General features: G+C 69.5%; 679 protein-coding genes, 3 pseudogenes and 1 riboswitch. Of the genes and pseudogenes, 387 read left to right on the top strand and 295 right to left on the bottom strand.

What is annotated here, in order from left to right; all coding sequences use genetic code 11:
* From icmF to ED92_RS27825, 3 genes are all read left to right on the top strand, one after another.
* Nucleotides 1–2,849 (top strand): fused isobutyryl-CoA mutase/GTPase IcmF (icmF, locus tag ED92_RS27815; protein ID WP_037343524.1); only part of this gene is annotated, 2,849 nt, incomplete at its 5' end.
* 43 nt (nucleotides 2,850–2,892) lie between these two features.
* Nucleotides 2,893–3,738, top strand: coding sequence for an LLM class F420-dependent oxidoreductase (locus tag ED92_RS27820; RefSeq protein WP_037343527.1), 846 nt, complete (start codon nucleotides 2,893–2,895; stop codon nucleotides 3,736–3,738).
* Nucleotides 3,735–4,724, top strand: coding sequence for a TIGR03557 family F420-dependent LLM class oxidoreductase (locus ED92_RS27825; protein ID WP_034322416.1), 990 nt, complete (start codon nucleotides 3,735–3,737; stop codon nucleotides 4,722–4,724). The genes ED92_RS27820 and ED92_RS27825 overlap by 4 nt, the downstream gene beginning before the upstream one ends.
* Nucleotides 4,725–4,784: 60 nt before the next feature.
* Here the strand turns inward: ED92_RS27825 and kstR are convergent, their stop codons facing one another.
* Nucleotides 4,785–5,432, bottom strand: a complete 648-nt coding sequence (kstR, locus tag ED92_RS27830; protein ID WP_037344473.1) for a cholesterol catabolism transcriptional regulator KstR — start codon at nucleotides 5,430–5,432, stop codon at nucleotides 4,785–4,787.
* Between the two features lie 145 nt (nucleotides 5,433–5,577).
* Between kstR and ED92_RS27835 the strand changes: the two genes are divergently transcribed.
* The 3 genes from ED92_RS27835 to ED92_RS27845 all read left to right on the top strand — a co-directional run bounded on the left by ED92_RS27835 (nucleotide 5,578) and on the right by ED92_RS27845 (nucleotide 11,718).
* Nucleotides 5,578–7,653, top strand: a complete 2,076-nt coding sequence (locus ED92_RS27835; RefSeq protein WP_037343530.1) for an acyl-CoA dehydrogenase — start codon at nucleotides 5,578–5,580, stop codon at nucleotides 7,651–7,653.
* A gap of 94 nt (nucleotides 7,654–7,747) precedes the next feature.
* A complete protein-coding gene (locus tag ED92_RS27840) occupies nucleotides 7,748–10,534 on the top strand; it encodes a DEAD/DEAH box helicase (RefSeq protein WP_369797435.1) in 2,787 nt (928 codons plus the stop codon).
* Nucleotides 10,534–11,718 (top strand): SWIM zinc finger family protein, encoded by a 1,185-nt coding sequence (locus ED92_RS27845; RefSeq protein ID WP_037343534.1) that lies wholly within the window; start codon nucleotides 10,534–10,536, stop codon nucleotides 11,716–11,718. The genes ED92_RS27840 and ED92_RS27845 overlap by 1 nt, the downstream gene beginning before the upstream one ends.
* A 372-nt stretch (nucleotides 11,719–12,090) precedes the next feature.
* Here ED92_RS27845 and ED92_RS27850 read toward each other — a convergent pair whose 3' ends face one another.
* Nucleotides 12,091–13,332, bottom strand: coding sequence for an alpha/beta hydrolase (locus ED92_RS27850; RefSeq protein WP_037343537.1), 1,242 nt, complete (start codon nucleotides 13,330–13,332; stop codon nucleotides 12,091–12,093).
* A 66-nt stretch (nucleotides 13,333–13,398) separates the two neighbouring features.
* Here ED92_RS27850 and ED92_RS27855 point away from each other — a divergent pair, with 66 nt between their 5' ends.
* The 7 genes from ED92_RS27855 (at nucleotide 13,399) to ED92_RS27885 (ending at nucleotide 20,234) form a co-directional block, all read left to right on the top strand.
* Entirely contained in the window at nucleotides 13,399–14,790 is a 1,392-nt protein-coding gene (locus tag ED92_RS27855) for a wax ester/triacylglycerol synthase family O-acyltransferase (protein ID WP_037343539.1), read from the top strand.
* Between the two features lie 87 nt (nucleotides 14,791–14,877).
* Nucleotides 14,878–15,942 (top strand): acyl-CoA dehydrogenase family protein, encoded by a 1,065-nt coding sequence (locus tag ED92_RS27860; RefSeq protein WP_037343540.1) that lies wholly within the window; start codon nucleotides 14,878–14,880, stop codon nucleotides 15,940–15,942.
* A 4-nt stretch (nucleotides 15,943–15,946) separates the two neighbouring features.
* Nucleotides 15,947–17,119, top strand: coding sequence for an acyl-CoA dehydrogenase family protein (locus ED92_RS27865; RefSeq protein WP_037343542.1), 1,173 nt, complete (start codon nucleotides 15,947–15,949; stop codon nucleotides 17,117–17,119).
* A complete protein-coding gene (locus ED92_RS27870) occupies nucleotides 17,116–18,030 on the top strand; it encodes a bifunctional MaoC family dehydratase N-terminal/OB-fold nucleic acid binding domain-containing protein (RefSeq protein ID WP_037343545.1) in 915 nt (304 codons plus the stop codon). Before ED92_RS27865 ends, ED92_RS27870 begins: the two co-directional genes overlap by 4 nt.
* Nucleotides 18,027–18,422: a MaoC family dehydratase gene (locus ED92_RS27875; RefSeq protein ID WP_037343547.1), complete on the top strand. Its 396-nt coding sequence runs from the start codon at nucleotides 18,027–18,029 to the stop codon at nucleotides 18,420–18,422. The genes ED92_RS27870 and ED92_RS27875 overlap by 4 nt, the downstream gene beginning before the upstream one ends.
* Entirely contained in the window at nucleotides 18,422–19,591 is a 1,170-nt protein-coding gene (locus tag ED92_RS27880; protein ID WP_037343549.1) for a lipid-transfer protein, read from the top strand. The genes ED92_RS27875 and ED92_RS27880 overlap by 1 nt, the downstream gene beginning before the upstream one ends.
* Before the next feature lie 73 nt (nucleotides 19,592–19,664).
* Nucleotides 19,665–20,234: a DUF5134 domain-containing protein gene (locus ED92_RS27885; RefSeq protein ID WP_037343551.1), complete on the top strand. Its 570-nt coding sequence runs from the start codon at nucleotides 19,665–19,667 to the stop codon at nucleotides 20,232–20,234.
* Here ED92_RS27885 and ED92_RS27890 read toward each other — a convergent pair.
* The 7 genes from ED92_RS27890 to kstD (ED92_RS27920) all read right to left on the bottom strand — a co-directional run bounded on the left by ED92_RS27890 (nucleotide 20,231) and on the right by kstD (ED92_RS27920) (nucleotide 26,552).
* On the bottom strand, nucleotides 20,231–20,692 hold the full coding sequence (locus tag ED92_RS27890; protein ID WP_037343555.1) for a riboflavin kinase: 462 nt from the start codon (nucleotides 20,690–20,692) through the stop codon (nucleotides 20,231–20,233). The genes ED92_RS27885 and ED92_RS27890 overlap by 4 nt on opposite strands.
* A 100-nt stretch (nucleotides 20,693–20,792) precedes the next feature.
* A complete protein-coding gene (locus ED92_RS27895; RefSeq protein ID WP_037343557.1) occupies nucleotides 20,793–21,542 on the bottom strand; it encodes a class I SAM-dependent methyltransferase in 750 nt (249 codons plus the stop codon).
* 52 nt (nucleotides 21,543–21,594) lie between these two features.
* Nucleotides 21,595–22,458, bottom strand: a complete 864-nt coding sequence (locus tag ED92_RS27900; protein WP_037343561.1) for a MaoC/PaaZ C-terminal domain-containing protein — start codon at nucleotides 22,456–22,458, stop codon at nucleotides 21,595–21,597.
* A gap of 8 nt (nucleotides 22,459–22,466) precedes the next feature.
* Nucleotides 22,467–23,492, bottom strand: a complete 1,026-nt coding sequence (locus ED92_RS27905) for a ferredoxin--NADP reductase (protein ID WP_037343563.1) — start codon at nucleotides 23,490–23,492, stop codon at nucleotides 22,467–22,469.
* A complete protein-coding gene (locus tag ED92_RS27910) occupies nucleotides 23,489–23,749 on the bottom strand; it encodes a hypothetical protein (protein WP_037343565.1) in 261 nt (86 codons plus the stop codon). The genes ED92_RS27905 and ED92_RS27910 overlap by 4 nt, the downstream gene beginning before the upstream one ends.
* Nucleotides 23,746–24,885, bottom strand: a complete 1,140-nt coding sequence (locus ED92_RS27915) for a Rieske 2Fe-2S domain-containing protein (RefSeq protein ID WP_037343567.1) — start codon at nucleotides 24,883–24,885, stop codon at nucleotides 23,746–23,748. The genes ED92_RS27910 and ED92_RS27915 overlap by 4 nt, the downstream gene beginning before the upstream one ends.
* Nucleotides 24,882–26,552: a 3-oxosteroid 1-dehydrogenase gene (kstD, locus tag ED92_RS27920; protein WP_037343569.1), complete on the bottom strand. Its 1,671-nt coding sequence runs from the start codon at nucleotides 26,550–26,552 to the stop codon at nucleotides 24,882–24,884. Before kstD (ED92_RS27920) ends, ED92_RS27915 begins: the two co-directional genes overlap by 4 nt.
* 99 nt (nucleotides 26,553–26,651) lie before the next feature.
* On the opposite strand from kstD (ED92_RS27920), the gene ED92_RS27925 reads away from it, so the two are divergent.
* From ED92_RS27925 to ED92_RS27950, 6 genes are all read left to right on the top strand, one after another.
* On the top strand, nucleotides 26,652–28,250 hold the full coding sequence (locus tag ED92_RS27925) for an FAD-binding protein (protein WP_037343571.1): 1,599 nt from the start codon (nucleotides 26,652–26,654) through the stop codon (nucleotides 28,248–28,250).
* A gap of 43 nt (nucleotides 28,251–28,293) precedes the next feature.
* Nucleotides 28,294–29,469 carry a 3-hydroxy-9,10-secoandrosta-1,3,5(10)-triene-9,17-dione monooxygenase oxygenase subunit gene (hsaA, locus tag ED92_RS27930; protein ID WP_037343573.1) on the top strand — a complete coding sequence of 392 codons (1,176 nt, stop codon included), beginning with the start codon at nucleotides 28,294–28,296 and terminating at the stop codon, nucleotides 29,467–29,469.
* Nucleotides 29,469–30,317 (top strand): 4,5:9,10-diseco-3-hydroxy-5,9,17-trioxoandrosta-1(10),2-diene-4-oate hydrolase, encoded by an 849-nt coding sequence (hsaD, locus tag ED92_RS27935; protein WP_037343575.1) that lies wholly within the window; start codon nucleotides 29,469–29,471, stop codon nucleotides 30,315–30,317. Before hsaA ends, hsaD begins: the two co-directional genes overlap by 1 nt.
* A complete protein-coding gene (gene hsaC / locus ED92_RS27940) occupies nucleotides 30,317–31,231 on the top strand; it encodes an iron-dependent extradiol dioxygenase HsaC (protein ID WP_037343577.1) in 915 nt (304 codons plus the stop codon). The genes hsaD and hsaC overlap by 1 nt, the downstream gene beginning before the upstream one ends.
* Entirely contained in the window at nucleotides 31,228–31,782 is a 555-nt protein-coding gene (gene hsaB / locus ED92_RS27945; RefSeq protein ID WP_037343579.1) for a 3-hydroxy-9,10-secoandrosta-1,3,5(10)-triene-9,17-dione monooxygenase reductase subunit, read from the top strand. Before hsaC ends, hsaB begins: the two co-directional genes overlap by 4 nt.
* 122 nt (nucleotides 31,783–31,904) lie before the next feature.
* Nucleotides 31,905–33,038, top strand: a complete 1,134-nt coding sequence (locus ED92_RS27950) for a S8 family peptidase (RefSeq protein WP_037343581.1) — start codon at nucleotides 31,905–31,907, stop codon at nucleotides 33,036–33,038.
* Here the strand turns inward: ED92_RS27950 and ED92_RS27955 are convergent.
* Complete coding sequence (locus ED92_RS27955) at nucleotides 33,026–33,376, bottom strand: hypothetical protein (RefSeq protein ID WP_037343583.1); 351 nt, start codon at nucleotides 33,374–33,376, stop codon at nucleotides 33,026–33,028. The genes ED92_RS27950 and ED92_RS27955 overlap by 13 nt on opposite strands.
* A gap of 31 nt (nucleotides 33,377–33,407) precedes the next feature.
* Nucleotides 33,408–34,454, bottom strand: coding sequence for an acyl-CoA desaturase (locus ED92_RS27960; RefSeq protein WP_037343585.1), 1,047 nt, complete (start codon nucleotides 34,452–34,454; stop codon nucleotides 33,408–33,410).
* 218 nt (nucleotides 34,455–34,672) lie between these two features.
* Between ED92_RS27960 and ED92_RS42090 the strand changes: the two genes are divergently transcribed.
* Nucleotides 34,673–35,620 (top strand): endonuclease domain-containing protein, encoded by a 948-nt coding sequence (locus tag ED92_RS42090; protein ID WP_235213377.1) that lies wholly within the window; start codon nucleotides 34,673–34,675, stop codon nucleotides 35,618–35,620.
* Nucleotides 35,621–35,623: 3 nt separating this feature from the next.
* On the opposite strand, the gene ED92_RS27970 is transcribed toward ED92_RS42090, so the two are convergent.
* A complete protein-coding gene (locus ED92_RS27970) occupies nucleotides 35,624–35,992 on the bottom strand; it encodes a nuclear transport factor 2 family protein (RefSeq protein ID WP_037343589.1) in 369 nt (122 codons plus the stop codon).
* A 63-nt stretch (nucleotides 35,993–36,055) separates the two neighbouring features.
* On the opposite strand from ED92_RS27970, the gene ED92_RS27975 reads away from it, so the two are divergent.
* The gene (locus ED92_RS27975) at nucleotides 36,056–36,973 is read left to right on the top strand and encodes an RNA polymerase subunit sigma-70 (RefSeq protein WP_037343591.1); all 918 of its coding nucleotides are present in this window, start codon (nucleotides 36,056–36,058) and stop codon (nucleotides 36,971–36,973) included.
* Here the strand turns inward: ED92_RS27975 and ED92_RS27980 are convergent.
* The 5 genes from ED92_RS27980 to ED92_RS28000 are packed head-to-tail and all read right to left on the bottom strand — an operon-like array spanning nucleotide 36,948 to nucleotide 42,307.
* Nucleotides 36,948–37,931, bottom strand: a complete 984-nt coding sequence (locus ED92_RS27980) for an acyl-CoA dehydrogenase family protein (protein WP_037343592.1) — start codon at nucleotides 37,929–37,931, stop codon at nucleotides 36,948–36,950. The two genes, ED92_RS27975 and ED92_RS27980, sit on opposite strands and share 26 nt — an antisense overlap.
* Entirely contained in the window at nucleotides 37,928–38,857 is a 930-nt protein-coding gene (locus tag ED92_RS27985; RefSeq protein ID WP_037343594.1) for an acyl-CoA dehydrogenase family protein, read from the bottom strand. Before ED92_RS27985 ends, ED92_RS27980 begins: the two co-directional genes overlap by 4 nt.
* Nucleotides 38,854–39,987 carry an acyl-CoA dehydrogenase family protein gene (locus ED92_RS27990; protein WP_037343595.1) on the bottom strand — a complete coding sequence of 378 codons (1,134 nt, stop codon included), beginning with the start codon at nucleotides 39,985–39,987 and terminating at the stop codon, nucleotides 38,854–38,856. The genes ED92_RS27985 and ED92_RS27990 overlap by 4 nt, the downstream gene beginning before the upstream one ends.
* Entirely contained in the window at nucleotides 39,987–40,820 is an 834-nt protein-coding gene (locus ED92_RS27995) for an enoyl-CoA hydratase (RefSeq protein ID WP_037343597.1), read from the bottom strand. Before ED92_RS27995 ends, ED92_RS27990 begins: the two co-directional genes overlap by 1 nt.
* Nucleotides 40,817–42,307: a FadD3 family acyl-CoA ligase gene (locus ED92_RS28000; protein ID WP_037343598.1), complete on the bottom strand. Its 1,491-nt coding sequence runs from the start codon at nucleotides 42,305–42,307 to the stop codon at nucleotides 40,817–40,819. Before ED92_RS28000 ends, ED92_RS27995 begins: the two co-directional genes overlap by 4 nt.
* Before the next feature lie 72 nt (nucleotides 42,308–42,379).
* On the opposite strand from ED92_RS28000, the gene ED92_RS28005 reads away from it, so the two are divergent.
* The 4 genes from ED92_RS28005 to ED92_RS28020 are packed head-to-tail and all read left to right on the top strand — an operon-like array spanning nucleotide 42,380 to nucleotide 46,016.
* Complete coding sequence (locus ED92_RS28005; RefSeq protein ID WP_037343600.1) at nucleotides 42,380–43,498, top strand: acyl-CoA dehydrogenase family protein; 1,119 nt, start codon at nucleotides 42,380–42,382, stop codon at nucleotides 43,496–43,498.
* Nucleotides 43,495–44,262 carry an SDR family oxidoreductase gene (locus ED92_RS28010; protein ID WP_037343601.1) on the top strand — a complete coding sequence of 256 codons (768 nt, stop codon included), beginning with the start codon at nucleotides 43,495–43,497 and terminating at the stop codon, nucleotides 44,260–44,262. The genes ED92_RS28005 and ED92_RS28010 overlap by 4 nt, the downstream gene beginning before the upstream one ends.
* A gap of 7 nt (nucleotides 44,263–44,269) precedes the next feature.
* Nucleotides 44,270–44,872 (top strand): TetR/AcrR family transcriptional regulator, encoded by a 603-nt coding sequence (locus ED92_RS28015; RefSeq protein ID WP_016332873.1) that lies wholly within the window; start codon nucleotides 44,270–44,272, stop codon nucleotides 44,870–44,872.
* Nucleotides 44,865–46,016: an acetyl-CoA C-acetyltransferase gene (locus tag ED92_RS28020; protein ID WP_037343602.1), complete on the top strand. Its 1,152-nt coding sequence runs from the start codon at nucleotides 44,865–44,867 to the stop codon at nucleotides 46,014–46,016. The genes ED92_RS28015 and ED92_RS28020 overlap by 8 nt, the downstream gene beginning before the upstream one ends.
* On the opposite strand, the gene ED92_RS28025 is transcribed toward ED92_RS28020, so the two are convergent.
* On the bottom strand, nucleotides 46,000–47,142 hold the full coding sequence (locus ED92_RS28025; protein WP_037343604.1) for an MFS transporter: 1,143 nt from the start codon (nucleotides 47,140–47,142) through the stop codon (nucleotides 46,000–46,002). The two genes, ED92_RS28020 and ED92_RS28025, sit on opposite strands and share 17 nt — an antisense overlap.
* Before the next feature lie 67 nt (nucleotides 47,143–47,209).
* Here ED92_RS28025 and ED92_RS28030 point away from each other — a divergent pair, with 67 nt between their 5' ends.
* Nucleotides 47,210–47,659 carry a helix-turn-helix domain-containing protein gene (locus tag ED92_RS28030; RefSeq protein WP_037343605.1) on the top strand — a complete coding sequence of 150 codons (450 nt, stop codon included), beginning with the start codon at nucleotides 47,210–47,212 and terminating at the stop codon, nucleotides 47,657–47,659.
* Between the two features lie 299 nt (nucleotides 47,660–47,958).
* On the opposite strand, the gene ED92_RS28035 is transcribed toward ED92_RS28030, so the two are convergent.
* Genes ED92_RS28035 through ED92_RS28055 form a run of 5 tightly spaced genes read right to left on the bottom strand, consistent with a single transcriptional unit; the run spans nucleotide 47,959 to nucleotide 51,436 of the window.
* Complete coding sequence (locus tag ED92_RS28035; protein WP_037343606.1) at nucleotides 47,959–49,278, bottom strand: NAD(P)/FAD-dependent oxidoreductase; 1,320 nt, start codon at nucleotides 49,276–49,278, stop codon at nucleotides 47,959–47,961.
* The gene (locus ED92_RS28040) at nucleotides 49,271–49,507 is read right to left on the bottom strand and encodes a ferredoxin (RefSeq protein WP_007033644.1); all 237 of its coding nucleotides are present in this window, start codon (nucleotides 49,505–49,507) and stop codon (nucleotides 49,271–49,273) included. The genes ED92_RS28035 and ED92_RS28040 overlap by 8 nt, the downstream gene beginning before the upstream one ends.
* Before the next feature lie 19 nt (nucleotides 49,508–49,526).
* The gene (locus ED92_RS28045; protein ID WP_037343607.1) at nucleotides 49,527–50,132 is read right to left on the bottom strand and encodes a ferric reductase-like transmembrane domain-containing protein; all 606 of its coding nucleotides are present in this window, start codon (nucleotides 50,130–50,132) and stop codon (nucleotides 49,527–49,529) included.
* Complete coding sequence (locus tag ED92_RS28050; RefSeq protein ID WP_037343608.1) at nucleotides 50,125–50,892, bottom strand: DUF4142 domain-containing protein; 768 nt, start codon at nucleotides 50,890–50,892, stop codon at nucleotides 50,125–50,127. Before ED92_RS28050 ends, ED92_RS28045 begins: the two co-directional genes overlap by 8 nt.
* Nucleotides 50,876–51,436 (bottom strand): hypothetical protein, encoded by a 561-nt coding sequence (locus ED92_RS28055; RefSeq protein WP_037343610.1) that lies wholly within the window; start codon nucleotides 51,434–51,436, stop codon nucleotides 50,876–50,878. Before ED92_RS28055 ends, ED92_RS28050 begins: the two co-directional genes overlap by 17 nt.
* 270 nt (nucleotides 51,437–51,706) lie before the next feature.
* Between ED92_RS28055 and ED92_RS28060 the strand changes: the two genes are divergently transcribed.
* From ED92_RS28060 to ED92_RS28075, 4 genes are all read left to right on the top strand, one after another.
* The gene (locus tag ED92_RS28060) at nucleotides 51,707–52,258 is read left to right on the top strand and encodes a sigma-70 family RNA polymerase sigma factor (protein ID WP_034317190.1); all 552 of its coding nucleotides are present in this window, start codon (nucleotides 51,707–51,709) and stop codon (nucleotides 52,256–52,258) included.
* Nucleotides 52,255–53,010: an anti-sigma factor gene (locus tag ED92_RS28065; protein ID WP_037343611.1), complete on the top strand. Its 756-nt coding sequence runs from the start codon at nucleotides 52,255–52,257 to the stop codon at nucleotides 53,008–53,010. The genes ED92_RS28060 and ED92_RS28065 overlap by 4 nt, the downstream gene beginning before the upstream one ends.
* Before the next feature lie 204 nt (nucleotides 53,011–53,214).
* The gene (locus tag ED92_RS28070) at nucleotides 53,215–54,282 is read left to right on the top strand and encodes a DUF1996 domain-containing protein (protein ID WP_037343612.1); all 1,068 of its coding nucleotides are present in this window, start codon (nucleotides 53,215–53,217) and stop codon (nucleotides 54,280–54,282) included.
* 208 nt (nucleotides 54,283–54,490) lie between these two features.
* Nucleotides 54,491–55,048, top strand: coding sequence for a sugar O-acetyltransferase (locus ED92_RS28075; RefSeq protein ID WP_037343613.1), 558 nt, complete (start codon nucleotides 54,491–54,493; stop codon nucleotides 55,046–55,048).
* Here ED92_RS28075 and ED92_RS28080 read toward each other — a convergent pair.
* Nucleotides 55,045–55,512: an Lrp/AsnC family transcriptional regulator gene (locus tag ED92_RS28080; protein ID WP_037343615.1), complete on the bottom strand. Its 468-nt coding sequence runs from the start codon at nucleotides 55,510–55,512 to the stop codon at nucleotides 55,045–55,047. The two genes, ED92_RS28075 and ED92_RS28080, sit on opposite strands and share 4 nt — an antisense overlap.
* Nucleotides 55,513–55,615: 103 nt before the next feature.
* On the opposite strand from ED92_RS28080, the gene ED92_RS28085 reads away from it, so the two are divergent.
* Nucleotides 55,616–56,092 carry a DUF2000 domain-containing protein gene (locus ED92_RS28085; RefSeq protein ID WP_037343617.1) on the top strand — a complete coding sequence of 159 codons (477 nt, stop codon included), beginning with the start codon at nucleotides 55,616–55,618 and terminating at the stop codon, nucleotides 56,090–56,092.
* Nucleotide 56,093: 1 nt separating this feature from the next.
* On the opposite strand, the gene ED92_RS28090 is transcribed toward ED92_RS28085, so the two are convergent.
* Genes ED92_RS28090 through ED92_RS28110 form a run of 5 tightly spaced genes read right to left on the bottom strand, consistent with a single transcriptional unit; the run spans nucleotide 56,094 to nucleotide 60,291 of the window.
* A complete protein-coding gene (locus ED92_RS28090) occupies nucleotides 56,094–56,885 on the bottom strand; it encodes an alpha/beta fold hydrolase (protein ID WP_037343618.1) in 792 nt (263 codons plus the stop codon).
* Nucleotides 56,886–56,916: 31 nt separating this feature from the next.
* Entirely contained in the window at nucleotides 56,917–57,963 is a 1,047-nt protein-coding gene (locus ED92_RS28095; RefSeq protein ID WP_037343619.1) for a nitronate monooxygenase family protein, read from the bottom strand.
* The gene (locus tag ED92_RS28100) at nucleotides 57,960–58,685 is read right to left on the bottom strand and encodes a CoA-transferase subunit beta (protein ID WP_037343621.1); all 726 of its coding nucleotides are present in this window, start codon (nucleotides 58,683–58,685) and stop codon (nucleotides 57,960–57,962) included. Before ED92_RS28100 ends, ED92_RS28095 begins: the two co-directional genes overlap by 4 nt.
* Nucleotides 58,682–59,542 (bottom strand): CoA transferase subunit A, encoded by an 861-nt coding sequence (locus ED92_RS28105; RefSeq protein WP_037343623.1) that lies wholly within the window; start codon nucleotides 59,540–59,542, stop codon nucleotides 58,682–58,684. The genes ED92_RS28100 and ED92_RS28105 overlap by 4 nt, the downstream gene beginning before the upstream one ends.
* Entirely contained in the window at nucleotides 59,542–60,291 is a 750-nt protein-coding gene (locus tag ED92_RS28110; protein WP_037343624.1) for an enoyl-CoA hydratase family protein, read from the bottom strand. Before ED92_RS28110 ends, ED92_RS28105 begins: the two co-directional genes overlap by 1 nt.
* Nucleotides 60,292–60,382: 91 nt before the next feature.
* Between ED92_RS28110 and ED92_RS28115 the strand changes: the two genes are divergently transcribed.
* Complete coding sequence (locus ED92_RS28115; RefSeq protein ID WP_037343626.1) at nucleotides 60,383–61,180, top strand: SDR family oxidoreductase; 798 nt, start codon at nucleotides 60,383–60,385, stop codon at nucleotides 61,178–61,180.
* On the top strand, nucleotides 61,177–62,082 hold the full coding sequence (locus ED92_RS28120) for an SDR family oxidoreductase (RefSeq protein ID WP_037343627.1): 906 nt from the start codon (nucleotides 61,177–61,179) through the stop codon (nucleotides 62,080–62,082). The genes ED92_RS28115 and ED92_RS28120 overlap by 4 nt, the downstream gene beginning before the upstream one ends.
* Before the next feature lie 408 nt (nucleotides 62,083–62,490).
* On the opposite strand, the gene ED92_RS28125 is transcribed toward ED92_RS28120, so the two are convergent.
* The gene (locus ED92_RS28125) at nucleotides 62,491–63,366 is read right to left on the bottom strand and encodes an N-acetyltransferase (protein WP_152611036.1); all 876 of its coding nucleotides are present in this window, start codon (nucleotides 63,364–63,366) and stop codon (nucleotides 62,491–62,493) included.
* A 63-nt stretch (nucleotides 63,367–63,429) separates the two neighbouring features.
* Between ED92_RS28125 and ED92_RS28130 the strand changes: the two genes are divergently transcribed.
* Together ED92_RS28130 and ED92_RS28135 are read left to right on the top strand one after the other, a co-directional pair.
* A complete protein-coding gene (locus tag ED92_RS28130; RefSeq protein ID WP_037343630.1) occupies nucleotides 63,430–64,275 on the top strand; it encodes a hypothetical protein in 846 nt (281 codons plus the stop codon).
* A 41-nt stretch (nucleotides 64,276–64,316) separates the two neighbouring features.
* The gene (locus tag ED92_RS28135; RefSeq protein ID WP_037343631.1) at nucleotides 64,317–64,808 is read left to right on the top strand and encodes a pyridoxamine 5'-phosphate oxidase family protein; all 492 of its coding nucleotides are present in this window, start codon (nucleotides 64,317–64,319) and stop codon (nucleotides 64,806–64,808) included.
* Here the strand turns inward: ED92_RS28135 and ED92_RS28140 are convergent.
* On the bottom strand, nucleotides 64,805–65,968 hold the full coding sequence (locus ED92_RS28140) for a steroid 3-ketoacyl-CoA thiolase (RefSeq protein ID WP_037343633.1): 1,164 nt from the start codon (nucleotides 65,966–65,968) through the stop codon (nucleotides 64,805–64,807). The genes ED92_RS28135 and ED92_RS28140 overlap by 4 nt on opposite strands.
* A gap of 243 nt (nucleotides 65,969–66,211) precedes the next feature.
* Between ED92_RS28140 and ED92_RS28145 the strand changes: the two genes are divergently transcribed.
* From ED92_RS28145 to ED92_RS28155, 3 genes are read left to right on the top strand one after another with little or no spacing between them, the layout of a single operon-like run.
* Entirely contained in the window at nucleotides 66,212–67,438 is a 1,227-nt protein-coding gene (locus tag ED92_RS28145) for a cytochrome P450 (RefSeq protein WP_037343634.1), read from the top strand.
* 36 nt (nucleotides 67,439–67,474) lie between these two features.
* Nucleotides 67,475–68,263: a transglutaminase family protein gene (locus ED92_RS28150; RefSeq protein ID WP_037343635.1), complete on the top strand. Its 789-nt coding sequence runs from the start codon at nucleotides 67,475–67,477 to the stop codon at nucleotides 68,261–68,263.
* Nucleotides 68,264–68,311: 48 nt separating this feature from the next.
* The gene (locus tag ED92_RS28155) at nucleotides 68,312–69,334 is read left to right on the top strand and encodes a YhjD/YihY/BrkB family envelope integrity protein (RefSeq protein ID WP_037343636.1); all 1,023 of its coding nucleotides are present in this window, start codon (nucleotides 68,312–68,314) and stop codon (nucleotides 69,332–69,334) included.
* Between the two features lie 125 nt (nucleotides 69,335–69,459).
* Here the strand turns inward: ED92_RS28155 and ED92_RS28160 are convergent, their stop codons facing one another.
* The 3 genes from ED92_RS28160 to ED92_RS28170 are packed head-to-tail and all read right to left on the bottom strand — an operon-like array spanning nucleotide 69,460 to nucleotide 72,712.
* A complete protein-coding gene (locus tag ED92_RS28160) occupies nucleotides 69,460–70,623 on the bottom strand; it encodes a thiolase domain-containing protein (protein ID WP_037343639.1) in 1,164 nt (387 codons plus the stop codon).
* Nucleotides 70,620–71,675 carry a thiolase domain-containing protein gene (locus tag ED92_RS28165; RefSeq protein ID WP_037344475.1) on the bottom strand — a complete coding sequence of 352 codons (1,056 nt, stop codon included), beginning with the start codon at nucleotides 71,673–71,675 and terminating at the stop codon, nucleotides 70,620–70,622. The genes ED92_RS28160 and ED92_RS28165 overlap by 4 nt, the downstream gene beginning before the upstream one ends.
* A gap of 8 nt (nucleotides 71,676–71,683) precedes the next feature.
* The gene (locus tag ED92_RS28170) at nucleotides 71,684–72,712 is read right to left on the bottom strand and encodes an OB-fold nucleic acid binding domain-containing protein (RefSeq protein ID WP_052120905.1); all 1,029 of its coding nucleotides are present in this window, start codon (nucleotides 72,710–72,712) and stop codon (nucleotides 71,684–71,686) included.
* A gap of 53 nt (nucleotides 72,713–72,765) precedes the next feature.
* On the opposite strand from ED92_RS28170, the gene ED92_RS28175 reads away from it, so the two are divergent.
* Nucleotides 72,766–74,325 carry an acyl-CoA synthetase gene (locus tag ED92_RS28175; RefSeq protein ID WP_037343642.1) on the top strand — a complete coding sequence of 520 codons (1,560 nt, stop codon included), beginning with the start codon at nucleotides 72,766–72,768 and terminating at the stop codon, nucleotides 74,323–74,325.
* Between the two features lie 68 nt (nucleotides 74,326–74,393).
* Here the strand turns inward: ED92_RS28175 and ED92_RS28180 are convergent, their stop codons facing one another.
* Nucleotides 74,394–75,182, bottom strand: coding sequence for a crotonase/enoyl-CoA hydratase family protein (locus tag ED92_RS28180; RefSeq protein WP_037343643.1), 789 nt, complete (start codon nucleotides 75,180–75,182; stop codon nucleotides 74,394–74,396).
* Nucleotides 75,183–75,255: 73 nt separating this feature from the next.
* On the opposite strand from ED92_RS28180, the gene ED92_RS28185 reads away from it, so the two are divergent.
* A complete protein-coding gene (locus tag ED92_RS28185) occupies nucleotides 75,256–76,872 on the top strand; it encodes an acyl-CoA synthetase (protein ID WP_199755162.1) in 1,617 nt (538 codons plus the stop codon).
* A gap of 8 nt (nucleotides 76,873–76,880) precedes the next feature.
* A complete protein-coding gene (locus ED92_RS28190; protein ID WP_037343648.1) occupies nucleotides 76,881–77,987 on the top strand; it encodes a nitronate monooxygenase family protein in 1,107 nt (368 codons plus the stop codon).
* A gap of 83 nt (nucleotides 77,988–78,070) precedes the next feature.
* Here the strand turns inward: ED92_RS28190 and ED92_RS28195 are convergent, their stop codons facing one another.
* Nucleotides 78,071–78,877, bottom strand: coding sequence for a trypsin-like serine protease (locus ED92_RS28195; RefSeq protein WP_081975939.1), 807 nt, complete (start codon nucleotides 78,875–78,877; stop codon nucleotides 78,071–78,073).
* Nucleotides 78,878–79,204: 327 nt separating this feature from the next.
* Here ED92_RS28195 and ED92_RS28200 point away from each other — a divergent pair, with 327 nt between their 5' ends.
* From ED92_RS28200 to ED92_RS28240, 9 genes are all read left to right on the top strand, one after another.
* Nucleotides 79,205–79,981, top strand: a complete 777-nt coding sequence (locus tag ED92_RS28200; protein WP_016332909.1) for a GntR family transcriptional regulator — start codon at nucleotides 79,205–79,207, stop codon at nucleotides 79,979–79,981.
* A gap of 182 nt (nucleotides 79,982–80,163) precedes the next feature.
* Nucleotides 80,164–81,276, top strand: coding sequence for a TIGR03364 family FAD-dependent oxidoreductase (locus ED92_RS28205; protein ID WP_037343650.1), 1,113 nt, complete (start codon nucleotides 80,164–80,166; stop codon nucleotides 81,274–81,276).
* A complete protein-coding gene (locus ED92_RS28210) occupies nucleotides 81,270–81,944 on the top strand; it encodes a phosphonatase-like hydrolase (protein WP_037344479.1) in 675 nt (224 codons plus the stop codon). Before ED92_RS28205 ends, ED92_RS28210 begins: the two co-directional genes overlap by 7 nt.
* A gap of 16 nt (nucleotides 81,945–81,960) precedes the next feature.
* Nucleotides 81,961–82,980 (top strand): 2-aminoethylphosphonate ABC transporter substrate-binding protein, encoded by a 1,020-nt coding sequence (locus tag ED92_RS28215; protein ID WP_037343652.1) that lies wholly within the window; start codon nucleotides 81,961–81,963, stop codon nucleotides 82,978–82,980.
* Nucleotides 82,977–84,038: an ABC transporter ATP-binding protein gene (locus tag ED92_RS28220; RefSeq protein WP_037343653.1), complete on the top strand. Its 1,062-nt coding sequence runs from the start codon at nucleotides 82,977–82,979 to the stop codon at nucleotides 84,036–84,038. The genes ED92_RS28215 and ED92_RS28220 overlap by 4 nt, the downstream gene beginning before the upstream one ends.
* Nucleotides 84,035–84,889: a 2-aminoethylphosphonate ABC transporter permease subunit gene (locus ED92_RS28225; protein ID WP_037343655.1), complete on the top strand. Its 855-nt coding sequence runs from the start codon at nucleotides 84,035–84,037 to the stop codon at nucleotides 84,887–84,889. Before ED92_RS28220 ends, ED92_RS28225 begins: the two co-directional genes overlap by 4 nt.
* Nucleotides 84,867–85,664, top strand: coding sequence for an ABC transporter permease (locus tag ED92_RS28230; protein ID WP_037343656.1), 798 nt, complete (start codon nucleotides 84,867–84,869; stop codon nucleotides 85,662–85,664). The genes ED92_RS28225 and ED92_RS28230 overlap by 23 nt, the downstream gene beginning before the upstream one ends.
* A gap of 36 nt (nucleotides 85,665–85,700) precedes the next feature.
* Nucleotides 85,701–86,171: a hypothetical protein gene (locus ED92_RS28235; RefSeq protein ID WP_037343658.1), complete on the top strand. Its 471-nt coding sequence runs from the start codon at nucleotides 85,701–85,703 to the stop codon at nucleotides 86,169–86,171.
* 168 nt (nucleotides 86,172–86,339) lie between these two features.
* Complete coding sequence (locus tag ED92_RS28240) at nucleotides 86,340–86,747, top strand: hypothetical protein (protein WP_037343662.1); 408 nt, start codon at nucleotides 86,340–86,342, stop codon at nucleotides 86,745–86,747.
* Between the two features lie 90 nt (nucleotides 86,748–86,837).
* Here the strand turns inward: ED92_RS28240 and ED92_RS28245 are convergent, their stop codons facing one another.
* The 4 genes from ED92_RS28245 to ED92_RS28260 all read right to left on the bottom strand — a co-directional run bounded on the left by ED92_RS28245 (nucleotide 86,838) and on the right by ED92_RS28260 (nucleotide 92,003).
* Entirely contained in the window at nucleotides 86,838–88,496 is a 1,659-nt protein-coding gene (locus ED92_RS28245; RefSeq protein WP_037343664.1) for a fumarate hydratase, read from the bottom strand.
* A gap of 306 nt (nucleotides 88,497–88,802) precedes the next feature.
* Nucleotides 88,803–89,834, bottom strand: a complete 1,032-nt coding sequence (locus tag ED92_RS28250) for a sigma-70 family RNA polymerase sigma factor (RefSeq protein ID WP_037343667.1) — start codon at nucleotides 89,832–89,834, stop codon at nucleotides 88,803–88,805.
* 247 nt (nucleotides 89,835–90,081) lie between these two features.
* The gene (gene dtd, locus ED92_RS28255; RefSeq protein WP_037343669.1) at nucleotides 90,082–90,507 is read right to left on the bottom strand and encodes a D-aminoacyl-tRNA deacylase; all 426 of its coding nucleotides are present in this window, start codon (nucleotides 90,505–90,507) and stop codon (nucleotides 90,082–90,084) included.
* Complete coding sequence (locus ED92_RS28260; RefSeq protein ID WP_037343671.1) at nucleotides 90,507–92,003, bottom strand: methyltransferase; 1,497 nt, start codon at nucleotides 92,001–92,003, stop codon at nucleotides 90,507–90,509. Before ED92_RS28260 ends, dtd begins: the two co-directional genes overlap by 1 nt.
* 27 nt (nucleotides 92,004–92,030) lie before the next feature.
* Here ED92_RS28260 and ED92_RS28265 point away from each other — a divergent pair, with 27 nt between their 5' ends.
* Both ED92_RS28265 and ED92_RS28270 read left to right on the top strand, forming a co-directional pair.
* Nucleotides 92,031–93,296: an amidohydrolase gene (locus ED92_RS28265; protein WP_037343673.1), complete on the top strand. Its 1,266-nt coding sequence runs from the start codon at nucleotides 92,031–92,033 to the stop codon at nucleotides 93,294–93,296.
* Between the two features lie 17 nt (nucleotides 93,297–93,313).
* Nucleotides 93,314–93,667, top strand: coding sequence for a DUF3099 domain-containing protein (locus ED92_RS28270; protein WP_037343675.1), 354 nt, complete (start codon nucleotides 93,314–93,316; stop codon nucleotides 93,665–93,667).
* A 79-nt stretch (nucleotides 93,668–93,746) separates the two neighbouring features.
* Here ED92_RS28270 and ED92_RS28275 read toward each other — a convergent pair whose 3' ends face one another.
* From ED92_RS28275 to ED92_RS28290, 4 genes are read right to left on the bottom strand one after another with little or no spacing between them, the layout of a single operon-like run.
* Nucleotides 93,747–94,619 carry a carbohydrate kinase family protein gene (locus ED92_RS28275; RefSeq protein ID WP_037343677.1) on the bottom strand — a complete coding sequence of 291 codons (873 nt, stop codon included), beginning with the start codon at nucleotides 94,617–94,619 and terminating at the stop codon, nucleotides 93,747–93,749.
* Nucleotides 94,616–95,533 carry a pseudouridine-5'-phosphate glycosidase gene (locus ED92_RS28280; protein ID WP_037343679.1) on the bottom strand — a complete coding sequence of 306 codons (918 nt, stop codon included), beginning with the start codon at nucleotides 95,531–95,533 and terminating at the stop codon, nucleotides 94,616–94,618. Before ED92_RS28280 ends, ED92_RS28275 begins: the two co-directional genes overlap by 4 nt.
* 9 nt (nucleotides 95,534–95,542) lie before the next feature.
* Nucleotides 95,543–96,187: a hypothetical protein gene (locus ED92_RS28285; protein ID WP_037343682.1), complete on the bottom strand. Its 645-nt coding sequence runs from the start codon at nucleotides 96,185–96,187 to the stop codon at nucleotides 95,543–95,545.
* Nucleotides 96,187–96,993, bottom strand: a complete 807-nt coding sequence (locus ED92_RS28290; protein ID WP_037343685.1) for a sporulation protein — start codon at nucleotides 96,991–96,993, stop codon at nucleotides 96,187–96,189. The genes ED92_RS28285 and ED92_RS28290 overlap by 1 nt, the downstream gene beginning before the upstream one ends.
* 58 nt (nucleotides 96,994–97,051) lie before the next feature.
* On the opposite strand from ED92_RS28290, the gene ED92_RS28295 reads away from it, so the two are divergent.
* Nucleotides 97,052–97,294, top strand: coding sequence for a DUF3039 domain-containing protein (locus ED92_RS28295; protein ID WP_007033595.1), 243 nt, complete (start codon nucleotides 97,052–97,054; stop codon nucleotides 97,292–97,294).
* 120 nt (nucleotides 97,295–97,414) lie between these two features.
* Nucleotides 97,415–98,251, top strand: a complete 837-nt coding sequence (locus ED92_RS28300; RefSeq protein WP_037343687.1) for a hypothetical protein — start codon at nucleotides 97,415–97,417, stop codon at nucleotides 98,249–98,251.
* 87 nt (nucleotides 98,252–98,338) lie between these two features.
* Here ED92_RS28300 and ED92_RS28305 read toward each other — a convergent pair whose 3' ends face one another.
* Nucleotides 98,339–101,473, bottom strand: coding sequence for an efflux RND transporter permease subunit (locus tag ED92_RS28305; RefSeq protein WP_037343689.1), 3,135 nt, complete (start codon nucleotides 101,471–101,473; stop codon nucleotides 98,339–98,341).
* A gap of 134 nt (nucleotides 101,474–101,607) precedes the next feature.
* Nucleotides 101,608–102,711: a YihY/virulence factor BrkB family protein gene (locus tag ED92_RS28310; RefSeq protein WP_037343692.1), complete on the bottom strand. Its 1,104-nt coding sequence runs from the start codon at nucleotides 102,709–102,711 to the stop codon at nucleotides 101,608–101,610.
* Nucleotides 102,712–102,975: 264 nt separating this feature from the next.
* On the opposite strand from ED92_RS28310, the gene ED92_RS28315 reads away from it, so the two are divergent.
* The 5 genes from ED92_RS28315 (at nucleotide 102,976) to ED92_RS28335 (ending at nucleotide 109,927) form a co-directional block, all read left to right on the top strand.
* On the top strand, nucleotides 102,976–104,730 hold the full coding sequence (locus ED92_RS28315) for a DEAD/DEAH box helicase (protein ID WP_037343694.1): 1,755 nt from the start codon (nucleotides 102,976–102,978) through the stop codon (nucleotides 104,728–104,730).
* 533 nt (nucleotides 104,731–105,263) lie between these two features.
* On the top strand, nucleotides 105,264–106,397 hold the full coding sequence (locus ED92_RS28320; RefSeq protein ID WP_016332932.1) for a sugar ABC transporter substrate-binding protein: 1,134 nt from the start codon (nucleotides 105,264–105,266) through the stop codon (nucleotides 106,395–106,397).
* A 79-nt stretch (nucleotides 106,398–106,476) separates the two neighbouring features.
* Nucleotides 106,477–107,250 carry an ATP-binding cassette domain-containing protein gene (locus ED92_RS28325; RefSeq protein ID WP_037343697.1) on the top strand — a complete coding sequence of 258 codons (774 nt, stop codon included), beginning with the start codon at nucleotides 106,477–106,479 and terminating at the stop codon, nucleotides 107,248–107,250.
* Between the two features lie 23 nt (nucleotides 107,251–107,273).
* Nucleotides 107,274–108,734 (top strand): sugar ABC transporter permease, encoded by a 1,461-nt coding sequence (locus ED92_RS28330; RefSeq protein ID WP_037343699.1) that lies wholly within the window; start codon nucleotides 107,274–107,276, stop codon nucleotides 108,732–108,734.
* An 11-nt stretch (nucleotides 108,735–108,745) separates the two neighbouring features.
* Nucleotides 108,746–109,927, top strand: a complete 1,182-nt coding sequence (locus ED92_RS28335; protein WP_052120908.1) for an ROK family transcriptional regulator — start codon at nucleotides 108,746–108,748, stop codon at nucleotides 109,925–109,927.
* A gap of 57 nt (nucleotides 109,928–109,984) precedes the next feature.
* On the opposite strand, the gene ED92_RS28340 is transcribed toward ED92_RS28335, so the two are convergent.
* The 3 genes from ED92_RS28340 to ED92_RS43445 all read right to left on the bottom strand — a co-directional run bounded on the left by ED92_RS28340 (nucleotide 109,985) and on the right by ED92_RS43445 (nucleotide 111,720).
* A complete protein-coding gene (locus ED92_RS28340; RefSeq protein WP_037343703.1) occupies nucleotides 109,985–110,590 on the bottom strand; it encodes a TetR/AcrR family transcriptional regulator in 606 nt (201 codons plus the stop codon).
* Nucleotides 110,571–111,434, bottom strand: coding sequence for an alpha/beta fold hydrolase (locus ED92_RS28345; RefSeq protein WP_037343705.1), 864 nt, complete (start codon nucleotides 111,432–111,434; stop codon nucleotides 110,571–110,573). The genes ED92_RS28340 and ED92_RS28345 overlap by 20 nt, the downstream gene beginning before the upstream one ends.
* A gap of 106 nt (nucleotides 111,435–111,540) precedes the next feature.
* Nucleotides 111,541–111,720, bottom strand: a complete 180-nt coding sequence (locus tag ED92_RS43445; RefSeq protein ID WP_016332937.1) for a hypothetical protein — start codon at nucleotides 111,718–111,720, stop codon at nucleotides 111,541–111,543.
* Nucleotides 111,721–112,059: 339 nt separating this feature from the next.
* On the opposite strand from ED92_RS43445, the gene ED92_RS28355 reads away from it, so the two are divergent.
* The 3 genes from ED92_RS28355 to ED92_RS28365 are packed head-to-tail and all read left to right on the top strand — an operon-like array spanning nucleotide 112,060 to nucleotide 113,985.
* A complete protein-coding gene (locus ED92_RS28355; protein ID WP_037344482.1) occupies nucleotides 112,060–112,854 on the top strand; it encodes a DMT family transporter in 795 nt (264 codons plus the stop codon).
* A 46-nt stretch (nucleotides 112,855–112,900) separates the two neighbouring features.
* Nucleotides 112,901–113,317, top strand: coding sequence for a GNAT family N-acetyltransferase (locus ED92_RS28360; protein WP_037343707.1), 417 nt, complete (start codon nucleotides 112,901–112,903; stop codon nucleotides 113,315–113,317).
* Nucleotides 113,317–113,985 (top strand): hypothetical protein, encoded by a 669-nt coding sequence (locus ED92_RS28365; protein WP_037343709.1) that lies wholly within the window; start codon nucleotides 113,317–113,319, stop codon nucleotides 113,983–113,985. Before ED92_RS28360 ends, ED92_RS28365 begins: the two co-directional genes overlap by 1 nt.
* Here ED92_RS28365 and ED92_RS28370 read toward each other — a convergent pair.
* The 3 genes from ED92_RS28370 to ED92_RS28380 form a co-directional block, all read right to left on the bottom strand.
* On the bottom strand, nucleotides 113,960–115,399 hold the full coding sequence (locus tag ED92_RS28370) for an APC family permease (RefSeq protein WP_037343711.1): 1,440 nt from the start codon (nucleotides 115,397–115,399) through the stop codon (nucleotides 113,960–113,962). The genes ED92_RS28365 and ED92_RS28370 overlap by 26 nt on opposite strands.
* 67 nt (nucleotides 115,400–115,466) lie before the next feature.
* Nucleotides 115,467–116,129 carry a response regulator transcription factor gene (locus ED92_RS28375; RefSeq protein WP_037343712.1) on the bottom strand — a complete coding sequence of 221 codons (663 nt, stop codon included), beginning with the start codon at nucleotides 116,127–116,129 and terminating at the stop codon, nucleotides 115,467–115,469.
* Nucleotides 116,126–117,304, bottom strand: a complete 1,179-nt coding sequence (locus tag ED92_RS28380) for a sensor histidine kinase (RefSeq protein ID WP_037343714.1) — start codon at nucleotides 117,302–117,304, stop codon at nucleotides 116,126–116,128. Before ED92_RS28380 ends, ED92_RS28375 begins: the two co-directional genes overlap by 4 nt.
* A gap of 110 nt (nucleotides 117,305–117,414) precedes the next feature.
* On the opposite strand from ED92_RS28380, the gene ED92_RS28385 reads away from it, so the two are divergent.
* Both ED92_RS28385 and ED92_RS28390 read left to right on the top strand, forming a co-directional pair.
* Nucleotides 117,415–117,999 carry a hypothetical protein gene (locus ED92_RS28385; RefSeq protein WP_081975963.1) on the top strand — a complete coding sequence of 195 codons (585 nt, stop codon included), beginning with the start codon at nucleotides 117,415–117,417 and terminating at the stop codon, nucleotides 117,997–117,999.
* On the top strand, nucleotides 117,996–118,202 hold the full coding sequence (locus tag ED92_RS28390; protein WP_037343718.1) for a hypothetical protein: 207 nt from the start codon (nucleotides 117,996–117,998) through the stop codon (nucleotides 118,200–118,202). The genes ED92_RS28385 and ED92_RS28390 overlap by 4 nt, the downstream gene beginning before the upstream one ends.
* On the opposite strand, the gene ED92_RS28395 is transcribed toward ED92_RS28390, so the two are convergent.
* Together ED92_RS28395 and ED92_RS28400 are read right to left on the bottom strand one after the other, a co-directional pair.
* Nucleotides 118,194–119,384, bottom strand: a complete 1,191-nt coding sequence (locus ED92_RS28395) for a hypothetical protein (protein ID WP_037343721.1) — start codon at nucleotides 119,382–119,384, stop codon at nucleotides 118,194–118,196. The genes ED92_RS28390 and ED92_RS28395 overlap by 9 nt on opposite strands.
* Entirely contained in the window at nucleotides 119,381–120,172 is a 792-nt protein-coding gene (locus tag ED92_RS28400; RefSeq protein ID WP_037343723.1) for a bifunctional 2-polyprenyl-6-hydroxyphenol methylase/3-demethylubiquinol 3-O-methyltransferase UbiG, read from the bottom strand. The genes ED92_RS28395 and ED92_RS28400 overlap by 4 nt, the downstream gene beginning before the upstream one ends.
* A gap of 62 nt (nucleotides 120,173–120,234) precedes the next feature.
* Here ED92_RS28400 and ED92_RS28405 point away from each other — a divergent pair, with 62 nt between their 5' ends.
* Both ED92_RS28405 and ED92_RS28410 read left to right on the top strand, forming a co-directional pair.
* Nucleotides 120,235–120,612 (top strand): hypothetical protein, encoded by a 378-nt coding sequence (locus ED92_RS28405; RefSeq protein ID WP_037343724.1) that lies wholly within the window; start codon nucleotides 120,235–120,237, stop codon nucleotides 120,610–120,612.
* Nucleotides 120,613–120,659: 47 nt separating this feature from the next.
* The gene (locus ED92_RS28410; RefSeq protein ID WP_235213378.1) at nucleotides 120,660–121,859 is read left to right on the top strand and encodes a hypothetical protein; all 1,200 of its coding nucleotides are present in this window, start codon (nucleotides 120,660–120,662) and stop codon (nucleotides 121,857–121,859) included.
* A 9-nt stretch (nucleotides 121,860–121,868) separates the two neighbouring features.
* Here ED92_RS28410 and ED92_RS28415 read toward each other — a convergent pair whose 3' ends face one another.
* The 3 genes from ED92_RS28415 to ppgK form a co-directional block, all read right to left on the bottom strand.
* Nucleotides 121,869–122,387, bottom strand: a complete 519-nt coding sequence (locus ED92_RS28415) for a pyridoxamine 5'-phosphate oxidase family protein (RefSeq protein WP_037343728.1) — start codon at nucleotides 122,385–122,387, stop codon at nucleotides 121,869–121,871.
* A gap of 93 nt (nucleotides 122,388–122,480) precedes the next feature.
* Nucleotides 122,481–123,881: an RNA polymerase sigma factor gene (locus ED92_RS28420; RefSeq protein WP_016332951.1), complete on the bottom strand. Its 1,401-nt coding sequence runs from the start codon at nucleotides 123,879–123,881 to the stop codon at nucleotides 122,481–122,483.
* Between the two features lie 246 nt (nucleotides 123,882–124,127).
* Complete coding sequence (gene ppgK, locus ED92_RS28425) at nucleotides 124,128–124,889, bottom strand: polyphosphate--glucose phosphotransferase (protein WP_037344485.1); 762 nt, start codon at nucleotides 124,887–124,889, stop codon at nucleotides 124,128–124,130.
* Nucleotides 124,890–124,956: 67 nt separating this feature from the next.
* On the opposite strand from ppgK, the gene ED92_RS28430 reads away from it, so the two are divergent.
* A complete protein-coding gene (locus ED92_RS28430) occupies nucleotides 124,957–125,775 on the top strand; it encodes an inositol monophosphatase family protein (RefSeq protein ID WP_037343730.1) in 819 nt (272 codons plus the stop codon).
* Between the two features lie 86 nt (nucleotides 125,776–125,861).
* Here ED92_RS28430 and cei read toward each other — a convergent pair whose 3' ends face one another.
* Nucleotides 125,862–126,545 (bottom strand): envelope integrity protein Cei, encoded by a 684-nt coding sequence (cei, locus tag ED92_RS28435; RefSeq protein WP_037343732.1) that lies wholly within the window; start codon nucleotides 126,543–126,545, stop codon nucleotides 125,862–125,864.
* 454 nt (nucleotides 126,546–126,999) lie between these two features.
* Here cei and ED92_RS28440 point away from each other — a divergent pair, with 454 nt between their 5' ends.
* Entirely contained in the window at nucleotides 127,000–127,308 is a 309-nt protein-coding gene (locus ED92_RS28440; RefSeq protein WP_005164528.1) for a DUF4193 domain-containing protein, read from the top strand.
* A gap of 86 nt (nucleotides 127,309–127,394) precedes the next feature.
* Here the strand turns inward: ED92_RS28440 and ED92_RS28445 are convergent, their stop codons facing one another.
* A complete protein-coding gene (locus tag ED92_RS28445) occupies nucleotides 127,395–127,895 on the bottom strand; it encodes a DUF3093 domain-containing protein (RefSeq protein ID WP_052120910.1) in 501 nt (166 codons plus the stop codon).
* Nucleotides 127,896–127,919: 24 nt separating this feature from the next.
* Here ED92_RS28445 and dut point away from each other — a divergent pair, with 24 nt between their 5' ends.
* Entirely contained in the window at nucleotides 127,920–128,402 is a 483-nt protein-coding gene (gene dut, locus ED92_RS28450; RefSeq protein ID WP_007033571.1) for a dUTP diphosphatase, read from the top strand.
* The gene (locus ED92_RS28455; RefSeq protein WP_037343736.1) at nucleotides 128,402–129,055 is read left to right on the top strand and encodes a DUF3710 domain-containing protein; all 654 of its coding nucleotides are present in this window, start codon (nucleotides 128,402–128,404) and stop codon (nucleotides 129,053–129,055) included. Before dut ends, ED92_RS28455 begins: the two co-directional genes overlap by 1 nt.
* On the opposite strand, the gene ED92_RS28460 is transcribed toward ED92_RS28455, so the two are convergent.
* Nucleotides 129,052–129,759, bottom strand: coding sequence for an alpha/beta fold hydrolase (locus ED92_RS28460; protein ID WP_200882754.1), 708 nt, complete (start codon nucleotides 129,757–129,759; stop codon nucleotides 129,052–129,054). The genes ED92_RS28455 and ED92_RS28460 overlap by 4 nt on opposite strands.
* 103 nt (nucleotides 129,760–129,862) lie before the next feature.
* On the opposite strand from ED92_RS28460, the gene ED92_RS28465 reads away from it, so the two are divergent.
* Both ED92_RS28465 and ED92_RS28470 read left to right on the top strand, forming a co-directional pair.
* Entirely contained in the window at nucleotides 129,863–130,243 is a 381-nt protein-coding gene (locus tag ED92_RS28465) for an OB-fold nucleic acid binding domain-containing protein (RefSeq protein ID WP_034316985.1), read from the top strand.
* Nucleotides 130,244–130,252: 9 nt separating this feature from the next.
* Nucleotides 130,253–130,981, top strand: a complete 729-nt coding sequence (locus ED92_RS28470; protein WP_037343737.1) for a DUF3159 domain-containing protein — start codon at nucleotides 130,253–130,255, stop codon at nucleotides 130,979–130,981.
* Here ED92_RS28470 and ED92_RS28475 read toward each other — a convergent pair.
* Nucleotides 130,978–131,634 carry a TrkA family potassium uptake protein gene (locus ED92_RS28475; RefSeq protein ID WP_016332961.1) on the bottom strand — a complete coding sequence of 219 codons (657 nt, stop codon included), beginning with the start codon at nucleotides 131,632–131,634 and terminating at the stop codon, nucleotides 130,978–130,980. The two genes, ED92_RS28470 and ED92_RS28475, sit on opposite strands and share 4 nt — an antisense overlap.
* On the bottom strand, nucleotides 131,634–132,299 hold the full coding sequence (locus tag ED92_RS28480; protein ID WP_016332962.1) for a TrkA family potassium uptake protein: 666 nt from the start codon (nucleotides 132,297–132,299) through the stop codon (nucleotides 131,634–131,636). The genes ED92_RS28475 and ED92_RS28480 overlap by 1 nt, the downstream gene beginning before the upstream one ends.
* Before the next feature lie 97 nt (nucleotides 132,300–132,396).
* Between ED92_RS28480 and ED92_RS28485 the strand changes: the two genes are divergently transcribed.
* The 3 genes from ED92_RS28485 (at nucleotide 132,397) to ED92_RS28495 (ending at nucleotide 136,162) form a co-directional block, all read left to right on the top strand.
* Nucleotides 132,397–134,424 carry an APC family permease gene (locus ED92_RS28485; RefSeq protein WP_037343739.1) on the top strand — a complete coding sequence of 676 codons (2,028 nt, stop codon included), beginning with the start codon at nucleotides 132,397–132,399 and terminating at the stop codon, nucleotides 134,422–134,424.
* Entirely contained in the window at nucleotides 134,421–135,626 is a 1,206-nt protein-coding gene (locus ED92_RS28490) for a class I SAM-dependent RNA methyltransferase (protein ID WP_037343740.1), read from the top strand. The genes ED92_RS28485 and ED92_RS28490 overlap by 4 nt, the downstream gene beginning before the upstream one ends.
* A gap of 191 nt (nucleotides 135,627–135,817) precedes the next feature.
* Nucleotides 135,818–136,162 (top strand): hypothetical protein, encoded by a 345-nt coding sequence (locus ED92_RS28495; RefSeq protein WP_235213379.1) that lies wholly within the window; start codon nucleotides 135,818–135,820, stop codon nucleotides 136,160–136,162.
* Nucleotides 136,163–136,397: 235 nt separating this feature from the next.
* On the opposite strand, the pseudogene ED92_RS28500 reads toward ED92_RS28495, so the two are convergent.
* The 5 genes and pseudogenes from ED92_RS28500 to ED92_RS28520 all read right to left on the bottom strand — a co-directional run bounded on the left by ED92_RS28500 (nucleotide 136,398) and on the right by ED92_RS28520 (nucleotide 143,420).
* Nucleotides 136,398–137,659 (bottom strand): annotated as a pseudogene (locus ED92_RS28500) (DUF222 domain-containing protein).
* 424 nt (nucleotides 137,660–138,083) lie between these two features.
* A complete protein-coding gene (locus tag ED92_RS28505) occupies nucleotides 138,084–138,626 on the bottom strand; it encodes a DUF1062 domain-containing protein (protein WP_037343744.1) in 543 nt (180 codons plus the stop codon).
* A gap of 231 nt (nucleotides 138,627–138,857) precedes the next feature.
* On the bottom strand, nucleotides 138,858–140,411 hold the full coding sequence (locus tag ED92_RS28510; protein WP_037343745.1) for a GMC family oxidoreductase: 1,554 nt from the start codon (nucleotides 140,409–140,411) through the stop codon (nucleotides 138,858–138,860).
* A complete protein-coding gene (locus ED92_RS28515; RefSeq protein WP_037343746.1) occupies nucleotides 140,408–141,919 on the bottom strand; it encodes an APC family permease in 1,512 nt (503 codons plus the stop codon). The genes ED92_RS28510 and ED92_RS28515 overlap by 4 nt, the downstream gene beginning before the upstream one ends.
* Nucleotides 141,920–141,935: 16 nt before the next feature.
* On the bottom strand, nucleotides 141,936–143,420 hold the full coding sequence (locus tag ED92_RS28520; RefSeq protein ID WP_037343747.1) for an aldehyde dehydrogenase family protein: 1,485 nt from the start codon (nucleotides 143,418–143,420) through the stop codon (nucleotides 141,936–141,938).
* A 216-nt stretch (nucleotides 143,421–143,636) separates the two neighbouring features.
* Here ED92_RS28520 and dxs point away from each other — a divergent pair, with 216 nt between their 5' ends.
* Nucleotides 143,637–145,541 carry a 1-deoxy-D-xylulose-5-phosphate synthase gene (gene dxs / locus ED92_RS28525; protein WP_037343748.1) on the top strand — a complete coding sequence of 635 codons (1,905 nt, stop codon included), beginning with the start codon at nucleotides 143,637–143,639 and terminating at the stop codon, nucleotides 145,539–145,541.
* A gap of 187 nt (nucleotides 145,542–145,728) precedes the next feature.
* On the opposite strand, the gene ED92_RS28530 is transcribed toward dxs, so the two are convergent.
* The gene (locus ED92_RS28530; RefSeq protein WP_037343749.1) at nucleotides 145,729–146,256 is read right to left on the bottom strand and encodes a TetR/AcrR family transcriptional regulator; all 528 of its coding nucleotides are present in this window, start codon (nucleotides 146,254–146,256) and stop codon (nucleotides 145,729–145,731) included.
* Nucleotides 146,257–146,347: 91 nt separating this feature from the next.
* On the opposite strand from ED92_RS28530, the gene ED92_RS28535 reads away from it, so the two are divergent.
* A complete protein-coding gene (locus tag ED92_RS28535) occupies nucleotides 146,348–147,163 on the top strand; it encodes an oxidoreductase (protein WP_037343751.1) in 816 nt (271 codons plus the stop codon).
* Here the strand turns inward: ED92_RS28535 and ED92_RS28540 are convergent.
* The 5 genes from ED92_RS28540 to ED92_RS28560 all read right to left on the bottom strand — a co-directional run bounded on the left by ED92_RS28540 (nucleotide 147,160) and on the right by ED92_RS28560 (nucleotide 154,157).
* Nucleotides 147,160–148,602: a cytosine permease gene (locus ED92_RS28540; RefSeq protein ID WP_037343752.1), complete on the bottom strand. Its 1,443-nt coding sequence runs from the start codon at nucleotides 148,600–148,602 to the stop codon at nucleotides 147,160–147,162. The genes ED92_RS28535 and ED92_RS28540 overlap by 4 nt on opposite strands.
* Before the next feature lie 80 nt (nucleotides 148,603–148,682).
* Nucleotides 148,683–150,089 (bottom strand): aminobutyraldehyde dehydrogenase, encoded by a 1,407-nt coding sequence (locus tag ED92_RS28545; protein WP_037343754.1) that lies wholly within the window; start codon nucleotides 150,087–150,089, stop codon nucleotides 148,683–148,685.
* Nucleotides 150,086–151,735: a thiamine pyrophosphate-binding protein gene (locus ED92_RS28550; RefSeq protein WP_037343756.1), complete on the bottom strand. Its 1,650-nt coding sequence runs from the start codon at nucleotides 151,733–151,735 to the stop codon at nucleotides 150,086–150,088. The genes ED92_RS28545 and ED92_RS28550 overlap by 4 nt, the downstream gene beginning before the upstream one ends.
* Complete coding sequence (gene speB / locus ED92_RS28555) at nucleotides 151,732–152,685, bottom strand: agmatinase (RefSeq protein ID WP_037343759.1); 954 nt, start codon at nucleotides 152,683–152,685, stop codon at nucleotides 151,732–151,734. The genes ED92_RS28550 and speB overlap by 4 nt, the downstream gene beginning before the upstream one ends.
* Before the next feature lie 20 nt (nucleotides 152,686–152,705).
* Nucleotides 152,706–154,157 (bottom strand): sodium:solute symporter, encoded by a 1,452-nt coding sequence (locus tag ED92_RS28560; RefSeq protein WP_037343761.1) that lies wholly within the window; start codon nucleotides 154,155–154,157, stop codon nucleotides 152,706–152,708.
* A 111-nt stretch (nucleotides 154,158–154,268) separates the two neighbouring features.
* Between ED92_RS28560 and ED92_RS28565 the strand changes: the two genes are divergently transcribed.
* The 4 genes from ED92_RS28565 to ED92_RS28580 all read left to right on the top strand — a co-directional run bounded on the left by ED92_RS28565 (nucleotide 154,269) and on the right by ED92_RS28580 (nucleotide 158,634).
* Nucleotides 154,269–155,750 (top strand): PucR family transcriptional regulator, encoded by a 1,482-nt coding sequence (locus ED92_RS28565; protein WP_152611038.1) that lies wholly within the window; start codon nucleotides 154,269–154,271, stop codon nucleotides 155,748–155,750.
* 231 nt (nucleotides 155,751–155,981) lie between these two features.
* Nucleotides 155,982–156,659: a response regulator transcription factor gene (locus ED92_RS28570; RefSeq protein ID WP_007033550.1), complete on the top strand. Its 678-nt coding sequence runs from the start codon at nucleotides 155,982–155,984 to the stop codon at nucleotides 156,657–156,659.
* A complete protein-coding gene (locus tag ED92_RS28575; protein ID WP_037343763.1) occupies nucleotides 156,656–157,783 on the top strand; it encodes a cell wall metabolism sensor histidine kinase WalK in 1,128 nt (375 codons plus the stop codon). Before ED92_RS28570 ends, ED92_RS28575 begins: the two co-directional genes overlap by 4 nt.
* A 26-nt stretch (nucleotides 157,784–157,809) precedes the next feature.
* Nucleotides 157,810–158,634, top strand: a complete 825-nt coding sequence (locus tag ED92_RS28580) for an aldo/keto reductase (protein WP_037343766.1) — start codon at nucleotides 157,810–157,812, stop codon at nucleotides 158,632–158,634.
* 78 nt (nucleotides 158,635–158,712) lie between these two features.
* Here ED92_RS28580 and ED92_RS28585 read toward each other — a convergent pair whose 3' ends face one another.
* The 3 genes from ED92_RS28585 to ED92_RS28595 all read right to left on the bottom strand — a co-directional run bounded on the left by ED92_RS28585 (nucleotide 158,713) and on the right by ED92_RS28595 (nucleotide 163,883).
* Complete coding sequence (locus tag ED92_RS28585; RefSeq protein ID WP_037343768.1) at nucleotides 158,713–160,314, bottom strand: PHP domain-containing protein; 1,602 nt, start codon at nucleotides 160,312–160,314, stop codon at nucleotides 158,713–158,715.
* 223 nt (nucleotides 160,315–160,537) lie between these two features.
* Nucleotides 160,538–162,649 (bottom strand): 3-hydroxyacyl-CoA dehydrogenase NAD-binding domain-containing protein, encoded by a 2,112-nt coding sequence (locus ED92_RS28590; protein ID WP_037343771.1) that lies wholly within the window; start codon nucleotides 162,647–162,649, stop codon nucleotides 160,538–160,540.
* Between the two features lies 1 nt (nucleotide 162,650).
* Nucleotides 162,651–163,883: a thiolase family protein gene (locus ED92_RS28595; protein ID WP_005156956.1), complete on the bottom strand. Its 1,233-nt coding sequence runs from the start codon at nucleotides 163,881–163,883 to the stop codon at nucleotides 162,651–162,653.
* Nucleotides 163,884–164,068: 185 nt separating this feature from the next.
* Between ED92_RS28595 and bla the strand changes: the two genes are divergently transcribed.
* Nucleotides 164,069–164,980, top strand: a complete 912-nt coding sequence (gene bla, locus ED92_RS28600; protein ID WP_037343773.1) for a class A beta-lactamase — start codon at nucleotides 164,069–164,071, stop codon at nucleotides 164,978–164,980.
* Nucleotides 164,981–164,987: 7 nt separating this feature from the next.
* Here bla and ED92_RS28605 read toward each other — a convergent pair whose 3' ends face one another.
* From ED92_RS28605 to ED92_RS28630, 6 genes are all read right to left on the bottom strand, one after another.
* Nucleotides 164,988–165,575, bottom strand: coding sequence for a D-alanyl-D-alanine carboxypeptidase family protein (locus ED92_RS28605; RefSeq protein WP_037343774.1), 588 nt, complete (start codon nucleotides 165,573–165,575; stop codon nucleotides 164,988–164,990).
* Nucleotides 165,576–166,150: 575 nt separating this feature from the next.
* Entirely contained in the window at nucleotides 166,151–167,764 is a 1,614-nt protein-coding gene (atzF, locus tag ED92_RS28610; RefSeq protein WP_037343776.1) for an allophanate hydrolase, read from the bottom strand.
* On the bottom strand, nucleotides 167,761–171,327 hold the full coding sequence (gene uca, locus ED92_RS28615) for an urea carboxylase (RefSeq protein WP_037343778.1): 3,567 nt from the start codon (nucleotides 171,325–171,327) through the stop codon (nucleotides 167,761–167,763). Before uca ends, atzF begins: the two co-directional genes overlap by 4 nt.
* Nucleotides 171,324–171,938 carry an urea amidolyase associated protein UAAP2 gene (locus ED92_RS28620; protein WP_037343779.1) on the bottom strand — a complete coding sequence of 205 codons (615 nt, stop codon included), beginning with the start codon at nucleotides 171,936–171,938 and terminating at the stop codon, nucleotides 171,324–171,326. The genes uca and ED92_RS28620 overlap by 4 nt, the downstream gene beginning before the upstream one ends.
* Nucleotides 171,935–172,717: a DUF1989 domain-containing protein gene (locus tag ED92_RS28625; RefSeq protein WP_037343781.1), complete on the bottom strand. Its 783-nt coding sequence runs from the start codon at nucleotides 172,715–172,717 to the stop codon at nucleotides 171,935–171,937. The genes ED92_RS28620 and ED92_RS28625 overlap by 4 nt, the downstream gene beginning before the upstream one ends.
* A gap of 11 nt (nucleotides 172,718–172,728) precedes the next feature.
* Entirely contained in the window at nucleotides 172,729–174,195 is a 1,467-nt protein-coding gene (locus ED92_RS28630; RefSeq protein WP_037343782.1) for an amino acid permease, read from the bottom strand.
* Nucleotides 174,196–174,372: 177 nt separating this feature from the next.
* Here ED92_RS28630 and ED92_RS28635 point away from each other — a divergent pair, with 177 nt between their 5' ends.
* A complete protein-coding gene (locus ED92_RS28635; RefSeq protein ID WP_037343783.1) occupies nucleotides 174,373–175,029 on the top strand; it encodes a TetR/AcrR family transcriptional regulator in 657 nt (218 codons plus the stop codon).
* A 7-nt stretch (nucleotides 175,030–175,036) separates the two neighbouring features.
* Here ED92_RS28635 and ED92_RS28640 read toward each other — a convergent pair whose 3' ends face one another.
* The 3 genes from ED92_RS28640 to ED92_RS28650 form a co-directional block, all read right to left on the bottom strand.
* Nucleotides 175,037–176,302 (bottom strand): ribonuclease D, encoded by a 1,266-nt coding sequence (locus tag ED92_RS28640; protein WP_037343784.1) that lies wholly within the window; start codon nucleotides 176,300–176,302, stop codon nucleotides 175,037–175,039.
* A gap of 68 nt (nucleotides 176,303–176,370) precedes the next feature.
* Nucleotides 176,371–177,087, bottom strand: coding sequence for a response regulator transcription factor (locus ED92_RS28645; RefSeq protein ID WP_034318331.1), 717 nt, complete (start codon nucleotides 177,085–177,087; stop codon nucleotides 176,371–176,373).
* Nucleotides 177,088–177,990: 903 nt separating this feature from the next.
* The gene (locus ED92_RS28650) at nucleotides 177,991–178,554 is read right to left on the bottom strand and encodes a DUF3000 domain-containing protein (RefSeq protein WP_037343785.1); all 564 of its coding nucleotides are present in this window, start codon (nucleotides 178,552–178,554) and stop codon (nucleotides 177,991–177,993) included.
* A gap of 88 nt (nucleotides 178,555–178,642) precedes the next feature.
* Between ED92_RS28650 and hemE the strand changes: the two genes are divergently transcribed.
* Genes hemE through ED92_RS28670 form a run of 4 tightly spaced genes read left to right on the top strand, consistent with a single transcriptional unit; the run spans nucleotide 178,643 to nucleotide 183,156 of the window.
* Nucleotides 178,643–179,716 (top strand): uroporphyrinogen decarboxylase, encoded by a 1,074-nt coding sequence (gene hemE / locus ED92_RS28655; RefSeq protein ID WP_037343787.1) that lies wholly within the window; start codon nucleotides 178,643–178,645, stop codon nucleotides 179,714–179,716.
* Nucleotides 179,713–181,092, top strand: coding sequence for a protoporphyrinogen oxidase (gene hemG, locus ED92_RS28660; RefSeq protein ID WP_037343788.1), 1,380 nt, complete (start codon nucleotides 179,713–179,715; stop codon nucleotides 181,090–181,092). Before hemE ends, hemG begins: the two co-directional genes overlap by 4 nt.
* 25 nt (nucleotides 181,093–181,117) lie before the next feature.
* The gene (hemQ, locus tag ED92_RS28665; RefSeq protein ID WP_037343790.1) at nucleotides 181,118–181,810 is read left to right on the top strand and encodes a hydrogen peroxide-dependent heme synthase; all 693 of its coding nucleotides are present in this window, start codon (nucleotides 181,118–181,120) and stop codon (nucleotides 181,808–181,810) included.
* A complete protein-coding gene (locus ED92_RS28670; protein WP_037343791.1) occupies nucleotides 181,810–183,156 on the top strand; it encodes a CoA transferase in 1,347 nt (448 codons plus the stop codon). The genes hemQ and ED92_RS28670 overlap by 1 nt, the downstream gene beginning before the upstream one ends.
* A gap of 17 nt (nucleotides 183,157–183,173) precedes the next feature.
* On the opposite strand, the gene ED92_RS28675 is transcribed toward ED92_RS28670, so the two are convergent.
* The 8 genes from ED92_RS28675 to ED92_RS28710 form a co-directional block, all read right to left on the bottom strand.
* The gene (locus ED92_RS28675) at nucleotides 183,174–183,518 is read right to left on the bottom strand and encodes a hypothetical protein (protein ID WP_037343793.1); all 345 of its coding nucleotides are present in this window, start codon (nucleotides 183,516–183,518) and stop codon (nucleotides 183,174–183,176) included.
* Nucleotides 183,515–184,330 (bottom strand): DUF692 domain-containing protein, encoded by an 816-nt coding sequence (locus ED92_RS28680; protein ID WP_037344498.1) that lies wholly within the window; start codon nucleotides 184,328–184,330, stop codon nucleotides 183,515–183,517. Before ED92_RS28680 ends, ED92_RS28675 begins: the two co-directional genes overlap by 4 nt.
* Complete coding sequence (locus ED92_RS28685) at nucleotides 184,320–185,243, bottom strand: TIGR04222 domain-containing membrane protein (RefSeq protein ID WP_037343794.1); 924 nt, start codon at nucleotides 185,241–185,243, stop codon at nucleotides 184,320–184,322. The genes ED92_RS28680 and ED92_RS28685 overlap by 11 nt, the downstream gene beginning before the upstream one ends.
* 113 nt (nucleotides 185,244–185,356) lie before the next feature.
* Complete coding sequence (locus ED92_RS28690; protein WP_037343796.1) at nucleotides 185,357–186,238, bottom strand: TIGR04222 domain-containing membrane protein; 882 nt, start codon at nucleotides 186,236–186,238, stop codon at nucleotides 185,357–185,359.
* Nucleotides 186,239–186,313: 75 nt separating this feature from the next.
* Nucleotides 186,314–186,736 carry a peptide-methionine (R)-S-oxide reductase MsrB gene (gene msrB, locus ED92_RS28695; protein ID WP_034318341.1) on the bottom strand — a complete coding sequence of 141 codons (423 nt, stop codon included), beginning with the start codon at nucleotides 186,734–186,736 and terminating at the stop codon, nucleotides 186,314–186,316.
* 19 nt (nucleotides 186,737–186,755) lie between these two features.
* Entirely contained in the window at nucleotides 186,756–187,061 is a 306-nt protein-coding gene (locus tag ED92_RS28700; protein WP_037343798.1) for a hypothetical protein, read from the bottom strand.
* 73 nt (nucleotides 187,062–187,134) lie between these two features.
* Complete coding sequence (locus tag ED92_RS28705) at nucleotides 187,135–188,736, bottom strand: serine/threonine-protein kinase (RefSeq protein WP_037343800.1); 1,602 nt, start codon at nucleotides 188,734–188,736, stop codon at nucleotides 187,135–187,137.
* A 166-nt stretch (nucleotides 188,737–188,902) separates the two neighbouring features.
* Complete coding sequence (locus tag ED92_RS28710) at nucleotides 188,903–189,589, bottom strand: TVP38/TMEM64 family protein (RefSeq protein WP_037344502.1); 687 nt, start codon at nucleotides 189,587–189,589, stop codon at nucleotides 188,903–188,905.
* A gap of 24 nt (nucleotides 189,590–189,613) precedes the next feature.
* On the opposite strand from ED92_RS28710, the gene ED92_RS28715 reads away from it, so the two are divergent.
* Nucleotides 189,614–190,171, top strand: a complete 558-nt coding sequence (locus tag ED92_RS28715; RefSeq protein WP_081975964.1) for a GNAT family N-acetyltransferase — start codon at nucleotides 189,614–189,616, stop codon at nucleotides 190,169–190,171.
* Between the two features lie 19 nt (nucleotides 190,172–190,190).
* Entirely contained in the window at nucleotides 190,191–191,210 is a 1,020-nt protein-coding gene (locus ED92_RS28720; RefSeq protein WP_037343804.1) for a DNA polymerase domain-containing protein, read from the top strand.
* On the opposite strand, the gene ED92_RS28725 is transcribed toward ED92_RS28720, so the two are convergent.
* The gene (locus tag ED92_RS28725; protein ID WP_037343806.1) at nucleotides 191,207–191,629 is read right to left on the bottom strand and encodes a hypothetical protein; all 423 of its coding nucleotides are present in this window, start codon (nucleotides 191,627–191,629) and stop codon (nucleotides 191,207–191,209) included. The two genes, ED92_RS28720 and ED92_RS28725, sit on opposite strands and share 4 nt — an antisense overlap.
* Before the next feature lie 242 nt (nucleotides 191,630–191,871).
* Here ED92_RS28725 and ED92_RS28730 point away from each other — a divergent pair, with 242 nt between their 5' ends.
* From ED92_RS28730 to ED92_RS28740, 3 genes are all read left to right on the top strand, one after another.
* Entirely contained in the window at nucleotides 191,872–192,264 is a 393-nt protein-coding gene (locus ED92_RS28730) for a DUF6221 family protein (protein ID WP_037343808.1), read from the top strand.
* Nucleotides 192,265–192,271: 7 nt separating this feature from the next.
* Nucleotides 192,272–193,312 (top strand): LLM class flavin-dependent oxidoreductase, encoded by a 1,041-nt coding sequence (locus ED92_RS28735; RefSeq protein ID WP_052120911.1) that lies wholly within the window; start codon nucleotides 192,272–192,274, stop codon nucleotides 193,310–193,312.
* Nucleotides 193,313–193,464: 152 nt separating this feature from the next.
* Nucleotides 193,465–193,701: a S1 RNA-binding domain-containing protein gene (locus ED92_RS28740; RefSeq protein WP_037343811.1), complete on the top strand. Its 237-nt coding sequence runs from the start codon at nucleotides 193,465–193,467 to the stop codon at nucleotides 193,699–193,701.
* A gap of 83 nt (nucleotides 193,702–193,784) precedes the next feature.
* On the opposite strand, the gene ED92_RS28745 is transcribed toward ED92_RS28740, so the two are convergent.
* Nucleotides 193,785–195,299 (bottom strand): CdaR family transcriptional regulator, encoded by a 1,515-nt coding sequence (locus ED92_RS28745; protein WP_037343813.1) that lies wholly within the window; start codon nucleotides 195,297–195,299, stop codon nucleotides 193,785–193,787.
* Between the two features lie 206 nt (nucleotides 195,300–195,505).
* On the opposite strand from ED92_RS28745, the gene pruA reads away from it, so the two are divergent.
* Together pruA and ED92_RS28755 are read left to right on the top strand one after the other, a co-directional pair.
* Entirely contained in the window at nucleotides 195,506–197,134 is a 1,629-nt protein-coding gene (pruA, locus tag ED92_RS28750; RefSeq protein WP_037343816.1) for an L-glutamate gamma-semialdehyde dehydrogenase, read from the top strand.
* Between the two features lie 16 nt (nucleotides 197,135–197,150).
* The gene (locus tag ED92_RS28755) at nucleotides 197,151–198,080 is read left to right on the top strand and encodes a proline dehydrogenase family protein (RefSeq protein ID WP_037343817.1); all 930 of its coding nucleotides are present in this window, start codon (nucleotides 197,151–197,153) and stop codon (nucleotides 198,078–198,080) included.
* An 87-nt stretch (nucleotides 198,081–198,167) separates the two neighbouring features.
* On the opposite strand, the gene ED92_RS28760 is transcribed toward ED92_RS28755, so the two are convergent.
* Nucleotides 198,168–198,524, bottom strand: a complete 357-nt coding sequence (locus ED92_RS28760) for a co-chaperone YbbN (protein WP_037343821.1) — start codon at nucleotides 198,522–198,524, stop codon at nucleotides 198,168–198,170.
* Between the two features lie 90 nt (nucleotides 198,525–198,614).
* Between ED92_RS28760 and ED92_RS28765 the strand changes: the two genes are divergently transcribed.
* Complete coding sequence (locus ED92_RS28765) at nucleotides 198,615–198,857, top strand: DUF2630 family protein (protein ID WP_037343824.1); 243 nt, start codon at nucleotides 198,615–198,617, stop codon at nucleotides 198,855–198,857.
* 279 nt (nucleotides 198,858–199,136) lie between these two features.
* Here the strand turns inward: ED92_RS28765 and ED92_RS28770 are convergent, their stop codons facing one another.
* The 10 genes from ED92_RS28770 to ED92_RS28815 all read right to left on the bottom strand — a co-directional run bounded on the left by ED92_RS28770 (nucleotide 199,137) and on the right by ED92_RS28815 (nucleotide 205,844).
* Nucleotides 199,137–200,693: an alpha/beta hydrolase gene (locus ED92_RS28770; RefSeq protein WP_037343825.1), complete on the bottom strand. Its 1,557-nt coding sequence runs from the start codon at nucleotides 200,691–200,693 to the stop codon at nucleotides 199,137–199,139.
* A 72-nt stretch (nucleotides 200,694–200,765) separates the two neighbouring features.
* A complete protein-coding gene (locus tag ED92_RS28775; RefSeq protein ID WP_037344505.1) occupies nucleotides 200,766–201,845 on the bottom strand; it encodes an ATP-dependent DNA ligase in 1,080 nt (359 codons plus the stop codon).
* A gap of 28 nt (nucleotides 201,846–201,873) precedes the next feature.
* Nucleotides 201,874–202,461 carry a hypothetical protein gene (locus ED92_RS28780; RefSeq protein WP_037343828.1) on the bottom strand — a complete coding sequence of 196 codons (588 nt, stop codon included), beginning with the start codon at nucleotides 202,459–202,461 and terminating at the stop codon, nucleotides 201,874–201,876.
* A complete protein-coding gene (locus tag ED92_RS28785) occupies nucleotides 202,458–202,994 on the bottom strand; it encodes a DUF6286 domain-containing protein (RefSeq protein ID WP_037343831.1) in 537 nt (178 codons plus the stop codon). Before ED92_RS28785 ends, ED92_RS28780 begins: the two co-directional genes overlap by 4 nt.
* Nucleotides 202,995–203,007: 13 nt before the next feature.
* Nucleotides 203,008–203,364, bottom strand: coding sequence for an Asp23/Gls24 family envelope stress response protein (locus tag ED92_RS28790; RefSeq protein WP_037343833.1), 357 nt, complete (start codon nucleotides 203,362–203,364; stop codon nucleotides 203,008–203,010).
* Nucleotides 203,361–203,537 carry a hypothetical protein gene (locus tag ED92_RS43050; RefSeq protein ID WP_005157087.1) on the bottom strand — a complete coding sequence of 59 codons (177 nt, stop codon included), beginning with the start codon at nucleotides 203,535–203,537 and terminating at the stop codon, nucleotides 203,361–203,363. Before ED92_RS43050 ends, ED92_RS28790 begins: the two co-directional genes overlap by 4 nt.
* Nucleotides 203,537–203,986 (bottom strand): Asp23/Gls24 family envelope stress response protein, encoded by a 450-nt coding sequence (locus ED92_RS28800; protein ID WP_037343835.1) that lies wholly within the window; start codon nucleotides 203,984–203,986, stop codon nucleotides 203,537–203,539. The genes ED92_RS43050 and ED92_RS28800 overlap by 1 nt, the downstream gene beginning before the upstream one ends.
* A 132-nt stretch (nucleotides 203,987–204,118) precedes the next feature.
* On the bottom strand, nucleotides 204,119–204,544 hold the full coding sequence (locus tag ED92_RS28805) for a hypothetical protein (RefSeq protein WP_037343837.1): 426 nt from the start codon (nucleotides 204,542–204,544) through the stop codon (nucleotides 204,119–204,121).
* A complete protein-coding gene (locus ED92_RS28810) occupies nucleotides 204,544–205,101 on the bottom strand; it encodes an RNA polymerase sigma factor (RefSeq protein ID WP_037343839.1) in 558 nt (185 codons plus the stop codon). The genes ED92_RS28805 and ED92_RS28810 overlap by 1 nt, the downstream gene beginning before the upstream one ends.
* Complete coding sequence (locus ED92_RS28815; RefSeq protein WP_037343840.1) at nucleotides 205,098–205,844, bottom strand: pyrimidine reductase family protein; 747 nt, start codon at nucleotides 205,842–205,844, stop codon at nucleotides 205,098–205,100. Before ED92_RS28815 ends, ED92_RS28810 begins: the two co-directional genes overlap by 4 nt.
* A gap of 98 nt (nucleotides 205,845–205,942) precedes the next feature.
* On the opposite strand from ED92_RS28815, the gene zapE reads away from it, so the two are divergent.
* Entirely contained in the window at nucleotides 205,943–206,977 is a 1,035-nt protein-coding gene (gene zapE / locus ED92_RS28820) for a cell division protein ZapE (protein WP_037343841.1), read from the top strand.
* Here zapE and ED92_RS28825 read toward each other — a convergent pair.
* Nucleotides 206,931–207,539: a phosphatase PAP2 family protein gene (locus ED92_RS28825; RefSeq protein ID WP_037343842.1), complete on the bottom strand. Its 609-nt coding sequence runs from the start codon at nucleotides 207,537–207,539 to the stop codon at nucleotides 206,931–206,933. The two genes, zapE and ED92_RS28825, sit on opposite strands and share 47 nt — an antisense overlap.
* Before the next feature lie 70 nt (nucleotides 207,540–207,609).
* Between ED92_RS28825 and ED92_RS28830 the strand changes: the two genes are divergently transcribed.
* The gene (locus ED92_RS28830) at nucleotides 207,610–208,485 is read left to right on the top strand and encodes an FAD-dependent oxidoreductase (protein ID WP_037343843.1); all 876 of its coding nucleotides are present in this window, start codon (nucleotides 207,610–207,612) and stop codon (nucleotides 208,483–208,485) included.
* Between the two features lie 404 nt (nucleotides 208,486–208,889).
* Here ED92_RS28830 and ED92_RS28835 read toward each other — a convergent pair whose 3' ends face one another.
* Both ED92_RS28835 and rocD read right to left on the bottom strand, forming a co-directional pair.
* Complete coding sequence (locus tag ED92_RS28835) at nucleotides 208,890–210,251, bottom strand: DUF2252 domain-containing protein (protein WP_037343844.1); 1,362 nt, start codon at nucleotides 210,249–210,251, stop codon at nucleotides 208,890–208,892.
* 31 nt (nucleotides 210,252–210,282) lie between these two features.
* A complete protein-coding gene (gene rocD / locus ED92_RS28840; protein ID WP_037343845.1) occupies nucleotides 210,283–211,485 on the bottom strand; it encodes an ornithine--oxo-acid transaminase in 1,203 nt (400 codons plus the stop codon).
* Between the two features lie 156 nt (nucleotides 211,486–211,641).
* Between rocD and ED92_RS28845 the strand changes: the two genes are divergently transcribed.
* From ED92_RS28845 to ED92_RS28855, 3 genes are read left to right on the top strand one after another with little or no spacing between them, the layout of a single operon-like run.
* A complete protein-coding gene (locus ED92_RS28845; RefSeq protein WP_037343847.1) occupies nucleotides 211,642–212,496 on the top strand; it encodes a phosphate--nucleotide phosphotransferase in 855 nt (284 codons plus the stop codon).
* 20 nt (nucleotides 212,497–212,516) lie between these two features.
* Complete coding sequence (locus ED92_RS28850) at nucleotides 212,517–214,631, top strand: prolyl oligopeptidase family serine peptidase (protein ID WP_037343849.1); 2,115 nt, start codon at nucleotides 212,517–212,519, stop codon at nucleotides 214,629–214,631.
* Entirely contained in the window at nucleotides 214,628–215,578 is a 951-nt protein-coding gene (locus ED92_RS28855) for an LLM class F420-dependent oxidoreductase (protein WP_037343851.1), read from the top strand. The genes ED92_RS28850 and ED92_RS28855 overlap by 4 nt, the downstream gene beginning before the upstream one ends.
* Before the next feature lie 72 nt (nucleotides 215,579–215,650).
* Here ED92_RS28855 and ED92_RS28860 read toward each other — a convergent pair whose 3' ends face one another.
* Nucleotides 215,651–216,727: an NAD(P)/FAD-dependent oxidoreductase gene (locus ED92_RS28860; protein ID WP_037343852.1), complete on the bottom strand. Its 1,077-nt coding sequence runs from the start codon at nucleotides 216,725–216,727 to the stop codon at nucleotides 215,651–215,653.
* An 86-nt stretch (nucleotides 216,728–216,813) separates the two neighbouring features.
* Between ED92_RS28860 and ED92_RS28865 the strand changes: the two genes are divergently transcribed.
* Entirely contained in the window at nucleotides 216,814–217,239 is a 426-nt protein-coding gene (locus ED92_RS28865; RefSeq protein ID WP_037343853.1) for a MarR family winged helix-turn-helix transcriptional regulator, read from the top strand.
* A gap of 1 nt (nucleotide 217,240) precedes the next feature.
* On the opposite strand, the gene crcB (ED92_RS28870) is transcribed toward ED92_RS28865, so the two are convergent.
* Nucleotides 217,241–217,615 (bottom strand): fluoride efflux transporter CrcB, encoded by a 375-nt coding sequence (gene crcB / locus ED92_RS28870; protein ID WP_037343854.1) that lies wholly within the window; start codon nucleotides 217,613–217,615, stop codon nucleotides 217,241–217,243.
* Nucleotides 217,612–218,022, bottom strand: coding sequence for a fluoride efflux transporter CrcB (gene crcB / locus ED92_RS28875; protein WP_037343855.1), 411 nt, complete (start codon nucleotides 218,020–218,022; stop codon nucleotides 217,612–217,614). The genes crcB (ED92_RS28870) and crcB (ED92_RS28875) overlap by 4 nt, the downstream gene beginning before the upstream one ends.
* Nucleotides 218,023–218,194: 172 nt before the next feature.
* Between crcB (ED92_RS28875) and ED92_RS43685 the strand changes: the two genes are divergently transcribed.
* The 10 genes from ED92_RS43685 (at nucleotide 218,195) to ED92_RS28920 (ending at nucleotide 229,711) form a co-directional block, all read left to right on the top strand.
* On the top strand, nucleotides 218,195–218,326 hold the full coding sequence (locus ED92_RS43685; RefSeq protein WP_005157133.1) for a hypothetical protein: 132 nt from the start codon (nucleotides 218,195–218,197) through the stop codon (nucleotides 218,324–218,326).
* Nucleotides 218,327–219,508 carry a cupin domain-containing protein gene (locus ED92_RS28880; protein WP_037343856.1) on the top strand — a complete coding sequence of 394 codons (1,182 nt, stop codon included), beginning with the start codon at nucleotides 218,327–218,329 and terminating at the stop codon, nucleotides 219,506–219,508. It begins immediately after the preceding gene.
* An 85-nt stretch (nucleotides 219,509–219,593) separates the two neighbouring features.
* Nucleotides 219,594–220,541: a sucrase ferredoxin gene (locus ED92_RS28885; protein ID WP_037343857.1), complete on the top strand. Its 948-nt coding sequence runs from the start codon at nucleotides 219,594–219,596 to the stop codon at nucleotides 220,539–220,541.
* A 131-nt stretch (nucleotides 220,542–220,672) separates the two neighbouring features.
* Nucleotides 220,673–222,580, top strand: coding sequence for an intein-containing Rv2578c family radical SAM protein (locus ED92_RS28890; RefSeq protein WP_200882755.1), 1,908 nt, complete (start codon nucleotides 220,673–220,675; stop codon nucleotides 222,578–222,580).
* A gap of 124 nt (nucleotides 222,581–222,704) precedes the next feature.
* Nucleotides 222,705–223,280 carry an organomercurial lyase gene (gene merB / locus ED92_RS28895; protein WP_037343859.1) on the top strand — a complete coding sequence of 192 codons (576 nt, stop codon included), beginning with the start codon at nucleotides 222,705–222,707 and terminating at the stop codon, nucleotides 223,278–223,280.
* A 115-nt stretch (nucleotides 223,281–223,395) separates the two neighbouring features.
* Complete coding sequence (gene aspS / locus ED92_RS28900; protein ID WP_037343862.1) at nucleotides 223,396–225,168, top strand: aspartate--tRNA ligase; 1,773 nt, start codon at nucleotides 223,396–223,398, stop codon at nucleotides 225,166–225,168.
* The gene (locus ED92_RS28905) at nucleotides 225,168–226,109 is read left to right on the top strand and encodes a DUF389 domain-containing protein (protein WP_037343863.1); all 942 of its coding nucleotides are present in this window, start codon (nucleotides 225,168–225,170) and stop codon (nucleotides 226,107–226,109) included. The genes aspS and ED92_RS28905 overlap by 1 nt, the downstream gene beginning before the upstream one ends.
* 79 nt (nucleotides 226,110–226,188) lie before the next feature.
* Nucleotides 226,189–227,376 carry a phosphotransferase gene (locus ED92_RS28910; RefSeq protein ID WP_037343865.1) on the top strand — a complete coding sequence of 396 codons (1,188 nt, stop codon included), beginning with the start codon at nucleotides 226,189–226,191 and terminating at the stop codon, nucleotides 227,374–227,376.
* Between the two features lie 75 nt (nucleotides 227,377–227,451).
* The gene (locus ED92_RS28915) at nucleotides 227,452–228,300 is read left to right on the top strand and encodes an SGNH/GDSL hydrolase family protein (protein ID WP_037343867.1); all 849 of its coding nucleotides are present in this window, start codon (nucleotides 227,452–227,454) and stop codon (nucleotides 228,298–228,300) included.
* A 43-nt stretch (nucleotides 228,301–228,343) separates the two neighbouring features.
* Nucleotides 228,344–229,711 (top strand): replication-associated recombination protein A, encoded by a 1,368-nt coding sequence (locus tag ED92_RS28920; protein WP_037344510.1) that lies wholly within the window; start codon nucleotides 228,344–228,346, stop codon nucleotides 229,709–229,711.
* A 294-nt stretch (nucleotides 229,712–230,005) separates the two neighbouring features.
* Here ED92_RS28920 and ED92_RS28925 read toward each other — a convergent pair whose 3' ends face one another.
* Nucleotides 230,006–231,259: an HNH endonuclease signature motif containing protein gene (locus ED92_RS28925; RefSeq protein WP_037344513.1), complete on the bottom strand. Its 1,254-nt coding sequence runs from the start codon at nucleotides 231,257–231,259 to the stop codon at nucleotides 230,006–230,008.
* 284 nt (nucleotides 231,260–231,543) lie between these two features.
* Here ED92_RS28925 and ED92_RS28930 point away from each other — a divergent pair, with 284 nt between their 5' ends.
* The 11 genes from ED92_RS28930 to ED92_RS28980 all read left to right on the top strand — a co-directional run bounded on the left by ED92_RS28930 (nucleotide 231,544) and on the right by ED92_RS28980 (nucleotide 242,350).
* The gene (locus ED92_RS28930; RefSeq protein ID WP_037344515.1) at nucleotides 231,544–233,112 is read left to right on the top strand and encodes a metallophosphoesterase family protein; all 1,569 of its coding nucleotides are present in this window, start codon (nucleotides 231,544–231,546) and stop codon (nucleotides 233,110–233,112) included.
* 68 nt (nucleotides 233,113–233,180) lie between these two features.
* Entirely contained in the window at nucleotides 233,181–234,218 is a 1,038-nt protein-coding gene (locus tag ED92_RS28935; RefSeq protein ID WP_051972589.1) for a BMP family ABC transporter substrate-binding protein, read from the top strand.
* Entirely contained in the window at nucleotides 234,199–235,716 is a 1,518-nt protein-coding gene (locus ED92_RS28940; RefSeq protein ID WP_235213381.1) for an ABC transporter ATP-binding protein, read from the top strand. Before ED92_RS28935 ends, ED92_RS28940 begins: the two co-directional genes overlap by 20 nt.
* Complete coding sequence (locus ED92_RS28945) at nucleotides 235,713–236,717, top strand: ABC transporter permease (RefSeq protein WP_037343873.1); 1,005 nt, start codon at nucleotides 235,713–235,715, stop codon at nucleotides 236,715–236,717. The genes ED92_RS28940 and ED92_RS28945 overlap by 4 nt, the downstream gene beginning before the upstream one ends.
* Complete coding sequence (locus ED92_RS28950) at nucleotides 236,714–237,571, top strand: ABC transporter permease (RefSeq protein ID WP_037343875.1); 858 nt, start codon at nucleotides 236,714–236,716, stop codon at nucleotides 237,569–237,571. The genes ED92_RS28945 and ED92_RS28950 overlap by 4 nt, the downstream gene beginning before the upstream one ends.
* Nucleotides 237,568–238,296 (top strand): nucleoside phosphorylase, encoded by a 729-nt coding sequence (locus ED92_RS28955; protein ID WP_037343877.1) that lies wholly within the window; start codon nucleotides 237,568–237,570, stop codon nucleotides 238,294–238,296. The genes ED92_RS28950 and ED92_RS28955 overlap by 4 nt, the downstream gene beginning before the upstream one ends.
* Complete coding sequence (locus ED92_RS28960; RefSeq protein ID WP_037343879.1) at nucleotides 238,293–239,423, top strand: acyl-CoA dehydrogenase family protein; 1,131 nt, start codon at nucleotides 238,293–238,295, stop codon at nucleotides 239,421–239,423. Before ED92_RS28955 ends, ED92_RS28960 begins: the two co-directional genes overlap by 4 nt.
* The gene (locus tag ED92_RS28965; RefSeq protein ID WP_037343880.1) at nucleotides 239,423–240,433 is read left to right on the top strand and encodes a methylthioribose-1-phosphate isomerase; all 1,011 of its coding nucleotides are present in this window, start codon (nucleotides 239,423–239,425) and stop codon (nucleotides 240,431–240,433) included. Before ED92_RS28960 ends, ED92_RS28965 begins: the two co-directional genes overlap by 1 nt.
* Nucleotides 240,430–241,146, top strand: a complete 717-nt coding sequence (gene mtnC / locus ED92_RS28970) for an acireductone synthase (protein WP_037343882.1) — start codon at nucleotides 240,430–240,432, stop codon at nucleotides 241,144–241,146. Before ED92_RS28965 ends, mtnC begins: the two co-directional genes overlap by 4 nt.
* Nucleotides 241,143–241,775: a methylthioribulose 1-phosphate dehydratase gene (mtnB, locus tag ED92_RS28975; protein WP_037343883.1), complete on the top strand. Its 633-nt coding sequence runs from the start codon at nucleotides 241,143–241,145 to the stop codon at nucleotides 241,773–241,775. The genes mtnC and mtnB overlap by 4 nt, the downstream gene beginning before the upstream one ends.
* On the top strand, nucleotides 241,772–242,350 hold the full coding sequence (locus ED92_RS28980) for an acireductone dioxygenase (RefSeq protein ID WP_037343885.1): 579 nt from the start codon (nucleotides 241,772–241,774) through the stop codon (nucleotides 242,348–242,350). The genes mtnB and ED92_RS28980 overlap by 4 nt, the downstream gene beginning before the upstream one ends.
* Before the next feature lie 145 nt (nucleotides 242,351–242,495).
* Here the strand turns inward: ED92_RS28980 and ED92_RS28985 are convergent, their stop codons facing one another.
* The 3 genes from ED92_RS28985 to ED92_RS28995 all read right to left on the bottom strand — a co-directional run bounded on the left by ED92_RS28985 (nucleotide 242,496) and on the right by ED92_RS28995 (nucleotide 247,911).
* Complete coding sequence (locus ED92_RS28985; RefSeq protein WP_037343887.1) at nucleotides 242,496–244,880, bottom strand: glycosyl hydrolase family 18 protein; 2,385 nt, start codon at nucleotides 244,878–244,880, stop codon at nucleotides 242,496–242,498.
* Between the two features lie 178 nt (nucleotides 244,881–245,058).
* Nucleotides 245,059–245,730, bottom strand: coding sequence for a VOC family protein (locus tag ED92_RS28990; RefSeq protein ID WP_037343890.1), 672 nt, complete (start codon nucleotides 245,728–245,730; stop codon nucleotides 245,059–245,061).
* A 102-nt stretch (nucleotides 245,731–245,832) separates the two neighbouring features.
* Entirely contained in the window at nucleotides 245,833–247,911 is a 2,079-nt protein-coding gene (locus ED92_RS28995) for a phosphocholine-specific phospholipase C (protein WP_037344518.1), read from the bottom strand.
* A gap of 154 nt (nucleotides 247,912–248,065) precedes the next feature.
* Between ED92_RS28995 and ED92_RS41460 the strand changes: the two genes are divergently transcribed.
* The 9 genes from ED92_RS41460 (at nucleotide 248,066) to ED92_RS29040 (ending at nucleotide 259,080) form a co-directional block, all read left to right on the top strand.
* The gene (locus ED92_RS41460; protein WP_235213382.1) at nucleotides 248,066–248,554 is read left to right on the top strand and encodes a hypothetical protein; all 489 of its coding nucleotides are present in this window, start codon (nucleotides 248,066–248,068) and stop codon (nucleotides 248,552–248,554) included.
* A 34-nt stretch (nucleotides 248,555–248,588) separates the two neighbouring features.
* Nucleotides 248,589–250,688 (top strand): bifunctional polysaccharide deacetylase/glycosyltransferase family 2 protein, encoded by a 2,100-nt coding sequence (locus ED92_RS29005; RefSeq protein WP_235213383.1) that lies wholly within the window; start codon nucleotides 248,589–248,591, stop codon nucleotides 250,686–250,688.
* 84 nt (nucleotides 250,689–250,772) lie between these two features.
* On the top strand, nucleotides 250,773–251,171 hold the full coding sequence (locus ED92_RS29010; protein ID WP_037343892.1) for a DUF948 domain-containing protein: 399 nt from the start codon (nucleotides 250,773–250,775) through the stop codon (nucleotides 251,169–251,171).
* Nucleotides 251,168–251,476, top strand: a complete 309-nt coding sequence (locus ED92_RS29015) for a hypothetical protein (protein WP_037343894.1) — start codon at nucleotides 251,168–251,170, stop codon at nucleotides 251,474–251,476. The genes ED92_RS29010 and ED92_RS29015 overlap by 4 nt, the downstream gene beginning before the upstream one ends.
* A 100-nt stretch (nucleotides 251,477–251,576) precedes the next feature.
* On the top strand, nucleotides 251,577–254,240 hold the full coding sequence (gene alaS / locus ED92_RS29020) for an alanine--tRNA ligase (protein WP_037343896.1): 2,664 nt from the start codon (nucleotides 251,577–251,579) through the stop codon (nucleotides 254,238–254,240).
* 67 nt (nucleotides 254,241–254,307) lie between these two features.
* The gene (gene ruvX / locus ED92_RS29025) at nucleotides 254,308–254,736 is read left to right on the top strand and encodes a Holliday junction resolvase RuvX (RefSeq protein ID WP_016333065.1); all 429 of its coding nucleotides are present in this window, start codon (nucleotides 254,308–254,310) and stop codon (nucleotides 254,734–254,736) included.
* Nucleotides 254,737–255,083: 347 nt separating this feature from the next.
* A complete protein-coding gene (gene mltG, locus ED92_RS29030) occupies nucleotides 255,084–256,529 on the top strand; it encodes an endolytic transglycosylase MltG (protein ID WP_037343901.1) in 1,446 nt (481 codons plus the stop codon).
* Between the two features lie 13 nt (nucleotides 256,530–256,542).
* Complete coding sequence (locus ED92_RS29035; RefSeq protein WP_037344520.1) at nucleotides 256,543–257,373, top strand: shikimate dehydrogenase; 831 nt, start codon at nucleotides 256,543–256,545, stop codon at nucleotides 257,371–257,373.
* A gap of 453 nt (nucleotides 257,374–257,826) precedes the next feature.
* Nucleotides 257,827–259,080, top strand: a complete 1,254-nt coding sequence (locus ED92_RS29040; RefSeq protein ID WP_037343904.1) for a GrpB family protein — start codon at nucleotides 257,827–257,829, stop codon at nucleotides 259,078–259,080.
* A 66-nt stretch (nucleotides 259,081–259,146) separates the two neighbouring features.
* Here ED92_RS29040 and ED92_RS29045 read toward each other — a convergent pair whose 3' ends face one another.
* Entirely contained in the window at nucleotides 259,147–259,815 is a 669-nt protein-coding gene (locus ED92_RS29045; RefSeq protein WP_037344521.1) for a TetR/AcrR family transcriptional regulator, read from the bottom strand.
* Nucleotides 259,816–259,832: 17 nt separating this feature from the next.
* On the bottom strand, nucleotides 259,833–260,255 hold the full coding sequence (locus ED92_RS29050; RefSeq protein ID WP_037343907.1) for a hypothetical protein: 423 nt from the start codon (nucleotides 260,253–260,255) through the stop codon (nucleotides 259,833–259,835).
* Nucleotides 260,256–260,395: 140 nt separating this feature from the next.
* On the opposite strand from ED92_RS29050, the gene ED92_RS29055 reads away from it, so the two are divergent.
* Nucleotides 260,396–261,595 carry an endonuclease/exonuclease/phosphatase family protein gene (locus tag ED92_RS29055; protein ID WP_037343910.1) on the top strand — a complete coding sequence of 400 codons (1,200 nt, stop codon included), beginning with the start codon at nucleotides 260,396–260,398 and terminating at the stop codon, nucleotides 261,593–261,595.
* A 3-nt stretch (nucleotides 261,596–261,598) separates the two neighbouring features.
* On the opposite strand, the gene ED92_RS29060 is transcribed toward ED92_RS29055, so the two are convergent.
* Nucleotides 261,599–262,228, bottom strand: a complete 630-nt coding sequence (locus tag ED92_RS29060) for a maleylpyruvate isomerase family mycothiol-dependent enzyme (RefSeq protein ID WP_037343913.1) — start codon at nucleotides 262,226–262,228, stop codon at nucleotides 261,599–261,601.
* Nucleotides 262,229–262,240: 12 nt separating this feature from the next.
* Nucleotides 262,241–262,576 carry an NIPSNAP family protein gene (locus ED92_RS29065; RefSeq protein WP_037343915.1) on the bottom strand — a complete coding sequence of 112 codons (336 nt, stop codon included), beginning with the start codon at nucleotides 262,574–262,576 and terminating at the stop codon, nucleotides 262,241–262,243.
* Nucleotides 262,577–262,624: 48 nt separating this feature from the next.
* Between ED92_RS29065 and ED92_RS29070 the strand changes: the two genes are divergently transcribed.
* Nucleotides 262,625–263,566 (top strand): D-2-hydroxyacid dehydrogenase family protein, encoded by a 942-nt coding sequence (locus tag ED92_RS29070; protein WP_037343917.1) that lies wholly within the window; start codon nucleotides 262,625–262,627, stop codon nucleotides 263,564–263,566.
* On the opposite strand, the gene ED92_RS29075 is transcribed toward ED92_RS29070, so the two are convergent.
* From ED92_RS29075 to ED92_RS29090, 4 genes are read right to left on the bottom strand one after another with little or no spacing between them, the layout of a single operon-like run.
* The gene (locus ED92_RS29075) at nucleotides 263,556–264,380 is read right to left on the bottom strand and encodes a serine hydrolase (RefSeq protein WP_037343919.1); all 825 of its coding nucleotides are present in this window, start codon (nucleotides 264,378–264,380) and stop codon (nucleotides 263,556–263,558) included. The two genes, ED92_RS29070 and ED92_RS29075, sit on opposite strands and share 11 nt — an antisense overlap.
* Before the next feature lie 59 nt (nucleotides 264,381–264,439).
* Nucleotides 264,440–264,706 carry an HPr family phosphocarrier protein gene (locus tag ED92_RS29080; RefSeq protein ID WP_007031200.1) on the bottom strand — a complete coding sequence of 89 codons (267 nt, stop codon included), beginning with the start codon at nucleotides 264,704–264,706 and terminating at the stop codon, nucleotides 264,440–264,442.
* 40 nt (nucleotides 264,707–264,746) lie between these two features.
* Nucleotides 264,747–266,003 (bottom strand): PTS transporter subunit EIIC, encoded by a 1,257-nt coding sequence (locus ED92_RS29085; RefSeq protein WP_037343920.1) that lies wholly within the window; start codon nucleotides 266,001–266,003, stop codon nucleotides 264,747–264,749.
* A complete protein-coding gene (locus ED92_RS29090; RefSeq protein WP_037344522.1) occupies nucleotides 266,000–266,788 on the bottom strand; it encodes a GntR family transcriptional regulator in 789 nt (262 codons plus the stop codon). The genes ED92_RS29085 and ED92_RS29090 overlap by 4 nt, the downstream gene beginning before the upstream one ends.
* A gap of 225 nt (nucleotides 266,789–267,013) precedes the next feature.
* Here ED92_RS29090 and ED92_RS29095 point away from each other — a divergent pair.
* Together ED92_RS29095 and ED92_RS29100 are read left to right on the top strand one after the other, a co-directional pair.
* Nucleotides 267,014–267,259, top strand: a pseudogene (locus ED92_RS29095) (glucose PTS transporter subunit EIIB); the annotation flags it as partial.
* Nucleotides 267,256–267,711 (top strand): PTS glucose transporter subunit IIA, encoded by a 456-nt coding sequence (locus tag ED92_RS29100; RefSeq protein ID WP_016333082.1) that lies wholly within the window; start codon nucleotides 267,256–267,258, stop codon nucleotides 267,709–267,711. The pseudogene ED92_RS29095 and the gene ED92_RS29100, both read left to right, overlap by 4 nt.
* A 62-nt stretch (nucleotides 267,712–267,773) precedes the next feature.
* Here the strand turns inward: ED92_RS29100 and ED92_RS29105 are convergent, their stop codons facing one another.
* Nucleotides 267,774–268,214 (bottom strand): ubiquinol-cytochrome c reductase iron-sulfur subunit, encoded by a 441-nt coding sequence (locus ED92_RS29105; RefSeq protein ID WP_037344523.1) that lies wholly within the window; start codon nucleotides 268,212–268,214, stop codon nucleotides 267,774–267,776.
* A 132-nt stretch (nucleotides 268,215–268,346) separates the two neighbouring features.
* On the opposite strand from ED92_RS29105, the gene ED92_RS29110 reads away from it, so the two are divergent.
* From ED92_RS29110 to ED92_RS29160, 11 genes are all read left to right on the top strand, one after another.
* Nucleotides 268,347–268,715 (top strand): hypothetical protein, encoded by a 369-nt coding sequence (locus ED92_RS29110; RefSeq protein WP_037343924.1) that lies wholly within the window; start codon nucleotides 268,347–268,349, stop codon nucleotides 268,713–268,715.
* Nucleotides 268,712–269,224 carry a sigma-70 family RNA polymerase sigma factor gene (locus ED92_RS29115; protein WP_073846967.1) on the top strand — a complete coding sequence of 171 codons (513 nt, stop codon included), beginning with the start codon at nucleotides 268,712–268,714 and terminating at the stop codon, nucleotides 269,222–269,224. The genes ED92_RS29110 and ED92_RS29115 overlap by 4 nt, the downstream gene beginning before the upstream one ends.
* Complete coding sequence (locus ED92_RS29120) at nucleotides 269,221–269,850, top strand: anti-sigma factor (RefSeq protein WP_037343925.1); 630 nt, start codon at nucleotides 269,221–269,223, stop codon at nucleotides 269,848–269,850. The genes ED92_RS29115 and ED92_RS29120 overlap by 4 nt, the downstream gene beginning before the upstream one ends.
* Before the next feature lie 251 nt (nucleotides 269,851–270,101).
* Nucleotides 270,102–270,713, top strand: coding sequence for an A24 family peptidase (locus tag ED92_RS29125; RefSeq protein WP_037343927.1), 612 nt, complete (start codon nucleotides 270,102–270,104; stop codon nucleotides 270,711–270,713).
* A 48-nt stretch (nucleotides 270,714–270,761) separates the two neighbouring features.
* Nucleotides 270,762–271,949 carry a chorismate synthase gene (aroC, locus tag ED92_RS29130; RefSeq protein WP_037343929.1) on the top strand — a complete coding sequence of 396 codons (1,188 nt, stop codon included), beginning with the start codon at nucleotides 270,762–270,764 and terminating at the stop codon, nucleotides 271,947–271,949.
* Nucleotides 271,946–272,470: a shikimate kinase gene (locus ED92_RS29135; protein WP_081975945.1), complete on the top strand. Its 525-nt coding sequence runs from the start codon at nucleotides 271,946–271,948 to the stop codon at nucleotides 272,468–272,470. The genes aroC and ED92_RS29135 overlap by 4 nt, the downstream gene beginning before the upstream one ends.
* A complete protein-coding gene (locus tag ED92_RS29140; protein ID WP_037343931.1) occupies nucleotides 272,467–272,874 on the top strand; it encodes a hypothetical protein in 408 nt (135 codons plus the stop codon). The genes ED92_RS29135 and ED92_RS29140 overlap by 4 nt, the downstream gene beginning before the upstream one ends.
* 8 nt (nucleotides 272,875–272,882) lie before the next feature.
* Nucleotides 272,883–273,992 carry a 3-dehydroquinate synthase gene (aroB, locus tag ED92_RS29145; RefSeq protein ID WP_037343933.1) on the top strand — a complete coding sequence of 370 codons (1,110 nt, stop codon included), beginning with the start codon at nucleotides 272,883–272,885 and terminating at the stop codon, nucleotides 273,990–273,992.
* Nucleotides 273,989–274,420, top strand: coding sequence for a type II 3-dehydroquinate dehydratase (gene aroQ, locus ED92_RS29150; protein WP_037343934.1), 432 nt, complete (start codon nucleotides 273,989–273,991; stop codon nucleotides 274,418–274,420). The genes aroB and aroQ overlap by 4 nt, the downstream gene beginning before the upstream one ends.
* Nucleotides 274,417–275,343 carry a GNAT family N-acetyltransferase gene (locus tag ED92_RS29155; protein WP_037343936.1) on the top strand — a complete coding sequence of 309 codons (927 nt, stop codon included), beginning with the start codon at nucleotides 274,417–274,419 and terminating at the stop codon, nucleotides 275,341–275,343. The genes aroQ and ED92_RS29155 overlap by 4 nt, the downstream gene beginning before the upstream one ends.
* Before the next feature lie 60 nt (nucleotides 275,344–275,403).
* Nucleotides 275,404–276,888, top strand: a complete 1,485-nt coding sequence (locus ED92_RS29160) for a beta-xylosidase (RefSeq protein ID WP_037343938.1) — start codon at nucleotides 275,404–275,406, stop codon at nucleotides 276,886–276,888.
* Here ED92_RS29160 and ED92_RS29165 read toward each other — a convergent pair.
* Nucleotides 276,843–277,262, bottom strand: coding sequence for a B-4DMT family transporter (locus ED92_RS29165; RefSeq protein WP_037343941.1), 420 nt, complete (start codon nucleotides 277,260–277,262; stop codon nucleotides 276,843–276,845). The genes ED92_RS29160 and ED92_RS29165 overlap by 46 nt on opposite strands.
* A gap of 327 nt (nucleotides 277,263–277,589) precedes the next feature.
* Here ED92_RS29165 and ED92_RS29170 point away from each other — a divergent pair, with 327 nt between their 5' ends.
* The 3 genes from ED92_RS29170 to nusB are packed head-to-tail and all read left to right on the top strand — an operon-like array spanning nucleotide 277,590 to nucleotide 279,747.
* A complete protein-coding gene (locus tag ED92_RS29170; protein ID WP_037343944.1) occupies nucleotides 277,590–278,681 on the top strand; it encodes a Xaa-Pro peptidase family protein in 1,092 nt (363 codons plus the stop codon).
* A 38-nt stretch (nucleotides 278,682–278,719) separates the two neighbouring features.
* Nucleotides 278,720–279,283 carry an elongation factor P gene (efp, locus tag ED92_RS29175; protein ID WP_034311660.1) on the top strand — a complete coding sequence of 188 codons (564 nt, stop codon included), beginning with the start codon at nucleotides 278,720–278,722 and terminating at the stop codon, nucleotides 279,281–279,283.
* Nucleotides 279,283–279,747 carry a transcription antitermination factor NusB gene (gene nusB / locus ED92_RS29180; protein ID WP_037343947.1) on the top strand — a complete coding sequence of 155 codons (465 nt, stop codon included), beginning with the start codon at nucleotides 279,283–279,285 and terminating at the stop codon, nucleotides 279,745–279,747. Before efp ends, nusB begins: the two co-directional genes overlap by 1 nt.
* A gap of 109 nt (nucleotides 279,748–279,856) precedes the next feature.
* Here the strand turns inward: nusB and ED92_RS29185 are convergent, their stop codons facing one another.
* A complete protein-coding gene (locus ED92_RS29185) occupies nucleotides 279,857–280,345 on the bottom strand; it encodes a transcriptional regulator (protein WP_003096372.1) in 489 nt (162 codons plus the stop codon).
* 260 nt (nucleotides 280,346–280,605) lie between these two features.
* Here ED92_RS29185 and pyrR point away from each other — a divergent pair, with 260 nt between their 5' ends.
* The 13 genes from pyrR to ED92_RS29250 all read left to right on the top strand — a co-directional run bounded on the left by pyrR (nucleotide 280,606) and on the right by ED92_RS29250 (nucleotide 295,565).
* Nucleotides 280,606–281,217 carry a bifunctional pyr operon transcriptional regulator/uracil phosphoribosyltransferase PyrR gene (gene pyrR, locus ED92_RS29190; protein WP_037343950.1) on the top strand — a complete coding sequence of 204 codons (612 nt, stop codon included), beginning with the start codon at nucleotides 280,606–280,608 and terminating at the stop codon, nucleotides 281,215–281,217.
* Nucleotides 281,214–282,146: an aspartate carbamoyltransferase catalytic subunit gene (locus ED92_RS29195; RefSeq protein ID WP_016333100.1), complete on the top strand. Its 933-nt coding sequence runs from the start codon at nucleotides 281,214–281,216 to the stop codon at nucleotides 282,144–282,146. The genes pyrR and ED92_RS29195 overlap by 4 nt, the downstream gene beginning before the upstream one ends.
* The gene (locus ED92_RS29200; RefSeq protein WP_037343951.1) at nucleotides 282,143–283,435 is read left to right on the top strand and encodes a dihydroorotase; all 1,293 of its coding nucleotides are present in this window, start codon (nucleotides 282,143–282,145) and stop codon (nucleotides 283,433–283,435) included. Before ED92_RS29195 ends, ED92_RS29200 begins: the two co-directional genes overlap by 4 nt.
* Nucleotides 283,432–283,941 carry a hypothetical protein gene (locus tag ED92_RS29205; RefSeq protein WP_037343953.1) on the top strand — a complete coding sequence of 170 codons (510 nt, stop codon included), beginning with the start codon at nucleotides 283,432–283,434 and terminating at the stop codon, nucleotides 283,939–283,941. Before ED92_RS29200 ends, ED92_RS29205 begins: the two co-directional genes overlap by 4 nt.
* The gene (gene carA, locus ED92_RS29210; protein ID WP_037343955.1) at nucleotides 283,941–285,074 is read left to right on the top strand and encodes a glutamine-hydrolyzing carbamoyl-phosphate synthase small subunit; all 1,134 of its coding nucleotides are present in this window, start codon (nucleotides 283,941–283,943) and stop codon (nucleotides 285,072–285,074) included. The genes ED92_RS29205 and carA overlap by 1 nt, the downstream gene beginning before the upstream one ends.
* On the top strand, nucleotides 285,074–288,388 hold the full coding sequence (carB, locus tag ED92_RS29215; protein WP_037343957.1) for a carbamoyl-phosphate synthase large subunit: 3,315 nt from the start codon (nucleotides 285,074–285,076) through the stop codon (nucleotides 288,386–288,388). The genes carA and carB overlap by 1 nt, the downstream gene beginning before the upstream one ends.
* On the top strand, nucleotides 288,385–289,224 hold the full coding sequence (gene pyrF, locus ED92_RS29220) for an orotidine-5'-phosphate decarboxylase (protein ID WP_037343958.1): 840 nt from the start codon (nucleotides 288,385–288,387) through the stop codon (nucleotides 289,222–289,224). The genes carB and pyrF overlap by 4 nt, the downstream gene beginning before the upstream one ends.
* Nucleotides 289,225–289,331: 107 nt before the next feature.
* The gene (gene mihF, locus ED92_RS29225) at nucleotides 289,332–289,649 is read left to right on the top strand and encodes an integration host factor, actinobacterial type (protein WP_003096398.1); all 318 of its coding nucleotides are present in this window, start codon (nucleotides 289,332–289,334) and stop codon (nucleotides 289,647–289,649) included.
* Complete coding sequence (gene gmk / locus ED92_RS29230; protein ID WP_081975946.1) at nucleotides 289,646–290,275, top strand: guanylate kinase; 630 nt, start codon at nucleotides 289,646–289,648, stop codon at nucleotides 290,273–290,275. The genes mihF and gmk overlap by 4 nt, the downstream gene beginning before the upstream one ends.
* A 24-nt stretch (nucleotides 290,276–290,299) precedes the next feature.
* Nucleotides 290,300–290,569 carry a DNA-directed RNA polymerase subunit omega gene (gene rpoZ, locus ED92_RS29235; RefSeq protein WP_005152353.1) on the top strand — a complete coding sequence of 90 codons (270 nt, stop codon included), beginning with the start codon at nucleotides 290,300–290,302 and terminating at the stop codon, nucleotides 290,567–290,569.
* Between the two features lie 163 nt (nucleotides 290,570–290,732).
* Nucleotides 290,733–291,953: a bifunctional phosphopantothenoylcysteine decarboxylase/phosphopantothenate--cysteine ligase CoaBC gene (gene coaBC / locus ED92_RS29240; RefSeq protein ID WP_081975947.1), complete on the top strand. Its 1,221-nt coding sequence runs from the start codon at nucleotides 290,733–290,735 to the stop codon at nucleotides 291,951–291,953.
* Nucleotides 291,954–292,049: 96 nt separating this feature from the next.
* Nucleotides 292,050–293,252 carry a methionine adenosyltransferase gene (metK, locus tag ED92_RS29245; protein ID WP_037344531.1) on the top strand — a complete coding sequence of 401 codons (1,203 nt, stop codon included), beginning with the start codon at nucleotides 292,050–292,052 and terminating at the stop codon, nucleotides 293,250–293,252.
* A 222-nt stretch (nucleotides 293,253–293,474) separates the two neighbouring features.
* Nucleotides 293,475–295,565 carry a primosomal protein N' gene (locus ED92_RS29250; RefSeq protein WP_037343962.1) on the top strand — a complete coding sequence of 697 codons (2,091 nt, stop codon included), beginning with the start codon at nucleotides 293,475–293,477 and terminating at the stop codon, nucleotides 295,563–295,565.
* Here ED92_RS29250 and ED92_RS29255 read toward each other — a convergent pair.
* Nucleotides 295,562–297,019, bottom strand: a complete 1,458-nt coding sequence (locus ED92_RS29255; protein WP_235213384.1) for a hypothetical protein — start codon at nucleotides 297,017–297,019, stop codon at nucleotides 295,562–295,564. The two genes, ED92_RS29250 and ED92_RS29255, sit on opposite strands and share 4 nt — an antisense overlap.
* 97 nt (nucleotides 297,020–297,116) lie before the next feature.
* On the opposite strand from ED92_RS29255, the gene ggt reads away from it, so the two are divergent.
* From ggt to ED92_RS29275, 4 genes are all read left to right on the top strand, one after another.
* Nucleotides 297,117–298,928 carry a gamma-glutamyltransferase gene (ggt, locus tag ED92_RS29260; protein ID WP_037343963.1) on the top strand — a complete coding sequence of 604 codons (1,812 nt, stop codon included), beginning with the start codon at nucleotides 297,117–297,119 and terminating at the stop codon, nucleotides 298,926–298,928.
* 207 nt (nucleotides 298,929–299,135) lie between these two features.
* Nucleotides 299,136–300,062, top strand: coding sequence for a methionyl-tRNA formyltransferase (fmt, locus tag ED92_RS29265; RefSeq protein WP_037343964.1), 927 nt, complete (start codon nucleotides 299,136–299,138; stop codon nucleotides 300,060–300,062).
* Entirely contained in the window at nucleotides 300,059–301,495 is a 1,437-nt protein-coding gene (locus ED92_RS29270; protein ID WP_152611039.1) for an RsmB/NOP family class I SAM-dependent RNA methyltransferase, read from the top strand. The genes fmt and ED92_RS29270 overlap by 4 nt, the downstream gene beginning before the upstream one ends.
* Nucleotides 301,492–301,998, top strand: a complete 507-nt coding sequence (locus tag ED92_RS29275; protein WP_037343965.1) for a flavoprotein — start codon at nucleotides 301,492–301,494, stop codon at nucleotides 301,996–301,998. Before ED92_RS29270 ends, ED92_RS29275 begins: the two co-directional genes overlap by 4 nt.
* Here ED92_RS29275 and ED92_RS29280 read toward each other — a convergent pair.
* The 3 genes from ED92_RS29280 to ED92_RS29290 all read right to left on the bottom strand — a co-directional run bounded on the left by ED92_RS29280 (nucleotide 301,995) and on the right by ED92_RS29290 (nucleotide 305,084).
* A complete protein-coding gene (locus ED92_RS29280) occupies nucleotides 301,995–303,110 on the bottom strand; it encodes a serine hydrolase (protein ID WP_037343966.1) in 1,116 nt (371 codons plus the stop codon). The genes ED92_RS29275 and ED92_RS29280 overlap by 4 nt on opposite strands.
* Before the next feature lie 82 nt (nucleotides 303,111–303,192).
* On the bottom strand, nucleotides 303,193–303,852 hold the full coding sequence (locus tag ED92_RS29285) for a response regulator transcription factor (protein ID WP_037343968.1): 660 nt from the start codon (nucleotides 303,850–303,852) through the stop codon (nucleotides 303,193–303,195).
* Nucleotides 303,849–305,084 (bottom strand): sensor histidine kinase, encoded by a 1,236-nt coding sequence (locus ED92_RS29290; RefSeq protein ID WP_037343969.1) that lies wholly within the window; start codon nucleotides 305,082–305,084, stop codon nucleotides 303,849–303,851. Before ED92_RS29290 ends, ED92_RS29285 begins: the two co-directional genes overlap by 4 nt.
* Nucleotides 305,085–305,229: 145 nt before the next feature.
* Here ED92_RS29290 and rpe point away from each other — a divergent pair, with 145 nt between their 5' ends.
* The 5 genes from rpe (at nucleotide 305,230) to ED92_RS29315 (ending at nucleotide 308,929) form a co-directional block, all read left to right on the top strand.
* Nucleotides 305,230–305,898, top strand: coding sequence for a ribulose-phosphate 3-epimerase (rpe, locus tag ED92_RS29295; protein WP_007029650.1), 669 nt, complete (start codon nucleotides 305,230–305,232; stop codon nucleotides 305,896–305,898).
* A gap of 112 nt (nucleotides 305,899–306,010) precedes the next feature.
* Nucleotides 306,011–306,634, top strand: coding sequence for a riboflavin synthase (locus ED92_RS29300; protein WP_037343970.1), 624 nt, complete (start codon nucleotides 306,011–306,013; stop codon nucleotides 306,632–306,634).
* A gap of 56 nt (nucleotides 306,635–306,690) precedes the next feature.
* Entirely contained in the window at nucleotides 306,691–307,965 is a 1,275-nt protein-coding gene (locus ED92_RS29305; RefSeq protein WP_199755168.1) for a bifunctional 3,4-dihydroxy-2-butanone-4-phosphate synthase/GTP cyclohydrolase II, read from the top strand.
* Complete coding sequence (ribH, locus tag ED92_RS29310) at nucleotides 307,962–308,468, top strand: 6,7-dimethyl-8-ribityllumazine synthase (RefSeq protein ID WP_037343973.1); 507 nt, start codon at nucleotides 307,962–307,964, stop codon at nucleotides 308,466–308,468. The genes ED92_RS29305 and ribH overlap by 4 nt, the downstream gene beginning before the upstream one ends.
* A 17-nt stretch (nucleotides 308,469–308,485) precedes the next feature.
* Nucleotides 308,486–308,929, top strand: coding sequence for a PH domain-containing protein (locus ED92_RS29315; RefSeq protein ID WP_037344534.1), 444 nt, complete (start codon nucleotides 308,486–308,488; stop codon nucleotides 308,927–308,929).
* A 488-nt stretch (nucleotides 308,930–309,417) separates the two neighbouring features.
* Here ED92_RS29315 and ED92_RS29320 read toward each other — a convergent pair whose 3' ends face one another.
* Nucleotides 309,418–310,197: an exodeoxyribonuclease III gene (locus ED92_RS29320; RefSeq protein WP_037343974.1), complete on the bottom strand. Its 780-nt coding sequence runs from the start codon at nucleotides 310,195–310,197 to the stop codon at nucleotides 309,418–309,420.
* Nucleotides 310,198–310,294: 97 nt separating this feature from the next.
* Nucleotides 310,295–311,032 carry a trypsin-like serine protease gene (locus tag ED92_RS29325; RefSeq protein ID WP_037343975.1) on the bottom strand — a complete coding sequence of 246 codons (738 nt, stop codon included), beginning with the start codon at nucleotides 311,030–311,032 and terminating at the stop codon, nucleotides 310,295–310,297.
* Between the two features lie 249 nt (nucleotides 311,033–311,281).
* On the opposite strand from ED92_RS29325, the gene uvrC reads away from it, so the two are divergent.
* Genes uvrC through whiA form a run of 4 tightly spaced genes read left to right on the top strand, consistent with a single transcriptional unit; the run spans nucleotide 311,282 to nucleotide 316,110 of the window.
* On the top strand, nucleotides 311,282–313,231 hold the full coding sequence (uvrC, locus tag ED92_RS29330; RefSeq protein ID WP_081975948.1) for an excinuclease ABC subunit UvrC: 1,950 nt from the start codon (nucleotides 311,282–311,284) through the stop codon (nucleotides 313,229–313,231).
* A gap of 50 nt (nucleotides 313,232–313,281) precedes the next feature.
* The gene (gene rapZ, locus ED92_RS29335) at nucleotides 313,282–314,139 is read left to right on the top strand and encodes an RNase adapter RapZ (RefSeq protein ID WP_034311885.1); all 858 of its coding nucleotides are present in this window, start codon (nucleotides 313,282–313,284) and stop codon (nucleotides 314,137–314,139) included.
* Entirely contained in the window at nucleotides 314,126–315,130 is a 1,005-nt protein-coding gene (gene yvcK, locus ED92_RS29340) for a uridine diphosphate-N-acetylglucosamine-binding protein YvcK (protein WP_051972587.1), read from the top strand. The genes rapZ and yvcK overlap by 14 nt, the downstream gene beginning before the upstream one ends.
* Entirely contained in the window at nucleotides 315,121–316,110 is a 990-nt protein-coding gene (gene whiA, locus ED92_RS29345) for a DNA-binding protein WhiA (protein ID WP_005152315.1), read from the top strand. The genes yvcK and whiA overlap by 10 nt, the downstream gene beginning before the upstream one ends.
* Before the next feature lie 61 nt (nucleotides 316,111–316,171).
* On the opposite strand, the gene ED92_RS29350 is transcribed toward whiA, so the two are convergent.
* The 4 genes from ED92_RS29350 to ED92_RS29365 are packed head-to-tail and all read right to left on the bottom strand — an operon-like array spanning nucleotide 316,172 to nucleotide 321,968.
* Nucleotides 316,172–317,125 (bottom strand): prenyltransferase/squalene oxidase repeat-containing protein, encoded by a 954-nt coding sequence (locus tag ED92_RS29350; RefSeq protein ID WP_037343980.1) that lies wholly within the window; start codon nucleotides 317,123–317,125, stop codon nucleotides 316,172–316,174.
* Nucleotides 317,122–317,829 carry a class I SAM-dependent methyltransferase gene (locus ED92_RS29355; RefSeq protein WP_037343981.1) on the bottom strand — a complete coding sequence of 236 codons (708 nt, stop codon included), beginning with the start codon at nucleotides 317,827–317,829 and terminating at the stop codon, nucleotides 317,122–317,124. Before ED92_RS29355 ends, ED92_RS29350 begins: the two co-directional genes overlap by 4 nt.
* Nucleotides 317,823–319,037, bottom strand: coding sequence for a glycosyltransferase family 4 protein (locus tag ED92_RS29360; protein WP_052120915.1), 1,215 nt, complete (start codon nucleotides 319,035–319,037; stop codon nucleotides 317,823–317,825). The genes ED92_RS29355 and ED92_RS29360 overlap by 7 nt, the downstream gene beginning before the upstream one ends.
* A gap of 3 nt (nucleotides 319,038–319,040) precedes the next feature.
* Nucleotides 319,041–321,968: an FHA domain-containing protein gene (locus tag ED92_RS29365; protein ID WP_235213385.1), complete on the bottom strand. Its 2,928-nt coding sequence runs from the start codon at nucleotides 321,966–321,968 to the stop codon at nucleotides 319,041–319,043.
* Nucleotides 321,969–322,028: 60 nt separating this feature from the next.
* Between ED92_RS29365 and ED92_RS29370 the strand changes: the two genes are divergently transcribed.
* Together ED92_RS29370 and ED92_RS29375 are read left to right on the top strand one after the other, a co-directional pair.
* Nucleotides 322,029–322,952, top strand: coding sequence for a hypothetical protein (locus tag ED92_RS29370; protein ID WP_037343982.1), 924 nt, complete (start codon nucleotides 322,029–322,031; stop codon nucleotides 322,950–322,952).
* 85 nt (nucleotides 322,953–323,037) lie between these two features.
* Nucleotides 323,038–324,042 carry a glucosyl-3-phosphoglycerate synthase gene (locus tag ED92_RS29375; RefSeq protein WP_037343984.1) on the top strand — a complete coding sequence of 335 codons (1,005 nt, stop codon included), beginning with the start codon at nucleotides 323,038–323,040 and terminating at the stop codon, nucleotides 324,040–324,042.
* On the opposite strand, the gene ED92_RS29380 is transcribed toward ED92_RS29375, so the two are convergent.
* Complete coding sequence (locus ED92_RS29380) at nucleotides 324,016–324,894, bottom strand: sterol desaturase family protein (protein WP_037343986.1); 879 nt, start codon at nucleotides 324,892–324,894, stop codon at nucleotides 324,016–324,018. The genes ED92_RS29375 and ED92_RS29380 overlap by 27 nt on opposite strands.
* 85 nt (nucleotides 324,895–324,979) lie before the next feature.
* Here ED92_RS29380 and ED92_RS29385 point away from each other — a divergent pair, with 85 nt between their 5' ends.
* Nucleotides 324,980–325,591: a TetR/AcrR family transcriptional regulator gene (locus ED92_RS29385; protein WP_235213386.1), complete on the top strand. Its 612-nt coding sequence runs from the start codon at nucleotides 324,980–324,982 to the stop codon at nucleotides 325,589–325,591.
* On the opposite strand, the gene ED92_RS29390 is transcribed toward ED92_RS29385, so the two are convergent.
* The 6 genes from ED92_RS29390 to ED92_RS29415 all read right to left on the bottom strand — a co-directional run bounded on the left by ED92_RS29390 (nucleotide 325,566) and on the right by ED92_RS29415 (nucleotide 331,676).
* Complete coding sequence (locus ED92_RS29390; protein WP_037344539.1) at nucleotides 325,566–326,075, bottom strand: NUDIX domain-containing protein; 510 nt, start codon at nucleotides 326,073–326,075, stop codon at nucleotides 325,566–325,568. The two genes, ED92_RS29385 and ED92_RS29390, sit on opposite strands and share 26 nt — an antisense overlap.
* A gap of 43 nt (nucleotides 326,076–326,118) precedes the next feature.
* A complete protein-coding gene (locus ED92_RS29395; protein WP_037343989.1) occupies nucleotides 326,119–327,108 on the bottom strand; it encodes a hypothetical protein in 990 nt (329 codons plus the stop codon).
* Nucleotides 327,109–327,110: 2 nt separating this feature from the next.
* Entirely contained in the window at nucleotides 327,111–327,713 is a 603-nt protein-coding gene (locus tag ED92_RS29400; protein WP_037343991.1) for an RICIN domain-containing protein, read from the bottom strand.
* A gap of 213 nt (nucleotides 327,714–327,926) precedes the next feature.
* Nucleotides 327,927–330,431 (bottom strand): PQQ-dependent sugar dehydrogenase, encoded by a 2,505-nt coding sequence (locus tag ED92_RS29405; RefSeq protein ID WP_152611052.1) that lies wholly within the window; start codon nucleotides 330,429–330,431, stop codon nucleotides 327,927–327,929.
* Nucleotides 330,432–330,741: 310 nt separating this feature from the next.
* Nucleotides 330,742–331,179, bottom strand: coding sequence for a PPOX class F420-dependent oxidoreductase (locus tag ED92_RS29410; RefSeq protein WP_037343995.1), 438 nt, complete (start codon nucleotides 331,177–331,179; stop codon nucleotides 330,742–330,744).
* A gap of 98 nt (nucleotides 331,180–331,277) precedes the next feature.
* Nucleotides 331,278–331,676 carry a hypothetical protein gene (locus ED92_RS29415; RefSeq protein ID WP_037343997.1) on the bottom strand — a complete coding sequence of 133 codons (399 nt, stop codon included), beginning with the start codon at nucleotides 331,674–331,676 and terminating at the stop codon, nucleotides 331,278–331,280.
* Nucleotides 331,677–331,825: 149 nt separating this feature from the next.
* On the opposite strand from ED92_RS29415, the gene ED92_RS29420 reads away from it, so the two are divergent.
* From ED92_RS29420 to ED92_RS29445, 6 genes are all read left to right on the top strand, one after another.
* Nucleotides 331,826–332,455: a peptidase inhibitor family I36 protein gene (locus ED92_RS29420; RefSeq protein ID WP_037343999.1), complete on the top strand. Its 630-nt coding sequence runs from the start codon at nucleotides 331,826–331,828 to the stop codon at nucleotides 332,453–332,455.
* Between the two features lie 79 nt (nucleotides 332,456–332,534).
* On the top strand, nucleotides 332,535–333,989 hold the full coding sequence (locus ED92_RS29425) for a hypothetical protein (protein WP_037344001.1): 1,455 nt from the start codon (nucleotides 332,535–332,537) through the stop codon (nucleotides 333,987–333,989).
* Nucleotides 333,990–334,036: 47 nt separating this feature from the next.
* On the top strand, nucleotides 334,037–334,777 hold the full coding sequence (locus tag ED92_RS29430; protein WP_052120950.1) for a hypothetical protein: 741 nt from the start codon (nucleotides 334,037–334,039) through the stop codon (nucleotides 334,775–334,777).
* Between the two features lie 13 nt (nucleotides 334,778–334,790).
* Nucleotides 334,791–339,257, top strand: coding sequence for a hypothetical protein (locus ED92_RS29435; RefSeq protein ID WP_037344004.1), 4,467 nt, complete (start codon nucleotides 334,791–334,793; stop codon nucleotides 339,255–339,257).
* 43 nt (nucleotides 339,258–339,300) lie between these two features.
* Nucleotides 339,301–339,567, top strand: a complete 267-nt coding sequence (locus tag ED92_RS29440) for a type II toxin-antitoxin system Phd/YefM family antitoxin (protein WP_037344006.1) — start codon at nucleotides 339,301–339,303, stop codon at nucleotides 339,565–339,567.
* The gene (locus ED92_RS29445) at nucleotides 339,557–339,970 is read left to right on the top strand and encodes a type II toxin-antitoxin system VapC family toxin (RefSeq protein WP_037344008.1); all 414 of its coding nucleotides are present in this window, start codon (nucleotides 339,557–339,559) and stop codon (nucleotides 339,968–339,970) included. The genes ED92_RS29440 and ED92_RS29445 overlap by 11 nt, the downstream gene beginning before the upstream one ends.
* Here ED92_RS29445 and ED92_RS29450 read toward each other — a convergent pair.
* Nucleotides 339,954–340,892, bottom strand: a complete 939-nt coding sequence (locus ED92_RS29450) for an AraC family transcriptional regulator (RefSeq protein WP_037344010.1) — start codon at nucleotides 340,890–340,892, stop codon at nucleotides 339,954–339,956. The genes ED92_RS29445 and ED92_RS29450 overlap by 17 nt on opposite strands.
* Before the next feature lie 87 nt (nucleotides 340,893–340,979).
* On the opposite strand from ED92_RS29450, the gene ED92_RS29455 reads away from it, so the two are divergent.
* From ED92_RS29455 to ED92_RS29485, 7 genes are all read left to right on the top strand, one after another.
* Nucleotides 340,980–341,411: a nitroreductase family deazaflavin-dependent oxidoreductase gene (locus tag ED92_RS29455; RefSeq protein WP_037344012.1), complete on the top strand. Its 432-nt coding sequence runs from the start codon at nucleotides 340,980–340,982 to the stop codon at nucleotides 341,409–341,411.
* 57 nt (nucleotides 341,412–341,468) lie between these two features.
* The gene (locus ED92_RS29460; RefSeq protein ID WP_037344014.1) at nucleotides 341,469–342,650 is read left to right on the top strand and encodes a winged helix DNA-binding domain-containing protein; all 1,182 of its coding nucleotides are present in this window, start codon (nucleotides 341,469–341,471) and stop codon (nucleotides 342,648–342,650) included.
* Between the two features lie 184 nt (nucleotides 342,651–342,834).
* Nucleotides 342,835–343,839 carry a type I glyceraldehyde-3-phosphate dehydrogenase gene (gene gap / locus ED92_RS29465; RefSeq protein WP_016333141.1) on the top strand — a complete coding sequence of 335 codons (1,005 nt, stop codon included), beginning with the start codon at nucleotides 342,835–342,837 and terminating at the stop codon, nucleotides 343,837–343,839.
* Nucleotides 343,840–343,848: 9 nt separating this feature from the next.
* Complete coding sequence (gene pgk / locus ED92_RS29470) at nucleotides 343,849–345,057, top strand: phosphoglycerate kinase (RefSeq protein ID WP_304413655.1); 1,209 nt, start codon at nucleotides 343,849–343,851, stop codon at nucleotides 345,055–345,057.
* Complete coding sequence (gene tpiA / locus ED92_RS29475) at nucleotides 345,057–345,842, top strand: triose-phosphate isomerase (protein WP_037344017.1); 786 nt, start codon at nucleotides 345,057–345,059, stop codon at nucleotides 345,840–345,842. The genes pgk and tpiA overlap by 1 nt, the downstream gene beginning before the upstream one ends.
* 140 nt (nucleotides 345,843–345,982) lie before the next feature.
* The gene (gene secG / locus ED92_RS29480) at nucleotides 345,983–346,213 is read left to right on the top strand and encodes a preprotein translocase subunit SecG (RefSeq protein ID WP_016333144.1); all 231 of its coding nucleotides are present in this window, start codon (nucleotides 345,983–345,985) and stop codon (nucleotides 346,211–346,213) included.
* A gap of 65 nt (nucleotides 346,214–346,278) precedes the next feature.
* Entirely contained in the window at nucleotides 346,279–346,620 is a 342-nt protein-coding gene (locus ED92_RS29485) for an RNA polymerase-binding protein RbpA (protein WP_034311760.1), read from the top strand.
* Nucleotides 346,621–346,627: 7 nt separating this feature from the next.
* On the opposite strand, the gene ED92_RS29490 is transcribed toward ED92_RS29485, so the two are convergent.
* The 7 genes from ED92_RS29490 to tkt all read right to left on the bottom strand — a co-directional run bounded on the left by ED92_RS29490 (nucleotide 346,628) and on the right by tkt (nucleotide 356,593).
* Entirely contained in the window at nucleotides 346,628–347,830 is a 1,203-nt protein-coding gene (locus tag ED92_RS29490; protein WP_162836902.1) for a sensor histidine kinase, read from the bottom strand.
* A 623-nt stretch (nucleotides 347,831–348,453) separates the two neighbouring features.
* Nucleotides 348,454–349,209, bottom strand: coding sequence for a 6-phosphogluconolactonase (gene pgl / locus ED92_RS29495; protein WP_016333147.1), 756 nt, complete (start codon nucleotides 349,207–349,209; stop codon nucleotides 348,454–348,456).
* Nucleotides 349,206–350,210 (bottom strand): glucose-6-phosphate dehydrogenase assembly protein OpcA, encoded by a 1,005-nt coding sequence (opcA, locus tag ED92_RS29500; protein ID WP_037344020.1) that lies wholly within the window; start codon nucleotides 350,208–350,210, stop codon nucleotides 349,206–349,208. Before opcA ends, pgl begins: the two co-directional genes overlap by 4 nt.
* Complete coding sequence (gene zwf, locus ED92_RS29505; RefSeq protein WP_016333149.1) at nucleotides 350,207–351,736, bottom strand: glucose-6-phosphate dehydrogenase; 1,530 nt, start codon at nucleotides 351,734–351,736, stop codon at nucleotides 350,207–350,209. Before zwf ends, opcA begins: the two co-directional genes overlap by 4 nt.
* Nucleotides 351,733–353,352: a glucose-6-phosphate isomerase gene (locus ED92_RS29510; RefSeq protein ID WP_037344022.1), complete on the bottom strand. Its 1,620-nt coding sequence runs from the start codon at nucleotides 353,350–353,352 to the stop codon at nucleotides 351,733–351,735. The genes zwf and ED92_RS29510 overlap by 4 nt, the downstream gene beginning before the upstream one ends.
* A gap of 8 nt (nucleotides 353,353–353,360) precedes the next feature.
* Complete coding sequence (gene tal, locus ED92_RS29515) at nucleotides 353,361–354,473, bottom strand: transaldolase (protein WP_037344543.1); 1,113 nt, start codon at nucleotides 354,471–354,473, stop codon at nucleotides 353,361–353,363.
* Between the two features lie 17 nt (nucleotides 354,474–354,490).
* The gene (gene tkt, locus ED92_RS29520) at nucleotides 354,491–356,593 is read right to left on the bottom strand and encodes a transketolase (protein WP_037344024.1); all 2,103 of its coding nucleotides are present in this window, start codon (nucleotides 356,591–356,593) and stop codon (nucleotides 354,491–354,493) included.
* 300 nt (nucleotides 356,594–356,893) lie between these two features.
* Here tkt and ED92_RS29525 point away from each other — a divergent pair, with 300 nt between their 5' ends.
* The 4 genes from ED92_RS29525 to ED92_RS29540 all read left to right on the top strand — a co-directional run bounded on the left by ED92_RS29525 (nucleotide 356,894) and on the right by ED92_RS29540 (nucleotide 362,099).
* On the top strand, nucleotides 356,894–357,874 hold the full coding sequence (locus ED92_RS29525; RefSeq protein WP_037344026.1) for a heme o synthase: 981 nt from the start codon (nucleotides 356,894–356,896) through the stop codon (nucleotides 357,872–357,874).
* A 134-nt stretch (nucleotides 357,875–358,008) separates the two neighbouring features.
* Nucleotides 358,009–359,190, top strand: coding sequence for an MFS transporter (locus ED92_RS29530; RefSeq protein ID WP_235213387.1), 1,182 nt, complete (start codon nucleotides 358,009–358,011; stop codon nucleotides 359,188–359,190).
* Nucleotides 359,191–359,260: 70 nt separating this feature from the next.
* Entirely contained in the window at nucleotides 359,261–361,516 is a 2,256-nt protein-coding gene (locus ED92_RS29535; protein ID WP_152611053.1) for a UvrD-helicase domain-containing protein, read from the top strand.
* Nucleotides 361,517–361,526: 10 nt separating this feature from the next.
* Nucleotides 361,527–362,099 (top strand): FKBP-type peptidyl-prolyl cis-trans isomerase, encoded by a 573-nt coding sequence (locus ED92_RS29540; RefSeq protein WP_037344028.1) that lies wholly within the window; start codon nucleotides 361,527–361,529, stop codon nucleotides 362,097–362,099.
* Nucleotides 362,100–362,183: 84 nt separating this feature from the next.
* On the opposite strand, the gene ED92_RS29545 is transcribed toward ED92_RS29540, so the two are convergent.
* On the bottom strand, nucleotides 362,184–362,711 hold the full coding sequence (locus tag ED92_RS29545) for a GNAT family N-acetyltransferase (RefSeq protein WP_037344031.1): 528 nt from the start codon (nucleotides 362,709–362,711) through the stop codon (nucleotides 362,184–362,186).
* Nucleotides 362,708–363,679, bottom strand: a complete 972-nt coding sequence (locus tag ED92_RS29550; RefSeq protein WP_037344033.1) for a quinone oxidoreductase — start codon at nucleotides 363,677–363,679, stop codon at nucleotides 362,708–362,710. The genes ED92_RS29545 and ED92_RS29550 overlap by 4 nt, the downstream gene beginning before the upstream one ends.
* 95 nt (nucleotides 363,680–363,774) lie before the next feature.
* On the opposite strand from ED92_RS29550, the gene ED92_RS29555 reads away from it, so the two are divergent.
* Together ED92_RS29555 and ED92_RS29560 are read left to right on the top strand one after the other, a co-directional pair.
* Nucleotides 363,775–364,083 (top strand): hypothetical protein, encoded by a 309-nt coding sequence (locus ED92_RS29555; protein WP_037344035.1) that lies wholly within the window; start codon nucleotides 363,775–363,777, stop codon nucleotides 364,081–364,083.
* Nucleotides 364,080–364,946, top strand: a complete 867-nt coding sequence (locus ED92_RS29560; RefSeq protein ID WP_037344036.1) for a RimK family alpha-L-glutamate ligase — start codon at nucleotides 364,080–364,082, stop codon at nucleotides 364,944–364,946. The genes ED92_RS29555 and ED92_RS29560 overlap by 4 nt, the downstream gene beginning before the upstream one ends.
* A 79-nt stretch (nucleotides 364,947–365,025) precedes the next feature.
* Here the strand turns inward: ED92_RS29560 and ED92_RS29565 are convergent, their stop codons facing one another.
* The 5 genes from ED92_RS29565 to mptB all read right to left on the bottom strand — a co-directional run bounded on the left by ED92_RS29565 (nucleotide 365,026) and on the right by mptB (nucleotide 370,451).
* Nucleotides 365,026–365,973, bottom strand: coding sequence for an acyl-CoA desaturase (locus tag ED92_RS29565; protein WP_037344038.1), 948 nt, complete (start codon nucleotides 365,971–365,973; stop codon nucleotides 365,026–365,028).
* 114 nt (nucleotides 365,974–366,087) lie between these two features.
* A complete protein-coding gene (locus tag ED92_RS29570; RefSeq protein ID WP_037344039.1) occupies nucleotides 366,088–367,056 on the bottom strand; it encodes a heme A synthase in 969 nt (322 codons plus the stop codon).
* A gap of 65 nt (nucleotides 367,057–367,121) precedes the next feature.
* On the bottom strand, nucleotides 367,122–367,922 hold the full coding sequence (locus ED92_RS29575) for an ABC transporter permease (protein ID WP_037344041.1): 801 nt from the start codon (nucleotides 367,920–367,922) through the stop codon (nucleotides 367,122–367,124).
* Nucleotides 367,919–368,845, bottom strand: a complete 927-nt coding sequence (locus tag ED92_RS29580) for an ABC transporter ATP-binding protein (RefSeq protein ID WP_037344043.1) — start codon at nucleotides 368,843–368,845, stop codon at nucleotides 367,919–367,921. The genes ED92_RS29575 and ED92_RS29580 overlap by 4 nt, the downstream gene beginning before the upstream one ends.
* A gap of 19 nt (nucleotides 368,846–368,864) precedes the next feature.
* Nucleotides 368,865–370,451, bottom strand: coding sequence for a polyprenol phosphomannose-dependent alpha 1,6 mannosyltransferase MptB (mptB, locus tag ED92_RS29585; RefSeq protein WP_037344551.1), 1,587 nt, complete (start codon nucleotides 370,449–370,451; stop codon nucleotides 368,865–368,867).
* Nucleotides 370,452–370,650: 199 nt separating this feature from the next.
* Here mptB and ED92_RS29590 point away from each other — a divergent pair, with 199 nt between their 5' ends.
* The 9 genes from ED92_RS29590 (at nucleotide 370,651) to lepB (ending at nucleotide 378,498) form a co-directional block, all read left to right on the top strand.
* On the top strand, nucleotides 370,651–371,451 hold the full coding sequence (locus tag ED92_RS29590; RefSeq protein ID WP_016333166.1) for a metalloregulator ArsR/SmtB family transcription factor: 801 nt from the start codon (nucleotides 370,651–370,653) through the stop codon (nucleotides 371,449–371,451).
* On the top strand, nucleotides 371,448–372,896 hold the full coding sequence (gene sufB, locus ED92_RS29595) for a Fe-S cluster assembly protein SufB (protein WP_007029701.1): 1,449 nt from the start codon (nucleotides 371,448–371,450) through the stop codon (nucleotides 372,894–372,896). The genes ED92_RS29590 and sufB overlap by 4 nt, the downstream gene beginning before the upstream one ends.
* 2 nt (nucleotides 372,897–372,898) lie before the next feature.
* The gene (gene sufD / locus ED92_RS29600) at nucleotides 372,899–374,071 is read left to right on the top strand and encodes a Fe-S cluster assembly protein SufD (RefSeq protein ID WP_037344045.1); all 1,173 of its coding nucleotides are present in this window, start codon (nucleotides 372,899–372,901) and stop codon (nucleotides 374,069–374,071) included.
* A 36-nt stretch (nucleotides 374,072–374,107) separates the two neighbouring features.
* The gene (sufC, locus tag ED92_RS29605) at nucleotides 374,108–374,878 is read left to right on the top strand and encodes a Fe-S cluster assembly ATPase SufC (RefSeq protein WP_007029703.1); all 771 of its coding nucleotides are present in this window, start codon (nucleotides 374,108–374,110) and stop codon (nucleotides 374,876–374,878) included.
* Between the two features lie 39 nt (nucleotides 374,879–374,917).
* Nucleotides 374,918–376,204: a cysteine desulfurase gene (locus tag ED92_RS29610; protein WP_037344047.1), complete on the top strand. Its 1,287-nt coding sequence runs from the start codon at nucleotides 374,918–374,920 to the stop codon at nucleotides 376,202–376,204.
* Nucleotides 376,204–376,653 (top strand): Fe-S cluster assembly sulfur transfer protein SufU, encoded by a 450-nt coding sequence (gene sufU, locus ED92_RS29615; protein WP_007029705.1) that lies wholly within the window; start codon nucleotides 376,204–376,206, stop codon nucleotides 376,651–376,653. The genes ED92_RS29610 and sufU overlap by 1 nt, the downstream gene beginning before the upstream one ends.
* The gene (locus ED92_RS29620; RefSeq protein ID WP_016333171.1) at nucleotides 376,650–377,057 is read left to right on the top strand and encodes a metal-sulfur cluster assembly factor; all 408 of its coding nucleotides are present in this window, start codon (nucleotides 376,650–376,652) and stop codon (nucleotides 377,055–377,057) included. Before sufU ends, ED92_RS29620 begins: the two co-directional genes overlap by 4 nt.
* 292 nt (nucleotides 377,058–377,349) lie before the next feature.
* Nucleotides 377,350–377,679 (top strand): YnfA family protein, encoded by a 330-nt coding sequence (locus ED92_RS29625; protein ID WP_037344048.1) that lies wholly within the window; start codon nucleotides 377,350–377,352, stop codon nucleotides 377,677–377,679.
* Between the two features lie 18 nt (nucleotides 377,680–377,697).
* Complete coding sequence (gene lepB, locus ED92_RS29630; RefSeq protein ID WP_152611040.1) at nucleotides 377,698–378,498, top strand: signal peptidase I; 801 nt, start codon at nucleotides 377,698–377,700, stop codon at nucleotides 378,496–378,498.
* On the opposite strand, the gene ED92_RS29635 is transcribed toward lepB, so the two are convergent.
* Both ED92_RS29635 and ED92_RS29640 read right to left on the bottom strand, forming a co-directional pair.
* The gene (locus tag ED92_RS29635; protein WP_037344050.1) at nucleotides 378,422–380,386 is read right to left on the bottom strand and encodes an AarF/ABC1/UbiB kinase family protein; all 1,965 of its coding nucleotides are present in this window, start codon (nucleotides 380,384–380,386) and stop codon (nucleotides 378,422–378,424) included. The genes lepB and ED92_RS29635 overlap by 77 nt on opposite strands.
* A gap of 13 nt (nucleotides 380,387–380,399) precedes the next feature.
* On the bottom strand, nucleotides 380,400–381,617 hold the full coding sequence (locus ED92_RS29640) for an MFS transporter (RefSeq protein WP_037344051.1): 1,218 nt from the start codon (nucleotides 381,615–381,617) through the stop codon (nucleotides 380,400–380,402).
* An 89-nt stretch (nucleotides 381,618–381,706) separates the two neighbouring features.
* Here ED92_RS29640 and ED92_RS29645 point away from each other — a divergent pair, with 89 nt between their 5' ends.
* The 3 genes from ED92_RS29645 to ED92_RS29655 are packed head-to-tail and all read left to right on the top strand — an operon-like array spanning nucleotide 381,707 to nucleotide 384,165.
* On the top strand, nucleotides 381,707–382,276 hold the full coding sequence (locus ED92_RS29645) for a TetR/AcrR family transcriptional regulator (RefSeq protein WP_037344052.1): 570 nt from the start codon (nucleotides 381,707–381,709) through the stop codon (nucleotides 382,274–382,276).
* A 9-nt stretch (nucleotides 382,277–382,285) separates the two neighbouring features.
* Entirely contained in the window at nucleotides 382,286–383,515 is a 1,230-nt protein-coding gene (locus ED92_RS29650; RefSeq protein ID WP_037344053.1) for a sensor histidine kinase, read from the top strand.
* The gene (locus ED92_RS29655) at nucleotides 383,512–384,165 is read left to right on the top strand and encodes a response regulator transcription factor (RefSeq protein ID WP_037344054.1); all 654 of its coding nucleotides are present in this window, start codon (nucleotides 383,512–383,514) and stop codon (nucleotides 384,163–384,165) included. Before ED92_RS29650 ends, ED92_RS29655 begins: the two co-directional genes overlap by 4 nt.
* An 8-nt stretch (nucleotides 384,166–384,173) precedes the next feature.
* Here the strand turns inward: ED92_RS29655 and cysC are convergent, their stop codons facing one another.
* Entirely contained in the window at nucleotides 384,174–386,000 is a 1,827-nt protein-coding gene (gene cysC / locus ED92_RS29660) for an adenylyl-sulfate kinase (RefSeq protein ID WP_037344055.1), read from the bottom strand.
* Nucleotides 386,000–386,908: a sulfate adenylyltransferase subunit CysD gene (gene cysD / locus ED92_RS29665; RefSeq protein ID WP_037344056.1), complete on the bottom strand. Its 909-nt coding sequence runs from the start codon at nucleotides 386,906–386,908 to the stop codon at nucleotides 386,000–386,002. Before cysD ends, cysC begins: the two co-directional genes overlap by 1 nt.
* Before the next feature lie 77 nt (nucleotides 386,909–386,985).
* On the opposite strand from cysD, the gene ED92_RS29670 reads away from it, so the two are divergent.
* Nucleotides 386,986–387,453, top strand: coding sequence for a nuclear transport factor 2 family protein (locus ED92_RS29670; RefSeq protein ID WP_037344057.1), 468 nt, complete (start codon nucleotides 386,986–386,988; stop codon nucleotides 387,451–387,453).
* A 255-nt stretch (nucleotides 387,454–387,708) separates the two neighbouring features.
* Here ED92_RS29670 and ED92_RS29675 read toward each other — a convergent pair whose 3' ends face one another.
* Nucleotides 387,709–388,590: a helix-turn-helix domain-containing protein gene (locus tag ED92_RS29675; RefSeq protein ID WP_037344058.1), complete on the bottom strand. Its 882-nt coding sequence runs from the start codon at nucleotides 388,588–388,590 to the stop codon at nucleotides 387,709–387,711.
* Between the two features lie 87 nt (nucleotides 388,591–388,677).
* Between ED92_RS29675 and ED92_RS29680 the strand changes: the two genes are divergently transcribed.
* The 3 genes from ED92_RS29680 to ED92_RS29690 are packed head-to-tail and all read left to right on the top strand — an operon-like array spanning nucleotide 388,678 to nucleotide 391,797.
* A complete protein-coding gene (locus ED92_RS29680) occupies nucleotides 388,678–389,847 on the top strand; it encodes a DUF1214 domain-containing protein (protein WP_037344059.1) in 1,170 nt (389 codons plus the stop codon).
* Nucleotides 389,844–390,626, top strand: coding sequence for an SDR family oxidoreductase (locus ED92_RS29685; RefSeq protein WP_037344060.1), 783 nt, complete (start codon nucleotides 389,844–389,846; stop codon nucleotides 390,624–390,626). The genes ED92_RS29680 and ED92_RS29685 overlap by 4 nt, the downstream gene beginning before the upstream one ends.
* Before the next feature lie 10 nt (nucleotides 390,627–390,636).
* The gene (locus ED92_RS29690; RefSeq protein ID WP_037344062.1) at nucleotides 390,637–391,797 is read left to right on the top strand and encodes a sulfotransferase; all 1,161 of its coding nucleotides are present in this window, start codon (nucleotides 390,637–390,639) and stop codon (nucleotides 391,795–391,797) included.
* Between the two features lie 76 nt (nucleotides 391,798–391,873).
* Here ED92_RS29690 and ED92_RS29695 read toward each other — a convergent pair whose 3' ends face one another.
* On the bottom strand, nucleotides 391,874–393,556 hold the full coding sequence (locus tag ED92_RS29695) for a GGDEF domain-containing protein (RefSeq protein WP_037344064.1): 1,683 nt from the start codon (nucleotides 393,554–393,556) through the stop codon (nucleotides 391,874–391,876).
* Between the two features lie 72 nt (nucleotides 393,557–393,628).
* Nucleotides 393,629–394,756 carry a lycopene cyclase family protein gene (locus ED92_RS29700; protein WP_037344066.1) on the bottom strand — a complete coding sequence of 376 codons (1,128 nt, stop codon included), beginning with the start codon at nucleotides 394,754–394,756 and terminating at the stop codon, nucleotides 393,629–393,631.
* A gap of 72 nt (nucleotides 394,757–394,828) precedes the next feature.
* Here ED92_RS29700 and ED92_RS29705 point away from each other — a divergent pair, with 72 nt between their 5' ends.
* The 6 genes from ED92_RS29705 (at nucleotide 394,829) to ED92_RS29730 (ending at nucleotide 403,636) form a co-directional block, all read left to right on the top strand.
* The gene (locus ED92_RS29705) at nucleotides 394,829–395,953 is read left to right on the top strand and encodes an SMI1/KNR4 family protein (RefSeq protein ID WP_052120917.1); all 1,125 of its coding nucleotides are present in this window, start codon (nucleotides 394,829–394,831) and stop codon (nucleotides 395,951–395,953) included.
* A gap of 118 nt (nucleotides 395,954–396,071) precedes the next feature.
* Complete coding sequence (locus tag ED92_RS29710; RefSeq protein ID WP_037344069.1) at nucleotides 396,072–397,634, top strand: deoxyguanosinetriphosphate triphosphohydrolase family protein; 1,563 nt, start codon at nucleotides 396,072–396,074, stop codon at nucleotides 397,632–397,634.
* 213 nt (nucleotides 397,635–397,847) lie between these two features.
* Complete coding sequence (locus ED92_RS29715; protein WP_037344556.1) at nucleotides 397,848–400,718, top strand: S8 family serine peptidase; 2,871 nt, start codon at nucleotides 397,848–397,850, stop codon at nucleotides 400,716–400,718.
* Between the two features lie 90 nt (nucleotides 400,719–400,808).
* Entirely contained in the window at nucleotides 400,809–401,477 is a 669-nt protein-coding gene (locus ED92_RS29720; protein WP_037344070.1) for an acVLRF1 family peptidyl-tRNA hydrolase, read from the top strand.
* 142 nt (nucleotides 401,478–401,619) lie between these two features.
* Nucleotides 401,620–403,248 carry an ABC-F family ATP-binding cassette domain-containing protein gene (locus ED92_RS29725; RefSeq protein ID WP_037344071.1) on the top strand — a complete coding sequence of 543 codons (1,629 nt, stop codon included), beginning with the start codon at nucleotides 401,620–401,622 and terminating at the stop codon, nucleotides 403,246–403,248.
* Nucleotides 403,249–403,426: 178 nt separating this feature from the next.
* Nucleotides 403,427–403,636 carry a helix-turn-helix domain-containing protein gene (locus tag ED92_RS29730; protein ID WP_003071237.1) on the top strand — a complete coding sequence of 70 codons (210 nt, stop codon included), beginning with the start codon at nucleotides 403,427–403,429 and terminating at the stop codon, nucleotides 403,634–403,636.
* On the opposite strand, the gene ED92_RS29735 is transcribed toward ED92_RS29730, so the two are convergent.
* Nucleotides 403,637–404,938, bottom strand: a complete 1,302-nt coding sequence (locus ED92_RS29735) for a glycosyltransferase family 87 protein (RefSeq protein WP_037344072.1) — start codon at nucleotides 404,936–404,938, stop codon at nucleotides 403,637–403,639.
* Between the two features lie 146 nt (nucleotides 404,939–405,084).
* Between ED92_RS29735 and ED92_RS29740 the strand changes: the two genes are divergently transcribed.
* On the top strand, nucleotides 405,085–406,950 hold the full coding sequence (locus tag ED92_RS29740; RefSeq protein WP_037344073.1) for an ABC transporter ATP-binding protein: 1,866 nt from the start codon (nucleotides 405,085–405,087) through the stop codon (nucleotides 406,948–406,950).
* Between the two features lie 84 nt (nucleotides 406,951–407,034).
* Here ED92_RS29740 and ED92_RS29745 read toward each other — a convergent pair whose 3' ends face one another.
* Both ED92_RS29745 and ED92_RS29750 read right to left on the bottom strand, forming a co-directional pair.
* A complete protein-coding gene (locus tag ED92_RS29745; protein WP_037344075.1) occupies nucleotides 407,035–408,183 on the bottom strand; it encodes an EstA family serine hydrolase in 1,149 nt (382 codons plus the stop codon).
* A gap of 91 nt (nucleotides 408,184–408,274) precedes the next feature.
* Nucleotides 408,275–409,003 (bottom strand): SIS domain-containing protein, encoded by a 729-nt coding sequence (locus tag ED92_RS29750; protein WP_037344077.1) that lies wholly within the window; start codon nucleotides 409,001–409,003, stop codon nucleotides 408,275–408,277.
* A gap of 131 nt (nucleotides 409,004–409,134) precedes the next feature.
* Here ED92_RS29750 and ED92_RS29755 point away from each other — a divergent pair, with 131 nt between their 5' ends.
* From ED92_RS29755 to ED92_RS29770, 4 genes are all read left to right on the top strand, one after another.
* Nucleotides 409,135–409,830, top strand: coding sequence for an alpha/beta hydrolase (locus ED92_RS29755; RefSeq protein ID WP_037344078.1), 696 nt, complete (start codon nucleotides 409,135–409,137; stop codon nucleotides 409,828–409,830).
* Nucleotides 409,831–409,851: 21 nt separating this feature from the next.
* The gene (locus ED92_RS29760; protein ID WP_037344079.1) at nucleotides 409,852–411,114 is read left to right on the top strand and encodes a cyclopropane-fatty-acyl-phospholipid synthase family protein; all 1,263 of its coding nucleotides are present in this window, start codon (nucleotides 409,852–409,854) and stop codon (nucleotides 411,112–411,114) included.
* Nucleotides 411,115–411,208: 94 nt separating this feature from the next.
* Nucleotides 411,209–412,417, top strand: a complete 1,209-nt coding sequence (locus ED92_RS29765) for an LCP family protein (protein ID WP_037344081.1) — start codon at nucleotides 411,209–411,211, stop codon at nucleotides 412,415–412,417.
* Nucleotides 412,418–412,550: 133 nt separating this feature from the next.
* Nucleotides 412,551–413,081, top strand: a complete 531-nt coding sequence (locus ED92_RS29770) for a GNAT family N-acetyltransferase (protein WP_037344083.1) — start codon at nucleotides 412,551–412,553, stop codon at nucleotides 413,079–413,081.
* Here ED92_RS29770 and ED92_RS29775 read toward each other — a convergent pair.
* The 9 genes from ED92_RS29775 to ED92_RS29815 all read right to left on the bottom strand — a co-directional run bounded on the left by ED92_RS29775 (nucleotide 413,068) and on the right by ED92_RS29815 (nucleotide 426,295).
* Nucleotides 413,068–413,532, bottom strand: coding sequence for a peroxiredoxin (locus tag ED92_RS29775; RefSeq protein WP_037344085.1), 465 nt, complete (start codon nucleotides 413,530–413,532; stop codon nucleotides 413,068–413,070). The two genes, ED92_RS29770 and ED92_RS29775, sit on opposite strands and share 14 nt — an antisense overlap.
* Before the next feature lie 17 nt (nucleotides 413,533–413,549).
* Entirely contained in the window at nucleotides 413,550–415,361 is a 1,812-nt protein-coding gene (locus ED92_RS29780; RefSeq protein WP_037344559.1) for a bifunctional diguanylate cyclase/phosphodiesterase, read from the bottom strand.
* Nucleotides 415,362–415,595: 234 nt separating this feature from the next.
* On the bottom strand, nucleotides 415,596–417,041 hold the full coding sequence (locus ED92_RS29785) for a cytochrome P450 (RefSeq protein ID WP_200882758.1): 1,446 nt from the start codon (nucleotides 417,039–417,041) through the stop codon (nucleotides 415,596–415,598).
* Nucleotides 417,042–417,179: 138 nt separating this feature from the next.
* Nucleotides 417,180–419,453 (bottom strand): 5-methyltetrahydropteroyltriglutamate--homocysteine S-methyltransferase, encoded by a 2,274-nt coding sequence (gene metE / locus ED92_RS29790; protein ID WP_037344088.1) that lies wholly within the window; start codon nucleotides 419,451–419,453, stop codon nucleotides 417,180–417,182.
* Between the two features lie 98 nt (nucleotides 419,454–419,551).
* Nucleotides 419,552–419,775: riboswitch (cobalamin riboswitch) on the bottom strand.
* Nucleotides 419,776–419,976: 201 nt separating this feature from the next.
* The gene (locus ED92_RS29795) at nucleotides 419,977–421,053 is read right to left on the bottom strand and encodes a ribonucleotide-diphosphate reductase subunit beta (RefSeq protein ID WP_037344090.1); all 1,077 of its coding nucleotides are present in this window, start codon (nucleotides 421,051–421,053) and stop codon (nucleotides 419,977–419,979) included.
* 76 nt (nucleotides 421,054–421,129) lie between these two features.
* Entirely contained in the window at nucleotides 421,130–424,135 is a 3,006-nt protein-coding gene (locus tag ED92_RS29800; protein ID WP_037344092.1) for a ribonucleoside-diphosphate reductase subunit alpha, read from the bottom strand.
* Nucleotides 424,136–424,357: 222 nt separating this feature from the next.
* Nucleotides 424,358–424,966, bottom strand: coding sequence for an acetoacetate decarboxylase family protein (locus ED92_RS29805; protein WP_037344094.1), 609 nt, complete (start codon nucleotides 424,964–424,966; stop codon nucleotides 424,358–424,360).
* Nucleotides 424,963–425,802 (bottom strand): enoyl-CoA hydratase-related protein, encoded by an 840-nt coding sequence (locus ED92_RS29810; protein ID WP_037344096.1) that lies wholly within the window; start codon nucleotides 425,800–425,802, stop codon nucleotides 424,963–424,965. Before ED92_RS29810 ends, ED92_RS29805 begins: the two co-directional genes overlap by 4 nt.
* Nucleotides 425,803–425,902: 100 nt before the next feature.
* Nucleotides 425,903–426,295: a MerR family transcriptional regulator gene (locus tag ED92_RS29815; protein ID WP_037344098.1), complete on the bottom strand. Its 393-nt coding sequence runs from the start codon at nucleotides 426,293–426,295 to the stop codon at nucleotides 425,903–425,905.
* A gap of 50 nt (nucleotides 426,296–426,345) precedes the next feature.
* On the opposite strand from ED92_RS29815, the gene ED92_RS29820 reads away from it, so the two are divergent.
* The 13 genes from ED92_RS29820 (at nucleotide 426,346) to ED92_RS29880 (ending at nucleotide 442,275) form a co-directional block, all read left to right on the top strand.
* Nucleotides 426,346–427,200 (top strand): NAD(P)-dependent oxidoreductase, encoded by an 855-nt coding sequence (locus ED92_RS29820; RefSeq protein WP_037344100.1) that lies wholly within the window; start codon nucleotides 426,346–426,348, stop codon nucleotides 427,198–427,200.
* A 424-nt stretch (nucleotides 427,201–427,624) separates the two neighbouring features.
* Entirely contained in the window at nucleotides 427,625–428,419 is a 795-nt protein-coding gene (locus tag ED92_RS29825) for a TIGR03084 family metal-binding protein (RefSeq protein WP_037344102.1), read from the top strand.
* Nucleotides 428,416–430,107 carry an acyclic terpene utilization AtuA family protein gene (locus ED92_RS29830; protein WP_037344104.1) on the top strand — a complete coding sequence of 564 codons (1,692 nt, stop codon included), beginning with the start codon at nucleotides 428,416–428,418 and terminating at the stop codon, nucleotides 430,105–430,107. The genes ED92_RS29825 and ED92_RS29830 overlap by 4 nt, the downstream gene beginning before the upstream one ends.
* A complete protein-coding gene (locus tag ED92_RS29835; protein ID WP_037344106.1) occupies nucleotides 430,104–431,252 on the top strand; it encodes an acyl-CoA dehydrogenase family protein in 1,149 nt (382 codons plus the stop codon). The genes ED92_RS29830 and ED92_RS29835 overlap by 4 nt, the downstream gene beginning before the upstream one ends.
* Nucleotides 431,249–432,847, top strand: a complete 1,599-nt coding sequence (locus tag ED92_RS29840) for an acyl-CoA carboxylase subunit beta (RefSeq protein ID WP_046199778.1) — start codon at nucleotides 431,249–431,251, stop codon at nucleotides 432,845–432,847. The genes ED92_RS29835 and ED92_RS29840 overlap by 4 nt, the downstream gene beginning before the upstream one ends.
* Nucleotides 432,848–432,852: 5 nt before the next feature.
* The gene (locus ED92_RS29845; protein WP_037344108.1) at nucleotides 432,853–434,805 is read left to right on the top strand and encodes a biotin carboxylase N-terminal domain-containing protein; all 1,953 of its coding nucleotides are present in this window, start codon (nucleotides 432,853–432,855) and stop codon (nucleotides 434,803–434,805) included.
* A complete protein-coding gene (locus ED92_RS29850) occupies nucleotides 434,802–435,968 on the top strand; it encodes an acyl-CoA dehydrogenase family protein (RefSeq protein ID WP_081975951.1) in 1,167 nt (388 codons plus the stop codon). The genes ED92_RS29845 and ED92_RS29850 overlap by 4 nt, the downstream gene beginning before the upstream one ends.
* Before the next feature lie 9 nt (nucleotides 435,969–435,977).
* Nucleotides 435,978–436,829 (top strand): NAD(P)-dependent oxidoreductase, encoded by an 852-nt coding sequence (locus tag ED92_RS29855; RefSeq protein ID WP_037344109.1) that lies wholly within the window; start codon nucleotides 435,978–435,980, stop codon nucleotides 436,827–436,829.
* Nucleotides 436,826–437,428 carry a TetR/AcrR family transcriptional regulator gene (locus ED92_RS29860; protein ID WP_037344111.1) on the top strand — a complete coding sequence of 201 codons (603 nt, stop codon included), beginning with the start codon at nucleotides 436,826–436,828 and terminating at the stop codon, nucleotides 437,426–437,428. Before ED92_RS29855 ends, ED92_RS29860 begins: the two co-directional genes overlap by 4 nt.
* Before the next feature lie 117 nt (nucleotides 437,429–437,545).
* Nucleotides 437,546–437,815, top strand: coding sequence for a hypothetical protein (locus ED92_RS29865; RefSeq protein WP_037344114.1), 270 nt, complete (start codon nucleotides 437,546–437,548; stop codon nucleotides 437,813–437,815).
* Between the two features lie 216 nt (nucleotides 437,816–438,031).
* Nucleotides 438,032–438,481, top strand: coding sequence for a hypothetical protein (locus ED92_RS29870; RefSeq protein ID WP_037344115.1), 450 nt, complete (start codon nucleotides 438,032–438,034; stop codon nucleotides 438,479–438,481).
* 202 nt (nucleotides 438,482–438,683) lie between these two features.
* Nucleotides 438,684–440,687, top strand: coding sequence for a hypothetical protein (locus tag ED92_RS29875; RefSeq protein WP_235213388.1), 2,004 nt, complete (start codon nucleotides 438,684–438,686; stop codon nucleotides 440,685–440,687).
* Nucleotides 440,688–440,706: 19 nt separating this feature from the next.
* Complete coding sequence (locus ED92_RS29880; RefSeq protein WP_235213389.1) at nucleotides 440,707–442,275, top strand: ABC transporter substrate-binding protein; 1,569 nt, start codon at nucleotides 440,707–440,709, stop codon at nucleotides 442,273–442,275.
* A gap of 102 nt (nucleotides 442,276–442,377) precedes the next feature.
* Here ED92_RS29880 and ED92_RS29885 read toward each other — a convergent pair whose 3' ends face one another.
* The gene (locus tag ED92_RS29885) at nucleotides 442,378–443,328 is read right to left on the bottom strand and encodes a chitinase (RefSeq protein ID WP_037344118.1); all 951 of its coding nucleotides are present in this window, start codon (nucleotides 443,326–443,328) and stop codon (nucleotides 442,378–442,380) included.
* Nucleotides 443,329–443,551: 223 nt separating this feature from the next.
* Between ED92_RS29885 and ED92_RS29890 the strand changes: the two genes are divergently transcribed.
* On the top strand, nucleotides 443,552–444,811 hold the full coding sequence (locus ED92_RS29890) for a GGDEF domain-containing protein (protein ID WP_052120918.1): 1,260 nt from the start codon (nucleotides 443,552–443,554) through the stop codon (nucleotides 444,809–444,811).
* Here the strand turns inward: ED92_RS29890 and ED92_RS29895 are convergent.
* A complete protein-coding gene (locus tag ED92_RS29895; protein ID WP_052120920.1) occupies nucleotides 444,808–445,296 on the bottom strand; it encodes a nucleoside deaminase in 489 nt (162 codons plus the stop codon). The two genes, ED92_RS29890 and ED92_RS29895, sit on opposite strands and share 4 nt — an antisense overlap.
* Nucleotides 445,297–445,390: 94 nt before the next feature.
* On the opposite strand from ED92_RS29895, the gene ED92_RS29900 reads away from it, so the two are divergent.
* Entirely contained in the window at nucleotides 445,391–446,350 is a 960-nt protein-coding gene (locus ED92_RS29900) for a YafY family protein (RefSeq protein WP_037344119.1), read from the top strand.
* On the opposite strand, the gene ED92_RS29905 is transcribed toward ED92_RS29900, so the two are convergent.
* Together ED92_RS29905 and ED92_RS29910 are read right to left on the bottom strand one after the other, a co-directional pair.
* Nucleotides 446,309–447,682, bottom strand: coding sequence for an MFS transporter (locus tag ED92_RS29905; RefSeq protein ID WP_037344120.1), 1,374 nt, complete (start codon nucleotides 447,680–447,682; stop codon nucleotides 446,309–446,311). The genes ED92_RS29900 and ED92_RS29905 overlap by 42 nt on opposite strands.
* Nucleotides 447,683–447,840: 158 nt before the next feature.
* Entirely contained in the window at nucleotides 447,841–448,455 is a 615-nt protein-coding gene (locus ED92_RS29910) for a TetR/AcrR family transcriptional regulator (protein ID WP_037344121.1), read from the bottom strand.
* Nucleotides 448,456–448,564: 109 nt separating this feature from the next.
* Here ED92_RS29910 and ED92_RS29915 point away from each other — a divergent pair, with 109 nt between their 5' ends.
* Together ED92_RS29915 and ED92_RS29920 are read left to right on the top strand one after the other, a co-directional pair.
* Complete coding sequence (locus ED92_RS29915; protein ID WP_037344122.1) at nucleotides 448,565–449,320, top strand: SDR family oxidoreductase; 756 nt, start codon at nucleotides 448,565–448,567, stop codon at nucleotides 449,318–449,320.
* Nucleotides 449,321–449,341: 21 nt separating this feature from the next.
* The gene (locus ED92_RS29920) at nucleotides 449,342–450,244 is read left to right on the top strand and encodes an SDR family oxidoreductase (RefSeq protein WP_255355379.1); all 903 of its coding nucleotides are present in this window, start codon (nucleotides 449,342–449,344) and stop codon (nucleotides 450,242–450,244) included.
* A gap of 45 nt (nucleotides 450,245–450,289) precedes the next feature.
* On the opposite strand, the gene ED92_RS29925 is transcribed toward ED92_RS29920, so the two are convergent.
* The gene (locus ED92_RS29925) at nucleotides 450,290–450,778 is read right to left on the bottom strand and encodes a carbonic anhydrase (protein WP_037344123.1); all 489 of its coding nucleotides are present in this window, start codon (nucleotides 450,776–450,778) and stop codon (nucleotides 450,290–450,292) included.
* A 188-nt stretch (nucleotides 450,779–450,966) separates the two neighbouring features.
* On the opposite strand from ED92_RS29925, the gene ED92_RS29930 reads away from it, so the two are divergent.
* The gene (locus ED92_RS29930; RefSeq protein ID WP_037344124.1) at nucleotides 450,967–451,302 is read left to right on the top strand and encodes a hypothetical protein; all 336 of its coding nucleotides are present in this window, start codon (nucleotides 450,967–450,969) and stop codon (nucleotides 451,300–451,302) included.
* A gap of 37 nt (nucleotides 451,303–451,339) precedes the next feature.
* Here ED92_RS29930 and ED92_RS29935 read toward each other — a convergent pair whose 3' ends face one another.
* Nucleotides 451,340–452,161, bottom strand: coding sequence for an enoyl-CoA hydratase-related protein (locus ED92_RS29935; protein ID WP_063777631.1), 822 nt, complete (start codon nucleotides 452,159–452,161; stop codon nucleotides 451,340–451,342).
* 76 nt (nucleotides 452,162–452,237) lie between these two features.
* Between ED92_RS29935 and ED92_RS29940 the strand changes: the two genes are divergently transcribed.
* From ED92_RS29940 to ED92_RS29950, 3 genes are all read left to right on the top strand, one after another.
* Nucleotides 452,238–453,893 (top strand): AMP-binding protein, encoded by a 1,656-nt coding sequence (locus ED92_RS29940; protein WP_037344125.1) that lies wholly within the window; start codon nucleotides 452,238–452,240, stop codon nucleotides 453,891–453,893.
* A gap of 5 nt (nucleotides 453,894–453,898) precedes the next feature.
* Nucleotides 453,899–454,882, top strand: coding sequence for a phosphotriesterase (locus ED92_RS29945; protein WP_037344127.1), 984 nt, complete (start codon nucleotides 453,899–453,901; stop codon nucleotides 454,880–454,882).
* A gap of 265 nt (nucleotides 454,883–455,147) precedes the next feature.
* A complete protein-coding gene (locus tag ED92_RS29950) occupies nucleotides 455,148–455,765 on the top strand; it encodes a TetR/AcrR family transcriptional regulator (protein WP_016333237.1) in 618 nt (205 codons plus the stop codon).
* A gap of 54 nt (nucleotides 455,766–455,819) precedes the next feature.
* Here the strand turns inward: ED92_RS29950 and ED92_RS29955 are convergent, their stop codons facing one another.
* The 11 genes from ED92_RS29955 to ED92_RS30005 form a co-directional block, all read right to left on the bottom strand.
* Nucleotides 455,820–456,935, bottom strand: coding sequence for an acyl-CoA dehydrogenase family protein (locus ED92_RS29955; RefSeq protein WP_037344128.1), 1,116 nt, complete (start codon nucleotides 456,933–456,935; stop codon nucleotides 455,820–455,822).
* Nucleotides 456,932–458,113, bottom strand: a complete 1,182-nt coding sequence (locus tag ED92_RS29960) for an acyl-CoA dehydrogenase family protein (RefSeq protein WP_037344129.1) — start codon at nucleotides 458,111–458,113, stop codon at nucleotides 456,932–456,934. The genes ED92_RS29955 and ED92_RS29960 overlap by 4 nt, the downstream gene beginning before the upstream one ends.
* Nucleotides 458,110–459,333 (bottom strand): acyl-CoA dehydrogenase family protein, encoded by a 1,224-nt coding sequence (locus tag ED92_RS29965; protein WP_037344131.1) that lies wholly within the window; start codon nucleotides 459,331–459,333, stop codon nucleotides 458,110–458,112. Before ED92_RS29965 ends, ED92_RS29960 begins: the two co-directional genes overlap by 4 nt.
* A 2-nt stretch (nucleotides 459,334–459,335) precedes the next feature.
* Complete coding sequence (locus ED92_RS29970) at nucleotides 459,336–460,361, bottom strand: phosphotransferase family protein (RefSeq protein ID WP_037344132.1); 1,026 nt, start codon at nucleotides 460,359–460,361, stop codon at nucleotides 459,336–459,338.
* Nucleotides 460,362–460,452: 91 nt separating this feature from the next.
* Nucleotides 460,453–460,905: a MaoC family dehydratase gene (locus tag ED92_RS29975; RefSeq protein WP_037344134.1), complete on the bottom strand. Its 453-nt coding sequence runs from the start codon at nucleotides 460,903–460,905 to the stop codon at nucleotides 460,453–460,455.
* Between the two features lie 3 nt (nucleotides 460,906–460,908).
* Complete coding sequence (gene fabG, locus ED92_RS29980; RefSeq protein WP_037344135.1) at nucleotides 460,909–461,670, bottom strand: 3-oxoacyl-ACP reductase FabG; 762 nt, start codon at nucleotides 461,668–461,670, stop codon at nucleotides 460,909–460,911.
* Between the two features lie 497 nt (nucleotides 461,671–462,167).
* Nucleotides 462,168–462,353, bottom strand: a complete 186-nt coding sequence (locus ED92_RS29985) for a hypothetical protein (protein WP_037344137.1) — start codon at nucleotides 462,351–462,353, stop codon at nucleotides 462,168–462,170.
* On the bottom strand, nucleotides 462,338–463,387 hold the full coding sequence (locus ED92_RS29990) for a hypothetical protein (protein ID WP_037344138.1): 1,050 nt from the start codon (nucleotides 463,385–463,387) through the stop codon (nucleotides 462,338–462,340). The genes ED92_RS29985 and ED92_RS29990 overlap by 16 nt, the downstream gene beginning before the upstream one ends.
* Before the next feature lie 81 nt (nucleotides 463,388–463,468).
* On the bottom strand, nucleotides 463,469–464,122 hold the full coding sequence (gene dcd / locus ED92_RS29995; protein ID WP_037344140.1) for a dCTP deaminase: 654 nt from the start codon (nucleotides 464,120–464,122) through the stop codon (nucleotides 463,469–463,471).
* Nucleotides 464,119–464,874, bottom strand: coding sequence for a hypothetical protein (locus ED92_RS30000; protein WP_037344141.1), 756 nt, complete (start codon nucleotides 464,872–464,874; stop codon nucleotides 464,119–464,121). Before ED92_RS30000 ends, dcd begins: the two co-directional genes overlap by 4 nt.
* Nucleotides 464,871–466,169: a helix-turn-helix transcriptional regulator gene (locus tag ED92_RS30005; protein ID WP_052120921.1), complete on the bottom strand. Its 1,299-nt coding sequence runs from the start codon at nucleotides 466,167–466,169 to the stop codon at nucleotides 464,871–464,873. Before ED92_RS30005 ends, ED92_RS30000 begins: the two co-directional genes overlap by 4 nt.
* Nucleotides 466,170–466,861: 692 nt before the next feature.
* On the opposite strand from ED92_RS30005, the gene ED92_RS30010 reads away from it, so the two are divergent.
* Nucleotides 466,862–467,506 carry a hypothetical protein gene (locus tag ED92_RS30010; protein WP_037344143.1) on the top strand — a complete coding sequence of 215 codons (645 nt, stop codon included), beginning with the start codon at nucleotides 466,862–466,864 and terminating at the stop codon, nucleotides 467,504–467,506.
* Here the strand turns inward: ED92_RS30010 and ED92_RS43840 are convergent.
* Entirely contained in the window at nucleotides 467,412–468,041 is a 630-nt protein-coding gene (locus ED92_RS43840) for a class I SAM-dependent methyltransferase (protein ID WP_200882764.1), read from the bottom strand. The two genes, ED92_RS30010 and ED92_RS43840, sit on opposite strands and share 95 nt — an antisense overlap.
* A 126-nt stretch (nucleotides 468,042–468,167) precedes the next feature.
* Nucleotides 468,168–468,857, bottom strand: a complete 690-nt coding sequence (locus tag ED92_RS30015) for a DUF998 domain-containing protein (protein WP_037344145.1) — start codon at nucleotides 468,855–468,857, stop codon at nucleotides 468,168–468,170.
* A gap of 235 nt (nucleotides 468,858–469,092) precedes the next feature.
* Here ED92_RS30015 and ED92_RS30020 point away from each other — a divergent pair, with 235 nt between their 5' ends.
* Nucleotides 469,093–471,591, top strand: a complete 2,499-nt coding sequence (locus ED92_RS30020; protein ID WP_052120923.1) for a M14 family zinc carboxypeptidase — start codon at nucleotides 469,093–469,095, stop codon at nucleotides 471,589–471,591.
* A gap of 98 nt (nucleotides 471,592–471,689) precedes the next feature.
* Here the strand turns inward: ED92_RS30020 and ED92_RS30025 are convergent, their stop codons facing one another.
* Complete coding sequence (locus tag ED92_RS30025) at nucleotides 471,690–472,769, bottom strand: DnaJ domain-containing protein (RefSeq protein ID WP_037344146.1); 1,080 nt, start codon at nucleotides 472,767–472,769, stop codon at nucleotides 471,690–471,692.
* Between the two features lie 184 nt (nucleotides 472,770–472,953).
* On the opposite strand from ED92_RS30025, the gene ED92_RS30030 reads away from it, so the two are divergent.
* The gene (locus ED92_RS30030; protein ID WP_235213390.1) at nucleotides 472,954–473,787 is read left to right on the top strand and encodes a S9 family peptidase; all 834 of its coding nucleotides are present in this window, start codon (nucleotides 472,954–472,956) and stop codon (nucleotides 473,785–473,787) included.
* A gap of 6 nt (nucleotides 473,788–473,793) precedes the next feature.
* Here the strand turns inward: ED92_RS30030 and ED92_RS30035 are convergent, their stop codons facing one another.
* A complete protein-coding gene (locus tag ED92_RS30035; RefSeq protein ID WP_037344150.1) occupies nucleotides 473,794–474,717 on the bottom strand; it encodes a hypothetical protein in 924 nt (307 codons plus the stop codon).
* Nucleotides 474,714–475,211 carry a hypothetical protein gene (locus ED92_RS30040; protein WP_037344152.1) on the bottom strand — a complete coding sequence of 166 codons (498 nt, stop codon included), beginning with the start codon at nucleotides 475,209–475,211 and terminating at the stop codon, nucleotides 474,714–474,716. Before ED92_RS30040 ends, ED92_RS30035 begins: the two co-directional genes overlap by 4 nt.
* A gap of 217 nt (nucleotides 475,212–475,428) precedes the next feature.
* Here ED92_RS30040 and ED92_RS30045 point away from each other — a divergent pair, with 217 nt between their 5' ends.
* The 5 genes from ED92_RS30045 (at nucleotide 475,429) to ED92_RS30065 (ending at nucleotide 480,242) form a co-directional block, all read left to right on the top strand.
* Entirely contained in the window at nucleotides 475,429–476,838 is a 1,410-nt protein-coding gene (locus tag ED92_RS30045) for an APC family permease (protein WP_037344154.1), read from the top strand.
* Nucleotides 476,835–477,734 (top strand): ROK family protein, encoded by a 900-nt coding sequence (locus ED92_RS30050; protein WP_037344156.1) that lies wholly within the window; start codon nucleotides 476,835–476,837, stop codon nucleotides 477,732–477,734. Before ED92_RS30045 ends, ED92_RS30050 begins: the two co-directional genes overlap by 4 nt.
* Before the next feature lie 101 nt (nucleotides 477,735–477,835).
* On the top strand, nucleotides 477,836–478,390 hold the full coding sequence (locus ED92_RS30055; RefSeq protein ID WP_037344158.1) for an NADPH-dependent FMN reductase: 555 nt from the start codon (nucleotides 477,836–477,838) through the stop codon (nucleotides 478,388–478,390).
* Nucleotides 478,391–478,413: 23 nt separating this feature from the next.
* Entirely contained in the window at nucleotides 478,414–479,394 is a 981-nt protein-coding gene (locus ED92_RS30060) for a daunorubicin resistance protein DrrA family ABC transporter ATP-binding protein (protein WP_037344160.1), read from the top strand.
* On the top strand, nucleotides 479,391–480,242 hold the full coding sequence (locus ED92_RS30065) for an ABC transporter permease (RefSeq protein ID WP_037344162.1): 852 nt from the start codon (nucleotides 479,391–479,393) through the stop codon (nucleotides 480,240–480,242). Before ED92_RS30060 ends, ED92_RS30065 begins: the two co-directional genes overlap by 4 nt.
* Before the next feature lie 24 nt (nucleotides 480,243–480,266).
* On the opposite strand, the gene ED92_RS30070 is transcribed toward ED92_RS30065, so the two are convergent.
* On the bottom strand, nucleotides 480,267–483,392 hold the full coding sequence (locus ED92_RS30070; RefSeq protein ID WP_052120926.1) for an AAA family ATPase: 3,126 nt from the start codon (nucleotides 483,390–483,392) through the stop codon (nucleotides 480,267–480,269).
* Between the two features lie 256 nt (nucleotides 483,393–483,648).
* Between ED92_RS30070 and ED92_RS30075 the strand changes: the two genes are divergently transcribed.
* Nucleotides 483,649–484,923, top strand: a complete 1,275-nt coding sequence (locus ED92_RS30075; protein ID WP_037344163.1) for a cytochrome P450 — start codon at nucleotides 483,649–483,651, stop codon at nucleotides 484,921–484,923.
* 4 nt (nucleotides 484,924–484,927) lie between these two features.
* Here ED92_RS30075 and ED92_RS30080 read toward each other — a convergent pair whose 3' ends face one another.
* Complete coding sequence (locus ED92_RS30080; protein WP_037344165.1) at nucleotides 484,928–485,554, bottom strand: alpha-ketoglutarate-dependent dioxygenase AlkB; 627 nt, start codon at nucleotides 485,552–485,554, stop codon at nucleotides 484,928–484,930.
* A gap of 100 nt (nucleotides 485,555–485,654) precedes the next feature.
* On the opposite strand from ED92_RS30080, the gene ED92_RS30085 reads away from it, so the two are divergent.
* Nucleotides 485,655–486,434 carry an alpha/beta fold hydrolase gene (locus ED92_RS30085; RefSeq protein WP_037344166.1) on the top strand — a complete coding sequence of 260 codons (780 nt, stop codon included), beginning with the start codon at nucleotides 485,655–485,657 and terminating at the stop codon, nucleotides 486,432–486,434.
* On the opposite strand, the gene ED92_RS30090 is transcribed toward ED92_RS30085, so the two are convergent.
* Entirely contained in the window at nucleotides 486,406–487,089 is a 684-nt protein-coding gene (locus ED92_RS30090) for a hypothetical protein (protein ID WP_235213391.1), read from the bottom strand. The genes ED92_RS30085 and ED92_RS30090 overlap by 29 nt on opposite strands.
* 30 nt (nucleotides 487,090–487,119) lie before the next feature.
* Here ED92_RS30090 and ED92_RS30095 point away from each other — a divergent pair, with 30 nt between their 5' ends.
* Nucleotides 487,120–487,725 (top strand): hypothetical protein, encoded by a 606-nt coding sequence (locus tag ED92_RS30095; RefSeq protein ID WP_037344168.1) that lies wholly within the window; start codon nucleotides 487,120–487,122, stop codon nucleotides 487,723–487,725.
* Between the two features lie 87 nt (nucleotides 487,726–487,812).
* On the opposite strand, the gene ED92_RS30100 is transcribed toward ED92_RS30095, so the two are convergent.
* Complete coding sequence (locus tag ED92_RS30100; RefSeq protein ID WP_037344170.1) at nucleotides 487,813–488,769, bottom strand: pseudouridine synthase; 957 nt, start codon at nucleotides 488,767–488,769, stop codon at nucleotides 487,813–487,815.
* A gap of 38 nt (nucleotides 488,770–488,807) precedes the next feature.
* Nucleotides 488,808–489,206, bottom strand: a complete 399-nt coding sequence (locus ED92_RS30105) for a DUF5313 domain-containing protein (RefSeq protein WP_037344172.1) — start codon at nucleotides 489,204–489,206, stop codon at nucleotides 488,808–488,810.
* A 104-nt stretch (nucleotides 489,207–489,310) separates the two neighbouring features.
* On the opposite strand from ED92_RS30105, the gene ED92_RS30110 reads away from it, so the two are divergent.
* Nucleotides 489,311–489,754: a MarR family winged helix-turn-helix transcriptional regulator gene (locus ED92_RS30110; RefSeq protein WP_037344580.1), complete on the top strand. Its 444-nt coding sequence runs from the start codon at nucleotides 489,311–489,313 to the stop codon at nucleotides 489,752–489,754.
* Between the two features lie 100 nt (nucleotides 489,755–489,854).
* On the top strand, nucleotides 489,855–490,286 hold the full coding sequence (locus ED92_RS30115; RefSeq protein ID WP_037344174.1) for a DUF6292 family protein: 432 nt from the start codon (nucleotides 489,855–489,857) through the stop codon (nucleotides 490,284–490,286).
* Here ED92_RS30115 and ED92_RS30120 read toward each other — a convergent pair whose 3' ends face one another.
* Together ED92_RS30120 and ED92_RS43175 are read right to left on the bottom strand one after the other, a co-directional pair.
* Nucleotides 490,287–490,796: a YceI family protein gene (locus ED92_RS30120; RefSeq protein ID WP_037344176.1), complete on the bottom strand. Its 510-nt coding sequence runs from the start codon at nucleotides 490,794–490,796 to the stop codon at nucleotides 490,287–490,289.
* Nucleotides 490,793–491,389, bottom strand: coding sequence for a hypothetical protein (locus ED92_RS43175; RefSeq protein WP_037344177.1), 597 nt, complete (start codon nucleotides 491,387–491,389; stop codon nucleotides 490,793–490,795). The genes ED92_RS30120 and ED92_RS43175 overlap by 4 nt, the downstream gene beginning before the upstream one ends.
* Before the next feature lie 112 nt (nucleotides 491,390–491,501).
* Between ED92_RS43175 and ED92_RS30130 the strand changes: the two genes are divergently transcribed.
* Nucleotides 491,502–494,213 carry an AAA family ATPase gene (locus ED92_RS30130; RefSeq protein ID WP_037344178.1) on the top strand — a complete coding sequence of 904 codons (2,712 nt, stop codon included), beginning with the start codon at nucleotides 491,502–491,504 and terminating at the stop codon, nucleotides 494,211–494,213.
* On the opposite strand, the gene ED92_RS30135 is transcribed toward ED92_RS30130, so the two are convergent.
* Entirely contained in the window at nucleotides 494,203–494,949 is a 747-nt protein-coding gene (locus ED92_RS30135; protein ID WP_200882760.1) for a thioesterase II family protein, read from the bottom strand. The genes ED92_RS30130 and ED92_RS30135 overlap by 11 nt on opposite strands.
* Before the next feature lie 139 nt (nucleotides 494,950–495,088).
* Between ED92_RS30135 and ED92_RS30140 the strand changes: the two genes are divergently transcribed.
* Nucleotides 495,089–495,979: a TIGR03854 family LLM class F420-dependent oxidoreductase gene (locus tag ED92_RS30140; RefSeq protein ID WP_081975953.1), complete on the top strand. Its 891-nt coding sequence runs from the start codon at nucleotides 495,089–495,091 to the stop codon at nucleotides 495,977–495,979.
* Between the two features lie 75 nt (nucleotides 495,980–496,054).
* On the opposite strand, the gene ED92_RS30145 is transcribed toward ED92_RS30140, so the two are convergent.
* Entirely contained in the window at nucleotides 496,055–497,575 is a 1,521-nt protein-coding gene (locus ED92_RS30145; RefSeq protein WP_037344181.1) for an MDR family MFS transporter, read from the bottom strand.
* Nucleotides 497,576–497,686: 111 nt separating this feature from the next.
* On the opposite strand from ED92_RS30145, the gene ED92_RS30150 reads away from it, so the two are divergent.
* The 3 genes from ED92_RS30150 to ligD are packed head-to-tail and all read left to right on the top strand — an operon-like array spanning nucleotide 497,687 to nucleotide 500,961.
* Nucleotides 497,687–498,838 carry a DUF1015 family protein gene (locus tag ED92_RS30150; protein ID WP_081975954.1) on the top strand — a complete coding sequence of 384 codons (1,152 nt, stop codon included), beginning with the start codon at nucleotides 497,687–497,689 and terminating at the stop codon, nucleotides 498,836–498,838.
* A 39-nt stretch (nucleotides 498,839–498,877) separates the two neighbouring features.
* Nucleotides 498,878–499,957: an ATP-dependent DNA ligase gene (locus ED92_RS30155; protein WP_200882761.1), complete on the top strand. Its 1,080-nt coding sequence runs from the start codon at nucleotides 498,878–498,880 to the stop codon at nucleotides 499,955–499,957.
* Complete coding sequence (ligD, locus tag ED92_RS30160; RefSeq protein WP_037344183.1) at nucleotides 499,954–500,961, top strand: non-homologous end-joining DNA ligase; 1,008 nt, start codon at nucleotides 499,954–499,956, stop codon at nucleotides 500,959–500,961. Before ED92_RS30155 ends, ligD begins: the two co-directional genes overlap by 4 nt.
* Nucleotides 500,962–501,018: 57 nt before the next feature.
* On the opposite strand, the gene ED92_RS30165 is transcribed toward ligD, so the two are convergent.
* Complete coding sequence (locus tag ED92_RS30165; protein WP_037344584.1) at nucleotides 501,019–501,285, bottom strand: hypothetical protein; 267 nt, start codon at nucleotides 501,283–501,285, stop codon at nucleotides 501,019–501,021.
* A gap of 112 nt (nucleotides 501,286–501,397) precedes the next feature.
* Nucleotides 501,398–502,414, bottom strand: a complete 1,017-nt coding sequence (locus ED92_RS30170) for a GTP-binding protein (protein ID WP_037344184.1) — start codon at nucleotides 502,412–502,414, stop codon at nucleotides 501,398–501,400.
* 378 nt (nucleotides 502,415–502,792) lie between these two features.
* Here ED92_RS30170 and ED92_RS30175 point away from each other — a divergent pair, with 378 nt between their 5' ends.
* From ED92_RS30175 to ED92_RS30195, 5 genes are all read left to right on the top strand, one after another.
* Nucleotides 502,793–504,001: a nitric oxide synthase oxygenase gene (locus tag ED92_RS30175; RefSeq protein ID WP_037344185.1), complete on the top strand. Its 1,209-nt coding sequence runs from the start codon at nucleotides 502,793–502,795 to the stop codon at nucleotides 503,999–504,001.
* Nucleotides 504,002–504,089: 88 nt separating this feature from the next.
* Nucleotides 504,090–504,596 (top strand): flavodoxin domain-containing protein, encoded by a 507-nt coding sequence (locus ED92_RS30180; RefSeq protein WP_037344186.1) that lies wholly within the window; start codon nucleotides 504,090–504,092, stop codon nucleotides 504,594–504,596.
* Between the two features lie 39 nt (nucleotides 504,597–504,635).
* Nucleotides 504,636–504,908, top strand: coding sequence for a DUF1905 domain-containing protein (locus ED92_RS30185; RefSeq protein ID WP_016335596.1), 273 nt, complete (start codon nucleotides 504,636–504,638; stop codon nucleotides 504,906–504,908).
* A gap of 1 nt (nucleotide 504,909) precedes the next feature.
* Entirely contained in the window at nucleotides 504,910–505,377 is a 468-nt protein-coding gene (locus ED92_RS30190) for a hypothetical protein (RefSeq protein WP_037344187.1), read from the top strand.
* A gap of 89 nt (nucleotides 505,378–505,466) precedes the next feature.
* Nucleotides 505,467–506,876 carry a DHA2 family efflux MFS transporter permease subunit gene (locus ED92_RS30195; RefSeq protein WP_052120929.1) on the top strand — a complete coding sequence of 470 codons (1,410 nt, stop codon included), beginning with the start codon at nucleotides 505,467–505,469 and terminating at the stop codon, nucleotides 506,874–506,876.
* A 56-nt stretch (nucleotides 506,877–506,932) separates the two neighbouring features.
* Here the strand turns inward: ED92_RS30195 and ED92_RS30200 are convergent, their stop codons facing one another.
* Nucleotides 506,933–508,429, bottom strand: a complete 1,497-nt coding sequence (locus tag ED92_RS30200; protein ID WP_037344189.1) for an exo-alpha-sialidase — start codon at nucleotides 508,427–508,429, stop codon at nucleotides 506,933–506,935.
* A 173-nt stretch (nucleotides 508,430–508,602) separates the two neighbouring features.
* Here ED92_RS30200 and ED92_RS30205 point away from each other — a divergent pair, with 173 nt between their 5' ends.
* A complete protein-coding gene (locus tag ED92_RS30205; RefSeq protein WP_037344191.1) occupies nucleotides 508,603–509,199 on the top strand; it encodes a hypothetical protein in 597 nt (198 codons plus the stop codon).
* A gap of 18 nt (nucleotides 509,200–509,217) precedes the next feature.
* Here the strand turns inward: ED92_RS30205 and ED92_RS30210 are convergent, their stop codons facing one another.
* Complete coding sequence (locus ED92_RS30210; protein ID WP_052120931.1) at nucleotides 509,218–509,916, bottom strand: Crp/Fnr family transcriptional regulator; 699 nt, start codon at nucleotides 509,914–509,916, stop codon at nucleotides 509,218–509,220.
* A gap of 37 nt (nucleotides 509,917–509,953) precedes the next feature.
* On the bottom strand, nucleotides 509,954–511,378 hold the full coding sequence (locus ED92_RS30215; RefSeq protein WP_037344192.1) for a PLP-dependent aminotransferase family protein: 1,425 nt from the start codon (nucleotides 511,376–511,378) through the stop codon (nucleotides 509,954–509,956).
* Here ED92_RS30215 and ED92_RS30220 point away from each other — a divergent pair.
* Both ED92_RS30220 and ED92_RS30225 read left to right on the top strand, forming a co-directional pair.
* Complete coding sequence (locus ED92_RS30220) at nucleotides 511,377–512,273, top strand: DMT family transporter (RefSeq protein ID WP_037344194.1); 897 nt, start codon at nucleotides 511,377–511,379, stop codon at nucleotides 512,271–512,273. The genes ED92_RS30215 and ED92_RS30220 overlap by 2 nt on opposite strands.
* A gap of 220 nt (nucleotides 512,274–512,493) precedes the next feature.
* A complete protein-coding gene (locus ED92_RS30225) occupies nucleotides 512,494–513,669 on the top strand; it encodes an MFS transporter (protein WP_081975955.1) in 1,176 nt (391 codons plus the stop codon).
* Here ED92_RS30225 and ED92_RS30230 read toward each other — a convergent pair.
* Complete coding sequence (locus tag ED92_RS30230; protein ID WP_037344195.1) at nucleotides 513,647–514,636, bottom strand: YeiH family protein; 990 nt, start codon at nucleotides 514,634–514,636, stop codon at nucleotides 513,647–513,649. The two genes, ED92_RS30225 and ED92_RS30230, sit on opposite strands and share 23 nt — an antisense overlap.
* A 71-nt stretch (nucleotides 514,637–514,707) precedes the next feature.
* Here ED92_RS30230 and ED92_RS30235 point away from each other — a divergent pair, with 71 nt between their 5' ends.
* From ED92_RS30235 to ED92_RS30260, 6 genes are all read left to right on the top strand, one after another.
* Nucleotides 514,708–515,613 (top strand): LysR family transcriptional regulator, encoded by a 906-nt coding sequence (locus ED92_RS30235; RefSeq protein ID WP_037344197.1) that lies wholly within the window; start codon nucleotides 514,708–514,710, stop codon nucleotides 515,611–515,613.
* Between the two features lie 476 nt (nucleotides 515,614–516,089).
* A complete protein-coding gene (locus ED92_RS30240) occupies nucleotides 516,090–522,482 on the top strand; it encodes a type I polyketide synthase (protein ID WP_052120959.1) in 6,393 nt (2,130 codons plus the stop codon).
* 36 nt (nucleotides 522,483–522,518) lie between these two features.
* Nucleotides 522,519–526,754, top strand: coding sequence for a type I polyketide synthase (locus tag ED92_RS30245; protein WP_037344591.1), 4,236 nt, complete (start codon nucleotides 522,519–522,521; stop codon nucleotides 526,752–526,754).
* Nucleotides 526,751–527,050, top strand: a complete 300-nt coding sequence (locus ED92_RS30250) for an acyl carrier protein (RefSeq protein WP_037344201.1) — start codon at nucleotides 526,751–526,753, stop codon at nucleotides 527,048–527,050. Before ED92_RS30245 ends, ED92_RS30250 begins: the two co-directional genes overlap by 4 nt.
* A gap of 2 nt (nucleotides 527,051–527,052) precedes the next feature.
* Nucleotides 527,053–527,844 (top strand): alpha/beta fold hydrolase, encoded by a 792-nt coding sequence (locus ED92_RS30255; protein WP_037344202.1) that lies wholly within the window; start codon nucleotides 527,053–527,055, stop codon nucleotides 527,842–527,844.
* Complete coding sequence (locus ED92_RS30260) at nucleotides 527,845–528,987, top strand: glycosyltransferase (protein WP_037344204.1); 1,143 nt, start codon at nucleotides 527,845–527,847, stop codon at nucleotides 528,985–528,987.
* Here the strand turns inward: ED92_RS30260 and ED92_RS30265 are convergent.
* The gene (locus ED92_RS30265) at nucleotides 528,984–529,991 is read right to left on the bottom strand and encodes a serine hydrolase (protein WP_235213392.1); all 1,008 of its coding nucleotides are present in this window, start codon (nucleotides 529,989–529,991) and stop codon (nucleotides 528,984–528,986) included. The two genes, ED92_RS30260 and ED92_RS30265, sit on opposite strands and share 4 nt — an antisense overlap.
* Before the next feature lie 127 nt (nucleotides 529,992–530,118).
* On the opposite strand from ED92_RS30265, the gene ctaD reads away from it, so the two are divergent.
* Nucleotides 530,119–531,876, top strand: coding sequence for a cytochrome c oxidase subunit I (gene ctaD, locus ED92_RS30270; protein ID WP_081975957.1), 1,758 nt, complete (start codon nucleotides 530,119–530,121; stop codon nucleotides 531,874–531,876).
* A 23-nt stretch (nucleotides 531,877–531,899) separates the two neighbouring features.
* Nucleotides 531,900–532,433 (top strand): bifunctional nuclease family protein, encoded by a 534-nt coding sequence (locus ED92_RS30275; RefSeq protein WP_037344207.1) that lies wholly within the window; start codon nucleotides 531,900–531,902, stop codon nucleotides 532,431–532,433.
* 85 nt (nucleotides 532,434–532,518) lie between these two features.
* Here ED92_RS30275 and ED92_RS30280 read toward each other — a convergent pair whose 3' ends face one another.
* The 4 genes from ED92_RS30280 to ED92_RS30295 form a co-directional block, all read right to left on the bottom strand.
* Nucleotides 532,519–538,008: a carboxyl transferase domain-containing protein gene (locus ED92_RS30280; RefSeq protein ID WP_037344595.1), complete on the bottom strand. Its 5,490-nt coding sequence runs from the start codon at nucleotides 538,006–538,008 to the stop codon at nucleotides 532,519–532,521.
* 649 nt (nucleotides 538,009–538,657) lie between these two features.
* The gene (locus tag ED92_RS30285; protein WP_235213393.1) at nucleotides 538,658–539,893 is read right to left on the bottom strand and encodes an HNH endonuclease signature motif containing protein; all 1,236 of its coding nucleotides are present in this window, start codon (nucleotides 539,891–539,893) and stop codon (nucleotides 538,658–538,660) included.
* Nucleotides 539,894–540,043: 150 nt separating this feature from the next.
* A complete protein-coding gene (locus ED92_RS30290) occupies nucleotides 540,044–541,342 on the bottom strand; it encodes a diguanylate cyclase (RefSeq protein WP_369797436.1) in 1,299 nt (432 codons plus the stop codon).
* Between the two features lie 339 nt (nucleotides 541,343–541,681).
* A complete protein-coding gene (locus tag ED92_RS30295) occupies nucleotides 541,682–542,941 on the bottom strand; it encodes an MFS transporter (RefSeq protein ID WP_037344208.1) in 1,260 nt (419 codons plus the stop codon).
* 117 nt (nucleotides 542,942–543,058) lie between these two features.
* Between ED92_RS30295 and ED92_RS30300 the strand changes: the two genes are divergently transcribed.
* Nucleotides 543,059–543,349: a hypothetical protein gene (locus ED92_RS30300; RefSeq protein WP_037344210.1), complete on the top strand. Its 291-nt coding sequence runs from the start codon at nucleotides 543,059–543,061 to the stop codon at nucleotides 543,347–543,349.
* On the opposite strand, the gene ED92_RS30305 is transcribed toward ED92_RS30300, so the two are convergent.
* On the bottom strand, nucleotides 543,346–544,284 hold the full coding sequence (locus tag ED92_RS30305; RefSeq protein WP_037344212.1) for a GlxA family transcriptional regulator: 939 nt from the start codon (nucleotides 544,282–544,284) through the stop codon (nucleotides 543,346–543,348). The two genes, ED92_RS30300 and ED92_RS30305, sit on opposite strands and share 4 nt — an antisense overlap.
* Before the next feature lie 93 nt (nucleotides 544,285–544,377).
* On the opposite strand from ED92_RS30305, the gene ED92_RS30310 reads away from it, so the two are divergent.
* The 6 genes from ED92_RS30310 to rnhA all read left to right on the top strand — a co-directional run bounded on the left by ED92_RS30310 (nucleotide 544,378) and on the right by rnhA (nucleotide 548,568).
* Entirely contained in the window at nucleotides 544,378–544,797 is a 420-nt protein-coding gene (locus ED92_RS30310; RefSeq protein ID WP_037344213.1) for a DUF6010 family protein, read from the top strand.
* Between the two features lie 25 nt (nucleotides 544,798–544,822).
* Complete coding sequence (locus ED92_RS30315; RefSeq protein WP_037344215.1) at nucleotides 544,823–545,116, top strand: putative quinol monooxygenase; 294 nt, start codon at nucleotides 544,823–544,825, stop codon at nucleotides 545,114–545,116.
* 62 nt (nucleotides 545,117–545,178) lie between these two features.
* Nucleotides 545,179–545,838 carry a HEAT repeat domain-containing protein gene (locus ED92_RS30320; protein WP_037344217.1) on the top strand — a complete coding sequence of 220 codons (660 nt, stop codon included), beginning with the start codon at nucleotides 545,179–545,181 and terminating at the stop codon, nucleotides 545,836–545,838.
* Nucleotides 545,838–546,830 (top strand): HEAT repeat domain-containing protein, encoded by a 993-nt coding sequence (locus ED92_RS30325; protein ID WP_037344219.1) that lies wholly within the window; start codon nucleotides 545,838–545,840, stop codon nucleotides 546,828–546,830. The genes ED92_RS30320 and ED92_RS30325 overlap by 1 nt, the downstream gene beginning before the upstream one ends.
* A 42-nt stretch (nucleotides 546,831–546,872) precedes the next feature.
* A complete protein-coding gene (gene dinB, locus ED92_RS30330; protein WP_037344221.1) occupies nucleotides 546,873–548,063 on the top strand; it encodes a DNA polymerase IV in 1,191 nt (396 codons plus the stop codon).
* A gap of 22 nt (nucleotides 548,064–548,085) precedes the next feature.
* Nucleotides 548,086–548,568 (top strand): ribonuclease HI, encoded by a 483-nt coding sequence (rnhA, locus tag ED92_RS30335; RefSeq protein ID WP_037344223.1) that lies wholly within the window; start codon nucleotides 548,086–548,088, stop codon nucleotides 548,566–548,568.
* Nucleotides 548,569–548,577: 9 nt separating this feature from the next.
* On the opposite strand, the gene ED92_RS30340 is transcribed toward rnhA, so the two are convergent.
* From ED92_RS30340 to ED92_RS30355, 4 genes are all read right to left on the bottom strand, one after another.
* Nucleotides 548,578–549,249 carry a hypothetical protein gene (locus tag ED92_RS30340; protein WP_037344225.1) on the bottom strand — a complete coding sequence of 224 codons (672 nt, stop codon included), beginning with the start codon at nucleotides 549,247–549,249 and terminating at the stop codon, nucleotides 548,578–548,580.
* Nucleotides 549,250–549,445: 196 nt separating this feature from the next.
* On the bottom strand, nucleotides 549,446–549,943 hold the full coding sequence (locus tag ED92_RS30345; protein ID WP_037344226.1) for a hypothetical protein: 498 nt from the start codon (nucleotides 549,941–549,943) through the stop codon (nucleotides 549,446–549,448).
* Nucleotides 549,940–551,352, bottom strand: a complete 1,413-nt coding sequence (locus tag ED92_RS30350) for a HAMP domain-containing sensor histidine kinase (RefSeq protein WP_037344228.1) — start codon at nucleotides 551,350–551,352, stop codon at nucleotides 549,940–549,942. Before ED92_RS30350 ends, ED92_RS30345 begins: the two co-directional genes overlap by 4 nt.
* On the bottom strand, nucleotides 551,349–552,038 hold the full coding sequence (locus ED92_RS30355) for a response regulator transcription factor (protein ID WP_037344230.1): 690 nt from the start codon (nucleotides 552,036–552,038) through the stop codon (nucleotides 551,349–551,351). Before ED92_RS30355 ends, ED92_RS30350 begins: the two co-directional genes overlap by 4 nt.
* 110 nt (nucleotides 552,039–552,148) lie before the next feature.
* On the opposite strand from ED92_RS30355, the gene ED92_RS30360 reads away from it, so the two are divergent.
* A complete protein-coding gene (locus ED92_RS30360) occupies nucleotides 552,149–553,096 on the top strand; it encodes a phosphatase PAP2 family protein (protein ID WP_037344232.1) in 948 nt (315 codons plus the stop codon).
* A 34-nt stretch (nucleotides 553,097–553,130) separates the two neighbouring features.
* Here ED92_RS30360 and ED92_RS30365 read toward each other — a convergent pair whose 3' ends face one another.
* The gene (locus tag ED92_RS30365; RefSeq protein WP_235213394.1) at nucleotides 553,131–554,651 is read right to left on the bottom strand and encodes a GGDEF domain-containing protein; all 1,521 of its coding nucleotides are present in this window, start codon (nucleotides 554,649–554,651) and stop codon (nucleotides 553,131–553,133) included.
* A 130-nt stretch (nucleotides 554,652–554,781) separates the two neighbouring features.
* On the opposite strand from ED92_RS30365, the gene ED92_RS30370 reads away from it, so the two are divergent.
* Nucleotides 554,782–556,002: a cytochrome P450 gene (locus ED92_RS30370; RefSeq protein ID WP_037344235.1), complete on the top strand. Its 1,221-nt coding sequence runs from the start codon at nucleotides 554,782–554,784 to the stop codon at nucleotides 556,000–556,002.
* Here the strand turns inward: ED92_RS30370 and ED92_RS30375 are convergent.
* Complete coding sequence (locus ED92_RS30375) at nucleotides 555,999–558,281, bottom strand: tetratricopeptide repeat protein (RefSeq protein WP_235213395.1); 2,283 nt, start codon at nucleotides 558,279–558,281, stop codon at nucleotides 555,999–556,001. The genes ED92_RS30370 and ED92_RS30375 overlap by 4 nt on opposite strands.
* 390 nt (nucleotides 558,282–558,671) lie before the next feature.
* Here ED92_RS30375 and ED92_RS30380 point away from each other — a divergent pair, with 390 nt between their 5' ends.
* The gene (locus tag ED92_RS30380) at nucleotides 558,672–559,607 is read left to right on the top strand and encodes a DMT family transporter (RefSeq protein ID WP_037344239.1); all 936 of its coding nucleotides are present in this window, start codon (nucleotides 558,672–558,674) and stop codon (nucleotides 559,605–559,607) included.
* On the opposite strand, the gene ED92_RS30385 is transcribed toward ED92_RS30380, so the two are convergent.
* A complete protein-coding gene (locus ED92_RS30385; RefSeq protein ID WP_369797439.1) occupies nucleotides 559,532–560,038 on the bottom strand; it encodes a GNAT family N-acetyltransferase in 507 nt (168 codons plus the stop codon). The genes ED92_RS30380 and ED92_RS30385 overlap by 76 nt on opposite strands.
* 133 nt (nucleotides 560,039–560,171) lie before the next feature.
* Between ED92_RS30385 and ED92_RS30390 the strand changes: the two genes are divergently transcribed.
* Complete coding sequence (locus ED92_RS30390) at nucleotides 560,172–560,375, top strand: hypothetical protein (protein ID WP_037344241.1); 204 nt, start codon at nucleotides 560,172–560,174, stop codon at nucleotides 560,373–560,375.
* A gap of 174 nt (nucleotides 560,376–560,549) precedes the next feature.
* Here the strand turns inward: ED92_RS30390 and ED92_RS30395 are convergent, their stop codons facing one another.
* A complete protein-coding gene (locus ED92_RS30395; RefSeq protein ID WP_037344243.1) occupies nucleotides 560,550–560,909 on the bottom strand; it encodes a VOC family protein in 360 nt (119 codons plus the stop codon).
* Between the two features lie 89 nt (nucleotides 560,910–560,998).
* Between ED92_RS30395 and ED92_RS30400 the strand changes: the two genes are divergently transcribed.
* From ED92_RS30400 to fgd, 5 genes are read left to right on the top strand one after another with little or no spacing between them, the layout of a single operon-like run.
* Nucleotides 560,999–562,192 (top strand): zinc-dependent alcohol dehydrogenase, encoded by a 1,194-nt coding sequence (locus ED92_RS30400; RefSeq protein ID WP_037344244.1) that lies wholly within the window; start codon nucleotides 560,999–561,001, stop codon nucleotides 562,190–562,192.
* A gap of 59 nt (nucleotides 562,193–562,251) precedes the next feature.
* Nucleotides 562,252–562,668: a CBS domain-containing protein gene (locus tag ED92_RS30405; protein WP_037344245.1), complete on the top strand. Its 417-nt coding sequence runs from the start codon at nucleotides 562,252–562,254 to the stop codon at nucleotides 562,666–562,668.
* 15 nt (nucleotides 562,669–562,683) lie between these two features.
* The gene (locus tag ED92_RS30410) at nucleotides 562,684–563,211 is read left to right on the top strand and encodes a hypothetical protein (RefSeq protein WP_037344246.1); all 528 of its coding nucleotides are present in this window, start codon (nucleotides 562,684–562,686) and stop codon (nucleotides 563,209–563,211) included.
* Between the two features lie 42 nt (nucleotides 563,212–563,253).
* Nucleotides 563,254–563,505 carry a hypothetical protein gene (locus ED92_RS43845; RefSeq protein ID WP_369797440.1) on the top strand — a complete coding sequence of 84 codons (252 nt, stop codon included), beginning with the start codon at nucleotides 563,254–563,256 and terminating at the stop codon, nucleotides 563,503–563,505.
* Nucleotides 563,506–563,563: 58 nt separating this feature from the next.
* Entirely contained in the window at nucleotides 563,564–564,568 is a 1,005-nt protein-coding gene (gene fgd, locus ED92_RS30415) for a glucose-6-phosphate dehydrogenase (coenzyme-F420) (RefSeq protein WP_037344247.1), read from the top strand.
* 48 nt (nucleotides 564,569–564,616) lie between these two features.
* On the opposite strand, the gene ED92_RS30420 is transcribed toward fgd, so the two are convergent.
* Complete coding sequence (locus tag ED92_RS30420) at nucleotides 564,617–565,030, bottom strand: SsgA family sporulation/cell division regulator (protein WP_037344248.1); 414 nt, start codon at nucleotides 565,028–565,030, stop codon at nucleotides 564,617–564,619.
* Between the two features lie 364 nt (nucleotides 565,031–565,394).
* On the opposite strand from ED92_RS30420, the gene ED92_RS42815 reads away from it, so the two are divergent.
* From ED92_RS42815 to kstD (ED92_RS30445), 6 genes are all read left to right on the top strand, one after another.
* Nucleotides 565,395–565,556 carry a hypothetical protein gene (locus tag ED92_RS42815; protein ID WP_161791125.1) on the top strand — a complete coding sequence of 54 codons (162 nt, stop codon included), beginning with the start codon at nucleotides 565,395–565,397 and terminating at the stop codon, nucleotides 565,554–565,556.
* A gap of 10 nt (nucleotides 565,557–565,566) precedes the next feature.
* Complete coding sequence (locus ED92_RS30425) at nucleotides 565,567–566,490, top strand: XRE family transcriptional regulator (protein ID WP_052120933.1); 924 nt, start codon at nucleotides 565,567–565,569, stop codon at nucleotides 566,488–566,490.
* 60 nt (nucleotides 566,491–566,550) lie between these two features.
* Nucleotides 566,551–567,057, top strand: coding sequence for a helix-turn-helix domain-containing protein (locus tag ED92_RS30430; protein WP_037344250.1), 507 nt, complete (start codon nucleotides 566,551–566,553; stop codon nucleotides 567,055–567,057).
* A gap of 56 nt (nucleotides 567,058–567,113) precedes the next feature.
* Nucleotides 567,114–567,632 (top strand): SRPBCC family protein, encoded by a 519-nt coding sequence (locus tag ED92_RS30435; RefSeq protein WP_037344252.1) that lies wholly within the window; start codon nucleotides 567,114–567,116, stop codon nucleotides 567,630–567,632.
* Nucleotides 567,632–568,669, top strand: a complete 1,038-nt coding sequence (locus tag ED92_RS30440) for an LLM class flavin-dependent oxidoreductase (RefSeq protein WP_037344253.1) — start codon at nucleotides 567,632–567,634, stop codon at nucleotides 568,667–568,669. Before ED92_RS30435 ends, ED92_RS30440 begins: the two co-directional genes overlap by 1 nt.
* Nucleotides 568,670–568,800: 131 nt before the next feature.
* Nucleotides 568,801–570,549, top strand: coding sequence for a 3-oxosteroid 1-dehydrogenase (gene kstD / locus ED92_RS30445; RefSeq protein WP_037344255.1), 1,749 nt, complete (start codon nucleotides 568,801–568,803; stop codon nucleotides 570,547–570,549).
* A gap of 4 nt (nucleotides 570,550–570,553) precedes the next feature.
* On the opposite strand, the gene ED92_RS30450 is transcribed toward kstD (ED92_RS30445), so the two are convergent.
* The gene (locus tag ED92_RS30450; RefSeq protein ID WP_235213396.1) at nucleotides 570,554–571,849 is read right to left on the bottom strand and encodes a pentapeptide repeat-containing protein; all 1,296 of its coding nucleotides are present in this window, start codon (nucleotides 571,847–571,849) and stop codon (nucleotides 570,554–570,556) included.
* An 81-nt stretch (nucleotides 571,850–571,930) separates the two neighbouring features.
* Nucleotides 571,931–572,422 (bottom strand): DUF1772 domain-containing protein, encoded by a 492-nt coding sequence (locus ED92_RS30455; protein ID WP_037344258.1) that lies wholly within the window; start codon nucleotides 572,420–572,422, stop codon nucleotides 571,931–571,933.
* Between the two features lie 528 nt (nucleotides 572,423–572,950).
* Between ED92_RS30455 and ED92_RS30460 the strand changes: the two genes are divergently transcribed.
* A complete protein-coding gene (locus ED92_RS30460; protein WP_037344259.1) occupies nucleotides 572,951–573,490 on the top strand; it encodes a TetR/AcrR family transcriptional regulator in 540 nt (179 codons plus the stop codon).
* A gap of 61 nt (nucleotides 573,491–573,551) precedes the next feature.
* Here the strand turns inward: ED92_RS30460 and ED92_RS30465 are convergent, their stop codons facing one another.
* Together ED92_RS30465 and ED92_RS30470 are read right to left on the bottom strand one after the other, a co-directional pair.
* Entirely contained in the window at nucleotides 573,552–575,114 is a 1,563-nt protein-coding gene (locus ED92_RS30465) for an amidase (RefSeq protein ID WP_052120961.1), read from the bottom strand.
* Nucleotides 575,115–575,463: 349 nt separating this feature from the next.
* Nucleotides 575,464–576,156 (bottom strand): IclR family transcriptional regulator, encoded by a 693-nt coding sequence (locus ED92_RS30470; protein WP_037344262.1) that lies wholly within the window; start codon nucleotides 576,154–576,156, stop codon nucleotides 575,464–575,466.
* Between the two features lie 229 nt (nucleotides 576,157–576,385).
* On the opposite strand from ED92_RS30470, the gene ED92_RS30475 reads away from it, so the two are divergent.
* Nucleotides 576,386–577,789, top strand: coding sequence for a serine/threonine-protein kinase (locus ED92_RS30475; protein WP_081975959.1), 1,404 nt, complete (start codon nucleotides 576,386–576,388; stop codon nucleotides 577,787–577,789).
* On the opposite strand, the gene ED92_RS30480 is transcribed toward ED92_RS30475, so the two are convergent.
* The gene (locus ED92_RS30480; RefSeq protein ID WP_037344265.1) at nucleotides 577,764–578,621 is read right to left on the bottom strand and encodes an LLM class F420-dependent oxidoreductase; all 858 of its coding nucleotides are present in this window, start codon (nucleotides 578,619–578,621) and stop codon (nucleotides 577,764–577,766) included. The genes ED92_RS30475 and ED92_RS30480 overlap by 26 nt on opposite strands.
* A gap of 26 nt (nucleotides 578,622–578,647) precedes the next feature.
* The gene (locus tag ED92_RS30485; RefSeq protein WP_037344266.1) at nucleotides 578,648–579,838 is read right to left on the bottom strand and encodes a cytochrome P450; all 1,191 of its coding nucleotides are present in this window, start codon (nucleotides 579,836–579,838) and stop codon (nucleotides 578,648–578,650) included.
* Between the two features lie 107 nt (nucleotides 579,839–579,945).
* Here ED92_RS30485 and ED92_RS30490 point away from each other — a divergent pair, with 107 nt between their 5' ends.
* The gene (locus tag ED92_RS30490) at nucleotides 579,946–581,022 is read left to right on the top strand and encodes a TetR/AcrR family transcriptional regulator (RefSeq protein WP_037344268.1); all 1,077 of its coding nucleotides are present in this window, start codon (nucleotides 579,946–579,948) and stop codon (nucleotides 581,020–581,022) included.
* Here ED92_RS30490 and ED92_RS30495 read toward each other — a convergent pair.
* Entirely contained in the window at nucleotides 581,019–581,543 is a 525-nt protein-coding gene (locus ED92_RS30495; protein ID WP_037344270.1) for a GNAT family N-acetyltransferase, read from the bottom strand. The genes ED92_RS30490 and ED92_RS30495 overlap by 4 nt on opposite strands.
* 78 nt (nucleotides 581,544–581,621) lie before the next feature.
* On the opposite strand from ED92_RS30495, the gene ED92_RS30500 reads away from it, so the two are divergent.
* The 3 genes from ED92_RS30500 to ED92_RS30510 all read left to right on the top strand — a co-directional run bounded on the left by ED92_RS30500 (nucleotide 581,622) and on the right by ED92_RS30510 (nucleotide 583,728).
* Nucleotides 581,622–581,990 carry a helix-turn-helix domain-containing protein gene (locus tag ED92_RS30500; RefSeq protein WP_037344271.1) on the top strand — a complete coding sequence of 123 codons (369 nt, stop codon included), beginning with the start codon at nucleotides 581,622–581,624 and terminating at the stop codon, nucleotides 581,988–581,990.
* Nucleotides 581,991–582,334: 344 nt separating this feature from the next.
* A complete protein-coding gene (locus ED92_RS30505) occupies nucleotides 582,335–582,931 on the top strand; it encodes a TetR/AcrR family transcriptional regulator (RefSeq protein WP_037344273.1) in 597 nt (198 codons plus the stop codon).
* A gap of 35 nt (nucleotides 582,932–582,966) precedes the next feature.
* Complete coding sequence (locus tag ED92_RS30510; protein ID WP_037344275.1) at nucleotides 582,967–583,728, top strand: glucose 1-dehydrogenase; 762 nt, start codon at nucleotides 582,967–582,969, stop codon at nucleotides 583,726–583,728.
* A 3-nt stretch (nucleotides 583,729–583,731) separates the two neighbouring features.
* Here ED92_RS30510 and ED92_RS30515 read toward each other — a convergent pair whose 3' ends face one another.
* Genes ED92_RS30515 through ED92_RS30540 form a run of 6 tightly spaced genes read right to left on the bottom strand, consistent with a single transcriptional unit; the run spans nucleotide 583,732 to nucleotide 588,345 of the window.
* Entirely contained in the window at nucleotides 583,732–585,522 is a 1,791-nt protein-coding gene (locus ED92_RS30515) for a thiamine pyrophosphate-requiring protein (protein WP_037344277.1), read from the bottom strand.
* A gap of 29 nt (nucleotides 585,523–585,551) precedes the next feature.
* Complete coding sequence (locus ED92_RS30520; protein WP_037344279.1) at nucleotides 585,552–586,055, bottom strand: hypothetical protein; 504 nt, start codon at nucleotides 586,053–586,055, stop codon at nucleotides 585,552–585,554.
* 13 nt (nucleotides 586,056–586,068) lie between these two features.
* Nucleotides 586,069–587,364, bottom strand: coding sequence for an NAD(P)/FAD-dependent oxidoreductase (locus ED92_RS30525; protein ID WP_037344280.1), 1,296 nt, complete (start codon nucleotides 587,362–587,364; stop codon nucleotides 586,069–586,071).
* A gap of 2 nt (nucleotides 587,365–587,366) precedes the next feature.
* The gene (locus ED92_RS30530) at nucleotides 587,367–587,633 is read right to left on the bottom strand and encodes a DUF4235 domain-containing protein (RefSeq protein WP_007030245.1); all 267 of its coding nucleotides are present in this window, start codon (nucleotides 587,631–587,633) and stop codon (nucleotides 587,367–587,369) included.
* Nucleotides 587,630–587,935, bottom strand: a complete 306-nt coding sequence (locus ED92_RS30535) for a DUF3618 domain-containing protein (protein ID WP_037344281.1) — start codon at nucleotides 587,933–587,935, stop codon at nucleotides 587,630–587,632. Before ED92_RS30535 ends, ED92_RS30530 begins: the two co-directional genes overlap by 4 nt.
* The gene (locus ED92_RS30540; RefSeq protein ID WP_037344282.1) at nucleotides 587,932–588,345 is read right to left on the bottom strand and encodes a phage holin family protein; all 414 of its coding nucleotides are present in this window, start codon (nucleotides 588,343–588,345) and stop codon (nucleotides 587,932–587,934) included. The genes ED92_RS30535 and ED92_RS30540 overlap by 4 nt, the downstream gene beginning before the upstream one ends.
* A 136-nt stretch (nucleotides 588,346–588,481) precedes the next feature.
* Here ED92_RS30540 and ED92_RS30545 point away from each other — a divergent pair, with 136 nt between their 5' ends.
* The 3 genes from ED92_RS30545 to ED92_RS30555 all read left to right on the top strand — a co-directional run bounded on the left by ED92_RS30545 (nucleotide 588,482) and on the right by ED92_RS30555 (nucleotide 589,863).
* Nucleotides 588,482–588,943 (top strand): SRPBCC family protein, encoded by a 462-nt coding sequence (locus ED92_RS30545; RefSeq protein WP_037344283.1) that lies wholly within the window; start codon nucleotides 588,482–588,484, stop codon nucleotides 588,941–588,943.
* A gap of 97 nt (nucleotides 588,944–589,040) precedes the next feature.
* Nucleotides 589,041–589,505, top strand: coding sequence for a hypothetical protein (locus ED92_RS30550; RefSeq protein WP_037344284.1), 465 nt, complete (start codon nucleotides 589,041–589,043; stop codon nucleotides 589,503–589,505).
* 28 nt (nucleotides 589,506–589,533) lie between these two features.
* Entirely contained in the window at nucleotides 589,534–589,863 is a 330-nt protein-coding gene (locus ED92_RS30555) for a DUF3140 domain-containing protein (protein ID WP_037344285.1), read from the top strand.
* 533 nt (nucleotides 589,864–590,396) lie between these two features.
* Here ED92_RS30555 and ED92_RS30560 read toward each other — a convergent pair.
* From ED92_RS30560 to ED92_RS30570, 3 genes are all read right to left on the bottom strand, one after another.
* On the bottom strand, nucleotides 590,397–591,185 hold the full coding sequence (locus ED92_RS30560; protein WP_037344286.1) for a SigB/SigF/SigG family RNA polymerase sigma factor: 789 nt from the start codon (nucleotides 591,183–591,185) through the stop codon (nucleotides 590,397–590,399).
* The gene (locus ED92_RS30565) at nucleotides 591,182–591,634 is read right to left on the bottom strand and encodes an anti-sigma factor (RefSeq protein ID WP_052120935.1); all 453 of its coding nucleotides are present in this window, start codon (nucleotides 591,632–591,634) and stop codon (nucleotides 591,182–591,184) included. Before ED92_RS30565 ends, ED92_RS30560 begins: the two co-directional genes overlap by 4 nt.
* A gap of 64 nt (nucleotides 591,635–591,698) precedes the next feature.
* Nucleotides 591,699–592,031, bottom strand: coding sequence for a hypothetical protein (locus ED92_RS30570; RefSeq protein ID WP_037344287.1), 333 nt, complete (start codon nucleotides 592,029–592,031; stop codon nucleotides 591,699–591,701).
* A gap of 111 nt (nucleotides 592,032–592,142) precedes the next feature.
* Here ED92_RS30570 and ED92_RS30575 point away from each other — a divergent pair, with 111 nt between their 5' ends.
* Entirely contained in the window at nucleotides 592,143–593,105 is a 963-nt protein-coding gene (locus tag ED92_RS30575) for a TIGR03557 family F420-dependent LLM class oxidoreductase (protein WP_037344604.1), read from the top strand.
* Nucleotides 593,106–593,224: 119 nt separating this feature from the next.
* Entirely contained in the window at nucleotides 593,225–593,416 is a 192-nt protein-coding gene (locus tag ED92_RS30580; protein ID WP_037344288.1) for a hypothetical protein, read from the top strand.
* A 1-nt stretch (nucleotide 593,417) separates the two neighbouring features.
* On the opposite strand, the gene ED92_RS30585 is transcribed toward ED92_RS30580, so the two are convergent.
* The gene (locus tag ED92_RS30585) at nucleotides 593,418–594,038 is read right to left on the bottom strand and encodes a UdgX family uracil-DNA binding protein (protein WP_037344605.1); all 621 of its coding nucleotides are present in this window, start codon (nucleotides 594,036–594,038) and stop codon (nucleotides 593,418–593,420) included.
* 71 nt (nucleotides 594,039–594,109) lie between these two features.
* On the opposite strand from ED92_RS30585, the gene ED92_RS30590 reads away from it, so the two are divergent.
* Nucleotides 594,110–595,423 carry a cytochrome P450 gene (locus ED92_RS30590; RefSeq protein WP_037344289.1) on the top strand — a complete coding sequence of 438 codons (1,314 nt, stop codon included), beginning with the start codon at nucleotides 594,110–594,112 and terminating at the stop codon, nucleotides 595,421–595,423.
* Here ED92_RS30590 and ED92_RS30595 read toward each other — a convergent pair.
* The 3 genes from ED92_RS30595 to ED92_RS30605 form a co-directional block, all read right to left on the bottom strand.
* Nucleotides 595,420–595,632 (bottom strand): helix-turn-helix transcriptional regulator, encoded by a 213-nt coding sequence (locus tag ED92_RS30595; RefSeq protein WP_016333493.1) that lies wholly within the window; start codon nucleotides 595,630–595,632, stop codon nucleotides 595,420–595,422. The two genes, ED92_RS30590 and ED92_RS30595, sit on opposite strands and share 4 nt — an antisense overlap.
* Complete coding sequence (locus tag ED92_RS30600) at nucleotides 595,632–596,111, bottom strand: DUF2975 domain-containing protein (protein ID WP_037344290.1); 480 nt, start codon at nucleotides 596,109–596,111, stop codon at nucleotides 595,632–595,634. Before ED92_RS30600 ends, ED92_RS30595 begins: the two co-directional genes overlap by 1 nt.
* A gap of 147 nt (nucleotides 596,112–596,258) precedes the next feature.
* Nucleotides 596,259–596,843, bottom strand: a complete 585-nt coding sequence (locus tag ED92_RS30605) for a GNAT family N-acetyltransferase (RefSeq protein WP_037344291.1) — start codon at nucleotides 596,841–596,843, stop codon at nucleotides 596,259–596,261.
* 159 nt (nucleotides 596,844–597,002) lie between these two features.
* On the opposite strand from ED92_RS30605, the gene ED92_RS30610 reads away from it, so the two are divergent.
* Together ED92_RS30610 and ED92_RS30615 are read left to right on the top strand one after the other, a co-directional pair.
* Complete coding sequence (locus ED92_RS30610; protein ID WP_037344292.1) at nucleotides 597,003–597,410, top strand: VOC family protein; 408 nt, start codon at nucleotides 597,003–597,005, stop codon at nucleotides 597,408–597,410.
* Nucleotides 597,411–597,554: 144 nt separating this feature from the next.
* A complete protein-coding gene (locus ED92_RS30615; RefSeq protein ID WP_235213397.1) occupies nucleotides 597,555–597,905 on the top strand; it encodes a hypothetical protein in 351 nt (116 codons plus the stop codon).
* On the opposite strand, the gene ED92_RS30620 is transcribed toward ED92_RS30615, so the two are convergent.
* Nucleotides 597,902–598,450 (bottom strand): dihydrofolate reductase family protein, encoded by a 549-nt coding sequence (locus ED92_RS30620; RefSeq protein ID WP_037344293.1) that lies wholly within the window; start codon nucleotides 598,448–598,450, stop codon nucleotides 597,902–597,904. The two genes, ED92_RS30615 and ED92_RS30620, sit on opposite strands and share 4 nt — an antisense overlap.
* Before the next feature lie 92 nt (nucleotides 598,451–598,542).
* Here ED92_RS30620 and ED92_RS30625 point away from each other — a divergent pair, with 92 nt between their 5' ends.
* The 13 genes from ED92_RS30625 to ED92_RS30685 all read left to right on the top strand — a co-directional run bounded on the left by ED92_RS30625 (nucleotide 598,543) and on the right by ED92_RS30685 (nucleotide 612,464).
* Nucleotides 598,543–599,046: a helix-turn-helix domain-containing protein gene (locus ED92_RS30625; RefSeq protein WP_037344294.1), complete on the top strand. Its 504-nt coding sequence runs from the start codon at nucleotides 598,543–598,545 to the stop codon at nucleotides 599,044–599,046.
* Between the two features lie 117 nt (nucleotides 599,047–599,163).
* Entirely contained in the window at nucleotides 599,164–600,420 is a 1,257-nt protein-coding gene (locus tag ED92_RS30630) for an ATP-grasp domain-containing protein (RefSeq protein WP_037344295.1), read from the top strand.
* A 59-nt stretch (nucleotides 600,421–600,479) separates the two neighbouring features.
* Nucleotides 600,480–601,793: a lysine N(6)-hydroxylase/L-ornithine N(5)-oxygenase family protein gene (locus ED92_RS30635; protein ID WP_037344296.1), complete on the top strand. Its 1,314-nt coding sequence runs from the start codon at nucleotides 600,480–600,482 to the stop codon at nucleotides 601,791–601,793.
* Nucleotides 601,794–601,814: 21 nt separating this feature from the next.
* Nucleotides 601,815–602,180 carry a cupin domain-containing protein gene (locus tag ED92_RS30640; protein ID WP_037344297.1) on the top strand — a complete coding sequence of 122 codons (366 nt, stop codon included), beginning with the start codon at nucleotides 601,815–601,817 and terminating at the stop codon, nucleotides 602,178–602,180.
* Nucleotides 602,181–602,182: 2 nt separating this feature from the next.
* Entirely contained in the window at nucleotides 602,183–603,802 is a 1,620-nt protein-coding gene (locus ED92_RS30645; RefSeq protein WP_037344298.1) for a class I tRNA ligase family protein, read from the top strand.
* Between the two features lie 6 nt (nucleotides 603,803–603,808).
* Nucleotides 603,809–605,068: an MFS transporter gene (locus ED92_RS30650; protein WP_037344300.1), complete on the top strand. Its 1,260-nt coding sequence runs from the start codon at nucleotides 603,809–603,811 to the stop codon at nucleotides 605,066–605,068.
* A gap of 31 nt (nucleotides 605,069–605,099) precedes the next feature.
* Nucleotides 605,100–606,851 carry an ABC transporter substrate-binding protein gene (locus ED92_RS30655; protein WP_037344302.1) on the top strand — a complete coding sequence of 584 codons (1,752 nt, stop codon included), beginning with the start codon at nucleotides 605,100–605,102 and terminating at the stop codon, nucleotides 606,849–606,851.
* Entirely contained in the window at nucleotides 606,848–608,128 is a 1,281-nt protein-coding gene (locus tag ED92_RS30660; protein ID WP_037344303.1) for an ATP-grasp domain-containing protein, read from the top strand. Before ED92_RS30655 ends, ED92_RS30660 begins: the two co-directional genes overlap by 4 nt.
* A complete protein-coding gene (locus ED92_RS30665) occupies nucleotides 608,125–608,589 on the top strand; it encodes a cobalamin B12-binding domain-containing protein (protein ID WP_037344305.1) in 465 nt (154 codons plus the stop codon). The genes ED92_RS30660 and ED92_RS30665 overlap by 4 nt, the downstream gene beginning before the upstream one ends.
* Nucleotides 608,586–609,896, top strand: coding sequence for a methylaspartate mutase (locus ED92_RS30670; protein ID WP_037344307.1), 1,311 nt, complete (start codon nucleotides 608,586–608,588; stop codon nucleotides 609,894–609,896). Before ED92_RS30665 ends, ED92_RS30670 begins: the two co-directional genes overlap by 4 nt.
* Entirely contained in the window at nucleotides 609,893–610,888 is a 996-nt protein-coding gene (locus ED92_RS30675; RefSeq protein ID WP_037344309.1) for an asparagine synthetase A, read from the top strand. The genes ED92_RS30670 and ED92_RS30675 overlap by 4 nt, the downstream gene beginning before the upstream one ends.
* Nucleotides 610,885–612,138, top strand: coding sequence for a glutamate synthase-related protein (locus ED92_RS30680; RefSeq protein ID WP_037344311.1), 1,254 nt, complete (start codon nucleotides 610,885–610,887; stop codon nucleotides 612,136–612,138). The genes ED92_RS30675 and ED92_RS30680 overlap by 4 nt, the downstream gene beginning before the upstream one ends.
* Entirely contained in the window at nucleotides 612,135–612,464 is a 330-nt protein-coding gene (locus tag ED92_RS30685; protein WP_037344313.1) for a hypothetical protein, read from the top strand. Before ED92_RS30680 ends, ED92_RS30685 begins: the two co-directional genes overlap by 4 nt.
* 256 nt (nucleotides 612,465–612,720) lie before the next feature.
* Here the strand turns inward: ED92_RS30685 and ED92_RS30690 are convergent, their stop codons facing one another.
* A complete protein-coding gene (locus tag ED92_RS30690) occupies nucleotides 612,721–613,071 on the bottom strand; it encodes an MmcQ/YjbR family DNA-binding protein (RefSeq protein WP_037344315.1) in 351 nt (116 codons plus the stop codon).
* A complete protein-coding gene (locus tag ED92_RS30695; protein WP_037344317.1) occupies nucleotides 613,055–613,747 on the bottom strand; it encodes a hypothetical protein in 693 nt (230 codons plus the stop codon). The genes ED92_RS30690 and ED92_RS30695 overlap by 17 nt, the downstream gene beginning before the upstream one ends.
* Before the next feature lie 187 nt (nucleotides 613,748–613,934).
* On the opposite strand from ED92_RS30695, the gene ED92_RS30700 reads away from it, so the two are divergent.
* The 8 genes from ED92_RS30700 (at nucleotide 613,935) to ED92_RS30735 (ending at nucleotide 624,226) form a co-directional block, all read left to right on the top strand.
* The gene (locus ED92_RS30700; protein ID WP_037344319.1) at nucleotides 613,935–615,401 is read left to right on the top strand and encodes an NB-ARC domain-containing protein; all 1,467 of its coding nucleotides are present in this window, start codon (nucleotides 613,935–613,937) and stop codon (nucleotides 615,399–615,401) included.
* An 87-nt stretch (nucleotides 615,402–615,488) separates the two neighbouring features.
* A complete protein-coding gene (locus ED92_RS30705) occupies nucleotides 615,489–617,057 on the top strand; it encodes a carbamoyltransferase C-terminal domain-containing protein (protein WP_037344321.1) in 1,569 nt (522 codons plus the stop codon).
* Nucleotides 617,058–617,148: 91 nt separating this feature from the next.
* A complete protein-coding gene (locus ED92_RS30710; protein ID WP_037344323.1) occupies nucleotides 617,149–618,306 on the top strand; it encodes an FAD-binding oxidoreductase in 1,158 nt (385 codons plus the stop codon).
* A complete protein-coding gene (locus ED92_RS30715; protein WP_037344324.1) occupies nucleotides 618,303–619,556 on the top strand; it encodes an ATP-grasp domain-containing protein in 1,254 nt (417 codons plus the stop codon). The genes ED92_RS30710 and ED92_RS30715 overlap by 4 nt, the downstream gene beginning before the upstream one ends.
* A 79-nt stretch (nucleotides 619,557–619,635) precedes the next feature.
* Nucleotides 619,636–620,457 (top strand): dimethylargininase, encoded by an 822-nt coding sequence (gene ddaH / locus ED92_RS30720; protein WP_037344325.1) that lies wholly within the window; start codon nucleotides 619,636–619,638, stop codon nucleotides 620,455–620,457.
* Nucleotides 620,458–621,867: a cation:proton antiporter gene (locus ED92_RS30725; protein WP_152611044.1), complete on the top strand. Its 1,410-nt coding sequence runs from the start codon at nucleotides 620,458–620,460 to the stop codon at nucleotides 621,865–621,867.
* Nucleotides 621,864–622,874 (top strand): TauD/TfdA family dioxygenase, encoded by a 1,011-nt coding sequence (locus ED92_RS30730; protein WP_037344326.1) that lies wholly within the window; start codon nucleotides 621,864–621,866, stop codon nucleotides 622,872–622,874. The genes ED92_RS30725 and ED92_RS30730 overlap by 4 nt, the downstream gene beginning before the upstream one ends.
* Nucleotides 622,875–623,371: 497 nt before the next feature.
* On the top strand, nucleotides 623,372–624,226 hold the full coding sequence (locus ED92_RS30735) for an SDR family oxidoreductase (RefSeq protein WP_037344327.1): 855 nt from the start codon (nucleotides 623,372–623,374) through the stop codon (nucleotides 624,224–624,226).
* Here ED92_RS30735 and ED92_RS30740 read toward each other — a convergent pair.
* The 3 genes from ED92_RS30740 to ED92_RS30750 are packed head-to-tail and all read right to left on the bottom strand — an operon-like array spanning nucleotide 624,189 to nucleotide 628,838.
* Nucleotides 624,189–625,214 carry a glycosyltransferase family 9 protein gene (locus tag ED92_RS30740; RefSeq protein ID WP_037344328.1) on the bottom strand — a complete coding sequence of 342 codons (1,026 nt, stop codon included), beginning with the start codon at nucleotides 625,212–625,214 and terminating at the stop codon, nucleotides 624,189–624,191. The genes ED92_RS30735 and ED92_RS30740 overlap by 38 nt on opposite strands.
* A complete protein-coding gene (locus ED92_RS30745; RefSeq protein WP_037344329.1) occupies nucleotides 625,211–626,698 on the bottom strand; it encodes an HAD-IIIA family hydrolase in 1,488 nt (495 codons plus the stop codon). The genes ED92_RS30740 and ED92_RS30745 overlap by 4 nt, the downstream gene beginning before the upstream one ends.
* Nucleotides 626,699–626,732: 34 nt before the next feature.
* Entirely contained in the window at nucleotides 626,733–628,838 is a 2,106-nt protein-coding gene (locus ED92_RS30750) for a catalase (protein WP_037344330.1), read from the bottom strand.
* A 106-nt stretch (nucleotides 628,839–628,944) separates the two neighbouring features.
* Between ED92_RS30750 and ED92_RS30755 the strand changes: the two genes are divergently transcribed.
* Genes ED92_RS30755 through ED92_RS30780 form a run of 6 tightly spaced genes read left to right on the top strand, consistent with a single transcriptional unit; the run spans nucleotide 628,945 to nucleotide 634,629 of the window.
* Complete coding sequence (locus ED92_RS30755; RefSeq protein ID WP_037344331.1) at nucleotides 628,945–630,309, top strand: aldehyde dehydrogenase; 1,365 nt, start codon at nucleotides 628,945–628,947, stop codon at nucleotides 630,307–630,309.
* On the top strand, nucleotides 630,309–631,343 hold the full coding sequence (locus tag ED92_RS30760) for an aromatic acid exporter family protein (protein ID WP_037344332.1): 1,035 nt from the start codon (nucleotides 630,309–630,311) through the stop codon (nucleotides 631,341–631,343). The genes ED92_RS30755 and ED92_RS30760 overlap by 1 nt, the downstream gene beginning before the upstream one ends.
* A 28-nt stretch (nucleotides 631,344–631,371) precedes the next feature.
* On the top strand, nucleotides 631,372–632,421 hold the full coding sequence (locus ED92_RS30765; protein WP_037344333.1) for an NAD-dependent epimerase/dehydratase family protein: 1,050 nt from the start codon (nucleotides 631,372–631,374) through the stop codon (nucleotides 632,419–632,421).
* The gene (locus ED92_RS30770) at nucleotides 632,418–633,227 is read left to right on the top strand and encodes a nucleotidyltransferase (protein WP_037344334.1); all 810 of its coding nucleotides are present in this window, start codon (nucleotides 632,418–632,420) and stop codon (nucleotides 633,225–633,227) included. The genes ED92_RS30765 and ED92_RS30770 overlap by 4 nt, the downstream gene beginning before the upstream one ends.
* Nucleotides 633,224–633,961, top strand: a complete 738-nt coding sequence (locus ED92_RS30775; protein WP_125737715.1) for a metallophosphoesterase — start codon at nucleotides 633,224–633,226, stop codon at nucleotides 633,959–633,961. The genes ED92_RS30770 and ED92_RS30775 overlap by 4 nt, the downstream gene beginning before the upstream one ends.
* Nucleotides 633,958–634,629: a PhoU domain-containing protein gene (locus ED92_RS30780; protein WP_037344335.1), complete on the top strand. Its 672-nt coding sequence runs from the start codon at nucleotides 633,958–633,960 to the stop codon at nucleotides 634,627–634,629. Before ED92_RS30775 ends, ED92_RS30780 begins: the two co-directional genes overlap by 4 nt.
* A 99-nt stretch (nucleotides 634,630–634,728) precedes the next feature.
* Here ED92_RS30780 and ED92_RS30785 read toward each other — a convergent pair whose 3' ends face one another.
* The 11 genes from ED92_RS30785 to ED92_RS30835 form a co-directional block, all read right to left on the bottom strand.
* Nucleotides 634,729–635,292, bottom strand: coding sequence for a hemerythrin domain-containing protein (locus ED92_RS30785; RefSeq protein ID WP_037344337.1), 564 nt, complete (start codon nucleotides 635,290–635,292; stop codon nucleotides 634,729–634,731).
* A 62-nt stretch (nucleotides 635,293–635,354) separates the two neighbouring features.
* The gene (locus tag ED92_RS30790) at nucleotides 635,355–636,029 is read right to left on the bottom strand and encodes a DUF6766 family protein (protein WP_037344612.1); all 675 of its coding nucleotides are present in this window, start codon (nucleotides 636,027–636,029) and stop codon (nucleotides 635,355–635,357) included.
* 98 nt (nucleotides 636,030–636,127) lie between these two features.
* A complete protein-coding gene (locus tag ED92_RS30795) occupies nucleotides 636,128–636,508 on the bottom strand; it encodes a hypothetical protein (protein ID WP_037344338.1) in 381 nt (126 codons plus the stop codon).
* Between the two features lie 42 nt (nucleotides 636,509–636,550).
* Nucleotides 636,551–637,162 (bottom strand): flavodoxin family protein, encoded by a 612-nt coding sequence (locus ED92_RS30800; protein WP_037344339.1) that lies wholly within the window; start codon nucleotides 637,160–637,162, stop codon nucleotides 636,551–636,553.
* The gene (locus ED92_RS30805) at nucleotides 637,159–638,466 is read right to left on the bottom strand and encodes a UDP-glucose/GDP-mannose dehydrogenase family protein (protein WP_037344341.1); all 1,308 of its coding nucleotides are present in this window, start codon (nucleotides 638,464–638,466) and stop codon (nucleotides 637,159–637,161) included. Before ED92_RS30805 ends, ED92_RS30800 begins: the two co-directional genes overlap by 4 nt.
* Nucleotides 638,459–639,397, bottom strand: coding sequence for a glycosyltransferase family 9 protein (locus tag ED92_RS30810; protein WP_369797437.1), 939 nt, complete (start codon nucleotides 639,395–639,397; stop codon nucleotides 638,459–638,461). The genes ED92_RS30805 and ED92_RS30810 overlap by 8 nt, the downstream gene beginning before the upstream one ends.
* Nucleotides 639,394–640,080 carry an SDR family oxidoreductase gene (locus tag ED92_RS30815; RefSeq protein ID WP_037344343.1) on the bottom strand — a complete coding sequence of 229 codons (687 nt, stop codon included), beginning with the start codon at nucleotides 640,078–640,080 and terminating at the stop codon, nucleotides 639,394–639,396. Before ED92_RS30815 ends, ED92_RS30810 begins: the two co-directional genes overlap by 4 nt.
* Nucleotides 640,080–641,438, bottom strand: a complete 1,359-nt coding sequence (locus ED92_RS30820) for a PfkB family carbohydrate kinase (protein ID WP_037344345.1) — start codon at nucleotides 641,436–641,438, stop codon at nucleotides 640,080–640,082. Before ED92_RS30820 ends, ED92_RS30815 begins: the two co-directional genes overlap by 1 nt.
* Complete coding sequence (locus ED92_RS30825; RefSeq protein WP_037344347.1) at nucleotides 641,435–641,998, bottom strand: SIS domain-containing protein; 564 nt, start codon at nucleotides 641,996–641,998, stop codon at nucleotides 641,435–641,437. Before ED92_RS30825 ends, ED92_RS30820 begins: the two co-directional genes overlap by 4 nt.
* A gap of 16 nt (nucleotides 641,999–642,014) precedes the next feature.
* Nucleotides 642,015–643,637 (bottom strand): carbamoyltransferase C-terminal domain-containing protein, encoded by a 1,623-nt coding sequence (locus tag ED92_RS30830; RefSeq protein ID WP_037344349.1) that lies wholly within the window; start codon nucleotides 643,635–643,637, stop codon nucleotides 642,015–642,017.
* Between the two features lie 274 nt (nucleotides 643,638–643,911).
* A complete protein-coding gene (locus ED92_RS30835; RefSeq protein WP_037344351.1) occupies nucleotides 643,912–644,871 on the bottom strand; it encodes an NAD-dependent epimerase/dehydratase family protein in 960 nt (319 codons plus the stop codon).
* Between the two features lie 70 nt (nucleotides 644,872–644,941).
* Here ED92_RS30835 and ED92_RS30840 point away from each other — a divergent pair, with 70 nt between their 5' ends.
* From ED92_RS30840 to ED92_RS30850, 3 genes are read left to right on the top strand one after another with little or no spacing between them, the layout of a single operon-like run.
* Nucleotides 644,942–645,829 carry a polysaccharide pyruvyl transferase family protein gene (locus ED92_RS30840; RefSeq protein ID WP_037344352.1) on the top strand — a complete coding sequence of 296 codons (888 nt, stop codon included), beginning with the start codon at nucleotides 644,942–644,944 and terminating at the stop codon, nucleotides 645,827–645,829.
* Nucleotides 645,826–646,698, top strand: a complete 873-nt coding sequence (locus ED92_RS30845) for a glycosyltransferase family 2 protein (protein ID WP_037344354.1) — start codon at nucleotides 645,826–645,828, stop codon at nucleotides 646,696–646,698. The genes ED92_RS30840 and ED92_RS30845 overlap by 4 nt, the downstream gene beginning before the upstream one ends.
* Nucleotides 646,688–647,593 carry a glycosyltransferase family 2 protein gene (locus tag ED92_RS30850; RefSeq protein ID WP_037344357.1) on the top strand — a complete coding sequence of 302 codons (906 nt, stop codon included), beginning with the start codon at nucleotides 646,688–646,690 and terminating at the stop codon, nucleotides 647,591–647,593. The genes ED92_RS30845 and ED92_RS30850 overlap by 11 nt, the downstream gene beginning before the upstream one ends.
* 19 nt (nucleotides 647,594–647,612) lie before the next feature.
* Here ED92_RS30850 and ED92_RS30855 read toward each other — a convergent pair whose 3' ends face one another.
* The 4 genes from ED92_RS30855 to ED92_RS43055 all read right to left on the bottom strand — a co-directional run bounded on the left by ED92_RS30855 (nucleotide 647,613) and on the right by ED92_RS43055 (nucleotide 650,499).
* A complete protein-coding gene (locus ED92_RS30855; RefSeq protein WP_037344360.1) occupies nucleotides 647,613–648,830 on the bottom strand; it encodes a glycosyltransferase in 1,218 nt (405 codons plus the stop codon).
* 29 nt (nucleotides 648,831–648,859) lie between these two features.
* A complete protein-coding gene (locus ED92_RS30860; RefSeq protein WP_037344361.1) occupies nucleotides 648,860–649,825 on the bottom strand; it encodes a glycosyltransferase in 966 nt (321 codons plus the stop codon).
* Nucleotides 649,826–649,853: 28 nt separating this feature from the next.
* Nucleotides 649,854–650,285 (bottom strand): DUF4383 domain-containing protein, encoded by a 432-nt coding sequence (locus ED92_RS30865; protein ID WP_037344364.1) that lies wholly within the window; start codon nucleotides 650,283–650,285, stop codon nucleotides 649,854–649,856.
* 76 nt (nucleotides 650,286–650,361) lie between these two features.
* Nucleotides 650,362–650,499, bottom strand: coding sequence for a hypothetical protein (locus ED92_RS43055; protein ID WP_162836903.1), 138 nt, complete (start codon nucleotides 650,497–650,499; stop codon nucleotides 650,362–650,364).
* A 323-nt stretch (nucleotides 650,500–650,822) separates the two neighbouring features.
* On the opposite strand from ED92_RS43055, the gene ED92_RS30870 reads away from it, so the two are divergent.
* Complete coding sequence (locus ED92_RS30870; RefSeq protein ID WP_037344367.1) at nucleotides 650,823–651,515, top strand: methyltransferase; 693 nt, start codon at nucleotides 650,823–650,825, stop codon at nucleotides 651,513–651,515.
* Nucleotides 651,499–651,714, top strand: a complete 216-nt coding sequence (locus ED92_RS30875) for a CDGSH iron-sulfur domain-containing protein (protein ID WP_037344370.1) — start codon at nucleotides 651,499–651,501, stop codon at nucleotides 651,712–651,714. The genes ED92_RS30870 and ED92_RS30875 overlap by 17 nt, the downstream gene beginning before the upstream one ends.
* Here the strand turns inward: ED92_RS30875 and ED92_RS30880 are convergent.
* The 3 genes from ED92_RS30880 to ED92_RS30890 are packed head-to-tail and all read right to left on the bottom strand — an operon-like array spanning nucleotide 651,682 to nucleotide 655,322.
* Complete coding sequence (locus tag ED92_RS30880; RefSeq protein ID WP_037344371.1) at nucleotides 651,682–652,692, bottom strand: iron-containing redox enzyme family protein; 1,011 nt, start codon at nucleotides 652,690–652,692, stop codon at nucleotides 651,682–651,684. The genes ED92_RS30875 and ED92_RS30880 overlap by 33 nt on opposite strands.
* A gap of 18 nt (nucleotides 652,693–652,710) precedes the next feature.
* Nucleotides 652,711–653,808 (bottom strand): glutamate--cysteine ligase, encoded by a 1,098-nt coding sequence (locus ED92_RS30885; RefSeq protein WP_037344374.1) that lies wholly within the window; start codon nucleotides 653,806–653,808, stop codon nucleotides 652,711–652,713.
* Nucleotides 653,808–655,322, bottom strand: a complete 1,515-nt coding sequence (locus ED92_RS30890) for an FAD-dependent oxidoreductase (protein ID WP_037344376.1) — start codon at nucleotides 655,320–655,322, stop codon at nucleotides 653,808–653,810. Before ED92_RS30890 ends, ED92_RS30885 begins: the two co-directional genes overlap by 1 nt.
* 74 nt (nucleotides 655,323–655,396) lie before the next feature.
* Here ED92_RS30890 and ED92_RS30895 point away from each other — a divergent pair, with 74 nt between their 5' ends.
* The 5 genes from ED92_RS30895 (at nucleotide 655,397) to ED92_RS30915 (ending at nucleotide 660,730) form a co-directional block, all read left to right on the top strand.
* Entirely contained in the window at nucleotides 655,397–656,695 is a 1,299-nt protein-coding gene (locus ED92_RS30895) for an acetyl-CoA carboxylase biotin carboxylase subunit family protein (protein ID WP_037344379.1), read from the top strand.
* A 3-nt stretch (nucleotides 656,696–656,698) separates the two neighbouring features.
* Entirely contained in the window at nucleotides 656,699–658,723 is a 2,025-nt protein-coding gene (locus tag ED92_RS30900; protein ID WP_037344382.1) for a CocE/NonD family hydrolase, read from the top strand.
* On the top strand, nucleotides 658,710–659,633 hold the full coding sequence (locus tag ED92_RS30905) for an alpha/beta hydrolase (RefSeq protein ID WP_037344384.1): 924 nt from the start codon (nucleotides 658,710–658,712) through the stop codon (nucleotides 659,631–659,633). The genes ED92_RS30900 and ED92_RS30905 overlap by 14 nt, the downstream gene beginning before the upstream one ends.
* Nucleotides 659,634–659,783: 150 nt before the next feature.
* Complete coding sequence (locus ED92_RS30910) at nucleotides 659,784–660,239, top strand: DUF6098 family protein (protein WP_037344387.1); 456 nt, start codon at nucleotides 659,784–659,786, stop codon at nucleotides 660,237–660,239.
* Nucleotides 660,240–660,388: 149 nt separating this feature from the next.
* Nucleotides 660,389–660,730 carry a hypothetical protein gene (locus ED92_RS30915; protein WP_235213398.1) on the top strand — a complete coding sequence of 114 codons (342 nt, stop codon included), beginning with the start codon at nucleotides 660,389–660,391 and terminating at the stop codon, nucleotides 660,728–660,730.
* A 6-nt stretch (nucleotides 660,731–660,736) separates the two neighbouring features.
* On the opposite strand, the gene ED92_RS30920 is transcribed toward ED92_RS30915, so the two are convergent.
* Nucleotides 660,737–661,819 (bottom strand): glutamate--cysteine ligase, encoded by a 1,083-nt coding sequence (locus tag ED92_RS30920; protein WP_037344390.1) that lies wholly within the window; start codon nucleotides 661,817–661,819, stop codon nucleotides 660,737–660,739.
* 72 nt (nucleotides 661,820–661,891) lie between these two features.
* Between ED92_RS30920 and ED92_RS30925 the strand changes: the two genes are divergently transcribed.
* Nucleotides 661,892–662,251 carry a hypothetical protein gene (locus tag ED92_RS30925; protein WP_037344392.1) on the top strand — a complete coding sequence of 120 codons (360 nt, stop codon included), beginning with the start codon at nucleotides 661,892–661,894 and terminating at the stop codon, nucleotides 662,249–662,251.
* A gap of 10 nt (nucleotides 662,252–662,261) precedes the next feature.
* On the opposite strand, the gene ED92_RS30930 is transcribed toward ED92_RS30925, so the two are convergent.
* Nucleotides 662,262–663,200 carry a universal stress protein gene (locus ED92_RS30930; RefSeq protein WP_037344393.1) on the bottom strand — a complete coding sequence of 313 codons (939 nt, stop codon included), beginning with the start codon at nucleotides 663,198–663,200 and terminating at the stop codon, nucleotides 662,262–662,264.
* A gap of 147 nt (nucleotides 663,201–663,347) precedes the next feature.
* Here ED92_RS30930 and ED92_RS30935 point away from each other — a divergent pair, with 147 nt between their 5' ends.
* Entirely contained in the window at nucleotides 663,348–663,695 is a 348-nt protein-coding gene (locus ED92_RS30935; protein WP_235213399.1) for an STAS domain-containing protein, read from the top strand.
* Nucleotides 663,696–663,699: 4 nt separating this feature from the next.
* Here the strand turns inward: ED92_RS30935 and ED92_RS30940 are convergent, their stop codons facing one another.
* From ED92_RS30940 to ED92_RS42820, 4 genes are all read right to left on the bottom strand, one after another.
* Nucleotides 663,700–664,950: a CdaR family transcriptional regulator gene (locus ED92_RS30940; protein WP_037344394.1), complete on the bottom strand. Its 1,251-nt coding sequence runs from the start codon at nucleotides 664,948–664,950 to the stop codon at nucleotides 663,700–663,702.
* A gap of 22 nt (nucleotides 664,951–664,972) precedes the next feature.
* The gene (locus ED92_RS30945) at nucleotides 664,973–665,320 is read right to left on the bottom strand and encodes an STAS domain-containing protein (protein ID WP_063777632.1); all 348 of its coding nucleotides are present in this window, start codon (nucleotides 665,318–665,320) and stop codon (nucleotides 664,973–664,975) included.
* A 191-nt stretch (nucleotides 665,321–665,511) separates the two neighbouring features.
* Nucleotides 665,512–667,689 (bottom strand): tetratricopeptide repeat protein, encoded by a 2,178-nt coding sequence (locus ED92_RS30950; RefSeq protein ID WP_052120965.1) that lies wholly within the window; start codon nucleotides 667,687–667,689, stop codon nucleotides 665,512–665,514.
* Between the two features lie 182 nt (nucleotides 667,690–667,871).
* Nucleotides 667,872–668,030 carry a hypothetical protein gene (locus ED92_RS42820; protein ID WP_158634322.1) on the bottom strand — a complete coding sequence of 53 codons (159 nt, stop codon included), beginning with the start codon at nucleotides 668,028–668,030 and terminating at the stop codon, nucleotides 667,872–667,874.
* A 262-nt stretch (nucleotides 668,031–668,292) separates the two neighbouring features.
* Here ED92_RS42820 and ED92_RS30955 point away from each other — a divergent pair, with 262 nt between their 5' ends.
* Nucleotides 668,293–669,261 carry a hypothetical protein gene (locus ED92_RS30955; RefSeq protein ID WP_233629988.1) on the top strand — a complete coding sequence of 323 codons (969 nt, stop codon included), beginning with the start codon at nucleotides 668,293–668,295 and terminating at the stop codon, nucleotides 669,259–669,261.
* Here the strand turns inward: ED92_RS30955 and ED92_RS30960 are convergent.
* The gene (locus ED92_RS30960) at nucleotides 669,228–671,702 is read right to left on the bottom strand and encodes a hypothetical protein (RefSeq protein WP_037344396.1); all 2,475 of its coding nucleotides are present in this window, start codon (nucleotides 671,700–671,702) and stop codon (nucleotides 669,228–669,230) included. The two genes, ED92_RS30955 and ED92_RS30960, sit on opposite strands and share 34 nt — an antisense overlap.
* A 220-nt stretch (nucleotides 671,703–671,922) precedes the next feature.
* On the opposite strand from ED92_RS30960, the gene ED92_RS30965 reads away from it, so the two are divergent.
* Both ED92_RS30965 and shbA read left to right on the top strand, forming a co-directional pair.
* Nucleotides 671,923–672,357, top strand: coding sequence for a hypothetical protein (locus ED92_RS30965; RefSeq protein ID WP_037344397.1), 435 nt, complete (start codon nucleotides 671,923–671,925; stop codon nucleotides 672,355–672,357).
* A gap of 4 nt (nucleotides 672,358–672,361) precedes the next feature.
* On the top strand, nucleotides 672,362–673,012 hold the full coding sequence (gene shbA, locus ED92_RS30970; RefSeq protein ID WP_037344398.1) for an RNA polymerase sigma factor ShbA: 651 nt from the start codon (nucleotides 672,362–672,364) through the stop codon (nucleotides 673,010–673,012).
* A gap of 365 nt (nucleotides 673,013–673,377) precedes the next feature.
* Here the strand turns inward: shbA and ED92_RS41465 are convergent, their stop codons facing one another.
* Entirely contained in the window at nucleotides 673,378–674,313 is a 936-nt protein-coding gene (locus ED92_RS41465) for an SEFIR domain-containing protein (protein ID WP_052120938.1), read from the bottom strand.
* Between the two features lie 222 nt (nucleotides 674,314–674,535).
* Here ED92_RS41465 and ED92_RS30980 point away from each other — a divergent pair, with 222 nt between their 5' ends.
* Genes ED92_RS30980 through ED92_RS31005 form a run of 6 tightly spaced genes read left to right on the top strand, consistent with a single transcriptional unit; the run spans nucleotide 674,536 to nucleotide 684,647 of the window.
* Nucleotides 674,536–675,129, top strand: a complete 594-nt coding sequence (locus ED92_RS30980) for a TIR domain-containing protein (RefSeq protein ID WP_235213400.1) — start codon at nucleotides 674,536–674,538, stop codon at nucleotides 675,127–675,129.
* A gap of 3 nt (nucleotides 675,130–675,132) precedes the next feature.
* Entirely contained in the window at nucleotides 675,133–676,767 is a 1,635-nt protein-coding gene (locus ED92_RS30985) for a CATRA system-associated protein (protein WP_052120940.1), read from the top strand.
* A 21-nt stretch (nucleotides 676,768–676,788) separates the two neighbouring features.
* Nucleotides 676,789–677,415 carry a hypothetical protein gene (locus ED92_RS30990; protein WP_037344399.1) on the top strand — a complete coding sequence of 209 codons (627 nt, stop codon included), beginning with the start codon at nucleotides 676,789–676,791 and terminating at the stop codon, nucleotides 677,413–677,415.
* Nucleotides 677,415–680,492: an ATP-binding protein gene (locus tag ED92_RS30995; protein WP_037344401.1), complete on the top strand. Its 3,078-nt coding sequence runs from the start codon at nucleotides 677,415–677,417 to the stop codon at nucleotides 680,490–680,492. The genes ED92_RS30990 and ED92_RS30995 overlap by 1 nt, the downstream gene beginning before the upstream one ends.
* Nucleotides 680,493–680,545: 53 nt before the next feature.
* Nucleotides 680,546–683,914, top strand: coding sequence for a hypothetical protein (locus tag ED92_RS31000; protein ID WP_037344402.1), 3,369 nt, complete (start codon nucleotides 680,546–680,548; stop codon nucleotides 683,912–683,914).
* Nucleotides 683,915–683,969: 55 nt separating this feature from the next.
* Entirely contained in the window at nucleotides 683,970–684,647 is a 678-nt protein-coding gene (locus ED92_RS31005) for a DNA alkylation repair protein (RefSeq protein ID WP_037344405.1), read from the top strand.
* A gap of 213 nt (nucleotides 684,648–684,860) precedes the next feature.
* Here the strand turns inward: ED92_RS31005 and ED92_RS31010 are convergent, their stop codons facing one another.
* Nucleotides 684,861–685,244, bottom strand: coding sequence for a nuclear transport factor 2 family protein (locus ED92_RS31010; protein ID WP_037344407.1), 384 nt, complete (start codon nucleotides 685,242–685,244; stop codon nucleotides 684,861–684,863).
* Between the two features lie 124 nt (nucleotides 685,245–685,368).
* On the opposite strand from ED92_RS31010, the gene ED92_RS31015 reads away from it, so the two are divergent.
* Together ED92_RS31015 and ED92_RS31020 are read left to right on the top strand one after the other, a co-directional pair.
* Nucleotides 685,369–685,917 carry a PadR family transcriptional regulator gene (locus ED92_RS31015; RefSeq protein ID WP_037344409.1) on the top strand — a complete coding sequence of 183 codons (549 nt, stop codon included), beginning with the start codon at nucleotides 685,369–685,371 and terminating at the stop codon, nucleotides 685,915–685,917.
* Between the two features lie 5 nt (nucleotides 685,918–685,922).
* Nucleotides 685,923–686,345 carry a VOC family protein gene (locus ED92_RS31020; RefSeq protein WP_037344634.1) on the top strand — a complete coding sequence of 141 codons (423 nt, stop codon included), beginning with the start codon at nucleotides 685,923–685,925 and terminating at the stop codon, nucleotides 686,343–686,345.
* Nucleotides 686,346–686,351: 6 nt separating this feature from the next.
* Here ED92_RS31020 and ED92_RS31025 read toward each other — a convergent pair whose 3' ends face one another.
* Nucleotides 686,352–688,178 (bottom strand): glycoside hydrolase family 5 protein, encoded by a 1,827-nt coding sequence (locus ED92_RS31025; RefSeq protein ID WP_369797441.1) that lies wholly within the window; start codon nucleotides 688,176–688,178, stop codon nucleotides 686,352–686,354.
* Between the two features lie 76 nt (nucleotides 688,179–688,254).
* Between ED92_RS31025 and ED92_RS31030 the strand changes: the two genes are divergently transcribed.
* The 3 genes from ED92_RS31030 to ED92_RS31040 all read left to right on the top strand — a co-directional run bounded on the left by ED92_RS31030 (nucleotide 688,255) and on the right by ED92_RS31040 (nucleotide 690,287).
* Complete coding sequence (locus ED92_RS31030; protein ID WP_037344412.1) at nucleotides 688,255–688,803, top strand: cysteine hydrolase family protein; 549 nt, start codon at nucleotides 688,255–688,257, stop codon at nucleotides 688,801–688,803.
* 63 nt (nucleotides 688,804–688,866) lie between these two features.
* Nucleotides 688,867–689,853: an aldo/keto reductase gene (locus ED92_RS31035; protein WP_037344414.1), complete on the top strand. Its 987-nt coding sequence runs from the start codon at nucleotides 688,867–688,869 to the stop codon at nucleotides 689,851–689,853.
* The gene (locus tag ED92_RS31040) at nucleotides 689,853–690,287 is read left to right on the top strand and encodes a VOC family protein (RefSeq protein WP_037344416.1); all 435 of its coding nucleotides are present in this window, start codon (nucleotides 689,853–689,855) and stop codon (nucleotides 690,285–690,287) included. The genes ED92_RS31035 and ED92_RS31040 overlap by 1 nt, the downstream gene beginning before the upstream one ends.
* 2 nt (nucleotides 690,288–690,289) lie before the next feature.
* Here the strand turns inward: ED92_RS31040 and ED92_RS31045 are convergent, their stop codons facing one another.
* The 6 genes from ED92_RS31045 to ED92_RS31065 all read right to left on the bottom strand — a co-directional run bounded on the left by ED92_RS31045 (nucleotide 690,290) and on the right by ED92_RS31065 (nucleotide 695,199).
* A complete protein-coding gene (locus tag ED92_RS31045; protein WP_037344417.1) occupies nucleotides 690,290–690,871 on the bottom strand; it encodes a hypothetical protein in 582 nt (193 codons plus the stop codon).
* Between the two features lie 204 nt (nucleotides 690,872–691,075).
* Complete coding sequence (locus ED92_RS31050; protein WP_200882762.1) at nucleotides 691,076–693,385, bottom strand: PQQ-dependent sugar dehydrogenase; 2,310 nt, start codon at nucleotides 693,383–693,385, stop codon at nucleotides 691,076–691,078.
* A gap of 114 nt (nucleotides 693,386–693,499) precedes the next feature.
* Nucleotides 693,500–693,922, bottom strand: a complete 423-nt coding sequence (locus ED92_RS31055; RefSeq protein WP_037344423.1) for a YkvA family protein — start codon at nucleotides 693,920–693,922, stop codon at nucleotides 693,500–693,502.
* Entirely contained in the window at nucleotides 693,919–694,041 is a 123-nt protein-coding gene (locus ED92_RS43690) for a hypothetical protein (RefSeq protein WP_255355383.1), read from the bottom strand. Before ED92_RS43690 ends, ED92_RS31055 begins: the two co-directional genes overlap by 4 nt.
* A 221-nt stretch (nucleotides 694,042–694,262) precedes the next feature.
* Entirely contained in the window at nucleotides 694,263–694,700 is a 438-nt protein-coding gene (locus ED92_RS31060; RefSeq protein WP_235213401.1) for a hypothetical protein, read from the bottom strand.
* Nucleotides 694,701–694,767: 67 nt separating this feature from the next.
* Nucleotides 694,768–695,199: a PPOX class F420-dependent oxidoreductase gene (locus tag ED92_RS31065; protein WP_037344426.1), complete on the bottom strand. Its 432-nt coding sequence runs from the start codon at nucleotides 695,197–695,199 to the stop codon at nucleotides 694,768–694,770.
* 179 nt (nucleotides 695,200–695,378) lie between these two features.
* On the opposite strand from ED92_RS31065, the gene ED92_RS31070 reads away from it, so the two are divergent.
* Complete coding sequence (locus ED92_RS31070; RefSeq protein WP_037344429.1) at nucleotides 695,379–696,158, top strand: endonuclease I family protein; 780 nt, start codon at nucleotides 695,379–695,381, stop codon at nucleotides 696,156–696,158.
* On the opposite strand, the pseudogene ED92_RS31075 reads toward ED92_RS31070, so the two are convergent.
* Nucleotides 696,155–696,661 (bottom strand): annotated as a pseudogene (locus ED92_RS31075) (N-acetyltransferase family protein); the annotation flags it as partial. The gene ED92_RS31070 and the pseudogene ED92_RS31075 overlap by 4 nt on opposite strands.
* 19 nt (nucleotides 696,662–696,680) lie before the next feature.
* Entirely contained in the window at nucleotides 696,681–697,421 is a 741-nt protein-coding gene (locus ED92_RS31080) for a dienelactone hydrolase family protein (protein ID WP_235213402.1), read from the bottom strand.
* A gap of 135 nt (nucleotides 697,422–697,556) precedes the next feature.
* On the opposite strand from ED92_RS31080, the gene ED92_RS31085 reads away from it, so the two are divergent.
* Nucleotides 697,557–698,528 carry a GlxA family transcriptional regulator gene (locus tag ED92_RS31085; RefSeq protein WP_037344435.1) on the top strand — a complete coding sequence of 324 codons (972 nt, stop codon included), beginning with the start codon at nucleotides 697,557–697,559 and terminating at the stop codon, nucleotides 698,526–698,528.
* 139 nt (nucleotides 698,529–698,667) lie between these two features.
* Here ED92_RS31085 and ED92_RS31090 read toward each other — a convergent pair whose 3' ends face one another.
* Both ED92_RS31090 and ED92_RS31095 read right to left on the bottom strand, forming a co-directional pair.
* Entirely contained in the window at nucleotides 698,668–698,964 is a 297-nt protein-coding gene (locus ED92_RS31090) for a DUF1330 domain-containing protein (RefSeq protein ID WP_037344437.1), read from the bottom strand.
* Between the two features lie 32 nt (nucleotides 698,965–698,996).
* A complete protein-coding gene (locus tag ED92_RS31095) occupies nucleotides 698,997–699,548 on the bottom strand; it encodes a hypothetical protein (protein ID WP_037344439.1) in 552 nt (183 codons plus the stop codon).
* A gap of 136 nt (nucleotides 699,549–699,684) precedes the next feature.
* Between ED92_RS31095 and ED92_RS31100 the strand changes: the two genes are divergently transcribed.
* The 3 genes from ED92_RS31100 to ED92_RS31110 all read left to right on the top strand — a co-directional run bounded on the left by ED92_RS31100 (nucleotide 699,685) and on the right by ED92_RS31110 (nucleotide 703,179).
* Nucleotides 699,685–700,344, top strand: a complete 660-nt coding sequence (locus tag ED92_RS31100) for a DUF4255 domain-containing protein (protein WP_037344442.1) — start codon at nucleotides 699,685–699,687, stop codon at nucleotides 700,342–700,344.
* Nucleotides 700,341–702,329 (top strand): ATP-binding protein, encoded by a 1,989-nt coding sequence (locus ED92_RS31105; RefSeq protein ID WP_037344445.1) that lies wholly within the window; start codon nucleotides 700,341–700,343, stop codon nucleotides 702,327–702,329. Before ED92_RS31100 ends, ED92_RS31105 begins: the two co-directional genes overlap by 4 nt.
* Nucleotides 702,330–702,441: 112 nt before the next feature.
* Nucleotides 702,442–703,179 (top strand): DUF4157 domain-containing protein, encoded by a 738-nt coding sequence (locus ED92_RS31110; RefSeq protein ID WP_037344448.1) that lies wholly within the window; start codon nucleotides 702,442–702,444, stop codon nucleotides 703,177–703,179.
* A 33-nt stretch (nucleotides 703,180–703,212) separates the two neighbouring features.
* On the opposite strand, the gene ED92_RS31115 is transcribed toward ED92_RS31110, so the two are convergent.
* A complete protein-coding gene (locus ED92_RS31115; protein WP_235213403.1) occupies nucleotides 703,213–706,608 on the bottom strand; it encodes a hypothetical protein in 3,396 nt (1,131 codons plus the stop codon).
* Nucleotides 706,609–706,797: 189 nt separating this feature from the next.
* On the opposite strand from ED92_RS31115, the gene ED92_RS31120 reads away from it, so the two are divergent.
* From ED92_RS31120 to ED92_RS31185, 14 genes are read left to right on the top strand one after another with little or no spacing between them, the layout of a single operon-like run.
* Nucleotides 706,798–708,339, top strand: coding sequence for a phage tail sheath family protein (locus tag ED92_RS31120; protein WP_037344449.1), 1,542 nt, complete (start codon nucleotides 706,798–706,800; stop codon nucleotides 708,337–708,339).
* A 15-nt stretch (nucleotides 708,340–708,354) separates the two neighbouring features.
* Nucleotides 708,355–708,798: a phage tail protein gene (locus ED92_RS31125; RefSeq protein WP_037344451.1), complete on the top strand. Its 444-nt coding sequence runs from the start codon at nucleotides 708,355–708,357 to the stop codon at nucleotides 708,796–708,798.
* Nucleotides 708,799–708,802: 4 nt separating this feature from the next.
* Nucleotides 708,803–709,243, top strand: coding sequence for a hypothetical protein (locus ED92_RS31130; protein ID WP_037344453.1), 441 nt, complete (start codon nucleotides 708,803–708,805; stop codon nucleotides 709,241–709,243).
* Nucleotides 709,240–709,398 (top strand): DUF6760 family protein, encoded by a 159-nt coding sequence (locus ED92_RS43060; protein ID WP_016333592.1) that lies wholly within the window; start codon nucleotides 709,240–709,242, stop codon nucleotides 709,396–709,398. Before ED92_RS31130 ends, ED92_RS43060 begins: the two co-directional genes overlap by 4 nt.
* Nucleotides 709,399–709,405: 7 nt before the next feature.
* Complete coding sequence (locus ED92_RS42580; RefSeq protein WP_152611046.1) at nucleotides 709,406–711,829, top strand: hypothetical protein; 2,424 nt, start codon at nucleotides 709,406–709,408, stop codon at nucleotides 711,827–711,829.
* Between the two features lie 11 nt (nucleotides 711,830–711,840).
* Nucleotides 711,841–712,287 (top strand): phage tail protein, encoded by a 447-nt coding sequence (locus ED92_RS31145; RefSeq protein ID WP_037344457.1) that lies wholly within the window; start codon nucleotides 711,841–711,843, stop codon nucleotides 712,285–712,287.
* A gap of 2 nt (nucleotides 712,288–712,289) precedes the next feature.
* Nucleotides 712,290–713,054 carry a LysM peptidoglycan-binding domain-containing protein gene (locus tag ED92_RS31150; RefSeq protein ID WP_037344459.1) on the top strand — a complete coding sequence of 255 codons (765 nt, stop codon included), beginning with the start codon at nucleotides 712,290–712,292 and terminating at the stop codon, nucleotides 713,052–713,054.
* Entirely contained in the window at nucleotides 713,047–714,867 is a 1,821-nt protein-coding gene (locus tag ED92_RS31155) for a VgrG-related protein (RefSeq protein ID WP_037344461.1), read from the top strand. Before ED92_RS31150 ends, ED92_RS31155 begins: the two co-directional genes overlap by 8 nt.
* Nucleotides 714,868–714,878: 11 nt before the next feature.
* Entirely contained in the window at nucleotides 714,879–715,160 is a 282-nt protein-coding gene (locus ED92_RS31160) for a PAAR domain-containing protein (protein WP_037344462.1), read from the top strand.
* Nucleotide 715,161: 1 nt separating this feature from the next.
* Nucleotides 715,162–715,572: a GPW/gp25 family protein gene (locus tag ED92_RS31165; protein WP_037344464.1), complete on the top strand. Its 411-nt coding sequence runs from the start codon at nucleotides 715,162–715,164 to the stop codon at nucleotides 715,570–715,572.
* Nucleotides 715,572–717,533, top strand: coding sequence for a putative baseplate assembly protein (locus tag ED92_RS31170; protein ID WP_037344467.1), 1,962 nt, complete (start codon nucleotides 715,572–715,574; stop codon nucleotides 717,531–717,533). The genes ED92_RS31165 and ED92_RS31170 overlap by 1 nt, the downstream gene beginning before the upstream one ends.
* A complete protein-coding gene (locus ED92_RS31175) occupies nucleotides 717,530–718,069 on the top strand; it encodes a phage tail protein (RefSeq protein ID WP_037344469.1) in 540 nt (179 codons plus the stop codon). The genes ED92_RS31170 and ED92_RS31175 overlap by 4 nt, the downstream gene beginning before the upstream one ends.
* 3 nt (nucleotides 718,070–718,072) lie before the next feature.
* Complete coding sequence (locus ED92_RS31180; RefSeq protein WP_037344471.1) at nucleotides 718,073–719,062, top strand: zinc ribbon domain-containing protein; 990 nt, start codon at nucleotides 718,073–718,075, stop codon at nucleotides 719,060–719,062.
* Nucleotides 719,059–723,069, top strand: coding sequence for a DPP IV N-terminal domain-containing protein (locus tag ED92_RS31185; RefSeq protein ID WP_152611047.1), 4,011 nt, complete (start codon nucleotides 719,059–719,061; stop codon nucleotides 723,067–723,069). Before ED92_RS31180 ends, ED92_RS31185 begins: the two co-directional genes overlap by 4 nt.
* The last annotated feature ends 201 nt before the right edge of the window (nucleotides 723,070–723,270 follow it).

The raw sequence follows: 723,270 nt of genomic DNA on the forward strand, positions 1-723,270 counted from the left end.
GCCTGCCGGGCATGATCAACCTGATGATCAAGGCCTGCGACACCGATCTCGCGGCGCAATCGCCCGGCTCGCTGGACAAACTGCTCTCGGGTGACATCCCGGCGCTGTCGCGGGTCATCACGCAGCTTCAACGCGAGGCGCTGCCGCAGGACGTGCTCGACAAGATCACGGAGGCCGCCAAGTCGCGGACCGTGCCGGTCCTCGGCATCACCGGGACGGGTGGTTCCGGCAAGTCGTCGCTCACCGACGAGCTGATCCGCCGGTTCCGGCTGGACCAGGAGGACAAGCTCCGCATCGCCGTGCTCGCCGTCGACCCGTCGCGCCGCAAGGGCGGGGGAGCGCTGCTCGGCGACCGCATCCGGATGAACTGCCTCGACGGCAGCCCGGTCTACTTCCGGTCCCTCGCCACGCGGACCACCAGCGGCGAGATCCCCACCGGGCTTTCCGAGTCCATCCTCGCCTGCAAGGCGGCGGGTTTCGATCTGGTGATCGTCGAGACGCCCGGCATCGGCCAGGGCGACGCCGGCATCGTCGACTACGTGGACCAGTCGCTGTACGTCATGACGCCGGAGTTCGGCGCGGCGTCGCAGCTGGAGAAGATCGACATGCTCGACTTCGCCGACGCGGTGGCGATCAACAAGTTCGAGCGCCGCGGCGCCGAAGACGCCCGTCGCGACGTCGCGCGCCAGCTGGTGCGCAACCGCGAGGCGTTCAGCTCTTCGCCCGAGGACATGCCGGTCTACGGCACCAGCGCCGCGAAGTTCAACGACGACGGCGTCACCGCGCTCTACCAGCACCTGCGCGACACCCTCGCCGAACGCGGGCTGACCGTGTCGGCCGGTGTGCTCCCGCACGTCGAAGGCAAGGTCTCCACCGACGCCAGCACGATCATCCCGGCCAACCGGACGCGCTATCTCGCGGAGATCTCCGAGACCGTCCGCGGTTACCACGCCAAGACCGAGCAGCAGGTCGCCGCGCTGCGCAAACGCGAGCACCTCGCCGCCGCCAAGGAGGCGCTGGCCGCCGTCGACGCGAGCACCGACGCGCTCGACGGCCTGCTCGCCGCCGCCGAGTCCGATGTGGACGGTGAATCGACGAATCTCCTGGCGCGCTTCCAGGAGCTGGCCGAGTCCTACCGTGCCGACGAGCTGGTCGTGAAGATCCGCGACAAGGAGCTGCACACCCAGCTCTGGCGCGACACGCTGTCCGGCAACCGGATCCCGCGCGTGGCGCTGCCGCGCTACACCGAATCCGGCGAGCTGCTGTCGTTCCTGCGCCGCGAGCACCTGCCCGGATACTTCCCTTACACCGCGGGCGTCTTCCCGTTCAAGCGCGAGGGTGAGGACCCGGCGCGCATGTTCGCGGGCGAGGGCGACCCGTTCCGGACCAACAAGCGGTTCAAGCTCCTCTCGGCCGATTCCGACGCGAAGCGCCTTTCGACCGCCTTCGACTCGGTGACGCTGTACGGGCACGACCCGCACACCCGCCCCGACATCTACGGCAAGGTCGGCACCTCGGGCGTCTCCATCGCGACGCTGGAGGACATGGAGGTGCTCTACGACGGCTTCGACCTGACCTCGCCGAGCACGTCGGTGTCGATGACGATCAACGGCCCGGCGCCGACGATCCTCGCGTTCTTCCTCAACACCGCGATCGACCAGCGGATGGCGGCGTTCAAGGCCGAGCACGGCCGCGAGCCGTCCGAAACTGAGGCCGCCGAACTGCGCGAGTGGGCGCTGCGCAACGTCCGCGGCACCGTGCAGGCGGACATCCTCAAGGAGGACCAGGGGCAGAACACCTGCATCTTCTCCACCGAGTTCAGCCTGCGCATGATGGCCGACATCCAGGAATGGTTCATCGAGCACGGCGTCCGGAACTTCTACTCGGTGTCGATCTCCGGCTATCACATCGCCGAGGCCGGGGCGAACCCGATCTCGCAGCTGGCGTTCACCCTGTCGAACGGTTTCACCTACGTCGAGAGCTACCTCGCGCGCGGGATGGACATCGACGACTTCGCGCCGAACCTGTCGTTCTTCTTCTCCAACGGCATGGACGCCGAGTACTCGGTGCTGGGCCGGGTCGCGCGCCGGATCTGGGCGGTCGCGATGCGGGAGCGCTACGGCGCCAACGAGCGCTCGCAGAAGCTCAAGTACCACGTGCAGACCTCCGGCCGGTCGCTGCACGCGCAGGAGATGAGCTTCAACGACATCCGTACCACGCTGCAGGCGCTGTGCGCGCTCTACGACAACGCGAACTCGTTGCACACCAACGCTTTCGACGAGGCGATCACCACGCCGTCGGAGAGCTCGGTGCGGCGCGCGATGGCCATCCAGATGATCATCAACAAGGAGTGGGGCCTGTCGAAGAACGAGAACCCGCTGCAGGGCTCGTTCATCATCGACGAGCTGACCGACCTGGTCGAAGAGGCCGTACTGCTGGAATTCGACCGGATCTCCGAGCGCGGTGGGGTGCTGGGCGCGATGGAGACCGGCTACCAGCGCGGCAAGATCCAGGACGAGTCGATCCTGTACGAACGCCAGAAGCACGACGGCACGCTGCCGATCATCGGCGTCAACACCTTCCGCAACCCGAACGGCGGCGAGAACGACGTCGAGGTGGAACTCGCGCGGGCGACCGAGGACGAGAAGCGTTCGCAGCTGGAGCGGCTCGAGGACTTCCAGCGCCGCCACCACGCCGAGGCGCAGGTCGCGCTCAAGACGCTGCGCGAGGCCGCGACCCGCGGCGGCAACCTGTTCGGTGTCCTGATGGACGCGGCGCGGGTGTGCTCGCTGGGCCAGATCACCGAGGCGTTCTTCGAAGTGGGCGGGCAGTACCGGCGCAACGTCTAGCGGCACGGGAATATCGCGGCGCGTGTCCGGGTAGTTGCTGGACATGGAGATCGGAATCGCCACCTTCATCACCGATGAAGGCATCAGGCCGGACGTCCTCGCCGCGGCAGCCGAAGAGCGCGGCTTCAGCTCGCTCCACATCGCGGAGCATTCGCATATCCCGGTCAGCCGGGAAACGCCGTACCCGGGCGGCGGCGAACTGCCGCGCGTGTACTACCGGACCCTGGACCCGTTCGTCGCGCTGACGGCGGCGGCCGGGGCCACGTCGACCCTGAAGCTGGGGACGGGCGTCGCGTTGCTGCAGCAGCGCGACGTCATCCACACGGCGAAGGAGGTCGCTTCGCTGGATCTGGTCTCGCGGGGCCGGTTCGTCTTCGGCGTCGGCGTCGGCTGGAACCGGGAGGAAATGCGCAATCACGGCACGGATCCGCGCACCCGCGGCGCGCTCGTCGACGAGCAACTCGCCGCGCTGAAGGAGATCTGGACGAAGGACGAGGCCGAATTCCACGGCGAGCACATCGACTTCGACCCGATCTTCGCGTGGCCGAAGCCGGTGCAGAAACCGCATCCGCCCATCTACATCGGCGGCGCGGGGCAGAAGGCGATGGAGCGGATCGCCAAGTTCGGCGACGGCTGGCTGCCGCACGCGCACACCCCGCCGGAGGAGCTCCGCCGGGCACGTCAGTGGCTGGCCGACCAGGGACGCGAGGACATCAGGTTCTCGGCCTTCGGTGCCACGCCGGAAGAGGACGCGCTGGGCAGGCTCGTCGAGGGCGGCGTCGACGAGGCGACGCTCTTCCTGCCGACCGAGCCCGAAGCGGCGACACTGGACCGACTCGACCAGTTCGCGAAGGTCGCCGAGAGCTTTCGAAAGGGGCAGCAGGCGTGACTGAGGTTCAAATCGGCTTGGCCGCGGCGTTGGAGCAGTTCTCCCCGCGCGAGTCGATCCGGCTGGCCGCGCTGGCCGAACAGCACGGGTTCTCCGGCCAGATGGCGGCCGACCACTTCCAGCCGTGGGTCCCTCAACAGGGTGAAGCGTCGTTCGTGTGGAGCGTGCTCGCGTCGTTGGCGGAGAACACCACGGGCGACCTCGGGCCGGGCGTGACGTGCCCGTCGTTCCGGCTGCACCCGTCGATGGTCGCGCAGGCCGCGGCGACGCTGGAGGCGACCTATCCGGGCCGGACGTGGCTCGGTATCGGGTCCGGCGAAGCGCTCAACGAGCACATCATCGGCGGCTACTGGCCCGAAGCGCCCGAGCGGGTCCGGCGGATGTTCGAGGCGCTGGAGGTCATCCGGAAGCTGTTCACCGGCAAGGACGTCAAGCACAGCGGCGAGTTCTTCAAACTGCACACCACCCGGCTGTGGACGCTGCCGGACGAGCCGCCGCCGATCTACATCGCGTCGGCCGGGCCGTACACCTCGCGCAAGACCGGTGAGCTCGCGGACGGGCTGATCACGCCGGGCGCGTCGATCGAGAAGCTGGCGGGGATCCTCGACAACTTCGGCACCGGCGCGCGCAAGGCGGGCAAGGATCCGGACTCGATGCCGAAGCTGCTGCAGGTGCACCTGTCGTGGGCCGAGGACGACGAGACGGCGTGGGCCAACGCGCTCGACCAGTGGCCCAACGGCGGCATGAAGTTCCCGAAGGCCGACATCCGCTCGCCGTTCGACTTCGCGCAGATGGCGAAACTGGTGCGGCGTGAGGACTTCGAGGGGCGCATGGTCGTGTCGTCCGATCCGGACGTGCACCGCGCGGCGCTGCAGAAGTACGTCGACGCCGGCTTCAACCGGATCTACATCCACAACGTGGGGCGGAACCAGGATCAGTTCATCGAGACCTTCGGGCGGGACGTGCTGCCCAAGCTGACCGCCTGACGCGCGCTATGAACGGGACGTTCCTTGCAAATTTCGCAAGGAACGTCCCGTTCATGGCGTTCAGACGTTCTTGTCCAGCAGCAGGTGCACCGACAGCTCCAGCCGGTTCGCGACGTCGGCCGCCGACGCGCGCCGGGTCACCCAGGCGACCAGGTTCGCCATCCAGACGTCGGCGATGACGTGGAAGATGTCGCGATCGGCCTCGGTCGGGTCCTCGATGCCCATGGCCTTGGCGAACATGTTCTCCATCAGCCGCCCGACCTGTTCGACCTCGGCGGCCGCGGTCGTGTCGGCGAACATGAACGCGCGGACCATCGCCTCGGTCAGATGCGGATCCCGCTGCATCAGCCGCGTGTTGCGGCCGAGGACGAACATCAGCCGCTCGCTCGAGGTGTCGCCAGGGATGGCGGCGCGGTCGAGTTTCTCCTGCGCGCGCTCGAATTCCCTGGCCAGCCCGGAAACCAGCAGGTGGATCTTGGAGGGGAAGTAGCGGTACAGCGTGCCGAGCGCGACGTCCGCCTTCTCGGCGACCGCCCGCATCTGGACCGCGTCGTACCCGCCCTTCGCGGCGAGCGTCAGGGTCGCGTCGATGATGCGGCGCCGCCGGTCGCGTTGGGCCGCGGAGCCGAGTTCCTCGCCGCCCAGTGCGGAGAGACCGTTGCCGCTTCGCGCCTTCGCGCTCGTGGGTGCCTTGGCCTTCCCTGGCATCGCCACGTCCCCCTTCGTCGGAACTTGTTCCACTTTCCTCACGTAGCGTACCTAAGCGGACGAACTGTTCAAGACGTGACCCACTGGGCAAGAAACTGTAACACGTTCTACACTCGCGGGTAGGTCCGGCGAGGAGGTCTCACCCGTGTCGATCGCGCTCACCGAAGAACAGGCGGCCCTGGCCGCGTCGATCCGCGCCTGGGCGACGTCCGCTCGTCCCGTCGACGCCGTCCGAAGTGGCCGGATCGCCGAGCCGCCGCCAGGACTGGCGGAGCTCGGGCTGTTCGGCGTGGCGATTCCCGAAGACGTCGGCGGCGCCGGCGGCACGCTCGCCGATCTGGCCGCCGGGCTCGCCGAAGCAGCCGAAGCACTCGTACCCGGCCCTGTCCTCGGGACGGCGTTGGGTGGGGCGTTGCTCGCGACGGTTCCCCAGACCGCCAAGGAGATCCTGCCCGGTCTCGCCGACGGGACCGAACGGCTGGCGGTGGTGCTGGGCGGCGGTTTCCGTGTCGCGGACGAGGTGGTCGACGGCGAATCGGGACCGGCTCTCGATGTTCACCCGTCGGCGTGGACGCTGGTCTCCGACGGCACGGTGTCCGCGCTCATCCCGCCCGGAGCGTCCGGAATGGACATCCGGCAGGGCGAGCCGTTCGACCTCTCGCGGCCGGTCGGCCGCGTCCGATGCGAGAAGGTGCGGCCCGAAGCGGTTTTCGAGGCGTTGCCGGTGGATGCCTACGCCGCCACGCTCGGTGCCGCCGAAGCCGCGGGAATCGCTCGATGGTGTCTCCGGACGGCCGTCGAGTACGCGAAGGTGCGAGAGCAGTTCGGCCGTCCTATCGGGTCGTTCCAAGCGATCAAACATCTGTGCGCGGAAATGCTGTGCCGGGCCGAAGCCACCGACGCGCTCGCGTGGGACGCGGCGAGGGCGGCTGAAGATCCCGCGCAGCACTCCCTCGCGGCCGCGACGGCCGCGGCCTACGCGCTCGACGCGGCCGTGGCCAACGCGAAGGACTGCATCCAGGTCCTCGGCGGCATCGGATTCACCTGGGAGCATGACGCGCACTTCTACCTACGCCGCGCCGTCGCCCTGCGGCAATGGCTCGGCGGTTCCGCCCGCTGGCGCCGTCGCGCGGCCGAACTCGCGCTGCGCGGTGACCGCCGGACCTTGAGCGTCGACGTCGGTGAAGACGCCGAACTCCGTGACGTGGTCAGCGAAATCGCCGCTCTTCCCGAGCCGGAACGGCGGGTCGCACTGGCCGATTCGGGACTGCTGGCCCCGCATTGGCCCGCGCCGTACGGCAGGGGCGCCACGGCCGCCGAGCAACTGCGGATCGACGCCGCGCTCGACGACGCGGGGGTCCGCCGTCCGGATCTGGTCATCGGCGGCTGGGCCGTGCCGACGTTGCTGGAACACGGTTCCCCGGCGCAGCGCGAACGGTTCGCCGCACCGACTTTGCGCGGCGAGATCACCTGGTGCCAGCTGTTCAGCGAGCCCGGGGCGGGTTCGGATCTCGCGTCGCTGCGCACGACGGCCCGCCGTGCCGACGGCGGATGGCTGCTCAACGGCCAGAAGGTGTGGACTTCGCTCGCGCGCGAAGCCGACTGGGCGATCTGCCTCGCGCGCACCGACCCGGACGCGCCGAAACACCAGGGGATCACCTACTTCCTGGTCGACATGACCGCCGACGGGATCAGTACGCGGCCCCTGCGCGAGATCACCGGCGACGCCGTCTTCAACGAGGTGTTCCTCGACGACGTGTTCGTCCCCGACGAGATGGTGGTCGGCGAGATCGACGGCGGCTGGCGGCTCGCGCGGACGACGCTGGCGAACGAACGGGTCGCCCTCGGGAGCGGTTCGGCGGTGGGGGAGGGCGTCGAAAACCTGCTCGCCACCCTGGGCGACGACGCCGACCTGGAGGAACTCGGCGCGCTGATCGCCGACGGGAGCGCGTGTTCGGTGCTGGACCTGCGGGCGACGTTGCGGCGGCTCGACGGGCAAGACCCGGGCGCCGAATCGAGTGTGCGCAAACTGCTGGGCGTGCGGCATCGGCAGGCGGTGGCGGAGTTCGCGCTGGAGTCGCTCGGTGAGCGCGCCCTGGTGGACGGTGACCCGGCGCAGCACGAGTTCCTGCTGACCCGGTGCCTCAGCATCGCGGGCGGGACGACCCAGGTGCTGCTGTCGCTGACGGCCGAGCGGTTGCTGGGGCTGCCGCGGTCCTGAAAGTCCCTGTCACGCCGGTTCCGAGTGTCATGAAAGGGCCGTTCAGGACGTTTCGTGTCCTGAACGGCCCTTTCATGACACCGCCGCCCGGGAGATGTCGGTCCGGTGCTCTAGCGTGCGGGGCGTGGAGTTCGGCACAGGAACCCAGGCCACCTTCGTCCCCTCGGATCCCCCGCGGGACGGAGTGCTGGCGCTCTGGGGAGACGGCGTAGCGGGTGACACCGCGATCGAACTCGTGCTGCCGGTGGGGAAGGTCTTCCGGCGCACGAAGGTCGACGCGGCACTCGTCCCGTTGTCACGCGCGATTCCGCGGCTGCTCACCGCGGAGGGTGAGCTGAGCCCGGCCATCGCCGCGTGGTCGGCCGTCGCCGAGGCCGGCGTGAACCTCATCGCCCGCGGCAGGTTGCTGCCCGCGGCCTCACCCGGCGGGGTGGATTCGTGGCGGGTCGGCCCGCTCGACGTCGCCGACGAGGAGATGCTGCGCGGGCTCGCCGCCGCGCTGCCTCCCGAGGCGCACGCGCTGCCGTTGTCCGGACTGAAACGGATCCGGCTGCATTCGCCGGAGTCGTTGATCCGCGCGCTCTGGGACGCGACGGCGGACGTGCTGGTCCGCACGCCCGCCGCGAGTGTGGCGGCGGGCGGTCCGGCGTTCGCGGCCGCGGAGCCGACATTGGTCGGGCCGGACGGCGCCGCGTGGTTGGCGGAACTGAGTGCCCGGCAGGCCCAGGGCGCGCATCTCGTCCTGCGCATGGAGGTGCACGAACCCGAAAACCCCGAAGACGAGCCCACGTTCGAGGCCGTCCTCGCCGTGCGGAGCGCCGCCGACCCGAGCCTGATCGTCGAGGCGGCGACACTGTGGGACGCGCCGGAGGCGGTGCTGGAACGCATGGGCGAGCAGGTCGAGACGCAGCTGCTGCTCGGCCTGCGCCGGGGCGCCAGGGCGTGGGCGCCGCTCGGCCGCATGCTCCAGACCGCCGCGCCGACCGGGCTGGCGCTGGACTACGACGAGGTCGTCGACCTGCTGACCCACGGCGACGCGGCGCTGGGCGGTGCCGGCATCGAGGTGCAGTGGCCGAAAGACCTCTTCGCGGGCGAGCTCAAGGCGAAGGCGAGCGCGACGCAGGCCCCGGGCAGCGTCACCGGGCCCGAGTTCACGCTCAAGAGCCTGCTGCGGTTCCGCTGGCGGATGAGCCTCGGCGACGAAGACCTCACCGACGCCGAGGTCACCGCGCTCGCGGAGGCGAAGCGGCCGCTGGTGCGGCTGCGGGGCAAATGGGTCAAGGTCGACGCGCGTCTGATCGCCAAGGTGCGCGCCCACCGGGCGAAGAAGCTGTCCGGGGCCGAGGCGCTGGCCGCGGCGCTCACCGGCGAACTGGAGCTGGACGGCGAAAAGGTCGAGTTCACCGCCCCGTCGGCGTTGACGGGGCTACTCCAGCGGATCCGCGACAGCGCGGCGGAACCGATCGAGCAGCCCGCCGAACTGAAGGCCACCCTGCGGCCGTACCAGAAGGCCGGGCTCGCCTGGCTGGCGACGATGACCGGGCTCGGTCTCGGCGCCTGCCTCGCCGACGACATGGGGCTCGGCAAGACGATCCAGCTCATCTCCCTGCACCTGCACCGCCGCCCGCGCGGCGATGGGCCGACGCTCGTCCTGTGCCCGACGTCGTTGCTGGGCAACTGGGAACGCGAATTCGCCCGGTTCGCGCCGGACATCCCGGTGCGCCGGTTCCACGGTGGCGGGCGGCATCTCGACGAGGTCGCGCCGGACGAGGTCGTGCTCGCCACGTACGGGGTGCTCCGCCGCGATCGCGAAGCACTGTCCGAAGTGGACTGGGGGATGATCGCCGCCGACGAGGCGCAGCACGTGAAGAACCCGCTTTCGGTCACCGCTAAGGAATTGCGGAAGATCCCGGCCGCCGCGAAGGTCGCGCTGACCGGGACACCGATGGAGAACCGGCTCACCGAATTGTGGTCCATCATCGACTGGACGACGCCGGGGCTGCTCGGTTCGCTCGACGGGTTCCGCCGCAAGGTCGCCCGCCCGATCGAGCGGGACCGGGACACCGCGGCGACCGAACGGCTCGCCGCGACCGTCCGTCCGTTCCTGTTGCGCCGCAAGAAGACCGACCCGGACATCGCTCCCGAACTCCCGCGCAAGACCGAGACCGACCGGTTCGTCCCGCTCACCGCCGAGCAGACGACGCTGTACGAGGCCGTGGTCCGGGAGAATCTCGCGATGATCCGCGAGCTGGACGGGGTGGCCCGGCGTGGGCAGGTGCTCAAACTGCTCACCGAGCTCAAACAGATCTGCAACCACCCGGCGCAGTACCTCAAGGAACCTGGCGTATTGCACGGCCGGTCCGGCAAGCTCGCCGCGTTCGAAGAGCTGCTCGACGTCATCCTCGACGAGGGCGACAGCGTGCTCGTGTTCAGCCAGTACGTCCAGCTGTGCCGTCTGCTGGAGAAACGCCTGGCCGAACGCGGTCTGCCGACGATGTTGCTGTCCGGATCGAGCACGCCCAAGGTCCGGGAGGACATGGTCGCCCGGTTCCAGGCCGGTGAGGTCCCGGTCTTCCTGCTCTCGCTCAAGGCGGGCGGGGTCGGGCTCAACCTGACCAAGGCCACCCACGTGATCCACTACGACCGCTGGTGGAACCCGGCCGTCGAGGACCAGGCCACCGACCGCGCGTACCGGATCGGGCAGGACCGGCCGGTCCAGGTGCACCGGCTGATCGCCGAAGGCACGCTCGAGGAGCGCATCGCCAAGGTCCTGGAGACCAAACGCGGGCTGGCCGACGCGGTCATCGGCGCCGGCGAGGACTGGATCACCGAGCTGTCCGACGACGAATTGGCCGATCTGGTCCGGCTCGGGGAGCCGTGATGCCCGGCGCGACAGGGCGGAAACGGCGCACCTTCGGCAACACGTGGTGGGGCAAGGCGTGGGTCGAGGCGCTGGAGGAACGCGCCAAACTCGACCCGAACCGCCTGCCGCGAGGCCGGACGTACGCGCGCAAAGGCACCGTCAGCAAGCTCGCGGTCGGCGCGGGGGAGGTGACGGCCTGGGTGCAGGGCAGCCGGGCGGTGCCGTACCGGGTGACCATCCACATGCGGGCGTTCACCGAGCCGCAGTGGGAGAGCCTGCTCGGCATGGTCGGCTCGCGGCTCGGGCACGTCGCCGCCCTCCTCGACGGCGAACTGCCCGCCGAGCTGGCCGAGGACGCGCGCAGCGCCGGCGCGGATCTGCTGCCCGGCCCCGGCGATCTGCGGCCGAAGTGCTCCTGTCCGGACAGCGCGAACCCGTGCAAACACGTGGCCGCGGTGTACTACCTGGTCGCGGACGAGGTCGACGCCGACCCGTTCGTGCTGTTCCTGCTGCGCGGCAGGCCGAGGGAGGCCGTGCTCGCGGAACTGCGGTCCCGCCGCGCGCCCGCGGGCGCGCCGGGCAAGCGGGTGCGCGCCCCCGCCGCGCCCGGGGTGGATCCGAAGCGGGCCTACACCCGGCGGATCGCCGCGCTGCCGCCGCGATTGGCCGTCCCGGGCACGGTCGGCCCGCCCGCGGTCCTCGACGTCGACCCGCCGCATCGCACCGGCTGGAGCGGGGAGATGTTCGTCGAGCTGGCCGCCGATGCCGCCGCGAGGGCCTGGGAACTGCTGGTCATGGGGCCCGAGCGTGAAGCGGAGCTGTCGTTCGAGGAAGACCTCGCGCGCCGCGCGGCGGCGAGCGAGCCGCACCTGATCGCCGAACTCGCCGAAGCGGCCGGGGTGGCGGTGCGGGATCTGGCCCTGTGGGCGCAGGCCTGGCGTGAGGCGGGCCGGGGCGGGATGGCGGTGGTCCGGGAGACGTGGCCGCCGGGGCAGGCGCCGCTCGCCCAGGCCAAGGCGGACCTCGCCGAGTCGGGATTGCCGGGAGAGCCCAAGATCTGGCGGAACCGCATCACCCAGGGCGATCTGCAACTGCGCTACGGCCGCGACGAACGGTGGTACCGCTTCGTGCGCGACGGCGAGGGCTGGCGGGTCGACGGCCCGTCCTCCGCCCGGCCGACCGATGTGATCTACCCGCCCTGACCTCGCCGCGAGTCGTCCGTCCAGACACGCGTGTCGTCCGTCTGATCACGCGAGTCGTCCGGCCAGTCACGAAAGACCGCCAGTAGGTGTCCAGGACACGGTTGGTTCTAACGGTCCTTGCCGTTCACGAGACCCGCCCCACCGCGCCGCTGGCCCGCTCGCTCGCCCCTCAAGTACATGAAGGCCCCCTTCCTTGCGCTAGACGCAAGGAAGGGGGCCTTCATGTACTTGAGGAAGGTGTGGAGGGTCCTTCACACGCGGCCGTTGTGACTGCTGGTGCCACTGAGGCTGCGGTGGCGATCGCGTAGTCCGTGAAGGCCTCCTTCACTACCTTGAGGGTAGGCAAGGAGGCCTTCACGGACGGGGCCGCGGTCAGCCGGAGCGGCGCCGCCAGGTGCGGTAGCTCCACTCCAGGAACCGTTCCACCCCGCGCACCACATGGGCGCTGCGGATCGAGGGGAAGACGTCGAAGGCGTGCTGCGCGCCGGAGATCTCCGCGTACGCGACCTCACGCTGGGACTTGTCCCGCAGGCGCCGCACGAATTCGCGCGCCTCACCCACCGGCACCAGCGAGTCGTGGACGCCGTGGATGACGAAGAACGGCGGCGCGTCCTCGGTGATGCGGTCGAGCGGGGACGCCGCGATGTAGTCGTCGAGGAAGTTCACCGGATCCCGGTCCGCCTCGAAGACGTGCCGGGCGATGAGCGTCTTCAGCCGGGTCTGGCTGGAGCGCCGTCCGCTGGTCGCGGCGAAGTCGTACACACCGTAGTGCGGGGCGCACGCCTGGATGCTCGTGTCGGCTTCGGTGAAGCCGGGCTGCAGCGCCGGGTCGTTGGCGGTCAGTGCCAGCAGCGCGGCGAGATGCCCGCCCGCGGATCCGCCGGTGACGGCGATGAAGGACGGGTCGCCGCCGTAGGTCACCGCGTTGTCCCGGATCCAGGCCAGCGCGCGTTTCGCGGCGACGATATGCGCGGGCCAGCGGGCGGCGGGGGAGAGCGGGTAGTTGATCGCGACGCAGATCCAGCCGCGTTTGGCCATGTGCAGCATCAGCGGCAGGCCCTGCTGGTCCTTGTTGCCGATCACCCAGGCGCCGCCGTGCACCTGCAGCAGGATCGGCGCGCCGGTGACCGGTTCACGCGGGGCGTAGATGTCGAGCAGGAACCGCTTCCCGCCGGGCGCGTAGGCGACGTTGCGTGTCCGCCGGACCTCGGGGTCGCGCATGCGGAACGGCATGGCCAGCTGGCCCCACGGCGTCGCGAGGTCGGTCGGGCTCGGCGGGTGTTCGAGTTCGTCGGCGTACGCCTCGCCGATGCCTTCGGTCAGCGCGGTCTCGATCTCGTCGCGCGCCCGCTGGGACTGGGCGATCAGCGTGCCGAGCCCGGCCGCCGACGCCGCCGCGAGGGCGAGCCCCGTTTTGCTCGACGCGCCGCGGTGCCGGGCGACGTGCGCCGCCGCGTCGGCCGCGGTGAGCGCGAGCAGATGCGGGGCGAGCTCCCCGGTGAGCCAGCCCGCGAAGAACGCCGGGACCGCCGTCCGCGCGCCTCTCGGCGGCTTCAGCGCGTTCGCGGTGAGCGCGAGCTGGAGTGCCTGGCGGACGACGAAACTCGGCTGCATGGCCACCGATCCTACCGCTGGGTGACCGCCTAGAACGGGTTGCAAAGTTCACTTAAGGTGATTCTCATGCAGAGATTGAGTGGTCTGGACGCGAGTTTTCTGTACCTGGAGACGCCTGCCCAGGTACTGCACGTGTGCGGGCTGCTCACCTTGGACGGTTCGACCATGCCCGGCGGCTACGATTTCGAGCGCTTCAAGGAGAAACTGGCCGAACGGGTCGAGCTGATCCCGGCGTTCCGGCGCAAGCTGCACAATCCACTCTGGAATCTGGCGCATCCGGTCTGGGTGGAGGACGAGGACTTCGACCTCGAAGCCCACGTTCACCGCATCGGCGTACCGGCGCCCGGCGACCGGCGGGAACTGGCCGAGCTCTGCGCCCACATCGCGGGACAACGCCTGGACCGCGCGCAGCCGCTCTGGCAGCTGCACGTCATCGAAGGCCTGGCCGACGGCGGGATCGCGGTCCTGCTGAAGATGCACCACGCCAGCGTTGACGGGGTCGGCGGCGCCAGCTTGATCGCCTCCCTCGCCGGGCTCGAACCGGACGCCCCGCCGCCGGAGACCACCCAGGACGAACGCCGCAACGCGGGCGTTCCCGGCAGGCGAGCGCTGTTCGGCGCGGGGCTGACGTCGTTCGCGAAACGTCCGGTCGAGGTGGCGAAACTGCTGCCCGGCCTGCTCGAACTCGTGCCGAGATGGCTGGGCAAAGCGTTGCAGGGCAAGGGAATGCCGGTCCCGTTCACGGCGCCGCGGACGTCGTTCAACGGGACGATCACCGCGCACCGCAGCGTCGCCTACGCCTCTCTCGACCTCGACGACGTCAAACGGGTCAAGAACGCCTTCGGGGTGACCGTCAACGACGTCGTCCTCGCCGTGGTCGCCGGCGCCCTGCGGCAGTTCCTGCGGGATCGGGGCGAACTGCCGGAGGATCCGCTGGTGGCGACCGTTCCGGTCTCGGTGCACGGACGCACCGAGCGCGAGCACGGGATCAACAAGGTCTCGGCGTTCTTCGCGTCGCTGCCCACCCATCTGGAGGATCCCGCCGCGCGCGTGTTCATGCTGGCGGAGTCGAACCGGCTGTCCAAGGACCATCACCACGATATCGACGCGGACATGCTCCAGGACTGGGCGCAGTTCTCGGCGGCGACCATGTTCGGGCTCGCGGTCCGCGCGTATTCCGCGCTGCGCCTGGCCGAACGGCATCCGGTGGTGCACAACCTGGTGGTCTCCAACGTGCCCGGTCCGCCGATGCCGCTGTACCTGCTGGGCTGCCGGATCACCGGGCTCCACCCGCTCGGCCCGGTGTTCCACGGCGCCGGGCTCAACATCACCGTGCTGTCCAACGCGGGCAGGGTCGACGTCGGCCTGCTCGGCGCCCGTGAACTCACCGGTGACCTGTGGCCGCTCGCCGACCATTTCGCCGACGCGCTCGCGGAACTGATCGAGGCCACCTCCTAGATCCTCCCCCTTGCCGTCGCGGCTCCTTCCGGATAAGACTAGAACAGGTTTCAATATTGTGCCCGTTCGCCCCGGTGAGGAGCCAGTGTGGACTTCCAGTTCGACGAGACGCAGACCGAGGTCACCGCGCTGGCCGCGCGTGTGCTCGGCAAGGAGCGTGAGCCCGCGGACACGTGGCGCGCGCTGGCCGACGCCGGTTTGCTCGCCCTGGCGCTGCCCGCCGAACTCGGCGGCGACGGCCTCGGTGTCGCCGAAGTCGCCTTGGTGCTGACCGAACTCGGCCGGGTCGCCTCGCCGTCGCCCGCGCTGGCGTCGCTGGCCTTCGGTGTCCTGCCGGTCACCGCGCTCGGCGGACCGGATCAGCGCTCGGCGCTGCTCCCGCCGGTCGCCGCGGGCGACTCCGTGCTCACCGCCGCGCTGAACGAACCTTCCGCGCCGTTCACCACCCGGCCCGCGACCGTCGCGGAATCGGCGGGGGACTGGCGCCTGAGCGGGGTCAAGGTCGGCGTGCCGTTCGCGGCGGAGGCGACCCGGATCCTGACGCCCGCCTCGCTGCCCGGCGGCACCGGCGTCTTCCTCGTCGATCCGCGCGCGGACGGCGTGATCCTGACGCCGACGAGAACCTCTTCCGGCACACCGGACTACACGATGACGCTGGATTCGGTGACCGTCACCGACGCCGATCTCCTCAACGGGCACGGCCCCGGCGAGTCGATCGCGACGCTGCACCGGTTCGCGCTCGCGGGTGCGGTGGCGTTCGGCGACGGACTCCTCGCCGGCGCGCTCGCACTGACCACGAAACATGTCGGCGAACGGGAGCAGTTCGGGCGCCCGCTGGCGGCGTTCCAGGCGGTGGCGCAACAGATCGCGGACGTCTACGTCGCTTCGAGGACGGTCCAGCTGGCCGCGCGGTCGGCGGTCTGGCGGCTCGCGGCGGGGCTCGACGCCGACACGGAACTCGATATCGCGGCCTATTGGCTGGCGGAGGAGGCGCCCGCGGCGCTGGCCGTCTGCCATCACCTGCACGGCGGGATCGGCGTGGACGAAACGTATCCGCTGCACCGGTTCTCGTCGGCGGTCAAGGATCTGGGACGAACGCTCGGCGGCGCCTCGTATCGGCTGGCCGGTCTGGGCGAACTGGTGGCGGGGTGAACCGATGCTGATCGAATTGACCGCGGCGCAACACGAGTTGCGCTCCGAACTGCGAAAGTACTTCGCCGGGCTGGTGAGCCCGGACGAGCGGCGCGCGATGCTGCGGGAGCGGCACGGGCCGGTGTACCGGGAGATCGTGCGCCGGATGGGCCGCGACGGCTGGCTCGGGGTCGGCTGGCCGGAACAGTACGGCGGCCGGGGTTTCGGCGAGATCGAGCAGCACATCTTCGTCGACGAGGCCGCCCGTGCCGACGTCCAGCTGCCGTCGGTGACCCTGCAGACCGTCGGTCCCACGTTGCAGGCGTTCGGCACCGAGGAGCAGAAATCCCTGTTCCTGCCCAAGATCCTCGCGGGCGAGGTGCATTTCGCCATCGGGTACACCGAACCCGAGGCGGGAACGGACCTGGCGGCATTGCGCACGACAGCGGTGCGCGAAGGGGACGAGTACGTCGTCAACGGCCAGAAGATCTTCACCACCGGCGGGCACGACGCCGACTACATCTGGCTGGCCGTGCGGACCGATCCCGAAGCGCCCAGGCACAAGGGGATCTCGATCCTCATCATGGACACCCGCGACCCTGGCTACTCGTGGACGCCGATCATCACCTGCGACGGCGCCCACCACGTGAACGCCACCTACTACTCGGACGTCCGGGTGCCCGCGAACATGCTGGTGGGCAAGGAGAACGAGGGCTGGCGGCTGATCACCACGCAGCTGAACCACGAACGCGTCATGCTCGGCCCCGCCGGGCGGATCGGCGGTCTTTACGACCGGGTCCGCGAGTGGGCGGCGTCGAGGAAGACCCCGGACGGGACGCCGCTGCTCCAGCTGCCCGACGTCCGGGCCGTCCTCGCGGAAACCCTGGCGACCGCCCGGATCAACGAACTGCTGAACTGGCAGGTCGCCGCGTCGTCCGCGACCGGGCCCGTGGCGGTGGCCGACGCGTCGGCCACCAAGATCGTCGGCTCCGAGCGGATCCAGGGGCTGACCAGGAAACTGGAGGAGATCGTGGCGCGACACGGCGATCAGGCCGACGCCGGAACCGCGGAACTGGCGCAGTGGCTGGACGTGGTGGCCAAACGCAATCTGGTGCTGACCTTCGGCGGCGGCGTCAGCGAGATCCAGCGCGAGCTGATCGCCACCGCCGGGCTCGGCCTGCCGAGGGTGCCGCGATGAGCATCCAGGAAGCGGCCGAACGCATCGCCGCGCGCGGGGAATCCGCGCCGAGGGCCGCACGCGACGCGGTCAACCAGGCGATGGTGAACAATTGGGTCGAAGCCATCGGCGACCGCAATCCCGTGTACGTCGACGAGGAGTTCGCCGCCGCGAGTGTCCACAAGGGACTCGTCGCGCCGCCCGCGATGGCGCAGGTGTGGACGATGGGCGGGCTGCACTGGACCAGGGCGTCGGACGATCCGCTCGGCGCGATGATGGAGGTGCTCGACGAGGCCGGGTTCACCTCGGTCGTCGCGACGAACTCCGAGCAGAACTACTTCCGGTATCTGCGCCACGGCGAACGCGTCGCCGCGACCGCGAAACTCGAAAGCGTCGTCGGGCCCAAACGCACCGCGCTGGGCGAAGGCTGGTTCGTGACGACGAAGACCACCTGGTACGTCGGCGACGAGGCCGTCGCGGACATGGTGTTCCGGGTGCTGAAGTTCCGTCCGCCGGGCGCTGAGCCCGCCAAGACCGCCGCGCCCGTGCTGCGGCCGGTGATCAGTAAGGACACCGAGTTCTTCTGGGCCGGTCTGCGGGAAGGGGAACTGCGGATCCAGCGCTGGGGCGAGACCCTGCGGCATCCGCCCGGACCCATGCCGCCGGACGGGGACTTCGCCGCCAAACCGGACTACGTCGTCGCGTGCGGACGCGGAACGGTCTACAGCTACGTGGTGCACCATCATCCGAAGGTTCCCGGCAAGGAGCTGCCGTTCGTGGTCGCGCTCGTCGAACTGGAGGAGGGCGTCCGGGTGATGGGCGAGCTGCTCGACGCCGATCCCGAGACCGTCCACATCGGGCTGCCGGTGGAAGCGGCCTTCGTGAAGATCGACGAGGAACTGACGTTGCCCGCTTGGAGGGTCGCGCGATGAAGGACTGTTCGGTCGGCACCGAGCTGCCGCCGCTGACGATCGAGGCCACCCCGACCTTCGTGGTGAGCACCGCGCTGGCGACGCGCGACTTCCAGGACGTCCACCACGATCGCGACGCCGCCGTCCAGCGCGGCTCGAAGGACATCTTCCTCAACATCCTCACCGACACCGGCCTCGTGCAACGGTTCGTGACCGACTGGGCGGGCCCTGAGGCGTTCGTGCGGTCGATCAAGATCCGGCTCGGCGTACCTTGCTACGCCTACGACACGCTGACCTTCACCGGCCGGGTCACGGAACGGGACGGCGACGACGTCGTGATCGCGGTGTCCGGTGTGGACAGTCTCGGCGAACATGTGGTGGGCACCGTGGCGATCACGTTGGGAGGCGAGTGATGACCCTCTCCGGACGGGCGGCCATCGCCGGGATCGGCGCGACGGAGTTCTCGAAGGATTCCGGTCGCAGTGAGCTGCGGCTGGCGGCGGAAGCGGTTTCGAGCGCGCTGAAGGACGCCGGGCTCACTCCGTCCGATGTGGACGGACTGGTGTCGTTCACCATGGACGGCAACAGCGAGATCGCCGTCGCGCGGGAACTCGGCATCCCGGAGCTCAAGTTCTTCAGCCGGATCCATTACGGCGGCGGGGCCGCGGCCGCGACGGTGCAGCAGGCCGCGATGGCCGTCGCGACCGGGGTCGCGGACGTCGTCGTCGCGTACCGGGCGTTCAACGAACGGTCCGGGATGCGGTTCGGGCAGGTGTCCTCGGCCGCGGCGGGGCAGGTGAACTCGTCCGGCGTCGACAACGCGTTCCACTACCCGATGGGCATCGCGACACCGGCCGCGACCGTCGCCATGCTCGCCCGGCGCTACATGCACGAGTACGGCGCGACCAGCGAGGATTTCGGCCGGGTGGCCGTCGTCGACCGCGCCCGCGCGGCGACCAACCCCCGGGCCTGGTTCTACGGCAAGCCGATCACGCTCGAAGAGCATCAGGCCTCCCGCTGGGTCGCCGAACCGTTGCATCTGCTGGACTGCTGCCAGGAGAGCGACGGCGGGGTCGCCCTGGTGATCGTCAGCGCCGAGCGGGCGCGCGACCTGCCGCACCGGCCCGCCGTGATCGCGGCGGCGGCGCAGGGGAGCGGGCCGGACCAGTACGTGATGACCAGCTACTACCGCGACGATCTCCCGGCGCTGCCCGAGATGGGGGTCGTGGGGCGGCAGTTGTGGGAGCAGTCCGGGCTGGGCCCCGGCGACATGGACCTCGCCGTGCTGTACGACCACTTCACCCCTTATGTCCTGATGCAGCTGGAAGAACTCGGCTTCTGCGGGAAGGGCGAGGCCAAGGACTTCATCGGCGGCGGCACCCTGGAACTCGACGGGAAGCTCCCGCTCAACCCGCACGGCGGGCAGTTGGGGGAGGCCTACATCCACGGGATGAACGGGATCGCCGAAGGGGTCCGGCAGCTCCGGGGCGACGCCGTGAACCAGGTGGACGGGGCCGCGCGGGTGCTGGTGACCGCCGGCACCGGCGTGCCCACGAGCGGACTGGTCCTGACCGCGGGCTGAGATCACCTCAATGCCCGATGGTGTACTAGAGCGCCACCTGCCACGGTGAAGGGGTTACCGGCCGGGAGGTGCCATGTCTGGACCAATCGTCGTCGCGTGGACCCTGACCGCGGTGTTCGCGGCGCTCGTCCTGCCCTGCGTGCTGAGACTCGTCCGGCTGGACTACGGCAGGCAGGGCGCGGCGGTCCGCAACGGCGACCTGGCCGAACTGCTGCTCGTCGTCGCCATGGTCGCGATGCTGTCGCCGGTGGGCGGCCCGATCCCGGCGGCGGGCTGGCAGGCGGTGCTGGCGCTGACCGCGGGGTGGTTCGCCGTCTCGTGGTGGAAGGGCAGGCGCTCCGGGCACACGTCGTGCGGGCATCACGCCGTGTCCGCCGTCGCGATGCTGTTCATGGTGACGTTCATGCCGCACAGCGAGGTGTCCCACGGGCCGTGGCTGGTGATGTCCGGCCCCGGCGGCACTTCCGCGCTGTGGCTTTCGCTGCTGTTCGGCGCCGTGGCCGCGTATTTCGCGGCGGACGCCGTGCGCGCCGGGGTGCTGGCGTCGCGGGGCGCCACGGCCTCCGGTCAGACGTCGCGGCGGGTGTGCCGGGTGATCATGGGGCTCGGCATGGGCTACATGCTGCTGGGTGCGGCGGTCTAGGAACCGAGCGGCACGCGCCGCACGACACCGGCCTCCGCGGCACCCGCGTCCGGCAAACCGCCGGCCGGGTTCTCCGCGGCCCATTTGCGGGCGTCCGCGATGTCCTTGTTGAGCGCGACGATCAGCGCCTCCGACGACGGGTACGCCTCCTGCTCGCGCAGGTGGTGGCCCAGCCATACGGTCAGCACCTCGCCGTAGAGGTCGCCGCTGAAGTCCAGCAGATGCGCCTCGACGAGCCGGTAACCGTCCGCGCCGTAGTAGGTCGGCCGCCTGCCGACCGAGACCGCGGCCGCGATCCGGGTGCCGTCGGCGCGTTCGGCCCAGCCCGCCCACACTCCGTCGCCGACCTGGCCGTCCTGGTCGCGCAGCGCGATGTTGGCGGTCGGGAAACCCAGTTCCCTGCCCCGCTGATCGCCCTTCTCCACCTGGCCACGGACCACGAAGTACTCCGTCGTCATGCCGCTCCCGTCCCTGCCGTCACGAGAGCCATGAATACCATGCCTCGCGGCCGGGGTCGACCGCCGTTCACGCCGCGAGAAGTGTCCACTGTGTACTCGGTCACGTCGTGACGACGCGATACCCGAGGTCGAGTTCCGTCCGGCCGAGCAGCCCGACGTGGTGCCGGTGCCAGTGCCCGTCCGCGAGATCGGCGCGCAGCCGCTCGACGGCCGTCGCGACGACGTTCTGGTCCAGCAGGGCCACCCCGGACATGCCCGCGCGCACGCGCTCGGACAGGTACGCCTCCGGCCTGCGCCAATACGCGCCGAGGAACCCGTCGACGCAGTCCGACGGCACGGGCAGCGGAGCCACCGCGGGTGCCTGGCCCGCCTCGGTCAGTTCTGCGACGATCCGGTCGAGACAGGCCAGCCTGCTCTCGTGTTCGGCGATCTCCGGCAGGTAGTCCCGCACCAGCCAGAACCGCGCGAACACCGCCTGGTCCCAGGTCACGATCACCTGGCGGCGGGAGACGCGCCGCAACTCGGCCAGCCCGGCGGTCACGTCCGTCCAGTGGTGCACGGTGAGCACGGCCAGGGCGACGTCGAAGGCGCCGTCGGCGAAGGGCAGGCCTTCCGCGCACGCCTGGACGGCGGGCGCCGCCGTGGCGGGACGCTGCGCGATCATCCGCCGTGACGGCTCGACGGCCACCACGTCGCGGTCTTCCGGCTCGTAGGAACCGGCTCCCGCCCCGACGTTGACCACCGAGCGCGCGTCGCCGAGGGCCGCGGTGATGGCGGCGGCGACACGGGGATCCGGCCGTCTCGATCGCGCGTAGTCCCGGCCGAGTTCGGCATACGGGTCCGAGATCAAGGGGCGCACCCGGCCGAGTCTAGCCAGGTGCGCTACCTGCGGGAACGATGATTCAGTCTGTCGTGGTCAAGAAAGTGTCGGAAAGGACGGGCGCGTCGTCCCGGTCCGGCGCCGTGGTCGCGATCAGCAGCCCGGCGGGCTCGCGCCAGACCCGGGTCCGCAGCGGCTCGCCGGGGAAGACGACGCCGGCGAACTTGGCCGAGAACGACGCGACGCGGGCGGTGTCGCCGTCGAGGAAGGCGTCGGTGACCGCCTTCGCGACGACGCCGTAGGTGCACAGGCCGTGCAGGATCGGCCTGTCGAACCCGGCCGCCGCGGCGAACGCGGGGTCGGCGTGCAGGGGGTTGCGGTCCCCGCAGAGCCGGTAGAGCAGCGCCTGTTGCGGCAGCGTCGGGGTGTCGATGACGGCGTCCGGCTCCCGCGACGGGGGTTCGGCCCGGTCGGACGGGCCGCGTTCGCCGCCGAAACCTCCTTCACCACGGGCGAAGATACTCGACCGCAGTGTCCACAGTGGAGCGCCGTCCGAGTCGGTGGCGATCGTCTCGTTCACGATCACGGCCGCCTTGCCCTTGTCGAAGACGTCGACGATCCGCGTCCGCGCCACGGCCTTCCCCGAGACCGGGATGGGCCGGTGCGCGATCACCTCCTGCTTGCCGTGCAGCACTTTCCCGAGGTCGACCTCGACGCCGGGGAACGAGACCGCGGGCGGCTCGAACACGCGCAGGTTCGCCGCCACGGTGGCGAACGTCGGCAGCACCTGGAGGCCGTCTTCGTAGGTGTAGCGCAGTTCGCGCGGGCTCATCGGGTCCGCGCCGGCGCCCAGCGCCAGGTGGTAGAGCTGCACGTCGGAGGCGGTCCAGGCGAAACTCACCTCGCCGAGGTCGGCGCCGATCGCGACCGAAGGATCGATGGGCACGGGGACTCCTACTCGTAGGTGACGGTGACCTCGTCGGTCAGCGGCAGGGACTGGCACGCCAGCACGATGCCTTCGGCGATGTCGTCGCCGTCGAGGACCTCGTTGTTCAGCATCTTCACCTCGCCGGAGACGATCCGGCAGGCGCACGCGCTGCACTGGCCCTCGCGGCACGAGTACGGCGCGTCGAAGCCCTTTTCCAGCAACAGGTCCAGCAGTTTCGTCCGGCGCGGCCAGGCGAGGTTCCTGGTCTCGCCGTCGAGGGTGACCTCGACCGACGCCGGGGTCTCGGCCTCTTCGACGGCGACGGGCTCGGCCACCTCGAACGGGTTCCCGCCCAGCGACAGGAACCGCTCCAGGTGGATCCGCTTGCGTGGCAGTCCGAGGTCCTTGAGCACCGCGCGCGCCGCGTCCATGAACGGCCCGGGTCCGCAGATGAACGCCTCGTGCGCGGTGTACGGCGCCACCAGCGCGCGCAGGTGCGCTTCCGTCGGCAGCCCCTGCAGGCTCTCCAGCCAGTGCACGACGGCCAGCCGGTCCGGGTACCGGGCGGCGAGGTCCGCCAGCTCCCGCGCGAAGATCACCGACTTCTCGTCGCGGTTCGCGTACAGGAGCACCACCTTGCCGGTGCCGTGTTCCAGCGCGGATTTGAGGATCGACATCACCGGCGTGATGCCGCTGCCGCCCGCGAGCAGCAGGAAGTCCTCGTCGAGCGACGCGGGGCTGAACACCCCGGCCGGCGGGAGCACCTGGACCTCTTGCCCTGCTTGGAGGTTGTCGCACAGCCAGTTGGACCCGTAGCCGTCGGCGGTGCGTTTGACGGTGACCTGCACCCGGCCCTCGTGCGGCGCGCTGGAGAGCGAGTAACAGCGGGCCACCGAACCGGTCCGGTCGCTCGGCACGCGCAACGTGAGGAACTGTCCTGGGGCGTAAGCGAAAGCGGAGACGTGCTCGGCCGGGATGTCGAACACGATCGACCGCGCGTCGGCCGTCTCGGTGATCACCTCGGCCACGGTCACGGTGACGGGACCGCTCATTCGGGCACCTCCAGCAGGCCGTCTTTCAAGGCGATCTCGATGCTCTCAGTGAGATTGCCGCAGGTGTCGAGCAACGCCGTCTGCGCCCCGGACGCCTTCTGTTCGGCGAACACCGGGCAGCTCCGGGACGCGTCACTCGTCCACTGGATGCTGGTGTGCTGCATGCTGTTCTTCTTGACCAGCACGCACGTCCCGCACGAGCGGCAGGTCAGCGGCCGCAGCCCGGCGGTGAGGAATTCGACGGTCTCGGGCTTCACACCCCGGCCTCTTCCGCCTGCTGCCGTGCCAGGTTCTCGGCCACCTCCGCCGCCCAGACCTCGTTGGCGCGGCTGGTGTCCACTTCGAACTCGAACCGCCGCGTCATGTCCTCGGTGACGTCGGCCGCGTCCACATAGAACTGGTCGTACCAGCGGCGCAGCTGATACACCGGCCCGTCTTCCTCGCACAGCAACGGATTGTCGATACGGGTCTTGTTGCGCCAGATCTCGACGTCCTGCAGGAAGCCGACGCCGATCCCCTTGGCGAACTTCCCGGCGATCTTGTCCGCGTGCTCGTCCGAGACACCCTCGAACTTCTTCACGCTCACGCCCCACTGCAGGACGAACGAGTTCTCGGTGACCGGGTAGTGGCAGTTGATCAGCACGTTCTCGATCTCGAAACCCTGGTACGTGTTGAGCAACTTGTTGATCATGTACGACGGGCCGAAGTACGACGCCTCGGACCGCAGCAGGTTCTCCTCGCCGCCGTAGTTCGACGCCATGCCCTTGTCCGGGCGGCCCTTCGTGTTCAGGTACTGCGTGGCGATATGGCCCTCGAACACGTTCTTGAAGTAGGTCGGGAAGGCGTAGTGGATGTAGAAGAAATGCGCCATGTCGACCATGTTGTCGATGATCTCGCGGCAGTTGGAGCCCTCGATGAGCACCGAATCCCAGGTCCAGTTGCTCCACTCGCCGCTGAAGATGCCCTCGATGCGCGGGATGACGACGTCGTCCGGCGGCGGGTTCCCCTCCGGGTCGTGCCAGACGAACAGCTGCTTGTTCTCCTCCAGCACCTGCCACGACTTCGTGCGCGCCCGCAGCGGAACCCGTTTGGCGTAGGGGATCGACACGCATTTGCCGTTGCCGTTCCAGCGCCAGTCGTGGAACGGGCAGGCGATCTCGTCGCCCTTGACCTCGCCCTGGGTGAGGTCGCCGCCCATGTGGCGGCAGTACCCGTCGAGCACGTTCAGCTTGCCGGACGAATCGGCGAAGACCACCAGTTTCGTCCCGAACGCGGTGATGGCGTGCGGTTTCCCGTCGCGGAACGTCTCGGCGAGGCCGAGGCAGTGCCACCCGCGCGCGAACCGTGCGGGGGGTGCGCCCGCGTCGATCTGCCGTACGGATTCCGTCGTCATCGGCTGCCTCCCGGTTGACCGTGATCTTGCTGCGCGAGGTGCTCGGCCGCAAGGTAGCCGAACACCATCGCCGGGCCGATCGTCGCGCCGGGGCCGGCGTAGGTGCGGCCCATCACCGCCGCGCTCGTGTTGCCCGCCGCGTAAAGCCCTTCGATGACCGACCCGTCCTCGCGCAGGACGCGGGCGTGTGGGTCGATCCTCAATCCGCCCTTGGTGCCCAGGTCGCCGGGCACGATCTTCACCGCGTAGTACGGCGCGACGTCCAGCGGGCCCAGGCTCGGGTTGGGTTTGTTCCGCGGGTCGCCGTAGTAGTGGTCGTACGCGCTGCGCCCGCGGTGGAAGTCCTCGTCCACGCCGCTTTTCGCGAAACCGTTGAACCGGCGCACGGTGTTCTCCAGCGCGTCGGCCGGGACCTCGATCCGCTCGGCGAGTTTCGCGATGGTGCTCGCTTTGACCGCGATGCCCGCTTTGAACCAGCGGCCGGGCAGCGGCTGGCGGGGCCCGAGGCCGGTGAACATGTACCGGTTGCGGTTGCGCTGGTCGAACACCAGCCAGGTCGGGAAGTTCTCGCCGGGGCCGTCCCCGTCGCCGTACATCGCGTGCACGGCCTCGACGTAGGGCGCCGACTCGTTGACGAAACGCTCGCCCCGCCCGTTGACCATCAGGCAGCCCGGCCGCGACCGCTCGGCGAGCGCGAACCACGGGCCGCCGGTGAGCGGGATGGACGGACCCCACCAGGCGTCGTCCATCAGGTCGACGGCCGCGCCCAGTTTGAGCCCGGCGTCGATGGCGTCGCCGGTGTTGGCCTCCGCGCCGACGGTCCACTCCGTACCGATGGGCGCCCGCTGGTACTTGACCCGCATCTCCTCGTTGCGCTCGAACCCGCCCGCGCCGAGGACGACACCGAGCCGCGCGCGGATCGTCTTGTCCTCACCCTCGTGGCGGACGACGACGCCGGTCACCCGGTCGCCTTCGATCTCCAGATCCACCAGGGGCGTGTTCAGCCAGACGGGGACTTCCGCCCGCCGGAGCCCTTCACGCAGCCCTGCCGCAAGCGCTTGCCCCATGGACAGCAGCCGCTGACGGCGGATCCGCCCCGCGAGCCAGCGGCCGCCGAGGCTCAGCACGCGGAGGATGCCGCGAGGGTGCCGGGCGAGCAGGCTCAGCCACCGGTAGTCCGCCTGGGTGATCGGCGCGCCCAGCGGGGGAGCGCTGTACGGCGGCTCCAGATTCGCCAATTCCGGGCCGAGCAGGTTGCCGTCGAGCGCGACCGGTTCGACCGAGCGTCCGCCGGCGCGCCCACCGGGAGCCTCCGGGTGGTAGTCCGAGTAACCGCGGACCCAGCGGAAGCGCAACGGCGTGTGGTCGCAGACGAAGGACAGCACCTCGGGGCCGCGGTCGAGGAAGGCCGACCGGAGTTCGGCGGGGACCACGTCACCGACGATCGCTTCGAGGTATTCGCGCGCCCGCTCCGGGGGTTCGGAGATCCCGGCCGCCCGCAGCGCGTGGTTGCCGGGGATCCAGACGCCGCCGCCGGAGCGCGCGGTGGAGCCGCCGAAGTGGGCGGCCTTCTCCACGACCAGGACCTCGAGTCCCCGGTGGGCTGCGGACAGTGCGGCGGTCATCCCGGCGGCACCGGTGCCCGCCACGATCACGTCGTACTCCATACGCCCCTCACCTGAAACACGTTGTAGGAAGCAACGAGCAGCATCCGCGCTGCTCCAGTCACCATAGACGAGAACGTGTTCTAGTTCTAGGGTGGGGCCATGGACTCCCTCGTCGCGGATGTGGTGATCGTGGGTTTCGGTGCGGCGGGCGCCTGCGCGGCGATCGAAGCGGCCGACGCCGGTGCCCGGGTGCTCGTACTGGACCGGTTCTCCGGTGGTGGCGCGAGCGCGGTCAGCGGCGGTGTCGTCTACGCCGGTGGCGGGACGGCGCAGCAGCGGGACGCGGGCGTCGACGACAGTGTCGACGCGATGTACGACTACCTGCGGCTCGAGGTCGGCGACGTCGTCTCCGAAGAGACCCTGCGGCGGTTCTGCGTGGGTAGTACGGAGATGATCTCCTGGCTGGAAGGCAACGGCGTCCCCTTCGAGGGCAGTCTGTGCCCGTACAAGACGTCTTATCCGAGCGACAAGCACTACCTGTATTACTCGGGTAGCGAGGCGGCCGGTGGTTTCCGTGAGGCGGCCAAGCCCGCGCCACGCGGACATCGCGTCAAGGGTCCCGGCACTTCCGGGAAACTGCTGATGAAACGCCTGGCCGAGGCGGTCCGGAGCCGCGGGATCCAGGTGCTGCCGCAGACGGCGGCGCGGAACCTGATCGTGGACGACGACGGCACCGTCACCGGCGTCGTGGTGTCCACTCTGCGGGACGCTCCCGCTCGCGTGCGGGCCGCGCACCGGAGGCTGTCCGCGTATGCCGCGAAACCCGGGATCTACGTGCCCTCGCTGCGGAAGTCGTTGCACCGGCGGGCGGAGCGGATCGAACGCCGATACGGCCGTGAGCTGCGGATTTCCGCCACGCGCGGGGTCGTTCTCGCGGCGGGCGGGTTCATCGCGAACCGTGAGATGGTGCGCGAGCACGCGCCCGCGTACCGGGGCGGGCTGGCGCTCGGGACCTCGGCCGACGACGGATCCGGTATCCGGATGGGTGTCGAGGCGGGCGGGGCCACCGCCGAACTCGGGCGGATCTCCGCCTGGCGGTTCATCACCCCGCCGTCGGCGTTCCTCGGCGGCCTGCTCGTGGACGAGACGGGCGGCCGGATCATCGACGAATCCCGCTACGGCGCCGCCGTCGGCGAACGCATGATCACCGGGCACGGCGGACGCGGCTGGCTGCTGGTCGACGACGCCATCGTCGGGGAGGTCAAACGGGACGCGCGCGGGCAAAGCCAATGGTTCCAAGGGCTTCAGGTGCGGTATCTCCTGCGGCAGCGGGTCGTCGCCGGGTCGCTGGACGAGGTCGCGCGTAAGGCGGGCGTCGATCCGGGCGGGCTGGCCGCCACGGTCGAGGCCGCGCGTTCCGGCGCGGATCCGACGGGCAAGCCCGCGGAATTCGCGCGGCCGCTGGATCGGGCGCCGTATTCGCTGATCGACGTCTCGATCAAGCCGAACCTCGGCTATCCGTGCCCGATGCTGACCCTGGGTGGTCTGGTGGTCGACGAGGAGACCGGTGCCGTGCGTTCCGGGGCCGGTGTCCCCATTCGCGGTCTGTACGCGGCGGGCCGGACCGCGGTGGGAATCTGTTCTAGGTCCTATGTGAGCGGTCTGTCGCTGGCCGACTGCGTGTTTTCCGGTCGGCGTGCCGGACTGCACAGTGCGCTCGACCGGGGGTCGGTCGACAAAAACGAGAACGTGTTCTAGTCTTGGATCCGGTTCACGGAGTATGGCGAGAGAGGGAACGCATATGAGCGAGCACGCCGCGCAGGACGTGATCGCGGGGATCCGGGAGCTGCTGCCGGTCCTGCGGGAACGGGCGCAGGAGGCGGAGGACGCCAGGCGCGTTCCCGAGGAGTCCGTCAAATCCCTGCAGGAGACCGGGTTCTTCAAAATGCTGCAGCCGAAGACCTTCGGTGGCATCGAAGCCGACCCGGTGAGCTTCTACACCGCGGTCAAACTCGTCGCGAGCGCGTGCGGGTCCACCGGCTGGGTCGCCTCCATCCTCGGCGTCCACCCGTGGCACCTCGGGCTGTTCGAGGCGCAGGCGCAGCAGGACGTCTGGGGTGACGACACCGACGTCCGGATCTCGTCGTCGTACGCGCCGATGGGCAAGGCGGACGTCGTCGAGGGCGGCTACCGGCTCAGCGGGCGCTGGAGTTTCTCCTCGGGCTGCGACCACGCGACCTGGGTGCTGCTGGGCGGGCCGACGTTCAAGGACGGGAAACCCGTCGACTTCTGCACCTATCTGGTGCCGATCTCCGACTACACGATCGAAGACGTCTGGGACACCGTGGGCCTGCGTGGCACCGGGTCCAACGACATCATCGTGAACGACGTGTTCGTCCCGAAGCACCGCGCGCTGAGCTTCATCGCGACGTCGAAGTGCAAGACGCCGGGGCAGGAGATCAACCCCGGGCCGCTGTACAAACTGCCGTACGGTTCGGTGCATCCGAGCACGATCACCGCGCCGATCATCGGGATGGCGCAGGGCGCGTACGACGCGCACGTCGAGTACCAGGGCAAGCGGGTCCGCGCGGCGTACGCGGGCGAACAGTCCAAAGAGGACCCGTTCGCGAAGGTGCGCATCGCCGAGGCGGCCAGCGAGATCGACGCGGCCTGGCTCCAGCTGACGCACAACATCGACGAGCTGTACCAGCTGGCGTGCCAGGGGGAGAAGCTCCCGTTCCCCACGCGGCTGCGGGTCCGCCGTGACCAGGTCCGCGGCACGGAACGCGCGATCTTCGCCATCGACCGGCTTTTCGAGAACTCCGGCGGCCGTGCGCTACAGGCCGGAACCCCGATCCAGCGGTTCTGGCGCGACGCGCACGCCGGCCGGGTGCACGCGGCGAACGACGCCGAGCGCGCGTACGTCATGTTCGGAACCGGCGCCTTCGGGCTGCCCGTCGAGAATGCGATGGTCTGATGACCGAAGGCAAGTACGTCACCGTCCAAGGTGGACTCAAGCTGCATTACCACGAGGCGGGCGCGGAACATCCCGAGACGGTGATCCTGCTGCACGGCGGTGGGCCCGGCGCGTCGGCGTGGAGCAACTTCGGCCGCAACCTCCCGGTGTTCGGCAAGAACTACCGGACGCTGGCCATCGACCAGCCCGGGTTCGGCCGGTCGGACAAACCGACCGAGCATCCGCAGTACTTCCGGCACAGCGCGGACGCCGTGGTCGGGCTGATGGACGAACTCGGGATCGAGCGGGCGCATTTCGTCGGGAACTCGCTCGGCGGCGGGGCTTCCGTGCGGCTCGCGCTCAACCATCCGAAGCGCGCCGGGCGGCTGGTCCTGATGGGGCCGGGCGGTCTGAGCGTGAACCTGTTCGCGCCCGATCCCACCGAAGGCATCAAGAACCTCGGCCGGTTCAGTGCCCCGCCGGGGCCGAGCCGGGAGAAGCTCGAAGCCTTCCTACGAATCATGGTGCACGACCAGTCTTTGATCACCGACGAGCTGATCGACGAGCGGTTCGCCGCCGCGAGCGCGCCGGAGTCGCTGGCCGCGATGAAGGCGATGGGCAAGTCGTTCGCCCAGCCCGACACCTACGAAGAGGGCATGCTGTGGCGTGAGGCGCATCGCCTGCGCCAGCGCGTGCTCCTCATCTGGGGCCGCGAAGACCGGGTGAACCCGCTCGACGGCGCGCTGCTCGCGCTCAAGACGATCCCGCGTGCGCAGCTGCACGTGTTCGGCGGCTGCGGGCACTGGGCGCAGCTGGAGAAGTTCGACGAGTTCAACCGGCTGGCACTCGACTTCCTGGGAGCCTCCTGATGGGTATCCGTTCGCTCGCCTACCTGCGTATCGAAGCCACCGACATGGCCGCGTGGCGCGAATACGGGCTGAAGGTCCTCGGCATGGTCGAGGGCTCCGGCACGAATCCGGAAGCGCTTTACCTGCGCATGGACGATTTCCCGGCGCGGCTGGTGGTCTTCCCCGGCGAGCGCGACAGGCTCGCCGTCGCGGGCTGGGAGGTCGCCAACGCCGGCGAACTCGACGAGATCCGGGCATCGCTCGACGCGCACTCGGTGCCGTACAAGGAAGGCACACCGGATCAGCTGGCCGATCGCCGGGTCGACGGCCTCGTGTCCTTTGAGGACCCCTCGGGCAACACGCTCGAAGTGTTCCACGGCGTCGCGCTGCAACATCGGCGCGTGGTGAGCCCGTACGGGCACAAGTTCGTGACTGGTGAGCAAGGGCTCGGGCACGTCGTCCTGTCCACACACGACGATGAGGCTTCCTTGCGCTTCTACCGTGATGTGCTCGGATTCCGGCTGCGGGACTCGATGAAACTGCCACCGCAAATGGTCGGCCGGCCCGCCGACGGCGCGCCGGCGTGGCTGCGGTTCTTCGGCTGCAACCCGCGTCACCACAGCCTCGCGTTCCTGCCGATGCCGACACCGAGCGGCATCGTGCACCTCATGGTCGAAGTGGAGAACACCGACGACGTCGGTCTCTGTCTCGACCGGGCCATCCGCCGGAAGGTGCCGATGTCGGCGACCCTCGGGCGGCACGTCAACGATCTGATGCTCTCGTTCTACATGAAGACCCCCGGCGGCTTCGATGTCGAATACGGCTGCGAGGGGCGTCAAGTGGACGACGAAAGCTGGATCGCCCGAGAGAGTACGGCGGTTTCCTTGTGGGGACACGACTTTTCAGTCGGCACCAGGCCGCCGGGGCAGTCGTGACCCCGGTGACGGACCTCGGCGCGGACATCGATCCGGCACGGTTCCGCATGGTGCTCGGGCATTTCTGCACGGGCGTGGCGGTCGTGACCGGACACGACGGCGAGGCTCCGGTGGGCTTCGCGTGCCAGTCGTTCGCGGCACTTTCGCTGGACCCGCCGCTGGTGCTTTTCTGTCCTGCCAAGACTTCCCGGACGTGGGCGGTACTCGCCGAGTCCGGCCGGTTCGCCGTCAACGTGCTGGCCGAAGACCAGCAAGACGTCAGCGCGGTGTTCGGCGCACGGGGCGCGGACAAGTTCGCGTCGGTCGACTGGACCCCGGCGCCGTCCGGATCTCCTTTGCTGACCGGGGCTTTGACGTGGATCGACTGCACGCTCGAAGCGGTGCACGAGGCGGGGGACCATTACGTCGTCGTCGGCCGGGTCACCGCGCTCGGGGAACCGTCCGACGATCGGCCGCTGCTGTTCCACCGCGGGCGGTACACGGTGACCGAACCGGTGACGGACGCGCTCGCCGCGCTCATGCCGTGGCCGCGTCCCGATGATTGGCTTTAATCCGTATAAACGAAAAAATGTAAAGCTGTCCTTTCTCGCGGATTCCGCTTAGCGTTTTCGGCGGAAGCTCACCAAGGAATGGGGACAGCAACGTGAATTCTCGCAGACTGACCGGAATCGGGTTGGCCGCCGCCGTCGTCACGGTTTTGGCAGGCGTGACGCCGGCGCAGGCGGCCGAGGGCGCGATCGTCGGCGCCGGTGCGGAAGGCGCCGTCGCCGACAGCTACATCGTCGTGCTCAAGGACGGCTCGACCGCCGACAAGCCTTCGCTGGCAAGCAAGTTCGGCGGTGCCATCGGGCGGCAGTACACGCAGGGGATCAGCGGTTTCTCGGTGGCGCTGAAGGAGCGGCAGGCCAAACGGCTCGCGGCCGACCCGGCGGTCGCCTTCGTGGAACAGAACAAGGTGCTGCGCGCCGAGGCGACGCAGACGAATCCGCCGTCGTGGGGGCTCGACCGCATCGATCAGCGCGATCTTCCGCTCGACAGCAAGTACAACTACTCGACTACCGCTTCGAATGTGAACGTCTACGTTCTCGACACCGGAATCCGTGCCACGCACACCGATTTCGGCGGGCGGGTGAAGCAGGGTTACGACTTCGTCGACAATGACACCAACGCGGACGACGGTTACGGTCACGGCACCCATGTCGCGGCCACGATCGCCGGGGCGAAATACGGTGTCGCCAAGGGTGCTTCGCTGTACCCGGTGCGCGTTCTCGGCTCCGACGGAAGCGGCACGACCGCCGGGGTGATCTCGGGCGTCGACTGGATCACCAAGAACGCCAAGAAGCCCGCCGTGGCCAACGCCAGCCTCGGTGGTGGCGCGTCGACCGCGCTGGACACCGCGGTGCGGAACTCCATCAAGTCGGGGGTCACCTGGACGATCGCCGCCGGCAATTCCAACGTGAACGCCGCGAACACCTCGCCCGCGCGGGTCACCGAGGCCCTCACGGTCGCCGCGGCGGACCGCACCGACCGCCGCGCTTCCTTCTCCAACTACGGTTCCGTGGTCGACCTGTTCGCGCCGGGCGTCTCGATCACCTCGGCCTGGAAGGACAACGACACCGCGACCTACACCGGTAACGGCACCTCGTTCGCCGCGCCGCACGTGGCGGGTGCCGCGGCGCTGTACCTCTCGACGCACACCGGTGCCACCGCGGCGCAGGTCGCTCAGGCGCTGATCAGCGCTTCGACTCCGGGGAAGGTCACCAACCCCGGTAGCGGCAGCCCGAACCGCACGCTCTACGTCGGATAGGTTTCCTCGGGGGTGGCTCGGTCCCGGCGCTGTGCCGGGACCGAGCTCTTTCGTCCGCGGGGCCGGGGCGGGCCGAGCAAGGAACGCAAGGCCAACGGCGGCAACGACAACAGTTGTTCGAGTTCGGCGAGCGCCCGGAGCGATTCCGGGCGTTCCGGTCTCCGTCTGCCGGACTGCCAATGGCTCAGCGTCGGCACACTGATGGAGACGCCGCGGAGTTCGAGGCGATGGCGGATGCGGTCGAGCGGGAGCCCGCTGGCCGTGATCGCCGCGCGCAGGGCCCGCGGGAACGGTTCTGGATGCAGGGTGGCGCCGGGGAAGATCTTCGGGGGCGACATGCACTGAACGTAAGAAGCCGTATCTGGAGTGTCAACGGCGTCCGGCGGGCGTCTCAGCCGGTGAACCCGACGAAAGTCGGATCGGCTCACCCGCTTCGTGCAGGCTCCGCAACGCGAGCGAGTACGACTCGAGAAGTCCCGTCTCGTGATACGGGACGCCGATTTCCGCGCAGTATTCTTGGACGATGGGCCGGGCGCGGCGAAGATGCGGCGACGGCATACTCGGGAACAAGTGGTGCTCGATCTGGTAGTTGAGCCCGCCGAGCGCGACATCGACGACGCGGCCGCCGCGGACGTTGCGTGAGGTGAGCACCTGCTTGCGCAGGAAGTCGAGTTCGGTGTCGCCGGACAGGATCGGCATCCCCTTGTGGTTCGGCGCGAAGATCGATCCCATGTAGACACCCCACAGTGCTTTGTGGACGATGAAGAAGACGAGCGCCTTGCCGGGCGAGAGGACCACGAGCAGCGCGCTGAAGTAGAGCGCGAAATGCGTCAGCAGCAAGGCCGCTTCGAGCCCGCGTCGTCGCAGACCCGGCTTCCACACCGCGCGGATCCCGGAGAAGTGCAGGTTCAGGCCTTCGAGGGTGAGCAACGGGAAGAACAGGAACGCCTGGTAGCGGCCGATGAACCGCGGAAGTCCCTTGCTGGCCCGCGCCTGCTCCTTCGACCAGACGAGGATGTCCGGGTCGACGTCGGGATCGAGGTCCTCGTGGTTCGGGTTCGCGTGGTGGCGGGTGTGCTTGTCCATCCACCAGCCGTAACTCATGCCGACACCGAGATTGCCCGCGATCCGGCCGGCGATCTCGCTCGGGCGGCGGGTCCGGAACACCTGGCGGTGCGCGAGATCGTGCGACAGCAAGGCGATCTGGCCGAACATCACCGCCTGGAACACGGCGATCCCCAGCTGCCACCAGGAATCCCCGATCGCGAAGAAGGCGATCCAGCCGCCGGCGAAGAGGGTGGCGACCAGGCCGATGCGGAAGACGTAGTAGCCGGGACGGCGGTCGAGGAGGCCCGCTTCGCTGATGCGGCGGGAAAGGCGGGCGAAATCGCTGCCTGTGCGGAGGTTTGCGGTCACCGCTGTGAGTCTGGTTCGGGGCGGGGGTCGGGTGAATGCGGTGCGCCGGTGGGTTGGTGCGGGGGTTGGCCCTACCTTCTTGGTGAGCGGCCCGTTCATGAAGGATTTGGGACACTCAATGTCCCAAATCCTTCATGAACGAGATCTTTTGGGCGTGACCGGACCTCTCGTGCAGCTTGGAGGCTGATCTTGTCGGTGGTCTGGCGGATGGTGGCCGGGTGCGAAGAGGAACTTGGGCGACTCACCCCCTGCTCACCGCTCCGGGCCACCCGGAGGTGGTCCGCGCGGCCGACCTCGAAGAGATCGGTGTCCCGCGACGGACCATCTCCCGGCGATGCGGCGCGGGCGGGCCATGGCAGTCGCTGCTGCCCGGAATCGTGCTGACCAACAATGGAGAGCCCTCCGACGAGCATCGTGGTCGTGCCGCGCTGCTCCACGGCCGTGCGGGTGCGGTGCTCACCGGAACGTACGCGCTTCGTTGCCATGGTTTGGACCGGCTTCCCGGGAAGGACGTCGTGCATGTCCTCATTCCCGCGAGCCGTGACGTGGCCGACGTCGGCTTCGTCCGTGTGGAGCGCACCAATCGCCTGCCACGACCTCATCTGAAAGCAGGTCTGCCGATGGCCCCCGTTCCCCGTGCCGTCGCCGACACCGTGCGACGGCTCACCAACGTGGATGAGGCCCAGGCGGTGATGGCCGAAGCCGTCCAGCGCCGCTTCTGCACCCCGGAGATGCTCGCCGACGAGCTCGACCGAGGTCGTACCGCGGGAACCGCGATGCCGAGACGAGCGCTTGCCCCACTGTTGGCGGGAGCGAGATCGGTCGCGGAAGCCGACGCGTGGCGTCTCTGGCGAAGATCCGGTCTCCCGCCGGGCCGGTGGAACGTCCCGATCCACGACGCCCAGGGCGGCTACATCGCCACCCCGGATTTCTGGTGCGACGAAATCGCCTTGGCCTGGGAGATCGACTCTTTCCTGCACCACACGAGCCTCGACGACCACCGTGCCACCGTCGCCCGCAACGCCCGCTACGTCGCCGCGGGAATCGTCGTGCTTCAAACGCTGCCGTCCCGGCTGCGCACCGAACCCGACAAGGTGGTCGCCGAGCTGCGGGCTGCGTGCCGCACCGCGCAAGCCCGCCCTCGTCCGCATGTCCTGGCCGCTTAGCTGCTAAGCCCCGGCAGCAGCCGCCCGAGCCGCATCGAAGGGAGCCCGGTCGAAAACGATCCGCAACTCCACGATCCGTCCCTCCCGCACCGTCAGCAGCTCGGCCCCCGGGGCGCTCGCCACCGGCAGGGTCGCGGTGTCGTACATCAGCAACGCCGTCGTCTCGTCCCCGAACGCCGAAAGGAGGGTCGACCCGGTCAGGATCTCGGTGAACGGGCCCATGAACCCGCGGAACGCCTCCGCGCCGGAGAGCGGTCCACCGGGTGTGTGGCAGACGATGTCGTCGGCGACGTACGTCATCGCCTTCTCGAAGTCCTTGCCGGTCCACGCGCGGTGGTAGGAGAGCGCGACAGCCAAGGCGGGACTGGTCATGATGGTTCCTTTCGTCGGTCTTCACCCGGTCAGACACCACCCACGCCGCGAAAGGAACGGTCTGTGAGCACCAGGGCAACGGACGAGCAGTCGTTTCGCGAGCTCGCCGAGACGTATCGGCACGAGCTCCACCTGCACTGTTACCGGATCCTCGGCTCCCTCACCGACGCAGAGGACGCCGTCCAGGAGACGCTCTTGGCAGCATGGCGGGGTCTCGACGGCTTCGAGGGGCGCTCGTCGCTCCGCACCTGGCTGTACCGCATCGCCACCAACCGCTGCCTCAACGCCCTGCGGGACGCGGGCCGCCGTCGCCCACCGGAGCCGGTGCCGCCGTTCGACCCGCCGGAACCGAGCCGACGTGGCGAGATGACCTGGTTGCAGCCGTACCCGGACGAGCTCCTCGAGCGCGTCGCCGACAGCGACCCCGGTCCCGAAGCGCGCTACGGCACCAGGGAGTCGATCGAGCTCGCCTTCATCACCGGTCTCCAGCTCCTCCCACCGAGACAAGCCGCCACGCTCGTCCTGCGCGACGTCCTGTGCTTCCCCGCGGGCGAGGTCGCGAGCATGCTCGGCACCACCGAGACGGCGGTCAAAGGCATCCTTCAGCGCGCCCGCGCCTCGCTCGACAAACATCGCGAAAGCGCCGGGCACCGGCCGTCACCTCAGGAACGCGAGCTGACCAGGCGCTTCGCCGACGCCTTCACCGCGGGCGACCTCGACGGCGTCCTCGGCCTGCTCACCGACGACGCCTGGCTCGCCATGCCGCCGGCGCCGCACGAGTACCACGGTCTCGAAGCGATCGCGGGTTTCCTCCGCGTCACCATGGCCGTTCCCGTCGAGCGTTTCGCCATGACGCCGACGCGGGCGAACAACCAGCCCGCCTTCCGCTGCCGCCACGGCGAGACACCGGCCGGACTGATGGTCCTCACGCTCGACGGGGATCGGATCCGCGCGATCACCCGGTTCCTGGATCAGAAGTAGGCCGCACCCGCCCGAGATGCTCCCCAGGCGAGCCGAACAGCCGCGCCGCGCCATGCGCCCGTTTGAAATACCGATGCGCCGGATGCTCCCAGGTGATCGCGATCCCGCCGTGCAGCTGGATCATCTCGCCCGCCACCGTCGCCAGCGCCTCCGAACAATGCACCTTCGCCACCGCCGCCAGCCTGCTCGACTCCGGAGCCGCGTAAGCCGCCGAACGCGCGGTCTCCACCAGCACGTGGAGGTCCGCCATCCGGTGCTTCAACGCCTGGAAACCGCCGATCGGCCTGCCGAACTGGTGCCGCTGCTTGCTGTACTCCACCGTCAGCTCGAACGCCCGTGCAGCGGCTCCGGCCTGTTCGGCGGCCAGGACGGCACACGCGACGTCACGCAAGGCGCCGAGGTCGACGGGGCCGAGCAGCCGGGCAGGAGCGTTCTCGAAAACCACGCGAGCCAGCCGCCGGGTTTCGTCCATCGCCGGAGTCCGCACACGGCGGGCATCGGAGACCTCGTACAGCGAGCCGTCGGCCACGACCAGGAGGATCTCGGCCTCGTCGCCGTGGAGGACATAGTGCGCCTCACCCTCCACGGCGGAGTCGACGACACGGCAGGCAGGCGTGTCCCAACGGCCATCGGCGTCGGTCCACGCCACCGCGCCGACGGTGCCTTCGGCGAGGCGGGGGAGCAGACGCTCGCAAGCCTCGTCGTTGCCCGTGGCCAGCACGGCGTGCACGGCGAGCACTGCCGAGCCGAGGAACGGGACGTCGGCGAGCACCCGGCCCAGTTCTTCGGCGACCACCTGCAGTTCCGCCGTCCCCGCGCCGAGTCCGCCGAACCGCTCGGGCACGGCCAGCGCCGCCACGCCGATCTGTTCGCACAGCTCCGGCCAGGGATCCGCTTCCCGGTCCAGCAGCTTCCGGACGCTGTCCCGCAGCGCGTCCTGTTCGGCGGTGAACGTCATGACAGCACCCGCTCCCGGTGGAATCGCGGCGTACCCCAGGCACCGACCAGCGCGCGGACCCTGGTCAGGCGCAGGCCGAGCGCGTGCTCCGCGGTGTAGCCGATCGCGCCGTGCACCTGCAGCCCCGTCCGGGCGGCGAGATGCGCGGCATCGCCACACGCCACCTTGGCCGCGGAGACATCGCGCCGGTCCAGCGTGACGGCCGCGCCGAACAGCAGCGGCTCGGCCAGCGTGAGCGCGGTCGCCACATCGGCGAGCAGATGTTTGACCGCCTGGTAACCGCCGATCTCGCGGCCGTACTGCTTGCGTTGCGCGGCATAGGCGACTGACGTGTCGAGCAGCCACCGTCCCGCGCCGAGGAGTTGCGCGGCGGTGGCGAGGCAACCCAGTTCGAACGCGCGATCCGCGTCGAGCGCCGTGCCGAGATCGTCGCCGTTCACCGGTGGGAACAGCCGCCGTGAACTGTCCACAGAGGACAAAGGCGTTCCGGGGGTGAACGCGCGCAGTCTGCCGTTCTCGACCGCCAGGCGAGCGTCCGCGACGTCGGCATCCAAGGCGTACGGCACGTGTGGCGCGTACGCGACCGAAGCCAGCGTCTCGCCGGACGCGACCGACGTCAGCAGCTCATCGTCCAATAAGGACGGAAGCACGGCCACGGTGTCGGTCCACGGCCCGGGAGCGCAGTGGTAACCGAGCCATTCGAAGCCGACGGCCAGATCCACCGGTGTGGCGCCGAGCCCGTCGTACTTCTCGGGCACTGCCAGCGCGGTCACGCCGAGTTCCGCCAAACGCCGCCAGATCTTGAGCCCGGGGCCCGGATCACTCGCCGCCCAGGCGCGGTTGGCCGAGTCTGTGTCCACACCGGACAGAAGATCGTTCAGGCTGCGGGAGAACTGCTCCTGCTCGCCGGAGAGTGCGAATCTCATCGAGCCCCCTTCGGCAGGCCGAGCAACCGTTCGGCGACGATGGACCGCTGGATCTGGTCGGTCCCGCCGTAGATCGGTCCCGCCAGGGAGAACAGCCAGCCATCGCTCCAGGCGCCCCGCAGTTCGGCGTCCGGGCCGAGGATGTCGAGCGCGGTCTCGTGGAGCGCGACGTCGAGATGCGACCAGAACAGCTTGTTGACACTCGATTCCGGCCCGAGCTCGGCGCCGTCGGCGAGCCGGGTGACCGTGCCCAGGGTGTACAGCTGGTAGGCCCGCGCGCCGATCCACGCGTCGGCGACCCGGTCCGCGGTGTGCGCGGGACGCCCCGCCTCCTGCCAGAGCGAGACCAGCCGGTCGGCCGCGGCGAGGAACCGGCCGGGGCTGCGCAACGACAGGCCGCGTTCGTTGTTCGCCGTGGTCATCGCGACCCGCCAGCCCTCGCCCGGCGTTCCGATCACGTCCTCGTCGGGGACGAAGACGTCGTCGAAGAAGATCTCGGCGAACCCCGGTTCACCGTCCAGCTGGGGGATCGGCCGCACGGTGACCCCTTCGGCCCGCAGATCCACCATCAGATAGGTGAGTCCCTTGTGCCGCACCGACTCCGGGTCGCTGCGGAACAGGCCGAACGCGCGATCGGCGAACGTCGCCCGCGAGCTCCACGTCTTCTGCCCGCTGACCCGCCAGCCGCCGTCGCAGCGGGTCGCGGTGCTCCGGAGTGCGGCGATGTCGCTGCCTGCCTCGGGTTCCGACCACGCCTGCGCCCAGACCTCCGCCGAACGCGCCATCTTCGGCAGGATCCTGGCCCGCTGTTCTTCCGTGCCATGGGAGAACAGCGTGGGCGCGAGCATGAAGATGCCGTTCTGGTTGACCCGCAGCGGCGCTCCGGCCGCGTAGTACTCCTCCTCGAACAGCACCCACTCCAGGAGGCTCGCGTCCCGGCCGCCGAACTCACGCGGCCACGAGACGACCGACCAGCGGGCGTCCGCCAGTCGGGCTTCCCACTCGCGGTGCTGAGCGAATCCTTCGGCGGTGTCGAACGACTTCAGCGGCTCGGCGGGAACGTTCGCGGCGAGCCAGGCACGTGCTTCGTCGCGGAAGGCGAGTGTCCGCTCGTCCAGATCGAGGTTCATCACGAACTCGCGTCCCGCATCGAGCGCGCGTCCTGCCCGCCCAGCGAGTCGCCGCCGGAGACCTCGGCGTTGTGCGCGTGCGCGAAGTGGTGCAGCCCGAACACGGAGTCCATTCCGGACCGGAGACCCATCAGATCCTCGGCCTGGTTGACGGCCTTCTTGGCGAGCGCGAGCCCCATCCGCGGCATCACCGCGATCTTCTCCGCCAGCGCCATCGTCTCGGTTTCCAGGTCGGCGCGGGGGACGACGCGGTTCAGCATGCCCCATTCCTTGGCCTGCTGCGCCGTGAAGCGCTCACCGGTGAACAGCACCTCCTTGGCCGCGCGAGGACCGAGGACCCAGGGATGTGCGAAGTACTCGACGCCGGGAATTCCCATCCGCACCACGGGATCGGCGAAGAACGCGTCTTCGGAGGCGACGATCATGTCGCACACCCACGCCAGCATCAGCGCCCCCGCGATGCACGCGCCCTGCACGCTCGCGATGGTCGGTTTCGGGATCTCACGCCACCGGCGGCACATGCCGAGGTAGACCTCGGACTCGCGGGCGAATCGCTGATCACCGCCCTCGGCGCCGACGTGGTCCCACCACAGCACCGCCTTGCGCTCGAACGAGACGTCCACGTCGCGTTCCGGTGTCCCGATGTCGTGCCCGGCGGAGAAATGCTTGCCCGCCCCGGCCAGCACGATCACCTTGACCTCGGGATCGTCGACGGCGCGGGTGAACGCGGCGTCGAGCGCGTAGGTCATCGCCGAGTTCTGCGCGTTCCGGTACTCCGGCCGGTTCATCGTGACGACGGCCACCGGCCCGCGCCGCTCGTACTCGACGGTCATCCGTTCTCCTCCCGCAACACGCGTTTCAGGACCTTCCCCGACAGGTTTCGCGGAAGCTCCGCCACGAAGTCGACAAATCGAGGAGTCTTGTAGTTGGCCAACCGGCCTTCGCAATGGGTCAATACGTCCTCTTTGGACAGTGAAGCCTCCGGGCTGAGCCGGATGAACGCCTTGCCGACCTCGCCGAGCCGTTCGTCCGGCACACCGACGACGGCGGCTTCGGCGACGCCGGCCAGGCGGCTCAGCACCTGCTCGACCTCGGCCGGGTAGACGTTGAAGCCGCCGCAGACGTACATGTCCTTGATCCGGTCGACGATCTTCAGATACCCGCGTCCGTTCAGTACGCCGACGTCGCCGGTGTGCAGCCAGCCGTCGGCGTCGACGGCCTTCGCGGTGGCGTCCGGATCGTCGAGATAGCCGAGCATCACGTTGGGCCCGCGCAGCAGGACTTCGTCGTGCTCGCCGAGTTTCACCTCGAAGCCGGCCGTCGCGCGGCCGGAGAAGTTCGCCACCAGTTCGACGTCGTCCTCGGGGCGGGACATCGTGGCCACCACCGCTTCGGTGAGGCCGTACGCGGTGAGCACCGTGTCGATGTCCAGGTCCGTCCGCATCCGCTCGACCAGCGTGACCGGCACGGTCGCGGCACCGGTGACCGCGAGCCGGAGGCTGGAGAGGTCGTGGTTCCCACGTTCGGGCGCCTCCAGGAGCACCTGGTAGATCGTGGGCGCGCCGGGCAGCACGGTGATCCGCTCGGATTCGATGAGCCGCAGGGTCTCGCGGACGTCGAAGGTGCGCTGCGGCACCAGGGTCGCGCCCCGCAGCACGGCGGCGAGGATGCCCGCCTTGTACCCGAAGCTGTGGAAGAACGGGTTGATCACGAGGTACCGGTCTTCTTCGGTCAGCCCGCCGCACTCGGCCCAGGCTTCGGCGACGCTCAGTGCCTGCCGGTGGCTGCTCATCGCGCCTTTGCTGCGGCCGGTGGTCCCGGAGGTGAACAGGATGTCGCTGACGTCGCCGGGTTGTGCGGGACTGACGAAATCGCTGTCGAGACCGGAGAGTGCGTCCCATTCCGTGACGCCGTCGACGGGCTCCTCGGGGCCTTCGACGGGGATGCGCACCACGGTGCCGGGGCGGGCGGAACCGAGGTCCGCCAGCCGGTCCGTGCCGAGGAACGTGCCGGTGATCGCCAGCGCGGAAACCTTCGCGCGTTCGAGGATGTCGACGGTTTCGCGCGCGGTGAAGCGGGTGTTGACCGGGATCAGTGTGGCGCCGGCGTACAGCGCGCCGAGCCCGGCGACGACCCAATGCCAGGTGTTGGGGGAGCAGATCGCGACCCGTTCGTGGCCCTCGAAGAACCGCGCGGCCTGCCGCACCCGGCGGGCGAGTTCGGCATAGGTGAGCCGGACTTCGCCGTCGACCAGCGCTTCCCGGCCGGCGAAGCGCTCCGCGGCCCTGTCGAGCGCCGCCGGGATGGTTCCTTCAGTCATCGAAGTCTCCCTAGCAAGTGCTTGGTAGGGTAGCCTACGCAGCAGGCTCTGGTTTGGCTAGAGGAGGCAGGCGTGGCTCAGGACGGTTTCCGTGACCGTGTGCGCACCTGGCTGGCGGAGAACCTGCCGCCGGAACTGCGCGGTTTGGGCGGTCCTGGGCGGGAGCACGAGGCCTTCGACGAACGCGTGGCGTGGGAGCGGCGGCTCGCGGCGGCGGGCTGGACCTGCGTCGGCTGGCCGGTCGAGCACGGCGGACAGGGCGCGACGCTCGACCAGCAGGTCGTCTTCCACGAGGAGTACGCGCGAGCGAACGCCCCGGCGAGGGTCAGTCATCTCGCGCAAGAGCTCATCGGCCCAACCTTGATCGCGTTCGGCACCCCGGAACAGCAGAAGCGGTTCCTCCCGCCGATCGTGGCCGTCGAAGAACTGTGGTGCCAAGGGTATTCCGAACCCGGCGCGGGTTCCGATCTCGCCGCCGTGGCCACCACGGCGACCCTCGAAGGCGACGAGTGGGTGCTGAACGGCCAGAAGGTGTGGACGTCGCTAGCGCACGTCGCCGACTGGTGTTTCGTGCTCGCTCGCACCGAGCCCGGCTCGAAACGCCACAAAGGACTGTCCTATTTGCTCGTGCCGATGAACCAGCCCGGCGTCGAGGTCCGGCCGATCCAGCAGCTCACCGGGACCTCCGAATTCAACGAGGTCTTCTTCGACGGCGCCCGCACGGCGAAAGACCTCGTGGTCGGCGAACCCGGCGACGGCTGGCGTGTGGCGATGGGCACCCTCGCCTTCGAGCGTGGCGTCGCGACGCTCGGGCAGCAGGTCGGCTTCCGCCGGGAACTCGAAGAACTCACCAGGATCGCACCGGACGACCCGGCGATCGCCGAACGGATCGACCGCGCCTGGGTGGGCCTGGAGGTCATGCGGGCGCAGGCGATCCGCACCCTGGGCGACTCGTCGCCGGGTGTGGCGGAAGTGTCCAAACTGGTCTGGGCGAACTGGCATCGCGACCTCGGGGAGCTCGCGATGCTCGTCCGCGGCGCGCGGGGAATGGTCGCGGAAGACGGGCTCGACGCCTGGCAACGGCTCTTCCTCTTCACCCGCGCCGACACGATCTACGGCGGCTCCAACGAGATCCAGCGCAACGTCATCGCCGAGCGGGTGCTCGGCCTGCCAAGGGAGGTACGTCCGTGATCCCGGTGCCGAAGTACCCCGAGGGGGCGAATCTCCTGCGGGACAAGGTGGTCGTGGTGACGGCGGCGGCCGGCACCGGGATCGGTTCCGCGGTGGCGAAACGCGCGATGGAAGAGGGCGCCCGCGTCGTGATCAGCGACTGGCACGAGCGGCGGCTGGGCGAGAAGGCCGCCGAACTCGGTGACGTCCACGCGATCCCTTGCGACGTCACACAGGAAGATCAGGTACAGGCGCTCATCGACGGCGCCGCCGCGCATTACGGCCGGATCGACGTGCTCATCAACAACGCCGGTCTCGGCGGCACCAAGTCCATTGTGGACATGACGGACGACGAATGGGCGCGAGTCATCGACGTGACCCTCAACGGCACGTTCCGCGCGACCAGGGCCGCGGTGAAGCGGTTCATCGCCCAAGGTGACGGCGGGGTGATCGTCAACAACGCGTCGGTGATCGGCTGGCGCGCGCAGGCCGGGCAGGCCCATTACGCGGCCGCGAAGGCGGGTGTCATGGCGCTCACCCGGTGTTCGGCCGTCGACGTCGCCGAACACGGCATCCGGGTCAACGCGGTCGCGCCGAGCCTGGCGATGCATCCGTTCCTGGCCAAGGTGACCAGCGACGAACTGCTCACCGAACTCACCGCGCGCGAGGTCTCGGGGAGGGCGGCGGAACCCTGGGAAGTGGCGAATGTGATGGTGTTCCTCGCCAGTGAGTACTCCTCGTACCTCACCGGCGAGGTCGTGTCCGTGAGTTCCCAGCATGCGTGAGGTAGCGATGAAAGCCAGCCCAGGGTCCCGCCGCGCCGAACTGCTCGCCCTGGCGGCGAAGCTGTTCGCCGAGCGCGGGTACGTCTCCACCACCGTGCGGGACATCGCGGACGCGGCGGGCATCCTTTCGGGCAGCCTCTACCACCATTTCGACTCGAAGGAGTCGATGGCCGACGAGATCCTCACCGGATTCCTCGACGAACTCTTCGGTGCCTACGCCGAGATCGTCGCGGAAGGGAAAGGCCCGCGGGAAACCCTCGAAGCCGTCGTCGTGGCGTCGTTCGAATCCATTCACCGGCGGCCGGCCGAGGTGGCGATCTACCAATCCGAGGCGAAGCATCTCATGCAGTTGCCGCGGTTCGGCTACCTCAACGACCGCAACACCGAATTCCGCAAACTGTGGAACGGGATCCTCACCGACGGCATCGCGGCCGGCGTGTTCCGCGAGGACCTCGACGTCGAACTGACCTACCGGTTCATCCGCGACACCGTCTGGGTGGCGGTGCGCTGGTACAACCCCGGCGGCACGCTGAGCGCGGACGACGTCGCGCAGCAGTACCTCGGGATCCTGCTGGACGGCATCGCGACGAAGAGGAGGCGGCGTGGCTGAAGCGTATGTCCTGGACGCGGTCCGGACCCCGGTCGGCAAACGCGGGGGAGCGCTCAGCGGTGTCCATCCCGCCGACCTCGGCGCCCACGTCATCCAGGCCGTCGTCGAGCGAACGGGGGTCGAGGCCGACCTGGTCGACGACGTCATCCTCGGCTGTTGCGACACGCTGGGGCCGCAGTCCGGGAACATCGCGCGCACGGCCTGGCTCGCCGCGGGTTTCGGGCACCACGTGCCGGGTGTGACGATCGACCGGCAGTGCGGTTCGAGCCAGCAGGCCGTGCACTTCGCCGCGCAGGCCGTGCTGTCCGGGACGATGGACCTCGTCCTCGCCGGCGGCGTGCAGAACATGAGCGCCATCCCGATCAGCGCGGCGATGCTGGCCGGGCGCGAGTACGGCTTCGAAGACCCGTTCTCCGGCTCGAAGGGCTGGCAGGAGCGGTACGGCAGCGTCGAGGTCTCGCAGTTCCGCAGTGCCGACATGATCGCCGAGCACTGGGATCTCACCCGTGAGGCGATGGAGGAGTTCGCCTTCCGCAGCCATCGGCGCGCGATCGCCGCCATCGACGAAGGCCGCTTCGCCGCCGAGATCGCCCCGTTCGCCGGTGCCGCCCTGGACGAGGGGCCCAGGCGCGACACCAGCTTGGAACGGATGGCCGGGCTCAAACCGCTGAGCGAGGGTTCGCGGATCACCGCGGCCGTGGCCAGTCAGATCTCGGACGGCGCCAGCGCGGCCCTCATCGCGTCGGAGAAGTTCGTCGAGGAGCACGGGCTCACCCCGCGCGCCAGGATCCACCACCTTTCCGTGCGGGCGGCCGATCCGGTCTGGATGCTGACCGGGCCCATCCCGGCGACCGCGCACGCGCTGCGGAAGACCGGGCTGGGCATCGACGACATCGACCTGTTCGAGGTCAACGAGGCGTTCGCGAGTGTCGTCCTGGCGTGGATCGAGGAGACGGGCGCCGATCCGGGCCGCGTCAACGTCAACGGCGGCGGGATCGCGCTCGGCCATCCCATCGGGGCGACCGGGACGAAACTGTTCGCGACCCTGCTGCACGAACTCGAACGGCGGGGCGGCCGCTACGGGTTGCAGACGATGTGCGAGGGCGGCGGCACGGCGAACGTCACCATCATCGAACGTTTCTGACACCCCACACTACGAGCGCGAGAGCGCTGAAGGCCGCGCCGAGCAGGCAGACGCCCGTCCAGCCGGCGACGGCGTAGACGGCGGTCGAGCCGATGGCGCCCAGGCCGCTGCCGACGGAGTAGAAGATCATGTACCCGCCGATCAGCCTGCTTCCGGCGTCCGGCCGGAGCGGGTAGATCAGGGTCTGGCTCGTGACGTGCACGGCCTGGACGGCGAGATCGAGCAGGATCGCGCCGACCACCAGCGCCCACAGTGACGTGCGGGTGAAACCCAGCGGTAGCCAGGAAAGCAGAAGCAGGCCGAGCGCGAGCCCGGTCGTCCACCGCGCCCGGCCGCGATCGGCGAGCCGTCCCGCGGGGGCCGCCGCCAGCGCGCCCGCGGCCCCGGCCAGCCCGAACGCGCCGATGGCGGTGTGCGACAGGCCGTCTTCGCTGAGCGGCAAGGCGACCGAGCTCCACAACGTGCCGAACGCGGCGAAGATCAGCAGCGCGAGCGTTCCGCGTGTCCGGAAGACGGGCTCCTCGGCGAAGAGGGACAACGTGGACCGCAGCAACCGCCCGTAGTTCATGGTCTTTCCCGGAGCCGTGGCGGGAAGGATGCGATACAGCACGATCGCGATCACCACCGTCACCGCGGCGGACACGACGTACACCGCGCGCCAGCCGGCGAGGTCGGCCAGCGTGCCGGACACCGTGCGCGCGAGCAGGATCCCGAGGACGACGCCGGTCGTCACGAGACCGACCACGCGTCCGCGTTCGGCGGGCACGGCCAGCGACGCCGCGAACGCGACCAGGAGCTGCGTGACCACCGCGAGCACGCCGATCGCCGCCATCCCGGCGAACAGCGTCAAACCGTTCACGGCGGTCGCGGCGACCAGTTCGGCGATCGCCAGCAGCGTCAGCAGACCGGCGACGAGCCGCCGCCGGTCGAGCAGGTCGCCGAGCGGGACCAGCAGGAACAGGCCGAGGCCGTACCCGAGCTGGGTGAGCGTGACGATGCCGCCGACGGTCGAGGAGGCGATGCCGAGCTCGGCGCCCATGGTGACGAGCAACGGCTGGGCGAAGTAGATCGTGGCGACGGCCGTCCCAGCGGCCACGGCGAACAACAGGACGACACCGCGATGCACTGATCCTCCAGATGGTTTCAACTTGCTACCACCTGACGGTAGGGCACTGCGGTTGTAAGATGCAACCATGGTCAAGCGGACGACGTTCGACGAAGCCTCCTGCCCGGTGGCGCGCTCGGTCGACACGATCGGCGACTGGTGGTCGCTCCTGATCGTGCGCGACGCCTTCGACGGTGTGCGCCGCTTCGGGGAGTTCCAGCGCAGCCTGGGCGTCGCGAAGAACATCCTGTCCGCGCGGCTACGGGCGCTCGTCGGGCACGGGGTGCTCGAAGTGGTCCCGGCTTCGGACGGGAGCACGTACGGCGAGTACGTCCTGACGCCGAAGGGACGGGACCTGTTCCCGGTGATCGTCGCGCTGCGGCAATGGGGCGAGGCGCATTTCTTCGCCGACGGGGAGGCGCGGTCGGAACTGGTGGACCGCGAGGGCGGGCTTCCGTTGCGAGGCCTGGAGATCCGGGCCGCGGATGGGCGTGTGGTCGGGCCGGACGACACCGTGGTCCTGAAGCCGTCCTCGTGAGCTGAAGGGGACTTTCCCCGCATGCCATGCGGGGAAAGCGCCGTTCGCCGCGTGTAATGAGGGAAAGTCCCCTTCGGCCGCCGTAGATCGGGGCCCTCCCAGGTGAGTCAAGCCTGGAAGGGCCCCGACCGGATACGGGGAGCCCGGAGGGCGGTACCCGACGGAGCCCGAATCACCGTCGGTCCGGTACCTCCCGGCGTCCCCAGGGGGTGGCGGTGGGTGCGGAGGCCCAGCTGCCCACCGCCACCTGAGGGGACCGCGGCCGCCGCGCGCGGCCCCGGTCCGTTCGCGCTCCCGGGTCACCCGGCGGGAACGCGAGCCCAGGGCATCCTTTCCGGCGCCGGAACGGCCTCGGTCGGGGTCTCGGACAGGAAGTCCCGCTCGAACGGGGCGAGGATGTCCTCCCCGATCGGCGTGTCCGCCGTCGAAGGAGCGGGCGCGGGGAACACCGGCTCGGGCACCGGCAGCCGCCGGTCGAGTTCGGCGGTCCAGTGGATCATCGCCTTCGGCCGGTCCCAGCCCGCCGCGCCGATCAACCTGCCGTCGCGGACGAAACCGGTGACCCCGTCGGAAAGTTCGATCGTGTCCTTGCCCAGCGACGGCATCCCGACGGTCTGCAGCCGCGCGTCGTAGAGGGACGACCAGGCACGGGGGAGCGGCGTGTACGGCCGCGCGTTGCCGCGGCCCAGCATCAGGCTTTCCGCCGCCGCGCGCCCGGATTCGACACCGTTCATCCAATGCTCCACCCGCCGCGGGGTCTCGTCGATCCGCAGGTTCGGCCATTTCGCGACGTCACCGGCGACCACGACGTCCTCCGCCCCGGTGGCGAACAGGGTCGCTTCGCACAGCACGCCGTCGTCGATGGTCAGCTCCGAGCCGCGCAACCAGTCCACGGCCGGCACGCTGCCGATCGAAAGCACCACGCAGCTGGCCACCAGGAACTGGTTGTTGGTCAGGTGCAGGCCCACCGTCTCCTTGGTGCTGATCCAGTTCCGCACCTCGGTGTTCATCGCCAGCTTCGCGCGATGGTGCTGATGCTCCTTGGTGAGCGCCGACGCGATCCGCTCCCCGAAGCGGTGCAAGGGCGCCTTCGCGTGGCCGATGAGCGTGACGTCCCGGCCCATGTACCGCATCGACGCGGCGAACTCGTTCCCGATCAGGCCGCTGCCGATCACCACGACGGATTTGTTGCTGTTGCCCAAAGCCCGCCGGACGGCCAGTGAATCCTCCACGGTGCGCAGCACCCGGACCCGGGGGTCGTGACGCGGCGAGCCGGGGAGATGGCGGGGATACACGCCGGTCGCGATGATCAACCCGTCGTACCACAGGGATTCCCCGCCCGGCAGGTGCACCGTGCGCTCCTTGCTGTCCAGCCAGGTCGCGCGGGTGCCGAGCCGCCAGTGGACGTCCAGGTCGACATAGGGCTCCAGGCTCGCGGCCACCGGTTTCACCCCGCCGGTGATGAGCTCCTTCGACACCATCGGCCGGTGGTACGGCTTGCGCGGCTCGTCGCCGACCAGCACGATCTCGCCGTCGAAACCGAGCTCCCGCAACCGTTCCGCGGAGCGGAGCCCGGCGACGCCCGCGCCGACGATGACGATCCGATCTCCGTCACTCATCGTCGTACGCTCCTTCTCCCTTGACTCTGATGGCTTGTTTCGGGCAGAGCCGCGCGGCGGAGATGGCCTGGTCCAGCCCGTCCCGGTCGACCATCCGGCGGATGCGGAGCTTGCCGTCCGGCCCGATCTTGAACGTCGACGGCGCCTCCATCTCGCAGAAGCCGAAGATCTCGCACCGCTCGTTGTCGACGCTGACGCGGGTGCCACGCCGTATGCTTCCGAAGATCATCTTTCGTCTCTCCAAGTCTTCAGACCAGCTCTTCGACCAGGCCCAGGCGTTCCAGGTACCGGGTCGGCGTGAACCGCAGCGCGGTCAGCAGCACCACGGGGACCAGCAGGGTGATCCCGCCGAACCACAGCAGGCCGAGATGTCCGTTGGCCATGGCGCCGAAGAACGAATGCAGCGCGGTGATCCCGACCGCCGGATAGGCGAGGCGGTGGATCCACAGGAAGCGCCGATAGGAACTGAACCGGCTGATCCCGCCGGTCAGCGCGACGGCGATCATGACCTCGAGCCCGACGACGCCGAGTTCGTGCCGCGCCAAGGTGCCGGGCAGGAGCGGGATCGAGATCTGCGCCAGGGTGAAACCGTCGGGCAGGAACAGGAACGACATCGCGTGCACGACACCGAACGACAGCGTCAGGATGCCGAGCACCATATGCGAGTTGCGCAGTGCCTTCCGCCCGGTCAGCGACTTGATCCAGCCGGTCGCGGTGAACACGCCCCAGCACAGGGTGAGGCACATGAAGCCGTACGAGATCCGGGCGGAGGTCTGCGCCATGCCCTTGATGCCGGGGTCGGTGTCCGATTTCTGGGTCAGCACGATCACCACCTCGGACCACTGGTCATACATTGATCTCTCCTGGGGCGCTGGGAACCGGATCCGGTTCGGGGACGGCCGCGCGGTTGCGGGTCCGGGTGTTCTTGGCGCGCAGGGCCCGCAAGGCGAGGAACAGCCCGCCGCCGAGCGCCACCGCGAGCAGGAGGCCGAGCGCGAAGTCGCCGAAACCGACGTCCATCGCGGCGTTGGCCGAATTCGACTGCGGCACCGGCGCTTCCGGCATCAGCGACTGGTCGACGACACCGGTGCTCTCCAGCAGCGTCATATGCCGCAGCACCGCCTGGTTGGCCGTGGTGGCGTAATCGCGGACGACGTCGTTGCGGGTACCGGCCCTGACCTGCGCGATGATGGGGAACAGCACGCCGTGCGCGTACCGGAGCCGGTTGGCGAAGATCCGGTCGAACTCGGTGTCGTCGCGGGCGGCCTTCATCTCGCCGAGCCAGGCGGACTGCTGATCCGACGGCTCGGCAGGCAGCGCGATGCCGAACCGGTCGGCGATGGCGTGCGTCGCGGTGTCGAGCCTGCCGTGGTCGATCATCAACGTCCGGCCGACTTCGCGGGTGCGCTTGCTCTTCCCGCGTTCCTGCGCCCACATCCCGGCGGGCATTTCCCACAGCCCGGCCAGTTTGACGTTGACGATCAGGTTCTTGTCCGCCGCGGAGAGTTCTTGGGCGTGCGCGTCGCCGACTGGGCCGAAAAGGCTCACCGCGGCCGCGATCAGCAGGACGAGCAGCGGGCGGACGGGTCTGGGGAGATCAGATGCCGAGGTCATCGGCCTGCCAGGTCTCGGCGGTGAGCAGCACCTTCGTCCCGTCCGGCTTGGCGGGGAACCACGCGTCGTCGACGCCCTGCCCGCCGGTGTTGCCGGGCATCGCGTCCTTGGCGTTGCGGTAGAGCGGCCAGCCCGCGAGCGTGACCTGCTCGGTGCCGTCGTCCCTGGTCACGGTGCCGACCAGGGCGCGATCGATCCCGGTCACCACGAGGTCGGGGCCTGCCTTGGCGGGAATCCAGGTCCGCGCGCAGGTTTCGGCGCAATTCGATTTGGGCGGATTCACCGTGTCCTTGTCGTAGCGGTAGAGCGTGTAGCCGTTGGTGTCGGTGACGATCGGCCCGAGGTCGAACAGGATCGCCGCCGTGACACCGGGGGCGGGTTCGGCCGCGGGGTCGGGCATTCCCGGGATCTGTGCTGTTCCCGCGGTCGAGGCCGCGCCGGGAGAGCCGTTCGGTCCCGCGGTCCCGGTGGTGCAGGCGGCGGTCAGCGCGACCGCGGCCAGGACGAGGGGCAGAGGTATGACCGAGCGTGACACGGGGTTCACGGAAATCCTCCTGTCGGGGCAGAGGAGAACGCCATCACCGCGGGGAGATGGTGTGCAGGCAGGTTCAATTCCACTGTGGACATTCAAGAGGGACAGTCATGATCCACAGTGGATTCGGCGATGCGGGGGACAGCGCCGGGTCGGGGGTCTTCGGTAGGGGATACGGTCACGGGGAGGGAACGGTTCAAAAAACTTTCCCCCGTGCGATGAACCGGCCGGAACGGTTTTGGTACTGGACTTATCGCCCCTGATCCCACAAAGATGTGCCGCGTGGGACGCCACTCTCGGATACTGCAGCCAATTGTCGATCATGAACCCGCGTCGAACGGGCATGACGACCTCATCAGGGCGTTGTACCAGGAGTTCGGCTCGAGCCTGATGGCGTTCGTGCTGAAGCTGACCGGCCACGATCGCCAGTGGGCCGAGGACGTGGTCCAGGAGACGCTCATCAAGGCGTGGCGCAACGCCGGCAAACTCGACCGGCAGCCGGAAATGCTGCGCGCGTGGCTGTTCACCGTGGCCAGGCGCATCGTCATCGACGGCTGGCGGAGCCGGAGCGCCCGCCCTCAAGAGGTGGAGGAACTGGAGTCGGATTCGATCGGAGTGCCGGACGAATCGGAGAAGACGCTCGCGGCCATGATCGTTTACGAGGCCCTGCGCAATCTTTCCCCGGAACAACGTGAAGCCGTCCAGCAGACCTACCTGCGTGACCGCACCGTGAACGAGGTCGCGGCGACGCTCGGGGTCCCGCCGGGTACGGTGAAATCGCGGATCCACCACGCTGTGCGCGCGCTGCGCAGGGCGCTGCAGGAGCGGGGGTGAGCGAGGTGTCCGGAACCGTCCACACGGATATCGCCGCCTACGTGCTGGGCGTCCTCGGCGAGGAGGATCACGCCAGGTTCGAGGCGCATCTGCTGGAGTGCCCCGAATGCCAGGTCGAGCTGGTGGAGATGTACCACCTGCCCGACATTTTGGACATGGTCAAGAAGAGCTGGCCGGATCCGCCCGTGAAGGGCCCGGGCCCCCGGGTGCTGCGGATGCTGCTCGCGGACGCCGCCAAGGCGGGCCGACGGCGCAAGGTCATCCGGCTGGCGACGGCGGCCGCCGTGCTCGTACTCGTCGTCGGCGGACCGCTCACGGTTCTTTCGCTCACCGATCGTGAGCCGGTCGTCACGCAGGCCGCGCCTTCCGTCGTGACGTCGGTGGTGCCGTCCCCGTTGTCGTCACGGGAACGCGAGACGGGCCCGGACGGCGGCGCCGCCCCGTTCGGCTGGTCCGAGGCGGGCAACGCCGTCGCGGCCGAGGTCACGGTGCAGGAGAAGGAGTGGGGCAGCGCGGTCGAGCTCGAACTGCGCGGCCTCATCGGGCCGATGACGTGCCAGCTTTTCGCCTACTCCCACGGCGGAGAGGCGTACGTCGTCAACAACTGGAGCGTGCCGTCCAAGGGGTACGGCGTGCCGGGTTCCCCGGATCCCCTCGTCATCACCGGTGCGACGGCGTTGCAGAAGGCCGACATCGAACGGTTCGAGGTGCACAAGCGGGACGGCACCGTGCTGGCCGTCGTGCGCCGGTAAGTCATATAACGGAAAGATAACGGCCGGATCGCGTTTTGAACCGGATCCACACGGGAGCCGTATCTCCAGATAGCCGGATCTGAATCGGCGGGCGAACAGAAGGGTTCGCCGCGAATGCGGCTATTTCCCGTGTTCGACGAATGCGTGGCTCATGACCGGGCGCGAGTGATCGGCGTGCCCGGAAACGAATGAGGTGAGCAGCCAATGGCACGAAATCAAGGGCGCCATCGTATCGCCCGCAGGACCAAGATCGCGACCGCGTTGCTGGGCCTGTCGATCGCGGTCGGCGGGCTGGTGGTGTCCACCACGGCCGGTGACCCCGAGCGCGCCTCCGCGGACGAGGTGGACAAGTCGCAGTTCGTGGACATCACGAAGGTGCGGCCGAACGTCGACGAGCCGCGGCCGGGCCGGAACGCGTCCACGGGTTCGTTCACCGTCGACTGCGGCAGGAACGAGAACGGGCATTTCAATCCCGACAACTTCATCGCGCAGCCGGGTATCCGCAACGGCGCCCAGCATCTGCACGATTACGTCGGAAACCTGTCCACGAACGCGGATTCGGACAACTACAGTCTGCTGGGCGCCGGTACCACCTGCGCGAACGGCGACGAATCGGCGTATTTCTGGCCGGTGGTGCGGATCGACACCGGGGAGGAAGCCGGGAAGCAGCGGAACCGGAACGACGAGCAGGAGCAAGCTCGGCTCGAAGAACCGAACGCGGACAACGAACTCGCCGGCAACGACGGTGAGATCCAGCGTCCCGTGGTCGTCGACATCACCTTCAAGGGCAACGCCCGCGAGAAGGTGAAGGAGATGCCGAAGTTCCTCCGGATCCTTTACGGTGACGCGAAAGTCACCACGAACGGCCCCGCCAACGCGCGGGAGAGCTGGACGTGCACCGGCTTCGAGAACAGGCTCGTCAAGCAGTACCCGATCTGTCCCGAGGGCAGCGACGTCAAACGGGTGCACACCTTCCCGAGCTGTCTGGACGGGAACAACATCGACAGCGAAAACCATCGGGACCACATCAAGTACCCGGACGAGAACGGCGAATGTGCCGACGGCCTGACCGCCGTCCCGGAACTCACCATCTCGCTGACCTACGAGATCCCGCGGCAGATCCAGGTCGACGGACAGTACAAAGTGGACTCGTTCCCCGAGGAGGATCACAACCCGTTCTCCGACCACGACGATTTCGCGAACGTGATGCCGGGCCGGGTCATGGACCGCCTCGTCGACTGCGTCAACGAAGGCCGCAAGTGCCGCGAATGACGCCCTGAAGCGGAAGCAGGAACCTGCGAAGAGAAAGGAAGAAACTCCGGCCCGGCGGGTCCCCCCTACACCTCACCCACCCGCCGGGCCGGCCCTACCCGGAAACCGATCGACACAACTGAAGAACGCTCCGCAAGCATGCACCCCGCTCTGCCGGCGGCTTCCCGAGGGAAGCTCGCCGGCAGGGCTTTTTCGGTAGGTTGGCCGCATGGGTGAACAGAAGGACCGCATGCTGCGCGGCGAGCTGTACCGGGACAACGACCCCGAACTGGTCGCGGATCGCAGGCGCGCGCAGGCACTCGTCGACCGGTTCAACGGCACCGGCGCCGAGGAGACCGGTGAGCGGGACACGATTCTGCGTGAGCTGCTGGGAAAGCTCGGCGAGGGTTCCTGGATCATGCCGCGGTTCCAGTGCGACTACGGCTACCTGATCGAGATCGGCGCCAACAGTTTCCTCAACTACGACGCCATCCTGCTCGACTGCGCGCCGATCAAGATCGGCTCGGACTGCTCGATCGGGCCGCGCTGCCAGCTGCTGACCGCGCTGCACCCCATCGAAGACCACGAACTGCGGCGGCAGCGCTGGGAATCGGCCGCACCGATCACCATCGGGAACAACGTCTGGTTCGGCGGCGGGGTCATCGTCTGCGCCGGGGTCACCATCGGGGACGACGTGGTGGTGGGCGCGGGCAGTGTCGTCACGCGTGACCTGCCGTCGAAGGTGTTCGCCGCGGGCAACCCGGCCCGCGTCATCCGGGAGCTCTAACGGTCGACCGGCGTGATCTTGGTGCGCCGGCTGTGCTCGAACACCATCGAGGTGCGCACGTCGGCCACCTCGGGACGTTCGGTCAGCTTGTCGATCACGAAGGCGTAGAGGGCGTCGTTGTCGGGCACCGCGACATGCAGGATGAAGTCCTCGGTCCCGGTGGTCACGTAGAGCCCGACGAGGTCGGGCAGCGCGTTGACCCAGTTCCGGAAGCCCTCGATGTTCCGCCGCGAGGGCGGGCGCACCCGCACCGCGATGAGCGCCTGCACCCCGCGGCCGATCGAGGGCAGGTCCACGTCCAGCAGCGCGCCGCGGATCACGCCGCGTTCCCGCAGCCCGCGCGTGCGGTCCAGCGCCGTCGTCGGCGAAACGCCCACCGCGGCGGCGACCTCACGGTTGGTCTTCCGTGCGTCCGACTGCAGTTGCGCCAGGATCGCCTTATCAAGTTCGTCCAACTGCGCCATCGCGGCCCTCTCGCCGTATTAAGTACGAACACGGTGGACTGTACTCGTACGTCCTCCTAGCTTGGCCTTGTTCATCCGTCGAAGTGAGCAGGAGACCAGCTGAATGTCCGAGTACGGTACGGCCATCGGATTCGCCCCCGAGGAGATCGACTTCACCGCGTCCACCCGGTCGGCCCGGCTGAAGTGGGTGATCGTGGTCAACAGCGAGCTGCCGCCGGGCCGCGCGGTCAACGCGGCGGTCTGCACCGCCGCTGCGACCGCGCGGGGCGTCACCGGACTCCTCGGCGACGAAGCGGTCGACGCCGGCGGCGAGCACTACACGGGGTTGCCCTGGATCGGCTGCTCGATCCTGTCGGCCGACGCCGGGAAGCTGCGGGCCATCCGCGCCAAGGCCGCGGCCTCGCCGGGCTGCCACGTCGCCGACATGCCCGCCGTCGCCCAGCAAATCCGGGTCTACACCGACTTCCTCGCGACGATGAAGGAGATCCCGACCGAGGAGATGGACTACTGCGCGATCGGTATCGTCGGCCCGCGCAACCGGGTCGACAAACTGGTCGGGAAGCTGCCGCTGATGCCGTGACTCAGCCTTCGAGCAAACCCCGCAGCGCTTCGGTGAATTGGGCGGGGTTCCGCTGCGGCGCGAGATGCGCGCCGGGTACCTCCGTGAACGGCAACCCCAGCTCCAGCGCGAGAACCTTCGCGGGCTGGTAGTGGTAATGCCCGCGGCTGCCGACGCCCGCGACGGGGACGATCTCGGTCCTGCTCCGGCGCAGGGCCCGCAGATCGGGAAGGTAGTCGAGGATCTCGGCCAGTTCGCGGCCGAACAGCCGCTTCCAATCCTCCTCGTTCGGCAGCCGGATCGCGCGCAGTTCGGGCAGTGCGGCACCGGCGATCCCGTCGGTGAACCGCTTGAACGCCCCCATCAGGTCGCCCGCCTGGGCGAGCCGGACCTGCGCGTTGGCCTCGTCGAGCCAGCCGAGCGCGTCGGGCAGCAGCTGGATGGCGGGCGGTTCGTGCGCGATCAGCATCGTCGCCGCATCCGGGTAGCGGGCGACGAGGTCGAGGCCGATCATGGCGCCCGCGCTGGTCCCGAACACGCTCGCGGGGCCGCCGCCGACGTGCTGGAGCACCGCGTGGGCGTCGTCGGCCTGCTTCGGCACGCTGACCGGGCCGGTGCTGGTGTCCGTGCTGCGGAAATGGCCGCGCCGGTCGTAGGTGACGACGGTGTAGTCGTCCGCGAGCAGTTTCGTCATCGCCCGGAAGGTGTCCGCCGAGCCCAGACCGCCCGCGATCAGGAGCAGAAGCGGCCCTTCGCCGGTGCTGCGGACGTACAGCTCACCGTCCTCGACCGGACAACGACTCTCCGAGATCATGGCCGAAGTCAAGCACAGCGCGTCTGGCCGCTCACTCCGAGGCCAGCCGCCGCAGGATGCCGGTCGCGTCGGCGACGATCGTCTCGATGAGGTCGCCGACCGCGGGCAGGTCGTCGAGCAGGCCGACGACCTGCCCGGACGCCAGCACCCCGGCGCTCCGGTCGCCCTCGACCAGGCCGGCGCGCAGCAACATCGGCGTGTTGGCGGCCATCAGGATCTGCGACCACGTCCGGTCGCCGCCGCGTTTCATCCGCAGCCCTTCGGTGGCCAGCGAACGCCACGACAGCCCGGTCAGTTTCCGGAACTTCGCGGCGTTGCGGGCGGAACGGGCGAGCCCGCGCACCGGACCGGCGGATTCGAGCGCGTCGACCAGTTCCGTCCGGAGCACGCGATGCGGCATACCGTCCACCTTGCGGGTGACGACGGTGCCGTTGAGGTCACGGGCGAGGTACGCCTGCTTGATCTCGTCGGGGACGGTGCTTTCCCTCGTCAGGAGGAACCGGGTGCCCATGGCGACCCCGGCCGCCCCGTAGGCGAGCGCGGCGGCCAGCCCCCGCCCGTCGAAGAAACCGCCCGCCGCGACCACCGGGATGTCGACCGCGTCCAGCACCGAGGGCAGCAGGAGGGTCGTCGCGACCCCGCCGGTGTGCCCGCCGCCCTCGCCGCCCTGCACGATGACGGCGTCGGCACCCCAGCCCGCGACCTTCTCCGCGTGCCTGGCCGCGCCGACCGAGGGGACGACGAGGACGCCGTTGTCCTTGAGCCGCGCGATCATGTCCTTCTTCGGCGCGAGCGCGAAGGACGCGACGCGGACTTCCTCGGTGATGAGCAGCTCGACCCGGCGCGCGGCGTCTTCGGCGTCCGCGCGGAGGTTGACCCCGAACGGCTTCGACGTGCGGCTCTTGACCTCCTTGATCGCCGCCGCCAGCTCGTCGTAGGTCATCGTCGCGGACGCGAGGATGCCGAGGCCGCCCGCTTCCGCCGTCGCGGACACCAGCCGCGGCCCGGCGACCCAGCCCATCCCGGTCTGCACGATCGGGTGCCGGATGCCCGCCAGCTCGGTCAGCGCCGTTTTCATGACGGAACTTCCTTGTCCCGCAAGGACTTCGGATCCAGACTGGTGCGGATCAGGAGCAGCTCGGTCTCGGTCGGCAGCCGGGTCTCGGTGACACCGTCGGTGCTCAGCGGGAACGACGTCGCCTCGATGACCTCGTCCACGGAAACCCCTGGGTGTACGGAAAGCAGCCGCGGCGCGTGGTCTTCGCCGCCGAAGTCCAGGACTCCGAGGTTGGTGACGATCCGATGGACGTCGTGGTGCCGCAAGCCGGCTTCGCGCGCCCTGGCGTAGCCGACACCGGACACGACGTCGACCTGATCGACGAAAACCCGCTTGCCGTGCCTGGGAACCCAGTAGCTCGTGCGGTGGTTGGCCGTGTTGCCCGGACCGCCGCGTACACCGAGAAGTTGTTTCTTGGGCTGGGAATGCGCGCCGATCGCCGAGATGTTCTGGTTGCCCTCGCCGTCGATCTGGTTGGCGCCCATCACCACGTGCCGCTTTCCGCGTGGCACCACGGTGTCGAGGACCTTGCGGAACGGCTGCCAGCCTTCGACGACGGCGTCCGGCGTCATCAGGTACGCCTCGCCGTCGGACAGCAGGATGTCCGGCTCGAACGTCAGCCTGGCCAGCCGCGCGCCCAGCGACGGGATGAACCCCATGGGGCTCACCACGATTTCGCCGTCACCGCGGAACAATTCGGCACAGGCCACGACGGCCACTTCGGCACGGCTGATGTCACTCACGCGGACTCCCCGAACTCGGCGACGGCCTTCTGATAGTGCGCTTCGTCCCCGGACAGGAACCTGTCGACGAATTCCGGCCACGCGTCGAGGTCCTTGGCCGATGCGGCGTAGTGGCGCTGGAAACGTTCGTCGCGGCCGTAGTCCGGGACGGCGGTGGTGAAATGCGCGCCGTTCGGCGTTTCGGCCACCCCGGTGACGAGCATCCGGCTCAGCAGCAGGCTCTGCACCGGGCCCGCTTCGGTGAGTTCGGCCGTCTCGACGATCTTTTCCGTGGACACGTAACACTTGTCGGCGGCGAGGGCGAACAGTTCGTCGAAGTACGGATCCGGTCCGAGGTACTGCGCGTTGCCCCTGGCGTCGGCGCGGTTGAGGTGGACGAACGCCGCGTCGAGTTTGAGCGCGGGCACGGCCAGCAACTCCTCGGCGTCGTCGTACGGCGAGCGGACGGTGCGCAGCGACGGGTTCAGGTCCATGACGCCGGAGCCGAGGCCCGCGCGCGTCGGCAGGAACGGAAGTCGTTGCGCGGCAGCGGAAAGACCGGTGCCGAACACGCCTTCGTCGTATTCGGTGACGGTGATCGACCCGGATTCCCGCGCCCGCGAGAACCACGGGTCGTAGGGGATCGTGTCGAGGGTGACGAAGCCGAAGACGAGATGCTTGAGCTTGCCCGCCGACGCCAGCAGTCCGACGTCGGGGCCGCCGTAGGAGACCACGGTGAGATCCTTGACCGGCGAGCGCAGGATCGCGCGCACCAGCGCCATCGGCTTGCGCCGCGAGCCCCAGCCGCCGATCCCGATCGTCATGCCGTCCTCGAGTTCGGCGACGATCTCGTCCGGCGTCATCCGCTTGTCGGCCATCACTTCCCCTTACCGTCCAAGAATTCCTGGCGCGCGCCGTCCGAAACGCCCGCCAGGTTGAGTTCGAAGGTGAATCCCTGCTCGAAGCGGTAGCTGCGGTGCACGGGCTGGACGTCGATGCCGTTGATGGCCTGTTTCGCGGCACGGATCACGCGGGTGTCCTTCGCCGCGATCTGCCGGGCGACGCCGAGCGCGGTTTCGTCGAGTTCCCCCCGCGGGACGACGGCGTACACCGAACCGTGGTGGTGCAACTGGGCCGCGGTGATCGTGGAAGCCGTGTAGTACAAGGCCCGCATCAGATGCTGGGGGACCAGGCGCGCGAGATGGGTCGCCGCGCCCAGCGCGCCGCGATCGACCTCGGGCAACCCGAAAGTGGCGTCCTCGCTCGCGACCACCACGTCCGCGTTGCCGACCAGGCCGACCCCGCCGCCGAGGCAGAAACCCTGTACCGCGGCGATCACCGGGACCGCGCAGTCGTACACCGCGGAGAACGCCGCCGCGCAGCCCTCGTTGGCGCCGATCAGCGCGCCGTAGCCCGGATCGCGCTGGATCTCCTTGATGTCGACCCCGGCGTTGAACCCGCGGCCCTCCGCGCGCAGCACCACCACGTGGGTCGCGGGGTCGCGCCCGGCGTCGGTGACGGCGGACGCGAGGGCGAACCATCCCTTCACGCTCAGCGCGTTCACCGGGGGCGCGTCGACCGTGACCACGGCGATGCCGGGCTCCGGTGAGTGGGTGGAAACGGTCATCGGGCACCCTTCTCCGCTACCAAACCTAGCACTTGCTTGGTACGTTAGCAGGACGTCCGGCCCGGGTACAGCGACGTGAAGGAGGCCCGGCATGGCACTCGAACTCCGGCTCGACGGCGCCGTGGTGCTGGTGACCGGCGGGGTCCGCGGCGTCGGCGCCGGTGTCACCAGGACTTTCCTGCGTGCCGGCGCCGAAGTCGTCACCTGCGCCCGCACCGAACCCGAGCGACCGGTCTGCGCCGGGGAGAAGGCGTCGACCTTCATCTCCTGCGACGTACGGGACGCGGGCGAGGTCGACGCGCTCGTCGAGGAGATCGTCCGGCGCCACGGCAGGATCGACGTGGTGGTCAACAACGCGGGCGGCGCGCCGTACGCCGAGGCGGCGCACGCCTCGCCGCGGTTCCACGAGAAGATCGTCGCGCTGAACCTCCTGGCGCCGCTGGCCGTCGCGCGTGCGGCGAACGCCGTCATGCAGGAACAGGAAAGCGGCGGTGTCATCGTGAACATCAGCAGCGTCAGCGCGACGAGACCGTCGCCGGGGACGGCGTCCTACGGCGCGGCGAAAGCGGGCCTGGACAACCTGACCGCGTCGCTCGCCGTCGAGTGGGCGCCGAAGGTGAGGGTCAACGGGCTCGACGTCGGCATGGTGCGGACGGAGCACTCGCATCTGCACTACGGCGACGAGGCGGGAATCGAGGCCGTGGGCGCGACCGTCCCGTTAGGACGGTTGGCGGATCCGGACGAGATCGGTTCCTGCGCGGTGTTCCTGGCGTCCCCGCTGGCCTCCTATGTCAGCGGAGCCTGCCTGACCGTCCACGGCGGGGGAGAGGTGCCTGCCTTCCTCGCCGCGTCCAATTCCCTGGTGAAAGAACGAAAGGAGCCGGTGTGAGCGGGATCGCCGACGGCCGGATCGTGGTGGTGACCGGAGCCGGTCGCGGTATCGGACGGGCGCACGCGCTCGCGTTCGCCGCCGAGGGCGCGCGGGTGGTGGTGAACGATCTCGGCGCCGGGATCGACGGCAGCGGCGGATCGGCCGGGCCCGCGCAGGACGTCGTCGACGAGATCGAGGCGCTCGGCGGCAAAGCGGTGGCGAACACCGACGACATCGCCTCCTGGGACGGCGCCGCGGCACTGGTGCGGACGGCCGTCGAAACCTTCGGCGGGCTGGACGTCCTGGTCAACAACGCGGGTTTCCTGCGCGACCGGATGCTGGTCAACCTCGGCGAGGACGAATGGGACGCCGTCATCCGCGTCCACCTGAAGGGGCATTTCGCGCCGACGCGGCACGCCGCCGAATATTGGCGGGCCGAGGCGAAAGCGGGCCGGACGCGGGCGGCGCGGGTGATCAACACCAGCTCCGGGGCCGGCCTGCTCGGCAGCGTCGGACAGGGGAACTACGCGGCCGCGAAGTCCGGCATCCTGGGTCTCACACTGGTCGCGGCGACCGAATTCGCGCGCTACGGCGTCACCGTGAACGCGATCGCCCCGGCCGCCCGCACCCGGATGACCGAAGTCGCCTTCGCCGACGACATGGCCGCGCCGGACGACGGTTTCGACGCCATGGCACCGGAAAACGTGTCGCCGCTGGTGGTGTGGCTCGGCAGCGAGGAATCGTCCGGGGTGACCGGCCGGGTGTTCGAGGTCGACGGCGGACGCGTCTCGATCGCGCAGGGCTGGCGGCACGGCGCGGTGCGGGACAAGGGTTCCCGGTGGTCGCCGGGTGAGCTTGGTCCCGTCGTGGCGGAACTGCTGGCGGAGGCGCCGGTCCCTGAACCCGTTTACGGCGCTTAGGTCTTCGGTGCCGTTGGTCGTGAGTGGCGTTTCGGGTTCTAATGAGGGGTAAGTCAAAGGTAGCGTGATGGAGTCGGCGGTGCGAGCGGGCTCGCCACCGAGGCCTGGCATGCTTGTCAGACTGTCTAAAAAGGACACTCTCCGAGAGCAAAGCGTCTGATTTGGGCACTTTGCGCAGTATCGCCCGGGGGGGTCGTGAGTGGCGAGGGTCGTTCTAACCCTCTTTACCACTCACGACCCACGCGGGAAACGGACATAATGACATCAATCGGGCGCACAGTTCGCGCAAGGTGTCCGTTGTGGACACATCGCGCCGGGGTCATCCCACGAGTCATTCCGGAATCCCGCGTGGCAGGGGTTCGATCACGCCATGTTCGGCTTGCCTCTCAATAGAACCCGAAACGCCACTCACGACGCGTCCCGCGTCAGGTCCCGCGTCTCGGGCCACGGCCGGAACCCGCCCGACTTGTAGGTCGTCACGGCGCCGACGTTGGAACTGGGCGTGTTCACGGCCGCGCTCGACGAGCCGAGCTCCTGGAGCGCGGCAGCCGCGGCGACGGTGATCGCCCGGCCGTATCCGTGACCGCGCTGGTCCCGGTGCACGCCCATCGGTTCGAGCAAGCCTGGCTTGCCGGGACCGGCCGACCACACGGCCACCGCCGCGACGGCGTCACCTCGGTCGTCGAAGCCGAGCAGACACCGGGCATCGGCGTACGGCGCCGCGGCCGCCATCGTCCGCCACGTTTCGGCGGTGAACGTCGATCCGCCGAACGCCGCCCCGATCACGTCGGCCCACGCGGCCGCCAGGTCGGGTCCGACCGTCTCGATCCGCAGGTCCGGGGCCTTCACCGGCTCGGTGAGGTCGAGGCTCAACGGCGTCCATGGCTCTTCCTCGTCGGCGTGCCAGCCGTGTCCGGGCAGCACGTCCTGGAGCAGGGCGTCCATCGGCGCCTCGACGGAAACCTGTCCGGCGGGCAGGACACCACGCTCGGGCGCGGCCACGTCCTCGGCCACCCGCCGTGCCAGTTCCTCGTCCCGGCGGACGTCCGGCGCGGTCGTGAGCCGCAGGAGGTCGGCCCCGTCCAGGAATCCGACGGCGAGGATCCGGCCGTCCCGGCGCCAGATCCGGACCGCCTCGGCCGTCGCGGCCGCGCCTTTACGCCAGTACCAGCCGAGGTCACCGGGATGCAATTGCCAAGCCACGCCTTCGGATTGCCACTCCCGCAGCGCTTCGACGGCCTCGGTCAGTCCGTCGGGTCCCGGCTTCTCCAAGCTGATCACCATCTCGTGATCACACACCATGCCGAGAGCGGCCGCATCCGGTTTTCGGCCAGGCAAGATGGGGGAGTGAAGTCACTTCAGCGCCGTCTCTGGGAAGCGGTCGAGCCGCTGCACGCCGTCGTCTACTTCGCCCCGGAGACCGCGGCCGCGGCGAAGGCGGCAGGACTACCGGGCTGGTGGATGGGCTACTTCGCCGGCCGGGTCGCGCCGCTCGGGCCGCTGCCGGAACCACCCGCGACCGCGATGCTCTTCGGGTTCGCGCCGAGGATGGTCGCGCGATCCCTGCCCGACGCGTGGAAATACGCCGAACCGGCGGTCGTCCTCCAGAGCCGGATGGAGGCCGTCGAGGAAGCCTTGAACCGGATCCTTCCCGCCGACGCGCCTCTCGGGGAACTCGCCGATCTGCTCGAACAGGCCGTCACCGGCTGCGATTACGCGGCCAGGCCGCTCGCCGCCGCCTGGTCCTCGGTCGCCAGGCCCGCGACGACGGCGGGCCGGGTCTGGCTCGCGGCGACGGTGCTGCGCGAGCATCGCGGGGACGGCCACGTGCTTTCCGCCGTCACCGCCGGGCTGCGCGGGCTCGACACGACACTGACCCACATCGGCAGCGGGGCGGTGACCCGCGAGGTCATCCAGATCAACCGCGGCTGGTCCGACGACGAGTGGGACGCGAGTGTCGCGCGGCTGTCCGAGCGGGGAATCCTCGACGGCGATCTCAGGCTCACCGGCGCGGGAATCGAGCTGCGCCAACGGATCGAGGACGAGACCGATCGCCTCGCCGCCGGCCCGCTCGACGCCTTGGGGGAGGACGGGGCAGCCGAGGTCGTGCGGATCGCCGTCCCGCTGGGCCGCCGGATCTTCGACACCGGCGCGATCCCCCTGCCGAACCCGATGGGGGCGCCGCGGCCCTGACCGCTCGAAAACTGTCGGACCCCGGTGGGACGCTGGTGCGCATGGCGACGTGGCAGCAGTTCAGTGAAGAGGCACCCGCGCTGGCGGAGAAGATCAAGGAACGGTTCACCGCGGCGAAGTCGCATGTGCTGGCGACGGTCCGGCGGGACGGTTCGCCCCGGGTCAGTGGCAGTGAGGTCGATTTCCGTGAGCAGGATCTGCTGATCGGTTCGATGATCGGCGCGATGAAGGCGAAGGATCTCCAGCACGACGGCAGGTTCGCGATCCACGCCGCCTCGGCGATCGACGAGGGCGGCGCGGACGCGAAGGTGTCGGGAAAGGCCGTCGAGATCACCGATCCGGCCGAGGTCGCCCGCCTGCAGGGCGACGACGGGGAGGCGCACGTCTTCCGGCTCGACCTCACCGAGGCGGTGCTGACCTGGGTCGAGGGCAACACCATCTATTTCGACTTCTGGAAGGAGGGTCAGGGGCTCAAAAGGCTCGCGAGGCCGGACAACGGTCCGGTGGTCGAGGTCGCCCGGGACCAGGGCTAGATCCGTTCGATGATCGTGCCGGTGGAAAGCGCGCCGCCGGCGCACATCGTCACCAGCGCGGTGCTCGCGTCGCGGCGTTCCAGTTCGTGCAACGCCGTGGTCAGCAGGCGGGCGCCGGTGCTGCCGACGGGATGCCCGAGCGCGATCGCGCCACCGTTCACGTTGACCTTGGCCTCGTCGGGCCGGTGCACCCGTTGCCACGACAACACGACCGAAGCGAACGCCTCGTTGACTTCGAAGAGGTCGAGGTCGCCGATCGTCATCCCCGCCTTGGCGAGGACGCGTTCGGTCGCCTGCACGGGGCCGTCGAGGTGGTAGTACGGCTCCGCGCCGACCAACGCCTGCGAGACGATCCGCGCTCGCGGCTTGAGGCCCAGTGCCTTGGCCCGGTCCGAGTCCATCAGGAGGAGCGCGGCCGCGCCGTCGGAGATCTGCGACGACGTCCCGGCCGTGTGCACGCCGCCTTCGAGGACGGGCTTGAGCTTGGAGAGGCCTTCGACGGTCGTGTCGCGAAGTCCTTGGTCGCGCGCCACTAGCCGGGTCTCGCCGGTCGGCGTGCCGTCCTCGCCGAGCACGGGTGCCTTCACGGCGACGACCTCGCGGTCGAAGTGGCCCGCAGCCCACGCGGCGGCGGCCTTGGCCTGCGACTCGGTCCCGAACCGGTCGACGTCGAGGCGGGTGATCCCGCGGCGTTCCGCGATCCGCTCGGCCGCGCCGTACTGGTTCGGCATGTCGATCGACCACGACTGGGGCCTCGGCGTGCCGATGCCCTCGCCGCGGTTCGCGCCCAGCGGGACCCGGCTCATCGCCTCGACGCCGCACGAGACGCCGGCGTCGATCGCGCCCACCGCGATGAGCCCGGCGATCAGATGCGTCGCCTGCTGCGCCGAGCCGCACTGGGCGTCGATGGTGGTCGCACCCGTGGTCTCCGGGAGCCCGGCGTGCAGCCACGCGGTGCGCGTGACGTTGCCCGCCTGCTCGCCCGCCTGGGTCACGGCCCCGCCGATCGCCTGCTCGACCAGCGCGGGATCCAGTCCCGCGCGTTCGAGCAGGGCGCGCTGCGCCGCGCCGAGGATCTCGGCGGCGTGCAGCCCCGCCAGGTGTCCCCTGCGCTTGCCGATAGGGGTGCGGACCGCCTCGACGATCACCGGACTACCCACGTTCGCCTCCTGGGAAACACTGTTCACTACCGAGAAAAGTAGAACACGTTCTTGATTTGGGCAAGTCGCCCCAGAGTCGGCCGGATTTTGATCACTGGTCGCCGTTCCCGCTTTTTGCAGGGAACGCAAGATCCGCGCGAGCCGAGTAAACGGGTTTCACTGAAACTCTTCACTTGGTAAACGCCGTATGCTTCAATCGGGTCTAGAACGTGTTTCATTGGCGAACCGCGTAGGAGGTAGCCCGTGGCCGCTCCCCTGATCCCCGCCGGTTTCGATTTCACCGATCCGGATCTGTACGCCACCAGACTGCCTCTGGAGGAGTTCGCCGAACTCCGCCGCACGGCACCGGTCTGGTGGAACCCTCAGCCGCACAACACCGCGGGCTTCCGCGATGACGGCTACTGGGTGGTCAGCCGGCTCGATGACGTCAAGGCGGTGTCGAGGGACAGCGAGCTGTTCTCCTCGCGGGAGAAGACCGCGATCATCCGGTTCGACGAGAACATGACCGACGACAGCCTCGAAGCCAACCGTCTGGTCCTGCTCAACATGGACGCCCCGCAGCACACGAAGCTGCGCCGGATCGTGTCGAAGGGCTTCACACCGAGGTCGATCGCGAAGCTCGAGGACACCCTGCGCGATCGCGCGGAGCGGATCGTCAGCGAGGCCAAGAAGAAGGGCTCCGGCGATTTCGTCGTCGACGTCGCGTGCGAACTTCCCTTGCAGGCCATCGCCGAACTGATCGGCATCCCGCAGGAAGACCGCCTGAAGATCTTCGACTGGTCGAACCAGATGGTCTCCTACGACGACCCCGAGTACGAGGTCGAACCGCTCGCCGCGTCGGCGGAGATCGTCGGCTACGCCTGGAACATGGCCGAAGAACGCCGTAAATGCCCGATGGACGACATCGTCACGAAGCTGGTGCAGGCCGACGTCGACGGCGAATCGCTGGCGTCGGACGAGTTCGGCTTCTTCGTCATCCTCCTCGCCGTCGCCGGCAACGAGACCACGCGCAACGCGATCACCCACGGGATGAAGGCGTTCCTCGATCACCCCGATCAGTGGGAGCTGTACAAGAAGGAGCGCCCGAAGACCGCGCCGGACGAAATCGTCCGCTGGGCCACCCCGGTGGTCGCCTTCCAGCGCACCGCGACCCGGGACACCGAACTCGGCGGGCAGCACATCCGCAAGGGCGACCGGGTCGGGATGTTCTACAGCTCCGCGAACTTCGACCCGGACCACTTCGACCAGCCCGAGAAATTCGACATCCTCCGCGAGGACAACCCGCACGTCGGTTTCGGCGGCACGGGTTCGCACTACTGCATCGGCGCCAACCTCGCACGGCTGGAGATCGACCTGATCTTCAACGCCATCGCCGACGTCATGCCGGACATCGCCGAGCTCGCCCCGCCCGACCGCCTCCGGTCGAGCTGGCTCAACGGGATCAAGCACTACCAGGTCCGCTACGCCTGACCGGCCGCGACCGCGCTCGTGGGGCACCATGGGGACATGGGTCCCCACGTACAGGTCGACGTCGAAATGTCCTTCCGGGTCACGAAACCCGGCCCCGCCGCGTTCGTGATCGCGCTCGCCGGTGGGGCCGGGCAAGAGGAGTTCGGCTATCCCGCGCCGCCGCGCCAGGTGGCGTTCGAACACGGGACCCGGGCCCAGGTCGTCGATCTGCCGCCCGGTGACCACGTCGTGCGGTACCGGGCCGAACGCACGCTCGACCCGGCCGACGCCGAGCCCGTCGGCCTGGACGACGTCATCCGCTACACCAGGCCCAGCCGGTACTGCCCGTCGGACCGGATGGGCGGGCTCGCGCTGTCCCGCTTCGGCGGCCTGCCCGACGCGCGCGCCCAGGTGGAGGCGATCGTCCGGCACGTGGGCGAACACCTGTCCTATGTGGTCGGTTCTGGTTCCCCGACTGATGACGCCGTCGACACCTACCTCGCCGGGGAAGGGGTCTGCCGCGATTACGCGCACGTCTGCATCTCGCTGTGCCGCGTGCTCGACATCCCCGCCCGGTTCGCCGCCGTCTACGCGCCCGGACTGTCCCCAATGGACTTCCACGCCGTGTTCGAAGCCGCGATCGACGGCCGCTGGTACGTGTTCGACGCCACCGGCCTCGCGCCGAGGCAGAGCCTCTGCCGGATCGCCACCGGACGCGACGCCGCCGATACCGCGTTCCTCTCCACCCTCGGCTGTGAGCTGGACTTTCTCGGTAACACCGTGCTGGCGACCGCGGGCCCGTCGCTGCCGGAAGACGACGGCTCGGGGCTGATCGCGCTCGCTTGATCGCGTGTTGCGCACGAGCCGTGACCTCGCTGAGGTAGACATTGCCGTGTGAGGGAGAAGCAAGCACCGACGAAATGGAAGCGGCTGCTCGCCCGCTACCGCTGGCTGGACCACGTGGCGCGGGCGGTGAACCGCTACATCGAGTACGGCGGTTACCACTACGTCGCGTCGATCACCTATTTCAGCCTGTTCTCGCTGGTGCCCATCCTCATGGTCGCGGTTTCGGTGGCGGGTTTCGTGCTGGCGAGCCAGCCGCAGCTGATCGAGTCGATGCTGAACGCGATCACCGGCACCCTGCCCGGCGGCCTCGGCGACAAGGCGGGGGAGCTGCTCACCGGATTCGTCGAGCAGCGCACCAGCGTCGGGATCATCGGTCTGATCATCGGCTTGTACTCCGGCTGGAACTGGATGAACTCGCTGCGGGACGCGCTCACCGCGCTGTGGGGCCAGAACCGGTCGGATCTCCCGCTGCTGCGCACGATCGCCGCGGACCTGCTCGCGCTGCTCGGCCTCGCGAGCGCGCTGCTGCTCTCGTTCGCCATCACCATCTCCGGCTCCGCACTCGGCCGGTACCTGCTGGGGCTGGCCGGGGTCGACGACACCGCCTGGGGCCACAACGTGCTGTCGGCGATCTCGATCCCGTTGGCGCTGCTGGCGAACTGGCTCGTGTTCCTTTGGGTGCTCACCCGGCTGCCGCGGAAACCGGTCGGGGTCCGCAGCGCGATGCGCGGCGCTGTCGCGCTGGCGCTGGGCTTCGAACTGCTGAAGCAGGCCGGTGGGATCTACCTGCGCCTGATCGGGAACTCGCCGACCGGGGTCGCGTTCGGTTCCATCATCGGTCTCATTTTCTTCATCTCGCTGGTGGCGCGGATGCTGGTGTTCGTGACGGCTTGGACGGCGACCGCGCGCGACGCCCCGCCGGACCCGGTCAAGCCGCCGCCTCCCGTGGTGGTCCGGCCGGTGGTCGCGGCCCCCGACCGGCATGGGCTCAAGCCGGCGCTGGTCGGCGCGGTGACCGGGGTGGTCGCGACCCTGGCCGCGCAACGCCTGCGCCCGCGCCGCCGCCCCTGAGCGCCGGGTTCGAAGAAGCCAAACGCGGCTGAGGGGTCGTCAGCGCGGCTTGCATGTCAGGAAAGGGCCGTTCAGGACGAAAAACGTCATGAACGGCCCTTTCCTGACATCGGACAGCCGGGGGTTCAGGAACCGGGTTTCGCCGACCCCACCACCCACATCGAGAAGAACTGCGAACCGCCGCCGTACGCGTGCCCGAGCGCGATCCGCGCGCCGTCGACCTGGTAGTCACCGGCTCGGCCCATCACCTGCTTGGCCGCCTCGGAGAACCGGAGCATCCCGGACGCGCCGATCGGGTTCGACGAGAGCACCCCGCCCGACGGGTTGATCGGCAGCCGTCCGCCGAGCGCGGTCTCGCCCGCCTCGGTGAGCTTCCAGCCTTGGCCCTCGTCGGTGAAGCCCAGGTTCTCCAGCCACATCGGCTCGAACCACGAGAACGGCACGTAGATCTCGGCGGCGTCCACTTCGGACAGTGGATCGGTGATCCCGGCGTCGCGCCACAACGCGGCCGCGGCGTCCCGGCCCGCCTGGGGGTTGACCTGGTCGCGTCCGGCGAACGTGGTCGGCTCGGTCCGCATCGCGGTCGCGTGGATCCATGCGGCGCCACCGGGTACGGCGTCGCCCGACGCCTCGTCCCCGATCACCATCGCGCACGCGCCGTCCGAGGACGGGCACGTCTCGTCGTAGCGGATCGGATCCCACAGCATCTGTGACGCCTGCACCGACTCCACGGTGATGTCGGCCTGCCGCAGATGCGCGTACGGATTCAGCGCGCCGTTGCGGCGGTCCTTGGCCGCGACGATCGCGCCGACATGGTCGGGCGCGCCGGATCGCCGGATGTAGGACCGCACGTGCGGCGCGAAATACCCGCCAGCCCCGGCGCCCACCGGCATCTGGAACGGCGGCAGGATCGACAGTCCCCACATCGCGTTCGACTCGGACTGCTTCTCGAACGCCACGGTCAGCACCCGCTGGTGCACACCCGCCTGCACCAACGACGCCGCCACGAGCGCGGTCGACCCGCCGACCGAACCCGCGGTGTGCACGCGCAGCAACGGTTTCCCCGTCGCGCCGAGCGAGTCGGCGAGGAACAGTTCGGGCATCATCACGCCCTCGAACAGATCCGGCGCCTTGCCGAGGACGACGGCATCGATGTCGTCCCAGTCGGTCCCCGCGTCGAGCATCGCCCGGTCGATGGCCTCCCGGAGCAGGCCCGGCATGGACACGTCGGTGCGTTTGGCCTTGTGGTGGGTCTGGCCGGTTCCCAGTACGGCCGCGAGGTGCTTCACGAGAGGACCTCCAAGGTCGCGACCAGGTTCTGCTGGAGGACGGGGCCGCTGGTCGCGTGGGCGAGGGTCTTGCGCGCGCTGCCGTCGAGGACGCGGTTCGCCGCCTCGCCGATCCGCGCCAGCCCCGCCGAGAACATCGGATTACCGGTCAGGACACCGCCGGAGGGGTTGATCCGCACCTGGTCGCCGAGGCCCAGTGCCTCGCGCAGGATCAATTCCTGATGCGTGAACGGCGCGTGCAGTTCGGCCACTTCGACGCCGTCGAGGTCGAGGGCCCGCCCGGCCGCCGCCGTCGACGGCGACTTGGTGAGGTCCCGGACGCCGAGCGCGGGGGAGTCGACCCGGTGCTCGATCCCGGTGATCACCGCCGGGCTGTCGACGAGGTCCGCCGCCCGTTCGGCCGACGCGAGCACGAGCACGGCGGCGCCGTCGGTGATGGGCGCGATGTCGTGGGCCCGCAACGGATCCGCGAAGTACGGGGCGTCGAGCAGCTCCGCGACTTCGACCGTTCCGGAGAGCTGCGCGGCGGGATTGCCGGCGGCGTCGGCGCGGCTGCGCGCGGCGACCTCGGCGAGATCTTTTTCCGACCACAGCCCGGATTCCAGCCCCAGCCGCGCCTGGATCCCGGCGATGCTCACCGAATCCGGCCACAACGGCGCGACGACGTAGGGATCCATCTGCAGGGCGAGCACCCGCCGCAACTGCCCGGCGGACGACTTGCCGAAGCCGTAGACCAGAGCGGTGTCGACCTCGCCCATCCGGATCTTCAGCCACGCCTCGTACAACGCCCACGCGGCGTCCATCTCGACATGCGACTCGTGGATCGGCGGGAAGGCACCGATGGCGTCGACCGCGGCGATGAACGAGAACGCGCGGCCGGCGAGGTAGTCCGAGGAACCCGAGCACCAGAACCCGATGTCCTCTTTGGACAGACCGGTGCGCTCGAAGACCTCGGCGAAGATCGGCACCAGCATTTCCACGCCGTTGGTGGTGCCCGGGGTGCTGCGGACGTTGGGGGCCTGCGCGAAGCCCACGACTGCTACATCTGGCACGGTGGTCCTCACAGATGGTGGGCGAAGGATTCGTACGGCGCGTCGGGTTCGCCGGTCGGTTCGAAATGGCCGATGTTCTCCAGCGACGTCCACCATTCGTCCCGCGGTTTCCAGGAGGCGCGCACCCGCATGCCCATCCGGACGTCGGCGGCGTCGCAGCCGAGGACGAGGTGCAGGAAAGCGATGTCCGCGCCGTCGAGCAGGATGTACGCGGCCACGTACGGCGGTTTGATCTTCTGGCCGAGGAACGGCACGTTCACGATGCAGAACGTGGTGACGATGCCGGTGTCGGGCAGTTCGACCTCGTCGGTGGTCGGTACGCCGTCGGTCGGGCACGCGCCGCGCGGCGGGATGTAGACCTTCTCGCACGACGGGCAGCGCTGGCCGATCAGCTTCCCCTCCGCGAGCCCGCGCAGGTACCGGCTTTCCTCGGGCGACGCGGAATGCTCGTAGCGCAGGTGGATCGGCGTGATCACCACGCTGACCGGCGCGCCTTCATCACGTTTCGCGACCGGGGGAGGCGCCTCGGTGGGTTCGGTGTCGGGCCCGTCGGCGGGGACGAAGTAGGCGATGTCCCGGATGTGGCCGACGGTCTCGTCGGCCCAGCGGATCCGCACGCGCTGTCCGGTGTGGACATTCGAAGGCGTGCCCGCGTCGACGGCGTGCAGGATCGAGGTGTCGGCGCCGTCGAGCCGGATCAGCGCCCACGCGAACGGCCGCGACAACGGCTGGCCGTCGACGGGTTCGGCGATCCAGGACCAGGAGACGATCTCGCCCTCGGAGGCCACCGGGACGAACTCGGACAGGGCTTCGGCGGTCACGGGGTCGTACTCCAAGGGGGGTACGTGGACGCGGCCGTCGCTGCCCCGGACGCCTTCGACGCGGCGTTCGCGCAGGGCGTCGACGAACCGGCCGAGTACCGGGCCGACCGAACGCGTGTAGTCGAAGCCCACGTTGAGCGGGGCCGACAGCGGGAGTTCAGGTGCGCTCACATCCTGAGTGAAACATGTTCTCGATTTATCGGCAAGATCGGCCATCTGGGCTCGGCTGACGGTTGCCCTTGAGTGGAACGCGTTCTAGATTCGCGGGTATGTCGACTGCCACCGGGACACTTGGGGTCTGGAACATCGCCGCACAGGAGCCGGAACGGGTCGCGCTCGTCGATCCGGACGGCCGCTCCATCGGCTACGGGGACCTCGCCGCGAAAGCGAACGCGTACGCCCGGGGCCTGCAGGCCCTCGGGCTGGAGGCCGGGGACGTGGTCGTCGTCCTGCAGCCCAACGGCGACGAACTCGTGGCGGCCTACTTCGCCGCCATCCAATCCGGTCTGTACATCGTGGTGGTCAACTGGCATCTCGTCGCGCCGGAGGTCGCCTACATCCTGTCCGACAGCGGCGCCAAGGCCTTCCTCGCGCACGAACGGTTCGCCGACGTCGCGATCGCCGCCGCCGACGAGGCCGGGATCCCGGAACGCGGCCGGTTCGCCGTCGGCGACGTCGACGGCTTCCGCCGGATCGAGGAACTCGGTTCCGGCGAGGGCGACGGCCGTCCGGAGCGGCGCACGGCGGGCTCGCCGATGCTCTACACGTCGGGCACCACGGGGCGGCCCAAGGGTGTCCGGCGGCCGCTGACCGGCGCCGACCCCGACTCCGTACCGGCCGCGTCGACGTGGTTCTTCGGGATCTTCGGGCTGGCGCCGCACGACGACCATGTGCATCTGTGCGGATCGCCGCTCTATCACACGGCTGTGCTCAACTTCGTCGCGATTTCCCTGCAGCTGGGCCATACCGCGGTGCTGATGGACCGCTGGGACGCCGAGGACATGCTGCGGCTGATCGAGCGGCACCGCGTCACGCACAGCCACATGGTCCCGACGCAGTTCCGCCGCCTGCTCGCCCTGCCGGACGACGTCCGCGCGGCCTACGACCTGAGTTCGCTGCGCGTGATGATCCACGGCGCGGCGCCGTGCCCGCTGGAGGTCAAACGCCGGATGCTCGACTGGTGGGGCCCGGTCGTCACCGAGTACTACGCGGCCACGGAAGGCGGCGGGACGGCGATCTCGGGCGAGGAATGGCTGAAGAAACCGGGGTCGGTCGGGCTGCCGTGGCCGGGTTCGACGATCAAGATCCTCGACGACGAGGGCACGGAACTGCCCGCCGGCGAGACCGGCACGGTGTACATGAAGATGGGCGACTCGAAGTTCGAGTACCACAAGGACCGGGCCAAGACGGACAAGGCGCGGGTCGGGGACCTGTTCACCCTCGGCGACGTCGGGCATCTCGACGAGGACGGCTACCTCTTCCTGCACGACCGCAAGGCGGATCTGATCATCTCGGGCGGGGTCAACATCTACCCGGCGGAGATCGAGGGCGAGCTGGTGATGCATCCGAAGATCGCCGACGTCGCGGTGTTCGGCGTCCCGCACGAGGACTGGGGCGAGGCGATCAAGGCCGTCGTCGAGCCCGCGGACGGGGTCGAACCGTCCGAGGAGCTGACCGCGGAGATCCTCGAGTACGCGGCGTCGCGACTCGCGAAGTTCAAGCTCCCGCGTTCCGTCGACTACTTGCCCGAACTCCCGCGCGACCCGAACGGGAAGCTCTACAAGCGCAAGCTCCGCGACCCGTACTGGGAGGGCCACCGCGTCCCCTGACGCATTTAGTCCTCTGGATGCGGTAGTTCACCGGCGAACTACCGCATCCAGAGGACGAAACGCGGGGGTCAGCGGCCCCGGAAGACGGGCTTGCGCTTCTCGGCGAAGGCGCGGGGGCCTTCCTTCGCGTCTTCGCTCGCGAAGACCTCGATGCCGTACTGGGCGTCGAGTTTGAAGGCCTCTTCCTCGTGCATGCCCTCGGTGTCGCGCATGGTCTTGAGGATCGCGCGGACCGCCAAGGGGCCGTTCGCGGAGATGAGGCTGGCGAGTTCGAGCGCCTTGTCCAATGCCCTGCCGTCCGGAACGACGTGGCCGATCAGGCCGATCTCCAGCGCCTCGGCCGCGGTGATGTGACGTCCGGTCAGCAGCAGGTCGGCGGCGACGGTGTACGGGATCTGGCGAGGGAGCCGCACGGCCGAACCGCCCATCGGGAACAGGCTCCACCGCGCCTCGGACACGCCGAACTTCGCGCTCTCGCCCGCGACGCGGATGTCGGTGCCTTGAAGGATCTCGGTCCCGCCCGCGATCGCCGGGCCCTCGACGGCGGCGATCAACGGCTTCGTCAGCCGCCGCCCTTTCAGCAGTCCCTCGATCTTGCTGGGGTCGAAAGTGCCCTTCTCGAACGAATCGGACGGCGAGTTCTTCGACATCGACTTCAGATCCGCGCCCGCGCAGAACGCGCCACCCGCTCCGGTGAGCACGCAGCACCGGACGTCGTCGTCCTCGTCGACCCGGTTCCACGCCTCGACCATGATCCCGAGCATCTCGCCGCTGAGCGCGTTGCGGGCCTCCGGTCGGTTCATCGTGACCACGAGGGTGTGTCCGGTCTTTTCCACCAGCGCGTGAGGTTCGTTCACTACATTTTTCAAAGTTTCAGCCTCCCGAAGAGCGGCCATTGCCCAGAACGATAACATGTTCTACTTTGAGGAAGTGGCACTCAACATCGCGGATCTACTCGAGCACGCCGTCGACGCCGTGCCGGAGCGCATCGCGGTCGTCTGCGGCGATCGGCGGGTCACCTTCGCCGAATTGGAAGAGCGCGCCAACCGGCTGGCGCACCACCTCGCCGCACACGGCGTGGGACCCGGATCCCACATCGGTGTCTATTCCCGGAACTCGATCGAGGCCCTGGAATCGATGATCGCCGCGTACAAGCTGCGCGCGATCGCGGTCAACGTCAATTACCGCTACGTCCACGGCGAACTGCGGTACCTGTTCGACAACGCCGACCTCGTGGCGCTGGTCCACGAACGCGGGTATTCGGACAAGGTGGCCGCCGTCCTGCCGGAAACGCCGAAACTGAAACACGTTGTCGTCGTCGACGACGGAAGCGACGGCGACTACTCGTCCTACGGCGGCGTGGACTACGAAGCCGCGCTCGCCGAAGGCTCGCCCGAGCGCGACTTCGCCGAACGCAGCGCCGACGACATCTACATCCTCTACACCGGCGGCACCACCGGCTATCCCAAGGGCGTCCTGTGGCGCCACGAGGACATCTGGCGGGCGCTGGGCGGCGGCATCAACTTCGTCACCGGCGAGTACGTCCCGGACGAGTGGACGCTCGCCGAACAGGGCAAGTCGGGCAGCCTGGTCCGGCTCCCGGCCGCGCCGCTGATCCACGGCGCCGCGCAATGGGCCGCGTTCGGCGCGCTGTTCACCGGCAGCCCGGTCGTGTTCGTCCCGCGGTTCGACGCGCACGACGTCTGGAAAGCCGTACAGGACAACAAGGTCCAGGTGCTCACCATCGTCGGCGACGCGATGGCGCGGCCGCTGATCGACGCCTATCGCGAGGGTGACTACGACGCGTCGTCGATCGTGGCGGTGTCGAGTCACGCCGCCCTGTTCTCCCAGTCGGTGAAGCAGGAATTCCTGTCGCTGCTCCCGCATGTGGTGATCACCGACGCGATCGGCTCGTCCGAAAGCGGGTTCACCGGTATCGGCATGGTCAGCAAGGACAGCGATCATTCCGCCGGTCCGCGGGTCAACTTCGGCAAGGACGCGATCCTCGTGGACGACGACGGCGCGCTGGTCGAGCCGAAACCGGGCGCGATCGGCCTGATCGCCCGGCGCGGGCACGTCCCGCTCGGGTACTACAAGGATCCCGCGAAGACCGAGAAGATCTTCGTCGAGATCGACGGCAAGCGGTACGTCGTCCCGGGTGACTACGCGCGCTACGAGGAAGACCTCACGGTGACCCTGCTCGGCCGGGGGTCGCAATGCGTGAACACCGGCGGCGAGAAGGTGTACCCGGAAGAGGTCGAGGGTGCGCTCAAATCGCATCCGGACGTTTTCGACGCACTCGTCATCGGTATCCCCGACGACCGGCTCGGCCAGCGGGTGGCCGCGGTGGTCCAGCCGCGTTCCGGCAAGGAGCTCGACGTCGCCGCGCTCGAAGCGCACGTACGGACCGAGATCGCCGGGTACAAGGTGCCGCGCAGTCTCTGGCTCGCGGAGGAGATCGGGCGTTCGCCCAGCGGGAAGCCGGACTATCCCTGGGCCCAGCGCTACGCCTCCGAGCACGAGCCCGTCACCATCCAACCGGCGTAAGGAGTTTCATGCGGACGTCTCTGTGCGACCGGCTCGGGATCGACCTGCCGATCGTCGGGTTCACCCCGTCCGAGCACGTGGCCGCGGCGATCAGCCGGGCGGGCGGGCTCGGCGTGCTGGGCTGCGTGCGGTTCAACGACGCGGCCGAACTCGACGCCGTCCTGTCCTGGATGGACGAGAACACCGGCGGGAAGCCGTACGGCGTCGACATCGTGATGCCGGCGAAGATCCCGGCCGAAGGGACGTCGATCGATCTCGCGAAGCACATCCCGCAGGAGCACCGCGACTTCGTGGAGCGGACGCTGCGCGACCTCGCGGTGCCGCCGCTTCCGGACGACACCGACGAACGCGCCGGTGTGCTGGGCTGGCTGCATTCGGTCGCCCGGTCCCATGTCGAGGTCGCGCTGAAACACCCGATCCGGTTGATCGCCAACGCCTTGGGCTCACCTCCGGTGGACGTCATCGAGCAGTGTCACGCGAAGGGCGTGCCGGTCGCGGCTTTGGCGGGCAAGGCCGAACACGCCGTCCGGCACGTCGACAACGGCGTCGACATCGTTGTGGCACAAGGCTATGAGGCGGGCGGGCACACCGGCGAGATCGCGTCGATGGTCCTGCTGCCCGAGGTGGTCGACGCCGTCGGCGACCGGGTCCCGGTGCTCGCCGCGGGCGGGATCGGCTCGGGCAGGCAGGTCGCGGCCGCGCTCGCGCTGGGCGCGTCCGGGGTCTGGATGGGCTCCTTCTGGCTCGCCACCGAGGAATACCTCCAGACCATGGGGGAGTCCGAGGCGATGCAGCGGGCGCTGGTCGCGGCGGGGTCGTCCGACACCGTCCGCACGCGGATCTACACCGGCAAACCGGCGCGGCTGCTCAAGACCCGGTGGACCGAGGCGTGGGCCGCGCCCGACGCGCCCGAGCCGCTGCCGATGCCGTTGCAGAACCTGTTGGTCTCCCACGCGCACAACCGGATCCACCACGCGGCGGATCCGAGTGTGGTCTCGATGCCGGTGGGGCAGATCGTCGGGCGGATGGACCGGGTGCGCCCGGTCGCCGACGTGATCGCGGAACTCGTTTCGGGGTACGAAGAGACACTGTCGCGTTTGGACAAGACCCGCTGAGATCCCCTCAGAACGCAATGAACGGTCCGTTACTTGCGGAATTCGCAAGTAACGGACCGTTCATGGCATGCCGTGCGGTGGAACTACAACCCGGCGGCCGCGTTCTTGATCGCGGTCGCGAAGGTGCTCACCTCGGTGTAGACGCCGGGAGCGTGCGCCCGCGCGCAGCCTTCGCCCCAGCTGACGATGCCGACCTGGATCCAGGCCCCGGCGCTGTCGCGACGGAACATCGGGCCGCCCGAGTCACCCTGGCAGGTGTCGACGCCGCCCGAGTTGATGTTGCCCGCGCAGATCTCGGCGCTGTCGATCAGGTCGGCGTAGCTGCCGCCCTGCGCCTTGCAGGTCGAGTCGGAGACGAACGGGACGGTGGCCTTGAGCAGGTACCGCTGCTGCGCGCCACCCTCGGTCGCGGCACCCCAGCCGGCGACGGTGAAGGTGCCGCTGTTGTAGGCGGTCGTGGTGGTGATCGGCAGCGTCGGGATGCCGCTGACCGGGCTGGCGAGCTTGATCAGCGCCCAGTCACCACCGGTGGAGGTGGGGTAGGTCGGCGACCGGTACACGTAGGTCGACTTGACCTTCTTGGCCGCCGTGCTCTGCAGGTCCACCACGCCGAGGGTGGCGGTGATACCCGTGTTGGCCCCGGTCCGCGACACACAGTGTGCGGCCGTCAGCACGATCTGCGGGGTGTAGAGCGCACCGCCGCAACCCATGGAAAGCCTGACCATCCAAGGGAATTCGCCCTGAGCGGCCCGGGTCCCACCGACCACGTCGGTGGACGGCGGCTGCGCGGCGGCGGCTTGCGGAGCCGTGGCGAGGCCCGCCAGGGTTCCGGCCGCCGCGACGGCGATCAGGGTCTTTTTGAGCAGGCTGAACCGACGCTTGATGTTCAAGGGTTCATTCCTTCCGGCTGTCCACAGTGGAGGCAGGGAGACTGACTGCGGCCAACTGACTACAGCAGGTGGGCACACACGGGGACAACCAACTTTCTTCGGATCTTTCGGCCGATGGTGGTGATTAACGGACGTCCGGTCCTGGTCGCCGACGAATGGCGTAGGCCGGAGCGCCCAACGCCTCTACTCCCAGGCCGGCGATCGCCGGAACCGCCGGAAGGCTGAACGACCTCGGAGAGGTGCCCTTTCGGCCACGAGTGTGAGCGTGGCATGAACACTTCGTTCGGGTCAGTACAGGCATGGGGAATCGGGCCTAGGATCTGGATCGTGAAAGCGCGTTCGCCTAGACTGCATCCCCCCGCCGACGGCCCGGTCCGGGACGGAATTCCCGAGCACGGCCGCATTCCCCGCTATTACGCGGTCAAAGTCGATCTGCTCGACGTGATCTCCGAATTAGGCCAAGGAGCGGTACTTCCCACCGAAAGGGAACTGTCCGAAAGGTTCGAGGTTTCCCGTGCGACGGTCCGCCAGGCCGTCGGCGAGCTCGTCCTGGAAGGGCGGCTGAGCAGGCGTCAGGGGAGCGGCACGTACGTCGCGGGCCCCAAGCTCGTCCAGCCGCTCGCCTTGGTGAGTTACACGGAAGGACTCAGGAGGCAGGGCATTCAGCCGGGCCGGAATTTGATCTCTTTGGAACGCCGCGAGGCGGGTCCGTCGCTGGCTTCGGAACTGGAAATCGATCCCGAAGACGACGTCATCCACATCGAACGGGTGTTGCTCGCCGACGACGAGCGGGTCGGGCTGGAATCGACCTATCTCACCGCCGCGCGATTCCCGACGCTGATGGATGTGTTCGATCCCACACAGTCGCTCTACGCCTGTTTGCGGGAACGGCTGGGGGTGGTCTTCGACGGCGCGGAGGAGCGGGTCGAGACCGTGCTCGCCACGCCGCGGGAGGCGCTGCTGATCGGGACGAACCCGGCGCTGCCGATGCTGTTGATGCACCGGACCTCGTGGGGCACCGACGGGGTCCCGTTCGAGCGTGTCCGTTCGCTGTTCCGCGGCGACCGGCTCTCCTTCGAGACCCGACTGGGCCGCGTGGAGTAGCCACTCGCCGCATTCAGTCCTCTGAACGCGATATTTGCGGATTCAACGACCGCATCCAGAGGACGAAACGCGGGGCAAAGTAACGCAAAGATAACAGGTCTGGTCCACATTTCGGAGGTACTTCACCTGGGGTTAGGGCGGGGGTCACGGAGCGTTGGTGCGCGCAGGCGAGCGTCTGCGGTGTGCGAATCCTCATCATCGGCGGCGGAGTGCTCGGCACCCAGCACGCCTGGCAGGCCGTCGAACGCGGCCACGACGTCGTCCAGATCGAACGGGAACCCGAGGCCAGGGGCGCGTCCGTGCGCAACTTCGGCCTGGTCTGGGTCGGCGGCCGCGCCGGCGGTCCCGAACTGGAGACAGCCGCCAGGGCGCGGGTGCTGTGGGAGCGCATCGGGGAACGCGTCGAAGGGATCGGCTTCCGGCCGAACGGCTCGCTCACCGTCGTCCGCACCGAGGCCGAACTCGCCGTCGCGCGGGCGGCCGCCGACACAGTCGAAGACCGCGGCTTCAAACTGCTCGACGCCGCCGAGACCCGCGAACTGAACCCGGCCCTGCGCGGCGAATTCCTCGGCGCGCTCTGGTGCGACCGCGACGCCGCCGTCGAACCGCGCGTCGCCCAGCCCGCCCTGCGCGCCGAACTCGCGAAGAGCGGCCGCTACACCTGGGTGCCCGGCCGCGAGATCCGCGACCTGACCGATCGCGGCGTCGTCGACGACACGGGCGAGACCCACGAGGGCGACGTCGTGGTGCTGTGCACCGGCGCCTGGACCGGCGGCCTGGTCAAGGAGCTCGCCGGGACGACGCCGGTCCGCCGCGTGCGGCTGCAGATGGCCCAGACCGAGCCGCTCGGGGAAACCCTCACCACCACGGTCGCCGACGCGGACAGCTTCCGCTACTACCCGGCGTACCGCGGCGAGGCGCTCGACGGCCTCAACGCGGGCCAGCCGCAGGGCGAGATCGCCGCGGCCGCCAAGATGCAGCTGCTCATGGTCCAGCGCCTCGACGGCTCGCTGACCATCGGCGACACCCACGAGTACGACGAGCCGTTCTCGTTCGACACCACCGAAGCGCCGTACGACCATCTCGCCGAGGTCGCCGGGGCACTGCTCGGCCGGCCGCTGCCGCGGATCATCCGCCGCTGGGCCGGGGTCTACGCCCAGACCACCGACACCGCCCGGATCGTGCACCGCGCCCGCGTCGCGGACAACGCGTGGCTCGTCACCGGGCCGGGCGGCCGCGGCATGACCTGTTCCCCCGCCATCGCCGAAGACACCGCAGAGGAGCTGTCCTGGTGAACACCGAACTCGTCGTCCTGGACATGGCGGGCACCACCGTCGCCGACGACGGCCTGGTGATCCGTGCCTTCACCGCCGCGATCGCCGCCGCCGGAGTGTCCGAAGAGGACAGCCGCTTCCCCGGCATGCTCGACTACGTCGTCGAAACGATGGGACAGTCCAAGATCGTCGTCTTCCGCGCCCTGCTCGACGGAGACGAAGAACGCGCCCAGCGCGCGAACACCGCCTTCCAGGACGCCTACGGGAAACTCGTCGCCGACGGCCACTGCGAGCCGATCCCCGGCGCCGAGCAGACGATCCAGGAACTGCGTGCCCACGGCGTGAAGGTCGCGCTCACCACCGGCTTCGCGCCGGACACGCAGAACGCGATCCTCGACGCGCTGGGCTGGCACGGCCTCGCCGACGCCGTGCTGGCGCCGGGCGACGGAGTACGTGGCCGCCCGTTCCCCGATCTCGTCCTCGCCGCCGCGCTGCGGCTCGAAGTCACCGATGTCCGCCGGATCGCCGTCGCCGGTGACACCCCGTCGGACGTCCAGACCGGCCTGCGGTCCGGCGCCTCGCTCGTCGCCGGTGTGCTCACCGGATCGGCGAAGAAGCCGGAACTCGAAGCCGCCGGCGCCACCCACGTCCTCGAATCCGTCCGCGACCTCCCCACCCTGCTGTCCTAAAAGGAGCTTTGACGACATGAAGAAACTCGCGGCCACCGCCCTCGCCGGTCTGCTCGCCCTCACCCTGGGCGCCTGCGGCGGGACCGCCGGTGGCGCGTCCGGCGACCAGACCGTCACGCTGTACACAGTGGACGGTCTGGAGGACTGGTACGCCCAGCGCATCGAGGAGTTCAAGGCCAAGACCGGGATCACCGTCCAGGCGGTCACCGCCGGATCCGGCGAGGTCGCCTCGCGGGTGGAGAAGGAGAAGGCCAACACCCAGGCCGACATCCTGGTCACGCTGCCGCCGTTCATCCAGCGGGCCGCGTCGCAGGGCCTGCTCGCCGCCACGGCGCCCGCCGGGATCGACCAGGTCCCCGCCGGGCAGAAGGACGGCCAGGGCCGCTACTTCGCCCTCATGAACAACTACCTCAGCTTCATCCGCAACCCGCAGGCCTCGCCCAAGACCTGGGACGACCTCCTGTCCCCGTCGCTCAAGGGCAAGCTCCAGTACTCGACCCCCGGCGAGGCGGGCGACGGCACCGCGGTCCTGCTGCAGCTGCAGCACGTCCTCGGTGATCAGGGCGCGCTCGACTACCTCGCCAAGCTCGAAGCCAACAACGTCGGCCCGTCGTCCTCCACCGGCAAGCTCCAGCCGAAGGTGGCCAAGGCCGAGATCCTGGTGGCCAACGGCGACGTCCAGATGAACCTCGCCGAGATCGAGAAGAGCGGCGGTTTCGAGGTCTTCTTCCCGGCCGACGCGCAGGGCAAGCGCTCCACCTTCGCCCTCCCGTACTACGCCGGTCTGGTGAACAACGCGCCGCACGCCGAGAACGCCAAGAAGTTCCTGGACTTCCTGCTCTCGCCCGAGGTGCAGGGCAAGGCCGTCGACGCCTTCGGTGCCCCGTCGCGGACCGACGTCACACCGTCCGGCCCGCGCGCGGACAAGGTGAAGGCCGCCCTCGCCGGAGTCGAGATCTGGCAGCCGGATTGGGACGCCGTCCTCGCGAAGCTCGACGCCGACCTCGCCGCGTACAAGAAGGCCGTCGGCCGATGACCCCGGCGGTCGAATTCCGCGGCGTGTCCGTCCGTTTCGGCCGGACGACCGCCCTCTCGCCGCTGGACCTCACCGTGGCGAGAGGGGAGACGTTGGCGATGCTCGGGCCGTCCGGCTCCGGCAAGTCGACGGCCCTGAAGGCCCTCGCGGGTTTCGTCGTGCCGAGCACCGGCCGGGTCCTGCTCGACGGCGAGGACGTCACCGATCTGCCGCCACACCGGCGCGGCCTCGGCGTGGTCGTGCAGAGTTACGCGCTGTTCCCGCATATGCGGGTCGAGGCCAACGTCGCTTTCGGCCTCAAGGCACGGAAAACGCCCCGCGCCGAGACGGCGGGGCGGGTCGCCGAGGCATTGGAGCTGGTCGGGATGGGCAAGTACGCCCGCCGGTACCCCCGTGAGCTTTCGGGCGGGCAGCAGCAGCGTGTCGCGCTCGCGCGTGCGTTGGCGATCCGGCCGCGGGTGCTGCTGCTCGACGAACCACTGTCCGCTTTGGACGCCGCCCTGCGCGAGGACATGGTCGCGGAACTGCTGCGGCTGCGGGCCGAACTGCCCGACACCACGCTGATCTACGTCACCCACGACCAGGGCGAGGCGCTGGCGCTGGCCGACCGGATCGCCGTCATGCGCGACTCGAAGCTCGTCGAACTCGGCCCGAGCCGCGAGCTGTACCAGCGGCCGTCGACGGAGTTCACCGCGAGCTTCCTCGGCGCGTCCAACCTCATCCCGGTCGAGCTGATCCAGGCCGACGGCACCAGGGTCCGCCTCGGCGACCGCGAACTGGCGGCCGATCCGTCCGGCACCTTCCGGGCGGGCCAGCCGGTCGCGCTCGGCGTCCGGCCGCATCGGGTCGGGATCACCGCGGCGGACACCCCGGGCGCGCTGCCCGCGGTCCTGCGCGGTGTCCAGTGGCGTGGCACGGGTTTCCGGCTCGACCTCGAATTCGCACACGACGGGAACGAGGTCCGCGCCGAGGTGCCGGATATCGACGGCCTTCCGAACGTGGGGCAGCGGGTCGGAGTGTCCATTCCGGACGGTTGCCCGCTGGTGGGCGTCGGATGACCGGCCTCGCGCTCACCGCCGTGGCGGCACCGGCGCGGCGGCGGGAGAAACAGCCCGGTCGCGGGTGGCTCCTGCTGCCGCCGGTGCTCGTCCTGCTCGGTTTCTTCGGCTACCCGCTGGTGCTGGTCGTCCTGCAGTCGCTGGAATCGAAGACCGGTGAGTTCGGGCTTTCGGTGTGGCTGGACGTCCTGGGCTCGGCGGAATTCCGGGACGCCGCCTGGAAAACCGTCGCGCTCGCGCTCGGCGCCACCGCGGGTTGCGTGGTGCTGGGGACGTTCCTAGCGCTGGTGATCGCATTCGTGCCGTTCCCCGGCGCGCGGACGCTCTCGCGGCTGGTGGACACCGTGCTCGCGTTCCCGTCGTTCCTCATCGCGCTCGCGTTCACGTTCCTCTACGGCAGCGCCGGCATCCTGGGCGCGGGCGGATTCCTGTACTCGCCGTTCGGGATCCTGCTGGCGGAGATCACCTTCTACACGCCGTTCGTGATGCGGCCCGCGCTCGCCGCGTTCGGCCAGGTCTCGTCGGCGCAGATGGAGGTCGCGGCCAGCCTCGGCGCGAAACCCGGCCGCGTGCTGCGCCAGGTGATCCTGCCGGAAGCCTTGCCGTCACTGGCTTCCGGAGCCTGCTTGACCATGCTGCTGGCGATGAACGAGTTCGGCATCGTGCTGTTCCTCGGCGCCAAGGACGTCACGACGCTGCCGATGCTGGTCTACGGCAAGGGGATCGTCACGTTCGACTTCCCGCAGGCCTGTGTCATCGCGGTGGTCAACGTCGTGTTCTCCCTGGCCCTGTACGGAACCTACCGGCGGCTGACGAAGGGAGGCGGCCGTGCTGCTGTGGACCAGGCGTAGCCGAGTCCTGCTGTGGGTGGTGTTCGCGGTGCTGTTCACCGCCATCGTGCTGGCGCCGCTGCTGATGATCGTGCTGGCGTCGGTCGCCGGCAGCTGGACGGGATTGCTGCCGGGCGCGCTCACCGGCTCGCATTTCGCGCAGGCGCTGTCCGGGGAGACGTTCGCGAGCCTCTCGGTGAGCATCCAGACGGGTGTCATCGCGTCGCTGGTGTCGGTACTGCTAGGCACGTGGGCCGCGCTCGCGTCGCGGTCGGCGCCGCCGAAGCTGCGCAAGGCCGTCGACACCCTGTTCCACCTGCCGATCGCGGTACCGTCGGTGGTGCTGGGGCTGGCGCTGCTCGTCGCGTTCAGCCGTCCGCCGCTCGCCTTCAACGGCACGCGCTGGATCGTGCTGCTGGGGCACGTGATGATCCTGCTGCCGTTCTCCTACAGCACGGTGTCCGCCGCGATCGCGCGGATGGATCCGCTGCTGGCACAGGCGGCGGCGAGCCTCGGCGCGTCCCCGGTCCGGGTGCTGCTGCGGGTGCGGCTTCCGGTGCTGCTGCCGTCGATCTCGGCGTCGGCGAGTCTCGCGCTGGCGATGTCGATGGGCGAACTGGGCGCGACGATGATGCTGTACCCGCCGGACTGGCGGACGCTGCCCGCGAGCATCTTCGCGCTCACCGACCGGGGCCAGGTGTTCCTCGCGTCGGCGAGCACCGTGCTGCTGCTGGCCGTCACGCTCGCCGGGGTGGTGGTCCTCGGGCTGGCGCGCGGCCGTGCGGCACAGCGATGATGCAACCATTCGTCCGCTTCGTTCCGTCTCGACACCATGATGAACGCAGCGAAGACGCTGGGTGCGGTGATCGTGCTCGCCGCGACGACGGCGGCCTGCGGCGCGGGCGGCCCCGGAGCTCCGGCGAACACGAGCACCCCTCCGGTCGTCACCACACCTTCGGATCTGCCCACCTCGCTCCCGGCGAGCCCGCCGGTCGCGAAACCGCCGATGTCCCGGCCGACCGTCGGCCCGCCGCCCTCGGACAAGATGCTGCCGCCGTCCCAGGTCGAGACCCAACTGCCCGTGCAGGTCAGCGCCGAGAACGACGGCCTGGCCGTGCATCTCGAACTGAGCGGCTGCGACGAGGCGAGGGCGAACCTCGCCGAAGAGAACGCGCAGCGGGTCGTGGTCACCGTGACCATCGACCACGCGAAGCCGGGGCAGATGTGCCCGCAGGTGATCCGCTACGCCGTCCTGCCGGTGAAACTCGCCCAGCCGCTCGGCACCCGGAAGGTCGTCGTTTGACCGGGTTCGGGATGCAACCCGATGGCGGCTTCGTTCCGTCCCAGTCACATGAGGTACTTAACGAATGCCATCGGCCTTGGCCTGATCGTCGTTGCGGTATCCGCCTGCGGGGCGCAGAACCAGGCGGCGGAACCCGCGGCTGGACCCGGGAGCGGCACCCTGAGTACCGTGCCGCCGTCCCCGACCGCGCCGCCTTCGTCGTCGGCTCCCGCGCCGACCAGCAAGCCGGGAAGCCAGCCGGGGGTGCCGGGCGCGCCGCGCCAGGAGGTGCCGGAAGGCAGCACCAAGCTGCCGGACAAGCAGCTCGACGCGTCGGCACTGCCCGCGGACTACCCGCGTGAGGTGTACACCAGCAACGGCGGGACGATCCTGAACATCCGCGGCCAGGAAGGCGGCTGCGGGCACGCGACGGCGGAGGCCGCGCAGCAGGACGGGACCAGGGTCACCGTCAACCTGACCGAACTGAAGGGCCAGACCGGCCAGATGTGCACGATGGACATCCGGCATCCGGTGATCTCGGTGGCGCTTTCGGCGCCGCTGGGGGAGCGGACCGTGGTCCTCAAGCAGATGCGATAACGCTCAAGGGGCGCATCCCCGGATGTCATGAAAGGGCCGTTCAGGACGAAAAACGTCCTGAACGGCCCTTTCATGACACTGGCCGGGCTGTCAGCGGAAGCTGATCTGCAGCACCGGTTCCGACGTGGCCTCGAAGAAGTCGTTGCCCTTGTCGTCGATGACGATGAACGCGGGGAAGTCCTCCACTTCGATCTTCCAGACCGCTTCCATCCCCAGCTCGGCGTACTCGAGCACGTCGACCTTCTTGATGCAGTCCTGCGCGAGCCGCGCGGCCGGGCCGCCGATCGAGCCGAGGTAGAACCCGCCGTGCTCGTTGCACGCGGCGGTCACCTTCTTGGACCGGTTGCCCTTCGCCAGCATCACCAGCGAACCGCCCGCGGCCTGGAACTGTTCGACGTAGGAGTCCATGCGGCCCGCGGTCGTCGGTCCGAAGGAGCCCGACGCGTAACCCTCGGGCGTCTTCGCCGGGCCCGCGTAGTACACGGGGTGGTCGCGAAGGTACTGAGGCATCTCTTCACCCGCGTCGAGCCGCTCGGCGATCTTCGCGTGCGCGATGTCGCGGGCGACGACGAGCGGGCCGGTCAGCGACAGGCGCGTCTTCACCGGCAGCTGCGAGAGCTGGGCGCGGATCTCGGCCATCGGCCGGTTCAGGTCGACGGTCACCACCTCGTCGGACAGGTCGTCCTCGGTGACGTCCGGCAGGAACTGCGCGGGGTCGCGCTCCAGCTGCTCCAGGAACACGCCGTCGGCGGTGATCTTCGCCTTCGCCTGGCGGTCGGCTGAGCACGACACGGCGACGCCGACCGGGCAGGACGCGCCGTGGCGCGGCAGGCGGATCACGCGGACGTCGTGGCAGAAGTACTTGCCGCCGAACTGCGCGCCGATGCCGAACTGGCGCGTCATCTCCAGCACCTGCTGTTCGAGGTCGACGTCGCGGAAACCGTGACCCAGCTCGGAACCCTCGGTGGGCAGGTCGTCGAGATAGCGGGCCGAGGCCAGCTTCGCGACCTTCAGGTTGAACTCCGCCGACGTGCCGCCGACGACGATCGCGAGGTGGTACGGCGGGCAGGCCGCGGTGCCGAGGCTGCGCAGCTTCTCGTCGAGGAACTTCGCGAGGCGCTTCGGGTTCAGGACGGCTTTCGTTTCCTGATAGAGGAACGTCTTGTTCGCGCTGCCGCCGCCCTTGGCCATGAACAGGAATTCATAGCTCGGGTCGCCTTGACCGTCTTTGTGATAGAGCTCGATCTGCGCGGGCAAGTTGGTGCCCGTATTGCGCTCATCCCAGAAATTCACCGGCGCCATCTGCGAATAGCGCAGATTCAACTCCTGATAGGCGTCGAAAATACCGCGCGAGAGCGCGCGCTCGTCGTCCGCGCCGGTGAGCACGCCTTCGCCGCGTTTGCCGATCACGATCGCGGTGCCGGTGTCCTGGCACATCGGCAGGACACCGCCGGCGGAGATCGCCGCGTTGCGCAGCAGGTCCATCGCGACGAACCGGTCGTTGCCGCTGGCCTCGGGATCGTCGACGATCGCGCGCAGCTGCGCCAGGTGTGACGAGCGCAACAGGTGCTGGATGTCGGTGATCGCGGTCTTGGCGAGCTTGGTCAGCGCCTCGGGCTCGACCTTGAGGAACTTCCGGCCCGCGGCTTCGACGACCTCGACACCTTCGGTGCCGATCAGCCGGTACTCGGTGCGGGTGTCCTTGGCGAGCGGAAGGACTTCGGTGTACTGGAACGTGGTGGGCGCCACTGCGCGGGCTCCTTTGCCGGCATCGGGAACCCGCTCACGGTACTAGGCGGGCCCCACGTGACCGGCGGCACGTCCGACGCGAAGGCGCGAGAATGCAATTTCCGCCCTGCATTTTGTCGCCGCGCCCCACGAATAGTTCGGGAGGCCGGGCCCACCCCGACGGACCCGACCTCCCGGGGAAAGCGATCCGGGCGCGAACACCCGACCGCGAAGACTTTTTACCTGCTCGACGGTCTCGTGACGCAGGTCATAAGTCAACGCTGCCGAACGGGTGTTGCTTTTTCCGCGCCGAAAGGCTCTGTGCCGCTACGAAGCGTAGGCGCGCAGGCGGTCCGCCCGCTCACCCTGACGCAGCTTCGACATGACCTCTCGCTCGATCTGCCGAACGCGCTCACGGGAGAGCCCGAAGTGCTTGCCGATCTGGTCGAGCGTGCGCGGCTGGCCGTCGTCGAGGCCGTAGCGCAGGCGGATCACCTGGGACTCGCGGTCGTCCAGCGTCGCGAGCACGCGGCGCAGGTCGTCCTGGAGCAGACCGGAGATCACGGCGCTCTCGGCGTCGGTCGCCTCGGAGTCCTCGATGAAGTCACCGAGCGGGGCGTCCTCCTCGGTGCCGACCGGCATGTCGAGGCTCACCGGGTCACGCGAGTGGTCGAGCAGGTCGGAGATCTTGTGCGCCGGGATACCCGATTCGGCGGCCAGCTCCTCGTGGGTGGCGTCCCGGCCGAGCTGCTGGTGCAGGTCGCGCTTGATCCGGGCCAGCTTGTTCACCTGTTCCACCAGGTGGACCGGCAGCCGGATGGTGCGTCCCTGGTCGGCCATCCCCCTGGTGATGGCCTGGCGGATCCACCAGGTGGCGTACGTCGAGAACTTGAACCCCTTGGAGTAGTCGAACTTCTCCACCGCGCGGATCAGACCCAGGTTCCCCTCCTGGATCAGGTCGAGCAGCGGCATCCCCCGGCCGGTGTAGCGCTTCGCGAGCGAGACCACGAGGCGGAGGTTGGCCTCCAGCAGGTGGTTCTTCGCGCTGTGGCCGTCACGCACGAGGGCGGCCATCTCCGAACGCCGTTTCGGCGTGAGACCCTCGGCGGTGTCCAGCATGTGCTGGGCGAACACACCGGCTTCGATGCGCTTGGCCAGCTCGACCTCGTCGGCGGCGGACAGCAGCGCCGTCTTGCCGATTCCGTTGAGGTACACGCGAACGAGGTCCGCGGCCGGGCTCTGGGCGTCGAGGTCGGCGTCGGTGAGCGCCCCCGTGCTCACCGGCTCCTGGGTGGATTGCGCCGGGATACGGCGCTCGCGAATCCCGCGCGCTTCGCGTTCGAGAGTCTGGACTGACATTCTGCCTCCCCGGTCACGGGCTGAACGTGCTGCGATGTGTCCGCCGGATCCGCCTCGGCGTAACAGGCCCTGTGGAAAACCCGCTACTCCTCGTCGGCCCAGCTTGGCTGGACACTTGGCTCAACGCCGGGAGGTCCGAAAACGTTCCCGGCCGCTACAGAGGAGACGGGCGGCTGACCTGGGGCGTTGCTCGACCAACCCTGAGCTTTTCCTGAGAATGCCCGTGCGGGGGAGAAAGAAACGTGGTCTAGACCTCTATGAGGAGGGTGAACGGACCGTCGTTCACGCTCCGGACCGCCATCATGGCCCCGAACCGGCCGGTTTCGACCCGGGCGCCGCGTTCGCGCAACGCGTCGACGACGGCCGTCACGAGCGGTTCGGCGGCCTCGGGCCGGGCGGCCGCGGTCCAGGAGGGACGGCGGCCTTTGCGGGTGTCGCCGTACAGGGTGAACTGGCTGACGACGAGAAGGGGTGCGCCGGTGGTGGCACACGACTCCTCGTCGCGAAGTATGCGAGCTTCGTGCAGTTTGCGGGCCATCGTCGGCACCTTGGACATGTCGTCGTCGACGTGGATTCCCAGCAGCACCAGCAAACCCGGCTCGTCGATGGCACCGGTCACCTCGTCGCCGACGGTCACGCTCGCTTCCGTGACCCTCGCCACCACCGCCCGCATCAGACGGCGGGCAGCAGCATGCCGTGCCGGACCAGTTCCCGGACGACCGGGAGCGCGGCCTCGGCCAGTTCCTCCGGTTCCAGGCCCTGAGCGGCCGCCAGGAGCACGATCAGATCCTCCAGGGGCAAAGCGCCCTGACAGCCGGCGAGCAGCCGTGTCGCGAGCTCGTCCACTTCGTGCGACCAACCGGGACCGTCGGTGCGGTGCAGTCGCTGGACGGTCGTGGCCCAGCCCTCTTCACCCGGCTCGGCGACGCTCTCCAGAAGGACGGTCTCCGGGACCCGGAACCGGACATCGAGGAGCGAATCCCCGTTGGTACGAAGCCATTCCACCCGGTCCAGCCAGTTCGCGGCCTCGGCGCCCAGCGGGTCGTCGTAGGCCTGGCGCAGGTCCTCGCACACGATCGTCGGGGTCGCGCCGTCCGCCCGGCGGAGGGTGACGAAGCCGAAACCGATGCCCTGGACGTCGTTCTCGGCGAACCAGTCGAGCCACGCACCCGATTTCGCGCGGCCTTCGGGCGAGCGGGGGTCGATGCCCGCGTCACGCAGCCACGTGCCGACGTAGAGGCCCGGATCGGCGATGTCCCGCTGGACGAACCACGCGTCGGTCTCGGCGGGCAGCCAGCGGGTCACCCGATCGCCCCAGTCCTCGCCCTTCACGTGCAGCCAGGACGCCAGGAGCTGGCCGGTGCCGCCGTCGTTGAGGAACCCGGGCAGCTGCCGCACCACGAGCGCGCTGGCGTCGTCACCGGCGAGACCGGAGTCGCGGTAGGTGTAGTCGACGCGCGGCGGGCCCACCACGAACGGCGGATTGCAGACGATCTGGTCGAACCGGCGCCGCGCGACCGGCGCGAACCATTCGCCCCGGACGAGCTCGACGTCCAGCTCGTTGAGCCGGAACGTGGCCGCGGCCAGCGCCAGCGCCCGGGCCGAGACGTCGGTCGCGGTGACCTTCTTCGCGTGCCGGGTGGCGTGCAGCGCCTGGACGCCGTTGCCCGTGCCGACGTCGAGCAGGCTGCCGACCTCGCGGCGGCTGGTGGCCCGGATCAGGCTGAGGGAGGCGTGCCCGACACCGAGTACGTGGTCTTCGGGGACCGTGCGGCCCAGGATGTCGGCGTCGAGGTCGGCGACGACCCACCACGAGCCTTCGTCGTCGCCGTGCGGGCGGACGTCGAGACCGGCGCGGTAGCCGTCGGCCACGGGCACGAGCAGGGTGGCGGCGACCGCGTCATCGAGGGAAAGCGGCGCGAAAGCGGCCTCGACGTCCTTCTCCGGTTCGGTCGACCCCAGAAGGAACAGCCGGATCAGCGTGCCGAGCTCACCAGAGTCGCGCGTCGCGCGGTAGGCGAGTTCGGGTTCGCCGCGCCCGAGGGCGCCGTGCGCGGAGCCGAGGGCGCCGACCACGCCGTCGGCGTCGTAACCCGTCCGGCGGAAGGCGTCACGGAGCCTCGCGCAAACGTCGTCGGACAGGTCGGGGAGGGCCGCTCGTGTGCTCACGATGAGTAATACTGCCAGGATGAGGTGGTGAGCCTCGAAAGTGTCCTGGCACCGCTGCAGGCGGCGCTGCCCGGACTGGAAGACCTGTACATCGACCTCCACCGGCATCCGGAGCTGTCGTTCGCCGAAACCCGCACCGCCGCCGAACTGGCGCGGCGCCTGGAGGCCGACGGTTACGAGGTGCACACCGGTATCGGGCGCACCGGCGTCCTGGGCGTGCTGCGCAACGGCCCCGGCCCCAAGGTGATGCTGCGCGCCGACATCGACGCGCTGCCGGTCGAGGAGAAGACCGGCCTGCCGTACGCGAGCACCGCGCGCGGGGTCGACGCCGACGGCCGCGACGTGCCGGTGATGCACGCCTGCGGTCACGACATGCACGCCACCTGGCTCTCCGGCGCCGCGTCGCTGCTCGCGGCCGGACGCGAGCACTGGTCGGGCACGCTGATGGTCGTCTTCCAGCCGGGGGAGGAGGCCGGGGACGGCGCCGCCGGCATGGTCCGCGACGGCGTCTTCGGTCCCGCCGGCAAGCCCGACGTGGTGCTCGGCCAGCATGTCGTGCCCGGTCCCGCGGGCTGGGTGCTGACCAGGCCGGGCGTGATCATGGCGGCCACCGACGCGCTCCGCATCACCCTGCACGGCCGGGGCGGGCACGGCTCGCGCCCCGAGACCACGGTGGATCCCGCCGTGCTCGCCGCGTCCGTGGTGCTCAAACTGCAGACCATCGTGTCGCGGGAGATCTCGGCGACCGAATCGGCGGTGGTGACCGTGGGATCGCTGCACGTCGGGACCGCGCACAACATCATCGCCGACCACGCCGTCCTCGAGGTCAACATCCGGTCGTTCGACCAGGCCGTGCGGGAGAAGGTCGTCGCGGCGGTCGAACGGATCGTCCAGGGCGAGGCGGCCACCGCGGGCGCGCCGAAACCGCCGGAGATCGAGCGGATCGGCGCGTTCCCGGTCACCGAGAACGACGACGCGGCCACCGAGGGGCTCACCGCTGCCTTCCGCGACCACTTCGGCGAGGGCCGCGTGATGCCCGCGCCGCTGGTCACCGGCAGCGAGGACTTCAGCGAATTCGGCCGCGCGGCCGGGGTGCCCTCGGTGTTCTGGCTGGTCGGCGGCCTGGACGAGGGCAAGGTGATCGCCGCGATGACCGCCGGGCGCTTCGAACAGGACATCCCGTCGAACCACTCGCCGCTCTTCGCGCCCATCCCGCATCCGACGCTTTCGGCCGGCGTCGAGACGCTCGTGGTCGCGGCTTTGCACCGGCTCACCCACCCGGGTGTCGGATGAGCCGGGGGAGTGGGAGCATGGAAGCCGGAGGTGGTGCTGTGAACGCGCCCGCCCACGGTCCCGAACCGAGGGAACCCGCTCCGGTGCTGATCACCGAAGCCGCCCCGTCCTACGAAGACCAGCTGGCCAAGCGGAAGCGGAAGTACATCATCATGATGTCGTTCCGCATCCCGTGCCTGATCCTCGCCGGGATCTTCTACCAGACCTGGTGGCTCGCGCTGGCGCTGATCGCGATCTCGATCCCGCTGCCGTGGATCGCCGTCCTGGTGGCCAACGACCGGCCGCCGCGCAAGAGCGAGAAGGTCAACCGGTACCAGGCCGAACCGACCCGCATCGAAAGCTCCGGTCACCGCGTCATCGACGGCGGCTGACTCGGTTCGCGCGTGCTATGAACGGTCCGTTCCTTGCGAAATTTGCCAGGAACGGACCGTTCATAGCGTTCGGTGAGGCTTAAGGCTGCGGCCCGACCTTCGCGACCGCCTGGGCACCCAGCCGCGTCCCGGCCCGAAGCACCTCCACCGTGGACTCGCCGCGCAGCCACGCCGCCAGCACACCGGCGTCGAAGGCGTCCCCGGCACCGGTCGAATCGACGCACTCCGCCGGCTGCGCGGGCACCGAGGTGATGGTGCCGCTCGCGTCCACCCAGCTGGCGCCGTCGAGACCGGCGGTGACCACGACCTCGCCGACGTAGTCCAGCAGTTCTTTCGCCGCCTCGGGATCACTCGACCCGGTCAGCGCGACCAGCTCGCTGGTGTTCGGCATCAGCAGGTCCACGCCGCGCACGTCGTCGAGGAAGGCCGCGGGATCGGTAATCAGCGTCGCCGCCTGCGGGTCGACCGACGTCGTCAGCCCGGCCTTCTTCGCCGCCGCCAGCGACGCGAGCGCCGCGGGCCGTGACGACGGGTACAGCAGGACGTAGCCCGAGAGATGCAGGTGACTCGCCCCGGCCAGGGCCGCCTCGGTGATGTCCTCCGGGCTGAACTTCGCGTTGGCCGCGCGGTCGGCGAGCATGCTCCGCTCACCCGCCCCGTCGACGAGCACGACGACGCAGAACGTCGGTTCCTCGGGGTCCACCGCGAACTCGCAGCGGACGCCCGCCGCCTCCAGTTCGCTCTTCACCATGCGGCCGCCGGAGTCGTCCCCGATTCGCGCCACCAGCGTGGTCTCCGTGTCCTCGGCCCGCAGCCACAGGGCGGTGTTCGCCCCCGCGCCGCCGCTGGTGAAGTGGACCTTCGCGCGGATGTCGCCACCGTGCGGGATGGGACCTTCGTGCCGCGCGACGACGTCGAGACCGACGTCGCCGACGACGACGATGCCGCTCATGCGGTCGTCCCGGCGAGCGCGACGGCGACCTCGGTCGCCAGTTCCGCGTTGGACAGCACCAGGGCCTCGTTCGCGTCGAGGCTCACGCCCTCGCTGGCGGTGTGGAAGTGCTCCAGCAGCACCGGCGTGACGTCCTTTCCGTGCACGCCACGGGTCTTGAGGAGTTCCAGTCCTTCGGCGAGCAGCCGGTCGTGCAGTTCCCGGTCCATTTCGGACGCTTCCGGGATCGGATTCGCCAGCAGGACACCGGAAGACGCGTGCGCCCGGTGCGCGGCGATGACCGCGGCGGCCCGCGCGGCGTCGTCGACCCGCCACGGCACCTCGAAACCGGACGAACGGAGGTAGAACGCCGGGAACTCGCCGGTGCGGTAACCCAGCACGGGGACCGAGTTGGTCTCCAGCACTTCGAGGGTCGCGGCGATGTCGAGGACCGACTTCACACCCGAGCAGACGACCGTGGTCGGCACCTTCGCGAGCACGCCCAGATCCGCCGACACGTCCCAGCTCTGCGCCGCGCCCTGGTGCACGCCGCCGAGCCCGCCGGTGGCGAACATCCCGATCCCGGCCGCGGCGGCGAGTGCCGCGGTGCTCGCGACGGTGGTCGCGCCGGAGCGGCCGAGGCCGACGGCCGGGCCGATGTCGCGCAGGGAGAGCTTGTCCAGGTCCGCGCCGGGCGCGCACACGCGTTCCAGCTGCTCGCCGGTGAGGCCGATCAGGGGGACGCCGTCGAGGACGGCGATGGTCGCGGGGACGGCGCCGCCGTCGCGCACGACCTTCTCCAGCCGCCGGGCGACGTCGAGGTTGCGGCCGGGCGGGAGACCGTGGGAGAGGATGGTGCTCTCCAGCGCGACGACGGGGTCACCGGCGGCGAGGGCGGAGGCGACCTCTTCGTGAAGGGACAGTTGCGGAGTCACGAACGAACATCATCGGTGATGTGGGTCCGCGTCACGCCATCGGGTCAGTTCGTTCGAGAGGTTCTCGCGCGCCTTGGCCTCCCAGCGTGCCCGCCCGATGTCGCTGCGGTACAGCCGCGGCCTGGCCAGCAGGTTTTCCAGCACGGCCGCGCGACCCGCCCGCCAGTCCTCGTCGGAGTAGATCGAGTACTCCTCCCGGACACCGTCCGCGTACTGCTCGTAGTCCTCCGGCGCGGCGCCGAGGATCGCCAGATCGGCGTCCAGCAGCGCGGTGGCGAGGAGGTCTTCGTCGGGGGCGGCGTGGTGGATCGTGCTGAGGATCAGCTCGCCGGCGCGTTCGACGTCGGCCGCGGGGACACCGGCGTTGGTGAGTTCATCGCGGGTCCAGGCGGCGCTGGCCTGCTCGTCCTCGCCGGGGCGGGCGTCGTAGACGACGTCGTGCGTCCACGCCGCGATGGCGACGAGGGCCCGCTCGCGGGCGCCGAGACCGAAGGCGACGGCGAGGGCTCCGCTGTCGCGGGCGACGGCAGTGACGTGCCCGAGATCGTGGTAGCGCCGGTGCGGCTCGGCGTAGCGGGCCTGGAGGTCGTTCCACGCGACGGCGGCGATCCGGTGATCGCCACCGAGCCGGGTGATCGCGGTCGGCCAGTCCATCAGTCGAAGATCCCGCGTGCCTTGGCCACCTCGTGCAGCCAGCCTTCGAGCTGCGGCTCCCACTTGACCCGCTCCAGTGCGGCGTGGTCGACCTTGAACAGGCCGAGGAACTCCTGGCCGCGTCCGCCGAAGCCGCCGCTCTTGGACACCCGGACCCGTTTGGTCACCTCCAGCACGACCTGCGTCTCCGACGGCGAGGACAGGAAGGTCACCGCCACCGAGGTGAAGACGGGCGCGAACCGCGGCGAGGGGGAGAAGCGGATCTCCTGGAAGAAGGGAAGCTGCTGGACCGCGCCGTCGACCCGGCCGCGTTCCAGCACGGCCTCGCGGAAGACGAAGCCGATCCGGCTGAAGGCGTCCAGTATCCGTTTCTGCGCGGGCAGCGGCTCGATCGCGGCGGTGTCGACGTCGACCGGGTCGGTGACGGAGTTCGCGATGTCGAGACTGGTCTGCAGGCCGACGGCCATCCCGTTCAGCGGTTTGCCGAAGACGCTGGAGATCGGCGTCTCCCAGGGCAGGGCGACCTCGAACGGGATGCGGACCTGCTGGCCGGGGCCGATGCGCTCGTTGCCCGCGAGCTGCTGGGTGCCGAACTCGAGGTCCTCGACGCCGGGGCGGCGTTCGTCCGGGAGCGTGACCCTGGCGAGCAGTTTGACCGAGAGACCGTTGATCTCTTGATCGACTTCGCCGCCGAGCAGCAGAACCTCGCCGCGCAACGGGCGGCCGGGGGAGACCGTGCGGTCGAGCAGCCGGGCGTCGATCTTCGCCCCGCCCGAGCCGAACGTCGCGAGCACCTTCTGGAACATGGGCGAGATCCTGCCAGGTCGCCGGTGTGCGCAGGAGGATTTGGGGCATTATGGAGGGGTGAGTACTCAGACCCTTCCGAAGCCGGATACCCGTCCCGAGGGCACCGACGGCACCGACGACGATTCGCCGAAGATGTTCCACTACGTGCGCAAGAACAAGATCGCCGAAAGCGCGGTCATGGGCACGCACGTGGTGGCGCTGTGCGGTGAGGTCTTCCCGGTGACGAAGTCGGCGAAGCCCGGTTCGCCGGTCTGCCCGGACTGCAAGAAGATCTACGACGGTCTCAAGCCGGGCGACTGAGTGTCCGTCCGGTGTCCGATACCGGACAAAATCTGAAAATCCTTCACATGGCGGCTGCCCGTCCCGGTTTTCGCTGGTAATCAGTACCCGCCAGCGAAACCCAGCCGGGACGGAGCCTTCATGCGTAGAACCGGGATCGTGCTCGCCATCGCCGCGTTGGTCGCGGTGTTCTCACCCGCCGCCGCCCAGGCCGTCACCGGCTGGACCACGGTCGGTTCGGACAACGCCCGCCCGCTCGACGAGGGCCAGGGCCTCGCCACCATCGAACGGCCGTCCGGGACGATCTACCGCTACACCGGGATCGCGACCGTCCCGATGAGCCTCTCCACCCAGGGCTGGAACCACGTCGGCGACCCGGGCTCCGCGCAGGGCTGGTACGTCGAGCCGTACCAGCGCGACGACCGGGGAGCGAAGCTCTTCCGCGTCGAGTCGCCCGACGGGAAGTGGGCGAACTACACGCATACGCTGGAATCGTGGGAGGCGAACAACAACTCGTTCGCCGCCGTGACCCCGGACGCGCGCTGGATGGTGGCGGGCGAGTGGGGCACGATGGACCGCCTCCTCGTGCACCCGATGCCCGGCGTCGCGCATACGAATCCCTCGGCGAACCTGCCGTACTCGTCCGCGATCCGGCTCGACAAACCCGTGCGGGACATCCAGGGCTGCGACTTCGTCACCGCGACCCGGCTGCTGTGCTCGTCCGACGACCCCGAGGGCTCGCTGTTCGGGACCACGAAGCCGCTGCTGCAGGTGGATCTTTCCGGCGCGCTGTCGGGTTCGGACGTGACCGGGCGTGTGACGTCGCTGGGGCAACTGCCCCTCAAGAGCACCTGCAGCGGGAACTTCGAGACCGAGGGCATCGACGTCGCCGCCGACGGGACCCTGCGGGTCGTCGTGCTCTCGCCTTCGTGGTGCGTGGCCTTCGACAGCAAGACGTGGCGGTTCCGCAAGGCGTGACACGCCCATGCAATTAGTCGGCTGAATGCGAAAGGCACGCCGGGCGCCCACCCGGCCCCGGCGTGCCTTCCTCCCCCGCCCCCAGGTCTACGCGCTCGGCTCCGGCGTCAGCGTCTCGGAGGACGGCGCCGCCGAAGGGGACCGGCGGGCCGCCTTCTTCGCGCGGCGCTTCTCCTTCCGCGTCTCGACCATCGTGTACAGCGTCGGCACCAGGATCAGCGTCAGCAGGGTCGAGCTGACCAGCCCGCCGATCACCACGATCGCCAGCGGCTGCCCGATGAACCCGCCCTGCCCGGTCAGCCCGAGCGCCATCGGGACCAGCGCGAAGATGGTCGCCGCCGCGGTCATCAGGATCGGCCGCAGCCGTCGCCTGCCGCCTTCGACGACGGCGTCGGCGACGCTCATCCCCGAAGCCCGGTACTGGTTGATCAGGTCGATCAGCACGATCGCGTTGGTCACCACGATGCCGACGAGCATCAGCATCCCGATCAGCGCGGGCAGGCCCAGCGCGGTCCCGGTGGCCAGCAGCAGCCCGATCGCGCCGGTCGCCGCGAACGGGATCGACACCAGCAGGATCAGCGGCTGGATCAGGCTGCGGAACGTCGCCACCATGATCAGGTACACGATCGCGACCGCGGCCAGCAGCGCGAGGAACAGGTTCCCGAACGCCTCCTGCTGATCCTCGCTGACCCCGCCGAGCTTGTACGCCGCGCCGCCGGTGAAGGTCAGTCCGTCCAGTTTGGACTGGATGGCCTTCGTGGTGGCGGCCAGGTCCGCGCCGGTGTTCTTGGCGGTGACCGTGGTGCTCAGCTCACCCGAGGTGCGGTGCACCGCGGCCGGGCCGTCCACTGTGGACACGGTGGCCACCGAGTCCAGCCGGACCACGCCGGTCGCGCTCGGGATCGGCAGCGCCTTGACCGCGTCGACCGACACCGGGGCCGTGCCCGCGCGCAGCACGATGTCCGTGCGCTGACCGTCGACCGGCAGCTGCGTCACCGTGCGGCCGGCGATGGCCTGGTTCGCGATCTGGCCGATCGTGGTCGCCGAAAGCCCGCTCGCGGCGGCCTTGGCGGCGTCGACCTCGACCTGCACACGCGGCGAGCCCTGCGCGAGGTCACTGGTCACCTCGGTGAGGTCCGGGACGCCGGACAGCGCCTGGCGGACCTGCTCGGCGGCGGGCTTCAGCGCCGCCTCGTCCGGCGCGGTGACGGTGATCGAGACCTGGTCGGAGTTGAATCCGCCGGCTTCCGCGCCGATCTTGACCTCGCCGAGCTCCGGCTTGTCCAGCTTGCCCCGCAAGCGATCCGACAGCGCGTCGAGGTCGGTGTCCTTGGCGACGGTGACCTGGATGCTGGTCGCCGTCCCGCCACCGCCGAAGAAGTTCCCTCCGCCGATGCTGACCTGATACGTCTCGACGGCCGGTTCGGCGGCGAGCGCCTGCTCCACCGCGCCCGCGGCCTTCTCCTTGGCCTCGGGACTCGTGCCGGGCGGCAGCTTCTGCGAAAGGCTCAGCGTCGTCGAGCCGGACTGGTCGAGGAAGTTCGTGTTCAGCTGCGAGGCCAGGCCCACCGTGCCGCCGAAGATGATCAGCGCCAGCAGCACGACGGTGACGCGGCGCCGGGTCGCGAACCGGATCACCGGCACGTATCCGCGCTGCAGCAGCCCGCGCCGTTCCTTGTCCTCGGCGGCCTGGCGCGTGAGCTCGGCCTCGCGTTCGTCGGCCGGGGCCTTGGGCGGCTTGAGGAACCAGTACGCCAGCACCGGGACGATCGTCAGCGAGACCAGCAACGACGCCAGCAGCGCCACGGTGACCGTGACCGCGAACGGTGAGAACAGCTCGCCGACGAACCCGCCCACGAAGGCGATCGGCAGGAACACCGCGACCGTGGTGAGGGTGGACGACGTCACCGCACCCGCGACCTCGCGCACGCCGTCGAGCACCGCGCGCTGCTTCTCCTCGCCGTAGGCCAGATGTCGTTTGATGTTCTCCAGCACCACGATCGAGTCGTCGACCACCCGCCCGATGGCGATGGTGAGCGCGCCGAGGGTGAGCAGGTTCAGCGAAAGATCGCCGGTCCACAACGCCAGCAGCGCCACGACCACCGAAAGCGGGATCGACACCGCCGTCACCAGCGTCGAGCGCACCGACATCAGGAACAGCAGGATCACCACGACCGCGAACGCCAGCCCCAGCAGGCCTTCGGTGGTCAGGCCGCTGATCGCGTCCTTGACCGGGGTGCCCTGGTCGAACACGACGCTCATCTCGGCGCCGATCTTCTTCGACAACTCGGGCAGCTTGTCCCGCACCGCTTCCGAGATCGCGACCGCGTTCCCGTTCTCCACCATGGTGATCGAAAGCCCGAGGCTCGGCTTGCCGTTGGTGCGCGTGATCGACGTCGGCGGCGCGAAGCCCGCCTGGACGTCCGCGACATCACCGAGCTTCACCGGCTTGCCCGCCGGCGCCCCGGGACGGGAAGGCTGCGAAGGGGTGAGATACAGGTTCTTGATCGTGTCCACTGTGGTCGGTCCGCCACCGACCTGGACGGTGAGCGTCTTGTCGCCTTCGGTGAGCGTCCCGGCCGGGACGGCGGCACCGGCGGTCTGCAGCGTGGTGGCGATCGACGACGGGTCGACCCCCGCGGCCGCCAGTTTCGCGTAATCCAGCGCGATGGTGACCCGCGGCTGCCGCACACCGGTCACGTCGACCTCGCGGACGCCGTCGATCTTGCGCAGTTCCGGCGCGACCTCCCCGGTCAGCGCGGGTGCGAGCGCCTGCGGGTCACCGGTGGTCCCGGCGGCGAGCAGCACGACCGGGAGATCGTCGGTGGACCCCGCGGAGACCGTCGGCTCGCTGTTCTGCGGCAGGCGGGCCTTGAGCCCGTCGATGACGCGCTGGATCTGCCCCACGGCCGCGTCGATGTCCGTGCCGAACTCGAACTGCGCGGTGATCCGCGACAGCCCCTCCGACGACGTCGAGCTCAGTTCTTCGAGCCCCTTCAAACCCTGCAACCCGCCTTCGAGCGGCTCGGTGACCTGACGGTCGACCGCGTCCGGCGACGCGCCCGCGTACGGCGTGATGACCTGCGCCTGCGGGAACTGCAGTGACGGGAACAGCTGCTGCTTCAGCTGCGGCAGGGCGAAGGCGCCGAAGCCGATCACCACCAGGGCGAGCAGCCCGATGAGACTTCGGTTGCGCAGGCTCAGTCTGGCCAGCGTGGACATGACGGGATCCCCCAGGAAGACAACTCGGGAACGTGCGGATTACCGCGAGCTTTTCATGGCGGCGGGTGGACTGGATTCACACCACGGGTGGAATCGGAGTACGACTTCGGGATGAGGTCCTGCTCAGACCGGCCTCAATTTTGCCGTTCGGTCACCTGATCGGTTTCGCTCTGCGTTTCTTCGTTCACCGATTGTTCTGATTCGGTCTCGTCGTTCTGGCGGGGTCGGCGGAGCGGGACGGTCGTCCGTTCCCACAGTTTGCGGCCCTCTTCGGCACGGATCCGTTCGCTGGCGCGTTCCATTTCCAGCCGCCGCCATTTCCGGCGCTGGCGTTTCGTCGCCTTGGCGGGCCACAGTTCCTGGATCGCGCTGTTGAAGTACGCGCCGCCCACCACCGCGAGCCCGATGAAGAACATGAGCAACAGGAACGCGATCGGCGCGGCGAGCGCGCCGTAGGTGTAGCCGGTCTTGGTGATCCAGTTCAGGTAGATCCGCAGCCCGATGCTGGAGAGCAGGAACACGACCATGGCGAGCATCGCGCCCGGCAGCCCGCGGTGCCACGGCAGCCTGCGCGGCAGGGACAGCTTGTACAGCGTCGTCAGCGCCAGCACGATCATCACGGCCAGCACCGGGTAGTACAGCGTGCCGACCCAGTACGACACCGTGTCGCGCCAGTCGGTGGGGAAGAACTGGGGGAGCAGGTCCGGCCCGATCGCCAGCAGCGGCAGCCCGACCACCAGGATGACCAGCCCGGCCAGGTACAGCAGCAGCGCGAAGATCCGCTGCCAGACGTCGTTGCGGACGCCGTACTGGTCGTGCGCGACGGTGATCGCGTCGACGAACGACGACATCGCCGACGAACCGGCCCACAGCGAGATCAGGAAGCCGACGGAGACGATCTCGCCCTTGCCGACGGTGAGGATGCTGTTGACCGTCGGCTCGATGATGTCGTGGACGGCGTTGTCACTGAAGATCGTCTTGCTGAAGGTGATGATCCGGTCGTGGACGGCGGTCACGACCTCCTGGCCGAACCAGTCGCCGACGAAACCGAGGCAACCGAGGAGACCGAGCAGCAGCGGCGGCAGCGACAACGTCTGCCAGAACGCGGCTTCGGCGGCCTCGGAGAAGATGTTGCCGTCCCAGGCCTTGCTGAGCGTGCGGCTGAGCAGGCGCAACGGCCCCCTGCGGCCCTTCGCGACCTCGGCGGCCGTGTCGGGACGGCCGTTCTCCTCGCTCATGCAGCTCCTCCGCCGGCGCCGAGCGCCCTTGACGGTGTCCAGCATGGTCCATGCCGCGCCATTCGGCTCGCCACCCCTGGGTTTTCGGGTGAGTAACCCGACAACGGGGGTGGCGCTTCCGGCGTTCCACGGGGCTGGAAGGTAGGCTTCCCGGAGTGCCCTCACCTCAGGCGCCGGCGTCGCGGCCGGATACCCAAGTGGGGGTTTTCGCTTGTGTCAGGGTGGATGACCAGGCATTTCGAGTGAGGGAGGAGGGGGACCTGCATGTCGGAAACCGTTGAACGCGATCGAGGCGAGCTGGGCGCGCCTCCCGCGGCGAAGGACAGCACGGCCCGCCCGCTGCGTGCCTGGCAGCGGCGGGCGCTGACGAAGTACCTCACGAAGAAACCGCAGGACTTCCTGGCCGTGGCGACGCCGGGCGCGGGCAAGACGGTGTTCGGTCTCCGGATCGCCGCCGAGCTGCTGAGCGACCGGACCGTCGAGCGGATCACCATCGTCGCGCCGACCGAGCACCTGAAGCACCAGTGGGCCGCCTCGGCCGCGGCCGCCGGTATCGCGATCGACTCGAACTTCCGCAACGGCACCGGTGTCACCTCGCGTGACTACCAAGGTGTCGCGGTCACCTACGCGCAGGTCGCCGCGCATCCGTCACTGCACCGCGTGCGCACCGAGAACCGCAAGACCCTGGTCATCCTGGACGAGATCCACCACGGCGGTGACGCGAAGTCGTGGGGCGACGCGATCCGCGAGGCGTTCACCCCCGCCGTCCGCCGTCTCGCGCTCACCGGGACGCCGTTCCGCAGTGACGACTCGCCGATCCCGTTCGTCACCTACGAGGCCGACGGCTCGGGTTTCCAGCGCAGCAAGGCCGACCATGCCTACGGTTATGCCGACGCGCTCGCCGACGGCGTGGTCCGGCCGGTCGTCTTCCTCGCCTACTCCGGCGAGGCATCCTGGCGCACCAGCGCGGGGGAGGAGTTCACCGCACGGCTCGGCGAGCCGCTGACCGCCGAGCAGAACGCGCGGGCCTGGCGTACGGCGCTCGATCCGGCGGGCGAGTGGATCCCGTCGGTGCTGCAGGCCGCGGACACGCGTCTCGCGCAGCTCCGCGCCAACGGCATCCCGGACGCGGGCGGTCTGGTGATCGCCACCGACCAGGACTCGGCGCGCGCCTACGCCAAGATCCTGCAGCGCATCTCCGGCCAGAACCCGACGGTCGTCCTCTCCGACGACCCCAAGGCGTCCGGGCGGATCAAGGAGTTCTCCGACTCGACCGACCGCTGGCTCGTCGCGGTCCGGATGGTGTCCGAAGGCGTCGACGTCCCGCGTCTCGCGGTCGGTGTGTACGCCACGAGCGCGTCGACCCCGCTGTTCTTCGCGCAGGCCATCGGCCGGTACGTGCGTTCGCGCAAACCCGGCGAGACGGCTTCGGTCTTCCTGCCGAGCGTGCCGGTGCTGCTGGAGCTGGCCAGCGAGCTGGAGGCGCAGCGCGACCACGTCCTCGGCAAGCCCCACCGCGAGAAGGAGGGCTGGGACGACGAACTCCTGGCCCAGGCCAACCGCACCGAGGACGAACCGGGCGAGGAGGAGAAGGCGTTCACCTCGCTGGGCGCCTCCGCGGAGCTCGACCAGGTCATCTACGACGGCAACTCGTTCGGCACCGCGGTGTTCTCCGGCTCCGACGAGGAGCAGGAGTACCTCGGCCTGCCGGGGCTGCTGGAGCCGGACCAGGTCCGCGCCCTGCTGCGGAAGCGGCAGGAGGAGCAGCTCTCCGACGAGAAGCGGCGCAAGCCCAAGGCCGAGGAGGCGGCGCCGGTCGCGCGGCCGCAGTCGGTCAGCGAGCGGCTCGGCGCGCTGCGCAAGGAGCTGAACGCGCTGGTGGGCGTGCACCACCACCGGACGCGGAAGCCGCACGGCGCGATCCACAACGAACTGCGCCGGGTCTGCGGCGGTCCGCCGACCGCGATGGCTTCGGTGGAGCAGTTGGAAGAGCGGATCGTCACCCTGCGTTCCTGGTGACCGCCCGTCTGCCTAAGCACGTGAAGGCCCCCTTTCCTCGGCTCAGCCGAGGAAAGGGGGCCTTCACGCGGACTGGGAGCGTTGTCGGTGAAGGATTTGGGACGTTCACTGTCCCAAATCCTTCATAAACGAAGGCAAGCGTGGAGGAGCCAGGACACGGGGTGTGTGGATATAGGGACGTTCAACGTCTCTATATCCACACACCTCTCACTCAGGGTTATCTCGCTTCCTCCTCAGCCATTTCATCCCTCGCCTGCCGATGATCTCCACCGGAATCCCCGGTCAACGGGCTGCGGTCACCCTGAGCGTCACGCTCAGTGAGTGGTGGCGGTCACACCGTCAGCACACCTAGACTTCGTACGTCTTGCTACGGCCACGTTGCCAAACCGTGTCCATTTGATGAGGCTTAATCGATTCAGCCGTCTTCCGCGAAACCCGTTCGGCGGCATATGTTGTCGCCCACAACATATGCGCGATGGTGCGACCGGTCCTTCAGGATCGCCGCCCGCGAGCAAGATCCGGAAGGAACGAGGATGCGCAGCAGAACCCTTACCCTCCTCGCCGCGACGGTGGGCGCCGGCCTGGTGCTTTCCGCCTGTGGCGCCAACACCGCCGACTCGGGCAGCGGCAACTCCTCGCAGTCCGCGCCCGCCCCGGGCGGCGCCGCCGCCGGTGGCAAGGTCGGCGTCATCCTGCCGGAGACCGCCACCTCCGCCCGCTGGGAGTCCTTCGACAAGCCCTTCCTGACCAAGGCGCTCAAGGACGCGGGCTTCGACGCCGACGTCCAGAACGCCCAGGGCGACGTCCAGAAGTTCACCACCCTGGCCGACGGCATGATCGCGCAGAACGTCAAGGTCCTGATCATCGCCGCGATCAACGGCGAGGTCGGCTCGGCCGTCGCCAAGAAGGCGCAGGCGGCGGGCATCCCGACGATCGACTACGACCGTCTCAACCTCGGCGGCAGCTCCGACTACTACGTCTCGTTCGACAACGAGAAGGTCGGCCAGCTCCAGGGCCAGGGTCTCGCCGACGCGCTGAAGGACAAGAAGGGCGCCGAGGTCGTCATGATCGAGGGTGCCCCGACCGACAACAACGCGACGCTGTTCGCCAACGGCCAGAAGTCCGTGCTGCAGCCGAAGTTCGCTAGCGGCGACCTGAAGCTCGTGCGCGAGCAGGCCATCGACAACTGGGACAACCAGAAGGGCGGCCAGACCTTCGAGCAGATCCTGACCGACAACAAGGGCAAGGTCGACGGCGTCGTCGCCGCGAACGACGGTCTCGCCGGCGCGGTCATCACCGTGCTGAAGAAGAACGGCCTCAACGGCAAGGTCCCGGTCACCGGCCAGGACGCCACCGCGGACGGCCTCATGGCGATCCTGCGCGGCGACCAGTACATGACCGTCTTCAAGCCCATCAAGGAAGAGGCCGAGGCCGCGGCGAAGCTCGCCGTCCTGCTGGCCAAGGGCGACAAGGCGGGCGCCGACGCGCTGGCCACCGGCAAGGCGAAGGACCCGAAGGGCAACCGCGAGGTCAAGTCCGTGCTCCTCGAGCCGAAGCTGACCACGAAGGACGGCGTCAAGGAGGTCGTGACGCAGGGCTACGTCAAGGCGGCCGAGATCTGCGGCGGCGACCTGGCCGCGGCGTGCACGCAGCTCGGTATCTCCTGACCCGTTAAATCCAGACGACCGGGCCGGTGCGTTCCCCCGACGGAGCGCACCGGCCCGGTACCCAGCCGGGAGAACCCCCATGAGTGAACCCATCCTCGAACTGAAGCAGCTGAACAAGAGCTTCGGGCCGGTCCACGTCCTCCACGACGTGGACTTCAACGTGCGCGCCGGCGAGGTCACCGCGCTGGTCGGCGACAACGGTGCCGGTAAGTCCACTTTGGTCAAGTCGATCGCCGGGATCCACGGCTACGACTCGGGAACGGTGACGTTCCAGGGCAAGCAGGTGAACATCCACGGCCCGCGCGACGCCGCGGATCTGGGCATCGAGGTCGTCTACCAGGACCTCGCGCTCGCCGAGAACCTCGACATCGTGCAGAACATGTTCCTCGGCCGGGAACGCGGCAGCAAATGGCTGCTCGACGAGGCCAGCATGGAGAAGGCCGCCCGCGAGACGCTCGCCTCGCTTTCGGTCCGCACCGTGAAATCCGTCCGCACGCCCGTTTCGGCCCTCTCGGGCGGGCAGCGGCAGACCGTCGCGATCGCGAAATCCGTGCTGTGGGACTCGAAGGTCGTCCTGCTCGACGAGCCGACCGCAGCGCTCGGTGTCGCGCAGACCCGTCAGGTGCTCGACCTCGTCCGCCGTCTCGCCGAAAAGGGCCTCGGTGTGGTGCTGATCAGCCACAACATGGCCGACGTCTTCGAGGTCGCCGACCGGATCGCGGTGCTCTACCTCGGCCGTCTCGTCGCCGAGGTGCACACCAAGGACGTCACCCACGGCCAGGTCGTGGAACTGATCACCGCCGGTCGCTCCGGCGACCTCGGCCTTGCCCGCCCCGAAGCCGCCGTCCTCTGAGCAGAGGCGAGAAAGAACCGGAAATGACTGAGACACCTGCAAAGCCCGCCTCGCCGGAGGGGGGCAAGTCGGCGGCCGCCGCGCTCAACCCGTCGGCGGCCATCACGGACTTCGGCATCGACACGACATCGATGTCGACGCGCGAAGCCGTCGGCGACTACTTCTCCCGGCTCAAGGCCGGACAGCTGGGGTCGCTCCCGGCGCTGCTCGGCCTGCTCGTGCTGGTGATCGTGTTCGCCTCGCTGTCGGACACCTTCCTGACGATGAACAACATCGCGAACCTGATGGCACAGGGCGCCGGCAAGGCGATCATCGCGATGGGCATCGTGTTCGTGCTGCTGCTCGGCGAGATCGACCTGTCCGCGGGTACCGCGTCCGGCGTCACCGCCGCGGTGCTGGCGATGCACTACGTGCGTAACGGAAACCTGTTGGGCGGCATGGGGAACGGCGTGTTCATCGCGTTCCTTGTCGTGCTCGCCATCGCCGCCCTGCTCGGCGTGATCCTGCGGATCTGGGCGGGTGTCGGGTTCGCCGTGCTCGCCATCGCGCTCGTGCTGTCGGGAACCGCGGCCAACGCGTGGATCGAGATGCTGCTCGCGATCTCCGTCGGTGGCGCGATCGGTGTCCTCACCGGTTTCCTCGTCTCGAAGATCGGCATGCCCTCGTTCGTCGTGACGCTGGCGCTCTTCCTCGCCTGGCAGGGTGTCATCCTCCAGTTCATCGGTGAGGGCGGCACGCTCGGCATCAGCACCTCCGACGTGCTGTTCAAGGTCGCCAACGGCAATCTGTCCACTGTGGGCAGCTGGGTCCTGTTCCTGATCGCCGCCGGTGGTTTCGCCGCGGTGACACTGGGCCAGCACTTCTCGCGGCTCAAGCGCGGCCTGGTCACCCAGCCGACGCCGATGGTGCTGTTCAAGGTCGGCGCGATCGCCGTGGTCGCCGCGATCGCGACCTACCTGCTCACGCTGAACCGCGCGCCGAACCCGAACATCGTCATCTCCGGCGTCCCGTACGTCGTGCCGATCGTGCTCGGCCTGCTGGTGCTCGGCACCTACGTGCTCAACCGCACGCAGTACGGCCGCCACATCTACGCCGTCGGCGGCAACCGCGAGGCGGCCCGCCGCGCCGGTATCAACGTCGAGAAGATCCGCGCCTCGGTGTTCGTCATCTGCTCGGCGGTGGCGGCGGTCGGCGCGATCGTCTACTCGTCGAAGGTCGGTTCGGTCGACCCGCAGGCCGGTGGCCTCAACACGCTGCTGTTCGCGGTCGGCGCAGCCGTCATCGGTGGTACGTCGCTGTTCGGCGGCAAGGGCCGGGTCGTCGACGCGGTGATCGGTGGTCTCGTGCTGGCGGTCGTCGAGAACGCGCTGGGCCTGCTGAAGCAGTCGGCGGCGGTGGTCAACATCGTCACCGGTCTGGTGCTGCTCCTCGCGGCCACGGTGGACGCGCTGTCCCGGCGCCGCGCGGCTGCGTCGCCGCGCTGAGTCCGCATGGAATGATGAAGTCCGTGACCAGCACACCCGTTGCACGACCAGACGAGGTGCGCAGGCACAACCGCACGACCTTGCTCCGGTTGCTGCACGTCAGCGGCCCGAGCACCAGGGCGACCCTCGCCACCGAGCTGGGGCTCAACCGCAGCACCATCAAGACCCTCGTCGACGGCCTCGCGGAAGCGGGGGTCGTCGAGGAGCGGGTCCCGAGGCCGGGACGAGGGGCGGGCCGCCCCTCGCTCCTGGTCCTGCCGCAGCCGCACGCGGCGGTGGTGCTCGCGGTCGATCTCCAGGTCGAACACGTGGCGATCGCGCTGGTCGGGTTCGGCGGCCAGATCCTCGGGCGCAACAGCTGGAACCTCCGCGGCCGGATGCGGGAGGCCGACGAGGTGATCACGCACGTGATCGAGTCGACCACCGTGCTGGCGGGCGACCTCGGCGTACAGCCGATCGCCGCGGGCGTGTCCGTGCCCGGCGTCGTCCGCCGGGCCGACGGGCACGTCCACGAGGCCCCCAACCTGCGCTGGACCGACGTGGCGCTCGGGGAACGGCTCGGCGGTGTGCTGCGCATCCCCATCCTGGTCGGCAACGACGCCGAACTAGGCGCCATCGCCGAACACCTGCGCGGCGCCGCGCGGGGCTCTTCCGACGCCGTGTACGTCTCCGCCGACGTCGGTGTCGGGGGCGGGATCATCGCGGACGGCTCGTCGCTGCGCGGCGGCGCGGGCTACGTCGGCGAGATCGGGCACATGGCGATCCGGCCGGGCGGCCGCCCCTGCTACTGCGGGTCCAGCGGCTGCTGGGAGACCGAGGTCGGCGAGGCGGCACTGTGCCGCGCCCTCGACCTGCCCGAGGACACCCCGCGCGGGGCGATCCTGTTCGAACTGCGCGAGCTGGGCCGGGATCCGCACGCCGCCGAGGAACGGCTCTCGGAGTTCGCGGAATGGCTGACGCTGGGCCTGGTGAACGTGGTCAACCTGCTCGGCCCCCAGCTGGTGGTGCTGGGCGACCTGCTCACCGTGCTGCCCGATTCGGTCGTGAAGTCGGTCGCGGCCGAGGTCCGGCGGCGGAGCCTGGTCAGCCGGGCCGTCGGCGGGACACAGATCGTGAGTTCGGCGCTCGGGGCGGACGTGAAACTGCTGGGGGCGGCTGAGGCGGCCTTCGAGATGATTTTGGACACCGTGTAGCTCGCATTTAGTCCTCTGGATGCGGTCCTTGCGTGTGCAACTACCGCATCCAGAGGACTAAATGCGTTCTGTCACGAGGCCGGACAGCAGGGCCACCAGGGCGGCCAGGGCTTTCTCCTTCGCGGCTTCGCGGTCTTCGGCGTGCGCGATCATCAGCGCGGCCTCCGCGCAGGCGCTCAGCACCAGTTGCGCCAGTTCCGGGATCGGTGCGTCGATCAGCAGCCCGTCCGCCGCGGCCGACTCCAGGATCTCCGTGATCATGCCCAGCCCGTACCGGTTCTCCAGTTCGCGCCATTCCTGCCAGCCGAGGACGGAGACGGCGTCGGTGAGCGCGATCCGCACCACCTCGGGCCGCAGGCACAGGTCCAGGAACCGGCTGAGCACCCCGAGCGCCCCCGTCCACGGGTCGCCCGCGGCACCCAGGACGGTCTTCAGCTCCTCGGTGATCTCCGTTTCGATCTGCTCGATCACGGCACGGAACAGCCCCTGCTTGTCCCCGAAGTGGTGATACAACGCGCCGCGGGTGACGCCCGCCGCCCGGACGATCTCGTCGGCGGGCACGGCGGCGTAACCCTGTTCGGCGAACAGCGTCCGCGCCGCCGTGATCAACGCGGCCTGCGTCGATTGCGAGCGTTCGGTCTGGCTACGTCGTGGCGTGGGCACGCAGGAATTCCACCATCATGCCGCTCAGCCGCTCCGGCTGGTCCTCCGGCACGAAGGTGTAGGAGTCCTCGATCGTCTTCAGTTCGGCGTTCGGCAGGACCCCGGCGAGCTTGCGGCCCACCCACAACGGGAAATGCCGGTCGTCCGGCGCCCAGACCAGCAGCACGGGCTTGGTGAACGCGGGCAGCCGCTCGGCGGCGGTGAGGGTGTAGCGGTTGTCGACGCTCGCCACGAACCGGCGCAGATCGTCGCGGATCTCCGCGCTCCGGCGGCTCGGCAGCAGGTACGCGTCGAGGATGTGGTCCGGGACCGGATGCTTGGCCAGCCAGAGGAAGTCCGTCGCCTTCAGCGGCCACCGCCAGCGCAGCGCCGCGGTCACCAGCCCGACGCCGCCGGGGATCCGCACCAGCGGGCTCAGCCCCGCGAACAACGGCGGCAGGAAGCGCTCGAAGGAGTCCGACGGCGTCAGCACGACCCGGCCCACCCGTTCCGGGTTCGTGGTCATGAGCAGTTGCGTCAGCGCGCCGCCGGTGTCGTTCGCGACCACGGTGACGTCGGTCAGGTCGAGCGCTTCGAGGAACCGCGCGATGAGCGCCGCGACCCCGGGCGGGCTCAGCTCGGCGTGGGGGACCGGGATCTCGTGCGAACCCAGCGGCCAGTCCGGGGTCAGGCAGCGGAACCCGGCGTCGGCGACGCCGGGGGCCACTTTGCGCCAGAGCAGGCCGTTGGTGAGGAGCCCGTGCACGAAGACCACGGGAGGCCCTTCGCCGCGGTCGCGATAGCGGATGCGGGCGTCGCCGAGATCCACCACATGTGCTTCACCGAGGAGGTCGCTGGTCGTCATGGCACTAACATACATTCTGTCTGTATGTTTTTGAAGGCGAAAAACGGGGCGGCCGGCTCTCTCCCCTGGGGGAGTAGCCGGCCGCCGGTGGTCGTGGACTGGTGGGCTACCGCTGAATGTCCGCGGACATTTCCTTGAGCTTCGTCTCGTGTGCGCGGGCGTGGTGACCACAGAAGAGCAACTCGCCACCGGTGCTGAGAATGGCTCGAACCTGGGCTGCAGCTCCACACCGGTCGCATCGGTCGGCAGCGGTCAGTTCGGGGCGGGTGAGCGTCGGTGAAGTCATTGGAGTCTCCCTCCGTCCCGGCACCGGTGGCCCGGTGCCATCGATCCAGCTACGACCACTTCGGCACTGATGCCGGCAACGTTCGTTCCCGGCCCCGCCGTGTTCGTGCTTCCACTCTTCCAGACGTTTGGCGGCCCGCAAGTGTTCCCGTGCGGGTGTCTCATTTGTCACTGGTAATTACCTCGTATGCCGTAGCGTAATCACGCAACGTGGGAGAAGACTCCCCGCCGAAGGACCTTTTCCCACGTCAGGCACCATGCGGGGGTGGGAATCGCAGTCGTCCGGAACCGTCTTCCGAGCGTGCCGTCGCCGATCTTGTTCGTTCTCAGCGGAATTTCGATGTACGCCGGTGCGGCCGTCGCCGTAGGTCTCTTTTCGGTCGCCTCCCCCGCGGGGGTGGCCTGGCTTCGCTGTCTCGGGGCGGCGGTCGTCCTTCTCGCGTGGCGCAGGCCACCCCGCTCGGCATGGACCGGCCGCACGTTCCTGCTCGCGGGCGCCTTCGGCGTCGTCACCGCCGGGATGAACGTGCTCTTCTACGAGGCGATCGCGCGGCTGCCGCTGGGCACCGCGGTCGCCCTCGAGTTCACCGGGCCCGTGGTGGTGGCCGCGTTCGGCTCGCGGACCCGCCGCGACGTCTTCGCGCTGCTGCTGGTGGTGGCCGGCGTGGTCGCCATCGCGGACGTCCGGCTCGAAGGCAGCCTGCTCGGCGTGCTGTTCGCCCTCGGCGCGGCGGCCGCCTGGGCGGGCTACATCCTGCTCGGGAAGCGGGTCGCGGTCGGCGGGAACGGGATCGACGGGCTGGCCGTCGGGTTCGCGGTCGGCACCGTGGTGCTGTCGCCGCTGGCGCTCGGCACCGGCGCGGTGTGGGGTTCGCCACGTTTGGTGCTGCTCGGCGTCGGGGTGGGGGTGCTCGCCACCGTCGTGCCGTACGGGCTCGACCAAGTGGTCCTGCGCAAGGCCGGGCAGGCGCGGTTCGCGCTGTTGCTCGCGTTGCTGCCGGTCACGGCGGGCGTCATCGGCTTCCTCTGGCTCCGTCAGGTCCCGGCGCTGCCCGAGGCCCTCGGGACGCTGGCCGTCGTCGCCGGGGTCGCGCTGCGTTCCCCGGGGAAACGTGATGACTCGGCGCCCCTCTGAGCGGGATACTGAGCGGTCTGTGGCGCTTTCAGCACCGGGAGGACACGTGGCCGAGATCCGGCGGGCCGTCACCGTCGAGGAGGTCGTCGCCGCCCAGCACCTGTTCGACGGCCCCGCGCACCGTGAGGCGTCCGAGAAGTTCCTCGCGGGGGAGGAGAACCACCTCCTCATCGCCTACGAGGACGGCGAGCCCGCGGGGATGATCACCGGCACCGAGGTGACGCATCCGGACAAGGGCACCGAGATGTTCCTCAACGAACTCGACGTCAGCCCGGACTACCAGCGGCGCGGGATCGGCCGCGACCTCGTCGACGCGCTGGCCGGGATCGCGCGGGAGCGCGGCTGCCGGGGGATGTGGGTCGGGGTCGAAACGGACAACGAGGCCGCGCTGGCGACCTACACCTCGGCCGGGGCGTCGAACGACGGGCCGTTCATCATGCAGTCGTGGACGTTCGAAGACTGATGTCGTCCGGAATCGACGGCGACCGGACGGGGCTGTCCGATCGCCGCTGGCTGCCAGGGGGCGAGCACCTCGTCGCCGTCGCGCGGGCCGAACTCCCGCAGCGGGACGGGCTCGCCGGACCCTTCACGGCGTTGGCCGCCCTCCGCGCGGCGGGTTTCGACGTCGCGGGCCAGGACGAGGTCGCGGCCCTGTCCGGCACCACCCACGAAGGTCTGGCGCGGGCGATCGGGACCCTGTCGGGCGGACGGCTCGTCGCCGTGCCCGCCACCGGGGACTGGGCGCCGCACTCGTTGTTCATGCTCCTCGCGGCGCTGTGGCGGCTGCCGAGGGTCGCGTTGATCGCGGAGGTCGACCCGGCCGAGTTCGGCGCGCACGACACCCCGGCACGAGCGCTGCTCGACTATCTCGACACCGGCATCCCGCCGCTGTGGTCGTCGCGCTGGCGCCCGCCCGGCGGGCATCACGTGCTGGCCGCCGGGATGCGGATCGGCGCCGAAGGCACCCTTGTGTCCATTATGGACGGCTATCCGTCCTTGGGGGACAACGGTTTGCACGACCAGCCGGTGGAATGGGTGGCCGCGGCGCTGAAGCGGATGCTGGTCGTGGTGGACGACGGCGACACCGAGGCCGCCGTCGCCGCGATCACGACGGCCGGTCTGTGGAGCTGAGCTCGTCTTTCGCGAAACGGGAATGCTTGCGCCCGTAGAAGACGTAGATCAGCAGACCGAGCAGCAGCCACGCGGCGAACCGCAGCCACGTCATCACGTCCAGGTTCAGCATCAGGTAGAAGCACGCCAGCGCCGCCACGATGGGCAGATACGGCGAGAACGGCACGGTGAACGGACGTTCCAGGTCCGGCCGCCGTTTGCGCAGCACCGGCACGGCCAGCGCGACGATGATCATCGCCGACAGGGCGCCGATGCTGACCATGTCGGCGAGTTCGGAGATCGGGACGAACGCCGCCAGCACCGCGATCAGCACCGCGCCGGCGATGGTCATCCGGTGCGGGGTGCCCCAGCGCGGATGCGCCGTGCCGAACTTCTTCGGCAGCAGGCCGTCGCGGCCCATCGCGAAACCGATCCGGCCGATCGTCACCAGTTCCACCATCATCACCGACGTCAGCCCGGTGACCGCGCCGAGCGAGATCAGGGCGCCCACCCAGTGCTGCCCGACGCGGTCGAAGGCGTCGGCGAGCGGGGCGCCCGCGTCGATCTCGGCGAACGGCACCATCCCGGTCAGCACCAGCGAGACCCCGATGTAGAGCAGCGCGCAGACGCCGAGTGCGCCGAGGATGCCGACCCGCAGATCGCGTTTCGGGTTCACGGTCTCCTCGCCGAGGTTGGCGAGCGCCTCGAAACCGGTGTAGGCGAAGAAGACGACGGCCGCGGCGGTCACCATCCCGGCGATGCCGTAGACGGACTGTTCGAGCCCGAGCGCGGCTTGCACGATCGGCTGGTGCAGGGTCCCGGCGGTTTCCGTCGGCGGCTGCGCGGCCGGGATGAACGGGGTGAGGTTCTCGCCGCGGATGTAGAACACGCCGACCGCGAGGATCAGCACGCACACCGCGACCTTGACCAGGACGAGCAGATTCGTCACCCGCGCCGACTCCTTGATCCCGAGGACGGCGATCACGGTCAGCACGGCGATGATCACGACCGCGCCTATGTTGACCTTCGCGTCTTCGCCGAACCAGTCGGGTGAGAGCCCCATCAGATTCGCGAGATAGCCGGACCAGCCGCGGGACACGACGGCCGCGCCGAGGGCGAACTCGAGCAGCAGGTCCCAGCCGATGATCCAGGCGAAGGTCTCGCCGAGGGTGGCGAACGCGTAGGTGTAGGCGCTTCCGGCCGTCGGCACGCTGGAGGCGAGTTCGGCGTAGCAGAGGGCGGCCATCCCGGCCACGACGGCGCCGAGCACGAACGACAGCGTGACCGACGGGCCCGCGTGGGTCTTCGCCTCGACCCCGGCGAGGGTGAAGATGCCGGTGCCGATGATGATGCCGACCCCGAACCCGATCAGGTCGCGCCCGTGCAGGCGGCGTTTCAGCTCACCGGAATCCTGCCGTTTCAGGACCTCGTCCACGTCCAGAGTTCGCCGCATGAAGGGTCACGCTAGAAGATCGCCGTCCACCTCGCAGATCGGTGGGAGTTCACCCCTCCAGGACGACGCCGTTCTCCTGCGCCAGGATCGCCGCCTGCACCCGTGACCGCAGCCCCAGTTTCGTCAGCACCCGGGAGACGTGCGTCTTCACCGTCGTCTCGCCGATGTGCAGCCGCGTGCCGATCTGCGCGTTGGACAGGCCACCGCCCAGGCACGCCAGCACTTCGCGTTCGCGTTCGGTCAGGTCTTCGAGCCCGGCGGGGACGACGGAAGGTTCACGGGTCCCCGCGGCGAAGGCGGCGATCAGCTTGCGCGTGACCTGCGGCGCGAGCACGCCTTCGCCCGCCGCCACCAGCTTCACCGCCTCGATCAGCCGCGACGCCTCCACCGACTTCAGCAGGAACCCGGCCGCGCCCGCCCGCAACGCGGCGTGGACGTACTCGTCGAGATCGAAGGTGGTGAGCACGAGGACCTCGCACAGCCCCTCCGCCGTCAGTTCCCGCGTGGCGGCAATGCCGTCGACCCCGGGCATCCGCACGTCCATCAGCACGACGTCCGGCTTCAGCGCCTTCGCCTGGCGGACGGCGATGGCGCCGTCCGCGGCCTCGCCGACCACCTCGATACCGTCGGCGTTGCCGAGGATCATCATCAACCCGGCACGGATCGCGCCGTGGTCGTCGGCGACCAGCACCCTGATGTTCCCGTCGCTCAAGACCCCTCCAGAGGCAGTTCGGCGCGGACCAGCCAGCGGCCGCCGGACGGCCCGGCGGTGAAGGTGCCGCCCACCGCGGCGGCGCGTTCCCGCATGTTCAGCAGGCCGAGGCCGGTCCCGCTGTCGCCGGGGTGGCCCGGCTGAAGATCATTGCGCACCTCGACGGTGAGTATGCCGCCGCTCGACCGGATGTCGAGGACGGCCCGCCCGCCGGGAGCGTGTTTCATCGCGTTGGTCAGCGCTTCCTGCGCGATCCGGTACGCGGTCAGGTCGACCGCGGCGGGCAGGTCGGCGGACCGGTCCGGTACGGCACCGAGTTCGACCGCCAGCCCGCTCGCCCGCGCCGATTCGACCAGTTTGGACAGTTCGGCCAGCCGGGCGGGCGCGGTCGGCTCGATCTCGGTGTCCGCGCGCAGCAGCCCGATCATCGCGCGCATCTCCTCCAGCGCGCTGACACTGTTCTCCCGCACCGATTCCAGCACCTTCCTGGACAGCTGCGGGTCGGCGGTCGCCATCGACAGCGCGGCTTCGGACTGGATCGCGATCGCCGAGAGATGCCCGGCGATGACGTCGTGCAGATCCCGTGCCATCTTCGACCGTTCGCCCGCCACGGCGGCCTTCCGGTCCAGTTCGCCGATCGTGGCCAGCTGGACCGCGTTCGCCCGCTCGTTGTGGGCGATGTCCCGCTGCTGACGGACGTTGGCCGCCCACCACACCGGGGTGACCAGGAACGGCAGGAACGCGAACGCGACGAGGATCGCCGTGCGCCACTGCGCGGAGAACAGGAGCGCCAGGCAGACCGCGGCGAGCGTCCCGACCGCGGCGACACCGATCATCACCCGGCTGACCCGTCGTGAGCCGTACAGGGTCGTCGCGTAAAGGAAGTCGGTGAAGATGACGAAGATCGGCAGCGAGGGACCGAACGCGATGTCCACGCCGAGGACGGCGAGCCCGCACAACAGTCCTAAAGGGACCTTGCGGCGCAGCACCTGCAGGAGGCACAACACGGTCAGTTCGGTCAGCCGGATCCACAGCGGCGTGTCGTCCTTGCCGTTGAGCAGCACGTGCATCCCGCTGAGATAGACCAGCACGCCCAGGACCCAGGTGCCGAAGGCGATGACGAGGTCCTGTTTCCATTCGGCGAGGTGGTTCAGGCGCGGGACGAACGTGGGCACCGTTCCATCCCAGCACACCGGCACCCGCCGCGGGGTCCTACGAACTGATGACGATGATCTCGTGCCGTTCGCCGACGCGGCCCCGCCCGCTCGCCAGACAGACTCGGCTCGTGAACGAGATCTGGGACTTCATCGAAAGAAACCCGATGGCGGCCGTGATCGCCGGCGGGGAGATCGGTTTCTGGGTCGCCATCCTCGCCGGCCTCGTGGCCCGCTATCCGCTCAAGCTCAAGCGCACCGGCGTCGCGTTGCTGCTCCTGACCCCGGTGATCGACATCGTCGTGCTGGTCGCGACGGTCATCGACCTGCGCAACGGGGCCACGGCGAACTTCGTGCACGGCCTCGCCGCGGTGTACCTGGGCTTCAGCGTGGTGTTCGGGCATTCGATGATCAAGTGGGCCGACGTGCGGTTCGCGCACCGGTTCGCGGGCGGGCCGCCACCGCCGCCCAAGCCGAGGGGACGGGACAAGCTGCGCGCCGAATGGCGTGACTGGTTCAAATGCGTGCTGGCCTGCGGGCTGGCCGCCGGGGTGCTGCTCCTGCTGATCGCCATGGTCGGCGGCACCGCACAGGTCGACCCGTTGTGGGGCTGGCTGCCACGGCTGGGGGTCGTGACCGCCATCTGGTTCGCCACCGGGCCGCTGTGGCAGGAGCTCTCACCGAAGGACCGGGTCGGGGAAGGGGCACGACGATGATCGAACTGCTGGGGATCCTGCTGCTGGTGCAGGGCGGTGGTGGACTGATCAACCGGTTGCTGGGGAGCACGAACCCGAGCTGGTTCGTCCAGCTCCACCTTCTCCCGCCGGGGATGCACGTGGTGGCGAGCGCGCTGATGGTGGCCGCGGGCGTGGTGGTGCTGTTCGCCGAACGCGCCCGCAAGGGGCGCCGGTCAGAGTGAGACGAGCACCTGCAGGACCCCGAGGACGATGGTGACGACCGTCAGCACGACGGTCACCACGGTGAGCCGCGTGACCCGCGCGCTCACCGTGTTCTCATAGGCGTACCTGGTCTCCTCGTCCATCGCCTCGGCCTGGCGGTCGAGCTGGGCGATGATCCGCTCCACGCCCATGCTGGTGACCAGCCGGCGCTCCAGGGAATCGATCTCCGGCGGCAGCACCGAATGCAGCATTTCGAGGATGTCGTCGAGCGAGCCGCGCAACAGCCGGGTGCGGCTCCCGGTCTGCTTCATCGACGCCAGCCACTGGTCGGCCAGCGCCATCCGGATGAGGACCCGTTCGAGGATGAAGAGCATCCCGTGGTCGAGCCCGCCGATCTCGCTGTCGATACCGAAGTACGGATCGGCGTCGCCGAACGGGCCGCGCATCAGCTCGGCCTGGTGCTCGACGTACTCGGAATCCTTGCTGTTGAGGCAGACGATCCCACCCGCCATCGTGTAGGCGGCGACGAAGGACCGCGTGCCCCACGACGGGCCGAGCGCGTCCCTGGCGACCTCGCGGGGCACGAACCGCCAGCCCTCGTCGCTGGTCGCCATCCCGTAGAACGGCCGGGGATCGGCGGCGACCCGCTGGGCGGGCGGATGCCCGTCGTGGGACCGCAGTTCGACGCACCAGCCCTTGCGGCCGAGCCCTTCGGTGAGGCCGCACCCCTTGGTCAAGTCCTCGAAGACGTGGGTGACGGCCTTGAGGAGCGAAGGGAAGGTCTTCTCGCCGTAGCGGCCGTGCAGCCCTTTCTCCTCGTTCGACGTCTCCCGGCCCTGAAGGCTTTGCAGGATCGCGATGGCGAGGTCGAACTCGGCGGCGGGCCCGTCCGCCGCCGCTCCGGTGATCTTGGTGGCGAGGACCAGCGTCATCGCGTGATAGGCGGGATGCCAGGTGACGACGAGTTCACACGGCAGGCCGGTCTCGCCGACGCGGATCGCGAGCGTGCGTTTGCGCAGCACCCGTCTTCGGGGCGGTGTCGTGTAACTGGCCAGGAAATTCTCCGCCGCCGTCCACTCGTCGCCGAGTTTGCCGTCGAGGTGGGCCAGCAGGCCGCGGTCCCGTCCGCCGTCCAGCACCTTCCCGGCCTCCCGCTCCGACAGCGGGACCGCCCACGCGAAGGTGAGGAGCACCGCGGTCATCGGCGGCGCAGCACCGTGATCAGGTCCCGGCCGAGATGGCGGCGCAGCGGGCCGGAGGCGTTGACGAGTTCGTCGCGGTCGATGTGCTCGTCGGCCGGGCCGAGATCGTCGAGGACGTGGTACGTCCACTCCCACTCGGTGCGCCAGCCCGCTTCGGCCGCGTCGGCGGCGATCTCCGCCGGGTCCAGATGGCGCACCGGGAGCGCCGGGCCGCCGTCGTGCAGTGCTTGGTCGAACTCTTCGCGCGATACCCGGCGCGAGCGGACTTCGTCGCCCGCTTCGACGCTGTCGAGGCTGAACGCGCCCTGCCCGATCGGTGACCGGCTGTACGCGAGCACCAGCACGCCGCCGGGCGCGGTGATCCCCGCCAGCCGCCGCAGGATCGGTCCGACGTCCGGCGTCGGCACGTGCTGGATGACGTGACTGCACAGCACGAGGTCGTACGGGCCGCCGTCCAAACCGGTGATCGGCGAGACGGCGAAGGAGAACTCGGTGTCCTCGACGACGGTCTCGCGTGCCTTGGCCAGCCGGTCCGGGTCGGGATCCGCGGCGGTGACGTCGGCGGAGAACCGGGCGAGCCAGGGGAGCAGGCGGCCTTCGCCGCACCCGGCGTCGAGCGCCTTGACCCGTTCGCGTGGGGCGAGGATCTCGGTGAGCCGTTCGGCGACCTTCCCGAGCGCGCGGTCCTCGCTGGCCGTCCAGTAGCCGTCGTAGGGCTCGTGCCGTCGGATGAACACACCGGTGACGTGGTCGCCGGTGTCCGGGTAGCGGTAGCCCTCGGTCAGCACAGTCGCGAATATAGCCCGGATTCGCGGATTCTCCGGCGCTCCGCGCGGGATTACCATGAGTCATGGCCATCGGGCCTGTCGCGCTGTACGCCGTGGTCGCCGTGGCGCCTTCGGTTCTTTTCTGGTGCGCGCTGAAAGTGCCGGCCGGGCTGCGGTGGTGGCGCGGCCGCCGCCGACCGGAACTCCCGGCCGGGCCGCCCATCGAGAAACTCGCCGCCGATCTCCGCCGGGTGCACCGGCTGCTCGCGGAGCTTCCGTCCGGCGCCTCCGCCGTCCGCCGGTACGGCACCAGGCAGGCGTACGACGCGCTGCTCGTCCAGGCCTGCCGGGAGGTCGAGGTGGAGCACCGGCTGGCCGAACTGCCGGAGGGTTTCGACCGGGAGATCGAACGGCTGCGCGTCGAGGAATCCCTGGCCGAGCGCGGGCTTTCCGTGTCCTGACGCGGGTTTGTATCGAAAGTATGCGCGCGGCCGGGAGGCTCGCGGGCATGAAGAGGCTGGGACTTCTCGCTTCACTCCTGCTGGTGTTCGCGTTCATCCCGGGCGTGGCCTCCGCCGCGGCCGCCTTCCCGAAGATGGACGCGGCCACGGTCGACGGTTTCCGCTGGACCTCCGGTTCGAGCTTCGGCACCTACGGCGCCCGGATCGCCGCGCTGGAGGACCACCTCCCGGCACGCGGGCTGCCGGAGATCCTGTCGTCGGCGAACCGGAAGGCGCGGCCGCTGTGCCACGCCACGTATCTCGCGGCGGCGCTGAACCCGGCGGGATTCTGCTGGGAAGACGCCAACGACGACAAGACCAACGACTGGATCCCGCAGGGACTGACCGGTTCCGGTGACGCGGACGCGGCGACCGGGAAGGTCGGCGGCAAACGGGTGGTGGCGACGTCGTGGCACACGCCCGGCGACACCATGGTGCGTCTGTCCTTTGTGGACGCCACCGGGCTGGGCTACCGGCACGTGCTGCTCGTCGAACCGACGTCGAACGACAACTTCGCCGTCGTGCAAGGACACGGTCACGGGATGACCTGGATCGGGAACCGGCTGTTCGTCGCGACCACCGGGGGTGTGGTGCGGGTCTTCGACACCACGCACTTCTGGAAGGTCGACGACAGCTCCGGCGTCGTCGGCAAGGGTCCGGACGGCAAGTACCACGCGGCGTTCTACGACTACGCGATGCCGCAGATCGGCGCCTACTGGTACCCCGGCGGCGGTGGCTGCACCAACGCGCCCGGGATCCGGCCGTGTCTCGCGACGATGTCGTTCGACCACGGTGACGGCTCGATCGTGACCGCGGAGCACATCCCGAACGCGGCGGGCGGCCGGGTGCTGCGGTGGCCGTTCGACCGCGCGACCGGGCTGCCCAAGGTGTCGGCCGACGGCACCGTGCACGCGAAGGAAGGCTTCGTGTCGCCGGTGTGGGGCATGCAGGGATCGGTGGCGCGCAACGGATATTTCGTGCTGACCGGTGTGTGCCCCGAGTACGCCGGGGTGGCGGGCGACCATCCTTCGTGCCTGCACGGCGGGGTCGGTGGCACCTCGACGTCGCGGCTGAGCGGGCGGGCGCCGGTGAACTCGCAGAACCTGTCGTACTGGCCGGCGACGGGGGAGCTGTGGCTGATGAACGAACAGCTCCGGGAGCGGGTGACCGTCCACGTCCCGTGGACCACCTTGACCGGTCGCCCCTGAGCCCGGACCTCACGGGGTGAAGTCCCAGCGCGTGGCGCCATGGGGTTCGGCGCCCGCCACGCCGATGGCCCGGCGCAGGGCCAGGCGGTACAGATGCCAGGGCGGGGCGCCCGCGCTGGGCGCGCTGAACGGCGCGGTGAGCGCGTCGCCCTCCACCGTCGCGGGCCAGCCGCCCGTCCGGTAGACCGCCGCGACCCGTTCCAGCGTCGCCGGATCGGTGACCCGGTGCGCCTCGCCCTCCATCGTGAGGTCGATTCCCCGCAGCCGCACCGAAACGGCGCACGCCGGGTTCGCGGCCAGGTTGCGGGACCGGCGGGTGCCCGGCCCGCCTTTGAAGTACAGGACGTCGTCCACCCAGACGGCGCCGACGCCCGCCGAATGCGGACGCCCGTCGGGACGCACGGTGGTCACGAAGAAGGTCAGGTCGGCGGTCGGGGTGTCCTCGGCGAGGACGTCCCGCGCGCGGCTCCAGGGGAGTTCCGCGGCTCCGTAGCGGTCGAGGTTCTTGGTGGCGTGAGGTTTCGTCATACCCACGCGTCGAACGGGCGGGCCGCGATTCGACACCGGACGCGAAAAACCCCGCCACCGAAACGGTGACGGGGTCTTCCGTGAACCCTGGGCTCAGTCCAGGTAGTCGCGCAGCACCTGCGAACGCGACGGGTGACGCAGCTTCGACATCGTCTTCGACTCGATCTGCCGGATGCGCTCACGGGTCACCCCGTACACCTGGCCGATCTCGTCGAGCGTGCGCGGCTGGCCGTCGGTGAGGCCGAACCGCAGCCGCACCACTCCCGCCTCACGTTCGGACAGCGTCTGCAGCACCGACTGGAGCTGGTCCTGCAGCAGCGTGAACGACACCGCGTCGACCGCGACGACGGCCTCGGAGTCTTCGATGAAGTCACCGAGCTGCGAGTCGCCCTCGTCGCCGATGGTCTGGTCGAGCGAGATCGGCTCGCGGGCGTACTGCTGGATCTCGAGGACCTTCTCCGGGGAGATGTCCATTTCCTTCGCGAGCTCTTCGGGGGTGGGCTCGCGACCGAGGTCCTGCAGCAGTTCACGCTGTATGCGGCCGAGCTTGTTGATGACCTCGACCATGTGCACCGGGATACGGATGGTGCGGGCCTGGTCGGCCATCGCGCGGGTGATCGCCTGACGGATCCACCAGGTGGCGTACGTGGAGAACTTGTAGCCCTTGGTGTAGTCGAACTTCTCGACCGCGCGGATCAGACCGAGGTTGCCCTCCTGGATCAGGTCCAGGAACGCCATGCCGCGGCCGGTGTAGCGCTTGGCCAGCGAGACCACGAGCCGGAGGTTCGCCTCCAGGAGGTGGTTCTTCGCCCGCTCACCGTCGCGCACGATCCACTTGAGGTCTCGCCGCATCTGGGTGACGAGCTTCTCGCCCTCCTCCTCGGCGTTGCGGACGCGCTCGGCGGCGTAGAGCCCGGCCTCGATGCGCTTGGCGAGCTCCACCTCCTCCTCGGCGTTCAGCAGGGCGACCTTGCCGATCTGCTTGAGGTACGCGCGGACCGAGTCGGCCGAAGCGGTGAGCTCGGCGTCCTTGCGGGCCTGGCGCAGCGCCTCGGACTCTTCCTCGTCCCAGACGAAGTCCGGGTTGTCGGAAGACTTGCCGGCGTTCTTGTCGGTCGACGTGCGGCGCCCGCGGGCGGGCGTCTCTTCGACGTCCTCCTCGGACTCCGCGTCCTCGTCCGTCTCCTCGGTGACGGAAGCGTCGACGACATCCACCTCGACCTCTTCGAGGTCGGACAGATCCGGGGTCTCGAGGTCGGCCTCGTCGAGGTCGCCGGGACCGTCTTCCGGGTCGCCGTCTTCGGTCTTCGCACTCTTGGTGCTGGGTTTCTTGGCCGGAGCCTTCTTCGCCGGGGCCTTCTTCGCGCCGGCCGCCTTGGCGGCGGTCTTGCGCGCCGCGGGCTTCGCCGCGTCGGTGGCTGCCTCGTCGGCCGGCTCGCCGGCTGCGGTCGCTGTCTTCGTCCCGCTTCGGGTTGCGGTTCTTGCGGCTGCCACTTACGCCCTTTCGCAGCGGTCGATCATGACGAGCCGAGGCGTGATGGTCTCGGCTGCCTCAAACTTCGGGGAACACCCCTCGGCCTGCGGTTTCCCTCGTTCTCGTGAGTGCCGCCGCCGGGGGCCGTGTTCCATTGTAACGACGATACGTGACAGCGTCGCGGCGCGGACCACCGACCGGCGGGCGCGACACGCCGTGCGACGCGCCGAAGTGACATCCGCGGGGTGGATGTCAGCGCGGTCGGGTCAGTGCTCGATGCCCTCCGCCGCGGCGGCCGCGGCGCCGACGATGCCCGCGTTGTTCTGCAACGACGCGACGATGACCGGCGTGCGGATGTCCAGCAGCGGGACCCATTTGTGCGACTTCTTGCTGACCCCGCCGCCGACGATGAACAGATCCGGCCAGATCAGGTTTTCCAGCACGGAGAGATACCTGTTCACCCGTTCCGCCCATTCGGGATACGACAGCTCCTCGTTGTCCTTCACCGACGCCGCGGCCTTCTTCTCCGCGTCGAAGCCGTCGACCTCGATGTGGCCGAACTCGGTGTTGGGCACGAGCTTGCCGTCCTGGAAGACCGCGCTGCCGATGCCGGTGCCGAAGGTCAGCAGCGCCGTCACGCCGCGCCGGGCCACGGGGTCGCCCCAGCGGATCTCGGCCATGCCGGCGGCGTCCGCGTCGTTGAGCATCGCGATGTCGTCCACGCCCCGGCCGAGCCGCTTGGCGAACAGGGCGTCGGCGTCGGTGCCGATCCACTTGCGGTCGATGTTGGCCGCGGTGTGCGCGACCCCCTTCTTGACCACCGCGGGCAGCGTGACCCCCACCGGGCCGTCCCAGCCCGCCTGGCCGGTGATCTCGGCGACGACGTCCGCCACCGCCTCCGGGGTCGACGGCTTCGGCGTGTCGATGCGGATCCGGTCGCCGATCAGCTGTCCCTGCGCCAAGTCCACCAGCGCGCCCTTGATCCCGCTGCCGCCGATGTCGATACCGAACCCTCGGGTCGCCTCCACCACGGACGTGGTCCCTTCTCGCACGATTCAGAAGCCTGCCTCGGAGACTTTAACCGGATGTGGTGACATGGCGGACGTGGGAGTTGACGAGACGTTGCTGAAGGGTGTCGCCGAGCGTGTCGCGGGCGAGGCCGCCGAACTGGTCCACGAGGCCTGGACCGGGATGAACGCGGGCCGCGAGGTGCGCGTGGACACCAAATCCGCCGACACCGACGTGGTGACCGCCGTGGACCACGAGTCGGAACGGCTGGTGCGCGCCCGGCTCGCCGAACTGCGCCCGGACGACGCCGTGCTCGGCGAGGAGGGCGGCGGTATCGCCGGTGACGGCGTGACGTGGGTGGTCGACCCGATCGACGGGACGGTGAACTTCCTCTACGGACTGCCCTGGTTCGCCGTGTCGGTGGCCGCGCAGGTCGGCGGGGTGTCGGTGGCGGGCGCCGTCGTCGAACCGGTCAGCGGGCGCCGCTGGACCGCCGCGCGCGGGCAGGGCGCGTTCCTCGACGGGCGGCCGCTGTCGGTCAACACCCCTTCCCGGCTGGACTTGACGCTCGTCGGCACCGGATTCGCCTACAAGGTGGAACGGCGGACGAAGCAGGCCCGGTTCGTCGCGGAACTGGCGACGCGGGTGCGGGACGTCCGGCGCAACGGGGCAGCCTCGCTCGACCTGTGCGCCGTCGCGGCGGGCTGGCTGGACGCCTACGTCGAACACGGCCTCGGACACTGGGACTGGGCCGCCGGCGCGCTCATCGCGGCCGAGGCGGGCGCTCGGGTGTCGTTGCCGGGGGAGGACACGGAACTGGGGCCGGACGCGACGTTCGCGGTGGCGCCGTCGATCGCGGCGCCGTTGCGTGAGGCGCTCATCGACTCGGGCGTGGGCACGATCTGAGGGGCCCGCCAAATGTCATGAACGGCCCTTTCCTGACGAAAAACGTCAGGAAAGGGCCGTTCATGACATTTGAGTGAGCGAGAGCGTCAGCAGGGGGCTTCGCGAGCGGCCTTCAGCAGTGCCTGGTCGATCACCGGGGCACCGCCGCCCGCGGACTGCTCACCGCCGCCGCTGCCCTGCTGCGCCTTCGACCATTTCGTGAGCTGGTCGAGGACCTGGCGCGCCTCCGCCTTCGGGCGGATGTCGCCGAGCAGGGTGCCGGTGGTGAGCGTGACGGAAGCGTCCTTGCGGTTGTCCTTGACCAGTTCGGCGCACGGGACCACCAGGCTCAGCGTGCGGGCCGCGGCGGCGCCGTTCTCACCGAAGCGGATCTGGCCGCGGCATTTGGCTTCCGCGTTCTTGTAGGCCGGGTCGACGTCCGGTTCGACGATCTGCGAGAAACCGAGTTCCCGGAGCGTGCTGGTGACGATGCCGCCCTGGCCGCGCACCTGGGATCCGTTGAGCACCTGGACGGCGACCTTGTCCGGCGGGACCGGCGCGCGGTCGTCGAGACCGTTGTGGGCCAGCGGCGTGTAGGTGACACCCTGCTGCGGCACGGGCGGCGGATCGCAGCGGACCCTGGCGTCGATGTCGGATTTGCTCGCGACGACGTTCACCCAGACGATCACCGCGCCGAGCGCCATCACCCCGATGACGATGAGCGCGGGCAGCGGATTGTGCTTGCGATACGGCCTCGCCCCGCGGTCCCCGATGCCGTTCCCCGACGCCACCTGCCAGTCCCTTCCCCAAAGCCCGGATCCCCGGACGGTGCTTCAACTCACCATCGTGTCCGATCAGCCTATGCGTTGCGGCGCGGGTGATCGGCGCGGGCCTCCGGATAGCACCACGCGATGGCCACTCCGGGCAAGCAGCCGGGCCCAAGGGGTGAGGTACCCGACGCGGGGGCAACCCATTCGGACGACAGGCGTCTTGACAGCAGGGTTCCCCCTGTTGGGTGACGTAATCGCAGCAATGTCTGACTCGTTGCAGAGCCGGTATCGACGTGAGCTACCCTTCGCGGGCTCAGGCGGCAGTAAGAGGCGCAAAAGAGAGACCTCGCTCACTGCCCAGCCGGGCACAAACAGGGGCGCTGGGACGTTAACCAGCGGCACGAAGGACTCACGAGCCGCGCGCTCGCGGGTCCGGGCCATCTGACATCGAAAGCATCGCAGGGGTGAGGGACTAATGGCGACCGACTACGACGCTCCGCGCCGCAGCGAAGCCGACGAGCTGGCCGAAGACTCGTTGGAAGAGCTGAAGGCAAGGCGTAACGAAAACCAGTCCGGCGTCGTGGACGTCGACGAGGACGCGACCGCCGAGAACTTCGAGCTGCCGGGCGCGGACCTCTCCGGACTTTCCGGGGAGGACCTGACCGTCAAGGTCGTGCCCAAGCAGGCCGACGAGTTCACCTGCTCCGTCTGCTTCCTGGTGCACCACCGCAGCAGGCTCGCGGAGGAGAGTGGCGGACGGCTCATCTGCCGCGACTGCGCCTGAGCCTACGGGCACAGGGGACGGCGCGACAGGGGCTTCGGGGACTGAAACAGGAACAAAGGGGGCCGGCCAGTGGCCGGCCCCCTTTCCTATGCCTGGGGCTTCGAGGCGGGCTGGCGCAGCAGCGCGGCCACCTTCTCCGGATGCCGGGTGCTGAACAGCCAGTACGGCGTCGGGTCGTCGGGGTCGGTGAGCCAGACCCGCACGACCGGGCCGACCCAGCCCCGGTGCAGCACGAACGCCGCCGGATCGGCGTCGCGGCCGAGTGCCTTGCGCTTGGCTTCCTTGTCGATGACGTCGACGTCTCCGACGAACTTGAGCGGCAGATGCGCGTCGCGCAGCCACAGCTCCGGCTCGGCGCCACCGGTCACCCGGACGCGGGACCGGCCGAGCGAGATCATCAGCGCGATCACCGCGGGGATCAGCACCACGTACGGCAGCCATCCGCGGAGCCCGGGATAGCCCATGTCGATCTCCGCCGCCAGCAGCCCGCCGCCCAGCAGCGGCAACGGCCAGCCCCACCACGGGACATAGAGCCGCTCTGAATGCTTGACGTCGCCGCCTTCGGCCGCGCTCACACTTTCAACCACCTCTTCAGGGTAGTCTCGCCGCCCGTGTCCACCGTTCAGGTACTGCTTTCCCGGATCGATCCTTCGGTCCCCCTCCCCGCCTACGCGCGCCCCGGCGACGCGGGCGCCGACCTCGTCACCACCTCGGATCTCGTGCTCGCGCCCGGTGAACGCGGCGTGGTCGGCACGGGCGTCGCGATCGCGCTGCCGCCCGGGTACGCGGGCTTCGTCCACCCCCGCTCGGGTCTCGCCGCCCGCGTCGGCCTCTCGGTCGTCAACACCCCCGGCACGATCGACTCCGGGTACCGCGGTGAGATCCGCGTCTGCCTGATCAACCATGATCTCTCCGAGAAGGTCGTGCTCACCCGCGGCGACCGGATCGCGCAGCTGGTCGTGCAACGGGTCGAACAGGCCGAGTTCGTCGAGGTCGCCGAGCTCGAGCCGTCCGAGCGCGGCGAGGGAGGGTATGGCTCCACGGGCGGACACGCCACACTGGGAGCCGGAGCCAGGGAAGGAACGGAGAACTAGTGGGGATTTTCGGACGCAAGCGCGCGAAGCCGACCGGACGGCACGCCGCGCCCGAGGTCGACGAGCGTCCAGTTGCCGACGACGCCGACGAAGAGATCGAGTCGCAGCTGTCGGAGACCTCCGACGGCCCCTTCGACCTCGCCGACGCGCCCGAGGACGGCATCCCGAGGATCGACCTCGGCTCGGTGAAGGTGCCGGTGCCCGACGGTTCCCAGGTCCAGGTCGAGATGGATCCGGAGAGCGGCGGAGTCCGCGCGGTGCACGTCGTCACCGAACAGGGCCAGATCACCGTCAGCGGCTACGCGGCACCGCGGTCCGGCGGCCTGTGGAAGGACGTCAGCACCGAGCTCACCGAGCAGCTGCGGGCCGACGGCGCCAAGGTCTCGGTCGGCATGGGGGAGTGGGGGCTGGAGCTGTCGGCGATCGTCGGCGACGTCGCGCTGCGGTTCGTCGGGGTCGACGGCCCGCGCTGGATGCTCCGCGGCGTCATCGCCGGTCCGCAGTCGCAGGCGTCCCAGGCGCCGGCCGTGCTGCGGGAGATCGTGCGGCACACCATCGTCGACCGCGGTGACGCGCCGATGCCGGTCCGCACCCCGCTGACCATCACCCTGCCCGACGCCGTCGCGCAGCACATCGCCGAACAGCAGGGCTAGCGGGCTTTCAACCAGGCCAGCACGGTCGCCCGGCCCAGTGACTCCCGGTCCGCGCCGAGGGCGGTGAGCGTCGACTCGCCGACCTCGGCGCGCGGCAGGGCGTCCGCCCAGGCGCGGGCGACCTCCGCCGGATGGATCGGATCGTCCACGCACGCGCCGATCCCCACGGGCACGTCGAGACCCTCGAGGTCTTCGAGTGACGGCGCGGGATGGGCCGCCGCCGTGCGCAGGCTCGCCGCCAGTCCGTCGCCGTGCCGCCGCCACGCGCGGCCGAGTTCCGCCGCGAGCCACTCCGGGACGCCGTCGGAGGATTTCGCCAGCGCGCCGTCGACCCCGTTTTCGGCCACCAGATCCGCTGACAGCCGAGCGGCGAGCGACGCGGGTGCTCGCCCGGCCGGGCCGTTCCAGGCCGGGAGCGCGGCCAGCAGGCCGGTGCAGCGGCCCGGATTCCGCGCCGCCCACTCCGCCGAGAGGTGCGCGCCGAACGAGATGCCGCCGACGAGCAGCGGACCGTGCTCGTCGGCGAGCCTGTCCAGCTCCTCGAGATAGCCCTCCGCGAGCCTCTCGCCAGGGGGCGGGGGAGGGGCGAGCAACCGGATGCCGAGTGCCCGCAGCGGACCGGCGAACACGGCGCGCACGAACACTTCGTCGGACCCGGTGCCGGGGAGTACTACTGCCGTCGTAGGCGGAATAGCGGAGGTCACGTTGCGATCTTCTCCCAAACCCGTTGTCCTGGTCCGAGCACAGTTACGCTGGATTACGCACGGGCCGTTCAAGTCGGGGGCCCCGGAGCACAGGAGCACCGTTATGTCCGCCAAAGACGGCGGCTACTTCAGCCGGCTGGTCCGCAAGCTGACCAGCGACGTCGAGGATCTCGACGCCGACGATCTGTCCGAAAAATCCGAGGCCGGCGGAGCGCAGCGCGCCTGCGACTGCCGGTCGGGTCAAGAGGTGACGGTGCTCGGCAGACTCCGCAGTGTGGAGCTCTGCCCGACCAACGAGGCGGCGACCCTGCAGGCCGAGCTGTTCGACGGCACACAGGGTGTGACGCTAATCTGGCTCGGACGCCGCCGGATCCCCGGGATCGAACCCGGGCGAACCATCAAGGTGCGCGGCCGGATGGCCGAACGTGATGGTCAGAAGGTGCTTTACAACCCCTATTACGAACTTCAGAGCCCTGTGAGTTGATCCCGCATCGTGACTGAACCCGTCGGCGGCGAAGAGAAGACCGAAGACAAGAAGCCCCAGCCCACCCTGCTGGAACAGATGGGCGGGCTGTCCGGACTGTTCTATTCCTCGCTGCCGGTCATCGTGTTCGTGATCGCGAACGCGATCTTCGGGCTCACGGTGGGGATCTGGGCCGCGGTGGGCAGCGCGGTGGCGATCACCGTGCTGCGCATCGTCCGCAAGGAGCCGTTGCAGCCCGCGATCTCCGGGTTCTTCGGCGTCGCGATCGCGGCGTTCATCGCCTACCGGACCGGTTCGGCCAAGGGCTTCTTCCTGTTCGGCATCTGGACGAGCCTGGTCTACTGCGGTGTCTTCGTGCTGTCGATCCTCGTCCGCTGGCCGCTCGCAGGCGTGGTGTGGAACGCGCTCAACGGCAGCGGCCACGCGTGGCGCAAGGACAAGAAGTCGCTGATCTCCTACTCGATCGCGACCGCCGCGATGGCGCTGATCTTCGGCGCCCGGTTCGTCGTGCAGCGCTGGCTCTACGACGAGGACTACACCGGCTGGCTGGCCTTCGCGAAGATCGCGATGGGCTACCCGCTGTACGCGCTCGGCCTGCTCACCGTCGTCTGGGCGGTGCGGCGGTCGGACAAGCACCTCAAGGCGCAGGCCGAAGAAGCCCCGCGAGAAGAGACCGACGAAGAGGTCGAGGCCCGCCTGCGCGCGAAGTACGCGCAGGCGCCCGCCGTCGACAACTAGTAACCCAGCGCGGTCCGGATCTCCGGTTCGACGTCCGACGTCGCCACGAAGAGCAGCTCGTCACCCGGCTCCAGCGGGTCCTCCGGCTGCGGCACGATCACCCGGTCGCCGCGCAGGATCGTCACCAGCGCCGCGTCCCGCGGCAGGTTGATCTCGCTGACCGCCTTGCCCGCGAGCGGCGTCTCCTCCGGGAGGGTGAGTTCGACGAGGTTCGCCTGGCTCTGCCGGAACGTCATCAGCCGCACCAGATCGCCGACGCTCACCGCCTCCTCGACCATCGCCGCGAGCATCCGCGGGGTCGAGACGGCGACGTCGACGCCCCAGGCGTCGTTGAACAGCCATTCGTTGGCCGGGTTGTTGACCCGCGCCACCACCCGGCGCACCGCGAACTCGGTCTTCGCCAGCAGCGACACCACGAGGTTCGCCTTGTCGTCGCCCGTCGCGGCGATCACGACGTCGCACTCCTCGATCCCGGACTCCTCGAGGATCGAGACCTCGCACGCGTCGCCCAGCACCCAGTCCGCCTGTTCGACGGTGTGCGGCTCGAACTGGTCGGCCTCGCGTTCGATGAGCATCACCTGGTGACGCCCGTCGATCAGCTCCGCGGCGATCGACCGGCCGACCGCGCCGGCCCCGGCAATCGCGACCCGCATCAGTTCTCCTCTTCCGGTTCGCGAGCGGCGACGCTGGTCACGTCGCTGACAGTGCCTGATTTCGCGGCGACGTACACGACGTCGTCCGCCTGGATCACGGCCTTGGTGTCGGGCAGGACGGCGGTGCCGAACCGCATGATGAACGCGACCCGCGCGCCGGTGGTGTCCTGCAGGTCGCGCACGCTGTGCCCGACCCAGCCCTCGTTGAGCGGCAGCTGCAGCAGCGCCACGCTGCCCGACGGGTCCCGCCATTCCGAGGCGACGCCGTCGGGGAGCAGGGTGCGCAGGAACCGGTCGGTCGTCCAGGGCACGGTCGCCACGGTCGGGATGCCGAGCCGTTCGTAGACCGCCGCGCGTTTGTGGTCGTAGATCCTGGCGACGACCTTGTCGATGCCGAAGTTCTCCCTGGCCACCCGCGCCGAGATGATGTTCGAGTTGTCGCCGCTGGACACCGCCGCGAAGGCCCCCGCGCGTTCGATCCCGGCCTCGATCAGCACCTGCCGGTCGAAACCGACGCCGACCACCTGCTGACCGTGGAAATCACTGCCGAGCCGCCGGAACGCCTGCTGGGTCTTGTCGATGATGGCGACTTCGTGCCCCAGCCGCTCCAGCGCCGCGGCCAGGGATGCGCCTACCCGGCCGCATCCCATGATCACCACGTGCACGCCCTGCCTCCTTCGTCGTCGGACGTTCACCCGTCCGCAGGTACCCAGACATACCAGCGCCGAACCTACCGTGAGCACCGCCCGTTACGCTTCTGCGGTGTCGAAGTTCCCGACCGTATTGAAGCGGCTCGTCCTCGGACGTCCATTCCGGAGTGACCGCCTCTCGCATACGCTGCTGCCGAAGCGCATCGCGCTGCCGATTTTCGCGTCCGACGCGTTGTCGAGCGTCGCCTACGCGCCTGAGGAAATCTTTCTGACCCTCAGCGTCGCCGGTTTGTCGGCGTACGCGTTCGCGCCGTGGATCGGCGTCGCCGTCGCGCTCGTCATGCTGGTCGTGGTGGCGTCCTATCGGCAGAACGTGCACGCCTATCCCAGCGGCGGTGGTGACTACGAAGTCGCGAACACCAACCTGGGCGGCAAATTCGGCCTCACCGTCGCCAGCGCGCTGCTCGTCGACTACGTGCTCACCGTCGCGGTGTCGACGTCGTCCGGCGTGGCGAACATCGGGTCGGCCATTCCGTGGGTGGCGCAGCACAAGGTGATCGCCGCGGTCATCATCGTGGTGGTGCTGACCGCACTGAATCTGCGCGGAGTGCGCGAATCGGGCAAAGCGTTCGCGATCCCGACCTACGGGTTCATCATCGGCATCCTCGGCATGGTGATCTGGGGCCTGATCGAAGCGGCCTCCGGCGCCGACATGCGCGCCGAGAGCGCGGACTTCCAGTTGCACGAAGAAGCCTCTTTGACCGGTTTCGCGTTCTTCTTCCTGTTGCTGCGCACGTTCTCCTCCGGTGCGGCGGCGCTGACCGGGGTCGAGGCGATCAGCAACGGGGTCCCGGCGTTCCAGAAGCCGAAATCGAAGAACGCCGCGACCACCCTGCTGATGATGGGCGTGCTCGCGGTGACGATGCTGGTCGGCATCATCACGCTGGCGATCATCACCGACGTCAAATTCGCCGAGCACCCGGAAACCCAGCTCACCGGCACTCCGGCCGGCTACGAGCAGAAGACGATCGTCGCGCAGATCGCGCAGGCGGTGTTCGCCGACTTCACCCCCGCGTTCTACTACATCTCCTTCGCCACCGGCATCATCCTGCTGCTGGCCGCGAACACCGCGTTCAACGGCTTCCCGGTGCTCGGTTCGATCCTCGCCCAGGACCGTTACCTGCCGCGTCAGCTGCACACCCGCGGCGACCGGCTGGCCTTCTCCAACGGCATCCTGTTCCTCGCCGCCTTCGCCCTGGTGCTGATCATCGCGTTCGACGCCGAGGTCACCAAGCTCATCCAGCTCTACATCGTGGGGGTGTTCGTCTCCTTCACGGTGAGCCAGGCGGGCATGATCCGGCACTGGAACCGGCTGCTGGCCAGGGAAACCGATCCCACGGTGCGGCGGCGGATGCGGCGTTCGCAGACGGTCAACGCGATCGGCCTCACCATGACCGGCACCGTGCTGATCATCGTGCTGGTGACGAAGTTCCTCCTCGGCGCCTGGATCGCGATCGCGGCCATGGTGGCGATCTACGTGCTGATGACCGCGATCCGGAAGCACTACGACCGGGTCGCCGAGGAATTGCGCGAGATGGACCGGAAACCGGCCGTATTGCCTTCGCGCAACCACGCGATCGTGCTGATTTCGAAACTGCACCTGCCGACCCTGCGCGCGGTCTCGTACGCCAAGGCGGTGCGGCCGGACGTCCTCGAAGCCGTGACCGTGAACGTCGATGACGTCGAGACCCGCAAACTCGTCCAGGAATGGGACGACCACAATTTCAAGGTGCCGCTGAAGGTGATCGAATCGCCGTACCGCGAGATCACGAAACCGGTGCTGGACTACGTGAAGCGCGTCCGCGGTGACAATCCGCGCAACGTGGTGACCGTGTTCATCCCCGAGTACGTGGTCGGGCACTGGTGGGAGCAGGTCCTGCACAACCAGAGCGCGCTGCGGCTGAAGGGACGTCTCCTGTTCCAACCCGGCGTCATGGTGACCAGCGTGCCGTGGCAGCTCGAATCGTCGGAGAAGGCGATCAAACGCGACCGGAAGGCGCGTCCGGCGGCAGGCGACGTGCGCCGAGGATTTTCCCCGGTCGTCAAGCAACCCGAGAAGAACAAGGAAAAAGCAGAATGAGTGTGGACGCGTCGACCGGCACCTGGCTCGGACGAACGATCGAGCTGGAGGTCGGCGCGGTCGCGCACGGCGGGCACTGCGTCGCCCGGACGGAGGGCCGGGTCGTGTTCGTCCGGCACGCGCTGCCCGGCGAGCGGGTCCTGGCCACGGTCACCGAGGACAAGGGCGGCTCGTTCTGCCGCGCCGACGCGATCGAGGTCCTCGAAGCATCCCCCGAACGCGTGGAGCCGCCGTGCCCGCTCGCGGCGCCGGGGGAGTGCGGCGGCTGCGATTGGCAGCACGCCACGCCCAAGCATCAGCGTGAACTCAAGGCCGCCGTGGTCATGGAGCAGCTGAAGCGGCTCGCCGGGATCGAACGCGACGTCGTCGTCGAAGCGCTCGACGGTGGCCCGTTGGACTGGCGCAGCCGCGTGCGGCTCGTGGCGGGAAAGGACGGCAAGGCGGGTTTCCGGGCGCACCACAGTCACCGCGTGATCGCGATCGACGACTGCCCGATCACCGTCCCCGGCGCGCTCGACGACGTCGTGTCGCGCAACTGGCGGCCCGGCAGCGAAATCGAGGTCACCAAGGACGGCGAGGGGCAAGTGCACCTTCGCGACCTGTCCACGGTCCACGGGAAGACCCGGGCGCGGCAGCTGGCGGGCGGCATCGCCGTACAGCACGCCGCCGGCCGGGACTGGCGCCTGGACGCCCACGGCTTCTGGCAGGTCCACCCGGCCGCCGCGGACACGCTCGCCGCCGTCGTCGCGGAATGGGCCGAGGCACCGCGCGACGGCGTGGCCTGGGACCTGTACGCCGGCGTCGGCCTCTTCGCGTCCGTGCTCGCTTCGCAGGTCGGCCCGCGCGGACGGGTCCTGGCCATCGAATCCGGACGGCGTGCCGTCGCCGACGGCGAGGAGAACCTGGCCGACCTCCCGCAGGTCCGCTGGCGCTCCGGCCGCGTCGAACACCTGGTGGCCGATGCCCCCAAACCGGTGGACGTGGTCGTCCTCGACCCGCCGCGCAAGGGCGCGGGCAAGGCGGTCGTGGAGTCCATTGTGGAGGGATCCCCGGACCGGATCGTCTACGTCGCGTGCGACCCGGCCGCCTTGGCGCGCGACATCGCGCTGTTCAAGGAACACGGATACGGGCTGGTGGATCTGCGCGCTTTCGACGCTTTCCCGATGACGCACCACGTCGAATGCGTTGCGTTGTTGCAATAATTCCGGATTTGTAATCCGTCGGAATGGAGTGGCTTCGTTCGGCTTGTCCGGGTGTCGTCGTGCTCGTTAACTTGCTCGCATTATGAACTATCTTACCTCGGTCTGCGGCGACTGTGATGGAAAAGGTTGTTCCGGCTGTGACGGGCACGGCACGATCACCATTGTGGAGGACTGATCGAATGGAGCCTTCAATGCTTCCTCCTGGTGTCACAGCCCAGGAGATCAGTTATCGCAGTGGCCGGAAGCAAGTGATCTACACGGCGCCGTACCCATCCGAAGGGCCGGTGCTCGCGCGTGATCTGCTGGGCAGGCAGGCGTGGATGTTCATGTACGCGCATTTCGTCTTCACCTGGGTGGAGGGCGCGGTCCAGGTGCAGGTCAGTCACGGAACCCTGAGCGGGCCGAAGATGCCGCTGTGGAAGGGGATCAGTATTCCCGCGTATTGGTCGGGCCCCGCGTTGGCCGAGTTCGGACGGGCATGGGCGCTGGACCAGATGACGGGGAATCGGGGAACACCGGCGGCCATTTACCTTTGAGGAGTCTGCGTGGCGTTTCGGGTTGGAATGGGTTGGTATTTCTTCCCGCTCGGCCCAGGGATGGTGAAGGCGTTGGTGAGACCCGCGGTCTGGCGCATGTCGCGAAAGCCACTTTCGCGACGCGTGATGTCCCGAAAGTGGCTTTCGCGACACGCAAACGTCTGGGGCTGAATATGGGCATGCCGAGGAGCCCGTCGCCGGTGCGGTCGGCGGGCTCCTCGGGATGGGGCGAAGGTCAGGTCACGACGCGATGGAGAGTGTTGCGCCGTGGCACCTGTAGCGGATCGAGGTACTGGGGCGGCACGAATTCCGGTATCCCCTCGGGCGCCATCCGGACTTGCCAATCACCGTGGTGGATGAGCCGGTGGTGGAAGGAGCAAAGCAGGACCAGGTTCCGGAGATCGGTCGGGCCGCCGTCGGCCCAGTGCCGAATATGGTGGGCGTGACAGTGTTTCGGCGCTCGATGGCAGCCAGGGAACGCGCAGCCGCCGTCGCGGATGTTCAGGGCCCGGCGTTGGCCGGGGGTGACGAAGCGTTTCATCCGTCCGACGTCGAGGGGTTCGCCGGCGGCGCCCAGCACCACCGGGATCATCAGGCAGTCGCAGGCGGCCAGCCGGGCTTCGCGGGCGGTGATCCGGCCGACGAAGTCGAGGCACGCGGTCCCGAGTCCGGTCTTCAGCGCATCGAGCCCGACGGTCACGTGCACCAGCGTGCGGTAGCCGGAGGTGCCCGGCTGGTCGGGACAGGCGATGGCGAGATCGAGGAGCTCGGCCCACGCGTCGCCTCTGCGCTGGGGCAGGGTGCGGTGGTCGGCCTGGCCGAACTCGTCGACCGGCCGTTTGGCCGCGTAGGCGTCCAGCGCGGCCGCGGTGCGGGCGCCGGTTTCGGGGTCGAGCAGGCCGGAGAGCTTCCAGAATCCGTCCTTGCGGCGCTCGACGAACACCTCGCGGCGCGGCGCGGCGGGGCGGGCTCGGGGTCTTTCGGCTCGTTCCCGTCGGGGTCGAGGTGTGCGAGCAGGTCGGCTCCGGCCTCGGCGATCTGTTTCGGCCCGGCGTCGCGGGCGAGGTCGGCGAGGATCTTCTCCGCCCCGGCCCGGTCCTCCACGGGCACCTCGGACGGGATCTTGCGCAGGATCTCCAGGATCAGGTCGATGTGCTGCTCCCCGAGCGCGCCGTCCTCGGCCGCGGCGGCGGTCGCGGGCGCGAACACGGTGACCTCGCCACCGACGCTCGGCGCGGGGTTCAAGGCCAGGGCCCGGTTCACCATGTCTTGCGCGTCGCCAAGGGAGATCCGGGCGACATCGGCGAGCCACGATGCCGCGCTCCCGTAGCCGAACAAGTCTTCCGTGCCCCGCGACTCGATCTCCGCCAGGAACTTCCCCACTCCGGCGGAGGCCACTCTCATGACCTGCAGCAGGTGCGTCACGCCGTGGGCAAGCTCCAGCTTGCCGGCGCGCCACAGCTCCTGCGGCAGTTCGGGAATGGTCGTCTCGGGCACATCTCCATATTACCGAAAAATGCAGTGGGAATCATTTGTAATTTTAAGCGACAACGGTAATTGCACATTTACCACTGATGGGTGATTTGATTTCTTTGCGTCGTGACTCTCGCGATTCGTGAAGGTGGCGGACGGGAGGTCAGTGTGTCGCGAAAGTCTCTTCGCAACGCTGAAGGTGCTAAGGCCGCCATCCTCTCCTGGTCTGAAGTCCGTGAAGGCCTCCTTGAGGGACTCTGGGTCCCTCAAGGAGGCCTTCACGGACTGGGCACACAGGGCTCGGCGTGATCAGCGGCGTTACTCGTGTGATCAGGGACGTGACTCGCGTGATTAGAGGCCGCACTCGGGTGTTCCGCTGCTGATCACGCGAGTTCCGCCTTCGATCACGCGAGTCATGCCGCTGATCACGTGAGTGCGAGACCCAAGATCAGCGCTTCAGCCTAAAAGTGAAGTCCCCGGAAACCTTCCCCCGCAACCGCACCGCCGAAACCACCCTCCCCTCCTCGATTAACCTCTCGACCTCACCCCGCGAAAGACCACACCCCTCGGCGATCAACCGCACAGGCCGAAGCGGAATCCGGGCCTCGAAGTGAACTGAGACATCGCGAAAGTCCCCATGACACAAGGAACCGGTATCGAGCCGCCAAGCGCCCTCCCAATCGAGGGCGACGTGGTTACGGCGGAGCACGGCCGGATCCTGGAGCAGCTCGGCGGCGAGGCCGAGGTCGTTCTCGTGCAGCCGATCCAGCAGTTCAGGCCGGACGGAGCGCACGTTCACGCGCTCCAGGATCGTGAGTTTCGCGGTGTCCCCGCAGCGAGTGCAGAGCACGAGGAGCCAGACGTCGATGAGTTTGTGGTTGGCGTTGACCCGGAATTTGCCGTTCGCCCGGAAGCGCCCGGATCCGCAGGCGTGGCAACGACGGAGGACGACCGGAAGGCAGGTGGGAACGACCACCCAGTTTTCGAGCATGGGAAGTACACCCGTTCAGTGAGAAATCCGCAGCAAAAGGCGGCGCGGCGCGAAAGACGCGACGCGCGACGAAATCAGCGCTCGGGAGGTCTCACAGGGTGTACAACGGCAGGCCCTCGGTTCGGCGACGTGGTCCGGCAGCACGGTAATGGCCAGCCGGCGGCCGCTCCACCGGTTTTCCGGGCAAGAAGAAGCCCCCTGGCCGAAGCCAGGGGGCCGGACGAGCGAGTCCTAGGAGCGCGCGTCCTCCTTCAGCATGTCCGCGCACTTCTCGCCGATCGCCATCGTCGTGATGCACGGGTTCACCGCGACCAGGAACGGCATCGCCGAGCCGTCGGCGACCCGCAGGCCTTCGACGCCGCGCACGCGCAGCCGGGCGTCCAGGACGGCCATCGGGTCGCCATCGCCGCCCATTTTCGCGGTGCACGAAGGGTGATAGACCGTGTTGTGCGTCTTGCGCAGGTAGTCCGCGATCTCGTCGTCGGTCTTCACGTCCTTGCCGGGAGCCAGTTCCGTGCCCGCCCACTCGTCCAGCGCGGGCTGCTCGGCGATCTTGCGCGCCAGTTTGATGCCGTAGGTCATCACGCGCATGTCGTGTTCGTCGGTGAAGTACCGCGGGTCCACCTTCGGCTTGTCCCGGTAGTCGCGGCTGCGCAGCCGCACGGTCCCGGTCGACCGCGACCGGGTGACGTTCGGGGTCAGGCAGAAGCCGTTCTCCGTGGTGGGATAGCCGTGCCGGAGGGTGTTCATGTCGAACGGCACCGAGCCGTAGTGGAACATCAGGTCCGGCCGGTCGAGGCCTTCCTCCGTGGTGGTGAAGATGCCGATTTCCCACCATTGGGTGGATTCGGTCGTCATCGGCTGCAGCGCGTCCCACTGGATGACGCCTTCGGGGTGGTCCTGCAGGTTCTCGCCGACGCCGGGGGAGTCCACCAGCACGTCCACGCCGACCTCGCGCAAATGGGAAGCGGGGCCGATCCCGGACAGCATCAGGAGTTTCGGGGTGTCGATCGCGCCCGAAGACAGGATCACCTCGCGCCGCGCGCGCAGCCGGACGCCGTGGATCAGGTCGTCGGCGAGGTATTCCGCGCCGGTGCAGCGTTTGCCGTCGAACAACAGCCGCCGGACGCGGGCGCCGGTGATGATCTCCAGATTCGGCCGCTTGCCGATGATCGGGTGCAGGTACGACACCGACGCCGACGACCGCGTGCCGTCCTCGCGCGCGTTGATCTGGAACCAGTTCGCCCCGTGCGTCACGGTCTTGCCCGAGTTGAACTCCGTCCTCGGGATCCCCGCCTGCTCGCAGGCCTGCAGCAGCGCGACACCGGTCGGGTCGTTCGGCGGCACCGAGCGGATGGTCACCGGACCCGAGCGGCCGTGGTGGTCGCCGGGGCCGTCGTTGGTCTCAAGACGTTGGTAGAGCGGGAAAATATCCTTCGCCGCCCAACCGGGCAGGCCGAGTGACGACCATTCGTCGAGGTCTTCGGCCGGCGCCCAGAACGCGATGCACGAGTTGTGCGACGAGCAGCCGCCGAGCACCCGCGCCCGGGCGTGGCGCAGGAACGAGTTGCCGGACTCCTGCGGCTCCACCAGGTAGTCCCAGTCGTAGCCGGATTCCAGCAGGGCCATCCACTTCGTCAGCTCCAGCACCGCCGGATCGTCCACATCGGATGGTCCGGCTTCCAGGAGTGCCACGGTGACGTCCGGATCTTCCGAGAGTCTCGCCGCGACCACCGAACCCGCCGTCCCGCCGCCGACGACGATGTAGTCGAACTCTCCGGTCACTGTGCTGCCTCCTCGGGATGTGCTTCCGCGGCGTGATCGGCCAGGACGCCGCTCTTGTGCCGCAGGACGAACCAGTAATACGCGAAACCGGCGACCGCCACCGCGCCGACGAACAGCACGGCCCCCCATTCGAGGTACCAGTGATACGGCTCGGTCGCGTTGTAGACCTCGCGCCGCGGCCAGGCCAGGTTCACCACGATCGCGCCGCCCCACAGCACGCCGAGGATGTTGACCGGCAGCCCCAGTTTGCCGAGCGAGAAGTACTTGGTGCCCGCCACCTTCGGCGGCGGCCACTGCCCGCGGAAGCGCTTGACCAGCATCGGAACGGTGACCAGCAGGTACGCCAGGTAGATCATGATGATGCCGATACTGGTGATCACCGTGAAGATCTGCGGCTGGCCGACGTTGACCACCAGGATCAGCACGGCGATCACGCCGGACACGATCGCGGGGACCACCGGCGTCTTCGTCTTCGGCGACACCCGGGCCAGATGCTTCCCGGCGGGCAGGTTGTTGTCGCGGCCCATCGCGAACATCATCCGGATCGCCGCCGACTGCACGGCCAGGTTGCAGACGGTGATGGCGATGACGACCGCCAGCAGGAAGATCGTGCCGATGGTGCTTCCGAGGACGTCGAGCACGATGAACTGCAGGCCGCCGGTCGCGATCTCCGGGTTGTTGATATCGCCCACGGCCATCAGCGCCAGCAGCAGGATCAGCCCGCCGATGACGAACGACGCGATCAGCGCGCGCAGGATCGCCTTGGGCGCGTTCTTGCGCGGGTCGTGCGACTCCTCGCCGAGCGAACTGGCGGTGTCGAAGCCGTACATGACGTAGGTCGACGCGAGCGAAGCGACCAGGAACGCCCCGAAGTAGCCCCACGGCTGGTCGGCGCCGGTGTTGTTCGTCTGCATGACGACTTCCGGGCCTCGCGTGATGTTCACCGCGAGCGCGACGATCAGCAGGACCGCGGCGATCAGTTCGATGAACACCCCGGCGCTGTTGATCCGCGCCATCAGCTTGACGCCCCACGCGTTCACCAGTGTCGTGAACACGATCAGCGCCGTGCCCAGGATGACCGCGTTCACCGCGCTGTCGCCGGAGAAGGAGAAGAACGACGAGATCTGGGGGAGCGTGATCTGGTACGCGAGCGCGACGGCGGCGATGCTGACGATCGACGCGGTGAGCATCATCCACCCGGCCAGCCAGGCGACGTGCGGGCTGCCGAGCCGTTTCGACCAGTTGTAGATCGACCCGGCGACCGGATAGTGCGCGGCCAGTTCGGCGAACGACAGCGCCACCATCAGCTGGCCGACGAACACCATCGGCCAAGACCACCAGTATGCGGGCCCGCCGAAGCTGAAGCCGAAGTAGAACAGCTGGAAGGTGCCCGTCAGGATCGAGATGTAGCTGATCCCGGCGGCGAAGGTGTGGAAATTGCCGAGCGTTCTTTCGAGTTCCTGTTTGTAGCCGAAACCGGCCAAGCCGTCGTCGGAAGGAGTGCTCATCGGCAATTTCCCCTCTTTAGTTGGACGCGGGCTCCCCGGAGAACCAGCGCTGTGGTGCGGGCCGGAGGTTCTGGTAGATGTGCTTCGCCTCCGTGTACTCGGCCAGTCCGGTCGGGCCGAGCTCGCGCCCGAAGCCGGACTGCTTGTAGCCGCCCCATTCCGCCTGCGGCAGGTACGGGTGGAAGTCGTTGATCCAGATCGTGCCGTGCCGCAGCCGGTTCGCGACCCGCTGCGCGCGGGAGGCGTCCGAGGTGAACACCGCGCCGGCGAGGCCGTAGTGGGTGTCGTTGGCGATGCGGACGGCGTCGTCCTCGTCGGTGAAGGTCTCGACGGTGAGCACCGGGCCGAACGATTCGTCGACGACGGCGCTGCTGCCCTGCTTCACGTTGTCGAGGATGGTCGGCAGGTAGTAATGCCCCTTCGCGAGTTCGCGATCATCGGGGCGTTTGCCGCCGGTGCGCAGGACAGCGCCCTCTTCGAGCGCCGCCGCGACGTAGCGTTCGATCTTTTCCAAATGGGCGGCCGAGATCAGCGGACCGGTTTCAGCCTTCGGGTCGAAAGGTCCACCCAGTCGGATCAGTTCGGCGCGGCGGACGAGTTCGTCGACGAACTTGTCGTGCCACTCCTCCTGGACGATCAGCCGCGCGCCCGCCGAGCAGACCTGCCCGGAGTGCAGGAACACCGCGGTCAGCGCGTAGTCGACGGCGGTGTCGAAATCCGAGTCCGCGAACACGACGTTCGGGTTCTTGCCGCCCAGTTCCAGCGCGACCTTCTTGACGGTGGCCGCGGCCGAGGCGGCGATGATCTTGCCGGTCGCGAGGCCGCCGGTGAACGACACGAGGTCGACGTCCGGATGCTCCGAGAGCGGTGCTCCGGCCTGCGCGCCGGCGCCGAGCACGAGGTTCGCGACGCCGCCGGGGAGGCCGGCCTCGGTCAGCAGCTTCATCAGCATGATCGAGGTGTGCGGGGTCAGTTCGCTGGGCTTGAGGACGAAGGTGTTGCCCGCCGCGAGCGCCGGGGCGACCTTCCAGATGGTCTGCAGGAGCGGGTAGTTCCACGGCGTGATCAAGCCGCAGACGCCGACCGGCTCGTGCACGATGCGGCTGAACGCGTCCGGGTTGCCGGTGTCGACCACGCGGCCCGCGTCGTTCGCGGCGAGCTTGCCGAAGTAGCGCAGGCACGCGGCGATGTCGGCCATGTCGTATTCGCTCTCGACCAGCCGTTTCCCGGTGTCGAGCGATTCGGCGCGGGCGAAGGCGGCGGCGTCGCGGTCCAGCAGGTCGGCGGCCTTCAGCAGCAGGTCGCCGCGCTGCGGGGCGGGCGTCTGCGGCCACGGACCGGTGTCGAACGCCTTCCGCGCGGCGGCGATGGCCGCTTCGGTGTCTTCACGGGTGCCCTCGGCGACCTCCGCGACCAGCGACCCGTCAGCGGGGCAGCGGATTTCCCGGCGACCACCGCCGACCGCGTCGACCCACTCGCCACCGATGAAAAAGTCCGCCATCAAGCCCTCCGAACCGGCTCCTGCTCAACCGTCGATCAGCGATTATCGCGGCCACCCGACGTGACCGCTACTTGGCAAAAGAGACCATGTTCACACCCTTGGGTGCCGAGTGGTGATTTTCTGACATGTGACCCGTGACGCGGCGGACGGAAGACTCTCAGGCGACCTCCGTAGACTGGTCGGAACGGCGGAAGAGGAACCAGGCGAGGTGGGAGAGTGACGTTGCTCGAGTCCGTGCACGGACCGGCCGACTTGAAGCGGATGAACCAGGACCAGCTCGGTGAGCTGGCCGCGGAGATCCGGGACTTCCTCGTCGAGAAGGTGCGGCTCGCCGGTGGTCACCTTGGCCCGAACCTGGGTGTGGTCGAACTGACCATGGCGCTGCACCGCGTCTTCGACTCGCCGGACGACGCGATCGTGTGGGACGTCGGCCACCAGGCGTACGTGCACAAGATCGTCACCGGCCGTCATGACGGCTTCGGCAAGCTGCGCCAGCTCGGCGGCCTCACCGGCTACCCGGCGCGCTGCGAGAGCGAGCACGACCTCGTCGAGAACAGCCACGCCTCGACCGCTTTGTCCTATGTGGACGGTCTGGCCAAGGCGTTCGAACTCGAAGGCGGCGGCAGGCACGCGATCGCCGTCGTCGGCGACGGCGCGCTGACCGGCGGCATGTGCTGGGAGGCGCTCAACAACATCGCCGCGAACCCGCGCCGTCCGGTCGTCATCGTCATCAACGACAACGGCCGCTCCTACTCGCCGACCATCGGCGGCGTCGCCGACCACCTCGCGTCGCTGCGGCTCAAGCCGGGCTACGAGCGCGTGCTGGACCGCGGCAAGGAACTGCTGCGGCACACCCCCGTCGTCGGCAAGCCGATCTACGCGGCGCTGCACGCGGCGAAGGCGGGTCTCAAAGACGCGCTGAGCCCGCAGATGATGTTCTCCGACCTCGGCCTCAAGTACCTCGGCCCGGTCGACGGGCACGACCTCGTCGCGCTGGAGAAGGCGTTCCAGAGCGCCCGTGACTTCGGCGGCGCGGTCATCGTGCACGTGGTCACCGAGAAGGGCCACGGCTACGAGCCGGCGGTCACCAATCAGGCCGACCAGATGCACCAGACCGACCCGATCGACCCGGAAACCGGCCTGCCGCCGGTCAAGGGCCCGAGCTGGACCGGCGTCTTCGCCGACGAAATGGTCAAGATCGGCGCCGACCGCGAGGACGTCGTCGCGATCACCGCGGCCATGCTGCGCTCGACCGGGCTGCACAAGTTCGCGGAGGCGTACCCGGACCGCTGGTACGACGTCGGGATCGCCGAGCAGCACGCGGTGACCTCGGCCGCCGGGCTCGCGATGGGTGGCAAGCACCCCGTCGTGGCCGTCTACTCGACCTTCCTGAACCGGGCGTTCGACCAGGTCCTGATGGACGTCGCGCTGCACCGCCAGCCGGTGACGCTGGTGCTGGACCGCGCGGGTATCACCGGTCCGGACGGTCCCAGCCACCACGGCATGTGGGACCTTTCGCTGCTGGGCATGGTGCCCGGGATGCGGGTCGCCGCTCCGCGTGACGCCGGCACGCTGCGCGAGGAGCTGCGGGAGGCCGTCGCGGTCGAGGACGGGCCGACGGCGCTGCGGTTCTCCAAGGGCGGCGTGATCGACTCGGTGCCCGCCGTGGAACGCGTCGGCACGGTGGACGTGCTGCGCAAACCTGGCGGCGACGCCGACGTCCTGCTCGTCGCGGTGGGCGCGTTCGCGATGCTCGGGCTCGCCGCCGCGGACCGGCTGGCCGACCAGGGCATCGGCGTGACCGTGGTGGACCCGCGCTGGGTCGTCCCGGCCCCGGCCGAACTGGTCGCGCTGGCCGAACAGCACAAGCTCGTCGTGACCGTCGAGGACAGCGGGCGGCACGGTGGCTTCGGCTCCGCGCTGGCCGCGCTGTTCCGCGACGCCGAATGCGACGTGCCGCTGCGGGATCTCGCGGTGCCGCAGGTGTTCCACGACCACGGTTCGCGCGAGGAGGTGCTGGCCCGCGTCGGACTCACCGCGCAGGACGTGGCACGGCGGGTGACCGAGTGGTCGGCGAAGCTGGCTAGCCGGACTCCGGCTCCGGAGGACACGCGCCGCTGAGCAAGTGCGCTATGAAAGGTCCTTTCCTTGCAAAATTTGCAAGGAAAGGACCTTTCATGGCACGCGCTACACGCTTCCCAAGTGTCATGAAAGGGCCGTTCAGGACGAAAAATGTCCTGAACGGCCCTTTCATGACACCCGGGAGAGTCCGACGCCGCATACCCAGCCGGTCGCGCGAAAGCCCGGCTCAGGTGCCCACGATCCGCCCAACCGCCCGCACCACGAGGTCTCGCGTCGCGGTGGGCGAGGAGAACCCCAGGATCGACAGGTGCACGACGAGGCTCAGCAGTTCCTCGGCGTCGAAGTGGTCCGGCACGGTGCCCGCCCGTTGCGCCGCCTGGATCGCGGCGACCTTGTCCGCGTGCGCCCGGACCTCGGCTTCGGGCGTCGCGTCGAAGCCGTTCTCCAGGCGCAGCCAGCCCATGAGCCGCAGGAGATGGGGATGTTCGAGGTAGCGGTCGAACAGCCTGCCCGCGTAGCCGGGCAGGTCCTCGGGCGTGATCGTGAGAGTCCGGATCGCGAGGTCCACCTGCTCCTCCACGACCTTCTCGAAAAGCTCTTCCTTACTGCAGAAGTAGGCGTAGATCAGCGCCTTGTTCGCGCCCGCGTTCTTCGCGATGCGGTCCACCCTGGCGCCGGCGATGCCGTACGTCGCGAACTCCGTCGTCGCCGCGTCCAGCAGTTTCCGCTTGGTCGCTTCCTTGTCCCTGACCATGTGATCCAGTCTAACTAACTGGTTGGTTGACATCCAGGCGGGCCGCGTGGCAGCCTGAATTGACAACCAACTGGTTAGTTAGGAGACGGTCATGAAGGTCGCACTGGTCACGGGAGCCTCGGCGGGGATCGGCGAAGCCACGGCGCTCGCGCTGAAGGACGCGGGTTACACGGTCTACGGCGCCGCGAGGCGCGTCGAGCGGATGGCGGGGCTCGCCGAGCGCGGGGTGAAGGTTCTCGCGATGGACGTCACCGACGACGCGTCGATGGTCGCGGGTATCGAGCGGATCATCGAGGAGTCTGGCCGCATCGACGTCCTGGTCAACAACGCGGGCTACGGCTCGTACGGCGCCTTCGAGGACGTGCCGCTTTCGGAGGGGAAGTACCAGTTCGAGGTCAACCTGTTCGGGCTCGCGCGGCTCGTCCAGCTGACCACGCCGCATATGCGTGCCCAGGGCTCCGGCAAGATCGTGAACATCTCGTCCATCGGCGGCAAGATCTACGAGCCGCTCGGCGGCTGGTACCACTCGACGAAGTTCGCGGTCGAAGGACTCAGCGACTCACTGCGGCTGGAGCTCAAGCCGTTCGGCATCGACGTCGTGGTGGTCGAACCCGGCGCCATCAAGACCGAATGGGGCGGTATCGCCGTCGAGAACCTGCTCAAGACCTCGGGTGACACCGCGTACGCGCCGCAGGCCAAGGCGCTGGCGAAGTTCTTCGACCAGGCCGCGCGCGGTTCCCACCCCAAGGTGATCGCCGACGTCATCGTGAGGGCCGTCCGGGCCCGGCGCCCGAAGACCCGCTACGCCGCCGGTTTCGGGGCGAAGCCGATCCTGTTCGTGCGCCGGGTGCTCCCGGACCGCGCCTTCGACGCGTTGTTCCTCGGGGCGCTGCGCCGCTTCGCCTAGACCGCGACGGCCGGTTCCGCGACGGGTTCCGCGTACGAGTAGACCTCCCGCGGCTCGGGGAAGAGCTTCACCAGCACGGGATACGCGATCGCCGCCGTGCACAGCGTCACCACCATGCTGATGTCGACGCCGCCCGCGATGTCCTTGAACGGCCCGGCGATCATCGGGGTGTTGGCCGTCAGCAGGCCCAGCGTCGTCGCCGGGATCCACGCGGCCATCGCGCGCCAGTTCACCCCGCGGGTGAACCAGTAGCGTCCGCCCTTGCGGCCCTGGTTGAACACCTGGAGGTCGTCCGGGTCGTAGAACCCGCGCCGCAGCACGAAGCCGATCATCATGATCACCATCCACGGCGAGGTGCACAGCACGATCAGCGTGGCGAAGGCGTTGATGCTGGACACCATGTCCAGCACGAAATTGCCGACGAAGATGAACACGACACTGAGGGAGCCGATCAGCAGCGTCGCCTGCACCCGGCTCAGCTTCGCGAAGATCGAGCTGAAGTCCAGGCCGGTCCCGTAGAGCGACGTCGTGCCGGTGGACAGCCCGCCGATCAGCGCGACGACGATCAGCGGGATCGCGTACCAGAGCGGGGAGATCGCGGTCAGGCCGGTGATGTAGTCGGCCGGATCCGTGACCAGGGTGGCGGTGGCGATGCCGAAGCCGAACGGCAGCAATGTCGCCACCTGCGCCAGGAACGGCGCGGCCAGCAGGGAACGGCGACTGTGCCGCGCGGGGATGTAGCGCGTCCAGTCGCCGAGGAAGGCGCCGAACGAGATCGGGTTCGCCATCGTGGTGAGCGCGGCCAGGATCCACGTCGGCCAGAAGTCGCCGAGCGCGTACGTGCCGGTGCCGGCGAACCCGGGGTCGAACGTGCCGCCGTAGGCCACGATCCCGAGCAGCATGATCGCCGTGCCCAGCACCACGGCGACCCGGTTCACCAGCAGCATGAACCGGTAGCCGTAGATGCACACCACCAGCGTGGCGATCGCGATGACGCCGTACGCGACGCCGCGGAGCACTTCGCCGCCGTCGAAGCCGAAAAGTCGTTGTGCCGCACCGGCGACGGCGTCGCCGCTCACCCAGACCGAGATGGCGAAGAAGGTGATCGCCGTCAGCAGGGAGAGGAAGGAGCCGACACAGCGGCCGACGACGCCGAAGTGCGCGCCGGAGGAGACCGCGTTGTTGGTGCGGGTGAGCGGGCCGAACAGCGACATCGGTGAGAGCACCAGCGCGCCGACGACCACGCCCGCGACGGTGGCCGCCACCGCCGCCCAGAAGCTCAGCCCGAAGGCGATCGGGAGGGTCCCGAGGATGATGGTGGCGAAGGTGTTGGCACCGCCGAACGCCATCCGGAACAGGTCGCGCGGACGCGAGGTCTGTTCTTCCGGCGGGATCGGTGCGATGCCGTGCTGCTCGACTTCGGTGACCTTGTCACCCATGGGGACCTCCAGCTATGCGTTTAGTCCTCTGAATGAGGTCCTTGCACACGCAAGTACCGCGTTCAGAGGACGAAACGCGATCAGGCGAAGCGGGTCATGACGTGCTTCACGCGGGTGTACTCGGCGAAGGAGTAGGACGAGAGGTCCTTTCCGTGGCCCGAGTGCCCGAAGCCGCCATGGGGCATTTCCGAGACCAGCGGCCCGTGGGTGTTGACCCAGACGCAGCCGAAGTCGAGTTCGCCCGAAACGCGGGTCGCGCGTGACAGGTCGTTGGTCCAGATCGACGACGCCAGCCCGTAGGGGACGCCGTTGGCCAGGCGCACCGCCTCGTCCTCGTCCACAAAGGACTGGACGGTGATCACCGGGCCGAAGATCTCCTCCTGCACGATCTCGTCGTCCTGCTTCAGGCCCGAGATCACGGTGGGGGAGAAGAAAAAACCGCGGTCGCCGGCGGGGGTGCCTCCGGTCTCCACGCGAGCGTGCGAGGGCAGCCGCTCGACGAGTCCGCGGACCCGCCCGAACTGCGCCTCGCTGTTGAGCGGGCCGAAGTCCTCGCCCGGCGTCTGCGCGGCGGCGGCCTTGGTCAGCTCCGCGACGAACTCGTCGTGGATCGCCGCGTCCACCAGCACCCGGCTGCCCGCGGTGCAGTCCTGCCCGGCGTTGTAGAACGCCGCGCCGACGATGCCCTCGGCCGCTTCGGCGAGGTTCACGTCGCCGAAGACCAGCAGGGGCGCGTTGCCGCCGAGTTCGAGGTGCGTGCGCTTGAGGTCGGCCGCCGCGACGGTGGCGACGTCGATCCCGGCGCGGGTCGACCCGGTGATCGACACCAGCTCGGTGATCGGGTGCTTCACCAGCGCGCGGCCGGTGTCGCGGTCGCCGCACAACACGTTGAAAGCGCCCTGCGGCAGGAACTCCGCCGCGACCTTGGCCAGCAGGACGGCCGTCGACGGCGTGGTCTCCGCGGGCTTGAGCACGACGGTGTTGCCCGCCGCCAAGGCCGGGGCGATCTTCCAGACACCCATCATCAGCGGGTAGTTCCACGGCGCGATCTGCGCGCAGACACCGACCGGCTCCCGGCGGATCGCCGACGTGTGCCCGGGCAGGTACTCCCCGGACGCGGTGCCTTCGAGCTGCCGCGCCGCACCGGCGAAGAACCGCAGCGCGCTGACGCACTCCGGGATCTCCTCGTCCAGCACGACGGCGCGGATCTTGCCGGTCTCCCGGATTTCGAGCTCGGCGAACTCCTCCGCGCGGGATTCCAGCGCGTCGGCGATCTTCAGCAGCGCGAGCTGACGCTGGGCGGGCGTGCTCTTGCGCCACACCTTGAACGCCCGTCCGGCCGCGGCCAGCGCCGCGTCCACATCGGACTGTTCCGAAAGGACGCTGGTGCCGAAGACCTCGCCGGTGGCGGGATTCACCAGGTCGAGCGTCCGCGAGCCCGACGCCGGTACCTCGGCGCCGTCGACGAAATTGAGGACCTGAGTCATTTCTTCTCCAGGTGGGTCGGCTCGAACATCTTGAGCAGGGCGGGCAGGACGACCACGGACGGGCCAGGTGTGGCCAACGCGTCGGCCAGGTCCTTCCCGACGGTGTCCAAAGAGGACACGGTCGCGCCGACGCCGAAGGACTTCGCCAGCGCGGCGAAATCGGGGCGGGCGAGTTCGGTGGCGGTGGACTGCCCGAACGCGCCGGTCAGGTACTCGCGCAGGATGCCGTAGCCGCCGTCGTCGACGATGAGCCAGGTGACGTCCAGTCCATGCTGGACCGCCGTGGCCAGTTCCGCGATGCCGTACATCGCGCCGCCGTCGCCGGAGACCGCGAGCGCCGGGCCGCCGGTCGCCGCGGCACCGCCGAGCGCGCCGGGCAGGCCGTAGCCGAGCCCGCCCGCACCCTGCGCGGTGTGGATCGGCGCGCCCTCGGGATTCCACGCCGACCAGGCCCAGTAGGCCGCGATCGTCATGTCCCAGAACGTCTGGGTGCCTTCGGGGATCGCCGCGCGGATGTCGTCGATGAGCTTGCGCTCGGCTTCGAGGGGCTGGCCGTCGAGGCGTTCGCGCACCTTGGCCAGCAGTTCCGTCACCGCCGCTTCGGCGGCGCCGTCTGACTGCCGGAACGGAACCTGCTCCAGAAGTCCTTGCAGGGCAAGGCGGACGTCGGCATGGATGCCCAAGGCCGGGTAGTTCGACTCCAGCTTCCCGAGATCGGCCTCGACCTGGATCACCCGGCCGCGCGGGGCGAACTCGCGGTAGTTGCTGGACAGTTCGCCGAGCCCGGAGCCCAGCACCAGCAGCACATCCGCGGCCGAGAGGAACTCGGTGCTGTGCCAGTCCTCCAGCCACGATTGTCCGGACAGCTCGTGATCCCAGCCGAAGACGCCCTTGCCGCCGAACGTCGACAGCACCGGGGCGCGCAAAGCCTCCGCGAGCGCCTTCAGTTCCGCGTGCGCACCCGAACGCAGCGCGCCGCCACCAGCGAGGATCACCGGATTCTCGGCCGCGCCAAGGAGTTTCGCCGCTTCGGTGACGAGCTCCGGCAACGGCACGAGCGGAGCGGGCCGTGCGGTCACGGACGTGATCCGCGGCAGATCCGTCGGAGCCAGCAGGATGTCCTGCGGGATCTCGACCCACACCGGGCCGTACGGCGCGGTCGCCGCCGATTCCCACGCCTCGCGCAGCGCCGTCGGGATCTGGCCGACGGTGCGCACCACGTGCACCGACTTCACCACGTCGCGGAAACTGGCCTGCTGATCGGGCAGTTCGTGCAGATAGCCGTGCCGCCCGCCGCCGAGCCCGGCGACCGGGATCTGGCTGGAGATCCCGAGCACCGGGACCGACGCCGCCCGCGATTCCTGCAGTGAGGCCAAAGTCAGCAGCGCGCCGGGACCGGTCGACACGATCATCGGTGTCACCGGGACCGGGCCTTCGGGATCCGCCGCGAGCCGGGCGCGGGCGTGCCCGTCGGCCGCGAACGCCAGATTGTTCTCCACCCGTGAACTGATGACGCGCAGGTCGTCCGTGCGCCGCAACGCTTCGAACAGACCGAGCGCGTGCTGGCCCGGCAGGCCGAACACGGTGTCCGCGCCGAGCGCGTGGAGGGTTTCGACGACGATGTCGCCGCCGATGCGTTGTGTCATGCGCTCTTCCCCAAACTGAGCAGGCTCACCAGGTCGTAGGCGACGTGGGAAGCCGCGATGGCGGTGATCTCGGCATGATCGTAGGCCGGGGCCAGCTCCACCACATCGGCTCCGACGAGGTTGCAGTCCCGCAGTCCGCGCAGGATCTCCAGCAGTTCGCGGCTGGTCATGCCGCCCGCTTCGGGAGTGCCGGTGCCGGGCGCGTGCGCCGGGTCGAGCACGTCGATGTCGACCGAGATGTAGAGCGGGCGGCCGCCGATGCGCTGGCGCAGCGCGTCGACGGTCTCGGCGACCCCGCGGCGCATGACGTCGCCCGAGGTGACGATGCCGAATCCGAGACGGCGGTCCTCCTCCAGATCCCGCTTGCCGTACAGCGGGCCGCGCGTGCCGACGTGGGACAGCGCTTCGGTGTCGAGGATGCCTTCCTCGGACGCCCGCCGGAACGGGGTGCCGTGGGTGTACGGCTCGCCGAAGTAGGTGTCCCAGGTGTCGAGGTGCGCGTCGAAGTGCAGCAGCGCCACCGGTCCGTGCTTCTTCGCCGCCGCCCGCAGCAGCGGCAGCGCGATCGTGTGGTCGCCGCCGACGGTCACCAGCCGTGTCCCGTTCGCGGTGAGCGCCTCGGCCTCGCTCTGCAGCGTTTCGATCGCCTCGCCGATGTTGAACGGGTTGAGCGCGATGTCGCCGGCGTCGACCACCTGTGTTTCGGCGAACGGGGAAACGTCGAGTTCCGGGTGGTACGGGCGAAGGAGCCGGCTGGCCTCACGGAGCGCGGAGGGGCCGAAGCGCGCGCCGGGGCGGTAGGACACCCCGGCGTCGAACGGCACCCCGACGACGGCGACGTCGGCGCGCTCGACCTGATCGATCCGCGGAAGCCTCGCGAAGGTCGCGAAACCGGCGAACCGGGGCACCCTCGAAGAGTCGACGGGTCCGATCGGGTTCTGCTCAGGCACTGTGTCTCCTTCTGGCTGTTTCAGGACTGCGAAGCGGCGAGTTTCGCCTCTTCTTCTTCGGCGGCCGCGCTGCCGTTCAGGCGGCGGGTCCACACGGTGAGGATTTCGTCGGAGGTACGCGGCGTCAGGAAGCTGACCAGCAGGTACACCGCGAGGCTGGAGCCGAGGCCCCAGTAGATCGGGCTGTTGGCCTCGACGCCGTCGACGAACATGAACGTGATGACCACGACGGTGCCGACCACCATCGACGCGAGCGCGCCCTGGCGGGTACCGCGTTTCCACGCCAGCCCGCCGATGATCGCGACCAGCAGACCGCCGACGAGGATGTCGTAAGCGATGGTCAGCGCGTTGACGACGTCGTCCACGATCATCGCGATGCCGATCGCGACGATGCCGAGAACCAGCGTGGTGACCCGGTTCCTCGTCACCTCGTTGACGGCCTTTTTGAGGCCCAGCTTGGAAAGCAGATCCGAGGTGCTGACCGTGGAGCAGGCGATGAGCGCGCCGCTCGCGGTCGACATCATCGCCGAGAGCGCCGCCGCGAGCACCAGCCCGCGGATCCCGGCGGGCAGTTGCTGCTCGACGATGGTCGCGAACGCGTCCTGCGCGCTGGCGAGGTTCGGGTACAGCGTCTTGGCCGCGGTGCCGATCAGCGCGCCGGCGAGACCGTAGACGAGGCAGTAGACGCCGGAGATGACGCCGCCGCCGGTCGCGATACCCGGCGTCCGCGCGGTGAACACGCGCTGCCAGATGTCCTGGCCGATCAGCAGGCCGAAGCTGTAGATGAGGAAGTACGTGAAGATCGTGTCGCCGCCGATGGCGGTCAGTTCGAAGTAGCTCTCGTCCAGCCGCGCGGCGATACCTTCGAAACCGCCCGCGGAGACGATCGAGACCGGCAGGAGGATCAGCAGGATGCCGATGGTCTTGATGACGAACTGGACGATGTCGGTCAGCGTGATCGACCACATGCCGCCGAGCACCGAGTAGAGCACCACGATCGAGCCGCCGATGGCGATACCCGCCCAGCTCGGCACGTTGAACAGGACCTTGAAGATGGTGGCGAACGCCAGCGTCGAGGTGACGGTCAGCATCAGCGTGTAGCCCCACATGACCACGCCGGAGATGGTGCTGGTGGAGCCGCCGTACCGCAGGTCGAGCATCTCGCCGACGGTGTAGACGCGCAGTTTCACCAGCCGCCGCGCGAACAGCGTGTGCAGGACCAGGATGCCGATCCCGATCGCGATCACGAGCCAGGCGCCGGAGACGCCGTAGGTGTAGCCGAGCTTCACCCCGCCGACCGTCGAAGCGCCGCCGAGGACGACCGCGGACATCGTGCCCGAGTACATGAACCAGCCGAGGCGGCGGCCCGCGACGAGGTAGTCGGATTTGGTCTTGGCGAGCCGCAGCCCGAACCAGCCGACCCCGATCATGCCCGCTATGTAGAGCGCGATCACCGCGTAGTCACCGGCCACGGTGTCCTCCTTGACTTGGGGCTGTTCGCTTCGTTCGGGTCACCGTAGGTTCGTTCGCACCTTGAACGACATGGGATGATCCATCCGAACTCATCGGAGATCGAGGATGAAATGGCCCAAAGTCGCGATCCGTTCGACTCGGATGTGAATGTCCCGTTACGCGCCGTGGTCGGCAACCCGGAACTCGCACTCGACCCGGTCGTGGAGACCTTGCGGCCGGGCGCGCTCGACGCCCCGGTGCGCTGGGCCCACGTCAGCGAGTTGCTGGACCCCGTGCCCTACCTGCTCGGGGCGGAGCTGCTGCTCACCGCCGGGGTGAACCTGCCGGTGGAACCGGCCGAGATCGACCGCTACGTGCGACGGCTGGCCGGCAGCGGGATCTCCGCGCTGGGGTTCGGCCTCACCCCGGGCGCCTACGAGACGTTGCCGCCGCCCCTGCTGACGGCGTGCGCCCGGCACGGTCTCCCGCTGCTGGTCGTCCAGCCGCGGACGCCGTTCCTCGCGATCAGCCGGGCGGTGTCGGTCGCGCTCGCCGAGGCGGGGCAGCGGGAACAGCGGCGGATCGCGGCCGCGCGCGAGGCGCTGACCAGGGCGGCGGGCGACGGGCTCGGCGAACTGGCGAGCGCGTTGGCCGGACGGCTCGGGGCGTGGGTGGCGCTGGTCGGCGCAGGCGACGTCCTGGCCGCGGACCACGGGGCGCCGTCGCCGCTGCCCGGCGAGGTCCGGGAACTGGTCGCCACGCTGCGGTCAGGCCGGGGGATCCGCAGCGCGACCACGGAACTGGCCGACGGCACGCACGTCGTCGCGCAACCGGTGTACCCGCAGGCGACGGCGTCGCATCTGGTCGTGGTCGGCCGGGTCGCGCGATTCGACGGCGCGGACCGCTCGATCCTGTCGGTCGGGGCGGCGCTGCTCGGGCTGGCGGGTCGCGCCGGTTCGGACGCGGCCGGGCTGGGCGCCACCGCCACGGGGCTGCTGCTGGGGGAGACCGAGGTGATCGGCGGGGACGAACGCCGTCTGGTCGCCGGGATCGCGTACCGGAAAGGGCCCAACGAGGTGGCCGTCCGCTACGACTGGCTGCGCGCCCGGCTCGACACCCCGCTCGTACGGCTGCGGCAGGGGCCGCGCTTCGACGCGATCGTCCGCGAGGCGCCGGAGGCCGGTGATCTCGACCGGCTCCGCGCCGATGGCTGGCTCGCGGTGGTGGGCTCGCCCGTCGCGCCCGGACGGCTTCCCGAAGCGGCGGGTGAGATCGAGCTACTGCTGACGCGGGCCGCCGCGCTGGGGCGGCCGGTGGTCGCGGAAGGCACGTCGGGGCTGGACGCGCTGATCGATCCGGACGCCGCGGCCGGGTTCGCCGCCCAGGTGCTGGCGCCGTTGCGCGAACTTGACCGGCAGGGTGATCGCGAACTGGTCGGCACGCTGCGGACGTGGCTCGCGCACCACGGCGGCTGGGACCGCACGGCCGCCGAACTCGGCGTGCACCGTAACAGCGTCCGGCACCGGATCGGGCAGATCGAACGGGCGCTGGGGGTGGATCTGGCGGATCCGGAGACCCGGATGCGGCTGTGGTTCGCCCTGCGCTGGGCGTGAACGGGATGCTCTGGCGGAAGCGAGTGCAGGGTCTCCCCAAGGGCGCTCCGCGCCCGACGGAGACTTCACCGTCGCGCGCCCTCTTTCGGGCCGAAGGCCCACGGAAACATTTTGCAGGGCGCCTCCTGTCCGTACGGGACGTTCGGTGTGGTCCGCGCCCTGCGGAATTTTTCCGTCAGCGCGCGACAGACCGATAAGGTCACTCTCAGGAATGTGTGGCAACGTAGGGTCGTGCGAATTCTGGTAGTCGAAGACGAAGAACCCCTCGCCGACGCGATCGCACGCGGCCTGCGGCGCGAGGGTATGGCGGTGGACATCGCGCTCACCGGTGACGACGGGCACGAGAAGGCCGCCGTCACCCGGTACGACGTCGTGCTGCTCGACCGCGACCTGCCCGGCATGTCCGGTGACGACCTGTGCCGCGAGATCGTCGCGTCCGGCGAGCTGACCCGCGTGCTGATGCTCACCGCGAGCAGTTCCGTTTCGGACCGCGTCGACGGCCTTTCCCTCGGCGCCGACGACTATCTCGCCAAACCGTTCGCCTTCCCCGAACTCGTCGCACGTGTGCGGGCGCTGGGCCGCCGCGCGACCCCGGCCGCGCCGCCGCTGCTGACTTCGGGCGACGTCGAACTGGACCCGGCGAGGCGGACCGTCCGCCGCGCGAGCGGTCCGGTGGAGCTGACCCGCAAGGAGTTCGGCGTGCTGGAGGTGCTGCTGTCGGCCGCCGGGTCGGTGGTCAGCAGCGAAGAACTGCTCGAACGCGTGTGGGACGAGAACGCCGACCCGTTCACCACCACCGTCCGGGTCACCGTGATGACCCTGCGGAAGAAGCTCGGCGAGCCGGGCATCATCGAAACCGTCGTCGGCTCCGGCTACCGGGTGCCGGAGCAGGGGACCGCACGAGGGTGAACCTGTCCGGTGCCCGCAGCCTGCGCGGGCGGGTCACGCTGCTCGCGACCGGGCTGGTGGCACTGGTCAGCGTCCTGTTGCTCTGGCTGACCTGGAACCTCGTCGGCGACGCGGTTTCCGCCGTGCCGCAGCTGCCGCCGGGCACCACGGTGCGCGTCGACGGCGTCGAGGTCGACGCGTCCGCCGTCACGGAGCATCTGCGGGTCTACGCCAGGAACCGGGTGCTGCTGTTCGGCGCGGTCGCGTTCTGTTTCGTCGTGCTGGCGGCGGGGATCCTCGCGTGGACGTTCACCGCGCGGGTCCTGCGGCCGCTGCGCGAGATCAGCGGTACCGCGCGCCGTCTCTCGATCGAGTCGATGGGAGAGCGGATCGGCGAGGTCCGCACGAAGGACGAACTCGCGGAACTGGCCGAGACGTTCGACGACATGCTGGACCGGTTGCAGGCCGCGTTCGACGCGCAGCGGCATTTCGTCGCGAACGCCAGCCACGAACTGCGGACGCCGCTCGCCGTCATCCGCACCGAACTCGACGTCACGCTGGCCGACGAGCACGCGGACGAAGCCGAATTACGCCGGATGGCGGGTGTCGTCCGTGACGCGACGGAGCGGGCCGAGCGGCTGGTCGGTTCGCTGCTGCTGCTCGCCCGTACGGACGGCGCGGGATTGGTGGCCAGGGAGCCGGTCGATCTCGCGGTGATCGTCGCGAGCGCGTGGCGCGCGGTGCGCGCCGAAGCCGAAAAACGCGGCATCCGCACCGAATTCGCGACCCAGGGCGCGGTGACGTTCGGCGATCCCGCGCTGCTGGAACGGATCGCGGGCAACCTGCTGGAGAACGCCGTGCGGCACAACGTCGACGGCGGCTGGCTGGACGTCGTCACGCAGGCCGGTCCACAGTGGTCGGTGCTGCGGGTGCGGTCTTCGGGCGGGCTGCTGGATCCGGCCGCGGTCCCCGAACTGTTCGAGCCGTTCCGCCGCGCCGGCGTCGCCAGGACGGCCCGGACCGGCGCCGGGCTGGGGCTCTCGATCGTGCGGGCCGCGGTGCAGGCACACGGCGGCACGGTGTCCGCGGAACCCGTTGTGGGCGGCGGCCTTTCGGTGACCGTCCACCTGCCCGCTCTGCCCTGACCCCCGGCGGGGGTTACGGTTCGAGTATGGTTCCCAGTATTCGGCTGAACAACGGAACATCCCTCCCGCAACTCGGGTTCGGGGTGTACAAGATCGGCGACGACGAGGTCACCGGCGCGATCCGCACCGCCATCGAGGCGGGATACCGCGCCATCGACACGGCGACCCTGTACGCCAACGAGCGCGGCGTCGGCGAAGCCGTCCGCACCAGCGGGCTGCCACGCGAGGAACTGTTCGTCACCACGAAACTGTGGAACACCGAACACGGCTACGACTCGGCGTTGCGCGCCTTCGACACGAGCCTGAGCGAGCTGGGGCTCGACTACGTCGACCTGTATCTGATCCACTGGCCGCTGCCGTCGCAGGACAAGTACGTGGAAACGTGGCGGGCGCTGGAAAAGATCGCCTCCGACGGCCGGGCGAAGGCGATCGGCGTCTCGAACTTCCAGATCCCGCATCTGGAACGGCTGATCGAGGAGACCGGGACCGTTCCCGCGGTGAACCAGATCGAATGCCACCCGTGGCTGCAGCAGCCGTTGCTGCGGGACTTCCACGAAAAGCACGAGATCGTCACCGAGGCGTGGGGCCCGCTGGCGCGCGGCGGAGACCTGCTCGCCGACGAGAAGATCACCACGATCGCGGAGAAACACGGCAAGACGCCGGCCCAGGTCGTGCTGCGCTGGCATGTCGAGATGGACCATCTGGTGATCCCGAAATCCGTCACGCCGGAACGGATCAAGGCGAACATCGACGTCTTCGACTTCGCGCTCGACGCGCACGACACCGCCGCGATCGCGACGTTGGAGCAGGGGAAGCGACTGGGGCCGGACCCGGACAAACTGGGCGTCTAGCGTTTCGGAAGTGTCATGAAAGGGCCGTTCAGGACGTTTTTCGTCCTGAACGGCCCTTTCATGACATCCGCGGGAGACTTACCGCACGTCGACGAAGATCGGGTTCCCGTACAACCACAGGTCTTCGAACGGGTTCGACTGCCCGATCACGTCGGCGCTCGGTTCGATCCCGCCAGGCGCGTGCTTCTTGCCGTCCGTTCCGCGTGTCCGCACGAAGAACGGCTCACGCACGTCGCGGAACGTGTGCCGGAAGGTGACCCGCCGCCCGGGCGCCCACCGCGGCTCGAACGACCGCACCACCCGGGTACCCGGGGCGGTCTGTGCGTCGCGGTCGGCGGCCGGGCCGGTCACCGGTCCCGAAACGAGGTCGAGCCGCGCGAGCCGCGGGATCGCGCCGCCGCCGTTCGGCCGGGCCGCCAGCTTCGCCGAGACGACCACCGTGACGTCGGATCCGCGCCGGACCCGCAGCCTGCCGCCCATCGTCGCCGAGCTCCAGCCGCTGTACGCGCCGAACTCGAGCTCCTGCGCGAGCCCGCCGTGCACCACCCAGACGCGGCCCGCGCGCAGACCTTCCAGCACACCTTCGTGGCTTCGGCGGGTCACGCCGACCATCGTCCGGCTGAACTCCGCGGGGGCGAAGTCCGCGTACGGCGGCAGGGTCTGCGGGACGCCGGTGTCGATCGGGTCCGGGTAGCCGCCGTGCTCGTCGTAGTAGCCGTCGGGGACGCTGGGCCGCACGTGGGTGTCGCCGCGGTTGTAGTGCGAGTCGGAGTTGCTGGTGATCCACCACGGCTTTCCTTCGGCCAGCAGCGAATCCCAGAGCCCGCCGACGGTCGCGGTGCTCCAGTCGAAGCCGCCGTAGGTGCGGTAGGCCGACGCCGGGAAGCCCGGCCACGAGTTCGAGCCGGGCGAGTTGCCGTACCCGCCACGCGCGCCCCCACCGCTCCCGAGCGGTTTGGGGAAACCGTCGGCCTGCGCTCCCGGCGCGCCTTCCATGCCGATGACGATGCCGGGCGCGGCGTCGCGCAGCGCGCGGATCTCGTGCGGGGCGATCCGGCCGTTGCGCAGCGGATGGTTGATCACCACCACCGGCGCGTGAATCCGGCGCGCCCGCTCTTCGGCCGCGAGCCAGCGGATCGCCTCGACGGCCAGCGCCTCGTTGTCCGGCGTGCCCGGTTCGGTCCCGGTCAGCCGCCAGTCGAAGGCGCGCTCGAACTCGCGCAGTTTCGCGGCCTGGGCCGCGCCCGCCTGGAAGAACAGCGTCGCGTGCTCGGCACCCGGCACGTTCCACTCCATGCCCTGCCACAGCAGGAGATCGGGATGTTCGCGCTGCGCCGCCCGGATCGCGGCGTTCGTGCGCTCCACCGACGACTTCTCGTGCGCGGCGTGGCCGTGATCGGTGATCACCGCCCAGTCCGCGCCGTGACGGCGCGCGTCGGTGGCGATTCCGTCCACTGTGTACATCGCGTCGTAGGAGTACTGCGTGTGGATGTGGTGATCGCCCGCCAGCCACCGATAGCGGTCCCGGCCGAAGAGCAGGCCGAGATCGAGGTCCAGATCCAGATCGAGGGCGTCCGCCGGTGCCGCGGCGGCGAGTGGCGCGCCGGCGGCCGCCGCGGACACGAGGCCCGCGCGCTTGAGGAATCCGCGGCGGTCGACGCCGGGTTTTTCGCTGTTCACCGGCCGGACGCTAAAGAGCGTCGTTGAACGGACGATGTCCGGACGGCCAACGCACGGCGTTCTGTGATGCCCGTCTCCCCGGGGGATGGCCGGGGAGACGAACGTTCCCGTACGAACCCCAGGCTTTCACGAAAACGTAGCCACCCGCCATCGAATCCACGAAAAACGCGAAAGGCCACCGTCCGCGATCAAGGGATCGCCGACGGTGGCCTTTCGCCGCGGCTCAGGAGAGCGGCACGCTCGCCACACCCGGGGCCAGGAACGGCTTGCCGTTGACCTTCTCGGACACGCCGGCCCGGTCGAGGTACGGCGTGATGCCGCCCAGCCAGAACGGCCAGCCCGCGCCGAGGATCAGGCACAGGTCGATGTCCTGCGCCTCCGCGACCACGCCCTCGTCGAGCATGATCCGGATCTCCTCGGCGATCGCCGCCAGCGCGCGGTCACGCACCTGCTCGGACGTCGACGGCGAGTCGCCCTGCTGCCAGAGCTCGGCCACCTCGGGATCGACGGTGGCGTTGCCCTTGTCGTCCCACTGCCAGACGCCCTTCTTGCCCGCCTTCACGAAGCGGTCGAGGTTCTCGCTGACGGTGAACCGGTCCGGGAACGCCCCGTGCAGGGTCTCCCCGACGTGCAGGGCGATCGCCGGGCCGACCAGCTGCATCAGCGTCAGCGGCGTCATCGGCAGGCCCAGCGGCTCGAGCGCCTTGTCGGCGACGTCGAACGGCGTGCCCTCGTCGACGGTCACCAGCACCTCGCCGAGGAACCGCAGCAACAGCCGGTTGACCACGAACGCGGACGCGTCCTTGACCAGCACGCTCGACTTCTTGAGCTGCTTGCCGAGCGCGAACGCAGTGGCCAGCGCGGCGTCGTCGGTCTTCTCCGCGCGGACGATCTCCAGCAGCGGCATCACCGCGACCGGGTTGAAGAAGTGGAACCCGACCACACGCTCGGGGTGCTTCAGCTGCGACGCCATCGCGGTGATCGACAGCGACGAGGTGTTCGTCGCCAGGATCGCCTCGGGCGAGACGTACTGCTCCAGGTCGGCGAAGACCTTCTGCTTGACGCCCAGCTCCTCGAACACCGCCTCGATCACGAAGTCGGCGTCGGCGAACGCCGACTTGTCGAGCGAGCCGGTGACGAGCGCCTTCAGCCGGTTCGCGCCGTCCGGCGAAACCCGCTTCTTGGCCAGCAGCTTGTCGATCTCACCGTGCACATAGGACACACCCTTGTCGACGCGTTCCTGGTCGACGTCGGTGAGCACCACCGGCACCTTGAGACGGCGGACGAACAGCAGCGCCATCTGGCTGGCCATCAGGCCCGCGCCGACGATGCCGACCTTGTTCACCTTGCGCGCCAGCGACTTGTCCGGCGCGCCGGCCGGCCTCTTGGCCCGCTTGTTGACCAGGTTGAACGAGTACAGCCCCGCGCGCAGGGTGTCGTCCATGAGCAGTTCGGCGAGCCCGTCGGTCTCGGCCGCGTAGCCGCGGTCGAGGTCGTTCTCGCGGGCCAGCTCCAGCAGCTCGACGGCCTTGGTCGCGCCGGGGGAGGCGCCCTTCGTGCGACCGTCCACAATGGCCTTGGCGCGGGCGATCGCGGCGTCCCAGCCCGCGCCGCGGTCGATCTCGCGGCGGGCGGGGGTGATCTCGCCGTTGACGACCTTCGCCAGCCACAGCAGGGACTGCTCGAGGTAGTCGGCCGAGCCGAAGACCTCGTCGACGATGCCGAGCTCCGCCGCCTGCGCGACCTTCAGCATCTTGTTCTGGGCCAGCGCGTTCTCGATGATCACAGTGACCGCGGCGTCCGGGCCGATGAGGTTCGGCAGCAGCTGGGTGCCGCCCCAGCCCGGGAACAGGCCGAGGAAGACCTCGGGGAACGCGATCGCGGCGGTGTTCTCCGAAAGCGTGCGGTAGTGGCAGGAGAGGGCGAGTTCGAGCCCGCCGCCCATCACCGCGCCGTTGATGAACCCGAAGGTCGGGATCTCGGTTTCGGTGAGGCGCCGGAACACGTCGTGCCCGGTCTGCGCGATCTCCCGCGCCAGCGCCGGATCCGCGACCGCTTCGACGCCGGAAAGGTCGGCGCCGACGGCGAAGATGAACGGCTTGCCGGTGACCGCGATCGCGGCGGGCTCGGCCGCGAAGGCGGCGTCGATCGCGGCGTTGAGGCTCACCAGGCCCTGCGGGCCGAAGGTGTTCGGCCGGGTGTGGTCGTGGCCGTTGTCGAGGGTGATGAGCGCGACGGGCTTGTCGAGCCCGGGCACCTTCACCAGGCGGGTGACCGCGTTCGTGACGACCTCGTCGGGGAAGGCGGCTTTCGCCTGCTCAGCGGTGAAAGTCATGTTACTTGGCCCCCTCGAAAGCCGGGTTCTCCCAGATGACCGTGCCGCCCATGCCGATGCCGATGCACATGGTGGTCAGGCCGTAGCGCACGTCGGGACGCTCGGCGAACTGACGCGAAAGCTGCGTCATCAGCCGCACCCCGGAGGACGCGAGCGGGTGACCGCAGGCGATCGCGCCACCCCACTGGTTGACGCGGGGGTCGTCGTCGGCGATGCCGAAGTGGTCGAGGAACGCGAGCACCTGCACCGCGAACGCCTCGTTGATCTCGAACAGGCCGATGTCGTCGATCGACAGGCCGGTGCGCGCGAACAGCTTCTCGGTGGCGGGCACCGGGCCGATGCCCATGACCTCCGGCTCGACACCGGCGAAGGAGTAGCCCACCAGGCGCATGCCGATCGGCAGGCCGAGTTCGCGGGCGGTGTCCTCGTCGGCGAGCAGCGCCGCGGTGGCGCCGTCGTTGAGCCCGGCCGCGTTGCCCGCGGTGATCCGGCCGTGCGGGCGGAACGGCGTCTTCAGCCCGGCGAGCTGCTCGACGGTGGTGCCGGGTCGCGGCGGCTCGTCCTCGGTCGCGAGACCCCAGCCGAGTTCCTTCGAGCGCGTGGCGACCGGGACCAGCTCGGGGCCGATCTTGCCGGTCTTCACGGCTTCGGCGTACTTCTCCTGGCTGCGCGCGGCGAAGGCGTCGGTGCGCTGCTTGGTGATCGCCGGGAACCGGTCGTGCAGGTTCTCCGCGGTCTGGCCCATCACGAGCGCCGTCGGGTCGACGAGTTTGTCGGCGATGATGCGCGGGTTCGGGTCCACGCCCTCGCCCATCGGGTGGCGGCCCATGTGCTCGACGCCGCCGGCGATGGCGATGTCGTAGGCGCCGAAGCCGATCCCGCTCGCGGTGGTGGTGACGGCGGTCATCGCGCCCGCGCACATGCGGTCCAGCGCGAAACCGGGCACCGACTTCGGCAGGCCCGCCAGCAGCGCGGCGGTGCGGCCGATGGTCAAGCCCTGGTCGCCGATCTGGGTGGTGGCGGCGATCGCCACCTCGTCGACGCGTTCGGGCGGCAGCTCGGGGTGCCGCCGCAGCAGTTCACGGATGGCGTTGACGACGAGATCGTCGGCACGGGTGCCGGCGTACATACCCTTTTCGCCTGCCTTGCCGAAGGGCGTCCGCACCCCTTCGACGAAGGCGACATTGCGTACCGACCGCGCGTTCGGCGCGAGCGGTGTTGCTCCTGCGGCCACGAATGCTCCTGAAGTAGAGGTTGTCCTGACCGCACCCTAGCCCCGGTTACCGGTCGGTAACCAGGATGGTGGCCCGGTCGAGTGGGGGAAGGCACACTCCCGGGGTCACCCGCCTCGGCCGCTTGGCCGATCCGGGAGCGGTGGGGAAATTGCTATGTTCGAAGTGATCAGGGGGAGGGATCACGATGAACTCGCCGGGGCCGGCCGTCACCCGTCGTGCGCTGCTGGGGATGGCGGTCCTCGCGTCACTGGCCGCCTGCACGCGGGCGAACCCGCCCGTGCCGTCGCCTCCGCCACCCCCGCCGTCCACCACCCGCCAGTTCCACGACCGGTTGATGGAGCTGGAGAACAAGTTCGACGCCAGGCTCGGCGTGTACGCGCTCGACACCGGAGGCGGCGGCACCGTCGAACACCGCGCCGACGAGCGGTTCGCGTTCTGCTCGACGTTCAAGGGGGTCGCGGCGGCCGCGGTCCTGCAGCGCAACCCGTTGTCGCATCTGGAAACCCGGGTCAGCTACTCGCGGGACGACCTGATGAAACACGCGCCGGTCACCGAGCGGCACGTGGCCACGGGCATGACGATCCGCCAGCTGTGCGACGCCGCCGTCCGGTTCAGCGACGGCACCGCGGGCAATCTGCTGCTGCGGGATCTCGGCGGCCCGGCCGCACTGACGGCGTTCACACGCGGTCTCGGCGACACGGTCACGCGGATGGACCGGGTCGAGCCTGCCATCACCGAGGCCACCCCGGGCGACCTTCGCGACACCACCACGCCGCGGGCGTTCGCGGCCGACTACCGGGAGATCGTGCTGGGGGACACGCTGACGGCCGAGAAACGCGACTTCCTGCGTGACCTGCTCCAGCGCACCGTCACCGGCGCCGGACGGATCCGCGCGGGCCTCCCGCCCGGCTGGACCATCGCCGGCAAGACCGGAACAGGCGAGTACGGCACGCTGAACGACATCGCCGTCCTGTGGCCGCCGGGTAAGGCACCGATCGTCCTGGCGGTCATGTCCAGCAAGTCGGCGAAGGACGCTCCCTACGACGAAGCGCTACTCGCCGAGGCCGCGAAGTACGTCGTCGAAAAGCTGGCGTAGTTCCGGGTCAGTTGCCGGTGGCGCTGGGGAGCAGGGCGGGGCAGCCGGCGGTCTTGTAGGCCGGGTCGTACTCGAAGTGCCACTTCTCGTTGTCGTAGCGACGGCACCAGCCGAGCGGGCCGCCGTTCTTGTCCACCCACGCCGCCGAGTTCAGCGGCTGGATGTCGACGGCGATTCCCTTGACGTGCATGGACGTCTCGGGCTGCAGTGCCCATTTCTTGGCCTGCTCCACGGAGCCGAACCGTTCGACGGCCTTGTCGAATTCGCGCTGTTGCTGACCCCGGCTGCGTTTGCCGTCGTTCACGCAGAGCGTGACGTTCTGGGCTTTGGCCTTGGCGCGCATGGCGTTCCACGCTTCGATCACGTCCGGGCGCATGCCGAAGGTGTCTTCGTCGACATAACGCTTGTCGACGGCGCAGGTCGGCCCGCTCTCGGGCCCGGGGACCTCTTCCAGGACCGCGAGCGCCTGTCCGTTCACCGGTTTGACGGCCAGACCGGTGGCGCCGAGCGTCACCATCGCGGCCACGACGAGGCCCAGCGCCGCGAACACGCTGATCACGGTCCTGCGGCTGGAGGTGGATATGGTCGGCACCACTCCGAAGCTACCCAGCCTGCGGCGGGTCGCCACGGTTTGTGAGCTTCTTCCCAGAACGCCCCGGGAAGCCAACCAAATCGGAAAACGCCTGGTCCGGGTGGTCGTGAGTGACGGGCTGGACGACACACGTGCTCCGACGGACGACACACGTGTCTGAACGGACGGCTCGCGGCGGAGACTTCACCACGGGCGTGTCGTCCAGCTGATCACGTGTGTCGTCCGTCGGATCACACGCGCCGTCCGGTCAAACACGCGAAACCGCTGGTTCGGTCCGGGTGGTCGTGAGTGGCGACTCGGGTTCTATTGAGGAGTAAGTCAAATGGGGCGCGTTGTGCTGCCCGAGGTCTTTGGTGTCCACAGTGGTCACTTTTCGGGCAGCATACGCCTGCTTTGTGCCTGTAAGTCCCGTTTCGCGGGGAGTCGTGAGTGGTAAAGAGGGTTAGAACGACCATTGCCACTCACGACCCCCGGGCAATACTGCGCAAAGTGCCCAAAGCGCACTCTCACCGCCGACTTCATCAGGTCACCTTTGACTTACCCCTCAGGAACTCGAATCGCCACTCACGAGACTCGACTCAACGACTCAAGTACCCGAGCCACCCGCCGTACTCAGTGATGTCCTGGGCGCCCTCCACCGCACCTGGCTCGCACACGAACCCCGACACCTCACTCCCGTCGGCCAGCCGCACCTTCCCGATGGCCAGCGGCGCGGGAATGCCCGCCACGAACTCGCCGAAACCGCTCAGCGGCAGGTCCCAGACCTCCGCCTCGATCGGCTCGCCGCCCGAAGCGACCCGGACGAGACCGGGTTTCGGCGGCACGGTGTCCAGCGCGTAGAACCGGTACTCGGCCGCCGTCCGCCCCGCGGAGACGAACCGGCCGCCCCGCGAGGTCAGTTCGTGGTTCAGCGGCTGCCCGCGCAGATGCGCGCCGACGACCGCGATCCGCGTCCGCCGCGGCACCGAGCGGGCGACGTCGGCGAGGATCCGGTCGGCGTACGCGGGGCCGACCAGCATCACCCCGAACGGCAGCCCGCCGACGGTCCCGCCGGGCACGGCGAGCGACGACAGGCCCAGCAGGTTCGTCGAGTTCGTGAACCGGCCCAGTCGCGCGTTCACGCCCAGCGGGTCGGCCTCGACTTCGGCGATCGTCGGGTGCTCCGTCGTCGTGGGCAGCAGAAGGCAGTCCACAGTGGACAAAACAGCCGAGGCTTCACGAGAAAGACCGTCGAGCGTGGCGAGGTCGGAGAACAACCGATGTGCCGGGATGTCCTTCGCCGCACCGATGATCCGCCGCACGGCCGGATCGACGGCGCCAGGATGCGCGTCGATGAATTCGCCGACCGCCGAGTACCGCTCGGCCACGAAGGCACCTTCGTACAACAGGCGCGCCGCGGCGAGGAACGGCGATATGTCGACAGGGACCAGTTCCGCGCCCGCGTCCCGATACGAGCGGGCCGCCGCGGCGAACGCTTCGGCCCACCCGTCCTGGAGCGGTCCCACCTCGGAAGGCACGCCGATCCGGAAAGGACGGTTCAGCACCGGAAGGTCCCGGGGCTCGCTCAGGCAGGCGAACGCGGACGTCGCCTCGTCGACCGTCCGCGCGAACACCGTGACGCAGTCGATGCTCGCGCACGCGGGCACGACCCCCGTCGTCGGCAGCAGCCCCCGCGTCGGCTTCAGCCCGACGATCCCGTTGAACGCCGCCGGAACCCGGCCGGATCCGGCGGTGTCCGTGCCGAGCGCGAGATCCACGATCCCGAGCGCCACCGCGACCGCCGATCCCGAACTCGACCCGCCCGAGACGTACGCCGGATCGATCGCGTTCCGCACCGCCCCGTGCGGGCTGCGCGTCCCGACCAGCCCGGTCGCGAACTGGTCCAGATTGGTGGTGCCCAGGATCAGCGCCCCGGCCGCGCGCAGCCGCGCCACCACCGGCGCGTCCTCGGCGGGCGAGTAGGCGTACTCGGGGCACGCCGCCGTCGTCGGCAGCCCGGCGACGTCGATGTTGCCCTTGACCGCGGCGAGTTTCCCGTACAGCGGCAAGGATTCCCCCGCCACGCGACGGGCTTCCAGCTTCTCCGCGTCGGCGAGCACGTCCTCCTCGGGACGCAGGTCGATCCAGATCTCGGGCCGGTCGACCCGGGCGATCCGGTGGTACGCGGCGCGCACCCGCTCCCGCACGCTCATCCCGCGCTCCTTCCCAGTACCACCAGCGGGGTGCCGGGGGCGACTTGATCACCGGGCGAGACGAGCACCTCGACGACCTTGCCGCCGGCGGGCGCGGGGATCCGCGCCTCGGTCTTCATCGCTTCGAGGATCACCAGCGTCTCCGCCGCGTCGACCGTCTTGCCGGGCTCGACGTCCACCCGCCACACGGTCGCCGCGAACGGCGCCTCGACGACGTACCCGCCGGGCGGGGCCTCGACCTTCGTGGTCGGGACCTTCGCGCCGACCGGCTCCGGCCGCGGGTCGAACTCGCCCGCCGCCGCCCACGCCTGCCGCTCCGCCTCGAACGCCGCGCTCTGCTTCGCCCGGAACGCGGCGATGTCGGCCGCGTTGTCGGCCAGGAAGCGTTCGTGGTCGGCCAGCGCGAACTCGCCGTCGGTGATGTCGAGTTCCAGTTCCCCGGCCGAACTCTGTGCCCGCAGATCCAGTAGTTCCTCCGCGGTCACCGGGTACCAGGAGATCCGGTCGAAGAACCGCAACAGCCACGGCGAACCCGGTTCGAACGATCCGCGTTGCCGCCAGCCGCTCCACACCTGCACCGTCCGCCCGACGAACTGGTAGCCGCCGGGACCCTCCATCCCGTAGATGCACAGGTACGAGCCGCCGATGCCGACCGAGTTCTCCGCGGTCCACGTACGGGCCGGGTTGTACTTCGTGGTCACCAGCCGGTGCCGCGGGTCCAGGGGAGTGGCCACCGGCGCGCCGAGGTAGACGTCGCCGAGGCCGAGCACCAGGTACTCCGCGTCGAACACCGTGCGGTAGACGTCGTCCACACTGGACAGACCATTCACCCGGCGAATGAACTCGATGTTCCACGGGCACCACGGCGCGTCGTCGCGCACGCCGGCCATGTACCGCTCGATCGCCTCGCGCGTCGCCGGATCGTCCCAGGACAACGGCATCCGCACGGTCCGGCTCGGTACCACGAGGTCGCCGGTACGCGGCAGATCGTGCTCCACCTCCTGCACGAGGCCGAGCAGTTTCGGCACCGGAAGCACGTCCGGATCGACGTGCACCTGCAGCGAGCGGATGCCGGGGGTCAGGTCCACGACGCCGTCGAGCCCTTCCGTGGCCAGCCGGTCGGCCAGCGCGTGGACCCGCATCCGCAGGGCCAGGTCGAGTTTCATCGGCCCGTACTCGATCAGCAGGTTGTCGTCGCCGCTGCGCCGGTAGGTGACCTCCGGGTTCTCGTCCGATGTGGACAGACGGCCGAGGATGCCACCGTCGTCGATCGGCTTCCGGCTCGCCTTGACCGCCTTGCTCGGCGAGACACGCAGAGAGCCCGCGTGCTCGGTGGTGATCGGCACGAACCGCACGGTGTCGCCCGGCCGCAGCTGGCCGAGTTTCCAGCGCTGCCCGGTCACCACGGTCGCCGGGCAGACGAATCCGCCGAGGCTCGGCCCGTCCGGGCCCAGCAGGATCGGCAGATCGCCGGTGTAGTCGACGGCGCCGATCGCGTACGGGGTGTCGTGGATGTTCGACGGGTGCAGGCCCGCCTCGCCGCCGTCCTCCCGTGCCCAGCGCGGCCGGGGCCCGACGAGCCGGACACCCGTCCGCGCGGAGTTGAAGTGCACCTCCCAGTCGGTGGCGTAGAACGTCTCGACGTCGTCCGGGGTGAAGAACTCCGGTGCCGCGTGCGGTCCCTCGGTCGCGCCGATCTCCCAGTGCGTGGCGAAAACCGGCCGTTCGGCCTCGGGAACGGGACCGCCGACGGGGTTCTCCGGCAGCGGCCCGGGGGAGAGGACGTCGCCGGTCGCCAGCGCGCGCCCGCCGTGCCCGCCGAAACCGCCGAGCGTGAACGTGGCCGCGCTGCCGAGGAAGTCCGGCACATCGATCCCCCCGCGCACGAGGACGTACGCGCGGAGCCCGGCGGTCCCGGTGCCGACGTCGAGCACCCCGCCCGCGGGGATCTCGACCGGTGTCCATTGTGGAACCGGGGAGCCGTCGACGGTCACCGGTGACGGCGATCCCGTGACGCAAACGATTGCGTCTTCGGTGAACCGGAGCGAGACACCGTCCACAGTGCACTCCAGGCCCGCCGCGCCTTCGGGATTGCCGAGGGCGCGGTTGCCCAGCCGCAGGGACAGCTCGTCCATCGGCCCGTTCGGCGGGACACCCACGTGCCAGAACCCCAGCCGCCCCGGCCAGTCCTGGACGGTGGTCATCGTGCCGCCCCGCAGCACCTCGATCCGCGGTTCGGGGTCGGTGATCGTGTCGAGCGTCGCGGTGTCGTGCGCGACCTCGCGCAGCCGCCGATCCGCGGCGACCGCGCGCAGCTGACCGAGATTCGTCCGGACCCCGTCCACCCGGCTCTCGCCGAGGGCCTCGCCCAACGCCGTCAGCGCCTCGGCCCGGTCCGCGCCGACGGTGATCACCTTGGCGAGCAGCGGGTCGTAATGTGTCGTCACGGTCGCCCCGGCCTCGACCCAGGTGTCGACCCGGACACCGGCGGGGAAATCGGCGCGGGTCAGCAGGCCCGCGCTCGGCCGGTGCCCGGCGGCCGGATCCTCCGCGTAGACGCGGGCTTCGATCGCGTGCCCGCGCGGGGACGGCGTGGTGGCGAACATCCCGGTGTCGCCGTCGGCGAGCCGGAGCATCCACGAGACCAGGTCGACGCCGTACACCGCCTCGGTGACCGGATGTTCGACCTGCAGCCTCGTGTTGACTTCGAGGAAGGCCGCCTCTTCGCGGACCGGGTCGTAGATGAACTCGACCGTCCCGGCCGACCGGTAGCGCACCGAAGCGCAGAGGTCGACGGCCGCCGAGACCAGTTTCTCCCGCGCCGCTTCGGAAAGTCCCGGCGCGGGGCACTCTTCGAGCACCTTCTGATTGCGTCGCTGCAGGGTGCAGTCCCGCGTGCCCAGCGCCAGCACCTCACCCGTACCGTCGCCGAACACCTGGACCTCGACGTGCCGCGCGTGCGTCACGAGCCGTTCGAGGAACACGCCAGAAGTCGAGAAGCTCTTGGCCGCGATGCTCTGCACCGCCTCCCAGGCGTCGCGGAGTTCCGCGGCGGACGCGCAGGCCCGCATGCCGATCCCGCCGCCTCCGCCGGTGGCCTTGAGCATCACGGGGTAGCCGATCCCGTCCGCCGCCGCTTCGGCGTCGGCCAGGGTGTCCAGCAGTCCGGTGCCCGGCAGCAGCGGGACACCGGCTTCGACGGCCTTCTCCCGCGCGGTGTGCTTGCTGCCGAAGACCTCGAGGTGGTCCACCGTGGGACCGGCGAACCGGAGCCCGGCCGCCTCCACCGCCCTGGCGAAGGCGGCGTCCTCGGACAGGAAACCGTAGCCGGGGTGGATCGTGTCCGCGCCGGTCTTCAGCGCGGCTTCGATGATGGCGTCGACGAGGAGATAGCTCTCCCTCGCCGGCGCCGGGCCGAGCCGGACGGCTTCGTCGGAAAGCCGTACGTGCGCGGCCGTACGGTCGGCGTCCGAATAGACGGCGACCGTCGGAATGCCCATCTCCCTTGCCGTCCGGATGATCCGGACCGCGATTTCCCCCCGGTTGGCGACGAGCAGCTTCACGCGCCACCGCCGGTGACGATCATCCGGACCGGCGTCGGGTCGAAGCCGTTGCACGGATTGTTGATCTGCGGGCAGTTCGACACCAGCACGAGCACGTCGGTCTCGGCGCGCAGCTTGACTTCGAGACCGGGTGCGGAGATGCCGTCGACGATGCCGAGCGTGCCGTCCTGTTCCACCGGCACGTTCATGTACCAGTTGACGTTGCTGACCAGATCCCGTTTGCCGAGGCCCCATTTCGCGCCCTCGGTCAGGAAATTCTCGACGCAGGCGTGCTGGTACCGCGTGTGCTGGCCGTAGCGGAGGCTGTTCGATTCCTTGCTGCAGGCGCCGCCGATCGTGTCGTGCCGCCCGCAGGTGTCCTCGACGACGGTCAGCAGCGGCGCGCCCTCCCCGGTGCGCAGCACGCTGCCGGTGGTGAGGAAGATGTTGTGTTGCGCGGCGATCGTGGCGGCCGCGCTGTACCTCTTCGCCGTGTCGGCGGCGTCGTAGCAGAGGAAGTCGACGGCCTGGTTGCCGCCGAGGTCGATGATCGCGAGCGTCTCGCCCTCGCGCAGCACGGTGGAGTACGGCGCCCGCGCGGCGACCTCGGTGTCGGAGATGATCGTCGTCATGCCAGGCCCCTAGCGGTGAGGTAGTCGGCGGTGTTCTCGAAGGCGCGCTGCGCTTCGGGTGACGCTGTCCATTCAGGACTGTCCGGTGTGGACGGCGCGCTCCGCTGGGCGAGGACGCGCAGCGGGGTGACCGTGTGGTCCGGACGTGGGTCGAGCGGGTGCGCGACGTTGGCGATCAGGACGATCACCGGGAGTTCGGTGCGCAGGACCACGGATTTGCCGGGGCCCGCCGAACCGGTGAACGTCAGCCCACCGTCGGTCTCCACGTGGACGCCCTGGAAGAAGGACAGGCTCGGCGGGATATCGCGTGGGGTGAGGCCGTGTTTGGCGGCGGCGAGGGTGAACAGCCTGAGTCCGTCCACAGTGGACGTACCGCAGAGGGCGTCGTGTTTCCCGCTCTCGTCGGTGACGACGGTCGCGAGCACCCGCGCCTGATCCGAAAGCAGCGCGATCGCCTCGCCGAGGTAGGCGTTCCACTGGACCTTCACCGTGTCCGCGACGTTCAGCCGTTCCCACGGCTGGTCGGCGTTGTACAGCAGCACATGCGCGCAGGCGTCACCTTCGACGTCGGTGAGCCGGAGTTCGGTGCCCCTCGCGAGGACCTTGTGGGTGTAGCCGCCGCCGGCGACGGTCTCGGCCCAGGTCAGCTTCGCCGGGTCGATCCCGGGCGGCGGGTCCGGCCAGGTGGACGCCGGGATGGCAGGCATCGCTTCGGTGACCGTGCCCGCTTGGGCGCGCGCGTGGTCGCGAGCGCCGTACGTGGTCGATGTCGTGCTCATGGAGCCTTCCTTCAGGTCGCGGGGACGGGAACCGTGGTGAGCGCGGAGCGGCGGCGCCAGCAGAGGTAGCCGGTGAGCAGCGCGGCGCCGACGAACTCGATCGGGAACAACAGGACCCAGACGGAACCGGTGCCCGCCAGGTCGTAGATTTCGGCTCGTGGCCAGGCGATGTTGACGATCATCATCGCGCCGTACCCTACTGCCGCGATGTTGACCGGAATAGCCCATCGCCCCAGGGAGAAATGGCCGGGTTCGGCGGTGAAACGGCCTTGACGGCGCCGGATCAGCAGCGGTCCGGTCACCAGCAGATAGGCCAGATAGACCACGACCACCGAAGTGCCGGTGATGGTGCTGAAGATCGTCGGATTCCCCAGATTCAGCAGAAGCAGCCCGATGGCGAGCGCCCCGGACAGCACCGCGGGCGCGATCGGCGTGCCGGTGCGGGCGTTCACCGCGGATAGGCGTTTGGCGCCGGGAAGCGCGCCGTCGCGGGCCATCGAGTAGATCAACCGGACCGTGCCGGTCTGGATGGTCAGGGTGCAGACGACGACCGCGATCGCGACGTCGGCGAGGAAGACCCGGCCGAGGGTGTCGCCGAAGACGGCCGTGATCACATACGGCAGGCCCTTTCCGGCGAGTTGCCCGTCGGTCAGGCTCGGCGCCGCCATCAGCGCGGTGAGGACGACGGCGAGCCCGCCGATCCCGGAGATCAGGAGGGCGCGGAGCACGGCACGCGGGGCGGTGCGGCGCGCGTCCTTCGTCTCCTCGGCGACGGAGGCGGCGGTGTCGAAGCCGTACAGCACATACGCGGCCATCAAGGCCGAGGCGAGGACACCGCCGGCTCCCGGGCTCTCACCCGCCGGCTGGAGCACGACCTGAGGACCGCGGACCGCGAACAACGCGAGCCCGGCGATCAGCACGAGGACGCCGACGAGTTCGGCCGCGACCCCGACGTCGTTGATCCGCGCCATCAGCCGCACGCCGCCCGCGTTGACGGCGGTGGTGAGGACGATCAGCAGGGTGCCGAGCAGGACCGCGTTGCTGGCGCCGGTCGGGGAGGTGATCGCCGGATCCCCGCCGACGAGCTGGAACCCGCTCCAGACCGACGGGAGGACGACCTGGAGCGCGATCGCGGCACCGGCGAGCGCCACGACGCAGCCCACCAGCATCATCCAGCCGGCGAGCCACCCCGCGAATCCGGGGGAGAGGTGTTTCGCCCACTGGTAAACCGATCCCGCCAGCGGGAATCGGGCCGCGAGTTCGGCGAAGTTGAGCGCGACGAGCAATTGCCCGGTGATCACCAGCGGCCATGTCCAGAAGAACAGCGTGTCGCCGAAGGAATAGCCGAAGGCGAACAGCTGGAACACCGTCGTGAGGATGGAAACGAAGGAGAAACCGGCGGCGAAGGCGGAGAAACCGCCCAGTGTCCGGCGAAGTTCTTGGCGGTACCCGAAGGCGGAAAGGTCTTCGGAAGGCATTGCGGAGGCTCCTGTCTCAAGGGCCGGATTTCGATCGGCTGACCGAAATTAAGCGCGTGCGGGATCCTTCCGATCTCCGCCGGGTAAGCGCGGTGTTAACAGATACCGGATTCGGTAACCTGGGCCGACCGCCGGACGTAACAAAGATCTTCGCGGAGAAATGGCAGGATCGGATAGATGACGAAAACGACCGGGGTGGGCAGACCGAGAGCCAGCGGCGCCGCGGCGAGCAAGCGCGAGGCGCGGCTCGCCGTTTTGGACGCTGCGGGGGAGCTGTTCACCGGCGCCGGCTACGCGGCGACGACCACGAGGGCCATCGCCGAACGCGCCGGACTGCGCCAGGCGTCGCTCTACTACCACTTTCCGTCCAAAGAGGACATTCTCGCGGCGCTGCTGGAGGACACCGTCCGGCCGTCACTGGATGTCGCGGGCGGGCTGTCGGCCAAGCTCGCGCCGGTCGGCACACGGCTGTGGGCGCTGGCCTACGCGGACATCCACCTGCTTGGCAGCGCGCGGCAGAACCTCGGCGCCCTGTACCTGCTGCCGGAGATCTCGTCGCCGCGGCTGGCGCGGTTCCGGGCCGAACGGGCGGAGCTCAAACGCGTCTACGGCTCGCTCGTCGCGGCGGCGGGGGTCACCCCCGCCCTCCAGGGGATCCGGACCGACCTCGTGTTCGGGCTCGTCGAGAGCATCGCGATCGTCCGGCGCGACCAGCCGGATCTGGACGTCGAGGCGCACGCCGTCGAAGGGGCCGACAGCGTGCTGAGGCTCGTCGGGCTCGGGGAGCCGGACGCGGGTCTGCGCGGCTCCGCGCGAGCGTTGCTGGAGGGCTGAACGCGGGTCAGGCGGCGGTCGAGTGGAGCGCCTTGCTCAGCACCGCGACCGTCAGCTCGACCTGCCACGGCCGCGCGCCGCCGTCACGCAGGACCTGGGCGACGGAATCCTCGCTCAGGTCCGACGGCGGACGCCAGCAGGTGCGGCGCACCAGTTCCGGCAGCAGCAGGTTCTCCACCGGCAGCCGCCGGTCCTCCGCGATGGCGGACAGCGCCGCGCGGGCGGCCGAAAGCCGGGCGGCGGCGTCGGGATCCTTGTCCGACCACCGGTTTACCGGCGGCGGTCCGTCGGTCTGCTGCGCGGGTGTGGGCAGTTCGTCGGCGGGGAGCGCGCGGGCGGCCTGCAGATGCCGCAGCCAGCTCGCGGTGTACTTGCGCTGCACCCGGCCGCTGAACACCGGCAGCGCCTGCAGCTGCTCGACGGTCTTCGGGTCGGCGGTGACGGCGTTGATGATCGCGCTGTCGGGCAGGATCCGGCTCGGCGCGCGGTCGCGTTTGCGGGCGAGCTCGTCGCGGGCCTGCCACAGTTCGCGGACGGCGGCGAGGCCGCGGGCGCTGCGGATCTTGTGCACCCCGGACGTCCGGCGCCACGGCTCGGCCCTCGGGGCGGGCGGCGGCGCCGTGCGGACGGCCTCGAATTCCTGCTGGGCCCATTCGAGCTTGCCCTGGGCGGCCAAGTCGGCTTCGAGCTTCTCGCGCAGCTCGATGAGCAGCTCGACGTCGAGGGCGGCGTAGTTCAGCCAGTCGACGGGAAGCGGGCGCTTCGACCAGTCGGCGGCACTGTGCCCCTTCTCCAGCTGGTAGCCGAGGAGGAGCTCGACGAGGGTGCCGAGGGCGACCCGCTCGTACCCGGCGAGCCGTCCGGCGAGTTCGGTGTCGAACAGGCTCTTCGGGTGCAGGTCGAGTTCGGCGAGGCACGGCAGGTCCTGAGAGGCCGCGTGCAGCACCCATTCGGCGTTGTTGAGCACTTCCGCGAGGGGTTCGAGCTGCCCTTCGAGCGGAATGGGGTCGATGAGGAAGGAGCCGGCACCTTCGCGGCGCAGCTGCACGAGATAGGCCTTGGGCCAGTATCGGTAGCCGGACGCGCGTTCGGTGTCCACGGCGATGGCCCCGCTGCCGCCCGCGATCTTCGCGCAGGCTTCGGCGAGGGCGGTCGCGTCGGCGATCACCGGTGGAGTGCCCTCGGCGGGCTCACGCAGCAGGACCGGTCCACCGGTGTCGTCGGTGCCGGTCTTCGGGTCCGTCTGCGGTTCTCCGGGTCGGTCGCCTTCCATAGGTGAAGACCCTACGGGACGAGCGGGCCGCGCCTGGTCCGCCCGCCCCGCAGGGCTGTTCGCCTTTGTCAGCGGATCACGCCGGCACGCATGGCCAGCGCCACCATCTGAGCCCGGTCACCCGTGCCGAGCTTGCGCCCGATGCGGGAGAGGTGAGACTTCACCGTGAGAGCGGAGAGGCTGAGTTCCTCGCCGATCTCCTTGTTGCTCTGGCCGTCGGCCACGAGCTGCAGCACCTCGACCTCGCGCGCGGAAAGCTCGCGCGGGGTGTTGTCGGTGCCAGCGACCCGGGTGCCGGTGGCCAAGACCGGTGCGACGCTCGGGTCCGCGTAGACGCCGCCCTCGAGCACCCTGCGGACGCCGTCGGTCACCACGACCGGCGAAGCCGACTTGAGCAGGTATGCCTGGGCGCCGGCCTGGAACGCCGACCTGACCGCGTACGGGTCGTCTGATGAAGCGAGCACCACTACCCGAGGCCAGCCGTGGCTACGGAGTTCCGTAACCAGCTCGATGCCGCTGCCATCGGGCAGTCCGAGATCGAGGATCGCCAGGTCACAAGGCCCGGTGGCCTGTGCTCGCGCCCTCGCCTCGGCCACCGTGGCGGCCTCGTGGACGGTGCCCGCACCCATCTGTGCGAGTCTTGCTGAGATTGCCTCCCTCAACAGCGGGTGGTCATCGACCACCAACACGGAAAAAAGCTCTTCCCGCGGGTGCGGAACCATGCTCGCCGGCAATGAACCGGCTGGCGTGGATCGGACGGCCTGAGAAATGCCGACGGTAGCCACGTCACTACCTCCCTGGAGTCGGTCGTGCCCCCCGACCGGCACCGGGACTTTCGGCCGTTTAGCCGCGCCAGCTTTAGACCGAAAGTGGTGTCGTCGATGGCACTGTAGCCGCCCTGAGGCCTTCGCGGGGGGATCGAATGGGTATCTATCTCAAACCAGTGGTCACTCAGGGAGTTCGTAGTAACACGATCGGGCTAGTACACAGCCGGTGGCTAACACATCGCCGAAAGAACACGATGCACTGGGGTTACCAGGGTCCAACCGACTGTGCAGATGAGCCGTGCACCTGCCGGTGCCTCTGCCCGGGACCTTCGCGGGGTCGCCGGAATGTGCCTCCGGCGTGGGGCTTGATCAACTTCGCGGAGAGTCATGATCGCTCCGCTCGGTGACCGTGATGGTAACGCTCCGGAAGCGTCGGGGCGTGTTCGGGAGCGGATTCGATCTTGTTGCGGACGGTGACAGCCGGGTTAGCACGAACGGGGTGGTCCAGACCTCTGAGCGACCGGCTTCGCGCAGGTGGGGGCTGGTCTAGTCCAGATGGCCCTGAAGCGACTTTCGGCGTCGTACGGACGCCCTGAGGGGCTCGCGAATGGGGTAAGCGAGGCGCTTCGGGGCCCTTCGCGGCTCGCGGCTGTCCGTGAAGGCCTCCTTGCCTACCTTGAGGGTAGCGAAGGAGGCCTTCACGGAGCCGCGGAGGGGAGCAAGGGACCTTTGCTACCGCGCTAGTTTTCCTAGCGGCGCTAAATGGCCGGTGTTCGCAATATAACCCGAATGCCATGTCTCGATTGATGGGAATCCGGCGTGTCGGGGCCGTGGCCGACTCCGTGGCCCAAGTCCGTGAAGGCCTCCTTGAGGGACCCAGAGTCCCTCAAGGAGGCCTTCACGGACTTGAGAAGAAGCGGCTCAGGAGGACTGGCGCTGCTCGAACAGCGTCACGCCGACCGGCGGTAGCCCCACGACGCTCGCCATCACCTGGCAGAACGCCTGCCCGTGCGACCGCAACGCGGCGTCCGTCGGCGTCCAAGACGCCCGAAGTTCCAGATCGTCGGTGCGCGCGGGCCCGGAGATGTCGCCGAAGCGGGCCGACGAGGTTTCGGTGACCGTGCCGCCCAGCGCCGTCCACTCCGCGCCGGAGGTCTCCAGCGCGTCGGTCAGCCACGACCAGCCCACGGCGGGCAGGAAGGGATCGGTCGCCAGTTCCCGGTCGAGTTCCGCGCGGACGTACATGACCAGCCGCAGGACGCCGTCCCAGCCTTCCTGGCCGTCGGGATCGTGTAGCAGCACCAGCCGCCCCGACGCCAGGACGTCCGCCGGCCCTTCCACCTCACAGCTCACCGCGTAGGACCACGGCGCCAGCCGCTGCGGCGGGCGCATCTTCTCCAGCCGCACTTCGGGACGGGGCCGGACCGATTGCAACGCCGCGACGGCTTCACGGAAGAGATCGGGTACTGACGTCATCGCGGTCACCAACCGACTGTAAGACGCGATCGTCCGGTTCGGGGCGCAGACGCGCCGAGAGTAAGGCCTCCGAGCGCACATGGCACCATGAACCGTGATGTCTCCTTCAGTTGCTTCTCCCGCGCAGACCGTCCCGGCGGCCCGTCGCGCCCTGCCCGGGGCGCCGTTCCTGGCCGCCGCGCGCGGCGAACGCCCGGCTCACACCCCCGTGTGGTTCATGCGCCAGGCGGGCCGGTCGCTGCCCGAGTACCGGGCCCTGCGCGAGGGCACCTCGATGTTCGAGGCGTGCTTCGACCCCGAGATGCTCGCCGAGATCACGCTCCAGCCGATCCGCCGTCACGGCGTCGACGCGGCCATTCTCTTCAGCGACATCGTCGTCCCGCTCAAGGCGGCGGGCCTCGACATCGACATCGTCGCGGGTACCGGGCCGGTCGTCGCCGAGCCGATCCGCGACGCCGCGGGCGTGCGCGCGCTGCCGGTGCTGGAGCCCGAGCAGGTGGAGCGGGTCGCCGAGGGTGTCCGGCTGCTGGTGGGCTCGCTGGGCGAGACGCCGCTGATCGGGTTCGCCGGCGCGCCGTTCACGCTGGCCTCGTACCTCATCGAGGGCGGGCCGAGCCGTAACCACGAGCACACCAAGGCGCTCATGCACTCCGAGCCCGGGCTGTGGCACGAGCTGGCCGGGCGCCTGGCGGACATGGCGATCACCTTCCTGTCCGCGCAGCTCGACGCCGGGGCCGACGCGATCCAGCTGTTCGACTCGTGGGCGGGCGCGCTCTCGGAGCGGGACTACCGCGAGTTCGTCCTGCCGCATTCGGCGAAGGTGCTGTCCGCGGTCGCGGGCTACGGCGTGCCGCGGATCCACTTCGGCGTCGGAACCGGCGAGCTGCTGGTGGCCATGCGCGACGCGGGAGCCGACGTGGTCGGCGTCGACTGGCGTATCCCGCTCGACGAAGCCGTGCGGCGGCTCGGCGGCGGTGTGGTCCAGGGCAACCTCGACCCGGCGCTGCTGCACGCGTCCTGGCCGGTCATCGAGGCCGAGGTGCGGCGCATCCTCGCCGAGGGCCGCGCGGCCGACGGCCACATCTTCAACCTCGGCCACGGCGTGCTGCCCGGTGTCGACCCGGACGTTCTGACGCGCGTGGTCGGGCTGGTGCACGAGCTTCAGCCGTGACCACGGTCGCCGTCGTCGGTGGCGGTATCTCGGGACTGACCGCGGCGTACCGGCTGCGGACCCTGCTCGGCGAGGACGCCAGGATCGTCGTCTTCGAGGCGACCGGGTCGCTCGGCGGGAAACTCCGCACGGTCGAACTCGCCGGTGAACACTACGACGTCGGCGCCGAGGCCTTCCTCGCCCGCCGTCCCGAAGCGCTCGCCCTGGTCCGCGAGATCGGGCTGGGCGAAAGCCTCGTCCATCCCACCAAGGCCCGCGCCAAGATCCACGCGGGCGGCTCCGTGCTCGGCCTGCCGCCGGGCACGGTCATGGGCGTTCCCGCCTCGGCCGACGCGGTCGCCGGGGTGCTGTCGGAGAAGGGCCGCGCCCTCGTCGAGGCCGAGGCGTCGCTGTCTCCGCTGGAACTGCCCGCCGGTGATGTGCCGCTAGGCCCGCTGCTGCGCGAGCGGTTCGGTGACGAACTGGTCGACCGGCTCGTCGATCCGCTGCTCGGCGGGGTGTACGCCGGGGGAGCGGACGGGCTCGGCCTGCGCGCGACCATGCCCGGGCTCGCCTCCGCGGTGGACCGCGGCGCGCGTTCGCTCACCGAAGGCGCGGCGTCGCTCATGCCCGCGTCGCCGAGTACGGCGCCGGTCTTCGGCACCCTGCTGGGCGGCCTCGGGACGCTGATCGCCCGGCTCGCGGAGCTGTCCCGCGCCGAGATCCGCACCGGGACCACGGTGACGGCGCTCGAGCGCACCGCCGACGGCTGGAAGGTCGACGACCTCGACGCCGACTCCGTTCTCCTGGCGGTCCCTGCGCCTTCGGCACGGCGGCTGCTCGACGGCGTCGCGGGCGTGGCGTCTTCGGCGTTCGCCGAGGTCGAACTCGCGTCGATGGCCGTCGTCGCGCTCGCGCTCCCGCCGGGCACCGCGCTGCCGGAGTCGTCCGGCGTGCTGATCGGTGCCGGGGAGCGGGACGCCGCCGGGAAACCGTTCGCCGCCAAGGCGTTCACCTTCTCGTCCCGCAAATGGGCGCAGTACGGCGAAGGGCCGGTTCTGGTGCGCGGCTCGGTCGGCCGCTTCGGCGAACCGGGCGCACTGCACGCCGACGACGACGAACTCGTGCGCGTGGTCCGCGAAGACCTCGCCCGGCTGAGCGGCGTCACCGCCGAGCCGATCGACACCCTGGTGACCCGATGGGGTGGCGGGCTCCCGCAGTACCGCACCGGGCACCTCGAACTCGTCGAGCGCATCGAGCGCGCCGTCGCCGGTGTGCCGGGGCTCGCCGTGGCGGGCGCGACACTGCACGGCGTCGGGCTCCCGGCCTGCATCGCCACCGCCGACGCCGCCGCCCGCCGCATCGCCGGGATCACATCGACCCACGAGGGCTCCTGAGCACCGGCAGTGCCAAGATGGCGGTATGGCGCGGCTGAACTACAACGAGCTCAATGACACCATCCGCTACACCGCCTGGTCGGTCTTCCGGGCCGAGCAGGGCAAGCTCGGCGGAGACCGGGCGAAGGCTACCGCGGAGACCACCGAGTACCTCGACGCGCTGGAGGCCAAGGGCGTCGTCGTCCGCGGTGTCTACGACCTCTCCGGGCTGCGCGCCGACGCCGACTACATGATCTGGTGGCACGCAGAGGAGATCGAGCAGGTCCAGGCGGCGTACAGCGGTTTCCGGCACACCCCGCTCGGCCGCGCGTCGGCGCCGGTGTGGAGCCAGGTCGCGCTGCACCGCCCGGCGGAGTTCAACAAGAGCCACATCCCGGCGTTCCTCGCCGGTGAAGAGGCCCGCAAGTTCATCTGCGTCTACCCGTTCGTGCGCTCCTACGAGTGGTACCTGTTGCCGGACGACGAGCGCCGCAAGATGCTCGCCGACCACGGCAAGGAGGCCCGCGACTACCCCGACGTCCGCGCCAACACGGTCGCGTCGTTCGCGCTGGGCGACTACGAGTGGATCCTGGCCTTCGAGGCCGACGAGCTGCACCGCATCGTCGACCTGATGCGTCACCTGCGCGGCACCGAGGCCCGCCTGCACGTGCGCGAGGAGATCCCGTTCTACACCGGGACGAAGGTGGCGCCCGCCGAGCTGATCGCCTTGCTGCCCTAGTGGACACCCGCGTCTGGACCACGCTCACCGGCGACACCCTCGCCGAAGACGCCGTCGAGATCACCGGTCCCGAGTCGGTGCTTCCCGGGATCTTCCGGGTCGAGGAGGCGGCCACGACGAGTATCGCCGCCGCGACGCTCGCGGCCGGGGAACTGTTGCGGCTGCGGGGAATCGAGCCGGGCAAGGTCTCGGTCGACACCCGGCACGCCGCCGCGTCGTTCCACAGCGAGCAGTACGTCCGCGTCGACGGCGAGCCGGTGCCGTTCAGCGCGCCGCTGTCCGGCGACTACCGCGCGAACGACGGCTGGGTGCGGCTGCACTGCAACTACCCGCGTCACGTGTCCGCCGTGTGCTGGGGTCTCGGCGTTCCCGCGACGCGGGCGGCGTTCGAGAAGGTCGTGGCGGCCAAGTCGAAGTACGAGGTCGAATCGGCCGTGGTGGGCGCGGGTGGTGCCGCGGCCGTGCTGCGCACCCGTGACGAGTGGCTGGCGCACAAGCAGGGGCAGGCGTCGAGCGCGTTGCCGGTCGCCGACATCCGACCGCTCGGGACATCGGAACCCGTGCGGCTCTTCGAATCCGACCGGCCGCTGGGCGGGGTGCGGATCCTGGACCTGACCCACGTCATCGCCGGGCCGGTCGCGGGCCGCGTGCTCGCCGCGCACGGGGCGACCGTCATGCACATCGGTTCGGCGCAGCTGCCGACCGTGCCGCCGCTGGCCGTCGACACCGGGATGGGGAAACTGTCGGCGTACGTCGACCTGGAGACCGAAGCCGGGCGCTCGCGGCTGCGCAAACTGATCGCCCGCGCCGACGTCGTGCTGCAGGGTTTCCGGCCGGGTTCGTTGACCGCCAAGGGTTTCTCCCCGGAAGCGATCGCCGAGCTGCGGCCGGGCATCGTCGTCGCGGACCTGTCCGCCTACGGCTGGGAAGGGCCGTGGGCACGCAGGCGCGGGTTCGACAGCCTGGTGCAGATGGCATCGGGGATCGCCGACGAGGGCGGCAAGGCGGCCGGACTCGACGGTCCGGGACCGCTTCCGGTACAGGCACTCGACCACGCGACCGGCTGGCTCACCGCGGCGGCGATCATGACCGCCGTCCGCCGGGCGGCCACCGAGGGCGGCAGCCAGCACGTCCGCACCTCGCTCGCCGGGACGGGGGAGTGGCTGAACTCCTTGGGGCGTAAGGAAGCCGGGCCCGCCGGGTTCGACGGCGGCGAGTGGCTCGAAGACGTCGACGGCCAGCTCGGCCGCGTCACCCGGGTCAAGATGGCGGGCACCCTGCCGGGCTCGAATCCACAGTGGACGGAAGCGACGCACATACCGGGGAGCGACCGCCCGGTTTGGTGACCGCCGCATTCAGAGGACTAAATGCGGCGGAGCCAGCGAGTGAACCGGCCTCGGGGCTTCGGGATCTCACCGCGCTCGACGAGCCACGTGCCGAAAGCGTCCGCATAGGCCCGCGCGCGGATCGCGTCGGTCTTCGGATGGCTCGTCGCGTACTCGCGGAAGAGCGCGGCGAACCGGTCACCGAGGGCTTCGGCGAGGTCCGGGCGGAGGTAGGCGGCCAGCCTGCTTTGCTTGTTCCGCAAGACGTCCGCCTCGATGCGGAGCCGGTCCGCGTCGAAGCCCGCCGGGGCGTCGCCTCCGGCGAGAAGCGCCTTGAGCAGCTCCGCCTGCTGTCCGGCGAGCCGCTCGCGGGGCGACGTCACGGCGAGACCGCTTCCCGCAACGCGGCCAGCTCCGCCGCCAGTTCGGTGTCGGACGGGTAGTCGTCGTCGCGTTCCAGCAGGACGCCGGGCGGTTCGGTACGCCGCCGCAGTTCGCGCAGCAGGTCCAGGACTTCCGGCACCACCGGATGGGCGTGCGTGTCGTGGTAGACGCCGTCGCGTTCGACACCGCCCGCCATATGGGTGTACGCCAGGCGCTCCCACGGGATCTCGTCGAGGAATCGCTCGGGATCGGTGCCGAGGTTGCGGGCGTTGGCGTACAGGTTGGCCACGTCGACGATCAGCAGGCAGCCGGTCCGGTCGGTGAGCTCCCGCAGGAACTCCGACTCGGTGAACTCCGCGTCCGGCCATTCCAGCACCGCCGCGATGTTCTCCAGCGCGAACGGGACCTCCACGATGGACTGCGTCAGTTTGACGTTGTCCACCAGGACGTCGAGCGCTTCGCGGGTGCGGGGGAGTGGCATCAGATGGCCCGAGTCGAGGCCGCCCGCACGCACGAAACACACGTGGTCGCTGGCCAGCGGCGCGCCGAGCTCGCGGGTGACCTCCGCGAGATGCTCGACGCGCGCGGTGTCCAGCGGTTCGGCCCCGCCCAGCGACAGCGAGACCGCGTGCGGAAGGACCGGCATTCCCTTGTCGCGCAAGGCGACCAAAGTTTCCGGCAGATGTCCGGCGTGCAGGTTCTCGGCGACGACCTCGACCCAGTCGACGCCCGGCAGCCGCGCGATCGACAGGTCGAGCTCGTGCCGCCAGCCGATGCCGATCCCGAGCTCGCCGGGTCCGTCAGCCGCCACAGCCGCCGCCTCCACCGCAGGAGCTGCCGCCGCTGCTGCACGAGCTTCCGCCACTGCTGCACGAGGAGCCGCCGCCGGACGAACCGCCGCCGAAACCGCTGGAGAGCTGCGGCGGGATCAGGGCCGCGCTCAGCTCCTCGTCGGGGTAGGAGGCGAGGCCGCCGAACGCGACCGCCGCCGCGGCGCCGCCCAGCACCGCGCCGCCGACGTAACCCGGTCCGTTCGGGATGCCGCGTTTGCGCTCCCGTCCGTGCGCGGACCTGGCCTTGTGGAGGACCCGGTTGCCTTCGGCGGTCGGACGAGGGCCAGGCTGCCTGTTCTTGAACGCACGGGCGATCAGGGTCGCGGCCCCGGCCGCGAGCAGCATCGGGATCAGAAAGCCGACCGGGCGGTCGCCGGCGATCCCGGCGATCAGGCGCACCACACCGAAGACCAGGACGGCGAGGTACAGGAAGTAGACGACCCGGCGGATCCGTGGCCCCTGATCGACGACGACCAGCCCTCGTGCCTCCAGATCCTTGGCGAGCGCCTGCATCGGACCCGACAGCCGCAGCCGGTCACGGATGCCGCGGGTCGTGGCGTTGTGCCCCGGCCGCGCGCTCTTGGCGACGGCCTTCTCGATCGGGTCGGCCGGCTCGGGGCCGGTGAGCTGGAGCTGCTTCGAGCTGCTGACCCGCAAGGTCCCGCGGTCGACCAGTGCCGCGATGGCCGTGTCGACCACCCGGTCCGAGCCGCCGGCGAGATAGGCGAACTCGTACACCGTCGGCTGCGGGCCGCTCACTTCGGCGCTCGGGGTTCTGGTGCCCAGCTTGGCCGCGATCGTCCACACGAGACCGGCGATCAGCGGGAACACCAGCAGGACGGCGTAGATCGCCAGGAACGTGGGTCCGGGGATGCCCCAGGTGTATTCCATCGCACGGGCCTTTCACGAGCAGGTGCACTTACCGTAGTCGGACGCCGCGCGGTCCGATCGTGGTTCCGTGATTCGAGCATCCGGCGCGGTGTCCGGCGACGGCAGTTGGGCCGTCAGCCGCCGCAGCCGCCTCCACCGCAGGAAGAACTCCCGCCGCCGCACGAGGAGCCTCCGCCGCCGCACGAGGGACCGGCGACATACGTGGCGCCTCCGCCACACGTGCCCGCCGTACCGGCGAACAGCCTGGCCTTGGTGTCGCCTGTCCTGATCAGCGTCACCGCGACGACCTTGTCCGGGAATGCCTGCCAGCCGTCGAGCGCCACCTGCCCGGCCGCGGTGCGGGCCAGGCCGCGATCCCAGTCGCCGTACCGGAGCGCCAGCGTGCCCGCGGCGGTCGCCCGGCCGGATCCGTCCGGCCATTGCCGCCACACGGCCAGGCCGATCGCGCCGATCACACCGACGATCAGGACCGCGAGGGCACCGACCGGCCGGTGCAGCGGTACGGCGTTCGCCAGCCGCACGATCCCCAAGGCCAAGACGGCCACGGACAAGGCGATCGCGTACTGCCAGCCCATCCGGCGGTGTTTCTCGGAGACCAGCAGGCCACGCTGTTCGAGATCGGCGCGCAGAGCCCGGACGGCCCCGTGCCGAGCCATCTTCGAACGCAGCTCGCGCAGGCCGATCCCGTTGCCGTGCACGAGCGAGACGACCGCGCGCTCGAAGGGATCGGCGGGGACCGGCCTGACCGGGTGCAGGACGCCGCGTCCGTCCGGCCGCAGGAAGTGCCTCGCGATCAGGCCGGCGACGGCGGTGTCGGTGACCCGCTCCGCGCCGTCCGCCAGCGCGGCCAGGTGGTAGAGACCGGGCACCGTCCTGGCACCGGTGTCACGGCGCAGCCACCACTCGTTCGCCACGGCGAGCGCGACCGGCAGTACGGCACAGACTCCGTACAGCCACGCGAAAGCCGGTCCGGAGATCCCCCAGGGTTCGTTCATACGACACCGCCCTCCCCGACGCTGTTCCTGTCATCCGGGAACGCGCCGGGAAGGGCGGTGGTTCGCTTCGTTCGGTTACGACTCGGGAACGAGCTTCAGCGAGATCGAGTTGATGCAGTACCGCTGATCCGTCGGCGTGGCGTAACCCTCGCCTTCGAAGACGTGCCCGAGGTGGCTGTGGCATGACTTGCACAGCACCTCGATCCGGCGCATCCCCATGGTGGTGTCCTCGCGGAGGAGGACGGCGTCGGTGTCGGCCGGGTCGTAGAACGACGGCCAGCCGCAGTGGCTCTCGAATTTCGTGTCGCTGCGGAACAGCTCGGCGCCACAGGCTCGGCACTGGTAGACACCGGTGGTCTTCTCATCGGTGTACTCACCGGTGAAGGGGCGCTCGGTGCCCGCCTGGCGAAGGACGGCGTACTCGTCGGGGCTGAGCTGCTCCCGCCATTCCTGCTCGGACTTGACCACGCGCGGCGTGGCTCCGACAACGGGTTTCATGCCTTTCACCGGTTCCACGTTACTCCGCGAGCCACGCGATGGCCCGGCCGATGATGTCCCATGCGGTGACCATCACGCCGAGCACGATGAGGACCACGACCAGTGCCGAAACCCACCAGCGCAGGCCGCCGAGACGGTTGCTGGAGTCGGCGAAATCGGAGACACCGTCGAGGCAGGCCTCCACGGTGAAGTTCGGGCCGCAGCGTTCGATGCGGTCCAGATGCTCGGCGAAGGCCCGGGCCTCGGGGTCGTGCGGGTCGAGGCCTACCAGGTCTTCCTGGAAGCGAGGATTCTGGCGAGGTCCGAAAGGTCCGCTATCGGCCATACCGGCAACAGTAAGCCACGATCGGCGATTGGCCTACCACCAGCGAGGCGGGTCTCACCCCCGCCACGCTGCGTCAGTTGCCGAGTACTCGCGTGTCGGCGTCGATGTAGTACTGGCCGCCGACCTGGACCACGCGCAGCGCCGGACGTGTTCCCTTGTTGAGCGTGATGTTCATGTCGATCGAGCCGTCGGGGTTTCCGCCGCCGCTGTCCGCCCGCGCGGTGTCGGCACCGGTGACCTTGTGCGCGGCCCAGTATTCGGCGAAAGCCTGCTCAGAGCCGTACACCGCTTTCGCGGCCTCCGTGAGCTTGTTCCAGCTCGCGGATGTCCCGATCTTGTCGGTGTCGAAGAAGTCCAGCAGGAAGTTGCCCACGCTGGAGTAGCTGGTGACCTTTTCGCTGGGGGTCTTTCCCAGGCCCGCGGGCGCGGGACGCGACGAGGACGGGGCGCTCGATTTGGGCGCCGAGGTGCCCGGCTGCGGGTTCGCCCCGGCGTTGTTCCCGCCCGGGGTGTTGCCCCCGTTGCTGGAGTTCAGGATCAGGAACACGATCACGGCGATCACCACGACCGCGGCACCGGCGCCCGCGAACAGGACGGCCTTGCGCTTCGCGTCGGTCGGCTTGGCGGGCGACGGGCGCATCGGGGCGGCCGCGGACGGCGGCGGGCTCATCGCGGCGACCGGACGCGGCGGGGTGTTCGGCGGCGCGGACGGCGAGCGCATCGGGATGAACGCGGCCGTCGGCGTGTGCGTCTTGGTGGGTTGCGGAGGAGCCGCGGTGGAGGCGGCCGGCTTGTCGGTCCGCTGCCACGGCGGGCGGTCTCCGCCGGGGATGCCGTGCCCGGGGGTCTCGGGCACGGCGGGCTGTCTACCGCCGCCCGCCCCGAAAAGCCGCGGCGAGGCGGCCGTGCCCGCGCCGGATTCGTTCGCCGCCAGCGCGGCGAGGCGCTCCCTGGCCTCGGCCATGGTCGGGCGCTCGGTCGGCTCGGTGCGCAGCAGGCTCATCAGCAGCGCCGTCGCGGCACCCGCCTGCTGCGGCGGGTTGATCTGGCCGTTCGCGGCCGCGTACAGCAGCGCGAGCTGGTTGGAGCTGTTCCCGTACGGGGTCTGGCCCTCGATCGCCTGGTAGAGCGTCGCGCCGAGCGCGAAGACGTCGGAGCTGGGTACCGGGTCCGAGCCGCGCGCCAGCTCGGGCGCGAGGTACGCCGGGGTGCCGCCGATCAGGCCGGTCTGGGTGAGCGTCATGTCGCCGGCCGCGCGGGAGATGCCGAAGTCGGTGATCTTCGCGGTGCCGGACTCGTCGATCAGGATGTTGCCCGGTTTGACGTCGCGGTGCACGATACCGGCGCGGTGCGCGGCGACCAGTGCCGACGCGACCTGCTCGCCGATCTTCGCGACGCGCCCCAGCGGCAACGTGCCTTCGTCGGAGATGATCGCCGAGAGGCTCGGGCCGTTCAGGTACTCCATCACCAGGCAGGGGTCGCCGCCGTGCTCGGCGATGTCGAACACCACGATCGCGTTCGGATGCTGGAACCGGGCCGCGTTCTTCGCCTCGCGCATGGCGCGCTGGCGCATGTTGTCGCGTTCGGCCTCGGAGACACCTGGCTGCGGGAGGATCTGCTTGACCGCCACCGAGCGCTCGAGGCGGACATCGATGGCACGCCAGACCACCCCCATGGCACCGCTACCAATTTGCTCGACCAGGCGATAGTGCCCAGCGATCAGCTGACCGGTGTCGATGGCGACTGCTCCTGACACATTCTCCGGGTGATGGTGGCGTTACGCGGCCTGACAGGTCCCGCGCACCCGATCGAGTGTAGCGGGCGGCGGTTTCGGCTCCCCGTCAGCTCGCCGGTGCGGAGGCGGGCAATTCTTCCTCGCCGCTCGGTTCGGGCGTCGGAGGGGCCTTGCGCCGGAAGACCTTGACCAGCCCGATGGCCCCCGCGGCGGCGAAGACGGCGTAACAGATCAGCAGGGCGGGAGGTGTTTCCCCGGTCAGCGCGTCGCCGAGGACGACGACGGCGACCGTACCCGGCAGGCTGCCGAGCGCGGTCCCGATCAGATACGGGGCGAAACGGACCGATGACACTCCGCACAGGTAACTGAACGGAGCGAACGGCACCATCGGGATCAGCCGTAAGGAGGTGATCGCCAGTACCCCGCCGTCCGAAAGCCGGTCGTTGACCGCGCGGACCTTCGCCCGGTGCAGGTGCCGGGTGACCAGATCGCGGCCGAGTGCCCGCGAAAGAGCGAACGAGAGCCCCGAGGCGACCGTGGTCGCCAGGATGCCGACGACGATCCCCGTCGTGGCACCGAGCAGCAGGCCGCCGGCCAGGTTGAACACGGTGCGCGGGATCGGTGCCACGGTCAGCACCGAATAGACCAGGAAGAACACCAGCGGGGTGGCCGGACCGGTCTCGGCGGCCCAGGCCCGCAGCCCGGCCGGACTCGGGATCGGCAGCAGCACCGCCGCCGCCACGAACAGGGCGAGTACGGCGAGCGCGAGGATTAATTTGGTACGCCCGGACACCGCGTCCACCGTACCGTGTCCGCCGTGATCGACACCGAGGCGCTGCGGGCACAGCCCGAACTCACCGGCGAGAACGTCGTGCTCACGCAGCTCGACGAGACCTACTTCGAACCCGCGTGGCAGGCGCTGCACGAACCGGAGGGCACCCGGTTCACCGGAACGCACGCGACGTTCACCGAGGAGCAGATCCGCAGCTGGCTCTCGTCCCGGCCGGGCCTCGACGACCGGGCGGACTACGCGATCCTGCGCAAGGACGACCGCGTCTATCTGGGCGACGTCGTGCTCAACGAGGTCGACGCGGACAACCGCTCGGCCTCGTTCCGGATCGCCCTGACCGGGCCCGACGTCTTCGGCAAGGGGTACGGCACCGAGGCGACGAAGCTCATCCTGGACTTCGCGTTCGACATCGTCGGCCTCCATCGCGTCTCGCTGGAGGTCTTCGACTTCAACCCCCGCGCGCAGCGGGTGTACGAGAAGTCCGGGTTCGTCCGCGAAGGTCTCCAACGCGACGCGCTGTGGTGGGACGGCGAATGGCACGACGCGATCAGCATGGCGATCCTGGAGACCGATCCCCGGCCCTGATCGGCGATACGGTGGGCGCATGCCCAAGAACGGTGAGCCGATCGAGGTCGAGGCAGGCGAGCGCAAGGTCCGGGTGTCCAGCCCGGACAAGGTGTACTTCCCGGCCCGGGGGATCACGAAGCGCCAGGTCGTGGAGCACTACGTCGCGGTCGGCGTGCCGTTGCTGCGCGCGATCGGGGAGCGGCCGACCACGCTGAAGCGCTACGTCGACGGCATCGAGGGCGAGTGGTTCTACGCCAAGCGCGTGCCGAAGGGCGCCCCGGACTGGGTGGAGACCGCGAAGATCACCTTCCCGTCGGGCCGGACGGCCGAGGAGGTCTGCCCGACCGAACCCGCCGTGTTCGCGTGGGCGGCGAACCTGGGCACCTTCGACTTCCACCCGTGGCCGGTGCGGCGGCCCGACGTCGACCATCCCGACGAACTCCGCATCGACGTGGATCCGCCGGACGAGGCCGGTTTCGCCGACGCGGTCGAGGTCGCGGGCGTGGTCCGCGAGGTCCTCGATTCGGCGGGCCTGACCGGCTACCCGAAGACCTCGGGCGGGCGCGGGGTGCACGTGCTGGTGCGGATCCGGCCGGACTGGGATTTCATCGACGTCCGGCACGCGGTGATCGCGCTGGGCCGCGAGGTCGAGCGCCGGATCCCGGAGAAGGCCACCATCGCGTGGTGGAAGGAAGAACGCGGCGGCCGGGTCTTCATCGACTACAACCAGGCGGCCCGTGATCGCACGGTGGCGTCGTCCTGGTCGGTCCGCGGCACCCCGCGGGCGACGGTGTCGACGCCGCTGACCTGGGATCTGCTGACCGAGGTCGACCCGGACGACTTCGACGTCCTCACCGCGGGCGCCTTCTACGCCGAGCGCGGCGACCTCCACGCGCCGATGGACGAGCAGGCGTTCGGCATCGAGACGCTGCTGGACTGGTACGCGCGCGACGAACGCGACCACGGCCTCGGCGAGATGCCGTATCCGCCGGACTATCCGAAGATGCCCGGTGAGCCGAAACGCGTCCAGCCGAGCAAGGCGCGCGACGATACTTAGGACCGGGTGAACTCACATCCGGCGACCTGGACGAACTCACCCTTGCGGGCGGTGAATCGCGCGGCGCCCGTGGTCAGCTGGTCGGCCACGATCTTCGACGCGCCTTCGGGCCGGAGCCGCGCCCAGTAGCAGTGCCCGTTTCCGCCCGGCGCCGGTCCGGGGGAGCGGTACGAGCCCGCTCGGATGTCCGTGCCGACCAGATAGGTCCCGTCGGCGAAGCGGTCCACTGAGGACGCGACCGCCGTGCGTCCCGAGGTGACCGGCGGTGCCGGGACGGTCACGGTCGGCGCGGGCGCGGCCTCCGCCGTGACGGTCACGGTCGCCGGAGTGGCCGGCGCGGCGACGGGCTCACCCGGCCGGGTGGCCGCCACCACACCGGCGCCGGCGCCCAAAGTGAGCGCGACGGCGAGCCCCGCCACGACGGGGAACGCATTTCGTGACGAGGTGTGCGGTATCGGTGACGAATTCGCGCCCGGCATCGGTCTCTTCTTCGTTTTGCTCGCGGAGTGATTGCGCTTTCGTGTCGATCTAGAAACCTGTTACCGCTTCGCCCGTGACCGATACGAGACTGTGTGACGCGTGGGACTCAGCCGTAACGCAGGGCTTCCTGCCAGCGACATTTCCCTCCGAACACTAGGCTGGGGGAGACGAAGGAGTACCCGTGGACGACCTGATCGCCTTCCTCGCCGCGCGTGTGGGGCAACGCCAGGCGTTGATCATGCAGGCGGTCAAGAAAACCGAGATCAACGAATCGCTCAATCGTGGTGAGACCAAGGTCGTCATCGAAAAGAAGATCCGCTCGCTCAACGACATCGAACTCGACGCGATCAATCAGATGATCAACGAGATCGAGGCGACCCGGCGGCTCCTGCAGGCGCATCGCACCACGGTTTCGGAGAAGGTCCCGGGATTCCCCTTGTACGGCAACGAGTACTGGTGCGAGACGTGCCATGTGCCCGCCGACGAGGCCGGCACGAACTGGTGCCTGACCCTGCGGCTGCTGGCCCTGCCGCACGCCGACCACCCGGACTACAGCGAGCGCTGGCGCCCCTGAGCGGGGAATGCCCGCCGGGCCCGGACGCGTTGACCCGAGGGTGATCACGCTTTCGGTACTGGACCGGTCCCCGACCCGCCGCGGCGGCGACGCGCCCCGCGCCTTGCGGGACACGGTCGCCTTCGCGCGGGACATCGAAGCCTTGGGGTATCACCGGTTCTGGGTGTCGGAACACCACAGCGTGCCCGGTGTCGCCGGTTCCGCGCCCACCGTCCTGGCCGCGGCGGTCGCCTCGGCGACCGGGCGGATCCGGGTCGGCACCGGCGGCGTGATGCTGCCCAACCACCGGCCGCTCGTGGTCGCGGAACAGTTCGGCGTGCTCGAATCGCTCTTCCCCGGCCGGATCGACATGGGGCTGGGGCGTTCGGTCGGCTTCACCGGCGGGGTGCGGCAGGCGCTCGGGCACGAGAAGGACGACGCCGATCGCTTCGGCGAGCAGGTCCGCGAACTGCTGGGCTTCCTCGCGGGCGATCAGACGACGTATCCGGGCGTGCACGCCATTCCGGCGGAAGGTCTGCGCGTGCCCGCGTTCCTGCTGGCCACCGGCGCGGGGGCGCGGCTGGCCGCGGAACTGGGGCTGCCGCTGGTGATCGCGCCGGTCCGGGGCGAGGGTCCGCTGCTCGAAGCGATCGAGGGGTATCGGTCCGGGTTCCGGCCTTCCTCTCAGGCTTCGCGGCCGTACGTCGTGGTGTCCACGGCCATCGCGGTCGCCGAGACGGCCGAACGCGCCCGGCGGTTGCTGATCCCCGAAGCGTGGTCGACCGTCTATTCGCGCACGCACGGCGTCTTCCCGCCGCTGTCGCCGGTGGAGGAGATCCTCGCCGGGCCGCTGTCGGACCGCGACCGGGACCGGCTGGACCGGGCGCTCGACGGTCAGCTCGCCGGCACCCCGGACGAGGTGGGCGACCGGCTCGCGGATCTCGTCGCCAAGACCGGCGCCGACGAGATCCTGGTGACCACCAGCACCTTCGACCAGGCGGAGCGGCTGGAGTCCTATCGCGCGCTGGCCGAGGTGGCCGAACTTCGCAGCCTGGTGGCCGTGTCGTGACCTTTGCTAGGGTCACGGCCATGACTGCCGGGTCGGCCTCGTGCCGTGAGCGGACGGGTTCCCCGGCCGCCGCTTGATCTCCGCGCGGGCCCGCAGCCCGCCTCCGCGTAGGTGTCCTCCTGTGGACCATGCGCGGAAAGGAGGTGAATCGCATGTCTCCCACCGAGAATTGGCGCGAGTTCGTCGTCGCGCACGCCGAGGGCGGCGTTCTGGACGGAGTCGTCACGCGGGTGCTCCCGTTCGGCGCGTTCGTCGAAGTGGCCCCCGGGATGGAGGGGCTGCTGCCGACCGTCGGCGGAACCGGCCCGTTCGCCGCCGGGGCGGCCGTCGCGGTGCGGCTGGACAAACTGGACGTCCAGAACCGCCGGTTCAGCCTGACCCTGGCCTGACCCCACGCGTTTCGTCCTCTGGATGCGGTACTTGCACACGCAAGGACCGCATCCAGAGGACTAATTGCGGGCAGGGGGAAACCCTAGAGGCGCAAGAGGAGCTGGGTGAGCATGCGCTGGGCGGGGTCGTCCAGGTCGATCCCGGACACCTCGCCGGCGCGGCGCACCCGGTACCGGACCGTGTTCGGATGGATGTTCAGCTCGCGCGCCGCGCGCCGGACGTCCCCGAACGCGTCGAGGTACGCGAGCACGGCGGGCACCAGGATCCCGCCGTGCTCCGCGTCGTGCGCGGCCAGTTCGGTCAGCCGCGGGTCGCGGATCCTCGGTTGCTCGCCGAGGAAGGCGAGCACCTCCGAGAGCAGGACTTCGGCGCGGACGTCGGCCAGCGAGGCGACGTCCGCGGTCTCGTGCCCGCGCGCCATCGTCGCCAGCACGCGGTCCGCGTCGCCGCGCGAGGCCGCCGCGTCCGAGAGCCGGGGCACGACACCGCCGAGCGCCGCGCGCACCCGGACGTCGAGATGCCGTTGCGCGGTACCGACGATTTCCTTGGCCAGCGCCAGGATCCGCGCTTCCGCGTGCTCGGGGAGGTCGGGAAGGAGCGCGTAGACCCGGCCGCCGATCACGCTCACCAGCGCGCTCCGCCGGTACGCGGCGGTGTGCACGGTGATCAGGTGCACCAGCTCGGCGCGCCGCAGCTGCCGGTCGGTGGCGGCCCGGTCGCGGGGGAGCGAGAACGCCAGCACCATGGCGGGTTTCGCGGGATCCGCGCCGATGTCGTCGGCGACGGACTCGGCGTCGACGCGGCCGTCGAGCAGGCCGGCTAGAAGATCCTCGCGCAGCCGGAGTTCGGGGCTGGGCAGCGTCCGGTGGCGGATCAGCTGCGGCGCCAGCGCCCGGCTCGCCCCGAGCAACGCGACCTCCGCGCTTTCGGTGAGCGGATGCGCGCCCTCCTGGACCCAGATCGTGCCCAGCGGCTGCGATCCGGCGTGGATCCCGGCCGCGATCCGGCGCCGGATGCCGAGATCGGGCCGCTCGTCGATGCGGACGATGCCTTCACCGGCGCGAAGCCGCTGGTAGACGCCCCATTCGCGCAACATCGCGAGATACCGTTCCGGGCCTTCGCGGCCGAGGATCGAAAGCCGGCGCAGTTCGTCCACCTCGTCGCCCGCCCGCGAATAGGCCAGCACGCGGCTCGCGGTGTCCTCGATGCTGACCAGGCCGCCGGTCAGCGTCGCGATGGTCTGCGCGAGCGAGAACAGATCGCCCAGCACCTCGCCGCTGTCCGCCTCACCACCCGCGCGCGCCGCGTCGACCACGCCCCTGGCCAGTGCTTCGACCTGCTCCCAGCGCGCCTCGTGGCCGACCTCGATCAGCGCGATCCCCGCGTCGGCCGCGACGTCGACGACGGCCGAGCCGGTCTTGACCGCGACGGCGGCCGCGCCGGACCGCCCCGCCGCCCGGATCGCTGCCGCGGCGGAGCGTCCGCGGGCGCCGATCACCAGGACGAGGTCACCCGGATGGGCGTCGGGCGGATCCTCCGGATCGTGGATGACCACGTCCTCCACTCCGACGCCGAGCCCGCCAGGGGCCGCGAGCACCCTGACCAGCGGTTCCCCGAGCGTGGCGAGGACATGCCGGAGCGAGGCGCCTGTGGTCGTATCCGTGGTCAGGTCATCACCGAATTAAGCCGATCGGACAAGATGGTCACCCCGATTCTAGCCAGTCGAACAAGCCGTGGCGACGCCGTCCGGTCTACCGTTCGGGGTGAGACCTCTATCCGGCGAAGTGAAGTCAGGAGCAGTCAGTGGACGCCGTGACCCAGACCCCCGCCCCGAAGAACGAGCCGGTGCTGAACTACGCGCCGGGCAGCGCTGAGCGCGCTGAACTCGAGGGCGCGCTCAAGTTGCTGGGCAACGCCGACCCCATCGACATCACCGCGACGATCGGTGGTGAGCAGCGCAAGGGCGGCGGCGAGAAGATCGAGGTCGTCCAGCCGCACAACCACAAGGCGGTGCTGGGCGTCATCCACAGCGCGACCGCGCAGGACACCCACGACGCGATCGCCGCCGCCAAGGCCGCCGCTCCCGGCTGGCGCGCGCTGTCCTTCGACGACCGCGCCGCCATCATCCTGCGCGCCGCCGACCTGCTCGCCGGCCCGTGGCGCGCCAAGCTGAACGCCGCCACCATGCTCGGCCAGTCGAAGACCGCCTTCCAGGCCGAGATCGACTCCGCCTGCGAGCTCATCGACTTCTGGCGCTTCAACGTCGCGTTCGGCCGTCAGATCCTCGCCGAGCAGCCGGTCAGCTCGCCCGGCATCTGGAACCGGATGGAGCACCGCCCGCTCGAGGGCTTCGTGTACGCCATCACCCCGTTCAACTTCACCGCGATCTCCGGCAACCTGCCGACCGCGCCCGCGCTGATGGGCAACGTCGTGCTGTGGAAGCCGTCGCCGACGCAGAGCTACGCCGCGCACATGCTGATGCGGCTGCTCGAAGAGGCAGGTATGCCGCCGGGCGTGATCAACCTGCTGCCGGGTGACGGCAAGGCCGTCTCCGAGGTCGCCCTGACCCACCGCGACCTGGCCGGGATCCACTTCACCGGTTCGACCGCGACCTTCCAGCACCTGTGGGCCACCGTCGGCGCCAACATCTCCGGCTACCGCACGTACCCGCGCCTGGTCGGCGAGACCGGCGGCAAGGACTTCGTGCTCGCGCACGCCTCCGCCGACGTCGACATCCTGCGCACCGCGCTGATCCGCGGCGCCTTCGAGTACCAGGGCCAGAAGTGCTCGGCCGCGTCCCGCGCCTACGTCCCGCGGTCGCTCTGGGCGAGCCTGAAGGACGAGCTGGTCTCCGAGACCGAGGCCATCACCTACGGCGACGTCAACGACCTGACCAACTTCGGTGGCGCCGTGATCGACCGCCGCGCCTTCGACAAGCACGCCGCCGTGCTGGCCAGCGCGGCCGAGGACCCCGAGATCGAGGTCATCGCCGGTGGCGCCGCCGACGACAGCGTCGGCTACTTCGTGCGCCCGACGATCCTGGTGTCGGACAACCCGGAGCACGAGATCTTCCGCACCGAGTACTTCGGCCCGATCCTCGCGCTCCACGTGTACGAGGACGAGGACTTCGACAAGGTGCTCAAGCTGGTCGACGAGACCGCCGACTACGCGCTGACCGGTGCGGTCATCGCGAACGACCGCACCGCTGTCGCGAAGGCGTCCGAGGCGCTGCGCTTCGCCGCCGGCAACTTCTACGTCAACGACAAGCCGACCGGCGCGGTCGTCGGCCAGCAGCCCTTCGGCGGCGGCCGCGCGTCCGGCACGAACGACAAGGCCGGTTCGGTGTTCAACCTGCTCCGCTGGACGAGCCCGCGCTCGGTCAAGGAGACCTTCGTCCCGCCCACCAGCGTCCGTTACCCCCACCAGGGCTGAGAACCAGGAGTTCGTGATGTTGCGTGCCCCGTTGCTCGCCGCCGCTCGATCCCAGCGGATGCGCAAGCTGGTCGAGGTCGTCCCCGCCACCCGATCGGTGGTCAGCCGGTTCGTCGCCGGCGCGAAGACGCCCGACGCCGCCCGGGTGGTCCGCGAACTGGCCGACGACGGCCTCCGGGTCACCCTCGACCACCTCGGCGAGGACACCACCGACGCCGAGCAGGCCGCGACGACCGTCCGCGCCTACGAGGAACTGCTGACCGCGCTGGCGGCCGACGGCCTCGCGTTCGGCGCGGACGTGTCGGTGAAGCTGTCCGCGGTGGGCCAGTTCCTGCCCGCCGACGGCGAGAAGGTCGCGCTGGAGAACGCCCGCAAGATCTGCGCGGCGGCCGAAGCGGTCGGTGCCACGGTGACCCTCGACATGGAGGACCACACCACCACCGACTCGACGCTGGGCATCCTCAAGGAACTGCGCACCGAGTACCCGTGGGTCGGCGCGGTGCTGCAGGCCTACCTGCGGCGCACCGAGCAGGACTGCCGGGACCTGGCGGTCGAAGGATCCCGTGTCCGGCTGTGCAAGGGCGCGTACGCCGAACCCGAGGAGGTCGCGTTCCAGGACAAGTCCGAAGTGGACAAGTCCTACGTTCGCTGCCTGAAGATCCTCATGCAGGGCAAGGGTTATCCGATGGTCGCCTCGCACGACCCGAGGATGATCGCGATCGCCGAGAAGCTCGCGGCGGACGCGGGCCGCGAGGCGGACGACCACGAATTCCAGATGCTGTACGGGATCCGTCCCGAAGAGCAGCGCCGGATCGCGGGCGACGGCAAGACGATGCGCGTCTACGTCCCCTACGGCGACGAATGGTACGGCTATTTCATGCGCAGGCTGGCGGAACGCCCGGCGAACCTGGCGTTCTTCCTGCGCGGACTCGCCACCAAGGGCTGACCCGGTCCCGGGTGGCACTGTTCCGCTGAAGTACAAAGGGGCCTTGCCCGGCGAAACCCGCCGGGCAAGGCCCCTTCTTCGTGCTCGTCAGGCCTCCTGGGCCTCTTCCTCGAGCTTGTCCATGTCGATGTCGCGCGCCTGCTGGATGAGGTCTTCGAGCGTCTTCTCCGGCAGCGCGCCCGGCTGGGCGTAGATCACCGTCTTGTCGCGGATGACCGCGAGGGTGGGGATCGAGCGCACGTCGAAGGCGGCGGCCAGCTGCTGCTCGGCCTCGGTGTCGACGCTCGCGAACACGATGTCGTCGTGGTTCTCCGACACCTTCTCGTAGGTCGGCGCGAACTGACGGCACGGCATGCACCAGCCCGCCCAGAAGTCGATGATGACGAAGTCGTTGTCGGACACGACCTGGTCGAAGTTGGCGGCGGTCAGCTCCACAGTGCTCATGCCCGGCGTAACGAATCGGGCGGGACGCGCATTCCCGTGATTGCGCGTAGCGTCTCGGATGGAGCAACCCACGTTTCGCGGGAGGTGCGTATGGCCGACGGGGACATCCTCAGCCGGATCGACGAACTGGTCAGCGAGGAGCACGAACTCCGTTCGCGGGCGATCGGCACCGGGCTCAGCTCGGACGACCGGTCCCGCCTCGCGAGCGTCGAGCAGCAGCTGGACCAGTGCTGGGACCTGCTGCGGCAGCGACGGGCGCGGGTCGAGTTCGACGAGGACCCGGATCAGGCTTCGGCGCGGCCGGTGTCCGAGGTGGAGTCGTACCGGCAGTAGCTGTTTCGGTCCCGGCGGATGCCATGAAAGGTCCTTTCCTTGCAAATTTTGCAAGGAAAGGACCTTTCATGGCGCGCGGGTGGGGAGTGTGGGGCGGGTGAGGTTGTGAAAGCCACTTTCGCAACCTTCAACGTTGCGAAAGTGGCTTTCGCAACGCGCCCTAGCTCCAGGGGCGCCACGCTGGTGTCGCACCAGAAGTGTCATGAAAGGGCCGTTCAGGACGAAAAACGTCCTGAACGGCCCTTTCATGACACTTCAGGCGGCGAGGCGGGTAGGGACTCAGGCCGGGCAGAGGGTCCCGTCGACGGGCACCTTCCCGTCGATCAGGAACACCCGCGTCGCGTCCGCCACGCATGGCGAGAGGCTCAGCGCGCCGTGCCCGGCACCCTGCCAGGTGATCGTGACCGCGCTCGGCATCTGGTCGGCGGCCCGGCCGGTGCCCTGTTCCGGGGTGACCGGGTCGGTCGCGGTGCCCGCGACGAGCATCGGCGGCGCACCCGGCGCTCCCGCGGGCGGGAGCGGCTCGCGGCGCACGGGCCACGGGCTGCACCAGGCCAGTTGCTGCGCGGCGAAGACGCCGAACTGCGAGTACTTGTCCCGCAGGGTCGTGGTCACACGTGTGAGTTCTTCGGCCGAGAGCCGGGTCGCGCTGTCGTTGCACCTGGTCGCGAGCGTGCCGTCCAGCCGCGAAGGCCGTGCCCGGGAGTCCTTCAGCACCGGTTCGGCGAACGCGGCCAGCGGGGTGACGTCGCCGGTCTGCGCGGTCTTGAGCGCCTCGGCGAGTTCCACCCAGCGCGAGCGCTGCGCGAGCCCGGAGTAGATGGCGTACAGCGCGATCCCCGGCGTGATCTCCGCGCCGTCGGTGGTCGTCGCGGAAGCCGAGCGGAGCCGGTCCGCGACGGCGGACACGGCCGAGCGGGCGTCGCCGATCGGGCAGCCCCTCGCGATGCAGTCGGCGCCGAAAGCGTCGAGGGTCGCTTGCGCGCTCGCGGCGACCGACTCCTGCACGGCCGCCGCGTCGGGGGCGGGGTCGGGCAGTCCGTCGAGCATCACCCTGCCGACCTGCGCCGGGAACCGCACGGCGTATTCGGCGAGGACCTTCGAACCGTCGCCGCGTCCGAGCGCGTGCAGCTTGTCCATGCCGAGTTGCTCACGGAGTTCTTCGAGGTCGCCCGCGGCCCGCCAGCTGTCCATCGCGACCTGCGAGTCGTCCAGTTCGATGGCGCACTGCTGACCCGCCTTGCGCGCCGCGTCGACGACGCTTTCGAGGTCGGCGGCCGCCGGATCGCCGCCCAGGAGATCGGTGCGGATCTCCGCCGGGATGCACTGCACCGGCGCGGACGCCCCGGTCCCGCGCCGGTCCACCCCGATCAGGGAGAACTTCTGCAGGAACTCGGGCGGCAGCGTCGCGGCCAGCCGCGCGGCGTACAGCGACCCCGGCTCGCCGTCGACGTCGTTGACCACGACGAGCGGGATGGGCCCGCCGCCGGTCTTGACCACCGACAGCCGCGAGAGCCCGCGACCGGGCAGATCCGGTGCGTCGAGCGTGGTGGGCACCCTGGCGCAGGAGAACTTCAGCGTATCCGGCACGGACGGCTGACCCAGCCGCTGCCGGGTCGCCTCGTCGCAGTCCTCCCATTTGATCGACGGCGACCGGGGTTCCGCGAGCGGCGGCAGCGGCACCTGCTGCGCCGTGGTCTGGCCGCCGGGAGCCGGCTTGCCGTCGTTGTCGATCACCGCGGGCCGGACCGACGGCCCGGCGGTGCAGCCCGCGAGCACGGCCGTCACCACGGTGGTCGTCAGGATCAGCCGTGGCGTGCGGCGGGCGGTGCTCACGGGCTGGTCCTCACTTCCAAGGCATGACAAAAGCTCGGAACAGAGCTTCGCAGGTCGGATGTCAGGACACGGTTAGCGGGTGCGTTTCACCTCGCCGCGGAAGACGGCGTCCAGGTCGTAGCGGGCGACCTCGTCGAGCTGGGCGTAGGTGCAGGAGTCCGGCTCGCGGTCGGGGCGCCAGCGTTTGAACTGCGCGGTGTGGCGGAACCGCGACGGATATCCGCCTTCCGTGTGTTCGTAGCCGACCTCGACCACCTTCTCCAGCTTCAGCGGCACCCACGGTGCCTCTTTGGCCTTCCATCGGGTGATCCCGCCGGGGATCCGCTGGTGTTCCCGCACGTTGTCGCCCAGCCAGGGGTGATCCGCCCCGTCGGTGATCAGCGGCGCCAGCTCCTCGGCCAGTTCACGCCGCCGGGTGACCGGGAACGAGCCGACGACACCGGGATGGTGCAGCACGCCGTTCTCGTCGTAGAGCCCGAGCAGGAACGAACCGACCAGCTCGCCCGGTTCGCCGTCGACGTGCCAGCGCAGCCCCGCGAGCACGCAGTCGGCGGTGCGCGAGTGCTTGTACTTCAGGAGCACGCGTTTACCGGGCGTGTACGGCTCGTCGAGCGGTTTGCCGATGACGCCGTCGAGCCCGGCGCCCTCGAACAGTTCGAACCAGTGCCGCGCGACCGCGGGATCCGCGGTGGCCGGGGTGAGATGGATGCCGTCGGAGGCCAGCTTCTCCAGTCGTTCCCGCCGTTTCGACGTCGGTTCGTCCAGAAAGGACTCGTCGCCGAGCGCCAGCAGGTCGAACGCGACGAACTCGGCCGGGGTCTGTTCCGCCAGCAGCTTGATGCGGCTCTCGGCGGGGTGGACGCGGTCGGTGAGCGCGTCGAAGTCGAGCTTCCCGCCCCGGGCGACCACCAGTTCGCCGTCCAGCACGATGCGTTCGGGCAGCGCAGCCTTCAACCGCTCGACGACCTCGGGGAAGTACCGGTTCAGCGGCTTCTCCGACCGTGACTGCAGCGTCAGCTCGTCGCCGTCGCGGAACACCAGGCAGCGGTAGCCGTCCCATTTGGGCTCGAACAGCAGCCCGCCGGAATCGGGGATCGCCTTCGCCGGTTTGGCGAGCATCGGTTTGACCGGCGGCGTCAAGGGAAGCGACATGACGGCCATTCTTGCCGCACCGGCGCGGTCAGCGCACCCGTTGCGGTGCCGTCGTGTCGAGTTCGATCCGGACGGCGGTCGGCAGGACGTCCACCCCGAGCGATTCCCGCGCGCGGGCCAGCACGGTGTGGTCGAGCTGCTCCCAGACCCGTTTCAGGTCGGTGCCCTCGACGAGCCAGAGCGTGATGCGCAGCGCCGGGTTCTCCTTGTCGCCGACCGCGCGGACCCGGGCGCGCCCGACCCCGTCGACCGTCTCGGCGTCGAGGCGGACGGCCTCGGAGATGGCCGAGGAGGTGACCACGAGGTCGTCGTCGAGTTCTAGGTCCGGGCGGCCTTCCGGGCGCAGCGACCGGAAGAACCACCACAGGCCCAGCCACAGCAGGAGGACGCCGAGCACGATCGCGCCGACGCGGCCGGCGAGCGCGTGCCCCGACAGCCAGTCGAGGGCGATCGGGTCCACGAGCGGCCGGTCGGCGCGGTACGTGCCGAGCCAGCCCGCCCCGACCACCAGCGCCGCGGCCCCGCCGAGCAGCGCGAGGAGTCCGATGAGGACGGTCAGCGTCCGTTCCGTGCCGGTGGACCGGCCGAGTGCCTTGGCGGAGACCGAACGGGTCATCGGCGGTCCTTCGGGGAGTCGACGACGACCGACACCTTCGGCCGTCGCACCAACGGGACGTCGTCGAGCAGACCGGAGACCGTCTCCAGCAGCCGCGGCCGCAGCGCACCTTCGGTTTCCAGCCTGCTCGTCGCGCGGACGCGGATCTTCTTGGCGGTGGCCGTGACCTTGGCGCCCACGACGTTGTCCTGCGCGCGCACCGTGACCCCGACCAGCCTCGCCAGCGAACGCGGCGACGTGGTCACGCTGACCTCGTTCGCCGGATCGGTCAGCTGGATGGCGCGCCGCCCGGCCGAGGCGGCCGCCAGGATCAGCAGCAGCCCGACGACCGCGACGGCGATCGCCAGGTACCGGACTTCGGCGGTGTTCCAGGACAGCTCCGCGAGCCTGTCGCGCCAGTCGTCCCAGGGGACGAACAGCGGCCCGCGTCCCGGCCGCCACCAGCCCCAGCCGACCTCCAGCGCCAGCAGGACCCCGGCGGCGGCCAGCGCCAGCCCGAGCAGGGCCGACAGCAGGCGGACGAACAAACGCATGCGGGTGCTCCTTCTAGCGGACGCGGGGCGCGATGTCGGGCAGGAGCGCGGAGACCGTCACCGAGATGTCCCGGACCTGGTACGAGGTGATCCGTTCGACCTCCTCGGTGACCCTGGAGCGCAGGTCGCCGACGATCCGCCGCACCGGCGCCGGGTAGTTCAGCGCGACGTCGAGCACGAGATCGACGTCGTTGCCCTCGCCGCCGACCTTCGCGCTCGCGCCGTGTGTCCCCAGCCCGAGCCCGGCGATCCGCCGCTCGGCGCGCGTGGTCCCGTCGACCTGGTCCGCGGCGTGCTGCGCGATCTTGCGGACCACGGACGGCGCGATGGTGAGGGTGCCGCGGTCCTCCGGTTCGGCCGGGAGGGTCATTTGTCGCGGCCCCGGCCGAACAGGTCGCCGAGGTCGAGTTCGCCGTCGAGCACGCGGCCGAGGACGAGGCCGATGACGCCGACGGCCAGCGTCACCAGGAACGCGGTGAAGCCCTGGGTCGCGGCGAGGCCGAGGATGAGGCCGGCGAGCAGGCCGGTCTGGGTCCCGTTCATCACTCCACCCGCGAGGTCTCGGTCTCGCCGCCGTTCTCGTCGGGCAGGTGGATGTCGTTGACCGCGATGTTGACCTCGATCACCTCGAGGCCGGTGATCTGCTCGACCTGGCCGATCACGTTGCGGCGCACCGCGCGCGCGACGTCGACGATGCGGGCGCCGTACTCGACGACCACGTCGAGGTCGATCGCGGCCTGCTTCTCGCCGACCTCGACCGAGACGCCGGACGTGGTGACGGTGCCGGAGCCGGGGATGCGCTCGCGGATCGCGCCGAAGGCCCGCGAGACGCCGCCGCCCAGGGCGTGGATCCCGGTCACCTCGCGGGTGGCGAGACCGGCCACCTTCTGCACCACCACCGACGAGATCGTGGTCTTGCCGGCGGCTCCTTCCTCGTTGAGCGACGACCCCGCGACCGGGGTGTCGGGCTTGCTCGCGCTCGGCTGCGCCATGAAGTTCGCTCCTTCTCGCACCGGTGCCGCGCGACCTGCGCGCGCGGCGATCCCTACGCTCTCACCGACCTGGACACACGCGCACGCCGAGCCGTCACGCGATGTCCCCCGGATGGGGTAATCAGTTGCGGTTCAGTCCGGGTGGACGTCGACGACGTGGATGTTGATCGTGGGCGGGGCCGAACCGAGCTGGCCGGACAGCGCCGCGCCGAGCCGGTGCCGCAACAGTTCCGCGACGCCGGCCTCGACGCCGAACCGGATCGTCACCAGCACCTGGAGCACGTCCTCTTCGAGCGCGACGGCCGAGACGTGGACCCCGCCGAGTTCGCGGCCGATCTCGGCGGCGAGGCTTCTGGTCATCAGCACCAGCGCCCGTTCCGACACCTGGGTCCTGCCGCCCGACGACGGCAGATCGAGCGGCGCGGTGGTGTGCCCGCCGCGGACGCCGCCGACCGAGCGGAGCACCCGTTCGACGAGTCCCGGCGGTGTCGGTACCGGACGGCTCGCGGCGGCGCGCACCTGCTGCCACCGGGGGTCGTCGCGCGGATCCTCGCTCATCACCGTTCCCCGGGTCGGAAGTTGTCGCCGAGTTTCGCCAGCAGCGCCACCCGCGCGCGGTGCAGGCGGGCGCGCAGAGCGGGCACGCTGACTTCCAGCACCTCGGCCACCTCGTCGTAGGTCAACCCTTCGAATTCTCGCAGAATCAGCGGGATCCGCTGGCCGACGTCGAGTTCGGCGATCGCGCGCAGCACCCTGCCGACCTGTTCGGCGCTCACCACGTACCCCTCCGGACCAGGCACGACGCCCGCGTCGCCCTCGTCGAGCGGCACCGTCGGTTTCCGTCGGCGGACCACGCCGAGCGCGCCGTTCGTCGTCACCCGGTAGAGCCAGGTCGACACCGCGGATTCGAACCGGAAGCCCGGCAAGGCGCGCCAGGCGGAGAGCCATGCCTCCTGGACGACGTCCTCGGCCTCCGACGAACTGCCGGTGATCCGCAGCGCCACCCGGTACATCCTGGCCGTGTGCCGCCGGACCAGGATGTCGAAGGCACCGTGGTCCCCGGCGGCGGCCCGGGCCGCCAGTTCCTCGTCCGGAACCGGCGCGGCCTCGCTCACCCGCTCTCCCGGCGGCGATAACGCAACATGGTGAAACCGTCTTCGAAGAGCACGGACGCGAGGTCCATCCGCCGTGGTTCCGGGGACGGGCGGCCGTCGGCGATCCGGCGTTCGCCCGCGCCCGCCAGCAGCGGGGCGACGGTCAGGCACAGCTGGTCGACGAGGTCGGCCGCGATCAGGTCGGCGAACAGCGCCGGCCCGCCCTCGCAGTCGATCCGGCGCAGCCCGCGGTCGTCCAGCAGCGCGAGCGCGCGGTGCAGGTCGACGTCTTCGGTCCCCGCGACGAGCACCTCGGCACCCGCGCGTTCCAGTGCGGCCCGGGGCGCCTTCTCGGTGGTGATGACGATCGGCGGGACCTTCGTGTCGGTGAACAACGGGCCTTCGGGGTCGAGCTCACCCGAACGGGTCACCACGGCGATCGGCGGCACCTCGGACAGCCCGAGCGCGACGCGGCGGGCGGCGCGTCCGGGAGTGCTCCGCGCGCCGCGGTAGCCCTCGGCGCGCGCGGTGCCGGCGCCGACCAGGATCACGTCGGAAAGCAGCCGTCCCATCAGGAAGATCCGCTTGTCGGCGGGGGAGGAGAGCCCCTCGGACAGCTCGTCGACCGCCACCGCGCCGTCCGCGGAGCTGACGAAGTTGACCTGGACCCAGGGACGGGCCAGGTCTTCCGGATACCCGTAGAGCCGTTCGAGGTCGCCGTCGGAGACGGGTTCCGCCGGTGTCGTTGGCCACAAAAGCTGCACACCGCCATCCCAACACGCGCCCTACGGCACCGCTGAGCGGGGGATACGCCCGGTCAGGGAGAGTGAACCCGCGACGACGGTGCCGTTACCCTCGGCGAATGCCCGCCCGCCTGATCGATCGCCGTCCGGAGCTGTCCGCCGACGAGCTGATCACCGCGCTCGTCCCGCCGCCGAGGTTCGACGCGGTCCGGTTCTCCACCTACGTGCCCAATCCGGACGAGCCGAGCCAGGCACAGGCCGTCGTCGACTGCGGCGCGTTCGCGAAGCGCGTGGCGGAGGCCTCGAACCGGAAGCCGAAGTCGAAGCTGCGCGCGTTGTTCGGCGGTGGGGACGAGGCGCCGTCCGGGCCGATGGGGCTCTACCTCGACGGCGGGTTCGGCGTCGGCAAGACGCACCTGCTCGCCTCGACGTGGCACGAGACGCCGTCGCCCAAGGCGTACGGGACGTTCGTGGAGCTGACCCACCTCGTCGGCGCGCTGGGGTTCGCCGAGGCGGTGCGGCGGCTGTCGGAGCACCGGTTCCTGGCGATCGACGAGTTCGAACTCGACGACCCCGGCGACACCATGCTCGTCACGCGGCTGCTGCAGGAACTGATCTCGGCCGGGGTGTTCGTCGCGGCGACCTCCAACACGCTGCCGGACAAACTCGGCGAGGGCCGGTTCGCCGCCGCGGACTTCCTGCGCGAGATCCAGTCGCTGTCCGCCCGGTTCGGCGTCTGCCGCGTGGACGGCCCCGACTACCGCCACCGCGGGCTCCCGGACGCGCCGCCGCCCGCGAGCGCCGAGGAGCTGGAAGCCTCCGCCGCCGCGCATCCCGAGTCCACAGTGGACGATTTCGACGCGCTGTGCGATCACCTGGGCAAGCTGCACCCTTCGCGCTACGGAAGGCTTCTCGACGGCGTGACCCGGGTGCACCTGCGCGACATCCACCCGGTGCCCGACCAGAACGTCGGACTGCGGCTGGTCGCCTTCGCCGACCGGCTCTACGACCGCGCGATCCCGCTGGTGGTCTCGGGCGAGCCGGTGCCGGAGCTGTTCACCGAGGAGATGGTGAACGGCGGCTACCGCAAGAAGTACCTGCGCGCCGTCAGCCGTCTGACGGCACTGGCGCGCGACGCCGTGCAGCCCAGGTGAGCAGGACCCACGTCGCGCACACGGTCGCGACGGCGAACAGCGTGCCGCCCACGACGTCGGTCAGGTAGTGGTAGCCGAGGCCGATCATGCCGATCGTCACGCCGCACAGCACCACCGCGCCCACCGTCGCGATGACCGCCCTGGCGACGCCGGGACGGGCGAGCAGGACGAGCACGGTCAGCACCGCGACCAGCGCGACGGTATGCCCGCTGGGATAGGCGAGATAGGTGTACTTCCAGCGGTCGAAAAGCGGTTTGAGCACCCAGGTGTTCGCGAGGATCGCGACGAGCGGGCCCACGATGGTCAGCACCGCTTCGAGCCTGCGCCCGCCGACCAGGCACAGGACGGCGGCGAGCACCTCGACCGGGATCAGCACGTAGGCCTCGGTCGGCAGCACCAGTAGCCGCAGCAGGTCGGTGTCGGGGCCGAAGGCGCGCTCCACCCAGCGCACGGCGAGTTCGTCCGGACCGGCGACACCTCCGCCGGAGACCAGCACCCCGAGCACGACCATGATCACGGCGCACGTCACCGCGACCAGCCCGTACGGCGCTCTTCCGCTCATCCGGCGAGATTACGTGACGGGCGATCAGTCACCATGCAAGGACGGCTCGCGAAGACGAAGGGGGCTTTCGATGCGGATCAGTGTGGTCGGCGGCGGGGTGATCGGGCTGAGCTGCGCGCACCGGCTGGCGGGGGCCGGGCACGACGTCACGGTGATCACCGACGCCGGTCCGGGGGAGACGACGTCGGCGGTCGCGGGTGGCGTGCTGTTCCCGCCGCTGGCGGCGAACTCCGACCGGGTCGACCGCTGGACCTCGACGAGCGTCGAGGAGTACCGCACCCTCGGTGCCCCTGGCGTCCGCATGCTCCGGGGGACGTACGTCGTCCCGCGTGAGGCGGCGCTGCCGTCGTGGGCGCTGTCGATGCCCGGCCTCGATCACGAACCCGGACGGCTCACCTTCACCACCGCGCTCGTCGACACCCCGGTGTACCTCGACTGGCTCGCCGGGGAGGTCGCCGCGCTGGGCGTGCGCACCGAATACCGCACCGTCTCGCGCCTGGACGACCTCGACGCGGATCTCGTGGTGAACGCCGCCGGGCTCGGCGGGGGACGGCTGGCGGGCGACGGCACGGTGGTGCCGGTCGGCGGCCAAGTCGTCCACCTCGCCGATCCGGGGCTGACCGAATGGATCGTCGACGGCTCGACGCCGGTGCTGCGGCACGTGATCCCGCACGGCCGCCACGTCGTCTGCGGTGGCACGCAGGAGCCCGGCCGCGATTCGGTCGAACCGGACCCCGGCGTGACCGCCGACATCGTGCGCCGGTGCCGGGAACTCGTGCCCGCGCTGGCCGACGCGCCCGTGCTGGGCGCGAAGGTCGGCTTGCGTCCGTTCCGGCCCGAGGTGCGGCTGGAGCGGGATGGTCGCGTCGTGCACTGCTACGGGCACGGCGGTGCGGGGATCACCGTCGCCTGGGGCTGCGCCGACGACGTCCTGGCCCTGGTCTGAACCCGCATTTAGTCCTCTGAATGCGGTGGACCCCGGCGCGATGTGTCCACAACGGACACCGTGCGTGGACTGCGCGCCCGATTGATGTCTTGATGCCCGGTTCCCGCGCGGGTCGTGAGTGGTAAAGAGGGTTAGAACGACACTCGCCACTCACGACCCCCGGGCGATACTGCGCAAGTGCCCAAATCAGACGCTCCGCTCTCGAACAGTGTGCTTTTTGGACAGTACGAGGAGCACGCCAGGCCTCGGTGGCGAGCCTGCTCGCACCGCCGACCCCATCACGCCACCTTTGACTTACGCCTCAATGGCCCCAAACGCCACTCACGACCACCGCGAGGGGCTGCGCAAAGGTGCCGGATCGGTTGCCCCCTGCCCGCATTTAGAGGACTAAATGCGGGCAGGGGTCAGAGGGCGCGGAAGGTCTCGAAGTCCGCTTCGGTCTGATCCGCGTACCGCATGGCGTAGGCACCGATGGCCTCATCGAGGTCTTCGTCGTCCTCGAAGTAGCCCGCCAGCATCCGTGGGTGGAGGGACCGCGCGTGCGCCCGCGCCAGCAACGCGCCGGCCAGGCGGCCGTAGTCGTCGAGGTGGTCCTTCTTCAGCTCCGCCGGGTCGATGTCGCCCTTGAGGTTCCGGAACTGCCGCACGATGTACGGCAGGCCGTCGATGGTCGTCCAGCCGAGCAGGATGTCCGTTTCGGCCTGCACGAGCCGCGCGCCTTCGACGATCCGGCGGCCCTCGTGCTCCGGGGCGGGCAGGCCGAGGAACGGCGCGAGCGCCGACGGGTTGGCCTGTTTCACCTGCAGCACAAGGTCTTCGCCGGAGTTCCCGTGCAGCAGCGCGACGTAGCTGCGCAACCCGACACTGCCGGTGCCGACCACCCGGAAGGCCACATCGGACACCCGGTACCGCGAGATCAGCGTCCGCCGCGACTCGCGCAGCGTGTCCACATAGGACACCAGGCCGGTCACGACGGCTTCGGCGGTCGCGTCGTCGACGTGCGTGAGCACCGGCGGGTCTTCGACGAAGCGGTGCCGCTCGAGCCCGGTCTCGTGGTCGTCGATCCGCCGAGTCCATTTCGCGGTGACCTTGGCGCTGGTGTTCTTCCGCGCCTTCTCGGCCGCTTCCTCGAAGTCGTCGATCAGATCGTGCGCGCGCACCTTGCTCAGCACCGACGCGTCCGGCAACGCGTTCCACGACCGCAGGAACGGCAGCTCCGCCAGGCCGCGGATGGTGCGCCGGTACGACTTCACCGCGTCTTCGGCGGCTTCACGACAGCCCGATTCGCCGATGCCGCCCTCGCGACCGGCCAGGACGAGACTCGCGGCGAGCCGTTTGAGATCCCACTCCCACGGACCCGGCACCGATTCGTCGAAGTCGTTGATGTCCATGACGATCTGGCCTTCGGGCGTGCCGTACAGCCCGAAGTTCGCGGCGTGCGCGTCGCCGCAGAGCTGCGCCGTCAGCCCGGACGTCGGCGAACCCGCCAGATCGGCGGCCATCAGCCCGGCCGCCCCGCGGTAGAAGGTGAACGGCGACGCGAGCATGCGCTCGCGCCGCAGTTCCACCAGCTCCGGCAGGCGGCCTTCGTTGCTCCGCGCGAAGAACTCCGCCACACTCGGCCGTCCTTCGCCCGCCGCCGCGTGATCGTGCGCGGACGTCGGCGCCTCGGCCCGCAGCGCCTTACCCCTCGCGGACCAGTCCTCCGGCGACACCGTCTCGGTGCCGACCAGCGGCCGCTCCACCCACTCCCGCTCTGCTCCCATGGACAGGCAACGTACAACCCGTCCGAAAGGTTCACCGCGTCTTGACGACCTCCGTGATCGCGTCGATACCGCGGTCGAGTTCCTCGCGGGAAATCACCAGCGGCGGCGCGATCCGCAGCGTGTGGTCGTGCGTCTCCTTGCACAGCACGCCGCGTTCGGCGAGCGCCGTCGACGCCTCGCGGCCGGTCGGCCCGCCGGGCGCGATGTCGATGCCCGCCCAGAGCCCGCGCCCGCGGACCTCGGCGAGCCCGTTCCCGACCAGTTCGCCGAGCCGCGAGTGCAGGTGGGCGCCCAGTTCCCGCGACCGCTCCTGGAACTCGCCGGTCTTCAGCAGACCGACCACGGCGCGGCCGATCGCGCACGCGACCGGGTTCCCGCCGAAGGTGGAGCCGTGCTCACCCGGCCGCAGCACGCCGAGCACGTCCTTGCTCCCGACGACGGCCGAGACCGGCATGATGCCGCCGCCGAGCGCCTTGCCCAGCGTGTAGACGTCGGCACGGACGCCCTCGTGGTCGAGCGCGAGGACGGTGCCGGTGCGGGCGAGACCGGACTGGATCTCGTCGGCGATCAGCAGGACGTTGTGTTCGTCGCACAGCCGCCGCGCCTCGGCGAAGTAGCCGGCGGGCGGCACGATCACGCCAGCCTCGCCCTGCACCGGCTCCAGCAGGACCGCGGCGGTGCGCTCGGTGATGGCGTCGCGGAGCGCTTCGGCGTCGCCGTACTTCACCGTGACGAAGCCCGGCGTGAACGGGCCGAAGTCGGCGCGCGCGGTCTCGTCGGTGGAGAAGGACACGATGGTCGTCGTGCGGCCGTGGAAGTTGGAACCCGCGACGACGATCTCCGCGGTCCCGTCGGGGACGCCCTTGACCCGGTACGCCCATTTCCGGGCGATCTTCACCGCGGATTCGACCGCTTCGGCGCCGGAGTTCATCGGCAGGGTCATCTCGGTGCCGGTCAGCTCGGCGAGCTCCCGGCAGAACAGCCCGAGCTGGTCGTGGTGGAAGGCGCGCGAGGTCAGCGTCACCCGGCCGAACTGCTCGACCGCGGCGGCGATGAGCCCGGGGTGGCGGTGCCCGAAGTTCAGCGCCGAGTAGCCGGAGAGGAAGTCGAGGTAGGTCTTGCCCTCGACGTCGGTGACCGAGGCGCCTTCGGCGGTGGCGATCACCACGGGCAGGGGGTGGTAGTTGTGCGTGCTCCACTGCTCGTCGAGCGCGATGAAGTCGGCGGTCGTCATGCGTTCAGGTTAGATGCCCATCCGGCTGCTTTCATCCGGGAAACGTTGCTTTGACCCGTTGTTCGTTGCGTATCGACTCCATCGAGTGGCGAAATCGTGCAGAGGCGTACTCGATCACCGGAGGCGCGGGACCCGGACCGCGGTTATCGTCGCCGGATGGCGAAAAAGGACACCGTCTCCGTCCGGGACACGCTGAGGATCGGCAAGGGCGGCGAGCGGCACCATCCGGGCTCGTTCCCGATCGGGCCGACCAAGAAGCCCAAGGGACTCAAAGATCTCGCCGAGGCGGGGGACCGGCTCGCCGAGCTGCAGGAGGCGTTGTACGCGGAGGGCGTCGGCGGCGGGCACCGCAGCCTCCTGCTGGTCCTGCAGGGGATGGACACCTCCGGCAAGGGCGGCACCGTCGGCCACGTCCTCGGCCTCGTCAACCCGATGGGCGTGCGGTACGCCGGGTTCAAGAAGCCGACCGCGGCCGAGGCCCGCCACCACTACCTGTGGCGGATCCGCAAGCAGCTCCCCGTGCCGGGGCAGGTCGGCGTCTTCGACCGTTCGCACTACGAGGACATCCTGGTGCCGCGCGTCCAGAAGCTCGTCCCCGCGGCGGAATGGCGCAAGCGCTACGCCGAGATCAACGCGTTCGAGAAGGAGCTGACCGAGGCGGGCACGACCATCGTCAAGGTCTTCCTCGACATCTCGCCGGAGGAGCAGCTGAAGCGGCTCAAGGCGAGGCTGGAGACCCCGGCGAAGTGGTGGAAGTACAACCCGGCCGATCTCGACGCGCGCGCCCAGTGGAACGACTACCAGAAGGCCTACTCCGACATCTTCGCCAAGACGTCCACGGCGGCCGCGCCCTGGTACGCCGTCCCGGCCGACCGCAAGTGGTACCGCAACTGGCTGGTCGCGCGGCTGCTGATCGAGACGATCGAGGAGATGGACCCGAAGTTCCCGCCCGCCGACTTCGATCCCGAGACGGAGCTGAAGAAGCTGGAAGGCGTTGGCGTCCCCGGTTGATCGTCTGAGAGAGTGCGGTCGTGACCGACAACAGCCTCGAAGATCTCCCGTTCCTCCGCCGTCAGGCCCGCACCCAGCGCTTCACCCTCGGCGCGCCCAAAGAGTTCAAGGTCTCCCCGGACGGCTCCCGCATCCTGTTCCTGCGGTCCGAGTCCGGGACCGACCCGCGGCACAGCCTGTGGTCGTTCGACGTCGCGTCGGGCGAGGAGACGAAGCTGGTCGACGCGGCCGAGCTGCTGCCCGGTGAAGAGGACCTGCCGCCGGAGGAGCGTGCCCGCCGCGAGCGCAGCCGGGAGACCGGCGGCGGCGTGGTCGGCTACGCGGTCGACGACGCCTTCACCGTCGCCGCGTTCTCGCTCTCGGGCAAGCTTCACACCCTCGACCTGACCACCGGCGAGGTCGCGGTGCTGGTCGACGGTTCGGTCGTCGACCCGCGGCCCAGCCCGGACGGCACGCACGTCGCCTACGTCCGCGACCGGCGCCTGCGGGTGATCGACCGGGCGACCGGCGAGGACCGCGTGCTCGTGGAGGAGGCGGGCGACGACATCGCCTGGGGGCTCGCGGAGTTCATCGCGGCCGAGGAGATGGGCCGCACCCGCGGCTACTGGTGGTCGCCGGACGGGAAGAGCCTGCTCGTCGAGCGGTCCGACCGGACGGCCGTGCCGCGCTGGACGATCGCCGACCCGGCCAACCCGCAGTCGGCCGCCAACGTCGTCGCGTATCCCGCCGCGGGCACCACGAACGCGGACGTGACGCTGGCGATCCTCGGCCTCGACGGCTCCCGCGTCGACGTCACGAAGACCGGCTGGGAGTACCTGGCCGCGGTGCACTGGTCCGCCGCGGGCAAGCCGCTGCTGTCGGTCCAGTCGCGTGACCAGCGGAAGCTGGAGATCCAGGCGGTCGACCCGGCGACCGGTGCGGTCGAGGTGCTGCACACCGAGACCGACGAGCACTGGGTCGAGCTCGCCGCGGGCGTCCCGGCGTGGACCGCCGACGGCCGTCTGGTGCGCGAGAGCGCCGCCGACGGCGACCACCGGCTGGTCGTCGACGGCGTGGCCGTCACCCCGCCGGGACTGCAGGTGCGCTCGATCCTGCACGTCGGCGACGAGGTGCTGTTCAGTGCCTCGGAGGCCGACCCGACGCAGATCCACGTCTTCCGCACCGAGGGTGGCGAGCTCCGTCGTCTGTCCACTGAGGACGGTGTGCACGTCGGCTCCGGCAACGCTTCGCTGACCGTGCTCTCGTCGTGGAGCCTGGAGCGCAGCGGCCCGGTGGTGACCGTCGTGTCCGGCGAGAAGACGGTGGCGCGCATCGGTTCCTTCACCGTCGACCCCGACGTCGTGCCGAACCTGACCTGGCTGACGCTGGGGGAGCGGGGCCTGCGCGCCGCGCTGGTGCTGCCGACCGGGTACGAGGAGAGCGAGGGCAAGCTCCCGGTGCTGCTCGACCCGTACGGCGGCCCGCACGCCCAGCGTGTCCTGCAGACCCGGAACGCCTTCTTGACCCCGCAGTGGCTGGCGGACCAGGGTTTCGCGGTGCTGGTCGCCGACGGGCGCGGGACACCCGGTAGGGGATCGGCCTGGGAGAAGGAGATCGCGGGCAAACTCGCCGATATCACCCTCGCCGACCAGGTCGACGCGCTGCACGCGGCGGCCGCGCTCCATCCGGAACTGGATCTGGAACGGGTCGCCATCCGCGGCTGGTCCTACGGCGGCTACCTGTCCGCGCTGGCCGTGCTGCGGCGTCCGGACGTCTTCCACGCCGGTGTCGCGGGTGCCCCGGTGACCGACTGGTCGCTGTACGACACGCACTACACCGAGCGCTATCTCGGGCTGCCGCAGGAAGAAACGGCTTCGTACGAGCACAACTCGCTGATCGCCGGCGCCGGTGACCTCTCGCGGGCGCTGCTGATCGTGCACGGACTGGCCGACGACAACGTTTTCGTCGCCCACTCGTTGCGCCTGTCGTCGGCCTTGCTGGCCAAGGGACGCGCGCACGTGTTCCTGCCGCTGGCCGGCGCGACGCATATGACGCCGCAGGCCGAAGAGGTCGCGGAGAACCTGATGCGCACGCAGGTGGACTGGATCGTGCGTGAGCTGTCCGGTGCCGCGGTCAAGAGCGAGGAGAACGCATGAAACGGTGGGGCATCACCATTCCGCTGACCGGGGTGCCGCTCGCGGCGCACGAGGAGATGGTGCGGGAACTGCCGGATCTCGGCTACACCGACGCGTGGTCGGCCGAGACGGCGGGCCACGACGCCTTCACGCCGCTGGTGCTGGCCTCGCAATGGGCGCCGCAATTGCGGCTGGGTACCGCGATCGTGCCGGTGTACACGCGCGGGCCCGGGCTGCTGGCGATGAGCGCGGCGACCGTCGCGGAACTGGCGCCCGGCCGGTTCGTGCTCGGCATCGGCGCGTCGTCGCCGGTGATCGTGAAGAACTGGAACGCCGCCGAGTTCGAGGCGCCGTTCGCGCGCTCGCGGGACACCCTGCGGTTCCTGCGTTCCGCGCTGGCGGGGGAGAAGGTCACCGAGCAGTACGAGTCGTTCTCCATCAGCAAGTTCCGGCTGGAGCGGCCCGCCGACCCGCCGCCGTCGATCATGCTCGCCGCGCTGCGGCCGGGCATGCTGCGGCTGGCGGCGAAGGAGGCCGACGGCGCCATCACCAACTGGCTCGCCGCCTCCGACGTGCCTAAGGTGCGCGCGGAGATCGGGCCGGACGTCGAACTGGCGGCGCGGATCTTCGTCTGCCCCACCGAGGACAAGAACGCCGCGCGCGGGCTCGGGCGCATGCTCATTTCGAGCTACCTGACCGTGCCGGTGTACGCGGCGTTCCACGAATGGCTCGGCCGCGGTGAGGCGCTCGCGCCGATGCACGAGGCGTGGGCGGCGGGTGACCGGCAGAAGGCGAACCAGGTCATCCCGGACGAGGTCGTCGACGACCTGATCGTCCACGGCAGCCTCGAATCCTGCCGCGAGCAGGTGCAGTCCTATGTGGACAACGGGCTGACGACGCCGATCATCGCGTTGTTGCCGACGGGTGAGGATCCGTTCGCGCACGTTCGGGGCCTCGCTCCCCGCTGACGCGTGTCATGAAAGGGCCGTTCAGGACATCTTTCGTCCTGAACGGCCCTTTCATGACATCCGGGGGGCGGCTCAGGCGACGTTGAACAGCTCGTCGTACCGCGACGCCATCATGTGCGATCCCTTGATCTCCGACGTCGTCGCCGCGTCCAGGACGCCGACCTCCTCGGCGTAGGTCGCGCCCCCGGAAGGCCCGAGCGGCAACGAGATCATCGGCCCGCCCGGCGTGTGCGTGCGCAGCTCGCCGCCTTCGATCAGCGCCCGGATGTTGGCCACGACGACCTCCGCGTGGTCACCGGCCACCTTTGCCAGCTTCCCCTCCGGCAACGCCGTGATGTCGCCGAGCGCGAACACGCGCGGCTGCCCCGGCAGACGCAGTTCGGGCGTCACCTCGACCTGCCCGTTCGCCTGCCGCGCGGCGGCCAGTTCGCCGTCGAGGTACGCGGTGTGCGGAGCGCCGCCGTAGCACTGGAACCACAGGTCGGCGGTCACCTCGCCGCCGCCGGTGAGCCCCGAGGTGAACGTCTTGGCCTGCCCCGGCTCCGACACGGGGGCCTCGGTCAGTGAAGTGCCGAGCAGGAGTTCGACGCCCAGGTCGTCGAGCTGACGGCGGATCTCGGCGCGGAACTCGTCCGGGAAACCGGCCAGGATCTCCTTCGCCGGGTCGACGATCGTCACGGTCTTCTCCGGCCACACCGCCTTGATCTCGCCCGCCAGTTCGAGGCCCACCGGGCCCGCGCCGAGCAGCAGCACCTTCTCCGCTCCCGTGAGTTCCTCCCGGGTGGCGCGGATCTTCGCCTTCGCCGAAGCGCTGTCGTGGAAATCGATCTTCGCCGGGAACGGGTACGCCGAACCGGTCGCCAGCACGACGTAGTCCGGCGCGAGCCGCTCACCCGACGCGAGCGTGACGCCGCCCTGGTCCACGCTCACCGCGCGGTCACGCAGCACCCGTCCCCGTTCGAGAAGCCCGGAGTACGGGTAGAAGAGCCGATCCGTCCACTCGGGATCGACGAGTCCGCGCAACGCGGCGACGTGGTGGACGAAGTCCTCGCGCGGCTCGACGAGCACGACGTCGGCGAACGAGTCCAGCTCCTTGGCGACGGTCGTGCCGCCGTATCCCCCGCCGATGACGGCCACGGTCGTGGTCATGAGATCCCCTAGTTCGTAGTGCGTAATGTTGGTACTACGAACTACAGTAGTTCGTACTCCGAACGATCGTCAAGTAGACTCCGGTCATGACCACGGCCGAAGACCTCGGATTCGCGACCGCGCTGGTGCGGCTTTCGCATCTCGTGCAGCGGGCTTTCATCGACGTCGGCCGGTCGTACGACCTCACGCCACAGCAGGCGCAGCTGCTCTGCGTACTGGCACAGGGGGAGACGGGTGTCGGGATGACCGACCTCGGCAAGATGCTGAACCTCGAGAAGTCCAGCGTCACCGGCCTGGTCGACCGCGTGCAGCGGCGCGCGCTCGTCGAGCGGGTCGCGGATTCCTGTGACCGCCGCGCGCTGAAGATCACGCTGACCGAAGAAGGGCTCCGGCTCGCGAACGCCGCCCACGAAGGCGTCGTCGAGAAGCTGGAGGAGATGGCGGCAGGCCTTCCGGCCGAGCAGCGCGAGGCGATCGCCGCGGCCGCGTGGCGGATGGCGCCCGAAGACTGAGTCAGCGCCAGATCGCGGACGCGATCAGGAGCCCGATCGCCGCGGCGCCGATCCCGGCGGCCATCGTGACGCCGACGTACAGCGCTGCGCGTGCTCGCCGCTTTCCGGTGAACAGCAGCAGGGTTTCGTACCCGAACGTCGAGAACGTCGTGAGCCCGCCGCAGAAACCGACGGCCAGCAGCGCGCGGACCGCGTCCGGCTGTCCGCCGTGCAGGGCCCAGCCGGTCAGCACGCCGAGGATCGCCGAGCCGACGACGTTCACCGTGAGCGTGCCCCACGGGAACGCGGATTTCCGCCAGGCCTGGACGCGCCGGTCGGTCAGGAATCGCAGGATCGCGCCGAGGCCGCCGCCGAGCGCGACGAACAGAACGGTCATTTCCGCACCGCGCGGGTGATCTCGTGCCCGGCGTAGACGGCTACCAGTGCGGCGGCCACCGTGGCGAACGCGTACGCCAACCCGGTGAACGGACGCCCCGCCGTCACAAGATCGAGTGTGTCCGTCGCATAGGTCGAAAACGTGGTGTAGCCGCCCAGGATCCCGACCCCGAGGAACGGCCGTAGCAGTCTGTGCGGTTTCCCCGCCGCGGTCAGCAGCGCCATCAGCACACCGATCAGCAGACAGCCGGAAACGTTGGTGGCAAAGGTGGAAAGCGGGAACCGGCCGGGGGAGTGGGGGATCGCGACGGAGAGACCGTAGCGGGCGAGACTGCCCAGCGCGCCACCCGCTCCGATGGCCGCGAACGCGTCCCATCGCGGGCGGGGGACGGATGCCGGTTCAGCCACGGATGGCAGCTTAGAACCGCTGTCCGGGTGAACCGGCGCCACGGTGTCGAAGATCGCTCACAAGGCCGTTTTTCCCTGCTGGGCAGTGAATTTTCTCGAAACGTGTCGTAGGCTTGGCGGCGCTCCAGGCCGATTTTCGGTCCGTCCGCTCGTCCGAGAAAAAGGTGGCAGGATGGCACAGGAACAGTCAGGTACGCAGGCTCCCGACAGCGGTTTGCTGCTGGAGGTCGAGAAGATCCCGACCGCGGTCGACCGCGGGAAGGCCAACGGCGCGGCCGCCGACAACGACGGCAACGACGGCTGAGTGCCCGAAACGCCGACGCTGGCTGACCTCGTGGCTCCGCTCGGGGTCAGCCAGTTCTTCCAAGACGTCCAGGGCGAGACCTACCGCCGTTTCGAAGGCCGCGCGGGCCGGTTCGCCGACCTGCTGCCGTGGCCGGCGCTGAACGCGATCCTCCGGCAGCACCGCCTGGAGTTCCCGCGGTTGCGCCTCGCGCTCGATGGCACCCCGGTGCCCATGGAGAGCTACACCGATCTCGTCCCCACCCGCCGCAGTGGCACCGTCCCCCGCCTTCAGGCCGCTCCGTTCACGGAGCATCTCCGCGGCGGCGCGACGATGGTGCTCGACGCCATCCAGGAACTCAGCGACCCGATCGGCGATCTGGCCAGGAGTCTCGAACACGACCTCCGCGAGAGCGTCCAGGTCAACCTGTACGCGGGCTGGGGTGTGACCCACGGTTTCGACGTGCACTGGGACGACCACGACGCGTTCATCATCCAGGTCGCCGGCCGCAAACGCTGGCGGATGCACGGCCCGACCAGGCCCGCCCCGCTGCATCGTGACGTCGAGCAGCCCGAGCGGCCGGGGGAGCCGATCGACGACTTCGTCCTCGAAGACGGCGACGTCCTCTACGTCCCGCGCGGGCACTGGCACGACGTCACCGCCGTGGGGGAGATGTCGCTGCATCTCACGCTCGGCTTCAGCCCGGCGACAGGGATCGACCTCGTCTCCTGGCTCGCGGACAAGCTGCGGGCGAGCACCGCGTTCCGGCAGGACCTCCCGCGGTTCGGGACGGCCGAGGAGCGCGCGGCCCGCGCCGCGGCCCTGCGCGCGGAGCTGGAAGCCACGTTGACCACCGACGTCGTCGACAGGTTCCTCGCCGAACGCGACGCGGCGGCCCCGGCGCATCCGCGCGTCGGCCTGCCCTGGGCGGCGACCCCCGGCCTGCTGCCGGACGGCGACGAGACCGAGGTCCGGTTCCTCGTCCCGAGGGCGGTGCTCGAAGAAGGTGACGGCCGGGTGACCCTGCTCGCGGACGGGAAACGGTTCGTCTTCGCGGGCGCCGCGACCCCGCTGCTGAAGGCGCTGCTCGACGGCTCGCCGCAGGCGGTCAAGCGACTCGCCGAGCTGTCCGAACTCGATCGAGGGACGGTGCGGGCCTTCCTCGGTGAGCTCACCACGCAGGGACTGCTCTCGATCGGTTGAAAGTCACAAGAGGCGAGAAGTGTGGAGGGAGCCCGGACGGGGTAAGCTAAGGCATGCCTAAGGTGAGGTCCGGAGGGGTCAGCCGATGACCGCTCAGCTCTCGGACACGCAAGCGCCGCCCGCCGCGTTGCCGGGCTGCGCCACCGTCGCGCGCATGCTCGGGGCGAGCCCCGCCGGCACCGCGGCGGACATGCGGTGCTGGCTGCTCATCGAACAGCCGGGCCCGTGGCCTGCGGACGCGCTGGAAAACGTCCTCGACGAGGCCTTCCCCGCCGAGCGACGCGAGCTGCTCGAGAATTTGAGACGGTCGCACGGGCTCCGTCCGCTGCTCATCCGCCGTCCCGGCAAACACCAGCGCGACCCGGATCGCCCTCGCTCCGTGTACGTGGGCGGCGGCGAGCCGGGCAACCGCTGGCTGGAACGCCTCGAAATCCACGACCTGGGCGAACTGGCCACGCTGGACCTCGAAGCCGTCGCGGAAGGCGCCGGTGGGCTCGGTACCCGCGTGGACGGGCCGCTGTTCCTGGTCTGCACCCACGGCACCAAGGACATGTGCTGCGCGGTGCTCGGCCGGCCGCTGGCCTCGGCGCTCAACACCAACCATCCCGGCCGGTCCTGGGAGGTCAGCCACGTCGGCGGCGATCGCTGGGCGGGCAATCTGCTGGTGGTCCCCGACGGTTTCCTGCACGGCCAGCTGAACCCGGCCGAAGCGGGGCTGGTCGCCAAGGCCGCGTTGCGCGGCCAGGTCGAGCCGGAGCAGCTTCGCGGCCGGACGTCCGCCCGGACGGCGTGGGCGCAGTTCGCGGAGATCGCGCTCCGGCGGCGGCTGGACCTCCCTGGCCTGGACGACGTGCTCGCCGTCCAGGAGGAGCCGCTGCTCGAATCCGACGCGCGGGTCGTCACCGTGCGCGGCGGCGAGGACTTCTACTCGGTGACGGTGCGGCGGCGTTCGGCGGCGCCGCGCGGGGAGAGCCGGTGCGCGGGGCTGATCCAGCCCGCCGGGTACGTGGCGGACGAGATCACGAAGCTCTAGCTCGCGTTTAGTCCTCTGGATGCGGTCCTTGCACGCGCAACTACCGCATCCAGAGGACTAAATGCTGCGAAGATCACCCTCGTTCGAACATACGTTTGACACCTGTCTAGAACATGTGTTCGACTGGCCGGGTGCGATGGGATCGACAGCGGGCGGACGGCGGCGAGCCGGTACTGCCCGGATTGGACGGGCTGCTGCGTTCGGTGCGCACGCCCGAGTTCGACGGCGTCACCTTTCACGAGGTGCACGCCAAATCCGTGCTGAACAAGGTGCCCGAGGGCTCGGGTGTCCCGTTCGGATGGACGGTGAACCCGTACCGCGGTTGTTCTCACGCGTGTACGTACTGCCTCGAGGGCGGCACGCCGGTCCTGATGGCCGACGGCCGGACGAAGCCGCTCGCGGAACTGGCGCCCGGCGACGCGATCTACGGGACGCGCGGGCGGGGCGCGGGGCGCCGTCTGGTGCCGACGAAGGTCCTCGCGCACTGGTCGACGCTGAAACCGGCGTACCGCCTGTCCCTCGACGACGGAACGTCCATCGTGGCCAGTGGCGATCACCGGTTCCTGACCGGTCGCGGCTGGAAACACGTCACCGGCACCCGGTTCGGCGCGGCCCAGCGGCCGCATCTGGTCGGCGGCACCGAACTCGTCGGCGTCGGGCGGCTCGCGCGCACCCCGGACGACACCCTCGGCTACCGCGCCGGATACCTGTGCGGGATGTTGCGCTCCGGCGGGTTTTCCGCCGAGAAGGACGCCGCGGACCGCGCGCTTCGCTACCTGCCGGATTTCGGTGCGTCGGTCGGTTTCGTGCAGGTGCCGCCATCGCCGGATTCCCATTGGCTGCGCGGATTCCTGGCCGGGTTGTTCGATCTCGCCGGGAGCTACCGGCACGGCGCGTTGCGCGTCACCCATGACGAACAGGACATCGTCTCGACCTTCTGTTCCGCGCTGGGGAACTTCGGCTTCCGTTACGTCAGAAGCGAAAACGCCAGATTCCGTCCGCTGTGGACGGTGCAGATCCTCGGCGGGCCCTCGGAGGAGGTCCGGTTCTTCCATCTCGCCGACCCCGCCGTCGGCAGGAAACGATCGCTCGACGGCCTGCCGATCGGCCGGACGAGACGGAAGGTGACGTCCATCGAGCCGCTGGGCATCGAGCTGCCGTTGTTCGACATCACCACCGGCACCGGCGACTTCATCGCCGACGGCATGGTCACGCACAACTGTTTCGCCAGGAACACCCACACGTACCTCGACTTCGACGCCGGACGCGATTTCGACACGCAGGTGATCGTGAAGGTCAACGCGCCCGAGGTGCTGGCCGCGCAGCTGCGGCGGCCGAGCTGGACACGCGAGCACGTCGCGATGGGCACGAACACCGATCCCTACCAACGCGCCGAAGGCCGGTACAAGCTGATGCCGCGCATCATCACCGCGCTGGCCGATTCGGGAACGCCGCTGTCGATCCTGACCAAGGGGACCGTGCTGGCGAGGGATCTCCCGTTGCTGGAATCGGTGTCGAAGGACGTGCCCGCCGGGCTGGCGATCTCGCTCGCGCTGCTGGACGAGGAGCTCCAGCACCGTCTGGAGCCGGGAACGCCGAGCCCGCGGGCGAGGCTCGACCTGATCCGCAAGGCACGCGACGCCGGGCTGCCGTGTTCGGTGCTGGTCGCCCCCGTGCTCCCGTACCTGACCGACTCGGTGGCCGCGCTCGACGCCCTGTTCTCGCGGCTGGCCGAGGCGGGCGCCACCCGGGTCACCGTCCTTCCGTTGCATCTGCGGCCGGGCGCGCGGGAATGGTTCGCGCGCTGGCTCGGCCGGGAACATCCGGAGCTGGTGCCGAAATACCGCGAGCTGTACTCGCGCGGCGCGTATCTCCCGAAGTCCTATCGGGAGCGGCTCGGCGCCAGGGTCGGCCCGTTGTTGCGCCGCCACGGTTTCGGTTCCCGTGCGGACGACGGGGAACGGATGCAGGTGACGATGCCCGTGCAGCGTTCCGGGGAGGCGGTGGTACCGGCGGCGGAGCAACTGAAACTGCTGTAGGCGCACTTTCGCCTCGGGCGGCCGAAAGTCTTACCGCACAACGGGTTCGGCCGTTCGGCGCAGTGGCTTGGCGGAAAACCCTTTCGTGCCTAATCTCAAGGGGACGAAGGCGAGGAGGTGCCTGTTGACCACCCGTACGGATCGCACCGCCGCTGTCCGCATCGCCTGGGCCGCGACCAAGCTGACCAGAGCGGGCAGACACCCCATCGCCATCGGAAGACTCGCCGCCACCGTCGGCATGGACCCGGCCGAAGCCCACCGTTTGATGGACCTGATGGGCTTCGTCATCCGCGACGGGCTGGTCGTGATGGACCGAGGCTCGCGCCCTACCGGACGGGCGGGCTCCGACCGGTACCGGGTCGACCTGTTCCTCCTGGCCGTCGCCACCGGTGAACCCGTGCACGCGGACGCGGTCTGCCCGGCGACCGGGGCGCGTGTCCGTGTCCACTTCACCCGCGAGAGGGTCTTGAGCGTCGACCCGCCGCACGCCGTCGTCGCCGCGTCACGACTGTCCGGGATCGACCTCGCCCTCGGCCAGGACTACGTCGATGCGCTGGTCTGCACGGAGTTCTTCGCGTCGAAGGAGGCGGCCTCGGGCTGGCTGCTGGAGAACATCGACGGCCGGGTCCTGTCCGTGCCGGACTATCTGGCGCACACGCGGCGGATGGTCGCCGCGCTGGAGGCCTGGCCGACGATCTGAGAACACCTGGTCGCGAGGCATCACGGGCGATTCGTTAGCCTTTGACGTCGGCGCGGAAGTCGAACCGCAGCGCCGTCGAATCGCAGAATCGTGATGCCGAAGGAGAGCACCCGCAGTGCTTCGCACCCACAAAGCCGGCACCTTGCGTGCCGAGCACGCCGGTCAGACGGTCACCCTCACCGGATGGGTGGCCCGGCGGCGCGATCACGGCGGCGTCATCTTCATCGATCTGCGCGACGCCAGCGGCGTGAGCCAGGTCGTCTTCCGCGAGGGCGAGATGGCCGAGCGCGCCCACCAGCTGCGCTCCGAGTACTGCGTCCGCATCGTCGGCGAGGTCTCGAAGCGCCCGGAGGGCAACGCCAACGCCGAGATCCCCACCGGCGAGATCGAGGTGCTGGTCACCGAGCTCGAGGTGCTGTCCGAGGCCGCCGTGCTGCCGTTCCCGATCGACGACCGCGTCGACGTCGGCGAAGAGGTGCGCCTCAAGCACCGCTACCTCGACCTGCGCCGCAGCGGCCCCGCGGCCGCGATGCGCCTGCGCAGCGAGGTCAACCGCGCCGCCCGCGAGGTGCTGCACGCCCAGGAGTTCGTCGAGGTCGAGACCCCGACCATGACCCGCTCCACCCCCGAGGGCGCCCGCGACTTCGTCGTCCCGGCCCGCCTCAAGCCCGGCTCCTGGTACGCGCTCCCGCAGTCGCCGCAGCTGTTCAAGCAGCTGCTCATGGTCGGCGGCCTCGAGCGGTACTACCAGATCGCGCGCTGCTACCGGGACGAGGACTTCCGCGCCGACCGGCAGCCGGAGTTCACCCAGCTCGACATCGAGATGAGCTTCGTCGAGCAGGACGACGTCATCGCGCTCGGCGAGGACATCGTGACGGCGCTGTGGAAGCTGATCGGCGCCGAGATCCCGAAGCCCTTCCGCCGCATCACCTACGCCGAGGCGATGGAGAAGTACGGCTCGGACAAGCCGGACCTGCGCTTCGACCTCGAACTCACCGACATGACGGCGTTCTTCGCCGACACCCCGTTCCGCGTGTTCCAGGCGCCCTACGTCGGCGCCGTCGTGATGGCGGGCGGGGCCGACCAGCCGCGCCGGACCCTCGACGCCTGGCAGGACTTCGCCAAGCAGCGCGGCCACCGCGGGCTCGCCTACATCCTGGTCAACGAGGACGGCACGCTCGGCGGGCCGGTCGCGAAGAACCTGTCGGAGAAGGAGCGCGAGACGGTCGCCGAGGCCGTCGGCGCCAAGCCCGGCGACTGCGTCTTCTTCGCCGCCGGCAAGCCCGCCGACGCGCGTGCGCTGCTGGGCGCCACCCGGCTGGAGATCGGCAGCCGTCTCGGCCTGATCGACGAGAACGCCTGGTCGTTCGTCTGGGTCGTGGACTTCCCGATGTTCATCTCGGCCGAGGAGTCCGACGACGTCGCCGTCGGCGGCGGCAAGTGGAAGGCCCTGCACCACGCCTTCACCTCGCCGACCCCGGAGTGGATCGGCAAACTCGCCGACGACCCCGGCAACGCGCTGGCCTACGCCTACGACATCGTCTGCAACGGCAACGAGATCGGCGGCGGCTCGATCCGTATCCACCAGCAGGAGTTGCAGAAGCAGGTCTTCGAGCTGATGGGCCTGTCCGAGGAGGAGGCGCAGGAGAAGTTCGGCTTCCTGCTCGACGCCTTCGCCTTCGGCCCGCCGCCGCACGGCGGGATCGCGTTCGGCTGGGACCGGATCGTCATGCTGCTGGCCAAGGCCGAGTCGCTGCGTGACGTGATCGCGTTCCCGAAGACCGGTGGCGGGTTCGACCCGCTGACCGCCGCTCCCGCGCCGATCACCGCGGAGCAGCGCAAGGAGGCGGGCATCGACGCCAAGCCCGCGCCGCCCGTCAAGAACTGATGCTCCATCTCAGGGCCGTGTGCCCGCCGGGCCGGACCGACGAAGCGATCCGGATCCTGCGGGCGCACACCGGGACCGCGCACCTCGTCGTGCATCGCGGGGTGGCGGTCGCGCCCGAGGGCGACCTGATCGAAGCGGACATCGCCCGTGAAGCGGCCGACGAGATCATCGAGTCGCTGTGCGGGCTCGACCTCGACCACACCGGCGGTATCACGTTGGAAGCGCTGGACACCGCGGTGTCCGACGCCGCCGACAAGGCCGAGGAGGCCGCGCCGGGCGAAGGCGCCGACGCGGTGGTGTGGCAGGAACTCGTCGGCCGCTCCGGCGAGGAGTCCCGGCTCACCTGGACATTTCAGGCATTCCTGACCATAGCGTGCCTGCTGGCGTCGGTCGGCGTCGTCACGAACTCGGCCGTCACCATCGTCGGCGCCATGGTCGTGGGACCGGAATTCGGGCCGCTGGCGGCCATCGCCGTCGGGCTGGTGCTCCGGCGGGGAGATCTCGTGAAGCAGGGCGGTGTCGCGCTGCTCGGCGGTTTCCCGATCGCCATGGTGATCACCCTCGGCGTGGTGCTGGCCGGCAACGCCACCGGGGTGCTCGAGGTCAGCAAGCTCGCGGACAACCACGAGGTCGATTTCGTTTACCAGGTGGGAATCGCGTCGCTGATCGTCGCGCTCCTCGCCGGCGCCGCGGGCATGCTTTCCATGACGTCGGCCAAATCCGCCGCACTCGTGGGCGTCTTCATCTCGGTGACGACGGTGCCCGCCGCCGGTTACGCGGTGGTCGCGGCCGTTGCCGGTCAGTGGGAACGGTGCCTCTATTCGGCGGGCCAGCTGCTGGTCAATCTCATCGGAATCGTTGCAGCTGCGGCCATTGTGCTGACATTGCGCCGTCGTGGGCAACGATCGAGGGTGACGGAACGTCCGCTTTCACGCGGATGAGTCCTCGATCGCGCCAGTGCGCGTGGTTGCCCGGATCTCAGTGGTCATGGTTGCTCAGTCACGAGTAGGGTCGGTGGCAATGACAGTCGATACCTCCTCTGCCGACGATTCGACCGTCGGAGCTGGAGCCGAAACCCTCGCCGTGGCGGCCGCGGTCGCCGCCGGCGAGTCGGTCCTCACGCGCCGATTCGGCAGCGCGATCACCCTCGTCGCCCCCGAAGACCTCGCCGGCAGTGGCCCGGCCACGGTCGTGCGGGCGCGGGTGGCGTCGTCGCCGTTCGCGCTGCCGCGCACGCTGGTCATCAAGCACTACCCCGATCCACCCGAACCGGGACGGCCCGATCCGTTCGCGCAGGAGGCGGTCAGCTACCAGCTGTTCACCGCGCTCGCGCCGGAGGACCGGATGTGCCCGGAACTGCTGGCGCACGACGGCCGGGACCGGGTCCTGGTGATCGAAGACCTCGGCGGTGTCCCGACGTTGCACGACAAGCTCCACGCCCGTGACGCCCGCGGTGCCGAACGCGCCTTGCTGTCCTGGGCGCGGTCGCTGGGCAGGCTGCACGCGACCACCGCGAGCCGTGAGCCCGATTTCAACGCGCTGCTGCGCCGTCTGGGCGGCCCGGTCAAGAACGAGGACGCGCCGTTGCCCGCGGTCTGCGCGCAACTGCCGGGCCTGCTGGAGGAACTGCTCGACGTCGAGACGCCGGAGCCGGTGCAACAGCGGGTCATGGAGGTCGCCGAGCGGGCGGGCGCGCCGTCGTACCGCGCGTTCAGCCCCGTCGATCTCAGCCCGGACAACAACCTCGTGACCAGCGGCGGAGTGCGGTTCCTCGACTTCGAGCGCGGCCGGGTGCGCAGCACCCTGATGGACGTGGCGTACCTGCGGCTCCCGTTCGCGTCGAGCGCGGACGCGCTGGCCCTGCCGCCGGGTATGAGCGAGGCGATGATCGCGGCCTGGCGGTCCGAGGTCGTCTCGGTCTGGCCCGGACTCGCGGACGAGGACGCGCTGGCCGAGCATCTGATGGACGGTCAGCTGCTCCTGCTGTGGGTCCTCACCTGGGAGATCCTCCCGGAACTGGACCTGGACCGGCACGCGACGCCGATCAGCCGGGAGGCCGCGCTGGTCACCTGGTGGCGGGAGCTGGCCAAACACTCGCTGCGCGCGCGGCTGACGCATATCTCCGAGCACGCCACCAGGGTCGCCGCGGCCCTCGGCGCCCGGCTCGGGCCGCACGCCGATCTCGCGTTCTATCCCGCGTTCCGGTGACCGCCGCACGGACTTTTCGCTCGACCGTCCTCGCCGCGTTACCCAGGCATCACCACGGGTGAGTCTGCGTGGCCGATGGTGGCTACCGTGACCGTGATCAGTGTCGAAGTCACTCCGAGTCCCGAACCCCTTCTTCCTCCCGCACCGGCGGTCCCGCGGTCCGCTCGCAGACTGGTCGTGCTCGGCGATTCGACGGCCGTGGGCCTGGGCGACCCGCTGCCGGGCCGAGGTGGCTGGCGCGGGGTCGGCCCGCTCGTCGCCGACGCGCTCGGCGTCGAGCCGGACGGCTACCTGAACCCGTCGTTCACCGGGGCGCGCATGGGCTGCGTGCTGACCAAGCAGCTGCCGGAGGCCGTCGCGCATCGGCCGGACGTCGCGCTGGTGGTGGCGGGTATGAACGACACGCTGCGCCCCGATTTCAGCGCCGAGAAGATCGCCGCGGACCTCACCGAGGTGATCCGTTCGCTGGCCGCCGTCGGCACCGTCGTGGTCCCGGTGCGCTACCACGACCACGGGAAGGTGTTCCGGCTCCCGCAGTCGCTGCGGCGCGCGTTGAGCGAGCGGGTGGCCGAGCTGAACGCCGCCATCGACGGGGTCGTCGAACGCGAGGGCGTGCCGTGTCTGGATCTCGAACTGCTGCCCGGCGCCTACGACCTCACCGCGTGGAGCGTCGACCGGCTGCACCCGTCGGAACTCGGGCACCGGATGCTGGCGGCCGGGTTCACCGAACGGCTCGCCGAGGCCGGGTTCGCGGTGCCGCGGCCGGTGAGCCTGACCTGCTCGGGAGGCGTGGAGCCGAGTACCGCCGGGCACGTCGGCTGGCTGGTGCTCAAGGGCATCCCGTGGGTGTGGCGGCGGGGGCGTGAGTTCGTGCCGTACGCGGCCGTGATCATGTGGCAGGCGTTCCGGGAGCGGCTGCGCTGACCTGTGGCCGGAACCGTCGGTGGGTACGGCTACCGTCGACACCGTGGCACAGGACGAACTCTTCACCGTGAACCCCGACCTCGGTCCGCCGCCGGAGCCGGCCGAGCCGAGGGAGATCACCGTACCCGCGGGCTCGCCGCTGGCGGTGCGGATGCGGCCGCGGTCGCTCGACGAGGTCGTCGGCCAGCAGCACCTGTTGCGTGAGGGAGCGCCGCTGCGGCGGCTCGTCGAAGGCGCGGCCCCCGCTTCCGTGCTGCTCTACGGCCCGCCGGGCACCGGCAAGACCACGCTGGCGAACCTCGTCTCCGCGGCGACCGGCCGCCGGTTCGTGGCGATGTCGGCGCTGTCGGCCGGGGTGAAGGAGGTGCGCGGGGTCATCGAGGAAGCGCGCCGCCGCCGGAACTACAACGCCGAGAACACGGTGCTGTTCATCGACGAGGTCCACCGGTTCTCCAAGACCCAGCAGGACGCCCTGCTCGGCGCGGTGGAGGACCGGACGGTGCTGCTGGTGGCCGCCACCACGGAGAACCCGTCGTTCTCGGTGGTCTCGCCGCTGCTGTCGCGGTCGCTGGTGCTGCAGCTGCGACCGCTGACCGACGCCGACATCGTCGCGCTGATCGAGCGCGCGCTCGCCGACGAACGCGGTCTCGGCGGCGAACTCACCCTGACCGAGGACGCGCGGGACCATCTGGTGCGGCTGGCCTCCGGCGACGCGCGGCGCGCGCTCACCGCGCTGGAAGCGGCCGCCGACGCGGCGAGCGCGACCGAGGCCAAGACGATCGATCTCGCCATCGTCGAGTCCACAGTGGACAAGGCGGCGGTACGTTACGACCGCGATGGCGACCAGCATTACGACGTCATCAGCGCGTTCATCAAATCGATCCGAGGTTCGGACGTGGACGCCGCGCTGCACTACCTGGCGCGGATGATCGAGGCGGGGGAGGACCCGCGGTTCCTGGCCCGGCGCCTGGTCGTGCACGCGAGCGAGGACATCGGCATGGCGGACCCGACGGCACTGCAATCGGCCGTCGCGGCGGCGCACGCCGTGCAGTTCATCGGCATGCCGGAAGGCCGTCTCGCGCTGGCGCAGGCGACCGTGCACCTGGCGACGGCGCCGAAATCGAACGCCGTCATCACCGGCATCGACGCCGCGCTGAGCGACGTCCGGTCCGGGCGGATCGGGACGGTGCCGCCGCATCTGCGCGACGGGCATTACGCGGGCGCGGAGAAACTCGGCAACGCGAAGGGCTACCGGTATCCGCACAACGTGCCGGAAGGTGTTCTGGCGCAACAGTATCCGCCGGACGAGCTGGTGGGGCGGGACTACTACGAGCCGACGCAGCGCGGGGCGGAGCGGACGTTGCACGAGCGGGTGCCGAAGCTGCGGAGGACCATTCGGGGGGAGCGTTAGCCCGCGTTCGGCGAGGTTGTCAGCGGGGAGTGCCGTGGGCCAGGGTATGCGCTGGGAGCGGTGGTGATCGGTCCGGTGACGATGGGCTGTGTGGATTTTGGGGCGTTGGATGACCCGAAATCCACACAGTCGTGCGTGATCGGACCGGTCACGATGGTCGTCCGCTAGGGAGTGCTTCGATCGCGATGGACTGTGTGGGTTTTGGGACGTCAGATGTCCCGAAATCCACACGGTCATCGGCGTTGGGCATGCCGAGGGGCCCGTCGCCGGTGTGGCCGACGGGCTCTTCGGGGTTCAGACGTGGTGCAGGGTGTTGCGTCTGGGTTTTCGGAGTGGGTCTCGGTATTGGGGTGGGATGAACTCCGGTAACCCATCGGCCGCCATCCGTACGTCCCAGTCACCGTGGTGAATCAGCCGATGATGGAAGCCACACAGGAGGACTAGGTTCCGAAGGTCGGTGGGTCCGCCGTCTGCCCAGTGGTGAATGTGGTGGGCGTGGCAGTTCTTGGGTTTCCGGTGGCAGCCGGGGAAGGCACAGCCCCCGTCGCGAATGTTCAGCGCTCGGCGTTGGCCTGGGGTGACGAACCGTCTTAGGCGTCCCATATCCAGCGGCTCACCCGAGGCACCCATCACGACCGGCAGCATCAGGCAGTCGCAGGCGGCTAGCCGGGCTTCGCGGGCGGTCATGGTTCCGACGTAGTCGAGGCAGGCGGTGCCGAGGCCGGATTTGAGTTCCTCGAGTCCGACAGTCACGTGGACGAGGGTCCGGTAGCCGCTGGTTCCGGGCTGGTCGGGGCAGGCGACCGCCAAGTCGAGCAGGTCGGCCCAGGCGTCTCCCAGGCGTTCGCATTTCATCCGCAGATCCGCTTGGCCGAACTCGTCGACCGGCCGTGGCTGGGCGTGTGCTTCCAGGGCGGCGGCGGTGCGGGCCCCGGTCTCGTCGTCGAGGAGGCCGGTGAGTTTCCAGAAGCCGTCTTTCCGGCGTTCCAGGGTGATTTCGCGGCGTGGTTCTTTGGGTTCGGGGTCTTTGGGTTCGTTGCCGTCGGGGTTGAGCCAGCCCTGCAGTTTCGCTTCAGCGCCGGCGAGCTGGCGGGGCCCGGCATTCGGGGCAAGGTCAGCGAGGATCTTCTCCGCGCTCTCCCGATCCTCAGCAGACGTGTCGGAAGGGAGCCGTTTCAAGATCTCCAGGATCTGATCGATCCGCTCATCCCCGACCAACCCCTGAGCGGCGACCGCAGCGGTAGCGGGAGCGACCGGCGGAACCTCGGTCCCGTCCAAGGCGTGGGTGGGGTTCAACGCGATGGCCCGCTTCATCACCGCGCCCGCTTCGCCGCGCGACAGCCCCGCAATCTCCGCGAACCAGCTGGCCGTGCTGCCGTGCCCGTACAAGTCTTTGACGCCGCGATCCTCGATCTCCGCCAGAAACCGCGCCAGAGAAGCGGTCGCGATCCGGATCACCTGCAACGACTGCTGCACACCATGGGCAAGCTCCAGCTTGCCAGCGCGCCACAGCTCCTGCGGCAACTCGGGGAGGAAGGTCTCGGACACGACTCCATAATACCCGAAGAAATCGAACACGTGTTCGTAATTTTAAGCAACCAACGAAACTACGCGAACAACACTGAAGGGTGAAACAGCCGTCAACGCCGAATCACCCTGAGCGACTCGCATTTAGTCGACTAAGTGCGAAGAACCCGCCGCGGTTAGTCGACTAAATGCGGGGCAAAGGTAAAGCCCGCTTGAAAACCCCTTGATCCCACCCTGGGCAGCTGGACCACTCCCGTTGGTCTCGACGTCGCGAGCCGAACATGTCCGTCGGCGAGTATCCGCGCATGGAAATCCCCAGGGTCGGTGTTCCCGACGCGCTGGCCTCGCGTCTCACGATGGCCGAACAGCACGAATTCCTCAGCCGCCGCACGATTCTGAAGGGCGCCGTCCTCGCGGCCGGTCCGCTTCTCCTGCAGGGCACCGCGTACGCCGACGGCGACAAGGTCGTCCCGGCGGGGCGGCATCTCGCGTTCGGCCGGAATCCACGGACGTCGATGCGGGTCGCGTGGCAGGTGCCGGCGCCGGTGCGCAAGCCGTTCCTGCGTATCGCCGACGGGCACGGCGGCTGGAGTCACCGCATCCCGGCCGAGGTCCGCGCGCTGCATTCGGAGGTCGCCGGGGTCATCGCGCCGTACGACCAGTATTACCTCCACGCCGAGGCCGACCATCTCTGGCCCGGCCACACTTACCGGTACGCCGTCGGGCACGAGGGGTTCGACCCGGCTTCGGGGGACGGCGGGCCCGCGGCGATCTCGACGTTCACCACCGCGCCCGCGCGGGGGATTCCGGCGGGCAAGTTCACCTTCACCGCGTTCGGTGACCAAGGCGTCTCGACGACGGCGCTCGCGCAGGACGGTGCCGTCGCGCGTCAGAATCCGCGTTTCCACCTGCTGGCGGGCGACATCGCGTATGCCGACCCGAGCGGCGCGGGCAAACCGCCCGGGTCGAAGCCCGACGCGGACCACGATCTCTTCGACCCCAAGGTCTGGGACGCCTATTACCGCCAGATCGAGGGCGTCGCGGCCTCGGTGCCGTGGATGGTCACCACCGGCAACCACGACATGGAGGCCCTCTACTCGCCCGACGGCTACGGCGGCCAGATCAAACGCTGGGACTTCCCCGGCACCGGCCCGCACGACTGCCCCAGCGTCTACTCCTTCATCTACGGCAACGTCGGCGTGATCTCGCTCGACGCCAACGACGTCTCCTACGAGATCCCCGCGAACCTCGGCTATTCGCACGGCTCCCAGACGGCGTGGCTCAAGCGCCGCCTCCGCTACCTGCGGTCGCAGCCGGACGTCGACTTCATCGTGGTCTTCTTCCACCATTGCGCCTATTCGACGACCAATCAGCACGCGTCGGAGGGCGGCGTCCGCGAGCAGTGGGTCCCGTTGTTCGACGAGTACCGGGTCGACCTCGTGATCAACGGGCACAACCACATCTACGAACGCACCGACGCCCTGCGCGGCGGCAAGGTGACCAGCGAGGTCGAGATCGGCGACACCGTCGAGCCGGATCGCGACGGAACCGTGTACGCGACCTGTGGTGGCGGTGGGAAGAGTCTCTACAGCTTCCCGGTGCCCGACACGTTCGCGGGCGAGTTCCCGTCGTATCACTGGGTCAAGGGCGGTGAGAAGGTGACCGAAACCGTCTCGTGGTCCCGTGTGCGCTACACCGGGTACTCGTTCCTCGCGATCGACGTCGAGCCCGCCTGGCCCGGCCGCCGGACGACGCTGACGGTGCGGACCCTCCGCAACGACGGCGCCGAGATCGACCGGTTCACCTTGCGTCGCACCGCCGGTCTCCATCGGTCGCGGCACGCCGTTCTCGGCGCTGATCCGGGAGATGCATAACGTCCTATACGGTTCCGCATGGTGGGACTCGGTGCCATATCGTGGACCGGAGACATACAGTCCGGGACATGTCGCCGAGAACCCTCCTGCGGGCCGTCATGGCCGTTTCCGCCGTCACGCTCCTCGCCGCGTGCAACGCCTCGGCCAAGGACCCGGCCGCGCAGAACGCCGCCGGACCCGCGCTGGTCCTGATCACGCCGAGCCCGGTCGGCGTCAACGACTTCCTCAAGCTCGCCGTCCAGGGCATCGAGGACTCGGCCAAGAAGCACAACGGGACGCAGAAGGTCTACCAGAGCACCGATCCGGCCTCGATCCAGCAGAACCTCGCGGCCGCGGTGCGGGAGAAGCCCGCCGTGATCGTCGCCGTCGGCTTCAACTTCGCCGACGCGATCGCCGCCGAGGCCGAACGCAATCCCGGGCAGAAGTTCCTGTTCGTGGACTCCTGCACGACCAAGCCGTTCCCGAACGTGACCTGCGCGGTGTTCCGCGAGCACGAGGGCAGCTACCTCGCCGGCGCCGAAGCCGGGCTGCTGAGCAAGAGCGGCAAGGTCGGCGCGGTCGTCGTCCTCGACGCGCCCCAGTTCCGCCGGTATTCGATCCCGTTCGGGCAGGGCGCCGAAAAGGCGAAACCCGGCACCACGCTCGCCCCGCTGTTCATCGGCGGCGCGAACCCGTTCAACGACCCGGCCCGCGCGAAGGCGCTGGCCACCACGCTCGCCGGTCAGGGCGTCGACCACGTCATGGGCGCGGCCTCCGCGGCGGGCAACCTCGGCGTGTTCGAGGCGGCCAAACAGGGCGGTTTCTTCGCGTTCGGCGTCGACGCCAACCAGTGCCCGGCCAGCCCCGGTCAGGTCGTGGACAACGTCATCAAACGCACCAACGTCGTCATCGGTGACGGTGTCGACGCGATCCTCGGCGGCAAGACCGGCGAGACGAAGTCCTACGGTGTCAAGGAGAAGGGCATCTCCCTGACCGGGCTGGAACCCGACGCCGCGACCTCGCAGTGCGTCGTCGCGACCCACCCCGACGTGCTGGCCAAGGTCGGCGAACTGCGGGACCAGATCATCTCGGGCGCGATCGTCGTCGATGACCCCGCCAAATCCTGACGCCGTCTCACTCCGGGGGATCGTCAAGCGGTTCCCCGGAGTGCTCGCGAACGACCACGTGGACCTCGACGTCGGCAGAGGCGAAATCCACGCCCTGATGGGCGAGAACGGTGCGGGCAAGTCGACGCTCATGTCCGTGCTCTACGGGCTGCACCGGCCCGACGAGGGCACGATCTCCTTGCACGGCAAGGAAGTGTCCTTCGGTTCGCCCGCGCAGGCCATCGACGCCGGTGTCGGCATGGTGCAGCAGGGATTCGCGTTGTTCGGCGAACTCACCGTCACCGAGAACGTCGTGTTCGGCAGCGAACCGACCCGCCGGGGCCTGCTGGATCGCAAGGCGGCGACGGCCCGCGTCACCGAACTGATCGAACGGCACGAACTGCGGCTGCGGCCCGGTGACCGGGTCCGTGACCTGCCGGTCGGGCTTCGTCAGCGCGTCGAGATCCTCAAGCTGCTGTACCGCGACGCCGGTGTGCTGATCCTCGACGAACCGACCGCCGTGCTGACCCCGCCCGAGACCGAGCGGCTCTTCGGCGTGTTGCGCGCCCTCGCCGCCGAGGATCGCACGATCCTGCTGGTGTCGCACAAACTCCAGGAGGTCCTCGCCGTCAGCGACCATGTCACGGTGCTACGCGACGGCCGGGTCAGCGCCCGCGGGCGCACGGCGGATCAGACCGCCGCCGGGCTCGCCGCGGCGATGACCGGACGCGAGGTCGACCTCGATCGCGTCCACCCGGCCGGGACACCCGGTGAGACCGTCCTCGAAGCCCGTTCCCTGACCGTTCCCGGCGTGGAAGGAAAACCGTTGCTGGACAACGTGTCCCTGACCGTGCGTGCCGGGGAGATCGTCGGCGTCGCCGGGGTCGCGGGCAACGGGCAGGCCGAGCTCTCCGGCGCCATCACCGGTCTCTTGAAGACCGGCGGCTCCATCGTCCTCAATGGACAGGAGCTCGATGGACTGTCAGTACGTGCGCGAAGGGATGTCGGCCTCGCCCACGTCCCGGAAGACCGCGCCGAGGTCGGCTCGGCGCCCACGGCGGGGCTCCGGGAGAACCTGGCTGTCGGCTTCCACCGCAAACGACCGTTGGTGCGCAAGGGATTCCTGCGCCGCAAGGCGATCGACGACCACGCGTCGGCGATCATCGGGGACTACGACGTCCGCGCGTCCGGCCCTTCCGCCGCGATGGGCACCTTGTCCGGCGGAAACCAGCAGAAGGCGATCTTCGGCCGCGAACTCACCCACGATGCGCCGTTCCTGCTGGTCGAACAGCCCACGCGCGGCGTCGACGTCGGCGCGATCGAGAACATCCACGCGAGGCTCGTCGCCCATCGCGACGCCGGGCACGCCGTCCTGCTGATCTCCGCCGAGCTCAGCGAGATCCTCGCGTTGTCGGACCGGGTGCTGGTGCTGTTCGAAGGCCGGATCGTCGCGGAGTTCACCAAGGACGAGGCCGATCAGCACACGGTGGGGCTCGCGATGGCAGGAGGCGCCGGATGAGCCGCGTCCGTCTCATCGCCGTCCCGGTCGCAGCGGCGCTCGTCCTCGGCGCGATCCTGTTGCTCGCCACCGGAACCGACCCGCTGGCGGCCTATGGCGCGATCGTCTCCGGCGCGTTCGGCCCTGACGGCGTAGGCGACACCCTCGCCTACGCCGTCCCCGTCGCGGGGATGGCCACGGCGCTCGCGATCCCGCTGCGCGCGGGCATGGTGAACCTCGGCGGGGAGGGCCAGCTGGTGCTCGGCGCGATCAGCGCGCTCGCCGTCGGCCTGTACGTACCCGGACCCGGACCGGTGAAGGTGATCCTCGCGCTGCTCGCGGGAGTGATCGCCGGAGCCGCGTACGCCGCGCTGGCCGCGGTCTGCGAGAACCGGCTCGGTGTCCCGTTGCTGATCAGCACGCTGCTGCTGAGCTATCCGGCGATGTCGCTCGCCGGGTACCTGGTGCGGTTCCCGTTGAAGGACGCCGGTTCCAGCCTGCCGCAGAGCCCGCAGCTGACCGAAGGCGCGCGGCTGCCCGAAATCGACGGCGTGACGACCGGGATCTTCCTGGTGGTGGCGGTGATCGCGGTCTACGCGGTGATCGACGCCCGCACTCCCGCCGGTTTCGAGACCAAGGTGACCGGCTGGGCACCTCGGTTCGCCGCCTACGCCGGGATCGACCGGCCGAAACTCACGCTGCGGCTGCTGGCCGCTTCGGGAGGGACGGCGGGATTGGTCGGCGCGATCGCCGTCCTCGGCTTCCCGTACCGGTTCATCGACGGCGCGCTGATCACACCGCAGTACACCTGGATCGGTCTGCTCGCGGCGCTGCTCGCCGGGGCCAGCCCACTCGGGACGCTGCTCGCGGCGGTCTTCTTCGCGGCGCTGACCAGCGGCGGGTTCGCGATGGAACGCGCCACCCAGGTCCCGCGCGAACTCACCGCGGTCCTGCAGGCGGTGCTGATCATCTTCCTGGCGGCGACGTCGGGCGTCTTCAAGCGGAAGGCGAAGCGCGCATGATCGACGCGAGCCTGTTCTCGTCCGCGCTCACCGCGTTGACGCCGATCCTGTTCGCCGCGCTCGCGGGCGCGTTGTGCCAGCGGGCCGGGGTCTTCAACATCTCCCTCGAAGGCTCGCTGCTGGTCGGCTGCTTCGGCGCGGTCGCGGGCAGCTGGTACACCGGCAGCGCGTGGATCGGCGTCGTCGTGGCGGTGCTCGCGGCGACGGCGTATTCGCTGATCCTCGCGATCGGCTCGATCACCTTCGACGGCGATCCGATCGTGCTGGGTGTCGCGAGCAACCTGTTGGCGGTCGGCCTGACGAGCTTCCTGATCCGCACCGTCTTCGGCACCGAAGGCTCCTTCAGCGACCCATCGCTGCGAGGGCTGGGCCAGTTCGGCCCGATTCCGGGACAGTCGCTGCTGGTCTACCTGTCCTGGCTGGCCGTGCCCGCACTCGCGGTGCTGCTCTACCGGCATCCGTGGGGGTTGCGGCTGCGCGGGGTCGGGGAGCGTCCGGAGGCCGCGTCCAGCCTCGGTGTCAACGTGACCAAATACCGCTACGGGGTGATCCTCGCCGGAGGAGCGCTATGTGGTCTGGGCGGCGCGCAACTGGCGCTGGGTTCGGTGACGCTCTTCGCCGAGAACATGACCGCCGGCCGCGGCTGGATCGCCGTCGTGGCGGTGATGCTGGGCCGCGCGCATCCGCTCGGCGTGCTGCTCGCGGCGCTGTTGTTCGGCCTGGCCGAGGCGTTCGGCTTCCGGCTCCAGGGCATCGGGTTGCCGCAGCAGGCCACCGACGCCGCCCCGTATGTCGTCACGCTCGTGGCGTTGTTCCTGTCCAACCTGAAACGCAAGAAGGGACAGCCCGCGTGAGCGACGTCCTGCCCATCACCAAGATCCCCCGGTACGGCCTGCCGCCACGCGCGCTGGTGGTCGGCGATCCCGACCGCGCGACCGCGGTGGCCGGGTCGTTGACGGACGCCGTCCTCGTCGGGCAGAACCGCGAGTACCGCAGCTACACCGGCACCTGGAAGGGCGTTCCGGTCGTCGTGTCGTCGCACGGCGTCGGCGGGCCCGGCGCGTTGTGCCAGTTCGGCGAGCTCGCCGAAGCGGGCGTCCGCACGTTCCTGCGGCTCGGCACCGCCGGTTCGCTGGCCGACGGCATCACCGACGGCGACCTCGTCATCGCCGAGGCGGCGGTCCGCGACGACGGCGTCACCCAGCAGCTCATCCATCCGGAGTACCCGGCGTTCGCCACCCCGGAGCTCGTCGTGGCGCTGAGCCGCGTGGCACCCGAGGCGCACCGGGGCGTGGTGTGGACGCGGGCCGCGTTCAGCCCGCTGGTGCTCACCCTCCCGATGGCCGAATACCTGGCCGCGCGGGTGATCGCCATTGAGATGGAACTCTCCACGTTGCTGGTGTTCGCGGCATTGCGCGGCCTGCGGGCCGGTGGTGTGCTCGTGATCGACGGCGACGCGCGGCCCGACCACCCCGACCCGTCGGCCTACGACCCGCATCGCGACGTCGTGGCCGAGGGAGTGGCGAGGGCTACGCGCGTGGCGCTCGACGCGCTCATCGATGTGGAAGGGGCGGAATGACCGAAGTGTGGCGCAAGGCGGCTCACGAGCTGGCGAGCACGCTGGCGGCGGACGCTGCCGAGCGTGATCTGGCCGGACAGCTCCCCGTCCACGAGGTCGGTCTGCTGCGCGAGTCCGGGCTGCTGTCCTTGCTCGACACCGCCGGCTGGGCGGCCGCGAACGAGGCCACCCGGATCGTCTCCGCCGCGGACGCGTCGGTCGGCCATCTGCTCGGCTACCACTACCTGCAGCTGTGGCGCACCGGCCTGTTCGGGCCTCGTGCGGCGAGCGAGCCCGGCTGGTTCTGGGCGGGCGTGAGCAATCCGCTCGACGCCGCCCTGCTCCTGACCCCGGCCGACGGCGGGTTCACCGTCGAGGGCACCAAGACCTTCGCGACCGGCGCGGCCGTCGCCGACCGCCTCGTGGTCAGCGCGACCAGGACCGACAACGGCGAGAAGCTGACCTTCGTCGTCGACGCGAGGGCCGAAGGGATCACCTTCCCCGGTGACTGGGACAACATCGGCCAGCGGCTCACCGCGAGCGGTGCGGTGCGATTCGAAGCCGTCCGCGTCGCGCACGACGACGTGCTCGGTGCCCAGCCGGAGGACCAGTCCGATCCGAAGGTGCCCCGGATCTCCCTGGCGGCGATCGGGTTCCAGCTCATGCTGGCGCAGGTGTACGTCGGCCTCGCGTTCGGCGCGCTCGACGCGGCGGCCGTCTACACGCGGGAGAGCGCCCGGCCGTGGACACTGTCCGATGTGGACAAAGCGACGCAGGATCCGTACACGCTGGCGGGCTACGGCGAGCTGGTCGCGACGGCGCGAGCGGCCGGATTCGCCGTCGACGCGGCGGTTTCCGCGCTCGGCGATGCCGACGAACGCGGCTTCGACCTGACCCCGGCGGAGCGGGCCGAAGCGGCGATCGCCATCTCGTCGGCGAAGGTCGTGGCGAGCCGGGTGGCCGTCGAAACCACGAGCAAGGTCTTCGAGTTCACCGGCGCCCGGGCCACGGCGACGAAGTACGGCTTCGACCGCTTCTGGCGCAACGCCCGCACGCTGACCCTGCACGATCCCGTGACGTACAAGGCACGCGAGGTCGGCGACCACTTCCTCAACGGGATTCCGCCGTGCCTTTCGGGGTACAGCTGATGACGCTGCCGATCCTCGCCGACAGCGTCCGCCTCGACGACGAAGGCGTGCACATCCTCGACCGCCGGGTGTTCCCGTTCGAGCGGGAATGGGTGCTCTGCCGGACCTCGGAAGAGGTCGCGGTCGCCATCGAAGACATGGTCACGCAGTCGTCCGGGCCGTATTTCGCCGCGCTGGGCGCGATGGTGCTCGCCGCGCGCGAGGCGTCCGGGCTCCCGGACCCCCGGGCGTACCTGCGGCGGGCGGGGGAGCGGATCGTCGCTACCCGCAAGACCAACAATCATCTGCGCAAGGCCGTGGCCGCCGTACTGTCCGAAGTGGACAAAGCGACGGGTGACCTCGTCGAGGCCGCGACAGCCGGGGCGCGGGCGGGGGACGAGTTGTATCGGTCGCGCAGCCGCGCGCTCGGCGAACACGCCGCCGCGTTGGTGCCGGACGGGGCGACCGTGCTGACCCATTGCTGGGCGGACCTGTACCTCGTCGAATTCGTGCTCGCCGCGCGACGGCAGAGCAAGGAGTTCTCCTTCTTCTGCACGGAAACCCGGCCGTACCTGCAGGGCGCGCGGCTGACCGCCGAGACGCTCGCCGAGATGGGCGCCGACACCCGGCTGATCACCGACAGCATGGGTGCCGCGGTGCTGGCGTCGGGCGAAGTCGGCGCGCTGGTGACCGCGGCCGACCGCGTCACGATGGACGGTCACGTCGTCAACAAGATCGGCACCCTGGGGCTCGCGGTGGCGGCGGAGGCGTTCGGCGTGCCGTTCCACGCGATGGTCCAAGCACCCGACCAGGCCGCGCCGACCGGCGCCGACGTGCCGATCGAATACCGCGACGGCGACGAGGTGCTGAGCGCGCTCGGCCACCGCGTCGCCGGTGAACGCGCCCGGGGGCACTATCCGGCTTTCGACGTGACACCACCACGTTTCGTGACCACGGTGGTGACCGACCGCGGGGCCTTCGAACCGGGACGGCTCCGCGAGTACTACGCAGAAGGGGAAGCGAACCAGTGACCGCAACGCTGACCGCCCGATGGGTGGTCCTCGACATCGAGGGCACGCTGACCGCCACCAGCTACGTGCACGTGACCCTCTACGACTACGCGCGGCCGCGGCTGGGCCCGTGGATCGACGAGCACCCGGAGGATCCGGAGGTCGTCGCCGCCGTCGCCGAGATCAAGGAACTCGGCGGGCTTCCGGCGGACGCGTCCACTGTGGACGTCGTGCGGGTGCTGCACGGCTGGATGGACGCGGATCGGAAGATCGCGCCGCTGAAGACGTTGCAGGGCCTCATCTGGCAGCGCGGGTACGCCGAGGGCGACCTCACGACGGAGTTCTTCGGCGACGTCGCCCCGGCCCTGCGGTCGTGGCACGAGTCCGGGCTGCGGCTCGCGGTGTTCTCGTCCGGTTCGGTCGCGGGGCAGATCGCGTCGTTCTCGCGGACCACCGACGGCGACGTCACCGGCCTGTTCGAGCAGCATTTCGACACCGTGAACGCCGGGCCGAAACGCGAGGCGCCGTCGTACCGCGCGATCGCCGCCGCGCTGGAAGCGGAGCCGGGCGACATCGTGTTCTTCTCCGACGTCCCGGCCGAACTCGACGGGGCCGCCGCCGACGGCTGGCAGACCGTCGGGCTCGCCCGCGAGGGTGAACCGTTCGGTGACGCGGATTTCGGGACACACCGGACGATCCGGACGTTCGACGAGATCAAGGTCGTCCCTCGATGAGCGTCCTCGAACTGGCCGGACGCGCGCTCGCGGAGGAGTCCGCCCGGTTCGCCGGGCTGGGCTGGATGCGGGGCACGTCCGGCAACCTCTCGGTGGTGCTCGGCCGTGACCCGCTGCGGGTCGCGGTCACCGTCAGCGGCCGGGACAAAGGCGAGCTGACCAGCGACGACGTCGTGGTGGTCGGCGAGGACGGGCTGGCCGTCGCGGACCAGCCGCATCCGGACAAGGTGCCCTCGGCCGAGGCGGGACTGCACGCCCGGATCGCGGCGGTGTCGGGCGCCGGCGCGGTGATCCACGTGCACGCGCTCGCGCCGGTGGTGGCCGCCGAGCACTGGCCGGACGGCGTCGAACTGCGCGACCTGGAGATGCTCAAGGGTTTCGGCCGCGCCGCGCACGACGATCTGGTGACCATCCCGGTGATCGCCAACGGCCAGGACATGCGTGTCCTCGGGGACGCGTTCGAGGCCGGGTTCCGGGCGGACACGCCGGCGGTGATCGTCGCGCGGCACGGGATCTACGTCTGGGGTGATGACCTGCGCCACGCGCGTCATCGCCTGGAATGTTTGGAGTGGTTGCTCCGGTTCCGGGTAGAGACAAGACTCGTGGGAGAGGAAAGGGGAGTGCGATGACCCTGCTGACCGTATGGCCGGACGACCGGCCCGGCGAGATCGCGCTCAGGACCGAGGATCCGGCCGTGATCACCGGGGAACTGGGGCGGCTCGGCGTCCGGTTCGAACGGTGGGACCTCGTCGAGGACCTGCCGCGCGAAGTGACGCCCGAGCAGGTGCTGGCCGCCTACGAGGAGCCGATCGCCAAGGTCTCGGCGGCCGAGGGCTACACGTTCGTGGACGCCGTCCGCATGACCCCGTCCGACGAACCCGGCTGGGCGGCCACGGCCGCCGAAGCCCGGCAGAAGTTCCTCGCCGAACACACCCACGGCGACGACGAAGACCGCTTCTTCGCGCGGGGGTCCGGCGTGTTCTATCTGCACGTCGGGGGCAAGGTGTACGCGGTGCTGTGCGAGGCGGGGGATCTGCTGAGCGTGCCCGCGAACACCACGCACTGGTTCGACATGGGGACGCGGCCCGACTACGTGTCCATCCGGTTCTTCCACGACGACGGCGGGTGGGTCGGCGACTTCACGGGCGCGACGCTGGCGGGGGACTTCCCGGGGTTCGACGAGCTGACCGCCGGGCGTTACTGAGGATCTCGGGTGTCATGAAAGGGCCGTTCAGGACGTTTCCTGTCCTGAACGGCCCTTTCATGACATATCCGGATGCCAGGAACGGTCCTTTCCTGGCAAATTTCGCAAGGAAAGGACCGTTCCTAGCGCGCGCTGCCGGGGTCGATCAGGCGGGTGCCCAGAGCGCGGGCACGTTCGGCGGCTCCCAGCCGGCCAGCGACCGGTGGCCCTGACGGCACACGTACGCCGTGCCGTTGTAGGTCACCCTGGCGCCGGTGGCGTAGTCGACACCGGGCTTCCAGGCATCAGACGGCACCGAGGTGGTCGTCGTCGGCGTGGTGGTGGTCGTCCGGGTCGTGGTGGTGGTCGTCGGGCTGGTGGTCGTGGTCGTGGTTCCCGTCGTCGGTGTGGTCGTGGTCGTCGGCGGGGTGCCGCCACCACGCGGGTTGTCCGACGCGATCGCGTACGTCGTCCCGCCGAAGGTGAAGGTGAAGTTCGACGGCGACGCGATCGGCATGTAGTAGTTCAGCCGGATCTCGATCGTGGCGCCCGGGGCGATGGTCTGCCAGCTGGGCACGGTCACCGCGACGTGCTGGAAGTCTCCCTTCATTCCGCCGACGTTGGGCCCGCTGTGGCCCTTGCTGGTGACCGTCAGGCCGAAGCCGGACTGGTCGGACATGCTGCCGGGCGCGCTCGTGCCGTAGTCGAACTCGATCTTCGTCCCACCGGGGATGGTGGTGGTCGAATTGTTGGTGATGCGCATCCGCGGGGTGATCGGGTAGTTCGCGTCGCCCAGCGCGAAACCGGTCAGGTTGATGTGCGCGTTCAGCACCGACGAAGGCGCGGGGCGCGGCGACTTGGCGTTGCCGTACGGAGCGGCGCCGCGCAGGCCGTCGTTGATCTTCGTGATCAGCGTGTCGCCCATGAAGTACTGACCCTTGGCGCTGTCGAAGGCGTAGTCGCCCGCCAGCTCCCAGATCATGATGCCGCCGATGCCCTTGTCGGCCACGTACTTGGCCTTCGTGGCGAGCGACTCTTCGTCCTCAGTGGACAGGAACACCTTCTTGTCGTTGTTCCACAGCCACGGCGTCACCATCGTGTTGTCGTAGAACCTGTTGTAGGAGCCGGAGAGCCGGTCCTTCGGGTTGTTCTTCGGGTCCAGCCCGTACTTCTCCAGGTAGTCCGGGGTGATCTCGTTCTCGAGGTTCTTCGCGTGCCACATGGGGTTCGCGCCCGCCGGTACCTCGGCGCCCGTCAGGCTCATGTCGTGCCAGAGGTTGTCGATGCCGATCGCGCCGTTGCCGCACGGCACCGTCGAGCCGACCTGGGATCCGGTCCCCGGTGGGCACTGCTTCTGGTCCGGCAGTGGAGCGGTGCCCCACAAACCGTTCGTCCCGCCCGAAACGCCTTGCCAGCCGCGGGTGTAGAACCCGACGCCGATGTTGATCCGGCCGGCCTGCATGGCGCCGCGGAAGTAGTGATACGCCCAGTCGGTGTTGAGATAGCCCTGCCCGTCGTACTGCGGGGTCGTGTACACCTGCCAGTGCGCGAGTTCCGCGTCCTTGCCGTTGTCGTAGAGCGCGGCGTTCGGCCCGGCGAACTGGTTCCACGCGCCGTGCAGGTCGTAGCTCATCATGTTGGCGTAGTCGAGATACTGCGTGACGCCGTAGACCTCCTGGCCGCGCAGCAGCCAGCCGGAAGCGGGCACGGCGGCGGTCAGCAGGTAGTGTTTGCCGTCGGCAGCGCCGGCCTGGTCGATCTTCTGGCGCAACGTGCGCATCAGGTTCTCGTAGCCCGCCCAGAGGGTGCCCCGGTTGGACTGCGCGATCCAGTAGTCGTCCGGGTTGCCGGCGTAGTTCGCCGATGTCGCGTACTCGTAGTCGATGTCCGCGCCGTTGAATCCGTAGTCGCGCAAGAATTTCACGACGGAATCCGCGAAGGTGTCGATGCTCGCCTGGCTTTGCGTCATCTTGTAGAACCCGCCCGACGCGTTACGCGTGCCGTCCGGGTTCAGGAAGCCGCCGGTCTCGGCCCAGCCGCCGATCGAAACGAGCGTTTTCACGTTCGGGTACTGCTTCTTGTACTTGTTCAGCAGATTGAAATGTCCCTTGTAGGGCAACGAGGGATCCATCTCGGCGCCGGGTACGCCCGGCCATTCCATGCCGATGGACTCGTTGTTCGGGCCCGGGGCGCCGACCGACACCTTGTTCTGCGCGTCGACATGCGCGAACGCGTAGTTGAGGTGGGTGACCTTGGTCCACGGGATGTTGTTCGCCAGATACGCGGGCGCGCCGTTCTTCCCGGTGCGCCAGCTGGTGAAGTAGCCGATCACGCGGCGGGAATGCCCTTCTCCCAGGGATTCCCGGCCGTTCGTGTCGTAGACGGTGCAGTAGGGGGTGTCGACGCCGGGTGTCCGGTACAGCCCGTCGGGACGGCAGTCCTCATGGCCTGCCGCGCTCGACGTGGACGGGGTGATGACGACGATCATGAGTCCGGCCAGCGTGATGAGCGACGCCAGCAGGGGGAGTAGTTTCCTGGTTCTCCTTGGCACGCCGAACCTCCGACAGTGGAAGATGGCCCTCGGTCACAGCAGCTTGAGCCGCCGACCTGGCGCGCGTCAATAGGTGTAGACCAATTTCCATCCTGTGCCGTACGGCGGAGCGTACCTGTGGTTCGTCAGGTCCGGCTTTGCCGAGACGGGTCATACTGCCGACTGCATCAGGATCGTGTTATGCCGCCGTTTTCCGTATCAGGAAGGAAAACTCGTTCCCATCGGGATCCGCCATCTCCACCTGCCCGTCGTCCCCGGTACCGAGGCGGGCAGCGCCGAGCGAAACCAGCCGCTCCACTTCGGAAAGCGGTCCGGTCAAAACGAAACGCAGCCGGTTCGGTCCGGTCTTCGGGGTGAACGGCGGACCGCCCCAGGTGATCTTCGGGCCACCGTGCGGCGAGCGGATCGCGGTCTCCTGATCCTGGTCCCACACCAGCGGCCAGCCGAGTGCCTTGCTCCAGAAGTACCCGACCTCCTGCGAACCGTCGCTCGCGATGGCGCCGACGAAGCCGCATTCGGCGAGAAAGTCGTTGCCCGGCTCGATGACGCAGAACTCGTTGCCCTCGGGGTCGGCGAGCACGACGTGCTCCTCTTCGGGAAGCTGGCCGACGTCGATGTGCCGTCCGCCGAGTTCGAGCGCCTTCGCGACCGTCCGGCGCTGGTCGTCCAGCGACTCGCTCGTCAGGTCGAAATGCATCTGGTTCTGGCGGGTCTTCGGTTCGTCGCTGCGTACGAAACTCAGCCGGAAACCGGTGTCCTCGATCGCCCGGCCGAGCAGTCCGGTCCAGAACCGTTCGAGGGCGTGCGGATCGTGCGCGGCGATCCGGAGCGCGTGCAGGGTGGCGGCCATAAGCGACGCTAAGAGCGACGACGACCGGCACGCAACCGATTTAGGTCCGTGAAGGCCTCCTTCCCTACCCTGAGAGTAGGGAAGGAGGCCTTCACGGAACGGTCAGCAGGAGACGCCGGGCCGCCCGTTCTCCACCCGCGCGGTCAGCGTCCGCAGGAACGACGGATCCCCGTCCGCCGTGACGCGAACGTCGTACCAGCCGCCGGAAACCGGCCAGTCCACCGTGACCGAACGCCCCGCCCCGACCCGCACGACCCGCGTGAAGCGCGAGGACGACAGCCGCAGCGTCAGCGCCGAAGTGCCCGAGTTGGACAGCTTGAACTCGACGCCCGAACGCCACGTCAGGAACCGCGTCCGGACATCGACGCCGGCGGCGGCGCCGGACCGGCTCCCGCGCAGTTCCCACCACGACCGGTTCGGTCCCTGGACGACGACGCGGTATTCGTCACCGGCCAGCTTCACGAGTTCCGGCGCCTCGCCGCGGACGTCGCGGTGCGCGGGCTCGGCGAACTCGCCCTTGTACGGGTACAGCGCGAAATGCGCCGATGACGAGCCGCTGTTCGCCAGCGAGAGCGCCAGATTCCCCGACTTGTCCACCGCGCCGGACACCGAGACCTGGTACGGCAGCGGACGGGACGGCCGGTTGCCGGGTTCGGCCACGGGCAGGCTCTGCTCCGCCGGGGCGGACGGCCGCCAGCGGCTGATCGGCGCGGGCACCGGGCCGGGCCGGTTCACCCGCGGCTGACGTCCGGCGCGCGAGAAGTCGAAGGCGCCGGTGAGGTCGCCCGCGACGGTCCGCCGCCACTTGCTGATGTTCGGCTCGGCGATCCCGGTCCAGCGCTCGAGGAACCGCAGCACCGAGGTGTGGTCGTACACGGTGGAATCGACGTGGCCGCCGATCGACCACGGCGAGACGACCGTCATCGGCACACGCGGGCCGAAGCCGAGCGGCTGGCCGTTGAAGTGGTCCGCGTCGTTCGCCGCGTTCCCGGGCGGCATCGGCGGCGGGACGTGGTCGAAATACCCGTCGTTCTCGTCGAAGTTGATCAGCAGCACCGTTTTCGACCATGTCTCGCGGTCGGACGCCAGCGCGTCGAGCACGCGGTAGATCAGGTTCGCGCTGCCGACCGGAGTGGACGCGCCGGGGTGTTCGGAGTCCTTCGCGGACGGCACCAGCCAGCTCACCGCGGGCAGGCGCCGCGCCTGGATGTCCGCCTTGAGCCGGGTCACCAGTGTCTCCGGCTCGCTGCGGTACATGGCCTTCTCGAACAGATTCCGCTCGGCGGGCGTCAGCTTGGCGACCCCGGCGTCGAACTGCGCCAGCAGTTTCGCGCGCTCCTCGGCGGTCTTCTTGGGCAAGGCGTCGTAGAACTCCTCGGTGGTGCGGAACTTCTCCTCGACCGACGCCAGGATCTTCGTGCCGACCTTCTTGAACGGCACGAAGTACTCGACGGCGTTGTCGGTGAAGTTGTCCCACTCCTGGTAGATCTGCCACGGCACCCCGGCCGCTTCGAGACGCTCCGGGTACGTCGTCCAGTCGTAGCCCTTGTGGTCGTAGGAGTACGCCGCGTTCGTGACCGCGCGGTTCGTCGTGCTGCCCGGTTCGAATCCCGTCGTGCCGGTCCACAGGAAGTTCCGGTTCGGGTTCGTGGAGCCGAAGATCGAGCAGTGGTAGGCGTCGCAGATGGTGAACGTGTCCGCGAGTTCGTACTGCAGCGCGATGTCGCGGCGCTCGTAGTAGGTCATGGTGGCGGGCGTCTTCGCCGCGATCCAGCCGTTGTTCCAGCCGCGCGCCCACGCCTTGCCGCTGCCGTTCCAGCTGTGGTCGAGGTCGCCGAGGTACTGGATGTCGTCCGCGTTCCGGCCGGCGAGCTCGGCCGCCTTGCGCACCGAGAACGGCAGCACCGTGCCACCGGCGGGATTCGGCTGCTCGAACACCGATCTCCCCGACGGCAGTTCGAGCGGGCGCGGGTCGGAGAAACCACGGACACCGCGCAGGCTGCCGTAGTAGTGATCGAACGACCGGTTCTCCTGCATGAGCACGATCACGTGCTCGATGGCGTCGAGTCCGCCCCGCCGCATGGGTTCGGCCATGGCGGCGTGCACGGACGGCGGGAGAAGCGTGGTGGCGGCCGCGGCGCCGGTGGCGCCCAGCAACGTACGGCGTGACAGTTCAGGCATGCCGGAACCTTGTCCCAGGAACATGAACGTCACAAGAACCGAACAGGTCGACTCGGCGTCGTAGCCGGGCGGTGACACCGCGTCGATCCGCCGTTCCGGGCTTGGTCCCTGGCCGCCACTGTGTTTAGAGTATGCCGCCCGTACGAACCCCTGGATGGCCGTGTTTCCTGATCATCACAACGAAAACGAGAGTGGGGGAGACCCCGCCAGACCGGTGTTCGTCGACCCCAGCGGCCGCCGCCGCACCGTCGTCCGGCGGATCGCGATCGGTGCCTGCGCGGTCGTCGTCGGTTATGGGATCCTTCTCACGGCGGCGCTTTTCGGGGCGCCGACCCTGCCTTCCGCGTTGATCCCCGCTCCGCCTCCCGCGCCCTCGGCGACCACTGGTGCGCCGTCCGAGACGACTTCGTCCGGCCCCAGGCCCACGTCTTCGCGGGCCGCCCCCGCGGATTCGCCCGCCACCGGGCGCGCGCCGGTGGACACGAGCGCCGGCCCGACCCCGCCGGTGAACCCGGCCCCGACCGGGGCGACGCCGCCGGGGCTCACGAGCACCTCCTCGCCGGGGATCGACCGCCGCAACAGCCGCGCGCCCGACGTCCCGCCGGGACAGACGAAGACCGCGCCTCCCGGCAACGGGCACTGACCCCGAGGAAACCCACTTGTCCCACCATCGGCGATTGCCGCCGCCCAAGGCGCATTGGGCGCTGCTGGCGACCCTGCTGTTCGCCGTCACCGTCCTGCTGGGATTGACCGCCCTGGTCGGCGGCGGATTCGCCGCCGACGGGACACCCAGGACCGTGGCCGCGACGCAGGTCCCGGCCGCGGTACGCGACGGCGGCCCGATCATCGACCCGCGCGGGGCCGAGCCCGTCACATCCCGGCTTCAGCCCAAGACCGTGGCGCTCACCTTCGACGACGGTCCCGATCCGGAATGGACGCCGCGGGTCCTCGACGTCCTCGCGCGGCACGGGATCCACGCCACGTTCTTCGTGACGGGCGGGCAGGTGACGCGTCATCCCGGGCTGACGGCGGACATCGTCCACCGTGGTCACGAACTCGGGAACCACACCGCCACCCACACCGACCTCGGCGCGGCGGGCGACGTCCGGGCGCAGATCGAACTCCGGGCCACCGACCTCGCCATCGCCGGTGCCGCCGGGACGGGGACCTCACTGGTCCGGCCGCCCTATTCCTCGACCGCCGACGCGGTGGACGACGCGGGCTGGCGCGCGGCGACCCGCCTCGGCGGCGAGGGCAGGCTCGTCGTGCTGTCCGAACTCGACTCCCAGGACTGGCGGCGGCCCGGCGTCGACGCCGTCTCCGCCGCGATCACCCCTCGGACGGACGACGGCGCCGTCGTCCTCCTGCACGACGCGGGCGGCGACCGTTCGGAGACCCTCGCCGCGCTCGACCGCGTGATCCCCGAGCTCAAGGCCAAGGGCTGGCGGTTCGACACCGTCAGCGGGGCCGCCGGGCTCACCGGGACCACGGCCGGAGTGGACGGGCTCACCCGCTTCGGCGGCTGGCTCCTGATCGCCGCCGTCCAGACGCGCGAAGCCCTTTCGACGGCGCTGGGCTGGCTGCTCGTCGCGGCGAGTGTGCTCGCCCTCCTGCGCACCGTCCTGGTCCTTCTCACCACGGCGATCCACGTCAGACGGGGCAGGGCCGGGCCCTCGCGCCCGCCGGTGCGGGAGCCGGTGACCGTGATCGTCCCCGCCTACAACGAGGAGGCCGGGATCGAGGCGACCATCCGCTCGATCCTCGCCTCCGACCACCATCCGACCTGGGTGATCGTGGTCGACGACGGGTCCACCGACGGCACCGCCGACGTCGTCGAGCGGCTCGCCCTGCGCCGCGTCACGCTGATCCGGCAACAAAACGCGGGCAAACCGGCCGCGCTCAACACCGGTCTCGCCGCCGCCCGCACCGAACTGGTGGTCATGGTCGACGGCGACACCGTGCTCGAACCCGGCACCGTGGGCGCGGTGATCCAGCCGTTCGCGGACCCTTCCGTCGGCGCGGTCTCCGGCAACGCCAAGGTCGCCAACCGCGGCGGTCTGCTGGGCCGCTGGCAGCACATCGAATACGTCATCGGCTTCAACCTCGACCGGCGGATGTACGACGTCGGCGAGTGCATGCCGACGGTGCCCGGCGCGGTCGGGGCCTTCCGCCGGTCGGCGGTGCTCGCGCTCGGCGGCGTCCCCGAGGACACCCTCGCCGAGGACACCGACCTCACGATGGCGCTGGAACGCGACGGCTGGCGCGTGGTCTACGAACAGGAGGCCCGCGCCTGGACCGAGGCGCCCGCGACGCTGGGGCAGCTGTGGAAACAGCGCTACCGCTGGTGCTACGGCACGCTGCAGGCGATCTGGAAGCACCGGGGCGCGGTCGTCGCCAAGGGCGCGGCGGGCAGGCTCGGCCGCCGTGGCATCCCGTATCTGCTGCTGTTCCAGGTGGCGCTACCCGTGCTCGCGCCGTTCGTCGACGTGGCCGCCCTTTTCGGCGTGCTGACCGGGGACTGGAAGACGGCCTTGCTGTACTGGTCGGTGTTCCTGCTGCTGCAACTCGTCCCGGGCGTGATCGCCTTCCGGCTCGACCGGGAATCGCTGCGCCCGCTGCTTTTCCTTCCGCTGCAACAGTTCGTCTACCGCCAGCTGATGTACCTCGTGGTCATCCAGTCGGTGATGACGGCGCTGGCGGGCGCCCGGCTGCCCTGGCACAAACTCGATCGCCTCGGCCAGAGCGCTCCACCGAGGTCACTTGTGGACGCTGAGTGACCGTCCGGCGGGGTGGCACCGCCGGAAGGCCGCCTGCGCGGTAACCTCACGAGCACCAAGACCGCAGACCCTTGAGGAGGGCCCGTGTCGGCAGGGCAGATCGCCGCGCTGATCGCCGCAGGAGCATTCGTCGTACTCGTCGTGCTGCTGGCGATCGTGCTGTTCAAGCTCGGCCGGACCCTGGACGAGGCCACGATCGCCATCCGCAAGGCGCACGAGAACACCGACCCGCTGCTGATCGGCGCGAACGAGACGATCACGCACGTCAACACGCAGCTGGAGCGGGTCGACGGCATCACGGCCAACGCGCAGGCCGTCTCCGGCAACGTGTCCGCGCTGTCGTCGGTGTTCACCGCGACGCTCGGCGGTCCGCTGGTGAAGACGGCCGCGCTGTCCTACGGCCTCAGCAAGGCCATCAAGGCCCGCCGGAAGAAGGCGGAAGCGAAAGCCTCCCGTCCGGCGAGGAAGCGGGGCCGCAAATGAAGCGCCTGTTCTGGCTCGGCGTCGGCGTGGTCGCCGGCGTCGCCCTGTCACGCAAAGCGACGGAAACCGCTCGCCAGGCCACGCCCGCGGGGTTAGCCTCGAACCTGGGCGACGCCGTGCGGGAACTCGCGGGCGCCGTCGGTTCGTTCGGCGCGGAGGTCCGTGCCGGGATGAGCGAGCGGGAACAGGAGTTGCACGACATGGTGTCCGAACGGACCGGCTTGAGCACGGCCCCCGTGACCGAGGGCAGGCACGCGGCGCAGTCGCGGCGCCCGGTCCGGCGAGCTCGCCGGGCGGAGGGCTGATCGGGTCGCGTCCGCGACCGGAAGATCCCCAGCCCTTCGCCGTTCCCGCCTGTCCGCATTCCCAGCGCCTTCGCGCGAGCCCGTATACAAGGACGATCCCGTGGAAACACACGAAATCACCAAGCGTTTTCTGAGCCATTTCGAGAACAAGGGACATACGCGCGTCCCGAGCGCGCCGCTGATCCTCGACGACCCGAACCTGCTGTTCGTCAACGCAGGCATGGTCCAGTTCAAGCCGTACTTCCTCGGCGAGGCCCCGCCGCCGTACCCGCGCGCGACCAGCGTCCAGAAATGCGTCCGCACGCCGGACATCGACGAGGTCGGCAAGACGACCCGGCACAACACCTTCTTCCAGATGGCCGGGAACTTCTCCTTCGGCGACTACTTCAAGGAAGGCGCCATCGAGGCGGCCTGGGAGCTGATCACCAAGCCCCAGAGCGAAGGCGGCTACGGTCTCGACCCGGCGCGCATCTGGGCGACCGTCTACGAGGACGACGCCGAGGCGGCGGGTCTGTGGAAGAAGCTCACCGGCCTGCCCGGCGAGCGCATCCAGTCCCGTGACGGCAAGGACAACTACTGGGACATGGGCGTGCCCGGTCCCGGCGGCCCGTGCTCGGAGATCTACTACGACCGCGGCCCCGACTACGGCCGCGAGGGCGGCCCGGTCGCCGACGAGGACCGCTACATCGAGATCTGGAACCTCGTCTTCATGCAGGACGTGCGGGGCGACAAGAGCCCGAAGCACGGCCACAAGCCGATCGGTGAGCTGCCGAAGAAGAACATCGACACCGGTATGGGCGTCGAGCGCGTGGCGACGATCCTCCAGGGCGTCGAGAACGTCTACGAGACCGACCTCGTCCGCCCGGTGATCGGCCGCGCCGAGGAGTTCTCCGGCCGCCGCTACGGCTCCGACCACACCGACGACGTCCGTTTCCGCGTCATCGCCGACCACGCGCGCACCGGTGTACTGCTCATCGGCGACGGCGTCACCCCGGGCAACGACGGCCGCGGCTACGTGCTGCGCCGCCTGCTGCGCCGCATCATCCGCTCCGCGCGCCTGCTGGGCGTGCACGAGCCGGTGCTGCCCGCCTTCGCCGCGGTCGTCCGCGACACGATGGGCCCGACGTACCCCGAGCTGGTGTCCGGTTTCGACCGCATCGAGGACGTCGTTCGCGTCGAGGAGGAGGCCTTCCTCTCCACGCTCACCAGCGGTTCGCGCATCTTCGACCTCGCGGCCGAGGAGACCAAGCGCTCCGGTGGCTCGCTGCTGGCCGGCGACAAGGCGTTCCAGCTGCACGACACCTACGGCTTCCCGATCGACCTGACCCTGGAGATGGCGTCCGAGCAGGGCCTGACCGTCGACGAAGAGGGCTTCCGCACGCTCATGAACGAGCAGCGGCAGCGCGCGAAGGCCGACGCGGCGTCGCGCAAGACCGGTCACGGCGACCTGTCCGAGTACCGCAAGGTGCTGGAGCAGCACGGCGAGACCGAATTCCTCGGCTACACCGACCTGCAGGCCGAGGCGAAGGTCGTCGCGCTGCTGGAAGACGGCGTGCCGGTCTCCCGCGTCGGCGCGGGCAAGAAGGCGGAGCTGGTCCTGGACCGCACGCCGTTCTACGCCGAGAGCGGTGGCCAGGTCGCCGACACCGGCGTGCTGCTCGGCGACGGCGTCGAGCTCAAGGTCCACGACGTGCAGAAGATCGTGCCGGGCCTGTTCGTGCACCGGGTCGAGGTGCTCGACGGCGAGGTCGGCATCGGCAGTGCGCTGACCGGTTCGGTCGACCAGCACCGCCGCCTGTCGATCGAGCGGTCGCACTCCGCGACGCACCTGGTACACGCCGCCGTGCGCGGCGCGTATGGCAAGCGCGCGGCGCAGGCCGGTTCGCTGAACTCGCCGGGCCGGATGCGCTTCGACTTCACCACCTCCGGCGGGGTGTCGGCCGACGTGCTCACCGAGGTCGAGGAGGAGGTCAACGACTACCTCCAGACCAACGTCGAGGTGAACACCTTCGTCACCACGAAGGACAAGGCCCTCGAACTGGGCGCGGTCGCGCTGTTCGGCGAGAAGTACGGCAACGACGTCCGCGTCGTCGACATGGGCGAGTACTCCCGTGAACTCTGCGGTGGCACCCACGTCGACCGCATCGGCCAGCTCGGCCTGGTGAAGCTCGTGGGCGACTCGTCCATCGGTTCCGGCGTGCACCGCGTCGAGGCGCTCGTCGGCACGGACGCGCTCAAGTACGTCCGCAAGGAGCAGCTGCTCGTCTCGCAGCTCGCGAACACCTTCAAGGTGCCCTCGGAGCAGCTGCCGTCGCGCATCGACGACGTGCTCACCCGGCTCAAGAACGCCGAGAAGGAGATCGAGCAGCTGCGCACCCAGCAGGTGCTCGGCTCGGCGGGCTCGCTCGCGGACAAGGCAGAGGACATCGGCGGGATCGCGGTCGTCGCGGAGAAGCTCGGCGAAGGCGTCGACTCGAACGGTCTGCGCGCGCTGGCTTCGGACATCCGCGGCAGGCTCGGCAACCGGCCCGGCGTCGTCGCGCTGTTCGCCCCGCAGGGCGAGAAGGTCGCCTTCGTCGTCGCCACCACGAAGGCGGCGCAGGAGAAGGGCGTCGCGGCGGGCAAGCTCGTCCCGTCGTTCGCCGAGGCGATCGGCGGCCGTGGCGGCGGCAAGCCGGACATGGCCCAAGGCGGGGGCACCAACCCGGCCGGGGCCGACCAGGCCATCGCCTCCCTGCGCGCGGCGGTCGCCCAAGTTGGCTGACGACGCCGCTGGGCGCCGCCCGGATCGGCCTGGGGAGTCCGATCCGGGGCGCGGCAGGCGGCTCGGGGTGGATGTCGGATCCGTCCGGGTCGGGATCGCGCTCAGCGATCCCGACCCCATCCTCGCGAGCCCGCTCGTTACCCTCACTCGCGACGCGGCGGGCGACAAGGACGTCGACCAGCTCGTCGAACTCGTCACGGAACACGACGTGGTCGAAGTCGTCGTCGGCTTGCCGAGGACGCTCAAGGACCGTCACGGCCCCGCGGCCGAAGCGGCACTCGACTACGCCGGGAAGCTCGCCGCCAGGATCGCCCCGGTACCGGTGCGACTGGCCGACGAGCGGTTGACCACGGTGACGGCATCCAGGATGCTGTCGCAGCGTGGGGTGAAGGGACGTAAGCAACGTGCCGTCGTCGATCAGGCGGCCGCGGTCGAGATCCTGCAGGCGTGGATCGACGCGGTAGCGGCACATCGCGCACGGAAGGGCGACACATGACCGAGCCCCACGGCCGGCCCGAACGCCGTCAGGGCGGAAGACGACGGTTGCGGGAGCCTGAAGAGGCCATCCAGCCACCGGCCCCGCCACGTCGACGGCCCGAGCCCCAGCCGACGGGACGACGGCACATCCGGGAGGAACCGCCCGTACGGCGTCCGTCGGAAGAACCGCCGAGGGCCCGCCGGTCACCGGAAGAGCCACCACCGCGGGCCCGGCGCGCCGCCGACGAGCCGCCGCCCCGGGCACCGCGTCCGGCCCCGGCCAGGCGGGCTCCGGAACAGGCGGTCCCTCCGCCGCCCCCCGTGCCGCAGCGGCGGTCCCCCCAGCCGGGTGACCGGGGTATCGGCATGCCCGCCTACGCCCAGGACGAGACCCCCCGTCCCGGCCGCCGCAGGCGCCGCGAGGACGACGGCCCGCTCCCGGACGAGCGGCCGACCGACGTCCTCCCCGCGATCCAGGAGGCGCCGCTGGCCCGGCGCCCCGGCGCGGCTCCTTCTTCGCCGCCTCAGGGCAGCGAAGAGGAATACAACGAGATCTTCGGCGACGACGCGTACGACGACTATGACGAGTACGACGACTACGAGGATTACGAGGACTACGACGACGAGGACCGGGCCGAACCGGAACGCATCGAGGACGAGCGCCCGGAACGTCAGGGGCCGCCGCCCAAGAAGCGCAAGAAGAAGCGCGCGCTGGGCTGGATCGCCGCGCTGACGGTGCTCGTCCTGCTCGCCGGCGGCGCCTACTACGGCTTCACTGAGATCTTCGGCTACGACGATTACGAGGGCACCGGCGAAAGCGACGTCCTCGTCCAGGTGGAGAAGGGCGACTCGACGTCGGCGATCGGCAACCGGCTGCAGGCGGCCGGGGTGGTCGCCAGCGGCAAGGCGTTCGTGAAGGCGGGCGAGGACAACACCGCCGTCTCGCGGCTCCAGCAGGGCTACTACGTCATGAAGACGAAGATGTCCGGGGCCAGCGCGGTCGAAAAGATGATCGCCCCCGCGTCGAAGGTCGGCCAGGTCGAAATCCGGCCCTACACCCAGTTCCACGACATCACCCAGCCCGACGGCAAGGTGACGCCCGGGGTGTACACGTTGCTGTCCAAGGCTTCCTGCGCCGACCTGAACGGCACGAGCACCTGTGTGCCGGTCGAGGAACTGCGCAAGACGATCGAGACCGCGGATCTGGCGAAACTGGGCGTCCCGGCGTGGGCCATCGAGCCCGCGACGAACGCCGAGCACAAGGACCGGCGCCTCGAAGGGCTGATCGCCCCGGGTATCTACAACATCAAACCCGGTTGGACGGCCGAAGAACTGCTCACCTACGCCGTGAAGACTTCGGCGGAGCGCATCCTCAACGCCGGGCTGAGCGAGCAGTCGAAGGGCGAGGGCAAAACGCCGTACGAGACGCTCGTCATCGCGTCGATCATCGAACGCGAGGCGGTGAAGGCCGACTTCGGGAAGATCTCGCGGGTCATCTACAACCGGATCGACGAGAAGATGCGGCTCGAGATGGACTCGACGATCAACTACGTCCTCGACCGGCCGACCCTGCTCACCAAACCCGAAGAACGGGAAAAAGCGGGCGCCTACAACACCTACAAGTCGGTCGGCCTGACCCCGACACCGATCGCGGTCCCGAGCGCGGAAGCGATCCAGGCCGCGCTGAAGCCGACGGCGGGGGAGTGGCTGTTCTTCGTCAAATGCGAGAAGAACGGGCTTTCCTGCTTCGCGGTGACCTTCGAGGACCACCGGAAGAACCGGGACGACGCGGTGAGGCGCGGTGTCATCTGACCGCAAGGCCGCGATCCTCGGGAAACCGGTCGAACACTCGCTCTCGCCCGTCCTGCACGGCGCGGCCTTCCGCGCGCTGGGCCTGGACGGCTGGACCTACGAGCGGGTCGAGATGGACGGTCCCGGGCTGCCCGCGTTCGTCGACGGCCTCGGTCCGGAGTGGACCGGGCTCTCGGTGACGATGCCCGGGAAACGGGCCGCGCTGGACTACGCCGACGAGGTCACGCCGCGCGCGGCGGCGGTCGGCGCGGCGAACACGCTGGTGCGCCGGGAATCCGGCTGGCTGGCGGACTGCACCGACGTCGACGGCGTCACCGAGGCGCTGCGGATCGCGGGGGAGTACACGCCCGGCCCGGACGACGCCGCGGTCGTCCTCGGTGCGGGCGGGACGGCCGCCGCGGCCGTCGTCGGGCTGGCCTCGCTCGGCGTGCGGACGGTCCGGCTCGTCGTGCGGGATCCGGCACGGGCGGCGGAAACGGTCGAGGCGGCCCAGCGGGCCGGGCTCGACGTCGAGGTCCTGCGCTGGGCCGAAGCCGACTTCGGGAAGCTCGCGGCCGATTCGGCGGTGCTGGTGAACACCGTGCCCCCGGACGCCGTGCGGCCGCATCTCGCGGAGCTGTCCGGGATCGGATGCGTCCTCGACGTCATCTACCACCCGTGGCCGACCGCGCTCGCCGAAGCCGTCGCCGAGCGGGGCGGGCGGCTCGCGACCGGGCTGGACATGTTGCTGCATCAGGCTTTCGGGCAGTCCGAGTACTTCACCGGGCGGCCGGCGCCGCGGGCGGAGATGCGGGACGCGCTGCGTGAGGCGACCGGCGGGATCCTTTCCCTGCCGATCGGCTGAGCGGACCACGGGAGGCCAGGTCACACGGCTCGGCGGGTAGTGAAGGCCTCCTTCACTACCTTCAGGGTAGGCAAGGAGGCCTTCACGGACTTGGCATGCGATCAAGCCGCACCCAGTAACCCAGTAGGTGCCTAGGAAGCCGTTGGCCCTAGCCCGAATCGCCACGCACAAACAAACGCCGATCCTCCTTCACGGACCGGTGAGCGGGAACCTTCTTCGGTGAAAGCGCCTGACAAGATCGCCTGAGTTCGATAATCTGGCCGACTGCCTCGAGAGGGGCGTCGCGGCAACCAGGTGACCACCGCGCGCGCCTCTGGCCGAACGGCCCCGCGATCTCGGCGGCAGGGCGCTCTTGATGGGGGACGGGACGTCTTGTTCCTACTCGCGCCCTGGCGACGTGATCGCGTCGCGCGCAGAACTCGCGAGGAGTGCTGAGGAAGGAACAAGGGGTCGATGCCTAAACCCGATCGAGACCACTACACCGAAGAAGACATCAACAACTCCTGGGTCGACGAGGCTCCGGTCATGAATTCCACCGTCACCCTGGCCGAGTACGACCCGGAGTGGCCTGAGCTGTTCGACCGGGAAGCCAAGCGCATCAGGGGGATCCTGGGGGAACGCGCGCTGGTCCTGGAGCATGTCGGCTCCACGTCGGTGCCGGGACTGTGCGCGAAACCGATCATCGACATCATGCTGATCGTCGCGGATTCGGACGACGAGGAAACCTACGTGCCGCAGCTGGAGGCCGAGGGCTACAAACTCGTCATCCGCGAGCCGGACTGGGAGAAGCATCGCTGCTTCAAAGGTCCGGACACGAACATCAACCTGCACGTCTACTCGCCGGACAACGGCCAGACCGAGCGCTACCGTCTCTTCCGAGACCGTCTCATCGCGCACGAGGACGAGCGGAAGCTCTACGAGGCCAAGAAACGCGAACTGGCGTCGCGCACCTGGAAGTACATCCAGCACTACGCCGACGCCAAGAACGACGTGGTCGACGAGATCATCGAGCGGGCGCGCGCGGCCCAGTACGACGGGTTCGCGCGGCTCTACGCGGCGCACGCCGAGACCAGCAGCACCAACGCCCACTACGACCGTCCCGCCATCGTGGAGCTGGCCGGGGACGTGGCGGGCAAACGGGTGCTGGACGTCGGCAGCGCGGCGGGACACCTGAGCGCCCTGCTCGCGGAGAAGGGCGCGGACGTCCTCGGTGTCGACGCCAGCTCGGGCATGGTCGCCGTCGCCAGGGAGAAGTTCGGGCACGTCGCGAAATTCGAGACGGCGGACGTGTCGCGGCCGATGCCTTTCGTGGAGGACGCTTCGATCGACGTCATCACGGCGTCGCTGGTGCTGCACTACCTGAAGGAGTGGGCGCCGGCGCTGGCGGAGTTCCGGCGGGTGCTCAAACCGGGTGGGCTCCTGGTGTTCTCGGTGCATCATCCGGGCGAGGACTGGCGGTGGTTCGAAAAGCGGAACTACTTCCAGCTCGAACTCCTGGAGGACGAGTTCCCGCCGGGGCAGCCGGTCCGTTTCTACCGGCGGCCGTTGAGCTGGACGTTCGGCGCGGTGCGGGACGCCGGGTTCGCCGTCGACAGGCTGGTCGAGCCGATGCCGGACGAGGCGATCGCCGAATCGGATCCGCGGTGGTACGCGAAACTGCGGACCGAACCTCGGTTCCTGTACTTCCGGACCGTCCGGGAGTCCTGACCCCACGCCGCGTTTAGTCCTCTGGATGCGGTTTTCCCCTATCGCATTCAGAGGACTAAATGCGTGTCAGGCGACGTCGTCCCGCTTCGACAGGTCCCGGATCAGCGAAACGATCTCCCGGCTGACCGGCCGCAGCACCCGCAACCGCGAAAGCCCCACCAGCCGCGCGATCAGCGGCACCGTCCGTTCCACCAGGATCCGGCTGCGCTTCTGCCCGGCGGACCGGTCGTGGACCCAGAACAGCACGACCCCCATCTGGTACAGCCACAGCAGATCGGGCAGGTCGTCGCGCAGATCCGGGTCGAGTTTGACGTCGGAGTCGGCGATGACGTCGCGCATCAGGCCGACGGAGGCGTCCCGCGCCGGCGAAGACTCCTCGCTGAACGGGCTCAGCGGCGAGTCCGGGTCGGCGGCGTTGACGAAGAACTGGGTGCCGAAGCGGTGGTACGGCTCGGCGACGTCGAGCCAGGTGAGCAGGACCGTCTTGAGCCGGGCGCTGAAGTCCCGCTCACCTTCGATCGCCTGGCGCGCGGCCGTCAGGTGCGCCTTGGCGATCTCGTCGTAGAAACCCTGGATCAGCTGGTCTTTCGAGGCGAAGTAGTAGTAGGCGTTCCCGACCGACACGCCCGCTTCGGCGGCGATGGCCCGCATGGTCGTGCGGTCGTAGCCGTTCTCCGCGAACAGCCGCAACGCGGTCGCCACGATCAGTGACCTGGTTTCCTCACTCTTCGCCACCACTGCACGTTATCCGGTCAGGGCGCCGGGTGCGGAGCGGGCGCCGGGTAGCCGGGGTAGGGCGGCGGCACCGGCGCGGGCCGTTCGGTCGCGTAGCTGAGGTGCTTGCGCCGGATCCCGTTGAACACCAGCACGTTCCCGACGTGCATCACGCCGAGCACGAGCGCCACGGTGCCGACCTTGACCGACAGCATCTCGAAGACGTCGCGCGCGTCGAGGACGGTGTCGTCGCTGGTCAGGAACAGGGTCACGAAACCCAGGCTGACCAGGTAGAACCCGACGACGAGCAGCTGGTTCACCGAATGCGCCAGCGCTTGTTTGTCCTGGAAGACGTCTTCCAGGAACGTCTTGCCGTGCCTGCTCAGCGTGCGCGCGACCAGCACGGTCAACGGCACGGTGATGACCAGGTAGAGCGCGTAGGCCATGACTACGGGTTGCATGGGGACCTCCTTTTGAACGTGTTCAAGAAGAACCGTAGCCCAGATTTTGAACGTGTTCAAGAGACGCTGTTCACCTGAACCTCACCCCACCGGTCACGACGGATGCGTAAGGTCGCCTCGAACTCTGGGAGGTAAGGAACGTGAAACGCATCGCCGCCGTGCTCACCTCGGGCGCCTTGCTCGCCGGGACGCTGCTGGCCGCCACACCGGCGCAAGCCGCCGCCGGGCAGAACGTCCGCTTCGCGACGTACAACGCTTCGCTCAACCGCGGGGCCGCCGGTCAGCTCGTGACCGACCTGTCGCAGCCGGGCAACGCGCAGGCGAACGAGGTCGCCGAGGTGATCCAGCGCAACCGGCCCGACGTGCTGCTGATCAACGAATTCGACTACGTGCCCGGCAACCGCGCCGCGGACCTGTTCCGCGAGAACTATCTGATGCGCGGCCAGAACGGCGCCGCCCCGATCGACTACCCGTACGCCTTCACCGCGCCCTCGAACACCGGCGTCGCGACCGGCTTCGACCTCGACCGCGACGGCAAGGTCGGCGGCGGCAACGACGCGCACGGCTTCGGTCTCTTCGAGGGCCAGTACGGCATGCTCGTGCTGTCGAAGTACCCGATCGACACTCACAGCGTGCGGACGTTCCAGAAGTTCCTCTGGAAGGACATGCCGGGCGCGCTGCTGCCCGACGACCCGGCCACGCCCGCGCCGAACGACTGGTACTCGCCGCAGGCGCTCGACGTGCTGCGCCTGTCGTCGAAGTCCCATTGGGACGTTCCGATCCGGGTCGGCCGTTCGACCGTGCACTTCCTGGCCGCGCATCCGACGCCGCCCACCTTCGACGGTCCCGAAGACCGCAACGGCACCCGCAACAACGACGAGATCCGCTTCTGGGCGGACTACGTGACCCCGGGCAAGGGCCGCTACATCCACGACGATCGCGGCCGCCGCGGCGGGCTGGGCGCGCACGAGAAGTTCGTGATCGCCGGCGACCACAACTCCGACCCGCTCGACGGCGACAGCGTCCCAGGCGCCATCTCACGCCTGCTGAACGCGCCGCGCGTCATCGAGACCCGGCCGGGGAGCGAAGGCGGCGTACGGGCGGCTCAGGACCAGGCGGGCGCCAACATCGGCCAGAAGGGCGACCCGTACTTCGACACCGGCGACTTCAACGACAAGGCGCCGGGGAACCTGCGGATCGACTACGTCCTGCCGTCGAAGGGCCTGTTCCCTTGGCGTGCCGAGGTCTTCTGGCCGCTGCCCGAGTCACCGCTGGCCCGGCTCAACGACGCCTCGGACCACCACCTGGTGCGCGTCGACGTGTTCGTCCCGCGCCGGTAGGGCTCAGCGGGCGCCGAGCAGCGCCGCGCCCGGGCCGGTCAAGGTGGCCAGCCCGGTGCTCCGGCCGCTCACGGACAGGAGCAGGTCGACGAGCGGGCCCCGGACTTCCTCGGGGCCCGTTCCGCCGGTCCAGTCGGCGTCCGTGGCGATCAGCCGGAGACCCTTGCAGCGTTTCTTCGCACCCCAGAACGGGCTGACGAGCAGGTGCTCCAGCGCCGCGATGGCGGGCTTCTCCGGCATCGGCCGCGCGATACCGAGCGGCCGGGCGACGTCCTGGCCGTGGATGAGCACGTCGGCGAGCGGGTCGATCGGTTTGGCGCCGGGCGAGCGGCGGGCCGATCCGGCGTCCTCGCGGATCTGGGCGACGAGTTCGGCGGGGGAGAACCGGGCGGCGTAGGCGATGGCCTGGCCGGTGTTCATCCGGTCCCAGTTCCCCTTGGCCTTCACGATGCCGGCGAGGGTGTCCTTGAGCCGGTTCCTCGTCGTCTGCGCCAGGTGGCCCGCCATCGCGTGGACCGTCCACTCCGGACACAACGTCTTCGCGGACCAGTCCTCGTCGTCGAGCCCCTCCAGCAGATCGGCGAAGCTCAGCCGCTCCGCTTCGGTCCAGGCCAGGATCCCGCCCTCGTGCATCCGTTCCTCCGGTCACCGTTGTCCGAGCGCCTTGACCGCCTCTTCGGAGGTCTCCATGACGATCGTGTGGTAGCTCTCGATCCGCGAGACGATCGCCTCGCGCGGGCCCGTCAGCCAGGCCTCACTGCCATAGAACTCGCGTTCCTGCCGTTCGTGTTCTTCGAGAGAGCCGAATGCGCGGATCAGGTAGGCCTCTTCGTGTCCGTCCTCGGCGACCAGCGATCGTCCGAAGTCGACGACCCGCAGCCCCGCGCGCTCCAGCAGGGGCACGGACTCTTCGCGCATCACGCGGAGGAATTCCTCGCTCGTCCCGGGCTGCAGCCGGTAGGTGCGGACTTCCAGGATCATGGTGGCCTCCCCAGGCATGGTTTCGGCGCCGACTCTAGCCTGGGGAGCATGAAGATCGCGATTCTCGACGACTACCAGGAAGTGGCGCTCGGTTTCGGGGACTGGGACTCCCTCGGCGCCGAGATCGAGGTGTTCACGAAGCCGTTCGCGGATCCCGCCGACGTGGTGGGCCGTCTGCGTGACTTCGAGGTCGTGGTGGCGATGCGCGAACGCACCCGCTTCCCCGTCGAAGTCCTCGACCGGCTGCCCGCGCTCAGGCTGCTGGTGAGCACCGGCCACCGCAACGCCGCGATCGACGTGGCCGCCGCCCGGCGCAACGGCGTGGTCGTCTCGTCCACCGGGTACATCGCGGCCCCCGCGGCGGAGCACACCTGGGCGCTGATCCTCGCCGCCGCGCGGAACGTGCCGGTGGAGTCGCGGAACATGCGTGAGGGCGGCTGGCAGACCACGGTCGGCACGATCCTGTCCGGCAAGACGCTCGGGCTGCTCGGGCTCGGCAGGCTCGGCGCCGGCGCGGCCAAGATCGGCCAGGCGTTCGGCATGGAGACCATCGCGTGGAGCCAGAACCTCACCCAGGAGAAGGCCGACCCGCACGGGGTGACCGCGGTGTCGAAGGACGAACTGTTCGCCCGCGCGGACGTCCTGTCGGTCCATCTGGTGCTCAGCGGCCGCAGCCGCGGGCTGGTCGGCGCGGCCGAACTCGCCGCGATGAAGCCGACGGCGATGCTGGTCAACACCTCGCGCGGACCGATCGTGGACGAGGCCGCACTGGTGGACGCCTTGCGCCGCAAGGAGATCGCGGTCGCCGCACTGGACGTCTACGACGTGGAGCCGTTGCCGTCGGAGCATCCGCTGCGGACGCTGGACAACGTCGTGCTCACCCCGCACATCGGCTACGTCACCCGGGAGGCCTACGAGATCTTCTACCGCGACGCGGTCGAGGACATCGCGGCCTTCCAGGCGGGTTCGCCGATCCGTGTCATGGAGTAGAGCCGCGCAGCTCCGCCAGTACGGCGTCGGTGTAGGGCGGCCAGACCTCGGCCGCCCACGGGCCGAAGGCGCGGTCGGTGAGGGCGACGCAGGCAGCACCGGCGTCGGGGTCGACCCAGAGGAAGGTGCCGGACTGCCCGAAGTGGCCGAAGGTCCGCGGCGAGCTCGACGCGCCGGTCCAATGTGGACTCTTGTGGTCGCGGATCTCGAAGCCGAGGCCCCAGTCGTTCGGCTTCTGGTGGCCGAAACCGGGCAGGACACCGGAAAGGCCGGGGAAGACCACGGAAGTCGCCTCGTGCACCGTTTCGGCGGCGATGAGCTTCGGGGCCTGCAGTTCGGCGGCGAACGCGACCAGGTCGTCCACAGTGGACTCCGCGCCCGAAGCGGGGGAGCCGGTCAGCTTGGTCGCCTTCATGCCCAGCGGCTGGAAGAGCGCCTCCGCCTGATAGTCGGCGAAGGGGATGCCGGAATGCTCGGTGAGCGCGTCGGCGAGCTGTTCGAAGCCGGCGTTGGAGTACAGGCGCCGGTTGCCGGGCGCGGCCATCGCCTTGTGCTCGTTGAAGGCCAGGCCCGAGGTGTGCGCGAGCAGATGCCGGATCGTGGAGCCCTCCGGCCCGGCGGGGGTGTCGAGTTCGACGACGCCCTCTTCGATGGCGATCAGCGCGGCGTAGGCCGTGAGCGGTTTGGTCACCGACGCCAGCCGGTACACCTTCGTCGGGTCGCCGTGCGTGCCCAGCACGTCACCGGCGGCGGTCACCACGGCCGTGGCGGCGTTGTCCACCGGCCACTGTTCGATCCTGCGCACGCTTTCCATGCCAACACCCTACGAAGCCCGGGCCGGTCGGGGCGGCCCGGGCTTCGCAGGGAGCGGGATCAGGCGTCGAGGTCGGTCGCCACCAGCTCGGCGATGGCGTCGACGGCCGCCTCGGCCCCCTCACCCTCGGCACTGATGATGACCTCGTCGCCGTAACCGGCGGCGAGCGTCATCAGGTTCAGCACGCTGCCGGCCGCGACCGGGTCACCGCCCGCCTTGGCGATGTGCACCGCGACGGGCTGCGCCGCGGCCGCCTTGGCGACCGTCGCCGCGGGCCTGGCGTGCAGGCCCACCTTGCTGGCCACGGTGACGCGTTTCTCCGGCATGTTCTTTCCCTTTCGTGCCTTTGGTTCTGCTGAGCTAAAACTACTTGACGGGCTTCGCCGCGGTGGCTTCGAGATCCGCCTCGATGGCGTCGTCCTCGCGGCCGGGGGTCCGCAGGTTCCACTTCTTGATCACGAACCGGAAGATCACGTAGTAGACGACCGCGTAGGCGAGACCGATCGGGATGAGCAGCCAGACGTTGCCGCTCGCCGCCGGGAGACCGCTGTTGAGCGCGAAGTCGATCGCACCGGCCGAGAAACCGAAGCCGAGGTGGATGTCGAGCGCGTTCACCAGTGCCAGCGACGTACCGGTCAGGACCGCGTGGATCAGGTACAGCGGCCACGCGACGAACATGAACGAGAACTCGATCGGCTCGGTGATACCGGTCAGGAACGAGGTCAGCGCACCGGCGATCATCACACCGCCGACGATCTTCTTCTGGCTGGGCTTGGCGCTCTGCCAGATCGCCAGCGCCGCGGCGGGGATGGCGAACATGAAGATCGGGAAGAACCCGGTCATGAAGGTGCCGCGGGTCGGGTCGCCCTCGAAGAACTTCGTGAGGTCACCGCCGTCGAAGATGAACCACACCGGCACGTTCAGCAGCTGGTGCAGACCGACCGGGATCAGCAGGCGGTTGAGCACACCGTAGATACCGCCACCGACCACCGGGGCGCCGGTGACCGCTTCACCCGCGGCCTGGATGCCGTCGTTGACCCAGTGGAAGACCAGGCCCAGCGGCACCGCGAGGACCATCAGGGTCACCGCGGTGATGATCGGCACGAACCGGCGGCCGCCGAAGAAGGCCAGGTACGGCGGCAGCTTGATGCGGTAGAACTTCTGCCACAGCAGGGCGGTGACCAGGCCGACGATCACACCGGCCAGCACGCTGTAGGGCCACTTCATCGGGTTGAGCATCAGGCCCGCGGGCTTCTCGGGGTTCCAGCCGGGCAGCTCGGAGAACGGCGCGAAGACCTGGAGGACGCTGGTGAACACGAAGAAGCCGACCACGGCGGCCAGCCCGGTCGCGCCGTCGCTCTTCCGGGCGAAGCCGACGGCGATACCCACCGCGAACAGGAGCGGCAGCCAGCTGAACAGCGAGTTGCCCGCCGCGCCGAGCACTTCGGCGACCTTGTCCCAGCCGAGGCCGTCCTTGCCGAGCAGGTCGGGTTGGCCGAACCTGTTGAGGAGCGCGGCGGCGGGCAGGGCGGCGATGGGGAGCATGAGGCTACGGCCGAAGCGCTGAAGCCCGGCCAGTCCCTTGCCTTTGCCCTTCGCCCCCTCCGCGGTGGTGGAGCTCATCGGGTACCTCCGTAGTGAGGATGGTGACCGGAATCCGGGGTGTTCCGGTCCAGCTGCATGGTGACCTGGTAGTGATCGCCCCGGTACCAGGAAGTCATGTCTTCGATCGGTTCCCCGTTGACGCTGGAGACCCGGCGGAAGACAAGAAGCGGACTGCCGGCGCGCATGCCGAGCAGGCGTGCCGTTTCGCGGTCCGCGGATTCGGCCCAGACCGTCTGCCACGCGTGATCCGGGCGCAGGTCGTACGACTGGGCGAGTTGGACGTACAACGATCGGGTGAGATCGAGGTCGAGCAGACCGGGCATCCGGCCCGCGTGATACCAGCCGCGTTCGACCGCCAGCGGCACCCCGTCGGCACGGCGGAGCCGGACCAGGTGGTGCGCCGGGGTCCCGGCGGCCAGGCCGAGGGCGTGCGCCGAGGGGGCGGGCGGGACCTCGGTGGCGGTCTTGACGACCTCCGTGGTCGGCGTCATCCCGCGACGGCGCATGTCCTCGGTGAAGGACATCAGGTAGAGCTGCAGTTCCATCCGCCTCGCGGCGGTGAACGTCCCCTTGCCGCGCACCCGCGACAAGAGCCCTTCTTCGACCAGCTTGCCGATCGCCGAGCGGACCGTGAGCCTCGACACCTGGTAGGTCTCGGCGAGGTCACGTTCCGAGGGGATCGGCGAGCCGGGGGGTAGCTCACGCTCCACCGTGCGGCGCAGAATCTCCCGCAGCTGGGCGTGCTTGGGCGTCGGTCCGTTGATCACACGGTCGGACGGCGGCAGCTGCGCCGAAGCGCTCATGACGGTCACCGTCCTTTCGGGCCGGTCTGTTCGGGGAACCCGTACTCGCATCTGGTCCGGAAGATTGGTACGTTCCGGTCTAGACCAATGATCCGATGGGGCAGGATGCTCCGTCGCACGAGCGGGTGTCAACCACCGTTACGCGTTCGTGGCCAGGGATCGGGTGCGAGTCGGCGAACGGCGTAGTACAGCTGGTTCGCATGTGGGAAACCGACAGGGAACAGGGAGACCGCGATGGCGGATGACAGGGCGGAAAAGATCCTCGCGGGCCTCGGCGGTGCCGAGAACGTCATCGAGGTCGAGGGGTGTATCACCCGGCTCCGTTGTGAGCTCGAAGACATAAGCCTGCTCGACGAGGCGGCGCTGAAGGCCGCCGGCGCGATGGGCGTCGTGCGCATGGGCGCCGGTGTCCAGGTCATCGTGGGCCCCGAGGCCGACAACATCGCCAGTGAGATCGAGGATCTGCTGTGAGTCTCGAGATCCTCAGCCCGGTGAGCGGCAAGACGACCGCTATGACCGAAGTGCCCGACCCGGTCTTCGCGCAGGCGATGGTCGGCCCCGGCATCGCGGTCCTGCCCTCGGGCGGGCGCCAGGACGCGGTCGCCCCGGTGGACGGGACGGTCGTCACACTGCACCCGCACGCGTTCGTGGTGGCCACCGAGGACGGTCGCGGCGTGCTGGTCCACCTGGGGATCGACACGGTGAAGCAGAAGGGCGAGGGGTTCACCCTCCACGTCGTCAAGGGCGAGGCCGTCCGTGCCGGGCAGCCGGTCGTCGGCTGGGACCCCGACGCGGTCAAGGCCGCGGGCTACTCGCCGATCGTGCCCGTGGTGGCGCTCGACGCGAAGGCGGAGGTCCTTTCCGGACTGCTCACCGGCGGCGACGTCGAGGCGGGCGACCCGATTTTCACCTGGGACAGCTGAAAGCTCGCGAAAGGGTCCCTTTAGGACGGTGAGAACGTCCTAAAGGGACCCTTTTCGTGTTTCTAGGCGGTGACGACCTGGCCGTTGGTGACCTTGACCGCGATCGAGGGCAGCGGCTGGTCCGCCGGTCCCTTTTTGACCGCGCCGGTCGCGGCGTCGAAGATCGAGTTGTGGCAGGGACATTTCAGCTCCGCGCCCTCGGGGACGACCGCGCACCCCTGATGGGTGCAGATCGCGCTGAACGCGGCCGCCGTGCCTTCGGCGGTCCTGGTGATGATGACGTCCTTGCCGTCGGCCGTCTTGGCGGCCTTCGCCTGGCCGACCTGGAGGTCGGAGAGCGCGGTCAGGGTCTCGCCCGGCGCCGCGGCGGGCGGCGCGGCGGTCGAACCGGACGGTTTGCTGTCGCTTCCGCAGGCCGTGAGGGCCACGGCCCCGGCGGCGGCACCGGCGACGGCGGCGCCGGTGGTCAGGACCTTGCGGCGGGAGTGGAGTTCGGCAGTCATGCCCATACACACGGTCCGGGCACCCATCCGGTTCAATTTCGCCGGCCATCGGGTGCCGGTTTGAACCGCGAGGCCCTCTTTTCCGTGTTCAAGGGCATAGGGGAACCGAACACGCGGGAAAGAGATACGGACATGATCCGGTGGCTGTTGCGGGCGGTGGTGGCGGCGGGCCTCCTCGGCTCGGCATGGGTGCATTACGTCGTATGGCAGGACTGGGCCTCGGAAACGGACGTGGTCGGCCCGCTCTTCCTGGTGAACGTCGTGGCGGGTGTGGTCATCGCGATCGCCGTCCTGGTCTGGCACCACTGGCTTCCCGCGCTCGCGGCGATCGGCTTCGGCCTGGCCACGCTGGGCGCGTACGTGCTCTCGCTGACCACAGGATTCTTCGGCGTCTCGGAACGCTTCACCACCCAGGCCGAGCTCTGGGGCCTGATCACCGAAGTGGCTTGTGTGGTCTTCGCCCTCCCGCTGCTCCTCAGCCGCGAAAGCACGGATCGGTGAAGGAATTCGCGGAGGACCGGCTGATGCGGGCTCTGCACGACGAGCACGCGGCGGCACTCTGGTCCTACGCGCTGCACCTCACCAGCGGCGACCGGGTCCGCGCGGAGGACGTCGTCCAGGAGACCCTGCTGCGGGCCTGGCGCAACGCCAAGGTGCTCGACCAGACCGAGGGCTCGGCGCGGGGCTGGCTGTTCACCGTGGCGAGACGGATCGCCATCGACGACTGGCGGGCCGCCGAGGCGCATCCGGAGGTGGTGACCGGTCAACCGCCCGAAACGGCGGTCACGGACGGCACGGAACGGGCGGTCCAGGGCTGGCTGGTCGCCGAAGCGCTCGGTGAGCTCTCGCCGAGGCATCGGGACGTCCTGGTCCTGTGCTATTTCCAGGGTTACTCCGTCGCCGACGCTGCGAAGCGGCTGGGTGTGGCCGAAGGGACGATCAAGTCGCGGACGCATTACGCGTTGCGGGCGCTGCGGCTGATATTGGAGGAAAGAGGGGTGACTCAATGACCGACCCCTTCGCCACCTACGACGCGGCCTACGTGCTCGGTGCGTTGTCCCCGGAAGACCGGTTCGCCTACGAGAAACACCTTCGCGTCTGTGACCGGTGCGCGGCGTCCGTGCGCGACCTGGCCGGGATCCCCGGACTGCTCGCCCAGGCGGGCGCTCCGGCCCTGCTGGAGGACGAACCGGCGCCCTCGCCGGATCTCCTGCCGGCCGTGCTCAAACGGGTCCGCCGGGGAAGGCGGATCCAACGGGCGATCACCACCACCGCGGCGGGGTTGGCCGTGGCCGCCGGCGTCGCGCTCGTCGTCGTCCTGACCGGGCCGATGGCGGCGGCGGGCGACCCGATGACCCCGCTCGGCGACTACCCGGTGACCGCCGAAGTCGCCATGTCCGCCACGGACACCGGCACGAAGGTCGACATGACGTGCAGCTACGGCGGCAACCGCACCGGGGACTACATCCTGGTCGCCGTCGGCGCCGACGGCGGCACCAGCGAACTCGCGTCCTGGCGCGCGATGCCCCAGGACACCGCGCATATCGTGGTCGGCACCGCGATGCGGACCGGGGACATCAAAGCGCTTGAGATCCGCACGCCGTCGGGTCTCCCGCTGCTGCGGATGAACCCCTGATCCCGGTGTCATGACAGGTCTTCGGGGCCAGGCGCGGGGTGGATTGGGTCCAGTTGGTCGTGAGTGGCGTTTCGGGTTCTAACCCGAAACGCCACTCACGACCAACCCGGCAACCATCTCGCCGCGCCCCTGCGTGAACGGTCCGTTCACGACTTCCGCACCCTCGCCCCACCTGCCGAAAGTGCGTGAAAGTCCCTGTCACGAAAAGAAAATCTTGCCGCCCGTGCATCACCGGACGCACTCTGGATCTCGTGTTCACGCCGATCGCCTTCGCGGTGGCGGGCGCCGGATCGGCGCTCGCCACGCGCTCCTGCCTGCGCCGGGCCGGAGCGCCGATCACGGCGTGGGCCCCCGCCCTCACCGCGGTGGCGCTCGTCGCGGTCTGCCTCAGGTACCAGTCGGGAGCCTGGCCCTCGTGGTGGCTCGCGGTCCCGGCCGTGCTGACCGTCTTCGCGGTCCCGCTCGCGCTCGCCGACCTCAAGTACCGCCGCCTGCCCGACATCCTCACCCTGCCCGCGTACCCGGCGCTGGCCGTCACGCTGGCGATCGCCGCGTACGGGGGAGGGGCCGCCATCGCGTGGCGGGCGGTGCTGGGCGCGCTGGTCTTCGGCGGGGCGCACGCGCTCGTGCACGCGGTGTCGCCGCGCTCGCTCGGCGCGGGGGACGTGAAGCTCGCCGGGAGTCTCGGCGCGGTCCTCGCCGCGACGGGCTGGCCGTCGATCGTGCTCGGCGCGGTCGCCGCCGCGTTACTGAGCGTGGCGCTCGCGGTGGGCGGGCCCCGGCATCCCACGGTGCCGCACGGGCCCGGTCTCCTGGTCGCGGCGTGGGCGCTCGCCGTCTTCGCCGGACCGGGTCCTGGATAGCCCGGCCTGTACCGGGACTTCAGAGGAGGTTGTGACAGGATCTGTCAGGTGTTGCGCTGGATAACCGCAGGGGAATCGCACGGACCCGCCCTCGCCGCCATCCTGGAAGGGATGCCCGCCGGGGTCGAGGTCACCACCGCCGAAGTGGGCGAGCAGCTCGCGCGCCGGAGGCTCGGCTTCGGCCGCAGCCCCCGGATGGGCTTCGAGACCGACCACATCGAGTTCACCGGCGGTGTCCGGCACGGGCTCACCCAGGGTGGCCCCGTCGCGGTCCAGATCGAGAACGCCGAGTGGCCCAAGTGGGAGAAGGTCATGTCGGCCGATCCCGTGCCCGCCGAGGAGCTGGAAGGCCTCGCCCGCAACGAGCCGCTGACGCGTCCCCGGCCCGGCCACGCCGACCTGCCCGGTATGCAGAAGTACGGCTTCCCCGAGGCCCGTCCGGTGCTGGAGCGCGCGAGCGCCCGCGAGACGGCGTCCCGCACGGCGCTCGGCACGGTGGCCCGCGCCTACCTGAAGCAGCTGCTCGGGGTCGAGATCCTCAGCCACGTCGTGTCCATCGGCGGCGCCTCGGCGCCCGAGGGGCCGCTGCCGGTGCCGTCGGACCTGCCCGCCATCGACGAGAGCCCGGTCCGCGCCTTCGGCCAGGAGGGGACCGACGCGATGGTCGCCGAGGTCGACGCCGTGCGGAAGGCGGGTGACACCGTCGGCGGCGTGATCGAGGTGATCGCCTACGGTCTGCCGCCGGGCCTCGGCTCGCACGTCCACTGGGACCGCAGGCTCGACGCCCGGCTCGCCGGCGCGCTCATGGGCGTCCAGGCGATGAAGGGCGTGGAGGTCGGCGACGGCTTCACCACGGCCAAGCGCTGGGGCAGCCAGGCACACGACGAGATCGACCGCGGCACCGGACCGGTCGGGGTGACCCGCCGGTCCAACCGCGCGGGCGGGCTCGAAGGCGGCATCACCAACGGCGAGCCGCTGCGTGTGCGGGTCGCCATGAAGCCGATCTCGACCGTCCCCAAAGCACTGTCCACTGTGGATGTCACCACCGGCGAACCCGCGGTGGCCATCCACCAGCGTTCCGACGTCTGCGCGGTACCCCGCGCCGGGGTCGTGCTGGAGTCGGTGGTCGCGCTCGTGCTCGCGGACGCCGCGCTGGAGAAGTTCGGCGGCGACTCGCTGATCGAGGGCAAGCGCAACGTCGAGGCGTACCTGAAGGCGCTCGAGGAGCGCTGGTGACCCCTCGCGCGGTGATCATCGGGCCGCCGGGCTCGGGCAAGAGCACGGTCGGCCCGGCGCTCGCCGCCCGGCTCGGTCTCGCCTTCCGCGACAGCGACGACGACATCGTCGCGAGCGCGGGCAAGCCCATCACCGACATCTTCGCCGAGGAGGGCGAGCCCGCCTTCCGCGCGCTGGAGGAGGAGATGGTCGCGAAGGCGCTGGCCGAACACGAAGGCGTCCTCTCCCTGGGCGGGGGCGCGCCGATCACGCCGGGCACCCGCGAACGGCTGGCCGGGCACACCGTGATCTTCCTGAACGTCGGGATGGCCGCGGGTGTCCAGCGCGCCGGGCTCTCGACCGCGCGCCCGCTGCTGGCCGGGGTGAACCCCCGCGCCACCTACAAGGCGCTCCTCGACGCGCGCCTGCCGGTGTACCGCGAGGTGGCCACGTTCGAGATCGAGACCGACCAGCTGACCGCCGACGAGGTCGTCGAGGCCGCCCTCATCGGGCTGACCGAGATCAGCAAGGAACGAGCATGAAACGCACCATCGCCGGCGTCCTGCTCGGCGTCGTGGCCTTGACCCTGACCGCGTGCGGCGAGGAGAAGCAGCCTCCCGGCGCGGACGTCGTCCAGACCGGCGCGGCCACCAGCCCCGCGCCGGAGGCGGATGTCGCCGCCGACGTCAAGGTCACCAAATGCGATAGCAACAGCTACACCCCGAAGATCACCATCGAGGTCGCCAACAGCACCGGTGAGGACGCGCGGTACGCCGTCACCATCGCGATCAAGGACGCCGAGGGCAAGGCCGCCGGCGAGGCGCTGTTCGCGAAGAACCGGATGACACCCGGCCAGAAGGTGACCGAAGAGATCCCGGGGGACACCCCGGTCAAGGGCAAGATCACCTGCGAGGTCGCGAGGGCCAAGCGGCTTCCGCCGAAGTGAGGGGAACGATGACCGAGCCGGTCCGCATCACCGTCAACACCGCCAAGCCCTACGACGTCGTCATCGGCCGCGGCCTGCTCGGCGAGCTCACCGAGCAGCTCACCGACGCCTCCAAGGTCGCGCTGATCCACCCGCCGACGCTGACGACCACCGCCGAGGCCATCCGCGACGAACTGGCCGAGGCCGGGATCGACGCGCACCGGGTCGAGATCCCCGACGCCGAGGACGGCAAGGCGCTCACCGTCGCCAGCTTCTGCTGGGAGGTCCTCGGCCGCATCGGTCTCGACCGCCAGGGCGTGGTCGTCGGGCTCGGCGGCGGCGCCGTGACCGACCTGGCCGGATTCGTCGCCGCCACCTGGATGCGCGGCGTCCGGCTGGTCAACGTGCCCACCACGCTGCTGGGCATGGTCGACGCCGCCCTCGGCGGGAAGACCGGCATCAACACCGAGGCGGGCAAGAACCTGGTCGGCGTCTTCCACGAGCCGAGCGCGGTCCTCGTCGACCTCGCGACGCTGGAAACGTTGCCTCCCAACGAACTTGTCGCCGGAATGGCCGAGGTGGTCAAGGCCGGGTTCATCGCCGACCCGCGGATCGTCGAACTCGTCGAGCAGGATCCCGCCGCGGCGCTGGACACCACCGGCGAGGTGCTCGGCGAGCTGGTCCGCCGCTCGATCCAGGTCAAGGCCGACGTCGTCGCCGCGGATCTGCGCGAATCGGATCTGCGCGAGATCCTCAACTACGGTCACACGCTCGCCCACGCCATCGAACGCCGTGAGCGGTACCGGTGGCGTCACGGCGCGGCGGTCAGTGTCGGCCTGGTGTTCGCCGCCGAGCTCGCGAGGCTGGCCGGCCGTCTCGACGACGCCACCGCCGAGCGGCACGCGAAGGTGCTCAAGCTGCTGGGTCTGCCGACCACTTACGACCCCGACGCGCTCCCGCAGCTGCTGGAGACGATGAAGGGCGACAAGAAGACCCGCTCGGGTGTGCTGCGTTTCGTCGTCCTCGACGGGCTCGCGAAGCCCGGCAGGCTGGAAGGCCCGGATCCGTCCCTGCTCGCCGCGGCGTACTCGGTGGTGGCGGGCGACGCGCCCAAACCCGGCGGGAGCGTGCTGCTGTGAAGGTGCTCGTGCTCAACGGCCCCAACCTCGGCAGGCTCGGGCTGCGCGAGCCCGGCATCTATGGTTCGGCGACGCACGCGGATCTGGCCGCCACCTGCGTCGAAACCGGCAAGGAGCTGGGGATCGACGTCGAGGTCCGGCAGACCGACCACGAGGGCGAGATGGTCGGCTGGCTGCACGAAGCCGCCGACGCGGGCTGGCCGGTGGTGCTCAACGCCGCCGCGTGGACGCACTACTCGATCGCCGTCCGCGACGCCGCCGCCCAGCTCAAGGCGCCGCTGATCGAACTGCACATCTCCAACGTGCACAAACGCGAGCAGTTCCGGCACCACAGCGTGCTGTCGGATATCGCCACCGCCGTGATCGCCGGGCTCGGGGTCGATGGATACCCCCTGGCCCTGCGCTGGATGGCCGCGAACGCGGCGTGAACAACCCTCCCGAGCTCAAGACCACGAGGCTGCGGCTGCGCGCGCTGACCGAAGCCGACACCGGCGCGATCGTCGGGCTTTTCGCCGACCCGGCGATGAGCGCGCATTTCGCTGTGCCGCTCACCGAACCGGACCACGTCCGTGAAATGGTCGGCCGCAGGCTGTCCTACGACGGCCCGGCGGGCATGGGGCACTGGGTGATCGAACGCGACGGCGAGGTGATCGGCCTCGCGCACCTGCGGCCGTCGCAAGAGCTTCCCGGCGACGTTCCGGAGCTGGGGTACTACCTGGCGCGGGCGCACGGCGGGCAAGGTCTGGCGACCGAGGCCGCCAAGGCGCTGCTGGAGCACGGACTCGTCGGGCTCGGCCTGTCGTCGGTGTGGGCGCTGGTCGGCGAGTCCAATGTGGCCAGTCAGAATCTGGTGCGGCGCTTGGGTTTCCTCGATGTCGGCGGCGGCGACCACTACGGCAGCGGGCCGCATCGCGTCTTCGTCGCGCTGCCTTCGGACCACGGCCGCGCGCACCACATCGAGCTGTGGGTGCCCGATCTCGGCCGCGCGGAGGAGAGCTGGGGCTGGCTGCTGGGCGAACTCGGCTGGCGGGAGTTCCAGCGCTGGCCCGCCGGAGTCAGCTGGAAGCACGGCGCGACCTACCTCGTCGTCGAGCGTTCTCCGGCGCTCAGCGGGGAAGAACACGACCGCACCGCGCCTGGCCTGAACCATCTCGCCCTGCACGTCGAGTCACGCGAGCGGGTGGACGAACTGGCTTCGAAGGCCGTCGAACACGGCTGGTCGCCCCTGTTCGCGGACCGCTATCCGAATGCGGGCGGTGACCATCACTACGCCGCCTACCTCGAAAACGCCGACGGCTTCGAAGTGGAATTGGTCGCCCTCCCGGGTACTGACGTCACCCGGCCGGGTTAAGCCTCGCTACACTCGGCCATCATGCGCCTTTTTCGAGGGGGTCGGCGACCCGCCCGTGCCGTGGTGGCCGTCTTCGCGGCGGGCGCGGTCCTCGTGGCGTGCAGCGACGGGAACGTGCAGTCCCAGGCCGACGGCAAGGGCGGCGGGATCGGCGGAGCCCAGCAGGCGCCCCAGGAGAAGCCGCGGCCGATGGACGTCGAGCTCGCGACGAGCGATCCACGGGCCAGTGGCGGCGTGGTCGCCGCGGGAGATCAGGACGCGGTCTACAACTACAGCCCGACCGTGATGCGGGACGGCGGCAAACTCAAGATGTGGTGGTGCAGCCAGTACGGCAGCGCCCAGCCGCCCGGTGACGACGTCCTCTACGCGCAGTCGCCCTCGCTCGACGGTCCCTTCACCGGCCCGTCCGGCGGTGGTCCGGCGGCGGTGTTCTCCGGCGCGCCCGGCGGTTTCGACGGGATGCACACCTGCGACCCGTCGGTGATCAAGGTCGGCTCGACCTACTACATGTATTACACCGGCGCCGCGGGCGATCACGCCCTCGGCAACTCGATCGGCCTCGCGACCAGCCCCGACGGGCTCACCTGGACGCGTGCCGCGGGCGGGCAGCCGATCATCGGACCGGCGCACGACGTCCACCGTGCCAACGTCTACGGCGCGGGCCAGCCCTCGGCGGTGTACCTCGACGGCTGGTTCTACGTGCTCTTCACCGACACCACGGCCAAGGCCGCCGGGTGGAACGGCGCCGGGCAGTTCCTGCTCCGCGCCAAGGACGCGGCGTTCACCCGGGGCGTGGAGACGCTGGGGGAGCAGGGCTTCGTCGCCAAGCCCACGACGATCTCGCCGCGTACCCGCTCGCTGGTCGACGGATTCAGCACCGACCTCATGTGGGTCGGCGCGCTCGACGCCTTCGTGATCGCGCACGAGACCGACGCCGGCACCACGCTCACCTTCTGGACCAGGGACTTCACCGCGCAGCCGTACCGGCCGGCGCTCATCCCCGGCGCCTGGAAGGAAGGCCCCGGCCTGGTCCGGCGGCCCGACGGGCACGCGCCGCTCACGTCGGGCGACGTCTGCGACCGGGTGCCCTTCGACGTCGTCCGCGCCACGATCGTCGGCGGCGCGGGGGCGCCGACCGACCTCAAACATTTCGGCCTGGACGTCCGCGGCTCGCGGGCATGCGACGGCGAGGCCCGGATCCGGACCTCGTTCGAAGGCGTCGCGATGCCGTCGCCGCAGCGGACCATCGACCTGGTCGCCGACGGCAAGCTGGTGCGGGTCGACCGGCGCTCAGTGGCGGCGGCGCTCGCGGGCGAGGTGCTGGACCAGCGGCTCAAGGTCGTCGACAAGTTCCCGCAGGCCGCGCGGCTGAGCGCCGGGGCGAAGACGGTGCACGCACCCGGTCGCGGATTCGGCGTGGTGCTCGACGGCAAGCTGTACGCGGTGCCGGACGCGGGGACTGCGGCGCTGAACGACTCGACCGTCGAGGAGATCGGCGATCAGGCCTGGGACGGCTTCCCGGCCGGTTTCTCGCTCGCGGGCTGATCCTCGTCGTCGCCGGTCTTGGTGATGCGGCCCCCGACGAACAGGCCGATCCCGGCCGGGATGAGCACCAGTAGGGCCGAGAAGGCGGCGCCGCCGGTGAGCGCGCCGCCGAGTTCCGAAGCGCCGGTCTGGTCGACGAACACCGCGCGGCCGATCACGTACAGCACGCCCGAGACCGGGCCGGCGATGAGCGCCGCGATGAACCAGTTCTTGCCGCGTTCGGGTTTGCCCTGCCAGGCGTCGACGGCGCCCCAGCCCGCCGCCGCGCCGACCAGGACGGCGAGGGCGAGGGAGGTGACGAGGGTCTTGTCGGTGGGGTTGAAGACCTCGTACTTGGCCAGCACGGTGACGGCCGCGCCGTGTAGCAGCGCCATCACGAGTCCACGAGTCAGCCACGGTGCCATTGGAGAAGCTTAACTCGCCAGTAGCGACCCATGCGCCCACGTGCCGGTGGTGGTCGGTCGCCCGGTCCGTGAAGGCCTCCTTGCCTACCCTGAAGGTAGTGAAGGAGGCCTTCACGGAATCGGTGACCGCCACATCCACCCCAGGTACACCAGTAGGCACGATGGAAGCGCGTGAAGGCCCCCTTCCCTCGGCTCAGCCGCGTGAAGGAGGCCTTCACGGACCACCGCGCCCCACAGTGAACGCAAGCAGTAGGCGAAACGCGTGCCACCGGCGGATCACCCCCTAAACTCCATGACGTGCGTGAATACTTCTCTCGCCGCCGCGCGGCGCTGCGTTCCCTGCTGGCCGACTCCGGAGTGGACGCGCTGCTGGTCACGGACCTGCTCAACATCAGGTACCTGACCGGCTTCACCGGGTCCAACGCCGCTCTCCTCGTCCACGGGAGCGGCGACGACAAGACGATCTTCTGCACCGACGGCCGCTACCAGGTCCAGTCGGCGACGGAGGTGCCCGATCTCGAGCGGGTGCTGGACCGCGCGAGCGCGGCGAAGCTGGCCGATCTGGCGGCCGAGAAGAAGCTCGGCAAGACCGGTTTCGAGAGCCAGCACGTGAGCGTCGAGCAGCACGAGGACCTCAAGGTCCGCTTCGACCGGGTCGAGCTGGTCCGGACGCCCGGGCTCGTCGAGCAGCTGCGGCTGGTCAAGGACGAGCAGGAGATCGAGGCGCTGCGCCAGGCGTGCGCGGCGGCCGACCGGGCGCTGGAGGATCTGGTGTCCGCCGGCGGGCTCCGCCCGGGCCGCACCGAGCTCGACGTCGCCCGCGACCTCGAGAATCGCATGCTCGGCCACGGGTCGACCGGGCCTTCGTTCGACACCATCGTCGCGGCGGGCGCGAACTCCGCGATCCCGCACCACCGGCCCACCTCGGCCGTGCTCGCGACCGGCGACTTCGTCAAGATCGACTTCGGGGCCACGGTCGACGGCTACCACTCCGACATGACGCGCACGTTCGTCCTCGGCAAGCCCGCGGCGTGGCAGGAGGAGATCTACGAGCTGGTCCAGCGCGCGCAGGCGGCGGGCTGCGACGCCGTACTGCCCGGCGCCGAAGTGTCCGAAGTGGACAAAGCGGCCCGTGGCGTGATCGTCGACGCGGGGCGCGGCGAGGAGTTCGGCCACGGCCTCGGTCACGGCGTCGGACTGCAGGTGCACGAGGCGCCCAGCCTGGCCACCACGGGCGTCGGTACACTGTCCGCCGGTATGGCCGTCACCGTCGAGCCTGGTGTGTATCTGCCCGGACGCGGAGGCGTGCGCATCGAGGACACGCTGGTCGTGCGGGAAGGTACGCCCGAACTCCTCACGCTGAGCACCAAGGAACTCGTGGTCGTCTGACGACGGCCCGGAAGATCGACACAGGAGACTGCACACTCGTGGCCACCACCAACGACCTGAAGAACGGGCTCGTCCTCAACCTCGACGGCCAGCTCTGGACCGTCACCGCGTTCCAGCACGTCAAGCCGGGCAAGGGCGGCGCGTTCGTCCGCACCACGCTCAAGCACGTGCTCACCGGCAAGGTCGTCGACAAGACCTTCAACGCGGGGACGAAGGTCGACACGGCCACCGTCGACCGCCGCAACATGACCTACCTGTACAAGGAGGGTCAGGACTTCGTGTTCATGGACGCGGAGACCTACGACCAGATCACCGTGCTGAACGAGACCGTCGGCGACAACGCGAACTACCTCCTCGAGAACACCGAGGTCCAGGTCGCGGTGCACGAGGGTGTCCCGCTGTACATCGAGCTGCCGACCTCGGTCGAGCTCGTCGTCCAGCACACCGACCCCGGCCTGCAGGGCGACCGCTCCACCGGTGGCACCAAGCCCGCCACCCTGGAGACCGGCGCCGAGATCCAGGTGCCGCTGTTCCTCACCACCGGCGAGAAGATCAAGGTCGACACCCGTGACGGCCGCTACCTGGGCCGCGTTTCCAGCTGATGGCCGACTCAGCCAAAGCGGGCAAGTCGCCGAACCGGGGCGGGCCGATCAGCCGTCGTCAGGCCCGCAAGCGCGCGGTCGAGATGATGTACGAGGCCGCCCAGCGCGGTGCCGACGCGGTGACACTGCTGGCGGACAGGGTCGGTTCGGTCGAGGTCGACCCGATCGCGGACTACACGATCTCGCTGGTCGAGGGCGTCACCGGCCGCAAGACCCAGATCGACGAGCTGCTCGCGGAGCACGCCCAGGGCTGGACGCTGGACCGGATGCCGCCGGTGGACCTGGCGGTGCTGCGGGTCGGCGTCTACGAGCTGCTGTGGGCCGAGGACGTGCCGGACCCGGTCGCCATCGACGAGGCCGTCGGGCTGGCGAAGGAGCTGTCGACCGACGATTCGCCGCGTTTCGTCAACGGCGTGCTCGGCCGGATCGGCACGATCGCCGACAGGCTCCGCGCGGTCCTCTAGAAGACGTACGACAACGGGCCGTGTCCTCTGCCGAGGGCACGGCCCGTTCTCGTGCTCGGTGGTGCCGGTTGGCGTTTCCGGTCCCCCCGGACCGAAAACGTCGCCATCTCTAGTCCTCTTTGGACGGTCGAGCCTCGGGCGGCAGCACACCCCAGTCGATCAGCTGCTCGGTGAGCTCACCGGGGGTCATGTCGTAGATGATCGCCAGCGAACGCAGGTCCTCGGTGCGGATGGAGAGCACCTTGCCGTTGTAGTCGCCGCGCTGGCTCTGGATGGTGGCGGCGTAGCGGGCGAGCGGCCCGACCTTCTCCGCCGGGAGCTGTTGGAGCCGCTCCAGGTTGATGACGATCTTCGTGGCGGGCTCGGCGCCCGACGGCACCCGGCCCTCCGGCAGGAGCTCGACCACCGGGACGCCGTAGAAATCGGCGAGCTCGGCGAGCTTCTGCACGGTGACGGCGCGGTCGCCGCGCTCGTACGAACCGACGACGACGGCCTTCCAGCGGCCTCCGGACTTCTGCTCGACCCCGTGCAGGGACAGGCCCTGCTGCTGGCGGATCCCGCGGAGCTTGGCCCCGAGCGCCTTGGCGTAATCGCCCATCTGGTGGTTCTCCGTTTCCTCACCCCCAACCGGTCGGGGTGACCGATCCAGGGGACTCCTAGAGTCGAATACTCAGAGTAATGGTTACGCATAGTTGTCACCAGGTCAAGCGGGTGCTTTCGAGAGGCCTTCGTCACCTGGGGCGCGCCACTCGTAAGAATGAGCCATCGCTCCTGCTAGTGTCGGGGGGATTTCCTCGCTACGCAGGAAGTCGACGTCCTTTAAGGACCCGTCCAGAGAGGCGGGGAAGGAGGTCCGCCTTGTCGTCACGCCCGCGTGGCGCGGCGGAACCGGCGGGAGAGCGCGAGCTGCTCTCGTCCGGCGATGTCGCGCGCACGATCGCCCGAATGGCCCACCAGGTCATCGAGAAGACCGCTCTCGGTGCCGGTGGCTCGACTCCGCCCGTGTTGCTGGGCATCCCCACCAGGGGAACGCCGCTCGCCCTGCGGCTCGCGGACAAGATCGCCGAGTTCTCCGGCATCCGTCCGCCGACCGGCGCGCTGGACATCACGCTCTACCGTGATGATCTCCGCCGCCGCCCGCCCCGCGCGCTCGAACATTCGCAGCTGCCGCCGACCGGTATCGACGACGCGGTGGTGATCCTGGTCGACGACGTGCTGTTCTCCGGCCGCACCGTCCGCGCCGCCCTCGACGCCCTGCGCGACCACGGCCGCCCGCGCGCGGTCCAGCTGGCCGTGCTGGTCGACCGCGGCCACCGCGAACTGCCGATCCGTGCCGACTACGTGGGCAAGAACGTGCCCACCTCGCGCGCCGAGGGGATCGAGGTCCTGCTGTCCGAAGTGGACGGACGGGACACGGTTCTGCTGCGGTCGTTGAACGAGAGCGCTTCACCAGAAGGAGATCGATCGTGAAGCACCTGCTCGCCACCGACGGGCTCGACCCGGCGCTCGCGACAGCCGTGCTGGACACCGCCGAAGAGCTCAAGCACACCTTGCTGGGCCGCGAGGTCCGCAAACTGCCGACGTTGCGCGGCCGCACCGTCATCACGCTGTTCTACGAGAACTCCACCCGCACCCGCGTCTCGTTCGAGATCGCGGGGAAGTGGATGAGCGCCGACGTGATCAACGTCTCCGCGTCCAGTTCCTCGGTCAACAAGGGTGAATCGCTGCGGGACACCGCGCTGACGCTGGCCGCGGCCGGCGCCGACTGCGTGATCATCCGGCACCCCGCCTCCGGTGCGGCGCAGCGGCTTTCGGGCTGGCTCGCCGAAGCGGGCACGGCGGTCGTCAACGCCGGGGACGGCACCCACGAACACCCGACGCAGGCGCTGCTCGACGCGGCCACGTTGCGGGAGCGCCTCGGTTCGTTCGAGGGCCGCCGCATAGGGATCGTCGGCGACGTCCTGCACAGCCGGGTCGCGCGGTCGAACATCCACCTGCTGTCGGCGCTGGGCGCGGAGGTGGTGCTCGTCGCGCCGCCGACGCTGCTGCCCGCCGGCGTCGAGAGCCTGCCGGTCACGGTGTCGCACGAACTCGACGCCGAACTGCCCGCGCTCGACGCGGTCATGATGCTGCGGGTCCAGGCCGAACGCATGCACGGGGGCTTTTTCCCGAGCGCGCGCGAGTACTCGATCGCCTACGGCCTCAACGAACGGCGGATGAAGCTCCTGCCCGAGCACGCCGTCGTCCTGCACCCCGGCCCGATGCTGCGCGGGATGGAGATCGCCTCGGCGGTCGCCGACTCCCCGGCCTCGGCCATCACCGAACAGGTCCGCAACGGCGTCCACGTGCGCATGGCGGTCCTTTACCACCTGCTCGCCAGCGAAGGAGCCGCCGCGTGACCACCGTCCTGATCAAGGGCGCCCGCCCCTACGGCGAGGGCGATCCGGTCGACGTGCTCGTCGAGGACGGGGTCATCACCGACATCGGTTCGCTCGACGCGCCAGAAGAAGCCGAAGTGATCGACGCGGGCGGCCAGGTGCTGCTCCCCGGTTTCGTCGACCTGCACACCCACCTGCGCGAACCCGGCCGCGAGGACACCGAGACGATCGCCACCGGTTCGGCCGCGGCCGCGCTCGGCGGCTACACCGCGGTGTTCGCCATGGCCAACACCGATCCGGTGGCCGACAACGCGGTGATCGTCGACCACGTGTGGCGCCGCGGCCAGGAGGCCGGGCTGGTCGACGTGCACCCGGTCGGCGCGGTCACCGTGGGTCTCAAGGGCGAGAAGCTCGCCGAACTCGGCACCATGGCGAAGTCCGAAGCGCGGGTGAAGGTCTTCTCCGACGACGGCCTCTGCGTCGCGGACCCGCTGCTCATGCGCCGCGCGCTGGAGTACTCGACGGCGCTGGGCGTGGTCATCGCGCAGCACGCCGAGGAGCCGCGGCTGACCGTCGGCGCGCAGGCGCACGAAGGCGAGCAAGCCGCGCGCCTGGGCTACACCGGCTGGCCCGCTTCGGCGGAGGAGTCGATCGTCGCCCGCGACTGCCTGCTCGCCGAGCACGCGAACGCGCGGCTGCACGTCTGCCACGTTTCGACCTCGGGCACCGCGGACATCCTGAAGTGGGCCAAGGATCGCGGCACCAAGGTCTCGGCCGAGGTCACCCCGCACCACCTGCTGCTGACCGACGAGCGGCTCGCGACCTACGACCCGGTCAACAAGGTCAACCCGCCGCTGCGCACGGAATCCGACGCCGAGAAGCTGCGCGCCGCGCTGGCCGAGGGCGTCATCGACTGCGTCGCCACCGACCACGCGCCGCACGCGGTCCAGGACAAGGACTGCGAGTGGAGTTCGGCCCGCCCCGGCATGCTCGGGCTGCAGACCGCGCTGTCGATCGTGGTCGAGACGATGGTCCGCACCGGCCTGCTGGACTGGCGGGGCGTCGCCAGGGTGATGAGCGAGCGGCCCGCCGAGATCGGGAACCTGACCGACCACGGCCGCCCGATCGAGGTCGGCGAACCCGCCAACCTGACGCTGGTGGACCCGGACACCGAATGGACCGTGCGAGGCGCCGAGTTCGCGAGTATCGCGGCCAACACCCCGTACGAAGGAATGCGGCTCCCCGGCGTGGTGACGGCGACGTTGCTGCGCGGGCGGATCACCGCGCGGGAAGGGAAGATCGCCTCATGAGCGACCGGATTCTGCTGACCCTGGCGGTTTTCGCCTTCTTCCTCTTCTGCGTGTTCCTGATGTGGCGCGGCTGGCGGCGGAAGTCCCGGGCGCAGAGCGTCCAGGTCCCGCCGTTCGCCGAGATCCCCGCCGAACCCGGCGAGGCGTCGCTCGAATCGACCGGTCTCTACGTCAGCACGACCACCGCCGGGCACTGGCAGGACCGCGTCGTCACGCGCGGCGCGGGCCTGCGCACCGGCGCGGTGTGGCGCCTGCACGAAGACGGCATCGCCATCGAACGCGGCGGCGCCCCGGACTTCTGGATCCCGCGCGCCTCGGTCACCGGCGTCCGCAAGGACAAGGGGATGGCCGGGAAGGTGATGGGCATCGACGCGCTGCTCGTCATCACCTGGCTGGCCGGCGACGTCGAGCTGGACACCGGATTCCGCGGCGACGACGTCGACGACTATCCACAGTGGATCGAAGCTTTGCAAGACACCCGCAACGACATCAAGGGAGGTGCCTGATGAGCACCGCGAACGGCACCCGCACACCCGCCGCGCTCGTCTTGGAAGACGGCAGGGTGTTCCGAGGATCCGCGTACGGCGCCCGCGGCCGCAGCCTGGGTGAGGCGGTGTTCTGCACCGGGATGACCGGCTACCAGGAGACGCTGACCGACCCCTCCTACCACCGGCAGATCGTGGTCCAGACCGCGCCGCAGATCGGCAACACCGGCTGGAACGACGAGGACGACGAGTCCTCGCGCATCTGGGTCTCGGGCTACGTCGTCCGCGACCCCGCGCGCACCCCGTCCAACTGGCGCTCGAAGCGCACGCTGGACGAGGAACTGGAGCGCCAGGGCGTCGTGGGGATCTCCGAAGTGGACACCCGCACGCTGACCCGGCACCTGCGCGAGCAGGGCGCCATGCGGTCCGGCGTCTTCTCGGGCGACGCGCTGGGCTCCGACGAGGAGATGCTCGCGCAGGTGCAGGCGAGCCCGCAGATGAAGGGCGCCGACCTCGCCGGCGAGGTCAGCACCAAGCAGGCGTACGTCGTCGAAGCGCAGGGCGAGCGGAAGTTCCGCGTCGCCGCGCTGGACCTGGGCATCAAGTCCAACACCCCGCGCCTGATGGCCGCGCGCGGCATCGAGGTGCACGTGCTGCCCTCGTCGTCCACTGTGGACGATCTGCTCGCGGTCGAGGCGGACGGCGTGTTCCTGTCCAACGGTCCCGGCGACCCGGCGACCACCGCGCACGCCACCGAGCTGACGAAATCGGTGCTGCAGCGGGAGATCCCGCTGTTCGGCATCTGCTTCGGCAACCAGATCCTCGGCCGCGCGCTGGGGCTGGGCACGTACAAAATGCGCTACGGCCACCGCGGGATCAACATCCCGGTGATCGACGTGGCCACCAAACGGGTCGCGATCACCGCGCAGAACCACGGTTTCGCCCTCGAAGGCGAGCCGGGCCAGCGGTTCGAGACGCCGTTCGGTGCCGCGCAGATCTCGCACTACTGCCCGAACGACGACACCGTCGAAGGTGTCCGCGCGTTCGACGTCCCCGCGTTCTCGGTGCAGTACCACCCCGAGGCCGCCGCCGGCCCGCACGACGCGGCCCCCCTGTTCGATGAGTTCGTGAGCTTGATGGAGAAGGCCAAGTAATGCCGAAGAGGACAGACATCCAGCACGTGCTGGTGATCGGCTCCGGGCCGATCGTGATCGGCCAGGCGGCGGAGTTCGACTACTCCGGCACCCAGGCCTGCCGCGTACTGCGCGAAGAGGGACTGCGCGTCTCGCTGGTGAACTCGAACCCGGCGACCATCATGACCGACCCCGAGTTCGCCGACTCGACCTACATCGAGCCGGTCACCCCGGAATTCGTCGAGAAGGTCATCGCCGAGGAGCGCCCCGACGCGATCCTCGCGACCCTCGGCGGGCAGACGGCGCTGAACTGCGCCGTCGCCCTGCACGACCGGGGTGTGCTGGAGAAGTACGGCGTCGAGCTGATCGGTGCCGACGTCGAGGCCATCCAGCGCGGCGAGGACCGGCAGAAGTTCAAGGACATCGTCCGCACGATCGGCGCCGAGGTGCCGCGTTCGCGGGTCTGTCACGACATGGACGAGGTCCGCGCGACCGTCGCCGAGGTCGGCCTCCCGGTGGTCATCCGGCCGTCGTTCACCATGGGCGGGCTCGGCTCGGGTATGGCGCACACCGACGAGGAGCTGGAGCGGCTCGCCTCCACCGGTCTCGACGAGTCGCCGGTCACCGAGGTGCTCATCGAGGAGAGCGTCCTCGGCTGGAAGGAGTTCGAACTCGAGCTCATGCGCGACCGGCACGACAACGTGGTGGTCGTCTGCTCGATCGAGAACATCGACGCGATGGGCGTGCACACGGGTGACTCGGTCACCGTCGCGCCCGCGATGACCCTGACCGACCGCGAGTACCAGCACATGCGCGACGTCGGCATCGCGGTGCTGCGCGAGGTCGGCGTCGACACCGGCGGCTGCAACATCCAGTTCGCGATCAACCCCGAGGACGGCCGCATGGTCGTCATCGAGATGAACCCGCGCGTGTCCCGCTCCAGCGCGCTGGCGTCGAAGGCGACCGGGTTCCCGATCGCCAAGATCGCCGCGAAGCTCGCCATCGGCTACACCCTCGACGAGATCCGCAACGACATCACCGGCGAGACCCCGGCGGCCTTCGAGCCGACGCTGGACTACGTCGTGGTGAAGGTGCCGCGGTTCGCCTTCGAGAAGTTCCCGGGCGCCGACCCGACGCTGACCACCACGATGAAGAGCGTCGGCGAGGCGATGTCGTTCGGCCGCAGCTTCCCCGAGGCGCTCGGCAAGGCGCTGCGGTCCATCGACACCAAGGCCACCGGCTTCTGGACCCGCCCCGACCCCGAGGGCGCGACGCTGGAATCCGTGCTGGAGGCCCTGCGCACCCCGCACGACGGACGGCTCTACGAGGTCGAGCGCGCGCTGCGGTTCGGCGCCACCGTCCAGCAGGTGCACGAGGCCTCGGGTATCGACCCCTGGTTCATCGACCAGATCGCCCTCATCGGCGAGGTCGGCGCCGAGGTCCGCGACGCCCAGGTGCTCGACGAGCCGCTGCTGCGCCGTGCCAAGCGGATCGGCCTTTCCGACCGTCAGATCGCCTCGCTGCGGCCGGAACTGGCCGGGGAGGACGGCGTCCGCGCGCTGCGCCGCCGGCTCGGGGTGCGGCCGGTGTACAAGACCGTCGACACCTGCGCGGCCGAGTTCGCGGCCAAGACGCCGTACCACTACTCGGCCTACGAGACCGACCCCGCGGCGCAGTCGGAGATCACCGCGCAGACCGAGAAGCCCAAGGTGCTGATCCTCGGCTCCGGGCCGAACCGCATCGGGCAGGGCATCGAGTTCGACTACTCGTGCGTGCACGCCGCGATCGCCTTGCGCGAGGCCGGTTTCGAGGCCGTCATGGTCAACTGCAACCCCGAGACCGTCTCCACCGACTACGACACCTCGGACCGGCTCTACTTCGAGCCGCTGTCGTTCGAGGACGTCCTCGAGGTCGTCAACGCCGAACAGGAGTCGGGCACCGTCGCCGGGGTCATCGTGCAGCTGGGCGGCCAGACCCCGCTCTCGCTCGCGAAGCGCCTCGCCGACGCCGGTGTGCCGGTGATCGGCACCTCCCCGGACGCGATCCACCTCGCCGAGGACCGCGGCGCGTTCGGCGAGGTCCTCACCGACGCCGGGCTGCCCGCGCCGAAGTACGGCACGGCGACCTCGTTCGAGGGCGCGAAGCGGATCGCCGACCAGATCGGCTACCCGGTCCTCGTGCGGCCGTCCTACGTGCTCGGCGGACGCGGCATGGAGATCGTCTACGACGAGGAGTCCCTCGCCGGCTACATCCACCGCGCCACCGAGGTCACCCCGGAACACCCGGTGCTGGTGGACCGGTTCCTCGACGACGCCATCGAGATCGACGTCGACGCGCTGTTCGACGGCGACGAGCTCTTCCTCGGCGGCGTCATGGAGCACATCGAGGAGGCCGGGATCCACTCCGGCGACTCCTCGTGCGCGCTGCCGCCGATCACGCTGGGCCGGACCGACATCGAGACGGTGCGCCGCTCGACCGAGGCCATCGCGCGCGGCGTCGGCGTCCGCGGGCTCCTGAACGTCCAGTACGCGCTCAAGGACGACGTCCTGTACGTCCTGGAGGCCAACCCGCGCGCCTCGCGAACGGTGCCGTTCGTGTCGAAGGCGACCGCGGTGCCGCTGGCGAAGGCCGCCGCGCTGATCATGACCGGCTCGTCGATCAAGGATCTGCGCGAGTCCGGCGTCCTCCCGGCCGAGGGTGACGGCGGCCACATGCCCGCCGATTCGCCGGTCGCGGTCAAGGAGGCGGTCCTGCCGTTCCACCGCTTCCGCACCCCGGAGGGTCACGGCGTCGACTCGCTGCTCGGCCCGGAGATGAAGTCCACCGGTGAGGTCATGGGCGTGGACGTCTCCTTCGGCAAGGCGTTCGCCAAATCGCAGGCCGGTGCCTACGGTTCGCTGCCGACTTCCGGCAAGGTGTTCGTCTCCGTCGCCAACCGCGACAAGCGTTCGCTGGTGTTCCCGGTGAAGCGCCTGGCGGATCTCGGGTTCGAGATCCTGGCCACCTCGGGTACCGCGGAAGTGTTGCGGCGCAACGGGATCGCCTGCACCGTCGTGCGCAAGCACTACGAAGGTTCGGCCGAGGGGGAGCAGAACGTCGTCGACGTCATCCTCAGCGGTGAGGTACAGATGGTGATCAACACCCCGTACGGCAACAGCGGTCCGCGGATCGACGGCTACGAGATCCGCACCGCCGCGGTGTCGCGCGACATCCCCTGCATCACCACGGTGCAGGGCGCGGCGGCGGCCGTGCACGGGATAGAGGCCGTCATCAAGGGCGACATCGGCGTGCGGTCGCTGCAGAGCCTGCAGGCGGCGCTGAAGGCCAAGGCATGAGCGAGCGGTTCGGGGCGAGGCTGGCGCGGGCGGTCGCGGAAAAGGGACCGCTCTGCGCCGGTATCGACCCCCATCCCGGGTTGCTCGAAGCGTGGGGTCTGACGGCGGACGCGGGCGGGCTGGAGAAGTTCGCCCTCACGGCCGCTGAGACGCTCGCGCCCGAGGTCGCGGTGATCAAGCCCCAGTCGGCCTTTTTCGAGGCCTACGGGCCTCCTGGGGTCGCCGTTCTGGCCAAGACGATGAAGGTGTGCCGGGAAGCGGGCGCGCTCGTCCTGCTGGACGTCAAACGCGGCGACATCGGCTCGACGATGGCGGCGTACACGGCGGCGTTCCTGCCCGGCGGCGCGGAACTCGAGGCCGACGCCATCACGGTGTCGCCGTACCTCGGATTCGGTTCGCTGGCGCCCGCGCTGGAGGTCGCGCAGGCGCAGGGCAAGGGTCTGTTCGTCCTCGCGCGCACCTCCAACCCGGAGGCGCAGGGATTGCAGAACGCCTTGCTGCCCAACGGAAAGACCGTCGCGCAGGACATCGTCGACACGGCGGCCGGGTACAACGCGGGCGTCGGCCCCCTGGGTGACATCGGTGTCGTCGTCGGCGCCACCATCGAGCCGGGACAGCTCGATCTGAGCGGGTTGAACGGTCCGGTCCTGGCGCCCGGTTTCGGGGCCCAGGGGGCCACTCCGGCCGATCTGCGGGCCGTTTTCGGGGCCGGGCTGCCGGGTGTGCTGCCCGCGTCGTCCCGTGACGTCCTCAAGCACGGGCCGGACCCCGAAGCTCTGCGTGCGGCCGTTCGGCGGACCCGGGATTCCCTCGGTCCCCTGGAAAAAGGCCAATAGCAGGCCCGGGAATCCGTCATGACCAGCCACCCCCGCATTGTGGGCCGAGGTAACGGGTGGGTACCGTCGCCACACCCACCCAGATTTGAGAACTACCGGAGGAAAACGTGGCACTTCCCCAGCTGACAGAGGAACAGCGCGCTGCGGCGCTGGAGAAGGCCGCCGCCGCCCGCCGCATCCGTGCTGAGCTGAAGGAGCGGCTGAAGCGGGGCGGTACCACTCTGGTCGACGTGTTGAAGCAGGCCGAGGAGAACGAAGTCCTCGGCAAGATGAAGGTCTCGGCTCTGCTCGAGGCTCTTCCGGGCGTCGGCAAGGTCCGTGCCCAGCAGACCATGGAACGACTGGAGATCGCACCCAGCCGTCGTCTTCGCGGCCTCGGCGACCGGCAGCGCAAGGCGCTGCTGGCCGAATTCAGCGGCGAGTGAGCGGCATCGGTCAGGACCACCCGGTGAACCCGGGCGCTGACCGCGGCGGTGAGCCGGTGGCGGGAGTCGAATCCCGGCACCGGCTCACGGTCGTCTCAGGGCCTTCGGGGGTCGGGAAGTCGAGCGTGGCCAAGGAGCTGCGCAAGCTGGATCCGGAGATCTATTTCAGCGTCTCGGTGACCACCAGGAAGCCGAGGCCGGGTGAGGTGGACGGCGAGCACTACCACTTCATCGACCGAGCCGAGTTCGACCGCATGGTCGCCGACGGCGCACTGCTCGAACACGCCGAGTTCGCGGGCAACTGCTACGGCACCCCGCGCGGGCCCGTGGAGCGGGTGCTGGCCGAGGGCCGCAACGCGATCCTGGAGATCGAACTCCAGGGCGCGCGGCAGGTCCGCAAGGCGATGCCGGAGGCCCGGCTGGTGATGCTGATGCCGCCGTCGTGGGACGAACTGGTCGGCAGGCTGACCGGCCGCGGCACCGAGAACGAAGCCGCCGTGAAGGCCAGGCTGGCCGAGGCCGAACGCGAACTCGCCGCCGCCGGGGAGTTCGACGAGCGCGTCGTCAACGCCGACGTGCGAGAGGCCGCCGAGCAGTTGCTAAACTTGATAACCGGCGACAACTAGACCCGAAGATTCGGAGCACCACGAGTGACGACTCAGGCCACGCTGCACGAAGAGCTCGAAGGCATCACCAACCCGCCCATCGACGACCTCCTCGAGAAGGTCAGCTCGAAGTACGCGCTGGTGATCTACTCGGCCAAGCGCGCTCGCCAGATCAACGACTACTACGCCCAGCTGGGCGAGGGTCTGCTGGAGTACGTCGGCCCGCTGGTCGAGCCGGGCCCGCGCGAGAAGCCGCTGTCCATCGCCCTGCGCGAGATCCACGGCGGTCTGCTCGAGCACACCGAGGGTGAGTAGGACCTCGATGGCCACGGCGGCTGTCAAGGTGACAGTAGGGCGCGGCCTGGCCGAAGGCCCCGCTATCGGGATGGCAGGGCGTTGATCAGCGTGAGCGAGGTCGTCGAAGTGACATGCCCTGGCAGCCCGATCGCGGTGCCGCGCGGAACCGCCGAGAACACCGTTGAGTAAACCCCGGATCGTTCTGGGCGTGGGTGGCGGGATCGCCGCCTACAAGGCCTGTGAGGTCCTGCGCGGACTGACCGAATCCGGTCACGACGTCCGCGTGGTCCCCACCGAAGCCGCGCTGAACTTCGTCGGCGCGGCCACCTTCGAGGCACTTTCCGGAAACCCGGTGCACACCGGTGTGTTCACCGAAGTGCCCGAGGTCCAGCACGTCCGCGTCGGCAAGGAAGCCGATCTGGTGATCGTCGTGCCCGCCACGGCGAACCTGCTCGCGAAGGCCGCGCACGGCATCGCGGACGATCTGCTGACGAACACCCTGCTCACCGCCCGGTGCCCGGTCGCCTTCTTCCCGGCGATGCACACCGAGATGTGGGAGCACCCGGCCACCCGCGACAACGTGGCGCTGCTGCGTTCGCGTGGCCTGGTCGTCGCCGAACCCGCCGCAGGCAGGTTGACCGGCAAGGACACCGGCAAGGGACGGCTCGCCGACCCGGCCGAGATCGTCGACCTCGCCCGGCTCTTGCTCGCCGTGCCGAAGGCTCTCACGCGTGACCTCGAAGGCGTGCGCGTGGCCATTTCGGCCGGCGGCACCCGTGAGCCGCTCGACCCGGTCCGGTATCTGGGCAACCGCTCGTCCGGCAAGCAGGGGTACGCGCTGGCCCGCGTCGCCGCCCAGCGCGGCGCCGAGGTCACCCTGGTCACCGCGCACACCGTCGCGCTGCCGGAGCCCGCGGGCGCGAAGGTCGTCCACGTGTCCACCGCCGAGGAGATGCGCCAGGCGATGCACGCCGAGGCCGCCTCCGCCGACGTCCTCGTGATGGCCGCCGCCGTCGCCGACTTCCGGCCCTCGAACCGGGCCGACCACAAGATCAAGAAGTCCGACGACGCACCGGATCCCGTCGTCGAGCTCGCCCGCAACGCGGACATCCTGGCCGAACTGGTGCGGAATCGGACCCCGGGCCAGGTGGTCGTCGGGTTCGCCGCCGAAACAGGGGACGATAAGGGTGGCGTCCTCGACCACGCCAGGGTCAAACTCAAGCGCAAGGGCGCGGATCTGCTGGTGGTGAACGCCGTCGGTGAAGGGAAGGCCTTCGGCACCGAGGACAACTCCGGCTGGCTGCTCGGGGCCGACGGCACCGAAATCCCGATCCCGCTCGGCGCCAAGGCCGAACTCGCGTCCACATTGTGGGACGCTGTTGTGACGTTGATGAAGCGTTGAGAGCCCCCAAAGCGATAGTCAGTAGGCTTGAGTTCAAGCTGAGGGGTGCCTAACTTTCTAGGCATCAGACGTCTAGGTGAGGGAGTGACGGGCACCGTGACCGCGTCCACGAGCAGACTGTTCACATCGGAATCGGTGACTGAAGGTCATCCCGACAAAATTTGCGATGCCATCAGCGACTCGATCCTGGACGGCCTGCTGGCCAAGGACCCGCGCAGCCGGGTGGCGGTCGAAACCCTTATCACCACCGGTCAGGTGCACGTCGCCGGCGAGGTGACCACCGAGGCCTACGCGGACATCCCGACCATCGTCCGCGACGTGATCTTGAAGATCGGCTACGACTCCTCGGCCAAGGGCTTCGACGGCAACTCGTGCGGCGTCAACGTCGCGATCGGCTCCCAGTCGCCGGACATCGCGCAGGGCGTCGACACCGCGTACGAGTCCCGCGTGGAATCCGACGAGGACGAGATCAACCGCCAGGGCGCCGGCGACCAGGGCCTGATGTTCGGCTACGCCTGCTCGGACACCCCCGAGCTGATGCCGCTGCCGATCGCGCTGGCGCACCGGCTCTCGCAGCGGCTGACCCGGGTCCGCAAGGAAGGCGTGCTGCCGTACCTGCGTCCGGACGGCAAGACCCAGGTCACCATCGAGTACGCCGGCGACCAGCCGGTGCGGCTCGACACGGTGGTCGTGTCCACCCAGCACGCGGACGGCATCGACCTGGAGCAGATGCTCGGCGTCGACGTCCGTGAGCACGTGGTCGCCCCGGAGATCGCCGAGCTCGGGCTCGACACCTCCGACGTCCGGCTGCTGGTCAACCCGACCGGCCGGTTCGTCATCGGCGGCCCGATGGGTGACGCGGGCCTGACCGGCCGCAAGATCATCGTCGACACCTATGGCGGCATGGCCCGTCACGGTGGCGGCGCGTTCTCGGGCAAGGACCCCTCCAAGGTGGACCGCTCGGCCGCGTACGCGATGCGCTGGGTGGCGAAGAACGTCGTCGCCGCCGGGCTCGCCGCCCGCGCCGAGGTCCAGGTCGCGTACGCGATCGGCAAGGCGGCCCCGGTGGGCCTCTTCGTCGAGACCTTCGGCACCGAGACGGTCGACCCGTCGAAGATCCAGGCCGCCATCACGGAGGTCTTCGACCTGCGTCCGGCCGCGATCATCCGCGACCTCGACCTGCTTCGCCCGATCTACGCGCCGACGGCCGCGTACGGCCACTTCGGCCGTCCCGAGCTGTCTCTCCCGTGGGAGAGCACGGCGCGGGCCGCGGACCTGAAGTCGGCCGCGGGCGCCTGATCCCTTTCCGTGAAGGCCTCCTTGCCTACCTTGAGGGTAGGGAAGGAGGCCTTCACGGCGTGATTCGCGTGATTGGAGCCGGAACTCGCGTGATCAGGGCCGTAACTCGGTGTGCGGCCTCCAAACACGCGAGTTCCGCCTGCAATCACGCGAGTTCCGGGTTCGGTCACCCTCGGCCACGCGGTACGGCCGGTGACGGCGGAGTCTGGTAGAGATCACCGGGTGAGCAGCAGTCCCGAACCGACCCCTCTGTGGGACCTTCCGGAGCCGAAGGCCGAGCCGGCGCGGAAGGCCAAGCCGTCGCGCGCGAAAACGGCCAGCCGCCGCGGGGCGCAGAACCCCGCGCCCGAGAACCCGGTCGCGCGGATCGTCGTGGACATCCCGCTCACGCATCTCGACCGCACCTTCGACTACCGGATCCCCGAGAAACTGCACGAAACCGCCGTCCCCGGGTGCCGGGTGCGGGTCCGGTTCGCGGGTCAGCTCGTCGACGGGTACCTCGTCGAGCGTGCCGACACCACGGAATTCACCGGGAAGCTCGCGTACATCGACAGGGTGATCTCCAGCGAGCCCGTGCTGTCCCCGGCGCTGCTCACGCTCTGCCGGTCCGTCGCGGACCGCTACGGCGGCACCCTCAGCGACGTCCTGCGGCTCGCGATCCCGTCCCGGCACGCGAAGGCCGAGGGCGAACCGCCCGCCGAACCCGCACCGACGCCGGAACCGCCCGGAACCACCGCCTGGGAGAAGTACCAGAGCGGTCCGGCGTTCCTGGAGGCCGTCGCGGAACGGCGTCCGGCCAACGCGGTCTGGCAGGCGCTGCCGGGGGAGGACTGGCCGCGCCGCCTCGCCGAAGCGGCCGCCGTCGCGGCTTCCGCCGGCCGGGGTGTGGTCATGGTCGTGCCCGACCATCGTGACCTGACCCGGCTGCACGACGCGTGCGTTTCCTTGCTGGGCACCGAATCCGTGGTCGCGCTGATCGCGGGGCTCGGCCCCGCCGAGCGGTATCGCCGCTGGCTCGCGGTGCTGCGCGGCGCGGTGCGCGTCGTCGTCGGCACGCGCGCGGCGATGTTCGCGCCGGTCGCCGATCCCGGCCTGTTCGTGGTGTGGGACGACGGCGACGACGTCCACCTCGACCAGCACGCACCGTATCCACACGTCCGTGACGTGCTGATGGATCGCGCGCACGCCGCGAAGGGCTCCATGCTCGTCGCCGGTTTCGCGCGCACCGCCGAAGCGCAGTTCCTGGTGGAATCGGGCTGGGCGCAGCCCCTCGTGGCCGCCCGGCCGGAACTGCGGGCGGCGGCGCCGAGGGTCACCCCGGTCGGGGAGGACTTCGACGTCGCCCGGGACGAGGCGGCCAAGGCCGCGCGGCTCCCGTCGGTTGCCTTCGAGGCGGCGCGGCAGTCGTTGGCGGGCGGATTCCCCGTGCTGGTCCAGGTTCCGCGTCGCGGGTACGTCCCGGGGCTCGCGTGCGGCAACTGCCGGACGTCGGCGCACTGCCGTCGGTGCGCCGGCCCGCTTTCCTTGCCGGGCGGGCTGATCGACGGCGCGCCGAGACCACCCGCCTGCCGGTGGTGTGGCGTCCCCGAGACGAACTTCCATTGCGCCGCATGCGGTTCGGTGCGGCTGCGGGCGGTCGTGGTCGGGTCGAAGCGCACCGCGGAGGAACTGGGCCGCGCGTTCTCCGGCTTCCCCGTGCGAACGTCGGGCGCGACGGAGGTTTTGGCTTCGGTGCCCGGAAAACCGGCGCTGGTCGTGTGCACGCCGGGCGCCGAGCCGGTCGCGGAAGGCGGCTACGGCGCGGCGCTGCTGCTGGACGGCTGGGCGCTGCTGGGGCGGCAGGACCTGCGCGCGGGGGAGGAGACCCTGCGGCGCTGGATGGCGGCGGCGGCCCTGGTGCGGCCGGGGACCGAAGGCGGTCGCGTGTTCGTCGGTGCGGAAGCGGGCCTTTCCGTGGTGCAGGCGCTGGTGCGCTGGGACCCGGGCTGGCACGCGAGCCTCGAACTGGCCGAGCGGCGCGAACTCGGTTTCCCGCCCGCGATGCGGATGGCGAGTATCGAAGGCACCCCGGACGCGGTCGCCGGACTGCTCGACGACCTCGCCCTCCCGGAGACCGGCGAGGTGCTGGGCCCGGTGCCGCTCGGCGAGGTCGACGAGGACGGCAACGCCGAACGGGAGCGGGCGCTGGTGCGCGTCGCGCGTCCGGACGGGAAGGCGCTCGCCGCCGCCGTCCACGCTGCGGCCGCCCGGCGGGACGCGCGCAAGGCGTCCGAGCCCATCCGGATCCAGCTGGACCCGCTGGAGCTCATCTAGCGCCCCCGCGTTTCGTCCTCTGAATGCGGTAGTTCGACAGCGAACCATCGCATCCAGAGGACGAAATGCGTGGGGTCAGAGGGTCGTGCCGGGGGTCGCGAGGACGTCGGCGCGAGCCGAAGCGCCCGGAGCGGGCGAAGCGGGCTTCGTGGCGGAGCCGCCCAGAGCGGCGGGAGCAGCGTGACGATTTGCGACGAGATCGCCGCCCGCCGCGCCTCGAAATCGGCGTCGGTCAGGGCCGAAGGATCGGTGGGTGTGCCGAGGACGGGCGTGTGCAGGTGCCCGCCCGCGATCCCGGTCAGGCCGAGGCCCGTCCGGAGCCGGTTGCTGCGATACATGGACTCATTGCTCAGGTAGTTGCCGCCGCCACCGGAAGCGGCGACTTCACCGGGCTTCGGCGCGTCCGTCCGGCAGACCGCGGTCCCCGTCCCCGGTTTCGTGCTGTCCGGCCAGACACAGAACGCCTCGTTGTACAGCACCTGATACGCCCCGGCGGGCGCGGCGAGCATCTTTTCGTACGGCAGCGTGGTTTCGATGAACTGGACGTCCGGCTGCGGCCAGCCGTCGGCGGGCGGGACCTGGCCGCGGACGGGCTCGTCGAGGTTGTCCGGGAAACCACCGCGCCAGGCACCCGCCCACCGCTCGATGTCGAAGCGGCCGGGACGCCCCTGACTGATCGTCATGATCAGCTCCGGACGGCGGAACCGGTCCTTGAACGCCTGGCCGTAAGCCGACTCGACGATTCCGGCGTCGAAGTAGCGCCACACCACCGGGAACGACACCGCCTGCACCAGCGCGGGCCCGGTCGGCGTCTGGATGGTCTTGCCGTCGAGATGCAGCGCCGCCGCGCCGGACGGGTTCGCGATGCGGACGCCCGCGCCGTTGAGGGTGAACGGATCGAACCCGCTCACCAGCACCCGGCGCAGCTTCGGGCCGGCGGGGAAGCGGGAATCGTCGAGGCCCCGCGCGCCGAAGTCGAACGTCTTCAGCAGCTCCGCCCGGGCGGGCGCGGACAGCGGGAAACGCGGCGTCCATTGCCGCAACGCCTTGCTCATCTGGAGGCGGGCCCAGTAGAGCGGCCGGTCGTCGGCCTTGTCGATGATGCCGAGGTCGGGACGGCGGCCCTGCGCGCGGTCGACCGCGGTGCGCCAGAGCCCGTCACCGGCGGTCTCGGCGAGCTTCTCGGCCCGCAAAGCGGTCTTCGTGGCGCAGAGGCGCCTCGTGAAGTCGGAGACGAGCTTGTCGAATCCGGCGAGCCGGACGAGTTCCGGGCCGACCGCCGGACCACCCGAAGGCATGGTCGCGGTGAGCCGCTTCTCCTCGACGGTGATCGCGGCGGAGTCGTCGAAGCAGGCGCTCGCGCCTTCTGCCTGCGCGACACCGGGGACAGCGAGGACGGGAAGTGCGATGAGCAGCGGGAGGAAGGCGCCCCACCGCCTGCCGGAAGTCTTCATGGCCCGCATTCTGCTCATCCCGCCACGGCCGCACCACCGACGAACGCAGGTCTGGACGGGTCTTGTCCGGGGTGGACAGGCGGGGCAGACTCGCGCCATGGCCGCGCACAGAAGAACTCCGGTACGCATCACCGCAGTCACCGCGATCGCCGTCCTGGTCGGCACCGCCGCGCCGGGGACGGCGGCGGCCGCGCCACCGACGGCCAAATCGCCCACCGCCGTCGGCTATCTGGGCGCGGTGTCGAGTATCGACGCGGACGCGACCGCGATCGGCACGAAGATCCTGCGCGAAGGCGGCAACGCCGTCGACGCCGCCGTCGCGACGGCCGCCGCGCTCGGCGTCACCGACCCGTTCTCCGCCGGATTCGGCGGTGGCGGCTTCTTCGTCTACTACGACGCGCGCTCGGGCAAGGTGCACACGCTCGACGGTCGCGAGACCGCCCCGTCGACCGCGAACGAGAACCTCTTCGTCGAGAACGGCAAGGCGATCCCGTTCGCCGAGGCCGTCACCAGCGGACTGGGCGTCGGCGTGCCCGGCACACCCGCCACCTGGCAGGAAGCCCTGCGCAAATGGGGGACCAAGTCGCTGGCGAAGGCGGTCAAACCCGCCGAAGAACTCGCCCGCAAGGGTTTCACCGTCGACCAGACCTTCAACACCCAGATCGCGAACAACGCCGCCCGGTTCTCGGCGTTCCCGTCCACCCGGTCGCTGTACCTGCCCGGCGGCGCGCCGCCCGCGGTCGGCTCGACGTTCAAGAACCCGGACCTCGCGGGCACGTACGCGCAGCTCGCCGCGAAGGGCACCGACGTGCTCTACCACGGCCCGATCGGCGCGGACGTCGTCGACACCGTGCGGAAGCCGCCGGTCGACCCCGCGTCGACGCTGAAGGTGCGCCCCGGTGACATGACCGCGGCCGACCTCGCGAAGTACCGCGTCGTCGAGCGGAAGCCGACGAAGACCCAGTACCGCGGTCTCGACGTCTACGGCATGCCCGCGCCGTCGTCCGGTGGGCTGACCGTCGGCGAGGCGCTGAACATCCTCGAGAACACGAAGCTCTCGAAGCTGGAGAAGGCCGACTACCTGCACTACTTCCTGGAATCGACCCGGTACGCCTTCGCCGACCGCAACCGGTGGATCGGCGACCCGGCCTTCGTCGACGTCCCGGCGAAGGAGCTGATCAGCCAGAAGTTCGCCGACAGCCGCGCGTGCCTGATCGACCCCGCGAAGGCCGGGACGAGCCCGGTCGCGCCGGCGGACCCGCGCAAGCCCACCCCGTGCGTGGCCGGGACGAACCCCGCGCCGACCCCGTACGAGGGCGAGAACACCACGCATCTCACGGTCGCCGACCGGTGGGGCAACGTCGTCGCCTACACGCTGACCATCGAGCAGGAGGGTGGGAGCGGCATCGTCGTGCCGGGCCGCGGCTTCCTGCTCAACAACGAACTGACCGACTTCTCCTTCACCCCGGTGACGCCGGGCGTGCCCGACCCGAACCTGCCGGGCCCGGCGAAGCGGCCGCGTTCGTCGATGGCGCCCACCATCGTGCTCGATCACGGCAAGCCGTTCCTCGCCGTCGGCTCGCCCGGTGGCGCGTCCATCATCACCACGGTGCTGCAGATCCTCACCGGCCGTATCGATCGCGGGCTGAAGCTGGTCGACGCGATCGCCGAACCGCGCGCCTCGCAGCGGAACTCCGCGGCCGCGCAGGTGGAGCAGGCGTTCCTTGACCAGACCGAGGTGCTCAAGGTGCTGAAGGCCAAGGGACAGGGCTTCTCGGCGACGCCCGCGGAGATCGGGGCGGCGACCGGCGTGGAGCGGCTGCGGGACGGCCGGTGGCTCGCCGCGGCCGAACCGACGCGCCGGGGAGGCGGCTCGGCGGCCGTCGTGCTGCCCTGGCCGCCGCGTTAAGGACGACTTCGCTCGCGAAGGCCTCTTCGGCCCTTTCGCGCGCTAGGAACGGTCCTTTCCTTGCAAAATTTGCAAGGAAAGGACCGTTCCTAGCAGCCGCCGCATCGCAGAGGGAGAGCGAGCGCGCCGGGGTGGTGAGCTCCTTCTAGACTGAGCGGCGATGTTCGCCCAGTCAGAGGTACCCGTCCCCCCGGCGGAGGTGCGTTGATGCGCCTCGTCTTCGCCGGCACCCCCGAACCCGCGGTCCCGTCGCTGCGCGCGCTGCTGGCGTCCGAGCAGCACGAGGTCGTCGCCGTCGTGACCCGTCCGGACGCCCAGGCCGGCCGCGGCCGCCGCGTCGTCCGATCGCCGATCGGCGCGCTGGCCGACGAGCACGGGATCGAGGTGCTGACCCCGCCGAAGGCGAGCGACCCCGCGTTCCTCGCCCGGCTCGCTGAGATCGCGCCCGACGCGTGCCCGGTGGTCGCGTACGGGGCGTTGCTGCCCCAGGCGGCGCTGGACATCCCGGCGCACGGCTGGGTCAACCTGCACTTCTCGCTGCTGCCCGCGTGGCGTGGCGCCGCGCCGGTCCAGGCCGCGATCCGCGCCGGGGACGAGATCACCGGCGCCTCGACGTTCCGCATCGTCAAGGAACTCGACGCGGGCCCGGTCTACGGCGTGGTCACCGAGCAGATCGCCGCCACCGACACCGCGGGCGAACTGCTCGGCAGGCTGGCGGAGTCCGGGGCGAAGCTGCTCGTGTCCACGATGGACGGAATCGCCGACGGTTCGCTGCGAGCGGTCGAGCAGACCGGTGACGGCGTGAGCTACGCGCCCAAGGTGACCGTCGAGGACGCGCGCGTGTCGTTCGCCGATCCGGCCGCCGCGGTCGACCGGCAGATCCGCGCGGTCACGCCGGAGCCGGGCGCGTGGGCGGAGTTCCGGGGCGAGCGGCTGAAACTCGGCCCGGTGACGGTCGTGGACGAGCCGGGGCCCCCGCCCGGCGAACTCGTCGTGGAGCGCAAGCGGGTGCTGGTCGGCACGGCGTCGAAGCCGGTGCGGCTGGGCGAGGTGCAGGCGCAGGGGAAGAAGCGGATGGCGGCCACCGACTGGGCGCGCGGTACGAGGATCGAACAAGGAGAGCGCCTGCAGTGAACGAGCGTAGGGAACGCCGGCCGTCGAGGCCGCAGCGAGGCCGCCCGGCCCCGCGCAAGGAGGGGCCCAGCCGCCCGCCGCAGATCGACCCGGCCCGGCAGGTCGCCTTCGACGTCCTGCGCGCGGTCCGCGAAGACGACGCGTACGCGAACCTGGTGCTGCCGCAACTGCTGCGCAACCGCCGGATCTCCGGCCGCGACGCGGCGCTGGCCACCGAACTGACCTACGGCACCTGCCGCGCGGTCGGCATGCTGGACGCCGTCATCGCGGCCTGCTTGGACCGTCCGCTGGAGAAGGTCGACGCCATCGTGCTGGACGGCCTCCGGCTCGGCGCGTACCAGCTGCTGCGCACCCGCATCCCCCAGCACGCCGCCGTCGGGTCCACTGTGGACCTCGTCCGCGCCGAAGTCGGTTCCTGGATCGCGGGTTTCGTGAACGCGGTGCTGCGTTCGGTGTCCGAAAAGGACGAAGAGACCTGGCTGAACGAACTGGCCCCCGACGAGGCCGCCGACCCGATCGGCGCCTACGCCCTGCGGACGGCGCATCCGCGCTGGGTCGCGCGGTCGTTCGCGGAAGCCTTGGGGGACAAGGGAGCGGAGCTGAAGGCGGCCCTGGAGGCCGACGACGACCGCCCCGACGTCCACCTGGTCGCCCGGCCCGGCGAGATCAGCGCCGAGGAACTGGCCGCCATCACCGGTGGCGACGTCGCGCCGTACTCGCCCTACGGCGTCCGGCTGCCCGCAGGCTCCGGTGACCCCGGCGATCTGGAGCCGATCAAGGAAAAGCTGGCCGCGGTCCAGGACGAGGGCAGCCAGCTGTGCGCCTACGCCGTCACGAGGGTCCCGGTCTCCGGCTCCGACGTGCGGTGGCTGGACCTGTGCGCCGGTCCGGGCGGCAAGGCGGCGCTGCTCGGCGCGCTGGCGGTGGCCGCGGGCGCGACCGTCGACGCCGTCGAGAAGGCGCCCCATCGCGCGAAGCTGATCGAGAAGGCCGTCCAGGACCTGCCGGTGACCGTGCACGTCGCCGACGGCCGCGAGACCGGTCTGGAACCGGGCTACGACCGCGTCCTCGTCGACGCGCCGTGCAGCGGTCTCGGCTCGCTGCGGCGCCGCCCCGAGGCACGCTGGCGCCGTCAGCCCAGCGACATCGCGGACCTGACGAAACTGCAGGGCCAGCTGATCACCGCGGCACTGGACCTGGTCCGGCCCGGCGGCATCGTCACCTACGTCGTCTGCTCGCCGCATCTGGCCGAGACCGAAGGCGTCGTGGGGGAGACCGCGCGCCGCGCCGGTGCCCAGATCGTCGACGCGCGGGAGTTCTTCCCCGGCGTCCCGCAGCTCGGCAACGGCCCGTACGTCCAGCTGTGGCCGCACCGCCACGGCACGGACGCGATGTTCTGCGCCGTCCTGCGGAAGCCGGACACCGCCGGGTGAGCAGGGTCCTCGGCCTGGTCGCGAGCTCGTGCGGCGGACTGGACACCCGGTTCGCCGCGCAGCTCGCGAAACCGGCCGCGGACCGCGGCTGGGAGCTCGCCATCACGCTGACCCCCACCGCGGCCCGCTGGCTGGAGAAGACCGGCGGGCTCGGTGACCTGGAGAAGTGCACCGGGCTGCCGGTCCGCAGCACCTCCCGGCTACCGGGCGAACCCCGCCCGCATCCGGACCCCGAGGTGTTCCTGTTCGCGCCAGCGTCCGCCAACTCCGTGGCGAAACTGGCGCTCGGCATCGCCGACAACCAGGCGCTGACCCTGCTCGGCGACGTCCTCGGCACGCCGGGCATCACGATCGTGCTGGGCTACCAGATCCAGGACACACGGGTGCACCATCCGGCGTGGCGGCGCCATCTCGACACGCTCGCGTCCGCCGGGGTCACCACCACGAGGCTCACCCCGGAAACCGCTTGGACCTCGGTGCTGGACCTGCTCCCAGCGGTCTAGCGGGCGCAGAACGCCGTGTCGACCGCGGCCGCCAGATGCGCCGACGCCCCGTCCGGCAGCGGGTCCTGGTTGACCACGACGTTCACCTTCTTCCCGTGCGGGACCGCCCCCGAGATGTTCGCGAAGCCGCGGAGGTTGCCGCCGTGGCCCCAGAACCTCCCGCCGCAGGACAGCGGCACCGACGCGATCCCGAGCCCGTATTCCGCTCCGGGGATGCCCAGGCCCGCCGGCACGGTCCGCTGCATCTCCGCCAGCTGTGCCCGGGGCAGGAGACGGCCGTCGACGAGCTCTCCGTAGAAGCGGTTCAGCTCCGCGCCGGTCGAAACGATCCCGCCGGAGGCCCCGGCGAGCGAGGGATCCAGTTCGGTGTAGTCGACGAGACCCGGCGCGTAGCCCCTGGCGTGCGGCTGCGGCAGGCGCTCGTCGCCGCGCAAGGGCAGGTAGGTGTGGCGCAGGCCGAGCGGCTCGGCGATCCTCTTCCGGATCTCGGTGGAGACCGAGCGGCCGGTGAGCTTCTCGATGAGCATGCCCGCGATGACGTAGTTCGTGTTGGAGTACCTCCAGTCCGTGCCCGGCGCGAAGTCCGGCGGATGCGCCAGACCGACAGCCAGCAGTTCTCCCGGTTCGGCGCCGCGATGCCGCCACTCGTCGATGTCGAGATCGCGGACGTAGTTGTACAGCCCGCTCGTGTGCTGCAGCAGCTGCCGGACGGTGATCTTGGTGCCGTCGTTGCCGTTCCCGCGGACGAGCCCGGGCAGGTAGCGGTCGATCGGCGCGTCCAGCCGCACCTTCCCCTCGGCGACGAGCTGCAGGACCACGACCGCGACGAAGGTCTTGGTGATACTGGCCGCCCGGAACTTCGAGTCGTGCGGGAACGGTGTCCCGGTCTCGGCGTTCCCGACGCCCTCACGCTCCGACCACGACCGCCCGGACGGGCTCGTCACGGTCGCCTGCGCGCCGGGGACGCCGTCCTGCACCAGTGTTTTCAGCGCTTTGTCGACTTCGTCCCGCGGGTGGGTCACGGCCAAAGCTGGAGTGGCGGTCGTCGCGGCGAGCAGCGCGACCAGTGAACCGACGGCGACGATCTTCTTGCCTGGCAAGGATTTTCGCATGGGTTCCACGCTAGGGAGGCTCGGACGCGGTGGCCATGGGGTGAACCCCCACGCCTTACTGAGGTTTGCCCCACCATGCCGCTCAGCGCAGGCTGTGCCCTGGCGCGACGACGCCGGTCTCGTAGGCGAACACCACGGCCTGGCTCCGGTTGGCCGCGCCCAGTTTCCCGAAGATGTTGCCCACATGGGTCTTGACGGTTTCGAGGCTGATGACCAGCTCGGCCGCGATGTCCACATTGGACTTCCCGGTGGCGATGAGGCGCAGCACCTCGGTCTCCCGTTTCGTCAGCGACGACGGGCGGGGAGCGAGGCCGGACGGCGCCGGGCGCGCGGTGACCATCCGGCGGATCGCGTCGGGGAACAGCAGTGTCTCCCCGGCGGCGATCGTCCGGATGGCGTGCGCGAACTCCTCTTTGCGCGCCCGCTTCAGCAGGAAGCCGCTCGCCCCGGCCAGCAGCGCGTCATAGACGTAATCGTCATTGTCGAACGTCGTGATCACGAGGACCTTGGGCGGGTCGGGGATCTCGGCCAGCACCCGCCGGGTCGCCTCGATCCCGTCCACCCCGGGCATGCGCACGTCCATCAGGACCACGTCGGGATGCGTCCGCCGCACCAGATCGACCACCTCGCCGCCGTCGTCCGCCTCGCCGACCACGGTCAGATCCGGCTGGTTGTCCAGCAGGGAACGCAAACCGGCTCGCAGCAAGGGTTCGTCGTCGACGATCAGGACGCGCAGTGTCATGAGCGCGACCGTAGCGGGATCGTGGTCACCAGCCGCCACAACGGTTCCCCGTCGACGGCGGGCCCCGCGACGAGCTCCCCGCGCAGGGCCTCGACGCGTTCGGTGAGCCCCGGCAGCCCGTTGCCGCCGCGGCCCGAGGAGGCCGCGTGCTCCATGAGCGGGTTCACGATCTCGATCCGCAGCGCGTCGGCGAGTACCGCGACCCGCACGCTCACCGGGCCGGGATGGGCGTGCCGCAACGCGTTCGTCAGTCCTTCTTGGACGATCCGGTACGCCTCCCGCGAAAGGGTCGCGGGCAGTTCGGCGGCGGGGCCGGTGAGCTCGTAGTCGATCTCCGCGCCGCCCGCGCGGGCCCGTTCGGCCAGCGTCCCGGCCTCGATGAGCCGCCGTTCGGGCTCGCGGGACGACCGGTCCTCCCGCAGCAGGCCGAGTACGTGGTCGAGGTCTTCGAGCGCCGCCCTCGAAGACTCCTCGATGGTGCCCAGCGCCCGGCGCACCAGCTGCGGTTCGGAATCGACCAGTTCGGCGGCCGCGGCGGCCTGGATGGTCGACGTCGTCAGCGTGTGCCCGATCGAGTCGTGCAGTTCGCGGGCCAGCCGGTTGCGCTGCTCGAAATGGTTCGCCCGGACTTCCGCCGCGGCGACGCGCTCGGCGGCGGACGGGCCGAGCAGGGCGACCGCGGCGTACTGGAACAGCTTGCTGAAACCGGCGAGGACGTACGCGATGACGACGAGCGTGACCAGCGCGATCGGCAGCGTCCACAGCCCGCCGGTGCCCGATTCGATCGTCACCCGTTCCCCGAAGAACTCGATGGGGCTGCCGCCGCCTCCCGCCCACACGATGGCGAACACGAAGCCGAGCATCAGGAAACAGCCGAGGCCGAACAGCACCCAGCCGAGCGCGGTGTGCACGAGCAGCCAGGCCGCCGAGCGCCAGCGCTCCGCCCAGGCGACCTTCGTGTGCTGCGGAGGCTGCGCGATCCGGGTGTCCAGCATCTGGTTGGAGAACCAGATACCGACCCGCCGCATCGGTCCGGGCAAACCGGCCAGCACGACCAGCACGCCCATGGCGAGCACGCCGTAGACCATCTTCGCCCACACGTCACCCGGGACGAGGACGGCGGGAATGAGCGCGATGGGGAACGGGATCGCCGTCATCGCCATGCCGAGGAGTCCGAACGGGACGCTGCGGTAGCTGCCGATCCGCACGAGGGGCTTGAGTGGGTTGACCATGAGGGGAACGCTATTCGGCGGCGTGTGCGCGCACCTCCCACTGCGGTGCCATTTCGCGTCATACTCCAGACCGGGTCGACGGTCACAGCCGGTTAGCGGGCGTTAGCGGCGTCCTCCTACACTCGGGCGCGTGGCTCACCGACCTTTGATCGCACCCAGCATCCTCTCCGCGGACTTCGCCCGGCTCGGCGACGAGATCCGTGCCGTCGCGGGGGAGGGGGACACCCGCGCGGACTGGGTCCACGTCGACGTCATGGACGCGCACTTCGTGCCGAACCTGACCCTGGGCCTGCCCGTGGTGCAGTCGCTGCTCAAGGCCACCGACGTCCCCATCGACTGCCACCTGATGATCGAGAACCCCGACAAGTGGGCCATCGGGTACGCCGAAGCGGGCGCTTACAACGTCACCGTGCACGTCGAGGCCGCGCACGACCCGATCGCGCTGGCGAAGAACCTGCGCGCCGCCGGGGCGAAGGCCGGCCTGTCGATCAAGCCGAACACGCCGATCGAGGACCACCTCGAGACCCTCAAGCACTACGACACGCTCCTGGTGATGTCGGTCGAGCCCGGTTTCGGCGGCCAGTCGTTCATCGAGGGCGTCCTCGACAAGGTCCGCACCGCGCGGCGCCTGGTCGACACCGGCCACCTCAAGCTCGTCGTCGAGATCGACGGCGGGATCAACGCCGACACCATCGAGCAGGCCGCCGAAGCCGGAGTGGACTGCTTCGTCGCCGGTTCCGCCGTCTACGGCGCCGAAGACCCAGGTAAGGCCGTCGCGGCGCTTCGCGAGCAGGCGGCCCGCGTCCGCGGCTGATCCCGCCTCGTGATCCGCCGTCGGGTCAGGAGAAGGAATCGGCCGCGATGGGTGTTGGATGAGGGGAGCACCGTTCCCAGCGGCGGTGCGAGCCAGGAGGAGGGCAGCAGGAGTGTTCACCGGCATTGTCGAGGAACTCGGCGAGGTCACCGCGGTCGAGCAGGTCCCGAACGCCGCGAGACTGACCGTTCGGGGGCCGCTGGTGACCAGCGACGCCGGGCACGGCGACTCCATCGCGGTGAGTGGCGTGTGCCTCACCGTGGTCGCGGTGGCGGGCGGTGAGTTTACCGTCGATGTCGTGCACGAGACCCTGCAGCGCTCCAGCCTCACGAAGGTGCAGGTCGGCGACGTCGTCAACCTCGAACGCGCGACGCCGGCCGGTGGCAGGCTCGGCGGGCACATCATGCAGGGCCATGTCGACGGCACCGGCGTCTTCCTCAACCGCGACGAGCAGGGACTCACCACGTTCGCGCTGCCGAAGAAGCTGTCCCGGTACGTCGTCGAGAAGGGGTCGATCGCGGTCGACGGTGTCTCCCTCACGGTCGCTTCGGTGACCGACGAGGAGTTCTCCGTCGCCCTGATCCCGACCACCCTCGAACTCACCACGCTCGGCCGGAACACCCCGGGTGACCTGGTGAATCTCGAGGTGGACGTGGTCGCCAAGTACGTCGAGAAGCTGGCCATGCCGCACCTGCGCGCGCAGGGGGACAATGGCGGTACGGAGGAGCGGGCGTGAGCGAGACGAGTGCGATTCCGGGGTCGGCCGATCTGACCCCCTGTGCGGGCGGGGTGGTGGCAGTGAACGCCGATGCCATCGAGGCGGCGATCGCCGACATCAAGGCGGGCCGTCCGGTCGTCGTGGTGGACGACGAGGACCGCGAGAACGAGGGCGACCTGATCTTCGCGGCGGAGAAGGCCACGCCGGAACTGATGGCGTTCATGGTGCGCTACACCTCGGGTTACGTCTGCGTGGCGCTGACCGAGGCCGAGGCGGACCGGCTCGACCTGCCGCCGATGTACCACACGAACCAGGACCAGCGCGGCACCGCGTACAGCGTCACGGTCGACGCCGCCGAGGGCATCACCACCGGCATCTCCGCGGCCGACCGGTCGCATACCGTCCGCCTGCTCGCCGACCCGGCGTCCAAGGCGTCGGACTTCCGGCGCCCCGGCCACGTGGTCCCGCTGCGCGCCAAGCAGGGCGGCGTCCTGCGGCGCCCGGGGCACACCGAAGCCTCCGTCGACCTGGCCCGGCTGGCCGGGCTTTCGCCGTCCGGGGTGCTCTGCGAGATCGTGTCGCAGAAGGACGAGGGCGACATGGCCCGCCGCGACGAACTCGAGGTCTTCGCCGCGGACCACGACCTCAAGATGATCACCATCGCCGACCTGATCGCGTACCGGCGGCGCACCGAGAAGCAGGTCGAGCGGGTCGCCGAGGCGCGGATCCCGCTGAACGCGGGCACGTTCCGCGCGGTCGGGTACGACAGCCTGCTCGACGGCATCGAGCACATCGCGTTCGTCTACGGCGAGATCGGCGACGGCGAGGACATCCTGGTCCGCGTGCACTCCGAGTGCCTGACCGGTGACGTCTTCGGCTCGCTGCGTTGCGACTGCGGCCCGCAGCTGGAGGCCGCGCTGGAAGCGGTGGCCAAGGAAGGCCGCGGCGTCGTGCTCTACATCCGCGGCCACGAGGGCCGCGGTATCGGGCTGCTGCACAAACTGCAGGCCTACCAGCTGCAGGACGCCGGCGCGGACACCGTCGACGCGAACCTGCAGCTCGGCGTCCCCGCCGACGCGCGGGACTACGGCACCGGCGCGCAGATCCTGTGCGACCTCGGCGTCCGCTCGATGCGGCTGCTGACGAACAACCCGGCCAAACGCGTCGGGCTGGAGGGCTATGGCCTGCGGGTCACCGGGCGGGTCGCGCTGCCGATCTCGCCGAACCCGGAGAACCTGCGCTACCTCAAGACCAAACGGGACCGGATGGGGCACGACCTGTCCCAGCTGGAGCATTTCGACCAGGTCGGCGCCGAGGTCGACCAGGGCAACGGAGGTGGCACGCGGTGAGCGGCGAAGGCCGTCCGGACGTCGAACTCGACCTGTCCGACTGTAAGAACATCCGGCTCGGGATCGTGGCCACGCGCTGGCACACGAAGATCACGAGCGCCCTGCTGGACCGCGCCCTCGAGGCGGCCAAGGCGGCCGACCTGGAGGAGGAGCCGACGGTCGTGCGTGTCGCGGGCGCCGTCGAACTGCCCGTCGCCGCGCAGGCGCTGGCCCGCACGCACGACGCGGTGGTCGCGCTGGGCGTGGTCATCCGGGGCGGGACGCCGCATTTCGAGTACGTCTGCGACGCGGTCACCGCGGGGCTGACCAGGGTCGCGCTCGACGAGAGCACCCCGGTCGGCAACGGCGTCCTCACCTGCGACACCGAGCAGCAGGCCCTCGACCGGTCGGGTCTGCCCGGCTCCGTCGAGGACAAGGGCTACGAAGCGACGGTCGCCGCGCTGGACGCCGCGCACGCGCTGCGGAACCTGCGCCAGCCGTGGACCGAGCGGGGATTCGTGTGAGCGTCGAGGCGGATGTGATGACGGAGTCCGAGGTCGTGGTGGTGCGGCCCCGCCGCGCCCTGGTGATGTGCTCCGTGCTGGCGGTGATCCTGCTGGCGACGTTCGTGGTCGTCGCGGTGCTGCTGCGCGGCTCGGACACCGGCGTGATCTTCCAGCCGTCCGACCAGGCGGCGATGATCGGCATCGGCGTCCTGCTCGCCGCGGGCACGATGCTGTTCGCGACCGCGCGCGTGAAGGCCGACGCGGACGGCATCGAGGTCCGGAACGTGCTGATGACCAAGAAGTTCGCGTGGAGCGAGGTGCTCTCGGTGAGCTTCCCGGACGGGGCTTCGTGGGCCCGGCTGGAGCTGCCGGAGGACGAGTACTACTCGGTCATGGCCGTGCAGGCCGTCGATCGGGAACGCGCGGTGGCGGCGGTGCGGGCGTTGCGGCGGCTGCACAAGGCGGCCTGGGAGGGCTGACGCTCGCCTTTTCCCGACCGGGCGCGTTTCGTCCTCTGAATGCGATCCTTGCGGTGTGCAAGTACGTGAAGGCCCCCTTCATTGCGTCTAGCGCAGTGAAGGGGGCCTTCACGTACTTGGGGAAGGTGTGAAGGTCGGGTTTCCTCGGCTGAGCCGAGGGAAGGGGCCCTTCACGCGCGGCCGCTGTGACCAGTGGTGCAGGTGGGGCGCTTGTGGCGGTCGTCCAGTCCGTGAAGGCCTCCTTGAGGGACCCAGAGTCCCTCAAGGAGGCCTTCACGGACTGGAGCCAAGGAGGCTGACGCCGCTCTCCGGCTCCTTCAAGTGCTAGGAACGGTCCTTTCCTTGCAAAATTTGCCAGGAAAGGACCGTTCCTAGCATCTGGGCAGGCGGCGTTCGCCGGGCTCACTCAAGTGTCATGAAAGGGCCGTTCAGGACGAAAAACGTCCTGAACGGCCCTTTCATGACATCCGGGACCACCCGCGGGCCCCTCAGAGCGAAAGATCCACCACGATCGGCGCGTGGTCCGAGGGCCCCTTCCCCTTCCGCGCCTCACGGTCCACATAGGAATCCGTCACCGCGCCGGCCACGACGGCGTCGGCGTACACGAGGTCGATCCGCATTCCCTTGTTGTTCGGGAAGTTCCCGGCCCGGTAGTCCCAGTAAGTGAACGGGTGGTCGTACTTCAGCGGCCGAGGGAACACGTCGGACAGCCCGAGGTCCCGCAGCGCGGCGAGCGCCTTCCGCTCCGGTTCGGTCACGTGCGTCGATTCGGCGAACACGCCGATGTCCCAGACGTCCGCGTCGGTCGGCGCGATGTTGAAGTCGCCGAGCACCGCGAACGGCAGTCCGCGCGCCTGCTCCTCCCGCACGGTCGCCTCCAGCGCGGAGAGCCAGGCGAGTTTGTAGCCGTAGTGCGGGTTCTCCAGGTCGCGCCCGTTGGGCACGTACACCGACCACAGCCGCAGCCCGCCGCAGGTGGCGCCGATGGCCCGCGCGTCGGTCTTGTCCTCGAAGGTGGGCTCACCGGTCAGTCCGCGTGTCACGTCCTCCAGCCCGACGCGTGACAGGATCGCGACGCCGTTCCAGCGCCCGATGCCGTAGGCGGCCGTCTCGTAGCCGAGTTCGCGCACCGCTTCGACGGGGAAGGCGTCGGTGCCGCTCTTGAGTTCCTGCAGGCACAGCACGTCCGGCTGAGCCGAACCGAGCCACTCCAGCACCCTCGGCAGCCGGGGCCCGATCGAGTTCACGTTCCAGGTCGCGATCCGCATGCCCGCGAGCGTCCCACACCCCACCGACACCCCGACGTGAAAGGGGCCCCTGCCGCGACGGGTCACGTCGCGGCAGGGGCCCCGGCCGGGGTGGAGGTCAGACCCCGGTGGTCGAGCGGATCCAGGAGCGGGCCGAAGCGACGCTGCCGTAGTTGTTGGTGCCGCGGATGTTCGAGCCGCTCTGGTTCTGCACGGTCGAAGCGACACCGACCTGGACGCCGTTGGAGACCTGGGGGCCGCCCGAGTCGCCCTTCCACGCCGAACCGTCGATGCCGACGCTCTGGATGGCCGGGCCACCGTAGGCGTCGGTCGAGCTGCCCGAGACGCGCACGTTGGCGACCTTCAGCGCCGAGGCGGGCGGGCCGGTCGGGGTCTCGCGGCCCCAGCCGTAGAGCTGGTTGGTGCTGCCGACCGACGGGTTCGAGCTCGCCAGGGTGATCGGCGTGACGCCGGCGTCGGAGGCCAGGTGCAGCAACGAGATGTCGGAGCCGGCCGGCGACGACACCTTGCGGTCGACGGCGATCTCACGGCCGCCCTGCAGCTGGTTGCTGCCGACGCGGACCCGCATGCCGGTGCCGTCGGAGTCGAGGCAGTGCTTGGCGGTCAGCACCCAGCGCTGGGCGATGACGCTGCCGGAGCAGTTGAACCCGTCCCACTGACGGCCCGGGGTGTTGACGTAGACCTGGGCGCCCCAGCTCACGGTGGGGGCGGTGCCGCCGCCCACGATGTTGGGCTGGACACCGGTCGGGGTGCCCGCGGAGGCGACGGCGCCCGCGGTCATGGTGAGGGCTGCGGCGGCGAGGGTGGCGGCGCCCAGCGTACGAAGACGGCTCACGGTGCAGGAGTCCTTTCGAGCGTCATCTGACGAAGAACCGAATGAAGTGGAACTGGGACGGAAAGTAATCAACCGATTCACCCGCTAGGAACCAACGAACGTCGGGTACGGCGGAAGACCCGACTTAGGTCGGTATGCGTGGTGAAAGACGGACCGGATGGTGGGAATGGCCACTCGAAGGGTTGACCGGACCGCGCGTAAGGACGGGGCCTCGTAAGACTGTCGGTGGTGCCCCATAGGCTTGTCGACGTGGCTGACCCGACCACCTACCGTCCCTCGCCGGGGAGCATCCCGGACGCCCCTGGCGTGTACAAATTTCGTGACGCCACGAAGAGGGTCATCTATGTCGGCAAGGCGAAAAGCCTTCGAAGCAGGCTGAACTCGTACTTCGCCGACATCACGGGCTTGCACCCGCGCACCCGCCAGATGGTGACGACGGCGGCGAGCGTCGAGTGGACCGTCGTGGGCACCGAGGTCGAGGCGCTCCAGCTCGAATACAACTGGATCAAGGAGTTCGACCCGCGGTTCAACGTCCGGTACCGCGACGACAAGAGCTACCCCGTCCTCGCCGTGACGATGAACGAGGAGTACCCGCGCCTGCACGTCTATCGCGGCGCGCGCAAGAAGGGCGTGCGGTACTTCGGGCCGTACGCGCACGCCTGGGCCATCCGCGAAACGCTCGACCTGCTGCTCCGCGTCTTCCCGGCGCGCACCTGCTCGGCGGGCGTCTTCAAACGGCACGGCCAGATCGGCAGGCCGTGCCTGCTCGGCTACATCGGGAAATGCTCCGCGCCATGCGTCGGCAAGGTCTCCGCCGACGAGCACCGCGAGATCGTCGAGGATTTCTGCGACTTCCTCGCCGGCCGCACCGACGCGCTGATCCGCCGTCTGGAACAGGAAATGGCGGCCGCGTCCGAAGAGCTGGAGTTCGAGCGAGCCGCGCGGCTGCGTGACGACCTCGGCGCGCTGCGGCGCGCGATGGAGAAGCAAGCGGTCGTGCTCGGCGACGGCACCGACGCGGACGTCGTCGCCTTCGCCCACGACGAGCTCGAAGCCGCCGTCCAGGTCTTCCACGTACGAGGCGGCCGGGTCCGCGGGCAGCGCGGCTGGGTGATCGACAAGGCCGAAGAGATGGACGTCAAGGATCTCGTCGACCACTTCATCACGCAGTTCTACGGCGAACAGGCCGAACGCGCGGACGATCCCGACGGCGGCTCGCCGGTGCCGCGCGAGGTGCTCGTCCCCGAGCTGCCCGCCGACGCGGAAGCCCTCGGCGAATGGCTGTCCGGGCTGCGCGGGTCGAGGGTGAGCCTGCGGGTGCCGCAGCGCGGCGACAAACGCGCGCTCGCCGAAACCGTGACACGTAACGCCGGAGAGGCGTTCACCCAGCACAAACTGCGCCGCGCGGGCGACCTCACCGCGCGCTCGGCCGCGCTGGCGGAACTGCAGGACTACCTGGCGCTGGAAACCGCGCCGCTGCGCATCGAATGCGTCGACATCAGCCATATCCAGGGCAGCGACGTGGTCGCTTCGCTCGTAGTGTTCGAGGACGGGATCCCGCGCAAGTCCGAGTACCGGCGTTTCGCCTTGCGTGAGGCCGCTGAAGAGGGCGACGTCGCGTCGATCGCCGAAGTCGTCCGCCGCCGGTTTTCCCGTTATCTCAAGGAAAACGCCGAAGGGGTCGATCCGGACCGGCCGGGTATCGACCCGGAGACCGGCAAACCGCGCAAGTTCGCCTACGCGCCGAACCTGCTCGTCGTGGACGGCGCTGGCCCGCAGGCCACCGCCGCCGCGGATGTGCTCTCCGAACTGGGCGTCACCGACATCGCCGTGGTCGGCCTGGCGAAGCGGCTGGAGGAGGTGTGGCTGCCGGGAGATCCCGATCCGGTGATCCTGCCGCGCACCTCCGACGCGTTGTATCTGTTGCAGCGGCTGCGCGACGAGGCGCACCGCTTCGCCATCCGGTACCACCGCGAGAAGCGGTCCAAGCGGATGCAGGTGTCCGCATTGGACGGTGTGCCGGGGCTGGGGCAGGCTCGTCGTACCGCGCTGATCAAGCATTTCGGCTCGGTGAAGAAACTCCGCGAAGCGCGGATAGAGGAGATCGAGGCGGTGCCCGGCTTCGGCAGGCGCACCGCCGAAGCGGTCGTCGCGGCGCTCGCAGGGGAGTCCGCGGCGGCGGGGGAGTCCAGTACGTGATCGGTGAAGGGACCATTGTGAGTGCGCAAGAAGAGGGCCGCGGTTCCGGGATGGAGGTCGCGGTCGTTTCCGGTCTGTCCGGCGCCGGCCGCAGCACCGCCGCGAAATGCCTGGAGGACCTGGGCTGGTTCGTGGTGGACAACCTGCCGCCCGAGCTGATCGCGACCATGGTCGAGCTCGGCGCGCAGGCGCGGGGCGCGATCACCAAGGTCGCCGTGGTGATGGACGTGCGTTCGCGCGCGTTCACCGACGACCTCGCTTCGGTCATCAAGGACCTCGACGCCCGCGGGTACAAGCCGCGCGTCCTGTTCCTGGAGGCCACCGACGCGGTGCTGGTGCGCCGGTTCGAGGCCGTCCGCCGCGGCCACCCGATGCAGGGCGACGGCAGGCTCGCCGACGGCATCACCGCCGAGCGCACGCTGCTGGAGCCGCTGCGGGAAGAGGCCGACCTCGTGCTCGACACGTCGTCGCTTTCGGTGCACGACCTGCGCGCCAAGATCGAGGACGCCTTCGGCTCGGAGGCGAGCACGCAGACCAGGGTCACCGTGCTGTCGTTCGGCTACAAGTACGGCCTGCCGATGGACGCCGACCTGGTGATGGACGTCCGCTTCCTGCCGAACCCGTTCTGGATCCCGGAACTGCGCGACCACACCGGTCTCGAGGGGGAGGTCCGCAACTACGTGCTCAGCCAGGAAGGCGCGGACGAGTTCCTCGACCGCTACCACCAGCTGCTGCGCCTGATCGGCGCGGGCTACAAACGCGAGGGCAAGCGGTACCTGACGCTGGCCGTCGGCTGCACCGGCGGAAAGCACCGCAGCGTCGCCATCTCCGAGGAGCTCGCCCAGCGTCTGTCCAATGAGGACGGTATGGCCGTGAAGGTGGTGCACCGCGACCTTGGCCGCGAGTAGCGCACCGCGCGCGGTGGCCCTGGGCGGCGGGCACGGCCTGCACGCCACCCTCACCGCCTTGCGCCGGGTGACCTCGCAGGTCACCGCCGTGGTCACCGTCGCGGACGACGGGGGCTCGTCCGGCAGGCTGCGCCGGGAACTGGGGCTGCTGCCGCCGGGCGACCTGCGGCAGGCCTTCGCCGCGTTCGCCGCCGAAGACGGCGGGACGTTGTGGGCGGAGGTGTTCCAGCACCGCTTCGGCGGCGACGGCGCGCTCGCCGGGCACGCGGTCGGGAACCTGTTGCTGGCCGGGTTGTTCGAGGTACTCGGCGACCCGGTCGCCGCGCTCGACGAGGCGAGCAGGCTCATGGGCATCTCCGGCCGGGTCCTGCCGATGTCACCCGAACCGCTGGAGATCCAAGGCGAGGTTTCGGGGCTGGACGCCGAGAATCCCGAGGCGCTGCGACGGATCCGCGGCCAGGTGGCGGTGGCGACGACGCCGGGGCAGGTGCACCGGATCAGTCTTCACCCGACCGGGCAGGCCGACCGGCCGCCGCGTGGCTGCGCCGAGGCGATCGAGGCTGTGCTCGACGCGGACGTGGTGTTCCTCGGTCCGGGTTCGTGGTTCACGAGTGTGCTGCCCCATCTGCTGGTGCCGGATCTGCACGACGCGTTGCTCCGAACGGACGCCACGAAGGTCGTGATCCTCAACCTGATCCCCCAACCGGGGGAGACGGCGGGATTCTCGCCGGAGAAGCATTTGGACGTACTCTTCGAGCACGCCCCGGAATTACGGGTGGACGCGGTCATCGCGGACCGGGACTCGGTGCCCTCACCAGCCCGGTTGCGGGACGCGGCCGGGAGACTGGGCGCGCGGGCGTTGCTGGGGGCGGTGGCTGACCCGGTCGTGACGGGGCGGCATGATCCTGATGCGCTCGCGGGCTGTATGCGAGACGCTCTCGGTCTCACCGGGGGAGGAGCTGAAGGTATGGAGGGGCAGCGATGGCGATGACCGCCGCCGTGAAGGACGAGCTGAGCCGGCTGGAGATCACCAAGATCGGCCCGCGCCGCGCGGAGGTCGCGTCGATGCTGCGATTCGCGGGCGGGCTGCACATCGTGGCCGGCCGCGTCGTGGTGGAGGCCGAACTCGACACCGGTTCGGTGGCGAGGCGGCTGCGCAAGGAGATCCACGAACTGTACGGACACCAGTCCGACGTGCACGTCATTTCCTCCAGCGGCTTGCGCAAGGGCACGCGGTACGTCGTCCGGGTGGTCAAGGACGGCGAGGGGCTCGCCCGGCAGACCGGCCTGATCGACCAGCGCGGCCGCCCGGTGCGCGGGCTGCCCGCCGCCGTCGTGTCCGGTGGCGTCGCCGACGCGGAAGCCGCCTGGCGTGGCGCGTTCCTTGCGCACGGTTCGCTCACCGAACCCGGTCGTTCGTCGTCGCTCGAGGTCACCTGCCCCGGCCCCGAGGCCGCGCTGGCGCTCGTCGGCGCCGCCCGGCGGATGGGCATCCAGGCCAAGTCGCGCGAGGTCCGCGGCGCGGACCGGGTCGTGGTGCGCGACGGTGACGCGATCGGTGCCCTGCTGACCCGGCTCGGCGCGCACACGAGCGTGCTCGCCTGGGAAGAGCGGCGGATGCGCCGCGAGGTGCGTGCCACCGCGAACCGGCTCGCGAACTTCGACGACGCGAACCTGCGGCGTTCGGCCCGCGCGGCCGTCGCGGCGGCGGCCAGGGTCGAGCGGGCGCTGGACATCCTCGGCGAATCCGCCCCGGAGCACCTGCTCGCCGCGGGCAAGCTGCGGCTGTCGAACCGGCAGGCCTCGCTGGAGGAACTGGGCCAGCTGTCCGATCCGCAGATGACCAAGGACGCCGTCGCCGGCCGGATCCGCCGCCTCCTGGCGATGGCCGACAAAAAGGCGAAGGAACAAGGCATTCCGGACACCGAATCGGCCGTCACCCCGGACATGCTGGAAGAAGACGAGGCCTGACCCTCCCGCATTTAGTCCTCTGGAGGCGGTACTTGCGTGTGCAAGGACCGCATCCAGAGGACTAAACGCGGTGTTCGCCGAAGACGTCGCACGTGGCCGGGTCGCCGTCGAGGGCGGCGGTCGCGAGGAGGACGGCGCCCGAGGTCCACGTGGTGCGCTCGTCCGGCCAGAATTCCTCGTCCGCGAACTGGTAGCCGGTCCAATACGAGCCGTCGTCGTGGCGTAGCCGGGCGAGGCACGCGAGGAGTTCACCCGCGCGGGCACGGTCGCCGCGAGTGGCGAGGGTGAGCGCCAGTTCGGCCGTCTCGCCGCCGGTCGCCCACGGCTCGTGGTGCACGCACCGCACCCCGAGCCCGGGTTCGACGAACCGGCCCCAGCCCGCCGCCAGCCGCTCCGTCGCGTCGGCGCCGGTGACGACGGAGCCCAGAACCGGGTAGTACCAATCCATCGAATGCGGTTTCGCGGCGAACAGCCCCGGCTCGCCGAGCAGGGCGGCACGCAGCCGGTGCGCCGCGACTCGCCATTGTGGACGGTCCAGCCCCCGCACGGAGGCGAGCGCGAGCGCCTGCGTCAGCGCGTGATGGATGCTGGCGCAGCCCGCGACCAGCCGGATCTCGGGATCGTCGCGCCACGAGATGGCACCCGACGGTTGCTGCCGCCGCAGGACGGCGTCGATGGCCTTGTCCACGACCGGCCACATCCGGTCCAGCCAGGCGTGATCCCTGGTCCGCAGGAAGTGGTGCCGGGCCCCGACCGCGACGTACGCGGTGAAGTTCGTGTCCATAGTGGACAAATCGACGCGGCCGTCGCGGTACCGGGCCGCCCAGGATCCGTCAGGGCGCTGGTTGCGGAGCAGCCACTCGTACGCGGCTTCGGCTTCCGCGTGCAGCCCGGCCACGTCGAGACCCATCGCGGCTTCGAGATGATTCCACGGATCGAGGTGCCCGCCGGGCTCCCAAGGGATTCCGCCGTCCCGCCACTGCACGGCCGCGATGGTGGCGGCGGTGGCCTTCACGGTTTGCGCGCGTAGACGACGAGGCTCTTGCCGAGCACCGGATTCAGCGCCCATTCGGCGAACCGCACCGGCCGGGGGCTCCGCATGATGTCCCAGACCAGGAACCGGTGGTACAGCGCGCAAAGCGGGTGCTCCTCGTCGGGGCCGACCGCGCATTTCAGCCACCAGTACGGCGAATGCAGGGCGTGCGCGTGATGGCCGCCGGTCGTCCGCAACCCGGCCTCGGTGAGCTTGCCGAGCAGTTCGCGCCGCCGGTAGATCCGGATGTGCCCGCCTTCGACCTCGTGATACGCGTCCGAGAGCAGCCAGCAGATCCGCTCCGGCCACCAGCGCGGCACGGTCGCCACCAACCGTCCGCCCGGCGCCAGCACACGGCTCGCCTCCGCGAGCACCGCGCGGTCGGCATGGATGTGTTCCAGGGTCTCGGCGACGATCACCCGGGTGAAGGAGCCGCTCGGGAACGGCAACCGGAGTGCGTCCGCGCGGACGGCCAGCGCCGAAGCCGTGCCGGGTGCCTCGCCCGCCTCTGCCAGGTTGGCGAACATGTCCCGCACGTGTTTGAGCGCGGTGTCGTCGAGGTCGGCGGCGACCACGTCCGCGCCGCGTTTGTAAGCCTCGTACGCGTGGCGGCCGTCCCCGCAGCCGAGGTCGAGCACCCGGTCGCCGGGGCCGACGGGGAACCGGTCGAAATCGACGGTCAGCACTCCGCACGCTCCCGGCCGAGGACGCGCCGGTAGTGCGCCGCGGTCTCCTCGGCGGTGCGCCGCCAGCTCAGCGTGCCCGCCGTCGCCAGCCCCCGGGCCGCGAGGTCGGCGCGCAGGTGTTCGTCGCCGAGGACCTTGGTGAGCGCTTCTGCGAGCGCCGGGACATCGCCCGGCGGCACCAGGATCCCCGCGTCACCCACGACTTCGGGCAGGGCGCCGCCGGTCGTCGCGACGACCGGTGTCCCGCAGGCCATGGCCTCGGCGGCCGGCAGCGAGAACCCCTCGAACAATGAAGGGATACAAGCGATTTCGGCCGAACACAGCAGCCGTGCGAGTTCTCCGTCGGTCAGCCCGCTGACGAAGCGGACGCCGGCGCCAGGGCCGAGCCGGGCGAGTGCCCGCGCAGCCGGGCCGTCCGGCTTCGGTTTGCCGACGATCACCAGTTCGCCTTCGATCCGGTCCCACGCCGCCAGCAGATGTTCGAGCCCCTTCAACGGTTCGTCCGCGCTGGCGGTGGCCACGACCCGGCCGGGGACGCGCGGGATCTCGGGTCGCGGCCGGAAGATCCGGGTGTCCGCGGCGAGCGGGACGACGTGGATCCGGTCCTCCGGAACGCCCATCTCCCGGCCGATGGCCGCACGGGAAGCCCGCGAAACGGTCAGCGCGGGCAGCCGCCGCGCGACGCGGTGCTGCATCTCCACGAAGCCGTACCACCGCGCGACCCGCGCCGCCTCCCGTCCGGTGACGGTCGCGAGCTTCAGTGCCCGGTCCACGGCGATGGGATGGTGGATCGTGGCGAGTGTCGGCAGTCCACAGTGGAGCATCCCGTAGCCGAGTCCCTGGTTGTCGTGGACGATGTCGAACTCGCCCCGGCGCTTCGCGAGATGGCGCGCGGCACGCAGGGAGAACGCGAGGGGTTCGGGGAAACCGCCGCGGCGCATGCCGAGGAATTCCACCCACGACGGCAGGTCGCGCAGCTCGCGCGGCCGCGGGGTCCGGAACGGGTTCGGCTCCGCGAACAGGTCGAGGCCCGGGATCTTCGTCAGCCGCACGCCCTCATCGACCTCCGGATAGGGAGGCCCGGACAGCACCTCGACGCGATGCCCCAGCGCGGCGAGTTCGCGGCTCAGATGCCGGACGTACACGCCCTGACCGCCGCTGCGCGGGTTTCCGCGGTAGGTCAGGAGCGCGATGCGCAGGGCGCTCACCGCTCACTCCCGCGCGCCCCAGTGATCGAGCTGCTCGCGGATCTTCCGGGTTTCGTCGTGCCGTTCGCCGCGGACCTCGACGGAATCGGCGAGCAGCAGGGTCCAGGTCGAAAGCGCCTCGGTGACCCTGCCCGCCTTGGCGAGGGTGAGCGCGAGCCCGAATCGGAGGTCGAGGACGTCGGGATGCCGCTCATTCAGCCGTCCCGTCGCTTCGGCGAGGAGCCGTCGATACTCCGAAACAACGGGGGGGGGGTGCTCGATTTCGGCGCTCCAGAACGCGATGTTGTGCCGCACGTGGCTGACGATCTCGTCGTCACCCAGCGCCTGTTTCGCCTGCGGCAGCAGCTCCCGGGAGAAGCGGAGGGACTCCTCCCCGTTTCCGGTCTTGCCCGTCGCCACCGCGAGTAGGTGCCGGGCGTGCAGCGTCTCGCGATGATCGGCTCCGAGAGCGTGGGTGGTGTCCCGGACCAGGGCTTCGAACGCCGCCCGGGACTCTTCGAAGCGGCCGAGATCCATGAGGAGGTAGCCGATGTTGTGGCGAATGCTCAAGACCTCTTCGTCGCCACTCGACAGGGCGGCCGTGGCGATCGGCAGCAGCTCCTCGAACCGGGCGAGCGCTCCGGCCGCGTCGCCCGCCTTGCCGGTCCAGGTCGCGTGCCGCGCCTTGCAGCGCAAGGTGATCCGGTCGGTGTCGCCGAGCTGCCGGGCCGCGCGGTTCGCCCAGGCCGCCCAGCGTTCCCGGTTCTCGACGGGGATATGGGACGCCCGCCGCTCCAATGCGGCGAAGGCGTCTTCGCGGAGCCCGGCGAGCCAGAAGTGCTCGGCCTCGTTGGCCGCCGCGTAGCTCTGTTCCAGCGTCGGCTCGTCGTCTCCGGCCACGAGCGGCACCTCCGAGGTCGCCGCCGCCAGCCGGGCGCGCAGCCGGGTCGCCGCGTCGGGGGAGAGAACGGGCGGCTCTCCGGTCCACAGGACGGTTTCGTCGTCGAGACCCGCCCGCGTCCGGCTGACCGAGTCGCCGAGTCCGGCCAGGAAATCGCGGACGCGCACCCGTCGGTCCGGGCCGCCCGCCGCTGCGCTCGCCGCGGTGAGGATCGAGATCGGGATGGGCCCGCGGGTGGCGGCGAGCCCCAGCAACTCCAGCAGGACGGCGTGACCGGGCCGCGGCGAGGCCACCGCGCCGGTGCTCTCTTCGATGTCGGCATCCTCTTGCGCCACGCTGATGAAGGTGACCGTCGAATCGCCGAGCCGGAGCACGTCACCGTGCGCCAACCGGGCACTCGGCACCCGCTGTCCGTTGACGAAGGTCCCGTTGGCGGAGTCGAGGTCCGTCAGCCACGCGTCCGTCCCGTCCCAGCGGATCTTGCAGTGGAGCCGGGACACCCGCGAGTCCCCGAGCCGGATCGCGGCGTTCCTGCTGCGGCCGAGCGTCGTGAGCCCGAAGGACAGTTCGTGGTGCGCGGGCGGCTGCCCGGGGACGTCGATGATCAGGGTGGCGGGGGTGATCCTCGGCGAGGTGGGCGACCCCGTGTCGTATCCGGGCTCGCTGCCCCAGTCCCCGCTGTCCTCCGGTTCCCGCACCACAGGAGCCGGGTCGAAACCGCCCGCCATCACCAGGCGGACCTCGACCGCGGGCGGCAGGCACGCCGGATCCCGCGTGGCCACGACCGTCTTGACCTGTGCCGGCTCCGGTGCCGTCGAGAGGCTCCGGAGAAGACCGCACAGCCGGGCCCGGACATCGGGATCGAGGTCGTCGAGCCCGTCGATCGCGATCCGCACGGGGGCTCCGGTCCATTGTGGAGCGAGACTCCGCAGCGGACCGAGCAGCGCCAGATCGAAAGCGCTCGCACCGCTCCGGCCGGCGTCGTCGAGACCGGCGCGGTGCGCCTGCTCGGCGTCGGCGAAACCGGGAACCGTGCGCCGCAACTGACGGGCGAGTTCGCTCGCGAGCCGCTCGGCCGTGTCGCCGCGGCTCGCGAACAGCACGGCGTGCAGGAAGTCGGGCGGCACATAGGATCCGGCCACCGAAGGACGGGCCAGCGCGGCGAGCATGGTCGACTTTCCCGCGCCGGCCTCGCCGGTGATCGCGACCAGCCGGGCGCCGGTGAGCAGATGCCCGACGGTCTCGCCGAGTTTCGGATCCGGCTGGTAGTGCGCGGTCAGCCGTTCGATGGTGGGCGCGGCCGGGTTGCCGGCCAGCGGCGAACGCCGCCAGGCGGGGGAGGAGTTCAGCGCGAGCCACAGCCCCTGGTCGGCCTCGGCGACCTCGCGGGTGCCGTCGAAACCCAGGTGGACGGCGGTCTGCGCCGGGCACAGACCGGTGATCACGCGTTTGAGATCCGCGCACCGGACGCGTTCGCCGAACTCCGCGTGCCCCGTCCGCAGGACCGAGACCAGCGACCGGCTGAAACACCCGTTCGCGGCGACACGGTCGTCCGAGGCGGTGAGCAGGTCGAACCGTTTGCCCGCCTCGCCGACGATCCGCAGCCAGCGCTGACCAGCCTGCCTCGCCCCGATACCGGCGTGGCAGGTGTCGAGCAGGATGACCAGCCCGTCGAGCATCGAGTAGCGGCCGAGGAGTTCTTTGATCCGCTGCGCGAACAGGAAGGAACGGCGGCTGTCCACCGGCAACCCGGTGTCCTTGGTGAGGAAGTAGAAGTCGTCGTCGGCGTATTCGCCGTGCCCGACGAGCGAGAGGAAGAGCGTCGCCTCGTCCTCCGACGCGCGCTCGAACGCCTCCACCAGCGCGTCGTCCAGCTCGACCATCGTCGGGTCGACGAGCAGACCGCGACCGTCTTCGAGGGCTGGGACGCAGCCGCCGACCTCGGGGTCGAGCAGGGCCGTCGAGACCTGATGGCCCGCGTCGGGGAGGAACGAGAGAAGGTTCAGTGAGTCGCATTGCGACGCGACCACCAACGACCTCCGCTCTCCCACGGAGATCACTTTGTCTCATCGGGCGGCCACCGGCAAGGGCGGCCCGCGATACTGTGCGCCATGGCTCGGATCGTTCTGGTGCACGGCATCGCCCAGGAACAGAAGTCCGCGGACACGCTCGAGGCGGAATGGCTGCCGAGCCTGGCGGGCGGGGTCCGGCTCGCCGGTGACGCCGCGCTGGCCGACACCCTGTGGCGCGACGCCCGGCCCGGTGACGCGCGGATGGCCTTCTACGGTGACCTTTTCCGGAAGGACGGCCAGCAGGGCGGCGCGGACGAACTCACCCCGGACGAGTGGGCGCTCGCCGAAACGCTGGCGGCGGAATGGCTCCGGAACGCGGCTTCTTCGGCGTCCCGCGAGGCGGACCGGAACCGGGCGAAGGCCGAACTGGACCTGCTCGGCGGTCCGGCGGGGGAGACCCAGGGCGTGCGCGCGGCCGCCCGCCCGGTGCTGAACGCGCTGGTGCGGCTGAAGCCGTTCGCGCGGCTCGGGGTGGCGTTCGCCGAACGAGTGGTGGTCAAGGCACTCAAGCAGGTGACGCTGTACCTCACCGACGAGACGATCCGGGAACGCGTGCAGGCCCGCGTCGCCGAGCACATCGGGCCGGAGACCGAGGCGATCATCGGGCATTCCCTAGGTTCCGTCGTCGCTTACGAGGCCGCCCATCTGCACGGTCGCCCGTTGCCGCTGCTGCTCACCCTCGGCTCCCCGCTGGGCCTGCGCACGGTCGTCTACGAACGGACCCGCCCGCAGCCGCCGTCCGTCCCGCCCGGCGTCGCGAGCTGGGTGAACCTGGCCGACCGGGACGACCTCGTCGCCGCCCGGCCCGACCTCAGCGGGCTGTTCCCCGGCGCCGACGGGGTCCTGGACAGCGGCTACACGGTCGACAACGGGGCGAAGCCGCACGAGGCGGCGTTCTATCTCGCCAAACGACGGACGGGTGAGGTGCTCTCCCGGGCGTTAACCTCCGGCGGGCAGGCGTAACGCGGCGGTTTCCGCGGCGACGACGGATGGAAACAGCCGCCCTCGAAGCTCACCGGTGAGGTGATCTTCGAGGGAAGGGGCAGCCATGCGGGTATCGGCGGAGGTCGGCACGTGGCTCGCGCGGCGCAGCAGCCGGGCGGGTGACTGGTGGGCGGCGGAGCTGGTCGCCGCCAAACGCGGGACGCGGGTTTCGGTGGTGATCCCGGCTCGCGACGAGGCGGAGACGGTGGGCGCGATCGTCGGCACCATCCGGCGCGAGCTCGTCGAACGGTTCCCCTTGGTGGACGAGATCCTGGTGGTGGACAGCCATTCCACGGACGCGACCGCCGAGGTCGCCGCCGCGGCCGGGGCGGACGTCGTCGCGCAGGACGCGGTGTTCCCGGAACTGGGAAGCCTGACGGGCAAGGGGGAAGCGCTCTGGAAGGGCGTCGCCGAAACCAGCGGGGACCTGGTCGCCTTCGTCGACGGCGACCTCCGTGACTTCACCGCGGACTACGTGACCGGACTGCTCGGGCCGCTGCTGACCGACCCGGCGATCGCCTACGTCAAAGGGTTCTACCACCGTCCGCTCGCCGGGGCGGCGGGCGTCGAACCCGACGGCGGCGGCCGGGTCACCGAACTCGTCGCCCGTCCGCTGCTCAACATGTACTGGCCGGAACTGGCCGGTTTCGTCCAGCCGCTGGCCGGCGAGTACGCGGGACGGCGCGAAGTGCTCGAAGGCATCCCGTTCGTCACGCATTACGGCGTCGAGGTCGGCCACCTGATCGACCTGCTCGAACTGCACGGGCTCGACGCGCTCGCGCAGGTCGACCTCGGCCATCGGACCCACCGACATCAGGGCACCCAGGCACTCGGCCGGATGGCCGCGCAGATCATGCTGACCCTGATGGACCGGCTGGAGCGCGGCGGCCGGGTGATCTCCGCGGCGCCGCCGTCGACGTCGCTCGCCCAGTTCCGGCGCGGCGCGGGGGAGACCGTCGAGCGGGAACTCGTGCTCACCGACGTGACCCTCACCCAGCGGCCGCCGCTGGAGAGCCTCCCGCCGGAGATCCGCCCGGAGAACTCACCCGCGCTGCGCAGGAGCGCTTAATGCTTCCTTGGGCTGCCAGCCCGGCGGGCCGAACACGTAACCGAGTTTGTCCCGCCACGAGCCGGCCGCGCGGACGTCGCGCAGGATCGAGCCGTATTCGTGGAAGCCGACCTTGAGCAGGTTGTAGGAGTCGACGTTCTTGGTCAGCCCGTAGGTCGGGCGTTTGCCCTCCGGCACGAAACTGCCGAACATCCGGTCCCAGATGATCAGGATGCCGCCGTAGTTCGCGTCCAGGTACTCCTGGTCGCTGCCGTGGTGCACCCGATGGTGTGAAGGCGTGTTGAACACGTACTCGAACCAGCGCGGCAGCTTCCGGATCTTCTCGGTGTGCACGAAGAACTGGTAGACGAGGTCGATCGACAGGCCGGTGAGGATCATCCACGGCGGGATGCCCGCGAGGGCGAGGATCGACCAGAACGGCAGCTGGAAGTACGGGGTCCACTTCTGCCGCAACGCCGTCGAGAAGTTGTAGTGCTCGCTCGAATGGTGCACCTGGTGGCCCGCCCACATGAGCCGGACGCGATGGCTCGCGCGGTGGTAGGCGTAGAAGACGATCTCCTGGCCCAGCAGCATCAGGACCCAGGTCCACCAGTCGTGCGGGCTGAACTTCACCGGCGCGAGTTCGTAGAGCGCGGCGAACACGAACAGCATGGCGATGCGGAAGACGCCGTTGATCACCACCGCCACCGCGCCCATGGACATGCTGGTGCGGGTGTCCTTGACGCTGTAGCCGATGACGTTGTCGTCGTGTCCCAGCACGTGCAGCGCGAGGATCTCGATCGCGACGAACAGCAGGAACACCGGCGTCGCCATCAGCACCGGGTCACTCAGATGGGCAAGAAAATCCGCCACCGCACCTCTCCCTGTCCCGCCCCCGGTTATCTGACCATCAGGTAACTTACCCTAGGGTCATTTACCTCAGGGTAAGATAACCGCCGTGACAGAAGCAAGGGCCGTCGGCACGAAGGGGGTGCCCCGCGAGGAGCGGGAGTCCCAGATCGTGCGCGCCGGGACGGAGGAGTTCGGCAAGAACGGGTACGCCGGGGCGTCGATGGTGGAGATCGCCCGCCGCGTCGGCGTCACGAAACCCTTGCTGTACCAGTACTTCGGCTCGAAGGACGGGCTGTACCTCGCCTGCCTGCACCGGGCGGGGGACAGGCTGACCGAAGGCGTCGCCGAGACGATGGCGGAGGAGGGTGAGCCGCCGGAACGGATGCCGCTCGCGGTGCTCTCGGCCATCTTCGAGACGTTCGACAACGACCGGTACGCCTGGAAGCTGCTACGCGACCCGACGGTGCCCTCGACCGGTGAGATCGCCGGTGTCGCGGTCGACTACCGCTACCGGCTCGACGGCTTCGCGCTGGTCGGCGCCGCTCAGCTGATGCACTCGCGCGGGCTGGACGACGACCGCGACATCGAGGCGATCGCCCAGGTCTGGACCGGCGTGGTCGACTCCCTGATCAGCTGGTGGATCGACCAGCCGGATCAGGACGCCGCGGCGATGACCGAGCGCTGCTCGCGGATCATGCGGAACCTGTTCGGCTGGTGAGCGAGGCGGCCGCGGCCTCGCAGTCGGCGAAGGCGAGCGGCGGTCGATCGGCCAGCGGGAACCAGGCGTACTCGGAATTCTCGTCCGACAGCACGATTTCCGCGTCCTCGGGGAGCTCGCAGACGAAGGCGAGGCCGATCGTCTTCAGGCCGGTGTCGCCGTAGACCGACGGATACGTCCCGGCGAAGCGGAGGTTCCGGAGTTCGCAGCCGATCTCCTCCAGCCCTTCGCGGACGAGGTTCTCCTCGGCGGTTTCGGCGCCGGAGAGGAAACCGCCGACGGTGTCCCAAGCGCCCTCGCGCGGCTCGTGTGCCCGGCGCAGCAACAGGATCCGGTCGCCGTCGAGGATGAGACCGACCGTGGTCGGCAAGGGGTTGTCGTATTTGGTGAAGCCGCAGGCGGGGCAGAGGACGTGCGTGTCCTCGCCGGCGCCGTCGAGTCTCGTCCGGTCCCCGCAGCGCGGGCAGAACGTCCAGTCCTTCACCGGCCGGAGCTTAGCGGCCGGTGAAGGACCGGACATCAGGAAATCACGAGCAACGCCAGTACGACGGCTCGGGCAAACCGGTCGGCGTGGCGATGATCGTGCCGTCCGCGGTCAGGGCGGCATCCGCACCGAAGGGATGTGGTTCGTCCGAGAAACCCGGCCTGGGGCCGGTGATCGTCGCCTCGTCCGCCCCGTTCCGCCACACGGTCGCCGAACCTTCCGCGTGCGTGCCGCGGAACCCGAGCACGAGCCCGCTCGAGTTGGCCGCCTTCGCCGTCGCGCCGGGGATGGTCGAGAGCACGTCGCCCGCGGAGTTCCACACCACGGCCGTGCGCCCGCCCGCCGAGTCGAAGCCGTGGCCGGCGACCACGCCTTCGTCGAACTGCGACGCGACGATCCCGGTGAGACCGGCGGGCGAACGGAGCCTGCCCTGACTGCCGTCGGCGTGGTAGATCTCGCCGGTCGAGGCCACCACCCGCCCCGTTTCGTCGATCCCGACCGGGAATCCGTCCCCGAGGATCCGGTACCCGGCCCCACCCGCGGGCCAGAAGACGATCCGGGTCTCGCCAGCGACCTCGACGAAACCGGTGATGTCGCCGCGATCGTTGAGGCGGGTGGCGTACGTGTGCCCGGTCTCCGGTGCCGGAAGCCAGCGGTAGAACCTCTGGTAGACGTACGGAGCGGACTCGCGCCCGTCACCGACCTTCGCCCCGACGACCACTCCGTTCCGGTTGATGTCCCGTGTGTGGTTCCACGCGCCGTCGGCGAAGCGCAGCATGATCCGGGGCTGACCGTTGTGCCAGATGATCCCCTCGCTGGGTTCGGAATGGTCGCTGCCGTTCCCGACGATCCACTCCGTCCCCGCGGATCCGTCGATGTAGGCGTAGTCGATCCTGGAGGGCATCTTCAGTTTGGTCTGCCGCCAAGAACAATCACCGGCTTCGTGCGCCGGTGCGGCCTGCGCCGCCCCGGCGCCGCACACGGTCATGACGAGGGCGGCGGCCAGCGCGGCACCCCTGCGGAGGACCGTCATGGTCAGAACCACCACTGGTTCTTGGCGCCCGCCACGAAGTCCCACAGCTGCACGACTCCGCCGTCACGGCCCGCGGTGCCGAGGTCGGCGTCGAGGTACCGGCCGCTGCGCACATTCTGCAGGCGCAGGTAGCCCTCGGGGTTCTCGGTGACCGTGAACCACTGGTTCGAACCACCCGCCATGTAGTCCCACAGCTGGATCTTGGTGCCGTTGCGGTTGATGGTGCCGAGATCGGCATCCAGGTACCGGCCGCTGTGGGCGTTCTGGAAGCGGTAGTGCCCCTCCGGGATCTGGGTCACGTACCAGGCCTGGTTGGCCGGGATGGTGTTGTCCGGGTTGACGATGCAGGTCCACAGCTGGACCTTGGTGCCGTTGCCGTTGATGGTGCCCAGATCCGCGTCCAGGCAACGGCTTTCGTCGGACGCCGGGCCGATCAGGTACACGTCCTGCTGGGCGGCGATGCCCACGCCGTGGATCTTGGCGGGACGAAGCTTCAGCTGACCGAGATCGACGCGCTCGTCCGCCTGGGCGGCGGGCGCGCCGAGCAGTGCCGAGAATCCGGCGAGAACGGCCACGGACACGACGAATCGCTTGAGATTACGCAATTTTCTCCCCAGTTCGCCGCAGGCGTCTTCACTGGGCCCCGACCAGGACGACCTGCTGACCATGATCCTGCCGGTTCGGCTCACATCCCGTCAACGTGGTTGTTCTTCACGAAAACGCCACCCCGCCGGGAAATCCCGGACGGGGTGGCGTTCCTCCAGTCACACTGGATACGGTCGGGGTGCCCGGCGCCGCTCCGGACACCCCGGCCGTGCTCAGGACGCGGCGCTGGATTTGCCGCGCAGCTTGACGTTGGCCGTCGAAGCGTTCTTGATGGCCGTTTCGATCTGCGCCATCGTCGAGGACGAGGACAAGCCCGGAACCGTCGCCGACTTCAGCGCGTAGAGCGTGAACGTGTAGGGATGGCTGGAGCCGCCGGGGCAGGGGCCGAAGTACTTCTGCGAGTTCGCCCCGCTGCCCATGGCCTTCTGCTTGGCGCCGTTCTGGTTCGGGACCGTGAAGCCCGAGCCCAGTCCTTCCGGCAGCGAAGCCGCGGAGGCCGGGATGTCCCAGATCGCCCAGTGCAGTTTGTTGCCGTTGTTGGCCACGTCGGCGAAGACGATCGCGTACCCCTTGGCGCCCGTCGTCCCGGCGCTCCACGCCAGCGGCGGCGAGGTGTCCTGTCCCGCGGTGCCGTCACCGGCGCAGGTGAACTTGTCCGGGATGGTCGCGTTGTCGGCGAACGCGGAACTGGTCAGCTTGAACGCTCCCGGCTGCGAGCCGCCGGGGAACTTCAGCCGCACCACCACGTTGTCGAGCACGCTCGGCGTGCCGCCGTTCTTGTCCGCGTTGGTCGAGGTGACCCACAGCCCGCCGTCCGGTGTCTTGGTGACCGAGCGGAGCCTGCCCCAGCGGCCGGAGAACAGCGACTGCACCGGACCGACGCCGTTGCCCGCCGCGTTGATCTGCGTGGCGAAGAGCTGCGCGCTGGTGACCGCCGCGACGTAGATCCAGTCGTTGACGATCTCGATCCCGCTCGGCCCGCCGGAACTGGTCGGCCACGTCTTCTTCGGCGCGACCGTGCCGCCGCAGGATCCTTCGGTGCCTTCGCACTGGGGCCAGCCGAAGTTGCCGCCCTTCTGGATCAGGTTGAGCTCGTCGAGCTTGCCGTCGCCGAATTCCGACGCCCACAGCTGACCGCGCGAATCCCAGGCCAGGCCCTGCGGGTTGCGGTGCCCGAAGCTCCAGACGTAGCGGGCGTTGCCACCGGTGGAGAAGAACGGATTGTCGCTCGGCGCCGAACCGTCGGGGTTGACCCGCAGGATCTTCCCGTTGAGCGAGCCCTTGTTCTGCGCGGTGTCCTTGTTCTGCCCGTCGCCGACGGTGGCGTAGAGCTTGCCGTCCGGACCGAACCGCAGCCGTCCGCCGTTGTGGTAACGGTTCTTGGCGATCCCGGTGAGCACCGGCGTCGACGACGAAGACAGCTTTCCGTTGTCGTAGGTCATCTTCACGATCCGGTTGTCGCCGGATGCGGTGTGGTACAGGTAGATCGCGTGATCGGTGGCGTAGTTCGGCGAGATCGCGATGCCGAGCAGGCCGCCCTCGCCGTTGGTGCCGACCGCGCCGGGGACCTTGCCGACCGTCGTCTTCTCGCCCGACGGCGTGATCCGCAGGATCTCGAACCGGTCCCGTTCGGTCGCCAGCGCCGTGCCGTCCGGCAGGAAGTCGACGGACCAGGCGAGATCCGCCTTCGTGATGTCCTTGTCGTACTCGGGAATCCCGCCGCCCGTGGCGCCGCTCGTCTTCGCGGTCAGCGCGTCGCTCGCGGCCGAAACGTTGCCGTCGAGGTCGCGGGCCTTCACCGTGAACGTGTACGACGTGTTCGCCGTCAGGCCGGTGACCGTGGCTTCGAGAGACGGTGTCGTCGCGACCTTCGTGGTGCCCTGGTACACGTCGTAACCGGCGATGGTGCCGCTGTCGTCCGTGGAAGCGTTCCACGCCAACGAGACGCTGTTCGCGGTCACCGACGTCGAGCGCAGGTTCCCCGGCACTGTCGGGGGTGTGGTGTCTCCGCTGGACGGCGTGGTGAACTGGACGACATTGCTTTGCTGCGAAGGGTTCCCGGCCGCGTCGAAGGCGCCGACCGAGATGTCGTAGGCCGTGTTCGGCTGCAGGTTGTCGACGGTCGTGGTGAGCGTGTTCCCGTCGACGGACTTGAGGACGTTGCCACCGCGCATCACGTCGTAGCGGACCACGCCGACGTTGTCGGTCGCGGCTTCCCAGGTGAACGTGGCGCTGCGGGCCTTGACGTCCTTGGCGGCCAGGTTCTTCGGCGGCGTCGGCGCCTCGGCGTCGGTCGCTCCGCTCGCGGTGAGCTTGTCCGCGTTGGGGCCGCCGTTCGCGGTGGTGGCGGTGGTGCGGATCTTGTTGGCCCCGGCGGCCAGCGCGACGTCCTTCGTGACCGTCTTCCAGGTGGTCCACGCGCCGGTGCCGGGGAACGACAGCGTCCCGGCCGCGGTGCCGTTGACGCTGAGGGAAACCGGCCGGTCGATCGTGGTTCCGTTGGCGTAGCGGAAGGTCAGCGTCTGGGTTCCGGCCTGCGCGGCGTTCACCGTGTACTCGACGTAGCTGCCGACGACGTTGTCGAAGTTCACGAACCCGGTGCCGGAGTAGCCCGCGTGGTTCTTTTCGACGGCGCCTTGGGAGATCGTGGCGGCTTCGGATTCGTGATCGGTCGGTGCCGCGCCGGCGGACGGAGCCGGCAGGACGGCGACGGTCATCGCCGTCGCGGCGGCACACGTGAGCAGCGCGCGCCACGGTGGTCGGGGTGCCACTGGAGCCTCCATACGTGAAGTTCGGGGGTCGGGAGGTACAACGGCGGACCGGGCGGGGCCCGGCGGGGAAGGCGGAGTTTTAGTTAGGAAACTTTCCTATCTATGGTTCAGATCACACACCAGTGGGTGCTTCGTGTCAATACTTGACCAACATCAACACGGAGGGTGACCCCCTTAAACGCATTTAGTCCTCTGGATGCGGTACTTGCACGCGCAAGGACCGCATCCAGAGGACTAAATGCGAGAGGGGAAGGGGTCAGCCGGCGATGTCGGCGCGGGCGATCACCTTCGTGATCCGCGCGCGTACCAAGGACTCCTCCGGTACGGCGTTGCGCTTGCCGTAGGCCTCGGCCTTGTCCTCACCCATGTACCGGCCACCGAGCCTGGTCGCCCATTCGAGCATCTCGCCGAGGTCGTGGTGCAACACGGCTTCGGCGGTGAACTGCACGTACGAGTACGGCGGCTTCTGGTCGTCGACGGCGAGGGAAAGCCGCGGGTCGCGCCGCAGCGCCTTGCCCTTGAGCGTGTCCGTGCCGGTGGTGAAGATCAGTTCGTCCCCGTCCGGCCCCTCGTTCAGCAGGAACCACACCGGCGTCACGATCGCCGCCCCGTTGGCGCGGACCAGACCGAGCATGCCCGTCCGCGTGCCTTCGCTCGCGAAGGCCCACCATTCGTCCCTGTTCATTTCACGCATGACCCGACGCTACTGGGACACCCCGGCGGTGAGCAGCCCCGGTCACCCGCGGGTGGTGCCGCCCGGACCCCCGGCCGCCGGGCGGCACCCCGCCCCGGCTAGCGGCAGGCGAGCCGGGTGATCTTGACGACCTCGTCGTCGTGGATGCGGTGCCAGGTGCCCGACGCGTACGCGGCGCCGCCGTCGTAGTCCTCGCCACCCCACCGGTTGACGATCGTGCGCAGATGCGCGGTGCAGCCGACCGGGATACGCACGCCGTCGATGTCCCGGTTCGGCCCGGTCCGCCCGCCGGCACTGAGCGGCAGGAGATCGGTGTAGTTCCGGCCGTCGAAGTTCCCGGCCACCGTGACGACGCGCGGAGTGTCGTTGAAGACCCCGCCGCACCAGTGCACGACCGGTGTGCAGTTGCCCTCTTCCGCCGCGGAAGCCGGTGTGCAGGCCACACCCGAGACGAGCAAGGCGGCGGCCGCGGCCACCGGAACGAGTGAACGTTTCATGGTGAATTCCTCCCTGATCGGTCGTCCGACACGTCCACGACAGCAGCATCGCGTGGCTCTGACCAGGGAAAACGATGTCGCGGTATGTCGCGGTTCGTCCCGCGACACCGTGACCGGGTGCGACACAATGGCGATGGGGAGGGGGGACCATGTCCACTGCGAAGGACTTCGGCGCGCAATTGCGCGAGGTGCGCGGAAGGCTCACTCAGGAATGCGTCGCCAAACGCTCTTTGCTCGGCCAGGACGCGCTGACCCGGCAACGGGTGTCCAACATCGAGAACGGTCTGCTGCCGACGGCGGGGCAGTTGCGCTGCTATCTGCACGGCTGCGGGAAGCCCGAACTGTTCGAGCGCTTCGACCGGATCCGGGGCGAGGTGAAAACGAGCCCGCCCGCCAGACCGTGGCGAAGACGCGTGCTCCGGGTGGGCTCGGCGGTGGCCGCCGGGCTCGCCGCCACCGCCGTGGTGCTCGTCCTGGCTTCGGATCATTCCGGCTCGGCTCCGGCGGCCACGGTCGTCCCGGACTGCGCGGAAGGTTTCCTTTGTTTCTGGCCCGAACCCGGCTACGGCGGGGCCAAGGTGCAGCTGCCGCCGGATTGGGCGAGTGACGGACGCCAGTGCACCGCGTTGCCGTTCCCGGCGAGGTCGATGGTGAACCGCAGCGCGGAGCGGCACTGGGGCTACGCCGGACGGGACTGCGCGGGCGGGGACCGGACGATTCTGCAGCATCGAGGCGGCGCCGAAACCTCGATCCTGATCCAGTCCTACGTCCACACCTGAGCTCCACCCGGTCACCCGTGCGGGGTGAAGGGGACGGCGACTAGCCTGGCCTGCTGTGCGAGACGACGAGCTGACCGGGATGGGGCTGGCCGACGAGGGGCTGACGCGCCGCCTCAAGGCGCTGGCCTGCACAGCGCCCTTGCACGACCTCGACGCGCGCAAGTCGAAGCTGGACTGGGCGGACGCCACGATCTACCAGATGGCGGAGATCGCCCTGCACACGATCGACCAGGTCACCGTGTCGATGGACTTCGACACCGGCGCCGACCACGATCAGGTGATCGCGCGCCTGCTGCCGTTCGTGGCGCTCCAGGCACCCGGCCGGACGCCGGACGAACACGCCAAGGTCGCCCGGTGGGTGCTCGACAACCTGATCAACGTCGGCACCACCGATCGCGGGTTCCGCCGCGTCTACGGCTCCATCGGCCCCGGTGGCGGGTATCAGCGCCGCCAGTTCGACTTCAAACTGCTCGTCGAGCTGGCCGCGCCCGACGGCGAGGTCTACCTGCGCGCCACCGACGAGGCGATCAACGTGCTCGTCGGCGCGCTGGACACCGACGTCGAGTCCGCGCAGATCGCGGCCGAGGTCAAACTGGAGAACCTGATCAACCGCGGCCGCCTCGCCGACGCGAAGCTCGCCGCCGAACAGGCCCGCTACCGGACGGTCCAGTACGGCGAGACGTTGCGCGCCAAACTCGACGCCACCCGCCGCGACGTGCGCGCGGTCGACTGGGAGCGCGAGGTCCCGGATCTGCTGGATCAGGCGCTGTCCCATATCGAGTCCCGGTTCCGCGCCGAGAACGCGATCCTCAAGAACATCACCGCGTCACGGGACGAGACCGAGGACCTCGACCGCAAACGCCGCGCCGCGGAACTCGTCGACATCGTCGGCGACTGCATCCGCCGCCACACGCGGCTCCAGTCCCGGCTCGCCGACGCGGGCGCGGTGTTCCGGGCCGAGCAGGACCGCCAGCAGTTCTCCGGGCCGCCGCAGCGCGCCACGATCGACCTGTTCGGCCAGCTCCTGATGCCGACGCTGGGCCTGCCGATCGCCCAGGCCGTCGCGCCTGCCGAGTCGTTCTTCCACGCCGGTGCCGGGATCTCGCCGCCGACCGTGCCGTCGCTGTCCTCGCTGGTGTCGCTGCTACTGCGGCCCGCCCCCGAACGCGATCAGCTCGTCGGCGAGATCCCCGAGCCCGAGCTGATGCCCGCCGACGTCACCGACAAGTTCGGCGACGAGCAGTGGCGCCTCGCCGACGACCTGCTCGACCTGCCCGAGGTGCCGCGACGGCTGTCCGGGCTGCTCGAAGAGGCACGCCGGATCGATCCCGCGTTGCCCGCCCTGGTCGCCCTGCGGGCGGTGCACGCCTACAGTCCCGAGGTCGGCGCGGCGCTCCGGCAGGGGGAGCGTCAGGTGCTGCTGGCCGTGGACGACGGCACGCTGCTCGAAGATCCCGAGTTCGGCGGAGCGGACCTGCTGCTCTCGTCGGCCACGGTCGATCGACACGAAGAAGAAGAGGAGGAGGTCGCGTGACGACCAACGGGGACGTCGAATCCGCGGCCCGGCTCGTCTCGTTCGGCATGCGCCCGAAGCAGCTGCCGTCGCGGGACGTCGTGTACGGCGACCTGGTCCGGCGCTACGGCGAGGACAGGGCGTTCAAACAGCTCACGCACGCGGTCGCGGCCGGGCTGGGGCTGATGGTGCTGGAGGTCAACCTCCAGGCCGGTGCGGTGCTGGCGGCGACCGACGAGTCCGTCTTCGAGATCAAGATGGACAGCTACGCGCGGCAGAGCAAGATCCGCGAACGCCGCGAGACCGAGAAGGTCCTGCACGGGCTCGTCCATCTGGCCACCGCCGCGCTCGGCTACCCGCGTCCGGACGACCTCGCCAACGACACCTACATCGGCCGCGTCAGTGTCGAGCAGGTGGACGCGATGGTGCGTGAGGCCTGCCGGATCCTCGACGAGCGCGCGGCGCAGGCCGAAGCGAACAACGACCCGCTGGCCGACGCGCCCGAACTCGAACAGGCGTGGCGCGCCTACGCCCGGCGTCCGGCGGCCGCAGCGACCAAGGACGGCAGGCTGTCGTCGGACACCACACGCGGCATGGTCGCGCGGGCCCTGCGGTTCCTCGCCGATCAAGGCTTTCTGGTCCAGGTCAGCGGAGAACAGGGCGGGACCTACCGGACGACACCGCGCTACCAGGTGCAGGTGCGGGAACTCGCCGCCGACGCGGCCTTCGACGATCTGCTCGAGCTGAACGTGGTGTCGGTGGCCAACGGCGGCGGAACGTTGCGCGCGGCCGCGTCGGACACGCTTTAACCAAGGGGAGTCGATGTACGAGCTTTCGCGGGTTCGCCTGCACTCGGTGGGCCCGGCGGGCGCGCGGTACCAGGACGTCGTGCTGGACTTCAGCGGCGTCGGCGCCGCCATCACCGCACCCAAACAGGACGCGTTGTTCAGCGCCGGGATCCACCTGGCAGGGGAGGGGCCGCCGCGGCGCCCGTCGCCGGCGAGCGTGCTGTTCCTGGAGAACGGCGGCGGTAAATCCGTCCTGATCAAGCTGATCTTCTCGGTCATGCTGCCCGGCCGCCGTCAGGTCGTCGGCACGACGAACACCAAGGTGCTGGAGAAGTTCGTCGCCGCCAAGGACGTTTCGCACGTCGTGCTGGAGTGGCTGCAGGTCGAGACCGGCCACCGGGTGATCACCGGCAAGGTCTCGGAATGGCGCGGGCACGTGGTGTCGGCCGACTCGGAGAACCTCGTCGATTCCTGGTACTGCTTCCGGCCGACGCCCTCGCTCGATCTGGACTCGCTGCCGCTGACGTCGGACGGCAGGCTGCTGACGATGTCCGGTTTCCACGACCAGCTCGACAAGGTGCACGGCGGCGAGCCGGAACTGGAGCTGTTCTGGACCCGGCGGCACCACGAATGGACGTCGCGGCTCGACGGTCTCGGCCTCGACACCGAGCTTTTCCGGTACCAGCGCGCGATGAACGCCGGTGAGGGCGAGGCGGCGGACGCCTTCGCCTTCAGCACCGACGAGGCTTTCGTCGAGTTCCTGTTGCGCGCGGTGCTTTCGGAGGAGGAGCCGAAGGATCTCGCCGAGGTCGTCGCGACCTACGCGCACAACCTCGCCCAGCGCGGGAATCTGTTGTCGGAGCGGGACTTCGTCGCGGGCGCGCTCGACCTGCTCACGCCGCTGGCGGAGGAGGAAGGCGTCGCCGCCGCGTCGCGGAAGCTCGCCGACGCGGCCCGCGCCGAGATGCGGACGCTGGCCGGTCAGGTCGCCGCCCGCGACAAGCTGGAGAACGAGCGGCTGAGCGGGCTCGAACAGCACGTCGACGAGGTGAAATCCGCGGAGAAGCTCGCTGAGGGCGACCACCGCCGTCTCACCGCCGGGGTCACCGAACTCCGCCGCCTGGTCGGGAAACTGCGGCTCGACGAGGCGCAGGAGAGCAAGAAGCGGATCGACGGCGAACTGGCCGAGGCCAAGACCGCGGCCGAGGCCTGGCGTGAATGCGCCACCGTGCTCAACCACCTCAACGCCGCCCGCAAGGCCCGCGATTTCCGGGAACTGGTGGGGAATCGCGAGCAGAAGGCGCAGCCGGCGCTGCAGGCGCGCAACGCCGCCGCGGGCGCGCTCGCCAGGGGACTGCTGGGGCTGGCCAAGAACGCCACCGAGCAGGCGGCGAAGGCCGAAGCCCATGTGGCCGCCCTGCGGGCCGAAGCGGAGAAGGCGCAGGCGGAACGCGACGAGTCGGCGAACCTCGCGGCGTCGCGCCGGGCGGAGGCTCGCGGGCTGGGGGCGCGGATCGCCGAAATCCGGGAGGAGATCGCGGAAGCCGTCCGCTCCGGCGTGCTCAAGGCCGGGGCGGACGTCGCCGAAGCGGCGCGCGCGGCCAGGGCCGAGGCCGAGACGGCCGCCGCGGAACTCGTCCGCCGGGAACAGGAACTCGAACGTGTCGCCGAAGACCTGCGTGCCGCGCAGGCCACGGTCAACGACGCGCACCGGCTCGCGGGGTCCACAAAGGACCGATTGGAACGCGCGGCCGAGGAACTCGACCGCGCCAACCGGCGCACCGACGCGCTCGCCGTCGAACCGCGGCTGAGCGAACTCCTCGGTGCGGACGACGTCGCGCTGGAGACGGATCTCCCGGTGCTGCTGGAACGTCTGCGCGAGGCGGGTTCGGCCGCGGAGAAGGAACAGACCGCGCTGCGGATGGAGGAATCCGTCGACGAGCGCGCGCTGAACGCGCTCGGGTCCGGCGGCCTCCTGCCCGCTCCCGAAGACGTCCAGGCCGCGCTCGGCGCGCTGGAGGCCGCCGGGATGAACGCGTGGTCCGGCTGGCGCTATCTGTCCACTTTGGACAAGAAGCGGCGGGCGGCCGTGCTGGCCCGCGCCCCCCAGCTGGTCTCGGGGATCCTGCTGAACGAACCGGAACAGGTGCGGCTCGCCGAAAAGGTCCTGGCGGAGCGGCGGCTGCTGCCCAGCACGATCATCCCCGTCGCCACGACCGAGGCCACCACGACCGACCGGCTGCCGGGTGAGGCCGGGATCGAGTTCCTCGTGCCGCCCAATCCGGCGATGTACGACGAGGAGGCCGCCGACGCCGAGCGTGAGGCCATCGCGCTCCGGCATGCGGAACGTCAGCGCCGGCTGGAGGCATTGGCGACGTCGCTGGCCGACGACAGCGCGCTGTCGTGGAAGCTCAAGACCTGGCGTGAGGACTACCCGCCCGGCAGCATCGCGACGCTCGCCGAGCAGCTCCAGAACGCGCGCACCGCGCACGAGACCGCTCGGACCGCCTTGGAGCAGGCCGAAAAGGAGTTCCAGCGGCTCGGTGAGAAGGCGGCCGGGCTGCGGGAGCGGATCCCCGAGCTGCGCTCGATCTCGGCCGAGGCGGGGGAGCGCGTTCGTGGGCTGGAAGCACTCGCCACGCGTGCCGCGAAGATCCCGGAGTGGACCGACGACGTCGAACGTGCCACCGAGATCGCCGAGCGGGCCGAGGCCACGGCGTCCGAAGCCGCGGTGAAGGCTTCCCGGCTGCGCGAGCAGGCGGGCGAGGAACAGCGCACCGCCGACGGGCACCGGCGCACGGCGACGACCGCGAAGGCGGAACTGGCCGAGGTGCCGGGATCGAGCGACGTCACCGAAGACGACTCCGTACCCGCCGAACCGGTGGACGCGTTGCGGCGTACCTTCGCGTCGGCCTCCGAGGCGTACGCGAAGGTGGAGGTCGGCAGCGATCTCCGTGCCGAGCTCGACCAGGCCGAGAGCGTCGAGGCGTCCGCGCGGGCGGCACTGGAGGCGTTGGACGACGCCGTCCGTGAGCGGGCTTCCGCGCTGCTGGAGACGCCGGACGGCTCTGACGCTTCGGCGCGGGCCGCGGCGCAGGCGCGGGCGAACCGGGCCGTCGCGGTGCTGGAGGAGGAGCGCACCGAGATCGTCGGGCTCGTCGCGACCCGCAAGGCGGAACTGGGCCAGCTGCCGGAACAGCCGTCTGCGCTCGCCCTCGACGCGCGGCCGAAGGACATCGAGCACGGCCTGGAGCTGATCGACGAAGCCGGGCTCGAAGTGTCCGCCGCCGCGCGGAAATGGGAGGAACTGCAGGAGCGCCGCGCCGCGGCCGAAGCGACACTGGAGTCCGCGAAGACGTCCGCGTCCGGCTTCGGTCTCCTGGCCGAATCGATGGCGCATCTGTTGTCCAAAGAGGACGAAGAAGCGCCGTTCGAAGGCGACGTCGAATCCGCGCGCGCCAAGCACTCCCGGCTCAACACGGCGCTCACCGAGGCGCAGGACGCGGCCGACGCGGGTGACCGCCGGGTGCGGGCGGCGGCCGACCAGCTGGCGCAGTACGCCACGGACAAGCGGTTCGAAAAGCTCAGCACACCGGTGCGGCAGCAGGTGATCTCGGTCCGCCGCGACCAGCTGCCCGCCCACGCCGCGGAATGGGCGGAGGCGCTGCGTCCCCGGTTGCGCACGCTCACCGACGATCTCGCGCAGATCGACCGGCACCGCGGCGGCATCATCACCCGCCTGCAGGGCATGGTCGACGGCGCGCTGCGCACACTCCGTGCGGCGCAACGGGTCTCACGGCTGCCCGACGGTCTCGGCGACTGGTCGGGTCAGGAGTTCCTGCGGATCCGCTTCACCGAACTCGAGGAGAACGTGCTCGCCGAGAAGCTGGGCGAGGTCGTCGACGAGGCCGCGGTGGGCAAGACCTCCGACGGCCGCGACGTCAAACGGGACGGGCTTTCGCTCGTGCTGCGCGGCGTGCAGGCCGCCGCTCCCAAGGGGTTCCGGGTCGACATGCTGAAGCCGGACTCGGTGCTGCGGACCGAACGGCAGCGGGTCTCCGAGATCCGGGACGTGTTCTCCGGCGGGCAGCAGCTGACCGCGGCGATCATCCTGTACTGCACTCTGGCGGCGCTGCGGGCGAACAACCGCGGCAAGGCCCGCAACCGGCATTCCGGCGTGCTGTTCCTCGACAACCCGATCGGCCGCGCGTCGGCGGGCTACCTGCTGGAACTGCAGCGCGCGGTCGCGGAGGCGCTGGGTGTCCAGCTGATCTACACCACCGGCCTGTTCGACGCCGGCGCGCTGAGCGAGTTCCCGCTGATCGTGCGGCTGCGCAACGACGCGGACCTGCGGGCGGGGCGCAAGTACCTGTCCGTCGACGCGACGATCCGGAACGCGACCGACGAACTCGGCGAGCCGGACGGCGTCGCGCGGCTGTCGGCGACGCGGCTGTTCACGCGGCCATCGGAGGAGCCTGAGCAGGAGGAAGAGACGGCGTGACCTGGATGTGGCACACCGTGCCACCCTGCGCTATCCTCGAGTCATGAGCGTTCAGCACGAGATCTCCCAACGTGATCTCCGGAACCGGTCCGGCGAGATCATGGACGCGGTCGAGCACGGGGAAACCTTCACCGTGACCCGTAGCGGTTCGCCCATCGCCCAGCTGGTTCCGCTGTGTCGTCGTCACGCCGTTTCCCGGGAACAGTTCGCCACCGGCTCGGCCAACGCTCCGCTCATCGACCCGGACAGGTTCCGCGCGGACCTCGACGACGCTTTCGAAGGGGAGGCGGAAGATCCCTATGGCCGCTGAGGTCCACGGCCTGCTCGACACGAACATCCTCATCCTCCGGCGGACGATCGACCACGCCCAGCTGCCGGACCTGATGTCGATCAGCACGATCACGCTCGCCGAACTGTCCGCGGGGCCGCATTACGCCACCGATCCGGCCGAGCGGGCCCGGCGTACGGATCTGCTGCAACGGGTGGAGTCCGAATTCGACCCGCTGCCCTTCGGCACCGAGGCGGCCAGGATCTTCGGCCGGGTGTCGGCGTCCGTGCTCGCGATGGGCAGGACACCCCGGCGCCGGGTGGCCGATCTGATGATCGCCAGCGTGGCCATCGCCCACCGGATGCCGCTCTACACGACGAATCCTCAGGATTTCGAAGGCCTGAAGGAACTTCTGGAGGTCGTTCCGGTCACCCGGCCGGCGTGAGGCGCTTCCGCGTCGACGTCCGGTACTGCCCCGGCGCTTGGTCGCGGGCACGCCGGAAAGCCCGGCTGAACGCATACACCGACGTGTAGCCGACCGAGCGCGCGATGGTGTCCACCGTGTCGTCGGTGTCGCGCAGCCGCACCGCGGCCAGGTCCATCCGCCACAGCGTCAGGTAGTCGCCGGGCGTCCGGCCGGTGGTTTCGCGGAACCGGCGGGTCAGCGTGCTGCGTGAGGTCGACAGTTCCGCCGCGAGCAGGTCGGTGGTCCAGGGTTTCGCCGGGTCCTCGTGGATCTTGGCCAGCGCCACGCCGATCAGCGGATCGCCCAGGATGCCGAGCCAGGTTCCCCGCGTCTCGGCGGGTTTCTCGGTCCGCCAAGCGCGGAGCAGCTGAACCAGGAGGATGTCGACGAGCCGGTTGAGGACGAAGTCGGTGGCGATCTGCGGGCTCGCCAGTTCCCGCGACAGCAGCCGCACGGTGTCGTCCAGCCCGTCGCGGCCGCGGTTCGCGCGGATGTGCACCACCTCCGGCAGGGTGGCGAGCACCTGGGTGGACACCGCCGGGTCGTAGTCGTAGGACGCGCCGAGGACATGCGTCTCGACCTCCCCGGAGCCGAGGCGCAGCACGCCGCCGCAGTCGCGCGCCTTCTCCGCCGCCGTGCACAGATTGGGAATGATCGCGACGTCCGGGGCGCTGCGCAGGGTGTGTTCCGGTCCGTTCGGCAGCAGGACGACGTCGCCGGGCATGAGCTGCCGCGGCGGGTGCCCGGCCAGTTCCAGCCAGGCCGTCCCGCAGGTGACCGCGTAGAAGGCGGCGCGGGTGATGCCGTGCCAGAGGATGCCCCACGGCCCGGACGCCTCGATGCGGGCGCCGGCGGTGCCCCGGACACCGCCCACGGCGAGCACTTCGGCCAAAAGGTCCATGACGGCGATGATAATGCGACAGATGGATATGTTCATGGCCATTCTGAGCATCGATGGGATCACTCGGTGCGCCATACGATCAAGGCCATGACAGACACCTTCGACTTCGACAAGATCAACCGAAGCGTGATCGCCGAGTTCCGTGAAACGGGCGGCAAGGCGGGCGGCATGTTCGAGGGCTACCCGCTCGTCCTCGTCCACCACACCGGCGCGAAGTCCGGGACCGAGCGGATCGCGCCGCTCGTCCCGCTCCTCGAGGACGACCGGATCTACATCTTCGCGAGCAAGGGCGGTGCCGACGACAACCCGGCGTGGTTCCACAACCTGGTGGCCAACCCGGACACCAAGGTCGAGCTCGGCACCGAGACCTTCCCGGTACGCGCACGCGTGCTCATCGGCGCCGAGCGCGACGAGGTCTACGCCAGGCAGTCGGCCCTCATGCCGCAGTTCGCCGAGTACCAGAGCAAGACCAGCCGGGTCATCCCGGTGTTCGAGCTGGAGCGCGTCCAGGGGAGCTGAAGCGCCCTTCAGCCGCTTGTGGCCGAAACTGTCGGGCCCCGGTGATAGAACCGATCCGTGACCTCCAAGATCGACATCGCGCAGCGCCGCGCCCGGCTCGCGACGCGTCATCGCCTCACCACGCCCGCCGAGTCGGTGCTCGCCGCCGCGGACGCGGTCGTCGCGCTGCACGCCACGGATCCGGCGTCCGTGCACCTGTCGGCCTGGGCGCGCGTGAAAGGCGACGGCGTCGCCGAAGTGGAGAGCGCGCTCTACGAAGAGCGCACGCTGATCCGGATGCTCGGCATGCGCCGCACGGTGTTCGTCCTCGGGCACGAGAACGCGGCCCTCGTGCAGGCCGCGTGTTCCGCCGACATCGCCAAGAAGCAGCGCCGCCTGCTCGAACAGCACCTCGGCACGCAGGGACATCCGGAGAACGTGCCGGATCCGGCACGCTGGCTGGCCGAGGTCGAGGACGCGACGGAGCGCGCGCTGAAGGCCCGCGGTTCCGCCACGGCGCAGGAGCTTTCCCAGGACGAGCCACGCCTGAAGCAGCGACTCCTGATGGCGAAGGGAAAGCCGTACGAGGCGATCGCCAACGTCACCAGCCGCGTCCTGTTCCAGCTCGCGGTCGACGGCCGCATCGTGCGCGGCCGCCCGCGCGGCAGCTGGATCAGCAGCCAGTACTACTGGGCCCCGATGGCGGACTGGCTGCCACAGGGCCTCGCCGGCTGGGACGCCGACGCGGCCAGGGTCGAGCTGGCCCGAAGGTGGCTCTACGCCTACGGCCCAGCCCCGATCGCGGACCTGCGCTGGTGGACGGGCTGGACGATCGGCCAGACGAAGAAGGCGCTCGCGGAGATTCAGCCGGTCGAGGTCGATCTCGACGGCGTCCCCGGCGTGGTGCTCGCCGACGATCTGGAGCCGGTCGCGGAGCCCGAACCCTGGGTCGCCCTGCTCCCGTCCCTCGACCCGACGGCGATGGGGTGGATCGAGCGCGACTGGTACCTCGGTCCGCACAAGGCGCCATTGTTCGACGGCACCGGCAACATCGGGCCCACCGTCTGGGCCGACGGCCGTATCGTCGGCGGCTGGGCGCAGCGGCCGGACGGCGAGGTCGTCCATCACCTCCTGGAGGACGTGGGCGCGGACGTCGAACGGGCCGTCGAGGCGGAGGCGAACCACCTGGCCGAGTGGTTCGGAGAGGTGCGAGTCACGCCACGGATGCGCACGCCGCTGGAGCGACGGCTAGCACAGTGAAGCTGAGAGTTTTCCCAAGACGTCCTGGTAGCGACGCACTTAATCGATTCTTGACCTGACCCACCGAGTGGTGGAAGTCTCGTCAGGGCAAAGAGGGTCGCCCGAGCACGCACGCTAGGGTTGCGCCCGAGTAAAGGACGTCTTACCGGGGCGATCCCGGACGAGTCTCAAGGGAGTGGCAGCAGTGACGGTTCGCGTAGGTGTCAACGGCTTCGGCCGCATCGGCCGCAACTTCTTCCGGGCCGTGCAGGCCGCCGGTCACGACATCGAGGTGGTCGCGTTCAACGACCTCGGCGACGTCGCCACCATGGCCCACCTGCTGAAGTACGACTCCATCCTCGGCCGCTTCCCGGGCGAGGTCAGCGTCAGCGACGAGGGCATCGTCGTCGACGGCAAGACGATCAAGGCCCTCGCCGAGCGCGACCCGGCCAACCTGCCCTGGGGCGACCTGGGCGTGGACGTCGTCGTCGAGTCGACCGGTTTCTTCACCAACGGCGACGCCGCCAAGGCGCACATCGCCGGTGGCGCCAAGAAGGTCATCATCTCCGCGCCCGCCAAGGGCGAGGACCTGACCGTGGTGCTGGGCGTCAACGACGACAAGTACGACGGTTCGCAGACCATCATCTCGAACGCGTCCTGCACCACCAACTGCCTCGGCCCGCTGGCCAAGGTCCTCAACGACGCCTTCGGCATCGAGCAGGGCCTGATGACCACGATCCACGCGTACACGCAGGACCAGAACCTGCAGGACGCGCCGCACAAGGACCTGCGCCGCGCCCGCGCCGCCGCGCTGTCCATGGTCCCGACCTCGACCGGTGCCGCCAAGGCCATCGGCCTGGTCCTGCCGGAGCTCAACGGCAAGCTCGACGGCTACGCGGTCCGCGTCCCGGTCCCGACCGGTTCGGCCACCGACCTCACCGTCACGCTCGCCAAGAGCGCGACCATCGAGGAGATCAACGCCGCGTACAAGGCCGCCGCCGAGGGCCCCCTGGCCGGCATCCTGCGCTACAGCGACGACCCGATCGTCTCGGCCGACATCGTCACCGACCCGGCCTCCTGCATCTACGACGCGCCGCTGACCAAGGTCATCGGCAACCAGGTCAAGGTCGTCGGCTGGTACGACAACGAGTGGGGCTACTCGAACCGCCTCGCCGACCTCGTCAAGCTCGTCGGCACCAAGCTCTCCTGAGCCATGGCGCTGAAGAACCTCGAAGACTTGCTGAGCGGGGACGTTTCGGGCCGGTACGTACTCGTGCGTTCCGACCTGAACGTCCCCCTCGACGGGGAGACCATCACCGACGACGGCCGTGTCCGCGCGGCCCTGCCGACCCTCAAGCGCCTCGCCGAGGCGGGCGCGAAGGTGGTCGTCACGGCGCACCTCGGCCGTCCCAAGGGCGAGCCGGACCCGAAGTTCTCGCTCGCGCCCGTCGCCGCGAAGCTCACCGAGCTGCTCGGCGTCGACGTCCCGCTGGCCGGTGACCTGGTCGGCGAGTCCGCCAAGGCCACCGTCGCCGGCCTGCACGACGGCCAGGTGGCCCTGCTGGAGAACGTGCGCTTCGACGCGCGCGAGACCAGCAAGGTCGAGGCCGAGCGGCAGGAGCTGGCCGCCGAGCTGGCCGCGCTCGTCCCCGGCGGCGCGTTCGTCTCCGACGGTTTCGGTGTCGTGCACCGCAAGCAGGCCTCGGTCTACGAGATCGCGCGGGCGCTTCCGGCGTACGCGGGCGGCCTCGTGCTGGCTGAGGTGGACGTCCTCAAGAAGCTGACCGAGGACCTCGCGCGGCCGTACGTCGTCGTCCTCGGCGGCGCGAAGGTGTCGGACAAGCTGGGCGTCATCGCCAACCTGCTCACCAAGGTCGACAGGCTCCTCATCGGCGGCGGCATGGCGTACACCTTCCTCAAGGCCCAGGGCCACGAGGTCGGCAACTCGCTGCTGCAGGAGGACCAGCTGGACCAGGTCCGCGGCTTCCTCGCCGAGGCGGAGAAACGCGGTGTCGAGCTGATCCTGCCGGTGGACGTCCTCGCCGCGACGGGCTTCGCGGCCGACGCGGAGTTCGACGTCGTCGACGCGACGGCCATCCCGGCCGGCCGCATGGGCCTCGACATCGGCCCGAAGTCGCGTGAGCTGTTCGCGGGCAAGCTGGCCGACGCGGCGACCGTGTTCTGGAACGGCCCGATGGGCGTGTTCGAGTTCGAGTCCTTCGCCGGCGGCACCCGTGCCGTGGCCGAAGCGCTGGTGAAGAGCGACGCCTTCACGGTGGTCGGCGGTGGCGACTCCGCCGCGGCCGTGCGGCAGCTCGGCCTGCCGGAGGACGGCTTCTCGCACATCTCGACCGGCGGCGGCGCGTCGCTGGAGTACCTGGAGGGCAAGGAACTGCCCGGAGTCGCTGTGCTGGGAGAGAACGACTAGTGGCGCGCAAACCGCTCATCGCCGGCAACTGGAAGATGAACCAGAACCACCTCGAAGCCATCGCGCTGGTTCAGAAGATCGCCTTCGCCCTGCCGGAGAAGTACTACGCGAAGGTCGACGTCGCGGTCCTGCCGCCGTTCACCGACATCCGCAGCGTCCAGACGCTGACCGACGGCGACAAGCTGTCGCTCACCTACGGCGCCCAGGACCTGTCGCCGCACGACTCCGGTGCCTACACCGGCGACGTGTCGGGCCCGATGCTGGCGAAGCTGGGCTGCAGCTTCGTCACCGTCGGGCACTCGGAGCGGCGTGAGTACCACGGCGAGTCCGACGAACTGGTGAACAAGAAGGTCAAGGCCGCGCTCAAGCACGGCATCAAGCCGATCCTGTGCGTGGGGGAGAAGCTCGAGGTCCGCGAGGCCGGGGAGCACATCGCCCACACCACGGCCCAGCTGGTCGAGGGCCTCAAGGGGCTCAAGGCCGAGCAGGTCAAGGACGTCGTCGTCGCCTACGAGCCGGTCTGGGCGATCGGGACCGGCAAGGTCGCGACCCCGCAGGACGCCGAGGAGGTGTGCGGAGCCATCCGCGCCACCCTCGCCGAGAAGTACGGCGCCGAGGTCGCGTCCTCGGTCCGCGTGCTCTACGGCGGCTCGGCCAAGGCCAACAACATCAGTGACCTCGTCGCCTGCGAGAACATCGATGGTGCGCTCGTCGGTGGTGCCAGCCTGGATGGTGACGAGTTCACCAAACTCTGCGCACTCGCCGCGGGCGGGCCCCTGCCCTGATCGGGGCACCTACCGGGTAACCTGGGTATCCGGTCCGTCACACAGCAGTGGACGAGTCCAGGAGTACGGTGTGTTCTGGCGGTCAAGAGCCGCTGGTGGCACACCGTTTTCCTGCATTCTCCAAGAGCGCAGAGGATGACATGAAGCTGTTCCTGCAAATCCTGTTGATCGCCTCCAGCGTGCTGCTGGTGGTCGCCGTGTTGCTGCACCGCGGCCGTGGTGGCGGTCTGTCTTCGCTGTTCGGTGGCGGTATGCAGTCGAGCCTCTCCGGCTCGAGCGTGGCCGAGAAGAACCTCGACCGGATCACGCTGCTGCTGGGCGCGGTGTGGCTGATCAGCATCATCGGCCTCGGGCTCCTGCTCAAGGTCTGATCGATCCAGGTGTTTCGGCGTGCCTATGGGGGGCGCGCCGCCGATCCCTATAGGTGTGAGGATTCATGGTTGGCGGTAACGCGATTCGGGGCACCCGTGTGGGTGCCGGGCCTTCGGGCGAATCGGAGCGGGGTGAGTCGGCGCCGCGGCGCCGTATTTCCTACTGGTGCGCCAACGGGCACGAGGCACAGCCCTCGTTCTCGATGGACGCCGAGATTCCCGACGAGTGGGACTGCCCGCGTTGCGGGCTCCCCGGTGGGCAGGACGAGAAGAACCCTCCTGCCGCGCCGCGGACCGAGCCTTACAAGACTCACCTCGCGTACGTGAAGGAACGGCGTTCCGACGCCGACGGCGAGGCCATCCTCGCCGAGGCGCTGGAGCGGTTGCGCCAGCGCCGGGAGATCTAGCAGTCGCTCACCGGTCGAGCGGGTACCGGGCACGCACCCGGAACCCGCCGTCCTCGGTGTCGGCGGTTTCGAAGCTCCCACCCAGCAGTCGAGCGCGTTCGGCCAGCCCGGTCAGCCCGTGCCCTCCCGAGGGCAGGGCCGCACCGGGGGTCCGAGCGCGCTCGTTGCGTATTTCGACCTTGAGCGAACCGTGCTCGCCCTGGATCCGGATGGTCGCGGTGGCGCCCGGTGCGTGTTTGTGCACGTTGGTCAGGCATTCCTGCACGGTCCGGTAGGCCGCCGCCGAAACCTGGCTGGGCAGCAGGTCGGGGATCCGCTCCACGGTCAGGTGCACCGGGACGTCCGAGCCGCGGATCAGCCGGTCGAGTTCGTTGATGCCCGGCCGGGGCCCGTCGTCTTCGGAGCCCGAGCGGAGCACGCTCACGAGTGAGCGCAGCTCTTCGAGGGTCTTGGTGCTCAGCTTCCGGATGACCTGCGCGGTTTCGAGCGACCGGGCGTCGGTGGTCTGCGCCTGCAGCGCGCCGGCCTGCATCGCGATCAGCGTGATCTGGTGCGAGACGACGTCGTGCATCTCCCGCGCGAGGCGGGCGCGCTCCTCCGCGCGGACGGCGTCGGCGTGGAAGCGGCGTTCGCGGTCGCGGCTGGCGGCGAGTTCGGACAGCTTCTGCGAGATCTCGGTCCGCGCTCCGATGAGCAGGCCGATGGCCACCGGCATCCCGGCGACGATGACGCCGTAGATGCCGTCCAGGACGTGTTCGCGCCAGCTGAGCTCGACGAAGTCGGCCAGCGGCCACTGCACGAACCGGCAGGTGAAGACGAGCGCGAAGCCGGCCCAGGTCTGCCAGTGCATCTGTTTGCGGGTGGCGAGGAAGCCGAGCGCGATCATCGCGGCCAGCTGCGACCACCCCGCCAGGAAGCCGGGGACGGTGACGATCACCGCGAGGAACGGCAGTTTGCGCCGGAAGGCGAGTCCGAGACACGCGGCGCCGGACAGGTAGATCGAGTACGGCTGGGCCTTCTCGGGGATCACCAGCCAGACGTCGAGCGCGGCGAGGAAGATCGCGAGCGTGTCGATGCCCAGCGCGACCAGCGCCGGACGTTTGAGCTTGGCGAACGACATGACCCCGGCGGCACGGCGCATCCGGTCGGCGGCGTCCGCTCCGGAGCCGCCCACCGAGATACCTGGCATCGAGAGACCCTCTGTGCTCATCGCTGGCGACCTCACTCGTCTTGTGGACTTGGATGGTGAGACGTGTTCTTCGCCCGATCGGGACGCGCAGGAACGAACAAATGTGCGGATGCTAACGGGTGGATGTACAAGGGCGGTAAGTTTCCCCCAGTCGGGCTAGCGACTGGGTGGTCACTGTCCGTTCTGCGGACAAGTGCATGAACGTTCGGTCGGTCGAATCCACACCGGACCACCCGGGCTCGGTGGTCCGCTGATCATTTCGACGCGCGAACAAGTCCTCTCTGATGCCGAAGTCCGGGGAAGTTGATCTATGTCACGTTTCGTGGTCGCGCGGTGACCCTGCCGCGCGAGTTCCGTGAAGGCCTCCTTCACTACCTTCAGGGTAGGGAAGGAGGCCTTCACGGACTTCCGCCATGAGGGTGTCACCGCCGCGGCCGCCTGGCGGGTCGTGATCAGACCCGTGACTCGCGTGATCCAAGACGTGACTCGCGTGTCTGGAGACGTAACTCGTGTGCGGCGCCTTCAATCACGCGAGTTACGCCTCTGATCACGCGAGTCACGCCTTGGGTCACGTTGCCCGGATGCGCGTGAAGGCCCCCTTCCCTCGGCTCAGCCGAGGGAAGGGGGCCTTCACGCGCGAAACGTCAGCCCGTAGGCGGCTGATAGACCTTCGTGAGTTTCGAGGCGGAGCCTCGGTCCAGCAGCCAGAGCGTGCGGCGCGAGCCGCGTGCCCCGGCGACCGGGATCTCGACCTCGCCCGCACCGGCCAGCGCCTGCGCGACGGCGTCCGCCTTGGCGTCGCCGCCGGTGACCAGCCAGATGTCCTGCGCGCGACGGATCGCGGGCAGGGTCAGCGAGATGCGGGTCGGCGGCGGCTTCGGGCAGTCGCGCACCGCGACGACCGAGCGTTCCTTCTCGTGCACCGCCGGGCTGTCCGGGAAGATCGAGGCGGTGTGCCCCTCCCCGCCGAGGCCCAGCAGCATGATGTCGAACGCCGGGACCTCAGGGGTCAAGATCTCCGCGTAGGCGGCGGCCGCCGCGTCCACGTCATCGCCGAACTCGCCGTCCGAAGGTGCCATGGCGTGCACCCGCTTCGGGTCGAGCGGCACGTGGTCGAGCAGTGCCTCACGGGCCTGCTTCTCGTTGCGCTCGTCCGAATCCGCCGGGACGAAGCGCTCGTCTCCCCAGTAGACGTCCAGCCGCGACCAGTCGATGGCGTCACGGGCACTGGAGTCACGCAGTTCCCGCAGGATCGCGATCCCGGTGCCACCGCCGGTGAGCACCACCGAAGCGGAGCCCTTGGCGGCCTGGACGTCCACGAGCCGGGTGACCAGCCTGGCCGCCGCGGCGGCGGCCAGGAGGTCCGGGTTCTCGTAGACGACGACCTCGGTCTTGCTCATGAGGCGCTCTTCGCGGTCTTGGCGGCCGGAGCCTTCTTCGCCGCCGGAGCCGCCTTCTTCGCCGGAGCGGGCTTGGCCGCGGTACCCGTCGAGATCTTGCCGAGCCCGTTCAGCGAAGCCTCGTAGACCTCGTCCGGGTCGAGCCGTCGCAGCTCCTCGATCAGGCAGTCCTTGTTGTCCCGCCGCTGCAGGGCGATCCGGCGCGTGGGCTGGCCCGGCTGGGTCAGCGTGCCGACCCGTCCGTCCGGCCGGTGCAGTTCCACCGGGCCCGAACGCCGGTCCAGCGTCACCGAGATGATGCCCGCCGCGCCGCTGCTCTTGACCCGCTTCACCGGCACCTTGAGGTACTCGGCCAGCCAGCCGGCGAGCAGTTCGGTCGACGGCGAATCGGCCTCGCCGGTCACCGTGGCGCCGGTGACCTTCTCGTACGGAGGAAGGTCCAAAGCGGACACCAGCTGTGCGCGCCACCGGGTCAGCCGGGTCCACGCCAGGTCGGTGTCACCCTCCACATAGGACTTCGCCCGCGTGGTGAGTGCCCTTATGGGCGCCTTCTCCGCCGCCGAGTCGGTGATCCGACGCTGCGCCAGCTCACCGAGCGGGTCCTTGGCCGGGGCCTTCGGACCGGTGCCGGGCCACCAGGTGACGATCGGCGCGTCCGGCAGCAGCAGCGGCACGACCGCGCTCTGCCCCTGCGAGGCCAGCGGACCGTAGAGCCGCAGGACGATGACCTCGCTCGCGCCGGCGTCGCCGCCGACCCGGATCTGGCCGTCGATCCGCGGCGCGGCGGTCCGCGCGCCCTTGGCCACCACGATCACCCGCGAGGGGTGTTCGCGGCTGGCCTCGTTGGCGGCCTCGATCGCCTCTTCGAGTTTGTCGTCGTCGTCGGCCACTATCACCAGCGTCAGCACGCGGCCGAGCGCGACCTGCCCGCCCTGTTCGCGGATCTCGACGAGTTTCTTGTTCAGCTGCGACGTCGTGGTCGACGGCAGGTCGATGATCACGGACGCCTCCAGTTCCGGCCGGTACGTTCCAGCATCTCGTCGGCGGACGGCGGTCCCCACGAACCGGGCGGGTACGCCTCGGGCGCGCCCTTCTTGGCCCAGTGGTCGAGGATCGGGTCCAGGATCTCCCAGGACAGCTCGACCTCTTCGTTCACCGGGAACAGCGACGGTTCGCCGAGCAGCACGTCCAGGATGAGCCGCTCGTAGGCCTCCGGGGACGACTCGGTGAAGGCGTGCCCGTAACCGAAGTCCATCGTGACGTCGCGGACCTCCATCGTGGTCCCCGGCACCTTCGACCCGAACCGCAGCGTGATGCCCTCGTCGGGCTGCACCCGGATCACCAGCGCGTTCTGGCCCAGCTCCTCGGTCGAGGTCGAGTCGAACGGCAGATGCGGCGCCCGCTTGAACACCACGGCGATCTCGGTGACCCGGCGGCCCAGCCGCTTGCCGGTGCGCAGGTAGAACGGCACGCCCGCCCAGCGGCGGTTCTGCACCTCCAGCGTCACCGCGGCGTAGGTCTCGGTGGTCGAGTCCTTCGCGAAACCGCCTTCCTGCAGCAGGCCCGGCACCTTCATGCCGCCCTGCCAGCCGCCCGCGTACTGCCCGCGCGCGGTGGTCTCGTCGAACGGCGCCAGTGGCTTGGTCGCCGAAAGCACCTTGACCTTCTCCGCGCGGAGAGCGCGCGGAGCGAACGAGACCGGCTCCTCCATCGCGGTCAGCGCGAGGAGCTGCAACAGGTGGTTCTGGATGACGTCGCGTGCGGCGCCGATGCCGTCGTAGTACCCCGCGCGGCCGCCGAGGCCGATGTCCTCGGCCATGGTGATCTGCACGTGGTCGACGTAGTTGGCGTTCCAGATCGGCTCGAACAGCTGGTTCGCGAACCGCAGCGCCAGCAGGTTCTGCACCGTCTCCTTGCCGAGGTAGTGGTCGATGCGGAACACCGACTCCTCGGGGAAGACGTCGTTCACGATCTCGTTGAGCTCCTTGGCGCTCTTGAGATCGCGGCCGAACGGCTTCTCGATGACGACGCGGCGCCAGGTGTCCTCGCTCGCGTCGGCGAGGCCGGAGCGGGCGAGCTGCTTGGTCACCACCGGGAACGCGCTCGGGGGGATCGACAGATAGAACGCGGTGTTGCCACCGGTGCCACGCTCGGCGTCGAGGTCCTTGACCGTCTGCGCGAGCTTGTCGAAGGCCTCGTCGTCGTCGAAGGTGCCCTGCACGAACCGGATGCCTTCGGCGAGCCGGTTCCACACCGACTCCTTGAACGGCGTCCGCGCGTGCTCCTTGACCGAGTCGTGCACGAGCTCGCCGAAGTCCTGGTGCTCCCAGTCCCGGCGGGCGAATCCGACGAGCGAGAACCCGGCGGGCAGCAGCCCGCGGTGGGCCAGGTCGTAGATCGCCGGCATCAGCTTCTTGCGGGCGAGGTCACCGGTCACGCCGAAGATCACCAGGCTGGACGGCCCGGCGATCCGCGGCAGCCGCTTGTCGCGCGGGTCGCGCAGCGGGTTGTTCCAGGCTCGTGTCACTCGCCGGCCTCCTGTACCGCGCGGACCAGTTCGGCCAGGCCGGCGGCCCGGTCGGTGAGGTGCAGGCGCAGCACCGGACGACCGTGCTCGGCGAGCACCTGACCGTCACCCAGCGCCTGCGCGTGCTGCAGGACGCCGAGCGTGTACGGCCGGTCCGGAACGTCGAGGTCGTCCTCGACGGCGCCGGTGATCTGCAGGAAGACACCGTTCTGGTGCCCGCCCTTGTGGTACTGCCCGGTCGAGTGCAGGAACCGCGGCCCCCACCCGAAGGTGGTCTGGCGGCCGGTCCGCTTGGCGATCTCGCCGCGCAGGACGGCCGTCGACGCGTCGTCGAGCCGGTCGAGGTACGCCTGCACCGCGATGTAGCCGGTTTCCGGCGCGGAATCGAAGAAAGCCCGCAGGATGTCCGCGAGCTTCCCGTCCGTGACGACGCCTTCCGAGCCGAACACCTCGACCGCGCCGTCCACAGTGGACGGCTCTTCGCCACCCTTGAGCTTGTCCGGGTTGTCGAGCAGCGAACGCGCGGCCTTCTTGGCGGCCTCGACGTCGGGCTGGTCGAACGGGTTGATCCCGAGCAGCCGTCCGGCGAGCGCGGTGGCGAACTCCCACAGCAGGAACTGCGCACCGAGCGAGCCGGTCACGGAGATCTTCGCCGCGCCTTCCGCCTGGCCGACGGCCACCGGGGTGGCGTCGCCCTTGGCGTCGGCGAAACCGGGGGAGTCCGGGCCCTCGACGGCGACCGGCAGGAGACCGGTGCCCTGCTTGCCGGTGGACTCGGCGATCAGCTGCTCCGCCCAGTCGGCGAAGCCCTTGATGCCCGATCCCGTGTCCGCGATGACGACCTTCTCGGCGCCCTTTTCGTGCGCCGCGCCCCACGCCGCCGCGAGTTTGACCGCGGGGTTGTCGACGGAGTCGGCGGCCAGCTCGTCGGCCACCGAAGCGGCCTGGTCGAGCAGGCGGGCGACGTCCGCTCCGGCGAGCCCGGCGGGGACGAGCCCGAACGCGGTCAGCGCCGAGTAGCGGCCACCGACGTTCGGGTCGGCGAGGAAGACCTTGCGGTAACCCTCCTTTTCGGACAGTTCCGCGAACGGCGAGCCGGGGTCGGTGACGACCACGATCCGCCGCGCCGCGTCGATGCCCGCGTCGGCGAAGGCCTTCGCGAAGATCCGCCGGTGGCTGTCGGTCTCGACGGTGCCGCCGGATTTCGACGACACGACGATGACCGTGCGCTCCAGGTCACCGGCGAGCGCGTCGGCGACCTGACCCGGGTCGGTGGTGTCGAGGACCGTCAGCGGGACGCCGTCGGTCGCGGTGATGACCTCGGGGGCCAGCGACGAACCGCCCATGCCCGCGAGGACGACGCGGTCGACGCCCTCGGAACGCAGGTCGGTCCGCAGTGCCTCGATCTCGCCGATCAACGGCCGCGAGGACTTGTGCAGCGTCGTCCACGAGAGACGGATCGACGCTTCGGACTCGGCTTCGGGACCCCACAATGTGGCGTCCTGGGACGCCAGTTTCGATGCGACCTGGTCGGCGACGAGCCGCTCCGCGAACGGAGCGGCTTCGCCGGCCAGGGCGGCGTCGACGATTTCGACGCCGGTCGTTTCCCCTGCCATGGTCCAGATCAGTCCTTCGCCTTTTCCAGCTGCCCGGTGACGGTCTCGAGAAGCTCGGTCCACGACTTCTCGAACTTCTCGACGCCTTCGTTCTCCAGCGTCAGGAACACGTCGTCGATGTCGATGCCGACCACACGCAGCTTGTCGAAGACGACCTGCGCGTCGGGGCCCTTGCCGGTCACCGTGTCACCGGTGATCTCGGCGTGGTCGCCCGCCGCGTCGAGGGTCTTCTCCGGCATCGTGTTGACCGTGTCCTTGACGACGAGCTGGTCCACGTAGCGGGTGTCGGAGTACTGCGGGTCCTTCACGCCGGTGGAGGCCCAAAGCGGACGCTGCGGATTCGCACCCGCCTCGGCGAGCGCCTTCCAGCGGTCCGAAGCGAAGAGCTCCTCGAACGCCGCGTACGCGAGCCGCGCGTTGGCGATGGCGGCCTCACCGCGCAGGGCGGTGGCCGCGTCGGTGCCGATCGCGTCGAGGCGCTTGTCGATCTCGGTGTCCACACGGGACACGAAGAACGACGCGACCGAGTGGATGCCCTTGAGGTCGTGGCCGTTGGCCTTCGCCTGCTCCAGTCCGGCGAAGTAGGCCTCGATGACCGCCCGGTACCGCTCGACCGAGAAGATCAGCGTGACGTTGACGCTGATGCCTTCGGCGAGGGTCTTGGTGATCGCCGGGAGACCCTCTTCGGTGGCCGGGATCTTGATCAGCACGTTCGGCCGGTCCACGGTCTTCCACAGGTCCTGCGCCTCGGCCACCGTCTTGTCGGAGTCCTTGGCCAGCCGCGGGTCCACCTCGATGGACACCCGGCCGTCGACCCCGTTCGTGGCGGTGTAGACGTCGCGGAACAAGTCCGCGGCGTTGCGCACGTCGGTGGTGGTCAGCTCCCGGATGGTGGCCTCGACGTCGGCGCCGCGGGCGGCGAGCTCCTTGGTCTGCTCGTCGTACGCCTCGCCCTTCGACATCGCGTTGGCGAAGATCGTCGGGTTGGTCGTCACGCCCACGACGTGCTTGTCGCGGATCAGGTCGGCGAGGTTGCCCGTGTTCAGGCGCTCACGGGACAGGTCGTCGAGCCAGATCGACACCCCGGCCTCGGACAGCTGCGCGAGCTTGTCGTTGCTCATCTGCTGTGTCATCCCCTTCAGTTCTTGGTGTTGGCGATCGAGCGACGGGCGGCCTCGACGACTGCCTCCGCGGTGAAACCGAACTCACGGAACAGTGTGGCGGCGTCGGCCGACGCACCGAAGTGCTCGATCGAAACGTTCACCCCGGCGTCACCGGTGAAGCGGTGCCACGACTGGGCGATACCGGCTTCGACGGAGACGCGTGCCTTGACCGACGGCGGGATGACCGAGTCCTTGTAGGACTGGTCCTGCGCGTCGAACCACTCGACACACGGCATCGAGACGACGCTCGCCGGGATGCCGTCGGCTTCGAGGGTCTTGCGGGCCTCGACGGCCAGCTGAACCTCGGAGCCGGTCGCGATCAGCACGACCTCGGGGCTGCCGTTGGACGCCTCGGCGAGGACGTAACCGCCCCGCTTGACGCCTTCGGCGCTGGTGCCCTCCAGCACCGGCACGTTCTGCCGGGTGAGCGCGAGACCCGACGGGTGGTGGACGTCCTCCAGGACGGCCTTCCACGCGTACGCGGTCTCGTTGGCGTCCGCCGGGCGGACGACGTTGAGGCCGGGGATCGCGCGCAGCGAGGAGAGCTGCTCGATCGGCTGGTGGGTGGGGCCGTCCTCGCCCAGGCCGATCGAGTCGTGCGTCCACACGTAGGTGACCGGCGCCTTCATCAGCGCGGCCAGCCGGACGGGCGGGCGCATGTAGTCGGAGAAGATCAGGAACGTCGCGCCGTAGGGGCGGGTGCCGCCGTGCAGCGCGATGCCGTTGAGGATCGAGCCCATCGCGTGCTCGCGGATGCCGAAGTGCAGCGTCCGGCCGTACGGGCTGGTCTTCCACATGTCGGTGGAAGCCTTCTCCGGGCCGAACGAGTCGGCCCCCTTCATGGTGGTGTTGTTGCTCTCCGCGAGGTCCGCGGAACCGCCCCACAGCTCGGGAAGCGGCTCGGCGAGCGCGTTGAGCACCTCACCGGAGGCCTTGCGGGTCGCGATGCCCTTGGCGTCCGGCTCCCACGTCGGCAGGTTGTCCGCGAAGCCCTCGGGCAGCGAACGGGTGGCCATCCGGTCCGCGATCGTCTTGCGCTCCGGGTTGGCGGCGCCCCACGCCTCGAACTTCTCCTGCCATTCGGCGCGGGCGGTCTTGCCGCGGTCGACGGCCTGGCGGGTGTGCGCGATGACCTCGTCGTCGACCTGGAAGGTCCGCTCCGGGTCGAAGCCGAGGATCTCCTTGACCGCGGCCACCTCTTCGGCGCCGAGCGCGGCGCCGTGGGCCTTGCCGGTGCCCATCTTCTTCGGCGCCGGGTACCCGATGACGGTCTTCAGCGCGATGAACGACGGGCGCTCGGTCTCGGCCTTCGCGGCCTTGATGGCCTCTTCGATCGCGACGACGTCCTCGCCACCCTCGACGACCTGGGTGTGCCACCCGTAGGCCTCGTAGCGCTTCACGACGTCCTCGGAGAGGGCGATCTTGGTGTCGTCCTCGATCGAGATCTCGTTGTCGTCCCAGAAGACGATCAGGTTGCCCAGCTCCTGGCGGCCGGCGATCGACGAGGCCTCGGCGGTGACGCCCTCTTCGATGTCACCGTCGGAGGCGATCACGTAGACGTAGTGATCGAAGATGCTCTCGCCCTGCGGGGCGTCCGGGTCCAGCAGACCGCGCTCGCGGCGGGCCGCCATCGCCATACCGACCGCGTTGGCCAGGCCCTGGCCGAGCGGGCCGGTGGTGGTCTCGACGCCCTTGGTGTGGCGGTACTCCGGGTGACCCGGGGTCTTCGAGTCCCACTTGCGCAGCTGCTTCAGGTCTTCCAGCTCCAGGCCGAACCCGGCGAGGTACAGCTGGATGTAGAGGGTGAGGCTCGAGTGACCGGCGGAGAGGATGAAGCGGTCACGAGCGGGCCACTCCGGGTCGGCCGGGTCATGACGCAGCGTCCGCTGGAAGAGCGTGTACGCGAGCGGCGCCAGGCTCATCGCGGTGCCGGGGTGACCGCTGCCGCAGTTCTCGACCGCGTCCGCGGCGAGCACCCGTACGGTGTCGACGGCCCGCGTGTCGTTCTCGGTCCAGTCGGCGGGCACGTTGCGCCGGAGGAGTGGGTTCTTCTCGCTGGTAGAGGCGGTTTCGGACACTGAACTCGAACTCCCCGTCATCAGGTTGTGGCTTCTCTTCCCTCGTGGATAACCCACGTGTACCGCTACTAATCTCAATCGATCCGGAAGGGACGATATTCCTGGTCCGGGCCGTTCGCAGGGGCACGCCGCGAGCTACCGCGGCCAGCCTAATGGTTCGGCCGGTCGAGGACCCGCGATCACCCTCTGGAAACAGCACGTCTAACATCGGGGGAGGGTTCAGAACACTCCGGATCCGGGGCCGCCACATCACCCGGAAGCCTGGTGGGCCCCGCCCCGAAAACTGACGCAGGGAGTGAAATGTCGTTGGTGAACGCTGCGCACGGACGCAGTGACAGCACCAGCGCCGTACATCCGACCGGTGAACGACCGCACGGTGGCCGGCGAACAATCCGCCAGGTCGTCGGCGCGTACGCCGCCCTCGCGAAGCCCAGGGTGATCGAGCTCCTCCTCGTCACCACGATTCCCGCGATGTTCCTGGCGGGCCGGGAAATCCCGTCCCCGTGGCTGGTCCTCGCGACGCTCGTGGGCGGCACCATGGCCGCCGGCAGTGCCAACGCCTTGAACTGCGTCATCGACGCGGACATCGACAAGGTGATGAACCGCACGAAGCGCCGGCCGCTGGTGAAGGAATCCGTCCCCCGGCGCGGCGCGCTGATCTTCGGTCTCGTGCTCGGCGTCCTGTCGTTCGTCGTGCTCTATTTCACGGTGAACCTGCTCTCGGCGATCCTCGCGATCGTGACGATCCTCTTCTACATCTTCGTCTACACGCTGGTGTTGAAGCGGCGTACGTCACAGAACGTGGTCTGGGGCGGCGCGGCGGGCTGCATGCCGGTCGTCATCGGCTGGGCCGCCGTCACCGGCACCGTCGAGTGGCCCGCGTTCGTGATGTTCGGTGTCATCTTCTTCTGGACCCCGCCGCACACCTGGGCGCTGGGCATGAAGTACCGCGACGACTACGAGCGCGCCGGCGTGCCGATGCTGCCGGTGGTCGCCACCCCGCAGCACGTGGCGCGGCAGATCGTCATCTACTCGTGGGTGATGGTCGCGTGGACGCTGCTGCTGGTCCCGGTGACGAGCTGGATCTACACGACGTTCGCGATCCTGGCCGGTGGCTGGTTCCTTTTCTACGCGCACAGCCTGAACGCGGCGGTGCGGCGCGGCGAGGAGACCAAGCCGATGTCGCTGTTCCACCGGTCGAACACGTACCTGATGATCGTGTTCGTCGCGCTGGCGGTGGACTCGGCGATCGGGCTCCCCGCCATCGGGCTGCCTTTCTGATCCCTTTGGCATTTAGTCCTCTGGTTGCGGTACTTGCACGCGCAAGTACCGCAACCAGAGGACTAAATGCATGGGCTTCCCAAGGTGTGGCATAGGGCGACGCGCCGGGTTACCCGTCGGTACCGTCCGGCGGGGTGACGAGCACGACCGAGCGCCCGGCCACCGTCCGGGCCGGCCGCGCGACCATGGCGGTCGCCTGCCTGATCGTCTTCACGGCCCAGATGGCGACGACGATCTACCTCCCGTCCCTCCCGATGATCGAGCGCGACTTCGCCGTGTCGCGCAGCTTCGCGGCGCTCTCGGTGTCGCTGTTCGTCGTCGGCGCGGCGGCTCCGGTGGTGCTGTGGGGTAGGGCGGCCGATCGGCTCGGGCGGCGGGCGGCGATGCTGGCGGCACTCGGTCTCTTCGTCGCGTCCAGCGCGGTCCTGATCGTGAACGCCTCCCCGGCGTGGCTGCTCGTTCTCCGTTCCCTGCAAGGGATCGGTGCCGGAGGCGCGGCCATCATCGCCCGTATCGTCGTACGCGACCTCGGCGACGGCGACGCGCTCGCCAAACGGCTTTCGGTGCTGTCCATCGCGTTCGTCACCGCACTCGGCGGCGGGCAGTTCGCAGGCGGGCTGATCGGCGGCTGGCAGGGCGGTTTCGTGGTGCTGACGGCGGCGGGTGTGCTGTGCGTCCTGGGCACGCTGACGATTCCGCTCGGCGAGAGCCGCGCGGAGAAGACCGGCATGGTCCGCATCTACCTCCGGATCCTGACCGTTCCGGCGTTCCTGCGGCCGACGATCGCGGCGGGGCTCGGGTTCGCGACGATCGTGCTGCTCCAGGAGGTCGCGCCATTCGTGTTCCAGCAGCACTTCGGGCTGAGCGCGGACCAGTACGGCGGCCTCGGCCTCCTGTTCGGGCTCGCGTACTTCGCCGGCGCGCTGCTGGTGAACCGGCTGGCCGGGCGCAAGGGGTCGCCGTGGCTGATGCGCGCGGGCGCGCTGATCATGACGGGCGCGGGCCTGCTGACGATCGTCTTGTGGCTCGTGCCCGCGATCCCGCTCACGGCCGCTTTCGTGACGTTCGTCGCGCTCTACTGCGGGACCACGTTCGGCCAGGCCGCGCTCTTCCCGAGCAGCATGGCCGTCGCGGTGAGCGAGGTGCCCGGACACGGCGCCTACGCCGTCGCGCTGTGCGGGTTCGTCGCGCAGTCGATCGCGGGGATCGCGGCCACGTTCGCCGTCCTGCTCCACGAGAACGTCGTGTGGGCGGGTGTGGCGACCGTCCTGTCCCTGTCGGCCTTCCTCCTGGTCCGGGTGAGCGTGCGGGAATGAGATGATGGAGGGCGCCGTTGTACTTCGTTCGGCCCCTGTCCCACCTCTCGAAAGCAGGCTGCTTTTGTCCGTGTCCCCGGACCGGGAACTCGACGCGCTCGAGCAGGACGTCGCGCTCGAGCAGCAGTACGTCACCACCCTCTACCGCAAGCTCGACACCGAACGCGTCGACGCGCAGCGCAGGCTCGACGAGACGCTGCGCCAGACCGGCGGCACCCCGCAGGCGCGCACCGAACGCGACGTCGCCACGACGCTCTACACCGACAGGCTGTCCCAGCTGAGCTCCGTCGAGCAGGGCCTGTGCTTCGGCCGCCTCGACTTCCTGCCGGACCACGCGGAGGAGACCACCTACATCGGGCGGCTCGGGCTGTTCGACGAGGACGACGACTACCGCCCGCTGCTCGTCGACTGGCGCGCGCCGGTCGCGCGGCCCTTCTACCTCGCCACCGCGGCCTCACCCGAAGGTGTCCGGCGGCGCCGTCACATCCGGTCGCTGAGCCGGAAGGTCGTCGGCGTCGACGACGAGATCCTCGACCTCTCCGCCGCCGACCAGGGCCAGGACCTCGGGCTCGCGGGCGAGGCGGCCCTGCTGGCCGCGCTGGAGCGCCGCCGCACCGGCGAGATGAGCGACATCGTCGCCACCATCCAGGCCGAGCAGGACCGCATCATCCGCGCGTCGCCGAACGGCGTCCTCGTGGTCCAGGGCGGGCCGGGCACCGGCAAGACCGCCGTCGCGCTGCACCGCGCGGCGTACTTGCTCTACACGCATCGCCAGCAGCTCACCACGCGCGGCGTGCTGGTGGTCGGGCCGAACAGCACGTTCCTCCGCTACATCGGGCAGGTGCTGCCGTCGCTGGGCGAGACCGGGGTGCTGCTTGCCACGATCGGCCAGCTGTACCCGGGGCTGGACGCCGCCGGGCCGGTCACGCGCGAAGCGGCCGAGATCAAGGGACGCCCGGTGATGGCCGACGTGCTCGCCAACGCGGTCCGCGATCGTCAGCGGGTGCCGGAGCCGGTGCTGGAGATCGAGTTCGAGCGCGAGATCCTCATGCTCGACCGCAAGACCTGCACCGAGGCGCGCACGCGGGCGCGGCGGTCGCGCCGTCCGCACAACCTCGCGCGGCGGATCTTCGTCTCGGACCTCCTCGACGCGCTGACCCGTCAGGCCGCCCGGAAACTGGGGGAGGACCTTCTCGACGCCCGCGACGTCCAGGACATCCGGGCCGAGGTCGCCGCGGACAAGAACGTGGCCGCCGCGATCAACGGGCTGTGGCCCAAACTCACCCCGGAGATCGTGCTCGACGAGCTGTTCGCCGACCGCGAACGGCTACGCAGCGCGGCGGGGAAAGCCTTGTCGGACACCGATCGTGAGCATCTCTACAGCCCGACGGACGCGAAGTGGAGCCCGTCGGACGTCCCGTTGCTCGACGAGCTCGCCGAGCTGCTCGGCGAGGACGACACCGAAGCCCGCGCCGAGGCCGCCCGCCGCGAGCGGGAAGACCGCGCCTACGCGGAAGGCGTGCTCGACATCCTCGAACAGGACGAGGAGATCGTCGACGAGGAACTGCTGCGGGTGGGCGACGTCCTCGACGCCGAACTGTTCGCCGAACGTCAGCAGCGCCGCAGCGAGATGACCGCGGCACAGCGGGCCGCCCAGGACCGGACCTGGACCTTCGGGCACGTGATCGTCGACGAGGCGCAGGAACTGACCGCGATGGACTGGCGGCTGCTGATGCGCCGGTCGCCGAACCGGTCGATGACGCTGGTCGGCGACGTCGCCCAGACCGGCGCGGCCGGCGGGGCGAAGTCGTGGGGAGAGGCGCTTTCGCCGTACGTCGCCGACCGCTGGCGGCTCGAAGAACTGACCGTGAACTACCGGACCCCGGCGGAGATCATGGCCGTCGCGTCGCGGGTGCTCGCCGACGTCAACCCGGAGCTGGAGGCGCCGGTTTCGGTGCGGGAGACGGGTTTCGAGCCGTGGTTGCGTGCGGTGGACCCGGCGGAGCTCACGGCGGAACTGCCCGGTCTCGTCGACGCCGAACTGTCCGCTGTGGACGGTGGGACGGTCGCGGTGCTGTGCCCGTCGTCCTTGGTCCCGGCCCTGTCGGAGACGCTCGGCGAGTCGGGGGACCGGTTGTCGGTGATGCCGGTCGAGCGGGCGAAGGGGCTGGAGTTCGATTCGGTCCTGCTGGTCGCCCCGGACGAGGTCGTCGCCGAGTCGCCGCGCGGGCTCAACGATCTTTATGTGGCCCTGACCAGGGCGACCCGTCGGATGGGCGTAGTGCAGACCGGTGACCTTGTTCCCGCGCTGGAGGGTCTTGGCTAAGGTCGGCCGCATGCGCACATTCGGCAAGATCGTGGTCATCGGCGCGGGCGTCCTCGCCCTGTCGGCCTGTGGCGAAAAGCAGAACACCGCGGGTTCCGTCCAGTCGTCCTCCGGCGCGGCACCCGCGTCGGCGTCGTCGTCGGCTCCGGCCGCCCCGAAGGGCAAGGAATGCACGGCCGAGGACGTGAAGACCACCGGGAAGTTCGGCGAGGCGCCGACCATCACCATCCCGGACGACTGCGATCCGCCGAAGAAGCTCATCACCAAGGACCTCGAGCCCGGCACCGGCGAGGGCGCCAAGGCCGGCGCGAACCTGAAGATGAACTATTCGCTGGTCACCTGGTCCAACAAGCAGAAGCTGGACAGCTCGTTCGACCGCGGGGAGCCGTTCGACCTGACGCTCGGCGCCGGTGACGTCATCAAGGGCTGGGACCAGGGCCTCGAAGGGATCAAGCAGGGCGCGCGGCGGCTGCTGATCATCCCGCCGGACCTCGGCTACGGCCAGGGCGGGAACGGTATCGAGCCGAACGAGACGCTGGTGTTCGTGACCGACGCGGTGAGCGTCCCGACCGACAAGGGCTGACGGGCGCCGAGGTCGAGCTGAAGTCCGTGAAGGCCTCCTTGAGGGACCCAGAGTCCCGCAAGGAGGCCTTCACGGACTTTCACCTCAGCCGGCGTACTCCCAGGTGAGCAGGCTGATCTCCAAGCCTTTTTCGACCTTCGCCTCCGGCGACAGGTCGGTCAGGGTGTAGCCGACGCGGCGGGCGACGGCCGCGCTGGCGGCGTTCTCGGCGTCGATCTTCAGCTGGAGCGGTCCCAGCCCGAGGTCCAGGGCGTGCGCGGTGAGCACCCGCAGCGACCGCGCCGCCAGATCCCGCCCGCGGTGGGCGGGGCCGACTGCGTATCCGAGCTCGGCCGCGTCGTCCTTCAGGAACAGCACCACTTCGCCGAGCGGCTCGCCGCCGTCGACCGTGATGGCCAGCCGCAGCCCCGTGCCCTCGGCGCGGCGGGTGAGGTACTTCGCGTAGTGCGCCTTCGCCGCCGCCTCGTCGAACGGGGAGGGCAGCGGCGTGAACCGCGCGACGGCCGGGTTGTCGAACAACCCGGGCATGAAGGCGACGTCGTCTTCGACCCAGTCCCGCAGGACGAGCCCTTCGCCGGTGAGCCGGACCTCGTCCGGCCAGAGCTTCGTCACGGGATCAGCAGGAGCTTGCCGGTGGTGCGGCGGCCCTGGAGGTCTTCGTGCGCCTGACGGGCGTCGGCCAGCGGGTAGCGGCCGCCGATCCGGATGTTCAGCGAACCGTCCTGCACGGCGGTGAACAGTTCGTTCACGCGCCACTCCAGTTCCTCGCGGGTGAGCACGTAGTGCGCGGAGGTCGGGCGGGTGAGGTACACCGAGCCGCTGCGGTTGAGCAGCTGCGGGTCGATCGGCGGCACCGGACCGCTGGCCGCGCCGTAGAGGGCGAGCAGGCCGCGGATCTTCAGGCTCGCCAGGCTGCCGTCCACAGTGGACTTGCCGACGCCGTCGTAGACGACCTCGACCCCCTTGCCGCCGGTGAGGTCACGGGTGGCCTTGGCGAAGTCGACCTGGTCGTAGCGGATGACGTCGTCCGCGCCCGCCTGCTTGGCGAGTTCGGCCTTCTCGTCGGTGGAGACGGTGCCGATGACCCGGGCGCCGCGGGCCTTGGCCAGCTGGACCAGCAGCAGGCCCATACCGCCCGCCGCGGCGTGGATCAGCACGTCGTCACCGGCCTTGACCTCGTAGGTCGAGGCGATCAGCGCGTGCGCGGTGATGCCCTGGAGCATCGTGGCGGCGGCGGTCTCCTCGGAAACGCCGTCCGGGATCTTCACCGCGATGGTGGCCGGGAGCAGACGGCGCTGGGCGTAACTGCCCAGCGAACCCTGCCAGGCGACCCGGTCGCCGACGGCGAAACCGGTCACGTCCGCGCCGACCGCGGCCACCGTGCCCGCACCTTCCATGCCCAGGACGAACGGGGTGTCGACCGGGTAGATGCCCTCGCGGTGATAGGTGTCGATGTAGTTGACGCCCGCCGCCGCGACGTCCACGAGCAGTTCACCGGAACCGGGTTCACCGACCTCGACTTGCGCCAGTTCAAGGACTTCGGGGCCACCGGTTCGCCGGATCTGCACTGCCGCGGGCATACATCCTCCTCGTTCAAGGTCGTTCCGACCGGCACAACTATGGCCGACGCCACGGTTATTCCGCGTCCCGGGCCTTTCGCGGTTAAGCTCGGCGGGTGGCTGAGACCGAAGAGAAGACCGAGACCGCCGCCCCCACGTCGCGCCAGGTCGCGGCCGCCCGCGACTTCGTGAAGCGGCACGGGAAGCCGTCGCGCGCGGTGGTGGAGAACATCGGCCGGATCGGCGCGCGGGTCGTGCTCGTGGGTGCCGACGGCGCGCTCGGCGACGTCGTCGTCGCCTCCGTGGAGGCAGGCGAGGCGCTGGTCGAGGCCGTCGAAGACCTCGAACCCGCCGAATGGGACAGCGAGACCGTGAAGGCCACCAAGATCGGCGCCGAGCACCGCCGCCGGATGGCGGGGAAGTGAGCGGGTCCGCGATCTTCGTCGCCTGCTCCACGCTGCCGGAAGGCGACGGCGACGAGCACGCGGTTCCCGAGGCGCTGGCCGACCTCGGCTTCAAGACCCGTTGGGCCGCCTGGGACGACACGACGGTCGACTTCGGCGCCGCGGACATCGTCGTGCTGCGGGCCACCTGGGATTACGCCGAGCGCCACGACGAGTTCCTGTCCTGGACCGAATCCGTGCCGGCACTGTCGAATTCGGCCGAAGTCGTGCGCTGGAACACCGACAAGTCCTATCTGGCCGAACTCGGCGACGCCGGGGTCGCGGTCGTGCCGACGACCCTGATCGCGCCGGACGACAAGGCCCCGAGCTGGCCCAAGGGCGAGTTCGTGCTGAAGCCCGCCATCGGCGCCGGTTCACGCGGTGCCGGCCGGTTCACCGCGGGCGACGCGGCCGCCGCGCATCTGTCCGGGTTGCAGGCGGACGGGAACACCGTGCTGCTCCAGCCGTATCAGTCCAGTGTGGACAGTGAGGGCGAGATCGCGCTGGTGTACTTCGGCGGCGTGTACTCGCACGCGTTCTCGAAGGCCGCGATGCTGGGCCGGGAACTCGACGAATCCGGGCTGTACGTGACGGAGAAACTCGCGCCGGTGCAGCCCGCCGCGGGATTTCGTGCGCTGGCCGAAGACGCTTTGGACGCGACGGCGGCGCTGCTGGGCATCCTGCGCGCGGAGCTGCTCTACGCCCGGGTGGACCTCGTCGCCGGGCCGGACGGCAGGCCGCTGCTGCTGGAACTGGAGCTCGTCGAGCCTTCGCTCGGGTTCCGGCAGACCGATGCCGCCGCGGCCTGGCGGTTCGCCTCCGCCGTCCGGCAGCAACTCGCCTGACACTCCCCGCGTTTCGTCCTCTGAATGCGATCCTTGCGTGTGCAACTACCGCATTCAGAGGACGAAACGCGTTCGGGGGTCAGGCGGGTTTGACGAGTTTCGCGGCCAGGCGTTCCGGCTTCGGCCACCGCACGTCCCGTGCCCAGCCGAACTTCTCGAACAGCCAGATCACGCGCGCCGAGACGTCGACCTGTCCGCGCAGGACACCGTGCCGCGCGCAGGTCGGGTCGGCGTGGTGGGAGTTGTGCCACGACTCGCCCATGGACAGGATCGCCAGCGGCCAGAAGTTCGCCGCCTTGTCCCGGCTGGCGAACGGGCGCTCGCCGACCAGGTGGCAGATCGAGTTCACCGACCAGGTGACGTGGTGCAGGAACGCGATCCGGACCAGCCCGGCCCAGAAGAACCCGGTCACTACGCCCCACCACGACCAGCTGATCAGCCCGCCGAGCACCGCGGGCAGCGCGAGGCTCAGCGTGATCCACAGCCAGAAGTAGCGGTTCACCACCCGGAGATCCTTGTCCGCCACCAGATCCGGCGCGAACCGGTCGTAGTTGGTCACCTCGCGGCTGAACATCCAGCCCATGTGCGCGTGCCAGAAGCCGCGCAGCAGCGCCCCGGGTGAGGTCCCGAACAGCCAGGGGGAGTGCGGGTCGCCTTCACGGTCGGCGAAGGCGTGGTGGCGACGGTGGCTGGCCACCCAGAAGATCACCGAACCCTGCACCGCGAAACTCCCGGCGATGGCGAGCGCGACCCGCAGCGGGCGCCCGGCCTTGAAGGCGCCGTGGGTGAAGTAGCGGTGGTAGCCGACGGTCACCCCGAGCGTCCCGAGGGTGTAGAACACCGCCGCCAGCACGAGGTCGACCCAGGTCATGCCCCAGCCCCACACGATCGGCACGGCGGCGAGCAGCGCGACGAACGGGACCAGCAGGAAGGTCTTGAGTATCAGCATCTCGCCGGAACCCCGGCGGTGGGAGATCAGGGGTTTGGACGGACTGGCCGGTGCGTCCGGCTCGGTGCTGGCGGTCATGCGACACCTCGTGCCTCGACTCGGTGGTGACCCCCGAGTGGGGCACCGAGCGCAGCGTAAGGGGGCAGTCTGGCGAGCACGCCGCCCGGGGGTTACGTCCGGTTTGCCGAGGGGTCAGTTCGAAGTGGCGAGTTCCCGGTCGGCGGCGGGCGAAACCGGCGCGGAGCCACGATCGCGCGAACCGCACCACAGCGCGGCCGTCGAGATGATCACCAGCGCGGAGCCGAGGACATGGAGCGAGACCAGCGCTTCCGGTACGCCGAGCGCGTACTGCACCGAGCCCAGGACGCCCTGGGAAAGCGCGACGACCCACACGATCGTGTAGCGCCGCCACACCGGCTTCGGCGTCTCGCCCCGCATCAGCTGGAGCCCGAAGACGGCCAGCACGATCAGGTAGACCACCAGCAGTCCGCCGTGGACCTGGGTGAGCGTCTCGATCGGGGCCTGGAGGCGGTGGGTGCCGGGGTCGCCGCCGTGCGGGCCCGCGCCGGTCACCACGGTGCCCGCGACGAGCACGGCCCACATGGCCGCGGCGAGCACGATCAACGTCTTGCGGCCCGCGTCCGGGATCAGCCAGCGCGCGGGCTCGTCACCCTCCTTGAACGCCCGCAGCAGCAGCACCGCGAGCCAGACCAGGGGAGTGGAGGCGAGGAAGTGGAGCGCGACGGTCCACCATTCGAGTTTCGCGAGCACGGTGATCCCGCCGACGACGGCCTGCAGCATCACGCCGGCGGGCATCGTCCAGGCCAGCTTCACCAGACGGCGGCGGCTCGGGTGCTCGATCTGCACACGCCACGCGGTGATCACGCACAGCGCGGCGACCAGGATGACCACTCCGGTCAGCATCCGGTTGCTGAATTCGATCCACTGGGTGAGCGCGTCGAATTCGGGGTGCGCGACCGGCACGATGCTGCCTTCGACGCATTGCGGCCAGGTCGGGCAGCCGAGACCCGAACCCGTGACCCGGACGACCGATCCGGTGACGCCGATTCCGGCCTGGGCGATCACCGCCGCTATCGCGACCGCTCGCTGGACCGCGAACGAGGGATACGGCAGACGCGCTACAAGGCTCTGGAACGGCACCGTCCGATGCTAGAACGCCCTTCCTGAGAGCCTTCCACCGGCCGCGCCGGGCTGTGTCGGCCGCCTCAGGTCAGGCGAGTGGTCTTGCTCGCCACCGCGCCCGCGACGACACCCCAGCCGACGAGCACCGCGAACGGGCCCCAGCCGAACGAACCGTCCAGCAGCACCGACCGCAGCCCTTCGGCGAGCGCGCCCGAAGGCAGCAGTTCGACGATCCACGCCACGCCGGACGGCATCGTCGACGGCGCCAGCAGGATGCCGCCCGCGAGCAGCAGCACGAACCAGACGATGTTCGCCAGCGCCAGCACGGCCTCCGCGCGCAGCGCCCCGCCGAGCAGCAGGCCGAGCGCGCCGAACGCGAGCGTGCCGACGATCAGGAACGGGATCGCGCCGAGGATCCCGCCGAGCGACGGCGACCAGCCCAGCAGCGCGGCGACGACACCGAGGATCACCGCCTGCAGCGCGACCACCACGAGCGCGGCGGCCACCCGTCCCGCGACGAGCAGCCAGCGGGGCAGCGCGGTCGCGGAAAGCCGTTTGAGGACGCCGTAACGACGGTCGAAGCCCAGCGCGATGGCCTGTCCGGTGAACGCGGACGACATCACCGCCAGCGCGAGGATCCTCGGCGTGATCCAGTCCACTTTGGACGAATCGCCGAGTTGTGACGACGGCAGGATGTCCAGCAGCGACAGGCCGATCAGCAGCGCGAGCGGGATGAGCAGGGTCAGCAGGATCTGCTCGCCGTGGCGCAGCGTCAGGCTCGCCTCGACCTTCGCGTGCGTGCGGAGCATCTTGCCGAGCGAACCGCGACCGGGCGCGGGCGTGAACGTGCCCGCGGTGAACCGCGGGGTGGGCGTCGTGGTCATGCGCGCAGTTCCCGTCCGGTCAGCTCCAGGAAGACCTCTTCCAGCGTGCGCCTGCCGACCTGCAGTTCCTCGGGCATGACACCCTGCTGCGCGCACCACGCCGTCACCGTCGACACGACCTGCGGATCGATCGCGCCCTCGACGAGATACGTGCCCGGCGCCGATTCGTGGACGAGGTGCCCCTCGGGCAGCGCCGCGGTCAGCAGCGCGGTGTCGAGCCGCGTGCGGGCCTTGAACCGCAACTGCGCCGTCTCGCCGGCTTCGACGGTCAGCGACTGCGGGGAACCTTCGACGACGACCTTGCCGTGGTCGACGATCACCACGGTGTCGGCCAGCGTTTCGGCCTCCTCCATCAGATGCGTGGTGAGCAGCACGCTGACCCCGTCGGCGCGCAGCGCTTCGAGCAGATCCCAGACCAGGCGGCGGGCCTGCGGGTCCATCCCCGCCGTCGGCTCGTCGAGGAAGAGCAGCTCCGGCCGTCCGACGAGCGCGCAGGCGAGGGAGAGCCGTTGCTGCTGGCCGCCGGAAAGCCGTTTGAACGGCGTCTTCCTCGCTCCCGAAAGACCGAGGACGTCCAGCAGCCAGGCCGGGTCGAGCGGATTCGCCGCGCACGCGGCGACCAGGCCGAGCATCTCGTCGGCGCGGACGCCGGGATACGCGCCACCGCCCTGGGGCATCACGCCGATCCGGGGCCGCAGCGCCGCGCCGTCGCGCGCCGGGTTCAGGCCCAGCACGCGGACTTCGCCGTCGTCAGGCCGCAGGAAGCCTTCGCAGATCTCGACGGTGGTGGTCTTGCCGGCCCCGTTCGGGCCGAGCAGAGCGAGCAGGGTGCCACGTTCCATCCGCAGGTCGAGTCCATCGACGGCGGTGGTGGATCCGTAGCGCTTCACCAGCCCGGTGATCTCGACGGCGGGGGCGTTCACGACAGGTCACGATACGGCCTCACGCCGGGACCGAATGCTCCGGGGACGGTCTGGACAGCAGCAGTGGTGAGAGGCGGTGGACGATGAACAGGCCCAGAAGCGTGACGACCCCGGCGGCGGCCCACGCGAACGGCAGGACGAAACCGCGGCCCTCGAAGGTGCTCCCCGTCGTCGGCAGGAGGAACGGCAGGACGGCGGTGACGATCGTCGCGGCGATGCGGAACCGCGAGGTCCCCGCCGCCGCGGCGAGCGGGATGATCGCCCACAGCAGATACCAGGGCTGCAGCGCGACGTGCAGCACCATCACCGCGCCGAGGGAGACACCGAGCCCGATGATCGGGCGGTAGCGCCATTTGAAGCTGTCCCAGAGGAACTTGACCGTCACCGCGCCCGCGACGAGATAGCCGAGCGAGCCCAGGATCGGCACCATCGCGTTGGTGTGGTTGCCGAGGCCGAGCGCGATGCCGAGGACACCGCCGAGCGCGGCGAGTTCCGACGTCGGCGAGATCCACGAGCGGACCAGCCCCGGCGTCCCGAGCGCGCCGACCCAGCCGAAGCCCAGGCCGGTGCCGTAACAGACCGCCACCAGGGTCACGCCGAACAGCAACGCCATCGGTACCGCGGCGGTGAGGAGGTCCTTGATCCGGCCGTGCCAGCGTCTGGCGACCATCACCGTGAAGAACGGCAGCGCCAGGATCGCGTTGATCTTCACCGCGACGCCGAGGGTGATGAGCACCACCCCGAGCCCGATGTACAGCAGTTCGCCCTTGGCCAGCGGTGGCGGTTCGTCGTTCTTGAATCGCACCGGCATCCGCTGGAGGCCGACCTCCAGCCCGGCCACCATGAGCCCGATGGCGAGCGCGTCGTTGTGGGCGCCGGCGACGAAGTGGAAGATCAGCAGCGGGTTCGCCGCGCCGAGCCACAGCGCGGTGGCGGGCTGCACGCCGAACCGGCGGGCCAGCCGGGGCAGCGCCCAGATGATCAGGATGACGCCGATCAGCGCGAGCCCGCGCTGCAGCAACACGCCGGTGACGATGTTGCCGCTGCTCAGCGGCGCGAGCCAGCCGCCGAGGCGCAGCAGCAGCGGGCCGTAGGGCGCCGGGGTCTCGCGCCACATGTTGGAGACGCCCGAGGTCAGCGGGTCGGAGACGCCGAGCGCTTCGGCCGGGCCGAGGGAGTACGGGTCCATCCCGCGCGCGACGATCTCGCTCTGCGCGAGATAGCTGTAGACGTCGCGGGAGAACAGCGGCGGGATGAACAGCAGTGGCGCGCACCAGAGCGCGATGGTGCGGGCGAGCTGGCCCTGGGTGGCGAGGCGGCGGCGCGCGGGCTGGGCGAACCGGCCGAGCAGCAGCCAGCTGAGCACGATGATCGCCATGCCCGCCAGGCCCATCGCGAGCGAGACCATCGGGATCCGGGTGAACAGCCGCAGGACCGGGATCTCCTGCACCGGGTTGATCACCGGGGCGGCACCCGCGCCGAGCGAGCCGAGGGCGAGGAACAGGGAGCCGACCGCGCCGAACCGGCGGACCACGTTCAGCCCGCGCAGTTCCTTGTCGTCCAGCGGTTCCGGATCGTGCGGGCGCCCGGGCACGAGCGTCGCCACCGACCCCGCCGCCCGGTCTTCGTCCTTGTCCCGCTGTGCCGGGTGATCGCCCACTACCACGCACGAAGGGTAGCGACCGGAGGGAACAGACCGGGCGGGTACGTGGTTACCCCTGTGCTCAGCCGCGCCGACGTGACCCACGCCACTCCGTGAGGCACCCCTCTTTGCCGTCTCCCCGGAAATACGTCACACTTGTGTTGTGAAAAAGACGGGGACGCAGGACGAGGCCGGTGGCGACATGCCCCGCGCCGAGGTCCAGCCTGTCCCCGTGCAGGTCGGTCCCGAGGGCCGGACCAGGCACGAAGTGGCCCGTTTGCTGCTGGAACAGGGTCCGATGACCGCCGTCGTGGTGGCCGAGCAGCTGGGTATCAGCGCCGCCGCCGTCCGCCGTCATCTCGACGCGCTGCTCGCCGACGGCGAGGCCGAAACCCGGGACGCGCCCCGCCGGGGCCCCCGCGGACGAGGCCGTCCCGCCAAGAACTTCCTCCTCACCGAAGCCGGCCGCGCCCGCTTCGGGCACGCCTACGACGACCTCGCGTCCTCGGCCATCCGGTTCCTCGCCGAACACGCCGGCGAAGACGCCGTGAAGGCCTTCGCGGAGGCTCGCGTCGCTTCGCTGGTCGGTCCGCACCAGGACGCGATCACCAAGCACACGGACCCGGCCGCCCGTGCCGAGGCTCTCGCTGCGGCGCTGACCAGGGAGGGCTACGCTGCGTCGACCCGTCAGGTCGGTGTCGGCGAACAGCTCTGCCAGCACCATTGCCCGGTCGCCCACGTCGCCGCCGAGTTCCCTCAGTTGTGTGAAGCCGAAACCGAGGCTTTCGCGGAACTGCTGGGTACTCACGTCCAGCGGCTGGCGACCATCGCACGCGGTGACAACGCGTGCACCACACACGTACCCGTCGTCTCGACGGGTCACCCGGCCACACCCGGGCCGGGAAGCACGGCGCCCTCCCCAGGGCGCACAGCACGGATCCCGAATGGAGGGAAACCCGCATGACTGCCGCTGCCGAGCAGCGCACTCCCACCACCGCGCCCATGAGCCAGGAAGAGACCATCGAGTCCCTTGGCAAGTACGCGTTCGGCTGGGCGGACTCCGACGAGGCGGGCGCCAGCGCCCGTCGCGGACTGAACGAGGACGTCGTCACCGACATCTCCTCGAAGAAGTCCGAGCCGGAGTGGATGCGCGAAGCGCGACTGAAGGCGCTCAAGCTCTTCGACTTGAAGCCGATGCCCAACTGGGGTGCGGACCTCTCCGGGATCGACTTCGACAACATCAAGTACTTCGTGCGGTCCACGGAGAAGCAGGCCACCTCCTGGGAAGACCTGCCCGAGGACATCAAGAACACGTACGACAAGCTGGGCATCCCCGAGGCGGAGAAGCAGCGCCTCGTCGCCGGTGTCGCCGCGCAGTACGAGTCCGAGGTCGTCTACCACCAGATCCGCGAGGACCTGGAGGCGCAGGGCGTCCTGTTCCTGGACACCGATACCGCGCTCAAGGAGCACCCGGAGATCTTCAAGGAGTACTTCGGCTCCGTGATCCCGGCCGGGGACAACAAGTTCTCCGCGCTCAACACCGCGGTGTGGTCCGGCGGTTCGTTCATCTACGTGCCCAAGGGCGTCAAGGTGGACATCCCGCTGCAGGCCTACTTCCGGATCAACACCGAGAACATGGGTCAGTTCGAGCGGACCCTGATCATCGTCGACGAAGACGCCTACGTGCACTACGTCGAGGGTTGCACCGCGCCGATCTACCAGTCCGACTCGCTGCACTCGGCGGTCGTGGAGATCATCGTGAAGAAGGGCGCCCGCTGCCGCTACACGACCATCCAGAACTGGTCGAACAACGTCTACAACCTGGTCACCAAGCGCGCCAAGTGCGAAGAGGGCGCGACCATGGAGTGGATCGACGGCAACATCGGCTCCAAGGTCACGATGAAGTACCCGTCCGTGTTCCTCATGGGCGAGCACGCCAAGGGCGAGGTCCTCTCGGTCGCGTTCGCGGGCGAGGGCCAGCACCAGGACGCCGGCGCGAAGATGGAGCACCTGGCGCCGCACACCTCCTCGACCATCGTGTCGAAGTCGGTGGCGCGCGGCGGTGGCCGCACCTCGTACCGCGGCCTGGTCAAGGTCGCCAAGCGGGCGCACCACTCGCGGTCCAGCGTCGTCTGTGACGCGCTGCTGGTCGACACGATCTCGCGGTCGGACACGTACCCGTACGTCGACATCCGCAACGACGAGGTCTCCATGGGCCACGAGGCGACCGTCTCGAAGGTCAGCGAAGACCAGATGTTCTACCTCATGTCGCGCGGTCTCGACGAGGCCGAGGCCATGGCGATGATCGTGCGCGGGTTCGTCGAGCCCATCGCGCGTGAGCTGCCGATGGAGTACGCGCTCGAGCTGAACCGCCTGATCGAGCTTCAGATGGAAGGGTCCGTCGGCTAGTCATGTCGGTTACCGAGAACAACGTTTCCGAAGCGATGCGCGAGGGCGTGGTCATCCCGGCCACGTCCCGCGCGGAGCGATTCACCTCCTACGACGTCGAGGCCTTCGAGGTCCCCGGCGGTCGTGAGGAGAACTGGCGCTTCACGCCGATGAAGCGGCTGCGCGGCCTGCACGACGGGTCCGCCGCCGCCTCGGGTTCGGCCACCGTGGACGCCGACGCCGCCCCCGAACTGAAGATCGAGACGGTCGGCCGGGACGACGAGCGCCTCGGCGCCGCGGGTGTCCCGAGCGACCGGATCGCCGCGCAGGCGTACTCCTCGTTCACCGAGGCCACCGTCATCACGGTGCCCAAGGAGACGAAGACGTCGAAGCCGTCGACGGTGAAGATCACCGGCCCCGGCGAGGGCAAGGTCGCCTACGGGCACGTGCAGGTGCGCGCCGAGCAGTTCTCCGAGGCCGTCATCGTCCTCGACCACGTCGGCTCCGGCACGTACGCCGACAACGTCGAGTTCGTCATCGGCGATTCGGCGAACGTCACCGTGGTCAGCGTCCAGGACTGGGCCGACGACGCGGTGCACGTCTCCGAGCAGCACCTGAAGCTCGGGCGCGACGCCAGCCTCAAGCACATCGTCATCACCCTGGGCGGTGACCTGGTCCGCGTCTCGCCGACGGCGACCTTCGCCGACAAGGGCGGCGACGTCGAGATGCTCGGCCTGTACTTCGCGGACTCGGGCCAGCACCAGGAGCACCGTCTCTTCGTCGACCACGCGGTGCCGAACTGCAAGTCGCGCGTGATGTACAAGGGCGCGCTGCAGGGCGACGACGCGCACACCGTGTGGGTCGGCGACGTGCTGATCCGGGCGGCCGCCGAGGCCACCGACACCTACGAGCTCAACCGCAACCTGGTGCTCACGCCGGGCGCGCGGGCCGACTCGATCCCGAACCTGGAGATCGAGACCGGCGAGATCGAAGGCGCGGGCCACGCGAGCGCGACGGGAAGGTTCGACGACGAGCAGTTGTTCTATCTCCAGTCGCGCGGAATCGGCGAAGACGCCGCGCGCCGCCTGGTCGTACGCGGGTTCTTCCACGAGATCCTGGTCAAGATCGGCGTTCCCGAGGTGCGCGAGCGTCTCGAGGCCGCGATCGAAGCCGAACTCGAAGCCGTGGGCGCCTGAGCCCTCGTCCGTCCACATCAGACTTTTAGGAAAGAAATGCCTACGCTGGAAATCAAGGATCTGCACGCCTCGGTCACGACCGAGGAGGGCCCCAAGGAGATCCTCAAGGGCGTCAACCTGACCATCAAGTCGGGCGAGACCCACGCGATCATGGGCCCCAACGGTTCGGGCAAGTCCACGCTGTCCTACGCCATCGCCGGCCACCCCAAGTACGAAGTCACCTCCGGGCAGGTCCTGCTCGACGGTGAGGACGTGCTGGAGATGAGCGTCGACGAGCGCGCCCGCGCGGGCCTGTTCCTCGCCATGCAGTACCCGGTCGAGGTGCCGGGCGTGTCCATGTCCAACTTCCTCCGCACCGCGGCCACCGCGGTCCGTGGCGAGGCCCCCAAGCTGCGTCACTGGGTCAAGGAGGTCAAGGAGGAGATGGGCAAGCTGGAGATCTCGTCCGAGTTCGCCGAGCGTTCGGTGAACGAGGGCTTCTCCGGCGGCGAGAAGAAGCGCCACGAGATCCTGCAGCTGGCGCTGCTCAAGCCGAAGATCGCCATCCTCGACGAGACCGACTCCGGCCTCGACGTCGACGCGCTGCGCGTCGTGTCCGAGGGCGTCAACGAGTTCAAGGCCAACAACGACGCCGGCGTCATGCTGATCACGCACTACACGCGGATCCTGCGGCACATCACGCCCGACTTCGTGCACGTCTTCGCCGGCGGCAAGATCGTCGAGTCCGGTGGCCGTGAACTCGCGGACGAGCTCGAGGAGAACGGGTACGTCAAGTACACCGGCTCCGCCGAGACCGCCGCCGTCTGATCACTGAACTTCACGACTACACCGAGAGGAGTTGGCCCGATGACCACCACCACGGCTAACTCTGTTCCGCTGGACGTAGCGGCCATCAGGGCCGACTTCCCGATCCTGACCCGCACGGTCCGGGACGGGAAACCCTTGGTGTATCTGGATTCCGGTGCGACGTCCCAGAAGCCGGCGCAGGTGCTCGAAGCCGAGCGCCGGTTCCTGGAGACCTCGAACGCCGCGGTGCACCGCGGCGCGCACCAGCTCGCCGAGGAGGCGACCGACGCCTACGAGTCCGCCCGCGTGCGGATCGCGGAGTTCGTCGGCGCCTCCCCGCACGAGCTGGTGTTCACCAAGAACGCCACCGAGGGCATCAACCTCGTCGCCTACGCGATGAGCAACGCCGCCACGGCCGGTCCCGAGGCCGAGCGGTTCAAGCTCGGTCCCGGCGACGAGATCGTCATCACCGAGATGGAACACCACGCGAACCTGGTTCCGTGGCAGCAGCTCAGCCAGCGCACCGGCGCGACGCTGAAGTGGTTCTCCGTCACCGCGGACGGCAGGCTCGATCTGTCCAATGTGGACGAGCTGATCACCGAGCGGACCAAGGTGCTGGCGTTCACGCACCAGTCCAACGTGCTCGGCACGATCAACCCGGTCGAGTTCCTGGTGAAGAAGGCCCGCAAGGTCGGCGCGCTGGTCGTGCTGGACGCCTGCCAGTCGGTGCCGCATTTCCCGGTGGACCTGCACGCGCTGGACGTCGACTTCGCCGCTTTCGCCGGGCACAAGATGGTCGGGCCGTACGGCATCGGTGTCCTTTACGGCCGCCGCGAGCTGCTCGAAGCGATGCCGCCGTTCCTGACCGGGGGCTCGATGATCGAGCTGGTCCGCATGGAGCAGACCACCTTCGCCGCGCCGCCGCAGCGGTTCGAGGCGGGCACCCCGATGACGTCGCAGGCCGTCGGCCTCGGCGCGGCCGCCGACTACCTGTCGGCGATCGGCATGGACCGCGTCGCCGCGCACGAGCACGTCCTCACCGAGGCGGCGCTGGCCGGGCTCGGCGAGATCCCGGGCGTGCGGATCGTCGGCCCCACTGACATGGTCGACCGCGGCGGGCTCGTCTCGTTCGTCATCGACGGCGTCCACCCGCACGACTCGGGGCAGGTGCTGGACAGCCTCGGTGTCGCCGTCCGCGTCGGGCACCACTGCGCGTGGCCGCTGCACCGGGCCTGCTCGGTGCCCGCGACCGTGCGCGCGTCGTTCTACGTCTACAACACCCTGTCCGAAGTGGACGCTTTGGTGAACGGTGTGCGTGAGGCGCAGAAGTTCTTCGGGGTGGCGTGATGAACCTGGAGAGCATGTACCAGGAGATCATCCTGGACCACTACAAGAACCCGCACGGCCGCGGTCTGCGCGAGCCGTTCGACGCCGAGTCGTTCCAGGTCAACCCGACCTGCGGCGACGAGGTGACGCTGCGGGTGAAGGTCGACGACGGGAAGGTCGCCGACGTCTCCTACGAGGGACAGGGCTGCTCGATCAGCCAGGCGTCCACGTCGGTCTTGACGGATCTCGTCGTCGGGCACACCGTGGAGGAGGCGTTCACCACCATGGACGCCTTCGTCGAGCTGATGCAGGGCAAGGGACAGATCGAGCCGGACGAGGACGTGCTGGAGGACGGCATCGCCTTCGCCGGCGTGGCCAAGTACCCGGCCCGCGTGAAATGCGCCCTGCTCGGATGGATGGCGTTCAAGGACGCCGTCGCCCGCACGACCAACGGAGTTGAGACGGCATGACCGAACAGCAGACCGAAACCCGCGAGGGCCGCACGGCCGCCGACCTCGACGCCGAGACCGCCGCCGCCCCGGACAGCGCCGACGTGGCGAAGGTCGAGGACGTCGAAGAGGCGATGCGCGACGTCGTCGACCCTGAGCTCGGCATCAACGTGGTCGACCTCGGGCTCGTTTACGACATCCGCGTCGAGGCGGACAACACCGCCACCATCGACATGACCCTGACGTCGGCGGCCTGCCCGCTGACCGACGTCATCGAGGACCAGACCGGTGCCGCGCTCGTCGGCGGGGGAACGGGGCTGGTCAAGGACTTCCGGATCAACTGGGTCTGGATGCCGCCGTGGGGTCCGGAGAAGATCACCGACGACGGCCGCGAACAGCTGCGGGCGCTCGGCTTCACCGTCTGATTCCCCGTTTTCGCGCGTGAAGGCCTCCTTCCCTCGGCTCAGCCGAGGGAAGGAGGCCTTCACGCGCTTCTGGGACTTGCGGTGGCGTATAACGGCCTATACTGCGCCGCTGACGCGAGTAGCGCCGGGCGCGTGTCGTCCATCCAGACACGCGTGTCGTCCGCTGGATCACGCGAGTCGTCCGTTCAAGCACGCGAAACCTCATGTCGTGAAGGCCCCCTTTGAGACGTTGAGCGTCTCAAAGGGGGCCTTCAGGACATAAGGTCGGACCACGCGGCAATAAGCTGCCGGGATGATCTTCCGGTCCATCGCGCTCTTCGCGCTCGCCGCCCTGCTGGAGATCGGCGGCGCCTGGCTGATCTGGCAAGGCGTCCGGGAGCACCGCGGCTACCTCTGGATCGGCGCCGGCGTCGTCGCGCTGGGCCTCTACGGCTTCGTCGCGACCTTGCAGCCCGACGCGAACTTCGGCCGCATCCTCGCCGCGTACGGCGGAGTGTTCGTCGCGGGTTCGCTGGCGTGGGGCATGGTCGCCGACGGCTACCGGCCGGACCGCTACGACGTGATCGGCGCGTTGATCTGCCTGGCCGGGGTCGGGGTCATCATGTACGCGCCCCGAGGTTGAGTGGCGCTACTCTGCGCTGTGACCGAAACGGACTTTCCCGCGCCGCCCGCCGACAGACCCGGGCCGAAGCGAAGATTCTCCCCGCTCCTGTTCGTGATGATCCTGCTGGCGGTCGTCGGCGTGGGCGCCGGCGGATACGGGTTCTGGACCCTGATGAGTTACCGGATGGCGAGCGTTCCCGGCGGCGGGATGGCGCCCACGATCCAGCCGGGGGCGGTCGTGCTGTACCGCTGGACCTCCTTGCCCGAGATCCCTCGCGGTGCGGTCGTCCTCATGGAGGTTTCCGCGTTCCCGGATTCGAGCCCCGCCGACGGCCGGATCGTCAAGCGGGTGATCGGTGTCGGCGGTGACCAGGTCGTCTGTTGCACGCAGGACAACCTGATCACCGTCAACGGGAAGCCCGTCAAGGAGCCCTACACCGAGGACGACAACGGATACGGGCGCAAGGAGTACCGGCCGTTCAGCGTCCAGGTGCCGCCGGGCGCGGTGTTCGTCGTCGGCGACCAGCGGAACAATTCCCGGGACTCACGGCTCTACGTCGGCATGCCGGGTGACGGCGCCGTGCCGCTGTCGAAGGTCGTCGGAGTCGTCGTCGGGCTCGGGAGTGTCCTCGCCGCCGACCCCTTCCCGCAGACCACCGCGTTCGTCGAGGCCGGGCTGCCCGGGGATCCGGTGGCCGACACCGGATTCCGCACTTCGCGCAACCTCGCGTTCGGCGGGGCGGGGCTGGTCGCCGTCGGGGTCATCGGGGCGATCGTGCTCGTTGTCCGCTCCGCCGGAAAACGACGAAGAGCAGCCGCAATCCCACCAATGCGCTGACCACCAGCAGGTTGTAGCCGAACATCTGGTGCAGCGTGACCCCGGCCAGCACCTCCGGGCCGGTCGCGCTGCCCAGAAGCAGCACGGCCATCAGCCCGGTGGCCACGCCGACGAACGCCAGCAGGATCTCGTGCACCAGACCGGTGACCACGTCGCGGTCGCGTTCGTCGGAGAACAGCCGGACGTTGACCGAAAGCCTGCCCTGCTCCAGCGCGTCGCCGATCCGGTCGACGCGGCGGGGCAGCCGTCGCAGCACCGGCAGGAGCGCCATCAGTTCGTTGGTGGCCGTGGACCGCAGCGATTCCGGGCGCAGGCCGGCGCCGACCTGCTCGGCGGCGTAGGCGCGGGATTCGACGACGATGTTGAATCCCGGCGCCAGCGCGGCCAGCGTTCCTTCCAAGGTGGCCAGGGCGCGGAACACCGCGGCGATCGGCGGGGGCACGCTGAGCTTGAAGTCGGCGATCACCCGGAACAGGTCGGTGAACATGTCGAGATCCGGGGCCTGGCCGTGGTTGAAATGCTTGGCCACCAAGGCGCCCAGCGCCCGTTCCAGCCGCCGTTCCTCGATCTCGTCCGGCCGGTCGACGATCTCCAGCAAGCCGTCGCGCAACGCGGCCGGGTCGCCGCGGTCCAGCGCGAGGATCAGGTTCTGCAGCCCGCCGCGCAGGCCCGAGTCGAGCCTGCCGACGGAGCCGAAGTCGAGCAGGCCCAGCCTGCCGTCGGCGAGCAGGAGGACGTTGCCGGGATGCGGGTCGGCGTGGAAGACGCCGCTGCCCATCACCTGGCCGAGCACGCACCGCAGCATCGACCGCGCGAGCTTCGCCCGTTCCGCGACCGGCACCTGCTCCTTGGCGGCGGCGAGCGGTTTGCCGTCGAGACGCCGCATCACCAGGACACGTTCGGTGGACAGTTCTTTGTGGACGGTCGGAAGGGCGACCTCGGTACCGGGGGAGGCGGCGGTGACCGCTTCGATGTTCCTGGCCTCGGTGCGGAAGTCGAGTTCCTCGACCAGCGCGTCGGCGAATCCTTCGGCGAGGTCGACGACGCCGAGCGAGCGTGCCCAGCCCGCGCGCACGTCCAGTGCGGCCGCCACCCGGCGGACGATGTCGAGGTCCCGCTCGACCAAGGCCTGCACGCCGGGCCGCTGCACCTTGACGACCACGTCCTGCCCGCCGCGCAGCTTCGCCCGGTAGACCTGCGCGATCGACGCGGCCGCGATCGGTTCCGGGTCGAATTCGGCGAAGATCTCGTCCGGGTCGCCGCCCAGTTCCTCCCGCAGCACCGTCGCGACCTCGTCGGCGTCGGCGAAGGCGACCTGGTCCTGGAGTTTGCTGAGTTCGTCGACGAAAACCGGCGGGAGCAGATCGGACCGGGTCGAGAGCAGCTGGCCGAGTTTCACGAACGTCACGCCGCCCTCCTCCAGCGCGCGCCGCAGCGAGCGCGCCAGTTTGGCGTGCCGGACCTGGGCGAGGCCGGGTTCGCGGCGGCCGGTGAGGTAGCGGCCGAGTCCGTGTTTGATCGCGATCCGGGTGATCTGCGAGTAGCGCCGGGTCCGGGCCGCGCGGCGGCGCATGGACCGGATCCTGCCGATCAGCCCGAGCCCCGAACCGGCGGGAAGCGCGAGTTCCGCGACGAACAGGAAGATCAGCGTGGCCAGGAAGGCGCTGCCCGCCACCGGGATGACCAGTCCGGCGAAGGCGTTTCCCGCGTACATCGCCTGCGGGAACGCGGCGAGGATGCCGCCCGCGACCAGCCAGCCGAATCCGGCGGCGCAGCCCGCGCGGATCAGGCCGATCCGCACCCCCAGCACGCGGCGGGCGCCGACCACGAGCGGCCACAGCATGAGCGCGTAGACGGGCAGGGTGAGCAGGCCGAGCAGCAGGTTCATGCCGAAGAGGACATCACGCGCAGCCCGCGCGCGATTCCCGCTGCGGCGGGACGGAGTTCACCCTTGCGAGGGAGCGGACCCCGAAGTTGTAGGTCGTGGTCGCTTCCTTGGGCGCGAACAAAACACCGAGAACGGCGATCGCCGCCGCCGCGAGGAAGCCGGCGCGAAGATCGAGGAGATCACCCAGGAGACCGATGAGCGGTGCTCCTGCGGCCTGTCCGAGTGCCAGCATCAGGAACGCCACGCCGACACCGAACGCGGGCGCCGTCGGGTAGGCCCTGGTACCCCAGAGGATCAGCACCCCGGTCAGTCCGATGTAGACGGCCCCGAAGAGCGCCGCCGCGACGACGAGCGCCGGGAGCGAGCGGGTGGCGAGGGCGAAGAGGGCCGTGGCGCCGGCGAACAGGAGCATTCCCGCCGACCACGCGCGGCGCAGTCCCGCGCGGGAGGTCAGTTCGGCGGTGAACGCGCCCGCCAGGCCGACCGCGCCGAGCACGATCCACACCACCGTCGAGGCGGTCTCGTCGAGTCCGCCGACGCTCACGGCGATGTCCCGGCCGAACGTCCAGATCGCCGCGCTGGCCAGGCCGAGGGTCGCGGCGGCCGGAAGCAGCCGCCCGGTGGCCGGTGGGAACAGCGGCGACGGCAGTCCCCGTGCGCGGTCGTCCTTCACCGGCGGCACGACACGGGCGATCCACAAGGTCACCAAAGCCGAGGCCGCGGCGAAGGCCCACCAAGCCATTCGCCAGTCGCCGACCGCGAGCAGGGAGACCGGGCCCGAGACGAGCACGCCGAGTCCGGTCCCGGCGTTCACCACGGACTGGGCACGGTCCCGGCGGGTCACGCGGACGACGCGGGAGACCGCGTCGGCGAGTGAGGGGGAAGCGAGGCCGGTGCTGGCTCCGGCGAGGACGACGCCGAGCGCGAGGACGCCCGCGTTCGGCGCGGCCGCGATCAGGGACGTTCCCGCGGTGGCCGTCGCCCCGGCGGCGAGCGCACCCGTCCGCGCGCCCCAACGGGTCGTCACGGCGGTCGAAGCGATGACAGCCAGGCAGTACGCGACGTAGCTTCCCGCCGCGATGGCGCCGAGCGTGCCGCCGTCGAGGCCGAACTCCGTACGGAGCGTCGGGGCGAAGAGGCCGTACGCGTACCTCGCGAGCCCGTACGAGACCGCGATCAGCGACAACCCGGCCGCGGTGAACGTCAGCTCGCGTTTGTACGAAGAAACCATCAGCTCTCCTCCAGAGGTATACCGATCGGTATACCTCTGAAGTGTTCCCGCATTTCGCGCTCTGGTCAACCGATCGGTATAGTCGAGGCATGCTGACACCGGCGGGCGAGCGTGTCCTGAGCGCCGCGAGCGAGCTCTTCTACCAGGAGGGTCTGAACGCCGTGGGCGTCGCGGCCATCGCCGAGGCGGCGGGCGTCACGAAGAAGACGTTGTACGCGTCCTTCGGATCGAAGACGGAGCTGACGATCGCGTACCTGCGACGCCGTCACGACGTTTGGTGGGCGTACCTCGAAGAGCGGCTGGCGGAGGCCGAAGTGCCCCGGGCGCTGACGGTCTTCGACGCCTACGTCGATCACCCCAAGCTGGGGAGCGACCAGGGGTGCGCGTTCCTCAACGCGGCCGCCGAACTGCCCGCCGGGCATCCCGGCCTCGACGTGATCCGCCGGCACAAGGCGGCGGTGCGCGCGAAGTTCGCCGAACTCCTCCGCGAGGACGCGCCGGGCGCCGCCGATCCCGAGCGGCTCGCGGAGCAGCTCTTCCTCCTGCTCGAAGGCGCCGTCGCGCATACCGGCATCGACGGGGACGCGCACCGGGTCACCCTCGCGAGGGAGATCGCGGAGATACTGATGAGGGATCCGCGCCAAACCGGCACACGCTAGAAAGACCCCATGCGACTTTTCGGCCCGCTCCTGGATCGGGCGACCTATCGTCGATGGGTCTACTTCATCCTCGGTGGCGCGCTGAGCGTGCCGTATGTGCTCTTCGCCGCCATCATGGTGCCGTCGCTGCTGCCCCTCGTCGTGACGTTGGAACGCGGGACCGTGATCGGGCTGATCACCGTCGTCGTGGTGATGATCGCGTCGTCGTTCATCCCCGCCGTCCGCGTGCTGGAAGGCGCGGCCGTGCGGGAACTGCTGGACGATCCCGTGCCGGGAGTCGTGTTCGGGCCCGCGGGGAGCTGGCCCGTCCGGCTGCGCTCGACCGCGATGTTCCTGCTGCACGTGAGCACCGGTTGCGTCATCAGCCTGGTGAGCCTCTTCGTCCCGGTCGCGTTCGGCTTCACGATCGCGGCCCCGTTCAGCGGCAAGATCGCCCTGACCGACGCGAGCGCGATCGAGGTGCCGAAAGGCTGGGCGAGCGCGTGGATCCCGGTGGCCTGCCTGCTCGGCGTCGTCGTGCTCGCCTACGTCGTATGGGGTGCGGGCGCGGTGCTGACCCGCTGCGCCAAGAGCCTGCTGGGGATCTCGGCCGCGGAGCGGATCGCCCAGCTGGAGAAGCGCACCGAACAGCTCGCCGAACGCAACCGGCTCGCGCGCGAACTGCACGACTCGGTCGGGCACGCGCTGAGCGTCGTGACCATCCAGGCCGGCGCGGCGCGGCGCACCCTGAGGTCCGATCCGGAGTTCACCGAGCAGGCGCTCACCGCGATCGAGGATTCGGCCCGCGCCGCGCTGGACGATCTCGACCACGTGCTCGGCCTGCTACGTGACGAGGCGTCGTCGAGGGCGCCGCAATCCGGGCTGGCGGAGCTGCCCGCGCTGGTCGAGGCCACGCGGCTGGCGGGCGCCGAGGTGTCGGCGGAGATGCGCGGTGATCCGTCCGCGGTGCCGCCGGTCGTCTCCCGTGAGGCGTACCGGATCTTGCAGGAATGCCTGACGAACGCGTTGCGGCACGCCGGTAAGGTGCCGGTGGCGGTCCTCGTCGACGCCGGGGCGGAGCTGTTGCGGGTGCGGGTGTCCAATCCGCTCGGCGACGCGCCGCCGTCACGGGACGGAGGTGGCCGGGGGCTGAGGGGAATGACGGAACGGGTGGAAGTGCTCGGGGGCACGATCACCGCGGGCCGCGCGGACGGATTCTGGAAGGTCGAGGTGGCGGTGCCATGGGGGGAACGGCGATGAGCATCGGGGTGCTGCTGGTCGACGACGAACAGCTCATCCGGGCGGGGCTGCGGGCGATCGTCGCCTCGGAGCCCGACCTGGAGGTCGTCGGCGAAGCGTCCGACGGTGCCGAGGTGCCCGGCCTGGTGTCGCGGTTCCGGCCCGACGTCGTGCTGATGGACGTCCGGATGCCTTCGGTCGACGGCATCCGCGCGACCACCCATCTGATGTCCACTATGGACAATCCGCCGAAGGTGATCGTCGTGACCACCTTCGAAAACGACGACTACGTCTACGACGCCTTGCTCGCCGGGGCGAGCGGCTTCCTGCTCAAGCGGGCCCGGCCCGAGGAGATCGTCGCGGCGATCCGCACCGTGGCGGCGGGGGAGTCGCTGCTGTTCCCGGCCGCGATCCGGCGGCTGGCCGCGCAGCAGGCGAACCGGGGGCCACTCGACGGCCTGTCCGGTGCCGGGCTCACCGAACGCGAGAGTGAGGTGCTGCGGCTGATGGCGGGCGGACTGTCCAATGTGGAGATCGCTGGCGAGCTGTACCTCGGCGTGCAGACGGTCAAGACGCATGTCGGGAACGTGCTCGCGAAACTCGGCGCGCGGGACCGGACGCAAGCGGTGATCAAGGCCTACGACACCGGATTCGTCACACCGGCGGGCTGAGGCTCAGGTCATTCGAGGGCGGCGAGGATCAGCGCGGCCATCGCGGCGGGATCGCCGTTTTCGGGGCGCAGCACCAGATCCGGGCTCTCGGGTTGCTCGTACGGAGCGTCCACCCCGGTGAACCCGCTGATCTCGCCCGCTCTCGCCTTCGCGTACATTCCCTTGGGGTCGCGGTCTTCGCAGACCTCCAGCGGAGTGTCGACGAAGATCTCGAGGAACGGCAGCCCGGCGGCCTCGTGCGTGGCGCGGGCGAGTTCGCGGTCGGCCCGGTACGGGCTGATCAAGGAGACCACCGACACCACACCGGCGTCGGCGAACAGCTTCGCGACCTCGGCGACGCGGCGGACGTTCTCGGCGCGATCGGCGGGGCTGAAACCGAGGTTCCCGTTCAGCCCGTGCCGCAGGTTGTCGCCGTCCAGCAGGTATGCGGGCCTGCCCGACGCCACCAGCCGCCGTTCCAGTTCCACGGCCACACTCGATTTCCCGGACGCGGAAAGCCCGGTGAGCCAGACGGTGAGCCCGCGTGTCGCGCGTTCCGCCCTGGTGACCGCGGCGGTGTGCCAGACGACGTTCGACGCGGTCACGCTCGGCCCGGTGATCATGCCCGCCGCGACCGTCGCGCCGGAATGCTCGTCGACGAGCAGGAAACCTCCGGTGGAGCGGTTGCGGCGGTAGGAATCGAACAGCAGCGGCTGCCGGGAACGCAGCCGGATCCGGCCGATTTCGTTGAGGGACAACGACTTCGCGGTCTCGTCGCGGTGCAGCGTGGTGACGTCGAGCCGGTAGTCCAGGTCGCGGATCTCGGCCTTGGTCTCCCGGGTGGTGTGCCGCACGAGATAGTTCGAGCCCGGGCTTAGGGCGCCTTGTTCGGAGAACCAGCACACCATCGCGTCGACGTCCCGGCTCGTGTGGGGACGGTTGCCGGGGCGGCAGATCAGGTCACCGCGGCCGAGGTCGAGGTCGTCTTCGAGTTCGATCGTGACGGCCTGCGAGGCGAAGGCCTCGGTGACCGTGGTGCCGCCCGGGCCCCAGATCGCGCGCACCGTGGTGGTGAAACCGGAAGGCAGGACGGCGACCTCGTCACCGGGTTTGAACACCCCGCCGGCAACGGTGCCCGCGTAGCCGCGGAAGTCGCGGCTGTGCTCCCGGATCACGTACTGCACGGGGAATCGCGCGTCGATGAGGTTGCGATCCGAGGCCACGTGCACCTGTTCGAGGTGATGCAGCAGAGAAGTCCCTTCGTACCAAGGCATACTGGCGCCTCGATGGACGACGTTGTCGCCGTGCAGTGCCGACATCGGCACGAAGGTGAGGTCGTGCACCTGAAGTTTCATGGCGAACCGGCGGAACTCCTCGCGGATCTCCTCGAAGCGTTCCTGCGACCAGCCGACCAGATCCATCTTGTTGACGCACAGCACCAGATGCGGGATTCCCAGCAGGCTGGCCAGGAACGCGTGCCGCCGCGACTGTTCGAGCACGCCTTTGCGGGCGTCGATCAGGATCAGCGCGAGATCCGCCGTGGACGCGCCGGTGACCATGTTGCGGGTGTACTGCACGTGTCCCGGCGTGTCGGCGATGATGAACTTCCGCCGTGGGGTGGCGAAATAGCGGTGGGCGACGTCGATCGTGATGCCCTGTTCGCGCTCGGCGCGGAGGCCGTCGGTCAGCAGCGCGAGGTTCGGGTACGCCTCGCCGCGGTCGCGGCTCGTGCGTTCGATGGCTTCGAGCTGGTCGGTGAACACCGTCTTCGAATCGAACAGCAGGCGGCCGATCAGCGTCGACTTCCCGTCGTCGACGCTGCCCGCCGTCGCGAGACGGACCAGTGAGGCGCCCATCAGAAGTAACCTTCCTTCTTCCGGTCTTCCATACCCGCCTCGGAGATCCGGTCGTCGGCGCGGGTGGCGCCGCGTTCGGTGAGTCTGCTGACCGCCACTTCGGCGACCACCTCGCCCGGCGACGTCGCCGTCGACTCGACGCAGCCGGTGCAGGTCGCGTCGCCGACGGTGCGGAAGCGAACCGTTGCCTCGTAAGGACTTTCGCCTTCGTTCAAGGTGAGGAAGCGGGTGTGCGCGAGCAGCATGCCGTCCCGCTGGACGACCGGACGCCGGTGCGAGTAGTAGATCGACGGCAGGTCGACGTCCTCCGCCTCGATGTACTGCCAGATGTCGAGCTCGGTCCAGTTCGACAGCGGGAAGACGCGGATGTGCTCGCCCTTGCGATGCCTGCCGTTGTACAGATCCCACAGCTCCGGCCGCTGATTGCGCGGATCCCACTGGCCGAACTCGTCGCGGAAGCTGAACACCCGTTCCTTCGCGCGGGCCTTCTCCTCGTCGCGCCGGGCGCCGCCGAAGACCGCGTCGAAGGAATGCTCGCGGATCCCCCGCAGGAGGGCGGCGGTCTGGAGCCGGTTGCGGCCGGCCTTCGGGTCTTCGACGACCCGGCCCGCGTCGATGTCGTCCTGGACGCTGGAGACGACGAGCCGGAGCCCGTACCTGCCGACCGTGCGATCGCGGAACTCGATGACCTCGTCGAAGTTGTGCCCGGTGTCGACGTGCATCACCGGGAACGGGGGCGGCGACGGCCAGAAGGCCTTGGCCGCCACATGAAGCATCACCATCGAGTCCTTGCCGCCGGAGAACAGCAGCACGGGCCGTTCGAAGGTCGCCGCGACCTCGCGGAAGATGTGCACGGCTTCGGCTTCGAGTGCTTCGAGATGGGTGAGCTCGTAGGCCGGGGACGCCATCGTGACCTCCGTCGTTCGAGATCAGAAAAGTAGAACAAGTTCTTGTGCTTGGTCAAGGGGAGGAGGACGCTGTCGGCATGGACCTGGTCGCGCTTGAAGAGATCCGCCGCCTGAAAGCCCGCTACCTCCGCTGCCTCGACCTCAAGCTGTGGGATGAGATGGCCGGGACCCTGACCGCCGACGTGCGCGCGCGGTACGGAACGCCGTCGTACGGCAAACCGCTTACGTTCGAAGGCCGCGAAGCGATCGTCGAGTTCTTTCGGAACGCCGTCGGCCCAGGTGTCACCACGGTGCATTTCGCCGGGCAGCCGGAGATCGATGTCGACGGCGACACCGCGACCGGGATCTGGCTGATGCGGGACAAGGTGATCGTGCCCGAGCACCGGGTGATCATCGAGGGCGCGGCGTTCTACGAGGACACCTACCGGCGGGTGGACGGCGTGTGGCTGACCGCGTCCACGCAGTACGACCGGCTGTACGAAACGATGATGTCGATGGACGACGTGCCGAGCCTGAAGCTCACCGCGAACCGGTGGTCCCCCTGACCCGCATTTAGTCCTCTAAATGCGGCAGGCCGAGGCTCGCTCGGTGCCCCCAATGCCACATTGGAGACGCTCAGTGTCCCCAACGCGGCATTGGGGACACCGGGTGCTGGAGGGGCTTCGTGGCTCGCATTTAGTCCTCTAAATGCGGCCGGGGGTTGGTCACGTGGGTCGCGAAGGGAACCTTTGGGACGTTGAACGTCTCGAAGGGGGCCTTCAGGGCACCGGGCGATGCGGGCAACTACCGCATTTAGAGGACTAAATGCGCGTGGGGTGGCGGCCCCCGGATTCGGCCGTGACGGCATCGGCGGCCGCGACCAGTGCGGCGCCCCGTCGTGCGATTTCGGCGCCGGTGACCGGCTCGCCGACCGAGAGCGTGAGCACCAGTTCCTGCCGTCCCGAAGCGTCGAACGTCGGGGCGGCCAGCAGGCTCACCGCGTGCTTGCGCCGCGGCTCCAGATCGGCGCCAAGGTAGACGCGCTCGCCGAGGCTCGAGACGAGTTCCCCCACCAGGCCCCGCACTTCCGGCGGCAGGTCCTCCGCGCCGACGCCCGCCATCAGCGCGTAGAGCCGCCGCCCCGCGGAAGTCAGGCTCTCCACCAGATAGCCGTGCTCCCGGCATTCGGCGACGACGCGGCGAAGGTGTGCTTCGTCCAGTCGCACCGGCACCGCCGGAGGTTTGGCGAGCCACGCGTCGAACGCCGCGTCGGAGTCCCACAGCACGTACATCAGGCCGACCGGCGGCGCGAACGGATACGTCTCGCCCAGTTTGACGCGGCCCGGCCCGGCGCTCTGGAGCATCAGGATCCGGTCGCCCACCACGGCCGACGCCGTGCACGTCGCGCCGTAGCGCCTGCTCAAGTCCTCCAGATGCCGTCGCGCGACCTCGCTCGCGCCGAAGCCCTCGCTCGCGACACGGCCGGCGGCGACCATCGCGGGCCCGAGCCGGTAGGTGACCGGCTGGGGGTCGCGGACCAGGTAGCCGCCCGCCGTCAGTTCGGTGACGATGCCGAGGCAGGTCGGTTTCGCCAGGTCGAGCTCGCGGGCGAGCTCCGAAAGCCCGAAGTGCCGGCCGGGGTGCGCGGTGAAGAAGTCGAGCAGCCTCACGACTCGCTCGGTGGGCGGGGAATGCCGGGCCATTGACCCATCCTTAGAACGCGTTCTAGTCTGACGATGCGAAGAACGTACCAAGTCGGTACATATTTGTACCAGTATGAGGAGTCGCCGGTGCTCACTCAACCGTTGGCGGACGCGATCGCCGAAGCCGAGAAGGTCATCGCGGAGGCGCCGCACATCCGCACCGAACAGGATCTGGTCGAGGGATACGACTACCTCGCCGGCAGCATCCGCGCCTCACTGCAGATGGCGTGGGCCTACGAACGCGACTACCCGTTCTTCACCCAGTCCACCGGGCCGTACACGAAGATGGGCCTGGACAACCCGGACACGCTGTACTTCAACGCGAACATCCGCGAGGACCGCGAGTACGTCGTCACCGGGACGCGGGGGAGCACGGCCGACGTCAGTTTCCAGGTCCTCAACGGCGACTACTCGCCCGTCGAGGTGCCGGACAGCCTCGCCGCCTTCGACGACCGCGAGATCGAGATCGCCGACGACGGCTCGTTCGAACTCCGCTTCGGCCCGGCGAAACCCGACCCCGGCCCCAACTATTTCGTCCTCGGCCCGGGTTCGTCGATGCTCGTGGTGCGCGAGGTCTACAGCGACTGGGCCACCGAACGCCGCGGCACGATCCAGATCCAGTGCGCCGACACCGCGGGTGGTGCGCCCGCGCCGCTCACCCGCGACGGGCTGGCCAAGCGGTACGGCGTCACCGGCAAGATCCTGCTGAGCAGGCTGCGTACGTTCCTCGCCTTCCCGAAGTGGTTCTACCTGAACCTGCCGGTGAACACGATGACCGAGCCGCGTCCCACACCGGGTGGGCTGACCACGCAGTACTCGTCGGCCGGGCACTACGAACTCGGCGACGAAGAGGTCATGATCGTGACGGTGCCGCGTTCGGACGCGCCCTATCAGGGCATCCAGCTCGGCAGCGTCTGGTACCTCTCGCTCGACTACATCAACCATCAGACGAGCCTCACCGCCGACCAGGCGCGGGTCGACCCGGACGGCAAGATCCGTTTCGTGATCAGCGAACGCGACCCGGGCCTGGCCAACTGGCTCGAACGCACCGGGCACGACCGCGGGTACGTCCAGATCCGCTGGCAGCGCCTCTCCCGTGCGCTGAGCGAAGCCGACGGTCCCGAGGTCGAGGTGGTGAAGTTCGGCGAATTGGCCGACCGGTTGCCGTTTTACGACGAAGCGCGGGTGACCCCGCGGGAATGGGCGGACCGGATCTCGGCCCGTCAGACCGCTGTCGCGGCGAGGATGCTGGGATGACGGATCTGTTGCGGGACAAGGTGGTCGTGGTCTCCGGCGTCGGGCCGGGACTCGGCCGGTCCATCGCCATCCGCTGTGCCGCGGCGGGCGCCGACGTCGTTCTCGCCGCCCGCACCGAATCAAGGCTTGCCGAGGTCGCGAAGGAGGTCGACGCGCTGGGCCGCCGCGCGGTCACCGTGCCCACCGACATCACCGACGACGCTTCGGCCGCGAATCTCTCCGAGTCCGCCTTGAAGGCCTTCGGCCGGGTGGATGCCTTGGTGAACAACGCTTTCGCCATCCCGCCGATCATGGATCTCGCCGACGTCGACCTGGCCGACGTGCGGGCGGGGTTCGAGACCAACGTGCTCGCCGCGCTGCGGCTCACGCGGCTGTTCACGCCTTCGCTCGCGGAGAGCGGCGGCTCGGTGGTGATGATCAATTCGGCCGTGCTGCGGCATTCCCGGCGGACGTTCGGTGCGTACAAGATGGCGAAGGCGAGCCTGCTCGCGCTCGCGCAAAGTCTCGCCTCGGAACTCGGACCGCGGGGGATCCGGGTCAATTCGGTCGCGCCCGGTTACATCTGGGCGGACTCGCTGAAATGGTATTTCGCTTACCTGGCCAAGGAACGCGGGGTGCCACCGGAGCAGGTGTACGCCGAGACGGCGGAGACGATCGATCTGCGCCGCCTGCCGGAGCCGGACGAGATCGCCGATACCGTCGTATTCCTCGCCTCGTCGCTCGCCCGGTGCGTCACCGGTCAGTGTCTCGACGTCAACGCTGGCGAATATCACCATTGAGAGGGAGAACATGCTGCCAGGGCGGGAAAACGTCGGCACCGTGGAAGATCTGCACGCGTCGGCGGCGAAGCTCACCGGGTTGGACGACTTCGGTGGCGAAGACCATCTCGAAGGTCTCCGCGTGCTGCTGGACTCGTACGCCCGCGAGGCGGGTTTGACCCCGTACGGCAACAAGATCCATCGTGCGTTCCTGCGCGGTGCCCTGGTGGCGAGGTCCCTGAGCGAGGCGTCTTGGAAGCAGAACCCGGAGTACGCCGAGGTTCCCATCGAACGGCCCATCTTCGTCACCGGCCTGCCACGCACCGGGACCACGGCGCTGCACCGGCTGCTCACCGAGGATCCGGCGCACCAAGGGCTGGAGGTTTGGCTGACCGAGGTGCCGCAACCGCGCCCGCCACGGGAGACGTGGGCGGAAAACCCGGTCTTCCAAGGGATCCAGGCGGGCTACGAGAAGCATCACGTCGAGCATCCCGAGTTCATGGGGCTGCACCACATGTCCGCCGACCAGGTCGAGGAATGCTGGCAGCTGCTGCGGCAGTCCCTGAAATCGGTGTCCTACGAATGCCTCGCGCACGTGCCGTCGTACTCGCGCTGGCTGGACGGGCAGAGCTGGACCGACGCCTATCGCAGGCACCGGCGCAACCTGCAGCTCATCGGCCTGCCCGACGCCGGGCGCCGCTGGGTGCTCAAGAACCCGAGCCATCTTTTCGCGCTCGACGCGCTGCTGGAGGTGTACCCGGACGCGCTGATCGTCCAGACCCATCGCGCGCCGAGCACCATCGTCGCGTCCGTGTGCAGCCTGAACGAGCAGGCTTCGGAGGGCTGGTCAGACGTCTTCCGCGGCGGCGTGATCGGCCGGAGCCAGCTGGATCTCTGGGCGCGGGGTGCGGAAAAGTCTTTGGAGGCGCGGAAACGGCATGATCCCGCGCAATTCTGCGATGTGCGGTACGAGGATTTCGTCGCCGACCCGATCGGCACGGTCGAGGGCGTCTACCGGCATTTCGGCCTCCCGCTGAGCGACGCCGCGCGGGACGCGATGACCGTCGTGCACGCCGAAAGTCGTTCCGGGGAAAGGAAACCCGTGCACCGGTACGACCTCGCGGACTTCGGGCTCACCGCCGGCGAGGTCGACGAACGCTTCTCGGCCTACCGCGCCGCCTACGACCTCTGACCTCCCGCATTTCGTCCTCTGAATGCGGTACTTGCACGCGCAAGGAACGCATTCAGAGGACGAAATGCGGAAGGGGTCAGAAGCCGGCGACGCGTTGCGAGGGCAGGCCGCGCGTCGTGATCCCGCGCAGCACTTCGACCCGGTCCGAACCCGGTCGCCCGAGCACCCAGCTCGACCCGGGCACCTCCTTGGCCTGCTTCTTCAACGGTGCCAGCAGCCGGGAAGCGTCCTTGTAGGACCGGATGGCGCCGTTCCCGCACACCAGGGTCGCCAGCGAGACCGTCACCGGGAGCCCGTCGGCCGACCACGGCGTGTCCAGCAGCGCGGTGGCGACCGTGCCGATCTCGTCGACGTCGCAGGCGATCAGGAAATCGTCCCCGCCCACGTGGCTGACGCGCATCCGGCGCAGCCGGGCCTCCAGATCGGTGAGCGTCCGGCCGAGCGTGCGGATCAGGTCGTCGCCCGCGGCGAATCCGGCGGTGTCGTTGACCGTCTTGAACGAATCGACGTCCAGCCAGGCCGCGACGAACGGCTCCCGCGCGTTGATCCGGCGGTCGACGTCCCTCGCGACCGCGTCGCTGCCGGGCAGACGGGTCAGCGGGCTCAGCGAGACCGCCTCCTCGACCTTCGCCTCCGCGACCCCGCGGACGACCTCGTTCACCAGCACCACACCGACGCACCGGCCGCGGTCGTCGACCACGACGACGTCGTCCCCGGTGCGACCCCAGTCCGCGTCGGTGACCAGTTCGAGGAATTCGAGCGCGCTCGCGTCGGCGTGGATCGTGTGCGGCCGGTCGGCCAGCCGCGACGCCGGCCGTTTGGCGTGCAGGGCGTGGCCGTACAACCCGGTGACCGCGACCAGGAACCGGGTCCGGTCGATCGACCACTGTGGACGGTGGCGGTCGTCGATGCCGACGATGCCGCTCGGGCCGTCGGCGGCGGCCAGCACCTCGCGTACGTCGTCGCAGGTCGCGTCTTCCGGCAGCGTGGTCGCGGGCCGGAGGAAGTCGCCGACGCGGCGGGCGCGGGCGGTGCCGGGGATGAACGGGCCCGGCGCGTCCGGCGCGGGCAGCGGCGCGTGGTCGCCGTCCGGCGGGGCGAGCAGATTGCCCTGCGCGATCCGCACGCCGAGCCGCCGGGCGGATTCCAGCTGCTCCGTGGTCTCCAGCCCGGTCGCGACCAGGCGGTTGTCGGTGCGCGACGCGAAGTGCAGCACCGCTTCGACCACCGCGACGGCGGCCGGGTCGTGCGGCAGCCCCCGCAGCACGCTGCGGTCCAGTTTCACCAGGTCGACGGGTGCCGAAGCGAGCAGCGTCAGCGGGAGGTCGCCGCGGCCGAGGCCGTCGAGCGCGAGCCGGAAACCGAGTTCGGTGAGCCGCCGCATACCGGTCAGCAGCAGGTCGGCGGGGATCTGCGTGAACGGTGGCCCGATCTCCAGCACCACGTCCCTGGTCCGGCGGCCCGCCAGGCTGAGCGCGTCGGTCAGCGGGTCGAACTGCGACGGCGGCGCCGCCACCGTGCGCGCGGACAGGTTCAGGTGCAGGGGGAGGGCGGCCTGCGGTTCGCGCAGCTGCCGGACGGCCTCGGCGGCCAGCCCGACGTCGACCTCGGCCAGCCTGCCGTTGCGCCGGGCATCGGCGAGCAACTCGTGGGCGGTCCCACGGCCCGGCCGCGCCAAGGCTTCGAACGCGACGACGCCACCGGTGTGCAGGCTGTACAACGGCTGGTAAGCGAAGCGGACAGCGATCTGCAACGTCACAAGCGCATGTTCGCGGGTGACGGCGCGAAACAAAACACGTGTCAACTGATGTTCATCGCGAAGGCACCTGGGTTACCTAGAACGGCGTAACGCACGCCACCCGATCAGGTGTTTTCTTACTTGCCACGGTGACAATCGGAAAAGTGCCGACATTGCTTCAGTCGTACCCGAAACATCTTCGCGACCGCTCGTGAAAGCGCGCTGGAGCTCCGTGGGCAACGTGAAGAACAGGTCGAAGAACACCGGGATCAGATCGGGCGGCATCCCGCACAACGCGCGCAGTCCATGCCGTCGCAATCCGTGCACGGTGCGTGCCGAGGACGGCCACAGCGCCCGATGCGCGGCCGACGCCACCGCGGCGGGACCTCGATCCCAAACCTGGACGACGGCGTCCGCGACCGGCTCCGCGAGCCGCATCGACGTCGCGACGCTGTACCCGGTCGCCGGATGCACCAGCGCTCCGGCGGCCCCGAACGGCACCGTCCGCCGACGCCGGGGCGCGGGCAGGTCGAGCACGATCCGCACGCGTTCCTCACGCCCGTGGGACCTCAGCCCGACGGCCCGGAGCCGGGCGCGCAACCGCGCCGCCAGGACATCCAGAGGCAGCCCTGGTTTGCGGGCGAGCGAGGTCTCCTCGACCAGGACGGTGCCGTCGCCGAGCGGCAGTACATAGAGGAATCCGGACTCCGTGTCCCGCCAGTCCATGAACACGGCGGTGTCCGGGCGGTCGACCAGGCGCAGCGCGTCCTCGGCGGGGAGGACGACGCCGAACGCCGTCTGTTCGTACCGGTTCCCGCCCGGCCGGGCGCCGGTGGCGTCCACGTACAGACCCGTCGCGAGGACCCGGCCGTCCTCCAGGCGCACCGAAGAGCCCAGCCGTCCGTGGTCCACGCCGGACACCGTCCCGGCGACGACGTCGTAGCCCTCGTCCAGCCACCGGCGCAGGCCGTCGTTGTCCACCACCAGGTAGCGGCGGTCGAGGACGTGCGGTCCGGTCCCGAAGGCGAGCGTGGCCGACGGCGCGCACGCGACGGCGCTGGTCGGCAGCGCGGGCAGCTCGTCGGCCCACAGCCCGTAGGTCGCCCGCCAGCGCCTGCCCGGCGCCGGGTCGATCAGGACCGTCGCCAGGCCGCGCCGGGCGCAGGCACGCGCGAGCGCCCGGCCCGCCGGGCCGCCACCCGCGATCACCACGTCCGCCACCTTGGCAGTGTCTCAAAGCGCCTTTTCGGATTTCCGTAGCCGGCTGCGGCATCGGCGCGAGAGGATCCGATCATGCAGATCTCTGGACAGCCGGTCCCGATCGACTGGGACGCTGTCCAATCGTGGCTTGGGTTGACTCTGCCCGCTGATTACAAAGCGTTGGCGGCCCATGGCCCGTTGGACATCGGCGAGTTCGTCTGGCTCCATGTGCCGTGCTCACAGCCTGATCGGTTCGACTACGGCGACTGGCTGTCCGACACCCATAGGTTCGCCCGGATCTCGTCGCGACATCAGGGAATCGAGGTGCCCCAGTTCCACCCTGCACCGGGCGGCCTGTTCGCGTGGGGGACGACCCGCGCGTCGCAAGACCTGTTCTGGGACACCTCTGTTTCGGCAGATCCCGACCTGTGGCCGGTCGTCGTGTTCGACCGTCGCAACCACACCGATCCGTGGGTCAACTGCGGGATGCCGCTGGCGGACCTGCTTGACGTCGTCGTCGGTGAGGGGTTGCGCCTGAACGGCGGTCGATCGCTGGGACCATTGCCGGCGACCGCGCGGCGAACCGCGCTCCTCTCCGATGCGGTCGCTTGGACGCCGCCTTCGCCGCCCCCGCCCGAGGACCCATTTCGCCGCGCGGCTGCCACCACCGGGACCGGCCTGGACGCACTGGTTCAGCTGGTGCCTCCGCCGGCCACGCCGTATCTGGGCAGTCGCAGGTGGGAGGAACTGTTCGTCGAACTCGGCACTCGGCTGCCGTCGGACTACGTGACACTCATGAGTCACTACGGTGCCGGATGCTGGGGCGAGTTCCTTCGGTTCTTCACACCGTTGGACCCCGCCAAGTACCCCGCACACGCGACCGACTACCTCGATGGCTACAGCCGGCTTCGGGTGAGCTTCCCGGAATTCCATTCATTCGCCGTCTGGCCAGAGCACGGCGGGTTTCTCCCCTTCGCCAATTCCATCGACGGGGACATCCTCGGCTGGTTGACGGCGGGCGACCCAGACGAGTGGCCGCTGGCCATCGTGCCACGGCACGACCGCGAAGGCCCACCCCTGCCGTACGGGCTGATAACTACATTGCTGGAGTGGTTACGCGGCAACTTCAGCAGCGCGGGCCTCTCCGGGTTGGACGAGGACGACGACGTGCTCCAGTTCGCCGTGTTCGAACCGTGGACCACCGAGTCCCACTGGTGAGTCACGGTCGCGCTTAGATTTGCGACAGGAGGTGGTGGCCGCCGAAGTGGCCGGCCGACGTCGGCTCCGGGCACCCTTGACATCTCATCACGCCGCCCCGACGGATACGGTGTTGCGCATGGAACAGACGGACCCGAGGACGTGGCGACGCGATCCGGCGAGCGAGAGCGCCGGGTTCACCGACCTCGCCACGAGCCCGTTCCGGATCGACCGGGACCGGATCGCCGCGTCGCCCTTCTTCGCGCGGCTCGGCGGCGTGACGCAGGTGGTCAGCGCCGGCGGTTCCGGTCTCCTGCACAACCGCCTCACCCACAGCCTCAAGGTCGCGCAGGTCGCCCGCGCGATCGCCGAGCGGATCAATTCCGCCAGCGATTCGGCCGAGCTCGCCGCGAAACTGGGCGGTTGTGACCCGGACGTCGCCGAGGCCGCCTCGCTCGCGCACGATCTGGGGCATCCGCCGTTCGGGCATCTCGGCGAGCAGACCCTGGACCGGATCGCCCGGCATCGGTTCGGCCTCGCCGACGGTTTCGAAGGCAACGCGCAGTCGTTCCGGATCATCACCACGACCGACGTGCGCGGCCCGTCCGCCTCCGGTCTGGACCTCACCACGGCGGTGCGCGCCGCGGTGCTGAAATACCCGTGGGCGCGGTTGCACGTACCCGATCCGCATCCGACGTCGATGGACGTCCAGCCACGCGGCGCCGCCGAACCGGCCGACGCCCCCGGCACCGGCGCGAGCAAGTTCTCCGCCTACAGCACCGAACTCGACGACTTCACCCAGGCGCGGGCCCCGTTCGCCGGCCGGATCGAGCCTTGGCAGCAGACCGTCGAAGCGTCCGTGATGGACACCGCCGACGACATCGCGTACGCCATCCACGATCTCCAGGACTTCCACCGGATCGGTGTCCTGCAGCACGCCCCGGTCGCCGCCGAGTTCACCGGCTGGGCCGACCACGCGGCGGAACTGGCCGCGCTGGACGACGCGACCCTGACCGCCGAACGGCGGCTGCCCGGCCGTTCGCTGGAACGGCTGCGCCGCCGGATGCACGCCAAGGACGGGTGGATCGTCGACGACGACGCCTTCACCAGCGCCGTCGCCCGTGTGCGCGACGAACTCGTCGACGGTTTGCTCGCCACCGGGTTCGACGGTTCCATCGAGGCCGAACAGGCCACCGCCGCCTTCTCCGCGAAATGGACCGCGCGACTCGTCGACGGCGTCCAGGTGGTGGCGTCGCCCTCCACCCGGACAGGGCATCTCACGCTGCGTCCCGCGCAGTGGCACGAGGTGCAGGTGCTGAAGTTCGTGCACCGGCGGTTCGTCCTGCTGCGCCCGGAACTCGCGCTGCACCAACGCGGACAGGCGAGCCTGGTGACCACCTTGGTCGACGCGCTCGACGCGTGGCTGCTCGACCGCGACGAGTTCTATCGCCTCCCGCGACGGCTGCACGATCTGGTGGAACTGGCGCAGTCCGAGTTCTCCGCGTTGGCGCGGACGTCGCCGGAACTGCTCATCGGAGCGACCGGGGAACCGGTCACCGGCGCGGACGCCGTCCGGGGCCTGGCGCGGGGGAGGGCGGTCGTCGACTTCGTGGCGTCGCTGACGGACAAACAGGCGGTGACCCTTTTGGACGGCTTGTCTGGCCGTGCTTCGCAGCCTTGGTCGGACTCGTTCGTCCTGTAACGACACGATTACCCTGAACGGCCCACGACCTGCGGCCGAATCCGGAAATTATCCATCCGACGTCACCCGAACGGCTCCTGCCGCCGGTGCGCGCCCGGTACTTAGCTTGATCCAGCCGGTGATCGCCGGCGTCGGTCAGCGTGAGTCGGGGCACGCGCCTAGGAATCGGAGGCGCACGTGCGTCCAACCCGTTCTAGTAGGAGAAGAAGAACGATCCTGACCGCGGGCACCGCGGCCCTCGTCACCGCGCTCGGCCTGGTGAGCCCGCCCGTCGCGATGGCGGAGACCACGCAGTCCCCGGACGCGTTCTCGGAGAACACCGTCCGGCAGATCGAGGCACTGCAGTCGATCAAGAAGAGCCAGAACGCCGGCGAGTCCAAAGTGGACAGCCGGCTGCTCGTCGAACAGAAACTCCGCGCGCAGCGGATGTCGGCCTCCGCGGTTCCCGCACTGGGGTCTGGGGCGAATGTCTCCGCGGCCGGCACCGTACTCGTGGACATCCGGGGCCAGGTTTCGGAAGAACTCCTCAAGGGACTGCGTGAATCCGGTGCGGGGATCCGCGCGGTCTCCGAGCGGTACGGCAGTGTCCGCGCCGAGGTTCCGCTGAACGCGGTGCCGTCGATCGCGGCCCGCGCCGACGTCAAGAAGGTCGAGACCGCCAACGAGGCGTTCACCGCCCGCCAGCTCGCCGAGCCCGCCACCGCGGGCAAGCGGGAAAGCAAGGAGGAGAAGGCCGCCCGGATCGCGGACGAGCTGAAGAAGGCCGTCGAGGCCAAGGGACAGGTCGGTATCGCGGCCGGGCCGACGAACAGTGAAGGCGACCGCGCGCACAACGCCGACACCGCCCGCCAGCAGTTCGGCGTCACCGGGGTCGGCACCAAGATCTGCGCGCTGTCCGACGGCATCGACTCGCTCGCGACCTCGCAGGCACGCGGCGAACTCCCGGCGGGCGTCGACGTGATCCCCGGCCAGGAAGGCGACGGTGACGAGGGCACCGCGATGCTCGAGATCATCCACGATCTCGCGCCGAACGCGGCACTCGGTTTCGCCAGCGCGTTCAACTCCGACGCCAGTTTCGCCGACAACATCCGCAAGCTGCGCTTCGACGCGCACTGCGACGTCATCGTCGACGATGTCCTGTATTTCAAGGAATCCCCGTTCCAGGACTGGATCATCGCCCAGGCCGTGAACGACGTGACCGCGAACGGCGCGCTGTACTTCTCCTCGGCCGGTAACGAGGGCAATGTCGCCGACGGCACTTCGGGCCACTGGGAAGGCGACTTCGTCGACTCCGGCAAGAGCATCGGCAAGTACGCCGGGACCGCGCACAACTTCGCCGGTGCGGCGGGCAACCAGATCTTCCAGCCGATCTCGAGCGCTTCGGGCCGGGTGCCGGTCACGTTGTTCTGGTCGGACCCGCTGGGCCGCTCGAACAACGACTACGACCTGTACCTGCTGAACGCGGCGGGCAACGTCGTCGACTTCAGCCAGGACGTCCAGACCGGCACCCAGGACGCCTACGAACGGGTGGACACCACGGGTGTCGCCGGGCTGCGGCTGGCCATCGTCAAGTTCTCCGGTGAGGGCCGCTACCTTTCGCTGTCCGCGCTGCGCGGCCGGTTCACCGATTCGGCCGACGGTCTCAAGGCCTACACCAAACCCGGCGTGACCGTGGGCCACTCGGCCGCGCGGGACGCGTTCAGTGTCGCGGCGGCCCCCGCCGCCAAGGCGTTCCCCCGTGCCCTCGAACCGGGCGACCCGGCCAACCCGGCGGGCCCGTTCCCGGCGGCGTTCGGCCCGGGCTCGAAGGTCGAACGGTTCACTTCGGACGGTCCGCGGCGGGTGTTCTACCAGGCCGACGGCACCCCGATCACTCCCGGCAACGTGTCCGGGACCGGTGGTGAGGTCCGCGCCAAGCCGGACATCACCGCGGCCGACGGCGTCTCCACCAGCGTCACCGGCTTCACCACGTTCTACGGCACGTCGGCCGCCGCGCCGCATGCCGCCGCGATCGCGGGCCTGGTGCTCTCGGGCAACCCGGGGCTGCCCCCGGCCGAGGTGCGTGAAGCGCTGATCAACACCGCCGTCGACATCCTGGCCCCCGGCCGCGACAACTCCAGCGGCGCGGGCGTCATCCTCGCCGACAAGGTGCTCGCCTACGCCGGTGCCAGCCCGCAGCCGCTCGCGTCCGCGGGCCAGCCGACGGTCACCCCGGCCGACGGTGGATCCGCGCTCGACCCGGGCGACACCGCCAAGGTGACCCTGCCGGTGACCAACCGCGGCGACGGCACCGCGACGTCCACCAGCGTCGTGCTCTCCAGCCCGACCCCCGGTGTCACGGTGGCGCCGCGGTCGAAGTCGTACGGCACGATCAGCCCCGGGCAGACCGGCGTGAACGACTTCACCATCACCGTTCCCGCCACGCAGGAACTCGGGGTGCCGGTGGTGCTGAACGCGCGCGTGACCTTCGCGGGTTCGTACTCGCCGACGACGTCCACGTTCTCGCTGCCGGTCGGCACCCCGTCGCCGGTGACGCAGAACTTCGCCTACGCCGGTGACGCGGTGGCGATCCCGGACAGCGATCCGACCGGCGTGACGGTGCCGATCACGGTGAGCGGTGTCGGGCGCGCGTCGAAGCTGACGTTCTCGGTGGACGGCGCGACCTGCAACACCGACCAGACCTCGGCGACCGTGGGCATCAACCACTCGTACGTCGGTGACCTGGTCGGCACGCTGACGTCGCCCGCGGGCGCGAAGGCGACCGTGTTCCAGCGCAGCGGCGGCTCGGGCAACAACCTGTGCCAGGTCGTCTTCGCCGACAACGCGGCCGCCGCGTTCAGCTCGGTGAGCGCGGCGAACGCGCCGTTCACCGGCACCTACAAGCCGGCGCAGGCGCTCGGCGGCCTGGTCGGTGCGGCGGCCGACGGCACGTGGAAGTTCACCGCGGTCGACGTCGCCGGTGGCGACACCGGTTCGATCCGCTCGATCTCCTTGCACATCAACGGTTTCGTGCAGCCCGGCGTGGCCGAGCGGCCCGCGGGTGTCGGGAAGTCGGTGGGGAAGGGGCCGGTGAAGCCGGTCTAGTCCTCCGGTCATGCGCGTGAAGGCCTCCTTCCCTCGGCTCAGCCGAGGGAAGGAGGCCTTCACGCGCGTTGGATACCGTACGTTGGACCCATGGCGAGGGAGCGGCAGGTGGCGGGCGGAGGCCGGGCGGTCGAGGTCGCCCCGGATCGGCTCGAAGGCTGGTACGCGCGCTTCGCCGTCCGCAACGAAGGCGTCCGCTCGACGGAACTGAAGCCGGACACCGTCACGGTCGTCGCGGAGAACGGCGTCGTCGCCGTCGCGACCGTCCCTTTCGGACCGTTGAAGGCGGAAGGAACGATGACGGGACTGGTCGTCGGCCCGCTCGTCGAGCACGCACTGATCTCGCGGAGGATCGCGCTTCTGCTGGTGCGCCGCGGCGGGCACAGTGTCGGGATCGCGCGCGGGGGAGTGGTCGTCCAGTCCAGGACGGACCGTCATCTCGTCCAGGGCCGGTCCGCGGCGGGCGGCTGGTCGCAGCAGCGGTTCGCGCGGCGTCGGGAAGGGCAAGTCCGCACAGCGCTGCGTTCCGCCGCGGAAGACGCCTTCGAGGTGCTCGTCCCTCAACTGTCCGAAGTGGACGCCGTCGTGCTCGGCGGTGACCGCCGCGCCTTGGAAACCCTGCGCGAGGACCGGCGGTTGGCGCCGTTGTTCGAGCGTGCCGAACCCCGCGTTCTCGACATCCCGGAACCACGCCGCACGGTGCTCGAGGACGCGGCGGAGCGGGCAGTAGCGGTCGAAATCACCCTCGCCGGGCCGTGACGTCGGGCACGGTCGGATAAAACCGTTCGACACCGGCCCGTACACTGATCGCGTGGACATCCTCTTGGAGTAGCTCCTCGCCGGCCCGTCGGCCGGCGAGTCGAAGCTGTCCGCTCATCCACCCCTTGTACCGGGAGTTCCCGTGATCACGGCCTCTGGCCTGCAGCTGCGCGCTGGTTCGCGCATCCTGCTCGACGACACCAACGTCCGCATCCAGCAGGGCGACCGCATCGGCCTGGTCGGCCGCAACGGCGCCGGCAAGACCACCTCGCTCAAGGTCCTGGCGGGGGAGGGCGAGCCGTACGCGGGCGAAGTCCGCCGCAGCGGCGAGCTCGGCTACCTCCCGCAAGACCCGCGTGAGGGCGACCTGTCCGTCACCGCGAAGGACCGCGTGCTCTCCGCTCGCGGCCTCGACTCCTTGCTGCGCAACATGGAAAAAGCGCAGAACGCGATGTCGGAGCTGGTGGACGAGAAGGAACGCGACAAGGCGGTCAACCGCTACAGCCGTCTCGAAGAGCGCTTCGCCTCTCTCGGTGGGTACGCCGCCGAGAGCGAGGCCGCGCGGATCTGTTCCAACCTCGGCCTCGCCGACCGGGTGCTCGCGCAGACGCTGCAGACGCTCTCGGGTGGTCAGCGCCGCCGCGTGGAGCTGGCCCGGATCCTGTTCGCCGCCGCCGAAGCGGGCGCGGGCGGCAAATCCGAGACGATCCTGCTGCTCGACGAGCCCACCAACCACCTCGACGCCGACTCCATCAACTGGCTTCGCGGCTTCCTGAAGCAGCACGACGGCGGTCTCGTGGTCATCAGCCACGACGTCGAACTGCTCGCGGACGTGGTCAACAAGGTCTGGTTCCTCGACGCGACCCGCGGCGAGCTCGACCTCTACAACATGGGCTGGCAGCGCTATCTCGACGCGCGCGCCACCGACGAGAAGCGCCGCCGCCGTGAGCGCACGAACGCCGAGAAGAAGGCGTCCGCGCTGCAGCAGCAGGCCGCCAAACTGGGTGCCAAGGCGACGAAGGCCGTGGCCGCCAAGAACATGGCCCGCCGCGCCGAGCAGATGCTGTCCGCGCTCGACGAGACCCGGCAGGCCGACAAGGTCGCCCGGATCAAGTTCCCCGAGCCCGCCCCGTGCGGCCGGACCCCGCTCACCGCGGAGGGGCTCTCGAAGTCCTACGGATCGCTCGAGATCTTCACCGGCGTCGACCTCGCCATCGACCGTGGGTCGAAGGTCGTCGTGCTCGGATTGAACGGTGCCGGAAAGACGACTCTGCTCCGCCTGCTCGGCGGAATGGAAACTCCGGATACCGGCGAGACCATTCCAGGTCACGGGTTGCGTTTGGGCTATTACGCACAGGAACACGAAACGCTCGACCACGATGCGTCCGTGTGGGAAAATATCCGTCACCTCGCGCCGGACACCGGCGCGCAGGAGTTGCGGAACCTTCTCGGCTCGTTCCTGTTCACCGGCGAGCAGCTCGATCAGCCCGCCGGCACGCTCTCCGGCGGTGAGAAGACGCGGCTCGCGCTCGCCGGTCTGGTGTCCAGCGCTGCCAACGTTTTGCTGCTCGACGAGCCGACGAACAACCTGGACCCGGCCAGCCGCGCCCAGGTCCTGGACGCTTTGCGCAGCTTCGCCGGAGCGGTGGTCCTGGTGACGCACGACCCGGGCGCGGTCGAGGCGCTGGAGCCGGAACGCGTGATCCTCCTGCCGGACGGAACCGAGGACCATTGGTCGGCGGATTATCTGGAACTTGTCCAGCTTGCGTGAGGCCTGCGTCCGTTCGGGTGCTTGATCGATGCCATCCGGCCACTGAAATGGCCCAATGTGATCGCGGTTTCAGCAGTTTTGCGCTCGTCGTCTGGCATTCCGGCGCTCAGTGTTCGATCATTGCGGCGACAGGGGCCGTTATGTGGCCCAGAACACTCTCGGCGGGAAGGCGATCGACGTGGCTGATCTCAAGAAAGGCGCGCGGATCACCGGCAACACGCGTGACAAGCTGGCCGCTGACCTGAAGAAGAAATACGAGAAGGGCTCGAGCATCCGCGCCCTCGCGGAGTCCACGGGTCGCTCGTACGGGTTCGTGCACCGGGTCCTCTCGGAGTCCGGCGTCCAGCTGCGCGGCCGTGGCGGTGCCACCAGGGTCAAGAAGAAGTAGTCACGAGGAAGTAGCGGACTGCTGCGCGGGGGGCGCAGTTCCCTTTCCAGGGACCGCTGTTTCACGGGTTTCCGCGGCGAGGAAGGCCAGCCTGGCACCGAGCAGGACCAGCGGATACACCAGGTAGCCGTACCGTGTCGCCGGAGTGAGCATGATCAGCGCGACCAGCCCGACGGCCATGCGCAGCAACGCGTCCGAACCGGTCGCGGGCGGGCGTCGCAGCAGCCAGACCAGGATCGCGACGGCCGCGATCCCGAGCAGGGCGAAGGAAACCGCCGTGCCCACCGGGCCGAGCGAGGCGATGAGGTGGCCGGGCAACGGGCTCGCCGCCGGTGACTTGATCACGCCGATTCCCATCGGGAACCGGAAGACGTGCTCGACGAACGCCTTGGGGTCCACCAGATAGACGGGTACGTGCAGGACGAGGGTCGTCACCACGAGTGCCGCGGCGAATCCGCCCAGTGCGCGAGGACCACGCCGCGTGATCAACAGGACACCGAGCACCACGATCGCCGGCGCGACGATGAGTTTCGCGCTGACCACCAGTGCCAGCACCAGACCCGACAGGACCGCGCGGCCCGTCGAGGCCAGCGCGAAGGACAGCACCAGCAGCCCCACGATGGCCAGATCCGGGCCGGCGACCGCCCAGGTCAGCGCGGTCAGCGGGCAGGCGAGGGCGAGTTGTGCCGCGCTGACCGGGATTTTCGGCCACTTCAGCAACCGCAGCGTCAGCAGTACACATGCGACGGCCGCCAGCGCGAACATCCAGCGGGCGTCGGTGAGGGCGTTCGCGACCGGTCCGCCGCCCAGCAGGGCGCGCGGCAGGCCGAAGACGGTCATCACGGGACCGTATGGCGTGTAATCGTTTACTTCCACCGCGCGACCGAACGCGGTGACGTCGACGTACGGGGTTCCGTTCTCCAGAAGGAGTTTCGCCGAGCGTTCGATGACCCAGACCTCGGGCTGCGCGGCCCACGAGTTGGGTGTGACGAGCCAGTCCACTCCGGTCAGACGGCGAATGACGAGCATTCCCAACGGAAGGATCATGGCGAACAACCCGATGGCGCCGATACCCACCCACCGCGAGCCGAGTGCGCCGGGCGGCGTCTTGCCGCGCCGCGCGGCGATCGTCAGCCAGCCGGTGTGGACCACGGCGAGGCCGTAACCCGCGACGGCGAAGTTCGCCCACACGCGATAGCCGTAGAATTCCGCGACCGCCGTGTTCGCGACGGCGAAGATCAGGCAGCCCGTGTAGAAGACCAGGTCGATGGTCAGTCGTCGCCGGTCGGGGTCCTTGGTCACCGGCTCAGGCTACCGACGTGGCCACCTGCGCCGGAAAGAGGACGCGGAAACCGGGAAGCATCCGGTGTGCTCCGGTGTTGGTCATGCTTATATCCGGGAAAACTCTCGACTAATATCGAGGTTTTGGGGGCGAAGAGAGGGTTCTCATGGACAACACGTGGACGCTGATGAACTCGGCGATGAAGTCGGCCGACGTTCCGAAGGGGCTGCACAAGGGCACGCTCCGCCGCGTCGCACGGTTCGCCAGGCCGCATTGGCGGAGGTTGCTGATATTCCTGGTGCTCACCGTCGTCTCGGCGGTGCTGGCGGTGAGCACGCCGGTACTGGCCGGGAAGGTGGTCGACGCGATCGTCGGCGGGCACGACGTCGCGCTGGTGGTGTGGCTCGCCGTGGTGATCGCGGCGCTGGCGCTGATCGACGCCGGGCTCGGGCTGGCCGAACGGGCGCAGTCGTCGAGGATCGGCGAGGGGATCATCCTCGACCTGCGGCTCGCGGTGTACCGCCACGTGCAGAAGATGCCGGTCGCGTTCTTCACGCGCACCCGCACCGGCGCGCTGGTGAGCAGGCTCAACAACGACGTCATCGGTGCGCAGCGCACGTTCACCGCCACGCTGTCGGGGTTGGTCACCAACGTGATCCAGCTGGCGCTGTCGCTGGTGGTCATGGTGACGCTGTCCTGGCAGGTCACCCTGCTGGCACTGGTGCTGCTGCCGGTGTTCATCCTGCCGACGCGGCGGCTCGGGCGGCGGATGGCCGGGCTGCAGCGGGAGGCAGGCGGGCTCAACGCGTCGATGACCACGCAGATGACCGAACGGTTCTCCGCGCCGGGCGCGACGCTGGTGAAGCTGTTCGGCGACCCGGAGCGCGAGGCGGGCGAGTTCGGCGCGCGGGCCGGACGGGTGCGCGACATCGGCGTCCGCACGGCGATGCTGACGCGCTGGTTCCTGACCAGCCTGACCACGGTCTCCGCGCTCGCGCAGGCGCTGGTCTACGGGCTGGGCGGCTACCTCGCGCTGACCGGAGCGCTCGCGCCGGGCACCGTCGTGGCCTTGGCGTTGCTGCTGACCAGGCTGTACTCGCCGCTGACCGCGCTGGCGAACGTCCGCGTGGACGTGATGACCGCGCTGGTGTCGTTCGAGCGGGTTTTCGAGGTACTCGACCTCAAGCCGATGATCGAGGAGAAGCCGGACCCGCGCCGCGTTCCCGAAGGCCCGGTTTCGGTGGAGTTCTCCGACGTCCGGTTCGGCTACCCGGCGGCGGACCGGTACTCGCTGGCTTCACTGGAGGACGTGTCCACTTTGGATCACCGGGGTGGTGAGGAGGTGTTGCACGGCATCAGCTTCCGCGCCGAACCCGGGCAGATGGTGGCACTGGTGGGATCGTCGGGCGCCGGCAAGTCGACGATCGCCTCGCTGCTGCCGCGGCTGTACGACGTCGACGCCGGTTCGGTCCGTTTGTCCGATGTGGACGTTCGTGAGCTGAGTTTCGCCTCGCTGCGGGAAACCGTCGGTGTGGTGACCCAGGACGGGCACCTCTTCCACGACACCATCCGCGCGAACCTCGAGTACGCGCGACCCGGGGTCACCGACGACGAGATCTGGTCGGCGCTGGAGAAGGCACGCCTCGCCGAGCTGATCCGGGAGCTGCCGGACGGGCTGGAGACCGTGGTGGGGGAGCGGGGTTACCGGCTTTCCGGTGGTGAACGGCAGCGGCTGACGATCGCCCGGCTCCTGCTGGCGCAGCCGAAGGTCGTCGTCCTCGACGAGGCGACCGCGCATCTGGACTCGCAGTCCGAAGCGGCCGTCGGCGAGGCGCTGACCGACGCGCTGGACGGGCGGACCGCGCTGGTCATCGCGCACCGGCTGTCGACGGTGCGGGCGGCGGACCAGATCCTGGTGATCGAGCACGGGGAGATCGTCGAGCGGGGGACGCACGAAGAGCTTCTCGCGCGCGAAGGTCGCTACGCGTCGCTGTACCTGACGCAGTTCTCGGAGGAGCCTGCGGCCGCGTGACCGGATGCTAGGAACGGTCCTTTCCTTGCAAATTTCGCAAGGAAAGGACCGTTCCTAGCACGCCCGGGTGGATGAGAAGCCCGGTCAGGCGAGGGCGGGCGAGGCGAAGGTCGCGTTCACCAGCGCCATCTTCCGCGGATCGTCCCGCATGAGCGGCCCCATCCGGTTCATCGTGTAGCCGAAGGCGATCCCGCTCTCGGGATCGGCGCCGCCGGACGAGCCGCCGAGCCCGTCGTGCCCGAAGGCGCGCGGGTTCGGGCCGAAGCCGCGTTCCTCGCTGCCGAGGTAGAACCCCAGCGCCCATTCGTTGCCCAGCCCGCCGACGACGTCGGCCTCCCGGCCCTGCCCTTCGCGGGCCGTCGCGAGCGCCTCGGCCGAGAGCAGCCGCCCGGAGGCGACCGCGCCGTAGACGGTCGCGATGGCCCGGGCGGTGCCGTGTCCGTTCAAAGCGGGCAGGATCGCGCGCCGCCAGGCGGGATCGTTGGCGTCGCGGCCTTGGACGCGCGGGTTCGCCAGCGCCGCGAGGGCGACCGGGCCGGCGTTGGTGAACGCCTGGGTCAGCGCGGTCTTCATCTCGTCGCTGAGCACGGGCTCGACGAGGGTGGAGCAGCGTGCCAGATCGGCGTCGGAGTCCAGGCCGATCCGGAAGTCCGCGTCCAGCGGACCGGCGATGTGTTCGGCGAAGTACGCGCGGACGTCCTGGCCGCTCACCCGGCGGATCACCTCGCCGACGAGGAAGCCGAACGACAGCGCGTGGTAGCCGCTGGCCGTGCCCGGTTCGAAGAGCGGCGGCTGCGCGGCGAGCAGTCCGGTGATGTGGCCCCAGTCGTAGAGTTCCTCGACCTTGACCGGCCGCTCGACGCCGATCCCGGTCACCCCGGAGCGGTGCGAGAGCAGCCATCGCACGGGGATGTCCTGTTTGCCCGCGGCCGCGAACTCCGGCCAGTACTTCGCGACGGGGGCGTCGATGTCGAGCGCGCCGGCGTCGGCGAGGTGGTGCGCGCAGAGCGCGGTCATGCCCTTGGTGGTCGACCAGACGTTGGTGAGCGTGTCCGCGCGCCACGGGATCGTCCGGTCCGGATCGGCCCAGCCCGCCCAGAGGTCGACCACGGTCTCGCCGTGCCGGGTCACCGAGAACGCGGCGCCGAGCTCACCGCGTCCGGCGAAGTTCTCCTCGAAGGCGGCCCGAACGGGTTCGAAGCCCGCCGCGCAGTCACCGTTGATCTCGGTCATGGCGCGGACCTCCCGTGGGGACACCGACCGGTCGGTATGTGACCGTAGAAGCGTCGCGGGGACGAGTCAAGAGGCCCGCCCCCGCGAATCGCTACCGCAGTGCCGGAACCCGCGCGCCGTACTTGGCCAGCAGCGCGGCGTTGGCCTCGTCGCCACCGTCCACGTTGGAGCTGCGCCACAGCGGGATGTCGACGCCCTGCGCCGCACCCAGGTCCACGACCTCGGCGAGCACGAGGTTCCAGAGGAACGCGTTGATCACTGTGGACAGTGGCGCGGTCCGCGGCGCCTCCGGCGGGTAGCTCGAGTCGCCGGGACGGACGTGCGAGTCGAGCACGATGTTCGCCTCTTCGATCAGCGTCGTGGCCGCGCGCTTGGGCGCCGCGGCCACGGAGGCGGCCGAACTCACCGCGATGACCGACGCCCCGCGTTTGCGCGCCCCGGCGGCCAGTTCGACCGGGTACGGGTTGACGCCCGACGTCGAGAACACCACCAGCAGATCGTCCGGACCGGGGGCGCGTTCGGCGAGCACCTCTTCGGCGAGCCCGGAGCGGCGCTCGGTCTTGGTGCTGTGCTGCGCGCCGTGCAGCGGCAGCAGTTCGGGGTGATAGACCGGGTAGACGCAGGCGAGCCCGCCGGCCCGGTAGAAGGTCTCGGCGACCGCGGCCAGCGAATGCCCCGCCCCGGCGGTGAACACCAGGGCGTCGGCCCGGATGACCCCCAGGATCAGCTCGGCCGACTTCCGGATCTGCTCCGCGTTACCCCGTTCGGCCTCCGCGAGCCGTTCGGCGACGTCTGCACAACGTTCGGTGGTGCTCACCACATCCGCCCTTCCGTCTGGAGATCAGCGACGAATGTATCGCGTGGACCAATCGCCGAAGTGGAATACATGGGGTCATGATCGAGGTTGACCCGATCACTGCGGCCGGGGTTTCGGAGACTGGAGGGTCCAGGGTGAGCGAGGCTGATCCCGCGGTGCGGACTTGGCGGGCACGCGGCCAGGTGAAAGCCGTGGTGCTGGTACTGCACGGCGGCGCGGAGCACAGTCATGCCCGCGTGGCGCCGTGGCGGCTGGCGTACCAGCGGATGGTGCCGCTGGCGAAGGACGTGCACCGGGCCGGCCGGGGGCACGGGGTCGAGGTGCGGCTGCTGCGCAACCGGATCTACGGCTGGAACGACCACGGCACCGACGCGCTCGCCGACGCGCGCTGGGCCTTGGCACGGATCCACGACGATCACCCTGGCGTGCCGGTGATCCTCGTCGGCCACTCGATGGGGGGACGGGTCGGTCTGCGCGTGGCCGACGATCCGGCCGTCGTCGGGGTCTGCGCGCTGGCACCGTGGACACCGCCGGGTGAACCCGTCGACGCCGTCCGCGGCCGCGCAGTGCTGATCGCGCACGGGACCAAGGACCGGATGACGGATCCGGTGGCGTCACACGCTTTCGCCGAACGCGCCGAAAAGGTGACATCGCGGTCGGCGCGGTTTGAAATCGGTGGCGAGGGGCACGCGATGCTGCGAAGGTCTCGGGTCTGGAACCGTCTGGTACGGGCATTCGCGCTCGAGCTGATCGAAGCCGGGGGCACTGACGAAACGCTGAGCGGAGCCTGGGATCGGCCGAGCTCGGAGCGGCTGCGGATCCCGGTCTAGACCGGGCGGGAGGGAGTACCCATGTCCACGTCGAGCGTCGATCGGATGGCAGGTTCGGCCGGCCTTCCCGGTCCCGACGAAACCCGGTGGCCGGGATTGGCCACCCCGCCGCATTCCCCGTTCCGGGCGCGGATCGCCGAACAGTTGTTCCGGCACGCGGTGCGCCCGCTGAACGTCCGCGTGCGCATGCCCGACGGCTCGCAGCTGGGCGCGGGCGGCCCGGACGCGCCCGAGATGCGGCTCAACCGTCCCGCCGCCTTCTTCCACCGCCTCGGCGTGGACGCGAAGATCGGCTTCGGCGAGGCGTACATGGTCGGCGACTGGACGAGCGACGCGCTCGCCGAGGTGCTGACCCCGTTCGCGGAGCGGATGGCGACGCTCATCCCGCCGTTGCTGCAGCGGTTCCGCCGGTTCGTCGACCGCGGTCACCCGGACGGCGAGGAGAACAGCGTCGAAGGCGCACGGTCGAACATCCATCGTCACTACGACCTGTCGAACGATCTGTTCGGCGCGTTCCTGGACCCGTCGATGATGTACTCGTCGGCGTTGTTCGGCCCGGACGACGACCTCACCGCCGCCCAGCACCGCAAGATCGACAGCGTCCTCGACTACGCCGGCGTCCGTGAAGGCAGCACGGTGCTCGAAATCGGCACCGGCTGGGGCGAACTCTCGATCCGGGCCGCCGCGCGCGGGGCGACGGTCACGTCACTGACCATCTCCGAGGAGCAGGCGAAGCTGGCGACCGAGCGCATCGCGGCGGCGGGTTTCGCCGACCGCGTCGACGTCCGGCTGTGCGACTACCGCGACTCCTCCGGCGAGTACGACGCCGTGGTGAGTGTCGAGATGATCGAAGCGGTCGGGGAGGCGTACTGGCCGACGTTCTTCGAGACCATCGGGAAGCGGCTGAAGCCGGGCGGCAGACTGGGGCTCCAGGCGATCACCATGGACCACGAGCGCATGCTCGCCGCGGCTCGTTCGTACACCTGGGTGCACAAGTACATCTTCCCCGGCGGGCTCATCCCGTCGACCACCTCCGTCGAACAGGGCCTGCTCGAGCACGCGCGGTTGAGGCTGGAAGGGGTGCGCGAGTTCGGCCACGACTACGCCCGCACGTTGCGGCTGTGGCGGGAGAGGTTCACCCAGCGGTGGGACGAGATCACCGAACTGGGCTTCGACGAGGTCTTCAAGCGGATGTGGGAGTTCTATCTGGCGTACTCCGAAGCGGGGTTCCGGTCGGGGTATCTCAAGGTCCACCAGTTCGGATTCGCCGAAACCGGACGGTGAGCACCACCCAACCGATGCGGGGTGCCGCACGTCCTTCACCTAGGGTCTGCGGTTGACTGGGCCCCACACGCGAGATCGGGACGGGTGATTCGGCATGACGTATGGAGGCGACGACCGAGGGCGACGGCTGCCGCCACAACGGCCGCCGTCCGGCCGCCCCCGGCGGCACCAGCCCGCGCAGATGATGCCGCTGCCGGGCCGGGGGAGCAGCCCGTACGACGAGCGGACGACGCCGATGGGGCATGGGGGCCAGGAACGCCCCGCCGGCCCGCCTCCGCGCCGTCCAGGCCCGCCGCAGCCCCCTCCTGGGCGTCCGATGGACGACGCGCGCCCCCCGCGGCGGCGCAAGCGCTGGGGTTTCGGCAAGGTGCTGCTCACGTTGCTGACCGTGTTCGTGGTGTTCCTCGCCGGAGTGTGGGTGTACCTGGAGTTCTCGATCAACCGCGTCGACGCGCTGGCCGACTACTCCGGCCGCCCCGTCGCGGCCGAGGGCACCAACTGGCTGATCGTGGGCTCCGACAGCCGGGACGGGCTCACGCCCGAAGAGCAGGAGAAGCTGGTCACCGGTGACTCCAAGGCCGCCGGTGGCGGCAAGCGGACCGACACCATCATGATCGCGCACGTCCCGTCCAACAGCGTCAAACCGACGTTGCTGAGCCTCCCGCGGGACTCGCAGGTGAGCATTCCGGGGCACGGCAAGAACAAGATCAACGCGGCGTTCTCGATCGGGGGCCCGACGCTGCTCGCGCAGACCGTCGAAGGCGCCACCGGCCTGCGCATCGACCACTACGCCGAGATCGGCTTCGGCGGCTTCGCGAAGATCGTCGACGCGATCGGCGGGGTGCACATGTGCGTCGAGAAGCCGATGGAGGACACCCTCACCAAGATCAAGATCCCCGCGGGCTGCCAGGACCTCCAGGGCCCGCAGGCGCTCGGGTTCGTCCGCATGCGGCACAGCGACGCGACCCCGCGTTCGGACCTCGACCGCGTCGCCAACCAGCGGAAGTTCATCGGCGCGCTGGTCAGCGAGATCGGCAGCCCCGGCACGCTGCTGAACCCGTTCTCGCTGTTCCCGCTGCTGTCGACCGCGCCGGACGCGCTGACCATGGATTCGGGCGACCACGTGCACAACCTGGTCGGGCTGGCGCTGGCGATGCGCGGGATCTCGTCGGGCGGCGTCGTCACCACGACGGTGCCGGTGACCAACGGCTCGGCGGAGAACTGGGACAAGACGAAGTCGAAGCTGCTGTTCGACGCGTTGAAGAACGACACGGAGATCCCGGACAGCGCGATCCTGACCTGATCTCCGGCCGGGTGTCATGAAAGGGCCGTTCAGGACGAAAGATGTCCTGAACGGCCCTTTCATGACACTTGCGAAACCCGTTCGGCGCCGAAAACCGGAGGCGCCCGGAGCCGAGGCGCGTCACCATGGGCGGATGGAAGCGCCCGCCGAGACCCTCGCCGACGAAGTCGTCACCCTGCGCCGCTGGAAGCCCGAGCAGCTCGAAACCCTCGCCGCCGTCGCGGGCGACTCCGCCGAACACCTCGGCGCCTGGATGATCTGGGCCACCTACGGCTACGGCCGCCGTGAAGCCGCCGACTTCCTGGAGCGGTCCGCGAAGAACTGGGCCGAAGGCAAGACCTACGACTTCGCGATCCTCGCGGGGGAGGACCTCGTCGGCGGCACCGGCATGATCACGCATCCGGACCGGGTCGAGATCGGCTACTGGCTCGGCAGGCACCACACCGGCCGCGGCTTCGCGACCAGGGCCGCGAAGCTGTTGGCCGACGAGGCTTTCCGGCTCGGCGCGCCGGAGGTCGAGATCCGGCACGACGAGAAGAACCTCGCGAGCGGTGCCGTACCCGCGCGGCTGGGGTTCACGATGATCGGCGAGGAGCCCGCCGAACCGCCGCACGCCCCCGCCTGTTCGGGTGTCAACCGGTCCTGGCGGCTCAAGCGTCCTTAGTCTTGCGCGCACGCAGGGCCGCGAGCGCCTTGTCGGCGTGCACGGTGAACTTCAGCTCGCTCTTGATCACTTCGAGCACCTTGCGGTCGGTGTCGATGACGAAGGTGTGCCGTTTGGCGTGCAGCGGGCTGAATTTGCGCCAGACGCCGAACTGTTTCGCCACCACACCGTCCACATCGGACAGCAGGGGATAGTCGAAGCCGTGTTTGGCCGAGAACTCCTGCTGTTTGGCGACGGCGTCCGGGCTGATGCCGACGCGGTGCGCGCCCACTTCGGCGAATTCCGCGGCCAGGTCGCGGAAATGGCAGCTTTCCGCGGTGCAGCCGCTGGTCATCGCGGCGGGGTAGAAGAACAGCACCACCGGACCGGACGAGAGGAAGTCCGACAGCCTGCGCTCTTCGCCCTTGTCGTCGGGCAGCGTGAAGTCCGGGGCGAGGTCACCTTGGTCCATGGAGCGATCCTGTCACGTCAGTGGGCGTGCCGTTCGATCAGCTCGTCGACCTCGTCCCCGGTCGCGGAATCCGCCACGAACGAACCCCGCGCCGCGAGGACGCCGTACCGCCGCAGCCGTTCGGCCTGTTCGTGACTCTGGACGCCTTCCGCGCCGATGCGCAGTTTCAGCTCCTTGGCCCTGGCGACCAGCTGGCACAGGTGACGGACGTCGGCCTCGTTCTCGCCGTGGGCCAGCGCGTCGACGACCGGGCCGGACAGGATCACGTGGCGGACGGGCAGCCCGTGCCGCGGGATCAGCTCCAGATCGTCCGAACCGGAGATGGTCAGCACCAGCTGTGCGCCCAGATCCGCCAGCACGGCGAAGGAGTCGAGCACCTCGCCGCTCGAGTCGAGCACGGAATCGCGGTCCGTGCACAGCCTCAGCGCCTGAGCGGGCAGGTTGTGCCGGTCGAGCTGTTCCTTGACCAGCAGGACCAGATCGGGCTCGATGGCCAGCCGGGTCGGCAGCCGCACGCAGACGTCGGGAGCGGCGTCGCCGAACCTGCTGCGCCATCGCGCGGTGGCGGCGAGCGATTCGGCCAGCAGCCACCGGCCGAGCGGGATGGTCATCCCGGTGATCTGGGCCAGCGGATAGAACTCGTCGGAGTCCAGTTCGCCCTTCTCCGGATGGCTCCAGCGCAGCCCGGCGTTGACGGCGGCCAGCTGGTCGGGATTCGCGAGCTTCACCGTCGGCTGGTAGATCAGCGAGAACTCGCCGTTCTCCAGCGCGCCCGCGATGACCGCGCCGAGCTGGTAGCGGCCACGGTCACGCGCGTCGAGCTCCGGGTCGAACAGCATCCACTGCGCCTTGCCCGCCTCCTTGGCGCGGTGCAGGGCGATTTCCGCGGCCCGCAACAGGTCTTCGGCGCCGCCGTCGGCGGCCGGGCGGACGACGATACCCGCGCTCGCGCTGACGCCGATCCCGTGCCCGCCGAGGTAGATCGGCTCGGCGAGTTCCTCCAGCGCCTGCTCGACCAGGGCGATCACCTGGGGCGGCGTGAAATCGCCGCGCAGCAGGACGGCGAATCCGTCGCCGGACAACCGGGCGACGGAACCCTCGTGCCTGCCGGCGAACACGGACCTGAGTTTCGTCGCGACGCCGCGCAGCACCTGGTCACCGATACCGGCGCCGAGCCCGTCGTTGATCACCTTGAAGCCGTCGATGTCGAGATAGACGAGGGCGACCTGCTCGCCGCCGGAACCGGCGAGCGCGGTTTCGAGGGCGTTGCCGAACGCGGTGGCGTTGGGCAGGCCGGTCAGCACGTCGTGCACGTTCTGGTGCCGCAGTTGTTCCTGCAGCAGGTGGATCTCGTTGGCGTCGGCGACCATCAGCACCGGATAGGTCGTACCGGGCCGGTCACCGGGGAGATCGGTCAGGGTCACGTCGCCCCAGAGCGGGCCTTCCTCGCTGTGGGCCAGCAGCAGGCGTTCCTGCTGGGTCGGCTGGCCGTGCGTCATGAGTTGCGCGAGCGCGTTCCGCAGGCGGGCGACGTCGTGTTCGGCGGAGCCGAGGTCGGGGATCTCCCGGCCGCGCAGCGAGGCGGGACGACAGCCGAGGAGACGGCCGAGCGCGGCGTTCGCCTCCACGATGGTGCCGTTGGCGTCGGCGAGGGCGATCCCGATGGGAGAGGCGGAGTAGAGCTTGGAGAAGCGCAGCAGCGCCGGCTGATGATCGGGCTCGGCACGGACGGCGTCCTCGGCGACGCCGAGCAGGAACTGTTCGAGTTGCTCCTTGGGAAGCGATACTCCTTTAGTGTCAGCGAGCGTCTCGGCCCATCTCCGGGCCACGTCCACCAACCCTGGCGCGGAACCAGGTTCGGGCACACTTCACCTCTTCATGCGCGGTTGATGGCCAGCTCAGACCGGGTGTCCGAGCCCACGGACCCACACTAGGTATGAGCCGACCGGGTGTAGTGCCACGGCACCATGCGCGATCCGGGGTGTCTACCGGCTGAAAGGGTGATCGCTGCTACACGAGTGGTGACCGGAAGTTACCAAGAGTGCTCGATCGTGGACATGGGTTCACCGAGGCGTCAGGTGGATCGGCAGGCCGTCCGCCGGCACGGGCAGCGACACGTAATCCCAACGCGCGGTGTAGCCCTCCGGGACCGACCAGCGATACGCCCGCAGCATCTCGTGCAGCAGCGCCTTCACCTCGAACGTCCCGAAATGCAGGCCGATGCATTTGTGCGCTCCACCGCCGAACGGCATCCACGCGTAGCGATGCGACTTGTCCTCGCGGCGGTCCTCGCCGAAGCGGTCCGGGTCGAACCGCATCGGATCCGTCCAGTGCTCCGGGGAGAAATGGTTGACGGTCGGGGAAATCCCGACGAGTGTCCCTTCGGGAATGAAATGCCCGAGAACCTCGGTGTCCTTCACGGTCTTCCTGGTCAGGGAAGGAACCGGGGCCACCAGGCGCAGGGCTTCCTTGATCACCAGGTCCAGCGTCGTCAGGGTCTCCAGCGCTTCGATGTCCGGCACGTCGTCGCCGAGCGCGAGCGACTCCCGGCGCGCGCGTTCCTGCCACTCCGGATGCTTGGCGAGGTGGTAGACGGCGGCGGCGCTGGTGATCGTCGACGTGTCGTGCGCGGCCATCATCAGGAAGATCATGTGGTTGACGACGTCGGCGTCGGTGAAGCGGTCGCCGTCCTCGGTGGTGGCGTGGCACAACGCGGTGAAGAGGTCGTCGCCGTCGCTCGCCCGTTTCGCCGGCAGGTTCGCCGAGAAGTAGCGTTCGAGGACCTTGCGGCCGTGCAGGCCCGCCGCCCAGCGGCCGCCGGGGACGGGGAACCGCACGATGGCCGTGCCCGCGCGCACGGAGTTCACGAACGCGCGGTTGATCGCGGCCGCGTCGTCGCCGGAACTCATCCCCATGAACACGCGGGTCGCGACGTCGAGCGTGAGTTGCTTGAGGGACCAGTAGATCCGCGGGTTCGGCCGGTCGGCCCACGCGGCGATGCCGTCGCGCAGGGCCGGGCCCATCTGGTCGACGTAACCGGTGAGCCGTTGCCGGGTGAAGGCCGCCTGCATGATCCGGCGGTGCAGATGGTGCTCGCCGAAGTCGAGCAGCATCAGGCCGCGGTCGAAGAACTGCTCGATGAAGAACTTCCAGCCCTCCTGGGAGAAGGCCTTGTCCTTGTTCACCAACGCGATCTGGGTGGCCTCCGGGCCGGTGAGCGCGACGATGCGGCGGCCGAACGCGCCCATCCACGACACCGGTCCGTAGGTCTCGTAGCGTTTGAGGCCGAATTCGATGCCGAAGCGCATGAAGTCCAGCGCGTGCCCGATCACCGGCGGCCCCTCGTCGCCGAGGACGGGTTTGAGGCCCGGCGGGGCGGGCGCGAGTTCGCGGACCGGCCAGGTCGCGCCGAGCCAGCGCTGGTCGACCGAACGCGGCAGGGGGATCGAGGTGAGCGGCGGAACCCGCTCGCGCAGCGCCCCGGTGACCTTTTCGACGGCGTTCGCCATGGTGACCATCTCCCCGCTGAGACCGGTTACCGCTCCACCATCGCACCCTTATTGACGCGTTGACAATACCTCGATGGAAGTTCCGTGAAGGCCTCCTTGAGGGACCCAGGGGCCCTCAAGGAGGCCTTCACGGACCGGTCAGGCCAGTTCGGAGCGGACCGTGTGCGCGGCCGTGACGAGGTTCCGCAGGGCCGGTTCGACCTCGGCGTAGCCGCGGGTCTTCAGGCCGCAGTCCGGGTTGACCCAGATCCGCTCCGCGGGCACGGCGCCGACGGCGGTCCGCAGCAGGCCGCTGACCTCGTCCACGCCGGGGACACGCGGCGAGTGGATGTCGTAGACACCCGGCCCGACGCCGCGGCCGAAGCCCGCCGCGCCGAGATCGGTGACGACCTCCATCTTCGACCGCGCGGCCTCGATGCTGGTGACGTCGGCGTCGAGCGCGTCGATCGCCTTGACCACCTCACCGAATTCCGAATAGCACATATGCGTGTGGATCTGAGTGGCGTCGTCGATCCCGGAAGTCGCCAGCCGGAACGACGAAACCGCCCACGCGAAGTACGCCTCGTGCGCCGCCGCGCGCAGGGGGAGCAGCTCCCGCAACGCCGGCTCGTCCACCTGGATGACGCGGATGCCCGCCTGCTGCAGGTCGTGCACCTCGTCGCGGATGGCCAGCGCCACCTGACGGGCGGTCTCGCCCAGCGGCTGATCGTCGCGGACGAACGACCACGCCAGGATCGTCACCGGTCCGGTCAGCATGCCCTTGACGGGTTTGCCGGTCAGCCCCTGCGCGTAGCGCGCCCACTCGACGGTCATCGGCTCCGGACGCGAGACGTCGCCGTACAGGATCGGCGGCCGGACGCACCGCGAACCGTAGGACTGCACCCAGCCGAAGTCGGTGGCCGCGAACCCGGCCAGCCGCTCGGCGAAGTACTGCACCATGTCGTTGCGTTCGGGCTCACCGTGCACCAGCACGTCGAGGCCGAGGTCCTCCTGCAGCCGGACGACGCGCTCGATCTCGGCCTTCATCGCGGCTTCGTAGCCCGCGTCGTCCAGCGAACCCGCCTTGTGCGCCGCCCGCGCCTTCCGGACTTCGGTGGTCTGCGGGAAGGAGCCGATCGTCGTACTCGGCAACGGCGGCAGCTTCAACGCGGCCTGCTGAGCGGCCGCGCGCCGGGCGTAGGGGGAGCGGACGGTGTCCTCCGGCCGCAGCGCCTCCAGCCGGGCACGGACCCCGCTGTCGGCCAGATCGGCCGCCGTCGCGCGATCCGCAGCGGCGGCGCGGGCGGCGGAGAGGTCGACACCCTCTTCCTTCAACGCGCGCCCGAGCAGGACGACCTCGTCGACCTTCTGCCTGGCGAAAGCGAGCCAGCCCTTCAGCCGCGGGTGAAGCCCGTCCTCCCGTTCGACGTCGTAGGGCACGTGCAGCAGCGAACAGGACGTCGACACGCTGACCGACTTCGCGGTGCCCAGCAACGTCGCCGCCCGGCTGAGCGCGCGGGTCGGATCCGTGCGCCAGACGTTGCGCCCGTCCACGACACCGGCCAGGACCTCCTTGTCCCGCAAGGCGGGCTCGGAGGCGACGGCGTCCACAAAGGACTCATCGGAGACGAGATCGACGGCGATGGCGTCGATCGGGGAGCGGGCGAGTACGCCGAGTCCGCGGCCGAGCCCGCCGAAGTACCCGGCGACCAGGATCTTCGGCCGCGCGGTCTCCTTCGCGAGCCGGTGGTAGGCGCGGATGAGCGCGTTGAGCTCCCGTTCGCTGCGGTCCGCGGCGAAGGCGGGCTCGTCGAACTGGACCCACTCGACGCCTTCGTCGTGCAGACGGCGAAGTAGTTCGACGTAGCCGTCGAGAAGGTTGTCGAGCAGCTCCAGCGGGCGGAAGCCCTCCGGAGCCGTCTCGGCCGGCTTCGCGAGCAGCAGGAACGTCACCGGGCCCACCAGCACCGGCCGGGTCTCGACGCCGATCGCGCGGGCTTCGCGGTACTCGTCGAGCGGTTTGGTGCCGGTGAGCGAGAACGTCGTTTCCGGGCCGAGTTCGGGGACGATGTAGTGGTAGTTCGTGTCGAACCACTTCGTCATCTCCATCGCCGGCGCGTCCTGCACCCCGCGCGCGGCGGCGAAGTAGGTGTCGAGCGGCGAGAGGCCGAGCGTGGTGAAGCGCTCCGGCAGCGCTCCGAACAGCTCCGTGGTGTCGAGCACCTGGTCGTAATGGGAGAACGTGTTGGAGGGGACGGAATCCAGTCCCGCGTCCTTGAGTTCCCGCCAGGCGCGGGTGCGCAGCGCGCGGCCGGTGCCGAGCAGTTCGGCTTCGCCGATCTTGCCCGCCCAGTAGCGTTCGAGCGAACGCTTGAGTTCCCGGTCCGGTCCGATCCGGGGGTAGCCCAGCACTGTCGTGCCGATTTCGGTCACAGCTCTCTCCTCGCGAGCTTGTCGTCGGAGCCCGGAGCGCGCAGGAGTGACCGCCGTTCGGTCGTGCCCATCCCACGAGGCCCGGACTCACGCACGCCGTCGGCGCGCGTACCACGGGCAGGTCTTCGGACTCGTGGGCGACTCGCTCGCTCCTACCGGCCGTCGCTTCCCGGGGCGCCATGTCCCAGTGCTTTACCGTGTCTCGCACGGTGACGGCTTTCGTTCCCACATACCGCTGCGGGGCAGTCCCGGATTCGCACCGGGTTCCCTGTTACCTCGACCGGCCTGGGAGGCCGGGCGAACCAGTAGCACTCCGGAGCGTACCGAATCCGCGTCTCGCGTGACTGGAGGCGTAACTCACGTGATCAGAGGGACGACTCGCGTGATTGAACGGCGAACTCGCGTGTCTGGAGACGGAACACGCCGGGCGGAGGCCGCCCGGCGTGTCGTCCGTCTGGTCACGCGACTTCGCCGTTCAATCACGCGAGTTACGTGTCTGATCACGCGAGTTACGAGTTCGGGATCAGTCCCAGTCGAGGGCTCCGCCCGACTGGTACTCGATGACGCGGGTCTCGAAGAAGTTCTTCTCCTTCTTGAGGTCCATCGCCTCCGACATCCACGGGAACGGGTTCTCGGTCTCGCCGAAGATCGGCGCGAGGCCGATCTGCTGCGCCCGCCGGTCGGTGATGAAGTGCATGTACTGCTCGATCAGCTCGGCCGAGAGCCCGAGCATGCCGCGCGGCATGGTGTCGCGGGCGTAGGCGACCTCGAGTTCGCACGCCTCGGTCAGCATCGTCCGGATCTCCGCCTGGAACTCCTCGGTCCACAGGTGCGGGTTCTCGATCTTGATCTGGTTGATGCAGTCGATGCCGAAGTTCAGGTGGATCGACTCGTCGCGCAGGATGTACTGGTACTGCTCGGCGATACCGATCATCTTGTTCCGGCGGCCGAGCGAGAGGATCTGCGCGAAACCGGTGTAGAACCACATGCCCTCGAAGATCACGTAGAACGCGACGAGGTCACGCAGGAAGTTCTGGTCGGCTTCCGGGGTGCCGGTCTCGAAGTCCGGGTTCTCCAGGTTCTGCGTGTACTTCAGCGCCCACGCGTCCTTGTCCGAAATGGACGGGACCTCGCGGTACATGTTGAACAGCTCGCCCTCGACCAGGCCGAGGCTTTCGCAGATGTACTGGAAGGTGTGCGTGTGCACGGCCTCTTCGAACGCCTGGCGCAGCAGGTACTGGCGGCATTCGGGGTTGGTGATCTGCCGGTACACCGCGAGCACGATGTTGTTGGCCACCAGCGATTCCGCGGTGGCGAAGAAGCCGAGGTTGCGCTTGAGCATGGTGCGCTCGTCCTCGGTGAGGCCGTCGGGCGACTTCCACAGCGCGATGTCGGCCTGCATGGCGACCTCGGTCGGCATCCAGTGGTTGTTGCAGCCGGCGAGGTACTTCTCCCACGCCCAGGTGTACTTCATCGGCAGCAGCTGGTTGACGTCGGCGCGGGCGTTGATCATCCGCTTGTCGTCGACGTTGATGCGGGCGGCGCCGACTTCGATCTCACCGAGGCCCGTGGCGTCGGCGGAGGCGTCAAAGGTGGTCATGGAGGCTCACTTCACGAGTCGGGGGTCGTGAGTGGCGATTCGGGTTAGAACCCGAATCGCCACTCACGACGATGTCTTACTGGCAGGCTTCGCAGTCGGGGTCGTCGATCCGGCAGGCGGCGCCTTCGGTGGCGACGAAGTCGACGTCCGAGACCTTCGGCATCTCCTTCGGCTCCGGCTTGGCGGCGGGAACCGCGGCCGGGACCGAGGCCGCCGGGACCGCGGCGGCCGGCGACGGCGACACCGCGGCGGAAGCCGACGGCGCGGGCGAAGCGGCGGGAGCCGGGGCGGCGGCGGGCTTCGGCGAAGCGGGTGCGGCGGGGGCCGGGGTGGCCGAAACCGCGTTCAGCTTGCCGTCGGTGCCGCGCAGGGTGCTCTTCTCCACGTGCGTCGCGGACCGGGCCCGCAGGTAGTACGTGGTCTTGAGGCCCTTGTGCCAGGCGTAGCGGTACAGCTCGTCGAGCTTGCGGCCGCTGGGCGCCGCGATGTACAGGTTCAGCGACTGGGCCTGGTCGATCCACTTCTGGCGCCGCGAACCGGCGTCCACCAGCCACTTGGACTCGATCTCGAACGCGGTCGCGTACAGCGCCTTCAGGTCGTCCGGCACGCGGTCGATCTGGCCGAGGCTGCCGTCGAAGTACTTCAGGTCCGACACCATGACCTCGTCCCACAGCCCGCGCTCCTTGAGCGAGCGGACCAGGTGCGGGTTCACCACGGTGAAGTCGCCGGACATGTTCGACTTGACGAACAGGTTCTGGAACAGCGGCTCGATCGACTGCCCGACGCCGCAGATGTTGGAGATCGTCGCGGTCGGCGCGATCGCCATCACGTTGGAGTTGCGCATGCCGACGGTCTTGACCCGCTCACGCAGCGGCGCCCAGTCCAAAGTGGACGAGGTGTCGACGTCGAGCGCGTCGCCCTGGCGCGCGTCGATCAAGAGCTGCATCGAGTCGATCGGCAGGATTCCCTTGCTCCACAAGGAACCCTCGAACGTCTGGTACTGGCCGCGCTCCTCCGCGAGGTCGGTCGACGCCGAGATCGCGTAGTAGCTGATGTGCTCCATGCTGGTGTCCGCGAACTGCACGGCCTCGTCCGAGGACAGCGGGACACCGATCTCGAACAGCGCGTCCTGGAAGCCCATCAGGCCCAGCCCGATCGGGCGGTGGCGCAGGTTGGAGCGGCGCGCCTCCGGGATCGTGTAGAAGTTGATGTCGATCACGTTGTCGAGCATGCGGACCGCGGTGCGCACGGTCTTCTCGAGGCGCTTGGTGTCCAGGCCCTCGGGGGTGACGTGCTTGAGCAGGTTCACCGAGCCGAGGTTGCAGACCGCGACCTCGTCGGTGGTGGTGTTCAGGGTGATCTCGGTGCACAGGTTGGACGAGTGCACGACACCCACGTGCTGCTGCGGCGAACGCAGGTTGCACGGGTCCTTGAAGGTGATCCACGGGTGGCCGGTCTCGAACAGCATGGTCAGCATGCGGCGCCACAGGTCGACCGCGCGGACCTTGCGGAACACCTTCAGCTCACCGCGTTCGGCGGCGGCCTCGTACTCGCGGTAGCGCTCGGCGAACGCGTTGCCGTAGAGGTCGTGCAGGTCCGGGGTCTCGTTCGGCGAGAACAGCGTCCACTGCGCGTCGGCCTCGACCCGGCGCAGGAACTCGTCCGGCACCCAGTTCGCGGTGTTCATGTCGTGCGTACGACGACGGTCGTCACCGGTGTTCTTGCGCAGGTCGAGGAATTCCTCGATGTCCACGTGCCAGGTCTCGAGGTACGCGCAGGCCGCGCCCTTGCGCTTGCCGCCCTGATTCACCGCGACCGCGGTGTCGTTGGCGATCTTGAGGAACGGCACGACACCCTGCGACTGGCCGTTGGTGCCCTTGATGTGCGCGCCGAGGCCGCGGACCGGGGTCCAGTCGTTGCCGAGACCGCCCGAGTACTTCGCCAGCAGCGCGTTGTTCTTGTACGCCTGGAAGATCGAGTCCAGGTCGTCGTCGACCGTGGTCAGGAAGCAGGACGACAGCTGCGGGCGCGTGGTGCCCGAGTTGAACAGCGTCGGGGTGGACGCCATGAAGTGGAACGTCGAGAGCAGCTCGTAGAACTCGATGGCACGAGCCTCACGGTCGTCCTCGCGGATCGCCAGGCCCATCGCGACGCGCATGAAGAACGCCTGCGGCAGCTCGAATCGAACCCCGTCGTGGTGCTGGAAGTACCGGTCGTACAGCGTCTGCAGGCCGAGGAAGCCGAAGTCGAGGTCGCGCTCGGCGCGGATGGCCGCCGTGATCTTGTCCAGGTCGAAGGCCTGCAGCTCGGGGTTGACCAGCTCAAGCTCGATGGCGCGCTTGAGGTAGTCCCGGAAGTACTGCGGGTACCGGGTGGTCATCTCGTCCTGGCTGGCCTGCTGCGGCACGCCCGCGAGGTAGCTGAGCGCTTCGCCGCGAAGCTTGTCCGCGAGCAGCCGGGCGCTGACGTAGGAGTAGTTCGGCTCCTGCTCGACGAGCACGCGCGCGGCCATGATCTGCGCGAGGGCGAGCTCGTCGGCGCTGATGCCGTCGTAGAGGTTGCGCTTGGCCTCGGCCAGCACCGGCTCCGCCGAGACGTCCTCGAGACCGGCGACGGCCTCGCCGACGACGTGCGAGACGCGGGCCCAGTCGAGCGGGCGGAGCGAGCCGTCGGCCGCCTTGACGCTGATGGCGACGTCGGACGACGCGGGCTTCTCGGCCTCGCGGGCCTTCGCGCGCTCCTCGCGGTACAGGACGTACGCGCGGGCGACCTTGTGGTGCTCGCCGCGCATGAGCGCGAGCTCGACGATGTCCTGGATCTGCTCGATGTGCAGCGCGGTCTCGGGACCGGCGTGGCGGAGCAGGGTGGTCTCGATCTGCTCGGTCAGTTCCTTGACCAGGTGGTGGATCCGCGACGAAGCGGCCGCGTCGCCGCCCTCGACGGCGAGGAAGGCCTTGGTCACCGCGACCGAGATCTTGTTCGCGTCGAAGGGGGACACGCTGCCGTCCCGCCGGATGACTCGCACGGTCGCGGGCGTGGTGTCCGAGGACGAGGGCGGCCGCTGACCGGTTTCCACTGACATGCATGTCTCCAAAAGGGCGCGTTGAAGCACCACAAGGCCTCACAAGGCCGTGCGCTGCACGTTCACAAAGCTGTCCGACCACCGCTCCCGAGCGGTCTCCCCGTCGCTGGGCGGTGCCGGTTCCCAGAGACTACATGTAGGGGTCGGAGGCTGCACGTGCCCCAATGGGTGGCGTGTCGTCGGCTCACCCTGGCGGGTTAGACGATCACGCTGAGCGGCTGGTCAACCGCCGAAGACGATCTTGAAATCGCGCAGGCAGGCGTTCAGGACGGGCCGCTGACCGGCCAGGAAGCCGAACGGCCCGGACTCGTTGATCCGCCAGTCCGCGGCCGCCGGACCAGGCCTCGCCTTCGCCCGGACGGGGCTCCTTTTGAGACGACCGTCCAGCATTTGGACGACGTCGAAGGCCGCCGGCATCCGCACCGGGAGGCTCGGGCAAGGCGTGAAGGCCGCCGTCGCGATCCAGTCGTCCTGGGTGGCCGCCGAGGCGGTGAAGGTCCGGCCGTGGGCGAAGTCGAGCGCGGCGAGATCCTTGGGGATGCCCCACAGCGCCCGCCCGCCGGCGAGCGAGACCTCGCTGTCGACCCAGATGTCGGTGATGGAGCTGGACAGGCGCTCGCCGCGGACCGCGACCGTCGCCAGCAGCTCGTGGTACTGGAGCTGTCCGGGTTCCTGGTAGTCGATCCAGGTGGTGAACACCTGGGCGCGGCCGCCGATCACGATCGGTTCGACGCCGCCGGGCAGTGCGGGCAGTTCGCTCACCGGGACACGCCAGATCGACAGGTACGCCTGGCCGGCCAGGTTCCAGGGTTCCGGGGGATAGGCGGTCACTTGTTCAGCCAAGGCAAGTAGGGAGGCTGGTCGGTGTCGACGCGCATGGAGAACTCCGGTGGTCGTTTCTGCAGGAAGGACACGACCCCCTCGACCGCGTCCGGGCTGGAGCCCAGGCCGCCGATCAGCCGGGAGTCGAGCTCGTGCACGGGGAACGGCGATTCCGCGCTCGCCATCCGGTACAGCAGCTGGCGGGTCACGGCGACCGAGACCGGCGACGTGGTCGCGGCGATCTCGCGAGCCAGTTCGCGGGCCTTGCCGAGCACTTCTTCGGGCTCGTGGACACTGTGGACCAGCCCGGCCGTTTTCGCTTCCTCGGCGCCGAAGACGCGGCCGCTGATCATCCAGTCGAGCGCCGTGCCCATCCCGACGAGCCGGGGGAGGAACCACGCGGACGCGCCTTCGGGGTAGATCCCGCGGCGGACGAACACGAAGCCGAACCGGGAGTCCGTGGACGCGAGGCGGTAGTCGCACGACAGCGTGATCGTGACGCCGCCGCCGACGGCCGCGCCCCGCAAGGCCGCGATCACCGGCTTGTTCATCGTGAAGATCCGCTTCGAGCAGCGTCCCGCCGGCTCCTGCCACGCCGCGTCCGGCCCGGTCTCCGGGTCGAAGTCGAAACCGCCCTGCGTGAGGTCGGCGCCCACCGAGAAATCCTTGCCGTTGCCGGTCAGGATCACCACCCGGACGTCCTCGTCGCGGTCGGCGCGGTCCATCGCGTCGCCGAGTTCGTCGGCCATGCGGATGGTGTAGCCGTTGCGGGCCTCGGGCCGGTTGAGCGTGACCGTCGCGATGCGGTCTTCGACCTCGTAGGTGATTTCGGCATACGCGCTCATGACGTGAAAGTAAGCCAGTGTTGACAAGGTGTCAACAAGGCTCATTCGACGTCGTTCAGATGGTCCGCCTCGCCGATGCCCTGCTCCCGGATCGCCTCGTTCACGCGGCGGTGCCGTCGAACGGCGGATAGGTCTCGGCGCCGAGCCGCTCGGCCACGACGATGTACTCGGCCAGCGCGTCACGCGATCGGTTCAGCTTGGCCAGCTGCTCGTCCAGGCGGCCGAGCCGCTCGCGCATCGCGGCCAGCAGTTCGGGGCAGCCGATCAGCTCGGGCTCCTCGCCGATCGCGCAGGGGAGCAGGTACGCGATGTCCTCGGACGACAGGCCGGCGGCGAGCAGATGGCGGATCTGCCGCACGCGCAGCAACGCCGTCTCGTCGTACTCGCGGTAGCCGTTCGTGCCGCGGCTGGCCTCCAAGAGGCCCTGCGCCTCGTAGTAGCGCAGCTGGTGGGCGTTGACGCCCGTCCGGTGACTCAGTTCACCGATCTTCATCGCTTTCCCCACTTGACCTTCATACCGGTATCAACGTTGACGATCGTGCCATGACAGACAAAACGAACACCCCGATTTCGGTCGTCGGCCTCGGCCTGATGGGCACCGCGCTCGCCCGCGCGTTCCTGAAGGCCGGGCATCCCACCACCGTCTGGAACCGGACGGCCGCCAAGGCGGACGCGCTCGTGGCCGAAGGCGTGCGGCTCGCGCCCACGATCGGTGACGCGCTCGGCGGCGTGACGATCGTGTGCCTCACCGACTATCCCGCCGTGCGCGAACTGCTCGGCGACGCCCGGCTCGAGGGCACGACACTGGTCAATCTCACCTCGGGCGACTCCGCGCAGGCGCGGGAAACCGCCACCTGGGCCGAAAAACACGGCGCCCGCTACCTGGACGGGGCGATCATGGCCATCCCGTCGTCGATCGGGACCGACGAGGCGGTGATCCTGCTGAGCGGACCGCGGCCGGACTTCGACCTCGGCGCGCTCGGCACGGTCAGCCATCTGGGCGAGGACCCCGGCCTCGCGTCCCTGTACGACGTCGCCGGTCTGACGATGATGTGGAGCGTCCTGAACGCGTGGCTCCAGGGCACCGCGATGCTCAAGACGGCCGGCGTCGACGCCGCGACGTACGCGCCCTTCGCGCGGCAGATCGCCGCCGGGGTGGCGGACTGGCTGCCCGGCTACGCGGAGCAGATCGACAAGGGTTCGTTCCCCGCCGAGGTGTCGGCGTTGGAGACCGACGCGCGCGCGATGGCGCACATGGTCGAGGAGAGCGAGGCGCTGGGCGTGAACGCCGAGCTGCCGAAGCTGATCAAGGCGATGACCGATCGCGCGATCGCCGCCGGGCACGGGGGTGAGCAGTATCCGGTGCTGATCCGGGAATTCGAGCGGCCGGGGAGCTGAGCTGTCCCCGGATGTCCGTGAAGGCCTCCTTGAGGGACCTCTGTTATTGAGGGGAAAGTCGAACATGGCGTGATCGAACCTGCGATGTGTCCACAACGGACCCCTTGCGCGGACTGTGCGCCCGATTGATGTCATGATGTCCGGTTCCGCGCGCGGGGTCGTGAGTGGCAAAGAGGGTTAGAACGACCATCGCCACTCACGACCCCTGACCCATACTGCGCAAAGTGCCCAAAACGGACACCTTGGCCTCGAATAGTGTCCTTTTTGGACATCCTGAGGGGACCCGCTGTCCGTGAAGGCCTCCTTGAGAGACCCAGAGTCCCTCAAGGAGGCCTTCACGGAACGTCGATCGAGGAAAACAATCAGGCGCGCTTGATTTTTCCGCCGCCTAGTGCCAGCCTGAGGAGGACGCGAGGAGGCGGGCATGGCTGACCTGGGCGTGATCCTTGGGGATCTCGCGGCGGAATCGCAGGCCATCGACGACGTGGTGGCGGATCTGCCCGCGTCGGACTGGGCGCGGCAGACCCCGGCCGAAGGCTGGACGATCGCCCATCAGATCGCCCACCTGGCCTGGACGGACAAGAAGGCGCTGATCGCGGCGCGCGGATCCGAGGCCGAGTGGCAGGCCGAGATCGAAGGGCTGCTCGCGACGGGCGAGTCCTACGTCGACGACGGCGCCGCCGAGGGGGCGAAGACGCCGCCCCGCGAACTGCTGGCGGAGTGGCGCGCCGGTCGCGCGGAGCTCGCCGAAGCGCTCGCCGCGGTGCCAGACGGGCAGAAGATCCCTTGGTACGGCCCGCCGATGAGCGCCGCGTCCATGGTGACGGCGCGCCTCATGGAGACCTGGGCGCACGGCCAGGACATCTTCGACGCGCTCGGGGTCGCGCGCGAGAACACCGCCCGAATCTGGCATATTGCCCGGTTCGGCACCCGCACGCGCGACTTCGCCTACAAGCTCAACTCGCTCGCGCCGCCCGCCGAGGAATTCCGCGTCGAGCTGGCCGCGCCCGACGGCACCACCTGGGCTTTCGGTCCCGAGGACGCCGGGCAGCGGCTCACCGGCAGCGCGGTCGACTTCTGCCTCGTGATCACCCAGCGCCGTCACCCCGCCGACACCGACCTGGTCGCCACCGGCAAGGACGTCGAGGAATGGCTCGGGATCGCGCAGGCCTTCGCCGGGCCTCCCGGAGCCGGCCGGAAGCCGGGGCAGTTCGCATGACCCCGATCCGCATCGGCAACGCGTCCGGGTTCTACGGTGACCGGTTCTCCGCGGTCCACGAGATGCTCACCGGCGGCCCGCTCGACGTGCTGACCGGCGACTACCTGGCCGAGCTGACCATGCTCATCCTCGGCCGTGACCGGATGAAGGACCCGAACCGCGGTTACGCCAAGACGTTCCTGCGCCAGATGGAGCAGAATCTCGCGCTGGCCAAGGAAAAAGGCGTCAAGATCGTCGCCAACGCGGGCGGGCTCAACCCCGCCGGGCTCGCGGACGCGCTCCGTGAACTGGCCGCGAAACTCGGCGTCGAGGTCGCGATCGCGCACGTCGAGGGCGACGACCTCATCCAGCGCGCGGAAGAGCTCGGCTTCGGCAAGACCTTGACCGCCAACGCCTATCTCGGCGCGTGGGGGATCGCGGAATGCCTGAACGCGGGCGCCGACATCGTGGTGACCGGCCGCGTCACCGACGCGTCGGTGATCGTCGGCCCCGCGGCCGCGCACTTCGGCTGGGCGCGCGACGACTACGACGCGTTGGCCGGCGCGGTCGCGGCCGGGCACGTGATCGAATGCGGGACGCAGGCCACCGGCGGCAACTACGCCTTCTTCACCGAGCACGAGATCGGCGTCCCGGGGTTCCCGATCGCCGAGATCTCCGCCGACGGCTCCAGCGTGATCACCAAACACCCCGGCACCGGCGGCGTGGTGAACGTCGGAACCGTTACGGCGCAACTGCTCTACGAGATCACCGGCGCCCGGTACGCCGGGCCGGACGTCACGACCCGGTTCGACACGCTGACCCTCACCGAGGACGGCCCGGACCGCGTCCGGATCAGCGGCGTCACGGGCGAGCCGCCGCCTCCGACGCTCAAGGTCTGCCTGAACGGGCTCGGCGGTTTCCGGAACGAGACGACGTTCGTCCTCACCGGACTCGACATCGAGGCGAAAGCCGCTCTGGTCAAGGAACAACTCGAAGGCGCGCTCAAGGCACGGCCACCCGCCGACGTCCGGTGGACCCTGGCCCGCACCGACCGGCCCGACGCCGGAACCGAGCAGCAGGCGAGCGCCCTGCTGCACGTCGCGGTGAAGGACGCTGATCCGGAGGTCGCGGGGCGCGCGTTCAGCGGCGCGGCGATCGAGCTCGCGCTCGCGAGCTACCCCGGGTTCCACGTCACCGCGCCACCCGCGGCCGCCTCGCCCTACGGCGTCTATCGTGCTGCTTTCGTTGATGCACAACAGGTGCCACACATCGCCGTCCTGCCGGACGGAACCCGTCGCGACATCGCGCCCGCCGTCGAGACCCTGCCTCTGTCCGAAGTGGACGAATCCGCCTTGCCCGCGCCGTTCACCCAGGCCGAAGTCCGCAGGGTGCCGCTCGGCAAGGTGGTCGGCGCGCGCAGCGGCGACAAGGGCGGCAACGCGAACGTCGGCGTCTGGGCACGTTCCGACGAGGCGTGGCGCTGGCTCGCGCACCGGCTGACCGTCACCGAGTTCAAACTGCTGCTCCCGGAGACCGCGGATCTCGAGGTCCGGCGGCATCTGCTGCCGAACCTGCGGGCAGTCAACTTCGTCGTCGAAGGCATCCTCGGCGAGGGCGTCGCGTCGCAGGCGCGGTTCGACCCGCAGGCGAAGGCGCTCGGGGAATGGCTGCGTTCCCGCGAGATCGACATCCCGGAGGCCCTCCTGTGACCGACCCCTTCGCCACGCCGGAACGCACCGAACTGCGCAAGACCGTCCGGCGGTTCGCCGAAACCGAGATCCTGCCGCACCTCGACGACTGGGAGCGCGAGGGCGAGCTGCCCCGCGATCTGCACCGCAAGGCCGGGGAACTCGGCTTGCTCGGCGTCGGCTTCCCCGAGGAGGTCGGCGGTGGGGGCGGTGACTATCTCGACGCCGTCGTCATCGCCGAGGAACTGCACTACGCGGGCGGATCCGGTGGCCTCTTCGCCTCGCTGTTCACCTGCGGTATCGCCGTCCCGCATATCGCGGCGGCCGGGGATCCGGTGCAGATCGAACGCTGGGTCCGGCCAACGCTCGAAGGCACCAAGATCGGCTCGCTCGCGGTCACCGAACCCGACGGCGGCTCCGATGTTGCCGGGATCCGCACGACGGCGGTACGCGAGGGTGACGAGTACGTCATCAACGGCGCGAAGACCTTCATCACCTCGGGCTGCCGCGCCGATTTCGTGACCACCGTGGTCCGCACCGGGGAAGCCGGCGCCCACGGGATCTCGCTCATCGTGGTCGAACGCGGCACTCCCGGCTTCACCGTCTCCCGCAAGCTGGAGAAGATGGGCTGGCTCTGCTCGGACACCGCCGAGCTGTCCTATGTGGACGTACGCGTACCGGCGGAGAACCTGATCGGCGCCGAGAACAGTGGCTTCGCGCAGGTCGCCACGCAGTTCGTCACCGAACGGGTCTCGCTGGCCGTGCAGGGCTATGCGCACGCGCAGCGGGCACTCGACCTGACCCTGGACTGGTGCCGCCTGCGCGAGACCTTCGGCCGTCCGCTGATCTCCCGTCAGCTGGTGCAGCACAAGCTCACCGAGATGGCCCGCAAGATCGACGTCGCCCGCACCTACACCCGTCAGGTGGCCCAGCGGCACGTCGCGGGCGAAGAGGTCATCGCCGAAGCCTGTTTCGCGAAGAACACCGCCGTCGAGACCGCCGAATGGGTGGTCAACGAGGCCGTGCAGCTGCACGGCGGACTCGGCTACATGCGGGAGTCCGAAGTGGAGCGTCACTACCGTGACGTGCGCATCCTCGGTATCGGCGGCGGGACCAACGAGATCCTCACCGGCTTGGCCGCGAAGCGATTGGGATACACCGCATGAGCACGATCAGGTCCACTGTGGACACGCGGAGCGAGGAGTTCGCGGAGAATCGCGAATCCATGCTCGGCAAACTCGCCGAGATCGACGGCGAGCACGCCAAGGCGATCGCGGGTGGCGGCGAGAAGTACGTCGCCCGGCATCGCAAACGCGGCAAGCTGCTGGCGCGCGAGCGGATCGAGCTGCTCCTCGACGAGGACTCGCCGTTCCTGGAGCTGTCGCCGCTGGCGGCCTGGGGTTCGGACTATCAGGTCGGCGCCAGCGTGATCACCGGCATCGGCGTCGTCGAAGGCGTGGAGTGCATGATCTCCGCCAGCGACCCGACGGTCAAAGGCGGGGCGAGCAACCCGTGGACGGCCAAGAAGAGCTACCGTGCCGCGGACATCGCCGCGCAGAACCGGCTGCCGGTGATCAACCTCGTCGAGTCCGGTGGGGCGGATCTGCCGACGCAGAAGGAGATCTTCATCCCCGGCGGCCGGATCTTCCGTGACCTCACGCGGTCCTCGGCGGCGAAGGTGCCCACGATCGCGCTGGTGTTCGGAAACTCGACCGCGGGCGGCGCGTACCTGCCCGGTATGTCGGACTACGTCGTGATGGTCAAGGAACGCGCGAAGGTGTTCCTCGGCGGTCCGCCGCTGGTCAAGATGGCGACCGGTGAGGAATCCGACGACGAATCGCTCGGCGGCGCCGAAATGCACGCCCGCACCTCGGGCCTCGCCGACTATCTCGCGGCGGACGAGGAGGACGCGATCCGCCTCGGCCGCAGCATCGTCAAACGGCTCAACTGGACCAAACAGGGCCCGACGCCGAAGCCGGACTACGCCGAGCCGCTGTACTCCGCCGAAGACCTGCTCGGCATCGTGCCCACCGATCTCAAGGTGCCGTTCGACCCGCGCGAGGTGATCGCCAGGGTCGCCGACGGTTCGGACTTCGACGAGTTCAAACCCTTGTACGGCAGCAGTCTCGCCACCGGCTGGGCGAGTATCCACGGCTACCCGGTCGGCATCCTCGCCAACGCCCAAGGCGTGCTGTTCGGCGAGGAGTCGCAGAAGGCCGCGCAGTTCATCCAGCTGGCCAACCAGATCGACACGCCGCTGGTCTTCCTGCACAACACCACCGGCTACATGGTCGGCAAGGAGTACGAGCAGAGCGGCATCATCAAACACGGCGCGATGATGATCAACGCCGTGTCGAACTCGAAGGTGCCGCATCTTTCGGTGCTCATGGGCGCTTCGTACGGCGCCGGGCATTACGGCATGTGCGGCCGGGCCTACGATCCCCGGTTCCTGTTCGCCTGGCCCAGCGCGAAATCCGCGGTCATGGGGCCGCAGCAGCTTGCCGGTGTGCTGTCCATCGTGGCTCGCGCCGCCGCCGCGTCGAGGGGGCAGGAGTACAACGAGGAGCACGACGCCGCCATGCGCGCCATGGTGGAGGGGCAGATCGAGGCCGAGTCGATGCCGATGTTCCTCTCCGGGATGCTCTACGACGACGGGATCATCGATCCTCGCGACACCCGCACGGTGCTCGGGCTCAGCCTGTCCGTGATCCACAATGGACCAGTGAAGGGCGCCGAAGGCTTCGGCGTCTTCAGGATGTGAGCGGCATGATCGAGAAACTTCTGGTCGCCAACCGCGGGGAGATCGCCCGCCGCGTGTTCCGCACCTGCCGCGACGCCGGGATCGGCACGGTCGCGGTGTTCTCCGACGCGGACGCCGACGCGCCGCACACCGCCGAGGCGGACGTCGCCGTCCGCCTGCCGGGCAACGCGCCCGCCGACACGTACCTGCGCGCCGAGCTGCTGATCAAGGCGGCCGTGGAGACCGGTGCCGACGCGATCCACCCCGGCTACGGGTTCCTCTCCGAGAACGCCGCCTTCGCCCGTGCCGTGCTCGACGCGGGACTCACCTGGGTCGGCCCGCCGCCGGAGGCCATCGAGAGCATGGGCTCCAAGGTCGAGTCCAAGCGGATGATGGCCGAGGCCGGTGTCCCGATCCTGTCCGAATTGGACCCGGCCGAGGTCACCGAAGCCGACCTTCCGTTGCTGGTCAAGGCTTCCGCCGGAGGTGGCGGACGCGGTATGCGTGTCGTGCGCACGCTCGGCGAACTCGCCGAGGCCGTCGAAGGCGCGAGCGCGGAGGCCGCGTCGGCGTTCGGCGACCCGACCGTGTTCTGCGAGCGGTACCTGGAGACCGGCCGGCATATCGAGGTCCAGGTGCTCGCCGACACCCACGGAACGGTGTGGGCGGTGGGGGAGCGCGAGTGCTCGATCCAGCGCCGCCACCAGAAGGTCGTCGAAGAGGCGCCGTCGCCGTTCGTCGACGAGGCCATGCGGGAGGCGCTGTTCGACGCCGCCCGCAAGGCCGCGCAGGCGATCGACTACGTCGGCGCCGGAACGGTGGAGTTCCTCGCAGGACCGGACGGGCGCTTCTACTTCCTGGAGATGAACACCCGGCTCCAGGTCGAGCATCCGGTCACCGAGGCCACGACCGGGCTCGACCTCGTCTCGCTGCAGTTGCGGATCGCGGAGGGCGAGCACCTCCCGATCGACGAGCCGGAAACGCGGGGTCACGCCATCGAGGTCCGGCTGTACGCCGAAGACCCCGCCGCGGGCTGGCAGCCGCAGAGCGGCACCTTGCACCGTTTCGAGCTTCCCGCGGCGCAGCGGGAATTCGAGGTCGGCCCGGGTGTCCGGCTCGACTCGGGTTTCGTCAGCGGACAGACCGTGGGTGTGCACTACGACCCGATGCTCGCCAAGGTCATCGCGTACGCCCCGGATCGCCGGAGCGCGGCGCGGGCGCTGGCCGGAGCCTTGGCGGGCGCGGAGATCCACGGGGTGGTGACCAACCGCGACCTGCTGGTGAACGTGTTGCGCCACGAGGCTTTCCTCGCGGGGGAAACCGACACGGCGTTCTTCGACCGGCACGGTCTCGAAACCCTGGCGGCCCCACTGGCCACTGTGGACACCGTACGGATTTCCGCGCTGGCCGCGGCTTTGGCCGGTGCGGCCGCGAATCGCTCGGAGGCCCGGGTTCAGCGCCGGTTGCCGAGCGGCTGGCGCAACGTCCGTTCCCAAGGGCAGCGCAAACGTTTTCGTCACGGTGACGATGAGATCGAGATCGGCTACGGCCTCGGCCGGGACGGACTGCGTGCCGACGGATTCGAAGGCGTCGAACTGGTTTCCGCCGAGAGCGGCGACGTGATCCTGGAGATTTCCGGGGTACGGCGGAAGTTCGCCGTCGCCCGGTACGGCGACACGGTGTACGTCGATTCGCCGGACGGCTCCGTCGAACTGGGCGTGGTGCCGCGGTACACCGATCCCGACGCGGCGCTCGCGGCCGGTTCGCTCGTGGCGCCGATGCCGGGCACGGTCGTCCGGCTCGCGGTCGAGGCGGGTGACACCGTCAAGACCGGCGATCCGTTGCTGTGGCTCGAAGCGATGAAGATGGAACACCGGATCGCGGCGCCCGCCGACGGCGTCGTGACCGAACTCCCGGTGGTGGTCGGACAACAGGTCGAAGTGGGCACGATCCTCGCGGTGGTAGGAGACGAAGAATGAACGCGATGAACTTCACCGAGCCCGAGGAGCGCGTCGCGCTGCGGGCCGCGGTCGCCGAACTCGGCAAGAAGTACGGGTACGAGTACTACGCCAAGCAGGCGCGCGCCGGGCTCAAGACCGAGGAACTGTGGGCTGAGGCCGGACGGCTGGGCTACCTCGGCGTGAACCTGCCCGAGGAGTACGGCGGTGGGGGAGCGGGGATCGCGGATCTCGCCGCGGTGCTCGAAGAACTCGCCGCGGCGGGCTCCCCGCTGCTGCTCATGGTCGTCTCGCCGGCGATCTGCGGCACGGTCATCTCGCGGTTCGGCACCGACGAACAGAAGAAGCGCTGGCTGCCCGGTATCGCCGACGGCAGCAGGCGGATGGTCTTCGCGATCACCGAACCGGACGCCGGGTCGAACTCGCACAAGATCACCACCACCGCGAAGCGGGACGCCGACGGTTGGGTCCTCAGTGGACGGAAGGTCTACATCTCCGGCGTCGACGAGGCGGACGCCGTCCTGGTCGTCGGCCGCACCGAGGACGCCAAGACCGGCAAGCTCAAGCCCGCGCTGTTCACCGTGCCGACCGACACGCCCGGTTTCGAGTACAAGCAGATCGACATGGACATCGTCTCGCCGGAGAAGCAGTTCGGCCTGTTCCTCGACGACGTCCACCTGCCCGCCGACGCGCTGGTCGGCGAGGAGGACGCGGCGATCGCACAGTTGTTCGCCGGGCTCAATCCCGAACGCATCATGGGCGCGTCGTTCTCGCTCGGCATCGCGCGGTACGCGCTGGGGAAGGCCGTCGCCTACGCCAACGAGCGCAAGGTGTGGGGCGCGCCGATCGGCACCCACCAGGGGCTCGCGCATCCGCTGGCCGAGATCAAGATCGAGCTGGAACTGGCCAAGCTCATGACGCAGAAGGCGGCGTCGCTCTACGACTCCGGTGACGACTTCGGCGCGGGCGAGTCGGCGAACATGGCGAAGTACGCCGCCGCCGAGGTCGCCATCCGCGCGGTCGACCAGGCCGTGCAGACCCACGGCGGCAACGGGCTGGCCAGCGAATACGGGCTGGGCACGCTGGTCACGGCCGTCCGCCTCGGCCGGATCGCGCCGGTGAGCCGTGAGATGGTGCTCAACTTCGTCGGCCAGCACAGCCTCGGCCTGCCCCGCTCCTACTGAGGAGGCGTCATGAGCACGCTCCACGGCAAGACGATCATCATCTCCGGCGGCAGCCGCGGGATCGGCGAGGCCATCGCGGTCCGCGCCGCCCGCGACGGGGCGAACATCGCCCTGCTGGCCAAGACCGCCGAGCCGCATCCGAAGCTGCCGGGCACGCTCTACACCGCGGCCAAGGCGATCGAGGACGCCGGCGGGCAGGCGCTGCCGATCGTCGGCGACGTCCGCGACGACACGTCGGTCGAGGCCGCGATCGCGCGGACCGCGGAGCAGTTCGGCGGGATCGACATCGTGGTCAACAACGCGAGCGCGATCGACCTGACCCCGACCGAATCGGTCAGCATGAAACGCTACGACCTGATGCAGGACATCAACGCGCGTGGGTCGTTCCTGCTGTCGAAGCTCGCCATCCCGTATCTGAAGCTCGCGGAGAACGCGCACATCCTCACGCTGTCGCCGCCGATCAGCCTGGACGAGAAGTGGTTCCAGGCCGGGCATCTCGCGTACAGCATCGCGAAGTATTCGATGAGCCTGGTGACCGTCGGGCTCGCCGCGGAGCTGCGGCAGTACGGCATCGCGGCGAACTCGCTGTGGCCGCGTACGACGATCGACACCGCGGCGATCCGCAACGTCGTCGGCGCGGAGCTGGCGGCCAAATCGCGGACGCCGGAGATCATGGCCGACGCCGCGCACGCGATCCTCACCAAACCGAGCACCGAGGCGACGGGGAATTTCTACCTCGACGACGAGGTGCTGGCCGCCGAGGGCGTCACCGACTTCGCGAAGTACCGCGTCGGCGGGACCGAGGAAGACCTGCAGCTCGATTTCTGGGTCGAAGGTCGTACCCCAGAATCAGGGCCATGATCCGCGAACCACAGCAGGAGCGCAGCCGCACCACCCGGAGGCGGCTGGTCGAGGCCGCCGTCGAGACGATCGGGGAGCTGGGCTGGCACGGGACCACCGTCGCGGTCATCGCCGAACGCGCCGGGGTCTCGCGCGGCGCCGCCCAGCACCACTTCCCGACCAGGGAGGACCTGGTCGCGGCCGCGGTCGAGCACGTCGGCGAGATCCAGATCGTGGAACTGCGGGCCCGCGCGGCGGAACTGCCGTCGGGCCGGTCGCGGATCGAGCGGGCCGTCGACATGGTGCTCAACCTCTACAGCGGGCCGCTGTTCCGTGCCGCGCTCCACCTGTGGGTCGCGGCATCGACCGACGACTCGCTGCGCGCGACGCTGGTGCCGCTGGAGGCCAGGGTCGGCCGGGAAGCACACCGGGTGACCGTCGAGCTGCTCGGTGTCGACGAGTCCCACCAAGGCGTTCGCGAGCTGGTCCAGGCCACTCTCGATCTCGCCCGCGGCCTGGGCCTGGCGAACCTGCTGACCGACGACACGAAGCGGCGCAAGCAGATCGTCGCGCAGTGGGCGCGGGTCCTGGAACCGACGTTGGCGTCGGCGAAGATCTGACGGAACCGAAAAGTCACCACCGACGTCTGAGATCTTGTTAACACTGATGGAGCAGCGGCCGATAACACGGTGTAAGTGCTGCTGATTCAGGTGGCTGATCGAGAGAGGTCCAGTCCGGTGTCCGGTTCAGAGGTCGAACTGTCCCATCGCGCGATGGCGATGCTGCGAGCGGTCGCGGCGCGCCGTGCCCAGATGTCGTGCAGCTGCGAGCCGGATCTCTTCATCGACGGGTTCGCCTGCTGCGATCAGATGACCGCGCACGCGCTGGCCCACGGCGGGTACATCCGCCCCGCCGAGACCTCCGGCCCCTCCGCGGTCACCGGCCGGGTGCCCGCCGAGCTGACCGAGGCCGGCGAAGCCGCGATCGCGGTCACCGCAGCCGCCTGACCATTCACCGCATCGTCTGTCCGCAGTGGACGACGACCGTTTACAAGCACCTCCCGCGTTCCTAGGATCCACCCCGGGATGAGGCCGTCGCCGGGCGACGGACCGGGTTGGGAGGTGCCGATGGCACGCACGGCTCGCCGCGATACCGGTGAGGACGCCCTGAACCCGCTGTGTCGAACTCGCCAGCGGGTTCATCAACGGACACTGAGCGAGTTGATGCGGGAAGCCGGCGCGGCACCCCGCCGCCGGGGACCGCGCGGGCCGAAGCACCGGGCTCCGGAAGCCGCTCCGGGCACCGGCAGGATCCGGCGGATCTCGGCGCTTTCGGCGGGTGGCGTGCTCGTCGGCGGGCTGCTGGCCGTCGTGCTCATTCCTGCCGACCCGGGCGGCGCCGTCCCGGGCACCCCGCTCCTGCCGCCGTCGTTGACCATCGCCCCGCAGGCGATCGACGTCCCGGTCTCCTCGCCCGTCCCGTCGGGACCCTCGGGCGGCAGTGTCGCACCCCCGCCGCCGATGACCGCGTCGATGCACGGTTCGGAGACGCCGTCCCCGACACCCACGCCGGAACCCGAAGAGCGGCCGGATCCGCGCGCCGGCCACCACGACTTCGACCAGTACTACGACTGGTATCACGGCGGCGGTCGCTGGCCGCAATGGGGCCGGTAGCGCCGATCGGGTGATCGGCGTCGTCGCTCACCGTCGATCGAGAATCACGATTCATCCCCGATTTCGTCCATTCGTGTCCGGTGTCATTTTTCCTGTGCCCCGCCCTCGGTCGGATACCTACGATGGTTCGCACTCTCCATTCCTCCCGGAGCACGGCTAGGGGCTGAACAGGAAAATGAGTGTGGACCGACATTCTCCCGCGGTGCAGTTCGCCCGGAGAATGCTGATCAACCGCGAGACGGGGAATCCGTCGCGCCCGCAGCCGGTGACGCTGCTGCTCGGACCGGTCGGTTCGGGGAAGACCACGGCCCTGGAAGCGATCCGACGCGACCTGGGCTGGGGTGTCGTCCACGCCGGATTCGATTTCGGGCAAGGCGGCAGGGCGGGCACGATCGACGTGCTCACGAAACTGGCCTATTCGTTTTCGAGAAAATGGCGAAATCGACCGAAACCGCAGTTCATTCGTTTCACGATCGCGCTGATCGCAGTCCAGGCGGAGCTTTCCGGTCGAAATCGCGACGACGACCTGGCGCAACTGAAGTCGCTGCTCGGCAGTCTCGACCGGATCATCTGGACACCGGCGATGGACAGCACGCTCGACACGCTGACCGAGACGGCGAAGGCGACCGGTCTCGTCGAGCCCCCGTACGCGGATCTGTTCCGCCAGACGTTCCCGCATCTGGTCCGGAACATCCGGCCCCGGCTCGGGAAGGCGCTGCGGTCGCTGGCGGACTTCCCCCACGCGGAGGGGAGATCCCCGTTCGACGCGCTACTCGAACTCAACCGGCTCGCGCACGGCAGCGCCCGTGACGCCAAGGCGGTCACCGAATGGCTGATGGCGGCGTTCCTCGGCGACGTCCGGGAGAACCACCCCCGGATGGCCAAACCGGAGGAGAAGAGCCCCTGTACCTGCGACATCTCGTTGCAGCGCAGGCACTGGCACAACTGGGTGGTGGTACTCGACGACGTCGACCACCCCGGCGGGACCGAATTCCTCGCCGATCTGATCGCGGCCCGGGAACGGCACGCCGTCCAGCATCCGAACGACCGCGAGGCCCACGACGCGCTGCTGGTGATCGCCACCAGTGGGCGGTGGCACGACGACTGGGGCACCGCCTGGCTCGCGCCGTGGAAACCCGCGTCCGGCGCCCCACCCGCCGTCCGGCCGATGGTGGACTGCGAGGAGGCTTCCTACGACGACTGGGCGAATCCGGCCAACGGCGCGCTCGACTCGGCCTACTACCCGGTCCGGATCTCGCCGCAGTCCATCGGGCGGATCGCGCGGATCCTCGATTCGGGGGCGCGGACGCCGAAGGTCACGCTCGCGCACCGGGCGACCGGCGGGCTGCCGTCGGCGGTCGAACAACTCGCCGGGCGGTTGCGGGCGAGCGACGCGCGCGAGGGCGATCGGGACCTGCTCACCACCGATCCGCGTGGCGAGCAGGATCCCTGCTACCGCAGGCTGACCGAGCTCGCCTTGACCGAACACCTCGACGACGTCCACGTCGACGACTTCGTGACCGCGGCCCCGTTCGCGACCGCGCCCTGGCTGATCCCGGACGCGGCGCAGAGCCGGATCGACCAGCCGCACGTCGGGCGGATCCTGACCGAACTGCGCACGTCGTTGTGGGTGACGGCGAAGAACTCGCCCGGTTCGACGACCGACCAGGCCGCCCTGCACCCGTGGATCGCGGCGAACCTGGTGTCCGCGCTGGCCCGCCGCGGTGACGGGGACGGGCCGACCTACACCGACCAGTTCAAGGCGCTGCGCGACGATCCGGACACCGCACAGGATCCGGTGCGCCTGGCCTACTGCAATCTCGCGCTGGGCGACATCGGGGAAGTGGTCACGTTCTTCGAGCGCGAGTTCAACCGGATCCCGCACGCGGAGTGGATCGCGAAGCTCGAACTGGTGCTGAACGCGCCGGACGATCTGCCGCCCGAGCGGGATCACGCGGAACTGTACGAAGAACTCGTCAATCTCGACAACGCGCGATGCCCGGCCGGCCGGTCCGAGATCCGGAACAACGTCGCCCGGCTCATCGCGGCGGGTTGGCTGACCGCCAACCCGTTCGCGGTCCGCGGGCAGGCTCAGCACCAGGTGATCGCGAACGCCTTCGCCGCGCTGGCCACCACTTCGCACCAGCCCGACGTCGGCGCGCTCGTGTCGGCCAAGGAAGCCGCCCGTCGCGGCGAATTCCCCTGACCCGGAACGGAACTCCGTCATGTCCTGGCTCGATTCGTTGAGAACACGTATGTCCGCGGCCCGTGAACGCGCGGCGACGGGACCACCGGTGCGGCCGCGCGGCTGGGCGCACCGCCATCGGGTGCTGCTGATCGCGATCGCCGTCGTGCTGCTGGGCGCCGCGCTGGTGTCGATCAGTCCGTGGGAGTCCTGCGGTCCCGGCCTGCGCGCGGTGGACGCGGACGAGGAGTCGATCGGCACGTCGTACGTCTGCGTCGGGCTGAACCTCGACTCGGGTCCGATGCGGGAGAACGATCCGCTCGACCCGCTGGAGAAGCTCATCAAGGGCCGCAACGAGATGGCGGGCGATAACTTCAAGACCATCGTGGTGCTGGAGAACCTCGCGCCCGATCCGAAGGTCGACAGCCAGCCGTTCCCGTTCGTCCGGCGGGAGATCCAGGGCGCGATCACCGCCGCGTGGCCGAAGAACGGGCCGCCGGGGATCAAGCTCCTGCTGGCCAACTACGGGAGCAACGCCGAGCACTGGCAGGTCGTCGCCGAGGAGATCGTCGCCGCGGCCGCCGCCCAGCGCATCGTGGCGGTCACCGACATCGGCATCAGCACGGAGAGCAGCCGGGCGCTGGTGGCCGAACTGTCCAAGCACGGGATCGCCACGATCGGCGCGACCGTCACCGCGGACAACATGAACATCGATCCGAAGGGCGTACGGATCGACAACTTCTTCCGCGTGGGCCCGACGAACACCGACGAGGCCCGCGCCGCGGCCGGATACATCGCCGCGCACGGTTTCAAGCGCGTGATGATGATCCAGGGCGTCAGCAAGGAGGACACCTACGCGACCACGCTCGCCGAAGCCTTCCAGAGTTCCTCGAAGGTCCCGGTGATCTTCACGAAGACCTACGACGTCAAACCGCTCACCGACACCTCGCGCGAGGCGTATCTGCGAGGGCTGTTCAGCAGGTGGCACAACGACATCTGCGGTGCGAGACCCGACCTGATCTACTTCGCGGGCCGTGGACTGGACCTCGGTGCCCTCGTGGCGTCGCTGGCGGGTGACGGCGCCTGTGAAGGGCTCGACACGGTGACCGTGATGACGGGCGACGACGCGAGCACGCTCGCCGGGAAACCCTTGCAGCTGAACAAGGACATCAGCGTCCGGCTCCGCTACACGGCGCTCGCGTATCCCGACCAGTGGGATATGTTCACCGCCGATCCGGCGCATCCGACGTACAAGAAGAATTACGACAACTTCGTCGCCGAATTCACCGGTACCCACGGTTTCCCCAAGACGGAACTGTGGGACGGTGCCGCGATGATCGAGCACGACGCCGTCGCGGCGGCCGTCGAAGCCGCGGTGCAGAACGTGTCGTCGGATCCCGTTTCGGTGCCGGACGTGTTGCGCAGTATCGACTGCAACTCCCCGGTACCCGGCGCGACCGGGTTCGTCGCGTTCGATCAGGCGACGGGGAACCAGCTAGACAAGGCGCTGCCGATCCTGTCGATCGATCCGGACGGTTCGGTGCATCCGGTCGATCTGGTGTGGTCACGGGGACGGCCGCTGAACACAAAGGCGGACTGCGGTCGCTGATGCGGGTCGTGAGTGGCGATTCGGGTTAGAACCCGAATCGCCACTCACGACCACCTGTACCGAGGGCTCACCCTGCGGACTGACACCGGTGGGGAACGGAAGTCAGCCGGTGTAACCCGCGACGATCTTGGTGTAGTCGTACTTGCCCTGCGAGATTCCCGCGCAGTTGTTGCAGTCGCGGTTCACCGCCCAGAACGACAGCCGGGCGAGATGTTTGCTCGCCGCGTAGTCGCGGATCGCGCGGAAGTCGGCGACGCTGACGGTTTCGCCCGCCACGTCGGTCTTCCCGTTCATCGACGAAAGCCCGCTGCGCCGGTAGGCCGCGTCGTCGCTCAGGCCGAAGGTGGATTTCACGACGTTCTTCAGCCCGTCCACGGCACTGCGGGTCTTGCCCGCCATGTCACCGCCGCTGGAGAAGTCGAACGGCATGACCGACCACGCGTCGACTCCCGCGCCGAGCGCCTTCGACTGGGTGATCAGCCGCTTGCCGTGCGAGTTGGGGCCGCCCACCTCGGTCGGGATGGTGATGACCACGCGCAGGCCGGGGTTCTTCTGCTTCGTGATCTTGACGGCGTTCAGGATCCGGTCCTGGACGGTGTAGTTCTCGAACTCGTCGGTGTTCTCGATGTCGAGGTCGATCGCCTTGAGCTTGTAGGCGTCGATGACCTTCTGATACGCGCCGGCGAGGGCCGAGGCGGTGCCGCATTTCGGGCCGAGCTTCGTCCCGGACCAGCCGCCGAACGACGGGATGACGTCGCCGCCCTTGGCCCGGATGTTGTTGATCAGCGTGGCGTCGGAGCCGGTGAGGGAACGGCTGCCGTCCCATTTCGGGTTGCAGCCGCCGTCGGAGAGGACGAACGCGAGGGTGAAGGCCTTGACGCCGGTGGCGTTCATCGCGGCGATCGGGTCCGTCTGTCCCGACCACTGGTACAGATAAGGCGAGGCGAGCACCGGATCCGGGGCTGCCGAGGCGACGGGGGCGAGGCCGACGGTCGTGGCGAGAGCGGCGCCCGCGGCGGTGGCCAGTGTCGCCCAGCGTCGTAGCGATTTCATAGGTCCTCCAACTGGTACGCGCGCGGCGAGGCGCGCAGGTGTGGAGCACCTCCGTCTTGACGCGGCGTATCAACCGGGAGGGTGCGCTCACTCACGGTGGACTAGACCATTGAGGACTGTCAAGAATTCACCGGGAATCCCGGCGGAAACGACCGACCTTAGTAGGGGGTGATGACCCGGAAAGCGGATCGACACCACCGCGATTACCGGCTAGTTTGCCGAAATGGTGGGGGACTCCCTGATGGCGACCGGAAGCCGCGGCCGGAGAGACCGGCTCGCCGCGCCGCGGCGGATACTGGGGTCCTGGAGCCTGTGGGAACTACCCAGGCGGGGCCTGATCGGGTACCTGCTCCTGGTCGACTTCGCCGCTTTCGCCGCCACCGCCTACCTCTTCGTGTTGCGGCCGCCCGCGCCGTCGTCCTTGCTCCCGTTTTCGGCTCTGCTGGCCGGAATGATCCTCAGCTCGGAGCTTTCGCGACCGGTTGAGCGGTCCCGTGCCGACACCCGGCTCGGCGCCGGACTGGACGCGGCCTGGATCTTCGCGGGCGCTTTGCTGCTGCCGCCCGCGTTGGCCGCGGTACTCGTCGCCGCTTCGGCGGGCTACCGCTGGTTCCGGATCCGGCGCGGGATTCCGCACCGTCAGACGTTCGCGGCCGCCGCCACGATGCTTTCGGCGCTCGGTGCCTCGATCATCCCGGTCCTGCTCGGCGCGCCGCCGTTCGCCGACGCGGCAAGGGATTTCGAGAGTTTCGCCCTGGTTTTCGCGACGGGACTGATCTTCCTGTCCGTCGACGCCGCTTTGGCCGCACCTGCCGCCGAATTCGGGGCGGAACCGTCGGGGTTCGCCTTCGACGCGGCGATGGTCGCGTTCGGCTTGCTGCTCGCGTGGTCGGCGGCGGAATGGCCGTATGCCACCGTGGTACTCGCCGGGGCGCTCGTGGTACTTCACCGGGCCGGGACGATGCGCGCCCTGCGCGGCCACGCGGGTACGGACTCCGGCACCGGGCTGCTCACCGCGTCGTCCTGGTTGGACGGTGCGCGCACCCAGTTCGATCTGCTTCGGGGCCGTGGCGCGGATCTTTCGCTGCTGATGCTCGACCTCGACCATTTCGCCCGGCTCAACGACCGGCACGGCAGGCACGTCGGGGACGACGTCCTCCGTGCCGTGGCGGACACTTTGCGCGCCGAGGTCCGCGCGGCGGACCTGGTCGGCCGGTTCGGTGGCGAGGAATTCGTCGTCCTGCTGCCCGGCACCAGCCGGTTCGACGCGCACGCGATCGCCGAACGCATCCGGCTGCGGATCTCCTCGACGTTCGTCTCACTGGATGGGACGTTCGCCGGGGTGACGGTCTCGATCGGAGTGTCGTCGCATCCCGCCGGCGGCGAGACGCTCGACCGGCTCGTCGGCGCGGCGGATCAGGCGATGCGCGCGGCGAAGGGGGCCGGGCGCAACCGGACCGTCGTCTTCGAGGCCGAAAACTAGTCCGCGGTGGGGACGCCGATGTCCTCGAACCACAACTCCGGGTGATCCCGGATGAACCCGGTCATCAACGCGGTGCAGGCCGGATCGTCGAGCAGGGTGATCTCGACGCCGTTCTCCTCGAGCCAGCCGTGCCCGCCCTCGAACGTGGTGGCCTCGCCGATGATCACCCGCCCGATGCCGAACTGGCGCACCAGCCCGCTGCAGTACCAGCAGGGGGAGAGGGTGGTGACCATGATCGTGTCCCGGTAGTGCGGCCGCCTGCCCGCGTTCCGGAACGCGGAGGTCTCGGCGTGCATCGACGGGTCGCCGTCCTGGACCCGCCGGTTGTGGCCGCGGCCGAGCAGGGCGCCGGTGGTGTCGAAGAGGGCGGCGCCGATCGGGACCCCGCCCTCGGCCTTGCCGAGTTCGGCCTCTTCGCGGGCGACGGACAGCAGCTGCGCGGGATCGATCACCTGACCAACCTTACGGTCCGTGAAGGCCTTCATGTACCTCAGCTGCCCAACCCGAGCCGCGAGCCCAATGCGGACCGGACCTGTCCTGAATGTCTGCCAGACTCCCTCCCATGAAGCGAGCGAACCGATGACCACGGGCACGTCGGCCCGGCTGCTGAGGCTCCTCTCCCTGCTGCAGGCGCGGCGCGACTGGCCGGGCGCCGATCTGGCCGACCGGCTGCAGGTGGACGTCCGCACGGTCCGGCGCGACGTCGAGCGGCTGCGGGAGCTGGGTTACCCGGTGCACGCCACGCCCGGCGTCGCGGGTGGCTACCGGCTCGGCGCGGGGGCCGCGCTGCCGCCCCTGCTGCTGGACGACGACGAAGCGGTCGCGGTCGCCGTCGGGCTCCGCACGGCCGCGAACGGGACGGTGTCGGGGATCGAGGAGACCTCGGTACGCGCGCTCACGAAACTGGAGCAGGTGCTGCCCGCCCGGCTCCGGCACCGGGTGACCGCGCTGAACGCCGCGATGATCCAGCTCGGCGGCGTCGTCCCGGTCATCGACGCGGCGGCGCTGACGGTCATCGCGTCCGCGTGCCGCGACCATCAGCGGCTCCGGTTCGGTTACCGCAGCCACAGCGGCGACGTCACCGAGCGCTACATCGAGCCGTTGCGCCTGGTGCACACCGGGCGCCGGTGGTACCTGGTCGCGTTCGATCTCGATCGGGACGACTGGCGGACCTTCCGCGTCGACCGGATCGACGGCGTCCCGGCGACCAGCTTCCGGTTCACGCCGAGGGAACCGCCCGCCGAGGACCTCGCGGCCTATGTCTCCCGCGGGATCACGTCTTCGCCGTATCCGCACCAAATGGTGCTGCGGGTCAACGCCTCGGCGGAGGCGCTCGCCGAGTACGTGTCACCGACCGCCGGGACGATCGAGGCCATCGACGAGCACACCTGCCGGGTCAGGGTCGGTTCCAACGACCTCTCCGTGATGCCCTACTACCTCGCCCACTGGGACGTGGACTTCGTCGTGGAGGAGGCGCCGGACGAGGTCAAGGAGCGGCTACGCCTGGTCGCCGACCGCTTCGCGCGCGCGGTCGTGTGAGTCCGAAGTGGACCGTGCGCGTTTGGCGAGCAGGCCGATGGAACCGAGCGAGATCAGGGCCAGCACGATGATGTAGAGCGAAACCGACATCGACGTCCCGGTGGATTCCAGCAGCAGCACCATGATGAACGGCGCGAGCCCGCCGCCGACGACCGCGCTGATCTGATAGCCGAGCGAGGCGCCGGTGTAGCGCATTTCGGCGGTGAACAGTTCGGCGAACAGCGCCGCCTGCGGGCCGTACATGATGCCGAGGAACAGTGACCCGACGAACGAGGCGATCACGAACAGCGGCAGCGACGCCGTGTCGATCAGCAGGAACATCGGGATCGCCCAGAGCGCGACCCCCGCCGCGCCGAAGGTGTAGATCTTGAGCCTGCCGATCCGGTCGGACAGTTTCGCCGACAGCGGGATGATCGCCAGCTGCAGCGTGCTGATCAGCAGGGTCGCCACGAGCACCGTGGTCCGCGACATGCCCAGATGACGGGTGGCGTAGTCGAGGACGCCGTTCAGCAGGATGTAGAAGGTGGCGGTGTTGACCATGAACGAGCCACCGGCCAGCAGCACCGTGCCCTTGTGGTGACGCAGGACGTCACGCAGCGGCGACTTGGCCCGGCCGCGTTCTTCGGCGGCGAGTTTTGCTTCCGCACGGCGGTATTCGGGCGTCTCGTCGATCTTGACGTGCATGTACCAGGCCAGTCCGAGCACGAGGACGCCGACCAGGAACGGGATCCGCCACGCCCACACGAGGAAGTCCGACGGTGGCGCCACCTGCGCGGCGACCAGGAACACCGTGTTCGCGAGCACCACCCCGATCGGAACGCCGAGCTGGACGAGGCTGCCGTAGAGGCCGCGTTTGCCGGGCGGCGCGTACTCGGTGGCGAGCAGCATCGCGCCACCCCACTGGGCGCCGACGGCGACCCCCTGCACGAGCCGGAGCAGCACCAGGAGGAGCGGGGCGGCGATCCCGATCGAGTCGTAGGTCGGCAGCAGGCCGATCAGCGTGGTCGCCGCGCCCATCAGCGCGATCGCCAGTACCAGCACGGGTTTCCGGCCGCGTTTGTCGCCGAGGCTGCCCGCGATGATCCCGCCGAGCGGCCTGGCGAGGAAGCCGACCGCGAAGGTGGCGAACGAGGCGAGGACGCCGGCCGCGGCGTTGGTGGTGGGGAAGAAGGTCTTCCCGAACACCAGGGCGGCGGCGATCCCGAAGACGAAGTAGTCGTACCACTCGACCGATGAGGCGAGTGCCGCCGCGGTCGCGGCCCTCCTGCGCTGGGAGACGGTGATCGTCGGTTCGGCGGCGGTTCCGGGGGCGTTCGGTGCGGTGTCGGCCATCTGGATGCCCTTCGCTCGGCGCTGCTGCGGCGATGCAGTCCGGGCAAGTTAACAACCGCTTAGTATGTGGTCAACGTCTCAACGGGTAATTCTAGATACCGACCAGTTGGTATGTCACTCTGGTGGCGGTATCGCCGCCAGAGGTCGATCAGTACTGGTCAGGAGAGTTTCGTGCCGAGCATGCGCAGCACCAGCTCGCTGTACTCCTGGCCCAGCTTCTTGGGGGTCTGGCGGGCCCGTTCGCTGTACCAGCGGGAGACGTCGACGCCGAGCGAGAGCACGGCGCGGGCCGCGGTGTGCGGGTCGCCGACGGTGAACACGCCAGCCCGGGCGCCTTCGGTGATGACCTCGCGCACGACCTGCTCGATGCGGCGGCGCAGTTTCGCGACGATCTCGAACTCCTCGTCGGGCAGCGCCTGCAGTTCGTACTGCACCACGCGGGCCACGGTGTGCCGCCGCGCGTGCCAGGTCACGAAGTCCTCCACCAGCAGCCGGATCCGCTCGACCGGGTCGGTCTCCCGCGCCACGACGCTCTCGACGAGGGAGAGTGTCTGCTCGTGGCCGTACTTCGAGATCGCGAACAGCAGCGCGGCCTTGGACGGGAAGTGGACGTACAGCGCCGCGGGGCTCATTCCCGCCGCCGAGGCGATGTCCCTGGTGGTGGTCGCGTGATAGCCGCGCCGCGCGAAGGATTCGACCCCGGCCAGCATCAGGCGCCGTGCCGTCTCCGGCTGGACGTCGGGCCACAGTTCGGCCGACAGCGACATGGTCATCCGCAGATCCTCCCAGACGCTCGAACCGGAGAGTGGGCTTGACAGCGCCTCCGGACCTTCCCATTGTAAGTGAGCGCTCGCTTAGTCAAGGAAAGAGGAGATCGACAGAGTGAACCACTCCTTCAAGGATCGCGTCGCGATCGTCACCGGGGCCAGCCGGGGTATCGGCCTCGGGATCGCCAAGGACCTCGTCGAGCGCGGCGCGAAGGTGTGCATCACCGCGCGCAAGCCGGAGCCGCTGGCCGAGGCGGTCGCCGAACTGGGCGGCGAGGCGGTCGCCATCGCCGTTCCCGGCAAGGCCGACGACGACGAACACCAGGCCGAGGCCGTCGCCAAGACCATCGAGACGTTCGGACGGCTCGACATGCTGGTCAACAACACCGGTATCAACCCGGTGTTCGGGCCGACGCTGGACGTCGACCCCGGCGCCGCCGCGAAGATCTTCGCCGTCAACGTGCTCGCCCCGCTTTCGTGGACCCGCCGGGCGCGGGACGCGTGGATGGGGGAGCACGGCGGCGCGGTGGTGAACGTCGCGTCCATCGCCGGGCTCGGCGCGTCGCCCGGGATCGGGATGTACGGCGTCAGCAAGGCCGCGCTGATCCGGCTCACCAAGGAACTCGGTTTCGAACTGGGCCCGAAGATCCGCGTCAACGCCGTCGCGCCGGCCGTGGTCAAGACCAAGTTCGCGACCGCGCTGTACGAAGGCCGCGAAGAAGAGGTCTCGGCGCCGTACCCGATGAAGCGCCTCGGTGTCCCGGCGGACATCGCGAGCGCCGTGTCGTTCCTGCTTTCGGAAGAGGCGGGCTGGATCACCGGGCAGACGATGGTCCTCGACGGCGGCGTGACGCTGGCCGGTGGCCTGTGACCCCGTCCTTCACCGGATCCGGTGTCGTCGTCACCGGCGGGGGCGGCGGGATCGGTGCCGTCCTCGCCCGCCGGTTCGCCGCCGAGGGCGCGCGCGTGGTCCTGGACGGGGGCGCCGCGGGCGGGGGCGCGGAGGGGGGCGGGGGGGGCGTCCCCGGCCGCGGTCGCGGCGGCCCCGGGCGGGGGCGGCGGGATCGGTGCCGTCCTCGCCCGCCGGTTCGCCGCCGAGGGCGCGCGCGTGGTCGTCGGCGACCTGAACGGGGACGCCGCGGCCGAGGTCGCGAAGGAGATCGGCGGGACCGCCGTCGCCGGTGACGCCGCGAGCGAAGCGGGTGTCGCGTCGCTGATCGAGGCGGCCCGCGAAACCCTCGGCGAGATCGACGTCTTCTGTGCCAACGCGGGGATCGCGCCGATGGGCGGCGTGGACGCGCCCGAGGAGGACTGGGCGCGGATCTGGGACGTCAACGTCATGGCGCACGTGCGCGCGGCACGGCTGCTCCTGCCGCCGTGGCTCGAACGCGGCCGTGGGCATTTCATCTCGACGGTGTCGGCCGCGGGATTGCTGACCAGCCTCGGTTCGGCGTCGTACTCGGTGACCAAACACGGCGCGCTCGCCTTCGCCGAATGGCTGTCGGCGACGTACCGGCACCGCGGGCTCACCGTGCAGGCCATCTGCCCGCAGGGTGTGCGGACGGCGATGCTGGAGAACACCGGCCCCGCGGGCGAACTGCTGATGGGCGCGTCGGCGATCCAGCCGGAACAGGTCGCGGACGCGTTGTTCGAGGCCATCGCCGCCGACCGGTTCCTGGTGCTGCCGCATCCCGAGGTCGCGGACTACTACGCCGCGCGGGCCACGCAGACCGACCGCTGGCTCGGCGGGATGAACAAGCTGCAGCGCAAGGTGGAGCAGGTCACCGGCGAATGACCCCCGGGGCCGCGCACGGTTTCGCCCTGCGCGGTCCCTTCTGTTTCAGACGACTTCGTTCAGCTTCCCCGTCGCGACGTCGAACACGAAACCGCGGAGGGAATCCTTCTTGGGAATGAACGGGCTGTTCTTGATCCGCGCGATCGACTGACGGACGTCCGCGTCGACGTCGCCGAACGACTCGGCGGCCCACGCCGGTTTGACGCCGACCTCCTCCTGAATGGATTTCTTGAAATCGTCGTCGGTGAAGGTGAGCATTCCGCAGTCGGTGTGGTGGATGAGGATGATCTCCTCGGTGCCGAGCAGGCGCTGGCTGATCGCGAGGGAACGGATCTCGTCCTCGGTGACGACGCCGCCCGCGTTGCGGATGACGTGCGCTTCACCTTCCTGAAGGCCGAGAACGCCGTAGACGTTGATGCGGGCGTCCATACAGGCGAGCACGGCCACGTGTTTGGCGGGCGGCAAGGGCAGTGGTCCGGAAAAGCGCGCGGCGTAACCGGCGTTGTTGGCCAGGAGTTCATCGGTGACCGACATGGTCGTCCCCTTCCGGGTGGAGTACGACCGAGTGGACCGCTCGGATGCACGCCTGCGCAACCGCGCCCATGACCTGGGATCGGCCCGGCTGAATCCGGCCACCACGGCGTGGATCCACCCGGCGGTTGATCTTCGCCGCGGAATCGGCCACTGTGGGGAGGGGGTCCTGCTCGCGGTGAGGAAACACGATGAACAAGCGTTTCGTGGTCCGTGGGTTCGTGCTTGCCGCGGCCGTGGCCGGGTCGATGCTGACCGCGGGATCGGCGATGGCGAGCACCGCGGAACCGTGCGCGGCCGGGGCGTCGGGAGACGTCGCGGCGGCTTCCTGCACGCCGTATCGCAAGGTGAGTGAGGGCTGGAGCAGCAAAACCGCCTGCAACCGCGCCGGCAACGAGGGCGCGCAGGCGGGACGCTGGACCGGCTGGAACTGCAACCAGGCGCTGCGCGGCTGGGAGCTGTGGGTGCGCACCTGCACCGCTTTGGCGGCGGAGAAGGACGCGGTGACCACGCGCGCAACCGTCTGATTCGCCTCTGTCGCCCCGGACGCGTGTCCGGGGCGACCTAATCTCCTTGGTACGGCGGGAAATCCGGCGGACGGCGTTCGTTCCAGCTCGCCAGGCCTTCGGGAAGTTCCGGGTGACCGAAGGATTCGAGCATCAGGGCGGTGGCTTCGCGGGCGGAATCCTCCAAGGAGAGCCCGGCTTCGCGAAGGACCTGCCGTTTGATGAGCGCCATGGAGCGCGGCGCGCTGTAGGTCGCGAGTTCGGTGGCGTAGGTCATCGCCCGCGCCGAAAGCTCTTCCGGCGGCACGACTTCCTGCACCAGGCCGTACTCGTAGGCATCTTCGGCCGTGAAGGTCCGGCCGGAGAGCAACAGATCGAGTGCCCGGCCGCGGCCGACGAGTTCGGGCAGCAGTCTCGCCACCCCGTATTCGGCGATGAGGCCCCGCCGCGCGAAGGCGGTGGTGAACTTCGCGCCCGTCGCGGCGAACCGGACGTCGGCGGCGCAGGCGATCACGAAGCCGAGCCCGGCGCAGCCGCCGTTGATCGCCGCGACCACCGGCACGTCGGCATACGCGGCGGCGAGGACGTCGCGGAACCCTTCTCGTTCCGGCGCGCCCGTGCCGCTGACGGAGATGTTCTCCAGCAGTCCCAGGTCCGCCCCGGGGCAGAAGGAGCGCCCGCTGCCGGTGACGACGACGGCGCGGACGCCGGGATCGGCCGACGCCTCGCCCAGCAGCCTGCCGTAGCGGATCTGCATCGGCTGGTCCATCGCGTTGCCGCGGCCGGGTTTGTCGAAGGTGATCGTGGCGACGGCGCCGTCCACGGCGTAGCGGACCGTCCCCGCAGTGTCCACTTCGGACGGTGAGAGCTGATCGGTCACGTCGACCTCCTTGCGTCATCGACATACTAAGCGGATGCTTACGGGATCGTCGAGACTTGTCAGGGAGGAAACCTGCATGAGCCGGTACGAAGCGAAGCCATGGCTGGCCGCCTACGAGGATCGGATGAAGGCGGCGGAGGCACCGAAAGCGACCACGGTCCTGGCGTCCTTCCGGCGGGCGGTCCAGCGCTCTCCGCTGGCCACGGCGATCGCCTACTTCGACGCCACGATGAGCTACCGTGAGGTCGACGAGCTCTCCGACGGCGTCGCGCGTCATCTGCTGGCCTCCGGTTTCGCGCCGGGCGACCGGCTCGCCCTGGTCCTGCAGAACATCCCGCAATTCGTGCTGGCGTTGCTCGGCGCGTGGAAGGCGGGCGGGATCGTCGTCCCGGTGAACCCGATGTACCGCGAGCGGGAACTCCAGCACGTCTTCGAGGACGCGGGGGTGCGTGCGGTCGTCTGCTCGCAGAGCGGATGGAACCGCCGCATCCGCCCGCTCGTGCCCGGCAGCGACGTGACGATCGCGCTGACCACCAGCGAACTCGACCTGCAGGGCCGCGATGACCCGCGCGTGTTCGGCGGGATCGTGCGGGAGCCGACCCCCGGTGCCGACGATCTGCTGACGGCGGTGCGGGCCGCGACCGGGGAGCCGCCCGCCGACCCCGGACTCGGCCCCGACGACGTCGCGCTGATCAGCTACACCTCGGGCACCAGCGGGACACCGAAGGGGGCGATGAACACCCACGGCAACCTCGGCGCGAACGCGGCCGTGCTCAGCACGTTCAGCGGTCTCGGCGAGGGTGCCACCCTGTTCGGTCTCGCCCCGCTGTTCCACATCACCGGCATGGTCTGCGAGATCGCCTCCGCGATCGACATCGGCGGCACGCTCGCGCTCGCGTACCGGTTCGAGCCCGGCGTGGTGCTCGACGCCTTCCTGGAGCACAAGCCCGTGTACACGGTTGGCCCGTCCACGGCGTACATGGCGTTGATGGCCCATCCCGGCGTGAGCCGCGAGCACTTCGACTCCTTCCAGCTGCTGTACTCCGGTGGTGCCGCGCTGCCGCCCGCCGTGGTCGGCACGTTCCGCGAACGGTTCGGCCACTACATCCACAACGGCTACGGGCTCACCGAGACGACCGCGGGCTGCATCGTCGTCCCGAGCAGCCTCGAAGCGCCCATCGACGAAGCGTCCGGCACGATCTCGATCGGCCTGCCCGTACCGGGGACCATCGTGCGCATCCTGGGTGAGAACGGCGAGGAACAGCCGTTCGGGACGGCGGGTGAGATCGCCGTCGAAGGTCCGATGGTGATCCCCGGCTACTGGAACCGGCCTGAGGCGACCGAGGCCGCGCTACCCGGCGGCAGGCTCCTGACCGGCGACATCGGCTTCATGGAGCCGAGCGGCTGGGTCTACGTCGTCGACCGCAAGAAGGACATGATCAACGCCTCCGGGTTCAAGGTCTGGCCGCGTGAGGTCGAGGACGTCCTGTACACGCATCCGGCGGTGCGTGAAGCGGCCGTCGTCGGCGTTCCGGACGCCTACCGCGGTGAAACCGTGAAGGCCTACGTCAGCCCGGCGCCGGGCACCACGCCCGATCCCCAGGACCTCGTCGCGTACTGCAAGGAACGCCTCGCCGCGTACAAATACCCGCGGGTGGTCGAGGTGCTCGACGAACTGCCGAAGACGGTGAGCGGCAAGATCCTCCGCCGCGAACTCCGGGAGAGGGGCTGAGCGGGATGGCGCAGGTCGAAACCGTCCGCGGGCCCGTCGACACCGGCGAGCTGGGCCGGGTGCTCATGCACGAGCACCTGTTCGTGCTCAGTCCCGAGTTCATGGCGAACCATCCCGAGCACGACGGATTCCGCGAAGACGAACACGTCGCCGACGCGATCCGCCGGCTCGACGAACTGAAGGCCGCCGGGATCGACACCATCGTCGACCCCACCGTGATCGGGCTCGGCCGCTACATCCCGCGCGTTCAGCGGGTCGCGGCCGAAACCGACCTCCGGATCATCGTCGCGACCGGGCTCTACACCTACAACGACGTCCCGCACTACCTGCACCATCGCGGACCGGGGCTCATCTTCGACGACGGCGAAGATCCGCTGGTCGGCCTCTTCACCGGCGACATCGTGGACGGGATTGCCGGCACCGGTGTGAAGGCGGCCCTGCTGAAATGCGCGACCGACGAACCCGGCGTCACCCCCGGCGTCGAACGTGTCCTGCGCGCGGTCGCGAAGGCGCACCGGGAGACCGGCGCGCCGATCATGACCCACACCCACGCGCCCACCCGGCGCGGCCTCGAACAGCAGGCCGTCTTCGCCTCCGAAGGCGTCGACTTGGACAGGGTCCTCATCGGCCACAGCGGCGACACCACCGACCTCGACTACCTCACCGAGATCGCCGACAAGGGATCGCTGCTGGGGATGGACCGGTTCGGGCTCGACCCGTTGCTGTCGTTCGACGAACGGGTCGCCACGGTCGCGGCGCTGTGCGAGCGCGGCTACGCCGGGAGCATGGTCCTCTCCCATGACGCCTCCTGCTTCATCGACTGGTTCGAGCAGGACAAGATGGCGGCCGTGGCGCCCAACTGGCATTTCCTCCACATCACCCGTGACGTGCTGCCCGCCTTGCGGGAGTCGGGGGTTTCCGAAAAGGACATAACGACGATGCTGGTCGACAATCCGCGTCGGTTCTTCGAGCATGCGGGCGGGTATTGACCGCGTTCGTGCTGGGGCCTGCGGTCAGCTTTCGGGCGGGGTGGTCGTGAGTGGCGATTCGGGTTCTAACCCGAATCGCCACTCACGAGACGCGGCACCGCACTCGCGTGATCGAAGCCGAAACTCGCGTGATCGGCGGCGGAACACCGAGTGCGGCATCCCATCACGCGAGTCACGTGCCTGATCACGCGATCTCGAGTCCCCTTTTCCCGTGCGTCGACAAACCGGCCGGTATGCTGAGTGTTCGCACGAGAAGGAGCCGGTCATGACACGAGCGACCACCCGGAAGGCCGAGGCAGGCGGCGAAGACCAGGCCGCCGTCCCGCGCCGTCTGCTGTCGCACGCCACGAAGCTCTTCGCCAAGAAGGGTTTCGACCGCACCTCCGTGCAGGAGATCGTCGAGGCGGCCGGCGTCACCAAGGGCGCGATGTACCACTACTTCGGCTCCAAGGACGACCTTCTCTACGAGATCTACGCCCGGGTGCTGCGCTCGCAGACCGAGCAGCTGGAAAAGGTGGCCTCGAGCGAGGCGCCGCTGCGGGAGCGGCTGCGTTCCGCCGCCTCGGACGTCATCGTCAGCACGATCGACAACCTCGACGACAACACGATCTTCATGCAGTCCATGCACCAGCTCAGCGTGGAGAAGCAGAAGGCCGTCCGCGCGGAACGCCGCAAGTACCACGAGCGGTTCCGCACGCTGATCGAGGAAGGCCAGGAGTCCGGCGAATTCCGCGGGGACAAACCGGCCGACGTGATCGTCGACTTCTTCTTCGGCTCGGTGCACCACCTCGGTTCGTGGTACCGGCGTGGCGGCGCGCTTTCGGCCCGCCAGATCGGCGACCACTTCGCCGATCTCCTGCTGGCCGCATTGCGGCCGGAGTAGCGCCCAGCCGCTCGGCGGGGTCCGACCCTTTCCGGGCGGACCCCGCCGGGTGGATCAGGCCGGCAAGTCGATCAGCGGCGCGAGAGCCGCGCGATGCCGTCCAGGAGTGCCCAAGGCGATCTCGTCGCTCTTCGCGCGCTTCAGGTACAGGTGCGCGGGGTGCTCCCAGGTCATGCCGATCCCGCCGTGCAGCTGGATCGCCTCTTCGGCCGCGTGGACGGCGATGGGGGAGTTGCGGGCCTGCGCCACTGCGACGGCGATCGCGATGTCGTCACCGGAGGCCAGGCAGTCGGCGGCGTACCGCGCGGTGGCCCTGGCGTTGACGAGATCCGTGTACAGGTTCGCCAGCCGGTGCTTCAGCGACTGGAAGGAGCCGACCTGACGGCCGAACTGGTAGCGCTCCTTGAGATAGCGCACCGTTTCGGTCAGCGCCCACTCGGCGATCCCCAGCTGTTCCGAGGCTAGCAATCCCGCCGCGGTGACGAGTGCCGTGTCGAGCGCGGACGTCGCCGTCGAGGCGTCGGCGACGCGTTTCGCGGCCGCGTTCTCCAAGGTCACGTCGGCGATGCGCCGGGTGAGGTCGAGGGAGATCGCCTCGGTGACCGTGACACCCGCCGACGCCACGTCGACCGTGTACAGGCCGGGGCCGTCGGGTCCCACCGCCGGGACGACGAGCAGTTCGGCCACCGAAGCGTCGACGACGCTGCGGACCCGGCCGCTGAGCGTGCCGTCGGCCGCCGCGGTGACCGCCGAGGGGAACTCGGCGCCGGGCGCGGTCGACAGCGGCACGGCCAGCGCGCCGATGAGCGTGCCCGCGGCCAGTTTCCCGAGCCGTTCGGTCACTTCCGCCTGTGCCGTGTCGGTCGCCAGCAGGGCCGACGTCGCCAGGACGGCGCTGCCGAGATAGGGGACCGGGGCGACACTGCGCCCGAGCTCCTCCATCACGACGGCGACTTCCCGCGCCGAAGCGCCGTGCCCGCCCAGTGCCTCCGGGACGGCGAGACCCGCCGCGCCGAGGTCGGCGGCGAGCGTGCGCCACAGCTTCAGGTCGTACGGTTCCGCCGTCTCGGTCCTGGTGATCAGGGCCGCCGGTTCCGCGCGGTCCTTGAACAGGTCGCGGACGCTGGCGCGAAGGTCCTCTTCGACCTCGGAGTACAGCAGGTCGCTCATCGGGGCAGGTCCTTCCAGGCGACGTCCTTGTCGATCCGCGGCTCGGACGGCAGCCCCAGCACACGCTCGGCGATGATGTTGCGCAGGACCTCCGAGGTGCCGCCCTCGATGGAGTTCCCCTTCGCGCGCAGATAGCGATAGCCGGCTTCGCGGCCGAGGAAGTTCACGCCGTCGGGGCGGCGCATCGTCCAGTCGTCGTAGCGCAGACCGTCTTCGCCGAGCAGCTCGATCTCCAGCCCGGACGCGGCCTGGTTCAGCTCGGAGAACGCGACCTTGACCGCGGAACCCTCCGGCCCCGGCGCGCCCGCGGCGAGCTGCTGCCGCAGCCGTGAGCTCACCAGGCGCAGGCTTTCGCCTTCCACCCACAGCTTCAGCAGCCTGTCGTGCAGTTCGGACGTGCGCAGCTCCGGGCGCTCCCGCCAGACTTCCGCGACGACGCCGACCATGCCGCCGTCACGCGGGAACTCGGTCCCGCCGATCGCGACCCGCTCGTTCATCAGCGTGGTCTGCGCGACCTTCCAGCCCTCACCGACCGCGCCGAGGCGGTGCGCGTCGGGAATGCGGACCTCGCTGAGGAAGACCTCGTTGAATTCGGCCTCCCCGGTGATCTGCCGCAGCGGCCGGACCTCGACGCCCGGCGCGGTCATGTCGCACAGGAAGTACGTCATGCCACGGTGTTTCGGCACATCGGGATCGGTGCGGGTGACCAGGATGGCCCACTGCGACTTGTGCGCGCCCGACGTCCAGACCTTCTGGCCGGTGACCACCCAGTCGTCGCCGTCGCGTACCGCGCGGGTGCCCAGCGCGGCCAGGTCGGAGCCGGCGCCGGGCTCGCTGAACAGCTGGCACCACACCTCGCGTTCGGTCCACAGTGGACGCAGGAAACGCTGGTGCTGTTCCGGCGTGCCGAAGGCGAGGATCGTCGGCGCGGCCATGCCGAGACCGATGCCGATCCGCCGTTTGTCGTTGTCCGGCGCGCCCGCCGCGGCGAGCTCTTTGTCGACAACGGACTGAAGGGAGCGGGGCGCGTTCAGCCCGCCAAGGCCTTCGGGGAAGTGGATCCACGCCAGCCCGGCGTCGAACCGCGCGTCGAGGAAGTCCTGGCGCGGCGTGCTTTCCGGCGGATACGCGGCCAGCAACTCGGCCACACGCCGTTTGAGATCGTCCACAGTGGTCACTTCGAAGCCTCCCCGCGGTACTTCTTCAGCTCACGGTGCGCCAGCGAGCGCTTGTGCACCTCGTCCGGGCCGTCGGCCAGGCGCAGTGTCCGCACCTGCGCCCACATCTCGGCGACCGGGAAGTCCTGGCTGACCCCGCCCGCGCCGAACAACTGCACGGCCTTGTCGAGGATCCACTCGACGGTGATCGGGGTGGAGATCTTGATCGCCTGGATCTCGGTGTGCGCGCCCTGGTTGCCGACGGTGTCCATCAGCCACGCGGTCTTCAGGACCAGCAGCCGCTGCTGCTCGATCTTGACCCGCGCCTCGGCGATCCAGTCCTGAACCACGCCCTGTTCGGCGATCGGCTTGCCGAAGGTCTCGCGCGAGAGCGCCCGGCGGCACATCAGTTCCAGCGCGCGCTCGGCCATCCCGATGGCGCGCATGCAGTGGTGGATCCGCCCGGGCCCGAGGCGCGCCTGCGCGATGGCGAACCCGTCGCCCTCGCCGGCGATGAGGTTCTCCGCCGGCACACGGACGTCCTCGAAGAGCACTTCGGCGTGGCCGCCGTGGTCCCCGTCGGTGTAGCCGAACACGTGCATACCGCGTTTCACGGTCATGCCGGGGGTGTCGCGGGGGACCAGGATCATGCTCTGCTGCTTGTGCGCGGGCGCGTCCGGATCGGTTTTGCCCATCACGATGAAGATCTTGCAGTTCGGGTTCATCGCCCCGGAGATGTACCACTTGCGGCCGTTGATGACGTATTCGTCGCCCTCACGCCGGATGCTGGTGGCGATGTTGCGCGCGTCGGAAGAGGCGACGTCGGGCTCGGTCATCGCGAACGCGGACCGGATCTCGCCGTCCAGCAACGGTTGCAGCCACTGCTTCTTCTGCTGGTCGGTGCCGAACATGGTGAGCACTTCCATGTTCCCGGTGTCCGGTGCCGCGCAGTTCACCGCGGTGGGCGCGAGCCGGAGACTGCGGCCGGTGATCTCGGCCAGCGGCGCGTACTGCAGGTTCGTCAGGCCCGCGCCGTGGTCACCGGGGAGGAAGAAGTTCCACAGCCCGCGTTTGCGGGCTTCGGCCTTGAGTTCCTCGACGATCGGCGGCTGCGACCACTCGCTGTCGCGCTCGGCCAGCTGCCGCTCGAAGACGGCCTCGGCCGGATAGATGTGCGAATCCATGAACTCGAGGAGTTTTCCCCGCAGTTCCTCGGTTTTCGCGTCGAAGGCGAAGTCCATCCCTATCCCTCTTCCTTGAGCGTTTCGATGCCGTGCGCGATCAGGGGAACGACGCCCGAGCCGATGCCGTCGAATCCGGCGCCGACGGTCTGTCCCTTGCTGTAGCGGAGGTGGATGCCTTCCAGGATCACCGCGAGCTTGAAGAACGCGAAGCTCACGTACCAGTCGAGCCGGGAGACATCGCGGCCGGAACGTTCGGCGTACCGCGCGATGACCTCGTCGTTGCGCGGGTAGCCCGGCGCCGAACTGGCGTTGGACACGAACTGCAGGGAGACCTTGTCGCGTTCGGCGTAGGCCACCAGCAGCGCGAGGTCGGTCAGCGGGTCGCCGAGGGTGGACATCTCCCAGTCCAGCACCGCGGTGATCCGGTCGTCGGCGTTCACCAGCACGTTGTCCAGCCGGTAGTCGCCGTGGACGATCGACGGTTCGCCCGATTCCGGCACCGACGAGGCGAGCCGGTCGTGCAGTTCGTCGACGCCCGGCAGGTCGCGGCTGCGATTGCCGTCGAGCTGCTTCTTCCAGCGCCGCAACTGGCGTTCGAGGAAGCCCTCGGGACGGCCGAAGTCGCCCAGGCCCACCGATTCCGGCTCGACGGCGTGCAGCGCGACCAGGGTGTCGACCAGCTCGTCCGCGATCGCCTTGGTGCGGGCGGGACCCAGCGCGGCCAGCTCGGTGTCCGAACGGAAGGGCGTGCCCTCCACGAACTCCATCACGTAGAAGCGCGAGCCGATGACGTCGGTGTCCTCGCACAGCAGCACCGTTTCCGGCACCGGGACGGCCGTGCCGTGCAGGCCGGAGATCACCCGGTACTCGCGGCCCATGTCGTGCGCCGTCGGCAGGACGTGGCCCAGCGGCGGGCGGCGGACCACCCAGCGGGACCGGCCGTCACCCACGATGTAGGTGAGATTCGACCGGCCCCCCTCCACGACCTGGCCGCTCAGGTCGCCCTGGACGAGACCCGGCCGGTGCTCGTCCAGATGGGCCTTGAGCCTGGCCAGGTCGAGGCCCGGCAGGTCGGACTGGTTCATGGTGCCTCCAGCGTCTCGCTTTCCGATAACAGTACCGACCAGTCGGTATGTCAGGTAGGGCTGGTCCGGCGAGGTGCCGGAGGTCACTCTCTCAGGCGATCAGGCGGACGACCATTTCCGCGACGCACGCCGGTTTGGGCTCGCCGTCGATTTCGATCGTCCACCGGACGACGGCCTGCTTGCCGCCGGCGACGTCGGTGACCTCGACCAGCTCGGCACCCGCCCGGATCTTCGCGCCGACCTTGACCGGCTGGGGGAACCGGACCTTGTTCAGGCCGTAGTTGATGCCCATCTTGAGCCCGTTGACCCGGTAAAGCTTGCCGACGAAGCCCGAAATGAGCGACAGCGTCAGGAAACCGTGGGCGATCGGCGCCCCGAACGGGCCTTCGGCGGCCTTCTCGACGTCGACGTGGATCCACTGGTGGTCGTCGGTGGCGTCGGCGAACAGATTCACCCGTTCCTGGGTGAGCGTCAGCCAGTCGCTGTAGCCGAAGTGCTCGCCGACGGCGTTCTCGAACTCCTGCAGGGAGGCGAATTCGCGCATGGCTCAGTCCTTCGGTCCGCCGGCGACGTAGATGACCTGACCGGAGATGAATCCGGCGCCGTCGCTCACCAGGAACGACGCGAGGTTGGCGATGTCGTCGGGGGTGCCGACGCGCTGCACCGGGATCTGCGACGCGGCCGCCGCCTTGAAGTCCTCGAACGACATGCCGAGCCGCTCGGCGGTCGCCGCGGTCATGTCGGTGGCGATGAACCCGGGGGCGATGGCGTTCGCGGTGACGTTGAACTTGCCCAGTTCGATCGCGAGGGTCTTGGTGAAGCCCTGCATGCCGGCCTTGGCGGCGGAGTAGTTGACCTGGCCGCGGTTGCCCAGCGCCGAGGTGCTGGACAGGTTGACGATACGGCCCCACTTCTCCTGCGTCTGGTACTTCTGCACCTCGCGGGTCATCAGGAACGAACCCTTGAGGTGCACGCCCAGCACCGAGTCCCAGTCCTGTTCGGTCATCTTGAACAGCAGGTTGTCGCGGGTGATGCCGGCGTTGTTGATCAGCACGGTCGGCGCGCCGAGTTCCTCGGCCACCCGGGTCACCGCGGCTTCGACCTGCGCGGCGTCGTTGACGTCCAGCGCGACACCGACGGCCTTGCCGCCCTCGGCGACGATCGCTTCCGCCCCTTGTTTGACACCGGCCTCGTCGAGGTCCAGCAGGCCGACGGCGAATCCGTCGGAAGCGAGCCGCTTGGCCACGGCCGCCCCGATGCCGCGGCCGGCGCCGGTGACGATCGCTACACGGGAGGGGTGTTCGGTCACGGGTGTTCTCCTCGTCGTCGAGTGGAAGTGCCGTCGAGTCTGCCGTACTAAGCAGTTGGTTTGTAGAGATGTCAGGCCAGGAGTCTCGCTGTGATCGTAATCACGGGTGCTCGAACGGCCACTCCCGGCGAGCTGATCGTCCCGACGTCGGGCGCGCCGACCTGTGCTTCCGCAAGCACACGGAGGTGTCACACTTGCGCCGAAGAGCCCATGTCCTGGCCGGTCTGACCGTGCCGCCGCACTTGGGGAAGGTGTGGAGGGCCCCTTTCCTCGGCTGAGCCGAGGAAAGGGGCCTTCCACGCTCCGCCGCTGTGGCTGCTGGGGCTGGTGGTGTTGCCGAGCCGTGGGTGACGATCGAGAAGTCCGTGAAGGCCTCCTTCCCTACCTTCAGGGTAGGGAAGGAGGCCTTCACGGACCTTCGGCCAACTGACACCCACATTCAGTAGGCAGCTGAGACAGCCTTCGGGTTCTAACAATCGCCACTCGCGAGGCGCGGGTCAGCTCGCCCGCTTGCCCAGCACCTCGGTGATCAGTCGCGGCAGTTCACCGCCGTGCGACGAACTGGGCGGGAACCACTCCGGCGCGATCCCTTCCCAAGACTCGCCGTCGTCCAGTTCAACGCCGCTAATGATCGACCGATGGGTACGGACAACTTCATGGCCGCCGATCATCGGTCCCGCCATTTTCGAACCAACTTTTTCATTCGTGGTATCCCTTCGACGAGCAAAGGGGCAACGATTCCACAGCTGATTCCGATGAGAATCTCCGACCAGTGCGGTATCGGCGCCGGGATGAATGCGCAAAGGAGAAAGGTGACGGCAAGCCAGGCTTTCCACTGTTTTCGGAGAGACCAGAGTAATCTGGCGGGCAGGGAAACGTGTGCGGAGTTCGACCACGCTTCTTCGAAGAGTCTGAGAAATATTCTGACAAAGTTCGGCAGCATCCCCTGTGGTGCTGCGACCTCGATCATGACGCCTTCGAGACTTCGTTGCCGGTAAGGGTCGTATATGTCGAATCTCACGATTTCGCCGTCCACGGAGAAGCAGGTGGCGAGTTCCATGTCCTCCGCAGTCCTGCTCAGGCGAATTTCAACCGTCGGGTGATTGCGGAACTCTCGTACCCATGCGGTGATCCGCTCCCTCGAAATGGATCGCATGGTTTCGCTTCTCCATTTCACCGCCAGTGTCGGCGCGGCGAGCAATATGCGTATTCTCACGCCGGCCTCGGCACGTTCGCGAAGCGCCCGCACGGTCTCTTCGTAGGGAGGCGTCACCAGCATCGGTAGGCAGATCTCGCTTCGCGCTGACCGGAGAAGGTCCAGATAAGAGTGAAATATCGAGGAGTTCTCCATGGGGCCGAGAACCTTGATATAGGGCTCGAGCGTTACGCGGATCGCCAGCAGTCTGTCGGCGACGCTCTGGTCTCCCAGATGGGTCGCGATCAGCTGTGCCAGATGTGAAACTCGTCCCGTAACGGCCACGCCGTGAATGACGGTTTGAGTGAGCCATTTTCGGTGTAGCAGGTCTTGAATCGCCAACCGTGCCTCGGCGACGGACTCAAGCCCGGGGTAATGGCGGACGATTTCCGCCAGATCTCGCTCCGGACGGTCGTATCCGCGTGTCGCCATCACGACGGCCAACATCGCCGCCGGACGGGTCATCCCGACCTGCTGAAGGTCTTGGGCTATGCGCAGTTCTGATCTGTCAAGAGTTCCCACGAGGCCTCCTCCTGGTGGGCGGACTCGCTACAGCATAGATGCGGCTATTTCGCCTGTCTGCCCGCCAGGAGGATGAACTGACTAGTTCCTGGAATTGTGTGTGCTTTCGATTCGCTCGGCAAGCCGGGAAGGCATGACGAAATGATCGTTCGAATAGTTGTGTGGAATCCGGTCATACGGTTCCTCGCTTCCAGTGGAAGCGAACAGCATCACGTTGCAGATTCTGGCACCTGGATGCAGCAGAACGGCATGCCGCAGGTGATTGACTATCTCCAGGGTCAGGACCGCGCCGTTGCTGCGGCCAAAGCCGGGGCTGACCTGACCGCACAGAACGACGCTGATCCCGAGGCGGGCGTAATCGCTGGTCCCATCGACAAGACCCGCCAGGCGGCCCGAGAGCCCGATGCGTTCCATCGTCGGAGCGAGAACGACTTCGCCGGGTTCCACTCGCAACCGGCCCTGGTCGTCCAAGTCCTTCGGCACGAGGTCGGGGTAGGTGGCGCGGTCGGCGATGTCGACCGCGCCGGTGGATACCAGGCTGAAGGCTTCCTTGCCCAGTCGCAGACTGATCGCCGCGGGCCGGATGAGCGAGTCGTCGAAGGGTGTGACGGAAAGATCGCCGTCCAGCAGCGCCCTTCTGATCTCTCTGTCGGTGAGAACGCCGCGGTCGAATCGCCGGTTTCCGAGGCGGAGCTTGGAGAGCCTGCTCGATGAGGCGGGCTGGACCGTGGTCATGAGGAGACTCGTTCGGCTAGGGCGGCGACGACGGATTTGACGAGAAGGCTGAATTCCTCTTCGCTCATCTCGCCATTGGGCTGGTCGTCTGTCTGGCCAGGCAGGCAGTAGACGACGGTTTTAGCCGACAGATGGGGTCCCTGAAAGACCAGTGTCGCGGTGAGGCCCGCGTCAATCGGCCGGACGGTGTGCACGACGTCGGTGTCGCAGGTGTAGACCTGCCCGCGTCGCACATGCGGGGTCCGCAGTTTCCTGAGGCGAGCCTGTCCGTCGCGTCGCAATGCCGCGGGGTCGGCGGGATCAGCGCCGTACCAGTACCTGGTGTGGACCTCGCCGCCTTCGTCGGCTTCGCCGTACTCGACCATGTGCATGCCTTCGCCGGTGACGACGGTCGAAGCGAATTCCCATCGATGACTGTGCGGATTGGATTCGCCGCGCGACGGTTCCGTGGCTTCCGGCCAGACGTGGAGCCGGATCCGGAAGTCGGCAGAGGAGAGCAGCACCATCTTGGCGAACCCGTTGGGGTGCCAGTAGGAGCGCTTGGCGGCTTCGCGAACGGCTTCTTCGTTGCGGAGAATCTCTTCCAGCCAGGCAAGGAATGTGCCGGGATCGTCCTGGACCCGGTGGGCCGCGCGGCGGAGCCAAGGCAGGCTCACGATGCCGGTGGCGGGCCGTGATTCCGTGACGGCCTGAACGAACGCGTGTGCTCCGGCCGAGTCGGCTGGACTGGACGACGGTGGATTGTCGGTCATGGAGTCGTACCTGAAGTTCCTGGAGGGCTGAGCGGGGGTGCGGCCACGGCGAGTGCTGCCGAGCGGAGGGCCGTGACGGCGTCCAGCGTCTGCCAAATCGGCAGGTCTCCGCTGCCCCAAGCCCACAGGCCCTGATCGGCGTCGTAACGCTCCCAGAGGGTTCCGAGCGCGCGGTTGAGCCGGGGGAGTGGCAGAAGAGGGGCGGTGGCCAGTGCTTGGACGACCCAGGCGGAGGTGAAGTGCCGGATGATGATCCGGGCCGTTCCGTCACCGTCGGGACGAGGCTTTTCGAGGTCTTCGGCCACGCCGTCATCCGGATGGGTGTGGTCGACGAGCCATTGTGTGGCTTCGTCGGCCGCTTCTTGGGCATCGTGGCGATCGGTGCGGTTCCGCAGCACGTCGCGTAGCACCACGATGGCCCGTGCGGTGTGCGCCACGGACGGCTCGGGTGCCACAAGCCCGGCTTCGTTCTTCTCCGGCCACAGCCGGATGCCGTTGAAAACGAGCCTGGTGGCCAGGAGATCGTCGATCAGCCGATCGGTCAGCCGGGCGTCGGGTCGTAGTCGCACCGCCGCCTGCAGGGTCGTGGCCAGCAGGTAGGGGCGGGTCGTGCTGAACGGGTCCAGTGAATGCTCCAGGAGCTCCAACCCGTCATCAGCGGAAAGCGTGGTGCCCATGCGGAAGAGCGCGTCCACAACCGCCGCCGTGGTCTCGGGCCACCTGCCTTCCGGCCGTCCTCGCCAGCCGAATTCGGAGCGTCGGCTGTGGAGTTTTTCGGCCAGGGGATGTAGGTCGAGGTAGGTGTCGCCTACCAACAACATCGTGCTGATCCCGTATGCGGTACTCAGCACTGTCGGCGGAGTCTTCTTCTGCAGGTTCTGTCGCCAGCCCAGCGGTTTCCCGTGCTCGTCGCGGATCAGGCGCTCGGCGAGTTTGGCGCCGACGGTGTGGAACACCTGCAGCAGCGACCGCGAAGTGTCGACCACGCCGGCGTCGGCGACAAGGGGCGGGGCGGTGTGTTCCTGCGGCGAACGGGCCGCCTCGACCAGGGTGAACAGCGCGTTCGCAGCGCGGAAGTGGTCGTCGAGCTGGCGGGCGTTATGGGTTGACGGCAGGTATTTGCCGGTCTCCCACTGGGTCAGGTTCGCCCTGGTCACCCCGATGATCCGGGCGGTTTCCGCCTGGGTTTCCCCGGCGGCCTTGCGCAGTCGCCGCAGCTCACGTCCGACTCCCGACGCGGTAACGGTTTCCGCATCGGGGCTTACCGGCCGCCGTCCGGCCGATGTAGGCTTCATGTAGGCACTAGACACAGGCTTACCTACCTTTAGTAGGCAAAGTAGGGCGGTGACTGAACGTGCACACAACGGGGAGAGTACAGCAAGCGAATCGGACCGCGCTGGCGCGTCGGTCAATGTCGTGTCACAACGTGCGAGTAGCCGAGTCCGGGCCTGTTCTTCCTGGTCCTGGGGTACGTGACCCGCCCGGCCGAGAGGGCCGGTCCGGACAGGGCACGACCGAAGAGCGGATGCTGTCAGCCATCTGATCGTAACGCTGTGCATCCGTTTCGGTTCGCGTCGCCTGCGGGCCACACGAATGCCGGAGTAGGCGTCGTGTGTGCCGACCCGCGTCAGTGCTTCGCCGCATCGGGGGTGAACCTCATGTCCCACCACGAGAACCACACGGCAGCGCCCCGATCTTGGTTCGATCGACTTCTCGAACGCTTCCACGAATGGCTTTTCGCGTCCGGCGAGGACTCGAGAGCGGCCGCTCGTGGCTGGCAGGTGACCCGGGTGCCGAACAGCAGGCGCCGCGTCTACCGCGACCCACGCTGGGACACCGTGCACGCGTGCGAACCGTGCGGAGGCACGGGGTGGTGGCCCTACGAGGACGCCGTTTGCCCGGACTGCGCCGGTGCCGGTGTCGTCCGCTCCATTCCCGCGGCGGCCGTGGCCGCCGAGCAAACCGCCGGACGGACAGGAGGAAGGTCATGAGCCGTTGGCAGGAACCCCAGGCGATCGCCGAGCTGGCCAGGGAAATCACGGTGGTCAGGAGGCCCAACCCGATCACCGCGCTTTACCACTGGCGGTACGAGATCGGCGCGCTCCTCGTCCTCCCGTACGCGCTGTTCTCGCTTTTCCAGGCGGCCGGCCCGATCTGGGGCGCGGTCGTGCTGTTCGGCGTCGCGAATTGGCTGTTCTACTGGAAATCGGCGCGGCGGTTCCTCCGCGACCGGCTGCGCTCGATCGTCGTGCAGCACCGGCTGCGGACCGGATTCGCCCGCGCCCGGGTGTGCACCCTGGATGGCAAGCTGCCGGTGATCCTGTGGACCAAACCGCGCGGCGACGAGGTCGAGGTCACCGTGTTCTGCCCGGCGGGGGTCGGCTACGAGCGTATCGAGCAGCGGCGGGCACTGCTGGCCGCGGCGTGCTTCGCCACCGACGTCCACGTGTACCGCCACCACAAACGTGCCAACGTGGTGCACCTTTCGGTGTGCACGGCGCGCTTGCGCAAGGACGCCGACGACGACGCCGTCGAGATCACGCCCGTGCCACGATATGCCGGGCAGACGGACGGTGCCGCCATTCCCCTTCCGGCGCCCTTCGCAGGAATTCCTCGCGCAGCACGGCGATGAACTCTTCACCGCGCGCGTCCGCGAGCGGCCGCATCGGCCCTGAACGGGTGTGCGCGGTGAAGAACGTGTCCGCGTCGGGGTGGACAATCGGGAACGACAGGACCTCGTCCCGTTCGAGCGTGGCGCCCTCCAACGCGGGGACGAGCCGTTCTTCCCAAGAGCGGTCACCGGCCGGGACGTGTTCCCGGAGCACCTCGGACAGCACCGTGAAGGCCCCGCCCGATTCGGTGCTGTGCGGCCAATAGACGACCGAGAGCACCCCGCCGGGGCGCAGGGCGCGGGTCCAGGACCGGAGAGCGGTGTCGGGTTCCGGGAGTTGCTGGAGGCCGAAGACCGAGACGATCGCGGCGGCCGAGCCCTGGTCGAGTTCCGAGGCGTCGCCCTCGACGACACGGACGAGCGGGTTGCCCGCGGCCCGGTTCCTGGCCCTCGCGGCTATCCCCGCGGACAGGTCGATGCCGACGATCTCGCGGCCGGGCAGCTGCCCGGTGCACGTCGAGCTCCGGGAAGGTCCCGCAGCAGGGAACGAGGACAGGGCCCTCTGGCAGCGCCTAGGGCAGGGCGTGCACCGCCGCCGAAACCCAGGGCGCGAACCGCGGGACGTAGTAGGCCTCGTAGCCGTCGGCGGCTTCGTCCCAGGCGCGGGCGAGGCGTTCGGCGGTCAGGACGCGATCTCCAGGGCTTCGGCCTGCTCGGTCACCGGTGCGGTGACCACGCGCGCGGGGATGAGCAGCGACGCCAGCGCGACCAGTCCGGTCAGCGCCATCGCGCGTTCGACCAGCCCGAGGGGGATCGCCCGCCACCAGGGCTCGCCGCCGTTCATCGAGACCACGATCGCCCCGAGGATCACGCCGAACCAGGCCAGGGCCGCCACCGCGAGCACCCGGGTCACGGCGCGCCGCGCGGGGGAGGAGGGGAAGACGGCTTTCGCCGCGAACCACACGGCCAGCGGCAGGCAGACGAAGGCGACGACGCTCGCGATCCGGTGCACCGTCCCGCCGGTGCTCGGCCCGATCGCCCAGTTGTTCTTGGGGAACGCCACGATCACCACCAGGCTCACCGTCCAGAGCGCGCAGAAGACCGATGCCGCGGACAGCGCCGGAAGGTGCTTGCGGCGGATCAGCGCGCCGAAGCCGATCGCCGAGCCGAACGCGACCAGCAGGACCGCGACGTCGAAGATCCACTTGTTCTCGCTGAGCGCGTACTCGCTGATGGTGCGGCGGACCGGGCTGATGTCGCTGGTGGCGGGAAGGACCTGCAGCAACAGGATCAGCAGCGCTCCGCCGGCGACGGAGACCACGGCGGCCAGCAGGGCCAGTGGTGACCTGGCGGTGACCTGGGACGTCGTCATGGTTGAAAGGTAACCACCCAACCTGAAGGTTTTCTTAGGCCGACCTGTCGGAATCGACAGGAAAGTCCCATTCTACGGTGCGCGTGCCGGTGATCGTTCCGGCACGGACGGTGAGATCGTTGGGCCGAAAGAGGTGTAGACGACTTGTGGCGGGTCCCTCCGGCGGGGTCGCGGGTCTAGGGTCTCGCTACCGGTGACCTCACCCGGTCACCGGACTGTCCAAGGAGGTCAGTCTGTGGGGTATTCACCAAACCGGCGAAGAGCGGGATGGAGCGCGGCGACCCTGGTACTCGCCGGGGCCTTCGTGGCACTTCCGTCGGCCACGACGGCGGGGGCCGCGGACAACGTGGTGCGGGCCGATCAGGCCGTGCCGCGTTCCTGTTTCGCCGCGCTGCAGAAGCCGGGTACGTCCGGCACCGATCGGCGCGAGTTCACGTCCACAGTAGACGGTCTGCTGCAGGCGCGCCTGGCGCCGCGCGGCGGCACCGAAGGCGACTGGGACCTCGCGGTCTTCGACAAGGCCACCGGCGCCGTGGTCGCCGCGTCCGCCGCGTTGCGCAGCCACGAGCTCGCCGAAGGCTTCGTGAAGAAGGACCAGAAACTGGTCGTGCAGACCTGCCGGTACGACGGCCGGACGCGCGACGCGGTTCTGGGGGTCGACTTCCTCGCGCTCACGCCGCAGGGGACCCCGACCGGCGCCGCGCCCGCGCCGCAGCGCGCCGAACTGGTCCGGGTCGAGACGCCCGCCAAGCAGGACAAGGACAAGCTCCTCCGGCTCGGCCTGGACGTCACGGAGAAGGCCGACGCCACCGGCGTCGAGGTCGTCCTCGCCAACGACGCCGACCGCAAGACACTGGCGGACAACGGCTTCAAGTCGAAGGTGGTCGACGGAGACCTTTCGGCGCGGTCGATCCAGAACGCCAAGACCGACCGCGAGTACGCCGCGAAGACGCCGGGCTCCACCCTGCCGTCCGGGCGCACGAGCTACCGGCACCTCTACGACTACCAGTTCGAGGTCAAGGAACTGGCCCGCAAGAACCCCAAGATCGCCACGGCGTTCACGCTGCCGCAGCCGACCTGGGAAGGCCGTGACGTCGTCGGTCTCGAGATCGCGACCGACGTCAAGAACATCGCCGACGGCAAACCCGTCAACTTCACCATGGGCGTGCACCACGCCCGTGAGTGGCCGGCGGGCGAGCACGCCATGGAATGGGCCCACGAACTGGTCAAGGGCTACACCGGCAACAACCCCGAGATCCGCGGTCTGGTCGGCCGGACGCGCAACATCATCGTGCCGATCGTCAACCCCGACGGCTTCGAAATCTCCCGTGAGGCCGAGCCCAAGGGCGACTTCTCGCGGTTCGACTACGAGATGAAGCGCAAGAACTGCAACGTCAACGACTCGCCCAAGGAGTTCGCGACCGGCGTCTGCAAGGCCAACCCCGGCGGCCGTGAACGCGGCACCGACCCGAACCGCAACTACGCGGGCTTCTGGGGCGGCGCCGGCGCGTCGACCCTGTGGCGCAGCGACACGTTCCGCGGCTCCGGCCCGTTCTCCGAGCCCGAGACGCAGAACATCCGCTCGATCGTGTCGAACCGCCAGGTGACCAACCTGATCACGCTGCACACCTTCTCGAACCTGGTGCTGCGTGTCCCGGGTGTCGCCGCCGTCCGCCCGCCGCTCGACGAGCCGGCGTACAAGGCGCTCGGCGACAAGATGGCCTCGCGCAACGGATACACCAGCCAGCCGTCGTGGGCGCTCTACGACACGACGGGCTCGACCGAGGACTGGTCGTACTGGGCCACCGGTGGCTGGGGCTTCACCTTCGAGATCGGCAACACGGAGTTCCACCCGCCGTTCGAGACCGGTGTCGTCGCCGAGTACACCGGCGTCGCCCCCGCGGCCGGTGCCGGCAAGGGCGGTAACCGTGCGGCCTTCATCGACATGATGGCCAACGCCGCCGACCCGGCGGCGCATTCGACGCTGATCGGAACGGCGCCGAAGGGCTACCAGCTGAAGCTGCACAAGACCTTCCAGACGCCGACCTCCCCGGTGGTGCAGCCGGACGGCTCGACGAAGCCGCCGATCTACGTGACCGACGACCTGAACTCGTCGCTGTCGTCGACCGGTGGCCGGTTCGCGTGGTCGATCAACCCGTCGACCCGTCCCTACGTCGCGGGCCGCTACGGTCGCGAACCGCAGGGGCCGGCGCAGGCGGCGATCCAGGTCGCCAACCCGCCCGGGGTCCCGGCGATCAACACGAACTACCCGACCGACCCGGCTTCGGAGAGCTTCACGTTCCACGTGGACGGGCTCCCCAAGGTCGACAACGGGAAGTTCAGCGTCGACGTGAAGTGGGCCAGCCAGGACACCGACTGGGACCTGTACGTCTTCGACGCCGCGGGCAACATGGTGTCGTCGTCGGCGAACGGCGGGACCACGGAAGAGCACGCGATCCTGTACGACCCGCCCGCCGGGGACTACCGGGCCGTGCTGGTCAACTACTCGCAGGCGAACCCGTCCACTGTGGACGATTGGACCGGCGGTGTGTCGTTCCAGTCGCCGATCCCGCCGACCTACGGTCCCAAGGAGGCGTACCAGCTGACCTGTACGTCGCCGAAGGGCAAGCTCGTCGGGCTGGCGGACGTCTACATCGACCGCGGCCAGACGGTCGACGTCGGTGAGGTCTGCACCCGGTCGGCGCGCGCCAAGAAGGAGCGCTCGGGCCGGTAGTTCCTCGTATCGCGCGTGAAGGCCTCCTTCCCTCGGCTCAGCCGAGGGAAGGAGGCCTTCACGCGCGTCCGCATTCAGAGGACGAAATGCGGAGGGGGCTAGACGGTGCCGACCACTCGGTCCCGTACGACTCGCATGGTCGCTGTGTCCACAGTGGACGGTTCCGCCGCCAGCCAGCCGCCGATCTCGTGCAGGAACTGCTCCGGCGTCATCGGCGGCGCGGGGGAGGGATCGTCGGGATCCGTGGTGATCTCACCGGTCCGGCTCGGGTACACGACCATCGCCCCGCGCAGCGTGACACCGGGCAGCACCCGCCGGAATTCGGCGAGGCTTTCGGTCAGTCTGCTCCCGCCGCCGCGGAAGGCGCGGCCGTTGCGCAGCAGGCGGTCGTCGTCATCGGTCTCGTAGTGACCCGGCAGCCACAGCTTCGATTCCACGAGCACGAGCCGCTTCCCGCACAGCACCGCGTGGTCGACGTCGGCGAACACCGAGTCCGGCCACGAGAGGCCGTGGAAGATCCGCGCGCCGGGCAACCGGGTCAGGTAGCGCTCGAGCATGTCGGCGGTGAGACGCTCGGCGAGTTCGTCGGTCTCGACGCCGGGGGTGCCGAACACGCGTTTCCCGCCGAATTCCGCGGCGAAGCGGTTCTTGGCGCGGGAGGCGGCCAGATAGCCGCGCGCGAGCCGTTGCACCAGCAGGGCGGTGCCGGCGGTCAGGATCAGCCAGACGATCAGCGTGGGGGCCGAGAAGCCGACGCCGGTCAGCACCGGCAGCAGGACCAGCACCATCCCGCCGACCGCCGCCACGACGGGAGTGTGCCCTGGGCCGCGACGGCGGCCGTGGCGCACGCGCTCGTCCTGTGCGGCGAATTCCCACCATTCGAGGTCGTCCGGATCGATCACGACCGGCTCGGGCTCGTAGCCCGGTTCCTCGCCGAAGCGGCGCCGCGGTCGCGGCCGGATCGGGGCGCGCACCGAGCGCCCGCCCGCGTCGTAGCCCGCACGCCGCATCGGATCGCTGAGCGTGTCGTAGGCCTCGCGGACCAGCTGGAACGTGAGGGCGGATCCGCCGGTGTCCGGGTGATGCGACTTCGCCAGCCGCCGGTACGCGGTCTTGATCTCGTTGACCGAGGCGGCCTTGCCCACGCCGAGCACCTCGTAATAGTCGACGTCGGGCACGGGCGGTTCACCTCCAAAGGGCCGGGCCGCAACACTATTCGGCCGCCGTCGCCGGGTCGCAACCACCTCCGCGGCGCGTCGGGGTGACGTCGCGGGCATACTGTTTCGCTTGTGGCGGAACGAGGTCCGCCTCCGCCGCGTCCTGGATATCGTGGAGATCGACAGCGTACGAGGAAGGATCGCGGTGGGAGAACCGGTCACGGGCACGGCCGCTGGGGTGCCGTTCACGGTCTTACCGCCATCTGCCGAGGTCAGCGGACCCGCGCCGGTGGTGGTCGCCTGGCACATGATCGACGCGCCCCGCTCCGACGCGGCGTTCGCGGCCGCGTTGCCGCTGGCCGGGGTGCCGGCGTGGCGGGTGTATCTCGGAATGCCGTTGTGCGGCGCGAGAATGGTCGACGGCGGCATGGACGCGGTGGTCGAACGGGCCCGGCGGGACGCGATGCTCGCCTACGTCGACCCGTTCGTCCGCCAGGCGGCGCTGGAATTCCCCGCCGCGCTGGCCGAACTGCGTGAACGCTTCGGCTTCGACACGTCCCGCACGGCGGTCGTCGGCGGGTCGCTCGGTGGTGCGGTGGCGCTGACGATCCTGGCCACGCGGGAGATCCCGGTGCGCGCGGCGGCCCTGATCAACCCCGCCGTGCGGGCGCGTTCGGTGGTCGGCTTGGTGGAAGGCCTGCTGGACCAGCCGTATCCGTGGAACGAGGAGGCAGACCAGGCCGCGGATCAGCTCGACTTCGTCGCACGATCGGGTGAAATATCGGCGCGGGAAACCCCAGTTCCGCTGCTGCTCGTCTCCGGCGAGGACGACTATCCGTCGTTGCGCACCGACGCCGACGATCTGGTCACCGCGCTGCGCGAGCGGTACGCCCGGCCGGACGACGTCCAGTTGGCCAGGGTGGCAGGTCTCGCCCATCCGCTGGCGGAAGAACCGGGCATCGAGCCCGCGCCGCAGCTGCCGATCGCGAAACTGGTGGACGACACGGTCGCCGAGTGGCTGGCGCGCCACCTGGGCTGACGCACGTCAGCAACCGGGTGGCGGGACCGAGCGGGGCGGGCCGAATTCGAGGCGCAGCTTGTCGGTTTTCGGGATCACGAACGCCACACCGGTCGAGGCCCGCCAGTTCGCCGGGAGGAAGACGTACTGGCCGCTGGACTGGAGCAGCAGCTTCAGCCCGGTGTACCGGTACTTGTAGGCCGATTCGGGGTCGGCGCATTTCACCTGCAGGACACCGTTCGCGGTGAGGTTGAGGCTTTCCGCGCTGTACAGGGTCGCGGCCGGTCTGGTCGCGATCACCCCGGAGGCTTCGAAGGCACGGCTCGTGCCGACGGCTCCCGAGTAGTCGCCGACCGCCCAGAAGAGGCCGATGCTCACCAGGACGTAGCCGGTCACCAGTTCCGCGACGCTCGACCGGGCGCTTCCCGTTCTGTGCGCGGTCCAGTGCCGCCAGGAGAACAGCACCATCAGGACCCCGATCGCGAAGCCGATCCCCGGCGCACCAGGCCAGTCGCGGAACGGTTCCGGGTCGAGGGCGATCGCGGTCGTGACGGCGAGCAGCGCGAGGCCGAGGACACCCGCGACGGGGGAGCAGATCCGCAGCAGCCGGGCCCAGGAACCCTCGCCTAGGCGGATCTTCAGGAACCGGGTCAGGACGAGGAACAGCAACGCGGCGCCCGCGGCGGCGGTCAGGGGCAGGAGCACCCCGTCGACACCGCGCCCGAAGATCTCGTCCGGTGTCTGGCCGAGCAGGGTGTAGTGCACGCGGAAGTAGATGAAGTACGTCTGCGTGTAGACGAGCCCGAAGTAGTAGAGCAACGCGGTGAGCAGGGTCGTGTTGGCCAGCATGGTGCCGACCAGCCTGAGCGCGTGCGACGGGCCCGCCGCGGGTTCGGGCTCCGGCGGCCTGGGGGCGCGCAGCCCCCGGCGTAGTGGCCGCCGGGTGCTCATCCGCCCGTGGTTTCGCTCGGCTGGGGGCTTTCCGACTTCGGCGGTGCCGAGCTTTCCTCCGTGGTCTCGGTTTCGCAGGCCCTGGCCCGGATCGTGATCGTCTTGCCGGGGTGGACCGGATTCGGGCCGATACTGCGGATGCAGTTCCCCTCGCCCACGACCACGACCGAGACCCCGCATCGCCGGGAGCTCTTGCAGAGGCGTTCGAGGTTCTGCTCGATGGCGTCCTTGGCGGTGGCGGGGTCGGTGCCGAGCAGGTCGCTGTTGTACCTGATCGGGCTTCCGGGCACGACGCCGGGCGGAGGCGAGTCCTTCGTCGGGCCCGGTCCCGTCGGCGGCGCGTCGGACGACGCCGTCGGGGCCGTCTCCGTGGTGATCCCGCTGTCGGTCGTCAGATCGCCCGGCGCCGTGTCGCGGGGCGCGGACGTCCCGCCGCAGGCCGTCGCGAACCCGAGTGCGGCGATCGCCATCGCCGCGCTGAACAGCCGTTTCATGGACCTCACCGTCCTCGGAAAAGACGTCCTTCTGGGTAAGGACGCGGAACGAGGAGCCCCTGATACGTCCCGCGCTGGTCCATTCGGGCGTATTACCCGGGATTCGGCCCTTTCGGGCAATCCCGGGTGGACCGGTGCGCGACAACTTCGCCGCGTGGCCTTCCGACACGCCCGAAATTATGTTAAGAAACTTTACTAACTAACAGGGAGGCGCGTTTTGAGTTCATCCCCGCGGCCGGGGCTCGAGCGGAAGATCGGGCCGCTCCAGGCGACCGCCATCAACATGACCCAGATGTGCGGCATCGGCCCGTTCGTCACCATCCCCGCGATGGTGGTGACCCTCGGCGGCCCGCAGGCCATGTTCGGCTGGCTCATCGGCGCGGTCATCGCGCTGGCCGACGGCCTCATCTGGGCGGAACTCGGCGCCGCCCTCCCCGGTGCCGGCGGCACCTACGTCTACCTGCGCGAGGCGTTCGGCGTCCGCACCGGCAGGCTCATGCCGTTCCTCTTCGCCTGGAGCGCGGTGCTGTTCATCCCGCTGATCATGTCCACCGGCATCATCGGCCTCGTCCAGTACCTCGGATACCTGATCCCCGGGGTCGCCGACGACGGCGGGACGACGACGCTCGGCAAGGTGATCGGTCTCGGGATCATCGCCCTGATCGTGCTGGCGCTGTTCCGCAAGATCGGCGAGATCGGGAAGCTGACCACCGTCCTGTTCGGGATCATGCTGTTCGCCGCGCTCTCGGTGATCGTCGCGGCCTTCACGCATTTCGACGGGGCGCAAGCGTTCGCCTTCACGCCGGGCGCGTTCTCGTTCGACGGCGGCGCGTTCTGGGCCGGGCTCGGCGCGGGCCTGATCATCGCCATCTACGACTACCTCGGCTACAACACCAGCGCCTACCTCGGCGGCGAGGTGCGCGATCCGGGCCGGACGCTGCCGCGCTCGATCATCCTGTCGATCCTCGGCATCATGAGCCTGTACTTCCTGCTGCAGCTCGGCGTCCTCGGCTCGGTCCCGCTGGAGGAGCTGAAGAACGCCACGTCGGTCGCCTCCACCGTGCTCGAACAGGCGTGGGGCACCGGCGCGGCCAAGGTCATCACCGTGTTCATCGTGATCGCCGCGATCGGTTCGGTGTTCGCGGGCCTGCTCGGCGGTTCGCGGGTCCCGTTCGAAGCCGCGCGCGACAAGGTGTTCCTGCCGGTGTTCGCCAAACTGCACCCGAAACTGAACCTGCCGACCGCCGGTGTGCTGACGATGGGTGCCATCGCCGCGATCGGCTCGCTGTTCACCCTGACCGCGGTGATCAACGCGGCGGTGACGGTGCTGGTGCTCATCCAGTCGCTCGCGCAGGTCGCGGCGATCGTGGTGCTGCGGCGGCGACGGCCGGAGCTGGAGCGACCGTACCGCCAATGGCTCTACCCGATCCCGACGATCATCGCGCTGCTCGGCTGGGTCTACATCTACTTCTCCGCCACCTGGCTGTCGATCGGGCTTTCGGTGGGCTGGATCGTGCTGGGCGTGGCGGCGTTCCTCGCCTACGCGAAGGCGGAGCGCGTGTGGCCGTTCGGGCCCAAGGGGATTCAGGAATCGTTCGCGGGGGCGGCAGAGGGGAACGGGAAGTGACGGGGGAAGAACTGATCCTGGGGATCGACTTCGGCGGGACGAAGGTCGCGATCGGGCTGGCGGACAGAGCCGGGAGCCTGCTGGTCACCCGGAGGCTCGACACCGACGCGCAGGCGGGCGCCGAACAGGTGGTGAGCCGCGCGCTCGCCGCGGCGCGGAAACTGCTCGCCGACGAAGGCGCCGCGGACCGGCTCGTCGCGGTCGGCGTGGTCAGCCCGGGCATCGTGCTGGAGGACCGCATCCTGCTCGCGCCGAACGTGCCGGGCTGGGAGGAACTGCGGCTGCGCGAACTCGTCGCGGCCGAGTTCGAAGGCGTCCCGATCGAGGTGGGCACCGACGCCAAGGCGGCGGCGCTCGCGGAATGGCGTTGGGGGGCACTGGCGGACACCGATCCGGCGGTGTTCCTCTCGCTGGGGACCGGGATCGCCGCGGCGGTCCTGGTCGGCGGCCGGCTGCTGGCCGGCGCCAACGGCGCTGCGGGAGAGATCGGGTACAACCTTCTCTCGCCGCAGGACACCGACGGTTTCGCCAGCGGAGCGGCGCCGCTGGAGGAGGCCGTCGGTGGGCGTGGGCTGGGCGGCCGGGCGAGTGTGCTGCTCGGCCGCCCGGTAACCGCGGGCGAACTGTTCGGCCTCGCCAGGGAGAACGCGCAGGCGAAGGAACTCGTCGGCGCCGCGCTCGACGAACTGTCGATGCACGTCGCGAACCTCGCGATCGCGCTCGACCCGCAGCGCATCGCCGTCGGCGGGGGACTGGTGCGTTCGGCCGACATCCTGCTGCCCGCGCTGCGTGAGCGGCTCGCACGGGCCGTGCCGTTCCCGCCGGAACTGGTGTCGGCGAAATTCGACCAGGACGCGTCGCTGCTGGGCGCGATCGCGATCGCGCTGGACGCGTAGCGAGATCACCGACCGAAGCCGCCGGGCTTCCGCTAGATCCGATCTAGCGGAAGCCCGGCGGCTTTCTCGCGCCTGAGGGGTGAGGCGAGAGGAGGTCGGTCATGGACGTCAGTCCGCTGCGGGTCGCGGTGATCGTCGGCAGCACCCGCGAAGGACGGGTGGGGGACACCGTCGGCAAATGGTTCACCGGCCGGGCGGAACACCGGGACGATCTCGTCATCGACGTGCTCGACCTGGTCGACTTCGACCTGCCCGCCGGGCTTCCGGAGCATCCGACGCCCGACATGAAGCGGTTCGCGCGGCTGGTCGACGAGGCGGAGGCGTTCGTCGTCGTCACCCCCGAGTACAACCGCAGTTTCCCCGCGTCGCTCAAACAGGCGATCGACTGCGCCTACGACGAGTGGCGCGCGAAACCGGTCGGCTTCGTCTCCTACGGCTACCGCTCGCAGGGCCTCTACGCCGTGGAGCAGCTGCGCACGATCTTCACCGAGCTGCACACGGTGACCATGCGCGACACGGTGGCCTTCAACCTCCTCGACGGCACGCTCTTCGACTCCGACGGGCAAGTACAGGCCGTGACCACCTTGCTCGACGCGCTCGCCTGGTGGGGCCTCGCCCTGCGCGACGCACGCGCCGCCCGCCCCTACGTCTGCTGAAAGCTTCTGAAAGGAAACGGAAAATGAGTGAACTGGCCATCGAAGCCTCGGGGCTGGTCAAGGTGTTCGGCGAGAACCGGGCGGTCGACGGGATCGACCTGAAGGTCCCGGCCGGCACCGTGTACGGCGTCCTCGGGCCGAACGGCGCCGGCAAGACCACCGCGGTGAAGATGCTCGCGACCCTGCTCCGCCCCGACGGCGGTGAAGCGCGCATCTTCGGCAAGGACGTCGTCCGCGACGCCGACGCGGTGCGGTCCATGGTGAGCCTGACCGGGCAGTACGCCTCGGTCGACGAAGACCTGACCGGCACCGAGAACCTGGTGCTGATCGGCAGGCTGACCGGGCACCGCAAACCGGCCGCCCGCGCACGGGCGGCGGAGCTGCTGGCGGCGTTCGGCCTCACCGAGGCCGCGGGACGGCAGGTGAAGAACTACTCCGGCGGGATGCGGCGGCGGATCGACATCGCCGCGAGCATCCTCAACACCCCGGACGTACTGTTCCTCGACGAGCCGACCACCGGGCTCGATCCCCGCAGCCGCAACCAGGTCTGGGACATCGTGCGCGCGATCGTGAAGCACGGCACCACCGTCCTGCTGACCACGCAGTACCTCGACGAAGCAGACCAGCTGGCCTCGCGGATCGCGGTCATCGACCACGGCAAGGTGATCGCCGAAGGCACCAAGGGGCAGCTGAAGGCGTCGGTCGGCGCGGGCGCCGTCCACGTCCGGCTGCGCGAGGCCGGCCAGCGGTCCGAGGCCGAGGCACTGCTCGTCCGCACCCTGGAGGCACAGGTTCTCCTGGAGGCGGACCCCGTCGCGCTGACCGCCCGGCTTTCGGGCGAGAGCACCGAACAGGGTGCCGCCGAGCACGCCGCGCGCGCACTGGCCGAACTCGCCCGCGCCGGCATCGTCGTCGACACCTTCTCCCTCGGCCAGCCGAGCCTCGACGAGGTCTTCCTGGCCCTCACCGACCGCACCGCCACCCCCGAGGAGAGTGCAGCTTGAGCACCACGGCAGTCAAAGACAACGAACCCGTTCTCGCGGCACCGAAGGCGGAGGATCTCGCCGCCGTCCTGATCGCGAAGAACCGCCCACAGCGCCCGAGCGCGCTCTCCACTTCGGTCACCTTCGGGTGGCGCGCGATGCTGAAGATCAAGCACGTGCCCGAGCAGTTGTTCGACGTCACGGCGTTCCCGATCATGATGACGCTGATGTTCACCTACCTGTTCGGCGGCGCGCTGTCCGGCTCGCCGACGCAGTATCTGCAGTTCGTGCTGCCGGGCATCATGGCGAGCAGCATCCTGATGATCACGATGTACACCGGGATTTCGGTCAACACCGACATCGAGAAGGGCGTCTTCGACCGGTTCCGCACGCTGCCGATCTGGCGTCCGTCGGCGATGGTGGGCTACCTGCTCGGCGACATGCTGCGCTACCTCATCGCCTCGCTGGTGATCCTCGGTGTCGGGCTGATCATGGGCTTCCGTCCCGCCGGGGGAGTCGGGGGCGTGGCCGCGGCGATCCTGCTGCTGCTGGCGTTCTCGTTCGCGTTCTCGTGGATCTGGACGATGTTCGGCCTGCTGCTGCGCAGCGAGAAGTCGGTGATGGGCGTCAGCATGATGGTGCTGTTCCCGCTGACCTTCCTCAGCAACATCTACGTCAATCCGGAGACGATGCCGGGCTGGCTGCAGGCCTTCGTCGACGTGAACCCGGTGACCCACGTGGTCGCGGCGGTGCGCTCGATGATGGACGGGAACTGGGACGGCGGCGAGATCAGCTGGGTGCTGATCGCCGGCGCGATCATCCTCGCGATTTTCGGCACCTTGACGATGCGGCTCTACAACCGCAAGTGAACCGGGGGTAGGTCCCCTGGCGGCTCACAACCGCCAGGGGACTTTTTCCTCGGGTGCGTAACGGCACGAAGAGCCGGTGGTGACCGACGCGCGCAGGTGCGCGGCCAGCGCCGGGTGCTGCTCGTCGAGTTTGCGCAGGGTGTCGCGGATCCGGGCGGTCACCGTCTTCCGGGCGCGTTCGGCCTCGTCGCCGAGCCGCCGGGTGCGGCCGCCGAGCCCGGCCGCGGACCGCAGTTCGGCGAGCAGCGCGTCCCGTTCGCGGTCCAGCGCGGCGGCGCGCGCGTCCTGGCCGAGCCCGGTCGCGGTGTCGATCAGTTCGTCGAGTTCGTCCAGCCGCGCGCGGTACCGGGCCTTCGCCTCGGCGTCGAGGACGGCGTCCCCGCCGAGACTCTTCGCGGCGACGACCACTTCGCCGCCTTCGGGATCGAGCAACCGCACCGCCGTCACCTCCGAGCCCGGCCTGCCGAGCAGGAAATGCAGATCCCGCAAGCCTTTCGAGTCCGGAAGGTGGGTGGTGACGCCGTCGAAGCGCAAGGTCCACACGGTTTCGTCGCGGCGGAACTCGGCCATCGGCGCCGTCGGGGTCCGCGCCTTCTGCCGCGCCCGTGTCACCCTGGCCGCGACCTGTCGCATACCGAGCGCGGTGGCTTCTTCGTCCACTTCGGACAGCAGGCTCATCGCGGCCGTCGCGTCGCCGTCGAGGTTGCGGCCGGAAAGGGCGATCGCCAGCCAGGACTTGGCTTCGGCCGCCCAGACCGTCGCCCTGAGACGATCCGCGGAGACCACGGCACCGCGCAGCCGGTCCACCGCTTCGTTCCACCGTTCCTGCGCGAGATCGAGCCTGCCGAGCCAGAGGTCGACCGGGCCGGAGATCTCGCAGCCGTACAGGGAAACCAGCCACTCCCCGCTGTACGGCAGGAGAAGCGCGCGGGCCGCTTCACAGCGTTCGGGATCGCGTGAGACCGCCGCCGTATGCGCCTGACAGCGCAACCACAACGCTTCCAGGTCCCGCGGATACGGCTTCGCGTCGGCCGCGAGATCGGTGAGCCGGACGGCTTCCCCGACGTCCTCGCGCTGGGCGGCGGTGATCGCCTCCAGCAACCGGCCGTAGGCGTACCCGGTGCGGGAGATTTCGCGGTGCAACCCGACGAGGTCGTCGAACCGTCCCTCCAGGCACCACCGGGCCCATCGCTGCAACTGGTTCAGGTCACCGAAATGGGGATGGTCGTCTCCTCCGTGACACGAGACCACTTGCTGGATGAACGCCTCTGCTTCGGAGAACCGGCCCTGGAGCGTGGCGATGATGCTCTGGTCGATCCGGGACGCCAGCTGTGAACTCGGTGCCCTGCCGGTGGCCGCCAGGGCGAGGAACTCCTGGTATTGCTCGAAATACCGGGGATCGCCCTGTTCGAGCAGCGCCACCCACTTGAACGAAGCCGCGTAGTGCTCCAATTCCGGGTTCGAGGTGCGGCGGCCGACGAGGACCAGTTCGTCGGTGAGCCGCTCGCGTTCCGCGGCGCTGCCCGGCCCCCAGATCGCGTCGTGCCGGGCCCACAGACCGAACAACAGGGCGGAATCGTCCTGGTCGTCGCGGGCGGTGATCATGATGTGCGCGGTCAGTTCCTGCGTCATCTCCTCGACGGTGACGTCCCGGCCGGGCTCGCGGCCGCACAGCCGTCCGTGCGCTTCGGTGAGCACCTTGACCGTCTCGTCGACCCGCAGGCCCTTGTGGTCTGCGCGGATCAGGGTCAACGCGAGCCGGGCGAGGAGATCGTCGTCGTCGAGATCGCGGATGAGCACGGAGACGTCGTCGAGGACTTGCCTGCCCTCCTCGGTTTCCTGGTGGCGGGTCAGATGCGCGCCCAGTTCGAGCGCGATGACCGCCTGCCGCCGCCGGTCTTCGACGATCTCCATCGCCCGCCGGTAGTGCGTGGTCGTCTCCTCGATCGCCATCCGGCCGGTGGCGTCGATCGCGGCGGCGAGCAGCAGATCGACAGCCTCGTCCGGATCGAGTTCCCGCCCCGCGAGCAGCGCGTGGCGGGCCATGTCCGCGGGGAAGAGCCGGTCCGAGGACGACGGCGTCTCGCGGGCCGCCGCGACGACCGCGGCGTGATGCTTGCGGCGGTCCGGTTCGGACAGGCCGGCGTACAGCGTCTCTCGGACGAGGTCGTGGGCGAAGGCGAACCGGCCCTGCCCGTGCACCACGACCAGCCGCGCCGCGACGGCCTGGTCGAGCAGCCGGTCCACCTGGGGCACGGGCGCCGACGCCACCCCCGCGAGCAGCCGCCGGTGGAATTCCCTGCCGAGCACGGACGCGGTGGTCAGCAGAGCGAGGACCGGCCGGGGGAGCAGGGAAAGCCGTCTCTGCAGGGCGTCGGCCACGCCAGGGGCGATGGTCTGGGCGGAACCGCCGCTGTGCCACAGCCGGGCCGTCTGCTCGACGAAGAACGGATTCCCGCCGGTGCGGCGGTGGACCTCGGCGACCAGCGCGTCGTCGGGCTCCGCGCCCGCCGTCCTGGCCATGAGCGTGCCGACCTCGTCCGGTTCGAGGCCGGTGAGAGTGACCGAAGTGGCCTTCGCGAGCAACGGCAGCATGAGCGAGCGAAGCGGATGATCGGTCGCTTCGACCTCGACATCCCGGTACGTGCCGACCAGCAGCAGCCGTTCGAACCAGGTGTGCTGGGCGGCGAACTCCAGCAGCCGCAGCGAGGCGGCGTCGGCCCAGTGCAGGTCGTCGAGCACCACGACGACCGGCTGGTCCTGGGAAGCGGCCACCAGCACACTCGTCACCGCGTCGTACAAGCGGAACCCGTCCGCCGCGCCGTCGCCACGCGCTTCGCCGAGCAGGACGTCCAACGCGCTGTCGGCCATCGCGGCCCAGCAGCGCTCGCCGACCGCGCGCCGCAGCCCGCGGACCACCTGTGTCCACGGCCAGTAGCCCGGGGCGCTCGCGGAGTCCCAGCAGGATCCGTTGAGCACGAGGGCGCCGAGACGCTTCGCCTCTTCGGCGGCGCCGGTGACGAGCGTGGTCTTGCCGATTCCGGCTTCCCCGGTGACCAGCACCAGCCCGCCGTGGCTTTCGGCGGCGCGGGCGATCTCCGCGCGGAGCACCCCCGCGGGATGGTCACGTCCGATGAGGGCGGCTGACATGTCCGAATCCTCCCAGTAGGGTCCGACAATCTCACGACGCGCGCCCGCTGTCAGGCGTTACCTCCGGTCCGTCGTGACCGACGGTGACCGACGTCTCCCGGTCGCCGGGAACCCCTGACGGGGGAAATCCGACTTTCTGGACGTGAGTAATCGAGTGGGACGGCGGGTGAACAGCCGTCGAAATTCCTGCCCCGGCGGGCGGAGGCGGCCTGTTGTGCCAGGTCAGCTGGTCGCGGGCTGGAGTAGGGTGCAAAGTATGGGGAGCATTCGCTCGCGCGTGCTGGCGTGGATCGGCCGCCGTTACCTCGCGCGTCAGCAGAAGAACGGTTTCGACCTGTCCAAGATGTCTGTCATCCCGGACAACGCGCTGCTGCCGCTCAAGCGCGACGGCCTCGACCCGGTGGCCGAGCTGGGCCGGATCCGCGCGGCGGAGCCGATCAGCAAACTCGACCTGCCGTTCGGGATGAACGGCTGGCTGGTCACCGGCTACGACGAGGCCAAGGCCGTGCTGGGCAAGGTCGGCGAGTTCAGCAGCGACTTCACGAACCTGGTCGGGAACGCCGGCGTGACCGAGGACCAGAACCCCGGCGGGCTCGGGTTCGCCGATCCGCCGGTGCACACCCGGCTGCGGCGGCTGCTCACGCCGGAGTTCACCATGCGGCGGCTGTCGCGCCTGACGCCGCGGATCGACGAGATCGTCGCGGAACAGCTCGACGCGATGGAGAAGGCGGACGGCCCCGTCGATCTGTGGGAGGCCTTCGCGCTGCCGATCCCGTCGCTGACGATCTGTGAGCTGCTGGGTGTCCCGTACGAGGATCGCGACGACTTCCAGCGGCTGAGCACCGCGCGGTTCGATCTCTTCGGCGGCGCGGGGGCGTCACTCGGTGCGATGACCGAGTCACTGTCCTATCTGGACGAGATCGTCAAGAAGCAGCGCGAGCAGCCGGGCGACGGTTTGCTCGGCATGCTCATCAAGGAGCACGGCGACGAGATCGACGACCGCGAGCTGGCGGGCCTCGCCGACGGTGTGCTCACCGGCGGGCTGGAGACCACGGCGAGCATGCTCGCGCTCGGCGCGCTCGTGTTGCTCAAGGATCGCGAGCTGTTCGACACCGTCCGCGGCGACGACGAGGCCGTCCACAAGTTCGTCGAGGAACTGCTGCGGTATCTGACCGTGGTGCAGATGGCCTTCCCGCGGTTCGCCAAGGAGGACATGGAGATCGCCGGGGTCCGGATCGCGAAGGGCGACATCGTGCTCGTGTCGCTCAGCGTCGCGAACCGCGACGGCGTCCTCGGCGAGGACATGGAGAAGTTCGACGCGACCCGCGAGCCGACGTCGCATCTCGCCTTCGGCTGGGGCATCCACCGCTGCATCGGGGCCGAACTGGCCAGGATGGAACTGCGCACCGCGTATCCCGCGCTGATCCGCCGGTTCCCGGAGATGCGGCTGGCGGTCGAACCGGAAGAGGTCGGCTTCCGGAAGGTCTCCATCGTCTACGGCGTCGACGCGTTGCCCGTGCTGCTGGACTGATCTTTCAGGCGACTCCTCTCGGACGGAACTGGATGCTGATCCTCGGGCCGACCGGTTTGGCGGTTTTGGGGACGGCGTGTTCCCAGGTGCGCTGGCAGCTGCCGCCCATGACGATCAGGTCGCCGTGGCCGAGGGCGTGCCGGACCGTCTCGCCGCCGCCACGCGGGCGCAGCGCCAGCTGCCGGGCGGCGCCGACCGAGACGATCGCGACCATGGTGTCCTCGGTGCGGGAGCGGCCGGTGTCGTCGCCGTGCCAGGCGACACTGTCGCGCCCGTCCCGGTAGAAGCACAGACCGGAGGTCACGAACGGCTCGCCGAGCTCTTCCGCGTAGTGCGCCGAGAGCGTCTCCCGCGCCTCCGTGAGGATCGGGTGGGGGAGCGGCATCCCTTCGCGGTAGTAGCTCAGTAGCCGGGGAACGGCGACGACGCGGTCGTACATCTGCCGTCGTTCGGCGTGCCACGGCACGTCTTCGGCGAGCCGGGTGAACAGCTCGTCGGCGCCGGAGAGCCAGCCGGGCAGCACGTCGATCCAGGCGCCACGGGTCAGCTCGGTGCGCCGGAGCCCGTCGAACGAGCCGAGCCCGAGCGCGGCGCACTCGTCGAACAGCGAGGCTTGAAGGGCGGGGGTCATGGCATCCGAACCTACCCCGGTTCCGACCATTTGTCGAACGGGTGTTCGAGCGGGCGTAAATGACCTGATTCTGTCGGTGGGGTCGGGCACGATGGTCCGCATGATCCACACAGCGAGGTCCGCGGACGGGACGCCGATCGCGTTCGAACGACGCGGCGAGGGGCAGGCTCTGGTCGTCGTCGCGGGCGCGGGCAACGACCGGCACGGTGACGAACCGCTGGTCGCGGAGCTGACGGCCGAGTTCTCCGTGGTGACCTACGACCGCCGGGGCCGGGGTGACAGCGGCGACAGCGCGCCGTACGCGGTCGAGCGGGAGATCGAGGACCTGGCCGCGGTGGTCGCCGCGCTCGGTGAGCCGGTGATCGTGCACGGCATCTCCTCCGGGGGCGCGCTGGCGCTGCTCGCGGCCGCGGCGGGAGTGCCGATGACGTGCCTGTCGGTCTTCGAGCCGCCGTATCGCGGCGAGACGGAAGAAGTTCCCGTGGGGTATGCCGACGAGATGCGCGAGCTGGTCGCGGCGGACCGGTGGGACGACGCCGTCGCGCTGTTCACGATGTCCGCGGTCGGCACCCCGGCGGAGGCCGTCACCGCGGCCAAGGCGACGCCGATGTGGGCGGAGCTGCGCTCGTTCGCGCCCACGCTCGTTTACGACGCCTTCGTGATGAGGGATTCCAAGGTGCCGGGCGAACTGGCGTCGATCGCGGCGCCCGTGCTCGTGGTGAACAGCAACGGCAGCACCGACTGGCTGAAGGCCGCCGCTCTCGCCGCGGCGAAGACGATCCCGGGGGCGCGTCGGGTCGAGCTGGACGGTGAGTTCCACAGTGTCGCGCCGGAGCGGCTCGCGCCTGAGCTCAGCGCGTTCTACCGGGATCCTCGATGAGGCGCAGGTAGGCCGCGCCGCGAGGGGAGATCCGGTAGCCGACCTCGAGGCTGAGCGTCAGGCCCAGGTTCTTCAGCTTGCGGATGTCGACTTTCAGCGGTTCCTTCTCGCGGCCGAGGAGTTCGGCGAGGTCCTGTGCGCGGCGGCCGGGATTTTCGGCGATGAGCCGCAGGGTCTCGTGCGTCCACGGGCGACGTCTGTCCATCTTGGACAAGCGTTTGCCGATGGCCTCGGCGTCCTTTTCGGACAGTTCGGCGTCCGCGCTGAGCGCGTGCCGGGTATCGGGGCCGAGGTGGCGCAGGTGGATCCGGTAGACCGGGGCGTCGGCGGGGCCGCGCAGTGTCCCGCGGACCGCGTTCGCGGACTCCGCGCCGGAACGGCGGGCGTCGGCCTCGGTGATGTCGTCGGGGTCGACGATCTCGACCGAGACGACCTCGATCACCCCGGCCTCCAGCCGCATGACGTCGCCGGGGCGGACGTTCTGTTTCGACCAGCGCCGGAAGGCCAGGTCGATCGTCCCGGCCGCCAGTCCTTCGAGGACCGTCAAGGAGAGGATCACCGTCGTTACCCAATCAGCGGGACGCCGGAGCGTCAACGTCTTGTCCGACGACGGTTCGTGCTCGTACAGTCGCAGCCTGGTCCTGGTCTGGACCATCACCGCCGCCCTGAGTGCGCAGGAGGCAGGATGCGGAGACGACTTCGGACCGCCGGGGTGGTCGCGACGGCCGTCCTCGGCCTGATCGCGTCGGCGATGCCGGCGAACGCCCAGGTCGGAACGGGTCCGTGGACGGCGGAGAATCCCTCGTTCAACGTGCAAGAGCGCGGATGCGGCCAGGTCGACGGGCTGGACTTCGAGCTGACCTGCTCCACCGGAAGCGGGGACCAACGGGCGGAACGACGCTACGTGACCTACACCGGCGGGACCCGGCAGTTCGAGGGGTCGTTCCGGATCACCAGCATGGCGGGCAGCCGGATCAGCCTGAAGCAGACCTTCCGCGACGCGCCGACCGCCGGCCCGTACTTCATGCTCGCGGTCGAACGCGGCGGGCGGCTCTACGCCGTGCACGGCGGGGACACCCTGGGAAGCGGCGCGACCGTCGGGACGTCGGTGCGGGTCAACACCGTGCACCAGGTCGGGAGCACGCACAAGGTGTACATCAACGGTTCGCTGAAGCAGACCGTGAGCAGCAGCAGCGGGAGCTATTACGACAAGTTCGGCGCCTACCGGACGGCCAGTGGGGCCGGGCCGGTCAAGGTGACTTGGAGCGGGATCAAGTTCTGGCGTAAGTGAGCCGCCTCGTTTGAAGCGCGTGAAGGCCTCCTTCCCTCGGCTCAGCCGAGGGAAGGAGGCCTTCACGCGCGGCCTCCGAAATCCGCCTCAGTCCTTGTCGCTCACGAGGCTCGGGCCGCGGCGCCACGCGTCGAGGTCCGTCCATGCCTGGAGCGTCCGCCTGCTCTCGAACCGGCGGTGTTCCCCGGTGACCGGATCGGTGAACTCGAGGACTTTCGCCAGCAGCTGCAAGGGTTCGGTGAAGTCGTCGAGCGGGGTTTCGGTCAGCTCCGGGTAGAAGTCGTCGCCGAGAATCGGCAACCCGAGGCCGCTCATGTGCAGCCTGAGCTGGTGGGTGCGGCCGGTCGCGGGGATCAGCCGGTAACGGCCGAGACCGTCGCGGTGCTCGATCAGCTCGACGCGGGTCTCGGCGTTGGGCGGCCCGTCGATCTCTTGTGCGGCGATCACCCCGCGTTCCTTGACGATGCGGCTGCTGATCTCACGCGGCATCGCGACGGCCGGATCGTGACGCGCGATCGCCTCGTATTCCTTGTGCACCAAGCGGTCTCGGAACATCGTCTGGTATTTGCCGCGGACTTCGGGGGTGATCACGAACAGGATGAGCCCCGCGGTGACCCGGTCGAGCCGGTGCGCTGGCGTGAGCCGCGGGAGATCGAGGTCGCGGCGCAGCCGGACCAGCGCGGTCTGCAGGATGTGCCGTCCACGCGGGATCGTCGCGAGGAAATGCGGTTTGTCGGCGATGAGGAAATGCTCGTCGCGGTGCAGTACGGAAACCTCGAACGGCACCTCGACCTCTTCGGGCAGGTCGCGATGGAACCAGATGAATGAGTCCGGCACGAACGGCGAATCGACGCCCAGCGGCCCGTCGAGTCCGACGATGCGCTCCTCGCGGAGCATCTCCTCGATCCGTTCGGGCGCGACGCGGGGAAGCCGCTCGACGAGGTGCTCCCGCAACGTCGTCCACGGCCCCTCGGCGGGCATCTTGAGCCTCGCGGGATCGAGCCCGTGGCGGGGCGGGAGCGGCGGGCGGAGCTTGCGTCTCATCACCGCGCACTCTAGCCGCGCTCCCTGGTCGAGAAGCGTCAGGAGTTCGGCTGGTCCCGGTACCGCGCGAGGTATCGCTCGGTCACCTCGGCTTCCGCGACCGCGGCGGCCTCCGCGCGGGTCTGGCGCCCGATGCCCGGCGGGAAGCCGTTCTTGGCGAGCCGGTGCTCGATGCTCTCCTCCATGTAGGCCATCGAGTAGAAGTACGCCACGAGCGCGGCCATCAGCACGATCGCCAGCCGCAGGGTGAGCGGGCCGGGCAAGAGCAGCCACACCGCGCAGAGCGGGGCGATCATCACCGTGCTGCGGGCGACGTGCCGCCAGCGCCAGCTTCCGGTGGTCGCGTCGTGGAGGATCCAGTCGTGGTAGCGCTCGGGCAGCCTGCCGCCGAGTGAGTACCACAGCCACCGGAACACGTCCGGGCGCTTGCGGGGCATCGGGCGACTCCTTCCTTCGATACCATCACAGTACACTAATCATTAGTACGCTAAATGTTAGCGTCGCCGCTAGGATCGGTGGCATGAACTCGGAGGGGCCGGAGATGAAGGCGATCGATCTGGGTGAGGATCCGCTCGCGCTGGAGCGTCAGGTGTGTTTCGCGCTGTCGGTCGCTTCACGCAGCGTCATCGCCATCTACCGGCCGCTGCTGGAACCCCATGGGCTCACCCATCCGCAGTACCTCGTCATGCTGGCGCTCTGGGAACGGGGCCCGCAGGCGGTCAAGGACCTGAGCGTCGCCCTGCGCGCCGAACCCGCGACGCTGTCACCGCTGCTCAAGCGGCTTGAGACGATCGGTTACGTCACTCGCCGGCGCAGCGCCGAGGACGAGCGGCTGCTCACCGTGGAGCTGACGGAATCCGGTCGCGCGTTGCGCGCGGAGGCGGAGAAGATCCCGTATCGCGTCGTGGAGAAGCTCGGAATGGAGGTCTCCGAGCTGGAGGCGCTGCACAAGGCGCTCACCCGCGTCATCGAAGCCACGGCTTGAGCGAACCGAAACCGGGGTGTGACGAAATGAGGGTGTGAAGCCGCTCCGGGGTGGGTAATTCCCGTCACGCCAGCACAAAGTGACAGGAAGATGAGGGACCGTGACCACCTCGACCCCCGCGCCCACGGAAGCAGGTCTGGAGCTCATGACCAGGCTGAACGCCTACTTGGAGGACGTGGCCGCGGCACTGGGGATACAGCGGGATTCGGGCACGGTCGACCTCACCGGTCCGGTCACCGCCCAGCTGAGGCTCAACTGGCGCCTTCCCGGCTTCCCCGAGCGCGACGTCGACCTGATGTGGCACGAGGAGCACGGCTGGTCGGCCGCCGTGGCGACGCATGCGGACGACGATCACCACGTCGTCGTCGCCTACCTCGGCGGCCGCACGGTGGCGTCGCATCCGCGACTGGTCGCCAGGTTCGCCCAGACCCTGCGGACCGGCGACCACCAGGACTGCTGGCCCGGTCCGCCGGCGTTGCGCACCGCCGCCGGACCTTCGTCGCTCGCCAAGGAGCTCGCCGCCTGGGCCTGATCACCCAGGTGGGGCGAGGGCCACGTCGAGCGCGATCGTGATCTCCCTGCCGATCAGGAATCTCGGCGCGCGGAGACCGATCGCCCGCCGGTCGAAGACGGCACCGGCGAGTACTCGCCAGGTGCCGTCGCCGTTGTCCACCGGTCCGGTCGCGGTCACCGTGAGGGGACAGGACTCGCCGCGCGCGCCCAGAGCGCCCTCGACCGTCCATCCGTCCGGGCTCTCGTCGGCCCGGTCGGCCGCGAAGGTCAGCACAGGCTGCGCGTCGATCGCCAGCAGTCCGGGCTTACGCAGGTCGGCGTCGCGTTTGGCGTTGCCGGTGTCGATCTTGTCGAGGTCCAGCGCCGCTTCGACGACGACGCCGTCGGCGGCGACCCGCACCGAGCCCAGGCTGACCGGGATCGAGCCGTGGACCACGCGGAAACCGAAGTTCCGGACGGTGAACGTGGCCGAGGTCCGATCGGCGAGCACGGTCCACGTGCCGACCCGCGCGGACGTCCCGGCGGTCATCGCGGCTCACCCACCAGGCCGAGCGAGGGCAGGGACGTGTGGAGCACGCGGTGGACGTCCACCCGGTCCGGGCCCGGCAACAGCGCGGGATCCTCGCCGGGCAGCAACTCCGTCGCCATGATCGTCTTCTGGACCGCCTCCATCGCCTCGATCGACTCGGTGAAGCCGAGAACGAGGCTGGAGCGGTCTTCGGCGGTCAGGACGTAGAAGCCGCCAACCCCGTCGAGTCCCCGCACGGCGGGCCGGATCCGCTCGCGCCCGCCGAACTCGGCGGCGTCGGCCTGTGCCTGCGTGAGCGGCCGGTCGAACCAGGTCGCCTGCGCGATCCTGGGCTCGGCCGCGCCGCCTTCGACGTCGCCTACCGCGTAGACACGGGCGTCGAAGACGTGGGCGATACGCCGGTCGGCGGCGGCGAGCGCGGACCCGCGGTCGCGCCACAACGCGACGACGAGCCCGGTCAGACCGCCGACCTGGGCGAGGGTGCAGGTGCCCGGCGACCCGGTGCCGGGATGGAGTTCGGCGGCGAGGGCGTGGCCCCAGCCCGCGGACTCGTCGGCGTGCGAACGGCGGAACTGGTGGACGGTGGCGTACATGGGCTTTCCTTTCCCGTCGGACGTGCCGACTCTGCGCTCCCGGCGGTAGCCGGACATCAGTGCCAGTACGCAGGGCGGTACGGAATCGGGCCCGGAGAGCGATACTCCTTGCGTGAACCGGGAACCGTTCGTGGGCCGGGAGGGCGAACTGGCGAGCCTGCGCGGCAGACTCGCCGACGCCGCCGCGGGCTCCGGCGGCCTCATGCTCGTCTCCGGTCCACCCGGGATCGGCAAGACCCGGCTGGTCGAAGAGGCGACGTCCAGCGCGTCCACCGTCGTCTGGGGCCGGTGCGCCGACGATCCGGGTGCGCCGCCGCTGTGGCCGTGGCGCCGCGTCGTCGAGGCGCTGCCGTCGGTCGATTCGGCCGTGAAGACCGCTTTCGCCGAGACCGAGGGCGCCGGCGACGTCCAGGCGGCGCGGTTCCGGCTGGTGGCCGCCGCGGCGGACGCGCTGGTGGCCGCGGCGGAACCGGCGGGCCTGGTGGTCGTCCTCGAAGACCTGCACTGGGCCGATGAGGCGTCGTTGCGGCTGTTGCGCCACCTGGCGGGGGAGTTGCGGCGCTCGAAGCTGGCCGTGGTCGCGACGCACCGGGACACCGGGCACACTCCCGCGCTGGACGCGGCCCTGCCTGATCTCCTCCGCCGTCCTGGCGCGCGGAGCATCTCGCTGCCGCCCTTGGCCGAGTCCGAAGCGCGGGCGCTGCTCACCGGGCTGACGGAAGAGGACGTACGCGAGGCCTATCGCCGCTCCGGTGGGAATCCGCTCTACCTCGGCGCGATCGCGCGTTCGGCCGGTGGAGCGGAACTCGGCCACCTCGTGCGGACCGCGGTGGCCGCCCTCGCGCCGGAAGTACGGCGGCTGCTCGCCATCGCGGCGGTGCTCGGCGAGGACGTCGACGCCGGCTTGCTCTCGGAGGTGTCCGGCCTGTCGGCAGGCGAGGTCGCCGACGGGCTCGATCAGGCCGAAAAGGCCGGGGTGCTGCGTTCCGGCCGGTTCGCCCACGCCGTCGTCCGCGACGGGATCTACGCGGATCTCCGCCAAGCCGAACGGGAAACGTCGCACGGTCGCGCCGCGGCCGCGCTCGAAGGACACGCCCGGCGTGAACCCTCGCTCGCCGGGACGGTCGCCGGGCATTGGCTGCGTTCGGCGACCGCGCCGGAGAAGACGGCGGAGTGGGCGGCGCTGGCGGCCGCGGAAGCGAACCGGGCACTGGCCTTCGACGAAGCGGCGCGTTTCCTCGCGATGGCGCTCGACGCCCGCGCGAAAGCCGGACTGTCCGAAGTGGACCGTGGCGGACTGCTGCTCGACCTCGCCGTCGCCGAATACCGGACGGGCCGGTTCGCGCGAAGTCTCGACCATGCCCGGCTCGCCGCCGACGCCGGGCTGATCGCCCGCGCGGCGCTGGTGGTGCGCGACGTCGCGGCGCCGGATCTCCTGCCGGGTATTCGCGACCTCGTCGTCCGCGCGCTCGCGGCCGAAGGGGTCGACCGGACGACGCGGGCACGTCTGCTGGCGCACAGCGCCTCGGTGGAAGCCGATTACGGCCGGTTCGCCGATGCGGAAAAGCTCGCCGACGAAGCCTTTGCACTCGCCGACGAATCGGGCGATCCCGAGGCGCTGGTCGACGCCGTCCGCGCCCGGATGAAGGTCGCTCCGGACAAGCTGCCACTGTCCGAACGGCTGCGGCTCGGCGCGCTGGCCGCCGAACTGGGCTCGCGTACCCGGCAGCCGCTGGTTTCCTTGTGGGGCCACAAATGGCGGATCGACGCGGCCTTGGCGGACGGGCGGATGGCGCTCGTCGACGACGAACTAGTCGCGGTGACCACGCTGGCACGGCTGACGAGGCTGCCCCTGGTCCGCTGGCACGACCTGCGGCTGCGCAGTTCGGTGCTGGCGTTGCGCGGAGATCTGGCCGAGGCACGCGAACTCGATCTCGCGGCGGAGGAACTGGCCGACACCGAACTCGCGGACGACTTCTCCGCGAAAGGGATGTCCTACGCGTTCCGCACCCAGCTCGTGCTGCTCACCGGTGACCCCGGGGATCTGCGGAAGGACTACGCGGGTTTGCTGGAGCGCGCGCCGCATCTGCCGGTCACCTTGGTCTCGCGGCCGCTGCTGAGCCTGCTCGCGGGCGACCTCGACGAGGCGAGGGTCCGGTACGAACAGCTGGTCCCGCTGGTGCGGAGCCCGGAGTTCGCACTGCACGCCACCGGCGCGCTGCCCAATCTCGTGCCGCTGGTCGAGGCCTTTCGAGACGTCGAGATGGCGGAATACCTGTTGCGGCGCCTCGAAGAGGTGCGGCCGACCGTGTCCGGTGGCGCGGGTGTCTTCTGCACCGGATCGAGCCTGGAGCACCCCGCCCGGCTCAACGCCTTGCTGGGCCGCCACGACGAGGCGGCGCGGCTGTTCGAGCAGGCCATCGCGATCAACGAAGGCATCGGCGCTCGGCCAGGCGTCGCGCAGGCGCGGTTGCTGCTCGCCGAAGTCCTCGTCGCCAGGGGCGATTTCGTTCGTGCGCAAGGGATCGCGCGCGAGGCCCTCGACGAGTTCCGGCGGCTGGCGATGCCTGGGCCGCTCGCGCGGGCCGCGGCGCTGCTCGACCGCGTCCGCGCCGAGCGCCGCGCCGCGGACCCGCTCACCGGGCGGGAACGCGAGATCGTCGCCCTGCTCGCCGACGCGCTGAGCAACCGCCGGATCGCCGAGAAACTGGTGCTTTCCGAACGTACGGTGGAAAGCCACGTCCGGAGCATCCTGGCGAAACTCGGCCTGGCGAACCGGACCGAGGTCGTCGCGTGGGCGAGCAGGGAAGGCCTCAGCGACTGACGGTCAGCTTGCCGAGGATGCGCGCGGCGACGGCGTCCAGGTTGTCGTCGAGGAAGAAATGCCCACCCGGGAACACTTCCAGCTCGAAGGAGCCGCTGGTGTGCCCGGCCCAGTTCTCGGTGTCCGGCACCTCCAGGACCGGGTCCGCGTCGCCCGCGAGCGCCACGATCGGGCAGCTCACGTCGGGACCGGGCCGGTACCGATAGGTCTCGACGGCCTTGTAGTCGCCGCGCAGCGCGGGCAACGCGAGCGCGCGGATGTCCGGGTCGTCGAAGATCGTGGGGTCCGTGCCGCCGAGGCGGCTGACCTCCTGAAGGAAGGTGTCGTCGTCGGCGAGGTGGAGTGCCTTCTCCTTGTGTACATCCGGGCCGCGGCGGGCCGAGACGAACAACGCCGCCGGCACGATGCCGCGTGCTTCGAGCCGCCGCGCGACCTCGAACGCGGCGATGGCGCCCATGCTGTGGCCGAAGAGGGCGAAGGGTTTCGGGAACGCGGCGACGACGTCCACCAGCTGCTCGGCGAGGACGTGCAGATCGTCGATGACCGGCTCGCCCATCCGGTCCTGCCGCCCCGGGTACTGCGCGGTGTGCACCTCGACGGTGGGTGAGAGGGCGGCCGAAAACGAGCGGTACGCGCTGGCGGACCCACCGGCGTGCGGGAAGGCGAGAAGCCGCATCCCGGCCGACGGCGCCGGATGGAAGCAGCGCGTCCAACTGCTCAGAACCTGTCCTGCCATTCGAAAATCCCCCAATCCGCGCGGGAACGACCCGCACGACACTGGAATGTACGGGGGAATCGCGGAATGAGTCCATGCTTGTGCGGGGTTGTTCACGCTGGGAACACTGGACACCGGGGCTCGGCGGATGGGAGCGGATGTGGCGGAGGACCTGAAGATCAGGGTCGGTGCGGGGCTGGGGACCGGGACGGCGCCCGAGGAGTTCGGCGCCGCGGTCGATCTGCTGGAGCGGGCGGGTGTCGACTCGCTCTGGCTGCCCGAGGCGGTGTACTCGCCCAGGATCGATCCGGTCGTCGGGCTGACGCACGCGCTCGCCCGCACCGCGAAACTGAAGGTCGGCACCGGGGTGATGGTGCTGCCCGGCCGCGATCCGGTGCTGGTCGCCAAACAGCTCGCCTCCCTCGCCGCGCTCGCGCCGAAAAGGGTCCTTCCGGTCTTCGGCCTGAAACCCGCGCGCGACGCGGAACTGCCTTTGTTCCCGGTGCCGCAAGGCCGCCGCGCCGCGGTGTTCGACGAGTCGTTGCGGCTGATCAGGGCCTTGTTGGAACAGGAGGAGGTGACCTTCGACGGCGAGTTCTTCCGCGTCGAAGGCAAGGGGCTCGGTCTTACCCCGCTCAAACGGCTCGACCTCTGGCTCGGCGGGAAGGCACCCGGCGCGCTGCGGCGGGTCGGCAGGCTCGCCGACGGCTGGCTGGCCAGTTTCCTCACGCCGGAGGAGGCGCGGGCCGGTCGCGAGGCGATCCAGGAGGCCGCCGCCGAGGCGGACCGGGAAGTCGAGGCCGACCACTTCGGGATCAGTCTCCTCGTCGCGGAGGACGGGATCCCGGACGCGCTCGCCGCGTCGGTCGCGGCCCGGTCCGGCGCGGATCCGGCCCGGCTGATCGCGGACGGCTGGAGCGCCGCCCGCGACCTGATCGCCGAGCACATCGACGCGGGGCTGAGCAAGTTCGTGCTGTACCCGGCCGGGCCGGAGCCGATCGAGCGGTTCGTGGAGAACTTCGTCGAGCACGCGGTCCCGCTGCAGAACTGACTGGGTCACCGTGGTCGTGAGTGGCGTTTCGGGTTAGAACCCGAAACGCCACTCACGACCCACCGGACCGAGGCGCTAGTCGAACTTCAGTTCTTCGGTCCGCCGCGGCATCAGCAGCAGCGCCCCGACGCTGAGCACGGCGACCACCAGCATCGCCAGGAAGACGTGGTGCGTGGCGTCCGCGAGGGCGCCCCGCACGAACGTCGTCGTCGCGGTTTCCGGACCGTTGCCCTCCAGGACGACACTGGTCGCGTCGACGCCGGACGGCAGGCCGCTGACCCCGGCAGGCGGGTTGGCGAAGCGGTTCGCCAGGGTCGCGTTCGCGATCGCGCCGAAGATCGCCACGCCGACCGCGCTGCCGAGCGAACGGCTAAACATGTTGGTCGCGGTGACGACGCCGCGGCGTTCCCAGCCGATGGTGGACTGCACGGCGATCAGCGTCGGGCTCGACGCCAGCCCCAGTCCCAGCCCGAGGACGAACGCGGCCGCGGCCGCCAGCCAGATCGACGAACCCGCCGCGAGGAACACCGTCAGCGCCGCGCCCGCGATGACCGCCCCGCTGCCGATCAGCGCGGTGTCCCGGAACCCGATCCGCATGTAGATCCGGCCCGCCAGCGACGCCGAGATCGGCCAGCCGACGGTCAGCGCGGCCAGCGCGAATCCGGCGACGAGCGCGCCGGTGCCGAGCACGCCCTGCGAGAAGGTCGGCAGGTACGACGTCAGCCCCATCAGCAGCATGCCGACGACGACGGCGACCAGGTTGCCGCCGATCAGGGTCCGTTTGGTGAAGATCCACAGCGGCAGCACGGGCTCCTCGGCCTTGCGCTCCACGAACACGAACGCCACCAGCAGCACAGCCGCGGCCGCGAAGATCCCCAGGCTCGGCGCGGACGCCCAGCCCCAGGCGACCCCGCCCTCCAGCAGGCCGAGGATCAGCAGCGAACAACCGAGGGTGAGCAGCGTGGCGCCGAGGTAGTCGATGCGGTGCGAGCGGCGTTCGACGCGTTCGCTGAAGTTCCGGAACAGCATCCACGCCGCCAGCGCGCCGAGCGGCAGGTTGATGAAGAAGATCCAGCGCCAGTCGAGGTACTCGGCGAACACGCCGCCCAGCGTCGGCCCGACCACCGACGAGATGGCCCACACGCTGGCGAGATAGCCCTGCACCCTGGCGCGTTCCTCGACGGTGTACATGTCACCGACCATGGTCAGCGCGATCGGCTGGATGGCGCCCGCGCCGATGCCCTGCACCGCGCGGGCGGCGATCAGCACCGGCATGCTCCAGGCCGCGCCGCACAGCACCGAACCCAGCAGGAAAGCCGCGATCCCGAAGAACATCACCGGACGCCTGCCGAGCACGTCGGCGAATTTGCCGTACAGCGGGACGGTGACCGCCTGGGTCAGCAGATAGATCGAGAACAGCCACGGGAACTGCGAGAACCCGCCCAGATCGGCGACCACCGAGGGCACCGCCGTGGCGATGATGGTCGAGTCCAGCGCGATCAGGCCGGAACACAGCATCACGGCGATGAGGACGGGGCCGCGTTCGGACCGGAAACCGACCCCTTCCTTCGTGGTGACCGGGGCCGGGGTGGTCATCTGTGACGGTCTCCTCAGGCTCATGAACGACGTCAACTACTTCGCATGGGTAAGCATTCCACGGAGACACCCGGTCATGGGACCGATTTTTTCCGTGAGCTATCCCGCAAAATGGATCGGATGAGCACCTGGATCCGCCCGATCGACCGTGGCTGGGTAGTCCGCGACACCGTCCCGGGGCCCGACGTCGACGAGTTCGCCGACCCGGACCGGGTGGCCGCCGCGCTCGCCGGGGCCCGCGGCGACAGCCTGCTGGCGGTCCAGCATCCGGCGAGGACCCCTGCGGCGCTGGCGGGCGGGCTTGCGATCGAGGCCGCGTTGCCGCAGGCCAGGGCGACGTTCGAACGGATCCGGGAGCGGCACTATCGCCCGGTCTCCGCGGTGGTCGCGCCGTATCGCATCGACGGGCCGGACGGCGTCGCGCTGGGGGTGCTCTGCCTGGTCGACCCCGCCGCGGTCCGCGACGACGGCGTGACCCGGGTCCGGCACACCGAGGACGTCTATCCGGACGTCGTCGCGGAACGGGCCGCGATGCTCGCCGGACTCGGTGTCGCGACGAGCGCCGCGATGCTGGTCCCCGCGACCGGCGGCCGCGAGCTGACCGCGCTGATCGAACGGATCTGCCGCGGCCGGGTGCCCAGCCTGTCCACAGTGGACGGCGCGGGTCGTAAGCACGAACTGTGGCTCGCCGGCCCCGGCGAAGACCAGGACGAACTGCTGGCGACCCTGGACGGCCTGGATCTCCTGGTCGCGGACGGCAACCACCGCGTCGCGGCCGCCGCGGCCTCCGGGCGCGGGGCGTTGCTGGCGCTGGTCACCGGCGGGCCGGGGCTGCGGATCGGGCCCATCCACCGGGTGCTCGCCGGCACCGGTCTCGACGCGGACACCCTGGTCCGGCGCTGGACGGAAGCGGGGTACGACGTCCGCCCCGGTCCGGCGGATCCGCCGTCGGAGGCGGGCGAGGTGACCGTGGTGGCGGGGACGTCGGCGTTCCGGGTGCCGCTCGGCAAGGCGGGCGGCGACCACGCGGTGGTCGAGCAGGAGTTGCTCCGCGGGGCACTCGGCGTCGATCCGGAAGGCCCCCACGTGCGGCCGTTGCTGCCCGGCGTTCCGGTGCCCGAGGACGCGGACGCGGTGCTGCTGCTGGCCCCGGTCCCGTACGCGGAGGTACTCGCCGTGCACGCGGCCGGGGCGCGGATGCCGAGGAAGGCCACCTACTTCACACCGAAACCCCGCAGCGGGCTCCTCCTGGCCGAGCTCTGACGTCGCGCTTTTGTCGGTGACGCGGCTTAGGATCGCCTCGTGGAACTGCCCGTGATGCCGCCCGTCAAGCCGATGCTGGCCAAGGCCGTGCACGAACTGCCGCGCACGCCGGGGCTGCTGTACGAGCCGAAGTGGGACGGCTTCCGTTGCGTGGTCTTCCGCGACGGCGACGAGGTCGTGCTGGGCTCGCGCAACGACAGGCCGCTGACGAGGTACTTCCCCGAGCTGGTCGAGCTGCTCAAGGAAGCGCTGCCCGAGCGCTGCGTCGTCGACGGCGAGATCGTGCTGGTCACCGAGGGCGGGCTCGATTTCGAGGCGCTGCAGCTGCGTCTGCATCCGGCGGCGTCCCGGGTGAAGAAGCTGGCCGAGGAGACGCCGTCCAGTTTCGTCGTGTTCGACCTGCTCGCCCTGGACGACCGGGATCTCACGCCGGAACCGTTCGGGGAGCGGCGGAAGCTGCTCGAAAGCGTGGTCGACACGAAGTTCGCCCGGGTGCACCTCACCCCGCTGTCCGAGGATCCCGACGTCGCACAGGACTGGTTCACCCGCTTCGAGGGCGCGGGTTTCGACGGCGTGATGGCCAAACCGGCCGACGCGCCGTACGAGCAGGACAAGCGGGTGATGTGGAAGGTCAAGCATCAGCGCACCGCGGACTGCGTCGTCGCCGGATTCCGGTGGCACAAGGACGGTGCGGGCGTCGGGTCGCTTCTGCTCGGGCTCTACGACGAGGAAGGCGTCCTGAATCATGTGGGCGTGGCCAGCAGTTTCACCGCCGCGAGGCGCCGTGAGCTGGTGGACGAGCTCGCGCCGCTGCGGGAAAACGCGCTGGAGGACCACCCCTGGCGCGAGTGGGCCGAGGCCCACGAGGAGGCGGGCGGCCGGATGCCGGGCGCGGGCAGCCGGTGGGCGCCGAAGAAGGACCTGAGCTGGGAGCCGGTCCGCATCGAATGGGTCGCCGAGGTCCGCTACGAACACGTCGAAGGCACCAGGTTCCGGCACGGCGGGAGGCTCGTGCGCTTCCGTCCCGACCGCGAGCCCGCCTCGTGCACGTACGCGCAGCTCGAAGAGGTCCCGCCCGCCGAGCTGGCCACCTTGTTCACCGAGCTGGGGGAAACATGAAGGCGGAGCCGGTCACGCTGGACCTCGACGGCGTCGAGTTCACGGTGTCCAATCCGGGCAAGGTCTATTTCCCGGAGCGCGGCGAGACCAAATTGGACCTCGTCGAGTACTACCGCGCGGTCTCGGTCCCGCTGCTGGCCCAGCTCGGCGACCGGCCCTTGTTGCTGGAACGCTATCCCGACGGTGCCGGCGGGAAATCGTGGTTCCAGAAGCGGGTCCCGAAGAACGCCCCTGACTGGCTGACCACGACGGTGGTGTCCACTCCGAACGGGACCACTTCGGACGCGCTCGTGGCGAAGGACCTCGCGCACGTCATCTGGGCGGTCAATCAAGGGTGTCTCGGTTTCCACGTCTGGCCGAACCGGGCCGCCGCGCCGGACATCAGTGATCAGCTGCGGATCGACCTCGACCCGTCGCCGGGGATCGGGTTCCCCGAGCTGCGGCACGGTGCCGTCCTCACGAAGGCGTTGCTCGAGGAGCTGGGCATCACGGCGCAACTGAAGACCTCGGGCTCGCGCGGCCTCCACCTCTACGTGCCATTGGAGCCGCGGTGGGACGGCTACGAGGTCCGAGCGGCCGCCGTCGCGCTCGCCCGCGAACTCGAACGCCGCCACCCGGAGGAGATGACGGCGCAGTGGTGGAAGGAGGAACGCGGCTCCCGCGTGTTCGTCGACTTCAACCAGAACGCGCCGCACAAGACGGTGTTCGGCGCGTGGTGCGTGCGGCCGCGGGTCGGCGGGCAGGTGTCGACGCCGATCGGCTGGGACGAACTGGAGACCGTCGAGCCGGACAAGCTCACCCTGTCCACTGTGCCCGCCCGCCTCGCCGAACGCGGAGACCCTTGGGCGGCAACGGAACCGCAGTCGATCGAGTCGCTGCTGGAAATGTCCAAGAAGGACATGGCGAACGGGCTCATGGACGCGCCTTGGCCGCCCGTCTACCCGAAGATGCCGAACGAGCCGCCCCGGGTGGCGCCGAGCCGGGCGAAGAAAGAAGGCGTTTAGTCCTCTGAATGCGGTCCTTGCGCGCGCAACTACCGCATTCAGAGGACTAAACGCGGATCAGAGTGGCAGGTCGAAAGCGAGTTGTGTGTTCACGGCGGGTTCGGCCTTGCGGCTGGACCGGTGGCCGGGCAGGGTCGCGGCGCAGCGTGGGCACGGGGCGACGTCGGTGGTGGTGAGGTCCACCGGCGTCCACAGGCGGGATTCCTTGTCCCCGCAGGCGGAACGCCGGTACCGGAGGTCTTCGGAGCGGGTCATCAGATGCGCGGCGGGGGAGTCTTCCGGCAGCGCGCCGACCAGGTACCAGCGTCCGGCGGTGTTCGTCATGGAACTGTCCTCCCGATACAGGTGGTCCAGCTCGAGATTCCTTCCGGAAAACAGTGTCAAGCAGACGCGCCGCGATTCCCGGTATTTCCGCCTTCGGCGTGTCAGACCCGGTTCAGTCCTGAATGAACCGCAGCACGCGCAGCATGCCGCGTTCGTCGACGACCTCGGGATCATCCGCGACACAGGCTTCCAGGCGCGCGGTGACGGCCTCGGTGTCGATTCCCGAACCGATGAGCACCAGCTCGCTCCGGCGCGGCAGGCCGGACGGCCACGCCGACCGCTCCAGCTGGATGAACGAGCCCACCGTGTGCAGGCCGAACCGGGACCGCGTGCCGTTCGGGCCGAAGTCGAGGAAGCCCTTGATCCGGTAGAGCCCGCCGGGGCGCTGTTCGAGGAAGTCCATCAGCCGTCGCGGGTCCAGCGGGCGCTCGGTCGTGAAGGCGACGCTGTCGTACGCGGTGTGGAAGTGGTGCTCGTGGTCGTGTTCCTCCTCGCGGAGGTCGTCGAACGACATCTGGCCCACCCGTTCGCGCGGCCGGGCGTCGAAGAACAGGGTCGGGTCGATCCGGCCGTGGGAGGTGGCGATCACCGGCGTGCCGGGCGCGATCTCGTCGATCGTGCCGCGCAGTTTGGCCAGGGTCTCCTCGTCGGCCCGGTCGGTCTTGTTGAGCACGACCAGGTCGGCGAACCCGAGGTGCTCGTCCAGTTCCGGGTGCCGCTTCCGGGTCGATTCGAACTCGGCGGCGTCGACGAGCTCGACCAGACCGCCGTAGGCGATGACGGGGTTCTCGCTGGCGATCATCAGGCGGATGAGGTCACGTGGTTCGGCGAGCCCGCTGGCTTCGATCACGATGACGTCGATCCCCGCCTCGGCCTCGGAAAGCTTCGCGAGCATGGCGTCGAGGCCGCTCGCGTCGACGGCGCAGCACAGGCAGCCGTTGCCGAACGACATCATGGTGTCGACCTGGCCGGAGACGGCCATCGCGTCGACCGCGATGCTGCCGAAGTCGTTGACCACGACCCCGATCCGCGCACCCTGCCGGTTGGCCAGCAGGTGGTTGAGCAGGGTGGTCTTGCCGGAGCCGAGGAAGCCCGCGACCAGGATGACCGGAATCCGCCTGTCGACCACGATTTTCCTTTCCGTTGGATCTCCCAGCACTCTAGCGACGGCGGAACCGGGTCAATACACCGGCAGGGGGAAAGAGTAGAAGACTCGGAGGTCGAATACGCTCGAAAGAGTGATAAATGACGATCATAAAGTGATCTTGGCTCGCGTGTGATCGTTTCGTCCGAGGTGAATTCGGTGAATATCCCTCGAAGTCTTACTTAATTCCAAATATTGTCGTCGGCAAGCTTTCCACCTGCTGAAATGTCATCGCGGCCGAAGCTTCTGCCATTTGGTGGATCGTGGCCGTCTTTCTGTGGGGTATCGTCTTTCGTCTGGTCCGGACCCGGCCAGCTCGCCGATCAGGCATGAGCCTCCGGGCATTTTCCGAGTGCAGGAGGAATGGTGATCGTTCCCGCCGCCGGTGCCGGCGTCGAATTCGGAGAGTGGGAGGCCGAGGTGGCGACGGCGTCCATGCGGGTGACGGATATCCCTCGCTTGCCTCCGGAGGTACGGCCGCGGGAACGGAGCGTGGACGTGGCGGAGGCCGAAGACTTCCTCCGGCTCTTCCACGCCGAAACGGACGGCGGGCAGGCACGGCTGCACGCACGGCTCGACCGGGTCCGCGCCGAGATCGACGCGACCGGCACCTACCGGCACACGACGGCCGAGCTCGAATTCGGCGCCAGGGTGGCCTGGCGGAACTCCGCTCGCTGCATCGGCAGGCTGTACTGGCAGGGGCTGAAGGTGCGGGACCGCCGCGACGTCGAAGGCGCCTCCGCCATCGCCGACGAGTGCGTCACCCATTTGCGAGAGGCGACCCGGGGCGGCCGGATCCGCTCGACCATCACCGTGTTCGCGCCGGACGGCCCTGCGGGACCCGGCCCGAAGATCCACAACGATCAGCTCGTCCGGTACGCGGGCTACCGGCTCGGCGACGGCTCGGTGCTGGGCGATCCGCGCCACGCCGACTTCACCGAGACCGTCCGGGAACACGGCTGGCGGCCGCCCGAGCGGAAGGGCTCCTTCGACGTCCTCCCGCTCCTCATCGAGACCGAGCCGGGAGAGCGGAGCCTGTTCCGGCTGCCACCGGACGCGGTGCTGGAGGTCCCGTTGTCGCATCCCGACCACCGGTGGTTCGCCGGGCTCGGCCTGCGCTGGCACGCGGTCCCGGCGATCAGCAACATGCGGCTGGTCATCGGCGGGCTCACCTATCCCGCGGCGCCGTTCAACGGCTGGTACCTCGCCACCGAGGTCGGCGCGCGCAACCTCGCCGACGCCGACCGCTACGACCTGCTGCCGGTGATCGCGGATCTGATGGGCCTGTCGACGAAGTCGGAGCGCACCCTGTGGCGCGACCGGGCGCTGGTCGAACTGACGCTGGCCGTCCAGCACTCCTTCGACGCGGCGGGCGTGACCGTCGCCGACCACCACACCGAATCGCGGCGGTTCCTCACGCATATCGCCAAGGAGGAACGCGCGGGACGCCGCTGCCAGGCCGACTGGAGCTGGATCGTCCCTCCGCTGTCCGGCGGGCAGACCGCGGTGTTCCACCGCTACTACGACGAACCCGATCCGGCCGCGAGGCCGGCGTTCCTGCCTCCCGGGTAGCGCTCCGACGGGTGAAGAGGTGAGCCGAATGCGGCGTGTCGATGGGCTGAACGGTGGCACGGGTTGCGGCCGCGCGGACAATGGGGACATGACCGCAGTGCTCGTCGTCCACGCCGGCCGATCCGGTGGGACCAGGGAGATCGCCGAGGTGATCGCCGCCGAGCTGCGGGAAGGCGGGCTGACGGCCGATCTGCAGGACGCGGCCGAAGTCGAGGACGTCGAGCCGTACGGCGCGGTGATCGTGGGAAGCGCGCTGTATCACCGGCGCTGGCGCCCGGAGGCGGTCCGCCTGCTCGCCGAGCACGAAGAGGCGCTGCGAAACCGCCCCGTCTGGTTGTTCCACAGCGGCCCGTGCGGGCCGCTCGCCGCGGGCAAACGGGTGAGCCTGCCCGCCGGGGTCGCCCTGCTGGCCGCGAGGATCGACGCCGAACGCACGGCCACCTTCGGCGGAAAGCTCACCCCGGACACCGCGAGCGGGCTGTTCTGGAAGATCATGGCGGCGGGCCCGTGGGCCGGCGATTTCCGCGACTGGCCGTCGATCCGGGCGTGGGCCCGCGATGTCGGCCGCCGCGTGCGCATCCGAGTCACCCTCTGAGTGTCTGGTTTCGTCGGTGCGCTGTCGTAGGGTGGATCCATGGACAAGAAACAGTTCACCGCGAAGCTGCTCAAGAGCCCGGAGAAGGGCGGCTGGACGTACGTGATCATGCCCGGCTCCGCCGAGTTCTTCGGCACCAGGGGACTGGTCAAGGTGCGCGGGACGATCGACGGGCATCCGTTCCGGAGTTCGTTCATGGCGCTGGGGGACGGCACCCACAAGCTGCCGGTGAAGGCCGACGTGCGCAAGGCGATCGGCAAAGAGGAGGGTGACACCGTCGACATCGTCCTGCTCGAAAGGCTCGAGGGCTGAGTTGGCCACCGCATGGAAGCCGTCCCCGGTCATCAAGATCTACGAGGCGCTCGGCGCGGTCGCCGACGGGCGGGTCGAGATCGACGGTGACACGGCACGCGTGACGTCGTCGGACAAGGCCAAGACCTACGACGTCCGCCACGATCCGGCCGCCGGATCGATCACGGCCAACGACAACGGGTCCTACTGGCAGGGATATCTCGGTTACCCGGGCATCGCGTACCTGATGGAGCGCGGCGTGCTCGCCTACGACGGCGGCCTCACCGCCGGGCTGGCCGGTGTGCCGTGGAAGGAACTCGCCACCCGGTACCGCAACGACTGGGCGAAGGTCGAAAAACACGTTCGCGAAGACCTGTCCGAGAAGGGGGTGGATCTGGACCGGTTCGACGCCGGGCTCGCGGAGATCTCGAGCCGGCTGGAGGAATTGGCGCTTACCAAGCTTTCCCCGCGGCTGCGTCCGCCGAAGTGATCGTGGTGTTCTTCGCTTGACCTTTACTTAAGTCGAGGTCTTAGCGTGAGCCGGGTCAAGATCCCCGGGCACGTGAGGAGAACATCCCGATGGCTGTTTCGCTGGAACGGCGGGCGAACACCGCCCCGCCGCCGGACAAGGTTCCGGCCGAGGCCTGGCGGATGGCCTGGGTGATCGTGCTCGGCGCGTTCATGACCATGCTGGACACCACGGTCCTCGCGGTCGGGGCCGAGACGCTCACCCGCGAGCTCGGCGCCGGAATCGCTTCCGTGCAATGGGTTTTCACCGCGTACCTGGTCGCGCTGGCGGTCGCGTTGCCGTTGTGCGGCTGGCTCAGCCGCCGCTTCGGCGCGGGCCGGGTCTGGCTGGTGTCGCTGGCGGCGTTCACCGTGGCTTCGGTGCTGTGCGCGCTGGCCGGGAACGTCGGCTGGCTGATCGGGCTGCGGGTGCTGCAAGGCCTCGCCGCCGGCCTGCTGCTGCCCGCCGGGCAAACGGTGCTCGGCCAGGCGGTCGGTCCCGCCCGGCTCGGGCGGGTCATGGGGACGCTGGGCATCGTGATGAGTGTCGGCCCGACGTTCGGCCCGGTTCTCGGCGGGGTCCTGCTGCGCGGTCTCTCCTGGGAATGGCTCTTCCTGATCAACATCCCGGTCGGGGTGATCGCGCTGGTACTCGGGCTGCGTCTGGTGCCTCGCGGTACGAAGGGCGCGGCGACCCGGCCCGACTGGCTCGGTTTCGTCCTGGTGAGCGCGGGAATCCCGGCGCTGCTGTACGGGCTCACCACCTGGGGTGAAGGTGGCGAGGAGTTCGGCGCGGGAGTGCTGGTGCCGCTCGTCGCCGGGGTCGTGCTGCTGGCGCTGTTCGTCCGGCGGTCGTGGGGCCGGGAGAACCCGGTGATGGACCTGACGTTGTTCTCCGGCCGCGTCTACACCGCGGCGGTCGCGTTGTCCTTCTTCGCCGCGCCCGCGTTGTTCGGCGCGCTTTTCCTGCTGCCGCTGTACTTCCAGGTGCTGGGCGGGAACGGGGTCGTCGAGACGGGGCTGCTGCTGATGGGGCTCGGGCTCGGTTCGGCGATCGCGTTGCCGATCTCCGGCAAGCTCACCGACCGCTACGGCGCGGGCCTGGTCGCCGCCTGGGGGAGTGTCGCGACGCTCGCCACCACCGTCCCCTTCGCCATCGGCGGTTTCCCGCCGGACGGCGTCGTCGTGCAGATCCTGTTGCTGGCCAGGGGAATCGCCGTGGCCTTCCTGCTGATGCCCGCGACCACGGCCGGATACGCGGCCGTCACCAAGGACCAGTTGCCCGACGCCGCCGCGCAGATCAACATCGTCAGCCGGGTCGGCGGTGCCGCCGGGACGGCTCTGTTCGCCGTCGTGCTGGCGAATCTGCTGCCCGCGGGCGCGGAGGCGGCCTTCCGTGCGACGTTCTGGTGGCTCACCGGCGCGGCCGCGGTCGCCGCGCTGCTGGGCGCGAGGCTCTGGTGGGTGACGCGCCGCGCGTGACCTCGTGAGTGGCGAGGACGGTTCTAACCGTCCTCGCCACTCACGAGACCCAGTGCTCAGCCGCAGTGTTCGGACGGGCTGTCGTACTTGCTCCCGCCCGCGGAACCGCCCCATTTCACGCATTTGCCCGCCGCGGCCGCCCGCACCGGACCGGCGAACCACGAGAACGAACCGGAGTCGGTGACCCGGGCCGACCCCGACACCTCGAGGTAGGCCGACGTCGCGGTCGCGGTGCCCGCCGCCTCGCTCTTCATCGTGCTGACACAGTTCTGTCCGTTGGAAGCGTTGTAGGACAGGTAAACCGTGCCCGCCGTCCCGAGCGGCGCCGAGTCGATCACGCCGTATCCGCCGCCGCAGACCGGGGCGCCGAGGGTCGTCTCGGTGACGGTCGAGAAGCGGATGGTCTCGTTGGCGTTGCCTGCCGGGCCCGCTTCGTACAGCACGCCGACCGAGCCCGACGAAAGCTGGACCATGTCGGAGTACGCGGCGTCACCGCTCCACACCAGGGTTCCGGCGGAGTTGCCCTGCCAGTTCGCGCCCTCGTCGAACGACGACCGCACGACGAGTTCCTTGCGGCGGTCGCAGACCGACGGCGCGGCGAACAGGATCCGGTTGTACTTGCCCGCCTTGTCGGTCGCGGTCATCCGGGCGGTCGAGGCCTGCACGACCGGCGTGATCAAGTCCTCCTCGAAGGTGAACTTGGTGGAGAAGCTCGCCCCTCCGTCGGAACTGATGGCGTAGGCACGGTTCTTCGCGCCGCCGCTCAGGCATTTGTTGTCGTTGTTGGCCTGGTTGCGCGCCGCGGCGTAGACGCGCCCGTCGAGCAGTTCGGTGACGCTGATCTCCTGCGGGTTGAGCCCGGCCGTCGTCGCCGGGGTGTCGGTGGCGCCGCGTTTCCACGTGACACCCTGGTCGTCGCTGTAGACGAGCGCGCCGCTGTTCTTGCCGTCGATGGTGTAACTCATCCCGGCGACGATCCGGCCGGCGTGCGCGCCGCGCGTCAGCACGATGCCGTGCGACGGGCCGGTCGCGAGCCAGCCCGGCGCGGTGTCGAACCCGAGTTGTGTGGTGAGCACCTTCGGCGCGGTCCACGTCTTGCCGTGGTCGTCGCTGATCGAAACACGCGGAATCCTGTTGCAGTCCGGGTTCTTGACGCATTCCATCACCGACAGCAGCACGATCCGCCCGGTGGAGGGAATCACGATCGGGGTCGGGTTTCCTTTGGTGTCACCGAAACCTTCGATGACGATCTTCGGGGCGCTCCAGGTCTTGCCGTTGTCGGCGGAGCGTTTGACGACGAGATCGATGTCGCCGCGGTCGTTGCAGAAGCTGGCGCCGCCGTTGCGTCCTTCGGCGAACGCGAGCAGCTCACCGTTGTTCGCTTTGACGATCGCGGGGATTCTGAAGCAGTCGTAACCTTCTGTTTTCTGTTTGTACACCACCGTGTTCCCGACGGCGGCGGTCGCGGCGAATGAGGTGACAGGGAAGGCGCCGACCGCCGCGATGGCGACGAGGGCCGCGAACAGGCCCTGTGCGACGCGAGAGATCTTCAAGGGATTGCTCCGTCCTGGATGGTTTCCGGGTGACGGGGCATCAGCGTCCTTTTCGGTCGTACAAGGCGCGTACAACCGATCTCGCGTTCTGTGTCAGGTGACGCAGAACGACGCTGCTCTTCCTGCCAAGCTCGATCCCGCCGACACGGGGCGAGATCGAGAGGGGGAGGGCGATGAAGGTGTTCGATCCGGAGGGGCGCGAATGGGCGGTCGATCGCCGGTTCGCCCCGTGGCGCCGGTGGGTCCAGCCGTTCGCTGGGCTCGCCGGCGGCTACCGGCACTACAAGCTCACCCCGGACTGGGGGCTCTACCTCGACGACGAACCCAAGGCTCGAGACGAGACCGAAGACAACGGACCTCTGGACAAGGTGGCGACGGGCGCTTTCGGGCTGCTGGTCTTCTTGGAAGCACTCGTGCATGTCCCGATGTACTTGCTGCTGGGACTCTTCTTGTTGCCGTTCCTGGTGCTGGAATTGCTGTGCCAGGGTGTCGCGGGGCTCGTCGCCATGGGTGTGCGCCGGTTCCGGAGGGCGCCGGTCCGCGTCGACGTCCTCGCCTGGCACAAGAAGCAGAGCGGCCTGGCTTCGCTGACGATTCTCAGGGTCCATGACGACCTGGCGGGGCCGCTGATCATCGAACTGGGCGCCCTGGTGCGCGATCGCGTCATGTTCGACCCCGGCGACCCGGCCGTGCACGAAACGCTCACCCGGTTCGGGGCGCGGGTGGACCGCCATCGGACCCTGCTTCGCTGGAGAGCCGGGCGCCGATGAGGGGGCTGCCGCGGCGGCTCAGTGGTCGTCGGGGGCCAGTTGCCTGAGGTCGTTCAGGCTCCGGACGACCAGCCGCTGGCGTCCGGTACTGAGCAGCCCGTCTGCGCGCAAGGTCCGCAGGGTCCGCGCGACGGCTTCCCGCGACGCGGAAGCGAGTCCCGCCAGGTCGCGTTGGTTGATCTTCAGCGCGATCAGGGTGCCTTCGGCGACGGGCACGCCGTAGCGCTCGGCAAGGTCGACGAGGATGGCGGCGATGCGTTCGGCGGCGGTGCTGTCCCCGAATTCGGTCCGGCGCGAGTTGGCGTAGCGCAGACGTGAGGTGATGATCCGGAGCAGGACCACGGAGATACCGGGATGCTCGCGGAGCACGGAGTTGAACGCCCGCGCGGACAACCACAGGCCGGTGACCGGCTCGACGGCGATCGCGGTGGCCGAGCGCAGGCTGCCGTCCATCGACGCCATCTCGCCGATGATGTCGCCCGGATCCCGCACGGCCAGCACGGCGTCGTAACCGCCGGTGGACACCGACGTGATCTTGACCCGCCCGGTCATCAGGATCAGCACCCAGTCCGAGCGGTCGCCCTCGCGGATGATCACCGTTCCCGCCGGGTACCGGCGCAGTTCGGCCTCGGCCCGCAGCGCCTTGCGCTGGCCGTCGTCGAGCAGCTCCCAGAGCCTGCCGGGTGCATCGTGCGGCTCCGCCGCCGGCTGAGTCATGCCTTCTCGTCGCCTCCGTGGGCGATCGTACGAGACGTCAACCGGGGAGCTCCTGGTACGCCTGGGAAAGGCGTTGGATCCCGTCGCGCAGCTGCGCGCCCGTCGCGGCGCTGACGTAGCTCAGGCGCAGATAGGGCCCCGGCGCCTCGGCCGCGAAGTACATCCTGCCCGGGGTGACCGCTACTCCCGCGCGGAAAGCGGCGCTGGTCAGCGCTACTTCGTCGACGAAACCGGGGAGTGGCTGCCACAGGTGGTAGCCCCCGGTCGGGACCGGGACGGCCTGCCAGGACGGCAGGAACTCCCGCAACGCCGAGACGGCCACGTCACGGCGTTCCCGCAACGAGGCCGCGAGAGTCCGCAGGTGCCGGGACCACGCCGGGGAGCTCACCAGTTCGAGCGCGGTTTCCTGCAGCGGCCGCGGTACGAAGAAGCTCTCGACGGCGTGGAGGCCGCGCAGCCGTTCCAGTGCCGGGCCGCGGGCGGCCAGCGCGCTGATCCGCAGGCTCGGCGACGCCGGTTTCGTGAGCGAGCGGATGTGTACCACGACCCCGTCGGGATCGTCGGCCACGAGCGGCGGCGGGGGAGCCGGGCTGCCGGGATGCGCCATCAGCCGGGCGAAATCGTCCTCGATCACGAAAGCACCCGCGGCACGGGCGATCCGCAGCACCTCGGCGCGGCGTTCGGCGCACAGCACCGCGCCGGTCGGGTTCTGGAACGCGGGCTGGCAGACGAACAACCGGGCGCCGGTCTCGCGGAAGGCGTCCGCGAGCAGTCCTGGCCGGACGCCGTCGCGGTCGATCGGCACCGGGACCGGCCGCAGTCCGGACGCCCGCGCGATCGCGAGCATCCCTGGGTACGTCGGGGATTCCACCAGCACCGGCGCGCCGGGAGCGCCGAGCGCGCGCAACGCCGTGGTCAGCGCGCTCTGCCCGCCCGAGGTGACCAGTACGTTCTCGACGTTCACCGGGCTGCCGATGTCGCGGGCGAACCAGGCCCGCAGTTCGGGCAGGCCGCAGATCGGCGGCCGCGTCCACGCGCCGGGACGACGGCCGGCGCGGGCCGACGCCGCGGCGAGTTCGCGTTCCGGCTGCAGGCTCGGATGCGTGTACCCGCCGTTGAGGTCGATGACGCCCGAAGGCGGGTCGCTCAGCGCGGTGAGCACGCCGCTCGCGTCGATCGCGCGGGTGCCGGACTGCGAGCTCAGCGCCACCTCCTGCCACGACACGTCGCCGGACACGGCCGCTTCACGGGGTGGCGGCGCGCGGAAGACGCCGGCTCCGGGGCGGGTGATCACCAGTCCTTCGGCGGCCAGCGCGGCGATGGCGCGCGACACCGTCACCGGGCTCACCTTCAGCTCCCGGACCAGCTCCCGGCTGGACGGCAGCTTTCCATCGATTGGATAGCGCTCCAAAGTGGACCGCAGCTGTGTGACCAGGCTGGTGACGCTGCTACCATCGGACATGAGACTGGATGATAGCGCTATCGCGGACCGGGCAGTAGCGGTCCGCTCCGGGACCGCGCTGGCGGCGCTGGGTGTCCTCGCCTTCTCGTTCACGTTCCCCGCCACCGTGTGGGCGCTCAAGGGCTTCGACCCGTGGACCGCCACCGGGCTGCGCAGTGTCCTGGCCGCGCTGGTCGCCGGTACCTGTCTCCGGGTCTTCCGGGTGCCGCTGCCGAGGCGCGACCAATGGCGGGGCCTGGCCGTGGTCTCCCTCGGCTGCGTCCTCGCCTTCCCGATCCTGACCACGCTCGCGCTCAAGACGTCGTCGACGGCGCATTCCGCGGTGGTGATCGGGCTGCTGCCGCTGGCCACCGCCGTCATCTCCTCGAAGCTGACCGGGAACCGGCCGTCCCGCCGGTTCTGGCTCGCCGCCGCGGTCGGCGCGAGCGCGGTCGTGGTGTTCACCGTCGCGCAGAGCGGCGGCGGACTGTCCACAGCGGACCTGTTCCTGTTCGGCGCGCTCGTGCTGTGCGCGTTCGGGTACGCCGAGGGCGGCAGGCTGGCCAGGGAGATGGCGGGCTGGCACGTGATCGCCTGGGCGCTGGTGATGGCGCTGCCGGTCACCGGCGCGTTCGCCGTCTTCGGGCTCGCGACCGAGCCGCTGCACATCACCGGCGAAGGGATCGTCGGCCTGCTGTACGTCGCGCTCATCTCGCAGTTCGGCGGGTTTTTCGCCTGGTACCGGGGAATGGCGGAGATCGGCGTCGCGCGGGCGAGCCAGTTGCAGCTCGCCCAGCCGCTGCTGACGCTGGTCTGGGCGGTCCTGTTGCTCGGTGAGCACCTCCCGGCCGCCGCTCCGGTCACCGCGCTGATCGTCGTCGCCTGCATCGTCGTGACCCAGCGGTCCCGTACCTAGGGCGTGTTTCACAAGTCATGTTCGCGGTCTTCGCGCCCAGGCGGTCCCTGACGGCACGGGCGGATGCGGCCGAGTACGACCCGGTACGAGGCCGATCCGCCCGCACCCTCAGGAACCACCTGGATCACGAAGCCCATCGAACAGACTTGTGAAACACGCCCTAGATCAACGTCGCGAATCCGCCAGACCGCGGTGCCCGCGCGGTGATGGGCTGGAGCACATGACCGCTTCGACCCTCGACACCTCCGCGCGGACCCCGCTGAAGGGATGGCTCGCCGTCCTCGCGGTGACGCTCGGGATCTTCTCCCTCGTCACCACGGAGATCCTGCCGATCGGCCTCCTGACCCCGATCGGCGAGGACTTCCGGATCACGCCGGGGACGGCGGGCCTGACCATGACCCTGCCGGGGTTCCTCGCCGCGCTCGCGGCCCCAGCGGTCACCGTCGCCGCCGGACGGCTCGACCGCCGGATCCTGCTGTGCGCGCTGATGGTGGTGCTGGCGCTGTCCGACGTCCTCGCCGCGACGGCGCAGGCGTACTGGGCCGTGCTGGTCTCGCGAGTCCTCGTCGGGCTGGTGATCGGCGCCTTCTGGGCGATCGGGTCCGGGCTCGCCGCCCGGCTCGTCGGCCCGGAACGCGCGGGCACGGCGACCGCGGTGATCTTCTCCGCCGTCCCGCTCGGCTCCGTGCTGGGCGTGCCCGCGGGCACCTTCCTCGGCGAACTTTTCGGCTGGCGGGCGGCTTTCGCCGTGATGGCGGTGTTCACGGCCGGTGTCCTCGTGGCGCTGGCGTTGGCCTTGCCCCCACTGCCGTCGGCGGGTGCGACCCGGCTCGGCGTCCTGCGCGAGATGACCCGTCAGCGGGCGACCCAGCTCGGGCTGCTCGTCACGGTGCTGGTCGTGCTCGCCCATTTCGGGACCTACACCTACGTCACGCCGCTCCTGCGCCAGGTGACGCAGGTGAGCCCGGAGCTGATCACCGTCTTCCTGTTCGTCTACGGCACCGCCGGGATCGCCGGCAACTTCGTGGCCGGGGCGGCGATCGCGCGCGACCTCCGGCTGACCTTCCTCACCGCGGCGGGCCTGATCGGCGTGGTGACCTGCGCGTTGCCGTTCCTCGGCGGTACGAAACCGGGCGCGCTGGCGCTGCTGGTGGTCTGGGGATTCGCCTACGGTGCCGTCCCGGTCTGTTCGGGAACGTGGTTCGCCAGGGCGGCTCCGCAGGCGCCCGAGGCGGCGTCGGTGCTGTTCACCTCGTCGTTCCAGGCGACCCTTTCGGCCGGTGCGTTGCTCGGCGGGCTGGTCGTCGACGCGGTGTCCGTCCCGGCCGTGATGGTCACCGGCGGCGTGGTCGCGCTGCTCGCGGTCGCGGTCCTCAGCCGAGCACGGTCAGCGTGACCAGCGCGGTGGTCCCGACCAGCAGGGTGGAGAGCAGCCCGAGCACCAGGGCGCGGCCGCCGGTGCGGAGGAGCGTGCCGATCCGGACCGCGCAGCCCAGCCCGAACAGCGCTCCGGCCAGCAGCAGCGTGCAGGCGATCTTGGCGACGTCGAGCGCGAGGCCCGGCACGATCCCGGTGCTGCGCAGGGCGGCCATCGCGAGGAAGCCGAGAACGAACAACGGCACCAGCGGCGGCCGCTTGCCGTCGACGGGACGATTCCGTTCGTGCACGCCGACCGCGGCGACCATCGGGGCGAGCAGGACCACCCGGCTGAGCTTGATCACGATCGCGACCGCGATGGCGGCACTGCCCGCCGGGGTGGCCGCGGCGACGACCTGCGCGACCTCGTGCACGCTGAGTCCGGCCCATTCGCCGATACGGGCCGCGTCGAGCCGCAGCCAGCCGCCGATCAACGGGACCGCGGCGATGGCCAGCCCGCCGTAGAAGGTGACCAGTGCGACCGCGGTCGCGACGTCGGAGTCTTCGCGTTTCACCACGCCTTCCATGGCGGCGATGGCGGACGCGCCGCAGATCGAGAAGCCGGTCGCGACCAGCATCGCCAGGCCGCGTGGCACGCCGAGGAGCCTGCCGAGGCCGATGGTGCCGAGGAACGTGATGCCGACCGTGAGCACGACGGCGAGCAGGGTCCCGGGGCCGAGCGCGAGGACGGCCGGGAGCGAGAGTTGCAGACCGAGAAGCACGACGCCGGCGCGAAGCAGCTTCTTGGTGATCCCGGCGATGGCCTTCCGGGTCTCCTCCGACACCGACGACAGCGAGCCGGTGAGGATGCCGAGCACGACGGCGATGGTGAGCGCGCTGACGACCGGGAAAGCGGTGCCGACCAGGTACGCGGCGGCCACTCCGGCGCCGGTGACGGCCAAGGCCGTGAGGTAGGGCTTCGTCGGTCTCGCGTGCGTGGTGCTCATGGTTCGAGCTTCGCCCGGCCGGGGTGGGCTCGGTAGCCGGGAATACCGGGGGTAGGTCATACACTTGGGCTATGACCACACCCGACCTGGACTCCCTGCGCCTGCTCGTGCTCGTGGACGAGCTCGGCAGTATCGGGCAGGCCGCGGCCAGCCTCGGGATCGCGCAGCCGTCCGCGAGCAAACGACTGTCCACAGTCGAGCGACGGCTGGGGCTGGTGCTGGTCGACCGTACGCGGCGCGGCTCCGCGCTCACCCCCGACGGCCGGGTCATCGCGGGCTGGGCGCATCGCGTGCTGTCCGAACTCGACGGTCTGCTCGACGGCGCCGAGGCGCTGCGCACCCAGCACGAGGCGCATCTGCGGGTCGCCGCGAGCATGACACTGGCCGAGTACCTGGTGCCGGGCTGGATCGGCGAGCTCAAACGCGGCGACCCCGGGCTGTACCTCGGGCTGGAGGTCACCAACTCCGACCAGGCCGCCGAAATGGCGCGCGAGGGCAAGGTCGATCTCGGCTTCGTCGAATCGCCCGGTTCGCTGCCCGGTCTCTCGTCCCGTCGGGTGGCGACCGACCGTCTCGTCCTCGTCGTGCCCGCGAGTCATCCGTGGGCGCGCAAACGCCGCCCGGTGACCGCGGCCGAGTTGGCGATCACGCCGCTCGTGGTGCGTGAACTCGGTTCCGGGACCAGGGAAACGGTGGACGCCGCACTGCGCAAGGCCGGGGTCGGTCCGGCGAAACCGTTGCTGGAACTGGGTTCCGCCTCCGCCGTCCGCAACGCGGTGATCGCGGGCGCCGGACCGGCGGTGATCAGCGAACTCGCCATCGCCCGGGACGTCGCCGACCGGCGGCTCGTCGCGGTCGCGGTGGACGGCGTCGACTTCGGCCGGGAGTTGCGCGCGGTGTGGCCCGCCGGGCGGCGGCTCGCCGGTCCGGCCGCGGAACTGCTGGGCATCGCCGTCCGGAATGCGAAATCCCGCTGATTCCCTTCATGTTTTCCGCGCGTGATACCGAAACTCCCGGCGCCGGGCTACCGACGATAGGGCGAAAGGGTGTCGATTTCCGGAAATGGGCACGGACCACTGATTCCGGTGGTCCGACGAAAGCGGAATGGTGAACTCCGGGTAACACGCCGGATGGCGTATCGGACGTTGGGACACCTGGTCGTTGACTGTTCTTTCCTGTAGGGGCAGGGAAAAGCCGACCCCTTGGATGTCCCGTGTGTATCCGGAACGCTAAATTCTCGCGACGGACTTCGCGTTTCGCAAGGTCGGCGTACCGCCATCCGGTTCCTGTGAGCGGAAACCCTACTGTCGAGTATTGACGTGAAGCCTCGCCTGCGTTTAAGTACGCCCGGTAACCAAGTCACTCTTCCGTGTGCCGGAGGCTTCCCGTGGGTAAGTCGATTCGTGGCGCCGATGCCTCAACGTTGACCGGTACGGCGGATCTGCTCATCGCGATGCACCCTTTCGGTGTGGCGTCCGCGCGGTTCACCGCGGCGGCGGCGCGGGCCGGTGCGCTCGGTGTCCTGGATCTGACCAGCGGAAACCGGGCGGCCCGCGAAGAACTCGACCTGGCGGAGGACTGGCTCGCGACCGGTTTCGGCGTCCGCGTCGCGGGACCGGTCGACCTTCCTTCGACGGTGCACACGGTTCTGCTCGCCGCAGGAACTCCAAAGTCCACTGTGGACTTCACGGGCCGCCGGGTACTCGTGGAAGTCACGAGCCGGGACGAAGCCGCCCGAGCCGTCGCCGCCGGTGCGGACGGGCTCGTCGCCCGCGGCCACGAGGCGGGCGGCAGGGTCGGCGAACTCGGCACCTTCGTGTTCCTGCAGCAGTTGCTGGCCGATCCGGCGATCGGCGTCCCGGTCTGGGCGTACGGCGGGATCGGCACGCACACCGCGGCCGCCGCGGTGGCCGGAGGCGCCGCCGGTGTCGTCCTCGACACGGCGTTCGCGCTGCTCCCCGAAGCGGAGCTCCCGTCGGACGTCACGAGGGCACTGGAAGGCCTCGACGGTTCCGAGACCATTGTGGACGGTGGTGTCCGGCGGCTCCGCCGACGGCCGGTGGAAGCCGGGCAGGACGCCTTCCTGCCCGAGCGGTTCCGCGACCGCTGGGGAACCCTCCCGGCCGCGATCTACGGCGTTCGCGCCTCGATCGCCGAGGGGCTCGCCGCTTCCGGCGACCCGTTGCCGCTCGCGCAGGGACCGATGACCCGGGTCAGCGACCAGCCCGAATTCGCGCGGGCCGTCGCCGCCGGGGGAGCGCTGCCGTTCCTGGCGCTGGCATTGTCCGGTCCCGCGCGGACCCGCGAGATGCTCGAAGCGACCAAGGCGGCGCTGGGTGACGCGCCCTGGGGCGTCGGTGTGCTCGGGTTCGCGGCCGAGGACGTCCGTGCCGCGCAGCTCGAGGTGATCCGCGAGATCCGGCCGAGCCACGCGATCATCGCCGGTGGCCGTCCGGCACAGGCGAAGACGCTGGAAGTGGCAGGGATCTCGACGTTCCTGCACGTCCCGTCACCGGGTTTGCTGCGCCAGTTCCTCGAAGCGGGTGCGCGTAAATTCGTCTTCGAAGGTGCCGAATGCGGTGGGCACGTCGGGCCGAGGGCGAGTTTTCCCTTGTGGGAAGCCCAGATCGACGTGCTCCGTGAGTACGCAGCCGAGGTGGAGGTGTACTTCGCCGGTGGCGTCCACGACGAACGCTCGGCCGCGATGGTCACCGCCGCCGCGGCGCCGCTAGCCCGGCTCGGCGCGACGGTCGGTCTGCTGATGGGCACCGCGTACCTGTTCACCGAGGAGGCCGTCCTGGCGGGCGCCGTCCTGCCGTTGTTCCAGCGCCAGGTCGTCGAAGCCACGCGCACCGATCTGCTGGAGACCGCGCCGGGACACGCGACACGGTGCGTGCGTTCGGCGTTCACCACCGAATACGCGGAACTCAAACGCGCACTGAAGGACGTACCCGATCGCGAAGCCTGGGAGCGACTGGAGAAGCTCAACGTCGGACGGCTTCGCCTGGCGAGCAAGGGAATCGAGCGGGTCGGGGACGCGCTCAACCCGGTCGATGAGGACCGGCAGCTCGCCGAGGGCATGTTCATGGCGGGCGACGTCGCCGTGCTGCGGTCCGAGGTCACGACGATCGCCCGGCTGCACGAAGCCGTCGGCCCCGGGGCCCAGGAGTTTCTCGCCGCCCGCGCCGCCGAACTGCTGAGCGTCCCGGACGACGAGCCCGTGCCGGAACCGCTCGACATCGCCATCGTGGGGATGGCCGGGGTCTTCCCCCAGGCCGGGGATCTCTCGGCGTTCTGGGCGAACATCCTGTCCGGAGCGGACTCCGTCACCGAGGTCCCGGCCCGGCGCTGGGATCCGGCGCTCTACTACGCGCCCGGCGGCGACGGCGAGAAGACGCCGTCACGCTGGGGCGGCTTCCTGCCGGAGATCCCATTCGACCCGCTCGACCACGGTATCCCGCCCGCGTCGCTCGCGAGTATCGAACCCGTCCAGCTGCTGGCGCTGGAAGTGTCGCGGCGGGCGCTCGCCGACGCCGGATACGCGGAACGCGATTTCGACCGGTCCCGTACGTCGGTGGTCTTCGGCGCGGAAGCCGGGAGCGACCTGTCCAACGCGATGACCTTGCGGACCGTGCTCCCGTCCTACCTCGGCGAACTCCCGGCCGACCTCGACCGCCAGTTGCCGCGCCTGACCGAGGACTCGTTCCCCGGCGTGCTCGCGAACGTCATCGCGGGCCGGGTCGCGAACCGGCTCGACCTCGGCGGCGCGAACTACACGGTCGACGCGGCGTGCGCCTCGTCGCTGACCGCCGTCGACGTCGCCTGCAAGGAACTCGTCACCGGCACGAGCGACCTCGTCCTGTGCGGCGGCGCCGACCTGCACAACGGCATCAACGACTACCTGCTGTTCTCCTCGGTGCACGCGCTCTCGCCGTCCGGCCGCTCGGCCACCTTCGACAGCGACGCGGACGGGATCGCGCTGGGCGAGGGCGTCGCGTGCGTCGTCCTGAAACGGCTGGCGGACGCCGAACGCGACGGCGACCGCGTCTACGCCGTCATCAAAGGCGTCGGCAGCGCCAGCGACGGCCGGGCACTCGGGCTCACCGCGCCCCGGCCGGAGGGGCAGCACAACGCGCTGACCAGGGCGTATCGCAACGCCGGGATTTCTCCGTCGCGAGTCGGGCTCGTCGAAGCCCACGGCACCGGCACGGTCGTCGGCGACCGCACCGAACTCACCACCCTGACCGAGGTGTTCACCGAAGCGGGCGCCGAACCCGGCCGGTGCGCGCTCGGTTCGGTGAAATCCCAGATCGGGCACACGAAATGCGCCGCCGGGCTGGCCGGGTTGATCAAGGCGAGCCTCGCGCTGCACACCGGCGTCAAACCGCCGACGTTGCACCTGGCGAAGCCGAATCCGGCGTGGGACCCGGAGACCAGCCCGTTCGCGTTCCACACCGAGGCCCGGCCGTGGGCCGAGACCGAACGCGTCGCCGGAGTGAGCGCGTTCGGGTTCGGCGGCACGAACTTCCACGTCGTCCTGACCGCGCACGAAGGCGCCGTCCCACCCGCGAAAACCCTCGACGACTGGCCTGCCGAGCTCTTCCTGTTCGCGGGTGACAAGGACGCGCAGGACCTCCTGGCCGCGACGGGACAGGGTTGGCGGCTGCGTGATCTGGCGTTCGCCGCGTCCCGCCGGGCGGAAACCCGGGACGGACGGCCGAGGTTCGCCATTCTGGCGTCCACTGTGGACGAACTGGCCGGGTTGCTCCGCCGGGCCATCGCGGGGGAGCGGGACGAGAACGCGGGCATCTTCGGCGCCGACGACGCGCCGCTGGGCGAGATCGCGTTCCTCTTCCCGGGGCAGGGCAGCCAGCGGCCGGGGATGTTCGCGGAGCTGTTCGTCGCGTTCCCCGAACTGCGGCGCTACCTCGCACGCGGTGGGGCCACGGTCGACGTGCTGTTCCCGCCCACCGCGTTCCCCGAGGCCGGACGTGAGGCTCAGCGCGCCCGGCTGACCGACACCCGGGCCGCGCAACCCGCGCTCGGCATCGTCGGGCTCGCCGCGCACCACCTGCTGGGCACGGCCGGGGCCCGGCCCTCGATGGTGGCGGGTCACAGCTACGGCGAACTCGTCGCGCTGACCGTCGCCGGTGTGTTGAGTTCGGCTTCGCTGCTGGACCTCAGCCGGGCGCGGGCGGAGGCGATCCTCGGCGCGACCGGCACCGGCGACCCGGGAACGATGGCGGCCGTCGCCGCGAACGCCGCCGACGTCGAAGAGGTACTCGCCGCCGAGGGCTTGACCGGGACCGTCGTCACCGCCAACCGGAATTCGCCGAAACAGACGGTGATCTCCGGGCCCACGGACGCGGTCGGCGTGGCGGTGGATCGGCTACGCGACCGCGGGATCGGCGCGAAATCCCTTCCGGTCGCGTGCGCGTTCCACAGCCCGTTGGTCGCCCCGGCGGAGCCGGAATTCGGCCGCGCGCTCGGCACCGTCGCGGTCCGGGAACCGGAGATCCCGGTGTGGGCCAACCGGACCGCCGCGCCCTACCCGTCCACGCCGGACGGGATCCGCGCCGGGCTGGCCGCGCAGATCGGCGCGCCGGTGCGGTTCGCCGACCAGATCGAGGCCATGTACGCGGCGGGCGCCAGGACGTTCGTCGAAGCGGGCCCCGGCTCGGTCCTCACCCGGCTCGTCGATGCCGTACTCGACGGCCGTCCACATCGGACGGTCACTCTCGAAGGCGGCCGCCGCACCGGGATCCCCGGCTTCCTCGCCGCCTTGGCGAGGCTGGCGGTCGCCGGCGCGGACGTCCGCACCGGCCGGTTGTTCACCGGCCGAGCGGGCACGGACGCGCTGTCCGTCCGGCCACCGAAGAAGGCGGGCTGGACCGTCGACGGACACCTCGTCCGCACCGCCGACGGCGAGATCCCCGCCACCGCCCTGCACCCAGCCCAGCGAATCCCCACGGAGGCGATCGTGACTTCCCGGCCCGGCACCGACGGCGGTGAGGCGCTCATTTCGGAGTTCCTCCGCACCAGCCGCGAGATGATCGCCGCGCAACGGGACGTCCTGCTCGGCTACCTCGGCACCGATCCCGGTGTGCCACCGCCCGCGCCCGTCGTCGTCGCCTCGGTACCCGAGCCCGCGCGCGTCGAGATCGTGCCCGAACGCTCGGTCTTCGACACCGTCGTCGAGGTGATCGGCGAGCGGACCGGCTATCCGGTGGACATGATCGAGCCGGATCTGGACCTGGAAGCGGATCTGAGCGTCGATTCGATCAAACGGGCCGAGATCGCCGGGGAACTCGCGACCCGGCTGGGCCTGACCGACGGCGATCCCGAGGTCCTCGCCAAGGCCCGGACGGCGGCGGAACTCACCGATCTGCTCGGCGGCGTTCCTTCCGGTGACCAGCTCGCCGAAGAGAGCGGTGCCGTGGTGGTGGCGCCGAAGCGCTACCTGATGCGGGAATTCGATCTCGCCGACGCCGCCCCCGCCGACGAAGAACTCGCCGGGCTCCGTTTCGCCGTCGTGGGTGAAGGTCAGGTCGCCGAGATGCTCACCGCCCGGCTCGCCGGGTACGGCGCCGAAACCGAACTGGTCCAAGGCGTACCGGAGCACGGCGCGGACGGCGTGTTCCACCTGTCGCCGTCGTTCCCCGACGATTTCCCGCTGTACCAAGCGGTCTTGGCGCGAGGTCCGCGCTGGCTCATCGCGAACGGCCCCGCCGACGGTGCCCGCGGCTTCTTCCGGACGGTGGCCAGGGAGTATCCGGACACGGTCGCCCGCGTGGTGGAGCAGCATCCGGAATCCACTGTGGACGAACAGGTGGAGACCCTGCTCGCCGAGCTGTCCACCGGGGACTGGGAGCCGGTCGTCGTCCGCCGCGGTGGCGCGCGGCGTGGTCTGCGGATGACGGAGGAAGGCCTCGGTCTGCTCGGCAGCACGGGCGCCGGTCCGGCCGGAGACGGCACGGCCGAGGCCGAAGCGCTCGGCCTGGACCGGGACTCGGTCGTCCTCCTGGTCGGCGGGGCGAAGGGCATCACCGCCCGGCTGGCCACCACGCTGGCCTCGGCGTCGCGGTGCCGTGTCGAACTGTTCGGCCGCACCGCCGTGCCCATCGACGGCGAGGAACCGGGGATCGCGACCGCGACGACGACGGAAGAGCTGCGTGCCGCCCTGATCGGGAGCGGACTGACCAAACCGGCGGAGATCGAGCGGACCATCCGGCTCATCGAGTCCGAACGCGAGGTCCGCGGAACGCTGCGACGGATCCGCGACCTCGGCAGCCCGGTGCGGTACCACTCGGTGGACATGCTCGACGCGGAGGCCGTGCACCGCGCGGTCAAGGAGATCCACGCCGAACACGGCAGGCTCGACGGCATCGTCTACGCGGCGGGCGTCATCGAGGACAAACTGATCGCCGAGAAGGATCCGGCGTCCTTCGACCGGGTCTTCGCCACCAAGGTCGAAGGGGCGAGCACGCTGCTCGCGGCGGTCGGTGAACTGCCGGAGGCGCCGAAGTTCGCCGTCCTGTTCGGCAGTATCGCCGCGACCTTGGGCAACCGCGGCCAGTCCGACTACGCGGCGGCGAACGACGCGCTGGAGGCGCTCGGCCACCGTTGGTCCACAGTGTACGGACGTCGTGGGCTGACGGTCCATTGGGGACCGTGGGCGCCCACCGGGGTGAACAACGGGATGGTCACCCCGGAGCTGATGCGGGACTATGCCCGGCGCGGGATCGAGCTGATCGACCCCGAGGAAGGCACCTTGAGCCTGCTGCGCGAACTGGCGTGGGGCGACGCGGCCCTCACGTCCGTCACCTACACCGCGTCGGGGTGGTGACCGGTGGCCGAAACGCCCCCGATCGCGATCGTCGGGATGTCGGTGCTGTTCCCGGGTGCTCCCGACCTCGACACCTACTGGCGCAACATCGTCGACGGCGTCGACGCGATCACCGAAGTCCCGGCCGACCGCTGGGATCCGGGGTTCTACCAGCCCGACGCCGAACCACGGGCGGACCGGATCTACTGCCATCGCGGCGGTTTCGTCGGCGAACTGGCCGAAGTGGACGTCACCGGTTTCGGCGTGATGCCGTCGTCGGTTCCCGGTACCGAACCCGATCAGCTGATCGCGCTGCGGGTGGCCGCACAGGCCATCGCCGACGCGGGCGGGGAGCACCGGCTGCCCGCCGACCGGCAGCGGACCGGTGTCATCCTCGGCCGCGGCGGCTATCTGACGCCCGGCCTGGTGCGGCTGGACCAGCGGGTGCGCACGGCCACCCAGGTCGTCCGCACCCTCGGCGAACTGATGCCCGAACTCGGCCGCGAGCGACTGGAGGAACTCCGCCGGGCCTTCACCGACCGGCTCGGCCCCGAAGCCCCCGACGCCGCGATCGGGCTCGTGCCCAACCTCGCCGCGTCGCGGCTGGCGAACCGGCTCGACCTGCGTGGACCCGCGTACACGGTGGACGCCGCCTGCGCCTCCTCGCTCGTCGCCGTCGACCACGCCGTTCGCGAACTGGCGACCGGGCGATGCGACGTCGTGCTGGCCGGTGGCGTGCACCATTGCCACGACGTCACCTTCTGGAGCGTGTTCTCCCAGCTCGGCGCGTTGTCGCGGAGTCAGCGGATCCGGCCGTTCCACGAGGACGCGGACGGGGTGCTGATCGGCGAGGGCACCGGGATCGTCGTGCTCAAACGGCTCGCGGACGCCGAACGGGACGGCGACCGGGTCTACGCCGTCGTCACCGGGACCGGCGTGGCCAGCGACGGCCGGACCGCCGGACTGTCCACTCCGGACACCGCCGGTCAGGTCCGCGCGGTGCGGCAGGCCTGGAACGCGGCGGGGATCGACCCCGCCACGATCGGTCTGCTCGAAGCGCACGGGACCGCCACCCCGGCGGGCGACGCGGCCGAACTGGCGACGATCGCGGAGGTCTTCGGTCAGGAGGACGAGCCGACGGCGGTACTCGGCTCGGTCAAGTCGATGATCGGGCACACCATGCCCGCGGCGGGCGTCGCCGGACTCGTCAAGGCCGCTTTGGCCGTGTACCACGGAGTCCTGCCGCCGACCCTGCACTGCGAGAACCCGCATCCGGCGCTGGCGGCGACCCGGTTCGAGACGCTCGGCGCCGCGAAGACCTGGGAGACCGACGACCGGCGGCCGGTGCGGCGGGCGGGGGTCAACGCGTTCGGCTTCGGCGGGATCAACGCCCACGTGGTCCTGGAGCAGGCCGCGACCCGGCCCACCGTCGAGGTCTCCGAGCCCGAACTTGTCCTGCGGCTCTCGGCGCCGACCGTCGCCGAGATGGGCTGCCTGCTCGAGCACGACGACGTTCTGAGCGAGAGCGACACCGGTCGCGGCCGGGTCCGGCTCGGGCTCGTCGACCCGACGCCCAAGCGGCTGAACCTGGCCAGGAAAGTGGTCGCGAAGGGCAGACCCTGGCGTGGCCGCAACGACCTCTGGTTCGTCCCGGAACCGCTGCTCGGCACGGGCGGGGGCAAGCTCGCGTTCGTCTTCCCCGGACTGGAGAACGAATTCGAGGCCGACGCCGACGACATCGCCCGGCATTTCGGTATCCGCTGGGAAGCGCCGGACGTCACGATCGGCGACGTCGGCAGGCACGGCAAGGGCGTGTTCCAGCTGGGCAGACTCCTCGACACGGCGTTGCGCACGCTGCGTGTCACCCCGGACGCGCTCGCCGGGCACAGCCTGGGGGAGTGGACCGCCATGGCCGTCGCCGGGATCCATGCCGACACCGAGGTGGACGCCTTCCTGGCCGGCTTCGATCCGGACGCGCTCAAGGTACCGGGGCTGGCCTTCGCGGTGATCGGCGCGGCCGCGCCCGTGGTCACCGAAGTCCTCAAAGGACAGTCCGAAGTGGTCCTTTCCCACGACAACGCGCCCAATCAGGCGATGATCTGCGGGCCGGCGGAGGCCGTCGACGGGTTCGTGCGCGGGTTCCGCGCGGACGGCGTGATCTCCCAGGTGCTGCCGTTCCGGTCCGGCTTCCACACGCCGATGCTCGCCCCGTATCTCGGCCCGATCCGTGAGGCCGCCGAACGCTACACGCTGCATCCGGCGAAACTCCCGGTCTGGTCCGCCACGACCGGAAAGCCCTATCCGGCGGCCGACGCGGAAGTACGGGACCTGTTCGTCCGGCACCTGCTGGAACCGGTGCGGTTCCGCGGTCTCGTGGAGAACCTGTACGCGGCCGGATTCCGCGCGTTCGTGCAGACGGGCGCGGGGCAGCTCGGGTCGCTGATCGGGAACACCTTGCACGACCGCGAACATCTCGTCGTCGCCGCGCATTCCGCGCACCGGCCCGGTCTGCCGCAACTGCTGCGGACCGCGACGGCCTTGTGGGCCGACGGCGCCGATCCGGCGTTCGAACTCCTGCCGGGCCAACGCGGCGCGAAACGCGGCCGGACGATCCGGCTCGACCTCGGCGGCGCGCTCGTGTCGCTCGACGAACGCGTCCGGCACGGGTTCCGCCCGTCGGGCGCCGGTACGTCCACTTTGGACAAGATCGGGAAACGGAACCCGCTGGCAGCCGAATTCTCCGGGCTGCTGGCCGACACCGCCGGCCTGGCGGCCGAACTGTTCGCCGCCAGGTCGGCGCCCCGGATCCGGCCGTCGCGCACCGAACTCCACGTCTCCGTCGAGACGATGCCGTATCTGCTCGACCATTGCTTCTTCAAACAACCGCCCGGCGCGGATCCCGCCGACTCGTGGCCGGTCGTCCCCGCGACGACGGTGATCGGGCACCTGATGGACTTCGCCGAGCAGGCCGCGCCGGGCCGTCGCGCGGTCGCGCTGGAGGACGTCCGGCTGAACCAGTGGATCGCCGCGATCCCCGCGCTGGACGTACCGGTGACCGTGGTGCCGCAAGGCCCTTCCCGGGCCGGGGTCTCCCTCGGCGACTACTCCAGGGCCGTCATCGATCTGGACGCCGCGTTCCCCGCCGATCCGCCCGGGCCGTGGACGTTCCCGGCCTCGCGGGAACGGAAGCCGGACTTGCGCGCCGAGCAGCTCTACACCGAGCGCTGGATGTTCCACGGGCCGAGGTTCCAGGGCGTCGAGGAACTGGTCGCGGTCGGGGACCGCCACGTGCGCGGAGTGCTGCGGACCCCGGACGCGCCGGGGGCGCTGCTGGACAACGCCGGTCAGCTGCTCGGGTACTGGATCATGTCGCGGCTGCCCGCCAGGACCACGGTTTTCCCGGTGGGGATGCGGCGGATCCGGTTCTACGGCGAACATCCCTTACCGGGGGACCGGGTCGACTGCGTCGTCCGCATCGTGTCGGTGACCGACGCGGAACTCGAAGCGGACGTCCAGCTGATCCGCGGTGGCCGGGTCTGGGCCGAGATCGAGGGCTGGCGTGATCGCCGGTTCGACAGCAACCCGGTGATCCGGGCAATGGACCGGCGGCCCGAGCGGGCCACGCTGTCCGAGGCACGCCCCGGCGGCTGGGCGCTGGTGCGCGAGCAATGGCCGGATCTGGCCACGCGCGAGCTGATCATGCGGAACGTGCTCGCCGGGGAGGAAAGACAGGCGTACGCCGGTCAGTCCCCGCGCCGGAGACGGGCCTGGCTGCTCGGCCGGATCGCGGCGAAGGACGCCGTCCGGCGTCTCTTGTGGACAGACGGCGCGGGCGACATCTTCCCCGCCGAACTGCGCATCGGGAACGACTCGTCGGGGGCGCCGACCGTGTCGGGCGCCTATGGGAGAAGCCTTCCGGAGCTCACCGTCTCGATCGCCCATCGGGACGCGCTCGGCGTCGCCATCGCCCGGCCTGGGCCTTGCGGGATCGACATCGAAGCCGTCGAGGACCGGCCGGAGAGCACGGTCGCCGCGGCTCTCGGCCCGGCGGAACGTGCCCTGCTCGGCGAGCCGGAAGCGGTGTGGTTCACCAGATTCTGGGCCGCCAAGGAGGCCGTCGCGAAACGGCTCCGCACCGGCTTGCGCGGTGATCCGCGCGCTTTCGCCGTCGTGGGAGCGGACGACGGGCGGCTCACCGTGGAGGTGGGCGGTGCCCGGTATCCGGTGTGGCACACCACGATCACCACACCGCTGACGGATTACGTCGTGGCTTGGACGGAGAACGAAGAATGACCACCGAAACCGCGGCGGCCGGGACCGTACTGGCCGACCTCACCGTGATGCTGCGCGAACTGCTCGAGGAGTACGGGCTGGACGACGCCGAGATCGGCCGGGACACGAAGTTCCACGACGACCTCGAACTGGAGAGCATCGACCTCGTGACGCTGTCCGGCCGGCTGCGCGACCACTACGGCGACAAGGTCAACTTCGCCGAGTTCATCGCGGAACGCGAACTGGACGAGATCATCGCGCTGACCGTCGGCGAACTGGTCGACCACGTGGTCGCGTCCCTGGCGGGGAAGGCCTGAGCATGGCGAAGGTCAAGGTCGGCGACCTCGACGTCCACGTGCAGCGGCTGGGTCCGCCGGACGGCACGGCGCCGGTCGTGGTGTTCGTCCACGGCCTCCTCACCGACAGCCTGGCGAGCTACTACTTCACGCTCGGGCCCGCCTTCGCCGCGCAAGGCATCGACGTCGTCATGTACGACCTTCGCGGGCACGGCCGCACGACGAGGCCCGCCACCGGCTACCGGCTGGAGGAGTTCGTCGCCGACCTGGACGGTCTGCTGACCGAGCTCGGGATCGACCGGCCGGTGCACGTGGCCGGGAACTCCTTCGGTGGCTCGATCGCGTTCGGGCTCGCGGCTTCGCATCCCGAGCGCGTCGCCAGCGTCGTCGCCATCGAAGCGGAGCCACCGGTGCGGGCGTGGATCGGGCACATGGCCGAAGGGCTCGCCGACGCGAAGAACAGGCTCGCGCACGACGAGGTGATCGGCTGGATCGCCGAGAACCACGGCGCGCACACCGCCCGGCTGTCGAAATCCGCGTACAAGATCCTCGCGGCCACGACGCTGGCGGAGGACATCCCGCTGAGCCGGACCATCGACGACGACCTCGGGGCCGTCCGCTGCCCGGTGTTCGCGCTATTCGGCGACAAGTCAGGGCTTTCGGCGCAGGTCCCGGACCTGGAGGCGAACCTCGGCCGCTGCCGCACCGTCGTCCTGCCGGACCAGGGACATTCGGTACTCGTCGAGCGCACCGCGGAGACGTCGGAACTGATCCTGGACTGGGTCCGCGAACACTCGTGCGAAACGGCGGCCTGAGTGGGCAGATTCCTCTTCGTCACCCCGCCGCTGACCGGGCACGTGAACCCCGCGGCCGGGGTCGCGGCCGCCCTCACCGCACGGGGGCACGAGGTCGCCTGGGCGGGGCGGCCGGAGGTCATCCGTCGGCTCGCCGGCGACGGTGCCGTCGTGTTCCCGTGCGCGATCCCGCGTCGCCTGCCCGAACGCGACGCGAGCCTCAAGGGACCGGCGGCGTTCCGGTTCCTGTGGGAGGAGTTCCTGATCCCGCTGGCCGAGGCGATGGCGCCCGGGGTCCGCGCCGCGATCGGCCGGTTCCGCCCGCAGGTGGTGGTCGCCGACCAGCAGGCCATCGCGGGCGGGCTCGTCGCCGACGGGCTCGGCCTGCCGTGGGTCACCTCCGCGACGACGTCCGCGGAACTCGTCGATCCCCTGGCCGGGCTGCCCAAGGTGGCGGTCTGGCTCGACGACCTCCTCGACGGCCTGCGCGCGCGGATCGACGGCGGCCCCGCCGATCCCCGGATGTCGCCGCACGGCGTGCTCGCGTTCACCACCCGGGAGCTGCTCGGCCCGGCCGCGCTGCCGAGCCGGGTCCGGCTGGTCGGCCCGTCCATCGGCGGTCGAGCGCCCACCGGCGGCTTCCCGTGGGAGCGGCTCGACCCGGCGGTGCCCGCCGTGTTCGTCACACTCGGCACCGCGAACGCCGACGCCGCCGGGGACTTCCTCCGCGCGGCCGCCCGGGGACTCTCCGACGTCGACGGGATCCAGACCGTCATCGCCGATCCAGGCGGTGCCGTGGGCCCGGTGGGGGACACGGTGCTCGTGGTGCCACAGGTGCCCCAGATGGCGCTTCTGGCCCGCGTGGACGCCGTCGTCTGCCACGGCGGTCACAACACCGTGTGCGAGAGCCTGTGGCACGGGGTGCCGCTCGTGGTCGCGCCGATCCGGGACGACCAGCCGATCATCGCCGGCCAGGTCGTCGACGCGGGCGCCGGTGTCCGGTTGCGGTTCGGCAAGGCGAAACCCGAACGGATCGCGGCCGCCGTGACGAAGGTGCTGGGCGATCCGGGGTACCGGTCGGCCGCCGAGAAGGTGGGCGCCTCGTTCCGGGAAGCGGGCGGGGCCGCGACGGCGGCGGACCACCTGGAGGCTCTCCTCGCCTAGGAGATCGCGGCCGAGACCTCGTGCAGCAACCGTCCGGCGTCCTCACCCCAGCGGGAGACGATGACGAGGTCGCGTCCGGGATCGACCCACAGCAGATGCCTGCCGCCGTTCCCGCGGGCGCACCGGCCACTCGGCGGAGCGGCCGGGAAGACCCGCCGACGGTCGTTGAGCCACCAGAGGTAGCCGTAATCCGGGTTGTGGGCGCACGGGCTCCAGGTGCGATCGATCCACTCGCGGCTGAGCAGACGGCGGCCGTGGTGCTCGCCGTCGCGAAGGTAGAGCGAGCCGAGCAGGGCGAGGTCACCGGCGGAGATCCACAGGCCGCCTCCCCAATGCGCTCCGCCGCTGACGACCGGAACGGCCTCACCGTCGATGTCGGTCGTCGCACCGCGGTAGCCGTGCCACGACCAGGTCGCGGACGCGCCCATCGGCCCGAGGACGCCGTCCCGCAGCACCGAGGGCAGCGACCGGCCGAACAAGCGGGTGAGCGCGAGGCAGAGCAGGTTCACCCGGACGTCGTTGTACGCCCATCCGGCGCCCGGCGGGGCGTCGGGCGGCGCGCTGCCCGGACCGAGGCTCCCGGCGTCGGCCCACGCCGGTTTTCCCCAGAGCTCACCGTCCCATTGACTGGTCTGCTGCAGCAGGTGGTGCCAGGTGATCGCGCTCGGGCCGTCCAGCTCGGGCATGTCGAGGGTGTCGGTCACCGGCTGGTGGACGTCCGGGATCAGGCCGGCGTCGAAGGCGAGGCCCGCGACGGTCGACACGACACTTTTGGTGGCGCTGAACGCCATTTCCGGCACCTCGGGATCACCCCAGGACGCGACGCGTTCCCCGCGGAAGACGACCACTCCGCTCGCCCCGGAGCCGGGCAGCGCCGGCCCGATCACCTCGCGGTGGGAAACATCGGCCACCTGGGATTCCAGATAGCGGCCCATGTCCTCGATACCCGGCGTGACCCGCGCCCGCTGCGCCGCCGCGGCGGCACGGACGGCGGCAAGATTCATCGGAGGCCCCCTTCACTCACGGTGGCCAGGGTCCTCTACTCGACCAGCCCTTGAAAAGCCCGCGTGTAGGGACTCTCCTGGAGGGGTACCAGCCTTCAGAAGGTGTGTCCTCGTGCTGGGAGTCGCCATGACCGCCGTGAAGCCCTCTCCGCGCCCGGAGGCCGTCCGCTTCGGCGGGCGGATCCGTGCCCCCAAGGGGAGTGTGTTCCTCGGCGTCGTCCGCACCACCGACCACAAGACGATCGGCGTGCTCTACCTGAGCACCTCGTTCGCGTTCTTCCTCATCGGCGGCTTCATGGCGCTGCTGATGCGCGGCGAGCTGGGCAGGCCGGGGATGCAGTTCCTGTCACAGGAGCAGTACAACCAGCTGTTCACCATGCACGGCCTGATCATGCTGTTGCTGTACGCGACGCCGAATCTCTTCGCCTTCGCGAACTACATTCTCCCGCTGCAGATCGGCTCCCCGGACGTCGCGTTCCCGCGGCTGAACGCGTTCTCGTACTGGCTTTACCTCTTCGGCGGGCTGATGGTGCTCAGCTCGTTCCTGACGCCGAGCGGCGCGCCCGACTTCGGGTGGACGATGTACACGCCGCTGTCCAACGCCGCGCACACGCCGGGAGTGGGCGCCGATCTGGTGATCATGGGCCTGATCGTGTCCGGGCTCGGGACGATCCTCGGCGCGGTCAACATGGTCACCACGATCCTCTGCCTGCGCGCGCCCGGGATGACCATGTGGCGGCTGCCGCTGTTCACCTGGAACATCCTGTTCACCACCATCCTGATCCTGGCGGTCTTCCCGATCCTCACCGCGGCGCTGTTCGGCCTCGAGGCCGACCGGCGGCTCGGCGCGCACGTCTTCGATCCGGCCAACGGCGGGGCGATCCTGTTCCAGCACCTGTTCTGGTTCTTCGGGCATCCCGAGGTGTACATCGTCGCGTTGCCGTATTTCGGCATCATCACCGAGATCGTGCCGGTGTTCAGCCGGAAACCGTTGTTCGGCTACAAACTCATGGTGTTCGCGACGATCGCGATCACCGCGCTGTCGTTCGCCGTGTGGGCGCACCACATGTTCGCCACCGGCGCGGTGCTGCTGCCGTTCTTCTCCATCATGACCTTCCTGATCGCGGTGCCGACCGGGATCAAGTTCTTCAACTGGATCGGCACCATGTGGAAGGGGCAGCTCACCTTCGAATCACCGATGCTGTGGTCGATCGGGTTCATGGTGACGTTCCTGCTCGGCGGGCTGACCGGGATCATCCTCGCCGCGCCACCGCTGGACTTCCACATCCACGACACCTATTTCGTGGTGGCGCACTTCCATTACGTGCTGTTCGGCACCATCGTGTTCGCCACCTTCGCCGGGATCTACTTCTGGTTCCCCAAGATGACCGGGCGGATGCTCGACGAGCGGCTCGCGAAGCTCCATTTCTGGACCACGTTCATCGGCTTCCACATGACGTTCCTCGTCCAGCACTGGCTCGGCAACGAAGGAATGCCGCGCCGCTACGCCGACTACCTGAGCACGGACGGATTCACCGTGCTGCACACCATTTCCACGATCGGCGCGTTCCTGCTGGGCGCGTCGGTGCTGCCGTTCCTCTGGAACGTCGTCCGCAGCTACCGGTTCGGGGAGGTCGTCGAAGTCGACGACCCGTGGGGACACGGGAACTCCCTGGAGTGGGCGACGACCTGTCCGCCACCCCGGCACAACTTCTTCGACCTGCCGAGGATCCGGTCGGAACGGCCGGCGTTCGAACTCCACTACCCGCACATGATCGCCCGGATGCGCGCCGAGGGGCATACGACCCCGTTCCAGCGCCGCGACCAGTCCGCCCCGTCGGAAGTGGTGGCGGACAAGGCACTGAAGGACGACGACACCGCCTGAGGCGAGGGAATGAGGTACCGCGCATGATTTCGATGGACGTCGAGGGGATGGCAGTCCTGGCCCCGGAAGCGGCACCGGTGATGTTGCTGCGGGAACGGGAGGGCGAACGCCGCTGGCTGGCGATCACGATCGGCGGCCCGGAGGCGAGCGCGGTGGCGCTCGCGCAGGAACAGATCCGGCTGCCGCGGCCCGGCACGATCGAACTGATCGGCCAGGTGGTCGAGTCGTTCGGGCACCGGGTCACCGGAGTGCAGGTCACCGCGCTGCGGGACGGCATCTTCTTCGCGGATCTGGTACTCGATTCCGGGATCCGCGTTTCGGCCCGGCCGAGTGACGCGGTCGCGATCGGGTTGCGGGCCGGGGTCGGGATCGAGGTGGCGGACGCGGTACTGGAGGTCGCTTCGGTGCGGGTCGAGATCGTGGGAGCCGGGCCCGACGCCGAACTGCCGTCGGTGCCGTCCGACCCGGCCGCGCAGGAACGGGAGGTCGAGGAGTTCCGGGCGGCGCTGGACAAGATCGCGCCCGAGGACTTCGGGGATCAGCCGCCCACCGACTAGCCTGCCCCCGGATGTCATGAAAGGGCCGTTCAGGACATTTTTCGTCCTGAACGGCCCTTTCATGACATTCCGGAAGGGGCGGCTGCTACTGCTTCGCTAGGCCCGCCTCGATCGCTTCGATGATGCGCGGCCGCATCTCGGCGGCGCTGATGATCGCGTCCACCGAACCGACCTTCACCGCGCGCTCGATGCTGTGCACGCCATCGAACTCGGAGGCGACCGCGCCCAGCTTCTCGGCCCGCACCGACGACTGGACCTCGGCCAGCTCCGCGGCGAGCGCGGCACGTTCGGCGCCCACCGCGCCGCTGAGCTTCTCGGTGAGCGACCGCACCCGCTGATCCGCCGCGGTCCGCGCGTTGACCTCACCGGCGAACACGACCGCCGCGGCGGGCGCCCCGCCGAGCACGGAGGCGAACGAGCCTTCCAGTGCCAGCACCGTCATGTTCGGGTTCAGCGCCTTCGAGAAGACCACGAACGCGCCACCGTGGTACCGCGAGATCACGGTGAACACGATCGGGCCCTCGAAGTTGACGATCGCCCGGCCGATCTCCGCGCCGTACTCCAGCTGCAGCTTCCGCATCGACTCCGGCGAGCCGTCGAAGCCGGACAGGTTCGCCAGCACCACCAGCGGCCGGTTGCCGCTGGCCGCGTTGATCGCCCGCGCCGCCTTCTTCGACGACCGCGGGAACAGCGTGCCCGCGGTGTAGGTGTCCGGGCCGTCGGTGGGCGGGAAGCCGCGGCGCGGCACCGAACGCGACTCGATACCGAGCAGGCACACCGGTCGTCCGCCGAGGTGCACGTCCTGCACGGCCGCGGTCTCCGCGTCGGCCATACCCGGCCAGCGTTCCAGCACCGGGTGGTCCTGATCCGACAGCGCGCGCATCACGGTGCGGATGTCGAACGGCTTCTTGCGGTCCGGGTTGGCCTCCCGCGAGAAGATCTGGCCGACCGTGGTGAAGTCGCTGTCGACGGCCGCGTGCGGGAACGACGAGATGTCCCGGTCGATCGGGTCGTTCGTGACCGCCTTGCGCGGACCGGGCTCGCCCGGCGCCACGTAGGTGTGGTCGTAATGCGACATCAGCACATCCCGCGCCGCGGCGAGGTTCGGCGCCCAGTACTGCGCCTGGCCGTTCGGGCCCATGACACGGTCGTAGCCGCCGATGCCGAAGTTGTCCTCGGCCGAGACACCACCGGAGAAGTCGAGGGACTGCTTACCGGTCAGCACCATCGCGGAATCCGGCGTCATCACCAGGATTCCCTTGGTGTGCATGAGCATCGTCGCTTCGGCGTTCCAGTACGGCTGGGCGCCGACGTTGATCCCGGCGACCACGATGTTGATCTCGCCGCCGTTCTGGGTGAAGTGCACGATCCGCTTGAGCGCGGCCGCGACCCAGTCCATGTTCTCGGTACCGGACTCCATCGAGATCCGGGCGCCGGCCGAGAGCGCGTACCACTCCAGCGGGACCTGCAGCCGCTCGGCGAGGTCCAGCGCCGCGATCACCCGCGAGCACTCCGGCTCCGACAGCGCGCCGAGCGCCTTCGTCGGGTCGCCCAGCAGCACCACGCGTTTGACGCCCTCGGGGTGACGTTCGGTCGGCGTGGTGACCACACCGGCGACGATCGCCGCCTTGTTGCGGCCCTTCTTCCGGTCGACCGGGACGAGGGTGTTCGTGTCGTCCATGTCGTACTCGGTGAACGAACCGAGCATCTCGGTCAGCTCGTACGGGTACACGGTGTCGCGGCGACGGGCGCGCAGCACGTTCTGGCGGTAGTCGTCGAGCGGGAGGATCGGCTCGGTCGTGGGCTCGGAAAGCGACATCTGCACGCCGCCGCTCACGTCGTAGCCGATGCGCACGGCGACCTCTTTGACCTCGCCGGTGGCGCGATCGCGCTGCCTGCCGAGGAACTGGACCTCTTCGAGGCCCGCGCCCGCCGTCGACGGCTGCACGCGCTGGGCGACCGTGTCGAGCTCCTCACCGGTGAGCTCACTGGTCGGCCACACGTACAGCATGATCCGGTTGGTGTCGAAGCGCTTCTTCGGCGGAAGCTTCGCCTGCACCTCGCGGATCGCGTCGAGGCAGCCCGCCAGCGTGCCTTCGACCGCGGGCAGGGCCAGCAGCTTGCCGTCGTTGTCCCGCAATGGGGTCAGGTCGCGGACCTGGGCGAGCGCGACCAGCCGCTGATCCGACGGGTTCATCGGCGAGACGCATTTGAACAGGTAGACGTCCTCGTCACCCGACGGCAGTCGCGTGAGGTCGAAGTTCGCCAGCCGCTGCAACTGCATCCGCTGGGCGATCAGCGGGTGCAGGCCGCGGATCAGCCGTTCTTCGCTGAACCCGGTCGAGGACGGGCGGAAGGTGAAGTGGTGGTGCATCACCGCGCCGCCGTGCCCGGCGACCGTGGTGGTGATGCGCCGGACCCGGCTCGGCAACGCCCCGGAGGTGAGGACCTCGCGCAGCCCCGCGGCCATCGCGTCGTCGTCGGCCGACTCGTCGTCCCACGTCAGGTAGAGGTCCGCCTCGACGTCGGTGTCGGCGGGCAGCTGGGCGGCGAGATCGGCGACCGCCTTGATCGCCCCGGGCAGCCCGGCGCGGTCGACGGCGGTGGTGACCATGTGGAACCGCTCGTTCGCGTCGGCGTAGTCACCGGTGACGAAGGTGCAGCCGCCGACGGTCACCTGCTGGACTCCGGTGAGCGCGCGGTTGCCGTAGTAGCGGCGGCTCAGCACCTCCAGTAGCGGGCTGTGATCGGTGCCGGGGCGGCCGATCCGCTGCCCGAGCAGGCGGACCAGCGGCTGGGCGCTGGCCAGCATGCTCGCGATCCGCTCGGCGCGGTCCGGCGAATCCGGGTGCAGGTCGAGGTGCCGCAGGTGTTTGCGGACCTCGCTGTACGCCTCGGCGCGGGTGCGGCGCAGCAGCGGCTGGGCGAACCAGCGGAACACGACGCTGCGGGCCAGGTCGCCGACGACCGGGAAACGGAGCTGGGTGGCGGCGATGAGCTGCTCCAGCGCCTTGCCCGCGGGCTCGCGCATCGACTCGAACGGCTGCGGCTCGGTGAGCCACTGCCGCAGCAGCGCGGTGACGATCGCGACGTCGGACGAGGTCCGCTGCTGGGCGAGGAAGATGCGGAAGACCGCTTCCTCCAGCTCCGGCGTGCGCTCCAGATCCTTGATGCCGTAGTGCGCCAGCACCTTCTTGAGCTTGTTCTGGAACGACTCCGACAGCCCGGCGCGTTCGACGTCGAGGCTCTGCAGGTAGGTGTGGAAGAACTCGCGGGCGCTGTGCACCCGGGTGTCCGCCTTGACGTCCTCGCGCATCGGCTTGTTGCGCATCAGCTCGGACAGGTCGGCGAACACGGTCAGCAGTTCGACCTCGCCCTCCAGCGGGCGGTCGCCGTTGCCCTCCAGTTCGGCGCGGGCGGCCAGGTACGCGCTGAGCGTGCGGCGCTCGTCGTGCGGGTCGACGTCGAAGCCGAGCAGGAGGCTGCGCAGATCCTGCTGTCCCCGCGTGATCCGCTGGACCGCCGACGTGCCGTCCGGCTCCGCGGGCAGCTCGATCTCGACGCTGCCGCTGTCTTCCGCGACCTCTTCGCCTTCCTCCGCCACCGGTTCGAGCCGCAGCAGGGGAGCGCCGGTCTCGACCTGGCTGCCGACCGAGACGACGCACTCACGCAGCTTCGCGCGGAACGGCGCGCGGAGCACCGTCTCCATCTTCATGCTTTCCAGCACCAGCACGGGCGCGCCGGCCTCGACCTCGGCGCCGACCTCCAGCGGGGTCGCGACGACGAGCGCGGGCGCGGGGGAGCGGACGACGCCGCCCTCGTCCCGGCTGATGCGGTGGGTGATGCCGTCGACCTCGACCAGGTGGATCGGGCCGTGGGTGCCGGTGACCAGGCGGAACCGGGTGCCGTTGACGGTGATCTGGCCGGTGTGCTCGTCGAACCGGTCGACCTCGACGTCGGCGGGGTGGATGTCGCCGCCGCCCGCCGAGACGCCGACGCGGAACCGGCGGTGGCCGATCCTGGCGACGCTCACGCGGTACGCGGCGCCGCGCAGCTTGAGGTCGAGCGGTCGGCCGCTCTCGTGCTGGACCTGCGGGCGGCCGCCGTGCGCGGTGGAGAGGAGCCGCTGACGCTCGACGGCTTCCTCGTCCTCGTAGGCCTCGATCGCGGCGGCCGCGAGCGCGATCGCCGAATGGCGGTGGGTGACCAGCTTGCCTTCGCCGCGGACGCGGTCGATCCAGCCGGTGTCGGCGCTGCCGTCGATCACCTCGGGCTGGTCGAGCAGGTCGAGGACGAAGCTCTTGTTGGTCGCGCCGCCCTCGATGATGACCGTGGTCTGCGCCATCGCGCGGCGCAGACGGCCGAGCGCCTCGTCACGGTCGCGGCCGTAGGCGATGATCTTCGCGATCATCGAGTCGAAGTCGGCCGGGATGGTGTCGCCTTCGCTGACTCCGGTGTCGACCCGGATACCGGGGCCGGCGGGCAGGTCCAGGCGGGCGATGCGGCCCGGGGACGGCGCGAAGTCGCGGTCCGGGTCCTCGGCGTTGAGCCGCGCCTCGACGGCGTGGCCGAACTCGGCCGGCTGGACGCCGTCGAGCTTGCCGCCGGAAGCGACGTGCAGCTGGGCCTTGACCAGGTCCATGCCGGTGGTCAGCTCGGTGATCGGGTGCTCGACCTGCAGGCGGGTGTTCACCTCGAGGAACGCGAACAGCTTGTCGCCGGGGTGGTAGAGGAACTCGACCGTTCCGGCGCCGCGGTACTCGACCGCGAGCGCGAGCCGCTCGGCGGACCGCTTCAGCTCGTCGGCCTGCTCGGGGCTCAGGACCGGGGAAGCGGACTCCTCGATGATCTTCTGGTTGCGGCGCTGCACCGAACAGTCGCGGACGCCGAGCGCCCACGCGGTGCCCTGGCCGTCGGCGATGACCTGGACCTCGACGTGCCGGGCGCCGGTGACCAGGCGCTCCAGGAAGACGACGCCGCTGCCGAAGGCGCGCTCGGCCTCCAGGCTGGTGCGCTCGTAGGCGTCCTTGAGCTCGTCGGCGGAGGTGATGACGCGGATACCGCGACCGCCGCCGCCGGCGGTCGCCTTGAGCATCAGCGGGTAGCCGATCTCGGAGGCGGCCTTGATGGCGGCGTCGAGATCCGCGACGGCGCCGCGGCTCCACGGGGCGACAGGCACGCCGACCTCTTCGGCGATCAGCTTCGCGCCGATCTTGTCGCCGAGTTTGCGCATCGCGTCCGCGCTCGGACCGATGAAGGTGACGCCCAGCCGCTCACACAGCTCCGCGAAGGCCGGGTCCTCGGCCACGAACCCCCAGCCGACCCAGGCCGCGTCGGCTCCGGTCTCGGTCAGGGCCCGCTCCAGCACGGCGAAATCGAGATACGGGCGCGCCGACGCGGGCCCGAGGTTGTAGCTGATGTCGGCTTCCCGCACGAACGTCGCCGACCGGTCCGCGTCCGTGAAGAGCGCGACGGTCTCGATCCGCCGTCCGGTCTCCGCCGAAAGCTCGCGGACGGCGTGGATGAGCCGCATCGCGGCTTCCCCGCGGTTGACGATGGCGACACGACTGAACACCGACTGAGCCTCCCAAGTGAGCGGCACCGTCCCGCTGGATCACGCGCGGGACAGTCTCCTGATACCTGTCTAACAGCCTGCCTCTTACCGGCCGGTACGAGAATGTCGCCGGTGGCGCATGCCGGGGGCCGGGGATTGTAGGAACCCGCCAAAAAGTGTCGTGGAACACCTAGGGGCAGGGCCGGATGACGTCATGAAGTGGACAACTGGCGGCTGGGGTCGCCGGTAGGGGTCGGGAGGTGTCACCGGGTGTTCACGCCGGTTTCACCGGGGTGGTCGGCGGAGCTTGGGGGTTGTTGGCGTTGGTGTCGGGCGTTGGCGCGGTCTGGCGGGGGAGTGGCCGTTTTGTGGCGACGGCCGTCAGGGTGTGATGGCGCCGGTTTGCTCGGCGGGGCCCGCGGTTTCTCGGCGACGGTCGGCCGGCGAGGAGCAAGCGGGCGCGAGGCGCGGCGGCGTGCGGCATCGTGGCCGTTTTCCGGCGAGGTCGGTGTGTGGAGTTTCGGTCCCGCGCCGTGGCCATTTTTCGGCGACTTGGCCGGTGTCGGTCGTGTCCTCGGTGCTGTCGTCGCTATCCGGCGACGGGGCTCGAGCAGGGAGGTGGTCGGGCTCGCGACGCCGCGTCGTGCCGTTGCCGTTTTCCGGCGGCGGCTCAGAACGGTGGTGCTTCGTCGCGGGGTTCGTGCAGTGGGGGTGGGGTGCTGTCGTAGCGCTGCCCGGTGGGTGTGGTGATCGTGAGAGTCCCGTCGGAGGCCAGCCGGTAGTTCCAGCCGGGTTCGTCTTTGAGTCGGTGGTCGCGGCGGCAGAGGTCGATCAGTTCGGTGTCTGTGGTGTGGCCGCCGTGTTGCCAGGGCAGGGAATGGTCGAGGTCGCAAGCCTGGGCCACGCGGTGGCAGCCGGGTCTTCGGCACTCACGGTCCCGCACCCGCACGAACTCGTCCAGACCGGCAGTAGGTCGATACCGATCCCGGCCGAGGTCGAGGACCTGTCCTGAGAGTGGGTCGGTGATGATCCGCCGCAGCACCGTGTTCGACCCACTGGCGATTTCTCGGGCCAGCGACGCCGGGATATGCCCATGCCCGGCCATCTCCGCGGGATCATCGTTCAACCCCAAATACGTCTGAAGGTCCATGTAGAGGAACACTTCGGACCGTTCGCTCTTCCCGCCCTGGCTGCCCAGCAGGAGGTCGAGGGCGACATCGGCACGTAACTGTTCCAGGGTGCGCGTTTCCCCGTCGGCGCGCAGGGCGCGGGCTTCGCGGTCGATGCGGGTGTAGGCGGCGGCGACCTTTTCGGCGGGTCCGTCTTCGACCTCGATGGACGCCACGCCGGTGTCGCCTTGCCGTACCGTCACACGGCGTCCGCCGCGGTTGCGTTCGGCGCGGCGGGAGGCGCCGTCGCGGTCGGCCATCATCGCCGCGTGGTTGGCGGCTTTCCGGATCTGATCGGAGTTGCGGTCCGGGATCCGATCCTCCAGGACCGCGTCCACCGCGCGGGCGTCCTCGTCCGAGAGCCAAGCGGTGGCTGCCGCGACTTTCATCGCTCCGTACCCGCCGACCTTTCCGGCGTCCAGGAGTCCCAGTGTGCGTGGCAGGCGGGTGGTCAACGCCTGAGCGGTGGAGACCAGTCCGGCAGCATGTCCGTCCACAACGGACAAAGCGAACGCGACCTCCTGCACGACACTGGAAGCTCCATCGCGATGACGGCTTAATCGCCCCAGAGCGCGGAACCGAATTGCCTCCAAGCGTGCGATGCCCTCCGACGCAGCGATGGCGGCATCCACGGAATCGTTGTCCCCCAACGTATCGAGTGAAGCATTGACCTCCCGAAGGGCTTCTGACGAGGTGATTTCCTTTAGTAGCGCCACAGTGGCGTTGAGTGTGTCCACACGCAGAACGTACAACCGACCACCGACAGTTTCGGGCCAGTAGTAGTGTCATAACTCGCCCCGAGCGCATTCCTTTCATATAAGGAAATCTGCGCTCTTTGCTCGTCGTTCTCCACCCGGAACAGGCGCAGTCCCCGGACGCGGCGAACCCTACTGCGCGGGCGGCGCCAGTTCGACCCTGTTGCGGCCACCCTGCTTCGCCCGGTAGAGCGCGGTGTCGGTGGCGACGAGGAGGTCGTCGACGCTGGTGATGTTGGCCGCCGGATACAGCGCCCCGCCGATCGACACCGTCAGATCGGTCAGCACGGTGTCGCGATCGGGCAGCGCGACCGAGACCACCGCCACCTGGTGCCGGATCCGTTCGGCCACCTGGCGCAGCGTCTCCTCGCCGTGGATGTCCGGGATGACGATCGCGAATTCCTCGCCGCCCCACCGCCCGCAGATGTCCTGTTCGCGGACCTCGGCGAGCAGGGCGTCGCCGACCGCGCGCAGGACGAGGTCGCCGTTGGGATGGCCGTAGGTGTCGTTGATCGTCTTGAAGTTGTCGAGATCGAGGAACAGCACACCCAGTTTGCGGCCGGCGCGAGTGCGGCCCAGCTGTTCTTCCGCCAGCTGGCGCCAGCGGCGTTTCGTGACTAGACCGGTGGTGGCGTCGGTGTGCGCGTCACGCCGGTACTGCGTCAGCAGCAGCCCGCGGTGCAGCGCGACCAGCGCGATGACGACGCCGACCAGTACCAGCGGGTTGGCCTGGACGAGGACGACGGCCGTCACGAGGCCGAGGCCCAGCGCGCCCGCTTCGAGGATCTGGTCGCCGAACCCGGAGAACAGTTCGCCGATCGACTTCGGCGGCGACGAGAGCGCGATCGCGACCATCACCAGCACGGTGTTGATCGCCCAGCGCAGGGCCGCGGCCACGACGATGACAGCGAGATCGCCGAGACCGGCGAGCAGTCCGGAGTCGGGCGCGCCTGGGTAATGACGCATGCCGAGGCTGAGGACGACGACGGCGGCCTGCGTGCCGCAGAGCACCGTCGCGGCGGAGAAGATCCACCGATGGGGGAGAACCGGCCGTTGGTGTGGCCAGATCCGCAGCCATGCGATGGTGTAGGTCACCACGACCATCGCGGCGGCGAGCACCGGAGGCAGCGCGATGACGGCGGCGACGCTCCAGACCGCCTTGGTGTCGACGTAGGCGACCGACGGGGCTCTGTCGTACTCCCGTTGGCGTTCGATCTGCCGGGTGCCCTCGATCGCGATGGCCGCGCACAGCGTCAAGACGCCGAACCGGACGAGATCGGTACCGGTCACCGGCACCCGCCGGGCCGTGGCGGCGGTCGAGAGGACTGCGATGAGATTCACGACCAGGACGTAGGAACGCACAGGTCGCGGCAGGCTCCACAGGTGCCAGGCCTTGAGCCGCCGCCGCGCGCCGCCGAGTCGTCCGTCCACGCACCCTCTTCCGTCGGTGATCTACACCGTAATCGAACCGGGACTGCGACGACCGTCGTTGACCGGACGATGAGAGTCGTGGCCCCGAATTCCCCCGGACAGCCCAACCGAAACGAGGGAGGTGCACCGATGCAGGACAACAACTGGTGAGTGTTTTGCCGGATAGATCGCTATTTCGAGGGAGGTGAACGGCATGCGTGACAACAACTGGACCACTCGGCGTGACAACAACTGGACCTGAGTGATCTCGCCCACGAGCGCGGCTTTCGCGAAGGGAGGTGAACGTAGTGCGTGACAACAACTGGACGACCCGTCGGGACAACAACTGGACGTGATGTGTCAGGAACCGTGTTCGCCAACGGGTGTCGTCCCGCCGACCGGACCCACGGGATCTTCGGATTCCCCAGGGCCGCGGCGGGACGACACCGCCCGTGACCAGCCCACCCCGGCGACGAAGGCGACCACCACACCGGCGATCGCCGCGACGGTGACCACGGTGGTCGGCGCGACGACCTGGGCCAGCAGCCCGGCCGCCGCGATCCCCGCCGCCTGAGCCGCCCGCAGCGCCGCGATCGCGACCCCGATCACCTGGCCGCGATGGGCGGGCGGCGCCGCGAGGCTGTATTGCGTCTGCGTGATCATGTCGTGCGCGGAGAACACCCCCGAGATCGTCCACAGCACGACGATCGTGACCAGTCCCGGAGCCCAGCCGGTCGGGATCAGCACCAGGCTGCTCGCCACCGTCAGCGCGCCCAGCACCCGGATCTGCCGTTCACGCGGGATCCGGCTCAGCAGGAGCCCGCCGAGCACCGAGCCGACCGGGTTCGCGGCCAGCAGCCACGGCAAGGCGCCCGCGCCGCCCAGTTCGGCGGCGACCGGGACGGCGAGGCCCTCGGGCACGACGTAGAAACCGCAGCAGCAGGCGATGAGCAGCAGCCAGCGCAGCTTGCGGTCGCGCGCCACCAGACGGCAGCCCTCGAGCAGCGACGGGCGTTCGTGATGGGCGGGTGCCGAGGGCGGGAAACGTTCGAGCCCGAAGCGCAGCATGAGCGCCGAAAGCGCGAACGTTCCCGCGTCGATCAGCAGTGCCCCGGGTACGCCGAGGCCGGTGACGACGGCGGCGCCCGCGCCGAAGCCCACCACGAGCCCGGCCTGGTAGGTGGACGAGATGACGGCCTGGCCGACGACCAGCCGGTCCGGATCGAGCAGATCCGGCAGCATCGCCTGGCGGGCCGCGTGGAACGGCCCGGCCATGAGCTGGACGAGGAACAACAGCGCGGCCGCGGCGGGCAGCGGGAGGCCGGGCACCGCCATCAGCGCGATCAGGACCGCGCGGCCGACGTCGGTCACCACCATCACGGTGCGTCGCGAGAACCGGTCCGCGACCCCGCCCAGCGCGCCGCCGAGGAGGTCGGGCACGAAGGTCAGCGCGTACGCCGCCGAGGCCCAGCCCGCCGACGAAGTCCGGTCGAACACCAGCACCGTGAGCGCGACCCTGGCCAGCTGGTCGCCGGCGACCGAGAGCAGATGCGCGAGCCAGATCCGGCGGAATCCGGCGACCGCGAAGACACTGCGGAACGACGCCGCTCGGGCTGGCATGCGCTTCAGGCTGTCGTGAAGCGGCCACTTTGCGCAACCCTCGGAAAAAATCACTCCGCCATGTCGAACCGGGGCGGGCCCGTTCGACGTGTCTGTAGAGAAGGAACGGAGAAGCCGATGTCGCATTCACTGGGCCCGCTGGCGAACAACCTCGCCGCCTACGCCATCTACTCGACCGCGCAGACCGAGATGCGCCACGCCTACAAGCTCATCGAGGCGGGCGACTACCTCGGCGCCGCCGCGGAGATCGAGTCCGCCGCGCACGCCGCCGAGGTGCTCGCCCGTGCCACCTCCGAGCTGGACGCCGAGCGTTCCGAACGATGGCTCAGAGTCGTCGTCGCGCGAAGGCGGTTCGCCGACCAGGCCCGGGCACGGGCTTCGGACACCGTTCTGACCCTCGCCGCTTAACGGAAAGCGCGTCGATAGGTGCCCGGACTGACGCCGGTCGTGCGCTTGAACCGGTCGCGGAACGAGGTGGGCGAACCGAAACCGACTTCGGCGCCGATCCGCTCGACGGCGTGTTCGGTGGTCTCCAGCAGATGCTGCGCCTGCCGGACGCGGGTCCGGTGCAGCCACTGCAACGGCGTCGTCCCGGTCTGCTCGCGGAAGTGCCGGATCAGCGTGCGCGTGCTCATCCCGGCGCGTGTGGCGATATCGGCCAGTGTGAGCTCGCGCGCGAGATTTTCCTGCATCCACAACAAAGTCGGCTCCAGCGTCGCGCCACGGGGTGCGGGCGGATGCCGCAACGCGATGAACTGCGCCTGGCCGCCCTCGCGTTCGAGCGCCATGACCGAGAGGCGGGCGGCGTCGGCCGCGATCGCGGAGCCGTGGTCCCGCCGGATCAGGTGCAGGCACAGATCCAGACCCGCGGCGGCGCCCGCGGAGGTCAGGATCTGCCCGTTGTCGACATAGAGCACGTCCGGGTCGACGTCGACATCCGGGTACGCCGCGGCCAGTGCCTCGGCGGCGACCCAATGCGTCGTGGCGCGAAGGCCGTCGAGCAGGCCCGCGGCGGCGAGGATGAACGTTCCGGAACAGATCGAGGCGATCCGCGTACCCCTCGCGGCCGCCGAGTTCAGCGCGGCGTGGACGGATTCCGGCAACGGCCGGGCCGGCTCGGCGGTGCCGGGGACGATGACGGTGCCCGCCTCGCGCAGCGCGTCCAGCCCTCGCGGCGCGCGCAGGGTGAAGTGCCCGGCGTCGACTTCCGGGTGTTCCGCGCAGACGACCACGCGATAGCCCGGGCTTCCGTCCGCGAGCCGGGTCCTGGTGAAGACCTCGATCGGCGTCGACAGGTCGAACGGGATCACCTTGTCCAGCGCGAGGACGGCGACGGTGTGCATGAACCGCAAGGTACCTGCCCGATGGCGAGATCCCGTTGCAAGGCGTCGTTCACGCCACTGGGAGCGGACGTCGTCCGGTCCTAGCGTCGAGCCATGATGATCATCGCGCCGATTCTCGTCGGCCTCGGCTATGTCGTCCTGATGTCGTTGATCCACGAGCCGCACCGCCGCCGCTTCAACGCGGTCATGATCGCCGGCGCGGGCGCGGCCTACGCCAGCGGCGGCGGGCTCGGCATCTGGGAACTCGTCTTCACCGCACTGATGGCCTATGTGGCGTACCGCGGGCTCGAATCGTGGACGTTCATCGGGATCGGCTGGCTGCTGCACACGGCTTGGGACGTCGTGCACCACCTGAAGGGCGCCCCTATCATCCCGTTCCTGGACGATTCGTCGTTCGGCTGCGCGATCTGCGACCCGGTGATCGCGATCTGGTGTTTCGCCGGCGGACGATCGGTGACGGATTTCTTCCGCGCCCGTGTCGGTTCGCGTCGTCCGCGTTCGTCGGTGGGGTGAACCGACCGGACGAAGGGAGTCTGAAATGACGGTGATCGTGGCGGGAAAGGTGTACGTCGACCCGGAAGAGCGGGACCGGTACGTCGAGGGACACCAGGTGATCGTCGAGAAGGCGCGGGCCCATCCCGGCTGCCTCGACGTGGTGATCTCGGCGGACACGCTCGAACCGGGCCGGGTGAACATCTTCGAGTACTGGGAGTCGGAAGAGGTGCTGAACGCCTGGCGCGCGATGTCGCCGAGGCCGACGTACACCGCCGAGATCCGGGACGGCGAGGTGTTCAAGCACCGGGTCTCGTACTCCGGACCCCCGTTCGACTGATCGCGGTGGAGCGCCGGACTTGACCTTGACATCGTGACAAGGTCTTCACTGGAGCGCAGGAGGTGATCCCCATCAACACGACACAGAGGACTTCACCGGACCTGCGCATCCTCGACGCGCTCGGTGCCGAAAGCTCATCGACGCGGCTCCAGGCGGCGCTGGCGGCCGGGACGCATCCGGACGTCGGATTCGTCGGCCCGCTCGTGGCGCGGTGCGCGATCGAGCCGGATTTCTACGTCCGGGACATGCTGACCTGGGCGCTGACGCGGCTGCCCGCGGAGAACACGGTGCCGGTGCTTCTGGCCGAGCTCGGCTCGGAGGTCGCCCAGGCCCGGAGCCAGGCGTTGCACACGCTGTCCAAGATCGGGGACCGCGCCGCGTGGCCCGCGATCACGCGGTCGCTGCTGCACGACGCCGACGACGAGGTCGCCCGGAGCGCGTGGCGGGCCGCGGTCGTCCTCGTCCCCGACGGGGAGCGGGCCCGGCTGGCCCGTGACCTGGCCGACCAGCTCGGCCGGGGCGACCGGACGGTGCGGCTGAGTCTCAGCAGGGCGCTCGTCGCGCTCGGACCCGTGATCGAACCCGTCCTGCGGGCGGGCTCGGCGAGTACCGACCTGGCGGTGCGGGCGCACGCCCACGCCACGGAGCGGCTCCTGCGCAACCCGGACGCCGGTTTCGACGAGTCGAAACGGATCGTCGCGCTGGGACCGGAGGGAGCCTGATGCTGATCGGTGAGGTGGCGCGCCGCTCGGGGGTGAGCAGCCGGATGCTCCGGCATTACGACTCCCTCGGGCTGGTGCGGCCGACCGGCCGCACCTTCGGCGGCTACCGCGAGTACTCCGACGAGGACATCCGCCGGATCTTCCATGTGGAGAGCCTGCGGTCCCTCGGCCTCTCGCTGCGCGAGATCGGACGCGCCTTGGAGGATCCGGCCTTCGAGCCGTCCGATCTCGTCCGCGATCTCATCCGGCGGACCGAGGAACGCCTGAACCGGGAACAGGAGCTGCTCGACCGGCTCCGCGCGGTCGACGGTTCGGCACCCACGGGCTGGGAAGGGGTCCTGCGCATCGTCGAGCTGTTGCATGGGCTCAACTCGCCCCATGCGGCCCGGCGGCAGCAGACCGCACTGGCCCCGGCGGAGGTGCCCGCCGAACTGCTGGCCGGCGCGGTCCTCACCGAAGCCGATCCGAACGTCGCCGGGGCCCTGCGGTGGGCACTCGCGAGGGCGGGCGGTGACGGCGTGGCGAGTCTGGCGTCCGGCTTGCGTTCGGCGGACGTCGACGTCCGGCGGCGCGCGGTCCTCGCGATCGCCGGGATGCCCGGTGACGAGGCGACCGCGGCACTGACGGACGTACTCGGCGACCCGGATCCGGCGGTCCGCGCCCGCGCCGCGCTGGCGCTGGGGTCGCGTGGGGAGAGCGCGGCCGTGCCGGAACTCGTCCGCATGGTGGTCGAGGGCACGACCGACGTCGAGGCGGCCGAGGTCCTCGGCGCCTTGGCACGGGACGACAGCGTCGCGGACCGGATCATGAGCGCGTTGACCGGTGAGCTCGCGACCGCGGAGCCCGCCGCGCGGATCCGCCTCACCCAGGCACTTGTCGAGATGCCGCCCGTCCTCGCGCTGGACGTGCTGCGTGACCTGGCCGAAGACGACGATCGCACCGTCGCCCTCCTCGCTTCGGCCCTGGCGGGAGCGCTCGGCTCCCCTGGGTGAGGTGGCTTGGCCACTGGGCCGTTTGATGCGAACATATGTTCTATGACGACCGAGGGTCCCATCCTGCACGCCGACCTGGACTCGTTCTACGCGTCGGTCGAGCAGCGTGACGACCCGAAGCTCCGCGGGCGGCCGGTCATCGTCGGCGGCGGGGTGGTGCTGGCGGCCAGCTACGAGGCGAAGGCGTACGGCGTGCGCACGGCGATGGGCGGCGGTCAGGCGCGGCGGCTGTGCCCGGACGCGATCGTGGTCCCGCCCCGGATGCGCGCGTATTCGGCGGCCAGCAAGGCGGTCTTCGAGGTCTTCAGCAACACGACGCCGCTCGTGGAAGGCATTTCGATCGACGAGGCCTTCCTCGACGTCGGCGGGCTGCTGAAGATCGCGGGCACGCCGAGTCGGATCGCCGCGAAACTGCGGAAGGACGTCCTGGAGCAGGTCGGTTTGCCGATCACCGTGGGCGTGGCGAGGACGAAGTTCCTCGCGAAGGTGGCCAGCGGGGTCGCGAAACCCGACGGACTGCTCGTCGTGCCGCACGACAAGGAGCTGGAGTTCCTGCACCCGCTCCCGGTCGAGCGGCTGTGGGGCGTGGGCAAGGTGACGGCGCGGAAGCTCCGCGAGCGCGGGGTGACGACGGTCGGGCAGATGGAGGGGTTCGGGGAGAAGGAACTCGTCCGGATGCTCGGCCGCGGCGTCGGTGCCCATCTGCACGCCTTGTCCCACAACGACGACCCGCGCCGCGTGCAGACGGGCCGTCGCCGCCGGTCGATCGGGGCGCAGCGCGCGCTCGGCAGCAGGCCGCGTTCGCCCGCCGAGCTCGACGCGACGCTGCTGACGCTCGCCGATCGCCTCGCCCGTCGCCTGCGGGCGGCGCACCGGGTGTGCCGCACCGTCGTGTTGCGGATGCGGTTCGCCGATTTCACCAAGGCGACGCGTTCGCACACCCTTTTGGAGGCGACCGAGCAGACCGGCGCGATCGTCGCGGCCGCGCGGGGCCTGCTCGCGACGGCGAGACCGCTGATCGACGAACGCGGTCTCACGCTGATCGGGCTCGCACTCACGAATCTGTCGAAGGACGACGCGATCCAGCTGGCGCTGCCGTTCGGGGCGAAACCGAGGGACGCGCTCGACTCGACGCTCGACACCGTCCGGGACCGGTTCGGCGCGAAGTCCATCACGCGCGCTGTGCATCTGGGACAGGTCGAGGAGCCGTGGGTGCCGCTCCTGCCGGACTGAGCCCCGTCGCTAGGGTGTTCCGGTGGCGGAAGTCGAGATCTACACCGATGGCGCGTGCAGCGGGAATCCCGGTCCCGGCGGCTGGGGCGCGGTACTGCGGTACGGCACCGTCGAGAAGGAGATCTACGGCGGGGATGCCGGGCCGACCACGAACAACCGGATGGAGCTGACCGCGCCGATCGAGGCGCTGGAAAGCCTGAAGCGCCGGGTCACGGTGGACATCTACACCGACAGCACCTACGTCCGGAACGGCATCACCAGCTGGGTGCGCAACTGGAAGAACAACGGCTGGATGACGTCGGCGAAGACACCGGTCAAGAACGCCGATCTGTGGCGCCGTCTCGACGAAGCCGCTTCACGGCACGAGGTCGAGTGGCATTGGGTCAAAGGCCACGCGGGGCATCCGGAGAACGAGCGAGCGGACCGGCTCGCCGTCAAAGGCGTGGAAGAGGTCGTGGGCCGACCCGTGATCCAGCCAGGCGAGCGGTCCGCTCGGCGTCGTTGAACGAAGTCGTCAGCAGCTGACGTTCACCTTCGCGCTCTTGGCGAAGGAGACGTGGACGTGGTCCATGTGGTTGGCGGTCGCGCCGCCGCGGTCCTCCATGGTGTCCCAGCCGCTGCCGTCGTTGTAGCGCTGGCGCCAGATGACGTACGTGATACCGAAGTCCTTCTGGTTGGCCAGGAGGTACTCGGCGATCGCGTTGCCGGTGGCGGTGTCCACCATGAAGTCCAGCGCGAGGCCGGAGGGGTGGTCGCTGGCGTTCGCCCGGCCGGCGACACCGCCGACGTTCTTCACGCCGAACTTCGCCTTCACGTGATTGCCGACCTGGGCCACGTGCGGCTTGGTGCCGGCGAGGCTGGTCGAGCACGCCGTCGCGGCGGGCACGGTCTTCTTCACCGGGGCGGGGGCCTTGGTCGACGTCGTCGGCTTCGGGGGAGCCGAGGAGGTCGACGGCGGCGGGGTGGTCGTGCTGCTGGAGGGCGGGGTGCTGCTGGTCGACGGCGGGGGAGTCACGCTGGAGACCGGGGGAGCCTTCAGCGCGAGCGCGGCGCTGGCCGCTTCGACGTCAGGGGAACCCGCGGAGGTCAGCCACATCGACGCCGGGAGCGCCGTGGCGACCGCTGCCGCGATACCCGCGGGGAGCTTCCACTGCGGAGCCTTGATCTTGCGATGTCTGCCGGCCATTTCTCTGATCACTCACCACTTCGGGGACGGGAACTCGCGTCGGGGGCCGCGAGCTCCGGGCAACATTACGAAAAGGACACGGCAATGTCACGCCCGAGTGTGTTCGCCCACAGTTACCTTGATCGTTGAACCAAAAGAGGCTCACGCCCGTACAGATACGAGAAGTGCTTTTATGTGAGCACGGTGAGTGACGAATTCAGTTCGGCTGGCAGGATTGGAAGTACACGTCCTCGTTCGGCGAGATCACGTTCACGCCCTTGGACTGTGGCGCCCGGCCGGTGGCCGCGGAGGCCGCGATCACGGTGCAGACCAGCTGATTGATGGCCTGATCGGACAATTTGCGCATCGAGTACGGCAGCGCGAGACTCGATGGGTCGCCCGGGTAGACCCGGAGCTTGCCCAGCTCCGGCGGGACGAACGTGGTGAGTCCCTGCGCGGCTTCCCGTTCCGTCGGCCCCTGCAGCAGCAGCGTGACCGCGCCCTCGGGGGAGATGAACCCTTCGGTGGGCCGGGTCACCGGGATGACCCGGCCGTCGGAGACGAAGTACAGCGTCAGTCCGCCGAGGACGTTCGTCCCCGTGGTGGCGCGGATCGACGGCCCCGGCCCGGCCGGGACGACTCCGGTCGGCTGGACACCGCAGGCGGCCACGAGGGCCGCGGCCGCGAAGGCGAGCAGTACGCGAGGCTTCCTCATCGCGCCCCTCCTTCGGGCAGGTGCGGCAGGCGCAGCACGAACCGGGCACCGTGCCCGGTGTCGGCCGCGGTGATGTCGCCGCCGTGCAGGCGGGCGTTCTCCAGCGCGATCGCCAGGCCCAGCCCGCTGCCCTCGGACCGGGCGCGGGCGGTGTCGGCCTTGGTGAACCGGTCGAAGACGTGCGGCAGGACCTGCGGATCGATCCCGGGCCCGCGGTCCTCGACCGCCAGGGTGACGCCGTCGCCGTCGGCGCGCAGCCGGACCTGGACCGGGGCCGCGCCGTGCCGGAAGGCGTTGCCGACGAGGTTGGCCACGATCAGGTCGAGCCGCCGCCGGTCCACGCGGGCGAGAACGCCCTCCGGCAGGTCGGTGACCAGGTCTTCGCCGTCGCGCCAGCCTCGGGCGTCGAGACTGTCCCGGATCGCCGTCGCGAGATCCCATTCGTCGAGCACGAGTTCGGCGCGGCCGGCGTCGAACCGGGAGATCTCGACCAGGTCCTGCACCAGCCGCGTCAGCCTCCGGGTCTCGCCGGAGACCAGCCGTGCCGCGACGGCGGTGTCCGGCGGCAGCGCCTCCGCGTCCTCGTCGAGCACGTCGGTGACCGCGTTCATCGCCGCGAGCGGGGTGCGGAGTTCGTGCGAGACGTCGGCCACGAACCGGCGGGCGTCGGCCTCCATGGCTCTCAGCTCACCGACCGTGCGCTCCAGTTCGGCGGCGGTGTTGTTGAAGGTCGTGACCAGTTCGGCCAGCTCGTCGGAACCCTTGGCGGGCAGCCGGACGTCGAGCCTGCCTTCGCCGAGCTGGGCGGCGGCGGTGTTGAGCGCCCGGACCGGCCGGAGCACCTGCCTCGCCGCGAGCAGGGCGAGCGCCGCGGCCAGCGGGAGGACCAGCGCGGCCGTCTGCCAGGCGGATTTCGCGAGTTCGTCGATGGCCTGTTGCTGTTGCACGAGCGAGGTGAGTGAGTACACCTCGACGCCGCTGTTCCTCATCGCCCCGTCGGACTGCCTGGCCAGCACCGGCAGCCCGACCAGCAGTTCCGGAATGCTTCCGCGGTCGACGCGCTGGAACTGGATGCGGAAGTCGTTCGCGACGGTCTGGCGCAACTCGGGGGAGAACGTGGCGAGATCCGGGCCGTTGGCCGATCGCAGGTCGCGGTAGACCGCGACGGCGTTCAACCGCAGGCTGCCGGCGAAATCGTTGAGCTGCTCCTGGGTCGGCGGCGTGGACAGCGGGCGGCCGTAGGCGGCGACCCGGTCCTTCAGCTGGTTCATCGCCGCGTCCTGCACCGCCTCGAGGATCGCGTTCCGGGCCGAGACGTAACTGGCCCCCGCCGCGGCCGCCGCCCCGATGATCGTCATCGCCGCGAACGCCAGGATGAGCCGCGGCCGCAGCCCGGAGAGCCACCTCATGAACGGCCGAACCGGTACCCGAAGCCGCGGACGGTCTGGACGTGTTCGGGTTTCGCGGGGACGTCTTCGATCTTCGCGCGCAGCCGCTGGACACAGGCGTCGACCAGCCGGGAGTCGCCGAGGTAGTCGTGATCCCAGACGGCGGAGAGGATCTGCTGGCGGCTGTAGACCTGGCCGGGCGTGCGCGACAGCTCCAGTAGCAGCTTCAGTTCGGTCGGCGTCAGCGAGACCGGCTCGCCGTTCTTCGTGACCACCAGCCCGGCCCGGTCGATGACCAGGCCGCCGTGTCGTTCCCCGGCGGCTGCGTCGCTCGCGGGCTTCTCGCTCACCGCCCGCCGCAGCACCGCCCGGATCCGGGCGTCGAGCACGCGGGGCTCGATCGGTTTGGTGACGTAGTCGTCGGCACCCGCCTCCAGCCCGGCCACGATGTCGAAGTCGTCGCTGCGGGCGGTGAGCATGATGATCGGCACCTCGCCCGCCGAGCGGATGCGGCGGCAGGTCTCGAAGCCGTCGATGCCGGGGAGCATCAGGTCCAGTACGACGATGTCGGGCTGGAACACCCGCAGTTTCTCCAGCCCGAGCTCACCGCTCTCGGCCGTGTACACGGTGTGCGCCTGCCGTCGCAGCGCGAGTTCCAGCCCCTCCCGCACGGACGCGTCGTCTTCGATCACAAGGACACTTGCCACGCCGCCATTATTCGGATGTCTCCGCGCGTGTGCGACTCGGCTCGATCTTGTAGCAGAACCATGACATTGTCCGGACCTCACGGCGAAACGGCGTGGGGACAGTGGGACCCATGGCCCTACTCATCCACGAAGCGAAGCCGACCCCCGCCCGCCGTCCGCTGCCGGGACGGCACGCCGAGACCAGGCGGACCCTGTCCAGGGCCGTGTTCCAGCTCGCCACCGGACTGGGACTGGCCGCCGCGTTCGTCGTGACCTACGTGCTGTTCGTGCACACGTCGGCCGGGCAGCTCGCGGAGAACGGCGTCGTCCGGAGCGCGCAGTCCGGTCAGTGGTCCACAATGGACTGGGCGGGACCGCTGCGCGACCAGGACATGGTGCTGGTGATCGGCGCCGCCGGGATCGGGCTCGTCGTCCTGGCCCTGCTCCGGCGCAAACCCGGTCTCCTCGTCCCCGCGCTGAGCGTCCTCGTGCTCCCGCTCGTCGCCGCGCAACTGCTCAAGCTCTACGTCCTCGTCCGGCCCGAACTGCCCGACGGCGGCCGCGGACCGGGACACAACAGCTTCCCCAGTGGTCACGTCAGTGCCGCCATGGCCATCCTGATGGCACTCGCCTTCGTTCTGCCCCAACGGTTCCGTCCGGCGATCATCGGGATCGGCGGCATCGCCGTCGCCTGGGTCGCGTCGTCGACCATCGCGCTCGGCTGGCACCGGCTCAGCGACGCGGCGGGTGCCTGCCTGCTCGGGGCGTCGTTCGCCTGCCTGCTCGCCGCCTGGCTGACCACCCGGCGCCGCGACCTGCGCCGCACGCCCGCCTTCCTGGTGGCGCTGGCCGCCGTCCTGCCGACCGGCATCGTCCTGATCGGCTTCGCGGTGCTGAGCACGGCGACCGACGGCGCCGCCCAGTTCGTCGCCGCGCTGGTGCTGGCCGCCCTGTCCGCGGTGGGGGTCGTGCTGGTCGCGCTGTGGCCGCTGAGCGGGTCCGCGTTCGAACGGCGGACCGGCGTGGAGACCCGGGTGGTCGACGATCTGCTCGAGACCCGCCTCGTGACCCGCCGCTGACGCTCGGCGAAACGCATTCAGAGGACTAAACGCGTCAATCGCGGCGCGAGTCGCCCGCCCGGCTCAGGGGTGACGTCGGGGCCCGGGGTGAAGGCGGAACCGCGGAGGGTGCCACGACCACGCGGTTCCGCCCGCTCCGTTTCGCTTGGTACATGGCCGCGTCCGCGGCGCGGAAGAGCTCGCCGTAGTCCGTCGAGTGCTCCGGCGACAGCCCGACGCCGATCGACACGGTGCAGCCGTGGATCGGCCCCACCGCGCGGGGTTCGTTGGTGGCGTGCCCGCTGGCGAGTTCGGTCAGGCCGGTGATCGCGGTCTTCGCGACGGCCGCCCGGATCCGTTCGGCGATCCGCATCGCCTCCTCGCGGGTGGTGTCCGGCAGCAGCACCGAGAACTCCTCGCCGCCCCACCGCCCGACGACGTCCGTGGAGCGGGTGTTCTGCCGCAGCACGGCACTGACGCAGCCGAGCACGATGTCACCGCCGGAATGCCCGTACTTGTCGTTCCACTGCTTGAAGTGGTCGAGATCCAGCATCAGGAACGCCGTCGGCCGCCGCCCGGTCTGGTCTTCGAGCAGCCGGAGCGCGGCGGGCGCGTGGAAGGAGTCTTCGGTCAGCAGCCCGGTCTTCCGGTCGCGCTGGCTGCGCGCGATCGTGTCCGCCAGCGCCTGCGAGAGCCGGGTCGAGCGGAGCGCGACCCCGATCATCACCAGCGGCACCAGTGCGATGTTGACCGCGCCGAGGATCGTCGTGCACGCGGCGAGCTGCAGCGCGTAGACGAAGTCCGCGTTGTCGGCCCAGCTGCCGATCAGCTTCTGCCGCCGCCAGCCGCCCCACGCCAGGCCGCGCGCGATGCTGATCAGCAGCGTCTGCGACGCGAAATACCAGAGCGCGGCGCCCAGCAGCGCGACGGCGGCGACCGCGATGTCGCCGGGCCGCTGGGGGAGCGTGCCCGATTCGAGCCAGCCGTGCAGTGACGTCAGCCGGGTGATCGTGTGCACGCCGAGGATGGAGGCGGCGTGCGCGGCGGTGGTGAAGAGGAAGGTCGTCATCGCCTTGTGTGCGATGGAGTAGCGCTGCACGCGCACCATCAGCAGCAGCGTGAGCGACAACGTGGGCGGCAGCAGGACGGCCGCGCCGCCCAGCCAGACGGCGGTCTGGTCGATGTGCTCGCCGCGCCGGTCGTCGGCCCGGCGCTGCTCCTCCGGATGCTGTGTCTGGACGAGATACCAGATCGTGCAGCCCGCGATCACGCCGAAGCGGACGAGATCCGTCGTCGTGAGGGACGCACTGACTTGCGATTTCAAGGCCCAGAACGCGACCGCGATCTCGGTGCCGAGCATCCAGAAGACCGCCGCGGGCGGCAGGCGCCACAGCTCCCACCCCGCCGGATGCCGCAGGGTGTTCCAGGCGCGGCCACGCAGCCGCCAGACGCGGGCGGAGGCGAGGCCGACGGTGTCGGCGAAACCCCGGAGCGAACCGCGCGGCCGCGCCGAGACCGCGTCACGGTCGTGCTTGCCGAACTCGCTGACGAGGGTCACCTCCAACCCGTTACGCACCGCACCCGCTTCGATCTTGCTGGGTCACCACAAGGGGGTGACAGGGGGACCGCGTTGACGATCGCGTGAGACAGCCCGATACCCGCGTTCGCCGGACGCGATTCGGCCGGCGGCTGGCATGGTGGCTCGTATGCCTGACGCCGCATACGATGCCGCCGCGGTCCCCGCGATGTTCGGTCCGGACTTCGACAGGGATCCCTCGCCCGCCTACGAATGGCTTCGGAGCAACGCGCCGGCGTTCCGGCTCCCACTCCCCGGCGACACCTGGACCTGGTTGCTGACCCGGCACGCGGACGTCGTTTCCGCGATGGCCGACCCCCGGCTGTCCAAATGCCCGTCCGTCGCCGCGGAGCACTGGCGCAAGGCCAACCTCGGGCTGCCCGCCGACCACCGGCCGACGCTCATCGGGCATATGAACAACGTCGAAGGCGAGGAACACGCGCGGCTGCGCAAGGCCTGTGCCGGCGCGTTCGGCCCGCGGCGGCTGCAGCATATGCGCGACCGCACGCATCAGCTCGCGAACGAGCTGCTCGACCCGATCCTGGACCGGGGCGAAGGCGATCTCGTCGAGGATTTCGCCTACCCGCTGGGAATCCGGTCGATCTGTGAACTGATCGGCATCCCGGACAGCCTGCTCGACGAGGTCCGCCCGCCCGCGCTGGTGGTCGCCGCCGGCGATGTCACGGACATGGCGTCGATGCTCAAGGCGACCGACGATCTCGACGCGCTGCTCGCCGACGTCGTCGCCCGCAAACGCGCCGAACCGGGGGCGGACCTGATCAGCGATCTGCTCGCTCAGGAGGCCGCCGGGAAGCTGACCGACGACGAGGTCGCCGCGACGGCGTTCCTCTCCCTGATCGCCGGGCACGAGACGACGATCAGTCTCATCGCGTCCACCGCGCTGACCCTCATCACGCATCCGGAAGAGGCGGCCCGCGCCCGCGCCGACGGCTCGCATCTGACGCTCGTCATCGAAGAGGTGCTACGCCGCGACACCCCGCTACAGAACACCAGCTGGCGGTTCGTCACCGAACCGATGGAACTCGCCGGGCAGCGGATGGAGGCGGGCGATCCGATCCTGTTGTCGTTGCTGGCGGCCAATCGCGATCCGGAGGTGCACCCCGAACCGCTGGCCTTCCGCCCTGGCGAGCGGCCGGTGCGGCACGTGGCCTTCGGTGTCGGACCGCATATCTGCATCGGCGCCGCGCTCGCGCGGATGCAGGCGTCCGCGGCACTGGAGACGTTGTTCGACCGCGCGCCGTCGATGACGCTGACCGTGCCGGAGGACCGGCTCGTGTGGTGGCCGAGCGCGATCACGCGCGGCCTGCACAACCTGCCGGTGAAGCTCTAGACGGCGCCTTCGAGGCGGCCCCGCAGCACGTTCGCCTTCCGATCGTCGAGGTCCATGACGAGCTGGAGCGCGTCACGCCAGACGGCCATGGCCTCGTCGGTGTGCCCCTGGGCGGCCAGCGCGCAGCCGCGTTCGTCGAGCGCGTCGGCCTGCCCCCAGACGTCGCCGCAGTTGCGGTAGGCGGTCAGCGCCTGCTCGCAGTAGCCGAGAGCCTGGTCCAGATCGCCGAACCGGCGGCAGGTCCTGGCGAGCGGCACCAGCGCGAAGCCCATTCCGTGCTGGTCGGCGTCCTTCGCGTAGGCGTCGAAGGCACGCAGACCGTGATCGAGGGCCAGGTCCCGTTCGCCGAGGTCGCGGTAGGCGCGGCCGAGATGGACGCGCGCGGTCGCTTCGCCGAGCTGGTACCCGATCCGCGCGTTCACCTCCACGCTCTGCTCGGCGAGCCGGACGGCTTCGGCGTAGTCCTCGCGTTCGTGCGCGATGTTGCCGAGCCCGACCAGCGCCCAGCCGAGGCTCGGGTTCTCGCCGATCTCCTCGGAGATCTCGACGGCCTGGCCGAACAGATCGCGCGCGCGGCCGAGGTCGCCGCGCCGCCGGTGCGCCTCGGCGAGGTTGATCGCCGACCACGCCAGCCCGCCGAGATCACCGCCCGCCTTCGCGGACTCGATCGCCACTTCGTGACTGGAGATCCAGGTCTGCCACGGCCTGCCGAGCAGGTGGTAGTCGAACAACTCCACCGGCAGCCGCCAGCCGACCTCGTACAGCCCGTGGTCGAGTGCCAGCCGGGCGACGCCGGTGATGCTCGGCATCTCCGACGCGCACCAGATGTAGGCCTCGTCGAACGTGGCGAACCGGAGCGGTTCGACCCCGTCGGGCGCGGGACCCAGATCGATGTGGTGGTCGCGGGCCGGGGTCAGTGTCCAGCTCGCGGCGTTGGCCGCGTACAGATACCAGTGGGTCAGCCGGGAAACCGCTGCCTGCCGCTCGTCTTCCAGGCGCTCGGCGTTGGCTTCTTCGGCGGCGTAGACGCGGATCAGGTCGTGGAACCGGTAGTACTGCGCGCCGACCTGCTGGACGAGATGCGCCTGCACGAGCCGGTCGAGCAGGCGTCGCGCGTCGTGCCCGGGCAGCCCGGCGAGCGCGGCCGCCGCCTCCGCGGTGAAGCGCGGGCCGGGATGGAGACCGAGCAGCCGGAACATCCGGGCGGTGTCGGCCTCCAGCGCGTGGTACGACCAGCTGAAGGCGGCCCGGACCCCGACGGTGTCGTCGTCGACCGCGAGCAGTTCCAGCCGCCGCCCCTCGGCGACGAGTTCGCGCGCGAGGTCGCCGACGCTCTGATGGGGATGGGTGGCGACCCGTTCGGCGGCGATGTTCACCGCGAGCGGCAGCGCCGCGCACAGCCGGACGAGCCTGCCGACGCCTTCGGGATCGCCCGCCGCGCGTTCGTCGCCGATGAGGTCGGCCATGAGCCGCGTCGCTTCGAGTTCTCGCAGTGGCTCCAAGGAAACCTGGACCGCGCCGTTGCCGACGACCAGCCCGGACAGCCGCCGCCTGCTGGTGATCAGCACGGTGGTGTCCGGGGTGCCGGGCAGCACCGGCCGCACCTGAGGCGAGTCGAGGGCGTTGTCCAGAACGACGAGGGTGCGCTGGCCGCGCAACAGGCCGCGCAGGAGCGCGAGCCGCATGTGCTCCTCGGCGGGGACCCGGTCGGGGCGGACGCCGACGCAGCGCAGGAGGTCGTCGAGGATGTCGGCGGGTTGTGCGGGCGATCCCGCCGCGTAGCCGCGCAGATCCGACCAGAGGACGCAATCGAACTCTTCCTGGCGCCGGTTCGCCCAATTCAGCACGAGCGCGGTCTTCCCGACCCCGGGCGGACCGGCGACGAAGACCACTTTCGCCGTTTCGGTGAACACTTTTTCGTCCAGCAGCGCCAAATGTTCTTCGCGGCCGACGAAATGATCAGGCGGCGGGGGAAGATGCACATACGGTTCGGCTCGGGCGGCCTCGGCGAGCACGATCAGGGTCCCGCCCGCGCCCAGCGCGCGATCGCAGGCTTCGGCGAATTCCGCGCTCGGCGGGGTGAGCCCGCGTTCGACGCGGCTGATCAGACTTTTGTCGACATAGGCGAGTTTCTGAAGCTCGCGCAACGCCAGCCCACAGGCCTGCCGCCGTTGCCGCAGGGCGCGGCCGAACGTCGACGCGGCCGTCGAAACCGGCCTCGGTTCCGCGCGTGCTTTCCCGGTATCCCCGGATCTGGCCGAACCGGAATTCTCGGTCACCAGAAGCACCTTTCTCCCCGCTTCGCGGCAGATCGTGCCACAACCTTCCCATTGCCTGGGTCACAACACGGCCACCGGGTGTGCGCGGGTGCGAAGTCTGCCCCCAAACTGTGCGAGAACGCGCCCGTTCCCCACCGGTGCGCCGGTCGAAAGGGAGGTGGATCATGCGCGACCGCGAAATGTGAGCAGGCCCCGTTCCGCCTTGCGAACACCGGGCGAGTGCTGATCTCCTCGGAAACCGGTCGTGGCCGTCGCTTCCGGCGGCCACGACCGGGACCCTTTCGGAACATGTAGGACCGCTTAACGTCGGTGTAGATCTTTTCACTTGTCCTGACGAGTCGCCCGAGGCAGCTTGGGAGAGGTATCGAGCGGCCCGGCGAAAGGAACGAAGTGAGCATCGGCGCACCGGGAACCCTGGTCCGGATGGGCGTTCTCGCCCTGTTGTGGGGGTCAGGGTTCCTGTGGATCAAGCTCGCGCTGACCGGGCTGCCGCCCGTTCAGGTGACCGTCATCCGCTGTGCCCTCGGCGCGGCCGTCCTCCTCGTGCTGAGCCGCTGGGCCGGGCAACGACTCCCGCGCGGCCGCCGGATCTGGGGCAGGCTCCTCGTCGCCGCCTTCTTCTGCAACGCCTTGCCGTTCGCGTTGTTCAGCATCGGTGAACTGACCGTCGATTCCGGCGTCGCGGGGGTGATGAACGCGACGACCCCGCTGTGGTCGTTGCTGATCGGCATCGGGATCGGCACCGAACGACGGCTGACGGTGGTCCGCGTGGGCGGGCTGATCCTCGGTTTCGCCGGCATCCTGCTGATCTTCGCGCCCTGGCAGAAGGGCGGTCTGCTGGGCTGGGGGACACTGGCCCTGCTCGGCGCCGGCCTCAGCTATGCGGTCGCTTTCGCTTACATGGGAAGGAAACTCGTCGGCGAAGGCGGTCCGATCGCGATCTCCGCCGCGCAGTTGCTGACCGCCACCGGGCTCAGCGCGCTCGCGCTGCCCTTCGACGCCGCACCGGCCGGGCCGCTGAACGTGACCGCGGTGCTCGCCGTCGTCGTCCTCGGGATCTTCGGCACCGGCGTCACCTTTTATCTCAACTACCGGCTCATCGCCGACGAAGGCGCGACCTCCGCGGCGGCCGTCGGCTATCTGCTGCCGGTGGTCTCGGTCGCGCTGGGCGCGATCGTGCTCGGCGAGGACCTCGGCCCGCGGGTGCTCGCCGGGATGGCCGTGGTGCTGCTCGGAGTCGCGCTGACGCGCTACGTGAGGTCTTCGGCGAGCAAGTCCATCAGCAATCCGTCGTGCCAGCCCTCGCCGTCGGTGTCGCGTTCGTAGCCGCGCATCACGCCGACCTCACGGAAACCGACGGCCTTGTAACAGCGGATCGCGGCGTCGTTGTCCACGGCGGGATCGATCACCAGCCGATGGTGCCCGCGATCGTGCAGGAGATACCGCGCCATCGTGCGGACGGTGTCCGTGCCCAGGCCCCGGCCGTGCGCCGCCGGATCGAGGAAGAGATCGACCGACGCGTGCCGGTACATCGGGTCTTCCTCTTCGCCGTACTGGACGAAGCCCCGGACGACGCTCCCTTCGAGGACCGTGAAACAGGCCGTCGTGGGGTCGTCGAACGGCCAGGTGGGGGAGTCGTCGACCGAACCCCAGCGCGCCCCGACCTCGGCCGTGCCGCGGATGCGCCGCAGGTCCGGGACGTGGGCCTCGGTGACCGGGGTCAGGGTCACGATCTCCCCGCGCAACTCGGTGGTCAGTTCCCGCTCCGTCCGCTCGTCCGAATGGCGCCAGTCTAGGGAGAAACCGGCCGGGGCGCCGCCGGACCGCAAGAAAGCGGGGGCTTTCCCGGCCGGAATCCGGTATCAACGAAAGGGACGACGGAGGTGGGTCATGGGGAACCCGTTCGAGGAATTGCGTCCGGTGGAGGAATTGGTCGACGGTGGGGCGACGGCCGTGCGGGCGGCGGTGTTGCGCAAGGCGACCGAAGCGGTGGTCGCGAACGCCCGCGACGCGACGGACTGCCGGATGCTGCTGGAGATGCTGGGGCTGCACTCGGAAAGGCCGGTCCGGACGACCGAGCCTGAAGCCGCCTGAGGCCGCAAGTACATGAAGGCCCCCTTCCTTGCGCTAGACGCAAGGAAGGGGGCCTTCATGTACTTGGGAAGGTGTGAAGGACTCCTTCCCACGGCTGAGCCGAGGAAAGGGGGCCTTCACGGACAGGGCCGGAGAACCGAACCGCAGCCGGAATCCCTAAGCGGCTGAAGAGGTTCAGCGCCGCGGCAGCACGCAGAATTCGTTGTCTTCCGGGTCGGCCATGACGACCCAGTCGTCCGACTCGGGGTCTTCGATGATCCTGGCGCCGAGTGACACGAGCCGGGCGACCTCTTCACGCTGCTCGAGTTCGGTGGGCGCGAGGTCGAGGTGCAGCCGGTTCTTCCCCGACTTCCCCTCGGGGACCGGCTGGAAGAGCAGGCTCGGCACGTCGGGGCTCTTCAACTCGACATAGGTCACGCCATGACCGTCGGTCCACCGCTCGGTCTCGGGGTAGCCGAGTGCTTCCTTCCAGAACGCGGCCAGTGCTTCGGCCTCACGGCAGTCGACGGCGACGGCGAGCATCCGGGTTCGCATGGATCAACGGTGGCACGGAACGGCGAGGTTTGCCGGATGCGCGGGCGGGCACCCGGCGGGGAGCACAGCCACTCGCCGAAGGGAGCACCATGAAGGCCGTCACCTGGCACGGCAAACGTGATGTCCGGGTCGAAACCGTCCCGGATCCGAAATTGCTCGAACCGACCGACGCCGTCGTGCGGATCACCTCGACCGGAATCTGCGGGTCCGACCTGCACCTTTACGAGGTCCTCGGCGCTTTCATCGACGAGGGCGACATCCTCGGGCACGAACCCATGGGCGTCGTCGAAGAGGTCGGTTCCGGGGTGACGAACCTGAAACCCGGTGATCGTGTCGTCGTCCCGTTCAACATCTCCTGCGGCCACTGCTTCATGTGCGATCGCGGCCTGCAGTCGCAATGCGAGACCACGCAGGTCACCGATCGGGGAAAGGGTGCGGCCCTGCTCGGCTACACCAAGCTCTACGGGCAGGTTCCGGGCGGCCAGGCCGAATACCTGCGGGTCCCGCAGGCCCAGTACGGCCCGATCAAGGTGCCGGACGGCCCGCCGGACGAGCGTTTCGTGTACCTCTCCGACGTCGTGCCCACGGCTTGGCAGGCCGTCGACTACGCGAACATCCCCGAGGGTGGCACGGTCGTGGTCTTCGGGCTGGGCCCGATCGGGCAGTTCTGCTGCCGGATCGCGAAACACCGGGGTGCGGGGAAGGTGATCGGCATCGACCTGGTGCCGGAACGGCTCGCGAAGGCCGCCGCGGCCGGCGTCGTCACCTACGACACGCGTGAACACAAGGACCTCGGCGACCTCATCCGCGAGACGACCGGCGGCAGGGGAGCGGACTCGGTGATCGACGCGGTCGGGATGGAGGCGCACGGTGCCCCGATCGGGCGAATGGCGCAGAACCTGGTCGCCCTGTTGCCCGATCCGATCGGAGCGAAGATCACCGAGAAGGCCGCGGTCGACCGGCTCAGCGTGCTGTACGCGGCCATCGACTGCGTCCGCCGCGGCGGGACGATCTCGCTGAGCGGCGTCTACGGCGGCATGGTCGACCCGCTGCCGATGATGGACCTGTTCGACAAGCAGATCACCCTGCGGATGGGGCAGGCCAACGTCCGGCGCTGGATCGACGACATCATGCCGCTGATCACCGATTCCGCCGATCCGCTCGGCGTCGAGGGCTTCGCGACGCACAAGATGCCGCTGAAGGACGCGCCCCACGCCTACGAGATCTTCCAGAAGAAGCAGGACGGCGCCGTCAAGATCCTTCTGGAGCCGTCGGCGGCTTGAGGTGTCGGCCCGGGGATCCCGGGTATCCGCTGGATGATCCTGAAGGAAGGAGCGATGGGATGACCACGGCACGAGACATCATGACCGCGAACGTGACCTGCGTGTCCGCCTCCGAAACCGTCCTCGACGCGGCCAAGAAGATGGCCGCCGAATCGGTGGGCGCGGTACCGATCTGCGGCGAGGACGGCAAGCTCAAGGGCATGCTGACCGACCGCGACATCGTGGTGAAGGTCCTGGCCGAAGGCAAGGACCCGAGGGCGCTGCACGCTTCGGAACTGGCGCAGGGCGAGGCGGTGACGATCGGCGCCGACGACGACGCCGAGGAGATCATGCGCACCATGGCGAACCACAAGGTCCGGCGCCTGCCGGTGATCGACGGGCACAAGCTCGTCGGCATCGTGGCGCAGGCGGACGTGGCCAAGGCCCTGCCCAACCCGGACAGCGGTGAACTGGTGGAAGCCCTCTCCTACGACTGACGGCATACTCACTCGGTGGCGTTCTTCGACATCGAGGGTTACGAACCCGTGTGGCTCTCCGGACTCCAGTCGATCCGGAGGGCACACGGGGATCGTTTGCGTGCGCTGGTGGGCAAGCGACTGTGGCATGTCCACCTCACCTGGTTCGTCGAGTACGTCGAGTGGCTCTCCGACGCGCCCGTCGTGGTCGACTTCGGCGACGAACGGCTGGAGATCACGCACTGGAAGTTCGACGAGCTTTCCCTGACCTGGAACACGATCGACCCGGTCGGGAAGTCCTCATGGGACTGGGGCGATCCGGCCGAGCCCAGCCCGCTGCGGTGGCGGCGGGACGTCTTCCCGGAACTGTCCGCTTTGGAGGGTCAAGTGCTCCAAGACGTCGAGCTGCTCGACTGCGCGACGCGGGACATGGCGAACGGCATGGTCGCGGTCGGCTTCGTCTTCCCGCGCGGCCGGTTCACCGTGTTCAACGCGCTCGACGAGAACGGCATCGAATACACCGAGCCCGACTCGTCCTATCGGCGACATTCCTTGGCAGGCTGAGAACGGGGTGCGGCGGTCGTCGATCTTGGCGATACTTCCGCCCTGCTCGTCGAAGCCGAAACCACGCTGGACGAACTGGAATCGCTGATCCAGCGGATCAACCGGACCAACGCAGCGACCCCCGATCACAACTCCGCCCAGCAAGGCGCACAGGTGACGGCGCAAACGGCACTGTTCATCACCACGTGCCGGTCCCGGAGGGTGAGGGCGGGTACGGGGGTCTTTCCACGCATTCCCGGTGTCACAGTGGTGTTCCCGACACTCTTCACCCAGCCGAGGCATGGGCGCGGCTGATCGACTCTGTGCCAAGGTGAAGAGCGGAACAACCCAAGAGTCCAGGTGGTGACCCCGGATGGCACTGAAGATCGGTTACAAGGCGTCGGCCGAGCAGTTCGGCCCGCGCGACCTCGTCGAGTACTCCGTGCTCGCCGAGCAGGTGGGGCTGGACAGCGTGATGGTCAGCGACCATTTCCAGCCCTGGCGGCATCAGGGCGGGCACGCGCCGTTCTCCTTCGCGTGGATGGCGGCGGTCGGCGAGCGCACCGAACGGGTGGTCCTCGGCACCAGCGTGCTGACCGCGACCTTCCGCTACAACCCGGCCGTCGTCGCGCAGGCGTTCGGCACGCTCGGCAGCCTGTACCCGGGCCGTGTGCTGCTCGGCGTCGGCAGCGGTGAGGCCCTCAACGAGGTCGCGGTCGCCCGTATCGAGTGGCCCGCGTTCAAGGAGCGGTTCGCGCGGCTGCGCGAGGCGATCGACCTGATGCGCAAACTGTGGTCCGAAGAGCGCGTCACGTTCGAGGGCGAGTACTTCCAGACCACCGACGCCACCGTGTACGACCGGCCCGAAGGCGGGGTGCCGATCTACATCGCGGCCGGCGGCCCGGTCATGGCGAAGTACGTCGGCAAGCAGGGTGACGGTTTCATCTGCACCAGCGGCAAGGGGATGGAGCTCTACACCGAGAAGCTGCTGCCCGCGGTCGCGGAAGGCGCGGAGCAGGTGGGCCGCAGCACCGGCGACATCGACAAGATGATCGAGATCAAGCTGTCCTACGACCCGGATCCGGCGCAGGCGCTGGAGAACACCCGGTTCTGGGCGCCGCTCTCGCTGACGCCGGAGCAGAAGGCGGGTATCGAGGACCCGGCCGAAATGGAGAAGGCCGCGGACGCGTTGCCGATCGAGCAGGTCGCCCGCCGCTGGATCGTGACCTCCGACCCGGCCGACGCCGTCGAGCAGATCAAGCCGTACGTCGAGGCGGGCTTCAACCACCTCGTCTTCCACGGTCCCGGCCACGACCAGGAGCGGTTCCTGCGGTCGTTCTCCGAGCAGGTCGTCCCGGGGTTGCGCGAACTCGCCTGACCCGATGTCTGGCGGGCGGCACCGCGCGAGCGGTGCCGCCACCGGCCGTCAGGACTCGGTGACGAGCTTGCCGATCTCCTGCTCGAAGTCGAACCATTCCGGCTCGGATCCGGCGGGGACCACGTCGTAGGTGCGGTCGAGGAATTCGGCCAGCTCCTGCGCCGGGGCTTCGAGCACCGCGCAACCGTCGGGCGCGCTGAGCGCGAAAATCACGATCGAGGTGTCATCGGCCGGGCTGATGATCACGTCGCCCTCACCCGATGGAGTGAGCAGTCCGTCCGCGAGGAGATCACGGCCGAACATCCAGCGGACCGTCCCGCCACCCGAGTGGTAGGCCACCACGACGGCGTACGGGTCTTCGGGGTCGTATTCGAGATCGGCCTGGACGGGGAGCGGGTCCGCACCGAAAGTGCGCAGGCCGAAGACGATCGTCCCCCGGATGAGGTCGCTTTCCTTGTCCAACGCTTCAGCCCCTTACGTTCGGTTGCTGTTGATCTTCAGCTATTGATAACGCAATGTGAAGCCTTTTCGTGACCCGAGTTGACAAGGTTCACACGTTCGGCTGAGAGCTGCGTCTCACGTGCTCACGGACGGTTCCCGGCGGGCACGTGCGGTGAGCGGCCGGAAAGGCGATCAGCCGTGCAAAAGAAAGAGACTTCGCACGTGCATATTCCGGTGAATGAGAATAGCCAACCGTTCGGCGGAGTGAATCGCTATTCCTCCTGGTTAACATCATTGTGCGTCGTTCGCGTATTCCAGGAGATCGACGTGGCTCCGTCCTGGACCCCGGCGAGCACGGTCGTTGAGGATAGGGAAAGGAGCGGTAATGGGCGTACGCATCACCGTCGCCATTCCCAGGCAGGACGCCGGGCAGCGGCACACGGTTCACGGGCCGCGCCGCCGGGTGATCCCGACGTCCGCGCCGCCTTCGCCGGGTGTGGCGACCGCGCCGGCGGTGCCCCGTGTGCGGGAGCGTCGCCGTGATTGAGCGGCTCCCGATGCGGGTCGGGCAGGCCGACATCGACCGGCTCGAAGGTGTCATCGGAGCACTTCGGGCACGCGACTACCGGGAAGGCGGCGGATCCTGCCGGGAACTGCTGCGCGTGCTGGAGCCATACGGCGCCGCGCTGCGGCGCGGGATGATGTCCGAGCCGCTGGCCAGGCGGCTGGCGGGCGTGGTCGCCGATCTGCACAACCTCAGGGGCTGGACGGAATTCGACTCCGGCCGCCCCGTGCGCGCCGAGTGGCACTTCCGCCGTGCGCTCGAACTCGCGACGGAGGCAGGCGCCGACGATCTCCTCGCCAACATCCGTTACCGGCTCGGCCGGATGTATCTGCATCACCGCACGCCGGCGGAGGCGCTCGAGCAATTCCGGCAGGGGCAGGTCGCGGCGCGCCGCGGGGGACGGCCGCTGTCGCAGGCGATCCTGTCGGCGAACGAGGCGTGGGCCTACGCGCTGCTCGGTGACGTCCGCCAGGCGCTGGACAAGCTTTCCCTTGCCCCGGAACAATTCGCGGACTCCGTCGGCGACGCCGTGCCCTCGTGGTCGGCCTTCTTCACGGCCAACGACCTGGCCGCGATGATCGGCACGGTGCGCACCGAACTCGCCAGGCTCGTCGACGTCCGCCATTGCCGGAAGGCGATTCCCGCGCTCACCGAGGCCATCGAGGGCTACGGCCCGGACATGATGCGCAGCCGGTCGCTGACGATGATCTGGCTCGCCGTCGACCACGCGCTGGAGGGTGACATGGACCGGGCCGCGGAGGTCGGTCTCGCCGCGATGGAGATCGCGGACGGGATCCGTTCCGCGCGGACGCGAGATCGTTTGAAGCCCCTGTCGGAAAGCGTGCGGAAGCGAGTCGGCGATATTAATGCGCGAGATATTCTTGACCGGATAGCAACATTTCGAGCCAGTGCCTGAGCGCCGGGGAATAGGTGGAGGAATGACCGGATCAATTTCACCGGGCGTAGGCTCGCGGGTATGAAACGGACTTCGTTCGCGCAATGGCCGTGTTCGATCGCGCGCACCATGGACCTGCTCGGTGACTGGTGGACGCCGCTGGTCCTGCGCGAGGCGTTCTACGGGATCCGCAGGTTCGACGAGTTCCAGCAGGAGCTCGGCATCGCGCGGAACACCCTGGCCGACCGGCTGCGCCGCCTGGTCGGGGAGGGATTGCTGGAAAAGCGCGCCTACCAGGCCGACCCGGTTCGTTACGACTACGTCCTGACCGAGAAGGGCACGGATTTCTACGGTGTGCTCGCCGCGATGTCGCGCTGGGGCGACCGCTGGCTCTCCGGGGAGGCCGGGCCGCCCGTCGTCCTGCATCACGAGACCTGCGGGCAGGACACGCACGCGGAGGTCGTCTGCGCGCACTGCGCCGGGCCGTTGACCGGGGAGAACACCCGGGCCCGGCTCGGGCCCGGGTACCCGCCGAAGCTCGCGGATCGACCCGACGTGGTGCGCCGCTTCGCCGCGCAGGAGGTTTGACAACGTAAGTCCATCTACGCAACTATCGAGGTCACGAGCATGGAAGGCGGGCCACGATGGAGTGGACGGGCGCCAAGTACGCCGACAAGCCGACGGTCGAGGTCGAGGCGTGGGTCGACGCCGTCCCGGAACGGGTCTGGTCGATCGTCTCCGACGTACGCCTGATGCCGGAGATGAGCCAGGAGCTCCAGGCCGCCGAATGGTGTGACGGCGCGGAAGGCACGGCCGCGGTCGGCAGGCGGTTCGTCGGCCGCAGCAAGCACGACGCGCTCGGGGAATGGGAGACCACGTCGCACGTCGTCGAATGCGACGAGCCACGCGTGTTCACCTGGGCCGTGCACGACGCCGAGACGCCCACGGCGCTGTGGCGCTTCACGCTGGAACCCGAGAACGGCGGGACGAAACTCCGGCAATGGATGCAGCTGGGGCCGGGCCGGTCGGGTCTCTCCCTGGCCATCGACCAGATGCCGGACAAAGAGGAGAAGATCGTCTTCGTCCGGATGCGCGAGTTCGAGAAGGCGATGACCGGGACCCTCGCCGCGATCAAGGAGCGAGCCGAGGCGGGCGGCGCGTGATGCGGACGGCGACCACGGTCGAGGCTTCCCGTGGTCCGCGGGAGACGCTGGATTTCGTGCTGGAGGCGGAAAAGCTCGGTCTCGACGACTGCTGGGTCGCCGAGGCGTGGGGATCGGACGCGCCGTCCGTGCTCGGCTACCTCGCGGCGCGGACGGAGCGGATCCGGCTCGGCTCGGGCATCATCCAGCTCGGCACCCGGACCCCGGTGGCGATCGCGCAGGCCGCGCTGACGCTTTCGGAGCTTTCCGAGGGAAGGTTCGTGCTCGGGCTCGGCGCTTCGGGGCCGCAGGTGATCGAGGGGCTCCACGGCGTTCCGTTCGCCCGGCCGCTGACCCGGATGCGGGAAACGGTCGCGATCATCCGCCAGGCGTTCGCCGGGGAGAAGATCGCGTTCTCCGGCAAGGAGTTCGACATCCCGCTGCCGGGCGAGAGCAGGCCGATGCGGCTGTCGACGGCGCCGAATCCGGACATCCCGATCCATCTGGCCACGCTTTCGCCGAAGCTGCTGGAGCTGACCGGGGAGATCGCGGACGGCTGGCTGGGGACCAGTTTCGTGCCGGAAGGGGCACAGGCCTACTTCTCGCATCTCGACGCCGGTCTCGCCAAAGCGGGCCGAACGCGGGCGGACCTCGAAGTCTGCCAAGGCGCCGAAGTCGCGTTCGCCAGGGACGAGGACGAGCTGCGCGGAATGGTCGCGAGCCGTAAGGCCGAACTCGCGTTCAGTCTCGGCGGCATGGGCTCGGCGAAGACGAACTTCTACAACAACGCCTACAGCAGGCAAGGCTGGGCCGAGGCCGCCGCGGCGGTGCGGGAGCGCTGGCAGGCGGGTGACCGGGAAGGCGCGGCCGCGCTGGTGACCGACGAGATGGTGCTCGGCACGACCCTGATCGGCACCGAACCGATGGTGGCGCGACGCCTGCGGGTCTGGCGGGACGCCGGCGTCGACACGGTCCGGCTGTATCCGGCGGGCGAGACGGTCGCCGACCGGCTCGCCACCCTGGGGCGCGCGCTGGACCTGGTCCGGGCGCTGGGCTGAATGCCCGCGCCGGTTGAGGTGACCGGCCGAGCGCGGCGGTCGCCGCCTGCTCCAAGCGGGTAGAACTTGTTTCACTTTTCCCGCCGGCTGGAGAACATGACCTCGCTCGATCCCCCACGCGAGGAGGATTCATGGGTCTCGATCTCCGCCTGTCCCGTCGTCAGGTCCTGCGTGGCACCGGGCTCGCGCTCGCTTCGGGATTGCCGTTGGCGGGGACGGCATCGGCGGGCTCGGCGGTGGTCGGCGAGTACGACGTCGTCGTGGTCGGCGCGGGTGCTGCGGGGATGACCGCCGCGTTGACGGCGGCCAAGCGGGGACTCAGCTGCGTGGTGCTGGAGAAGGCGGCGAAATTCGGCGGTTCGGCCGCCCGGTCGGGAGCGGGGATCTGGATCCCGTGCAACCCGGTACTGGCACAGGCCGGCGTCCGCGACACCCCGGAGCAGGCCGCACGGTATCTGTCCGCCGTGGTCGGTCCGTCGATCCCCGCCTCGCGGCAGGAAGCGTTCCTCGCCAACGGCCCGGCGATGCTGTCCTTCGTGATGGCCAACAGTCCGCTCCGGTTCCGGTGGATGGAGGGCTACAGCGACTACTATCCGGAACTGCCCGGCGGGATGCCGGACGGCCGCTCGATCGAACCTGACCAGCTGGACGGGAACATCCTCGGCGCCGAACTGGCCAACCTGAACCCGCCCTATCTCGCCACACCCGCGGGGATGGTCGTCTTCAGCGCGGACTACAAATGGCTCGCGCTGGCCGCGGTCAACCCGAAGGGCGCCGCGGTGGCGGCCGCCTGCCTCGCCCGCGGCACGGCCGCCGCGCTCGCCGGGCAGAAACCGCTCACCATGGGGCAATCGCTGGCCGCGGGACTGCGGGCCGGGTTGCAGCGCGCCGGTGTCCCGGTCTGGCTGAACACGCCGCTGACCGATCTCGTCCTCGAGAACGGGAAGGTCACCGGCGTGACCGTCGCGGCGGGCGTGGTGAAGGCGCGGCGAGGTGTCATCGTCGGCTCCGGCGGGTTCGAGCACAACGCCGCCATGCGGGCCGAGTATCAGCGCCAGCCGATTGGTACACAATGGACTGTCGGCGCGCGGTCGAACACCGGCGACGGGATCCTGGCCGGAAAGCGCGCCGGGGCGGCACTGGACCTGATGGACGACGCTTGGTGGGGGCCGGCGATCCCGCTACCCGGCGAACCCTACTTCTGTCTCGCCGAACGGACCTTGCCCGGCGGGCTGATGGTGGACGCGGCGGGCAAGCGGTTCGTCAACGAAGCGGCGCCGTACAGCGACGTCGTGCACACGATGTACGACCGGAACCCGACGTCACCCACCATTCCCGCGTGGTTGATCGTCGATCAGCACTACCGCAACCGGTATCTCTTCCGCGACGTCGCGCCGCTGCTGCCGCTTCCCGACGAGTGGTACTCGGCGGGCGCGGTCAAGAAGGCGTGGACCGTGGAGTCCCTCGGCACCGCGATCGGTGTGCCGTCGCAGGCGCTGCGCGCCACCGTCAACCGGTTCAACGGGCAGGCGCTGTCCGGTGTGGACAGTGACTTTCGTCGGGGTGACAGCGCTTACGACCACTACTACACCGATCCATATGTCTTGCCGAACTCGTGCCTCGCCCCGCTCTGGGAACCGCCCTTCTACGCGTTCAAGATCGTGCCGGGCGACCTCGGCACGAAGGGTGGCATGCGCACCAACGCGCGGGCGCGGGTCCTGCGGGCGGACGGTTCGGTCATCCCCGGGCTGTACGCCGCCGGGAACGCGAGCGCGGCGGTGATGGGCAACAGTTACGCGGGCGCGGGGTCGACGATCGGGCCGGCGATGACCTTCGGGTACGTCGCGGCGAACGACCTCGCCGATCAGGCTTCGAGTTGACAGGTCACTCGTCTTCGAACGGCTTGTGTGGTTGAAGTTGTGCGGGAAGAAAGGGAACGCCGTCCAAGGTGGAGTCGGTGAACCTGATGTCACCGCTGAACGTGGCGCCGTCGAACGTGGTGTAGCTGCTGAAGGTCACTTGGTTGAACCAGGCGTCACCCGCGAACGCGGCTTCGGTGAAGTAGGACCGGTGTGCGAACGTCACACCGGGCAGGTAGGCGTCTTCGAAGAACGTGGCGTCATCGAAGGTCGCGCTGTCGACAAAGGTGGCTTTGCTGAACACCACGCTGCCGGTGAACGTCGTGTTCGTGAACCGTGCCTCGCGCAAGAACGAGGCAGCGCGAAAGGTGGCGGTTCCTTTGAAGGTGGCCGCATCGAATCTGGCCATGGCCTCGAAGGTCGCCTGATCGAACCGGACGTTGCCGGTGAACCGTGCGTCCGAGAACCATGAGTCACCAGTGAACGTGACGCCGTCGAACCTGGTTTCCCCGTCGAAGTGGATGCCTATCAGCAAAGTGTCGCCGCAGAACCGGGCGTTCGAAAAGCGGGCGTTGTTGAGCCTGCAGTCGCGGAACATGACGTCGATCAGCAGCGCGCCGCTGAGATCCAGGTCGATGTCCGGCCAGAACCTCTTCCCATCCTGGTAGTTCGGGTCGAGATGGTCGGCAAGGATGCGCTGGGCCGTCGTTCGTACCTCACGTTCTTGAATGTCACTTCGGTATTCGTCGTGGACTTCCTTCTCGACGCCAGTCTCGGGAGGCTTGTCGGGTAGTTCGTAGGGCATGCGTAGATAGGCGCTGATCACATTGACGATCATCTGACGCTGTGTGGGATTGTCCTGCGCCAGGCGATCGAGAGCGTACAACCCGGCCAGGCGGACGGGTGCTTTGTCCGATCCCAGTTGCTCGACCGCCTTCAGGTACAGGTCGCTGATCCGCCGCTCCGCGGCATCGTGGCGAGCATCGTCATTGGCTCGCTCGCGTAGTTGAAGGTCATGACGTTTGGTGAGAAGGTCCTGCTCCGCGGTCTGCTGGCGCCGGGCGGCCAGAAGCAGTGCGATGGCGCCGCCCGCGCCGAGCACGATGGTGCCGACGGTGCGCACACCCTCCAGGCGGGCTTTGTCGGCGTCGGTTCCCTTTCCGTAGAGAACGAACAGCACCCAGCAGGCTGTGATGGAGAAGGCGAGTAGAAATCCGGCGCACAGGGCGATGGTGCGATTCGACAAGGTCCGGTGTTTTCCGTTGGAGAGCGAGATAGGCCGGGTTCTGGGCTTCTCCGGAGGGTGCGAATCGTCGACCATCGAACCATGATCGCAGTGTGGGAGAGGGTTTCGAATCTGGCGAATACGTGACAGTGCCGCGCGGACTGGCCTTTCGACGTGCTAGCGCGTCTGGGCGGAGGCAGGGGCCGGGAGCTTGAGCCGTGAGACGACGATGACGAGTGCGAAAGCGGCAAGGGCCGCGACGGTGCGGATGACGTTGTAGGTCTCCCAGCGGTCGAGGATCGCTGCGTGATCGGCGGGCGTCGCGGTGACCGCCCAGACCTTGATCCGGCCGTTGATCGGGACGTTGCCGAAGCGGGTGACCAGGAACGACGTCGCGACCAGGGCCGCGGCCACACCGGCCAGCCACCGGGGCCGCCCTCGGCTCAGCAGGGCGAGCGCGAGGGAGCTGATCGCCGCGAGCGCCATCGCGGTCTGCATGACGACGCCGTTGCGCTGCATCAGCGCCGTGTGGAAGGTCAACCGCACGTCGAGCGGGACGACGTCGAACGTGGCGGCGACGTTGACCGCGCCGTAGCCGAACGCCCCGGCGAGCAGGCCCGTCGACAGGAGGGCTACGCCGGTGACGAGATCCGACCTGAACTTTGACATGGTGTCAAAGGTAGCGGGCGTGGGTAAATCTGACAACGTGTCGGAGTTAGCGCGGGTGGGCGTCGGTGCAGGTGGTCGAGCGAGCTCGTGGCCGAGACCCAGCGCCGTGCGCCCTCGGGCTGTCCAAAAAGGACATTGTTCGAGATCAAGGCGTCCGATTTGGGTACTTTGTGCAGTATTGCCCTGGGATCGTGAGTGGCAATGGTCGTTCTAACCCTCTTTGCCACTCACGACCCCACGTGAAACCGGACTTAAAGGCGTAAAGCGGGCGCATGCTGCTTGGAAAGTGACCACTGTGGACACCGATACCTCAGGCGGCATCACGCGCCACCTTTGACTTACCCCTCAGCACGCGAGTGCGGTCTGCAGTCACGCGAGTCACGTCCCTGATCACGTGAGTCACGCCTTCGCTCACGCCACGCCTGGGTGCCCAGTCCGTGAAGGCATCCCAGGCGTTCCCGCCGGTTGCGGCCCGCGCACCCGTTAAGGTGAGGCGTTCACGTGGCATCAAGGGCTGGGGGGTCCGCCATGATCAACAAACGTGCCTATCACCACGGGGATCTCCGTCGTGCGCTTGTCCTCGCCGCGCGGGAGCTCCTCGTCGAACGAGGTCCGGAGGGGGTGAGTCTGCGTGCCGCGGTCGCGAAAGTGGGTGCGTCCACCGCGGCGCCGTATCGGCATTTCCGCGACAAGGACGCGCTGCTGGTGGCGGTCGCGCTGGAAGGGCATACCGAGTTACAGGCGTGTTTGCAGGGGAGTGGGGCGGGGACGGTGACCGCGCTCGGGCACTCGTACCTCGGCTTCGCCCTGGAGAATCCCGCGTTGTACCGCTTGATGGCGGGCGCCGGGATCGGTGACCGCGCCGCGTATCCGGAACTGGCCGAGGCGCACCGGACGACCTGTGCGCTGCTGGCCGATCGGGTGGGGGAGCGGAACGATCCGGGCGGTTTCGCCGTCACGCTCTGGTGCCTGCTCCACGGGCTCGCCACGCTCGTGATCGACGGTCACGTCGAGCGCGATTCCGCCGTGGCGGAGGCCGAGCGCAGTCTGGGGCTCCTGGTCCATTAGCCGGGGACGTCGTGAGTGATCCAGGTCGTTCCGACGACCCGGATCACTCACGAGACCGCACTCAGCCGATCGACGGGATGTACGTCGGCAACCGCCGGACCTTCGTGTCCTGTTCGAAGGCGTACGCGATGGCCAGCAGTGACGGTTCGCTGAACCGCCCGCCCATGATCGACAGGCCCAGTGGCAACGGCCCGGCGTACGCCATCGGAACGGTCATGTTGGCGTAGCCCGAAACGGCCGCCGGGCCGGACGAGTCGATCAGCAGCGCGCCGTCGCCGACGCCGAGTTGCGTCTTCCACGCGGCGTTGTTCGTCGGCGCGACGATCGCGTCGAGTTTCGCGCCGCGCAGCGTCTCGTCGAGGCCCCGCCGGGCGGCGCTCGTCGCGGCTTCCCGCATCGCGCGGTACGCCGGATCGTTCAGATCGCCGGTGGTCGCCTGCGAGCGGTCCCAGAGATTGTGGGTCCAGTACGGCATTTCGACCGCCGCGTGGTCCAGGTTGTACTGGATCAGCCCCGCCAGATCGGCGGGATGCTTGCCGCCGGTGGAGGCGAGGTAGGCGTTGATGTCGTGTTTGAACTCGGTCCTGATCGCGGGGAACTCGTTGGCCGCGATGACGTCCAGGTACGGGATGGTGATCTCGACCGTGGTCGCGCCGAGCTTCCGCAGCCTGGTCAGCGCCTGCTCGAACGCCGCCTTCGTCGTGTCGTCCGGGGTGTAGACCTCGCGCCAGACGCCGATCCGCTTCCCGCGCAAAGCGTTGGGGTGCAGGAACTTCGTGTAGTCGTCGAGGGACTGCCTGGCGGCGTCGACGGTGATCGGGTCGCGGCGGTCGGCGCCGTTGAGGGCCGCGAGCAGGATCGCGGCGTCCACCACGTTGCGCGCCATCGGGCCCGCGGTGTCCTGCTGCTTCGACACCGGCACGATCCCGCTGCGGCTGACGAGCCCGAGGCTCGGCTTGACCCCCACGATGCCGTTGGCGCCGGACGGGCAGCTGATCGAACCGTCCGTTTCGGTTCCGACGGCGACGGTCGCGAGGTGCGCCGCGACGGCGACCCCCGGGCCGGACGACGAACCGCACGGGTTGCGGTCGAGGACGTAGGGGTTCGCGGTCTGGCCGGCGAGCGGGCTCCAGCCGTTCGACGAACTGGTGGAGCGGTAACTCGACCACTCCGAAAGATTGGCCTTGCCGAGGATGACCGCCCCGGCCTCGCGCAGGTTCTCGACCACGCCGGCGTCACGGTAGGGGCGCGACTCCAGCAGCGCCGTCGAGCCCGCGGTGGTCGGCTGCCGGTCCGCGGTGTCGATGTTGTCCTTGAGCAGCACCGGGATGCCGTCCATGGGGCCCTTCGACCGGTGCCGGTGCCGTCGCACGTCACTCTCCGCGGCGAGCCGCAGCGCGTCCGGGTTCGTGGAGAGCACCGCGTGCAGCGTCGGGTTCAGTTTGCGGATCCGCTGCAGGTAGAAGGCGGTCAGCTCGACCGAGGACAGCCGTCCGGAGCGCATCGCCCGCTGCAGGTCGGGGATCGTCGCCCGCTCCAGGTCGATCCCGGCCACGACGGGGCGGCCGGACCGTTCCGCGGCCCACGCCGGGACGGCCGTGGTGGCGGACGCCACGGACACCATGACGAGGAACGCCGCCACGGCCGCGCCACGTCTTTTCAAGGAATGTCTTGTCAAGGAATTCCCTCCTTGGTCGAAAGAATTCCTGAACAGTACGTGCGCCGCTCCGTTTCGGAAGTGCCCGGAAAAAGCGACGGATGGTGATTTAATCGCCGCGCGAACGCCTCGTCCGGTAGGCGATCGGTCACGGAAACGGCTTGTGACGGGCGGATTTCTTCGATTTCTGCACGGGGCGGCACCGGTCGCGGACACACGGTGAGGCGATTTCCTGGATTTCGTCGGAAATATTCCGCCCGTATTCAGGTGGTCGCCCGCTTGCCGCGTTGGTCGGGGATTGTTCGGGCTTCGCCGATCATCCGGCGCGGTTTCGCCCGGAGCTTTCGGCGAGCGCGGCGCCGAAGGAGCGGGCGCTGCTCGCCAGCGCGGTGACCGCGGAAACCGGGTCGCGGCGGACGGGCAGGACCGCGGCGAGTGCCGCGCCGACCCGCCCGTCCGGGGTCCGGACGGCGACGGCGGCGCAGCCGAGTCCCTCCGCGATCGTCTCGGACTCCGCCGCGAACCCGTTCGCGCGGATCTCCAACGCGTCGGTGTCCGGTTCGGCGAGTGCCGGGTGATGGGCGGCGAGGAGCCGCCCGGCGGCGGTCCCGGGCGGCAGCGGGCTGCCCGGCCACACGGGGACGTCGTCGGCGGGGAGGACCGCCCCGGCCGCGACGAGCGCGCGTCCTTCCCTCGGCACCACGAGCACCAGACTCGCGCGCATCCGCGCCGAAAGCACCGGCAGCCATTCCTTGGCCAGGTCCCGGAGTTCGGGCTGCCAGCGCCGACCGAGCCGGAACACCCGCGAACCGATCCGGTAGCCGCGGCCCGCCCGTTCGACCGCGCCCAAGTCGGCCAGCTGCTCCAGGAGCCGGTGCACGGTGGTCTTCGGGAGCCCGGTGGTCCGCACGAGCTGGGTCAGCCCGGCCTGCCCGCCGTGCTCGTCGAGTGCTTCGAGCAACGTGAACGCGCCTTCGAGCACGCCGCGTCCGCCAATGGTCTCCCGCATCGCCGCCCTTTCCCGTGAACAGGCCACACCGGAGAAGTAAAGTGCGCCTCGGGCCTGCCGGGATACGAACTTCCGGGCAGCCGATGGGGCGGGGTTCCGCTGAACGGCCCATTTGCCGACGTGACCGACACCGCGCCGCGAACCACCCTGCCGGGTCCGGCGTCCCGGCGCGTTCCTGGCATGCTGGCAAGGTTCGCGCGAACACCACAGCTCCAGGGGGACGTCGATAATGGAGGAGATCCGCCGCCTCGCCGATCGGTTCGATCTCATCGAGCCCGTCGGCGGTGGCTCCATGGGCACCGTGTGGCGGGCGCGCGACGAGAACCTGGAGCGCACGGTCGCGGTCAAGGAACTCCTTCTGCCGCACGGCGCGGGGGAGCAGAAGGCCGACGAGGCCAAGAACCGCGCGCTGCGCGAGGCCAGGATCGCCGCCCGGCTGGTGCATCCGCACGCCATCACCGTCTTCGGCGTGATCGACGAGCAGGACCGTCCGTGGATCATCATGGAGTACCTGCCCTCCACCAGCCTCGCGGAGAAGCTGCGCGAGGGGCCGATGGAGGTCGACGACGTCATCCGTCTCGGCATCCAGCTCTGCTCGGCGCTGGCGGCCGCGCACCGGGCGGGCATCGTCCACCGCGACATCAAGCCCGGCAACGTCCTGCTGGGTGACGACGACACCGTCAAGATCACCGACTTCGGGATCTCGCGGGCGATGGGTGACGTCCAGCTCACCGCGACCGGCGAGATCTCCGGGACGCCCGCGTTCCTGGCGCCCGAGGTGGCGCGCGGCGAGGACGCCACGTCCGCTTCCGACGTCTTCTCGCTCGGCGCGACGCTGTACACCGCGCTCGAAGGCGGCACGCCGTACGGCACGGCCGAGAACCCGATCGCCTTGCTGTACCGCGCCTCGAGCGGCGAGATCACCCCGCCGACCAGGTCCGGGATCCTGACACCGCTGCTGAACCGGCTGCTCGACGTCCGGCCGGACAGCAGGCCGACGATGTCCGAGACCGAGCGGGAGTTGCGCGCGCTCGCGGCGGGGGAGCCGACGACGCTCGTCGCGGAGGAGCCGCCGCCGAAGGCGCGCAAGGGATTGCTGATCGGCGTGCTCGCCGTGTTCCTCGTGCTCGCGGCGGCCGCCGCCGCGGCCGTGGTCGTGATGCTCAACCGCGACGACGACGCCTCGACGGGTGAGGCCCCGCCGCCGGTTTCCCAGTCGCAGTCCGCGGCCCCGACCACCTCGGAGCCGGTCGCGCCGCCGCCTTCGCCGTCCTCGGTGCCGCCTTCGACGCCGCCCCCGTCCTCGTCCTCCTCGGCCGCACCGCCGCCCGCACAGACGCCGGGGCAGGCGCTCGCGGCTTACTACTCCCTCATCCCGGGGAATCTCCAGGCGGGGTTCGCGACGCTGAGCGACAACTTCAAGCAGACGAGGAACCAGAGCTTCGAGCGGTATTCGAACTACTGGCGGCAGTACAGCTCGGTGACCGTGTCGAACGTGACCGAATCCGGCACCACGGTGACGGCGACGCTCACTTACGTGAAGGCGTCGGGCGGGACCACGACGGGGCGGGAGACCTTCACCCTGGTCCAGAAGGACGGCCGCTACCTCATCGATTCCCAGCGGGCAGGTTGAGTTTCCCGGCGAGGCGCTGAAGCCAGGCCTCGACCTCCTCGGGGGAGCGGTCCGGGAGACCGAAGATCGTCTCGGTGACCCCGGCCGCTTCCAGTTCGGCCAGCTTTTCCGGATCCGGGCGGACACCGAGCGCGGAGATCTCCGGCGCCCCGGCGCGGCCCTCTTCGTGCCAGATTTCGCGCAGCCGCCGCGCTTTGTCCTCGATGTCGGTGTCCCCGGGCGTCGTGAGCCACCCGTCGGCGGATTTCGCGATCCAGCGGAACGTCTTCTCTGTCGCGCCGGCGCCGACGATCACCGGGATATGCGCTTGGGCCGGTTTCGGCCACGCCCAGCTGGCGCCGAACGAGACGAACTCGCCCGCGTACGAGGCTTCGTCCTGCGTCCAGAGCGCGCGCATCGCTTCGAGGTATTCGCGCAGCACCGTCCGGCGTTTGCCGCCGGGGACGCCGTGATCGGCCAGTTCGTCGACGTTCCAGCCGAAGCCGACGCCGAGCGTGACCCGCCCGGCCGAGAGATGATCGAGGCTGGCGATGGTCTTCGCCAGCGTGATCGGATCGCTCTCGACCGGGAGGGCCACCGCCGTGGCGAGCCGGATCCGCGTGGTCACCGAGGCCGCCGTGGCCAGGGCGACCCACGGGTCCAGCGTGCGCAGGTAGCGGTCGTCGGGGAGTGACGAGTCGCCGGTACGCGGATGCGGAGCCTCCCGTTTGACCGGGATATGCGTGTGTTCGGGCACGTGGAAGGCGTCGAAGCCGGCGGCTTCGGCCGCCCGCGCGGCCGCCGCCGGACTGATGCCCCGGTCACTGGTGAACAGCACGATCCCGTGTCTCACAGGCGGTCACATTATTAGAACGTGTTTCAGTTTGCAACCGTGGCATGCAGTGTGACCGGCAGGGCGTTCAGTCGCCAGGTGCCCGGGTCCGGGATGCGCAGGAGCCCGTCGGCGAGTGCGAGATCGGGGAACCTGCGCAGCAGGGCGGTGAGTGCGACCTCGACCTGAACCCTGGCCAGTGAAGCGCCGAGGCAGAAGTGCGGCCCGTGGGCGAAGGCGAGATGCCACGCCGGTCCCGCCGCGCGCCGGATGTCGAAGACGTCCGGGTCGGGGAACGCCCTCGGGTCCCGGTTGGCCGCGGCGATCGCGACGGTAACAGGTTCTCCTTCGGGGATGAGGACGTCGCCGATCCGGACGTCCGTGGTGGCGAAGCGGGGGAGGGTCAGCAACTGCGGGCTCTGCCAGCGCATCACCTCCTCGACCGCACTGGGCATGAGCGCCGGATCGTCACGGAGTTCGGCCAGCTGTTCCGGGTGGGAAAGCAGGGTTTCGACCGCGTTGGCGATGAGATTGCCGGGTACCTGACCGCCCAGCACGAGTTGCCAGACCAGTGCGACCAGTTCGGTTTCGCTCAGCCTGGCACCGTCTTCGGCCTGGACCCTGAGCAGTTGCGAGAGGACGTCCTCGGCCGGTTCGAGCTTCCGCTTCGCGATGGCGGCGAGCGCGCCCTCGACGATCCCGGGGACCGCTTTCGCGAGTCCCGCCCCGTCGCCGGCCGACACGAGGGCGCCGTATTCGCGCCAACGCGGACGGTCGGCCTCGGGAATGCCGACCAGTGCGCAGATCACGTCCACCGGCAGCGGGCGCGCGAACGCGGTGACCAGGTCGATCCGGTCCTCTCCGGCGAGTTCGTCGAGGAGGGTGTCCACCAGCCGCTCGATCCCCTCGCGGAGCGCGGCGGCCTTGCGTGGGGTGAACGCGGGGGCGACCAGCCGCCGGAGCCGGAGGTGCTCCGGGCCCTCGACCTCCTGCATCGTCCGCATGTACGGGCGGCAGTGGTCGGGGATGTCCATGCGCTGATAGCTGTTCGCGCTCAGGGCGAAACGCGGGTCGCTCAGCATCTTCCGCGCCTCTTCGTGGCGTAGGACCGCCCACATCGAGAACCCCGGCGCGGAGAGTTTGGCGATCGGGGAGTGCTCGCGGACGGGGGCGTAGGCGGTGAACGGGTCGCGGAGGACCTCGGGGTCGGTGAGGAGGATTTCGGGAACTTCGGACAAGACGGCTCTCCCAGTTCGGATGTTCAATTCAGATGTTCTCATCATCTGAATGGTCAAGGTATCTTGATCCGGGTCCGAGAGCAATCGTGCTGGCTGACGGGAGGCCGATGGTCCGGCTGAGCAGGGCGGAGACGCAGGAGCGCAATCGCGCGAAGGTGCTGGCCGCCGCGCGCGACGAGTTCGCGGAGCAGGGCTTCCGCGACGCCAAGATCGACGTCATCGCCGAACGGGCGGAACTCACCCGAGGGGCGGTCTACTCGAACTTCCCGGGGAAACGCGCGCTGTACTTCGCTGTCCTCGCCGAGCTGGCCGAACGATCCGCCGGAGCGCCGCACTCCGTGCCCGGCGAGACGCTCGAAGGTGCGCTGGGCGCGCTGGCCAGGGCTCGGGTGGCGGTGCTTCCCCTGGACGACGATCAGGCCGCCCTCGCCCGCGACCTGATGCCCGAGGTGCTCGCGGACGAGCATGTCCGGCGCCCGTTCGCCCAGCTGGTGAAGCTCAACGGGCTGCTGCTCGGGCTCGCGCTGGAGCGGCTCGACCCGCCGGAGCGGACGGCGGGATCGCCGATCCCGCGCCGGGTCCGGCTCGCGGAGACCGTGCTGACCACGCTGCACGGCGCCGGCCAGCTGGCGGCCACCGCGCCAGGGCTGGTCGAGCCCTTCGACGTCGTGAGCGCGTGCGAACGGCTGGCGGGGCTGGCCTTCAACGACTGGTGGGCGCCGCCGGTGATCGCGCCCACGGCGCAGGCCGCGGACCGGCCGTGGTCACCGCCCGGGGCCGTCGACCTCGTCCGCGCCGAATCCTTCGTGCCCGGCGACGGCGTCGTCGTCGTGCTGGGCACTCATCGGCTGGCCGCCGCGGAAGAAGCCGTCCGCGCCTCGGGCGGCGAGGTCACCGTCGTCGCCGTGACGAGTGATCCCGACGAGCTGGTGCCGCTGACCCGGCTGATCGTCGCGGAACTGTGCGGCGGCCTGCGGCAGGCCTTCCCGGAATCGGCGTGGCCGGGCGTGCGCGTGGTGTGCGACGCGACCGGGACACTGGCTGCCGCGGCGGGGGTGCTCGCGGTCAGCGACGAGACCGAGGCCGCGATCCGGGTCGAGCGGGGCAGGATCGTCGCCATCGCGGACGGCCGCGGCGCGGGGCACGCCGTCTCGGGTGAAGTGTCCCGTGTGGACAGTGCCTAGACCGTGTCGGTGTGCCGGATCCGGTACACCTGCAGGCGAAGCCCGTAGTACTTGTCGGTTTCCCCGACCCAGACCATGCCGAGCCGTTTCGCGGTCGCGATGGCTCGCGTGTTGTTCGGGCGGGCGACGGCGAAGAGTTCGTCCGTGTCCTGGGTGAACGCCCAGCCGATCAGCGCACGGGCGGCCTCGGAGGCGTAACCCTCGCCCCAGGCGTCCGGATGCAGCTGCCAGCTGATCTCCAGGTCCTCTTCGTACGGTGGCAGCAGATGGATGCCGAGCCCGCCGACGACCATGCCGTCTTCCTTGCGCTGCACCGCCCATCTTCCGCGCGGCGGCACGAGATTCGGCTGCGCCTGCTGCCAGGCCTGCAGAACCGAACGCATGGCCGCCGCGTCGGTCACCCGGTCCATCGCCGGGGTGAGCCAACGGGTCACGTCGGTGGTGCCGTAGATCGCCAGCGCGGCTTCGGCGTCGTCCTCGGACCACTCGCGGACGACGAGCCTTTCGGTGGTCAAGTCCATAACAGAACGTTACGCGCACAGGTGGGGTCATGGGGTGTCCGGATCATGACAACTCGGCAACCCGCGTACCTTGGCCTCATGCGCGCCGACGCCTCGACCACGCCCGACCAGGCCTGCCCGATCGCCCCGGTGGTCGACCTCGTCTTCAGCCGCTGGACCACGCCGATCCTGTGGGCGCTCAACGAGTTCGGCAGGCAGCGGTTCGTCGAACTCGAGCGGCGCATCGGCACGATCACGCCGAAAGTGCTGACGCAACGGCTGCGGCAACTGGAACGCGACGGTCTGATCACCCGGACCTATCACGCCGAGGTGCCGCCCCGGGTCGAGTACGAGATCAGCGACCTCGGGCGGAGCCTGGCGCCGCTGTTCGCGACCCTCGCGGACTGGTCGACGGAGAACCTGCCGAAGGTGGAAGAGGCGCGGTCGGCTTACGACGCCGGTAGTTGAGCGGCTTCCGCTTAAGCCCGGTTTTCGAGGTCGGCGCGAAGGTTGCGAAAGCCACTTTCGCAACCTTCAACGTTGCGAAAGTGGCTTTCGCAACGCGTCCCGTCCGGGGGTCTTGGAAGACGCGCAGCGGACAGCCCAGGCCTCGTGAGTGGTGAGGACGGTTCAGGCAAAGGCGTCGAGCTTGTCAGCTGTGCTGAAGAGGCTTTTGCTGCGTCTCCGGGCGGTTTCGCGTGACCGCGGGGACGACACACGTGATCAGACGGACGACACGCGTGTCCAGGCGGACGGCTCGTGGCGAACGCGCTTATTTGACCGATCGGTCCAGATGAGGTTAAGCTCCTGTCATGTCCCGGGTGAAGGAATTCGACGTCGACGCGGCCTGTGAAGCCGCACTGGAGCTGTTCTGGCGGCAGGGCTACGAGGCCACCTCGGTCAGTGACCTGATCGCCGAGCTCGGCATCGGCAAGGCGAGCCTGTACGCGACCTTCGGCACCAAGCACGAGCTGTACCTGACGGCCTTGAATCGCTACATCGCCCGGGGCAACGAGCGGTTCGTCGAGGATTTCGCCGGTCCGAGGCCGGCGGTCGCGGGAGTGCGACGGCTCATCGACCGCTATCTCGCCGAAATCCTGGGCGAATCGGGCCGCAAAGGCTGCTTCGTGGTCAATGCCGCCATGGAGATGATGCCGAAGGATCCCGAGGTCGTGCGGGTGGTCGAGCGCAGCTGGGACGCGCTCGAACTGGCGGTGCGGATGGCGTTGAGCCGCGCGAAGGCGCAGGGCGAACTCGACGCCGCCGCCGACCCGGAAGAGCTGGCTGGCTTCCTGCTCACCGTCCTGCAGGGCATGCGGGTGCTGAGCAAGGGGCCGGATCCCGCGGCGCGGGTCAAGGCGGCGGCGAGGCAGGCCATCGCGGTTCTCGAAGCCGCTCGCAAACGCTGATAATGGAACGATCGGACCAGAAAGTGGTAACTACTGTGGGGAAGCGATTCAACGGCAAGGTCGTCCTGGTCACCGGTGGAGGATCCGGGATCGGGCGCGCCACGGCGGCGGCCTTCGCGCGCGAAGGCGCTCAGGTGGTCGTTTCCGGGCGAGACGGCGAGAAGCTGCGTCAGACCGTGAAGGAGATCGAGGCGGACGGCGGAACGGCCGACGCGGTGACCGCGGACGTGAGTGTCGGCTCCGAAGTCGAGCGTCTCGTGGCCGAGACCGTGCGGAGGCACGGCAAACTCGACATCGCGTTCAACAACGCCGGCGTCCTCGGCAGCCCCGCGCCGACGGCGGATCTCGACGAAGACGGATTCGACGCGGTCGTGCGGACGAACCTCACGGGCACTTGGTTGTCCATGAAGCACGAGATCGCCCAGATGCGGAAGGGCGGTGGGGGAGCCATCGTCAACATGTCGTCCAACGTCGGCTCGCACCACCGCCTGCCGGGCATGGCCGCGTACGCCGCGTCGAAGGCCGCCGTGGACGTGCTGACCCGGACCGCCGCCCGCGACCACATCGCCGAGGGCATCCGGATCAACGCGGTCAGCCCCGGCGCCACCGACACCGACATGTCGTTCCGGCCCGGTGAGTCCGAGGCCGACCGCGCGGCCCGGCTCGGCGCGGTCATCCCGCTCGGGCGGATCGGCGCGGTCGAGGAGATCGCCGCGGCGGTCCTCTGGCTGGCTTCCGACGAGTCCGCGTACGTCGTGGGGCACGACATCGTCCTCGACGGCGGCGCCAGCGCGTGAACCTCAGCGGCGCGAGGGCAGCAATTCCTGCATCTTCGTCTTGATGCCCTGCGTCAGCAGGTGCCAGGCATCGGGTTCGCCCTTGAGGACGGCTTCGGTCATCGACTTCACCTGCTCGAAGGTGGCGTGCGGCGGAATCGGCGGCACCTCGGGGTCGCAGCGGACGTCGAGCACGGTCGGCACGTCGGCCGACAGCGCGACGTCCCACGCCTCGCCGAGCCGGGCGGGATCGTCGACGGCGATCCCGCCCAGGCCGATCTCCAGCGCGAAGTCCGAATAGGACACTTCCGGCAAGGTCTGCGACGGCTCGAACTTCGGCGCGCCGCCCATGGCGCGCAGTTCCCAGGTGACCTGGTTGAGATCACCGTTGTGGAACACGCAGATGACGCACCGCGGATCCGTCCACAGTTCCCGGTACCGGGCGATGGTCAGCAGTTCCGCCATCCCGTTCATCTGCATCGCGCCGTCGCCGACCAGCGCGATCACCGGCCGGTCGGGATGGGCGAACTTCGCGCCGATCGCGTAGGGGACGCCGGAACCCATCGTCGCGAGGGTGCCGGAAAGCGTGCCCCGCATGCGGCCGCGCATCCGGAGGTTCCTGGCGTACCAGTTGGTGGCCGAACCGGAGTCGGCGGTGACGATGGCGTCCTCGGGGATCCGCTCGGACAGCTCGTGCACGATCCGCATCGGGTTGACCGGTTCCGCCTCCAGCATCGCCTGCCGGGTCAGCGTCTCCTGCCATTCGCCGACGTTCTTCTCGATCCGCTCGCGCCAGCCGCGCTCGGATTTCCCTTCCAGCAACGGGATCAGTTGCTGCAAGGTCCCTTTCGCGTCCCCGAGGAGATTGACCTCGGTCGGATAGCGCAGCCCGAGGAACCGGGGATCGATGTCGATCTGGACCGCCCGCGCCTGGCCGAATTCCGGTAGGAACTGCGCGTATGGCATGTTCGAGCCGACGATCAGGAGCGTGTCGCAGTCCCGCATCATCTCGTACGTCGGCCGCGTGCCGAGCAGCCCGATGGAGCCGGTGACGTACGGCAGGTCGTCGGGCAGGACATCCTTGCCCAGCAACGCTTTCGCCACTCCGGCACCGGTCAGCTCGGCCACCTCGCGCACCTCGGTGACGGCGTTGCGCGCGCCCTGCCCGACCAGGATCGCGACCTTCTCGCCCGCGTTCAGCACCTCGGCCGCGCGGGCGACCTCGTCCGACGGCGGGATGACGCTGGCCCGCGGGTGGTCGGGCGGGGAGGACGGCACGTGCTTGAACTCGTGCTGCGGCGGCTGATAGGTCTCCTCCTGCAGATCCGCCGGGATGATCAGCGCCGTGGGCGCGCGTTGGGCGATGGCCGTGCGGAGGGCGCGGTCGAGGGCGTTCGGCAGCTGTTCGGGGACGTTCACCTCGACGAGGTATTCGCTCGCGACGTCCTTGAACAGCGCCTGCAGGTCGACCTCCTGCTGGTAGCTGCCGCCCATCGCGCTGCGCGCGGTCTGCCCGACGATCGCCACCACCGGCACGTGGTCGAGTTTGGCGTCGTAGAGACCGTTGAGCAGGTGGATCGCCCCCGGGCCGGACGTCGCCATGCAGACACCGGGCCGTCCGCTCAGCTTCGCGTATCCGACGGCCGCGAACGCCGCCATCTCCTCGTGGCGCGTCTGCACGAACCGGGGCTTGTTCTCCGCCGCGCCGAACGCGGTCACCAACCCGTTGATGCCGTCGCCGGGATAGGCGAAGACCTGCTCCACGTCCCATTCGCGCAGCCTGGTCAGAACATGGTCCGCAACGGTTTCGCTCATGGGCGCCGGATACCGCCCCGCCCCGGCGGCTAAACGTCCTCGAGGATCTTGGTGACCCCCGCGACGACGTCGGGATGCCCGAGCGGCAGTGGCGGCGGGATCCGGTTGTACGGCTCGCCGGTGCTGTGGGGGAGCACGTCCACCGCGGTCCCGCCGGAGCGCACCCGTTCGGCCAGTTCGGAGGACTCGTCCGGTACCGGGTCGACCAGCAGGACATGGGACGCGGCGCCGGGATGGCGTTCGGCCAGCCGCAGCGCCTCCGCAGCCGAATCGCCGGCGGCCACCACGTCGATCGGCGGGCCGCCGGGTTCCGCGTCGCCGAGGACGTCTTCGGCCTGGCTGAGCGCGCCGTCGACGGGCAGCCTGCACCAGATGACCTGACGCTGGGCCGCGAGCGGCCGCCACGTGGCCGGGAGTTCACCGTGCTTCCCCTCGCCCGCGGGGTCGAGGACCAGCAGCTTGGCCGCTTCGTTGCCGCCTTCGGTGACCACGGAGGGGCCTTCGGCGCGGACGGGATCGGATTCGGCGGTCATGGGGGCGTCTCCTCTAGCAGTTCGTGCGGGGCAGTTCGGGGGAATCCGTGTCGAGCGGCACCGAACCCGAGCGTACGAGTCCTAATTGGACTGTCTGCCGTTTCGTCACCGCGTCCAGGGCCCAGTCGGTGGCGGTCCGCAGCCGGTTGCCGGGCATGGCCAGCAGGTGGTAGCCGCGGGTGACTGCCTTCGCGGCGAGCCCGGAAAGCGGGATGTGCAAGGGGTTCGCGGCCGCCTGGTGGGCGCCGAGGTCGACGACGAAGCCGAGGTCGTGGTGCCGGTACGTGCCATGCGACCCGTGTCCCAGTGACGCCGCCACGTTCTTGCCCGCGAGCTTGCCCTGCCGTTCGGCGTGCTGGGCCGTCATCGGCGTGTACTCGCCGGGCCTGGTCAGATCCGGTACGGCCGCCGCGTCCCCGCACGCGTAGACGTCGCGCCGCCCGGGAACGTTCAGCTGCGCCGTCACCACCAGCCTGCCCTTGGCGGTCTTCAGCCCCAGATCCTCGATGAGCGGATCCGGCCGGACACCGACGCACCACACCAGGGTGTGGGTCGGCACGGATTCCCCGGAGGTCAGGGTGACCCCGTTCTGCCCGGCGTCCTCGATCGAAGTCTTCATCAGCACCTCGACACCGCGTGCGCGCAACACCTCGTCCGCGGTGGTGCCGAGCCGCCGGTCGAGTTCCGGCAGGACCCGGTCGGCCAGATCCAGCAGCAGCCACCGGATCTTCTGATCCTTCAGTTCGGGGTGCCGGGCGGCGAGCGCGGCGGTGAACGCCGGCCCCTGCGCGGCGACCTCGGTCCCGGTGTACCCGGCGCCGACCACGACGAACGTGCAGCGCGCGTCGCGTTCGGCCGGATCCTTCGCGGAAGCGGCGAGCTCTATCTGCCGGGTGACGTGATCCCGCAGGTACAGGGCTTCGGGCAGGCCACGGAAACCGTGGGCGTATTCCGGCACGCCGGGGATCGGCAGCAGTTTGTTGACACTGCCCGCGGCGAGCACCAGGCGGTCGTAGCCGAGGTGGTGTTCGCGGTCTTCAGGATCGGTGTAGGCCACGGTGCGGCCGTCGAAGTCGACGGAGGTCGCCGTGCCGAGCACGAGGCGCACCCCGCGCAGCGTGCCCGGAATGGACACCGAGATCCGCCGCGGTTCCAGGATCCCGGCGGCGACTTCGGGGAGCAGGGGGAGATAGAGGAAGTAGTCGGTCGGGTTCAGCACCACGATCTCGGTGTCGTCGCCGACCGATTTGAGCAGGGTCTTCGCCGCGTTGTACCCGGCGAAGCCGCCTCCGATGATCACGACGCGCATCGTCAGTCCTCCGTGGGCCAGTCGCCGGTCGCCTTGCGGTAGCCGACCGCGCCCGCCCGCTCCGTGGCGGCCTTCACCGCACCGAAGATCGCGCCCTGCGCGGCGGCCGCGACGATCACCTGGGTCCAGGTGAAGTCCCGGTCGGTGGCGTTCGGCGCGTCCTCCTCGCCGCTCACGCGTTTCCAGATCTGTTTGAACGCGATCCCGGCGAGGACACCGCCCGCGGCGCTCACGACCATGTTCAGCGGTTTGTAGAGAACCTTGTTCACGACGAAGACCTCTTTCGCAGGATCAGCCGGATCGTGACGAGCAACGCGAGCACGCCGGCGAAGATCGGCAGGGGATTGGCACGGACGATTTCGGTGCCCTGGCGGAACTTGTCGGCCGCGGGCTCGGAAACCTTGTCGGAGATCTTCGCGCTGGCTTGATCGACCTTCGCGTCGAGGTTGTCGTTCACCCTCGCCTTGACGTCCAACTTCTTGCCCAGCGCGTCGAGGGTCTCGGTGAGTTCTTCGCGCGTCACGTCACGATCGGCGCGGGCTTCTTCGGCGTTCTTGGGGAAATCGCTCATGAGCGGACTCCTTGCTTGACGGTGTCGACATCGTCGCGGACACCCTCGATGGCTTCTTCCGGAACCGGCGGGCTCGCGCTCGTGACCTCCTTCTTGCCGACGAGCGCGGCGAGACCACCGATCAGCAGGAGCGCCGCGCCCGTCACCACGGCCGCCAGCCACGCGGGCATGACCAGGGCGAGGGCCAGCACCACGGCGGTGATCAGCGTCGCCAGGCCGAAGAGCGCGAAAATGCCCGCCGCGCCGAACAATCCGGCGCCCACGCCCATCTTCTTGCCCTTGCCCTGCAACTCGAACACGGCGAGCCGCATCTCGTCGCGGACCAGGTGTTTGACCTCGTCACTGAGATCGGAAACCAGTTCGCCGACCGACCTTTCCTCGGGCGGCTTCCGGTGGGTCTCTTCGATCATGGGGCACCTCCTCGGAGCGTTCTGCCCGCCGGGTACCCGGCCGCCCGGCGGGTCAATCACAGCGTGTTTCGCTCCACTGAGCGCCGGGTAGCCGGGGAGTGCCGGCTCGAAAAGCACCCAACGGACAGGAGGATGCATGAGCACGATCACCGAAATGGTGGACGTCGAAGTCCCGGTGAAGACCGCGTACAACCAGTGGACTCAGTTCGAGAGCTTCCCGCAGTTCATGGAAGGTGTCGAAGAGATCCGTCAGATCGACGCGACTCATACCCACTGGGTGACCAAATTCGGTGGGGTGAGCCGGGAATTCGACGCGACGATCACCGAGCAACATCCCGACGAACGTGTCGCGTGGACCTCGGACTCCGGTCCCGACCACGCGGGAGTCATCACCTTCCATCGCCTCGACGACAACAAGACCCGTGTCACGGCGCAGATGGAGATCGACCCGGAAGGCTTCGCCGAGAACGTCGCCGACAAACTCGGCGTGCTCGACCGCCGGATCAAGGGCGACATGAAGCGGTTCAAGGAATTCATCGAGAGCCGCGGCCGCGAATCCGGCGCGTGGCGCGGTGACGTGGACCGCCCCGGCAGCTGACCATCACCCGGGACCTCCCCCTGGAAGACGGCGTTTTCCAGGGGGAGGTCCCGGGTATCTCAGGGGGTGAGGTCCATTACGAAGGGAGCGTTCCGGCATGACTACCAACGCATACGTGGCCTTCCTCGTCATCGGGGTGGCGCTGGTCATGCTCGACGGTCTGATCATCTACCAGAGCGGTAAGCGCTACCTGCGGGGTTCCCACGGGGATCCCGCCGCCGGCGCGTCGATGACCTGGCTCGTGACGGTGTTGTTCCACCTCGCGACGTTGGGCGTCTTGGCGCTGCTGTCGACCATCGACATCGGGGGCAGCGACCTGCCCGGTGTGGTGGGCAGGCTCGGTGTCCTGCTGCTGGTACTGGCCATCGCCCACGCGATCACGCTCAGCGTGCTCTCGCGGATCCGTGGTGAGCAGGAGGCCGAAGCGGTCATCAACCGTCCCCGGCAGCGTGTCGAGCCCGAACAGCAGGGCACGACCGTGACGCCGGTGCCCGGGCAGGACGGCCGTTACCCGGCGGCGAGCCCGTCGATCGAACACCAGGCGCCGTACACGACGCCGTAGAAGTCCAGTGCTGGCAGGAGGTTTCGCCGTGCACGAGATCGATGACGAACTGTGGGAAGAATTCCATCGCGTGGTCAACATGACCTCGCGGGAACTGGCCGACTGGCTGCGCACGCGGTCGGCCGACGACGAGGACGAAGCACTGCCGGACCAGGCGGGGACGCCGACCGGCCGGCATGTGCTGGGCATCCTCGGCAAGCGCCGGACCGACCTCACCGCCGAGGACGAACGGGTGATGCGCTCGGTCGTCCGCCGGGTGGCGGACGAGCGGCGCGACGACCTGGAACCGGTCGCGGGCCAGGCGCACTGGCGGCACAAGCTGATGTCGGTGGGGCACGACCCGCTGAAACCCGCGTAGGTCTTTCACCGTGAAGGCCCCCCTTCACTGCGCTGGACGCAGTGAAGGGGGCCTTCAAAGTCGCATACGCGCTGGCCGGTACCACTCTCGGCGTACGGCGGATGACAGGAGGTTCACCCGGTTTCCGTCCATAAAGGACGCCATCAGGCGGATAAATGTCCTTTTGATTCTTATTTGCACGGTTTTTGAGTGGGTCGTGAGTGGCGATTGCCGTTAGAACGACCAAAAACACTCACGACCACCCCTGAAACGCCCAAACCGGGCATGGTCACCTTGGCGGTGTCCCCTGTGGACGGTCGAGCGATGTGTGGGGGGATCAGGGTGACGAGCTTCCCTTGGTCGCCGCCTTGACCAGCGCTTATGCGACTTTGCCCCTTCACTGCGCTGGACGCAGTGAAGGGGGCCTTCACGTGTGCTTGGAGCCGGAACATGCGTGATCAGAGCCGGATCACACGTGATTGGGGGCGGAACAGAGAGTTCCGCCCCCAATCACGCGAGTTCGGTCTCCAATCACGCGTGATCGTCGTTCGGTGCTACTCCGAGAGCTTCCCGCGCAACTGTTCCAGCGTCTGCGACAGGAGCCGGGAAACGTGCATCTGCGAGATGCCGATGCGTTCCGCGATCTGCGTCTGGGTGTAGCCACCGAAGAACCGCATGACGAGGATCGCGCGTTCGCGCTTCGGGAGTTCCCGCAGCAGCGGTTGCAGCGCCTCGTGGGTCTCCACCAACGCCATGTCGTGGTCCTCCTCGCCGATCGTGTCGGCGAGCGAGAGGGCCTCGGTCGCGTTGTCGTGGACCGGTTTGTCGACCGACAACGTCTGGTACGCCTGGCCGGCCAGCAGCCCTTCGCGGACGTCGTTGACTTCGAGCCCCAGGTATTCGGCGAGTTCGGTCGGCGTCGGCGCGCGGCCGAGCCGCTGCGACAGCGCCGCCGTGCCCTGGCTGAGCGAGACGTGGAGCTCCTTGAGCCGCCGCGGTACCCGGACCGACCAGCCGGTGTCCCGGAAGTGACGCCGGACCTCGCCCATCACCGTGGGCACGGCGAACGAGAGGAAGTCGTGCCCACGGCCGGGGTCGAACCGGTCGACCGCGTTGATCAGGCCGATCCGCGCCACCTGCACCAGGTCCTCGCGGGGTTCGCCCCGGCCGGAGAACCTGGTGGCGATGTGCTCGGCGAGCGGCAGGAGCTCGGTGACGAGCCGGGCACGCAGCTCTTGGCGGCGCGGAGAGTCCTCCGGCAGCGACGACAACTCCTCGAAGAGGGGCTCGCAGTGGGCGTAGTCGTCCGCCTGCCGGGTGAGTGTCTTGCGCTCCCCACTCACCCGTCGCTCGTTCCCGGGGTCAGGACGAGCTCGATCGTCGTCGTGCCCCCCAGTTCGCCGGGGATCGGTTCGCATCGGGCGGTCACCGACCCGGTCAAGGTCGTCAAGACGTGCCAGCCGAAGGTCGTCTCGCTCGGCAGATAGGGCTTGCTCGTCCGCGTCGAGATCGAGACGGCGATTCCTTCCGGTATCTCGTGGAAGACACAACAAAGAACGGCTCCCAGTTCCGCGGGCTGGACAAGTTGGGAACAGGCTTCGTCGACGGCCATCTTCGCGTCTGAAATGGCGTCCAAGCCGAAGTCCGCGCGCGCCACCACACCGTGGGTGAGCGTGCGGACGAGAGGGATCTGCTCCGCCTCGGCGGGGAGACGGAGTTCGACCCGGTCGGACAAACCGTTCGACTGGGCCCTGGTCTGCGGGGTCAGGCCGCCCCGCCCGTATGCGTCCATTACTGAATCCATCCGTCCATGGCCGTGGTATGACCGCGACGGGGATCCGCCGCGTGACGCGTGCTCAACGGCCCAGAGCTCGTTGAAGCTCCTTTTTGGACATCTTCGACCTACCCTCGACGTTGCGCTGCTTCGCCTCGTTGTAGAGCTGGTCCTTCGTCGGTCCGTTCGGGCCCAGCCGGTTGCCGGACCGCTTACCACCACGCCGCTGCGGTGACATGTCCTCCAGGGACGTCCGGCTGGCCTCGCGTGCCTCGCCCGCCTGCGCGCGGTTCTTGTTGACCGTCCGCGCGGCGATCTCCTCGGCCCGGTCGGTGCTCGCGCCCCGGTCCTTCGCCGATTCCTTGATGTGCTCGTACTGACGTTCTCGTTTGTCGCTCCAAGCCTGCTGCGGCATCGCGGCTCCTCTCCTTCTGCGGATCAGGTACCCCGTTCGATTCGCCGGATAAACGTCCGGTTGATCCAGGGGACGGGCGGGTACGCGGAGGTCGACGCGAAGGAGGTTTCGATGCGCATCGGCTACACACTCATGACCGAACAGGCCGGACCGAAGGACCTGGTGGGATACGCCGCCGGAGGTGAGAAGGCGGGGTTCGACTTCGAGGTGATGAGCGACCACTATTCGCCGTGGCTCGACGAGCAGGGGCATTCGCCGTACGCGTGGAGCGTGCTGGGAGCGGTCACCCAGAGCACCGAACGGGTCGAACTGATGACCTTCGTGACGTGCCCGACCATGCGCTATCACCCGGCGGTGGTGGCGCAGAAGGCGGCGACGGTCCAGGCGTTGTCGGACGGCCGGTTCACCCTCGGGCTCGGCGCGGGGGAGAACCTCAACGAGCACGTCGTCGGCCGCGGCTGGCCGCCGGCGAACGTCCGCCACGAGATGCTGGCTGAAGCGGTCCAGATCATCGGAGGGCTCTTCGACGGCGGCTACTTCAACTACAAGGGTGACCACTTCCGGGTGGACTCGGCGAAACTCTGGGACCTGCCGGAGCAGCGCGTGCCGATCGCGGTCGCGGTGTCCGGGTCGCAGTCGGTCACCCGGTTCGCGCCGATCGCCGACGCGATGATCGCGGTGGAGCCGGACGAATCACTGAGCCGCGAGTGGGACGCCACCAAACTCGGCCCGCCCACCAGGAAGATCGCGCAGCTGCCGGTGTCCTGGGGCGAGGATCGGGACGCCGCGATCCAGCGGGCGCACGAGCAGTTCCGCTGGTTCGGCGGTGGGTGGAAGGTCAACGCCGAACTGCCGGGGCCCGCGGGATTCGCCGGTGCCACGCAATTCGTCACGCCGGACGACGTCGCCGCGGCGATCCCGTGCGGTCCCGACGTGGACGCGATCGTGAAGCGGGTGGGCGAATTCGAGGCCGCCGGATTCACCGATGTGGCGTTGATCCAGATCGGTGGCGACCAGCAGGAAGGCTTCCTGCGGTTCGCCGAAGAGACGCTGCTCCCGGCGCTGCGGAGCTGATTCACACGGACGGAGCAGTCGCTCTGTGTCTCTGCGCACCCGAACGGGGACACCTGTGTTCAAACCCGCGAACGCGGGTACCAAGCAGTCACGTCATCCTTCAGCCAAGGGGGAAACCGATGCACAACGAACTCGGGCTTCATCCGGTGCCGGACCTGCTGCCGGAAGGCCAGGACACACCGGAGCAGGAGGCCATCCGTCGTAGGGCGGCCCTGGCCGTGGCTTCGCGGGCCAAGAGCCCCGAAGACTGCGCGACCTTGCTGGACATGCTCGGCCTGCACGACCGCGGCAGCAGCTCCGAAGTGGCTTGATTCAGCGGGCGCCGCGCGCCGCCACGAGATCCGCGACGAAGGCCTGATAGGCCTCGTCGCGATCCGGCGCGCGCAGGACCGCGGACGGATGAACCGTGGCGACCGCGGTGGTGGCGAATTCGGCGAGGTCGATCCGCTCGCCGCGGCTGCGCGTGATGCGGAAGTCGTCGCCCAGCAGCGCCTTCGCCGCCGTCGCGCCGAGGAAGATCAGCAGATCCGGGCGGACCGCCGCCAGTTCGGCGTGCAGCCACGGGCGGCAGGCCACGATCTCGGTCTTCGACGGCGTCTTGTGGATCCGCCGCTTGCCGCGTTCGTCGCGTTTGAACTTGAAGTGCTTGACCGCGTTGGTGACGTAGATCTTCCGGCGGTCGAAACCCGCTTCGTCGAGCGCCCGGTCGAGCAACCGCCCAGCGGGCCCCACGAACGGGGCGCCCTGCCGATCCTCCTGGTCCCCGGGTTGTTCGCCGACCACCATGATCTCCGCCGCGCGGGGACCTTCGCCGAAGACGGTCTGGGTGGCGTCGCGGTACAGGTCACAGCCGCGGCAGCCGGACGCCGCCGAACGCAGTTCGCCCAGGTCGGCGGTTTCGGGCGGATCCGCCCCGGGTGCCTTGGTCGCCATGGAGGCCGGATGCCCCGCCCGGCCGTGGGACAAACCGATTACGCGCGCGCCGTGCCGGGTAGCCCTTCGTCATGGCGACTACGACCGAACCAGCCATCGCTTCCGTTCAGGACACCGTGCGTGTCGCGCTGCGGGTCGTGCTGCCCACACTCGCCGGCGGAGTGATCAAACGGCGGCCACTGGGGCTCGCCGCGGCGCAGAAACTCCAGCTGGACCGTCCCGCCGTGCGGCTGTTGTGCCGGCTCCGGTCGCAGTACGGTCCGGGACCGTTGCGTCTGCGGGTGCCCGGCCGGACGATCGATCTGGCGCTGTCGGGGGACGACGTCGGTGACGTGCTCGCCGCCGCGCCCGTCCCGTTCAGCCCGTCGACCAAGGAGAAGCGGGCGGCACTGGGACATTTCCAACCCCACGGCGTCCTCATCTCCGACGCGGTGGAGCGGGCGCCGCGCCGCGAATTCAACGAGGAGGTCCTCGAACCGGGCAAGCCGTTGCACGACCTGGCCGCTCCCTTCGCCGCGGCGATCGGCGAGGAGGCGGCGTCGCTCTGGGACGGCGGCACGCTGGACTGGGACACCTTCAACGTGGCCTGGTGGCGGATCGTCCGCCGGGTCACGCTCGGCGAGTCCGCGGCGGGCGACGACGGTCTCACCGACATGCTCGCCCGGCTGCGGAAGGACGCGAACTGGGCGTACGCGCACCCGCGGCGCGACCGGCTCCACGATCAGTTCCGCACGCGGCTCATCGGCCATCTGGAACGGGCGGAGCCGGGGAGCCTCGCCGAGGCCATCGCGGCGGCGGGCCCGGCGGGCGAGCGGACGATGGAGGTCGTCGCCGACCAGGTCGCCCACTGGCTCTTCGCCTTCGACGCCGCCGGGATCGTCACCTTCCGCGCGCTCGCGCTGCTGGCCACCCATCCGGCCGCCCGTGAACGCGCCGACGAGGAGGTCGCGGACGCCGACCTGACCGTGCCCGGCCAGTTCCCGTACCTGCGCGTCTGCGCCCTCGAATCGGTCCGGCTGTGGCCGACCACTCCCGCGCTGCTGCGCGAGAGCACGGCCGAGACGGCGTGGGGCCCCGCGGGGACCACGGTGCTGATCTTCACCCCGTTCTTCCACCGCGATCCCGAATCGCTGCCCTACGCCGACCGGTTCGAACCCGGGATCTGGCTGGACGGCAGCGCGGCGGCGAATCCGGCGCTGGTCCCGTTCAGCGCCGGTCCCGCCATCTGCCCCGGCCGGGATCTGGTGTTGTTCTGCGCGAGCACGATGCTGGCGTGGCTGATCAAGGACCGGCGCTTCGAGCTGGCCTCCGGTGCCGTCCTCGGGCCGGAGCGGCCGTTGCCCGCGACGCTGGACAACTTCCACCTGAAGTTCTCGGCGGCTTAAGGCTCGTCTGGGACCCACTCGAGCAGGTCTCCGGGCTGGCATTCGAGCACCCGGCACATCGCTTCGAGGGTGCTGAACCGGACGGCCTTGGCGCGGCCGTTCTTCAGCACCGCGACGTTCGCCGGGGTGAGCCCGACGAGTTCGGCGAACTCGCCGACGCTCAGCTTGCGCTTGGCCAGTTCGACGTCGATGCGGACGACGATCGGCATCAGATCACCTGTTCGAGGTCGGAGCGCAGGGTGGTGGCCTGCCGCAGCAGGGTGCGCATCACGATCATGAGCAGCCCCAGCACGGCGACGCCGATCAACGCCAGGAACAACAGCAGCGGCAGGCCGGGGTCGTCGGCGTTGAAGCCGATGTAGAGGAACACGCCCGCCAGCACCACCCAGCCCGCGAGGATCGCCCAGACGATGACGTCCACCCATCTCAAGGACGCTTCGGTGAAGATGCGGTCCTTCTTGACCAGGGAGAGCAGTTGCCAGGTGGCGACGACCACGACCTGGACGCACAGCACCCAGAAGACGGAGACCGCCGTCGCGGGCCAGCGCAGGTACGCCATTTCCGGATCTTGCCGTGCCATATGCGCGAACTGACCCGGCAGGGACATGGTCTGGAAGAGGACCAGGATCCCGAAGAGCAGCACGAGGAACACCCGGAGGGGCGCGACCGCCCGTTGACCTGTGATCATGCATCGAGTTTCGCGCGTTATCTATCGAAAGTCAATCGGTAGCTATCGGGGAGCGGTCGACTGTGAGGGCGGAACTGTGGTGGGCTGAAGGCGTCCTTCGCCGCGTCTGATGCGGTGAAGGGCCTCCTTCGGCCGCGGAGGCGTCGCTCAAGAGCGCAGGTCCAGCCGCATGAGCCAGCGCGGCTTCCGGTCCGATCGCGCCCGGGTCTCCTCGACGAGTTCGAACCCCGCGGCCGCGAACAGGCCGATGGTCCCCACATGGGCCGCGGAAGAGTTGATCCGCCCTCCGCCGGGATCGACGGGATAGCCCTCGATGACCGGGGCGCCATGCGAGCGCGCGTAGGAGACGGCGCCGTCCAGCAGCGCGTGCGCCACGCCCTTCCGGCGATGGCCCGCCCGCACGACGAAACAGACGACCGTCCACGCCGGAACGTCGTCGATGGACGGCATCGTGCGGGAACGCGTCATCCGGTGCAGGTGCGCGCGCGGGCCGACGCCGCACCAGCCGACCGGGGTGGCGCCGTCGTAGGCGAGCACGCCGGGCGCCGGGTCCGCCGCGCACAGCGCGCGGACGTGTTCGGCGCGTTCGTCACCGCGCAACCGGCTGTAGTCCGCGGGTTTCGCGCGGTAGGCGAGACACCAGCAGGCGCGGTCGTTCCCGTTCGGATTGAGGATGGTCGCGACGTCGCCGAACCGGTCGGCCGTCGCGGGGTGGATCCGGAACGCGGGCATGTGCCGACATTAAAGCGGCATTCGGGAAATCGCTCACGAATTCGGTGAACGGCGGTGAATTTTCGTTGCGCGAAGGATTCACCCGGCCGTAGTCCAGCCGTTGTCGCGTCGGGAGGCGTCTGTCAGGATGCTCGTGACCCGACCAGAAGGAGCGTTCCAGTGGCTTCTCGTCTCAATCCCTACATCAGCTTCGCCGGCGACGCCCGGCAGGCCATGGAGTTCTACAAGTCGGTGTTCGGCGGAGAACTGACGCTGAATACGTTCGGTGAGTCCGGTATGGCGGGAACGCCGGCGGAGGATCAGATCATGCACAGCCAGCTCGATTCCCCGAGCGGCTACACGATCATGGCGTCGGACACGCCGCCGGGAATGGAGCACCGACCGGGCACCAACGTGTCGGTCAGCCTCAGTGGCGACGACGGTGAGGAATTGCGCGGATACTGGGAGAAACTCTCCGCCGAAGGTACCGTTTCGGTTCCCTTCGAAAAGCAGATGTGGGGCGACGAATTCGGTGCCTGCACCGACAAGTTCGGCATCTCGTGGATGGTGAACGTCATTCAATCCTAGGGTCTTCCGGCCCTGCCCGGTCCGTGCCTAAGCTCCCGACTTCCGGGGACTTGCGGCTCCGATCGCGCGAAACCCGTTATGTCACCGGTGAAACCGCCGTTCTCCTCGCGTGAGGATTCGGCGGTTCCATCGGGAGGCGAGAAGATGAACAGGATGGTCGCGGCACTGCTGGTATCGGCGGGTGCCGTCGCGGCATTGAGCGGGTGCGGGACGACGACGGCCGGGACGCCGGTCACCGTGGTGCGGGAGATCGTCCCGCCGCCGAACACCACGACCACCGCCGTCGTCGCGCCGCCCGCCACTTCGGTGGTCGTCGTAGAGCCGCCGGTGACGGTCACCCGGGCGCCTTCGCTCACGTCGTGCCAGCGCCTGTTCGCCGAAGGGTTCTCGTACACGTACGCGTACAACGCCTGGGTGAACGCGGGCCGCCCGCTGAGCTGGGACGCCGACCGCGACGGGTACCCGTGCGAGCAGTCGTACGGCAACCGGAACTAAGCCGGCCGGAACCGCACGTCGATCGCCGCACGCGGATCTTCCGTACCGAGCCCGTGCAGCCGGATCGGCGCGCCGCCGGGATTGTCGTACAGCCGGACGCCATCACCGAGCAGCACCGGCGCGATGTGCAGGTCGATCTCGTCGATCAACCCCAAGGCGAGCAACTGGCGGCCGATGTCCGGCGAGAACACTTCGAGGTTCTTCCCGTTCGCTGCGTCCAGGCCGATCTGGACGGCTTCGGCCACGCCGCAGTTCAGGAACGTGACCCCAGGGGTGGGCGTGGCGTCCTCGGGGTGATGGGTGAGGACGAACAGCGGGCCCTGCCAAGCGCCGCCGTAGATCCCGCCGGGATCGGGGTAGGCGTCCCAGCCGTCGCGGCCGCCGAGGACGGCGCCGGTGGTCGCGGCGTATTCGCCGACCAGCCCTGGCCGGAAGGTGGTGCCGGTCATCCAGTCCATGCCGTGGCCCGGGCCCGCGACGAAACCGTCGAGCGACATCGTGAAGTGCCAGAGCACCTTCCCATCCGCGGTCCGGGGTTCGAGCATCACGGCCTCCAACTGGTTGCGATCTGCAATCGGTTGCTTCACGATAAAGTGACCGATGGTGGTTTGCAACCACTTCTTCGGGAGGTGAAGGGATGGCGGAACCCGCCCGTTCGGGCTGTCCGATCAACGCCGCGGTCGAGGCGTTCGGCGACAGCTGGAGCCTGCTCGTGCTGCGGGACATCATGTTCGGCACCCGGCGCCATTTCCGGGAGCTGCTCGCCGGATCCGAAGAGGGGATCGCTTCCAACATCCTGTCCGACAGACTGAAGCGGCTGGTCAAAGCCGGCCTGCTGACCCGCGAGGACGCCGGCCCCGGCAAACGGGCCGCGTACAGCCTGACCGAGGCGTCGATCCAGCTGGTCCCCGTGTTCGCGCACGTCGGTTCCTGGGGGCTCCGGCATCGTCCGACGACCGAGCGCCTGAGGGTGCGGGCCGAACTGCTCGCCGAGGGCGGGCCGGAACTGTGGGCCGAGTTCATGGCGGAACTGCGGGTCGTCCACCTGGGAGCCCCGGCCAAGGAAGGTCCCAGCGTGCTGGACCGCCTCGCCGCCGCTTACGAAGCGGCCCTCCAAAAGCCGACTGGGCATTCCTCGTAGCAACCGCGCCCTCACCACGCATCCCGTTGATTGTTCTTCCCGAATCAAGGGTTCCGGTCAACCCGCCCCCGGGATGTAGTAGCCCGCGACGAAGTGACGGGCTGGTGGGGAGAGGGAATGAGCTCAGCGGAGGGTGTTGTCCTGGTGATCGGCTGCGGGATGCGGCCGTACCGGGAGTACCTGTTGGCGTCGGCCGGGCACCGGCATCCCTTGTGGTTGTTCAACGGGACCGAACCGACCTGGCAGGAGCGCTACATCACCGGCGCGACCGTGCTGGACACGCAGGACCAGGACGCCGTGCTGGCCGCGGCCCGCGCGCTCCACGCCACCACGCCGGTGCTCGGGGTGGTGTGCTGGGACGAGGCGCTGATCGTGGCGGCGGCGCATGTCGCGGACGAACTCGGCGTCCCGGGCGCGGGGGTCTCCGCGATCGAAGGCTGCCGTGACAAGTGGTTCAGCCGGCGGACGCTCACCGCGGCCGGTGTCGCGCAGCCCGATTTCGGGTTCGTCCACGACGACGACCAGGCGGTCCGCGTGGCGGAGCGGATCGGGTACCCGGTCGTCGTCAAACCGCGCGGCGGCGGGGCCAGTATCGGCGTCAGTCTCGCGGAAGACGCCGAGGCGGTGCGGAAGGCGTTCCGGACCGCGGAGGACGCCAGCTTCAACGGCTCTCCCGCCTACAAGGGCGGGGCGCTGGTCGAGGAGTACCTGACCGGCCCGGAGATCAGTGTGGACGGCGCCGTCGTGGACGGCGAGTACACGCCGATGTTCGTCGCGCGCAAGACGGTCGGGATGCATCCGTACTTCGAGGAGCTCGGCCATCTGGTCAGTTCCGCCGACGAACTGCTCGCCGACCCGGCCCTGCGCTCGACGCTGGCCCGCGCGCACGGCGCGATCGACTTCCGGTACGGCATCACCCACACCGAGCTCAAGCTCACCGAACGCGGGCCAGTGATCGTGGAGATCAACGGCAGGCTCGGCGGCGACCTGATCCCGTTGCTCGCCAAGTTCGCGACCGGGATCGACCCCGGCGCGGCCGCGGTCGACGTCGCGCTCGGCATGCGCCCCCACATCCCGCACGAGGCCGAGCCCCGGTGGGTAGGCGTCCGGTTCGGCTACCCGAAACAGGACTGTGTCGTCGAGTCCGTGTCCGTGCCGGATTCCTTGCGGAACAACGGGATCCTCGCTTCGGACAGCCTCGTCGAGCCGGGTTCGCGCCTGCGGCTGCCGCCGGCGGAGTTCATCTCGCGTCACGCGTACGTGATCTGCGCGGGCATCGATCCCGACGACTGCGAAGCGGTGCTGGACAAGGCCATGGCCCAGGTCCGGCTGACCGCGCACCCCCTGCTGCCCTCGGTGGCCGCCGGTGGCTGACCGCGCACCGGAACCACAGAACACCTTCCCAGCACTCACAAAGATGGCGGAGCGAACAAATGGCGAACCGTGATGTCGAGCTGCTCGCAGTCGGAGCAGGACCGTCGAACCTGGCCTTGGCCGTGGCGCTGGAAGAGCTCGCGCCCGGACTGGCCCGCGAATCGGTCCTGCTCGAACGCGACGAAGAGGTCTCCTGGCAGCGGGGGATGCTCCTGCCCGAGGCCCTCTCGCAGGTCTCGTTCCTCAAGGACCTGGTGACCCTGCGCAATCCGCGCAGCCGCTTCTCGTTCCTCAACTACCTGCACGCCACCAATCGGCTCAACGAGTTCGTCAACATGGGCAGCTTCGTCCCGTACCGGGTGGAACTCGCCGACTATCTCAAGTGGACGGCCGACTCGCTTTCCCTGGTGGATCTGCAGCGCGGCCGCGAGTGCCTCGAAATCACTCCCGTGTGGACGGACGGCACGCTCACCGGCTGGGACACCCACGTCGCCGACGGCGAGACCATCCGCAGCCGGTACCTGGTGGTCGGCGCCGGCCGCGACGCGCGAATCCCCGACCGGCTCCGGACGGTGAACCAGGACCGCGTCATCCACAGCACGCAGTACCTGCCGAGGATCGCCAAGCTGCGCAAGGACCTCCCGTACCGCGTCGCGGTGATCGGCGCCGGGCAGAGCGCGGCGGAACTGTTCAGCGCGGTGCAGAAGGACCTGCCCGAATGCAAGCCGACCATGGTGATGCGGTCGATCGGCCTGAACTACTACGAGAGCAGCAAGTTCAACAACGAGCTGTTCTTCCCGTCCCATGTGGACAAGTTCTTCGATGCGCGGCCCGAAGCGCGCGAGCAGATGCTCAAGGAGATGCACCACACGAACTACTCCGGGCTCGCCCCGGGCACGATGGACGCGCTCTACCGCTCGATCTACCTGGACCGCCTCTCCGGCCGTTCGCGGCTGACGATGATCACGATGAGCGACATCACCGACGCCCGCGACGAGGGCGACGAGATCGTGCTGGAACTGACGGACCGGCGTACCGGCGAGGTCCAGGAACTGCGGACCGATCTCGTGCTGCTCGGCACCGGCTTCTCCCCGGAGATGCCGAGGATGGTGCAGGAGATCGCGAAGTCGATCGGGCTGTCGGAGATCAAGGTGACCCGCGACTACCGGCTGGAGATCGAGCAGCCCGCCACCGCGGCCGTCTACCTCCAGGGCGTCAACGAGGCGACACACGGGATCGCGGACTCGCTGCTGAGCGTCCTCGCCCCGCGCGCCAACGACATCCTGCAGGACATCCTCGCCCATCGCGGTGAGAACCCCTCGGTGCCGCCGCAGCCGACGTCGGAAACCGCCCCCATCGTCGCCACCCGCTGACCCACGAAGGAAGAGGAAGTCATGGAGATCCGTCCGCTCGAGCGGGAAAAGATGGTCTTCGAGAACGGTGCCTACGGCCAGCGGCTGCTGCCGTGGGCGGCGCTGAACGCGCCGTTCGAAGGCGCCTGGGTCACGGTGCCCGCGCACGGCGCGACGGGTGCGCATTCCCACCACGAGTACGAGATCTTCATCGCCGTCAGCGGCGAGGCGGTCGTCGAGTCCGGGGGAGAGCGCCGCGCCTTCCGTCCCGGCGACATCGAGTTCCACAAGCCCGGCACCGAGCACCGCATCCTCAACGACGGTGCCGAGGACTTCGAGATGTACGCGATCTGGTGGGACTCCGACATGACGGTGAAGTTCGCCGCCCGGCACGAGGCGGAGGCGTGAGAATGGCCGACAAGCGACCGGTCGTGATCATCGGCGGCCCGCCGACGTCCAACGGTGACCTGCACATCGGGCATATCGCCGGCCCGTACCTCGGTGCCGACGTGCACCGCCGGTACCTGCGCGCGGCAGGCCGCGAGGCCGTGTTCGCCTCCTGCACTGACGACAGCCAGACCTACCTCGTCACCAGCGCGGCCAGGGTCGGACTGACGCCTCCCGAGCTGGTGGAGCAGTCGACCGAGAACATCCAGCGCACGTTCAAGGCGATGGGGGTCGAGGTCGACGGCTTCTCGCCGACCGACGACGGCTACAAGGCACTCGTCTACGACTACGTCAAGCGCTTGTACGACAAGGGAAAGCTGCGTCTGCGCAAGGTGCGGCTGCCCTACAGTGAGAGCAAGGGCGAGTTCCTGGTCGAGGGTTTCGTCGGCGGTGGCTGCCCGACGTGCCTCGCCGACAGCCGCGGCGGATTCTGCGAGGGCTGCGGGCATCCGATCGACTTCGACGCGCTGATCGAGCCGTACTCGGTGCTCGACCCGGCCGACGAGGTGACCTACCGTGAGACCGAGATCATGGTCTTCCCGGTCTCGGAGTACCGCGAGCAGCTTCTGGCCTACTACGAGGAGCGCGGTCCCGCGTGGCGGCCGCACGTACTCGGGCTGATGCGGGAACTGCTGTCCGGGCCGTTGCCCGATTTCGCGATCACGTACCCGGTGAAATGGGGTCTGCCGGCGCCGTTCCTCCAGACGCCGGGGCAACGGCTCAACGCGTGGGTCGAGGGAATGCCCGCCTCGATGTACTGCACCGAGTACGCGTTGCGGCGCAACGGCAAGCCGAAGGCCGCCGACGACGACGCCTGGCTCGCGGAGAACGACGCGCGGGTCGTGGTGTTCATGGGCTTCGATCCCTTGTTCACCTGGGGCGTCGTCCACGTCGCCGAGCTGATCGCGCTCGAAGGCCGCTACGTCCTCCCGGACACCTTGCTGGTCAACGAGTTCTACGAGCTGGAGAACGAGAAGTTCTCCACCAGCAAGGGACACGTGGTCTGGGCCCGCGACCTGGCGGCCGAGGTGCCCCGCGACATCGCGCGGTTCCACCTCAACCTCACCGCGCCCGAGTTCGCGCGGACCAACTTCTCCCGCGCCGCACTGGAAAAGGTCGCGGGGGAGCGGCTCGTCACGCCCTGGAACGAGCTCGCCGAGACCCTGGCCAAGCTCACCGCCGAGGTCGGCGGCGAGAACGGCTCGCTCCCGGTGTCGACCGAAGCCACGGAACGGGCCGCCGCGATGGTCTCCCGGTTCGCCCTGAACTACGAGCTCGAGGACTTCAGCCTCAGCCGGGCCGCCGATCTGATCGTGCAGCACGTCGAACGCCTGCGGGCGGCGACGGAACGCACCCTGAAGGGCAACCTCGACCAGGAGATGCTCCGCGCGCGGCTCGGCGACCTCTTCCTCGAACTGCGGGCGTTGATCGGCTGTGCCTCACCGATCCTGATCGACCTCGCCGAACGCGCCGCCGCGGCGGGCGGGTTCGCCCTCCGGATCACCGCGGCCGCCTTCGACGTCACGCACACCACGGCCTTCCCCGTGCCCTCACTGGAATTCCCCCCGACGAGCGAGGTCTGACCCACCATGTCACTCGACAGCACCCCAACCACCGACGCGGTCCGGAGTTCCCGGCTCGCCGAACGCCTGCTGGTCCCGGCGGGGTTCATCACCACGGCGGGCAACGCCTTCCAGATCACCGCCGCCGCGATCCTGGTCTTCCACGCCGAGCAGACCACCCTCGCGGTCGGCTGGCTGTTCATCGCGGTGTCCATCCCGCAGGTCGCGCTCGCGGTCCTGTTCGGGAAGCTGGTCGACAAGGTCGACCGCCGGATGCTGTGCGTGGCGGCGGACCTGGTGAGCGCGATGACGGCGTTCGCGCTGCCGGTGTGGCTGTGGCTCGGTGGCCCCGCGAACCTGGGCTCCTACATCGCGAACTTCATGCTCGCCTGCACCGCGGCGTTGTTCATGCCCGCGAGCAACGGCCTCATCAAGGAACGGATCCGCGACGAGCGGCTCGGGAAGTTCAACTCGCATTTCGAGATGGCGAGCAACGCGGGCATGCTGCTGGCGTCTTCGCTGGCCGGCTTCCTGGTGATCTGGTTCGGCGCCACGCCGTTGTTCGTGTTCAACTCGCTGAGCTTCGTCCTCTCGGCCGTACTGGTCTACGCGATCGGCCGCAAACCCGCCAAGGCACCGGTCGTCGAGGAGGCCGTCACCACCGATCCGTCGGCGCCGGCCGAAGCCCCGGTGCGCCAGCCGATCAAGCGGCTCGCGCTGCTGTACGCCAACGGCAACATCGGCCTGATGGTCGCCAACGTCATCCTGACGACACTGATCCTGCAGACGTTCAACCAGGGCGCGTGGATGATCGGCGTGGTCGACGCGCTGGCTGGCGTCGGGTTCATCGTCGGCGCGGCGGCGTACGGCAAGGTCAGCAAGCGGGTCAAGGGTATCCATCTGGCCGTGCTCGGCACCCTCGGCAATCTGATCTGCCTGGCGATCCAGCCGCTGCACTACATCGCGCTGATGGCGGCGATCCCGTTCGCCGGCTTCTGTTTCGCGCAGGGCCGGATCGCGGCGCGCACGCTGCTGATGCGGGCCAGCCCGGAGGAGCGGGTCGGCCGGATCTTCGGCAGCACCCAGGCGCTCGGCCTCGGGCTCGGTGTCGGGGCGACCGTCGCGCTGTCCTCCCTGGCGGACGCGACGACCGTGCCCTACGCGTTCTGGGGGCTGGCGATCCTGCAGGGCGCGATCGTGATCGGCACCTACTTCAGTCTGGCGAAACCGTTGTCGGCGCAGGAGAAGAAGCGACCGGCCGAGGTTCTCGAGGCGACCGCCGCCTGAGCGCGGCCGAACTGCGGAGGAAGCGAAAGTCATGACGGACAAGCCGATCAAGGGCGGCGTGGCGACCTGGGCCTGCCTGCCCGGGTTCCCGCCCGCGGTGATCTTCCCCTTCACCCCGGGCGAGCGCTTCGGCGTGCGGAGCCTCTACGAGTTCCAGATGCTGATGTACCGGCCGCTGTACTGGCTGGGCCGGGACGGCGCGCCGGAGATCGACTGGGACCTCAGTGTCGGTGAAGAGCCGGTGTGGGACGAGACCGGCCGCACCTGCGTGGTCCGGATCAAACCGTGGAAGTGGTCCAACGGCGAGACGGTCTGCGCGGACAACGTCATCTTCTGGATGAACATGCTGAAGGTGAAGGGGCCGAAGTTCGGCGCCTACTCCGAGGGCTACTTCCCGGACAACCTGGTGTCGTTCGAGAAGGTCGCCGACGACAAGGTGAGCTTCACCTTCGACAAGGCGTACTCGAAGAACTGGGTGCTGCTGAACCAGCTCACCATGATCACCCCGATGCCGAAGGCGTGGGACCGCACCGCGGACGGCCCGGCCGACGCCACGCACGACATCGAGCAGGCCGAAGCGGTCTACGAGTTCCTCATGGCGGAGAACGGCGACGTCGTCGAGGAGGACAACTCGCACCGCACGCGCTGGGCCGACAGTCCGGTGTGGAGTGTGGTGAACGGGCCGTGGAGGCTCAAGAGCTACACCGAGGAAGGTGTCGTCACCTTCGTCCCGAACGAGCACTACAGCGGGCCCAATCCGGCGCATCTCGACGAGCTGCGCCAGGTCTCGACGACGTCGGACGAGCAGCAGTACGAGCTGTTGCGGTCCGGCGACGTCCAGGTCGGTTTCCTGCCGCCGGGGATGGGCGTCCAGCCCGACGGCGACCCGACGAAGGGCGGGCCGAACCCGCTGGGCGACGGGTTCCAGCTGGAGCCGCAGATCCTGTTCAACATCAACTTCATGGCGGTCAACTTCAGCAACCCGACCGTCGCGGGGAACATGATCAGGCAGCCCTATGTCCGGCAGGCGCTGCAGAGCTGCTTCGACCAGGAGTACGGCGCCCGCGAGGTCTACCAGGGTTACGGCTGGAGCCAGACGGGATCGATCCCGGTGCTGCCCAAGAGCGACCTGGTCTCGCCGAAGATCGCCGAACGCGGCGGGTTCTGGCCGTTCGACCTGGAGAAGGCGCGGCAACTGCTCGCCGACAACGGCTGGGACGTCAGCACGTCGCCTGCGGTGTGCGTGCGTCCCGGCACCGGCCCCGGTGAAGCGGGCGAGGGCATCCCCGCCGGCACCGAACTGAGCTTCTCCTTGCGCTACTGGGAAGGCAGGCCGTCGCTGGCACGGCTCATGGCGCAGTTCCGGGACGACGCGGCCAAGGCAGGTATCGAGATCCGCCTCGAAGAGGTGATGGGGTCGGTCCTGGTGGCGGAGGACGGTCCCGGCGAGAAGCGGATGTGGCAGCTGTCCTGCTGGGGCGGCGGCTGGGTCTACAACTACCCGACCGGCGAGAACCTCTTCCAGAGCGGCGCCGCCTGCAACTTCAGCAACTGGCGCGACGCCAAGGCGGACGAGCTCATCGCGAAAACGGTCACCACCGACTCGCTCGACGCGCTGTACGAGTACCAGGAGTACATCGCCGAGCAGGCGCCGGTGATCTTCATGCCGACGTTCCCGCGGCGGTTGTTCGAGGTCGCGGGGAATCTGCGCGGCTTCTCGCCGATCAACCCGTACGGGCTGATCAACCCGGAGAACTGGTACTACGTCGAGGAGGGGTCATGACGCGCCCGGTGGTGCTGGTCGGGTTCGTGGCCGCGGCGCTGGGGTCCTCCATCAAGGACTTCCAGCCGGACGGTTCGGTCATCTTCGTCGAAGAGCCCGACGTCGTCCGCAAACGCGACGCGCGGAAGACGGTGGCCGGTTCGGCGCTGGTGCGCGAGCTCATCGAGTGGGAGTTCCACCTGCCCGGCAAGGCGGACGAGTTCTACCACGTCCACCACGACCTCGACCCGGCCGCGGTGGTCCCGCTGACCGAGTATGCGACCCCGTTCGCGGCCCGGCTCGCCGAACGCTACGGGCTGCCGGGCGCGGGCTTCGGCGCGGCGCAGATCCTGCGGGACAAGGCGGTGCTGCGCCTGGTCAGCCGGGCGGCGGGGATCGCGAACCCGGCGTCGGCGCGGGTCGAAAGCCCGGAGCAGGTCCGTGAGTTCATGGCGCGGCATCCGGGGAAGACCGTGCTGAAGCCGTCGAACCGGCAGGCGTCGGTGGGGACGCAGGTGCTCACCGACCCGGCCGAGGCCGAGCAGGCGTGGACGAACTGCGTCGTGCAGGACGAGGGGATCTTCGTCCCGGACCGCGCGATGGAGCTGAAGATGCTCGCCGAGAGCTTCGTCGAGGGAGACGAGTTCAGCGTCGAGATGCTGTTGCGCGACGGCGAGCCATTGTTCGCCAACGTCACCGGCAAACGGCTCTTCCCCGGTCCGCGGCCGATCGAACTCGCGCATGTCGTCCCCGCCGACATCCCGGACGAGCTGACCGCGACGCTGACCGAGGAGACGCGGCTGCTCACCGCCGCGACCGGGTTCCGCACCGGGATCGTCCACTGCGAGTGGATCGTCTCGGACGGTGTCCCGTACCTGGTCGAATGCGCCGGCCGGTTCGCCGGCGACGGCATCATCGAGCTGATCCAGCGCGCCTATCCGGTGGAGCTCAACCGCGCCTACTTCTCGGTGATGAAGGACGAGCCGGTCGTGGACCTGTTGCCGCGCAAGGCCGAAGGCGGCGCCGCGGTCCGGTTCCTGTCGATCGAGCCCGGGTTCATCGAGGACGTGCGCGGGGTGGAGAAGGCGGCGCAGTCCGAAGGCGTGTTCCTGTGCGACGTCAGTGTTTCGGCGGGCGACCGGTTCGACGGGCTGCGCAGTTCGTGGGACCGCGTCGGCGATCTGATGGTGACCGCGGACAGCCCGGCGGAGGCTTCGCGCCTGGCCGAAGAGGCGGTCGCGCTGATCGAGATCGACGTGCGGCCGGACCGAGGAGAGAGGGAGAACGCCGCACCATGACCATCGAAGCCGTCCAGCCCACGCTCCCGGACGCCGGTCTCGACGTGATCGTCACCGGGCTCTCGTCCGACGCGCACACCTGGAACCTGGTGTACCTGGAGCTGTTGCTGGAGGAACTGGGCTGCCGGGTCACCAACCTCGGCGCCTGCGTCCCGGACGTGACCATCGTGCGCGAATGCGTCACCCGGCGGCCGGATCTGCTGGTGATCAGCAGCCTCAACGGGCACGGCCGTCAGGACGGCGTCCGGCTGATGGAAGCCTTCCGTGCCCGGCCGGAGCTGGTCACGACGCCGGTCGTCATCGGCGGGAAGCTCGACGTCACGGGTGGCAGCAACGCCGCCCGGCTGCTGGAGGCCGGCTTCGACGCGGTGTTCGAGGACTCCGCCGGGCTGACCCCGTTCCGCACGTTCCTTCGCACCTTGTCCGTCCGCGCCCCCGGTGTCCCGCTGGGCGCGGGATGAACGTGCTCGCCCCGCGGCGGGGACATTCGTTCGGCGAGGTGGTCGCGCGCCACCACGCGCAGGGGGAGCTGGTCGTCCAGCCCCGGATGGGGTTCGCCGATCCGGGACGGATGACCAGGGGGCTGCTGGCGACCCGGTCGGCGCGGGCCGCGACGGTCGGCACGATCACGATCGACAGCTACACCAGGGTCGGCGACCACGAGGCGGCGCGCGCGGCGTTGGCGGCGGGCGCCGATCTCAACGGGTATCCGCTCGTCGACCACGATCCCGTGACGACGGCGGCGTTGCTCGACGGCGTGCTGACCGGGGATTTCCCGGTGCAGGTGCGGCACGGTTCGGCGGATCCCCGCCGGATCGTGCGGGCGCTGCTGGACTTCGGGCTGCACGCGACCGAGGGCGGCCCGGTGTCGTATTGCCTGCCGTACAGCCGGATGCCGCTTTCGGCGGCCGTCGACAACTGGCGGCGTTCCTGCGAGACGCTGGCCGAGGCCCGGGGTCCCGAACTGGAACCGCATCTGGAGACCTTCGGCGGCTGCATGATGGGCCAGCTGTGCCCGCCCGCGCTGCTGGTCGCGCTGAGCGTGCTGGAGGGGATGTTCTTCTGGCGGCACGGGATCCGCTGCCTGTCCTTCAGCTACGCGCAGCAGACCCACGCCGGGCAGGACGAGGAGGCCGTCGCCGCGCTGCAGGCGCTGATCAGGGAATACGTGCCGCACGCGCGGACGCACGTGGTGATCTACGGCTACATGGGCGTCTATCCGAGGACACCGGGCGGCGCGCTGGAACTGATCGCGGAGTCCGCGCGGCTGGCGGCCCGCACCGGCGCGAGCAGGCTGATCGTCAAGACCACCGCCGAAGCGCACCGGCTGCCGACCGTGGCGGAGAACGTGACCGCGCTGGAGCACGCCGCCGAGGCCGCGCGGGGTGTCTCCCGGATCGGCAGGCTCGGTGACACCGGGATCCACGCGCAGGCGAAAGCGTTGGTGGACAACGTTCTTTCGCTCGACAACGACCTCGGCAGGGCGTTGGTCACCGCGTTCGCGCGCGGCCACCTGGACGTTCCGTTCTGCCTGCACCCGGACAACGCCGGCCGCGCCCGCGGGCGGCTGGCCGACGGCGGCCGCCTGGAGTGGCAGCGGATCGGCGCGATGCCGCTGGGCGATCTCGTCGACCTGCCCGGCGACCGGCGGATGACCTCGAACGATCTGCTGGACGCGCTCCGGTACGTCGAGCGGTCGTTCGACGAGAAGTACGGGTTACCCGGAATCGAGACCGTGAACCGACTGACACAGGGGAGTAGGACATGACCGGAACACCGGACGCGGCGCTGCCGCCGGGCACCCGCGAACATCTGACGTCGCCGGTGACGCAGGCGGCCCTGCGCATCCAGAACAGCATCACCGCCGGCACCCGCGAGTACCTCGGCATGAACGGGTTCGTGGAACTGCAGCCGCCGTTGATCGGGCCGGTCACCGACCCGGGATGCCGTGGCGCCAAACAGGTCGACGTGGACTACTACGGGCACAAGTACAAGATGATGACCAGCGTCATCCTGTACAAGCAGGCCTCGCTGCTCGCGTTCGACAAGATCTTCTACGTCGCCCCGAACGTGCGGCTGGAGCCGCTGGAGACCTCGACCACGGGACGGCATCTGGTCGAGTTCACCCAGATCGACGTCGAGGTCGCCCGTGCGAGCCGCGAGGAGGTCCTCGACATCGCGCAGGGCCTGCTGCGGCACATCGTCGCCCACACCCTGCGGGAGTCCAAAGTGGACCTCGCCACACTGGGCCGGGACCAGGAGGCGTTCACGGCGCTGCTGGAAGAGGACTTCGAGCGGATGACGCATCGCGAGGCGGTGTCGCGGCTGCAGGGCCTGCGGCACGGGCAGAGCGCCGACGCGGAGATCGACTGGCAGGGCGAGCGGATCATCTCCGAGCAGACGAACCGGCCGTTCTTCATCGTCGACTACCCCAAGGGGTCGCGCGGGTTCACCGACGGCGAGTCCAGCACCGAACCCGGGGTGCTGCGGAACTTCGACCTCATCGCCTCCGACGGGTTCGGTGAGCTCTGCAGCGGCGGCGAACGCACGCACGAGTACCGGCGGCTGATCGAGCGGATGCGGGAGACGGGGGAGAACCCGGCGAAGTACGCCTGGTACCTCGACCTCGCGCGCGAAGGGCTGCCGCCGAGCGCCGGGTTCGGGATGGGGCTGGAGCGGGTGACGCGCTACATCGCCGGGCTGGACGCGATCTGGCAGGCGAACGCGTATCCGAAGCTGCCCGGGATCGCGACGCCGTGATCACCGCGCGGCAGCTCCCGGAGGACGCGATCCGGGCCAGGGCGAGAGAAGGCAGCGCGGCGATCTTCCCCGACGTCGCGGGATACGGCCGGTCGCTGTTCGGCGCGGACGTCGACACCCCGCCGGACGAACTCGACCGCGCGCGGATCGTGCCGCCGGTGTTCGTCCCGCGGCGCCTGGAGAAGATGTTCGACCTCGCGCGCGAACCGGTGTACGGCGACGTCGGCTTGTCGACCGTGCTCGGCGGGTTCACCGCGCCGTCGCCGGTGTTCCTGTGCGCGTTCGGGTCCACGCAGGTCGCGGGCAGCGGTCTCGGGATCGCCGCGAGCGAGCAGGCGGGCAGGCTCGGGATGCCGATGGTGATCGGCGAGAACGTCGTGCCCATGCACGGTTACGGCCGGATGGGCGAGAGCGTCGAGGACGGCCTGCTCGGGCGGATCCGCGCGTACGCCGACGCCGTACCGGACGGGCTGGGCGGCGTCGTCGTCCAGCAGAGCACCGAGGACGCGGACGCGGAGGTGTGGAACCTCGTCTACAGCGACCCGTCCGCGACGAAACTGCTGGAGACCGGGCGGCTGGCGTTCGAGCTCAAGGTCGGTCAGGGCGCCAAACCGGGGCTCGGCGGGATGACCGTGCTCTCGCGCACGGCCGCCGGCGAGATCGCCGAACAGTACACAGTGGACGAAGCGTTCGGCAGGGATCAGGCCATGGTGCTGCGGTCCAGCAGTCCCGGCACGTTCACCGGGGAGATCCTGCGCCAGCAGATCCACCTGATGCGCAACAACTACCCGCGCGCCCGCGCCTGGGTGAAGCTGCACCCGGGCCGCGACGTCGGCGAGGCGGCGCGGGTCGCGTGGGCGGCGGGAGCGGACGCGGTCACCGTGGACGGTGCGGAGGGCGGCACCGGCTGGGCGCCGTCGGTCTTCCTCGACCAGGTCGGGCTGCCGCTGGTGGAATGCCTGCGGCGGGTCGGCAAACACGACGCGTCGCTGCTGGTGTCGGGGCGGATCTGGGAAGGCGCCCGCGCGCTGAAGTGCCTGGCGATGGGCGCTTCGGCGGTCGGCCTCGGCCGGGCGGCGCTGCTCGCCGTCGACGAGGACCCGACCGACGGGCTCGTGCGGCTGGTGCGGTGCCTGGAGCTCGAACTGCGGTTGCTCGCCAGCGCGCTCGGGAAGTACGACCTCGCGGATCTCACCGCGGACGACCTCTGGTTCCCTGGTTCACCGGCACGGACGGAGCAGGACGGATGATCAACTACGACGGGAAACGGTTCCGCAAGGTCAGCACCGACCCGGACGCGCCGGTCACCCTGTACCGGCAGAAGGACGATCTGGTGTGGGCCGAGCTGACCGGCGGCGGCGTGCGGCTCGGCTCGCTGACCGGGAAATGCGGCGAAGACGGGACGATCGACATGGCCTACACGATGGTGCTGGCCAGCGGTCAGGTGATCTCGGGGCACAGCACCAACACCCCGGAGTTCCTGCCGGACGGGCGGATCCGCCTGAACGAGGTCTGGGAGCGGTACGGGAACCCCGGCTCCCGCGGCACCTCGGCGATCGAAGAAGTCGCGGAGTAACTCCTTTCGCGCGTGAAGGCCCCCTTCCCACGGCTCAGCCGAGGGAAGGGGGCCTTCACGCGTGCTTGGGCCCGCAACTCGCGTGATCAGACGGACGACACGCGTGACTGGAGGGACGACACGCGTGACTGGACGGAGTTCGCGTGTGTCGTCCATCTGATCACGCGTGTCGTCCGTCTGATCACGCGAACCCGCAATTCACGGGACCGAAAAGGGCAATCGAGGGGGCTGAACGGCGCACTCCGAAAGGAGTAGTTCAGCTCGGGTTCTTTTCCAGGTATTCGGCCCAGACCTTCTTCGGGACGCACATTCGCCACGAGTCGACGATCAGCTCTCGTAACTCTTCGTAATCGAGCGCGGACAGCCGGGCGCGGACCCACTGATAGCGCATATCGGACGGAATCGGCATCATGAACTTGTCCGGCTCGCCCGCCACCAGCGCTTCCCGCTCTTCTTTGGGATAGCCGAATCCCATCACGGTTTCGTCGGGCGAGAGCGAAAGGAAGACGATTCGCCCCACGCGGAACTTCGCCCGGTCCCGGACCAGCGCCTCATAGGCGCGGGGCAGCCCCGAAACGATCTCTCTGACGTCATCCCCGGTTACCATATTTCCACCATTCTCCGCTGTCCGTTCCCCAGTCACCCTTGGCGCCCATGGTGAAGACGACGTAGAGGTACTCGTCGAGGATCTTCGCCAGTGACACGGGCCTGCCCATCAGGGCGGGGATCCCCGCCCCGCCGTCTCCCGCCTCCGCGATCACCGCGGCGGCCCACGCGCGGCCGAGTCGCAGATGTCTCCCGAACGCGGCGCCGTCACGCGCGCCGTGGAGGGCCGCCGCGATGGCGGCGTCCCACGGCATGATCGTGTTGGGCCGCAACGCATACAGTGCCTTGGCCGCGGCGGTCGGGCCCAGCGTACGCCTCGTCCGTCCCGCTGAGACGGCGACACCCGCGAGGTCCGCGTACGCCTTCGCGGCGGTGTCGATCCCCTCGTCGGTCAGGTCGGCGAGGTCGGTGGTGGGCAGGGTGACGTTCCAGGTCTCCCACCAGGTGAGGACCCCGTCGTCGAAGGGGGCCGGCTCGCCTTCCCGCGGGTACCGGATCCGGCATCCCCACGAGTTGAGCCAGCGAAGAAGAATTGTGCGATGTGCGGGCTGTGACAGGTCGATCGCGGACTGCGTTTCTTCCACGAGTCGAAGCCATGAGGCGTCCACATTCGCGAAGCCGTTGAACACTTCGGCGGCTCGCCGGAGTTCGGCGAGTGGCGGCAGGGGAGCAGACATGGGCGAACCCTATCCGGTGCCACCAAGGGGGTGAATTTCCGCGTCCAACTATTGGACTTTGTACATTGAGTCACCTATTTGTATCTGCTGCATCGTTCATTGGTCCTTTAGGGTTAGGGCCAGGAAGGCTGCAAGGATGACGGTCACGCAGTGCGATTGCGTTACCCCATCCAGGGGAGGAGTTGGCATGGGCAGACCCGAGCGACCGTTGGACGGCTCCACTGGTCCGATCGCCGCATTCGCTCACGATCTGCGCGTTTTGAGGAACCGGGCGGGAAACCCGAGTTACCGGGAACTCGCCAGGACGGCACTGTTCGCACCTTCCGTGCTGTCCAGCGCGGCGAGTGGCCACCGGTTGCCCACTCTCGCCGTGACGTTGGCGTTCGTCTCCGCGTGCGGTGGGGATCGCGCGGCGTGGGAACGGCGTTGGCGGAGCGTCGCGGGACAGACGGGTGGCGGCGCGGAGGTGCGTGAGGAACGCGCGTCCGTGCCGCAGCAGGCCGAAGCACCGCCGGATGGCGTGCACGCGTTGGCATCCGGCGTCATCCGGCTCGCCCGTCCGGCCCAGCTGCCGATGGGATCGAGGACTTTCGTCGGCAGGGAAGGGGATCTGGCCGACGCCGCGGAGATGATCGGCGCGAGCGGCCCGGTGAAGGTGCCGTTGCTCGTCAGTGGTCCGATCGGGGTGGGGAAGACGGCTTTCGCCTTGCGGCTGGCGGAAGAGGTGGCGGCGGATTTCCCGGACGGGCAGCTCTACGCCGATCTGGGCGGCAGCGGAACCGGCGGCCGGTCGGCCAACGGGATCGTGCGCGGATTCCTGCGCGCGCTCGGCGTGCCGGCGCATCTCGTGCCCGACGATCCGATGCAGCGGATCGGGCTGTACCGGTCCCTGCTGGCGGAGCGCAGGTTGTTCGTGCTCCTGGCCGGGGTTCGGGACGAGGGTCAGGTGCGGCCATTGCTGGGCCAGGCCCCGCACAGCCAGGTCGTGGTGACCAGCCGCGCCCGGCTGCTCGGGCTGGAGGACACGAACCGTGTCGAGCTGGATACGTTTTCCCGCAAGGAATCCCTGGCTTTGATCGGCCGGATCGCCGGACCGGCCCGGGTGCGGGCGGAACACGACGCCACCGACATGATCGCCGAACTGTGCGGGGACCTCCCGTTGGCGATCAACATCGTGGGCCGCAAGATCGCCGCCCGTCCGGAGTGGGCGATCGCGTACACGGCGGGTCAGCTCGCCGATCGCGAACGGCTCATGGACAGCCTCTGCGTCGGTGACGTCAACGTGCGGGACCGGTTCATCGCGGCGTACGAACAGCTTTCGCCCACCGAACGGGAGGCCATCCACCACTTCGGGCAGACCGGGGCGGGCTGGACGACGTCGATCGGCGTCGCCGCGGCGATGGGCATCATGATCGAGACCGCCGACGAGCTCCTCGAGTCCGTGGTGGACGCCGGGCTCCTCCAGCGCGCCAACGTCGCCGGCCGGTACGCGGTGTCCCGGTTGGTCAGCGCGTTCGCCTCCGAACGGCAACGGGAGCCCGGCCCGTTCGCCGCCGCCGTCCCGATGGCCGGTCACCGGGCGCGGAAGAACGCGTTCGAATCGCTGCGCCACGAGGCCGTGCGCACCCTGCCGGGTGGCTCGTCCGAAGGTTGATTGTTCTCCCCGCGCCGAGCTTCCGGTCAACGGGCCGCGCGGCTTGAATGAGTCGACGAATGAAGGCGAGCGAAATTCGGTGACACAATGCTGATTCTGTCGATGAAGGAGGGCCACGATGGCGGGATCGTGGCGATCGAGGACGGCAAGCTGCTGTTCGCGCTGGAGTCGGAAAAGGACAACTACCCGCGCTACGACCGGATCACCGGCGAGCTGATGGCGCGTGCGGCGGGCATGCTCGACAAGCAGCCCGACGTGGTCGCGCTCGGCGGCTGGGTCAAGGGGGAGTTCTCGGTGGAACCGCCGTCCCGCACCGGATACTTCGGTGTCGGCGAGGGCGCGATCTCCGACGAGGCGGGCAAGTTCTTCGGCAAGGACGTGCGGTACTTCTCCTCCACCCACGAGCGCTCGCACATCTACACCTCCCTCGGGATGGCCCCCGCGGCACCCGGCCAGGCGTACTACTCCCTGGTGTGGGAAGGGAACATCGGTGACTTCTACCGGATCGACGAGCGCGGCGAGGCCACCCACCTGCAGCACGTCCTGACCGACCCCGGCGCGAAGTACGCGTATCTCTTCGCGCTGGCGGACCCGGGTTTCCCGCTGGGCAAGGGGAAGTTCCGGTTCAACGACGCCGGCAAGCAGATGGCGCTGACCGGGTTCGCCGAGCCGGGCCCGCTCACGCCGGACGAGCAGAAGACCATCGACTTCATCCTCGACCGCGACGGCATCATCCTCGGTCTGTCCAAAGAGGAGATGTCCTGGTCCCATCTGTACAACGCGGGTGTGTGGTCGCAGGAATACCGCAACGCGGCGGCGAAGCACTCGCAGGCGATCTTCAACCGCTTCTACGACTACGCGGAGAAGAACCTCACCGAAGGCCTGCCGCTGCTGATCTCCGGTGGCTGCGGCCTGAACTGCGATTGGAACCGGCTGTGGCGGGAGAGCGGCCTGTTCTCCTCGGTGTTCGTGCCGCCTTGCCCGAACGACAGCGGCTCCGCGCTGGGCACGGCCATCGACGCGCAATGGTTCTACACCGGACAGGCGACCATCGAGTGGGACGTCTACGCGGGGGAGAACTTCGTCGAGGACGTCGTCCCGGATCCCGCGAAGTACGAGACGCGGCCGCTCGTGGCGAGCGAGGTCGCGAAGTACATCAAGGACGGCAACATCATCGGCTGGGCACGCGGCCGGTACGAGATGGGCCCGCGGGCGCTGGGCAACCGGTCGATCCTCGCCGCGCCGTTCACCGTGGACACCACCGTGCGGCTCAACAAGATCAAGCGCCGCGAGGACTACCGACCGATCGCCCCGATCGCGCTGGAATCCGACGCTCCGAAGTGGTTCGTCGGCTCGGTGCAGGACCCGTACATGCTGTACTTCAACCACGTCACGTCCGACGAGCTGAAGGCCATCACGCACGTCGACGGGACGGCCCGCACCCAGACGGTGACGCGGGAACGCAACGCCGGCATCACCGACCTGCTCGAGGCGTTCCGCGAGCAGACCGGGTTCAGCGTGCTGTGCAACACCTCGCTGAACAACAACGGGCGCGGTTTCCTCAACCGCACCAGCGATCTCATCGAGTACGGGGAGACGTACGGCCTCGACGGCTACGTCATCAACGACACGTTCGTGACCCCGCGCGCCTCCTGAAATCCTTGCCCAACGGGGGTAAGGCCCGGATGCCACCGTCCCAGCAGTGGCATCCGGGTACCTCGTGGCGCCCGAACGAACGGGGAAGACCATGCGAGTCGTGCTCGCGGGCGGTGGCGTCATCGCGCTGCTGACGGCGCTGGAATGCGTGTCGGCCGGGCACGAAGTGGTGCTCGCCGACCAGGCGGACATCCCGTTCTCCGGCGCGACCTCGTTCGACCGGCACCGTGTGCTGCGCGCGTTGCATCCCGGTGACCTCGCGGCCACGGCGGCCGCGGTCGCCGCGCATCACGCGTGGCTCGGACTGGAGCATTCGCTGTCCACGTCGTTCTACGAACAGGTCGGCGCGCTCACCGCGATGACGGCCGACGAGGCGGCGGCCGCGCGGGATCTGCTGGCCACGGCGGGATCCAAGGCCGAAGTGCTCGGCGCGGACGAACTCGCCGCGGAGTTCCCGCACGCCGGGTTCGTGCCGGGGACGGGCGCGGTCTTCGAAGCGCACGCGGGGGTCCTGCTCGCCGATCGGGTGCTGACGGCGTGCGCCACCCGCCTGCGGTGGCACGCGAACGCGGAACTCCACCCGCACCGCAAGGTGATCGGGATCGACGCCGACCGGGCCGAGGTCCGGCTGGCCGACGGCGGGATCCTCCGCGGCGACGCCGTCCTGGTGGCGGCGGGCCCGTGGTCCCGGGAGCTGCTGGCTCCCGCGCTGTCCAGGGAACTCGTGCTGCACCGGCAGACGATGCTCTACTGCGACGTCCCGCCCGCCGACGCCGCCGCGTGGGCCGCCACCCCGGCGATCACGTCGCTCGGCTCGGCGGGGGGCGCGTGGCTCGTGCCGCCCGTCGCCGGGACGCCGCTGAAGCTCAGCGCCGCGAGCGCGTGCCGGGTCGTCGACGAGCTCGGCGGCGCCACCGTGCCTTCGTGGTGGCGTGAGCACCTGATCGACACGTTCGCCGCGCTGATCCCCGGTTTCCGCCGGGATTGGCTGGTCGACACCCGGGACTGCCACTACCTGGCCCGGCGCTCCACCCTCGGCCCGATGCTCGCCGTTCTCGGCGACCGGGTCCTGTCCTACGCGGCGTGCGGCGGCTCGTCGTTCAAGTTCGCCCCGCTGATCGCCCGGTCCCTGGCCGCGCGCCTGACCGGCGCCGACCCGGTCCAGACCGGACTCGAACCGCTCGACCGGCCGCTCGTGCGAGCGGGCGGTGTCCACCCGATCCGTCCTGCCCTACGAGGTGTGTCGTGAAACTGCTCGCGCTGGAAGCCAGCCAGAACTCCTACTACTACCTGCCCCGGTACCAGCAGATCGAGGACTTCGGCGGGGTGCTGTACGTGCTCAACGGCGTCGGCACCGAGGATCTCTGGCCGTCCGAGCGCTACCGCATCGCCGGCAGCAACCACATCGACGACCTGATCCGGCACGCGAAGGCCTGGCACGCGGAAGAATCCTTCGACGGTGTGCTCACCTTCTCCGAGTCCGGTGTCGTCCTGGTCGCCGCGGTCGCCGAGGCGCTCGGCCTGCCCGGGATCGGCGTGGACGCGGCGCGCACCAGCCGGAACAAGCTGATCATGCGGCAGGCGCACGAAAAGGGCGGGGCAGCGCATCCGGACTTCCGGTTCGTCGAAGACCTCGACGCGGCCTTGCAGGCGGCCGAGGACTTCGGCTATCCGGTGATCCTCAAGCCGACCCTCGGCGCGGCCAGCAACTTCGTCTTCCGGGTCGACGACGAAGAGAAGATGCGGGAACGGTACGCGCAGGCACGCGAAGGCATCGACGGGATGACCTGGTACAACATGGAGGCCGAAGGGCTGGACCTCGGCCCGCACGGCCTGCTCGTCGAGTCCTTTCTGGACGGTCACGAGCATCTCATCGAAGCCGTCGCCTGGGACGACGAGGTCTACCTCGGTTCCATTGTGGACAGAGTCACGTCGGAAGGCGAGACCTTCGACGACGACGTGCACCACGCGCCCACGTCGCTCACCGCCGAGCAGGTGGCCGAGGTGCACGCGGTGGTGGCCGCCGGCGTGCGGGCCCAGGGCCTCACCCGCGGCGCGCTACACGCCGAAGTCCGGTTCCACCAGGGCAAACCGTTCCTGCTGGAGATCGCCGTGCGCCCGGGCGGCGGCGGGCTCGACCATATGGCACGGCTTTCCGCCGGGTACGACCCGATCAGGGGACTCATGGACGTCTCCCGCGGTGTCCGGCCGGACGTCCACCACTTCAGCCCGACCGGGCTGCACACCGCCGCGATGTGCCTGATCTGCCCCGGCGGGGTGATCGCCTCGATCGACGTCCCGCCCGCGGTGAACGAATCGGAAGCCTTGTACTACCTCAAGATCTTCGCCAAGCCGGGTGACCTGATCAAGCGGCCGCCGCTCGGAAACAACATCTTCGGCGGTATCGGCGCGCTCGGCGCGTCCTTCGACGAAGCCATGCGCAACGCGAACGACCTGGCCGGGAAGATCGAGGTCAAACTCTCCGAAACCCAGAAGTAGCAACGGATCCTGTTCGACGAAACCGGGCCCTCACCCAGGGTCCGGTGGCGAAAGACGCCCAAAACCGCGTGGAGGAAGCGTGTCACGGACTGCCACCCAACGGCACTACCTGATGGTCAGACCGACGTACTTCGACGTCGAGTACTCGATCAATCCCTGGATGGACCCGAAGAAACCGACGGACACCGAGCTGGCCATCGCGCAGTGGGAGTGGCTGCGTGACCTGTACGCCGACCTGGGACATCGGGTCGAGCTGCTCGATCCGCTGCCCGGCCTGCCCGACATGGTGTTCGCGGCCAACGGCGCCACCGTGGTCGACGGGCAGGTACTCGTCGCGCGGTTCCACCACGTGCAACGGGCAGGGGAGTCCGACGCGTATCTCAAGTGGTTCCGCGACAACGGATACCGCTACGTGCGGCAGGCGCAGTGGGTCAACGAAGGGGAGGGCGACTACCTCGTCGCCGGGAAGACCATCCTCGCCGGGACCGGGTTCCGCACGAACCCGGAGGCGCACAACGAATCCCGCGAGTTCTTCGGCCGTCCGGTGACCAAGCTGACGCTGATCGACCCGCGCTACTACCACCTCGACACCGCGCTCGCCGTCCTCGACGACGACACGGTCATGTACTACCCGGGGGCGTTCTCCGAAGAAAGCCGTCTGCTCCTGAAAGAGCTGTACCCCGACGCGATCCTGGCGTCCGAAGCCGACGCGGCCGTGTTCGGCCTCAACGCGGTCTCCGACGGCAAGCACGTCGTGCTTCCGCAGGCGGCCACCGAGCTGACCGCGCAACTGCGGGAACACGGTTTCGAACCGATCGGCGCCGACCTGTCCGAATTGCTCAAGGCGGGCGGCAGTGTCAAATGCTGCACGCTGGAACTGCGTGCCGCTCGAGGAGAATAGATGGAATCGGCTGTACAGGAGCGGAGCGGGCGTACCGCGCTGCGCCGGATCCTCGTCGGGGCCGCGTTGATCGCGGTTCCGGCGGCGGTCGTCGTCGTGGTGCTCGGCCTGGGATCGGCCTACGCGCCCGTCGCGAGCACCGGGGCCAAGGCCGCGGGCGGCGGGCCCGACACCTACGCGCGCCTGCTGGTCGCGCTCCCGGTGATCCTGGGCGCCTGCCATCTGGCGGGTGTCCTGGCCCGGCGGCTCGGCCAGCCCGCGGTGATCGGCGAGATCGTCGCCGGCATCCTCCTGGGACCGTCGCTGTTCGGGATCGTCTGGCCCGCCGCGTTCGGCTGGCTGTTCCCCGGCGGGGTGGTCTCGGCGATCAACATCCTGTCGCAGCTGGGTTTGATCTTCTTCATGTACCTGGTCGGCTCCGAGATCGACCTCGACGCGGTGCGGCGGCGCGGGTTCACCGCGGTGACCGTCAGCCAGGTCAGCATCGCGCTGCCGATGGTCTGCGGCATCGTGCTCGCGCTCGGCATGTACCCGGCCTTCGGCGGCGACGTCGGCTTCCTCGCCTTCGGTCTGTTCATCGCGGTCTCCATGAGCGTGACGGCGTTCCCCGTGCTGGCAAGGATCCTGACCGACCGCGGCATCGCGAAGACGCCGCTGGGCGCGCTCGCGCTCACCTGCGCCGCCGTCGACGACGTCGCCGCCTGGTGCCTGCTGGCCGTGGTGGTCGCCGTCAGCCAGGGCGGGACGCCGTCGGAGGTCTTCCTGACCGTCGGGCTCACCCTGGTGTTCGTCGTGGCGATGGTCTACGTCGTCAAGCCGCTGCTCGCCAGGGTGCTCGCGCGAGTGCCGGAGTCCGCGGTGCTCGCGATCCTGCTCGGCGGGATCATGCTGTCGGCGCTGGCCACCAACGAGATCGGCATCCACGCGATCTTCGGCGCCTTCCTGTTCGGGGTGATCGCGCCGAGGAAGGATCCGGTCGTCACCCGCGCCGCCGGGAAGCTCGGCAGCGTGACCCTGACGTTGCTGCTGCCGCTCTTCTTCGCCTACACGGGGCTGCACACCGAGTTCAGCCTGCTCGGCTCCGGCTCGCTGTGGCTCTGGACCGTGCTCATCACGGCGGTGGCGGTGTTCGGCAAATGGGCGGGCAGCACGACGGCGGCGCGGCTGACCGGTGTCGGCTGGCGCGAATCGCTCTCCCTCGGAGCGCTGATGAACTGCCGGGGGCTGACGGAACTGGTGGTGCTCAACGTCGGCCTCCAGCTGAAGGTGATCAGCCCGGCGGTGTTCGCGATGCTCGTGATCATGACGCTGGTGTCGACGATCGCGACCGCCCCCGCGCTCACCCTCATCTCCAAGTTCAAGACGAGACCGCCGGTCCAGCGGCGGCGGAAAGTGGATAGGACACCATGACCAGCAAGGAAACCCTAGTCAGCACCTTCGCCGAGGTCGTCCTCGACGACGAGGTCCGGGACACGATCGGGAGCGACCTGCGGTCCTTCCCGAACCCCGTCGACGACATCGACCGTTCGCTGGCGATGCTCCGTGTCACGTTCTCGAAGCTGCCGATCGACCAGCTGCAGGCGATCCTGGACTTCGGCAGGCACGTCGACACCCCCGGCGTCGCGCTCGTGCGCAACCTGCCGGTGGACCCGGAACTGCCGGAGACGCCGATCGACGGGGAACCCAGCAAGGACAAGAAGACGTTCGTCGCCGAGACCGTCCTTTTGGGACTGAGTCAGCTGCTCGGCGAGCCCGTCGGGTTCACCACCGAGAAGAGCGGGCGGCTTGTGCACGACGTCGTCCCGGTGTCGGCGGGGGCGCGCAGCCAGACGAACCAGAGCTCGCACGTGTTCCTGAACTTCCACAACGACATCGTGCACGACGAGGTCGGTCGCTACGATGTGTCCAATCCGGACTTCCTGGTGCTGAACTGCGTCCGCCAGGACGGCAACAAGGAAGCCGTCACCTACTACGCCGACGGCAGGGACATCTCGGCCGCGCTGGCGCCGGAAGTGCTCGACGTCCTGCGCCGTCCGCTGTTCCGGCTCAACGCGCCCGGCAGCTACGTGCGTGACGTGGCCAAGGGTGCCGACGTGCTCTCCGACCTCGTGCCGGTGATCTCCGGGCCGGCGGAATCGCCCGAAGTGGCGGTGTCGGCCAACGGGGTGGTGGGGGAGACCGTCGAGGCCGAGCAGGCGCTGGAGGAGCTGCAGCGGGTCTGCCGTGAGGTCGCGCATCAGGTCAAGCTCGAACCGGGGACGGCGCTGCTGATCAACAACCGGAAGGGCCTGCACGCGCGGTCGCAGTTCTTCGCGCGGCACAACGGGCGGGATCGGTGGCTGCAGCGTACTTACATCCGGCGGAGCTTGTGGACGATCCGGTACCGGGGGATTGCCGGGGATCGGCGGGTGCACTGAGGCTTGCGTCTCGTGTACATGAAGGCCCCCTTCCTTGCGTTAGACGCGGTGAAGGGGGCCTTCACGCGCGGCCGTTGTGACTGCTGGTGCTCGTGGGGCTTGTGTGGCGTCGCGCAAGTCCGTGAAGGCCTCTTTGAGGGGCGTGTTTGCTTCGGGGCGTTGAACGTCGTGGCCCGTCCACGCTTGGATTCGTTGATGAAGGATTTGGGACAGTGAACGTCCCAAATCCTTCATCGACAACGCTCGACCCAGCCTGCCGTAGGTGGTTGCGAAAGCCACTTTCGCAACCTTGAACGTTGTGAAAGCCACTTTCGCAACACCTGCGGACGAGGTCTGCCGGGGAGCATGTCGCGAAAGCCACTTTCGGGACATCAGACGTCCCGAAAGTGGCTTTCGCGACACCCCACGCGACGCCTCCGGCCACCGCACGCGGGCATGTTCAGCCGAGCGGCCATCCGGGTAACCCTCCCCGAAAGCACCCGACGGGAGGGAACCCGATGGCAGAGAAACTCCGGCCGCCGCAGCAGCAGGAACCGCCGGGCGTGACGTCGAAGATGGATCCGCCGCCTCGTGACTCCATGGAGGACTACGAGGGCCGCGAGCTGCTGGCCGGCAAGCGTGCGTTGATCACCGGCGGCGACTCCGGGATCGGCCGCGCGGTCGCCATCGCCTTCGCGAAAGAAGGCGCCGACGTGGCGATCGCGTATCTCAATGAGCACGAGGACGCGAAGTACACAGAGGAACGCGTCCGCGCCGAAGGGCGCGAGTGCCTCCTCCTACCGGGTGATCTCGCCGAAGCGGCGCAGTGCCGCGAGATCGTCGACCGGACCGTGAAGGAGCTCGGCGGGCTGGACATCCTGGTCAACAACGTCGCCACGCAATGGCCGGTCGACTCCCCGGAGGAGCTCACCGACGAGCAGTGGACGCACACCTTCGACGTGAACATCCACAGCTTCTTCCGGGTGACGAACGCCGCCTTGCCCCATCTGGGCGAGGGCTCGGTCATCATCAACACCGGCTCGGTGAACGGCTTGCGGGGCAACAAATCGCTGATCGACTACTCGGCGACCAAGGGTGCCGTGCACGCCTGGACGTACGCGATGGCGCAGGCGCTGGCCGATCGCGGTGTCCGGATCAACTGTGTCGCGCCCGGTCCGGTGTGGACACCGCTGATCCCGTCGACGTTCCCGCCGGAGAAGGTGGAGAAGTTCGGCCTCCAGGTGCCGTTCGAGCGCGCCGCTCATCCGGACGACCTCGCGCCGTCGTACGTCTTCCTGGCGTCCAACCGGCTGTCGTCGTATTACAGCGGTGAGGTCATCGCCGCGCTGGGCGGCGAGACCACGCCCGGCTGAGGCGCGCCACGGCGTCGGCGACGGCTTCGGGCGCGACGCGGTCCAGGCACGGGTGGCCGGGCACGGGGCAGACCCGGGCCCGGCTGTCCCGGCACGCCGCGTGCTGGTCGCCGAGCACTTCGGACGGCACCCCGTACGGCGCCCACCGCGACGACGGCACGACAGGGGCGAACAACGAGACCACCGGGGTGTCGACGGCGGCCGCGAGGTGGGCGGGGCCGGTGTTGGGAGCCACCACCACGTCGGCCGCGGCCAGTACGGCCGCCAGTTCGGACAAAGTCGTACGGCCGCCCAGATCGAGCGCGTCCCCGGCGACCTGCCTGGTCAGCGCGCTTTCGGACGGCGAGCCGGTCACCACGACACGCCGTCCGGCGGCTTGCAGTGCCCGCACGATCGCGGCCGAGCGGTCGGCGGACGGTTGCCTCGCCGGCACCGACGCGGCGGGATGGACGACCACGTAGTCCTCGTCGCCGACCAGCCGTTCCACCGACGGCAGCGGCCCCCGGATCGCGAGCCCGCCGTCGTCGCCGGGCGGCAATGAGAAGCCCGCCGCTTCGGCCAGGGAAAGCATCCGCACCGGTTCCGGTGGATCACCGGGCACCCGGTGCCGCAGATCCAGCAGCGAGCCGGGATAGTCCTCGCTGATCGCGCCGATCCACGGCACGCCCGCCATCCTCAGCAGCAGGGCCAGCGGGAGCGGGGACTGATGGAACGACGTCAGCACGAGCGCCGCGTCGAAGGAGTATTCGTGCAGACGCCGGACCAGCGCTTCGGTCTCGTCCCGGGTGACCGGCGGCGGCTCGGGATCGATCCACGGCGCGCACCAGGTGACGACCTCGTCCACGCCGGGCAGCAGTTCGCCCGCCGCGCGACCACGGGGACCGGCCAGCAGGACCACCCGTTCGGCACCCGCCGCGACCGCGCGGACACAGGGACCGGCCAGCAGGACGTCGCCGAGGTTGTCCATCCTCGCGACCAGGACGTTCATCGGGAACCCGCGACGGCCAGGTGGACGGCTTCGGCGAGATCGCGCGCGACGGTCGCCCGGCGGCGGGCGCGATCGATCTCCTCCGGCCGGGTCCGCGCGGTCGGGATGAGGATTCCGCGCGCCCCGGCCGCGAGGGCGGCGTCGACGTCGGCTCCGGTGTCGCCGATGACCACGCAGCGCCGGACGTCCACGCCCAGTGCCTCCGCGGCCTGCCGCACCAGCCCGGGCGCGGGTTTCCGGCAGGCGCAGCCGTCGCCGTCGTCGTGTATGCAGACCTGCCAGGTGCCGAACGGGCCGAGCATCTCTTCGACGCGGGCGTTCACCGCGGCCAGCCGGTCCGGTGTGATCAGGCCTTTGGCCACCCCGGACTGATTGCTGACCACACCGATCCTGATTCCCGCCGCACGCACCCCGTGCAGGAGTTCTCCGGCGCCGGGAACGGGACGCACACCGTCGGGGTCGTCGAGGTAGGGCACGTCGACGATGAGGGTGTCGTCCCGGTCGAACAGCAGGGCCTGCGGCCGCCACGACAGCCGGTGTTTCAACTCCCCGCGCAGCCGGTGATAGCAGGCCGCGGGCGGGATGAGCACGCTGGTCAGGAGCATGCGCCCCACCTCGCCGGGGGTGAGCGGTCCCGGCGCGATCCGGCGTGCCGCGAACTCGGCGGTCAGTCCCGCCCACAGTCCGGCCGCGGCGGCGGCGGCCTTGCGGCGTCCCAGCGCGAACAACGCCACGGCGCCGGCCGCGCTCACGGTGGCCACCGCGTGCCGTTCGAGCCGTCCGTGTCCGGCCCCGGTCTGCTGCCGCCAGAGGACACCGTGTTCGTGCCGCATGAGCGCGTCGTCGGCGTTGCCCCGCTGGGCGCGCAGGCTGGCCAGCGGTCCCGATCGTTTGGGCGGATGGACGGTGACGCGTTCGCCGCGTGCGACGAGATGGCCTGCCTTGGCGACCCTCAGGGCCAGATCCGAGTCTTCCCGGTAGGCGCGGGGGAAACGTTCGTCGAAGCCGCCGACCTCGGCGAGCACGGACCGGCGGTAGGCCATGTCCGCGGTGATCCACCGGGCCGTCTCCAGCCCGGCCGTCCCGCGTTCGTCGTCGGTCGGGCGTCGGTCCGGCGGCAGCGGTACGACGAGGCGGGCCTGCGACGCCGCCGTCTCCGGGCCGAGGGACAGAAGATCCTCGGCGAGTTTCTGCGGCCAATCCGAGCCGATCAGCACGTCGTCGTCGAGGAAGGCGATCCACTCGGACTTCGCGTGCCGCCAGCCGGCGTTGCGGGCCGCCGCCGGACCGCGCCCGCCGGACCGGACGACTTCGACGTCCACGGTGGACGGGGGAAGCCGCAGGTCGCCGCCGCCGGGACGGTCGTCGGCGACGACGATCCGCGCCGGCCGTGGCTCTCCGGCGGCTTCGATCCCGGCCAGGAGCGTGCGGAGATTGTCCCGGCCGGTCGTCGGGATCACGATCGTGTAGTCGAGGTCGGTCACCCTCTTCCGGTACCCGGGAGCCACGGCGGCAAACTCACGCGGGGATCGCGTCGGTCTTCCGCAGCCACGAGCGATGTTCGCCGAGTTGCGCGGTGAAGGAGGCGAAGAAGCCGTCGGGGAGGGTCGTCTCGGCCGCCGTGGTGGTCACCACGCCCTGGTCGATCAGGGTTTCGGTGTCGTCGGCCAGTTTCGAGGTCACCCCGGCCCGGCGCAGCAGGTCCAGACCCGAGCCGAAGGCGGCCACCGGCTTGCCGTGTTTGTAGGCCTCGGCGACGAAATGCACCGCGTAGCCGTCGCGTTCGAGGACGTTGATCGCGCTCGGGCCGCACGGGACGACGACGGCGTCGTAAAGCACCGAAGCCATGGTGTTGAGCTGCCTGTCCGGCCGCAGCGGTTCCCCTTCCCCGCCCGGCCGGAGTTCGGCCTCGGTGGGAGCCAGCACCTCGGCGATCGCGCCCTCCGCCGTCAGCGCCTCGACCAGGCGGCCGACGCCGATGGTGTCCACCCCGTCGGCGGCGAGCACCGCGACCTTCCGGCTGCTCGCGGTGCCGGAAGGCTGGTTCAGCTGGGAAAGGGCGGGGGAGGTGCGGTCGTGGTGCGGGGTGGCGGGAGCGGCGGGCACGCTCACCCCGATCCCCTCGGCGACTTCGGCGGCCAGATCGTGGTCGACGTTGTTGAGCTCGGCGACCGTCCGCGCCCGGACCTCCCGGTCCTCGACCTTGCCGAGTTCGAACCGGAACGCCGCGACGATATGCTCGCGTTCGATCGGCGACATGCTGTTCCAGAACAGCGTCGCCTGGCTGTAGAAGTCCTTGAAACTCTCGCTGCGGTCCCGGATCTTGTGGCCCGCGACGGCTTCGGTGTAGTGCCGGAAGACGCCGGAATCGGCGATCGCCGGGCAGCCGCCGCCGCGCGAGTTCGGGTAATAGCTCGTCCGTCCCTTGTGGATGTTCTGCTGGCCGTACCCGTCACGCTGGTTGGTGTGCACCGGCGCGATCGGCCGGTTCACCGGGAGCTGCGAGAAGTTGGGACCGCCGAGCCGGATCAGCTGCGTGTCGAGGTACGAGAAGTTCCGTGCCTGCAGCAGCGGATCGTTCGTGAAGTCGATACCCGGGACGATGTTCGCGGTGTGGAAGGCGATCTGCTCGGTTTCGGCGAAGAAGTCCTCCGGGTTGCGGTCCAGGACCATCCGCCCGACCGGGCGCACGGGCACCTGCTCCTCGGGGATGATCTTCGTGGCGTCCAGCAGATCGAAGTCGAAGTCGTGCTCGGAGTCCTCGTCCACCAGTTGCACGCCCAGCTCCCATTCCGGGTACTGGCCGGACTCGATCGCGTCCCACAGGTCACGCCGGTTGAAGTCGGGATCCTTGCCCGCGATCTTCTGGCATTCGTCCCACACCAGGGAATGCGTGCCGAGGACGGGCTTCCAGTGGAACTTCACGAAGGTGCCCTTGCCCTCGGCGTTGACGAGCCGGAACGTGTGCACGCCGAACCCCTGCATCATCCGGTAGCTGCGCGGCAGCGCGCGATCGGACATCAGCCAGAGCACCATGTGCAGGCTCTCCGGCTGGAGCGAGACGAAGTCCCAGAAGGTGTCGTGCGCCGACTGGGCCTGCGGGATCTCGTTGTGCGGCTCGGGTTTCACCGCGTGCACGAAATCGGGGAACTTGATGCCGTCCTGGATGAAGAACACCGGCATGTTGTTGCCCACGAGGTCGTAGTTGCCTTGGCGGGTGTAGAACTTCGTCGCGAAACCGCGGACGTCGCGCACGGTGTCGGCCGAACCGCGGGAGCCGGCGACGGTGGAGAACCGCACGAACACGGGGATCTTCTCGCCACTGGTGAGGAATTCGGCGACCGTGTAGTCGGCCAGCGCGTCGTCATAGGCCTCGAAGAAGCCGTAGGCGCCCGCGCCACGCGCGTGCACGACCCGTTCGGGGATGCGCTCGTGGTCGAAATGGGTGATCTTCTCGCGGGCGTGGAAGTCTTCGAGCAGCGTCGGCCCCCGGCTGCCCGCGGTCAACGAGTCGTCCGTGTGGTCGACCCGGACGCCCTGCTGGGTCGTCAGCACGGACTTTTCCGGATCCACCCGGCTCCCGTCCAGCTGCTCGTTCTTCGCGTCCTCTCGATGCTGTGCCACAGGTCTCGCCCCTTCGCGGTGGTCGGTTCCCTCGCGGCTACCCCGGCGCCGTTTCGGCAAAACGACACCGGGTAACCGGCGCGCAGGAAACTTCGAGGAGGTGCGAATGACGACGGTGGAACGGCCTGCCGTACTGGAGATCCGCGATCCCGCCGACGGCAGCCTCGTCGGCAGCGTCAAAGCGGCGACGACCGAAGGCGTTCACACGGCGATCGCCGCGGCGAGGCGGCGGGCCCCGGACTGGGCCGCCACACCGGCGGCCGAACGCGGGGTCGCGCTGAAGGACGCGGCGAGGTCACTCCGGGCGCGAGCGGGCGAACTCGCCGTCCTCATCGAGAGCGAGACGGGCAAACCCCGCGACGAGGCCGAAGAGGGTGTCCTGGCCGGAGCGGGGACCTTGGAGCAGTACGCCGAGCTGGGGCCTGTGCACCGCGGCCGGTCCCTGTTGGGCGATCCGTCGGCCACCGACCTGATGGTGCCGGAGCCCCGGGGCGTGGTCGTCGCGCTGACACCGTGGAACGACCCCGTCGCGGTGTCCTGCGGGCTGTTGGGCGCGGCCCTGGTCACGGGGAACACGGTGGTGCACAAGCCGAGCGAACGCTGCCCGCACACCGGCGCCTGGCTGGGGAATGTGCTGTCGGAGGCCTTTCCCGACGACGTGCTCCAGACCGTCCAAGGCGACGGGAGCGTCGGCGCCGAACTCGCGGCTCATCCGGACGTCGACGTCGTCGCCCATGTCGGCGGCACGGCCGCGGGCCGCTCGATCGCGGTCAGCGCGGCGCGGACCGGCGCCAAGGCCTTGCTGGAGAACGGCGGGAACGATCCGCTCGTCGTCGACGCCGGCGTGGATCCGGTCTGGGCGGCGGAGCAGGCGGCGCTCGGGGCCTTCGCCAACTCCGGGCAGATTTGCGTCTCGGTCGAACGGATCCATGTGCACCAGGACGTCGCTGATGCCTTCCTCACCGCGCTGGTCGCCGAGGCGGGCCACCGGAAATTGGCCCCGCTCGTCGACCGGCGCCACCGGGACGGGGTGCACGCCCAGGTCGCGGAAGCGATCGCGCAGGGCGCCGACCCCCTCACCGGCGGGTTCGTTCCCGACGGTCCCGGTGCCCACTACCCGGCGACCGTCCTCGCCGGATGCACCCCGGGGATGCGGGTCCTGACCGAAGAGACGTTCGGCCCGGTCGCACCGGTGACCGTGGCGGCGGACTTCGACCAGGCACTCGAACAGGCGGCCGCCGGCGAGTACGGTCTCGCGGCCACCGTGCTCACCTCCTCGATGGCCCACGCGCAGCGTGCCTGGCGCGAACTCCCGGCCGGGACCGTGAAGATCAACAACGTCTTCGGCGGCGCGCCCGGCGGGGCCGCCCAGCCACGAGGCGCCAGCGGCAGCGGTTACGGCTACGGGCCGGAACTGCTCGACGAGATGACTCAGACCAAGGTCGTCCACCTGGGCCCGCCGGGTCCGTGATGGGCGGGAAGACGCCGTTCGCCTGGGCCGCGCGGGCCTTCCGGGTGCCGGGGGAGGAACGCCGGAGCCTCGTCCAGACCGCGAAGGCCACGGCCGCGGCGGTGATCGCGTGGATCGTCGCGACGGCGGTCCTGCGGCTGCCGCAGCCCTTCCTGGCGCCGTACGCGGCGGTGTTCCTGGTGCAGGCCACCGTCTACCGGTCGCTGCGCGGCTGGGCACAGCAGGTCGGCGCCGTCAGCGTGGGGGTGCTGCTCGCCGCGGGCGCCGGTCAGGTCATTCCTTCGGTGACGGTGGCGCTCGGGCTGGTCATCTTCGTCGGCCTGCTGATCGGCTCGTGGCGGGGATTCGGCGATTCGGGGGTATGGGTCGGGATCACCGGCATGCTGCTGATCTCCTACGGCAACGCGACCGAACCCGTCCTGCTCGCCGACCGGTTGCTGGAAACCGCGCTGGGGGCGGGGATCGGCGCCGTGCTCAACGCGGTGATCCTGCCGCCGCTGCACGGCGAACGCCTGCGGGCGGCGACCTCCCGGCTGGCGTCGGCGATCGCCGACGTCCTCGACAGGACCGCGGACCTGGTTCGCGGCGGCGAGGCGGCCGACGGCCTGGACGACCGGATGGAGGACGTCCGCAGCCTGGTCGCGGAGGCGGAGGACGCGATCGGCTTGACCCGGGAGGGCCGGTATCTGAACCTCCGTGGACGGAGTGAGACCCGCGAAGAACCATTGGCGAACCTCGTCTCCCTGTGGCATCCGCTCGCCCAGCTGATCGACGCAGTGAGCGAGGCCGCCCACAGCGAGCAGCCGTTCCGGCATCCCGGCGAACACGCGCGCGGGGTGGTCGGCGACCTGCTCGAGGCCCTCGCCGAGGTGGCCCGTTCGGGTGATCCGGCCGAACTCGATCGATGTCGCGACCTGCTCGGCGAGATCGACCACCTGCTCGTGACGCCCACGGACGAGGTCACCACCTCGATCGGGCTGGGGGCGATGGCGCTGCCCGCCCGGCGTCTCGTCCAGCGGCTCCGCGCCGATTAAGGCGAGACGACGGTGGGTAACCGTACCCATGAGCGGTAAGCGGATCGTGGTCACCGGCGCCACCGGCAACGTCGGCACGGCGGTGGTCCGCGCGCTGGGCGCGGACCCCGAAGTCGGCTCGATCGTCGGCGTGGCGAGGCGGCCGAGCCGATGGGAGAGCCCGAAGACCGAGTTCGTCACCGCGGACGTCGCCCGCGACGACCTCCGCGCCGTGTTCGACGGCGCCGACGTGGTGATCCACCTCGCCTGGCTCTTCCAGCCGACACATCGGCCCGAGATCACCTGGCGTTCCAATGTGCTGGGTTCGATCCGGGTGTTCGAAACCGCGCAGGCGATGCGGGTGCCGTCGCTGGTGTACGCGTCGTCGATCGGGGCGTATTCGCCGAGGGACGACGACCATCCGGTGACCGAGGAGTGGCCGACGCACGGGTCGCCGAAGGCGGCGTACACGCGTGAAAAGGCTTATGTGGAAAGGGTTCTCGAAGCGTTCGACCGGAGTCATCCGCGGCTGCGGGTGGTCCGGGTACGGCCGGGATTCCTCTTCCAGAAGGCCGCCGCGCCCGAGCAGCGCCGGCTCTTCGGCGGCCCGTTCGTACCGGGCAAGCTCGTGCGCCCGTCGCTGATCCCGGTGCTCCCCGACATCCCGCAACTGCGGATCCAGACCGCGCACACCGAGGACGTGGCCGACGCCTATCGCCGCTGTGCGCTCCAGGACGTCAAGGGAGCCTTCAACATCGCCGCCGATCCGGTGCTGGACACCCGCGCGCTGGCGCGGATCTTCGGCGCCAAACCGGTGAAGGTCCCGGCACCGTTCGTCCGGCGGGCGCTGGCCGCGGCCTGGTCTTTGCACCTGATCCCGGCGACGCCAGGGCTTTTCGACGCCGTCCTGCATCTGCCGGTGATGGACTGCACGCGCGCCAGGGAAGAGCTGGGCTGGACGCCGCGATACTCGTCGGAAGACGCGATCGAAGCCTTCCTCAAGGGACTGCGGGAAGGCGAAGGATTCCCGACCGAACCGCTGAAACCGGACGTCGGCAGGGCACATGAACTGGCCACCGGGGTGGGGGAGCGACCGTGAACGAGAAGGAACTCCTGCACACGCTGACCAGGGTGGTGTCCACTTTGGACCAGACCGCCGTGCGGTTCGCCGTCGCGGGCGGCCTCGCCGTCTACGCGCGCGGCGGGCCGCCGTCCGATCACGACGTCGACCTCTTCCTCAAGGAGGAGGACATCGAGATGGCGGCGGAGGCACTGGAAGCGGCGGGGCTGAGACGGGAGCACCCGCCGGAAGACTGGCTCACCAAGGTCTACGACGGCGATTGCCTCGTCGACCTGATCTTCCGGCCCAACCATCGGCCGGTCACCGACGAGATGCTCGACCGCGCATCGCTGATGCGGGTCGGGGCGACCGCCGCCCCCGTGCTCAACGGGACCGATCTGCTCGTCGACAAGATCCTCGTGCTCAGCCCGCACCGGTGCGATTTCGCGCCGCTGCTGCGGATCGCGCGCGACCTCCGCGAGCAGGTCGACTGGCACCGGGTGGCCGAAGAGACCGCCGAATCGCCGTACGCGTGGTCGTTCCTGACCCTGCTCGCGGCCCTGTCCATCATCGACGGAAAGGAGCTTCCGATGCCCGAGGAAGCGCCCCAGTACCTGGTCGCCAGGCTGACCAAGGCGCTGGCGGAAGACCCGAGGACCGCCGAACTCGGCGTGCACGTCACCGTGCGCGGCGACCAGGTCCGGCTCAGCGGCGAGGTCCCGTGCGCCAACCGCAAGGCCGACATCGAGGCGGTCGTCTGCGAACACATCGCGGCCGAGCTGGTGCACAACGACGTCCGGCTGGCCGACGTCCGGGAGCCGTCGCACGCCGAGGAGATCCGGTGATCCGGGTCGCCGCGGTAGGGGACGTCCACCTCGGGGAAGACAACCGAGGCCTGCTGCGGCCGGCACTGGACAACATCGCCGAACACGCCGACGTGCTGCTGCTCGCGGGCGACCTCACCCGGCACGGCAGCGTCGACGAGGCCAGGGTGGTGGCCGACGAGTTCGCCGGGCTCCCCGTCCCGGTGATTTCGGTGCTGGGCAACCACGACTATCACTCGGACGAGGCCGAAGCGGTCAGCGGGCTGCTGGAGGAAAGCGGGATCACCGTCCTCGAGGGTTCGGCGACCACAGTGGACCTGGAGGGTGGGAAGCTCGGCGTCGCCGGGGTCAAGGGCTTCGGCGGCGGGTTCGCGGGCAAATGCGCGAGCCGGTTCGGCGAACGCGAGATGAAGGATTTCGTCGAGCACACCATGGCGGCGGCCAAACGGTTGCGCACCGCGCTGGAAGGGCTCGAACACGAGCAACCCGACGTGACCGTCGCGCTGACCCACTACTCGCCGATTCCCGGCACCCTGCACGGCGAACCGCCGGAGATCCACCCGTTCCTGGGGTCGTACCTGTTGTGCGAGCCGATCGACGACGCCCAGGTGGCCCTCGCCGTGCACGGGCACGCGCACTACGGCAGCGAACAAGGCGTCAGCCCCGGCGGGGTCCCGGTTCGCAACGTCGCCCAACCGGTGATCCGCGCGGCGTACGCGACGTATGTCCTCGAACCTGCGAAAGTGCTCACATGAGGGAACGATTCCACGGTCAGCTGAGCGTTCTCGGCGAGCTCCTGTCGAGTATGTGCGGCATGGCCTGCGAAGAACTGCACCTGGCGAACCGGGTCTTTCTCGACCGGGACGTCGAAGCCGCCGCCGAACTGGCGACGGTCGAGGCGAGACTGAACGCGGCACGGACCCGATGCGAGGAGTCCGCGCAGAAGCTGCTCGCCCTGCAGGCGCCGGTGGCAGGTGATCTGCGGACCGTGCTCGCGGCGGTGTACTGCGCCGACCGGCTGGAGCGGATGGGCGACCTCGCCCAGCACATCGCCGACCAGGCCTTGCGAGCACCGGAATTCGCCGTCCCCGACGCGCTCACCGGCCAGTTTCGCGACATGGCCGGACTCGTCGGCTCGATGGCGGAAGACCTCGGCGCCGCGATCGAAGGCTCGACGGCGGAGGTGTTCCACTCGCTGGCCCGGTCCGACGAGCGGGTCGACGCGCTGTACGAGGAACTGATGACCCTGGTGACCGATCCGGACTGGGCCGACGGCGTCGCGCCCGCCATCTCGGTGGCGCTGCTGGCGCGGTTCTACGAGCGGTTCGCGGACCAGGTGGTGTCGGTGGCGCGGCGGGTGGATTTCGCGCTCACCGGGGAATTGCCGGAGTCTTCCGTGCGGGATGCGCCTGCTGAGCTTTGAGGTCGCGCCGGTTTTGCGCGTGAAGGCCTCCTTCCCTCGGCTCAGCCGAGGGAAGGAGGCCTTCACGCGCTGGGCCTAAACGTGAGCGCCCGGCGAAGGTCAGGTCGCCCGGTCCGTCAGCGCGTCCCGGATCTTGTCGATGAACGCCGTCCCCGGCGCCAGGATCCGGTTCGCTGGCGGCCGGTCGGGAGCGGCGGGATGCGGCCTGGTCGGGGCGATCTCCTTGGCCCGCAACACCTTCTCGCCCAGCTCCCGCAAGTCTTCCGGAGAACAGGCTGCCTGCAGCTTGGGCAGCAGGTCGCTCTCCTCCTCTTCGATGTGGTGCCGGACGTCCTCGATCAGCTTGCCGACGAGTTCGTCGAACCGGTTGTCCGTCGGTTCCAGGCCGATGAGGTCGTTCATCACCCGTTCGGCTTCGGCGTGCTCCTCGATCTCGTGATCGGCGACCTCGTCGCCGTCGGGGAGGTGCTTCCGCGCGGCGGGGTACATGTGCTGCTCTTCGGCGATCGAATGCCGCACGAGTTCGGCGATCAGGTGATCCGCGAGGTCTTTGCGGTGCCGATCGCCGCCCTTGCCGGACTCCAGTTCCTTGAAAATCCGTTCGAAGGCACGGTGATCTTCCGTGATCACCGTGACAAGGTCGTGTTCCGTGGTGGTGGTCATGGACACTCCTGTCCGTGGTCGTCAGTCCGACGCCGGACGGATACCCGTTCCCCGCGGTTCAATCACCCGGATTCGTCGGTGGCCCGGTGCGGCGCGCCGACGGGTTTGGATTCCGGGGAGCCGCGCTGGCGCAGGTACACGCTGAACACCGCCATCGAGCCGATGGCGAGGAATTCCGACTGCCAGTTCTGCAGTGTGCGGTTCCAGAAATCCGACGACGCCAGATAGCCGAACCACGACACTGGATCACCGAAATCGGTGAGCTGTTCGGCGTTGTAGGCGCTCATCCCGGCCACGGATTGGGCGAGCCACGACAGCAGGAACAGCCCTAGCATCACCAGTCCGAGTGACATCGAGAAGATTCCCGTGCGCCAGCCGCCCGCCCTCGCCCATTTCGGTGAATCGGCCGTCGCGTGGCGTCCGACCTGCTGATCCTCGTCCGTTTCCAGGCCGACCCGGTCGGCCGGTTTCGATTCGGGGGAGCCTCGTTGCAGCAGCCACACGGTCGCGAAGACGTAAAGGAAGAACTGCAGGTATTCCGATTGCCAGTTTTCGGCGACGTCGACGGCGAAGTCCGCGGACGCCAGGTAGTCGACCAGGCCGACCGGCTCGGCGGCGTGGCTGAGCCGCCCGTCGTTGTAATCCGCGAGCCCGGAGAACGCCTGTCCCGCGAGACTCAGCAGGAACAACAGTCCGAAACCCAGCGAAAGGGCGTTGTCACGAAGAAAGCGCCGCATCATCCGCCCCCTTCACCGGTGCAGCAGGCCCAGCAGGACGCAATAGCCGAGGACGGCCACGACGAAGACGAGGTAAACGGTGAACACCGGACGCGCTTTCATGGGCCACCCACCGCGCAGTCGTAGACCTGTTCGTTGCGGTGGCGGCAGCCCGCTCCCGTGATCACCCAGCCGGTGGACGACTCGTGCAGGAAGAGCGTGTCGCGGGCGGTCTTCACCTGGGCTTCTTCGCTCCAGATCGAGACCGTCTCCGGCGTGCCGTCCGGAACGTTCGCGCCGGCCAGGCCGCGTTCGCAGCTTTCCGGCGCCCAGGATTCCCGCACCCGGGGCGCGAGCTGCGCGCACGCCGAGCGGTGATCACCCGACGCGAGCGCGCCGAGGAACCGCCCGGCAGCGTCTCTCGCCGGCTCCTGCCCGCTCGCTCCCGCACAACCGGCGAGCAGCAGGCACGCGCCGAACGTCAGCGTTTTGACGATCACGGAAGACGGGTACCCGGCCCGGCCGTCAACCACACCTCGGGGTCAGGACGCGGGGTACTGGCGCTCGCGCAGCAGATTCGCCAGATGGATCGCGTTACGCGCCAGGGTCGCGTTGGTCGACGCGACCGCTTCGGGCGTTTCGTCGAGGTCGTTGTAGTCCCCGCCCTTCATCGCCTCGCCGTTCCAGTAGGTCCCGCCCTGGGCGGGCACGGTGAAGCCGATGTCGTTGAGGGCCTGGAAGAGGTCGGCGGTGATCTTGTGCGCGCCGTCCTCGTTGCCGACGACGGCGGTGACGCCGACCTTGCCGAACATCGCGGGCCTGCCCTCGTCGTCCGTTTCGGACAGTTCGGCGTCGAGCCGCTCCAGCACCCGCTGCGCCACGCTGGACATGTGGCCGACCCAGGTCGGCGTCGAGATCAGCAGGATGTCGGCGGCGGCGATCTTGCGGCGGATCTCCGGCCAGGCGTCGCCGTCGCCCATGTCGCCCTCTACACCCGGTTTGACGTCGTGGTCGACCACGCGCACGAGTTCGCCGGTGGCGCCGTGCCCGGCCAGTTCGTCCAGAAGCTGCTGCGCGATCAACGCGCTGCTCGACGGGGCGGGCGACGGTTTGAGCGAGCACACCAGTGCGAGGGCCTTCAACGGCTGGGTCATCCTGTCCTCCTGTTCGGATCGGTGCCGAGTCCCGTGTGGACGAAGCCCGCCGCGCCGACGGTCGCCGGGTCCAGGAGATTCCTGGCGTCGACGACGACGGCGCGTTCGGTGGCGGCGGCGAGCCGGTCCCAGTCGAGCTCGCGGAACTCGGGCCACTCGGTGAGCACGACCAGCGCCGCCGCGTCCTTCGCCACCAGGTACGGGTCGTCGACGACCTGGACGGTGTCCGGTTCGACGGCTTCGACGCCGGGGTCGTACGCGGTCAGCACCGCGCCGCTCCTGGCGAGCTCCCGCGCGACCGCGAGCGCGGGGGAATCACGCAGATCCCCGGTTCCCGCCTTGAACGCCAGTCCGAGCAACCCGATACGGATGCCCGAGAGCGAGCCGTCCGAAACCCCGGTGATCGCGCGGCGGATCTTCCGCACCACGGCCGCCCGCTGACGGGCGTTGGCCTTCATGGCGTCACGGAGGATGCCGAAGTCGACCCCCGCGTGTTCGGCGGTCCGCAGCAGCGCGGCGGTGTCCTTGGGCAGGCACGAGCCGCCCCAGCCGGGGCCGGGGACGAGGAAGGCGGGCCCGATCCGGGAATCGAGCCCCATGAGCCGCCCGACGTCGCGGATGTCGGCGCCGTAGTGCTCGCAGAGTTCGGCGAGGACGTTCACATAGGACACTTTCAGCGCCAGGAACGCGTTGCTGGCGTACTTCGCGAGCTCGGCGCTCGCCGGATCGGTGAACCACACCGGTGCGTTCGTCTCCCCGTACAAGGCGGCGACGCGCTCCGCGGCCGTCCTGTTCTCGGGGACCGAGCCGAGGACGACCCGGTCGGGCTGCAAGAAATCTTCGACGGCGTGCCCTTCGCGGAGGAATTCGGGATTGCTCACCACGGGCAGGTCCGGCCCGAGCGATTCCGTCAGCCGGGCCCCGGTGCCGACCGGCACGGTCGACTTGGTGACGACGACGCAGCCGGGCGCGAGCAGCCCGGGCAGCGTGGCCACGACCTCGTCCAGCATCCGGACGTCGGCGTCGCCGTTCTCCCCTTTCGGCGTGGGCAGGCAGAGCAGTACGAAGTCCACATCGGACAGTTCTTCCGGTGCGCCGGTGAAGCGGAGCCGTCCGCAGCCCAGTCCGTCCCGGACCAGTTCCGTGAGCCCGGGTTCGGCGATGGCGACCTCGCCCCGGTTCAGCTCGTCCACTTTGGACAGATCGTTGTCGACGCAGACCACCTGATGGCCCAGATGAGTGAAGCACGCCGCGCTGGTGAGCCCGACGTATCCGGCGCCGATCACCCCCACCCGCTCAACCACGGGAGGCTCCCGTCCGGAGCAGGTCTTCGGCCGCGGTGAGGACGCGTTCCTCCCGCAACAGCAGCAGGCCAGGATCCGGGGCGCCGCCGTGCGGGTCGCCGACGTCGCCCACCCAGAGGACCGTATGCCGCCGGTCGCCGGCGGGCGGGCCCCAGAGCCGCGGCGGGGTCGGCCCGAACAGCAGCACCGACGGCGTCCCGTACGCGGTGGCGAGGTGGCCGACACCGGTGTCGCCGCAGATCACCAACCGTGCCTCGGCCACGGTCGCCGCCAGTTCGGCGAGGCCGCCGCCCACGAGAGCCGCGTCGCCGGGAAGCCCGGCCTCCTCGACGATCGCGCGGACGAGGGGCGCTTCCGGCGCGCTTCCCGTGACGACCACCCGATGCCGGGCGGAGAGCTCCCGCGCCACCCGCGCGTACCGGTCCGGTGGCCAGCGACGGGCGGCGAAGGCGGCACCGGGGTGGATCACCACCGCGTCCGCCGCCGGGCTGGGGCCGGGCGGCGGGGGCAGCGCGAGGTCGTCCCGGTCGGCCGGGATGCGCGCGGCCTCGAGCAGACGGCACCAGCGGTCGACCTCGTGTGCCTCGGCTGGCCAGTCGGGGCCGTCGACGCCGGGGAAGTCCGGATGCCGGTGGGTGATCAGTTCCAGCGGATCCTGGGCGAGCAGGTCGTGGATGCTCTCCGGGCCGCGGCCGTGCAGGTTCACCGCCAGCCGCGGCGGCTCGCCGGGCCAGGACAGTTCGCCGAGCCCGGCCGTCGGGAGCAGCTCGTCCACGGCGTCGATCAGCTCGACGAGATCGCGCAGGTTCTCCGGCGCGGCGAGGACGAGCCGTTCGTCGTCGAAGGCGCGGCGCAGGGCACGCAGGGCGGGGACCGCGGTGAGCAGGTCCCCCAGGCCGAGGGCGCGCAGCACGAGGATGCCACCGGTCACGGCCAGGACCCCTCTTCCGAAGCGCACACCACGAGTTCGCGGACTTCGCAGCCGGGCGGCTGGGAGAGGGCGAAGACCACCGAGGCCGCGACGTGCTCGGGCTGGTTGAGTTTCGCGTCCGGCGGCGGCTTGTACTGCTCTGCCCGGTCGTCGAAGAACGCCGTGTGCATGCCGCCGGGGACGAGCAGCGTCACCCCGACCCGGCCCGCGAGCTCCATGGCGAGTGCCCTGGTGAAGCCGACGACGCCGAATTTCGACGCGCAGTAGGCACTCGCGTCCCCGGCGACCCGCAGCCCCAGCGTGGACGCGCAGGTCACCACCGTGCCGCGGCTCAGCCGCAGATGGGGGAGTGCCGCGCGGACGACCGCGGCGGTACCGAGCAGATTGACCCGGATCACCCGTTCCCAGTCCTCGATGGACACTTCGTCGAGCGGGCCGCACGCGTCGGTGCCCGCCGCGGTGAAGACGCCGTCGATCCCGCCCGCCCGTTCGGCGAGTTCGTCCACGGCACGCGCGGCCGCGGCGGAATCGGCCAGGTCGGCCCGGACGAACGCGACGTCACCCGCCGGTTCGGCGCGATCGACGACAAGAGGGGTGCCTCCCGCCTCGCGGACGGCTTCGACGGTCGCGGCACCGAGGCCGGAGGCGCCGCCGGTGATCAGGACGTTGCCGAGAGGGCGCATCATGCTCCTTCCGCCGCGGCCACCAGCCGAGTGGTGGAATAGCCGCGGATGGTCGGGATCAGGACGATTTCGCCGCCGTGCCGGCGCACCACGGCGCTTTCGGGGAGTTCGGTGTCGGCGTAGTCGCCGCCCTTGACCCAGACGTCCGGGCGCAGGCGGTCCAGCACGGCGGCCGGATCGGGTTCGTCGAACACCACGACGGCGTCGACGGAGGCGAGTTCGGTGAGCAGCCGGGCGCGGTCGCGGGCGGTCACGATCGGCCTGCCCGGCCCTTTCAGGCCGCGCACCGAGGCGTCGGAATTGAGGCAGACGACGAGGGCGTCGCCCAGGGCACGCGCCTGTCGCAGCAGGGCGGCGTGGCCGGGGTGCAGCAGATCGAAACAACCACCCGTGGCCACGAGCCTGCCGCCTCGTGCGCGGACCCGCGCCGCGAAGTCGAACGCCGAAGTGCCGTGGTGGTGGGCTTCCGGTTCGGGTGAATTGTCCACTGTGGACAGCGTGGCGGCGCCACCGGTCGCGACGAACCGGGCCGCCGTCTCGACGCCGGCCGCGACGGCGTCGGCGGTGGTCGCGCCGTCGAGCAACGCCGCGGTGACCGCGGACGCGAAGCGGTCACCGGCGCCGCAAGTGTCCTTGGCGACGATCCCCGACGGCGGCCGGAACGTCGTGCACCGCCCGCCCTCGGTCAGCACCGCGCCGTGCGCGCCCGTGGTGACGCTGACCGCGTCGGCCTTCCACAGTGCGTGCACCCGTTTCGCCAGCTCTCCGGCGTCGGCGCGACTCTCGGTGAGCTGCTCGGCTTCGGCGAGATTCGGGGTGGCCAGCGTGACTCCCGAGACGGGCTCGCTCCCGCGGGGATGCGGATCCCAGACGACGGGGATCGTGCCCGCCAGTTCGGCGAGCAGCGCGCCGATCTCCGGATGACCGGTCACGCCGCGGCCGTAGTCGGCGACGAGGATCGCGCCCGCCGACCGCAGCGCCGCCCGGACGCCGGAGGTGAGCGGCGAGAACTCGGCCCTGCCGTCACCGCTGTCGAGCCGGACCAGTGACTGGCCCGCGACCCGCACCCGTTTCTTGGTGACGGTGGTGCCGTCCAAGGGCATCGGTACCACACGGACCTCGTGTTCCAGCAGCCCGGTCAGGGCCCGTCCGGCCGGGTCGTCACCCAGCGGGGTGACCAGCACGACCTCGGCGGTGGACCGGGCCGCGAGCAACGCGGCCAGCCCGGCACCGCCCGGCCGCCGCCATTCCCGGACCAGGTCGACCACCGGGACCGGCGCGTCCGGACAGAGGCGGTCCGACGTGCCGTCGACGTCGACGTCCAGCAAGGCGTCGCCTAGGACGACCAGCGGCCTCACGTGGGCACCCCGAGCGCGTCGTCCAGCGCGGTGCACAGGGCGTGCACCAGCGCGAGGTGGACCTCCTGCACGGTCGCCATCGACGGTGCCTCCACCGGGATCGCGTCGGAGCACAGCGCGGCCAGCGGGTTGGGGGAGGGGCCGGTGATCGCCCAGGTGGTGACGCCGAGTTCGTGGGCGGCCTTCGCGGCCGCGACGACGTTCTGGCTGCCGCCGCTGGTGGAAAGGCAGACGAGGATGTCGCCGGGGCGGCCGTGCGCCCGCACCTGCCGGGCGAACACCTCGTGCTCGCCGTAGTCGTTGACGATCGCCGTCACGGCCGAGGTGTCCGCGTGCAGGGCGATCGCCGAGAACGGCTGCCGGTCGTTGCGGAACCGGCCCACCAGCTCGCCGGTGAGATGCTGTGCTTCGGCGGCGCTCCCGCCGTTGCCGCACGCGAGCAGCCGTCCGCCGGAGGACAGCACGGCGGCCAGCTGGTCACCCCAGCCGCGGATCTTCGGCGACCAGGAAGCGGACTTCCCGGCGGCCTCGCTCAAAGCCGCGAAGTGTTCTTCGATCACGACACTCCTCCAAAGGTCAGGGACGGCGGACCACGAACGGTCCGAGGGCGAGCAGGTCGATGGGGGCCGAACCGAAGCACTCCAAGGCGTCCCTGGGGGAATCGACCATCGGCCTGCCCGCGGTGTTGAGACTGGTGTTGACCACGGCGGGGACGCCGGTGCGGCGTTCGAACGCGCCGAGCATCCGGGCCACGAGCGGCTCGTCGTCCGCGTCGACCGTCTGCACCCGGGCCGTACCGTCGACATGGGTGACGGCCGGGATCTTGTCCCTCCATTGTGGAGCGACGTCGTGGACGAAAAGCATGTAGGGACTGGGAAGCGGGCCGCGGGAGAAGATCTCGCCCGCGCGTTCGGCTAGCACCATCGGGGCGACCGGGCGGAACTGTTCGCGGCCCTTGACGTCGTTCAGCCGTTCCAGATTGGTCTCGTGCCCGGGATGCGCGAGCAGCGACCGATGGCCGAGCGCGCGCGGGCCGAATTCGGACCGGCCCTGGAACCAGGCCACGATCCGGTTTTCGGCCAGTGCTTCGGCGACGGCCTCGGCGACGTCGTCCGGTCGCTCGTAGCGCACGTTCGCGGTCTTGAGCGCGTTCTCCAGCTGGTCGTCGGTCCAGCCGCGGCCGAGATCCGCGCCGGTCATCGGGCCGCCGCGGTCGCCGAATTCCGCGGCGAGCTCCAAAGCCGCGCCGAGCGCGGTGCCGGCGTCACCGGCGGCGGGCTGGACCCAGATCCGGTCGAACGGTCCCTCGGCGTGGAGCCGGGTGTTGGCGACGCAGTTGAGCGCGATCCCGCCCGCCAGCGCGAGGTCGCCGTGCCCGGTGTGCTCGTGGAGCTTGGTCGTCAGGTCGAGAAGGACGTCCTCCAGGCACCGCTGCACGCTCGCGGTCAGGTCGGCGTGGACCTGCCCCGGTTCCTGGCCGGGCTCGACGGCGGGAGCGAACGACGCCCAGTCGATCTCGTCGGTGCGGAACCCCATCCCGTTGGTGTGCACGCTTTCCGCGATCCGGTCGAGGAAGCGGGGCTTGCCGTAGGAGGCGAGGGCCATCACCTTGTACTCGTCACTGGACCGGGCGAAACCGAGGTGCTCGGTCAGGTCCTCGTACATCAGCCCGAGGGAGTGGGGGAGGCGCTGCTCGGCGAGCTCCTCGAACTTGCCGTCGCGGTACTCGCCCGCGAGATAGGACGTGCTCTCCCCACGACCGTCGGCGACCAGCACCGCGCAGTCGTCGAACGGCGCGGCGAGCGCGGCCGAGGCGGCGTGCGCGACGTGGTGCCGGACGAAGCGGACGGTCGCGGGATCCAGCCCCGGCAAGGCCGCCTTGAGGAACGCGGGAGCCCGGCGGGCGAAGTCGGTGCGGAGACATTCGTTCTTCCCGTCGTGCCCCGCCATGCCCGGCTCCACGAGCGCCGGATCGTAGGAATAGCCGACGGCGTCGAGATCCTGAGCGGAGATCCCGGCCTCGGCCAGGCACCACGCGGCGGCCTCGACGGGCTGTTCCCAAGCGGAGAACGGCACCGGTCGTTTGCCGTGTTTGCGACGGCTGAACCGTTCTTCCTCCGCCGCCGCCACGATTTCGCCATCGACGACCAGGGCCGCGGCCGGGTCGTGGAAGACGGCGTTGACACCGAGTATGCGCACCGGGCCACCTCTCCGGTCGGGGCCGCGGGCCGTGACCCGCGCTTACTCCTGTAGCGCTACCCGGTGCGTTCGTGGATAAACGATGCGGCGCAAAAGCCCAGGACGTCGCTACTGAGCGAAGCGTCTCTAGGGGGAAATGGGGGAGACGGCGCGTGTGATCAGATGGACGACACGCGTGACTGGACGGACGACACGCGCCTGATCCGGAACCGGCCCCGAGTCGTCCGCCTGGACACGTGTGTCGTCCGTTTGATCACGCGTGTCGGCCATCCAGTCACGCGCCGACGGCCGGGTACGGGCCAGATCCCTGCCGCGTGAACCACGCGACGGTGCGCGGAAGTCCTTCCGCCAGTGCGATCTCCGGCTCCCAGCCGAGTTCGCTGCGGGCGCGGGAGATGTCCGGGCACCGGCGGGCCGGATCGTCGACGGCGGCGTCGACGTATTCGATCCGGGACGCGCTGCCGGTGACGGCCAGGATCTCCTCCGCGATCCGCAGCACGGTGAGTTCGTGCGGGTTGCCGAGGTTCACCGGGCCGGGCACGTCGGAAGCGGCCAGCGCGATCAGGCCGCGGACGGTGTCGTCGACGTAGCAGAGGGACCGGGTCTGGCCGCCGGTGCCGGTCACGGTGAGCGGCGCGCCCGCGAGCGCCTGCCCGATGAACGTCGGGATCATGCGGCCGTCGTCGGGACGCATACGAGGACCGTAGGTGTTGAAGATCCGCGCTATACCGGTGTTCACGTCCCGCTCCCGGCGCATGGCCGAAGTGAGCGCCTCGGCGTACCGCTTGGCTTCGTCGTAGACGCTGCGCGGGCCGATCGGGTTCACGTGCCCCCAGTACTCCTCGCGCTGCGGATGCTCCCGCGGATCGCCGTAGACCTCGCTCGTCGACGCGAGGACGAACCGGGCGCCGTCGCGTTCGGCGATGTCCAGCGCCCGTTCGGTGCCGTACGAGCCCGCGCGCAGCGTCTCCAGCGGAAGGCGGAGGTAGTCCCGCGGCGAGGCGGCGGACGCCAGGTGGAAGACGACGTCGAACGGGCCCGGCGCGGTCATCGGCCCGGTGACGTCCCGGGAGAGGAGCCGGAACCCCGGACGGTCGAGCAGATGCGCCACGTTGACCGTGGCGGCGGTCGCGAAGTTGTCGGCCGCGACCACCTCCGTTCCCGCCTCCAGCAAACGTTCGCACAGATGCGAACCGACGAATCCCGCGCCCCCGGTCACCAGCGCTCTGTCCATGGCGAGGGGCTACCCGGTGCGGGCCCGGAAAAAACCGTGTGAACGCGGACAAGCCGGGTAAGTCTCGGGTATGCGTGCATTGGTTATCGGCTGGGCCAGCTTCCGCCACGGCGAGGCCACCGCGGGAGACGTGCTCAGCATGCGCAGGGTCGACGAGGCGTTGTCCACCATGGGGATGGAACACGATCTGGCATGGAGTCCGGTCTACCGGCCCGGGGAGGTCAACTACGAAGAGGTGGATCCGGCCCGGTACAGCCACGTGGTCTTCGTCTGCGGGCCGGCGCACGGATGGCAGATCCGGGAGGTGCACCGGCGCTTCGCCCATTGCCATCGGATCGCGGTCGGGGTGTCGGTGATCGACCCGGAGGACGACACGGTCACCGGGTTCGACCAGGTTTTCCCACGGGATCAGGAGAAGGTCGGCGCGCCGGATCTCTCCCTCGGCGTGCCGACCGACCAGGTGTTGGTGACCGGCGTGATCCTGGCACCGCCGCAACGGGAGTACGGCGATTCCGGTCGCCACGCGGAGGTGCACGCGTCGGTGCGCGAGTGGATCGCCGGGGTGGATTGCGCCCGGGTGCCGCTCGACACGCGGCTGGCGTCGTCGGATTGGGAACGCTGCGAGACACCGGATCAGTTCACCTCGATCCTGTCGCATCTGGACGTCGTGGTCACGACGCGGCTGCACGGCCTGGTGCTGAGCCTCCAGGCCGGGGTGCCGGCGCTGGCCATCGACCCGGTCGCGGGTGGCGGCAAGGTCAGCGCCCAAGCCGACGCGCTCGGCTGGCCCGCGCTCGTCCCGGCCGAAGAAGCGGGGGATCGGGATGTACTCGACTCCTGGTGGCGCTGGTGTTCTTCGGTGCAGGGCCGGGCGGTGGCCGCGCTCCGCGCACTGCCCGCCGACAACGGGCTCATGCGGGACATGGTGAAGGCCCTCAAGACCAGGCCGGTCCGATGAACGCCGCTTCGACGACGGTGGTGATCGCCACCCGCGATCGAGCACCGGAACTGGAACGGACGTTGCGCGAGCTGACCGCGTTGCGGCCGGCTCCGCCGATCGTGGTGGTGGACAACGGTTCGTCCGACGGCACGGCGGTCAGGGCCGCGGCTTTCCACGGGGTACGGGTAATCCGGTTGCCGCGCAACATCGGTGTGGCGGCGCGGAATCTCGGGGTCGCGGTGGCTCGGACGCCGTATGTCGCCTTCAGCGACGACGATTCCTGGTGGGCCGAAGGCGCGCTCGCCGAAGCGGAACGGATTCTCGACACCCACGACGACATCGGCTTGGTGGCTGCGAAAACCCTGGTGGGCGAGGAAGAACGGGAGGATCCGGTCGTCTCGATGATGGCCGCGAGCCCGCTCGGCAGGCCCGAGGGGCTTCCCGGACCGGCCGTGCTCGGCTTCCTCGCCTGTTCCGCGATCGTGCGGCGGACCGCGTATCTCCAGGCCGCCGGCTTTCATCCACTGCTGCATTTCGGCGCCGAGGAGCGTTTGCTGTCCTACGACCTGGCGGCGCGCGGCTGGTGGCTCTGCTACGCGGAGGCGGTACGCGCGCATCATCATCCGTCTTCGGTGCGGCCGTCGTCGTCCTGGCGGGAGCGTGCCGAACTCCGCAACCGCATGCTGATCACGGTGATGAGGCGGCCACTGCGCCGATGCCTCGCCGAGGCCTTCCGGACGCTGGCCAGGGCGCCGAGGGAGCCACGCGTACTCGGCGCGCTCGCCGGGGTGGTGCGACGCCTGCCGTGGGCGCTCGCCGACCGACAACGGCTGCCCGCTTCGGTGGAACGCCGGATCCGGGTACTGGAACACGCCCATGGAGGATGAAGTGGAGGACCGGATCACGGTCGTGGTGATCACGCACAACCGTCGGGCGCAGTTGCTGGAGACGCTCGCCTCGATGACCGCGCTCCCCGACGCGGCGCCGATCGTGCTGGTGGACAACGCTTCCACCGACGGCACCGCGGACGCCGTCGAAGAACGGTTCCCCTCCATCCGGCTGATCCGCGCGCCGCGGAATCTCGGCGCCGTCGCGCGCAATCTCGCCGTCCGCGAAGTGGAGACGCCGTATGTCGCCTTCTGCGACGACGACACCCGATGGCAGCCCGGGTCCCTGCGCCGCGCCGCCGACCGGCTGGACGCGTTCCCCGGGCTGGGCGTGGTGACCGGCCGGTGCCTGGTGGAGCCGTCCCTGACCGAAGACCCGATCACCCCGGAACTGCGCCATTCGCCGGTCCCCGGACCGGAATGGCTGCCCGGCCCCGCTCTGCTGGGCGTCATGGCGGGGCTTTCGGCCGTCCGAGTCCGCGCGTTCCACGACGTCGGCGGGTTCTCCGACCGGATGTGGCTCGGGGGAGAGGAAGAGCTGTTCGCCCTCGACCTCGCGAGCAAGGGCTGGTGGATGTGCTGGGACGAGGAGATGGTGATCCATCACGCTCCCTCGCCCGTCCGCGACCCGCGACGCCGTCGTCAGCTCGGCATCCGCAACACGCTGTGGACGTTGTGGCTGCGGCGGCCGCTCGGCAGTGTCCTGCGCCGGATGGTCGCGGTGCTGCGTTCGGCGCCCCTCGATCGGGCGACGTTCGCGGCGGTGGCGGAAGCGGTACGGGGGATTCCGTGGGTGGTGCGGGAACGGGCGGTCGTCCCGGCGGCGGTCGAGCGGGGACTGGTCCTGCTGGAGGAATCGCAGCGGAACTCGGTCGCGCGCCGGTACGTCGGGTGACGCCCGGCGCCGCCGGACCTCAGGAAGGTGAAGCGGCCGCCGCCACTTCCGTCTCCCCGGTCAGAACACGCCCGTAAGCGCGCAAGCAATCCGAAGCGACCCTGTCCCAGGAGTACCGCGCCCGCACCCGATCCGCTCCGGCGAGTCCGAACGACTCGCACAACGAAGCGTCACCGAGAAGGCGTCGCAGCGCAGCCGCCAGCTCCCCGGGGTTGCGCGGAGGGACCAGCATCCCGGTGACCCCGTCGACGACCGTGTCGGTCAGCCCGCCGACGGCGGTCGCCACGACCGGGACACCACAGGCCATCGCCTCCAGCGGCACGATGCCGAACGGTTCGTACCAAGGCGTGCAGACCACCGCGTCGGCTGAGCGCAGGAGGGCGGGCATTTGTTCGCGCGACACGAGCCCGGGCAGATGTACGCGGTCGCCGACGCCGGCCCGTTCGGCGATCGCCCGCAACCGCCGAACCTCCGGTGCCTTGTCGAGCGGTCCCCCGTCCGGGCCGCCCACGATGACCAGTTCCGTGTCCGGGAGCGACGGCAGCGCGGCGATGGCGAGGTCGAAACCCTTGCGCGGGACCAGCCTGCCGACGCTGACGATCCGGCGCCGGGCCGTCCGGTCGGCCACGCCACCATCCGGGGTGAACGTCGTCAGGTCGACTCCACACGGGACGACCGAAGCACGCGAACGCGGCAACCCCATCCGCACGAGTTCGAAGACCTCGTCCGAACAGGTCGCGATCACGCGGTCGGCCTGTTTGGCGATCATCCGCTCGAGCCGGATCCGGTCGTGCGGGCTCGTGTCGTTCTTGCCCTGATAGCGGCGTTTCACCACGCCCAGCGCGTGAAAGGTCTGTGCCACCGGGATTCCGAGATCCTTCGCCGCGAGAATCGAAGCCAGGCCGGACATCCAGAAGTGCGCGTGGACGACGTCGGGCCGGTCCTTGGCCCAGCGGGACCGCAGCACCCGGCCGAACTCGCCCATATGCGGCAGCAGCTCGTCCTTCGGCAGCTTTTTGGCCGGCCCCGCCGGAACGTGGACGACGCGGTAACCGTCCGGCGTCTCGACGGTCGCGGCGACACGGCGGTTGTCGCGGCGCGTGTAGACGGTGACGTCGTGTCCCTGCCTGCTCAGCGCGGCGGAAAGGGCCGCGACGTGGACGTTCTGACCCCCGGCATCGGCTCCGCCCATGGCGGCGAGCGGGCTCGCGTGCTCGGAAACCATCGCGATCCTCATCGGGCTCCTTCCCTCCGCCTGCGGCGGAATCAAGCGGTCACTTCGGCCAGCAGGGCGTTCCAGCGGCTGAGGAACGCGTCGAGCCCGTAGTGGCTCAACGCGAACTCGCGTGCGGTTTTCCCCGCCAGCACGGCGAAATCGGGTTCGTGGATGAGCTCGCGGTATGCCCTCGCCAACGCCTCGACGTCCGTCGAGACGGCGCCGGCGTCCGGCGGGACCGCGAGTACCGCTTCGGTGGTCGCGAGTGCCACGACCGGCATGCCCAGATGCATCGCTTCGAGCAGCGAAAGGCCCAGCGACGTCCACCTCGCGGTGTGGAGGTAGACGCGCCGCCGGGCCACCTCGGCGTGCAGCTCCCGGCTCCGCAGATCGCCGCCGGGATGGACCGCGGGGTGCCGGCCGTGGAGTTCTTCCGCGCCGATCCCGTACACGTCGACCGGCGCGATCTCCGCGAACGCGGGGAGCAGATCGGTTCCGGTGATCCGGCCCCGCCGCGCGGGTTCGTTGATCAGGGCCGCGCCGTGGGGCAGTTCGCCGGTGTACCGCTCACCGGGATCGGGGATCCCGTGCGGCACGACCACCGTGGGCGCGAGGCCGGAGTCCCACATCAGTTCGTTGAAATGGGTCACGTGGACCAGCGGGATGTCGTCGCGTTCGGCCAGCGGATGCCGCGTGGTGGCGGCGTGCTCCCGGGGCGTGTTGTGCTCGACGTAGACGGCGGGCACTTCCTTGCCGGGACGGCGGCGCAGCCACCGCGCGGCCAGGTGGATCTCCTCCGGCCGCTGGAGGATCACGACGTCGACGTCGAGATCCTTCAGGTCGTCGACCGGAACCTCCCGGGCGGAGGGCCAGTCACGGCCGCTGAGTCCGCGACCCCACGGTCCGCCCTCTTCGAGGAGCGGCAGGAAACAGTGGTGGCCACCGCGGACGAAGGCCTCGGTCCAGGAACCGTGGACGTGCCACAGGAGAATCCGGAGCGGGGGCGTTTTCGTCATACCCGCCAAGTTGCCCGTTGTGGACGGACTAAACGTTTTCCCTTGTCTTACTTTGCTTCCGCTGGGAACTGCGAATGGACGCGACGCCCACCACGAGTGCCACGAGGGCGGTCAGCCCGTGCAGGACGTTGTCGGCCCAGCTGAGATTGACGGCGTCACCGGCGGAATCGGTCCCCGCCGAGAGCACACCGAAGGCGGTCAAACCCGTGAACGCGACGAAAACCAGCCAGCTGTAGGCCGGGATCGCGGACGGTTTGACCACGGCGACCAGGCCGAGGACGCCGATCACGGTGCGGATGACGTCGAGCATGCCTGTCGCGCTGAAGATCCACAGCGTGTTTTCGCCGACCTCGTTCGCCTCGGGAAGGAAGAAGAAGCCGAGCACTCCCAGGACGAGGTGGACCAGCGCGATGACCAGCACCACCGGTCGCAGAAGGAAGCCCGTCGTACGTAGGTTCATCGGAAAGCCTCCGTTTCGCCGCGAGCCGACCGGGTACCCCGTGGTGCGGCCGTGAAAACGCGTTCGGCGGCGCGCCTCATTCGCCGGACTGCGGGTCTGTGTCGTCGTGCGGGTCTCCGGACGACGTGCCCTGCTCGCCGCGGGTCTCTTCGCGGTCTTCCTGGTCCAATTTCTCGCTGTCGGTGGAATCGCCTTTGGCGGGTCCGGTGTCCATGAGGGTCTCCTTCGTTCGGTTTCCTCGCGGTTACCCGCTTTCTCGCGTTCTAGTGATCGGTAAAGGCGTGACTCGCGTGATCAGGCACGTAACTCGCGTGACTGGAGGCTCCACTCGGTGTTCCGCCGCTGATCACGTGAGTTACGGCTTCGATCACGCGAGTGCGGTACAAGGGAACGGACCTGAGGCGTCGGTCCAGTGGGTCGTGAGTGGCGTTTCGGGTTAGAACCCGAAACGCCACTCACGACCAAGGCGACCACTGTGGACGTTTCGCGCCGTACGACCGGGGTAGCCGTGGGCAACTACGGCGAACCGGAGGGGACATGACCGCGATCTCCCAGGCAGCAACGATTCCACTCGCCCCGGCGCGGCCATGGCTGCTGCGGCCGCCGGGGGTCTATCGCCCGCAACACGACACGTGGCTGCTGGCGAGCGCGTTGAGCGCGTCGGGGATGCCCCGTGAAGCGAAAGTCCTCGACCTCTGCACCGGCACCGGCGCCCTCGCGCTGACGGCCGCGGCGCACGGCGCGAGATCGGTGACCGCCGTGGACATCTCCCGGCGGGCGCTGGCCGCGGTATGGGTCAACGCGCGGCTGCGCCGCCTCCCGGTCCGGCCGCTTCGGGGCGGCTTGGCCGAGGCAGCGAGCGGTGGCCCGTTCGACGTCGTGCTGGCGAACCCGCCGTACGTTCCCTCGCCGATACCCGCCACCGGCGCCGCGCGGGCGTGGGACGCGGGGCCGGACGGCCGGATCGTGCTCGACCAGGTCTGTGCCCAGGCGGCCGAATTGGTGGCACCGGGCGGCTACCTGATGATGGTCCATTCCGCGGTCTCCGGCCCCGACACGTCGTCGACGCAGTTGCGGGCGGCGGGGTTGACACCGTCGGTGGTCGCCACCCGGTCGATCCCCTTCGGACCGGTCATGCGGGCACGGGCGGCCTTCCTCGAGGCGGCGGGCCTGATCGAGGCCGAGCAAAGTCACGAGGACCTGGTGGTGATCCGTGCCGACCGGCCGTAGGACCAGGGTCCGGATCGAACCCGGCGGGCCCCTCCTGGTGGAGGGGCCGGTCGAGATCGTCACGGACGACGGCGGGACGGTGACCTCGGATCGCTTCGTGGTCGCCCTCTGCGCGTGCCGCCGCAGCAAGCGGTACCCGTTCTGCGACACGAGCCACCGCCGCCGGTCACGGCAGGGGATGCAGCGGCCTGAGGAGTGAGGTCTCCCCGGCTGACCAAGCGCCGAGCAGGTGCTCGGTCAGCCGGGTTTCCAGCAGGTCGGTGGCCTGGATGCCCAGCGCGATGTCCGCCGCCAGTCCGGGTTCCCGGTCGAGCAGATCGCCGACGACGTCGTGCCGCAGCACCTGTTCGTGCACCGCGTCGGCCTCGATGTGCTCGGTGTAGAAGTAGCGGCATTCCGGTGCCGCGCCGAGACGTTCCAATGCCTGGTCCATGCGGCGGGCGGCGGGCGCGGTGGTGATCTCGGCGGCGGCGAAGTGGCCGACGAGCGCGCCACGCAGGCCCCGGTGCAGGCCGAACAGCGACATCATGTTCACCGTCGCCAGCGTGCAGGCGGGGACGTGATCGAGGTAAGCGAGGTAGCCGTCCGACAGGCCGGCGGCGGTCAGCAGATCCCCGAACAGCCGGGAATGCGCCTGATCGGTCCGCCCGCCGCCGAACTCGTCGAACTCCACGGCGACCAGCGCGGCCTTGGCCCTGCCCCGCAGGCGCGGGATCACCCACGCGTGGGGATCGGCCTCCTTCAGGTGGTAGATCGACCGCTGCGCGAAGTACTCCTCGACGTGCCACCATTCGCCCTCGTCACGCAGGAAATGGGAAACGCCGCCGCCGTCGACCGGTTCGACGAGCAACTCGTCCAGCAGCCCGCCGACGTCGTCCCCGCCGGGCACGGCGGCGCGGATACCGTCGAGGAACACGTGCTCCAGAACGGATCGGAAGGCGAGCAGCCGCGAGTCCCACTCCCACTCCGAGTCGACGCCGTCGAAGCCCTGATAGTGGAGTTCGTAGCAGACGTGCAGCGCCAGCTGGAGGTCTTCACCGAACGGGTCGGCGCCGGTCGCCACTTCGGGGTCGAAATCGTCTCGGCGTCCGCCCGCCAGGGTGTCCACCACGGCGGCGGAAAGCGGGCCGCGGATTTCAGGCAGCCTCGCGGCCACATCACGGTCGATCGTCGTCATGTCGCGCGAGTACCCGATCTAGGCGTGCGGAACCGTCTCTTCGGTCAGCATCCGCAACACCGCGATCTCTCCGTCGGCGGCGGCCCGGCGCTGCCGTTCGGCGCCGGTGCCCTCCCGTTCCAGACGGCCGAGCAGGATGCGGACGAGGTCCGCGTCACCCGTGTCCTCCAACGCCTGCCTCGTATGTGCCAGCAGCGCGGCGACCCGGTCGCCCACCGGGACCGGCTTTCCCGCCACCGGGTCGACGGCAGGCCCCGAAAGCCCGTGACGCGCGGCCGACCACACGGCCGCGGCGGCGATCTGCGGATCCAGCGGCGCGGCCTCCACCCCGTGGTCCAGGTCGGTGAGGGCGGTGCGCACCAGCGCGCGGGTCAGCAGGCCCTGCAGGACGGCTTCGTCCACGGTGGACGCGGTGTCGGCGGCGCGGACCTCGACCGTCGGCCACCGCGCCGACGGCCTCGCGAGCCAGAAAGTCTGGTTCTCGTCCACCAGGACCCCGCAGTCCACCAGCTTGCCGACCTGTTCCTCGTAAGCGGCGGCGTCGACGAAGTACGGGGCGATACCCGAGCCGGGGAACCGGCTCTGCTCCACCATTCGCCAGCTCTCGTAGCCGGTGTCGCGGCCACCTGCGAAGGGCGAGTTGCCCGACAACGCCAGCAGGGTGGGCAGCCATTCACCCAGATGGTTCACGACGGCGACCGCGGTCTCCCGGTCGGGCACGCTGACGTGCACGTGGCATCCGCAGGCCTCGTAGGCCTTGACCACACCGGCGTACAGCGCGTCGACCTTGCCGAACCGGTCGACGGCCTCGTGGTCGCGTTCGGGCGAGGGACGCGGGGGAGTGCCGGCGGCGATGATGGCGCAGTCCTCGCCCGCGGCCGCTTCGGCGAGCGTGCGGCGTCCCGCGGTCAGGTGCTCGTACAGCTCGTCGGCCGTGTCGCAGACGCCGGTGGCGGCCTCGATCTGGGTCGGCCGCAGTTCGCGGTGGACCGCCGCGCCGTCCGGCAGCGGACAGCAGACGCGATGCCGTTCGAGCACCGCCTCGGCCCGGGGGCAGCTCACCCCGGTCCTCGGATCGACCAGCAGGAACTCTTCTTCGATGCCGATCCCGGTCATCAGCGCTCCCGCTTCTTCGGTAGCGCGCGCACGGCCGGCCCTTGGATCACCGACCCGTCCAGCCCGAACCTCGAACCGTGGCACGGGCAGTCCCAGGTCTTCTCCGCGTTGTTGAACGCGACGAGGCAGCCGAGATGGGTGCAGTGGGCGCCGACGGCGTGCAGCTCGCCACCCGGATCGCGGTAGGCGGCGACGAGTTCGCCGCCGTCGCGGGTCACCTTCGCCTCGCCGGGCGCGAGTTCGTCGAGGGAAGCGGGTTTGCGCAACGCGCTGAGGTGGTCGCCCACCAGGAATTTCGCCACGGTCGCGTTGTTCTCGACGGTCGAGATCGCCGACCGGAGGTCGAAGCGGTTCGGGTCGTACAGGCCCGCCGACGGATTGTCACGTCCGGTCAGCAGATCCGCGAGCAGCAGCCCGGCCGCGGTACCGCCCGTCATACCCCACTGGCCGAAACCGGTGGCGACCCAGAGGTGACGGCTGGCCGGGTGGTAGCGGCCGACGTACGGCACAGAGTCCAAAGTGGACAGATCGTGCGCGGACCACCGGTGGGTGACCCGGTGCACGCCGGCGTGCTCGCGCGCCCACGTGGCCAGCCGTTCGTAGCGGCTCTCGACGTCGACGGAGTCGCCGACCCGGTAATGCTCGCCGCCCACGACCGCGTACGGCACACCGTCGTTGAGGTAGCTCCGGACGGAGTGGTGGGTGTCGGCGTCCAGATACATCCCCTCGGGTGGGTGATTCCCCGCGACGGGTCCGGCGACCACCAGATCGCGGACCGGATCGAGCCGGGCGAAGAACAGGCCGCGGTCGAACACGGGGTAGTGGGTCGTGACCACGACCTCGCCGGCGCGCACGTCACCCGAGCTCGTGCGCACCTTGGTCCCGCCGAGTTCGTCGAGACCTTCCGCGCGTACCCCTTCGACGATCGTCCCGCCCGCGCGTTCGATTTCGGCGGCCAGCGCGAGCAGCCAGCGGCGCGGGTGGAAATGCGCCTGCGACGCGAACTTGACCGCGCCGAGGGCGGGCACGTCGAGGTCGACTTCGGTGACGTAGGAGGCCGGAAGACCCGCCTCGGCGGCCGCTTCGGCCTCCCGTTCGAGGCTTTCGATGGTTTCGGGCCTGGTCGTGTAGACGAAGCTGTCGGAGCGGGTGAACCCGCAGTCGACGCCGAGTTCGGCCGTGGCCGCCGCGATCCAATCGAGGGCGGCCGCCTGCGTGTACGCGTACATCGCGGCGGCTTCGGCGCCCTTGGTCTTGGCCAGCGTGGCGTACTTGAGCCCGTGCTGGGTACTGATCTTGGCGGTGGTGTGGCCGGAGACCCCGGCGGCGACACGGCCGGCCTCCAGTACGAGAACCGAACGCCCCGCCCTCGCCAGCCGGTACGCCGTGGTGAGCCCGGCGATACCGCCGCCGAGGACGGCGACGTCGACCTGCGGCGGCAAGGGCGTGCCGGTGCGATCGGGAGCGGGAGCCGTGTCGAGCCACAATGAACGCGTTCCGGGCAACTCCGTCATGCGGGCCGGATTCCCTCGGGGCGGAGCGGGCAAACCCTGGTTTTCCGGCCCACTTGAGCGGGTAGGCCTGGCCTATGACCACATCCTCCAGGCCCCCAGAGGAAAAGAACATCTTCGTCATCGGTCTCGACGACGCGAACGAGGAGGTGCTGAGACGAATCCCCGGTGCCGACCGGTATCGCTTCCACGCGTTGCTCTCACCGGAGGAGCTGCAGCACGGCGAGATCCCGATCGTCGAGCTCGTGGAGAAGGCGGAGGCGCATTTGGACGCCTTCTCCGAGCCGATCGACGCGATCGTCAGCTATTGGGACTTCCCGTCCTCGACGATGGTCGCGATGCTGTGCGAGAAGTACGGGCTCCCGGGAGTCTCTCTCGAGGCCGTGCTGAAGTGCGAGCACAAGTACTGGAGCCGCCTCGAACAGGCGAAGGTGATCGACGAGGTGCCGTCGTTCGGCATCGTCGATCTGGACGAGGACGACCCGCGACCGCCCGAGGGGGTCGACTACCCCATGTGGCTCAAACCGGTGAAGTCGTTCTCCTCGGAGCTGGCCTTCCACGTCGCCGACGACGACGAGTTCGACAAGGCGGTCGCCGAGATCCGGGCGGGTGTCGACCGGGTCGGCAAACCCTTCGAGCGCGTGCTGGCCACGGTCGACCTCCCCGAAGAGGTCGCGAACGCCGGTGGGGCCGCGTGCCTCGCCGAAGGAGAGCTCAACGGTGTGCAGGCCGCGACCGAAGGCTATGTCTACAAAGGACAGGTCACGGTCTACGGGGTGCTCGATTCGATCAACTATCCCGATTCGACGTCCTTCCTCCGGCATCAGTACCCGTCGCAGCTTCCCGCGGACGCCGTCGAGCGGATGAAGGAGATCTCCGTCCGTGTGATGGAGCAGATCGGTTTCGACAACGCGACGTTCAGCATCGAGTTCTTCTGTCATCCCGAATCCGGGCAGGCCTGCCTGCTGGAGATCAACCCTCGGCATTCGCAGTCCCACGCGGAACTGTTCGAGTACGTGGACGGGGTGGCGAACCACCAGATCATGGTCCGGCTGGGCCTGGGCCAGGATCCCGGAGCGCGACGGAACCGGGGCGACTACCGGATCGCGGGCAAGTGGTATTACCGCCGGTTCCGCGACGCGCTCGTCACCCGGGTGCCCACCCGCGCCGAGATCGCCGACCTGGAGGCGGAGATCCCCGGGGTGAAGATCGAACTGGTGGCCGAGAAGGACACCCGGCTGTCCGATCTGCCCGAACAGGACAGCTACAGCTACGAGCTCGCGCACATCTTCGTGGCGGCGCAGACCGAACGGGAGATGGAGAGCAAGTACCGCCGGTGCACCGAAGCGCTGCGGTTCGAATTCGAGGAGGGGTAGCCCATGCGGACGGTGGCTTCGCTGCCGTACGAGATCACCGAGGAGGACCATGTCTGGATCCCGGTTTCCGACGGCGTCCGGCTGTCGGCCCGGATCTGGCGGCCGGTCGCCTCGGACGGCGAACCGGTTCCGGCGATCCTGGAGTACATCCCGTACCGGCACCGTGATCTGACGTCGGTGCGGGATTCGGTGCACCATCCGTACCTCGCGGGGCACGGTTACGCGTGCGTCCGCGTCGACATCCGCGGTTCGGGGGAGTCGGAGGGAGTCCTCGCCGACGAATACCTCGAACGGGAGCAACTCGACGCCGAGGACGTCCTCGAATGGATCGCCGCGCAGCCATGGTGTTCCGGCCGGACCGGCATGATGGGCATCTCCTGGGGTGGGTTCGCCGCCCTGCAGGTGGCGGCGCGCAAACCGCCGAGCCTGACCGCGATCGCGATCTCGTCGTTCACCGACGACCGGTACTCCGACGACATGCACTACATGGGTGGCTGCCTGCTGTCGGACAACGTCGCCGAAGCGTCCACGATGTTCGCCTATGCCACATTGCCGCCCGACCCCGCGCTGGCGGGGGAGCGGTGGCGCGACCTGTGGCACGAACGCCTGGAGAACTGCGGTCTCTGGGTGGGCGAATGGCTGAGCCACCAGCGGCGTGACGAATACTGGCGGCACGCGTCGGTCTGTGAGAACTACAGCGACGTCCAGGTGCCGGTCCTCGCGTCGAGCGGCTGGGCGGACGGGTACTCGAACGCGGTCTCGCGGCTGCTGGCCAATCTCGACGTGCCGCGGCGCGGACTGATCGGGCCGTGGTCGCACAAGTACCCGCATCTCGGACGGCCAGGCCCCGCCATCGGGTATCTGCAGGAGCTGGTCCGCTGGTGGGATCACTGGCTGAAGGACGTCGAAAACGGCGTCATGGACGGCCCGATGCTGCAGACCTGGATGCAGGACAGCGTGCCACCGTCGACCTCGTACGAGGACCGCCCCGGCCGCTGGGTCGGGGAGCCGTCCTGGCCTTCGCCGCATGTGCGTCCGTCGGAGCATCGGCTCGCACGGCACCGGATCGCGCGACCCGGCGAGGAGGTCCCGGCGGAGGATCTGCCGGTGGAATCGCCGCTTTCGGTCGGCCAGTTCGCCGGTAAATGGGCCTCCTACAGCGCTCCGCCCGACCTGCCGTACGACCAGCGGGAAGAGGACGGTGGCTCGCTCGTCTTCGACACCGACGAGCTCGCCGAGCCGTGCGAGATCCTCGGTTCGCCGGTGGTGGATCTGGAGGTGTCGGCGGACAAGCCGGTCGCGCAGGTCGCCGTCCGGCTGTCCGACGTCGCGCCGGACGGCAGGGCCACGCGAGTGACCTACGGCCTGCTGAACCTGACCCACCGGGACGGCCACGACGACCCGGAGCCGCTCGAACCGGGTACGCGATACCGGGTGCGGGTCGAGCTCAACGCCGTCGCGCAGGCTTTCCCCGCCGGGCACCGGATCCGGCTGTCGATCTCGTCGTCGTACTGGCCGCTCGCGTGGCCTCCGCCGGAACCGGCGAGGGTGACCGTCCACACCGGACAGAGCACCTTGACGTTGCCGGTGCGGCCGATGGCCGAAGCGGACGAGGTCCCGGCTCGGCCGTTCGGGGAACCCGAAGGCACGGAACCACTGCCGGCGACCCAGGTCGAGCCCGGCGAACAGCGCTGGACCGTTTCCCGCGACCTGATCGACTACCGCTCCGCGCTCGAAATCGTGAAGAACGAAGGCAAGGTGCGGTTCGAGGACATCGATCTCGACGTCACGAGGAACGTCTTCGAGCGGTACTCGTGGGTCGCCGACGACTTCTGTTCCCCGGTGGCGGAGACGGCGTGGTCGATGACGTTCGCCCGCGGGGACTGGTCCGCGAGGTCCGAGACGCGGACCCGGGTTTCGTGCACTCCCACCGAGTTCGTGATCGACGCGCAACTCGACGCCTTCGAAGGCGAGCGAAGGACGTTCTCCCGCAACTGGCATCGGACGGTTCCCCGTGATCAAGTCTAAGACGAGTCTCACGGCGAAATCGCTGCTCGCCTGGCTGCGCCTCACCAAACGGAAGCGCACGTACGCCGAGCTCGACCGATTCCGCCGGAGCATCGAAAGCAGCCAAGCGAAGGGCGACCGAGGGCCGATCCGCGCGATCCGGCGCCGGTTCGACGTCGAGCGGTCCGAAGTGGACGGACGGCCTTGTTACACGATCCGCCCGCGACGCGGCGGGGTCGCCAAGCACGTGCTGTACTTCCACGGTGGTGCTTACGTGCACCAGATCCAGCACGACCACTGGCGGTTCTTCGGACGGCTGATCGACCGCACCGGCTGCTCGGTCACCGTGCCGATCTACCCGCTGGCCCCGGAGCATCAATGCCCGGAGACCACCGCGTTCGTCCGTCGCGCCTACGACGAGTTCGCCGCTGCTGCCGAGCCGGAGGACCGGATCGTGATGGGGGATTCCGCCGGCGCGGGCATCGCCTTGGCGCTCACCAAGGCGTTGCGGGACGAAGGCAGGCCGGTGCCGAAGGAGACCGTCCTGCTGTCGCCGTGGCTGGACCTGACGATGAGCCATCCGGCGCAACCCGCGCTGGACGAACGCGACCCCTACCTCGCGCTCACCGGTCTGAACGAGGCGGCGAGACTCTACAGTGGACCATTGCCCCGCACCGATCCCAGACTCAGCCCGTTGTCCGGCGATCTTTCCGGGCTCGGGGCGCTGACCGTCTACATCGGAACCAAGGACGTCCTGCTCGCCGACGCCCGGCGGCTGCACACGCTGTGCACCGAGCAAGGCGTGCCGTTGGGCTATCACGAGTACGAGGGCATGATCCACGCGTGGATGCTGGCCTCGATCCCGGAAGCGAAGCTGGTGCTGGAGGAGATCGCTCATCTCGTGGATCGCTCGCTCGTGAAATCGGTGTAGTCGCGTGACGAGTGGGTAACCGGAAGACAACGGCCGGCGTAGCGAGGTTGTACGTCCACCGGCCGTGAGGTGGACCGGCGTGGGCAGCCCCGGCGGAGCAGGGACGCCGGCGCGCCGGTCACCGTGTCCACTTCTCGGCTGGAGTGCTCGATGGAACAATTGGAGTCACTGGGGGATCTCGCCGCGCTGGTCAGGCGGCGGAAAGGACTGTACGTCCGGTGGGCGCCGACTCCCGAGCATCGCCCCGGCACGAGCCGGGACGAACTCACCGGAGCGGAACTGCCGGGACTTTCGGTGAACCCCCTCGATCCCGAACCCTGGTGGCGGGATCAGCCGCTCGAACTCTGGCTGGCCCGGCGGCTCTACGACTACTGCCACCTCAGCCACGAACGCCGTCGTGATACCAAACCCTGGGTGCTGGCGGGCCGGATCGTGGGTTCGGGTCCGGACAACGAGCCGCTGCTGACCGATCCCGAACCGGTCGGCAGGATCTCCACCGCGGTGCTCCGGGAGGCCCGGGATATGTTGCGGGACCGGGCGCGGCACGACGCGGACTGGGGCCCGTTGCGCCGCCCGCCGGAACTGAAGCCGGGCTTGAAGCCGTAAGACGCGTGCTTGGGGCCGTAACTCGCGTGATTGGAGCCGTAAGTCACGAGATACGGCTCCAATCACGCGAGTTACGCTTTCGATCACGCGAGTTCCGCCTTCAATCACGGGGCGGGGTCGAGGTCGGGCGGACCTGACACCATGGGCCCATGGATGTCGAATGGCCCGAACGGCGTGAGGATGTGCTCTCCGCGCTCAAGGTGCTCGCAGCAGAGCCTCCAGTGCTGGACGGCGCGGACCTCACCAACGCCGTCCATTGGCTGGTGGACGACACCCCGTGGGACTCGGTGGATCCGGCCACGTCAATCGGGACGATCCTCCGTGACGGCCATGAGGTCGACGCGATTCGCGAGGTCGTGGCCGCGGTCGTCGCCGTGTCGGATCGCCAAGGTCCTACGAGTTCGGACGCGGCCTGGTTCGGTGACAGTGGCTGGAGCGAGGTCCGGCGGCTCGCTGCCCAAGCGCTTACCTGCCTGGAACAGGAATCCTGAGCGCGGTCAGGTCGGCCGGACGGCGAGGAGGTCCACGACGTCCTCCGCGACACCCCGCTTCTCGAACCGCGCCCGTTGCCGATCCGCCCCGCCGCCCCCGGCGGCCAGCCGCGCACACCCGTCGCGGACGAAGTCGAGATCACCGGTTTCGGCCAGCGCACCCGAGGCGAACGTGACGACGTCGTCGAGCACGTCGCTCGCCGGGGCGAGGTCGCCGGTCCGGAAATGCGGGCAGCGCCCGGAGAGTCCTTCCCTCGACGCCCGCCAGATCTGCGCGCGCAGCACCTCGTTGGACAGCTTCGAGGGCTGTTCCTCCGAGGCGAGGATCGTGCCGACCAGGCCGCGGATCAGCACTCCGTAGAGGACCGCTTCGCCGACGGTGGCTGCGACGTCACCGAGCCGGAACTCCACCGTCGGCTGTTTCTCGGAAAGCCTTACGTCCCAATAGACCATCGCGCGATCGAGGATGGCGCCCGCCCGCAGCCAGGCATCGACGATGCTCTCGTAGTGGTCCAGCGAGCCGAATCTCGGCGGCGCGCCCGCCGAGGGCCAGCGGTTCCACTGCTGGTAACGCCAGCTGGCGTACCCGGTGTCGTAGCCGTCGCAGATCGCGGAATTGGCGGTCAAGGTCAGCAGCGCGGGCAGGAAGGGCCGCACGCGGTCGATCACCCGGATCCCGGTTTCCCGGTCGGGGACGGCGATGTGCACGTGACAGCCACAGGTGTGCGACGTCCGCGCGGTCGCCCCGAAGTGTTCGGACATCCGCTCGTAGCGCGGATTCGGGGTGATGGCGGGCAGAGCCGTTTCCGCGAGCGGCGCGCTGCCGCTGGGCAGCAGGCGGCAACCCCGCCGTGCGGCGGCTTCGGCCAGGTCGGTGCGCAGGGTCGTCAGCTGCCGCTCGGCCTCGTCGCGGGTCGTGCAGATGCCGGTGGCCGATTCGGCTTGGGAACGGGTGAGCTCCTGCTGGAGTTCGCCTTCTTCTTCGTCCGCGGCGTCCACGACGGCGTCGCCCGCCGGCGAAAGGTGACCGGTCCGGTCCACCACGAAGAACTCTTCCTCGACCCCGAAGGTGAGTACGTCGTTGTTCACAACCGCTGATACCCGCGGCCTGTTCGGCACAAACTTTGTTTTCGCAGGTCGCGCACGGGGTATTCCACGGCAATGAGCCCCAAGTCGCAGGAGCCGCCGTATCTGCTGGCCGCACAGGCCGGATCGGTCGTACGCCACCTGCACAGCAGCCTGCGGGCGGGTGAACCCGCCTCGCCCGCCGACCTGTGCCGGACCATCGGGGCGTTGCAGCAGCTCGCCGACGACCTCGTCCAGGTTCTGCCCGGCCTGCAGGGCCAGCTCGAAGAATGCCTGCTGGCAGGCCGGGTCGGCGCGGGCGACACGGCGGGCGAGGCCTGGGACAAGGTCGCCGACGTCGGTTACGCGCTCGCCCAGGCCCGCACGGGCGGCCTCCTGCTGGCCGCGGAACTCCGCGTTTCGCGGCGCACGCTCGGAGAGCTCGCTTCTTCGTGAGACGCCGGGCTCAGCCGACCGGCTGGGCCCGGACCACCGCCACCGGGCAATGCGCGTGATGCAGCGCGTCGTCGCTGACCGAACCCAGCAGGAGACGCCGGAGATCACCGTGATCGCTCCGGCCGAGCACCAGCAGCGCGGCCTCACTGGATTGCACGGTCAACGCCTGCGCGGCGGGCCCCACCCCGTGCACCGTCTCCACGGGGACGTCCGGATAGCGCTCCCGCCACGGCTCGAGCTGCCGCGCGACGAGCTCGTCGGCGACCTCCTGGGGTATACCGGGCGCCGGATCCAGTACCGGCCCGCCGAGCAGCGGCTCGCTCGCGGGACCCCAGAGCGGCATCCGCGCGACGTGCACCGCGTGCACCGTGAGCCCGTGCCGGGAGGCGAAATCGAAAGCGAATCCCGCCGCCTGCGAGCTTTGCTCCGAGCCGTCGGTACCGAGGATCACCGGCCCGCCGGGTGGCGGCTCGTCTCCGCGCACGACCACGACGGGACGGCCGGCGGTCTTGGTCACGCCGGATTCCGTCGAGCCGAGGACGGCCCTGGTGAACAACCCGGTGTGGGATTCGCCCAGCACGATCATCGCCGCGTCCGTCTCGTCGGCGACCGAGGTCAGCACCTGTTCCGGAGTGCCTCCACGCACGACCGTGCGGACGTCGAGGTCCGGGTCGGAGCGTTTCAGCGCTTCGGCCATCGAGGCGAGCTGCCGCCGGGCGGGTTCCACTTCCGCGGCCTCGTCGGCGGCCTGAGGGACCGCCTCGTTCAGCGGTGTCGCGACAGGGTCCGCTCCGGGCGGGGGAAGCCGGTCGCGAGTGCAGTACGCGAGGACCACGCCGAGGCCGCGGGTCTTCGCCTCGGCGACCGCCCAGCGGACGGCGCGGCGGGCCTCGGGCGAGCCGTCGAAACCGGTCACCACCGGCCCCTGGCCCGTCTGTTCAGCGGACATGGGACATCACCTCCGACCCGCTGGTGATACCCGCTTTCCGGGGTCTTCAAGCGGACGGCCGGTTTCACCGCTCCGCGCGCCTGGGTACTTCCACATATGACTTCCCTGTCGACGCCCCGCGCGCTTGACAACAAGCGCGCCTTCTCAGTGTCCTCCGAACGGCGGGCACTCGAGGAACCGCGGGAACGTCTCCGGCTGCACGTGAGCAGGCCGACCAGGGGGACCACCGTCGTCAAGATGAACGGCGAGGTCGACCTGGAGACCGCGCCGCGCCTCTGGGAGATGCTCGACCAGCGACTCCACGGCAGCGGCACCACGGTGATCGTCAACCTGTCCGAGCTCGAGTTCTTCGGGGTGACGGGGATCCGGGCACTCGAACGCGCGCAGTTGCTCGCCGACGAAACAGGCACGAATCTCTTCGTCTTCCCGGGCGAGTGCCGTTCCGCTTGCCGCCTGCTCGGCCTGTGCCGGAGCGGAGCGCTTCACGTTCTGTGACGTGTCACAAGGCCTTGGACCGGGTGGCGGCGCGAGCCGCAAGGGCCGCGTTCAGCAGCGCGATATGTTCGAGCCGAGTGGGATCGAGCCCGGTGAGATCGGCGATCCGGCGCAGCCGGTAGTCGACCGTGTTGGGGTGGACGTGCAGGGCCGCGGCCGTCTGACGGCGCCCGCCTCGGTCGAGGAAGGTCTCCAGCGTCTGCAGGAGTTCTTCGTTGCCGTCCAGCGGCGTCAGCCGGGTGGCCAGCCGGTCGAGTGCCGGGCCCGGACGCGAAAGCTGGTATTCGAGCAGGACGTCGTCGAGCCGGTACAGCCCGGGCGGCCGCCCGGTTCCGGTGGCGACCGCGAGTACGTCCTGGGCGAGTTTCGCCGCGGCGGGCACCCCGGACGGCTCGGCCGCGGCGGTCCCGGCGATGACCTCGGCGCCCGCCGTCCGGGCGACGTCGGCGAGCACCCGCTCCAAGCGAGCCCAGTCCCGGGTGGACAGTTCGTCGGCCGCGGTTTCGTGCGGCAGCAGGGCGAGCCCGCCGTCCGGCGTGAGCGAGGTCAGGACGGTGCCCCGGATCTGGCGTTCCAGTTCGACCCGCAGCCGCCGGAGCTTCCGCCGCCCGGCGACCAGCGGGTCGACCCCGTCGACCTCCTCGTCCGGATGCGCCCCGACCGACGCCGCGAGGACGATGTAGCACGGCGGCAGCCGCAGGCCCGCCTGTCCCGCCGCGACCTCCGCGGGTTCGCCGTCGAGCAGCGCGGAGAGCACCGTGTGCCGCGCCGAACGCTCGTCGTCGAACATCGTGCGGCGTTCGTCGAGGTAGCCGGCGCCGACCGCGGGCGTGACCACCTCCAGATAACGCAGGGTCAGCGCGTTGACGGCCAGGACGTCGGCGACCTCGTCCGGACGCGCGTCCGGCGTCAGCGACGCCCAGACCACCTGGATGCCGATGTGGTACGCGGTGAGGACGACGTCGATCGGGATGCCCTCCTCCGCGCGCCGGGCCGCCGATTCGCGGAGGAAGTCGAGCTCCCGCCGCGTCGGCGTGGCGCCGGTGCGCAGAGTGTCGATGAAGGAACGCAGGTTCTGCTCGATCACGTGCGTGATGTCGCCGCTGAGTTCCTCGGCGGGCAGCAGGCCGTACTCCGGGATCCGGAGGACGATCTCGGAGAGCACCGTCTTCGCGAGCGAAGGCAGGACTTCGGTCAGCCGCTCCGCCAGGGGACGTCCGCCGATACGGAAGCCTGGATCCTTGTCACCCGTCACAACCGCCCATCATGACAGCTGGTCAGTGCGTGAGCACGTCCCGTGCCGAATCGAGCGTCGGGTGCACGGTGAGGACCGCGTCGAGGCCGAGCAGCGACATCGGGCGAAGCAGGGCCCGCTCCTGGGTGACCAGGATGAACGGGACGCCGGCTTCTTCGGCTTTCGCGCGGGTCTGCACGAAGACGGTGAAGCCGGACGAATCACAGAAGGTGACCGCGGACAGGTCGGCGATCAGTACCGACGGCTTGAACCGGAGCTCCTCGTCCAGCGCTTTGCGCAGGTCATCGGAGACGCCGAGATCGATTTCGCCGGATACGGTGACCACCGTGTCGGTGGCGGAAGCCGTGATCGAGATGTCGAGGGGGGACACGAATCTCCGTGTCGGACGGGGCGGATGGGAAGCGGGAGCGCGGTAGTCGGTCAAGTTGACTCCTTGCCGGTACGGGGGACCGGCTGCTGCCCATGGGCATGCCGGACCCGGAAAAGGGACCCGGCGGCTGGTGTCTGAACCGCGACAGGCCAACCGTAGCAGCCTCGCGGCCCGTTACGCCGGTTGAGCGGTCACGCCCTCCGTACCCGAGCCTCGCCGACCATCACCCGATCGAGGTCAGGGTGGGTTTCGTCGGCTCGATCCCACAGGTCGGCCGCCAGTTCGGGGGAGCCTTCCGCGGCCGCGACATTGCCGAGCCCGGTGTAGGCGCGAGCGGTCTCGTACCGGCTCCCGCACGCCTCCGCCCGCTCCGCGGCGGCACGATAGGCCGAGGCGGCCAGGTCGTGGCGTCCCGCGTGGTACCAGGCCCAGCCCAGGCAATTGAGCGCCATGGCGGCGTCGAGATCCAGCCCCAGTTCGTCGAAGACGGTCAGCGTCCGGCCGGCGATCGCGGCGGCGTCCTCGGACCGCCCCAGCGCGGTCAGCACCAGCGCGATGCCGCGGTCGGTGATCGCGGCGTTGCGGCGATTGCCGTCACGGACGTAGAACGCGTGCGCCTGCCGGAGATCCCGCAAGGCGTCGTCGTGGTTGCCCCGGTAGTGCTCGGCCCAGCCGTTGTGCGCGAGGGTGGTGGTCTCGCCGTGCCCGTCACCGATCCGCCGGAACAGCGCGAGCGCTTCGCCGTAGTACGCCGAAGCCTCGTCCAGGTCGCCGCGATCGACGTGCGCGACCCCGAGGTTGGCGGTGGTGGTGGCCAGCGCCCACGTGTCCCCGAGCGCTTCGGCGGACGAACGCGCCCATCGGTGGGTCTCCAGCCACGGGTCCCAGAGTTTGGCCACGAAGAAGAAGTCGCGCAGGAAGAAGGCGAGCTGCCAGCATCGCTCGTGTTCGCCGCGTTCGCCCGCCGTCCGGCACAGGGCCACCAGGCCGGGCCATTCGGCGCGGAACCAGGACATCGCCATCTCGCTGTCGTCCAGCCTGGCCGGTTCCGGGACGCCGGGGTCGAAGACGATCTCCGGGAAGTAGCGGTGCGGGGTGATTTCCCGGTCGGCCCGAGCGGCGGTCCGAACCGCGAAATCGGTGAGCCTGCCGAAGGCTTTCATGCCGTCCTCCGCGTCGGTGAGCACGAATTCGGTGGCGAACGCGCGCAACAGGTCATGGAATCCGTATCGGTCGGAGTCCGGTTGGGTGAGCAGATGGGCTTCGTGCAAACGGTCCAGCAGCCGATCGGCCTCCCGGAACGGAAGCGCGCTCAACGCGCTCGCGGTATGGACGTCGACGTCGGTTCCGGGATGGACGGTGAGCAGCCCGAACAGTCTCGCCTCGGCGGTGCTCAACTGCTGAACGGACAGCCGGAACGCGGCGGCGAGCGAGCGTTCGCCGTCGTCCAGTTCACCGAGGCGGGCCGATTCGTCCGCCAGCCGCCGGTCGAGTTCCGCGACGTCCCACGCGGCATGCGCGCGAAGCCGCGCCGCGGCGATTCGGATCGCGAGGGGGAGCCGGGCGCAGCGCCGGACCACCCGGGTGACGGCGGGGTCGGCGGGAACGCCGGTGATCGCGGTGAAGAGGCCGACCGCCGCGTCGAGCGGGAGCATGTCCAAGGAGACGTGCGCGGCGTCGTCGAGCGCGCTCAGCCTGGACCTCGATGTGATCAGCACGCGGCATTTCGGTTCGGCGGGAAGCAACGGGCGTACCTGCGCCGCGCTGACCGCGTTGTCGAGTACGAGAAGCAGACTGCGGCCGCGAAGCCGGGATCGGTACAGCGCCGCGCGATCGGCGGGCTCGGCCGGGATGCCGTCCGCGGGGACACCGAGTATGCGAAGCAGCCTGTCGTGCACCGCGGCGGGTTCGCCGGCTTCGGCGCGCAGGTCGACGAACAGGCAGCCGTCGGCGAACCCGGACTCCAGCCGGTGCGCGCAGCGCACCGCGAGTTCAGTCTTGCCGACACCGCCCATGCCGGACACCACGCAGACACCCCCGTCGGCTTCGAGCGCCGCGCGGATCGCCCGCAGTTCGGCCGCCCGTCCGGTGAAGGAGGAGGTCGCCGGTGGCAGACCGGACGGTCTGACGTCCGGCCGTGTCCGCCGCCGCACGGGTTCGCCGGGAAGCAGCGGTTTCAACTCTCCTTCCGCGCCGAGTTCCGTTTCGCACAACTCCGCGAGTGCGGGATTCGGCGCGGAAATCCCGGTCTCGACTTTACTGAGGTAACCCTTGCTGTAGTGAGTGCGTGCGGCGAGTTCGGTGAGCGAAAGGCCCGCCGCTTTACGGCGGCGACGCAACTCCGCTCCGAACGTTGCTCTCTCGTTCATCGGCCCCCATCCTCGTCGGAGGATCAGTATGGCCGTGCGGACGATGTTCCGGCAGTGGCTTCCGTCCGGCGGCCGGATCCGCGGATCCGGCCGCCGCACGCGGGTGTGTTCCATGCCGTGTCCTCAGCCGAACACGATGCCGAGCAGGGCCAGGATCAGGCCGATGGCGTGGGTCTGCATGGTCAGTCCACCTCCTTTCCGTGTGTGGCGACCACGGGAGAGACCGGGTTCGCGGGCGCGGTCCCCATCGCGTTGCCGAGCGCCACTCCGATGAGGAGCGCGACCACCCACAGCCAGAAAGCGATCCGTAAGAGCAGCGAAAGCGAGCACTTGACGGTCATTCCGACTCCTTCGGTGAGCGCATGAGGGCAGCACTCGACAACGCGGGAAAACCGCTGGTTGAGGTGTTATCGCCGCGAATTGGGGCGGCTCACCAAGAATGCGTCGCCGGTCCGGGAGCGACAAGGAGTTTCCTGTTTCCCGTATGAGCGGGAAAGGAAAACCCAAAATAACGATCGGCGATACACCGCCGCCACCGGCTGGACACGGGCCGCCGGGCTGGTGACTATTGACGACCGTGCTTGAACCACTAGGGGAGGACTGGTGACCGTCAGCGCTGCGGATCTGGCCGGCGAATTGAAGCTGCTTCGGAGGGGCCGGGGAATCGCGGCCCCTCAGCTGGCCGAACGGGCGGGACCCGCGTTACGCGCGGTCTGCGGCATGGCCGAAGACGAGGGGAACGCGGCCATCCGGCGGACGCTCGGTGAATGCCTGTCCGGCTGGGCGCGTTCGCTGCCCGAGGACCTGTGCACCGCCGTGCTGGCCGCGCTCGGGCTGCATCCGGACGCGGTGCATCCGTTCTATCAGGATCGGGTGCGCTGGCTGGCCAAGCATCTGCAGCGCGACGACCGGACCGCCCGTCGCCGGATCGACGACGGCATCGAGCAGCTCGCCGAGGTCGCCGCCGCGTCCACAAGCGAATCCGACGAGGCCGAAGCGACTCAGCCCAGCCGACGGTGGCACACGGAGGAACTGCGCGTGGCGGTGGCACTCGACCAGCCGGTGCCGGAGGTCCTCGAATCCCGCCGGATCGTCGCCGACGCCGACGACATCGCCGAACTGGACCTGGCCCTCACCCTGACCGACTCGGTCTACCGGGGCGAGGCCATCGGCAGTGAGGATCTCCGCGTGGACGTGTTCCACGGTGGACGGCTGACCGGACGGGTGATGGAGTCCACCGATCGCGTCGGACTGGCGTTGCGGTTGCCCAGCCCGCTCAAGCGGCTGAGCAAACACGAGATCGCCTTGCGGTTCCGGGCGGAGTTCAGGCATCCGCATTTCGTCTGCGTCCCAAGGCATCCGGTGGATCTGTTCGATCTGCACGTCCGGTTCGCCCTGCCGATCCCGGTGGAAGTCGTCCTGCTGGAACGGGTCTTCCAGGACGACGCGAGTGACGAGGCGGCACGCGGGGGCTTCCTGACGCCGGACGCGTCGGGCGAGGTCCACGTCCAGTTCCGGCACCTGACACCGGGTTTCGCCTACGGAGTGCGCTGGCGGCCGTCGGAGAACTGACTCGCCGTGCCCCGCAGCACCCGTTTCGCCGCGATCGCCTTCTCGGACAACTCCGTCGCGGGGCCGAGCGTCGCGACGATGTCGTGCGCGGCGCCGTCGACCAGGTCGGTGGCCCGCCGGTACTGGTCGCGTCCGCTGAAGGCCAGCGCGAGGCCGAGGTCGAGCCGGCTTTCGAGGGTTTCCGGATGGGTCACGCCCAGCAAGCGGATCTGTGGCTGGAGGATCTCCTCGAGGAGTTCGGCTTGGCGGCCGAAGTCGCGCGACTGTCCGTGCGCCAGGGCCATGCCGTGCCTGATCCGGTACCGCAAGCGGTTCTCGCCACCGAAGACGCGGAGGACGGTCCGCTCGGTCGCGCTCAACGCCTGCAGGGCCCGCTCCGGCTGCCCTCGCAGCAGGAGCGCGCGGCCGGCCAGGGCCGCGGCGGTCAAGGCGGCCGGGCTCTCCGCGCCGTGACGCCGTCCATACCGGCTTTCGAGTTCGCGCAGGGCGGCGACGGACCGGTCCGGGTGAAGGTCTCGGAGGTCGAGCGTGACCGTCGCCTCCGCCCACAGCAATTCGGCTTCGGCGCACCGGAAATGCCGCTTCCTTCCGGTGGCGTGGAACGCCGCGGTCACCTCCGCCGCGGCTTCGCGTGCCCGCCGCGGCCGGTCGTCGAGCAGCAGGGCGCGGGCGTATTCCAGCAGGGCCGACGGCAGGAGGTCGCCGGATGGCGAGTCGTGGAGCTCCGGCAGGACCGTGTCGAGCGAGGCGATGGCCTCCCTGGCCCGGCCTCGGAGACGCAGGGCCTGTGCGCGCGCCACGACCGCGGATGGCCGGGCTTCACCCCGCCAGGGAAGCTCGTTCCAGAAAGTCCGTTCACCGGCGCCGTAGTCGCCCTGACAGTCGAATGCCTGTGCGGCGACCAAGTTGGCCTCGCATCGCTCGTCGTCGTCGGCCGCAACCAGCAGCGCGTGCCGGGCGTGCCGGACCGCCTCCGGGTACAGCCCGCAGGCGATCTCCACCCGTGCGGCCGTCACGAAGTCCGTGCTCGTGGCGCCTTCGGTGGACAGGATCATGGCATGGACCTCGCCGGCGGCGAAGAAATCCCGGTGCCGTTCGTGAGCGGCCGCGACCGGGCGCAGCAGCCGGAGCCGGAGCGCCGCGGACGTGCGCTCGGCCAGGGCGCGGGCATGCTGGAGGAGGAAGTCCCGGTACTCGGCGCGTTCGTCGGAAAGCAGGCGTAGCAAGGACTTCGCCGCGGACGCGGGCAGGTCGCCGGGATCGAGCCCCGCCGTGGCCACCTCGGCGACGAGGGGTTGCAGCCGCAACCCGCCGTCCACAAGCGAGGCGAGACCTTGTTCTTCCAGATCGCCGACGGCTTCCACGGAACCGTCTCCGAGCACGTCACGGGTGATGCCGAGCGGAAAGGGGGCCGGTGCCAGCATCGCGCCGAGGCGGATGATCCCGGCGGCGACCGGACCGCGACCGGCGAGCAGACCGCGGATCGCCGGCGGTGCCGTGTCCGGACAGGACGCGAGCGGTTCACCCCGGCGTCGCACGGCCAAAGCGTTGGCGCGCAGCGTGATCGGATGCCCGCCACAGTGTTCGACGAGACGGAGCACCGCTTCCCGCTCGATGTCGTCGGCCGGTGCGCGGTAGTCGCTGAACAGCCTGAACCCTTCGGCCGGTGTCAACCCGGTGAGGTCCAGCGTGGCGACGTCCCACGGAGAATTCTCCAACCGGCTCACGAGCACTGTGGACACCGCTGAGGTCGGGAGGAGCAGCCGTTCGAGGACGTCCGGAGGGAGCCCTGGCGGCACGTCGTCGATTAGGACGAGAACGCGACGCCCGTCCGCGCCGATCCGTTCGGCGACGTGGTCGCGCAGCCGGTCGAAGCCGATGCCGGACAGATCGGTGCCCAGCCGGTCGCCTGCCGCGCGCGCCAGCGCGAGGTGGAACTGGGACAGGACCTCTTCCGGCGCGTGCTGCCCGAACGGGCCCAGCCGCAGGACACCGCCGTCGAAGGTGTCCTGGAAGAGGCGGGCGTACTGTTCGGCCAACACGGTTTTGCCGACACCCGGCAGGCCTCGCACCATCAGGACCGGGTGTGCGTGCAGGCCACGATGGAGCGCCAGGAGTTCGCGATACCGCCCGACCATCCGGGCCGGGCGACCGCGGCGGGCGTCGGCCACCTTGCGCCGGACGAGCCAGGCGAAGGCGGGCAGGTCCCGCGGATCGACGGCCTGTTCGCCGTCCGCCCCGGGATCGACGACCAGGGCCCGGTCGGCACGGGAGCAGAGGACCAGCACGACACGGGAGTTCGCGAGCGCGTCGGCGAACTCGTCGACGGCGGTGTCCCGGAGAACACGGAGCCCCGCGTCGCGAAGTGCCGCTTCCGGTTCGTCCACCGGGGCCGCACCCTCCGCGGTGAAACACAACAAGACATCGAAACGATCCGTCATCCGCGCTCTCCCCGTGATCGTGGCGATTCGACAGCGCAGGGATCGATCCAGAGGCCGGTTTCGCTACCGATGATCGCGCCCTGGCGAAAGGTGTCCTTGATCTGGCCGCTTTCCGGCGAACGGCAACGGACAAAATCAGGACAACAAACTCCGGTGCGCAACACCGTCCGTGATTTCCTCGATTATCGGGCATTCGGACCGCGAACGCCCGGGAGAGAACATGGGAATCGCCCTTGACACCACGAGCGAGGGAAACGGCACGTCCGGTGTGCTGATCCTCGTCGTGATCGCCGTCGTGTACCTGGGCTACATCGCCTTCAAGAGACACGGTTTCCGCCCGCGGCGGGTGGAAACCACGCTGACCGGGCAGCAGTTGCGCCAGGTCTTCAAGAAGAAGATCGCGAGGAAGGGCTGGTCCGTCGCGGACGACGGCAACCCGATGATCGCCCGGTCCCCGGAATCCGACGGAATCCGGCAAGGGATCTCCCTCAAAATCTCCGAGGCGGACGGACGCACCGTCGGGGAACTGGCCGCGATCCTGCACAAGAAGAAGGTCTTCGGCGATACGGCGAAGGCATATAGCCTGAGGTGGCGGATGAACGCCTTCCTCGCGCAGGTGCGGCGGCTCGATTCCACCGCGAAAGTGATGGGCTGAGCCGATGCCGACCATCGACACCCGCCCGATCGGCGGCGAAGTCCGGGGTTACCGCGCCTTGGACACCCTCCCGCGCCCGTCGGGCCGGCTGACCAAAGAGATGCTCGATCCGCTCGTCATGGCGGCGAAGGCCGGTGACGAGGACGCCGTCGACAGGCTGCTCGCCGTCGTCAAACCGATGCTGGTGCGCTATTGCCGCGCGCGGATGGGCGGACGCGACCTCTCCTACCTGTCGGCCGACGACGTCGCGCAAGAGGTGTGCCTCGCGGTCTTCAAAATGCTGCCGGTGTACGAGGATCGCGGCGGCTCGTTCCTCTATCTCGTCCGGGCGATCGCGGCCAACAAGGTCGCCGACGCCTTCCGCGCGGTGTCCCGCGACCGGTCCGATCCCGTACCCGAGCTGCCGGAGGCCGGGCCGGTCCGCAACGAGCCGGAAAGTCACATGCTCGACGTCGACCTCGGCGCGCGGCTGGGCAGGCTCGTCGCGCGGCTCCCGAAGCTGCAGCGGGAGGTGCTCACCCTACGGATCGTCGTCGGGCTGACCGCCACCGAGACCGCGGCCGCGCTCGGGCTGTCGCCGGGGAACGTCCGGGTGAAACAGCACCGGGGGCTGGTGAAGCTGCGGGAACTGGTGGAGGAGGAGGACTTCTCTTGAGGGGCAAGGGTGACGTGGGGTTTCGCACGTAGGTCGTGAGTGGCTGTTGGCCGCAGGTCCGTGAAGGCCTCCTTCACTACCCTGAAGGTAGGGAAGGAGGCCTTCACGGACTACACGATCGCCACCTGCGGCCGTGCGACACCACCAGTCCCAGCAGTCACAGCAGATGCGTGTGAAGGCCCCCTTCACTGCGTCTAATGCGGCGAAGGGAGCCTCCGGCCCTGGTCAAGCGCGGGTCGTGAGTGGCGTTTCGGGTTAGAACCCGAAACGCCACTCACGACCACCTGCACCGACCACGCCACGTTTGCCCTACCCTCAACAGAACCGGGCTCGCCACGCCGCGCGGCCGGACAGCGCCACCAGCCTTACTCCAGCACGGGATCGCCCCACGCCAGTTCCGGCAGCCACCTGCTCTCCGTCGTCCCCGGACGGTGGAACTCCAGCCGGAGCCTCAGCACACCGGTGACGCCGACTTCGATCTTCGCCGGTTTTCCCAGCGCCACCTTGACCTCCGGTGACGGCCGCCCGTCGAGGAGGACGCGGAAGTGTCCGACCTGGAAGGGTTCGGCCGCGTCGTCGAGGACGCCGGCCGTCGCGGTGAATTTCCGGTAGGCCATCCCGAGGTCCACTTCGACGTAAGCGAGCCGCTCCGCCGCCCGCAAGACGATGCTGTCCTTATAGTGCACGTCGTTGATCCGCGCGCCTTCGGTGCGGATGCCGTCGCTGCACGCCCGCCATTCCAGGCCGGTCGCGACCGAGGTCTTGCCGGGGCCCGCCGCGTTCACCGCGCCGCCACGCCACTGGCCGCGTTCGGGGCGCTGATGCCGGGCCCTGCCGGTGATCGCGGCCAGAAGATCCTCCACACCCTCCTCGGTGAACACGTCGACCGGATATCTCGTGGTGGAGTGCGGATTGAGGAAGTTCGGGATGTCGTCGACGGACTGCTGGGGGAACACGACCGGCAGGATCCGTTTGATCTCACCACCGAGATCCCTGGTCAGGCGATCGCGGATCCGCGCCGCCTCGAACTGGGAGCCGCGTCCTTCGTCGAACGCCGCGTTTCCCTCGGCACGGCGTTTGTAGTCGGGCGAGGCGATGACGACCACGAAATTCGCCGTGTCGAGGTGCTTCAACGCCCACAACGACCAGTCGCGACGTTCGCCGTCGTCCCATTGATCAAGGTGCACTTCGAGACCGATCCGGCCGTGCAGGAAATCCGCGAAGCGGCGGACCCGTTCCTTGTGCTCCGGTGAATCATGTGCGTAAGTGACGAACACATGCGGTGGCTCGTTGTCGGCCATCGAAACTCCTGTCAGTGAAGGGTGCCCGGCAGGCCGGGTGGTCGCATTCTCGGCGATCGGACGCGCGCGGGGCATCCATTGTCTCCCGCTTGTCATCTTTCTGTCTTTCGTGGACTCGTATGCGACGCCGTGTCCAGTTTTTGTCGTGTTTTTGGACCTTTTTGAGAGTGTCTTCGGCCCCTACGATCGGTGCTGTCAAACGGATCCGGGGGCGAAGGAGCGATGGCGCTCGTGTACGAGTACGACGTGTTCATCAGCTATCGCCGAGGCGGAGGCGACGCCCCGGACTGGGTGCGGAATCACTTCCACCCTCGGCTGCAGAGACTTCTGGACGACAATGTCGACTATGACGTCAAGATATTTCTCGAAGACAGTGTCGCCGTCGGCGGGAACTGGCCTCGGGAAGTACGCGAGGCGTTGCAGCGTGCCCGGATCCTGATCCCGGTCTGTTCCCCGAAGTACTTTCGCGACGAGCGGTGCCTCGCCGAATGGCACACGATGGCGAAGCGAGAGGAAATCGTCGCGCGGGAGGGCGTGGCGAAGGCGGGCCGGTTGATCTATCCGGTGATCTTCAGCGACTCGGATTACTACCCGGCCTGGGCGCACGAACGCCGGATGCGCAGTTTCCGGGACTGGAACAAACCGCATCCGCAGTACCAGAAGACCCCCGAGTACATCGAGTTCGAGGACGAACTGGGGCGGATGGTGAAGGAACTGGTGGAGATCATCGAGCAGGCACCGCCGTGGTCTCCGGAGTGGCCGATCGAAACACCACCGCCCGAACCGCCGCGACCGTCGAAGCTGCCGAGGTTCTGATCCATGCCGGGAACCGTGGTCACCTTCTACTCCTTCAAGGGCGGTGTCGGCCGGAGCTTCACCATGGCCAATATCGCCGTTCTCCTGGCACGCTGGGGATATCGGGTGTTGTGTTTGGACTGGGACCTCGAAGCGCCCGGTCTGGACACCTACTTCCGGCCGATGATGAGCGCGCCCCCGTCGGGCGGCGTCGTGGACCTGATCGACGACTTCCGTGCAGGCAGGCTGGCTCCGGGCGCGCATACGACCCGGCTGACCGGGAAGGTGAAGCTCGACGTCATCACCGCCGGCCGCGGGGACGACGCCTACGTCCGGCGGGTGCAGGATCTCGACTGGGAAGGCTTGTACGAGCAGGGTTTCGGCGACTACCTCGAACAATGCCGTGAACAGTGGACGGCCGCCTACGACTACGTCCTCATCGACAGCCGCACGGGCATCTCCGACATCGGGGGTATCTGCACCGCCCATCTTCCGGACCGGCTCGTCGTCCTCTTCACGGCGAACGTGCAGAGCATGCGGGGTGCGGTTGACATCGCCGAACGCGCCAACGCCGCGCGCGACCGCATGCCTTACGACCGGCCGCAGCTGACCGTCCTGCCGGTGCTGTCGAGGTTCGACGCCCGCGAAGAGTACGCGCGCTCGGAGGAGTGGCGGCGCATCTGTCTCGAAGAGACCAAGGACCTGTTCCGCAGCTGGCTCGATCGCGACGTCTCGCCGGACGTGATGTCGCGACATCTGACGTTGCCGTACGTCTCCTTCTGGACCTTCGGCGAACAGCTTCCGGTGATGACGGAGATCAGCCCGACCGCCGACCAGATCAGTTTCGCGCTGGAAACGGTCGCGGCGGTCGTCGCGCACGACTTCGACCGGACGGACCTGCTCGCGGAGAACCGCGACGCCTATGTCGCCGCGGTCCGGGCGGAGAAACGCACCTTCTCCCACGACGTCCGGGTCAGCACGACCAGGCCGACGATGTACCTCGCCGAAGAACTCATGAAGTACCTGGTGGAGCTCGGTGTCCGGCCGGTGCTGTCGTTGTCCGGGGAACGGTCGCTGCTCGAAAAGACCGCGGACGACGCGAAACATCTGTGCCTGATCGTCGACCGCGAGGTGAGCCGCTGGCAGTCGGCCGAGGTCGAACTGTTCCTGCACCGGACCCTCGGGCAGGACCGCCGCGTCGTCCCGGTGCTCACCAAGGGAACCGAGCCGAACAGCCTGCCGGGGTACGTCGGCAATCTGCGGCATCTCCAGTTCGGTCCGTCGCGCGGGCCGATGGAGATCGCTCAGAACCTCGTCGACCAGCTCAGAGGGACGACGGCACTCGTCGAACCGGGTGACCTCGACGTCGCCGGCGTGCTCCGGCAGACCGCGCACGCCCGGCTCCGGCCGCTCATGTGGGGCTTCGTGGACGAGATCGTCGCCGAGCTGCAGATCGCGATCGGCGCGGGGGACCGGGAACGGGTCCAGGACCTCGCCGAGGAGCTCATGTCGGCCACGCGGGTCCGCGCGACCGACGCGGCGCCGGGACATCGCGTGCTCGCCCCGCCGGAGACGCGGGAGGCGATCGAATGGGCCGTGCGCACCTCGGAGGCCAGGGTGACACGCCAGGGATTCAGCGGATTTCTCGATCAGCGCTAATCACGTACGGAAGGATCACGGATGACGGATCGATTGGGACAGAAGCAGACCGCGGCGATGCTCGTGCTGATGGTGATCGCGCGCGAGGTGTCGAACCCAGAGCTGAACGAGATGGTGGGTTTCAAACTCGATGGGAAGGAACGCCGCCAGCTCAATGAACTCGATTTCGTCGCCAGTGAGAAGCGCGGACGTCCCTTCTACCACGAGCTGACCGAGCGCGGCTGGGCCTGGTGCGAGGAGGAACTGAGCCAGGAAGAGGCGCCGCCGCCCAGGGGCAGTCTGGGCAGCGCGCTGTACGTCGTGCTCGGCGGGCTCGGCAGACACCTCCGGCGCGAGAAGCTCCGGCTCGCCGACCTCTTCATGCCCGAGGTCGACCTGACGGTGGAGGAGATCGAGTCCCGGATCCGGATCGCCTACCGCAAACTGTCCCGTTCGCCGCGCGACTGGGTCTCGTTGGTGGAGCTGCGGCCGATGCTCGGCGAAGCGTCCGCTGTGGACGTCGACGCGGTACTGAAGGAACTCAGCCGGTCGGGACAGGCGCATCTGGTGCCGGAATCGAATCGCAAGGCGCTCACGGCCGCCGATCACGAGGCGGCGATCCGCATCGGCGGTGAAGACAACCATCTGATCTCGATCGAGGCGCCGTGATGGACGAGCTGAGCGCGCTCGCGGCCCTGCGATTCGACTGGGCCGACACCCCCGATCACGTGTGGCGTGATTCGCCGTATCACGTCGACGGCCTGCACACCGGTGTGCTGAAGCAGGTCAGCTCGGGGATCAAGGAGGCCGTCGCCAGCGACGGCCCGAGCCCGATCGGGCTGGTCCTCCAAGGGAAGAAGGGCGTGGGCAAGACCCACCTGCTCGGGCTCGTCCGGAAGCAGGCCCACGACGCCCGCGGTTACTTCTTCCTCAACGACCTCACGGCGGGCGACGCGTTCTGGGAGAACACCGCCGAGGCGATGCGCAGAGGTCTTTCGCGGCTCGACGGCTCCGGCGTTCCTCAGCTCACCAGCTTCCTGCGGCGCGTCTGCCTTCGCGCGAGCATCGATGCGAACGTCACCAAGAAGATCCTGGACGGGCGTGGTCTGTCGAGGGCCGACGTCGACACGTTCGTCGACGGCCTGCGCACTCTCGATCGGGATGTCGCCAGGGAATGCGCAGACACGGCGCGGGCACTGGTGCTCTACGCGAGCGAAGACCCGAGCAAGAACTACGTCGGGGACGACTACCTCGGCGTGTTCGCGGAGTCGAAATCCGGAGACCGTCGCAAATGGGGGATCCGGTCGGACCCCAAATCCGCGAAGACGCAGGTCAGGAACATCACGCGGCTGCTCGCGCTCACCGGGCCGATCGTGATCGCCGTCGATCAGCTCGACACCCTGGTGGCCCGGTCCGCCGTCGGCCAGCGGCAGGTGCGGGACAGCGACGAACAGGACCTGCTCGTCGCCCAGATCGCGGACGGGCTGATGGGCCTGAGGGAGGTGACCAGAAGGACCATGACGGTCCTCGCGTGCCTCCCCGGCACCTGGGAGCTGCTCAAGGAGAAGGCCACCGACACCGTCCCGGATCGCTTCCGCGAAGCCTTGATCCTCGGCCGGGTCACCGATGCGGAAGTCGGCAGGGCCTTGGTCGAGAAACGCCTCGGAGTCGCGTACGAGGCGATGAAGTTCGTTCCTCCCAATCCCACGTGGCCGGTGGCCCCGTCGGCCTTCGACGGGGAATGGGAGGAGATGTCGCCGCGAGACGTCCTGAAGCGGATCGGCGCGCACATCGACGCCTGCGTCCGGGCGGGCCGGGTGATCGAGCTGACCACGTTCGACGAAGGCGGTGTGCGCTCGGCCGGACCGCCGCGGCCGGCGATGGCCGCCGATCGGTTCGCGGAACTGGACAAGCGGTTCGAGGAGTACCGCTCGGAGGCTGAACCGTCGGCCTTGCTGGATCCGAAGGTCGAGGACAAGGTGATGCCCCGGCTGCTGTCGGCCGCGATCCGGGGATGGATCACCGAGGTCGGCAACGACAACATGGAATGGGTCCATGGCGCGAAGAGCGACCGGAACGAGCTGCACGCCTGGCTCACCCGAACGGTGGACGAAGCGTCGGACCTGGAGGAACACTGGGCGTTCCGGGCCATCGCGGCGTCGCATCACATCGCCGCGCTGCACCGGTTCCGCAAGGCGCGATCGGCGGCCGGGGTCCGGAAGGGCGCGGAGAACCGGCATCTGGTGCTGCTGCGCAACCCGGCGTGGTCGCCAGGGGTGAAGACCCAGGCGGAACTCAAGGAATTCTTCAAGCAGGGCGGTAAATCCCGGGGAATGTCCGATGCGGACATCCGTACGTTCTGGGCGCTGGACAAGATGTTCGCCGAGGGAAGCCGGGAGCTGCACGAGTGGCTCGTCGACCGGCGGCCCGCCGGCCGGTCGGAACTCCTGTCGGAGGTCCTGCCTGAACCATTGCCCCGAGCGGTGTCCACCGAGACGTCCCCGGCGGCCGAAGGGGAGGTCACCCTCGGCACCGTGTCGGGCAGCGGGAAACCGGTCCGGATCGAGCTGGCGGCCCTGCGCAAGCACGCCGCGGTGTTCGCGGGTTCGGGGTCCGGGAAAACGGTGCTGCTGCGGCGGATCGTGGAGGAGTGCGCGCTGCAGGGCGTTTCCGCGATCGTGCTGGATCCGAACAACGACCTCGCCCGCCTCGGCGACGCCTGGCCGGAGCCGCCCGAGGCCTGGGGAGCGGACGACGCCGGGCTCGCCGAGCGCTATCTGGCCGAGACCGACGTCGTCGTGTGGACGCCGGGGCGGGCCGGTGGCAGGCCGCTCGCGTTCCAGCCGTTGCCCGATTTCGCCGGTGTCCTCGACGACGAGGACGAGTTCAACGCGGCCGTCGAGGTCGCCGTGGCGGCACTCGCACCGCAGGTGAAACTGACCGGCAGCACGGGGAAGGCCAGCGTCGGGCTCGCGGTGCTGCGGCAGGCCGTCGTGCACCACGCCCGGACCGGATCACGGAGCCTGCCCGCGCTCATCGAGGTGCTCGAAGACCTGCCCGACGGGGTGAGCACGTTGAACGACGGGCGAAAGCTGGCGGCCGAGCTGGCCGAGCTGCTGAAGGCCTCCATGGTCAACGACCCCCTCCTGGCGGGCGGCGGCGAGCCCGTCGACCCGGCGCTCCTGCTCGCTCCCGGGGAAGGCAAGCGGGCACGGGTATCGGTGATCAGCTTCATCGGGCTGCCTTCGGAGAAGCAGCGGCAGAACTTCGTCAATCAGCTCCAGATGGAACTCTTCGCCTGGGCCAAGCGGAATCCGGCAGGCGACCGGCCGCTCGGCGCCCTCTTCGTCATGGACGAGGCACAGATGCTCGCCGCGTCGGGGACGCTCACGGCGAGCACCCGCAGCACCATCGTGCTCGCCTCGCAGGCGCGGAAATACGGCCTGGGACTGCTGTTCGCGACACAGGCGCCGAAGGGCTTGCACAACCAGGTCGTCGGCAACGCGATGACGCAGTTCTTCGGCAGGCTCAACAGCCCGGCGCAGATCGCCGCCGCGAACGAACTGGCCAGGGCCAAGGGCAGCCCTGTCGACGACATCTCACGGCTGGAACGCGCCCAGTTCTACGTGTCGGGGGAGGCGTTCGGCTTCCAGCGGGTGACCACCCCGCTGTGCCTCACCCACCATCCGGCCAGCCCGCTCAGCGTCGAGGAGGTGCTGGCCCGCGCCCGCGGCGAAGCCGAGTGAAACCACAGCCCGTACGCATCGACAACTGTGCTCGCTGGAAAGGATTTCGCACCATGGCAGGAATCTTCATCACCGTCCGAGCCGGTGACGGCCAGGACCGGCTCCGCGGTCTCGACCGGAGTCTCGGTCACGTGTTCGGAAAGGACCGGATCGTCCGGTCCGGCGACGCCGCGTCCGTCCTGGTGGTGCCGATCGGCACCGAGGGGCTCGACGAAGCGGTCCAGGAGGAGGTCGCCGAGGCCTCGCGGCTCGGCAAGAAGATCGTCGCGGTCCTGGTGGACGACGCCGTCATGCCCGGGGAAATCACCGCTGATTCCCACCGGCGGATCGGCGGACGTACGGCGGAGCAGGACATCGCGGGCCTGATCACCGAACTGACCCGGGTCGCCCCGGAATTGGGCATCGGGGTCGTCCCGGGCCTCGAAGATCTGGCCGAGTGGCTCGAATCCTGGCGGGACGAAACGCGTCCCGTCCTGCCCGAGAGCCTCCCGCTGCTCGGCCGCGCCCGCGAAATGGACCGGCTGTGCGACTGGCTGGACGCCGAGCCGTCGGTCCTCCCCGTGTACGCGGGCAGCCGGACCGAGGCGGCGGCGTTCGTCGCGACCGCTTTGGCGGCCCACCGTCCGGGGCTCCGGGCGGTCCGGGTGTCGAGCCCGGAGGCTTGGCGTCAGTGCCGCGACCTGGACGGGCCGTTCGTCGCCGTGGTGGACGGCGTCGAGGTGGGAGAGGAGACGATCGGCGGCCATGTCGTCGTGGTGCGGAGCACGCCGGACCGTGCCGGTGGCGATGTCCTGGTACTGCCCCGGATCCCGCGCGACGAGGCGGCGGAGGCGTTCGCGGCGGCCGGTGTCCCGTCCGCCGACGCGACCGCCTGGGCCGACCTCGCCCGGCGGAGTTTCGGTGCCCTGCGCCGCAAGCTCGCCGTCGCCGGTGATCTTCCGAAATGGGTGAACCCGCTGGAGCGCGATCTCGCCGCGCCGTTGCTGCTGATCGGCCGGTGGTCGGCCGGGGCACGGCACGATCTGGAGGAGATCGCCGCGATCGCCGGCCGGGAGATCGACGAGCTCACACGCTTCTTCGCCAGGGCCGAGACCGGCGACGACCCTCTGCTCGCCCGCTCGGGCGACGTCGTACGGCTGGCGGATCCGCACGACGCCTGGACGCTTCTCCACGGCAGGCTGAGCGCGCAGGATCTGCGTCGCTGGCACGAAGAAGCCGTCAAGGTGCTCACCGAGCGGGAGCCGGGCCGGAAATGGTCGGCGGACATGCGGCAGGGACTGGCGCGGAGCGCGGCACTCCTGGCCGCCGAGGGGGACACGGCGCTGTCCGGCGGCGTCTCGGGCGCCGACCACGCCACGCGGTTCGTCCGCGAAGTGCTCGGCCGGGCCAACGACGACGGGGACGGAGTGCTCTGGCGTTCGCTCGCCGATGTGCTGCCCTTGCTCGCCGAAGCCGCTCCTCACGAGTTCCTCAGTGCCGTCGACCATGCGCTGACCAGCGACCCGTCGCCGCTGAGCGGCACCTCCGAGGGGCTGATCGCGGCGCTGGAAACGGTCGGCTGGTCCGACGACGCGTTGCCGATGGTGGTCTCCCTGCTGGCCGAGCTGACGCGGCCGGGGCGGGAGGCAGGCGACCGGCCGCTCGAATCCCTGATCACCCTCGTGCAGCCGTGGTACCCGTACCTCGACCTGCCCGGCGGGCAGCGGACGGAACTGGTCAAGGCGATCGGCCGTCGCTCGCCGGAGGCGGGCTGGCGGCTGGCTCTCGCCCTGCTGCGCGGTCCGCGCGGACATCTGCTCGCGAGCCCGAGCCGGCCCCAGGTCCGTCTCGAATGGACGGTCCCGGCGGCGCCGGTCGCCGCCGCCGACGGACCGGAATTCGAGGACGAGCTGGTCGCCTCGGCGTTGTCGGCACTGGCGGAACGGCCGTATCGATGGTGCGAATTCTTCGAACGGCTTCCCGAGCTGAACGCCGCGCAATGGGACCGCGTCGTGGAGGCCTTCACACGGCTGGACACCGAACGGCTCTCGGCGGACGAACGTCTGCGCCTGTGGGGCCTGCTCACCGGGGTGACCGCCGAGCACCGGCATCACGCCGGCGCCGGCTGGACCCTGCCGGAGGAATTGCTGCAATGGCTGGAATCCTGCGCCGAGCTGATCGAGCCCGCGGTCAATCCCGGGCGGCACGGCCTGTTGTTCGGCCGGAACCCGTACCTGGACGGCGGCGAATCCCTCGAACCGGAGGCGCGTGAAGCGGAGATCGGGCGCCTTCGCCGCGACGCCGTCGGCGGTGTCCTGCGCGAACACGGCGCCGCCGGGCTGAGCGCGCTCGCCGCCGAGAGTGCCCTGCCCAGGCTGGTCGGTGTGGTCGCGGCCCACGTCGCCGCGGACGACCTTCGGGAGGACGCACTCGCGGAGCTGGGGCGCGAGGACTGGGCGGCGGGCTGGGCGGGCGAGATGGCCCGGTCCCAGGGCGGCGAATGGCGGCAGGAGGTCGCGATCCTGCTCAAGGAACAGGACCGGCTGGTCGACTATCTCCTGGCCATCCCGGTGGACCACGCGCTGGAGCTCTTCGAGTCCGCCGACGAAGCGGTTCTCGAGGGCTACTGGACGCACGTCGGTCCGTGGCCGCTTCCCGAAGGACAGGAGTCGTTCTTCGTCACGCAGCTCGCGCGGCGCCGGCCGTGGGCCGCGGTCAAGGCGCTCGCGGCGGGGGTGCGCGACGGGGCGGCCCTGCCCGCGTCCCTGATCGAGGAAGTGCTGCTCCAGGCGTCCGCCGACGGTGTCGAGGCCCCCGATCGCAAGGCCGTCGCGAACGTCGGCCCGCTGCTGGACCAGCTGGCCGAGGCCGGTGGTTCGGACGTCGCGGTCGCCCGGTTGGAGCTGCGGTTCCACGCGGCGCTCAAACACCATCGGAAACCGCGGAGCCTGCAGCGGATCCTCGCCGAGCACCCCGGCGCGTTCGTCGAGCTCTGCACCCGGATCCAGCCCGCGGACGACGGCGCCCCGAGCGTGGAACTGGTCGGCGCGTGGCTGACGATCTTCGAGACGCGCACCATGCCGGGGACGACCGATTACGGTCTCGACGGCGCTGCGCTCAAGGCCTGGGTTTCGCGTGCCCGCACGGAGTTCGCCGAACGGGGACGGGCCGAGTTCGGGGACCGGGCGATCGGCACCCTGCTGGCGAGCGGTTCGCCCTTGCCCGACGACGGGTGGCCGCCGGAGCCGGTCCGGGACGTCCTCGACGTCGCTGACGGCGGGTACCTCCGGGAGGGCTTCGCCACCGGGTTGACCGTCCAGGACGGTGACGCGGGGGATCTCGCGCAGCGTCATCGCGGCTGGGCCCGGCGGATCAACGTCGGCTGGCCGCGGGTCGCCGCACTCCTGCGTGAGCACGCCGACGACCTGGCACGACGCGGATAGCGGTCAAGGCGCTCCGGGTGGCTCCTCCACCCGGAGCGCCTCGTAGGCTGGGCGGGTGACCGGGACGACGACGGCCGAGGTGCTGGCCGAACTGGCCGAGCTCGAGGACCCGCGCGCACGCCAGGTGAACGAGAAGCACGGCGACGACCACGGGGTGAACCTCGGCAAGCTGCGCGCGCTCGCGAAGCGGCTGAAGACCCAGCAGGAACTCGCGCTGGAGCTCTGGGCGACGGACGACACCGCCGCGAAACTGCTCGCGCTCCTCATCTGCCGCCCGAAGGCGTTCGGACGCGACGAGCTGGACCGCATGGTGCGCGAGGCCCGCACCCCGAAGGTGCACGACTGGCTCGTGAATTACGTGGTCAAGAAGAATCCGCACGCCGAAGAGCTGCGCGTGGCGTGGTCCGCCGATCCGGACCCCGTGGTCGCGAGCGCCGGCTGGGCCCTGACCACCGAACGGGTGGCGAAGAAGCCCGAGTGCCTCGATATCGCCGGGCTGCTCGACGTCATCGAGGCGCAGATGAAGACCGCGCCGGATCGCCTGCAGTGGGCGATGAACCACTGCCTGGCGCAGATCGGCATCGAGCACCCCGAGCACCGGGCGAGGGCGATCGGCATCGGGGAGCGGCTGGAAGTGCTCAAGGACTATCCGACCCCGCCGAACTGCACGTCGCCGTTCGCGCCCGTCTGGATCGCGGAGATGGTGCGGCGGCAGGACGCCGGCCCCCATTGACGTTGCGAACGTGGCTTTCGTGACACCGCCGCTGGGGCTTGTCCAGTTCCGGTGTGCCGCAGACGGACGACACTCGTGATCAGACGGACGACACGCGTGTCCGGACGGACGACTCGCGGCGGACCTGGCCGCGTACGCGTGTCGTCCATCGAGTCACGCGTGTCGTCCGTCCGATCACACGCGCCGTCCGGCCAGTCACGTGTACCCGCCCGTTCAGCCGAGCGCGTCCGCCTTGATGGCCTCGAACTGGGCACCCATGCGCCCCGCGAGGGCCTCGGCCGCCCGCAACGGGCGGACCATCACCTTGAAGTCGACGATCTTGCCCTCGGCGTCGAAGGTCAGCAGGTCGCAGCCGTTGATCTGAAGCCCGTCGACGGTCGCTTCGAACTCGTACACGTGGTGCACGCCGTCCTGGATCTCGCGGACATAGCGGAAATCCTCGAACACCCGCAGGACCCCGCGCAGGATCGCCGCCGTGATCGCCTTCCCCTGGTAGGGCTTGAACGCCACCGGGCTGGTGAAGACCACGTCGTCGGCGAGCAACGCCTCGATCGCGGCGGCGTCCTTCGCTTCGACTGCTTCACGGAACGTGGGCATGGCGATCTCCTCATAGTCAACTTGTTGAGTAGATGCCGTCGAGCGTAGGTGATCACCGCTCCGCTGTCCAACAAAGTGTCTAGTCAACTTTGCGACTAGTCGCCGCGGTGCTTATCATCGCGCCATGGCGCTGCGGAACGCGATCCTCGCGACGCTCCTGGACGGCGAGTCCTCGGGCTACGACCTGGCGAAGAGCTTCAACGCGTCGGTCGCCAACTTCTGGACCGCGACACCGCAGCAGCTCTACCGCGAGCTGGACAAGATGGAATCGCAGGGTCTCGTCGCGGCCCGGGTGGTCGAACAGGAACGACGTCCCAACAAGCGGCTCTTCTCCTTGACCGACGCCGGCGCGGCCGAACTCGCCGGCTTCACCACGCGGGCACCGAAGCCGACCGCGATCCGCGACGAACTGCTGGTGCAGGTCCAGGCGGCCGAGGCGGGCGACGACGAGGCGATCCGGCGCGCCGTCGCGGACCGGATGGCCGTCGCCGAAACGAAGCTCAAACGGTTCGAGCGCCTTCGGGAGCGGTTGCTCGGCGACTCCACCGAGACTGAGTTCCTCGCCACGGCGCCCCGCGTCGGGCCGTATCTGACCCTGGCCCGTGGGATCATGTTCGAACAGGAGAACATTCGCTGGTGCGAGCAGGTTCTCGCGGTGCTCGAACAGAGGTGAACGGCTTGGTTGAGCGGAAAAAGGGGCCGAAGTTCCGTCAGGTGGTGCTGGACGGCACCGACGTCCGCGCGCTGGCGGAGTTCTACCGGCGCCTGCTGGTCTGGGACTATCGCCCCGGCGACGAAACGCCCCCGCCCGGCGCCGAGGACAAGGACTGGCTGGTGCTGCGGAACCCGGACGGCGGGGCGCAACTCGCCTTCCAGCAGGTCGATCGGCTGGAAGAGGCGAGCTGGCCGGAGCCCGAACCCGTGCCTCAGCAACTGCACCTGGACCTGACCGTGGACTCGGTCGAGGAACTCGACGAGCAGCACGCCCGCGTCCTCGAACTCGGCGGGCGGCTCCGGTACGACCGCAGCGACGACCCGGAGGAACCGCTGCGCGTCTACGCGGATCCGGCGGGGCATCCGTTCTGTGTCTTCGTCGCCTGAGCGCGCTCAGGCACGGCAGAGCACCGCGTCCGGAGTGCGATTCGAGCCGACACGGCCCGTGTACGCGACACCGGCGACGTATTCGCCCGGAGCGCATTGCCCCTTGTAGTGGCCCGAGGCGAAGTCGCCGCCGGGATTCCCGGACGGCCGGTTGTCGCCGCGGTCGAACCAGACCGTCCGGCCGGTGCTGCCCAGCGGGGTGGCGGACCGGCCGCAGAGGAGCGCGGAGAACGCCGCGCCGGTGACGCTGTAGCCGACGGCGGCGTGCCCTGGCGGGCATTGCACCTTGGTGTAGCCGGAGGCCCAGTCGGTGTCCACATAGGACTCATCGCGGACCACGACGTATCCCGTCGGCGCGGCGAACGTGCCGGTGCACAGGCCCCGGTTGCCGGTATGGGCAAGGCCGCTGAGCCGCTGGCCGTCGGGGCAGGCGCCCTTGCGAGCGCCAGGATTCCAGTCCGTCATGGCGCGAACCTTGCGCGAGGCCAGGAAATCGGCGTAGTCGAGGTTCAGCATCGACCAGCGCTCGGCGTCGGGGATCCGGCCGGAGCGGGACGGCGCGTCCACCAGCCGTCGCCAAGCCGGGCCACGCCAGTCCGCGCCGTCGAGCACGTCGACGCGCCTGCCGCCGGTGTCCCAGGAGAGCAGCGACCAGCCGTTGCCCGTTCCGCCTTCGTGGAAACCGACCGCCGGCCAGTAGGCGAAGTCCGTGTCGGTCTCGGCGAGGTAGCCGACGAAGTTCTCGAACCAGGCACGGCTCGCCACGTCGGTCGTGTGACGGCCTTCGCCGAACTCGCTGATCCAGAGCGGTGCGGTGTAATGCTTCCCGCTCTCCGCCGAGACGAAGAACGCTTGCCGGTGAAGGACATCGCGAAGTTCCTGGGGTGACAGGTCACGGTAGCGCGGGTCGTGGGTCTCGCCGGTACCGGTCGCCCCGGAATGGTTCGGACCGGTGTAGCCGTAGAAATGCGCGGCGTAGACCAGTTTTCCGGAGTCCACGAGCGTATGCGAGAGCGTCCGAGCCGGCTCCAGCGTCGGCCTTCCGTGGGGAAGGCCGTCGACGGGCAGGCCGGTCCAGTTGATGCCCTCGACGATGAGCAGCAGATCGGGATTGGCCTCGGTCTGGATGCGGTCGGCCGCCCGCTGGCTCGCGCGTTGCCAGTCCGTGCCGTTTCCCCAGCCCCAGTTGGGATCGTCGAAGACGTTCCGCCGGACCTCGTTGTACAGGTCGGCGCCGACGACCCGCTTGTTCGCGGCGTAGCGGCGGGCCATGAACAGCCAGTCGTCCTGCCAGCTCTGCTCGGTTTGCGCGGTGTTCCAGCGTTCGTTGCCGTCGAGACCGCAACACCAGCGCGAGGTCGTGGTGTGATTGTTGAGGATCACCGCGAACCCGCGCGCGGTCAGCCGCGCGACGACGCGATCGTAGACCTGCAACGGGGTCAGGCCGCGCAGTCCCGGGTTCGCCGGGAGATCGGGGACGGGCTTGGTGTCGTGGATCATCGCGTTGGAGAAAGGCAGCCGGACACTGTTCAGGCCCAGTTCCGCGAGCCCGTCGATGACGGTGTCGATCGACGCGCGGTCCAGCCCGAGCGGCGTCTGGTAGGCGATCTCACCGGCGTGGTGCGAGGCCGGATCGTTCACGTCGCCCGAACCGGTCCAGGTCCCGCTCGCGCCGTGCCAGTTGGCGGCCTTCAGCTTGAACCGGTCGCCCGTCGCGTCGACGATGTAGCGGCCGCGCGTGCTGAGCGGCGCCACCCAGCCCGACGGATCCGCCGCGGCGACGGCGGGCGGGGGAATCACGATTCCGGCGGTCACCAGGACGGCGAGCAGCACACTCTTGATCCTCACCCGCCGGAGGCTAGCCACTCGCGCGGCCGGTTGTATACGGACGATCGGGTAGCTTGCCCGCATGACCACCGCGTTGATCATCGGTGACCTCCAACGGGGTATCACGGGCAATTACCCGTTCACCGGAACAGTCCTGCCGCCGATCAAGAGTCTGCTGCCGCGGGCGCGGGCGGCCGGCGCGCTCGTCGTGTTCGTCCACTTCGCACTCCGCGGCAACGGGACCGACCTGCCCGCCGGGAACGCTCTGTTCAAGTCGTTCCACGAAGCGGGGGACACCTTCCACGAGGGCTCGGCCGGGACCGAGATCGACCTGCCGGTCGCCGACGAGGACGTGGTCGTGCTGAAACGCCGGGCCAGCGCGTTCGCCGGCACCGATCTCGATCTGGTGCTCCGGGCCCGGGGCGTCGACACCGTCGCGATCGCCGGGGTCGCGACCAGCGCGATGGTGGCCGCGACGGCCTACGACGCGGCGGATCGCGGCTATCACGTGACCGTGCTGCGCGACGGTTGCGCCGACGGGGATCAGGCGATGCACGACTTCTTCGTGGACACCGTCTTCCCGAGCCGAGGGTTCGGGGTCGTGACGTGCGCGGACTGGCCCGGCGAATAAATCGCGCGAGCGAAGCGCCCGGATGTGGCACGGTGATCGGCGAGCTGATCGAGGGGGCCGTGGATGGAGACGAAGCGACTCGGGCGCACCGACGTCGAGGTGACGAGGCTGGGCTTCGGCGGTGGACCGCTCGGGGGCTTGTTCGCGCCACTGGACGACGACACCGCGGCGGGGGCGCTGGCCGCGGCCTGGGACGGCGGGATCCGGTACTACGACACGTCTCCGCATTACGGGATCGGGCATTCCGAGCGCCGCGTCGGCGAGTTCCTGCGCTCGCGGCCGCGAGATTCCTACGTCCTGTCGACGAAGGTCGGCCGCCTGCTGATTCCCCAGGAACCTGACGGGAAGCTGGATCCGGCGGGCTTCCACGTCCCCGCGGCGCACCGCCGGGTCCGCGACTTCACCCGTGACGGGATCCGGCGCAGTGTCGAGGATTCGCTGGAGCGGATGGGCCTGGACCGGATCGACGTGCTGTACCTGCACGACGCCGAGGAGTACTTCGACGACGCGCTGCGCAACGGCTATCCGGCCCTCGCGGAGCTGCGGTCGGAAGGGATCGTCGGCGCGATCGGCGCCGGTATGTACGACACGGCCATGCTGACCACTCTGGTCAGGGAGACCGATGTCGACGTGGTCATGCAGTCCGGGCGGCACACGCTGCTCGACCACAGCGCGCTCGACACCTTCCTCCCGGCGTGCGAGGAACGCGGCGTCTCGGTGATCGCGGCGTCGATCTTCAACTCCGGGCTGCTCGCCGTGCCGCGGCCGGCCGAGGGCGCGTACTTCGACTACGCCGCCGCCACACCGGAGGTCGTGGAGCGGGCGAACCGGATCGCCGACGTGTGCGAGGCGCACGGCGTGACGCTTCCCCAGGCGGCGATGGCCTTCCCGCTGCAACATCCGGCGGTCGCCGGGATCGCGGTCGGGATGCGGTCCGCCGAAGAAGCGCGAAGCAACTTGGAATCCTTCGAAGTGAAGGTCCCCGCACAGGTATGGGCCGATCTGCGGGCCGCGGGCTTGATCCGTTCGACAGCGATTAGGGTGGACTGATGGTGTCGGTCAAACAGGTACAGGTCACGTTCGATTGCGCGAAACCCGAGCGCCTCGCCCGGTTCTGGTGCGAGATCCTGGGCTACGTCGTGCCGTCGCCGCCGGAGGGATTCGACACCTGGGACGACTACAACCGCACGTTGCCGCCCGAGAAACAGGACGCGGGCTTCGCCTGCAGTGACCCGACCGGTGTGGGCCCGCGGCTGTACTTCCAGCGCGTTCCCGAAGGCAAGGTCGTCAAGAACCGGGTGCATCTCTGCGTGCGGGCGGGCACCGGCCTGGTGGGGGAGGAGCGCCTCGCCGCGCTCCAGGCCGAATCCGACCGCCTGACGGCGCTCGGGGCGGTGCAGCAGCGTGTCCTGCTCGCCGACGAGGAGAACGAGTCGTGCATCGTGATGCAGGACATCGAGGGCAACGAGTTCTGCCTGGACTGACATCAGCCGATGGTGCGGATGCTGAACGTCGTGACGCAGAAACCGCCGTCCGCCTTGAGATCCGAGATCACGATGCCCTTCGCCGACCGTCCTTTGGCGACTCCGGCGACGTCGGCGAGCACGAACCGGGACGTCCCGTTGACAGAGGTCACCTGAACACGTGACCCCAGCGGGATCAGGGAATCGATCTTGTCGTCCATGAACCGCTTCTGCGCCTCGCAGGCCAACGCGATCGCCCCCGGTTTGTCGCTTCCGGCGATCTTGGTGAGGAAGTCCACGATCACCTGAACGCCCTGCGCCGGCGGCGTGGCCGGGTTCCTGGTGGGGGTGATCCTCGGACGGCTGACCCTGGTGCTGGTCGGGCTTTCCGTGGTGCTCGTGGGCGAGGAGGTCGTCGCCGGGCTGGAGGTGGGGGTGGGCAACGAGAGCCCGGGACCCTTGCGGAGCAGGAAACCGGGGGCGGCGAAGCCGGTGATGCAGAAGGCGACCAGTGCGATCACCGCGACGAGGATCCCGACGGCCACGCCGGGCTTGACGGTCGCGGGGCGGTTGTTCTGCTGGTCGGGCAGGCCTGGGTAGGTCATCGGAGGCACCTTCCGTGCGGGATCTGGATGCGCGATCCGACGGGGGCTCTCCGATGGGGGTTCCGATCCTTTCGGGGTTCTTACGGCTTCGCGAAAGGCGTGCTGGAGTACTCCATTATGGACGGTTTCGGTGCCTCACGGTGGTCGTGAGTGGCGTTTCGGGTTAGAACCCGAAACGCCACTCACGACCCGCTGTATCGGCGGTCAGCAGGGGTTCAACAGCCAGCAGAGCCGATAGTTCGCCTGGTAGGTCGTGGACGTACCGGGCGCGATGATGTTCTGCGCCCGCGCGCCGCCGTGCGCCCAGCCGGTGAAGGCGTACTTCAGGTTCAGCGGAGGCAGTTTCTGCGGGCTGTCCGCGCTGATCGAGTTGGTGGATCCCGCGATCACCGTCCGGGAGAACGGCGTGCGTTGCTGCGCGCCGCCGACGGTGAGCGTCGCCTGGCTGGGACTGGAGGTGAAGTTCAGCGACACCGTCTTCGGCTGGAGGTCGACGGTCTTGCTGCCGGTCCGGCCGGTCGAGTCGGTCGCGGTGAGAGTCAGCTGCAGGTACGACGGGTAGTCGTGGTCCGGCGCGACGAACGACCCGGACGCGACGCCGGGGAAGTCCTGGACGTTGTGCGTATGGCAGGTGCCGTTGGTCGCGCAGTGCCGGATCGCGAGCCGCCACGACAGGGCCGATGCCGGGAGCTGCCCGTCCTGGGCGTCGACCGCGCGGCCCGAGAAGGACACGGTCTGGCCGACCGACCAGGTCAGCGTCCCCGCCGGGCTGTCGATGACGGGCACCGGGTCGAGGCCCTCCGGGTTCCCGACGGTCACCCGCACCGTCGTGGTCGCGCTCGCGCCGTGGGAGTCCGTCACCCGGAGCCCGGCGTCAACGGCGGCTGCCGCGGTGTAGGTCCAGGTGGGGTCGGCGGCCGACGAATCGTCGTACGCGCCGTCGGCGTCGAGGTCCCAGGCGTAGGACAGGGTGTCCCCGGCGTCCGGGTCGGTGGACGCGGTGCCGTCGAAGCGCACCGTCAGCGGCGCCGGTCCGCTCGACGGGGTCGCCGTGGCCACCGCGGTGGGCGGCCGGTTGGTCCCGCTGGGATGGCTGACGCGGCGGAGTTCGCCGCTGCCGAGCGCGACGTAGAACAGGTCGCCGCCCGGGCCGGTCAGCACCTGCACCGGGACGTTGACGCCGGTCACGAAGGGCACGAGACGGCTCGCGTTCGGCTGGCCGTCGACGGTCTGCATGGCCCAGATGCAGCCACGGGAGGAATCGGCGAAGAACAACGCGCCGGAATACTCGGCCGGGTAGTTGCTGCCGGATTCGAACGCGATGCCGCTGATCGAAGAGCCACCTGTGGGGCAGGGGTCGCTCGCGACCACCTTGGCGCGGTGGTTGTAGGCGTAGTACGGGGCGGAGTGCCCGCCGGAGGAGTAGAGGGATTCGCACCGGTCGAGGTTCGCGCCGTCGTAACCGGCCTGCCTGGCGTTCCCCTCGAAACAGGGCCAGCCGAAGTTCTCCGCCACGCTGTCGCCGACGTCGGCGACGCGGTTGATCTCTTCCCAGGTGTCCCAGCCGACGTCGCCCGCCCAGAGCTCGCTGGTGCCCGGCCGGAAGCCGAAGCGGAACTGGTTCCGCGCGCCATAGGCGATCACGCGCCGCGCGTTGGCGTCGGAGCTGTTCGCGAAGGGGTTGCCGGGGACGCCCTCACCGGTGTCCGGGTCGATGCGCAGCAGCGTGCCGTTGAGCAGGACCGGTTGGCCGGCGGCGCGTCGCGGCGACTGCGAACGCAGCGCGCCGCCTTCGGCCGAGGGTGGCGTGAGGTTCGTCCCGGCGGGTGAGGGCGGATCGGCACAGGGGTTCCCCACCTGGCCGTAGTCGGCGAACGAGAAGCTGGCGCCGTCGCCACCACCCGCGTACAGAGCGCCGTCCGGGCCGAAGGCGAGTGCGCCGACCGAGTGGCTGGGGAACTGCTGGCACCAGCCTGTGACCAGCGGTTTCTCGCTCACGGCCGTGCCGGCCGAGCCCATCGTCAGCTGGGAGACACGGCCGGTCACGACGCAACCCTTGTCGGTCGCGCCCGGCGGGGTCGGGCAGGCGTCACCCCAGCGCGGCGCGGTGCCGCCGGGTTCCGCGTCGAGGGTGTACGAGACGTAGACGTACGGCCTGGCGGGGAAGGCGGGGTCGACGGCGAGCCCGAGCAGGCCGCGGTCCCAGAAGTCCTGCGTCTGCGTGCGGAGGTCGGCGAACACCGTCGCCGTCGGGTCGGCGAGCGAGTCGAAGACCTTGACCAGGCCGCTCTTCTCGGCGACGAACACCCGGCCGTCCGGGGCGAACGCGGTGGCGGTCGGCGAGCTGAGCCCGCCGATCGCCACCGTGTCGGTGAAACCGGTGGGCACGGCGGCTTCGGCCGGTGCCGCGGCGACGAGCCCGACCGCGAGCGCACCGACCAGCGGGCCGATGACACCCACCGCCAGCGCGCGTCGCGATCTTCGGGGAAACAGGAAACGACGGGAATTCAACACGCGAATCCTCCTGCGGCGGGGACCGGACGGAACAAGACAGCTCTCCGGTATGCCGCAGGAAGGCCGAAAGTTGTTACGCCTCCGACAGGAAATGCGCACAACTCGCTAAACGGATCAGGGTGTGGCGGCGGGAAATCCGGTCAGGCGGGCCAGTGCGTCGAAACCGTCGTCGGTACCGGGCCAGTGCGCGCGGACGGTCTCGAGCCCGGCGCGGCGGACGACGCCACGCAGGACGAGGGTGACGATGATGGCGTCGTCGGCATAACCCAGAACGGGGATGAAATCGGGGACGAGGTCGATCGGCAGGGCGAGGTAGACCAGCAGCAGCGCGAGCCTGATCCGGACGCCGCGGGGCAGTGTCCTGTCCGCGGCCAGACGGCGGATGAGCCGCAGGACGTCGGGCAGCAGCCGCAGCGCTTCCCGGAGCAGCCCGCCCCGGGGCCGGGCGAGCACGAGTGCCACGACGAGCGCGAGCCACGCCAGGAGCAGCGCACCGGCGACGCCGAGCAGCAGATCCCACCAGAACGAGCCGGTCATCGCTTCGTCCCCGCCCGGATCTCGGACGCTTCGGCGCGCAAGGCGGCTTCCTCGAAGGCGGCGAGTTCGGCCGCGGCCAGCTCGACGGCGTCGCGGGCCTCGTTCAGTTCGGCGATCACCACACGCTCCTCGGCCGGCTCGGTGAACGCCATCGGCAGCGCACGGGCCGTCAGACCTGAACCCGCAGCGAGTCCGGTCCGCCGGCGGTGGACACGCCGATCACCAGCCAGTTCCGGCCGTCGGATTCGTCGGTCACGGTGCCATGTTACGCCCGCAACACCGGCCTGGCTCAGCCGTAACCCTGGTCGGCGGTAGGCGCGACTTCTGCTCCCGTCGCGGCCTAGCGCGGCATCGTCAGCAACGTGGGTGCCGCCGGGATCGAGTCACGGTCCACGGAAAAGACGGTGAGGAAGTAGTTCGCCGTAGCGCAATTGACGTTCTCCCCGCCGGTGAGCTTCGCGGTCAGTGTGTCGCGCTCGATGGTCAGTTCGGCGCCGTCCTCGGCGCAACCGGGCACGACGAAGGCGAAAGCGCGCCGATCGGCCGGCGGTGCGAACGACAAGGCGGCACGAACCTCGTCCGGTTTCGCGAGCTTGGCGCGTTCCAGGATGCGCTGGAACTCCTGCCCCTCGGCCGTTCCCAGTTCCGCGGGCTTCAACCCAGCCGGCCGAGGCGCCGAGCCGAGTTCCACGAAGGACTCCAGCTTCGCCTGTCTCGCGCCGGCGCCGGCGCCGCATCCCGCCAGGAGCAGGAGGAGGCACAGTGCGATCCATCTCATGTGCCGAGGACGTGATGGGCGGGTCATTCGGTTGCATCACCGCCACCTATGTCCACAAAGGACTGACTCAGTCGAGACGTCCGCGCCGGAAGGGCTCGACCCCGACGACATGGCGGACGCGCGTCGGCTCGACGAGAACCTTCACCCGCCGTTCTCCGGGAATCCGCCATTCGAACCTGTCGGTGCCGACGTATTTCTTCGCCAGCCGGTCCATACAGCGATCCGCCTCGTCGCCTTCGACGAACTCCACGGCCCGGCCGTGGATCACCACCCGGTCGTAGGGATCGGCCGTGTCCAGGCACGACAACGACACGCGAGGATCGCGGCGCAGGTTCTCCTCCTTCACCCGGCCGATGGCGGTGTTGAACACGATGAAGTCGCCTTCGATGTCGACCCACATCGGGGATACCTGAGGCGAACCGTCCTGGTTCACCGTGGCCAGATGCCAGAAGTTCGGTGCCACGACCCAGTCGCGGATCTGCTCGTTCAACTCGGCCACGCGGCCCTCCAGTGAGTCACGATCAGGACGACGATTGTCGCGTGACCGGCCGCGGATGTCACCCGTCGGCTATTGACAGACATGACAGTATTTTTCCAACTAGCTGACTAGTGCGTTGCCTGGGTCGTGGTCGAGCGGACGACGAGCCGGGCAGGCGCCTCTGGGGAGAGGAACTGTGCATGCAGCCGACCCGCCGTATCTCCTTCGTTCTCGCGCTCGGCGCCGCGGCGGGGCTCGCGTTCGCGCCACCGGCTCTCGCGGGGCCGGTGTCCGGTGACGACTACTACCAGGACGCGCTGGGCAAGACCGGCCCCGAGCTCAAGGCCGCGTTGCACAAGATCATCAGTACCGGCACCAAACTGACCTACGACCAGGTGTGGGACGGGATCAGGGCCACCGACGAGGACCCGGCCAACAAGGCGAACGTCGTGCTGCTCTACAGCGGTCGCTCACAGGCGAAGACCGCCAACGGCGGGGGCGTCGACGACTGGAACCGGGAACACGTCTGGGCCAAGTCTCACGGCGACTTCGGCACGGCCGTCGGGCCGGGGACCGACCTGCACCACCTGCGCGCGGAGGACGCGTCGGTCAACAGCACCCGTGGGAACAAGGACTTCGACGCCGGAGGCTCTCCGGTTGAGGAGGCGCCCGGCAGCCTGACCGACGACGATTCGTTCGAGCCGCGGGACGCGGTCAAGGGCGACGTGGCGCGCATGATCCTGTACATGGCCGTCCGCTACGACGGCACCGACGGTTTCCCGGATCTCGAACCCAATGACGCCGTCGACAACGGCTCCAAACCCAACATCGGCCGGCTCTCGGTACTGCTGACCTGGAACACCCAGGACCCGCCCGACGCCACCGAGCAGCGCCGGAACCAGGTCATCTACGACCAGTTCCAGCACAACCGCAACCCGTTCATCGACCACCCGGAATGGGCGGCCTCCATCTACGGCTAGCCGGCGAGCTTCCGGTAGAAGCACACCCGGTCCTGGCCGGGGCCGTCGTAGTCGCCGTGCACGGGAAGACCGTCGATCACCCGGTCGCCGTCTTCGAGCGTGAACCCCATGGCGCGATGGAAGGCGATGGATCCGGTGTTCGCCGGGGAGGTGATCGCGCGGACCTCCGTGCGGCCCTCCTCGGCGGCGTGCCGGAAGAAGGCCGTGTACAGGCGGCGCGCCGTCCCCTGACCGCGGAGTTCCGGATCCACGCCGACGAAATGGATGTACGCCTCGACGTCGTTGTCGGGGGCGTGAAAGCCGACGAGAAACGCCCTGATGCCGGTTTCGTCTTCCAGGACCAGGCTCGTCCTGGAGAAGAACTGGAGGAACAGCTTGGGCAGCAGCAGCGAGAGTTCGCGGGCCTCGGCGGGGGTGCGCGAGTCGCCCCACCACCGCTGGACACGGTCGACGATCGCGCTGTGATCGGCGACGTCGGCTCGGCGCATGTCGTTCTCCTCTCGATGCCGTGGCCGTTCGTTTCTACAGGCGCTCGGTGAGGAACGCGAGGATCTCGTCCCTGGCCCGCACCGTGGGGTGGCCTTCGGCGTCGACGAGGTGGGCGGTGACGACGCTGTGCGGGGTGCCGACCACGTCACGGAAGAACGGCGGCGGGTCGGTGTTCGCGGCGGTGTCCGGCAGGACGCGCCCGTCGAAGGCGTCACCGAGAAGAGCCCGATAAGCGGCGAAGCGTTGTCCGGTGCACCAGCGGTCGCCCTCGAAGCGGTAGGCGAGCACCTTCAGGCCGTCGCGCGAGATCCGGTCCCGGAGCGCGGCCGCGTCGTCGTCGCCGAGTTCGAGGCCGCCCGGGTCGTCCAGCGGCAGTGACGGGTGGTTGACCACGGGGGCGATCACGGCGGGTTCGAGTGCCATGGTGAGCGCGAAGTTGCCGGTGAAGCACAGGCCGATGGCGCCGACCCCGGGACCGCCGCATTCCGCGTGGACGATCCGCGCGAGCCCGCGCAGCCATCGCGTGACGGGGCTGGTGCCGCCTCCGGCGAACGCCCGGAATTCGGCGCTGACGCAGGCTCGGCGGACCACTTCTTCGCCTGCCTCGGCGGTGGGGTAGGCGCCGTCGACCCCGAAGAGTGAGGGGACGTACACGGTGAACCCCGCGTCTCGCACCCACCGTGCGAACCGGAGGACGTCGGGACTGATGCCGGGCATTTCCGGCATCAGCACCACGCCGGGGCCGGAACCCGCGACGTGAACGGTCTTCGTCACGCCGTCCACCTCCACCGGGCGGTGGGAAAAGTCGGCGATCGCATCATCGGAGTGTTCGCGCATGACCGCAGCTTCGACGAGGGTGACTATCAAGGGAATGGGCCGGATCGCCGGATATCGGGTTAATCTCGCCACGTGTTGCGAGTCGGTGTCCTGGCGTACCCGGGCTGCTTCGCGTCCGAAGTCTTCGGTGTTCCCGATCTGCTCACCATGGCCACGTACCTCGCCGGCCCGGACCATGCCGGGTACGAGGTTTCCGTCGTCTCGCAGCGCCGCCGGGTCGTCGCGTCGGGCGGTGTCACCTTGACCGTCTCGCCGTTGCGCGAGGTCGACGTCCTCGTCGTGCCGGGTTTCGAGCACATGCCCGGCCAGGACATCGACGCGAAGCTGGCGCGGCTCGCTGGAGAGGTCGAGGCGATCCGTTCCCACGCGGCCGCGGGCAACGTCGTCGTCTCGATCTGCGTCGGCGCGTTCCTGCTCGCGGAGGCCGGGCTCCTCGACCATCGCCGCGTCACCACCTCGTGGCTCTTCGCGGACGAGCTGGCCCGACGTCGTCCAGAAGCCCTGGTCCAGCCAGAGCATCTCGTCGTCACCGACCGGGGAGTCACGACGACGGCGGCCTTCAGCGCCATGTACGACTTCGCGCTCGGACTGATCCGGGAACACAACGGTGCCGAAGTGGCACGGAAGACGGCGCGGGTGGCGCTGGTCGACGACGCGCGGTCTTCGCAGACGCCGTACGTCGACGCGCGGCTGCTTCCGCGGCCGGGCAACGGGTTCGCCCGCCCGGTCATGCGCTGGCTCGACCAGAACCTGGCCGCGCGCTACGACCTCGCCGCGCTGGCCGGACGGTTCAACGTCAGCACCCGGACGATGTTGCGGCGATTCGCGGCGGAAGCCGGGCAGAGCCCGCTCGAATACCTGCACTCCTCACGCGTCCGGCGCGCCCGCCATCTCCTGGAGACCACGGACCGTACGGTCGCCGGGATCTGCGCCGCCGTCGGCTACCGGGACCCGGGGACGTTCGCCGCTCTTTTCGCGAAGCACACCGGACGGCGGCCGCGGGACTATCGCGCCGCCTTCCGGCGGTCGTCGCCCGGGTCGTGAAGGCCTCCTTGAGGGACCCAGAGTCCCTCAAGGAGGCCTTCACGGACGCCGGCCGCCGAACCCGCCACCATCGGACGGGTTTGCGATCGGGGCGCGGCCCGGGCGGGAGGTTCTCCCGACGCGGGTGCCGACTAGGACGTCAGTCGAGGCCTTCGACGATGCGGAAGTCGCGCTCGAACCCGTCGGGGAGTGCGGCCAGCGCCTCCTTGTAGGCCGCGCTCTCGTATGCGGCGACCGCCTGCTCGAAGGTGTCGAACTCGATCAGGACGACGCGCTCGGCGATCCCGGCTTCGTGGGCGACGACCCGGCTGCCGCCGCGGGCGAACGTCCGCCCGCCCGCGGCCTTGACGGCCCGGCCGGCCAGCTTGTTGTAGGCGTCAAGCGCCTCGGGGTCCGCGATGGTGGGGTAGACGCTGACCCAGTAGCCCTTGGGCATGGAACCTCCAGTGTTCGGATGGACTCGTGGCGCTAGGGGACCAGGTCCGGCCGGACCCTCGCGATCTCCTGGGTCAACTGCCGGACGATGGCGCTGCTCGGCAGTCTCAGCTCCACTTCGGGGCCGGGTGTGGGCGGGCGCGTGAACAGCTTTGAGTGGCGGTTCTCGAAGTGACGGTCTTTGGGAGTGAACACCAAGGCGGACAGGACGGCCTTCGAGTTCGGATCGCCCTGAACCGGCGGGCGCGATTCCTGGCCGCGCACCGAGCGCACCTCGTCCCATCCGATCAGGTCGGATTTGCGGCCGGCTCTCCACCACAGACCACGTTCGTCGGCCGCGAAGCGAATCATGTGCGGGACGGAGCCGATCATCAGCATCAGGCCGCCCAGCGCGAGCGCGCCGAAGAGGAAGGACGCGGGGCCCTCGGGCATTTTCGATCTCGGCGACGGCGTCCCGACGTCCGGGACGATGGCGGCCAACCCGAAGAAGACCAGCATGGCCAGTCCGCCGATGAACAACCAGCGACTGGATCGGTACTCGACTACGGGTGTCCCCGGGGTGGGTGACCATGTCTGTTCGGGCACGACCGGCAGCGTAACCGAAGGTGGCTCGGTTGCCCGTACGGGCAGCACGGCGTACCCGAAGGTCTGCCGTCGCGAGACTGGCCGGTCGGCGCCATCGCGATCATCGTGGGAAGACCGCCGTCCGAGGAGGTCCGCAGTGATCCATGAGGTCGACGAGGCGCTGCGGCGGCTGGTACGGGGCGAGACCCGGCGTGGCAGCGAGATCGAGGTCGCGTTCGACGCGCCCAACAAGGAATGGGCGGCGCGGCGCAACGCCCCCACGGTGAACGTCTATCTCTACGACGTACGTGAGGACCTTCGACGCCGTTCACGCGGCCTGCTCAACGAGTACGACCAGCTCGGCAAGGTTTCGGCGCGGCACCTGCCGCCCCGGCACATCAAGCTGTCCTATTTGGTCACCGCGTGGACGCAGCGGCCGGAGGACGAGCACCGCGTGCTGTCCGACCTGTTGCTCGGCCTGCTCGCCCACGACGCCGTCCCCGAGTCGGCGCTCACCGGGTCGCTGGCCGAGCTGGGCCTGCCGGTGCCGATGACGGTCGCGTTGCCGCCGCCGGAGGACCGCGCGTTCGCCGACGTCTGGACCGCTTTGGGCGGCGAACTGAAACCGTCGCTGGACGTCGTCATCTCCGCGCCGGTCCACAGTGGACGGGTGTTGCCGGCCGAACAGCCGCCGAAGGAAGGCCTGAAGCTCGACGCCCACGACGGTGAGCTGGTCGGGCACCACGTGGCGGAGAGCGGGGCGGTCGAAGGGCAGCGCCGGGTCGCGATGGCGCGCACCCACCGGAAGTCCCGATGAGCCTGGAGTACCTGTTCGAGCGGCTGGCGCGGCTCGAACAGCGGATCCGCGACGCGGTCGAGAGCCGCCGGGCCGCCGACCCGAACCCTGACGACCCCTTCCGCGGGCTGTACCTGTCGAACGAGACGATCGACGCCCTGCTGGAGGGCCACCGGGAGCCGTTCCCGCCGTTCACGGACTCCGTGCCGGGCGGCCGCCTCTATCCGCTGGCGGAGCGCGCGGGACTCACCGGCGTCGACGTCGAACTGCTGCTCGTCGCGCTCGCGCCCGACCTCGACAGCCGGTTCGAGCAGTTCTACGGCTACCTCAACGACGACGTGACCCGGCGGCGGGCGACGGCGGGGTTGGCCTTGCGCCTGTGCGGCGTCCCCGAAGCGTCGGCCGCCGGCCGGGCGCGGCTCGACGCCGATTCTCCGCTGATCACCTGCGGCCTGCTCATCATGGAGGACGAGGAACGTCCCTTCCTGTCACGCACGCTCCGGGTGCCCGACCGGGTGGTGAACCACCTGCTCGGCGACGATCGGCTCGCCCCGGAACTCGCCGGGTGCGCACATCTCGGCACGAGGGTCACCGACGTGGCCGGGGCCGATCGGCTCATCCGGGCGATCAGAGGCCAGGTCGGGTTGGTCTATCTCAGGGAGCATCCCGGCGGCGGTGCCGAAGAACTCGGTGTCGCGGCGCTGACCGGGGCAGGCCATCCCGCGCTGGTGGTCGACGCGGCACGATGGCAGGCGGAATCCCGGCACGGCGAGCTCACCGGGTCGCTCGTGCGGGAGGCGTTGCTGCGCGGTGCGGGGCTGGTGCTGGGCCCGGTCGACGACTCGCCGCGTCTGGAGAAGCTCGCTCATCCGGCGGTCCCGTTCGTCGTGCACGGCACCGGGGCCTGGGATCCCCGGTGGAGTGCGATCCCGCCGTTGCAGCTCGACGCGTTCCCGTTGTCCGCGGCGAGCCGGGTGGATCTTTGGCGCAGCCATCTCGACGGCGGGCTCGCTCCGGATGTCGATCCGGGGGAGGCGACCGCGCATTTCGTGCTGGGGCCGGGGCAGATCGCCCGTGCGGCGAAGGCGGCGTCGGTGACGGCGCTGGCCGACGGCGGGCCGGTGCGGACGTCCCATCTGCGCGCGGGCGCGCGGAGCCAGAACGCGGCCGGACTGCAGCGGCTCGCCCGGCGGATCGAACCCGTGGTCGGCTGGAGCGACCTCGTGCTGCCCGCGGGCGTACTGTCCCTTTTGGACGAACTGGCCGCGCGGGCACGCTACCGGGACCAGGTGCTCGACGAGTGGCGGATGCGGCCGGGCGGTGGCCGCGGCCGGGGCGTCACGGGGCTCTTCGCCGGGGATTCGGGGACGGGCAAGACGATGTCCGCCGAGGTCATCGCCGCTTCGCTGGGGCTCGACCTCTACACCGTGAATCTGGCGACGGTGGTCGACAAGTACGTCGGCGAGACGGAGAAGAACCTGGAGCGGATCTTCACCGAGGCCGCCGGAGTCAACGGAGTGCTGCTGTTCGACGAGGCGGACGCGATCTTCGGCAAACGGTCCGAGGTGCGCGACGCACACGACCGGTACGCGAACATCGAGAGCGCGTACCTGCTGCAGCGGATGGAAACCTTCGACGGTATCGCCGTACTGGCCACCAACCTGCGAGCGAACCTCGACGAGGCGTTCACCCGGCGGCTGGACGTGATCGTGGACTTCCCGTTGCCGGACGTCGAGTTGCGGCGTCAGCTGTGGGACCGCTGCCTCGGCGCCCGGATGCCCCGCGCCGACGACCTGGACCTCGGCTTCCTCGCCGAGGCCTTCGAGCTGGCGGGCGGGCACATCCGCTCGGCCGCGGTCACCGGTGCCTATCTGGCCGCGGAAGCGGGCCGCCCGGTGGCGATGACGGATCTGGTCGGCGCGGTCGCGCGGGAGTATCGCAAGCTGGGCAGACTTTGCCTGGACCGTGAGTTCGGGCCGTATCTGGCGATGGTGACCGACGGCTGACCTGCCCGTTCGGGCAGCCGATGCCGCCCTTCCGGCCGCGCACCGCAACCTGGCGCGCGGCGCGACGACGGCGCAAGCTGGACGGGCGGCGTAGCGACCGAGGGAGCGGACCATGCGCGGGCACAGTCACGACAACGACCTTGAACCGAGCCTGCGGCCGAAGGGCGACCGGATAGAGCGGGACGAGGGCGGTCTGCTGGGCCGCGCCGCCGCGGCCGGGCGTACCGACGTCCTCGGCCCCGCCGGCCTGCTCGACCTGCAGCGCGCCGTGGGAAACGCGGGCGTGAGCACCCTGGTCGAAGAAGAACGTTCGCCGGTGCACGACGTCGTCGGCTCAGGCGGCGGCGCGCCTTTGGACGCCGCGACGCGTGCGGACATGGAGGGCCGCTTCGGGCACGACTTCGGCGCCGTCCGGGTGCACACCGACGGCGCCGCGCACGACTCGGCGAAATCCGTCAACGCGCAGGCCTACACGGTGGGTTCGAACATCGTGTTCCAGCGGGACAAGTACGACCCCGGTTCGGATTCGGGCAAGCACATGCTCGCGCACGAGCTGACCCATGTCGTCCAGCAACGCAGCGGGCCGGTGGACGGGACCGACGCCGGTGGCGGGGTGAAGGTTTCGGATCCCTCGGATCGGTTCGAGCGCGAAGCCGTCGCGAACGCGGACCGGCTGATGGCGGCTCCCGCGCCTACCTCCGCCGTTCAGCGTTGTGAGGACGGTGGGCACTCCGCCGAGGATTCTGCCGCTGTTCAGCGCGAGGAAGCTCCTGAGGCCGAGGAAGGCGAAGAGGAGAAGATGGCGCAGACGTACGTGCAGCGCGAGGAAGAAACCGAGGAAGAATCCTAGGTTCCTTGCGAGACTGTCCGGTTGATCAAGCACTCAAGGGCCCGCCGGCGTGATGGTCAAGTTGCCGTCCGCGTCCTCCTTCGGCGGCGCGCCATTCACACTCCAGCCGCTCAGTGCCGCTGCGCAAGCGGCGGCGTCCGGCCAGTCCGGGTAGAGATTCCGGGTATTCGAATAGTCGATCGACGCTTTGAGGGTGAGCTTGCTGCCTTCCGGAGCCTTGGCGTTGTGCTCTCTGAGCCGGTCCAGCAGCAAAGCGCGAAGACTTTTCAGAGTGCTCGCACAGCCGGGGCACGGCGAGTATTTGCCGGTGAGGACGATGTTGACGTCGGTGACCACGGCGGACTTGTCGGCATCATTGCGGATCCAGTCGGAGAGTTGCCGTTCCGCATGACTCGAGTTCGACATCTTCACCGGGTTTCCGGTGTTCCAGGTCCGCAGCTTCGCTTCGGTCGACCCAGGTGCCGGTGGCAAGATGATGCCACCCACCGTGCCGCCCAGCTGCCGGTATCCGCGCGATTCGCCGAAGGTGGCAGGCAGAGTGTTCTCCACCATGACCGGCTTCCCGTCCTGCATCAGCACGTTGCCGCTGCTGTCCTTGGCCGCGGTGGAGCCGAACCGTTCCTTGTACTTCGGAGGTTTGTCGAAGGTGACACTGGCGTTGACGGTGACCGTGGCCTGGGCGTCGCGTGATCCCTTCTTGCCTTTGATCACCGGAGTGCCGGGGCTGGCGGTGGCCTCGACACTGAACTCGTCCGTGGTCTGGCCCGGAATCACCCTGAGATCCTTGAGCCCGGCGGGCCGGAGCTCGCCGAGAATCCTGGCCGCCGCCTGACGCAGGTCCTGGATGCTGTGCAAAGTGGGTGCGGCGGCCAACAACCGACGGCGTGCGTCCTCCTTGACCTTGCGGCTGCTCGCGGTGTCCTTGTCGCCGTCCTTCTTCTTGCCCTTCAGTTTCGACCAGATCTTCTTCCCGGCCTTGACGATCGTCCCGACCACCGTGTCGATCACCTTGCCGACCGGGGCCTGGACCTTCTCCAGGATCGACTTGATCTTCTCCGAGATCCCGCCCAGCCCGAGCAGGCTCGCCAGGAATCCGAGCACCATCGGCAGCGCCTTCGCCAGCGTGCGCTCGATCAGCCCGGCCACCGCGCCCGCGCCGCCCCGGGCGATCGACTCGACCGAGTCCAGCACCGACGAGACGAACTCCTTGATCTGGGCGGCCTTGTCGACGAAGAACATGACGATGTCGTAGATCGCCTTGCAGGCCTTGATGAACGCGGCGGCCGGGTTGAGCATCGAGATGATCCAGGTGATGCCCGCCTTGACGATCTTCTCGATCACGAATTCCTTGATCTGGCCGAGCACCAGCTCCTTGAGGTCGCCCAGTTTCTCGATCACCCAGCGCCAGAGTCCCGGTACGCCTTCGGTGATCAGGATCTTGACCACTTCGAACGTCTGCTCCAGTTTGGCGAGCACGGGTTCCGGGATGAAGCGGAGGATCCGCGCGCGGACACTCGCCCAGGTGAGGCCGAGCAGCGACATGATCATCTTCAGGATGCCCTTGGCGTCCAGCGTTTCCGGGATCTCGATGCCCGCGCTGGCCAGGTTTCCGAGCAGCCAGGCCTTCAGGCCGTCCTTGAGGTGCTGCACGATGTTCGCGCCGAAGTTCATGACGCCGGTCTTGACCGCGTTGACCAGGTTGCCGAGGAACTCGATCGGTTTGGCGATGATCAGGCCGACCGCGTTCGCCGCCCGCGCCAGCACGCTCAGCAGCATGTCCTTCAGTTTGAGGATCGTGTCGATCGCGCCGCCGATCGCCTCCTTCGCCTTGTCCCACAGACCTTTGTTCTCCGCCTGCAGCGCCTTGATCTCTTCGTCGACGGCGTTGCGGGCTTCGCTGTACTTCTGTGCCAGATCCTCGACCAGCGCCTGCTGCTTCTCGTCGACGGAGTTCTCGAGTTCGTCGAACTGGCTCCCGAACTCCTTGGCCGCCTCGCCCGCGATCTTGCGCAGAGCGGGGGACTGCGAGTCGACCTTCTGCCGCACGCGTTCGCGGCCCTCCGCGATCAGCCGTTTCGCTTCGGTCAGCTGTTGGCCGACGAAATCGGCGATCTCGCCGATGACGGCCTGCATCTTCGACTCGTAGACCTTCTTGGCTTCGAGGAAGAGGTTGTTCGCCTCGGCGGGCAGGCCGGCGAACAGGTCGTAGCTCCAGCGGGCCGCGCCGGCGACGCCGTCGTAGCGTTCGTCCTTGTACTTCTTCATCCGCGCCTGGTGGTCGGCGGTGAACGCGGCCTTCGCCGCCGCTTCGCCGGTCTCGAACCGCTTGGCCACCTGTTCGTCGAGCGCGCCGAGGACGCCCTCGACCTTCGTCTTGGTCTCCTCGAAGATCGCCTTGATCTCCGCGGTGATCCGCGCCCGGTCCTGCTCGTCCTTGGCCTTCGTGGCCGACTTCGCCGCCTGCCCGCGTTGCCCGGACGACGACCGCGCGCCGGTCATACCCGCCATCGCGGCCTGGCCGGACGCCTGTGCCGCGCCGGTGACGGCGGCCAGCCGGCCCGCCTCCGACTCCCGGACCGCCGCGGGTGCCGACGCGGTGTGCTGTTCGCCTTCCTGTTTCGCCGCGAGCGCGCCGGTGAACTCGGGTTCGTTGGACTGCGCCAGCTGCTGGTCGGTGACGCCGGCCTCGGCCATCTTGCCGTGGGTTTCGCATTGGTCGGCGCGAAGGTCGGTTTGGGCGGGCGGGGCCTTGTCCGGGGTGGCCTTGCGTGCGTCCGGCGGGGACAACGCGGGCGGCGGCGAGGTTTCCGGCAGCGGTTTCACCGGCTTTTCCGTGGCCTTGCCGGTGTCCGGCGCTTCTTTGGTGCGCTCGGTGACGTCCTTGGCGGAAGCGTCCTTGCCGCTGGTGACCTTGCCCATCACTTCGGACTTGATCTGGTCCGCCTTGCCGGACGAGGCGAACTTGTCCGCCTCGTCGAGATTTCGCGGCGCCTGCTTGGCGACGGCGGCGTTCACCGCGGCGACGAAGGCGGCCTTGTCGAACCCGGCCGGTTTGGCGGCGGCCATCTTGTCCGCTTGCGCCGCCTTGGCTTGGGCTTCCTTGTCGTCGGCGGGCGCGACCGCGGCGTCCTGCGCCTTCTTGACCTCCGCGGAGGCGGGCGGATGCGCTTTGGCCGCCTTGGCCTGCCCGCTGACGTCCTTCTTGAGCGACCCGAACTTCGGGTCCGACGCGGGTGTGACCCCGGTGGGCGCGACCGGGGGAGCGGGACAGCTGCTGCGCTGCAAACCGACGAGGCGGGTCACCGCCGCGTTGCCCGCGGCGGCCTGCAGCCGCAGCAGCGCGGGCGGGGTGGCCCGGCGCGCGGGCTTGACCGGCCGCGCGGGTGGCGTGGCCGGAGCCTGTGTCACCTTGTCCCGGCCCGCCGGCATGCCTCCACTTTCGGCTTCGCCGGGCCGGTTGCCAACAGCCGGAGGGGCGGGCACCGCTGCCCGAACGGGCAGTTGCCTTTTCGGGCAGAGATTGGTTCCCGCCGACCTATCCGCTCGGTCGTTCCGCCGCGAACGTCCACCCAGGAGCATCGCCGATGTCAGCGAGTGCACCGAAAAGGGGAGGCACGCATGCCCACCTATCTCACGCCGGGTGTGTACGTCGAGGAGATCGAGGCCGGCGCCCGGCCGATCGAGGGTGTGGGCACCGCCGTCGCCGCCTTCGTCGGTTTCGCGGCGGACGGCCCCTTCAACACGCCCACCCTGGTGTCCAACTGGACCCAGTTCACCCAGACCTTCGGCGATTTCGTCGAAGGCTGCTACCTGGCGCAGTCGGTCTACGGCTACTTCCTCAACGGCGGTGCCAACTGCTACATCGTCCGCATCGGCGGCCCGCGGGGGCAGGAGAACGGTGCGGCACCCAAGACTGCGACGCGCCAGGCCGTGCTCGGCGGCTACCGTTTCGTCGCGAAAGAGCTCGAGAGTGGCGGACAGACCGGGGAACTCACCGTCGAGGTCACCGAACCGACCGGCGAGAACCCCGGCGACGACCGGTTCACCGTGCTCGTCAAGAAGGACGGCAAGGTCGTCGAGACCCACAACGTGACCACCAAGCGCACCAAGGAAAACGTCGTCACACTGGTGCGCGAGAAGTCCAGCTTCATCACGATCGAGGAGCTCGCGACCGGCGGCGCGGTGGCGAAGCCGGACCGTGGCACCGCGGTGCTCACCGAGCCGCCGCAGCCGCCGCCCGTCCCGCGTCGCATCGCGGCCGACGACTACGTCGGCGACGTCGCCGACCGCACCGGTTTCGGCGGCCTGGAGGCGATCGACGAGATCACCATGGTCGCGGTGCCGGATCTGATGGCCGCCCACCAGCGCGATCTGATCGACCTCGACGGCGTCAAGGCCGTGCAGCTGGCGATGATCGCGCACTGCGAGCTGATGGGCGACCGGATGGCGATCGTCGACCCGCCGCCCGGGCTCAACCCGCAGGAGGTCCGCTCCTGGCGGATGGACCAGGCCGGCTACGACTCGAAGTACGCGGCGTTGTACTACCCGTGGGTGCAGGTGCTCGACGCCGCCAGCGGGACCAACACCTACGTGCCGCCGAGCGGATACATGGCCGGCGTGTGGGCGCGCACCGACGCGACCCGTGGTGTCCACAAGGCACCGGCGAACGAGGTCGTCCGCGGCGTGCTGGCGCTCGAAACACATCTGACCAAGGCGGAGCAGGAACTGCTCAACCCGATCGGCGTGAACTGCGTGCGCTCCTTCGCGGGCAAGGGGATCCGGATCTGGGGCGCACGCACGCTGTCGAGCGATCCGGCGTGGCGCTACCTCAACGTGCGGCGGTTGTTCAACTACCTCGAGGAATCGATCCTCAACGGCACCCAATGGGTCGTGTTCGAGCCGAACGACGACGCGCTGTGGGCCCGCATCCGGCGCACGATCAGCGCCTTCCTGGTGATGGAATGGCGCAAGGGCGCGCTGTTCGGCCTCACTCCCGACGAAGCGTTCTTCGTGAAATGCGACCGGGAGACCAACCCGGCCGAGGGGATCGATCTCGGCCAGGTGATCTGCGAAGTGGGCATCGCGCCGGTCAAACCGGCGGAGTTCGTGATCTTCCGGCTGGCCCAGATGTCCGGCGGCACCAGCCTGGTCAACGAATAGTGAAAGGGCTCCGAAATGGCACTTCCCGATCTTGACAAGGCCGTCGGCTGCTCCTTCGGGCTCGAGATCGACGGCGTTCAGATCAAGCAGATCTCCGAGGTCTCCGGACTGAAGATGGAGCAGGACGTCATCGAGCTCAAGCAGAACACCGTGGACGGCAAGTACGTCATCAAGAAGCTCCCCGGCCGCCCGAAAGCGGGCGAGGTGACGCTGACCCGCGGTCTGACCGAGGACAGCAGCTTCGAGAAATGGGTCAAGGACGCGCACTTCGGCAAAATGGGTTCCGCTCGTAAAGGCGGCGCGATCATCGTCTACGACTACGAAGGCGCCCCCATCAAACGCTACAAGCTCACCAACGCGTGGCCGAAGAGCCTGGAGATCGGCGCACTGAAGGCGGGCGACACCAGTGTGCTCACCGAGAAGCTCGTGGTCACCTACGAGCAGATGGAAGTCGAGTGAGCCCATGCGCAGGGTGATGGCGTCGGCGCCGACCGAAGAGGCCCCCGTCGTGCCGGAAGCGCAGGCGCGGCCGAAGCTGCGGACCGAGTTCGCGTTCGAACTCCCGCGCGGTTACGTCGACGACGCGGGGAACGTGCACCACTCCGGCGTGATGCGGCTGGCGACCGCGCGGGACGAGCTCGTCCCGTTGCGGGACGACCGGGTGCGCGAGAACTCGGCCTTCCTCACGGTGGTGCTGCTGGCCAGGGTGATCACCCGGATCGGCGACGTCACCGACGTGCACGCCGGAGTCATCGAGAACCTGTTCGCTTCGGATCTGGCGTTCCTGCAGGACATGTACCGGCGGATCAACAGCGAAGGCCATACGCGGGCGGGCGTCGCCTGCCCGGAGTGCGGCCACGAGTTCGTCGTCGACGTCGCCGGCGACCGCCTGGGGGAATCGTGACGTACGCGGCCGGACGGCTGCACGAGGAAGTCGCGTACGTCGCCTACCACCTGCACTGGTCGCTCGACGACATCCTCGACCTCGAACACCACGACCGGTTGACCTACGTCGCCGAGATCGCCCGGATCAACACTCGGATGAGCGAGGGACGGTGACGCTTCGATGTGGACGTGGCGCAGGAAGGAGCCGGGCCCGCCCCCGGAAGCGGCGGCACCGGCCCCGCTGCCGGTGACCCGTGCCGAATGGCGCAGCCTGCCGCCGATCCAGCGCGTCGTCGCCGAGCATCCGCTGATCAATCCGGTGCAGAGATTCAGTGCCTCGCTGACGTCCTGGCGGAGCCCGGCGTACCTGGAGCCGTTGGGACATCGGGTCGGTCCGGCGGAACCTTCGGGCGTCATCGATGGTCTCGCGCGGGCGCCGATGCCACCGCCGGACATGCCTGTGGTGCAGCGGGCAGCCCGCAAACGTGGTGTGCTGTCCCGTCTTTGGGGAATGTCGGTGCAGCGGGCCGCCGAACCGGACGATCCCGAAAGTCCTGTCCCTGAACAGGAATCCGTCCCTGCCGTGCAGTCGCATGTGGAGCCGTTGCCGGAAGAGCCGGGGCCGGCTTTCGAGCCGACCATCGCGCTGGAGCCGACGGCCACGCTCGTGCTTCCGGCCGTCGCGGCGGCGTCTCGTGACGCCGACCGGCCGTCGATGCCGTTGACCACCGCGGGTTCGTCGGCGCGCCCGCCGATGAGGACGGTCCAAGCGATCCGGTCGGAAACCCCGAGCGCTCCGGTCCCCACGCCGGAGCCCGCGGTCGAACCGCTGGCAGTCGAGACTTTCGAACCTGACCACGACCCGATCGTGTCCACGCCCGAGCCGGTCGATGCCGATGCCGAGACCGTGCCGGTCCAGGTTCCGGACCCGCTCCCCGCCGAGCCACCCACGTCGGAGGTGGTGACACCGCGGCCCGCGCTGCCGGTCGTCCAGCGGACAGAACAGGTCGAGGCGGCGCCGCGGCGGTTGGGGCTCGGTGCGCCGATCTTGCCGGACTCGGTCCAGGCGGAGCCGCCGAGTGTCGACGCACCAGTAGTAGTAGACAACGTCGCCGAGGCGGACGCGCCGCTGGCGGGTGATGTGGAGACTCCGGTGCTGCCCACGGTTTCGGCGCCGGGTGACGTGGCGCGGGAGGAGCGGACTCTTCCGGCAATGCCCGTGGAGAGGCCGACTTCCGCACCGGCCGTCCAGCGTTCGGTCGTCGAATCGGCTCTGGACCTTCCGTCGCCGAAACACCGGGATGTGCCGCAGGCCGGGCCTTCGGTTCGGAAGCCGGTGCAGCGTTTGCGTGATGAGTCGCCGGTGGGGCCGCCGTCGGTTCTGGGACCGGTGCAGCGCTTGCGGGATGAATCGCCAGCGGAACCGCTAGCGGTTCGGGAACCAGTGCGGCGCCATGAATCGCCAGGCGAGCCTGTGTCGGTTCAGCAGCCGGTACAGCCCTTGCGGGACGAGTCGCCAGTAGGGCCGCTGTCGGTTCAGGGGCCGGTGCGGCGCTTTGAGTCATTGGGGGCCCCGGCGTCGATCCAGAGGCCGGTGCAGCGCTATGAGTCACCGGGCGAGCCTGCGTCGGCTCCCCGGCCGGTTCAGCGATTGCGTGACGAATCGGCAGGGGATTTGCCTTCGGTCAAGAATCCGGTGCAGCGCTTGCGTGATGAATCGCCAGCGGCTCAGCGGCCGGTGCAGCGCCTACGCGACGAATCGCCGGTGGAGCCTACGTTCGTTCAGAGGCCCGTGCAGCGCCTCCGCGACGAACCGCCACAGGAGCATGCGGAGGCGCCGACCCTGGTCTCCCGAGCGCTCGAACCGCCGCCGAGCCTGCCGACGGTCACCTCGTCGCGCTCTTCGCCCGACACCACCTTCCGCCCGCCCGAACCACCACGAATCCTTTCCTGGACAACAGAAACCCCAGAGCCGCCCGGGACGCCGGGCGGCTCGGTGAGCGCGCCACCGGTATCGGTGATCTCGACGTCACCGCTGCCGGTGGCACGAGTCGTCGATGGCACGACCGCGGTCTCGCCCGCACCGGCGGCGGTGAGCCAGCGCCCGACCCTGACCGCCTTGCTGAGCGAGGGGGGTGTCACTCCGCTGCCTTCCGCATCACCGAGGACCCCGCCCATGCCAGAGACGATCACGGCCAAGGCGGTTGTTCAACGCCAAGACACCGAAACCTTCCATCAGCCGACGACGATGCCTCCGGTGGCGAGAACCACCGAAACGCCATCCGTCCAACGCATTGTGTCCAGCGAGCCCGTCGCCGACGGCAAGGGTCTCGTGCTCAACCTGCCGCCCGCCGTCGTGCCGCGACAGCCTGAACCCCCGGTCGTCCAGCGCGACCCGGAAACGCCACCACCGCCGGAGCCCGTCGCACCGCCACCCGCGGCGCCGGCGCCCGCGACGCCACAGGCGGCGCAGGCGGCACCGGCCGCGCAGCCCGAGACCGAGGAACTCGTCAAGAAGCTTTTCGACCCGCTGCTGCGGCGGCTGAAGACCGAACTCCGCCTCGACCGTGAGCGCCGCGGCGCGCTCACCGATCGCCCGCACTGAAGGAGAAGCCGATGCCGGACGCGGAAGAAGCCGTCGCCGTTTGCTACGTCGTCAAGCTCGACGACAAGAACCTCGGCAACCTCGGAGCCTTCAGCAGTTGCGACGGGCTGGGCTGCGAGTTCGTCATGGAGCAGCGGGAAGAGGGCGGCAACAACGGGATGGTCTGGCAGCTCCCGACGCGGATCAAGTACTCCAACATCAAGCTGTCCCGCCCGGTCACCGAGGCCAGCTCGCAGATCACGAAATGGTTCGCCGGTATGGCGGGCGGTATCGAGCGCAAGACCGCGACCATCGAAGCGCGCACGCTCGACGGCACTGTGATCGCCAGTTGGTCACTCGAAGGGGTCGTCCCCGTGCGCTGGAGCGGGCCGCAGCTTTCGCCCGACTCGCCGAAGGTCGCCACCGAGACGCTCGAACTGGCCCACCACGGCTTCCTCAGCCCGACGAAGAAGGGCTAGCCATGTCCTCACCCGTCACGTTCACCTCCGCCGGATCCCAGCCGCCCGCGGCGTACGGTTCCGGCGAACCGGCGCCGAACAACCTCCAGCGCGCGCTGCTGGAGGTCCGCAAACCTCCGCAATCCGGGGGCACCGGGCAGCCCGGCGCCAAACTGTTCGAGATCAAGTTCCAGTTCAACCCCAAGGAACTCTCGCTCACCAAGAACGCCAAATGGGGCCGTGACCCGCAGCGCAACGCGAAGAAGAGCGGACCGCCCGAGTTCAAGGGCTCGGACCCGTGCAAGCTCGCGCTGGAGATGTTCCTCGACGCCACCGACAAGATGGACGACGCCGTCGTCAAGAAGGTCGAGCAGCTCTTCACCTGCTGTGTCGCCACCGAGGAGAGCCGCCAGCACGGCAAGGGTTCGCCGCCGTGGGTGATCTTCAAATGGGGCGGCATGACCGGCTTCCCCGCGTATGTCGCCAGTGTGACCGCGAAGTACACGCTGTTCACCCCGGCGGGTACTCCGGTGCGCGCGGTCTGCACGGTGAACCTGGAGGAGATCGCCGGCGAGCTGAGCGGGCAGAACCCGACCTCGGGTGCGCTCGCGGCACGGGACACCCACGTGTTCGTCGCCGGTGATTCCCTGCAGGCGGTGGCGTTCCGTGCCTACGGCGACGCGGGGAAGTGGCGCGAGATCGCCGACGCGAACGACATCGACGACCCGATGCGGCTGCGGCCGGGCACCCGGTTGCTCGTGCCGGCGCTGGAGGAACTCGATGGCTAACGAGAGCTTCGCGAACAACCTCGTCGTCGAGGTCGCCGGGAGCCCGCTGCCCGACGACGTGAAGACGCTGCTCTCCTACGCCTACGTCGACGACAGCCGGAACCTGCCGGACATGTTCGTCCTCCGGTTCCGCGACTCCGGGCACGTGGTGCTGGACAAGGGGAAGTTCACCGTCGGCGCGCAGATCAAGCTGAAGGTGCAGACCTCCGATCCCGAAGCCCCGCAGGAATTGCTCTCCGGCGAGGTCACCGCGGTCGCGATCGACCTCGACCGGATCGGCACCTTCACCGAGGTGCGCGGGTACGACCACGCGCACCGCCTGTTCCGCGGCCGCCGGGTCGCGGTCTACCCGGGGATGACGCTCGCGGACGTCGTCACCAAGGTGACCCAGCGCGCCGGGCTGAAGGTCGGCAAGATCGATCAGGTCCCCGGGATCGGCGGCCGTCCACATACGCAATTCAGCCAGGACAACGTCAGCGACTGGGATTTCCTCTCCCGGCTGGCGGAGTCGGTCGGCGCCCAGATCGCCGTGCGCGAGGGCGCGCTGAACTTCCGGCTCGCGGAGAAGCCTTCGGCCGCACCCGCCACCACCGCGAAGGCCAACACCGACCCGCTGGTGCTCGAAGCACACCGGACGCTGGTCAGCCTGCGCGCCAGTGTCACCGCGGCCGAGCAAGTGCCCGAGGTCGAGGCCCGGGGCTGGGACGTCACGACGAAGAAGCCGGTGGTGGCCGCCGAAAAACCGAAGAACGCGGGCACCGAGGTCGAGGGGGTCGACCCGGTCGCGCTCGCGAACAAGTTCTCCAGCCCCAAGTACGTCTCGGCGGATACGCCGCGCCGGACCCAGGCCGAGGCCAAAGCGGCGGCGGTCGCGCTGTCCGAACGACTCGGCGGCGCGTGCACCGAACTCGACGGGGTCGCCAAGGGCAATCCGAAGCTCCGGGCGGGCGCGGCGGTGACACTGACCGGCGTCGGCAAACCGTTCGCCGGCAAGTACACGCTCACCAGCACGCGGCACCTGTTCAACGCGGAAGTCGGTTACACCACAGAGTTCGCCGTCTCCGGCAGGCAGGAACGCTCCCTCTACGGGCTGGTCGCCGGTGGCGCCAAGACCTCGGCGTGGCCCGGAGTGGTGCCCGCGGTGGTCACCGACGCCAAGGATCCCGCCGGGCTCGGCCGGGTCAAGTTGACCTTTCCCTGGCTGGATCAGAACTTCACCAGCAACTGGGCGCGCACGGTGCAACCCGGCGCGGGCAGCGGGCGGGGCGCGATGGTCATGTCCGAGGTCGGCGACGAAGTGCTCGTCGGCTTCGAGCAAGGCGACTTCGAGGCGCCGTATGTCCTGGGCGGGTTGTATAACGGCGTAGACGCGGTGCCGAAGTTCACCACGTCGCCGATCGACGGCAACAGCGGCGAGATCGCCGTGCGGGGTTTCGTCTCCCGCAAGGGACACAAGCTCGAATTCGCCGAACAGGACGGCATCGTCGTCGCGTCCGGGGACGGGAAGCTCGTGGTCAAACTCGACCAGAAGAACCAGATGATCGAGGTGACCAGCGGCAAGGGTGTCACGGTGAAGGCGCGGAACGGGGTGAGCATCGACGCGGGCAGCGGTCCGCTGGAGCTCAAGGGGCAGAAGGTGTCCGTGAAGTCGGCGACCGAGGCGACCGTCGAGGCCAGCAGCAGCCTGAAGCTGTCGGGCACGGCGGGCGTGAACGTCGAGGGCGCGACGGTTTCGGTCAAGGGACAGGGCCAGACGGAGCTGACCGCGAGCGGTGTCGTGACCGTACGCGGCGGCGTGGTCAAGATCAACTGAGGGGAGCGGGCATGCCACCAGCCGCGAGGGTCGGTGACCCGACCGGGCATCCGGGCGTCATCGCCGGACCCGGTGTGCCGACCGTGCTCATCGGCGGGATGCCCGCCGCCACCGTCGGCACGCTGCACACCTGCTCGTTCCCGCCGCCCGCCGTGCACCCGCCGACGCCGATCGCGCCACCGGGCTGTCCGACGGTGCTGATCGGCGGCCTGCCCGCGGCCCGCATGGGCGACCTGGCCGCCTGCGGCGCGCCGATCGTCCTGGGCTGCCCGACCGTCCTGATCGGAGGCTGACATGGATTTCCTCGGCAGGGGACTGGCGTTCCCGGTGCGCACCGACGCGACGGGCTCGATCGCCTTGGTCGGCGGCGAGCGCGAGGTGGTCGAGAGCATCCGGCTGATCCTGGCGACCGCTCCCGGCGAACGGCCGATGCGCCCGGAGTTCGGCTGCGCGGTGCACGATCTCGTGTTCGCGCCCGCCGACTCTGCCACCGCGGGACAGATCGCCTACGAGGTGCGCACCGCGCTGGAGCGGTGGGAGCCGCGGATCACGCTCACCGACGTGGTGGTCGGGTTCTCCGAGGCCGAGCGCGGCACGCTGCTCATCGACATCAAGTACCAGTTGCGCGGCACCAACGACCCGCGCAACCTGGTGTTCCCGTTCTACGTCATCCCGCCGCACGAGTCCATTCAGGACGGTGCGTGATGTCGCTGCCCGTGCCCAACCTCGACGACCGCCGGTTCCAGGACCTGGTCGACGAAGCCAAGTACCTCGTTCAGCGCAACTGTCCTGAATGGACGGACCACAACGTCTCCGACCCCGGCGTGACGCTGATCGAGACGTTCGCGCAGATGGTCGACCAGGTGCTCTACCGGCTCAACCGCGTGCCGGATCTGCACTACCTGCGGTTCCTCGATCTCATCGGCGTGCGGTTGTTCGCGCCGACCGCCGCGCGCACCGACGTGACGTTCTGGCTCTCGGCGGCACGGGACGTCCCGGTGATCGTCTCCGCGGGAAAGCAGGTCGCGAGTGTGCGCGACGAGGTCGAGGACCCCGTCGTGTTCACCGTGGAGCGCACGCTGACGATCGTGCCGTGTTCGCTCACGGGTCTGGCCACCGGTGACGCCGACCCCGGTGTGCCGCCGGTCGACCGCACCGACGAGCTGCTGGTCGGCGGCGAACCCGCGTGTTTCGCCGAAAACCCCGCGCCCGGTGACATCGTCTACTTCGGACTGTCGGACGCCGTGCCCGGCTGCGCGGTCCTGCTGCGGATGGACTGCGAGGTCGAAGGACAGGGTGTCGACCCGCACGACCCGCCGTGGGTGTGGGAGGCATGGGACGGGCACGGCTGGGCCGCCGGCGAGATCGACCGGGACAGCACCGGCGCGTTCAACCGGCCGGGGGACGTCGTGCTGCACGTGCCGCCGGGGCATTCGGCGTCGGTGCTCGCCGGGCGGCACGCGGGCTGGATCCGTTGCCGGTTGACGGAACCGAAGCAGAATCAGCCGTTCTTCCAGCGATCGCCGCGGCTGCGCTCGGTCGAGGCGTCGACCATCGGCGGCACGGTCGGCGCGGTGCACGCCGAGGTCGTGCACGGCGAGATCGTCGGCACCTCGGACGGGCTGCCCGGACAGCGGTTCCCGCTCGGCAGGCGTCCGGTGGTGGCGGGCGGGGACGAGCTGATCGTGGAGGTGTCCGGTCCCGACGGCTGGCAGGAGTGGACCGAAGTGTCCTCGTTCGCCGAATCGGGCCCGGAGGACCGGCACGTCCAGCTCGACCGGGTCGCCGGTGAGATCGCGTTCGGCCCCGCCGTGCGCCAGCCCGAGGGCGGCATCCGGTACTACGGCGCCGTTCCGGCCAAGGCCGCCGCGATCCGGGTGCCCGTCTACCGGGCCGGTGGCGGGCGGCGCGGGAACGTCGCCCGTGAAGTGCTCGAGGTGCAACGGGACCCGATCCCGTTCGTCAGCAGCGTGGTGAACCGGCGACCGGCGACCGGCGGGGTGGACGGCGAATCGGTGCGGGACGCGGCCGTTCGCGGCCCGTTGCTGCTGCGCACCCGCGACCGCGCCGTCACCGCCGAGGACTACGAACAGCTCGCGCGCGAAGCGGCGCCCGAGGCGGCGAGGGTGCGCTGCGTACCCGCGCACGGCCCCGACGGCCGCGAGACCGGCGCGATCCGCGTCCTCGTCGTGCCCGCCGTTCCGGACACCGGCGAGCTGAAATTCGCGACGCTGATGCTCGACCCCGGGATGCGGACCCGGATCGAGCGGTACCTGGACGAACGTCGCTGTGTCGGCGCCCTCGTGTCCGTGGAAGCGCCGTTCTACCACGGGGTCACGGTCGTCGCCCGGCTGCGGTCGCGCCGCCGGACCAGCCCCGGCACCCTCGGCCCGCGGGCGACGCAGGCGCTCTACGACTACTTCAACCCGCTGACCGGCGGGCCGGACGGCGACGGCTGGCCGTTCGGGCGGCCGGTGCAGTCGGGTGAGGTTTTCGCGGTGCTGCAACGGCTTCCCGGGGTCGAGATGGTGGAGGACGTACGCCTGTTCGCGGCCAATCCGGTGACGCGGGAACGCGGCGAACAGGTCGACCGGCTCGATCTGCCGCCCCACGCGCTCGCGTTCTCGTTCGGGCATCAGGTCCGGGTCCGGGAGAGTGACCGATGAGAGCGGCCGTGCCCGGGCTGCCGAGCCCGCATCCGATCGGTGAGCAACTGCCCTCGGTCTACGCGGAGGACCGGTTCGTCCAGGGCTTCACCGGTGCGCTCGACGAGGTGCTCGCACCGGTCTTCGCCACGTTGGACAACTTTTCCGGTTACCTCGACCCGAACCTGGCGCCGGAGGATTTCGTCGGCTGGCTGGCGCATTGGGTGGCGTTGCGCGTCGACGAAGGCTGGAGCCCGGTCCGCTTGCGCGAACTCGTGACCCGGTCGGTCGAACTGCATCGGTGGCGCGGTACCCAGCGCGGGCTCGCCGAACACGTGCGGCTGCTGACCGGTGGCGCGGTCGAGGTGACCGACAGCGGCGGTGTCGTGGCGTCGCCGCAGCCCGGGGCGCCGCTCCCGGACCCAGGGCCGCCGTGGGTCCACGTGCGTGTGCGGGTGCCCGAGCGGAGCCGGATCGACGAACGGCGGCTGACGGCGACGGTCGTGGACGCGGTGCCCGCCCACGTGCGCGTCACGGTGGAAGTGGTGGAGGGGTAGCGGATGGTCATCTACCGGGAATGCGGGCATCAGGGTCCGGCCGACGTCGAGTTCTGCGGCGAATGCGGACGGTACCTGAAATGGGACGACGAGGAACCCGTCGCGGTGCGTCAGCCGGTCGCCCAGGCCCAGGTCGTGCAGCCCGCCGAACCGCTCGCGCCGGTCCGGCAGCCGCCACAGCGGACGGCCGAGGAACAGGTCCTCCGTCCGGGTGACCTGATCTGCGGCAGATGCGGCAAGGGCAACGTGCCCACCCGCAACTTCTGCGGCCGGTGCGGCGCGTCCCTGGCCGAGTCGGAAGTCGTGAAGACGTCGTGGTGGCGTCGGCTGTTCCGCCGCGGACCCCGGGAGCACAAGGCGGGGGAGCGGCCGGGCAAGGACGGTGTACGCCGCCGTGTCGGCCGGGCCGGTGCCGCGCGACGCCAGGTGGGCAAGGCCGTCCGGCGGGTGATCGCGGTGATGCTGGTGCTCTCGGCGCTGATCTACGCGCTGTACCAGCCGTTCCGGGGCGCGATCAACACCGCCGCGCTCGGCCTGTGGAGCCAGGTGACGGGGATCTTCGAGACGAAGCTGAACCCGGTGCGCCCGAGCAAGGTGACCGCGAACGCGCAGTCGCCGGGCCATCCGGGGAACCTGGTCAGCGACAACGCCAAGAACACCTTCTGGGCGGCGACCGCCCAGGGCGAACCCGTGCTGGTGTTCACCTTCGACCATCCGGTGGATCTGCGGAAGGCGATCGTGCATTCCGGCAACGGCGCGAACTTCCAGGCCGCGCACCGGCCGAAGACCCTGCATCTCGTGTTCTCCACCGGCAAGACCTACGACATGGTGCTGGCCGACACGCCGGACGCCCAGGAGATCCCGATCGACAACAGCGCGGGCGCGACGAGCGTCGAACTGCATGTGGTCGGGCTGCATCGCTCGCTGGACGGCATGGACGTCGCGATCTCCGAGATCGAGCTGTTCGAGGCCGGCGGAGGAAGGACTGGATGACCATGCGCCCGAACCGAGCGGTGGCGGCGATCGCGTTCGTCGCGGTGCTGGGCGGGGCGGCGATCACCGGGGTGCTCGCGCCGACCGCGGCGCAGGAGCCCGCGCCTCCCGCCGCGCCCTACCGCGTCGGCTACGTCAGCGCCGCGACCACGGCCTTGGTCCAGGCCTCCGGCGCGGCACTGCCCCCGGGCGCCGGGAGCGTCGATTCCGACGCGTCCGCAAGCAAAGGCGGCCTGGTGTGGGTGAGCAAACGGGCCGTCCGCGACGGCGCCGAACGCGATGGCGAGATCTGGTACCTGCGCGACGGCACCAAGGTCCCGGTGCGCCTGACCGACGATGCGACCGTCGACACGCATCCGGCGTTGTCGCCCGACGGTTCGTCGGTCGCGTTCGTCTCGGAACGCACGGGCAGCAAGGACATCTTCGTGATCGGCGTCGACGGCCGCGGGCTGCGTCAGGTGACGTCGGGACCGGCCGCGGACGATTCGCCGAGCTGGTCGCCCGACGGCGGCCGTCTCGTGTTCAGCGGTACCGGTGAGGATCCGGCCGGTGACCTCTACACCGTGTCGTCGGGCGGCGGCGCGCCGACGCGCCTGACCAACGACCCTGCCGCGGACACCCAGCCCGCCTGGGCACCCACCGGTTCCCGGATCGCGTTCACCACCACCAGATTCGATCCGGCAGGGGACGTCGTGGTCATGGCCGACACCAGCGGCGCCGTCACCCGCGCGGTACCGGAGCCCGGTGACTCGTCCGAGCCCGCGTGGTCGCCGGACGGCGTGCGACTGGCCTTCACCACCCGGCAACCGGATCCGCTCGGTGACGTCAAACAGGTCGCGGGTGGTCAGGTCTCGGTCATCTCCGCGTTGTCCGGCATCGGCGAGACCGAACCGACGTTCCGCGCCGACGGGCAGCCGGTGTTCACCCAGCTCCGCGGCGGGGCCACCACCGACATCTGGAGCGCGGACGCGCGCGGCGGCGACCGTCGCGACCTCACGAACCGGCCGGACGTGGACGAAGCCGATCCCGCCTTTTCCCCGGACGGGACTTCGTTGGCCTACACGGAATTCGGTACCGGCGAGGTCCGGAACAGTCAGATCGTCGTGGCGAACGCCGACGGCGGCGCGCCGCGGCCGTTGACCGCGGCCGAGCGCGGCAAACGGGAGCGCCATCCGGCATGGTCGCCGGACGGGACGAAGATCGCGTTCACCCGGACCGTGTCGGCCGGTGAGGGCTCCGACAGCTTCGTGCGGATCGTGCGCGTCGCGGACGGCCGTGTTCTCGGCGACATCCCGATCCCGGCGCATCTGCGCGGTGACGATTCGCAGCCGGTGTGGTCGGCGGACGGGACGAAGATCACGCTCACCCGTGCCGCCACCCGGATCGGGCCCCCGGGACCGTCCAGAGTGGACCCCGCGACGGTGGACGTGCCGGTCGGGCGCGGCGGATCGACACGGATCGGCAAGACGGTGCAGACCGACCGGATCCGGTCCCTGCCGGACGTCGTCCTGCTGATGGACCAGACCGGCTCCATGGGCGGCGTGATCGAAGGGGTCAAGACGAACCTCGGCACGGTCATCGACAGCGTGCGGGAACGGGAGAAGGAAGCACAGTTCGCCGTCGCGGCGTTCGGTGACGTGAACGACGACAAGGATCAACCCATCCCGCGGTCGTTCTACGTTCAGCAGCCGCTGACCCCGGCGGGTACCGAGGCCGAACGGAAGCTGCTGTCCGACGCGTTCGCCCGGATCAAGGCGGGCGGCGGTGGCGACACCGCCGAGGACTGGCTTCTGGCCTTGCAGAAGATCGCGACCGGAGCCATCACCTTCCGTCCGGGCAGCAGCCGGGTCGTCGTCCTCGTCGGCGACGCCGCGAGTCACGAGACCCCGCCGAGGGCGGAGGTGATCGCCGCACTGAACGCGGCGAAGATCAGCGTGGTGGCCGTTCCCGCGGTCACCGGCGGGTCGAGCACCGATCCCGACCGCGGCCTCGACGCGCGGGGACAGGCGACCGCGGTCACCGGCGCCACCAACGGTGTCCTCACACCCGACACCGACGCCGGCCGGATCTCGGAGGCGATCATCGCGGGTATCGGTGATCTCCCGGTCAGCGTCCAGCCGGTGAGCTCCTGCGATCCCGGCCTCACGCTGACGTTCGATCCCGCGGGGCCGCAGAGTGTTCCCGGCGGCACGAACGCGCGGTTCACCGAAACGGCGACGGTGTCGCAGACGGCCGCGGTGGGTTCCTTCCTGCGTTGCCGCGTGGAGTTCCGGTTGAACGGGGAGTCCACCGTGCGGCCGGGATACACCGAAAACGTCACCGTGCGCGTCAAGGATCCGGCGCTGCCCCTGATCACGCTGCACGACCGGACGGTGACCGGCACCGGCCCCACTGTGATCGAGTATCCCGCGACCGCGGTGGACGTGGACGGGAGCCCGCTCGAGCCGAGCTGCACTCCGTTGTCCGGCAGCCTGTTCCCGGTCGGTGCCACCACGGTGACGTGCACGGCGCGCGGGAAGAACGGCACCGCCGTCGAGACCGCGGTCATGGCCGTCGCCCCGCCGGGAGAGGAGCGGCGGAAGCAGTTGTGGCAGGTCACCCTGACCCAGCCTTCGCCCGACGTCGTCGTGCCGGGAGACCAGCGTGACCTTTCGTCGCTGTTCGGGCCGGGTTGCGGGGCCGGCGCGGAAGGCGCGGCGGACGTCTCGCCGGACGGGGCCACCCTCGCGTTCCAGAGCGGCAACGCGCTGGTCTGCGTGGCTCCCGCCGACGGCGGCGCGACCCGGGTCCTGGTGCAGCGCACGGGATACGTCGACGATCCGGCCTGGTCGCCGGACGGCGGGCTCGTCGCGTACACGAACTCGCCGGGCGAGTCTCCGCCGCGGGTCGCGGTCGTTCCGTTCACCGGCGGCGACGGCCGGATCCTGATCGATGGCCCCGGTGGTGCCTCGCAGCCCACGTTCCAACGGATTCCCGACCTCGCGGTGAGCACGAGCGCCGTACCCGCCGCGATCCCGTTCGAGGGGCTCACCACGTTCGAGTTCGTCGTGAGCAACCGCGGCGCCACCGCGTCGCCCGTGGTGGGGTTGTTCGTCCGGCTGACGGCCGGACTGCGACCGGCGGCGGCCGTCCCCACCAAGGGCGCCTGCTCACCGGAACTGGTGTGCGCGTTCGGCACGCTGGTGCCGGGCGAGGAGGTACGGGTGCGGTTCAGTGCGACCGGTCTGGTCGCCGGAGCGCAGTCGGCGACCGGAACGGTCACCACGGCCGGACCCGACGCCGACACACGGAACAACTCCGCCGCAGCGGTCGTGACGGTCGGCGAAAAGCCGGCGCCACCGGTGACCCCCGGATCCTTGTCGGTCGGGATGTCGGTCTCGGCGGTCCCATTGTTCGCCGGCGGCGACGACGTGGTGCTGACCTTCCTGGTGCACAACGGTTCCCAGGCCCCGATGCCGGCCGTCCGGCTGGTGACCCAGCTACCACCACAACTTCCCGCGACATCGGCCGCACCCGGCTGTGTGCCGGGTGGTGGAAGTTGCGCGCTCGGGACGCTCGGGCCGGGGCAGACCGTGACGGTCCGGATCTCATTGGCCGCGAAGGCCGCGTTCGATGGCCAGGTGTCCGGCACGGTGAGCACGACCGGGCCGGACAACAACGCCGGGGACAACAGGGCGGCCGCGCGTGTGGTGGTCCGGCAGCCGGTGGTCGAACTGGATCCGAAGATCGGCACGCTCGGCTTCGTCCCGCGGGTGCGGGGAACGGACTTCCCGCCGGGCGCGGTGGTCCGGCTGGCCTGGTCGGCGGGCATCTCCGCGCCGGGGCAGGTCACCGTCGGCGCCGATGGACGATTCGAGGCGTACTTCCTGATCTTCCACCACGACCTGATCGGCCCGCGCACGGTGAACGTGACCTCGGTCGGTGGCCCGAAATTCGGGACGGCGGCGTCGAATCCGATCCTGGTCGTGCTCCGCACCCTGCAACCCCCGTTCATCACCCGAGGCTGAGCGGTCGCGTCCACCTGGACCGATCGGCCGCACTCGCGTGATCGAAGCCGGAACTCGCGTAATCAGAGGCGGAACACCCCGAGTGCGGCCTCCAATCACGCGAGTCACGTCTCTGATCACGCGAGTCACGCCTCCGCGCACACCGGCCTCGGGGCCCAAGTCCGTGAAGGCCTGGCTAACATTGAGAAGAAGGAAAAGAGC

It is taken from the genome of Amycolatopsis sp. MJM2582, from assembly GCF_000754115.1.
Lineage (GTDB): Bacteria > Actinomycetota > Actinomycetes > Mycobacteriales > Pseudonocardiaceae > Amycolatopsis > Amycolatopsis japonica.

What these genes read in the sequence shown, in the direction of transcription:
- ED92_RS27820 (WP_037343527.1), top strand. Translation starts at nt 2,893, where the DNA reads ATGGAGATCGGAATCGCCACCTTCATCACCGATGAAGGCATCAGGCCG.
- kstR (WP_037344473.1), bottom strand. Translation starts at nt 5,432, where the DNA reads ATGCCAGGGAAGGCCAAGGCACCCACGAGCGCGAAGGCGCGAAGCGGC.
- ED92_RS27840 (WP_369797435.1), top strand. Translation starts at nt 7,748, where the DNA reads ATGTCGGTCCGGTGCTCTAGCGTGCGGGGCGTGGAGTTCGGCACAGGA.
- ED92_RS27845 (WP_037343534.1), top strand. Translation starts at nt 10,534, where the DNA reads ATGCCCGGCGCGACAGGGCGGAAACGGCGCACCTTCGGCAACACGTGG.
- ED92_RS27850 (WP_037343537.1), bottom strand. Translation starts at nt 13,332, where the DNA reads ATGCAGCCGAGTTTCGTCGTCCGCCAGGCACTCCAGCTCGCGCTCACC.
- ED92_RS27855 (WP_037343539.1), top strand. Translation starts at nt 13,399, where the DNA reads ATGCAGAGATTGAGTGGTCTGGACGCGAGTTTTCTGTACCTGGAGACG.
- ED92_RS27865 (WP_037343542.1), top strand. Translation starts at nt 15,947, where the DNA reads ATGCTGATCGAATTGACCGCGGCGCAACACGAGTTGCGCTCCGAACTG.
- ED92_RS27870 (WP_037343545.1), top strand. Translation starts at nt 17,116, where the DNA reads ATGAGCATCCAGGAAGCGGCCGAACGCATCGCCGCGCGCGGGGAATCC.
- ED92_RS27875 (WP_037343547.1), top strand. Translation starts at nt 18,027, where the DNA reads ATGAAGGACTGTTCGGTCGGCACCGAGCTGCCGCCGCTGACGATCGAG.
- ED92_RS27880 (WP_037343549.1), top strand. Translation starts at nt 18,422, where the DNA reads ATGACCCTCTCCGGACGGGCGGCCATCGCCGGGATCGGCGCGACGGAG.
- ED92_RS27885 (WP_037343551.1), top strand. Translation starts at nt 19,665, where the DNA reads ATGTCTGGACCAATCGTCGTCGCGTGGACCCTGACCGCGGTGTTCGCG.
- ED92_RS27890 (WP_037343555.1), bottom strand. Translation starts at nt 20,692, where the DNA reads ATGACGACGGAGTACTTCGTGGTCCGTGGCCAGGTGGAGAAGGGCGAT.
- ED92_RS27905 (WP_037343563.1), bottom strand. Translation starts at nt 23,492, where the DNA reads ATGAGCGGTCCCGTCACCGTGACCGTGGCCGAGGTGATCACCGAGACG.
- ED92_RS27915 (WP_037343567.1), bottom strand. Translation starts at nt 24,885, where the DNA reads ATGACGACGGAATCCGTACGGCAGATCGACGCGGGCGCACCCCCCGCA.
- kstD (WP_037343569.1), bottom strand. Translation starts at nt 26,552, where the DNA reads ATGGAGTACGACGTGATCGTGGCGGGCACCGGTGCCGCCGGGATGACC.
- ED92_RS27925 (WP_037343571.1), top strand. Translation starts at nt 26,652, where the DNA reads ATGGACTCCCTCGTCGCGGATGTGGTGATCGTGGGTTTCGGTGCGGCG.
- hsaA (WP_037343573.1), top strand. Translation starts at nt 28,294, where the DNA reads ATGAGCGAGCACGCCGCGCAGGACGTGATCGCGGGGATCCGGGAGCTG.
- hsaD (WP_037343575.1), top strand. Translation starts at nt 29,469, where the DNA reads ATGACCGAAGGCAAGTACGTCACCGTCCAAGGTGGACTCAAGCTGCAT.
- hsaC (WP_037343577.1), top strand. Translation starts at nt 30,317, where the DNA reads ATGGGTATCCGTTCGCTCGCCTACCTGCGTATCGAAGCCACCGACATG.
- ED92_RS27955 (WP_037343583.1), bottom strand. Translation starts at nt 33,376, where the DNA reads ATGTCGCCCCCGAAGATCTTCCCCGGCGCCACCCTGCATCCAGAACCG.
- ED92_RS27970 (WP_037343589.1), bottom strand. Translation starts at nt 35,992, where the DNA reads ATGACCAGTCCCGCCTTGGCTGTCGCGCTCTCCTACCACCGCGCGTGG.
- ED92_RS27980 (WP_037343592.1), bottom strand. Translation starts at nt 37,931, where the DNA reads ATGACGTTCACCGCCGAACAGGACGCGCTGCGGGACAGCGTCCGGAAG.
- ED92_RS27985 (WP_037343594.1), bottom strand. Translation starts at nt 38,857, where the DNA reads ATGAGATTCGCACTCTCCGGCGAGCAGGAGCAGTTCTCCCGCAGCCTG.
- ED92_RS27990 (WP_037343595.1), bottom strand. Translation starts at nt 39,987, where the DNA reads ATGAACCTCGATCTGGACGAGCGGACACTCGCCTTCCGCGACGAAGCA.
- ED92_RS27995 (WP_037343597.1), bottom strand. Translation starts at nt 40,820, where the DNA reads ATGACCGTCGAGTACGAGCGGCGCGGGCCGGTGGCCGTCGTCACGATG.
- ED92_RS28000 (WP_037343598.1), bottom strand. Translation starts at nt 42,307, where the DNA reads ATGACTGAAGGAACCATCCCGGCGGCGCTCGACAGGGCCGCGGAGCGC.
- ED92_RS28015 (WP_016332873.1), top strand. Translation starts at nt 44,270, where the DNA reads ATGAAAGCCAGCCCAGGGTCCCGCCGCGCCGAACTGCTCGCCCTGGCG.
- ED92_RS28030 (WP_037343605.1), top strand. Translation starts at nt 47,210, where the DNA reads ATGGTCAAGCGGACGACGTTCGACGAAGCCTCCTGCCCGGTGGCGCGC.
- ED92_RS28035 (WP_037343606.1), bottom strand. Translation starts at nt 49,278, where the DNA reads ATGAGTGACGGAGATCGGATCGTCATCGTCGGCGCGGGCGTCGCCGGG.
- ED92_RS28040 (WP_007033644.1), bottom strand. Translation starts at nt 49,507, where the DNA reads ATGATCTTCGGAAGCATACGGCGTGGCACCCGCGTCAGCGTCGACAAC.
- ED92_RS28045 (WP_037343607.1), bottom strand. Translation starts at nt 50,132, where the DNA reads ATGTATGACCAGTGGTCCGAGGTGGTGATCGTGCTGACCCAGAAATCG.
- ED92_RS28050 (WP_037343608.1), bottom strand. Translation starts at nt 50,892, where the DNA reads ATGACCTCGGCATCTGATCTCCCCAGACCCGTCCGCCCGCTGCTCGTC.
- ED92_RS28070 (WP_037343612.1), top strand. Translation starts at nt 53,215, where the DNA reads ATGGCACGAAATCAAGGGCGCCATCGTATCGCCCGCAGGACCAAGATC.
- ED92_RS28075 (WP_037343613.1), top strand. Translation starts at nt 54,491, where the DNA reads ATGGGTGAACAGAAGGACCGCATGCTGCGCGGCGAGCTGTACCGGGAC.
- ED92_RS28080 (WP_037343615.1), bottom strand. Translation starts at nt 55,512, where the DNA reads ATGGCGCAGTTGGACGAACTTGATAAGGCGATCCTGGCGCAACTGCAG.
- ED92_RS28085 (WP_037343617.1), top strand. Translation starts at nt 55,616, where the DNA reads ATGTCCGAGTACGGTACGGCCATCGGATTCGCCCCCGAGGAGATCGAC.
- ED92_RS28090 (WP_037343618.1), bottom strand. Translation starts at nt 56,885, where the DNA reads ATGATCTCGGAGAGTCGTTGTCCGGTCGAGGACGGTGAGCTGTACGTC.
- ED92_RS28095 (WP_037343619.1), bottom strand. Translation starts at nt 57,963, where the DNA reads ATGAAAACGGCGCTGACCGAGCTGGCGGGCATCCGGCACCCGATCGTG.
- ED92_RS28105 (WP_037343623.1), bottom strand. Translation starts at nt 59,542, where the DNA reads ATGGCCGACAAGCGGATGACGCCGGACGAGATCGTCGCCGAACTCGAG.
- ED92_RS28110 (WP_037343624.1), bottom strand. Translation starts at nt 60,291, where the DNA reads ATGACCGTTTCCACCCACTCACCGGAGCCCGGCATCGCCGTGGTCACG.
- ED92_RS28115 (WP_037343626.1), top strand. Translation starts at nt 60,383, where the DNA reads ATGGCACTCGAACTCCGGCTCGACGGCGCCGTGGTGCTGGTGACCGGC.
- ED92_RS28125 (WP_152611036.1), bottom strand. Translation starts at nt 63,366, where the DNA reads ATGGTGATCAGCTTGGAGAAGCCGGGACCCGACGGACTGACCGAGGCC.
- ED92_RS28135 (WP_037343631.1), top strand. Translation starts at nt 64,317, where the DNA reads ATGGCGACGTGGCAGCAGTTCAGTGAAGAGGCACCCGCGCTGGCGGAG.
- ED92_RS28150 (WP_037343635.1), top strand. Translation starts at nt 67,475, where the DNA reads ATGGGTCCCCACGTACAGGTCGACGTCGAAATGTCCTTCCGGGTCACG.
- ED92_RS28170 (WP_052120905.1), bottom strand. Translation starts at nt 72,712, where the DNA reads ATGGCCGATCTTGCCGATAAATCGAGAACATGTTTCACTCAGGATGTG.
- ED92_RS28175 (WP_037343642.1), top strand. Translation starts at nt 72,766, where the DNA reads ATGTCGACTGCCACCGGGACACTTGGGGTCTGGAACATCGCCGCACAG.
- ED92_RS28190 (WP_037343648.1), top strand. Translation starts at nt 76,881, where the DNA reads ATGCGGACGTCTCTGTGCGACCGGCTCGGGATCGACCTGCCGATCGTC.
- ED92_RS28215 (WP_037343652.1), top strand. Translation starts at nt 81,961, where the DNA reads ATGAAGAAACTCGCGGCCACCGCCCTCGCCGGTCTGCTCGCCCTCACC.
- ED92_RS28220 (WP_037343653.1), top strand. Translation starts at nt 82,977, where the DNA reads ATGACCCCGGCGGTCGAATTCCGCGGCGTGTCCGTCCGTTTCGGCCGG.
- ED92_RS28225 (WP_037343655.1), top strand. Translation starts at nt 84,035, where the DNA reads ATGACCGGCCTCGCGCTCACCGCCGTGGCGGCACCGGCGCGGCGGCGG.
- ED92_RS28235 (WP_037343658.1), top strand. Translation starts at nt 85,701, where the DNA reads ATGATGAACGCAGCGAAGACGCTGGGTGCGGTGATCGTGCTCGCCGCG.
- ED92_RS28250 (WP_037343667.1), bottom strand. Translation starts at nt 89,834, where the DNA reads ATGTCAGTCCAGACTCTCGAACGCGAAGCGCGCGGGATTCGCGAGCGC.
- dtd (WP_037343669.1), bottom strand. Translation starts at nt 90,507, where the DNA reads ATGCGGGCGGTGGTGGCGAGGGTCACGGAAGCGAGCGTGACCGTCGGC.
- ED92_RS28270 (WP_037343675.1), top strand. Translation starts at nt 93,314, where the DNA reads ATGGAAGCCGGAGGTGGTGCTGTGAACGCGCCCGCCCACGGTCCCGAA.
- ED92_RS28275 (WP_037343677.1), bottom strand. Translation starts at nt 94,619, where the DNA reads ATGAGCGGCATCGTCGTCGTCGGCGACGTCGGTCTCGACGTCGTCGCG.
- ED92_RS28285 (WP_037343682.1), bottom strand. Translation starts at nt 96,187, where the DNA reads ATGGACTGGCCGACCGCGATCACCCGGCTCGGTGGCGATCACCGGATC.
- ED92_RS28290 (WP_037343685.1), bottom strand. Translation starts at nt 96,993, where the DNA reads ATGTTCCAGAAGGTGCTCGCGACGTTCGGCTCGGGCGGGGCGAAGATC.
- ED92_RS28300 (WP_037343687.1), top strand. Translation starts at nt 97,415, where the DNA reads ATGCGTAGAACCGGGATCGTGCTCGCCATCGCCGCGTTGGTCGCGGTG.
- ED92_RS28305 (WP_037343689.1), bottom strand. Translation starts at nt 101,473, where the DNA reads ATGTCCACGCTGGCCAGACTGAGCCTGCGCAACCGAAGTCTCATCGGG.
- ED92_RS28310 (WP_037343692.1), bottom strand. Translation starts at nt 102,711, where the DNA reads ATGAGCGAGGAGAACGGCCGTCCCGACACGGCCGCCGAGGTCGCGAAG.
- ED92_RS28315 (WP_037343694.1), top strand. Translation starts at nt 102,976, where the DNA reads ATGTCGGAAACCGTTGAACGCGATCGAGGCGAGCTGGGCGCGCCTCCC.
- ED92_RS28320 (WP_016332932.1), top strand. Translation starts at nt 105,264, where the DNA reads ATGCGCAGCAGAACCCTTACCCTCCTCGCCGCGACGGTGGGCGCCGGC.
- ED92_RS28325 (WP_037343697.1), top strand. Translation starts at nt 106,477, where the DNA reads ATGAGTGAACCCATCCTCGAACTGAAGCAGCTGAACAAGAGCTTCGGG.
- ED92_RS28330 (WP_037343699.1), top strand. Translation starts at nt 107,274, where the DNA reads ATGACTGAGACACCTGCAAAGCCCGCCTCGCCGGAGGGGGGCAAGTCG.
- ED92_RS28335 (WP_052120908.1), top strand. Translation starts at nt 108,746, where the DNA reads ATGATGAAGTCCGTGACCAGCACACCCGTTGCACGACCAGACGAGGTG.
- ED92_RS28345 (WP_037343705.1), bottom strand. Translation starts at nt 111,434, where the DNA reads ATGACGACCAGCGACCTCCTCGGTGAAGCACATGTGGTGGATCTCGGC.
- ED92_RS43445 (WP_016332937.1), bottom strand. Translation starts at nt 111,720, where the DNA reads ATGACTTCACCGACGCTCACCCGCCCCGAACTGACCGCTGCCGACCGA.
- ED92_RS28355 (WP_037344482.1), top strand. Translation starts at nt 112,060, where the DNA reads ATGTACGCCGGTGCGGCCGTCGCCGTAGGTCTCTTTTCGGTCGCCTCC.
- ED92_RS28365 (WP_037343709.1), top strand. Translation starts at nt 113,317, where the DNA reads ATGTCGTCCGGAATCGACGGCGACCGGACGGGGCTGTCCGATCGCCGC.
- ED92_RS28390 (WP_037343718.1), top strand. Translation starts at nt 117,996, where the DNA reads ATGATCGAACTGCTGGGGATCCTGCTGCTGGTGCAGGGCGGTGGTGGA.
- ED92_RS28395 (WP_037343721.1), bottom strand. Translation starts at nt 119,384, where the DNA reads ATGACCGCGGTGCTCCTCACCTTCGCGTGGGCGGTCCCGCTGTCGGAG.
- ED92_RS28405 (WP_037343724.1), top strand. Translation starts at nt 120,235, where the DNA reads ATGGCCATCGGGCCTGTCGCGCTGTACGCCGTGGTCGCCGTGGCGCCT.
- ED92_RS28410 (WP_235213378.1), top strand. Translation starts at nt 120,660, where the DNA reads ATGAAGAGGCTGGGACTTCTCGCTTCACTCCTGCTGGTGTTCGCGTTC.
- ED92_RS28415 (WP_037343728.1), bottom strand. Translation starts at nt 122,387, where the DNA reads ATGACGAAACCTCACGCCACCAAGAACCTCGACCGCTACGGAGCCGCG.
- ED92_RS28430 (WP_037343730.1), top strand. Translation starts at nt 124,957, where the DNA reads ATGGCGGACGTGGGAGTTGACGAGACGTTGCTGAAGGGTGTCGCCGAG.
- ED92_RS28440 (WP_005164528.1), top strand. Translation starts at nt 127,000, where the DNA reads ATGGCGACCGACTACGACGCTCCGCGCCGCAGCGAAGCCGACGAGCTG.
- ED92_RS28465 (WP_034316985.1), top strand. Translation starts at nt 129,863, where the DNA reads ATGTCCGCCAAAGACGGCGGCTACTTCAGCCGGCTGGTCCGCAAGCTG.
- ED92_RS28475 (WP_016332961.1), bottom strand. Translation starts at nt 131,634, where the DNA reads ATGCGGGTCGCGATTGCCGGGGCCGGCGCGGTCGGCCGGTCGATCGCC.
- ED92_RS28490 (WP_037343740.1), top strand. Translation starts at nt 134,421, where the DNA reads ATGAGTGTGGACGCGTCGACCGGCACCTGGCTCGGACGAACGATCGAG.
- ED92_RS28495 (WP_235213379.1), top strand. Translation starts at nt 135,818, where the DNA reads ATGCTTCCTCCTGGTGTCACAGCCCAGGAGATCAGTTATCGCAGTGGC.
- ED92_RS28505 (WP_037343744.1), bottom strand. Translation starts at nt 138,626, where the DNA reads ATGCTCGAAAACTGGGTGGTCGTTCCCACCTGCCTTCCGGTCGTCCTC.
- ED92_RS28515 (WP_037343746.1), bottom strand. Translation starts at nt 141,919, where the DNA reads ATGAGCACTCCTTCCGACGACGGCTTGGCCGGTTTCGGCTACAAACAG.
- ED92_RS28520 (WP_037343747.1), bottom strand. Translation starts at nt 143,420, where the DNA reads ATGGCGGACTTTTTCATCGGTGGCGAGTGGGTCGACGCGGTCGGCGGT.
- ED92_RS28530 (WP_037343749.1), bottom strand. Translation starts at nt 146,256, where the DNA reads ATGGTCAGGGACAAGGAAGCGACCAAGCGGAAACTGCTGGACGCGGCG.
- ED92_RS28535 (WP_037343751.1), top strand. Translation starts at nt 146,348, where the DNA reads ATGAAGGTCGCACTGGTCACGGGAGCCTCGGCGGGGATCGGCGAAGCC.
- ED92_RS28540 (WP_037343752.1), bottom strand. Translation starts at nt 148,602, where the DNA reads ATGGGTGACAAGGTCACCGAAGTCGAGCAGCACGGCATCGCACCGATC.
- ED92_RS28545 (WP_037343754.1), bottom strand. Translation starts at nt 150,089, where the DNA reads ATGACTCAGGTCCTCAATTTCGTCGACGGCGCCGAGGTACCGGCGTCG.
- ED92_RS28550 (WP_037343756.1), bottom strand. Translation starts at nt 151,735, where the DNA reads ATGACACAACGCATCGGCGGCGACATCGTCGTCGAAACCCTCCACGCG.
- ED92_RS28565 (WP_152611038.1), top strand. Translation starts at nt 154,269, where the DNA reads ATGGCCCAAAGTCGCGATCCGTTCGACTCGGATGTGAATGTCCCGTTA.
- ED92_RS28580 (WP_037343766.1), top strand. Translation starts at nt 157,810, where the DNA reads ATGGTTCCCAGTATTCGGCTGAACAACGGAACATCCCTCCCGCAACTC.
- ED92_RS28590 (WP_037343771.1), bottom strand. Translation starts at nt 162,649, where the DNA reads ATGACTTTCACCGCTGAGCAGGCGAAAGCCGCCTTCCCCGACGAGGTC.
- bla (WP_037343773.1), top strand. Translation starts at nt 164,069, where the DNA reads ATGAACTCGCCGGGGCCGGCCGTCACCCGTCGTGCGCTGCTGGGGATG.
- atzF (WP_037343776.1), bottom strand. Translation starts at nt 167,764, where the DNA reads ATGAGCGTGCGGGAGCGGGTGCGCGCCGCGTACCACCGGATCGCCCGG.
- ED92_RS28620 (WP_037343779.1), bottom strand. Translation starts at nt 171,938, where the DNA reads ATGACGACGATCATCTCCGACACCGAGGTCGCCGCGCGGGCGCCGTAC.
- ED92_RS28625 (WP_037343781.1), bottom strand. Translation starts at nt 172,717, where the DNA reads ATGAGCACGACATCGACCACGTACGGCGCTCGCGACCACGCGCGCGCC.
- ED92_RS28630 (WP_037343782.1), bottom strand. Translation starts at nt 174,195, where the DNA reads ATGCCTTCCGAAGACCTTTCCGCCTTCGGGTACCGCCAAGAACTTCGC.
- ED92_RS28635 (WP_037343783.1), top strand. Translation starts at nt 174,373, where the DNA reads ATGACGAAAACGACCGGGGTGGGCAGACCGAGAGCCAGCGGCGCCGCG.
- ED92_RS28640 (WP_037343784.1), bottom strand. Translation starts at nt 176,302, where the DNA reads ATGGAAGGCGACCGACCCGGAGAACCGCAGACGGACCCGAAGACCGGC.
- hemE (WP_037343787.1), top strand. Translation starts at nt 178,643, where the DNA reads ATGTCTCCTTCAGTTGCTTCTCCCGCGCAGACCGTCCCGGCGGCCCGT.
- hemQ (WP_037343790.1), top strand. Translation starts at nt 181,118, where the DNA reads ATGGCGCGGCTGAACTACAACGAGCTCAATGACACCATCCGCTACACC.
- ED92_RS28685 (WP_037343794.1), bottom strand. Translation starts at nt 185,243, where the DNA reads ATGGAATACACCTGGGGCATCCCCGGACCCACGTTCCTGGCGATCTAC.
- ED92_RS28690 (WP_037343796.1), bottom strand. Translation starts at nt 186,238, where the DNA reads ATGAACGAACCCTGGGGGATCTCCGGACCGGCTTTCGCGTGGCTGTAC.
- msrB (WP_034318341.1), bottom strand. Translation starts at nt 186,736, where the DNA reads ATGAAACCCGTTGTCGGAGCCACGCCGCGCGTGGTCAAGTCCGAGCAG.
- ED92_RS28700 (WP_037343798.1), bottom strand. Translation starts at nt 187,061, where the DNA reads ATGGCCGATAGCGGACCTTTCGGACCTCGCCAGAATCCTCGCTTCCAG.
- ED92_RS28705 (WP_037343800.1), bottom strand. Translation starts at nt 188,736, where the DNA reads ATGGGGGTGGTCTGGCGTGCCATCGATGTCCGCCTCGAGCGCTCGGTG.
- ED92_RS28720 (WP_037343804.1), top strand. Translation starts at nt 190,191, where the DNA reads ATGCCCAAGAACGGTGAGCCGATCGAGGTCGAGGCAGGCGAGCGCAAG.
- ED92_RS28735 (WP_052120911.1), top strand. Translation starts at nt 192,272, where the DNA reads ATGCCCGCCGGGCCCGGACGCGTTGACCCGAGGGTGATCACGCTTTCG.
- ED92_RS28740 (WP_037343811.1), top strand. Translation starts at nt 193,465, where the DNA reads ATGTCTCCCACCGAGAATTGGCGCGAGTTCGTCGTCGCGCACGCCGAG.
- ED92_RS28755 (WP_037343817.1), top strand. Translation starts at nt 197,151, where the DNA reads ATGTTGCGTGCCCCGTTGCTCGCCGCCGCTCGATCCCAGCGGATGCGC.
- ED92_RS28760 (WP_037343821.1), bottom strand. Translation starts at nt 198,524, where the DNA reads ATGAGCACTGTGGAGCTGACCGCCGCCAACTTCGACCAGGTCGTGTCC.
- ED92_RS28765 (WP_037343824.1), top strand. Translation starts at nt 198,615, where the DNA reads ATGGCCGACGGGGACATCCTCAGCCGGATCGACGAACTGGTCAGCGAG.
- ED92_RS28775 (WP_037344505.1), bottom strand. Translation starts at nt 201,845, where the DNA reads ATGTCGCTTCCCTTGACGCCGCCGGTCAAACCGATGCTCGCCAAACCG.
- ED92_RS28780 (WP_037343828.1), bottom strand. Translation starts at nt 202,461, where the DNA reads ATGACCCGTTCGGTCTCCGCCAAGGCACTCGGCCGGTCCACCGGCACG.
- ED92_RS28785 (WP_037343831.1), bottom strand. Translation starts at nt 202,994, where the DNA reads ATGCGTTTGTTCGTCCGCCTGCTGTCGGCCCTGCTCGGGCTGGCGCTG.
- ED92_RS28790 (WP_037343833.1), bottom strand. Translation starts at nt 203,364, where the DNA reads ATGACCCTCCCGGCCGAACCGGAGGACCGCGGCACCCTCACCATCGCG.
- ED92_RS43050 (WP_005157087.1), bottom strand. Translation starts at nt 203,537, where the DNA reads ATGAACGGGACCCAGACCGGCCTGCTCGCCGGCCTCATCCTCGGCCTC.
- ED92_RS28800 (WP_037343835.1), bottom strand. Translation starts at nt 203,986, where the DNA reads ATGGCGCAGCCGAGCGCGAGCAAGCCCGACACCCCGGTCGCGGGGTCG.
- ED92_RS28805 (WP_037343837.1), bottom strand. Translation starts at nt 204,544, where the DNA reads ATGAGCGAGGATCCGCGCGACGACCCCCGGTGGCAGCAGGTGCGCGCC.
- zapE (WP_037343841.1), top strand. Translation starts at nt 205,943, where the DNA reads ATGCCCGCCCGCCTGATCGATCGCCGTCCGGAGCTGTCCGCCGACGAG.
- ED92_RS28825 (WP_037343842.1), bottom strand. Translation starts at nt 207,539, where the DNA reads ATGAGCGGAAGAGCGCCGTACGGGCTGGTCGCGGTGACGTGCGCCGTG.
- ED92_RS28830 (WP_037343843.1), top strand. Translation starts at nt 207,610, where the DNA reads ATGCGGATCAGTGTGGTCGGCGGCGGGGTGATCGGGCTGAGCTGCGCG.
- ED92_RS28835 (WP_037343844.1), bottom strand. Translation starts at nt 210,251, where the DNA reads ATGGGAGCAGAGCGGGAGTGGGTGGAGCGGCCGCTGGTCGGCACCGAG.
- rocD (WP_037343845.1), bottom strand. Translation starts at nt 211,485, where the DNA reads ATGACGACCGCCGACTTCATCGCGCTCGACGAGCAGTGGAGCACGCAC.
- ED92_RS28845 (WP_037343847.1), top strand. Translation starts at nt 211,642, where the DNA reads ATGGCGAAAAAGGACACCGTCTCCGTCCGGGACACGCTGAGGATCGGC.
- ED92_RS28855 (WP_037343851.1), top strand. Translation starts at nt 214,628, where the DNA reads ATGAAACGGTGGGGCATCACCATTCCGCTGACCGGGGTGCCGCTCGCG.
- ED92_RS28860 (WP_037343852.1), bottom strand. Translation starts at nt 216,727, where the DNA reads ATGACCACGACCGTGGCCGTCATCGGCGGGGGATACGGCGGCACGACC.
- ED92_RS28865 (WP_037343853.1), top strand. Translation starts at nt 216,814, where the DNA reads ATGACCACGGCCGAAGACCTCGGATTCGCGACCGCGCTGGTGCGGCTT.
- crcB (WP_037343854.1), bottom strand. Translation starts at nt 217,615, where the DNA reads ATGACCGTTCTGTTCGTCGCGCTCGGCGGCGGCCTCGGCGCGATCCTG.
- ED92_RS43685 (WP_005157133.1), top strand. Translation starts at nt 218,195, where the DNA reads ATGGCACAGGAACAGTCAGGTACGCAGGCTCCCGACAGCGGTTTGCTG.
- ED92_RS28885 (WP_037343857.1), top strand. Translation starts at nt 219,594, where the DNA reads ATGACCGCTCAGCTCTCGGACACGCAAGCGCCGCCCGCCGCGTTGCCG.
- ED92_RS28905 (WP_037343863.1), top strand. Translation starts at nt 225,168, where the DNA reads ATGCTCCATCTCAGGGCCGTGTGCCCGCCGGGCCGGACCGACGAAGCG.
- ED92_RS28910 (WP_037343865.1), top strand. Translation starts at nt 226,189, where the DNA reads ATGACAGTCGATACCTCCTCTGCCGACGATTCGACCGTCGGAGCTGGA.
- ED92_RS28915 (WP_037343867.1), top strand. Translation starts at nt 227,452, where the DNA reads ATGGTGGCTACCGTGACCGTGATCAGTGTCGAAGTCACTCCGAGTCCC.
- ED92_RS28930 (WP_037344515.1), top strand. Translation starts at nt 231,544, where the DNA reads ATGGAAATCCCCAGGGTCGGTGTTCCCGACGCGCTGGCCTCGCGTCTC.
- ED92_RS28935 (WP_051972589.1), top strand. Translation starts at nt 233,181, where the DNA reads ATGTCGCCGAGAACCCTCCTGCGGGCCGTCATGGCCGTTTCCGCCGTC.
- ED92_RS28940 (WP_235213381.1), top strand. Translation starts at nt 234,199, where the DNA reads ATGACCCCGCCAAATCCTGACGCCGTCTCACTCCGGGGGATCGTCAAG.
- ED92_RS28945 (WP_037343873.1), top strand. Translation starts at nt 235,713, where the DNA reads ATGAGCCGCGTCCGTCTCATCGCCGTCCCGGTCGCAGCGGCGCTCGTC.
- ED92_RS28950 (WP_037343875.1), top strand. Translation starts at nt 236,714, where the DNA reads ATGATCGACGCGAGCCTGTTCTCGTCCGCGCTCACCGCGTTGACGCCG.
- ED92_RS28960 (WP_037343879.1), top strand. Translation starts at nt 238,293, where the DNA reads ATGACCGAAGTGTGGCGCAAGGCGGCTCACGAGCTGGCGAGCACGCTG.
- ED92_RS28965 (WP_037343880.1), top strand. Translation starts at nt 239,423, where the DNA reads ATGACGCTGCCGATCCTCGCCGACAGCGTCCGCCTCGACGACGAAGGC.
- mtnB (WP_037343883.1), top strand. Translation starts at nt 241,143, where the DNA reads ATGAGCGTCCTCGAACTGGCCGGACGCGCGCTCGCGGAGGAGTCCGCC.
- ED92_RS28980 (WP_037343885.1), top strand. Translation starts at nt 241,772, where the DNA reads ATGACCCTGCTGACCGTATGGCCGGACGACCGGCCCGGCGAGATCGCG.
- ED92_RS28990 (WP_037343890.1), bottom strand. Translation starts at nt 245,730, where the DNA reads ATGGCCGCCACCCTGCACGCGCTCCGGATCGCCGCGCACGATCCGCAC.
- ED92_RS28995 (WP_037344518.1), bottom strand. Translation starts at nt 247,911, where the DNA reads ATGCCTGAACTGTCACGCCGTACGTTGCTGGGCGCCACCGGCGCCGCG.
- ED92_RS41460 (WP_235213382.1), top strand. Translation starts at nt 248,066, where the DNA reads ATGGCCGTGTTTCCTGATCATCACAACGAAAACGAGAGTGGGGGAGAC.
- ED92_RS29015 (WP_037343894.1), top strand. Translation starts at nt 251,168, where the DNA reads ATGAAGCGCCTGTTCTGGCTCGGCGTCGGCGTGGTCGCCGGCGTCGCC.
- mltG (WP_037343901.1), top strand. Translation starts at nt 255,084, where the DNA reads ATGCCCGCCTACGCCCAGGACGAGACCCCCCGTCCCGGCCGCCGCAGG.
- ED92_RS29040 (WP_037343904.1), top strand. Translation starts at nt 257,827, where the DNA reads ATGCCTAAACCCGATCGAGACCACTACACCGAAGAAGACATCAACAAC.
- ED92_RS29050 (WP_037343907.1), bottom strand. Translation starts at nt 260,255, where the DNA reads ATGCAACCCGTAGTCATGGCCTACGCGCTCTACCTGGTCATCACCGTG.
- ED92_RS29060 (WP_037343913.1), bottom strand. Translation starts at nt 262,228, where the DNA reads ATGCACGAGGGCGGGATCCTGGCCTGGACCGAAGCGGAGCGGCTGAGC.
- ED92_RS29065 (WP_037343915.1), bottom strand. Translation starts at nt 262,576, where the DNA reads ATGATCCTGGAAGTCCGCACCTACCGGCTGCAGCCCGGGACGAGCGAG.
- ED92_RS29070 (WP_037343917.1), top strand. Translation starts at nt 262,625, where the DNA reads ATGAAGATCGCGATTCTCGACGACTACCAGGAAGTGGCGCTCGGTTTC.
- ED92_RS29075 (WP_037343919.1), bottom strand. Translation starts at nt 264,380, where the DNA reads ATGGAAAGCGTGCGCAGGATCGAACAGTGGCCGGTGGACAACGCCGCC.
- ED92_RS29080 (WP_007031200.1), bottom strand. Translation starts at nt 264,706, where the DNA reads ATGCCGGAGAAACGCGTCACCGTGGCCAGCAAGGTGGGCCTGCACGCC.
- ED92_RS29085 (WP_037343920.1), bottom strand. Translation starts at nt 266,003, where the DNA reads ATGAGCTCCACCACCGCGGAGGGGGCGAAGGGCAAAGGCAAGGGACTG.
- ED92_RS29090 (WP_037344522.1), bottom strand. Translation starts at nt 266,788, where the DNA reads ATGAGCGCTTCGGCGCAGCTGCCGCCGTCCGACCGTGTGATCAACGGA.
- ED92_RS29105 (WP_037344523.1), bottom strand. Translation starts at nt 268,214, where the DNA reads ATGACTGCCGAACTCCACTCCCGCCGCAAGGTCCTGACCACCGGCGCC.
- ED92_RS29110 (WP_037343924.1), top strand. Translation starts at nt 268,347, where the DNA reads ATGATCCGGTGGCTGTTGCGGGCGGTGGTGGCGGCGGGCCTCCTCGGC.
- ED92_RS29120 (WP_037343925.1), top strand. Translation starts at nt 269,221, where the DNA reads ATGACCGACCCCTTCGCCACCTACGACGCGGCCTACGTGCTCGGTGCG.
- ED92_RS29140 (WP_037343931.1), top strand. Translation starts at nt 272,467, where the DNA reads ATGAAACGCACCATCGCCGGCGTCCTGCTCGGCGTCGTGGCCTTGACC.
- aroB (WP_037343933.1), top strand. Translation starts at nt 272,883, where the DNA reads ATGACCGAGCCGGTCCGCATCACCGTCAACACCGCCAAGCCCTACGAC.
- ED92_RS29165 (WP_037343941.1), bottom strand. Translation starts at nt 277,262, where the DNA reads ATGGCGCTGCTACACGGCGCGGCCGTCACCGTGCTGGCCAAGTACGAG.
- nusB (WP_037343947.1), top strand. Translation starts at nt 279,283, where the DNA reads ATGGCCGACTCAGCCAAAGCGGGCAAGTCGCCGAACCGGGGCGGGCCG.
- ED92_RS29185 (WP_003096372.1), bottom strand. Translation starts at nt 280,345, where the DNA reads ATGGGCGATTACGCCAAGGCGCTCGGGGCCAAGCTCCGCGGGATCCGC.
- ED92_RS29205 (WP_037343953.1), top strand. Translation starts at nt 283,432, where the DNA reads ATGAGCGACCGGATTCTGCTGACCCTGGCGGTTTTCGCCTTCTTCCTC.
- carA (WP_037343955.1), top strand. Translation starts at nt 283,941, where the DNA reads ATGAGCACCGCGAACGGCACCCGCACACCCGCCGCGCTCGTCTTGGAA.
- carB (WP_037343957.1), top strand. Translation starts at nt 285,074, where the DNA reads ATGCCGAAGAGGACAGACATCCAGCACGTGCTGGTGATCGGCTCCGGG.
- pyrF (WP_037343958.1), top strand. Translation starts at nt 288,385, where the DNA reads ATGAGCGAGCGGTTCGGGGCGAGGCTGGCGCGGGCGGTCGCGGAAAAG.
- ED92_RS29255 (WP_235213384.1), bottom strand. Translation starts at nt 297,019, where the DNA reads ATGAAGACTTCCGGCAGGCGGTGGGGCGCCTTCCTCCCGCTGCTCATC.
- ggt (WP_037343963.1), top strand. Translation starts at nt 297,117, where the DNA reads ATGGCCGCGCACAGAAGAACTCCGGTACGCATCACCGCAGTCACCGCG.
- fmt (WP_037343964.1), top strand. Translation starts at nt 299,136, where the DNA reads ATGCGCCTCGTCTTCGCCGGCACCCCCGAACCCGCGGTCCCGTCGCTG.
- ED92_RS29280 (WP_037343966.1), bottom strand. Translation starts at nt 303,110, where the DNA reads ATGCGAAAATCCTTGCCAGGCAAGAAGATCGTCGCCGTCGGTTCACTG.
- ED92_RS29285 (WP_037343968.1), bottom strand. Translation starts at nt 303,852, where the DNA reads ATGACACTGCGCGTCCTGATCGTCGACGACGAACCCTTGCTGCGAGCC.
- ED92_RS29290 (WP_037343969.1), bottom strand. Translation starts at nt 305,084, where the DNA reads ATGGTCAACCCACTCAAGCCCCTCGTGCGGATCGGCAGCTACCGCAGC.
- ED92_RS29315 (WP_037344534.1), top strand. Translation starts at nt 308,486, where the DNA reads ATGACGGAGTCCGAGGTCGTGGTGGTGCGGCCCCGCCGCGCCCTGGTG.
- ED92_RS29320 (WP_037343974.1), bottom strand. Translation starts at nt 310,197, where the DNA reads ATGCGGATCGCGACCTGGAACGTGAACTCGATCGGGCCCCGGCTGCCG.
- rapZ (WP_034311885.1), top strand. Translation starts at nt 313,282, where the DNA reads ATGGAGGTCGCGGTCGTTTCCGGTCTGTCCGGCGCCGGCCGCAGCACC.
- whiA (WP_005152315.1), top strand. Translation starts at nt 315,121, where the DNA reads ATGGCGATGACCGCCGCCGTGAAGGACGAGCTGAGCCGGCTGGAGATC.
- ED92_RS29370 (WP_037343982.1), top strand. Translation starts at nt 322,029, where the DNA reads ATGGCTCGGATCGTTCTGGTGCACGGCATCGCCCAGGAACAGAAGTCC.
- ED92_RS29375 (WP_037343984.1), top strand. Translation starts at nt 323,038, where the DNA reads ATGCGGGTATCGGCGGAGGTCGGCACGTGGCTCGCGCGGCGCAGCAGC.
- ED92_RS29395 (WP_037343989.1), bottom strand. Translation starts at nt 327,108, where the DNA reads ATGACGGTCCTCCGCAGGGGTGCCGCGCTGGCCGCCGCCCTCGTCATG.
- ED92_RS29405 (WP_152611052.1), bottom strand. Translation starts at nt 330,431, where the DNA reads ATGACCGTCGCCGTCCTGCCGGCTCCGTCCGCCGGCGCGGCACCGACC.
- ED92_RS29410 (WP_037343995.1), bottom strand. Translation starts at nt 331,179, where the DNA reads ATGCGTGAAATGAACAGGGACGAATGGTGGGCCTTCGCGAGCGAAGGC.
- ED92_RS29415 (WP_037343997.1), bottom strand. Translation starts at nt 331,676, where the DNA reads ATGAAACGTTCACTCGTTCCGGTGGCCGCGGCCGCCGCCTTGCTCGTC.
- ED92_RS29420 (WP_037343999.1), top strand. Translation starts at nt 331,826, where the DNA reads ATGTCCACTGCGAAGGACTTCGGCGCGCAATTGCGCGAGGTGCGCGGA.
- ED92_RS29425 (WP_037344001.1), top strand. Translation starts at nt 332,535, where the DNA reads ATGGGGCTGGCCGACGAGGGGCTGACGCGCCGCCTCAAGGCGCTGGCC.
- ED92_RS29430 (WP_052120950.1), top strand. Translation starts at nt 334,037, where the DNA reads ATGCGCCCGAAGCAGCTGCCGTCGCGGGACGTCGTGTACGGCGACCTG.
- ED92_RS29435 (WP_037344004.1), top strand. Translation starts at nt 334,791, where the DNA reads ATGTACGAGCTTTCGCGGGTTCGCCTGCACTCGGTGGGCCCGGCGGGC.
- ED92_RS29440 (WP_037344006.1), top strand. Translation starts at nt 339,301, where the DNA reads ATGAGCGTTCAGCACGAGATCTCCCAACGTGATCTCCGGAACCGGTCC.
- ED92_RS29445 (WP_037344008.1), top strand. Translation starts at nt 339,557, where the DNA reads ATGGCCGCTGAGGTCCACGGCCTGCTCGACACGAACATCCTCATCCTC.
- ED92_RS29450 (WP_037344010.1), bottom strand. Translation starts at nt 340,892, where the DNA reads ATGGACCTTTTGGCCGAAGTGCTCGCCGTGGGCGGTGTCCGGGGCACC.
- ED92_RS29455 (WP_037344012.1), top strand. Translation starts at nt 340,980, where the DNA reads ATGACAGACACCTTCGACTTCGACAAGATCAACCGAAGCGTGATCGCC.
- secG (WP_016333144.1), top strand. Translation starts at nt 345,983, where the DNA reads ATGAAGCTGTTCCTGCAAATCCTGTTGATCGCCTCCAGCGTGCTGCTG.
- ED92_RS29485 (WP_034311760.1), top strand. Translation starts at nt 346,279, where the DNA reads ATGGTTGGCGGTAACGCGATTCGGGGCACCCGTGTGGGTGCCGGGCCT.
- ED92_RS29490 (WP_162836902.1), bottom strand. Translation starts at nt 347,830, where the DNA reads ATGAGCACAGAGGGTCTCTCGATGCCAGGTATCTCGGTGGGCGGCTCC.
- pgl (WP_016333147.1), bottom strand. Translation starts at nt 349,209, where the DNA reads ATGAGCAAGACCGAGGTCGTCGTCTACGAGAACCCGGACCTCCTGGCC.
- ED92_RS29510 (WP_037344022.1), bottom strand. Translation starts at nt 353,352, where the DNA reads ATGGCAGGGGAAACGACCGGCGTCGAAATCGTCGACGCCGCCCTGGCC.
- tal (WP_037344543.1), bottom strand. Translation starts at nt 354,473, where the DNA reads ATGAGCAACGACAAGCTCGCGCAGCTGTCCGAGGCCGGGGTGTCGATC.
- ED92_RS29525 (WP_037344026.1), top strand. Translation starts at nt 356,894, where the DNA reads ATGTCGTTGGTGAACGCTGCGCACGGACGCAGTGACAGCACCAGCGCC.
- ED92_RS29540 (WP_037344028.1), top strand. Translation starts at nt 361,527, where the DNA reads ATGCGCACATTCGGCAAGATCGTGGTCATCGGCGCGGGCGTCCTCGCC.
- ED92_RS29550 (WP_037344033.1), bottom strand. Translation starts at nt 363,679, where the DNA reads ATGCCCGCGGCAGTGCAGATCCGGCGAACCGGTGGCCCCGAAGTCCTT.
- ED92_RS29565 (WP_037344038.1), bottom strand. Translation starts at nt 365,973, where the DNA reads ATGACCGCCAGCACCGAGCCGGACGCACCGGCCAGTCCGTCCAAACCC.
- ED92_RS29575 (WP_037344041.1), bottom strand. Translation starts at nt 367,922, where the DNA reads ATGACCACGACGCCCACCCCGCGGTTCACCGCGGGCACGTTCACGCCC.
- sufB (WP_007029701.1), top strand. Translation starts at nt 371,448, where the DNA reads ATGACTGCCGCTGCCGAGCAGCGCACTCCCACCACCGCGCCCATGAGC.
- sufD (WP_037344045.1), top strand. Translation starts at nt 372,899, where the DNA reads ATGTCGGTTACCGAGAACAACGTTTCCGAAGCGATGCGCGAGGGCGTG.
- sufC (WP_007029703.1), top strand. Translation starts at nt 374,108, where the DNA reads ATGCCTACGCTGGAAATCAAGGATCTGCACGCCTCGGTCACGACCGAG.
- ED92_RS29610 (WP_037344047.1), top strand. Translation starts at nt 374,918, where the DNA reads ATGACCACCACCACGGCTAACTCTGTTCCGCTGGACGTAGCGGCCATC.
- sufU (WP_007029705.1), top strand. Translation starts at nt 376,204, where the DNA reads ATGAACCTGGAGAGCATGTACCAGGAGATCATCCTGGACCACTACAAG.
- ED92_RS29620 (WP_016333171.1), top strand. Translation starts at nt 376,650, where the DNA reads ATGACCGAACAGCAGACCGAAACCCGCGAGGGCCGCACGGCCGCCGAC.
- ED92_RS29625 (WP_037344048.1), top strand. Translation starts at nt 377,350, where the DNA reads ATGATCTTCCGGTCCATCGCGCTCTTCGCGCTCGCCGCCCTGCTGGAG.
- ED92_RS29635 (WP_037344050.1), bottom strand. Translation starts at nt 380,386, where the DNA reads ATGAACCTGCTGCTCGGCCTGCTCACCCTGCCCGTCTACGCGCTCATG.
- ED92_RS29640 (WP_037344051.1), bottom strand. Translation starts at nt 381,617, where the DNA reads ATGGTTTCTTCGTACAAACGCGAGCTGACGTTCACCGCGGCCGGGTTG.
- ED92_RS29645 (WP_037344052.1), top strand. Translation starts at nt 381,707, where the DNA reads ATGCTGACACCGGCGGGCGAGCGTGTCCTGAGCGCCGCGAGCGAGCTC.
- ED92_RS29650 (WP_037344053.1), top strand. Translation starts at nt 382,286, where the DNA reads ATGCGACTTTTCGGCCCGCTCCTGGATCGGGCGACCTATCGTCGATGG.
- ED92_RS29655 (WP_037344054.1), top strand. Translation starts at nt 383,512, where the DNA reads ATGAGCATCGGGGTGCTGCTGGTCGACGACGAACAGCTCATCCGGGCG.
- cysC (WP_037344055.1), bottom strand. Translation starts at nt 386,000, where the DNA reads ATGGGCGCCTCACTGGTCCGTCTCGCGACGGCGGGCAGCGTCGACGAC.
- cysD (WP_037344056.1), bottom strand. Translation starts at nt 386,908, where the DNA reads ATGGCGTCCCCGGCCTACGAGCTCACCCATCTCGAAGCACTCGAAGCC.
- ED92_RS29670 (WP_037344057.1), top strand. Translation starts at nt 386,986, where the DNA reads ATGGACCTGGTCGCGCTTGAAGAGATCCGCCGCCTGAAAGCCCGCTAC.
- ED92_RS29675 (WP_037344058.1), bottom strand. Translation starts at nt 388,590, where the DNA reads ATGGCCCGGCATTCCCCGCCCACCGAGCGAGTCGTGAGGCTGCTCGAC.
- ED92_RS29685 (WP_037344060.1), top strand. Translation starts at nt 389,844, where the DNA reads ATGACGGATCTGTTGCGGGACAAGGTGGTCGTGGTCTCCGGCGTCGGG.
- ED92_RS29690 (WP_037344062.1), top strand. Translation starts at nt 390,637, where the DNA reads ATGCTGCCAGGGCGGGAAAACGTCGGCACCGTGGAAGATCTGCACGCG.
- ED92_RS29705 (WP_052120917.1), top strand. Translation starts at nt 394,829, where the DNA reads ATGCAGATCTCTGGACAGCCGGTCCCGATCGACTGGGACGCTGTCCAA.
- ED92_RS29710 (WP_037344069.1), top strand. Translation starts at nt 396,072, where the DNA reads ATGGAACAGACGGACCCGAGGACGTGGCGACGCGATCCGGCGAGCGAG.
- ED92_RS29720 (WP_037344070.1), top strand. Translation starts at nt 400,809, where the DNA reads ATGGCGAGGGAGCGGCAGGTGGCGGGCGGAGGCCGGGCGGTCGAGGTC.
- ED92_RS29740 (WP_037344073.1), top strand. Translation starts at nt 405,085, where the DNA reads ATGGACAACACGTGGACGCTGATGAACTCGGCGATGAAGTCGGCCGAC.
- ED92_RS29745 (WP_037344075.1), bottom strand. Translation starts at nt 408,183, where the DNA reads ATGACCGAGATCAACGGTGACTGCGCGGCGGGCTTCGAACCCGTTCGG.
- ED92_RS29760 (WP_037344079.1), top strand. Translation starts at nt 409,852, where the DNA reads ATGTCCACGTCGAGCGTCGATCGGATGGCAGGTTCGGCCGGCCTTCCC.
- ED92_RS29765 (WP_037344081.1), top strand. Translation starts at nt 411,209, where the DNA reads ATGACGTATGGAGGCGACGACCGAGGGCGACGGCTGCCGCCACAACGG.
- ED92_RS29770 (WP_037344083.1), top strand. Translation starts at nt 412,551, where the DNA reads ATGGAAGCGCCCGCCGAGACCCTCGCCGACGAAGTCGTCACCCTGCGC.
- ED92_RS29775 (WP_037344085.1), bottom strand. Translation starts at nt 413,532, where the DNA reads ATGGACCAAGGTGACCTCGCCCCGGACTTCACGCTGCCCGACGACAAG.
- ED92_RS29785 (WP_200882758.1), bottom strand. Translation starts at nt 417,041, where the DNA reads ATGGCGAACGCCGTCGAAAAGGTCACCGGGGCGCTGCGCGAGCGGGTT.
- ED92_RS29795 (WP_037344090.1), bottom strand. Translation starts at nt 421,053, where the DNA reads ATGACCACCTTTGACGCCTCCGCCGACGCCACGGGCCTCGGTGAGATC.
- ED92_RS29800 (WP_037344092.1), bottom strand. Translation starts at nt 424,135, where the DNA reads ATGTCAGTGGAAACCGGTCAGCGGCCGCCCTCGTCCTCGGACACCACG.
- ED92_RS29810 (WP_037344096.1), bottom strand. Translation starts at nt 425,802, where the DNA reads ATGAGCGCGTATGCCGAAATCACCTACGAGGTCGAAGACCGCATCGCG.
- ED92_RS29815 (WP_037344098.1), bottom strand. Translation starts at nt 426,295, where the DNA reads ATGAAGATCGGTGAACTGAGTCACCGGACGGGCGTCAACGCCCACCAG.
- ED92_RS29820 (WP_037344100.1), top strand. Translation starts at nt 426,346, where the DNA reads ATGACAGACAAAACGAACACCCCGATTTCGGTCGTCGGCCTCGGCCTG.
- ED92_RS29825 (WP_037344102.1), top strand. Translation starts at nt 427,625, where the DNA reads ATGGCTGACCTGGGCGTGATCCTTGGGGATCTCGCGGCGGAATCGCAG.
- ED92_RS29830 (WP_037344104.1), top strand. Translation starts at nt 428,416, where the DNA reads ATGACCCCGATCCGCATCGGCAACGCGTCCGGGTTCTACGGTGACCGG.
- ED92_RS29840 (WP_046199778.1), top strand. Translation starts at nt 431,249, where the DNA reads ATGAGCACGATCAGGTCCACTGTGGACACGCGGAGCGAGGAGTTCGCG.
- ED92_RS29845 (WP_037344108.1), top strand. Translation starts at nt 432,853, where the DNA reads ATGATCGAGAAACTTCTGGTCGCCAACCGCGGGGAGATCGCCCGCCGC.
- ED92_RS29850 (WP_081975951.1), top strand. Translation starts at nt 434,802, where the DNA reads ATGAACGCGATGAACTTCACCGAGCCCGAGGAGCGCGTCGCGCTGCGG.
- ED92_RS29855 (WP_037344109.1), top strand. Translation starts at nt 435,978, where the DNA reads ATGAGCACGCTCCACGGCAAGACGATCATCATCTCCGGCGGCAGCCGC.
- ED92_RS29860 (WP_037344111.1), top strand. Translation starts at nt 436,826, where the DNA reads ATGATCCGCGAACCACAGCAGGAGCGCAGCCGCACCACCCGGAGGCGG.
- ED92_RS29870 (WP_037344115.1), top strand. Translation starts at nt 438,032, where the DNA reads ATGCGGGAAGCCGGCGCGGCACCCCGCCGCCGGGGACCGCGCGGGCCG.
- ED92_RS29880 (WP_235213389.1), top strand. Translation starts at nt 440,707, where the DNA reads ATGTCCTGGCTCGATTCGTTGAGAACACGTATGTCCGCGGCCCGTGAA.
- ED92_RS29885 (WP_037344118.1), bottom strand. Translation starts at nt 443,328, where the DNA reads ATGAAATCGCTACGACGCTGGGCGACACTGGCCACCGCCGCGGGCGCC.
- ED92_RS29890 (WP_052120918.1), top strand. Translation starts at nt 443,552, where the DNA reads ATGGTGGGGGACTCCCTGATGGCGACCGGAAGCCGCGGCCGGAGAGAC.
- ED92_RS29895 (WP_052120920.1), bottom strand. Translation starts at nt 445,296, where the DNA reads ATGAAGGCCTTCACGGACCGTAAGGTTGGTCAGGTGATCGATCCCGCG.
- ED92_RS29900 (WP_037344119.1), top strand. Translation starts at nt 445,391, where the DNA reads ATGACCACGGGCACGTCGGCCCGGCTGCTGAGGCTCCTCTCCCTGCTG.
- ED92_RS29905 (WP_037344120.1), bottom strand. Translation starts at nt 447,682, where the DNA reads ATGGCCGACACCGCACCGAACGCCCCCGGAACCGCCGCCGAACCGACG.
- ED92_RS29910 (WP_037344121.1), bottom strand. Translation starts at nt 448,455, where the DNA reads ATGACCATGTCGCTGTCGGCCGAACTGTGGCCCGACGTCCAGCCGGAG.
- ED92_RS29925 (WP_037344123.1), bottom strand. Translation starts at nt 450,778, where the DNA reads ATGTCGGTCACCGATGAACTCCTGGCCAACAACGCCGGTTACGCCGCG.
- ED92_RS29930 (WP_037344124.1), top strand. Translation starts at nt 450,967, where the DNA reads ATGAACAAGCGTTTCGTGGTCCGTGGGTTCGTGCTTGCCGCGGCCGTG.
- ED92_RS29940 (WP_037344125.1), top strand. Translation starts at nt 452,238, where the DNA reads ATGAGCCGGTACGAAGCGAAGCCATGGCTGGCCGCCTACGAGGATCGG.
- ED92_RS29945 (WP_037344127.1), top strand. Translation starts at nt 453,899, where the DNA reads ATGGCGCAGGTCGAAACCGTCCGCGGGCCCGTCGACACCGGCGAGCTG.
- ED92_RS29950 (WP_016333237.1), top strand. Translation starts at nt 455,148, where the DNA reads ATGACACGAGCGACCACCCGGAAGGCCGAGGCAGGCGGCGAAGACCAG.
- ED92_RS29955 (WP_037344128.1), bottom strand. Translation starts at nt 456,935, where the DNA reads ATGAGCGACCTGCTGTACTCCGAGGTCGAAGAGGACCTTCGCGCCAGC.
- ED92_RS29965 (WP_037344131.1), bottom strand. Translation starts at nt 459,333, where the DNA reads ATGGACTTCGCCTTCGACGCGAAAACCGAGGAACTGCGGGGAAAACTC.
- ED92_RS29970 (WP_037344132.1), bottom strand. Translation starts at nt 460,361, where the DNA reads ATGAACCAGTCCGACCTGCCGGGCCTCGACCTGGCCAGGCTCAAGGCC.
- ED92_RS29975 (WP_037344134.1), bottom strand. Translation starts at nt 460,905, where the DNA reads ATGCGCGAATTCGCCTCCCTGCAGGAGTTCGAGAACGCCGTCGGCGAG.
- ED92_RS29985 (WP_037344137.1), bottom strand. Translation starts at nt 462,353, where the DNA reads ATGGCGGGACCGATGATCGGCGGCCATGAAGTTGTCCGTACCCATCGG.
- dcd (WP_037344140.1), bottom strand. Translation starts at nt 464,122, where the DNA reads ATGACCACGGTCCAGCCCGCCTCATCGAGCAGGCTCTCCAAGCTCCGC.
- ED92_RS30000 (WP_037344141.1), bottom strand. Translation starts at nt 464,874, where the DNA reads ATGACCGACAATCCACCGTCGTCCAGTCCAGCCGACTCGGCCGGAGCA.
- ED92_RS30005 (WP_052120921.1), bottom strand. Translation starts at nt 466,169, where the DNA reads ATGAAGCCTACATCGGCCGGACGGCGGCCGGTAAGCCCCGATGCGGAA.
- ED92_RS30010 (WP_037344143.1), top strand. Translation starts at nt 466,862, where the DNA reads ATGAGCCGTTGGCAGGAACCCCAGGCGATCGCCGAGCTGGCCAGGGAA.
- ED92_RS30015 (WP_037344145.1), bottom strand. Translation starts at nt 468,857, where the DNA reads ATGACGACGTCCCAGGTCACCGCCAGGTCACCACTGGCCCTGCTGGCC.
- ED92_RS30035 (WP_037344150.1), bottom strand. Translation starts at nt 474,717, where the DNA reads ATGAGCACCCGGCGGCCACTACGCCGGGGGCTGCGCGCCCCCAGGCCG.
- ED92_RS30040 (WP_037344152.1), bottom strand. Translation starts at nt 475,211, where the DNA reads ATGAAACGGCTGTTCAGCGCGGCGATGGCGATCGCCGCACTCGGGTTC.
- ED92_RS30055 (WP_037344158.1), top strand. Translation starts at nt 477,836, where the DNA reads ATGGACGTCAGTCCGCTGCGGGTCGCGGTGATCGTCGGCAGCACCCGC.
- ED92_RS30060 (WP_037344160.1), top strand. Translation starts at nt 478,414, where the DNA reads ATGAGTGAACTGGCCATCGAAGCCTCGGGGCTGGTCAAGGTGTTCGGC.
- ED92_RS30070 (WP_052120926.1), bottom strand. Translation starts at nt 483,392, where the DNA reads ATGTCAGCCGCCCTCATCGGACGTGACCATCCCGCGGGGGTGCTCCGC.
- ED92_RS30075 (WP_037344163.1), top strand. Translation starts at nt 483,649, where the DNA reads ATGGGGAGCATTCGCTCGCGCGTGCTGGCGTGGATCGGCCGCCGTTAC.
- ED92_RS30080 (WP_037344165.1), bottom strand. Translation starts at nt 485,554, where the DNA reads ATGACCCCCGCCCTTCAAGCCTCGCTGTTCGACGAGTGCGCCGCGCTC.
- ED92_RS30085 (WP_037344166.1), top strand. Translation starts at nt 485,655, where the DNA reads ATGATCCACACAGCGAGGTCCGCGGACGGGACGCCGATCGCGTTCGAA.
- ED92_RS30090 (WP_235213391.1), bottom strand. Translation starts at nt 487,089, where the DNA reads ATGGTCCAGACCAGGACCAGGCTGCGACTGTACGAGCACGAACCGTCG.
- ED92_RS30095 (WP_037344168.1), top strand. Translation starts at nt 487,120, where the DNA reads ATGCGGAGACGACTTCGGACCGCCGGGGTGGTCGCGACGGCCGTCCTC.
- ED92_RS30100 (WP_037344170.1), bottom strand. Translation starts at nt 488,769, where the DNA reads ATGAGACGCAAGCTCCGCCCGCCGCTCCCGCCCCGCCACGGGCTCGAT.
- ED92_RS30105 (WP_037344172.1), bottom strand. Translation starts at nt 489,206, where the DNA reads ATGCCCCGCAAGCGCCCGGACGTGTTCCGGTGGCTGTGGTACTCACTC.
- ED92_RS30110 (WP_037344580.1), top strand. Translation starts at nt 489,311, where the DNA reads ATGAAGGCGATCGATCTGGGTGAGGATCCGCTCGCGCTGGAGCGTCAG.
- ED92_RS30120 (WP_037344176.1), bottom strand. Translation starts at nt 490,796, where the DNA reads ATGACCGCCGGGACGTCCGCGCGGGTCGGCACGTGGACCGTGCTCGCC.
- ED92_RS43175 (WP_037344177.1), bottom strand. Translation starts at nt 491,389, where the DNA reads ATGTACGCCACCGTCCACCAGTTCCGCCGTTCGCACGCCGACGAGTCC.
- ED92_RS30135 (WP_200882760.1), bottom strand. Translation starts at nt 494,949, where the DNA reads ATGGCAGGACAGGTTCTGAGCAGTTGGACGCGCTGCTTCCATCCGGCG.
- ED92_RS30145 (WP_037344181.1), bottom strand. Translation starts at nt 497,575, where the DNA reads ATGACCACCCCGGCCCCGGTCACCACGAAGGAAGGGGTCGGTTTCCGG.
- ED92_RS30150 (WP_081975954.1), top strand. Translation starts at nt 497,687, where the DNA reads ATGGATCGGATGAGCACCTGGATCCGCCCGATCGACCGTGGCTGGGTA.
- ligD (WP_037344183.1), top strand. Translation starts at nt 499,954, where the DNA reads ATGAAGGCGGAGCCGGTCACGCTGGACCTCGACGGCGTCGAGTTCACG.
- ED92_RS30165 (WP_037344584.1), bottom strand. Translation starts at nt 501,285, where the DNA reads ATGACGAACACCGCCGGACGCTGGTACCTGGTCGGCGCGCTGCCGGAA.
- ED92_RS30175 (WP_037344185.1), top strand. Translation starts at nt 502,793, where the DNA reads ATGGTGATCGTTCCCGCCGCCGGTGCCGGCGTCGAATTCGGAGAGTGG.
- ED92_RS30180 (WP_037344186.1), top strand. Translation starts at nt 504,090, where the DNA reads ATGACCGCAGTGCTCGTCGTCCACGCCGGCCGATCCGGTGGGACCAGG.
- ED92_RS30185 (WP_016335596.1), top strand. Translation starts at nt 504,636, where the DNA reads ATGGACAAGAAACAGTTCACCGCGAAGCTGCTCAAGAGCCCGGAGAAG.
- ED92_RS30195 (WP_052120929.1), top strand. Translation starts at nt 505,467, where the DNA reads ATGGCTGTTTCGCTGGAACGGCGGGCGAACACCGCCCCGCCGCCGGAC.
- ED92_RS30205 (WP_037344191.1), top strand. Translation starts at nt 508,603, where the DNA reads ATGAAGGTGTTCGATCCGGAGGGGCGCGAATGGGCGGTCGATCGCCGG.
- ED92_RS30210 (WP_052120931.1), bottom strand. Translation starts at nt 509,916, where the DNA reads ATGACTCAGCCGGCGGCGGAGCCGCACGATGCACCCGGCAGGCTCTGG.
- ED92_RS30220 (WP_037344194.1), top strand. Translation starts at nt 511,377, where the DNA reads ATGAGACTGGATGATAGCGCTATCGCGGACCGGGCAGTAGCGGTCCGC.
- ED92_RS30215 (WP_037344192.1), bottom strand. Translation starts at nt 511,378, where the DNA reads ATGTCCGATGGTAGCAGCGTCACCAGCCTGGTCACACAGCTGCGGTCC.
- ED92_RS30225 (WP_081975955.1), top strand. Translation starts at nt 512,494, where the DNA reads ATGACCGCTTCGACCCTCGACACCTCCGCGCGGACCCCGCTGAAGGGA.
- ED92_RS30230 (WP_037344195.1), bottom strand. Translation starts at nt 514,636, where the DNA reads ATGAGCACCACGCACGCGAGACCGACGAAGCCCTACCTCACGGCCTTG.
- ED92_RS30235 (WP_037344197.1), top strand. Translation starts at nt 514,708, where the DNA reads ATGACCACACCCGACCTGGACTCCCTGCGCCTGCTCGTGCTCGTGGAC.
- ED92_RS30240 (WP_052120959.1), top strand. Translation starts at nt 516,090, where the DNA reads ATGCACCCTTTCGGTGTGGCGTCCGCGCGGTTCACCGCGGCGGCGGCG.
- ED92_RS30245 (WP_037344591.1), top strand. Translation starts at nt 522,519, where the DNA reads ATGTCGGTGCTGTTCCCGGGTGCTCCCGACCTCGACACCTACTGGCGC.
- ED92_RS30250 (WP_037344201.1), top strand. Translation starts at nt 526,751, where the DNA reads ATGACCACCGAAACCGCGGCGGCCGGGACCGTACTGGCCGACCTCACC.
- ED92_RS30255 (WP_037344202.1), top strand. Translation starts at nt 527,053, where the DNA reads ATGGCGAAGGTCAAGGTCGGCGACCTCGACGTCCACGTGCAGCGGCTG.
- ED92_RS30265 (WP_235213392.1), bottom strand. Translation starts at nt 529,991, where the DNA reads ATGAATCTTGCCGCCGTCCGTGCCGCCGCGGCGGCGCAGCGGGCGCGG.
- ctaD (WP_081975957.1), top strand. Translation starts at nt 530,119, where the DNA reads ATGACCGCCGTGAAGCCCTCTCCGCGCCCGGAGGCCGTCCGCTTCGGC.
- ED92_RS30275 (WP_037344207.1), top strand. Translation starts at nt 531,900, where the DNA reads ATGATTTCGATGGACGTCGAGGGGATGGCAGTCCTGGCCCCGGAAGCG.
- ED92_RS30295 (WP_037344208.1), bottom strand. Translation starts at nt 542,941, where the DNA reads ATGCCAGCCCGAGCGGCGTCGTTCCGCAGTGTCTTCGCGGTCGCCGGA.
- ED92_RS30300 (WP_037344210.1), top strand. Translation starts at nt 543,059, where the DNA reads ATGTCGCATTCACTGGGCCCGCTGGCGAACAACCTCGCCGCCTACGCC.
- ED92_RS30305 (WP_037344212.1), bottom strand. Translation starts at nt 544,284, where the DNA reads ATGCACACCGTCGCCGTCCTCGCGCTGGACAAGGTGATCCCGTTCGAC.
- ED92_RS30310 (WP_037344213.1), top strand. Translation starts at nt 544,378, where the DNA reads ATGATGATCATCGCGCCGATTCTCGTCGGCCTCGGCTATGTCGTCCTG.
- ED92_RS30315 (WP_037344215.1), top strand. Translation starts at nt 544,823, where the DNA reads ATGACGGTGATCGTGGCGGGAAAGGTGTACGTCGACCCGGAAGAGCGG.
- ED92_RS30325 (WP_037344219.1), top strand. Translation starts at nt 545,838, where the DNA reads ATGCTGATCGGTGAGGTGGCGCGCCGCTCGGGGGTGAGCAGCCGGATG.
- dinB (WP_037344221.1), top strand. Translation starts at nt 546,873, where the DNA reads ATGACGACCGAGGGTCCCATCCTGCACGCCGACCTGGACTCGTTCTAC.
- ED92_RS30340 (WP_037344225.1), bottom strand. Translation starts at nt 549,249, where the DNA reads ATGGCCGGCAGACATCGCAAGATCAAGGCTCCGCAGTGGAAGCTCCCC.
- ED92_RS30345 (WP_037344226.1), bottom strand. Translation starts at nt 549,943, where the DNA reads ATGAGGAAGCCTCGCGTACTGCTCGCCTTCGCGGCCGCGGCCCTCGTG.
- ED92_RS30350 (WP_037344228.1), bottom strand. Translation starts at nt 551,352, where the DNA reads ATGAGGTGGCTCTCCGGGCTGCGGCCGCGGCTCATCCTGGCGTTCGCG.
- ED92_RS30360 (WP_037344232.1), top strand. Translation starts at nt 552,149, where the DNA reads ATGGCCCTACTCATCCACGAAGCGAAGCCGACCCCCGCCCGCCGTCCG.
- ED92_RS30370 (WP_037344235.1), top strand. Translation starts at nt 554,782, where the DNA reads ATGCCTGACGCCGCATACGATGCCGCCGCGGTCCCCGCGATGTTCGGT.
- ED92_RS30390 (WP_037344241.1), top strand. Translation starts at nt 560,172, where the DNA reads ATGGGGAACCCGTTCGAGGAATTGCGTCCGGTGGAGGAATTGGTCGAC.
- ED92_RS30395 (WP_037344243.1), bottom strand. Translation starts at nt 560,909, where the DNA reads ATGCGAACCCGGATGCTCGCCGTCGCCGTCGACTGCCGTGAGGCCGAA.
- ED92_RS30400 (WP_037344244.1), top strand. Translation starts at nt 560,999, where the DNA reads ATGAAGGCCGTCACCTGGCACGGCAAACGTGATGTCCGGGTCGAAACC.
- ED92_RS30405 (WP_037344245.1), top strand. Translation starts at nt 562,252, where the DNA reads ATGACCACGGCACGAGACATCATGACCGCGAACGTGACCTGCGTGTCC.
- fgd (WP_037344247.1), top strand. Translation starts at nt 563,564, where the DNA reads ATGGCACTGAAGATCGGTTACAAGGCGTCGGCCGAGCAGTTCGGCCCG.
- ED92_RS42815 (WP_161791125.1), top strand. Translation starts at nt 565,395, where the DNA reads ATGGGCGTACGCATCACCGTCGCCATTCCCAGGCAGGACGCCGGGCAG.
- ED92_RS30425 (WP_052120933.1), top strand. Translation starts at nt 565,567, where the DNA reads ATGCGGGTCGGGCAGGCCGACATCGACCGGCTCGAAGGTGTCATCGGA.
- ED92_RS30430 (WP_037344250.1), top strand. Translation starts at nt 566,551, where the DNA reads ATGAAACGGACTTCGTTCGCGCAATGGCCGTGTTCGATCGCGCGCACC.
- ED92_RS30435 (WP_037344252.1), top strand. Translation starts at nt 567,114, where the DNA reads ATGGAGTGGACGGGCGCCAAGTACGCCGACAAGCCGACGGTCGAGGTC.
- ED92_RS30440 (WP_037344253.1), top strand. Translation starts at nt 567,632, where the DNA reads ATGCGGACGGCGACCACGGTCGAGGCTTCCCGTGGTCCGCGGGAGACG.
- kstD (WP_037344255.1), top strand. Translation starts at nt 568,801, where the DNA reads ATGGGTCTCGATCTCCGCCTGTCCCGTCGTCAGGTCCTGCGTGGCACC.
- ED92_RS30450 (WP_235213396.1), bottom strand. Translation starts at nt 571,849, where the DNA reads ATGGTCGACGATTCGCACCCTCCGGAGAAGCCCAGAACCCGGCCTATC.
- ED92_RS30455 (WP_037344258.1), bottom strand. Translation starts at nt 572,422, where the DNA reads ATGTCAAAGTTCAGGTCGGATCTCGTCACCGGCGTAGCCCTCCTGTCG.
- ED92_RS30460 (WP_037344259.1), top strand. Translation starts at nt 572,951, where the DNA reads ATGATCAACAAACGTGCCTATCACCACGGGGATCTCCGTCGTGCGCTT.
- ED92_RS30465 (WP_052120961.1), bottom strand. Translation starts at nt 575,114, where the DNA reads ATGGTGTCCGTGGCGTCCGCCACCACGGCCGTCCCGGCGTGGGCCGCG.
- ED92_RS30470 (WP_037344262.1), bottom strand. Translation starts at nt 576,156, where the DNA reads ATGCGGGAGACCATTGGCGGACGCGGCGTGCTCGAAGGCGCGTTCACG.
- ED92_RS30475 (WP_081975959.1), top strand. Translation starts at nt 576,386, where the DNA reads ATGGAGGAGATCCGCCGCCTCGCCGATCGGTTCGATCTCATCGAGCCC.
- ED92_RS30490 (WP_037344268.1), top strand. Translation starts at nt 579,946, where the DNA reads ATGGTCCGGCTGAGCAGGGCGGAGACGCAGGAGCGCAATCGCGCGAAG.
- ED92_RS30495 (WP_037344270.1), bottom strand. Translation starts at nt 581,543, where the DNA reads ATGGACTTGACCACCGAAAGGCTCGTCGTCCGCGAGTGGTCCGAGGAC.
- ED92_RS30500 (WP_037344271.1), top strand. Translation starts at nt 581,622, where the DNA reads ATGCGCGCCGACGCCTCGACCACGCCCGACCAGGCCTGCCCGATCGCC.
- ED92_RS30505 (WP_037344273.1), top strand. Translation starts at nt 582,335, where the DNA reads ATGTCCCGGGTGAAGGAATTCGACGTCGACGCGGCCTGTGAAGCCGCA.
- ED92_RS30515 (WP_037344277.1), bottom strand. Translation starts at nt 585,522, where the DNA reads ATGAGCGAAACCGTTGCGGACCATGTTCTGACCAGGCTGCGCGAATGG.
- ED92_RS30520 (WP_037344279.1), bottom strand. Translation starts at nt 586,055, where the DNA reads ATGACCGCCGAATCCGATCCCGTCCGCGCCGAAGGCCCCTCCGTGGTC.
- ED92_RS30525 (WP_037344280.1), bottom strand. Translation starts at nt 587,364, where the DNA reads ATGCGCGTCGTGATCATCGGAGGCGGCTTCGCCGGGTACAACGCGGCG.
- ED92_RS30535 (WP_037344281.1), bottom strand. Translation starts at nt 587,935, where the DNA reads ATGAGCGATTTCCCCAAGAACGCCGAAGAAGCCCGCGCCGATCGTGAC.
- ED92_RS30540 (WP_037344282.1), bottom strand. Translation starts at nt 588,345, where the DNA reads ATGATCGAAGAGACCCACCGGAAGCCGCCCGAGGAAAGGTCGGTCGGC.
- ED92_RS30545 (WP_037344283.1), top strand. Translation starts at nt 588,482, where the DNA reads ATGAGCACGATCACCGAAATGGTGGACGTCGAAGTCCCGGTGAAGACC.
- ED92_RS30550 (WP_037344284.1), top strand. Translation starts at nt 589,041, where the DNA reads ATGACTACCAACGCATACGTGGCCTTCCTCGTCATCGGGGTGGCGCTG.
- ED92_RS30565 (WP_052120935.1), bottom strand. Translation starts at nt 591,634, where the DNA reads ATGGACGCATACGGGCGGGGCGGCCTGACCCCGCAGACCAGGGCCCAG.
- ED92_RS30570 (WP_037344287.1), bottom strand. Translation starts at nt 592,031, where the DNA reads ATGCCGCAGCAGGCTTGGAGCGACAAACGAGAACGTCAGTACGAGCAC.
- ED92_RS30575 (WP_037344604.1), top strand. Translation starts at nt 592,143, where the DNA reads ATGCGCATCGGCTACACACTCATGACCGAACAGGCCGGACCGAAGGAC.
- ED92_RS30580 (WP_037344288.1), top strand. Translation starts at nt 593,225, where the DNA reads ATGCACAACGAACTCGGGCTTCATCCGGTGCCGGACCTGCTGCCGGAA.
- ED92_RS30585 (WP_037344605.1), bottom strand. Translation starts at nt 594,038, where the DNA reads ATGGCGACCAAGGCACCCGGGGCGGATCCGCCCGAAACCGCCGACCTG.
- ED92_RS30590 (WP_037344289.1), top strand. Translation starts at nt 594,110, where the DNA reads ATGGCGACTACGACCGAACCAGCCATCGCTTCCGTTCAGGACACCGTG.
- ED92_RS30595 (WP_016333493.1), bottom strand. Translation starts at nt 595,632, where the DNA reads ATGCCGATCGTCGTCCGCATCGACGTCGAACTGGCCAAGCGCAAGCTG.
- ED92_RS30600 (WP_037344290.1), bottom strand. Translation starts at nt 596,111, where the DNA reads ATGATCACAGGTCAACGGGCGGTCGCGCCCCTCCGGGTGTTCCTCGTG.
- ED92_RS30605 (WP_037344291.1), bottom strand. Translation starts at nt 596,843, where the DNA reads ATGCCCGCGTTCCGGATCCACCCCGCGACGGCCGACCGGTTCGGCGAC.
- ED92_RS30615 (WP_235213397.1), top strand. Translation starts at nt 597,555, where the DNA reads ATGAACAGGATGGTCGCGGCACTGCTGGTATCGGCGGGTGCCGTCGCG.
- ED92_RS30620 (WP_037344293.1), bottom strand. Translation starts at nt 598,450, where the DNA reads ATGCTCGAACCCCGGACCGCGGATGGGAAGGTGCTCTGGCACTTCACG.
- ED92_RS30625 (WP_037344294.1), top strand. Translation starts at nt 598,543, where the DNA reads ATGGCGGAACCCGCCCGTTCGGGCTGTCCGATCAACGCCGCGGTCGAG.
- ED92_RS30630 (WP_037344295.1), top strand. Translation starts at nt 599,164, where the DNA reads ATGAGCTCAGCGGAGGGTGTTGTCCTGGTGATCGGCTGCGGGATGCGG.
- ED92_RS30635 (WP_037344296.1), top strand. Translation starts at nt 600,480, where the DNA reads ATGGCGAACCGTGATGTCGAGCTGCTCGCAGTCGGAGCAGGACCGTCG.
- ED92_RS30640 (WP_037344297.1), top strand. Translation starts at nt 601,815, where the DNA reads ATGGAGATCCGTCCGCTCGAGCGGGAAAAGATGGTCTTCGAGAACGGT.
- ED92_RS30645 (WP_037344298.1), top strand. Translation starts at nt 602,183, where the DNA reads ATGGCCGACAAGCGACCGGTCGTGATCATCGGCGGCCCGCCGACGTCC.
- ED92_RS30650 (WP_037344300.1), top strand. Translation starts at nt 603,809, where the DNA reads ATGTCACTCGACAGCACCCCAACCACCGACGCGGTCCGGAGTTCCCGG.
- ED92_RS30655 (WP_037344302.1), top strand. Translation starts at nt 605,100, where the DNA reads ATGACGGACAAGCCGATCAAGGGCGGCGTGGCGACCTGGGCCTGCCTG.
- ED92_RS30660 (WP_037344303.1), top strand. Translation starts at nt 606,848, where the DNA reads ATGACGCGCCCGGTGGTGCTGGTCGGGTTCGTGGCCGCGGCGCTGGGG.
- ED92_RS30665 (WP_037344305.1), top strand. Translation starts at nt 608,125, where the DNA reads ATGACCATCGAAGCCGTCCAGCCCACGCTCCCGGACGCCGGTCTCGAC.
- ED92_RS30670 (WP_037344307.1), top strand. Translation starts at nt 608,586, where the DNA reads ATGAACGTGCTCGCCCCGCGGCGGGGACATTCGTTCGGCGAGGTGGTC.
- ED92_RS30675 (WP_037344309.1), top strand. Translation starts at nt 609,893, where the DNA reads ATGACCGGAACACCGGACGCGGCGCTGCCGCCGGGCACCCGCGAACAT.
- ED92_RS30685 (WP_037344313.1), top strand. Translation starts at nt 612,135, where the DNA reads ATGATCAACTACGACGGGAAACGGTTCCGCAAGGTCAGCACCGACCCG.
- ED92_RS30690 (WP_037344315.1), bottom strand. Translation starts at nt 613,071, where the DNA reads ATGGTAACCGGGGATGACGTCAGAGAGATCGTTTCGGGGCTGCCCCGC.
- ED92_RS30695 (WP_037344317.1), bottom strand. Translation starts at nt 613,747, where the DNA reads ATGTCTGCTCCCCTGCCGCCACTCGCCGAACTCCGGCGAGCCGCCGAA.
- ED92_RS30700 (WP_037344319.1), top strand. Translation starts at nt 613,935, where the DNA reads ATGGGCAGACCCGAGCGACCGTTGGACGGCTCCACTGGTCCGATCGCC.
- ED92_RS30705 (WP_037344321.1), top strand. Translation starts at nt 615,489, where the DNA reads ATGCTGATTCTGTCGATGAAGGAGGGCCACGATGGCGGGATCGTGGCG.
- ED92_RS30710 (WP_037344323.1), top strand. Translation starts at nt 617,149, where the DNA reads ATGCGAGTCGTGCTCGCGGGCGGTGGCGTCATCGCGCTGCTGACGGCG.
- ED92_RS30725 (WP_152611044.1), top strand. Translation starts at nt 620,458, where the DNA reads ATGGAATCGGCTGTACAGGAGCGGAGCGGGCGTACCGCGCTGCGCCGG.
- ED92_RS30730 (WP_037344326.1), top strand. Translation starts at nt 621,864, where the DNA reads ATGACCAGCAAGGAAACCCTAGTCAGCACCTTCGCCGAGGTCGTCCTC.
- ED92_RS30735 (WP_037344327.1), top strand. Translation starts at nt 623,372, where the DNA reads ATGGCAGAGAAACTCCGGCCGCCGCAGCAGCAGGAACCGCCGGGCGTG.
- ED92_RS30740 (WP_037344328.1), bottom strand. Translation starts at nt 625,214, where the DNA reads ATGAACGTCCTGGTCGCGAGGATGGACAACCTCGGCGACGTCCTGCTG.
- ED92_RS30755 (WP_037344331.1), top strand. Translation starts at nt 628,945, where the DNA reads ATGACGACGGTGGAACGGCCTGCCGTACTGGAGATCCGCGATCCCGCC.
- ED92_RS30760 (WP_037344332.1), top strand. Translation starts at nt 630,309, where the DNA reads ATGGGCGGGAAGACGCCGTTCGCCTGGGCCGCGCGGGCCTTCCGGGTG.
- ED92_RS30765 (WP_037344333.1), top strand. Translation starts at nt 631,372, where the DNA reads ATGAGCGGTAAGCGGATCGTGGTCACCGGCGCCACCGGCAACGTCGGC.
- ED92_RS30780 (WP_037344335.1), top strand. Translation starts at nt 633,958, where the DNA reads ATGAGGGAACGATTCCACGGTCAGCTGAGCGTTCTCGGCGAGCTCCTG.
- ED92_RS30785 (WP_037344337.1), bottom strand. Translation starts at nt 635,292, where the DNA reads ATGACCACCACCACGGAACACGACCTTGTCACGGTGATCACGGAAGAT.
- ED92_RS30790 (WP_037344612.1), bottom strand. Translation starts at nt 636,029, where the DNA reads ATGCGGCGCTTTCTTCGTGACAACGCCCTTTCGCTGGGTTTCGGACTG.
- ED92_RS30800 (WP_037344339.1), bottom strand. Translation starts at nt 637,162, where the DNA reads ATGACCCAGCCGTTGAAGGCCCTCGCACTGGTGTGCTCGCTCAAACCG.
- ED92_RS30815 (WP_037344343.1), bottom strand. Translation starts at nt 640,080, where the DNA reads ATGCGCCCTCTCGGCAACGTCCTGATCACCGGCGGCGCCTCCGGCCTC.
- ED92_RS30835 (WP_037344351.1), bottom strand. Translation starts at nt 644,871, where the DNA reads ATGGACAGAGCGCTGGTGACCGGGGGCGCGGGATTCGTCGGTTCGCAT.
- ED92_RS30840 (WP_037344352.1), top strand. Translation starts at nt 644,942, where the DNA reads ATGCGTGCATTGGTTATCGGCTGGGCCAGCTTCCGCCACGGCGAGGCC.
- ED92_RS30845 (WP_037344354.1), top strand. Translation starts at nt 645,826, where the DNA reads ATGAACGCCGCTTCGACGACGGTGGTGATCGCCACCCGCGATCGAGCA.
- ED92_RS30850 (WP_037344357.1), top strand. Translation starts at nt 646,688, where the DNA reads ATGGAGGATGAAGTGGAGGACCGGATCACGGTCGTGGTGATCACGCAC.
- ED92_RS30855 (WP_037344360.1), bottom strand. Translation starts at nt 648,830, where the DNA reads ATGAGGATCGCGATGGTTTCCGAGCACGCGAGCCCGCTCGCCGCCATG.
- ED92_RS30860 (WP_037344361.1), bottom strand. Translation starts at nt 649,825, where the DNA reads ATGACGAAAACGCCCCCGCTCCGGATTCTCCTGTGGCACGTCCACGGT.
- ED92_RS30865 (WP_037344364.1), bottom strand. Translation starts at nt 650,285, where the DNA reads ATGAACCTACGTACGACGGGCTTCCTTCTGCGACCGGTGGTGCTGGTC.
- ED92_RS43055 (WP_162836903.1), bottom strand. Translation starts at nt 650,499, where the DNA reads ATGGACACCGGACCCGCCAAAGGCGATTCCACCGACAGCGAGAAATTG.
- ED92_RS30870 (WP_037344367.1), top strand. Translation starts at nt 650,823, where the DNA reads ATGACCGCGATCTCCCAGGCAGCAACGATTCCACTCGCCCCGGCGCGG.
- ED92_RS30880 (WP_037344371.1), bottom strand. Translation starts at nt 652,692, where the DNA reads ATGACGACGATCGACCGTGATGTGGCCGCGAGGCTGCCTGAAATCCGC.
- ED92_RS30885 (WP_037344374.1), bottom strand. Translation starts at nt 653,808, where the DNA reads ATGACCGGGATCGGCATCGAAGAAGAGTTCCTGCTGGTCGATCCGAGG.
- ED92_RS30890 (WP_037344376.1), bottom strand. Translation starts at nt 655,322, where the DNA reads ATGACGGAGTTGCCCGGAACGCGTTCATTGTGGCTCGACACGGCTCCC.
- ED92_RS30895 (WP_037344379.1), top strand. Translation starts at nt 655,397, where the DNA reads ATGACCACATCCTCCAGGCCCCCAGAGGAAAAGAACATCTTCGTCATC.
- ED92_RS30900 (WP_037344382.1), top strand. Translation starts at nt 656,699, where the DNA reads ATGCGGACGGTGGCTTCGCTGCCGTACGAGATCACCGAGGAGGACCAT.
- ED92_RS30910 (WP_037344387.1), top strand. Translation starts at nt 659,784, where the DNA reads ATGGAACAATTGGAGTCACTGGGGGATCTCGCCGCGCTGGTCAGGCGG.
- ED92_RS30915 (WP_235213398.1), top strand. Translation starts at nt 660,389, where the DNA reads ATGGATGTCGAATGGCCCGAACGGCGTGAGGATGTGCTCTCCGCGCTC.
- ED92_RS30925 (WP_037344392.1), top strand. Translation starts at nt 661,892, where the DNA reads ATGAGCCCCAAGTCGCAGGAGCCGCCGTATCTGCTGGCCGCACAGGCC.
- ED92_RS30930 (WP_037344393.1), bottom strand. Translation starts at nt 663,200, where the DNA reads ATGTCCGCTGAACAGACGGGCCAGGGGCCGGTGGTGACCGGTTTCGAC.
- ED92_RS30950 (WP_052120965.1), bottom strand. Translation starts at nt 667,689, where the DNA reads ATGAACGAGAGAGCAACGTTCGGAGCGGAGTTGCGTCGCCGCCGTAAA.
- ED92_RS42820 (WP_158634322.1), bottom strand. Translation starts at nt 668,030, where the DNA reads ATGACCGTCAAGTGCTCGCTTTCGCTGCTCTTACGGATCGCTTTCTGG.
- ED92_RS30960 (WP_037344396.1), bottom strand. Translation starts at nt 671,702, where the DNA reads ATGACGGATCGTTTCGATGTCTTGTTGTGTTTCACCGCGGAGGGTGCG.
- ED92_RS30965 (WP_037344397.1), top strand. Translation starts at nt 671,923, where the DNA reads ATGGGAATCGCCCTTGACACCACGAGCGAGGGAAACGGCACGTCCGGT.
- shbA (WP_037344398.1), top strand. Translation starts at nt 672,362, where the DNA reads ATGCCGACCATCGACACCCGCCCGATCGGCGGCGAAGTCCGGGGTTAC.
- ED92_RS41465 (WP_052120938.1), bottom strand. Translation starts at nt 674,313, where the DNA reads ATGGCCGACAACGAGCCACCGCATGTGTTCGTCACTTACGCACATGAT.
- ED92_RS30980 (WP_235213400.1), top strand. Translation starts at nt 674,536, where the DNA reads ATGGCGCTCGTGTACGAGTACGACGTGTTCATCAGCTATCGCCGAGGC.
- ED92_RS30985 (WP_052120940.1), top strand. Translation starts at nt 675,133, where the DNA reads ATGCCGGGAACCGTGGTCACCTTCTACTCCTTCAAGGGCGGTGTCGGC.
- ED92_RS30990 (WP_037344399.1), top strand. Translation starts at nt 676,789, where the DNA reads ATGACGGATCGATTGGGACAGAAGCAGACCGCGGCGATGCTCGTGCTG.
- ED92_RS30995 (WP_037344401.1), top strand. Translation starts at nt 677,415, where the DNA reads ATGGACGAGCTGAGCGCGCTCGCGGCCCTGCGATTCGACTGGGCCGAC.
- ED92_RS31000 (WP_037344402.1), top strand. Translation starts at nt 680,546, where the DNA reads ATGGCAGGAATCTTCATCACCGTCCGAGCCGGTGACGGCCAGGACCGG.
- ED92_RS31010 (WP_037344407.1), bottom strand. Translation starts at nt 685,244, where the DNA reads ATGCCCACGTTCCGTGAAGCAGTCGAAGCGAAGGACGCCGCCGCGATC.
- ED92_RS31015 (WP_037344409.1), top strand. Translation starts at nt 685,369, where the DNA reads ATGGCGCTGCGGAACGCGATCCTCGCGACGCTCCTGGACGGCGAGTCC.
- ED92_RS31030 (WP_037344412.1), top strand. Translation starts at nt 688,255, where the DNA reads ATGACCACCGCGTTGATCATCGGTGACCTCCAACGGGGTATCACGGGC.
- ED92_RS31035 (WP_037344414.1), top strand. Translation starts at nt 688,867, where the DNA reads ATGGAGACGAAGCGACTCGGGCGCACCGACGTCGAGGTGACGAGGCTG.
- ED92_RS31040 (WP_037344416.1), top strand. Translation starts at nt 689,853, where the DNA reads ATGGTGTCGGTCAAACAGGTACAGGTCACGTTCGATTGCGCGAAACCC.
- ED92_RS31045 (WP_037344417.1), bottom strand. Translation starts at nt 690,871, where the DNA reads ATGACCTACCCAGGCCTGCCCGACCAGCAGAACAACCGCCCCGCGACC.
- ED92_RS31055 (WP_037344423.1), bottom strand. Translation starts at nt 693,922, where the DNA reads ATGACCGGCTCGTTCTGGTGGGATCTGCTGCTCGGCGTCGCCGGTGCG.
- ED92_RS31060 (WP_235213401.1), bottom strand. Translation starts at nt 694,700, where the DNA reads ATGAGATGGATCGCACTGTGCCTCCTCCTGCTCCTGGCGGGATGCGGC.
- ED92_RS31070 (WP_037344429.1), top strand. Translation starts at nt 695,379, where the DNA reads ATGCAGCCGACCCGCCGTATCTCCTTCGTTCTCGCGCTCGGCGCCGCG.
- ED92_RS31090 (WP_037344437.1), bottom strand. Translation starts at nt 698,964, where the DNA reads ATGCCCAAGGGCTACTGGGTCAGCGTCTACCCCACCATCGCGGACCCC.
- ED92_RS31105 (WP_037344445.1), top strand. Translation starts at nt 700,341, where the DNA reads ATGAGCCTGGAGTACCTGTTCGAGCGGCTGGCGCGGCTCGAACAGCGG.
- ED92_RS31110 (WP_037344448.1), top strand. Translation starts at nt 702,442, where the DNA reads ATGCGCGGGCACAGTCACGACAACGACCTTGAACCGAGCCTGCGGCCG.
- ED92_RS31115 (WP_235213403.1), bottom strand. Translation starts at nt 706,608, where the DNA reads ATGCCGGCGGGCCGGGACAAGGTGACACAGGCTCCGGCCACGCCACCC.
- ED92_RS31120 (WP_037344449.1), top strand. Translation starts at nt 706,798, where the DNA reads ATGCCCACCTATCTCACGCCGGGTGTGTACGTCGAGGAGATCGAGGCC.
- ED92_RS31125 (WP_037344451.1), top strand. Translation starts at nt 708,355, where the DNA reads ATGGCACTTCCCGATCTTGACAAGGCCGTCGGCTGCTCCTTCGGGCTC.
- ED92_RS31130 (WP_037344453.1), top strand. Translation starts at nt 708,803, where the DNA reads ATGCGCAGGGTGATGGCGTCGGCGCCGACCGAAGAGGCCCCCGTCGTG.
- ED92_RS42580 (WP_152611046.1), top strand. Translation starts at nt 709,406, where the DNA reads ATGTGGACGTGGCGCAGGAAGGAGCCGGGCCCGCCCCCGGAAGCGGCG.
- ED92_RS31145 (WP_037344457.1), top strand. Translation starts at nt 711,841, where the DNA reads ATGCCGGACGCGGAAGAAGCCGTCGCCGTTTGCTACGTCGTCAAGCTC.
- ED92_RS31150 (WP_037344459.1), top strand. Translation starts at nt 712,290, where the DNA reads ATGTCCTCACCCGTCACGTTCACCTCCGCCGGATCCCAGCCGCCCGCG.
- ED92_RS31155 (WP_037344461.1), top strand. Translation starts at nt 713,047, where the DNA reads ATGGCTAACGAGAGCTTCGCGAACAACCTCGTCGTCGAGGTCGCCGGG.
- ED92_RS31160 (WP_037344462.1), top strand. Translation starts at nt 714,879, where the DNA reads ATGCCACCAGCCGCGAGGGTCGGTGACCCGACCGGGCATCCGGGCGTC.
- ED92_RS31165 (WP_037344464.1), top strand. Translation starts at nt 715,162, where the DNA reads ATGGATTTCCTCGGCAGGGGACTGGCGTTCCCGGTGCGCACCGACGCG.
- ED92_RS31170 (WP_037344467.1), top strand. Translation starts at nt 715,572, where the DNA reads ATGTCGCTGCCCGTGCCCAACCTCGACGACCGCCGGTTCCAGGACCTG.
- ED92_RS31175 (WP_037344469.1), top strand. Translation starts at nt 717,530, where the DNA reads ATGAGAGCGGCCGTGCCCGGGCTGCCGAGCCCGCATCCGATCGGTGAG.
- ED92_RS31180 (WP_037344471.1), top strand. Translation starts at nt 718,073, where the DNA reads ATGGTCATCTACCGGGAATGCGGGCATCAGGGTCCGGCCGACGTCGAG.
- ED92_RS31185 (WP_152611047.1), top strand. Translation starts at nt 719,059, where the DNA reads ATGACCATGCGCCCGAACCGAGCGGTGGCGGCGATCGCGTTCGTCGCG.